This window comes from Legionella spiritensis (assembly GCF_900186965.1).
Classification (GTDB): domain Bacteria; phylum Pseudomonadota; class Gammaproteobacteria; order Legionellales; family Legionellaceae; genus Legionella_C; species Legionella_C spiritensis.
Genome location: NZ_LT906457.1, coordinates 753,187 through 1,675,932, shown reverse-complemented (window position 1 = coordinate 1,675,932; position 922,746 = coordinate 753,187). Strand labels below are relative to the sequence as shown.

Below are 922,746 nucleotides of genomic sequence, written 5' to 3'. Positions count from 1 at the left end.
CCTCACGGGAAGGCTGGGTAAGGATCCAAAATGCGGCATCCGCAACAATTTCCGGCTTTCTACTGGCTTTGTAAATGTCTTCGGGAAAATGAACGCGTATAGCATCCGTGCCAATCGTTGTTTTCGGCCACAGGGAATTTACGCCAATACCGACTGATTTTAATTCTTCAGCCAACCCTAACGTACAAAGACTCATCCCCATTTTGCTTATCGTATAAGCCAGATGCTCTGCGTACCATTTTTTCTCAAGACTCAATGGCGGTGATAAGGTTAAAATATGAGGGTTTGAGGATTTTTCAAGGTAAGGGATGGCGGCTTGTGAACAGGCGAACGTGGCACGAGTGTTAACGGCCTGCATCAAATCATAACGTTTCATGGGTGTAGACAATGTATCAGTCAGGCTGATGGCACTGGCGTTATTGATAAGGACGTCCAGTTGCCCGAATTCCGCAATGGTTTTTTCAATGGCTACTGTAATTTGCTGTTCGTCACGGACATCCACGACCAATGGCAAGGCATGCCCTCCCAACGCCACAATCTCGGCCGCGACACTGTGAATAGTACCTGCCAGTTTCGGGTGCGGCGTATCCGTTTTAGCGGCCACAACGATGGCGGCGTTTTCACGGGCAAATTTGTGGGCAATCGCTCGACCTATTCCCCGGCTCGCGCCGCTTATAAAAAGAACTTTACTCATTATCGTTATTTCTCCCTGAGCTTGATTCCGGCAAAAAAATGAAGGAAAGAACGCATTAATTTACCATAAGGCGGGTAAAGAAAGGTAATTAACGCCAGTTTTCGTTTGATTAGCACCGGTTTTAATTTTGAAAACGTATCGAACCCTTCTCGCCCATGATACTGGCCCATACCACTATGCCCTACGCCGCCAAAAGGTAAATCATCAACCGCCACGTGGATTAAACTGTCATTCACGGTTAATGCGCCCGATAAAACCTGATATTGGAGCGTTTGCAATTCTTCCCGGTCGTTTCCGAAATAATAGACGGCAAGAGGGTTGGGATGGTCGTTAATGTACTTGACCGCCTCATTGATTGACTGATAGGAAAGTACAGGGAGTATCGGTCCGAAAATTTCTTCCTGCATCACTTTCATGGATTCATTGACATCAAATAACAGATAGAAAGGTATTTTCTGAGCATTGTCGTTCGGCTCGCCAATCGTAACAACCCGGGCGCCCTTTTGACGGGCATCCTCAACCAGTTGCAGTAATCTTTCTTTATGTTGCTCATTAATGATGCTGCTGTAATCCTGGTTCGATGGCAGATTCGGATAATGTCTGTTTATAAAATCATGCAATTCCCGCTCTAACTGAGACTCCTGTCCCGCGGGGATATACAAATAATCAGGAGCGATACAGGTTTGACCCGCGTTAAATAATTTACCCATAAACAACCGGTTATAATATTGTTTATCCATTGTTTTTGAAACGATGGCGGGGGATTTCCCGCCAAGCTCCAGAGTAACAGGTGTTAAATGTTCACTGGCAGCCGCCATAACCGATTTGCCAACGGCCGTTGACCCGGTAAATAACAAATGTCCGAAAGGCAAACGAGCAAATTCTCTGGACACGGAAACATCGCCGCCTGTAACACGGATCATACGATGATCGTCAAATAAACTCTGTAACGCCTCTGTGGTTTTCGGGGTTAGCTCGGACATTTTTATCATCACCCGGTTCCCGGCGGCAAGCGCATAGATGGCCGGTATAATGGACAGGAACACCGGATAATTCCAGGGCACCATAATCCCCACGACCCCTAAAGGCTGTGGGATCAGATACGCTTTACCCGGTAAAAAATGCCAGGACAGTTTTCTCTTTCTTTTTCTGGTCCATTGATTCAAATGCGCCAGACAATAATCTATGGATTTAAGGGTAGGATAAATTTCCAGAAACAGGGATTCAATTTGAGCGCGGTGTGAAAAATCGGAATTCATGGCGTCGGCTAACGCAACAGCCTTTTCCCGGATCCTTTTTTTCAGTGCCTTTAAAACGTCGCGTCGTTCCCTCACGGACAGATAAGGGGTTTGATAATAATCCTTCTGCAGTTCTTCAAAGGTGTCTTGTAATAACATAATCTATCCTTATTGACTCACTTCGGAGAGGATTTCTCCACGGAGTATCATTTCCTTGATAACGGCAATATCCGGTGCAAAATAACGATCCTTGTCGTAAGGTTTGACAACATCTCGCACTCGCTGATAAATGTTGTGCAAAGGAGGCGATGTAGTCAGAGGCTGATGAAATTCCAGTCCCTGACACGCGGCAAGAAGCTCTATGGCGAGAATAGTTGCCGTGTTGTCGTTCATGGCATGCAGTCTTCTGGCTGCATTGGTGGACATCGACACATGATCTTCCTGATTGGCCGAAGTCGGCAGGCTATCCACACAATGAGGATGAGCCAGTGCCTTGTTATCGCTCGCACAGGATGCTGCTGTAACATGGGCTATCATAAATCCTGAATTGAGCCCTCCCTCTTTCACCAGAAATGCGGGAAGCCCGCTGAAATTCCTGTCAATTAAGAGCGCAATACGCCGCTCGGCGTTGGATCCGATTTCAGCTACGGCCAATGCCAGATTATCTGCGGCCATAGCAATAATTTCGCCATGGAAATTGCCTCCGGACAGAATATCACCCTGCTCTGGAAAGACCAGGGGGTTATCTGAAACGGCATTCGCTTCAACCTGAAGCGTATCGCTAACGAATTGGATCTGATGTAAAACGGCTCCCATAATTTGGGGCTGGCATCTCAGTGAATAGGGGTCTTGCACACGATGACATCCACGGTGTGACTCTCTGATAACGCTTCCCTCAAGAAGCGCCTTGTACCTGCGAGCTACCCGGATCTGGGCTTCATGTCCTCTTGCCTGGTGAATCCGGTCGTCAAAAGGCGCGTCACTGCCTGACGCTGCGTCAACCGACATGCTGCCGGTGATCATGGCTACTTCAAAAAGCTGTTCAGTCTGAAACAACGCATCCATGCACAACGCACAGGAAACCTGCAGGCCGTTTAATAAGGCAAGTCCCTCTTTGGGCGCCAATTCAAGCTTCGTTAAACCGGCTATACGCAAGCCTTCCTCCGCAGACAGGATACGTCCCTGATGCCTGACGTCACCAACACCAAGCAACGGCAGCGACATATGGGCGAGAGGTACCAAATCACCGGAGGCCCCTACCGATCCCCTGCCAGGAATACAGGGATAAACGCCATGGTTGTACAGCGCTAAAAGCGCTTCAATCAGTTCGAGCCTGACACCTGAAAAACCCTGCGCCAGACTGTTTATTTTCAATAACAGAATAAGTGCAACCACCGGATCCGGCAGTAAATCACCGGTACCACAGGCATGCGAAAGCACGATATTTTGCTGCAATTGCAATAAATTTTCGGAAGATATAATCTGATTTGCCAGAGAGCCAAAACCAGTATTGATGCCGTATACAATTTTTTTGCTGTCAACCACCGTTTTGACAGTATCGCGGGACGCCTCGATTTTCGGCAGGCAAGATTTGTCAAGTCGGCAAGGAATGCCGTTTTTTACCAGCCATTGATAATCCTTTAACGTCATTTGGTCAGGTTTGATGGTAAACATATCACTCATTATCAGACGCTCCTTTCCTCAACCATAGGCAGCCAAAGTTTGTTTTCCTGCGCGCATTGCCTGGCAAGATCATAGCCGGCGTCGGCATGACGCATGACGCCTGTAGCCGGATCATTGAAAAGGACTCTGGCCAGTCGTCTGGCCGCCTGTTCCGTTCCGTCGGCGACTATGACTACTCCGGCATGCTGTGAAAATCCCATACCAACCCCGCCGCCGTGATGTATGCTGACCCATGTCGCCCCGCTGGCACAATTCAAGAGCGCATTGAGCAAAGGCCAGTCCGAAACCGCGTCACTGCCGTCTTTCATCCCTTCCGTTTCTCGATTGGGACTGGCAACGGAACCGGAGTCCAGATGGTCACGGCCGATAACAACAGGCGCTTTAAGCTCTCCGGTTCGTACCATATCATTAAACGCAAGCGCCAAACGCGCCCTGTCTTTTAAACCTATCCAGCAGATTCTGGCCGGCAAGCCCTGAAACGCGATTTTATCCCTCGCCATATCCAGCCAGCGATGCAAATGATGATCATCGGGAATTAATTCCCGTACCTTGTTGTCCGTGGCATAGATATCTTCCGGATCGCCGGATAATGCGACCCATCGGAAAGGCCCTATGCCCTCGCAGAACAATGGTCTGATGTAGGCCGGTACGAATCCCGGGATGGTAAACGCGTCATCAACCCCCTCTTCAAAAGCCATCTGCCGGATATTATTGCCGTAATCAAATACCGGTATTCCCATATTATGAAATGCGATCATCGCCTTCACCTGCACAGCCATTGATTTCCTGGCGGCGGATACGACTTTCTCCGGTGCCGATAGTCTCAACTCACGAGCCTGTTCCAGTGTCCATCCGGACGGAAGATAACCATTCAGCGGATCGTGGGCGCTTGTCTGATCAGTTATTATGGACGGTTTGATGCCTCGTTGCAGTAATTCCGGGTAAATGTCCGCGGCATTGGCCAGCAAAGCAACGGAAAGCGGTTTTTTTTCACGACAGGACTCTTCTATCCAGCGTAATGCTTCATCCAGATTATCGCTATATTTATCGAGATAACGTGTGGCCAAACGTTTTTTAATCCGTGACAAATCACACTCCACCGCAAGGACGCTGGCACCAGCCATGGTTGCCGCGAGCGGCTGGGCGCCGCCCATACCGCCCAATCCGGCCGTCAAAACCCAATGCCCTGATAAATCACCATGAAAATGTTTTTTTGCGGCGGCGGTAAATGTTTCGTAGGTACCCTGGATAATGCCTTGCGATCCGATGTAAATCCAACTGCCCGCAGTCATCTGACCGTACATCATCAATCCTTTTTTATCCAGTTCGTTGAAATGTTCCCAGCTTGCCCATCTTGGTACCAGATTGGAATTGGCGATAAGTACTCTTGGCGCCTCTTCGTGGGTCGTAAAAACACCGACCGGTTTTCCGGATTGAATTAACAGGGTTTGATTGCTATCCAGATTTTTCAGCACATCAACAATTTTATCAAAGCACTCCCAGTTTCTCGCCGCTTTGCCAAGTCCCCCATAGACGATAAGTTGCGAGGGATTTTCAGCTACGTCTTCATCAAGGTTGTTATGAAGCATGCGCAAGGCGGCTTCCGTTAACCAGCTTTTGGCCTGCAAACGTGTGCCGCGATTTGCTGACAGAGATCGAGAATTATTTGTCTTGTTCATCATGATTCCATTTAAAGGGTAATACTTTGATTGTCCAATTCGCTGTTTTATGACGCGCCTAGTCTACACTACTGGCTGACCTTGGTGAACTATGACCTGCTATTTTGCAAACAGTTGTGTTAGCATTGTCTTTTGTGTCCAAATTGTTGAGTTAAAGTGCATACTGGAATCAAACATCCTATTTCATTACGTGTTTTTTTTGCCACAGAAATGTGGGAGCGCTACGGGTTTTATGTTGTACAATCCCTCTTGGCCCTGTATCTTGCCAAACATTATCACTGGTCTGACAAAAACACCTACGCCCTGGTCGGATCATTCACGGCCCTGACGTACTTGTCCCCGGTCGTTGGCGGATGGGTAGCCGACCACATCCTGGGCCAGAAACGAACGGTATTATCCGGTGCGGTATTTCTCTTTTTCAGTTATATCACCCTAACGGTTTGCTCATCGAAACAATCCATGCTGGGCGCGTTGGCGGGGATAGCCGTTGGAACCGGTCTTCTCAAATCCAACATTTCCTCCTTATTGGGTAATGAGTACCCTGTTGATTCGCCGAAACGTGAAAGCGGTTTTACCATTTTTTACATGGGTATTACCACAGGCATTATTCTGGGAACCACGGTACCAAGCTATATTACCCGTTATTTTGGCTGGCCGGCTACGTTTGCAAGCGCCGCTTTCGGGATGCTCATTGCCTTTGCCGTTTTTCTATTTGGAATCAAACGTTATCGCATTGCCGATTATCAGCCGTTTCACTTTAACCTGTTTAAACTGTTGAGCGCGTTGATATTGATTATGCTGCTCTGGTTGTTTTCCGTTTGTATTCTATCCTACAGCGGATTTGCCGATTTTGCATTTCTGGCTATCGTCGCGCTGTCCTCGATCTATCTCCTGTATACCGCCTCCCGCGAATCGGGGGAACAAGCGCAGCAAACACTGGTCATCGGTATTTTATGTATTATTTCAGTCATGTTCTGGACATTTTATTTTCAAATGTTTTTGTCGCTGACTCTTTTTATCGCCCGGGTTGTTGAACCGAAAATTTTTGGCATCCCCTTTCCCCCACCTTATTATGTGAGTGTCCAGAGTGCTGGCATGATAGTGTTCGGTTATCTTCTGGTACGAAAAAAATCACACCCGAATTCGGAACAAAATCGAAAAAAAATTGGTGACAAATTTGTTTTGTCCCTGCTTTTTATGAGTCTTTCCTATGGCATTATTATGCTCGTATGCCGGGTAACCCATGGCAGCAGCCTGTTATCGCCGCTTTACTTTATTCCGGCTTATTTGCTGATTTCCATAGCCGAGCTTTTTCTATCTCCTGTCGGCCTTTCGGCCGTTACCATTCTGGCCAGTCGTCACCGGGTCAGTACCATGATGGGTATATTTTTTGTTTCTCTGGGTACGGGCGGGTATCTCTCGGGTAAACTGGCAGGCATTACCGCAATCAGCAATCATTCATTGCCGGTCTCGGCGTTAAAGGAACATTACGCGCAGGGATTTACAACACTGTTTCTATTACTGGTTACAGCGACGATTGTTTGTTATTTTCTTAACCGGGTCATTTGCAGGTTAATGGCCGTGAAACAGGATGGATTGGAAAAGTTCTGAAGTTATTGAAAATTTGTTTTAAAATGCTTTGAGACTTTTATAAATTATTGTTATCATCCAACGCTTTTTGTGAATAAGTATTTTCCATACCATGCCAAACCAACCCGGATCATTACAACTCCTTTTGTCGATTCTTGATGAAATGCAAGCGATAGATATCAAAACCATTGATGTCAGTCATCAGACGACGGTAACCGACTATATGATTCTGTGTAGCGGCCGCTCCTCAAGGCATGTCAAATCCATTGCCGAGGCAGCCATGGAGAAAATGAAATCGAATGGATTTTCAGCACTCGGTTCTCACGGCGTTGAAACAGGAGATTGGGCGCTGGTGGATTTTGGCGACTTTGTTTTACACGTTATGCAGCCCGATAGTCGAGCTTTTTATAATCTTGAAGGTTTATGGAACCACGACGGCTGATTCATCAGGTAATCAGGCTTTTCCCTGACATGGATTATGGTATCGACGCGCGATGTTAAAAATAACCGTCATTGCCTGTGGTAATAAAATGCCTGGCTGGGTAGGCGAGGCCGTACGCGAATATACAAAACGGCTGAGGGAATTCGCGCACGTACAGATTATTGAAATTCCTTTAATGAAACGCTCCGGTGCGAGCGATATCGAACGAATCATGGATAAGGAAGCGCAACAGATTGCTCACGCTATTCCAGGCGGTGCGCGAGTGATTGCCCTTGCTATCAACGGACAAATGTTCAGTAGTGAAACGCTTGCGGCCAGGCTGGAGTCTTTGCAACAGACATCAAGCCATCTCTGTTTCATTATCGGCGGCCCCGAAGGTTTGGCGACCCGGATTCTTGCCCGAAGTCAGGAGCTATGGTCATTGTCGGGGTTAACGTTACCTCATCCGCTTGCCCGTGTTGTTCTGCTGGAGGCAATCTATCGTGCTCTGGCAATAATTAATCATCACCCTTACCACAAATGAACTTTTCCGTTAAGATGTACGTCACTATTTTTCAGCCCTGTTACGCAGTAAATGACCATGCGACTGAATAATCCGGTAAAAAATGATCGTCAGGAAGTCCGAATTCATCGCTTTCGTCTGAATATACTGGTTTTCTTTATTGTTTTATTATCCGCAGCGCTGATACTGCGTCTGGGGTACCTGCAAATTTCCCAGTTTAAACGATACGAGACCATGTCTCTGAAAAATCAGATGAATATCATACCAATCGCCCCACCCAGAGGAATTATTCTGGATAGAAATGGTGTTGTTCTGGCTGAAAACATTCCCGTTTATGTTCTGGAGATTATTCCGGAGCGAGTCGGGAACATGGATGAAACCCTTGCCGGGCTTCGAGCGCTTCTTCCCTCTATCAGCGACGATGACATGGAAAATTTCAAACGCGCCCGCAATCAAAATCGTTCTTATGTCCCTATCCCACTCAAATTGAAACTGACCCAGGACGATGTTGCTACCTTTGCAATTAATCAATACCGATTTACCGGCGTTAGCATCAAAGCCCGTTTAATGCGCTTTTACCCCATGGGAGAAATTACCGCGCATTTTCTGGGTTACGTGGGTCGTATTAACGTGCAGGAGTTGCAACATGTCGACAATGCAAATTATCGCGCCACCAACTTTATCGGCAAGGTCGGCATCGAAAAATATTATGAGGACATACTGCACGGCCAGGTCGGCTATCAACAGGTCGAAACGGACGTCAGCGGCAGAACAGTTCGGGAGCTTAACAAGCAAAACCCGGTTTCGGGTGAAAAACTGTATTTAACGATTGACAGCCGCCTGCAAAAAATTGCCTTTGAAGCAATGAAAGGCAAGCGTGGCGCGGTGGTTGCCATGAATACCACCAGCGGCGACATTCTCGCTATGATTAGTGCACCCAGTTATGATCCGAACGTTTTTGTGCAAGGCATTACCTTATCGGAATACAAAAAACTGTCCGGCTCGCAAGAAAGACCATTATATAATCGGGCTGTAAGAGGATTATATCCACCAGCATCGACCGTGAAGCCGTTTGTCGGACTTGCAGGTCTTGAGAAAGGTGTTATTGATACCAATTGGAAAGTTTATGATCCAGGCTGGTACAAACTACAGGGAATGAGCCATGTCTATAAAGACTGGAAAAAACGTGGTCATGGTTTCATTAATCTTAAACGGGCTATTACCGTGTCCTGCGATACTTATTTTTATCAACTCGGCTATAAATTAGGTATTTCCGGTATTGAAGATATGCTAAGTCAGTTCGGTTTTGGTCAACTAACGCATGTTGACCTGTATGAGGAGGCACCGGGTATTTTACCCAGTGCCTCCTGGAAAAAAAGAACCAAGGGGTTGTCCTGGTATCCCGGGGACACGCTCATTACGGCCATAGGCCAGGGATTTATGCTGGCTTCTCCCCTGCAACTGGCCAACGCAACCGCAACCATGGGCCAGAAAGGCAAGCGTTATCGTCCCCACCTTCTTCACAAGTCGGTGCAAAGTGAGCGGGGAGAAACCCGCAAATACAATGTGCTTGAAGAATATCCCATCCGCCTTAAAGATAAAAACAACTGGGATATTATCGCGGATGCCATGCACTCGGTTATTACCAGCAATGAGGGAACAGGCTATCGTTTTGGCCGCAATACACCCTATACGGTGGCGGCAAAAACCGGAACCGCACAAGTGTTTGGCGGTAAGCATTATGAAAATAAACGCAATCAGGTTATTCCCGAGTTTTTAAGAGATCATTCCCTGTTTATCGGTTTTGCGCCTTATGAAAAGCCGGAAATTGCCATAGCGGTTATGGTTGAGAATGATCATCAAGCCTCCAATGTGGCTCGTAAAGTCATGGATGCCTATTTCGAACTGAAAAAAAGTGAATCCTCGTCATGAATCACCATCACCCTCGTCCTGTTTATCGTTTTACCCGTAAATCCATTCATGTGGATCCCCCTTTGCTGGGTTTGTTATTAGCCGTTATTGCTTTTGGTATTCTTATTTTATATAGCGCTTCCAATCAGGATATGGGTATGGTTGTCCGGCAATTGATGCGGCTGTCTTTTGCGTTGTTCGTTATGATGGTTTTCGCTATGGTTCCGCCTCATAAATACAAAATATGGACACCATGGATTTATTTTCTGGGTTTGACGTTGCTCATTGCCGTAATGCTGATGGGAAAAATAGGAAAAGGCGCTCAACGCTGGCTTGATCTGGGTATATTTCGATTTCAGCCTTCAGAAATCATGAAGCTGGCCGTTCCGATGATGGCCGCATGGTATTTTGACCGAAAACCGATCCCTGTTGACCTGAAAAGCCTGGCAATAGCTGCCGTGTTAATTTTTATTCCGGTCGTACTAATAGCAAGGCAGCCTGATCTGGGGACAGCCATTATGGTTTTATGCGCCGGATTAAGTGTTATTTTTCTTGCCGGGGTCAGTTTTCGTATTTTGCTGGCACTGCTCAGCCTGATCGCGGTATCCGCTCCCCTCTTATGGCATTTTTTACACGATTACCAAAGGCAGAGGATTTATACCCTGCTCAACCCGGAACAGGATCCGCTCGGTTCCGGTTATCATATTATCCAATCAAAAATCGCTATAGGCTCCGGTGGTGCGTTCGGTAAAGGCTGGCTGGCCGGCAGTCAATCCCATCTGAATTTTTTACCCGAACATGCGACGGATTTTATTTTTGCCGTCAGCGGCGAGGAATTCGGTTTTATAGGCAGTACGCTGTTAATTATGCTGTTTATACTGGTTTCCTTGCGCGGGCTTTATATCGCCAGGCATGCGCAAACCAGTTATACGCGCTTGCTCGCAGCCAGTTTGGCCATGACCTTTTTCCTATCCGCATTCGTCAATATAGGGATGGTCATGGGGCTATTGCCGGTTGTCGGGATCCCGCTGCCTTTAATCAGCTACGGCGGCACGGCCATGGTGACTTTTCTGGCCAGCTTTGGCATTCTGATGTCGATTAGTTCCCATCGAATTTTATTCACATCCCTATCTTAAACTTCTTCCCTTCCCAGCAAATTCGCGACTGGCGCGTACGATTTTCGGTGAACAGGACAGGGGCCGAGCGCCATGAGCGCATTGCGATGCCTGAGCGTTGGATACCCTTTGTGTTCAGCAAAACCATAACCGGGATAAAGCGCATCCATTGCTTCCATCTCTTCATCACGAGACACTTTGGCTAAAATGGATGCCGCGCTTATTTCAGCAATCAGCAAGTCCCCCTGAACAATGGCTTCGCAAGGCACAGAGATTTCAGGTATATAGATGCCATCTACCATGACTTTTTCGGGTTTGACAGTTAACCCTTCTATCGCTCGCTTCATAGACAATAACGTCGCATGATGAATATTCAACTCATCGATTTCTTCTACTTCCGCCCGTCCATAAGCATAACAAACCGCTTCACTTCTGATAATTTCCGCCAGTTTTTTTCGTTTCAGGGCAGTGATTTTTTTAGAGTCCGTCACTCCTGCAATCGGTTTGGCAAGGATAACCGCCGCCGATACCACCGGTCCGGCTAACGGTCCTCTGCCTGCCTCGTCAACCCCCGCAATCAAATACGACATAATTTATCAATCCCTGTTAGAATTTTCATAAAAAGAGTGCTAATAATAACGATTTAAAATTGATTTATCACCCGGGAAATGCGATCATGCGCACAAATTATTACCAGTTATAAGAGCTATGAGCGTTTTAAAGTGTGCTGTTATTGGTGTGGGGTACCTTGGCCGTTTCCATGCCCAGAAGTATAAAATGTTATCCGACGTGGATTTGGTTGCCGTCTGTGATGTGAATCAGGAAGCCTGTGACGCGGTAGCGGCCGAGTTAAACGTTCCCGGTTATTATCATTTTGAAGAATTGTTTGGCAAGGTTGACGCGGTCAGTATCGCGGCCACAACCAATCAGCATTTTGTTATAGCCAGACAATGTCTTGCCCAAGGTATTCATGTTCTGATTGAAAAACCGATTACTGAAACGGTTGAACAGGCTGATGAATTAATTGCCTTGGCCGAAAAATACGATGTCAAACTGCAAGTCGGGCATTTGGAGCGTTTTAATTCTGCACGCCTCGCACTGGAAGAGTATCTTGAACAGCCCCTGTTTATCGAATCCCAACGCCTCGCGCCTTTCAATCCGAGAGGGACGGACGTGAATGTTATTCTCGATTTAATGATTCATGATATTGATATTATCCAGGCCATTGTGAAATCCCCTATCATCCATATTGACGCTCATGGCGCTCCGGTGCTGTCGCAATACGTTGATATTGCGAATGCGCGAATTACATTTGAAAATCAGTGTGTGGCCAATGTGACGGCCAGCCGTATCAGTTACAAAACCGAACGCAAGACACGGATTTTCCAGCCACAATCCTATATTTCCATTGATTACCATAACAAACAGTTTGCTTTGTTTCAAAAGGGAGAGGGGGAAATGTTTCCAGGAATTCCCAATGTGGTACGTCACGAATCCATCTTTGAAAAAGGCGATGCCTTGCTTGAGGAAATTAAAGCGTTTCTTCAATCCATAAAGCAGGATACCACACCTTTAGTCACCGGGCGTGAAGGGCGAAACGCTCTGGAAACCGCGGCTAAAATTTCTTCTTTAATTCATAACAACCTCGTATCCCGCCGCCATGCAACCACCTAAAAAGGTTGTTATTATTGCCGGAGAAGAATCGGGCGATAAATACGCGGGCAACCTGGCGTCTTATTTGTTAAAGCAGGAGCCCACCCTGAAAATAAGCGGCATCGGTGGGCGGCATATGGCAGAGGCCGGTGTCACATTAATCAGCGATTTGGCACGTTTTGGCGTCACCGGACTGGTTGAAGTCTTAAGGCATATTGTTGTTATAAAAAAAGCTTTCAAGGCCATCAAGGCTCATCTGCGGACGGAAAAACCGGACTTGCTGGTGTTAATAGACTATCCGGGGTTTAATCTGCGTCTCGCAAAATTCGCCAAACAGAAACTTGGACTGCGTATTATCTATTACATCAGCCCGCAAATCTGGGCATGGAAAGCGAGTCGTATACATACCCTTAAAGCGTGTGTGGACAAAATGGCGGTCATACTGCCTTTTGAAAAGAACATTTATCAGCAAGCCGGTGTTCCAGTATCGTTTGTCGGCCACCCTCTGGTAGACAATATTCCTCACTACCAGGATCCGATGGAATTACGGAAAGCCTTGTCTCTTCCAGTAGATGGCAAGCTTGTCGCCCTGCTTCCCGGCAGCCGGCGTAATGAAATCGAACGCCATATGCCCGTGCTGGTAAAAACAGCCGAGTTACTTAGTCGCCAACATCAAGCCATTCACTTTGTGATCCCGGTTGCGGCTACCATTCGTTCCGAACAGATACAATCCTACCTTCAGGGAGCCAAAAACGTGCGTTTTACCCTGATTGAGGGAAAAATGTTACCATCAGCAGCCTGTAGTGATGGTGTTGTCGTGGCTTCCGGTACCGCGTCTCTGGAGTGTGCCCTGTTGGCGAGGCCGATGTGTATTATCTATAAGACGTCGCTATTAACCTATATTGCCGCGGTTAAACTTATCAAGGTCAAATTTCTGGGACTGTGTAATTTATTAATGAACGACATGGTGGTGCCTGAATTTCTGCAATACGATTGCAATGCCGCTGAAATCGCCAGAACGGTATCCGATTGGCTAACGGATCCGAAAAAGGCGCAGAGTATGGTCGCCAGATTACAATCGCTGAAACAGTCACTCTCCGGCGAGGAAGCTGATTTGTCCATTGAAGCGTTGGTTGCAAGGGAGTTGGGAGTAGAGGTACGAAGAACATCTGTAAAAAGAGAACGCTTTGCGATATATCCCTGACAAAAATGCCCTGATTACATATGAACAATAACCCTCAAGGAGGCCGGCGGCCGCCTTGAGGGTTTCAATGGATGGCCTCCGGCTCAGGTAATCAAGTGTGATTCATGGCTCGGATATAATAAGGAAAATTCGTTTGCTCCATGGCGTCCTTTTTCTTCCATTGCCTGTATCTGTTTTCAGCCTGATTGATTGCGGTAATGCTTCCTGTGGCAAGCGCCACCGATGCTGTTGAAAAAAACGTTGATCTACAGGTATTGATACACGATTGCCGCAATATGTGTCCGAACATATTTTCTCCATCTTTGTTAAGTCACGTAACATTTATGTTAATATTTTTTACAATAAATGCAAGCATTGATTTTGCAGGGGAACTTGTTTCATCTCCCCTGCTGCTAACTGACTAACGTACCAATTATTTGGAAGGACTGCTTGGTGCCGGTGTATCAACCTTATCCTTATAGAACCTTGCCAATGGCTCGTCGCCCATGACATGGAACATCAGTTGAAGCATCCCGAAGATAACCATGGAGTTGGCTGTCCTCAACGGTAACTCCACTTTGGATCGCATCAGGAAAGGCAGGATGGAGTCTTTAATGCCTACAGTTTTGACGTGGTTTATCTGTTCCTTGAAAAACCCAAGAGTAGACACACGACTTAATTTTCCCTGGCTATCCACACGTGATTTCAATACCATGGCATCGGCGACACTGTTAGGTACGTGAGTTATTGCAGCAGCTATAGCACCGGTAGCAGCACCACCCACAAAATTATTCATTGCAGGATTTTGTGAAAAATTCGCCATCCAGCCGGTTATAAAATTGGATAAATAACAGATGGAATAAAAATTGACGCCACCTGCAAGGGTTTTAACCGGGTAAGCCATAGCGAAAAGTTGCCGCATATTATGAAAATTCATTTTAAAGGGTGTACCGGTTTTTATGATGTCGGCGGCTTGAAGCTTTCCTTTATTAGCAAATATCTGAGAAACAGCCAAATCACCTTGTGCAAATATCAGCGGCTGTAGATAAGGGTATCGGGCAAAAAAGCTCGTGACTTGCCCTTTTCCCCGGCCATGCTCGGTTCTCTGCCCTACTTGTTCCTCATTGGAAGTGTTTACCGTTTTTGCGGCTCCACTAATCGCTCCGCGCTTCTGTCCAGCAATGACATTAGACGTTAAGCCTTTTAATAAATTAGCACCAAATATAAAACGGTTAGTTCCTGTTCCTCCCATTTGGGAATTGGTCAACATAACATTCAAGGGCGTGGTCAGGAATGAAATACTGGCTGAAGTCATGGAGATTTTGACGAACATGTTCGCTGCCCACCACCCATTTCCTGGTTGAGGAGTATAAGTAGGCTCCGATTGTGGCATCTTTTGTGGTTGTTCGTTACGGTTTCTCATTTTAATTACCTCTGATTACAACTTGATATGACGAATAATATCACCCAAAGCATTAACTAAATATTAAGCAGTATGTTAATATTGCATGGATATTGTAAAATTAATGTTAAGAAAGTCATTGTGTTACTTTCAGACCAAGTGGCTTAACTTTTCCATCTGCAAACTGGGTGGATTATTCATTTTCATGATTTGGGGGTATTTGCCTGTAAATCAGATTTATGGTTATAAAAATCAACGAATACACGAACTTTTGGCAGTTCATAATCATAGGCTCGGTAAAACAGATAGATTCTGTAATGTCTGAAGTCTATATCCGGTAGTATTTGGACTAACTCCCCGCGGGCCAGTTCCTTCTGCACTAAAACATCCCCTGTCAGAAAAATTCCGTGTCCATCCTTGCATGCTTGATTAAGGGCGTCAAATTCATTCATTAATAAAACCGGTCTGTTTATTGTGATATAACCGCCATCAGCCAGTGGTAATTGATGTTTGGGCTTTCTTAAGGTGTGGGAAATAAAATGTGCCGTGCTTAATTCCGCTTTTGTTTCAGGTAGTCCATAGCGTTCAATATAATCGGGTGAGGCGCATAAAATGTTTTTAACCGTATAGATATAGCGGAATTTCAAGTCATTGGTATAAGGCGGTATTTCAGGAAATCCCATCATGATATCGGCTTTGCTGTCTGCAAGATCCTGATCCTGCTCCGTAAAAATCAATTCCAGCTCGATTTTAGGATACAAAGCCCGGAATTCCTTTAAATGTTGTAACAGCCAGTGTCTGGCTAAAATGGTGGAAACCAGAACACGAAGCGTTCCCTGTGGCTCGTTTTTTTTATTTTCGATAAACTGATTCAGTCCGGTTATTTCTTCATCGAGCTTTCGACAACGTTGATAAAGCCTCTGTCCCATCTCAGTCAGTATAATTTTTCGGGTCGTTCGCTGAAACAACTGCATGCCAATTTGCTGCTCCAGCTTTTTTATCTGCTTGCTCAAAGCCGTAGGCGTAATATGCAGCATCCTGGCCGCGGTTGCGAAGTGTAGCGTTTCTGCCGCTTTCATAAAGCATTGTAACGATTGATTTATTTTCATACATGAAGCCTCCCGCATTAATTATAACCTATAAGTACATAATTAATGAACTTTTAATCGTTTTACATTATTAATTTCATTAATATAAAATAAAAGCGTGTTTAATTACCGGAGTAAAACAATGTCTTATCAATTTCATCATGTAGGGATCCCGGTTACGGAAGTGCAGCCAAACGAGCGTTACAGTCCTGTTTTTAAAATGCACACTTCCGGAGGTCAGGCTCCGGGCAGGATACAATATCACCGTTTTGAAAAAGACTGTCCCCTGCACCCTTTGATTCAAACCAAACCTCATGTGGCATTTAAAGTGCCCAGCATCGATGAGGCTATCAAAGGCAAGCATGTGATTCTGGAGCCTTATTATCCCTTTGAGCGCTTTAAAGTGGCTATGATTGAGGATAACGGTTTACCGGTTGAGTTTATTGAAACCGATTTGTCGGAAGAGGACATATGGGGCGATACGGTGTATAAAAATTCTGCTATCTATCCTGACAAGCCGGGTTCGTAAAAAAATATGGTGCGTAAGTGGAAAAAAGATCGGTTCTTTAACAGCCCTTCAAGGGGAAGGGCTCCTGTTTTTTAGCACACCTTTCAGTTTCGGATCATGCACAGATGTTAATCCTGCTTCGATTTACTCCTTCCTGGGATCTGGTGTTTTAATTTACATCTAAGTTGCATAAAATACACACCAATTACCAATGCGGCTTTATTGAGCGGCCAGACAACCCATTGACGGAGTTAGCAATGTCCGATGCAAAACGAGAAAAAACCAGACTGGATATTAAATCGTACTCTAACAGTGAGCTGTTTGAACTGATTTCAAACCAGATGCTCGAAGGTGATTACACCCACGCCACGCTTGGGGTATCAATCCTTGATTTATCCAAACGCACTCCAGACACCAGAGAATCCCGACAAATTCAGGCATTAATCCCTAACCTCATAGAGCGATGCGAAATGGGTATCAGGGATGACGACTCTCATGCCATGACCGTTCGCGGCATGATACATCATCTCGGTGCCGGGGAGGCGGTTGATTACAACAAAGCGATAGCTCTCTATAACAAAGCCATTAAGATTGATAAAAACGCTGCGGCCATGAATAACCGTGCTTTTATGCATCAATATGGTCAAGGTGGTCCTGTAAATTTCCCGGAAGCCATCAGGCTTTATGAGCTGGCCATTGAGGCGGGTAATGCTGCTGCCATGTTCAACCGTGCCTTGATGCATGAAGATAGTCAAGGTGGTCCCGAAAATTTCCCGGAAGCCATCAGGCTTTATGAACTGGCCATTGACGCGGGTATTGCTGCTGCGATGAACAACCGTGCCTTGATGCATCAAAAGGGTCAAGGTGGTCTCAAAAATTTCCCGGAAGCCATCAGGCTTTATGAACTGGCTATTGACGCGGGTTATGCTGCCGCGATGTTCAATCGTGCCTTGATGCATAAAAAGGGTCAAGGTGGCCCCGTAAATTTCCCGGAAGCCATCAGGCTTCTTGGGCTGGCTATTGACGCGGGTGATACTGACGCCATGTTCAACCGTGCCTTGATGCATGAAAAGGGTCAAGGTGGCCCCGTAAATTTCCCGGAAGCCATCAGGCTTTATGAACTGGCCATTGACGCGGGTGATACTGACGCTATGAACAACCGTGCCTTGATGCATCAAAAAGGCCAGGGTGGTCCCGTAAATTTCCCGGAAGCCATCAGGCTTTTTGAGAAAGCCATTGATGCGGGTGATATTTTCGGTATGATCAACCGGGCCTGGATGCATCAAAAAGGTCAAGGTGGTCCCGAAAATTTCCCGAAAGCCATCAGGCTTTTTGAGATGGCAAACAGGTTGGGGTATTTACCAGCCAAAACCTGCCTGAGAGATATATATACCCGCAAACCGGCAAACAATCCCGAAATTGCGCTCGAATTACTGGATGTCATCTGGGACGATCTGCTTTCAGGGCTGCCCTTTACTGAACATACCCTAACCCTGCTTGGCACCCATTGTAAAGATAATATTCTTGCCCGCCTAAAGGACAAAGACTCTAAACCAGGCACCAGTCGTAAATTTATCAGCCATTTACTCAGCAACCGCGACCATCCGTTGATTACAATCCTGAATCATAGAGAAAAAGAAACCGGTGACACCGAGGAATTTCAATCGCTCAGTACCCACGGAAAATTCCTGCAGAATCAGAGAATAACCTTTTTTAGTGGTGTCCTGAAGAATGAAAACTCCAATTTATCAAAACTACCCGCGGAGCTTTGCTACGAGATTTTGCCTTATGTATATCCTGGTGAGCGTGGTATGTAAATAACCTGACAATCCATTTGCCCATTCAAACGCTTGAAACAGGAAGTCACCCTGAACGACTCGTGAACACTCCTGAAACTCCCTGACAAATCAACGGGTTTGACAGCGTATGCACAAGGTTATCCACAGAATTTGTGGATAACCGGTTTTTACTCCTGATTTGGAAAATAACCTTGAAAGCCACGCCAATTCTGGATTATCGCGCTGAAACGAATAGAATCATTGAAAAAAATACGGGGTGTTTAAAAAAAATATCCACAGATTGCGGATTGGGGAAGAATATATCTTACGCCCTGTAAGGTTATCAGAAAAGAAATAAAAAAACAGTCTTGACACCAGGCTTTGTGAATCCAAATGTTATTTGACACCCTTTTTTGTAGCCCGTAAGGAGGCCTGTGGCCGTATTGCGGGCTACAGGGAACTATTACTGCTGTTTTGCCATCATTCTGGTTATTGACTCATCATTAAATTGATGAATAGACTTGCCCTGGATATTGAGATACAAGGCACAGTTAAAAATCACATTGAACGTTTTGCTGATAACCAGCCATGAGACAAAAAGAAAGACCAGTACAGGTAAATTAATGGGCAGTACTTCAATGAACTGCGGGAAAAAATAAAGTAATCCGTAACCGATAACAACCAGCCCCAGAAGAATAAGATAAAAAATGGTATTAACCGATAACAGCTTTCGCCACCCTTTTCCAATCAATTGAATTGAAAGCTTGAATGCCTTGATAGGCCCCTTCCCTTCCGCAATCATGACCGGCAATACAAAATAAGTGGTTACCGCCCATGAAAAACCGAAGATCAGCGATAAAAAATCAGCTATCGCACTGTGCAGCCGTTCCAGCGAGTTAATCAGGAGACAAACGGTGGAACTGATCAATGTCCACTGCAAGAGAGGCCCTGCGTGCTTTAAAGTAAGGCGTAATCCCCGGAAAACGCTCAAATGGGTACCCTGTAACCGTTGCATCACACAGGTTACCAACGAGGCGTTAAAATAAAGAACGATAAAACTGAGAATAAAGTACAACCCCGCCAATCCGGCAATCAAAGCAATCGGGCTTTTATCATAAAGGCTCAGTACCTGGCCAAAATGGAGTGAGGAATAACCAATCAGTGACGCAAGAATGCCGCCCAGAGCCGCCAGGCTTATCAGCGGCAGAACGAAAAGATCCGGGTTTTTTTTCAGAAACCTGGCACAATCGACAAGAAATTGCCAGGAATTTTGAATTCGCTCTAGATAGCTCATAGCCTATTACCGTGTTAATAATTAAATAAAGATGATTTCATCTATCCTAACTATAGCTTAAAACATCACCAGACCATACACAACGTCCCTTTCGTCAGTAAAGTGTAAATTCAGCACAGATCCACCGTGTCCAGATAGTGAGGTATCACGCAGTTCCAGCCTAGTTGTTCTTCGATATGCTCTTTTAACGCCAGGGACGCCTCCGGTTCTCCATGAGTAATAAACGTCGTTTTCGGGGCTTGTTTAAATTGTCCCAGCCATAATAAAATTTCCTCATAATCGGCGTGGGCGGATGTGTTGGCGAGCATTTCTATCCTGGCGCGAATCGGTACCATCTGACCATGAATTTTTATTTCCGACTCATGAGCCACCATGCGTGCGCCCCGTGTACCTTTTGCTTGATACCCGGTCAATAAAATCGTGTTTTGGGGATCGGGGCCAAACACTTTAAGATGATGAAGAATACGACCTCCAGACATCATGCCGCTGGCTGAAATAATAATTTTGGGTACGGTCATCCGGTCGATACTTTTCGATTGCTCAGGCGTATTGACATAATGAGCCACATGACAAATATCAAAACATTGTTTGGGCGTTAAGAGATGTTCATCACTATTGTTGAGCAATACCTGTGTCGCGTCAATCGCCATGGGACTGTCAAGAAAAATGGGTAAATCCGGGATCAGCCCGCTTTGTTTCAGATGATAAAGATAATACAACATGGTCTGTGCCCGACCTACCGCAAATGCCGGAATCAGTAAAGTTCCTCCGCGCTTTGCCGTAGCGTTAATCACTGTTGCGAGAACCGTCATCGGATCGCTTTTTTCATGCAGACGATTGCCATAAGTGGATTCCAGAACCAGATAATCCGTCTGGTCGATTTGTTGCCACGGTTTCATGACAGGATCGTGATGGCGACCGATATCACCGCTGAATAACAGTTTTGTAGAGTTATGTTTTATTTCAATAAACGAGGAACCTAAAATATGCCCGGCTCGATACCAGCGGCATTGCAGAGACTCAAAGAAAGAATAAGCTTGATTGTAATTGACCGGGACAAATTGTTTTAAAGCGATAAGTGCGTCGCTCTCCGTATACAAGGGTAGCGCGGGATGATGTTTGCTGTATCCGTATTTGTTGGCGCGATTGGCGTCTTCCTCATGAAGATGGCCGCTGTCGGGCAGCAGGATGTTGCATAATTCCATAGTTGCCCTGGTGGCGTAAATGGATCCCTGGAACCCGTTTTTTACCAGCAACGGCAAATAGCCGGAATGGTCAATATGGGCATGGGTCAATAAAACCGCGTCGATAGAGGACGGTTCCACCGGCAATGGATGCCAGTTTCGTAATCTTAAATCCTTTAATCCTTGAAAGAGCCCGCAATCGATGAGAATTTTCCTGTTTCCACATTCAACCAGATATTTGGATCCGGTGACCGTCTCTGTTGCACCCAGGAAAGATAGCTTCATGGTTATCCTTATATTTCACAAATGATACATACCAATGATGAATCATGTTATCGTATAACGATAGCGACAGGCCGTACAGACCTATGATTCAAACTAATTGGGATATTATAACCGGGCCACCCAGTTCGGGAAAAACAACATTAATTAATCTGTTAGCGTCAATGGGGTACACAACCTCGCCGGAAGTCGCCCGGGATTACATCAATCGGTTATTACAATGTCACATCAGTCTGGACATGATTCAAAAGGACGCCTGGTCTCTGCAGCGCAAAATTCTTTCTATCAAGCTACGAAAGGAACGTCAATTGCCTCCCGATAAAAAGATATTTTTTGATCGGGGTACACCGGACAGTATTGCCTATTATCGATTTCACAATTTCCCTCTGACAGACGCTTACAAGGCATGCAGCCATCGACGCTACAAGCGCATATTCTTCTGTAGCGGCCTGCCTGTTGAGCGCGATGGTGTTCGCCGCGAAAACGAGGACATGGCGAAATTGCTGGGTGAATATTTATTCGAAGCGTATGTTTCGCTGGGCTACCACCCTGTCGTACTGCCGGTAACCACTGTGGAGGAACGCTTAAACCTGATTCTCCGGCACGATGAATGAATTAATCCGGATCCGTAATTCCTCAACGAGGGTCTGACGTGTATTTTCTTCCCGGGATGGGGATGGCTGGACATCCTGCCAAATTCCATGCGGCCACAGCCTGTCATTTGTAAAGCGGGCCACAACGTGAACGTGCAATTGGGACACTATATTGCCCAATGTCGCCACATTGATTTTATCTGGTGTGAAATAATCACGCACAAGAGTAGACAGGCGGCTGATTTCATCCATAAGCGTATGTTGCAATTCTTGCGGCAACTGGTCCAGATCCTGAATATTGTCCACACGGGGAACCAGAATAAGCCAGGGATAATCGGCGTTGTTTTTGAGAAAAACCCGCGACAAAGACCAGTCACCCAGTTCAATGCAGGTTGAAACAATGCGCGGATCCACGATAAAGGACATAATACGTTTATATCTTTTTTACGAACTGTGATTTCAATTTCATGGCGCCTATACCATCGATTTTGCAGTCGATATCATGATCGCCTTCCACCAGACGGATGCTTTTGACCTTCGTGCCTACCTTCACAACCTGAGAGGAGCCTTTTATTTTTAAATCCTTGATGACTGTGACACTATCGCCGTCAGCAAGCACATTGCCATGGGCGTCTTTAATAACACGGGCGCTGTCGTTCTCCTGTTCCTCAACGGCTTTCGGCCATTCATGCGTGCATTCCGGGCAAACAAGCAGCAAACCATCTTCGTAGGTGTATTGTGAATGGCATTTCGGGCAGTCAGGTAAATTGGTCATAGGGTTATCCTTTAAAGGCCGCGTTCCACGGCGTTTCATGCGGGTGACAGACATGATTTGCAGAAAATAATATCACAATTGCCGCAAGCGCTTAAGCGTTTGTTAATTTTAATATGGTAAATTATTTCCCAATTATTTGTTTTAATAAGGTTATATTTATGCCAACAATCTATATCGACAATACCGCAGATGTTAAGAAATATGAAAAAGCAATAAATTATATTCTTGATACAATAGATGCAAAAAAGATAGAGGAATACGTCTGTCCTGTTTCAAGTGAATTCATGAGCGAACCAATGTTTATGCCTGGTGAAGACAAGTATTGTTATGATAAATCCAGTTTGGAGGAGTGGTTCACAAAGCAAAATACTCACCCTTACACCCGAAAAATATTAACCGGAAATCCTATTGAACATTTCAAGGTCAACGATCCCCTGCAACGATTTATTTTTAAATTTCTCAACAAAAAACTGGCCAAACTCCATGACGAGAAACCCGAGTTATTTACATCTTCGGACAAAATTGCAGCAGAGGAAGTTTCCCTCGATTCCGATAAAGGGAAAGAACGTATTGAGATAGAAGAAGAAATCATTGATTATGACACTTCCGCGACCAGTTCAGTGGAAACAGAGGACATGGCTGTGGCAACCCCGTTTAATTCAGCAGCCCATACTCCCGACATGCTGGAGGTTTTTGATATAACTCCCGTTGATTATCATGACATTATCAATAGAGTCATAACCCTGGACGACGCGAGTATAATGGATGCCTGTGAAACGGATGAAAACACCGCTGTGTGTGTGCTGTTAACGCCTGTCCTTATGGAAAAAATAACTCGGGATCAAGCTGAAACACTTAGGGATATACATGAAAAAGTCCAAACGGCGTTTGCATTGATCCCTGCTTTGCAGACAGAAACATCGGTGGATGCGACCAGAAAAACCCCGACTGTTGTGGGATCCACAAAAAAAGTTCCCCACACTCGAACATCACCTCCAGTTAAGCATGAGGTTCGCGTTCCTGCAAGATCATTTTTTGAACCTGCGGCAACCACCCCGCCTCACGTTGATTATTCCACTTACTCACCGCCGACACATTCGTCTTCAGATGAGGTAGAGTTACATAAAATAAACGTCCTGTTACTGGGTGATTCCGGTGTCGGTAAAAGTTGTTGTACGTTGCGTTATCTAGACGAGACCTTTGTGAACTGTTTTATTTCTCCTACAATAGATTTTGGTTACAGAAAAAAACAAATCATAACGCATGAGAAAGCAGCTCAGCTATCTATTTTTGAGCATAATGAGACCAGCTTTATGAACTACGATGGTCTATTTGAGAATGCCTCTGTTGCTATGGTGGTCTTTGATGTGAGCGACAAAACTTCATTCATAAATGTAAGTCGGCACTTATCAGTGGTCGAGCGTTATGGTCCTCCTATGCCTGTGCTGCTTCTTGCCAACAAGGCCGATCTTAAAGCCGAACGTGTGATCCGTTCGGAGGAAATCAAGGAATTTGTCGATAAATTTGGTTTAACATATTTCGAAACCAGCGCCAGGACTGGAGAAAATATTTCAGAAGCGTTTGCAAAAGCGGCCGAGCAAACCCTGATAAAACGAGGTATTATCGAAATGCCGAAAGAAACCGTGCCGGAAGAAGGGCCGTCAACGCCCTCACCTGCTTTTTACAAACGATTTTTCAAAAAATCACCAAAAGCGGCTGATTCCTACCCGCCGAAACCACCCACCAAAGAAGCGTTTAATCAAATCATGCCAAACGTGTTCCCTGTCACGGACACGACTGATATCCGTCATGTCAAAATAATGATGTTTAGTGATTATGCCGGTGCAAGCAGTGTTGCCCGGAAATATGTTAACGGAACCTTCACTGGCGATTTTTTCAGGCCTGGGACGGATTTTCAGTTGAAAAAAATACTGATACATGACAAACCGCTTTGTTTACAATTGTGGCCTTTTATGAGAACAGATGTTGCTTATAGAAGAGGCATTCATGTTGCCGTGGTGGTCATAGACGTAACGGAAAGGAAGAATGTGATTTCAGATATAATGGAACAAGTAAGTCGTTGGACTGGGGCGTCAACCACAAAGATACTTCTTGCCAATAAAACGGATATGGTATCCAAACGCGTCATTAGTTCGGAAGACATCAAAGCCCTGGCTGAAAAATATGGTTTTGACGCTTATTACGAAACCAGTGCCAAAACCGGCAAAAATATTGACCTCGCGTTTACTAAAGCTGCGGAGTACCATTTGATAAAGCATGGTTATATTGAAAAGCCTTATGAGGACGAGAAGGAGCAGGCCGATAAGCGTTGTGTTATTTGCTAGGGCACACAGGCGTGGAAACCAATTGTCAATACGCCCCAGGTTTCGTGCACCTGCCATGATTTGCTGTAGGTCGGGCCCCTTTGGCCCGACGTCATCAATCTATCTGACACTAGGTTCTGCAAAAACTGAACCAGTAAAACACCTTTCACTACCAAATCAGGAAGTATCAACAAAATCTATAAGCAATACATAATATTTTATATTGAAATTCATCTAAACTATAAACAATACAATCATATAATTATCCTGATGATGGGGAGAATTAATGCCTGATTCAATAGTTAAAAAAAATGCGAGCGATCTGTCCGATGAACAATTATTAAATCTGGCCAAATATGTCGAATCCATTACAGGAAAAATGACTGAAGTGGATCTGGTCAAAGGCAAGTCCTGGCGTTTGTCTGAAGCCATTGATATTAATAACAAAGCCGTCAAAGCTGCTTTTCAGGATCAGTTAAACGCCATTGATTCCGAGTTGGTTCCCTACAGAAAAGAGTACAATCAAATCAAAGCGCTTGAAAACAAAAAAATGAACGAAAAGGATGACGGTAAAATAAAAAAAATTGATGCGAATATTGCTAAAATAGAACAACGTATCACGCAGAAAAAAACAACCAGAAAAAAGGATGTAATCGCGCAGCAAACTCTGGACATCATCAAGGACGCTGGAGCCGGCGAGGCTTTGTGCGATGAATTAGCCAAGAGAAGCCAGCCGGAACGATATCTGGAACCAGTCATTCAGGCAGGCACCAGAGCGGGAACTGTTTTTGGTTTTTTATTAGGTTATCAGTTGCTTTTGCCGGTTTTGGGTATTGCGGCCCTGACCACACCGATTGGAATCGGCATCACCGCGGCCGTTGTTGGCTCGTTAGTTATTGGAGGCATCGCTCTCGGTATTCGTAAAGGGATCAACAATTATCGAACCGTGCGCAACAAGGAAGAAGCCAATATGTTAAAGCTTCGTATTGGCTACATCAGGGAAAAAATTACTGGAAAACAAGCAGATACCCTGAAAAATACGCTTGAAAACAACGAAAGACAGGTGAAAGATTCGGAAAAGGATTTCGTTGAGAAATTCAATAAAACCTTCGCACAGCAACTGGATCCCGATAAGGGTCTTGATGATAACAATAGCAAGATCATAACCGGGGTACTGGAAGAGAAAATCAGGGACAATAAAAGTCATAATATTGATGCGAGCCATTACGAGAAGCTGAAGAATACTTTATCTAATTACCAGTCAAAAAACATACAAAAACCCGCCCCTGAAAAGACACAGTATAATCGTGTGCCCGCCACATGGACAAGTGCTTTCAATAAAGTCAGAAAAGTTGGTGAAAACCTGTTGGTGGGTTCTACTTTTGCCGGTGTAGCCTTCGGGGTCATTTCCATTTTAACCCTGGCGGTTCCCGGTCTTAATATAGCGACCGGTGTCGCGGCAGGCATCTATCTGGGTACGGTTATCGGTGGTTTGGGAATTACCAATTTTGCCCGCACCCTTCAGCAAAAAAACAACGACGACGTGACAGGAAAACTGGCCGAACATACCAATAATATCAATAATACCAGTGCTGATTTAAAATGGGAAAACGGTGAATTGTCCCGCCTGGATACTCAAAAACAAACGCTGGCGTCCATGACGGATCAACTTGACACTATTAACGATAAATCCAGGGAAGAAGACAAACTAATCCAACAGGCAGACCAGGAGGAAATGCTGCGACAGCGGGAAGATGAGTTATCTAGCCGGGAAAAGGAATTGTTACAACGAGAAGAACAGTTTAAAGAAACTAAAATGAAACTGTTCAATGCTCACTCGGAGAGTGAGCCACAGTCCGGAGGTAACGTCGCTCAAATACAAGATGAAATAAAAAATAAATTACAGGATTTAAAAGAAAGCGCGAAATCGAGTGAACTGGATGTTAATTTTTTCAAACCACCTCGTTCTCGTTCATTTAGTATGTAGTACTGTTTCCATGTAATTTTGACAGGTTAACTGTCATTCCCGCGAAGGCGGGAAACCATTCCTGATGTGGCTCAGTGCTTGATTCAGTATGGATCCCCGCCTTCGCGGGGATGACAAAAAGACAAACATTCTGTGCAAGCCAACCTGTCAAAACTAAATGGAAAGGGTAGTAGTAACAATGAGGATTGAGTATGAACCAGGATAATTCAGACAAGCAACCATCATGTTGCGGTGGTTCCTGTAGTGCGACCGACGTATTTTGTTATGCCAGGGATTGCGCGGATTGTAATAAAGATGATGCGCAAGCCGCCCTCGCCTCCGGTCTTGTATATGCCGGCGTGTTATACCCTGAGTTACAACATCAGGATCAGGAAAAAGCCATATATTATTTACGGCAATCCATAGAGGCCGGTGACAATCAGGCGGTTAAAATGCTGGTAAACGCCTATTTAACCGGGAAAATGGCCGGCTGTTGCTGCAGTATCAAGGCTGATTACAACAAGTGGCTCGCTTTGTGCGACGAACTGGCAGAGCTTGGTCATCAGGACGTGGCTTACAGCGCCGCTTTATGGTTTGCCGGCATTGAAAAACCCGGAGACGCCGTAGACAGTGATATTAAATCCTGTTTCAAACGGGATGCGGATCAGGCGATTCATTATTTACGTCTGTGCTCCAGAGGAGACGATCCCGAATATGCCATCTCGGCGCTCGATATTCTGTGCAGTTTACTCATTACGGGCAACGATACTATTATGCCGGACAGCGCCAGATTAAAAAATATTTTAAAAGACGAGGTCGCCAAGGGTAACCAGTACGCGCAAGAGTACCTATCAAGGTATTTTCAGGCTGAATGATTCAGGTATTAGGCTCTGTTTACTTATTTTTATTTGCATGATCGGTACAAACCGGCCTGGAAAAGATTCGTAGGTATCGATTACCTCAGCGCCCATCGCTCTGTAAAAACCTTCCGCATTCGGATCGGAAATCAACAAAAATTCATGCCAACCCTTGTTTTTTGCATATTCAATCGCCTGTTGCCACACTAATTTGCCAAGTCCCTGTTGAATCTTTTTTGCATTTATGAAAAACAAATCCAGTTCCGGTTTGTTATCCTCATTGATTTTAAAAGCGAACAAGCCAAGAAGTGTATTATTTTCCTCGGCCAGAATAATCTCGCAGGTTTCAAAAAAAGACAATGTAACGCCCCATTTATTCATGAAGTCCATCATAAATGTCGGGGAGTAACCCCAATAATTTTTTGACTGGTAAATAAACTCATTAATCTTGGGTAATTCCGAAACATTGGCTCTTCGATATTGCATTGTCTGTCTCTTGCTTTTATTGCCACGCTTGCATTTTAACAATAATTTTTTTATTTTGATAACGGACTTAATCAGAAGGAACAACTATGTCGATTAGTAAATATGGAATACCGTTATGTTTCGCTTGCACTTTGTTTTCCAACACTTTGTTCGCCGATGAGGCATTATCAAAAACCTACGAGTTCAAGCCAGGGAAGATAACCCATGTCGACAACCCCGTTTTCTGGAAAATCACTATAAGCTGTAAAATAAAGACCAGCGACAACGATGATTTATTATTGGGTGTGATGAAAAAAAAATCCGGTAAAATTAATGGTATTCCCATGAAAGAAGGGGATTCCACTTCTCTGGTTGTGAGAAACGGTGATGTCTTGCATATCGTTGCAGACAACGGAGCCCGGGTTGATGTGACCAATAATGGACAATCAACGGTCACGGCCAAGTGCTCTACCTGAAGCAATATCAACTCATCATTAAAACGGCTGTATTTGATTCCTTTTACAATCACATCCGGCCATTTCTGCCCGGATGTGATTCTTTTAACAGGAACAGGGCCACAAACAAGCTTGCCAGATAACAACACGGCATCACCAGGAGCGCTTTGTTATAGCTGGCAACCGAGTAAACGGGTACATTATTCACGATATGTGAGCTGCCGCTATACTTCAAAAACACACCCACCAAAGGTTGAAAAACAGCACCGCCTACCAACACGGATAAATTATTAAAACCGGAGGCAGTACCCACCAGCTCCGGTGGATTATTATCTTTAACAACGGCAAAACTGACGGTCTGTCCGCCGGCTCCCAGACCAAGCATAAACAACACAAAATACATGGCAGTAATAGGTATACCGGGTACGTACATTAATAAAACGGTTGCCAGCAAACCGAATATTGAACTGATAATCAGGGCGAGGCGGCGGCTGGCAAAACGATCACTAACCCAACCCAGCAAAGGGCTTCCCACACCAATTCCCAGCCAAATCATGCTGCATAAACCGGAAGCGGCCAGCACGCTGATATGAAATTTTTGTTGCAGGTAAGGAACCCCCCAGAGAGCTGCAAACACCGCTATGGGAGTCCAGATAGTAAAAGCATAGGCACCGGTCTTCCAGGTATAGGATTGGCGACAGACGTCTAACAGGCGCCGACATTCATCCAGAAATTGTCTTTTGGGCGGTGTCTGGGTTGGTTGGTGCGGGTAATCCCGAATAACAAACCAGATTAAAGCTGCCAGGGCACACCCTACAGCTGCCAATATGAAGCTGGCATTTCGCCAGCCTACCTGTTCAATCAACGCCGCCAGCGGCATTTCACCAAACATGGCGCCTACTGAACTCATCAACTGGGCAATACCGGCCAATAAAGCGAATTGATGAGGCGGAAACCAGCGTGAAATGAGCACCAGCACACCTATAAATGAGAACGCGGAACCGATTCCTATGAGAAACCGTCCAAGTGCCGCCGTAACCAGACTGTTGGTTGATGCAAAGAAAAACGAGCCAACGGCACACAATAAAACGGCAAAGGTCATTAATTTACGGGGGCCGTAACGATCAAATAGCACACCGGCCGGAAGCTGCATGGGTGCGTAAGCATAAAAATAAAAGGCCGATACGATTCCGAATCCTGCCGCACTCACTTGAAACGTTTGCATCATGGATTCCGCCATAACGCCGGGGGCTACTTGCAAAACGAATTCGTAGAGATAAAAACTTGCTGCCAGGAGGAAAATAATATAAGCGCTTAACTTACTATGATGTTTAAAACTTATCTTTTGTGTATTCAAAATTAATACTGTGCTAATTAAAAGACACATTACACATCAAGCGAAATTCATTTGTCAATCCCTGCCGGGTAGATCACACCCAATACTGCCTTTTTACGTGCCCCTGTAACAGACAGCAAATTAACCGGCTCATTGGTCAGTGTTTTTTCAGCCAGCCAGGCAAACATTTGCGCTTCAATGAAATCAGGATTAATGTTGAACACTTCTGTAGAGCGGACAGGTATATCAAGGATAAACGATTGTATTACTTGCAATAATTGACAATTATGTGCCCCGCCGCCACAAACAAGCACTTGTTTGGGCGTGATTTGCTGGGCGATGATACTTTGCGCAATAGTGGCCGCCGTTACATGCAATAACGTAGCCTGAATATCCTGTGGTTCGTATTCTGCGGCCGTAATCTTTTTTTTCAGCCACGGCAGGGAAAAATATTCCTTGCCTATGCTTTTAGGACAGGTTTGCCTGAAAAACGGATCGTTCAAAAGCAATAACAACAACTCCTCTATCACCTCACCGCTCCCAGCCCAGATGCCCTTGTCATCGTAATGCTTGCCTTTTTGCTGATAAATCCAGGCATCCATCAGACAATTTCCAGGACCGGTATCAAATCCACTCACGTCCCCATCATGGCCAAGAAACGTGACGTTCGCTATACCGCCGATGTTCACTATAGCCAGAGGATGTTCCAGATCACGAAATAACGTCTGATGATAAATGGGAGCGAATGGGGCGCCCTGCCCGCCGAGAACAATATCTCTGGTTCTAAAATCAGCCACAACCTGTATGCCGGTTAATTCCGCAATGGTGTGCGCACATCCTGACTGTACCGTGTAAGGTACGTCGCCACGGGTATCATGGCAGAGTGTCTGACCATGGCTGCCAATGGCCATAATATCCGCAGGATTAACGCCGTTTTTGTTCAGCAGGCACAGTGCCGCTTCTGCAAATTCCTGTCCCAGCAGAACATTTAAACGGTTACAGGTCTTGAAATCCTGCCGGCCTGCCAACACTTCATTAAGCGCCCGCAAGGCATGTTCTCCATAAGGGCGTGTCGTGCCATCAATCAGGGTGTTTGTTTCCGCATTGATCAACGCCGCATCAACGCCATCCATGCTTGTACCAGACATTAAACCAATAAACAGTTTCATACGATGACATCCGCTTTTTATTTTTTATTATTAATTGTTAATAATCTCGGTTAAACTGACCTGAAAAACCACACAACAGATGAAAGGCAGCCACAATCAGGCAGCATTATTCCTGCCAGACCATTATTTATTAAAACATTCGCTGCCAACAGGGGTTTGGTATTTATGCAACGTAAAAAAACACCGTTTTTATACCTGGGCGCTCTGGCCGCGTTTTCATTGCTGGTTTTCGATCTCTATCAACCCGCCTTACCCGCTATTACCCGCTATTTTAATACATCCCACGCTCTCGGTCAGTTAACATTAAGTTTATTTTTCTTCATTTTTGGAATATCCCAACTTGTTTGGGGGCCGTTCATTGATCATTATGGACGGAATAAAATTTTGCGATACAGTTTGTATCTTTTTCTTTTAGCGACCATCATTTGTATGCTCGCTCCCAATATTGAGACATTAATAGCGGGTCGTGCCTTACAGGGATTTGCCGTTTGTTGCTCCAACGTGGTCGCTTTTTCCTGTTCCCGTGACGAGGAAGACAGTACCGACAGGGCAAGGCTATTATCGCATATTGCGATGATAGTCTCCGTGTCGCCCATCTTCGCGCCTTTGATTGGCTCTGTCATTTTCGTTTATCTGGGTTGGCGGACAACGTTCCTGTTTATGGCGTTGGGAGGGGGGTTACTCTTGTTGTTTTCCCGCTATTGCCTTTGTGAGTCGCCCTTCTGGCGTGACTCCCCGGATCGGCTTACATTCAAAAAACTTCTATGGGCATATAAAGGACTTTTAACACATAAACGCTTATGGATCACCATTGCCATTATTACGGCATCCTATTCCTGTGTGATGATTGTGGTTGTCAATATTGCCTATTTAATGATTGATAATCTGGGGATCTCCCCAACGCTTTTTTCCATCTTTTTCGCAAGCAACGGTTTGATCATGATTCTCGGTAATTGGATAGGCATTAAAATCAGAAAACACCGTAATTTACCCTGGAATATTCGTTTTGGCAGCCGCGTTATGGTTTCAGGCTCCTTGTTAACCGTCGTTTTGTTTTATTTAAATGGACTATCATTAGTCAGCCTGGCACCGCTGTTACTTATTAACCTTGGAGTAACATTAACCAATCCCCCAACGTTGTCGCTGGCTTTATCCGATTATCAGCACCAGGCCAGTACGGCTATCGCATTATTTAATACGGTCAGAATGTCATTGTCGGCAATAATCGCCGGCATTGTGGGCAGTCTTGTCGTTTTTGATGAAAAATTATTTGCGTTCAGTTTGTTATTTTGTTCTATCGTTTGTATGTTGTTTAGCCTGGTTTGTAAAGAATAATAGAGTATTGGAACAAGAAACCCGCAATACGGCCACAGGCCTTTTTACGGGCTACGGTTATTTTGTAAAAACACACCCTGATCTCAACGGAGCTTAAAACAACGATAAAAATTGTCGGTGGTTTGTCTCGCTATTTCCTCATAGCGGACTCCCTTGATCTCGCTAATAGCCATTGCTACATATTTCACCAATGCGGGATGATTTTGTTTGCCACGATATGGTACCGGGGCAAGATACGGTGAGTCGGTTTCAATCAACAATCGATCAAGAGGAACTTTTTTGGCAACCTCATGTAACGCGAGAGCATTTTTAAAGGTGACAATTCCCGAGAGCGAAATATAAAAATTCATGTCCATGGCTTGCACGGCAATGTCCCAGTCTTCCGCAAAACAATGCATAACGCCGCCTGTTATTTCGGCGTTTTCGGATTTCATAACCTCGAGGGTGTCTTTTGCGGCCTGTCTTGTATGTATTATTAATGGTTTTGATGTGGTTAACGACGCGTGAATGTGTTCACTAAAGCGCTGACGTTGCTTTTTTTGGGCATCCTCTTGCGTAGTACGGTAATAATCAAGACCGGTTTCTCCGATAGCAATACAGGATTTGTGTTTTGCCATATCGCATAATGTTACCGCGTCCGGCTCTGTCTCTACCTCACTGTTGGGATGTAAGCCGACGGAAATACTAATATTGGGATACGTTTCAGCGATGCGGCATAGTTCGGGGTAGTCTTTCAGATCAACACACACGCACAACAGATGATCAACATCGTTGGCCCTGGCCGCCTGAAGTACCTTTTCCAGTTTATTATCAAAATCCGATAAATCAATAAAATTAAGGTGGCAATGAGAATCAACAAGCATTACATTACATCGTATCGGTCATTTGCGATGATTTTAGCATGCCTGCCAGGTAAGTTTCTATTTTATTGCAGAAATGCCGGCATTGTTCTCCGATGAATTGCACGCCTATACCCGCTGGTTTACTGCCTTGCGCCCCTTTCGGCGTTATCCAGGCAACCTGTCCGTCAATCTTGTAACTTTCCGGCTCATCCATAAGATTTATTACCAGACTGACCTTTTCACCTAAATTAAAACTATGGTTGGTGCGGATAAAAAGGCCGCCGCCATGAAGGAAAGGCATGTAGGCCATATATAACGTTCCTTCGTTAGCAAAAGAACAGGTAATAGTACGAACTTCCTCGTCCGACATCAATCTCTCCTGATTATGGCATGTAACCTGATAAAATAGTTTCTAGTGAAAGCAACTGGTTCACATTGATAGTATGGTTGATTTTTTTAACTATGGTATTAATTTTATCAATTTGTTTAAATAAATCCGTTAATTGCAGTCGATTGGCTATGGATGACATCGTGGGTAATGCCGTGGTTTGATGTAGTTTTACAGCTATTATTTGAGCGTTTAACAGGTAGAGAAAAGCCAGTAACGCCTTGAGCTCATACTTTGACCACTCTGCTGCCAGAGAGCAAACAGAATGACGATGACCTGACAACCCGTCCAGATCCTGAATTAATTGGTCACGATCACTGAAAACGCGCTCCATTTCCTTATCGCCAAGGCATCGAGTTCCGAACTCCAGATAATTCTGACAATGAACCGAGGTATCGGACAAACGCCATAACTGGCAGCGACTGATGATGGTTGGGGGAATAGTGCTTAAATGTCTGGCAGTGAGGAAAAAATAAACTCCGTCAGGCGGTTCCTCAAGAATTTTCAATAACGCGTTGGCTGCAGCATGATTCATACTGTCGGCCGGTTGCAGGATTACAATCCGATGATTGCCAAGTTGCGGTGATGTAAAAATGGTATTAGTCAATTCCCGTATTTGATCAATTTTAATCATACCCCCGGCTTTTTCGGGCTGTGTTTTGGTTATATCCGGATGGCTGTCGATCATTATTAGTTGACATGATTGGCATGTCCGGCATGGCGCATTGGTTTGGCGACACAGCAACATCATACTCAATTGCAGGATAAATTCCTGAATTTCAGTAGACTTGTCCGCAAGAAAAAGCAAGGCATGGGCAAGTTTGTTTTTCGCATGGCTTTCTTGCAGGCGTGTCATCTGCCTGGTAATCATTGGGTATTCAGACATGAGACTCCATAAACTTTTCAAGACCACGCAACACCAGGTCTTGTACTATGTCTTGCGCCTGATGAGCATCAATGATCACAACGTTGTCCATGTCCCGTATCATTTGATGATACGCGTCATACACATCATTAAAAAATGCGGGGGACTCCTGTTCTATCCTATCGTACTCTCCTCGTTTCCTGACCCGGCTTAAACCTTGCTGCGGTTTAATATCCAGAAAAAGAATGAGATCAGGGCGAAAACCCTGTAAGGAAATAGATGAAATGGTTTTTATCGTATCCCTGTTGATATGACGCCCTCCGCCCTGATAAGCATAGGTTGACAATTCAAAACGATCAGCGATGATCCAATGCCCTTTTTCCAATGCGGGACGTATGACTTGTTCGACCAGTTGAGTTCTTGCCGCATACAGCAATAGTAGTTCGGTACGGCTGTCTAGCGGCTCACCACCGTGATCCTTGATCAGAGTACGAACCATTTCACCGACCCGGGTTCCACCGGGTTCCCTGGTTATTATGATATTGGATACTTTTGTTTCCAGGTATTTTTGCAAGGTGTGAATGACGGTAGACTTTCCCGCTCCCTCCAATCCTTCCACAACGATAAACTTTCCTGGCCTCATGATGGTTCCTTGATCTTGTATTTATAATACAAAATGGCTTTTTTCTGCTGGCTGTATGTTTCGGAAAACTGGTGAGAACCATCTCCCTTCGCAACAAAATAAATGTAATTATTTTTTATCGGATGTGCCGCCGCATCAATCGCATCTTTACCGACCATAGCTATAGGGGTCGGAGGCAAACCGCGGCGACGGTAGGTATTATAAGGCGAGTCCACACCTAAATCGTCGTGTGTCAATTTGCCTTTATACCGGGCGCCTAATCCATAAATGACGGTGGGATCCATCTGTAATGGCATATTGCGGGTAAGGCGATTAACAATGACACCCGCTATCAATCGACGCTCCTCGGCAATAGCCGTTTCCTTTTCAAGAATAGAGGCGGCAATAAGCATTTGATAGGGAGAGGTATAAGGTAATCCCGGACTTCTGCTGTCCCATGCGGACTTTAGATACTCCAGAAGGTTTTTATTCGCTGTTTTGAGTAGTAAACTGGCATCGTCTCCGGCATCGTAATTATACGTATCAGCCAGCAATAGTCCTTCCGGACTTGTAAACGGTGCTGACAACGTTTGCAGATCATCCGTATTAAAATTTAGAAACGGAGCATGTTGCAGATTATTCATCACCTGCTGTAAAGTACTACCCTCAATAATCTGAAACGATTCAACCAGAACGTTACCCTGAACTATTTTAGTGAGCAACTGTTGCGGTGTTTCACCTGGCAAGACCTGATAAATACCGGCTTTTAGCCGGTTAGTGACCCCCTGAACACGAACAAGTGCCAAAAATAATTTTTTATTCCTGATAAGCTTTAAATCATAGAGATTATTAACCACCGAGTTAGCGGTGGCATTGGGCTTCACTGTCAACAAAACCGGTGGTTTACCGTCCTGCAACATCGGACGGGTTAACAATGAGTTAATGTTATAGGTAAATAATGCGACACCAATCAGCCCTGCCAGGATGACAATACTGAAAAACCTTATAATTACTCGTTGTTTCATCTACAAACGCTTAAAGAGCAAACTTCCATTCGTTCCGCCAAATCCAAGTGAGTTACTTAATGTGTAATCGATTTTCCGGTATTGGGCTTCATGGGCCACATAATTTAAATCACACCCTTCATCAGGATTATCAAGGTTTATAGTGGGTGGTGCAACCTGATCACGAAGGGCCAGAATACTGAAAATGGCTTCAACGGCACCGGCGGCGCCAAGCAGATGCCCGGTCATGGACTTGGTTGAACTGATTGCCAGTTTATAGGCATGATCAGCAAAAACACGTTTAACCGCTTTTGTCTCATTCAAATCATTAAGATAGGTAGACGTCCCATGGGCATTGATGTAATCAACGCTCGATGGAGAAAGTTGCGCGTCATGCAAGGCGGCTTCCATAGAGCGCGATGCACCATCGGCATCTTCGTCAGGTGCCGTAATATGAAACGCATCGCCTGACATACCGAATCCGATCAATTCCGCATAAATGGTAGCGCCACGAGCCTTAGCGTGTTCATATTCCTCCAGAACCAATATACCGGCACCCTCACCCATAACAAATCCATCGCGATCCTTATCCCAGGGGCGCGATGCCTTTTCAGGTTCGTCGTTACGTTTTGACAGAGAGCGAACCGCTGAAAATCCGGCCAGGCATAACGGCGTAGTGGTCATTTCCGCACCGCCACAGACCATGACATCTGCATCACCATAAGCAATCATTCGTCCCGCTATTCCAATGTTATGCGTACCGGTCGTACATGCCGTAACCACTGAAATATTAGGGCCTTTTAATTGATACTTAATAGAAATCTGTCCGGCAACCATATTGATAATACCTGCCGGTATAAAAAACGGGGATACCTTTCTCGGTCCTCCGCTTACCAGTTTGTCCTGATTGTTGGTGATTGTTTCTATACCACCAATCCCGGCGCCAACCGCCACACCGGCTCTCAGAGAGAGTGTGTCATCTACCGTCAATCCGGAATTGGCTAGCGCCTCATCAGCCGCGGCAATACCGTATTGAGTAAATAAATCCATTTTGCGAGCATCTTTCAGCGGCACATAATTTTCAATGTTGAAATTTTTAACCTTGGCCCAAATTCTGGTCGAATAATCCGTAGTATCGAATCCTTCAACCGGACCAACGCCACTGACTCCCGCCAATATACTTTGCCAGGTTTGCTCTACATTAAGACCGACAGGGGTAACCATCCCCATGCCAGTCACAACAACACGCCGCTTACTCAATGAATACTCCTCAACTCTTAAGCTTCTTCTTTATTCATATTCGCTTCGATGTAATCGATAGCTTCTTGAATGGTCGTAATTTTTTCCGCTTTTTCATCCGGTATTTCAGTTTCAAACTCTTCTTCAAGAGCCATCACCAATTCAACAGTGTCAAGAGAGTCTGCACCCAGGTCATCAACAAACGATGCGTCGTTTTTTAATTCCTCTTCCTTAACGCCCAATTGTTCAACAACAATCTTGCGAACTCGTTCTTCAACTGTACTCATAACTTGTTTATCCTCTTAGGTTATAAAAATTCTTGCAGGGTAGTTTATTCAATTCTTCAAATAACGCAAGCCTATTTAATCCATATACATACCGCCATTGACATGAATTGTTTCACCTGTAATATAATTTGCCTTGTCTGATGCTAAAAAGGCCACTATTTCAGCAATATCCTGGACACTCCCCAATCGCTTCATAGGTATCCGTTTTATCATCTCATCTTTAACCATATCCGGTAATCCGCTCGTCATATCCGTATCGATACCTCCGGGAGCAACGACATTAACTGTAATATTACGGCTGGCAATTTCCTGCGCCAGAGAACGAGTAAACCCGATCACTCCGGCTTTTGCCGCAGTATAGTTTGTCTGTCCTGAATTTCCACTGGATCCTGCAACCGAACCTATGGTAATGATACGACCCCATCTGGCACGAAACATGGATTTTATACAATGTTTGCTTAAACGGAAAACAGAATTCAGATTGGTTTCAATAACCTTGAACCACTCTTCATCTTCCATCCGTAATAACAGGTTATCATGAGTAATCCCGGCGTTATTAATAAGTATAGACGGCATTTTATTTTCATCAGCCAAAACGGACATTAAATGATCAATGCTATCCTTGCAGGTCACGTCAAGTTTTTTACCCTCACCTGAAAGATTTTTTTCAGTAAAGGTTGACGTAATGGCTTGTGCGCCTCTGTCACTGGTGGCCGTCCCTATAATATGGGCTCCGCATTCAGCAAGTTTTAATGCAATACCCTGGCCTATGCCGCGACTGGCACCTGTTACCAGAGCAATTTTCCCATCTAAATTAATCATGATGAATCCCGTTTAACAATTATTACCATTCAAATCCATAACAGATAAAACCTGTTCCAGACTGTGTTGATCATAAACACTCATGACGTTTAAAGATCGGTCTATACGCTTAATCAAGCCGCTTAACACTTTGCCTGGGCCACATTCTATAAAAGATTGAATACCCTTTTCTTTCATTTGTTGTATCGTTTCAACCCAACGTACAGGACTGTATAGCTGCTTTTTAAGCAAGGTTCTGATTTGTTCAGGGGAATGATAAATGCTCAAATCCACATTACTGATCACAGACGTATGCGGGATATGAAATCCTGTTTCAGCCAGATAATCGGTGAATTCCAGTGCGGCGTCTGCAAGTAGCGGGCAATGACACGGAACACTCACCGGAATAATTCTGGCAAGTCTGGCATCCATGGCTATCGCCAGATTAATGGCTTTTTCAACGGCGTTGGTATGTCCCGCGATAACGGTTTGTCCGATCGCGTTGAAGTTGGCCGGGGTGACAACCTCGTTACCATTACTGCTTTCTGCGCAAAGATGCTGCACATCCTCGTCGTTTAAACCGACTATGGCGGCCATGGCGCCCTGGCCAACAGGCACATATTGCTGCATGAGCTGCCCTCGCCTGGTCACCAAAACGGCGGCATCCGACAATGAGATGGCGCCGGCGCATGTTAAAGCCGCATACTCGCCAAGACTATGTCCGGCCATCAATTCGGCTTGCGGCATTCCGGATTTTCTTAATACCTCATAAATGGCTACGTCCGCAGTCAACATGGCAGCCTGGGTATATTCCGTCTGATTTAATTTTGATTCAGGCCCCTGTTGAACCAGTGACCATAAGTCATACCCCAGGATATCGGAAACCTGGTGAAAGCAATCACGGACAACGGCTTGTTTTTCAGCCAGGTCCTGTAACATGCCAACGGACTGGGAACCTTGTCCGGGAAAAACATAAGCTAAAGACGACATATCAGAAATACTCCGACCAGTTAGTAGCGAATAACCATGGCGCCCCAGGTCATGCCACCGCCAAAGGATTCAATCAACAATAAATCCCCTCGTTTGACTTTGTTCTCCTGTATAGAGAAATCCAGAGCAAGAGGTATGGACGCGGCAGAAGTATTGCCTTGATTTTTAATCGTAACAATAACCTGTGACATGGGAAGATCCAGCTTTTTAGCTATTCCCTGAATGATGCGAATATTTGCCTGATGTGGAATTAACCAGTTTATATCGCTTTTCTGTAATTGGCTGGCTTTAAGAATTTCATCGACAATGTCTCCCATAATGGTAACGGCAATCTTGAATACTTCATGGCCGCGCATTCCAATAAGCCCTTTTTCATCTCGAGCGTAGGTATTGGGATAAGTCAACAATTTATCAGCATCGTAGAGAGAATGAAGCTTGCCGGCTATAATTCCAGGTTCCTTGCCCGCGCTCAAAATAACCGCTCCGGCCCCATCGCCAAAAAGCACGCACGTTGCGCGATCTGTCCAGTCCACGGCTTGTGACATGGTTTCACTGCCGATAACAAGAACATGCTGTGCCGAACCGGTACCGATAAATTGTCTGGCAACATTCATGGCGTAAACAAATCCGCTGCATGCGGCGCCGACATCAAAAGCCGGTATGGCACGAGTTATGCCCAACGCCTTTTGAACATGGCAAGCCATACTGGGGAAAAAATGATTCGGGGTGCAGGTTGCAACAATAATTAAATCAATTTGATCCGCTGTGATATCGGAATTTTCCAAAGCTTTCCTGCCGGCTTCGCAGGCCATGAATGAGGTCGTTTCATGTTCATCGGAAATATGTCTGCTGCTTATTCCGGTTCTTGAAAAGATCCATTCATCGGTTGTTTCCAGTTTTGATTCCAGTTCCTTATTACTAAGTGAACGCCTGGGCAAATAACTTCCCGTTCCATTTATAACCGCATTGATCATAACAACAAACCCTGGTTAACAAATTCGGTGATTTGATCTCTGACCAGATCAACCACATTATTTTTTACTTGCAATACTGCCTGTTCAATGGCGTTTTGGAAAGCCACCTCATTAGCGCCTCCATGACTCTTAACGACAATGCCATTTAATCCCAGCAAACTTGCGCCATTATATCTTGCCGGATCCATTCTTGCCTTCAGGTGTTTTAACGAAGTGGCAGCAATCAAACCGATTAATTTTGAAAACACATTTTTAGTAAAGGCTTCCCTGAGTACGGATAGCATCAGTTTGGCCAGGCCTTCGCTTGCTTTCAAAGCAACATTACCGACAAATCCATCACAAACGACCAGATCGACCACGCCCGAATAGAACTGGTCGCCTTCAACATAGCCTACATAGTTCATCAGGCTGCATTCCGCAAGCATATGAGCCGTACGTTTTACCTGATCATTCCCCTTGATTTCCTCCACACCGATATTGAGGAGACCGATACTTGGCTTTGTTTTTTTTTCAATAGCCTGAATAAGCGCGGAACCCATCACAGCGAACTGGAAAAGATGCTCCGCACAGGAATCCACGTTGGCACCCAGATCAATAACTCTTGTTTTGCCATGTAAAGTGGGAAGTTCGGCGATAATCGCAGGCCGGTCAATACCGGGCAAGGTTTTCAACACGAATCGTGCCGTAGCCATCAGTGCGCCGGTGTTTCCCGCACTGACGCAAGCCTGTGCCTTACCTTCCTTAACCAGGTTGATAGCCACACGCATGGATGAGTCCTTTTTGTTACGCATCGCGTGCGATGGAAGCTCATCCATGGCCACAACTTCGGATGCGTGTACAACCGAAAATTGCTCAGGATTCCCGAGGTTATATTTTTTTAGATGCGTATTTACCTGATTTTTATCACCAACCAACAACAATTTTAAATCAGGGTTGCTTTTAGCAGTCTGTATACAAGCAGGAATTACGATAGATAAACCATGATCCCCGCCCATCGCATCAATAGCAATGGTGATTTGTTTCAAGGAATTACTCTTGCTCGTAAACGTTATCAGTGTCTAAAACTTTTTTTCCGCGATAATACCCATCCGGTGTGATGTGGTGACGCAGATGAGTTTCCCCGGTTGTAGAGTCTACTGAAAGCGTTGGTTTGGTCAACGCGTCATGTGAGCGACGCATATCACGTCTGGAACGTGACTTTTTATTTTGTTGTACGGCCATTGTATTACTCCTAGGCAATTTGTATTCATAGGAACGGAATATTACCGATTTTTTGCCGGTAATCCAAGTCTTAGTGCAAGAATTTCTTGTTATATCGCATTATCAATACGTATATATGCTGTTGTTCCGGGATCACACGTGTCTTTTTCCGGGTGATTTTCCGGAGTGTACAAGTATAACTCATCAGCGATGAGGTCTTGCAGTGAAATGGTATAATTGGGCGCGACGATACAATCATAATCCGTCATCAATTTTTCAGCCTTTTCTTCCGAGGCGCATATCGCGATATCCGTGTGATTTGAATAATGATAAGGAAAGGAATGCAGGCAACGCTGGCAAACTACGGTCAAATGTCCCGAAACCGCCAGTGACATTAAATAATAATCATCCCTCTGCTCAATCCGGTAATCGCATTGTACGTTAACGGGGCTATCAATATAGGACGGTATTCGTTCCGTCAACTCCAGCTCGATATGCTGGAGTGTTTGCAAGGGTGCGGATCTCAAACGAACAAGCATTGGTTTTCTCAAATTGTAAGACAAATAGTGATTGTATCTTAAAATACGATTTAATATTTACTAATTATGACGTAAAATAGATTTTTTTTTATACATTTTGTGCTCAATGAAAGGAAAAGTGATTATCGGCATGTCCGGCGGCGTTGACTCCTCCGTCAGTGCCTGGCTTTTAAAAGAACAAGGCTATGACGTTGAAGGCCTGTTCATGAAAAACTGGGAACAGGACGATTCGGACGGCTACTGCGCCGCCGCAGACGATCTGGCGGATGCCCAGGCTGTTTGCAATCAGTTGCGTATTCCTCTGCATAGCGTCAATTTTGCCAGAGAGTACTGGGATAATGTGTTTACTCATTTTCTTAATGAGTACGAGAACGGGCGAACTCCAAATCCTGATGTACTTTGCAACAAGGAAATAAAATTCAAGGCTTTTCTTGAGCACGCCCTGTCGCTTGGCGCTGATTACATAGCTACGGGCCATTATGCCAAAGTACGCATGGAAAACGGTACCGGCGCATTATTCAAAGCCAAGGATCGAGACAAGGATCAGACTTATTTTCTGCATGCCGTGGATCCGGAGGCTCTGGCAAAAACACTATTTCCCGCAGGCCATTTTCAAAAATCTGAAATTCGCGCGTTTGCCAGAGAATTAGGACTGGTGACCAAAGACAAAAAAGATTCCACCGGCATTTGCTTTATCGGTGAAAGACGGTTTAAACAATTTCTGCAGGAGTTTATCCTGGCAAGACCCGGCGATATTAAGGATACAAGGGGTGATATTGTCGGTCGTCACGACGGACTGATGTTTTACACACTCGGACAACGGCAGGGACTTGGCATAGGAGGAAAGCATGCCTGTAAGGAAGAGCCCTGGTACGTGGTTGATAAGGAAGTAAAAACCAATACTCTTATTGTAGCTCAGGGTAACGATCACCCTTTGTTGTATTCTCAGGGACTGATGTGCGGACCAATACATTGGCTGGTGAATCATGGTAACGCCTTGCCGATAACCTGTTTTGCCAAAACACGCTATCGACAACATGAACAAGCCTGTGTTATATCACCGCTATATGATGAACGTCACTGTGTGATGTTTTCTGAGTTGCAACGAGCGGTAACACCCGGACAATACATTGTATTTTACTCAAAAAACCAGTGTCTTGGCGGCGCAATCATTGAACAAATTATCAGATAATAAGGTACAATTATAAAAAGGCCTTAAAAACAAGATTTGGAGTAACAATATGGCAGCTATTAATGCAATGCCAACAACGGTAACCAATATATATTTTTCTGTCAGTGCCGCCGATAAAGTGGCCTCGTTAATCGAGGAGGAAGGTAATCCTGGACTGAATCTGCGTGTTTACATTACCGGAGGCGGTTGTTCGGGATTCCAGTACGGATTCACTTTCGATGAGACTATCCAGCCGGATGATATTGTTGTCACGCAACGTTGTTCCGATGGACAATCCTGTGTAAAGCTGCTGGTGGATTCCATGAGCCACCAGTTTCTTAAAGATGCCGAAATTGATTACGTGCAAGGTATACAGGGCGAACAATTCGTTATTCGCAATCCCAATGCCAAAACAACCTGTGGTTGTGGTTCCTCGTTCAGCATGGAGGACGACGAGTAGATGGGGTCGTGGATTATCAATACGATTTGATAATCACTTTGGTGCCTATTCTCATAAAATTTTGCTGCAGCCATTTGGCCGCTCCCGGACTGACGCGTACGCAGCCATGACTAGCATTGTAGTTGGGCAGATCATAGGAGCCATGAATGGCGTAGTATTTGGAAAAAAACATGCAGTAGGGCATTTTGGCACCACCGCGTCCAACCGGATAGCGGCTTGATCGGCAATTGGCTCCTCTCATACTTATAATACGGTAGGTTCCCGTAGGCGTTCTACAAGAGCGTTTAATGTCCGGACAGTACCCCCTTCCACCGGATGCTCTTCCGGATTTAACCACTTTGCCGTTGGAATTAATCGCTTTCCAGGAGAGCGTGCGGGGATTAAAAACAAACGTGTTTGCATAACTGTTGTAACCAATAGCGCCGGTTAACAGGAAAGAAAGTAAGAACTGAATAGAACGAATTGATATTATACCTTCCATGATCGACTCAGTTGTACAATTAACATACAAATAACTATAGATCAAAATTTAATCAAATTCTCGTTTCCGATCTGTTTTAGCAAATAATTAGTACAGTAATTAGACATACTGCAGGTTGATTTCCTGGCCTAACCTGCCAAAAAACAGCGCTGTTAGAAAAATTACGGTTTTTTGAGTGTATCTCCAATACCATTTGGACATACATAGGTCATTTGATGCACAAAATATAGTTACAAAAAAGAATCGATGTCACCTCTATGGCATTTTTGCTGGTCTTTGCTACATTTGAAGTAGTCATTATAAAAAAATTAGAGACACATACCCAAAGCTCCATGAACAAAACTTTCCCTTAATGTCAGGACGCACAATAATGAATAAAAAATTTGATGTCATAGTCATTGGAACCGGGCAAGCAGGACCATCTCTTGCAGTAAGATTTGCCAACGCCGGAAAACAGGTGGCCATTATAGAGCGTAAATCATTCGGAGGAACCTGCGTCAATACCGGCTGCATTCCAACAAAAACACTGGTTGCAAGTGCCCATGCCGCACATGTTGCGCGGCATGCCGGTGATTTCGGTATTGTCCTGGACTCGCCGGTCAAGGTAGATATGAAAAAAGTAAAGGAACGTAAGGACAATATTGTACACAAAAGTACAACCGGTGTAGAAAACTGGCTGAAAAACACAGAGAATTGCACCGTATATAAAGGTCATGCCTGTTTTGAGGGGCCACATCTGGTTCGTGTCGGCGATCAATTGCTTGAAGGTGATCAGATATTTATAAACGTAGGCGCCCGCGCTTTTGAGCCCCCTATTGCCGGACTGGATGACGTTGAGTATTTCACCAACTCAAGCATTATGGATGTTGATTTTCTTCCCAAACACCTGATTATTATTGGCGGCAGTTATATAGGACTTGAATTTGCCCAGATGTATCGCCGGTTCGGCTCCAAAGTCACCATTATCGAAAAAGCGCCCAAATTAATTGCCCGTGAGGATCCCGACATATCAGACGCGGTTAAAGATATTCTGGAAAATGAAGGGATTGATATTCGTTTAGACACGGAATGTATCCACCTGAAACAACGAGGTGACCAGGTTGCCGTACAACTGGATTGCAACGATCCCGAGAAAGAGGTGACGGGCTCACATTTATTTCTGGCCATCGGACGAAAGGCCAACACACAGGATTTGGGACTGGATAAAGCCGGCGTGGAGGTCGATAAACGAGATTTTATCGTCGTTGATGATCAGTGCCGGACAAACGTCCCTCATATCTGGGCCATTGGAGAATGTAATGGAAAAGGCGCGTTTACTCATACGTCCTACAATGATTATGAAATTGTCGCCGCCAATCTTCTCGATGATAATCCCAGGAAAATCAGTGACCGTATTGTAACCTATGGCTTATTTATTGATCCTCCGTTAGGACGTGCCGGAATGACCGAAGCCCAGGTTCGTGCCCTGGGCAAAAAAGCATTGATTGCCAAAAGACCCATGACCCAGGTAAAACGTGCCGTCATCAAAGGCGAACCCCAGGGATTTATGAAAGTGATTATCGATGAAGAAACCAGCCAGATTTTGGGTGCTGCGATTCTTGGTGTTGGCGGTGATGAAATTGTTCATTCCATTTTGGATATCATGTATGCCAAAGCGCCCTATACCGTCATTAAAAACGCTGTCCACATTCACCCTACCGTTACCGAACTTATTCCAACCATGCTGGGTGAATTAAAACCGCTGGACTGATCTCTCTCACAACGATATAAAGGAAAAAATATAACGCGACAAGGAGATAACAATGAAAGATACACCAAGTCATGGAGAATTTTGCTGGAATGAATTGGCTACCGGGAATCTCGGTGCCGCCAAAGATTTTTACCGCCAGTTGCTGGGCTGGGAATATATTGATCATGATATGGGTGATTTCACTTATACCATCGTAAAATCAGGTGACAAGGAAATTGCCGGTATTTGGGAAATTCCAACTGAAAATATAAATAACATTCCACCTCACTGGATGTCTTATATCCTGGTAGACGACCTTGAAAAAAGCCTGGAAAAAGCAAACCAGCTTGGAGCCATCCCCAAAATGCCGATCAAGCAGGCAGGCGAATACGGAAAATTTGTTGTGCTGGCTGATCCAACCGGTGCTCACGTTGCGTTATGGCAATCATTGAATTAATGATTCCAGGGCACTAAATGATTTAAATTTGTTCAAATCTTTTTTATCCGGATGTACCGCGGCTTGTCCGCGGTAATCAAGGTGGGTAAGAGGATAGCAACATTTTATCTTTATAGCTTGATTATTGTGGCTATAAATTTTGTTCACAGAACCTGGTTTCGTTTCCCAACAACACAGGCTCTACGCCTGGAAGGGAGAATCAAGAAAATACCGTAATCCCGCCTCTATCGGAGTCTTGGCGGTAAATCCCAGATGAATTTTCGCGTTGGTAACATCGCCAACCGAACAACGCAAATCGCCGCGACGTTCTTCCTTATATTGAAGGCCGTGGGAATAATTAGTCAATTTAATCATCATATTGGCAAGAGATTCAATAGTTATACCTTTCCCGCTGCAAATATTTAAAACCTCTGCGGATTTATGTTTGACTTTCATACATAAGACAAGCGCGTCAACAACATCATCAATATATACAAAATCACGTGTTTGCTGCCCATCTCCGAAAATGGTCAAAGGCATGTTGCGGAACATGGCTTTTTTAAAACTGCTTATAACCCCCGTATATGGGTTAGAAGACAATTGACCGGGACCATAAACATTAAAAAAACGTAACCCGATAGAGCTAATATCAGCCATAACCTGCATGGCCTGAGCATAGATTTCATTCGAGAGTTTGTCCGCACCATACGTGGAAATTGGTGATGGTGTAAGGGATTCATGCAGGGGCAGTTGCTTGTAATTGCCATATACCGAGGCGGAGGACGCATATACCAGCCTCACAGGCTTGTGCTGCAATCGAATGGCATCCAGTAACCCATTAAAGGCCCTGACATTATTTTCATGACTGAATAACCAGTCACGGTAACATAAATCAATAGAGGATATCGCGGCGAGATGATAGCATATATCGACTTCATGCAGGCAATGGCTTAACAGTTCACGTGATAATACATCACCATCAATAATGTGCGCGGCTGAAATATCCTTGTAGACCGGTTTATGAATACATTTATCCAGAATGGTAACCGTCATACCCATGTCAAGTAATCGACTGACCAGATGATTACCTATAAATCCCATGCCCCCTGTTACGAGCGCTTTTTTCATACTGTATATCCCTGCAAATTTTTCTGTGAGACTCTCCCTATAGATTAAGAATAGCTTATTTCACTGAATGTTTAAAATTTACACTTGTAATGGCGGGCGGCTGCCTGCCCATCCCAACATTAGCGGTTTGAAATAGATAAGGACACAGAATCAAATCAGTGGAAGGTTATACGGATTCGCTGTCAACCATCGCATTATCAATAAGGGAAAAAATAGCATAATTTGCGGCGGGGAATTGATAGCCCGGTAACTCGGCCTGGTCAACCCAGCGCAAATCAATCTGGGATTCCAGGCATTGTGCATGCCCCTTGAAGTGTTCTACCATAAATATGGAAAGCGTTACGGATTTATTCTCGTATTGATGATTGATGTCGCCCAGAAAATGGCTGGTAATAATTTCTATGCCAACTTCTTCCCGAATCTCCCGATACAAGGCTTGTCTCGCATCTTCACCGTCCTCCAGTTTGCCGCCGGGAAACTCCCAGAACCCTCCATGGCTGTCGTGTAAGGCGCGTCTTGTAATTAGAATACGATGATTTTTATCACGAATTACTGCAACAGCGACCCTGATAGTCACACCAGACTTCCATGGCAGCTCTTGTATTTTTTACCGGAACCACAAGGACAAGGATCATTGCGGCCGATTTTTTGCCCGCTCCGTCGGAACGGCACTTGTTGTTCCGCAGCTATTTTTTCTTCCTCGGTCAAATCAGCCATATCCTCCTCGCGCAGTAATTGTATTTTCTGCACTTGTTCCGAACGGCGTTTGTCCTCTACAGCCTGAACATCCTCTTCCGTTTGCACTTCCACGGAAGTGAGTAACCGGATAATTTCATACTTCAAACCATCCAGCATCATATTAAACAAGGTAAACGCTTCCCGTTTATACTCCTGTTTCGGATCTTTCTGTGCATATCCTCGCAAATGGATCCCTTGTCGCAAGTGATCCATGGCGGCCAAATGTTCACGCCAATAATTATCGATGGTTTGCAGAATAACTGATTTTTCAAACTGTGCCAGCACTTCACGTCCGGCGTGCTCTTCTTTCTGTCGATAATGGCTGAGGCATAATTGAAAGATTTTTTCCCTAATCTGATCCGGCTGAATGGAGTGGTCTTTCTCTACCCAGTCTTCAACATCCGCTTTTATCTGAAAATCTTCATGCAATGTTTTAGACAAGCCATGAAGATCCCATTGATCTTCCATACTCTGGGGTGGAATAAAGCTGTCAACCAGGTTATAAACCACGTCTTCACGCATCCCTTCCACAACGTCCTTTGGCTCATCCATATCCATAATCGATGCCCGCAGGGAATAAATCACTTTTCGTTGATTATTGGCGACATTATCATAATCAAGCAATTGTTTACGCACATCAAAATGATGCCCTTCCAGCTTTCGCTGGGCATTTTCAATAGCTTTGGTTACCAGATTGTGCTCGATGGGCTCACCCGGTTTCATACCCAGGCGGCGCATCATGTTGATCACACGTTCGGAGGCGAAAATTCGCATGAGATTGTCATCAAGGGATAAATAAAAACGGCTGCTTCCCGGATCCCCCTGACGGCCGGCACGACCTCGCAACTGATTATCAATACGCCGCGATTCATGCCGTTCGGAACCTATGATCCGAAGACCTCCCGCCTGAATCACATCATCATGTCGTTTTTGCCAGTCTTCCCTGATTGCTTGCCTTTCCTTGTCGGAGGCATCCTCAGACAGCATGGCTAATTCCGCGGAAAGGCTGCCGCCCAATACGATATCCGTACCGCGTCCTGCCATATTCGTCGCGATAGTCACAACGGCTGGACGCCCGGCTTCGGCGACAATCTGAGCTTCCTTCTCATGAAATTTGGCGTTTAAAACCTGGTGCTTAATCCCGGCTTTTTTCATTAACTGGCTAAGTAACTCCGATGCTTCAATGGAAGCCGTCCCTACAAGCACGGGTTGTTTGCGCGCAATGCAATCCTTGACGTCTTCAATGATAGCCTGGTATTTATCCTGCAGACCAAGATAGATGAGATCCGCCTCATCACGACGTTTCATAGGCTTGTTGGTTGGAATGACAACCACTTCAAGATTATAAATCTGCTGAAATTCATAGGCTTCGGTATCAGCGGTACCGGTCATTCCTGACAACTTGTTGTATAATCGGAAAAAATTCTGGAAAGTTATTGACGCGAGTGTCTGATTTTCATGTTGGATACCCACCCCTTCCTTGGCCTCGATCGCCTGATGCAATCCTTCCGACCACCGCCGACCGGTCATGGTTCTTCCGGTATGCTCATCAACAATTACCACTTGGCCATCCTTGACAATATAGTCCACATCACGATTGAACATGGCATGGGCCTTGAGAGCCGCGTTTACATGGTGCATCAGAATAATATTGCTGGCATGATAAAGACTGTCGCCTTCCTCAAGTAACCCTTCCTTGATTAAAAGCTCCTCAATATGTTGATGTCCGATTTCTGTCAAATGAGCCTGTTTCTGTTTTTCATCGACTGTATAATCGCCGTCATCCCCTTCTACTTCCTGTTTGACCAAATGCGGAATTAATTTATCCACTTTATTGTATAATTCGGAGCTGCCTTCCGCGGCGCCTGATATGATCAAGGGGGTGCGGGCTTCGTCAATCAAAATGGAATCGACTTCGTCAACGATGGCAAAATTTAATTCGTGTTGCACTTTATCGGTCAGACTAAATGCCATATTGTCACGTAAATAATCAAATCCGAACTCATTGTTCGTACCGTAGACGATATCGGCACGGTATTCTTCCTGTTTTTGCTGATGCGAGATATCCGGCGAAATAACGCCGACGGTTAGCCCCAGAAACTCATAAATGGGTTTCATCCACAGGCTGTCCCGTTTGGCCAGATAGTCATTGACCGTAACGATATGAACACCTTTGCCGCCAAGGGCGTTAAGATAGGCTGGTAACGTGGATACCAGCGTTTTACCTTCACCGGTGCGCATTTCCGCGATATTGCCTTCGTGAAGCACCATACCGCCAATTAGCTGCACATCAAAATGGCGAAGCCCTAATGTACGCTTTGATGCCTCCCGCACAACCGCAAACGCTTCCGGCAGTAACTCATCAAGCGTTTCACCTTGTGCGAGACGGGATTTGAATTCCGCTGTTTTTGCCGCCAGCTCCTGATCAGATAGCGCCAGTGTCTGATTTTCCAGATTGTTGATATGCTGTACGGTTTTTTCCATGCGCCGCAAAGTACGCTCATTACGGCTACCAAACATTTTCTTCATCAACGTATTCAGCATGACCTTGCTAATCCTCTCTAGGTTAGGTTCTGTGAACCTAGTGACATCAAAAGCGGTTAATTTACTAGAAATCGGGAAAAAATACCATTTATCGTTCAATCATTCGTGAAAAACCGGACAAGTGCTCTCAATTTCTCCAAGAAGCCTTACCGCTTGCTCCAGTTCGTGAATGGATTTTTTTTGTTGTGCCATAACCAGCAACTCTTTCCAGCGTTTGGCGCCGGAAAGACCAAAAGCCATATTCATGACAGGTTTGAGAAGCACACTGAGCAAAACACCTTTTTCATATTGGGCAATAACGTGCTCCAGATAATGACTTGTAACATCAAAGCGAGTCCGCATGGTATCGTGGGGGTAAAAGTAGCGATGTATGGCGGCCAGGGCATACGGATTTTGACAGGCGAGCCTTCCCAGCATGACGCCATCGACATCATTCATGTGAGTAATGATTTCAGAAATACCGCCAATATTGCCATTGATAACAACGGGGATATCCGGATTTTCTTTTTTTATGCGATAAACATAATCATAATGAAGCGGAGGCACCGTACGGTTTTGCTTTGGATTTAAACCATGTAACCACGCTTTACGAGCATGCACGATTAATTTATCGCATCCCGCGTCAATCAAGGCATTGGCAAACGCGGAAAAAAAATCATAACTGTCCTGCCTGTCTATACCAATACGTGTTTTGGCGGTAACGGGAATACTGACCGCTTCTTTCATGGCACGAATGCACGCCACCACATGCTCCGGTTCCGCCATCATGCAGGCGCCGAAACGCCCCGCCTGAACCCGATCACTCGGACATCCCAGATTCAGATTGATTTCAGCGTAACCCTGTTCTTCGGCCATGGCCGCACAAGTCGCCAGGACAGAGACATCAGCGCCGCCCAACTGCAAGGCAAGAGGCTGTTCCACGGGTTGATAAAACAACGCCTTGTGTTGATTGTTGATGATGGCGCCGGTAGTCTGCATTTCGGTGTAAAGCAGCGCTTTTGGCGCCAGAAGCCGCATGAGCACTCGAAAATGCGTATAAGTCCAATCAATCATCGGTGCTACGGAGAGTGGCGAAATCAAGGCGTTAACTGGTAAAGCAACAGGCAATTTCACGGATATATTAGTGCCAAATGCCTTATTGTAACTGATTTAACCAATGGATGAAACGCCTTGTCAGGCTACCGGATTTAACGCCTCAACCATTAGTTGCAAGCGTGTTCGTCCCTGATACACGTTAATATCCAGTTTATAAGCCACATGAATTTCTTTAATACGGTGATTGGGCCAGAGATTCCTGTCAACATTAAAAGCAATAGCATCCAGAACCTCACCGCTTTCAGGATGCGCGACGCTGAGTTTCAGGTGATTTTGTCCTACAATGCGCTGCTCCAGTACCTCAAAAATATTATCGAAGCAAGGCTCCGGAAACAATTGTCCCCATGGCCCGGCCTGCTGTAGCAAATCAGCCGTCGCCAGACTGAATTCTCCCGGCGCCAACGGCCCATCGGTTAACAGCTCCCCTTCACATTGACCCGGACTCAGATGACGGCCCACTTCGGCGAGAAAAGCGTCGCGGAATTTGTCAAACGATTGCGGCGGTAAACTGAGGCCGGCCGCCATGGCATGCCCGCCAAATTTAGTGATTAAACCAGGATAATCCTTGTCAACCGCCGCCAGGGCATCCCGTATGTTTAAACCGGGAACCGAGCGCGCCGATCCCTTTAACTCCGTGTCGCTCACCTTGGCGAAAGCGATAACCGGCCTATGATAACGTTCCTTTAAACGTCCCGCCAAAATACCAATCACACCCTGATGCCATGACTCGTCCATCAAACATAATGCCAGAGGCAAATGATGCCCGCTCTCTATGCGCTTGATCATCTGTTCTACACCAGCCATGGCCTGCTCTTTCATTTCCGTCTCGATGATTCGCCGCTCCTGATTCAATTCATCAAGCCTCTCGGCCAATGTCCGCGCATGTCGTTCATCAGCGCTTAGCAGACAGGCAATACCAAGCGACATATCATCCAGACGGCCGGCTGCATTAAGGCGAGGCGCGATAGCATAGCCCAAATCACTTTCCCGCAATCTGGCACAGGTTCTTCCTGCCACGTCAATCAATGCCTTGATTCCCGGACGACATAATCCCTGCCGTATTCTGGCTAATCCCTGGTTCACCAGAATACGGTTATTTTGATCCAGGGCAACGACATCTGCGACGGTACCTAACGCGACCAGATCCAGAAACTGCGCCATATTGGGTTCGTTCATATCTTGTGACGCGAACCAGTTCACATTGCTCAGATGACGGCGCAGGGCGAGCATCACATAAAAGATCACGCCAACTCCGGCAATGGATTTGCTTGCAAAGTCATCGCCCGCCTGATTGGGGTTGACAATAGCGCAAGCGTTGGGAATTTCTTCACCGGGCAAATGATGATCAGTTATCAACGTGTCAATATTGGCCTGATTGGCCGCGTCAACACCGTCAATACTTGAAATACCATTATCGACGGTGATGATTAAATGCGGTTGCCATTTTTTTGCTACTTCCACGATGGCCGGCGTCAGACCATAACCAAACTCAAAGCGATTGGGAACAAGAAAATCCACCTGTTTTGCCCCCATCGTCCGCAACGCCGACACGGCAAGTGCGGTTGACGTTGCCCCATCCGCGTCAAAATCACCGATGATCAACATACGTTGCTGTTCCCTGAACGCCGTTTCCAGTCGTATGCAGGCTTTATCAATGTCTTTTAACGTGTCGAAAGGCAATAAGGTCTGCAGCCGTTTGTCCAGTTGGGCTTCATCGGTAATCCCGCGGGACGCGTAAATTCGTTGCAATATAGACGGTAGCTGTGACAACAGCGTGGGCGACATATCAGGAATATTTCGTTGTTTGATGCGCATAAAATCATCTTCTCCATAATCTTGACCACCAGCGTCGCGGATATGTGCGGCAGGCTATATTATTCCAGTACCAATGTACCTGGTATTTTCTGGCTGTTTTAGCCAGTGTGTCTATGAGTGTCGTGTTGTTCTCATGAAGTATCCACAAGGCTTCCCTGTCTACTCCCGGAAGCGGGTTGACGGGTAAACTACCCGGAAAAATCCGGCGGATAACCTGATCATCAGTCACTATGGACTGAGGTGGTTCTTCAGACAAATCACCGCCTCCCCAGAACCAGAGACCATTTACCGAAGCGGCGAGGGCCGGGTTGGAATTCAAGGGATGGGAGGCGAGAAACATTTGTAATTCCGTAAACAGGCGTTGCCAGTACATAGACGCGTCCATAGCTTCCAAAGCCGGCATTAACGACTGATGCAAAACGTGTTTCACAGCCCGACTATGAATATCCGGTTTTCCGTCTACGCCTAACAACCATGTCTCGGAGTCCACGTAAACGAGCGAGAAACCGTCCTGGGCCAGAAATTGGGAAACCTCGGCAAACCAGATGCGTGACAATTTATCATCCAGGCCGCATTCCTTACCGGTATTTAACAGCATGGCGTCGTTATGAGTCGCTTCCCAATGGACAGGGGTGGCAATGATCCATTTTCCCTCCAGAGCCTTGTATTTTTCTAACCAGGCACCAAGAGGCGGGTAATCGGGGTCATAACCCAGCGCCAGTAGAATATTAAGAAAATAATCGCCCTGACCGGTTAGCGGTTCACTGCCGCGCGGAGCATGGCTGATTTCGCCATTGATAACAACATTCATAGTTACACTGCCTGTGAAAATCCGTCCCGTCTGAATAGCATTTTCATATTGCGCAACGCCTGTCTTGTTCGCTGTGTATTTTCTATCAGGCCAAACCGCACATGCCCGTCGCCCTGTGCTCCAAATCCAATCCCCGGGGAGACGGCCACATGGGCTTCCTTAAGCAGATATTTTGCAAACTCCAATGATCCCATATGGCGATAAAAGGCCGGGATACTGGCCCAGACAAACATAGTAGCTTTGGGACGCGTCACAGGCCACCCTATCTCTTCCAGACCATCGCATAACACATTACGACGTCGTTCATACCTGTCCCTTATTTCATGTACACAATCGTCAGGGCCTTCCAGTGCCGCGATAGCAGCCACTTGAATAGGTGTAAACGTGCCATAGTCAAGGTAGGATTTGATACGAGTCAGGGCGCTGACCAATTCCTCGTTACCACAGGCGAAACCGACTCGCCATCCGGGCATGTTATACGACTTGGATAATGAGTAGGTTTCAATGGCGATATCCGCTGCACCCGGAACCTGCAGTATGGACGGAGCCTTATAGCCGTCAAAAACAATATCCGCATAAGCCAGATCATGAATAATCCAGATGTTATAACGTTTGCCAAGAGCCACCACCTGCTCAAAAAACTCGTAATCCACACAATGCGTACTTGGATTGGCCGGAAAATTAATAACCAGCGCCTTGGGACGCGGCCAGGTTTGTTCAATGGCCGCCTGCACGGCCTCTAGGAACTGGCTCTCATCAATCAGGGGTATTTGTTTGACATTGGCGCCTGCGATGATAAACCCGTAGGTATGAATCGGATAGGCCGGATCAGGCACCAATACCGTATCGCCCGGTCCACTGATAGCCAGCGCCAGATGGGCAAGCCCTTCCTTGGAGCCAATCGTGGTCAATACCTGTTTCTCGCTATCGAGATCCACGTCATAATGGCGTTTATACCAGCTGGCCATCGCGCGGCGTAAACGCGGTATGCCTTTCGACATGGAGTAGCGGTGGGTATCCTCCCGCCGAGCGGTTTCAATCAGTTTCTCAACAATATGTTCCGGAGTTGGCTGATCAGGATTTCCCATGCCAAAATCAATCACATCCTCTCCACGCGCCCTTGCTTCGGATTTTAACTGGTTCAGGGTATTAAATACGTAGGGTGGAAGGCGTTTTATGCGTGGAAACTGGCTCATACTGGTAACCCCTGTGTTATACTGGTTTCAAGTATAAATTATTGATGAATTGAACACCATGCAAATCAGTCTGGATGCAACAGATAAATACACCATACAAGCTTATAGTGACATGGAAATTCAAATAAACTCAACCGTATACGCTAACAGTGTTATCGTCAGCCCTCACAACATTATCGAGGATTGGCCTGTTACCTCGCTTGCCAGTCTGAATGATGAGACATTATTACCGCTTATGAAGAGCCAACCCGAGATTATTCTGATCGGCCATAAAAACAGGAATGAGTTTGCCCCTGCGTCCATCCGGCAAAAGCTCCTGAATCAGCGTATAGCACTTGAATCCATGTCTATTGGTGCGGCGTGCCGAACCTTCAATGTTTTATCAGGCGAGGAGCGCGCAGTTGTTCTGGGCATTATTCTATGAAAAAGGCCTGCTCATAACGTAACATACCCTGAAACTCGCTTCATCCCTCATTCTATTTAATCATTGACCACCGGGTATCCTGCTGGCAGTATATTTTCCAGGGTCACAAAAGCTGCTGTTCTAATCTATAAAAGGATTTAAATCTATGGGGATGAGTACCATTACCAGGGACGCCTTACTGGCAAAATTATCAGAGAAAAAAATTTCCTGGCAGCGTAAACGCTGGAAAAATTACATGGAAGATGTGCAACAACCCAATGCCATTATTGTCCAGGTAAAAAACAACGATGACGTACAAAAAGTCATTCAGGCCATCAAGGAAATGAATGACGCAAATCCTGAATCAAAGATAACTCTGCGGGCCGCCGCAGGCTGGAAAGACGAACCTGGGAGCACCTGGTGCTGCTTCCCCTGGAAACAAAAGCAAAAAAACACTTACAACGAATCTTTTTCATTTTCACAAGGCGCCAGAGCGGATGTCATTCTGCGCTTTGATGAATCGTTTCATACACTGAAAAATCTTGGACCCATTGAGGGAAGCGATGATTACCTGGTGCAAGTCAATGCGGGGGTGCAAATTGCACAACTGGCGGACTGGTTGAGAAAACAAAAATTGTCACTACCAACCGTCAGCATGATTGCCTGGGTTACAGCCGTTGGACTCCTGGCTAATGGCGGGCACGGTACCGGTAAGAAGCAGCCGGCGTTCAGCGGTTTAATCGAGAGTATGACGATTTGTGACATGAATGGTGAGATTCGTACAATAACCCGGGATGATAAGGATTTCACCACGCTTTGCGCAGCCCATGCCGGTATGCTCGGTGTTGTTCTGAACGTGACGCTTCGGGTCAATAAAGCCTTTAATCTTGAAGAAACCATACGCAATTATCATGATGTCGAAACGATGAACGAGGATCTCGATGATTTAACGGACAATAATGACTATTTTACGCTTATGCGTATACCCACCTATCCCTCCTCTGTCATTGAGGAGCGTTCCATTGATAAATGGCATGTGCGTTTATGGAATAAAACGGATAAAAAACGCACTGCTTATAAGAGTGCGCCCTATGCGGCGGATGCCAGTTCACTCTCGCAGGAGTTACAGGTACAAATCGGTGATTCGGTGCAGGACTTTCTTCTGGATGCCGGCTTACAGCATTTGTTTCCCGCCTACATGCTCCTGACGGCCGCCGTCATTACCAAAACGCGAGGTACGGATGCGCGGGTAGACTATGAAAATCATATAACCCACTACCAGGTCGGTTTTCCAAAATCCCTGCGCGACGTCAGTTATTTCATTCCGGTCAATAAAGCCGAGGCCGGGGAGATACTGGGTAAAATCGCCAAAAAAGTAGATGACATGTTACTGGAAGCCGCCGAACAAGACGAATACCCGCTTACCTACGCCATGTATGTGCGGTACCTTAAAGGAACAAGCGGCGGTTTATCCGCTACGGCGACCGGCGATGATCAGCGTATTTTGGCCATCGACATGGTGACCCATCCCGACGCTCCAGGTATTCAACGTTTTGAAGAAGAGCTGCTTGCTTATTTTAATGACGAATTAGGCATTAAACCACGCCATCATCCGGGTAAAAATTTCCCGACCGGTGTTTATAATTACGCCGATTTTCTGGATGCCGATGCCCTGGATGAATATCGAGACGCACTAACGCGCTGGTATAAAAATGAGGAAAGCCTGGCAAATAGTCCATTCATTACCCCATATATGAATGATATGGTATTTACACCACCCGGGTACAAGCCTGAGGCTCTGGTTGAGCCATCCCTAAAAGAACCGCTTCCAGGACAAAAGCATACCGACGAAGAGCGTGCGCGGTTTCTGGATAAGTTAGTAAAGGCCATACGTGATCTACCGCTTGCCGATGACCACCTCAATGAAATTCGCGACAATTTTATTGAGGAGTGCAATACTATGAAAAACAGATTGTCTGAAGATACGCTCGCTTTATCGTAGCCCGCGTGAAACGCGGGAGCAATGGCCAGCCATGCCAGGGAGCCTGCAAATCCGGCATGGCAGGTGGAAGTTATTGCGTCTGTCTTCTTGCTTCCAGAACGTTGGGAATTTGTTGCAACCTGTTTAACAGGCGCGACAAACTGTTTAAGCCGTCAATCTCTATCGTCAGAGAAATATAAGCGGAATTGTCCTGCTTGTTCATTTTGGTTTGCATCGCATAGACATGCGCTTTTTCCGTCGACAATAACGAGGTCACGTCTCTTAACAATCCGACACGATCAAACGCTTTAATTAAAATATCAACCACATAATGATCTCTGGTCGCGTTTCCCCAGCTCACTTCAAGGAATCGTTGTCGTTGTTTTTCAGTGGCATGAATAATGTTAGGACAATCCTTGCGATGAACGGACACGCCTCGCCCTATGGTGATATAACCGATAACATCATCACCGGGAAGAGGCTGGCAACAACGAGCCATGTTAGTCAATAAATTACCTACCCCTTCTATTCGCAGATCGCTTCCGGTCACTTCCGGGATGTTTTGCGGCTTAACGATGTTCTGAATGTCCGGTTCAACGACTTCAGCCGGAGAAAGGCGGTTAAGAATCTGGCTTAATTTGATATCACCACGTCCCAGAGCGGCCAGTAAGTCATCCAGTCGTTTGAAATTAAAGGTTTTCACCACGTCCTGGAGACGATCCGATTTGATACCAAGCGCCTTTAATTCCTTATCCAGAATGTCATGCCCTTCGGCTCTGTTTTTTTCGTAATCCTGCATTTTAAACCAATGCAGAACCTTGGCTTTGGCGCGCGAGGTTTTTAAATAATGCAAATGAGGATTGATCCAGTCGCGGGAAGGCTTTTCTTCCTTGCCGGTCAGAATTTCAACCCGATCACCCGTTTTAAGTGCCGACGTCAAGGGAACGATGGAGCCATTGACTTTCGCGCCACGGCAGCGATGTCCAACCTTACTATGAACATGATAGGCAAAATCAAGCGGTGTCACGCCATGCGGTAAGTCAAGAACATCACCCTCCGGTGTAAACACATAGACCCTGTCTTCAAGAAATTCCGTCTCCATCGCTTCGGAAACACCATGGGAAGTAGCCATTTCCTTATGCCAGGCCAATACATCTCGCAGCCATTCAATTTTTCGTTCATGGCTTTCTTTATGCTGAACAGCGCTTTCCTTGTATTTCCAGTGCGCGGCCACACCCATTTCAGCCTGATCATGCATGTGAAAAGTACGAATCTGCACTTCAAATACCCGTTCTTCAGGACCAGCAACCGCCGTATGAAGCGATTGATAACCGTTGGCTTTGGGGTTCGCTATGTAATCGTCAAATTCAGCAGGCACCTGTTTCCATAGATGATGAACCAGACTGAGAACTTCATAACACTGCTCTTTCGTTTCCAGTAACACCCTCACAGCCGTTGCATCATAAATTTCATCAAGAGGCACGTTTTTACGAATCATTTTTTTATAAATGCTGTGGATATGCTTGGAACGACCATATACTTCAAAATGGTGTACACCCAATGCCTTAATGTGTTGATTCAACTCCCCGACAATTAATTCCACATAACGATCACGCTCCAGACGCTTGGCCTTTAGTCCCTTGGCTATTTCCTTGTATTTTTCCGGATGCAGGAAACGAAAGGCCAAATCCTCCATTTCCCATTTAATAGCCCCTATACCCAGTCGATTTGCCAATGGCGCATAGATTTCCATCGCCTCGGTTGCAATCTGCGTACGCAGTGTCTCGGGAAGCTGACTTGCCGTTCTCAACACACACAGACGTTCGGCGAGTTTGATCAAAACCACCCGGGCATCATCAACCATGGCCAGCAACATCTTTCGGATATTATCAATTTGCTGCTTGTTCTGAGGATATTTATTCAGCACCTGCAAATTGTGCATGGCGCTCATCCGCTCCACACCCTTGACTAGTTTGGCAATGGGCAAACCCAGTTGTTCTTCCACATCATCGAGGGACAATTCCGCATAGTACACGCTCACAAAAACAATAGCTGTAATCAATGTATCCGGATCAACCTCCAGATCAGCCAGCAGATCGGCCATGATCAAACCCTGCTGCAAACAGGAAACACCGGTTTCCGTTGCGTGATCCAGGCCGCTTAACTGACTGAGCGTACAAGCGTTTCTAATTCTGTCGAGGTCTTTCAAATACCCCTTGGCGCCCAATTGTTGCAGCCATTGCTCGACATCAATGCTGCCATCGGCCAACCATGGTGTATTTTCTTTTACTTTGACCATTACTGCCTATCCTTCTCAAATAAAGCTATGGATTCCACATGAGTGGTATGTGGAAACATATCCATGACGCCAACGCTTGTTAATCGATATCCATGGTGATTGACGAGTATATCCGTATCTCTGGCCAGCGTAGCCGGGTTACATGAAACGTAAACAATTCTTATAGGTTTAAGTGTATCGATTTGTCGCACAATTTCCAGTGCCCCTGATCTTGGCGGATCAATAAGGACTTTAGTAAATTGAAAGTTAACTATTTTTTCAAGTGAATTTATTTCATCAAGATTAGCGCAATAAAATTCGGCATTATCGATATTATTCAATCGAGCATTCTCACTGGCTCTGAGAACCATCTTGTCACTGCCTTCAATGCCTGTAACATGGGCACAAACCCTGGCCATCGGTAAGGAAAAATTACCCAGACCACAGAACAGGTCCAGAACCACATCCTGTTCATTCAAATCCATTAATTCCAGGGCTCTGTCCACCATCAGTCGATTCAGTCCGGAATTAACCTGGGTGAAATCGGTGGGATGAAATTGAAATCGTACTTTTTGCGCAGGTAACTCGTAGTAGAGAAACTCATCCGCCTGTTCCGGGTAAAAAAGAGTAACGCTGTCGGCGCCGCCTGGTTGCAGGAAAATTTTAAACTGCAGATCTTCGGCAAATTGTCTGATTTTTTCCTGGTCTGTTACGCTTAAGGGTTCAAGATTTCTAAAAATCAAAGCGACCTCCTCGTCACCGGCAGCCACTTCTATTTGAGCTATAGCGGACAGGGAGTCCAAAGAGTCGACTAGACGCCGTAAATCTATAATATGCCGATCCAGTTTACTATGTAATACCGGGCATTGTTCTATTTCCGCGATATAGCGTGGATTCTTTTTTTCCCTGAACCCGACGAGACACGATTGCTTTTTTTCAACGTAACGCACACTCAATCGCGCTTTATGACGATAATGCCAATGATTACCGCTTAACGGCGGCAACAAATTTTGAGGCGCCACATGCCCGACGCGACGTAATAAATCAAGCAACATATCCTGTTTTTCGGTAATTTGCCGAGGCTCTTCAAGATGCTGTAGTGAGCAACCGCCACACATGACATAATGCTTGCAACGAGGCATGACCCGATACGGAGAAGGTTCAAGAACCTCCGTGACATGACCTTCATCAAAATCCGTTTTCCGGCGGGAATACTGAAATAAAACCGTTTCGCCCGGCAAGGCGCCCTGGATAAACGTTGCCTTGCCATTCATTCGGGCTATCCCACGGCCATCATGACTAAAACTCACGATGTGACCGGTTTGAATCGTTTTATCGAGGCGCTGCCGTTTTCTACTCATGTCATTTATCTCTGTTGTAAAATTACTATTGGGTAAGGGCCGGTCTCAATCAGGTTTTTTGAAGTCATCAAGTTCGATTTACAGCTTAAAATACTGATTGAGAACAGACATTAATAGGCTATGATTATTTCTTGAATTACAATTTTGTTATCTTATTGATTAATGAATAAATTAAAAACAACCTACCAAGGAAAAATACAATGTTTAAGGATATCACAGGCTGTTTACTCATGTCATGGCTCATGGTTATTTCCTGCTACGCCAGTCAATCCGAATCCTCCATGCCTCACCGGCAATTAATCGAAACCAGTCTGGAACAGGGAGGTATCGATTTTGGCAGCCTCGAACATCAACGAATAGGCAACAAGGTAAGGCTGTACTGGGATCCACTGACACCGCCACCCTCCGGAAAATTAACCCTCCCTAATGGATTACAGTTAAGTTATGGCGAAATTATCATGTACGCCGGTGATTTCTTCGGTAACACCAGTAAGGTCATTTCAAGTTGCTCGCCTGATCAACAGGAAGAATGTTTTTATTCCCAATTTTCCACGTTGGGCCTCACGGCCGACGATCCTAATCATCCCTGCTCCGATCCTTTTCTGTTAACCACCGCTTATGGCAGCCATTTTGCAAAAATTCAGGAAAAACTCGACATGGCGCAGCAAAAGGGACAGGCCGAATGGGATTTTTTCAAGGAATATAGCTCGGACAACACCAAAGCATTGAATCGTATCAGCTGTGGCGGTTCCTTTGTCAGCGCGCTGATCCCATTTGGGTCTTACCTGAAACTGGCCAGCGTCAACATGGATCATTTTGTACCGGACTCATTAACAGCCTATAAGGCAGGGCATAACGCCGCTTTAAAATCCGCCATTAACGCGCACAAGTACCTGCAGAAAAACCAGAATGAAAAAGCCCGGGAAGCACTTCATCTTGCTTATGCGCAAAATGCCTTTGCCAATCATTATCTGACGGATTCCATGTCCTCCGGACATATGCGCACACCTCGACGCGCCGTTCATAACACCATCGCGTTACCTGATATATTAAATCTTGTCATTGCCAATTTTATGCACGATGAAGACTCACGATACGGATTAAACGTCGTCAATTCACGCGGTATTGCCTGGCGTGCCTTTGGTGATCATTATCTCAAACATCCTGACGCACAGCCCCATTACGAGATGATTTTGAAAATTACCCAAATGTCAGTCGATGCCGTGTACACGGCTTTTCTTACCGGCCAAATCCCTGACGAATTGGAAGAATTAGCCTGGTTGCCCGATTACAGCAATATTGATTCGCTTAATAACCACGCACCCCTCTTTAAATGGGAGGACGGTCATTTGCTGAAACGGGTAAAAAATCATGATCCTTATGATTATCACTGGACAAAATACTGGAGCGGACTCCTTATGCTTCTGGATTTTCAAATCCATGGCAAATCGGGATCCGATTCCCATAATGAGAGAATATCCGGGTAAAAACTCTGGAGATTGGGGATGATTTCGAGCAGCGTAACGCAGGTCGGGCGCATCGGGCGAGGCGCCCGACCTGCATGACCTGGGATAAATCAACACACGCTTTTGCAGCCTAGGATTTATCAAGTTTACTCATAAAAGAACCCACATCTTTCGGAGAGAGTTCAACAAATTGCCCTCTGGTCAAAAAACGCGGCATAGTCAGTTGTCCGTAACGAATTCGTATGAGACGACTGACCTCCAATCCTTGTGATTGCCATAAACGTCGGACTTCACGATTCTTGCCTTCGGTCAGGATCACATGATACCAGGCGTTTGCTCCCTCTCCGCCATGAAATTCAATACGTTTGAACTGCGCGACACCGTCTTCCAGTTCAACACCTTTCAGCAAAGCGTTTACAGCATCTTCCGTGACTTGCCCGCGAACTCGAACGGCGTATTCTCTTTCAAGGCCATATTTTGGATGCATCAATCGATTCGCCAGTTCACCATTATTGGTAAAAACAAGGAGACCGGAGGTATTGATATCCAATCGACCGACCTGTATCCAGCGACCATTCTTCAAATAGGGAAGTTTGTCGAAAACCGTTTTCGCATGCCTGGGATCACTGCGGCTGGATATTTCTCCGACCGGCTTGTGGTAAAGCAGGATTCTTGTTTTCGTCTCTTCCTTGAGGGGATTGGCAATCGGTTTACCCTTGACTTTGATTTGATCATCAGGCCCGGCACTGTCACCGATTTTTGCCATCACCCCGTTCACACTGACCAGGCCCGATGCTATCCAGCGCTCCATTTCCCGTCGGGATCCCAGTCCTGCCTGACTTAATATCTTCTGTAATCGTTCTGTTGTCATACGCACTCTTCTACACGTGCCTCACTATTGCTGCCGGATATTTCGGGTTGATTCTCAATCGGAGGCAACTGGTTCAGGCTTGTTAAATTAAAATAATCAAGAAACATTCTGGTTGTCACATATACCGCTGGTTTGCCTGGAACATCCCTGTGCCCGGCCACCCTTATCCATTCGCGTTCCTGCAAGGTTTTAAGGATGGAGCTGCTTACTGAAACGCCGCGTATATCCTCAATATCAGCCCGTGTTACCGGTTGCTTGTAGGCAATAATGGCCAGTGTTTCCAATAAAGCTCTGGAATATCGCGCCGGTTTTTCAGCTTGCAGGCGTATTATCCATGAACTGTATTTAAGTCTGGTTTGCAACAGATAACCACTCGCCACCTCAACCAGTTCAATAGCATGACCGTCATAATCCCTGGCCAGTCTATCCAGCAACTCCCGAAGCCTTAAAGGCCCCGGATTTTCTTCCTCGTGAAAAACGGAAAGCATCTGTTCTATCGTGAGGGGCTGAGCCGAACTCATTAATAACGCTTCGAGTATCCCTTTTATTTCCTGATCATTCATAATCCACCGCCATAATGTGTATCGGTGCAAACAAAGCCGTTTGCTGAATCAGTAACAATGACTCTTTAGCCAGCTCCAGAATAGCCAGAATGGATACCGTCAGACCCGTTCGCCCCTCCTCTGGAATCAGAATCTGATGAAATAAAATAATTTTTTCATGACGCAGCCGCTCAAGAACCACTGTCATTCGATCACGTACGGATAACTGTTCACGCGTGATTGCATGATGGCTTTGATGACTCTGACGCGTTATCAACTCCCGCATCATTTCAGGCAACCACTCCAACAATACGTCCGGAAAAATAATTTGTGGTTCAATCGCTGTGGCATGGACATGAACCGGGAAAAAATCACGGTTACGTCGTGGTAAATCATCCAGTTGCAAGGACGCTTTTTTTATTTCTTCATACGCTTGAAGTTTACGCACGAGAGCCAGACGCGGATCGTCCTCGATGCCGTCTTCCTCATTATGGATGACAGGCAACAACAATCTGGATTTAATTTCTGCCAGCATGGCTGCCATAACCAGGTAGTCCGCGGCCAGCTCCAGACGCTGCTCCTCCATCCATTGGATATACTGCATGTATTGCCGGGTAATATGAGCAATCGGTATATCAAGAATATCTATATTTTGTCGTTTTATCAGATAAAGCAGCAAATCCAGCGGTCCAGAAAAAGATTCCAGCAAAATTTCCAAAGCATCAGGCGGAATAAATAAATCGGCGGGTATTTCGGTTATCTCCCTACCGTCTACCATCGCCAGAACCATGGGCCGTACGCCTGCCGTTTCCTGTGTCATTAATAATCCAGGCCCATGACTTCCCTGACATCATCCATGGTCTTGTTCGCCTCTTCCCGGGCTGATTCACTCCCTTCCGCCACAATACGTTTGACGGAACCCAGGTCGGATTCCAGATCCTTGATTGATTGTTGAATGGGGGCGAGTTCCTTGTTAATGGAATCAACAAGGGGGCGTTTGCAGTCGATACAACCTATTCCTGCCGTACGGCAACCGGTTTGTACCCATTCCTGCTCCGACTCGGAAGAATAAATTTTATGGAAGGGCCAGACCGGACATTTTTCAGGCTCGCCGGGATCCGTTCGCTTCACTCTCGCCGGATCGGTAGGCATAGTGAGAATTTTCTTTTCTACTTGCGCGGGTTCTTCACGTAATTTGATGGTGTTATGGTAGGATTTTGACATTTTTTGACCATCAAGACCCGGCATTTTGGACATCTCAGTCAGCAATGGCTGCGGCTCAGGTAGAATAATTTTTCCTGTCCCGTCCAGATAACCCAGCAATCGCTCCTTATCCCCAAGCGATAAATTATGCTGGTTAGTCAGTAACGCTTTGGCCGTGTTTAGCGACTCATGGCAACCATCCTGTTGAAACTGCTTACGCAATACACTGTAGAGTTTCCCATTTTTTTTACCCATTTTTTTAATGGCCTCGGTGACGAGTGCCTCAAAATTCGGCTCACACCCATAAATGTGGTTAAAGCGCCTGGCGATTTCCCGTATGAGCTCAATGTGAGCGACCTGATCTTCTCCGACCGGAACCAAATCTGCCTTATATAACAACACATCCGCACTTTGCAGTAACGGATACCCTAAAAAACCGTACGTAGTTAAATCCTTTTCGTGCAATTTTTCCTGCTGATCCTTGTAAGTCGGGACACGTTCCAGCCAGCCGATGGGGGTTATCATGGACAGTAATAAATGCAACTCCGCGTGTTCGGGAACCCAGGATTGGATGAAAATTTTTGAGAGACTGGGATTTATACCGCAAGCCAGCCAGTCAATGACCATATCCCAGAGAATGGTTTCTATATAACCGGGTTCGTCATAACGCGTTGTCAAACCATGCCAGTCCGCAACAAAAAAATAGCAGTCATACTGATGTTGTAATGTCAGCCAGTTTTTTATCACACCATGGTAATGACCAAGATGTAAATGTCCGCTGGCGCGCATTCCCGACACAACACGTTTATTAGCACTGAACAAGGCTGACATCTATTTCCTCAATCTGGTTAACATTATGATTATTTATCTAAACGGCTCGGGATCACCCTTCCCTTCACGCAGTATGGCCGGATAATCACCCGTTAAATCCACGACCGTTGTCGGTTCATATCCGCAATTACCACCGTCAATAATTAAATCAATCTGGCTACCAAGTAAATCCCGTATGGCTTCCGGTTCACTCAGGGGTAAGTTTGCACCCGGCAAGATTAATGTCGTACTCATTAGCGGAGCATCAAGGCATTCGAGAAGCGATAAGGTTATGTTGTTCTCCGGCACACGCAAACCAAGCGTTTTGCGCTTGGGATGTAACATTAATCTGGGTACTTCATGGGTGGCGTTCAAAATAAACGTATAAGGCCCCGGCGTAAACGCTTTTAACAGGCGAAAAATAGGATTGGATACTTTGGCGTAAGTACCAAGCTGTGACAAATCGCGGCAGACCAAAGTCATATTATGATTCTTGTCAAGCTGCCTTATTCTTCTTATTCGCTCCAGCGCCGCTTTATTTCCCAATTGACAACCTAACGCGTACCCTGAGTCGGTTGGATAAACAAGAATCCCCCCATCCTCTATCAGCGCGGCGGCGCTCCTCAATAAACGAGATTGCGGATTATCCGGATGTATTGCGAAAAACTGACTCATAAAAGTCCCCTGTCAAATGCCCCATTGATCCCATATTGGCGTACAGTTTAGCGGGAGTTGCCGCTGACGTCCAAGAGAAATACGCGAAACAGATTCACCATGAAAATCCGATCCTGTTGATGCCTGCAACTGATAACGCAAACATAAGCCGGCCAACGCGGTAATCTCATCCTTGCCCATCTCCCCGGACACCACCTCTAAACCCAATCCTCCGGCTTCCTTGAATTCGCAAACCAGTTCGTGCAGCCGCGTTCTTGTTAAATCATATTTGAGAGGATGGGCAAGTACCGCCAGCCCACCTGCCTGATTAATAGCGGCTACAGCCTGGGACATGGATATCCATGGCGTCGGTATATAAGCCGGTTTGCCTCTGCCAAGAAATCGTTTGAAAGACATTTTCATATCAACAGCCAATCCTTCACGCACTATGACTTGCGCAAAATGTGGCCTCCCGACACGCCGATGCCCCGCAAGCTCACAAGCTTTTGTATAAGCATCATTAATTCCCGCGGTCTGTAGTCGTTGCCCTATTTCCAGCGCACGGTTTATGCGGCTTTGATTTTGCTGATCAATCAGCCTGACCAGGTCTTTATTGTCAGGATTGATTAAATAACCTAAAACGTGAATATCATATTTTTTCCACCGTGTGCTCAGTTCAATGCCATTAATAATGGTTATGTCCCTGTCCTGAGCCGCGGTATGAAGTGATGATACCCCGTCCAACGTATCGTGATCGGTCAAAGCCAACAATTTGACATTCGATGCAATGGCTTTCTCGACAAGATACTCCGGGCTGTGAAGACCATCGGAAAAATGGCTGTGGCAGTGTAAATCAATCATAATAGACAGAAACAACATTAATAATAATTGTAATCATACAGAACCTGCTTCCGCACGAAAATACTGGCCTGACAGGTATGCCTTAATACAGGTAAGTATACCTTACGCAGGAGCAGATAGGCAGACAAACAACAGGATCATATCATTTTGCCGGAATTATACACCAGTAAGAAATACGAATACTCCTCATGACCAGGAATAAAATGAACACACGTCCTGATTTTTCCACTTGCGAATTCAAACCAATATGAACTATCCTTTAATATAGAGCCATTTACATTTATAAACACATTGAGTAGTACACTACAGAGTAAACAGGTTTCTCTACCCGATTTAAGTGCTGATCGCCTGGCAAATATATGTGGTGCCCTGCATGAAAACATCACCCTTCTTGAACGCCATTTCAAATTAACAGTGACAGTGAGCAATGATCATATCCATTTATGCGGCTGCTCATCCCAATCGTTGTCAAAAGCCGAACAAATCATCAGGCAACTGTATTTATTTTCCGATAACCCAATCACCAGGGAAACCTTGTTACCATTAATTAACGATGAGGAACCACAGGCGGCTATGAACCATCCAGTCAAATTATCACGTAAAACCATACGCCCTAAAAACAGTACGCAGGCGGCGTATCTGGACAGCATAAGCCAACATGACATCACCTTTGCCATTGGGCCCGCAGGTACAGGTAAAACCTACCTTGCCGTTTCAAAGGCCATAGAGTCCTTTGAAAAAGGCGAGGTTCAGAAACTTGTTTTTGTCAGACCCGCAGTGGAAGCGGGTGAAAAACTGGGATTTCTGCCAGGCGATCTTGTAGACAAGGTTTTGCCATTCCTTCGCCCGATTTATGATGCGCTTTATGAAATGATTGGCTACAAGGAAAGCCAGAAATTAATTCAGAGCGATGTCATTGAAATTTTACCCCTGGCATTCATGAGGGGACGAACGCTCAATGAAGCGTTCATCATACTTGATGAGGCTCAGAATACCACAATGATGCAAATGCAAATGTTTCTGACCCGTATGGGCTTTGGCTCTAAAACGGTTATTACGGGCGATATAACCCAGATTGATTTACCAAAAGGCATTCATTCGGGACTGGTCCATGCCGTAAAAATATTGTCAGGAATTGAGAATATTGCCATACATACCTTCAGTAGCCGCGAGGTAGTGAGACACCCCCTCGTATCGCGTATCATTGATTGTTATGAAACCCATTCCAGAGACAATAAAAAATGAATTACCTGATTGACTTGCAAAACGTGAGCGATAAAGATCTTCCTTTTCCGGAAAAATTGTTGATTTCATGGGCCGAATTACCACTATGCCACCAGCTTGCAAAAGCGGAGTTGACCTTGCGTTTCGTATCTATTGAAGAAATGACCTCTCTAAACGGGACGTATCGAAAGCAGGATAAGCCAACCAATGTTCTGGCGTTTCCAGCCTCAATTCCTGCTGAAATCCAGCTTGATTACCCATTGCTTGGCGATGTCGTCATTTGTCCGGATGTCCTGTCTATTGAAAGCGAGCAACAACAAAAAGCCCTGGATTCTCACTGGGCACACATTATTATTCATGGCGTTTTGCACCTGCTTGGTTTTGATCATATCAAGGACAGCGATGCCGCAGTTATGAAGGAAACCGAAGTCAAACTACTGGCAAAACTGGGTTTTGCCAATCCATATCAAGAAGAAGAGGAACAACAGATTGAATAAAGAGGATGAAAGTAGTTCGTGGTTCATGCGCTTGAAACAAATATTACAGGTTGAACCCCAAAACAAAGACGAATTAATAGCCTTGTTGAGAGACGCGCAGATACGTGCGCTTATCGATTCGGAAACACTCGATATGATTGAAGGTGTTATCCAGTTTTCCCAAATGAGGGTACGGGATATCATGCTTCCCAAAAAGCAAATGACCTGCGTGTCCCAGCATGACTCCCTGCAACAAGTCATTGATATTGTCACTCGCTCAGGACATTCCCGCTTTCCGGTAACCGGCGATAGCTCTGATGAAATTATCGGCATTTTGCATGCCAAGGATTTATTACGGTATCAAGCTGAAAATAACAACCAGATTGATTTGCATGATATTGTACGTATGGCCACTTTTGTGCCGGAAAGCAAAAGGCTGGATCTGTTGCTGAGTGAATTCCGCACCAACCGCAATCATATGGCGCTTGTTGTTGATGAGTATGGTGCGGTCAGCGGATTCGTCACGATTGAGGACATTATCGAGCAAATCATTGGCGATATCGAGGACGAGTTTGATATTGATGAGGAAGCATACATTAAAGAACACGGCGACTCACAATATATCGTAAAAGCCCATACACCAATAGAAGAGTTCAATGAGCAGCTCGGTGCGCGTTTCAGCGATGAGACTTATGACACCATAGGCGGCATTGTTATGAATAAATTTGGTTATTTACCCAAACGGGGAGAGGTGATTATAATCGATCAGTTCGAATTCAAGGTAATAAACGCGGACGCCCGAAGAATCAAACTGCTGGCTTGCACGGATACACGAACCATTCCCAATTCCAGGACAACAGAATAATGAACAATACCATTCTTATTGTGGATGACGACACAGAATTAACAGACTTGCTTGTGCAATATCTTGAGCCGGAAGGCTTCCATGTCGTTTGCGTCCATGACGGTGAAAGCGGCGTTAAAAAGGCACTGAATCAAGTGTTTGACGCGATTATTCTCGATGTCATGCTACCCCGGCTCAACGGCTTTGAAGTTTTAAAAGCGATTAGAGAGCACCTGGAAACACCCGTTCTTATGTTGACGGCCAGAGGCGATGATATTGACCGTATTGTGGGGCTTGAAATTGGCGCGGATGATTACTTGCCCAAGCCCTGTAATCCTCGCGAACTGGTCGCGCGCTTGCGAGCCATTCTGCGCAGAACCCAGAAAATTCCCACCCAGCGCCCTATCATTCAACATCACAATATTGTAGTGGACTGTGCGAAACGTCTTGTCACCTATCACGACGAACCAATGGAACTGACCAATGCCGAATTTAACATTCTCGAAATGTTAATTAAATCACCCGGACAGGCTTTTTCAAAAGAGGAATTAACCGAATACGCCCTGGGTCGAAAATACACCGCCTATGATCGAAGTATTGATGTACACATTAGTAATTTACGCAATAAATTAGGCGAAAATCCAGAGGGAGAACCGTTGGTTAAAACCGTACGCGGCTTTGGGTATATGTTTAATGCGTAGCCTGTATTGGAAAATTTTTCTGACATTCTGGCTGGCTTCAATCCTGATTATTGTAACCACAGCCTGGGTAACCAGTGAAATCGCACGCAAATCATCCATTCCTATCCGCGAAAAAGTATTTATGGACAGCTATGCCAACGCCGCGGTAGCTATTTTTGAATCCGGGCGTTCAAAGGCGCTAAGGAAATGGCTGTTACAGACCGGAAATTCACGGCAAATGACCCTGTACCTGCTGGTCAGTACCGGTGAAATCATCAGCGACAGTCCGCCTCCAAACTTTGTAAAGCAAATAGCCAATGACCTGGTTCATGCAAAACTTGATGAAGGATTGCTGAAATTCGGTAATTTGGTCGTCAGTCATGAAATTTTATCCACGTCGGGCAAAGCTTATCGCCTGGCGGCTGTCAGCGAGAAACCATTAGCCCATTTGATACAAATCCCATGGGCCGGATTAACGATCAGGCTCACTATAGCCATTTTTATCAGCGGATTAATATGTTATTTACTGTCGCTTTACCTGACCAAACCCTTACGTTCGCTGAAAATGGCCGCCAAATCCATTGCTACGGGGCAATTAAGTACAAGAGTCGGACGTTTTAAAGGACATTATCATGATGAAATTGACGATTTAAGAGACGAATTCGACAGAATGGCCGAGCAACTTGAAAATATAATTAACTCCAAGGAGCGTCTGCTGCAGGACATATCTCATGAATTGCGCTCCCCGCTTGCCAGACTGCAAATAGCTATTGAATTGGGGCGAAAAAAGGCCAGTAATGATGCAGCCTCCGAATTTTCCCGCATGGAAGAAGAGTGCCTTCGTCTGAATACACTCATTGGCGAAATTCTCGAATACGCGCGACTGGAAAAATCGGTTGATGAACTCCATCCGTCCAACATTTGTTTGGCTGAGTTGCTCAAACGAACGATTAACGACGCCAATTTTGAATTTGGCGGACATAAGGTCACACTCGATATCCATGACTTTAAAACAGGAAAGATGATGCTGGACAAACGTTTGATTCATCGTGCAATAGAAAATATTTTACGTAATGCCTTACGTTATTCGCCGATGAATGAACCCGTTTATGTCACGTTGTCCGTGAATGATGATCACAAAAACGTCTATATTGATATAGAAGATAAAGGCCCCGGTGTTCCTGAAGAACAGCTGGAAACAATATTTAATCCTTTCTATCGTGTGGATCCCTCCCGGGAGAAAAAAACCGGTGGATACGGTCTGGGTTTGGCTATCGCGCAACAAGCTGTCAATCTGCACAAAGGCTCCATTACAGCGAGCAATCGGCCGGATGGCGGTCTTCTTGTGAGAATCAGCCTGCCCCTTAATTAATACCTCAGAATTACTTGGTTTTATTGTTTTTTTACTTGTTCGCCAATATACAAACAAAATACAATATGAAAAAAATTATGACCTGGATTACAATTACGTGAGTCATACCAAGCGCCTGGATAAAGCCACCAGCATCCTTTTTTTGGGTGGATTTTTTTTCTCAAAGCTTCAAAATACACCGCTCCTGTTATTGTCGGTCCTATTTAATCTAATATCATTGTCCCTGTACCTGACGGGTTATATTCTGTGGTACATAGCAAGCCATCTTTATCCGAATTATCCTCAAAAAGAAGAGTGCTGGTACGGCTTTACACAATTTAAAAACCAGTACAAAATCTCCGCAATGCTCGGTACTGCGGCAATTCTTCTCTGCCTGCTCGCCATTCCCTTTCCCCTGCTCATGCTTCCTGCCAGTCTTCTGTTTGCCGTAAGCAATACCATCTGGTGTATTGCCGAATACCATAAAATGAAACAACCACCGTCCTATGACAAGGACTATTCCTCCGAAAAACAATCGGTTTATATGCGCTATGCGCTGCTTTCAACCGGCATCAGTATTCTGACTGTAACCGCCGCCATCCTGTCATTGTGTTTTCCTCCCGTTGCATTACCGCTCATGATTACAACAACAATCATCAGCTTTCTTTTAAACCTTATCGCGATTGATACCTGGCTTGCGTGCCAACTCGAAACTTACAAACCGGATCGTGCCATATCCAGTAGCGGAATAATGCTGGAACAACTGGAGGCACGACCTGATCTTCAACGAGCCCCTGACAGTGACTTGTCTATCGAACAAACGAACCCGGAGATGTTTACGCTGCTCACTCCAAAGCGACAAAAAGAGTGGATAAATGCCCCGCAACACCCCGTGAATTCAGACGGGATACCATTCTCATCGCCATTAAGTACCAGCTTCCGTTAATCGATATTTACTTTTACAGTATCAGAAATGACGTTGATTTTTTGATATTACTACTACCGTTTCCATTTCGTTTTGCCTGGTTTTAATTCTTAAAAAACGCCTGCGTCCCGCGATTTATTCGCGGGAACCCCTAGTTCAAAGTTCAGAACTACGCACACCTGGATGCCGCGAACAAGTCGCAGGACGTAGACAATTTTAGAACTATTGGTATATCACAACCGCTCAAAACGAAATGGAAACAGCACTACATTTGGTGTTTTAAAAATACCCGCGGAATTGTCTCCCTAGATTCAACTCTTCCGCGCCATCCCATTTGAGCCCTATTTATTAATAACAATTTTTTCGGCTGGAATCCAAGCAACTTGTTTATTTAAGGCTTACTCATCTTTAATTCTATTGGGTAAATAGGTTGACTTAGTTTTAGAAAAGGAGATTCCTGTAGACAATCCTATCTTTTCATATAAGATATGTTTTTTTATTATGAAGTGATTTCAGGATGAAAGTTCCATGCATCTCTCTTTTCTTTTTAGTAACTAGCCATTGTGCTATAGCATCTCATTTTACGCAACCTGAAGTATGTCCTGACGTTACCGCATTCGATAAATATGAAGAAGTATTTTTTGATTCCGGCGGATGTCATTATGATGGCACTTGCTATGAGGCAGCTTATGGAGTTAGGTTTGGAACTAAAAGCAGATGGAATCTCATTATTTGGGTACATGATCCTCTGGAAACTAAAAGTCAAAGCGCTGTTTCAGGGGTTAAGAAAGCATTAAAGACTTTATCTTTTGAAAAAGGACCAATTCTCTTAGAGAATGGACGTTGGGCTTGTATATATCATAATGATTTAGGGTATAAAACACATATGGTTCTAGCGGAGAAATATCTATGAAAAAATGCTTGCTTATATTAGGGATCACTTTACAAGCATTTAATTGTTTTGCATTAGCACCTCCTGAAAAGTGCCCAAGTGTTGAATCTATTATTCAAAAATCAAAGTTGATTTATAGTTCTATCACATTTGACGGTATGAGTAGCATTGATTCTCACTCTTCAAAGTTTGATACCGAACAAGATTGGATGATTGCCATCTGGGTAGATAATGCCAAAGATACTAATGATGCCGCTTTAAAAGCAAAAAATGCTCTAAAGAGTATGACCTTGATAGAAGGTCCACTCCAAATACGACCTAATGCGTGGTCTTGTTCCTATGACAATGATCTTAATTATATTATACGCGCTGTGCATTCTGACGGACCATGGTTTTCTAATTCCTCAAAGTAAAGCTTTTGATTCTAATTTGTTAGAACAAGTCGACACATCTTCGCTCCTGAAGATATGAGTCTATGATTTACGATTCGCAAATCAATTTTAAGAAGACAATTTCGCGGATATTCTTAAAATACCCCACATTGCCAGCTCAAATTATAAAAAATCAACAACGCAAGGATTTGGCTAATTTACAATCATCCTATAAAATGCTCTTTTGTTTACCTTGTAGTGAAAATTAAGATCAAAATTATTCACGTCAATTCTTACAATAAGGATGTTACCGATGATTACTACTCTGGCCAAAAACCTGTCACTTGCGGTAGAAAATCTTAAAGACAGTAAGCTAAAAACATTAATCGAACCTCATATCAATCCAGACGCAAATCAACAGGACGAATTATTTACCAGACAATACCCTAACCATCGGGTCATTCGCAACGATGGTCGCACCGCCTATCGTCTGGCAAACGAATTAACCTATCACAATCCGCTGAATATGCTACTGGTTTACGCGCCCGTAGAAGTTTGCCGGGATATCTGCGATTACCTTCTAACCCTGGATGATAAGGATTTCGTTCAAATACTCTCGACCTGCCATCATCACCCTTCCAACGATAAACTGCACGAGCGCGTCATGAGCACGTTAACGCATTACGCCCCACCTGCGATAGCCACAGCGCTCTTAACCCGTGTTCAAAGCCTGCCGGCATCAGAAACAATCGCACTGTTATTTGGTTCGTCCTACTGGAATCGCTATTTTGTACAATTTACTGATTTACTTGATGTGCAAAATGATGAAATAACACAAATATTGATAAACATGCTGGCAGGTATACCCGGTAAAGATCTATTTAAACTTTTTCAAACGACTGCTTTCCCGTTGACATCTCATGCGGCCTTTATCGATTTGTTTCTACTTACGCCGCCACTTAATGAAAAGCAGGCATTAACTGCACTTGCCCTTCTTGATAAATTCGACCACAAGGAATTGCAGCAATTACTCTCGGGCAAAACGGGTGAAGCCAATTTGCTCGCTATTATTTTTTCATCCCAACCGGAATCCGTGATTAACAGGTTTATTCCCATACTGGAGAAAATACCGGCCGATCATTTAAAAAAATTGTTAACTGCCCGCTCTGCGTTCGCTCCCGATAAAACACCGTTGCAAATACTGTTCTCCCGTAAGGATTGCTCTACGGCAGCCATATCCCTATTTGAACGCCTGAACAAGGATCCCGATACCCTGCTGCCATTATTGACCGACGTTTCCGTATCGCAGTGTTATTCACCATTACACACCGCGGTTATCCATCAAAATGACCGTGTTATAGCCTATTACCTTGAGCAAGACAAGGACGACGCCAAACATAAAACCGTCAAAAAAACCATGTTACGCCTGGCAAGGGATCACAAACATAGCGACATTGAAATGCTATTACTGGCAGCTCCTATCAGACGACTTATTCAAAAAAACGCCTTAAACAACAAAAACAAACAACGCTGTTTTGACTTCCTGAAAACTCATCCCGGAATTTTAACAACCCAATGGACACAACGTAAGTCTCTACTACATACGGCTGCTGCCAAAGGCCGAAACGACATGGTATTATTATTATGTAAAGCCGGCGCCACAACACATTGTGTTGACGAGAACGGACGAACCCCCCTCAATGAAGCCATTCAAAACAATCATCTTGATGTCCTGAAAAACATGGCCGCTCCAATGAGTCGGAGCCGCATGCGAGCATGGGTAGGGAGCTTTCCAAAACTCAAGGAAACTGTTGCACTTTATGAACCACTGCAAAACACCTTAAACAAGCCTTCCCACCAGACTTTTCATCAGAAAATTGAGCAATATTGCCATGAAAATAATGATTGCTATCTTTATTTTCTGATGAAGAGCGGACAATTATTGGGTGAAACAAAAAGCGAGGATTTACGAACAGCCGTATCCGAATTTATTGCGCAACAATTAGATAAAATAGCCGGCGTGAACCCTGTTCATGATCGTGCCTTGCAGCTGCAGTTAATGACTCTGCTGTTTTCCTTACCAGGTAAGGAACTGGAGTCGCTGAAGAATGGCCCGATCCTCAATGAGGATCGCAGTAGAAAGCTGGGTATGATACTCATGCAAGGCCTCTGTCAGCCAGCTATTTATTCCTCGTTATCTTCCCGCGAGCATCGCCTGATTCTTGCGCAGTTATCACAGCCCGCTATTGAAGAGTTATCATTACCGTCCGAATTAGCCCGTTTTCATTTTCTACACACCCCTTTCACCGACATGCCACCAGACATTCTGCTTGATTACGCACAATGTCTTACCATCAAAGAACTTGTCGACTGTTGTGAACAACGACGGAATCCTGTTTTGCTCATTCTGGCTCTGCAACGATTACTTCAGGAAGATCCCGTTGATGAATGGTTGCTTGGCCATTTGCTACCACAGCTCGCACAGGAATTGATTCTCTTTAATCAGGACAAACCTTATCGCCCGGATGCGGAATTCCTGCTGTTGTTGAATCTGACTATATCCGGGAAACTTAAACAGCTTATCAATGAAAAATTGCGTGAATTTCCGGAAAACAGCCTGTTAAAAACACGATTGAAACTCGTCTTTCAACAATTTAAAAATGAGCAGCCGCTATTGCCGGACAGTTTATTACGTACGACTTTGCAGACCATGGCCTGCGATGAAAACATAATTGGGGATCCGTCTTATTATCCCGCCTATACGGAACTTTTATCCGCGCTGGCTCCGGATGAAACAACCATGATCTTGCAAGCTCTTGATAAAATATTGCAACCGTCGCTCTCCGATGCTTTTACCCACGCCATTTATTATCCAAAACTGGAGAACAATGAGGAAACGTTGTCTTTTCTGTTTCATCAATTTAACCAGGCTGTAGTCCGGGGGTTACTGGCGAGAACGGATCGAAACGACTATATCCATTATGTCTGCCACTGGTTTTATGATCTGCGTGATCCTTCTCTGGATGAACAGATGTATGGACAGCTCGAGGATTTGATTAGCAAAAGTGATCCCTCTTTATGGCATGATGTACAAACTCGCATGACCCATCTGTTACAAAAATACGATGCCAGTTTGTATTTGCTTACGGATCTGAGAGTACTTCTCCTGGAAACTCCTTTAAACATGGAAAGGATAGTATCCCGTCTTGATGAGGCGGGGTATGAAACCCTTATTCAACTTCGGGAATATTGTTTCCTTATCAAAAACAATGATTTTACAGCCATTATTGATTATGTTCTGGAAGCGCGAAGAATCTCGTTGCAGGTTAATCATTTTCCAATATCGGGATTTTCTTCCGGATCCGAGTCCATCAAATATTGGCTTGATTCCGCCTTGAATCATCTGGATCATCAACAAAAACGGGCGTTATCCATCCATGCCCTTACAACAGGTCTGTATTTGAATGAACACAGCGCCAAAGAACGATTAAGACACTTGACCGCCTTGCTCGAAAATCATTCCGGCAGCATAGATAGTCACGCCATGGTTCGAATTATCCAATCTTATCTGCCTTTGTTAAAAGAGGACGTAACGTCTGATGGGTCACAATTATTCATAATGACACTCCATAATTTCTTTGAGCATACTCGTTTGTCCGTCGTCAATAAAGTCATCGCATCACTGGATACGGAGTTGCTGGATCTCATCACGCAATATTGCTTACACAATTTGAGCACAACCGATTTGGAAACACAGACTGCCTGCCGAAGCGTCATGACCTTATTATGCCAGGCTTCTGAGTCAGACAGCGCCGGGTTAAAACAAATCAAGCATCGTTTAGGCCACCAGGATCTGGATATCATTCACGACAAGACATTAAAAAAAATCGCAACATCAGTTCTTACCGAAGACAAGGCATCACTTCTGGATCATACGATTAATGGTGTCTGGATCCAGCGCCTGCTCACCTCGCCTCGATTTGTCTCGGCCTGCTCCCCGCAAACACTGCAAGAGCTTGTCGAACGCTATCGCCTTGTTTCCCTAACCCTGAAACAAGATGAGTTTAACCGGTTAAACAGTGGATTGCGTCAAAAAATGGCATTTTACAGGCATCATAACAATTGTCTGACGCGCCTTGAACACCGAATAAAAGACTCCGGCCAATCGGTTACGGCGTTGTTGGAAAAAAGGCAGCGCTTGCTTCAATTCAGAGCATCCGACAGCATTCGCGCCTTATTGACCCAACTGGAAGATAACTGCTTTGAACTTAGAAAAGACAATCCCGATCGGGCCAACGCTGCCCTTAACGTGTTGTATACCCATTACAATAACCATTTAAGCGGTTTACGCTCCGACTGGCTTTTTAAAATAGCGGACTTTGTCGTTACCCGGAGCATTGGCAGTAAAGGAGATATTGCCATAGCGCAAAATACCTTATCTGGCTGGTTGCAACGTTATTTACCTCATAAAACCTTTGAACAACATGAATTAAGCCGCAAGACTGCTGTTTTTCTATATGACATTAATGGAAAAAAAATCGGATTCATCAATGAATCCAATCGTGCCATGACGTTTATTGACGACGAGCCGCGTTCGTTCATTGAATTACCCGGTTATCGTCCTGGCACGCTCTTTTACGACCGAAACCGTACCATCATGGGTGAGCTGACTCCATCCGGAGAAATAAAAAGAGAAAATATTTTCCAGAAACATACCAGCGCACTGTTAGTAGCCAAAGTACCTGGTGATCAACTGTCGCAATCTCCAGCTGCTTTAAACCTTCTCATAGCAGATATTCTCAATGAAAATGATCTGGATAAGCTTTATAACGAAAGCGATTCGGAAAAACAATCATGGATTGAGGAAAAGATTTATGGCTACCTGAAAACATGCCGGAAAACCCTGCATATCGATTGTTTTAAAATCATTATTGACCGATATAGTCGTGACACGGTTTACTCGTTACTGGCTGTCATGCCCTCAGCAGCAAACGCCCACCATTTGCTGGAAGTCATGCTCGCTCATGAGGACACACGCCATGAATTATTCTCTTCAGAACGACAAAACCAATTTCACACTTATTTAAAAAATCATAATGCGCAGCTTATTTTTGCCCAATTTCTTCTCAATCATCATAATAAACCCTGGTTTTCCCAGGGTTTGCAAGCGTTTGCGACGTTCGCGAAAGAAACGGGGCAAGCCGACCTGCTTATCGATGCCTTGCACCGACTCCATAAACATACCTACAAACACAAGACAGTCCGCGAGGAACAGTATGACAGGGTGCTCACTGCCTTGCTTGACGGGGAAGAAATATCCTCCGTGATCTGGAAAGATTTTTTAAACGCCGACCAGACATCGATCATTCAGAATGTGGACAACAGGCTGGCTATGTTTTTTAAGCGACGCCATTGTACACCTAATATTATAAAGCTCAATGAACAATCGGATTGGTCTCAAAGCTATCAATATCGTCTTATTTTACTGATTCTCGATAAGCAACGAGACGAATTTTTCAGGCAGCAGGAATTACGCTACGACAAAAAAAACTGTTGGACTGCCCGGGAATTGGGCCAATATAGTCATTTTGTTAAAATGCACGGCAAAACCACCGCCCAAATAGATCGGAAAAACACTATTGCAGACTATCTAATAAGCGAACTGGTCTTTCGATGTGCTAATTTTGGTGATAATTCGTTATTTTATACCACTGATAAAAAATTTGATGGCGATTTTGCCCGTAAAAATTTGCACCGAAGTTATCTGAACGCCATCGCAGCCAGGCATTATTTACCCGACAGTTTAACAAATTTGTGCAAACGCCTGAAAAACTGGTTTAATCGAGCGCCAAAGCAATCCCGGCTTGTCATTGAAGAACTCAAGGCCAACCAGGCAATTATTGACTGGAAAAAAGTGAATGACCAAACATGGGATGTAAACAATTCCATGACCTCTTTGCCCATTATTAGTGCCTATCTGGTTAACTATTCCGGCAGCAAGGATCCTCTTGTCCGTTTAATTACCGATTATTGCACGCATCCGGAATTTCAAAAAAATTCAGCCAATTTTTATCCACTGACCAACGTTATGATCCATTTGCCGGATCGCGATGTCAGTGCCTGCCTGTTTTCCGTTTTGGAGGATATCCTTTCAACCGCACCGGAGTTAATGGATTACACCATATTTTCACATCTTGCTTCCTGTTATGCCAACCGTCACGTCAAACGCGATATGACACCTCATGAACAGCAATTGGCATTAACCAAACATTTCGGCTTACAGCAAAAATACGCCCTGGTACAAAGGTGTTGTCATTTATCCAGGGAAAATCAACGACACAACAAAGAACCCGGGGTTATTCAACTTATAAAAAAAATAGAAACGGAAGCACGTACCGAACAGAAACTCGGCCAACACATTGGAAAATGGTATTTTAATCTGTGGCAATTTGTGAAACGCTTTTGGCATTATGGCCACAAGGGAATCAACCACCCTACTGAGTTCGTAACTTTTTGTGACAGTAATTCTCCCTACACAACACCCGTCAAGAGTCCGGATAATATCCGGACTCCGGAAATAGGCGGACAGGTTATCACAGCCCAGCTTGTCCAACATGAGAAACTACAGATATTCAAAAAGCGTTATGAGAAATTTTTACAGGAGGAAGCCAGGAAAAAAATGAAAGGCGCAACTGCTTCGTATAATGTTGCCACAGAAAAAGCAACCTTTTTTTCCTGCTCAAAAGAGCATAGACGCTCTTCTGACGGTTCCACCACGGCTCCAGTCGACAACCCAATCAGTTTGTTAGATACAAAAAACACCTGCGCTCTATATTCTGTGGTTGTCGAGGGGATCCGGGTTTAGTGAACTGATTAAGGATAAGCTACAATTATACTATAGTGTACTTATTTTTTACAAAAATTGGTTGTAAATGCTATTTTACCTGTTGCAATTCGAGGGAGTGATTATGATTATTTTTTATCGCCTGACATGCGGGGATAAATAAATGGCCTTGAAATTAATTTTCCTCGGCTCAGGATCAGCCTTCACACTCGATGAGGATAATTACCATTCCAATGTCCTGTTACAAAAAGATCATCATACTATGCTCATTGACGCAGGAAGCGACATACGTTTTTCATTACACAAGCTTCGCCTCAATCATCGTGACATACAAAACGTCTATATCAGCCACTTGCACGCCGATCATATTGGCGGCCTTGAATGGCTTGCATTATCCACTTATTTTGATCCAGGATGTAAAGACAAACCCCATCTTTATATTTCAGAACATCTTGTCAATGATTTATGGGAAAAATCATTATGCGGTGGTTTGAGCACCCTCCAGACCGAGCAAGCCAGTCTGAAAAATTTTTTTAATGTTCATGTTATCAAACAACACGAACAACTGATTTGGCAAGACATTCCCTTTAAACTCGTGCAAGCCGTTCATGTGATCAGCGATTATGAGTTAATGCCTTGTTATGGTTTGATGTTTGAATATAACCAAACCCGTATTTACCTCACTGCAGATACCCAGTACGCCCCTAGCCAGCTTCTGGATTATTATGAAAAAGCCGATATCATTTTTCATGATTGCGAAACATCGGCATGCAAAAGCGGCGTTCATGCCCATTATTCGGAACTCCTCAATATTCCCGGAGAGTTAAAGAAAAAAATATGGTTATATCACTATAATCCTGGAAAATTACCCAATGCGAAAGCCGATGGATTTCTGGGATTTGTCAAAAGAGGCCAGGTGTTTACTTTCTAGGCTCTGTACGCAAAACTTTCCTGGCACCATTTTTTTACAAAAGAACCGTAGCCCGCAAGGAGGCCTGCGGACATATTGCGGGGCTGAACGTTTTCCCGCATTTCGGCTTCGCCTTCATGACGGGCTACAGGAAATTTTTGGAGAAGGTAAGCGTGCAAAACCTGAGATACTAAGCACCGCATCACTTTCGTTTTTGACAAGCTGGCTGTCAAAATGAAAGGGATGCGGTACTGATTTATCTAATAGTCCCGGTTTTATTTTAAATAGTCTTCCACTACCTCACCATAAGGTAAGGTTAAATCGGTAACAAAATGCGAAACCGACACTATTTTTTTCACATAAAGCTCGGAGATGGGTGCCAAGGCATGGGGATGCAGTTCTATGCTGCCAGGTCCGGTCCATGCTCCTTTGACATTAAGATCCGTCATATAAGTACGTGTTAACTGATTTAACTCCGGTTTACCATCCACCCCAGGTATATTTTTTAGCAAAAATACCGGTTTTTTTAAAGATTCCTGAACCTGTTTAACGTCCAGTGGGTGATGCTTATAACCCATAGTAGCCGTGGCAATGCGAATACTTCCATAATCCAGCGTACCAATAAGAGTATCTTCTTCCACGAATAGTTTGGGTTTGGCAAGCTTTTTGGGAAATCCCCATATCTCACGACCACCGGCAATAGGTGCGTGGCAATCCAGAAACATGGAAATAGTAAAACCGCCTTCCTCGCCTTTGTATTTTACCGGGATAATCTGGCCTGATTCGGTATAATCCCCAAATCCGGTCGAATCGGGCATACGGATAAATTCAAATTTTATCACAGGTGCCAGCAATTCCAGAGGCGGTGGTAAAATAGCCTTGAGAAGCTCCGGATCCGTTTCGTAGGTAATAATAAAAAATTCACGGTTAATAAATCGATAGGGTCCGGCCGGATAAGTCCTAATCCAGCGAGGAGCAGGCATATCAAACTCGTTGACAAAGGTATATTTTTCTTTTGAATCGTCTTTGTTGCTCATAACTTATCCTTTTGTTAATTTGACAAATATTGTAGAGCCTCTTTGCGGTACCCAATAGTGGCCCAACCTGCGATCTGAATATAAATTACCTTCGTTGTGGTATTACCTTGAAACTCAAACAGCATTCACTTCTTTTTTGCGACTACTTTAAATGTGACTTTCACGGGATCTTTTATTTCGTCTGTGCTTGCCCAATCACCCTGGCCTACCCCAAACGTTGATCGATTAATAATGGTAGTTCCCTCAACTACCCCCATGTCCCTGGACGGTTGGCTCGTTGTAAACGTCAGGGTAACAGGTGCCGTTTTATTCCTGATGGTCAGTGTGCCAATCGCCTGATATTGATTATCACCGGTTTTTTTAAATTCACTGGCTACGTATTCCGCTTTAGGAAACATTTTGACGTCGAACCAGTCCGAAGTAACCAGCGTTTCCTTTAAATCGGCATAAGAGGCTGACACAGAATTCATATCAACAATAATATGTATTTTACTTGCCTGATAGTTATCCGGGTCTACAAAAATCTCACCACCAAATGTTTTAAATTGACCCGATACAGGTGCGTCATTCTGGGTGCCTGTAAAAGTCAGAGTGCTTTGCTCCGGAATAATTTGCCACTCCGGTACTGCCGATTTGGCAACAAAAGGCAAGGCCAGCAACAATGCTGTTAGCAAACATCGAAGCGAGATCACGAAATCATTCTCCTTAAAATATCATCCTTATCAATAAAATGGTGTTTTAATGCCGCGGCGATATGCAGAAAGATAACTGCAATCAAAGCATAGCCAAGCCATTTATGAATTTCAATATACAATATTCTTGCATCTTCATTGGGGGAAACCAGATTCGGCAACGTAACCAAACCAAAAAAAGAGGCCGGAAGTGCCGCCGCGGAAGTAATAAGCCATCCGGTAACCGGCAAGGCAAACATGAACCCATAAAAGGTCCAGTGAACACTATGAGCCGCAAACGACTCCCATCTGGGCAGTTCAAGATGTGGTGTCACATTGATAAAACGCCACATAAGACGAAGTATAGCCAATCCCAACACCAGAAAACCATATTCCTTGTGCCACCCGTAAAATTTGAGCTTTTGCAGGCTGATGGGTAATTCCACCATATACAGTCCAAGGATAATAAGTCCAATCATCAAGAGCGCTAAAACCCAATGCATCAAAATAGCAATCAATCCATACCTGTCCCTGGTATTCCTTATTCTCATTCTATTGCTCTCATTTTTTATCTTTAAAGGCTTCCGCACCAATTTCTATCCGGACATCGTCACCAAGTTGAGGCAGTAGTGTTTTCATACCAAAATCAGAGCGTTTCAGACTGGTTTTCGCGGTAAAACCAACGGTCATTTTTTCATTAACGGGGTTTTTACCGACTTTATTTAAGGTAACATCAAGGGTTAGCGGCTTACTGACACCATGTAACGTCAAGGTACCATAAACCCTGGCCTTTGTGTCACCTAGTACATCGACTTTATTACTCACAAAGGTTGCTGTAGGATATTTTGCCTCATCAAAGAAGAGTTTGCCTTTTAAATGCTTGTCAAGTTCCGGTATACCGGTTACAACATCGGCAATTTTTACAGTCGCCTCAACCTTGCTGTTTTGAGGGTTATCCTTATCCAGCGTCACTGTTCCGCTTGCATACCATTTACCAGCCTGGGTAGAAAACCCTAAATGTTCAATATGCCATAAAACATAGGTATGTTCCGGATCCAGGGTTAGTGTTTCCGCTTGCGCATATAAAACCGTTGAAACAGGAAGCATGAACGCAGCCAGCAGCATAATGCGTTTAACGAAATGTAACATGAATTAACTCCATTTATTGTTAGTATTCAAACCTTGCTTGAGAATACATAGCGCGTCTGTCTTATCAACCGCAAACCTGAAGACATATCCTGATATTTATTCTTTTGCCGCTGTCGTGCTGCCGCCTACCAGTTTTTCACATAATCCTGCTGGAACAAAAACGAACGCATTGCGTTGTCCGTCCTTGGTGGCAGATCCGGCACAGGAGCTTGTTGCCGTGGCGCAATCGTTGGATCCCGCTTTCACAACACCATAGCATTTTTCCGTACTTGAACCTGAGCTGTCTTCCGCGGCTACGGCACTATTTGCAACCGTTATAGCTAAAAAGGCAGTCATTGCAGCACCTATTACTTTTTCCTTGTTTTTCATTACAGTTCCCCTGCTCCATAGGTTTTTTATTAATTCCAGCTTAGTCATTAACTACAATCGTGTCCAGTACTCCTATATTGCCACTACTGACGCAACCCCTTTAAATTGCTTGTAACGACTATTGATAATGAGTATAGTCTGCTGCGGTTCAAGAATACATAAGCGAACCCGAATTATTTATTTTTGTTAAAAACCTGGAAAACATATGACTTATTCTACAAATAGCTCAGCACATCTCGCTGCGGCGGAAATTCAAAAGCAAGTGGCGAATTTTAAACCCGTAGTTGGTATTGTTCTTGGTTCCGGATTAGGAAGCTTCGCTGATCAATTGGAAGATTCATTGTCTATAGGCTACGAACAATTACCCGGATTTCCCAAAACGACCGTGGCCGGGCATGGCGGCAATCTGGTGTTAGGCCGGTTAAACGGCGTTGACGTGGTTTGTCTGCAAGGACGAGCCCATGCCTACGAAAGCATGAATTATGATTGTGTCAAAGTGTATGTCCGTACTTTAAAACTGTTGGGGTGCGAGTATTTTCTGGCAACTAACGCGTCCGGTTCCTTACGCGAGGATGTTGGTCCAGGGGAGTTAATGCTGATCACGGATCACATTAACATGCAACCTGGCAATCCTCTGGTCGGCGCGAACGATGACGAATTCGGTCCTCGATTTTATCCGCTTGACAATGCTTATGATTTAGAAACACGCAGTATGCTGCTGCAACTCGCCCTCAAGGAAAATATCAATCTTCATCAAGGTATTTATCTTTCCGTATTGGGCCCCAATTATGAAACAGCGGCGGAAATCAGGGCGTTTCGTATTATGGGGGCGGATGCGGTCGGTATGTCGACTGTTCCTGAAGTGCTGGTAGCCAATCATTGCGGTATGAAAGTAGCGGTTATCGCAACCATTACCAACTATGCAACCGGACTCGCCGGAACCAGCCACAGCCATGAAGCGGTTGTACTTATGGCTTCACAAGCAGCAGAAAAATTAAACCGTCTTATCAAGAGTTTTGTCTCCGGGCTGGTATGACTATCGGGCGGGAATTAACAATCGTGCTTGATAAGCTCGATATGGATTGGGACAAACAAACCTTGCCCCCCGAGACGATCATATCGTTGCTTGATTTGACTCTTCTTGATGAACAGGCTTCTCCCGATCAACTTGCAAAAATAGCATATAACATTGCGAGGTATCCTGTAGCGGCAGTGTGCCTGTTTCCCCAACAACTAACCACAATTCACATTCCTCAAGGAATCAAACGAGCCGCGGTTGTTAATTTCCCGGAAGGCAACCAACCCGGTAACCAGGTAGTACGGGATATCGAACAAGCCATTACAATGTATCATGCTAATGAAATAGATTACGTCTTCCCATACCAGGCTTATTTACAAGGCGATAAAATATCGGCACTGGCGCATTGCAGGGAAGCGTGCCGACTTTGTTTCGATCATCAGACCGTTATTAAAGTGATTTTGGAAACGGGAGCGTTTGCTTCTTACGACGTATTATATCAGCTGGGCCGTGACATATTAGAGCAGGGCAGCCAGTTCCTTAAAACCTCCACCGGCAAAATAGCGAAAGGAGCAACCCCCGAGGCAACACTGGTTCTTCTTAAAGCCATTAAAGACTCCGGCCGCTCCGATTGCGGAATCAAAATATCGGGGGGCATAAAAAAAGCGGAACAGGCCGCATACTATATAAATCTGGCTGAAAGCTGTATCGGCAAACAGGTTGATAGCAACTGGTTTCGCATTGGAGCAAGCAGTCTACTGGACGATTTGATCAGTAATTGCAGGCTGGATTACCCATAGGCAACCAAACCGAACCAATTTTTAATAGTTTCTGTAGCCGTCATGAAGGCGAAGCCCTGAGGAATCCCGACATTTTTTGAACAAAAAATGGAAGTGCCTGTGTTTTTTTGATCAAATTCAGATTACCTCGATCTACCCCCTCTCCCGCGCCAGGAATTTGAGTAGTAGGATGATATTTTTTCGCGGGATGAGGGTTGGGGAGAGGGCATGTCACGGATGGTCATTGACGATATATGGCCTGCAATCTCCTTACAGGCTATTCTCAATTTTGCTTCGATAGCCCTCATGACGACACGCCCTGATAGTAATTAATAACGATACCGAGCCACATTATCAATCCATACCAGATATTGGATGAAAACGCTCGTAAACAACGTTCTTCATCCCGGTCAGCTATCAGCCATTGCTGGTAAACAAGACTTGAGGCACCAACCAGCCAGAAGGCGATAAAACCTTTAAAAAAATGTGCGGATAACATCACGGGGATCCAGAGAGTATGGAACATTATTTGTAACAACCCAATGGCAAGTTTATCTCTTTGCGCGAATAATATGGCTGTTGATTTCACCCCGATTTGCAGATCATCCTGTCGATCGACCATGGCATACTGGGTATCGTATGCAACAATCCAGCCAAAATTAATGGCTAAAAGCAAAAACAGCGTTGTATCAATCATAACTGCGGAAGCGGCATAGGCCATGGGGATCCCCATCGAAAAAGCCAGTCCCAGTATCAATTGTGGACTTTCAATAAAACGCTTGCAAAATGGATATAAAATAGTTAAGGCCAGTGCAATCAAAGCATAATAAAAGCACCGAACAGGCAATAGAATTAGCAGGCTGGCCGCCAAAATCAACAGGAATAACAGTATGCCTATGGCTTCATTTAAAGTGGCTTCACCGGATGCCAGAGGTCTGTTGCGTGTTCGTTTCACATGGCTATCAATATTCCGATCGGCTATATCATTCATAACACACCCGGCAGCCCTCATAATGACCGTCCCGGCCAGAAACAACAGAACCAGTCCTGGAGATGGAAAACCTTGATTGGCTATCCAAAGCGCCCAAGCGGTTGGCACCCATAATAAAACAATACCCACAGGCTTGTGAAAGCGCATCATGCGAAATAAAGCAGATAAAGTCATCTTGCCACCTTCAACAATCCGGGTAATAAAATTTCGGCCAGATAAAAAGAAAAGCGCCGGTTAAGTGCAAACTCGGACCATCGAACCCATAAAGTCTCATCGTCATTTATCGCCTCATGGCGTTTTGGCCAATAAAACTCCAGCGATTCCTTATCTATCGCGTAATACTTGAACTGGTTGCGAGTGATCTCCGGCTCATGAAAAACCAGGGCTCCTAACGACTCACTCCGTAACCGATCAAAAAAATGACGATTAGCTTCAAAAACCTGCTCGGGAATAATGGTACGGGCATACCAGCACGATATCTGGCAGGCTTGCATAAGGATATCCCGCTGTATAACCCACTCCTCTTGCACATTCAGGACATATCGTTCCCACCATCCGGCCATCACCTTCTTTTGAGACAAGACCTGCAATTTGGCCTCCCCGGCCAGCTGGCGTAATTTTTCCGTTAACGACTCTTTATGGGTAAGCCAGGGCAATAACTCCGTCGGGGGATTGGTAATCAATGGGGAATAAAAATGTTTTGAGGTAAACATATCAATGATATCTGCTGAAATGACACATAAGAATTATACTCGTGATCTTTCAAAATGAAAGTATCCAGGTTCTGTGAACCAATTTTTTCGCAAAGCGAAAATGAGGCGAATAGCGGGCTCTATTTAACGAATTCAAAGACATAATGGCGCCAATTAGCCTCATTTGCAGCTGTGAAAATTTTTGTTCACAGAGCCCAGGGTGTTTCCATTTAATTTTGACAGGTTAACTGTCATTCCAGCGAAAGCGGGAAACCATTCCTGATGTGGCTCAGTGCTTGATTCAGTATGGATCCCCGCCTTCGCGGGGATGACAAAAAGATAAACATTCTGTGCAAGCCAACCTGTCAAAACTAAATGGAAATGGTAATAGGGCGTGACTGGAAACCTGTACCAGCATCAAAGGACACGCCCGATACGATTGACAACCACCCGCCCCACTTCCACCCGGCGATGGAGAATGACAAAATGGCCATTGGATGAGGCCCGCCTGATATTTCCTGAAAAAACCAGAAAATCCTTGCTCTGGAATCCAAGCCATTTTACCTGAATGTGTTTATTGAAATGCCAGGGCCATTGAAAAAGCAGGTGATCGCCTGACGACAAATGATGTGTTTTATTGTCGGGGAAAAGAAGCATACCCCGAGACCAGTCTCCTGCAAGCGGATTTAAAGTCAGATTTGTTCCGGTAAGCAGAGCTCTGTTCCTGACGTATTGAACAATACCTTCAATTTCCTTTTCTATGACGGTAATTTCAGTTTTGTTGTACGATTCCCTGTAAAATGGCAGACATGCAGCGCATATTATGCCCAGTATAGTTATACCCAGCATCAGTTCGACAAGACTGAATCCCGAAGAATATCTCCCTGTCATGCCGGACATACTTCCCTGGAAGATAAAAAACCTTTCACTTTTAACAAATCATCATAGGCACGACTTTTATCCCTGGGATTACGCAGTAAATAAGCCGGGTGATACGTGACGATAAAAGGGATTTGCTCATAATGATGAATTTTGGTTCGTAGCTGATGCAGTGTTAATGATTTTCCGCTCAGGAATTGTCCGGCAAAACGTCCTAAAGCCAATATCAAGGCAGGCTGTATCAGATTGATTTGCTCTACCAGATAATTCCGGCACATTTGTATTTCATCGGCGGCGGGATCCCGATTATCTGGTGGACGGCATTTCAACACATTGGCAATATAGACGGATTGTTCATCCAAACCAATGCCTTGTAACATACGGTTCAATAATCCCCCTGCCTTACCCACAAAAGGCAAACCTTGCTTATCTTCATAAAAACCGGGCGCTTCCCCGATAATCATCAGATCCGCACATGGATTTCCCCGTGCAAACACCACATTGGTGCGCGATTTATGAAGCGGGCAGCGTTGACATGAAGCCACCTCCAGCGCCAGTTGTTTTAAAGGCCGGACATTGTCACGCTCACGCAGTTGCCAAAGCTCAACGCCCATTTGTTGCAGATAATATTGTTGTAAATGATCAAGCATATAAAGCGGAACACTCTTATTTTCGATGTAAAAAAGCGGCTATTCTTATAGTGATCATAGCAGGAAATACGCGCGCGCCAAAGGCCAGTGTTTTATTTATTATTCCCGGGATAATGATTAATTTATTCCTCTGTAATCCTCTGTACGCAACCCTGGCAACCTTTGTCGCGGACATCAAACCAATAAACCCCCGCTCCAGAAAAGTACCCTGCATGCCAGCCTTTTCAAGAAAGGAGGTTTCCGTAGGCCCGGGGCATAAAATAGATAGGGTGACCCCATACTTTTTCAGCTCATAGGCCGTTGCCCGCGAAAAATTAATCACATACGCTTTACTGGCATAATAAGCAGCCATTTTAGGCCCCGGCTGAAATCCGGCTGTAGACGCAACCTGTAAAATTTTACCGCCGCCGGATTTTTTGAAATACTGGGCATAATGATGGGTCAACTCGGATACGCACATTATATTTAATTGAATCAGGCTATTAAGCCGTTCCGAACCCATGTCCGTAAAATCGCCCCAAAAGCCAACTCCTGCGTTATTCACCAGACAATCAATCCGCAGATTTCTTTCCGCAATGGTTTCAACCAGATTAAGGGCGCTCCCGGAGCGGCTGAGATCCATGGCAATAACGTCTACGTCAACGGCGTATTTTAATTTTATCGACGCGGCAATCTGTTCGAGAAGTCGCTCATCCCTGGCTACCAGAACAAGATCATGGCCATTTTGAGCAAATTCAAACGCTAAAGCTTTCCCGATACCCTTCGATGATCCAGTGATCAACGTTCTTGCCGCTGTTGTCTCTTTGTTCATTATTTATACCATTTCCATAAGGGTTTCTAATGATGGTTTGCAATGGTTCTTCTTTATTTTTGTATGCGATACATAATTCTTTGGCGTCTTCAACAGAACCATCCTTAAAACTTTTAAAAACCCGTTCAATCTGACGCGGATACAAGTCCCATTCACCATAAAATTCCTCCCCGCCAAACAAACGCTGGTTATCAAATAATTCCCGCAAGTCATCAAACGCACCCTGAAACGCTTTGGGATCATTCGTTGTTGGTAATGAGGTTAGCAATTGCTGCAATATAGCAAACAATATATGAATTTTCCCCTTCATCGCTATTATTTCATCGACACAATCATTCGAATTTGGCACAGCCAACTTATGCCTTAATGTCAAAAATTTTTTCAAATCCTCCTTATCCTGAATCAACAATTTGGAAGGCAAATCTTTTATAACAGAATAAATCATGTAGAAGACATCCATGTTATTCCTAATCTTGTTGCTTTCTGAAACACTGTTCTCACATACACATTCGAGTTGACTCGCATCGTCGAGGCGGCATTTTCCCTTATCGGATTTCTCCTGTTCTTCCCGCATAAAATCCGAAATGATTGCAGTCCAATCTTCTTTTTTTCTATAGCGCGTGAAATGCAGTAACTCTTCGAGATTATTAAACGTGCTATACATATATTCCTTATTGACAGCCGGCATGCCATTTTCCGGGGAAGCATAGCGTGCTGCGATATAATCTTTTGTAGGTTCATAACCATTGTCGATTAATATATTCTGGGTGGCCGGATCCACATCAAAACTGAGAAGAGACAGGTTTTTCGGGGAATTTTTATTTTGTTTTTCCTCGTCATCCTCGCTGCCGGTTCCAATCGATATTATGGGCTCACCGCGTTTTAAAGCATAAAAACGCTCTTTAAACCAATCGAGTACCAAATTCCCAATATGTTTTAATTCGCTATAAACTGAACGCCAAAATCCCTGTTCATTCTCCGTATTAAGCGTTACCGATATCAATACCGCCTGATTACTGTATTGTTGTAATTTGATTCGGTCTCTCTCCCAGCCGCTCACCGGATCTTTAACACCGGTTAATTTTTCATAAATCCAGTTCCAAATGAAATTTTCACGGTACACCCGGTCAACAAATTTATCCAGAATGGTTCGCTCACAACCATTATCAAACTGAAAAGCCAGCAGACTCAGACAGTTGCCATGCTCGGAGGTCAGCAGTGTGGAGTAATCATCACAAAACGCTTCCGTCGGCAAGTTACTTTTAATACCCCCGTCACTGTATTTTTCTCCCTCAAAAAGGGTTGGTTTATACACTACCGGTAAGCAAGCGGACATGGAACAGACCTTGCTAACTTCGTCATTAGGTGTTTTTTGATGTGAAAAATACCTTGTTATTCCTCGCTTGATTTCCGTCGCTGTAATCACTAATTCATCACCCAAACCACAATCCGGATAACGTTTTTTCAACTCGGCCAATGTCTTGAAATCTATGGGAAATTTCCAGAACAGTCTCCTGTCTTCTGCTTTATCAATGCTATATGTATCTATAATTTGTTCTATTTTTTTCAGAATCATATAGTCCACAGCTGATTTCAACGCATCGGTATCTGATATTCCATTACGATCAATATCAACATGAATCAAATGCTCCTGGCGAAAACCCTTGAAAAATTCGTGTATTTCCTGCCAGGTATAGCCCATGTAGCATAAAGTCGCCATGATAGCTCCAGCAGAACTGCCCGCAAACCTTTTCGGGCGGATTCCGGCTTCTTCAAGGGCTTTGACAGCCCCCACATGGCCGAATATTTTTGGTCCGCCACCACAAAACACAACCGTATCCAGATCGGGACGCTTCTCAAGAACCAGAACTTTACCGCTAACCGGATGCCTGAAAATTTTTATACCGTCGTGTTTTATGATGGGTTTAAATTTCATGATAGGTACCGATGCAAGCTCATTCACCGGTTCTTCATCACGAGAAGCTTCTGAAGAAGAAACGCCCCAATCCTCAAATAAATTTTTCTCAAGCTCATCCGTCTTTTTTTCAAACCACTTCTCCAGCCATTGCCACAAACGAAGATACCAGGGTCGTTTTACATAGAAACGCTGAGTGTGGCGATATTCCTGCATGGCTTGCAGACGTTCTTCATGATCATTGACATCAATAGCATAAGGATGCGGGTCGGAAACGAGTTTATCGTAATTCTGTTTACCCAGATCGGCAGCAATCATTTTTTCCACCAGATCATCGGTCAGGAAGAGACGTTTGACATTTCGTAATGGATTTTCCTGCGGATCATCGGGTTGGTGGTATTTATCGCCGGTATTTTCCGTATTCATCTGATTAAGCGAAATTAATAACCCATGTTCGTCTTCACAAATCTCCAGTCCGGTTAATTGATAGTCCGGAGATAGCAGTTTTTGAGACGCAAGATACCAGTGATTCGATTTTTTACGGTAATACAATAAATTGGTAATTCGTCCCCACCAGCTTAATCCCACTTCAGCCGTATAGCCACGATAATTATTGGTGGCAACGCCACTGAGAATAGCTTGTTTTGCTTCCTTGCGATGTGAATCTAAAAACCAGTTGATAAATTTTCGTTTTGATGTGTCACTCAACTTTGTATAATCAAAGATAATACGCTCATCATCCAGTAAGTAATCCGCAAGAGAGTATTTTTTTTCCGGAGACAATCCGTTTATTCGAAACCACCCGTGGTGAACGCATAACAGCAATTTTTTTAGCAGGAGAATATTGGGGTTTATGTCCGTATCACGCCGTAATAAATTTGTTAATACCTGTTCACGCTCCATTTTAAATCCCTCTGACAATGAATGAACGAGCAATCAATCCTACAGAACCTAGTTTATAACTATCACACTTTTATGAGGAAATGAACAGAGGACGGATTTTACCTCATATCCAGCCCAAACCGGCAATGAAATAGCCAAGCAACTTTATGTTCCAAGGTGATCCCACATGCCTGGACAGTTTGGCGGCAAAGTTAAACTACAACCCGATGGTTATGCCGCCTGATACATCCCAAAATATTTGAGCACCAGACATCCTGCCTGATTTCCTGGAACATAAACTTATAAAAAAATTGCGTGATTCTAAAAAAAACCAACTTGCAGAACGCGATATTAAAAACGTTAAAATGATCGTAATGCTTTGATTGGTGGCCGTGTTTAATATAATGTCATTATTATGAACAAAAATGAGCTGATTATGCCAACTTATACAGAATTCGATAGCAGTCTTTCTTTAGCCATGTTAGAGGAAGCTTTGAAAAATCAACGAATTAAACTTGTATTGACAGAAATTGCAACACGATTACGCCATGAAGTGTTGCCAGCCCTAGTGGCTCAAGAACAATCTGGCTTATCACTTAAACTGGAAAGTTTGGCTATGCAACAATCAGCGGGCGATAAATTTTTAGGCGCTCTTTTACCAGACTATTCAGCAGAATATTTAGAACGTACAACTGAAGGACGAGCATTACTTTTAACTACAATTGATAATTGTCTTCGAGATGCCAATACTATAAGTACCCACCACGATTTTATTGCCCTCATGAAAGCCATTGATGGTATGGCGTTTCTTTACGATGTTTTTGAGGCAGATAATGCAAATACATTTCATTTACGATGCAGAGACTATATTGCGCCTACAATGGAAGAAGTTGCCATACGCGCTCGTCGTGCTGATGACCTGTTGGCGACAACTTATGGTATCGGTACAGAAACTGGAACCGATTTAGTCTTAAAGAAAGACGCGCCGACTGGTTGTTTATCTGGGAAAGCACGATTTTTTATCTTGCCAGTTGAGCACCGCTCACGAACCTGGTTTGAGAAATTAGCAGATCAAAGCCCTGTTGACAAACCCGCAATACCACTCATTGCAAGCCCATCTAACGCAGCAGCTAAATCGCTTATAATGGCTCAAGGCATGGATCTGTTTTTAAAAACCAATGGTCTATTTGATCTTGATAAGGCCCAAATATTCGCTAATTGTTTAATGGCGTATTTAGTATATTGCGGTCATCATAGTGTGCTAGAGATCATGGAAATCTGGAATAGACAATTGGATTTCGTAGCCATAGAACGACCAGAGCAATTGCGTGTTGGCATTATTCCAAGTGAAGCAACCACGTTGCCTTATATGGAAGAGACTGGTGCAGTTGAACGAAAATTGCCTTATGCTGTAGTAGGTAATTATTCAAAATTTTTACATCCCATGTATGCTGATGAAGTCATTCAACGTACTAAAAATCAACTTGAGGAAGGAATAGATTTTCGTTTTGATAATGAAGCCAGCACAGGATCGCTTCGTAAGTAGGTGGTCTGTAATAACCTATATTGCCTGTTAGGTTATTTGAGATTTTAGTGATTCATTGCCAGTTTGGGCTGGATATGCGGGACAATCATTCACAGGGGGACTCTCCACGTCTCTTTGCGCGGTATTGGGGAACGAAACCCGCAATACGGCCACGGGTCTTCTTACGGGCTACCGCTCCTGTAAAATTCTCAACAGTTACTCATCTTCCAATGAAGCAAGAATGGTCTGCACCACTGCCGCAGGATCATGAGCTTTCGTGACAGGTCGACCCACTACCAGATAATCACTACCCATCATAATGGCATCTTTAGGGGTTACGATCCGGGATTGATCATCCGCCGCATCACCGGGTAACCGGATACCGGGAGTCACGGTTAAAAAATTCTTGCCGCCTGTTTTTTTAATAATCGGAGCTTCCAGCGCCGAACACACAACACCATCCAGACCGGCAAGATGGGTTAAGCGAGCCAGACGCTCCACTTGATCGGGTAAAGATGCTGCGACACCGATTTCCGGAAGTTGATGAGAACTCATACTGGTTAATACCGTCACCGCAATAAGAAGCGGTCTGTCCTGTCCATACTCATCAATGGCGTTTCTCGCGCCACGCATCATTGCCAGCCCCCCAGACGCATGGACATTAACCATCCACACACCCAGATCAGCAGCGACCTTGCAAGCTCTGGCAACCGTATTGGGAATGTCATGAAATTTTAAATCCAGAAACAGCTTGTATCTGTCTGTAATCAATTTTTTAACAAAGCCGGTTCCGAGCAAAGTGAACATTTCACTACCCACTTTCAAGGCACACTGCGCAGGGTCAAGTTGACTTACCAGACGCATCGCCTCGACTTCATTATTAAAATCGAGAGCCACTATGAGTTTTATGGTCATAATTTATGCAACTTCTTCAACAGGCTCCAGGGATTTTACCACGGCTTCCACGACAATTTTTTGATCATCGGCAGACATGTAAGGATGCATAGGCAGGCTCACCACATGTTGGCTGGCTTTCTCGGCATGCGGAAAATCACCTTTCTGATAACCAAGATATTTCAGGGCTTCCTGTTGATGCATCGCTACAGGGTAATGAACAGCCGTAGGGATATTCAGCGCGTTCATTTGTTTCTGGAAGTGTTCACGATTAGGTACTTCAATGGTAAATTGCGCATAGACACTGGTATTGCCTTCAGCCAGATGCGGAGTACGAACAATGCCATCCAGTAACTTACTATATTGTTGAGCCACCTTGTTGCGTAACGCAATCTCTTCAGGGAAAAGCTTCATTTTTTCAATCAATATAGCAGCCTGAATGGTATCCATACGCCCGTTAATCCCGATGCGGCGATGACAATATCGCGCATTTTGGCCATGGATACGTATTTCAACAAGCCGTTCAGCCAGGATGTCGTCGTCCGTAAAGCAGGCACCTGAATCACCATAACCACCCAATGGTTTGGAAGGGAAAAAACTGGTACATCCGATTGTTGATAAAGCGCAGGAATAATTCTCATGGTGAGTGGCGCCAAAACTTTGCGCAGCGTCTTCAATAACAGGCAGGCCGTATTTACGCGCAATATCATTAATCGCCAGCATATCAGCCGTTTGACCGTAAAGACTGACCGGCATAATCGCTTTGGTTTGGGGTGTGATGGCCGCTTCAATTTTAGTGGCATCAATATTGTACGTTTTCGGATCGATATCAACAAATACCGGTTTCGCTTGACACAGGGCAATGACTTCAGCCGTTGCAAAGAAGCTGAATGGCGAGGTAATCACTTCGTCACCCGGACCAATTTCCAAAGCCAGCAAAGCCATCAGTAACGCATCCGTACCACTTGCATTAACGACAGCATGTTTAGCCCCCGTAAATCTGGCAAGTTGTTTTTCCAAAATGGAAATTTCGGGTCCCATAATGTATTGCCCATGATCGAGCACTTTTTTTATACCGTTTAATACATCAGACTCTATTAGTTGATATTGTTTTTTTAAATCAATAAATTGCATATTGCTCTCGTTATAATTCAGTTGATAATAAAATCAGGTCTATTCAACGCCACCTAATTCCCCTCTAATCCATGAACTGGCTTCATTCTACCCCACTGTTTACAACTTGGGCAATGCCAGTGCAAGTGCTTTCCACCAAATCCGCATTGTCCACATCGATAGATAGGCTTGTTGTCAAGAAATTTACTGGTAATATCATACAACATCTGCAGTTTGTCCCGGACCTTTCCATGAGCAGATTCCAGATGCCAGCATATCAATTTGTTGATGCCTTTGATGGATGGATAGGTACTGAGTTTTTCCGACACAAAATCAATAGCGGCATCAACACTTTTTTCCCGCCTGAGATAATCGGCAATGACAAATATGGTCGAGGCACGTGGATGCTCTTCCAAGGTTTGCTGTAAAAAATTAATACATTCATCCATGGTGTCGAGTTTATGGTGGCAAATCACCAATGGTTCGATAATCTCACTTAAAAACTCCGGATCCTGCTGAGGGACACGTTTTAAAGAGCGGGTCGCTTGTTTGTAACGACCCTGTTCCATATCAATGGCGGCCTGCATCAGACTCCCTCGTACTGACAATTTATCAATTTGCAGGGCTTGCCTGATTGCGTGTTGCGCCTTTTCAACGGCATTGCCTTTCAAGGCCTGTGCAGCAATTTCACAATAGTAATGTGCCGCTTGCATGTGCATGCTTTGCCCGGTTGAAAGCTCCAGTTTTTTAATGATATCCAACGCGTTTTCCCAGGCTTTTTCCTGTTGATAAATCGCGAGCAAGCCATATAAACTGCTGGTTTCCCGAGAGCCGCCTAACTCAACCACCTCAAGAAAAATGCGTTCCGCCCTATCAAACACACCGGCGCTCATGTAATCCTGGCCAAGCGCCATTAAGGCTTCTTTACGTTCGAACATACTTAATTGCGGTCTTGCAATCAGATTCTGATGGATCCTTATGGCTCTATCCACTTCACCGCGACGGCGAAATAAACTGCCGAGAGCCAGGTGGGTTTCCACGGTATCGCTGTCTACCTCAAGAAGCTTGATAAAGACATCAACCGCTTTATCAGGTTGCTCGTTTAAAAGGTAATTCAGTCCGACGACATATTCTCTTGATAAACGGTTTGCCGAACTGGATTCTTTACCGGATAAGTTTCGATTTGCAACCCACCAACCTGACCAAGCCGCAGCGGGCAACAATAATGGCCACAAATTAATCATCAATACTCTCCGTGACGAATAATCAATTGGTTGTAATTATCACAATTGAGAAATTTTCCATGCCAGATAAAAATCATATCATTTTGACTGAATTAATCACCAAAAGGTCAACATAATAATATCAGTGCTGATTTTTTAAAGGTATATCCCGTAAATTCTTGATTTCCTTTTCTGTCAATCGCAATTGATTTTTAACTTTGTTGAATTCAACCTTCAGTCGCCAATATCTGAAAAGAAACAGGAGAAAACCAATAAGCAACCCTATACCAAACATAATGGTCATTAATACTGAAATGGGCATGCTCATCGTTGTTACATAAAAATTAACTTTAACCGAACTGGCGTTCAGAGCGGCAAAACTTACCCCAATCAGTATTAATACCAAATAAAACAATATCATCACAAGACGCATATATTTATCCTTTTCAAGCTCTTGCATTCAGGGCGTCTCCTCATTTAGCTTTTCAGCTGCAAGAAAACACATCCTGACAAATAAGTTTCCATACCACCGGAGTTCATACCTGTCTGTATGATCAGCACTTTGTGCCATTTGCAAGTTATAAAAAAAGCGTAGTAAAAACTACGCTTTTCTATTTATTGCCGATTAATCAGCATCTTTACTTGCCATTTTTTCTTTCAGAAGATCACCAAGCGTTGCTGAAGCAACTTCCCCGCTTCGTGAATATTTCTTAATGGCCTCAGCCTGATCCTGAGCGTCTTTGGCTTTAATTGAAAGAGCAATAGTACGATTTTTCTTGTCAATGTTGACAATTTTCGCTTCCACATCATCGCCTTCCTTAAAGACTGTTGAAGCATCGTCTATTTTCTCTTCAGACAATTCATTAACCCGAATTGTACCTATAACATCCTGTGCCAGCTCTACCGTAACAGTCTTGGCTTCTACTTCAATAACTTTCCCTTTGACGATGGTGCCTTTCGTATTTTGCTCGACATAACTGGAAAAATTGTCGCCTTCCAGCTGTTTTAATCCCAGAGAAATACGTTCGCGTTCCGCGTCAATAGCCAGTATGACCGCTTCCAGCTCCTGACCTTTCTTGAATTGCTTGACTGCTTCCTCACCGGGAGTATTCCAGGATATGTCAGACAAATGCACCAAACCATCAATCTCACCATCCAAACCAATAAAGATTCCAAAATCGGTAATAGATCGGATTTTACCACTGACTTTTTGGCCTTTACTATAGCTTTGCGAGAATTGATGCCAGGGATTGCCGACACATTGCTTCATACCCAATGATATACGGCGGCGTTCCTCATCAATTTCCAGCACCATGACTTCCACCATGTCACCCATGGAGACCACTTTACTGGGATGTACGTTTTTGTTAGTCCAATCCATTTCAGACATGTGAACCAGACCTTCAACGCCTTCCTCAATTTCCACAAAACAGCCATAATCCGTGATATTGGTAACCTTGCCCTGCAACTTTTTACCGACAGGATAACGTTCAACCAGATCAACCCAGGGATCATTACCCAGTTGTTTCATTCCTAATGAAACCCGGTTGCGCTCGCTGTCAAAGCTCAGGACTTTTACTTTAACATCCTGGCCGACCGTCAGTAATTCACTGGGATGTTTCACACGCTTCCACGAAATATCCGTAATATGCAGCAGGCCATCAATTCCACCCAGGTCTATAAACGCGCCATAATCAGTCAGATTCTTGACAATACCGTTCAGTACCTGGCCATCATGCAGGGAATCCAGTAATGCCTGTCTATCCGCGCTGCTTTCCTCTTCAACGACAGCCCTTCTTGAAACAACAATATTGTTTCTTTTCAAGTCCATCTTAATGACTTTAAATTCGAGCTCTTTGCCTTCCAGATAAGAGGAATCACGAACAGGTCTTACATCGACGAGAGAACCTGGTAAAAAGGCACGGATAGAACCGATTTCCACAGTAAATCCACCTTTCACCTTACCGGAAATCAAACCGGTAACCGTTTCATTGTTTTCATGACATTTTGAAAGTTTACGCCATGCTTCCTGACGTTTCGCTTTTTCACGAGACAGGATCGTTTCGCCATAACCGTCTTCGACGGAATCAAGGGCGACTTCCACCGTATCACCGACATGGATTTCCAACGCACCGTTTTTATCTTTAAACTCGTCGACGGCAACGATACCTTCTGACTTGAGCCCTGCGTTGAGGGTTACAAAATCATCATCTATATCAATGACTTTTGCATTTATAATAGCGCCAGGATAAAATTGAGTTCCAGCTATGCTTTGCTCAAACAATTCTTTAAAACTTTCAGACATGTTAATAAACTCTTTAGTAAAATAATGGGAACATGATATCCGTCAGGTCCCCCCCAATACATCATTGAAAAAACGAATGCTGTTCTGTTAATTTTAAAACAATATCGAACACTTGTACAATCGTTAAACCAGTTGTATCAATTAAAACTGCATCCTCTGCAGGTTTCAATGGCGCATGCAAACGTGCCGTGTCTCTTGAGTCACGTTTAGCCAATTCATCAACAACTTGGGCGAGGCTAACATCAATTCCCTTTTCTTTCAACTGAAAATAGCGTCTTGACGCTCTTTCTTCTTGCGAAGCATCCAAATACACCTTTAAAAAAGCATCGGGAAAAACCACGGTGCCCATATCCCTGCCATCAGTAACCAATCCCGGAGGTTGTGCAAAAGCGCGCTGTCTTGCCAGCAACGCGTCCCTGATTTCCGGAATAGCCGCTATTTTTGAGGCGTCTTGCCCGCATTGCTCGCTTCGTAACTCGTCAGACACATTTTTTCCATTGAGAATAATCCTGCCTTGCCGGTTAGTATCCGTTTCAAACCGTACATTGAGAGTATGGGCCAGATTTACCAGCGACGCCTTGTCATCCTGATCAACGCCTTTCTGCCGGGCGGCAAAAGCCAGTACCCTGTAAAGTGAACCACTATCCAGTACATGCCAATCCAGATGATTGGCGAGCAGATGACAAATAGTCCCTTTTCCGGTACCGCTTGGACCATCTATTGTGATGACCGGAACAGTTTTATCGGCTTTCATCCCTGTATTCCTCAATATTCATGCTGATTGATTGGGCTGTCTTTACAAAATCGGGGAATGACGTAGCAACATTGTCACAATGCCTGATTATCACAGGTTGTTGTGCCGCCGCTCCGGCAATGGCAAAAGCCATGGCAATTCGATGATCATGAAAGCTGTTTACCTCGCCGCCCTGTAAAACGCCGCCTTTAATAAATAATCCGTCCTCAAACGCGTGCGTTTCTATTCCCAAGGCCTGCAATCCCTCAACCATAACACCAATTCTATCGCTTTCCTTTATACGAAGTTCTTTCGCCCCATGCAGTCTGGTCTGCCCCTTCGCACACGCTGCCGCGATGAAAATTGCGGGGAACTCATCAATTGCCAAGGGTACCAGGGCAACCGGTATATCAATACCCTCAAGCTGAGCATATCTGACATGTAGATCAGCCACCAGCTCTTCACCGCACAATCGTTTGTTTGTCAGTGTAATATCAGCGCCCATCAAATCCAGAATCTGAATAATACCGGTACGAGTAGGATTAATACCTACATTTCGAATTAGCAAATCCGAACCGCGTATTATGGAAGCGGCAACCATAAAAAATGCCGCCGATGAAATATCACCCGGAACAATAATATCAGTCCCCAGACATTCACTGTCTGAATTGATGGCAACACCGTTTTCCAGTTTTTGGATATGATAGGAAAAAGTAGTCAGCATTCGTTCCGTATGATCTCTTGTCATTCCTTTTTCTATCACTGTTGTTTCGCCTTTTGCATAAAGTCCCGCCAATAAAAGACATGACTTCACCTGGGCGCTGGCAACCGGCATTTCATAGGTAATGCCTTTCAGTGTTTGACCGCCACGGATATATAATGGCGGCTTTCCTTCCGTTGTAGTAATATCCGCACCCATTTGCACCAGTGGACGGCTGATTCGTTCCATAGGTCTTTTGCGCAGGCTTTCATCACCATCGAGTTCGGAATCAAAAGGTTGGGCGGCAAGGATTCCGGCCAGAAGACGCATACTTGTTCCCGAATTACCGCAGTCAAGAGCTGTCTGTGGTTTTTTAAGGCCGTATTTCCCTACGCCATGAATCACTACCCGATTCGCAACCGGCCCCTCTATACGCACACCCATGGCTTGAAACGCTTTTAACGTAGCCATGCAGTCATGTCCAGCCAGGAAACCGCTGACCGTTGTTGTTCCTCTTGCTATCGATCCAAGAATAATTGCCCGATGCGAGATGGATTTATCGCCGGGCACGTTGATATCGCCCCGGATTGCCTCTATCGGCTTACTCTCAAAATGCAGATCGCTCATACACCATGTTCCTTTGCAAAATCACTCATAAAATCAATAAGACAGTTAACGCCGGCAAGATTCATGGCATTGTACATGCTGACTCGTAATCCACCAACCATGCGATGACCTTTTAAAGCCAGCAAACCTCTTTCACTTGCCTGCCGAAGAAAACGATCCTCCAGAGAAACATCTTTTAAAAAGAAACATGCGTTGACCAGGGAACGATAGGACGGCTCCACCCTGCTCTGGTACATTTCAGACGAGTCAATATAATCATACAATCGCTTCGCCTTCTCACAATTTTGCTCATAAAGCGCTTGAACACCACCCTGATTCTCTATCCAGTGAAGCATTTTAACAGCCAGATAACAGTTAAAAACCGGTGGTGTGGCATAAAGTGAACCACTTCGTGCAAAAGTACGATAGTCATACATCGTTGGTATGGATGGATTTGTAATACTGTTTAACCACTGTTCCTTGATAATTACTACCGTTAAACCGGCATTAGCGATATTTTTCTGTGCTCCGGCAAAAATCATATCAAAATCCGCAACAGAAACAGGCTCAGTCAACAAACAGGAAGTCATATCCGCTATCAACGGGATATCCTCATGTTTCGGTAATACGGATAATCGTAATCCGTTGACCGTTTCATTAGGCGTGTAATAGATATATGCGCTGTCTTTCTGAAACACCCATTCCTCTTGTGAAGGAACCGTAGTGTATCCATTTGACTTGCCTGACGCCACGCAGTAGGCAAAACCCAGCTTACCCGCCTCTTCCAACGCCATTTCCGACCAGAGACCTGTCTGCAGGTACCCTGCTTTCCGCTTATTATCAAGGAAGTTACAGGGAATCATCCCAAAATGGGTACGAGCAGCTCCTCCAATAAAAAGCACATGGTAATCATCAGGTATTGATAACAGACGGCGAAACAGATCTTCCGCTTCCTTAAGCAAACGAGTACATTCCGGCGAACGATGTCCAATTTCCAGAACCGACATCCCGGTTCCTTGCCAGTTCAGCATCTCATCCCTGACTTCTGTCAGCAAGGACTCAGGCAGCATGGCTGGACCGGCACCGAAATTAATCCCTCTCATTATCACTCATGTCTTCATCGCCATTTTCCGCGATTTGTGCATTTTCATCGCCAATATCTTCAATGCGCTGCATACCTACAACATGTTCTCCGGAACTGACGTTAATCAACCGCACACCTTGTGTATTACGGCCAATAACGGACAATTCATTGATTCTGAATCGGACCAGGGTTCCCTGATCGGTGATTAACATGGCTTCGTCGGTATCCGTAACTTGTAAAGCACGTACTACCTTACCGTTACGCTCATTCACCTGAATGGAGATCACGCCTTGGCCGCCGCGTCCTGATACGCGGTACTCACTGACATCCGTACGTTTTCCATACCCATTTTCGGTTGCGGTCAGAATAGTGCCCTCCGGATTTGCAACGACCAGAGAGATAACATTTTGATTGGCGCCAAGACGTATTCCGCGAACTCCGCGCGCGGTTCTTCCCATAGGCCTCACCAGCCCCTCATCGAAACGGATGACTTTACCGGCATCGGTAAATAACATAATGTCTTTACTGCCATCCGTAATATCAACGCCAACCAGCCGATCGTCATCATCCAGATCAACGGCGATAATACCGTTAGAACGTGGACGACTAAACGCCTGAAGCGGCACTTTCTTCACCGTACCGTGCTTGGTCGCCATAAAGACAAAATATCCTTCCTGATATTCGCGCACCGGAACCATTGCGTTAATAGCTTCTCCTTCTGACAAAGGAAGAATATTCACTATGGGTTTGCCTCTGGAAATCCGACTGGCCAAAGGCAGTTGGTACGCTTTCAACCAATACAGTTTGCCATGATTGGAAAAACACAAAAGCGTATCATGCGTACTGGTAATACAAAGACGCTCGATAAAATCTTCATCTTTCACATTGGTTGCCGATTTTCCCTTGCCGCCACGACGTTGCGCCTGATAGGCGGAAATGGGTTGATATTTGACATACCCTTGATGAGACAACGTCACAACCACATCTTCTTCGGTAATTAAATCTTCAATAGTCAAATCTTCCTGAGACGCCGTTATTTCCGTTCGTCTTTCATCCCCAAACTGCGATTTAATCTCAATTAATTCCTCTCGAATAACGTCCATGAGACGCTCGGGGGAAGCCAGGATATTGAGCAATTCCTTAATAACATTCAGAAGCTGCTTAAATTCGTCAATGATTTTATCCTGCTCGAGAGCCGTTAAACGATGCAGCCTCAATTCCAGTATCGCCTGAGCCTGATCGGGAGACAAACGATAACCCTCGTCCGTCAATCCGAAATCCTTCCCAAGATCATCCGGACGACAGGCGTCGCTTCCCGTGCTCTGCAACATAGCCTTTACCAGGCCAGGTTGCCAGAGACGTTCCAGTAAACGCTCCTTGGCATCCTGCGGTGTGGGTGATTTTTTGATTAATTCTATCATTTCGTCGATATTCGCCAGCGCTATGCCAAGACCTTCCAGAAGATGGGCACGGTTGCGCGCTTTCTTTAATTCGAATATGGTTCTGCGAGTCACCACTTCACGGCGGTGTTTAATGAAATATTCCAGAATCTGTTTAAGATTGAGTGTCCTTGGCTGACCATCAACCAGTGCTACCATATTAATCCCAAACACATTCTGCATCTGGGTGTGGGCATACAAATTATTAAGTACGACTTCAGGCACCTCGCCACGTTTTAATTCAATAACAACGCGCATCCCCCGCTTGTCAGACTCATCTCTTAATCCGGAAATACCATCCAGCTTCTTGTCACGAACCAGTTCGGCAATTTTCTCGACCAGACGAGCCTTATTCACCTGGTAAGGCAATTCATTAATAATGATGGCCTGTCGACTGGACTGGCTGTCGGTTTCAATCTCGGTACGGGCCCGAATCGAGATTCGCCCCCTGCCGGTACGATACGCCTGAATGATACCCGCCCTGCCGTTGATAATAGCCGCCGTAGGAAAATCCGGTCCGGGAACATACGTCATCAAATCATCAATGCTCAATTCCGGATCAGCGACCAAAGCGATACAGGCATCAACGACTTCACGAAGGTTGTGGGGAGGAATATTGGTGGCCATCCCGACAGCGATTCCGGAAGAGCCATTGACCAGCAAATTGGGCGTTCGTGACGGCAGAACGACCGGTGCAAACTCCGTTTCATCATAGTTGGGACTGAAATCGACCGTTTCCTTCTCAAGATCCGCCAACAGCGCGTGCGCGACTTTGGACATCCTTACTTCGGTATATCGCATGGCAGCCGCCATATCGCCATCTACGGAACCAAAGTTACCCTGGCCGTCTACCAACATATAACGCATGGAAAAAGGCTGCGCCATTCTAACGATGGTGTCATAAACTGCGGTATCACCATGCGGATGGTATTTACCAATCACATCCCCGACAACACGAGCGGATTTTTTATAGGGTTTGTTCCAGTCATTTCCCAATTCACTCATGGCGAACAAAACACGACGATGCACCGGTTTGAGCCCGTCACGAACGTCAGGCAAAGCCCTGCCTACTATGACGCTCATTGCATAATCGAGATAAGATTGTTTCAATTCGTCTTCAATATTAACTGGTATCACTTCTTTGGCTAGATAAACCATGGTTAGGAGGCGTCCTTATACTGTCAATGAATATAAATCAGTTTGAAATTATACCATACGGAGCCATTTAATTGAATCAAATGAACTTGAAAGACCAAAGAGTTCCACAGCAACTATTTTTCAGGAGCGAAATAATCTTTCCCGTTCCTTGCAGGGCGAATATTCTTTGAAATTAAAACAATCTGACCCATACTAAAACGATAGAGAACAGAGGTAATACCTGTCCCGATAAATTGACTGCGGAGGTTCATTTGACTATAGTTCCGCACACCATAATTTTCGTTAGGCTGGCAGGCCAAACACCAAGGAGACATAATGACAACAAAATCTGCAAAACTGACTCTTGACGGCCACCCACCCATTGAATTGCCAATATATGCTCCTACTCTGGGCAATGATGTGATTGATATCAATAAACTAGGAGCGTCAGGCCTGTTTACTTATGATCCCGGGTTTGTTTCAACCGCAGCCTGTGAATCAAAAATCACTTTTATCGATGGCGATAAAGGCATGCTTCTCTATCGTGGCTATCCGATTGAACAACTGGCTGAAAAAAAGGATTTTCTGGATGTCTGCTATCTGCTGATGAATAGTGAACTACCCGATAGTGAGGAAAAAAAAGATTTTATTAATCTCATCAATAACCACACTATGGTGCATCAGCAAATGTACCAGTTTTTAAACGGTTTCCGGCGTGATGCACACCCAATGGCTATTATGGTAGGAATTGTAGGCGCACTATCAGCCTTTTATCACGAAAGTATGGATTTAACCAATCAGTATGATCGCTATATTTCAGCAATAAGATTGATTGCCAAAATGCCCACGCTGGCGGCAATGAGTTACAAATACTCCGTCGGGCACCCCTATATGTATCCGCAAAACAAGATGTCCTATGCGGAAAATTTTCTTCACATGATGTTTGGTGTTCCTACGGAAAATACCACACCGGATCCGGTGATTGTGGACGCTATGGATACTATTTTTATTCTGCATGCCGATCATGAGCAAAACGCGTCAACATCCACGGTAAGACTCGCCGGCTCCACCGGTGCCAACCCGTTTGCCTGTATTTCCGCAGGCATTGGAGCCCTTTGGGGCCCGGCACATGGTGGTGCGAATGAAGCCTGTCTGAACATGCTGCGGGAAATCGGAGATGTTAAAAATATTGGCAAATATATCAAACGCGCTAAAGACAAGGATGACCCTTTCAGACTCATGGGTTTTGGCCATCGTGTTTATAAAAGCTATGATCCGCGCGCCAAGGTCATGCGGGAAACCTGTTATAATGTTTTAAATGCCATGGACGCTCATGACGAACCTCTCTTCAAGCTTGCGAAGGAACTGGAACGTATCGCGCTCGAAGATGAGTATTTTGTGGAGAAAAAACTGTATCCGAATGTGGACTTTTACTCCGGGATCACCTTGAGTGCCATTGGTATTCCTACCAATATGTATACCGTCATTTTTGCCCTGGCGAGAACTGTCGGGTGGATGTCGCACTGGATGGAGATGGTTGCCAGTAAATCCAGAATAGGACGTCCCCGCCAGCTTTATACCGGTGAAAAACTAAGGGACGTTCCATAGAGGCCACGCGCTAAACCTGTTCACAAAAAAGACTTGCATATGGTCGGGCCAGGCGCCCGACTTACCAGGCTAATTGACATGCTACCGAAATTTAAGCATTCTCATGGCATCCAGCCAACCCTGAAAGTCCTTATCAATGGTTTCCCTGTCGCCGGATGGACAATATTCACGCTCACAGGTCCAAAGGGACTGCATCTTTTCCGGCGACTCCACTAACCCGTACCCGATAGCGGCGAGCATCGCGGCGCCAAGAGCGGTGGATTCAATATTAGCCGGACGCTGTATGATTGTTCCGCACTGCGAAGACAGAAACTGCAAAAACCATTGATTTTCTGTCATGCCGCCATCGACACGTAACAAAGATATATCCAGATTACTATCCTCTCGCATGCAAGCCAAAACTTCACGAGTCTGATAACAGACTCCTTCCAGGGCAGCGCGTGCAAAATGTGCTGGTTGAGTATTACGTGATAGTCCGAAAATGACACCACCTGGCGTTGAACACCAATGCGGAGCACCCAGACCATTAAACGAAGAGACCAGATAGACACCATCATTACCGGCAAGAGTCCTTGCCAACTCCTCGGTTTCCGAGGCTGTTGCGATCATTTTCATTTCATCCCGCAACCATTTTACCGTTGTTCCGGCATGGTAAAGACTTCCTTCCAGGCCATAAGCCATCCGTCCTTTTATCCTGTACGCAATGGTGGTCAGCAAATGGTGGGTCGACGATACGGGCTTCTCTCCGGTGTTCATGAGTAAAAAACCACCTGTACCAAAGGTCGCCTTGGTCATTCCCGAGCTTAAACAACACTGTCCTATCAAAGCCGCCTGCTGATCGCCGGCGACACCTGTGATGGGGATCGATACCCCCAGATGTTCGGAAGCAATTTCTCCATAACAGGCATCATTGTCACGCACGTCAGGCAGTATGGATCGTGGAATATTAAACAGCGCCAGTAACTCGTCATCCCATTGTTGTTTATGGATATCAAACAGCATGGTTCTGGACGCGTTTGTTATATCGGTGTAATGGGCTTTTCCGTTAGTTAATCGCCATATTAAAAAGCTGTCTATGGTTCCAAACGCCAATTTCCCTTCTTTCTGGAGCCTTTGCGCTTCCGGATTGTGCTGTAACAACCAATGCAACTTGGTTGCTGAAAAATAGGGATCCACAAGCAACCCTGTCTTGTTTTTTATCAAATTACGATAGGCGCTTAACGAATCACAAAATTCCCGAGTGCGTCTATCCTGCCATACAATGGCCGGATGGACGCAACGCCCGGTGCTCTTATCCCAGAGAAGGGTTGTTTCACGCTGATTGGTGATGCCACATGCCAGAACTTTACGGCAATCAACCTCCTGGCATACATCCTTGATTGCTGTTATTGTCTTTGTCCAGATTTCCTCGGGATCATGTTCAACCCATCCTGGTTTGGGATAATATTGTGTCAGCGGATATTGACTCATGGCTATGATCTTACCATGCTCGCTAAAAAGTATGGCGCGTGTACTGCTTGTTCCCTGATCAATGGCAAGAAGATAATTCATTGCTTTCTATTTCCTGATAGTCATAATTAGAGCTTATTGATTCTATATGTTTTTTGTGGAGACCTGAATATGGACATGGTTTTTGATATCATTGTTATCGGTGGCGGAATAAATGGCTGCGGCATTGCAGCGGACGCTGCGATGCGAGGGCTTTCAGTCCTCCTTATTGAAAAAGATGATATCGCATCAAAAACCTCGTCAAGCAGTAGTAAACTGATTCATGGCGGGCTCAGGTATCTGGAGCAATATAATTTCTCCCTGGTCAAAAAAGCGTTGGATGAACGGCAGGTTCTTTTGAAGATAGCGCCGCATCTCGTCTATCCACTCCCTTTCGTCCTGCCTTATGATCAAAGCATGCGTCCTACATGGTTATTGCGTACCGGACTATTTCTTTACGATCATTTAAGCCGAAAAAACCGATTACCTAAAAGCAGGTTTATCAGGCGAGCGAGTCACGCTGACCGCTTCTCCCCGTTAACCCGCCATTATCAAAAGGGTTTTTTATTTTATGACTGTGCGACTGACGACGCTCGCCTGACAGTTACCAACGCCCTGCAGGCAAAACGTCATGGAGCAACCATTCTATCCGGAACGGAACTGTTACATGGTATTGCCCGGCATAATCAATGGCATATCACCGCACGCCAGCCTGATGGCGAGGAAAAGCTATTTCGTTCCAAAGTGATTATTAACGCGTCGGGGCCCTGGGTTGAACAGGTGAATCAACGCCTGCAAGTGCCAAGTCGATTTAAAATATCTCTGGTTAAAGGAAGCCATCTGGTTGTTCATAAGCTTTACGAAGGCAATCATGCCTATCTCTTGCAAAACCAGGACAATCGTATAGTTTTTGTTATTCCCTATCACGGTTTTACCATGATAGGAACAACAGATATCGCCATTGACAGCTCTCCGGACAACATTGCCATTTCTCCCCAGGAAATTGAATACCTCCTGTCCCTGACCAACAGATATCTGAACCGTCCGTTAAAGCCTCAGGATATTATCACCACCTGGAGCGGTGTACGTCCATTACTCTCTTCCGACAAAAAAACACCGCAAGCGTTAAGCCGTGATTATACCTACCATTTCATAGCCTCTCCCGCACCAATTATTTCCATTTATGGTGGTAAAATTACAACGTATCGGCAATTATCCCGTGAAACCATTGACGCACTGGCACCTGTTTTTCCATCGCTAAAACCATCCGGATCCCACAGGGAAATCTTACCGGGCGGCCATCTGGGTGAACTTGATTTTAAAAGCTACCTCTCCTACGCCAAAGAAAAATATCATTGGCTGGAAAACGACGTAAAAGAGCGAATATTGCATACCTATGGCACACTGTCTGAACAGTTTCTGGCAAAATGCGATAAAACCTCCGATTTGGGAATTCATTTCGGGCACGGACTTTATCAAAGTGAAGTAGACTATTTGATCAACGAGGAATGGGCTCATAGCTGCGATGATATTTTGTGGCGCAGAACAAAGCTCGGGCTGTTTTTTAACCCTCCTGAGACACAAGGCTTATCCGAATATCTGCGCCATTCCTTAAAACAGGAAACAGTCGAGGCACCATAAAGGAGTCGAGCGACTACGACTCATCTTGCATTTTACTTCGTATATCGGCCATATCTATTTTTTCCGCCTGTTCAACCAGCTCTTTCAAGGCGGACTCCGGCATATTACCTGATTCAGAATAAATGATTATACCCTGTTTGAAAACAATCAGGTGCGGTATGGAACGAATTTGGAAGGTTTCAGCCAGTTTCTCTTCAAGTTGAATGTTGACGCTGGCGAATGTAACGTCAGGGTATTGTTTCGCTATGTTTGCGTATATTCTGGCGAAGTCCTTACATGGTGCACACCAGTCTGCCCAGAAATCAACGAAGACAATATCACTGGTAGTAACCAGTTGTTCCAGTTCATTGCCTCTGACGTTTTCCTTTAACATGAATATTCCCGCGCATTAATGGCTGACAGGATGCTGTGAAAAACGCTGTCCACCTGACCCAGGCCTGAGACACGATGAAATTCCGGTGCGGCGGTATCTTTGCCGGCCGCCCATTGCCTGTAATAATCTATTAAAGGTTCCGTCTGCTGATGATAAACAGCCAGACGCTCACGTACCGTTTCCTCACGATCATCATCGCGCAGGACTAACGGCTCTTGAGTAATATCGTCAAGACCATCCTGTTTTGGTGGATTGAATGAAACATGGTAAACTCGACCGGACGGCAAATGAACCCTTCTGCCACTGATTCGAGTAATAATTTCATCGTCCGGCACGGCAATTTCAATCACATGATCAATAGAAATATTCGCATCCTTCAGGGCATCTGCCTGAGGTATCGTACGCGGAAACCCGTCAAACAGGAACCCGTTACGGCAATCGTCTTTCTTCAACCTTTCCTTAACCAATGCGATTATTATTTCATCCGAAACCAGTTTCCCTGAATCCATTACAGACTTGGCATTGCGGCCAAGCTCCGTATCCGCCGCGATAGCAGCGCGCAGCATATCACCGGTAGAAATTTGTGGTATTTTGAAATAATTGATCAATTTAAGGGCTTGTGTTCCCTTGCCAGCTCCGGGGCCCCCTAGTAATATTAAACGCATTAATCAGCTCCTGGTTGAATTAACTACATATCCTACCTTTAGATAAGCCGGATGTCATTAGAAACCTGTGTTTTTCCCCGAGAGTCTGGACGCTATCTCATCTAAAAATTGGTAGCCCGTCATGAAGGCGACGCCGAAATGCGGGATAACGTTCACCTAGGTAGTCACCATAGCTCCTGATACAATATTGGAACATAAAACCCGCAATACGGCCGCAGGCCTCCTTGCGGGCTACGGCTCTGAGCTTGCACACTCGTATCATCTCCAAATATGGCCGGGTTGCCTGTAAGGTAAGATTGTATGGATACCGCGGACGAGCCGCGGTATGTAGGCGGGGAGGTGAATTATATACTAGAACCACCATCGTGACGGGCGTTTGCAACGACCAAGCTGAGCCTGATAGGTTTGGGCGCGAGCCTTCACTTTCCTGGCCACATGAACAAGCCAGGTTTTTTTAAGATAGGTTTTCCTTTGATAGCCGCCTATACCCTCGTGATAGGCAAGATATAAGCTGTAAGCATCATCTCTGGGAATTTTGGCGCGGCGGTTAGCCTGATTGGCATACCAGCCGATAAAATCCACAGCATCGCTAAAATCATCCCGCGACGCCCAGAGTCCGCCGGAAGAGCGCTTATACTGTTTCCAGGTCGTGTGAAGCGCCTGGCTATATCCATAAGCGCTCGAAGGTCTTTTCCAGGGAATAATCCATAACAATTTGGTTCTTGCCGGTTTCGCTCGTCCGTTAAATTTGGATTCCTGATGAATAATTGCCATTTGCACAGACACCGGCACTTTCCAGCGCCGTTCAACATCCTGAGCATAATGACGCCACTTCGGATATTGTTTAAAAATATTGCAAATATTGTCTACGTTTGCAGGAGGAGGCTTGACACATCCGGTGATCAATAAGGATAGTACCGCTAAAATCAGTAATTTTTTATTCATTATAATTATAATTAAAATCCGTTAAGGTGGTTATTAGTAACAAAATTGCCGGGAAAATAAAATATTCTTAATGAAAATGTTTGCAGGATGATAAAATCTCATCGTGTTATCTGGTATCCTGACTGAAACAACAAAAAAATAACGCTATGGGTATTTTAGTATTTGATATAGAAACCATTCCGGATGTCGAAGCAGGTCGAACTCTGTATGATCTGCATGGCTTGTCTGATGAGGACACCGCCAATGCCATGTTTGCCTTACGACGGGCAAAAGCAGGCCATGATTTCCTGCCCCACTATTTGCAAAAGATTGTCGCAATCTCTCTGGTTATCAATCAGGGAAATCAGCTGCATGTCTGGTCTCTGGGTGATGAGACATCCGATGAAAAGGAATTAATTACCCGTTTTTTTGCAGGGATCGATAAATACACCCCAGTACTGGTAAGCTGGAATGGCAGTGGTTTTGATCTTCCCGTTTTGCATTATCGCGCCCTCTTGCATGGCGTAGCCGCCCCAACCTACTGGGAGACAGGAGATAGTCAACAGGCTTTTCGCTGGAACAATTATCTGAACCGTTTTCATTATCGTCATCTGGATCTGATGGACGTACTGGCCGCCTACCAGAACAAAGCCTTCGCTCCCCTGGATGAAATAGCCTGCATGCTTCATTTTCCGGGGAAAATGGGCATGAGCGGCGCCAAGGTATGGGAACAGTATCTTGCAGGACATTTAAAACAGATTAGAGATTATTGTGAAACGGATGTTTTAAATACTTATTGTGTCTATCTTAGATTTGAACTCATGCGTGGCGTGCTAAACAACCAGGACTACGATAACGCCCTGCTCAATCTGAAAAACTACCTGGCCGGTGAAACCGACAAGGAGCATTTGCAGGAATTTTTACGCAACATGCCTTCGTAGAGCTTAGGGTATGTATGTTAACAGCTACCTTCCTGTTACCCGCCAAATCATTCAAAAGAAAAGCCAAACGGCAACCGGCCATGGCAATTCGTTGTTCAGAAATCTTTTTAACCATACGCTGGTATTTTTCCCCGGGTTTGCTGCCTTTTTTAATAGCATACGCTTTTGTAACGGCTATCCGGTAAGATTCCTGGCTCCATTTCAGGGGATCTTGTGTTTGATAAGAGGCTTCGCATGGAAAACGTTTTTCGATACGAAGGGCCTTACTGCGGATCTGTCGCGAAGAATAGCGATGCGAACCGGTCAGCAAACCTCCTCCTTTATCCCAATAGGCATGAAGATTTTTACCAATCGTATTTTTCGCCAGAGGAAATAAATTACCGCCCAAATCACCTGCGGGATAAACGGTGCTGAATTGACTGACAGCGTGCATGGGTTGATGAATATCTCCTGTAACATGAAGTAATATACGCAGGCTGAACGCTTTATTAAAGGCGTTTTCGTCCTTACTCAGTAGTACCTCTTTCGCCTTTTTTATAGCAGAAACCGCGTTTTTTTTATCGGGTTCCATTAATCGGCTGCCATCGACGGAATACGGTATATCGATGTAGTGCATATATTGTAACCATCGCTCATTTTTATAACTCAAGGTATCCATCCAGGCCGCAGCTTCAACCAAAGATTGTGGCTTGTAAACCGTATCCATTTTATGGTTCAGTCGGCTAAACACCTCTCTGGCGTGGCCACTCAGGTTATCATAGGCAATTTGACCAACCAATTGATGACCTAACGCGTTCCAGCAATAACCATGAGCTGATAACAGCAGCATGGCGGTTACATAAAAACGGCGATAAGAACCATTTATTAATTTCATTACAAAAGTTTCCTTTCTTCAGGTTCTATGGGACGCAGCCATAAATCAACTAACCTAAAAACGGCGACCAGGCCGGTTCCTGGACATCCCCCTGACGTGATGGCAATTTCATTTGAATGCGGCCATCAATGGAAACAATCCCTAAAACACCACGATTATTGACCGTTGTCGCATAAACAATCAACCGTCCATTGGGTGAGACCGATGGCGACTCGTCAACCGGGGAAAAGGTAACTTGATTTATCTTTCCGCTAGCCACATCCTGCACACCAATATTAAAGTGTTTGTCCTCGCGGTGCAGCAGAACAATATGTTTTTCATCCGAAGTATAGGACGCCCGGGCATTATAATTACCCTGATAGGTCACTCGCGAGACACGCCCGTCGTTCAGTGATAAACGATAAATCTGAGGAGCCCCACCGCGTCCGGAGGTAAACAATATATAACGACCGTCAGGAGAATACCGAGGCTCCGTATCAATCGCGTCCCCAAAAGTGAGTTGCTTGAGGCTTCCCGAAGACAGATCGATACTATAAATTTTGGGACTTCCTCCCTTTGATAGCACAACAGCCAACTGACGACCATCCGGTGACCAGGCGGGTGCCCCGTTAATACCATTAAAATCCGTTACCAGACGGCGCTTGCCGTTCGCCACTGCGACGGTGAAAATCTGCGCCTTTTTCTTCTCAAAGGATACATAGGCAATCTGCTTGCCGTCAGGAGACCAGGACGGTGACATTAATGGCTGTGAGGAGACAACCAGACTCTGTGGATTATTGCCATCCGCATCCGCGACTTCAAGAGAAAATGTAGAACGTCCGGCTTGCCTTTGTACAAGAATATAAGCGATGCGTGTTGAAAAAATGCCGCGTTCACCGGTCAGCTTTTCATAGACCAGGTCGCTGATGTGATGTGCCAGGGCTCTTACTTCACGACCACTGACCTGAAAATTATTGGATAATAACAAACGTCCCTTGGCTGCGGCGTCAATTAACTCAACACTAATTTCATAACGATTAAATCCGGTTTTTGTAACGTGTCCTTGCACGACGCTATCGGCGCCGGCACTACGCCAGACACGGATCGCCTGTTGTCCTTCCGGCATGCCTCGCGGTACCGGTATAATTCGAAATTGCCCGGACAGGCGTAAATCATTATTAATCACCTCCGTTAACTCCGTACCTGCCGAATCCTCACCAAAAGACTCGATCCCTACCGGTAATGCGGAATTAATGCCCTGGGTTAATTCCAAATCAAGAGCCATCAGTGTTCCTGAGCAACACAATAAAAACGCGACTACCATTCGTTTAATGAACACGATTACCCCCTAACATTTTCTGGTCTTACGGTTAAACTTATTTCTCTAAACAGATCAAACGTTGCAGGATCGGAAGGAACCGGTAATGGCGATGCTTTGTAAATAGCGGACTGGGCCGAGCGATCCAGAACAGGATCACCGCTGCCGCGGATCAAACTCACCTCAAGAACAGCGCCGTCAGGTGCTAAACGGATCCGAAACTGACTGGACAATCGACTATCCGCATTTTCAGGCAATATCCACTGTCTGCCAATCGCGTTGACAATCATGGCCTTGTACTTGTCCACTTCCCCAGCAATACGAGCCTTTTCTGCCGCGGCACTCGCCGCTTGCGCCTGCTTTCTGGCCGCCTCTGCGGCCCGCTCCGCTTTTTCCTTTTCCTCAGCCAGCTTCTTTTTTTGTATTGCTATACGCTCATCTTCCCTTTGTTTCTTTTTTAACGCCTCTTGCTTCTTTTGCAACTCCTGTAACCGCTTGGCTTCCTGTTCTTTCTGCAAGGCCAACTGTCTTAACCGTTTCTTTTCCTGTTCTATTTGTTTTTTCCTCGCAATGGCTAATTGTTCGGCTTCATTTTTTAGTTTTTCCAGTCGTTTCTGCTCCATTTTTCTGGCTTGTAGCGCCTGCTCAGCCTGCCTGGCCAGCGTCTGTTGTCTTGCCTGTTCCGCTTTGCGTTGCCGGATGCGCTCTTGCTGTAAACGGTGAACCGTTTCTTTGACTTCCTGACTGTCTACACTGACGGCCTTGACGATTTCTTTTTCAGGCTGTTTTTTTGGTTCAACGGCAATCATTTCTCCAGGCTCATTTTTGGCTTCGTTGACCAATACCGGCCGTTTACCTGTCCATTCAAACAACAACAAAAAAGCCAGTAAAATATGTAGCACACACGCCGCGTAAAACGATTTGCGATAACTCGGATCAATGATCATGCCGAACTCTCCTTTGCCTGCCCGGAAGAGTCTGTAATCAATCCGACTTGTTCGGCACCGGCCTGTTTCAGCAAAGACATTGCGGCCACCACCTTACCATAGGCAACCCCCTGATCCCCTTTAACCAGGACATTAACCGGCTCCTTGTTTTGCTTCGCAAGTGTCAGTTCCGCCGCGACACGCACCATTAAAGTATGGGAATCTATGGGAACATCAGGTGAGGTATGAATATTAAGAAAATAATCGCCTTGCTGATTAACGGAAACAATAATAGGCTCACGCTCGGTGGTCTTCAGAGATTCACTGGTTGCCTTGGGTAATTCAACCGTGACACCCTGGGTCAACATAGGTGCCGTAATCATGAATATAACCAGTAAAACCAGCATGACATCAATATAAGGAACAACATTTATTTCCGAAATAGGCCGCGAGCCTCGTGATTTGCTTTTTAACATCCTGCTACCCTCTCACCGCTACCGCAGTCTGTTGTTCAATTAAAGAAACCAGTTCTTCCTGAAACAGATCATAATTATCCAGCAAATTGTTCGCCCTCGTGCTATACCGGTTATAGGCAATAACGGCAGGAATGGCGGTAAACAAGCCAAGAGCAGTTGCCACCAGCGCCTCGGAAATTCCAGGGGCCACCATAGCTATGGTGGCTTGCTGCGCCTGTCCGAGAGCGCTAAAGGAAGTCATGATTCCCCATACCGTACCAAACAATCCGACGTAGGGCGCAATGGAGCCGACCGATGCAAAAAACGGCAAGTGTTTTTCCAGCCGGACAGCCTCTTTGGCATGGCTGATTTGCATGACCCGCTGTATCGGGTTGAGAACCACAGAACCTTGTTTTCGCGTTCTTACGTATTCCTTGAAGCCGGCATGAAAAATGGCGGCCAAACCTTCCTGCTCCTCTTTGTTACTGTCTATATCGGCAAAAAGCTTGCTCAAATCTGAACTGTCCCAGAAACGCTTTTCAAACAACATGCTTTGTTGTTTTTTTCGATTAAAAAACCAGGCTCTTTGTATAATTAATGTCCAAGAAACCAACGATGCGAGCAACAATATCAGCATGACGAACTTCACAACGAGTCCGGCCTGTAGAAAATATCCTAATATATTGGCATGACCACTCATTTCTAATCCTCCAACAAAAATAGCAGTGCTTTCTGGCATTTCATAAGCAACATCACTCACGAACCCGGGGGTTGTGCCCATGGCTGTTGACATTGACTTTCATAGCCACAAATGTCAATAAGCTTTTTTATTTTTCATCGCAAATTTCCTGGTAAACGACGGACTTTCATATTGCTATCTATACATACAACCTTTACTTTCGCATCACAAATTCTTGTCTGCTCCTGATTATCCATGGTTTGTGCAAATAACAAACTGCATGGGCTTTCTTTCACGATTTCAGAAGCAATGACCAGCATATCATCCAGTTTTGCGGGAGCATGAAAACGGATATGGACATCGGCGATCGCAAACTGGCAATTCTGCTCCGCCAACCGGCTTAGCGACCATCCGGCAGCCCGCAGCATCTCGGTTCTTGCCCGCTCCAGGAAACAAAGATGATTGGCATGATAAACGATACCCATCATATCGGTATCTTCCGCATAGACTCGGATTTGCGTTGTGAACGGATCATCGGTTACATTCATTCCTAGTTCCCAGGCTAGTCGACCACTTGCATTCCAAAATGTTGATAAGCCAGAGTAGAGGCGACTCTACCCCTTGGCGTTCTCATCAAATATCCCTGCTGGATTAAAAATGGTTCGAGCACGTCTTCAATCGTACCTTTTTCCTCACCTATAGCCGCGGCGATGCTATCCAGCCCGACCGGTCCGCCTCCAAACCGCTCAATCACGGCTAAAAGCAGCTTTCTGTCCATCGTGTCAAACCCCAACTGATCAACATCCAGCATATCCAAGGCCAGGCAGGCCGTTTCCCGTGTTATGAAACCATCTCCTTTGACCTCGGCATAATCCCTTACCCGACGCAACAAACGGTTCGCAATTCGGGGAGTCCCCCGAGAGCGCCCCGCTATTTCCCTGGCTCCATCTTCGTCTGCCCTGACATTCAGAAGTCTTGCCGAGCGGGAAACGATATAGGTCAGGGATTCCACCGAATAAAATTCCAGCCGTTGAACAATACCGAATCGATCACGCAGCGGAGATGTTAACAGTCCGGCTCTGGTTGTTGCACCAATCAAGGTAAAAGGAGGCAACTCGAGCTTAATGGAGCGTGCGGCAGGTCCCTCGCCTATCATAATATCCAGTTTATAATCTTCCATCGCCGGATAGAGGATTTCTTCAATTATGGGGCTTAAACGATGGATCTCATCGATAAAAAGTACGTCATTCTCTTCCAGATTGGTTAAAAGCGCGGCAAGATCACCCGCTTTATCCAATACCGGCCCGGAAGTCTGTCTTAAACTGACCCCCATTTCATGTGCAATAATATTGGCCAATGTTGTTTTGCCCAACCCGGGCGGTCCGAAAATAAGCACATGATCCAGTGCTTCACTTCGTTTTCGAGCCGCATCAATAAAAATCTGCATCTGGGATCGCACTCTGTCTTGTCCAATGTATTCACGCAAGGTGACGGGTCTGATAGCACGATCAAGCGCTTCCTCGGAATCAGTCGGATCGGCACTGATTAATCGATCACTTTCGAGCATAGATTGACGTTTGGGTGAGTAGAGAATGAAATTATTCTAACACAGCTTTAAAGCGATCCGTGTCTCATTTATTATCTTCCATACCCGCTTTTAAAATATCTCTGGTACGGTGAATACGTGAGCGTACGGTTCCCAGGGGACACCCCATGTATGCGGCAATATCCTCATAACTCAAGCCATTTAATATATGCAGAATAAAACAATGACTCATTTTCTCAGGCAATTGCCCCATGATTTTATCCAGATGGTCACCAAGTTGTAATTCAATGGCCGACATTTCCGGCCCAGGAATGGTATTATATAACGGTGTGGCCGGAAGATTTTGCACAAACATCAACAGTTCTTTGCTGTTGGCTCTGTAATAATTTTTTAACGTATTTTGAATAATGCAATGCAGCCAGGTTGAAAAATTTGAACGAAAGTCAAAATCACCGAGGTATCGGAATAACTTAATACATACTTCCTGGGCAAGATCGTTAGCAATGGCGGCGTCGTTAACCTGACTTTGTATTTGCACAATGATTTTTTTATAATATCTGCCAATCAATTGATTCATGGCCTCTGAATCACCGTAAAGTGATCTATTAATCAATTGCGCCTCTTTTTCTTCGGATAACGATCTCATAATGTATTTTTTATAGTCTTTATGTATATATAATCGACAAATACGCAGGGTTCTTTAATTTATATGTTATGGATTGTGATTTTCTGATATTTCAAGTACTTTGAAAAAAACACAAACTGCAGTCTTGTTTCAAGATAATTGAACCAGGATATTTATTTAGTCCGGGTGATGTACCATGACCAAATCCAGAGAACAAGTTATATACAGAATCAATGAAATCATTTACCACAACATAGCCGGAGACAACAATATTTATAATCTTGTGCAAACAGGCGTACTCACCGAACAGGAACTCATCCCTTTTTATCTTAAGGCCGTACGAAAAGGCAGTCATTTTGCCGTCAAAAGCTTTTTAATTTATGGCATGAGCGCTAACCAGCGAGACGAAAATAATGATACTCCCTTAATCTGGGCGGCTCGCTTAAATAACCATCAGATGATTGCTGATTTAATGGCATTTGGCGCAGATCCGGATTTTACAAACTGTCTGGGTAAAAATGCTCTCGTCTATATCGAGGACAATTTATATACCGGCTATGATCTTGTGTTAAAAACCAAAGAAAACAAAGAGTTCGAAGAAGGCGTATTGTATATTACAGTGTCTGCCAAGGATTCCTTTCAATATGTGGTCAAATCACCGAATGGTGCGATAAAAAAAGGAGTCATTGCTATTGAGGATATTAAAGGATTTCATCCCCAAGGCCCCTTAAATGTGGAAAAATTACGAACTGTTTTAAAAAATATCCTGTTCATTACTTCAAAAAGAGGACATACGGCTCCATTGCCAATCAACTCGTTAAGAAACACGAGAATCACTAAAAAAGATATAGCAGATACCCTCTTTGAACTTTCTTTGCAAGCCATTGAAAATCAACATGATGAGATGGCAAGAGATATACGTAAACTGGCCGCCAAACATGATCAACAAGACGCCGGTCGAATTGAAACATGGAATAAAAATAACACCATTCAAAACAAACTGTCCGGCAATAGCTTGTTTATTTCATCCAGTCATCAATCCACTGGCAGAAAAGTCGCGGATACCATGTCATCCTTGCCTGGATCCGGACGTACCCTTCCAGCATAGGATAACAAATCTCACTATTTTACATGGCTGTCAATCAGGCACTTAATTTGATCGTCACTTTATTTTTTCAATGATTTTTAAAAATCGATGTTCGTCTGAAGATATCTGATCTGAAAAAATAATAAAGACACGGCGCTTTCGGGCTGTAGAAAATTCAATAAGCAAAAACAATCCGGCGTCTATAATGATTCTATAATGATCAAAATTATCCGCCACATCCTGCTCATTAATTAATTGCCAGCCCGTTTTTTTATAAATTAACGTTCTCATCCCTGATGTATAATGGGGCGTGTGATATACATGAATAACACTGAAGAGCAAAAATAAAAGTAACGTTATTTTGATAGCAATGGGCAATCCTGATGTTAAAACCACGCTTAAGGCAAACGTGTAAATCAGAATAATCACTCGTATATATAGTTTTGATTCGGCAAGTCTAACGATACGACCTGACCAATTGGACGATGTCATGCAATTCCTTGTCTCCCGGTGATTCGCTATCCAGCAACCAGCTATAGAGTTCGGGATCTGAACAATCCAGCAAGGATTCCATCTGTCCAAGCTGGTGCTCGGTCAACGTTTCAAGATGCCGGTCAACAAACTGGTTAAGAATCAGATCCAGCTCAAGCATTCCTCGTCGACACTGCCACCTGATTCTGGCCTTTCTGACTGATGTGTTCATAAGCACTTAATTATTAAAAAATGGAATGTTACACTAAACACGGTCGACAGCAACAGATATCCTGGTTATGAACAGGATAAATTTTTTATATTTCAAGGTATAACGCATTATGCAAATGACCCATTCAAGCAATACAGGTTGCCGAGTTTACCAATCGGTTTTGCCTGTCCCGGAAGAACTGAATTTTCAAACGGATAAAAACTATCTGTTTTTACTTTCCGACCTTGCAGTTATTTCGGTTATCGGTGGGCAAGCCCGTGATTTTCTGCAAGGACAACTAACCTGCGATATGAACCGTATTGACCCCAATACCATGAGTCCGGGCGCCATGTGCAATTTGAAAGGACGAATCCTTGCATTACCTCATGTTCTGGATTGGCACGGCTATAAAATGATACTCCCTAATGATTTGATCGTCGACACGATCGCTTCCCTAAGTAAAACGGCCATGTTATCTCGTGTGGTTCTTGAAGCGGACAGGCAACTAACTGTTCTTGGCCTGAGACGAACAAATGATAAAGATATTATTCCTGATTTTCCGCTCCCGTTAACATCTCACGCAGTCACTTTTAGCGACCAACACTGTTGTTATGCTATCGCGAACGATCTGTTTGTCATTATCGCTGACCGGACAACCGGCGCTTCCCTGATTCAGAAATACAACGAGAAACAGCAGCTCCGTGGTTCCCTGGCATGGCATCATCTGCAACTTGAAAATCATCATGTCGCCATTTATCCTGAAACGCGTGGCTTGTTTCTACCCCATCGCCTGGATTTACCTCGGTTGGGTTATATCAGTTTCGACAAAGGCTGTTACAAAGGACAGGAAATTATTGCCCGCACGCATTATCGCGCGAAATTAAAACATCATTTGCAAACGTTCATTATTAACGCAACTCAACCGTTGATGCCAGGAAGTAAATTACTGGATGCCGACACAAACCAGGAAGTGGGTGAACTGGTTGATTATTGCGCCCGCGATGAACATTCTTTTTTAATTGCCGCGAGCATCTTAATTGATCACCCTCAACATATCAAAATAGAAGGTCATCACGACATCATAACGCTGTAAGGCGCGGCGTCGTCTCCCAGGCTCTGTGAACAAAATTAATTACGGCTGCAAAAAAGCGTATGATTTGCTCCTTATATGTAGCCCGTGATGAAGGCGAAGCCGAAATGCGGGAAAACAATGTCCACTTAGGCACTCACCTGTTCTCGTGATGCAATATTGAACCATTAAACCCGCAATACGGCCACAGGCCTCCTTACGGGCTACCGTTCTTTTATAAAAAAATGTGCCAGGACATTTTTGTGCACAGAGCCTGGTGTATTTGATCTATCCCTTTTTCCTCTCCCATAGCATCCGTCGTAAAACATTGTCCTTATCAATAAAATGATGCTTTAAAGCACCGGCGACATGCAGGACTATTAAAGCAATAAGTATCCAGGCGATAGTTTCATGGCATTCCTTCATAAACCCGGCCAACTGTTTGTTAACAGGCACCAGGGGAATCGGTAAGGAAAACATCCCGAAATACACCGGGGCCCTATTAGCGGCGGTCGACATAATCCATCCACATATCGGCATTAACAACAGGAAGATATAAAGACTGTATTGAACGCCATGCGCCATTTTTTTTTGCCAGCCCGGCATCGCAAGAGGCAGTGAAGGCCTCCCGAAAGCCATAAGCCAGACCAGGCGCAGTAATACTAATACCAGCACCGTAACGCCCAATGACTTGTGAATTGTAAAAGCCACACCCTGTAATGAGTCAGGAAGATCATCAAGAAAAAAACTGACTGACAACATAGTAATAACGATTAATGCAATGATCCAATGAAGAAACTTGGATCCCGCCGAATAGCTTTCAACTTTTTTTTCATTTTCTCTGATACCCTCCCTGTGTTTTCGTACATCAAGCTACAACAACCTTTTTCTTTTCAGACATTTGTACCGTGGTCTGCGTTAAATCCAGCAGCTCCCTGATCGCGACAAAAAACATGGTGTAGTTTAATGACGCACTGGATCGCAATTCCTCCAGGATATGACGCCATCGCTCAATAAGCGCGGTATGGTTTTCAGCCCAATCGTTAAAGGATTTCATGGAATCTTTCTTCCCGTCCAGACTTATAATACCAGCCGTTAATTGCCGTTGTTGCCAATCCAGATCATCCCTTAACGCCTCTCTTGACAAGGATTCCCAGGTATTTTCCGTAGGATGTACGATAACCTGGGCGCGAATCCAGGATAAATCCAGAAACTCTCCGATATTAAAGTATATTTCAGCCGCTTTTGTGACGCTGATTTCAAGTTTTTGTGCCACTTCAATAATATCCATAGCCGAAAATAAATTGCGCGTGACGGTCAATTCATGTGCAAACTCATTATCAATGCCCAACTCAATATAATGCGCTAATTGCTCTTCATATTGCGTACGGTTACCCTCGTTAAAAATGGAAGGTATGGCTTGTTTCATTTCAAATACACCAGGCGCGTAAAGCTTCACGGCCTTACTGATATCGAGGTGCATGCGCTGACTTCTTAAAAACCAGCGTGATACCCTCCGTAACAATCGGACGTACATCATCACAATTTCCGTTTGTTTTTCCGAGTTTATAAGCGCTTCCAGTCCGCTGATTTTTTTCCATATGGCATCAATACCAAGTACCGTTCTCGCAATCATATAAGCCCGTACAATCGCTGATACGGGAGCGCCGGTTTCATCTTGCATGCGGAAGATAAACGTAAAACCCATCTCATTCATAATAATATTGCTCAATCTGGTCGCAATAATCTCGCGTCTGAGAGGATGATTCTGCATTTGCTTACTGAAGCGATCCTGCAATGGCTTTGGAAAATAACCAATTAAAAAAGTTTTTAAATACGCGTCTTCAGGGACATTCGTTGCAAGAATTTGTTCCTTAAGAATCGTTTTACTGTAGCAAAGCAAGACGGCAATGGCTGGTTGTCCCAGGCCTTTACCCGTTGACTTACGCTCAATCAACAATTTCTCATCCGGTAAAAATTCAAGACTTCTATCAATCTTGCCGGATCGTTCCAACTCGTTCAGATAACGTATATGCAATTGAACGGAGCGCAGTGCCTGCGCCGCCGTATAGCTTATCGCGCGAGGTTGGGAAAAATTGTCTCGTAAAACCAAGGCCGCGACTTCATCGGTCATCTCCCCTAACAGCTCATTACGCTGTTTTACGGTCAGATCACCCGCAGAGACAATACCATTTAATAATATCTTGATATTTACTTCTTTATCAGAGCAATTCACGCCGCCGGAATTGTCAATAAAATCGGTGTAAATTAATCCACCCTGCAAGGCGTATTCAATCCGGGCCAACTGCGTTAAGCCAAGGTTACCCCCCTCACCGACAACCTTGCAATTCAATTGTTTGGCATTGATTCTTGTGGCATCGTTCGTTCTGTCGCCTACGTCGGCATGCGTTTCCGTCTGGGCTTTCACAAACGTACCGATACCGGCACTCCACAATAAATCCACTTTAGCCCGCAGAATCACTCGTATTAATTCATTCGGCTCAATCTGGGCCTGCTTAATTCCGAATACCTGTTTCATTTCCTTGGTAACGTTAATGTACTTGGCTGATCGATTAAATACTCCACCGCCTTTGGAAATTAATTTTTTGTCGTAATCACTCCAGCTTGATCGTGGGAGATGAAACAGACGCTCACGCTCCTTGAAACTGGTTTCGGGATCCGGATCCGGATCAATGAATATATGCTGATGGTTGAACGCACCCAGTAATTTGATATGTCCTGAAAGAAGCATTCCATTACCAAAGACGTCTCCCGCCATATCTCCAATACCAACCACAGTAAAATCGGTTGTATTTATATCAATGTCCATTTCATAAAAATGACGCTTCACGGACTCCCAGGCACCGCGGGCGGTAATACCCATTTTTTTATGATCATAACCCACCGAGCCACCGGAAGCGAATGCGTCTCCCAGCCAGAAATCGTATTCCAGGGAAATGGCGTTGGCGATATCTGAAAATGACGCGGTTCCTTTGTCTGCCGCAACAACAAGATAGGGATCGTCCTCATCATAACAAATAACATTTGCCGGTTTTCCGATGACGTTATTCTGATAATTATCCGTAATATCCAGCAAACCTCGTATAAATTCCTGATAGCAGGCAATACCTTCCGCCTGAATCTCTTCTCTCGTGCCATTGGCTGGGATATGCTTTGGAACAAAGCCACCTTTCGCGCCACTGGGTACAATGACGGAATTTTTAACCTGCTGTGCTTTCATCAAACCCAGTATTTCCGTTCTGAAATCCTCTTTTCGATCAGACCAGCGCAAACCACCACGAGCTACTTTTCCACAGCGCAAATGCACGCCTTCAAACCGGGGCGAGTACACGTAAATTTCAAACATGGGATAGGGTTTGGGTACAGCGGGAATGACCTTGCTGTTCAATTTAATTGAAATGTATCGTTTGGGATTTCCCTTGTTATCCACTTGATAATAGTTGGTTCGTAAAGACGCGGATATGGCATGGACGTACTGCCGGATGATTTTATCCTCGTCAAGATTAGCCACTTCATCCAGTGAATCATAAAGAAGATTAACCTGATCAATAAAATTGTCTTCTCTTTGTCCATTTAATTTTGGATTAAAACGAATTTCAAACAAATCCACCAGCTTCCGGGCGATGCTGGCATTGTTATTTAATGCCGTTTCAATATATTCCTGACTGAAAGTAAACCCGGTTTGTTTAAAATATTTCGCATACGCACGTAAAACTGCCACCTGCCGCCAATTTAAACCCGCGCCTAAAACCAGTTGGTTAAAACCGTCATTTTCAGCTTCACCGAACCAGACGCTGGCAAACGCGTTCTGAAACAAATCCTTGATCTCATCAATATCAAAGTAAGCACCTCGGGTATATTGCAAGGCGAAATCATTAATCCAGGTAATTTTGCCATCATCAAACTTTAGAACATAAGGCCTTTCACTAATCGCGCGCATGCCCAACCGCTCAACAATAGGTAATACATCAGACAGGGGGATGGTCGTATTATGCTGGTAAATTTTCAGCCGAAAACTATCGACCTGTTCATCCATCGGGCGATAAAAATTCATAACCAGAGGATTTTCTTCCGACAACGCCTCCACATGACGGATATCATAAACGGCTGTACGGGGAGAAAAATTATCACAATAGGCAATAGGAAAAGCGCTTTTATAGCGGGCATACAAACGATTAGCCTGCTCTTCACCGAATGATTCCACCAGATAATGTTGTAAATCATCTGTCCAGGAACGTCCTATTTCGATCAGTTTCTGTTCAATTTCCTTAAAGTCCCATTGGGTTTCATCCTGCGGACTGGTTCTGATTATAAAGTGGATACGGGCAAGAACCGACTCGGTAAACAGTGTGGAAAAAGTAATTTCAAGTGCGTTAAAATTTTCCGCCAGAATTTTTTGCATGGCTTGTCTTAGCTCGGTATTAAACCGTTCTTTGGGAACATAAACCAGGCATGACACAAAACGCCGGTATACATCGACCCGGGCGAACATGCGGATTCTTCGACGCTCCTGCATGTAATAAATACCCATGGCGATTTCAAGAAGTTCATCTTCCGATGCCTGAATTAAATCATCACGAGGCAGGGTTTCCAGAATATTAAGCAAAACCTTACCGGCATGGCTGCGAGGAACGAGAGACGAGTGCTGCATGACCAATGCTACTTTATGACGCAAAAACGGAATGTGCTTGGGATTGGTATTATAAGCAGCGGAGGTATAAAGGCCTATGATTCTCCGCTCGCCAATCACCTGTCCCTTTTTATTAAATCGTTTAACACCGATGTAATCGGTATAGGCTTGTCTGTGTACCGTCGCTTCCGTATTGGTCTTAAACATAACCAGGGCACGCGTTGACAGGGTCAATTCCCGCGCTTCGGGTGTCATGGCAGAAATACTTCGCGCACTTGATTTGCTCAGACTCGGACGAAGTACACCAAGCCCTGTTTCCGGCAAAGGCTGCAAGATGGTTTCCTGCCCTTTGTGAACCAGTTCATAATCCCGGATGCCAAGAAAGGTAAAATGATGATCTTCAATCCAGTGAAGAAAGGCCTTGGTTTCTTCCGCTTCAGCCGGATCAAGTACCGTTGGCGCACCTTCCAGCTCTTCAATAGCCTCACGTACTTTTTCACGCATGGCATGCCAATCCTCTACCACGGCACGATTGTCCTCAAGCACCCGATCAAAGTGGCGATGTAATTCTTCAAGTATGGTGGGATCGGTTTGTCTGTTAATTTCGATAAATACAGGAGCCTCTACCGTAATGCCTTGTGAAGGATCGGGCTCCACTGTGGAGTTTCTTGGCAAAACCTCCACGACCTGATGTTTGGAATCACGTTTAAGGGTCAGCCCTCCCATATGTATAACAAGGTGTGATTCCAACCCCATCCGGTTAATGACCATCCGCAATGAGTCAACCAGGAAAGCCATATCATTGGTAAGGACTTCAACAACCGTGTGAGTCGTCTGCCAGCCATGCCTTTCAAAATCCGGATTATAAATCCGGATTTTGGTTTCATCCGGGGCCCGATGCTGAATCAGTGACCAGAAATTAACGGCAGCACCATAAAGATCTTCAATATTCCATTCGTTTAAGTCATCCAGCGCAACGGTACTATAAAATTGCCGTACAAATTCCGAACAAAGAACCGCTTGTTCCTCGTTCATTTTTTGGTTTAATTTATCAACAATAGCTTTAATGATTAAATCTTTACCTTCTTCGAATTTGTAGGACATGCACTCACCTCTATTAGGCACGAAAATTAGCTGGAGCGAATTATATACTTCTATAAATGAACTTACACCGCTTACGATGTAATATTTTATCTCAAACCGGTGGCAGAGTAATTCTTTTTTGCTTTTACTCGATAAAAACTCGAGTTTCCACCTCCGACCATGCCGCTAACTCTATCATGTCATGATTGCGCATTCGAATACATCCACGAGAACCCACTACCCCCATTGAAGTAGTATCAGGGGTGCCATGTATGTATATATATCGTTGTAAACTATCAACCTGGCCTCCCTGATTACGACCTGCTTCCAGGCCATCCAACTGCAAAATACGCGTTAGAATCCAGTCTCTGGCCGGAAATTGTTCAGCCAGGGCTTGTGAATAGATTTCTCCGGTCCACCTTCGGGCGACAAAAACACTGTTTACGGGCGCATCAAGACCAATACGCGCATGGATGCGATGCCAGCCCCTGGGAGTACATTCACTGCCCATCTGTTCACCCAATCCGTTCTTAGCGGTCGATATTATGTAGGATTGCCATAAATTATCCCCTTGATAGCAGTCCATTCTCTGTCGCACGGAAGAAATGTAAATTAATTTATCAGTCATTTGGTATTTATCGAATTCCGATTGTCTTGATATTGACAAATTCTAGCAAACCTTCCCTGGATAATTCACGCCCATACCCGGAATTTTTTATTCCACCAAAGGGCAAACGCGGATCAGACGCTACAAATGTGTTGATACAGCACGTTCCGACTTCCAGTTGGTTTCTGGCAATTTCCTCGCCGCGTTCGATGTCTCTGGTAAAAACGGCACCAGCAAGACCAAAACGGCTATCGTTTGCTAACTGGATAGCCTCTTTTTCGCTTTTAGCACGGACAATAACCACTACGGGGCCAAATAACTCCTCTTCAAAAGCAGTCATACCGGGCTTCACATCCGCAAGCAGCGTGGGAGGATAGTAAAACCCCGCCCCATCAGGAATTTCGCCGCCGGCCATCAATTTGGCCCCTTCCCTGATGCTCATAAGTACTTGCTCGTGGATATTGTTTCGCAAATCCTCTCTGGCCATTGGTCCCAAATTGGCATCCTCATCAAGCGGCGAGTTCATTTTATAACGTTTCATGAGGTTTTGAAGCCTGGCAAGGAGTTCATCATATATGGCCTGATGAGCAATTACTCGTTTGGCCGCAATACAGACTTGCCCGCAATTATTAAGCCGGGAGGATATAATACTCTCCGCGGCCAGATCGATATCCGCATCTTCCAGTACCAGATAAGGATCATTGCCGCCAAGTTCCAATACCGTTTTCTTCAGATGCTCTGCGGCACGAGACGCAACAATCCGACCCGCCTTGTCACTACCGGTGAAACTTAAACCTCTTATCAGCTTATGTGCAATCAGGCCGGCCGCGACATCATTATCGGCAATGGCATGCTGGAAAAGAAATCCAGGAAAATCCGCATCCGCAAACAACTTGTAAATTTCCTGTCCGCAACCGGTGGTAATGGGAGCATGTTTTAAAATAATGGCATTGCCCGCCATCAAGGCAGGCACGGCACATCGATAAACCTGCCAGAAAGGGAAATTCCATGGCATGATGGCCAAGATAACACCAAGAGGCTGATAGCATACCATAGACTTTGTTAATTCCGTTTTTACAAGTTTCGGTTGCAAATAGCTCTCAGTATTTTCTGCGTAATGCTCACATAACCAGGCGCATTTTTCAATTTCTCCAATACCCTGGGTGACAGGTTTACCCATTTCACTGGCTATTAAAACGGCAAGCTCCCGCTTTCTTTGCCTCAGCAAATTAGCCATACCGGTCATTAATTGACTGCGGTGAGAGAAGGACTTTTCTCTCCAGTGTACAAATGCCTCGTGCGATTTATTAACAAAATCATTAATTTCAGCGTCCTGCATCTCATCATACTGGGCAAGATTTTTTCCCGTAGCTGGATTGATTGTCTGGATACTCATTCTTTTATCTCTCTCTAGGCTTTGTGAACAAATTTTTTCACATAGCGAAAATGTGGATAATTGAGTGCCATTATGTCTTTGAATGAGGCGAATAGCTGGCTCTATTTAACGAATTCAAAGACATAATGGCGCCAATTAGCCGTATTTGCAGCTGTGAAAATTTTTGTTCACAGAGCCGATCATCAATGTGCAAAGTGTAGACCATGAAATTAACTCTGCAACCGGCACGAAGCATAGGCACATATCATAAATTGAATTCCTTGCTATCGAGTTTTCTCTCCAAAGCATCCGTAAAATTTTTTAAATCCTTTCTTGCCGTCAGGATTCGAGCTGTCGCCAGGCGAATGGCTTCAAGCCAATTTCCCATGTCGTGTTGCGAGGTTTTATCCTTTGCCTCAAGCAAGCTATCGCCTGCTTGATAAAAACATATTTTTTCCGCTGACTCTTTTGCCACTTCCAGATAGTCCGTCAGGAACGTCCTGATATCCTTCTCCCTGATTTCCAGTCTTTTTGCGGAGTAGCTTTCTGTTTCCTCATTAAAAAGTTTATTCGTTTTTGTGAATAGAAAGACCGTTTTTTCAAGCCAGTGATCTAACTCGTTCAGCACGACCAGTTGCGGCTTATCACGGCCATCCCTTAAATTTGTTATATCCATACACAAGTACACGATGTCTATAAAAGGATATTTTTTCTTCAGTTCATTCGCGCAATCTGTCAATGATTCATACTCAACGTGAGCCAGCTCAATCACTTTGCATGACGTACCGTTCCACGCTATGTCGTGTTCCTTTATGGCAAATGGCTCGCAATAAAATGGCGCCTCCACATCAGACGTTGCTTTTAGCGTTTTTATATCGGTTACGTTTGCTAAAAGAGTTGTTTTACCACTGCCGGGAGACCCCAGCAATAACACAGTCAGGGCGGGAGAGTTTTCATCGGTGAAAAAGCCGAAGCGTTGCATAACCTTTTTATACATTATATATTTTTACAGGTGAAACGGATAAGTTTGCATGATTTGGGGCTGGAACAAAATACCCACAGCTCAAAATCAGGGAAAAGGCGGGAGCATCCGACCCCCCATTCAAAAAACTAATTGATGACACGCCCTAATTGTTGATACTATTTTGCAAGTATTGAAGCGCTGTTGCTTTTTTGAAACATAACTACCCATATCAGGATAATTGGATGACAAATAGAATGCCAGGTTACCACCCCTTTCATTATCTGGTTGCCTGGGGGGTTCATGCTTTTACAGCCAGTGCCGCGTGCTTCGGCCTTCTTACACTAATAAAAATTTATCAAAACGATTATGTTCAGGCTCTGTGGTTTATGGCCATTGCTGTGGTTATAGATGCGATTGATGGGACTCTGGCGCGGCTTGTCAAGGTAAAATCCGTACTTCCCGGAATTGATGGCTCATTACTGGATAACATTGTCGATTACCTGAATTATGTCATTACTCCCTGTTTCTTTTTATTTGTAAAGCCAAACATGTTGCCAGCCGGGTTCATACTACCCATCATTATTGCCATTACCATCACTTCATCGTATCAGTTCTGCCAGTCAGACGCGAAAACACCGGATCATTTTTTCAAGGGGTTCCCCTGTTACTGGAATATCACCGTGTTTTATATGTTTATTCTGAACACGACCATGTACACAAACGCTATCATTCTGTCTGTCTTGTGCCTGCTGATTTTTGTTCCTATTAAATACGTCTATCCGTCACGCCTCGATTATTTGACGGAATCCAGGGCTCTTAAGGTCATGATGCACATTTTTTCACTGATTTACGGTATTAGTTCCGGACTGATTTTGTGGAATTACCCGAATATTGATCGTATTTATCTCACGCTTTCGATAGGGTACGTGGTTATGTATTTGTGTTTAAGTATTTACAGAACATTTTCACCATTGCTTATACTGCGTACTTCGGCGAATAAACATTAAATGCCCAGTTCACTTTTTTAGCAAGACTTATTAATATATCCATATTAGATAAATCAGAGGATTTAATATGTTCTGTTTTCGCCATTATTATACTGCCGCATTGCTAACAACATTATTTTTTTATACAACAGTGCATGCAGACCCCTATCCTCACGGATGTGAAGTCACCGGTTTTGGATATAGTGAGAACTTTCTCATATTGAATGATAACGGCAATCAGACGTTTTATCTGGTTCAAAATCGCAGTAAACACACCATTGAATTACAACGGGTTGAAACAAGGGACGTGTTTATGAGCCCAACTCTGACAGCGCGGTTAAACCCTGAAAACTGGGCCGGCTTTGCTTCAGATGTAGAGAATTTGCATTTCCAGTGCTTTTCCATTGAAAAAAACAATACTGCCAAAGTTGATTGCCGTGATGTTCTGGATGTGTGTCAATATCCAAGGGTCAAGTTTGCTTTAAGCAACATGGGCAATTACTGGGTTTCTATTAATAAATCGCAACGACAGGTTATTCATGAAGCCGCATCAAAAGGAATCTACCTGCGCTGGTAGAGAGAGCATCGTTACTAATAACAAACTATTCCTGGCCACAGGCATTATTGGTGCTGTCATTTCCTTACTAGGCCTCTCGCAAACATACCCTCAAATTTATTATGTTATCGGATCGGGCCTATTATTACTAACCGCAATTTATTTCAAAATTTTTTATTTCATAGCACTCGAAATTATATTAATGGGGGGGCACGGAGCCATCTTGCTTCATATTGGACCAAATTTGCAATTTGCCTTACCCGTATTACTGTGTCTGCAATTACTGATTTTTTATTATTTAAGTGGACAACTAAATAATTTTTATATTGTAATTGGTATTGCCGGCATTGCCGTGCTTTCAGTCGGTTTTGCTTACGAGAATCAATGGGTCTTTTTTAGCGGCAGTAGCGCGGTAGCTTTTTACGCGTTTCATCGTTCTGCCAAGCAATCCATTGCGTTATTATGGGCTATTATGAACTCTTTGTTTGCCCTGATTGCTGTTGCAAAATTATATATATTATGATGTTGGAGATTTTATGGCTAAAACACCGTCAAATATGCTGCCGTTGGGAACCCCGGCACCTCATTTCTCTCTCCCTGATACAGTCAGCGGGAAAACCATTTCACTGAATAATGAACACAATAGCAAAGTGACCGTTGTTATGTTTATATGCAATCATTGCCCTTATGTGAAACATATTAATAAAGAGTTAACGCGCCTTGCAAATGATTACGCGAACAGTGATGTTCGTTTTTTTGCAATTAATTCAAATAATACGGAACAATACCCTGATGATTCTCCGTTGAACATGAAACGAACCGCAATAGCGGAAATGTATCCCTTCCCCTATCTTTTTGATGAAACCCAGGAAGTCGCAAAAGCCTATCAGGCAGCCTGTACCCCTGATTTTTATGTATTTGATCGCAAACTTCTTCTTGCCTACCGAGGCCAGTTTGATGATTCTCGCCCTGGTAACGACATGGAAGTTAACGGCGCATCTATCAGACATGCTCTGGATTGCCTGTTATCTGATAAAGCCGTCGATGGAGAGCAAAAACCAAGCTTGGGATGTAATATTAAATGGAAAAACTGAATCCGGAATTTAAATTATCCTTTTACGTTCCGGAAAGTCATCTTGAACAGGTAAAACAAGCCTTGTTCAAGGCCGGCGCGGGCAAGCTGGGTTATTACGAACAGGTATGCTGGCAAACCAGGGGGTTAGGACAGTTTTGTCCGCAGGAAGAGGCGAATCCCGCTATTGGCGAAAAGCACGAACTAACCTACGTAGAGGAATTTAAAGTCGAAATGCTCTGCTGTGAGTCCTTAATCCATCACGTTATTAAAACGCTACAAGAAGTTCACCCTTACGAAGAACCAGCATACGACATTATCCGACTTGTACATATCTAAAAAAAACCTGCTTAAAGCAGGTTTTTTTAATACGCATACCGAGAAATTACTTGCTTTGTTCTATCTGAACCTGCAGATTTGCAATTACATCACTGTGAACATGAATTTCAACCACATAATTTCCTATGGCGTGCATAGGACCTTCAGGCAGAACGATTTCCCGCTTACTTACCTCAATAGAGCGTTTCAGCAGTGCGTCCTTTATTTCACTTGCGCCTACAGAGCCATAAAGTTTCCCTTCATCACTGGCCATCGCTGAAATAACCAGAGTTACATCATTTAACTTGGCGGCACGCTGTTCAGCCTGCGCTAAAGTTTGCTGTGCCTTTTTTTCCAGTTCGGCACGACGTTCCTCAAAAAGTTTGACATTTTTTTCTGTAGCGAATACCGCTTTATTTTGCGGAATCAAAAAATTTCGACCATATCCTGCTTTTACGTGGACTTTGTCGCCCAGACTGCCAAGATTACGAACTTTTTCCAGTAATATTACTTCCATCTTCTCACCCCTTACTCTGACTTTCACCTGCCATCACAGGCAGACGTGATCTTAAATTAAATAAACTATCAATTGAACCAAACAAAACATAGACCGGCAAAACAACATAGGGCATCAGGATAATAGGCATCAATAGCATCATCATCATAACCAGTCGTTTTTTCTTTACAAACAGATTCAACCCCAGACTTATCCCTGCCAGCATTAAATACACGAAAAAAACCGGTAAACAACTTAACAAGATAGCATTACCCTGATGCACACCATAAACACAGACAATCAAAGCTATCACCGCTATTTTACTGGCACGAAACGCGAGCATTTCTCTCTGGAATCCACCAGGATTAAAAAGAGACGCCTGTATTGCACGCGCCAGCAATAGCGAAAACAAGACTGATATTATCAGGCTTACCGCCTTGATGCCGAGTAATGAACTCGCAAGATTAATCTTGTTTTCCGCATTTTGGTGAGCCAGCATATCTACCACAGGATTATTACTGTCAACCGCACTCAACATGGCTTGTAACGTGTTGTACTGTTTTATGACATAGTCCGGTGCCAACCAGTGCGTCAACAAAACGCCTGTCGCGGCCAGCATAACCATACCGCCAACGACTATCTGCCAACTCGCCGTTGTCCTTAGCAGTAACGAAGCCAGATAACAAGTCACATAAGTGAGTAATATCCCGGATAAAACAACATCCATCGTTCCCGCTATCTCTGCCACACAGATAGAAACAGTCATTCCTGTAATCAGGATCTTCAAACCGGCTGCCCAGCTTTTACGCAAGACAATCAATGCCATCACGGCCAAAGACAACCAGGCGGTAAGTGGAAATACCGCCAGTATTGCCGTCAAAAAGCAGGCGTATTTCTCATTTTGTAACGAATAATACCCTTGCTTTTGAATGAGCTCACCCAAACGTGCCATTTTTACTTGTGGCTGTCGCAATAAGGCAACAGTCCCAGGAATCGCGCATGCTTGATTGCCTTGGCGAGCTGACGCTGAAAACGTGTCTGCGTGCCAGTGATTCGACTTGGAACAATTTTACCCGTTTCTGTTATGTAATTCTTGAGTAAATTGATGTCTTTATAATCAATCTCAAAAGAATCTTCCGAGCTGAAACGACACATTTTTTTTCTACGAAAATAAGCTGTCATAAATAATCCCCTTAAGCTGCTCTGCTATCTTTTTCTTTTTTCATTAACATGGACTCCGTGGTAATCGCATGTTTACGATTGATAATTAACTCACGAAGAATGGCATCATTAAATTTAAAGGCATTTTTTAATTCATCGAGTGATTCCTGATTACATTCAATATTCATCAAAATGTAATGTGCCTTGTGTACTTCTTTGATCGGATAGGCTAGCTGACGGCGACCCCAATCTTCCTTGCGGTGAATAACACCGGCGTGTTTGGTAATAATGCCTTCATATCGCTCAATCATTGCGGGGACTTGTTCACTTTGATCAGGGTGCACAAGAAAGACGATTTCATAATGTCTCATATTGTTTCCTTATGGATAAAAGCCTTCTTTATATAAATAAGTAAGGCAAGGTTGATAAAACGCCCGATTGTAACCGATTGCCTTATTTATGGCAATCACCAACAACTCCGCATATGATTTGTATGAAACAATCTCCCTGTAAATTTGTTGCAATTAACCAACTCATAAGATATAACTTTTTAAAAATATGAGGTTTTATATGGAAATCATCAATATCTCTTTTGAGGAACCCCTGACCATCATAATGAATGGTGAAACCATCCGGGTTGTCGCTTTCAAAACCATGGAGCACGGCAATATTAAATTTGGAGTAAAAGCCCCTCGTTCAGTCAAGGTGCATCGGGAAGAGATATATCACGCGATTCAAAGGAAGGAAAAACCAACTGATCCCGATATGGAATAACGGCGACCGAATGTCTCTTGATAAAAACAAATGCTTGATTTTCACCGCACTCACAGCTGTTTTTCTTTCTTTTCTCGCCTTTTTAATTAATTTTTTGTTTTTTAAATTTAGCGGGAATAATTATTTTCCGGATGGTACCGTGTTAACCGGAATAATTTTACTGCTCGTCCTGTTTGGTTGTTCATTATTATTTGAAAAAGATAATGCCTGCTATCTTATCGCCCGTGAATTGTTTTATTTTTTTCTTGTCATGGCAATGATTGCCACAATGACAAATGCAGCACAATACACACCATTTCCTCCCATTGATGAACAAATTATTGCATTTGAAGCATTGTTCGGGATTGATATGGCTAAAATCATAAGCTGGACGGCACAATTTCCATTATTTAAACAAATATTAGTTTACATATACAAAAGCATTGACTATCAAATGGGATATTTGCCTATTTTGCTTATTTTTTTGCTTCGCCTGTCGGAAATAAGAGAATATTATTTTCTATTACTGTTTAGCGCTGTTATTGGTTTTTCCTTTTATTATTTTTTTCCGACGATTGCTCCGGCCAGCATGGTAGAAAGCCCTTTATTTTTTGACGCCCAACATGCCACTGGCATTAAATTTATGGAAATACATAATCACCAGCCCCCCTCAACCATTGAGGGGGGCATGATAGCGCTTCCTTCGTTTCATGCCATATGGGCATGGTTTTGCCTCTATTTATGCCGGAAATTAAAAGTCCTGTTTCTGTTATTGTTACCGGTCAACCTGTTATTAATTGCTTCTTGCGTCTTATTGGGATGGCATTATCCTGTTGATATTGCAGCGGCGGTTGTGCTGGCACTATTAACCCATGGCATGTATTACCTTTGCAAACGCTCGAAACTCAGGAATTGATTTTCATTGGAATGCCTGTTGGAAAATCCAGCTCTTTTTTTATTGCCCGGTTATTTTTAAGGTAACCACTCCGGATCCCGGCGGCAAGTCGCTCAAACAACACATGCAAACTGGTATTTTTTTGTTCCAATAATAACGGATGAACTTCCAAATATAACGCGCCATGCTGCCAGCCGATCTTGACAGGCTCATTGATAACCCGCACCGGAGTTCCGACCGCAACCTGATCAAAAAGTTGTTCTATGTCTTCAGGCATCAATCTTATACATCCGGCGCTTACTCTCATTCCAACACCATCACGGCGGTTCGTGCCATGAATAAGATAAGTTGGCCATCCCAATCTCAAAATATGTCTGCCAAGCGGGTTATGTTTCCCCGGTGGAAATTGGTTGGGTAAAAGAACCCCTTTTTCTGATGCGGCCGCCTTGATATTGGCGGTCGGCCTCCAGACAGGATCCCGCTCCCTGGCAACAACCGTTGTCTTGCCTACCGGCGTATGCCAGCCCGCTTTTCCTATGCCAATCGGCATGGTAATGACTACATTGTCTCCGGGAGGGAAATAATAGAGCCGATATTCCGCAAGATTAATAACCAAGCCCTCTCTTGGGCCGGAAGGAAGGAGATAGCAGGATGGGATGACAATTTTGGTTCCCGGTGACAAAGAACGCCTGGCATCAATATGTGGATTGGCTCTGACCATTTCAACATACCCCACACCATAACGCAGCCCAACGTCATTAATCGTTTCACCAATCTCGGAATAAGCGTATTGCAACTCGCCAATAACATCACCCTCCTCCGGCAAAATAAACGTTGATGCCCATGAAGGTGCTAGACAAAACACAAGGAACATAAGGGTATAAAATAAACGAAACATGGTCGCCTGCCGGGACTATTTCTACAGCAGATGACAACCATCATCTGCTGTAAGTTCTGCGTACTCTTTTACAAATTACTGCACGCCTTGAATCGCTCGCCGTATTTGGACTCCAGTTTTGCGAATAACTCGTTCAGTTTGTCATGTCCAAACTGTTTGGCATAATTCATTGGGCCGCCTCGGAAAGGCGCGAATCCCGTGGCAAAGATCATGCCTCCATCCAACAGATCGCTGTCAGCAACAACCCCCTCCCTCAAGCAGACAGCCGCTTCATTCACCATGCGCAGAATCAGGCGGTTAGCAATATCCTTGCTTGATTTATCATCCGTGACCTTCGGTTTTACTGGCTTGCCATTTTTGTATTTGTAAAAGCCCTCACCCGTTTTGCGGCCTAATTTACCTTCTTTAACCATATCCCGCAATTTTTGCGGAACACTGCCGCCGAAATGTGCTGTCAGATTTTCTGCAACGGCCAGACAAACATCCATTCCCACCGTATCGGCCAATTCAACAGGCCCCATAAACATGCCGAACTCTTCCGCGGCCCTGTCAATGGTGGCGCCACTGTATCCTTCCTCGATCAATTGCACACATTCCATTAGATAAGGCATCAGTACGCGATTGATTAAAAATCCGGGACTGGATTTAACAGGTAACGGCAAACGACCAAGCTGGTTTACAAAGGAACACGCCTGCTGCGTAACCTTTTTGGTTGTTTTTGTACTACTGACCACTTCGACCAGCTCCATTTTGGCAACCGGATTAAAAAAATGAATTCCTATTAAACGATTAGGATCATCCATCACCGCACTAATTTCATCTAACGGTATACTGGACGTATTCGTAGCTATAACGGCGGTCTTTTTAGCTTGCTTCTCCACTTGTTTGAAAATAGCCTGTTTAACCTCAAGATTTTCAAACACCGCTTCAATGATCACATCAGCCCGCGCAATGCCATACCCTTTCGGATCCGGAATCAATCTGTCCATCGCTGCCTGGACAAGACGTCCTTGTTTCAATTTTTTCTTAAAGAGCGTATAAGCCCGACCGATTGCCGGTGCAATCTGCTCATAGGATTTGTCCTGCAATGTGACTCTTATACCTCTAAGCGCACACCATGCGGCAATATCTCCGCCCATAACGCCGGCACCGATAACATGAACATGCTCCGCATGAAAATCAGAATCCTTCGCAAATCCTTTCATACGCTCACGCAATGAAAATACCCGGATCAGATTTCGGGCCGTATCGCTATTGGAAACCAGTTGCTCTACGGAATCCGCTTCTTTAAGATAGGCGCGATCACCAAAACCCCCTTCTTTTTCCCATAAGTCTATGATCGCATAGGGTGCGGGATAATGTTTTTTTCGGACACGCCTGGATAATTTATAACGTATAATGGGAGCCAAGAGCATTCTTGCCCAGGTATAATTGGACAATGATTGCATAAATGTGGGTTTGTGCTTTGCCGGCTTGTTATTAATATAATAAATTGCCGCTCTTTTGAGCTGCCGAAGAGGCACTACTTCATCCACAATACCCAATTTTTTTGCTCTGGAAGCGGAAATGGGAGCGCCTGTTAAAATGACATTGGCTATCGCGTTAAATCCACCAATTAATCCGGGTAAACGAACCGTTCCTCCCCACCCCGGGTGAATACCCAGCATAACCTCCGGTAACCCAAGACGCGTATCCTTGTCATCCGTAACAATCCGATAATCACAGGCCAGAGCAAGTTCCAGTCCACCACCCATGCAAAATCCATCAATCATGGCAACTGTTGGAACAGTCAATTCTTCCAGACGGGAAAAAACAGCTTGCCCCTTCCGTAAAAAATCAACGGCTTCCTCTGGTGTGGTAAATTTGGAAAACGCATTGACATCGGCTCCGGCGATAAATCCCTTTTCTTTGGCGGAATAAATCACCAGCCCTTTCGCATCCGTATTTTTTGAAATTTCCTGCAACAGACTGTTCAGCTCATCAAGAACCTCATCATTGATTGCATTCACACCCGCATCTTTTCTATCTATAGCTAACCAGATGATATGTTCAACATCCGTTTGAATATGCCAATGTTTGTATTTGCTCATTATGCTTTCACCTCTGTTACGCGTTCCAGAAACATCGCTCCACCCTGACCACCTCCTATGCAGATGGCAGCCATTCCCCGGGTTCCATTTGTTTGTTCAAGAGATTTTAATACATGCAACACTATCCTTGCTCCGCTGGCACCAATAGGATGACCGGCGGCAATAGCACCGCCATCCTTGTTCAGTTGTGACAGGGAAGGAGCGCCAAATGCTTTTTCCAGACCAAGCTGCGTTTTACAGTATTCCTCATCATTCCATGCCGCCAGGCATCCCAGAACCTGCGCCGCAAATGCTTCATTTATCTCCCAGCAATCCATATCTTCAGTCTTAAGTTCATGCCGCTGCAAAATTGGCGTTGCCGCATGTACCGGCCCCAATCCCATTTGAGAAGGATCAAGCGCCGCCCATTGTGAATCTACAATTCGGCCAAGGACGGGAAGATGATGTTTTTTGACGGCATCCGCACTCGCTAAAAGCAAGAGACAGGCACCATCTGTAATTTGCGAGCTGTTACCCGCGGTAACCATGCCAAACTTTTTATCAAAAAAAGGCTTTAGTTTCGCCAGCTTCTCAACCGTGGAATCCGAACGAATACCATCATCTTTGATATAAACGCGCCCTTTGGAATCAATCATCGGTACCACCTCGCCCATTCTGTTCTCTTCGTAGGCATGTGCCAGGCGTTGATGGCTTTCAGCGGCAAACGCATCCATTTGTTCACGGGTAAGGTTAAAGCGATAGGCGATTTTCTCAGCAGTTTGACCCATATTCATCCCAACGACAGGATCGGTCAATCCTCGCAGCAAGGCAATGACCGGGGCGAGAAAGGATGGTCTGAATTTGGTAACCAAAGCCAGGCGCTGGCTCGTCGTTTTCGCCGCAAACCAACGTCCCATCCAGGACGCCATTTTTTGATTAAACATGAGTGGTGCATGACTCATGGCATCCGTACCACCGGCCAGAATCAAATCACTGCGGCCCGTTGCAATCTGGATGGCCGCGTTATCAAGAGCCTGCATACCGGAAGCGCAGTTACGCATCACTGTAAATGCAGGAACACGTTCCCCACAGCCCAGACGCAATGATATGACTCGTGCAATATTCGCCTCATCAGGGCCAGGCATCGCCGAACCAATGATCACTTCATCCAGTTCGGAAGGGGAAAACGGTTGACGATTCAATAAAGGTACACCGGCGGCAACGGCCAAATCGGATCCAGTAAACGGACCTACGTCTTTTGCCTTGAGAAATGGCGTACGACTACCGTCCACCACATAGACATCCCGACCATGTAAATTCGACTTTTGCTTCATTACTCCTCCTGATTTTGTCAATGCCGCCAGGTTCCGTTACGTTTTCATTCGCGAAGTCCAAAGATCGCTGATTGACACCATAAGATAAAAATTTAACAGAACCTGAATACCGCCAAATTTTAATTTGTAAAAGATAGCAGTATTCGCAAGTATTTGGAAATGTTCTGAAAAGAAATCATTTTTATTAGCCCCAAACACTGTTGACGCCATTAAAATAACTGATATACTTCCGCTCCATTGACTGGAGAGATGGCCGAGTGGTCGAAGGCGCTCCCCTGCTAAGGGAGTATGGGAGAAATCCCATCGAGGGTTCGAATCCCTCTCTCTCCGCCAGTACACGCGCCCGTAGCTCAGTTGGATAGAGTATCTGGCTACGAACCAGGGGGTCGGAGGTTCGAATCCTTCCGGGCGCGCCATTTTCAAAGAAGCACAAAAAAAACAATCACTCCGAAATACAGGCCAGTACACTGATGTACCTGGCCCGGAAGTGTTCGAACCGAATGAGGTTCGACAAAATGCGCAGCGAAGAGCGCAATGCGCGGCGAAGCATTTTGGACGCGCTTTAGCGCGCCCCGAAGGGGTGAGGAAGGAACAACGTGACTGACGAATCTATCCTTCCCCTTCCATGCCCGACATTTCAAAGAAGCACAAAAAAAGCAATCACTCCGAAATACAGGCCAGTACTCTGATGTAATATTGTCACATAAAACCCGCAATACGGCCGCAGGCCTCCTTACGGGCTACTGTTTTTTCACAAAAAAATGGTGCCAGGAAAATTTTGTGCACAGAATCCGGCGGATTTAAAAAGAATCACCATGAGCATAACCAATTTTTGGCTCATCCCCAAATCCGGGGGCACAAATCAAGAACACAAAACTTTAACCCTTAACCTATAATTTTCAAAATTTCTAAATCCATAAGCACGACGTTGAATGAGCTTCATCTTCCGATGAAAGCCTTCGGTAATGCCGTTGTTTTTAGTAAACCGCCACATTCTAACCACTTCATCCCGCCATTGGTATAATGTTTTACCTAGAGTCTTTAGTGAGTCAAAAGGACTTTCCTTCAGACTGGAAACGAGTTTAAGAAAGAGGGGAGAGGTGGTTTGGCACAAATCGGCGATAAGGCGGTTGAGAACAATGAAATTTTCAAGACTTTCTTCAAGTTCAATATTTGAGACTAATGGCATAAATTCAACATCCTTTTACCAGACCCGGGTACCATTTCATTCCATCGTTGCTAATGCGTTCTTTTTTGAGACAACTCTACGGGAATAATCCAGCGCCCGTGTTTATCACACAGACTCCTTATGTCAATATCAAATCCGTGTGAATTCGCTGATGAAATTTGCAACAATGACAATTTGATTAAAATTTAACCGAAACCATCTTTTATTTTTGATTATTTATATTACAATATGGTCATTAAAATAAATAATGGTGTCTTTTGCTCGACTTATCACCCAAAAATCCGCATCACTGGATAACAAGCTTGTATTTTTTTCAGAGCGTTCCTTATGTTGTGGTCAGTCTAATCGCAACGTTAATGTATCAACAATATGGCATATCAAACCGTTATGGCGTATTTTTATCAAGCATCATGATACTTCCGTGGGCATTCAAACCCGTTATTGCTCCCCTACTGGAATCCATAAGCACGAAGAAAAGATTAACCGTTGCGGCACAAGTCGTTTCCTCGCTCCTGTTTTTAACCCTAGCAATAAGCACCAACGCCCCTGATTTTATATTAATCAGCAGTATTGTATTAGCCTTAATAGCAATCACCTCATCGATCCATGACATTGTTTCGGATGGCATTTATTTACTTTTACTGGATGAGCGGGAACAAAAACGATATGTCGCCCTGCGTACCTTGTTTTATCAGTCAGGACAATTATTTATTAAAGGTGTATTGCTGGTATTAACGGCAAAATTCGCCTCGAGTCTTGGTTTAAACAGTTGGCAATTGTTTTATTTCTCCCTGTTTATTATAAGCGGTCTTCTAGTGAGCTATCACTGTATCAAAATCCCTGAAATTGAGCATCAATCCATACGGAGCAAACCCGGATTTTCTGAAATAATCAGGCGAATCGCAAACACTCCCAAGGTGTTTCTGCCGCTGCTGTTTATTTTTTTGTATAACTTTTCAGAAGCCCAGATGCAAAAAATCATTCCTCTTTATTTAATGGACAAGAATGGGCCGGCCCTTAACCTGGCTCAAACCGGTGTGCTGTATGGTGTCGCGGGTGGACTTTTCATGATCCTCGGTATTCATCTCTCCGGTCTGCTTTTAAAACGCTATACCGTACGACGGTGTATGATGTTTTTTACTTCCGGGCTATTAGCCGGGCACGGTCTTTTTCTTTATGACGCGCTGGCACAAACCCATTATGTCTTTATCTGTCTGGCAATAACCCTTAATCAATTCCTGGCTGGGATGGTCAATGGCGGATATATGAGCTATTTACTCAATACCTCTAATAAAAGTGAATACCCAATGTCATTGTACAGCGTTTGTACCTCCATAATGGCATTGAGCTACGTGCTTTTTGGCAGCATCAGTGGCGTGATTGAGCAACAACTAACTTATTCCGGTTTTTTTATTTATATATTGATTGCAAATGGTTTCACAGTCGTAATGACTTATTGGGTTATGAAACATTATGAATAATTTTTTAGAGGCCCTTGAAATAGCGCTTTCAAAAGCATCAAACCTCGCGGATTGCGATAATGCACTTAAAGATCATTTATCAAAAAGACATGTAACAACGTTTTCCTTTACTTATTATGCTTATCACCCAAACTCTGCCAACAAACTGAAGTACGATACCTGCTCGGAGAATTTTAAAGCATGGCACAAGCATTATCTGGAACAAAATTATGCCGACATTGATAGCACGCTTCGCTTTGTTTATGAAAACCATTTACCCATTTACTGGAATATGAAACAACAACTTGCCCAGGCAAAAAACGACACCGAGAAAAAAATGCGGGAAGATTCGCATGCTTTTGGTGTCGAGGAAGGATTATCCATCCCGGTTCACGGACCTCATAACGATTTCGCCATTTTATTGCTTGTCCAGATGCACGGACAATCCTGTCGATTAAATACAGCGCAAACACAATACGAATTATTTGCCACGGCCCACATTTATTATCACTACTTACAGTCGCATTTACTTGATAATATTGTTTCAGAAAACACGTTTGGTTTAACCCAACGGGAAATGCAATGTTTGTATTTGCTTTATAAACAATTATCCGTAAAAGAATTGGCACAGCAACTGGAATTAACGGAGCGAACCGTTCATTTCCATATTCAAAAACTGAATAAAAAATTAGGCACGAAAAATAAGTACCAGTCTTTAGCAAAAGCGCTGGAATTACGCCTGTTAACTATCTAGTACTGTTTCTATTTAGTTTTGACAGGTAGCATTACACAAAGTGTGCCATTTCTTGTCATTCCCGCGCAGGCGGGAATTTATGCCTGATATAGCACAGAGCCAATTTAGCCATAGATTCCCGCCTGCGCGGGAATGACAGGCGCCTGTTAAAACTAAATGGAAGTGGTACCAGCTCCCCCCTGTCAAAAATGACAGTGGCCATTAATTTAACTAAAACGCTACAATCCGAACAATTCCCTGAGTTTATAGAGGTGTGAATTATGAAATTGAGTAAAAAAAACGGTTTATTCATGTTGGTAGCCTGCGCTTTACCTGTGACGGCTTCCGCCACGTTAACCCTTTATACCACGAGTTGGTCTATGTATGGCAAAACACCGTATGAATACGATGGCGCCTATAAAAACGGCCTGCCCTATGGCAAATTGCAATACGTGACCAACAACGAAATGGTTGCTCAGTTTAACCAGGCCGATGTGATCGCCTGGAGCTTTTTACAGGTGTGGAATAACAACGATCCCAATCAGGCGCAATATCAAATCCCGTCGGAATGGAATGGATTGATGCACTTCGATGATCTTTGGGGAGAGCTTCCTTTAGAAGGAAGCTGGATCAACCCCCTGCCCCCTGAAACCGGGCAATTTTTAAATTTTTGCAACGAGAACTATGGCGCTTGCTCATCGGTGCAAATCAACGGTAATACCGGACAAAAAGAGTTATTTAACTACAGTGATCAAAAAGGGGTAGGCCAGTTAAACAGTTTTGGCGCATTTATCAATTCAGATAAATACAAAAGCAAGCGGATCATTGCAGTAGGCGGTGCCAACACGGTTGAAAACAAAGGCATCAGCACGTTTACCTTTGATGCCATCTTTGCCAATCAGGATAAATTTTTAAATCAATTCAATAACTGGATGATGGCATTTAAAAATTTAAAAGGTATTGATTACGACTTCGAACCACCTATTGATATACAAACCGGCGCCCAATTACCGGCAGACGAAAGAACGCTGTCTGACTACAAAAAACTGTATGATTTAGTCAAGGCAACACGATCCAAATTAGGAACCGATGCTTATATATCCGTGACTATAACTGTAAACAAGGAATATCTGGACAAGATTAATCAATCCGTAGAAGGAGGTTGGTTCAAACAAATTGCTCCGTTTGCCGATAGCGTCAATTTAATGACTTATGACTTGCACGGCCCCTGGTCCAAAAGCAATGATCCTTACACGGCAGTACACGCCTATCTCAAACAACCGCAAACAGCGCGTAAAGATGAGTTTGCCATCAATTACGCAACCGAATCCATCACTGATCAAGTATTGTCTTATGGTATGCCAAAAGACAAATTACAGGTTGGAATTGCCGCTTATGGGCGCGGCTATGCCGGTGTCGAAGCCGGAGACAACCAGACATTACCGGGCTTTGAACAATCGTGGTCTGGCCCAAGTCATTTTTCCGGGGAGTATACTAACCAGGATGGGTTATTGCCCTATAAGTCTGTTGATAATTTAATTAACACACTCCATTACAAAACGTATCAAGTCATGGAAATGGATGACAACAATGATTCGTTCGCTACCGGTGCATACCTTTATAATCCTGAGGCAAAGCAATTTGTAGGCTACCAGTCACCTGAAGTTATCCAGGCGTTGTGCCGCTTTGTAAAAACCAGACAATTAAAAGGAGCCATTCTCTGGAGTGCCGATACTGATTTGCCGGTATCCAATCCCAAAAGCCTGGTTAATAACTATAAAAATTCCTGTGGTTAAGATTTTGTAATCATCAGGAGCCCGCAAGAAGGCCTGCGGCCGTATTGCGGGTTTCGTACTTCTGAAGAACGGGTGAGCGCCCAAGCGAACGTTATCCCGCATTTCGGCTTCGCTTTCATGACGGCTACAGGAAACTATTAGTTGTTGTAGAACTAGGGCGTGTCCTCGTTTTTGCTCAGCAATATATTTTGTCAAAGAAAATCCACACCGCCCATATTTTCAAAAACAATCAATGATACCAATGTCATACTGGAAACCCGTCAGGAATCACATTAGAATAAAATACCACGTACACGGATGATTGATTAAAAAGTTCTCATCAAACAATATCCGTCACAACCGGATCATTTTACGACATGAAATCACCCAGGAATCGTTATCTTGTTATATTGCCGTACTTAAGTCTTGGGATCAGTATAGCTTTTTACATCAATCAATACTTTTTACGTATGTCCATAACCGGCATCAGCGATTTTATTACCAAAACGTTTGATATTAACGCCATCACACTCAGTCTGGTTTCAGCCACGTTCTACTACACGTATGCTTTAATGCAAATACCGGCAGGTTTGATTATTGATCGCTACAGCCCCAGACTTATCCTGTCCACAGCCTCTTTAGCGGTAACTTTGGGCGCTGTGATTTGCTGGCATGCCGACCGCTCGGGCGACTTGTTTTTCGCAAGGGCATTCATGGGTTTAGGCGGCGCTTTCGGCTTTCTATCAATATTAAAGATTGCCAGCGTCTATTTTAAAAAAGAAACATTTGCCCTGATCAATGGCCTGACCATTGCAATAGGCACCTTCGCCAGTATTCTGGCGGGCGCTCCTTTATTATTATTATTGCAAACCGTTTCATGGAAAAGTCTTGTTTTTAATTTAAGTATCGCAAGTTTTATCATAGCAATCATAGCACTTCTATTTTTGCGTCCTTTCCCGCAAACCGTCGCGACCAAAAAGCAATCCAGCAAGCCAGACCAAAAGAAAAAAGCCGGCTACAGCGTCATTTTTAAAAATTTAAACATATGGAAAGCCGCATTTTTCTGTGGCTTTACTTTTAATTTCATTACCGTTTTTGCCGGGCTGTGGCTTATCCCTGTTTTAAAAACAACTCATCCGGAACTATCCGGTATTTATACTTATGGAAACTCGATTATGTTGACCGGCTATGGTCTCGGCGCCTTGGGTCTGGGTTACTTGATACAATTAATAAAAAAAATAACCGTATTAATGCGCGTCTCTTCAATAGCAATACTGATTCTTTTTTCCCTTTTTCTCGTTCTACCGACTTTAAACATTTATATGCAATTTATTATTGTTTTTTTCTTGGGTATTGCTGTTTCCTCTACCACACTATCCTTTAGCTATGTCGCCAAAACAGTATCGTCTGAAATAAGCGGAATGGCCTTTTCCCTTATTAATCTAAGTCAGATTTTAATTGGAGCACTGGTGCTGCCATTATCAGGTTACCTGGTATATTTAACGAGCTACTATCATAATCTTCCCAACGCTTCTACTGATTTAATTGACTATCAACTGGCCATGTCAGTGCTCATCATTTCGGCACTCGTCAGTATATTTTGCAGCTGGCGATTGAAAGAACCGGAATAAGTGCATGGAACTTAGGCTCCAGGCACTTATCCGGCGGAAGGCTCCGTATAATTACAACCCCTGTTGGTATGTTCACAAGGCCTGTTTTCAAACTGAAACGTCGTGTGGTAGATTGCGAATTTCTGCGCAAGCATTTCTTGCAGCAAAGGCAATAAATGTTCCGAATGGTCGTAGGTACTATCATAAACCACATGGGCGGTAAGGCTGGGTTTACCGCTGGTCAGCGCCCATAAATGAAAATCATGCACGCTCAATATCCCGGGAATATTGCACATCTCAGCTTGTATTTCCTCAATATCCATACCTTCCGGAACACCTTCAAGAAGAATGTTGGTTGTTTCTTTTAACAACAACCAGGTACGAGGTAGAACCCATAGTCCGATAGCAATGGCAATGACAGAGTCTACCCACGCATATCCGGTCCAGTGAATAATTAACGCACCTAACAGCACGCCAACGGAACCGAGCATATCGCTCCAGACTTCCAGATAAGCACTTTTAATATTCAGGCTTTGGTCTTTTCCACTAACAAGCAACCGCATACTGATCAGATTAATCAACAACCCGATTGCCGCTATGACAAACATACCTGTTGTTTGAATATCTGCGGGCGCAGAAAAACGTTGATACGCTTCGTATAAAACGTAAATAGCCACAAAAAACAGCATAATCGCATTAAAAGCCGCTGCCAGAATTTCAAAACGGTGATAGCCGAATGTTTTACGGGGATTAGCAGGGCGGCTTGCGAGATGAACGGCCGTCAGGGAAATAGCCAGCGCGCTGGCATCGGTTAACATATGTGCCGCATCTGAAAGCAGCGCCAAACTACCGGTAACAAGTCCACCAATTACCTCAACGACAAGATAGGTTGAGGTTAAAACAAAAGCAATCCACAGGTATTTTTTATTGTCACCGGTTGGAATGGCATGACTGTGATCGTGAGACATCCCTCTCTCCTGTTTTTATACAGATTTTATTATAAAATATGGTTAAAATAGCTTAATCCAATGGCCTCCCGCACTTCCTCAAGGGTTTTTGCTGCCGTTTTTCTGGCTGCCATCGTACCAGTGACTAATATATCCATCACCTCATCCCTCCTAAAACTGTTTCTTCTGTCGCGAACAGGCTCCAGCATGGTCTGCAGCGTGTTGTTTAACAACTTTTTAGTCGTCGCATCACCCAGCCCCCCTTTTCTGTAATGATCTTTCAAAGAGGCCACCTCTTCCTGATCAGGATGAAACGCATCCAGATAGGCAAATACGACATTTCCTTCCACTTTACCGGGATCAGTGACTTTCAAGTGACAGGGATCGGTAAACATTAAAAAAACTTTACGCTTTATTTCTTCCGGTGAGTCTGATAGAAAAATAGCGTTTCCTAACGATTTACTGGCCTTGGCCTGACCATCGATACCGACCAGGCGCGACGTTTTGCTTAATATCGCGCTGGCTTCTTTCAGGCAATCCGTATTATAAATCCGGTTAAATTTTCTTACAATTTCATTGGTCTGTTCAATCATAGGCACCTGATCATCCCCAACGGGAACGGCTTCCGCTTTAAAAGCCGTAATATCCGCCGCCTGACTGACCGGATAACAGAAAAATCCGGCCGGAATCGATGAATCAAAACCCTTTTGCTGAATTTCATTTTTGACGGTGGGGTTTCTCTCCAATCGTCCCAACGTCACCAGATTCATGTAATACATGGTCAATTCGGCGAGTTCGGTTATTTGCGATTGGATAAAAATGGTACTTTTTTGCGGATCAATACCAATTGCAAGATAATCCAAGGCAACTTCATAAAGATTATCAATTATTCTGGAGGGGTTTTCAAAATTATCGGTTAATGCCTGAACATCCGCGATCATGACATATTGTTCATAGTCATCCTGGAGTGCAACCCTGTTAGCCAGGGAGCCGACGTAATGGCCAAGATGTAATTTACCCGTTGGACGATCACCTGTTAATATCTTTTTTTTCATGGAAAACTCTAACACACAAACTCAGTTTTCATTATAACTTTAACTGTTTATAAGGAAAACATACGTTTTATTAAATAAATAACCCGAACAGATCACTATCCGGGCTCATGGTAATACCAAGCGGCGTCCCCAAGGTTATTTCAGTAAAAACCAGCATTCCGTTAATAACTCTGTATCAGCCACTTCATGATCAAAATTGTAATAACAGAAAACACATGGCAAATCACCTAATTGCTCTCCTGTATCTGGCAACCACTCCCTGTAAATGTAATAAACCGTTTCAGCAATATTTTCACGGGACCCATGGTGCATGGCAACCGCATAGCGCCCTGCCGGTAAATATTTTTCAACAACCCCTTCCAGTTGCAAATTTTCCGGAACTTTAAGGCCCAGATCCATACGAAAATCCAGGGCCGGCGTTGTTTTGGGATCATCCCAGGCGAAAGCAAATGCCTCTCCCGGTTTCGGTTTGAGTGAAACCGGCTGTGCTTTTGCCCAGGTTACCAGCTTGTTCACACTGTCACCGACTCCCTGAGGGTCACCTCTGTGCTCGACCACCGCGAGTCGTATTTTTTGAATTGTTTTTATATCCACATTCATATCCGCTACCTCTTGTTTAGGCAAACAATACGGTGGTTGTTCCCAGTAAGACCATCCGGAACTATCCCTGAACCGGGATGGACTGATTCCACACGCTTTTTTAAAAGCGCGTGAAAAAGCCTCGTGAGACTCAAAACCGGCATTGATTGCGATAGTAATGATGGATTGTTTTTTATCAACAATAAGTTGGTGAGCGGCGCGTTTTAAGCGTAACCATCTGATGTATTGCTGCAAAGACAATCCGGTAAACGCCGTAAACAAGCGATGAAAATGAAATTTTGATACACCGAAAACCTCGCTCAAACTTTCAAGCGACAATTCTTCATCAAGATGTTGTCCGATAAAATCAATCACTTTTTTTAGCCGATGCTGATATTTCACGTTAGCTCACTTCCACACGGTTTGCTTGTTTACGCGGATAAGAATACCTGTTGCCAGCTCATTATATTTGACCATTTTTGCTTATTTCACGAGGAAATGAGATCAGGGCAACAGCCCGCAACTGAGGCCTTAGTACTACAGTGGTAAGTTTTGTCATTCCCGAGAAATCGGGAATCTATTCTCGTTAAAATAGATCTCCGCCTGCGCGGAGATGACCATCAATGAGCCCAAAAGAGTACATAAACAGGGTACCTTTTCAAAATACCACGATAATAGGTCGGATTGGGGGTTTTACGTCCCAAGATTGTATCAGGTGAACAGGTGAATGCCTAAGTGATCGTTACCCCGCATTTCGGCTTCGCCTTCATGACGGGCTACCAATTTTTGGATGAGACAAGCGTACAAGCCCTGTGCTCAGTTGCCTAAATTAAAATGCTTTTCCTTTTCATCGTTATCCGGTCGCATAGTGCTCATTTCACTTTTCATCGTGCTCTGTGCTTCCAGCAATTTTTGTTTTAATCGTTCTAACTCTTCCTGATATGGTTTCACATCCTTGCCAATCTGACTGGCCATTTTAGCCATCTTTTCATTAAGCTCAATTTTCTCACCCCATTTACTGTTGGGAAAATCCTTGTTGTAATCGGATAAAGCCTTTTTGCATGAACCCTCCAGAGATACAAACGCGCTCTCAAACATGTCTTTAATGTCATATTTTATAGCAATATTCAACGATTGTTCCGCAAATTGTATCGCTTCATCTATTCTGCCTGTCTGATAAAACACTCTGGACAGGTTGGAATATATTTTTGCTCTCTCACTATGTAGATCCTTTGTTTCTTGCCGATTGGGACAGTAATTCTCGTAAATATCCAGGGCATGTTTGTAAAGAGCTTCGGCCTCTTGAAAAAAGGGTATAAAGTGCTGTTCTTTTTTCCTGGAATCCACTCCCTGTAAAAATTTCTCTCTGGCCGACTCCTTGAATTTTGCAGCCAGATCAAATAATCCGCCTTCTATTTTCAATAAGTCGCTTTCACTCTCTTCTGACGTGGCTAGAATTTTCAAAGCCTTCGTATACATCTCAAAAGCTTCCACTAAATTACGGCCGGATAATTGACTTCTTTTGGATTGATAGCTTTTCTTTATTTCATCAACATGACTTTCGACAGTGGCCCTGGTTTCAATTTCAAATCGGTCTTTCGAGATGACCACTTCTTTGGGCGTGACCTCAATGGAATTTACCAGACCGGAAGCACAGGTGACGCCATTGGCAACCCCCGTTCCGAAGCGATACTCCGCGCTCACCAGCGCATCACCGCATACCACGACCGGAATGGAGTAATTGGTTGTATTTACAGGTTGCAGCACTCGTTTGGGATCCACATCAAAAGGGATAAATTTGAATTTCCCTTCTTCGCGTTCAAACGCTATAAACTTGCCTGTTTTTAAAAGCAACAATGCTTTTAAATAAGCTTCCTGCTCTTTCATACCCGCCTGAGCCACCTGCGATGGAACTTCAAAATAAAAACAATAACGGGCGCCCTCGGTTTTTTGATCCCATTTGGAAACAACCATTTCCGGATCAGCAAATTCCTTCCAGCCAAACGTCTTTCGTAATTCCTCCATCGTTTTCGCATGGACAACAGGATCCCTTTTTTTCAAATCTTCCATTCGACAAAGATTGCTGTTTTCCACATCCATATGAACATAGGCAATAAAATGCTGCTTTATGGGGTTTTCAGCAATGGTTTCAACATTAAATACGGAATCCCCCCCGAACCTCTTGTTAGTAAAATTGGCGACTACCCGGCCTTCTCCACTACAATCAATGACTAAATCACTGGTCATGGATTGCCCTTTTTTTGTCGTTATCGTATTTTCTTCAAGGCTTGCGAATGCGTCTTCAACCAGATTAACACCCAATTTTTGGGCATGCTTGAGTAATGATTTTTGCAGATCGCCAATAAAAACCGAATTCGCTGGCTCTCCTCCCGAATCAGGGACATCAATTTCAGGAATATCTCTACTCTGAAAGGATGAATTGATAATTTGCACCGCTTTTTTGGCGATAATACCAGGCCTTTCATAATCATTTATGTGCGAATCGATAAGAGTAACATCTATGGATTCACCATATTTCCATTTTAAAAGAATAGCGGTGTACAGTCCAACCGGCCCGGAACCAATGATAGCAATGCGATGTTTTTTCGGTTGGAACATAACTTTATCCTCAGGAAACAAGTTGCAAAATTACACGTTAACCGCCTGAATCAATCCCCCATGATCCGGAAACAGTTTCTTCTGCGTTCTTCCCAAGCGCTGCGGCAAAATCACTTAATCCCAGATTATTTAATTCCAGCAAAAATGATTCATTGGCTATTTTATTAGTTTGAGCACGGTCAAAATATTTTTTGATTTTTTCAACGCTATCGGAAGAAACCGATACATCGGCAATTTCCTCCCCATCCCGGTGAAGATAAAAACGGGAGTAATATGGGGGATCTGCCAAAGACAAGGAAACCTGAATGGATTCACTCAGTTGAAAAATAAGTTCATCCTGTTTTTCACGGGAATTTATAGTATCAAATAATCCAAACATAATTCTCTCATAGCATGATTTAACACCTGTAATAATAGTAGTCATTATAGCAGAGGGATCCGGCAACAATACAATTCAGGGGCTTATTTCTTACTGCCTTCGGCAACAGGTCATTTGAGGCAATTCGGCCAATAGAACCTGGAATTTTTTGTTAAGTATTACTTAATTTTAATGATCTATAGTGTAAAAAAATTATTGCGCTTTAACCTTTCGCAGCATTAACAACGATTGTCTTGAAAACAATATATTGCCTGGAAATTATTTATGCCCAAATATAACATTGTCATTGAAACCCAGCTTCCTCCTGTATTACTGGATAATGAAGACATGGAAACGATCTATTCCGATCATTTGCCCAAACTCTACGACATTCCGCTAGACAAGGACAATTCACTGACTGTGCTAAGCTATAACACGTTATCAGAATGGATTTTTCCAGGTTTTGAAACGAAAGAGAAAGAGCCCGAGTCAGAAGAACAAAGAAAGCAAAGACACGACAGGATTAGTCAATCTATCGCAGAAACGATTGAATTTTACAGTATAGACATAATTTCCCTGCAGGAAACCAGCGAGGATTTACTAAACGAGATCAGTAAAAAACTTGGTCCGGATTGGAAAATAACTTTTTCTGATGGCAATCGTGCCCTCCTGTACAAAGATTCAGAATACGAAGACATCGAGGAGTATGAGCGATGCGTTACACCAACCAGTATTGCATCAATGGGGTATCTCCGTAATGAAGATTTTCCAGGCAGTTCATTACGCCATAGAGCCTCTGGTAAAACCATTGCGTTGTTCCCGATACATATTCCTCACCACGATGAACCTGCGGATGCAGAGCAAGCACTACAGGCTATCAGTCGGGAATTTGGCGACAACCATGATTTTGTGATTTTTACCGGAGATTTTAACCGGCGTATCGCTCACACCGGGAAACAAACAATAGACAACGCTAATAATATTGTTCCTCCATTATTTAGAAATGAACACAAATTCTATGATTTTACGGATGGCTGTTTTGTATGCCATGACGGTCAAATAAATCAGCTTGACGGTATAACCATTTGTCCCCCCACCCCTGCCTTTGAGATGGCAAGAAGAACGACATTCAATGAGCCGCCTGATTTTCTGATAGAAGAGTTTGATGAAGAAGACGAAGGAACTTCTTCTATCACAGAACCTGTTTATCCTGAGGACAATACCTGGTATCCAGTCATGTTCGGCCAACAGCATCAATTACCCGTTGCCGGTTTAAAAGCCGGTATAACCGTTGAGACGCTCGTGACCGGTATGCGAGAAAAAACCGGGGATAAAGACTTAGCGATTTCAATTGGGGTAAGTCGATTTAATCAAAAAATGATTTGTATTTTCTCTGTGGATATCATCCCTGAACTGGAAGCAGCAGGTTTGACAAAAAATGAACATGGTGCTTACGAACTCCAATTTGATTATTCTCCAGTTACAGACGAAAAAATCGTCAATCCTGGTTTTCGGGTACGAAATGGCGAAAGTTCCGTAACCATTCCTGTATTATCTCTGGTTTCACTTTCTTCTTTAACTGATCCTGCCGAGATTGAAATTATTTCGCAAAGGTATGGTGAAGAACAGGCTGGTACTGTTTGTGCAATAAAAAACGCCACGCAGCAATACATCGCCTGGATGAACGAAAACACACAAGGCAAGCGTTTTCTGAGTCGATTTCAACATTTTTATCATGGCGAAAGCGGTGTAAAACGCGCACAACATATCTTGCAGTTGATTAATGACGGCGCTGAGATAGAAACGCTCCATGAGACCGTCCTGGATGCCATGCGAGCATCAGGCCACAGGCAACACTCCTACAGTCGTTTTCTTTATCAAGCCTTGCATCCCGAAAAACAGGTATTAAATTCAAATTATTCCGATAAGGACTTCAAGACGGACAAAAATGAATACCTCAACACGTTTTAAGAGAAAGTGTTTTTGTTGGATTACCACAAGGCAATCCAGCAAAAACAATGGTTTATTGGCTAAGGGCTGCAAATAACCATCAGGTACTGCAAACCGCCTGCAAACCTTCTGCGCCAAGGTTGGTCAAGTTTATTTGCGCACCGGCTTCGGCGCTAACCGAGATATTGCTGCTGTTTTTGACAGTGACCAGTGTTGCCTGACCCGTAGACAATTTTTTTCCGTTAATAGTACCCTGATTCTTTAAAACACTGATTTTAATTTTGCCACGAACCGTTTTATTACTTTGTACATGACACGTGGCATTTAACGTCCATAAGGCACTATTAGTCAGTAATTTGTTTTCATTGGGGGCAAGACTGATAGTTTTTTGCGCATAAGCCTGAATGCTGATAGCACCAAACAGAAGAGCAACAGACACCTTTAAAATCTTTGACATGATAGTTTCCTTTTAATGTACCCATGAACCACGTAACAATGTTCGTGTTTTTGACAACGATTATTTGTCAAAATAAAACCATATTGTACATTATTTTAATTAAGTTACTATTAAGCATACTATGGGATTTTTTTTCAGTTATAAAACAAGCCTCCAGGACGTGGGAAAAACCGTAATCTTCTGCAGCAATTATTCTTTTCATAAATCTATCCCTGGAAATTTGACGAATTCATCAAAAAAAATGGTAGCATTGAAATACTGCTTTCATTACAAGGATGTCAAAACATGCGTATTAATTTACTGGTTCCACTATTTCTATCCCTTCTCTTCCATGGAACCTTTGCCTGTACCAATATTATGGTCAAGGCACAGGATAACGCAGTCGTTATTGCACGAACGCTGGAGTTTGGCCCATCCTTGCAAAGTGAGATCATCACATCTCCTGTCGGGAAAAAATTTACCAATATTGCTCCGAACGGCAAGCCGAGCAAATCATGGACTGCTAAATATGGTTATGTTTTTTTAAATTTTTTCAAGCAGGATCACGCGGTAGACGGGATGAATAATAAAGGTCTTTCCATGGGTCTTTTGTATTTACCAGGCTACACCGACTATCCGAAGGCGACTGATGATAATGTAAAAAGCGGCATTCCTTATTATCAGATAGGCGACTGGATTTTAAGCCAGTTTGCTACAACCGATGAAGTAAAAAACGCTCTGCGTGATGTGGTGGTGTTCGGCCAGGATTTAGACGTTCCGAATCAGGGTAAAGTCACTTTTCCGGTTCACGTGGTTGTCAACGACGCCAAAGGCAAGAGTATCGTTATTGAATTTAATAAGGGAGCCATGCAGGTTTATGATAATCCACTTGGGATTTTGACCAACGGCCCAACCTTTGACTGGCAGATCAATAACCTGAAAAATTACGTTAACCTGACACCCTACTCCGTCAACCCGATTAAAGTGGGCGATATTATTTATTCTGCCACAGGCCAGGGTGCCGGCATGTTTGGCCTGCCCGGCGATACCACCCCGCCATCCCGCTTTGTAAAAATGTCATTCCTGCAGGAAACGGCGTTACCGGTAGAAACCGCAGAGAAAGCGGTGGTTTTAGCGCATCATATTATCGAAAATGTCTTCATTCCCAATGGCATGGTTCGTGATGCCAAAGGCAGCCCTGATACAGAAACCACCCAATGGACGGTCTTTAAAGATCTGGCCAATGCAACATTTTACTTCAAAAGTTATGACTACCCCATGTTGCAACGGATTGATTTGAATAAAATTGATTTCAGTGCAAACGCGCCGATATTAAGGATACCGGTGGATCATCCGGCCGATTTGGCGAAAGATGTCACCAATGCGCTTAAAAAAGGTTAGAATTGCAGGCAACATTATCTTTTGGCTAAAACCAGGTCGAGCGAAACGACCGACCTGGTTTTACTGCGCTTGTAATGATTTATTTTAATTGACGGCCAAAATCTAAGGCTTCATGCTCATTTTTGTAGCTTTTTATAGCTCCGATCATGGGACCAATCGTGTTTTTCAATCGTCCGTCTTCAAGAGCCGCCATTTCATGGGCGGACATGGTCACGCCCTCGTCTCCTTGCAATATTCTAATAGCCTTTTCCGCAGCATTAATTTTGGTGGTAGCACTTCTTTTTGGAGAGGAGAAAAGCCTTGCCCAAATAGTATGGTACTCCGAGTTGTTTGTTGACTGCGCTTTCTCATTTCTTCTCGTTTGAGCGTAATCCTGCAAGTCTTCAATCGTCTGTACTGTGTGTACTTTACTCTCAAAATCTCTATCGTGTTTATCAACACGCTCACCGTATACGACTTTAAATTGCTCGAGTGAACAAGCATATCGCCCGGCTACCAGCAGGCATTTTGGTTGTATGGACAACCCCTCTTCTTGTCTAATTTCATCGAGATTAGCAGGGCTGTCATCAAAATAATCAATTTCGATGTCTTCATCGTCCGGTAAACACTCTAACAGGTATTGATATTGTTCTACCTTTCCCGTGGGGTAAAATGTATCAGGCGCATCCCTTTCATCTTTCTCCAATTTTTTTCTTAAAGCATCGGCTTCTTCTTCTACTTCCTCATTAAAAGGCTGTAGAAAATTTTGCATTTTTTCAAGAAAATCAGGGCGAAGTTTATTATCTTCCAGATTGGTTTTTAGCCGCCTTTCAAAATCACTCAACTCATCAACGTAATAACCCTGGCGAGCCGTATCAGCAAAATAGGGATCAACTGAAGTAGACACCTTGACTCGCTTTCCCAGGGCATTGGACAATTTCTCAACCGCGTCATGGGTCGTGATTATCGAATCTGCTGTCACCAGAACATCAGATAGCGCATAAGCACGAGAAATCTGGCCAATTTGTAGAAACTTGCTACGCTGGGTAAATAAAACAACGTCATCGTATTGTTTCAGTTTTTCAACCAGTGCGCTGTTTAACGTACGATTCTGGACAAGGCAACCATCAATATCAACAAGAGCAGTTTTAGTCATTATTCCACCGTTTTATTCAACTATGTATAAAAATTGTAGACAGAATATCAGAGTAATATTAACGATTTATTAGGCTCTGTGAATAATTTTTTTTCTGAGTGGAAACAAAGCGACTATGGTTCAACAACATTTGATAGTTTCCTGTGGCGAGATAACGTTCATTTGGTCGCCCACTGATCTCCTGATACCCTATTGACCCATGAAACCCGCAATACGGCCGCAGGCCTCCTTGCGGGCTACAGATTTTTGTCCCCTGGAAGAATTTGGCTGACATGTCATGCCAACAAACCCAAAACACCTTTGGTACTCCCTTGACTTTACCGATTGCGTAACTTTACTCTTGAATGTTTTTCACAGTTTTAAAGGAATAATACATGAGAATATTTTACGCAGGTTTGGCAATTTTTCTTATCATCGGTTTGGGTTACATGGGAGCAAACGCCATCGGTTGGCCAGTTTTATTGATTGTAGGCGGTTCGGGGCTGATTGGTTGGGTGTGCTGGCTAAAATTCTCCTTCACCCGCCCAACCCCTTCCGAGATTATTCTAGTGCCATTTTTACTGACATGCGGTTTTTTAATGCTCCATATTGTGGAAGAGTACACTATGAACTTCCCACTGGCGATAAGCCAGCTGTTTCATGTTCATTTTACCATGGCAACTTTTATTTATATCTTTATGCTCGCCGGACCGGCTATCTACTTTTTTACCGCAGCAGGTTTAAATTACCATAATCCGCTTGCAAACTTTATAGCCTGGTTTATTTTTATTGGGCCGGGTGTTGCAGAAATTACGCACGCCATTTTTCCGTTAATCGCCTGGGCAAAAGGGCTTACTGACCATTATGCTTATTTCCCGGGACTTTATACCTTTTATTTACCGATGATTCCGGGAATTTACGGCATCGTTCGCGTTGTAAAATCCAGCCGTACTACACAAAATGCTGGCAATAACGGATAAAATATTCTGTTGATTGAAGGAGTTGAATCGACGCCTTCAATCAATCCTCCTACGCTTCAAATATCATTGCAGAACCCAAGGATAGATCATTCAAGTTATCAATCGCTGCCTCCCTTTTATCCGCAGTGCTTTATTTCAAATTGTTGACGTTGTTGCAATCCATACATAAGCGCAGAAATTAAAGGCGCTAGATCAGGCTCCTTGCATTGTTCCAGTTTTTTTCTGCAGGTTCTGCTTTCAGGTAAAAAAAACCCGGTTTCGTCACGATTTGCAAAACATGTCAGCAACCAGCTTATTTCTTTTTGCGTTACAGGCGCCTTAAACATACCATGCAACTTTGACGGAGTTTTAATGGTGGTACTTTTTTCCATTAAAGCTGAGGTTATGATTTTCTCTAATCTGGGCAGAATATTACAGTCCTGATAATGAAGGGATAACCATTTATAAAGACAGGTGTAGTGTTCGGGACTCATTAAATCAATGAGCCGCTCCTGCATATTTTCCGGCAATTCGGCAAACAACGTCAGGTATCTCTCCTCCCGCAGCCAGTGTTCATTATTAGAGGCTATACCAAGTCGCAGAAGATAATACTCGGTGTCCACATCACCCGCTTCATTAGCCAGACACCACTGTCGTAAAGAGGTAAAGAATTCCAGTATAGCTTCGGGCGAAGGACGCGAATGCTTGTCTTTAGCGCCCATTTTTTTAATGAAATTGTCCAGTAATTTGCAGATATGCAAAGGAGGTTCCGGTTTAAATTGACTAAACATACCTTCCGAACAAAAGCCGATGTCGGTGTATCGTTTTATTAAATCTTCGACAGCCATATCCGTATGGGCGTCTCGATAGTCAAACATTTTTTGAAGAGGATTTTTAGCACCGAAAAGACTTAACAGCACGGGGGTTAGCGCATAGAAATCACTGGCCTCGGAATAATACCCATCCAGTACTTCCAGGGCGATGAACTCGGGTGTCCCCTGAGGCTGCTGTGGTATAGAGGAAATTGGCTTTGTATAATCATAATCCAGGAAATGAACATCAATCGATTTTTCAGTTCTTTTTTTAATTTTAATATTTGAACCACTAACATCACCATGAACGACAGGAATCCAACTGGTGTTTCTATAATGCAACTGATTCAGCCCTAAAACCAGCTGCCATGCAACATCAACGGTTTGCAAAAAAGTGAAACGGCTGATCTCTTTATTGTCTGTAAAATCCGGGGCAATCTGAAATCCGTCGAGGAATTCCATAATAAGAACCGTTCTATCTTCCAGATCAAACGTCGCAATACTAGTTCTGGCTACCTGATACGCCGAAGGCATTTTACCTTCCTTGTAACTTTTTATGGCGACCGGTTGGTCTTTAAAAACAGTGAGTTCACTCTCGTTAATCCGACAATGACCGTGGTCTGCTCTCGCCTCTTTGGGACTACATCGATATCCTTTATAAACATCACCCGCCTCACCAGTTCCAAGTAATTGGGAAAAATCACTGAAGAAACAGGTTATCTCTCCACTTTTTTGTTGCACTGAAAAAAGAGTGCCGCGTTTATCGATCTCATTGTCTTCTTCTGATTTTCCCATATAAACAATACCTTATTTAATTCACCATCTCCATGAACAGCTAATTGTAACAAAATAATGTACAAATAAAAACCAATTATACGGTCTGTGGCATCTTTTTTCATCAGTCTGTCAAATGAAAGTGGCGAGGGGTCAGTATAGGAACTATTCTAAACCTAATATTACGTATTTTTTACAAATTGACTTAATTTTTACTTAAGGTCGCGGGAGTATATTTTAAATATAAAGGCATACCGCAAGGGAATGTTAGAAACGGATTTTTAACGTACCAACAGCCAGCAGAGGAAAAGAACATGAAAAGCTCACATGAAATACAAAAGGTATTAGAGGAAGAAAAAAAACGGATGCTCCTCCAGTTATACCTTGGTGAAAAATTCAAAGACACGTTTCACATGAATTGGTTGGACTCGCCGGAAAATTACGGTCATTTAATCAAGGCGTTTGATTTTTTTTACAACCTGAACTCTGAAAATCTGGAGCTTGACGCCATAGGAAGCAGCAATCAGGTTACAAGAGAAGAGCATGAAAAACAGTTTCAATACCTGGTGGCACTACTTGATAAATCCGTAATTTTTTCAGAAGATACCCCTCCTGTCACCATTGCTTTTGATGAGAAAGAAGCGGGATTACAATCCCTTGATATCAAACAAAAATCAAAATCAGTATCCCTGCGCGATTTGCATGCACAAGGCGCTAATTTAGGTGTAGCGGAAAAATTTCTTAATGCCGAACTGGGCCAGCAGGAATGGCTCAGTGAAGTGGATTTGGAACGAACCCTGACCAAACTTGGCGTCAGGGACAAAGTCCATATTACCCGATTAAACGTCGAAGACATCGGTATGATCCTGCATTTTGAACGTGAGAAACATGGCGGCGACGATCAACCGTATACCATTCCGCTGCTCATCAATTGCGGCAATAGCGGTTCTTTATATAGCCAGGGTTCACACTGGACCGAGGCATTAATTACCGTTAATCCGGAAGATGAAACAGTCACCATAAATTACAGTGACTCCATGACTGCGGGTTTGGAAGTTCAGGGAATATTAGAGACTGCCGCTAATTATAATGAGGTTTCAATCGTTAACGGCGTTGCAAAAACCTACACGGCATTCCCGGACATTGAACCTGACATTCATATCGAATCGGAAAATATACAGAAGGACGGGTGGAGTTGCGGTTATCGGGCATTGTATAAATTACTGGGACACGATGCGTTTCCAATACCAGATGACGATCTGGTCACACCCTGGCTTGACAGCATAGAAGATGCCCCGGACTCGCCGGAATTACGCGAGGCCTTCTACCGATTATTACTGTCAGATTTAGTGATTGATGATGAATATTTTCTTGCCATGAGCCTTGACAAGGAAGCCTTTGTTCATACGGATAAAACGGAGCAATACAAACTCGATAACGAGTTCGCCAAAAAATATCTGGAATTATTGTCAGGCAACGCCCCTTCCAAATCAGCCGTTACAACCGAACACTTTAAAGATGAGTATGGTGTGATTGCCAAAGTAATCAATGAGTTACGTATAACAACAGGCCGCCTTGACAGTCTGATTCGGTTGAGAGAAGGCATTAATAAAATAATGAAAGACAAAGATCTGTCTTCTGATGCCAGAATCTTTGCATTATTAGATGTATTTGCTACGGAATACAACACCATCCTGAATTCCAGTGGCGGTTCAAACAGTAGACTGGCAAAAGATCTGAACACTTTTTGCATGAAGCATTTCGGGGTAGAACTGCAAAAAAATTCCAGACATTTACAAAAAGACGGACTTCTGTTAAGGATGCTGACCAAATTAACGCAGTCCGTTGTTTCTGAAGAAAGTTTATTGCCACCAATTATAAATACATCCAGTCAACCAAAGAAACCCTCGATCAGCGCACCTGTAATTGGTTCAAAAAAGATAGTCAACCCTACCATTTCACCCTCTGTTGATTCCGTCAAACTCAAATCAGATGGCGGTGACACCCAATTACGTTCCAGTAAAAAATTAAGTCGTCTGGGAACCATGTTTGGCCAGACTCAATTTTGCTATGGTGAAAAACCGGGGGGTGTTGAGCCAGGATTCCGGGCCATAGATTTGGATGAAACCTTTTTTAACGAACTAGGGAAAATACTACCGTCATTAAACGAAGATAAATTTGCCGTTTTAATGAAATCATTGGAATCGGACAGTTTAAAGCACAAGCAAATGGCATTTGCCACACTAATTAATAAATGGTCACCAAATCCGCACGAGAAAGATGATCTTGATCCGGATGTTGTAGAACTTTGTGAACATATCAAAGAAGCCGTTTCCAAAAATACCAGGCTAAGCGCCTGGATGTATAAACTTGATTATGCTGGCAAAGGAGAAAGTAAAAAACGGACCGACGCCAATAATGAGGCGATAAGAGAATTTGTCGGAACCAGATTGGCCGGAATTTTCAGTAGTCAGAACCAGAAACAGGACATTGCCTGGGTCAAAGGACCGACAGGACCCCATGCCTTGTTAGCATGTGGCTGGAAAAATGGTTTGCAAGAATTACGTACCTATTTACATGGCGGTCAGGAACCTGATTATCAGGGTATTTTGGTTGAAGATAAAAAATCCCTGGTTAAACGATCAAAAATGGTGCCTGGTTTGGGCAAAAATTTGATTTTTGGTATCGCCATCGGTGATCGTGACGGTATAGGTAAAGACGCTCAGAATAAAGGATTCGCCGAAGGCGCGTTTTATGGCTTTGATTATGGCAAACCTTATGAAGGAAAGGGCGTTTCCGGGACTCTGACTGATGATTTTATGTTTGAAGATCCGGGGGCAAGTGCCCCTGCCATATTCAGAGGATCATCTAAAATTGGCATAGCCCGTCATTTTATGTACCGGAATTACAGTATTTTTTATGATACACCTTTATCTGATCGCATGTTTGGAGTTCATCTGTTAAGAAAAATGATTACCGGAGAAAATCCAAGTGAAGAGGTCATTAAAAGTTATCCGGGATTAAGGCAGGAACTATATCGTGTTCAGCAACGCACCCCTTCGACGGAAACATTATTAAGTCGTTTGGGTGAGATTAGAATTCATTGCGATGAAGGCAGCGACTTACAAAATCTGGTAGATGGACTTGTCGTGCAAATTGGTTCCGGAAAATTATCAAATTTTGATCATTATTTCGCTGAAATAAAAATTGATTTAATCAGGGAAGCATTAAAAACAGGCATGTCCTATAAAGAATTACACGGGTATCTTGACTTTATTGATGAAATGGCCGTCCATGCCACGACAAGTAATCGGAACATTCTCAATGTTTTTGAAAAACGCTTATTATTAACCAAAGAAGAAGTAGACTTCATCGATAAAATGGAAAAAACCGTATCACCAACCTCGGTTATGTCGCATGATGGTCACGTTTTCCTTAATGAAATGCGTATAGATCCATTGAAAAAACGCATACCATTCCAATTGGAGCTATTGGAGAATGGAACCTATGTTTTATCAACTACGAAACAGAAGCTCATCGATGATTTGAATCATCAATTCAAACTTGATTTTAAAATATCATCAACTGGCCTTAGCTGTAATTTAACCTCGGATCAATTAATAGTGCTAATGGATAATGTCAATCAACAATATCATAGTAAACGACAACAATTATTGACAGAACCTACCTATAGACTAGAAACTTTCCCATATATTACATCCCTTTTAAATAAAGGTATTCCAAAGGATTCGCAAGCAATTGTTGAGGTGGCCTGGCGTTCAGATAAAAGTCTTTCCTTTCGTTTAACCGTCAAAACGGAAGCTCAGGCTAAAATGGTGCAAACCATTTTTAATCTGGATGTAAAACCTGAAATAAATAGACCTATGATCGTTGAAGATATTACACCAAAACAACATCATAAATTTCAACAAAAAGTGGCTCACATTTATGAAGAAAGAGAATTGGAATCAAGTAAAAAACTAATGACATCGAAAGAGCCGCCTAAAACCTCATCAAAATGGCAAAAATTACATGACAAAGTTGAACGCACTGAATCCATGGAAGAAATCAGTGCTTCTGACGCTCTTATTAACCGCTATCGCAGCCTGATATCCGATAGTAAACACCTTCCAAAACTTGAGGATATCATCAAGGAAATGGATCCGTCTAATGCCGAAAGAATTATGACTTACAACGACGAAACATTAAGTCATCCAGACAATATCAAGTGCATTATGGAAGACAATTTGTCAAGCATAAAAATCATCGCAAAGGAAATCGAGCTACCCGTAGTAAAAGACGGTGAATTTAACCAAAGTTACACCCAATAGCCCAATAAAAAAATCTCATGGTTTATTGACATTTGCTCCAACAATTGGCATGTCAATAAACCCTGAATTGAAATCCGGTATAATGCCCATGTTATCCGTTTAATAACGGAAATTTATCTTTGCGGAACATCAAAATACACCAATCAGGACACCATTTTATTTTCAATAAAATTGGTTTGCATTCCTATCTTCATATCTGTTTAACTGTCAGTTTAAGACACGTGGGCTATAATTTAAATTGCAAAAGGATATTTTTGAAATTTGCTGTAATTATTTCTGATGTTGCCATCTTATCGGGACTAGAATGCAACATGACAATAGAGAGGTAAATTAAAATGAATCGTAAACACAAAAAAGGTGAGCTTTCCGAGAAGGCCTTACAGGGTATTTCCGGTGGCGGCGTTGGCCCGCAATCCAGAAGAGCAAGACGAGTGCGAGATCGAGCCGTGCCAACAAGTCCGTCGACTCCTGAAGCTGTCCGGGCTGCTCCGACTTCCAGAACAAACCAGTCTATCGAGGACAGGTTGGCTCAGATAAAAAAACCTTTTTAAATGAAAGCGTACGAATAGTTGTCTTTGAATTCCATAAGTTGCAGCTTTGCTAAAAGCGGCAACTTATTTTTAGATGAGTATAAAATATTCATGTAAGGACCTATTGTGAATGCGATAGATGCTTTAAAAAAATCCTCTACTTTTTCCAATCTCAACGATCGTATTTTATGGCATATCGCAGCCCTTGGTAATGAGCAATTTTTTGCCAAAGATGACATTCTAATGCGAGAAGGTCAACTGGGAGAATTCTGTTATATACTCATTTCAGGCCAGGTTGAAGTATTTCGTACCTTTAATAATGATGAAAAATTTATCATCGCTCAACTGCAGCCCGGAGAAATCATCGGAGAACTGGCTATTATTGACGAACTACCTCGCTCTGCCAGTGTAGTCGCTCTCGAACCAACCAATACGCTTGCAATCTCCGCATGGGACTTTAAAGCCCAGATGCAGGCATATCCTGAAATTGCCCTTCAACTACTCCCTGTGCTTGCCCAACGTCTGCGGCAAACCCAGGATAAACTTTTTCAGATGCAGCTGCCATGAAAAATAATAAAGAAGAACCTGTTAAATTCCGAAAAAAGGCGCTCGAACATCTGAATAAACCGACTTCCATGGACGATACTCTTCAAGTTATCACCTTGAAAAATTGGCTGTTACTACTTGTGTTGGTTTTGATAATTTGTGGATGTATAACCTGGCTATTTTTGGGAACGCTTTTTATAAAAACATCCGGGAAAGGCGTTCTCATGAGTGTGGTTGGCGATATTGAAACAGTTCAAGCCGCTGAAAACTCCGGGTTTATCGAAAAAATCGTCGTATATACCGGGCAAACTATAAAGAAGAACACCGTTCTAGCAACTATAAAAAGCGACTTGGAAACTCAATTGGAAATACAAGGAAACTATTTAAAAAAATTAAAATATGAACAAAATATTTTATCGGAGCGCGCCGAATTTATGGTAAAAGATTTGCGAGAAAAACAAGAAGAACAAATCGAAAAAATTCATGCTAGCCTGCGAGCAGCAAAAGAAAAGCTGAAACAGCTTGCTGTTTTAACAAAGCTAAAAGAAAATGCCATGAAAAAAGGAATTATTGATCTGCCAAATGTGACGGAAACTCGCATAGAATATTTTAAGTTGTTGCAAGAAATCAACTCCCATGAAGCAGAGTTAATTTCAATGAAAAGCAATCTGGTGGAGCTGCAGGATAAATGGCAGGAGCGACAAAAAGAACTGGCTCTTATTATTTACAAGGAAGAACATAACTATCAATTAATAAAAAGACGATGGCTACATACCAATCTGATTAAAAGCCCGCTTGCAGGCACCATCGCCGAAATACGTGTAAAAGCGGGTGATTATATTCAACCAGGGCAACCGATACTGACCATCATTCCCGCAGATCAAAATTTGTACGCACTCATTTTCGTACCCGCCGGCAAAGGGAAACTCATCAAGCCTGGTATGAAGGTACAAATAGCGCCGACCATGGTGAACAAATTTGAATTCGGCACTATTAAAGGACGCGTCGAAACGGTTTCATCTCTACCGGTTACCCCCCAAATGATGATGACACTACTTAAAAACAAGCAAATAGTTAATACGTTTCTGCCATCGGAACCTCAATTAGCAGTCAAGGTTTCATTGCAAAAAAACTCAGGATCGCACAGCGGTTACCAATGGACTACGTCCCAGGGGCCGCCTTTGCAGCTAACGCAAGGCACACTGGTAGACGCCATGTTTAATGTGGAAGAAAAAAAACCAATTGACATTCTTATCAATCTAACCAACAGGGTGATAAATAAAGGTACAAGCAAATGACGACCCGTATTCTGACTAAAATGAGACGTGTCAAGACCCCGGTCATTTTACAACTGGAAGCAACCGAGTGCGGCTCTACTGCACTGGCTATTCTCATGGCTCACTATGGAAAATTTGTGACTGCCGAGGAGATACGTTCTATTTGCAGCGTCTCCCGAAACGGTACCACGGCTATCAATCTGGTAAAAGCGGCACGCCATTATGGCATGTCTGCACGTGGTTATAATCTGGAAATTGATGAATTGGACGGTGTCACCCTGCCCTTTATTGTCTTTTGGAAATTCAATCACTTTTTAATTGTTGAAGGATTTAGCGCAAAAAAAGTCTATTTAAATGATCCGGCTGTTGGTTCCTGTATCGTTGACTGGGAGGAGTTTGAGCAGGGATTTACCGGCGTTGTCCTTGAAATTGAACCTGGTGAACATTTTGTTCCCAGTGGCGAGCCCCCTTCAGGCACCTTCCATTTACTTTGGCAGCGTATTGGACATAATCAAATCGCAATGCTGTTTATCAGCCTGGTTACACTGCTCTTAATTCTTCCTAAAACGTTTATTCCTTTATTTATTAAAGTTTTTGTCGATGACATTTTGACGAACCATCAAAACAGTTTAATCCCAATCATTTTTGGTGGTATTGCAATGGCCACATTCATTGAGATGTTACTGACCTGGATACAAAAAAAATCACTTCTTCGGCTTAAGATAAAGCTGGAAATGCTCTATACAGTATCGTTTCTTTGGCATCTCCTCCATATCCCCATTCGCTATTTTCAACAGCGTTCATCAGGGGATATTGTGGAACGACAGGAAATCAGTGAGAAAATTTCAGAAACACTTGCCAACGACATACCTTCTGCGCTGGTCAATACCATCGAAATAATAGCCTATATGGCAGTAATTATGATTTTAAGCTGGCCAATCGGCATTCTATTAACCTTGTTAATCGTTATGAATTTTGTTGCCCTTGTTCTTTCAAAACACTACTTGACGACTTTGGGCCAACGTTATGCCCAGGAACAGGGAAAGTTGTATGGCATTGAAATGAATGGGTTACAAATTATTGAGACAATCCGCATAGGTGCTCTGGAATCTATTTTCTTTAATCGTTGGTTAAGCCATTACATCAATGCCTTGCAGTCGGAACAACAAATTCTCTGGCGAAAAACAATGCTTGGCTTGTTTCCTTCTTTTATTAATTTACTGACAATCCTGCTCGTTCTTTGTTTCGGTTCCTATCTGGTGATCATTGGTCAAATAACCGTAGGAACCATTATCGCCATACAGGGACTCGCTTTTCTTGTTATTGCAAATTTAAGCGGTTTGGTGGACTTTGCAACCACAATAAATGATAGCCGTGGGGATTTAATTCGTTTGAATGATGTTTTGGAAACAACGGTCGACCCTCATTTTACCGTTAAAAACGCAGCGGGACATGATTTTTTACAGAAAAAATCACCGGTCATTTTAAAACTGGATGCCATCACCTACAGTTACTCGCCTTTGGAGCCACCAGTGATAGATAACCTGTCCTTAACGGTTCAACGTGGGCAACGAATCGCGCTGGTAGGTGCCAGCGGCAGCGGTAAATCAACCCTTGCTCAACTCATTTGTGGTTTAAATCAAGTTAATTCGGGACAAATTTTCATTAACGACTATCTTCTCAGCAATTTAAATCGTCAGGAATTAAGCGAGTTTATTGCTTATGTCGATCAGAATGTTTTTTTCTTCGAAGGAACGTTACGTGACAATTTAACGTTCTGGAGCCAGGAAATAGCCGATCAGGACATTCATGATTTATTAAAACTTGTTTGTCTTGATGAGGAAATTGGCAGCCGTGGTGGTTTAAACATGACGGTATCCGAAGGAGGAAGTAATTTAAGCGGCGGACAGTGTCAACGACTTGAAATTGTCAGGGCATTGTTACACAAGCCGGAACTTCTTATTCTGGATGAAGCTACGGCATCATTGGATCTCAATACCGAATCAATCATTTATCAGAATTTTATCCCTTTACAGCGCACTTTGTTTATTATTGCGCATCGCCTGCATGCGATACAAAATTGCGACCAGATTCTGGTATTGGACAAGGGTCATATTGCAGAAGCAGGAAGTCACCAGGATTTAATAAAGAGCCAGGGAATTTATTATGAACAATTCAGGATGGAAAAGCTATGAACAATAGCCACCAGGTCCCTCCTGATTGCGAAGACGTTTTACAGGAGGTAATTAACCATCGTCAACAGCCGAAAAGCGCACTGGATTTTGCCGATCGATGTTTTATTATTAGCCGAATAATTGCGAAGAATTCAGGATTAAAAATAACAATAAAACCCGGTGGTTTTTCTGCGTCATTATCTCTTGAGAACTTACTGGAATCTGTTGCTTGTGACAACAAATTTCGTGTTCGTGAATTTCGTTTAAAAAAAGATTGGCATCATTTTGATTGCGGCTCATTTATAGCTCTTTATAAAAATCAACCATGCGCGTTTGTTTTCCAGCAAAATAAAGGTTACATTTTGATAGATCCGGAAAAAGAAATCCCTGTAAAATTAACCAGCAACATGACTAAATACATTACACCGCAGGCCTATACATTTTGTCCGGCATTACCAGATAAAATCTTAAAACTTGGAACCGTTCTTCATTTTTTACTACAGCCATTCAAAACAGAAATAATCTACAGTGTCGTGCTTCAACTATTTATGAGTATTTTATTATTAACTATTCCTTTTTTTACCGGTTATCTTATTGACAGCATTATCCCGCAAGCCAACCTGCATTATTTATTCCAGACAACTATTTTATTTTTATTAGTACTGATAGTTCTTATTATTTTTCAATTGATGCAAACGATAATTTTTATGCAGTTACAACTTAAAACCAAATATCGCTTGCAGATGGCCATATGGGATCGTCTGTTGCGATTTCCACTTTCATTTTTTCGCCGCTTTACCGCCGGCGATCTCCATTTCCGTTGCACTGTTGTAAACGATATACAACAAGAGCTTCAGACCGGAACCATTCAAATTATTGTATCTTCCCTGTTGTCTCTGTTAAACCTCGTTATCATGTTTGTCATTAACGTAAATCTGGGTTTAACCGTAATAGCATTACTTTTAATTATGGTTATAGCAACGTTCCTTGTTAATCTAAGAGCATTGCGTGAACAACGGGAAGTGGTCAATCAAAAAATTAAACTTAACAGTACCCTGTTAAGTTTAATCACTATTATTGCCAAGATCCGAGTCCATCATAAAGAACATCACGCATTCCGCTGGTGGAATCATTTTTTTGGTAAAAAAATGATTCATCATCAAAATGCGTCACGCTATGAATATTATTTGCAAATCTTCAGCCTGGGATGGAGCGGGCTTAGTATTCTGGTTATTTATGGTTTGGTATTCCTGCAAGGCACCAATTTAAGTTTTGGGCAATTTATCATTTTTAACGCTGCTTTTATGCAGTTTTTCGCGGCAATGATTCTTTTGGCTAATACCGTACTTTCATCCATAGAAATAGCACCGATTTATCAAAAAGTGTTACCTATTCTTCGCCAACCTGTAGAAGAAACCAGACCACTGGGTAATGAATCCATTTTTAAAGGTGACATTGATTTTAATCAAGTCATGTTCCGTTATTCCGGAAACGAAAAACCCTTGTTCGTTGACTTTAATTTGACTATAAAGCCACATTCTTTCGTTGCTATCGTTGGACCATCCGGTGCCGGTAAGTCTACCTTGTTGCGCTTACTTCTTGGACTGGAAACGATAACCTCCGGTTCGATAAAATTCAATGGCATTGACTTGCAAAAAATTGACGGCAACTATTTACGAAAACATGTTGGTGCCGTGCTGCAATCATCCAGAATTCTTCCTGGTACTATTTTTGAGAATATTGCCGGACGTAACATGCAAATGTCTCGAGAACAAGCATGGGATATAATAAAAAAAATTGGACTTGAACAAGTCATACATGATTTGCCAATGGGCATCGATACATTTATCAACGATGGGATCCAGACCCTTTCAGGCGGAGAAATGCAACGCATTATCCTGGCACGCGCGGTAAGCTCCAGCCCTCACCTTCTCTTGCTGGATGAAGCCACCAGCGCTCTTGATAATAAAATCCAGTATGAGGTTCAGCAGTTTTTACAGAACCTCGCCGTGACTCGTATTGTAGTAGCGCACCGTCTAAGCACCATTCGCCATGCCGATATTATTCATGTCATAGAAAAAGGCCGTTGTGTCGAGTCAGGCAATTATCAGGAATTGCTCCGGGCAAAAGGTGTCTTCTTTAATATGATTCAATAAAAAATCATGACTTTCATCTAGGCTCTGTGAACCAATTTTTTCGCAAAGCGAAAATGTGGATAATTGAGTGCCATTATGTCTTTGAATGAGGCGAATAGCGGGCTCTATTTAACGAATTCAAAGACATAATGGCGCCAATTAGCCGCATTTGCAGCTGTGAAAATTTTGGTTCACAGAGCCCAGGTTCTGTGCACTTATCCGATTCAGACTGTAAAATCTGGTTCAGGTATAAACCATGCCACCATCAGAAATAGATTACATTGGCTAGCAATATTCGATGAATAACCATAGTATGGTAAATAAGTCCGAACATTATGCCACACCATACATCAACTCAATTATTTAACAATGACTGAAACAACCATGAATTATAAAGTGGAAGATACGCCTCCTTTTACAAAAACCTTGTTGTTGTCTCTGCAGTATGCGCTATTAGTCGTACCTTCCTTGATTATCCCATTATTTTTAAGTCATATCGCAGGGGCATCCGGGCGAGTTCCTATACAAATGGTCGCAGCCACCCTGGTCAGTACCGGCATAGTTACCATATTACAAGCCTGGCGAGGACAATGGGTGATTGGTTCCGGCTTTTTTATGCCCGCGGTATCTTCAGCGATTTATTTTCCAGCTTCATTATTTGCGTTAAGTATCGGCGGTTTACCCCTGTTGTTTACCATGACAATAATAGCCGGCTTGTTTGAAATGTTCCTCGGATTTATTTTTCGCTGGCTAAAGCCTTTTTTTCCTTCGTTTTTAACCGGTTTTGTAATTATGCTGGTCGGTATCAGCCTGGGCATGTTGGCGTTACACAAAATGCTGGACATTACCCACTATAGTCAGACTGGTTATAACCGCAACCTCATTTTAGGCATCTCGACAGCACTACTTATGTTTGCTCTGACCATTTGGGGAAAGGGTGCCATTCGGCTTATCGCCCCTCTTGTTGGTATTGTTTATGGTGTAATTCTCGCCTACGGTTTGCAAGTGTTTGCACCGATAGCCGTAGTAAATCCTGGTGAACTGTCCTGGTTTCAGATCCCTTTTCCCAATGACGTATCGCTCCGGTTCGATTGGATAGTTGTCACCATATTTTTTGTATCGGGATTGACCTCGGCCATTCGAGTTACAGGCATAGTAGCAACCTGTCAAAATGCCAATTACGATAACAGTCATCATTTTAGTAACAAACAGACTCAGAGAGGTATCGTAACCGATGGCCTGGGATGTTCCATAGCTGGTCTTCTCGGCGCTCCCGGCATTTCCGCCGCACCAAGTCTGGTAGGTATCAGCCTCATTAATGGTGTGACAAGCCGAATTTTAGGCTATACGGTTGGTGGCCTTCTTATAGCAATGGCATTTTTTCCCAAATGCCTTCTGATATTTACCTTTATTTCCGTACCTGTCAGCGGCGCAGCACTCTTTTTTCTAGGGACAATTATGACAATGAGTGGTCTGCAGCTTATTAATGCAGACCGTTCCTCCATGCGTATAAACCTGGTTTTGAGCTTATGTTTGCTAATCGCTTTAAGCCATCTGGCTCTGGTCAATTTTTATCAAATTTTACCGAGCTATATGTTATCCGTAACAGGCTCGTTATTATCCCTCGGAGTACTTTTTGCCATCGCCCTCAATATTATTATTAATTTTACTTATAAAAAACCCATCCATTTGATTTTAAATGAAAACATAATCAAAGATACTAATGTGAATGATCTTTTAAGAGAAAAATTACGGAATACGGGCATTTCAATTGCGTTAAAGGGAAAAGTGGTCGATTCCGTAGGACAGATTGTTAAAGCCATTTGCCTGGATTACATGACTCAGCAACCAATAATGCTGGAAGTCGTCTGTAAGCTGGAGGTCAAAATCACTATTCACTACACAGGCCATTTATACCACCTTCCCCAATTTTCCAATGATATGGATAATGAAGACGCGGCGTTCACGGTCGGATTAATCCGGATGTACACCGCGGAACAGCCGGATCATATTGTTTATAAGCAAGATGGGGAAAAATGCAGGCTGGTATTAACCTATTATCATAATTAATTCTGAATGCATTGTTTTTATCACCATCTTTGATTGGGTGAGTTGATTCACTATTAAGGTCGTCTTAAAATCATTTAAGGCCTCTTCGTTAATAAACATTTTTTTAACCCTTCTTCCCGAAATTTAACATCATGACTTGTGTATTGTTTCGGATTCATTTCTAATGGCTGGATAAACGCCGTATCAAATTGCAAAGGACATGATCATGACGAATTGGATGATTTATGGAGCAAACGGGTATACCGGAGAATTGATAGCAAGGGAAGCCAAAGTACAAGGACTCAATCCAATCCTGGCCGGGCGTCATGAACATGACATTAAAGCCATGGCTGATGAGTTGGGTTTTCAAAGCCTGATTTTCGATTTAACTGATCAAGACAACATCAAGAAACAATTAGCAGGAGTATCACTGATATTAAACTGTGCCGGCCCATTTTCTTCCACAAGCGTTCCCATGATAAACGCCTGTCTTCAAGCAGGCGTTCACTATATCGATATTACTGGCGAGATCGCCGTATTTGAATATGCCAATAGTCAACACCCGCATGCCGAAGCGGCCAATGTCGTACTTTGTCCGGGTGTGGGATTTGATGTCATACCTACCGACTGTATAGCAGCCGCTTTAAAGGAGGCGCTGCCTGACGCCAACCAGCTAACCCTGGGATTTGACTCCGACTCCGGGCTATCCCCTGGCACGGCAAAAACAGCGGTAGAAGGCCTGGCGCTTGGAGGAAGAGTCCGCTTGAATGGCAAAATTACAAAAGTACCACTTGCCTGGAAAACTCGTAACATTGATTTTGGACATGGTGAAAAATCGGCTGTGACTATCCCCTGGGGGGATGTCAGCACAGCTTATTACACAACCGGTATACCAAATATTGAAGTGTATATACCAATGTCTCAAAGAAACATAGATATTCTAAAGAAAGCGAATTATATCCGCTGGTTTTTAGGGCTAACACCTATACAAACTTTTCTTAAAAAGAAAGCGGCCAAACAAATTGGTCCAGATCCCAAGCAACGTAAAAACCTTACAACTTATGTTTGGGGAGAAGCTAAAAACGCCAGGGGAGAGTGCAAGGTAGCGCGAATTAAAACGGCCAATGGCTATGCCTTGACCGTCACCGGCAGCTTAACCGTGGTTGAATATCTGCTAAAAAATAATGTGACGGGTGGCTATATAACCCCCGCGCGATTAATGGGAGCCAATCTTGTCACAAAACTGCCAGGAAGTAGTGACATACAAATAGAGACTTTGTAGCCTGTCCATGATCCTGTCGGTAAAGATGTTTGTCTGTTCCTTTTTTAAAAGTTGGGGAGGGGATCACAGGCTTTTCGTTTAAAAGGGATAAGCCGGCCCCCTCGAAGTCTCCCAACTATCCGGCCAATCCAATGCGTTCCTTTGTATCATGATAGGCCTTGTCGATATCCAGTTTTTTACTGTCTGAATCTATTAGCCAAGGCTGGTTTCCACCTATCATGGTATATCTCATACGTTCCAGCAAACCAGGGACACGGGGTTTGCTCAGTTTCTGTGATCCATGACTATGATCCTCGTTAATGCAGTGGGGGCCCTGGTGATGTAAAGCAAGTATGTCGCCTGGTTGAATCGCAACTGCCCCACCAGCTTTCCGACTGAGATTAACATTGGAATACAGATTTTTTGGGCCTTGCGACCAGGCTAACAGATGAGCTAAAGCGATGGAAAACTCACCGTCCAAAGCGGTATCCATTGTTAATGAAGCTTCTTTTTTTCGCATCATTTTGATATTTTCACGGTAATCAGCCTTTATTTTTTTCGTTATATCGTGGCGTTGTTGATCGGTTAAACTCTTATCCTTTACGGCTTCATAAAAATGGACAAGGCGCATGGCATGCTTCCCTAGTGTTTCAGCAATTTCTACAATGGAATCCAGGTGTTCGTCTTTTATAACCTGACCCTCTAAACCGGCTACCGTTTGACCGGTGATTAAACCAATGCCATACATTGCCGAGCTAATTCCTGCTTCGATTATATTCCGGCATTCTGATTCGGATAGCTCAGTGATTTTAGATAATTCAGATATATCTACTTTTGTTAATTTTTCAAGTGCATCCCTTGCTTGCGGGTATTTAGCAACGAGCCTGTTATGGACAGCCAGTCGATACTCAATATCGGCTTTCAAAGCAAGAGTAGCTTCAATCCCATCTATAGCATGCTGGTTTCTGTCCTTTAATACAGAGATATATTTTTCCAAAGGTATTCCGATATCTTTAGCTCTTTCATGCAGTATTTCCCGAGGGAGTTCCAAAGCGGTATTTGCAAGCGCCAAATCGGATTGATATTTGAGCCCTTTCTCAGTTAAACATTTGAAGTGATGCATCATGGCATCACCACAAGCCTTAACTAATTTAGCGTGCTCATTGGGTTGCTGAAACAAAAATAACAGATTACCAATAAACCCTTGTACAACCAATTCCTGCGAGCGACTTGGCGTATAGCCCTCTTTATACGGGTGGGCGACAGGCCCTGATGGCAATTGCTCAATAAATTGAAGTAATTGCTGGGGGGAATCGAATTGTTCAATAGACTTGTTTTTCAAATGTTCCTGATCTTTGCGGTGAAGCTCAATGGCATATTGGTATCTTTGTTGATCTCTAAAATCAAATCCGTAAAATGTTCCACCAGTACCAACGGTTAATGATATTAGTGCTCTGGATTTTTTTTTAAATGGCGCGCCAAACCTGGACGTTTTTGAAAAGAAATTGCTGTAAGACATAAAACTCTCTCTCAATAATCTTAATTTGAGTTATTTTAATACAGTTAGATTAAGATTTTATTAATTAGGATTTAATTTTATCAACCAAAGAGTTTTTAGTGTGGCAAAAAAGTGGCGTGAGTGAGTCTTGTCTTAAGATAGATAAAATAGGTACAGGACGTGTTGATATTTCATGGCCAGGGTTGGAACATGGCCATGACGGTGCTTCAGTCAGGATGCCGTTTATTTCAAGGTATAGTGGAAATCTTTGTCCGAAAAATCCCTGGGAGAAAACCCGTCTCTATATTTAAAGTATTCACAAATATGCGTGTCGATGATGTAAGTTGATTGCTCCGTCCGTTTTAAAATCCAGGTATGGACTAAATCTGCGATTAATTTTTGGCTATAGGGAGCGGGGGATTGCCAAATTGTTGCATACCAAACACCTTTCGTATTCATCGTAAGGCGCTCTTTTTGATACTCGCTTTTAACCAGTTCGCAATCGAATTTTTGATCGAAAAAACTCAATTTGCCAATTTGATGATCCGCCAGTCCCGCAATTCCTTTAAAAACAATATCACTATCTCGTATAGTGACAATTAAATTGTCTGCATCAACAATGGGTAAAAAATCAGATATTGGAGCTCTGGAGGCATTTAAATGATTAAATCGTTCAATAATTTTAAAGGCTTTATTTTCATCATGTCTAATTTGAGTCATTATTCACCCGTTACCTTTGGAATATAATACTGATTATAGATTAGTACTACAGTTGTATTTTGAAAAAGATCCCTGTTTATGTACTCATTTTTGCTCAGTGACAGTCATCTTTGCGCAGGCGAAGATCTATTTTAATCTGAATAGATTCCCGATTTCTCGGGAATGACAGAACTTACCACTGTAGTATTAGAGGGTGTTGATATGTCATTTCATGCACCTGTTTTTCAAAATTAGCTTCTCGTCAAGATACGTCAATTTAACCTCGATAGAACGATTATTTCGTGGTTTATGACAGTACCTGCAATCCTTCGGAACATTTACTGTCTTTACTGCCAGAAATGCTCACTAAAAAACTTGCTGATTGTATAGCTTTAGAACTATAAATACGTTATCATTGTGTGCTTAAAAAGATCATATTGTTTGCGTTTAGACTTTTCAAAGGGAGAAATGTATGACGAAAAAATTGACCGGTGAGGTAAGCGTAGAATTTGATGCCCCATCTCAAAAACTAATGGATAACATTACTAACGGAACAGTAACAAGAGAAGATATTGTTGCTAATTTATCGCAATGTGCCAAATCCAATGAGACCGGTGATAAGCCATCCGTTGAATGTGAAAAGGCGGCTCAGGCATACATGGCATACATGGCGCTTAATATATTTAGCAATAATGAGATGAAGCCTATTACTGAAGACGACGTTAATGAACAGGCGGTCTTGACACGTAATCGAAGCTATACCTTGTAACCGTTATCAGATCGTCTTACAGCCACGCATGTGGTTGATTTACACATTTACTCAAACAATAAATGACGTTAATCCATCACATGTTGCTCGTGTTTGTTGAAGTCATCTGTTCCTGAACATGGTATTTTATGAGGACGCTAGCCGCTATAGTTGTTCGTTGATTTGCGTGTGCGTTACTTTCATTAAAGTTCTTTCCCTCATCCATTATTGTAAATTTTTGTTCAATTTTTTCCTGTTTTTTGAAAAAACGTAAACAAAGTGTAAAATATATTGCCACTTCATGAGTGGTGATGTTAATTTATCCATTGACATAAGCTAATTTTAGAGAGAGTGATGTTATGCCAGTAAATAATACTAAAGCTACTAATAAAATAAGAGAGTACAGGGCAACTGTAGAGTCAACCAATACTATCCCTTTGGTAGGCCCTGTTAAATGCAGGATACATGGAACAATACAAGATGAAACTGTAAAAACTCCAAACGGAAAACAACATCACATTAAGATGGATTTAAAGGAAGCGGATCCAGCGAACTCAAGATTTTGTAATGTTAGCCAGATTACAGGACAAGGATCCATTCATGATGTAAACAACACAAACCGAACGGCTTCGGTCAATTTGGATGTTGCGGCGAAATTGCCGTTAGGCAGTGTCCCGGTCAAGCTTCAACAAGACAATGTTTCGCACAATAAGACATCTTACCGCGATGGGAGCAAGGACATCGAAATCACAACACAACAAAAAATTAAAGGTTATAACATTGGATTTTTTATTAAAGCCTCGAATGCCATGCCACTTCCACCTATTGATAAGGATAGTACGCACGAAGAAGTTTTGAACTATGAATTATGGGCCAAAGGCAATAAAGGCATAAGTTTCCGCAAATAACAACCAACCGATCCAATTACATTTGATGTAAAGGATTACATTGAGATGTGTTCATCCAACTTTGTCACCCCGCCAGTCACTTCAAGCCCAAATTAAGTTGTCCGTCAGAATATCTCTGGATCCGTGAAATCTACTACAAGATGAATGTCAGGCACTTCAGATGCCGGATAATTTAAGATTCTACTTTGATTGAGAGGCTTTTGTCCTTTCTCTTTACCAATGAATAAACTTGCTCGGTTGCAAGCCTTAATCCTTTAGCTTTGAGGTGCACTGGTATATTTTTTACCGTTTTACTATAAACCTGTGTCATATCAAAGTTGGTTTTAAACAACTCATTCACTTCTATTTGGTTTATTGAAAATGGCGGGCCTTGCATCTCCTGCTGATCGTATGAGGTTGTGATTAGTAATACTTTGGCATCAGGCTCAAGCAATTTGGCCAGTTGTTCTGAATAAGGCTTTCTAAGCTCCTGTGGGAGTGCAATGAGGGCCGCACGGTCATACACAGCATCGATTTTATCAAGTAAATTTTTATTGATTTTAAAGAAATCACCAGCAAACAAAGTCATTTCATCACTCTTGTAGACCGAAAATCCATTCATTTCAGTCACCTTGAAACGAATTTTATTGTCATTAAAAAACGCTTTGCATGCCTGCTCGCTAAGTTCAACACCGACTACTTTATAACCCTGACCAGCGAGCCATATCATGTCGATGCTTTTACCGCATAAAGGAACAAAAACACAATCACCAGGGTTGAGATTCAACTTGGGAAAATAGCGTTGCATTAAAGGATTGGGTTGCGATTGGTTAAATCCAATTTCATTGCATTGCCATCGTTGCTGCCAGTATTCTTTATCCATATTCATTACGATTAATTGGTTGATTACAGTATTTCTCTTCCAGGCTCTGTGCACGCATTTACTTTTGACGTGGTTTAAAGGGTGTCATACACGTTGCTCATCAAAAAACAGGCTAAGAAAGCACTGCAAAGTGTACCACAACCCGATAAAAGCAGAATAACTAAAAAGATTGTGTTATTGGGAAAAAATCCAGATAACCCAATTTTGATATAAAAAATTACAGGGCCCCCCCTCCCCTATTTTCGCCTGCGTATTGGATCATGGCGAATTATTTTTGACAGATATGATCAGGTGAGAATTATCTCTATTGAAAAAATCAAACTGTAAACTCTCCCTTATACAGTGCCAAATTACTTGCTCTAATCTTGCTTTACCTTGATTTTGCTTCGGCCTTGGAAATAAAAAAATTACTTCGATCAAGTGAATTCAATTAAAATATCTCGTTATACTGATAAATTTCAACTTTTTTAATGCGATCGCGTGAAAAAAATTAATTTATGCTAAAATCAAGTTATTCAACACTATTATTTCACATGAACATATGAAAATTAATATGCAAAAATCATCTGTCCGCATTTTAGGAGAGGCCATAGAGGCCGAGAGGAAGCGGAGAAAGTTGACTCAAGGCCAGTTGGCTGATCTATCCGGCACCAGTATTAATTTTATCAGTCAAATTGAACGAGGCAAAAAAACAGCCCAAATTGCTAAGGTCATTGATGTTCTGCAAATTTTGGGCATGCAGCTTGTCATAGAGAAGGGAACAGCTGGTGTGGTGAACCACAATGAATGATTACAAAGCCATCAACGAACTAGAGATTTATAAAAAAACGGAGTTTGCAGGGGTCTTACGAAGAACTGAATACGGATGTGAATTTGAACTTAATTCAACATTTAGATCTCATTCAAACGAAGCCTATTTTTCATATTGTATCACAAAAGATACCGCTAAAATTGTAATGCAGGGTGATAATTTACCGCCTTTTTTTGCAGGTCTTTTACCTGAAGGAAGAAGGCTTAATGCCTTGGTCGATAAAATTAAAACCTCAAAAGATGATTTGTTCTCCCTTTTTTCCGCCGTAGGTAGTGATTGCATTGGGGATATTTACGTAGGCAACCCCGCTAAAGCTGAATTTCCACCAGCTAAAAAACTGGAAGAAGTAAACTTTTATTCATTGTTTGAAGAAACCATTGCCCCTGAGAGCCCTTTATTTGATAGCAAAGCACTAGCTGGCGTACAGGAGAAAATATCCGCATCTATGATCAGTTTCCCCTTAAAATTAACTAAAACAGGTAAAAGTTATATTTTAAAGTTAAACCCTGGCGACAAAAATAACTTGATTCAAAATGAATTTTGCTGTTTACAATTAGCGAAGCAGTGTGGCTTCACGGTTGCAAAAGCAAAACTGGTTTACGACAAAAATAAAAATACAGGCCTGTTGGTTGAAAGATTCGATAGATACAATGAAAAAAGAATACATCAAGAAGATGCCTGCCAATTTTTAAACCGTTACCCAGCGGACAAATACCGCATAACGGTGAATCAAATTGCCGATGCAATCATGCTCATTGCCAATGCCCCACAACTAGAGATTTTAAATTTGCTCAGTCAAATTGCTTTTTCCTACCTGATTTGCAATGGTGATTTACATGCAAAAAACATCAGTCTGCAGACATTAGAAGATGAAACCATTACCCTTACGCCGCTTTATGATTTGATTTCGACTGCGATTTATAGTGACTTCAATATGGCAATCAAAATGGATGGTCGAGATGATAATATGAAAAGAAAAATATTCACTGATTTCGCTGAGCGTTATCAGATTTCTGTTAAAGTAATGAACGCCACACTGGATAAGCTGTTAAAACGTTTTACAAAATATTATCCAGGTTTGTTTACCTTCGAAATGACCGATAAGAAAAAAAATTTGCTTGATCGGATGATTGCCAAGCGGATAAGAGACTTGCAATAAACAAAACTTACAATTTTGACTTATGACTTTTAACTCCTTGATTTTACTATGCCGTTGTGCGGAATCGAACCGCAGACCTATTGATTACGAATTATATTTTTGTATATTTTATACACTACGACACACTTTTAATTTCTTTTAAAATCATCATAAATACAACCAACTACTCTTGTATTAAGTTATAAGTTCTATTAAGCTTTTTTACCTAATTCTTCGACACATATTCGACACATGTTCGACACACAAAGGTAAAAAGCGATGAAAATTAACAAGTCTGCCGTCGAAAATTTATCCATTCCAATGGTAACCCAACCCGGTAGAACCGCTCAAAAAAAATATTACGACGACCAATTAAAAGGCTTTGGCATACGAGTCACTTCAGGAGGAACAAAAGCCTTTTTTGTTGAAAAATTAATCAACCGAAAAGTTAAGCGTATCACCCTGGGTAGATATCCTGAGTTGACGCCTGAAATGGCTCGCAAGAAGGCGTTGGAGATCTTAGGGCAAATTGCTTGTGGGTTTGATCCGGTTGCTGAGAAAAAAGCCAAGAGGATGGCTCAAATTAGCTTGAAGGAAGTATTTAATGATTACCTCATCGCAAGAAAATCATTAAAGCCATCAACTAAGATCAATTATGAACAAGTGTTGAATAAAGCTTTTGCCAAATGGCTTGATAAGCCGATAATGAACATCAGTAAAGATCATGTGGCTCGTCAGCATGAAAAGTTAGGTCAAGAACATGGTGCCGCCTATGCGAACCTCTCCATGAGGGTATTAAGAGCCCTATTTAATTTTGCCGCAGGTCAATATGAAGATGCACAAGGCCGTTCACTCATTATTGAAAATCCTGTTAGACGCTTATCGCAAACCCGCTCTTGGTATCGTGTTGAGAGACGTAAATCATATATCAAATCGCATGAGTTAGCTGCTTGGTATCAAGCCGTAAAGCAATTAGATAATCAGATAATGGCCGATTATTTACTGTTAGTGTTATTTACCGGACTAAGGCGGCAAGAAGCAGCCACGTTAAAATGGCAAGACATTGATATGAAAGGCCGTACCTTGAGCATCCAAGATACAAAAAACAATGAAACCCACACCCTACCCCTATCTGATTTTTTATATGATTTATTCCTGCAACGACAATTAGACAAAGTAAATGACTACGTCTTCCCGGGTAATGGCGTAGCCGGTCATCTGATTGAGCCAAGAAAACAAATGGCCATCGTTACCAAAGCCACGGGCATTGAATTTACGGTTCATGATTTGAGAAGGACTTTTATTACCATCGCTGAAAGTTTAGATATACCGGCCTATGCTTTAAAACGATTACTTAATCACAAAATGACAAACGATGTGACGGCGGGATACATTATTGTTGATGTCGAACGATTAAGACGCCCTATGCAATTAATTACGGATTTTATTTTGAAGTGCTCGGGCGAAGTGAAAACCGCTGATATTATTGCAATCCAACCATCCAAAATGGAGCGTGTAAAGTGAATAACTCCTCAAATATAAAAATATCCTTCAAGGCCTTCTCATGAAAAATATTTCACTCTATAAAACTGAAGATGGTAGTTTTCAAGTTGAAGTTCCTGTTGAAAATGAAACGGTATGGTTAACTCAAAAGCAAATGTCAGCCCTTTTCAATAAAGACATTCGAACAATAAATGAACACATTCAAAATATATTCAATGAAAATGAGCTCTCACCAGAGGCAACCATCCGGAAATTCCGGATAGTTCGAGAAGAAGGGAAACGTAAAGTATCACGAGATATTGAGCATTATAACCTTGACGCAATAATTTCAGTTGGTTATCGAGTCAAGTCTAAAGAAGGAACTCAATTTAGAATTTGGGCAAACAAAATATTAAAGGAGTATTTACTTCAAGGTTATGCGCTTAATCAAGAGCAACTCATGAAGCAAACCGATCAAATTAGAAACCTTAGTAAAACACTTAAATTATTTCAACAAGCACAATCTGGCAGCATTAGCCAATCTGAGACTAGCGGATTGTTATCAGTATTAACTGAATACACCCATTCCTTTGTTTTATTAAATCAATATGACACGGGTAATTTCCCTAAATCCAAACTAAATACGAATATTACTCAGGAAATTAATTATGCTTCAGCAATGGATGCTATAGAGGATTTGAAATCACGTTTAATGTCAATAAATGAAGCAACCCCTTTATTTGGCAGGACCAAAGACAATAGTTTCGAAGGTATTCTTGGGAATATTGTCCAAAGCTTTGGCCGTGAATATTTATACCCCAGTATTGAGGAACAGGCAGCCCATTTATTGTACTTTATTATTAAGAACCACCCCTTTACTGATGGCAATAAACGCATTGGAGCATTCATGTTTATTTGGTTTTTACAACTCAATAACCATCACTTAAGACAAAATGGCCGAGTGAAAATCAACGATAATGCTCTTGTTGCTATTGCTCTGCTTGTGGCACAAAGTGAGCCTTCGCAAAAAGACATAATGATTCAACTCATCATCAACTTAATCCGGGACGGTGACTAGTAAATTCAGAACCGTTTACCGCGTATTTTTTTAACATTGCAAAGCAATGTATATTGCGCCCTTGGAAAATTCTTTCTGCGGGATAAAATGATTTGATCTACTGGCAGAGAAGCCTGCAATCAAATTAGCTCATCAATATTAGGCGTAGGGTTAAAATAAGTGTTGACATAGAGTCGGTTTTTAATTTTTTGCTTAATCAACAAAGGTGTCGTTATGCCAAAACATCTCATCAACATAGTGGAATATACCTCAGAAAGCTACACTCATATAGCCTCAGACGAATATCCTTCAGAAAGTGAAGCAAGCGCTGCCTTTGAAGCCAGTAAAATTAAATATAACGCTAAAGACGATCCTCAAAAACCCTATTCGGGTTTATTTGGTTACCCAACATTCTTCCGAAGTGCCTCAAACAAACAACACGATAAAACCATTGAAATTAGGCAAACGACATTTAAATATTAATACTTGTGCCCTATCAATATTTAATTTACCTTGAATTGAATGTCACCTATTTCTGGTCAGCCTTAAGAGTTCTTTAACGAGCTTTGCCAGAGTTGGCGCAAAGGCTGTTGATATAGCAAACAACAGCCTTGAATTCCCTGCTGCAAGCCGTCCTATTGAATCTCGCCATTCTTTGATACTGCCTTTTGAGGATAATACGGGTTCAATAGCGTGTGTATTCTGAAATACAATCTTTTCTGTTGACTGTCCGACACACTGAGAAGAGGTGACAAAGACATCTTCATACCAGCCTAATTTATCCACGCAGCGTGCACGCGCTTCAACCGGAAAAACCTGCAAATAGGAGGTAAGCAGATCACGTGCTGCTCTATTGGGTGAGATAGTCAACCCAAGTCTTGCCAGCTCCCGCCTTACATCGGAAGAATCACCTTGCAGCAAGGACAAGGGCATCGCCCATTGATGTTTAATGCCATCATCATCGACCCACTCAAGCAAGCGCCCCCACTCACCACTATTAGCATCACGAGTCTTGGCAACCACATACAATGGTGAACATATCCATTTAGGTGCCAATTGAGCGCGTTAATTTTTTCGCATACCACTTAATCTCTTTTTTATTGTTCCGTAAACAGACTTGGATGAAGTTCACATACACCTTTAAAAAATGAATCTGATCTTACCGGCCAGCAAAAACACCAATCTCTGGTTCAGAAGAAACCAAAGACTTAATTTTTCCTAACGCACTCTTGAGACTGGCTTTTTTTTCCTCCAAATCATAATCAGCTTGTAACCCTAACCAGAAACCCTCAGACGTTCCAAGTGCACGGGATAATCTCAGATCGGTGTCCGCCGTAACCGAACGCTTGCCGTGAACGATTTCATTAATGCGCCGAGGTGACACACCAATATCATTCGCGAGCTTGTTCTGGCTGATCTCCATTGGAAGCAAAAATTCTTCAAGCAAGATTTCACCCGGGTGGATATTTTTTAACTTCATCATCATGTACTCCTAATGGTAATCTACTATTTCAACATCAAGGACAATGCCATCTTGCCAAACAAAACATATACGCCACTGATCATTGATTTTAATGCTGTGCTGCCCCACCCTGTCACCGACAAGTTTTTCTAAATGGTTACTTGGCGGTATCCTTAAGTCATCGAGCGCTTTTGCATTATTTAACATTCTCAATTTTCTTCGAGCACGTTGCTGAATGTCTTGTGGAAATTTACGAGACATCGTGCCATCAAATATTTTTTTAGTCTCCTTGCAGCTAAAACTATTAATCACTCTTTTATGCCATGTTGTTATTATTATTTGCAAGTATAACGCATGACGTTATATAACGCAAAACGTCATAGTATTTTTTCATCATTAATTTTTCTTGGAGATGATAATAAATATGCGTGGAACAAATGGGACAAGTGGAACACCCGCATGATTACAGGGTTAGCGGCGCTCCACCGTTAAAAAAGAGTTGTGGTACGAGTGGGACAAAAAACAAAAAAATAATTTTTTGGAGTTAAAAATATATCATTTAAAATAGTCTCATATTCCCAATAAATAACTTATAGTATTCTGAGGTTCTCAAATATAGGGCTATAATATCCTGAAATTCCTAAAAAATAGATTATAATATTTTAGAATCCCCAAAAAATGACTTATTCTATTCTAGAATCATCATAAAGAATTACCTGAAAATACAACAGTAGATTGTAGCCCGAATATGCTTCGCTACTGTGAACTACATTTGCAGCTCTTGCTTTTGACCAAACCTTTTCGTTAAATATTCCTGATGCTCTATATCAGTTTGTCGTGTTAATTCTAGGCGCATATACTCTAACCGTCCAACACAAAACTGAATACGGTTTAAACTGATAACTTGTTCCGAATATTGTTCTATTGTCGGGATTAATTGCTCTATAGAACATACTTGATCTGGTATAGCCGTTTTAAATTCAGCATTGCCACTAAAAACAACAATATTATGAATAAGGTGAGGTTTTAAGAATTCAAAAAGCTTTTGTACCGCGTTAACATGCTTATAATTTTGAAATATCGGATTCTGAAATCTAAACTTCTTTCGAAAGATGATTTTAGCCCAAAATTTTGATTTGGCGTCTGCAAATATCCATCCTGTATAATGCTTGGTTTCTATGACGAATATTCCTTTCGTAGTAACCAAGATATGATCAATCTGGGTGGTTTCATTCTGTAAACGTAAGGTAACATTGCTCAGAACATGAGCCTCTCGATTTTCACAATACCTTGCCAGGGTTTCCCTAACTTGAGCTTCTCCATAATTTTCAGCCGCTAGGCTAGGTTTAATATATTTTCTTGTAAATATTCCTGAAATAAAACCAAATGCTAAACATAAACCTGGCAACCACAATAAATCAATCATCTTAAACCAATCATCCATTTTAGCTCCTTAACATAGTGTTAACTTTTTTAAAGAGCAGAAATTAAGGTCACTTATATTTTTGGCCAATATTTTAGCATTTTCTTGATGTGGTGATCAAAAACTTGTGAGTCTGCAAAAAAACTAATGCTTTTTAATGGCGATTCGTTTAAATGTATTAATTAGTGGAACTTGTGGTACAGGTGGTACACCCTCATGGTTACTTGTCTATCGACGTCCCACAGTCAAAATGGATGGTGAAGCGGGTGGGACATTTCAGCGATATTTGGTCTATATATTTACAATTTCTTTTAATTTGTTTTCAATTGTTGACTTACATTTTTAAACCAAGTAATAATTTAACCGTTGTTTTAAAAAGCTTTATAAATATGGCTTTAAAGCTTTATGGATTTAGGATGAATATTTACCAGTATGTTACTGGGATTTTCAGTTTATGGATTTAAGGAAAAAGCCACATAAACGGCATTATGAATGCCATGAAAATTCTATTAACTACGAGGTAACACCATGTCTAATAAAACTTCGCGTATTGATCTCATCAATGAATTTGAAATTGCTCCTCAATCCACTCTTTTCGATCAAAAAACCTTAGCTGCTGTGCTTGATTGCTCAACGCATTTGCTCGAACGCAACCGTTGGGCGGGTCAGGGTGTGCCTTATATTAAAATTGGTCGAACTGTCCGATATCGTAAAGAAGATATTCTTACATTTCTCCAACAACAGCGTGTCCATTACGTTAACCGCGAAGCCGGTTAACTCTGGTTGCTCTTTCATTTTGGTTGAACGATTGGAAGGCTGGCACCTTCCGATAATGGTTGTTGGAGAAAAAGAATATGAATTCGAATCAAATATATCATGTCGACTTTAAACAGTCTAAACGAATCAAAACGTTTCAATATGCTGGCGGGTGTTTTCAATTAACATCGGATGGGGTCATTTTTATTGGTAAAGATAAAGACAATAATGAACTGCCACCGCGGTGGATCTGTTCTTCTTTGTATGTGGTTGCCAAGACTCGTGATGCTAATAGTGGTGAGTGGGGACGCTTGCTTGAGTGGGTCGATGACGATGGCATTAAACATCAATGGGCGATGCCTTTGGCTTTATTGCAAGGAGATTCCAGTGATGTAAGACGAGAACTGGCAAGCTTGGGATTGACCATTTCACCCAGTAAAGCGGCTCGGGATTTATTAACATCTTACATTCAGGTATTCCCAGTTGAAGACCGAGCTCGTTGTGTTGATAAACTGGGCTGGTATGACAATGTGTTTATTACTGCTAATGAAGCCATAGGACAATATAGCGATCAAATCGTTTTTCAAAATGCGAACAGTCTTGAACCGGGATTATCCGTTGCTGGTAGCGTTGAAGAATGGCAAAATTCTGTTGCCCGATTGGCAGATGGCAACTCTCGATTAATATTTGCGATTTCAACTGCCTTTGCACCAAGCCTTGCCAAGCTTGTTGGTGAAGACTCTGGAGGCTTTCATTTCCGCGGCGCTTCTTCGTCTGGTAAAACAACCGCTTTGAAAGTGGCTGCTTCTGTTTGGGGTAAGCCAGATAGTTATATACGGTTATGGCGAAGTACGGCTAATGGTTTGGAAGGATTAGCAGCTCTGCATAATGATGGGTTGTTAATCTTGGATGAGCTTAGCCAGATAGATCCCAAAGATGCGGGTGAATGTGCTTATCTGCTTGCTAATGGTCAAGGTAAAACACGCGCCTCTCGTTGTGGTACAGCAAGGCAAGCCATGCAATGGTCTTTGCTCTTTTTATCGGCTGGAGAGGAATCGCTAACCTCTTTAATGGCTAAAGCTGGACAGCGATGTAATGCAGGGCAGGAAATTCGTTTGGCGGATATTGAGGCTGATGCTGGTGCTCAGATGGGGTTATTCGAAGAATTACATGACCATGAAAACCCTACTGCCATGTCACTCGCTTTAAAAAAAGCGGCTAATCAATGTTATGGTGCGGTGGGGAAGGCATGGCTTCATAAAATTGTGAATCATCAATCTGAATTAATTCCCCTACTCACCAAGAAAATTCAACAATTTGTAGAGAAGATAACAAGACCCGATCATTCTGGTCAAATTCAACGGGTAGCCAGACGCTTCGCTTTGGTTGCCATGGCTGGAGAATTAACGAGTCATTATGAATTAACCGGATGGAACCGTGGAGCAGCGTATCAGGCAGCGGAAAAATGCTTTAATGCCTGGTTAGAGGATTTTGGGGAGCATGGTAATCGAGAAGACAGAGCCATCCTATCGCAAGTCCGAGCATTTTTTGAAAAAGAAGGCGCTAGTCGGTTTGAAAGTGAAAATAACCCGAATAACGAACGAGTCTATAATCGAGCTGGATTTTTTCATACTGATAATGCAGGTTTTCGTATCTTTTTGGTTTTATCAGAAGTCTACAGAAATGAAATCTGTCAAGGATTCAATCCTAAAATGGTGAATAAGGTGCTCATCGATGCTGGCTGGATAATCCCTGGTAATGACGGCAAAGCCTCTCAAAAACGAAGAATTAGAGGGGTTGGAATTCCCAGATGTTATGTTTTTACTGAGAAAGTCTGGTCAGACGACTATTAATTGTCCCACCCGTTCCACTGTTGATTTTGATTGTGGAACGTCGCTAGCCCAGTAATCATGAAGTTGTTCCACTTGTCCCATTTGTTCCACCATTTTTTCTAAGTCTGTGAAAGATCTATTTTGTTGTCTCGGATTTGCCCAGGGATTTACCCTGTATTACGGATGCACCTAGATAATGGCTACAACAATACTGTTCAAATTTTGAGCTAGAATATAGCATAGAGAATGAATTTATGTGATTAGATAAGGAGATCATTATGGAATGGGTCACAGGAACAGTTCTTAAGGCGAATACCGATAAAGAAGATGGAAACCCGCATAGTTTTAAAATACAAGGTGATGATAAAAAAATTTACTTTTGTCATTTAGGAGATATAAAACATAACGAAGATAAACTATATGGAAAACATGATGAAGAAACGCTCTTTTTAGAGGAAGGCGATAATGTAAAATTTCAAGTTTTTGATCAAGAAAAATATCCCGAAAAGTACTTATTTGCTATTCATATAGAAAAGAATTAGGAATAAATAGTTTGAACTTATGTTTAGAACACTTATTTAGGAAGTAGTAATGGAGCCCGGATTAGGCGAAGATGGGGTCTGTAAATAATTTTGTGTAATTGGTCATAGTATATAATCTGCCTATTTTCAGACAGGCATTGAAGAAGAGACAAACTATGACTCATGATATAGATGAATTGGCTCAGGAAATAGCCAAGACGTGTAAAACGCAAGAAGACTTCACTGAGTTTTTTAAACAGCTAAAGCGTCGAGGCTTAGAGGCTGCGCTATCCGGAGAACTTACGCATCATTTAGGCTATGACAAGCATGCCAAGGCTGTTGAACGCAAAAGCAACAGCCGTAATGGGTACAGCAAGAAGACTATTCAGGTTAATGAAGGCGAAATGGAAATTGCGGTGCCACGTGACCGAACAGGCACATTTGAACCTCATATTATCCCTAAATACGCTACCCGCTTTGATGGTCTTGATGAAAAAATCATTTCATTTTATGCCCGAGGTTTAAGTACACGCGACATCCAAAGCGAGCTTGAAGAAATCTATGGTACAACCATATCACCCACATTGATTTCAAGCGTGACAGACGCGGTTTTATCAGATGTACGTGCCTGGCAGGCAAGGCCTCTGGATAGTTGCTTCCCCATTGTTTATTTGGATTGTATTGTCGTTAAAGTAAAGACTGACAAAGGTATTATTAACAAATCCGTCTATTTGGCATTGGGTGTTAATACAGATGGCTACAAAGAACTTCTGGGCATGTGGATTAGCCAAAATGAAGGCGCAAAATTTTGGCTAAACGTACTGACAGATATAAAAAATCGTGGCCTGGATGAAATATTTATTGCGTGTGTTGATGGACTTACTGGCTTTCCAGAAGCCATTGAAACAGTATATCCACACGCTAAAGTTCAGCTTTGCATTGTACACAAAATTCGAAATTCATTGGCTTATGTCAGCTGGAAAGACCGTAAAATCCTTGCTGCTGATTTAAAAACAATCTACAGTGCCAAAACACTCATTGAGGCTGAAATGGCGCTGGAAGCATTTTCTGAGAAATGGGACGACCAATACCCATCCATAAGCTCCTCATGGCGCAGAGACTGGATACGTATTACCCCATTTTTTGATTATCCAGCTGACATCCGTCGAGCCATATATACGACAAATGCCATCGAATCGTTGAATATGACTTTGCGAAAGGTAATTAAAAATAAAAGAATGTTCCCATCTGACGAATCAGTTTTTAAATTGCTCTATCTTGCGATTGAACGAATTGCTCGGAAATGGACAATGCCGATCCACAACTGGAAGCCAGCTATGAATCGGTTTATGATCGAATTCGGTGATAGAGTTACTGAATAATGGAATGGCTAGTTACACAGAAAATTTTACAGACTCCGAAGATGTGTAGTTCGGGTAGTCAGTTCCCACATTATGCTACGCTAATTTGGGCTATGGCACTTTAGCCCATAAGCAGTGCTGATGCCCCATTTGTCCCTTTTGTCCCGGATAAAAAAACTTACGATGTAGTGGTTAAGTAAATCAAGGTTTAATTTTTCCATTTTTTTGGAGAGCATCATATAATATATTCCATGAATACCATGTATTATAAAATATTTCATACCTCTTTTGTTGTGGACTATTTGGATCATAACTTTTATCACTGGTATCTAACCCTACAATTTGTTTATCTATTATCAATCTACGAACAAGTTCATCACAAAAACTACCTATCTGTTCACTTTCATCTAGAAAGATATTTGTATAATAAAAAGAATACTGAATATTAGTAGGGTTATACATAGAGCAATCACTTCTTACATTTTTTATAAATTTCGAAAGATAATTTACCAGTTTATCCATGTTTTGTTGATTCATCATTAATTCCATTTCATTATGACCCCAATTATTTGGAGTCGTTTTTTATAAGAAGAGTATAGATCCATTTTTTAAGATGAGAGTTAGGGTAATATGCGGATGAGTGAAGTACCCTGGATTCCCTCCAACCTTCGACACATATTCGACACATGAAGATTTAAAATTTGGCTGGATTTGCTAACTTATTGATTTTACTATGCCGTTGTGCGGAATCGAACCGCAGACCTATTGATTACGAATCAATTGCTCTACCGACTGAGCTACAACGGCAACGTACGCGAGTATATATTCAGCATCGCTTCTCTGCAAGATTTCATTACAAAAAAGGAACCAAACAAATATCTTTTGTAGTCTGAAATAGATAAATCCTGGCTAGGGCGTCTAGTGACGACACACACCGGAGAGACTGGATTTAAACGAATTGTAACTTCGTCATTACAAACATCGTCTGTTATTAATTTCTTCAACCAATTCTATTGCATCGCCAGTCGCTCTTGATTTTATTCTTTTAAAGAAATCTGATCGGTCTGCCAGAAATTTTGCGGCAATATGCTTTAATGACGGAGGATTTCCAAGTTTGGCCTTATTGTTTTCAGTCAGAATTTTATTTAAAGACGTTTCATCTATATAAGTACTCTGATGTTTTAGGGCTTTATACTGCTCTTCACTCAAATAAATTTGAACAATCCGAGCGTCACTTTCCTCACAGCCTTCCTGTTTACACCATGCTTGACCAAATTCCACACAGTTCTCTCGATTCAATAAAGAACCGGGAATTACAAATTGTTTTCCTGTTCCCCCTTGATTTTCAGTATAACAATTGCTATTTCTCGGAACTATATAGATAAATTTAAACATCCAAACCCCAACTTATTATAAAAAAGATGGCAATTATATTATGTGTTTATTTTGCGATTAACAGGATCAACATAAAATCATTTTGTTGATTAAATTACATCTTACATTGGGGTCGAAATACCAGGGCAAAGCTGCTAACAATTAGATTGTGGCTGCGTTATGATCTGATAAACACCAGGCTCTGTGAACAAATTTTTTTCTGATCGAAAACAAGGCAACTATTGTTGCACACCAAATAATAATGTCTTGTAGCCCGTCATGAAGGCGCAGCCGTAATGCGGGAAAACGTTCCTAATTGGCACATCAAACCCGCAATACGGCCACAGGCCTCCTTACGGGCTACTGCCTTTCCGCAAAAAAAGGGTGCCAATTATCTACATTTTCGCTTTGCGAAAAAATTGGTTCACAGAGCTTAAATATTGCGTCCATGCAACATTTCATTTCAGGATGGCTGGTGTAACACGACACCCATAGTCCAGTCAGCACTCTGGTTTTCGTTCATAATATGGACAGGCTGTTTGGCTTCCAATCCATAACCCTCGACCATCAGAGCATAATAATAAGCAGGAAAAAGGCAATAGCCATAGAGATAATCATTATCAGGATATTGATTTTGCAAGTTTGACCACTGCTGTCGACAAACCTCCGTGTCAGCCTGGACTAGTAATTCTTCATTGGTAAATTGAGAATCCGGAAAATTAAATGGTTTGCTTTTTACCAAATCCGCAACGCCACCCATCACATACCAATCAGTCGCAGGAGTGGCCTCAATAGCCGGATGAACGATACGGTTGACATGATGAACATTCTTCATCAATGGTGACACCACTTTTTTACAACGATACGCATCACCAGTCGCATTCAAACCGTCAGGTAACAGGTAATCGGTAATAAAACAGTTGTTGGAGTTTAGAAACTGATGGGTCACTTCGGTCTGGCCAAGTCCAAGGAAGCTATGGATAAAAATAGTGAAATGACGACCATAAACGCTGACATCCTTGATATCACCGGAGCCAGCCATGTTATTGGGCACGGGGAAAATAATTTGTACGGAAGCGCCCCCCATATCCATCACTCCTGCCGTGTTTTTATCCTCGCTATTCAAATTCCCTAACTGGTAATTAACAGAAAGCCAGTCAAATAACCCCTCTTCGCTACCCGTAATGGTTCTCGCATCAATCAGAGTCCATTGCGACTGGTTGTGAAACCAGTTTTTCAGGTAGGCATAACGTTGTTGTTGCAGGGGTTGCGGAAGCAGGCGCATCCCTGCTGTTGCATAAAAGAATACGGGTAAGGATTCGTTGGAAACGTCTGAAAACAGAGACGTTAAATACGCATCAATGGCTGCCTGGTTACCCTCTATGGAGGCAAACCCGGGCTTTATTTTTTTTGACCATTTTTCGGAGATATGAACTGGTGTATTCGTTTCATCAACATCGTACGAATACACATGCAGGCGTGAACCGGTACTACCGGCATCAACTACGGCAACGCAATGCTTCTCACGACAATCAAGAGATCCGGCATAATCGGCAAAACTGTTAAAAATCAGAAACAACAGGAAAATAACACGAGCGGACAGACCCATTTCCAATACCAGAACGATTAAAGAATCGCCATGCTACATCATGTATATTTTATTGTCAATAAGCCCTTTGATTGATCATAAATGATTTGTTCTATAACAGGATGGTATCAATTTATCATAACCTTGTGCCATCTTTATAGTAACCATTCCGCAATCTATCGTGTTCAATACGGATACCCCAGCTTCTCGCAAGGTATGCAGGGTTTGCCCATGAGGAAAATGATAGCGGTTATCAAATCCTGCTGAAATCACAGCATATTTCGGAGCAACCTGCCGTATAAAATTGCGAGATGAAGACGTCTTGCTGCCATGATGAGGCACAATCAGTATTGATGACTGGACTTGTCGCGAATAAACGGATAGCAAGTATTCCTCTGCGGGTCGCTCAATATCCCCGGTTAATAACAGGCTGTTCTGGTCGCTGACTATCTGCAGCACACAGGACAAATTATTTTTATTACCCGTTTTTTTCCGAATCGCCAGAAAACGAAACCGAACGCCATCCCACTGCCAGTCAGGATAGCCATGACAGGTCACCCCTCGGTGATAAAAAGAGGTATTATCCACTATCAGTTCTGAAATTGGATACTGTTCCTCAATGGAGGCCAGTCCGCCGCGATGATCGAGATCCGGATGACTAATCACCACTTTATCGAGCCTATAAACCCCCATGGTTTTCAGAAATGGAATGACCGCTAGTTTACCCATATCGCTGCCATGATAAAATTTTACGCCGGTATCATAGACAAGCGTGTGACGGGCGGTTTGTACAACAACCGCAAGCCCTTGCCCTACATCGAGCACATAAATCCATGCTTCCTTATTATCAGGACGGGGATAATTCGGGTAACAGGCAGCGACTGCGATTACCGACATCACCGGCAGCAAGGCACGTACCGGTAAAAATAGAAACAAAACCATAACCATCATCAAAGCGACGACCGAGACCAAATGCGGCAATGAAATTTGCAGGTTAACAAAAGAAAACATATCCAGGTATTTCAAATACGACAACAATAGCTTAATAGCCCACACCAGAGGCATCACCAGCGCTGTAACCTGAGTTAACGAAAGCAGTATCAAATTGACGATAGCCAGAGGCACAATCACATAACCCACCCAGGGAATCGCCAATAAATTGGCAATCAATCCCGTTATCGCCCCATAAGAAAACCAATACAAGGTAAGCGGCATCAAACCGAACAGACACGCCGCCTGCAATAAAATTAATTTCTTAAGCCCACGACAGGTAAGACGTTTGTTCATCAATATCAGGATAGCCACGGCCAGAAAGGAAAAGTAAAAACCCGGTAAAAGCACGGCGTGCGGTTCACAAAGAAGCACCATCAACAAGGCATATCGCCATCCTTGCCACGTTGAGAACCGGTGACTGAACAAATAGGGTAATAATAAAAACACGCAGGCTATCAATGCACGCTGCGCCGGCACACCAAATCCGGCTAACAAGGCATAAATCAACGCACTCCCCAGACTGGCCAAGCCTGCTATCTGCTGAGCAGGAAAAAGCAGACACAGTCTTGTTGAAAAGCGCCATAATCGATTGACCAGCCAAAATACCACGCCGGCAACAAGTGCGATATGGGCGCCGGAAATAACCATTAAATGAGTGGTGCCTGTTCTTCTGAACAGTTCCCACAACGATTTATCAATCGGATCCGTAACGCCCAGCGTCAAGGCCTGTGCAATGCCTGACGCATCACCATCGGAAATATTATTACTCAAGATTTCCGACAAACGCACACGCAGATTATGTAATCCTCCGACTCGCCCCGGATCGTCAAGCAACGTTGCTCGACCGTTTTTTATATACCCTGTCCAGACTATATGTTTTGATTTCAGGAAGCGAACGTAATCAAAACCGCCGGGATTAGCCAGATTGACCGGTTTTTTCAACTTGGCCTGAAAACGCCATGTCTGCCCGATTCGAAAAGCAGGACAACGATTGTAGCAACTCAAGAGGATTCTTGCCGTCACGAAACGATTGTCCAGTTTGGCAACCTGGAATTGAAATTGTATTTTGTCCGGATTTATCGATGGTATGGAAATGATCCGACCGCTAATAACAACGTTATTAAGCACTCGTTCACCAGGCATATTTCTGTCGGCTTGCCATTGTTGATGGACACAAGCCCACAACACGGCAAAAACAAACCAGATAATAGCCCGCCAGTGTACTCGTAACAGCAACATGGCAATGAGAAACAGCACAGGATAAAAAGACTGCGAATAAAAAAACACAATCCCTGCGCAAAAACAGAGAATTTCCATAAATGACGATTGGACTTACTTCCATGGGCGTAATGTATATCAGGATAGATAAAGAAACAATGTGTCCGGGCAACAACTTTTAAAACCGGGTGTTTCACAAAAAATTATACCGTTAACAGCCGTAAAACCCTGGCAATATCAAACAGATTGCAATACGATAAGTTAATCGCAGGTAATAAGGATGGTTACTCATGATTATCGCCGTTTTAAATGAAAGTGCCAACGATACGCGTGTGGCCATGACGCCCAACATGGTTAAACATTATCTCAAGCTCGGCTTAAAGGTACAATGTGAGAAAAACGCCGGCATCGCTTCCGGATTTACCGATAAATCCTATGAAGAAGCCGGAGCGGCCATTGTAAAAGATCGCAAGCAATTATTACAGCAAGCGGATATTCTGGCTTGTGTCCAGGCGCCTGATCCCAAAGATTTGGATGAGTTGAAATCACAGGCTCTCTTGATCGCACCGCTGGACAACGAACCGGACAGCCCCCTTATAAAGTGGTGCATGAAACAATCCATCAGCGCTTTCTCCATGAACCTGGTTCCACGCATTACCAGAGCGCAAGGCATGGACAGCCTGTCTTCCCAGGCCAACCTGGCAGGATACCGGGCCGTTTTGGAGGCCGTCTGCCATTTTAAACGAGCCATTCCCATGATGATGACCGCCGCCGGCATGATCCATCCGGCCAAAATTCTTATTTTGGGAGCCGGTGTTGCAGGCTTGCAGGCTATAGCTACAGCCAAACGGCTTGGAGGCGTGATTTACGCGTTTGATGTCAGACGCGCAGCCAAGGAACAGGTGGAAAGCCTTGGCGCTGAATTTATAGAAGTTGAGATGGAAGAAGACAGCGAAACCAGTGGTGGGTATGCGAAGGAAATGAGTGAAGACTATAAACGCCAGCAGTCCGAGTTAATTGCCAAATACGTTGCGCAATCCGATATCGTCGTCACAACCGCCTTGATTCCCGGACGACAGGCACCGCTACTGATCACCAAAACAATGGTTGAAACGATGAAGCCCGGCTCGGTTATTGTCGATCTGGCTACCTCGCGGGGAGGAAATTGTGAATTGAGCCAATGCGATAAAGTCGCACTACATAATGAAGTCACCATTATCGGCTACAGTAACATGGCTGGCTTTATTCCGGCCACCGCAAGCGAACTCTATGCCAACAACATCCTCAATCTTGTCAAAACATTGGCTACATCACCGGAAGCCCTTGATTTTAAAGAGGACGATGAAATTATGAAACAGGCGCTGCTGTGCCATCAAAATAAATACCTGCCTTTTCAATCCATTCCCAGCAAGGAGACCGTCCATGCATGAGTTCAACTCCCTAGGCAACCTCTACGTTGCGATTCTAACCATTTTTGTATTGGCCTGTTTCGTTGGATATTATGTAGTCTGGAAAGTGACACCAGCTTTACATACTCCTCTAATGTCCGTCACCAACGCCATTTCCAGTATTATCATACTGGGCGCACTGATAGCCGCGGGCAGTCAGATGACAGGAACCATTACCATATTGGGCGGTTTGGGTATCTTTATTACGGCCATTAATATCTTTGGCGGTTTTGTCGTCACCCAGCGTATGCTGCGCATGTATAAAAAATAACACCTAACAGGATGAAAAATCATATGACCACTCTGGTTCCCTATTTTTATCTGATTGCAGCCGTTTGTTTTATTCTGGCTCTTAAAGGACTGGCCAGTCCGGCCACTTCAAGGCGGGGAAACCTCCTCGGAATATTGGGTATGGCTATCGCCATCATCTCGACACTGATGATGCCTTCCATCAATCATCACCTGTTGCTCATCGGCTTGATTATAGCCGGAGGCGTGATAGGTACCCTTATCGCCCTTAAAATTAATATGACCGCGATTCCCCAGCTGGTTGCGGGATTCCACTCCCTGGTCGGTCTTGCTGCCGTATTGGTCGCTTTTTGCGCCTTTCTTTCACCCGCGTCCTTTCAAATCGGCATGCCGGGCAGCATTAAAACAGCCAGTCTGATAGAAATGAGTCTGGGCTTAATCATCGGGGCAATCACCTTTACCGGTTCTATTATCGCGTTTCTGAAGTTGCAGGGCATCATGTCCGGCCAACCCGTTCGTTTCACAGGGCAAGGTCTGGTCAATGGCGTTATTGGCCTGAGTATACTGGCTTTGCTGGGTTTATTCATACCCTATCAATCCCTGAACCTGTTTCTTGGTCTCGCCGCCCTATCCTTGCTGATAGGCGTTTTGCTCATCATTCCTATTGGCGGTGCCGATATGCCGGTAGTGATTTCCATGCTGAACTCCTACTCGGGATGGGCAGCGGCAGGCATCGGCTTTACCTTGAGCAATCATTTGCTGGTTATTACCGGCGCCCTGGTAGGGGCAAGCGGGGCTATTCTGAGTTATATCATGTGCGTTGGTATGAACCGCTCCATCATCAACGTGATCTTTGGTGGTTTGCAAGGTGGAGACGCTTCCTCGCAAAGCGGAATTAATCGTGATCAACAATCGGTGCGTCAGGCTAACGGCGAGGATGCGGCGTTTCTATTGAGCAACGCCAAAGATGTCATTATCATACCCGGATACGGCATGGCCGTCGCACACGCCCAACATGCCGTGAAAGAATTGGTTGACGAGCTGGAAAGCCATTCCATTCGCGTTCGTTTCGCCATTCATCCCGTTGCCGGGCGCATGCCGGGGCATATGAATGTTCTGTTGGCCGAAGCCAATATCCCTTATGACAGGGTATTTGAACAAAGTGAAATCAACCGGGATTTTGCAACCTGTGATGTAGCCTTTGTCATCGGCGCCAATGATATCACCAACCCTGCCGCGAAGTCCGATCCAAACTCCCCTATTTACGGGATGCCCGTTCTTGAGGTAGAAAAAGCGAAAACCGTGCTGTTTGTAAAACGCAGTTTATCAGCCGGTTACGCAGGTGTTGATAATGATTTGTTTTTCCGGGACAACACCTATATGCTTTTTGGCGACGCCAAGGTCATGACCGAATCGATTGCAAAGGCTCTTGGTGAAATATAGGATAGGCCAACAAATACTGAACCAGCGATTAGGGACTACAGGATAACACCAGGGCGTGTTTTTAGAATTATCGCCGGGCTACAAAAGCAATAAGTTGGCCTAAATTTCTTGCTTTTTCGCTCCTGGCGAAACTTTAAAAACACACCCTAGTATTTGCCGCCCAATGACATGAATGGCGTTGTCTCATTGAGATCGGGACTAATAAAAGTGATTGCTTCACACTCACTATATTTATGATAGTCCTTGAAAAGTTTACCAAGTTCACCCTGGTTCAAAGCACCCTTGAATTGGATATCTATAGAAGTAAACCCGGATTCCACTGCTTCTTTAAATAAACACGCCGCTTCAATTTTTTCATCGCGGCTATAACCAAACTGCATTAACGTGTTACCAAAGAAACCTAATGTACTTTGATATTCGGGTTTTTCAGAACGAGTTTCAATATATCTTTCAAGCGCATCAATGATCATCGCTTTGTTATCAACGGCCTTTAATTGCTCCAGGGTTTGTTGCTGAATATTTTTTGAGATATAAGGTCTCAATAATAAACTTTGGGCGCAATCAAAAGCGCTGTAGCGTCCAAATAAACCAAAACAGAATCTGGATTTGGTATTGACGTACGGATTAGCCCCGTATTCGCCAAGTAAGGTGTTAACAGTTTGGACATGGCCATAGGCACAAGCCAGCATAAATGGGGTGTATGTACCAAGAATAAATTCTGACGGCCCACGGGTAGCTCTATGCAGTATCGTATTAGGATCAACATAGTTGTCAATATCAGGATTTTGTTGATTATTAGGGTAATAAGTCTGAATCGTTTGATATTCGCCCAATCTCGCGAGTCTTGCCAGAGCAATTTCATCCATAGGCTCATTTCTGGCGGCTTTTGCCTCAAAACTGGTGATCGTTGCGAAATTGATTAGCCTGGACAGAGGCACATTAATTCCTGCATGCAGTAACGCTTCACGAGACCAGGTTACACAACTATGAGAAAGCTGATTGGCAACAGTGGCCATGAACATACTTGAAAGAGCACCTTCTCCCAGGATATTGAAGTATTGCTTTTCTTGTTCTTTACGCCTCGCATAAGCCAGCAGGTGTTGTGCATCCTCCTTATTTACATACCAATGGGTTAAAATTTCTGCAATATTGATCGCTTTATCCGTTAAATCCTTCACTTCAACCCGACCATCCCGGTAATGCGTTCCCCAAAAAAATCGGCCTTTTAGCAAATTTAAAGGCTTTCTTACCACAAGATCACCTCGTAAATGAACTTTATAAACGTCATGCCTTTCCTCTTCAAGCAGCTCAACCAGTAAAACTGCATGTTGATTGCTTTCACGTACCCATGTGATTTTTGCGGTTGATTCATCCAAATCTTCCGCTTTGTTAAATAACCTGGAGATCTCCCCAGATTCAGAGTGTGTTTGTTTTTCAAAAACAAGCACCAGATCACCGGCATCAGGATTGACTTGACGTATAAGTACGCTTTTGTATTTATCAAAGGAATAATCAAGCAACACGTCATTAATAGTTGATGGCAGATTTGCCAGAACCCGCCGTAAGGCTTGCAACGAAAAATTTTCAAGGTTAAAGGCGGTTAAATCTAATATTTCCACAGTTTCATCCATTGCCTGTATATTTTTGATCAGAGCCTCCAGGTCATCCTGATTATTAACCTCACCAGAAATTTTTACTCTCATCAATAATTCCTTCGTTACAAATTTACAGGGCGTAGCTGGCTATTATTTCAATCTAATGCTCAACTATCAAGCCGATAATAATAGTCCTATCAATTAAAATAATGTGAATTCGATATAAATGCGCAAATAACAAACAATAAATCAGAGTAAGATCATCTCGACTTTAGCCCTTTAAGCGGCCAAAGAAAGCTGTAAATCAAAGAGCTAATCTACACTGCCTGGTTCCTTCAGAAAGCCATCAATATTACTTACCAAGCTTGTGCACCGGATCAACAGCCTTTAGATTTTCAAGCGACTGCGTGAGATCGGCGCTTCTTACTTCATCAAGGCGGCTGACCGCCGCCAAATCAATCGGGACCGACCGTGTCCCCCCCCTGCTCTCCCCCACCCGCACACGCCCTCCCGCCCCCCTATATAATGCAAAATCTACCCCGAGTCCGGAAGTGGCAATAGCCTGTAACGGAAACAACACCTCAGCCCTGCCTGTTTGATAATTATAGAATGCTACCTCTCGCGGCAAACTATCTTCATTAAACTTAGGCGCGGGGTCAAACGAGCGATCTTTCCGGCAATATTCATTAATCACATGCACCGGAAGCTCGCGCTGCGCCATACCCACTTGCATCCAGGCCGCTTTCATTGCCGTCCAATTGTTCGTTTTATACCAGTTATCATATCCATCAATATAATTTTTCAGTGCCGTTTTAAGCGGGGTAAAGTCAAAATGCTTTGAACCTTTAACCTCGACCCCATTTTGTTTATACGTTAACCCATTTTTCTCTATATCTTCACAGCGTTTTAGCATCTGGGACTTGGTGTTATCATCCATCTGTTTTTCCAGCATCCGGCACATGTGTTTATCCTTTGCCCAGTAGGCGTATTCGTATGCGGTGCAACTGAACTCTCGATGCGAATAGTCGGTGAATGTACCCGGTTTACATAACAACTCTTGTTTCTTTTCCTCCTGTTTGAATCGTGTAAACAGATTCTCTGCTTCATCTTGCTTTCCATAAGCCACGTACTGGAGGAAGCATGGTGAAAGCCTGTCGGCTTGGAATAAGGTATGCACTCTCTCGCCTGTCGCTACAAAAGCGCTTTTGTCTTTCTCTTCGACTATATGGCTACCAATTTCCTTCAGCATGTGGTCAGGAAGCGTATCAAACCAAGGGTATTTCTTAACAACATTATCCATCTCTTCCGGCAGATCTTGAATCTTCGATAGATTGCTTATCAGTTCAAGTTGCTCATTATGATATGAGTCATTAAACTTCAAAAAAGCGTTCTTTAACTCTTCTGAAATTGTGTTGAATTTAAGATTCCCTTCTTTAATCATTGTTACAACCTGTTGATATAATGTTTTAAAATCGAGAATTGGGTTTGTAACTTTACTTTTGGGATCGCCCATGTCAGATATCTATTAAAGGAATTTGCGCCTATCATAGAACAATTAATGTGCTTTGTGAACAAATTTTTCCCCAACCCACACTACGCTGTTTTTGAGGAGAGGGGAGCGTCTGCATGGGAAATAGGTCATTTGATGAGTTAGGTTATCTTATAGCCGGTTTTGGAAAATGGCTAAAGTCCACCAGATGATACTATTACTATTAAACGTTGTACTAGTACAGCGTTTCACTGATTTTGTCCTGCAATAGGGACGTGTGCTAACCTCCCGCGTTCTTGAGGCGCATTGGGAAGAAGCACACATGGACAAGTATATAGTAAAACTCACATTAGAAGAACGCACAGAATTACTAACGTTGATTCGAGTGGGAAAAACAGCAGCAAATAAATTAATGCATGCGAGAGTTTTATTATCAGCAGATGAAAACGATAAAAAAGTAAAGCCTAAAACAGATGAAGAAATAGCCACTGAAATGCATATATGTACTAAAACGGTGGCACGAATAAGACAACGATTTGTTGAGGAAGGAATGGAGTCAGCATTATCACGTAGAGCACATACTAATCCCAAGGGTCGTAAAATTGATGGGGAACGAGAAGCTCATCTAGTTGCTCTATGTTGTTCAACACCTCCAGAAGGAAGGAATCGGTGGACATTAAAGCTGTTAGCCAACAAGCTGATAGAACTGGAAATCGTTGATAGTGTGTCCCCTGTAACAGTGAGTAGGGTTTTAAAAAAAACGAAATAAAGCCATGGCAAAAACGAGAATGGTGTATTCCACCCGAAGCAAATGCTGATTTTGTTTGTAAAATGGAGGATGTATTGGATATTTACAAACGTCCTTATGATGCAAGACGGCCAGTTGTTTGTATGGATGAAACGAATAAGCAGTTGGTCAAAGAAACAAGGACACCTATTCCAGCAAGCCCTGGAGAAAGTGTGCGCTATGATGCTGAATATGAAAGAAATGGTGTTTGTAATGTTTTTTTAAGTTGTGAGCCTTTGATAGGTAAACGTACAACAAAAGTGACTGACCATCGAAAAAAGGCGGATTGGGCTCTTTTTATTAAAGAGTTGGTTGATAACCATTATCCGTCTGTCGATAAGATTGTATTGGTCATGGATAACTTAAATACACATACAGGTTCCTCATTATATGAGGTATTCGAGCCAGCGGAAGCCAAGAGAATATTGGATAAATTGGAAATTCATTACACGCCAAAACATGGTAGTTGGTTGAATATGGCTGAAATTGAATTAAGTCATCTGGGCAGACAATGTCTGAATAGGCGGATTGCAGATAAAGAGACGTTTATTCACGAAGTAGCTGAATGGAATAAGAACAGGGATGCAGAGGAGGCGACCATCGATTGGCAGTTTACAACCGAGGACGCCAGAATTAAATTAAAACGTTTGTACCCTGTCCTAAGCATCACAGGACAGAATCAGTGAAACGCTGTACTAGGTTCCGTGAACAAAAATTTTCTTCGCACCATTTTTTGCGAAAAAACAGTAGCCCGTAAGGAGGCCTGCGGCCGTATTGCGGGTTTGATGTGCCGCTTATGAACGTTTTCCCGCATTACGGCTTCGCCTTCATGACGGGCTACAAGAAATTATTAGTTGTTGCGCAATAATAGTTGCCTTGTTTTCGATCGGAAAAAATTTTGTTCACGACACCTAATATTAAATTAAGGAAAAAAAAGTAAAATAGCCATCAACTTGATCTTAAAACACTCACATATGATTATACTTTACGTTCCATTTGCCAAAAACGATTCGGGTAATTTGCACCAAATGGTTATTAACTGGCAAAAAAACCATATTCAAAACAGTAATACGCCTATACAAATTATCTTCCACCAGGATGAACTGGATGAAAGCCTCAATGAAAATAGTTTTGAAATTTATGTTTGCGTTCACGGGGACTATGATTCTACTGCCTTGAGTAACCACAGTGACGAATCAAAAGCGACCATTATTGATATCGTTACCGTTTCCGATCGCCTGAACTCGGACTTTCTGCCTGTGGCCTACAATATTTCCAATATTCATATGTATTGCTGCGGTGATCAGGCTAAAAATAAAGAAATGGCTCAGCAGTTACAATCCAATTTACTACGCTATCCTCCCCAGATTAATTATTATGGTGGTTGCCTGTACGCCCCGGATTCAAAGGGGAAACAATGGAGTTTGCTAAATAACAGGCTTGTTCCTGTTCGCTCGGTGATCCAATATCTGTACGCCCCCGGCTCCGATGAAACCGATGATGAAATCACTGCGAAAACACCAATAAAAGCAATAAAATCAATAGAGCAATGGCTGCTTGACTGTCGGAAAAACAAACGAAACAATTTTTTTTACCGCAATAGAAATAACAGGGAACACGTATTGCAGGATCATCGAAATAACGTTCAGGAGGATATCTGTTCAGATAAACGCTGCAACTGATATTTTCTCAGTCCTGACATCAAGCCCGCTGCCACAAGGACAGAAACATACTATTTTTTAGCAAAGCGGCTAAACTAAAAAAGCGAGATTTGTAACCATGACCAACATAAATGCCATTTAATTTGCCATTGAAAACAAATAATTGTATGTTAGCACGTTATTTTATCAACAAGGAGCCTTATATGCTGCGAAACTTTGGATATGGTTTTCTCTCACTTGGAATCTTTTTTTCCGCCGATACGTTTGCCAACACCTACAATTTGGCACCAAACCTTACTATAGAATATGAACTGCCGCCTAATTCCCCACAGACGTTTTCCAATTCTTTTTTCTGGACCATTACCGCAGAATGCATCATTCACTCCCAGGACGCCGCTAGTCCGTTATTAATAAAGGGATTGAAGAAGAAGGGAACTGTCAATGGTACCCGCATCAGTCAGGGCGACTCTCTCGTGCTAACCGTTCATGATAAAGATAAACTGAAAATTTCAGCCGATTCAGGCGCCGAAGTGGCATTAACCAATCAGGGTGTACACAGTATAAAAGCCGTTTGTAAAACCTGATTTGTTCTTCCCGAAGCATTGTCGGGCGAAGTGCCCGACATTTATCTGAAGCAACTCTAACTGTTAATGTTCACGCGTTGCGGAAAATTGTATTTTGGGATAACGCTCCTGTGCCATAGTCAAATTAACACGGGTTGGCGCAAGATACATCAGACAATCACTGCCATCCAAAGACAGATAATCATACGCCTTGGTACGAAACTCCGTCATGGCCTTATCATCATCACTATACACCCAGCGAGCGCAGGACACATTGACTGCCTCATAAACGCAATCCACCTTATATTCATGTTTTAAACGATGAGCCACTACATCAAACTGCAAGACACCGACGGCCCCTAAAATAAGCTGATTACTGTTCAAAGGTCGGAATACCTGCGTTGCTCCCTCCTCGGAAAGTTCAATCAACCCCTTAATCAAGGCCTTGCTTTTCAATGGATCCTTTAATCGCACCAGTCGAAACAATTCCGGGGCAAAATTAGGTATGCCGGTAAATTTCAGTGTTTCTCCCTGGGTAAACGTATCGCCAATCCGGATTGTGCCATGGTTGTGCAAGCCAATAATATCGCCGGCCATAGCCGTTTCGGCATGCGCTCTTTCTCCTGCCATGAATGTTAGGGCGTTGGCAATTGACACGTCCTTTCCCAAACGAAGATGACTTAGTTTCATTCCTTTTTTGAAAATACCTGAGCAAATACGCAGAAACGCGATGCGATCACGGTGTTTGGGATCCATATTGGCCTGAATTTTAAAGACAAAGCCACTGAACGCCTCTTCTTCCGGCCGTACAATCCGCTCAACAGCGACACGAGGCACGGGACCGGGTGCGTATTGGGCAAAATCATCCAACAGCTCCCTGATGCCAAAATTATTAATAGCGGAACCAAAATAAACCGGTGTCGTTTTGCCGGCAAGGTAATCGTTCAGATCGAATTCATGAGAAGCGCCTTTTACCAACTCAATTTCATCGCGCAATTCTTGCGCACCGCTACCCAATAATTCATCCAGTTGGTGATTATCCAGCCCCTTGATTTGCATGGCGTCCTGTTTTTGAGCATTTTTACCGGGTTGATACAGATAAATAACATCCTGATACAAGTGATAAATGCCTTTAAAACGTTTTCCCATCCCCACAGGCCAGGTTATTGGCGCGCATTGAATACCCAAAACCGATTCCACTTCATCGAGCAGCGACACCGGTTCCCGCCCTTCCCGATCGAGTTTGTTGATAAAAGTCATAATGGGCGTATCGCGCAAGCGGCACACTTCCATGAGTTTAACGGTTCGCTCCTCAACCCCCTTGGCAACATCAATCACCATTAACGCCGAATCAACCGCCGTTAACGTACGGTAAGTATCCTCGGAAAAATCCTCGTGCCCCGGGGTATCAAGAAGATTCATGACATGCTCATTATGCACAAACTGCATCACCGAGGTGGTAATGGAAATACCCCGCTCTTTTTCCATTTCCATCCAGTCTGATGTGGCATGGCGATCGGCTTTTCGACCTTTTACCGTACCGGCAAGCTGTATAGCTCCACCGAATAACAATAATTTTTCCGTAACCGTGGTCTTACCCGCGTCAGGGTGGGAAATGATAGCAAAGGTACGTCTTTTGGAAAAATCCTGGTAAAAATCTGGCATAAATAAAACCTGTGTGCGATATCAGAACGAATTTTAAGTGAAATGGCGGTCTTTTGACAATTGCTTTTAAAACCAAATGTTTTGTTCGTTTTCCTCTGCCACCAAAGTATTGTATAATATTTGATCGTTATTTGTGTTATAACATCAATTAGTCTATATCTGATTAATAAAACGCCTGAAATAATAACGTCGCGGTAAGGAAAAGTAGTATGCCCTTAACCCTGAAAGCAATAACCCTCAATTGTGGTAATAGCGGCCCCGGGAAAAAAGCCAGCCGTGATATTATTCAATCCATTACCGATAATGATACGGATTTAACCTTGCTGCATTGTCAGGAAACGGATTTCAACAAAGCGGTCAAGCAATTGCGAAAATCTTTAAACAACGATGAAAATTACGAGATCACCGTTCTTCATCAAATGGTTACCCATACCAAATTGTCAACGCAATTTCATCATTCCACAGGTATCATGACTATAGCTATTCATAAAAAAAATATCAATATAGAACATCATGATCAGGAAGTGCGACGTGGTAAAAGCCGCTTTTCCAGCGCCTATAATAAAGGCGGTATATTTTCACGCCTCACAATACAAAAACGTAATGACGAGAAACCCGGAAAAACTTACGTACTGGATTTAACCAACGCCCATCTTGATGCGTTTACGGACGCAACCCGCGCCCAGGATTGGGCTAATTTACACAATACCCGAGCCAATACGATTTCTGCGAACAGTTTTGAAGAATTATGCGAGACGATTCCCGACATGGTAATTACAGGCTTTGACGCCAATACCCGTAATCACCTGATTAAAAAGGACGGCGCCCTGTCCAGCAAATCGTCCTGGTCTGATAATCCGCAACCGGCCATGCACAGCCTTCTCATGGCCCCTATGGGTAATCATCGCTTTTCATACGATTCCACTTATAAAACAAACACGCCTTCCGTTTTAAGAAAACCGGATAAAAACAGACCTTCGTACGCCCGCGGCGGCATGCTCGATCTGGTAGCTTATAATGATGTAGATTGGGTAAGAGAACAATTATACAACGAGGTACCGGTCACCGAGGAGGCCGAAATAATTATTCCGCCGGTTAAAAACGGAAGCAGAGATCACGCGGTCATAGGCAGCCCGGATATCCCTATCTCAAAATATACCCGCGATTTTGACAAGGTCAGAGACTACATCGCCTGCTCCTTGTTTCAGGCCGCTCCCCGCCTCACATCGTATATTTTAGACGACGATTTTATCGAATTGGACGAAAATAAAGACTATTTATTACATATCTACAATGCTTATCTGACTCCGGACGGCCTCATGCAGCGACGTTTGCAACTGCAAAGCGACTCTTTACAGTGGCTTGCCAACTCCGAAAAAACGACCGACCCCAAAACACACGCGCTTTTCAGGCGAAAGTTGTTTCCTGGATTCCAGCCATGGCTGGAATCCACCGCCTTTCTGTCTCCACCACAATCCATCGACGAGCTCAAGCTTCAGTTATCACATCAAACTAATTTAGTCCGGCTTGCCGAATTGAGGAACAAATATTTGCAGAGTAATGTGTTCGCCTCGGAAAAGGCATACACACTCATTATCATCGAGAATGCGCAACAAGCCTTGATCACATCGGCTACGAATGAATCCGCTCAGGAACTGGTTCTTAAACAAACCGAGAAATTGCTTAATTTCAATCAGATCATGAACACCTACGCCAAACATTTACGATCAGCCGGATACGAAGGGGATTCCTTAATGAACAGGCTGTTACTTAAAGACAAGAAAAAAATTATTGCCAGTCTCGGCAACATTCTAAAACAAAAAGCGTCTCCCGATAAAACCCTGAGGGCCCTTGATAGAAATTTAAATAGAACAAAAGACATACTTGAGAGGCATCGTGATGATGACTGGCTTAACCGTCTTTTTCGTGCCCTGAAACACGCCATTTTACAACGTCCGGTTAAAAGCCACGGCGCGTTCTTTGTAGAACAGGCAGAAAGCACCATCAAAATTAACGCGCAGTTATCCTTGCCGAATAAGAACCCGTTATGATCATCAATGTCCTGGCACCATTTTTTTGTAAAATAATCGTAGCCCGTAAGAAGGCCTGCGGCCGTATTGCGGGTTTTATGCACCAATATTACCCCGCATTACGTCTTCGCCTTCATGGCGGGCTACAGAAAACACTACAAAAAAGAAACAAATCACACACCTTAAGCGCTAACCATCTGTAATTAAAGATAATTCCTGCTGACCGCATTCAAAGTAATCGGCCACTTTGGCTGCCGTAACCTTCTCCAGACTATCCGGCTGCCATTTGGGGGATTTATCCTTATCGACCAGAAGTGCGCGAACGCCCTCGTAAAAATCGCTATCCTGCATAAAATGCCCGACCAAACGGTAATCCATTTTTACACATTCGCCCATAGACAGTGATTGGGCTTTGCGGATCTGCTCAAAAGTGACCTTCAGACTTAAGGGTGATTTTTGCAATAATTGACGTGCCGTATCCGCAGCCCACTGGTGATCCATCTGGTTCAGGGAGGAAATAATCGCTTCAACATTATCATGGTTGAAACACGAATTAATAATCTCTTTATGATCGAAAATAGCGGCATCATCCAGGGTCAAGGCATATTTCAGGATACATCCATCCACCCGCTCAAAAGCGTTCCGGGATAAATCAGCTTCAATGAGGTCGGATAATAAAGCCGGAAACTGCTCAGAAGAGACAATCTGTTTCACAAGGCGGCACGCCAGAGCTTCCGAAGCGTTTAAACGGTGACAGGTTAATCCCAGATACATGCCAAAATAATCCGGACAACCTGCCAGCAGATAGCTCGCTCCAATATCAGGGAAGAATCCGATGCCGGTTTCCGGCATGGCAAAATGAAACCGTTCACTGGCCACCGGATGAGAACCATGCAGGGAAATACCAACGCCGCCTCCCATCGTAATACCATTCATCAGGGAAATATAAGGTTTGCCAAATCGGTGGATAAAGTGGTTTAAACGGTATTCATGCCAGAAAAACTGCATCTGCTGTGGATCATGAGCGCGCCCGGCCTCATACAACCAACGCACATCACCGCCCGCGCAAAAAGCCCTGTCACCCTCGGCCATAATGACAACCGCATGAATTGAGTCATCAATTTGCCATTGCAATAACTGCCGTTGCATGGTTTGTATCATAGCCAGATTCAGTGCGTTTAACGCCTGGGGACGTGTCAGGGTAATCAATCCGATATGATCATGCCTGGCAATACGGAGATCGGCAGACATATCTTATTCTCCTTTAAATTCTGCTTTGCGTTTCTCTAAAAACGCGGCCACACCTTCCCGTTTATCCGCGGTGGCGCATACTTTGGAAAAATGCACCGCCTCCAGATGCAAGGCGTCATCCAGTGTCATATCATAACCCCTGTCAATCACATCCATCACACTACGAATGGCCAACGGCGCCATGGTTAAAACAGTGTTCAGTATCTGTTTGGCCTCTTCCAGCAACAAATCAGGCTCCACAACCGAACTGACCAACCCCCACTGTAACGCGGTATCGGCGTCTATAAAACGTCCGGTCATACATAAATCCAGCGCTCTCCCCTTGCCTATCAGCCTTGCCAGACGCTGGGTTCCACCGTATCCCGGGATCACGCCTAACTTCACTTCAGGCTGGCCGAATTTTGCCGAAGTTGCAGCGATTCGCAAGGTTGCGGAAATGGCGAGTTCACATCCGCCGCCAAATGCAAAACCGTTGACGGCAGCCAACGAGGGCTTGCCCAGTGTCTCAAGTTGTTTAAATACATTCTGGCCGTCACAGGCAAAACGATAACCGGTCTCGGCGTTACATTCGGCAAGACGGGAAATATCAGCCCCCGCACAGAACGCTTTGCCTGATCCGGTCAAAAGCAACGCCCTGACTTTCTGATTTTCTTTAGCATGGGTAAAAATTTCCTGCAACGCTACGAGCACGTCCTGGCTAAGCGCGTTCAATTTCTCGGGACGATTTAAAGTCAAGGTCAGTATGCCGTTGTTATCCAGCGATTGTTCAATCAGATTCATTACAAACTCCTGTTATTCAATATAATATTCTTCATCCAGAGCCAGCTTGGCTATGATTTCCCGCATGATCTCATTCGTTCCTTCCAGGATTTGATGAACACGCAGGTCACGGAATATCCGCTCAATTTTATAGTCATGCAAATAACCATAACCACCATGGATCTGCATCGCTTTATCACTGATCTGAAACGCGATGTCCGTTGCCATACGTTTGGCCATGGCACAATACATGGGAGCGTGCTTTTCCTCCTTATCAAGCGCGTCAGCCGCGCGATATACCATCAGACGCGCCGCCTCAAATTCCGTCAACATATCCGCGAAATAAAAACGAAGCGCCTGAATCTTACTCAATTTACTGCCAAATTGTTTACGCTCATTCATATAGGATTGGGACAGGCGCAAGCAGGCTGCCGCCCCGCCCAGTGAGCAAGCGGCAATGTTAACCCGTCCGCCATTCAAGGCGTTTAAGGCAATTTTAAAGCCCATGCCTTCCTGTCCAACCCGGTTACTGACCGGAACGCGACAATTCTCGAAATAAACCATGCTGGTCGGCTGGCTGCGCCAGCCCAGTTTTTTCTCCTGTTTACCAAAACTCAGTCCAGGCGTGTCTTTCTCAATTAACAGGCAGGAAATACCCTGGTGAGTATTATCGCCTGTCCTGACCATGCACAAATAAACATCACTCACACTACCACCGGAAATAAAAGCCTTTGCTCCGTTAAGAATATAATGCTCGCCTTCTTTCACCGCTTTTGTTTTCAGGGAAGCGGCGTCGGAGCCGGAATCCGGTTCCGTCAGGCAATAGCTTGCCAAAGCCTCCATGCTGGTCAAACGCGTACCCCATGTGGTCCGCAAAGGTTCATCGGCGTAACGATCAACGAGCGTTGTCACCATATTGTGGATGGATAGATAAGCACTGGTGGTCACACATCCGGCCGCAAGCTGTTCAAAAATAATAGCCGCATCCAGCCGCGTTAAATCCGTTCCACCTATATCCCCTGAAGCGGCCATACCGGCCATACCCAGCCCGGCTGCTTCCCGTAGAATATCAACAGGAAAAAAACTGTTGTCATCCCAGCTTTCCGCGTTGGGAGCTAATCGATCACGTGCAAAATCCGCAGCCATTTTTCTAAAAGCAAGGTGTTCTTCAGTCAATTTAAAATCCATATATGGTCCTTAATTCGTTCGAGTTTTATATCCTCTATAACCCTTAACGTACCACCTCCCGGACATGCCCCGCCACTATTCAGGCAGGCTCTGAAAACAGCGGGAAACAGAGTATACCGGTCTATTATTACAGGGTAAGAATTCATAACTGCTAATCATAGTCCATATTCGGTATGAATTCTCTTTATACCAGCCAATTGACTACAAAAAACAAAAACTCATAAAAAAGCGGGTTTGATTTTTTATTTTTTCAAACCCGCACAATTATTTCTAATTCATGTCTTGAAAAAATGCTATTATTGCCAATTTTTGGCGTTCGTGAAATAAAAAAAGAAAAAATCACATGGAAACGACCATCCAGTCGACAGCCGATCTCACAGTAGCCCGATCGGTTTTAAAAGAATATTTCGGTTTTGACACATTCCGGGGGCTGCAGGAATCGATTATTGAGGAGTTGATAGCCGGCCATGATTTGCTGGTCTTGATGCCCACCGGCGGCGGAAAGTCCCTGTGCTATCAAATTCCCGCTCTGGTGCGATACGGCGTTGCCGTTGTTGTATCCCCTCTGATTGCATTAATGGAAGATCAGGTAGCCGCTCTGAAAACCCAGGGGATCAGGGCAGCGTATTACAATTCGTCCCTGTCAAGCGACGAAGCCAAACAAGTATTGACCCAACTGCACAACAACGAACTGGATTTGCTCTATATTGCCCCGGAACGACTGGTTAATCCGGCGTTTCTTGATCGTCTGAAATCTTGCGAATTAAGTCTGTTCGCCATTGATGAGGCGCATTGTATTTCACAATGGGGACATGACTTCCGTCCCGAATACGCGGCACTTGGTTTGTTAAAAAATCATTTCCCGACCGTTCCTGTCATTGCTTTGACCGCAACAGCGGATCAACAAACCCGCCAGGATATCGTAGAGCGCTTGCATTACAAACCCAAACAATACGTCGCATCCTTTAACCGTCCTAATATTCATTACCGGGTCTTGACGAAAAACAACCCGTCCGGACAACTGAAACAGTTTTTACAGACGCAGGATAATCAGGCCGGAATTATTTACTGCGGTACTCGCAACAGCGTGGAGAAACTGGCCGAAAAATTACAGAAGGACGGATTTCGAGCCCGAGCCTACCATGCCGGCTTGTCCCATATGCAACGACGCGAGGCACAAACCCTGTTTCGGCATGATCAAATTGACATCGTCGTTGCCACCCTGGCCTTCGGTATGGGTATTGATAAGCCCAACGTACGATTCGTTGTTCATTACGATTTACCCAAAAACATAGAAAGTTATTATCAGGAAACCGGACGGGCCGGACGCGACGGTTTGCCGGCCCAAGCGCTACTTTTATATGATCCGGCCGACAGCGGCCGTTTGCGGGGCTGGATTGCGACCATGACCAGTGAAATGCAGCAGCGTGTTGAAACCTCCAAATTAAATCAGATGCTGGCTTTTGCCGAGGCCACACATTGCCGCCGGCAGATATTACTGAACTATTTTGATGAATCCACACAGACAGCGTGCCGATATTGCGACGTTTGCGATTCTCCGCCCCAAACCGTAGACGCCACCGAGGACGCGCAAAAACTCCTATCCTGCATTTATAGACTCCGACAAAATTACGGCATGACCTACACCATTGACGTGTTACGCGGCAGCAATTCGGACAAGATCAAGCAGGCACACCATGATACGCTCAGCACGTTTGGTATCGGCCGTGACAAATCGGCGCATTATTGGAAAAATCTGGCCTGGCAGTTGATTCATAAGGGATTTTGTTATCAGGATACCGCTCAATTCAATGTCTTGCGCCTGAACAGCAAAGCGATTCCACTGTTAAAAGGCGAGGAAACCATTTCACTGACCGTCCCTCGCGTTGAAGTCACTGGCAAAAGCGAGAAAAAATCACGAATTCATGACTTGGTCATGACCCAGGATCCCCTGTTTGACAAATTGCGCAAGCTTCGCCGCCGGTTGGCCGAGGAAGAGGAAAAACCGCCATTTATGATTTTCAGCGATACGACCCTGCATGACATGGTAAGAAAAAAACCGGCAACCCTGGAGCAAATGCTTACCGTTTCCGGCGTTGGGCAGCACAAACTGACTCATTACGGTTTATCGTTTCTAAAAGCGATAAACGAGAAGGAAGCGGTTGCGATGATTGAAGATAATTAGGACACGCCCTAGTACAGCGTTTCACTGATTTTGTCCTGCAATAGGGACGTGTGCTAACCTCCCGCGTTCTTGAGGCGCATTGGGAAGAAGCACACATGGACAAGTATATAGTAAAACTCACATTAGAAGAACGCACAGAATTACTAACGTTGATTCGAGTGGGAAAAACAGCAGCAAATAAATTAATGCATGCGAGAGTTTTATTATCAGCAGATGAAAACGATAAAAAAGTAAAGCCTAAAACAGATGAAGAAATAGCCACTGAAATGCATATATGTACTAAAACGGTGGCACGAATAAGACAACGATTTGTTGAGGAAGGAATGGAGTCAGCATTATCACGTAGAGCACATACTAATCCCAAGGGTCGTAAAATTGATGGGGAACGAGAAGCTCATCTAGTTGCTCTATGTTGTTCAACACCTCCAGAAGGAAGGAATCGGTGGACATTAAAGCTGTTAGCCAACAAGCTGATAGAACTGGAAATCGTTGATAGTGTGTCCCCTGTAACAGTGAGTAGGGTTTTAAAAAAAACGAAATAAAGCCATGGCAAAAACGAGAATGGTGTATTCCACCCGAAGCAAATGCTGATTTTGTTTGTAAAATGGAGGATGTATTGGATATTTACAAACGTCCTTATGATGCAAGACGGCCAGTTGTTTGTATGGATGAAACGAATAAGCAGTTGGTCAAAGAAACAAGGACACCTATTCCAGCAAGCCCTGGAGAAAGTGTGCGCTATGATGCTGAATATGAAAGAAATGGTGTTTGTAATGTTTTTTTAAGTTGTGAGCCTTTGATAGGTAAACGTACAACAAAAGTGACTGACCATCGAAAAAAGGCGGATTGGGCTCTTTTTATTAAAGAGTTGGTTGATAACCATTATCCGTCTGTCGATAAGATTGTATTGGTCATGGATAACTTAAATACACATACAGGTTCCTCATTATATGAGGTATTCGAGCCAGCGGAAGCCAAGAGAATATTGGATAAATTGGAAATTCATTACACGCCAAAACATGGTAGTTGGTTGAATATGGCTGAAATTGAATTAAGTCATCTGGGCAGACAATGTCTGAATAGGCGGATTGCAGATAAAGAGACGTTTATTCACGAAGTAGCTGAATGGAATAAGAACAGGGATGCAGAGGAGGCGACCATCGATTGGCAGTTTACAACCGAGGACGCCAGAATTAAATTAAAACGTTTGTACCCTGTCCTAAGCATCACAGGACAGAATCAGTGAAACGCTGTACTAGGCTCTGTGAACAAAAATTTTCTTCGCACCATTTTTTGCGAAAAAACAGTAGCCCGTAAGGAGGCCTGCGGCCGTATTGCGGATTTGATGTGCCACTTATGAACGTTTTCCCGCATTACGGCGAAGCCTTCATGACGGGCTACAAGACATTATTATTTGTTGCGCAACTATAGTTGCTTTGTTTTCGATCGGAAAAAATTGGTTCACAGAGCCTAGGCCGTGACAACACGGCCCAAAGAGAAAATCATGGTAAATGCTTTACAGTTTAAATACCGTTTTTAACCACTCTTTAGCTTCTCGACTGATTTTTTCATCCCGCAAGGCAATTTTTACAACCTCCGCTTTTTTATCTTCCTGCTCACCACATACTTCATCCATGAATTCACTCCAGTTTTGCATTAGGCTTGCCGAAGAAATTTTTCCGATATTAGCCAGGATATCATAGGTGCGCTGTTTCAAATAAGCGTCCATTGCCTTATCCATCCAGGCGACAATGTCCGGCGTCAATCCATGTTGTTCAAGCCCTTTTCCTTCACCAAAACCTTTCTCGAATTTTTTAGTTCGAAGATGAGCGTATTTCTTGCCGTAAAGGTTGTTGACCCACTCCATCAATTTTTTCCCTAAATAAATACCCGTTGCCGAATCTGGATCATCATGCAGGTGATTTTTGAATTCTTCCACAAGATGAAACCAGTTCTTTTCAAATATTTCCTGTTGTTCCGGTGTTGAATTTGATTTCATCTCTGTTTCAAATTGTGCATATTCTTTCAGCTCATCGGGAGTGAATATTTCCTTAACCCATACGTCTTCAAGTTGTTGCGTCATTTTATATACCTCAATTAATTCAATAATTTTTTTCCAGGAAATGGATTTATTATCGCTGCAATCATGAGATATACGGTCTAATATCGCGCTCGCTTCCAGTAATGATTCTGCTTTTTCCCGCAAAAACCTTGACTGCATGGCAAAGTTGCCAGGCACATTACCATCCCTGGCAAGCAATTGTTTGATCTGAGACAGCTCAAAACCAAAAAATTTCAGCGCAATAATCTGTTGCAGCTTTAATAAATCCGCCTCGGAGTACAAACGATAATTGTTACTTTGGCGCAAACCGGGTTTGAGCAAGCCAATTTTGTCATAATGATGCAGCGTGCGCACCGACACTTGAGCAAGTTTTGCCAATTCTTTTGCATACCATTGTTTCATCGTTTCTACCTCCTCGTTTTCAAAGCTAAGGTATAACGCAACGTTATAGTCAAGTTTTTTTAAAACACAAATTTATTCATGGCAATTTCAGCACATACTGTTTCATCTTCATTCAAGATGTCAATTGAGGCCAGCCAACGATCCTGGAAGTGGGCAGATAGATAAACAAATTAATTAGTACTACAGTGGTAAGTTCTGTCATTCCCGAGAAATCGGGAATCCATTCACGTTAAAATAGATCTCCGCCTGCGCGGAGATGACTATCAATGATCAAAAAATATCAGTGCGCGTGACAGCCGATTTTAACCTGTACCTGATAATATTTGGTTTTATTGCCTTCGATAAACCCGCGTGTTCCCACCACTTCGTACCAGTCCAGTTTACCGTGCGTTCTTGCCGCCTGGGCAATGGCGTTATTGATGGCTTCCTCTATTCCTTCTTCGGACGTACCAACCAACTCTACAACCTGATAGGTTCGATTTGTCATGTTCTTTCCCTGAAATAATAAAAAACGGCCTTCTACTTTATAATTGTTGTTGCGCTTTGGCAATCGCCTTTCGTAATCCCAACGCAACCTCGGATTGCTCAGGTACCATGCTCAACAGTTTTTGCCAGTAATCGATAGCTTCCTGAAAATGTCCTCCAAGATAGGCGTTCATCGCCAGAAAAGTCAACGCGTCAGGTTGGTCGGGATTTTTTCGCAACACCCTCTCAATCAGTGTTCTGCCCTCTTCATCAAGTCGCCGATGATTCATTTGCCACAGGGTCTGGACATAGTTTATAGTGGTTAATTCATCATCCGGCTTTAATTGCAGCGCTTTTTTATAAGCATCATGCGCCTGCTGCCATTCATTCCGGCTGGCATAAAGCCTTCCCAACAAATACCAGCCCCTTGCGCTGTCCGGATTGTCATCGAGATGCCGGCGTAATTTTTGTATTAATTCATCCGGGCTTTTGATGCTGCTCAATAACGCTTTGACTTGTTGTTGCCGGGCTTCCGCACGGGTAAATTCACGCCATGAAAACCATGCTCCCCATTGCAGATATCCCAAAACAGCCAGAGCACTTATTAGCGGGATCAAAACGAACGGTAGTTTGCCGGAACGTCTTAGTGCCAGGTAGATAACAACCCATGCCAGAACAAGCATGCCCGCGAAACAAAACAGGAACCATTTTTCATTCATTGGAAACTCGCCTTAAACAGGTGCGCCAGAAAATCATCAATCCTGACAACAGAAAAAGCAATGGACCAAACCACAACAGCATCGTGATCGTTTTTACCGGCGGTTTAAACAAAATAAAATCACCATAACGAGCGGTTAAATAATGACTGATTTCGCTATCGCTTTTTCCTTCTTTAATCAGCGTGTAAACCTGTCCTTTCAAATCCCTGGCCAGATCAGCGTTGGAATCAGCCAAATCCTGATTCTGACAAACCAGACAGCGCAACTCTTTTAACAACTGATTAAATTGAACTTCCTGTTTTTTATTGTCAAACGGATACAGGCTGTCGGCCTGCAAAGGGAGGCTGAATAATAACACTATGAGCAAGACGGCACAGGCAAATCCCTTCTTCATGATTCATCCTTTAATTGTTTCACCAGCGGCAAAACATCCTTTTGCCAGGTTGTTTCATCCAGAACACCCGCATGCCGATATCGAATGATCCCCATTTTATCGACAAGAAAAGTCTCCGGAGCACCATATACGCCCAAATCAATGGCGACACGCCCTGATTTATCCTCGGCAATGGCGCGATAGGGATTGCCCCATTCCGTCAACCAGCGCTGAGCATTCTGACTGTCGTCTTTGTAATTCAAACCATAAATCGGCACACCTTCTCTGGCAAGACGCAAGAGAAAAACCTGTTCGTCAACACAGGCCGCACACCAGCTGGCCCAGACATTCAATAGCGCCACCTGCCCTTTCATCTCTTCCGATGTGAATGAAGAATCAGGCTCACCGAGAACAGGCAACTGAAATGCCGGCAAGGCTTGTCCGATACGACTGGACGGCAGTTTTTTCGGATCAAGGGAAAGTCCTCGCCAGAAAAACAACGCCATCAAAACAAACAATACCAAGGGAATAAATCGCCAGCGCAATAATTTCATCAAGTGCCCTCCACATCGCGGTGTTCTCTGACTGATCGCTGTTTCACATAATAACGACGATCAGACAACGCCATCAGGCCGCCGGCAAGAATCAGAAACCCGCCTCCCCAAATCCAGCGTACGAAAGGTTTAAAATAGAGGCGGACTGACCAGGCTGTATCACCAATTGGCTCACCAAGCGCAATATAAATATCGCGAAAAGGATTGACGTCAATGGCGGATTCGGTCATGGCCATCTGACCGACGTTGTAGATTCGCTTCTCCGGATATATATCCCGTACACGCTGACCCCGATTAATTGTAAAATGAGCGCGAGTTCCATGATAATTCGGTCCCGCCAGAGCGGTTTCACCGATAAAATGAATCGTATAACCGGCAAGTTCCGCTTTCCCGCCCGGAGCCAGTCTGACGTCATCCTGAATGCCATACCCGGTTGATACGGCAATACCAATTACCGTGGCAGCAACACCGCAATGCGCAAGAACCATTCCCCAGAACGACTGCCCCAGGGCCAGAAGTCCTCCACGCTGCCTGCTCCGTGAGACAACAAGCTTACCGGTACTCAACATAATCCAGAACGCGACGATAAGTCCTGTCAGAACATTAAAATGAATCGTACCGACCAGTAAAAACAACAAAAGCATCGGTAACAACACACTGACAGCCAACACAGCAGATAACCGCTTCATTACGGTTCCAAAATCATCTTTTTGCCATTTCAGATGAATTCCAAAGCCCATCAACAAAAACAATGGGATCATCAACGGCACAAAAACCGTATTAAAATAAGGCGCCCCAACCGACAGTTTTCCCAATCCCAAACCGTCAATCAGCAAAGGATAAATAGTTCCCATCAATACCGTAAGCATGGCCACGGCAAGAAACACATTATTAAGAAGCAACGCGCTCTCTCTTGAAACCGGTGCCGGGTTTTCACGCCGTTGCAAGGTCTGGCAACGGCAAGCAAACAGGGTCAGTGACCCGCCAATGACGAATAAAAGGAAGCCGAGGATATAAAGACCGCGTTGCGGATCGACAGCAAAAGCATGAACGGAAGTCAACACACCGGAGCGAACCAGAAACGTTCCAATCAGGCTTAGGGAAAAAGCGGCTATTGCCAATAACAGGGTCCAGGCCATAAATTGCTGGCGTTTTTCACTGACGGCCAGAGAATGGATAAGTGCCGTGCCCGTTAACCAGGGCATAAACGAAGCGTTTTCAACCGGATCCCAAAACCACCAGCCGCCCCAACCCAGTTCCCGATAAGCCCACCAGCTTCCTAAAGTAATTCCCGCCGTTAAACAGCACCAGGCTGCCAGCGTCCAGGGTCTGGTCCATTTGGCCCACGACGATTCCAGCCGCCCCAACCAGAGAGCCGCGATGGCAAAGGCAAAAGCGACTGAAAAACCAACATACCCCATGTAAAGCATGGGAGGATGAAATAAAAACCCCGGATCCTGCAGCAACGGGTTTAAATCACGTCCCTCCGTGTGCAGAAGCTGAAACTGGCGGGCAAAAGGATTCGATGTCGTTAACAGAAACAGAATAAACCCGACACTCAGTAAACCAAGAATCACAAGTACCCGGACACGTATATCCTCCTCCAGGTTCTTGCTGCACAGGCTTACCGCCGCCATCCATAAACTTAATATCGCCACCCAGAGCAGCATGGAACCTTCATGCCCGCCCCATACCGCGCACAGTTTGTAAAACCAGGGTAAGGACCTGCTAGAATTGGTCAAAACGTAAACCACGGTAAAATCGTTTTGCAAAAAGGAAGCCGTCAGGCAAAGATAGGCGGCAGCCACGAAAAGAAACTGCCCCCACGCCAGCGATGGGGCTGCCGCAATCCACGCCCTGTTAGCACGCCACAAACCAAGCGTTGGAATAAAAATTAACAGACAGGAAAACACCAAAGCAAGTATCAATGCGAATAAACCAAGCTCAGCGAGCATTCAACCTCCTTTTTGACCGGATTTAACCGATTTCGCCAGGGCGTCTTTGACCTCCGGCGGCATATACTCAGCGTCATGTTTGGCAAGTACTTCCCTGGCGGTAAAATGCCGGTTATCAGTGACGGTTCCCAAAGCGACTATCCCCTGCCCTTCACGGAACAGATCAGGCAATATACCACGGTAACTAACCTCAATGGTTTTATTAAAATCGGTTAATTGAAATCGTACGGACAAATCATTGGAGTTTCGAACAATACTGCCATTAACCACCATGCCGCCGACGCGGATCAGGGACTGACCAGCCGCCTCACCAGCTGCCAGTTGTGTCGGTGTATAAAAAAGACTGATATTCTGACGAAGCGCATACATGACCAATGCGGTAACCACAGCCAGAGCCGACAGCATAAAAATCAGAACCATTATTTTTCGTTGACGGACCGGGTTCATAACCAGGATTGCCTAAACCATTGTTGTAATTTTTTGCGGGTTTGTTTGCGCTGCCATCGGATACCGATAAAATGAACGGCGAAAACCAGTGCCGCCAGGCCATAGGCAGGCCAGACATACATAAAATACCCGCCCATGGTCAGGGCGTGTAGCAACGTACTCATCGCGTTTCTCCTTCAACCAGTTCCCGGACCCATTGTTGTCTTCGTTCCCGCAATAATAAGTCCTGGCGCGCCTTATGGAGGATAACCCATGAACAATACAGGACAAATCCCAGTAACGACATCAATAAGGGATACAACATGGCGGCGGCAATCTTCGGTTTGGCAAATGCGGATAACGTCGCGCCCTGATGAAGCGTATTCCACCAGTAAACGGAATAATGAATAATAGGCAGATCCACCACACCAACCAGCGTTAATATCGCCACGACTTTATCACCCTGATCCGAATCGCTGAATGCCGAACGGGTTGCCAGAATGGCCACATACAAAAGAAACAGGATAAGTTCGGATGTTAGACGGGCATCCCATACCCACCAGGCTCCCCACATCGGCTTACCCCAGATACTTCCGGTCACCAGTGCCAGAAAGGCCATGGCGGCTCCAAGCTGGGCGATGACAGTCAGCATCAGGCCGGCCAGTTTAATACGCCATACGATCAACAGTACTGACAAAAACGCCATCCATCCATAAAGTGCCATGGACAGGAACGCGGATGGAACATGGATATAGATAATCCGAAAGGCGTCACCCTGCTGATAATCCGGTGGCGCGATAAATAAACCCCAACTCAATCCGGTCACCAGAAAAAACAACGCACCATAGCCCAAAACAGGCAGCCAGGAAGCAGTCCTGCGATAAAAAATCCTGGGGGAAGCAAGCTGATATAAAAATTTCCACATAGGGAACAAATAAGCCAGAAAAAAGAGGGATTTTACCACGCATCAGGGCGTGTCCTCAATTCATTTTTTGAACCGGAGAATGGATGAGGTACTAGTCAGCAAGGCTAATCCGAATGACAGCACTTATCGCCAGTGGCAAAAATGCCGCCGCCAGAATGGATAACGCCAGCAGGATCGCGAGGAAGCCACGGACTTCGACCCCATACATGGCGGCGTTTAGCGTACCGCTGCCAAAAATCATAACCGGCAAGGCAAGCGGCAACAAAATAAGGGCGATTAAAACCCCTTTTTGCTGCATACCCGTATTAAACGCCGCAGCCAGAGCGCATAAGAAAATAATAGCCGGGGTTCCCGCCACGAGACTGGCTATCAAAACCACCGTTTCATACCCTGATAGTGAAAACAACACGGCAACAAGCGGACAAAGTAGTAGCATGGGTAATAAATTCAACAGCCAGTGAACACTTATTTTGGCACCGACAATAAGACTCAGCGATTCTCCTGACACCAGCCATTGCTCAATGACGCCCTCTTCATAATCCTGCTGGAAAAGTCGTTCCGACGCCAGGAGTGAAGCCAGCAGCATGGCCGTCCATACCAGACCGGGTACAATCCTGCGCATCAACATGCTGTCAGGAGTCATGGTCAGGGGAAAAAACACCGTGATCATAAGAAAAAAAATAGTAGTGTACAGTAGCCCTCTGGGCTGGCGGATATGCAGGAGTATTTCGCGATGACATTGTTTTGCAAACAATTTTCCGGCCGGGATCACAACCAATACTCCTTAACCGGGACAGGTGATTCCAGTAAGGCCTGGTGAGACGTCATCACAATCATACCCCCAGCTTCCACATGCCTTGTCATCAAGACTATCAATGCCGATTGCGCCGCAGCGTCCAGAGCCACCAGGGGTTCGTCCAACAACCAGAGGCGGGTTTTCCCCATCGCGAGGCGCAGCAAGGCAACCCGTCGTTTTTGTCCGGCTGAAAGCTGGCCGCACAATCGTTGTGCAACGGCCTGTAATTCAAAACGGGACAGTAAATCATCAACAACGCCCTCTCCCCCGTTCAGGCATAAATCAAAGAGGCAATTCTCACGTACGGTAAGCAGAGGGTTCAACCCGGATTTATGGCCAACGTAGCAAAGTGATTGCCGGTAGTCCGACAGATTGTCATGTATGGAACGGCCATGAAAGCGAACCTCTCCGGCCAAAGGAAATAAAAGACCCGCCAACAAGCGCAGCAAGGTTGTTTTACCGGTGCCGTTCGCTCCTCGCAAATGCAGCCATCCCCCTTCCTGCAAGGAAAAACACACGTCATCCAGCAATGGCTGATAATGATAATCAAAAGTAAGGCCGCGCACCTCAAGCATAAATAACAGGATATCGTTTGAAAGTGGCAGACTATCCGTTATTCCTCACGCTGGCAAGTGGCAAAAAACACAATCCGCAATATCCCCTTGCACCAAATGGTATACCCGGTAATAATTTTGTTTTTGATCCCGGACAAATAGGACTCACGATGGAATTTCTTTCACAATATGGTTTGTTTTTACTCAAAATAGCGACGCTGGTCATTGCCATTCTGGTTCTTGCCGCCGGTATCATCGCCATAGGCCGCAAACCGCGTTCAAAAATTGAAGTGACGTCATTAAACAAAAAATATACGGAACTACAGCATCGTATGCTTCATGAAGTCAAAGACCATAAAAAAGTAAAATCCAAAGTCAGCAAAAAAGATAAAAAAATCGCGAAAATGAAACCCAGTCTTTTTGTTATTGATTTTCATGGCGATATAAAAGCGTCCCAGACGGAAGAATTACGTGAAGCCATCACCGCGATTTTAATGATTGCAGATGACAAAGACGAAGTTTTGGTGAGACTGGACAGTCCTGGCGGCATCGTTAATGGTTACGGGCTGGCCGCTTCCCAGTTACAACGCATCCGCGATAAAAAAATTCATCTTACCGTAGCTATTGATAAAATGGCCGCCAGCGGCGGTTATCTGATGGCTTGTGTCGCAAATCGCATTATAGCGTCCCCTTTCGCCATTATTGGCTCTATCGGTGTCGTCGCGCAGATCCCCAATTTCCATCGCTGGCTCAAGCAACACGATATTGATTTTGAATTGTTTACCGCCGGTGAGTTCAAACGAACAGTCACGCTTTTCGGGGAAAATACCGAAAAAGGCAAACAAAAATTTCAGGAAGATTTGGAACTCATTCATAAGGCGTTTCGGGAATACGTTCTCTCCAATCGTCAGCAACTGGATATCGATAAAGTATCAACCGGAGAACATTGGCTGGGTAAGGACGCCTTTGATCTGAGACTGGTCGATTCCCTAAAAACCAGCGATGAATTCCTGATGAACAAATTAACCGATTTTAATGTTTTTCAGATTACGGTACATGCCAAACATTCCGTGGCTGACCGCATTTTAAAACCTTTGACAAAAGCCTTGCACCCCTGGGCTTAATATATAGTTTTAATTTATGATGCAGTAAAAGCCAGGTGCAGATAAACTGCGGAACGTATATACTTAATAAATATAAACAAAAAAATATTTGGAGCATGACATGAGCGATTTCAAATCAAAATTACCTGATCTCAAGGAAATTTCTTCAATCGCTACCAAACTGTTTAAAGATGTTAAAACCAGCGTTGGCGAAATCATTGATGACTATAAGCAAAAACGTGAAGCGCAGGCACAAGCCGAAGAAAAGGAATCCGCTGTAAAGGAAACGAAAGCGGCCGCACAACCTGCCACACCCAAAAAAGAAACGCCGGCCAGTGAAGAAAAAACAGAAGAAGTAAAAACCGGTAAAGCAAATACTTCCGACAAGAGCGCTGAAGAACCCAAACAAGACAATTAATGCGTCAGTATTCTTTTCAGTTCCTGTTGTATTTTGTCGGGCTGCCATTGGCAACCCGGCCTCCTTACAGGCTATGGTACTTTACAAAAAAATTGTGCAAAGAGCCTTAACCAGTAGTTTTAGCAGATTTTTTTGTGTCCGGCTTTTTGCCGCTTTTCCCTTTCTCCGGCACTTTTGAAATCAACAATATCCTCAGCCAGACAATTGCGATAATGGATGCGATGATGCTGATTATCAGAGAACTGAAAATAAGGAACAATAAATCAGTGTTTTTTTGAATGTGCTTTGACGTCATAATGCTGATGGCAAGAACATTCCTTATAAACTGATCAATAGGCTCCATAATTTTAGCCTTCATTGTAGAGTAAGATTTGTTAAACATGATTTCCTGAGCCAGAGCAAGTTTATCCGGAGGAGATAAGGCCATATCAGTAGGCGTCAGATGATAGTTTTTTATGGATTGAAGATACAACTCTTGTGGTACCTGATAGGCACTCAAAACCAGTTTCATAGCCCTTAATTCCGTCTGGATTAAATCGTCCGAATGCTTTTTAGCAATGGTTAAAAGATGAAGATCTTTCCCGGTAACGCCCGGAATGGTTTTAAGCCTGGCTAAAATATTCTCCCGATTTTTATATATCAGTACTTCATCCCAGTAATTTTGCAAATACTCCACGTCGGAGGTCACTACAAACGATCGAGTTTGAGCCGTTAAAAAATTACTATACCTTCGTAACTCACTTGCCAGCTGGATAAGCTCTGCCTTATCCTTTTGAGCAAGTCTTTCAGCATCAATTTTATTGGCCAGAATAATCAGAAATACGAGACTGGCAATAGACAGGAACAAAAGAAACAGCCAGAAAGCAATAATCCGGTTTACAAGATTGATCCCATCCTTAAAAAACCTGTGGGCCATTTTAAGCTCCCCTAACAATGATGGCTAGTATGTAAAACAGTGATAAATAACCTGTAATGGTAATTAATAACAAATAAGTAATAATAAAAAGATTTCTGCTTTGCACCAGCGAGGAAATATTGCCAAATTTTAGAAAAGTTCCTCCAAAAAGAAAAAGCGTCAAGATAAAAGCATGCGGCAAAAAATAGATGAAACGCATTACCGGATTAAGATCTTCCGCGTTTGAGGTGTTTACTTTTTCCAAAAAGGGGATAGTGCAATAATCTTTGGTTAACTTTAAATAAAACATGGCATTAATAATCGTAAACAACAAAAACATTAACCCGAACCACTGCAACGCTTTGGACGGATTAAGTCCGTAATCCCAAAAATTCCCGGAAAGAACTCCTCTTAGGTACTGATTTTGATGCTGATACTTCATAGAATAAAATTCTTTATAAAGTCTCTCATAACTTTGAGTTAAACCGTTTTTTTTAAAATGCTGCATCAAGGCAGTATAAGTGCTCTCTTTCTGTTGATAGCTGGTTGTCGGAGGAAAATACAGGCTGAAATTATCATAACGTAAATGCAGTTTACTCACATTCGTACCTATGATATTTAACTGGATTTTTTTCTTTTGATTAGCGGAAATCATGGTTGAAAGATCAATAATTCCTTTAGTGACCTGGATATTGCTGAGATTTAAAACACCATCAATGGCGGTATTTTTCAGATTGACATAATTTTTGAAGGACGCATTGGAAAGATCCAGTCCACCATTAAAATTGGCTAAGTGAAAATTGACTTTTTTATCAAATATTGAGCGCGTAAAGGATACCTTCTTGCTAAAGGTAGCGCCTTCAAAAGACACGTCACCATTAAAAATGACACTATTAAACCGGGCGTTACCTTCAAATGTGGAACCTGTAAAATCAGCAGTTTTGTAGAATTTACTTAAACTGAAATTACATATTGCCAGGCATTTCATTTTATAAAAGACGGCTTCCTCCAAAAAATGATTACTTTTGAATAAGCCCGCTTTTTGCAAGATCGCTCGATAGGTTTTTACATTGTTTTCAAAAAAATTCCACGAGATAATTACAGATTTGCGGGTAACAAGGTTATCAAGATAAATGCTGCCTTTAAAATGGGATAGTCGAATATCTAAAGGCTCCTCAACATAAGCTGTACTGATGGAAACATTATTTAGAAATCTGGTGTTCGAATAAAAAACCGGTTTATTTATTATTGTGGAATTAATGGTAACCGCATCAGCGATCACTTTTTTTTCCGAGAAATTTTGTGTTGGTAAAATTTTAGGTGAATTTAAGATATAATCATTTAACTTACTGTAATCAGAAGCCGAATCGCCGAACAATACCTGCGGCAAAAAACATATTAAAGCAACTATCAACGGCCTGAATTGAAAAACAGCAAAAATCATATTCTTTCCTGAATAGTAACGAATAGATCATTCATCCTGTCTCCCCGGATTATCTTCCCGGTCACGCTCTTTCCGGCCTCGTCAGCCCATATTTACGCATTTTTTCTACCAGCGTTGTACGGCGCATATTCAGGTAACTGGCGGCATGGGCAACAACCCAATCGGATTCATCAAGCGCCTGGCTAATGATAGCCAACTCCGTTTTAACCAAATGCTCTTTCAGGTCAATGCCATCAGAACCGGTTTGCTCCTGACCGACGATACCCAGTAATGTTTCTCTCTCATTATTCATTAATCCATGAGCCGAGGGCGCGTTGTCTACTTTAAACCGCCTGGGAAGATCATTTCTGTCCACAATTCCATTGGGATAAAGAATGGTAAGCCGCTCTACCAAATTGGCCAGTTCACGGACATTCCCCGGCCAATGATAATGGCTGAGCGCATCTAGCGCGCCAGGGAGCAAGCGGACACCCGGTCTCTTCTCGCCTTCCACCCTGGAAATCAACTCGTTCAATAACAGGGGAATATCTTCCTTTCTCGCTCTCAGCGGTGGCATATCAATAGGAAACACATTCAAACGATAAAAAAGATCTTCCCGGAATTTACCTTCTTTGATAGCCTGTTCCAGGTTGCGGTGCGTTGCGGCGATAATCCGAACATCAACATCAATGCTGCGATTACTTCCCACCCGTTCAAAACAACGTTCCTGCAGCACTCGAAGTAATTTGACTTGCATGGCTAAAGGCATATCGCCTATTTCATCCAGAAAAAGAGTACCGCCATTGGCCAATTCAAAGCGGCCTTGTCTTGACGTAATTGCCCCGGTAAACGCCCCTTTCTCATGTCCGAACAGTTCACTTTCCAGCAACTCGCTGGGTATGGCGCCGCAATTAATCGGAACGAAGGGCTTGCCGGCGCGAGAGGACAGCGCGTGGATATTACGGGCAACCACTTCTTTTCCTGTCCCGGATTCACCAAGCACCAGAACGCTTGCTTCCGTATCAGATACCTGTTCTATTAATTTTCTTACTTCACGAATCGATTCACTGCTACCCACCAGACTGCGAAACAGCTGCATATCATTATGGCCTGCCGGCATCACCGCTGATCTTTCCAGTACAATCTGACATTTATGAAGCGTTTCCAGCATTTGGGAATAACTGAATGGAAACTGCATGGTTGCGATAATATTTCTGGAAAAGTTAGCGGATTGCTTCGCAGGGCCTGGTCCGACAAGAATAAAGGGAATATTTGCAGAGTTTTTTGCCAGCTGCTGAATAAGCTCCAGACTGTCCTCATAATTCTCGGCAACACCTACTACCACCGTCAGCAAGTTGGTCAGTGATATCGACTCGGCATTCTTATAACTGGTTAGCTCACATTTTTTACCAATAAAATCAAGGATTGTACCCAATTTTTCACGTCGTTCCAGATTATCGTCAATGACTAAAACAATCTCATTTTCACTCATAATACTTGTCCTTAAGTCTACGTCTTCATAATTGAGTATTGGTTAGCAATCATTAACCTGTCAAATAAATGGCATTTTTTTTTGCTTGTGCCATAAACATCACTTGTCAACGTGTTTATTCAGGGTCTCTAGCCCCCGAAATAAAAAAATGGCTGCTCTGCCGCCTCTCCCGCTAGCGATAACAATCTATTTCCCTAAACGCATTGCATTCCTTACCAAAGCATAATTTCTGATTACCAATAGCTTTGGTAGCATAAATTTCTCTTTCTATGGAATAATGTCTGGCCTTTAGATAGCCCATACGCCTGCAAAAAGAATGTGCGGCTTTCCGTCCGCAACCGGCTTCTCCATCATAACACCAGTCCACCCGGTAATGGTTAAAACGGGGATAGACAAAACGACGTAATTGATAATGATAGGATTGCGGCGGGTTACGCGAAACATTCCCGACGCAACGAATGGTTTTAAAACCGTTACACCGCCATCCCACACAACGATCTGGAGAACCAAGGTAGTTGGTTAATCCGACATTATGATCCATGATCTCATGATCCGCCTTTTCATATCCCATCAATTGGCAATAACGCGTAGCCATGGCCATACCGCATGTTTTGCTATCCATGGAACAGTAGGCCAGACGCTGTCCATGATAGACAGGAAGCCAGAAAGTGCGATAGTAATTCTCTTTTTTATTTGCTGCCGACAAAATACCTGAAAACAAGACACAAAGAACAATTAAAATCATATTGCGGTAAAAATTAATCATAATAACAATCCATTAGCAGCTTACCTTCCATGTTATCGTATGCCTGTCGGCAAAAAAAGAGGATGGTGGAGATAAAATCAGCCGGTTGTGGTGAGTAGCAGAGCGGTCATTAATGAAACTTTGGATCCGGATGCTTCGGCGCATTTTTGCTTCACGTTGTCAAATATCAACAAGTCCAGGCTCCGGCCTGCCTTTAGATTTTAAAAAAGGTTTGTTACGATGGGTTGGTTCGGTTGAGTTTATCATTGCAATTTCTGGTATTTCTCTTCTTTCAATCTATTCATATTAATCATAGGAGCTTGTTTTATGACAGCGCAAAATCAACCGGTTTATTTACGTTTAACCATTCGTGATGCTGATAATAATGAAATTTTTTTCTCAAACGAAAACGAGTCACTGCAACCTGTAGAAGTCACTCCCGGCCAAAGCCAGATATTCCCGAGAATAGAAGAATTGCTGCCGTCGATGCAGGTTGGTGAACGTAAAAACCTGACGCTGAAAAAAGAGGACGCTTTTGGAGATATTATCAAGGAAGCGGTACAAGTAATTCCGGTTTCCAATCTACCTGAACAGTTAAGAGAACCCGGGGCAAAGGTATCTGCGCCCACTGAAAATAACCAGACCATAAATGGTACCGTAGTTGCGGTTGATCAGGACAACGCCAAGATTGATTTCAACCATCCTCTGGCAGGAAAAACAATAGAAGTTGATTTTGTGGTCGTGGAAAAACCCTTTTAGAAAATCTTCTTTATCAGGCCGTGTCGTGACGGCACGGCCCTGGCATTAACAAAATTACCCCATCCAATGCGCGACGACTATTTAAACTAATCGGTTAATATTGCCTTAATTTATTATATGTACAATTATAGGGCAAATTTAGTGGATTTAAATATTCAGGAGTCGTATACATGCCATTAACCAGAGACTTAATTAAAAAGAAAACGATTGAAACGGAAAAAAAAGTAAAAATCCTGGATCTTGCAAGGCTTGACGTTACTGACGATGATATTCCGCTTGTTTGCGACTATTTACAAGAAAATCCGGAAATCATCGGTGTTGATCTCTCTCACAATAGCATCCATGCACAGGGAATCGCTCAGTTAGCAGAAATTAAAACCATTGAATACCTGAATTTAAGTCGTAATTTTGGTGTGCGTAACGATGGTGCTTATGAACTCGCCAGGATGAACAATCTCAAAGCCTTACGCGTTGAGTGGTGTAGCATAGAAAGAACCGGCGTTAAAGCATTAGCAACCCTGCCGTCGCTTCAGGCATTGGATGTACGGTCAAACTGCCTTACTTTTGAATCGGTCGCTGCCTTATTACAAAACCCTTCCCTCCGGGAACTGGCCATCAATGGAGGGGAAATTTTTGGTAAAGAAGCTCCCCCTAATCCCACATGGCTGGATTACCAAGTCGCATATAAAGCGGAATTTCTTGAGTTACTGAAAAAAAATACCCGTCTTACCACACTTGACATTACTGTTAACAAAGACGATTACGAATTGTCGAAAGAGGAAGAAGACGTTATCGAATCCATCCTCAAGCGAAACCAAGCCATGATTGCCGCTGACACCATTGCCCAGGACGTTAGAACCGGTGGGCAGTTTTCATCGCTGCCTGTAGAACTCAGTGCGTTGATTCTATCTGATTTAAGAACAGGCATTGAAGACACGCCTGAAAAGAAAAAAGAAATCTATCATGACACATTGCGCTATTTAAAAAATACCATCCAATATCAGGATACCTTCAAACAAAAATCACAAATCTCTGTCGGGACAACGGATGAGATAACGACACCGACATCCATACAGGAAATAGAGGAATATCCGGAAGAATCGTTGACTGAGGAAACGCGTATGGATTGTCATCCTTCTCCTGCATCATCCCCTGCCGGGAAAAAACAAGGTGGTTGGCTGACTCTTCCGTTTTTCAGGGCTCGGCGGCCTGAAGGGGAAGGAAGCAGCAAGGATGCGGGTTATCTTTTCACTCCTAAATCAGGCGGATAAAAAGCAGGTGCTTTGCCCCTTTTTGTAGTGTTTCCTGTAGCCCGTCATGGAGGCAAAGCCGAAATGCGGGACAATGTTCACTTGGGCACACCTGTTCTCCTGCTGCAATATTGGGACATGAAACCCGCAATACGGCCTCAGGCCTCCTTACGGGCTACGGTTCTTTTACAAAAAACATGTAGCCCGTCATGAAGGCGGAGCCGAAATGCGGGACAACGTTCACTTCACTTGAGCGCTCACCTGTTTTCCTCCTGCGGTTGAGATGAGTGTTGACAAAGCCTGGTATCTGCGCTTAATGTCCAAAAAAATGTCCGAGCCGTTTCTCAGCCGCCCGTTTCTCCAAACGTTCATTGGTGTGTGCTTTAACAGGAGTAAAGAGTTGATGATGCGAAACCGCGGCGGGGATTTGTTGTAACACCTGCTCCGCCTGTTTCAGGATTTTACTCAGCTGATGATCGAATTGCTTTCCGGCATTCATTTTTTGATATAGCTGCGCGGAAAGCGTCATACCATGCTGGATGGCCTGAAAAAATTGGGAAACAGGGCCGCGCAACGCGGCAATGTGATCAAATATGGGGCCGATAGCCGCCCTTTTATTTAATTCTCCCAAGCGGTTGCCGAGTTTTTCAAGCAACGCCAGCGCTTTTTTTTGCTGATCGGAGGCCTTTTGCAGCCCGCGGGAAAAGGTTTTGTATCCCGTACTGACACGATGCGCCGTTTTTGAAGTATGCTCATGATTTTTTCGGTAGCGGTATGCGATTTTAAGCAAGGAGCTGACCAGTTCATTCAAGGCATACAACAGTTGATGCAAATCCTCATTGCCCAAAGCAAAGGCTAAACGTTCGAGATTGGCGGTGGCAGAATATTGCGGCCCTATTCCTAAAACCTGCAACAAAGTTTGTTCCAGATTTACGAGTCTTGACAGCACGTTTTGCATATCCAGCCGAAACTGGAGAATGTACTGCAGGGTATGGATTTGAAACTCCGGCGGCACATCGGACATATCGAGGTTATCGGCATCGGCCAGCACCGCCTCCAAAATGCTCGAGACACCGGATAACGCCTGATCAGTTTGTTGAACCAGTGCTTCCATATCGTTGATTGAGCTATCGTTCATGGTCATTTAATAGCTTACCCATACCTTTTTTTCACCCAGTAGATCGCCAAGGAGCGTAATCAAATCATCGCTGGGAGCAACCTGCCATTCCTGTGCCAGATTCAGCGTGGCCCTGGCGTTTTGATTGGCGTATCGAATCTGGACCACACACTGGCCTTGATGCGCCTGGAAAATAGATTGCAGGGTTGGCAAAAGGCTACTGTTTTCAGGCCCCAGCGCCAATGTCAAACATTTCGCAAAACGGCTTCGGGCATCTTCAACCGTGTACAATTGCGCGGCGGTCATTCTGATGCCTCCGCTGTAGTCGTCATGACTGATTTCACCTTCCACAACGATAATTTTCCCGCTTTGAATTTCAAACGACAAGGCGTCATAAACTTCAGAAAAAACAACCACATCGAGTCTTGCCAGACGATCTTCCATTGTCAGAATGGTGAGTTTTTTACCGCGCTTGGTCAGAATCCTTTTAACGGCCAAAACCAGGCCGCACACCCACGCCTTCTTGCTGGTCGAGGGATTTAATTGATTAATGGGCGTCATAAATGCCATAAATTCTACCGCGTACTGATCAACGGGGTGACCGGTCAGATACAGGCCCAATGTCTCCTTTTCACCTTCAAGCCGCTGACGATCAGACCAGGGCGGACATGTCTGATAATCTTCCTCGTTGACAGAATCGTCGAGCAAGGAAAATAAATCCGTTTGTCCGCTATGTTGATTTTGCTGCTGTTTCTCGGCCAGCTTCAACGCTTTTTCAAGTGACGCAAAGATAACGGAGCGCTCTACACCCCAATCATCCATCGCACCGCTTTTGATTAACGCCTCCAGAACGCGGCGATTGACTTTTCTTAAATCAAGTCGTTGGCAAAAATTGAAAAGCCCCTGGTATTTGCCGACCTGCTTGCGTTCGTCAATAATGCAGTTAATGGCCGACTCCCCCACGCCTTTAATCGCACCCAGACCATACAATATGGTCTGTTCATCTCTCGTCGTAAACTGATATAAAGACTCGTTCACGGCGGGCGGAAGAACCTTGAGTTTCATCTGGGCGCATTCCCCGATGAACGTCACCACCTTATCGGTATTATCCATATCGGAGGACATAACAGCCGCCATAAAGGCCGCCGGATAATGTGCTTTCAACCAGGCCGTCTGATAGGCAACCAGGGCGTAGGCCGCGGAATGTGATTTGTTAAAACCATAACCGGCAAATTTTTCCATCAAATCAAAAATATGCGTGGCAACGCTTTCCTCTACACCACGCCCTGTCGCGCCTTCCACAAAAATAGCGCGTTGTTTCGCCATTTCCTCAGGTTTTTTCTTACCCATGGCACGACGTAGCAAATCAGCGGCACCCAGCGTGTAATTCGCCAGAACCTGCGCTATTTGCATGACCTGCTCCTGATAGAGAATGACTCCGTAGGTTGGTTTCAGGATAGGCTCCAAATCAGGGTGGGGGTATTCCACACTGGCACGACCATGCTTGCGGTCGATAAAATCATCGACCATCCCGGATTGCAACGGACCGGGCCTGAATAAAGCCACCAGGGCGATAATATCTTCAAAGCAATCCGGTTGCAGTCGGTGGATCAACTCTTTCATACCACGGGACTCCAACTGGAAAACAGCCGTGGTCTGACAGGATTTTAACAAGTCAAAGGTCTTTGAATCATCGGTTGGAATCAAGGAGATATCAACAATCTCCTCGCCTGCTTCTCTTTTTTGACGATTAACCGTTTGCAAAGCCCAATCAATAATCGTTAACGTACGAAGTCCCAGAAAATCGAACTTCACCAGCCCGACCGCTTCCACGTCATCCTTGTCAAACTGGCTGACTATCTGCGTGGAGCCCTGTTCACAATAAATAGCGGTGAAATCCGTCAGTCTGGACGGCGCGATAACCACGCCTCCGGCGTGCTTGCCGGCGTTGCGGGTAATACCTTCCAGCTTTCTGGCCAGATCAATAAGTTCCCTGACCTCTTCCTCCTCGTCGTAGCGACGTTTGAGCTCCTCTTCATCCTCAAGTGCCTTTTTAAGGGTAATACCGATTTCAAAAGGAATTAATTTGGCTATTTTGTCAACAAAGCCGTAAGGATGGCCTAAAACCCTGCCCACATCCCGAACGACGGCTTTGGCAGCCATGGTGCCGAACGTGATAATCTGGGAAACACTCTGCCGGCCATATTTCTCAGCGACGTATTCAATAACCCGATCACGCCCCTCCATGCAAAAATCAATATCAAAGTCGGGCATGGACACGCGCTCAGGGTTTAAAAAGCGCTCAAAAAGCAATTCGTATTGCAAGGGATCCAAATCGGTAATCTTTAAGGCGTACGCAACCAGGGATCCCGCACCGGAACCACGTCCCGGGCCTACAGGCACACCATTTTGCTTGGCCCATTGGATAAAGTCGGCAACAATTAAAAAATAACCGGGAAAGCCCATGCTGTTGATGACATCCAGTTCTATCTGTAAACGCTTGTCGTAGGGGATCCGGGCTGTGGCAATCTCGTTTGCCGGTTGATGTCTGAAAATATGGGCAAGCCTCTCTTCAAGCCCTGTTTTCGACAACTCCGACAAATAGTTTTCTATGGTTAAATCCGCGGGGATGGGAAAGGATGGCAGGTAATTATTACCCAGATTCAATGCCACCGTGCAGCGTCGACTTATTTCTACGGTATTGGCAATGGCCTGCGGCAAATCCTTAAAGAGTTCAACCATCTCACTGGCCGTGCGCAAATACTGGTTCGCATGATAATTCGGACTGCGCCTCGGATCCGCCAGCGTATACCCATCGTGAATGCAAACGCGTGCTTCATGAGCCTCAAAATCCTCGCGATCAATAAAACACACATCATTGGTCGCTGCCAAAGGCAGTTTCAATTGCTCAGCCAGTTTTACAACACGTTCATTATATAAAGATTCGTCACGGCGTCCGGTGCGTTGAATTTCAAGATAAAAACGATTGGGAAACATCGTGGCATAGTGCTTTGCCAAACTGCAAGCCGTTTCCTCGTCTCCTGCCAGCAACGCATTGCCAATTAATCCTTTTCGACCGCCAGATAACGCTATCAAACCGTCCGCGTATTCTTCCAGCCAGGCAAGATGTACTCTGGGTTGTCCCTGATGCTGCCCTTCCTGATAGGCTTTGGATATGAGGCACGTGAGATTGCGATACCCCGCTTCATTTTGACAAAGAAGCAACAGGGAAAAAATCTGTTCCGGATTGTCAGGATCATGACATGGCAGATCCGCCCCTAAAATTGGCTTGACGCCGTTATTAATCGCCGCCCTAAACACTTTAACCGCAGCAAACAGGTTACAGAAATCCGTCACGGCCACAGCATTCATTCCACGTTCAACCACGGCACTCATCAACGGTTTGATACGCACCATCCCGTCAATCATTGAAAATTCGCTGTGGACACGTAAATGCACAAATTCCGCTTGCATAGTATGAACTCGATTTAATGAATGTCTGACTGCACTCTACCCAAGACCATCTTCAAGGGCAAGCTGCAAGCATTAGAGGCTGTCGTCATGAGGTTATTTGAAGCGAAAGACGACAGCCTCTAACCCTGCCTGGTGTATCTGTGATCAGTTTTTTTATTTCTGACCATATTTAAAATAAAGAAAATCAAACCCAAAACCAGTATCCATGAGAAAATGGCTCCGGCCATACCATGCCCCAGAAAAAGTGCGCTTAGCAACCCGCCAATCAGCATGCCGCGCAGAAAGCCGCCGGTACGATTGGGAACCGCCCTGCTTTTTACTCCCTGTGTCGTTTTTTTGCTAAAGAGACTTGAAATACCACCCTTGCCATAATGGCCACCTCCGAAACGAGCTCTTCCGAAGCCTCTGGCGGCCGCATCATTGACTGCAAATCCCAGCGTTAAAAAAAGAATCAGTGACAGTGAAAGGAATCGACGCATTGATAATACTCCCTGATAATAAATTCAGGAGGAGTATACCATTAATTCTTTTCCAGGTTCACAGAACCTAAGTTATATTGATAGCCTGGTGCGGATCAAAAGCATCCCTCATCGCATCGGCAAAAAGGTTACTGGCCAAAACCAGAATAAACATAAAAGTAAACGCCGCCATCATCGGCCACCATACCAATGGCTCTCGAGCCAGTTCAAGACGCGCACCATTGATCATGTTTCCCCAGCTGATGGTCATTGGAGAAACCCCGACTCCGACGTAGGATAATACGGCCTCGGCAAGGACTAAAAAACTGAAATCAAGAACCAGAGTGATTAGGACGATAGGCATCACATTAGGCAATATATGCTTGCGAAGGATCCGAAACGCGCTACTCCCCAGCGCTCTGGCGGCCAGCACATAATCAATTTCGCGTAATTTCAAAGCCTCCGCTCGCAATAACCGGCACAAACTGGTCCAGCTGGTCACCCCAAGAATCATACACAACGCAAACAAGCGCGCATCGGCCCGCTGGCTCAACGTTGCAAATCGTTCCGGATGGTTGGCTATGTAAGTCTGCATGGAAAGCACCGACGCGGTAATCAGCAAGACACCGGGTATGGAGCTTAATGTGGTGTACACATATTGTATGATGTCATCGATAACCCCGCCAAAATAACCGGCGGCCATACCAAATAATAAAGCCAGAGGCAGCATAAACAAGGTCGTTAAAATGCCTATGACCAGACCGGTACGAATACTTTTCAGCGTGTAATAAAAAATATCCTGACCAATTTTTCCTGTTCCCAAAAGATGAAAGTCGCGTGATATCCCATAACTCGAATAAGCAAAATACAGACACAGAAACAGGGTTATTAAAGGTATTATCTGTCCGCGATGGGGTTTAAAACGCCATTGATTACGCCACACTTTATGAACACCAATAAGAATCCCCCATAAAACCAGCATCGTAGATAAAGTAAGTCCTGAAGCGCTCACAAGGATAGCGCGAATACGGTGGCGTTTCTCCTTATCGTTCCTGATGGATTTGGAAACATACTGCAAGCGCGGGTACACTTGTTTTGCCTTCCCGCCAGCAAAAAGGGTTTCCGTGCTGAAAAGATGAAGCGCCAGCGGCGCGGAATAAGTCTTTTCATAAGTATGCCCCAGCGGAGACAACATATAATCCAGAATCGTATCAGCGGTATCGCTCATGGTATTGTTTTTCATGGCCATTGAAGAAGGCCGGATATGAATGGAATCCAGAATGCCTGTTCCCAGAAAAAAGAGAAGCACAATGCCGGCGCTGACCGACATGGGCTGATGTAAAATACGTCGAAATGCCTGTCTCACATGCGCTTTACGCAAACTGAACAGTGTTACCACAAGGCTGATAAACAATACGGCCAGTAAACATATATCCGTCCATAAAAAAGTCATGATGAACCGAACCTCACTCGCGGATCCGCAAAGGTGTAGGAAATATCCGTCAGAATCAAACCAACGATATACAAAATGGACCCCAGAAAAACCATCGCCCGGACAATGGCAAAATCCTGTTGTTGAATGGCGTCAATAATATAACTGCCAAGTCCCGGTACACCAAAAAAGGACTCCAGAACCAGACTGCCCATAAAAAGGGAAGGGATAATAACCACCACTCCGGTTAAAATAGGCAGCATGGCGTTTTTCAGAACATGCCGAAACAGCACCCGAGTCTCGGATAATCCTTTTGCCCTCGCCGTTTTGACATACTCTTTATTGATTTCCTCCAAAAACAGGGTTCGATACCAGCGCGACCCGGCTCCTATACCGCCAATCACCGCGACAATCACCGGTAATACCAGAAATTTCACGCTTTCCAGACCATAGTCATAGCCGGAGATAGGTACCAGACGTAACATTTTACCAAAAAGATACTGGCCGCCAATGATATAAAAAAGACTGGATATAGACATCAAAATGATACAAATCACTACCCCTGCCACGTCCAGATAGGTGGTGCGGAAAAACGCCATAACCATCGCAAAGCAGATATTGATCATGATGCCCAGAACCAGGACCGGCAAGGCAATAGCCAGGCTCGGCCACATACGGTGCGAGATATCGTAACTGATGTCTCTTCCACCGTCCGATGTACCGAAATCAAAGGCAAACAAACGCAGGGATTTCTGGAAAAAAAGCGTCCGGGTCCATTGGTTTAATCCATGCTGGTTGTCATTATAAAAAAGAGGCAGATCGTAGCCATGCTGAATTTTCCACTGGATAATTTCCGCTTCTTTAATATGTTTTTGTCCCAGTTGCATGCGTGCCATATCATCAGGAGAATTCACCATAAAAAAAAGAGCGAATGTGATGATGTTAATTCCAATTAAAATGGGCACGGCATACAGTATTCGCCGCAAAAGATAATACATCATAACCGGATTCTCCTGGCCGTTTGCTTTTCCTTCTGGCGATAAGCCAACCCCATGGGTATCAAAGCCAGCAACACCACCAGCAGCAGAAAACCCAACGGCCAAAGCACCGGTTGATTCCAAATCTGCCGGTAACGATTTCGTTCGGTCACATTAACAGACAGAAATTTCAGGCTATTCGTGGCAAAAGCGCTTGGTTTGACCGCAGATATCCATTGCTGGGACAAAACCAGTGTTTCCGGATTAATTCCCCAGGCCCAGGGTGCGTCATGGCGAACAATGGTCATCATGCGATCAATCAGTTGCTGTCTTTGCTCATCATTACCGCGATTTTTCATCAAATCAAACAACTGATCATATTCAGGATTGCTGTAATTAGCCGCGTTTTCACCACCATATTTCACCTTGCCGTTGGCACTGTAGAGCATAAACAGAAAATTTTCCGGATCCGGGTAATCCGCGTTCCATCCCCAACTGAAAATCTGGGCATTCCCGGTACGCATTTTTTCCTGAAAACGATTGTATTGCGTTCCCCTGATATTCAAATCAATGCCTATACGGGCAAATTGTTTCCGCATCCAGTCCAGTTGCGCCTTGTCATCCGGCCCGCCACTGACCGGAAGATCATAGTGCAAAATCAGGGGTTTTCCTGTTTTCGGATTCACACCGTTGGGATAACCCGCCTGACGCATCAACGCTCGGGCTTCTTCAACAGTTCGACGAACGGCCCGATTATTCTTCCAGGAGTACACATAGGGATTGATCCCCGCCTTTCCTTCTCTAAACCCAAAAATTCCGGGCGGTATGGGTCCCTGGGCCGGTGAACCACGGCCATTTAAAAATATAGCGATGTTCTCGTCGTAATTGACGACAATGGAAATGGCAAGGCGTAATTTTCTGGCACGCTCGCTGCTGCCGCCCACCACCGGATCCAGCATATTAAAACCCAGATAAAAAATACTGGGCTCAATCGTCTTCGTCAACCGGATATTTTTCTCCTTCATTGCCCTGGTTAGCGACGGTTCTCCGGATGAAGTGATCTGAATGGCCTGATCAAAACTGTCGCTTGAAATACCGGACAAATCGTAATAACCCTGTAAAAATTTGTTCCAGCGCGGAATGGTTTCTTTTTCCAGGGTATAAACCGCCTTGTCAATAAGGGGTAATACCTTGCCGGCATTGGCCAAATAGCCCGCCTTTTTGTCAGCCGCCCCTCCACCGTCCGGAAAAAATTCGATATGAAAGTCCGGATTTTTCTGCAATACCATCTGACGGTTAGGGTTATTTTCAATCAGCATGAAAGGCCCTGTACCAATCGGATACCAGTCCAGTGACAGATTTTTATCATCCATACCGGGCTGCGAATAGAATCGATCCGCTTCCCACGGTATGGGAGAAAAGAAGGGCATGGCTAACCAGTACAGGAACTGCGGATACTGTCCTTTTATCGTGATTTCAAACGTGTAATCATCAATTTTGGCAACCCCGGCCAGGGGAAACTGTCTTAAATCTATAAAATTCCCCGGATCCGTCGGGTGTAACGTGCGCCCGAATTCACGAAATCCGAGAATATGCTCGCTCATTAACCCATAAATCGGCGAATTAACCGCAGGGTTGGCCAGACGCTTGATTTGATAAATATAATCGTTGGCAACCAGTTCCCTCGTTCCCGTGTATTGAAAATCAGACAGTTTGTTAATGTCGTTCTCATCAAGGTAGTCGGGGGGCAAATGCAGATAGCGGTAATGGCCTTGTTCGTCCCTGGCCAGGGCGGGATGCGGTTGGTACATAATGCCGGGTTTAATTGTTATGGTGTAAACACTGTAGGCCGCCTTCCGGTTTTCCAGGGCGGGAAGCGGTTGTTTGTTTTTATCCAGATAACGCACAACAGGAAACGTTGCGGCACTTAATGTAGTCAGACGATAGGGACGATCCAGATAATGATATTCCAGAGGCGATTCATAAATCTGTTCTATGAACAGATATTCGTTGCTGGAGTAGGAACGGGCCGGATCAAGGGTTTTTGGTTGCTCGGCAAATGACGAATAATAAATTTTTTGTCGGGATTCGCTTTCCGGGTAGGGGTTATTCAAAACCCATGCCCAGGCATCAACCAGAAAAAACAGTCCCGACAGCAACAACGCGCTTTTTGGCTGAAGTCCCCTCAACTCGGCTAATCCCTTAATAAAAACGATGTATTATGATGTGAGGGCAATGCCCGTTAGTCAAGTCAACCTGGCAAGAAATTCCTGCTCATTCAAAACAGCGACACCCAGTTGCCTCGCTTTATCGAGCTTCGAGCCTGCTTCAGTGCCGGCAATCACATAATCGGTTCTGGATGAAACACTGCCGGTCACTTTCGCACCGACCTCCTGAAGACGGGCTGTCGCTTCATCACGACCCATGCCGCTTAATGTGCCGGTCAACACGACAACCTTGCCATAAAACGGGTGGCTGCTGTCTGCGGTTTTACGTTCCTCACTTGGCCAATGGACGCCGGCGGCCAGTAATTTATCAATAACACGACGGTTATGTTCCTGGGCAAAAAAATGCACAATGTGATACGCCCCGATGGGACCAATATCCCTCAGAGCCATCAATTGTTCCTCTGTCGCCTTTTCAAGGGACGCGATATCAGGAAATTCCGCAGCAAGCACACCGGCTCCAACTTCCCCTACCTCTCGAATACCCAACGCGTAAAGAAAACGTTTAAACGTTGTTTTTTTACTATGATCAATGGCTTGCAACACATTTTGGGCGGATTTTTCCCCCATGCGTTCCAGTTGAGCCAGCCGTGTCATATCCTGATGGTAAAGATCCGCAACATCTTCCACCAGTTTTTCATCAACCAGCTGCTCAATGAGGACTTTTCCCAAACCATCAATGGACATGGCTTTTCGTGACGCGAAATGCCAGATCCCTCGCTTTAATTGCGCCGCACAAAACAAACCGCCCGTACATCGTGCCACCGCTTCGCCTTCTTCACGCACCACTTCCGCCCCGCACACCGGGCATGTCTCTGGCAATTCAATATTGGTAATTTGTTCCGGCCTTTTCTCAAGGACCACGGATACCACCTCCGGAATCACATCGCCCGCCCGACGGACAATGACCGTATCCCCGATATGAATATCCTTTCTGCGGATTTCATCCATATTATGCAAAGTGGCGTTACTTACCGTCACTCCGGAAACAACTACCGGCTTCAAACGTGCCACCGGTGTCAGGGCACCAGTACGGCCAACCTGAAAATCAACGGCAACGATTTCCGTCATTTCCTCATGAGCCGGGTACTTATGGGCGCAGGCAAAGCGAGGAGCCCGCGCTACAAAGCCCAGTTTTTGCTGTAAGGGAATGCTGTCCACCTTATAAACCACACCGTCAATTTCATAAGGGAGGTCGTCCCGTCGCTTGAACATATCATGGTAATATTGGAAGCATCTCTCGATGCCACGAGCCTGCCTGGTGTCCGGGGATACTCGAAACCCTTGCTCCCCAAGCCAGGCCAACCGGGCAAAATGACTTTCCGGTAACCCCTCGCCTTCGTAATCGCCAATACCATAACAATAAATATCCAGAGGTCTTTCCGCAGTAATGGCGGAATTAAGCTGACGCAAGCTCCCGGCCGCGGCATTACGCGGATTGGCAAACGTCTTTTCGCCCTGACGGCGCGCCTGCTCATTCAATGACTCAAAACCCGCTTTCGGCATATAAACCTCACCACGCACCTCAATAACGGCCGGGGGATTTGGGGAGCGCAGCTTCAAAGGTACGGAGGCAATGGTTTTGATGTTATTGGTGATGTTCTCTCCCACTTCTCCGTCACCGCGGGTTGCTCCGTGTACTAAAACGCCATGTTCATAAGTCAGGTTAACTGCCAGTCCATCCAGTTTCGGTTCGCATGTGAAAAGCAAATCATTCGGGTCACAATCCAGTTTGTCGGCGACGCGTTTAACAAAAGCCCGCAATTCGTCATCACCAAACACATTGCTCAGCGACAGCATCGGCCGGCGATGGGCTATGGATTCAAACGCTTCAGAAACCTTCCCGCTTACTCGCTGGGTCGGTGAGTCTGCGGTCACAGTCTCGGGATAATCCTGTTCGAGTTGCTGAAGCTCTCTGAAACAACGATCGTATTCGGCATCAGGAACCTGAGGATTATCAAGAACGTAATAATGATAATCGTACGTTCTGATCTGTTCGCGCAACGCCGCTATTTTTTTGATTATTTCGTCCTTAATCATCATCTTGCAACCAAAAATGAATAAAAATGGAAGTGTACCACCATTTTTTTACTTGCTGAAAAACTATTGTATGTGGTATACGTTCCGTCTGACTTTCAGACAGGATTTATGAAAATGGATTTAACTCGTTTTATTTTCTGCTTGTTGTGTTTATTTTTCTCTTCCCTCGGCCTGGCCGGCCATAATCAATACCACACCGGTATCGCCCTTATTCACGGCACCAATGATCATCGTCATGACGCAGTGGGGGGCTATTGGAAAAAGGATTTTGTTGATTATATGGCCGACTCCTTGCCTGATCCTGAAAACATCCATGTGGTTGCGTGTAATTACGGTCATTATATGTGGCATGAGGATGCGGCGGGATGTACGGCGGATCAATTGCTTGCCTTTATTGATAACAAAGAAATAAAAAATCTCATTGTGTATACCCACTCGGACGGCGCCAACGTCATCCGCTGGATTTTATCCAATCCTACTTATGATCCGCGCTATTTCCGATTAAGCAAGGTTATTTCGCAGGTCATAGCCATTGCCCCTTCAAGCGGAGGGACGCCATTGTCCGATGAAGTGATGAACGGCAACTTGTTTGAAGAAGCCCTGGGCTGGCTGCTTGGCTACCGTAACGACGCCATCAAACAACAACGTATCGGCGATATGGCCATCTATAACGATGAATTACTGTATGGCTCCACCGGGCGTTTATCACTGGCCGTTCCCTTCCGCAACATCATCGGAAGCGACGTGCATGCCTCACCGCTTTCCGGCGCCAGCTATTGTAATGGTTACATGCTTAACGCCGCATTAAAAATCACCAAAATTTACCTGGATAAATGTTCCGACGGTTTCCTGGATTGCAAATCGCAGACTGCCGCCGGTGACGTCTGGTTTTTTGACACGGACAAAACAAAGGACGGCGAAACCCTGAGTCATAATCAGAGCAGGCACTCCTGTCTTGGACTTGGAGACATTTTACGTCAGGATCTCATGGCACAAGGAGTAGCGAAATGATAAGACATTCTATTATTCTTTTATCCGCCCTGTGGGCCAGCCAGAGCCAGGCTGTAAACTTGCCGGCTCAGCAGTTGCAGCCTTATGATTGCGACGTGTGCGATTCCTTGTCTCATGAAACGCTGGGTACAAACTGGGCGCTGACAAACACGGCCCTTGGCCACGACACGCTTCACCGGCAAAAAAGTAAAAAATATACGATCTCGGCAACGCTTGCGCAATTACAGAGTGGAATCGCCTTGCACACCTTAGCGCCGGAAGCTATTATCCGCATTGTACCGAATCATCCTGAGTCCGCCGCCAAACCGGAATTTACCCTCCGAACGGAAAAACAGGGAACCCTGTCGCTGCAAGACGCCTCCGCTTTATTCGCCCGCGACGAGGCATTGAACAATTCGGCTTTTGCCGACAATACCATGGCGTTGCTGCAGTTAAAAAAGGAATTGGGCGCCGGCACCTTTATTTTACAAAGTTCCGCTGTTGCAGGACATGAGAATGACGGTTATACCATCCATGTGTTTGATCAGGCGTCCTCAGCCTATTTAAGTGTCGCAACCGACAAGGCCCGCTATCAGTATGGCGATACTTTGACGGCAACCATCTCCCTCGGTGATGACGCTATCGGATATCCGATAGATATCGTAAACGCCAACCTGGTCACCCCCGATGGCAATATCCGACCATTAACGCTTAAGCGGGTGAAAAAAGATGTTTACAAGGCACAGGCTCATCTGGTATCCGGAAAGGGATACCATGGAGAAAACTGGTACATCGAAGCGCAGGTGGATTCCAATATAGGCGGGAAGACTATCAAACGCCAGGCGCATTCCGCTTTTTCATACACCATCCCCTCTGCCGCCGTACGGAGTATTCATCAGATAGATAAAAACGACCCGTTTCGTTTTTCCGCGTCCGTCGACGTTGCGACCGGCAGCCGCTACGCCTTGCAGGTCGTACTCTTTGCAACCGATAAAACAGGAAATACAATCCCGGTTGAAACGGTTCAAAAAGGCGAATGGCTGGCCCCCGGATCACATGGCGTCACCTTTTCATTCACTGAAGAACGCGCCAACCAATTCCATGCTCCCTATTTCGTAGGAGCCATTCAACTTACCGATTATGGTCAACTAAAGCCTGTTTTCGAGTACAATCAGCAGATTGCTATTCATCAACTGGAACAGGAATGACCGAATTCATACCTTTTACTCTCTTGCAAGGCATGGCCGCCGCTATTGCCTTGCTGTTTATACTACTGCTCTGGCTTGTGAGGAAACATACGCTTGTTTTAAAAGAGCAAACCGTTCATTTTGAAAAAACACAGCAGATTTTTGTCAATGAATTACATCAATTGCATCTGGCCATCAATGACACCTATCAAAGCAGTCAGAACAATATCCTTGAGAAAATCAATCAGGGACAAATAGCCAGCCAGAACCTTACCAGCGACACGATTCAACGTCATATGAAAGACGTCAGGGAGCAAATCAGCCACAGCTTCAAACAGCATGCCGGTTCCTTGACATCCCACCTGCAAACGTTAACGGAAGAAATACGCAATCATTTGCATGGCTTAACCCAACAGGTTAATCATAAACTGACCGAAGGCTTTGAAAAAACCTCATCCACCTTTACTGATGTGGTTAAACGACTGACTATTATTGACGAAGCCCAAAAGAAAATTACCGAACTTTCCACGCACGTCGTGAGCTTGCAGGATGTCTTGATTGATAAACGGGCGAGAGGGGCGTTTGGTGAGGTTCAGCTTGCGACACTGATAGCCAACATGATCCCGGCCAACCATTACCGCCTGCAATATACTCTGAGCAACCAAAAACGGGCGGATTGCATCCTCTTTTTGCCGGAGCCTACCGGCCATGTCGTCATTGACGCCAAGTTTCCTTTGGAAACCTATCAGAAATTAATGAACAATGACGTATCAGCCAACGATAAAAAATTGTTGCAGCAGCAGTTCAGGCAGGATTTACAAAAACACATCAAGGATATTGCCGAAAAATACATCATTCCAAATGAAACCACCGATGGTGCCGTCATGTTTATTCCGGCAGAAGCGATTTTTGCTGAAATTCATGCCAGCTATCCTGACATTATCGCACTATCCCAGCGCCTGAAAGTCTGGCTGGTATCCCCAAGCACCCTGATGGCCGTGTTAACGACAGCCAGAGCCGTGTTAAAAGACGACGCAACCCGTAAACAGGTACACATCATTCAAAAGCACTTGCATGCGCTCGCGGACGATTTCCAGCGTTTTGAAAAACGAATGGACAAACTCTCCAAACACATTGATATGGCTCACCAGGATGTCGGTGAAGTTAATACCTCCGCAAAAAAGATAACGCAGCGTTTTCAAAAAATTGAAGCCGTAGAACTTGACATCCATGAAGATAAAAAAATGGAACCCCTCGAAAGCCCAGCAGAATGATGACGAAGCCAAAATGCGAAATTAATGTTCACACGGGCATTCACCGGAGCTCCTGCCAAAATATTGGACCATGAAACGAGCTACCGTTCTTTTGTAAAAAACAGCTAGTACCACTTCCATTTAGTTTTGACAGGCGCCTGCCATTCCCGCGAAGGCGGGAAACCATTCCTGATGTGGCTCAGTGCTTGATTCAGTATGGATCCCCGCCTTCGCGGGGATGACAAAAAAAACAAACATTCTGTGCAAGCCAACCTGTCAAAACGAAATGGAAATGGTACTAGTCCGTCATGAAGGCAAAGCCGTGGTGCGGGTAACGAGATTTATACGCACAACTCTTTCGAGGCAAAATATTTGAATGAGTAACCCGCAATACGACGTACGGCCTTTTTGCAGGCTACTGTTTTTTTACTTCTTTTTCTTCAGAAACTTATGCTATCCTGAGTTATATAGGAACAGGTGGAAGCCGTCATGCAACGTTTAATGCAACTGGCCGTACTCATCACTATGATGTTCAGCCTTTCATCCGCTTACGCCGGATTTTGCGGTACCCAGAAATGCCAGGCTTGCCCAAGAGGCTGTGACGTGGATGTCTGTTGCGGACAGATGGGAGGTATTCGCTACTGCGATTCATCCGCCGGTCGTTATGTCTGTAATAATGGTTATTACTCTTCCTGCTACTGTACCCGACACGCCGTCATGGATCTTCAGGATGTACATGGTTGCTGTTTATGGCAAGGCGGTGTTCTGACCGTGGATCCAGCCGGACTGGTCATTTGTAATAACGGCGGCGTATCTGAACTCTGCAGTCTTCAATCGTCCCCGGAAGAGGTGGCAGCCTGGTAAAAGGATAACCGTGTACATGTATCTGGACAACGTCATCCACAACAATCATAATTGCGCTTTTGTCCGACGCAATACATGACCGTACCACTTATAGAAATCAGGGAATTATGCAAATCCTATGGCAATGTCCCCATCTTAAACCAGCTCAACCTGTCGGTACTGGATGGTGAATTCCTTACGTTGCTAGGTCCGTCCGGTTGTGGGAAAACCACCCTTCTACGTCTGATTTCAGGATTTGAACAACCTTCAAGCGGTGATATTTATATTAATGGCCAATGTATTAACGCCCTTCCTCCGCAAAAAAGAAATGTCCATACGGTGTTTCAAAGCTATGCCCTGTTTCCGCATTTATCGGTGTTTGAAAACGTGGCTTTTGCACTGCGGTGCCAAAAAATCAATGAAGCGGAAATCAATGACCGTGTTCATGAAGCTTTGCGCCTGGTCCGTCTTGAATCCTTTGCCGCAAGAAACATCAAAAAACTAAGCGGCGGCCAGCAACAACGGGTTGCCATCGCTCGCGCCATTATCAACAGACCTCAGGTACTCCTGCTTGATGAGCCATTAAGTTCCCTCGATTACCGTTTGCGCAAGGACATGCAGTATGAACTAAAACAACTTCAGAAAACCCTGAACATGACGTTTATCTTTGTCACGCACGATCAGGAAGAAGCGTTATCGATGTCAGACCGGATTGTTATATTTAACCACGGAATTATTGAACAAATCGGCACCCCCCGGGAAGTCTATGAAACACCTGCCAATCTTCATGTGGCCAGCTTTATTGGAGAGGCCAACATTTTTAATACCCGAGTGGAACATGCGGATCAGGAACATTTGACGGTCAATATCGAATCGATACCGATACGATGCAAAAATACCGCCAATTATAAATCCGGCGATCAAATTCATCTTATCGTCCGTCCCGAGGACATTCGGGTCTGGAGTTTATCGGAAGTTCAGGAAACCGAGGCCATGTTGCCGGGGAAAATTATAGATATTGTCTATAAAGGTTCCACCGTTGATCTCAAAGTCTCCCTCACGTCCGGTACCGTCATCAATGCTTCCGAGTTTTTTGACGAAGACGACGATAAACTGGAATATGCCCCCAATGAAACGGTTTGGGTACAATGGTTGCCCGGTTGGGAGGTGCTGCTGCCCAATGAAAACTAAATCGCGCTCCCTGACCCTTTTTTATCTGTGGTTATTTTTTTTCAGCTTCATACCGCTGTCACTGGTGGTTATTGCCAGTTTCCTGTCGCGAGACAGTGTCCATCTGGTTACGTTGCCTTTAACACTGAAAAATTATACCGCGTTACTTAATCCGATATTTGCAAAAATTCTTTTACGCTCGCTTTTTATCGCGTTTATCACAACCGGATTTTGTCTGGCCATTGCCTACCCGTTCAGCTACCTGCTGGTAAAATCGAGGCATCAGTCCCTGTTGTTACTACTGATTATTATTCCTTTCTGGACAAGTTCTCTGGTGAGAACTTACTCACTGATTGCCATACTGAAATTTAAAGGGATTCTCAATGGCGTTTTGTTAAAACTCCATCTGATTGACGCCCCGCTTTCCCTGTTATATACCAATTTTGCGGTGATTTCAGGTCTGGTATACAACCTGTTTCCATTCATGGTGCTGCCTATTTTTACCAACATGGAGCGCTTTGATTTCCGGTTAATTGAGGCAGCCAGGGATTTAGGCGCCAGCCGTTGGGATATTTTCCGGCGTGTTTTTTTGCCTAATACGGCCAGCGGCATCATGGCCGGTTGTCTGTTGGTGATGTTACCGGCCATGACTCTGTTTTACATTCCCAACGTATTGGGCGGTGCTCGCTCCATCCTGCTTGGCAACCTGATCCAGAACCAGTTTCTTGTTCTGGAAAACTGGCCGCAAGGCTCCGCAACCAGCGTGGTATTGACCTTGTTACTTCTAGTCCTGCTGCTTTTTTATCGTAATCAGGACAAGGAGGTTATACATTGAAATCATTAAGCCAGAAAATCTTTTTGATCTTTGTATACAGCCTGCTGTATCTGCCCATTCTGGTTTTGATCCTCTACTCCGTGAATAATGCCAAATTTTCCCTGCAATGGCATGGGTTCTCCCTGCGCTGGTATTCGGAATTGCTTCATGATCGCGGCTTGTGGTCTGCGTTTATAAATTCCGTATTTCTGGGTTTTTGTGCCGCAACGATAGCGACGATTCTTGGGGTATTAACGTCCGTACGTTTATTTCTGTACCGGACAAGGCATGGTTCGATTTTGTACACACTCCTGTTACTGCTGATTATCATTCCTGATCTGGTTTTAGGGGTGGCTTTGTTGATTTTTTTCAACCTCGCACATATCCCCCTGGGATTTTTCAGCCTGCTTATTGCCCATATCACCTTTTGTCTTCCTTTTGTCATGATAACTATTAATGTACGAATCAATACCCTGGATCCCAACATTTATTTCAGCGCCCTCGATTTGGGGGCAAGTCGCTTTATCGCACTGACTCGAATACTTTTACCACTTCTGTGGCCTGCGGTGTTAAGCGGTTTTCTTCTTTGTTTCACGCTTTCCTTTGATGACGTCATCATCAGCTATTTTGTAGCCGGGCCAGACTTCAATATTCTACCACTAACCATTTACTCGCTGGTCAGGGCGGGGGTCACACCGGAATTAAACGCCCTGTGTTCATTTACATTCGTGTTATCAATGATTCTCGTTATACTCGCACACCGCCTCTCGGGAAAAACCGTATGATGCTTAAGATTTTTTTCCTTGTTGCCTTAACTACCCTATCACCTTCCTTATTTGCTAACCGGGTGGTGAACGTGTACGTTTGGGGAGGAGAAATTCCTAAAAAAGTTATCCGCCAGTTTGAACAGGAGACCGGTGTCAAGGTTAATTTCTCCACGTACGACAGCAATGAAACCATGTACGCCAAATTAAAAGCGAGTAGCAAAACTATTTATGACGTTATTTTACCTTCGGCTTATTTTGTGGAGCGAATGCAAAAGCTGGGTATGTTAAACAAGCTGGATCATAACCGTTTATCCAACCTGAAAAATCTTGCCGAGCGTTTTGTTGAAAATGATTACGATCCCGGCAATCAATACAGTATCCCTCTCATTTGGGGCGCAACGGGCATTTTTTATAATCGAACAAACATTGCCAATCCGCCCGATAGCTGGCAGCAATTATGGCAGAAAAAATGGCGGAATCAGTTGATGTTACTGGACGATTCAAGAGAAGTGTTTGCCATAGCCCTGATGAGCCTCGGATTTAATCCCAATGATGATAATCCTGAACATATCAAAGCGGCCTACCAACATTTGTTAAAGCTGATCCCCAACATCAAATTATTTGCCAGTGACAGTGTGCAGGCCATTATGATTGATGAGGACGCGTCTTTGGGGGCATCCTGGAATGGCGACGCGTTTAAAGCCCGGGCAGAAAACAGCGCTATTGGATTTCACTTTCCGAAAGACGGTTTTGTGGTCTGGGTAGATTGCCTGGCGATTCCCAAAAACCCGCCTCATTTAAACGAAGCCTACGAGTTTATTAATTTTATGCTAAAACCTGAAAGCGGCGAAAGTATTGCCTTGATAGAAGGGCATGCCATCACCAACGAAAAAGGACGATCACGCCTTCCTGAAAAAATCCGCAACAACAAAACCATTTATCCGGACTCAAAAACGATGAAACGGGCTCATTTTCAACGTGATGTCGGTGAACGGACATTAGCCATTTACAATAGTTACTGGGAACAATTTAAATTGTCATTTTAACAGCTGTGAAAATTTTGGTTCACAGAACCTAAACGAGCTATTATTGATTGGGTTTACTGGCAGCGGCAGACACTTCCGGTAATTTATGGATATTTTGATCCGGGTAAATTTGCTTGATTCCCCGGTAAAACGCGCCTTCCGCGTTAAAAATAGCCAGCAGATAACCTTCTTTACCATCCAGAAAACCACGTTGCAGAATAAAACATCGGAAAAACATCCAGCCGGCTGAAAACAGTACCTGCATAAAGGATGGCGCCACCCGATCTTTCCTTCTGATTTTGGCCGTGTAGGAGGAATAACGGTTCATTTTATAAAGCGCATGGCTCACATCACGATAAGAGTGATGCATGATAGGCACCAATATTTTTCCTACCCGGGCATCAGCGGGCAAGAGGATTTTTTCATGTACGATGTCCTCACTGTATCGAGCGCCCTCGCGTTTAAAAAGACGTATGTGGCGTTTCGGACTGGAAGAATAGCGCATGACCTTGCCATAAAAATTCATACAAATCGGGATACGGTACGCATCCGCCTCATTGGATGCTATGGCATCTTTGATCACGGCTTTTAATTCTTCATTGACCGACTCATCGGCGTCAAGGTTTAAAATCCAGTCTCCACTGGCCGCTTGAAGCGCTCGTTGTTTCTGAATCCCATAGCCTTGCCAGTCGGTCTGGTAAACATTTTTTGTATATTGGCTGGCAATTTCAACCGTATTATCGGTGCTGCCGGAATCCAGTACGATAATTTCATCCGCCCACTTCACGGACTCCAGGCAACGTCCAATATTTGCCCCTTCGTTTTTGGCGATAATAATCACACTAAGCATAGTCCACTCGCGTCATTGACCATTGGAGTATTTTACTCAAAATAATCAGGAAATTAACAGTATAATCAGTATTTATTGCCTGTAAAAGGTTGATAGCCTGTTATTAATACCGGTATCACCTTGATTGCGAAAAATAGAACCTGGTTGCTGGTGTAGACCCAACACCTTTCAGAACACACGGTTATCTGGCTTTGCCTTGTTCCAGGAACTGGCAACAATTTCTCATAATGAATGAACCAATCAGACTTGTTTTGCAGCCTGAAAATAGCCAAGTGCGCAAAATCTGCCTGCTATTGATTACCTGTCGAGTTCATCCCAGTCGAATTCCCCATCGAGTTCATCAAATTCCTGTTTTAATCGTTTTCTTTCCAGACGTTCTTCAAGCTTTCTGCGCAAATATTTTTTACGATTTAAATCTTCCGCATCTTCCTCCAGTGAAAAATCTGAAAACGAATAGCTCTCATCATGCTCTTTATGCAAGCCCATAACCGCCTCCGTATTGATTTTCCGATGTTATAAGTATAGTGCATTTGCAAAATAGTAAATAAAGAAGTTCCTGATCAACGATACATATCCCGCTACAAGACAAAAAAACAGGGATCGGGACGCCAAATAGCGTTATAATCATCCGTTCAATACAGTCAACCGAACCTATATGCTTAGCTATCAACACGGTTATCACGCCGGAAATTTTGCCGATGTCATCAAACACGTCACGCTCACCCGGCTTATCAATTACATGACTCAAAAAGACAAACCGGTTTTTTATCTTGAAACCCACTCCGGCTCCGGGCTTTACGATTTACGTGACAGCAAATCCGGTAAAACCGGAGAATATCATCAGGGCATTGGCCTTTTATGGCCGCAAAGAAAACAGTGGCCAGATATTTTTTCCTGCTATCGACATAGCTTGATCAACGTTAATCCCAATCGGGAATTACGCTATTATCCCGGCTCCCCTGCCATTGCCATTGAACATTTCCGTAGTCAGGATCGCTTGTTTTTCTGTGAATTACACCCACAGGAATTTGCGTGTCTGCAACGGTTGCCGCATGATGGAAAACGCGTATTTTTGAGTGAATCGGATGGTATTTCCAGACTCACATCACAGCTTCCGCCACCGGAACGAAGAGGTTTGATCTTTATTGATCCATCCTATGAGGTTAAAACGGAATACAAGCTCATTCCGCAAGCGATAAATTCAGCTTTTCAGCGTTTTGCGACGGGTGTTTACTGTTTGTGGTATCCTCTGGTTGACCCATACTGTCACCAGCAACTCCTTAGAGAAATGAACAAAATACCTGTTAAGAACAAACTGCGTATTGAATTTTCCCTGACTCCAACACCGGGTTCCGGAATGTGGGGATGCGGACTGTGGATTATAAACCCGCCCTATGTACTTGCCGAGGAAATGAAGGTGGTTTTGACCTGTCTTAAATCTTTTTTCAACCCAAAACAGGCTTCTTTTCTGCTAGAATCATAAGCACGATAAAATGGAGTCACTCATGAACATCGAACCTGTTTCCGCTTTTTCGGACAATTACATCTGGATGTTGATCGACGAAAAAAACCACACGGCAATCTGTGTTGATCCGGGCGACGCGTCACCGGTGCTGCGGTTTTTACAACATCATGGGTTAGATCTTAACGCCATCATGCTGACTCATCACCATTTCGACCATACAGGCGGCGTTGGCGATTTGCATAGCCGTTTTCCCGATGCCGCCATTTATGGACCCAATGATACACGTATATCTCATGTCACTCACATCCTTCACCCCGATGACCTGATCCTTCTTGATTCCTTACAGTTCAAAGTCCTGGGCACACCCGGCCACACATCGACCCATATCAGCCTGTATGAGGAAAACCACGGCCTTCTTTTTTGCGGAGACACCTTGTTTTCAGCCGGTTGCGGACGTGTTTTCGACGGAACCATGAAGGAACTGCACGATTCCCTGCACCGTTTAAAATCCCTTCCCGACCAGACCAAAATCTACTGTGCCCATGAATACACTCGTCAGAATCTTCGTTTCGCAGCGACCGTAGAGCCTCAAAACCAGGATGTACAACAATATCTTTCCCGGTTATCGGATAGCTCAAAAACATGCACCCTTCCTTCAACGATCGCCCGGGAAAAAACCATCAATCCCTTTTTCCGGACTCATAGTGAGGAAGTACAAGATTACGTTCGTGCCAAAGGCGGCAGCACAAAGGACTCACTGGCTATTTTTACCACCATAAGAGAGGGAAAGGATCATTTTTCCTGAAAGTTATTTGTAGCCTTCTTGCGAGCTACAGATTTGTACATTAATCCATCCGCACATCCTTACATTATTTGATCATATTGTATATAATATCCTCTTATAGAAGACTTATTCAGGATAATAGTGTGACGAAACCAAAGTCCATGACTCATGTGGTCGTTTTAGGTGACAGTTTGTCTGATAAAGGTACGATGGACCGACGAAAATTGTTTGGTCTGATTCCCATGAGTTATTTCAGCGGGTTAAGCAGCAAATCACCAAGAGGACGGTTTACCAACGGCTTTCTCTGGGGGGATTTTATTGCCGCGGGGATGGCGGAACAATTCCTTATCGATCGCACGCGCAGAAAAGCTCATCTTAAAAGAAATGCCAGGGACAACGCCGATTTGGCCGATAAAATCCTCGATGATGAGCGCGGCATTCGCGAACGAAATGAAGAAGCCTTCAGTCTTGATGACGATGGCCACGTTTTTTTTGAAGGACATCAATACGCCCGGTTTTATTGCGAAGGCGGGTTGACCGCGCATGATTATTCCGGGGAATTCACGTTTGATCTTTCGAAAGAGGGAGCGCGGGAAATTGTTGCCACGCTGGAAAAAAAGCGGGAATTATTACTGAACGATGACGAAAAATACGACGTTTCCGAACAGGAAAAAAACGACACTCTGGTCATTGAATGGTCCGGTGCCAATGATTTAATCACCGTCAACGAAAGGCCCACTAACGAGGAAGCGGACAAAGCGGTCGCGGAACGTATTAAAAACATCGAACAATTGATCGAACATGGCTACCGCAATTTCGTCTTGTTTAACCTTCCTGATTTATCCTTAACCCCCAGATATCAGCGCCAGGATGAAATAGAACAGCAAAACGCTCAAGTGGTGTCAAAGCACTTTAACGAGCAATTGGCAAAAAAATGTCGGGCATTGCAGGAAAAATATAAAGACGCCTCGCCCCCTGTGTTTCTCGACGTTTTTGACGTCAGTTCCCTATTGACACAAGTGTATGATAACCCGGAAGAATACGGTTTCGAAAAAGGCAAATTAACCCAACCCTATACCGAGTCGGAAGAATTCAGCGAGCATTGGGCAGATCCTGTTGATCGAAAGGAACATATCTCTCCGTCTGAAGGATATATGTTTTGGGATGATGTTCACCCGACGGCTGATATGCACACCTGGCTCGGAGAAAAATTCAAGGAACAGTATAGCAAAACGTTTAAATTCGAAGCCTGGGCATCCAGACATGCGACCGAGCAACAGCACCAGAGAAATAAAACCGAAAAACAATTAGCCTATTTAAATATTGATGTTCCGGAATCACAATATCCTCTGCCCAAGGATGTCGGGGATATTCTACAAAAACTCAAAACGCACGCAGCGTCCATGAAGACATCCAGAAAAACCGGGCGTGTAAAAAAGGGTAGCATCCTTCTGGCCTTTGTCGCACATATTAAGAAACAAAATGGTGACATGCAAGACATCAAAGAGGAGATTGAAAATTTTAAAAAGGATCACGAGTTATACAATATCGTAAAAAAACATAATCATCCTGTTTACGATTTCTTTCGCTCTAAAACAACAACACGTTCGGAGGACTATATCGAACAACTCCTGTCAACTGTTCAAGAACACATCGAGCATGATCGTCCCAAAGAACTCCTGTTTTCAAAATTCAATTAAACATTCTGATTTATGAAAATAAACACTGACTGATATTTTATTTTAAAGTATCAGTCAAATGCTATTTTCTTTTAATATCAATAGATTATTCGATATTTGTTACGCTTTATCTCAAACGGTTGCGAAAACAAACACGAATTATTTGAAACCTGTTCGTATAATTTAAAAACAAAAAAAGGTTTATCACCTGACAATTATTTAGTACACTGGCAACCCATTCATTCAGTACAGGCTGTTACATTGAAGGTTACGCTATCCCTGCTGGCAAGATTATTTATTTGTTTTTTAATAAGTTACGGAGGAATTAATCCGGCTTATTCCCGTTCAGTTCCTTCCGTATGGGACGTCCTTCGCAATCAGTTCCAGTTAAATCACGAAACCACCCAGCCTGAAGTACAGGCACAAATCCGCTGGATCGTCGCTCACCCCAGCTACCTGCAATATCTGGCCAAAGCAGAACCTTATATTTATCACATCACGACAGAAATCAAAAAAAGAAAACTCCCCGGCGAATTAGCCTTGATACCCATGATTGAAAGCACATTTGACCCTTTCGCCTACTCGGGAGCGGGCGCTGCGGGATTATGGCAGTTAATGCCCGGTACAGGTACGACTCTTGGTTTAAAACAGGACTGGTGGTTTGACGCACGCCGAAGCATTCAGCCATCCACCGACGCCGCTTTAAACTACCTGGCCTATCTGAACAAATTTTTTCATGGCGACTGGATATTGGCTATTGCCGCTTACGATTCCGGTGAAGGAACCATTTCAAGAGCGGTCAAAAGCAGCGGACGATTCCGCAATGTCCGTTTCTGGAATTTAAGAGTGCCTAACGAGACCAGAGCTTACGTCCCCCGGCTGCTGGCGTTAGCGGAAGTCATCAAATACCCGCAACGATATCATGTCAAACTACCGGACATTCCTCATACGCCTTATTTTGAGGAAGTAAATATCGGCAGCCAGATTGACTTAAATCATGCCGCAAAGATGGCCGGCATGACGTATAAAGAGCTTATTCAACTGAATCCCGGCTACAATCGCTGGGCGACAGCGCCGTATAAACCGTATAAACTGCTTATTCCCACCGACAAGGTCGCGAAATTCAATCGTAATCTGGCGCATGTTCCTGAAGAGAAACGGGTAAGCTGGATGCGTCATCAAGTACAAAAAGGCGAGTCGCTAAGCGCCATTGCCAGTCGTTATTTTACGACAGTGAAACTGATTCGGGAGCTGAACCGGTTGCGCTCTGAAAAACTTAAGACCGGGCAGTTTTTACTGATTCCAAGCAGTAAAAATACTACTCTGTCATCGTCAAAACAACCGGTCATCATTAATGCCCCGGCGCAGGAAACATCTGGTCAACCTTATAAAGTGGTTCATATTGTCCAATCGGGTGAAACGTACAAAAATCTGGAAAAAAAATACAACGTGTCCGTCGCGGAAATCAGTAACTGGAACGTACTTGATGCCAAAATGCCGCTACGCAAAGGCCAGCAATTGATTATTTGGAAAAAAACGCCAAAAGCCGGTGTCTACATCGTAAAAGCCGGTGACAGTTTAAGCCGCATTGCCAAACAGTTTAATTCCAAAGTGTCTACCCTGAAGCGTTTGAATCCGCATATTAATATAACGCTTATTCATCCGGGCCAAAGATTGATTATTGGTTAGGCTCTTTTACAAAAAACAGTAGCACGTAAGGAGGCCTGCGGCCGTATTGCGGGTTTCATAGTCGGAAGAAGATGAAAACCAGGCTTGGTAAGTTAAAATAAATACTATTTGGCTTTAATTAAATCTTTATCTCCGGTATAGTTGCAAGTTCTTCATAAATAATGTGTTATACTTATTTACAAGTACAACATAGTAAACAACCATGAAACTACTTTTCGATTTTTTCCCCGTTCTTCTATTTTTTCTTACCTATAAACTGTACGGTATTTACTATGCCACAGCGATTGCAATGATAGCATCGGTCGGGCAAGTCGCCTTTTATCGACTGAAGCATCATCGTTATGAAAAAATGCATTTAACCAGCATGGCTCTTATTGTTATTTTGGGAGCCGCTACCTTGATTTTCCACGATCCCTGGTTTATCAAGTGGAAACCGACAGGAATATACTGGTTTGCCGCCTTGTTTTTTCTTGGTTCCCGGTTCGTGGGTAATAAAACCATCATTCAGAAAATGATGGAAGAAAATATCAATTTACCAATAAAAATATGGTATCGATTAAATTACGCCTGGTTTTTATTTTTTATTTTTATGGGTATTCTTAATCTTTATGTCGCTTACAATTTCAGCACTGATACCTGGGTTAATTTTAAACTCTTCGGAGGTGCCGGATTAACATTGATTTTTGTGGTTTTGCAGGCTATCTATTTAAGCCGGCATATGATTGAAAAGGAAGTCGTTCAACAATCCTCGGCCGACTCTGAAAAAAGTCTGCCGAAATATTAGGAGCAAACAATGCGATTGCTACTGGTTGAAGATGATGAATTGCTAGGTGATGCCGTTAAAACCGGTCTCACTCAATTTGGATATGTTGTCGATTGGCTTAAAGACGGTGAGGCAGCAAGAGCAGCCGTCAAGTCGGAATCCTTTGAATTGATTATTCTTGATCTGGGCTTGCCCAAGCTCTCCGGCCTGGGTTTTTTACAGTCGATTCGTAATGATGGCAATACGACTCCTGTCATCATTTTAACGGCTCGGGAATCCATTGAAGACCGGGTCAAAGGTTTGGACAGCGGTGCTGATGATTATTTGATCAAACCATTTGACCTGAATGAATTAAGCGCACGGGTCAGGGCATTGGTCAGACGTTCTACCGGGCGTGCCGATTCCGTATTGCAATACCGTAATATTATGCTCGATCCGGCGGCGCACTCCGTCTATGTCGATAACGTCATAGTTAATGTCCCGCGAAGAGAGTTCGCCCTGCTGCAAAAACTTCTGGAAAACAGTGGACAGGTTTTATCACGCGAACAACTGATGCAAAGCATTTATGGCTGGGATGAAGACGTGGATAGCAACGCGCTGGAAGTACACATCCATAACCTGCGTAAAAAACTCAATGCCAATTATATCCGCACCATCCGTGGTGTTGGTTATATGGCTGAAAAAAATGAGAGCAATTAATATCCGTGAAATCGTCCATACGCAAGTTCCTGTTAATTAATCTCTTGCTGGCTATCACCATCACCACAACGCTGACAGCCATCGGAAACTATTATCTGGATCAAAAAGATATTCAGGAGCATCTCGATACCTTGATGGCCATTTCCGCCCTGTCTTATCAGGCACTGCTTGGAGACGATGTCCATCAACGACCATTGACCAAAATACAGGACGCCCTGGAAATCATTCCGGAAAAGATCGAGAATTATTACAAACATCGTTTTTTAAACGATCTGCCCCCCAAAAATTACCTGGACAAATTTAATTTTCAGGTCTGGACGAACGGAGGAAAATTATTGCTCCATTCCTCTTCCGCTCCTAAAACACCGCTCATTGCCGAGGAAGACGGTTTCAGCGACAAGGTTCTTTCCGATCAGAAATGGCGGGTTTTCACAACGTACAATGAGAAGGCAGGAATACGAACCGTTCTGGCGGAACGATACGATACTCGAAACGAACTGGGACATCGCATCGCCCAGGATGATCTTTATATCATGCTGCTCACCTTCCCGCTGTCAGGTCTTTTGATCTGGATCATTATTGGCAGGGGTCTGGACAGTCTCGATCGAGTTGCGCAGGAAGTAGCCAATCGTGCCCCGACCCATCTGGATCCCGTCGATTTGAAAGAAGTTCCGGAAGAAATAAAGCCGGTCATCGATGAGTTGAACAAGCTTTTTTACCGACTTCAGCAGGGATTTGAGCGAGAAAAACGTTTTGCCGCGGACGCAGCCCATGAATTACGAACGCCATTAGCCGCACTCAAGGCACAGGCTCAGGTCGCGCTTAATACCAGTAATGTCGAAGAAAAAAACCAGGCTCTGCAAAAACTGATTGCCAGCGTCAATCGCAGCACTCATATCATTCAACAACTCCTGACCATGAGTAAACTGGTTCCCGAAGCGTCCGGGATTAATGACATTGATCAGGTCAATCTGGTTAAAATAACCCGGGATGTATTAGCCATGCTGGCTCCCAGTGCCGTAGAAAAACAAATAGATTTGGAGTTTGAACACGCCGATTACCTGCCGGAATTTGCCGGCAACCTCACGGCCGTCAGTATTCTGGTTCGTAATCTGGTTGATAATGCCATTCGGTACTGTAAAGAGATGGGGAAAGTCGTTGTTCGTGTTTACCATGAAAATGATAATCTGGTTCTGGAAGTCTGTGACAATGGCCCGGGGATTCCCAGCGAATTACAGGCAAGAGTATTTGAGCGTTTTTTCAGGGTTCTGGGCAATAAAAGCCCGGGCAGCGGGCTTGGCCTGGCCATTGTGCAACAAATTACTGAACTGCATGGGGGCAAAGTCGAGCTGGATTCGCCAACCGAAGGAACCGGTCTTATCGTACGCGTGTATTTTCCTGTTCACCGACACATGAAACTATCGGCTGAAAGCGACGCTACCGGCCGCTTAAGCATAGAGAATAAAAAACACGAGACGTAAGTTCTGTACACGTTTCATCTTGCAGCCAATATCTGTAAAGCCTGTCTTATTAATTGCTCGCAGGATTTATTGCCATCATCAACTTTAGCAACCGCTCTCATAGCTTCCTGCGGTTTATAGCCCAGAGCTTCAAGAGCACTGATAGCCTCTGCCTGGTCACGCTGCGGGGAAGTGGAAGAAGTCTGTAGCGAGAGAGCAGCCTCCATATTCATAGAGTCAAATTGCTTGATACTGTCTTTCATTTCAATGACTAACCGTTCGGCCGTTTTTTTCCCAATCCCCGGAATTTTTGACAACATGGCCGTATTTTGCTGATGAATACCTTGTATAAACTCACCGACACTAACACTTGAGAGAATGCTCATAGCCACTTTGGGTCCAATGCCATTGATCTTAATCAGGTTACGAAATAAAGCCCGTTCCTGTCTGTTAACAAAACCATACAACAGCAATGCGTCTTCTCGAACCACCGTATGAATATGCAGCCCTATGGATTCACTCGTTTGAGATTCCAGATTAAAAAAAGTCTGAAGAGATGTCTCGACATCATAGCCGACTCCATTAACGTTGATCACCATTTTTCCTGGGTGCTGTTTGTCCATTATGGTACCTTGCAGCCAACCTATCATTATCTTCTCCTTCAGCGTGACCGTTGCAAAGCCAGGACGCTATGCCGCATATGGCTATGGCATATCGCTATCGCCAGAGCATCCGCCGCATCATTTTGCGGTGCGCTGCTCAAACCTAATAAATGAACAACCATCTGCTTGACCTGTTCCTTGCGTGCCGCCCCGTAACCAACGACGGATTGCTTGACAAGACGGGCGGAATATTCACTGACCGGCACCCGATGCGAAGCCGCCGCGACCATCGCAGCGCCTCTGGCGTGACCCAATTTTAACGCGGAGTTCGGGTTTTGATGTATAAAAACCTGTTCAATAGCCACCGTATCAGGATGATAATCATCCATTAACTGACAGATCCCGTCAAAGATTTCCAGCAAACGATGACTTAATTGTCCTTCCGAGGTTCGAATGCAACCGCTGTCCACGTAGCAGATGCTTCGTTTTTCCTCCCTGATTATCCCATACCCCGTAATCCGTGAACCGGGATCGATTCCTAAAATAATACTCATCCGTTCATCGATTCAAACAAGTCATCCGGAAATTGGGCATTGCTGTGAACTTCCTGCACATCGTCCAAATCTTCCAGCATATCAATCAATTTAATCAAGCTTTCCGCTGTTTCCTTTTCGAGAGGTACCATGGTTTGTGCCCTCATCGTTAATTGTGATTGCTCGATTTCAAAATTCCCCTTTTGTAAAGCGGCCATGACCGTGTGATAGCTTTCCGGGCCGGTAATGATTTCCATTTGTCCCTCATCCATCACCACATCATCCGCGCCGGCTTCTATAGCCAGTTCCATCGCATCTTCTTCCTTCACATCGGGTGCCAGCAGGATTTCTCCCTGTTTATTAAAGAGATAGGCAACCGAACCATCCGTTCCCAGATTTCCGCCATGTTTTGTAAAAGCATGCCTTACTTCCGAAACAGTACGATTTTTATTGTCCGATAAACAATCAACTAAAATCGCCACGCCACCGGGGCCATACCCTTCATAACGCATTTCCATCATATTTTCACCATCCATGCCGCCAGCACCGCGTTTTATGGCGTTATCAATGGTATCTCGCTTCATATTTGCTTTCAGCGCTTTGATCACCGCGTCGCGCAACCTTGGATTAGTGTCTTCATCACCACCACCCATACGCGCTGCAACCGTGATTTCTCGAATCAGCTTGGTGAAAATCTTCCCCCGCCGGGCATCCTGCACCCCTTTTCTGAATTTAATGTTTGCCCATTTACTGTGACCAGCCATAGCCCCTACCTCATTAATAAAACTTTATGCCACAGGATTATACCCATAAAACTTGCATTTTAAAGTATCTTGGGTATCTACTCTTAGTCGAATAAAAAGAACGGATGATCCGCCTCGACAAGCCTGGACAAAAAGAGCTATGCTAACGACGTTATTTTCAGAGGAGGATACTCAGTGTATTTAGCAGGATTCGGCAACCACCATCAAACCGAGGCAATCCCGGGTTCTTTGCCTGAAAATCAGAATTCACCGCAACAATGCCCTTTTGGATTGTACGCCGAACAACTCAGCGGCAGCGCATTTACCCGGCCAAGGCATCTCAACTTGAAAAGCTGGTTATACCGCACCGCACCTTCCGTTGTACACCAGGACTATAAACCTTTCAGGACAACAACTCTCGTCGATTACGATGTTCTGCAGGCGCCTAATCCGTACCGATGGTCCCCGCTCCCGCCTCCGGAAAACCCCGTGGATTTTGTCGATGGTCTTTTTCACGTTGCAGGCAACCGGGGTAACAATGCCTATATCTATCAATGCAATGTTTCCATGAACCGGCGTTTTTTCAGTAACAGCGACGGTGAAATGCTTATTGTGCCCTACCTTGGCGAATTACTATTGTTTACCGAATTCGGAAAACTGGCCGTTGCGCCCGGAAAAATTGCGGTAATTCCCAGAGGCGTAGTCTTTATGGTTGAATTAATCAGCCCACTCGCCTGCGGTTATATCTGTGAAAACATGGGGTCGCCGCTGACACTGCCGCAACTAGGTCCTGTCGGCGCGAACGGACTTGCCAATCCAAGACATTTTCAGTACCCTTGCGCCGCCTATGTAACTAACCGTGAGGAAGTCGAACTTTTATGCAAATACCAGCAGAATCTATGGACAGCACAAAGTCATCACTCTCCGTTAAATGTCGTAGCCTGGCAAGGTAATTACGCCCCATACAGTTATGATTTGGCCTTGTTTAACACCATTAATACAGTAAGCTTCGACCATCCCGATCCGTCCATATTTACCGTTTTAACGTCGGAAAGCGAAACACCGGGCGTTGCCAACCTTGATTTCGTTATTTTTCCACCGCGCTGGATGGTTGCTGAAAACACGTTCAGACCCCCCTACTTCCACCGCAATATCATGAGCGAGTTGATGGGCTTAATCACCGGAGAATATGATGCGAAACAACAAGGGTTTCTTCCGGGCGGAGTAAGTATCCATAACTGTATGACCGCTCATGGGCCTGATAAGGACACTTATCAGCAAGCAACAACGGCTGATCTCAAACCGGCGAAATATGAAAATACTCTGGCCTTTATGTTTGAAACCCGCGAACCATGGCTAATCAATAAACGTGCAATCTCCCACCCTGCCCGACAATTGGATTACTCCAGCTGCTGGCAAGATCTTGCCATAGATTTCAATCAATAACCGATCAGCCGTTATGCACGTTTTTTGAATACGCCATTATAATTCAGGGCGTGTGTCCCAAATTTTCCTGGCACCATTTTTTTACAAAAAACAGTAGCCCGTAAGCAGGCCTGCGGCCGTATTGCGGGTTTCATATTGTAATATTGTGCCAGTAGAACAGCTGAGTACCCGGGGGAACGATTTCCCGCATTTCGGCTTCGCCTTCATGACGAGTTACAGGAAACACTACAAAAAAGATAAGTGTACAGAACCCCAGGTTCCGTGCACCAAAGATACTCACACACGGGAAGAGGCTTTTATCAGGCAGGTTAAAATAAATCTTCCTGTGTCAAACCGACGCGCTCAAGCAGTGTTCTGAGTGTTTTCAAGGCTTCCACCTGGATTTGTCTTACACGTTCTCTGGTTAAATCGATTTCCTTGCCGACGTCTTCCAGCGTGGCCTTTTCAAAGCCTCGCAAGCCAAAACGACGCGCGATAACCTGCTGCTGATTTTCCGTGAGTTTATCCAGCAAGGATTCAATATGAGCGCGTAAATTTTCATCAGTCAAAAGTTCTGCCGGATTCATACTGTTTTCATCGGCGATGGTATCTAATAGTGATTTGTTTTCATCGTAACCGATTGGAGTATCCACCGAAGCTACTTTATCATTTAAACCGAGTAATTTTTCTACATCTTCAATCGGTTTATCGACCATTTCGGCAATTTCTTCCGGGGATGGCTCGTGATCCAGCTTCTGAGTTAACTGACGCGCCGCTCTCAGGTAGACATTTAATTCCTTGACAACATGAATAGGCAAACGAATGGTTCTGGTTTGATTCATGATGGCGCGCTCAATGGTTTGTCTAATCCACCATGTCGCATACGTTGAAAAACGAAATCCTCGATCCGGATCAAATTTCTCAACGGACTTCATCAACCCCAGGTTTCCTTCTTCGATCAAATCCAGCAGCGGCAAACCGCGATTCAGATAACGCCGTGAAATCTTCACGACCAAACGTAAATTCGATTCAATCATTTTTTTGCGAGCGGCAGCATCGCCTTTCAGAGCAAGGCGAGCGTAATGCACCTCTTCCTCAGCAGAGAGGAGTGGCGAGAAACCTATCTCGCTTAAGTATAATTGAGTGGCATCCATAACCTTGGACGCTTGCCTGCCCCGGTGAAAACTTGGGAAAGCATCTTCATCCGAAAAATCCGGCTTCTCCTCAGTTTCCGCTTCAGCTTCTTCAGCGTCCGCTTCTATTTCTTCATCAGGGAGCAGTGAATCGTCAGCAGACCCTTCCCAATCATCATTTGGAACTATCGTTTCTTTTGTCGAATCATCATCAGTCTGCATGGTTTCACCTATTGTGTTTCAATCTCTTACTTTAAGAAAAAACACTTAAACTTATTTTTGCAACACTTGAGTATTGTCTGTCAACCTTTTTGTAAATAATTCATAGGATTAACAGGCTGCCCCGATTGCCTGATTTCAAAATGAACACCCCAGAATTTTCTATCCACAACACCCATATCCGCAATAATCTGGCCTGTTTTTACTCTCTGGCCTTCTCTAACCCTGTTTCGCAAATTATTGCCGTACGCAGTAAGAAATCGCCCATCATGTTTGATAATAATTAAATTACCATATCCGGGTAGACCATTACCAGCATAAGCAACTATACCACCCCTGGATGCCCGAACAATCTCCCCCTTTTTCCCAGCAATATCTATGCCTTTTTTTCCCTGCCGTGGAATAAAACGGTTGGCAATCCGCCCTTTTGCCGGCCATTGCCAGGCACCGGGGGCATATCTCGTTACCGAACGACTTACGGAACGACGTATCGGGCGTTTTTCGGATTTTGCGGCTATTCCGGTTCTCGGGTGTGAGGCGCGAGTCCGTGAAGGGACGCAATTACTATCTTTAAGTGATATGACCTGACCAACCCTCAACGCGTAGGGGCTATTTAAATGATTACAGACAGCAAGCGCCCTGTAGTCCTTGTCGTATCGAAACGCCACCGCATAAAGCGTTTCACCGCGTTTAACCACATGAGTATTGACATGTCTGGTCTGCGGCCGCCATTTTAATTCCACAACCGGCGCAAGATCCGTGCGTTGCTCGCAGCCAGCCAAAAAAACAAGTAGTAACAACAGGTAATACCTGCTCATAATGAATTCTCAGATCACCCATTTAACCAGGAAAAAAACCGCCACCACTATGGCGAGCAATGACCAGCCTATTCTATCAATATAGCGGCGAAGTTCGGTTTTTAACCGCTCTCCCATATAAAACAAAATACTGGAAACCAGAAAAAAACGTAACCCCCTTCCTATAAACGACGCGATAAGAAAAGGAAGGAAAGCCATATGCAAGGCACCTGCTGCAATGGTAAATAATTTGTACGGCACGGGGGAAAAACCGGCCAGAAAAATAATCCATATCCCATAAGTCTTAAACCATTGCATAACATGGAAATAACTGTCATGAAACGATGAGGAAATTAGCCAGGTTTGAACAAACTCAATGCCGTAATAACCAATCAGATAACCGAACACACCGCCCAATGTCGAAAACAAAGTCGTTATAAATGCGTAACGCCAGGATTTTTCGGGAGCCGCCAGCCCCATACTAATTAACATGACATCAGGCGGAACAGGAAAAAAGGACGACTCCGCAAAGGAAACCCCGGCAAGATAGTACGGCGCATGGGCATGGCCTGACCACGAAAGGGTTTTGTCGTATAGCCAGGAAAACAGTTTCATTAGTCCCAATTGATTCCATCCACCCAGCTTGACAGTTGTTCAAAAGCCCGATAATGAGTCATATCCAGATCCAGCGGTGTTATGGATACACTCCCATTACTGACGGCATGAAAATCGGTACCGGGGCCGGCATCCGATTCCATTCCGGGGGGTCCGATCCAGTATATCGGCCGCCCCCTGGGGTCATATTCCTTTACGGTAGGTTCCGCGCCATGGCGCGTACCCAGACGAGTCACTTCCAGCCCCTTGATTTTATCAATAGGAATGTCCGGAATATTCACATTTAATATGGTCTGGGCCGGCAGTAAATTGGTTCGCATTTTCATGACCAGATGACGGGCAATGACAGCCGCCGTGTCGTAATGCCGGATATTGCCGTTCCCGACCAGGGAAAAAGCGATGGCGGGCAATCCCAGATACCGCCCCTCCATCGCCGCGGCCACGGTACCCGAATACAGGATATCATCGCCAAGATTCGCCCCGTCATTAATACCTGAAACAACGATATCGGCCATGGAATCCAGAAAACCGGTTAAAGCCATGTGCACACAGTCTGTCGGCGTTCCTTCCACACTATAATAACCGTTATCCAGCTGCCAGACCCTGATTGGCCTGGTCAGACTGAGGGAATTACTGGCGCCGCTCCGATTCCTGTCCGGCGCGACCACGTCCACGTCAGCAATCGTCGCCATTTCATTTGCCAGCGCACGAATACCCGGACTATGAACCCCGTCGTCATTGCTTACTAAAATTCTCATTCATTAACCCTCCGGGGATTCCAGCCATTTAACTATGGCCAGATATTGGGTGAGACTTGCCCGGTTTTTATCGATCTTCGCCCTTAAATCCGGTTGTTCGGGGTTTTGTTTCAACGCTTCCTGTTGTTTGGCCAGCTCTTGCTGTAACGTTAATATTTTCTGACCGAAACCTTGCGGATTTTTCTGTAATTGATACGCTAGCTGATTAACCTGAAACGCGATTTCCTGAAGACGCTCGCAACTTACCGTACCTGGTTGCTTCTCCGGGCAGTTTTTAATGGCTTTCTGCAAGGATTGCGGGTTTAAACGATAATACTGTTCATCCTGGGCAACGCACGCATTCAACATCAGCATGGTGCATACCATGATTAAATACTTTGCCATCACGACCTCAAGGAGTTATTTTAAAACAAGTGATATTACCATTTGTTAGCGACTTAAGCTATGACGACAGACGGTTGATTCCAGTCATTCGCACAAAGCGGCGTCCATGTTTGCGACATGATTCCGGAGCCGTTTGAAATCGATGAATTATCCGACGGGAAACATTGAATAAACGTCTTTGATTCGCTATTTTATAGCCACTTCAACCCAGGCGAAAAAGCCATGCTGGATTTTAAAATTGTACGCGATGACAAGACCGGTGAACTGTTTATTGAAACATCCATCACCGGCAAACCGCTGCTGACCATACCGCAGTTAAACAAAAGTACCGCTTTTACCCAGGAAGAGCGTCACGCTTTCGGATTGCTGGGTAAACTACCGCATCGTGTGGAAAGCCTGGATGAACAGGTCAAGCGTGTCTATTTACAATGTTCGGGCTATAAAACAAGATTACAGCAACATATTTACCTAAATAACCTTCATGACAAAAATCAGATACTTTTCTACAAGCTTTTAAGCCGTCATTTAGCGGAGTTACTGCCTGTTATTTACACCCCTATTGTTGGTACAGCCGTAAAACGCTTCAGCCACGAATACCGCCAGCCGCGGGGCTTGTATATTGCCCACTCCGATAAAAATCTGATTGGGGAAATCATCAGCAATCGCTCCAATCCTGATATCGATCTGATCGTCGTGACCGATGGTGAGGGGGTTCTGGGTATTGGCGATCAAGGCATTGGCGGCATGGATATTCCGGTTGCCAAGCTGATGGTGTACAGCCTTTGCGGCGGTATTGATCCCACACGAACCTTGCCGGTTTTTCTTGATGTCGGTACCAACAACCAAGAGCTGCTCAACGACCCGGTTTATCTCGGTTGCCGCCATCCTCGCGTGAACACCGCGCAATACGACGCCTTTATTTTCGATTTCGTCAGCGCCATTCAAAAACATTTTCCCAAAGCGTTTCTGCACTGGGAAGATTTTGGCCGCAGTAACGCCAGACGCATCCTGGACAAGTTTCAGGATGAATTATGCACCTTCAACGATGACATCCAGGGTACCGGCGCTGTGACACTGTCCGCCTTGCTCGCGGCATGCGAGGTCACAGGGAAAAAACTGGAGGATCACCGTATTGTCGTTTTTGGCGCGGGCTCGGCGGGAACAGGCATCAGCGATCAGATTGCCGATGCCTTGATGCGGCGGGGACTCAGTCAGGAAGAAGCCTATCAATGTTTCTGGTTAATTGACCGGCAAGGTCTTTTACTGGCATCGGATTATGAATTGACCGAAGCACAAAAACCCTATGCCCGTAAGGAAAAGGAGATCGCTAACTGGTCCATTCACGATAAAACCCATCCCTCCCTGACCGATACGATCCGTCATGTCAAACCAACCATATTAATTGGCTGTTCCGCACAACCCGGCGCGTTTTCTCAGGATATTGTGGAAAGCATGACCAGAACCTGTGAACGCCCGATCATTTTCCCTCTGTCCAATCCCGATGACCGATGCGAGGCTCAACCCGCGGATATCCTGGTCTGGAGCCAGGGGAAGGCTTTGATCGCCACGGGTACCGCCTTCCCGCCGGTGGAATATCAAAACAGGCTTGTACAAATCGCGCAGTGTAATAACGCCCTTGTTTTCCCTGGTATTGGCCTTGGCGTCCTGGCCGTTCGTGCATCACGGCTAACCAAAAGCATGATTTGGGCTGCTGCCGAGGAGTTGAGCCAACACTCTCCCAGCAGGAAAGACAGCTTTCTTCCCTTGCTGCCCTCTTTGGACGATGCCCAGCTTGTCGCAAAAAAAATCGCCGTAGCAGTGGCGCAAAAAGCCATCGAAGAAGGGTTAGCACAAAAGAATCAGGATGCCGATTTGGACAAACTCATAGAGGAACGTTTTTGGGAACCAAGGTATCTTCCTTTCAGAAAAAAAACATCGTCATAAACGGCATCGCCAAGGACGCCGTAGAAAAAAGTTCATGTCCGCAGGCCTGCGGACGTATTGCAGGTTTGATGTACCAATATTGCATCGGGGAAACAGGTGAGTGGTTATCCCGCATTTCGGCTTCGCCTTCATGACGGGCTACATGTTTTTTATAAAAAAACCGTAGCCCGTAAGGAGGCCTACGGCCGTATTGCGGGTTTCATGGTTCAATATTGTGGCAGGAGCCAGGGAACCATGATTTGTTGTAGAACAATAATCGCCTTATTTTCGTCCGATAAACCATTTCGTTCATGTTACCTGGTATCTTTCTGAAAACGAATGGTTACTGTTTTCAAGGTTCCCTTGTCAGGCTCCCAGGGGCGGGCATAGAGAAACTCCATGACACTGGTTTCCGGTTGAGGCGTGGCTTTTATTACTTTAAACACAAACAACATGTTTCCACCCGCCCCTATTAATTGGGTTTTGGGAGCCAAATATCGACTTGATAGCAATTTGAATAATGATTTATCGTATTTTTTTACCGTCCAGCTATAACCGGTAGTGGGATTGGATGGCAGCGTTATCGTCAGTTTTTCCTGGCCAGGATGAACATCCGCTGTCATGGTATTTTCGGCAAACAATACCGTACTCATCAATAATATAAAGCTTGCCAACAATATCTTCATTTTACTTTCCGCCACATTGTATTAATAAATCAAGTATAACCAAAATACTTCAGCTAGACTTGTAAGTATACTCCATAAAACAAATCCATTATGAAAACGAGACCCGTTTACATCGCAGGAAGCGCCAGAATCCCTTTTGTCAAATCCATGACGGATTACAGCCAATTGACCGTACAGGAATTGATGATCGCATCGCTGCAACACCTCGTCGATGTCATGAAGCTCGACAATCGCATCGTTGGAGATGTCGGGTTGGGAGCCGTCATCAACAGCTCCCTGAACTGGAATCTGGCCCGCGAATCCGTTTTGGGAACCACGCTCAATGCCCATACACCTGCCTACACGCTGCAGCGCGCCTGTGGTACCAGTCTGGAAACAACCTTGCAAATCGCTTTGAAAATCGCCAACTTCCAGATTGATGACGGCATTGCAGGTGGAGTCGACAGCAACAGCGATTTACCGGTTTTGTTTCGCCCTTCTTTCACGCATAAACTTCTGGCCTTGAAACAGGCCAGAAGCTGGACAGCAAAACTAAAAGCCCTGAGCTCTTTCCGCCCCCATGACTTCAAACCCCAATACCCGACGGTCGCCGAACCACGTACCGGACTGTCCATGGGACAGCATACCGAAAAAATGGTCAAAAAATGGGGAATTAACCGCGAGCACCAGGATAAACTGGCCAATATAAGCCATCAAAATGCCGCAAAAGCCTATGAACAAGGCTTTTATGACGATCTGGTTTATGAGTTCCAAGGACTTAAACGCGACAAACTGGTTCGCTTCGATTCCTCACTGGACAAACTGGCCGCCTTGTCTCCGGTTTTCGACACCAGCGGCAGCGGCACTCTCACCGCAGGAAACAGCAGCCCTCTGACCGATGGTTCGTCCGCCGTTTATCTGGTTTGTGAAGACACGGCTAATAAATACGACCATCCTCTACTGGCTCGTTTTGTTGACGCCCAGGTTGCCGCCGTTGATTTTGTCGGGGGACAGGGTTTGTTAATGGCACCGACTCTGGCGGTCAGCGAATTGTTAACACGAAACAGGCTATCCCTGCAGGATTTTGATTTTTATGAAATACACGAAGCCTTCGCAGGACAGGTTCTATGTACCTTAAAAGCCTGGGAGTCTGATGAGTATTGCCGCAATATCCTGCATCGGGAAAAGGCTCTGGGACCCATTGACCGTTCACTCATGAATATTAAGGGCGGCAGCGTCGCCATTGGCCATCCTTTTGCGGCAACAGGAACGCGAATTGTCGCCGGACTGGCAAAAATGCTTCATCAAACCGGCAAGGGACGCGGCTTGATTTCCATCTGTACCGCCGGCGGCATGGGGGTTGCGGCAATTCTTGAAGCCGTCTGAATTTCAATACCACGAGTTCATCCTGCAACAGACGCTAGTTTGCCCTGCTGATACGACGTTTCTATAGCGTGTAAATCATCCATCAGGGATCCTGCGTTTTCTCTGCTTAAAGGTTGGGAATGATGGATCCCGAAGCGATTTACCAACGCGGCCATTTGCCTGATTTCATGAATTTTCGCCCGCGAGGCGTGTACGTTGACTCGTTTCAGGGAGGCCTTCTCGCTGGCGCATTGTGTGATCAATTCGTGTTTGGACAGCCCATCGTATTGTTCCCGGCGTTTATCACTTTCCCCGGGAATATAAGGTTTATCCGCCAGCAAACAGCGTTTGGCAAAATAATAGTCCCCCAGTTCCTGCAGGCTGAGACTCGCATCCAGTTTATTTATATAGATATCCATATTCTCGTTACGGGGCAGTTGGGGATCATGACATTTTGCCTGGGTGACCTCATTAAACCCTAACCATGTTCTCATGAGAGACCAGCTTTTAAAAACAAACAAAGTCACCACCGGAATGGCCATTGCAACAAGGGGAGCAACAAATAATGTGATTATTGTCGACGCGGCCAATGATAACGCGCCAATAGCGAATACGGGCGTCACCCAGGCAGGTTGCTTCCTGATCCAGTCCGCTAATCGGGAAAAATCCGATTGCGTTTTATTGCCATATTGATCCAATACAAAACCAAAAAGATTATCGAGCAAATAACTCACCAGGAAAGCGGCAAGTACCGCGTTGATCACAACCAACGCCACAGCCGGTAATAAAGGAATAAACAGCCCCGCAGGAAACAAGGGCACAACCAGAAAAAGTGCGCTCAACGCTAAAAACAAACCAATTTGAAACTTATGTTCCCAGGCATAGCGCATAACCGGTAACACAACATAACGATATGGGACAAGCCCACCATAATAAACCGCACTTCTCGCAATGGTGTATAGCAGGAAATCCCGTACCTTGCGTTCCTCATTATCCGCCTGGGTATCAACACTTTTAAACGTCGTTTCTGCCAGGCCGGTATACATCAGGGCATGATCCATCAGCGAGCGGAACCTCCGTCGCTTTTCGGGAGGGATAACGTGTATCACACGCCAGCCTTCTTTCCAGATCCCAAAACGCGAAACCAGATCACTGCCCTGTTTCTGGATATAAACAGGCGGTTTTTCTACCGTTTCATCCCAGCGATCAAATCGGCTTTTACGCCAGGAATTGTATAATCCCGGGGGATTTAATGCGTCGACCCGTGAAATACGCGCCCCTTGATCCAGGGCGAGCAGAAGGGACAAGGCGCCACCCAGACTGGCGCCACAAACATGAATTTTTCGACCTTGCCTTTCCATCCATTTTACAATGCGCTCTCGCCCGCTACGGTATAATTTCTTTCCAGCGGTTTCAAAACTTTCCAAATCGCTGTTGACCTGCGGGAAAAAGCCCTGGCCGGCCGGATAGGTCGTACCCATGAAAATCAAATGTGGTTCGGCATAGGCGTGGTTGACAGGCTCCAACCCATAAGCAAACACCCGATCATTATCACTGAGAAACAGTTTCTTAAATCCCGAAGTCGGGGTTAACTCAATGGGCACGACCTGGTAATCAATTAACTGCCAGCGGTTATTCACCCATTGCGGGATAGAGAAAAATTCATACGGCGTGATATCGCCAAACGGCAACAACATGAGACAATTACTGATAAAAAGCTCCGCTTGGCGGTGTTGCGGCAAATCCAGTTCCCTGTTCTGCAATTGGGAATAAACATGGTGGAAACCCTGCTGGAAAGCAAGCCGCAACGCACGAGTTAAATCATGATCCCGCTCGATTAACACGGCGTTAATCGTTTTCCGGTTGAGGATATTCTGCCAGGATTCCTCACCTCCCATTGTCAGAACCCGCAGCACATTACGGGCGATAACCAGCGCTTTATCCTGCTCAGCCAGGCCATCAAGACTTTCCATCCCGGCACTTTCAAAAAAATCCAGCGCCAGGCCTCCTGCATAATCCTCGCCATATTTCATACGACATCCTTATTTTTTTTCGTCAGGCAAAAAACCTCCCACCTGACTGTCCCACATCGCCTTGTATAAACCATTCCGGGCCATTAACTCAGGATGACTTCCATCCTCTATGATCCTGCCTTTATCAAACACCAGAATCCTGTCCATATGCAATAATGTCGATAAGCGATGGGCGATCACTATCGTTGTCTTATCTTTCATCAATTCAAACAACGCCGCCTGGATCGATTCTTCCGTTAGCGAATCCAGTTGGGATGTTGCCTCATCCAGAATCAAAATAGAGGCGTTTTTTAAAATCGCACGCGCTATGGCAATTCGCTGACGCTGACCGCCGGACAGTTTCATGCCACGCTCCCCGACCAGGGTGTCGTAACCTCGCGGCAGACTCATAATAAATTCATGACAATGCGCCAGTCTGGCTGCCTCGATAACGTCATCCCGACTGGCTTCCGGCTTTCCATAGGCGATATTTTCCAGTAAAGTACGATGAAACAGGGTGGGATCCTGGGGAATCATACCGATATGGCTGCGCAACGATTGCTGGGTAACGCTACTGATGTCCTGGCCGTCGATTAAAATGCGGCCTGATTCAACCTCAAAAAAACGAAGCAGGAGATGGGTGAACGTCGTCTTGCCGCTACCGGAATAACCCACCAGACCAACACGCTCTTTCGGGGCGATATGAACGGACTTGTTTTCAAACACACGCTGACCTTGATGATAATGAAAACTGACTCGTTCAAATTGAATATCCCCGTCTGGAACCATTAATGTCGCGGCTGTCGGTTTATCCTTAATTTCAATGGGCGTTGCAATCAGAGACAATGCCTGCCTGGCAACGCCTGTCTCACGGAACAAGTCGGCCATGGCATGGCTTAAAAACCACATCTGCCCCATGATGGAAAAGAAAGAATAAAAGATAAAAACAACATCCCCTGTAGAAATAAGATGGCGTTGCCAGAAGGTAATCAGCAGATAGACCATAACCACCAGCATGACAGAAACCGGTATATCAAGACACAAGCGAAACACATTCATGAAAATGATGAGTTTTTTATTGCTGTTAAATTCCTGCTCCTGACTGCGGCTCACGTAAGACAGTTCATTTTGCCGCCCTGCAAACAATTTAACCGCGCTGATGTTGGTAAGCACATCGACAATTTTACCACTCACTGTACTGATGTCTTCGGCGTTTTTCTCGGAATATCTATTAATCCTGCGGGCAAAACGAACACTGATGAATAATTGCAGTACGACCCAAACCAGCAAGAGAGCCACAAACCACCCGTTAATAGTCATCATCAGCAATAAGGCAACCAGTATCGCGGAAAACGTTGCGATCATATTCCAGCTGATGATCATCCGGATGGATTCCATGGCGCGCGGCAGGTCGTTTACTTTATTAGCCAGGCTGCCGGCCATTTGATTGGAAAAATAATGATAAGAATGTTGAGAGAGGTAATCCAGAACCGTCATACGTATTTGCGCCTGAAATCGTGGAATCACATACCCTTGCCACCAGTTCTGCAAACGGATGATCGTCACCATACCAACCCAGGCTCCACCGCCCAACCACAGAGCCGGAGCAAGAACATGAAAAATACAGGTACGACTGGCTTCATTGCCGCTGATACCATCTACTATCATTTTCAAGGCATAGGGAATGATGTTGGTTTCGAGAATTAACGCCATCGGTGCGATAAAAAACAATAAAAAAGCCCAGGGCTGCTGGCGGAGAAAGCGCCAGAAAAACGCCGGTAACGTTCGGGGCAGCGTATCGGTATCCGGGATGATGTAGGAATTTTGCCGCACTTTACCTTGCCTGCTCATGATCAAATCTCCGGTCACATGAATTCTTGATTGTCCTGATACGGAATAAAAAAAGCGAATAATTCGTATTCACAACTCGGAGACTCGACAAACCCTGAGCATCATGCAGATTTCATCGAATTCCGTTCCATTTATTCAGGAAAGTTCTTACATAATTTTTACATTTTTTTAACAATTCCTTAAGGTTGAATGTATAAAATGCTTCAATCTCAATCAAATTTTATTATTTTAATACTATTTGTTTGGAGAGTTATTGAATAACCAAACCGGAGACATTATGAGTCGTGCCAAACAAGAAACACCCAATCCCCTTGATCCCAAAGGATACCATGAACTCCTGAAGCACGTGATGACCTTCTTAGGGCCTAGAGAACTGGCCAGACTGGAAGAGATCAATAACGATTGGAGACACATTGCTTCGAGTGATGAGGTCTGGTTAAAGGCTACCGGAGCGACAAAAGAAAATCATAAGCCGACTCTATATACACTAATCAGTATACCCGTACGATCATTAAAGATGTCTTATCATAACAATTTTAAAATTGATGAGAAAATTGTTCAAAATTTTTTTCTTGATACCAATACAAGAAAACAGGTCGACTGGCCGGAAGGTTTTGGAACAAATTATGTGTGGAATTTTGACGGAAAACGCGAATATGTTAATAAAAACAGGATATTCAAAAATGAACAGGAAATGATGGATTTGTTTTCAAAAGCAGTCGATGAAAGTCCTGAATACAGTGACTATCTGCAGGATGCCTGCTTTATTAAATACCAGCAAAGAGGGAATATGATACAACTTCTGGGAATAAAATACATTTTTTCAGATGAATTTATCGATATCAATTGCCCGGTCATTTTTGATAGAGCCTCTATTAAAAATTTCCCTTCTTTCAATCCATTAGATAGTACGTTGTCTGCCGACAATGGCGAGAAAGCAATGAGTGTGGAAAAAGAAGCGATTACTGTTGCCACGTCAACTGAAGAAAACAAGGACAATAAAAACCCGACTATAACCGGGAACAACACTCGACAAGAACAAAAGAATGCTTCCATAGCCAATAATACGCCACAGGCACAAAACAGGCATATTTTCCATAATAATCCGCATCGTGGGCGAGGAAACAGTCGAGCACCGATAGAGCTGCCTCCGGGCTACAAAGGTACCAGCAGTTGCACAATATCCTGATACGCCATAAGAATGTCCGTTTGGCGCTATGCCATGCGGGCATTTACTTCCGTGTCTGTCGCCGTCTTGTATATCATACCTGCCAACTCCTCTAAAAAACCTTGATATTAAACGTCAGTAAGGTAATCTTTCTACATTTTGCAGGAAAGGATTACGACGTGGAACACGAAACGATGGAATATGATATCGTCATTGTCGGCGCAGGTCCCGCAGGCTTGTCGGCAGCCATCAGACTTAAACAACTGGCTGCCGAGAGTGGTAAGGAAATCAGTGTCTGTATTCTGGAAAAAGGCGCACAGATCGGTTCACACCTTTTATCAGGCGCAGTTCTTGATCCCCGTAGTTTGCGGGATTTATTGCCGGACAGTTGGGAAAACGCGCCTTTGGATACGGCCGTGACTCATGATTCCTTTTATTTTCTTACCGGCAAACGCGCCATTCGTCTCCCCACACCCAAGCCGATGAAAAATCATGGCAATTACATCATCAGCATCGGCGAGCTCTGCCGCTTTCTCGCAGACCAGGCCGAACAACTGGGCTGTGAAATTTACCCCGGGTTTCCGGCTACCGACATTCTTTATAATAATCTTGGTCAGGTAACCGGCGTTGCGACAGGAAATGTAGGGATTGATAAAGCCGGTGAAAAAACACCGAATTTTCAACCAGGCATGCACCTGCTCGCCAAACAAACACTGTTTGCCGAAGGATGTCGCGGCCAGTTAAGCCAGAATCTCATCCATCGTTTTCAATTACGGGACAACAAACAGCCGCAAACTTACGGTTTGGGCATTAAGGAAATCTGGCGGGTCAAACCGGAAAGACACCAACCGGGCACTGTCATTCACACGGTCGGCTGGCCCCTGGATTACAAAACCTACGGCGGTTCCTTTATTTACCATCTCTCCGATCACAGGGTTGCACTTGGCTTTGTCGTCGGCCTGGATTACCGCAATCCCTGGCTTAATCCCTTTGCGGAGTTACAACGTTTCAAAACCCACACCTTTGTCCGCCATATCCTTGAAGACGGAGAACGCATCGGCTACGGAGCGCGTGCACTCAACGAAGGCGGCTGGCAATCCCTGCCGAAACTGACTTTTCCGGGAGGGGCGTTAATCGGTGACGCGGCAGGTTTCCTGAATGTTCCCAAAATCAAAGGTATTCACAGCGCCATAGAATCCGGTATGCTTGCCGCCGCGGCCTGCTTTGAGACCATCCTATCCATTCCGGAACCAGGACATGAAGACCAGATTGAACCAATAAGCTATAGCGACAGGATCAAATCATCCTGGGTTGCCTCGGAACTCTATGCCGTCAGAAACATAAGACCCGGATTCAAATACGGCTTGGCCGCGGGACTTCTTAACGCCGCGTTTGAAACCTATATTACCCATGGCAAATCACCATGGACAATGAAACACCATGTCGATCACACCACCCTGTTGCCGGCTGCCAAAGCTAAAAAAATCATTTATCCCAAACCGGACGGTATTCTGACGTTTGATCGCCTCTCTTCCGTTTATCTGTCCAATACCTACCATGAAGAAAACCAACCCTGTCATCTGGTATTACGTGATCCGGGACTGGCTATTTCCGTTAATTACAAACTCTACGCCTCTCCGGAAACCCGTTATTGCCCCGCGGCTGTTTACGAAATCGTCGAGGAAGAATCCGGCCCTCGCCTGCAGATTAACGGACAAAACTGTATTCATTGCAAAACCTGCGACATCAAGGATCCCGGGCAAAATATCGTATGGCAGGCTCCTGAAGGCGGTGGCGGCCCGAATTATCAAGGGATGTAACAACCAACGCAGGTTACCGGCTTACTGATCTGTTGTCATTTATTCAGCTAGCAGGTAGACTTGCATCCGTAAGTCCCGGTGGCACAGCTGGATAGCGCAGCCCCCTCCTAAGGGGCAGGTCGCAGGTTCGAATCCTGCCCGGGACGCCATTAAAATCAATGAGTTATGTAAAAATACTTGGGGGTGCATTCAAACCCCAAGTGCGACAATCAATTCACATCAGCAAGCTTATGCTGGAATTACTGGTTAAGGATGGGTTAAAATTCCGACACTGATTGATTCCCCGGAGTATTTTTTTGGAAAAAGAAGACAAAGCCATTCTATCTACGTTTGTAGAAGTTTTTAAATCTTTCCAAACAGACACAATAATCCAACCTTCATTAAAATATGATCCAACAGCTGGTATTTCTATAACAAATCTTGACGCGCTTTTTTTTAATGGTATTTACATTAAAAACCCTCTGGATCAGAAAAAATTAATTGAAGAACTACAAAACCTTCAACATGAGTTAGGTAAACCGTTAACGATTTGGATAACAGCAGAGACACAGATACCAGAGTTTGAGGAAATGCTTAAAGCACGTTTTGAGTCCCCAGGACCTTTTTATGGCATGTTGCTTGATCTTAACCAAGCTAAACTATCTTGCAGTCACGAAAAAATTACTGTTGAACTGGTGAAAAATAAAGAACAGGCCAATGACTTTGCAAAAATATTTTGTGAGGTGTTTCATTTCCCGAATCTTCTTGAGAGCACAGCGAGATGGGCGATGAAACAGTACGAAATGGAAAACCCTGTCTGTATGAATTATCTTTCTAGAATTGATGGTGTTGCGGCAGGGGTGAGTAGTCTTGCCATTGATCGGAATTTTAAAACATTCAATGCGGGAGGTTTTTATAATGCTTGCGTACTCCCCGAATTTAGAAAATCAGGAATTGCAACTGCGATGGCAAATCATCGAGTTACTGTAGCAAAAACGCTTGGTTTGGAATATCTTTCTATCGTTTTGATGTCAGACGCAATGGCACGAGGTTATTGTGAGAAGATTGGCTATATAAATCACAAAACAATGACTCCATACTATATTCGATAACTTTAAGAGCTATAATTACTATTAATGTAATGAGAGTCTGAGTCTGTAAAATTTTCTGTGTAACTAGCCATTCCATTATTCAGTAACTCTATCACCGAATTCGATCATAAACCGATTCATAGCTGGCTTCCAGTTGTGGATCGGCATTGTCCATTTCCGAGCAATTCGTTCAATCGCAAGATAGAGCAATTTAAAAACTGATTCGTCAGATGGGAACATTCTTTTATTTTTAATTACCTTTCGCAAAGTCATATTCAACGATTCGATGGCATTTGTCGTATATATGGCTCGACGGATGTCAGCTGGATAATCAAAAAATGGGGTAATACGTATCCAGTCTCTGCGCCATGAGGAGCTTATGGATGGGTATTGGTCGTCCCATTTCTCAGAAAATGCTTCCAGCGCCATTTCAGCCTCAATGAGTGTTTTGGCACTGTAGATTGTTTTTAAATCAGCAGCAAGGATTTTACGGTCTTTCCAGCTGACATAAGCCAATGAATTTCGAATTTTGTGTACAATGCAAAGCTGAACTTTAGCGTGTGGATATACTGTTTCAATGGCTTCTGGAAATCCAGTAAGTCCATCAACACACGCAATAAATATTTCATCCAGGCCACGATTTTTTATATCTGTCAGTACGTTTAGCCAAAATTTTGCGCCTTCATTTTGGCTAATCCACATGCCCAGAAGTTCTTTGTAGCCATCTGTATTAACACCCAATGCCAAATAGACGGATTTGTTAATAATACCTTTGTCAGTCTTTACTTTAACGACAATACAATCCAAATAAACAATGGGGAAGCAACTATCCAGAGGCCTTGCCTGCCAGGCACGTACATCTGATAAAACCGCGTCTGTCACGCTTGAAATCAATGTGGGTGATATGGTTGTACCATAGATTTCTTCAAGCTCGCTTTGGATGTCGCGTGTACTTAAACCTCGGGCATAAAATGAAATGATTTTTTCATCAAGACCATCAAAGCGGGTAGCGTATTTAGGGATAATATGAGGTTCAAATGTGCCTGTTCGGTCACGTGGGGTCTGTAAATAATTTTGTGTAATTGGTCATAGTATATAATCTGCCTATTTTCAGACAGGCATTGAAGAAGAGACAAACTATGACTCATGATATAGATGAATTGGCTCAGGAAATAGCCAAGACGTGTAAAACGCAAGAAGACTTCACTGAGTTTTTTAAACAGCTAAAGCGTCGAGGCTTAGAGGCTGCGCTATCCGGAGAACTTACGCATCATTTAGGCTATGACAAGCATGCCAAGGCTGTTGAACGCAAAAGCAACAGCCGTAATGGGTACAGCAAGAAGACTATTCAGGTTAATGAAGGCGAAATGGAAATTGCGGTGCCACGTGACCGAACAGGCACATTTGAACCTCATATTATCCCTAAATACGCTACCCGCTTTGATGGTCTTGATGAAAAAATCATTTCATTTTATGCCCGAGGTTTAAGTACACGCGACATCCAAAGCGAGCTTGAAGAAATCTATGGTACAACCATATCACCCACATTGATTTCAAGCGTGACAGACGCGGTTTTATCAGATGTACGTGCCTGGCAGGCAAGGCCTCTGGATAGTTGCTTCCCCATTGTTTATTTGGATTGTATTGTCGTTAAAGTAAAGACTGACAAAGGTATTATTAACAAATCCGTCTATTTGGCATTGGGTGTTAATACAGATGGCTACAAAGAACTTCTGGGCATGTGGATTAGCCAAAATGAAGGCGCAAAATTTTGGCTAAACGTACTGACAGATATAAAAAATCGTGGCCTGGATGAAATATTTATTGCGTGTGTTGATGGACTTACTGGCTTTCCAGAAGCCATTGAAACAGTATATCCACACGCTAAAGTTCAGCTTTGCATTGTACACAAAATTCGAAATTCATTGGCTTATGTCAGCTGGAAAGACCGTAAAATCCTTGCTGCTGATTTAAAAACAATCTACAGTGCCAAAACACTCATTGAGGCTGAAATGGCGCTGGAAGCATTTTCTGAGAAATGGGACGACCAATACCCATCCATAAGCTCCTCATGGCGCAGAGACTGGATACGTATTACCCCATTTTTTGATTATCCAGCTGACATCCGTCGAGCCATATATACGACAAATGCCATCGAATCGTTGAATATGACTTTGCGAAAGGTAATTAAAAATAAAAGAATGTTCCCATCTGACGAATCAGTTTTTAAATTGCTCTATCTTGCGATTGAACGAATTGCTCGGAAATGGACAATGCCGATCCACAACTGGAAGCCAGCTATGAATCGGTTTATGATCGAATTCGGTGATAGAGTTACTGAATAATGGAATGGCTAGTTACACAGAAAATTTTACAGACTCGTCACGTGGCACCGCAATTTCCATTTCGCCTTCATTAACCTGAATAGTCTTCTTGCTGTACCCATTACGACTGTTGCTCTTGCGTTCAACAGCCTTGGCATGCTTGTCATAGCCTAAATGATGCGTAAGTTCTCCGGATAGCGCAGCCTCTAAGCCTCGACGCTTTAGCTGTTTAAAAAACTCAGTGAAGTCTTCTTGCGTTTTACACGTCTTGGCTATTTCCTTGGCCAATTCATCTATATCATGAGTCATAGTTTGTCTCTTCTTCAATGCCTGTCTGAAAATAGGCAGATTATATACTATGACCAATTACACAAAATTATTTACAGACCCGAGAGTCTTGCTCGTTCTCTCGCAGGTTTTTACTGCAGGATTTCATTTGTTTTTCTAACTGATTAATTTCAACAACAGTGACTATGTCATCTAATTTTTTCGCCGCTTTATCCGTTTTAAAAAATCCCCTATGATCTACGTTAAATTTTATAATGCGCAGTTCATCCCTTATACTTCCAAGTTCGGTAATATTTTCGTCTAATTGGCTTGCAGATAAAGAATTTTGGCCATTCTCATGCTGTGCAAACGACTTTTTTATTTCATAAAATTGATTATATAAATTTAAATATTCCTGAAAACACGCTGCTAAATCTAATTTCTTCAACTTCATATTTATACTCCCGATATAAAGAAATAAACGTACCAAGTATCAGAAATACTAACAAAAGATCTGATTTCAATCAAGATGTATTCATATTGCCCATTTAGGATGTTTATATGCTAGGTTCTGTGAACAAAAATGTCGTGCCACCATTTTTTGCAAAAAAACAGTAGCCCGTAAGGAGGCCTGCGGCCGTATTGCGGGTTTGATGTGCCGCTTATAAACGTTTTCCCGCATTACGGCTTCGCCTTCATGACGGGCTACAAGACATTATTATTTGTTGCGCAACAATAGTTGCCTTGTTTTCGATCGGAAAAAAATTGGTTCTCAGAGCCTAGCAAGAGAACAACTCTTGTTTTTATGTTCAAACCTACTCTGAAAAGTAAAAATTTCAACACCAGTAAGTTAACAATTTGCGATGATAAAATGAGTAATATTGCCAATAAATGTATAATTTATTGGCAATATTAGGCTTTAAAAAGTATTATTAGCAAAAATAATATGCAAAATTTCTCCTATAGTTTAATTAACAAGAGCTATAAAATGATATTGGTGAAGCCTATGCAGTCACAACTAATTGATTTGCAAGAGATATCAAATTATGAGGAATTAAAGCAAAAGCGATTTAAAGATGCTTTGAATGAGCTTATAAAAAACCCGAATAATTTGTTAAATGGCAAATTGGAAGCAGGTAAAGATTACCTCGTAACTTTCAAAAGCTTTTCTGAAGATAATTTTGAAGACTTTCTAGACGATCCAGCGAAGAAAGACAGAGATAAAGAATTTGAATGGCGTGTACAATTTAACCAGGATATTCTGGTTATAGATTTATCTACAAATAACATTAGTCGGCCAAATGCCCTGCTTTTAAAAAAAATGCTGGAAAACCCGGAAATTAATAAGGATGGCAAGCTAGATAAAAACGAGCCCTACCTTGTGCAAAATGACCATGGTGAGCAACAATGGGTTTGCCTGTCCCATTCTATACAAGCACGTCCATCAAAAACATCTGCCAACCAATTAAAATATCAAATTCACGGTGAATATATTGCTGAAGGTGCTATGGGCAGGGTAAAAAAATCACCTTCCTATATTGTTTTTGATGAAGATAATTCTGCCAAGATTGAAAATCCGGACTTTGTGGTAAAAATTGAGGTTTTTACTCGAAATAAAGACAGCAGTGATGATGATGAGAGAAGGAGGGTTAATCGCCAACGAAGGAATATAGAAAAAGAAGATGAAATTACCCGGAAAATAATAAAAAGGACGAAACCAACGGTTAGAAAAATAATTCGTGACAAGGACAACAGAGTTCAAAAAGTAAAATGGTATCGTTATATGCCGAATCTAGGAGATGACTTACTACATTTTAAGGAACGTAAGATAGAAGGAAAATCCAAACTGGAAAATACAAGTTTTGATGACCGTCTGGAAATCATTTCAAATGCTTTTCAACGCTTGCACGAAATACACGAGAAAGGGTTTATTCATGCGGATATTAAACTTGAAAACATGTTTATTAAGGATGGCAGTCTAATGCCTGAATTTGCCGATTTTGGCCTTTCCTATGAGATAGGCTCTGGCGCTCCCCTTTATCCATTGACAGGTACCATTCCATATCTGGCACCCGAAATGTGGGAAGATAAACCTGAAATGTATACGGCAACTGATGTCTATGCAACGGGTCCTGTTGCTGCTTTTCTCCTCGATGATAAATTAACACCAAAAATCTTATTTAGTGAGTATTACAAGAACTTTGAGAAGATAATAGCTGGGCAAGTCAAACTTCATGGCCATCCATACAATAATCTGCTTCAGTTACCCAAAGACCGTGAAAATGATAAAAATATTTTCGTTAACTTCCTTTTAGAGCTCACCGATTTAGACCCCCAAAAAAGACCAAGTTGCATCGAGGCAAAATTCTTTTTTTCTTATATGAAAAATGATAGCAATCCACGAACGTTACTGATGCTCGCATTAGAACATCGTAATATGAATCAGTTGATTGATTTTCTAAAAAGAAAAAAAGATCCTCGCACCGGACTGATACATGCACTGGAAGAAAGATCTAATTTTCAACTGACAGAGGACGATAGAAAAATATTAAGGTATACAATCGAGGAAATATTATCAAGAGATATGCAGGATCCTGAATTCAGAGCACTTTATAAAAGCCTTCCTGATAATGTCAAAAAGCAACTGTTTGTTAATGAAAAACCGAAAATTGACGTGATAAAACAATTATCTTCAGAAATTGCATTACCCTCTTTGGACAAAGCCATTGAGTTTAAGGAACGATTGAAAAGCAGGATGGGCGCATTAGAATGGATTTTAGAATTTTCCGGGGATAAAGAAGAATTGATTAATAAACTTGAAGATTTTTTAAATGACATAGAAAGTATTGTTGATTTGAAATCGCATCAGGAAACTTTAACGAGTTCATTAACGAAGGTTGAAACAGCAATACAAGGTCAAGAGAAAGAGGAGCAAAGATTCAATACGGGTTGGAACAGGTATCTCTCTACATTTTTCTCGTCCAGGAGCAGTGCAAATTATAAGGAGACGCAAGTTCAAAATATAGAGGCAATGAGACAATACAAAAACCTGCACGAAAATATTGCAACTGCTTTGGAGTTAATAAATGAAAAAATTCACGAGATTGAGCCGAAAATTAATAAAAAGTAGTGTTCTTATATAGCACGTCATCTAACCATTAATACAGCACTGGATACTATGGTCCGAGGTAATATGAAAATGCGAAAGGCCTTTCAAGCACTCATTTTTTCATCACGCAGTTTATTGACTGAACTGAATTAATACCGGCACCCGGACCACGCTGACTAAAAACATGGAGTCACGCTGAACGAACCGTGAACACTCCTGAAACTCCTAGACAAATCAACGGGATTGACAGCGTATACACAAGGTTATCCACAGAATTTGTGGATAACCGATTTTTACTCCTGATTCAGAAAACAACCTTGAAAGCCAGGCCAGCTCTGGATTATCGCACTGAAACGAATAGAAGCATTGAAAAAAACACGGGGTGTTTAAAAAAAATATCCACAGATTGTGGATTGGAGAGGATTATACCTTATGCCCTGTAAGAATATCAGAAAGGAAATAAAAAAACAGTCTTGACACTAATAAAAAAATGTCCAGTCATCAAAACCCAGGCACACTTTCTTCAGGCATCCCTATTTAATGCCTTTATTAAGGTTTTTTCTTTTTTTAAAATCGGTTACACTAAACGTTTATCAACAGGGAACGAAACACCATGTCAGAAAAAATCCGGGGAACCGTCAAGTGGTTTAAAGACGATAAAGGCTTTGGCTTCATTGAGGCTGAAGGTCGCGATTACTTTGTTCATTTTAGCGCTATTCTCAGCCAGGGCTTTAAAACCTTGCAGGAAGGCACACCAGTTCTGTTTAAAGCGACCCAGGGTGCTAAAGGCCCGCAGGCTGAAGAAGTGGAAGTGGTGTAACGCCCTTTAACGACCGAGCAGCCTGGCAAACCAGGCAAAATGCCGGTATTTAAAATAATAGAGCGCCAGTTCCTTCTCGAAGCAGGTGTCCATAAGACACCTGACTTCCGGAATAAAATCCTTTAACGCCTCAATAATGGCAAGCTCGGACGCCTTCCGTTTTAGAAGCACACCGACCTGCTCATCTATGAGATGAAGCAACTGTTTCTCCTCAGGACTTAAACACGACTCCAAGGTGGTCACGCTCTTTTGCTGGCGATGTGTTTATCATCACGATATTTTTTTAGCCTGGTACGCACTATTTTATATGTCATCATGTCACCTCATTTAAATGCTTCAAAGTTCTTTGAACTAACTATATTACCGGGCGAAAGCAAAGAGACTCTTGTTCTGCAACAATAATAAATACTGTAGCCCGTCATGAAGGCAAAGCCGTAATGCGGGAATAACGCTCATTTAGTCGCCAACCCGCCCTCATTGGACAATATTGACACATCAATCCCGCAATACACAAGCCCGCCTCCTTACGACTACCGCTCTTTTGTAAAAAATGGTGGCACGACATTTTTGTTCACAGAGCCAGGACGGAAAGAAAAATGCCGGGAAGGGACAGTCAGATTCCAGATTACAGTCATTTTGATTAAAGCTTTTGACCGCTTGTTACCCCGGTTTGCCGTGTTCGTCACACGGAAACATCCGGCTTTTTAATTGGCCCGCCTTTCTCTACCTTTACCCCTTAAAATGATGATACCATACACAACGATAACCATGTTAGATCAAGGGACAGCGGCATAACAGGGATGACAGGTTCAGGATTATGGATTCAATTATTACTTCTCCAAAGCGTTCAATAATCGGTTATTTTAATAAACAAGTCAGTGAACACGGTAATAACGTCGCTCTCATAACACCCCAGGAAACCATTTCTTACCAACAACTGGCCTCCCGCGTAACATTACTGGCGCGACATTTACAGGAGCGTGGTGTCAAAGCGGAGCAATTCGTTACTATTGCATTGGAAAGAAGTATCGAGTTTGTGGTTTCCTGTTTGGCCGTACTCAAAGCGGGTGGTGCTTATATTCCTCTCAATACGGACGACGATATGAGTCATATCCGAAGTATTGTTAAGGATAGCGGCAGTAAGGTGCTGTTGACCAGGGGAACCGGATACGAACAATTAAACGATGGTTCACTCACAGTGATGGATCTCGATGCCCTCCATGAAGCATGTTGCCATGCCAGTTTTTCCAAACCAGCATATCATCCTGTCGCGTATGCAATCTACACCTCAGGTTCAACCGGACAACCGAAGGGGGTTAACAGCACTCAGGAAGCGCTGTTAAATCGCCTCGAATGGGTGTGGCAGCAATATTCATTCAGCCGGGATGATGTCTGCTGCCTCAAGGCCCCGGTACACTTTGTGGATTCAATCGGAGAGATTTTTTTACCGTTGCTGCAAGGGGTGCCACTAGCAATAGTTCCACCAAAACTGGAACTGGAACCTGAGCTTTTTCTGGAATTTCTAGCAACCCAACGGATCACACGCCTGGTTCTCGTTCCTTCCCAGTTGCAGGTGATCCTGGATTACAGTCCCTGCCTGAAAGACAGGCTACCCGCACTCAAACACCTGGAAATCAGCGGCGAAGGTTTATCGACAAAACTCGCTTTACGGATACAACAAGCCCTCCCCCAAACGACGCTTATCAATAGATATGGGTCAAGTGAATACACCTCTTGCATTTTTCATGAGATTGGTACTATCGATACCAGGGAAACGATGATCCCTGTTGGGAAGCCTATACATAACACCCGCGTTTATATCCTGGATAGTGATATGAAACCGGTGAATCCCGGTGAGCGGGGAATATTATGGCTGTCCGGCAAGGGTTTGTCGCCCGGTTATCTGAATAATGACCGCCTGACCAGGCAAAAGTTTAAACCCAATCCATTTTATGAAGAACACCAGGAGTCTCTCTGGTATTCACGCATTTATAACACTGGAGACTTGGTGCGCTTGAATGAAAATAAGGCGCTCATTCATCTGGGAAGGGCTGATACCCAGGTCAGTATTTATGGCAATCGTATTGAATTGTCCAGCATTGAAGCCTTGCTCAATAACCATCCGGGTGTCAAACAAGCCGTTGTTGTTTTAAATAAACATAATGATATCGAACATTTAAAAGCCTATGTATGCTTCGAGGATAACATTGCAGATTTTGTCCAACTCCGGGAACATCTTGCCCGTTCATTGCCGCAATATCAGATCCCAAGCATCTTTAAAGCAGTTAAAGCATTCAAACGGCTTGCCAATGGTAAAATAGACAGGCGCGCCCTGCAATCAATGGATAGAGTGGTCGAGGAGGCAACTGTTGCCGAAGGAAATCCGATCACCGATTACCTGATTTCAGCATGCCAGTCGTTATTACCCATTGGAAAAATCGCACGAAACCACACTTTTTTTGAATTAGGCTTAAACTCACTGATGTTGATGACATTAGTGACCATGATTCAAAAGCATTTTGGAATTCATTGTCAATTTTCCGATCTGAGCCGCAAAAACACAGTGGGACGGTTGAGCCGGTTCATAGCCGAGCGACTTGCCAAACAGGAAAAAATACCGAGTGCCCATGCCGTTACATTGCAAAACGGCAAACCGACGATCGCGCAAATGAGATTCTGGTTACTGGAAAATAGAATCAATGGCGATGAAAGTCCCAATCATATCGCCATAACACTAAGAATCAATGGTTTGCCGGATCTAGCAAGATTACAGCGGTGTCTGACGGCGATTATCAACGACAATCCGGCTTTGTCTACGAATTTTAAATACCTGGACAACCAGTTAAAAGCCATCGCGCATACCCTGGATTGGCATTTAGACGTTATCAGCTGTGATGAAACCAGACTTGGTGCCTTATTGGAAAACCACATCAAAAAGCGCTTCAAGCTTGAAAATGATTACTTGTTGCGAGGTTGCCTGTTCGAAATTGAACAGGACTATTCCGTGTTAAGTATTGTCGCCCACCACATTATTTTTGATGGCTGGTCGCAGCAGCAATTTTTAAGGTTATTGTTCAACAGGTACAATGGGGCGGAAGATCTCGCCCAAGTTCCTTACGTGGAAGATAAAAAACTTTGGCCGCCTGACACCAGCCAGCTGTCACGTTTTCAAGAGAATCTGGCAAAAATTTCCTCCGTCCATTTGCCTGTTGAACTTCAAAAACCGGCGGTGACTTCTGTATCGCAATACCGCTTCAAAATACCTGCCGATAAAGTCATCGCTATTGGCGACCTTGCCAAAAAAAATCACAGCACGGTTTATCTCAGTTTATTATCAATGTTTGCGGTTTTTTTAGGCCGTTACACTCAAAATCGTGATGTTTCATTAGGAACGGTCATTTCTCTGCGTGACAGTAATGAAATGGGATGCCTGATAAACACCCTTCCCATGCACATTCATCTGGCGTTTGAACAAGACTTCGCTACGTTACTGGCTGACGTCCAGGCACGATTTTTTGATTTTTATCCGGTTATTGAATATGCCCTTGATCCGGATTCCGGTTTAAGTCAACAGCAACTCAAGGCAGAGTCTGAATTAAATGTCTTTTTCATATTTGAAAAAATTCATGATCACCAGGACGGTGATTTGGGAGGGTTTGGCTGTGAATTATTATATCCCGATCAATCCGCCCCCAAATCATCCCTCGGTCTTTATATTGAAGAACATCAGCATGAATTAAACGGTATCTTTAAATTTGATCCGACGCTCTTCAGGACCACGACGATCCAGCGGATAGCAAATAACTTTCTAACGCTGATAGATTCCATTTTGTGCGCCCGGGCCTTGCCACTGTACAGGCATCGCATTTTGCAGACGGATGACTACCACAAACTTCTTTATCAATGGAACGATACGTCTGTACCAAAAAAATACAAAACACTGAGTCGCCTGCTCTACGAAATAGCCGGTCAAAGACCTTCTGATACCGCCGTTATCGATCACGACGGCAGCACTTATGACTATGCCTGGATCTTGCAAAATGCTGAAACAATGGCCGGTGCATTCATTCAAAAAAAACATACGCCGGGCAGTGTCATTGCCGTTGCTGTCGATCCTGGCATCGATATGATAGTGGCGCTGTTTGCAATATTGAAATCAGGTTCGGCCTTTGTACCGCTGGATCCACGCCATCCTGAAAAACGGCTGCAACATATTATTACAGATAGTAAAGCCGGGATACTCGTCACGGAAGAAAAATATTATACGTTTTTCAAGAAGAAGGCGGCTCGGGACGTTCAGGTTTGTACCGTCGATGTATTACGTAATCATCCGCACCCTGCGACAACGATAGATCATGCCGCTATCGACGACACCGCATGCATTATCTACACATCCGGTTCTACCGGCCGTCCTAAAGGCGTCAAAATAAGCCATTATTCAATATGCAACCGTTTGAGCTGGATGTGGGATGCTTTCCCCTTTACGGCAACGGACAAATGCAGTCAAAAAACCGCACTAAGTTTCGTGGATTCCCTGTGGGAAATTTTCGGACCGATTCTTGGCGGCGTACCGTTGTCTATTATGAGTCAGCAGCAGCGCGATTCCATTGAAAAAACAGTGACAAAGCTTATCAGGGATCAATCGACAAGGTTAGTGATCACGCCCTCCCTGTTAAAGGTGATTCTGGACTACCTGAGCGTCAATGAATTAAAACTTGAATCACTGAGAATGTGTGTGATTAGCGGCGAGAATGCAAGCGGTACGTTAATACCATCAATCAAGGCCCATCTCCCCAATGCCAGGTTATTAAATCTCTACGGCTCTACGGAAGTCACCGCCGATGCCAGTTTCTATGAGGTTAGCGATAAAGATTGCGATGCGTCCTCAATTCCGGTAGGCCGCCCCCTGGATAATATGCAAATGTTTGTGCTTGATGAGTATTGGCAACCATTACCCATAGGGGTTATCGGGGAATTGTTTATAGCCGGTGACGGGGTTGCCGGGGGCTATCTGGATGACGCGTTAAGCGCGGATAAATTCATTACCCGGGAGATTGAACCGGGCAAACCGAGACGATTATTTAAAACCGGTGATTTGGCCGCCTGGCAGGAAGACGGCAACGTGATTCTCGCCGGCCGCAATGATAATCAGATCAAAATAAATGGCATGCGCATCGATTGCCATGAAGTTGAGTATTACTTACAAAAACATCACGCTTGTGTCCAGGCCATCGTTCTCCCCTGGCATCAACCGGGTTTTGCCGTACTCATTGCGTTTATTCTAAGTCCCGACCGTCATTTAGAACCGGATGAATTAAGAGATTACCTTGGACTTCATCTCCAGGATGCCTTTATCCCGTCGTATTTCTACGTGCTTCAATCCTTTCCGGAAACGATCACGGGCAAAATTGACAGAACAGCGTTGCTCTCGCACCATGAGCGGCACATCAGCACGCCACAGAACAAGCCTCAAGCCATTGGTGAAATGGAACAACTCATTTTAAATTTCTTTAAAGACAGCTTGCCTGACAAAAACATTGATGTGAACGCCAGTTTTTTTGAGCATGGTGGCAGCTCTCTTTCCGCCATGGCCCTGGCCCATCGCGTCAAATCATTTTTTGACATTGACGTTGGACTGTCGGATTTATTTGATAATGCAAGCGCCAGAAAATTTGCACGCTTCATTAGTCACGCCAAAACCAGTACTGTTGATATGCCCGAACTGCTGCACACTCAACGAAAAGGAAATCAGTTTCCGGCGTCCGGTGGACAACGTGCGATATGGTTCGCGGCCAATGCCAACCTTGATACGCCATGGTTATTTAACGTGCCATTCGTGATAAGTCTATCCGGAAAACTTAATATCAAAGCCCTGGAAACCGCTATCAATCGAATTATCAGCGAAAATGATTGCTATCAAGTCAATTTCAGCCTGCAGCAAGGAAAACTGTATCAAATAATTTCACATAACCATTTGATTATAAAACATATTCGCGCGTCATCAAAATCGGAACTTAATCAACAGTTAATCGAACACGCCAAACACACCTTTTCCCTTGAGCAAGGCTTGTTAATAGCAGTCACCCTGTTTCAATTGAATGCCTCGCGCTTCGAGTTGCTTGTCAATCATCATCATATCATCACCGATGCCTGCTCAATCGGCAAATTCCTGGAAAAACTGGGTCGATATTATAACCTCGCTGCCAATGACTCCTGTGAATACGAACATAAAAAAACAAGGCGGATAGACTATATTGATTTCTCGCAGTGGCATAACCGCTTGCATGAGGAAGGCGTTTTTCAGGAACAACTGGATTACTGGCGAACGCAGTTAACGATTAACGCAGCGTCGTCCTTGCGGCCCGATCGATTTGACAACCATAGCGTCTCTTCGCATGAAGGCGCGAGGTATCATCAATCGCTGTCATTAAAAAATACCCGGGCATTGACCGCACTAGCCCATGACAATCATGCGACGCCAAGCCTCGTATTACTGACCGTGTTCAAACTGGTATTATCGAGATTTTGCAATTCCAGAACCGTTTTACTCGGCATGCCCGCAGCCCACCGGCACTGGCCGGAATTAACCGACATGCTTGGGTATTGTATCAATACATTACCGGTACTTACCCAATTCAACAACGCCTCTCATTTCAGCGAAGCAATAGCCATTGTTAAAAAAAGTATGTTTGAAGCCTTGAAACATCAGGATATATCATTGGGATTTGTTCAGGAAACACTTGGCATATCATCCCCCTACAAGATAGGGTTTGATTTTAACAGTGACAATCAGAACTATCATTTGGATGCCCAAGACCTTGAGAGCAAAATAAGATATCTGTATCTCGATACGGCACAATATGATTTAACGCTGTTTGTTAACAAAACCGATTCAGGTCTTGATTACTCATTCGAATACAAGACTGCGCTATACAGTGAAGCGTTTATTCACCAGCTGGCAAGGTATTTCAACGATTTAATTCAACATGTGCTTCGACATGGTTCATCGAGTCCGGTCTTACACTATTTGCCCGCAGACGAGGAAAAACTATTGCTGCAACAAGGTAGTATAAAAGGCAAACACTACCCAACGACGGGTCGATTTTTTAACGATTTTATACAAGTCGCCAGGCAATACCCCGAGCGTATTGCAATCCATTCCGGGCAACGCGATCTAACCTATGCCGGTCTTATGAAGGCTATTGATGAAATAGCTCATCGTCTCTGCGCACAATTACCCCTTGCCTCGACTAAAAAACAGCCTGTCATTGCCACTTGCCTGCCGCAAAATACCGACTGGCTTACAGCGATTTTAGCAATCTGGAAGATTGGCGCGTGTTATCTGCCTTTGAATGCCACCTTTCCGACCAAACGAATCGCTGCGATGAATCAAACCGTGTTGCCTGATCTGATTATCACCGACTCGCAGCTGCTCAACAAACATCACGAGGCTTTTGGTGATAGTCCGGCTCTGGTCATCGATAAGGCAAAGGAGGCAAATCAGAGCGCGTTATGGAACTTTGCAAGCGGGAAAAAAAAGAAACCCTACGCCTATATCATTTTTACTTCCGGAACAACCGGTACTCCGAAAGCCGTTCCTGTTTTCGAAGAAGCCTTTTTGAACACCGCTTATGCTCAAATAGAAGCCTTCCGGGTTAATGATCAAAGTCGTATATTACAATTTGCAAACTGTTCCTTCGATGCGTCCCTGTCTGAAATTGCAACCGCCCTGTTGTGTGGCGCCAGTCTCTGCGTCATACCGGATCCGTTACGCAAAGATGCTGACGCGTTGCTGGATTACATCAACCGGGAAGGCATCGATATAGCGACTATACCACCGGTTATGTTGTCCATGATGCCAAAAGATAAATCACTTGGCTTAAAAACGTTAGTCGTTGCCGGTGAGTCCTGTCCCGCGGACGTTTTTTATCATTGGTCCCGGGAAAGACATTTCATTAATGCCTATGGACCAACAGAGGTAACCATATGCGCCTCCTTGAAGGAAGTGGACAGTCAGACGTTACCATCCTGTATTGGCAAACCTTTAAATCGCATACAACTCTACGTTCTGGATAGCAGTCAAAATCTTGTTCCCCGGGGCGCTGAGGGTGAATTATATATCGGTGGCCCTCAACTCGCAGACGGTTATCTGTCTCAAGGCGAAGACAACCGGCATTTTTGCTCTGTGCAAATCGCCGGTATCAAGAAAAAACTCTATCGCAGTGGTGATTACGTACGCTGGCTCATGAACGGCGATTTGGAATTCATTGGCCGGGTAGACCGGCAAATGAGCTATCACGGCGTACGAATCGAGCCCCGGGAAATAGAACAAAGACTGGAAGAGCTCTCCTTTGTCAGGCAGTGTGTGGTATCGCTTGAAGGTAATGAGCACCTCGTCGCATTCATTGAACCCGATAAGCCTGCCACCGGGCAGCACGATGAACTGGAGTTTTGGCCCTCCGTCGCGGAATTTTTCATCTATGATGAATTTCTTTACAGTGTTATGACCAATGATTTGAAAAGAAATTATTTTTACCAGAATGCCTTGAATGATCTGGCAAAAGATAAGCTTGTTTTAGACATAGGCACTGGCAAAGATGCCATTCTGGCACGACTGGCGCTTGATGCCGGTGCAAAAAAAGTCTATGCCATCGAATACCTGCAAGAAACCTATCAAGCCGCTAAAAGAACGCTGGAAAATCTCAACCTGACCAACCGTATCATTTTGATTCATGGTGATTCTCGGCAGGTATCACTGCCCGAGCCTGTTGATATCATCGTATCGGAGATTGTTGGTGCGATCGGTGGTTCTGAAGGGGCGGCAGTCATTCTTGATGATGCAAAAAAACGTCATCTGAAACCAGGCGGGGTATTGATTCCGGATAAAGCCATCACAAAAATAGCCGCCGTGTCGTTACCGGATGAGTTTCTGAATAATCCCGGTTTTGCGCCACTAGCCGCAGACTATGCCGACAAGATCATTAACGATCACAACGTGGGTTTTATGCCAAGGATTTGTATTAAAAATATCAGGCCCCAACATCTGATTTCCGAGGCAACCACATTTGAATTATTAGCGTTTAACCAGGATCCGGCTTCCTCAGGGACGCATCAAGCCGCAATAAGAGTAACCCGTGACGCCCCTTTTTCCGGATTTATCGCATGGCTTAATTTGTATGATCATAACAACGGAAGTATTGATATTTTACAGGATACCCACTGCTGGCTACCGGTTTATTTTCCAGCGTTTGAAGACAACCTGATCCTGCGAAAACAGGACTTGATTGATATCCGATGTGAGTACAGGTTATGTGATAATGGATTAAATCCTGATTATCGAATCCATGCGGTGATCTGGCGAAATCATCGAAAGATCAGCACCTATTCCTATGACTCTCTGCATTTTCACCCTGCTGACAGCGCCCATCCATTTTATAAAAAATTATTTGTAGACAACCAGGCAATCATTAGCAAGGCGCTTTCCGCCACGCAATACCAGTCATTAATAAAACATCAGTTAGTACTTCACTTCCCCGATTTCATGCGACCGAGGCACACCATTTTGCTTGACAGGTTCCCACTCAATGCAAGTGGTAAAATAGATAGGCATCAACTGTCAAAAATATTTGCGGAAAAGTGTCGTGATAGTCGTGACTATGAAGCACCAGTAACGGCACTGGAACGTCAATTGCAGGAAGTCTGGTCCAGACTGCTGTCGCAAAAGGATATCGGTCGCAACGTCAGTTTTTTTCATCTGGGAGGTGATTCCATCACGGCTATAAGCCTGGTGTCCGAACTGCAAGGTTCAGGAATGAATCTTAGTGTGCGGGATTTATACGCCTATCCAAGCATTGCGACGCTTGCGCTTAAAATTGAAGAAACCAGTCGCCATACCAAGCCTGGCTCAGGCAATGTCTCAGCGATGTACACCAGCCCCGAATCGGGCTTATACCCGCTAAATCCGTTGCAACAGGATATGCTCACAGCGTACCGGTGGTATCCGGACTCTGATTTGTATATCAATCAGGTGTATTGGCTAACGACCATCGAGGATATGGACAGCTATCAGCAAGCCTGGCAAATATTAATTGCCGAGACGGAATGTTTGCGACTTAGCTACGTATGGGACGAGCAGGGTATTTGCGGGCAAATAATTAATTCCGCCCCAATGCTGAACTGGGACATTGCAGACTGGTCCAATCTCAGTGAAGAGAAACAACAGTCCCGATTGAAGTCCTGTCTGGCTAAAGACAGAAAACAAGGATTTGATCTTGCCCTGCCTGCCCCGATGAGGGTTCGATGCTTTTTGCTTGGTGGTCAACGTGCCTATGTGCTCTGGACTCACCATCACATCATTCTGGACGGCTGGAGCTTGCCGTTATTACTCAAAAGACTCGATGAAATATATCACGACCGGCTTTTTTCATTTGAGCGGCAACGAACATCCGGCCCCCAATTCAGTCGATACCTGGAATGGCTTCGCGCAAGGGACAGGGATGCGGCCGTCACATTCTGGAAATCACAGCTTGGGGAAATTAGCCGGGCAACACCATTACATTTCTGCCGGCAATCGCTAAGCGGTTATGACATCACCAGTTCCCAGTCGATTCTTTCAACCCGGCTCCCTGACGTTAAGACCCATGAGATAGAATTTTTTGCAAAAACGCATGGGATTACCATTAACACTATTTTGCAAATGGCCTGGGCAATAACGCTGATGTATTATAGCGATGAAGACGTGGTTATGTTTGGTACCACCGTTTCAGGACGCGACATTGATCTTCATCAGGCGGCCGAAATACCCGGTATGATGATAGGCACTGTCCCTATCCTGGCCAATACCGCCAACTACCCGAGTCTCCTGGACGGTTTATATCATTTACAAAAAACCATTCACAACGCACAAACCCATGCCCATATTGGGCTCGGCGACATAAAACGGGCTATCGGATGGGCTGACTCATCCCCCCTGTTTCATTCGTTATTCGTCTTTGAGAATTACCCTTCCGGCATCAACCATGGGTTTCATGTGGATGAAAAAACCAATTTTCCACTTGTGATAAGTCTTATACATCAGGATTGCTTACAAGTAGAACTGACCTACGCGGATAACTATTTCGCACCCGCGATGATGAACCGGCTGCTCGCCCGATATTGTAAAACTCTTGGACTCATCACCCGATCACCCAATAACTCAATAAACGAGTTAACGCTTATTACCGATGAAGAGATTGCCTTACTTAAACGATGGAATACAACCCGGGTTAAAACGCCGGATACGACGATTCCCCATCTTTTTGAAACGGCCTGTCATCATCATCCAAACCGCATAGCGCTGGAGCATGGCGAACTGAGCCTAACCTACGAGGTGTTCAATCAACGCTCGGATGCGCTATGTCGGCGTTTAGGTCATCAATACAAAACCATATTCGGATCGTCATTTACGCCTGAAACGATTATTGCCGTCTACCTCGATAGAGGAGTCGACCTGTTTATCAGTATCCTTGCGATCCTCAAGGCAGGAGGATGTTATCTTCCCCTGGATAAAAACTATCCCAGGTCGCGTAATGAGTTTATCATCAAAGATTCCGCGCCTGCCTTTATCATGACCAATCAAGCATTAGCGCCGGATGTATCCGAACACACATTATTGCTGGTTGATTTGGAAACGGATACGGAGGATGCGTCGGTAAAACCGCCCGTTATAACGACCAATAACCTGGCTTATATTATCTACACATCCGGTTCAACCGGCACCCCTAACGGCGTCATGATCGAACACAAGGGCGTGGTCAATCTGGCACTGAATACCGCCAAAGCCTTGAAAGTAGATAGCAACAGTCGATTGCTGCAATTAAATTCACCCTGTTTTGATACGTCGGTACAGGAATGGTCGTTGGCGTTACTCAACGGCGCCACCCTTGTGATCCCAACCAAAGACGAGATGCCGCCCTCCAAAAAAATCGGCGAATTGATTCTGGAAAAGTTCATTACCCATCTCAACGCGCCGCCCTATGTTATAAGTAGTACCGACTACCAGAGATACCCCAGCCTGAAAGTCATCATCAGTGGCGGCGATATCTGCCACCCTTCACTCGTTGATAAATGGGCCGGTGATTATTACTTTGTCAATGATTATGGTCCAACTGAAACCACGATTTGCGTATCAATGACCCGATGCCTTCCCGGCAAAAAACCAACCATTGGCAGCCCTCATCCCAATACCAGATTCTATGTTTTAAACACCCGTGGGCAATTGGCGCCGATTGGTACAATTGGAGAGTTGTATATTGCCGGTGTCGGTATGGCACGAGGGTATTTGAATCGCCCCCACTTAAATGAGTCGCGCTTTCTTACGAACACGTTTGAAGACACCGACGTTAACGCGGATTACAAAACACTCTACAGGACAGGCGATCTGGTTCGCTGGACAGATGAAGGAAAACTCGAATATATAGGAAGAATCGATTCCCAATTAAAAATCAGGGGATATCGGATCGAGCCTGTTGAAATTGAGAACTGTCTCCTGACCCATAAAAATATCAAAAACTGTGTCGTTATAGCCGATGGAAAAGAGAGCCAGAGACTTTCCATTTTCATTGAAAGACTGGATAGCAACGCATCGACAATCGAGGAATGTCGCAGGTATATGCAAAACAGGTTACCAACGTTTATGCTGCCTAATCATTTTGTCATGGTTGATGAATTGCCGCTGCTGCCTAATGCTAAAATAGACCGAAAGGCTTTGTTCAAGCAATTAAACAATATCGTACCCGTAGATAGCCATGAGCGTACTTTAAATCAAGAGCAAAAGGCTCTTATGGATGCCTTCACCCAGGCTTTAAACTATAAGGAAATTACCCTCGATAGCCACTTTTATACGATAGGAGGAGATTCTATCAATGCGATTCAAGTGTCTGCCATCATGCAACAAAAAGGATACCACCTTACGCCCAATATGTTATATGAATTCCCGACAATCAAGGCACTGGCGCAACAACTGGAAAAGCATAAAAACAGCAAGGCTTTGGCGCGCATACCCCAGGGTAATATTGAACTCAGCCCGATCCAGCACTGGTTTTTTGGGAGGGAGCTGGCGAATCAGCATCATTACAATCAAGCCGTCATGCTTGAGTATGATGGTACGTTTCAAAAAGATTGTGTCTTAAAAACCATAAAGGCACTGGAGGAACGTTATGATAGTTTGCGTTTGCGTTTCAAGCGCTGTCGCAACCGTTGGACACAATACTATCATCAGGACGTCTCTGGATTATCAACCATAGCGTTTCATGACTTGAGCGATGTTAGCCCGGAGGAGCAGGCAAAAACTATCGATAAAATAAGCACCCGGTCTCATACCATGCTAAACATTGAGCATGGGCCAATGATGTCTGTTCTATGTTTTACCGGACTACACACCTCCCGTGATCAATTATTCTGGAGTTGCCATCACCTGTTGTGTGATACGGTAACATGGCATTTATTGCTTAACGATTTCAAAAAAATCTATCTCGCGCTGTCACAGGGCAAGACAACTGCCAATTATCCCAATCGATCGAGTTACGCGGACTGGGTGAATGCCTTAAAAAAATATGCCAGGGAGAATGCCTGTCCCAATCAAATGCCATACTGGCTGGAGGTAGTAAAATCCATTCAACCGATAGCATACGATTACAATGCGTGCGAATTTTATCAATCAGACTCCAGATCCCTGGTCACTTCACTCTCGCATCAGGAAACCAGGGAGTTGCTAACCTGCGCCAATCAATATCTAGGCACCAGGCCTCAAGAGTTGATAATAACCGCATTACGCCTGGCTGTTTATCAATGGCGTGGACTGGACGAGTTGTCGATCACTATGGAAGGACATGGCCGTGAACCCATTTGCGATACCATAGATATCCATAATATCGCAGGCTGGTTTACCACTCTTTTCCCAGTGCACTTTAAACAATCCCCTACCCAATCTGCCTTACCTCTTATCCTTGACACCAAAAACCATCTGCGACGCATACCGGATAAAGGATTAGGTTATGGTGCGTTACTATACCTGCTTCCTGACAACCAAACGAAGAAACTGCGCCAGGCAAACATGCCAAATCTCAGTTTTAATTACATGGGTGTAATGGATAATCAGGTACACCAGGATCAATTTAAAATTATAGAAACGAAATCCGACGACTGGGTTGCTTGCGAGAACCGTTCTGATTATCCTCTGGCAATCAATTGCTATGTCATTAATAATCAATTTAAACTACAACTAGGCTACAGCAGCAAGCACTTTAAAAAAGCATCCATACAAACCTTGTTAAAAAAAATGGCACAGGGACTAAAAGACGTTTTATCCTGTGCCAGGGAACAATATAAAGTCGTTCATGCAGCCTCGGACTTTCCCCTGCTGACCTTATCGCAAGCAACGGTCAATGTATTAAGCCAGGATAGTGAAATAGAATCGATTTATCCCCTGACTCCTTTGCAACAAGGTTTGTATTTTCATTCCAGGGCAAACGTTGACCCTTATGTTTCTCAACTGTGCTGGCAGGTTCGCAAAGGGATTTCTCTCAACCTGTTAAAAAATGCCTGGGCCGCTTTGGTAAAAAATAATCCGGTTCTAAGAACCGCTTTTCATCAGCTTTCAGACGGTCAGCTTATCCAGGTGGTTCACCGTTTTAAAGAACTCCACTGGCAGGTATTGGACTGGTCAAATTTAGATGAAAATTCTTACCAGTACAAACTGACCGAATTGCTTACTCAAGATAAAGGGAACGGGTTTGATCTGACTAAAGCAGGATGTATGCGCTTCTTTATTATCAAGGCAAGGGATGGCAAACACCTGTGTATATGGAGCCATCATCATATCATCCTTGATGGCTGGAGTGTCGGCCTCTTATTGCAACAACTGGACGACTGTTATCAAACACTTGCCCCTGGAAAGTCTTTACATGCCGCCAGACCGCAACCGGTCAGGTTCGAAGATTATGTAGCCTGGTATATCAACCAACCGAGACAACAAGCTCTCAACTATTGGAAAAATTTACTGAAAGGCTATCAGGAACCTGCCACCCTGTTAATTCACAGGTACCTGGGAAAAGCTCCGATTACCAGTCATAGAGCCTTGCAATTTTCACAGCAGATCACCCATGCCTGCCAAGCGTTTTGCAAGCAAACAACCATCACCATGAATACCCTTTTACATTCAGCATTGGGATTAATCCTGGCGAAATACAGCCGCCGGAAAGATATCGTTTTTGGTATGACCATCTCCGGGCGAACTATAGAATTGCAAGGTGCTGAAACAATTACCGGTCTCTTGATAAACAGCATCCCGGTTAGAATGCGGCTCACAGATGACGTTTCTGTCACGGATGTCATTCACAGCTTGCACCGACAGATCCATGAATCTCAAAAATACGCTTGTATCGGCCTTACTGACATTCAACACGCTATTAACTGGCAATCGGAAAAGCCGATCTTTAACTACCTGTCCGTATTGGAAAACTACCCTCACCATGAGTCGCATTTATTTGAGCATTGTACGGTCAAAGAAGAAACACACTACCCGTTGTCATTCGTGTTTGAGGATCAAAATGATCTTAAAGTGACCGCAATTTTTGATGAGCATTGTTTTTCAGGTTCACTCATAGAATCGATGCTAACCCACTTGCAATGCTGTCTGATGGAAATGACAAGGAAACCGGACGCGGCCATTGCGACGATAGATATTTTACCTCGGAATGAACGCGATAAAATTTTACACACCTTTAATCAACCCATACATGACAAGATTGCGAATGAGGCAAATATTATCTCGACGTTTGAGCGTATCAGCAAAAAATACCCCCATAACCTGGCCCTTTGCCATCAACAAACGTCGTTGACTTACGCACAACTTTCCGAACAAATCACCAGGTTTTCAAATTACACCCTTTATTGTCTGCAAGAATCGGGGGTGGTTATTGATAGCGGATCGCCAGTCCCATTACTGTTAAACAAAGGGATCCAGCAAATTATTGCGATATTTGCCGTATTGAAGCTGGGTTGTGCCTACGTGCCTGTCGACCCGGATCTGCCACAAGCCCGGATCAACACCATCTTATCGGACATCAATAGCAAACTTTTGATCCATGATGAGGCCAACGCTCAAAAAGCGTCGGTCACAGCGAAAGGATGTTGTATCAATATCGATAAAGAATGGCATGTATCAACCCGGCATAACCTGAAACTACGGCCACTAACCAAAAATAACCTCGCGTATATTATTTTTACCTCAGGAACCACCGGCAAGCCCAAAGGCATCATGATAGAACACCGCAGTGTTCTCAATTACGTTGAATGGATGGCTAACGCCCTGTCACTGAACGCATCGGATCGCTTCATGCAATTTGCAAACTATGGCTTCGATGCGTCAGTATGGGAAATTTTTGTACCGCTATTAACAGGTGCTCGCTTATTTATCCCGGGAGAGAAAGAACTCCAGGACTTCAGGAGCCTGGTTGCCTGGATGAAAATCAAGGACATTACCATCGCCCAATTCGTCCCTTCCCTGTTTCCTGTATTTCTTGAGATTAAGGAATTTTCAAACCTTGTGAATTTACGCTATTTATGCGCCGGTGGTGAAAAATTATCATATGATGCCGTCAAATCGATATTGAAGAAACTCGATCTCGAGATAATAAACCTCTACGGGCCTACGGAAGTTACCATCGATGCTACCTATAAAAGAATAAACCGTGACAACTTCCTGGAACTGGATCATATTCCAATTGGCAAGCCACTCGCCAATTATCAGGTCATCATCCTCGATCAGTATCATCAATTATGTCCGCCCGGAGTGCCTGGTGAGTTGTGCGTCAGCGGTCTGGGGCTGGCCAGAGGTTATTACAGACAGGAACAATTGACGAATAATGTTTTTATTAGCAATCCTTATAGCGGCAATACGACAGGCAGCGGAACCCGACTTTATAAAACAGGCGATCTGGCAAGCTGGTCCGCAGATGGCGATATCTATTATTCAGGACGCGAAGACTCGCAGGTCAAACTACGGGGATATCGCATCGAGCTTGATGAAATCAAAGAACGCATATTGGAAATCAGGCAAATCCGTCAGGCGGAAGTACTGTGTATGGACAAACCTGATCAATCGCTGGTAGCGTTTTGCTCCGTCAGAGCGTATGGCGCGGAGGATGGCTTATCTACCGAAACCCTTGTACAACAACACCTGGCAACATCCCTGCCATCGTACATGATCCCGACAAAAGTCATCGAGATAGAGCACTTTCCCCTAAATGCGAATGATAAGATTGACTATACCAAACTCAAAGCGCTGTATCAGTCATCAAGTGGTGTGCCTCAACATAGTCTCAGAATACATGATCAATTTATTGCAGAGAATCTGAGTCTTATCTGGAAACGGATTTTTAACGTCGATGAAATTTCTCCAGACAGTCATTTCTATCATCTGGGTGGTCATTCTCTGAAAGCCATGCAACTGGTTTTGGGGATAGAAGAACAATTAGGGATTTTTTGCCATACCAGTATGATTTTACAAAATCCCAAATTCATCGATTTAGTCGCGGCCGTTAGTGCTGGAAAGTTACTCCCCGGTAAAACCCTCAATTTTAACGCATTAAATGGCAATACCAGCGAGCTTTCATCCGAGCAGAAAAGAATCTGGTTCTTATCGAATATCAGTGACAATATCAGTCGAAGTTATAACATGATCCTGAGCTATCAGATCATTGGCGAACTGGATATCGGCAGACTCGAACATGCCTTCCGGCGTTTAATCAATAACCATCCCATACTCCGCGCCCGTTTTTCACAAATTGATGGCAAGATTGTGCAGCACTCAACGCAAGACATTGAGCCGTTGCTAAACGTCATGCCTGTGAAAGATGCTGGTGAGGTGGACAGACAAATACAAAAAATTATAAACCATCCTTTTGATTTAACGTCCCGGTGCTGGAATGTCCTGCTCTTGAAGCGAACGAAGAAAGATCACATCATGATCATAACCATCCACCATATCCTGGGTGACGGATGGTCATTAAAATTAATGATGGACGACATAGCTTGCTACTATAATAAACAACAAGTCGATATTGCTGGCAACCCATACCATTATGGACATTATATCGCCTGGCAAAAACAATTTCTTGAATCTGCCGAAGCGAAAAAACAACGCCAGTACTGGTTGGAAAAACTGAAAAATTATGAACGCCTTTCGCTGCCCTATGATAAGGACTCACCGGACTTTACCGAATTTTCATGCAACACCTTCCATTTTTATCTAGGAAATAAAAGACTAAAAGCACTCCATAAACTTGCCGAACAGGAACAATGCACGCCATTCATGGTGGTGTATGGTCTGCTCAATATCCTGCTCTATAAAATCACCCAACAGGTGGACATTGTGATTGGCTTGCCAATCACACAACGGGTGATCCCTGATACCGACAAGATCATTGGATGCCTGCTCAATACATTAGTCTTGAGGAATCAATTTTCAGCCGATGACCGTTTTTGTGATTTTCTGGGCACGTCCAGAAAGGTTTGTCTTGAAGCTTATGAAAATCAACTATTCCCGTTTGAAAAGGTAGTGACCGACGTCGAGCATGATCGTGATCCCCTTCGCAATCCAATTTTTCAGGTTATACTCAATTGGTTTAGCGATGATGAAGTCGCCACACTGAGTCTTGATGGTTTGGATGTTAAACCGTACAAGATAGCTCACCCCTATGCCAAATTTGATATCAGTTTTTCGTTCACCCATAAAGAAGATAGGCTCGGTGTTACGATGGACTATAACCGATCATTGTTTTCCTATGATTTCATGCGCGAAGTCAAACGCAGTTTACTGAATATCATCGATTCGGCGTTATCAAATCCGGATATTCGCCTTGCCGACATTCCATTATTAAAAGATTCACAGCAGTCATCTCTATTACCATTACATGCTACGGCACCGGAGTTTACCTTGCCAGCCGGTGATCTCTTTGATGTATTTCAACACCAGGCTTTGAAATACCCGGATAAGATTGCCGTTGTACATAATACCGCGTCCATAACCTATGCTGAACTCCATGAAAAAAGTCTGGCACTTTCGGCAAACATCACCAACCATGGCAAAATCATCGCCATTGTCCTTGAACGCGGTACAACACTTATCAATGCCCTGTTGGCGGTACTGGCCTCCGATAACGCGTTCGTTATTATCGACCCCCATCAAATGCCTGTGGCGCGTATAGACAAGATCGTTCGACAATGCGATATCAATACAATCATTACATCGACCGAACATCTTGCAAGGCTTTCTTCATTAAAAGCAGATCCCTGTCGATTGATAAACATCGATACCTGCAAGACTTCCGATGCACCACCTCCAGCCAGGGGCAGACCTCAGAGCCTGTCCTGCGAAAAAATGGCTTACGTGATTTCAACGTCAGGGACTACAAGTGAACCCAAGATGATAGCAATAAGCCATAAAAATCTCTTGAATCATCTATTATGGCGTCAAACGGTATTTCATCTTTCAGCCCGGGATGTTGTCCTGCAAAAAACCAGTGCAACCTTCGATGCCTCAATCTGGGAATTTTTCTTACCACTGTTTTTGGGTGCCAAGTGCGTCATCGCAGATGAACAACACATGCTTCAGTTTGAAACACTTTTCGATATCATTGAAGACAACGCGGTTACTATCGCTCAATTTTCACCTTCCGTGCTGGAATTGTTATTACAATCACCGCACGCCAAACGATTGAATGGCCTTACCCATCTTTGTATCGGTGGCGAAGTATTCACACGCCGCCTGCATGCAAAATGCCGCGCCGTTTATCACGGAAACTTATACAATTTGTATGGCCCTGCGGAAACGACCATTGATGCCTCTTACCAGATTGTCGATACAAAAAAACAAAATCGGGATATACCAATTGGTAAAGCAATCAGCAATGTGGCTTTGTATATCGTTGACAGCAATCGCAAGTTGCTGCCCAAAGGTTACATTGGAGAGTTAGCCATAAGCGGTTGCGCCGTTGGTTTGGGTTATGTCAATGATCCAAAGCTAAGCAATGAAAAATTTATAGATAACCCTTTCTATCAATCAGGACAACCCGAAATTTTTTCCAGGCTATATCTGAGCGGCGATTTGGCGAGAATGAATAAAGACGGAACCATCCAGTTCATCGGACGCCGGGACCGGCAAATAAAATTTCATGGGATCAGAATAGACCTGACTCAAATTGAATATTATTTGACTCAGCACCCGACCGTGTGTGAAGCACGCGTTATCCTGTTCAAACAGGAAAACAGCTCCCACCTGGCCGCATTCTTAATGGGGTATGATGGAAACATGCCGGCGTATGACTATTGGCAACGTTATTTAACCAATTATCTGCCCGCATACATGTGTCCCGCCTATTTTCTGACAATAGACGAGATCCCTTTGACCAGCAATGGCAAAACGGATGAACATGCCTTGCGGCAGCGCATCAGTCAATACCTCTCTGAAAAAACACCGAGGCAAGACCAACAGGAACAGGAAAATGAATCCGTCTTGCAATTAAGAAAAATCTGGCAGGAAACACTCAATCATGCCCAGTTTGGAAACGAAGACAATTTCTTTCACGTTGGTGGTGACTCCATCTTATCGGTACAATTAGTCGATCGAATCAATCAAATTTTTGGCACCGCGTTTTCGATTACATGGACCTTCACTTACAATACCATCTTCAGGCAAGCTGCCAGCATACCCCTCGAACGCCATCGCTCTTATATGCCTGTTGTCCGATTGAACGAGATTCATGGTAATAAAAAATTGTTCTTTATACATTCGGGTGTCGGCGGTGCTGAGGTATATGTGAATCTGGCAAAATATCTTGATTCTTTTGAAGCGTATGGGATTGAGCCTTACAATTTTTATCATTCCGAAGCGATGATAGAGGATATCGGTGAACTTGCCGACTATTATCTTGGTCTGATAAAAAAATGCCAACCAAGCGGACCTTATCAACTGGCCGGATGGTCTCTAGGCGGACTTCTTGCCTTTGAGGTTGCTTATCGATTACAAAAGCTTGGCGATGAGGTGGAACAAGTATTTTTACTGGACAGTTTTCACTACGATAAGTCATCGCTGCAGCAAATCACCCGATTTTATTCTGAGAATCAGTCGAATAATAATTTATTGTCCGAATTATTGCATGAATCAAGACTGCCTGATAAATACCGGCAACGACTGGCAACTCTGATGTTGAATAACTGTAAAATGTTGCATGGCTACACGCCAGGGAAAATATCGGCACGGGTAGTCCTGTTCAAGGCCATGCACAATGAATATTTTGACGCCGGACTCTATCCGCAAAAATATATAGACGCCATTATGAATTTATATGCAAAACCCGATAATGGCTGGCACCAGAAAGCACGTCATCTTGACATTCATCAATTAGAGTGCACCCACAAAACGATGATAAATAAAGAACATGCACGTAATATCGCGCGACTCATTGACGCCACTAACCAATCCACACTGGCTGCGAGGATCCGATGAAGCGATCCGATGCCATGAACATACCAACTCTAAATTACGATTGCGGCATGGATCTCAAACCTTATGTAACGCAATCACACCCTGTCATCATTCGCCGATATTTGAATGCTTGTGTCACGGTACCGCACTGGTCCCTGGAGTCACTCAAAAAAACACTGGGAACACGTGAAGTCTCAAGCTGTTATTCGTTCGATGGACGCTTTGGCGCTGATCCGGATCGTCTGACCAGTAAACAGCAGGACAGAATCATAACCTTACCTTTTACCCGGTTGATTGATAAAGTCATTGATTCAAACCTTGATCAGGGTTTTTATTACCTGCAACAAGGTTCATTATTGACTGATTTTGAAGAATTGCGCGCCAACTGGCGGCTCCCGGATTGCATTGAGCATGATAAGGTAAAGGCGGTGAACCTGTGGATAGGGCCTAAGGATGGTGTCTCTGTTTTGCACTATGATCGCAGCAATAATTTTCTGATGCAATTGGAAGGCGTCAAAAAAGTCGTGCTCTATCGCCCGAGCGACTGCTTCCGCCTGTATCCGGTCAAGTGGACTTCGGATGCACACCACATCAGCCGTATCAATGACATATACTGCCCCGATCTTGAGAAGTTCCCGAGGTTCAGATTGGCTAAATCCTTTGAAATCTCTCTCTTTCCAGGTGAAATATTGTATATTCCCCCCTATTGGTGGCACCAGATCCACAGCATCGACACGTCTCTTTCAATAAATATCTGGTGGCATGCAAACGGGTTATTTCAAAAACTGGTACCCGCTTATCCACGCTATTTACTGCGTGAAGTATGGAGAAAGCTGCACTTTAAATAACCGACAATGGTTTGATTGGATGAAACTTCTTGACATAATATAAAGACAATACGCTGATCATAACTTCACCAGACACGATTGCCGCAATGGCGCCAGTCAATTGGTAAGCCGGTATCAGCAACACATCCAATAGGATAATACAACCTAACTGTGCCACTAACAGCTTATCGGTAATTTCCACGTGCTCGCCGTAGGTTAGTATCATCTGTGAAAAATCAAACAGGGAATAAATGACAGCACCCAACATAGCCAAAAGGAATTGCGGATAGTAAGCGATATATTCCTTGCCAAACAAGCCTAGAATCGTCTTGCCAAATACAATGAGTAAGGCAGCCACACAAATCAGTACTAAGGTTTTATATAAATTGGTGTTGTTTATGATCTTTTGTAGTTTTGGGTATTCCTTATGATCCATGATGGGCGCGATTAAAGGACTAATGACAATTTTGATCACTTGATTGACTAATACCAGGGGCAGCAGTACCGCAAAAATTGCGGCAAGAATCCCGAGTTCATAACTATTCTTACCTAACAATTTCAGCATCAGCATATCTACCATATTGATGGCGGAGAGAACACTACCCATGAGAAACATCTGATTGCTTTTCTTGTTCCAGTCGGGAATATTATATTTGGGTTTAAAACGGATGATTGTACGGCGGAAACTCTTAACCAGAACAACTTGCTGAACCAGAATAATTAACACCAGCGACAGACAATACGCGGCAATAACCCATACCAATGGTACTGCGATATTGCCAAGGTTGATGTAGATCGTGAACAGGAACAGGTTAAGCAGCAAAAAAAAGATAATTCTGGTGGAGATAGTAGCGGCTAAATAGTTCTTATTGGCATTCAGCAAATTATTTAGCAAGCCTGCACATACTTTCAGTGGAATGAGCCATATTAAAAAGAAAAACAAATGGAATTGTTTCGTCGTTTCCGGCCTTAGGAAAAACAGGTAATATCCAAACGCCGCCATAATGATACCAATAATGATGGCGACACCGGACAGGGTGAAAACCCTTCGCCACATCCAAATCAGGAACCCTCGAAGATAATTCATGGCATTATTTTCAAGGTAATAGGGAACGTAATAGGTTAATGCGTAGAACACGCCCCACTGATTGAAAGGCTTCAAAAAATCGAGAATTTGCAAGGTTAGAACGAATTCACCGAATAGCGTGGGCGATAAAATTCTGGCGTATTGCATACTGACAAGGAATTTCAGCGCCGTTCCAATAATCATGGTGGTTAACACGTACACTTCGTTGCGAAACAGCGTGTTGTTTTTTACCTGTTGCTGCGACACGATTGATTTCGTTCCTTTTTAAATCCGTAATCTACCGGATCCGCGTTCATTTAATCACGGAAACCATCCAGACCTTTTTGTGTCAAGTAGTCCATAACCTCTCCCACACTTATCTCTTCTCGCCCGCATTCATCGAAACACGCCATCAATGCGAGAAATAACGATGAATTTTTTAGCATCATACGCAATTTATACCAGCCACACTCATGAATGTGCTGTTTTACTACGTGATCTTGAGAGTGCATCAGGCGAATCGATAATGCAACCCTTTGTGTGTCATTATCCTGGGTACAATGCAAAATATCTCCTCTCATCATCAGCAGATCACCGGCGTTTAACGCTGGGGTTATGGCCAAATCATCAAGATTTACGTCAAGTTTGCCCAGCTTCTTATCGTTTATATTATCGTAAAACAGCGTATGGCCATCTTGAACAAATGCGGCGGTAGCGCCTCTGCCCTGTAATTTTTGCGCTAATGTATCGGATATACCGCCCAACACATCGAAGGGTATAATTTTTAAATTCGATTTTTCCGCCACGGGCTTCATAACAGGGATATATAGATTGAGATAATTGAAAGCCTCTTGCAGCAAGAAATACGATTTGGCATCTTGATGCCATGGAAAATGAACACCGTGCCCGGTGGAAAAATACGAAGCCCCTCGCAGTAAGTCGATGGTTTTTAATCGTGTTTTCAGGTGCATTATCGCCATGACGGGATGCACCTTTTCCAGGATGAACGGTTTTAAACGACGGCTTACATTCACCACAGGAAAAGATTCACCGGGTATTTGAATGGCTTCCTGAAAATCCGACGTGAAGAGCTCTATGGCATTGTCGTCGAAAAATTTCGGTATTACCACAAATCCCTTGCAGTCAAATTCCTCAAGCGCTTGATGCCATCGCTCCATCATAATGATTAAATCCTCTTTAGACACTCAGGGTTGTTGTGTTATCTTTGTGACGCATTTTACAAACTCATCGCCACGGTGTTTGTAGTTTTTAAACATATCGTAACTGGCACAAGCCGGAGACAAAAGAACGGCATCTCCCGCATTGGCTATTTTATTCGCATTTGTTACCGCGTCTTTCAATGTATTGACGATGGTTACTGGCGTAACCCCTTCAAGGGCTTCACGTAACCTGACGGCACTTTTACCGAAAAGAATGGCGTGTTTGACGTGTTGTTTAACAACGGATTGCAAGGGAGTAAAGTCCGCGGGACGAGAAAACCCTCCGGCTATCAGAACAAGTTGCCCGCTGACCTTTGAACGCACATAGTCAATAGCATTAAGGCATGCTGCTACATTAACGGCTTTAGAATCATTAAACCAGCTGATTTGCTCGTGACAGGTAATGAATTGACAGCTATGTGCCAGACTTTTATGACTCTTGATCGCGTGGCGCATGTCTTCAACGGAAATACCGATGGTATGGGCAATGGCCATTGCGGCCAGTATGTTTTCATAATGATGTTTGCCATTTTGGGTCAAATCGTCCAAAGCGATAAGACAGTCCTGTCCATAGGCCAGATAATCCCGTTTTTTATGGTTTTTGATGCCAAATTCATCGTGACTGGGATTTTGCAAACCAAAACGAATAATGTTAGCTCCGTTTTTAATAACCGAATGATCAATCTTAATGTCCCGATGAATAACGGCATGCTCACAATGGTTAAAAATATTAAACTTGGCACGGCGATAAGCCGAAAAATTTGGATAGCGATCCATGTGGTCAGGACTGATATTGAGAAGAGCGGCGGTTTTCAATGGTAACGATGTAACGGCCTCCAACTGGAAGCTTGATAGTTCCAGAAGATACATTTCAGGTTCTTCAGGGGCTATCAAATCCATCATCAGGGTTTTGAAATTACCGCCTGTAATAATATTTCTCCGGGCAACACCAAGCATCGTCGATACCAAATCGGTGACGCTACTCTTGCCATTGGTACCCGTAACGGCAACCATTGGTGCGCTGGTGTAACGCCTGAATAAATCCAGCTCGGTAAAAATGGGGATCCCTTTGTCTTTGTATTTATTTAAAAAAGGGCTCCAGTAAGATATCCCGGGACTCAATACAAATCGGTCAGCCTTGTCCAGCAACTTTTCATCAAAAAAATTGGCATTTATTTCAATATCAGGCCAGGACAGCCGTATTTTGTCTACGGATTGACATAAGTCCGCATACAACCGGGGACTAATCAAATGTTTAATTTCATCCAGATTGTAGGTGCCTGACATCTTTGCACCGCGCCTGGCCAGAAATTCCATACAACTGGCGCCAAATCCATCCAAACCAATGATCGCGGTAACTCCGGATTCGGCTTCATCCGCCTGACAGGCAAGTTTCTCTTGAACATGGTTAACCATGATGGCTCAATTGCTCCCTTGTTCAGGGATTACGCTTCGTTTAAAAAAATCCATACAGCGATTGTACAAACGGTATATTACAATTCTGGCATAGCTCCGTTGCCAGCATTGGTGTCGGTAAAGGCGCCACCAGAAATTTACCGAAATGGTTAAATCCAGATTATAAACCTGATGCCACCAAAAAGGGGGAATATATAAGATATCTCCAGGATGCAGGATGATCTCGACAGGTTTTGCCTGTGAAAATTTCGGATATTTATCAAGATCGGGTTCGGTAGCCCGGACAGGACTAACATAGGGTGCCCGGCTAAAACAACTGTAAGGGTAAAGCAAGCTCATCTGGTTTGGCGGATAAATGAATATTTTTTTGCGGCCATAAATTTCACACAACACATTGTTATTGGTATCGAAATGCAAGGGGGAAACGTTTCCGGCCTGGCCCACCCACAAATTGATATGGCGTAATCGTTCCTGGTCAACATAGTGGGGGATATCGATTTCTTTCATCAATTCGGGGTAATGTCCGGGAATGGAACTATGGATCAGGTAAAGATAATCCCTCGTTGCTGGATTGTGGCTGATTTTATCGAGAAAACGGTTGAACGGTAGTTTCTCCATTTTGTCTTCATACGTCGCGGCGTCAGGATCAACCCGGAACAGGCCGTCATGGGAGTGATCCACCAGGACGAGTTTGTCGCCAATTTTTTCCCGGAGTTGCCCGGGATCCCAATCAAAAAACCGGGGCCTCTGCCCCATGTCCTGTTTTATCATGACCGGAACGTTGGAAGTAAATTTCTCAGGTATAAGTTCTGATGTTACAATGTCCACTTCCTGATTCATTCGCCTACTCATTACCGTAATTTATCCCTGTTTTATATAAAGCACTTTCGCTGCCTGTTGTAAAGATTTTCCACATCAAATTATCACCGGGAGAAATTGGGAGGATCCCAATTTTGATTGCCCTCTATCAGGACAGGCTTGTCTTCACTGAGTGCGATATCCCATCCTGCCGTTCGTAACGGTTGAAACGAGCGTGCCGCTTGTAATGCCAGCTCACACGCTTCTGTCCACATGGGCAATGGAAAGTTTGTTAATGAATGACCTGTAACGGGGTGGCATTTAATGTCTGATCGCAACCCGTTTTTTTCAAAAGTGGTGATGGTTCGAATCAATGCCCCGGTATCAAGGCAGACATCGGATAGTAAATTGCGACAGCCCTCGCTATGGTGATTATCTACGATGCCTGTTCCCACTATCGTTTTGAAACAGGCATGCAGGATGCGAAAGTGTTTATTATCATCAAGGAGGGTGGTAATTCTGAGCGTTTGTAACGCGTCGGTTCCACTTAGTTCCTTTATTCTGGTATGGTTTGTCATGACTTCCTGGATAACGAAACTTTGATACCCGGGATCGGATTTGAGACGATGATAGAGTGTTTCGCTATCTATATATTCTGATTTATGATCACAAAACCCTCCACCAAGATTCTGATAGCGTTTGACGCCTTCTCCGTGTGATCCCATGGATGGTTTGACGATGAAGCGTTGCGGTAATCGGGTGTTGAAAAAATCAATCCAGTCGTCTTTTGTTAATAACGCGTCATTTGTATTGCACCATCCCGCCTCATTAGAAAAAAAATAAGCATAAATTTGCGGGATCGGCAAATTCAGAGCCTGGCAATGACGGTAGAAGAGACTCTTGTCTTTCAACAGGATATTCCAGCCGGGCGGATTTATTTGTTGTTGCCGGGCCTCAATTATTGCCTTACTCAAAAACGGCACATCCTCGTGCCTGTTTAATAAATCGAGCAAACCCAAAGGGTAGGCTTCTTGCGGAGAAAAGCCATATTGGTATAACAGCCGGTGGGCTTCACGCACAGTTTTACCGAAGCTTTGCTTATGTTCCCTGGAGGCTTTCTTCAGCGTCTTGCAGGTGTGAATGAGCGTATCTGGTTCTGTCAGCAGAAATTTTATAAAACGCCTGTAAAAACTTGGTGGTCTTGAGCTCATGATCCATATCTTAGCTTACGGTAAATACCGGCACATCATTAGTTATTTTACCCTGCTGGAAACCATAAAAAATATTTAACAGGATAAACGTTTCCTTGGAATGGAAATCGTTGTTCGGGATATAGTACCAATACCCATTGTAATAGACTTTCACATAAGTATTCCTCGGATGCTCACGGCTGGCGCGGATGGTTATCATCCCTTGTGTAACTTGATTCCAATCAAATATTTTCCCGTTTGGATAACGGGTCATTGGCACCTGATTGTGCTTGATGAGCTCTTCGGGAACGACGATGCCCTTGGACATGTAATTTAAAAAGCCCAGTATGCTGCGAGTCTCAATATACGCATGATGGGGTTGGTTATCTTGCTTGGCAACCAACCAGATATAGGGCGTTTGCGGGGTGATATGTAATTCGCGCAGCAATTTTTTACCCGAGGCTGGAATTTTGTCAATACCATGAAACGTGAGCTTGATAGCAAAATAACCATGAATTTTACCGTATGTAATATCAAGATTTCCGCGTTCCTCAAAATAGTAAAATACCCAACTGAGGCTTTTGAATTTTTTAAAGTGCGGGATGTGGCTTCCTACGATTCTGGAGGCACTGACGGCGTTATTAATATGATTAATTCGCTGAATGACCATTCGGAAGACATGATTGATTCCCCAGCCTGAACGTAGCAAGGCATAGACCACTTTGAGATCAATCGGAATTAAAAGTCGCTTGACAAAGTCCTCGCCTTGCAAGGGCGTATAAGTAATGGTTGGTCGTTCCTGATAACCAACATCGCCCTCTGCGAATCCGGATAATGGACCCTTTTCTATTTTAGCTATATTGGCTCTTAAAGAGGTGGCTAAACTCATCTGGGCTACGATGTTATTGAGCGATAAAAAATAGATATTATCGAAATAACGTAAGCGGACTATATTGAGCAGGAGCTGCTGATTTTCACTGTTATGCAAGGAGTAATTGTAACTTAAACGCTCAACTTGCGTTTTATATGGGCCAAGGCTGCTGCAAGACTGCAAAAGTAATATCAAGGCACAGGAGATAATCTTAATGATGTTCATGCAAGTCCTATTTCATGTATAAGCATCACAGCTTGTTACTATCCACTGCGGCATTGATAGAAAACATTCTAAACCATATTGACAACTTGATAAATATAAGCGAGGAAAAGTAATACCCGAAAAGTGGCTTTAATGGCAGGTTGGGCTGTCAAAGGTATATTGACCACTCATCCCACCACCTGCGTGCCGCGGCTCGTCTACGGCACCCATACAATCTTCCCCTACCGGCAACCCGATAAAATAATACCAGTGCACAGAATCCAGTCTACAATGGTAAGTTCTGTCATTCCCGAGAAATCGGGAATCTATTCACGTTAAAATAGATCCCCGCCTGCGCAAAGATGACAATCAATGAGTAAAAATGAGCACATAAATAGGGATCCTTTTCAAAATACCATTGTAGTACCAATACTGTTTCCATTTAATTTTGACAGGTTAACTGTCATTCCCGCGAAGGCGGGAAACCATTCTTGATGTGGCTCAGTGCTTGATTCAGTATGGATCCCCGCCTTCGCGGGGATGACAAAGGGATCCTTTTCAAAATACCATTGTAGTATCAGTACTGTTTCCATTTAATTTTGACAGGTTAACTGTCATTCTCGCGAAGGCGGGAAACCATTCCTGATGTGGCTCAGTGCTTGATTCAGTATGGATCCCCGCCTTCGCGGGGATGACAAAGGGATCCTTTTCAAAATACCATTGTAGTACCAATACTGTCTCCATTTAATTTTGACAGGTTAACTGTCATTCTCGCGAAGGCGGGAAACCATTCCTTATGTGGCTCAGTGCTTGATTCAGTATGGATCCCCGCCTTCGCGGGGATGACAAAGGGATCCTTTTCAAAATACCATTGTAGTACCAATACTGTTTCCATTTAATTTTGACAGGTTAACTGTCATTCCCGCGAAGGCGGGAAACCATTCTTGATGTGGCTCAGTGCTTGATTCAGTATGGATCCCCGCCTTCGCGGGGATGACAAAGGGATCCTTTTCAAAATACCATTGTAGTATCAGTACTGTTTCCATTTAATTTTGACAGGTTAACTGTCATTCCCGCGAAGGCGGGAAACCATTCCTGATGTGGCTCAGTGCTTGATTCAGTATGGATCCCCGCCTTCGCGGGGATGACAAAAAGACAAACATTCTGTACAAGCCAACCTGTCAAAACTAAATGGAAAGAGTACCAGGCTCTGTACACCTAGCTTATTTCTGCAGCAAATGTGCTAATACAAACTTACAAGTATTTTTTTTGACCATTTATCATGAAAAAAACGTTCGATAAGTTAGACAAGTTGAAGCTCGAACAATTAGATAACCCGAATTATTTACCAAAAATTCAGAATTTTTTACCACAACTGAAATCTGATTTTGAACAACACGTCGCTCCCGGGGAATTTGATCCTATAAAACAAGCCGATAACTGGCTTGAAGTGGTAAGAAATTTGGCAAATAATAAACACCCCGCCATAAATAAAGATTCTCTGAAAAAAATTGAAAAAATATACGATTTATTGGGAGGACAAGATGAGGACGCTTTCCGGCTACTGGATATGTATCAGTCAATAGACACCGTTAATTCCGAACAAGTGGCAAGTAAAACAAAAAAAATAGTTGCCGACTATAGAGCACACCTGGCGAATAAAATTGAAGAAAAAGGCTTTATCATAAGCTCGGAGGATAACAGTATTGTGAGTTTGAATGAAGGCGAAATCACGCCGAAACAACAAAAATTATTAAATCGATACGAGGCCATTTCAGCATTGGATGAAAGGATACATAACAAGAGAATTTTAGACGAATCCGATAAATCTGAAGCAAAACAAGCATTAGATATCTGCTTGAAAAATAAACCTGAATGGTCTGAAAAACCATTTTTACAAAAATTAACGGATGTTTTGAGCGTCGGAATCAAGCCATTGTATAAGGCATTTTTTTCCAAAGAAACAAGGCTTAAAGAAGAGTTGGATCAGGTTATATCAGGCCCTAAACGCTGAATTGCAGGCAATTGGCAGCGATAAAAAATTGTTGCTCCATGCCTGCTCTACCAAGCAATTGAAACCTTACCGTAATTGGTGTCAGGTCACTCTTCCATGACTGTTATCTCACCGGGCGCATTCACGGTTATAGTAAAACCATGGGCCGAAATTTCAGCCGGACTTATCACACCACTATGCAGATCGACATAAAGAGTACCGACTTCTATAGGGGAATCCGAATCGATATTCATTTTGATAACCGCAGGACAAATACCATCCCCCACATGTTTGTCACAACCAGCCTTGACAAAAAACCAGGGTACGCTGGTTGTTGAATGGGGCATGGCGGGTTTTGGTGCCGCAACGCCGTCCACATAGGCATTGGTAGTCATGCTGGTTTGATTATGAGTGACCATGGCCTTTGGGGAGGCCGATACGGAGCCGGCATAAAAACTGACGCCAAGTGCTAGCGCGCAACACATCCACTGTTTCATTTGCATTACTTCCTTTCATTCACCAGTCACCGCAGCATAATAAACATTTTCAGTAAAAACAACCCGCCAATCCTGTATCACCTGAATAAATCAGGAATATAACCCGTCTCTTAAGGAAAGATTTTTAATACAAGAACTTATTAGTCCGGCCAGCCAATGTACGCCCTCATCGTATTCACTCTTACTGTGCCTTACAAGATAGATAGGGGTTGGTTGAAGACTGAAAGGCAAAGGTTGCATTCCCAAATTAAACTGGGTGGAAAAAATATCAATTAAAAAGCGCGGGGCCGTGGAAATAACCAGATCCGAATTCGCCACTGCAAAAATAGCCGGCAATATATTTTTTACAAAAAGCATATCATTGCGTATCAGTTTTCTTTTAAGCAGGTACTCGGCAGAATGACTGTATCTTTTCTGATTAAAGCTGAATGCAATATGCTTACTATTCAGATAATCTTTTAAAGACAACGGCTTATTGATAAGTGAATTGTTCCTGCTGGCAAAACAAATGATTTCTTCCTCGTATAATTTTTCAACCTTAAGCTGAGATGACAAAGCATTTTCATTGATGGCTCCAATGGATATATCCACATTATTATCAATAAACAGCCGAGGATCATCAGCCATTGCCTCAATAGTCGTTTCAATAACAATACCAGGCAATTTTTCAAGCTCTGATAGCAACGAGGGCAGCAGGATTAACTCAACGTAATCAGGTAACGCTATTTTGAACGATCGCTTGGTTCGGAGAGGATCGAATCGTTCATCAGGTTGCAGAATATTACCTATATAATCCATCACCTGCTCTAACTGCGGTTGTAAATTTTTCGCTTTTGGTGAAAGCAAATATTCTCCTTTACCGGGAATTAATAGCGGATCCTCAAATATCTCCCTGAGTTGTTTCAAAGAAGAACTCATTGCAGGCTGACTCACGAACACTTTAGCCGCAGCGGCACTGACGTTTTTTTCACTCAGTAACGCGTTCAGATGCAATATCAAATTCAAGTTAATTCGTTTAAAAGATGGCACTATGCTACCCTTTTTTTCAGTATCCCTCTTCTTACATTAGTACAAATAATATCAATACATCCGCGCAGGAAGTTAATCTGCCTGGCATTGCAAGGTATTTTCATCGGATATGGATGAATGATCCGTTGCCTGGGCAAATATCCCGAATTGACCGAGCGCTTGTGAACTGCTCTGACTCTCCCTGATTTCCCTGACAGGATCCAGAAATTGTTCCGGCTGCAAGTAACCAAACTTGAGGATGTGGGCCCGATCATTTTCCCTGTCGTCGTTGAGAGCAAATGTTTCCTGAATAGAGCGCATATAAATGAAAACCTGATCGTCTCCATATTTATATTTTAATGAATGGATAAAGGTATCCAGTTTTTCATGACTGATATCGATGGCTTTTAAGGCTTGCCAGTCCTCATCCGTTCTATCTTCTAATAAAATACCTTTATCCCAGGCGATTTTGACGGCTTCACGATTAGCGTCATGAATACTCTCTTTAAAATGTTTACGGACAAATTCATGTATTTCCTGCCTGATAATCTCCTCTCCCGGTATTGTAAAGCATGGATGGCCAGGCACGGACTGGAACAATCGGCGTTTAACGCCTGAAAAACAACTTGGTCTGTCTCCTTTGAGATCATCATACTCCTCGGTGATGCTCTGCTGGCCGTCATCCGCAATGATCCGCGTTTTATCCCAGTTATGCGCTCGTCCAATGAGCGCAAGCTCATTGATGAAATGGGTGAGTCTTGTCTCAACGGTATGATGATCAATGCTTGGAATTGTTTGATCCGTCACCGCCAGATAAAGCATGCTGATGAGGGGCTGATATTCCTCAAACGTTGACCACTTTTCAGCCGTATTATCCGGATTGACATTGACGTATTTGGCGTTTTTGTGCATCCAGGGATTCGGCCTGGATAAATAACGCCAGGCACAATGATCTTTATGTTGGTAATAAGCTTTCAGAGCACTTCGATAAGTTGATTCATCAAGATGAAGATCCTGAAAGGATCCCCAGTCAAGAGGCAGAGCCAGCGAGGTTTTTTCGCCTTGATTATCAATGAAAACCGTTGCCGGGTTTTGTTGATACCGCTCTGCAAGTGTGGCACGTAAATCCTCCATCACCACAGAAACACCGGCCTGTTTCAGCACGGGTTGATAATATTTGATGGCCCTTTTGAGATGCTGTTTCTCTCGTTGAGTAAGCGCGTTCATTGACGACTCGCCGTCTTCAGCCAAAGCGCGTAAATCCATCTGGCCATGTTGCTCATTGCTATAAAAATTGTGCTGTGCCGCGAGTTCACGCACGGCAGGAATAGCTAACAACAGTTCGGCCGCGGTGGTATTTCCCAAATCAAGGGCAATACGCAACAGTTCATTGGGGTGACGGTGTGTCACTTCCTGATGCGCTAGTGCTTTGACAGCCGGAATACCGATCAAAAACAGCATGTCGTTACCAAGTTCCGGATCATCTTGCCTGATAAGGTGTCTTAAGACATAAAAAAGAAGCCTGGCTTCCTCGGGTGACGCGGCATCAAACTCGGCATAGGCGCTTTCCTGCTCGAGCGTATTTTTCAGGGCACGAAGCTCGGCAAGCTTTTGCGCCACAAAGGGGCTGACATACCCACCATATTCATATCCGTGTTGTTCGGCGTAAGCGAAGACATTAGCCTGGGAAAGCAGAAAATTGATAACGGGTGTGTGTTTGTTTGCAACAGCTTTCCTGAAAGCGTCACAGTTGCCGGCAGTAATCATGCCTTGCAATCTTTCCGGGGCCACTGCATCCATCAGGTATTGAAGGACAGGTAAATGACCGTTTCTAGCGGCATATCTGAAAGCATAACTATTATCAGCGGTAATCATATCTTGCAGTATTCGAGGATGTTTTGAAGCCAGATATTGAAGGACAGACAGGCGGCCGTTTTTGGCTGCCCATCTAAAAGCATGGTAGTGATCGGCAGAAAGCATGCTGTGCCATTTTTCAGGACATACCTCAATCAGATAGTCAAGGACAGATAAATGACCGTTTGTAGCCGCGTAGCTAAAAGCAGAATAATGCTTGGCGGCAATCATGTCTTCCAGTTTACCGCGAGCTATTTGTTTGATCAGGTACTTAAGAACAGGTATATGGCCGTTTTGAGCGGCGTATCTGAACGCACTGTAATCATGGGATGCAATCATCTCTTGCAGCTTTTCAGGTGCTTGTTCAGCCAGATATTCTAAAACAGGCACATGGCCGTTTGTAGCCGCGCAACTAAAAACGGAGTAGCTTCCGGCCGCAATCATATCTTGCAATTTTTCAGGGTATTGTTCGGCCAGCCCCTCAAGAACAGACAAATGACCGTTTTTGACGGCAGATTGAAAGCTTTTCCATAGAGTTTCCGGAATTAGTCCAGATTGCGGATGCTGAATTTTTTCTTCAGATGTTGAGATTTTCATTTGATGACCTTAATAACTGATAATTAAAAATGGATTGCAAATGTCTATTTGCGAATCATTCTGTTTAGATTATCAACTATTAAATTGGAGGAAAAATTGATTGTTTGTATGTGTTGTATACAATTTTTTTATAGGTGATCGTATAAAAACGTGTGGTTATACGAGCAATGAATCAAGTAGCCAAATACAGCGTTTAACATCTGAATGACATCACCTTTTCAAATAAGGTATGATTGACCTGAAAACCCAGGCTCTGTGAACCAATTTTTCTTCGCACTATTGTTTGCGAAAAGGCAGTAGCCCGTAAGGAGGCCTGTGGCCGTATTGCGGGTTTGAGGTGCCAATCAGGAACGTTTTCCCGCATTACAGCGAAGCCTTCATGACGGGCTACAAAACATTATTAATGGAATTTTAATAGTTATGGAAACGATAACCCACTTTACACCGATACGCGGATTGGCAGGCGGCGTGCTGATCGGATTGAGCGTTGTGTTGTTTCTTTGGCTCAATGGCCGCATTGCAGGCATCAGCGGATTGATTCACGGTCTTTGCCCTCCTGAAAAACCAATGACCTACTGGCGAATGGCATTCCTGCTGGGAATGATTGTCGGCGGGTTTCTCTTTTATCTCCTGCCGGCCATTCAATTCCCGCTGCGCAGGATGTTTCCTGTGCCTCTGCTTTTGTTCGCCGGGTTTCTGGTCGGGTTTGGCACGCGCATGGGGCAAGGTTGTACGTCCGGCCACGGTGTTTGCGGTATGGCCCGGTTGTCCAGACGCTCGCTGGCGGCTACCCTTGTCTTTATCGCTACCGCCATGCTGACTGTTTTCCTGATTCGTCATACAGTGAGGATGATCTGATGTATCAAATTATCGCGTTTCTTAACGGTTTGATTTTTGGCGCGGGCTTAACCGTATCCAATATGACCGATCCCAACAAGGTGCTCAATTTTCTCGACATTACCGGCGACTGGGATCCCACCTTGCTCGTGGTGATGGCCAGCGCCCTGCTGACGACGTTTATTGGTTATCGATTAATTAATCGTTGCGCCAAGCCGGTTTTCGCAGAGCGGTTTTATCTTCCCGAGCAGAAAAAAATTGATGGCAAACTGCTCATCGGTAGTGCGCTATTCGGCATAGGCTGGGGTATTGCCGGCTATTGTCCCGGCCCTGCGATCACCGCTTTAGCCACCATGAATACCGATCCCTTGTATATGGTGGCGGGTTTGATAGCCGGCTCCTATTGTTATTACTGGTTTTTTCTGCGCAACAAGTCGTAGGCTCTGTGCATCAATTTTTTTCCGATCGAAACCAAGGCGACAATTCTTGCATAACAAATAATAATGTCTTGTAGCCGTCATGAAGGCGCAGCCGTAATGCGGGAAAACGTTCCTGATTGACACATCAAACCCGCAATACGGCCGCAGGCCTCCTTACGGGCTACCGGTCTTTTATAAAAACGTGTCTTCGGCAAAATGCCCCAATTAATAAAGCCTTAATATTCAACAAATATAATAAAAAAATTACTAGTTAGAAGGCTTTACACTGATGACCGGATATCTGCCATTGGGTACCAATGATAGTGAAACAATATTATCTCACCATCTTGAAGGTGAAACTATCAATACGGTTGGGTCGGATGCTCGAGAAAATACTCTGGGCAACCCATTTTCCTATTATCTGGATATTGAACATCATATTATCCTGGTTACAACCACCATTCATGCTAACAACGTGCAAGCGCTCATTGAATCCTTACAAGATCACTCAGGATTAGAAGATGAATTTCACGACTATGACATTCTTTGTGGATTGATTGGACCCGGCATTACGGAACAACACATCGTAGCTGCTCATTTCCCACCGCAAGATTATTATCCAGCTATCCAAATCAACCTGTTTGACTCCAAAACCAGCCATGTCGGGAAATTATTTTACCAACAAGTGAGCCGATGGGGATCCCTGTTTGGCGGTTTGGCACGCGCTCTTATTCCACACTACAACAAGAAAGCTACAATTGACGTTGTTGAGCGCAAGAGCCTCGATGTTCATTACAACACGCTTGGCACCCAATCCTTGTTTGACGGGGTGTCTTGTGGCTACCATTGTGCGGCAAATGTAATGGCGGCCAAAAACATACTGGAAAATGGTGAGGGAATAACCCCTGCCAACCTGCTGGCTCAAACTTCAGGAAGTCCGGTCTTAAAGGCTGCAAAAATACTCAGGCATTCCGGGGAGGAAAAGAAGCAGAACAAGGTCAAAAGCGGTTACCTGGATTTCATCAAAAAAGCCTGGGTCGATACCTATATGCCTTTGGAAGATGACGAAACCCGGCAACGCATGGGCTTTCAACATTATTTTCTGGGATGGCCGCATGAGGGAGGCTTCGCGAAAAAAGTTCTTTATTTCGCATTTCTTGGTTTTATCACCAATCCGTTGCTTAATCTGATTAAACTGCCTACGGAATTTTTATTCAATACGTTATCCGAATCGGCAAGCTACCTCAAAAACGCGATCATTGCCTGGAAACCTGATTTTGTGCTCACGCAATATTTACGCAGCGGCTTATTGCTGATGGCCTACGGTTTGCAGGGCTTGTTCAAAGGCGTCTCTTTAGCCACGCGAATCGTTACATCTCCTGTCACCAGCGCCAAAGCAGCATGGGCTATCCACCCTGTTCTCGGTATAGCAAGCGGTTTGCTTTCAGTCGCCGCCTATGCCGCTCTGATCGTATATGCCGCTCCGGCTGCCTTAAGTCTTCTCGGCACAATAGCCGGCCCGGCGGCTTTATCGGCTCTGGCACCGGTGTTAACAGCTCTGGCCACGCCGGTAACCTGGCTATTCGCCCAGGTCGGCCTGGCTCTGGCGCCAGTAATTGGAGCCGCAGCAACGCTGGGTATCGGAACGGCCTTGCTGGCTGGCTTCAAAAGCGGACTGGAAAAACTTGGTTCACGGTTTGGTTCTGGATCGAGGAATCAACCAGACGTTGTCAGAAGAGAACCAAGCTCGGATATAGAGGGTTTTGAGGATATTGGAAGCAGTTATGGTTCAATGGGACAAAGTTTGGGTGTTAGCGACCGGTTAAAGTCTGAACGATCGCAAACGCCAAAGGGCAGTAACCGGGATTATGTACATAGTGAGATACTCTCCAAAGACCACAACGAAATTTCTTCCTCTGATAGCGAACCAGAAGAAGACCTTGATTTTACATTTGTTTGACAGGATATAAGATACCAGACATCCAATGATTCAAAATCAAACATTTTCCTGCAGGTTGGGATCCTGACCCAATCTATAGTTCGTGCCTAGTACCATTTCCATTTAGTTTTGACAGGTTGGCCTGCACAGAATGTTTGTCTTTTTGTCATCCCCGCGAAGGCGGGGATCCATACTGAATCAAGCACTGAGCCACATCAGGAATGGTTTCCCGCCTTCGCGGGAATGACAGTTAACCTGTCAAAATTACATGGAAACAGTAATAGGTTCTGTGAACAAATTTTTTCCGCTCGAAAACAAGACAACTATAGTTGCGCAACAACTAATAATTTCTTGTAGCCCGTCATGAAGGCGAAGCCGTAATGCGGGATAACGTTCATAATTGGCACATCAAACCCGCAATACGGCCGCAGGCCTCCTTACGGGCTACCGCCTTTTCGCAAAAAAATGGCGCCAATTAGCCGTATTTGCAGCTGTGAAAATTTTTGTTCACAGAGCCTAGATACTGTTGCCCGGGATTCAACTTACTATAGGCCATCTCATCGGAGTATACATCTACTATCGGCGTTAAATAAAATTAAATGCCGATAATCCCTGGATGCTCGCAAATGTCTGCTGCGCTATCTGCAGGTAGGTAAGTTGCAGATTAAGGGCGACGGCGACTTCGGCAAGATTGGCATCCTCCAGTCCGGATTTGGTTTCCGTACTGATGTCTACCAGATCAATATTCACTTTCTCCGCCACATCCAGCTGGTTTAAACGCGCGCCAACCTTGGACTGATGATCAATAATATTGCCCAATCCGCTGTCTAGTTGTTCAAGGATCTGATTATTGCGAGTCTGGGTGTGCGCTTTTTGCGTCGGTGTTGAAAAAGGCTGCCTGAGATTATCAATCATATTCGCCACCGTTGAAAAAATCGATTCGCTGGCGGCCGGCTCAATGGCAAACGAATCACCGGCGCTGGGGGTTCCTGTCACCGTCAACTCCAGACCATTAAAACTGATGGTTGCACCGGAGGTGTAGAGAGGCGCGTCATCCGGATCACCGCTTGGAGGAATGACATTCCCGCTGGCCACACCACTGACCATCACAACCAGCTCATTGGCAGTGTTTAAAACAAATTGCAGGGTATAGTCATCGGCAATATAGGCGGCGTTATCGACTACACTTCCGGAGGTCGCCACCGCGTTTCCGGTATTGGGCGTCGCTGTTTCAGCAACGGTAAAACGCCCGTTACCATTGGGGATCCGCATAAACAAATCGGCGCCGTTATCGTTCAAGGCCACATCCAGACCGCTGGTAATGGTTTGAAAGCGCTGGGTCTGATCACCGTTATAGACAAACTGGCCGCTCACATCGCGGGTAATGGTTTGAGCCGATGATTTACTGCCGCTAAAAATATAATTACCATTGCTGTCTTGCGTATTTGCCAGACCCTGTAATTGATTCAACAAAACCTCCGCCTCATCGGCCAGAGCCTTTCTATCGTTTTCCGTCAGGGAATTGTTACCGGCCTGTACCTGTAGTTCGCGAAGCCGTTGCAACACATTGACACCATTACTTAAAACGCTTTCCTCAAATTTCAGCGTACCTTGCGCCGCCTCGTTATTTCTTTGCAACCGCTCACCATAGCTGATACGTTGTTTCATCAAATCGATTCTCGCCGCCGCAATCGGATCATCGGAGGGGTACTCCACTTTTTTCTGTGAGGATATCTGCTGCTGCAGGCGCAACGTTTCCGCCTGCTGCCTCAACATATTATTCAAGCCTCCGGAAAAAATCTGACTGGTTGAAATTCTCATTCATCACCTCATTGCGGCAAATAACACATCGATCATGTTGTTAGCAACGGACAACAACTGTCCCGCTGCCTGATAGGCTTGTTCAAATCGTAATAAATTAGCGGCTTCCTCATCAAGATTGACGCCGCTTTTGCTACTGCGAAAATCAACCGCCTGTTGATGAAGTATATCGGCCGCCTCACTGCGAAGTTTAGCCTGATAGGTTTTTCCACCTACCGAGGAAATTAACCCGGAGTATCGATCAAACAAATTTTCAGTGTCGCCAACAAATATCTTGCTTTGTTGTATGTCATTCAGTTTCAAGCCATTGCCATTGTCGGCATAGCCGCCACTATTATACGAAGCGGTAAACTGATCTCCTGTTGCGGGAATACCGGACACAACGACCGAATAGGATGGCGTGACGGAATCCGGAATAAGGATGGTGTTATCCGAGTTCGGCGTAAACACAAATGGCCCGGTTGTGACCGAATCGGTGACATTCACCAGGTTATATTGCGTGGGAGAAATAAAATCAATACGGTATTCTTTATCGACATCCGTCGTATTGAAAATATCCCCAAGTACAATGCTGCCCGTACCGGTATTTGATAAAGACGCTTGGGTGCGTACGGGTGAGGCAAACGCGACTTCCCGCGGATCGCTTATGGCCAACTGAAACTGGCCTGCCGCACCACGAGTCGGACTCAGCATGAACTGATCATCATCGGCGAGATTGCCCAGGTCATCCACGGTAATCGTCATGCCATCCAGATTTATAGCGCCCGCCGGGGGAGCCGGCGGTGCACTGGTCAAGGTTAACACCGTAGACTGGCCATCCGATTTTCTGGTGACCGTCACTTCATTGGTAGCAGCGTTGGTTACCCGCAGTTCATAATCACTGAGTTGCACCTGACCAATATCGCTGATATCAACGGAGAACACCCCGGTTCCGGTATTGCTGCTTGAGGGAACCGCTCTGGCCAACTGCAAGGCCTGCTGATTGTAATCGGTGAAAAAAATTTTTCCTATCTGATCATTCATATCCATACCCAATTGATGCTGGGTATTAAAGGTTGTCGCAAGACCTATCGCCATCTGCCCCAGCAACTGGCTGGCAGGCGTGATGACATTGTCTTCAAAATCAAGCATTCCGCCAAGCATACCTGAATTCATGTAACTGGTAATATCAATCTCCCCCGCACCATTGCCAATGACAATCTGGGTGCCGAACTGTCCGGTGGATGTGGTGTTCACCGCCATGTCCCGCTGTTCAGTGCCTACAACGAGCATTTGTCCGTTAGCGACGCTGACACTGATGCTATTATCACCCTGCGGTATGACACTGATTTCCATGTACCCGGATAACTGGCGCAGCAGTTCATCCCGCTGATCCAGCAATTCCGGGGCATCCGGCGAGCCAGCCAGTTGTTTATTCACTTCGGCGATGTTTCTGGTTAACTTGTTGACCTGCTCCACCGCTTCCTTAATCTGGGCCGTATTGGTACTCTGATATTCATCCAGACGCTGCTGCATGGTATTGAATTGATCAACCAGTAGTTGTGTCTGCTTCAAAAAAACGTCTCTGGAAGAGAGGCTGTCCGGGGTGTCGTTGACTTGCGACAGGGCGTTAAAAAAACTCTGTAGACTGACGGATATGCTGGTACCGTCCTGGGAAAGCAGTTTGTCAATCTGGGAAGCCTGCTCATAGAAAATATCATACTGTGTTTTGGTGGTCAGAGTATCTCTGACCTGCTGGTTGGCAAACCGGTCGCTATGCCTTTGAATATCCGAAACCATCACGCCACTGCCGATAAACGACCCTGCGAAGCGCTGGGAAGGCATCTGCGAAAAAATTACCGTCTGCCTCGAATAGCTGCCGTTATTGATGTTTGCGATATTATTACCGGTGACTTCAAACGCTCGTTGAAACGCGCTCAAACCGGACGTCGCTATGCCCAAGATACCTGCCATGCTTCCTTACTCCTTTAATTAATAAAGGCCTGTCCTATTTTATTATATACCCGTTTCTTGACAAAGCCTGCTCAAGTTCCTCTCCCTGATAAATGGACATCACCTTATTGGCATAAAGCGGATCAGTCGCATACCCGGCCTGATGCAACGACGTTACAAAACGATGAGGATCGCCTGTGTTGGCAAGCGCTTGTTCATAACGACCATTATTTTTAAGCAGTGCGATATAATCGCTGAAACTTTCCGCAACCGAATCGTATTTTTTGAACGAGGCTCTGGTTTTTATCGGCGTATTCGCGACATACTCCGTAGTGCGCACCTCCACAGCATCATTACCGGTTTTACCGGTGTGTTTAATATTAAACAGATTATGGCTGCTGCTTCCGTCCGCGTCTTTGGCAATATATTGCCCCCATCCGGTTTCCAGAGCAGCCTGTGCGATTAATAATTTCGGATCAAGGCCGAGAATACGGGCCGCCTGGCGAGCATAGGGTAAAATCGACTTCACAAAATCATCAACGACTTGATGTTCCGTATCACCTTCCGGTCTTGGCAGCCGAGGTGACAAATGAAGCTGCGTTTGCGCTTGTTCCGGTCGGATCAGCGCCATTGATTCCGTCGTCCCGGATTTCGAGACACCGGAAACTTTGTTCGTGGTTTGCGACAACTGCCTCGCCAGCATCTCCGCCAAGCCAATACCTTTGCCATTGGCTACGTTTGAGGCGTATTGTCCATCGAGCATATCCTGAAACGTTTCCTGATACTTTCCCTTGAAGGGGCTCGACTCGTCGAGAAATTGCTGCCCGAGCCTCATGCTTTTCAGCATGGATTGCAGAAATATCGCTTCAAATTGTTTGGTAACCTCCGGCAAGGCTTTCCGGGCATCCTCCTGAGCCTGTTTTCTCAAGTGTTGTAGCCCCTGAAAATCGCCGACTGCTATACCGTCCATGCCCATATTTCTTCATCCTATATCATGATGATCGTGGCGTTTAACGCCCCTGCCTCTTTCAAAGCCTCGAGAATCGCAATAATATCACCGGGTGCCGCCCCCACCGAATTAATAGCCTTGACAATATCCTGCAACGTCGTACCCTCGGGAATCAGAAACGCCCTTCCCGCTTTCTGCTCCACATTGATCTGGGTTTGCGGAGTCACCACAGTCCGGCCGTTGGCAAACGCGTTAGGCTGGCTTATCAAAGGGTTCTCACTGACGGTTACGACCAGATTGCCATGTGCCACAGCCACCGGTTTTACCCTCACCAACTGATTGATAACTACCGTTCCGGAGCGGGCGTTTACAATGATTTTCGCCTCGGTTTCACCCGGTATGAATTCAATATTTTCCAGAACGGAGACGTAATCTACGCGCTGGGAAACCAGCTTTGGCGCCGTAACTTCCACCGAGGTGGCATCCATCGCTCTGGCCGTACCCGGCCCCATCATTTGATTTATGGCGTCACTCATACGTTTTGCCGTGGTAAAGTCCGGACTATGCAGATTATAGGTCAATGATTTTGAAAAATAGAAAGGATTGGGAATATCCGCTTCCACCGTTGCCCCATTGGGGATTCTACCACCGCTCGGTATGTTGACCGTGACGCTGGAACCGTCTTCACCCGACGCGCTCAGACCGGACACCACCAGATTTCCCTGCGCCATGGCATAAACCCGCCCGTCCGCCCCCTTGAGCGGAGTCAGAAGCAATGTTCCACCAAGGAGACTTTTGGAATCGCCTATGGAAGAGACATTCACATCCAGAGTCTGGCCTTTTTTCATAAATGAGGACAGATTGGCAGTCACCATCACCGCAGCAATATTTTTGGAGTTCAGTTTGGTACCGGATGGAATATTAATACCCATCTGGATCAGCATATTACCAAACGTTTGTTCCGTGTAACGTGTACCCGTTTTATCGCCGGTACCGCTCAATCCAACGACCAGGCCATACCCAATCAACTGGTTATCACGAACTCCTGCGAGCGTCGCAATATCCTTGATTCGTTCCGCACAAACTGTCGAAACGAGAACCGTCATCAGGAGCATTTGTACTAACCGATAACCTGTACGCATGAGTAGTCCATCCTGTTTTAACTGCTCGGGCTGCCTGGTGATTCGCAGGCAACACGTCCTTACACCAAAATTATTCAGGGAAAAAGGGACTCCAGATAAAGCGGGCAAGCCAACCCTGGGAATTCGCGTTATTAATCTGTCCGGTACCGCCATAGGAAATTCTGGCATTGGCGACACGATCCGACGTAATGGTATTGTCCGGCCTGATGTCCTGAGGTCTTATCATGCCTGAAAGGCGGATGTATTCCTTACCCTGATTGATATTGACCCATTTTTCCCCTTGCACCAGCATCACACCGTTGGCCAACACCTTGGATACGGTGACGGAAATGCTGCCTGCCAGTTTATTGTTCTGAACCGATTGACCTTCACCTTCAAACTGCCGCTTCGCATCCAAATCAAAATCAAACGTGTATCCGCCCCCTAAAGCCACAGGCCGTCCCAGAACCGCGGCATTTACTATCTGTGCTTTTTCATTTTTACGCTGACGGGTCGTCGCTCTTTTTTGCGCGTCCGTTTTTTCCACCAGTACTACGGTCACGATATCACCGGGATGGCGTGCTCTCGGTGTTTCAAAGAGAGGCAGAACCGTTTCCGCACTGTAAATAGCGCCATTCCTGTACCGTGCCTGCTTGGTATCCGGGGTTACCGGATAGGTCGGGGCATATTCCGGCGCCGTACCCGCGACAGGAGGCTGCAGCGCTTCGCAGCCAACCAGCAGATAAATCACCAGAAACAATGAGAAAAACCGGCACAGTATCATATTACACACCCGATTAAATGGTTTGCGCCAAATACTGCAGCATGTTGTCAACGGTTTGAATACCTTTGGCGGTAATTTCATAGCTGCGCTGCGCCTGAATCATATTCACCAGTTCTTCAACCACATTGACATTGGAGGCTTCCAGAGAACCCTGCAAGAGTGTTCCAAGACCGGAATTGCCCGGTATATCAGTCTGAGCCGCACCGCTGGCAACCGTTTCAAGAAAAAGGTTTTGCCCCATCGGCTGCAAGCCGGCAGGATTAATGAAGTCTGTTAACTGAATGGTTCCAATTTGGGTTGGCGCCGTATTTCCCGCGACCAGGGCACTCACCGTGCCGTCTTTCCCGATAGTCAGGCTTAGTGTTTGCTCCGGAATATTGACGGGCGGCTGTACCACATTACCATTGGCGGTGACCAGTTGCCCCTGGGAATCCTGCTGAAAGGTACCGTCTCTGGTGTAGGCTTGCGTACCGTCAGGCAGCAGAACCTGAAAAAATCCGCGTCCCTCAATAGCCACGTCCAGAGCATTTTGCGTATTCTGGATGCTTCCCTGATTGAATAATTTCTGAGTGGCCACCATGTGCACGCCTGTACCCATATTAATACCGGTCGGAATTTCCGTACTCTGGGTCGACTGGGCGCCCGCCTGGCGAAGGTTCTGGTAAATCAAATCCTCAAACACGGCTCGACCTTTTTTAAAGCCGGTTGTATTGACGTTAGCAAGGTTGTTGGCAATGTTTGCAATATTTTTTTCCTGGGCATCTAACCCGGTTTTACTGACCCATAGTGCTGGTTGCATGGCATGTCCTTGTCTTTTTTATTCTTGTTTTCTATTACTCGTGCAATAGTTGTGCCAATCTCTGGGCATTCTCATCCACGGTCTGCATCACTTTCATATGAGCATCAAATTCCCGTCCGGCCGTAATCATGTTAACCATCTGCTCGACCGCATTCACGTTGCTGTTTTCCAAAGCGCCTTTGATGACGGTAATGGAAGGATCCGTCGTCGCTTTGCCCCCCTGATTCAACCTCATCAATCCATCGCTTCCTTTAATCAAATCCTTGAATTCCGCCTTAACCAGTTTGATTCGGTCCAGCACGGCCAGTTCATTCGGAGCCCCGTCAAGGGGAACGATTGAAATCGTCCCGTCGGTGCCTATATTAATTCGTTGGGCAGGTGGTATGGATATGGGGCCGCCATCCCCCAATACAGGGCGTCCGGATGACGTCACTAAAAGTCCGTTCTCCGTCAATTTAAAGTCACCCGCCCGTGTATAAGCTTCTTTTCCACCACCATCCTGAACCGCAAACCAGCCTTTCCCCTGCACAGCCAGATCCAAATCACGTCCGGTTGTTATGAGTTCGCCATCGGAGAAATCATTGCCTAGCGGCATATCGACAGACATCGCGGTCATCTCCGTGGAAGACGCACTCATGTACATGGATTGCGCACTATACAAATCCGCCTTGAATCCGGGCGTATTGATATTGGCGAGATTGTTAGCCGTAATCGTTTGACGGGTAAAATCACTCTGTGAACCATTCATTATGTTATAAAGGATTGTTTCCATAGCTTTTCCCCACCTTTTTTGCAGCACTGTCATGCGGCATTTATTTGTCAAGACACCATTTCCCTGACTATTCCTGAAACGGCCCTTTTAAACGAATGCCGCACCGCCTCGATAATTATCGAATGTTTATAATGGTCTGGGTAACCGCATCCGCAGTCCGGATGGTTTGGGCGTTGGCCTGAAAATTACGCTGCGCTCCAATCAGGTTAACCAGTTCACTGGTTAAGTCCACATTGGAATCTTCCAAAGCCCCGGATTGAATCAAACCAAGACTTGACGTGTTAGGCACACCTATCAGAGGCTGCCCCGACGCGCCGGTTTCCGCCCAACTGGTTTCCCCAAGATTCTGCAACCCGTCAGGATTGGCAAAATTGGCCAACAGCACTTGGCCCATGGCCCGTGACTGGCCATTGGTATAACGCCCCAGAATAATCCCTTCGGCATCAATATCCAGCCCCTCAAGACGCCCGGTTGTAAACCCGTTCTGCACATTGGATTGCACCGCAAAAGGACTTCCGAACTGGGTACTGTTGGATAAGTCAACTGTAAAATTCAGGGGATTGGCGCCATTACTCAACGTCATCGATAATGGGATCAAATTACCGGGTAACGCCGCATCCGCCGTATCAGTCACCCCCGCAAAGGAACCGTCCGCGTTGAAATTGGCTCGAAACAGATTATCCGGGTTATTGGGCCCGACATTGGCAGGCACATTTTGATTGTCAATCTGAAAAGCGACATACCATTGATTATCGGTTCCAACCGGAGATGACGCGTTAGGTGTACCACCGGCGGCAGCCGCGTCCGCATGAATAAAATACATCGAGAGCACATGCGAGTTGCCAAGGCTGTCGTAAATGGTTGAAGACGTGACATTGTTGTAGGTGTCCTGTGCCGGTGTCGCACCTCCGGCCCAGGCGACCGTAGGCGGCGTGCTGTCGGATCTGAGATTAAGACCGGCTATGACGTTGGTCGTCGCGTTAGGCGAAATATTAGCCGTATTTATACTCAATTCAACGGGAACCGTTCCTATATTACCATTGGCGTCTGCCGTATATCCTACCAGGCGTTGCTGGGAGCTGTTGATGATATTACCATCATTATCCACGCCAAAAGCACCGGCTCGCGTGAACACGGTCGAGCCTTGATCGCGCAGCATAAAAAAACCGCCTCCGCTGATTGCCAAATCAAGGCTGTTGTTACTGAACGTGAATCCCCCCTGACCAAACATCTGCTGGACTCGCGATAGTCTCACGCCTTGACCTATGGCAGCACTGGATCCTCCCAATGCCCCATTCGCATAGATATCGGCAAATTCAGCCCTGGAATTCTTGAAACCTATGGTTGCCGAGTTGGCGATATTATTGCCGATTACTTCCAAATCTTTCGTTGCGGCCTGAATACCGCTTATTGCTGTTCCGAATACCATGACAATCTCCTGTAACGGATAACATTAAATTCAGAAAAAGCGACCATAACAGTTATCTATTATGATCCTGACGAAATCAGACGGTAATCTGCCTCACATCGTTCAGCGAAACCGAACCGATACCTGCAACATTTAATTTGACACCTTCACCGTTCTGGCCAAGACTGACGCTGTCAACATTAGCGGCAGTCATTGTTTTTAAAGCAACTTCCTGACCGGAATACATGCCGTTAACCTTCACGGTATATTTTCCGGCCGGCATCCGCTCCCCTTTTTGATTCAAACCATTCCAGCTAAACTCAAACTGGCCAATGTCATGTTGTCCCAGCGGGAGTTTCGTCACCAGTTCACCGCTTGCGTTGTATACGGAAGCCGTCAATTCAGACACCTGGGCCGGAACATCCACCGCGATTTTACTGTCGCCTTCCGCCTCCAGTTGCAGTTTGTCGCTGTTCACCAGGACCTTCCGGCCAACCAGTGCCGAAGCTTGCAGAGCCTGATTGGATTGCAGGGATGACGCCAGTTGCTCGATAGATTCCTGCATTTTGGTGATACCGTCATTGGTACTGAATTGCGCCAGCTGCGCAAGAAAATCACCGTTTGTTTTAGGCTCCATAGGATCCTGGTTACGAACCTGGGCAACCATCAAACGCAAAAAATCTTTCTGCCCCAATTCTTTTTTATTTTGCGCGGCTCCGGGCTGTGTGAGACCATTGACGCCAGTCGCATTCGATCCGTTAATTAACATGCTCATAAATTATGCCCCTTCTCCTAGCTGCAATGTTCTTTGCATCAGTTGTTTGGTCGTGCTGATCATTTCCAGATTGACTTGATAGGCCCGTGAGGCAGAAATCATATTCGCCATTTCTTCCACGTGATTGATATTCGGGGCATACACAAAACCGTCTTTATCTGCAAGAGGGTTATTCGGCTCATAGCGTTGCACAGGATCAGCATTGCTTTGAAACATATCGGTCACTTCAACCCCGCCCGATATTTTTTGCTCAATTGCCAGAGTAGCCTGCTGCTGGATAGCACTGAAAATCGGATAAACGGGTTTATAGACGGCATCCGGATTGCCGGACACCACATTGGCGTTGGTCATATTGCTGGCGGTCGCAGTCATCCGGGTTGTTTCCGCACTCAAACCGGACGCGGCTATATCAAAAATGGCATTCAGTGACATAATTATTCTCCTTTCAACGCGGCCATCATTGATCTAATTTTACCGTCCAGGAAAGACAGGCTGGCCTGGTAAGACAAGGCGTTACGGGCAAACTCCGTCGTTTCAATCTCCTTATCCACCGTGTTACCGTCCAAGGACATATGCTTGGGAACACGGTATTGCAACTGCGAGGAGAAATCACCGGTACCGGCAATATGACCCGGTGAGTCGGTCGTCATCTGTTGCGATGAGGAAGACATAGCCTGCTTCAAGGTCTCATTAAAATTGATATCCCTGGCCTTATAATTAGGTGTGTTGGCGTTCGTCAGATTATTTGCCAACTGCGAGGCGCGCTGTTCGCGAAGCATCAACGCCCTGGCGTGAACTCCAAAATAATTATCGAGATTTATAGCCATACGCACTCCCTGTTACGTTGTTATCACCGATAAAGCAATTGCCATGCCAATTTATGAGACATTTATACGCCGAATACTTCAAAATCGTGTAAAATCAGCCTGTCTGCAATCAACCACATTACTCGTATGAACACATCTGAAATTCGTCATGCTTCATCTGAACATTCCCTGTCTTTACCGGACAATGCCGTTGCGCTGGTACGGGACTATCTTTTACAACTGCAACAGCGTATTTGCACCACGCTTGAATCGCTGGATGGAAAGACTCTGTTCAGGGAGGACGCCTGGGGGCGCCCTGAGGGGGGAGGCGGGCTTACCCGGGTGTTGCAAGACGGTCAGGTGTTTTCCAGGGCGGGCGTAAATTTTTCGCATGTCAGCGGAGAACAGCTACCCGCATCCGCAAGTGTGTCCCGTCCTGAAATAGCCGGGCGGCAATTCACGGCTCTGGGTGTTTCTCTGGTTATTCATCCGGATAATCCGTACGTGCCCACCACACATGCCAATGTTCGTTTTTTTGTGGCGGAAAAACCGGGAGAAGCACCAGTCTGGTGGTTTGGCGGCGGGTTTGACTTAACCCCTTATTACGGTTTTTATGAAGATTGCCGGCACTGGCATCAAACGGCGAGAAAAGCCTGTCAGCCGTTTGGCGAGGATATCTATCCACGTTTTAAGGAATGGTGCGATCGTTATTTCTATCTGAAACACCGTCAGGAAGCACGAGGCATAGGCGGGCTGTTTTTTGATGACTTTAATGAAGGTGGATTCACGCATGGTTTTTCATTTATGAAAAGCATCGGTGATCATTTTCTTGAAGCCTACGTCCCGATTGTACATAAAAGAAAAGATCAGGTGTTTGGTCAGCGGGAAAAAGATTTTCAACGCTACAGGCGCGGGCGTTACGTGGAATTCAATCTCGTCTATGATCGGGGAACCTTGTTCGGCTTGCAGTCCGGAGGAAGAACGGAATCCATCCTGATGTCGCTTCCACCTGAAGTGTGCTGGCAATACGACTGGCAACCTGAAAAAGGCAGCAAGGAATCATTGCTGTATACGGAGTTTTTACCGGCACGGGACTGGCTGACTGCCTAGATCCTAAACAGGAATCGCTGGATTTTATGTACCTTGGTTGATAAGGAAAATAAAATGGATTAGCCTGAAAAATTAGACGTATGGAGCAATAGAATGAAAAATTACTACGCATTCAGCGTTGCCATGATATTGACATTGAATTATATGGACGTGCAGGCAGGAGAATCAGGAATAAAGGGCATATTAAGCAATAATGGTTGGTATGCAGGTGTTGAGGGCGGATGGACCAAAATTGAAAGCCCGCAGAGTGGTCCTGCATCCTTACCAAGGGTAGGTATACTTAGTGAATACTTTAAGGATGGTTATAATGTTGGCGTGCGTGGTGGTTATCGGTGGGCAGGATTGCGACTTGAAGAGGAGTTCCGTTATCAACACAATCGGATAATTAGTATTACAGACGGCGTTCCCCCAGCAACAGTTCCCGCAAGCGGCACCCGTACGGCCTATGCTCTGATAACAAATGTAATCTACGATTTCCAATTTGATGGATTATTATTAACCCCACATATTGGTGCGGGGATTGGTGCCGTTGCACAAAATGATCAATGGACAGTTCCAATTGGCCGATGCGACGATGCAACGGATTGGCAATTTGGCTATCAGGGAATCGCTGGTGGTCGCTATAATATTACACCAACTATAGCCATCGATCTCGATTATCGTTATCTTGGGACAACCAATCCAACATTCACATTCAGTGGTAGCGGAGCAACGATTGCTGGCATCTCCGGGTCTACATTTACATCGGGCTATGAAACCCACAGTATTGTAGCTAGCTTGAGCGTACAATTATAAACGCAGCTCAGGGGCAAACAGCATGATCTTTAACACTGGCCTAATTGGAAAAAACCCGGGTACAGGGACATTCGTAGCTACGAAAAATCATAAAAAGCTTTTCCGAAACCCTTGATTCCCCGAGCCTCTGGAAAATTAGACTACATCAGAGTTTCTCAAGTTCCTTTTAAGCAACAGCATCCCCTCTTACAGCGTTTTGCAAAGAACGTTGCAACCAAAGACAGATCAATCAAATACTCGATAGTCATTATCAATAATACGAAGGGCAATTTAAGTTACACTTCGTATTTGCGGTGCAACATATTTAAACATTGCAAGCTCTAACACCTGCTCCTGTCAGAACCAATGCAAACGCTGAAATATATGCTATTGCTTAAAAAAATAATTTGAGAAACTTAATGGACATTAACACACTGAACTTAAACCTTCTTCGCGCGCTAAGCGCCCTGATTCGAGCCCGCAATGTGACTATTGCCGCCAAGACGGTCGGGGTAAGCCAATCGTCCATGAGTGGTTTTTTAAAACAGTTAAGAGAAGTCTTTGACGACGAACTTCTGGTGCCCGGGCAATACAAGATTATGCAGCTTACACCCCTGGCATCTTCACTCGCGGATGACGTACATAGCATAATGAGTAAAATAGACCAGGTTTTTAATCAGCAGGACTCCTTTCATCCTGCCAGCTCTCAAAGAATCTTTCGCATAGGAATGACTGATCTTATATCGGCACTGCTGCTTCAACCGCTAATGAAACGCCTTTCATCCGACGCTCCGAATGTGCAGATAAAGATTATCCACCCAAGATACCTGGATTCCCTGGAATATTTTGAACAACATCAAATGGATCTTGTTGTAGGTTTTTTTGAAAATGTTCCACAAAACCTGAAACGGCAACTCTTGTTTAAAGACAATGCGGTCATTGCGTGTTGCAAAAATCATCCGGCCTGTTCTGCTCCGGACTGGAACATTGATGAATTGATCAAATATCCCTTGATTCAATTTTCATTAACTGGCACGCCCTTTGAAAATTATATGAAGAAGTATCTCTCGCGGCTTAGACTCAACAAACCCGTTTCCATTAATGTTGGGACCGGATTGACTCCGTTTCTATCGCTGTCCGGTACAACGTACCTGACATTAACAATTAAAAGGCTTGTGGATAGATTTGAAAATTCCGCCGGAATTACCGCCCTTAAAGTGCCTTTTGAATACGACTGCTTCGTATGTCATCAATATTGGCACCCAAGACATGATAATGATCCAGGACACTCATGGCTACGAAAAACAATGAAAAATATTTCTGAAACACTCGATTCTTTGAGCTTCTAAAAAATTAGTCTACTCTAGGCTCCGTGAATCAAAATTTTCTTCGCACTATTTTTTGCGAAAAAGCAGTAGCCCGTAAGGAGGCCTGCGGCCGTATTGCGGGTTTGATATGCCAATTAGGAATGTTATCCCGCATTACAGCGAAGCCTTCATGACAGGCCACTAGAAATTATTATTTATTGTGCAGCAATAGTTGCCTTGGTTTCGATCGGAAAAAATTGGCTCACAGAACCTGTGACTATATGGACATTAATTCCAGAATTATAATGGTTTACAAGCTCAGAAAACCAATTAAAAAATCGATATTCAGTATCGATAAATTTAAGTTTTTATTACAAAATAAATACAGGAAATCCAGGAGATTTTAGAGCCGAATTTTCTTCTAAAATATATTTTGCATCCGACTAAAAAAAGATGCAAACATTGTTTTGCTTGAATAATGGTATTATTGTGAAATTTTATATATAAAAAAAGGCCTCTCGAAAAAGAGGCCTTGCTTTATTCTGGGTCTGTAAATAATTTTGTGTAATTGGTCATAGTATATAATCTGCCTATTTTCAGACAGGCATTGAAGAAGAGACAAACTATGACTCATGATATAGATGAATTGGCCAAGGAAATAGCCAAGACGTGTAAAACGCAAGAAGACTTCACTGAGTTTTTTAAACAGCTAAAGCGTCGAGGCTTAGAGGCTGCGCTATCCGGAGAACTTACGCATCATTTAGGCTATGACAAGCATGCCAAGGCTGTTGAACGCAAGAGCAACAGTCGTAATGGGTACAGCAAGAAGACTATTCAGGTTAATGAAGGCGAAATGGAAATTGCGGTGCCACGTGACCGAACAGGCACATTTGAACCTCATATTATCCCTAAATACGCTACCCGCTTTGATGGTCTTGATGAAAAAATCATTTCATTTTATGCCCGAGGTTTAAGTACACGCGACATCCAAAGCGAGCTTGAAGAAATCTATGGTACAACCATATCACCCACATTGATTTCAAGCGTGACAGACGCGGTTTTATCAGATGTACGTGCCTGGCAGGCAAGGCCTCTGGATAGTTGCTTCCCCATTGTTTATTTGGATTGTATTGTCGTTAAAGTAAAGACTGACAAAGGTATTATTAACAAATCCGTCTATTTGGCATTGGGTGTTAATACAGATGGCTACAAAGAACTTCTGGGCATGTGGATTAGCCAAAATGAAGGCGCAAAATTTTGGCTAAACGTACTGACAGATATAAAAAATCGTGGCCTGGATGAAATATTTATTGCGTGTGTTGATGGACTTACTGGATTTCCAGAAGCCATTGAAACAGTATATCCACACGCTAAAGTTCAGCTTTGCATTGTACACAAAATTCGAAATTCATTGGCTTATGTCAGCTGGAAAGACCGTAAAATCCTTGCTGCTGATTTAAAAACAATCTACAGTGCCAAAACACTCATTGAGGCTGAAATGGCGCTGGAAGCATTTTCTGAGAAATGGGACGACCAATACCCATCCATAAGCTCCTCATGGCGCAGAGACTGGATACGTATTACCCCATTTTTTGATTATCCAGCTGACATCCGTCGAGCCATATATACGACAAATGCCATCGAATCGTTGAATATGACTTTGCGAAAGGTAATTAAAAATAAAAGAATGTTCCCATCTGACGAATCAGTTTTTAAATTGCTCTATCTTGCGATTGAACGAATTGCTCGGAAATGGACAATGCCGATCCACAACTGGAAGCCAGCTATGAATCGGTTTATGATCGAATTCGGTGATAGAGTTACTGAATAATGGAATGGCTAGTTACACAGAAAATTTTACAGACTCTTTATTCTGTCTCCTGCCGCTTGATTTTCAGGAAGTAAAATCGACAACCGATGATGATACGTCGCTAATCGCCGTAGCACTTTTCAATTTAATAACTTTTATGGTTTTGGCATTCAAGTCAAATTTTGATAAATCGATCATTTTTAAATTTCTGTCCTCGTAGGTGTGAACAAACAACTGTTTCTTCTTAAGGTCAATTGCGCTGGTCCATTGAGTGTGATCATAGTATGTTTCACCTTTCATTTTTTCTACGACAACTCCTTTGGGAACATCAAAATTATTCAATAAATGAAACAATTCCAATACGGCTTCATGGCCATTTTCAGAAGGAGGCATGGTTGCTGTAAACAAAGCCGCGCGGACAAATCGCGATGGCGATGTAAAATCACCCGGTAAACCCAGCATCCCGGATCCCAGGCCCAAATCTTTTAAAGGCAGATTGGGAATACTGTTTTCAGACACATCTTCCGGCTTCAAATTGACGTAATTACGCAAATTAGTCAAATGCCAGGCAAATTCAGGCGCGTTCGTTAGTACGCCAAGTTCATCATCATAGAGGTTCATCTTGCCATCCATGTACTCTACAATCAGACTTTTGCCATCAGGCTCACTGATGACATAATGGAGCGGCAGGGAAAATCCCCAAGGCTTGAAAATGGCATTAGAAACCTTGATGGATTGCAGTCCCGCCTTCGCTTCAGCGATACTCGCAAAATTTGAAAGCAACCATACCCCGACATCAACCGAACTAACGGAATTGGCAGCCTGTTCAGGCGTGACCTGCTGATAACCGGCAAACCCAGGAAAGTAAAAAGTCCCCACCCGCAACCCTTTTTCATTGACGCCTTCAATAATGAGTGGCAAAGATTTTGCGTTCATACCCATAGCAGCATATTTCGATTTCCATACCAAATTTTTACCCTCATATGGGGAAGTAGCTTTTAACTCATAATGTCTGGGAATAACCACAACATCCGAATCAATTTCAGCACCAAACTCCATGGTTCTTGCAAATACAACCGAGCCGTCTCTGGCTTGTATTTTGCTGCCTGTGCAAGCCTGAACGGCAGGCACAGAAGCAATAGAAAAAAACAACAGCCCTGCAACACTTTTTTTCATTTTTTCGATATTGATCATCAATTTATCCTTTGTCTTGAGTTATGAACCATATAACCTTAGAATAACAGAATGTTTCTTCCAAACAAACAATATTTTATTGAGCAATACCATAAAAATAATATAAATAAAAAAGGATTTTTAAATATGATTTTTCGTAAATTTTCAACCTGATAACATGCTAAAAATCTTGTTCATACGGATATGTTTTCTTGTAACGTGGCTATCATTATGGCAACATGCTTTTTGTGCCAATGGCCAGGTGTTTGACGGCATCAACTATATTAATCCGGCTAATAATCTTTTTGTAAAAAAATTGCGTGTTTCCACGGGATCCATTATCTATAATCCTAAAATTCCATTTCAAGGAACCGTCAACGGCAATCCCAAAAAAGCGACAAGCAATCCACTCGTGGTATCGCCCTATGCCCGTGTCATATACCGGTTGCATCCAAAACTCGCTTTTGGCCTGGCCATCAGCGAACCTTATCGTGTTATTATTGACTATAAGCTATCAAAAGATAACATTCCCGGCTTGTATAATCGGGAAAACATCCGTACCGCATCTATCCACCCCAATCTGGCGATACAGTTGTCTAAAAACCTGTGGCTTGGTGCAGGATTAAATATAGTCCGTTACCAGCTCGAACTGAACCTGGTTGTGCCTTTTACCATATCCTCCACTCCGACCATATTCAATTTGCAGGGAAATGATGTCGCATGGAGCTATGCGCTTGGGGCTATCTATTTGTTCAACAAAAACACGTTTCTTGATGTGGCTTATTTCAGCAGAAATACCGGAAAAATCACCGGAACCAGCTCGTTTAAAAACGTCAGCGCCCCCACACTTTCTCAAACATTGCTTGTGATCCCGGACACCTTGACCGCTGCCCTGACCCATCGCTTTGACGAAAAACTCATGGTCAGGCTCGGCGTGATGCGCACCTTCTGGCAGGAATTCAAATATACCAGCATTTCCCTACCGAATGCGTTCATTCCCATTCCTCTCAATTACCGTAATACCAATCGTTTCCTTTTTTTAAGCCGGTATCAGCTCTCCAATGAATACGCGTTCAGTTTTTACGCCACAAAAGATTTCACCCCCACCAAACTCGGGGAAAGTAATTTTGCCCTGGCCGGTAATATCTTCTCGACCGGATTTATAGCCAGCAAAAAAATAACAAAATCATTTACATTACGAGGATTGTTTGGTTATGGTTTTAATACGAATACAGTGAAAATCGATGAAGAAACCTTCAAAACCTTTGGAACAATAAAAAATAAAATTATCTTCTCGAATTTCCAGATTATTTATAATTTGGATGGCTAGGCTCTGTACATTTTAATCGCTACAACATGACTCGTAACCGCACCCCTCCGGTGTACGCTGTTTTTCTGACGCTGAAAGGCGAACGTATTACCTGGCTATTTAGGGTGATTTTTGTCGAAGGTAACAGGGCGTAATTATAAAATACCTCAAATCCCTTTTCGCTGTTTGCCATTCGTAAAGGCTGCAGCAAACGAACCAGTTTGTTTGAGAAATACGTATAGGCATAACCGATTCCCCAATTATCGTCAGGACGGTTGGCAAACATCAATCCGTACCCTCCCAGCCCCGCACTATAAAACTGGCTTATGACATTGCGATCATCCGGACTCCACCCTGCGCGTCCATACAAACCAAACCCCAATGGAGGAATGCCTTTTCGAGAGGGCTGATCATCACCCTTGGCAAATTTGGTAGCAGCCTGGTGATGATTATCCATAACCCATAAATACTGATCAAAATTAACCAAAATACCGTAATTATTATTTTTCCGCGCAATCGGTATAACACCGATTAATTCGGCCAGTAATTGCCGTTGATCGATAGCAAAACTGATGGGCGGCTTGGTTGTATAACCACCTATAATGCGATAATTTCCCGGCAAAACATTCCACAGTTCGGTGGTGTATTGATACTGCACCCCATATGTGTATTGCCCGTCAAACGCCGTATTAAAACCGGTGGTACTGGCTTTGCCATTGGCATCCAGAGCAATGACCGCCAGTGTATGCTGTTTATTGGGTACCCAGATAATCCCGGTTCCTAACGGAGTATAGGGTACAAACGCACCCAACATGGGATTATTCACTAATCCCGCATAATCAAACTGGAAATTTTCATTATTGGCAAAAACATTTTGATCAGCCAAACCCGCAAAGTTTATTTTTCCAATTAAAAAAATCAGGTTTTCAGGCAGCGCTTGCACCAGATAAGCTTCGGAAAGGGTCGTCTCTGAATGCCTGGGAACCGGCATGGTCGCATCGTAGTTGGCCGGAAGAACGGAACCAACGTCGGGGTTGATGCTTCTCTGCGCCTGCCAGGAGGACTCCCCATGAAGAAGGATCCCGCCACCGGACCAAACCCCGGCCTTACCGGAATCCCAGGCAATGAGATAATCGGAACTTCCATCATTTCGCCAAATGTCATGACGAACACCGCCGGCAAGGTTGCTATTCAGAAATTGAGTGATGTTTGTATCAATAATAAATCCCTTGTCAAACAAATCATCCCGAATACCACCTAAATTACCCAGCAAAAAACTCCTGTCGGTCACAGGACCCCTTACCATATTGGGGTCTCCATAAAATTGATGGACGCGCCATAATCCGTACAGAAGTTCCGGACTGATGGTGAATAATGATATTTTGGACTCCGGTGTGGAAGGCTTTTCTGCCCGGGAGACGGTCGTTCCCAAAGCAAAAATCATAACAAGCACCACCGCAAACCCTTTAATCATCCCGTCTCCCTGGCATCGACTCAATATGTTTAATATTCCAGAAACAACTCAATCAGTTTCGCACAGTAATGCGGTTTTTGAAAAAGCACGCCATGTCCGGCACCTTGTATACGAACCAGCCAGGAACCAGGAATCGCATCCGCAATCATGACGGCATTCTTAACCGGGGTCAGCACATCCTGCATGCCGTTGAGAATCATCACCTTATTTTTAATACCGGGCAGTTTATCCCAAATCCCGGAACCTTTGTTTTCATGCGTCACCGCTTCGCCTTGTGCCTGAATGGCTTGATGGTTCATCGTTTCTTGCGGGATAGTGCTCACGGTTTTCAGAAAACGGATGGCTTCCTTTCTTGCACTCGGAGGAAATAAAAGCGTCGTGACCATTTGCTCCGGAGTCAGGTTGGGATCGCTTAGCATGTTAAAATATTTTGCCTCCGGTAACACGGTTTGTTGTCCACCGGCTTTTCCTCCGACAACGATAAAATGATCATACATTTCGCCGTGTTGCGTAGCCAGAAAAAGCAGAACACTGCCGCCCATCGAAAATCCCAGAACATCGGGCTTTTGTAATTGTTGCGTTGCAATAAATTCATGAACAATATTGGAAAATTGTTGCATCCGGTTGGGAAACGCCTCTTTTGTCGTCGACTGCCCAACGCCTGGAAAATCAAAGATAATCACTTCTCTGTTTTTACTTAGTTGCTGTAACAAGGCCGGATGCCAGGTGGTCATCGTATCGCCATGCCCCGTAATCATGACCAGCGGTTTACCATGTCCAAAGCGGTAATAAGCAATCGTAGCGTCCTTTACTGTCGCCTTTTTTAACGCCCCATAAAACGAGGGCATGGTGCTGGCATAGTTAGAAAAACAAAGCAACATACCGATAAAGAAAATCCATTTTTTCATTGGACACTCCTGCGTTATTTGGAAACGAGCCCTGTCAAAGGCTGTTTGAGAATACCCCGGCCCTCATTTAACATAAGAAAATTTGGTGCACAGAACCTACACTCCGGGAACTTGAATACTCGTTTATAGCTAAACGATGACGTTCTAAACAATATAGCAATTTATAAGCCCGGAAAGCCAATTAAAATATTAATACTCAGTATCAACACAGTATTTGAACCTGGGCGTCGAGGTAACACGAGCGTTAACTACAAAATCCGGGCAAATCAAATAACTTTTAGATTGATTTTTCAAACAATTTGCTTTCATTTTAATCATTTTTATGATTAAATCGCATCTTTTAAAATTCAAATTTACGTTATTTCTGGAAACTACATGGGATTATATCGCGCTATATCCGTTGATATGGACGGGTGTTTTTTTAACAAAGCCTATCTCGCATCAGAAAAACCTGATGTCATAGAAGCCAATCGATCGCTACTGGATGAATTTTCCAGAGCCGGTGAAGAATATAATGGCACGACCGTATTTTTAGATTCCAACCGCCAATCGATTGGCGATGACAATGACAATGCGGCAAGCAACGAAACGGGTTCGTCCTATCCATGTCTTTTAAAAATCGGTGACTATTTAAAAGCCGACGTGGATACTTTTCTCCTGCCCGATCTGTATAATGATTTGGAAGACGGAACTACGTTTGCCCATGCCCTGACCCTGCTTGATGAAGCCTCCTTTGATTATGATCCGGATAAATTCAGGAAAGCGGATCGCAAGGAATGGTTACATGACCACAGCAAGCTGACCATTCTTTATGCCCAAATCCATAAATTTGCCTGTGAGCACCCAAGCGATACGATTGATTTTTATTTCTTTGATGATCGCGAAGTCCTGCTTGCAGGTTTGCATGATTATTTCAGTAACAACCGTCTTATGCTGCCAGATAACGTGACGCTTCATGTATGCGGTTATCAAGGACCCGGTGCAGAACCCCTTGTTACTTACTACAAACCAATTACCGGGTTGGGTCAAATAGATAAGGATTATAAAAACAGCGTAAAAAAAATAGCGGCAATTTCTATCGAATCGCCCAAATGCCAGGAGTTTGGACTCTCCAGTACCCGTAGCGGGCGCTGTGTTCGAACGTATGAAGACGCACAGGAAGCCGGTTTTCTTTTAACCTCCCCTATTGATTGCGTTCGTGATTATCATCTTGGCCCGCCCCCAGCCATTGAAAAAAAATCTGAGCGCCCGGGATCCAGCGAACGATCTGCTTCTCAAAGTAGCGGGCTTTCTCTTTTTAAACATGCGCTCCCGAAAAAATGGCCTTCCTTCCCCTCATTGACTTCCTTACCATCCCCAAGACGAAGCAAGAAAAACTCTACGAGAAAATTCGAAACAGAAGAGGATTTTACCATAACATCAGAGATTGATCTGATGGTGGAGTCTAAAGAAAAACGCTCATCATCCGACAGCGTCAGCATAGCGACGTCTGCGTCGTTATTTGCTCCAGTACCCTGGAAAAAGGCAAGCGTTCGATCACGGCAGGCCTCCGAGGAAAAAGAATTGGAAGCCGGTTCTTACCGCCACAATAATAATCCGCACGGAACCTAGTACAACGTTTCACTGAAGTTGTCTTGCTGGTTTGTTATTGCCGCGACAGCGGGAAAACGTTCATAAGTGACACATCAAACCCGCAATACGGCCGCAGGCCTCCTTACGGGCTACCGCCTTTTCGCAAAAAAATGGTGCCAATTAGCCGTATTTGCAGCTGTGAAAATTTTTGTTCACGGAACCTGGGAAGCATTCATACGATAAAACGCCATGGCGTTGTGAAATAGTGCCTTGTCTGCCAAATCCTCGTCCAATGCCTCCCGAACCAGAGTAATATCCTGATCCGTAAACGGATCAGGCGCCCGTGTCGACGGCAAATCAGTACCAAACATCAAAGCTGAAGGGTTAATGGCAGCGAGGTCTTTCAGAGCGTTTCGCACATCAAAATCAACCCGGCCAAATCCGGATGCCTTAACCCGCACACCGTGCTCAACCAGTGCCAGCAGATCCCGCCATCCTTGTTTTGACAAACCCAGATGATCGATACTCACGGCAGGCAAACCGACAAGGATATGACGCAACTCACCGAGCGCGCCTGAGTCGATATAAAGTTCCGTATGCCATCTGACTAACTCATAAACACGATGCGCCATTGTTTGCAGGTGCTCGATCTGTTCCGGCCCGCCTCTCTTTATATTAAAACGAATAGCGCGCACTCCCGCCTTATCTAATCGCAGAATTTCCTCATCACTGACCGATGACGGTAATTGTGAAACACCCACAAAACCCGGACCAAGCGCGTGCATGGCAGCCAGCAAATAGGATTGATCAAAAGCCTGAAACGATCCGGATACGATAACTCCACCCTTAATATTAAGAGAACTGGTACGTCTGCGATAATCCGTCACGGTAAATTCGGGAGGTAAATAAGATTGATTGGGAACTAAGGGGAATTGATAATCAATAATATGGAAATGTGCATCAAACAGTTTCAGCATAGTTCATCATCCGTATTTGTTTCGAGCCATAAGAATACCAGGGCGTGTCCTCATTCTGTTTCCTCCGGCATCGCCCGCTTGCTTAATGAGGAAATAATTTTTTCAATGCTATGCTGATGCGGATCATTTTGCTCAATAATAGCCTGGGCACGTTGTTCACAATAATCTTTTACTTCCTTATCCGGTAAAATATAAAAGGTATCTTTCGCCACCTCATTAAGTATATGCTCGGCAATGTCTTCCGGAGGACGGCTTCTGGCAATCAAATCGCTCAACATGCCATGGAATTTATCGGAATGCAGCGGTGTTGAGTTAATCAAAAGGCGGGTGTTGGCAAAAGACGGGCAAACCACGGATACGGAAACCGGCTTTTCCAGGCGTTGTAAATCAAAATGCAGTGATTCGGACAGTGCGACAATAGCGTGTTTGGACATCGCATAGGCCGACATTTGAGAACCGCTGCACAAACCATACAAACTGGCCATGTTAATAATATGAGATCGGTGTGGCTGCTTGAACATGGTTGGCAGAAATGCCTGGATTCCATTGATAACCCCAAACAGATTGACGTCCATCACCTTATGGATATGTTCACAGGCCAGCTCCCATATCGGAGCAAGATGGCCGCTGATTCCCGCGTTGTTAAAGAGAAAATCAACCCGATTAAACCGTTCAAACGTCTGCTTGGCCAGATGCCTCAGACTTTCCGGCTTGGCAACATCACAGACAACACCAAGCACATCCGTTTGCGCGCCAAGAGAAAGTTGTTCCACTCTGTCACACAATTCACTGACCGAATTATCAGCCATAACGACATGAAAACCCCGTTCTATACAAGCCTTGGTCAAGGCCAGACCAATTCCGCTTGCAGCACCGGTAATTACGGCTACACGTCTATCAGAGTCCATTCCCGTTTCTCCACCTGGTATTATCGTCTCAATAATAATTCCTTTGCGCCTGTCATCCGTTCACCACTCATATCACCCTGGTATTTGTCTTAACCAATCGGACACTGACTACGTCACATAGCCTTACCAGCAAACGCTCATACTGCCTGAGTGATCCATTGCCAACACAATAACAGAGCCTGTTGAACGGCTTTACAAAATACGTTGATAATGAGTTTGAACTAAATTTAACCGATTATCCAAGCGCGAATGATAACGGCTCCATACCGGAACGGTCAAGCGAATCGTGATAGAATCCAGGGTATTCTTCATTCTGTAAATAACAGGGTCAGTACACGTTGCTTTTCCTGGCTGTAAAAAAATATGCGTGACTTGTTTATTTTTTTGTAAATTGGGTTGCCAATTGGCAACCCAATCTGGATGCACGGATTTATCTTGTCGGGTTTCCCATTGCAAGCCCGACAAAATGATCCGGCATCAATATCTTGTTATTTACAGGATGAGATTTATTCAGAGACAACAATAACATCCTGGGCTTTCAATCCTTTAGGACCCTTATCAAGAATAAACGTTACCGGATCGTTTTCATGCAATGTTTTAAATCCGGAACCTTGAATATCTTTGTAATGCACAAAAATGTCATCACCTTGTTGATTGACAATAAATCCAAATCCTTTTTTTTCATTGAACCACTTAACATGGCCACTTTCTCTTTGCGACATTCACTTATCCCCTTTGTCTTAAGCTTTTCTACCTGGAAGGCAGATCTAACACTCTAGGCTCAGTAAAAACATGTTGTTCACGGAGCCTGGTATCCATTGCAGAACAATTTAAAAACAAAGGCATCAAAATTTAGCGTTATTGTTATTAAATTTGCGCTACAATGTCATTTCTCGTGCCAAATCAACCTGGCACTGTGATTAGCATATCAGTTTTTTATTGATTGTTAACGATTTTTTTAAAGAAGTGATGTCATTTATTATTTTTAATTAGTACAGGATATCCAAATGGAATACTCAAAACCTGCTTTTATTCGGATGGCGCTAGCCTGCGATGTTCTTAAATTTGGTGAATTCACCTTGAAATCAGGTCGAAAAAGCCCCTATTTTTTTAATGCGGGTATGTTTTATCAAGGAGACTCCCTGCGTCATATTGGACATTTTTATGCCAAAACGCTCCTGGATAATCAAATCGAATTTCAGCATTTGTTTGGACCGGCCTACAAAGGCTTGCCTCTTGCGACAGCGACAGCGATTGCTCTGGCCGAGCGTGGCGTTAATACGACGGTGACGTTTAACCGAAAGGAAACAAAAGATCATGGTGAAGGCGGCCAACTCATTGGCGCCCCGCTACAAGGCAATACTGTAATGATTGATGATGTCATTTCGGCAGGCACCGCGTTTCGGGAATCGCAGGAACATATTAAAGCACATGGCGGAAATCTGACTACCGTCGTTATTGCCATGAATCGGTGCGAGCGCGGTATCACCGATCGATCCGCAGTGGATGAGATTGAAGCTCAGGGCATTAAGGTGTTGTCCGTCATCACCTTTTTTGATTTGGTTGACTATCTGATTGCGGAAGGTGCCGACAGAGAAGTGGAACGCATGAAAGCCTATCAAAAACAATATGGTTACAATTTATAACAGGATGACGTCTGTTAGATCAGAATAACAATTACTGGTTCTTTTTTACGGGTTGGTTGCTGTGGCAACCCAACCCGATTTTTACATTCAGGGAATAAAAACTCAACGGTACCTAATACGCAGCGATGTCGATGGTTTTTATTTTGTAATTGATCATTTTATTATGCCTGTTGACAGTCAGGGTAACACGCTCACCCACTTTAATGTCCGTTAACAAATTATAAAGATCATCATAATTGCGCACAGGATGCCCATTCAAAGCCACTATCACATCCCCTAGCTGAATCCGCCCCCAGCCATCGCGGTGTGTGCCCCTTAAACCAATTCCCGCAGCCGGGGTGTTCGGCAGAACTTCCGCGATCAGTATTCCCTTTCTCACCCCTAATCGGGAAGCAATACCTGGCTCCACACGATGTATACCCAAACCGGATAAAATCACACGCCCATTTTTAATCAGTTGTGGCACAATGCGCTGGATATCGTCGGAAGGAACGGCAAAACCGACACCGGCCGAAGCCCCGGAATTGGAATAGATAACCGTATTCATACCAAGCAAGCGGCCTTTACTGTCCAGCAAAGGCCCTCCGGAATTACCCGGATTAATTGAGGCGTCCGTTTGAATCATATCCCGGATAGTTACGCCGCCAATTCCCGGAACCTGACGGCCTAGCGCTGAAATGACACCTACCGTCAAACTATGATCCAATCCAAAAGGATTACCGATAGCTATAACTTTTTGACCAACCTGGAGATTATTAGTCGACGCCATCGTAAAAGGGGTAAACGATTTCAGAGACTGTAACGCTTTGGGCGACGCAATTTGTAAAACGGCAATATCTTTACGTGGCTCGGCACCGATGACTCGCGCCGGCACCGTTTTATTATCTATGGTGATCATTAACTTGTCTGCGTCTTTGATGACATGAAAATTGGTCACGATATGTCCCTGGGCATCCCAGATAATGCCGGAGCCGGCACCGGTTGTGACGTGCATTTTTTCATAAGAGTGGTTGGCAACCTCGGACAAACGGTGAACAAAAACAACCTTGGGAGAAAATTTTTGAAAAATGTCGATGGTGTTTTTTTCGCTGGCCAGCATATCGTCCTGTTCGGACGCATATAAGGAAACAACTGAAAACACACAGATAACAAACAGGAAAAAACGGGAAAACTTATTGATCATCCTCAAACTCCATACCTATAGAACCAGTTAATCGTTTACGGAAGCTCTGGCGTGCTAATAATTTCTCAATAACGGACTGCGGAAAATCAGTTATTGTAATAATATTTTTACTAATCAAGACATCAATCAAATCCTCTACAACCCTAATCAATTGTAAATCAGATTGAAGTAATTTGAATTTTTCTTCTCCTTCACAACGATGCAGGAACGCAATGACATCGGGGTGATCGAGATCAAGTTGCTCATCTCCCGGCTGTCCATGCTCGCAAATGGAGAACACATTACCTTGTTTATCACGTTGAATATAAACCACTTAGCTCATCCGTTAACTGTCTTGGTTGAATTATGCACTATTTTAATGCTTTTGACCAATAAAAAAGTTCGTGATGATACTATTTCAAAATTTATTGTACTATTTTTCAGCAAAAAGCGAAGAGTATTTATTGAGAAACACGGTGAGTCAATCCGATTCGCCAATTGGGTTATCAATCGACAACCCAATAAAATAACGAACATATATGGCAAGTCACCCGTTCAATACGAAATTGGATGGAATCCTTGATCAAGCGGGCGATTCGATCCATTTTTTACGATAATCCTCCAGCGTTTCATCATCGGACCAGCCGTCGTCATAATCAATGGAGTCCGTATCATCTTCCAGATCATTAATATCCGACTCAGTATCCGAAACATCCTGCCTGGTTTCTTTTTCCTTACTGCTCTGCTCCAGGTTGATACCAGTTGATATTTTAAAAAATCCCAACAGGAATTCAATGGGTGCCATTAAGGCCGATTTGAAAGTCTGGGTTGAGGAATCAATCGTTTGTTTGGCAATATTTTCACTGTTATGGTTATGACGTAAATAGATTTTTTCCAGCAGTCCTGAATGACGCTCAAAAATGGAATCCATATGCTCGTTGCGCTGTTTTTCCTGCTCAAGAAGATAATTCTGCAATTCGAAATGATTGTCCCACAAGGAAGCCCGCCTTGTTTGTAATTTTTCCAGTTCCCCGTCATAGCGCGCAAGTTCCTTGCTTATTTCCTGTTTCAATTCATCACAGGCATCCTTGCGAGTCTGCACCGGCCCATTGGAAACTATCGACGATGACTCTTTCAAGGCAACTTGCGCATAGCGTTGAATCAATTCTTCTTTTTTTCTCAGTATTTCGTCTATTTTCTGATCAAGATACTGAATCGCCTCCTTATTGGATCCCAGTACCTGATAATGTGAGTCAAAGCGCTTGTTGCTGGACATTTGCAGTCGCAGCTTTTCCAGCTCCCTCGCTTCCTGATCCAGTGCCCGTTGTTGCGCCTGATCATTAAGATTTTTATCCCGACTTAACAGTAATTGCCGAATAAAGGCGGCCAGAATACCAACAACACCAAACACCGACGCACAGATTATAGCTATAGTGACAGGTTCCATAACTCAACCTCCCTAGTGCAAATGAATCAATTGAGTGTGAATATCCACAGCGAAATAACGACTGAATGTTTGATAGGAGTCAACCGCCGGCCATTGTTCCTGGCGTTCACACATACGCAGCATTTCCGCTTCAAAAATAGGCTTGTAGTAATGCTTTAAAAAGGGTTTTACTTCACCAAGGTGTTCAAAATTTTTCACAACAACCGTCGCATTTTCCGACAGATGGGTAATATTAATTTTTTCCAGAACATCAGACAGCTCACGATCGTCCTCAACGGCCGATTTCATCCATTTTAACAGTACGGAACGTGGCTTTATTCGTAATAGCTGCCTGCCTTCGCTCAGATTTTTTTCCATGAGAACAATCTGGGAATGAAGCTCAAATTTAAAACAACATAAAAAATCCAGAAAGCTGCCTTCGATCTCATTGCGAGCATCGTTACCCAGCCAACGGCAAATCTCATGCCGGAACATGGTTGTAAAATGTCGTTCAATTTCATTTAAAGTGGCTTCATCGCTATTCTGCTTTGGAATAACATAAGCCGTATTATCGACGTGTAATAATCCAAGATCCGGCAAATTACTGTCATTGAGCTGAGAGGCGAGGAAAGATAAAAAGACCTTGGTCGGTTTAAGAATGATAACTTCCCACTGACTTGGTTGCATGACGCCCTCCTTGTTTTAATTGACTCATCCTGAGCACAACTTAAAAAGCAATATAAACGTCTTGTCTTCCTGAATTTTTTCAAGGGAAGACTATCAGATTAACGCTAAAATAATTTGATGGCAAGATATAATGGAAATTTTAAATTCACGATAATTACTGCGTCTGCTAAACAATATCTTGTCCTGTCTCCCCGGATCGGTAAATCTCATGGCGACAGGCCTGATTTATTATCAAATTTAAAACACAAGAAATTAATTTTGAACACTTGACAGGTTCATAGTAAAGTATATGCTTGGTCTTTTTTATCTTTGAAGTCGGTTTTCATGACATTCCTGAAAAAACTGCTGCTTGGTCTTTTACTTATTCTGACTATTCTTGTAACGTCCCTCTGGATTATTGCCAAATCAATCAAACCCGAAGTCATAAAAGACTATGTGAACTCACAACTTACTACGCTGACAGCGCAAAAAAGCAGCGTTGAGGGGGATATCAGCTGGCATTTGTTTCCCAGGCCAGGAGTCCGAATCACATCGATCAAGGTTGGTGACATCGGCGGGGACGCACCCTTTGCCATGACTCTGGACAAATTGTTGTTTAATCTTAATATAACGCCGCTTCTACGAGGCAAACTTGAATTTAGCGAGTTGAAAGTGGACGGATTTAAAATTCGGATCAATTCCGACGCCAAACCTTCCCAGGCAACATCCAAACCAGTCAATCACGCTCCCCAAAAGGAAAAACAGAATATCGCCAAATCGTTTGCAATAGCGCGGCTTATGCTGAGCCGTGGACAGATTATCTGGACACGCCAAAAGACCCGGATGACGATTTCCGGTTTGCAGCTTGGCGCCGAGCAATTGAATTTACAACAGCAGTCGTTTCCTTTCCAGTTAAAAGGCAAGCTCGACGTAACCAGACTGCAGCAACGACTGGCTAAATCAAGAGTGAATTTTAAAGGCCGGGTTGAACTGCCCGCAGGATTGTTGCATAACCCGGAAAACGCCCTGAAATCATTATTTATGACGGGACAGTTAACCTTGCAGGATACGGAGTTAAAAACGTTCCGGTTTGACCGACTAAAAGGTAATGCGGAATTAAAAAAAGGCATCGCGCAATTAAACCCTCTGACGGTCAGTTTGTATCATGGGGAATCCATAGGCGATCTCCGCTACGACACCACCCAGCACAAACTGGCTATCAATCAAACGGCTACCAATTTAAACAGCGGCAAACTGATACAAAATCTCACCGGGAAAAAATTATTGCAGGGAAGTCTTGATTTCTCCCTGCACACCCTGACGGATTTGCAAAACACGGACTGGCAGAGCAATACCACCGCCAATGGTAATTTTACCATCCGGGATGGCACGTTGCTTACTATTGACTTTAATAAAGTCATAGATGAAATCAATAATAAAATTGGTACTTTACTTAAAATCAGGAACATAAATCCGCAACAGGAATTGGACCTGGCTCAACTTGACGCACCAATGAACTACAACGGAGAAACACCTTTTAAATTGTTAACCTTGCAGTACCGTCTTGACAAAGACACGGTGTTTAGCGATATGTTTATCTTGCAAACAAACAGGCTGCAATTAAATGGTAATGGCCAATTTAATCTGAACGATTACGCCGTTCAATCTCAGATCCAGGCCAAGGTCTCTTTCAATAATGACAAAGCGGATAAAATTCAGGATATGATGGGTGGAAGCTTCCCAATCCTTATTAAAGGGACCTTGAATCAATTGATGGTCATTCCAAACCTGAAGAAAATGACACCCCTGCTGACCCGAATGTGGCTTAAGGAAACCCTTGCCAAACCGGTCAAGGATATAAAACAACAGTTAAAAACGTTATTTCACTAATAAGGCTTATACACTGATCGCATCCAGAAATTACAGCCGTAAAATGAAATGGCAACAAAACATGGTTATGTCAGAGAATTTACAAGAACATTTCAGTACGCCTCTCCTGTCCTGGTTCGATCAGCATGGCCGCAAGGATTTACCCTGGCAGCATCCCCGCAGCGCCTATCGGGTATGGATTTCGGAAATCATGCTGCAACAAACACAGGTTCAAACCGTCATCCCCTATTTCAACCGATTCATACTACGTTTTCCCGATGTGACCTCTTTGGCCAAGGCCCCTGAAGACGACGTTATGGCTCTCTGGTCCGGTCTCGGTTATTACAGCCGTGCCCGTAATATCCACAAAACCGCACAAATTATCTACCGGGACTATGGAAGGGAATTCCCGCAGGAAGCGGATGAACTGATTCGTCTCCCGGGCATTGGCCCTTCTACAGCTGCCGCTATCAGTTCCCAGGCGTTCGGGCGTAAAGCGGCTATTTTAGACGGCAACGTCAAACGGGTTCTGGCACGCTATTTTCTGGTAGATGGCTGGCCGGAAAAAAGTCTGGTGAAAAAACGATTGCAGCAACTGGCTTTTTCCTGCATGCCGGATCAACGCTGTGCCGACTATACCCAGGCCATTATGGATCTGGGGGCAACGTGCTGCACCCTGAAAAATCCCCATTGTGATCATTGCCCGTTACAAAAAACCTGTCTCGCGTTTCTGGCGAACGAGACACAAAACTACCCCGTTAAAAAAATTAAAAAAGAACGGCCGGTACAACATCAACAGTTTTTATTATTATACCGATCGGATCAGCATGTCTATCTTGAAAAAAATCCGCCAACCGGACTATGGTGTAGTCTGTGGTGTCTGCCAAGTCTGAATATCGATCATGATCCTGCGGCGTATCTTGACCGGAATTTCGGGTTTCAAAATCCGTGTATTGAAGATTTTATGACGATCAAACACTCATTCAGCCATTTTCATCTTCATATTAAGGCCCGGTTAGTTAAAACCATGCTGGCTGATACACCGGTGATTAGGGAAACGACCGGAAAATGGTTCAAACTGGCAGAAACCAGCCGTCTTGCGCTCGCCAAGCCAACCCGGGATATCCTCAATCAATTGCTAGTACTACAATGGTAAGTTCTGTCATTCCCGAGAAATCGGGAATCTATCCACGTTAAAATAGATCTCCGCCTGCGCAAAGATGACCATCAATGAGCAAAAATGAGTACATAAACAGGGATCCTTTTCAAAATACAACTGTAATACTAATCCGTGCGGCGATGACCGGAATGAAACGTCATTAACACCAGAAATCCTGCCGCAAATAATAATAATCCGATTTCTCCCAGATAGAGGCGGGCGATGGTTACGTTTTTCCAGTGCGCCAGAATATAATAAAAAATAATAATAACGACACCGGAAACGCTGTTAAAAAGCGATTGCACCCTGCCCTGATATTCCAGAGCAGTCATTTCCTGGGCAAGGGTAGTCAATAACGCCCATGCGGAGAAAGAATAACCTATTAAAAAATGATAAAATATCGCCCTTTGGCTGCTCTGAGTATGACTGAAACAATAAAATGAGACCATCCCCAGAACTACCTGCAGCATAATAACCCGATATATGGTAAAGCGGGAAGCGAGCCATGGGCTGATAAAACCACCGGTTATAATACCAAGGGAAAGCATTGCCTCAAGCCAGCCGAATTCACGGACATTGCTATGCAATACGGATTTTGCATAGGGAGCCAGTAAAACCGGCGCTGTCATCATACATACAAAGAACAGCCCCTGAACAAGGTATATCAGCAAAAGCGGGGTATTACGCAATATATAGCGCCCACCTTCCATGAACTGGGTTAATAACGACTCCCTGTCGTCAACTGCTCGTGTGTTGCGGCGGTATTTTATATTAACAATCAGCAACATGGCCAACAGATAACACACCCCGTTGATCAGAAAACAAACGGACGAGGACGTGGTAGCCAAAATAAAACCTGCACTGCCCATCCCTAAAACCGCGCCTATCTCATAGGCTATATCCACCACGGCATTACCGTAGAGCAAATCCTTTTCAGCCAGCAACTCCCGGACAAATGTCATCGCCACCGGAATATAAACCGCCAGCAAAGTTCCGATAACAGCAGCCAGGGCATAAATGGACCATGCCGTCATGTGGTTTTGCGCCAACCAGGCAAACCCGAATAAACACATGGCTCTCAAGCCGTTAGCCAGCAACAGCAAATGCTTGCGATTACAACGATCGGCAATAACGCCAAAAAAAGGCCCAAGCACCACGTTAGGGAGCCAGAAGCAGGTCATCAAAAGTGCGGTTGAGACAACAGACGTGCTAAATTGCATCAAAGCCCAGACCATAATAATGTAGGTCAAACCGTTGCCAAACATGGCAAGCAGACAACTGAGCGTAAAAAAGCCAAACGCTCGATTTTGCAACAGTTGAAATGGTTTACCTAACATAATATCACTACCATATTTTCAAACGATTTGGTTTCAGGCTCCATACACTTATCCCACACCAAAATTAAACGCTTTAAGCGCTGGCCTTTTCATCAACAGATGGTTAAGCTGCTTGAATTGAAACCGTAAGAATGTTATCCGGACAAAATCATACCACGCAGAGCACAATTTGTGAAGTTTTTGAACAAGAAAATCATCGCCTGTTTGTATTGATACTCAAATCCAGTATTATCGGTTAATCATGCTTGAGGGAAGAAATGTATAACATATTCATATTGATATTGAGTATTGCTGCCATGCTATGGTCAGCCAGCCACCTGGTAAGCGGGGCTTCCGGCATCGCATTTTATTATCGTCTGCCGCCCTTTCTCATTGGCTTTACCCTGGTAGCCATCGGCACCTCCGCACCGGAAATTATGATTGCGATAAACGCTTCAATGGACGGGTTAAATGATATTGCCATTGGTAATGTCATAGGAACCAATATCGCCAATATCGGCCTTGTTCTTGGCCTTACCGCCCTGATAAAACCCTTGAAAATGCAATCCTCCCTGTTGCGAAGGGAGTATCCGCTGCTATTTCTCGTTATGCTGTTTACCTACTCACTGATGCTGGATGGCTATCTGGGCATTATGGACAGCTGCCTGTTTCTTTTAGCCTGTATCGGATTACTCGGCTATCTGCTGCTAAGAGCACGGCGATCCGTATTAACAAATCGGGTGGCTTTGGACTTTCAACAGGCCTGGCTACAAAAACGTTCTGTCAAAATACACACGGTGCACTTTATTCTGGGATTTCTCATCCTGGCCGTCAGTACCAAATATTTTATTAGCTCCAGTGTTATTCTGGCCAAAAATTTCGGGGTTAGCGATTTGGTTATCGGTTTGACACTGGTTGCAATCGGTTCCAGCTTACCGGAATTAATCACCTCTGTCATGGCCGCCGTCAAGGGCGCGGATGATATAGCGGTCGGCAATATCCTTGGCGCGAATGTCTTTAATCTTCTGGCGGTTATGATCTTTCCGGGAATTATTCATCCGGCCTTAATCAGCCATGCGGTATTATGGCGGGATATTCCAGTCATGTTTGCAACGACTCTCGTGCTTTTATGGTTCAGTTACCGCAACAAAAAAGCACTGACCCGCTGGCATGGCGTTCTTTTGATCCTGATTTACTGCAGCTACATCCTGTCCATTTTAATCAGCGCCAACCATTAACGACTATTTAAACGCACCGGTCGGCTTGGCCCGTTTAAAATTTTAAGCGCTTCCAACGCATCGGGCTGACCGGCGTTGGCCGCCTTGTTGATCCAGTACCATGCCTTTTTACGATCTTCAACCACACCCTGCCCGTAATAATACATATAACCAACGGCGTATTGCGCGTCCGGCTGTCCTTTTTCAGCTTCCGGTTTCAGATGAATAAAAGCCGAGCGATATTGCTGAACCTTGAAGGAAGCGATGCCTTCATACAAATTGGTATAATTGACACAAGAGGACAGGCACAACATGAGCGGTACAGACAGGATTAACCGAAAAACAATCCGCATACACATTATTCCTTAAATAGTGGCTTCGCTGGCTCTTCGAAGCGCAATTTAATTTTAGGCAGGCTCAGACTTTCAAGCGAGCCATTATGCAAAACCACGACACTATCCGGGCTTATACGTTTAATAATCGCCCCTCCTGGCAGTTTATCACCAACGACATAGGTTTTTTCCTCACCTCCGCCAATTCGAATCAGAACCTGCGAATTTTTTTCCTGGCTCGAATACATAATACCAACTATTTCAGCATCGAGCATGGATTGTTTGATATCGCCGTCATTCAGGTTTACGGGAATGTACTCTCCGAACAGGGAAGCGGTAAACAACGGTGATTTCACAGAGATTCCGGCTTGCTCCACGCGTGTCGGGGTATTTGAAGGCGTATCCGTTTCGACGGCTTGAAAAATATCGAGCATTTGCCATAGAAACAAAACTAGAAAAATAAAAAAAACGGCCACGGCAATTTTTTTATCGTATTCTTTCGGAGACCAAAAAGATAAAAAATCAATCTTCATGCTGTTTTTTGCACTTAAAATTTCAATACACTAGACTCATAATAGACGATATTATTAACCATCCCCAAGAAACTTCAAAAGGAATTGCAACATGCCGGAATCTCAAACACAACCTCATGTTGAACTTGCCACCATGTCCCGATGGTATGTTGTCTCCCGTGCCATTCACACTGTTGCCAAACTGGGTATTGCCAATTATATGTCATCGGAGCCGGTCAGTGTAAAAAAACTTGCCGAAGCGACGGGAGCAAAACCGGAGTTGCTGGACAGGCTTCTGAGATTTCTCAGCGCCTATCGGATATTCCATCACCAAGCCGACTCTTTGTACTCCCTGACTGAATTATCCAAACCGTTACGCGATGACGACCCTCATTCCATCCGGGATGTTCTTTGTATGGTCGATGAGTGTTGGTGGCAGGCCTTTTCCCGCCTGGATACCAGTTTAAAAACGGGTGATCCAGCGTTTCATGAGCAGCATGGCGATGATTTTTTCAGTTTTTTAAGCAAACATCCCGAAAAACAGGCGAATTTTGACAAAGGCATGGCCAAACTGTCCACCTACGATGACAACGCCATTGCCGAAGCGTTTGATTTCTCATCCTTCTCCAGCCTGATAGATATGGGCGCCGGCCGGGGTGGTTTGGTTAAATCCATTGCCAGGAAATATCCGGATATTGATGTGATCCTGTTTGATAGCCACGCAGTCGTTCAACAACTGGCAAACGACACATTCCCGAAACAGGTACAACTCGTAGGCGGCAATTTTCTTGAAACCATACCCCGGGCAGAAGCTTACATCTTTAAGGGGGTACTTCATGATTTTAACGATACAATGATGAATGAAATTTTGAGTAACTGCCGCCGCCAGATGCCTTCGGACGCGACTCTTCTGATCGCCGAGCAGGTTATGCCGGAAAGCGATTTTCCTCACCCGAACAAAACCATGGATATCGTCATGATGGCGTTGCTCGGGGGCCGGCAACGTACCTTGAAAGAATGGCAAAAACAGATTGAGCCATCGGGTTTTACTTACCTGAATCATTATAAAACGGACAGTATATTTTCCTTAATGACGTTCAAACCGATGAAATCCTAATGCTGTTTCCATGTAATTTTGCAAGATTCTGTCATTCCCGCGCAGACGGGAATCCATCTATCTGGTGGCGCCGTACCATTATGAAAATGGATCCCCGCCTGCGCGGGGATGACAAAAAATAGATCACAATGTTCAACACCACCTTGCAAAACTACATGGAAACAATACCAGGTTCTGTGCGTTGTAGCGGGGATAATTCCCCCATGAAACCCGCAATACGGCCGCAGGCCTTCTTGCGGGCTACCGCCCCTTTATAAACAAATCGTGCAAAGTGCCTTGTAGCCCGTCATGAAGGCGAAGACGTAATGCGGGGATAATGCCCCATAAAACCAATCAAATCCGTTTAAAACGGATGCAAATGAGAACGGAATATTTGATTCGGATCATATTTCTCTTTCAGTTTCTTCAACTTCTGGTAGCTGGAACCATAATGATTACGCCAATATTCGTCCGAGATCTCCTCACCAAGAAATCCTGACAGATAACGTTTCCCTCCGGCGCTTAAAAAACGACTATCCAGGGTCTTCATAACCGCAAGGCAAGCCGGTAACAACGCCGGATGAACTCCGGGATTTAAAATCATGACGGCAAAAATCTCACTCGCGGCCGGCACCATCAAAAAACCGTCTCTTCCCTCGTGAAAATCAGCTAATGGAACCACTTGCACCACATTCGCGTAATGAACCGGCAACGTCTGCAAAATATCCTCAAGATCATTAAACAATACATTAGCCGGTATAAAACATTCGTACCAGGGATGCTGCAGTTCCCACTGGCCAATAAGTTTCATGGCTGCGAAACGAGGATCATGGCGATGAAAATAGGAGTCTATGGTTTCATCCTGCTTATGAAGAATCTTCCAGGGACGAAGCGGCTCATCCAAGTCGTTCAGCTCAGGAGGCCGCTCATCGTACTCTATGGATAAATGCAGCGCGTATAACCACTGTGCAAAAGGAATCCGTCCCTTGTCGGTCTGTTTTGCGCCTTGTATTGCCGGAGTACAAAAAGCTTCTATGCCATCGGCATGTTTTTTTAATTTTTGCAGGTCGCAGTACCACTGCTCTTTGTCCAGGTAAACAAGAAAATACGTACGTACCATTTTTTTACACGGCCGTAATCCGACACAGGCTTTGCTGATCACTCCGAACCGCCCCTGCCCGGCAAGACAGGCCCGGAATAATTCCGAGGTCTCATCCACCTCCTGTTTTTCCCCATCGGCGGTGATCACTTCCAACGCCTTGATATGCGACACAACGCTCCCGTATTTAAATGATGAAGCGCCAACCCCGCCAGCCGAGAGGACACCGCCAACCGAAAGGTTACAATTGTAGGGAACAACATAAGGCGCCTGCAGGGTTTGCAGGGAAACGGCCAACAAATCAGCCCAGCTTGCATTGGCTTCAACCCAGATGCAATCCTTATCCTTCTGTAAAATCCGATTGAACCGTTCCAGGTGAATGGTCAGCCCGCCTGCCACCGGCAGAGATTGGCCGCATTGACTTAAACCATTTCCCCTGACAGCAACCGGTAATACCTGTTGATTGGCAAAGCGAAGAAGTTTTTGCAGAGTATTCACGGTTTCGGGAACGCATACCGCATGAGGTTTTTCTGAAACGAGTTTACCAAAATCCTGGCCATAAGAAAAAAGCGAATGCTCATCGCTGAGCATCGCTTGTCCAATTTGCTGTTCACACTGCTTGATCTGAGACGTACTCCACTGGTTCGTTTGCGGCATTTTGCTGATTCCTTGCTCGAGCCAATTCCAGACGTTTGTTACATGCAAGAATCAATCCATCGAACATCTTGTTGAACGCATCATAACATCTGTCTATCATTTTTAATGCGTCGCGTCGTACGTTCACAGGAACTTCTCTTTCAAAAAGTTTACGTTCCATTTCTTCCTCAAACAAAGCGTGAGCCAGTTCGACTTCCAGATGGGAACTGGAAAAATATTTAAGATTTTTATCTTCTCCTGTCTTTTTAACCTGCTTGACAACTTTTTCAAAAAACACATGTCCGGAAGATTCCAGGGTCAGAAGTAACGCTATGTTTAATTCTTCATCCTCTATTTTATAGATTTCGGACATAATTGAATAAGCAGCATCACGAGTTAATTGCGTTTCCTTACTATAAAGCCAGGCCACATCATCTTTGGAACAAGACTTGTCATGACTGGCGGCGCTCATGTATTTTTTATCATGCAAAAACCATTTTTCATGACCGGCGTCTTCCAGTCTATGGTGACGAGCGACTTTTTTAAGGTAAGGATCGGTAACACGTTCTTCGTTTAAACGAAGAATATCCTGAAAAGTCATTGCCCAGAAAGTTAATTCGGGGACAAAATAACTGATCTCTTCCAAACTTTGTAATTGTTCCAGCACTTCAAAAAAAGGATGGTTCATAAATTCCTGTTGTTTGGAATCGATATAAGCTTGTATGGTTTTCATGGCTGCCTCCAAGGCAATTATTAGTTGGACAGTTTACCTGTTGCAGTAGTTGTGCCAACTATTTGCACAATATGACCATAAAAACATCTATTTTAGCGGCAAACATGGCAATTATTTTTCATTTTTCACAGCATAACCTCGAGAAGCGACAAAAAAATGTCCTCGAAAACCCGTTTTTGACAAATTTTTGACTACGCCTGGCGTTGGTTTTTAGTTATTTTTTTAAATCAGGTGTAAATTCGCCAATTTTTTGTCATATTGATCCATTAAATAATCCACATGAAGCCAATTTATTTCCTCCATACACCTCACTTTTTCACAAATCAAACGTAATAATTCAGCCTGTATGTCACCGTACAATTTTGCCTTGGCATAAGGCGTATTCGTAAACATCACCAGAACGTGTTTTGAAACATAACGCTCCGGATAACGATGCATTAACTCTTGCTCCAGTTGCTTTTTAAGATTGAATTTTTCATCACGAATATCGCTTTGAATCTCGTGATAATTATCCATGGACATAGACGCTACGGCATCCGTATTCTCCTTGCGCTCCTTGAAGAACTCCGGCATGACTTGCTGCCAGTCGTCATGGTATCGATCCAGCAATTCGTTGAGAATGCGGCAATCTTCAAAGGCGCTATTCATTCCCTGGCCAAAGAAAGGCACAATACCATGCGCCGCGTCACCTATTAACAGACAATGATCCTGGTAATACCATGGTGCTGCCCGAATCGTGCTTAAATGTCCGGTCGGATGATGGAAAAACTCTCCGGCCAGATCAGGCATTTCCTCATAAACATCGGCAAAAGTCCGTTTGAAAAACGATTTCAGACTGATTTCATCACTCAGTTCGGCAAAACTGTTTTTACCTTCGTGGGGCAGGAACAGGGAGCCGGTAATGGAACCGTCCTTGTTGGGATTACCCAGTAACATGAAGGAATCCCGCGGCCATAAATGCAAATGCTCTCGCACCAGTTTCTCCGGATGTTGTCTGCTTATCGACAACTCCTTATAGCCATGGGGCAGATAAGAACGCGTCGCATGGATCAGAGAGTCCGTCACCAGTGTTTCCCTGACTTGCGAGGACGCCCCGTCCGCTCCAATCAGACGATGATAGGATATAGTCTGCTTTTGCCCGTCCCCGCTCTCAAAATGAAGCAGTTTATCATGGACATCCAGCCGGATTAACTTCATTGCAAAATGAAGATGAATACCAGGCATCTTCTCTGCGGCGTTAAGAAGCAAACCGTTTAATTCCGTGCGTTGAATGGCGTTGATATATTCTTCATCATGCCGGCCAAACGCCTGATATTTAATGGCACCATCCTCGGAATGAATGGCTCTTGCCCGCATGGGAACCATGATTTTTTCCACCTCATCCATTAATCCGGCTCCAGCGAGCCCGGTAATGCCTCGGCACGATAAGGCAAGATTAATGGAACGACCACTATCCGGCGCCGCAATACGCACATCAGGCCTTGAATCATACAATTCCACCTCATAACCTCTTTTGGCCATGTAAATCGATGCCAATGCTCCAGCCAGCCCGGAACCGACAATGGTTATGCTTTTCATGAACCTCCTCCATCAAGGTGCGCCGTTCAATAAATCATTCCATTACGCACAAGTTTCCATTCTCCCATGGACTCCTGTCACGACAATACAAATCAAAGAATCCAACAGCAACGGGTTCATCTTGTAACCGACATCACTTACTTTTTACTCATTAACTCCTATCTCGCATCAATACATCCTGCACTCCTATTACAAATATCACTACATGGCAATAAACCAACACAAAGCTTCCTTCGGTCAGCCATTATCGTACTTCAGTTCCTATTTAAAGTGTTGCAATAATCATACCTATCGAACATGGATTCGGTTTTTTCACGAGGGTATTTTCATGAACCTGCCAGACTATTTTCCAATATAGACGGAAAAAACACCTGAGTAGTACCATTTCCATTTAGTTTTGACAGGTTGGCTTGCACAGAATGTTTGTCTTTTTGTCATCCCCGCGAAGGCGGGGATCCATACTGAATCAAGCACTGAGCCACATCAGGAATGGTTTCCCGCCTTCGCGGGAATGACAATTAACCTGTCAAAATTAAATGGAAACAGTAGTAGTTACCTGGGAGACATTTTTTATAAAAGATTGTTAGCCCGTAAGGAGGGCTGCGACCGTATTGCGGGTTTTATGATTCCATACTGTAGCAGGAAAGCAGGTGATTATCCGAGTGAACGTTATCCCGCAGGATACCGCGAACAAGTCGCGGTACGTAGGCAAAGAGTAGAAGTTGTCAAAAAAACACAAAAAAATCGACAAATCACATAGCTGTTTGCAGACGTAATTATTTAATATCAGGATAGAACGGTAGCCCGTAAGGAGGCCTGTGGCCGTATTGCGGGTTTCATGATTCCATACTGTAGCAGGAAAGCAGGTGATTATCCGATTAAACGTTATCCCGCAGGATACCGCGAACAAGTCGCGGTACGTAGGCAGAGAGTAGAAGTTGTCAAAAAAACACAAAAAAATCGACAAATCACATAGCTGTTTGCAGACGTAATTATTTAATATCAGGTTAGAACGGTAGCCCGAAAGGAGGGCTGCGACCGTATTGCGGGTTTCATGATTCCATACTGTAGCAGGAAAGCAGGTGATTATCCGAGTGAACGTTATCCCGCAGGATACCGCGAACAAGTCGCGGTACGTAGGCAAAGAGTAGAAGTTGTCAAAAAAACACAAAAAAAATCGACAAATCACATAGCTGTTTGCGGACGTAATTATTTAATATCAGGATAGTTCGTCAGAAATTCTTTCAGAACGGGGGCTTTATTTGGCGGTTTAAAATAATAACCCTGCGCGTAATCACAACCATGCTTCACAATAAATTCCTTTTGCAGCTCGGTTTCCACACCTTCAGCCAGCACTTCAATTTTCAAGCTATGACCGAGGTTGATAATAGCTCTGGCAATGGCTGCGTCATTTTCCTCATGAACCAGCTCGCTAATGAAGGAGCGATCAATTTTAAGTTTATCAACCGGAAATTGTTTAAGATAGGACAGACTGGAATAACCGGTTCCAAAATCGTCGATGACCAGTTTTATTCCCATGTCCTTTAGCTGGTGCATCGTTTCAACCGCCCGCTCAATATCATCAACAAGCAAGCTTTCGGTCAGTTCCAGCTCAAGGTATTTAGGTTCAAGGCCGGTTTTCTTGAGAATATCGGCAATATCATCCGTTAATCGGCTCTGGCGAAATTGCCGCCCTGAAATATTAACCGCGACACAAAGATCCTTGAGGCCTTCCTTATGCCATTTTATAGTTTGCATACAGGCTTCTTCCAAAACCCACTTGCCAATATCAATAATCATACCGTTTTCTTCGGCCATACTGATAAATTCGATAGGAGACACGTTGCCAAGTAAATGACTTTCCCATCGAATCAATGCCTCAACACCGATAATTTCGTTTTTGCGTAAATCAATCAAGGGTTGATAAACCAGATGGAATTCCTTGCGTTTCAACGCCTCGCGCAAGGCATTATCCAGTTGCATGTGATTAATGATCCGCCTGTTCATCTCCTGTTCAAAGATACGGTAATTGTTTCGTCCGCTGTCCTTGGCATGATACATGGATAAATCGGCGTTTTTCATGAGTGACTCATAATCCGAGCCGTCTTTGGGATAAAAGCTAATCCCGATACTACCTGTGACCTTTAAACTGTGCTGATCGATCTGAAATGGCTTCTCAATCATATGTAACAATTCCTGAGCCATATTTTCAGCCTGATGCTCGGAAGTAATGTCTTGCAACAGAATAACAAACTCATCACCACCCAGGCGGGCCACCGTATCAAAATCATTGGTGGCAATCAGCAAGCGGTTGGAAACGGCTTGCAGTAATTTATCACCAATACTATGTCCCAACGTATCATTGGTCATTTTAAAGTGATCCAGATCCAGGAAAAGAAAGGCTAAAATCGCATTCTTTTTCCTGGCCTGTAAAATAGCCTGTTCGACCCGGTCCATTAATAGAACGCGGTTAGGCAATTCCGTGAGAGAGTCATGGGTGGCTTGCCTGACCAGTTGTCTTTCCATTTCACGGCGTTGGGTAATATCATTGATAATACAAACGAAATGTTTGACTTTACCAAAGGAGTCACGGACCGGCGCCACACTTAATTCGCACCAGAACAATTCTCCATTACGCCTGTAACTCTCGATTTCCACCGTCTCTTCGCGAAGTTCCCTGATAGCAAGGGCAAGCCGCTTCTGATTAACCTGATCCGCCTTATGCCCTAAAATATGCGCTAGATTTTGACCGATTGTCTGCTTTTCAACATAAGACGTAATGCGCTCGAATGATTTGTTGACATAAATGATAGGTTGATTGGGTTTGGTAATATCGATAATGGCGACACCATGGGTACTTGCTTCAATAGCCCGTTCACGCACCCGTAACTGGTCATCCGCCATGCGCTTTTGGGTGATATCACGAAAGCTGTAAACACGGCCGACGATTTCATTACCCACTCTCTGGGGTTGTGTAAAACGCTCAAAAATACGGCCGTCCTTGAAATTCAGCGGCGGTAACTCCCCTTCCCATTCAGGATTTTCATAGAGATACTGTACGTCAGCAACCACCGCGGCAGGATTGCTTAGCTGTTCAAGAATATACTCGAAACCAATACTTTCCGTACCGGACTCCAGCATATAGGAAGGGATGCGCCACATTTCGACAAATTTCTGATTCCAGTCAACAACCTGGCCTTTGCCGTTGACCATCATAATACCATCCGCCGTGGACTCCAAAGTCGCCCGCAACAGGGACAGGGATTTTTCCAGTTCGAGATTTTTTTCCAGAACCTCGCTGGTTTTGATTTGAATATTTTCGGAAAGCGGCGCAGAAATGGTGCGCTGAAATTCCGGCTGGGTGTGGTACCATTTTTCCAGGTAAGCGGAAAGCTGTGGCGACAGGGATAAAATCCCAAGCTCCTCACATATACTGGTAAGTGACGGTTCCTCACCCCGTTTTTTTAAATCTTCCGCTGCAGAGGCAACTTTTTCGTAGTCTATTTCTTGCCTACTCATGAATCCCTCACTAGAATATCCTGCAACCACTATAACGGACAAAAGTGAACAAACTTTAGTCTTTATGATCAAATAAAGAAATTAATGACTATTTACAGTATATAACGACTTGCGGTTTTTTGCAGGCAAGTTTTAACGCAAAGGATTAACTCTATGGAAAAATTACATTTTGATACCCGGGCCATTCATGCGGGACAAGCCCCGGATCCGAGTACCGGCGCGGTCATGACGCCCATTTTTGCCACATCCACCTACAAACAATCCGCGCCAGGTGTCCATCAGGGTTATGAATATTCCCGTACTCAAAATCCCACTCGCAACGCTTATGAGGCTTGTGTGGCTGATCTCGAGTCAGGTCAACGCGGATTTGCTTTCGCCTCCGGCATGGCCGCGATCAACAGCGTCATAGATTTATTAAATTGTGGTGACCATGTTGTGGCTATGGACGATCTTTATGGGGGTGCGTATCGATTGTTTGACAAGGTTAAAACCCGTACCTCCGGATTATCCTTTTCTTTCGTCGACATGAGTAATATCGACAGCATTGAGAAAGCGATTCGCCCCGAAACACGTATGCTCTGGCTGGAAACCCCCTCCAATCCGATGTTGAAACTGGCTGATTTAAGAGAAATAGCCCGCATTGCCAAACGTCACAATCTGATTACTGTTGCGGATAACACGTTTGCCACGCCCTGGCTCCAGCGACCGCTGGAATGCGGATTTGATATCGTTGTCCATTCCGCCACGAAATATTTAAACGGCCACTCGGATGTGGTCAGCGGAGTAGTCGTTACAGGCGATGATCCCGAGCTCACCGAACGCCTCGCTTTTTTACACAACTCCTGCGGCGGTATCGCGGGACCTTTTGACAGTTTTCTGGTGCTGCGCAGCTTGAAAACCCTTTCTTTAAGAATGCAACGCCATTGCGAAAATGCAAGAGAACTGGCCCAGTGGCTCGAAAAACATCCCAAAATCAGCAAGGTTATCTATCCGGGGTTGAACAGCCATTCCCAACATCAGCTGGCCCGGGAACAAATGCGCGACTTCGGCGGCATGATTTCCATGGTTGTTCGAGGCAGTCTGGAAGAAACCGTTCGCTTCCTGTCACGCTGCGAGGTTTTTACCCTTGCTGAAAGCCTGGGCGGTGTGGAAAGCCTGATTGAACATCCCGCCATCATGACCCACGCGTCTGTTCCCTATGAAAAGCGCCAGGAATTAGGCATTGTGGACGGATTTGTTCGCTTATCGGTCGGAATAGAACATATCGAGGATTTGATTGCAGACATGAATCAGGCTCTTCGTTAATGGTTAAACGTTCATCAGGGATAGTTTTATGAATGAAAATAAAAAATTGCGCGGGCAGCTTCGTGGCGTTTTTGCCGTATTGACCTTGATCGTATCCACCATTTTGTTTTTTATTCCCGTACTTTTTATCGGATTACTCAAGCTGATCCCCAATCTTCGCTGGAAAGTTCTTTGCACAAGAATGATTGACGCCGTTATTGTTTACTGGAGTGATATTAATAATTTATACATCGATAAAACCCAGAAAATTCAATGGGAAATCACTGGAGAGGAAAACCTGCGCCAAAAGGACTGGTATCTTGTGATTGCCAATCATCAAAGCTGGCTGGATATTGTTGTTTTACAACGTCTTTTTAATCGCAAGATTCCAATGATTAAATTCTTCATCAAGGATCAATTGAAATGGGTTCCCTTGCTTGGCTTTGCATGGTGGGCTATGGGATGTCCATTCATGAAACGCTATTCCAAAGATTATCTTGCTAAAAATCCCCATAAAAAAGGTCAGGATCTGAAAGCGACCCGTAAAGCGCTTGATGTTTTCAAGCATCATCCTACAACCATTATGAATTTTGTAGAAGGCACCCGTTTCACCCGTCAGAAAAAAACTACACAGCAATCCCCCTACGACTATTTACTGAAGCCCAAAGCGGGAGGTATAGGTTTTGTTATCAGTGTGATGGGAAATCAAATTAAAAATATACTGGATGTCACGATTGTTTATCCGGATCAACAACATTCGCTCTGGGATTTTTTATGCCACCGCATTTCGGCTATCAAAGTCAGTATTCGTTCTATTGCCATTCCCAATGAGTTCAGAGGCGATAATATCCTTAATGATGAAAAAACCCTTGAGGCGTTCAGAATCTGGCTAAATGGGCATTGGCTGGAAAAAGATCGTTTAATCAGTCAATTGCAGAACAGCTAGAGAGAGTGTATTGGGCCAGGGGGCCAATCTACAATTTATCCAATTATTATACTAGGGCGTGTCCTCATCATCCGGTAAAAATATTTGATTTTAGCAATAAAAATCCCTGTACCAGGCTACAAAACGGGAAACACCCTCTCTGAAATCAACCGTCGGTTGATAACCTAACTCCTCAGCCAGTCGTTTAGTGTCGGCATGAGTAGACAACACATCGCCGTCTTGCATGGGCAGAAACTCCTTAATGGCTTTTTTACCCGTCGCTTTTTCAATCGCTTCGATATAATCCATTAAATTAACGGGATTACCGCAACCAATATTATAAATTTTATAGGGCGCGAGACTGCTGCCGGGATCGGGCGTTTCTCCACACCATTCCCCGTTCGCGTTTGCCGGATTATCCAATGCCAGAGAAATGCCACACACTATATCGTCAATATAGGTAAAATCACGCCGCATTTTACCAAAGTTGTAAACGGCTATCGGTTTGCCCTCCAGAATATTTCTGGTAAAGGAAAAAAACGCCATATCAGGCCGCCCCCATGGACCATACACGGTAAAAAACCGCAAACCCGTTGTCGGCAACTGATAAAGATGGGAATAGGAATGCGCCATCAACTCATTGGCCTTCTTCGTTGCCGCGTATATGGTTAATGGATGATTCGTCGCCTGCTCTTCCATATAAGGCTGCAAAATGTTAGCCCCGTATACCGAACTGGTCGAGGCATAGACCAAATGCTCTATCTGATGATGGCGACAAACTTCAAGAATGTTGCCAAAGCCGACCAGATTGGACTGGATGTATTGTTGAGGGTTCGTTAACGAGTAGCGAACACCGGCTTGAGCGGCGAGATGTACCACCCGATCAGGTTTATGCCTGTCAAAAATAGTTCGGAGGTTATCCGCGTCAACCACATCATCGTGATAAAATTCAAATTGGTCATAAACCTGCAATAATTCCAGTCTGGCTTGCTTAAGACGCACATCATAATAATCATTAAGATTGTCAATGCCAATGACAATGTCACCTTGCTCCAGGCGGGATCTGGCAAGATGAAATCCGATAAATCCTGCCGCTCCCGTGATTAACAAACGCATAATTAAAATACCTTAAGCCACTTTTTGCGAGCAGTATACTAGTAATGATGGTTCGTTGAAACTCAAAAAACCGTAGAAAAAATGTCGCGAACGTCGCTGTAAACCGTATCGGTTTCATTATAATATATAGCCAATTCTCGCAATTGATATTGAACGATATGAACTCATTACAGCAACTCATTGAAGAATTTTTTGAACAGCGCCACCATGTAACCCCGGAGCACGCACCTGTGCCGTTGAAACAAGCCGTAGAAGAAGTTTTAACCGGCCTGGATTCAGGCCGCTACCGGGTTGCAGAGAAAATCGGGGGGGAGTGGGTCGTCCATCAATGGCTTAAAAAGGCGGTGTTATTATCGTTCCGTCTTTACCCGAATCAAGTGATGGATGCCGGATTTTGCCAGTTCTATGACAAAGTCCCGCTTAAATTTTCCGGTTACAGTGCAGCTGATTTTGCCAGTACAGGCGCCAGAGTGGTACCGCACGCCATGATTCGACGAGGCGCGTTTGTCGGAAAAAACACCGTGCTGATGCCGTCCTATGTCAATATAGGCGCTTATATTGACGAAGGCGTTATGGTAGACACCTGGGCCACGGTCGGTTCCTGCGCCCAGATAGGCAAGAATGTTCATTTATCCGGCGGCGCGGGTATTGGCGGTGTTCTGGAACCGCTGCAGGCCAATCCGACCATCATTGAGGATAATTGTTTTATCGGCGCCCGTTCCGAAGTGGTGGAAGGCGTGATCGTGGAACAGAATTCCGTATTGTCCATGGGCGTGTATCTGGGACAAAGTACCAAAATCTACAATCGATTAACCAAAACCGTAACTTATGGACGCATCCCCGCAGGTTCCGTTGTCGTACCCGGCAACCTCCCTTCCGAAGACGGGAGCTATAGTCTCTATTGTGCCGTTATCGTAAAACAAATCGATGATAAAACGCGCTCCAAAGTCAGTATTAACGAGCTGTTAAGGGACGTAAAATAATGACCGACACGCAAACGCTGCTTGCCGAACTGGTTCGCTTTGAATCAGTAACCCCGGATGATGCCGGATGCCAGGAATTCATGGTGAACTATCTGCAACAGCTTGGCTTTGATTGCCAATATTACAACCATGGGCCTGTCAGCAATTTTTTTGCCCGCCTGGGCCATCAACGTCCCCTTCTGGTCTTTGCCGGTCATACGGATGTTGTTCACGTTGGCGACATCGGCAAATGGGCCACCAATCCTTTTGAATTGACGGAGCAAGACGGGATGCTTTTTGGTCGGGGAACGGCCGACATGAAAGGCAGTCTGGCAGCCATGATGATTATGGCCAAACAGTTTGTAAAGACCTGTCCCCGTTTTGACGGCAGCCTTGGTTTTTTAATAACCAGCGGGGAAGAAGGCGATGAATTTGAGCATGGGACACCTCATGTAATGGCCGCACTCAAAAAACGGGGAATTGATCTCGATTATTGTATTGTTGGCGAACCATCCAGCCATAGACGAGTCGGTGATGTTATTAAAATCGGACGACGGGGCTCGCTTAGCGCGGCACTCACCCTGCATGGAAAACAAGGTCATGTCGCCTATCCTCACCTGGCGGAAAATCCTATTCATACTATCAGTCCCGCCCTGGCGGAACTGGCTACAACCCAATGGGATGAAGGTAATGAGCATTTTCCACCAACGTCCATGCAGGTGACCAAACTCCAGTCCGGAGGCCATGCCGGCAACATCATTCCCGGTGATTTGGCGATGACATTGAATTTTCGTTTTTCAACCGAGCAAACCGCGGAAAGCCTGCAAAAAGCGGTTGAGGCCTGTTTTGCAAAACACAAGCTGCAGCCTGAAATTCGCTGGCAACTCAATGGATTACCTTTTCTGACCGGGCAAGGGAAGTTGTTAGAGGGCACAATCAATGCGATTCGGACCATAACCGGTCAGGAACCCAGGCAGTCAACCGACGGCGGTACGTCCGACGGTCGTTTTATCGCACCGTATGGCGTGGAGGTTATCGAGCTGGGCCCGGTGAACCAAACCATTCATCAGGTCAATGAGTGCGTTGCCGCGAGTGATTTGGAAACATTAACCACCCTCTATCTTTCCATCAGTAAACAGATACTGGTTTCATAATCCTGACTTCCTGTGTAGCCCGCCATGAAGGCGAAGCCGAAATGCGGGATGGCGTTACAATCAGAGGTGAAATCCGTATTTCGCCTTCATGAGAGACTACAGGTTTTTTACAAGACTTTCCGCCATAAAAAACAACCGGATATCACGCTGCGCGCTCAACAACCGGAATATTATCAGACAAAGCGGGGTCAACGCCGGATACGAACTCTTCATTGACCACTTTAGCCACACAGGAATCCGACCAGACGTTCAGGGACGTTTCCAGCATATCAATCAACGTGTAAAATGGCAGGATAATCCCCATTAACGTAATAGGGACATTCATACTGGCCAGTAAACTGGCACTTAAAAAGAAACAACCCATAGGAACACCGGCGTTACCAATGGCGGCTACCGTGGCAATCACAACCCATAAAAGCATCATAGGGACAGACAAGACCATACCGTGATTTTGCATCAGATAAATAACGGTTGCAAAAATGAACGCCGCACACCCGTTCATATTCAGGCTGGTGCACAACGGTAAGACAAAACGGCTGATTTCAGGCTTCACATTCAGATTTTTTTCCGCCGCCTCCATGGTAACCGGTAACGTCCCTACCGACGACTTGGAAAAAAAGGCCAGGGACAAGGCCGGCAGCATACCTTTCATGGCTGCCAGTGGTTTGATCCCTTGTGATCTCAGCCAAAGAGGAAGAATCACAAATCCCTGAATGATATTGGCCAGCACCACAACCAGCAAATATTGACCTATGCCCTTGAGTGCCATCCCGTCACGAAGCTGAACGACAATCGCTGTGATAAAACCGTAAAGCCCAAAAGGAATGATCGCTATGATCCAGCGCGTGATAACCATGAACAAGCCGTGAGCGCCACGAAAAAATTGTGTTATCGTTTCTCTTGATTGCTGCTCGGGTATAAAACGTATGGCAATACCTGTCAAAATACTAAGCAACAAGGCGCCTATCACCTGATGCTCCAGGAAAGGTGACATAATGGAGGACGGGATCAGACTGGCAACGTGATCAAGGTAATTAAATTGATCCGGCTTCGGCTCTGCAGAAACTGCTTTTACCACACCCACCATACCTGGCTGAATGATTAAATACAGCAGAAAACTGACGGTCGCGGCAACAAGCGTTGTCCCAAGCGTATAGGATATCGCCCGTTTCCAGATCCGCCTCATCGGCCCATCGGCACGATAATTTGATAACGTCACGATAATGGACAATGAAATAATCGGCAGACTGATACATTTGAAAATTCTGATAAAAATATCGGAAATCATCACGCCGAATTTCTGTAAACCGGCTATATCGGACCAACCGCTCAGCAGACCTAACACGATCATGACCGTATAGAGAAAAGGGGTGCCAAGCCAGATTTTTTTAGCGGATTTCGCTTGGGAGCACATAATAAATACCTGTGTAGATTACGTTCCTGAAAGAAGAAAAAAGGCTAATGATTTAATCGTTACAACAAGCAAACAACAGGAGTTGTGTGCGATAGCCAATTTGCATCAGGATGTTTTTCATAACCTGTCTTGTATTTATTTTAATCAGAAAGTAAATATATTAACACAAAAAAGACGTGTGTCAACCAGGTTCCGGGAACCAGATTTTCCTGGCACCATTTTTTTACAAAAAAGTAGCCCGTAAGGAGGCCTGCGGCCGTATTGCGGGTTTCATGTCCCAATATTGTCCCGGGAGAGCAGGCAAGTACCAGGACGAACGGGTGTCCCGTATTTCGGATTCTCCTTCATGACAGGCTAGGGCGTGTCCTCATTCTGTTTCGCGAGCTAAAAGTTGGGATAATTTAGCGCAAATTGCAGATTGAATGAGGAGAATAGCAGCCCTATTTGACGAATTCAAACTGTAATTTGAGCAAATTAGTACAGGTTTTAGCTGTGAAACAGAATGAGGACACGCCCTAGGTTCCGTGAACAAAATTTCTAATTAGTTGAAAAAAAGGCAGTTTCTATAGTGAAATACGATTTGCCGTCGAAAAATCACTAAAAAACTGCCAAAATGAATAATAACATATCAGAGCAAGTATGGAACCGACTCTATTCTTTTTTGCGAGGAATAAAAGGTCTTCATACACAAGAAGAAAAGAGATTGCGCCGATTTATAGAAGGGATTTGGTATATATTGCGGACGGGATGTCAATGGCGTCTTCTTCCTGATTATTATGGGCATTGGCGCCAGGTTCACAGACGATATAAAGCTTGGTCTGATCGAGGCATTTGGTCTGAATTAATGTGTTCAGTCAGTGATATTGATGATCAGGCCGTTATGATCGATGCAACGATTGTGCGTGCTCATGCTTGCGCATCAGGCTATAGCAAACAAGGAAACGAAGCTCAGGCACTGGGCCGTAGTAAAGGGGGCTTTACTACCAAAATACATGCTGTGGTTGATGGGTTAGGTAACCCTATTCGATTTACTCTAACAGGCGGACACAGAAACGACATTACTCAAGCGGCTGAATTGCTAAAAGAACAGCGCAATACATTAGTACTTGCTGATAAAGGATATGATTCACAGCCATTCATTAGCTCCCTGAAGAGTCATAATTGTTGTCCGGTGATCCCATCGAGAAAGCATGTAAAATGTCCAAGAAAAATTGATAACGAGGTCTATAAAGAGCGGTTCTTAATCGAAACTTTTTTCTCAAAAATAAAGCATTTCCGCAGGGTTTTTTCACGTTTCGATAAAACCATTTCAGCATTCTTAGGGTTTATTCACTTTGCCGGAGCGCTGATATGGATGCGTTAGAAATTTTGTTCACGGAACCTAGTACCTCATCCTGTAAATATCCTGAACGTTATCCTGGCACTATTGTGCTATTGTTTGTTTCAAACGCTTGATTCGCTGATACGATTCCTGGATGCGGTGACCGTCAATCGCTTTCTCCTGAACCAGCGCCTCTACCACATCTATCACTTCCCGCGGCGATATTTTTCCCAATTGATTGGCAAAAATCAGCATATCGGCTCCGGCGTTAATAGTCAATCGCAGGGAATCCGCCAGGGAATATTGCTTGCTGACCGCGTTCATTTGCAGATCATCGCTCACAATAACGCCGTCAAAACCCATTTGCCCTCTTAACAAGCCTGTGAGTATGTCCTTGGACAAGGTGGCTGGCAGCCCGCTTGCATCCAGCTTGCGATTAACGACATGAGCGGTCATCACCATAACCTCTCGGGCCGGGTTACCCAATAAAAGACGGTAAGGAATCAATTCCTCATCATGAAACGTTTCCGTAACATCCGTCATGCCACAGTGCGTATCACCTCGCGCACTACCATGTCCGGGAAAATGTTTATAACAGCAGATCACACCGTTTTCGCTAAATACATCGACAAATTGCCGGGCAATTTTCGCAACAACGTCCGGGTTTCGTGAATAACTTCGTCCCAGTTTACCTATGATGCCGTCCATTTCCGTCAGATTCAAATCAACCACCGGTGCAAAATTAAGATTAAACCCCAGCAATTTTACCATCTCAACCATTTTTTGCGCTTCCCGCTGCCGTTCGGGCTCGGAAAGGGCCGCATATTGCCTGGGAGACAACGCTTTTATTTCCGTGTCAATTTGCCTGAATCGATCGACAGCACCCCCTTCGTAATCAATGGCGATAAACAACGGCATATCTTCCGGTATGGCATGCGTAGCTTTGGCCGCTACCTCACGTAACTGCCCTGTTAACGTCCTAACCTGGCTTTGGCTGACCATGTTTTTTTGCGGAATATGTTTTTGTAAATCATAATCAAAGAGAATAACGCCACCCAGACCATCCGTAGTTAACCAATGATGCACCGGACTTTGATCATCGATTTTTGTTCCATCAAATCCCATGATAAGCATTTGTGCTATTTGCTGTCTTAATGCGGGTAAAGTCATGCCATCCACTCATGTCATGTAATAAACTCTGTTGCGAGCATCATACACAAAGCGGTTACCACTTAAAATATACTTGTGGTCGGAAAAACCTAAAATAATCAGGACTGTGGTTTTACCTCCGGAATGTCACTGAAATCACAGACGCAATTGCCCGTTGCATCGGGAGGAAACGGCGTGCCGGCAAAATCTCTGGCATAACAGATTGGAATATTCCATGCCGTATCCCCCTCACCTATCGAACCGGGCATGAACCAATAACGTTTGGCTCGATAGACCAGATCCTCCTGATTTTCCCATATCGTTGGAGTAAAACTGGCAAAATACATGAATTTTTGAGCAGGCTGACACTCAAAACGCTCTCTTGCCCATTTTTTACCTTTAGGAACGGTAATGGTCAGCACTTCCTTGTTCGCCACGGCATCCTGTACAACAACTTTGACATTATAGTTAAGCCAGCAACTGTCTTTAACCAATGTCATAAAACATGGGAACGCGTAAAGTGGCGCAGAGAATGCCAAACCTGAAAACAGTGCAAGTAAATGACGATTCATAGCCGGCTCATACCTGTTAGTTCATATATTTTAGTATATACCACCGGCTCGATTTTTAGCCAAAAAAGCTATAGCCGCTTTTCTCTTCGTCACGTTCATCATAAACTCTGGATTCCTTCGGCGACAAAGACGCCTGTATAGAGGAAAACAGAAGATTAAATATAATCGTAAAATCCTTGTCGGCTGGAACTATAACATCGGCACGCTTTCCAGACGGATTCACGTGGTCATCGTTTTCGGGTTTGAGCAACTTCATATACTCATCGATCACGAGGTCAAGTTCCCTCTTTTCAGATTGGCTTTTTATATGGTTACTCAGACAAATATCGTTTGCCGTATCTATAAACAGGCGAATATTAAATGTTTTCTGCAAGTTCTCATCGAGAAACAAGCGGTTTCCAACGACCAAAACGATACTATCTTCATCCTGTTTCCTGATATGAGCTGCAAGGTCGGGAAAGTCCACAAGAGTCCTCTTCGTGACATCGTGAAGAAACTCATTCTCATCAATCAAAATTGTTGACAAGCTGCTTTCTTTCTCCGTTACAAACTCATATAAATCTTCTGCAAACGTCCTGATGGGAGATCCATAAGCACCGCAAATGGCAATAACGTACATAATAAAACCCTGATGATTTAATTTTGCGCATAATAATCGTGGTTCATTAGGAAGTCAAAAAGATTTTATAAACTCACTACAAGTAAAACAGGATTTTTCCTGTTTGCTTTATCAGGCAAGATCATACAATTTTGTATTAATATAATATTTCAAGTACACAAATTGTGTCTTTCCCGCGCAGGCGGGAATCCATTTTCAATACAACACCTCACTTCGTTTGATGAAAGGGGATCCCCGCCTGCGCGGGGACGACACAACATGGATTCCAATGAAGCAAAGCATACGGTTGCTCTGTTTGTTTTATAAACAGGTATTGATTTCACCTTAAGATACGTATATCCTTTCGCCTTTGTGGAGAGGTGGCCGAGCGGTCGAAGGCGCACGCCTGGAAAGTGTGTATACGGCAACGTATCGAGGGTTCGAATCCCTCTCTCTCCGCCAACATCAAATCCTGAATTCCTCCTTTCGACTTCGAGCACCAATTAGTTTATTTTTTAATCACTTTTATGTATAATACACCACTCTTATTTGATTTATAAATTCTCATAGTTGTACACATGCCTGCTCAAATCAAAATTATCAATGAGGTTAACCGTTTTTTAAGTCAGGAAGACGCCCCGATTCTTCTGAATACCGAAGGGATCTGTGCCGGATTGGCGGTTGTTTATATTAAATACCGACTGGAAGGCAAAAAAGACGAGTTTTTCAGGTTATGCCGGCAATTAGCATCACTTCCCCCTCATTATAAATTTAGCGAGGGCGATAAGCTGGCTCTGTTTATCCGCGACATTGAAATCGCGTTTAATACCACGAAATACACCAAGGGCAAAGCATATCAGGGCGAACTGGAAAATCAGGTTTTTATCGACGGCAAACCCATTAAAAGGGAATTCGATATCGGCCTCGTGGAAAGCAAGGAACAATGGGCAAAGATTTTTGCACAAATGAGTAACGAAGGCCGCTCTTACTACATTCAATCACCCAATCATGCCATCGCGGTTACCTGTGTTAACGGCCAATATGAGATATATGATCCTAATTATGATGAAGATCAAGACGTTGCCGACGAGGATGATAAATCCAATATAAAACTATTCTCCACAGCGACAGACCTGATAGATGAACTGGCCAGGCAATTTGGATATTGCAAAAATAATCTGGCAGGTTTTTCAATCCACGCCTATGCGCACCCTGATGATCGGCAAAAAACCAGCTACCCTGATAAAAAAGCTATTTTTGCAACCAGTTTAAATGGCGCGCAAGCCTTCCAACGCAAACTTTCAATGCGTAACGACAACCGGAATTATAACAGTTTCAATTTTGCATGCGATGCCCGGGACGTTGAAACCATCCATTACATTGTGGAAAAGGACAGCAGCCTGACTCAGCAAGAACTCCTTCCCTTACTGCTTCGGGAAGCCAACAACGCCATTGTCTGGGAACAATACCGCAAAAGCGACAAAAGCGGAAAACGGCTCTTTCTCAGCAGCGCGTTATATGCAGGAAATCAATCTTTATTCATCAGGATGTTATCCGACTACCAGGACTTGATAAAACATTCCTCGTATGAACAGCATGTGTTTAAAAATTATCTTACCGAAGAATTTTATTTTCTGGTCATCGCATCCAAAGCTTACGGCAGCCCTTCCTTTAAGCAGGTATTGGATCTTTATCACGAATACGGCATTGATTTGTCCGGACTACCATTATCCATTATTAACACGATTGTTACAGAACTCACCAGAACAGGTAGCCAGGAAGCATTACAACTATTTGCCGATCATATGCCATTGCTGTCAGAAGCCACCATCAGACTGGCCGTAGAAACGGCTGTGCTGGAAGACCGGCACGGCGCATTAACCTTCTGGCTGGAAAAACTCCCGGAAATGCCGCTCAAAAATAATTATCTGAGCAAGTTAATCCTTCAAAAATCGTCTCTCTACAGTTTTGAATTGCTTTTAAAAAAAGGGTTTAACATCCACTCCACGTCCCTGCGGGAACTGTTAAAACGAAAAAATCCCGAATTTTTTGAATTATGGCTGGCATACCATACCGATTCCTGTTGGGTTGAATTCGTCAAAAAGATGCGCTCAGGCAATCTGGAAGACAGGATTGATTTATTCCAAAAAAAGGAAGGGCTGAGCGCTTTTCAGATTTTAACCAGATATCAGCTAAATGACGTGATCCGCGACAACTGGCGGACTTTGCACTCAGAACCCCTTGACGACGACGCCCTACTTTTTGCCTGTGAATGCTCAAACAAGGACATGGTCGCCTTTCTTACGGAAAAAGGCTATGTCATTTCCACCGAGCCTCAACTACGCTTGTTGCAGCAGGCCGTGGAAGTCAATGATTGCGACCAAATCACCGCCATTTTAACCAGCTCTATCCGATGTGACGAGTTTTTCACCAAAGAAAATGAAAAATTGATTGGAAATCTTATAAAACGAGGCCATTATCAGTTTATTACCCGAAACTGGCACGCTATAGAGCCGGAGCAACAAAAAAAATACCTGGGCTTCGCCCTTCACTACGACAACCAATCGCTTTATAAAAGCGTCATCAACGATGCACACGGTAAATCTTTTTGTATGGCCTATATCCAGGAGCAATTGGCGGCCATCAAAAAAAATCGCCCAGCCCGCTTGATAATGGACAAGATTATAAAGCTGTCTGACGCCCTTGATGAAATAAGTTTCAATCAGTTATTCACGGAAGAAACCAGCACTTACCGTAGTAAAATCAGCGAACATATTCCCGGGGAAAACTTAGAAGAAGATACCCTGTTTTATCAGGAGACTCGTAAGGAAATCGCTCATCTGGTGACGCTTCACCATTATAGTCTTAGCCGACAGTATCTGCGTTTCGCCGATCGAATTAAATTTTTTGCACCACTGACGCTTGAAGAACAATACCGTACTTTTACCAGGACGTATCGTCAAGCAGGTTCGATTGCGCATTTGCTCCACCAATACCCTGCTGTTGCCAAAAATCAAGCCATTTACTTTCGTTTGGAAAATGATAAGGAATACGGCTTGCTGGCCTTGTTACTCGCAGAAGAAAGATGCCTTGATCCGGAAATCTACCGACAATTATTGCATCACGCCGTAGAAAGAGAGGATGAAAAAATTATCGCAATACTGCGCGATTACATCGATATCGCCCACAAGCCGGAAGGATTGCCTCTTTACAAAGCGCTTGCACAGGGAAACATTGCGGGAAGCATTTTCTTGCTCCGCCATGGTGCTTCCTATGTTGGACGATCCCCCCTGGCCCAAAAGCTTTTATGGACTGCCGTTCAACAAGACGACGTCGCTCTTTTGAAAACCGCGTTACAGAATCCCGGGTTTAAAGAATTTTTTTATCAACAGTTTGAGGGCAATTCAGAACTGATATTCAAACTCGGCAAGCCGGCTGTGGTTCTTTTTATATCCGAGATGGTATTTCGGGATCAGGATTTTCCATCCTATCTTCACTGCGCCCTGGCTGCCGATGACCTGGATCTCTTTAGAAAATTGCAATCCCAACCGCAGTTTATCAAGCTGGATAAAAAAGAATTATTTCATCAGGCTTGCGCCAGTAAAGCCCTGAATATCGCCAATGAAGTGCTGGCTACCCCGCTTCGGTTTGATGATCAGAAAGCGCTTCACCAAAAACTCGATCAATTATTTGACGGACTGGAAGCCCGGGCCATTTACGAAAAGGTGTATAAAGAAAAAAAACTGGTTCGCCTGTATGAGTTTGTTAAGCGGGAAAAATACCGTCCCTTTGCATCCCTGCACGCCTCTATTGAAGAATTTATTTTTGATCCCCGCCTTTCCAGAATATCACTGGCCCAAACCAGCTCCGGCGTGTTAAGAAACCGCTTAATTGCCAATGCGCTGGATGAAGCCGATCATGAGGTTCTCAAAGCGCTTTACGAACAATCGGAAAGCAAACCGGAACTGAATATTGATCTGTTTGCAGAAAACCTTGCGAAACCACTGGTTCTCCGGGTCTTGCTGGAACACTATCCTCTTGATCAAGTGTTAGCCGCGGCTCTTGAACATCACCAGTGGCCAACCATCGTAGCCTTGTTAAAAGATAGCCATACAAAAGACATTGATGAGGAGTTACTGCGCACGCTGCAACAACAGGATCAGGCTATCATGGACGCGCTGATCGAGGACGCCATGAACCATTTACAAGACGATCCGCGCCATCAATTGAACACCCTGTTATGCAAGAATTGTCCATTGGCCTTGAGTGTCATTTTAGCCGGAAAAAAACCGATCATCGAGCAAACCATCATGGCTGTGCAGAATCACATGGTCAAATCGGGTATTGATTTAAAAAGACATTTCTATGACTTTGAACTTTATTACAGCCTTCTCAACGATTTTCAAAACACAGTTGCCGAGTTTTTAGACACCTTCGGGAAGCAACCCCTGACAAAGATTATCCTAGACGGATCCACACGCAGGAAACTGATTAACCTTCGTGACACACTGCAAACCTGGCAGTTATCAACGGGCGATGTGGACAGTAGCGGACAATTACCGCTCTTGTTTGATATTCTGGACAAGTATACCACCGAACCGGAGCAATTTGAGGCATGGTGTCTTGAAGAGTCCGGCAAACAGGAGCCGAGCGACTGTGACGATGAAATACAGCCGGAAACCACGGATAAGGATGAACGGCACTCGATTATTGAACCGAATGAGGAACAACCCGTTGCCATGCCCGCCCCAAAGCCATCGGCCAAAAAAGCGTTGACTGGCCATATTACCGACTATCAAAGTACCCGTGAGAAAGGCGGCAAAACTCATCATATCCTTCCTTTTTTTCAATACACCCGGGAAGATAAACTCGAAGCGGTTCAACGTTTACAAGGCGCATTGTCAGACGATCCGAAAGATATCAGGATGATTCGCAAAAGGGATCGCGGCGCGCTTAACAATGGCCTTCTGGGACGCACGATCACACAATTTCTTAAAGACAACCCTTCGTTGGCTTTGGAATCAGGCTCTACTGACGCATTGATTTCAGTCAACTCACTCATCGATGATTTAAACAGGCATAACGTCGATCATATTATTCAGGCTCTGATCAACGACATTCTTGATTACAGGAAAACACGAGAGGATGATATACGAGACACGTATCATTTTTTTGCCGCCGCACAATTCACCAAAACGGATAAATGTCAGGCTGCCGAGCATCTGGTTGCCTTGCTTCAATGTAAAGAAAACCATTTCCTAACGCCCCGGGATATTAAAGCGTTGCAACAAGGGACGCTGGGCAATACGGTATGCCGGTTTATTAAGGAATACAGTCTCGAATTAACCAGGGCTTACGAATCTGACAAACCAATAAAAAACTTAAACGATTTAATTACAGCCTGTGACAATCGAATCAATCACCAAAGCAACGGTAATAATCAGGCCAATAATCCGCAGAAACAACCAATAGGAAATAACGCCTATCATTTTTAAAAAATAATTCTTGCGTTCCAGCACGTTTTCTTATAAAAATTTGTTTTTTTGCTGCAAATCATTTTAAAAAATATGGACAATATATAAAATTATTGTACAATTCTCCAGCCATTAACCTTAAGTGAGATCAAACAGTCCGTGACCACCCATATCAAACCCAATCATGCGCCCATTAACGATGGCGGCTACCGGCGCGGACTAAAGGATCGGCATGTGCAGTTGATAGCACTCGGCGGTATCATTGGATCAGGCTATTTTCTCGGAACCGGTGAAATAGTCAGCCAGGTTGGGCCTGCCGTATTTCTGGCTTATATTCTGGGTGGGCTGATTATTTACCTAACCATGCTCTGCATGGGCGAACTGGCGGTCGCCATTCCCATTTCAGGCTCGTTTATAACCTACACCTCCGAATTTATTTCTCCCTCCATTGCCTGCGGTGTAGGATGGTCTTACTGGATCAGCTGGGTCGCCTATATACCGGCCGAGTGCATCGCCGGCGGCATTATTATGCAGCATTTTACCGGCATCAACGGATATGTCTGGGCGGTATGTTTTGGTCTTTTAATTACCTATATCAATATTGCCAAGGTAGGTACTTTCGGTGAAATCGAATTCTGGCTGGCCATCATTAAAATAGCCGCCCTCATGGGATTCGTCGCATTGTCCCTGATCATTTTTTTTGGACTCGTTCATGGCCCGCAACCTCCCGGTATTGTTGGCGGTAAATTTATTTTCGATCAGGGCGGCTTGTTCCCCAACGGCTACCTGGTCTTGTTAACCGCCATGGTTCTTCTGCTGGTGAATTACCAGGGATCGGAAATCATCGGCCTGGCCGCCGGGGAATCCATTGACCCGGCCCGCATGATCCCTCGAGCCATCCGCAACGTCACCTTCCGCATCCTGTTTATTTATATTATCCCTATTTTTTGCCTGGTTTTGATTTTCCCCTGGCAAAAAGCGGGATTAGCGAACTCCGTATTCGCCGACGCGCTTAATTTTTATGGTTTAAACTGGGCGGGGACGGTTACCAGCCTGGTGACGCTTACAGCGACCCTTTCCTGTTCCAATTCCGGCGTCTACGGCATCGTTCGTTCCTTAAATGCGCTGGCACGAAACGGCATGGCTCCACACCGCCTGGGCAAATTAAACCGCAACGCCGTACCGCAAAACGCGGGTATTGTCACCTTGATTGCTATCTGGCTATTGCTGGCCGCAGGTTATTTCTTTGGTCAATCCATGTTATATATCGCGTTATTGCTTGTTTCCGGATTTACCGGCGCAACCGCATGGATCTCCTTATGCTGGGCACAGATCAATTTTCGCAAACGATTATACAAGGCCGGTTATACAACGGATGACCTGCGTTACAAAACGCCGGGTTCTCCCTATACCGGCATTGTCGCCATTGTTTTAATGGTTATCTGCCTGGCGTTTCTCCTTCTAAACCGGGATCCCTCTTATAAAATCGCCTTTGCCATGGGATTAGCCAGCTTTATAGTGCCCATCATCATTTATAAACTGGGTGGATTTCATAAAAAACGGCTTATGGCTCTGGAGTTGAATAAACACGTCCAGTTCAAAGACATCTTCCCGGATCGCGGCAACGTCTGATCCGGGTAACAACGCCTATCCGACCTGATACACTTGCCCGGTCTGCAGCCCTTCCACACTCTTGCTGTAAGCAAGCGCCACTCTGGCAGCGCTGACCGGCTCAAACCCTCTGAAATAAGGCGCGTAATTATCCATCGCCTCAGTCACTACCGTTGGGCTCACACAATTAATACGCAATTTATTGGGCATTTCGATCGCAGCCGCTACCACAAACGAGTCTATCGCCCCATTGACCATGGAGGCGGAACTGCCGTAACGAATCGGATCACGGGACAGGATACCGCTAGTCAAGGTAAACGAACCACCCTCATTCAGATATTGCTGGCCGATTAATACCACATTAACCTGTCCCATGAGCTTGTTTTGCAACCCTGTTTGATAAGTCTCTTCACTCATGGCAGTCAAATCGTCAAAATGCACCTTACCGGTTGCCAACACGACCGCATCAATCCGGCTCGTTTTTTTAAACATCGCCTCAATAGATTTCCTGTCGGTGATATCCACCTCAATATCCCCGCCACTACGACTGGCTTGAACAAGATCATGCCGGGCACCCAACTCCTTTACCACGGCCTGGCCAATCACGCCTGTAGCTCCTATCACAATGATTTTCATAATAAACACGTCTCCCGGGTAATTTTGTATTGTACGACTCCAAATCCATAAAAACAGATCAGATCAAGGTGGTCAACTCTTTCTGGCAGCGATACTCGCCAGTCTGGATATACCATAAATGCCGGTAATACGTCTTTTCGGACAGCAGCTCATCATGGGTACCCTGCTCGATAATAGCACCCTTATCCAGTACATAAATCCTGTCTGCGTTGGTCACGGTGGACAGGCGATGCGCGATGATGATCGTCGTTTTATTATGTGAAATGGTGGCTAACGCCTGTTGTATGGCCAGCTCCGTATCGTTATCAACGGCGGAGGTAGCCTCGTCCAGAATTAAAATCGGCGCGTCTTTCAAAACAGCACGGGCAATGGCTATCCGCTGCTTTTGTCCTCCCGACAAATAATTGCCGCGCTGGCCGACAGAAGAGTCATACCCCTCAGGAAGCTGGGAAATAAACTTATCGGCCCCCGCAATCATGGCAGCGTGGCGAATTTCATCCGGTGACGCGTTCTGCTTCGCGTAGGCGATGTTATCGGCGATAGTACCTTCAAAGAGAAAAATATCCTGGCTGACCAGGGCAATATGATGACGCCATTCCTCAAGATTAAAATCATTGATACGGTCACCATTCCATAAAATATCCCCTTGCGAGTGCTGATAAAACCGGCATAATAATTTAATCAAAGTACTCTTGCCTGATCCGGACTCGCCGACAAACGCAACCGTCTGACATGGTTTGATATCGAGATTAAATGCCGTAAATACCGGTTGTGACGCTCCGGGGTAGGTAAAACCCAAATCCACCATGACCAGGCCGTCGGATTGTTCCGTATGAGGCTCAACAACCGTTGTAAGTTGCGATTGTCCGCTTTCATTTTTCCAGATCAGCAAATTCAAAGCCCTGGTCGTAGACGCCATGGCGCGTTGAAAATTAACGGTTACATCAGCCAGCGTACTGAACGGCCATAACAGTCGCTGTGAAAGAAAAATCAGCAAACTAAAAACCCCGACATTCATGGTGCCCTGAATGGTTTTATAACCGCCAATGAGCAAGGTAAACAAAAATCCGGTTAAAATCATAATCCGAATCACCGGGGTTACCATGGAACTGATGACGATGGTTTCCCGGTTGGCGTTTTGATAATCAAGACTGATTTTTTCAATACGTTTCGCCTCAAACGCCTCGGCCGTATAACTTTTAATGGTCATTAAACCGGTTAAATTGGTCGACAAAGCCGATGAAATATCGGCCGCCTTCTTGCGCACATTTAAAAATTTCGGTTCCAGCTTGTGTTGAAAATAAAAAGCGCCCAGCAAAATAAACGGTACCGGTAAAATGGCAAATACCGTGATGAGCGGCGAACAAATAAAGAAAATAATGCCAATGAGCACGGTAGAGGAAAAAATCTGAATGATTTGATTAATACCATCCTCTAAAAACCGTTCCAGTTGATTGATATCATCATTAATGATGGAAATTAACTGGCCGACGGCCGTATTATCAATATCTTCCATACGCGCGGACTGAATATGCCGGTAAGTTTCCATACGCAAACGATGTTCCACAGACTGCGCAAGATTTCGCCACTGCACGCTGTATAAATACTGAAATACCGACTCCAGACACCAGGCGATAAAAGTCATAATGCCTAACATGGCCAGCTGAAACATCATATTGGGATTTGCAAACAGCTTGGCCATCCAGGACGCCTTGCGGTTTACCACAACGTCCACGGCCGCTCCAATCAATACTTCCGGGAAAATATCAAATAACTTGTTTAAAACGGAAAAAAGGATAGCCGCCATATATTGACGCCGGTCTCCTTTCATATAGCTTAACAACCGTAACAACGGATAGCGTGATGTTTCCAGGTATGCTTCTTTATTCATTAATTCAGACTTGGTTAATTTATTACTTCAAGACGGGTATTGAATTCCGGTACAAGGCTCTTTAACAACACATAAAGTTCATCGTTGTTATGCGTGTGGCACGCCTCGTTTAACAAACGAAACGTTTGCAGCAATTCACGCCATTCAAGACGACGCACCCTGGCCTTGAATAATTTTTCATGCTCCGTATGAGTCAATTGCTCGGAAACATGAAACAGCTCTTCAAACAATTTTTCACCCGGCCGCAACCCCGTGTACTTGATTTCAATATCTTTTCCGGGTTCCTTGCCGGCCAGTCGAATCATCTGTTCGGCGAGATAACTGATTTTGATAGGTTCTCCCATATCCAGCACAAATATTTCGCCGCCATAGCCATTAACCATAGCCTGAAGGATTAATTGGCACGCTTCCGGAATGGTCATGAAATAACGCTGGATATCCGGATGCGTCACCGTCAACGGCCCGCCCATCCGCATTTGCTTTTGAAACAACGGCACCACACTGCCGGCTGATCCAAGCACATTGCCAAAGCGAACGGTGATAAACTGGGTGCTCACCCGATCATTGAGGTTCTGGCAGTAAATTTCAGCAACACGCTTGGTCGTTCCCATCACGTTGGTCGGATTCACGGCCTTGTCGGATGAAATCAGAACAAATTTTTCCGCACCCGCTTCCGCGCTGGCCTGAGCCACCACCTGCGTTCCGATAATGTTATTAAGTACCGCGACCCGGATCTGATCTTCCAGCATCGGCACGTGTTTGTAGGCTGCGGCATGAAAAACCAGTTCCGGCTTGAATTGGTGGAAGATAAAATCAATGGCCACGTCATCGGTGACTGAAATCAGGCGATACTGCTGCGGGATCGCAGGAAAACCGGCCGTTAACTCGTATTCAATTTTATACAAATTGTATTCCGAATTATCGATGATTAATAATTGCTCCGGCTGCAACGCGATGATTTGACGACAAAGTTCCTTGCCAATCGAACCCCCGCCTCCGGTCACAATAACGCGTTTTCCCTCTATGGAACGAGCTATCCTGTCCCATTCCAGCTGCACCTGATCACGCCCGAGTAAATCTTCAATGCTCACCTCGCGCAGAGCGTTCACTTCAACCCGGCCGGCAATCAGGGAAGAAAGGCTGGGCAGAGTGCGGAAAGGAATTTTTGAATTGGTGCAATAATGGACAATACGGCGCATGGTCGCCGAACGCGCGGAAGGGATAGCAATGAATATTAAATCAATCTGGTGCGTAACGACCAGATGACTCAGATCCCTGGTGGCTCCCAACACTCGAACGCCGTGTATTTCCATGCCGCGTTTACGAGGATTGTCGTCAACCAGTCCAACCGGAAAATAATTATGTGTCCGTTTAAGATCACGGACCAGACTTTCCCCGGCGTGTCCCGCTCCAATGACCAACACCCGCCTGGACTCTCCGGTTGTCCACTCCTCTCGCCCGTTACGATCACGGTAAAGACGCATGAACATCCGGCCGCTGCACAACAACGTGACCAGATTCAACGCGTACAAAGGCAGCACCGATCGCGGAATATGTTGAATCAGGGAAGTCAGATAAAGCGGGGGTATTACCAGCAGCGTTGCCGCCGCCGTCGCCTTGATGATCCTCATCACATCATTAATGGAGGTAAACCGCCATAAACCACGATACACCTTGAAATAATAAAAACTGCCCAGCTGGACGAAAATCAAAATAAACAGGGAGGCCAGCGAGTAATTGGACATTAAATTGGCCGGGAAAGGTTGCATGTTATAACGCAACCAGTATGCAAAATACCAGGCTACAGGGATCGCGGCCGCGTCAAACAGCAGAGATGGTAATTTTTTATATAGTTTTAAAAAAAAACTGCCCAGTCTTGGCATCATCAACAAAATCCTTGCAAGCGAAATCGCTTTTATGAACCGATACTCTGTTCACCCGCTCTCCGTCAAGCGTTCATTGCAAAAGAGTCCGGGGTAAAAAAACAATAGTACTACAGCTTTACCGCGATGGGGTATAAATTTCATATTGATAGAATGAACGTCTGTCCCCGGTCTTAAAGGACGCTTGCAGTCTATATGCCTGATTTTTTATTAATTTATGATGCAAACAACGATCCGTAGGCGTATAAATTGTTTTTTTATTTTCTACCAGAGCCGTTAAAATAATAACGTCCGGCTTTTCAGCAAGTATCTGCTCGCAAAATAACAAATAGCGGTTTGCTTCGGGCAAGGTAACCATTTTTTTATTATTCAGACAATAGGAATCAATATAACGGTGTGAACCAAGGTAAGGAATCATGCCGCTATCCGCCAGCAAAATGTCATGACTGGCAGGGATATTATCATGAAGCCACCGGGCAACCTCTGTTCTGAGCGTCTCCCCCGCCCTGGGATTTTCCGTAAAAAAACGAAATCCCGCCAAACCGGTTTTGGGAATGAAGAAAAAAGACACCCAGAACACGGCAAGAGCCATGGCAAACGTATACACAGGCCCTTTTTCAGCGATAAATTTGCACACCAGTCCGTTAAGGCCGGCCACTGACAAGGGCAGCAATAAAAGAAACGCCGGTAAAAACAGGCGATTGGCAAAAGCCACTACCGAATCCGCACCAATCAGTAATAGCAGGTAAACAACACTGGGCAACCAGAAATAATAATGACGTCTGCCCGCACTGCGCAAAATGGCGGGCAAGGTCAGCAACAGGAATGGCCAGGCCAGTTGTAAATACTCTATGTCCAGAACAAAACGATCCCCGCTGCCAAATCCCTTGCAATAAACCGGGTTTGGCAATAAATATCCATAGTAATGCCAACGCCATAAAAAATAAGGCAGAAACAACACTGCAAACACCAAACCGCTTACCCATACCTCAAGCGAAGCTGAGCGCTTGGACACCGGTGACGAATCAAACAGCGCCACACCATAAAAAACCGCAACGACAGCCGGCGCTTCCGGTCTGGTCAAGGCAGCGAGAAAAAAGAGGAAACCCGCCGATATCGCATAACGACGTTGAGAAGCCCTTCTGCCTGACGGAACAAAACGATATCCGACACCCATTAACAGGCACAAGAGCCCCATAGCGAGAAACGCCTGGTAAACGGTGGTCTCCAAACCGCTCACCGACCAGATAATTTCACCGTTGTACAACAGCAGCCACAAACAGGGAATAAAGGCGAGCCAGACGGAAACCCATAGCCGTGACAGGAAATACAGGGCACCGGTTGCAAAAACCAGGCCGACAACACCCATGGATTTAAGTACAATAACCGGATCAAGGCCAATACGTATGGCGGCTGCCGCAATGATCAGAAAACTGAAATTGGAATAGCCTTCGACGGGTTCCTCACCGATATTCCATAATAGTCCGTCACCATGTGCCCAGTTTCTGGCATAACGCAAGGTAATATACATATCGTCGATGGTAAAATCCCAAATCGCCGCCACCTGCAAAATCAGAAGATACCCGAAAGCAAGTGCCAGTAACGAGATAAAAAACCAGTGCTTCCTCATTTAAGCACAGCCACAACGGTTAAGGATAAAAAGCATATTAAATTAAGCCGCGATAAATTATCCTGAAAAAACAACGATACCGGGTCATCATTATCGCCATCCCGCATTGCCAGCCTTGTAAAACGCCATAAACCGATCGCCGCAAACGGCAACGTTAATAAAAAATAGAACGATTCATCTCGAACAACAATAGTATAAAGCAGATACGTGCCAAAACAGGCAAATGCGGAACAGGCAATCAAGAGATCCAAAACGCTTGTTGAATATTTTTTAAGAACCACCCTGGTTTCATATTTCAAACCAAGCTGTTTTTCCATCCGTCTTTTACATAAGGCAATAAAAAAGCTGACCAGTGTGGCCGTTATTGTCAACCACCATGAGATAGGCAGGCCAATACCTATGGTTCCGGCAAGTACGCGCAGCATAAAACCGCTGGCTATGCAAACGACGTCCCATATCGGCCAGTTTTTCAAAAAATGATTATAGGCGAGATTGATCAGCAGATAGACGGCGAGAATAAGAGCCAACGTGCGTGAAACGAACCAGGCTGTCACCAGACCACCTGCCAGCAGCACGATCAAAGTGCCTACAGCCATATCCAAAGACACGTTACCGCTGGCCAATGGCCGCAACCGTTTTTGCGGGTGTCGCCTGTCCTCTTCCAGATCCTGAATGTCGTTGTAAATATAAACCGCGCTGGATATCAGACAAAAAGCCAGCGCGGCAATCAGGGCCGCCACCCAAAATCGATAATCGGGAGCGCCTGCGTAAATGACACCAAGAAGTACAAAAGCAGCCTTGCTCCAATGGGAAACTCTCAGCAACCGGACAATATACTTAATCGAAGACATGAATCCACGAACCGATAAAAATAAGTTAGTGTTCACTATATCATTTGTTTTTCAAGAGGTTAAACAGGTAATACCACGAAAGGCCGTAAATGCAACAATTTAGTAAAAATTAATCAATCAACGTTGCATTTAACCATCGAACCCGTAATATAAAAGTTCAGGATAATCATTTATACGGATATGAGGTGTGCGCCATGATCTATTATATATTACCCGACAACTTTCCGGACGAGATAGAAGAACTGTATAATCTTTATGCAGAAAAAACAGGGATCGATCTTGAAAAAGCGTCCAGGGAAAAAGCTCAACCTTACCGGATCAGTTGTTTTTTTGGTGCCAAAGATATCAATTCACGTGACAAGCAAATCAGTTTTCTAAAAAAAATGCTCGCCGCCATCAGTCCTTCCCTGTCAAAAGACAAGGTGTTTGCCACACCGGAAGCCAAAGACAAACACGTTGGCGCCCTGCGGGTGCTATTAGCCGCCGTGCTTTATATCAAATCCGGTATCGCGGCGAACTACATGGTGCGCTCCGAGGAAGCCTCTGTTTTGGAAACGCTGCTGAATCAGGCTCTGGCACTGGGCAAGAACAATGTCCTTAATGAAGATACCCGAAAAAGTGCGTTATTCTCCGCCCAGCGGTTCATTTCCGGCAGCGATAAACTGGAGGAAATCAACAAATATCTTTCCGATAAATTGACGGAACAGGAATGGCATGAATTTTCAACGTTCATCACCAGGGAATGTTGCAAAATTGATGAAAAAAAACGGGACTCGCATCCAGTGGCATCCGTGATGCAGCCGGCTTTTGGCGCTGTCGGAGAAATTACGGGGTATTCAGCCGGATTCATATTAGGAGACATGATCACCAAATCAAGCGAGCTTCTCCCGGCCAAAGTCGCACTTTCCGCCGCCGTCGGCAGTACGCTTATTTATTTCTCATCTCCAATGGGTGTCATGCTGGTGGCCCCCACCATTGCAAGCAAATTACTTGATGTGTTTGGAGGCGTTTCCATGGCCTACGTCATGGGCTATCTCATGCGCAAACTTGGTGAAGGTGCGGGCTACGGACTTGGCTGGACACTGGAATCCATCTGCTCCCTGATGTACCAGGCCGGATCATTAATTGTCACAATGGCCCAAGGAGAACAGGCTCCGGCCCAGTTGACCGGTTTTAATCTTGTTACCGGCCAACGTATTGTCAATGGCTTGCCTGTAGAATTACATCCGACGGATATGATTAAAATGGATCCCAAAGATCTGATGCTTCCAACTTCAGCAATTGCAGTGAAATTAGTGGAATTCGATTTAACGTCCTTTACCATTGAAGTGGACGGGGAAAAACAGACGTTTCCCTACAACCCGGTCACAACGGATGAAAAGAAAAAAATACCCTATTTTGATGAGTTGGAACAAGTGTTGCGCAAGGCTTTTCCAACCCCGTTAATCCCGGAGGAAACCAGGGTCAATCCGGATTCTCATGGCGAGCTTGAACAAACCGCCACATCCCTTACCTTGTAACCACGGCAACGCCCGGCCTGAAATCCTGTGGCGCATTGCCACATGAGGTAATAACTCCCCAGCACGTCGGGCAAGGCGCCCGGCGTACGTTCCTACAAGGAGCCGTGCAACCCAACCAACTCCCGTACCACGCTCGTCGCGTAGCTTCCCGGCGGCAACTCAAAACACAGCGTCACGACCTCATCGCCCTGCCAGTCCCAAACCAAATCCTTTACCGGCAAAACCAGGGGCCGGCAGGCACGCTCCAGTTTGTGGCGCTCAAGCCCGTCGCGCCAGGACTGGTATTGACCAAATACCTTTTCCTGTAACGCCAGACTCTCAAGGCTTGCCCGCTCCCGGCCCTTGCCCCACAAGGGTGCTGTTGGGGAAATATCAAAGGATCGCACCCGTTCTTCAATTTGCGCATCCACCTCGTCAAGGGCAAACACACTATGGGTGCCGGCTAACTGCATCACATCACCGGCTATGGCCTGATTCCATAACTTATGCTCGACGCGCTCAGACAACAGCCGGTTAAATAAAAACGAACGTGCCGCCGAATAATAAAGCCCGCGCAGGAAGGGATTTTTGACCTTGTAATCCGTGGTCAGCAAGCGAAAGGCTTTCTCCAGATTCTGACCGTTATTGCCGAATCGCTGCGGCCCGAAATAATTGGGCACACCGCTTTTTTTGATGGCCGTAAGGCGAGATTCAACCTCGGCTGGCTCATTCATATCACGTATCACAACGGTAAACGCGTTGCCGGCAAGGGCGCCGGTTTTGAGCTTTTTATTATGGCGCCTGTTTTCAAGAACCCGCCATCCATCTCCCTGCAGGCTGTCCACACCATCAATGTGTTCTCCGGGGCAATGGACACTCAACCATTGCCGGGTCACCGCCTGCCTGTCCTTGAGACCGGCGTACGCTACCATTTTTTCCGGCTTGCCCAGTTGGCGGGCTACGGCTTTTTGTAACTCTTCCGTATTTAATCCTGTTTTTTCAATATAAAGGAACTGGTGTTCACCCTCCCCTGTTAATTCAAACCCCAGTCTTTCATAAACCCGAAAATCTTCAGGCGTTGCCTTGATTGTGCCCGAAGAGGAAGGCTCTCCGTAGGCATAGGCATCATTTAAATAATCAAACATAAAATCTATCGTGTACAGGAAGCCTGGTATTGTTGATGAAATCAACGGATTTTACAAGCAGGAAAAACGGCCGATGTACCAGGTTCTGCGCCCTTACAAACTTTGTCGCCCGATTTTCTGTAGCCCGTCATGAAGGCGAAGCCGAAATGCGGGATAATGATAACCCGGTTATTCACCTGTTCTCCTGACACAATATTGGAACATGATCCCCGCAATACGGCCAGAGGCCTCCTTACGGGCTACAATTATATTTGAGCTACCAACAGGAGACCTCTGGCCGTATTTGCGGGATCCGTCAGATCGATGAACAAGCATACCCATCAACAAACGCATCTGAAGGATTGTCAACGCGTTGCTTGCCTTTACAGTCTTTTGGAAAGAATCCGTCTCTATAGGAGGCAGAAGAAACCTCGTTGGTTTTCAGCCATATTTGTTCCCATAATGCCTCATTAAGCCCCCGGGCATTAACGAGCTCCGGATCGTCGTGATCGCAGGACAACATAAAGCGCGGTGATTTTTTTAAAAACGTCTCAAAGTCCCTGATAAATTGCCACGCGTCAAAATGATGCTCTATCCCTTTCAGGAACTCAAACGCTTTTATATGTCCTTGCTTGGCGGCTTTTTTGAGCCATTCCACGGCTATATCCGTATCAGGCCTGATAAATCCCGTAAAACCTTTTAAATAAAAATAACCCAGATTATATTGAGCCTGGGCCAGATTCATGTCAGCCGCCTTTTCAAGACAGGCTATCGCTTCATCAAAGTCCCGCTCGCAACCCTCCCCAAATAAATAAAGCCAGGACAGATTATAGAGCGCTTTAGCGCTTTCCTTCTCCGAGGCTTGCTTGAAACATTCCCAGGCCTGTTTCTGATTGATATCCGTACGTCGGCCGTGGTAATAACTAACCCCCAGAAGCGTTTGGACATCGCTGCGACGCCCATCATCCCAACCGGCAATTTTTTCCAGGTAGTAACACGCGTCACCGTACCACTTAAGTCGGCAATAAATCCGTCCTATGTTATAGAGCGCTTCCCCTACCTTCGTAGAATTGCAAACAGCCGTATCAATATCCGGATCCGGATCTTGCTCCGGATCCAGGTCATGATACGGATCCAGGCCTTTATACAAATTCAGTTCCCGCAAGAGACTATCCCGTTGGTTCTCCTGTGCCCTTTTCTCAAAACAAGCAGTATTACCAGCTATTTCCCTTGCTATGCCGCTGGTCTCTATAAATATATTTTGATATCCGAGTCGGGCTTCTTTGATGGCTTCAAGCTGCGTGGGCAGCAGACTAAATAAATCATCACGACTTAACTCAATATTAGAATTCATGGTTACGCTAAACACTCGAAACAAATCATAAGGCTTGTAGTGTCTCCAGGCATTATTGGATAAGTTACAGTATTTGATCTTTTTAAATATTCGAAGCGTATCTAACAATCCAGCAAGTGGTTTTTCACCCAGGTTATTATGGCTTAAATCAAGCCTTCGCACTGTACGGGAGCACTCGTCATTCCAGATAAATATTCTATGTAAAATTGAGTAGAGAGTATCAATGGCGAAATCGTTATGCGATAAATCAATCTTGCTAATGTCTGAATGACACATTAGAAAAGCATCAATGGCTTCCAAATCAACCGGTTCATCACCAGTCACCCTAATTCTACCTATTTTTTCATAATCCCTAATGTGATGGGTTATCCTGGTCGGCATGATAAATCTTCCAGAAAAAACAGATTGCCATCCTATAGCATAATCAGGTGGCGTTCAATGAGTCATACGGGGTTAGCGGAATCAATGAAATGATGCGTCACATCAAAACGCTCAACCAGATGTTCAGCCAGCGCCTGGATGCCAAAACGCTCCGTTGCGTGGTGGCCGCAGGCGAAATAATGAATACCCAGTTCCATGGCCTGATAGTACGTCCGCTCGGAAACCTCGCCGCTTAAGTAGGCGTCAACACCCAATTGATGGGCATCGACAATAAAATCCTGGGCTCCGCCGCTACACCAGGCGACCCGTTTTATCAAACGATCACTGCCCTCAAGCAGCAAGGGGGTTCGACCCAATGCCGTTTGTATGTGCTCGGCAAACCCGGCGGCCGATTTATTTTCCGCCAGCTCACCGGCCCAGAGCAGATCAGCGGTGTTGCCCACGATATGGCGGGACATATTTTTTATGTTGAGACGTTTGCCCAGTTCGGCGTTGTTGCCGAATTGGGGATGACAATCAAGCGGCAGGTGGTAAGCCAGCAAATTCATGTCATGCGCCATCAACCGGCCTATCCGTACCCGTTTCATACCGGTCAGCACAGGGGCTTCGCCGCGCCAGAAAAAGCCATGGTGAACCAGAAGCGCGTCGGCTTTCTTAAAGGCCGCTTCCTCGATCGCTTTGGCAGAAGCCGTCACCGCCGTACAAAGGTGGCGTATTGCTTCCTTACCTTCAACCTGCAACCCGTTTGGCGCATAATCAGTGAAATTATCGCAACCGAGCAATGCGGCAAGATAGGCAACCAGTTCATCGCGTTTTATCACCTTGACGACGCTCTTCGGATGTCGGCACCCAGCATGGATAATTTCTCTTCAATACGTTCGTAGCCGCGGTCCACATGATAGATGCGCTCGACAAACGTCTCACCTTCCGCGGCAAGACCGGCCAGAATAAGACTGGCGGACGCCCGTAAATCGGTAGCCATCACCGGCGCGCCGGTTAAATGTTCCACGCCGTTGATCATGGCGGAATTGCCATTTAAACGAATCTGCGCACCCATGCGCTGCAATTCCTGCACGTGCATAAAGCGGTTTTCAAAAATAGTTTCGATCACTGAGGACGCGCCATCGGCAATCGTGTTTAACGCCATAAACTGCGCCTGCATGTCCGTCGGAAACGCGGGGTAAGGCGCGGTGGAAATGTTCACCGCCTGGGGACGCAGACCGTGCATATCAAGGGTGATCCAATCCTCGCCAATAGTCAGTTCGGCGCCGGCTTCCTCAAATTTGCACAGCATGGACAACAGGTTGTCCGGCTTTACCCGACGTACCGTCACCCGGCCCCGGGTTATCGCCCCGGCCGTCAGGTAGGTTCCCGCTTCAATGCGATCCGGCATTACCGCGTAATTGCCGCCGGTTAGTGATTCCACGCCTTCCACCTCAATCGTAGGCGTACCCGCGCCAATGATTTTAGCCCCCATCTGGGTGAGGAAGTTGGCCAAATCGACCACTTCGGGTTCCCGCGCCGCATTCTTGATAATCGTTTTGCCTTCGGCCAGCACAGCGGCCATCAGCACGTTTTCCGTACCGGTCACGGTCACGGTGTCAAACACCAACGGTTTACCAACCAGTCGTCCTCGCCGGCAGCGCGCCTTGATGTAGCCGTTTTTAACACTGATCTCGGCACCCATGGCTTTCAATGCCTTTAAATGAAGATCCACCGGGCGCGTGCCAATCGCACAGCCGCCCGGCAGCGACACGTCGGCGCGGCCAAAACGGGCGAGCAGCGGCCCTAATACCAGAATGGAAGCCCGCATGGTCTTGACCAGTTCATAGGGGGCTACAAACTCATTCACCTGACTGGCGTCCACCTGCACGTTCATTTTTTCATCCACTATGAGATGCGCGCCCAATTGCCCCAGGAGCTCCATCATCGTGGTCACGTCTTTCAAATGCGGCACGTTGGCTATAGTGACATTATCATTAGCCAGCAACGTGGCAGCCATGATCGGCAAGGCCGAGTTTTTCGCACCGGAAATGATCACTTCCCCGTTTAGCGCCTTACCGCCGTTAATGACTAACTTATCCATGCTGCTTCCCCCATTCTTCTTTTGTCCAGGTTTTCATACTTAACGCATGCAGACTTCCCGTTGTAATATGGTCTTTCAGTTGCGCGTACACCCACTGCTGCCGGGCTACTCTGGATTTTCCGGCAAACAGATCGGAGACAATGGTCAACTGATAGTGATAACCATCGCCGTCGACCTTCACGAGCTCAACACCGGAGATAGCGGCCAATTGTTTTTCCAGTTCTTCATTACTTACCATACTGCACACTCATTCCAATTCGGTTCATCATTTCAGGTCAGCAGAATATCCTGCACTCTGCAAAATTCCGCCAGCGATTGAATAGCCGGGGTTATACCGGTTATCCGGCAGGTTTTGTTATGGTCCCTGCCCAGTCTTTTCGATTCTATTAACAAGGCCAGTCCGGCGCTGTCGCATTGCGTCACCTCACTGAGATCAATTACAATCTCACCGCCCTCGACGCGCCTGCAAAAATCGGATAAACGCACCCGATCCGCCTCGGCGTTGACAAAGGTCATGGCACTGGCCGGTTTGAATACAGGCGTACTCATCAGGCAGCCTTCTGAGCGCGTTGCTGCATTTGCCGGATCAATTCCTGCATATTGGAATTTTGCAGAGCCTGGGCAAACTGGGAACGGAAACTTTGTAACAGACTGACGCCCTCTACGCTTAAATCATAAATCTTCCATTGCCCGTTTTTGGAAACCAGGCTGTAGCTCAACGGAATATTTTTACCATTAGGACGCACAATCACACTGTTAACCCGCAGAAAGCGGTTGTTTAACGAACCCCTTATAGGTAAAAATTTGATGGTTTCATTGGTGTATTCGGCCAAAGGGGTTGCGTAGGTACGAATGACCAGACTGGTGAACGCCTGCGAAAACTGCTTTCGTTCGCTAGCGGACGCTTTCATCCAGGCCTGACGCCCCAGAACGGATCGGGACATGCCGGCCACATCCACCTTGGGCAGCAGATAACGCTCGACGGCCTGATAAATCACCTGGGGATTTTTCCGCAGCGTGGCTTTATTCTGCTCTAAAGCAGCCAATATTTGATTGGCGGTAGTCTGCAACATGGGGATTGGGGATGATTGCGCCCACACCATCTGAGTCATGACCATCGTCAACGTAACCAGTAGTAATCGTATTGTTTTCATCATTCACCTTATTTTTTAATATTGAACAGCAATTGCCCTATTAAATTTTCAAGAATAATCGCTTCCTGGGTTTTGGCGATCACATCGCCCTCACGCAGATAAGGATGCTGTCCATTATCGCCGTCTTCAAATCCGGGTACGATACTGATGTAATTGGAACCAAGCAACCCCTCCGTCAAAATCCGGGCCGAAGCGTCCTCGTAAGGTATTTTCTTGTCGCCGCGCAGACGCATCGTCACCTTGGCGTTTAACTCGCCGGTTTGTAATTCGATTTTCGTCACCTCGCCAATCTTGACACCGGCCACGGTCACGGGAGCCCGCACCTTCAATCCGCCGATATCGGCAAAATCCGCGGAAACAAAATAACCTTTCGTGGATGTCAGATCAGACACACCGCTGACTTTCAGAATCATAACGGCCAGGGCCAGCAAACCCAGCACCATAAAAAAACCAACGCTGATATCAATATAACGTTGTTTGTTCATTATTTACCAACCTCCAATCATCATTGCCGTCAATAAAAAATCAAGCCCTAAAACGGCCAGCGACGAATACACCACCGTTCGGGTTGTGGCCTGACTGATACCCTCAGCAGTAGGAACACAACTAAATCCCTGAAACACTGCTATCCATACGACAACAAAAGCAAATACGACACTTTTTACAATGCCGCTCATGACATCCAGGTGAAAATTAACGGAAGCCTGCATGTTCGACCAGAAGCTGCCCACATCGACCCCTAACCATTCCACTCCGATGAAATACCCCCCGTAAACGGCCACGGCGGAAAAAATCAGCGACAGCAACGGCAGGGAAATCAAACCGGCCAGAAAACGGGGATAAACCACCCGCCCCAGCGGATCCACGCCCATCATATCCATACTGGCCAACTGTTCCGTCGCTTTCATCAGGCCGATTTCGGCGGTCAGGGCGGAGCCGGCTCGTCCCGCAAATAACAGCGCGGTGATCACCGGCCCAAGCTCGCGGGCAATACTTAAGGCCAGTAATTGCCCCAGTTGACTCTCGGCGCCGAATTTTTCCAGCGTGTTATAGCCTTGCAAACCAACCACCATACCAATGAACAAGGCCGACACGACAATAATCAGGCAAGACAGCACGCCGACAAAATAAAGCTGTGTGCGTAGCGCAGGCCACAGTCTGGCGACATCCGGATTTCTGACAAACATGCGCAACAGAAACACGCCCGAGCTTCCAATCCCTTGCAAGGTCTTTAATCCCCGCTCACCGAAACGGGCTATCATGTCAATCATTTAAGAGTTCCTCTGTATAAGGCCTTGCAGGGTAATGAAAGGGAACGGCGCCATCATCCTCACCGTGCATAAACTGCTTTACTCTCGGCTCCGTAGATTGTTTTAAAGCAAGAGGCGTGCCTTCTCCGATAACCTGGCCGCCGGCGATCAAATAGACATAATCGGCGATGGAACAGGTTTCCTCCACATCATGCGACACGATGATGGTCGTGGTACCAAGCAACTGGTTTAACCGCTTGATGAGACGTACCAGCACCCCCATGGAGATGGGATCCTGGCCGGTAAACGGTTCGTCATACATCATTAATTCCGGATCCAGGGCAATGGTTCGCGCCAGAGCGACACGGCGAAGCATTCCCCCGGATAATTCAGCCGGCATTAAGTGCGCGGCACCCCGGAGCCCCACCGCTTCGAGTTTCATCAACACGATATCCCGTAACATGGTTTCATGCAGTTTCGTATGTTCACGAAGCGGAAAAGCGACGTTTTCAAAGACCGACAGATGCGTAAACAGGGCACTGCTTTGAAAGAGCAAACCCATTTTTCGCCGGGCTTCAAAAAGCGCCTTGCGTGACAATTTATGAATATTTTTGCCGTCCACCAGAATTTGCCCGGATTCGGGATAGAGCTGGGCGCCAATCAAACGTAGCAACGTGGTCTTACCGCTGCCGCTTGGCCCCATAATCGCGGTAATCCGACCGCGTTTGACAGTCATATTGACCCGATCAAAGATGCGTCTTTCACCCCGCTCAAAGGTTAAGTCACTGATTTCGACAAGGTTTTCCGGCATGAAATAACTACCTGTTTGGCTAAGTAATTAATTATATACCCGAAGGTGGAAAATTTGCGAATTTTACACCGGAAAATCATCACCCTGTTTGCCGCGACTTGTTCACGGTATCCGGACGATGGTCAAACCAAAAGAATGATTAACTTGCTGTAGCCCGCCATGAAGGCGAAGCCGAAATGCGGGGATAACATTCACCCGGATATTCACTTGTTCTACTGGCATATTGCAACAGAAAACCCGCAATACGGCCGCAGGCCTCCTTGCGGGCTACTACTCTTTTGTAAAAAAATGGGGCAAAGAAAATTTTTTGCCCAGAACCTGTGTGTCACGACTTGTTCGCGGCATCCGGACGATAATCGAATTATAAAGAAGAATGAGGAACCATCGAAAGGTATAAAAAAACCGATTATTCTGCTAAACTAATGGTCGTTTTGATTCCAATTCCGAGAGTCTTATGAATTTTTGCAAGTTAGGTCTTGCTGTTATTGAGACGGAAGCACAAGCTGTGTTTGAGCTGTCTCAGCGTATTGACGAGCGGTTTGAAAAAGCATGTCGTTTATTGCTCGACTGCCCAGGAAGGGTTGTCGTAACCGGGATGGGAAAATCCGGTCATATCGGCAATAAAATTGCCGCGACACTGGCCAGCACCGGAACCCCCGCCTTTTTCATGCATCCGGGCGAAGCGTCCCATGGCGATTTGGGCATGATCACCCGCCAGGATGTGGTGATTGCCATTTCCAGCTCCGGCCATACTGATGAAATCATTACCTTGTTGCCCTTGCTTAAGCGGCTGGAAGTACCCGTGATCGCCTTGACCGGAAACCCCCAATCCGTTCTCGCCGCCACCGCCGACGTCCACCTGGACATCAGTGTTGAACAGGAAGCCTGCCCTCTCGGCCTTGCGCCGACCACCAGCACGACCGTGACCCTGGTGATGGGCGACGCCCTGGCCATCGCTTTGCTGCAGGCCCGGGGTTTCAGCGCGGAAGATTTCGCCCTGTCCCATCCCGGCGGCGCCCTCGGACGTCGTTTGCTGCTTAAAGTCGACGAATTATGCCACCAGGGCGACAACCTCCCGCTGGTTTCGGAACAAGCCACCATCCGCGAAGCCCTGATCGAAGTCACAGCAAAAAAACTGGGCATGACCTGTGTAATTGACGCCGCCGGCCAGCTGGTCGGCGTCTATACGGACGGCGACATCAGGCGGACATTAACGGAGAATTACGACATACACACGACCCCGCTGCACAGGGTCATGAGCAAGAACTGCAAAACCATCAATCCGGGTATGCTGGCGGCCGAGGCGCTGGCCATCATGCAAAAATTCAGCATCACTTCGGTGGTTATGGTCAATGATCGGAATCAACCCGTCGCCGTGGTTCATATACACGATTTGTTACAGGCAGGTATTATCTAGAGTGAGCGAGACACAATGAACAAACTGTTAGAGAAAGCAAAAAAAATCAAATGTCTGATTTGCGACGTCGACGGGGTACTGACCGACGGTCTGCTTTACCTTGATAACCACGGGAATGAGCTGAAAACGTTTCACGTTCAGGACGGTATGGGACTTAAATTGTTAATGGCCGCGGGTATCGAAGTCGCCGTCATCACCACATCCCGCAATGCGGTCATTGATCATCGCATGCAGCAACTGGGCATTACTCATTATTTCAAGGGCCAGGTGGACAAACGTGATGCCTTTGCTGAATTAAAGCAACGGCTGGGATTTGACAATGAGGAATTTGCCTACATCGGCGACGATCTTCCTGATTTACCCATTATCCGGCAGGTTGGCCTGGGCATCACCGTACCCGGAGGCGTTCGCCAGGTCAAGGAATTCGCAAGCTGGGAAACGTCGCTGCAAGGCGGTCGCGGCGCCGTACGCGAAGTATGTGACTTGATTTTAAGCGCACAGCAAAAACAGGATACGGCCCTAATCAGGTATCTCGCCTCATGAACGCCGCCAAACAAGCCGTCTGGCTCTTTTTTACCCTGATTGCCCTGGCTTGTTCAGGGTATTATTTCGCCAGCTCCAGTCCGGTTGAAAAACTGGATGACAAAACCTTGTCCCAAACCGCTGATACCATCATCACTCACTTAAATGTTCGCCAGTTTGACGAGCAGGGAAAATTGATCAATTATCTCAAAACCCCGGAATTGCAGCATGTTCCCGAAAACGATACCCATTTATTGCAATCACCGGAAATAGTTATCGCCCAACCTGATCAGCCGGACTGGGAAATCCGTTCCAGGCGGGCAAAAGCCGTTCATGGCGGAAAGGAAATCACCTTTATCAACGATGTGACCGTGCATCAGCAATCGGGAGAGAAGACTCAGGAAAGTACCTTGCGCACGAACGAACTGACCTATTACCCTCAACAAAAACTGGCGACCTCCGCATTAACCGTTACTTATGAAAGGCCGGGAAGCATCATATACTCCGATGGTATGAAAGCCTGGCTTGCAGACAAGCATGTCAAATTGTTAAGCAGAGCACGCGCAACTTACGAGCCTAATCATGGATAAATTATTTCTTTTTTTTCTTTTAATTCTGCCCCTGACCTTTCAATGCGCCTTTGCCTTGCCACAAGACAAGGAAAAGGTCATGGAGTTATCCGCCGATACGGCGGACTTAAATGAACAAACGCATCGTGGTGAATACGTCGGCGATGTGGAACTGGATCAGGGCACAACCCATTTACGTGCCTCCAAAGCCGTCACGGAGGGGAACCAGAAAAACAAACTGGTCGTCGCCATTGCCTGGGGAGACAAGATTAATCAGGCGCATTACTGGACTCAAACAGCGACGGACAAACCCCTGTTGCACGCTTTTGCGGATACCATCCGCTACTACCCGGATCGCCATTTGATCGAATTGATCGGAAACGCCCGGGTTGAACAGGGTGACAACTCCTTTTCTGCGGCAAAAATAAGCTATGATACCCTGAAGCAGCATGTCCTCTCCAAAAGCGATGGCAAAACACGCACCATGATCGTTATTCACCCTGACAAGCAAACCGGGAAAAAAGCATGACATCGCTGGTTGCCAGACATTTAAAAAAATCATTTAAAACCCGTACCGTAGTCAATGGCGTTAACCTGTCCATCAATCGCGGGGAATGCGTTGGTCTGCTTGGCCCCAATGGCGCCGGAAAAACAACCTGCTTTTACATGATTGTGGGATTACAGTCCTGCGACGAAGGCCAGATTATTCTGGGCGGCAAGGATATTACCAGGGAACCCATGCACCATCGCGCCCGTATGGGCATAGGCTATTTACCCCAGGAAGCCTCCGTTTTTCGTAAAATGACCGTTGCCGATAACATCTATTCCATTCTGCAGCTACGCCAGGATTTGAATGAACCGCAACGGAAGGAAAAACTGCAGGAATTGATGCAGGAATTTCATATCAGCCATCTCCACAAAAATCTCGGCATGAGTTTATCGGGAGGCGAGCGCAGACGGGTTGAAATAGCGAGGGCCCTGGCTATTGAACCGACTTTTATCTTACTGGATGAGCCGTTTGCCGGCGTGGATCCCATTTCCGTACTGGATATCAAAAAAATCATTTCCCACCTCTGTGATAAAAACATCGGCGTACTCATCACCGATCACAATGTTCGTGAAACACTGGATATCTGCGAGCGCGCCTATATCGTCAGTCAGGGTAAAATTCTTTGTGAAGGGTCTCCCGCGGACATCCTGGAGAACCAGCAGGTACGTACCGTTTATCTGGGCGAGGAATTTTCGTTATAATCATGCTGCTTGTTATTGATAATTATGATTCATTTACCTTCAATCTGGTGCACTATTTTCAGTGCCTGAAACAGGATGTACAGGTTTTTGCCAACGACAAAATCACGCTTAAAGACATTGAGCGGCTTGCACCTTCCCACCTCGTTATTTCCCCGGGGCCAAACAGTCCCGAGGAAGCCGGGATTTCAGTAGCTGCCATCAAACGTTTCCATCAAACCATCCCCATTCTGGGAGTTTGTCTGGGGCATCAATGCCTGGCCTATGCCTTCGGCGCATCCATCACTCGCGCCCGACAAATCATCCATGGTAAAACATCGGCAGTCTTTCACCATAAGCATAACCTTTTTCACCGGTTACCCAATCCTTTTCAGGCGACCCGTTATCACTCCCTCGCTATTGAATGTTCAAGCCTGCCAACGTGTTTTGCCATAGACGCCTGGGCTGATGATGGCACGATTATGGCGATTTCCCATCGTCATTACCCGTTATTTGGTCTACAATTTCATCCGGAAGCCATTTTAAGTGAACATGGCCTAACTTTATTGAGCCACTTTCTACAATATGAACACCAATAAATTATTCGAACAACTGATTGCAGGCGACCACCTGAATGACACACAAATGCAGGAGATAATGAAATCCTGTATGAGCGGTGAATTATCAGACGGTCAAATTACGGCTTTTTTAGCATTGATGCGCATGAAAGGCGAAACCGTAGACGAACTCACCACAGCGGCCCATGTGATGATGGAATACGCGCATTGTATCGACTTGGGTAATGATTTAATCGACATCGTAGGTACGGGAGGCGACGGTAAAAATACCTTCAATGTTTCCACGGTGTGCAGCATTGTGGCCGCCGCGGCCGGGGCTTTTGTCGCCAAACACGGGAACCGCTCGGTGTCCGGCCGAAGCGGCAGCGCCGATGTATTAACCCAGGCCGGGATCGAGTTGCAACTGGGTGACGGACAATTGAAACACTGCATGGAAAAACTACATATTTGTTTTCTGTTCGCGCCTCATTTTCATACGGCCATGCAACATGTTCGCGTTGCCCGCCAGCAATTGGGTATACGCAGTTTTTTTAATTTATTAGGGCCATTGATTAATCCTGCCCGTGTCCGCAAACAGGTAGTAGGTGTTTTCTCCAGTCACTTGCTTCAACCTGTCGCACAAGTCCTGAAACGCCTCGGAAGCCAGCGGGCACTGGTGATTCACTCTCGTGACGGCCTGGATGAAATCAGCATCAGCGACATCACCGATGTAGTGGAATTGCATCAGGGACAATTCAAACAATGGTCTGTTGATCCCCGGGATTACCATTGTCATCATGCCAGTCTGGATGGGATCATTATCAACTCCCCGGAACAAAGCCTCAGGCTGATTGAAGACGTGCTAAATGGACAACCCGGACCTGCCCGTGACATCGTTCTGCTCAATACGGCCGCGGCACTCTTTTGTGCCGGGACAGCCGATGATTTGGCGCGAGGGATTCGGCTGGCTGCCGAAGCCCTCGATACGGGCAAAGCCAAATCACTTTTTTATCAATTAAAAGAATTAACCCAAACCGTAAAAAAATCATGATCAGTATTCTCAATGACATTGCAAGGCATAAACATCTGGAAGTGGCTGCGGCCAAAAAAAAGAAACCGCAATCGGCTTTTTATGAGCAACCTTTTCCCCCGCTTCGTGATTTTACGGCGGGGCTTAAAAAAAATAATCCGGCCATCATTGCCGAAATAAAAAAAGCCTCTCCCAGCAAAGGCATTATCCGTGCGGACTTTGATGTGGCGGCTATTGCGACAATTTACGAAAAACACGGAGCAAGCTGTCTGTCCGTTTTAACCGATCACCATTATTTTCAGGGCGAGCACCGTAATCTGGGTATTGCCCGCGCCAATTCCACCCTGCCTGCCCTGCGCAAGGATTTTATTGTTGACAGTTATCAGATCCATGAAAGCCGCTTCCTGGGCGCCGATTGCATTTTACTGATTGTCGCGCTTTTAGACGACAGCCAGTTACTGGATTATTGTCAAATAGCTCGGGAACTGGGTATGGCAGTGCTGGTTGAAAGTCATACACGAGAGGAATTGCAACGCGCCGTGTTGCTTCCTACGCCTCTCATGGGCGTTAACAACCGCAGTTTGCATACATTTAAAACCGATATAAACACGTCCCTCGAATTGTATGATCTGATTCCTGATGATAAATTCATGATTACGGAAAGCGGTATCAATACTCGCGAAGATATCAAATCCATGCAAGCTCGCGGCATTAACGCGTTTCTAATCGGTGAAAGTCTCATGCGTTGTGAAGACATAGGCGCCAAGCTCGACGAACTCATCTTGTAGATCAGTCTCCAGGTTCCGGGAATCTCAAGCAGAAACTGGATCCCGTGGATAAACCACGGGACGTAGGTAACGACCTTAAGCAAGTACCATTAGACGAGGCGCCCGGCCTGCGCTTTTTTACGAAAAATTGTCCGGGACAAAGCAAACCCTCAGCCAAAGTGAATATTTATTTGTTTTGATGTGCTAAATTTAGCATAATGTATGGTTTTTTAAGCAAGAATTTTATGACTGCAAAATCGTTATCCATCAAACTGTTAAAGGAAGCCGTACAAGTCGCGGAGTTAAACCATCAGGGAAAAACAGCCGACTACATTCCGGAACTGGCTAATGTCAATCAGGATTTAACCGCTATCGCCGTGCAAAAACCGGGAGAATCCGCGATTTCCTACACCAATTTGCCGCTTCAACCGGTGACGCTGCAAAGCACATCCAAACTGATCCCGCTGATTGGACTTCTGGAAGAGTTCGGCGCAAACCGATTGTTTGAATGGGTAAAAGTCGAACCGTCCGGTGATGATTTTGCCTCAATCACTCGTCTGGAACAATTCGGGCCAAAACCTTCCAACCCCATGCTCAATGCCGGAGCCATTACCCTGTGCTCCCATATACCGGGTACAGGAGAACAGCAGTTTGGCTGGATAGAAAGCTGGGTACAAAAACTGTTTAATCAACGCTTAAGCCTGAATCCCCTGGTTTTCGCTTCTGAAAAAAGGACCGGGGATCGCAACCGCTCGCTCGCCTATTTGCTAAAAAGCAGGAATAATCTGGCCATGGATGTTCATGAAACGCTGGATTTGTATTTCACTCTTTGTTCCTACGAAGCCTTACCGGAACAAATATTGTATTTACCCACCCTTCTCGCCAATGCCGGCAAAGATCCGGAAAGCGGCAAACAGGTGATCTCCAGTGAAACCTGTAAAATTACTCTGGCGATCATGGCAACTTGCGGATTGTATGATGAGAGTGGCACTCACATGGTTAAAACAGGTATGCCTGCTAAAAGCGGCGTTTCCGGTTATACCCTGGCCGTTGTTCCCGGCAAAGCCGGAGTGGTTGTTTTAAGTCCCCGTGTTAATGCCAAGGGCAATAGTATTCGTGGCGAAATCATGCTCGAACATTTGGCAACCGCCATGAACTGGCATTTTGCCATACCCTGACAACCCGGTGCGAAAGCAACTTACCCGCCTCCACCACCACCGCCTCCTCCATCCGTAGAGGTGGCATGAACTTCAGGCAGTTGCTGCGTTAAACTCACCACATGCACGTAGGCTGTCTGACTTGCGTCCGCATTGGTAAGTTTAAACAACTGCTCGGCTGCAGTTTGTCCGGCGGCAGGTAACTGATCGCTCACATCCGTGACATGCGCACTGTCGATATTTACTGTATCCACACTGCCGTCGGGACTATCGGTACCATCCGCTTTAATCTGCAAAACGGAAACATTTTCGCCGTTATTTAACTGAAGATTCAGTTCGCTGCCGGACGATAATTTCAAGACGGCTTCCAGATCGAGATTCAAAATGTTGCTGCCTTGCTCGGTCATGTCAATCTGTTCCCAATGACCATTGAAATGATCCTGGATTTCCTCGGCAGTCAAATTCATACCTTCCTCGGTGAATTTCACCGTATCAATACCCTGACCGCCACTGACCTGCCCCAAACCATCCATCTGATCAGGAATCAACACCGTATCATTACCCTGACCGAAATCAAATTCATTCTGCTGATCAAATGCAAGCAAATCCATCGGTAAAATATCATTGATGACAACATTAAATGAGGTCGCCTGCGTAGCGGATAATCCGGTATCGTCCGTTACCGTCACATAGACATCCCGCGCAACCCCCTCACTGGCTTCGCTGGCGACCGGAGTGAAACTAATGGATTTCAAAGCCATCTCATAAGCGCCTACCGGCACCGGATTGTTAACATCGGCGGCAGCAAAGGTGTATATAAAATCAGGATCATTACCATCTGGCGTCAATGTGTAATTCAGAACATGATCAGCGCCGTTGTAAGTTACTGTAACCTGATTATTCACCGTATCAAATTGCACGTTGGCGTTAGATAGAAAATTCAGCGTATCGCCTTCAATGAAACCATCGGTCGTAACAACCGCTTTTGTTAAATAGGCACTGTCCGGATCGGTCACGGATTCGATGATGGGTGAACTGTCCGTCGCATAGTTCTGGATATTAGCCCCCAGATCCACACTGAAAATGACGTCGTTGTAATCCTGATCGCCACCATCGTGTACATCTTCAAAACCAATAATAAGAAGCCCGGAATAGGCCGTGAGAGAAGGATCCTGACTAAAGGTAACGCCGCTTAAAGCATGACCTTCCGGAAAAGTTGCATAATCACTGTTTAACGTTTTGTCATGAGTAAAATAAATACTGCCATTTAAAGCCTGTCCTCCCACCAGCACCTGATTATTGACAATGGAAACGTTGTTATTCAGCGACTGAATGGAATCGTAGTTTCCGTTTCTAATAATATTGACATTGGCACTGTCGTTAGCCCCATCAGCGAGCAGGAAAAATCCGAGACCTTCTCCTGCAGAAACATCAGGCAGCGTAAAGGAAGCCGATTGATTAAACCCGAACGCACCACTGGTATTAGTGATCAAATTGGTGCCGCCATTGGGATTCTGGGCGCTTGAACTCGCTGAGGAATTTACCCAGATAAATCCGGCATCATTAATATTTCCGTCGGAATCATATGTGTAATAACCTACCATATTTCTATAACCGGCGCCTTCCGATACAAAATTGACCGTTGGTTCCGTAGCCACGGAAATGAAGGTATTGCTTAAATTAACACCATTAATGGGAACGGAAGTGACTTGCTGGCTTTCATTACCCAGAGCCTGAAGCAGCAGATATTCCGCAACGTCGGCATTACCGTAAGGTTGTTGTCCTTGCTCGGTACGGGTGAACTCCAGCGTTTTGGTTAACAAAGTCACGGACGGCGGATCAAGGTGATTCACCACAATATTCAAATTAGCCGTACTCAAATCGCCATCGTTATCCCGGATAGTATACTGGAATTGCACCTGTTCATCCTGATCGACGCCGGGAGCAATATAGGAGTAATCTCCGCTTGTAAAATCAAAGGTCAATCGGCCACCAAAATCATCGATAATGGTTACCGAATTATTAACGCCGTCGTAATCGTGATCCACACCCTGATAACTCACGGAAACAATACTCGGCACGTCAGGTCCATCACCGCCAAAGGCATCATTGTCCAGGACATTGCCTTGCACTACGTTATCAAGCTGCTCAATCAAGGTTGATGACAAATCCGTCGGATCAAGAACCTGAATAACCGTATCTCCGGTATTGCCCACCTCTTCCAGAGGGCCGGGGTTAAAATCACCGATACCAATGGGTATGACATCAATGTTATTCGTATCGACAAAAGACTGCCATCCGGCAGGCGCTCCGGCACTTGCAGGAACCGGCACACCATCGGATAGAAAATAAACAACATTTTGATAACCGGCCACTTGCGAAAGAGGGTTCAGATCCAATTCCAGATTATCTTGCGTCACATCAAGCGCATCGTTGTATTCCGTGCCTGATCCGGGAATGGGATTTTGACTCACCTGCAGATTGCCAATAAAATTTAGTGCATCCACCAGTTCGCCGTGCAAAATATCAAACTTTGCGGTGGCAAACGCGCCGGAATTGCCTGATCCGGATGCAAAAGGCACCACGGTTACAAACACTTCACCATTATAATTGGCGTATTCCTGAGTTAAATTGACTAACGCTTCCCTCGCTAACTCCAGGCGGCTTTGGCCAATTAAAGGATCAACCACACCCATACTGCCTGACACGTCAACGACATAATAAATGTTTAACTGGGCGTTCGGTTCATTCACGGAGACCGAATCATTTTGGGCAACGGGCAAATCATCCTGGACATGAACACCGAAGGACTGACCCAGATTGACCTTGTCTCCGTCCGCGTCAATAGCGTTGATAATAGCGCCAAGCTGAATTGGCAACGATTGCGTATCATCATCCTGCGCTATCGGCGGCGGGAGGTGATCAAGATGGCTCTGCAACGTAAAATCATAGTTCCCGGTGGTTTTATCGAACGTGAAGGTAAATACGTCCTGCCCCAGATAATCCTTGGCAACCACACTCTGTATGCCGTTATTTTCCGAAGCGCTGTAACTCAAGGCTTGTCCATCCGATGTCAAACCAAACGCAGCCAGGGTTGTAAGGTAATCTGTCGTTAACTCAAATCCACCCGGCCCATCGGCGCCAAAATCCACCAGAGAAGACAGGGAGCCACTGATATTTAAAGTTTGGCCCGGATCCGCATTGCCCGCTGGTAACGCATCTTCATAAACCAGCTGAGCCGTATCGGTATTTCCATTCACCAAAGGCCCGTCGTCGTTGATGGAAAAAGTACCCTGACCAAGATTCAATGCCTGCTCTACCGAATCACCGTCGGCGTCGGTGACAATGGCCCTGATAGTGAAATCATCGGCGTTAGCTGTCGTAAGCGTGGACAAATCGTTGGCGTTCGCGCTGTCGCTATGCCACACGGCCCGGTTTTGCGCGAACGTCACCTCACCCGTGCCACCATCCACCGTGACGGTAAAATACGTCTCGCCATTCACCTGCCCTTGCACAGTATGGCTGTCTACCTGCACCAGTTGGATTTCATCGCCCTGGCCGTTAGCCTGATTGGGATCGATGGCATACAAACCGGAACCCGGCTGGCCGTTTAAGCTCAGTTCATAAACGGTTTGACCCGCGCCGTCCTCCCCGTAATCAATGGCCGGTTGAAAGTTATCGGCGTAATTCGCCGTAGCCACCGCATTGCCCGTTGCCAGATTCGTTTCATCCACATTGAGCGGATCGGCGGCTACGATCAAACCCGGATCAATGCCTGGCCCGTCGTCGTTGATGGAGAAAATGCCTTGACCCAACCCAAGCTGGTAGCTGGCTTTATCACCGTCTCCGTCTATGGCCGTTACCCTGATAAATAAATCATTTATGTCCGGGGTATTTAATGAGGCCAGATCATCCGGATTGGCCGGATTTCCATGCCAGATCGCCTCTGACTGGGCAAAAGTCATTTCCCCGCTATTGCTGTCGATACTGATCGTAAAATACTCTATACCGCCAGCAATCCCTCGAATAGCCCCCCCTTCTTCAATCAACTGAATTTCAACGCCTTTCCCATCGACAGCCGAAGGATCGTTCGCATACAAGCCGGACGCTACCTGATCCGCAGTGACGCCCAGGCTAAAAACCAGTTCTCCCGGATGATCAAGGGTATCGTCCATGCCAAAATGGACGGCGCCGGCAAACGTATTGAAGTAATTCACCGTTGCAACCGCATTGCCGGAAGAGATATTGGTTTCATCCACATTCAAGGGTAGTGGGCTTTCTACCAGAGCCTCTTCTATTTTAGGCCCATCGTCATAAATGGTGACCGAAAACCGATCCGTTGCCGAAGCCCCGTCGTTTCGGGTAGCGGTGACGGTTATCGGCACCGTTATGGCATCATTTGGATCGCTGGCATCAGGATGCTGCAGGGGAGTTAACTGTTTGAATTCATAATTTATTTCATTATTACCCGAACGTACTACCATAATTTGCCAGCTTCCGTCCGTAGCCGTCAGAGTTTGAGTTCCACTATGCCAAACCGCCGCGTTGCTGTCTGGAGTACTCAGCTCCACGGATGTGATTTCCGAAGCCGCGGTACTGGATTGCACGCGGTTCACCACCGTGGCAAGCCCATCTGATTCATCAACGGACACGGAAGATACACCGATAGCAAAAGGAGTCGTTTCAGTAACGTCTGGATTTGAAACAAAATCAGAGGCTTGTTCCGAACTATCCGGTTCGTAGAAAAATACGTGTTGTTCCCCGCTGTTGGTGTCTACACTAACACCAACGGTTGGGTATCCGGCCGTCACAGCCCCAACACCATACAGAGGATCAAGAACGAAAAAACGGCCACCCTCCCCAATCGTTTCTTCACCGGCCGCCGTTTCTTCCAGAACATTCAAAATGATGGTGGGATCAATCCCTTTTGCCAACGCTTCGTCAACAATCTGTTCGACTAATGACTCTTGTGGTGCGGCTTTAAGAAGAGGTGAAATACCGTCAATCTGAACAGGCCGGTTGAGCGCCAGGGCTTCCGGGAAACCTTCCAGCATATGGATATAAGCATTACCGCTTAATAAAGTCAGGATATCACCTTGATGAACTGGCGTACCCAGTTTTGCTACCTCATTTCCTCCATCCCTTGTATTTTTAATCAGAATGCCTTCCAGTCCCTGAACCACCCCAGATAAGCTCGGTACTACCATAAATACCCCAACCATTGTATATATCAGGTTTATTTATACAAATATAGTACAATAAAAATACATACTGATGGTTTTTTGGGATAATTTACACATTATTCACTCTAAACAGGTTGTACCTTTCCCAAATATCGCCCCTGCCCCCATTGCAAATGCAAATTTTTTAAAGACGACCATTGTTTTTCGGACTCTATTTGAGTGGCAATCACCTCTATATCAAGCGTCTTAGCCATTTCATTAAAGTAATGAATAAAAAACTGTTTATTCTGATTATCCTGAATATCATAAATCAGACTGCCGTGAAGTTTTAAATAATTAACCGGTAACTGGTTAAGATAGTGCATCGGAGAGAAATGAATCCCCACCTGATCCACACCAATCCTGATTTTTAATTTTTGTAATTGCCTCACAAAGGACTCTACTTCGTTAAAATGACTCATTACAATCAATTCATTTAACTCGATACTTAAACGTTCACGCAAGCCTTGGGGAATTTTTTTCAGTTGTCCAAGATATTGCTTGCAATTCGCTTCATCCAATAATGTGGCTTGTGTCAAATTCAAGGCAACGTCCTGCTTTGCGAGAATATCCTTTGCTAAAACAGTATCCAATACCAATTGATCTATTTTATGAGCCAACCCATGCCGTATTGCCAAAGGCATGAAATAACCGGCGCTGAAATTTTCCCCGTCCACAGGCAAGCGGACAAAAATTTCCTGGTGTAGAACGCTCTGACCGTCCGTAATGGGTTGGGCATACAAAACCAGTTTTCTCTCCGATATGGCTGCAAGCAGAAACTGCGCATCGACAGTAACCGCATTATACACGGGGATATCAGGACTATAGGCCATACGACCGGCCTGTGTACGCGCATCATGTAATACCTGATCGGCGTCTGCCAGCAAGGTTTCCGGAGTTTGATGCAACTGATAAGCGGTTGCCGCAATGCTGATGGTGCAATTCGAATCTTTGGGCAACAAGGCCTGAATAATCTGATTAAATTCATTACATTGGTTGATGAAGTGAGAGGTCTCGCTTTCTTTAACCAGTAAGGCGAAATGGCTGCCGCTGATACGCGCCACCATCGTAGAAGGCGTTTTTTTCCAAAAGCTGACACAGGTTTTCGCTACTTTCCTAACCGTTTTATCACCTTGCTGATAGCCTGATTCCTGATTGAGTCTATCCAGGCCGTCAATAGCAACCAGAATCATAAAACCAGGTAAAAATTCTTCATCGTGATTTAACAACGCTGATAATTGCTGTAAAAAATAACGCCGGTTACCCAATCCGGTCAATGGATCCTGATAGGATTGCTGACGTAATACATCAATTTGCTGCAATTGTTCCTGAAACAATCGCTTGATTCTCAGCACCATCTGGTTCATGGCCAGCGTCACTTTTTTTAACTCGGGCGTCGAGGGTATGACGGATTCTATGGGAAATTCCCGGTCGCAAATGGCTTCAGCCTGATTTCGCAGACGACTCAACGGCTTCAAAAGCCAACGGATAAATAAAAATACAATCACCAGAGACACAAATGCAAACAGTAAATACCAGCAGGCCAATTTAGTCATACTGTTCCAGAGCGCGTCGCAAGCGTAACTGCTGTCGCTGCTAACCAAAACCTCACCAACCTGCTGCCACCCCCTCATGACAAGAGCGGACTGCACGGAGGCAGGCCAATCAATTAAATTGGTAAACCAGTCGGGTGCTTGCCCGATTCTTTTGGGAGCATAACGGGCAATCAATATCTCATCGTTCATATCCCGTACTTCAATCATGGCAAAATAACCACGGTCAAAAACGGCCTCCACCATGGAAAGCATCATGGGTTTGTCTTTGTTGTGAAGGGCGTGAGAGAGCGATAATCCAAGAGAAGTCGCCGTATCCTGGGCATTACTGGTCATTTGCTTGATAAAAAAGTTTCGCTCATTATGAAACGTAATTAAGAACGTACCTATAAAAATGATCATAAGTACACTCAAAACGCCCACTGCCATTTTTTTGGTTAATGTCATGGAGTATCACCTTTATTTCGCATACGTAGTATTAAATCCCGCCATTTATCCAGCCTGGTGGAACGTCCCAGTGGTTTTTCCCGGCCGCGCTGCTTGGCCAGCCATAATCCTTCACCATTGAAACTGTATACCGGGATAAGATCCGGTCGCCTGGAGGCCGGTAATATGGCACCGACCAGATTATCCAGAATCAACGGTTCCGCCTGCGGAGTGGCATAATACGTCAATACCATATGGGCACGATTATAGGTTCTCGATGTCACGTAAGTAATACGCAGGGATTTGATCGGTACTTTAAGAGCCAGCAAGGTAAAATACTTGGCAATGGAAAAATCTTCACAATCACCGCCGCCATCGGCAATAAATTCTTCCGGTGTTTTCCAGTAATCCGTTGTTCCCTCATAATCACTGTCTTTCTCGAAATAAAATTGATTAAAGAAATCATTGGTTACTTTCAGTTTGTCTTTTATTGATGAATTTTGCTGTGAGTGAATTAATTTATTCCAGGCACGGAGGCGGCGTCCGGCATTGTCTTTGGTATGCTGCTGGCCGGGTCTCTGCTCTTCATTAAAGGCAAGAAACAGAGAGCTATCTCGAATACTTTTCCCCAACCCGGACTGGAGACTGAAAAACAGACCTGCCGCAAGCAAATATTTAACCGCGTTTGGGAGGTTTTTTCTCAAATGTGACCAACACTCCCTGTACATGGGCAATTTCCTTGAGCCTTTCCATGCCGTTTGCAGCGTGTCCTCTATATTCATAGGGTCCGATATAAACACCAACTCCTTTTTTATTGGTTTCCTTGGAAAAAGCGGTAAAGCCCATGCCGTTAAGGCGGTTTACCAGCGCTACCGCATTCGCCTTGCTTTTGAACACTCCGGCAGCAACGTACCAGTTCAATGGCGACGGGGGAGCGGGTATCGCCGTATTTTTATCAATAATGGCTTTTGTTAACGGTACCGTTTCCATATTTTTAACCGGCTGGGCAAGAAACAGTGACCTGTCACTCGTATCCGGATAAGGTACGCCATCCATAGTATTATCAAGCAGAATATGGGTTTGAGCCGAAGTAAAGATATCATTATTGACGACATTGACCGGCAATCTCATTTTCAGATAAGGCAGTAACTTGCCCATACCATTCAAAACCCGAAACCGTGAATACATTTCATCGTTTAATCCGCGCGCGTATTCGATTTGCGACTGATAGAACTCATTTTGAGAATCCAGCAAGTCGAGCAAGGTACGTTTACCAAGTTTAAACTGCTCCTGATAGGCGCTTCTGGTTTTTCTCGACGCGCTCACGTGCGTTCGCAACGGCTTAAGGCGAAGTCCCGCAGACGTCCAGGCATTCCAGGACAAGCGAATGGCTTCCTTTAAATCAATCAGGGCCTTGTTTTTCACTTCATAGGCTTGCTGCACCTCATAAGCAGTTAACCGGACATTCGCCTCATCGGAACCGCCGCGAAAGATATTATAATTCATGCGAACAATAGCCAACCGATCATTATTAGGGCCTATCAATCCATCCAGATTCCGGTTTTGCGAGGCGCTTAAAATAAGATCCACACGAGGAAAATAGGCGGCACGAGCCACCTGATATTGTGACTTGGCTTCCTTGACATCGGCATACGTGGATTTCACAGTCGGATGATAATCCAGCCCTTCCTCAATAGCCTTGCCCAATGTTGCGGGTAACTCACTGTTTTTGGGGATGCGGGGCCAGGTCAGGTTGCTGGGCCAGCTGCCAACCACTCTGGCAAAATTAATTCTAACCTCACGCAGATTCGCTTCCGCGCTGATAAGGTTGGACTCCGCAAGAGCGAGACGCGCGTCGGCCTGATCGACCTCAGCCGTCCTGGCCAGCCCGGCCAGACTTCTCTCCCTAATCATCCCGAAAACCTTGCGGTGTGCAGCCATATTGGCCTTGGCATAGCCATAAAGCTTTTCATGCAGCAAAACCAGAAGGTAGCGATTCACAACCTCCAGAGCCAAATCCTCGGCTATACCCTGGGTTTTCAGGGTCTGGGCCTCGTAACGATACTCATTACGCTTGAGTTCGTTAACAATGCCACCCCCGGCAAAAAGGGTCTGTGTCAACGCGGCATTCGATTCCTGACGCGTCAGGTTTCTGATCCCGGGTCCGTCAATAGCTGTCGTGGTCGGGTTTTCGCTACGCTGGCGACCATAACCCGCCGTGATATCCACGCTGGGATACAACGCACCCCTGGCTTTATCGATGCCTTGTTTATCCGACAGACTTTTTGCGGTGTTAAACAGAACATCGGGATTTGAAATCATACTATGTTCCACCGCGTCATATAGCGTTTGCGCCTGAAGCGGGAACGATACTACGAGGATAAAAGCCGTTAACGCATTTTTCATATCCTGTTCCCTGGAGTCTCGTGACATCATTAATGTTTGAATTTTAAATAAGTTAAAGCATAGAGTGGATAACTTCAACTGTTTTTATAATTGCCGATAGTTTGTTACCATGTTTTTAATCTATCCGCCATAAAAGAGAATTGTGTCTTGTCTACTTTGACAGTCAGTCAGTTGAATCGTCAGATCCGTACCTGGCTCGAGAAGGATATAGGCGAGGTTTCGGTCGTTGGTGAATTGTCCGGTATCAGCAAGCCCGCATCGGGCCATTATTATTTTACCCTGAAAGATCAAACCGCCCAGATCCGTTGTGTGTTCTTCCGCAATTACCATCAACCGGACAGCAAATTATTCAAAGACGGACAACAGGCCATCGTTCGTGGAAAACCAAGCCTCTATGAAGCAAGAGGTGATTACCAACTTATTGTACAGGAATTGACCGCCTACGGTTTAGGTGAACTTTACAGACAATTTGAGTTATTAAAAAACAGACTGGAGCAACAAGGTTTGTTCGCAGCGCATCGGAAAAAAGTCCTGCCCGAGTTTCCCGGCAACATAGCGGTTATAACTTCCTCAAGCGGCGCGGCTCTTCATGATATTTTAACGACCCTTTCCCGTCGTTACCCGCTGGCTGCCATTTATATCTACGCTTCGGAAGTACAGGGGAAAGGAGCCGCGCCACAATTAATCCAGGCTCTGAAGCAAGCCAACGCCGATCATCATTGCGACGTGATCCTGTTGGCCAGGGGCGGCGGAAGTATCGAGGATTTGTGGGCTTTTAACGACGAGCAACTGGCGCGGGCTATCAGCGAAAGCCGCTTACCCGTCGTCACCGGAATTGGGCATGAAACCGACTTTACCATTGCCGATTTTGTCGCGGATTACAGAGCCGCCACACCTACCGCGGCGGCGGAAGCGGTGACACCGGATCAATATGAACTCCTCAAACTTATTCAAACTTTTATTACAAGGCTGATCCGTGCCGCCGGACATATGATGCAGCAACGACAGATGAAATTATCCCATCAAATAATTAAAATCGCGTCGCCCGAACAGCTCATCTACAAATATTGGCAAACGCTGGACCACTTGCAACGACAACTCACGCAAACGTTACAACAACGGATCCACAGACAGCAACACCGGCTTCACCTGGCCTGTACCCATCTGCAAGCCAGACATCCTGTAACGCTGCTGCACCGTTCCCTGTCGCTTGCTCAACAGTACGAACAAAGACTGGTGCACGCCGTAAATGAAAGGCTGGAAAAACTACGGCAACGTTTGACGAATCAACTGGCCACCTTGCATGCCGTCAGTCCTCTCGCCACCCTGGACAGAGGGTATGCCATAGCAACCCATCACAGCAAAATAGTGTTTAACAGCCGGCAAGTCGAGGCCGGTGATCGTATAGAATTAAAATTGTCACGTGGCGAGTTAACCTGCGAGGTGCTGGATAGCAAAGCCCCGGATCGGACAACACGACCTGGAAAATTGAATCATGCTAGAGGAACTCAATAGCAGCCTGAATCTTATCGTCAGCCAGACCAAAGCGAATCTTGATACGCTGGCCGTTATCCTAGCGATACCCTGGCTTGTTTTTGCAGGCAACATACTTTTGCAAAACCGCTTGCTTTATCTGGGCATCATCCCCAGACGTCTGTATGGCTTGCCGGGTATTTTTCTCGCGCCGCTGTTGCACGCCAACTTCAATCACCTGTTTTTCAACTCCGTGCCCCTGCTTGTCCTAAGCAATTTTATTCTGATTAACGGCCTTCTCTATTTTGTCATTGTCACCCTGCTTATCACCGTTCTCAGCGGCACATTGATCTGGTGTTTCGCAAAACCGGGCATTCATGTAGGAGCCAGTTCCCTGATTACCGGTTATTGGGGTTTACTGGTCAGCGATATCCTGCAGCAAGGCACCTTGACCGCCATCATTCTTGGCGTCGTATGCCTTTATTATTTTGCCGGGATATTTTTGGGTATATTCCCCGGGAAAAAAGGCGTTTCCTGGGAAGGCCATTTGTTTGGATTACTGGCTGGCCTTGCAACCAGCTATGGCCTTCCCTACCTGTTGCAATTAATCGTCTGAATCCTGTATACCAAAAAGTTGTCGCCACGCCCGCCCTGATTTACAGGGTCATAGTCACACCAAGCCCGGCTTGTAATGCCTGTTCATAAATATACTGCGCGATACTCACATCCTGAATAGCTAACCCGACTGATTTAAACAACGTCATATTTGCCTGAAAACTGTTATTAGACTCACTGACTACCTGACCCAATTCGATGATATCCCCGGGATTCAGGCATTGGGCGTTAACTGCCGCGAACAGCTCTCCTGATTCGGCCATGGCTGATGCCACCTGATCCACAACAACCGTGGCTTTGGCCATAACATCGTTAGAAATTTCACGCATGGTGTGCGTATGTGAGCCAATGGCATTAATATGAACATCCGGTTTGATGTCCTCATAGTTCAGGAACGGTTCGCTGCTGGCTGTTGCCGTACAAATAATATCGGCATGCCGGACTGCGGTTCGGATGGTTTCGGGACACGTCACGTTGTAGCGGTGATCTATTTTTTTAGCAAACGCGACGGCGTTTTGGTGATTACGCGACCAAATAAGCACCTCTTTTACAGGGCGTACCGCCGCTACCGCTTCAAGTTGTGTCATGGCCTGGACTCCCGAACCGATAATCGCGACGCATCCAGCGTCTTCCCTGGCCAGATATTTCGTAGCCAGTCCCGATACCGCACCGGTACGCAAGGCCGTGATAAAACCGGCTTCCATCATAGCCTGGGCTTCTCCGGTCTCACTATTGAGAAGAACGATCGCCCCATTAATAACCGGTTTTTCACGTCCGCTGTTCCCGGGAAATATGGAGACCACTTTCAGGCCCAGAGCATGCTGATCTTCAAGATAGGCAGGCATGGTCAACATCATGGCATTTTCACTGGCAACGGAGACCGAACTTCGAACAGGCATGACAGCCCGACCAGTATAAAGTTGCCGGAATGTGGTTTCCATGACCTCAATAGCCTGAGCCATACCAATACATTGCCGGATTTCCTGTTGTGTCAATATTACAAATGTCATAAAAATTCCTTACCAATACGCCAGCCGATAATCGTGAGCTGTTTTTATTCCGCACCAGGCAATTTTATAGCAGATGCCGGAAGCAAATTCACCTGATACCCGATTTATAGTATACTCGCCTGTCTGGTGTTCATAAGTGCTTTAGCAAATCATGTCGCTCATTCTGAATCTACCTTCCTCGCCATCCAAACAAACGTGGGGACAGCTATATGGCTCCGGGTTGCCTTTGGCTGTGGCCGAATTCTGTCAAAATAACCCGGGCATTCACCTCATTGTCACCCCGGACAACCTGACAGCCGGTCAGCTTCTCGCAGAGATGCAATTCTTTTACGGCGAAAAATCCTCACAGCCACAATTACTGCTTTTTCCGGATTGGGAAACGCTTCCCTATGATCAGTTCTCGCCCCATCAGGACATTATTTCGGAGCGCCTGCGTACCCTGAGCCGAGTACAGCAAACAAGCCATGCCGTCGTTATCAGCTCGGTGAATACCGTCATGCATCGCCTGTGTCCGCCGCAATTTTTACAACAGCACGCCCTGGTTTTACAGGAAGGTCAATCGCTGGATTTGCAACACTTCCGCCAGCAACTGCAGCAAGCCGGCTATCATTGTGTCAATAAAGTTCTGGAACATGGCGAATTTGCCGTCCGCGGCTCCATCATTGATGTCTATCCTATGGGCAGCACACAACCGTTTCGTATCGAATTGTTTGACGACATCGTCGATAGCCTGCGTCTTTTTGATACGGAAACGCAACGCACCATTAAAAAAATTACGGACATTGAAATATTACCCGCTCACGAATTCCCCCTGAATGAGGAAAGTATTACCCGGTTTCGCCGCACGTTCAGGGAAATGTTTTCAGGAAACCCGGGGTTGTGTCCTGTTTACGAAGCGGTCACGAATGGTCAGGCCCCGTCAGGAATTGAATACTACTTACCCCTGTTTTTCCAGGAAACAGCCACTATTTTTGATTATCTCCCGGCCCAGGCGCATGTTTTACTCATTGAGGATATTCCTGAACGGGGAGAACAATTCTGGCAGGAACTGATCCATCGTTACGAACAACGTCACTACGACGTCACCCGTCCGATTTTAACGCCTCAGACCTGTTTTATCACCCCGACTGAATTACTGACCCACACCAATCAATTTCAGAAAATCCGCTGTTTCCACAAACCTGTGGATAAAAAAGGCGCCCTGCTGAATTTTAAAATTGATAAAGCGCCGTCATTGCCGATTGAGCGGCAGCATCAACAGCCGCTGCATAACCTGGTAGGCTATCTTAATCAACCGGAAAGAAGATATCTGCTGGTTGTGGAAAGCCCGGGACGGCGGGAAGTCTTGCTCGATTTGCTGAAACAAAGTGGAATACATCCGAAAATCCAACCGTCCTGGCAAGCGTTTCTTAACGACATCGACAGTGTGTTCAACATCACGACCGGGCCGTTAATCTATGGTTGCGAATTGATTGAACAACAATTGGCTATCATCGTTGAGGCGCAATTATTTGGCGAACAGGCTGTCCCCCAACGCCGCAGCAGCCAGAAAACCATCGACCCGAACCTGATTATCCGGGATCTTGCGGAACTTCGCATCGATGCCCCGGTTGTTCATCTGCAGTTTGGGGTAGGACGCTATCAAGGCCTGAAAACCCTGGAAAGCAATGGAACCGTTAACGAGTTTCTGGTATTGAAATACGCCGGTGACGATAAAATTTATGTCCCTGTGACTTCCTTGCATTATATTACCCGATACACCGGAATGGATAGTGAACACGCCCCTTTGCACAAGCTCGGGACGGATCAGTGGCAGAGAGAAAAAAGCAAGGCCGTCGAGAAAATCCATGACGTGGCCGTTGAATTGCTGGAAATTTATGCCAGGCGTGAAGCAAAACCAGGCTATGAATACCAGTTTCACGACCAGGATTATCAACGCTTTGCCAGCGGGTTTCCCTTCACGGAAACAGTCGACCAGCAAGGGGCCATCGAACAAATCATTAGTGACATGCAGTCTTCCCGTCCCATGGATCGACTGATCTGCGGTGATGTGGGCTTTGGCAAAACCGAGGTTGCCATGCGAGCCGCCTTTATTGCCGTACAAAACGGTAAACAGATATGTGTTCTGGTTCCCACAACATTGCTGGCAGGCCAGCATTTTGAAACATTTCGTGATCGTTTCGCGGAATTTCCCGTTAATATTGAGTTGTTATCACGCTTTCGCAGCGCGAAAGAATCAGACAAGGTGTTGCAGTCCCTGCAAAATGGGCAGACCGATATCGTTATTGGCACGCATAAACTGTTTTCCAGACAGATCCAGTTTAAAAATCTGGGTTTACTGATTATTGACGAAGAACACCGTTTTGGCGTCAAACAAAAAGAGCATATTAAAGCATTAAGAACTCATATTGATATTCTATCCATGACCGCCACCCCTATTCCGCGTACCTTGAACATGGCCATGGCGGGGATCCGTGACATTTCGTTAATTGCAACGCCTCCCGCCAAACGTCTGGCCATTAAAACATTCTGGCAGGAGAAAAACGATACCATGCTCAGAGAGGCCATACTCCGGGAAATTTTGCGCGGCGGCCAGGTCTTTTATCTGCATAATAATGTTCAGACCATTGAAAGGGTTTGCCTCGATTTACAGACCCTGGTTCCCGAAGCCAAAATCAGCAGTGCGCACGGTCAGATGCGCGAGCGGGAACTTGAAAAAATCATGTCGGATTTTTATCACCATCGTTTTAATGTGCTGGTCTGCACGACCATCATTGAAACGGGTATTGATATTCCGACAGCCAATACCATCATTATTGACCGCGCCGACAAATTCGGTCTGGCACAGCTGCACCAGCTCAGAGGCCGGGTTGGTCGCTCCCATCATCAAGCCTACGCCTATCTGCTGACGCCCAATGAAAAATCCCTGACGCCTGACGCCAAAAAACGTCTGGAAGCCATTGTTTCGCTGGAAGACCTCGGCGCCGGATTCACCCTGGCTACTCATGATCTGGAAATTCGCGGAGCCGGTGAACTGCTCGGGGAGGAACAAAGCGGAAACATGCAGGCCATAGGTTTTAATCTGTATATGGATCTGCTGGATAAAGCCGTCAGGGATCTGAAAGCGGGGAAAACGCCCGAGCTGGCCATGCCCTCGCAGCAAGGTCCCGAGATAGACTTGCGGATCAGCGCCATTATCCCGGATGACTATGTATCGGATATTCATACCCGATTGATCCTGTACAAACGTATCGCCAATGCCCAAAGCAGGGAACAATTGCGTGAACTCCAGATAGAAATGATTGATCGGTTCGGCCTGCTTCCGCAACCGGTCAAGCACTTGCTGCTGGTAACCGAGTTAAAATTGCTGGCTGCCAGGTTGGGCATCAACAGGATTAACGCCGCACAACAGCAAGGTAAAATTGAATTCGGGGAACAACCAAAAATTAATGCCGGTTCGCTGATTAAGCTCATCCAGCTGCAAGCGGCACGCTACAAACTGGATGGCCCCTCAAAACTGCGATTTACACTCGACAGTATCAATACCGAAGAAAAAATCCACGAAATCAAAACCCTTTTAATGAAGCTCGCCGATGGTGATTTGCAAATAACGGAACATTAGTGCTGTTTCCATTTAGTTTTGACAGGCGCCTGTCATTCCCGCCTGCGCGGGAATGACAAGAAATGGCACATTTTGTGCAATGCTACCTGTCAAAACTAAATGGAAGTGGTACTAGGCACTCACCTGCTCTCTTGGCACAATATTGAAATGAAACCCGCAATACGGCCGAAGGCCTCCTTACGGGCTACGGTTTTTATACAAAAAACATGTAGCCCGTCATGGAGGCGAAGCCGAAATGCGGGACAACGTTCACCTGGGTGATCACCTGTTCCACCGGAACAATATTGAACCATGAAACCCGCCATACGGCCACGGGCCTCCTTGCGGGCTACGGCTCTTTTGTAAAAAATAATACCCGGAAAATTTTGGGTACGAAACCCGGGCGCATCCCATGATCATTTGGTGCCGCCAACCGTAAGCGCATCAATTTTCAAGGTCGGCTGTCCGACACCTACCGGCACGGATTGCCCATCCTTGCCGCACACTCCGATACCACGATCCAGACCGAGATCATTACCAATCATACTGATTTTTTTCATGACATCCGGCCCATTGCCTATTAAAGTCGCGCCCTTGACCGGCCTGGTGATCTTGCCGTTTTCAATCAGATAAGCTTCGCTGGCTGAAAATACAAACTGCCCGGACGTGATATCAACCTGGCCGCCGCCAAAATTCACCGCGTATAAGCCGCGTTGAACCGAGGCGATAATTTCCTGCGGATTATAGTGGCCGGCCAACATATAGGTATTGGTCATTCTGGGCATGGGTACATGGGCATAGGATTCCCGGCGGCAATTACCGGTTGGTTTCATGCCCATCAATTTGGCGTTTAGCTTATCCTGCATATAATTAACCAATACGCCATCCTCTATCAAGGTAGTGCATTGCGTCGGTGTGCCCTCATCATCGATAGTCAGGGAGCCTCGCCGATCCGGCAACGTTCCGTCATCCACTATGGTAACACCTTTCGCGGCTACCTGTTGACCCATTCGATCTGAAAACGCGGATAGTCCCTTGCGATTAAAATCACCTTCCAGACCATGACCGACAGCCTCATGCAACAACACACCGGGCCAACCCGGGCCTAAAACAACCGGCATGGTTCCCGCAGGCGCGTCTTCCGCCTCCAGATTAATCAACGCCTCACGCACCGCTTCACGGGCATATTCCAGAGCCTGTTCCTTTTGCAGAAAATAGGAATAGGCAACACGGCCGCCCCCACCCGAACGCCCCGATTCACGGCGACCATTCTTGTCTTCGACGATAACACTGACATTAATGCTGGCCAACGGCCTGATATCCGCTTGCATGTCGCCTTTCATCCCCGCTATCATAACCACCTCATAGCAACCGCTCAAAGACGCGTTGACCTGGATAACCCGCGGATCAATCTTTCTCGCTTCCTTGTCAATCGCTTCAAGCAAGGCAATTTTTTCCTGTTTACTCATGCCTTCAACAGGGTTTATTCCGGCATAGCGGGCAATGGGCATACCTTCTATAACAACCGGACGAGTCGGTTTCACGGCCGCAAAAGCGATGGAGCGGGCCGCGTCAGCCGCTCTTTCCATCGCCGGCAGCAAAATATCATCACAGTATGCGTAACCCGTCTTATCACCGCTGACCGCACGGATCCCAACACCGCGATCAATCGAATAACTACCGCTTTTCACCTCGGAGTCTTCCAGATACCACGATTCGTAACTGCTGCTTTGAAAATACAGATCCGCGTCATCGACATGCCGCCCGGCCATGGAACGAATCAATTTATCAATGGCCGATTCATCCAGAGATGCCGGTTTGAGAAGGAGGTCTTTTGCTATGGCCAATGCCTGAGTCATGATATCACCTGTTGTAAATGATTAAAAACCTGAAGCACATGGTGATCGTGGCATGGAAACTGCCGTCGCAATTGCCGCAGACGAGCAAGATCAATAGTCGCCGTTTTCATCCCGACTCCCTTTTTTTGTTGCGTCAGTATCTTGCCCCAAGGCTCAACGATCATGCTGTGACCAAAAGTATGACGACCATTTTCATGTTGGCCGCCCTGGTTAGGAGCCAGAACATAGCATAAATTTTCAATAGCGCGGGCCCGTAGCAACACGTCCCAGTGTGCGGCACCTGTTACCGCAGTAAACGCCGAGGGTATGGAAAACAATTCCGCCCCCCTCATTACTAATTGTTGATACAATTCGGGAAAACGCAAGTCATAACAGACCGTCAACCCCAATCGCCCAACCGGCGTGTCGACCACCACGATTTCATCGCCTCGTTCCACAGTACGGGATTCCTGATGGGCTTCCTCATCGGAAACCCGCACATCAAACAAGTGTATTTTATCATAACGCGCGGCACACAGACCATGGTCGTCAAAAACCAGACTTGCCGCCCGGAGACGGTTTCCGGAGCTTTTAAGGGGTATTGTTCCGGCCACAATCCAGATACGGAATTTTTTAGCCATCCTGCTGATTGCGTCCTGAATTTCACCGGAGCCATAAGATTCCGCAACCGTCAGTTTGTCCGTTTCCCGCAAGCCCATGAACGCAAAATTTTCCGGCAAACAAACCAAATCGACCTGCTCCATGCGCGCTTTGGAGAGAACACGCTCAACACGGGCAAGATTTTCCTTTATTGAAGCCGATGACACCATTTGTACAACAGCTACTTTAGACATAGGTTCTTCCTGATAAATCATCATTGTATACAGGTCTGTCGTTATTTCGTAGCATGACGCCAAATAAAGTATAAACCACCCTCCTATTCAGCAGTAAGCCACTATCCTGACGGTGTGGTTTAAAATTGCAGGCAAAAAATCCCGCTGTTTCATCGAGGGGATGCCTCGCTGTGCTTCGTTCGGGCTGCCCTGCCTTAAACAAGGAACACATTATGATTTTGCCTTGTAAAAACAACGAATAATTCTTGCGTGTTATATTGTATGTCTATAGACTTGAAACCATGCAAATCGCCCATATGTGTGCTAAAATAGAACTTAAATATAGTGGAGTAATTCATGAACAGAAATGACGTCACCGTTTTAAGCAGGCGAAACGAATCGGTACTTGCTACCAACAAGGTGCTTCGTAATACCTATCTTTTGCTTGGCATGACTTTTTTATTCAGTGCCTTGACTGCTTATCTTTCCTTTGCGTTCCATGCCAAACCGCTTAATCCGCTGTTAATGATAGCCGGCGTCTATGGTTTGATGTTTTTAACCCAGGCTCTGCGTAACAGTCCTCTTGGGCTTGTCAGCGTTTTTGCGTTTACAGGCTTTTTGGGATACACATTAGGTCCTGTTCTGAGTTTCTACATTGCCAGCTTTTCAAATGGCCCCCAACTCATCGCTACTGCAATAGGCGGTACCGGGCTGATATTTTTTGGCTTGTCAGGTTATGCCCTGACCACACGCAAAGACTTCAGTTTTCTGGGCGGTTTTCTCTTTATAGGAGTCATGGTCGCTGTTTTAGGCATGATAGCAGGGATCTTCTTTAACATGCCGGCCCTGCAGTTAACCATTTCAGCGGTATTCATACTTCTTGCTTCCGGCTTGATTCTGTTTCAGACCAGCGAAATCATCCATGGTGGAGAAACCAACTATATCTCGGCCACGGTAGGTCTGTTTGTATCCATTTACAACCTGTTTATTAGTCTGTTGAACATACTGGGTGCATTCTCAGGACGCGATTAACATCATCTCCTCAACCTGAATCCCGGCTCGTTTTTGCCGGGATTTTTTTTGTAAAAAAACACAATGTTTTCCCGTATTTCGGCTTTTCTTTCATGACGGCTACATGTTTTTTGCAAAAGAACCGTAGCCCGCAAGGAGGCCTGCGGCCGTATTGCGGGATCATGTGCCAATATTCCCCGGGAGAGCAGGTGAGTGCTCAAGTGAACGTTGTCCCGCATTTCGGCTTCGCCTTCATGACGGGCTACAAAAAAGGGACAAATCATACGCCTTTTTGCAGCGGACAAAAGATAAGTACACAGAGCCTAGTGCCTCGTCAAGATTGAATTTACGGGTTGGCGCCTGAATTTCGTTCCGATTTGTACGTTTTTTTGATGTAAAAGGCGCAGGACCAGTACCACTTCCATTTAGTTTTGACAGGCGCCTGTCATTCCCGCGCAGGCGGGAATCTATGGCTAAATTGGCTCTGTGCTATATCAGGCATAGATTCCCGCCTGCGCGGGAATGACAAGAAATGCACACTTTGTGCAATGCTACCTGTCAAAACTAAATGGAAACAGTACTAGCAGGGCTAATTTGAGCATTTTTACATCAAAAAAACGTACAAAGATGAATGCAAGGCAGGTGATCACACCCGTAAATTCAATCTTGACGAGGCACTAGGTATTATAAATAACATCCACATCATGGCTTGCCTGCACCGGTGATTGGTAAGATTGATCCGTTGTCCCTGTTCGACCAAGACTGCGCAATGGCTTACCGCTCATCAGATAGTCTTCGATGGATTCCAGGCTTAAATTTTTAGTTTCCGGCATAAAATAATAGGTATAGGCCAGTCCGATGAGACAAATCAGCGCATAAAGGGCAAACGTGTATTCTATCCCGGCCATCTTATGCAGCAGAGGAAAGCTGAAAATCATCAGGGTATTAAAACTCCAGTTGCTCATCGCCGACATCCCCATACCCGCCCCTCTGACATGCAAGGGAAAAATCTCGGACATGGCAATATGCGGCACCGGGCCTATGCTTATTGCAAAGGAAAAGATATAAACCGTCAGACAGGCGACCGACAAATAAGCCAGTAGTGACATATGAAAAGATGAAAAAAGGCTAAGCGCCGCAAGACTTATAAACGCGCCAGAGAAACCTATTAACAACAGTTTGCGACGGCCTACCTTGTCCATACAATAAATGGCCAAAATCGTCACCAACACATTCACCAGGCCAATCCCCATGGTCGCCAGAATCTGGCCGGTCGTATTTGCGAAACCCAGGTTTTTAAAAATATCCGGCGCAAAATAAATAATGACATTAATACCACTTAACTGTTGCAGACAGAACAAAATCATTCCCAGCATCAGAACCGGCAATAAAGGCTTTTTAAACAGGGAACGCCAGTTGGTATGCTTTGGCTCATTAGCCAGAGTCGTTTCTATATGCTGTAATTCCTCATCAATCGTTTGTCCTTTTCTCAGTGCCGTTAAGGCGCGAGCCGCCGCATCACGCTTTCCCACACTGCAAAGCCAGCGTGGTGATTCCGGCAGGAAAAGAATACCCAGTACCAGCATCAGGGCGGGTACGGCACTTGAAGCAAACATGGCCCGCCATGCCTGTTGTTCTATGAGTACATAATTGACTGTATAGGCACAGACAATACCAATCGTTATCGCTAACTGGTAAATAGCGACCATAGCGCCGCGTAATTGCACCGGTGCTGTTTCAGCCAGATACAACGGCGTAGTCACTGACGCGATACCTATGGCCAAACCCAGTATAAATCGCGACAGAATCAATACGGCTGTGGTGTCGGAAAAGGCCGCTCCCATGGCGCCGAACAGAAAAAGAGCTCCGGCAAATGAAAGAAGGGAGCGACGTCCAAAACGTTTTGCGAATCGTGTTCCCAGTAATGCGCCAATAATCATGGAACCGAATAAGGCGCCAAAAGGTAATGCGGACGCCATAACGCCAATATTGGTATGAGTCAACGCAAAATGTCGGGTGACCAGATCCAGGGATCCGGCGATAATGCCTTCGTCATAACCAAACAAAAATCCAGCCAGAGAACCTATAATCGCGACCAACCATGCCATTGTTCATCCTTAAAAATAGTATTATTTATTTGTCCCCCCTGGCCAACGCATCCGCCTTATACGCTTTAACCACCGCGTTTTGACATAGATGGGTTATTTTTGACCAGTTATCTTGCCGGATTGCTTCCTCGGGAACTACCCAGGAGCCGCCGACACACTCTACATTAGGTAATGCCAGATAGTCCAGATAGTTTTGTTCGTTAACACCTCCCGTAGGACAGAAGCGGATTTCAGGAAAAAGTCCATGTATCGTTTTGAGCAAGTGAACACCACCTGCTATCTCGGCCGGAAATAATTTAAACCGGCTATACCCGGCGCTCATGCCTTCCATAAGTTCAGAAATGCTGGTCACTCCGGGAATTAAAGGGATATTATTTTGCCGACCAGCTTGTAATAATTGCGATGTAGCGCCAGGGCTGATTGCAAATTGCGCACCCGCTTCGATACATTGCTGCAACTGAATGGAATGGGTGATAGTGCCGGCCCCTACGATTATTTCAGGTTTTTCCTGATGCAAACGACGAATGACATCCAGGGCGACCGGTGTTCTTAGCGTAATCTCTATAATATTGATACCCCCGGCCAGCAAAGCCTCAGCCAACGGCACGGCCTTTTCCATATCATGAATAACCACGACAGGAATAACCGGACTGGTTGTCAGTAAAGTCGCCGGACTCGATAACCAATTAACAAATGCCATAATGTTCTCTTGTCATCATTTGTTTTAAATAGGCTGCGGCGCCAATTAAACCGGGTTGTTCCGCAGCCACCACGCAGGTTGCAATCTGGCTGTTAAAAGTACAGAAACGCCCTTTTTCCTCAAATCGGGCACGAAACGCACTCTGCTCCATAAAAGGCAATAATTTAGGCACAATGCCGCCTGCAATATACACGCCGCCAAACGCACTTAAGGACAAAGCCAGATCGCCGGCAAAACTGCCTAAGCTGGCAAAAAATTGTGCGATGGCATCCTGAGCCAGAGGGCAAAGTTTCGAACTTGCCAACCGGGCAATATCAGCGGCGCTGACCGGCTCAACCTTTTGTTTCCGGAACTCGGCTATAGCCATATAGAGATTCTCCAGCCCGGGTCCCGACAAAATACGCTCCACCGAAACACGACCATAACGACGCGCCAGGTATCTTTGAATAAACCACTCCTGCTCAGTCTGCGCGGCCCAGTCACAGTGTCCGGCTTCCCCGGGAAGAGGAAGGTAACCGTCGGCGGTGGGCACAAGATGAGCCACCCCTAATCCCGTACCCGCCCCCAATACCACTTTGATTTTCCCGACCTCGGCTACTCCTCCGCCAATCCGGATTGTTTCGGAATCAGTTAACGCCGGCAAACTCATAGCCATCGCCATAAAATCATTAACAACCTGCAATTGCTTGAACCCCAGCTGTTTTTGCAAATCGCTGATGGAAAATTGCCAGTGAAGATTGGTCATACGCACCCGGTCATCGGTGACCGGACAGGCAATGGCTATGGCCGCATGCTTGATATTCGTCAACCCATAGCGTTTTTGATAAGCGGATAATGCCATATCAAGATTTGCAAATCCGGCACAGGGAAATACCGCAATTTTGTCTACGGCCAGGCTCCCCAGTTCTACCCGGCTAAAACGTGCGTTGGTACCACCGATATCCGCCACAATGGCGTAAAAACCGTCATCAGCCATGTCTTTAACCCTCCGGAGCAAACAAACTGCAAGCACCGTGTTCCGCTCCTGAAAGCAAGGCACGCATCCCGGTAAATAATTCTCGTCCCATTCCGAAAGCCGGGGCGGCACAATCCATGATGACCGGCCTGCGAGTTGCCAGGACATCATCGGGAACCAGAAGTTGTAGTAAGCCTTCACGGGCATCAATTCGCAGGACGTCACTATCTGCAATTTTGGCAATAACCCCTCCTTCGCATGCTTCAGGAGTCACATGAATGGCGGCGGGAACTTTACCGGAGGCCCCGGACATACGGCCGTCGGTCACCAAAGCCACTTGATAGCCACGATCCTGAAGAACGCCAAGACAAGGCGTCAATTTGTGTAATTCCGGCATACCGCAGGCTTTTGGGCCTTGAAAACGGACAACCACCACACAATCCTTATTCAACTCTCCGGCCTGGAAAGCCGCCTCCAGTTCCTGCTGGTTTGAAAAAACCACCGCCGGCGCCTCAATCATTTCCGCACCATCAGGCAGGGACGATGTTTTTATAACCGCTCTGCCGATGTTTCCGGTTAATACCTGCAAACCACCCTGCTCCTTAAAAGGCTGTTGAGCGGAGGTTAATACATCCGGGTCAGCAGACACCGTCGGCCCATCCTGCCAGATCAGTTCTCCCTTTTGCAAAACAGGTTGTCGGGTATAAGCGTACAAACCAAACCCGGCAACGGTATGGACCTCGTCATGCAATAACCCGGCCTCCAGCAAGGTACGGATAAAATAAGCCATACCACCGGCCTGCTGGAAATGGTTTATATCCGCGTGCCCATTGGGATAAATACGCGCGATCAGGGGAGTAACCCTGGAAAGGTCGGCAAAGTCACTCCAGTTGATAACGAATCCTGCGGCACGGGCAACGGCAATGAAATGAATGGTGTGGTTAGTCGAGCCGCCTGACGCCAGTAAACCGACCAGACCGTTGACGATGGTTTTGGCATCCACCAATTGGCCGATTGGCAAATAATCGTCTCCCAAATCCGTCCATTTCAAGACCTGGCAGGCTGCCGCCCTGGTTAACTCCTGTCGCAAAGGCGTATTCGGATGCACAAAAGAAGAACCCGGCAATTGCAATCCCATGGTCTCAATCACCAATTGATTGGAGTTTGCCGTGCCATAAAAGGTACAGGTACCCGCGGTATGATAGGAAGCGGCTTCCGCTTCCAGCAAATCATTTTTATCGGCCTTGCCTTCCGCGTAAAGTTGCCGGATGCGGGCTTTTTCCTTGTTGGGCAAACCGGAAGGCATCGGGCCTGCCGGCACAAACACAAAGGGCAGATGCCCGAAACCAAGTGCCGCGATAAGCAACCCGGGCACAATTTTGTCGCAAATGCCAAGCATCAAACCACCGTCAAACATATTGTGCGACAAACCGATGGCGGCAGACATGGCAATCACGTCACGGCTCATCAGGCTTAACTCCATGCCCGGCTGCCCCTGGGTAACGCCGTCACACATAGCCGGAACTCCGGCGGCAAACTGGGCGACCCCGCCGGCTTCCGAAATAGCCTGTTTCAGCAAAAAAGGATAGGAACCGTAAGGTTGATGCGCCGACAACATATCGTTATAAGCGGACACGATGGCGATATTGGCCTTGGTCATGCCGCGCAAATCTTTTTTATCGCCCGGGTTACAGGCGGCAAAACCATGAGCCAGATTACCGCAATGCAAAATACCGCGATGCGGACCTCGCAAACGCGCCGTCTCCAGACGACCCAGATAGTCGTTTCGGGTTTTTGTGCTGCGCTCAACTATTCTATCGGTAACCTGCTGTATCACCTTATCCATAACGACCTCAAAGCGGCGCGAACATGATCTGCACATCAGCGACCGGATGGTGTAAAAAAGCACGAATCGGCATAACAAGAGGCTCTTTTTCCGCCAGAGCCTTCTCTAAAACAGCCCTTTTTCTTTCACCGACCAGATGCAGGAATATAGCGCGGCTACGAAGCAGACGTGTTTTACTTAACGAAATCCGTGCGTAAGGGGCCGATGTCGGGGTCACTTCCACAACCACGTCATCGGTATCGGCCAGCGCGTCCCTGATTTCCGGGCTACAGGGAAATAACGAAGCCGTATGGCCATCCTCCCCCATACCTAAAACGACCACATCAAAAGCAGGCAACTTACCAAGGCGCCGGGTAATATCTTTCTTACGCTCCATAGCGTCCTCCCTATCACTGTATAAGCTGATAAAATGGGCACCGGAAGCCTTGTGCCGCAGTAAATAATCCTTGACCAGCCGCTCATTACTATCCAGTGTATCGGGTTTCACAAGACGCTCATCGCATAGTGTTACGGTGACACACCGCCAGTCCAACTCCGTACAGGCGAGTAACTGAAATAAACCCTGCGGCGTTTTCCCTCCTGATACCACCAGATAAGCATGGCCGCGTAATGTAATAGCCTCTCGCAAAATATCAATTATCCGTCCGGCCAGTGCCCGATTTAACTCATCCGTATCATTAAAGGAATGGAAGTGCATGTTATTCATCCCAGCTTCGCTGATCCCTGTTCAATAAATCATTGGCTGCCCCAGGTCCCCAGGATCCTGCGTCATACCCGTGCAAGGGAACGTCGTTGGCCTGCCAGGCGTCTAAAATACCGTCCACCCATTTCCACGCCTGTTCCACTTCATCACGCCGAACAAATAGATATTGATTACCCAGCATGACTTCCAGTAATAACCGCTCATAAGCGTCCGCAATCCTTTGCGACTTGAAGGTTTCATCGAAACTTAAATCCAGTTTCGTTTCCTGCAACCGCATGGTCTCTCCCAACCCGGGTATTTTGTTCATCATATGAATATCCACCCCTTCATCGGGCTGGAGACGAATGATTAATTTATTGGCATTTAAATACGGCTGGGTTTTATGAAAAATATTATGCGGCTGTGATTTGAAATAAATCGCGACTTCCGAATGTTTTTTCGGCATGCGTTTGCCGGTACGCAGGTAAAAGGGCACATCCGCCCAACGCCAGTTGTCAATAGCGACTTTCAACGCGACGAACGTTTCCGTCTCGCTGCTGGCATGCCCTTCCTCCTCTTCCAGATACCCGGGCACCCTGCTCCCCTTCACCTGGCCGCGAACATATTGTCCCCGCACCGTATTTAAACGAACTTGCTCGCCAGTCATGGGGCGAAGGGCTTTCAGTACTTTCAGTTTTTCATCCCGGATGCTGTCCGCTTCCAGACTTAGTGGGGGTTCCATGGCGATTAGAGAAAGAATCTGCAGAAGATGATTTTGCACCATATCCCGCATCTGACCGGCGTCGTCATAATAACTCCAGCGCCCTTCCACCCCGACCGCCTCGGCCACGGTGATCTGGACGTGATCAATCACCGTATAATCCCAGTTTGAGGAAAAAATGGCGTTGGCAAAGCGCAGCACCAGCAAATTCAGTACGGTTTCCTTGCCCAGATAATGATCAATACGATAAATCTGATTTTCGTGAAAATAACGGGATACCTGTTCATTGATGGCGATGGAGGAAGCCAAATCATGGCCTATCGGTTTTTCCATAACGATTCGGGCAGGCTGCCTGGCAAGACCTGCCGCCGCCAGTCCCCGGCTGACGTGGCCATAGAGGGAAGGTGGAATGGCCAGATAGCTGACCGGTGTCCGGATCGCAGGCTCGGTAAGCGGGATAAATTTTTTATACTCCTCATCCCTGCTTAAATCGACAGACACATAGTGGCATCGTTGTATTAGCCTCCGCGTCACGGATTCATCAGGGCATTCGCTGACAAACGTATGTAACGTCTTGCCAATCACATCCGCGTACCCGGCATGACTTAATGATTCACGACCACAACCAAGAATTCGGGTATCCGGATGTAATAGCCCGGATTTTTCCAGCTGATAAAGTGCCGGCAGCAGCTTGCGGGTTGCGAGATCGCCTAAAGTCCCAAACAAAATCAAATCGCAGGCTTTATTGTGATGAGTAACTTTCGCCATAATGAATTCTTGATTTTACTCCTGATAAACCAAGTTTCAGGGATACACGATTTTACAACACCCTTGCCACCCGTCAACCGATTTCACATCAGGTACGCTTTTTACAGTATTTGGCGAGCCAGACGGTAGCACCTCCGCACTCCGGATCGGCCACCGTATGCGTGATGATTTCAAAGTGATGCAAGACTAGCAGATATTGATATTCCTGCTCGCTTAGCGACGCGTGGTAGATTTGCTGGCCACCATTGTCGCTCAAGCTCTCTCCTTCCGACGGGCCGGATGTAAATAACAATACGCCGCCCGGTTTCAAATGACGGGCAAATGTTTCAAACATTTGCCTTTGATCCTCGGCAGGCAGATGAAAAAAACTGTGCCAGGCAATTATCGCGTCAAAGCGTTCATCAAGAACAAAATACCGCATATCTTCAATGATAAAGCGTTCGTTGGGAAAACGCTGGCGGGCAAGCGCTATCATTTTTCCTGATCCGTCGACACCGGTCAGCCTGAACCCTTTCTGGATAAAGTACTGGCCAATGGGTTCTCCCATACCGCAACCCAGATCAAGAATTTTTCCGCCGTGGATTATTTCGGCAATGACCTGATCGAGGTATTTTCTTTCAAAAAGTTCACGCGAACGATGCTCGTCAAACCAGCGAACAATAGCGTCGTAACGTTGATAAACCTCGTTTTTGGAGTTCCGTTTCCCCATAAATACTTATCCTGTATATTTACAACAAACCCTGATTTTTCTTGGCACAAAGTTCCGGATTACTGATAAACCCCTTGCCCGCCCGCAACAAAGGCAGAATTTTCACCAGTGGCCTTTCCGGCAGTTTCAATTGCAGCGGCTCACCGGAAGCGGCGCTCTCCATCAACATAACCAGACTGTTCAAACCATGACACACCGCGTCCGTACGCACTTTGGACGAGGTAAAGTTGGTAATAAAACCGCCAATAGCCCGCTCAGGGTTTTTAATATTGTAGGTATTTTCCTCATTATAGGCATTTTGTAATAACCAGCGGCCGGTCAACAGCATGGTTGTCTGATATCGCTGGCAATGGGCTAACCCGTTTTTCCGGCAAAAATCATACAATACCCCCATAACTTCGTTAATCCAGCCATTGCCGCTGGTGGTCATGGCGTCAAAATAACGGCCGTTATTGAAGATATCATCCTTATCGGTAATTTGCCGCGATAACAAGGTTGCGGCGAGTCGCACTATTGTTTCCCGGTAAACAGGCTCCTGATCCACCTTGGCAAAATCGATCAAGGACATCATGACCCAGCTGGTCGAAATGGAATTGGGCGAACGATAATCGTCACCCAGCAAGGTCCCTTCGTTTTTTACCCGGGCAAGAAAATGTCCGGCAATACGTTTTGCGCCGTCATAATAACGCGGGTCTCTGGTAACCGCGTAAAGTCGGGACAGAGCCGATAAAACCTGTCCGGAATACAGCAGGGATTGTTTCTCGTTATCCCGCCATTGTCCATCCTGCATACGCGCCACGGCGATGACACCACCATCTTTACGTACCCGGGTCAACAACCAGTCTCCCCCTTTTTTAGCGGCGGCAAGATATTGGGGGTCGCTGGGGTAAAAACGGTGAAGTTCCAGTAAGGTAAAGATCGTTTTGGATGTCGTTCCCACCACAACCAGTCCGGTTCTTTTCCGGGTCTTGGGATCAAATCCGTAGTAAAACCCGCCTTGATGCGGACCGTTAACCACCTGATTGGACAGGATAAAATCCGCAATTGGTTTGAAATACTGCGGCAATTGCGGATCATGGTGATACTGATAGAGTTCCAGCAATGTATACAAACTGGATGAGGAATAAATAGTGCGCAACAATTCCTCGGACTGATCCTTGCCGGCGTAATAAAATTTGAAAAATCCGTGATATTTCGGATTCATGGATTGCAGGAGATAACGCTGGCTGTCAGCAATTTGTTTTTGCAGCGATACTTTATCCATATGCCGAACCGCAACCCGGCTGCCAGTCAACTCCAACCCCTTACTACCGTATTCGATAAAGGAATAAAGCTTTGCCGGATAATAGTCAAAGGTTACCTTGAAGCGATATTGTTCCAGTTCCTTTTCCGTTAATTGTCCTGCCGGAAGAGCGCTCAAAGACGATTCCGTGGCCTGTTTCAAGGCCGCAACCAGATTGTTGCCATGCCCGTTACCCTCACCCGTCACTTGTCCTTTGTAAAAAACGGTCATGTAAACCTCCCAGGCCGAACTCTGATAATGATTAAACCAGAGAGCGTCCAGATTTTGCAGAAAACTCGCAGCATCCGGATTGGTACGGCCGACAGCCACGTCGCGCACATAATGAATAATTTCATCACGAAACGTTTGATTATCCACAGCAAGCAAGGCCGCACGCGCATCGGGAGAAAGCACTTTTGCCCACGCGCTATACCCGGGAAAATACATCGGAATGCAGAACAACAAAACTCGGAAAAACAAACCCATAACAAACCCTCAATGAGTGACGCGTTATTGCATGGAACGAATGCAACAATCTTAGCAGAGTTGCCGGTAATTTACAGAAGTTTATCAGGCGGATTGAACACCCGCTGTTTCACCTGTACACGTCTGTAAAAATATCGTGTACGTCCCCCTTAACCTAAGGACAAGATCATACGATTTTGTACTAAATGAATAATATTTTCAGTACAGAAATTGTGTCTTCCCCGCGCAGGCGGGGACCCATCCATCAAACGAAGTGAGGTATTGTATTGAAAATGGATCCCCGCCTGCGCGGGGAAGACTGGGCTGGCCTAACTCCAGCATGACATAATTGGAATGGATCCCCGCCTGCGCGGGGAAGACTGGGCTGGTCTAACTCCAGCATGACATAATTGGAATGGATCCCCGCCTGCGCGGGGAAGACTGGGCTGGTCTAACTCCAGCATGACATAATTGGAATGGATCCCGCCTGCGCGGGGAAGACTGAGCTGGTCTAACTCCAGCATGACATAATTGGAATAGATCCCCGCCTGCGCGGGGAAGACACAACTTGGATTCAAGTGAAACAAAACAGGCGGTTGGTCTGCCCTTAACCTCATGATCGTTTTAAACAGACTCGTTATCAGGTACCATCTTTATTTTAATCCAACAACATCATCATGCGGATTCTAATTACCGGTGCCAATGGATTTATTGGCGGTTATCTCGTTGCCTATCTTCTCAAGCAGGGTCATGAGATTACCTGCTGTGCGCGCGATGTCGCATCGACTGAGCGGCGATTTCCCCTGGCCCGAACCATTGCCTGTGATTTCAACCGCGATTTGACCATAGACGCATGGCTGCCGCGGGTGCAGGATATGGATGCCGTGATTAATTGTGCCGGTATTTTAAAAGGAAGCCGCCGGCAAAACATAAACAACATTCACTATCAGGCACCACTGGCTCTGTTTCAAGCCTGTGAGCAGTCAGCCATTCCACGGGTCATTCAACTCTCGGCCCTGGGCGTGGAAGACGGCCCCGATATTGATTACGTCACCACCAAACGCCGGCTTGATGAGACGTTGCAGACCATGAATCTGTCAAGCTGTATCCTGAGACCGTCGCTGGTCTATGCCAATGGCGCTTACGGCGGTACCGCGCTGTTGCGTGCGCTGGCTTCCCTGCCCTGGATAATCCCCTTGATTGATTCCGGAGACGCGCGTTTTCAACCGGTGGCCATGTTTGATTTGGTCAAGGTGTTTGAACAGGTTTTACATGGCAGGCAACAGGGCATTATTAACGTCGTTGGTCCCCGACCTGTTGCGGTAAGGGATATTTTAATCCATTTAAGACAATGGTTGGGTTTTGGGTATGCGCGCACCGTTTCGATGTCATCCCGCCTTATCAAACCACTGACGAAACTGGGCGATCGCCTCGCTCTAGGCCCGCTTAACTCCGTGTCCTATCAAATGACCCTGCACGAGAATATGGCGGATTATCAGCCCTTGCGCGCGGTTATTGATTTTGACCTGGCGCCGTTTCCCGAGGGGCTTAATTATTACCCCAGCCAGACTCAGGATCGCTGGCACGCCAGGCTTTATTTTTTAAGACCATTATTGAAAATCAGTCTGGTGCTGCTATGGCTTTTATCCGGTCTCATTCCCTTGCTGGGCGTTAATCAGCAAGCCGAACATTTACTACTGACCGCGGGTATTCCGCAATCCCTGGTTGCGGTGGTTCAAACGGGCAGTTGCCTGTGGGATATGTTTCTGGGGATGGCGTTGTTGTTTTCATTCAAAAACAAATGGATTGGCCTGTTACAGTTTGCCACCATCGCCGTCTATACCGTTGTGGGAGGCATTGGACTGGCTTGGTTATGGCTGGATCCGTTAGCGCCCTTATTAAAAAACATCCCCATTTTAACGGCAGTCTTGATCTGGCTGGCCATTGAAGACATGCGTTAATTGTGAGAAAACACCATGTACTACCTGTTATTAAAATACGTACACATCATCAGTTCCACCATTTTATTCGGCACCGGACTCGGCAGTGCCTTTTATATGTGGCGGGCTAACCAGAGCCATAATATACAAGCCATGCTTTTTGCCTCTAAAAACGTGGTCATCGCCGACTGGCTATTCACCACCCCGGCGGTCATCATCCAGCCACTGACCGGATTTGCCTTGCTCGCCATCCTCCATTATCCGCTAACCGCACCCTGGATTCTGTGGTCGCTGGGCTTATATCTGCTCACCGGTGCCTGCTGGATTCCTGTGGTGTGGCTGCAAATTCGCATGCACCGTTTATTAAAAGAGGCCGTACGCGACAACACGCCCATTCCGGCATTATACGACACCTACGCCAAAATCTGGTTTCTTCTCGGCTGGCCGGCTTTCCTTGCTGTATTGATTATATTTTATCTTATGGTGTTTAAACCGATGTGAATATCGGGCAAGGGGCGCCGACCAATTGTCTACGCGTATTTGCGGTGCTTAACCGCCACATCGAAAATCGTGGGTGTCCGGCTCAGGCAATGACGTTGCGTCCTCTTCTTTTACGCCCGTTTCCCGGCCATTTTTACAAAGCCAGGCTTGACGATCAATTTCCAGACCCGGATGAAGAAACGAGAGAGTATATCCCCATAATTCCTTGGACAGAGGAACAGGTATCTCCGATTTGGAATTCAATTGATCAGCCGTCCGGAAAAAATTTAGACGTTGTTTCTTTAAAGAGTTTCGGCGTGCCAACAGGTGACCCACGCAGCTATACACAGACGTTGAAGCGACGTCACTTTCACTTGAAGACGATTCAGGGCGGTAATCCAGTATTTTTCGTATCAGATGACCATCGGCGCAAACCATTCTCAAGATGGCCAGACTCGTTCCCCATGGGGATTGATCATCCGTTAATCTGGCCATAATATCCGGCTTGCAAAAGGTTGCGAGAAACTGCCACGTTCCATCAGTGAACGACGTACCGACGAGCAAATCCTCCCAGATCAAGTCCAGAAGGTCTTTTGCGACCACGATTTTTTTAGCATCGGGTAAAGCGGCAATTAATTTTTTTATATAATCGGCAGTTGATCCGGTGAAATGCTCATTTTCCGGTTCTCCTAACCTTATTGCCTGCTCAAAAAGTCTAATGGCTTTTGGATAATTCTTTCCAGCTTGATAGATAAGTGCAAGCGCCGTCATGGCAAACGGGTCGTTAAGTTTAGCTGCTTGCTTATAAAATTCAAGGGCTTTGGCCATATCAACTTCAACGCCACCCAGTCCTTCCTGATAAATATCACCAAGATTGGTCATGGCAAGCGGATCGTTTAAGTCAGCGGCTTGCCTATAAAGCCCAATGGCTTTGGCCATATCGACTTCAACGCCACCCAGTCCTTGTTGATAAATACCACCAAGATTGGTCATGGCAAGCGGATTGTTTAAGTTAGCGGCTTGCTGATAAAGCTCAATGGCTCTGGTTATATCCATTTCCTGCTGATAAACATAAGCACGATTCACCATGGCTTTAGAACAACCCAGTTTAATGGCAGAATCCCAAAGCTCAAGTGCCAGAGGGACATCTATTTCACTATCCTCGTCACTAAAATAATAAATATGGGCAAGATCAGACATGGCCTGTGCATTACCAAATCTACTTGCCTGTAGATAAAGCTTAATGGCTTTGGTCTTATCGGGTTCAACACCTGTCCCGGCTTCATACATCCTGGCAAGTTTCACCATAGCCACCGGATCGTGCTGTGCTTTGGCGCGTTGATACAGTTCGATGGCTTTGTCAATATCCTTTTCAACGCCGATTCCGTTTTTATACATCCTGGCCAGTCTTACCATAGCGCCGGGATGTTTCAGCTTGATGGCACACTTATAAAGCGCTATCGCTTTGTCAGTATCAATCCTGCCATCCAGACCCTGTTCATATATCATGGCAAGATTAACCATGGCGTCTGGTTCATTTAAGGCAATGGCGCGTTCGTAAAGCGCAATAGCTTTGAAAAGGTAGGGATCGTCACCATCCAGCCCGCCTTCATAATACATCATGGCACGATTATTCATGGCGACCGGATAGCCTGATTCAATGGCTTGTTCATAAAGCGCAATGGCCTTCTCAATATCCTGATCCACGAACAAACCTTTGCTATACAACTGGGCCAGGAATATCATGGCATTAGGACATTTTGTTTCTATAATACGTTGATTAGCCCCTTCGATGGCAATCATTATCCCTTGTTCCAGGGCATCCGGACGGCAGTAATGAAACATTTTGAGAAGCGGCAGCCACAGGTGGCTATAGGTATAATCACCGTCCAACATTTGCCTGGTTAATATAAAAAATAACAAATCCTCATTGATTTTATTAATTTCCAAATTCGATTTATGTTGCTTGCGCTTTGTACGCGGCATGGCTGCCCCCTGAATTAAGCATCGGACATGTTCAGATTAATAGACACTCGCTGATGCAGCGGTAATTGGCGATGAGTTCCCGGCGATAACTTTCAAAACACGCCCTGGCTCTGCGTAACTAGAAAAACATCGCACCAAGTGGGCAAATAATAACCAATTTAAGCATTAATTGTCAAATAAATAAGCATTCATTCCAGACCACGCCTTGTATCAAGCCTGTTTTATTGACCTCTTACAAGATTTTGAGCATGCGACAAACCGCTGTTGTGTTCACATCGTTTGACAGGGTATACACAGACTTATCCACAGAAATTGTGGATAATAAAAAATAAGGAAAAATCAAACCCGATTGAAAAAGCCCTATATGATAAGGTTTTTAAGAACGAAAGAAAGAATATTCAGAATTTGAGAGTGGATTGAATAAAAAAATATCCACAGTAAATTTGGGATATCAGAAATAAAAGAACGGTCGAACATAATAACAGATAAAAAATAAAAAAACAGTACCAATTTAATTTCTCGCCCTGTACATGACAAAAAAATCTGTCATGCCCGCGCAGGCGGGCAACCATCCATCAAAATAATCCAATGCTCAAGTCAAGCCATTGAGGATTGTTTAGCTCGATCAGGTTTATTTTCCACTGTCTCTTCCACTTTTTTATGCGTTTCTCTCTTGTTATTGCTTCATAGACCTCAGAGTGAATTTCATAATAAACCAGGTGGTGGATATTATATTTTTTGGTAAATCCCTCAGCCAAACCTTCCTTATGTTGCCAAGTTCGTTGCACAAGGTTACTTGTTACGCCGGTATAAAGAGTTCCATATTTTTTACTGGCTAATATATAAACATAATATTGCTTTTCCTCCATTAGTGCCAATCCATAAATGGTTGCCCGCCTGCGCGGGCATGACTGTCAAAATGAAATAGAATGAGGACACGCCCTAATGATCTAATCCAGATATTGTTGAATTTCCGGTACATAACGCACGTGCTTGGCCATACATTGCTTGATGGTCGTCATGTTTTCCTTCGTCCAGTTGATGGTCTTCATCAAACCGTCCGGCAGTGAAACCCCGGCTTTAAAACCAAGTTCCTGTTCGGATTTCGTGGTATCACCGTGCCGTTTTCCGGAACGATCCCAAGGTCTGGCCGGCATGTTGTCAATAGCCGCGCTGTTACCGGTGATCTCGTTGATCATCGTGGCCAGATCACGAATGGACGTTTCCACTCCGGAGGCAATATTGTATACACCACCCGCTTTCCCTTTTAACGCACAGGCAATCAGTCCATCCACAATATCATCGACGTAAATAAAATCCCGGGTCGCAATGCCGTTATTTTCCAGTGGCAAGGCCAGATTATGAAGCGCTTTGAAAACAAACGTCGGAGTCACATTACGCCAGATGGTGTTGGCATTACCACGCCATTGCCCGGCTCCCAGAATTTCACCGGGACCATACACGTTTTGAAAACGGGCTTTCACAAACGGCATGTTATAACGCATGAAATAATAATTACCATAAAACTCACCAAATATTTTGGACATTTGATAAGGGCTGTCGAGATACAGGGAAACGTCTTCCTGCTCAACGGTGGCTTCCGCATCATCAAACGTTTTTTTAGCCACGGTACAACCGGCACCAGCATAAACTACTTTCTGAACGGATTTGAATTTGCTGATCCTGTCAAACAATTTCAAGCTGGTCAGCGTGTTGTTTTCATGATCTTTTAACGGATCTTCAATCGAGCTTTGGTTGCCATGATAGGTAGCCAGATGAAACACGTAATCCAAATCTTCCGGCAAATTGTACAAAAGCGCGTCTTCGGTAATCGACGCGTGCATGAACTCCAGATTGGCGTCGACGGCAACCCGGGAAATATCAGCGGACAATAAATTATCAACAACGATTACTTTAGCCGCGTCACTGGCCAGAAGTTTATTGGTCAAATTACTGCCAACAAATCCGGCGCCGCCAACTACAAGTATCTTTTTTCCTGAAAAATCAGTCATCACATCATCCTCAAATGAAAGTTATCCACGTAGGTTGGGCCCATGGCCCAACAAAAAATTTTCATTAAATAAAAAAGGAGCAGATAATACTCTGCCCCTTATCGTAAAACAGACTTGCCGCTTTTTAAGCCGTTTCAGTCTCTGTCTCTTCGGAGCGCAGATGAGTAAATGTCTGTTCAATACCGTACTCTTTATAATACTCAATCGCGGCTTTCACACCAGCGGTCAAAGACGTCTCAACATTCCATGAGAAATCCTTGTTGGTACGGGAAGGATCGAGCAGGATAGTGAACGCATCATCAGGATGACGGGGACGAACTTCCACGTCTTTATCCAGTTTGATGTCCAGAGCAGCCAGTGTCGCGTCAAACAGTTCTTTAATGGAAAAGTCGCTGCCGGAAGAAATGTGGTAGTAACCCTGCCCCTGACCATCCACGGCACGCTCGACGCAATTTACCAAATCATCGATAAAGATAAAATCACGGCGCGTATCCATCACAAAGCACGCTTTGCCTGAGGTCAGACGATGGTAGAACGTAGGCAGAGGACCACTGATATTGCGAGGCCCGTAAGCGTTAGCCAGACGGAAAGAAACAAAATCCAGCCCGGACAATTCCACATAATGTTCAGCGGCAGTTTTACTGATGGCGTAGCTGCTGCCGCGTGCGTCAAAATGATGATCCAGAGTGACGGGTTGCTCTTTGGGATTCAAGCCATAGCACAGGGCGGTCTGGAAATAGACAATGCGCTTGCAGCCCGCTTTTTTCGAAGCGTTAACCACATTCACAGTACCCAGAACATTGGTTTTGCAATCTTCAACCCAGTTATCGGGGTCTTTGTAGGAAGCCGCGGCGTGCACAACCACATCCGGTTTGAATTTAGTGAAAATCTCTTCCATAGCCGCAGTATTGGCGATGGTTTCTTCAATAATCTGCAGATTCTGGTGAGATTTTAAATTGTCCCGACGACCTGTAGAAAAATTATCAATCGCCAGTACCGCATCACCTCTGGCCAGCAATCGATCAGTTAAATGTGATCCGACAAACCCGGAACCACCCGTAATTAAAACTCTCATTCACTATTCTCCTATGGTTGCGTATTCATGATTATGATTTAGTAAGTTTCTATAATGCTGTGCCTGATCATGAAAGACCTGCTGCCACATTTCATAGCACAAAAAGCCCCAGACCTTACGGCTGAATTTACCCGTATCCTCAATGGTGTCGATGATACGCCGGTAATCAATAAAACTGTCTTTCCTGGCCAGTCCGGTGTGCAATATATCATAAACAAACTCTTTTAAATCCCCTCGGATCCATTCGTTTAATGGAACGGGAAAGCCCATCTTGTCCTTGCGGTTAACAATTTGGGTGGGCAAAAGATTGGCAAACGTTTGTTTCAGCATATGTTTCATGCGGCCATCCGCGAATTTCACATTGGCCGGAACCGTGGCTGCAAATTCGATTAGGGGGTAATACAGGAATGGAACCCGCGCCTCCAAACCATGGGCCATACTCACCCGATCTTCCACATGAAGCAGGCTGGGCAAGAGGCACTTGAAATCAAAATGCGTCATACTGTCAAAATACGATTCCGCCCGTTCAAATTTGGCCATGTTAAACACTTCGATGAATTCATTATAAACGTGCTCTTTCTCGGCGGCGCTCAGCGTGACTTCACCATCCAGATCCATACCGCGATCCACCAGAGTAAAGTAACGTTTTTCCAGCGGCTCAAACAATCCATGGCTCCAGAAACGTTTCAGCAACGGTTTATAGGCATGTAATACTTCCAGATTGGGGATAATCGATTCCGCCGTGACCACAAAATTGCCTTTTTTATAATTCCCCTCAATGGCCGCCTTGATACACTGCTCGAAATAGGCGATCACATAGCGGGCATAACCACCAAAAATTTCATCGCCGCCCTGACCTCCCAAAACCACTTTGACTTGTTTCGACGCCATTTCCGAAACCATGTATTGGGGGAAGACACCCGGGCCTGCCACGGGGAAATCGAGGTGATAAATAATTTTACGGAACGTATCGGCAAAATTCTGGGCGGTGATGTCGCGTACCTGCAATGGCGTGCCGCACAATTGCGCCGCATACCCGGCATACTCGCTTTCATCGTAAGCCTTGTCTTCCAGAAAGCGGCCGTGAAAAAACGGTATCGCTTTACCGACTTGCTGAGTGGCAAGAATACCAATCAGGCTGGAATCCACCCCACCGCTCACGTACGCTCCGATATCCACATCCGCCCTGGTATGCAATTTCACCGACTCATGCAGTATTTCTTCCAGCTTTTGGGAAAAATAAGCCGGTGTGTGATCATAATCAATATGGTAATGAACATCCCAGAACCGCCAGACCCGTTGGCCTTCCGGCGTAATTAACATGGCGTGGGCGGGTTCGAGTTGATGAACGCCGCGAAACAGCGTGCGATCACCCATGGGATATTGAAAAGTGATGTATTCGGCAAACGATTGCCGTTCCGTTTTTATCGACGGTAAAAACGGCAGTAACGCCTTGCTTTCGGACGCGAAATAAAAAGTGCCGTCCTGTTCCGTATAATAAAAAGGTTTGATACCGAAATGATCCCGGGCACAGAATAATTTTTCACCATCCCAGATAGCGAAAGCAAACATGCCCTTGAAATGCTTGACGCAATCAACGCCGTAGACTTTGTAAGCAGCCAGAATAACTTCCGTATCGGAGCGGGTAGTAAACGTCCAGTGATCTTTAAGCGCATGCCGCAATTCAACATGGTTATAAATCTCACCGTTATAAACAATCACATCCCCCGTCGGCGCCAGCATCGGCTGATGGGCGTGCTGCGACAAGTCAATGATGCTTAAACGACGGTGTGCCAGACCTAACGTTCTGGACTTGCTGGTCCATATACCCTCATCATCAGGACCCCGATGGGCAATCAGCTTGTTCATAACCTGCAGCTTTTTCTCAAGCTGTTCAACGGCAGCGGCCTTGCGATTAAAAATTCCCGCGATACCACACATAGATAGATATTCCTTTAATTCTTATACTTAAAACGGGTAAGACATGCTTTTGATAAATCATACACGCGCCTATCAAAGTGGTGAGATAATAGCAATCAGTGCTTTGTTGGTCAAATATCGCCTCCATAACACATCATTTCAAAATGACGTTACAGCCAATTACCTGTCTCCTGAAAATTCTTGTCCTTAAAATTAATAGACAACGTCTTGCTTAACAATTATCATCTATCGGCGAGGACAGAGCGCGTGCCCTGATATGAATCGTTCATCTTAAAGGTTATAGAGCATCATTAATGAATAGGATAGGTCGGGATATCGCTTTAAGTTGTGAGGACTTGTCGAAAGAGTTTTACATTATTGATGATCAATTAAACTGGCGGATAATCTTCCGGGATAAGATGAAACAATTCAATTCTTTCAAAGCCCTCCATAATATTAGTCTGGATATTCCCAAGGGAAAATTTGTCGGTATCCTTGGACGAAACGGAGCCGGAAAAAGCACTCTTTTAAGAGTGCTCGGCGGCGTCTACGCCCCGACAACAGGCGTGGTCAAAGTATCCGGTGATGTGAGCAGCCTGTTTGAAATGGGTGGGTTAGGCAACAACCAGTTAACCGGTTATTCCTATGCCAGCCGCTTTCTGGAAATCTATGGCATTGATAAAACACGTCGCCAGACCCTTATTGAAAACATCAAGGAATTTTCCGAACTGGGAGATGACTTTCATAACCCCATGTATTCCTACTCATCCGGCATGTGCGCCAGACTTTTCTTCGCCACGTCAACAGAACTCCAACATGAAATTTATCTGGTTGATGAACTGCTGTCGGTTGGTGATGAGCATTTTCAGGCCAAATGCTGGAAACGCCTGCGTGAGCGATTCACCAACGGGGCATCGGGCATTCTGGTCACTCACGATTGGACGGCTGTGCTTAAGCTCTGTGAAACCTCTTATATTCTTGATAAAGGCCATGTTATTTCCAGCGGTCCATCTGAAAATATCGTACAGCAATACTTAAACCTGCCGGTTCCCACAAAAGAATACGCTGAAATCATCAGCAACCCGAACGGCTACACTATGGAAAGTGGCGAGGACTGCGAAATTAAATTTGCTATAGACCTGAAGAAACCGGTACCTCTGGCAGTCAATTATTCCATAGAGTTATTCCGAAGCGGTTATGGATGGGAGTTGATTTTGCTTAATGAAAACTATGTCACACTGGATTGTCACCCCGGCCTTAACCACGTCATAATAACCATTAAAAAACTGCCGCTGGTCACCGGAGACTATTATTTAAACCTGTTTTTAAAATCCCTGGATAGCAACGTAGACAGTTTACAATTGGATGGCCGCAGCTGGACTTACGGAAATGGCATAAAAATTCAGGTAAAGGGGGAACCTTCCCGAGCTATGATCAAGTTACCCTGGCGAGAAGATGTGAAGAGGCCCTCTCATGCAAACGCCTGAAATTGAAATCATCCGCTTATCAAAAATATTTTATCGCCGTCTGCACGACGTACTCCATAATAAAAATACGAATAATGAGCCTTCCGATGGACAGGATAAAGTCGCTCTCAACAATATTAATCTGACGCTGCAATCCGGTGAAACAGTCGGCATTATCGGACGCAATGGCGCAGGAAAGTCGACATTACTGTCCATAATTGCCGGAATTGCCAGCCAGACCCACGGTAAAGTCAATATCATCGGCAAGGTAACGGCTGTCATGACGCTTGGTATCGGCTTGCGAGAAGATCTGACCGGACGAGAAAATATTTATCTGGATGGTGAAATCCAGGGGAAATCACGTGAGGAAATGAACAGTGTCATTGATCGTATCATTGCATTTTCCGAACTGGATGACTTCATAGACAAACCCATAAAAACCTATTCCACCGGTATGAAATCCCGACTTGCGTTTTCGATGCTTGTCGAAATTGAACCGGAAATTTTAATTATTGATGAAGCGCTGTCAGCCGGAGACGTCTTTTTTGCCAACAAGGCAACAAAAAAAATCAGGGAAATTTGCAAGAAAGGAAAAATTGTCATACTGGTTTCCCATTCCATGGGAACTATAGAGTCCATGTGTACTCGCTGCCTGTGGATGGAAAAAGGGGAAATCATCATGGATGACGCCCCTGATAAAGTCACAAAAGCCTATTTGCAGAAAATCAGGGAGGAAGACGAACAGGCCGAAATCAAGCAATACCAACTGGCAACTTGTGATACCCTGGAGCAAGCCGGGTATAAAATTATCAATGCGGAATTAAAACTCTCCGGCAGTGATTATGCTCAAAATCTTTTTTACACCAAAGACAGTTTCGTCATGGATATAACTATTCAACAGGTCTTGCCCAGCAATGCCCGATTGACAGTTATCATCGAGCGTATTGATGGGTTAACCCTCCATCATCAGGACTACGAGTTGCAAACCCTGTCTGCAACGAAAGAGAGTGAAACGTTCATCCTGCAACTCGCACTCGAATCACTCGTTTTCAACAAAGGTTATTATCAGTTGAAGCTTCAAGTGTGTGAAAATGATGCCATTACAAGTCGTTTTTCCCGTTTTTTTGAGATCAGAAACAATCATATACCCAGTGGCGGATTTCCATTGCTCGACTATCCGGCACAAATAACGTTAGCCAAAGAGGATTTTCCGGTATGTTCGGATTCGATAGAACTGATTACAGAATGATTTTTAATTTCTTTAAAATCAATCTTAAAGATCGATATCTTGCCTCCACCCTTGGTGGTATATGGGCCATACTTAATCCCATTATTATGCTAAGCATTTTCACGTTTATATTCGGATTTGTCTATCGCGCCAAATTACCCGGAGCAAGCACGACCTTATCATACGTGGTCTGGCTTATCAGCGGTTACGGTCCCTGGCTTGCCATCAGCGAGGGATTGCTCAATTCTTCAAACTCCATTATTTCAAATACAGGCATTGTTAAAAACATGGCGCTTAAAACGGAAATACTACCTGTTTCATCCGTTTTAATTTCAATCGTGCCACTGATTGTCAGCCTGTTTTTTCTGGCTATCATTATGTTTTTTGACGGAAACACCCCAACACTGGAAGCTCTCATGGTGATCCCGGTGATTTTAATTATGTATTTTTTTATGTTCGGGCTAGGATTTTTTCTTTCTGCAATAACTGTCTTTTTAAGAGATTTGGCTATTGTATTACCCAACATACTAATGATGATTCTGTTTGTTTCACCGATTTTTTACACATTGGAATCTATGCCGAAACCCATTCGTATGGCCTCTATGATCAACCCGTTTTATATTCTGACAGAAGGTTTCAGGCAACCGCTGGTATACCATACGATACCTGCTAATTTACTCTGGAGTTTACTCTATGTTTTAATCCTGGCTTCGTTATTCTATTTTTCAGGCTTGAAACGATTTAGAAAGGTAAAAGGATATTTTACTTCTGTTATATAAAAAGTTCTGGCATGAAAATATGACCAATTAATTATATTTAATAAATCTGGATTTTGCTCTCACCATAGTCATCGCAGCTTTGAACCCTGACACAACAACAGAGCACGTTCTTGTGTGATTTTAAAGCAGAGCCACGCGGATAACGCACGGTTATGGTTAGCAATTCCCTTATCACCGCTTCATCCTTATCTATTGCCGGCTGATAGTAGTAAGCTGTATTGACCTAAACGATGCGTAAGTTCTCCGGATAGCTCAGCATCTAAGCCTCGACGCTTTAGCTGTTTAAAAAACTCAGTGAAGTCTTCTTGCGTTTTACACGTCTTGGCTATTTCCTGGGCCAATTCATCTATATCATGAGTCATAGTTTGTCTCTTCTTTAATGCCTGTCTGAAAATAGGCGATTATATACTTGACCTTTCCCCCAAATTATTTACAGACCCTGGAATTTACTTACACAATTTCAACTGATTATCTTGTTTTTTAATTTACGCAACAATGGATTAAATATCTTGATTTTACGGGTAGTAATTAATTTTATTTTTCTTAATACCATATTAGAGTTTAATCTCATAGCAATCAAAAAAATTATCTCGGAAATTGGCGACTTAGTTGCTGGTTCTGTGCTGACTAATTCCGTATTTATCAAATTCTTCTCTTCTGATATTTTTTCTTTAAATAACCTATTTTCCAGTTCTTCAACGTTATAAGGTACCTTACTGACACCCTCAACATTAAGGTTACGCCCTTTTGGGATAAAAGAATCAATAGTTGAGTCAACTAGCTTAACAAAGGTACGATAACTATATTTTCCGCTGGCGATAATATCCTCATAAGCGCGACATGTTAGATCAAGTAAATATTTGTCATCATTCACTTTAGATAAGACATCATTAATGTTAGAGAAATCTTTTTTGAGGGGAATAAAATGCTTATATGGCTCTATGACACCAGAATATTCACCTTCAAATAAAATTAATGCAGTATGCAAACAAATTGCTTCAAAAATTTTAGGTGATATTTGATTCATTTTTACTTGGCCATCATTTTCCTTTAAAAATAAATTGTATATTTCTTGGTAATCAGCACCAGGATTATTAGCCAAATAATTAGCCACATCCACATGCAAATCCCCATGAAAATCTATAACATTCGATCCACTTTCAGTACCAAGAGTTGCTTTCGCCGATGCAATGAACTCGTACCATGAACCACCATAAATTCGCTTGGAGTCATCCCACTCGATATCCTCCTTGATATTGTTTTCCAAGCATATTTCCTTCATTTTTTTCCCAATGAATTCTTTTTCCTGGCCAAGATCACCATACCAAAATGGCAAACTTCGTCCGCGATATGCTATGACAACTTCTCTTTTATTTAAGGGCATAACTGGGTAGTCGACAAGCTCATCAGGTACATAACCTGTTAGATTATTGATAAAATGGACATTTGGCAGTTCTTTACTCGGGTATACTTGCCTAATGTATTTTTCAGGCACACAAGTAAAAACAACCTGAACACCTAAATCTTTCAACCAGTTTATAGCAATATTCGTAGTATCATATTCATCCTGAATAAATGCGATTTTTAAACCACCGTAATTCATTAATAACGATCTTACGCGCTGAGAAATAGTCCAATTACCATCCTTAAGCGATAATCTTAAAGAATAATGAATAATTATTGCATCAAAACAGAATAAATCAGGTACTATATCCAAGTCTTCTGTTGCACTAGCATAGAAAACATTATGACTAGAAAATTTACCATAACTTTCAAGATGTGTTTTTATGGTATTTATGTGCAAGCTTTTAGATTCATATAAGAATAATATATTAGATTTACCAGATATTTTAGTTATGCGATTTGTTATATTGTCCTTTATACCTTCAATTAATTTCTGAAATTTTTTATCGTATGAATTTTGAGAAGCCAGTTCAGCTGATTTATTAAGAAAGTAACTGTCATGACTCCGTATTTCAGCCAACAATATCTGATTAACAAATTCATCCACATTATCAGCAAACAGAAAAACATCTTCATACTTATAAAGTTCTTCAATAGGTGTGCTAACAACAGGGAGTGAACAGGCTATGTATTCAAATGCTTTTAAAGGAAATGATCTGTATAAATAATCTGTTTTTTTAAAAGGAATAAGACCTATAGTTGCTTGATGAGCCACTTCTCTTAATTCCTCTGGAGTTAACAATCCAAGATATTCAACATTGTCATTAGCCAGGACTCTATTCCACTCCTCACTTTCATTTAGAACTTTCCCGCAAAATTGAAATGTCCATTCAGGCAATTTTTTCACAACGCCGTTTAATAACTCAAAATCTAATTTATCAAAAATATTACCTTGATAAAAAGCAACTTTACCTTTTCCATATTCTTTTTTAACGTCTGATTTTTTTTCATTATAAAACTCAAAATCGCACCCATTAGTAATTAGTCGAACTTTATCTTTCCATTTTATATTTTTATTTAAAAGACTAGACATTACTCCAGATGATACACAGATTACTTCATCAACAATGTTAATTACAGAAACCAATGAATTTTGAAAATAAATTGGTAAAATGGCTTGATATTGAAGAGAAAAATAGTCTTCAGTAGCATGAAAAATTTTATAAGGAGAATATAATTGTCTGACTATATTTAGCAAATAGGGATTATATATCCATAACAAGGGAGCAATAATATTTTTAGAATTCAAGGCGTTAATTATTAATTCAGATTGCAATTGGCTATAATAATTACTATACACATGCAAAACAACCACATTATCTAACTCGGTTTCTTCATAATGGAATGTTTCTTCATCCAGATCAGGCTGTATGAAAATAACCGGCAAATTCTTTGCAAATCTCGAAGCATAATGATACCGATTGCTTCTAAGCTCCGTTTTCCAATTGGAGCCTGTTAACATTACCACAGCATCAATTAGATCATTTATTCCATTATCTTTAACCATTTCATAACTCTCTCAATAAGGAAAATAATCCTGCAGCAGCAATCTTCCTTTTCATCTTATTTAAAAATATTCTTTTAAATTATTATGACTTGTGTATCAAATAACAGGCATCTATGCCTGCAACATCATTTTCATATAATGGACACCCATGTTGATCAAAACTTAATGATAATAAAAAATCGCGATGTTGTTTAGGGAATCTCAAATCCATTATTGCATCGAATCGCTTGGGCAACAATGATAATTCAAATATTGAGATTGCTGCACCTAAAAAATTGCAGGACAATCCTATTTCACTACAAATAGATATAAATTCATCGGGTTTAAAAACATAAGATGTAGGGCAATCTGGACCATCTGTGGTTTTACTAAAAACGTGCTCGATCGCTTCATTTTGGCCGATATTTTCAACTATTTGTTTTATATAAGCCACATATAAATGCAACCATATGCTATTGTAATTATAAACCATAATCTTTATAGTTCCATCCGGCTTTAATATTCTTTTGAACTCCTTTAAGACTTCGAGGTAGTTTGGAATATGATGCAAGACTCCGGAGGAATGTATATAATCTACAGAATTATCTTCAAATGGTAATCGCTTGTCATTTGCACTTATCTGGATTAAGTCCGCATTAATGCCATGCAAATTTAATCGTGATTTTGCTTCTTCCAAAGAGGTAGTAGAAACATCCAGTCCATATAATTTTTTTGGTTTTGAATAATGTCCGAGTCCTACCAAATCGTGCCCTGGGCCACACCCATAATCAATTATAACTTGATCGTCATATCCTTCGGTAGACATCAAAGTATCATATCTATAATATTGAGAATTTCTCCAGCTCAGATATTGTAGAGATTCATCAACTGTTGAAAATTTATGATGATTCGTAACATTATGACCCACCCAATATTCAGCATCTTTATAGCTTACAAGCATTTCTAAAACTCCGTTTTTTTATATTTAAATTATTATAAAATAACATTATGATTTTTTTAACAATAGCACGCTCAAATTATGAATCATTTACTAACCTGAGTTTATAGATAATTAACTTTAATAATCATATGATTAAGAAAAATCAAAACAACTAACTGCCGTTTTGTTTTTCATTTCACCCCACCGTTTGTAAATAAATTCACGCCATTCACGACCTCCTGAAGTTTGTACATTTATACCAAAACATTCATTCATCCATTGGACATCAGGAGCAGGAAAGCCCAATTTATCAACACGACTTCGAACTTGTTCTGGAATAACTCCTTTCAGGGCTTCTCTTAGTACTGCTTTCGTATATCCGTTTCTGACTCTAAAATTCGCAGGCAATGATAAAACGAACTCGACTAATTCCATATTAAGAAATGGAACTCTTGATTCAATAGAGAACCTCATTGAGTTTCTATCTTCATAACGAAGTAATTGTGGAATATTCGATTCACAAAGAAGATTTTCTAATTGTTCTTCAAAACTATTGAAATTATCGGATATTTTATACAGTCGAGATGCCATTTCATCTTTATAGAAATTATCAATTTTTTTATTATGGCAATATTTGTTATTCCATTTAATACTATTCTTTATCGCTGAAATTATTTTATTTTTAGCATCAAACTGAATATTCATATCCTTAAACGCCAGCAATTCCCTAGTCAAGGAAATAAATTTTCCATTTTTTGCTAATTCATCAAAATAAACAGGTATATAGCCAATATATCCAGCCAACATTTCATCGGCGCCCTGACCATCTAATACAACCTTTACCGTTGTTTCTTTAATTTTTTTAAAAACACAATATTGCGCAAATATACTCATGCTACCAAACGGTTCGTCTTGAGTCCAAAGCAGATCTTGTAATGAGTTCTTAAATAAAGTTTTAGTTGGCTCCGTAAAATAGGCTTTCGCTTGGGTATGATTGATCACCTCCTGAGCCCATTTGGTTTCATCAATATGTTGGTAGAGAGGATATTGGGAAGTAAAGGTTGTAAATTTATCACTATTTAATAAGCGAGTACCCATACAAACAATCGCCGAAGAATCTATACCGCCACTTAGGCAAGCTCCAACAGGTACGTCACTCCTTAGATGCAATTGCAGGGAATCTATAAAAAGCTCTCTTAGTTTTTTTGCTGCTTGTTTAAATGACAATGAATAGTTAATAGTAGATTTAGGTTTCCAATATCTTGTTAAATTTAACTGGGTGTGATTCTGATTAAGATTTATTACAGCAAAATGTGCGTGGGGAAATCTTTTAATATTTTTATAAAATGTCCATTCATCCCTTTCCAGATAACCATAATCTAAAAAGAGTTGTGAAGATATTTTGTCTTCTTCCTTAAAATGATCTGACAAAATAGTTAGTGCTTTAGGCTCTGAAGCAAAATAAAAATGGCCATGAAAAAAACCATAATACAAAGGTTTAATAGCGAATGGATCACGGGAGATAATCACTTTATTTTGTTTAATGTCAAATAATATAATTGCCCACATACCTCTAAGCTTAAGGAAACAATCGTCACCCCAATGCCGATATGCCTCTATAAGTACTTCTGTATCAGAAACAGTTGAAAATTTACTCCCCATTTTTATGCAATCATCTTTTAATTCCTTATAGTTGTAAATTTCTCCATTAAAAACAACTATGTATTGTTTATCGAATGACATCATTGGTTGATTGGCAGCATTACTTAAATCAATGATTGATAGGCGCTTGTGTCCAAGATAAACTTTTTTACAATCAGAATTCCATAGTCCAGTGCCATCAGGCCCCCTATGGTGCAGCATTTCATTCATTTGTTGAATTTGATTAAACAACGCTGAATTTGTGTTTGTTGTATTAATTATTGCTACAATACCGCACATATTAAATTTTAACCTAAGAATAATATAGAAAAGGAATCATACGCTTGAACATATAAATTTTCCGAAATTTGCGATTTTGAGGATAAGCATCCATTCTTCCGTAAAAACCAGATAAGAAATTTATGACATCCAAGAAATAACTGATTCGTTCGGACTCAAAACAAACCAAAGATAAACTAGCGCGACAGCACATTGTTCTCTATATTAAAACATGCTTGCAAAAAAAAATCACTCATATAATCAAAAAACTATTTTTGCGTGAAATGTTTTCTTTTTAACCTTGGAGATAAATAAGAGGCATAACGCTTAAAGCCTTTGAACAAGTTCATAAGTTTGGTTGATAATGAATATTTTCCATCAAATAATATTTGAAATCCATTAACTATAATAAATCTTAATTCCGTTATAGAACGTCTACTCAAATTAAGAATATTATTTTTTGCAATATTTGCCTTTATGCAAGTATCAACAACGGAGCTATTCTCATATCGCTCGGTCTTAATTAGCTCAAGAACTTCACTCATCACAATATTTGCAAACTGGTGCTGGCTGTACTCGTTGGATTCTATCAGAGTAGCATAAGTTCTATCCGCCAATTGTTGTAAAAATTGATAATCCTTAAGTTTTTCACAAACCTCTTCCATATTGGAAAAGTCTTTTTCCAGTTTGATGTAATGAATATCCGGTTTACAAACACCACTGTATTCACCCGGAAACAGAATCATGGGCGTTTTCGTCGCGGCCGCTTCAAAAACACGGGGTGACACTGCGTTATATAATATCTTGCCGTCGTAGGGTTTTAATACCTGTTCATACACTTCAGGAAAATCGGCGTTTTTATGTCTCCTGAGATACGCGTTGGTTTGCTTTTCAATGGAGCGGTCAAAATCCCAGATGCTGGCTCCGCTTTCCGTGCCCAAAACCGCTTTGGAATTTTTTAGCAGGGTCAGCCAGGCGTCACCATAAACCCTATCCGATTCCTCAAGACTAATATCCAGCTTTAAATGTTTGTCAGCGGCTTTCCTGACGAATTGCTCGGCGATAAACTGTTTTTCATACGCAAGGCTCCCCAGCCAGTAATCGCAACGCCTGCCGCGATAGGAGACGTCAATAGGTCTTTGGGCAATATCAGGTGATGACCACTGCTTCATATTCTCTTGCACATATCCGGTTAAAACCGTTACTTTTTTTAAACCGCACAACCTGGGATCCGGATAGGCTTTCGCAATAATGCTCTGGTTAACCAACGTGAACAACAGATTAAATTTCAAGGCGTACAAATAATCCTGAACCTGATTAACCCGCTGATATTCATCCTGCAAAAATAAAAATTTAACGCCCGAGTACTCGGAAATTTTTCGCTTCAAACCGGCCGACAAATAGTAGTGGTTATACGGTTTTATAGAGTAATGAATTCCAATGGCGTCAAACAGGGATAAATCGAGTTTATCCACAGTCTTGCAAACCAAAGGATTGATTACATGCCAATGAACCCTGTCACCTGAAGTTATGGCCTGGATATGATCCTGCACAGCAGCCGTGTGGTGTGTCGTATCGGCAAGGAATAAAACATTAGGTTTGTTACTCATAAATAAAAGGTACCTTTTCTTGGCAAGAGGACAGCGCAACAATTCTATTTTATCAGTTTGTATATCCTTCGCTTAATGGCACGGGCAGTGAAGTCCGGTCTCAGCACCGCTTTAGTCAATAAACGCAGGGATGGCGGCAATTTTTGGTAGGTGTTTAATGCGGCTTTAAACAATTTGCCTTTCAGGGAAAAATAATTGCAGTCTTTTACAAATCGTTCGGCCGTATACGCGTTTCTGACCTGCATTTTTGCCCGTAATTGAAATTCCCGGGTAATCATGCCATCTACGTATTCTATAAACGTCTTGTACGTGTGTTGAGGACTTTCCGCTATTTCTTTATACGCTCTGTCTACCATATCCTGCAGATAATCATCATCCTGCAATCTGGCCAGAACATCCTCGATGTTGCTGAAATCTTTTTTTAACGAAATATAGTGGCGATCCGCCTTGAGTACCCCGGAATATTCCCCTTCATATAACACCAGTGCCGTTTTTAAGGCAATGGCTTCAAAACAACGGGGTGAGATTTGATTAAGTTTGTATTTACCTTCGTAATCCTTCAGATACAAATCCTGCACCTCGTGAAAGGTCGCCTTTGGATGCGTCAACTGATAATGATCAATCATTTTTTCCAGATCGCCTGTAAAATCCATCACGCTGGCACCGCTTTCAACTCCTAAAGTCGCCTTGCAACTGCTCAAAAACTCAATCCATTTTTTACCGTATATTCTGTCTCGTTCATGGTAGGAAACATCCGAACGAATACCTCGTCCTTGCGTATGCTGTTTCCAGTGCTCGGCAATACTCCATTTTTCATAACCCAGCTCACCGTACCAGAAGGACAAGCAGCGCCCTCTGTAGCCGACATGAATCGGTCTGTCTTTGATAGCGGGTTGCTCGGAAAAGGTCAGCAATCGTTCAGGAATATAACCGGTCAAATTATTGTATTTGGCCACTTTCGGCAAAGCTTTTGGGGAATAAATCCGATCCATTTCCTCATTTGGAAAACAGGTAAACAAAACATCAACATCCAGGTATTGCAACTGCTCGATCATGTGATTGATTTGCCGGTATTCGTCCTGGACAAAAATGATTTTTAAACCCTTGTATTCTCTCAGGCGAGTCTTGGCCTTTAACGACAGGTAATTATTATTTAGAATACAAAGCGAATAGTGAATGATGATGGCGTCAAATTTGTTTAAATCGAGCTTGACGCTGATATCGCCCATATTGGACAGCAGCCAGATTTTATGGCCGGAATATTGTTCAAACGCTTCAATATGATCAATGATAGTGTTGGCGTCATTTCCTACATTCGGCTTATTACATAATAAAAGAATATTTAATGTCATATTGTCTTCATCACGTTAATTAAAAAAACTCGGGTTTCATTATTTATTCAGTCATTGATAAATTTTTTGCAATTCCAGGCTGTTCTTTAAAGCCAATTCCTTTATGAAATAAATAATGGAGTATGGATAATCCCGGTACATCGTCCTGAGTCATCTTAAACGATTCGTCCTGTAAAGGATTATAATTTTGGTAACGTAGTCTTATGTTGTGCTCTGTAAACAGATTGTCATTCTGATAACCATCGGCTCCATTGCCGCACAGGTAGGTATCTGCGCCCACTTGCTTGATTAATTCGATTAGCAGTTCCGTTGAGTGGCTTTGATGTACAAGTTCGGATTGCCTGATAAATCGAGTACTGACATTCAGGTGTTCAGCCAGTGTGGTAATCACATGCATATTATACTCAGCCAGCGAATCGGTCTCATTATTCAAAAGCGGCTCAACAAATTCCATAACCTCCTGGTAATAAGGCGCCTTCCTGTAGTTATGTTGTAATGAGGATTTAAGCTTGCCCAGATGATAGGTTTTGTTGGAGAAATAAACATGTTTAATGAATTGCACACCGGATTGCTTTTGAATCGGCAACCCATACCAGGCCGGTTGCCCGGCATTCATTAATTTCACTCGGTTACACCAGGAACCGGAACCGCTGCCGCTTTTAGGATAAGCAACCTCGTCAAGAAAAATGAACACATCAGCCTGACGTATCTTGTCAAAATACCCCAGCCAGGGGAAAAAATTGGGCTGATGAATGGCACAGATGGTCATAAATATCCTGTATCGTCCTGTAACTATCGCGTTCCGGCGCATGAAGATAACATATAATAGCAAGAAACTGAATTTTATCCATGTTTGTCATGCACGGAGAACATGATCAACAAATGCTGAAATATCTGGTAGGATGAGCATCACGAATTTATTATACAATACGGTTATGCCTGATAATCTGATAACCCTTCGCTCGCCGGCGCAGGAAGACAGTGAAAACTATTTTAAATGGATTAATGACCGGGAATTAGTACTGCTCAATGGTAATTACAAACCCGTTTTAAAAAAGGATCATGAACAATGGTTCATGCGGACTATGTTAAACGACGAGAACAAAACGTTTTCAATCATCGCCAATAAAGACAACAAACTCATTGGTACCTGCTCTCTTCGAAATATCAATCCCGCACACAAAAACGCGGAGCTGCAAATAAGAATTGGCGATCGCAATTATCATGGCCGAGGTTATGGAAGTGAGGCCGTTAGCAAACTGGTTGATTTCGGATTTCATCAATTGCATTTAAAAAGAATATACCTGCATGTTTTTTGTCATAACGTACGGGCAATAAAAGCGTATCAAAAAACAAATTTTCAGATTGAAGGCATACAAAAAAAGGCCGCTCTCATCAACAACGAGTTTGTTGATGTGGTTTTGATGGCCAGGATTAATGAGAACAACTTATTTTGATGACTGATACCGGTCATGAAGTTGTTACATCTATAGGGTCTATCGTGATGACACACCCTGATAAGACAGCGAAATTGATTAATTTATAGTGGTTCAAGAAGTTTCTGTTGACGCTTGAGTGCTTGCCAGAATGTACGTCCTTTACTGAATAATGCGTCATATATCATTTCATATCGTTCCGCACAAGCTTCCTGACTATGCCATTTTAAAGCATATTGTCGACTTTCCTTGCCAATGGCCCTTCTTAACTCCGAATCAATCACCAGCTTTTTTAACTCATCATAAACGGACTGTTCCGTCGCTGAAACAATGGGACACTCCTCTATTGAATGCAGCCTGTCTTCTTTTTGATACTCAAATTTGTTCATATAACACAGGACTGGTTTACCTAACATCATGCCCTCTCTGGCTGTTGCACCATAACGGCCAAAATTTAACTGATCGACAATAATATCCGCTTGAGCCTGATAGTACCTGATAACAGTATTCGGTTTGTTGGAAAAGAAAATAAGGCGAATGTTATGACCTTCGTTTTTCAAGCGATCGATGGCTTCAAACACGTAGGGAGTACCCTTGATATTTCTGGTATCCGAGCTTCTGATGTTAAGGTTTCCCACAGCGTGATAAACAAGAATTTCACCGTCTTTTTTCTCAATAATGTGCTCATCGGGAATTTTCATCTCGGGAGCCCAGACATCGGGATCCATACATAGCGTCACCGGTTCGCGAAAGACATGATTCCCGGATTGCATGTAATCAAGCGCCGGCAACGTCTCGGCAAATATCAGATCACAATATCGTTGAACCTTTCTTCCCCAATTTAAATTTTTCGTGTCATTGCAGACATCCTGATTATCCTGCCATATACAACGATCACAGACACTCATACCATTATCACATTTCGACCATTTGGAAATGGAGCTTTGTGCAATACCGCTATTACACCCACTGATGGTATAGGCAATTTTTTTATTTAACCGTTTCCACTCCAGAATATCCCCTGGATTTTCATCAAAACAATCTTCAGGAAAAAAAGACAAATACCCGTCACCGGCAAAATGCATTAACTGAAATCTTTTTTTCGCTTTCTTAAAAAAAGTACAAATATTGTCTTTAAATACGATCGGATCCTCGTCATACAAATTAATATCTTCACCATGATAAAAATTTGCGTTAGCCCCATTCTCAGGCTCCAGATTGACAACAATGGCATCCCAACCTCGTGCACGCAATGCTTTGGCCAAATAATAAAAATGATAATAGCTATGTCGATAGAACACGACACTTCGGCGCTTTTTAAATAGCTTGCTTAATAATCTCATGTTTAAAACATTACCCCAGATTCAATCGACCATAGTGTATCAATGCTTGGTCATAATTAGAAATACTGCTGTTCATTCTCTTACTGGCATAATCAACCACTTTTTCCCTGGGTAACATTTCATGCTCGGTCCACCAGCCGGGGTGTAATAAAACCTGGAGCTTGTTAATATTCTCATCCAACAGAACCTCTTCCAGTTTTCTGTACCGCCAGTAACCATTGGAATCCGAACAGTAATCCACTTCATTTTTAAAGTAATGCGAATAGGTATTTGTCATACCCGCATAGGAATCATCTTCAAAACTCATGGTAAATTCATTGGTATTATGAAAGGAAAAAACTTGTATTTTTATATTTAAAATACTTTCCAAAATAGACTTTTCAAAATCAAGCCAATATGTCAATTGCTCCAATTTTTTTATATCGTAATAATGTATATCAAAATGCAATCCGATAGAGTGGTTTAAAGACAATATTTCCTTCATTATCTGCAAGGAGTAACTATCCAGAGCATTGTAGAATTCATTATGAAGATGAATAAAAAACGTTGATCGTACCGACATATCTTTTTCAATTCTGGCAATGTTTACGGCATGTTCGAGAGAAAAATCAATATCATGCCTTAATAGTAAAAATCTGTCTTTACCATAAATGCTTGAATAATCGGCAAACTCAAATCTTCTTTTCGCAATATCGATTAATCGCTTATAGGATTTAAAAGTAAATTCCGAAGGATTGTATTCATACATAATTTTACAAACACCTTATATTTTATCTGGTTTTACTGGATAGGAGGAACCAACTCAATTCGCTTGTTTATTTTTTCTTTCATGTAATCCCAGCGTTTATATTCATCCAATATTTTTTCTACTCGCGCTATTTCTTCCTCAGTTGGACGCAACAACCGGGTTGTCTCTTCAAGATTATTCGAGTTGACCAGATATAGATTGTTTACAATCATCCTACTAAGATATTCACCACGCCGTGTATGGTGCGTATCCCACCAGTTTTGGGGATCTGAAACAAATGCCATATCCAGATTCAAATCGATATATTCCCCGATTTTCAGCATTTCCTCACGATATCGTTCATACGTTTCTCCTAATCCCATAAAATATTTTAAAGCCAGAGTGGTTCGGTATACCGGGGTCGCTACAAATTGAAGTTCGATTCCCAGATTTTCGGCGTCTTCCTTAAATTGTTTAATCAACTCAAACCCCTGATTTAATGAATCAGGATTTTTAAATCGTTCGCTGTTATAGTAGTGAGGATCAATAGACATAGCCGCAATATAATCGGCCAGCACGTCATCAAAAACATAATTGGACCGGTTCAAATAATGCAGTTGTGTACGCCTGCCATCATTAAAAAATAATTTTGTATTATTGGAACCTTGTTTCATTAAATGAATAAAATAATGCCATGAATCCTTCAAAGCCCTTTTATTAAGATATTGATAAAAAACATCAATAAAAAAATTGTTGTATTTTACCATGTTTGGTTTAAATTCAAGCTGAAAGCCTCTGGCAGGATTCAAGGCATAAAAAGTATAAAAAAATATGATTTTTCTGGGTTTTTTGTCGAAAAGCAGGCGGCCATAAGCTAAATGCTCTTTTATATTGGAGCTTTCGACACCCATAAAAAATATATTTTTATAATGGTTTAAAAAGGTTTTTTTATCATAATAATTAATAGCTGAAGAACCTAGCAACCCCAGATCAACATTTTTATGTTGCTTTAAAGCATTATAATGATGCCACGTATAGTATGGTAATCGCTTTTCTTCCGTTCTGCCTCGATATAAACCATAAGGATCCAGCAATATTATGAAAACGAATAAAGCGACAAATGCGATTAACAATAAGAGATATATCATAAACACCGCTAAATTTTGTTGATAATTTTACCCAAACATCAGGTTCTATTGACATTTCATATGTGCGAAACAAAGTATCAACACACTGCAATATCTTCAGGATGATCAATTTCACCCCACGCCTCAAAATTGGCAACAGCCTTAATGTTTACTTGTTTAACTATTAAATGTTGTAAGAAAGATGTCATGTCAATAGTTGTGAAAGGGACAGTATTATCCATAAAATAATGACTTAGAGTATTTTTATTAAACTTTAACAACCCCATATATTGACCCTGAATATCCGCAACAAAATCGGTTTTTCGACCAATTTCAACAAGATATTTCCGTTCATCAAGACGAAACGTTTCCGCGTCATCCAAAGGATTTGCAAACCGCTTGCTCCATAACTCATACCAGTTTGGATCATAGGCAATAGCAATATCGTCATCACAGGATATAAGATTTTGTACAATTTGAGAACCATAAAAAATATCTGAATAACTGACAATACAATTATCTTCATCAAGCCATGGTCTTGCACACATTAAAGACCAGACCATATTAGTCTGCGCCCATTCCTCGTTATGAAAAAAATGGTTTCCATATTTCTGCAAACAAATATCACGATAGCCAGTCACAATAGCAATTTCTTTAATACCTGCCTCAGTTAACGCATTAATCTGATGTTCTATCAGGGGTCTTCCATTTACTACCGTCAGGCATTTAGGTTGTTCATCGGTCAGCTTACCCATGCGACTGCCGCGTCCTGCCGCTAAAATAATTGCTCTCATGACATATCCGGAAATTGAAATTGCTTGATATCAAGTAAGGAATTATACGCTACAAAAAAATTATTTCTGACATCGCACTTATTGTAACGCGGTTCTTCTTGTGTCTTTAAATCTATTATACGACAAGACGCTTCCTTAATGATTAACTGCCCGGCTGCGGTATCCCACTCCTTGGACCCTTCAAATCTCGGATAAATGTCTATCAATCCCAACGCCATGCGGCCAAATTTAATCGCAGCACCAATTGCATAAGTATTTGTCAAGCCATTCAGGCTCATAAAATCATCCGTTAACTGTGAGTGATGAAATCGACTGGTTGCTACAACAATGTCTTGGCGATCAGTTCGCTGCAACACAGGCCCAAAATATTCAAATCCCTTATTTTTTTCTGCATAATAAAGTTCATTTAATACTGGTGCGTAGACTATACCCAACACCGGTTCCCGGTCTTGAATCAAAGCAATATTGATACAAAAATCATCCAGTTCGTTAATAAATTCCTTGGTACCATCAAGCGGATCAATCAGCCAGAATTCATGCCAATCTTTACGCATGTCAAAATCAATTGGATGCTCTTCAGATAATACAGGGATATTTTTAATCCGGGGCAAGCAGGATGTTAAATGCTCATGAGAGACCCGATCAGCCTCTGTTAACGGAGAGGCATCTATTTTCATTGCAAAGGTCTTGTTTCCATGAAACCCGGTAATTCGATTTCCTGTTTCTTTTATCAGCCGGATAAGTTCGTCCTTCATGATTGAAAATGATCCTTGAAAAGTCTGATGTCTTCCTCTGAAAAAATATGTTCGCGTTCGGGGTGCCACATAATACCTCGGATAGGTAAGGAAACATGAGATACGGCTTCGATCACCCCATCTTCAGCTCTGGCATCAATAGTCAGACTCTCCGAGGAATCTCGTGCACCATATTCATGATAACTGTTCACATTTCGATCCGGACCTGCAGCAAACCGTACATTATGGCGCACAGCCACATGATTTGCCACGGGAAATAAAGAAACATCAAAATAGGCTTGCATCATTTGCATACCTCGGCAGACACCAAGTACCGGTTTTTTCTCATAAACCGCATAATCCAGCAACGTTTTTTCCAGTTCGTCCCTTTGTGGTGAATCACCACCGAGGGTGGACAGCGAGTTTCCTCCGCTTAAAATAATTCCGGACAGATTCATTTCCGATAACAACGCCATAGAAGTATTATGGTTAGGAATTAGGACAGGAAACAAACCACAGGCACGCAAAAAAAGATACCATCGCTGATCGAGGGCATCACGATATTCATTAATGTGCTGATGATGCTCTACTCTCATGGTGACACCAATCAATTTCAATGTAATACCTCTACTCGCTGGTTACAACAGTCGATATGAATCCTGGAAGCAGATTTCCACTCATTATAAAGCTTGTCACCGGAACCAATGACCGCTGGTAATCCTAATTCGCCCGCACGAATAGCCATGTGCGAATTAACACCTCCGTATGCGGTAATAAAACCGGCAATACCATGGGTAAATACCCAGTCAAATCCGGGATCGGCACTGGGAATAAAAATAATGGCGCCATTCATTTTAGCAGGATTGGACAAATCGGTGACCACCGGCGCTGTTAACGATTTTCGAGTAACAAAATTAGGCCTGTTTTCCGGCAAATGAAAACTCTCCACATCATCGCCGGTCACAATGAGGGGTGGCAGAATAACCTGGCTTGAAATATTATATTTTCCTTTATTGGATTTTATATTTTTTCTTAGTTCATCAAGACAATCCCAGGACGTTGAATAATGCTTTAAAATATCCTTGATATCAACAAACGAGATATCCTCTGCTTCCAGATTATTTTGCAAACCGAATTTCTTTAAAAGTGACAGAACATCACTTATCGTTTTTGTAAAAATAAATTTGGAATATTCGCGCCCTTCTATTGCAGATTTCATAAAATTAAACAAGCCAACCACGTTATGGTTAAGACCGTGTTCTTCCAATAAACATTCGATTTGCTTCATTTGCGTGAGTGATAATTTAAAGCTCTCTTTCTGATGACAAGTATTTTCTTTTACTTTATCCCAGTCAAAATATACATCAGGCGCCTCATCATATCGAGGAGATAATATGTCATAGGTTCCCGGTCTTAAATGACCATATTTTTGCAGAAAATGCTCCCGATCAAGGAGATGCAGATCCCTTGTCATTTTAGAACTGACGGAATCAAGACTGTTCAAGAATGATAGGCGCTCGTCTGGACTCAGAATACCAACTGATACCATGGAGTTTAAAAGTTGTATAGCAATAAAACCGGCACGGGCCAATCCTGCAAACGGCAAGGTTCCGTATCGCTTACAATCTTCAATCAACCAATATATTTTTGTGATGTCGTCAAAAGATTCATTAAAAAAGATAAGTTCATGCCTTTTCTTAAGTTCCTCGATCTTTTCAATGTCCTTGAGCCACAGCCCTTGATCACGATGAATGATATGATTGGTAAGACTCTTAAGCGCGTTGACTATTAAATGAATTTCGGATTCTTCAAAATTAAAGTCCTTCAACTTTTGAATTCGTTCGAACAAATCAAAGGTATAGCATGAAAATACCACGTCGAATTCAACCTTATCATGCAAATAAGGCTCTTGTTCCAATCGATCCAGATAGTAATTAACCAGCTTTTCCGCAAGCCCGTCATCCAGTTCCTTCGGAATAAAAGAATTAAAACTCACACGAACATCAATATAAGGCAGCCCCATTAAATCAATTAGCAGAGGAAAACTACGCAGATTTATATATCCGTAATTATCTCTTTGATACGCCCAGGTGCTGTCGGTAATCAGTTCCTTATAAAGACTTAAGGCCAAAGGCTTTGGTCTGATCCCTATGATTTCTGCAGGATTCCAGTCAGGCATAACACCCAATATAGTCCTTGTGCCGTGTAAATAGGGGTGCTCCATACTCAGGTGATGAAACTTGTTTTTAATTTCCGCTAAGAGATTCGTCTGATTTATTGTCTCACAGGTGTTTTTTATTATAAGGGGTCTGGCCTGAAGCAGGTAAAGCCGATCATGGGTATCATAAGCAAACTCTATATCGAGATTTGAATTATCAAGTATTAACTCAAGATCAATCGCCAATTGAATGAGTTTTGCAATTCTTGAATCCGGTATTTTTCGACATGTCCTTGCAAGCACATAAGTCTGTCCGGATATGGCACCGGAAGTCACCAGCGTCGTATCACTGACCAACCCGTAATTAATGATGTAATAAGGAGCACCATTATTAGGGTCTTTGGTAAACAACACTCCGTTCATACTAACGTGCTCAAGCATGGGTTGAACCAGAACTTCGTCGTGACGCTCCTGATTCGGCCCGTAAGATGCAATGACTTTCTCCACAGCCTCGGGAAGCTCTGCCATGGACACATTTAAAATGGATTCGTATTTTCCCGAGTTAGAGGTGAAAAGCTGATCTTCCGTTTTTGAACTGCTTCTGACGATAAAGTTAGTGGATTTGGGTAACTGCTTTGCAACAGACTGTAGGCAAAACACCTGATTATCCCGCCATTGCCCGACAGTAAAGAAAACAAGATCCAAAATCTCCGCGTCCTTAATTCGATTTTTTAAATAACTCAAAACACCAGCTTTTGAAGTCATTACGTTCCTCTATGCACTTTTACGAGCAGACCAGGCCCGGGTGAGATAAGTCACATCTACTGTCGAATGCTCAGCGAGAGATTGCTGCAAATATTCGATAAATTTCGCAAATTTCTCCGCCCCCAGTTGAAATTGCACGTCATTAACCGAACGCCAGGCTCCTATGTATTGTTCGGGCGTGACGGAAACCGTATGTTTTCCCTCTATATAAATCACATCATCAAACATGCCCGTTTTATACAATTGATCTGTTAGCGTATCGACTAATCCCTGTCTTCCGGAAGACACTCTTTTTATATCAGGTTTTAGCACCAGAAGGTAATCTTCCAGCTCTTTCAGAAAAGGGTTGGCTTCCATATACCGAGGGTTCCAAAGTGCGACAAAGCGTCCGTTATTGCGCAGAACCCGATGAAATTCCTTACAACCTTTATCAAAATCGACCCAGTGAAAAGAGCTGGCCATTGAAATCATATCGGCAGAACCATCGGCAATACCAACGTTCTCTCCACTGCCTTCCTGCCATGTGATTTTTGTATGTCTGGAATCACGAACACCCATCTGCCGCATATCGTCATTGGGTTCAATCGCAATAATATCGTCAGGGTTCATACTCTCAAGCATACGAGTCCAAATACCTGTTCCTGCTCCAACGTCTACGAGTCTGCATTCTTCGATCGGTTTATTCAAAAGAGCTAAAAGTGCGTGTAAAACAGATTGAGAATAGCCCGGTCGAAAAGAAGAGTAATTTTGAGCCAGGCCTGTAAAATTTCCATGTTGCATAAGTAATTTTCCTCTAAAAATCCAAAACGGCTTGTTGAATCATTGCGGCCATATCTTCGGGTTGAAGTTTTTGCCCTGCTTCCAGAAGCATATCCGGATTTTGGGGCTCTTCGTACAAGACACCCTGTTCAACCAGTTCCTGACCAGTTTGATACAAGGATTTGGGGTCTCGTATACGTCGCTCTTCTTCAGATACCTTAAGATAGACTTCCAGGTAATGCGAATTATTGCGACGGTTCCATTGCCTGACATCCTCAAACATTGAAATGGTTGCAACAATAACATAAAACCCCTGGTCTGCCAGCAGTTTGCCTAATTTTGCATAGCTAAAAGCTATTTTTTTTCTTTCTTCCGGGGAATAATTATCCGTTAAACCAAGCGCACTTCTTACTTCATCACCATCGAGAAGTATGGCATTTTTATTTTTTGCCTGCAGTTGTTCCTGCACAATCTTGGCCACTGTCGTTTTACCCGCTCCCGAGAAGCCTGTTATCCAAATTAAAACCATGGCGTAAAATCCACCTTGTCATCAATTAAAGCAAACAATTTTTTTTGATCCTCAGCAAATAAATCATTTAATTGATGCCTTATTTTTTCATCCATTACCTGTTTATCGCCGGATAAATTTTGCTTCAGTTTAATAATCAATTCTATTTCTGATTCATTTTGCGCATAACGTTCAATATCAGATTCCTTGCGCCTGATTGACTCAATTATCCTGTTAAATTTTTCCGAACCCAAATCATTTCGGCAGGCAGCCTGAATTCCAGGATCAGTAACGCTCAGAGATGTAAATGACACAGGAATTTCAAAATCAGATAATCTTTCAACACATAAAAAGTCCGTGATTTTATTAACCTGATTTTGGGTGTCCTCGCTAAGCTTTTCGGATCCAATGAGCAAAATCTGATGCCAGGGAAATAACGTCAGATAATGCTCTATTTGCTTACCATAATAACTGCGGCCAGTATAATCATGAGGCTGCACCTCTTTCCAGATACCTGTTTCGTCTTTTATTCGTTGCGGTTCAATATTCAAGGCTTCTTCAAAATCGAGTTCTTCCAAACCGCTTAATACCGTATAGCGATAATTGGCCCATGCTCTTTCAGTCGGATTTCGGAGAATAAAAATCAGTTTTACATCAGGCAGGTGCTTACGTATACGAATGGCACTTTCTTCATGATAAAGATAAGAGGATGAGCGTTCACCCGCCGCTTTTTGGCCGGCATAATCGGAAAACCATTGCGATTGATACCATTCGATTCCCTTCGCATACTTATCCGTATAATAAAAAAAATGAGGTTCCGGTCTCATTTCCTTTGGTAAATAAACATCAGGATGCTGCAAAAGAATGGATGTTAAAAAGGATGTTCCTGCAGCAGATGTGCCGCCAATGATAAAGTTGGGCAACATGGTTTTTTCCTCTCATTAAAATCAGTGTGTCATGCCATTTCAAACACATTCAGATATTCATTAAAATTTAGTAATGACCATATCAAAAGCCGACGATTAACTTTCCCACTCATGTGTTGATTGATTAAATCGGCAACAATATCCTGATTGAAATACTTATATATTTTTGCATCATCGGTCATTAGTTTCGTCTCAATAAAATGAAAGCCCTCTTTTCTGAACCAGGCATTGTCGGGGGCGGAAAATCCCTGTTTGACCGCCTGGGTATATTCCTCAGGCATCAGTTTTTGCAGCGCCTTGCGTAAAACCAATTTTCCATCATTGGTTTTATGATAATAATTTTTAGCTTTATCACCTAACAAGTTTTCATCAAGACGCAACGTTTCCAACAAGTTGTTTATTTTAAATCTAACAGGGATTTTCTGTGCAAAATCGACCAGATCATTATCCAGAAAAGGTACTCTGGTTTCCAGCGAGTTAGCCATGGATAGCTTGTCTTCCACAACCAGCAATCCATGCAAAAATGTTTTAGCTTCGAAATACAGGGAATGATTAATATAATCTTCCGATTTATTCAAATGTTCATAATGATGTTGAAATACGGACTGGAATATATCCCGTGTCCAGACGTGGCTTACTTTATCCCAGATGGGAGAAAACAATTCTTTAAGCTGACTATTGGGGAGCAGGCGCTGCCAGAATTGGTAATATTTATCAATGTAATCCGTGAAATTGTCATTATTGATAGCGCGATAATAACGCCAGGGATATCCTCCGAATAACTCGTCACCACCTGCCCCGGACAACGCGACCTTAACAAATTTTCCGGCCAGTTTCGCGGCATAGAAATTAGGATAACTTTGTCCTACTCGAGGTTCTTCCAGATGCCAGGCAAAAGTCGGCAAACATCGTTCCATATCACCGGATTTCAAGACCATTTCATAATGTTCGGTACTATATAAATACGAGAGTAACTCCGATTTGGCCCGTTCATCAAAACCCAACTCGATACCTGAGGCATGAGTTAAATCAAACCCGATGGTAAATGTTTTCATATACGGCATTTTTTTAGACGCTATGGCTGTAATAGAACCACTATCCATGCCGCCGCTTAAAAAACTGCCTATCTCAACATCGCTGACCAGTTGTCGGTTTACCGCCTGCTCAAAGAGAAATAGCAACTCCTCTACGTACTCGTTTTCATTTTTGACCTCATCCGACTCATGGAAATTAAAATCCCAATATTCTTTTTGAATAACCTTATTGCTTGAGGCCAAATCAATTTCCAGATAATTACCGGCAGGTAATAGTCTGATATCGGTAAAAAGCGTCTTATCTGTAAAAAAATTCTGAAAGGTGAAGTATTCAAGCAAACCTTCATGATCCACTAGCGGCTTGTCATCAAGATAAGCCAGAATTGCTTTTACCTCGCTTGCGAACACCAGTTGATTTGAGCGGGTTCTGGTGTAATAAAGTGGTTTGATACCATATCGATCACGAACCAGAAAGAATTTATTCCTTCTGCGATCCCACAGGGCAAAGGCAAACATGCCGTTAAATTTGTAAACACACTCCATGCCCCACTCAAGATAGGCATTGACCAGAACTTCAGAATCCGTTTGAGAATAAAACTCATATCCTAATTGGATTAATTCATTTCTGATTTCTTTAAAATTATAAATCTCGCCGTTATAGGTAAGCCATACTTTTTTGGATAAATCACAGATAGGCTGGAACCCTGACGCCGATAAATCGAGTATAGCCAGACGACGATGACCGAAGAACACATCCCAATGATGTTGATGAAGGTAACGTTGTGACTGCGAATCATCAATGCAGGGAATCAATCCTAATTCATGAGCAAATTTTCTTTCCGTAAAAGCCTGATAATATTGTTGCGCACGACTATGATTGACACCCGTCTGGGCAACCAGATATCCCGCGCCATCAGGACCCCGATGCTGAATGGAGTCGCACATTGCCCTTAATTTGCCGACATCAACAGGCTCACCGGATAGAGAAATAACTCCTGTTATACCACACACTTAATTGCCTCATTAACGTTATCAACCACGTATTCGAATTCATCCTGTGTCATTTGCGCATATAGCGGCAAAGCAATGCTTAACCTGTCCGCGGCGTAGGATTTTAAATATTGCTCAGGCTGCAAATCATAACGTCTGGCATAATAATCCAGTGTATGTACAGCATGCGTTCCCTGACGGGTTGCAATACCCTTTTCCTCAAGAATTTTCATCATTTCGTTACGTTTGATATTCAAGGAGTCGATGCGTTGCACGGTCAGATTGTTATGTGCCATTTCCAGTGAAAAAAGGCAAACGTAAGACTGATAACCATGAGTAAACCCATCGGGAACAATCGGCAACTCAAGACCGGAATGTTGCAAAGCTTCCTGATATTGACTGGCTATGTTTCGACGGCCAGTCATAATTTTTTCAGCTTTTTGCATTTGACAGACACCTAACGCACCTTGCATATCTGTCATACGATAATTGTAACCACGCATGGTGAAATCGGGTAACAGGGAGCCGCCTTTCTCATGATGTCTTTGCAAGTCGGTTTTGGAAGCACCATGATCACACAACTGCGAAACTTTCCGGTAGATGGATTCATCGTCCGTAATGAACATACCGCCTTCACCGGTGGTGATGGATTTTCGCGGATGAAACGAAAAACAGCCTATGTCACCCAGTGTTCCGGAGTGTTTATCGCCAATCCAGGCATCAAACCCGCAAGCGGAATCCTCCACCACATAAACATTATACTCACGGGCAAGTCTATTAATATCATGCAATTCGGCACAAAGGCCGAAAAGATTGACCGGCATAATAGCTTTTACGGACTTGTCTCTCTCCAGAATTTCCGCAAGTTTTTCCGTATCAATATTGAAGGTTCTTAAATCGACATCACAGAATACAACTTCGGCACCTGTATACTCGACAGCATTGGCAGAAGCAACGTATGTAAATGAAGGGACGACTACTTTATCACCCGGCCCGATATCAAGGGCAACCAATGCCAGATGCAATGCCGTAGTACAGTTACTGACTGCTTTGGCGTATCGGCTATGGGTAAACTCCGCAAACAATTGTTCAAATTGCTTCACATAGGGACCCTGTACAACCCAACCTGATTCCAGTGGCTTGATAATTTCTGTTTTTTCAGATTCATCAAATACCGCCTTGGTTATTGGAATATATCTCATGATTATCCTTAGCTAATTCTGCCGTCTAATAAACTTCCACAATGCCCTGTTCAGTTGGAACCTCAAACTCACCCGTTGCTCGCCAATGAATCAATTTCCCAAGTCCTGATTGCAAATTATACCGGTATTGAAATCCCAGATCATTGTTCGCCTTCGCCACTGAACCTATCCTGTTTTTAACCAATTGCCTCGCATCGTCCGGGGTATAAGGTTTATAATTAACATTCAGGTCGGATTTTTTAAGTGTCAGAATCAAATCACATAATTGCTTGATGGTTGTCTGGACTTCCGTACCTACATTGTAAAAACCAAAAGGCGTTTCAGAGAGTAATGCGCAAAGATTCGCGCGAGCCACGTCCTCGACATAGATGAAATCATACGCCTGACTGCCATCACCATTGATGGTAGGCGCTTCAAAAGCGTCAATTTTGTTCAGCATAACGGGGATCACTCCGGAATAAACCGCATGCTGATCCTGTCCGGGGCCATAGACGTTCATATACCGTAATCCGATAACTTCCAATCCGTAGCGATCGTAAAACGCGGTGCACATGGCTTCTCCTGAAATTTTGGTGGAGCCATAAAAATTTTTATTATTAAACGGATGGGACTCCGTCATGGGCACTTCCACCGCGTCCCCATAAACGGAAGCACTGGAGGAATAAATCAATTTTTTTACTTTATGTTTCACGCAGGCTTCAAGAACATTGAAAGTGCCGGCAACATTCACCTCAAACGCCGTGCGGGGAAAGTCCTTACAATGCAATAACCACATGGCAGCCAGATGAAAAACATAGTCCACCCCTTCCATGGCTTTGTCCAGCACGTCGAGTTCCCGGATATCACCGCCGTATGGAAAAACATAACAACGGGGATCCTTAAGGCAATCCTCAAGATTGGCACGTTTACCGCGCGAAAAATTGTCATACACGATCACTTCGGCCACATCGGTCTTTAATAGTTCTCTCACTACGAAACCGCCTATAAAGCCTGCCCCGCCAATGACAAGAACTTTTGCATTACTAATATCCACCTATACTCCTTAACTCAATCTCGTTTCATCGTCAATTAACTCGGATAGTTCAACAATTACCGATAGACGGGTTCTTTACAAACTGTTTTTTGTTCATTTACAATCCATTTCGCAAAACTAAACGCGCTGGTAAACGCCGGTGAAACAGCATTGAGAACATGCGTCACATGATCAGTTCTGGAAATCAGGAAATCGGTTATTAATTCATTGTGCTTGTAATCATACAATTGGGCTCTAATGCCAATTTTGTTACTCACCCTTAAATCCGACTTGCTTACACCAGGTACCAAAGCACGAGCCGATTTAATAAACCGTGATTTGAAAATACGTGGTATTTCCTGATGGGTATAAGAACGAAATCCTTGTCTGTTCACATAGTACTGCCGCCCCAGAGACGTTACAATATTTATAAAATCACACAATTTTATTCCTGCCACACCGCGGTAATGTTCTCTACCCAGCGCGGGAATAGCCGTTGGCCCGATGTATACGGTTCCCGAGACACTTTTGGTGAAGTGAATCCCAAGGAATGGAACATTCATATCAGGCACCGGATAGATTAAATGATTAATCTGTAATTTTGAATCCGGTGACAATTCATAATAATACCCCTTAAAAGGTAATATCCTGTAACTCGATTTTAACCCGCAGGCATGCGCTATTTTATCAGCAAACAGTCCGGCCGTGTTAAACAAATGGCCGTAGGAAATATTTCCTTCCGAAGTCGTTATTTTTTTACCTTGTGTATCAATTGCATCGATGAAACTGTTAAAAAAGAAATGAACACCTCGCTTCGTTAAAGAAGAATGCAGATGTTTCATGATGAGCATGGGATCAACTACCGCTGTTTCAGGCGCATGCAGCGCCATGCCCGTCGCAGTGGTTGCGTGCGGTTCAATTTCCTTTAATTCCTGGTCATTAATCAACCGAATCGACGCGCCATTGCTGAGGGCTCGCTGGTGCAATACATTCAGGTTTTCACCATCCGAGCATCGCACCGGAACGATAACCTTTCCGATACGGTTTAATGGTAAGCCATGTTCTTCGCAGTAACTGCTCATTAAACGGGCGCCTTCAAGACAGACTTTGGCTTTTAAGCTGTCCGGTTGATAGTAGATGCCCGAATGAAGCACGCCGCTGTTGCGGCCACTGGCATGCAAACCAATGGTGTTTTCTTTTTCCACAACTGCGATTTTAGCATTTGGTTCACGTGCCAGTAATTCTCTGGCAACACTGAGTCCGACTATGCCGGCACCAATGATAACGTAATCGTACAGTGAACTATTCCTGCGATTCAACATAATACCTCAAGTCCAAACGCAGGATCACATTCATTTGATCCGACACAACACATCAACAATTTTCCGTGCCGCCTGACCATCGCCGTACAACATGCCATGCTGTTTCCTGAACCCATCTTTCTCATCAATAATGCTTTTTAGTGAAAACGGTTGCTCGGGAGAACATAACCGGTTCCATCCCGCTTCCACCAGTTCCACCCATTCGGTTTCATCACGCAGGGTAATGCAGGGTACCTGGTTAAAATACGCTTCTTTCTGCACCCCGCCGGAATCGGTCACGATACATGACGCTTCCTTTTCAAGTGCCAGCATATCCAGATAACCGACCGGATCAATGAGATGAACCTGTTTGGCGAACGTAGCCAGATAGCCAGACTTGCTCAATACGGTTCGTGTTCGCGGATGAAGCGGTAAAATCACCGGGCAGGCCTGGCTTAATTCATACAAGGCATCGCAAATATGTTTTAAACGCGTTTCACTGTCGGTGTTTTCGGCACGATGGATGGTGGCCAGCACATAAGGTTTGCCGCGCAATTGCAATTTATCCACCATGGTTTCCCGATTGGCGTTGTACTCGTTATAAAATAACGTCGCATCGTACATCACGTCACCGACATTATGTGTTTTCTCAGCCGCTATGCCTTCCTTTAAAAGTTGCTGATAACCATTGTCGGTAGGGGCAAACAATACATCACTTAAATGATCCGCGGTAATGCGGTTGATTTCTTCCGGCATCCTGCGATTAAAGGAACGCAAACCAGCCTCGACGTGCGCGACGGGTATATGCAGTTTAACCGCCGCCAGAGCGCCTGCCAACGTGGAGTTGGTATCTCCATAGACCAGCACCACATCCGGTTTTTCCTGCAACAAGACCTCTTCTATGGCAGAAAGCATTTGTCCGGTTTGCTTGCCGTGCGATCCGGAACCGATGCTCAGATGGTGTGTCGGCTCGGGAATGGATAACTCGTCAAAAAACTGGGAGGACATATTGGCATCGTAATGCTGGCCGGTATGAACAATCATTTCCTGCAAACCGGGCGTTTCGGCAATAATCCGTGATACCGTTGCCGCTTTTATAAATTGTGGTCGAGCACCGACAATTGTACATAATTTCATTGTTTATCCTTTCTGAATACCCAATTAATCATTGATTAATTAATGACACACCCTTTTTTGAATCAAGCACGTAGATTTCACCGGTATGAACGCATTTGGCATAGGACAATCCGTCTTGTTCCGGTTTGAAATCAAGGCGCTCGCCATAACGGCTCATCCAGCCGATCTGCCGGGCAGGCACACCCACCATCAACGCATGGGCCAATACATCCTGATTAACCACCGCACCCGCGCCTATAAACGCGTATTCTCCGATAGTGACGCCACAAACGATCGTGCAATTAGCGCCCAGCGTCGCACCTTGTCTGACATAAGTGTTGCGATATTCCTCTTTACGGGAAACGGCTGAGCGCGGATTGTAGACGTTGGTAAAAACCATGCTGGGGCCGCAAAACACGTCATCCTCAAGGATCACATTATCGTAAACGGATACGTTATTCTGAATCTTGACGTTATTACCGATGGTGACTTTATTACCAACAAACACGTTTTGGCCAAGGCTGCAACGCGCACCGATTCTGGCTCCGGAACAAACATGAACCCAGTGCCACACTCTGGTGTCGTCACCTATTTGGGCACCCTCATCAATGATAGCCGACTCATGAGCCTGATACGTCATATTTATAATTCCAGGGGTAAATGAACGATGCTGCCGTCACGAGCGGATCGATATCCGGCGATCAGCAATTCCAGGGAAGTCAGTCCTTCCCGTCCGTCCGTTTCGGGTTCTTCCTTGCCTTGTAATGTATTAATCACATTATCGTAATAAAGGGGATGACCGAATCCATACACGGAGGTCGTCTGGTAACTCGCCTTTTTGATCTCGTCATCTTCCGGTTTGCTGTCGGCAAATTCCCAATGTTGAATTTCATTAACGGCAACGCCGCCAATACGCACAGTACCCTTTTCACCAAGAATGGTAATGGATCCCTCGAGATTTTTAGGATACGTCAACATCGTGACGCTGACTGATCCCATTGCACCACTGCGCCAGCGGATATTCATAACCCCGGTATCCTCGGTTTCAATATCCCGTTCCAGGGTTCCCATCATGGCTTGTACGGATGCCACCGGACCCAGCATCCAGTGGATCAAATCAATGTAATGGCTGGCCTGATTCATGAACGCACCGCCGTCGAACTCCCAGGTGCCGCGCCAGTCGGCCTGATCATAATAATCCTGGGGACGAGTCCAGAAGACATTGATATTCGCCAGATAAATTTTACCAAAACGTCCCTGATCAATTGCTTTTTTCAACAATTGCAGGGTGGCGTTACGGCGATTTTGCTTGACCACAAACAAACGCACTCCGGCTTCATCACACGCCTTCACCATGCGTAACCCGTCCTGCCAGCGAGTGGCCATGGGTTTTTCGGTCAGTACATGACGTCCGGATTGGGCAACCTGTATGGCCTGTTCAGGATGCAGGCCGCTGGGCGTACATAATGAAACCACATCGGCGTTCGCGTGTTTTAACAGATCGGTGAGGTTTTGATAACCATCCACACCATATTCTTTCGACACCTGTTGCAAGGCGTCTTGATCAATATCACAAACTGCCGTCAGATTCAGTCTGTCCTGATGCTGGGCAATGGCCTGCAAATGGTTTTTTGAAATCCGGCCGCATCCGACAACGGCGATATTAATTTTACGATCGTTAATGATCCAGGGGGTTTTATCCATATCAGGCACTCACAATGTTATCGCTTTTAAATGACTTGAACGCGGCGCGTGTATCCACAATCAACCGGGCATGTTCGGCAATCAACGTATAATCAAACGCTTTGTGGGCGGTCGCCAGAATCACACAGTCAAACTGTTGGAGCGACTCCTCGCTGATATCGACGCTCTTGAGTTCCAGATGATGGTGCCGCATGGGAGGCAACGCCGGAACATGCGGATCGGAATAACTGACCACAGCGCCTTTTTCCTGCAACAATTCAATAATTTCCAGTGAGGGCGATTCCCGCATGTCATCGACATTGCATTTGTAAGCCGCACCCAGCACCAGGATTTTGCTGTTTTTAATTGCCTTGGCTTGATCGTTTAAGGCATCGGCAACCTTATTGACAACCCACAGGGGCATACCGCTGTTAATTTCTCCCGCCAACTCGATAAACCGTGTGTGCAAACCGTATTCCCTGGCTTTCCAGGTCAAGTAAAAAGGATCGATGGGAATACAGTGCCCGCCAATACCGGGGCCAGGATGGTAGGGTACGAATCCGAACGGTTTTGTGGCCGCCGCGTCGATAACTTCATGAATATCAATACCCATTTTATCGGCAAGGATTTTCATTTCATTGACCAGACCGATGTTGACCGAACGATGGATATTTTCCAGAAGTTTGGTCATTTCAGCCACTTTGGTCGAACTGACCGGCACCACTTTGTCAATCACCCCTGAATACAAGGCCACGCCGGCTTGCTGACAGGACTCCGTATCACCGCCGCAGACTTTGGGAATGGTAGCCGTGGTAAAATGTTGATTGCCCGGATCTTCACGCTCGGGAGAATAAACCAGAAAAATATCACGACCAACTACAAAACCCCTGCTTTCAATGCGGGTTTTCAGTTCTTCTTCCGTGGTTCCCGGATACGTCGTGCTTTCCAGTGAAATAACCTGTCCTTCCCTTAAATGAGGGAGCAAGGCGTCCATCGTCTGTAACACGTAACTCAAATCCGGCTCACGGTATTTATCAAGAGGCGTTGGAACGCAAAGAATAATGGCCTCCGCTTCCGAAGCCTTGGAAAAATCAGACGTGGCATTGATATGCGATTGTACTTTTACGAGTTGCTCGGAGGATATGTGCTGGATATAAGAGCGTCCCTGATTGATTGCCTGATTTTTACTTTCATCGACATCGATTCCGATAACCCGGTAGCCGACCTCAGCGAACCTCAACATCAGGGGCAAGCCAACATAACCAAGTCCTACGATACTAATCATTGCTTCTTTGTTTCTTATTTTTTGCAATAACGTTGGTAACATCTTTCTCATCCCATCTAAATTTATTTTTGTCTAGACTAAATACACTCTTCCGGAGTCTTGCCTCTTTGCTCGTGGTTTGCACAATCAGAAGCCTGGCTCAGAATCATACCATTCAAATAATAAAAAATCTCTCAAATCGATAAAAAACAATTAGAGTGAGTCCGCATTTTATTTATTGAAACGAAAATGCGCTTAACCAGGTACCATGGGATGTAAGGGGGACAAAATGCCTCGGGGAAAATAGATTCCCGCCTTCGAGGTAAATGACGGAATCGGGCTAAACGCCTGAAAATCCGGAAGGTTTTTCCAATACGCGTGTTTTTCTATACGACTCCAGCTTTCCCGTCAAGGCGATGAACATGCCCGCCAGAATGATACTTCCCCCGATAATTTGAGCCTTACCTGGCACCTCACCCAGGATAAGGTAGGCAAAAAAGACCGACACTACAGGTATTAGCGAGGAACTGATAGCTACCTCCGCCACCGTTGCGTATTTCATGCCTATTGACGTCAGATAAATACGAAACGCTACTATGACGCTGCCATAAAACAACATCCATTTCCATAAAAAGCCGGAAAACAAATCGGCAAAATGCGACCATCCGAACAGGATGGATGCGATAAAAAAGAAAAAAACAACCCCCAGCATCATCCGGAAAACACTAAACATACCGTGAGGAAGTCTTTCTACGGCATGAAACCCTATAATGGTGGAAGCGGTGCTGGAGAGAACGGCAAAAAACACGCATAGTTCACCGGCATGAGGAATCGAGGCAAGAAAGGCGTAGAGGGGCCCGGTATTTGCCGAGGACAGTCGCACATGCGTGACCGGTGAAGCAAGCCAGTTCTGAAAAACAACAATTGCAACGACACCGGCCATGGTTAATATCGCCCCGATGATGACACGGAAATCAGGCGTTTCCCTGAAAAACACCCATCCTGATACTAACGTCATGGGGATTTGCATGGTTGAAATGAGTACGACATTAATCACATTGGTATACATCAAACCAAAAAAATACAACGTTGGTGTCAGAAACCCCGCAAAAAGCGAGGACAGCAGGATTAATACCCAGTTTTTTCTTTTTAAATGGACCGCCTTAAACTGTTTCCTGTCTTTAATATGGATGAGCGCGAGTGTAATTAGAGCGATCAGATTACCCGCGAAAAGCACATTGCAAAAGGAGATGGGGTTGTGGCCATTTTCCAGGTTATCCTTACCAAGGATAATGAGTTTGGCTGTGACAGGGCTTGCCGCACTTAATATGATGGTACTTAAAAATAAAAAAAATACGCCTTTATATCTGTCCGGGATATTCATCCTGCCCCCTCAACCATACTCTCTCTCCCTGAGTATACCTTAAGTTTTGCATACTTATCCCATCTCAAAATTCACGGAATATCAGAGCTGGTTCCTGTTGCAATATTGTACTGGAGCGTAGCCCGTAAGGAGGCCTGCGGCCATATTGCGGGTTTCATGTTTCGATACCATACTCACAAAATCGGTGCGTACCCATTTGTACGTTATCCCGCATTTCGGCTTCGCCTTCATGACGGGCTACAGGATACACCACAAAAAAAGATAAATCACACCTCTTTTGCAGCCTCGGAACGACAGGTCGACAAGCCCTAATCTATCGATTCTGCCAAAGTCATAGGAAAGAAAATTCGCCAATGACCGGTAATTGGCGATATACTGGCTTCATGTTAATTAATTGGGTGACTGCATGTCCTTAAAGGCCATGTATAATGAACAGTCCGGTCATTACAAAACGGCTGACCGTTTTGGATCAATAACGGAAAGCCATCGTACCGCAATAAAACAAATCAGAGAGGCGCATTTAGGCCTTAAACCAGACTACAAAGTCCTGGATCTAGGCGTCGGAAACGGCTTTTTTTTAGAAAAGCTGAAAAAATATCTCCCGCAGGCGACCTACACCGGAATCGATATTTCCAATGAAATGCTGGAGCGCGCCTGTAAAGTATTACCGCTCACCGTTATTGAAGCCAGCGCAACCGAAGCCAGTCATTACCTGCCCCACCACAGCCAGGATCTCGTGCTCGCTCATTTTATCAATGCCTATATTCCGATTCAGACCCTGTTTGAAGAGGCGGATACCCTGACCAGGGCCAGTGGCCATTTTTCCCTGATTACCACCACCTACGAATCGTTTCCCGTGGCACAGCAGCAATTAGCCGGTTTTATAAGCCAGGATACCCTTTTAAGCAGCGTAGTCGGACATTATTACAAAACCATGGTAAAAAATACGACTGTCGCCAGCGGCCTTGATGAGTTATTGCAGGTATTTGCCCAGCACCGGTTTGAAATTATTGAAAGCAAACGTCTTTACATTCCGGTCACTTTGAATAATATTGATGAGTTGGCGCTGTTCGGGCTGGAAGGAACCTGGTTTCTCAACAGCCTGTCACTGAGAATGTTGCCGAAAAATTTTTTGCTGGCGCGCCTGAAGCGGCTATTCAGCAAGATATTTACGTTTCCCTATCATGATACTCATATTATTGACGTGATTTTAGCGAAAAAATAAGATATGTTTTCCAACCCGTTTTAAACCCGATTGGCGACAAAACTAAAGACCAGCCGGCCAGGATATGATTTACACAAGGAGATAATGTGTTCTATGAAGCGGTGAAGAAACAACTACCCGTTTGGGATATCCGCCAGCATCAAACCCATAATATTGTTCTCATCACCTTTTGGAGCCAGTTTTCCGTCTATGCGTTAAATACGGTTCTGATTTTGTTTTTAACCCGTCCCCTTCTTGTCCATGGCCTGGGATACAGTCAGGCGAAAGCTTACGCCTTTATCGGTGTCGCGCAGGCTACCGGATATTTAATGCCTGTTGTCGGCGGATTTATGGCGGATCAGGTTTTAGGGGTACGGCGCGCTATCCTGCTGGGTAGTTTCATGCTGGCGTTCGCCTATCTTTTAATCATGCTCAGCGGTTATACCTTGTCTTATTTCGGCGATTTTTTATTTGTAGCCGCCTACGCCCTTATTCCGGCAACCAACTCCCTCCTGATGGGAACCTCATCCAGTATGGTTTCATCCATTTACAGCGACGACGCCATCAAAGCCAAATCCGCCATGACGTTTTACTATATGGCTATTAACGTGGGCGCCTTGCTCGCCACACTGCTGGCCCCTTCCCTACTAGACAGCCCATATGGCCCCTTATCCGTTTTAACCGTTGCGTTTATTGGAAAATCCCTGGCGGCATTGAATTTCGCCAGACGATACGCCATCTACGACAATGTCGTCTGGGGAAAGGATTGCCAACCGATGTCACTCCAGGCGAAATACCGGCTTTTCGCTTATATTGCCGCTATTTATACCTTTACCCTGTTTGCCTACTCCCATATACAAATTGCGACACTCATTATCAGCACCGGATGCGGAATGGGGATAGTGTGGTTTTTTATCAAAACCCTGACATTATCCGGAGAAACACGTTACAGACAATTGATAGCGTTGCTTTTAATTGTGGAAGCCGTGATATTTTTTGTAATTTACAACCAAATGAACAGCACCCTGGTCTTGTTTGCCGAAAAAAACTCCAATCTGCATTTGCTTGGTATCCGTATCTCACCGGCGCATTACCAGATATTAAATCCATTGTTAATTATCCTGTTAGGAACCCAGATTCCCCGTTTTTATCGTCTGTTCCCTCGTTTCACTATCCCCTATCAGTTTGCCGCAGGAACCATGTTGGCCGGCGTCAGCCTGTTACTTATGGCTCTGGCTGCATCAAAAGCCGATCACGGTCTGGTCAACGGGAATTACATCGGCCTGACTTATGTACTCATCACACTGGCGGAATTATGGGTGAGCGCCGTGGGATTAAGTATGATTGGCCTTTATTGCGATGGCCGAACCATCGCGTTCGCTATGGGGGTCTGGTATCTGGCGAGTTCCCTGTCCAACGCTATTTCAGGCCAGTTGGCTGGCCTGGTGGCCATTCCCGACACGATAACGTCGCCGGCACAAAGCCTTCCCATCTATCAGAACTATTATTGGCTGCTCGGTCTGGCGGCAGTGACACTCGGGGTTTTGATGTGGTTAACCGCCGTCATTATTAAAAAACGAGCGAAACAACGAGGCATTATTCTGGTGTAATCATTGGACGCATTACAGGTTAGATAAGTTATAGCACGTTCGGTACGCCAGATTCTGTTGACCAATCACCCCACCACCGAATTTTATACACTATTTTTAATATCAACCAATTCCAGCCGTTGCAACTGCGGGGTCAATTCAACAATACCTTCATGCTCATTACTATTGCCATGAACCAAAATAATGCCGCCAGGCGTAATTTCCTGGTGCTTGGCCAGCCATGCGTCAGCACCTAAAGGGATAAGCCCATATTGCTTAATTTTCTTTATCAAAGAATTATCAGAAACAAGCCCGGGGAACCGAAAGAATACCGAAGGAAATTCGCCTTCTTCTAAAAGATATTTTTCAGTCAAGAGCACTTCCATATCCAAGTTTGTTCCTTCAGAGAGTAAAAAATTCTGAGAATAAGGAAGATCAGAATAATAAGCATGGCTAAAAGAATGATTAGCCCAGGTAATAAGTAATTTTCCATTTTTTTCTTGCGTTAACAACCACTGAAATTCATTTGGATGCTCAATTAACCACATGCCAGAAATGGCAATGGTGATTGGAATGGGTTCCTTAGCTTTATCAGATAATTTAATCAGACCATTAAAAAATTCAGTTTCAAAAGGCTTGCTAGATGGACATAGGTCTATAGTTAAGACGTTACCTTTTTCTGCATGTTCAGCATGAGTAACTCCCTGATTTTTTAAAGGATAAGGTGACGCAGTATTTTTATTTAATAATTGATAATAACGAGTGCTGGCAATGTTCCAATGCGTAAAGTAACCAGGCTTTTTTTGTTGTTTTGCCTGGCGGGGATATAATTTCTGGATAGGTATCACCTTGGTTTCTAAATTATCGGGATTAACCACTAAAAATGACGGAACGTCATTCATTTTAAATACACGTAGTGCCATAAGTAATTGACCATCTGCCGTGTACACTGGAAGAAAAATTCTCTGATAATCAACAATGATATTTTTTGCTTGTGTGATGGAGGATATAAGAAGCAATAATATAAAGGTAATATTTCTCATAAAATACATGTTATGCTATAAATATTGCGCACACTGTATCACAATAAATCAAATTATCATAGATAATGGGATTACTCATCATCAATTTGAATAATACAGTAACTCCGCTATTAATATGTTCCGTGAAACACCGATTGGGACAATAGCAACACAAACAAGCCTTCCATTACACATCATGCGCTTCTTTTAAATTTTTGATACAATCACGTGGCAAAATATCGACATTAAGGAAACAGTGATGAAATTTTTCAAACACACTCGCGAATTTATCAAAGACTATATAAAAGACGATAGTGCAAACCGTGAAGTCACAAGAATATTTTATACACAGGAAATCAAAAACGCCCTGAGTGATGTTAAGGCTGGACAATTCTGGAGACTAAAAGACATCACCCCTGGAAATTTCCACAAAAATACCACAGTGGATTCTTATTTTAGACGTCCATAAGCAGACATTACGGCCTGCGGCCTTCTTACGGGCTACCGTTTTTTATAAACATGTGTAGCCCGTCATGAAGGCTTCGCTGTAATGCGGGTTCCATCTTCCCGAATCAAATATTATAAAATCGGCCTCTTGTTCAACCACTTTTCCCTGCCCCAATAAGAAGCAAATGAAAGGAACAACAAACACAATCCCATGAGCAAGCCATAATGGAGCCGCGAACCGCTATCAATTAATGAAGGCGGTTCAAAACTTACCAGCATAAGGACGATAACGGTCAATAGACCAAGGGCGGAAAAAAACAAAATCATCGGCTGTACCGGCTGCTTGCCGGATAACTGCAGGCGGATAGCGCTGATAAACATCAGGCTATACATTAATAAATACATTTGGGTAGCCAGTACCAGCATCAACCAGTAAGAGGCATTGATAGCCGGCAGCAGCAAAAATAATGTGCTGAGTAATGAGACGCACCCGGCTTGTATTAACAAGAGCTTCTCAGGGGATCGCGTCAATAGGCGTTCGCCCTTATCGGCATGGCTCATTGAAAATAAAAGACCTTTCACCGGTGCGATTAACCAATTGTTCGCACAACCAATACAACCGATAACGATCAGCAGGTTAAAGAGCCCGGCAAATTGCCGGCCATGTATTTTACTAAAAAAAATCGCGACGACTTGCGCGATACCATTCACCAGACTCAACTGCGCGGAAGCTATCAGACGATAGATAGTTAACGTGCCAAACAACATGGTTAAGAAAATAACGGGAACAGCCAGGATAATGGCTTTCGTGAAGGCTCCGGCTGTACTTTCCCGACTATGTACCCCGGCAATTTCAACACCGCATAACGATAGTATGATAGCGGTCAAAGAGGACCATCCGCCATGTCCTCCCCCGCTGGCTTGCCAACCTTCGGGATGATAACCCGACAGAACACTGTAAATTCCCATGGCAAGAATCATCAGAAAAGGAATAATTAAACCGATGATCGTACAAAAAGTATTCAGACGGACCGACAAATAAATGCCCTTGATATTCACCCAGGTCAGAAACCAGATCAAGGCGTTGATAATAAGAAACAAGGCGTATTTATTCTCCGCCAGTTGCGGCGCCAGGGTAAACAACGACACGCCTGCGATAAAGCTGAACAACGTCGGGTAGATCAGAATATTTTGCATCCATTGAAACCAGACGGCGAGAAATCCCTTGCGCGCCCCGAGACCGACCGTGACCCACTCGTAAATGCCGTCCTGATGGCGATTTGCAAACCAGATAGAAATCACGGCTGTCGGCAGTAAAAAACAGGTTAACGCTACAAAAAAGTACAAGAGAATTGAATCGCCGGATAACGCCGCAGCCGGAAGGTTACGGATGCTATCCACCGAGCCCACGGTAATCAACATTAAACTGAGCGTGCCCAGGCTCTGTTGGGTTTTCATTCGTGAAGCGAAAAGTGGCGGTTGATTGGCGTCATTTTAAAATCTCAGAGACAGGCAGCTCAATCCGCCGTCTACCTTGCGAAATTCGCCGGTATCCACTTCCAGAACCGGATAACCGAGATGTTGTTCAATCAGACGACGGGTTTTCGGAAATCCCTGCGGTAACAGCACCGTGCCGTTCACAAAAATACAATTTGCGGCATAATTTTCCTGTTCATCAATCACATGCCGCTTCAAATGCTGAAACGCAGGATGATGGAGGAACTCGCCACTCACCAGCAAATCACCATTGTCCAGATAACTGACACCCGTTTTTAAATGAAGCACATGCTTGAGAGTGACAACCGATGCGCTGTAGCCGGCCTGATCCAGAATTTTTATAAGTTGTTTCGCGCCCTCATGATTGGTACGGGCAGATAAACCAATGTAAAAATGATTGTCGACACGCAACACATCGCCGCCCTCCACCGTTCCCGGCGCGTGAATTTCCTTTATTTTGTCCCCATAAAAAGACTGCACGGCCGCTTTGTTCAACGCGACTTCCCCCAGTCTGGATGACACACCCGGGCGCGTCAAAATGGCCAGGCTTTCCGTCAACAGGGTCGGATCTTCAATAAAACAGGAGTCCGGGAAAGAGTCATCAGGCGGCAACACCGTCACTTCCACGCCACATGACCGCAAGGCTTCAATATATTGCCGGTGCTGCAACAAAGCCTTGTTGTAATCCGGTTTGCCGAAATTAACCGAGGTAATACCATCTATCAAAGATGGAGAAGGCTGTCGAACAATGGCTTGCTGATACATAATAATCCCTTTATTACTAATGCCAGGTTAGGTTCCGTGAACAAAATTAATTACAGCTGAAAAAAGCGTATGATTTGTCCCTTATTTGTAGCCCGTCATGAAGGTGAAGCCGAAATGCGGGAAAGCAACGTCCACTTAGGCGCCCACCTGTTCTCATGATGCAATATTGAACCATGAAATCCGCAATACGGCCACAGGCCTCCTTATGGGCTACCGTTCTTTTGTAAAAAAATGGTTCATAGAGCCTGGCCGGCTTCATTTAAACCAAGGTTGTCACGCTTGAACACTCGATCAGCGCGATAGCTGGAACGCACTAGCGGGCCGGAAGCCACTTCAAAAAAACCCTTGGACAAACCGATGTCCCGAAACTCGAGAAATTTCTCAGGTGTCACATAACGCGCCACCGGTAAATGATTTTTTGTCGGCTGCAGGTATTGCCCCAAAGTGAGAATATCAATGTTTTGTTTACGCAAATCATCCATGGTAGCGATGATTTCCTCATCGGTTTCACCAAGTCCGAGCATCAGGCTGGTTTTGGTCAGAACATCGGGACGATATTTCTTGGCAAATGCCAGAACATTCAATGTTTGCCAATAGCCGGCCCGGTTATCTCGCACCGGATGAGTCAGTCTTTGCACGGTTTCGACATTTTGCGCAAACACATCCACGCCGCTATCCAGCAGAACGGCAACATCCGCTTCAACACCTTGAAAATCCGGCGTCAACGCCTCGATTTTCGTTCGCGGGCATCTTGCCTTAATCGCTCGTATGGTATCGGCATAATGCCGTGCGCCGCCGTCCGGTAAATCATCGCGATTAACCGAGGTTAAAACGACGTAATCCAGATTCATCAGTTCAACGGTACGGGCGGTATTTTCCGGTTCATCCTTATCGAGCCAGCCATGAGGATTACCGGTATCCACAGAGCAGAATCGGCAAGCCCGGGTACAAACAGCTCCCATCAGCATAATGGTCGCCGTGCCATGCGACCAGCATTCCGCCATATTGGGGCATTTGGCTTCCTCGCAAACGGTAGCCAGTTTGTGTTTGGCAACCTGTTCCTTAACCTGTTGGAACGCCGGACTGGTGTGATTGGTGATACGCAGCCATTTAGGCTTGGGCAAACGTTCGCTCAAAGCGCCTGCGGATTTGACACCATCCTTGATGGCCACTACCCCATGGGCAGTCTTGTATTTCCGGCCACTCTCCACAACAATAGGTATATCAATTAATTTTGCCATACTGGTACTGTAAAATCTCAATAACCGGATGATCCCAAATCAATCCGCATAGATCAAGTGCCTTTCGCCGACAGCCTTTGAAAAAGGCTGTCGTGTCTGTTCCCAATCGGTCATAACGTTTCTACACGGTTACGCCCTGCCCGCTTGGCCTTATACATGGCGGTATCGGCTCTTATGAACAACGTTTCCAGGTCTTCACCCGGCCTTAAGACTGTCATGCCAAAGGACACGGTGACATCAACTTTTTCATTGCTATAACAGAATTGACATTTTTCCACTTTACGACGCAACGTCTCGATCAGGGATTTGGCGTTGTCCTGTGAGGTTCGTTCAAAAATGAAAATAAATTCCTCACCACCGTAACGAGCAATAAAATCCGTTTCCCGGACAGAATTTTTAAAAATAGACGCCACTTTTTGCAACACCTTGTCGCCGGCCAGATGACCATAATTATCATTGATGGCCTTGAAGTGATCAATATCGGCAATAGCGAGAGACAGCTCTCCAAAACCTCGCTGCCAACGCTGATACGCGTTGAATATACTTTCATCATAGGCAGCCCTGTTCGGTAGTCCGGTTAAACTGTCCTGATGCAATTTGACCTGCTGAAAGGACAGTGCGTTCTGGATCTCCCGGGCGTGCCGCTCGGCTTCCATTAACTGTTCCTTTAGTGCTTTTACTTCATTCTCATGATCTTGAAACCGTTTCTCTTCCTCTTTGGTATATTCCTGAATACGCTGCCCCATGGTAAGCAAATTTTGATGTATTTTTCCGGATAATTCCTTGATACCGGTTGAGTTGTCGACATGCTTTTTGATTTCCTTGATATTGGATTGAATACCGCTTTCCAGCAGCGTTACATTTTGCCTCGCTTCCTTGTTCCTGATATTCGTCGAGAGCAGATAATTATCAAAATCATGCAGTTGCGTTGTTAAATCGCATAAAAAAATCTTGAACTGATTCTGTTCCAGACTAAACGCGTCAATCACCAGTTCTGTAAGCCCGTCTATGACACGCGGTAATAATTCTCCGGTTATTTTTCCTTGCAGAAAGGCTTTGAGTTCATCCAGCTTTTTACCAAGTTCGTCCGGAATTGCAAGATGGGCCAGTAATTTTTCCAGACTCTGATTCACATCCCGGCTGATGACCACGTCCTGCGGCCCGATCTCCTTACCATCGTGCCGGGGGTTATCCTCATTATTCTGTTGTCGGTAACCGGTTGTTTTTTCCGCCAGAACATTGTTGCATTGTCCAAGCAAGGCGACCAGCCTGTTCATCAGTTGCTCATCGTCAGGGTTGTCCTGAAACATCTGCTCCATGTTCGCCAGGAGTTGACTGTCTTTCAACTGCACCACCATATCCTGTAACAAATCCGTACTTTGCCTGATAAACCGCCGGATATTTATCGGCTGGCTGTCCGGCTTCCGTTTTAATCCCTTCACCATTTCAACCAGCGCTATGATCCGTTGTTGAATATTATCCGGATCCTTTCCGGTCGTAATATCTTCCTGAAGATTGAGTAATTGCCTGTCTACCTCATCGTCAACGCCGGTCGGCAAAGTCAATAATTCACTCAAGGCCGATTTAAGCGTGTTAATTTCAATTCGCAAATGGTCGCATTTTTCTTCATAACTACTGATTGTATTAACAATTTTTCTCTTTATTTGCTGATCAATCATGAAAATTCCCTTTCAATGAACTCCGCAATACTCAGTTTTTCCGGTTCTTCATGAACGCCATTAATAACCTGGCATGAGAGCCATCACACAACGGCGGATCCTTCGTGTGCCTGCACCCGCAAAAATACACCGTTTCAGTAAGTATAGCCTTATATGGAACAGATTTTTCGCCACAATTGTCCCTGTCGCAAAAAGGTTGATTAGTACTTAATCCGCACCCGCACCAGCGATATTCCTTTCCGGCTTCCACATCAAATGCGATTGGGAAAAACGGCGGATCTTCCGGTTCGTGAGACATCCTTTTTCTCCCTTATAACAAAATGGCCATGGCCATGAAATTCCAGAAAAGACGCTTCATTGCGTTTGTTTCCTGCTCATGAGCCAACCTGTCAACACCACCATAAAAAACAGAATAAAAGACGCCAGCAGACTGGCCAGGGCGGCTGGATACGCAACAAGAACCACTCCTGTTAGCAGAAGTGCCACCCATGCCATATTGTCGAAATAACGCCAGAATTTGACAAATCTGCTCAATTTCACAATGCTGATAACCAGCAACGCCTGTAATGCCAGTGTAAGAAAATAAATAACCTGATAGAACATCCCTACAAATAAAATCTGCCGGGATGAAAGTTGTTGTGCAGCCAGCCATTGTTCAAAAATCAAGGGGAAATTAGCGACACAATCGCTTTGCTGATAGCTCTGGGTAACCAAAGCCGTAAACACACCCGCTATCAGGCTCCAGGCATAAAAACGCCCGTTTTTTTCCTGTTTGCGGAAAAGCAGCACGAAGGTGATCAGAAAAACTCCCGCAAACACACTGGGAATGCGCAACCAGGACACGAATTGATAATAAACCGGTGAATGCGCCTGAGCCGTGTAATGCACACCGGTGACCACCAGCAAAAACAAAGCCCCCAGAACAATCCGTCTTATCCCGTTGTTTTGCAGAATCAACAAGGCAAAAAGAGCCATTGCACAGAAAAATGCGCAGGGATTTAGCGCATCCAGAACGCCCATCATGGGAACAAACAAATAGGGTGAAAATTGCCCGGTCAAATTGCTTTCATACCAGTTTGCAAAAGCCCATTGTTGCAGAACCTGCACGGCCGTATCGGATAACCCGCCTGTTTGTTCAATCTGCTGGTGGCAATAACGCAGGCTCTTCAATAATTCCTTCCCTGTAGTATCAGGATTTTCAAAACCGGTCCAGTGTACCTTACAGAAAAATACGGCGGGTACCGCATAATCATCCTTTTGCCTTGGCTGATCTTGCAAATATTGACTAAATCTCTCCAACGCGTCCCTGTTTTCATTAATAAAATAACGATGTACTTGCAGCCAGGGTTCCTCGGCAGCTATCTTGCGGAAAAAACGATCCGCTTTCTGGCAATGCGGGCAGGTCGTTGATAAAAAAAGATCCACCCTCAACGTTACCTGATTATGGTTGTCTTTCTCATACCACTTGCCCGGCGTCTCGGCAGACCAGCCCGCTATTGTAAAAAACAACAAGACAAAATAACCCAGTAATCGCGCAACCAACATAGCCTGTTCCCTGTTTTTAGTCATGACTTACTATAGCACCACTATTCATTCCATTGTACATTGCCATGGTACTCCCGGGAAAATGCCCTCTATGCTAAAATCAATCTTGATGAGGTACTAGGCTCTGTGAACAAAAATTTTCTTCGCACCATTTTTTGCGAAAAAACAGTAGCCCGTAAGGAGGCCTATGGCCGTATTGCGGGTTTGATGTGCCACTTATGAACGTTTTCCCGCATTACGGCTTCGCCTTCATGACGGGCTACAAGACATTATTAGTTGTTGCGCAACAATAGTTGCCTTGTTTTCGATCGGAAAAAATTTGTTCACGGAACCTAGTACCATTTCCATTTAGTTTTGAGAGGTTTTGTCTTTTTGTCATCCCCGCGAAGGCGGGGATCCATACTGAATCAAGCACTGAGCCACATCAGGAATGGTTTCCCGCCTTCGCGGGAATGACAGTTAACCTGTCAAAACTAAATGGAAATGGTACTAGTACAGTGTTTCACTGAAGTTGTCTTGCTAGTTTGTTATTGCTGCGACAGCGGGGCAAGTCGTAGGTCGGGCGAGGCGCCCGACCTACCTACCTCTTCTGTACCGTTGGCAACAGAACAGAATCAGTGAAACGTTGCACTAGGTTCGAATATAGTTTTCCAGATGTTCAATCACCCGTTTTTTATCTTCGAGCAGATGGTAAAGCACGTCGCCAATGGAAAGAACGGCTACCAGTTGACCTTTATCCATCACCAGAACATGACGGCGCTTGGTTTTGGTGATAATTTCCATGGCCTTTTCTATCGGATCATTGATACTTAACACACTTACATCCTTATATGCGATATCTTCCGCTTTTGTTTTCGTGATAGGTAATTTTTTGAACAAACAGGAACGTAGCACTTCCCGCTCACTGACTATGCCAATAATTTTATCGCCATCCCTTACAACCAGGGCACCAATATCCTTCTCCGTCATAATAGCGACACACTTGGATACGGATGTTTGTGAGTCCACAGACACCACTTCACGACGCGGATTGGAAAGAACAGAATATATTAAATGAGCCATCATACACTCCCTGGGCTGCTGATAATTATTCAATATCAGTGGATTGTATAAATATAGCACAAATATAGTTCGATGTAGCTCGTCATGAAGGCGAAATGCGGGATGTATACCTGGAAATCCTGCAAGGAGCAAAGCTCATTGCAGGCTACCGATCACTTATAAAAACCTGGGCAAAGAGCTCAAAATGCCTGGCTAGCACTGTTTCCATTTGGTTTTGCATGGTTTTAATTCCTGAAAAACGTCTACGTCCCGCGATTTATTCGCGGGAACCAGTGATTCAAAGTTCAGAACGACGAACTCCTGGATGCCGCGAATAAGTCGCGGCACGTAGATGATTTTAGAACCATTTGTATATCTCAACCGGTCAAAACGACATGGATGAAGTACTAGTTAACCACTCGCCAGGAACCATCCGCCTGTCGGCAGGCTTTACCGTAAATCTCCTGCGACTTGCCGCCAATGAGCGCACGTGTCGTGTATTCCCGGCAAGGTTGGTTATTGCTGTAATAGGTCCTGGTTGGTCTTACCGTGTATTTGTTACCGGAATCCGGGTTTTGCCATACAACGGCTTTTCCTGTTGGAGCGGTTTCCAATGCTTTCTGGACTTGCATTCTGTCGACACGATCCATGGTTCGACCAATATTGCCTCCGAGATAGGCTCCTAACAATGCTCCACCGGCTGCGGCAGCTACCTTGCCGGAACCGCCGCCGAACTGGCTGCCTATCAAACCGCCAACCACGCCTCCGGTTACCGTGCCAATTCCTTCGTTATTCACTTGCGCGCATCCGCCGAGTAACAAGGATAGAGAAAGAGATGTCAACACTATTTTTTTCATGTGCGTTTACCTGTTCATCGATAGTAAAATCGGTTGCCATTCTACCATCACGTTTAGAAATTATCCACAATCCCGGTTCTTACAAAAATCTGTCCTGCCGGATCCGCGGAGAAAACTGACATAATAATTCGTACGCGATGGTTCCCGCCGATTTGGCGATGGTTTCAACCGGAATATGCTGGCCCCATAATTCCACCGGATCGCCGATGATTGCTTGTCTGTGGCCGGTTAAATCAACCGCCATCATATCCATGGAAACACGTCCGACGATGGGAACTTCCACGCCATTGATCCACACCGGCGTCTCAGGGCTGATATGCCTGGGATACCCGTCTCCATAACCGACTGGAATGATTCCGATAACGGAAGGTTTTTTAGTCTGCCAGGTACCACCATAACCTATGCTGGCCCCGGCGGAAAAATGATGGACGGCGCTGATGGCGGACACAAACCGCATAACCGGCATCAATCCAAGCTCCTGGCCAGTCTGATTTTCAAACGGAGACACGCCGTAAAGCATAATGCCCGGACGAACCACGTCGGCATGGGTATCAGGTAACGCCATGATAGCGGCGGAATTGCTGATGGTGCGTGTTACAGGAATGGAGGGCAGAATCAAATCCCGCCAAATCTTCATTTGCTCCTGGTTGGCGGAATGAAGCGGTTCATCGGCACAAGCCAAATGCGTCATCAGACCAATATTATTATCTACCCACGGACAAGCATGCAACGCGTTCAGCGCGTCATACACCTCTGCGGGAGGAAAACCCAGGCGGTGCATGCCGGTATTGACCTTTAGCCAGATCCGGATTTTTTTTACCAGAGGAGTCTCCAGCAGCCAGGCTAATTGTTGTGGTTGATGAACCACGCATTGAAATTGATGGGCAGAAGCCGTTTGTAACTCCTCCGTACTGAATACGCCCTGAAACAAAACACAATCCGTACGAGCGCCCATTGCCCGTATGGCCATCGCCTCTTCCAGACAGGCAACACCAAACGCGTCAACCTGTCCGTCAAGAACCGGTATGACAGTCGCCAGGCCGCAACCATAAGCGTTAGCCTTGACCATGGCAATCACTTTTCTTTTCGGTGCGTACTCTCTGATCCGACCCAGATTATGCAGCAGAGCCGTCTCGTCAATTTGCACACGAGTAGGCCTGCTCATTAATCAGCCCCCTGATAGCCGTTGTAAGCCAAATCCTCGAAACGCGTGTATTTGCCAAGGAAGGCAACCCGGACTTTACCAATCGGACCATTACGCTGTTTTGCGATAATAATTTCGGCAACCCCCTTATCCGGACTGTCCTCGTTATAAACCTCATCGCGATAAATAAAACAAATTAAATCCGCATCCTGCTCAATCGCGCCGGATTCCCGCAAATCGGACATGACCGGTCTTCGGTCATGCCGTTGTTCAAGGCTTCTGTTTAACTGCGACAGGGCAACCACGGGAACATTTAATTCCTTGGCCAGCGATTTCAAACTGCGTGATATTTCCGAAATTTCCGCAGTACGATTATCGGCCTTGAAGCCAGGAACTTTCATCAATTGCAGGTAATCCACCACAATCAAACCCAGCTGACCATGCTCTCTTGCCAGACGTCGTGCCCTGGCCCTCATTTCCGCAGGACTTAAGCCGGGTGAATCATCGATGAATAACGGCGCTTCCGATAGCAGATGAACGGCGGTGGTTACTCGGGGCCAGTCATCGTCATCCAGTTTTCCCGTACGTATTCGATGCTGATCAATACGCCCAAGGGACGACATCATCCTCATTGCCAGTGAATCCGATGGCATTTCCATGGAAAAAACCAGTACCGGTTTACCGGATTTGATGGCCGCGTGTTCCGCCATGTTCATGACCAGTGTGGTTTTACCCATAGATGGACGGCCGGCCACAATGACTAAATCCGATTGTTGCAATCCGGATGTCATGTTATCCAAATCCGACAAGCCGGTAGCAAGACCGGTAATGGCGTCTCCGTTATGGTATAGCGCGTCAATTTTCTCCACGGCTTTGACCAGAATGGATTTAATACTCTCAGGCCCGCCATCGACGCCGGTTTGTTCGGCAATGGCAAAAACCTTGGATTCCGCCAGATCAAGCAATTCCGGGACATCCCTGTTGCCGGGATTATAAGCGGAATCCGCAATCTCGCCGGCAACTCCAATCAACTGCCGCTGTACTGATTTTTCACGCACAATGTCCGCATAGGCCGTGATGTTAGCGACACTGGGCGTATTATTGGCCAATTCAAACAGGTAGGTTTCCCCTCCCGCATCATCCAGTTCATTAGCGGATTTCAGCAGATCAAGCAGGGTCACAACATCAAAGGGTTGATTTTTTTTGGCAAGCTCGACAATAGCCCGATATAAAATACGGTGTTCAGTCCGGTAAAAATCATTGTCGCAAAGTTTGGCGTTGATCTTGTCCCAAGCCTGGTTATCCAGCATCAATCCACCAATGATGGATTGTTCCGCTTCTACGGAATGGGGAGGACGCTTGAGCGGATCAACGGCTGTTTTTTTTCTTGTCAGTACGTCTGCCATTGGATAATCAATCAATATAGGGAAAAGAACTCTATTGTAAGAGAGATTGGAAAAAACTCCAAAACTCATCTGATCTTGCCATCGCTTGTTGACCCTTCATAACGTGAAGTGACAATATGGATAATGGCGTGCCGTTTTGTTTTTGAATACATTGTTGGATGTCAGGCCAGAGCCCGACATCCGATTACTATTTTTACAACCGTAAAAAACAGGGTGCGGAACCCGGATTACTTCACCCACACCTGAGTGCGTCCGAGCATGGAAAAACCAACGTATCCACGAACGTACAGTTTGTTGCCTTCCTGAGTTATTTTGGCGCGATAGATTTTTCCTGTTTTAGGATCAAGAATCTTTCCTCCGTCCCAAACACCATTGCCCTGATCTTTCAGACCCCAGACAAACCGTAATCCTTTAATGGGTTTGTCTTTAAAGGCACCAGGACATTTTGAACAAATTCCGGTATCACCCGGCTGTGGATAAACCTTGACGATAGTCCCATTCAGAGTGTTTCCTGAAACAGACAAATTTACGACCGCTCTTTTTTTACCTGTTTTGTCATCAATGGTTGTCCATGTCCCTGCCACAGACTGCGCAAAGACGGTGGGTACAAACAGCAACATAAGAATCATCGCAAACATCGACTGTAACCGTTTCATGAAAGTTCTCCTTAATTTTCATCTATTAAAGAATATGTCAAGGATTTCATCTTGGCAAATGCCATGAACAATTTTTTATGTGTTACGACTCTATTAACGGCATAAACAATTTATCCAAATCATGATCAGTCATTGAAGACAAGCCTGTAGCGTTATCAGCCAGAATACCTTCGAACAATTCCCTTTTTCTATTTTGCATGGCAAGGATAGCGTCTTCTACCGTTCCCTTGGTGATTAATTTATAAACAAAAACAGGATTTTCCTGGCCAATGCGATGGCTTCTGTCCGTCGCCTGATCCTCGGCAGCGGGATTCCACCAGGGATCATAATGAATAACCGTATCAGCCCGGGTCAGATTCAATCCTGTTCCTCCGGCCTTAAGACTTATCAAAAAAACAGGCGTATCTCCTTTCTGAAATTGTTGAACCACCTGATGTCTTGCCCGGGTCTGGCCGGTTAACTTCAGATAAGCATAACCCTGAGCGGTCAACTCCTTTTCTATGAGTGCGAGCATGGATGTAAACTGAGAAAAAATCAGTACCCGCCTTCCTTCCTCAATCAGACTCTCCAGCAGTTCCATTAACGCCTCCAGTTTGGCGGAAGTGCCGTGAGCCATGACAGCATTGGGTATGGATACCAGCCTGGGATCACAACAAACCTGCCTCAGTTTCAGTAAGGCATCCAGCAACACAATGTGGCTTTTACCCATACCATGGCGAGAAATCGCGTCTCTGACTTTTTTCTCGACACTCATGCGAATGGTTTCATAAAGATCGCGCTGAGTTCCATTTAACTCAACGACCCGGACAATTTCCGTTTTATCCGGCAATTCACGAGCAACCTGATTTTTGGTACGCCGCAACATAAATGGCCGCACACGACCGGCCAGAAGGGCCCTTCGCTCGGCATCCCCGTTTTTTTCAACCGGTGTTTTAAAAAAACGTCGGTACTGTTTGATATCACCTAATAAACCAGGCATCAGAAAATGAAATAACGACCACAACTCTCCCAAATGATTTTCGAGGGGCGTACCGGAGAGGCATAGCCTGTGGCTGGCGTTAATTTGCTGAATGATCTGCGTTGTTTTAGTCCGTGCGTTTTTTATAGATTGCGCTTCATCAAGAATAAGATAATAAAAGGGGTAACTGATGAATCGATTTTTATCCCGCTGGATCAACCCGTAAGTAGAAATCACCAAATCATAATCATCAAACTCATCACCATGGCGCTCCTGGCCGTGAAAGACCAGGGCCTTCAAGGCGGGGGTGAAACGTTTCGCCTCCTCAAACCAGTTCATGACCAGACTGGTTGGCGCCACTATCAAACAAGCCTTGTTTAACCGCCCCTGCTCCTTTTCAAGTAACAAATGAGCCAGGGTTTGTACTGTTTTACCAAGCCCCATGTCATCCGCTAAAATGCCGCCGAACCGGCTTTCCCGCAACAATTGCAGCCAGTTTAATCCCTGCTGTTGATAATCCCGCAACTCCGTCTGCAATCCCGCCGGTAGTCTGACACCCTCCGAAGATTGCCTGTTATGCAATCGTTGTAATTGTGCCCGTATCTGGTCACTGCCTCGCCAGCGCATAGCCGTTGCCGCTATTGCCTGCTCAACTTCCCGCATCAGAATCATCTGGTAACGGTTTATTTGTATCTGCTGATCCGCATTAACAGTGCGGGTGCTGTATTGCAGGAGAAAATATATCAAGGGTTTCAGCCGTCCAACCTTGACACGCAACGCTTTTCCTGCGGTTAACGACAATCGTACGGTTTGATCATCAGGCAGTTTTTGCAAACTGTCGCTGTCAAACCGGTTAATCAGCTCGGCAATGAGAGGTACGATATTGACGGTCCTGCCATTGATCTGAATACCTAACTGATAAGAAAAAAAATCATTGCCCTGATCGGTAAATTCAGAAAACCATTCCACATCGTCTTCGGTTAACAATTCCTCATACACGGGATGCAGAAATTCCACTTGCCAGTTCTTGTCTTTCAGGACAGGAATAACCTGTTTGTATAAGCGGATCGTATCATTTTGCGTATGGTAATGCGCCATGATTTTTTTATCATGAAAATTTTGGTTGAACGTTAAACGCTCATCGACTGTCGCACTTCGCAAACTTAATATCTGCGCGATTTCCTCTTGCTTTCTTTTTTCAAAGTCGAAATCCCTCTCAATCCGGATAACGTTCCTGTCTGCCGAGGTGAACAGGTAAGCATTAACATCATCGCCATGCACGATATGCCCTTCGTAGTTAAAACACACATCGACCATATACAAAACAGGTAATAAATCACCCTGCGATTCCAGCACGTCAACGGACTGAAATTCATCGAGTACAACAGCATCAAAGCGCACTATCGGCTTCGGTTCACTTTGATGGGTCTCCGTATGTTCAAACGTGCGGGGAACAGGAAAATTATCGTTTATTTGTAAAATATGACGGGTCGCATTATCAATTTGATGCAAGGCGACGGGCGGCATCTCCAGCAATTGCTTTAACTGGGCAGGCTGTCCGGGCACATTCATCCGTCCAAGAACAGCATCCCCGCTACGGATATACCATGGTTTATCAAACAACAGCGATTGCACGGTATCGTCGCCGGATTTTACAACAGGGTATTGGGTTCCATCTCTGGCAAATTCCCACATCAATACCGCATCCATACGTTCCCCCATTGTCAAGCGGGTTTCCTCGTCCGTATCAAGATACGCGCGTTCGGTTTTAAGTATCTGTTCCAGCAAATCACTGTTTCGATGAGTCAAACGATCAAACCAACCGCCTACACCGCACTTTAAAAACAGCGCCGCCAGAATATCCTCGTCGTTATCAATGAAAAACTGCTTGCGATTATCGCTCAGGGTATTTAATACAACTTTCCTGCCCAATCCTTTTCTTTTGAGCCTCCTGGCCAGCGCAATTCGGACATGAACCCGATCTTCATACTTGCCATGTTCAAATGTGAGCAGGTAAACGATAGCGTGACTGGCCGTGGTTCGGGCATAAACACCCTGATTGTCGCGCAGCGTGGAAACCCATTCGTTTAATGTCTGGTTTGACGCGCCGACTTTCGGTGCCGGAATACACACCTGCTCCCGCTCCTGCATGGCGAACAGACTGGCGGCGGCATGTCTGCAATTAACAGGCGTCGAACAGGAGCAGCGGGCAGGTTGTCCGGGCCAGGATTTCAGATCAATATGAACATCATAAATATGATTAGATCGGTCTTTCACCCGCGCTTTCAGCAACCCGTCACTCAGACGAATACTGAGCACATAACCATGCTTCTGGTCATCCTGGCCATGCACTAGCACAGAAGGCGCAAACACACCGGCCATCCGTGATAAAGCATCCTTTAACATAGGTATCCAAGATTTCTTAATGCGAAACCGACCATTATAGCGAATTTGAAGAGATTTTAATATTCACTCCCCTGTTTTATCTGTTTTTGATAGTCGCTCTCCTGATTTTTATTTTTTTATTGATAAAATTTAAACACCATGGTTAAATAAAGCCCCAATATCGCTTTTGAAGCTAAAATCGCCAACAGTACCTTTCAACAACAGGCGCGGAGTATCCATGTTTGCAAGACGAGAAATAATCAACCCGTTAATCCGGCGGCTTAAAGATGTTTTTTACAACGATATGGTTGAGTTGGCCTTGCTCGATGAAGGCATCAACGCAGAAAATATCGACAGCAGTTTCAACAAGCTGGTTGAGAATATTATTATTAACATTCTTGATTCATCCAAAGATACCTCCGACAGCATTCGTTTAAGTGACGGTACGGTAATAAACGATGAAAATTGTCCAATTATGTACCGACCATTTTTTAAGGCCGTACAAAACATCAAAAATTCCACTCCAACCCCGGATCTGGAAAGGAAAATAGAGACTCTCGCCGGCATGCTGATGAGTACGGAAGCATTTCAGGCGATGTTGCCTGTATTAAAACAATTTGTTCTGGAAGCCAAAGGCATAACCCCGGCAGAAAAGGCATTACGCAAACTGGATGAAACCGGTATAACGACTGACTTGATACGGGAAACTTTTTATAACGAAATGGTAACCCAAACTCTGCAGGCGATAAACAATGGATTCATTACCCGCGATCACCTGGAAGAACAGGAACCTTTTATTTATTTCGCCTTGTCGGGATTGACTCTGCTCGAAGCCATACGCCAGTCTATGGATTGTACCGGGATTGAATTGCTCGGCGGAAAAGCAGTAACCAATGAGAACTGTCCAATGGAAATAGATCCGCAAACGAACTTTCCCAAATTAATCGAATCCATCCTCGCGGTCAAAGAGCTTATGAAACCACTTTTTGCGAAAACCGACGTTTCCGACGAAGAGTACAAAGCCATTCAATATCTTTGTCTTTCCAGGGAAGAGGATATGCCGGATGACTTGTCATCGCATCTCACATCTCGCGCCACCAAATGCGCGGCAATGATTAATAGCATGAGCGTGCAAATCAGCCAAAGTAAGGTATTTCAGGGCATGGTTCAGGACGTGATTGAACTGTGTCTCGATACCTTACCGGAAAAGGGTTCTTCCGCCAGTAAAGCAATATAATTGACGCGTTATCAATTCACGGTGACCGGATGACATAGTTCATTTTTTGGTTGGGTTGACTATAGACAACCCAACCAATCCGTTGTACCGGGCCTATGTTTCTTACTTAGGCTGATTTTTGTGGTTTTCTTCATAATCCTGTTTTCGTTCCGATGTTTCGGAATGATGATCCTTGTTTTTTCTTACCCGGGATTTAAAACTTTGAAACACTTCCTTGAACGTATCGACAGGATGTCTGATTATTTGCTCAATTTTACTGGTATGGGTGTGCGGTTTCTTCTCTTTTATGGTTTCACTGGAAGCAGATCTCCGGAGTTCGTCAACAGGCTCTGTATCGCGCAAGGATTGCTCCTTCCGGCGGTGCTGTCCGAGGCCTTCAAACGGTTTTGCCAACCGTCTGGAACCCACGGTTTCCGACCTGGATGACAACCCTTGCCAGGCAGCGTTTCCCTCATGCGTTGCAGTAGATGACGGCTTGCTTTTTTCATCCTCAAAAACAGGCAGGTCGCTGTACTCTTCCGATGTGGGTGCCGGCGATTCGGTTGGCCTGTCACTTGCAGCAGGCAACGGTCCATAATCCGTTTCATCCGTAGTGGAAACGGATTTTTGTGACTCATGAATGTTACGGGATATAGGACTGTAATTCGTTAGATCCATAGCGGAGACTGGTTCTTGTGACTCATGAATGTTACGGGGTATAGGACTGTAATTCGTTAGATCCATAGCGGAGACTGGTTCTTGTGACTCATGAATGTTACGGGGTATAGGACTGTAATTCGTTAGATCCGTAGCGGAGATTGGTTTTTGTGACTCATAAGATTGCGTGTTTACCCCATGTAAAACAAAACCTGATGGTTCCACCGCTTGACTGGGGCCGGCAAGCGGAATACTGTTGACTCTTTCGGTGATGTCGTCAACCAATGTTTTATCGAGTCCCTCCAGTTGCTGCAACCGCAGCAAGGCAAGCCGGTATTGCATCGGATCGGGCGATTCTTTTTGCCTGTTTTCCAGTATATCCAGAGAACGTTTGGCGAACCGATTGTTGGCTTCATGCAGTTTTTCCCTGTCCAGACGCTGAGCCTCATTAAAATCATGCGTATCCGGCAACGATAAAAGGTAATCTTCATAACAATCGAGGAATAAATATAATTCCGCTTTTTTTTCAGGATTGTTGTCACATTGCATATCCACAACATCCCGGATTTTAGTAAGTAATATCTTCAGATACGCCTCATCAGAAACGTTTACACGTTTGTTGGCAAAGTCGGGAATGGATTCCTCTACGTCAGGGTATTTGAATTTGATAAAATCTTCTTCAATATGAGTCGGATCAGATGAACTGGCCAGACCGACCATGCCGATCATGGCAAGACGAAGCGCGTGTAAGTCCGTTTTGATACTTAGTACTCCATTATCGAGCGATTCTTGATTAAAATGCTTAACCGGCCATCTCGCACCATGACTAAAATCGTATACATTTTCGTTTTTCTCAACTATTTTTGATAGTCCGTAATCAACGATCTTGCTTTGAATGGCAATAAGGTTGCCTTGTTCATCCCATGTGGCATTTACCATAAAATTGCGAAGCGCGGTATCAACATGAAGAACGGATGCCTGATGCAGTGCTTCTTGCGAGCTATGCATGGATGACGCTATCTGACTTAACATAATGGCGGGATTTTCTTGGAATGCCCGTTCAATGTCAGGGTCTTCATGCTCCAAAGGCGGTTTTTTGGGGCGAAGAAATTGCAGCAGATCCCTGGACACTTCCTGTTCCTCACCATGCACGGTACGGGCGTAATATTCATACGCGGTCACGATACCAAGAAATCCTGCCTCATCTTCTAATGGCGCCGTTTGGTTACACCGCGCCTTTTCACCGGATAATTCCCCTTTTAACAAATTTTTCGACAAGTGTTCTGCGATCAAAAGCTCATTTTTATCCGGATTACTCTGAAACTTGACGGCCACACGGCCTTTTTCGTCGCACAAGGACTTAAACTGTTCTCCGTGGTACTCAAATAACTCGACCGAACCGAACGCGCCCTTACCCAGGACACCGTTGGTTTCTACCCGAAAAAAACCAAGACTTTCCAGCCGACCATAATCGATGGAGGAATCCGATGTCGTATTGATGCTTTTTGAACTATCCTTCGAGGATGTGCCTTCCTTGCGGGAACTGCTGTTTTCCGGCATTTCATACCTCATTTACATCTAATTTTAGACCATAAGGCCGTATTTTATTACTATAATTAATGATTATTACGAGACATAAACCAGGGACTATTCATTCATGAAAAATTTTCAACAAAGTCCGGCAGATATCTTTCACGAAAGAGACGTTGACGCACGCTCGGTAGACAAGATTCGTACGGAACTGGATTGGTTAACCTGCCCTGAAAAAAACACCATAAAAAAACTCATAGGCAACATTCACACGTTCCTTTCCGTCACCCATCCCCGAGAATCGTCATTTCGCAATGATGCCGAGGAAGCCTATCTTGATTTGTTAAATACCATCAATAAAGACATTACGACACTCGAAAACGCCTCTTCCGATCCTGATCGCGCCATTGCGCTGACTTTGGATTACGTTAAAAAATGCCTGATCAATCAATTGCATTTCATACAGGAAGAAAATCCGGAATCTTTATCGCTAAAATGGTATGCCAGTGAAAAAAACAACTTAAAACATTTTGCAGGGATCCAATCCGATCATCCTAATTCTTTCGGAACCTGATACACAGAACCTGCTACCTCATCGCCTGCGTACCGCGACTTGTTCGCGGCATCCAGTTTCCTGTAGCCCGTCATGGAGGCGCCGCCGGAATGCAGGACAACGTTCACCTGGGCGCGCACCTGTTTGACACAATACCGGACCATGATACCCGCAATACGGCCGCCGACTTCCTTACGGGCTACGTTCTTTTACAAAAAACATGTAGCCCGTCATGGAGGCACCGCCGGAATGCGGGACAACGTTCACCTGGGCGCGCACCTGTTTGACACAATACCGGACCATGATACCCGCAATACGGCCGCCGGCCTCCTTACGGGCTACAGCTCTTTTGTAAAAAATGGTGTCGGGTCATTTTTGCCTGGCAACAGACCATAACCACTATAAATATTTTTCTTGCCTGTCAGATAAGATAGAATACGCCCTTTCTTCATTCCGAAACCTGAAAACGTCTATGAACCCCGGATTATCAATACTTGTTGGCCAAATAAACAGTACCGTCGGAGCGGTTAGCGAAAATGCCGCTAACCTAACCGAGATTATTACTACTCATCAAAACCACCACGATCTTATTATTTTTCCGGAATTATGTCTGACGGGTTACCCGCCGGAAGATTTGTTATTTCGTCAGGGATTTCATCAACAAGTCCGGGACAAACTAAACGCCATCGCCGCAGAAATCCATGATTGCCATGTCGTCATTGGTCATCCCTGGATAGACGGCGGACAATGCTATAACGCGGCCAGTGTTTTTTATCAGGAAAAACTGGTAACACGTTATTACAAGCAAAAACTACCCAATTACGGGGTCTTTGACGAGTTCCGCTATTTTACTCCAGGACCTGCCACACCTTGCATCATTACTATAAAAGGACATCGGTTTGGTCTTTGTATTTGTGAAGATATCTGGCAGGAAGGCCCGGTGCGACAATTACTGGATGCCCGTGCCGAGACACTGTTGTGCATCAACGCCTCGCCGTTTGATTATGAAAAATATGATCATCGAACCAGACTTTTAAAAACGTATGCCGAACAGGGGCTATCTATCATCTACGTCAATCTTGTCGGCGGACAGGACGAACTGGTGTTTGACGGCCAATCTCTGGCCTATGACGACAAAGGGGCGCTTTGTGCCAGGTTGCCTGCCTTTGAAGAATGTCTCCACACCTTGACTGTGCGCGGCCCTCAAATAAAGGACGGCATCCTGCCGCCTCTCGACAATACGGCTACGGTGTACAAAGGGTTAGTCTGCTCCGTTCGCGATTATATTGAAAAAAACGGTTTTCCGGGTGTTTTACTCGGCTTGTCAGGCGGTATAGATTCCGCCCTTACTCTCGCTATCGCCGTGGATGCGCTAGGCCCGTCCCGTGTACATGCCGTGTTGATGCCGTCACGATACACAGCCGACATAAGTATTGAAGACGCCCGTAAACAGGCGGATGTTATGAAGGTAGCCAACACCATACTTCCTATAGAACCTGCCTTCAATAGCCTTTTAAGCACGCTGGAACCGACGTTCGCAGGTTTGCCGAGGGACGCCACGGAAGAAAATCTCCAGGCCAGGATACGAGGCATGCTCCTGATGGCGCTTTCCAATAAAACAGGCAATATGGTACTGACCACCAGCAACAAAAGTGAAACGGCGGTTGGCTATACCACCATCTACGGCGATATGGCCGGCGGGTTTGCCGTGTTAAAAGACGTTTTAAAAACCCGGATTTACGAATTGGCGCATTACCGCAATACCGTCTCACCGGTGATCCCCGAGCGTGTCCTTGCAAGGGCGCCGTCCGCCGAGTTAGCCTTGAACCAGACCGATCAGGACACCCTACCTGAATACGCGGTTTTAGATGCCATCATCCAGGCGTATATGGAAAACAATGAAGACGCGGAATCCATCATTGGCCGCGGCTTTAACGCCAGCGTCGTTCATCGTGTCATACAATTGATCAAACGTAATGAATACAAGCGCCGCCAGGCGCCTCCCGGAACAAAAATCAGTCCCAGGGCATTTGGACGCGACTGGCGTTATCCGATTACAAATGGTTATTAGCCGGGAGAGGTTGCCCGTTTTCTGTGATTGCATCGTTATCATCCGTATCCGCCAATTCTACCGATTTTTTGGCAGACGCCTGTTTGGGTTTATGACCGAACAAAGTTGCGATCGCGTAGTTTCTCAGATCCAGTTTGCCGGAAAGAGGTACCATCTTCTCCTCATCCACCTCTTTTTCAGCGTCGGTCGTTTGGGAAGACACGTCCGGTTTACCTTTTACAGCCCGCTCTGCAAAAAATCCTTCCAGTGTACTAATTATATTCATTTTCTCGGTATCCGAGTTTAACTTTCCCGGAAGAGGTTTTTGGGAGCGTGTAGCGAAGCATCGTTCCAAATCCCTGTATTTATTGATGTCAATACGGGATGATGGCACATACTCCTTCAATGCCGCGCCCAATTCCAGGAAATGATCAGGCAGTAAATCCGCTATCGTTTCCGGCAAGTTTTCAATGACATGATGTGCTTCGGCACATGCTTGCAGATCCACCGGAATAGCTTTGTGTAAGGTATCAATGTAATAAATCTGCCATTCATAATCCTTTTGGGTCACAACAAACGAAGCGGCCTTGTATTGCGAGGCTTGCTCAGGATCAAATTGTTCAATAGCTATACAATTCGTTTGCCGTTGCAAGGAAGCCTGTTGTTCAGACAAAATGGTAGCACGCAATTTTTCTCGTGTTTTTGCATCGATTTTTTCCGGCAAGGAATCGCCAAGTGACGCGAGAATATCATTAAAGTCTCCCCAGTCAGCAAGCCGAACCGTTTCATTAACGCCCCCTTTTTGCCGGCAATACAAAACCCAGGATCCCACGGGTTCCCCGGGCTCCCTGGACAATATATAAGTGCCCGGGATTCGCTTATACCGGGGAATTTTGTCCACATCGTCGGCAAGAATCAAAGTGATGCCCATTTTCTTTTGCAATACCTGCTGCACGCTGGTCTGCTTCTTTTCATCAATTTCTTTGTGCAAGGACACGTAACGAAGCAATGTTTTCAGCAGGGACAAATCTTGTTTGGCCTGATCCGCGTTATCTTCAAGCCACTGTGCCAGCTCCGGAGAATGACTCAGATTGACAGGATGTTTTTTCCCCAGACTGTCATACCAATCAATACGTTTTATATCGGAACTGGTATAAACCACGAAGGTAGACGAAGCCATTTTGAGCGCCTCTTCATCCGGGTTTATCAAAACCTGAAGTTTATCAAGATAATCCGCCAGCATTTTTTCGCATTGCGTTTTGATTTTCAATTCGCGAGAAAAATCAATCGAAGCCAGACTATCCTGTTTCGCCAGCAGCGCTTCCAACTCCTTGTTCAGGTGTAAAACCTCGCCATTTCCCTTCATATCGTACCAGGTTAATCCCCAGACGGACTTTGGATTAACGACCTGTTTTACCAGCAAACTGAATAACTCGGGATAATTCTCCGGATCAACATTATGTTTCTTACCCTGTTGGTCATGCCAGTCTATCGTTCTGACGTTGTCTTTCGAGGAAAAGACAAAGGTGAAGAAAAATTTTTGGTGCCCGATTTGTTGCGGATTTATCAGAATCCGCGTATTACGAAACATGGGTGGAATCTTGTTGTGCGGCGGTTTTTTCCGTGCGGACTTATCGTCTTTATGTTCCGCGGGACGGGGAATTTCTATCTTTTCCGATAAAAGGGACAGTTCCTGATTTAAAGCCTTCATATCCCGCTCACCGCTTGTCTCTTTCCAGTGAACATGCCAGTTCAGCTTCACATGATCGGGCCGATCGAGACAGAAAACCTTTTTATCGGCGTTTACTTTCTTTTTTGCAAAATCACCGGCACGTTCCTTGTTTTCAAACAACACAACATTAATCAATTCCTTACGTTTTTGCTCAAGTAAGGCGTCCAGCTCCTGCTGACGTGCTTTTGACTTCTCAAGTTCGGACATATGATCCGACTCGATGGCGTTAATCGTATTGATCAACATGTCTCGCAGCGGACTAACAATATGATCGTAAAGATATTTCGGTGTTTCCACTTCATAACCGTTTCTTTCGCATACCGCCTGGATTAGTTTAGTCAATAACGTAGTACCGGACGATGTTGAATCCCAATGCAGCTTCATCAACAATCCCCTGATAATCTGCAACCGAAAAATAGGATCATTGTCGGTTTCAAGCTTATTGATAGCGTCGAGAAATTCATCACCCATCTTGCGTGAGACACTATAAAAAAGCCGTACTAACAGGTTGTATTCCTCAACACCATATTCTTTTTTGGAATCCTTCATAACATCCAGCAGGGAGGGTTGCTTTTTATCTTCCTTCCTGTCATTGCCTGTTTTTGATTCCCTGATTGCACTTCCGGTACCATTGGAAATAAAATCAATCAATTCCTGAGTGAATTCCTGGAGATTATGAATAATCCTTTTCGTCATTGCAGACTCCTTTCTTTAGGGGCATCTACCATCTTAACTCAACAACAGACGATTACAAGAACAAAAGCTGCTTGCAAAATGGAAGCAAATCGCTAACATGGAATTGCTTTAAATAATAATAACAAGGTATGTCATGAAAATTGCATTTATTTCAGCCACATTGCTGAGTTCCAGTGTTGCTTTTTCTGCTACTCCGATTGATGGTTGGTATGGTAGTGTCTTTGGCGGTTATACTTATTTGTCCGATAACATCAGCGAAACCCGCAACGGATTGTTCCGTAACGAGGCGTCTTATACCTCAGGCAGCTATAACGCCGGCGGTCGTATAGGCTACAAAAGCACCCCTTTGCGTTATGAGGGAGAACTCACGTACCTCCAAGGTAATCTGACCAAATTCGACATCAATTTCATAAGGCAAAGCGGCATTACCGGCCAGACTCAGGCGGCGCTGGCCATGGCCAATGTCTATTACGATTTTCCGGATATTGTCCCGGCCATTTCACCGTTTCTCGGCGCGGGCCTCGGGTATGCCTGGATAGACGCCTCGTTCGGCAGCACAGGGCCATCCGTAGGCGCTACATATTACAAGGCTTCCAATAGCGTTTTCGCGTACCAGGCCACGGCGGGGATAACCTATAACTTTGCTGAAAATTACGCCGTTAATCTGGCTTATCGCCATATCGGAACAGACCGTGTAAGCGATTTAAACAAGGTCTTTCAGGCGGATCTGGCTTCCGTAGGGGTGATTTATCGTTTTGACAAGGCTAATTATAAATAAGGGTGTCGTACATGAAATTTTCTGCTCAATCTGGCATCGCAGGACTTTTACTCGTCAGTTGTTCTGCCTTTGCGGCCAATCCTGTTACAGGTCTGTATGTCGGCATGGTCGGTGGTCTTAGTTATACGTCCAACACGGACTCCCCTTTTCCCTATACAACAGTTCAACAGGCTGTCAACTCGGGTTTTGCCAATGCTAACGCGACGTACAACCCGATTCCGCCTCTGGTTTCCCCCCTACCCGCCACCGTTACCGATAATATCGGGGAAATCGCCTATTCCGTCGGAGGGAATGTAGGCGGCCAACTGGGTTATCGCTGGAAAAAATTCCGTTTTGAAGGCGAACTGATGTTTAATATGAATCAACTCAGCAGCGTGAATTACGACTCCTACAGCTTCAAGGATCACACCACACCCGACGGGTTTCGCATGAAAGGCTCCACTTATTTTATCGCGGGACTGTTCAACGCTTATTACGAATTGTACAAGGAAGGCAGCGACGCCAATTTTGTTCCCTATGTCGGCCTGGGAATCGGTTTCGCCAAACTGAACAGTAACATGAAATTGTATAATACTTACGTTAATAATGTTTATGCCAAAAAATCCGCGGTAGCTGAATTTACGGACAATTCCGGTGCGCCAATCGTTCAGGGAATTATCGGAGCCAGCTATTTTCTGGATGACTTTACCTCGATTGGAGTGGATTTCCGTTACCTGAAAACCAACATGATTTCCTCGTTGGGAGCCAGTCTGGAAGTACCGACGTTTAATATTAGTTTTATCAGTTCACTGGATTCTGCTTCTTAACCAGCTTTATCAGGAGCGAAGATGTGCAGGTAAGGCTGCCAGTGCCCGACCTGCAAACCTGTTTTATAAACGAGACAAGCGCATGGACAGTCACTGCCAATCGTCCCCCCGGACGATATTTGTATCTCTTAAAGCCGCATTGCAACAGGCCGTTTGTCTTTTTTTCATTGGCCTTCTGCCAATCTTGCCGTGCCCGTTTCTTTATGCCAGCAGCCTGAGCCCGCAGCAAGAACACGTCCGGCAGGAAAAAAAGAACCTTATCGGCGGATTTTTAGGGGTTACCCGGTTTGAGGACAGGAAATTTTTTACCTACGGAATCGAGTACCACAGAATACTGGTGTTGCCTTTCGGTTTTTCCATCACATTGGAAGGCGCCCCGAATAATAAAGAAGGCAATCATGAGGTCGAGGCGATTGGAGTCATGACGTTTAATATTTTTAAAAATATATCCGTAGGGATAGGGCCAGGCGTAAAATTTGAAGAAGGTAACACCAATAAAATATTGGCGCGCGTCTCATTAGACTATATTTTTTTGCTTCCTTCCAACATCGAGATAACGCCCAATATCAATTATGATTTCATTAAAAACGGCTCCGATGAGGTGGTTTTGGGCATAACCATTGGCAAACAATTCTAAAAAACAATAACCCGACCTGATTCACCACCCAAAACCCGATGAAAACAGCACGGGACTCTTATGCGCGTTAATAAATTGATTTACAATAAAATTCAACCTGGTTAACAAGGAACGTTATAACTACCATGAGACGGATACTAATGGTTGTTTTCATGCTTTTGTTGCAAACCGGCTGTAATACCAACGGAAGTACGCCTCTTCCCGAGCAGGCGGTTCCCTATGCTGAAATTCCCGGATTTAAAAATATACGTACCGATTTTACAGATGGCGATAATCCGCTAATAAAAAAACAATCGCTTGCGCGGGTCAGACAGTTAGCCAGGACTTATCCTGATACCATGTTCCACCACAAAGGATCTTTCACATTACTGGTTATTTCCGGCGGCGCCGATTATGGAGCCTTCGGAGCCGGATTGCTAAACGGGTGGACGCGATCAGGAGGCAGGCCGACCTTCACAACCGTAACCGGAATCAGTACCGGAGCATTAATAGCGCCTTTAGCCTTCGCCGGCCCCAAATACGATGCGACACTGAAGAAGGTGTACACAACCATCACAACAAAAGACGTTCTAAGCAGTAAACCCCTACTCTGGACGTTAATAACCGGGTCTGATTCCCTGAAAGGAACAAAGCCCTTGCAAAAACTTATTGCGCGTCATGTGGATGAACCATTACTTGATGATATCGCCAAAGGGTATTATCAGGGACGGCGGCTTTATGTTGGAACCTCCAATCTTTACTCCCGGAAATTAATTGTCTGGGATATGACCCGAATTGCGGCAAGCAAAAATCCCGGGCGAGTCGATTTATTCCGTAAAATTCTTTTAGCTTCCGCAAGTATTCCGGTTGTTATGCCGCCTGTCGAATTTGAGGTGGTAGCCAGGGGAAAACCCTATACCGAAATGCATGTGGATGGCGGAGTGACGTTTGGCCTGTTTCTTAGCCGACTTGCCTCGGATATCAAAACGGCAAAAAAACATCTCAAACTGAAACAAAAACCCGACGTTAAAATTTATGTCATTCGTAACAACCAGAATCAGTTTCATTACAAAATAATCAAACCAAAACTGCTGACTATCGGCAAACGCGCCATAGAAAGCGTTACCGCGTCACAGGGCGCGGCGGACGTGATTTTCATATACCTGTGTGCGCTTTTAACCGGTGCTGATTTTAATTTGGCCAACGTACCTAATGAATTCGATTCCAATTCCGAAGAGTTATTTGACCTTAAGAGAATGAATCAGCTTTATAAAATCGGCTATACGAAAGCCTTAAAAGGATATCCATGGCAAAAAGTTCCACCTGATGTGGTGGAATTGCACGGTAACTAGGGCGTGTCCTTATTCTGTTTTGCATAGGAGTCGTAGCCCGTAAGGAGGCCTCTGGCCGTATTGCGGGTTTCCTGTTGCAATGTTGTACCACAAGAACAGGTAAGGCCCGGCCAAACACTATCCCGCATTTCGGCTTCGCCTTCATGACGGGCTACAGGAAACGGGGCTTGCCTCATTTTATTTTCAACCTGAAAATGGCTAAATGCCTCTCTGATCCGAAAAGAAGTTGATTAACAACACCTTGCTAACCTATGATCATAATAAATGAAACCCAGAGCCTTATTATGACCTCCTACCTTATCGCACCATCGCTGCTTTCCGCGGATATGACCCGTCTTGGTGATGAAGTAAGTGCCGTTATGGACGCCGGCGCCGACATGATTCATTTCGATGTCATGGACAATCACTACGTTCCCAACCTCACTCTGGGGCCGCTGGTCTGTGGAGCCATCGCCAAACGTTTTCCTAAACTCATCATTGATGTGCATCTGATGGTCACACCAGTGGATGAGTTAATCATGCAATTTGCCGACGCCGGGGCGAAACGCATCAGCATCCACCCTGATGCGACCATCCATCTCGATCGCAGTCTGCAACTCATAAAACAACAAGGTTGTCAGGCCGGACTGGTATTCAATCCGTCCAATGCTTTCGATTGCCTGAAATGGGTGGCGCATCGTCTGGATTTTGTCCTGATTATGACTGTCAATCCCGGATTTGGCGGTCAGAAACTGATTCCGGAAGTCGTTGATAAAATAACCTGCATTCAAAAACAATATCCGAACTTACCGATTTGCGTCGACGGCGGTGTCACTACAAACAATATCGCTGATCTTGCCCGGGCCGGAGCTACCCAGTTTGTGGCTGGCTCTGCTATATTTTCCGGTAACGACTATCAGGCAACGATTCAAACAATGCGCAAAAACTTAAATTCGGTTCGTGTACCATTATGAAAAAACTGCAAGTTCTGTTCCTGACCCTGTGTTTATCCATATTCGCCCACGCCTCTTCAGGACAGGCTTATCTGGAACGCTTCATGGATTATTCGCAATGGAATCAGAGCCTTCCTGAAGAACCCGATGATAAATTTCTGGTATTCATCAGTGATGATCAACCTCTGGGGAAAAAATTACGGGAAAAATGGTTGTATCAACTGGCGAACCAAAAAGACTGGGCACAATACAGCAAATATTACAAACCATCCGAGGACGTCAATCTGCAATGTTACGCCCATCTTGCCGATTATTATCAGGGAAAAACCACCGCCGCTCTGGCTGCCGCCGTTCCCTTATGGCTGTATGGCAGTTCCCGACCTTCGGCCTGCGATCAATTATTTGATTTATTAATCCATAGTGAAGGATTCGATGAGAATCTTATCTCGCAACGAATCGCACTGGCACTTGACAAGCGAAATCTGCCGCTGGCACGCTATTTATTAAAAAAATATAAAACTCCCAGGCTAAAAGACGAGCAGTTATTAATCCGGATTTATCAGTCTCCCACCCGAATTACTCAACTCGAAGACAGCGAATTACATGACGATTTCTATCTCTATGGTTTAAAACGTCTTGTTTCCATCAATATGGATCAAGCCATCAAATACTGGCGGCACGTTAAAACCAGAAAATTACTGTCCGAAGCCCAGCAACAGGCATTTCTGGCTCATGTCGCACTCTATAAAGCCATGAGAAACCATAATGACGCTTATGCCTGGTTTGCAAAGGTTAAACCGGCTTATTACAACGATGTTCTCCTGGACTGGCAGATTCGTTTCGCCCTCAAACGCCATCAATGGCATCGGGTCGAGCGTTTAATCCGGCATAACCCGGATAAAGACAACCCCTGTTGGCAGTATTGGTTAGCCCGCTCACTGGACGCGCTTGGACAACGTGAAAAAGCTCGCAAAATTTATACCTCGCTTGCCGAAACAAGAAATTACTACGGTTTCCTTGCCAGTCTGCGTCTTAACAAAAAACCAAGCTTTCAAAACGAAAAACCACACAACGATTTGAGTATATTAAAACCCTACCAACCTGTCACCGACAACATCAAGGCGCTTTATAATTCCAGCCAGGCCTTGCAGGCATCAAGACTTGTCAATGATTTTGTCAGTGAATTGCCCAAAGCCGATAAAAGCGCCCTCGCCTACTGGATAGCCAATGATTTACGCTGGCCCGGAAAATCCGTCTACCTTGGCAACAGCGATGAATTGCATAATCAACTCTCACTGAGATTCCCCCTGGCTTATAGCCAGGCTATCAGCCACGATGCCAGCCAATACCACATTCCCAAGGAATTGATTTACGCCATTATTCGGCAGGAAAGCGGTTTTCGGGAAAACGTGGTGTCTTCTGCCGGCGCTCACGGACTCATGCAGGTCTTACCAACTACGGCTCGCATGGTAGCCCGAGCGAACAAGGTTCCCTATTCCAGTAAAACAGAACTTTTTTCATCGCGAAAAAACATCTCGCTCGGAGTTGCCTATCTAAATTCTCTGGCCAGACGCTTTGGAAATCATCCGGTGCTGATGGCCGCCGCCTATAATGCCGGCCCAAGACAAGTAACATACTGGCTTAAGAACCATCCTCCCAAAGAAATCGATCTATGGATAGAAACCCTGCCCTGGCATGAAACAAGAAATTACCTGAAAAACGTGATTGCATTCTATGCCGTTTATCAATATCGCTTGCAGAAAAAGATCGATCTGAGTGATTTTATGAAGCCATTATCTGATATTTAGGAATCAGGTTCTGTGCACAAATTTTTTTTGCAAAAGAGCCGTAGCCCGTAAGGAGGCCTGCGGCCGTATTGGGGGTTTTATGATTCAATGTCGTCCCATGAGACAGGTGAGCGCCCAAGTGAGCGTTGTCCCGCATTTCGGCTTCGCCTCATAGCGGGCTACAGAGCCTACAACCACACACCTTTTTTGTAGCCGTCTTATCTCCTGAGGTGGTTGGGACAAAGGCCCAACCAATTTATCTAATTTTTAGACTAATCTTCTGCTAAAAATGTTAAAACCCATCAATCGTTGAACGCTTTTTTCAAGGCATGCACCGACGCACTGAAAGCCAGCAGTGCGGCATCATAATGAGAGGGCAAGGCGCAAAAATCATGCAAAATGCCGCCAAACTCAATAAATTGGGCGCGATTGCCGCCCTCTATGAGTTTTTGATAATACATTTTTGCATCATCATGAATGGGATCGCACTCCGCCGCAATAACCAGAGCCGGAGGAAGATTGCTGAAATCCTTTTGAAACTGGGGATTGGCAATGGGGCTTTTTTCATCGTCAGGCCCGGACAAGTATTGTCGCCTCATCCAATGCAACGTCTCGGTTTCAAGAAAATAGCCGGTTGCGAATGTTTTATCCGAAACCGTGGTGTTGTTTAAATCGACCCATGGGTAATAAAGAAGCTGAAAAGAGATGGAGACATCCTTGTTACTCCTGGCCTGATGACAGATACTGGCTGCAATATTACCGCCCGCACTGTCTCCTCCCACAGCGACTTTTCCATTTCCTCCCAATTCTTTCGCATGCTTTTGCGCATAGCGGACAATACGGTAACAATCGTCATGGGCAGCCGGAAACTTGTGCTCCGGGGCACGTCGATAATCAACCGTTGCAACAATGCAATGTGCGCCTTCACAAAGCGTACGGCACGTATAATCCAGAAAATCCGGATCACCGAAAACAAACCCCCCGCCGTGGCAATAAACCAGAACAGGCAGATCTTTCGAATTTTGGGCCGGCTTATACAAACGCACACCTGTCGTTGTACCTTCCGTTTCAATTTTTCTATCCTCAACATGAACGGAAACGGGTTTTAATTTTCCAGGCACCGGAGCAATTAGCAGATTAAACGCGTCCCTTGCCTTGTCAGGTGGTAATTCCAAAAGATTATTGCCATTTAAGGCTGTGGCGGCTCGTTCAGTAAGCCGTTTTAAAAAAGCTTGGGAATCGGTATTTAAATGGTGCGTCATGATCGTTCCTTATATGACTTGTTTGGTTATTCATAAGCCATGAAAAACTGGTAATGGACAAGGGCTTGTTAACATGTCATAACGTGAAGCAAACAGTCAGTCTATCTAACAAATTCAAAAGTAACATAACACCCAATTAGCCGCTTTTGCAGCCATGGAATGACATGTCAACAAGCTTTAATTAAACATAGCACAAATTATGAAAATAACATGGTCGGACAGAAAATATTACGTCATGTTCACAGAGCCTGAAACCATGTCTATAAACTGCTGCCGGGGGAGGAAGAGCAACCCGGATAATCATCAATGATGACCGCATTGTCATGGATTGTAATTGTCACTTCCTCAATCGGAGGTTGTTCCATCAAAGCAGGATTATCATGTTCCCTCGTATCAGAATTTCCTTTCTCCGGAGCAGTTAAACTTCTTTTTATGTTTTCACGAACATCCGCTACGATTTCATATGATGTCATCATGGAAATATGGCTGTGTTTTTCCATGATAATGACACAGCATTCTCTGGATGATTCGGTATCTTCACAAGGCAGTTCAGAATCCTGACTCAATGACACCGCTTTTTCCCTGTTTACAGCATAATGTTTCGCAACGGCTGCCTCTTTCCAGACAATGATATCTTGTCCCGCAACATAAAAATAATGCTTTAACACGGATTTTTCCATGGCATTATTCAAATCTGCCAAAAACTTACTCTCAGGCGCCATTTGCTCAACAGACGTGGAAAAGAGGGTCAGTGGCCATATCGCCAGATAGGAACTGCCAAACGGTGCTCCGAAATGAAATAACGCCTCGACAGTAATCCCGTATTCGGCGGCGAGAAATTCCGCCATATACGCATTGACCAGACCACCACGCGAATGCCCGAACAATATGACCCGTTTATGGTTGTTTTGCAGAATTTTCTCAACCAATTGTTCAGCAAACCATTTTATACCCTTACCCTTGTAGCGCCCCTTGAAATCCATGAGATGAATGGAGTGGATGTTTTGCGGCAACTTTCCCTCATCTATAAGATAATTGACCATTTTTTGAAAAGCAGTTGGCTGATCAGCCGTACCATGAGTGCAATAAACAAAGACATCTTCCTGTTTCTCGTCTGTTTTTTCATAGGCCGGATTTTTATAAATTTTTTTGTCCTTAGGGGAAAAGATCCAACTGGCACAGTGGGATAGAGAGCCGGTAGTACTGCTATACCATTTGCTAAGAGTCGAGACATCACTCCCAATTCTCTGAACCTTGTACCCCGGGGTGTTTTTTTCATCTTTCTTCCTCATATCCCCTCCTTTTCGCTAATCCGTCAATGACTGCCGGTATTTCGTAAAAAGCGCATAATCGTATAGTTTGCCCGCAAAACGGCATCGTCCATAGCCTGCTTCGGCGTTTTAAGGCCGCTGAAAATAGCCTCCATCGCTTCGTCGTTAATCGTGCGGATTTGATTTTGAGGTCCTGAATGCGCCATATCGCTCCGATTGTTATCCGATAAATCAAGTCGGGCTATCCTGAGAGCCGGATGGTCGCTCCTTGTCGCCAGATCTTTATAAACGCCACTCAAACCAACAGGAATATAACCGGTTCGTTGATGCCAGCGGAGTTGATTTTCGGGTTGCGTCAGATAAGCATAAAATCTGGCCACACCACGATAAACCTCGGGGGAATACCCGCTCACCGCCCAAAGCGCGGCGCCTCCCGCCACATTAGGATAGCGTTTTTGGCTCGCCTGACTATCCAATGGTAACGCGGCGACCCCGACAGGAAACCTGACCAGCGCCACGAGGCTATTGTAACTACCTGAAGACTGGCTAAACATGGCGCAACGACCGCTGGTAAACAAAACCGTCGCGTCACTGGTGCGGCCTCCATACTCAAAATAATGTTGTTTTTGCCAACGTCGCAAGCGCTCAAGATGACGTATTACGGCCTGATTGTTATATATGGCTTTATGAGAATGATGATCGGTCATGGGCAACCCGTGCAACGAGGAGAACGATTCTATCTGAATCCACGACGGATAGGCGGAACTGTAAACACATACTGCCCCGCTTTGTTTAAGTCTGGCGGCCAAACGATCCATCGCCTCCCATGTTTTCGGAAAATTGTCTCCGGAATAACCCGCTTTCGCCAGAACATCGGCATTATAAAATATCACCGGTACAGACGTATTAAAAGGCAGGGCCTGCAGCTTGCCGGACTGGCTGTAATAATCTCTGACGGCAGGAAAAAAACTGGTCTTGGGCAGGAGGTAGCCGTTTTCAATCATAATGTCGTCCGCGGGCTTGATGATACCTTTCGGGTTCAGCATGGTCGCAGTCCCAACCTCAAACACCTGAATGAGAACAGGGGGTTGTTTCGCGCGAAACGCGGCGGCAAAACTGGTCAGGGAATCAATATAATCCCCCTTGTAGACAGGTTTTACCACGACATCTTGCTGACTTTCATTAAAATCATGAATTAATTGTTTCAATTCATTACCCAACTGCCCGGCCAGAGAATGCCACAAAACCAGTTCAACCGGTTTTGCTGCAAGACTATAAGCCTGAATAAATAAAATAATGAATAAAACGATACGCTTCATGATAATAAATCGGGATAATCACTAAACACCGCATCCACGCCCCACTCCAGCAATTTCATGGCCTGGCGCTTACGGTTTACGGTGTAGGCAAACACCTGATAACCCTGTTCTTTTATTGTCTGGACACGCTTGGCATTAAGAATACGGCGGTTCAAATGAATGGAATAGCACTGCAATTCACCAGCCTTGCCTGCCCAGTGGTCATCCCACTCATCCAGCAGCAAACCAAGCGGCATTTCCGGTGCCAGGGTACGACACAATGTCAGAACAGACCAGTCAAAACTGGAGACCAGGGGCAAAGACGTAGCTGCCGGCCAATGACGGTGAAGGTATGACAATACGGTAACGGTTGTCTCTTCCGACTTGCCGGGGTATGGCTTGATTTCAATATTGGCATGGCACTCCGTGAATACGAGCCATTTCAGCACATCACGAAAGTGGGGAATTTTCTCATCACGCCAGGATTTTGAAAACCAGCTTCCCGCATCCAGAGACTGCAGATATTCAGCCGTTACTTCACCAATCCTGCCCTGGCCATTGGTTGTCCGTTTCAACGATTCGTCATGAAAAACAAAAGGCTCTCCATCCGCACTCAGAATCACATCAAACTCGACACACCGGCAACCCATGGCTAACGCCTTGTTAAAAGCGGCCAGAGTATTTTCAGGGGCATAGGCGGATGCCCCTCGATGCGCGATAACTTTATTACTGACTTGCATTGGCGGCAACACCCGATTCCTGACGATTGGATGCCGCCTCGGCAACAGCGGTCATGATTAATTCATTACTGACGGTTAACGCCGGAGCCGGTGATGCGGCCAGCATCATGGTATTCATTTCACGGGCTTTATAAGCGGCGGGCTGAACAGGCTGAGCATTGCCATCCGTGACAACAAGCCGATTCACCGTATAATGTTGCTCGGTGTAGACTTTGTTCAGACGGGCTATTTCAGCATTCACCAGTTGATACAACTGTTCGCGCAACTGTGCTTTTACTTTCTGAATTTCTTCCAGGCCGGGCTTGAAATCCACAGCACTCACTTTATAAGTAGCACCCGGTTTGCTGACACTTTTAGCATTCTGATAAATATTGGTCAGGCTGGCCTGCGGCACCCTGGTTTGCGCCTCAACATATAATTTATCAAGGCCGGAACTATCCTGGGAACGATCAAACTGGGTAATATGCCATTCTCCACTGGCAATTTTGCCTAAATGACTCATAATATCCGCACGAGCTTTAACAAGATCGGACTGATTTAAAGTCGCATTGATGTTCACCTTTACCAGCGCGGTTTTCGTGCTGACCCATTGCCGGGCTGTGACCTGAAAAGCTACTTTATCCAGTGTGGGACGCGGCGCAGGCGGTAGTTCGGTAGCCGTTGCAACGTGGCTTATTGTGCCGAGGAGTAGTAGTGCCGCTAGTTTTTTCATGCCTCTCTCCATGTTTCGCGTTATGAAATATCAACCTGGTACCGTGTCCATTTGGTTTTGCAAGGTTGTGATATACAAATTGTTCTAAAATTGTCTACGTCCCGCGATTGATTTGCGGGACGTAGACGTTTTTTAAGAATTAAAACCTTGCAAAACCAAATGGAAACGGTATTAGTGTATACCATGGAATAAATGCTACCAACATCTTTCTTAGGTCGAAAGCAAGAACATTTCATTGATTTAGTGCCCATTTGGGTCTATAACATGGGCACGAAAACCTCACAGGAGATTGGTTGATGATGTCTATTGATAAAATGAAAAAAAATGATACAAATTCAATGGTTCAAGATGATTTTCTGGATTATGCAATTTCACACGGATTTGGGGACATTCATTTCAAGGTAGATAATCATACAGGCATGAAAGCCATAGTAGCCATTCACAGCACCAAACTCGGCCCTGCCCTTGGAGGATGCCGGTTTATTGAATACCCGAACACTGCAAACGCCATTCATGATGCCATGCGCCTTGCCAGAGGTATGAGCTACAAGGCCGCTTCCGTTAATTTACCGCTTGGCGGTGGTAAATCCGTTATCATCAAACCATCCGGTGTTTATGATCACGCCGCTTATTTTCATGCTTTCGGCCAGTTTGTTAACGATCTTGGCGGCCGATATATTACGGCGCTGGACAGCGGTACGGAACTAAACGATATGGATATCATTGCACAACACACGCCCTACGTGGCCAGCCTCTCCAGCCATAACGGCGATCCGTCGCCCTCAACCGCCAAAGGCGTCCTGAGAGGGATACAGGCCGCGGTCGAATTCAAACTGGGTAAGGATAAACTGGCCGGTTTGCATATCGCTATCCAGGGTTTGGGACATGTCGGTTATCAACTGGCCAGACATTTACATGAAGAAGGAGCGAGGCTTACCGTAGCGGATGTTAACAACGATGCGGTGGAACGTGCCATCAGGGAGTTTGGAGCATCTTCCGTCAGTTCAGACCTCATTCACAAGATACCCTGCGATGTTTTCGCACCCTGTGCTCTCGGCTCTATCATCAATGATATAACCATTAACCAACTGCAAACCACCATCATAGCAGGAGCGGCCAATAATCAGCTGGCTCATACCTATCATGGCCAAATGCTGCACGACAAAGGCATTCTTTATGCCACTGACTACGTCATTAACGCGGGCGGGCTGATTTTTGCGGCCAGTAAATATTTGCAAACACCCCAGGACATGGTTATCAGACAAATTGACGGCATTGCCACATCCTTACTGGAAATTTTCAGCCGTTCGGAAAAGGAAAACCGCCCCGCCAGTATCATTGCCGACATGCTGGCTCAGGAAAAACTGGCCTAGGACTACAGTGGTAAGTTCTGTCATTCCCGAGAAATCGGGAATCTATTCATGCTAAAATAGATCTCCGCCTGCGCGGAGATGACAATCAATGAGCAAAAAAAGAGTACATAAACAGGGAGCCTTTTCAAAATACCACTGTAGTACCAGGACGTATCGAACAAGGACTTTATACAATAACAATAAAGATTATAGCTATGAAATTTTTAAACATGACACCGGAGTTGTATAATTACATGCTGGATGTTTCCGTTCGGGAACATCCGGCATTAAAAGCGTTAAGGGATGAAACGGGCAAACTGGCGCTGGCTAATATGCAGATCTCACCGGATCAGGCACAATTCATGCAGTTTCTTGTCAGGCTGATTCAGGCACGCAAGGTGCTGGAGTTGGGAACCTTTACCGGCTACAGCGCGCTGGCCATGTCTCTGGCCCTGCCTGACGACGGGGAATTGATTACCTGTGATATAAACAGTGAATGGACGAATGTCGCCCATCCCTTCTGGCAACAAGCCGGTCAGGCTAACAAAATCAAACTCCGTTTGGGTCCCGCACTCGACTCCATGGAAGCTTTGCTGACGGAGGGTTACGGACACCAGTTTGACTTTATTTTTATCGACGCAGACAAAACCAATTATCTAAAGTACTATGAACTGGCTTTGCAACTTGTAAGTCCGACAGGATTGATTGCTGTTGATAATGTATTCTGGGATGGTAAAGTTATTGACGAAACAGTCAACGATGGCCAGACACGTGAAATTCGTCGCCTGAATGATATGATTCGTCACGATGACCGTGTCGATACCAGCTTGCTGGCCATAGCAGACGGAATTTTCTTGATCAAACCTTGCAACACGCGACATCACTCTCAAAACGAAAGGATTTGAGACTAAATAAGGAGTTAAATCATGAATCAACACTCAGAACAGAACCCGTGTGGACTGGACGGATTCGCTTTCCTGGAATTTTCCGCTCCGGATAAAAAGATTTTGCACAAACAATTTCTCGAAATGGGTTTTCATGTCAGAGCCGTTCATAAAGATCAGGATATTACCCTCTATCAACAAGGCAATATCCAGTTTATCGTCAACGCAACGACTGATAGCCAACCTCAGGAACATGCTAAAACTCATGGAGCGGGAGCCTGTGCCATGGGTTTTAAAACCCATGACGCTCAAAAAGCCTACTCCCACGCCATCAAACATGGTGCCACGCCATTTAAAGACTGCGAACACGCGACTCATGGCTTACCGGCCATTCAAGCGATTGGCGGCAGTGTCATTTACTTCGTGGATGAGAATCATCAGCCGTTTGCAAACCATTGGAACTATACCACCTCGTCTCATCCGGAACAGGGTTGCGGCCTTAATCAGATTGATCACCTGACGCACAACGTTTATCGCGGCAATATGGATAAGTGGGCGCAATTTTATGAATCCATTTTTAATTTCAGTGAAATTCGTTTCTTTAACATCAAAGGTCAAATGACAGGATTGGTAAGTCGGGCATTAGCCAGTCCGTGCGGAAAAATCAAAATTCCATTGAATGAATCAAAAGATGATCGCTCCCAGATCGAGGAATTTCTTCATGATTATAAAGGCGAGGGTATTCAACACATAGCCTTAAGCACTAACGATATTTACCACACAGTTCACGCCTTGCGTCACGCCGGTGTCGATTTCCTTGATGTGCCGGACACCTATTATGAAATGCTCAACGACCGAATCCCCTGGCATCAGGAACCAATCCAGCAACTTCAGAAGGAAAAAATATTAATTGACGGTGGAAAGGAAAAGGAAACCGGCCTGTTGCTGCAGATTTTTACCGAAAATGTTTTTGGACCGGTCTTTTTTGAAATTATTCAACGCCGTGGTAACGAAGGCTTTGGAGAAGGTAATTTTCAGGCTCTGTTTGAAGCGATTGAACGCGATCAAATACGACGCGGTACATTAAAGGAATCCCGTTAAGAGTACGAAAGATAATATGAAACTTTTCGACTATTTTCGTTCAACAGCCAGTTACCGGGTACGCATCGCACTCAATCTGAAAAATATCAGCTATGAAAAGCTGGCTGTTCATTTGGTTAATAACGGAGGTGAACAACATCATCCGGATTATCTGGCCATGAATCCGCAGGGACTTGTACCGACACTGGATGAAAATGGCCATATCATCAACCAGTCGTTGGCCATTATCGAATACCTTGAAGAAATATGCCCTACCCCGGCTCTACTGCCGCAAACGCCTCTTGGGCGCGCTTTTGTGCGAAGTATCGCATTAATGATCGCCTGCGATATCCACCCATTGAACAATTTGCGGGTACTATACCGCTTGCGCCAGCAACTTAACGCGTCGGACGAACAGATACAATCCTGGTATCATCACTGGCTGCGCACGGGCTTTGATGCTGTGGAAAAAAAGCTTAGGGAAGAGCCTCGCAAACACCACTTTTGTTATGGTCATGAAGTGAGTCTGGCTGACATTTGCCTGATTCCACAAGTGTATAACGCCCACCGCTTTGAGTTTCCCATGGAACAATATCCCGTGATCAATGCTATCAATGAGCATTGTCTCTCACTCGCGGCCTTCAGGGACGCAGCACCCTAGTACAGCGTGTATAGATTATATAAACAGATAAAATCCATGCGCCAGTAGCAAAATGCCAATAATGCCCATGATTATCGCCGTTATATAATATCGTACGCCAGAATAGTACCAATGACTCCAGACCATCATTTTTTCCGGTATAGATAACCAGAGAATGGATTGGATTAAAATCAGCCATGCAACTATCGTTATAATGACTTCGGATTCAAAAACCCAGATGTTATGGGTAATCACCAACAGAAGGCCAATGAACAATGAAAAGGTAGCCGCCGCAAATGCGGTAACCCGACAATCTTTCAGGTTGGTTAATATACTGCTGTAATACCTTGGTCTTGTTATCATAACAATAGCAATGATCAGAAAGTAAAATCCAAAAATCTGAGCCATTAGAAGAGACAGTAGAGATTCTTGCATCACCAACTCCTTTTAGATATTTTCTATACAAAGTTTAGCACATAAAATTCACGGGTTATTCTCATAAACCGTTGAGGCCTTGTTGAATTTCAACTCAATATGAAAAAATTCCGTCCTCTGGAGCAGGACGGAATCAATAATACCCGGAGACCAGGGCGTGTCCTCATTCTGTTTCACGGCTAAAACCAGGCCTTTTTCAACGCAGCCGTCGTAACCTGGCCGGTAATACCCCGTTGCAGAATGGTCCAGATTGCCTTGCAACGTTGCAAATGTCCAATCAATACGGTTTGACTGTCGCAACGATAGCGGACAGGAAGATTGTCATAGGTTTCATCATCGTCAATAGCTTCGCATTTTTCTCCCGTCGCCAATTCAACAGCCCACGGATAGGTTTTGGACATATCCAGCTCGACAAGATCGTTATTATCCGCCGGTCTATCAAGTTTCACCAGCACCCCGTTCCCGGCCCAGGGTGAAGCGGGACAGACCGCTTCAAGATGACTACCAAATTTCCTGATGAAACAGGGATCGTAGGTTTTGCCAGCCGCGATACAACGCCAGGCATCCTCTCTTTTGATGCGCATGGATTGCTGTATGCACACCCCTCCCACCTGATGGCTTACAATCAATCGGCCGCGAGACATTTCCTCCCCGAATGGCCGGTACAATTTAAGCTCCGTGTCCTGTGCAACCAGTTGTGATGACCAGAGAGCCATTACAATCATCGCGATAACATATGGCATAAGTTTCCTCACTATTTTATTACGTGTATTATCGTACTCAATGGTTAATTGAACCTCAATCTGTGGTTAGAAAGATAATTTCAGGATAAACTATTCATTTTTTCAGAGCGGTCTTCCTCTTCCGGGAGCGTACCTGAGAGAACGCTCACCCATGTAACCCTGATATTAAGAGTCTGCCCCGGCTCTGTGAAAATTTTTATTCACGAAGTCTGAATTACAGGATTTCAGTTTTTCTTTTGGAGTACATCATGTCAGAAGTATATACGATAAAACAATGCCTGGACGGTGAAATAAGTATTGATGAAACCGTCACGGTGAGAGGATGGGTTAAAACACGCCGCGATTCCAAAATGGGTTTGTCATTCATTAACCTGCATGATGGTTCCTGTTTCGCGCCTATTCAGCTTGTTGTCACGGATCAGGTGGACAACTACCAGCAGGAGATACTTAAATTAACCTCAGGCTGTGCTATTACGGCAACCGGTAAACTGGTTGCCTCGCAGGGAAAAGGCCAAAGTTTTGAAATTCAGGTTGAAAATCTCACGGTGGCAGGCTGGGTTGAAAATCCCGAAAGCTATCCGATACAGGCAAAACGCCATACCATGGAGTTTTTACGTGACGTGGCTCATCTCAGACCGCGCACCAACACCATCAGCGCCGTAACCCGTATCCGTCATTGCCTGTCACAGGCTGTTCATCGCTTTTTTCACGAACGTGGTTTTTTCTGGATACACACACCGATTATTACCGCCAGCGACTGCGAAGGCGCCGGTGAAATGTTTCGGGTCAGCACCCTGGATCTGCTTCATTTACCGAAAACACCGCAGGGATTGATTGATTTTTCCCAGGACTTTTTTGGCCGTGAAACGTTTCTGACTGTTTCCGGACAATTAAATGTGGAAGCCTATTGTCTGGCCATGTCCAAAGTCTATACGTTCGGCCCCACATTTCGCGCCGAAAATTCCAATACCAGTCGACATCTGGCTGAGTTCTGGATGATCGAGCCTGAAATCGCCTTTGCTGATCTGAACGACATCTGCACCCTGAGCCAGGAGATGTTGCGTTATCTCTGCCGGGCTGTTCTTGACGAGCGACAGGACGATATGAACTTTTTTAATCAATTTGTCGCCCCAGGCTGCATTGAAAGGCTGGAGCATATTATTGAATCCGATTTTGAAATCATGTCCTACACCGATGCTATCAACGCGTTGGCCAAGGTAGACAAACCCTTCGAATTCCCTGTGAGCTGGGGTCTTGATTTACAATCCGAACACGAACGTTATCTGGCCGAGGAGTTATGCAAAAAACCGGTTATTCTTACAGATTATCCCAAGGATATTAAAGGATTTTACATGCGTCTTAATGACGATGAGCGTACGGTAGCCGCCATGGATGTCCTTGCCCCGGGCATTGGTGAAATAATCGGAGGCAGTCAGCGTGAGGAACGCCTGGACGTACTGGACAGACGAATGGAGGATTGCAACCTGGATCCAGCCTACTATCAATGGTATCGAGACTTACGCCGCTACGGCAGCGTCCCGCACGCCGGCTATGGATTGGGGTTTGAACGTCTGGTCAGTTACATCACCGGTGTTGGCAACGTGCGAGATGTCATACCGTTCCCGCGCACACCGGGTCACGCCGATTATTGAAAATTCTTATAAACCAGAGGTAAGGTGAACAAAATTTTCCTGACACAATTTTTGTAGCCCGTAAGAAGGTCTGTGGCCGTATTGCGGGTTTTATGTTCCAATATTGTGGCAGGAAAACAGGCGAGTGCCCGGTTGGGCGTTTTCCCGCATTACGGCTTTGCCTTCATGACGGGCTACAAAAAGGGACAAATCCCCCCCTTTTGCAGCCTTAAATAGTTTTTTCACGGAACCTAAATGTCATGGCGCACAGACAGCAGATTTCTCATTCTCATGGCAAGTTTTTAATGTTTCTCGCCGCATGTCCGCCCCGTTAAAAAAACGCAACAAGTTCGTGCCATGTATACCAAGATCGACAACCTCTCTTTGTAACTCAGGAAATCGGGCCTTCAGAATACTTCTGATGGCCGGATGGACAGGTTTGTCGGGATCAGGAAGCTGCCCATTTAATAGTGAACTCCTTTCTTTTAAATCTGACATTGGCATAACCTCTCTCCTCTTTTTTCAAACCGTTGAATACTTTCATGTCCGAATTGATTTATTCCTCATCACGTTCTGAAAACACAGCACCATCTCTTATGGTGTATATTTTATCCATTTTAGAAGCCAGTTCCCGGTCGTGAGTCACGATCACGAGAGATGTATTTAATTGTTCATTCAAACTCAACATTAAATCAAATACTTTCATGGCCGTCGTATGATCGAGATTTCCGGTCGGTTCATCGGCCAGCACACACTGTGGTTGATGGACTAATGCCCGCGCAATAGCGACACGCTGCCTCTCCCCGCCGGATAACTGCGAAGGTTTGTGAGAGGCTCGCTTGCCAAGCCCCACTTTCTCCAGCATGCTGTACGCTTGTTTTTGAGCATCAGGTACGGAATATTCGGCCAGTAAAAGAGGCATGGCAACATTTTCCAGCGCACTGAACTCGGGTAATAAATGGTGGAACTGATAAACAAAACCAAGATTCCGGTTACGAAGCCGGCAGCGTTTTTTTTCCGAAACGGCTTGCCAGTCCACACCTTGAATCAGCAACTTTCCTTCACTGGGTTTATCAAGTCCGCCTAAAAGATGCAGTAAGGTACTCTTTCCGGATCCGGACGCACCGACAATAGCGATTCGATCCCCTTTATTAATGGCAAATTGAATCTTGTTCAATACCGAAATGCTTGACGTACCATCGTGATAGGATTTACTGACATCCTGACATTCCAAAATCACGTTACTCATAATGCAGTGCCTCCGCAATGACGGTTTTCGACGCACGTAACGCGGGGTAAATAGTCGCAATAAAGCTCATTAATACAGCCAGAATACATACTTTTACCAGGTCACTCCACAATATTTTCGAGGGAAGATAGTCCACAAAATAAATGCTGGAAGACAGGAGCTGGACATTAAAAAAGGACTGTAAATGATTCACTATGGCCGTGGCATTGCTGGCTAACAACAGTCCACCGATCAAACCCAGCAAGGTTCCGATGACACCAACCAGCAATCCCTGCAACATAAAAATTTTAAGGACCATAGCAGGCGTCGCACCGATGGTTCTTAATATGGCAATTTCCGCCTGTTTATCATTGACAACCATCACCAGTGAGGAAACCAGATTAAATGCCGCCACGGCTATGATGAGCATTAAAATTAAAAACATCATGGTTTTTTCCATTTTAACCGCCTGAAAAAACGCTCCGAACTGGTTAGTCCAGTTTCCAACCAGGTATTCGCCGCCCAGTTTGTTATTGATGTAATCCGACAATTCCGGCGCCTTGTAGATATCGGCTATTTTTAATTTCAAACCACTGATGTCATCACCAAGCTGAAATAATTTCTGGGCATCCCTCAGATTGATAAAAGCGAGTTTGGTATCAAAATTAAAACCGGTTCCCGCCGAGAACACGCCTGCTACCGTGAAACGTTTAAAACGGGGGATCATTCCCGCCGGCGTCACAGTTGCCTGGGGAATCATGATAGTAACCTTGTCTCCAATCATAACCCCGAGACTATCTGCAAGCCCCTTCCCAAGAATCACACCAAAATTCTGCAAATCGGCCATATTGCCGGCCAGCAACTTTTCCTTAAGATGGGAAACGTTTTCTTCCTGCTCCGGTAAAATACCGGTCAGTACAATAGGCAAGACCTGACCGTCATGGGTCAACAAGCCCTGACCACCTACGTAAGGTGCAACCGCATTCACACCCTTGAATGCCGCAAGCTCTTTTTCCAGATCTTTCCAGTGAGCAATTCTGTCGTCTTGTCCACTTATCGTAATTTCAGGTGCCATACCAAAAAAACGCTTGTGTATTTCCTCGTCAAAACCGTTCATAACCGATAAAACAGTTATCAAAACCGTAACGCCAAGCGCAATACCCAGCATGGAACTGAAAGAAATAAACGATACAAAATGATTTCTGGTTTTCGCGCGCGTATAGCGCAACCCGATGTATAGGGCTAGTGGCTTAAACATAGCTATTAAATTTTTGCTAAAAATCTATTGTAGTTAAAAAGCCGTCACCATGATATAGGTATTGCGTGATCTTTAGGAAATGGCAAGAACATGATAGCCCTCCTCGTTTATTTTTGAGTGTGGACAAACACACCCTCCCAGTCACCGGGGGGCGGGTGCTTGCCAAACGTATCGATGCGTGCCAGGTATAAATCATATAAATAGACTCGGGAATTACGCCGTTTTAACGCTTGAAATTTTCTTTTTGAGGCCGCCCACCGACGGGCATAATAATCCTGCAAGGCGCTTTCATAATCTCTAACTTCGGTTACCAGATTCGCAGAGACGTCCTGAATCAATCCAAGAGGTTCATAGATGGTTAATGGTGTTGTTTTTCCTTTAACAATCACTTTATCCACGGTTCGCCAGAGAAACGCATCTTGACCGAAGCGGGTTTTATCACTGGTCAGGATGCTTGCCTGATAAAATTTTGTCAGGCCTTCCAGTCGCGAACCCAGATTAACCGTGTCACCAAGCACCGTATAGGCGCGGCGAAATCTGGATCCCATGTCACCAACATTCATCGGTCCTGTCGCAAGGCCGATACCCGTATTTATCTCAGGCAGGTTTTTCCGTGTCAGAGTCGCGTTAATGTCCGGTAAATGCTTGACAATAGATAACGCCGCGCCTATAGCATGAAACGCATGATCATCATCCATCATGGGCGCTCCCCAGAAAGCGATGATCATGTCGCCCACGTATTTATCAATAGTGCCTTGAAATTTAAAAATAATTTCCGTCATAACCGTAAAAATTTCATTGAGAAAACGTTTGACGTCTGATGCATCCATGCCTTCACTAAGGGTGGTAAAATTACGAATATCGGAAAATAACACGGTCATTTCCCGCAGCTGCCCTTCCATCGTATATTGTTCAGGCGATTCAATCAGAGCCTTGACATAATCTCCTGGAACATACTGGCCAAATAACTGGCTTATTTTTCTTTTTTGGCGTTTTTCCAGAACAAATGAATAACTATAATTAATCAGTGACTGTGCGATAACAAGAATCAATAACCCCCCTGCCGGCATATAAATATTCCGATAGACAAACAAGGCAACGATTACGCCTGTAATACCAAGAATAGCAATCACCGTCAAAAGTAGCAGGAACATTATATTTAAAAACGGCAGCATCAGAGCCAGTACGATACCGAAGAGCAAATAGCTGAACCAGCCTCCGAAGCGGTGCCAGTCGTATTGGGAGGTCACCTGCCCTTCCGTAATACCTTTAATCATATTTCCAACCATTTCAATACCGGGGAATAACTGAGAAATCGGTGACGGATGTCGGTCGGAAAGCAGCATCATGGATGATCCGAGTATGGCGATAGCCCCTTCCAGTTCCTCGTTTTTGATTTTTCCCCGCAAAACATCCGTTGCGGAATGATAATCAAGCGAACCGGTAGGCCCCCAGAATGGCATCAATATTCGTCCCCGGGCATCCGTTGGTATAAATGTTCCGTCAATGTTGATACCGTATAATGTGGAAACGCCGCCGACTTTATGAGTCATCAAAGTGGTCTTTTCAGCCAGAAGATAACTCATGGAGGCTGCCAGAGCGAGATTAGGATATAACCGGTCATTGTATCGCGCTATGAGAATACCATGACGAATGACGCCATCCGAGTCGGGAAAATTGGTCACAAAACCGCCTTTTGATGTGGCTTCGGCATATACTTCCGGATCACCCTTATATCCCGTAAAGGTATGAATCTTCGGATTGTCTGATTTCAGAAACTGCCCTTGCTCGTTTAACAACGGTTGCGGCAGGAACCCGGAATGAACATTTTGTTGATTATCAAATAAAAAACCCAACACCACATCGTGATCTCGCATGGCGCGGGACAGCTTCAAATCATTATCGACCTGAGGCGCTATTTCATCCAGTATTTCCGGCAAACGCCTGGTGATATCGGATGTACGCAACGTGATCCCGGGAAGCTTGTTTTTCAATCTGATCGCGCAATTGATATCCTTTTCAGCCATAATCATGTCAAAGGCGGTAACTACAACACCAGCCTGTTTTAATTTGGTAAGCAAAATAGCCATTTTGTCTCTTGGCCAGGGCCATTTCCCTTCACGATTTATTGATTTTTCATCAATATCGATAATCACTATCCGTACATTCCGATTGACATGACGCAGGTTCAGGCTGATCATTTTGTCATAAATCAGATTGTTTAATTGCTGGATCAATCGACTGACTACAGGAATGGTGGTCATCGTTGCGGAAAAAACCAAAAGGGTAAGAAACACCCCCAGTCCGGCTGGGATCGACCTGTCCCTTAACCGTCTGAATAAGGCGTTTCGTGTCATTCCTGGCAAGATGCTAGCTCATTTTATATTTCAGTTTTATCAGAGTGAGGTTATTGGTATAACTTCCCCCTGCGCTATAATATTTCTGTTCCAGACGAACATACAACGACTTGTATTTAAGCTGGACACCGCCCCCTACCCGAAATCCATCCTTGTTCAAACTGAGTTGCGGCAAGGCACCGTTAACAGGCGTGATTATTATTTGCCGATCATTGGCAAAACGAGCCACCTGAATCAAGCCGCCATTCACAAAAGGGACAATACCTTCCTTCCATTTATAATCCAGTTCCAGATTTTCCATAATCCAGGTTACATTGGTTCTTTGCGGCGCCACGTTGCCCGGTGGAAAAGGATCCTGGAATTTGAAGGTATAATTGCCTGAGTTGGTACTGCTGTAGAGAACTCGCGCATTGGCGGTTATTAAAAACGTTTTGACAGATTTGCTGTAAATGGCTGCGAGGCTCGCAAACCAGGTGCTGTTACGGCTATGAGCCGTCCCGAACAGATTAACACCATTCGATAATGTAGTATCCATCTGATAGTTTTGTTTGTTGATCCCGTAGGCGCCGGAAATATCAAGAAACAGGTTGGAGTTAAACGACTTCAGGACATGTCCCAGAAGGGTCTGGTTATGAATCGACTGTCTCAAAGCTGTAGGGTTATTGCCCGTGACAAAAAATTGCGACGACGCATAAGTATCCACATTGAATATATACAACCCCGTCAGCACATTTTTTTTCTTAAACCAGACATAATTTCCACCAATACCATACTGATTGGCATGGCCATGAAAACGATTGAAATTGTTGCCCGACGTTGAATCAAATTTAAAATTGAGGTAGCTGTATAACAATTCCGGGGTTAATCTCTCCAGCGTTTCGGAGGATCGTTTTTTTATGAAAGCAGTTTGAGACGTGGTTTGCTTTTCCCGCTTGGTAACCACGCTGCTTCCAAAAACCATTGATATGGTACATAAAGACATACCTATAACCATGGCGGTTTTAATTCTCATCAACTGCCTGCTCCCTGTTCACGATTATTGACACAAAACAGTCGCCTTAAACTCCGCAACTCAATTCGATCTCAACCAGCGTATCCATCGCAGGCACTATATCTTCAGCTTGTATGGATGTGCCGCTTTCAATGGCTACGTTGGCAGCCTGGCTAACATCCAGACTTGTAGCGGCGACATCGAGATTGTCCAGATCATTTACGTTCACTTCGGTATTCAAGTCAACTCCTGCTCCCGATGTGTCATCAACCCGCCCCTCGAGTGGAAACGGTGCTTCACTGATACCCGCTGCGGTAATAAGAAATCCGGCGCCAATATCCAACGTTTTGCCATTTGCCTGAATCGTTCCCTCGTTGACCAGCACGTACGTGGCTTTAGAGTTTGGCGTGTAAACATTGTAATCGGTTCCAAGTATGGCCAGAGCCACAACAGGAGTCTTTAATATTTCCTTCTTTTTTCCCGAGGTTTTCGAATGAATTTTACCGGAGGTCAATTCCGATTTGATTTGGATATCATGCTGATTGCCGGAATAGGCAAGTATTTTATAAACGGAATTTTCACCTAAGGTGACCAAAGTGCCGTTAGCATATTTTATTTTGGCAACCGCCTGACCGGACGTTACTATCGTGTCACCATTTTGCAAGGACGCTCCCCGGGAGATGTTACTCTCAACACTACCTCGCTTGACTTTCACGGTATGAGAAGTAAACAGTACGGTGGCAACCGATTGCGAAAAAACATGGCCGGTTAAAAAAAGACAACAAATAAAAATCAGCTTATTCACATTCGTCCTTAATTTTTTATCTGAAATCATCCGTTACCTGTATATAAACATAGGCTGTGACAGTATTTGTTCCCTTGACTGGAACAAGTTCGGCAGAGTGGAGTACATCATCCGACGAGGTGAATGTCAGGGTACAGGTGCTTCCCGGAGCCAGCATGGTACATGCGCTGGCGTCTTGTGAAATATCAATCCAACCGGAAGGCAACGTGGCCATAATATTTTTGGCAACAACGCTTGTTGATTTGTTTGTCACGAGCAGGATTTCGCTTCCAAACTTGAATATGGTTACCGTACAAGGTTCCAAGGTTCCGGAGCAGGGTTTATAAAAACCTTTTTTACCGGATTGTACGCTTATCTCCAGAACTGCTTTTTCACCGGCGGCATTCAGGGGAAGTACGCCCATAAAACCGAACAAAAAGACCGAACATAAAACAATATGGTATTTTTTCATAAAACTATCCCTGAATTACATCATGAATGGCCCGCTTACACTTTTCCCGGAGGCCAACCTTGAAAAATAATACTATTGAACTTGCTTAATAGCAAAACCTGCCATAAAAATATGGGATCCGAAATGTTATAGAGGATTTGATGCACGATATTCAGAAAGAAAGGATTATCAAGCGTTTTCTGCAAGAAATCAGCACATATCCGCCGTTCTCTTTCAGTGGCCATCCATTAAAAAAATTATCTCTATACAAAGAACTGGCACAATGTCTTGATGCTTTAGAGTCCACATACGGCGATTTGCTTGATTTTACCAAAGCAGAAGAGTACCAGGAACAATGGGATATTCTGGTCGACGTGCTTCAGGCCGGATTGAACAAGACAGCAGACTCCCCTCACTCTCTTTGGGCTGTCGATATCCAATTAATGCACCGGCAAGCAGAAATGTGGCGGGATCATTTCATCCTGAATGCCTTGCCTCAACCCGATTATTACCATCGCAAGACTTATTATGAAGCTGAAATACAAAGCGGTGATATCAACTTGCTTATTGAAAAAAGCCGACAAACAATGATACCGATAATCCGGAGTTTTCTTCCGGAAGAATCAACGTTTGATCCGGCCAATCACCAGGATGTGGAGGGGGTGATTTGTGCTTTAAAAGAGCAACGGGAAGCCACCGTTCCCAACAGCCCGGAAGCCGTGACTCTGCAAAACCAGTTAACCCTTATGGAAGATCTTGACAAAATCAATCAATTAACCGCCATTTCCATTCCAGCCGAACCCGCGGGCCACCTTCTTTATTGTACGTTGACTGAAAATGCCGGGGGTATTACGAGGAAAATATCCTTGATAAGTCTCGCTTCCCTACATAAACAGCTGAATAAATTACATAACACCAAACTCAAAACACCGGAAGATTATATTCAGGAGAGAAAAAACTACCGGCTCGGCATCGAAGCCATTTTAAAATTGCCCAAGCATGGTGATATCAAGGAGGTGCAACGAGAGGCTCTGGCCCTTAATTTTTCCAGAATACTGGGCCTTGACACAACACGCTCATCTATCATAACGCACGATGGTAACCCTGCGTTATTCATACCTTTTGATGATATCAAACTCCTTAACGAGTTTGCCAAGGGTAAAACATACAAAACCGGGCTTGGTTTTTTTTACTCACAAACGTATGAAAATTATTCCACAATTAACCCTGTGGGTTCCGGTTTACAATTTAATATGTTCATCGATGATTTTGGTCACTCGCTCGGTTTGTTTTATCTTTGCAGCGATACCGATGGCATCGGCGGATATATCCAGAATAAAGGACTGAAAAACAGCCGTTCCCTTTTTATTTTTGATCAGGTTGTGATGCCGAAAAATAAATTAGGGCTGGATTCGCGTCTGAGCTTGCAACCTGTAGAATTTATCATGATGCACACCCGTCACGGGCAAGGCAGAAACCGTTCTTTAATAGAGGATTCTTCCATGGCAAGCAAATTTGATAGCCTGATGGATTTATTGTCGCAAGAAAACAGATTATGTAAATACGTAATTCGCACTGCCAATCTCCATCAACGCCGAATTGAATGGCTCGAAAAAGAGCTTGAAAACGCCTCCTCTCCCGAAGAAAACAGGCGTATTCTTGAGGAATTAACACAAATCCGTGAGCTAAAAGAAGACGCCCTGATAATCAAGAACGTCATTCAGGAAAGAATAAAAAAAATTCCCGCCATTTTTCCCCAGCATGATGATCAAATTGATCGGATTGAAATCTTAAAAACACTGATTCTTGAGAAATTACTGCATAATCCGATCCTGTTCACCGATACTGGCAGACCCTACAAGCATCCGTGGACTTATCGCCACAATAACTCAGTCACGGAGATAGAAAAAAAGCCGGAAGATCAGGTTTTTCTTATTACTTTCAACTATACAATTAATCCGCAAATGGTTGAATTTCTTAAGCGGAAAGGAAGCCACTCCATTCGATTATCGTCTTACAGATCACTGGAAATCAGTTACGACGACCTGTTGGCATTGACTGAGACTATACTGTATCCCGAAATGGAGGCGACTCTTCAATACGATCAAAATTACCTGGATCAGGAGGATCTGCGTCAGATCAGCGAAGCTTACAACGGATATAATAATAAAATGATTATTGAAGCCATTGACCGTTATCTTGAAATCATGGCAGACGATACAAGTCCGATTAATGAAAAAACAGACATGATAACCGGGACTCTATCCACAATAAAAGATCATCTGAACACCTCGAAAAATAAAGGGTTTGCCTCTCATGTATTAAAAAAACTTCATTTTGATATTCAATTACGACTGCAACGAATGATTCCTCCGGAGAGCATGCCTGAACAATTAAATTCCTCGTTTACCGCCGCACTCAAACTAGACCGTATAGCTGAGTTCAACGAGGTTCTGATATATGCCATTATGACTGGACAATGGGACTCGAAAACCTTTCTCTCATTTCTTAAAAACTGCATGACAATATCTGCCGGGGCGACCAACCATGATGAAGCACTGCAAAAAAGTCAGGAAATTGCCGATCTTGCGGAGAAAACTGTTCTACAATTTAATCAAACACTATTGTTACAATTGATAAAAAAGAACAAAGAAGCAAAACTCATTGACAAAAATAATGAACTTGGCAAAAGTACAAGCGAGCACATTGGTACAGGGACATTGTTTCCGGAAGAAGGAACACTCAAAATAACATCGATATTCCTGAAAGGATGTCAGGTTCTGTGCACAGAACCTGGGGATTTAAGTGAAAAAGGGATTAATCACTTTAAAAATGGACTTTAGGAGTCATTATGCCAGTACATGAAAGACGTCAACATTTTCGCATAGATGATCAAATCTATTTTGATTATAAGGTATTACAACAGGGAAGTTTTCGTTCCGATAAATCCGTTGCCGAGGAACTACTTGGCCATAATGGCCAACGTTATCTTGAAACCACCCAGTATTTTCAGAGCCTTGATTATGAGTTATCCGAACTCACTCAATCGCTTGCTCTGGAGGAACCCTCTCTGGCTCATTATCTGAATTTGCTTAACGCCAAAATAGATCATCTTGCTCATCATCTTCTGGTGGGAGAAAAAATTCATATCCGCAAGGTCAATATCAGCCTGGGAGGCATGGCGTTTAAAACAAACGAGCGGATCAAGGAAAAAACACCCATAAAACTGGTTATCTATACCAAACCAAAAATGGTTCCCATCATTGTCGATGCCATTGTTGTGTATAGCCAGTTTGTCAATGAAAACCACTATCGTACTGCCGTTCAATTTGAACCGTTAACCAATGAGCAGGAACAATTGCTATCCCAGCACATTATGCTGGCCCAGGTAAAATGCCGGGCGGATTAGGGCGTGTCCTCATCCGGGGTTTCACAGCGAAAATTGAGACAATTAACCTGGATTTGCAGTCGTAATACATTTTGTTCACGGAACATGATATTGCTCCGGTGTGGACAATAGCCCATAATCGACACACCGTTACGTTTTAATTACCGGAACAACATTATGTCAAGACAAATCTTTTGTACAAAATTACAAGCCGAAGCGGAAGGACTCGATGCTCCTCCTTTTCCGGGCGAACTCGGGGAAAAAATTTACCAGCAAATATCAAAACAAGCATGGAAAATGTGGCTTGCACATCAAACCATGCTTATTAACGAATACAGACTGAGTCTGATTGATCCCAAGGCCCGCGAATTCCTGACCGATGAAATGCAAAAATTTTTCTTCAGTGACGGCTCTGAAAAACCCTCCGGTTATACTCCCGCACAGTAAGGTAAAACCATGTTTCATGAACTACTACAGCTCAGTAAAGAAGTTTCCACCGCATTACAAAATCAGAAAGCCGTTGTTGTCCTGGAATCCACCATTATATCTCATGGTATGCCCTACCCTGATAATCTGACGACAGCGCGTCTGATTGAACAACTCGTCAGAGAACAGGGCGCAACTCCGGCGACAATCGCTCTTTATCAGGGAAAAATTCATATCGGCATTGACGACCGGATTATGGAAGAACTGGCCAGTCCAAAAGTCATGAAGGCATCGCGCCGCGATATCGCTTACGCACTAAGCCGCAAAATAACTGCAAGCACTACCGTGGCTGCCACCATGTTTTGTGCTCATCAGGCCGGATTACCAATTTTTGTAACGGGAGGAATTGGCGGTGTACACCCCCAATTCGCCGATAACCTGGACATTTCAGCCGATCTCATCGAATTATCCACTACCCCGGTAACTGTAGTGTGTTCCGGCGCCAAATCCATACTTGATTTGCCAAAAACACTGGAAATGCTGGAAACACATGGTGTCGCCGTTATCGGCTATGGTACCGATGAGTTCCCCGCCTTTTATACTCATTCCAGCGGTATTCCATTGGTACACCGACTGGACGACCCGAAAGACATTGCTGCACTGATGCACGTCCAACACAGCCTGTCTATCAATAATGGCATAGTCATCGCCAACCCCATCACCAAAAGCGCCGAAATTCCTGATTATGAAATCAAACCCATCATTGAGCAGGCGAATCAGGAAGCCAGGCATATCAAAGGCAAAGCCATCACACCATTTCTTCTACAACGGATTTCCGAGTTAACGGCCGGACAAAGCCTGAAAGCAAATATTGAATTAATTAAAAATAACGCCATACTGGGAGCCAGGATAGCAATCGCCTACCAAAATCAATTTTTAGAAAAAAAATAATAATCCCTACTTGACTCAAAATCATTCTCGGAGTTTAATAGCAACCTCTTGTGGCCAGATAGCTCAGTCGGTAGAGCAAAGGACTGAAAATCCTTGTGTCGGTGGTTCGATTCCACCTCTGGCCACCATAAGAATCAATAAGTTACAATCGATTTTCGCAAAATATCAAAAACCACTTGCGTGACTTTTTCGGGCTCATCCCCAAATCCGGGGGCACAAATCAAGAACACAAAACTTTAACCCTTAACCTGTAATTTTCAAAATTTCTAAATCCATAAGCACGACGTTGAATGAGCTTCATCTTACGATGAAACCCTTCCGTAATGCCGTTGTTTTTAGTAAACCGCCACATTCTAACCACTTCATCCCGCCATTGGTATAATGTTTTACCTAGAGTTTTTAGTGAGTCAAAAGGACTTTCCTTCAGACTGGCAACGAGTTTAAGAAAGAGGGGTATTAAACGCATACACTGCTTTGCGGTACGATGTTTTCGCATGAGTAATCGATGTAATCGCTGTTTAAAGTAATAAATAGCAGCAATGACAGGTTGTTGTTGCAAATAACGTTCTCGTCTATTGAGTCGCTTTACCGTGAGATTATTGGGATTGGTTCTCAATGCGGCCAAGAGACCTCTCTGATATTTCATTTCAGGGTCAATCTGCTGATAAGTCTGCAAACAGAATTGATTCAATAAACGAATCACATGAAAGCGGTCGGCCACAATCATCGCATTGGGAAAGTAACGCCTGATTAACTTGCGATAACTGGAACTTAAATCAATACAGACTACCTGTACCTTATCTTTTCCTTCTAACGAATTTAGATAGCCTTCTAAATCCTTTTCGGAGCGCCCCTCAACCACATCAAATATTTTATGTTTGGCCAAGTCACAAAAAGTTGTGGCATAACCTACTTTCCTATTGAATGAATGCTCATCCAGGCCAAGAACTCTGGGGCAAAGACGGTTTAATATCTTTTTATGACGAAGCTCATAACCGTAATGATACCAGCGTTCTACAGTTGATTTACCCAGCTTTAAATCACGAGCCAAATCCTTTTGACTCACTCCTTTGCTGTGGTAGTGAAACACCTGTTTACGCAAACTCTCGCTGGCTCTTTGATACTTCCCTATCCCCGGAAAACGCTGATTAAAATAGCGACCACAAGCAGGACAATAATACTTATGAGCCTTGATACACAAGTAACTGCGACGCAATCCAATCGACTCATGGCGTATGCGCCTTATGAAAGTATCTTTTTTACGTAACTTTTTATTACCACAATGAATACAGCGCACAACGCAACGATAACTCACTTCAATATAAACAGGATTCTCTCCACTCACCTTTTTAATAGAATATCCCGGTAAATTTAGGATACAATCTTTCTTGGGCATTTTAATCTTCCTTTTGACCGTCAAATCAAAGGGTTAGTCTATACTAACTCGATTAAAATGCCCCCTTTGTTGGGGGAGAGCCTTCTCTTTTAGATCCAATCAATAAAGAGGCGCCAAATGAGGAAATTGAATTGCTGTTTAAGGATGAGTTTCTTAAGGAAGGAGGTGCTGCAACAATTGCTTATGCAAAATTACAGTTTACACATATGAGCCAATTTGAACGACAGGAACTACGGAAGGCCTTATTAAAGTGCTGTGAGCTTGATACACTAGCCATGGTCATGATTGTCGAAGCTTGGTTTAATATATTGGAAAATAACTTCCTAAAAACTAAGATACGCCACTGACAACCAATAACAATTTCAAAACCAATAAGCCAATACAGAGATTTAACTTAAAGTTAATCTTTTTGAACCATATCATATAATCATTGGACTTTAAGGCAGCGGCAAATTTCGCTTGGATTAAATGTTCATAATCACAATTTCCGGTCAAAGATTGCGTATCGGTCTGTACTTGTTTAGACATTTTATTATTCCATAAAATATATCATGGGTATACAGTATACCTGACGGAAAATAGGACTTAAAGTGACCATGCAGTAAAAGATTATGATCCATCATCAACGAATCCTTATATAATCATTAAAATTACAAGTGATTTTTCCAATAAAGAAGATGCAATGAAATGGCATAGTTCGATCACACAGTTATATAAACAAAATAATATGGAGTTGGAAGAATGTATGACTGATTATAATATAATCTTTAAACAAAATAATTCGGGATGGACGCTTACTTTCTCACACCTATTCAATGTAAAAGGAATAGAAGCCATGCAAAAATTGCTTGCCGAAAGTTCAGAAATAGCTACTCTAAAATAAGATGAATTAAAGTAAATCACCTTATGAATCCATTCTTGGATTCATACCAATAAAATTGTCAATCATTACCCTTGCTATACTTTTTGACGAAGAAGGCATTCCTGGTAAGTTATTTATGTCATACCAACCCGCTTCTTTAATTTCCACATCATCAATAACAATTTCACCAGAGTCATAATCTGCCTCAAACGCTATCATTAATGAGTCTGGAAATGGCCAAGGTTGGGAACCAAAATATTGAATATTCTTTACTTTAATCCCAACTTCCTCCAGCACTTCCCGATGAACAGACTCTTCAAGCGTTTCTCCTGGAGAAACAAAGCCTGCAATAAGTCCATATACACCTTCTGCAAAATGCTCTCCTCTAGCCATAAGAATCTTGGATTGGTTCTTTATTAGAACAATAATGGATGGTGATATTCTAGGATAAAAAACAAAATTGCAAGATTTGCAATGAGCCTCTAATAAAGCTGATATTTGCAATGTTTCCTTGCCACAAATCCCACAATATTTATGGTTTTTATACCAATCAAGGATTTGAGTACTTCTAACAATTAGTGAAAAACAATCATCTTCGAATTGATCAAGTGCTCTTTTAATTGGAACAAAAGTTAAGCCATCATCTTGCTCATATCCCAATGTTATTTCAGCGCAATAACTTTTACATCCATTAAATGAACCCAACTCATGTAAACAAGTTATTTTATCTTTGTATTCACTAATATCCTTAAAAAATGGTAATTGATATTTCCCATTTCTATTAACCATCAAAATGGTTCTATTTTGAACAACAAATATATTTGATTCATCTAAATTTTTATATTGTAAATCATCAAATTTCATCATTTCACATACAAAGACAAAAAGTATTAGAAAGCCATTATTAATGGATCATTTAATCTTGATATTGTAAATATCAAGATATTTTGGGCAATCATCTCACTTAAGCAAATTTCTTTCAATCCATTGACCAGCAAATCGCAACGGCAATGGTTGCTACAGGCAGTGAAGCAGGTTCCTGAAGGGCAATCCCTCATTCCCAAAGAGAAGTCCTATAAAAACCATTTAACCCGATACCATGAAATCATTGCCAAAATCGGCTTAAGCAAATACCATGGTCTGCGCCATGCCTATGCCCAGCGCTGGTATTATGACATTACAAAATCCCATGATAAAACAGGCCAAGGTCTTGTATGCCCCATTCAAGGACAGGACGGCAAGGGAGCTGATAAGTCAGGAGCTTGGGCATTCGAGATTGAGTATTACCAGGCTGTAAATTAGTAGTATAATCAGCTAAAACCAGGATTATTGAGCGTACCCGAGTATTTTGATAAGGAAACAGGGTGAATTCCAAAAAGCTTGAAAATTTTCCTGGTTTGTCAACTCATAGAGATTTAATGACAAGCACCTTGATGCGGAATGATTGGCATTTTGATGTTTCCAAGGTTTAAATTATGAAGTTTTATTCCAATCATGCTTTAAAAGCAATGCAATACAAATCGTTAGGAGATCAGGTTTCACGCAAAATTTCTGCCTGGATTTTTATTCTGGTTGTTTTGGTTATCACTGCAATTTTTTCTATTTCATTCTTTTTATCTCGTCAGATGTTTGACCAACAAGTCAGTATTTGGAATAAAATCGCTCCTGAACAAGCGTTAATTAGCTTGATGGATTCTGATTCGTTTTCGATTAATAGAGAAATAAATTTTCTGAAGTCCACTGGTTTGTTTTCCTCCTTCCTTATAACAGATAACAGGAAAAACATAATTGCTCATTTCGGCAACAATAGCATAGAAAATATTAAATTAATCCCTATAAAGGATAATGCGAAAATTGTATGGGGATATTATTATTTCAAACCGGATTTTTATCGCTACATCTCTGCTTTTTTAATTGCGGGAATAATATTTTTAATAATTATCAGCCTTGTGTATTTTGTAATAAAGTGGAGGATAAAGATAGGGCTGGATTCAGAGTTCTCTCGTTTTCATAATTTTCTTTATGAAATTGAAAAATTAACAGAGAAATTGCATGACTACAGTTCTGAAGATGGAAAAACAGAACTTCCATTAAAATCATCTGAGAATAACGAGCAAATTATAATTAACAGGGCAATTAACCGTTTACTTGAGGAAATAAATCAAGCCCATCGCTCTTTGCGAGCTGCCATTGTTGCCAGTGAGCAGAGAAAATTTCAAGAAGAACTCACCAAGACAGCCCTTCAGGTAGTCCATGATATTGGCTCACCAATTGCAATACTTGAAATTATTCAATCTACCACATCAGGAATACCTGAGCAAAACAGAACGCTTTTGAAAAATGCCATAGAAAGAATTCGTGATATATCCAATACACTGCTTAAAAAAGCAAGACACGATTTTTCTGATAATATTGATGTGGCGCAATCTCAACAGATGGCCATATCCATAATAGAGCAAGTGATTAGTGAAAAACGAGTACAGTTCAAGGAAAAGGCAACCATCAATTTTAATACCGGAAAAGACGCTCATAACATATTCTTTTTCGTTAATTCTTCGGAATTAAGCAGAGTTATATCCAATTTAATAAATAATGCCGTAGAAGCAATACAGGATGATAACCGCATCACGGTATCTTTATCTGATTTGGGTGATGAAGCGTTGATTCGAATTCAGGATTATGGCAAAGGGATTCCACAACACATTTTAAGCAAATTAGGGACACTTGGTGGCTCATTTGGAAAAATTCAGGGTACAGGAGTTGGGTTAAATCACGCCATAAGTACGATAAAAAAATTCGACGGCAGGTTGGAAATAGACTCGCACGAAGGACAAGGGACGATAGTACAAATATATCTCCCAAAGTCTGAACCTTCATTATGGTTTGCATCAGAAATTAAGATTTCAGATGCGCAGATGGTGGTTATAATTGATGATGATGAAGGAATACATACTTTATGGGAGAACAAGTTTAAAACGTTTCAGAATGAGAACAAAATTACAGTGGATTTGTTACATTTCTATTCACCGAATGATGTCATTCAATGGAAAGATAATTTTTCTGTCAGGAACTCGATTTTATATTTATGTGATTATGAGTTTGTTGATTCCGAGTTAAATGGGATTGAACTTATAAAAAAAATGAAATTAAATAAGGACGCATTTTTGGTGACTAGCCGCTTAGTTAATGATGTGATTTCTCATTGTGAGTCGGAAAAAATTAAATTGTTACCCAAAAATATAGCTCATATGTTCCCAATTGTAGCATTTAATGGAAGTGCATTATGAAGAACGATTCTATAGAAAAAAAGGATGTTTATTTATTGTTGAAGTTAGCCATGCCTTTTGCATTGATAGGACTGGTTAGAGCATCTGTATGGTTTTTTGAAACTTTATTTTTGGCTCAACTTGGGGAGAAAATATTAGCAGCAGGTGCATTAGTGAGTTGGTTTTTTGCGACACTTGCAGTTATTCTTTTTGGGACACTTAGCGCCATTAATATTTTAATAGCACACAAGCATGGAGAAAATGACAGGGAAAGTATCGCACTGATTGCAAGAGATGGTATTTTTTTAGCACTATTATTGTCAGCTCCTGCATTTGCACTGCTATGGAATATGCCCTCGATTTTTTTACTCCTTGGCCAATCCCCAGAAATTGTTGCAATCTCGCAATTATATTTGCACGCCTTGGCATGGGGAATTCTCCCAAATCTCGTTATGGTTGCTTGCTTGGGAGTTTTTATAGGCATTGGGCAAACGAGAATCGCATTAACTTTTTCAGTAATATCTGTCGCTCTTAGTATCGCAACCAGTTATGTTCTTATTTTTGGTGCATTTGGGTTTACTGCGCTAGGTGTTGCTGGAGCAGGTTGGGCTGTCACCATAAGCTATTGGTTTGCAGTAGTACTATTGATTATGTACATCATCTGCAATAATTCTTATCGAAACTATTTTCGTTATGTTTTTAAAATAAAACAACTTAATCATCTCCCTGAGCTCTTGCGAGTAGGTATTCCGCTAGGGGCGATGCATTGCGTAGAAGTAGCATTTTTTTTAGCCCTCACTATGTCTATGGGACTATTAGGGAGCCAGGTACAAGCAGCTAATCAAGTGGTATTACAGTATTTAGGTCTGCTGATGACGATAATGTTTTCAATCGCTCAAGCCATAACAATGCGTATCGGGCATTTACTGGGGGCAAAAGAATTTTACCTTGCAGAAAAGACCGCATATATTGGTATTGGACTTGCTGCCGGTTTGGCAGCTTTAGTAAGTGTCATCTATTGGACTGCGCCCCTAATTCCTATTGGATTGGACTTTAATATTCATGACCCCGCCAACTTTGAGTTAATTGATGTTATAAAACAATTTTTGGTAATATGTGCAATATTTCAAATTTTTGAAGCCAGTAGAATTGCCTATTTTGGTGCACTGCGTGGATACAAGGATACACAAATTACATTATTTGCATCGGTTATGAGTTTTTGGTGTATTGCAATGCCAATAGGGTCTTTATGTACTTTCTACTTTAAACTGGGTGCTATTAGTTTTTGGTGGGGAATGGTAATTGGAGCAATAATGAGTTTTATGTTGCTTCATTTTCGATTTAGAAGCAAAATCTCAAAGTTACAAATGACATCTATCAATCTGGTTGAACAAGCCAGCTATTAACAAAGGGAGGTATAATATGAAGTATCGGACAAAATTGAATTCTGTTGGCGCGAGTTATATTGCGTAAGTCAAAAGCAAGGTATAATTCAACAGAGTCTGTAAAATTTTCTGTGTAACTAGCCATTCCATTATTCAGTAACTCTATCACCGAATTCGATCATAAACCGATTCATAGCTGGCTTCCAGTTGTGGATCGGCATTGTCCATTTCCGAGCAATTCGTTCAATCGCAAGATAGAGCAATTTAAAAACTGATTCGTCAGATGGGAACATTCTTTTATTTTTAATTACCTTTCGCAAAGTCATATTCAACGATTCGATGGCATTTGTCGTATATATGGCTCGACGGATGTCAGCTGGATAATCAAAAAATGGGGTAATACGTATCCAGTCTCTGCGCCATGAGGAGCTTATGGATGGGTATTGGTCGTCCCATTTCTCAGAAAATGCTTCCAGCGCCATTTCAGCCTCAATGAGTGTTTTGGCACTGTAGATTGTTTTTAAATCAGCAGCAAGGATTTTACGGTCTTTCCAGCTGACATAAGCCAATGAATTTCGAATTTTGTGTACAATGCAAAGCTGAACTTTAGCGTGTGGATATACTGTTTCAATGGCTTCTGGAAAGCCAGTAAGTCCATCAACACACGCAATAAATATTTCATCCAGGCCACGATTTTTTATATCTGTCAGTACGTTTAGCCAAAATTTTGCGCCTTCATTTTGGCTAATCCACATGCCCAGAAGTTCTTTGTAGCCATCTGTATTAACACCCAATGCCAAATAGACGGATTTGTTAATAATACCTTTGTCAGTCTTTACTTTAACGACAATACAATCCAAATAAACAATGGGGAAGCAACTATCCAGAGGCCTTGCCTGCCAGGCACGTACATCTGATAAAACCGCGTCTGTCACGCTTGAAATCAATGTGGGTGATATGGTTGTACCATAGATTTCTTCAAGCTCGCTTTGGATGTCGCGTGTACTTAAACCTCGGGCATAAAATGAAATGATTTTTTCATCAAGACCATCAAAGCGGGTAGCGTATTTAGGGATAATATGAGGTTCAAATGTGCCTGTTCGGTCACGTGGCACCGCAATTTCCATTTCGCCTTCATTAACCTGAATAGTCTTCTTGCTGTACCCATTACGGCTGTTGCTTTTGCGTTCAACAGCCTTGGCATGCTTGTCATAGCCTAAATGATGCGTAAGTTCTCCGGATAGCGCAGCCTCTAAGCCTCGACGCTTTAGCTGTTTAAAAAACTCAGTGAAGTCTTCTTGCGTTTTACACGTCTTGGCTATTTCCTGAGCCAATTCATCTATATCATGAGTCATAGTTTGTCTCTTCTTCAATGCCTGTCTGAAAATAGGCAGATTATATACTATGACCAATTACACAAAATTATTTACAGACCCATTCAACACGATACCTTGCTCCCTATTTACTAATTTATTTCTACTTCAAGAATTGAAAACACTGTTTCCGTATCGATCTTCCTAATCAGCTTCATTCCGGAATCAAGGAGCAGGTTGCTGAATTCCTCTATGGTTCTTTCTTTTCCCGTATAATTAATAAGCATATTGATATCGCCAAGATGGATCAGATCTCTACACTTACTATCTTCAACAACTTTTTCGATAATTAATAATTTGGCAGATCTTGCCATATTTTTCTTACAGTTTTGCAAAATCAATCGAGCGCTGGTGTCATCCCACTCATGGAGAACCACCTTCAGCAAATAAAGATCGCCTTCCGTTGGTGTTGAGATGAAGAAGTTTCCAGAAACAAACTCACATCTGTGGTTAAGAGAGGCATTGGAAATATATTCAAGGGCCAAATGTTTTGCATTTTCCAAATCAAAAACAATACCCTCACTTTCGGGATGATTTTTTAAAATCTCACAAAGTAACTGGCCTTTACCTCCGCCAATATCAATAATTTTTTTAAATGGGAAAAAATCATAATGTTTGACAACATTTTTCACGGTAAGCTGCATGCTGTTACCCATTGCATCATGAAAAATTTTTGCTTTTTCGGGGTGTTTTTCGAGATACTCTACATGCGACATTCCAAACATATGGTTGAACGAGGGTTTCCCGGTTTGAACGGTGTATAATAAATTACCGGTGGACTGATACAATTCTTCACCACATAAAACTATAAAATCTTTCATTGAACGTTCAGAATCAGAGAGAAGGTAATACGCCTCATCATTTAAAGCGAATTTATCATTGTTTTCCTGAAAAACACCCAAAGCGACCAGGCAGCGCATAACTCGACAAAGAGGCTCGCTTTTTGTGTTTGTAAGTTCGGCCAATTCTGATGCAGACAGATTCTGTTTAGCAAGATAATCTGCAATATTTAACTTCGCTGCTACATAAAGGCATTGTGTTGCCTTATATCCATAAAGTAATTTAGCTAACATATATTTTCCTATTATTAAACATGACCGCAGTATTTTAATCTTGATATCTTGGGTAGCTCTAAAAACAGATTAAAATTGAAATCACTTGAAATTCCAGTCAAGCATTTACTCATCAAATTTCCGTGTTCGGTATAAAAAAGTGGAATAACCATCCCCTGCCCCTGCATATATTGTGCTATTTTTCTGTAAATTTGAAATCTTCCATGTGAAGACGGAACAGACGTAGCCTCTTTCAGCATTTTGTCTATTTCGTTTTTATTTATATTCGCATGATTATTTCTATTTTTAGCAAAATATTCAAAAATGTTATATGCTTCCCTGTTTTTAAAAACATAAAGCTCAATAAAACCATCCAGATTATGAGTGGCGCGCAGAGGCGCAAGCTCTGAATAGTCTTTATGATATGTAAAATTAACATGGATGTTGTATTTTTTAGCTGCTTGTTTGATTTGTTCCGACTCGCAACTATTTTTTAAATCACTTAGTTGATGTATTGTCACTACTACCCCATCTCTTTCTAACGCAGGGAATTTTTTGAATATTTTTGAAGGGGCTACATTCGGTAAAGACTCTGGCATCATATTCGTAAGAGATCCAGCAACACCGTTTGGTAAGATACCATAAGCCTTGTGTGCTCCTGGAATACAAGAACAATTGAAATTGTTATAAATTTCTGCAGCTAAAGCTTTTCTAATTTCAATTTTGTTAAATGGGTATCTTTGAGTATTAAAAACCAGCAGCTCGGTAATGTTAGGCGCTGTTGTTATTAAATTGTATTTATTTGTATTTAGCTCGCCTAATGACTGTCTTTCGTACATTAAGGCACTATCAATTTTATTCTCTGCTAACGCTTTCGAAACGTCAGGTCCAATCACATACAGCATGACTATACCGTTATTTTTGACCTGTATCGTTCCAACATAAAAGGGGTTTTTATCAAGAAGAAGAACATTGCTACGTTTTTTTCGGACAAGATAAGGGCCTGAGCCAATCAAACCATGTTGAGCGCTTTTGATTATGGCAGTATTTGGAGAGGCCAGTTGATAAAGAAAAGTGGTTGGACTACTTTCAATAGTGAACCGTATGGTAAATTTCCCTGTTACAAAAATTTGAGGTTTTACTGGCAATCCCAGAGCACTCTCTTCGCATCCTACCAAACCACGAAGTTGACCGTATTCCTGGCTATTTACACTGCACAAGCGAAAAAGTGAGTTTGCTACGTCTTGCGCTGTAACCTCCGAATTATCTGAAAATCGATGATTTTGTTTAATAGTAATAGTAATAGATTTTCCGTCTGCCGATAGTGACCAGGATTCTGCCAGGGCAGGCTGTAATTCCTGCTGAGAGTTTGTTGTGATCAATGTTTCAAATATTAATGGCAGCGTAAATTTTGAATGTGCATTGATTGATTTAATGGGATCAAGCGTATCTATTTTAATTGGAGAACTGCTTATTATGTAATTATCTTTTTTCCATAATTGAACTTGATGATTGGATATCATTGCGTTTGCTTTGCCAATACATAATGCAAATATGCTATTCAATAAAAGATCGTACCGTAGCTTTTTCTTCATCTTCGAGTTGCTCAAATAAGGTTAATGACTCATAAAGATGGTGAGCAATATCAGAGGCTTTATCTATTTGTTTCTTCTTTATGAAACAGAATAACAGATCCAGCCAAGCGCTTACCCCGCATGTATCCAGTTTAGTTGCCTCATATAAATATTTGATTGAATGATATTCATCTCCAAGCCGCTCAAGACATTTTGCATAATAGTATGCATTCATACCTGAACCAGGTGGTCCTAGTTGCATAGCCTTTTCGAAACAGTCTGCGGCTGCTTCAATTCTATTTAGATTAAAATAAAAAAATCCTAACTCACTAAAACCCGTTGCATCGAAAGGATCAATAGAAATCAATTCAGTTAAATATTCCTCGGCCTTTGAGCTGTCTTGTTGCTGTACATACCACTTGGATAGAGATTGAATACAAGTAAACAGGTTGTCTTTAGCAATAATTTGCTCAGCTGTTGTCTTGCAATGAATAGTACGCGCCAGTTGTTCAGCTTTATTTAGAAAAGAAAATCGAACCGCCGTACCATATTCGAAATCCATGGCCAATCCACGGTATGCAACAGAGGAATAAAGGATATTCATAAAATTATTAGCATCAAGTGGTGCTAATAATTTTAAAAGCGCATCACTAAGATGGTGTATTGTTTTACTAATTGATTTATCTTGCTGATGACGATAAAAATTTACAATCGTTTGATTTAATAAAAATATTTTTTCTCGAACAGTTGTTTCTTGCCTTGTAAGGAATTTCTCCACCAAATACAAATAATCATCCACGACAACATTATTTCCATCAGATAACAAGATCTGTGTCTTGGTTAATTCTTTCAACAAACACATTTCCAAAGTACATGAGCTTATATTTTTTGCAGGGAAATTATTGAGGATATCCTTAAAATAACCATAGCGCATAAGGACACACGACCAGTTAAGATATCTTCTGGAATTTTCCCATGTATCATTTTTAGTGAGATCGTGAAAAGCCCTCTGATGATTATCTAACAATTTTTTTACTATCAAATTAAAATCAGATCTATATCTATCTGTTTCTAATTCATATAGCTCTCTAAAAAAATCGCGCCTGGGAATTCGTTGTGGTAATACAATAATCTGATTTATCAAATTTGGGTTATTAGCTAGTAAATCAAAAAAAACACCATAATATTGGGAGTTGATTGTGCCAGACTCACAGTATTTCCCCAAATAACCTGGCGATAGATATGTATATCGATAATTCACCTTAATCATCCTGAAGCATCATCGTCCGGGAAGAACGCAGTAATAATAATTGTGTGTTTGCTGTATTGGGTATAGTATTCTTTCCCAATCAGAGACTGGTAACTTATAATCCATTTCATCCATAAATACAGGCGCGTGTGTTTTTTGGATTATTTTGCTTACAACGTCTGGTTGTGCTCCCATATCCATAGCAAGTTCGATATACTCATCTAATTGATTGTCTAACAAAACCATAAAATAAAATTTTTCCCCATTTCCACAAACCAGCAGGTAACTTCCAAGCGGATTTAATAGATAAAACTCTATTGCATTTAGCTCGCAAACAATCTTCTTGAAATGTTCCGAGTATTCCTTTGAAAGTAAATGGGACTCTTTTTTTGATGAAAAACACGTTAGTAATGGATAAGAAAGCCTTTCAAAAAAAAGATTTTGCATCGCATCTATGCCATTGACAATTTCCTCGAGCATAAACGGTGTGTCTTTAACAAGAAAGCGGTCTATAACACCATTATTAAATGCATCAACAGCCAGCCTAAAATCTGCATGTCCCGTTAGCATTATCTTAAGAATCGGAAGATGGGATAATTTTTTGCAAAACTCAATCCCATTCATTAGAGGCATAGAATAATCTACGACGATAACACTGATAGTATTGGTTCTGTTTGCGTTTTCAGATAGCCCAACAATCCTCGAAAAATCTACGGAATAACCAATCTCATCGTCCTCATTTTCTATTTCAGATAGAAAATTATGCGAAGTTGATATTAAATTTTCATGATAATGTAAAGCAATTTCGTCTAATGCCTGATAAGGATTGCTATAAGTTTCAATTGAATAATTGTCAGATAATTTAAAATTTAAACTATTTAAAAAAGACTCATTATCATCGATTAAGATTATTTTAGATTTAAAGGAAAAACACTTAAAATCCGTGGCCATTAAAACCCCTCAATATTATTTTTGTTTCAATCCAGAAATTTCTATTTTTTGTGTGTATTCACTAATTCGATTAGCCTCGATGACTATATTGTCGATAATAGAGTGTAATTTATTCAATTTGTCGTCACTTATAACCACATCATTATTTGATATTTGCAGGGATGAATTGTTATACACGCTTAATAAGACGGGTAATATATCTTTTAAAATTTCACCACCAATTTTTATTGATGCGAGCGGAGTTCGAATAAAATGAATGAATTCAATAAGCTCATTTCTGCACTTTAAATCCAGGCAATCACTATTTACATCTTGTAACATCATGAAAAAATCCTAAAAGGGAGGTGCTTTATCGACTATATCCAAAACCCAGTCTGGCTTCGTGATAGCAGTTTTACTTTTTCCAGTCGATAAATAGATGATCTTATAACCTGCGTCATAGAGTTTCTTTGACTCATGCTCTCCAAGTAAACCATTTCCCAAGTCTGAATCGATGTATACAGGTGTTCTTTCTGAAATAGAGCTCATACTTGATTGAAATTCATCAACGCTATGAAAACAAAGTATTTTTTTACCTAGAAAATCTGCCTTCACTTGCCAGGCCTGGCACAGCAATTTATCGTTATCAATAAAAACAAGATCAGGACAACATTCAACCATGTCAAATATTCCCCGATATTACTAAATAAAAATAGTTGCTATGATTTTCACAGGCAAATTCTTTACCGTTGGCGCCTGGGGTACCACTTACAATTACTATTTTTTTTCCTGAATCCTTCAACACATCTTCTCCAAATCATGCAATGTCATTGAAGCTGTAAAGATAATTGTTTGTGATTTCAAATAACAATTACCTTTGCAAGCATCTTGTAAAAAATAATATCATAAACACCCTACGACATATAGAGTTTCAATCGATTTACCTTCTCATATGAAAATCGGCTTATATAACTTTGTTTCACAAAGATTAAGGGCAATGGAACCCCATGAAAGACCAACACCAAATCCCGACATAACTGCTTTACCAAGCTCCGCAGTATTCGAGTAATAATCACACATAGTTAAGGGTATTGAAGCAGGGCCTGTATTCCCATATTCTTTAACCACAACAGGCATTTGTTCATGGGATAACCCGATTTTTTTCCTGAGATAATTCAGCATAAATTCATTAGGCTGATGTAAAATAGCGTGTTGAATGTCAGCTTTGTTCCATCCCCGGTCATTTATAACGTTATCAAAACTGGTACCAACCTCCCTTAATGCAAACTCCATGATCGCAGAACCATCCATCTGCAAATAGCCATCCTTATGATTTTCTCGAGGAATTATTAATTTATCAAAACCACTGCCATCAGTATTGATGTCAAACGCCCACTCATCTGAGCCAGACTCAACGATGCTTACCGAACCTGCGTCACCTAGAACCAACCTGACTTTATGGTCATTGGGATCCAAAAATCGTGAAATAGTATCGCCCACACATACAAGTACTCTCGAAGCGCTTTTTGAAGAAATTAATAAAGCGGCTTGATATAAACCATAAATATAACCGGAGCACCCATAATTAATATCAAATGCAACTGCGCTGGTATTCAATTCAAGTTTACCCTGCAATACGCAAGATGTTGCTGGCATTTTATAATCAGGGGTTTGCGAAACAAAGATAATTGCATCAATCGTTTTATTGGATAGCCCTGTCATTTCTAATAAGTGTTTTGTAGCAGCCAAACACAAGTCTGAAGCATTTACGCCTTCTTCCGCAATTCTCAATGAAGAAATTCCTGTACTTAAAGCAATTCGCTCCACCTCCCGTTGCCCAAACCGTTCATATAGATTTTCCATTTTTAATTTCTTGTTCGGCAAGGCTGCACTTATTGCAGACAGCTTTAATCCATTTAATTTTACTCGCATTTTAACAATCACCAGTTAACTATTAGTTAAAATTTTCAATTAAATAAAAAATATCTTTTACCGTATTACAACTCATTAATTCACTCCCTCTCACGGAAACTTTGTAATGCTGATCAATTGCAGCAACGGTTGATACAACAGCGAGGGAATCCCAATTGGCTTCATCATTTAATAAAAATGTGTCACTCAATAAATGCTTGTCCAATTCCAGTAATTTAGCTAAATCATTTAATAACAGATCTTTGTTCATAATTTTTCTTTATTAATTAGTAGGTTTATGTCTGATTTTTTTGTATCGCTCGCCATATGAAATTTCAGATACAATTTGAAATTTTTGCGGCACCTTAAAAGCGGGCATTTTCATTAAACAGAATTTTCTGACTAACTCCTTAAGAGAACTCTGGTTGACTCCATGCCTGGATTTAATTTTGGCGACTATGATATTTCCCAATAGAGCGTTTTTTTCCCCATAGACCGTTGCATCTTGTACTTCTGGAATTTGAAGAAGTACATTTTCAATTTCAGCCGGGAATACTTTCTCACCACCCACATTAATCAGATCGGAATCTCTCCCAAGTATCCTCAGGGAGTCCCCAACAACCTCAACCACATCACCGGTCATAAACCAACCGTCTTCGATAAATGGTTTAGTTGCATTTAAATATCCAAGCATCGAAGTATTAGACTTGATTTCCAATTTATTATTCCTAATTCTATAGGTAATATTTTGATCAGTAATAGTGATTAGGCTTGATTCATGGTTATTTGTTTTAGTTCTAATAACACCCAATTCAGATAAGCCATAAGCTTGAATGAATTTGGTTTTTGGACAATGTTGAATGAGCCTGTCTAATAAAACTGAAGGCATCACTTCACTACCGTAATTAATTTGCTTGAGACAATTCATATTGGTGTGTTCAAAAACACCACTAATTAACATCAAGTTTAAAAATGAGGGAGAGGTAATGAGCACATCCACTTTATTCCTGGCTATAGACTCAGCCACATCCATTGGAGTTCGAGTCTTGGGCACAACAATACAATTCCCACTTATTAGCGAGTTTAAAGTACTGTTGATTCCTCCAATATGATCGAAAAGCAAAAATGAAAGCACTTTGAGTTGGTCACGGCTGGGATTTACCCCCTGGAGTAATAGTGCAAGGTCGTGAACAATTGCTTTACATTTCCCGGTGGACCCTGATGAAAATATTATGAGACCTGCCGTTTTTCGTATCTGAAGTTCTCTTATAAATTCGCTGTGCTCTGAAGAAGAATTGCATTTGGCCAGGTTGACTTCCTCATTAGGTGTTACCTCGATTATAAAATCTGGATTAATAATTCCCAGATAATCGTCTTTCTTCTCATAATGCTTATACGTTATTGGGACAATGATTACTGACAAACGCATCAATGCTAAAAATAGCGATAGTGACAGGGGTGAGTAATCAGCAATTAGGAAGACTACACTCCCTGCTTGCACTCCATCACAAGTCAGTTGAGCAGTATAAAAATCCTCACGTTGACATAGCCATTTATAATCATAAACTTGCTGATTAAAAATGACGGCTGGTTTTTCTTTATGGTGACGAACCTTCGTTAAAAAAACTGAAATACACATCGACTAGACCCCACCTAAATAAATATTCTGACCAGTTACAAAATCACTCTGTTTTAGCAAAAAGAAATCCGTAACATTAGCCACATCCTCAGAAGTCCCCTTTCGAACAATAGCTTGACGAGCAATTAATCGATTCATCTTTTCTTCTGGTACAGATCGAATTAAATCCGTATCAATTGGAGTGGGACCTATTGAATTAACCGTGATATTCAAAGAGGCAAACTCTCTCGCCATAACTTCCGTCAACGATAATATTGCTGCTTTGGAAGCAGCATAAATCGCCTCCCCTTCAAGCTTTAATGGTGTTGCCACGGTGGTGAAATTTACGATACGGCCATAACGTCTATTCGACATTAATTTTGCAGCCTCTCTACAAAATAAAAATGTACCGATTACATTAGTATTCAAGATGTCATTAACAGTTTTAAGTGGTGTCAACATGACATGGTTCATTGAGGCAATGCCCGCGTTATTAATCAAATTATCTAATTTTTGAAATTTTTTCCGTATAAAACCAAATAACTCTTTAACAGATTTCTCATCAGAGACATCCGCTAAAAAATGATGATAATTATCCATAGACCAATCCACAGGTGAGCGGCTACAGCCAATCACTAAATGCCCATTGGCAACATAATGTTCTGCCAAGTACTTCCCTATACCCTTTCTTGTTCCTGTGATTAATGTTACTGGTTTAGACATTTTCACACTCCTTAACCAACTCTAAAGTGTAGTCAGTAAGCGTGCCAATTGTCCGAAAAGGACTATTTCGTTGCGACATTGCTTTTTCATTGGCCAGAATAATGGATCGATTAAATTGATCTTCAATAGCCTGCTCTATATCGACGATTAAAGTTACCAATGAAATTGAATCCAATGCGATGCTACCGCCATATAGGGAACAACTATCTCCCTGCTCTAAAGGCAGTTTGAAATCCAATGTGTTATTTAGGTTACAAACAGATTGTGTGACTATTTCAAATATTTCGTGACGCATCTTATATTCCCCTCATATTTAAAGAATGGTTTTCCATTTTTTTTCTCTAGCAATTTCCAGTAACTGCGGATTTGTTCCAACAGCTACAGGGTTTCCAACAAGACTTAACATAGGCAAATCAGATATATGATCGCCATAGGCATAAGACATTCCCCAGTCAATCTCATCATTTTGAAAATACTCAAGAACCGCTCTGGATTTTCCTGAACCAATCGTTTGAACCCCCTCTATCTCACCAGTCAAAACCCCTCCAACAACAGTAGGAGTAACATATAGATAATCATCAATACTTAAATGTTTTGCTAAATGATTGACTGTTGCAAAAAAACCTCCAGATACAAGGACTATCTTGAAACGCGATCTTTTGTGTTTTTCAAGAAGATTCAAAATAGAACGATTAAATGCCTCTTCATTATTTTCTACGTTGATTTCAAACCATTTTTTACTAATTTCATCTAAAACGGATTTGTCTATGCCAGCATAGTTCTCATAATAAAATTTATTCATTACCTCGCGCGAATAACTATTAATCATTCCGTTAATTTTTAACTGATAATCCTCCAGTTTTTTTAAGCCGAGAAAATCGCCATAATAGTGAGTAAAAAAGAAACTGATAAAACTACGCATTGAGTTAAACGACAGCAAAGTCTCATCAATATCAAATAAAGCCAACTTCAATCCTGATTCATTTCTAACAAACATGTTATTCAACCTGATATAAAATTTAGTAATACATCCTGATACAATGCCGGTTCAAAACGGCAACTCGTATAAGATGCCAAGCCTTTTTTTACAAAAGGATCTTGAGAAATGAGTTCATTTAATTGAGATTCAGGCATATCAACCACTAAAATAACACCTCCCTTACCTTCAATTTTTTGACCAGCAAGAATAAATAACTTATCCAAAATGGCATTTTTGACCCATTTGGTATGCTCTACAACATAACTACTTAGAATTGACTCTTCTCCATGAAAATGGACTTGCAGCAAATACATTTCTGTTCTCCTTGCCATTTCTTAATTAAATGCCTTTACTTCTTCTTTTTTTGCAGTTTTATTCATGGATAAGATTGCGAAAATGAACCAGCTAAACAGCACCAGAATCCCCCCGCCGACTATGGTTGTATTCATATTAAAACCATGAATATAGCCTCCAGATAACATAACAATTACTGTGGCTAAGGCTTGAATAGAACCAATCATTCCCATGATTTGCCCTTGATCTTCAGTTTTTACCATATTAGAAATTGAGGTGATTAAACCAGGAATACAAAAGCCCATTGAAAGAACAAAAACAATCATGGCACTGTATAGCTGAAATATATTCATAGCGAATGCAATGGAAATAATAGCCAAACCTGAAACTGGTGTTGCAAAAATCACCATTTTAATTGGACTTATTTTGCTCGCAATTTTTTGGATAACCAGATATTGGAATGAAGCATACAGAGCGCCATTAAAGCCCAGCAAAATACCAATATCAGATGTATTGAAATTAAATTTTTCAAATATAAAGGAAGGCATGAAAGACTCAAAAAGCCACCAGCCTGCTACAAATAAAAACCAAACCGTAAAGACACCACCCGTTTTTTTATCCGTCAAAGCAGAAGAAATTTGTTGAATTCCTTCAAAAAAATTAAGTTTAATTCTATTGTTAGCAGGACTGGTATCTTTGTAATAAAGAACAAGCAACATCAATTCCACACATAAAATTCCAGAAAAAAAGATAAATGGAATAGATGGATTAAACCAACTTACTACAGTTGAGTCGGCCAGGAATGCCCCAATAACAGGTCCAATCACATAGGCAGAGCCCATCGCCATCTGAGCCAAAGATAAATTTTTTGCTTTCGTTTCATCAGTAGATATATCAGCGAGACTCGCTTGGGCTACAGCTACATTTCCTGCACATAAACCCGTGAGCAATCTACTCATAAAAAGCAATATAAATGATCCAATTTCAATTGATACCGCTGACAATACGAAACCTGACAAAGTACCCAGTAAAGTCCATCCTAAAATGGTTTTTCTGCCATAATAATCGGACAACTTCCCAAAAATTGATGAACCAAAAAATTGACCCAATGGATAAACAGCCAAACAGGCGCCGAGAGCAATCAGCTTATCTGCATGCTCCCATGCCGATGAAAAAAGTAATGACTCTTGATCCAGGAAAATATGAGGAAATAAGACAACAACTATTGCAACCCCCATAAAATCGATTAACACTACCAGCGTCATCAAAAATTTGATGAATTTCTCATTTGAATTTTTATTCATTTACTACTCCTATATTGATTGAATCTAAAAAATTGCCAATCCCCTCTAAATTTCCGGAATCGATAACCATTGCATCTGGTCTACAAAAATAGAATTCAAATGAATGGCTAGTCGGGTTATCAACCCAAGTAATTAATTGATTTTCTACAATCATTTGTTTTATTTTTTGTTGCAATACCGGACTTAAGATTCCTCGTGTCAATAAGACATAATTGGCGCTTGCAAATGCCTCTCGAATGGAACTCAAGTAATTTTTAAAATCGCTGTATTTGATAACACTTTGAAGATGCGCCAATTTTTGACCACAGCGCATCCCAGTTAGAATTGTTAGAAGATCATTCAAATTCTTGTTTTTATCTTTGAAGACACACTGCTTACTCCGTGTAATCAGGGAGGTAATCCACTCTGTGATTTGTTTTTGCTTCTGAATAACTTCTCTTCGCTCAAAGCTGTATTCTTGTAAATGAGTATGGATATCTTTTGTCTCATCTATAAGTCTCCACGCAAGAGCGTATGCATCCTGAATCCCAACATTCATATTTGTTCCACCAACAGGACTAAATTGATGTAACGAATCTCCTGCTAACACCACTTTATCTTGATAAACTGCATGAGAGATACGGTGCCCATATTGTGCTTTAGTAGTCCATATCAGTTCTTTAATGACAATTTTTTGATGACTACGCTCTTCTAATAGCTTTTGTATACTTCTGAGATCAAGACAGTCATCTTTAGTGTCTGTCGCAGTTGGTAACAAAGAAAAAATTAACCGATATTGATTGCGAGGCAGTGGGACAATCATTAAATATCCATTCCTGGTAAATATATAATTTGTATTTTTATGATCAAATTCATCTAACAGGACATCAGCTAATACAAATGTTGGGCCGTAGTATTGTTGATCTACCCCGCACGCCATAATGTCTCTAACTTTACTCTGTCCACCATCACATCCAATTAAGAACTTCGATTTAATAGTAAACAGTTCATCCTTGGTTTTAATCAATGAATATACCGATTGATCATTCTGAGAATAATTTATGAGTTCACATTCGCGCTGTACCTCAAGGTCTATTGCAGATAGCGTGTTTTCCAAATACTTTTCAATCTCATTCTGAGGTATATGAAAAAAATAGGGCGCTTCAAATAATGAGCCTTCAAAACTTAACTTCCCAAGAAATTTGTGTTTCCAGAATAGATTGATTTGTTCAACCTTAAGACCTGCTTTAAATACTTCGGTCATTCCCAGTATGGCAAATACATCCAATGTAGATTGATTAATAGCTATCGCTCTTGGACACTCAGGCCTGCCAGCTCTTTTATCAATCAAAACAACTTGCAATCCATTACGCTTTAAAATATTTGCCAGGACCATACCTACTGGACCGGCTCCCACAACTAAAACGTCAGCAGTTAGACTAATTTTTCTCATTTCATAATTTCCAGTTAAGCAGCACTCTGTTTTACTATCTGTATTACAGGTGTATTTATTTTCTGTTTAACTGCTAATTTAGCCATTTGAGATTCGATGCCAGTTAATGTCGTCTTATCCATAACGCTAAACCCAACCTCAAAGCTCATCATGAGTTTGTTATTTTGAATAATTTGTACGGATGCTTCCGCCTTAAAATTTCCATCCAGGCCATCGCGAATTTTTTCTAATCTAAAAATCAATTCAATATCTAAAGGAAATACATATTCATAAAATTTCGAGCTCAAGGAATTCAGCACAAACCCTTTTTTCCTGGTGCTATTTTTACTAATCAGGTATTTTTCTGAAACTGAGTTGACCATTTGGCGAGAGGCTTCAATAAGTACCATGCCCTGTATATGCTGACCAGTCAGATGATCACTCATTTCAGCGCAAGAATCATCTAGCATTAAATAGCTTTTAAATTCCAATTCAGAAATTCTTTCCGGTTCAGATATCATGCTGTTTTCTATTTTATGTTTATGAGTCAGCTGGCGGGTAGCACGACAAATATTGTGAAGGCCATCATAAAACTTAAAGCGATTCTTTAACTGATCATCCTGTATTTGATTGCGTATCACCTCAATTTGGAAGTCACTTAAACCCTGGCCCAAATGAAGTTTATATATGTTCTGACTATCAGGGATCTTGCTTTCAATCTGTATTAAATAATTAAACTGAGCGTTGGTTAATATATTCTCATTATTCGCAAACTCCGTGAGTCGATTACCAATAATTACAATCCTTAACTCCTTCATGACACCCTCCTGAATGTTTCCTAACCATTTTTTAGAATAAACAATAATTTTAATTCGAAACGGAGTAACTTTATTGTTTTATGCTGGATGATACTACGATTTTCAATCCTGTCAATTTTTTTCTTCGAAACGTAGTATTTTTTTATAATTAAGGTAAACTGTAAGAATAAGTATATTTTTTGTTAAATTTTGCTTCTGGCCATATGACCACTAAAAAATACATCAAAAAAGTTATTGTTATAGAAGAAAGTGCCTCACCCGAAGCAAGGGCTGAACGATTGCGAAAAATACGAAATCTTGCAAATCTAAGCCGAAAAGAGTTGTGCAACTCAGAAACATTAAAATTAAATACATATAAAGGATGGGAACTGGCACGATTTGGCGGATTGCCTGTTGATGGCGCAGAACGTGTAATCAAACGGGTTGCTGAAGAAAATGTAATTTGTACTATAGATTGGCTTTTATATGGAAAAGGTCAGGAACCCTACATTTTGCCTCAAATGGCCTCCAGTAATGAACAAGATGAGAATGATCTCATTCTTAAAGAGATCATTTTATTTCAAAGCTTTCATAAAAACGCAACCTATACACAGATTAAGGATGATGCTGTTTCCCCCGATTACAGCAAGGGAGATTACGTTGCAGGCATAAAATTCTCAGGAGATGAGATTTTAAAAGTTGTAAACCAAATTTGCTTAATTGAATTAACTCATGGCGACATTTTAGTTCGGTATCTTAAATCAAGCATTAAGAAAAAACACTTTCAGTTACTTGCCACGAATATTAACAACACACTTGAGACACCCCAAATCATTGAGGCTCAGATAAATTTTGCAGCGCCTATAACCAGACATTATAAAATGACACCCTGATTAAAAAAATTGGCTGGCAAGCATTATTTGTTTTACTTCCTTAAGGAAAAATTAATGCTAAGGATATACAAATTTATTTTTATATTTTATGCAGTATTATTAGGGTGGAGTGTTTATGGAGAAACAATCCCATCTATAGCAATTACACCTACTCCTCGCACTGGTTCTTAATCTTTGATTTATACAAACGCACTCCTGATACTAGGGAATCCCGACAAATTCGGGCATTAATCAATGACCTCATAAAACGATGCGAAGACGGCATCAAGAAAGACAACTCTCATGCCATGACTATTCGCGACATGATGCATCAAGCAGGCTTGGATGGTAGTCCTAATTATCTGGAAGCCATCAGGCTTTAAACATCATGACGCCTGTTCAATACCGATTAAGTAAATTGCTCGGAAATGGACAATGCCGATCCACAACTGGAAGCCAGCTATGAATCGGTTTATGATCGAATTCGGTGATAGAGTTACTGAATAATGGAATGGCTAGTTACACAGAAAATTTTACAGACTCCGGTAGAGTTAAATGGATATGTTCATGTTTTTTCTAATTATTGAGCCCCAAATTTGGGGCTTATACATTGAGATGCTACGACTGGACTATAAAATATCATCAAACCGACCATCCTCTTCAGGAAAGCGTTTGTAATAATCCTCCACTTCCTCCTTTGTAAAGCCACGCATTGGCGTTAATCCATTATCAATACTCATATCTGAGTGGACAAGGGTAATCTTCTTATGCCTATTAATTTCAACTTCAAAATGACCATCAAATTTACGATTCTTGAAGCGTTCATCTTTACTGACAGGATCATTTTCGTCTAGTTCAAATTCAAATTCTGTCTCAAGAACATAATTACCATCAACAGAAAGGTTATCGCCACGTATTTCATAGGAAATATCCATTATAGAAATCTCTTTAGTAACAAAATTAGGTGCTCTGAAATTTACTTCATATTGGCCTTCATCTGTAAGAAAAGCATTAAACATAAACGAATGAATTTCTTTTTTCATTAAGTTCAATTTTTCACAAACAGTTTGAATAGCCCTCTTTGAATGCTTAAATTGTTTGAGAACATCCAACGAATCTCGAAAGAGAATTTTAGACTCTTTAATAAATGAAATTGCGAGATCCATTTTTTTAGCAGTATCTTTTTCTAGCGATATTATTTTTAATAGATCCTCTTTTGTAACCTGGACCTGTTTGGAATTGGACTCATAAACATTCAAATAGTGCCTATAATTTGAAAATCCATACTTTTTTGAAACTTCATCAAGTGCTTTGCTCATTTGTAAGCCTTGACTCTTTTTCAGTTTTTTTGCTTCTTGCTTAAGAAATGTAGGAGAAACAGGTGTAATCATAATAAACCTCATTTTTTACTCATCAACATTTTGTCGCCTGCTTCCAAAACATTATTGAGAAATATTTAGTTTAATATGATTTAAGAGAACATTGGTGTTCAATGACAGTACTCGTGAAAGCTTTAGTGAACAGGCGCAGGGTTTCTGTCTAACCAGATGAAGATTCTATATTTTAAAAATCACATGTCAAACAAAAATGAAAATTCTACTGTGTGAGATTTGCGTATTTGAGTAAGACACTGTTCTACATCGTACGACATTTGTAGTGGTTGCCTGCGATAAAATTTATAATAAAATCAATTGGTTATTTATTAATTAAGGGGCTGAAAATCCTTGTGTCGGTGGTTCGATTCCACCTCTGGCCACCATAAGAATCAATAGGTTACGGACAATTCCCCAAATAATAAAATATTCATGTAGACGCAATGTAGACATTTAAAAAATAAAAATCTATACCATATTAGGAAATAGATTATGGCTCTTCCCCAAATCCGGGGGCATAAATCAAGCACACAAAACCTTAACCCTTAACCTGTAATTTTCAAAATTTCTAAACCCATAAGCACGACGTTGAATGCCTGATTCAACAGTTTTGATGCACCCCCGTTTTTTTTTGGCCAACCACTATTGACAATAAAATAATCTAAATGTTATCTATATGAATAATTTGAATCTTAAATAAAGAGAGTGTCAATTTTGCGCCATTAATTTGAACGTGCTATAGGAGGGGTTATGACGTATGAAGAAATGAAAAGAATACTGCTTTATTGCCAAATTCTTGGATTTGAAGGATTGAATAATGGTCATCATGCGATTATTCCAGAACTTAGAATAAACCTTCCCGAACGACATACCTTTCTTGGAGTGAATAGCAACCCAGCAATTTTTGTAACAGAAGTTACCTATAAGAAATTAAAAAAATTTCATGAGGATTGGATACCTAATATTACAATAGCAATCGACCATACTTATTTGCTTGAACCTAAAAAAAATAACATTGATATTATAGGGGTTCTCGTTCACGAAGCGGGTCATGCGTTTAATGTCTATGCCAAAATTCCCAATACCGAGGCAAATGCCTATATATTTGAAATTGAGGCCTTGTTCAAGCTTTATAAAATGGGCATTTTATCAAGACAATTTGGAATTGATGCGAAAGATATGATAACTTATTTTCAATCACGTATGAGTCAATATAAGATTGTTGATAATAATTTGTATTTAAAATTTTTAATAGATGATATTACTGATATTTTTAGATTAGAGAAAAAAAGTCATGATCTCACTAAAACAGATAGAATCAAGAGCTTCGTTAATGCGCAAATCAAAATTGGCTTTTTCAATCAAGGTCAAACAATCAAAGTCAATTTTGAAGAAGAAAATCCATTAAAACGATTGTTCATCAGAGTCGCTTAATGGTAGAGATTATTTTGCTTGCCTGACGAATCTCATCGAAGAAGTGGTACTAATTTGGGGGAAAACTAATAGGTGCCAGTTTTTCTAATTAATGCCGGATCGGTTTTCGGGAGAGGATCACTTTAAGTATGCCAACATAGAATGTATCTTGAGAATCTAGGCTCAGGTAGCAAATTTTTGAAGGAGTGTAATCACAATAATTCTTTCATTTATACTCATAATTCATCGGGGATTTTTCCACGCATTGTCCGTGTGTTCACCAATATATAAAAACTTGTTTGACAAAACAATGGAATAGAAATTCCTTCTATAAAAATGGTGAATGGTACTGTATCAACCGTTTTAAAGCATAACAAATGGGTGTGAAGGTTAACTAATTATCAAATAAAATCAATGGATTATTTGGTATTTTTATTTTTCGGCGCTATCATGCTAGAAACCTACTCTATACTTTAGTGTATCTATGAAAACAGGGACGGCTATAATGAAAAAAATCGCACTTGAGGAAGCTATGATCCAGCCTGGAACGATTGAAATGGTGCCTGATCATATGAACCATCCTGAATTTAAAGACAATCTAGATGGACTGCTGGAAATTGGTGAAGCGAGGATTGCAGATATGGATGCAAATGAAATTGCTGTATCCGTTTTATCAGTAACTACACCTGGTCTGCAAGGACTTGTAACTAATGAAAGTGTGCCTGAAATAGCTGGTAATTGGAATGATTATCTTTCTGGTGCGGTTCAACAATACCCAGATCGATTTAAAGCATTAGCCTGCGTGCCAACCATTACAGGTCAGATGGCAGCTGATGAAATTGAGCGTGTTGTTAAGCAGGATGAATTCGTGGGTTGTATGATCAACGGCTTTGATAACAGTGGTGATATGGCACCAAAATATTTAGATAGCAAAGAATTTGACCCATTTTGGGCAGCTTTAGAGAAACATCGTTTCCCACTTTATATCCATCCAAGAGGCGTTCCGGATGATCGTGAAACAACCTATAGTCCCTATGATGCCATGAAAGGAGCCGCTTGGGGCTTTCATATTGAAACGGCAGAGCATTGTGCTCGCATGATGCTTTCAGGTGTATTTGATCGCTTTCCAAATCTCACCGTTATCATTGGTCATATGGGTGAAATGTTGCCATTTTGGGCATGGCGAATGGATCATCGGATTAAACTTGAAGGATGGTTCAAAGATTTACCGTGCCAAAGACTGATCACTGACTATTTAACTTCAAATTTTTACATCACCACCAGTGGCTTTTTTCACACCCCAGCATTACAACATGCGCTTGCTGTCATGGGCATTGACAAAATACTCTTTTCAGTTGATTACCCTTATGAAGATAGCAAGCAAGCTAGTGATTGGTTTGAATCCATTCCCTTAAATGATGACGATAAATATAAAATTGCTTATGGTAATGCAGCACGCTTGCTATTTGAATAATTAAATTCTAATTGTATACTTTCTGGGGATTTTAGTTTTTTTCCATGTGATAGTACATATTGTTCGGACTGCAAACAGTCCAATGATACAATCAATTCCCTTTCTTTATAAATTTATTGATCCTGCTCTGATTGATTGGAAATCCTGTTAAGAAGATAAAATATTAACCAGAGGTGAAAGTGAATAACAATAATTAAGAGCAAAAAATTATCAGAAACGAGTATAGTCCTCAGTTTAAAGATCAACTAAACATTGATGACTTTGCAGCAAACAAGAGTAGATGATTATTTTCCCCAATTAACCTATTGATTTTATTGCGACTGCTAGTTAACCTTGCTGCCCCCGGGTAGAGCATAGTTACTAAATGACACCAGCCAAAGACTTACCAAAGGTCATTGAAAAATCACAAGATGAGCTTGAGCAAATCATTGCATTGGTGCTGAACTTTCGGCAAACGTGCGTGCCTAAAGACAGAGATATTCTGCTTTATCGCGACTGCGATTTTTCAGCTTCTTAAGCCTCTTTAGATCTGTGATTTTTTACGCCACCAAGCCTGCGAAACCCAAAAGGGGAGATCAATACCCCCCAATGACAAATGACCTGGCTCCCCTCAAGTCAATTTGATGATTACCCCTGTTGCTATGTCATTTCGGGATTTTTCAATGACTGCTGATTGTTCTTTTGCTGGCGTCGGTTAACTCTGCTCCGCTTACGCGGCAGCAAGGTTAACTGGTCGTCACTGAATCAACAGCTTGGTAAACCGACGTTTTTTTGCTGTTCAAATGACAGTTCTTTATCAAATCCTGTTGCAAATGATTGTTCAATGTCACCTTCTGTCACTATTTCCGGATTGGGACTACAGGTGAATTTCACCACATCCTTACATAGTTCTCGAGGAAATGTTACAAAAAAAGTATTCGCATTATGCGAACTCTTAATAGCTTTACTCTTTTCTTTAATATCGTCCTTCATGATAGTATTCAGGATTGCAGGCTTAATTTCATCAAAGGGTAATTGAAAAGATGGTTGATGTTTCGGAAACACCTCGGCAAGCCTATTCATTTCCCAAGCCAGAGGCTGCTCAACACCGTGTGCTGCTTTTTTAATTTTCTCCAAACCTTCTCCATCCAGAAAGGCCTTTAAGAGTTTTTCACGAGATTCTGGAAACGCCTCAGCAAGCGTTTTCACTCTTTGACTCAGCCAATAAGAACCGTCTTCATCTTGTATGATTTTCTTTAAGCCTTGCTCATTCACAAAGAACTGGAATAGCTTTTCACGAGATTCAGGAAACGCCTCGGCAAGTGTTTTCATTTTGTAAGCCAGCTCCCCCTTACCATCTGCTTCTTTTATGATTTTCTTTAAGCCTTCTTGCTCATCCAGAAATGCCTGGATCAGGTCATTCTGATGCTCTGGAAATGCCTCTACAAGCGTTTTAATTTCATAAACCAGCCACTTAAAGTCTGAGTCTTTTATGATCTTCTCGAAGCCGTGATCATCCACAAAGGCCTGGAGTAGTAGTTTTTTCTGATGTTCCGGGCATTCTTCTGTAAGCGTCATAATTTCACTGGCCAGCAAAGCACCTCTCGTTTCTTCTATGATTTTTTTGACTCGTTCATGGAGATTGGACATCGTTTGTTTCCTTAAAAGAGCGCCCATCAAGAGCATAGTTCAATGTACTTCAGGAGCTCTCTGATAAAGCGATTAGCCAATCCTGTAGCCATTTTAATGACTTGAGAACAACCTGCGTCAAAATGCCAGTCTCACTGTTTATGGAAAAGTAACCGACAAATTTCAGCAAGGGTAACATTAGACTAAATTTTAGTCAATGAGGGTGATTTAAATCCCTTTTACAGCAGGAGACCTGCAAATTTCTTATTTTTGTATCCAAGTAAGCCCAATTCCCTGTGCGGCACACATAGGGCCAAAACTCATTGGCATCCTACAACGGCAGTTGTTCAAAGGCGCTCAATGCGTTTGAACAAAATTACAAATTCCCACGTTCACTGCAAAGTCAATTTAATCAGTCGTAAATGAAACTATAAGACAACCATCACTTTACCTTTTTAGAGCAACAAAATAGTTCAAATTAAGAGGATTGCAAAGCAATGTATATTGCGCACTTAGAAAATTTCTAAGTGACACGTTCGAGAAATACGATTAATGTTTCCAGTATCATGCGAAGAGCACAAGGACCACATGAAAATGATTTTTTCTTAAAATGAAATTTAATCTGTTTCATAAAATTTATTGCGGATAGATAAACTCGGTATCAATGGTAAAATAGCAACTCAAATTTTTCAACATAAGTGTCAGAAATGCTTTACTTAAAAAACCTTGAACCAGAAGATGAAAACCAATTTATTTCAGCAATGAAAAAGAGTAAGGATTTTCATTACCCTTACGTGACCGTTTCTTGTACTTCAGAAGATTTTCAAATTCTATTGAAGAAAAGCCAGACAGAAAACAACGAATCCTATCTTCTTATGACTTCCGATGATAGAATCGCTGGAATTTTTAATGTCAGTGAAATAGTACGAGGCGTGTTTCAGAGTGCTTATCTAGGGTTTTATGCAACCGTTGATTATGCCGGTACAGGGCTCATGAGCAAAGGTTTGAAAATGCTATTGGATAAAATATTTAATGAACTGAATCTGCATAGAATTGAAGCAAACATCCAACCAACAAATTCATCATCCATCCATCTGGTCACCCGGAACGGCTTTCGTAGAGAAGGTTTTTCTCCCAGATATTTAAAGATCAATAATATCTGGCAAGATCATTTTCGGTTTGCTTTAACATCTGAAGATTGGTTTGAAAATTAACCACAATGAGTTGTGGGACATTTATAAGGCAATTCAGAATAACAAATAACAATAAACAGCAATGCTTCTGATTACACTGAAATAAATTAACTTAGTAATGTAACAATGGATGTATAGAAGGAATTTAGATAATGAAAAATAAAGCCTGACCGTATTAGGTATCACTTTAACTGTCGCAACGCTTACCTGTTCACCAACCTATGCCAAGAAGATTTATCCCGCTGAAATTATGGGAAGAGATTTGCTTATTCCAGGATTTGGCTGGGCGGGACACGTCGGTATTTCTACCACTTATATGATGTCTCCTGATGGCATGGGAAACAACGCAGATCAAGTGATAGAAGTACTTAATGAAAATCCGGTGGGTCAAATTAACACTATCAGTAACTTTAAATCTCGCTCAAAATATTGGGGAAGTAAATACGGAGTCGCTGACAGAGGTGTGATTGGCTATAATATCCTCGTCGAAGCTAATCAGCAGCGTTGGTGGTGCCCTAAGTACACTAACGATACTAACTATCATATTGGTGCTGGAATTCCTACTACAGGCCAAGTCCTTGAATGTGGAACCTGGCGTTGCGACACCTATGCCTTGTGGGCTTTTTACAGTCAAGGATTAGATACAATGCCTGGGCGTGTATGGTTGCCAAGGAATTTGTTTAATTTTTTTCCTTATTTTAATGATGAACGATTCACTGCAGAATCCTCTGAACAACCGTCAGAAATTTTAGCGTATAAATCTTTGGAAAATGTGACTGCTGACGATCTTAATGACATGCCGTATGAGGAGTTTCAAATGATAATGGATACTCCACCTGTTCACTATATGACATCGCCATCCACTGTCCAAATGCAATTTGCTTATAATTCAAATTTAAATGAGATGCTATGATTAAATTATTATAAAAGGAATTGTCGATATGGCGCTCAATTTAACAAAAATAACAATAGATTTTCTTAAGTCAAACCAAGGGCAAAAATTTACAGCGAAAGAAATTGCTGAGTGGATTTTTGCTAATTATCCTGAAGAGTGTAAGAAAAAACAACAACGATCAAAGGCGACTGTTATTCCATTAGACACGAATGATGCTTTAATAAACCAGCTTGTTAGAGAGATTACGGCGAAAAACACTCGCTTAGAACTGGACAATATTAAAACAACAGCAGACCGCCCCAGAGAATATTACTATACTGAATTATCGGATAGCGATGAGATTCAAATTATTGAAGAGGATGTGGATAATTCATCAGCTCAAGTCAATCAAAAACCAAGAGAACATGATTTATATCCCATACTTTCAGAATTTTTATGGTCTGAGTTAAATATTTATAGCAAAAGAATAGATGAGAAAAAATCAAGCAACCGGTATGGTCAAGGTGGAAACAAATGGCTGCATCCAGATATAGTTGGCCTTGAGGATTTGAGTCGTCATTGGAATCATGAGGTTAAAGATTGTGTACAGCATTATTATGATAAAAAGACTAAGCTTTGGTCATTTGAGGTAAAAATTAAAGTTAATCTCTCAAACCTAAGAGAGGTATTTTTTCAAACGATAAGCAACTCATCCTGGGCAAATTTTGGATATCTGGTTGCAAATGTGCTAGATGATAAGGCAGCACATGAGCTAAGGATTTTATCTAGTCTACATGGTATAGGATTTATTAAGCTTAACACTGAAAATCCTGCAGAGAGCCAAATTCAAATTCCAGCAAGAGAAAGACCACAAATTGACTGGGATAATGTAAATCGAATTCTTGAAGAAAACACGGATTTTAAAGAGTATATCAAATTTGTTCGACAATTTTATCAAACTGGTGAAATCAGAAAAAATGACTGGGATCAATGCGAATAACACGAAGAGTAACAATTCAATTTATATGTCCCTGGTAATTTATATATAATCTAACAGAACATTCTCATACATTAATAAAATAGACAATGAGTGAGATAAGAAATTACTTAAATAACAATCTGATTACCGAATGAGCTTTAATTTGCATAAATATTGATACATCGTATATACTTAATATATACATTGTTGATACATCTGAGTGATTCTATGAAAACACATGCAAAAATACAAAAATGGGGTAACGGTTTAGCGTTACGTATAGGCGGTTCGATGCGAGAAATTCCTCAGTTTAAAGAAGGAACAGAAGTGGATATAGAAATTACTGAGGCTGGTTTTACGGTGACAAAGTCCATAAGAAAAAAGCGATTTCCTTTTAATGAAGCCGATCTTTTAAAAGGATTATCACCTGAAAAAGCTCATGCTGATTTATTAGCGTCACCTTTATCGAATGAGGTTGAACGGTAATGGCAAAATCCTATATACCAGAGCGAAATCATATTATATGGCTTGATTTTGAACCAACAAAAGGCAAAGAAATAAGAAAATACCGTCCTACTTTGGTTTTATCTTCAAAAGAATACAATGGAGCAACAGGATTAGTCATTTGCTGCCCGATTAGCACCAGCATCCGTGGTGGAAATACGGAAGTTCCAGTCAATAATCTGGATCAACCTTCCGTCGTTGCAGCCAGCTTAATACAAACCTTATCCTGGAAAGATAGAAAAGCAAAATTTATTACAGAAGCGGAGCATCCTGTCATGGATGAAGTACTGTATCGGATTATTCCATTAATTGGAGCCGATCAGCTTTTTGAAGAATCTATATAATTTGTGTGCATAGAAGATTTGTATGGTTTGTATCACATAGGCTTCTTAAGAACGACGAAATTTCCCATACCAATTCAAGGGAAATTAACGCAAATCATCGAATATTTTTTATAAACATCAGTAAGGCAGGTAATCCCCCCATTTTGGTTTGACATACTAAATCTCCTTTTGATTTATAGAGTATGGGAGAATTTTTTACTAAGAATATGCCTCTTCATCCTGCAACTTCTAAACTGGAAGCCATCTGTTTAATGAGAAGATCTGTAATCCGCTGTATAGGAATCCTTAACCGCTCCACATCTCTCATGATATACCCTGCCGTCACATCATTGGTCATTTTGTGATTCAACAATCGTTTTAAAACGTAGGCCGATAAATCCAGATTTTCAGCCGTGATGGCAAAGAGTCTTCTTAAGTCGTGAATTGTAAATCGTATGGGCAACTCCTCCAGTTGAAGTCAACACACCAGAGTGTGATTTCCGAGCAGAAGAAACAATGGGCGATATTACTTATGGATATATTGATTTGAACAGTTTTATGGGCATATTACGAATAGCCTTGATTTTCCTATTTCAACCAAAAGGCATGTCTTCCTATCATCAATATTCATTGATAAATCTCCCTCCTGATTTCAAATATGCCAATTTGAATACCAGGTAAGTCATAAGCAATTATCAAGGCTTGTCGCAGAAAATTTCGTGATCTGGTAGATTTGGTGAATTTCAGGATTCTGTCAGATAATTAGTTTCAAGTGGAAGCATTTTAAGCAAGATGACATATTGTGGAACAGAACCATCGTTTTGTAAAAAAGCTGAACTTTCGGCAAATCTGCGTGACTAAGACAGGTCTGCTGAAAACTCGGAATACACCATCATAGGACAGGAGGCCCCTGCGCATTAGGACTATATTCATTTAACGCATTGGTAGCCTCCTCAGAAAAACGCATTTCCGGTTCAGGGTGATTTTGTGCGAATTCAGGAAGGCTGATTGCCCTATCACTATCAAGCCAATCATCATAAACACGCATGGAAAATGGCCTTGCATCTTCCTCAAAATACCTTGCTGGAACCCAATCATCACCTTCGGGCTTAAGGTACTGTAAATCATAAATACATTCGATTAATAATCGGGGACTGTTCCTCATGGACAAGTACTGCTGCTGGGCTTTAAAGGAACCTTTTCTCCCATTTTCAAAATATTCGGCATTATATTTTTTTGATTCTTTGAGTGATACCCTATTTAAATCATAATCGAACATATCATAATGCCCCTCACTCTTCCATGAGCGAGAATCCCCCATATCCTTCACAGTCTTCTTCATTCTGGGGTAGTGTTCTGATTTTATTCTGGTAAAAATTAATGTTGAATTCTCCAAACCGTGTAACTCGTTCATAGTCCCTGAAATTTTACCGGGTATCACCAGTTTAGAAAAAGTTTCTGGAATAATAATTCCCAGATTTGGGGAATTGATAGCTACTTCCAGCAAATGATTTTTTATCGGTGCAATAATACCATTGCTATGCTCATAGAGATTATGGACACCCGTATAACCACAAACATTGGATAACAAAATCATGAGTCGTCGCATTTGAGAAACATCTCGCCCAATTCCTCCATCTATAGAAATAAGGGTATTACCAGCATTGTTATGTGGATCTTTTTCAAGCATTTCACAGGCGTATTGACTTAAAAATTTACTGCTATACGATTTGCCACACCCCGAAGGACCAGCTACATAAATGATAGGTCGTTGCAATGTTTTATTTCCTTCGATATGACTAATCGCTTCATTCGCTACAGCCAATCTATATTCACGACTGTTCACTTCTTCCTGCAAGGCATATTTATAAAGTTCTACGCCTTCTTTTCCCAGTAATTTTGACAATGAAATTGTTGCTTTTCCAGGGTTTATTTCCCTGATACCGATATCATCAAGGACTTCTATCTCACCATTCTGTATACGCGAATAAATCAGAAAAATTAATTGTTTTCTGAAATAATCATCAGGGAGCAATTCTGGACTATCTATCGAATTAACCATACTTAACCCTTCATTGCTCCTGGCAAAATCAGTCCCCTTGTATTTTTTAAAGTTCTCATAGTTTTGATGTTGAAATTCTTCCGTATCACCTACCATGAGATTTACAAAATGGTCCTGGCTATCTTCAGGGATATAATCCAATATATTATTGGCATGGTTTTCACGGCCATAATGACCTAATTGATTTATAAAGATATATGGCATTTGAGTAGCCAAAAGATCTAATTTATCCAAATGAACAATTGAGCCGTTATACATAGAATTATCTCTGGAACGCAAGACATATGTATAAATATAGACCATCAAGGATGTGTAAAACAGCTTCAATACTTTTACTAAATGACCAAATTATCTATTTATAATACAAGTCATACCTAGCTAAAGCGCTATTGTCGTAGTTTACCCACACTCTCTAAAAATTTCTTAACACGCCATTTGTATAATAAAATTAATTCATATTGATTAAATTTTGCCAAGAAATATAATGCGGCAATAGAAAAAACTGGTAACAATTATTTGAGGTCATGTTGTTATGCCACTAATGTTAAAAGAAATTCATGCCATCTGGTTAGGATCTAATCTCCGTACTGCTGGAAAAGAAAATTTAGAAAATTGGGCTCACACGAATGGTTTAGCATATGGGGGCGAATATAATATTAATTTGTGGATAGATACCAGCACCTACACCGAAGATGATTTAGATATTTTTTATAGCGAAATATTGCCTTGGGCTCAGGGATACGGATTGGTGATTCATGATGTCAATTACGCTCCTTCTGACAATATCATGTATGACGAAGAAACGTTTACCAATGAGCCGCTAACATCTTTTATGGATTACGAGATGATTAGTTACTACGAAAGTGAAATAGTAGGTGAAGATAAAAATCTTGCCGCAGCATCGGATATATTAAGGATTCATGTGTTAAAACGCGATGGAGGTCTCTACATTGATGCTGAAGATATCGGTCCTAATTGGCCCCTCCAAGATATAGAACTGACACATGGTTTTAAGTTTCATCAGTATAATTTCGGCGCAGTCAATAATGATATTTTAATGGCTATGCCTAAAAGTAAATTTGGTGATTTGTATCTGGAGAAAATAAGAGAAAATTATAGAATTTTATTTGCAGATCCGAAGCGATTGCAAGCTCATAGGAACCTTAAATACGCTTCTATCGAAATCCAGCAGGGCATTGATTACCGTAAGTATTCAACGATGCATACATCTGGCCCCGGTGTCATTGAGCAAATAGCCAGTCGTTTAACGATGCGGTGCAATTATCTGGAGGATTATGCAGAAGATTATGTTGCTGAAAGTGATTTGGCAGTACCTGAAGGTTTCTTTAATGTCCCTCAAGAGCAGGTTGCCAGTTGGTATGATCCTATTCAAAGCCAGTGTAAAGAACAACAAATTAATGTTTTAAAAAATGGCATACGTTATCAGGTTGATAGAGAACTAGAAACCATCATAACAATTTATGAAAAAAAGAAGAAAAAAGCATTTTTTTTAAATTCTAATAGAGCAAAATATACCGAGACCATTGAGCTATTAAGAGCGGCACAAGAATCTCTTCGTGCCTCTTTACCAACGTTTTCCATGAGACAAGTCTTGGAGGTAGCCCTTGAACAATTGACAGAAAACCAACAAGAACATCTTTACAATATAAAATATGGCGTTTTTGATGAGATTACAAATATATATTGTAATACAGATGAGTTGATAGAGTATCTCAATGAAAGCGTTACAGAAGAAAAGATAAGTATTCTGAATTTAAGATTTGGTGTAAAAAACTCAAAAATGCTAAGACAATTTGTAACGGATGTATTAGTACAAAAAACTCTTCAAATCGAGTTATTAGAAAATTATGGCATAGAGCTAACAACTTATTTACAGTTGAATCAATAGAAATGATTCAATAATGGTAGTGTTTAAATAACTGTGTCATCTTTACCTCCTAAAGCATCTTTGAATATTAGAGAAATTATGTCGAGTCCAATTGGCTAATTCTTGAACACTTACTCCTGTGGGGTTCTATGATTTTTGCACCGTACAGAGCTATAATTTAACACAGGGTCATTGAATTGTCTGAAAATGAATAATTTTTCCCATATGTTAATACATTCAAATGCTTTAAAAGAATCATTTGAACATATGATAAAAAATACGCCCATCGATCACTTTGGATATTATATATTTGATAACGATGGCTATTACTTCCAACTGGAATCCGATCGAGATTTTTTCCGGGATTTTCTAGAAAACGAACTCTTTTTAATCATGCCTTTTAGTGAGTCAAATTCAACAAGATATGAGATATATACATCCATGATAAAAGAAGATGTAAATATTCATAAAAGCTTGTTCGATGTCGCTAAGAAGCACAGCTATTACTCATTTGTAAATGTCATAAAAAATCATAATAGCCACAAAGAGGTTTTTACATTTGCCTCAAAGAATAATTCCATGGAAATAATTAACTACGTGATTAATAACAGGGGATTTATAATTGACTTGACTGATAAAATACACAAAAGGCTTTATAGTTTATACAGGAAAGAAAATTGTATTTTATTACCAAAAAATCTGGCTGATAAAATAAGAAATTTTGAGGATGAACACCGGGGAACAAATGTTGTCTTTGGACGGACTCCTATTGAAGGAAGAATAAATACTTCGGATGAATTTGATTTTTCCTCGCTGCCATTTAATATCAGTTATTATCCGTTTACTGCCGTTGAAAAAGACATTATATATTTGTTATTTCATGGATTTAATACAAATAAATCCGCTGAAATACTTGATGTTTCACCCCGAACAATAGAAAGGCACTTTGAGAAAATACGCAAAAAATTGGGATGCAAAAATAAATTGGAAATTTTACATAGTATTATTTTGAAATCTCAAAAATATTTATAAAAAATATTTTTTAATTTGTCGCCTAATGAGGGGGATTGCTATTCCTATCATGCTGACTTTTTTTCCAGGGGATGACGTATTTTACTCAATGGTGTTAATGTTTTCATAATAAACATATAGCATAATTTATTTTAAATCTTAATTATGATAAATGATAATGTTAAATATCCGTTCAATTCAACTCAGTATTAAAAGCGATAAGAATTCACATAGATTTTTTACAACCGACCAGTCAAAACAATCTCCTCCTTACGGATCTGGTGTTATCCCTTCATCAAGCTTAAATGACTTATATCGAGTTGATAGTGTTGAGATCAATTCACAATCTAACCAACCTGCATTGAAGCTTAACCTCTTGGAGCTTCTTTGCTTTCGAATTGCCTGTCTACAAGGTTTCATAAGTCCTAAGGATGTGGTGCAGCATCAGGGAAGCACACGGTTAATTGGTACCACCTCCAGTGAAGCAAGTGTTTTAAAGATGTCACAGTCCTGGGGTACGCATCGCAATGCGATTTTTACTATTAATCCTCGTTTGTTACAAGCTCAGTTGATTGACGTAGATGCCACAATAAAACGTAGTGGTACTGGCTTTTACACACCAATTCCAGAGCATGAGCATGCGCTCATGGTATTACCTATTTCAGCAATCAGGGAGATTAGGTTACTTGAATGCGGGCAATCTATAGTAAACCCATTGTACATAGAACCAACTCTTGAAGTGGTTGAAGAATTTCAAACAATATTCAAAAAACAATTAGCCTTCCTTGAACGTCTTTATAACGAAGGCAAGAGCATGACGTCGAATCAACGTCAGAATGAACTGATCGGCGTAATCGAACAGACGGCAGAGTTTTTCCATGCACGATTAGGGCGGGAAAATCCGTTTAATATGACCCTGGTTCAACTATGTAATCGTTATGGCGGTAGTAATCTGTCCAATGAACAATTAAGCAAATATTCTTCCACTACGACTGTTTTGGATGTGCTAAAATGTGATGGTGATGAGCTATTTATGAAACACAACCACTACAGGAAATTGCTGGGTCAGAAATCTCTTCGAGAAGCCATCGAGCGCGCCAATGAAGAAAATGGCTATGGCTCTCCAAGATCCAGTAATTCTTTTGACTAATAAAAATTTCGGTAATGCCTTGAATTTATTAAACATACGTTTCTCAAGAATTCAAATCGATTTATAGGTTAAAAGTTGGATTTGTTACGGTATTAGGTTCTTTCATGCTCATTTATTGCAAAGGCCAAAATATTGGGATAACTATAATAGCTGTCACAAAGTTAATGATATTCAGTGGTATACCCACTTTCAAAAAATCTTTGAATCGATAATTACCAGCATTATAGACATAGGTATTTGTTTGATAACCTAACGGCGTTGCAAAACTGGCACTTGCGGCAAACATAATTGCTACAATAAATGGGTGCGGATTAAGTCCAAGTTTCATTGTCAAACCGATAACCAACGGCGTTATTAATACCGCAGCAGCATTGTTGGTCATAAACTCGGTCACAAAGCTCGTAATCAAATAAATTGAAGCTAAAATCGCTACTGGACCATACTGTTGAGAATAGGTTGCAATATTTTGAATCAGAAAAGCCGCTATACCAGTCTTTTCCAAAGCGGTAGATAAAGAAAGCATCCCAAAAATTAACATTAAAATACGCCAATCAATTGACTCATAGGCATTTCGTGCTGTTATACAATTAGTTGCCATAACAATAACGGCACCAATAATCGCCAAACCCGATATTGGCATTATGTTTAATGCTGAAAGTGCAACAACTCCGATAATGGTTGCTATTGAAATAAATCCTTTTTTACTAAAAGGTCTCTTTTGAAACTGGGTGAAACTTAAAATATCTTCTTGCCCAAAAAAATAGGATAAATCTGAAGGTGTACCTTCTATCAATAATACATCGCCAAATTTCAAAGGGGATTTTTGGAAGTCATACTCAATGACCTGGCCGCGACGATGTATTGCCCATATGTGGCAGTGGTATCTTCGCTGAATCCAGGATGAGCTAATCATGTTATTAATCAATTTGGAACCTGGACCGACAATCCCCTCAAGGACAATTGATTCTGGAATATCTTTAAATTGTAAATATTTCTGGTGCTCACCAAAAGTTATTCCCTGCAATTTTGAAATGGCTAACAATTCCTCTTTACTGGCTCGAAACATCACTCTATCGTAAGGTTTTAATTTTGTATTCCGCAATAGGTGATCCAATCTCAAGGATTTTTTTTTGTGCTTATTTGAATTGGCAGCATCCTTATTCAACCCCTCAGACAAGCTTATTTCATTTCGGATGATATCAATAACAAAGACAGAGGGCGCTTGTATGGAAATGACGTCACTTAGGGTCTTTTCAATAAAAGGGGAGTCTGGAAGTACCATACCAAAAGCAAAAAACTGTTTTTCCCCATAGCCTGATGCTAAAACCTCATCCGTAAACAAGGGTCTTATCGGCAACAGATAACGACCTGCGGTTGATAGGAATATAATGCCAGCCACGGCCATAATTAACCCAGGAAATGTAATATCAAAGATATTAAAAGCAGGTACATTCGTATCATTGACAATTCCATTGATTAACAGGTTGGTTGATGTACCAATCAATGTACAAGTCCCACCCATGATAGCAATATATGACAAAGGAATAAGGAATTTAGATGGGTATTTGTTAAATTTACGGGCCAATTTGATAACTACGGGAGTTAAAATTATTACAATGGGTGTGTTATTCATAAACGCTGAAGCAATTAATACAAAGGCAAAAAAAACAATCATTGCAAGCGAAAAACTTTTTTCCGCGAACTGAATGATATAATCAACCATTAAATCCAGAACACCTGTCATTTGTAATGATGCGCCAATAATAAACATAGCAGCAATGGTAACTGGTGCATTGTTACTAAACACGGCCAGGACTTCACGTGTAGATATCACCCCTAATGCAAGCAATGCCGCCATTGTAATTAATGCCGTCAAATAAGCAGGAATTTTTTCACGAACGAAACTTATCACAGACCAAACTAATAAAATCGTTGTTACCAAAATTTTAAAGTGGAGTCCAATTCCATCTAACATTTCAAATTCCTCTATCGCAACAAAAAGACATCTTCTACACTAATTTTTCTATATTTATCAACAATAAGTTATGACATAACAAAATCATAAAGTAAAATGAGGGTTACAAGATTTCGTATTCACTGTTTATTATCATGCTCGATATCGAGCATGGTAATAAAATAGACATCGTCACTGCAATTTATGGGCGGTGACGATGAAAATCGTCCTTTATTTTACCGTGTAAAATCAAAAGGTTACGCCATTTTATTCAAAAGAGATCAACGTGCTTGAACAAAAGGCCCGCTATAAATCCTTGCCCATCTTGCACCGATTTGATGACTTTTAATTAGCACATGAATATGATTATTTCTTAATGAGTTGATTAAAAATATGGAAATCTAAAATCTTATTTTTTAACCGCATAACAGAAAAACACTGCATTATGCGGTGGTTTTCTGTTATGCAGACGTTCTTTCACTAAATAGAAATTGTGTTTAACTGGCAATATAATGACTTTTTAGCTGAAAGAGAGATTGTTTTGTTTACTAAAAAAATTGCCTCGTTAATACTATCATCAGTCGTTTTAACCATTTCTTCTCTCATATATTTTCGGTCATCAACGGAAGATATGGATGAAAGCAGCTTGGAGACCTTACTCTGGCTTTCTGTTTTATCGCTGTTGGCAGGAGCTAACGAAGCATTGGAAGTTTATGATCATCTAAAAGTCGAAACCAACTCATCCGCCAGTCCGCCGCACGGTGATGTTCAGCAACATGTCATAGCGCCTTCTTATAGTTTTAGTAAAGCGGCCGTTGCAGGCATCACCAGCCCGATGCTGGTTGCCTGCTCTTATGCGCATATACTTCAAGGAGTTGCTTTATCAAAAGCACTCTATGGAGAAGATGGAATTTATTCCACTGTCTTATCAACCACCTTGATGCTGCCAGCATTGGTAAAATTTTCAGTAATATCTCTTCCTCATGCTTACCATGCGTTAATGGGCTCTCGAGAGTCTTTTAGTTTGAGGGTAACTAACAATAAAGTCTCGAAGGCTGCAGGAATATCACTACCGCCACTTAAATGGTGGGTTATGCTAGGTGTTATGACCGCGCTACATATTCCTGAAGGCCGACTGATTGCCTCACCAATAGAGCACCCTCTTTTAAATCGATTAGCCAAATATGGATTTGCCCTCGCCGAATCTATACCGCATATTAATCAACTTGAGCAGGTTCCACATAATTTAAACGAACTAAGGCGCGTTCCCAAGGCTCAACTGGCAATATACTTCATAGTCGGCTGTGTGTCTGGCCTTATTCATTCTTCTCAAACGATTCTGGCGGTTTTTGCTAACCAGGAAAATATGTTGGAATTTATTAGTCCAGCGTTTGAATTTCTCGTCGGCTTTCTGGAAAGTCAACAACATTTAGTACCCGCTATAAATCGTTTCGGTTTGTTTGGAAGGTCAAAATCAAACCAGGATGAAACAGGCGAGACAATGGCCGCAGATAATATCATCACCATGGGCATTGGGCGGGGTTAATGTTATACCATTGCCGATTTTTCATGGACAGTAAAGTGTAATAAATGGTTACCCGGTCATCAAGCGGAGCCAGAGAAACTGAAACAGGAGAAGAGAAACATCCCTGTATCCCTCTCGACATCTATAAATGGTATTGGCCTGCATCCTTTAGGAACAAGCAGGTCCGATTGAACAGGTGGCCACTTCAATATAATCGGATAAGAGCTTTGGAGACATAACACTTGCCAGCTCCGGCGTAGTGTGTCCCGTTCTTAATGCCTGCATGCCTTGATCACTCAGTAAAAGATTGAGATGCTGGGTGTAAGCCGGCATGGCTATTGCCTGTTTTAGCGTGATAAGCTTCTCTCTTAATGCCTGTAATCCATTATTACTTAATAAATTTTCCAGTTGAAAGCTTTCAGATATGGTCATGGCCTCTTCAAAGGTGATATGCCCTTCTTTTAATGCCTGCAAGCCATTCTCACTCAGTAATGGCCTTACATGCTCTTTTAAAGTTAGGGCTGCTATCTGGTCGGACGTGATAAAACCCTCTTTTAATGCCTGTAAACTGTTATCACTCAATAATTGCTCCAGGCAATATGGTGAAGGCATGTCCGCTACCTGATCTAACGTGACAAGCTTCTCTCTTAATGCCTCTAACCTACCTGGATTCTTAAATAAGATTTTAAGTTCGCCTGGAGAGAAAGTCCTTGCCTGCTCAATCGTGATAAGCTTCTCTTGTAAGGCCAGCAAGCCATTATTGCTCAGTATCTCCGATAAAATCCCGCCGCCCATGTCGCATGCCAATTCGGGGGTGATCAGCTTGTCTCTTAACGCCCGCAAGCCATTAGCACTCAGTAAATTACTGAGCTTAAAATTTTTAGACATGGCTATTACTTGCTCCGCGGTGATGAGCTTTTCCCTTAATGCCGCCAAACCAATTGGACTTAATAAATGCTTGAGATGCCTGTCGCAAGATATGGCTTGTACCTGCGCCAGGGTGATGTGATTTTCTCTTAATGCCGCCAGGCCATAATCATTCAGTAATACTTCAAGACGAGCCGGTAAATAAATGGCATTGGTCTGCTCCGGTGTGAAAAGTTTTTCTCTTAATGCTTGTACGCCAATATCACTTAGCAATAGTTTGAGATGAACGTCGGTATTCATCGCGCCCACCTGCGCCGCGGTTAACAATTCTTGTTGGCGTTTTTGGCGATCTAACTTCCATAGCCGTTGAATATCTTCTGCCAGCGATAAATCATACACTTCAGACAAAACCAATGGTTGCAGTTTCGGAGATAATTTCTCTACTCTTGCAAAGAAATCCGTTCGACTTTCAGCACCTTTTTCTTTCCAATGTGGGTCATCTTCGGTTAAGTCATACCAGGTTTTACTGACCAGTTGACACACACGAAAGGTTTCAGATCCAGTGAATTGTAAAATACATTGCAGTGCGTATTTATCCTCCAATGTTTTTTCTTTCGCATCAAAAAATAAGGCCATAGGTTTGCTCTCCCATCTAAAAAGTGTGACACACTATCACAATGCCTAATTAGATGACAATAAAGATTTTTTTTGCAAAAATATCCAATATGCCTGCAACCGTATTGCTGGTTACATCACCTAAAAGTTCACTGTAAATAATTCTTTATTCAATAATAGCTCTTATTTTTTTATTAAAGAGTTCAAGGCGATCTTCTTCGATTCCACCTCTGGCCACCATAAGAATCAATAAAGCAACACTTCACGAAATAACTTTAAGTGTTGTTGAGTAATAGCTGGTGATGTATATCCTCGAGCAACGCTCAGGGCTTTTTTGCATAGCTTTTGGTAATCTATATCCGGAATTTTTAATAGCTCCATAATTCCATCAGCCAATTGTTGAGCAGATTCACTGTCTATAATTTTCCCTACTGCGAAATATTCTGGCCCCCCACTACGGCTTACAACCATAGGCAAACCACAGCCCATGGCTTCCAAACAGGAAATACCAAATCCTTCACTGCGAGATGGCAACACACTCAAATAAGAAATATGATGAATGTCAGCAACGCCTTCGGGAGATTGATGACCAACAAAATGTATATTTTCCAAACTATATGAATCTATATTCATGCCTTCTATAATATTTTTTATTTCACCGGAACCCATCACAATAATATGGATATTCATACTGGAATCGAGTAATTTATTGGCTTGCAGTAAGATATCGATTCCTTTTGTTAGTGATAGTTTACCCGCGAAATCGATAATCCGTGCATTGAAGGGAATATTAAGGCCCAATTTATGTAGAATTTCTTCACGATTCACTTCTTTTGGTTTAAAAATTGTTTCATCATAGCCGTTTGCAAGGACTACAATCTTGCTTTCATTTACATGATAAAGCTCTATCACTTCTTTTTTTACGGACTCTGAAATAGCTATGATTTTTTTAGCTCCATTCGCAGCATCAATCGCTTTTTTTTGCACGTTAGGATCATAACGAAAACCCATCTGATCACTGTGATGAGCTGTTACAATGTAATCCAGACCCATTTGATGAAGCAACCAACAGGGATACCAAATATGATGACATTCAATAATGTCAGGTTTAAACGAATGTATCAGCGGCAACAATTGGCGATGCAATTCATGCTCATAGGTATAAAGCTGCTTGTCAGAAAGTACTTTGAAGGTGATTGCCTCCGGGTTTCTTGGGTGAGGGTCCGTTATCATTAGAGGGAAAGTGTGTATGGACGATATGCTTGTTTTGATTGGAAAATTCCAAATATAATAAAGCGCTGGATTACTGTAATATTCCTCTTTATCTATGGATTCAACATTTGCGTCAGGAAAAAAAATTTTTACTTCATGGCCTAATTTTACAAGCTCTTTTGCAAGACATTTAATTAAAGTAAAACTGCCCGTTCCCCATGGGCCTGTATTAATAAATAATATTTTCATCAAACAACGCTCCCTGTTGATACCATTGCACTTTGCTAATTTGCGATAAAGTTATGAATTGTTTGCTCCGACGTCCATAGCTGTCCTATGCAAATTCGTAGTTAAACAGCCGCCGGCAATTGAACGAAACAATGTAACATATATTTCCATCTATACACGTAATCTCCTCCTGTGCTAGATTCAAGTTCAACAGCAATCAGGATCAATTGTATTAGCAGGGTCGGATCCAACCCTGGTTGGCTGCAATAGTTCAAACGTGAGTCGAATGCTGATACTCATTAAGAATATCCTCTATAATCTGATGACTTCTACCAGCTTCCACCGCATTGGTTTTACTCATGCCAGAAGCAATGATTAAGGCTTTCCACAAAGCCCATCCCCTGGCACGTCGCCACGTATTATTGTCTAAAGCCATTGCTTCCTTAAATACTTGCCTGCCCTTACTTCCGAAATAATTCCAGGCCATAACCAAATCACAGGCTGGATCACCCACTGACAATAAGCCAAAATCGATAACCGCATGCAAATGTTCATCTCTGACAATCAGGTTACCGGGACTAATATCGCCATGAACCCAGACAGGAGGATTTTGCCATCTGGCAGTCAACGCAATCTCCCAAATGCTGAGTGCTGTTTTTGCATCTATAGATTTCTCAAGAATCTGTATCGCTTGCCTTGTTTCTACATCATACACTACCAGTGAACCACCACGATAAAAATTATGAGCGCCTGGTGCTGGCCCTTCCATGGCCGGAATTTGATATAAATGAGTAAGAAAATCAGCAAGCTCTTTGGCTAGTGTTTGTTTATCAACTGCGACTTCAGCGAGGGTTTCCCCCCCGATCCATTCATATACCGACCAGTTAAAAGGATAGCCAAATTCCGGCTGACCGAGCGCTAATGGTTTTGGTATTTGCAGCGGCAATTTTGATGCAAGTTTAGGGAGCCAGGCTTGCTCTTTATCTACTTGAGCGGCGTATGATTCAGCACTTGGCAAGCGAACCAGCATGTCATCACCTAAATGGTAAGTTCTGTTGTCCCATCCGCTTAAAGCTACTGGTTTAACTGGTAAATCCTTCCACTGGGGGAATTGGGAAAGTATTAACTGTTTTACCAGATCTGAATTTATGTTCACTAACTGATTTGTCATAATGTCATCTTGAAATGAGTAGTCTTTCTGTCTCAATCATCTTCTTTTTTTAAATTTTCAACGAAAAGTCTCATCTTATAATGAGGTACGGGGTGCCAGGGTGCAATAAATTCATCAAAAATTTGAAAACCGTCTTTTTGATAAACATGCACGGCCCTCACATTTGATTGTTCCGGGTCAATTATAATTTCAGTTGCATTGGAGAATTGCGATAAAATAAACTCCTGAATCATTTGCACAGCCAGCCCTTTACCCAGATAATCCAAATTGCCAATAAATAAATCCAGTGTTACAGCACCGTTGGGGTGCGTGTCTGAGGGTTCAATATCCGAAGTCATTAAGTATGCAAAAGGAATATCATTGTCCATGACAAGCCAATGTGCTGCCCAGGCTTCTCTTCCTTTTACAAAATTATCCAGATCTTCAATGGTATTATTTAAGCCATCCCCATGCAGCCATTCATTGATATGGGGTTTATGAACCCAGTCCATGACTAATGGCTGTTCGGATGACGTTACCTTCTTGCAAGAAAAGCGATAGGTTATATTCATTATTCAGGTCATTATATCCTCGATGGCTGTATTGTACTGTAAACTCCCCCTTTTTAGTGTCACACTAGAAAGGGAGGTTTACATCCTCAGCCATAAGCACGAGAACGGTTAGTACCTGGGTTCCCCAATTTTTTCGAGGCAATTTGCGGATCATTGTCAGGTATTTCCGGGAAAAGCGATAGTGAGTAACCAGTTGGCTTTTCAGAATTTGCAGATCCGGCATTTTCCAGACTATTTTGATTCCATTCGATTTGCGAACATTCAGGTTGCGAAGGAGCGACCATTGCTTGCAGGAGAGATTCCGTTTTGGTTGGTTTTAACACCTCTCCGGCACAAATAACCTCTGTATCCAGGGGGTGCTCTTCATAACTGGATTGTATTTGTTCCGTTTTTTCTGGTTGTTCATGCCCTTCATATGGCGGGGCTGAAGCAGCCCACATTATATCGGATAAGGAAGAAGCGGAAGGTTCGTGTTGTTTCCAAAGCGATAAATAAGGATGTTCACTTAACTGCTTTACTTTTTCCAGGGCATGATCATTTGTCGAGGCAACATTTGCAAAATCCATCTCAGGGTGAGTAGAGCCGGGAATAGCCTTCATAGCCATGAGATTCTCAGGCACAGGTAATGGCGGCGTCACGTTTAAATCTTTATATTTCATACAAATCCTTTTTAATTGACCATCGCCAAGTGCAATTTGCTCCTCTTCGGTAAAAGGAGCGGGATGTTTTCCTAACCACCTTCCCAGCACCTTTTCGGCAGCTGCTATTTTTGTTTCGGCACTGCAAGCCTTGCGATTATGCAATCGGAACATCCCGCCATGGTAAAAAGATGTGCCCTGCGATCGTCGATAATTAATATAACTGGCCAACTCCGTTATCCCTTGTAAATATAAATTTCCTTTATCGATTAATAATGAATCACATGATATTTTTCTTGTGTTATAAGTTTCGTATGCAATAGATCGTATAATCTTTAGCTCTTGCAGCGGATCCGGTAAGAGCCGATATACCTTTCTATCTTCGGCGAGCGCATTTAAAACATCTTTAAAAGTATATCGCTGAAAAAGAAACTGATTAAAAAATTTGAAATATTCTTTTAATCGGCTATCGGAACGTAGTTTTTTCTGTGAAAAAAGAGATTTTAATTGAGATGAATCAAGAGAATATAATAATTCTTTAGTCAGTGATGCCGATTGTTTTAAAATACAAGCCCAATCATCCGTTTTTAATTGGTTGAATATTTGAAAAATATCATCTTTTTCAAGAATCGCAATGCTTTTCAGTAATGGTTTAATAGCTTCCGGATGATAGCGGACCGCCAGCATCAGGGCGTTTGAACGCAAAGGCTCCGAATTAACCCGCTTCAATATATTGCCTCGATCTTGCACGCCAAGTTTTGCAATACTTTGAAGAATTGGCTTAATAACTTCAGGATGATAACGTATTGCCAGCATCAGGGCGTGATTTCCATTCTCATCAGGACATGCCAATATTTTTACCCGATTTTGCACACCAAATTTTGCAATACTCTGCAGAAATGGTCCAACGGCTTCCGATTGATGACATACTGCCAGAGTCAGGGGGTTGTATCTCCCCGCCTCGGTCTGCAACATCCACAGGATTATTTGCTCTTGTTCTGTAAGGGTCTCTATGCTTTCCAGAAGAGGTCCAATGACCTCTGGACAATTGCGTACCGCCAGTGTCAGGACATTCTCGTAACCCTTGTTAAACTGCGTCAATATCTCTTTCTGATTCCGTTTTTCATAGTTTTCAATAAGTTGCAGAAGTGGTTTAACGGCGTTTGGGCGATAGCGTACCGCCATCATCAGAGCGTTCCATCCGTCTACACTCACCTGCTTTAATATCTTGAGTTGATCCTCTATTTCAAGGGTTTCAATAAGTCGCAGAAGTGGTCCAACGGCGTGAGGATGATAGTATATTGCCATCATCAGAGCGTTCCATCCCATTGCACTACGCTCTGTTAAGACCCTGGTCTTTTTTTCACTGGTTGCAAGGGTTGTAACAGATCTAATGAGTAATAGAATATCCACTAAAGAAGATGATGAATATTGTAATGTATCATTCAGTTTTTTTGCCAACCGAGTTGTAATCATTTATTTTTGACCTGCTCAGAAAAATAGTTGGGCAAAATATTACCATAAAGGCCAAAATATTTCTATACATGGGCGTCATAACATCATTTTTTAGCTGAAGTTGTATAGGATTGCAGCGAACACCCAACCAACAAATTCCTCGTGTAGACGCAATGTATCCATTGTTGTTGCCATCTTTGATTTTTTGAAATAACATGCAGCGTTGCTCAATTTCAAAGGATAGGAAGAGGTTCATGATGAAAAAACTAATATACGGATTTATTTCAGCTTTATTCTTTAATCAACTCCACGCACAAGCATTACCTGTTTTTGATGATGTCATACAGCACCTTTCTAACGGACATGAAGTCAATCTTGTTGTTGATCTCAATCGTTGCACCATTGATGACCCCAATGAAGTAAAAATTCCCGCTGCAAAATGGTTTGTTAAGCCTCAGATAGTTACTTTTACTGACACATTCATTTCCATCGACGGCGTCAAATATGCACATGGCAGAGCGCCTTTGCCCGCCAGCGGGCTAGTACAAAAGGGAACTATCCTGGTAAATAATCAGGGCAATTCTCATATCGTTTTATCGTTCTTTGATGCGGAAACCAATAAAAAGTTAATGAACGATGTTAATATACAATGCAGCCTGAACAATGGGCTCCAGTTCTTTACCCGTTAATAAATGATAATACACATCGAAATATCCCCGTTCCTTATTATTTTGAGTTAATTAAAAATATGGGAATCGAAAGCCGTATACTTCATCCATTTCGTTTTGATCGGTTGTAAAATACAAATGGTTCTAAAATTGTCTACGTGCCGCGACTTGTTCGCGGCATCCAGGTGTGCGTAGCTCTGAACTTTGAACCACTGGTTCCCGCGAATACATCGCGGGACGTAAACGTTTTTCAAGAATTAAAACCATGCAAACAAAATGGAAACAGTACTAGTGCCTCGTCAAGATTGAATTTACGGGTTGGCGCCTGAATTTCGTTCAGATTTGTACGTTTTTTTGATGTAAAAAGCGCAGGACTAGCAGAGCTAATTTGAGCATTTTTGCATCAAAAAAACGTACAAAGATGAATGCAAGGCAGGTGATCACACCCGTAAATTCAATCTTGACGAAGCACTAGTTTTTAATTTTTAGTAGATTCGTATGGCTTGTATAACACAAGCTTCCTGGAAACTACGAAATTCATCGAATAACTTTTTATAAACATTCGCAAGATAGGATATAAAGTGAATTAGTTTTGACTTAATCTACAGCATAGGTTTTATGGAATCACGAAGTTACGCAATTCAAAAAAATGCCTAGGACTTGTTTTGTATGGCTTTGAGCCTTGATTTATCTTTGTACATACGCTGGTCAGCAATGGATAATAGTTTTTCCATCCGGCCTGCATCTTCAGGATAGCGCGCCATGCCAATGGCCATTTTAAGTTGGATATCATATTTAACACTGCGATAGGGATAATTAAAAATATCCCTGATGCGTGCTATAATTTTACTGGATATATCCTCTGCATTGCTATTTGAAACAATGCCAATAAATTCATCTCCACCTACTCGTGCTATAAAATCTTCATTACGAAAACAGTTACTTAAACGTTTGCTGGTTTCCACTAATATTTGATCCCCGACTTCGTGGCCATAACTATCATTAATAACCTTTAAACCATTTAAGTCCATGTATAATATTGTTAAATCATTTTTACCACGAATTCTTTTTCTTAACTCTTCATAAAAATATTTACGATTAGGCAATTTGCTTAATATATCGTGTCGCGACATGTGAAACAGCTTTTCCCTATCATTTTCCAATGCTCTTTGTTGCTGTAAATTTCGTTGTTCAAAAACATAAATCTCTAAAAGGAACGCTATAAGCACAGACAGGACTAATATCATAGCGAATACAAAATTCATCACCTGAATATACCAAATCAGTGATTCTGATGGGTGGAAAATAGCCTCATGAGGCAACACTAAAAATGCGATTATAGCTGCAATGCTTATTCCCCCATAAATTATCAGACCGGAAAATCCGGTTAAAGTCGCTGCAATAAGTGGCACTATATAAAACCAGACAAATAAGGACGTATTGATGCCACCTGCAACATAGTTAACACTTATAACAGTCAATAAAATCAAACTAGTTAGAAAGTGGCTGGATAATCGCACACAATGGTATAGTTTTAGAGTAATCAAATTGATTATGGATAACCCTATTCCTGTAGATAGCATAACAATGACAGACCAGTGATGTATTTTGGGTAGTAATAGCATGATCAGTACAAATAGAATAGTTTCTATACCAATCACAAATGTCATTCGATATTGGCGGCCAAACTGATGACCATTAAGGACTTCTTCCAACTGACCGGGTATTATTTTTCCCTTTGCCATTTAAAAATCACGCCTGATAAATATATATACAAAATGTAAGTCATTACCAGGATGAAAGCAAATCCAGGACTCGCACTAACTGTGTATCGCCAACTGATTGTCTATAATATTAATATATCAATATATGACCAATATGGACAAATGAGTTTCAATTATGCCTATTTATGTCTATACAATCCAACTGCTTCCCCATCAAATAGAGCATTTAAAAGAAGAAATACAATTTGATATTAATCCGCGGCGAGAAACCGCGCGCCAAAGTAAAAAATTACGCAATGCGATGATTAATGTTGGTGTGGCAGCAATGTGGGGCGGGGTGATACCGATGAGAAGCGATGTGTTATCACAACAGATAAATGCTGCTAATCGAGCAATGACGGAGCTTGAACGTAATCCCTATGGTACCGTTAAGTCCGGTAATCTTAATGGTGAGGTCTATATTGATAGTAAATCAATCAGTCAAGTACAAACGTTTGGGGAAAAGCAAGGTGAATATGTTCATCCCCCATGGAACAGTGAATTGATCACGCCTTATCGAGACACCTTTGACCCAGCGGATATAAACAAATCAAGAACCTATTTTTTTATTTCCACAGTTCCACCGGAAAGAGTTCATCAGGAAGGTGAGCTTACTCATGGTGTCATGGCAACAGACGTTGAGGATGTTGAAAGGTTTATAGAATGTGTGCGGGACGGTTCGTTGCAACTGGATTTAAAAGTATCTCCTGTGACGAAACCGCACGAAGTTGCCAGTACGATACCATTTGAGGTTGTCCATAGAATACCGCCGAAATATTTACTAACTGACGCTAAATCCCGGGTGAATATGGAAAAAATGTATTCCGAATTACTTGAAGACAGGCAAAAAATTCTTGAGTCCGTGCAAACCAACAAGACAAAACAGGAAAGTGTGAAGTATAAACTATTCCAGATGGCGCGGAGTAAAGTACCTTTGCCCCAAATAACGCCGCCAATAGAATTGATTAAAGAAAGTGAGTCCTATAATACCAAGGCTGAACTTTATCGGGACAAATTGGCTGTCGGAGTGATGAATAACAAGTTGGATCCCACTGAGAACAAACAAGCGTTTGAGAAACTGGTTAATACCTTAATATGGAGAGAAGATCCCATAAACAAAATCAATCAGTTAACCGGCGATGACCTCCTTAAGGCTACTCCGGAAGAGTTTAGCAGTTTAAATGACGATAAAAATGAAGCGATTAATTTAAAATTTCAAGCAATGAAGGAGGCATTTCAAAAAGTGACACCCGAAGATGCCGCACCTTCTACGGAAGCTATGAAAGCCTATAAAGATTCGCTCATTGATTTTATTGATACCAGTGAAAGGCATTGTAAAAGTTATGGGGAATTAAATGTCCTGCACACAAAAATGAATGAGGTAATCACTCAAGCAATGAAGCCGCCAGGTCTGGATGACGCACCAGGCCCACCACCTGGAACACCCTAGGTTCTGCAAATAGATAGATTTTATCTATCAAAAAAATAAATATAATCAATTTTACAAAAATCAGGAAGCCGGATATTCTTGTGTTAATGGAAAAACAGGGCATGGATGAAATCAAAAACACCCTAAGAGCACTATATAATTTAATTATGAACATCCTATTTTTGTTTTAAATTAAATCTTATGGTGCTCTAGAAAACCTCTCCGGAGATATACCATGATTTTTATAAAAAATAATGACCACTTAAATGACGTTGTTGATCCAGTTATTTACAAATTAGCGAAAGAAATTATTCGCCTGGAAACAAAGGAAACAGCTATTGATACCCATAATAAAAGCCTGGAGCAGGCTGAAGAGGAGTTTGAAAGTCATCCCTGGGCCAGGAAACCTTCCGGTAAACCCCGTGCAATGAGCACTTCGGATATAAATACCTTAAGTCATTTAAAAGAGGCAAAAGACGTATTGGCTAGTATAAAAGAAACCACTGTAAATGACGGAAATCAAAAAGACATCACCCTAAGCGTCCTGGCCGCATTCGAAACAGCATACGGTCAATCGCAGAAAGCCTGGTTCTCAAAAGGCCCATTTTCCAGTGTCGCCATAACCAGGCCTTACCAGCAAGCAATTACCAATGCGCTTGAAGTATTGGAGATTGACAAGCCTCGCTCCCAAAGTACATTTTCTATATTGAAGGCAGTCCAGGCTGCTATAAAATCAGAAGAATCACCGGCGGTTACGTCAGGTATTTGATTGAATTGATTGGCTGTTAACTGCCGAACGAAACGCCAGGCCCATGCTTGCTTCATTATGCCCCGAACGGGATAATATTGAAATTATCCCGTTCAGGGTATATATTTAATATTATCCCGTTCAGGGTATAAATATGTCTGGAAGTTATCATGCTTATTATTCGCTCACCAACTGAGTTGGCTATACTGATAAAGAATCAACGAAAAAAACTGGGATTAAGCCAGGCCGAAGTTGGCGACCTCGTAAACTTAAAACAAAAAACCATTTCCGCCATCGAAAATAGTCCGGAAAGCGTAAAGCTGGGTACTTTATTCCGGATATTATCTGCCATTGATCTGGAAATAAATATAGCGCCAAAAAATGAATCAGACGAAACAACCAGTCGATGGAACGATGAATGGTAAAAATACGTCAAACTCTTCATGTCTTGATAAATGGTTTCCTGGTTATTGAGCTAAACTAGTGCCTCGATTGCCCATAAATTTAGCCTCAATGTCTTTGCGAGTAAAACGAAGCAATCCGGTTTTTTGTGCTGCGAACTATTGGATTACTTCATTTCACTCAGATGATTCGCATATTCCCGATAATATGGTTCTTAAAATAGACAATATGTTGCTATCCAGTTTTAAATTATTCGGTTCTTTGGTTATTTGCAGGTAAAACAGTACCTTCTACCGATCCAAATCCTATTTTGTAATTTCCAATCTCACTGTATCCGGTCATGATGATAGTATCGCCATCTTCAAGAAAGGCTCTTTCACTCCCATCCTTTAGTTTTAAAGGTTCTTTGCCGTTAAACGTTATCTCCAGCAAACTCCCCCAGTTTTCTCGTTCGGGACCGCTGATTGTCCCTGTTCCCAATAAATCACCAGGTCTCATAACACAATTATTTACAGTGTGGTGAGCCAGCATTTGCTCCATACTCCAGTAAAGTTCTTTAGTACTCGTCTCACAAATGGTTGTTCTAACGTTTGAGCCTGCCGGTTGCAACTCAACTCTGAGTTTTATATGGGGTTGCCTCGGGGTTGTCTGGTAAAGATACTCCACAGGCCTGGGATTTTGTTCCGGTAAGTTTGCCATGGATAATTTCAAGGCATCCATTGGAACAACCCATGTTGAAATGGATGTTGCAAAACTTTTGGATAAAAACGGCCCCAAAGGTTGATATTCAAAAGCCTGTATATCTCTTGCGCTCCAGTCATTCAATAAAACACATCCAAAAATATGTGATTCGGCATGCTCAATTGCAATTGGCTTCCGGTCAGCATTACCTTCGCCGACAAAAAAACCCAGTTCCATCTCAAAATCGAGTTTTCGAGACGGAGCGTATACCGGAGGATCATCCGGAGTCAGCTTGATTTGCCCTTTGGGGCGAATAATACTTGTACCCGAGGGAAAAACGGTGCTTGCCCTTCCGTTATAGGCAACCGGCAGATATTTCCAGTTGGGCAGTAAAGGATTTTCATTTCCTCTGAACAACCGGCCAACATTGCTGGCATGATGCTCTCCGGCGTAGAAATCCGTATACCCTTCGATTTTAAACGGCAACATCATATTGACTGCACTCATGGGTATAAGCGCATGATTTAGTAAAAATTTATTATCCTGTAACTCGAAATTATCCACGCTTAACAAAGACTGTAGTCTTTTACGTACCGCAGACCAGATTTTTGGCCCCAATGAAGCGAAGTAATTTAAACTGGATTGATTGAATATCGATTCTTTACTATCAAAGGTGAGCAGCCCTTCTGTTTCAAGCAATGCCAAATCAAGTACATAATCGCCTATTGCTGTACCTATCCTGGGCAAATTATCGTTGATTTTCGAGAATACTCCGTAGGGGAGATTATATATAGAAAACAATGAATCCGTAGATCCTTCGATAAATGAAACCAGCTCCGAGTTAACACTATCCATCAATGATCTCCTCAATATCCTGCGTGCTGCAAATAATAAGGACATCTTAATGATTTATAACAGATAAATGAAGACTTATTTCTCCGGAGAATAAAAAATCACCGGCATCGGGTTCTTTAATAGCAGTAAATTGTCCATAAATAACCCAAAAAATAACCTGAAAATGGTACTAGAATGAACATATAAATAAAAGGAAACAACTAAAGAATAAAATATGGACGCTATAATCACCAACGCACTAACCAATGCCTTGCATGCCCTGTTTCTATTAAGCTATTTTATTCTGGCTTTCCGGCAATGGCAAAAAGGAAATGCGAAGTTTACGGGGTTTATCGTTTCCTTTTTCCTTATTGTGTTTCTTCTGAAAATTCTTGGTGTTCTGGTCCATTATTTAAGCGGAAATGACTACGTCAACGACTTATGGCTAGCCATTGCAATGGGGGTCGTATTGCATAATTATTTTCTCATTCACGCCATGCGTATTCCTGAGACATTGAGAGCCATAACCATGGTTTTTTCCCTGTTTCTGGCGGGTTGTTTTATTATTCATGATAATTTTATTTTCATAGCCCTATTGTTAATTATGGTTTATCTTCTCGCCGCCATTTATTCTGAAAAACTGACGCGATTTGGTTTTATCTCTGTGATTACTGCAAATATCATCTGGATAATTTTACGTGAGGGCAGTCGGTTTATTCTTGGCTATGAGGTACCGATTGAATGGCGATTTGATAATGACGTGTATCATTTGCTATTGATTATTGCAACGTTTATCGTTTACCTCTCCATACAAAGAGGAGACTGGAGTTACCCGAAAAATTAATGGATTTTCAGGGCTTTAAAGATGTACCATAACAGGCGATGTCATCAACCGTGTTTTCAACCAACTTTTCAGAACGAGTTTTAAGGCCTAATGCCGACTCAATCATTACCATTAATTTTGCCAGCCAGCCAAAAAAGAATTGATCATTGAGCGAATGTATTTTTAACAGTCCTTTTTTATCAGCCGGGGAAGATAGTCTTTCATCATGGCTTGCAATTTTACCGCTGTCACTTTTTGCATCCACTATTTGTTTCAAGTCATTATACAATGCCTCTAAAACAATATCGCGCTGGCTTTCGTTCAAGCTGTCAACCAGAGAGGAAAAGTCTTTTTTTTGTACTGCTGGTTTCTTGCCCCAAAGAATAATTTGTTTTTCAGGGCATTGTTCAGACGCTTTTTTTAATACGTTACTAAATAAATAATTTAACAACCTGTGTTTATAGTCAGTATTATCAATATCGTCATTGCTAATAAAAAAGCCGCATGCACTATTTCGAGAAAAAGTGGCGCTTCTAGCCAGAAAATCAATCTCATCAATGAACTGATTTCCTATTTTTTTTAATAGTAATTTTTTTATATTCCAATGTGTTAAAACAGTAGAGTTGTCAAATGCCAGAATGGCTTTTGCCACCGAAGGATTTTTGTCGAGCAGCTTGCGCATCGCCCTATCATCACCTCGTTTCAAGCAAGCAGGATCATTAAGTATGGATGAGTTGCCGATTAACGCCGTCAAATAATCTCCTATTAATTTCGATTTTTTTAATAGCTTAGCTAAATTGTTCGATTTAAGATCGTTCAATCTTCTTTGATCGTTTGCGGCCCATTCTTGAAATTTTTCCTGATTTTCCACAGGAAAAATAAAAAAAGACTGGTTTTTTTTCATTAATCGGAGCGCTTTCTCTGTAAGGCTGGACATCTTATTTACCATTAAAAACAGGGGTCAAATTACATGTTTTTATGTATTATAAAGAATTGTATTAAATAAAGCCATAATTCGGGGTTTTCATAGCCTGTTTCAATCTCATAGTGACGAAAGATTCAAGCGTATTGCCCGTTGGAAAACTTATCCCTGCCACCGGTACAACACGCAAAAAGTTACTTGAACGCCCTACCCGATTTTATTACTTGCAAGGGCATCCCTGACACAAGGATCCTTCTCAGCCAACGCTGCGATAACAGATTTTGTTACATCAACGATAACTCTGTCATTCGGTGTTGCATGCTTGTGGTTTTGGGTAAAATAGACAGACATCACTATCGGAGAACAAGCACCAGGCCAGATAACGCCTATATCGTTTGTCGTGCCATAACGAGCCCCTGTTCCAGTTTTATCCGCAACCTTCCAGGACGCTGGCACACCGGCCCTGATTCGTTTGTCGCCTGTTGTATTGCTCAACATCCAGGATTGTAATAGTTTGTGTTGTTTTTCACCTAATCCCCGCTCCAGAAGCAATTGCCTGAGGTTATTGGTCATAGCGGCGGGTGACGAGGAATCGTAGGGATCGTCACCGCCTGAAAAAGCCTCGTCCGGCCAGATGTTATCCTGCCGAAATTGATGATCGCCAAGTTGTTTCGCATAAGCATTGATGGCTTCAAGCCCGCCCAGTTCTTTAACAAGAAGATTCATTGCCGTGTTATCACTGTAACGAATAGCGGCGGAACATAAGGCTTCAACGGTCATGCCGTCTTTAACATGCTTGCCGGTAACCGGACTCCAACTGGCCAGGTCAATAGTTTGATAAGTTATTTTTTTTCCTAACAGCATGGGATCAGTCATACTTTTATTCAAGACCGCAGACACGCCTATAACTTTAGAGGTGCACCCCATTGGAAAGCGTTGATTGGCTCGATAGTTTATCTGGTGTTGATTCCCTGTGTTCAAAACCGAAATACCTATTCGACCGCTATTACGCTGCTCTATCTGCTGCAATTGTTGCGGCAATGTCTTTGCAAAAAGATGCTGGCTTACCAATAGAAGCATTACAAAAGCGCATTTATAACTATCAAGCCTGTATTTTAATTTCAACGGATACCCCTGCAGGTTGTTTTTTGGCAAAGCATGATTATATCTGAGTCATTTTCAAATATCTGCTTGTTTTTAGGGCGTGTTTTTAAAATTATCGCCAGGCTGCAAAAGCTGTTTGATTTTCCAGATAATATTCCGGTTTCGCAAAACTGGCAGTTTGACGTTTCACAGATATAATTAGGTAAGAACCGGTCGCATCAGTTATCGTTAATACACAACCAGAGTTTGATGACATTCCATAACAGGATGCGACAAAGTCAACAACGCATAAATAGCAAGGGAGATAGCTGCATGTCAGCCAAGGACAACCATCAAAAATTCACCACAACCGATTCGGGAATACCTGTGCCAAGCGATGAGTACTCGCTGACCATTGGACCAAACGGACCCATTGTTTTGCACGATCACTACCTGATTGAGCAGATGGCGAACTTTAATCGTGAAAGAATCCCGGAACGCCAGCCGCATGCCAAAGGAGGCGGCGCGTTCGGACATTTCGAGGTAACCGAAGACGTCAGCAAATACACCAAAGCCGCCGTATTCCAGCCAGGGACAAAAACGGATATCGTAATTCGCTTTTCAACCGTTGCGGGTGAGCGAGGAAGCCCCGATACCTGGCGCGACCCTCGTGGATTCGCAGTAAAATTCTACACCAGCGAGGGTAACTTCGATCTGGTTGGAAACAACACGCCTGTTTTCTTTGTGCGCGATCCAATGAAATTCCAGCACTTTATCCGCTCGCAGAAACGCCGCGCCAATAACAACCTGCGCGACCACGACATGCAATGGGATTTCTGGAGCCTGTCACCGGAATCGGCGCATCAGGTAACATGGTTGATGGGTGATCGCGGCATCCCGAAATCCTGGCGCCACATGAATGGCTATTCCAGCCATACTTACATGTGGGTGAATGCCGAGGGTGAGAAATTCTGGGTCAAATATCACTTCAAAACCGACCAGGGCATTGAATGTCTGACCCAGCAGGAAGCGGATCACCTTGCGGGTACGGACAGCGACTACCACACCCGCGATCTGCATGAGGCTATCTTGCGTGGCGACTATCCGAGCTGGACGCTGTATATGCAGATTATGCCTTTCAAAGAGGCTGAAACCTACCGTTTCAATCCGTTTGACCTTACCAAAGTATGGCCGCATGGAGACTATCCTCTTGTCAAAGTCGGCAAACTGACTCTCAATCGCAATCCGACCGATTATCATACTGAAATAGAACAGGCTGCGTTTGAACCTAATAATATGGTACCCGGAACTGGAATCAGTCCGGACAAGATGCTTCTTGCAAGAATATTCTCCTATGCGGACGCGCACCGTGCCAGGCTGGGTGTGAACTACAAGCAGATACCGGTTAACAAACCGAAATGTCCTGTTTACAGCTATAGCAAGGAAGGCGCCATGCGTGTTGAGAATGTCTCGGATCCGGTTTACGCGCCCAACTCCAAGGGAGGCCCGCAGGCAGACAGCTCAAGAAATCCCGAGGTAGCGACATGGGAAGCACATGGTGATTTCGTACGTGCGGCCTATACGCTGCGCAAGGACGACAATGACTTTGTACAGGCTAATACGCTGGTCAACAAGGTGCTGGACAATGATGCCCGGGACAGACTGGTCAGCAACGTAGTCGGTCATTTGAAAAACGGCGTCAGCGAACCTGTGCTAAAAAGAACATTCGAATATTGGAAAAACATTGATCAGGAAATCGGTAACCGTATCGAAAAAGGAGTCAGGGAAGGTTGACATCCATTTAAACAATCAGGCTCTGGGCACTTATCTCATCCCTAATTGTTTTGTTGTCGGGCCCCTTGGCCCGACACTATCTATCCAACAGGTCTTCCTATAGCCGTTTCTTTTTGGAGAAAGTTGCAGAACATCATCAAACTCATGAGGAAGGAAAGAGTCCAGTTTGTAAATAACGTCACAATTGTTGTGCAATATAATAACAAATCTGAATCGTCAAAAGTGAAACAATAAAAATGGTGAATTCATGGATCCCTGCTTATGTGAAATTGTTTTTATTATTCGCTCTTGCTTATCCCTGGCATGCCACTCATGCTATGCCCTACCTGGCGGCAAACGAGCAACACAACCTCGTCCATCAGCGCGTCCATGATCTTGCCGCTTTATTAAAACAGGATGACCTCATCGCGGCACAGGTTGATCTTGAAAGCCTGCCGTCTCCCTATAATGCTTTACTCACACAGCCGCTTATGACGACAGGCCTGACCAGCTATTATCAACGAACCCCAAAAATTCAGACCTTGTTTGCCAAACAGAATAAAGTTCAAAAAACTTTTTCACGCGCTATTATTATGCTTATAGATAAAAACAGAATACGAAATAACGTGGAAATCGCGCGAAACAAAAAAGAATCCATCGTGATTGAACTGGCTTTTATCACGATGAATTTCAACGAACTGCCGAAACAAATAATTGACCATATTTTGCATGATAACATTCCATTCGGACAATTACTGGCTGACCATCGTATAGACACTCTCACGAAGGATCGCGCTTATTTCTCTCTCCACTGCACCAAAGCATTAAGCGATCTTATTCATTGCAAGGTAAACAGTACCATTTACGGACGTACCAATACCCTTATCAATAAAAAAAATCACCGGTGGCTGGCCCGTGTCGTAGAAATTTTACCGGGGATCCAATGCAAAAACGCTCGCTGTACCGCATTGATTATGCAACAATAAGAAGTTGATTTGCAGAATCACAAAATTCGGACCATAGTTAACAGATACAAAAATCTCAATACATCATTATGAAAACCATCACAAAAGAATTACAACGCCAGATTACGCCTGAACTAGCCATTGAACTTCTTAAAAATGGCAATCAGCGTTTTATACAAAACTTGAGCTACAATAGAAATCTTTTGCAGCAGGTTAATGAAACGGCCAATGGACAATATCCCTTCGCAACCATTTTAAGCTGCATCGACTCCAGAACCCCGGCGGAATTAATTTTCGATCAAGGACTCGGAGATATCTTCAGTATCCGTATCGCCGGCAATGTTATTAATGATGATATCCTGGGAAGCATGGAATTCGCCTGTGAAATTGCCGGCTCAAAACTTATAGTCGTGTTGGGACATACCAGTTGCGGCGCAGTCAAAGGGGCGTGTGACAGCGTGGAAATGGAGCATTTGTCCGGCCTGTTACGAAAAATTGATCCGGCTATTGAAAAAGAAAAGTCCATTAACGAGCAACGTAATGGCAATAATCCGCGCTTCGTGGATGCGGTGGCCAAATTAAATGTTATGAACAGCATTGACACGGTGTTACACGAAAGCGACATTTTAAAAAGACTGGTCTCCAACGGACAAATCAGGATAATCGGTGGTTTGTATGACGTAGCCAGTGGTGAGGTGTCTTTGTTTGACAACTAGAAGGCCGAACGATCAAAAATCAATCAAATCCCTGTCGCCCGCCATGAAGGCAAAGCCGAAATGCGGGATAATGTTCAAACGGCCTCTCTTTTATAAACGGTGTACGCTAGCTACATCTTGGTATGCGTTGCAATCCGTTGAGATGAACCCTATAATTTGCCCCTTCATCATACGTTTACAGGATATGTAATGACTGCTAGTGATACCACCAAACCCGCCGACAAGCTCACACAGGAAGATTATTCCCAGGCCATGAACCTGATCGGACAGAATTTGTTTACGGCCTTAACCCAATCCGTAGACAAACTGCAACCATCCCTGCGCAATAATAACGTGGTATTTCAAGCCCTGGCCGCTTTTCTGGCTAACATCGTGCATAAACAATTCCCGGACAATCGGGACTCATCAAAGAAAGTAATCGATGATCTTGCCAAACTCATTCACCTGCATCTGGACAGCGTTGCATAATCTCAAAATTACGGGTTGCCGATAAGCAACCCGTCCAATTCAATTTCTTATTCTTCCATGGAAACAGGTTTATCCCAGGAAAAAGACGATTCGGCGAAAAGGGCTTGCTGCGGCTTAAAACCTTCGTTGTCCAGAGTGTTTGCCCGGATCACAACCTTGTTGGGATACTCTATAGGGTATGCGTATAATTGCGTAGAGCACTCGGGACAGAAGTGCAGAATTATTGAGTTCCCGCTGCCACCCTTGTACGTGTAGGTTTGTGTGGCCCTGGCCTCCTCCAGACAGTTTTTATCAAAAAGCATACCGCACAAATGACCACCGCTATTTAATAACTGACAATTATGACAATAACAAATGAATTGAAATTCCGGATCAGCAGAGAGTACGAACGAATTTTTCCCGCAATGACATTTTCCTGTTATAGGATCCATAATAGCTTTCCTGATTTTTTTCGATTATTTACCCACTATAAAAGCTTACAGTCAATGATACAATAACATTAGGTTCCCTGAACCTGGGAAAATTGACGGAACTAACGGGTTATCTTATGAAGAAGTTCTTTATAGGGCTGGTTGGAGATGGAGATGATCCCGGATAAGGGGTGGCTTAGAATGACAATTGACGTGAGGTAAAAGGATAGAAACAAACACAGTAATGTTTGAATACCATACCCCAGAATATTATTTTCCAGCATAAACACGGAAACAATAATAATAGTAGAGGCGCCAATTAATACAATCACGTACCAGGCCGAAGGAATGATAATGTTAAGCATATTCAGGCGCTGATTACGAAGTTCACTGGCTTGATCCAAAGAAGACATCGCCCTGTTATAATAGTTTTGGCTATACATATCAGACGGACGATAATTCAAAAACGCGGCGTAGACAGTACTCTGTGCCTTTTGTGTGACTGGCGATGCCCTGCCCTTTTTCATCGAAGACCACTCATCATTCATCAGCGATGAAACGTATTGCTGCATCTGGTCGCTTATCTTGTGAAAAACCGGCTCCGGAAAACCTTTGCTGTTTTCCCAGACCGTGTATATTTTAGTGGCTTCCTGCCCTACCAGTTGCGTCGCCTCTTTATAGTTAGTCCAGGAAATATAAACCACAAATCCCAGGAATATACTAAAAAGCGCACCTATTATATTAACCACCATTCTTGTGCCGTGCATGTCGGTAGCAATATGCAGACTTGCATGCCTGTATTTAAAAACAACGTTACTTAGAGTCAAAAAAACCGTTATCCAGAACAGGAAAATGAAGGGTGGATACACATGAGAAACAATGCTTCGCAGCATTTAATTCTCCTCTAAAGAATGGCGCAAGGGAATATATCTTTTAACTTACAAGAACATTATAGAATAATTCACAATATAATGCGGTATAAAAAATGTGGTTCAGCAACCGCTTTCCAAATATTGGATAAACGCATTTCCCGTGTAATCATTGATGTGAAAAAAATCCTTTTCATTGATATTACCAAGCTCGGCACCAATACCAATAAAATCAATATTGATATTTCGCGCCGCATTTTTATCCCAAATCCTGTCTCCTACGTAGATCATTTTTGAATAAGCCGGACGATGATAATTTTTTTTCGCACGCTCAATAGCAATGGTGATAATCTGCTCTCTTTCCATGTGATCATCACTGTGCGCAATGGGCACACCATCGCAGGGGATATTCGCCGTCCTAAGTTTCAACAAGGCCGATTTTTCCCAGCCACCGGTTGCAATACCGATATCCCATCCCCGTTGCGTCAGGATAGTAAATATCTCCGAAGCGCCTGAAAGAGGCAGACAGTGGGATTTGTCTTTCAGGAAAGCCGTTTTAAGATACCCCACAAATCGTTCTTTTATAGCCGCTATCTCCTCTAAAGAGGGATCCCGTCCAAACGCGGACTGAACAATTTCTGTTACCATGCCGGAATCGGTGGAATATTTATAGTTATGCCATTGATTATCAATGTATTTTACAGGCAAGCTTTCAAGAAGCGCCCTTTCAAAATAATCAGAATCCACTCGATTGGTATTCGTTAGTGTTCCATCAATATCAAATATTATTAAATTATTCATAATCTCTCTTAAAGAAAATATTACGCTAAGCTGTATTTATACAAGGATACCCTTTTGATGGAACACCTGCCATGAAATGCACCACTATTATTCTGACATTATTGTGTTTGACAACGAATAGCAATTACGCGGCGGAGCAAACACAACCGATAGTTTGTCAGCAAAAATACGCACTCTGTACCTCCGCCGCCTGCATTCCTGATCCAAGACATCCTGATTACGCCATTTGTGCCTGCGTTGTGAAAAACGGGTACAGCGTGGGTTATAAAACCTGCGAACAACGTACCCCCAAAGAGGTTCAATATGAAGCCAGACGACTTGTTTCCACGTTTTCCTTTGCACAATTTCATGCGAAGAAAAATATGGCCTGCCGCAAGGGAATTCCCTGGACAGATTGCGTCGATGCGCCCTGCACCGTCAATCCCATGGATCCGAAAAAAGCCATTTGCAGTTGCAAAATTTTCAATACCCAATCGTTTTTTACTTTTGGCGGCGATTGCGACACTAAAAAATGCCAGGAAGGATTCTGGTCGGGAACGACGGAATCTTCTGCCCGTATCCTTCGCAAACCGTTGCTTGAAACACTCAAACTCTCTGCGGATCCCTCGAAGGACAATACGTGTTCCCGGTAATGTATTGAGAAACAAACGATATGGCCGGTCACTTAAATTATAAATCGCGTATAATGATTATAAACAATCACACATAGTGAATGTTTGTTCTACACTTATAATCAACGTTTATTTACACGATTTTTTTACAATAATTGGTAGCCATAGGGAGGCCTGCGGACGTATTGCGGGTTTCATGTTCCAATAGGGTACAAGAAGAACAGGTGAGCGCTTAAGTGAACGTTAACCCGCATTTTGGCTTCACCTTCATTACGGTTACAGAAGACAATTATTTGTTGCGGAATAAAATATGATTTCAACAAAAACGGTTTTCATAACATGCCTTGCAGGGCTTTTCGCAATCATTCCACCGCCAAATTATGCGAATACCTCCTGCCAAATTGTTGCAGAAACATTGAATAATCGCTTTTTTTACGAAGGAAATTGCAACAACGAACCCTTTTATTCCTGCGCCGGAATTGTGTTGCACACGCTGGAAAAAAATACTTCGATGATAGCGAGCGTTGACGGCTACCCACTCACCGAAAAAGTTTGTGATAAACAATCGACGGTACCCTGGTGCCCAAACTCCGGAGGAATAACCAGGGATGTCGTCTCGTTCTCATTTCTCCATAAAGATATAACGGCGAATTACGGATATCCGATATTTGCCAACGCCGGTGGAACAGCGGGGTTTATATTCAAGCCAAATGCTATAGGTGAATATCTGTTATGCGCCTATCCGGTTGATGCGATGAGTTTTTCCAGACAAGATTGCGGGTGCGGCGAATGGGGTAAACCGGTCTGTGACAATATCAATTCCATTCGGGGAACTTGCGAGCAAAACGGGATTTATACCGACACGGATTTTTTTAAAAAATATATTGATAACAACCACAAGTGGGACATAAAAAAAATGTGCTCATTTGGAGTGTTTACAAATAATTTCCTCGCTTTCATGGCGACAACGGAAATGATTATTAACAATCCTGATAAACAGGACAACTGGAACCCTTTTTGCGCCAGCGGCAACTCGGATAAATGCGCCGGCTGGAATGAACTTGTACTCAAACCCTGGTTTAATATTCCATACAAAGATATCCCTATTGAAGCTTTTTTTTATGTTACAGACTCAAAAAACCTCTACCCTGACAGCAGCAAGGCAAAAGCCATAGCAGCCAAATTGGCAAAAGAGTTTCCAGGTGATGTTCCTGTTGTAGGTATTAATATCGACAACATCCATAATGAATCCGGCACCGGACCATTTTTTTGCGACTTCCAGGTTCCGTGAACCAAATTTTTCACAAAACGAAAATTGGTAGCCCGCAAGGAGGCCTGCGGCCGTATTGCGGGTTATAGCCAAATACTGTATCTTGAAAACAGGGATTAACCGCATGAACGTTATTCCCCAGGCTTCGCTTTCATGACGGCTACGTGTTGTAGAATAATATGCGCCTTGCATTCGCTCAGTAATATCTTTTATGCCCGAAGCCCGTGAAATGAATCAAACCATGTCCTGTTTATTTATAGGATTGCAGCAGAAAATCCACAAATATCCTATGAATAAAATTGCTGATTTCATAACACGAGCGGCCGGAACAGGAGAACCATCTGCTCGTATTGCCGGGGAAATAAAAATATTTCGCCATGATTTTTTTACTCTATTTTATTGCCACGATCATCCTTACCCATGAAAGCAAATCTTATTGAAAAAGATAGTTCCACGTTACCTTCCTCTCTCCCGGGCTGGATGCTTTCCGTCTTGTTTGTGGTTTATCAACTGTATTTACAACTGTCCATGGGTGCTTTGATGCCACCTTTAATGAGGGATTTGTCGTTGAATGCCATGGATATCAGTGTGCTCACCAGTTCCTTTTATATCGTATACATACTCATGCAGGTACCGTCCGGAGCATTGTTAAGAAAATGGGGGCCCGGTATACTGATTTTTCTTGGCGCCGGCTGTTGCGCTCTTGGCTGTCTGCTGTTTGCCGGAAGCAATACTCTCTTATCCGCTATTTCGGGCCGCCTGCTTACAGGGCTTGGTGCGTCCTGCGCATTTGTGTGTTCCATCAGTATTGCCGCAACCGGTTTTTCCAAAGCTCGCGTGGGCCTGATGATTGGCCTGGCTGAAACGATAATGATGGTCGGAACCTGGGCAGGAATAAATGGTTTATCGCATGCGCTTATCCTGTTTAACTGGCGCAGCACCATGACCTTTAACGCGTCCCTTGGCTGTGCCATATCCCTGCTTGCTTATTGCCTCATCCCGAAACAAAAAACAAACAAATCCCACAGCGACTCATACAGAGATTTTGTCAGTATTATGAAAAGAGCCGGCTTATGGTGGCATGGTCTTTATATTGGATTGATGTTTAGCAATGTGACTGTCTTTGCCTCCACCTGGGCAATTCCATTCCTTATAAAAGAGCAAGGTGTTACTCACGCTCAGGCCGTCTGGGAAGCCAGTTGGACATACCTCGGTGTCGCCCTGGCAAGTCCCTTTGCAGGGCTACTGCAAAGATTCAACCGCAATCTTCTGGTCTGCTATGGTTTAAGCGCCATACTGGCATTGGTTTTTTTGATCAGTTTGTTATTTGTGAAACACATGAATCCCGGTCTCGGCTGCATTCCATTTTTTATCCTGGGAATAGCGTCAAGCATCACGGTACTCAATTATGGATGGGTGCAGACCAATACCCCCAGGGAATACGCTTCGATGGCCGTTGGTTTTACGAATACCGTAGCCTTGCTTCTGGTGCCTGTACTGCACCTCATTATCGGCAGGCAAAAAATAATGAGTTATCCGATCCTTTATACGATGATCGCAAGCATGCTTCTTGCAAGCATTTTAGTCTTTATAAAACAACCCAGACTTACTGTATCACCACAAGCATCTCTTTCATGAACAGGGATATCTCGCCACACCAAAGCAAATTGTCAAAATATCCAACCATGTTATAATTAATTTTTTAGAACATTATGTTGTTTTCATGAGAGGCAAATCAGTATCAGAAAATCCCTTTACCCATTTGGCAGAATCTCCCCCTATCACTGCCCTGCTTGACCCCGGGAACTTATCAACGCTTTCTGTTGAGCAGTTCGCATCACGGATGAACGCTGTTTTATTTGGCTTGACCGAAAAATATGCCATCGATCCAAAGCATCTTCGCCCGGTTGCCAAAAAGACCATAAAACATTTTATAAATGATTTCAGTACTCATGGCCATTGCACAATTATTATGCGCCATGGCGAACAAGTCGTTGATCCGGAATTATCCGAATACGACGCGGCAAGGAAAAAAATTATTATGATGCAAGACGATCATAATAATAACGATTCCATTACCTTGTCATCGGCTCTTGAATTTTGCGCAACGTTCCTGACTTTTGCCTATATCCGGTCAAAAACCGCGGCGCGTATTACTATCGAATCATCCCCTAATCCAAGAGCCGCACACCCGGCGCGTCTCATGGCCGATGCTCTGGCTTGTGATTTGGAATTCAAGGAAAGCTGGCGTTGTGTCAATTATCCTTCAGATGAACGATTTGAAGAACACGGCTTATTCCGCTATCTGAACCACGGTACCCTGCCATGGGAGAAAGAAGCCGTTGATGCTGTCGTTGGGGAAGGAACTTTTGACCGTATTTTGACCGACATGCAAAGAATCTTTGAGCATCCAGTAACGTCCGGGCAGATCAGAATTATTATTACCCATACCCAGCAAACCAACGCAGTATGCCAACTATCGGGCATGGAACCCGTTCGCCTCAATAACTACGGTTACATTGCTATTTCCGATAAAGCCACATTGCACCCGTCCGGCTTTTACCTCCCTGAACAAACCTTACAGCGTCTAATCCAATCAAGGAATCCGTCCTTTTTTCGGCTTGGAACAGAAGAGAACGACGGCAATAAGCAATCAGATTTTACAGCCCGTCACGGCAAATAAACGGATTTTATTATCGCCCATCCCTCCCAATCATTGGTCTTATTATCCATAAACACCATTTACAACTATATTTAAAATAGATACACAAACAAATGCAGGGCATTTTGAACCGTAGCAAACATCCTGTTGTCAATTTGCCGCATCGCTACCTATAAGGGAAGGAACTTCCTATGAATATGGAAAATCAGGAAGAAATGAATGTCGTGCAGGTGATGTTTACTGTTCTTGCCAGGCTTTTAAGCCCTTGTATCATTTGCGATAGAACCGGAAGAATTATATTTGCCAATAATCCTTATAAAGCCCTGACGTCGAAAAATACCGATCAACAATTTTTCTGGACCTTGTTTCCAAATTCCGAAGGCATGCCCGTTTATTTTCAGAAAGCGGTGGAACAAGGCATTGAAACTCGCTCTGAAATTACATTTAATGAGATGGCGTTTATCAGCCGAACGATTCCATTAAGCGACATTCTGATCAATGAAGTACTGTACATGCTGTATTTTGAGGATGTCACCCCGAGTGTCAATCTTACCAGACAATTAAAAATCGAAAATCGGCTCTTACAAAAATCGTTTCTCGATTCCATCTCGGCTTTCTCTAACGTCGTGGAATCAAGAGACCCCTATACATCCGGCCACCAAAAACGGGTCGCTTCGCTTGCCGTCAACATTGCAACCAGAGCCAATATCACCGACAGACAATTAATCAATGCCATCTATTACGGCGCCTTGATGCACGACATCGGCAAGGTGGCTATCCCTATGGAATACCTGGTCACACCCAGACTATTGACGGTTCATGAATATGAAATTGTGAAAACTCATGTCACCATAGGTCATAAAATCATATCGCACATCGACTTTCCATGGGATATACAATCGGTTGTATATCAACATCACGAACGCCTCAATGGTTCCGGTTATCCCAATGGACTCAAAGACGACCAGATCACCGTACCCGCACGTATTGTCGGCATAGCCGATGTGTTTGAAGCCATGTCTACTGACAGACCTTACCGCAAACACGTTGCCAGAGAAATTATTTTTGACTATTTCAGGGAAAACCGTGGAATCTTGTTTGATCCCTATTATATCGACTGTTTTTTCCAATGTGTTTCAGAACTGAAAGACGTTTATGAAATAAATCTGACTTTCAAACCGTTCGATCTGTATGATTCTCAATACTAGGCTCTGTGCATCTGAAGTTAAATCCCTTCTTTTTCTGCTCCATTTGTTGAGTTCCGCCCGATTATTGCGATAATAAGCACGCCTTTAAAACAACTCTTTACCCTGCTACCCTTTGCTGAGGGCAATCCGGATAACAAAAGGGCTGCTCCATACGGCACTAATCAAATGACTCATATAGAAAAAATAACGTCTTCAAGAATCGGGAACAACACACCCGGGACAGATTTTTAAATAACAGGCTGAAAAACCCATGACAAACAAAAATATTACGGACGAATCCACCCCCAAACTTGCCGTTCTCATTGATGCCGACAATGCTCGTGCAACCAATATAGAATATTTATTAACGGAAATAGCCAGTTATGGAGAGGCCATTGTAAAGCGCATATATGGCGATTTTACCTCACCATCCAGCGCCCAGTGGAAAAAGGTTCTGCACACATATGCCATTAAGCCGGTTCAGCAGTTTGCCTTTACCAAGGGGAAAAATGCCACTGACAGCGCCTTAATCATCGATGCCATGGACCTGCTTTATACCAATCGATTTAATGGCTTTTGCATCGTATCGAGCGATAGTGATTTCACGAGTCTCGCGAACAGAATCCGTGAAGAAGGCTTGCTGGTTTATGGCATTGGAGAAAAGAAAACGCCTGATGCTTTTCGCAATGCCTGTAATAAATTCATTTTCACTGAAATTTTATGCCCTGAAAAACCCAAAGCAACCAAATTTGAAAAGGATTCCCGAAAAACAGGCAACATTTTAGACAAGCCTGCAAAATCAAAAAGTACGTCTCCGGAATTTCCCAAGGACTTTATACTGGAAGCATTAAACAACTCTTGTGATGATAGCGGTTGGGCTTACCTGGGAAAATTTGGTAGTTATCTGACCAAGTTAAAGCCGGACTTTGATGCCAGACTTTATGGTTTTAAAAAACTTAGTGATCTGGTAAGAGGAAACCCTGAGATATTTGATATCGAAGAAAGAACCAATCCCGCCTCCTTGTCTAAAGAATTGTATATTCGGAGTAAGATATAAGCCTTACCTACCCGTTGGGCCACCAATAGTAATTGGCCTGCAGAAAAATGCCCCAATAATACCAAGCAGTCGCGTTTGCATCTCAAAATGACATGCAGACACGCCCACCGGGCTAACCAATGTTTCTATCAAAACCCTGTTGTAACATTTTCGCGATGTCGTTAAAAATAATCCGGACTTCCGAAACCGTTTCCGTCATGTGCAGGAAAGCGTGGATCATGGATTCATAACATTTATGGATGACCGGCACATGGCATTGCCTTAATTTCCCGGCATAAGCCTCACCTTCATCGCGCAAGGGATCAAAACCCGCCGTAATGATAAGCGCAGATGCTAATCCCGAGAGATCGTTCGCTTTAAGCGGGCTTACCAGAGGATTTTCAATATCAGAGGCCTGATTGATATAATATTTTATATAATCATGAATTTTTTCCGTTGTCAGAAAGTAGTCCTCTCCATACGTTTGATACGAGGACGCACCGCACGTCAAATCCAGTGAAGGATACAGTAAAAGCTGGCATACGGGTTGCGGAGTGCCCTGCTCTTTGAGACAGAGTGCCAGGGCGGCAGCCAGATTGCCTCCGGCACTGTCCCCACCTATGGCAATGCGCTGGGCATCAATATTATAAAGAGGCGCATGGTGCAATAACCAATGATACACATCATGGCAATCCTTTAATCCTGCAGGAAAACGATGCTCCGGAGCCAGTCGCCATTGTACAGAAATTACGGTACAACAACCGCGCAAGGCCAGATTTCTACATATAGAATCATGAGTGTTAAGACTGCCTTTCTGCCAGCCTCCACCATGAAAATACAACAATCCGGGCAACATTGTATCCGGTTTTGGCCGATAAATCCGGACGGGGATCCAATAATTTTTTTCCTGGTTGAGAATATTCAAATCATCGATGCGCGCCATTTTTAACGGTACTCCCGCATGGTTCATGGCAAAATTTTCATACATCATTCGAGCCTCTGCGAGAGGAATGTCCCGGGGCAGGGTTTTCATCAATTCATTATATTGCATTAAAAATTGCAAAATTTCGGAGTTTAACAATTTCCCGGAAGTCATTCCGTCCTCCCTCGTTAAGAGTAATGACGTATTTGCACAGAGCCCAGGTTCCGTGAACCTGGCAAGAAAAAATTAAAAAAAAAGCCACGAATACGTGGCTTTTTATAGGCAGAAAATTACTTGCCTGCAGGAACCGCCGGCTGATCCATAGTCCAGACAGCCTGGACACCCAGCAGATCCGCACGACCTTCCGCTTTCGCATTGACATTAAAGGTACTGCCAGCACCAGCGGTGATGGTTTTATTAATCGTCGTGTTTTCACCGAATAAATGCGTATAACCAACATCCACACCCAGATCGGGACGATATTGATAATGCGCACCAATGGATAACGCCCAACGGTTGGTATCAGGCAATCGCACATCCCGGAAAGCATCCCGGGTGGGAGTCTGATCATAACCGCCACCCACTCGCAGCATCCATTGTTCATTCACGTGAACATTGGCGCCGATTGCGGCACGCCAGGCGTTGCGGTAATACTGTGAAGCTGTCGAGTTCAGTTTGACTTGTCCGAAACCGGCTGCAAATCCGGCGACGTTGTCAAGCTCGATATTTCTTAACACATGCCAGCCTGTGTACACGACGGATCCCAACAAGGCTACCTTCTCATTCACGTCGTGATAAGCGGATAAGGTAACAATTTCAGGAAACTCAATATTGTTACTGGCCAGGTTGTTGCTCCAGAACACGGCATTGTGATTGGCCAGGGTCGGAGAAGCCAGATTACCAGTCAAACGGCTGTAACCATGGAATTTATGGTTCATTTTGGACTGGTAGTTCAAACCGAGGCGAGTATGATTGTCGTTAAACATCAACAATGCACCGCCATGGAATCCCACCCCGAAGGAATGTCCTCTGTTATAGGAATAGGAATCCAGAAAAATCGGGTTAGCGCCGATAGCCTGCAGCGCAGCCGGTGAACCCAGAATCGAATTGAATTTAACCCGTGCGTATTGAAAATCAATACCGGCGCCCAGAGCGAAATTCTCGGTGATTTTACCGCCGATTTCAGGAGAAATATTGGTGGTTAATAATTCGGTAAAGGTCGCAGCGTAACGAACCGGATCAAGCCTGTCCCATTCCGTGGAAAGACCAAACGGGCTCACGATACTCAAGCCAACCGTAGAATTTTCTCCCAGAGGACGTGCGTAATGGAAAGAAGGCACAAGAGCGTTTACAGCGCCATCCATATCGGTAAAACTTTGCATGTAGGGAGGAACACCGACCGTCGCAAACGTTGTCGTGCCGGTTATCTCCGAACTGGGGAATACACCAACGCCCCCTACTACAGCTTGTTGTTCACGAATTAAAGAAAGACCCGCGGGATTATACCAGCCGGTTGAGGCATCCGCTGCTTCGGCTGCCAGTCCCGCACCATAATTACCCACTGCGGACCCATTACTTTCAGTGTACAGGGAAAAGCCCCCTGCATGAGCTGTTCCAGCGCACATAATGCTGGCCATCGCTGCACTAAGAATTGTATTCATGGGTTTTTGCATGCTTTTCACTCCACACTCCTTAACTTAAATGCATCCCAAAATTTTGCAAAACAAACTGATGATAAAGGAATTAAAATTGTTTTCAAATGGTAATAGGAAAAAATTTATCAATAAAATCAATAAATAGCCTTTACAAAAACACTGTGGACTCAAGATAGTCATTTTGGTTTTTTATTACCACCAAAAGCGAAGGGTCATCTTGTCTTTATAGTGTCGTCCATGCTAACGTGTATTTTTTTTGCGCTGGAAGTCGTATGCAACAACTCATCACAAAATTCGGTGGTACCAGTGTATCCTCACGGCAAACCTGGGATAATATCGCTAAAATCACTCGCCAACACGTAGAGCAAGGAGCGCAGCCTGTCATTGTCTGTTCCGCTTTAGCGCAAATATCCAACAAACTGGAACAAGCCATAGACGCCGCATTGTATGATCAACATCATACTATCCTGAAAGATATTTGCGATAACCACTTCGAACTGGCCGACGCCCTGGAGGTATCCCGGGAATTGGTAAACGATGAGCTAACCCGACTGCAGCAATTACTGACCGGAATTGCCTTGTTAAAAGAAGCGCCGGCGAAAGCCCGGGCGCAGATCATGAGTTGCGGCGAATTGATGATGACTCGCCTGGGACACGCGTTTCTCCGGAAAACAGGGATTGACTGTCTATGGTTTGATGTCAGGGACGCTCTGGTTTCAACACCTATCCCCGGCGGGGACGGAGTCAATTACCTGACTGCCCGTTGTGACAGTCCCCCGAACCCCGGGTTACGCCAAAAATTTCTAAATTCCGGCGCCAAGGCTATTATTACCCAGGGGTTTTTCGCAGCCAACGCCCAGGGCGAAACCGTTTTGCTGGGACGGGGAGGCTCGGATACCTCAGCCACGCTTCTGGCAGCAAGTCTTGAAGCCAGTCTCTGTGAGATATGGACCGACGTTCCCGGAATCTATACGGCCAATCCCCACCAGTTACCCCACGCTCGTTTACTCAAGCAAATCAATTACGACGAGGCCCAGGAAATTGCTTCCATGGGTGCCAAGGTATTACACCCCAACTGTATCCCGCCGGTCAGAAAAGCCGGCATTCCCATGGTGGTCAAGTACACCCGTATGCCGGAACATTCCGGAACACGGATTTCCAAGGACAGTGACGATAACGCCCCGCCTATCAAATCCATTCAGGTCAAGCACAGTATTATTCTCATCTCCATAGATACCCTGAATATGTGGCAACAGGTCGGATTTCTGGCGGATGTGTTTACAACCTTTAAAACACATGGCTTTTCGGTCGATTTACTATCGTCTTCCGAATTTAACGTCACGCTGTCTCTGGACAGTAACGGCAAACTCTACGAAAGACATCGCCTGGACGCGTTACTGGCGGATTTGAATCGATTCGGACGAGCCAGGCTCATAGAACCATGCAGTGCGGTCAGTCTGGTCGGCCACCATATCCGTACGGTTCTTCCGCGTCTTGGCCCAACCCTGGAAATATTCGAAGCCAAACAAATTTATCTGATGTCCCTTGCTTCAAATGATTTGAATCTGACCTACGTCGTGGACGAGTCGCAGGCGGAGAAATTGCGCCAGCAATTGCATCATCTGCTCATTGAGAGCAATCCCCAGAGTTTTTATTATTCCAAAAGCTGGCATGAGGAATTCGGGCAACCGGACATTCGTCCTGTTCCATGGTGGGAAAAGGAGCGTGAACGTTTACTGCAAATGGCTCAAACCGAATCCCCCTGTTACGTCTATCATCGCCCGACGCTGCAAGCCAAGGCAGATGAATTACTGGCCCTGAAATCGATAGACAAACCCTTTTACGCGGTAAAAGCCAATCCGCATCCGGATATTTTACGGACCTTTTATGAGGCCGGACTGGGATTTGAATGTGTGTCAATCAACGAATTGCAAAGCGTATTACAGTTGTTTCCGGATATTGATACCCAACGTGTTTTATTTACTCCCAATTTTGCGCCCAGACACGAATACGAATTTGCCCAGACAACCGGCTGCACTATCACCATTGACAGTTTGTACCCCTTACAAAACTGGCCGGAATTATTTACCGATCGGAGCATTATGCTGCGCATAGATTCCGGCAGCGGTGCCGGGCATCACAAATTCGTATCCACAGCAGGTAACGAATCCAAATTCGGCATTCCACAATCCGACATCCCTCAGGCCATTGAATTAGTCAAAACCCTGAAAATTAACGTGACGGGACTGCATTCGCATTCCGGCAGCGGAATCCTGACCCCGGAGCTATGGCAAAACACGGCGTTAATGCTTACCGAATTATTGCAGCACTTCCCGCAAGTCCAGGTTATCAACCTGGGTGGCGGCCTGGGTGTGGCTGAAAAGCCCGGTCAGCAAAACCTGGATCTGGCCAGTTTTGATTCGTCATTAATGGCTATCAAGTCGCGTTTTCCGCGTTTGTCATTCTGGCTGGAACCAGGGCGTTTCCTGGTATCCAACGCAGGAATTATTCTCGCGAAAGTCACCCAGTGCAAAGAGAAAGGTAAGGTACGCTTTATCGGGATTGAAACCGGTATGAATTCATTAATCCGCCCGGCACTCTACGGCGCCTACCATGAGATTATTAATCTGAGCCGCCTGCATGAGGAAAAAGTAGGCTTTGCCCATGTCGTTGGTCCCATTTGTGAATCGGGTGACACGCTGGGATATGACAGACCTTTTCCCTCTACCCGGGAAAATGATGTCTTGTTGATTGCCAACGCCGGTGCTTACGGTCATTGCATGAGTTCCAGTTATAATTTAAGGCCGCCGGCACAGGAAGTGATGGTATATGCTTAAAGATGGTCAACAACGAAGTCTGGCAACCGACCCCACCCGATCGTTCATCGTACAGGCGCCGGCCGGCTCGGGAAAGACGGAGTTATTGACCCAGCGTTTTTTACGGTTGCTCGGTTCCGTTCAGGCACCGCAACAGATTGTTGCCCTGACCTTTACCCGTAAGGCGGCCAGTGAAATGCGTGAGCGCATTTTAGCTTCCTTAAACAAAGCGGCACAGGGGATCCGGCCTGAAACACCCCATCAGCAACTGACGTTTCAATTGGCAAGTGACGCTTTAAAAAGAGATCGGCACTTTGGCTGGCAACTGCTGGAACAGCCGCATTGTCTTCGGATCATGACCATAGACTCGCTTTGCCAGACCCTGACCCGGGCCATTCCCCTGCCCGAAAAACAACTCCCTTATTGCGACATTACCGATCTGCCTTACCCTCAATACATACAGGCGGCTCAGAATTGTGTGGCATGCGCCCTGGATGAAGAAACATACCGCTCCGAGATCCTGACTCTGCTGCAACATCTTGATAACCGGCAGGACAGGCTTCTGGAATTATTCAGCAACCTTTTGCAAACCCGTGATCAATGGCTGGAAACGTTCTATCAGGCCCGGGATCTGGAAAAGGAAACCCATGAACAGGCGCTCGCCTTGATTGAACAGCATGGTCTTAGGCGACTGATAGCCAGTATCCCTTCGGATTTGCGCACACCGTTGTGTCATTTCGGCCGTGAGATGGCCTCTCTTGAAAACGATCCGCAATCTATCCGCTTTCCACTTCGTAACTGGCATGCGTTTGAACCCCTGGATCGAGAGATTGCGTCTGCCCTGGCTGATCTGTTGCTGACGAAACAGGGGCAGCTGAGAAAACGTTTGGACAGTTTAAAAAAAGGCGTTTGTGATCCCGCCCTTTTCCAGCAGTTGAAAGATCAAGGCAAGGAGCTGTTGACCGCGTTACAGGATTGCCCCGATGTCGCCGATGCGCTGCTTAGAGTCAGCAAGATGCCCGAACCGCATTATGACAACGAACAATGGCAAGTCCTGCAGAGTCTTTTGACGTTACTGCCGGTTCTGGTCGCTCATTTACACCTTGTCTTTAAAGACGCGAACGTGTCTGATTTTACCGCGATATCCCAGCAAGCGATTCTGGCTCTGGGTGATGAGGAGCAACCTACGGATTTAACCCTGTACCTGGACAACACCATTCACCATCTTCTTGTGGATGAGTTTCAGGACACATCCCTGCAACAGGCAAGTCTGATTGAAAAACTGGTACAAGGCTGGCAACCGGATGACGGTAAAACATTGTTTCTGGTCGGGGATCCCATGCAATCCATTTACCGGTTTCGTCAGGCTGAGGTAGGTTTGTTTCTAAAGGCGCGGCAGCAAGGAATTGGACACGTCAGGCTGACGCCGCTGGAATTATGTTGTAATTTTCGTTCCTCAGCGACTCTTGTCGACTGGGTCAATTCCTCGTTTCAGACTATTTTTCCAGGACAGGATGATATCGAATCAGGCGCCATTTCCTTTCATTCGTCAGCGCCTGCCCATCAGGCTATGCCGGACAGCGGTATTTATGCGCGACAACTCGGTGACCGGGAAAGGGAAGCACGCGCTGTTGTAGACCTTGTTGCAGACGAACTGGCCACCTATCCTGAAGATCAGATTGCGATACTGGTGCGTTCCCGTTCACATCTTAACGAGATCGTTCGCTTGTTACGCACAGAAAATATCGCGTTTCAGGGTGTGGAAATCGAACAGCTCTCCTCGCTGCCCCACATACGCGACATCTGGAGTCTGACAAAAGCCCTGCTTTATCCCGCCGATCGACTGGCCTGGATGGCGCTGATTAGAAGCCCCTGGTGCGGCTTGTCTCTCACGGATCTTCACAAAATAGCCAATTTTGACAGAAGTCAATCCATATTGCATGCCTTGCAAAGCCAGGCAGATATCCTTGATCCTGGTGACGAATCAACAATCCGCCTCCGCTATTTTACCCAAGTGATGAGCGACGCATTGACCATGCGTCAACAGCAATCCCTTGTAGACTGGGTACGCCAGACTGCCGGACAATTACATAGCGAGTACATTCTTGACGCCGGCAGACAAACCGATCTGGAACAATTCTGGCGACTGCTTGATCAACACAGTCAGGATGGCCAGATTGCCGATATAGCTCGTTTTACGGACGCGCTGGATCACCTGTATTCCCAATGCGTCACGCCATCCCGCCTACAGATTATGACCATTCATAAATCCAAAGGTCTGGAGTTTGACAGCGTGATTTTACCTGGCCTGGGTAACAGGCCTCCCAATCGGGATTTGCCTCTTCTGCGTTGGCTAAGGTTACCCAGCCAGACCAGGCAGGAATACCTGCTCATCTCACCCATTCGCGCGTCTTATAAAAAACAATGCCTGCTTTATGATTACCTCGGTGAACTGGAAGCCGAGAAAGAACGGTATGAACTGCAACGCCTCCTTTATGTCGCAACCACCCGGGCTAAAAAACGTTTGCATTTGTTTGATAATCGGGAAAAAGGCAGCGGCAAATCCACTTTTCGAGCCCTTTTGCACGATCAGATGTTCCAGACGCAAGACGATGAGAGCCAGGAAAAAACCATCCCTGATCCGCTGCCGACCCTTTGGCGGCTTCCTGTTGATTTTTACAAGTCGTCCCCGCCTCGTGTTGCCCATGAATCAAACCATACCCATCTTCCTGATCTCAGATCCAACGCCCGTCAGACAGGCATCATCACTCACGAACTCATGCAGTGGATTTGCACTTATCATCCCACCGGCATCGATGAACTCCCCTGGTCCATGATCACCGGACAATTAAAAGGCATCGGCCTTGACCGTCAACAACTGGAAGACACCTTAAACCACCTCAAGCTGCAGATGAACAAACTCTTCCAGGATCCCATTGGGCAGTGGATCTGTAACAAACACAGCGAAGAGCATAATGAATACGAATTATTAGTCGAGGAAAACGGCCGCACCGGTATCCGTATTATTGACCGAACCTTTTGCGATCAAGGTATATGCTGGATTATTGATTTTAAAACCGGACGTGAAGACGACCAGTCTCAACAGCAACACAAGAACCAGGTCAACGGTTACGCCAGACTGCTCACCGCCACATCAACTCACCCCATCCATTGCGGCCTCTATTATCTGAATACCAATACCTGGATCAACTGGCCTTTTCAAGACTAGGGTGTGTCCTCATTCTGTTTCGCGAGCTAAAAGTTGGGATAATTTAGCGCAAATTGCAGATTGAATGAGGACACGCCCTGGTACCTCTTTCATGAATATCCCTATCTGCGTTATGATCCGGGTTGATTTTGCAAACGACACGACTATGAATAACCAAGATAAAATAAAAACCATTCTGGCCACTACTACGGTACCTTTCTTTAATCAGACGCTGGCGCAACTCGGTTTTGAAGCATCAATCGATATAAAAACCGACGCATTGACGATTGCTTTATCAGCCGGATTCCCTACCGGATCTATCGAGGATTCGTTGCAATCTTTAATCCGTAAGGCGCTTGCCCAGGTTTATCCGTCGCTGCCAATCCATCTTACGCTGGAACCGGATATTCGTGCACATATCACACAATTACCGGGACGAGGTCTGCGTGGCGTAAAAAACACCATTGCCGTCGCGTCAGGCAAGGGTGGCGTCGGTAAATCAACGGTCGCGGTGAATCTGGCGGTTGCCCTCGCCAAAGCCGGGGCTCGCGTCGGAATACTGGACGCCGATATCTATGGACCAAGTATTCCCTTGATGCTTGGCGACGCAAAACCCGTCGAAATTCAGGACAATCATTATCTTCCGGTAAAAGCCCACGGGATTGAAGCCATGTCCATCGGTTATCTTACCGATAATGAAGAAGCGCTTATCTGGCGTGGGCCAATGCTGGCGAAATCCCTGCTGCAAATGATGGACATCACACTTTGGGATGATCTGGATTACCTGTTTATTGATCTGCCTCCGGGAACCGGTGACATTCAATTAAGTCTGGTGCAGAAAATTCCGCTCACCGGGGCTATCGTGGTGACCACCCCTCAAAACATCGCTACGCTTGATGCCCGGAAAGCCATTAAAATGTTTGAAAAAACAAATATTGATGTGCTGGGTCTGGTCGAAAATATGGCGTTACATCATTGCAGCGCCTGCGGCCAGCAGGAAGCCATCTTTGGTCACGGCGGCGCTGAGGCATTAAGTGAACGATTCAACATCCCGTTGTTAGGGACTTTGCCGCTGGACAGTCTGATCCGAAGCCAATCCGATGAAGGAAAGCCGGCTGTACTTCATGCGCCTGACCAATCAGGCAAACCATTTATGACAACAGCCCTGCGTGCTGCCCTGGCTATTTCGCAAAAACCGTTGAATTACGCTGATAAATTTCCGCCGATCGTTGTTGAATAACGTCACCGTGAAGGGGTTGTGAAATGACGACAGAACAATTACGCTGGTTTTCATGATAAAATTATTTATTTAAACCTCGAAGTGAAGGACATGTCTGAAAATTACACCGCTGAAGCGATTGAAGTTTTAACTGGTCTGGAACCTGTTCAACGCCGTCCCGGCATGTATACCGATACCACGAGGCCGAATCACCTGGCTCAGGAAGTTATAGACAACAGTGTGGATGAAGTGATTACCGGCCACGCCAGTACCATCACCGTCACTCTGTTTGAAGACGGTTCCATGCAGGTGGAGGACAACGGTCGCGGCATGCCGGTTGATCTGCACCCGCAACTGGGATTAAGCGGCGTGGAAGTCATCATGACCCGTTTACACGCCGGCGGAAAATTTTCCGATAAAAATTACAGCTTTTCCGGCGGTTTGCACGGGGTAGGGGTATCCGTAGTCAACGCCCTTTCCGAACGTCTTGAAGTCACCATTAAACGAAACGGTATTATTTATTACATGACCTTTGCCAACGGCGACAAGGTACAGGAGCTAAACGAAATCGGAGTCACCAAAAAGCGGGACACGGGTACCATTATCCGTTTCTGGCCAAACGGCAAATACTTCGACACGACCCGAGTGTCCGTGAAACAATTGATTCATGTCCTGCGTGCCAAAGCGGTGCTATGCCCTGGCTTGTCCATGACCTTTATTAACAAAATCACCAATGAGCAATTACACTGGTGCTATGAAAAAGGGCTGGCCGACTATCTGCGCCAATCCCTGTCGGAAGAATATTGTCCGGAAGAACCCTTTACCGGGGAATTCAGCAGTGACGAAGCCACGGTAGACTGGGCGCTGGTCTGGTTAAACAATCACACGGCCAGCAGTTTAAGCGAAAGTTATGTCAATCTGATCCCCACCACCCAGGGAGGAACCCATGTCAACGGATTGCGCGCGGGCCTGTATGATGCGCTGGCAGCTTTCTGCGAACTGCGTAATCTGCTGCCGCGAGGCGTGAAACTGACGGCCGATGATCTTTGGGAGCCTTGTCAGTATGTACTTTCCATTAAAATGAAAGAACCTCAATTTGCCGGTCAAACCAAAGAGCGATTAAGTTCACGGCAAACTGCGGCATTCGTCAGCAATGTAGTCAAGGATGCCTTTGCGTTATGGTTAAACCAGCATCGCAGTCAGGGTGAGATGATTGCGGCTCTGGCTATAGAGCGGGCACACAAACGGTTAAAACAAGCCAAACAGGTCGCACGTAAACGCATCAGCCAGGGGCCTGCTCTTCCCGGGAAACTGGCTGATTGTCTGCAACAGGACTTGAGTCAGGCGGAATTATTTTTAGTGGAAGGCGATTCCGCCGGCGGTTCGGCCAAACAGGCACGCAACAAGGATTATCAAGCTATCCTGCCGCTACGCGGTAAAATTCTTAACGCCTGGGAAGTGGACTCCTCACAAGTTCTGGCTTCCCAGGAAATTCATGACATTTCCGTTGCCATAGGCGTTGATCCCGGTTCCGATGATTTAGGAGGACTCCGTTACGGCAAACTCTGTATTCTGGCAGATGCCGACTCCGACGGTGCACACATTGCCACCCTGCTCTGCGCACTTTTTCTACGTCATTTCAAACCATTGGTGCAGGCCGGGCATGTTTTTGTCGCCATGCCGCCGCTTTATCGTATTGATATGGGTAAAACGATTCACTACGCGCTGGACGACGATGAAAAACAACAAATCATTGAACGCCTGACTCAGAACAACAAAGGCAAAATCAACGTGCAGCGCTTCAAGGGATTGGGAGAAATGAATCCCATACAGTTGCGTGAGACTACCATGGATCCCAATACCAGACGTCTGGTGCAACTTACCATGGACGATGAGCTGCAAACAATAGCCTTGATGGACATGATGCTTGCTAAAAAAAGAGCGGGTGATCGCAAAGCCTGGCTGGAAAACAAGGGCAATCTTGCCGACGTACCCTAGTACAACGTTTCACTGATTCTGTCCTGTTGCCAACGGTACAGAAGAGTTAGGTAGGTCGGGCGCCTCGCCCGACCTACGACTTGCCCCGCTGTCGCAGCAATAACAAACTAGCAAGACAACTTCAGTGAAATACTGTACTAGGCTCTGTGAACAAAAATTTTCCCAGCTGCAAATGAGGCTAATTGGCGCCATTATGTCTTTGAATTCGTTAAATAGAGCCCGCTATTCGCCTCATTCAAAGACATAATGGCACTCAATTATCCATATTTTCGCTTTGCGAAAAAATTCGTTCACAGAGCCTAGCAGCCTTCCCATTTAGTTTTGACAGGTTAACTGTCATTCCCGCGAAGGCGGGAAACCATTCCTGATGTGGCTCAGTGCTTGATTCAGTATGGATCCCCGCCTTCGCGGGGATGACAAAAAGACAAACATTCTGTACAAGCCAACCTGTCAAAACTAAATGGAAAGGGTACTAGACTCTGTACACTTATGAAAATAATTGCAAAAATCAATGTGCTTGGCTACATTGAAAATGTATTATAATCGAGTCCGGATATTTTCAAGCTACTTGTGTCTTGTGATCAGTGGCTCATTTTCATGACAGGATTACAACGAATCATCATGGATACATATAACTAACATTCAAGGAGTGGACTTATGAAAAAAATAATGACCATCGTTCTGGCAGGTTTGCTGGGTGCCTCAGTCAGCTTGTTAAGCGGATGCAACACGGTTAAAGGTATTGGACAGGACGTAAAAAAAGGCGGTCAGGAGATTGAACGAGCCGCCAGTTAATGTATTTATTTTCCAGGCTGTTTTTTAGGATATATTGACATCTCTATTTGCAACCAAACCACGTGACGACGTGCTCGTGTGCCTCATCCTGTAAATAAAGTGATCGTTAATCGGTAGCTATTTGCAGGATGAGGTACCAGGCCCTGGAACAAAAGTACGGAAGATGGCTATCCAGTCCGTTAATTGAACCGGTACATTTCATACATCATAACCTCTTCTTCAGTACTCGTTGGCGTTAAAGGCTTATCAAAATATGGTCGGTCTTCAGAATCAGATGAATCCGATGAAGAGAAAGCACTGGAAGAGTAACCGGATTCAACAGGCGTCGCCACTCTGGAAGAAGTACTGCCGCCCAAAGAAGAGAATAATTGCCGGCATAAGCCAAAGAACCCGAAAGAATTGCCGCGAAAATCATTAGACGGAGCAGACGATATTTCCTCTACAGACTCGGAGGAAACGGAAGGCTTGTCATCAATCGGCACATCATGGCTTGTTTCCTGTATGGGATGATCAAAGGCTTCAGCATTACTTACACGCATATGAAAATCAATGTTATAGCCGCATATCGTTTCATTTGCAGATACACTGATTTCCTCTTTGCCATTTGTATACGGCTGATGATTAAACGGTGCGGCTTCCTTTTGCAGTTTAATGCTTTTAGAACCCACAACCATACCGGCATGGACATCAATATCAAGATCACCTATTCCAGTTTTCTTATCCAGATTTGTAATAGTTCCCTCACCTGATATTTGACGAACGCTGCACAGACTGGAGTTATTCGGATTAGCTTTGTCCAGATTAAAACGGATGGCACAGTGTTCCTTGCCATCCGTTGTCTGATGACATGTTTTCGTTGCCTTTCCAAACAAACCGCATTCCAGCTCGCCATAAAAGGGCACCGAATTTCGTGATTGCAAGAACATGTCATAGCTTTGTGAGGTTTCTTGCGCCTTTTGCAGAAAATTTGACATCACTCCCGATTCGTTTTCCGTAATAATTTTCTTTTCACTCATTTCAATTTCTCATGTTGATTAATGAGCGAAACGTTATCATGACCATAATTTAAACAATAATAAATTTACACATTGTTTTCAATTTTTACATTTTCTGGTGTGTTTATGGCTACCTGTACCAGGGAAATACGTATCACAACCATCCGCTGCGTCGCCACAGCAAATCAAGCAACATTGTAAAAAATCAGAAAATATCTATGATTAAAATACAAGCGAAAAATAAAAATGATATGCTTTTACAGTTTAATCAGAGGTTGCCGTATTATGAAAAAGAAATCAGAACAGCAGAAAGAAAATGATGAAAGAGCACAATTAGCTGCGAAATTACGTGAGCAAGAGGAATTAAGCCGGCTGCTTCAGGAAGAAGAGCCCAAGCTTGAGATATCCGAGCAGGAATACAAACCGTCACCGAAAACCGATCTCTCCGACTGGAAGCAAATCGCCAAGGATTACCAGGAAGAAATGGAACAGGAGCCGGCGGAAGACGGTACGCTGAATTTTCCATCCCGGGAAGCGGCGGTGCAATTTTTTGAAAAGCAAGCACAAAAAGGACGTCAATTTCTGGCCAATGAACTCGGTACGGACTTTCACGTATTTTCCACGGGCGACGGCCAATTGTACAAAGGCACACTAAGTGAAATTCAGGCACAGCTCAAAGACGCGATACAACAAAACCCGGGTAACGAAAAAACTCAGGCAGGGCTTGATTTAATCAATCGTCTTGCTCCGACACCATCACCAAAACCCGACCTGGGCAAGGAAATGCGCGAGAAAATGCGCGCGCTTAGAGAAGAGCAGGAACCACCACAACAAACGATGCGCGAAACCACACCTAACCCACTTTCAACGAAACCAAAACCGATGCCGGAATGATAATTCAGGCTGGAACCCTGGCCAGCCTGACCAATAACACCGTTGTCATCTGTGGGAAGCATCGGGTAAGATACTCGACTTGTGTCCGCTTTTAAATGGTCACTCCAGAACAGTTTTCCGGTTCGTGTTCCTCTCTCTTCATAATATCGTAAACAGCATCCCGGAGTTCAACAGGCACATTCATAGAAAAACGAACACTTACATCCTCACCATGTTTTTGTTCTACCTCCAGGAACACACATTGAGGATTTCCGGAATTTGGATATATGCCGTTTTTTTGATAGACATAGAGGGTTGTCGTATTTCCAAGCAGTTTACTCTCTGCAAATTGGAATCCTTCATTCACAAGGTATGAAAAAATTGTTTCAGATTTCATTATCAAACACCTTTATTGATAGGGTCTGTGACCCTGAATTAAAATCACACATTTTAATTTAATAACAACGTGATTTCAATTTAATCATCATAAGTCAAAAGGCAGGTTCATACCATGCTGACATCCTTTCATCAGCACAATTTTGCCCTACCCTTTCAACAAGGGGATCAAATTGGAATAATTATCCGTCCAGAGCAATTTACTGTTCTCGGTCACAAACCGCCATCCTTGCCGATTCATCAAATGGAAAGCCAGATCCTGATTGGTCGTCAGCAATGCCCATTCCGATGGAAACTGGCCGCCTTTGTTATCACCCGGATCCAGTTTATGAAGCAGCATGTAATCAAGTTCCCGGGCGGCTGCATTTAAAACAGGTAAAAGATGGAGATGACGATTACTGATATTAACCAGCAAAACCCCGTCTGAGGACAATCTTTTTCGGTACAAATGAAACGCTTCCCGGGTTAACAAATGAGTCGGAATGGCATCGGAAGAAAACGCGTCGACAACCAACATGTCATAATCTGCGTCCTTTTGACTGTTTAAGACCTGGCGGCCGTCTCCTTTATGAACGGTTATCCCGGGAAGACAATCGCGTAAATAAGTAAAATAACGGGTATCATTGGCCATAGCGATAACCTGCTCATCGATATCGACCATATCTATCCTGTCATCTGCTCGAAACTGGCAGGCAAGTATGCCGGTACCCAACCCGAGAACCATGGCACGCATTGAAGCATGGCTCCCCTGCATGAATCCCGTCACCGCCTGTAAAGGCCCATAATAAGCCATGGCACCATCCTGCTGCACGTTCACGCGTCCCGGCAACTGGAAACCATGCAGGATATTTTGACTGAGCAACGCGTAGGCCCCCGACATAAACGCCACCTGTTTTACGCCGTAAAAATTACGCTGCTGATCCAAAACAGGAAATGGTTTAAACCATGAGCTGAATAAAAAAACAAACAGTCCGCTCATACCAACCAGTACATTTACTTTTGTGCCAGCCCCAGCAATAATGAACACCAACGCTAGGATTTCTGCGATATGATTGGCTTTGATCCACACAAACCAGGACTGTTCAGGTAACATAGTGTTTGTTATAAGAACACCTATGGCCAGCAGTGGAAACAAACCCGGACGCTTCCCGGTTTGCAGAGGAATACAGAGCGTCGCCAACAGTAATCCGATTGGGTATTCGTATGCGCCGCTAAAAATATGCGGCGCCAACAACCCATTAAATACTCCTGCCAACACCCCGCCTAGCGCCAGACAACAATAAAAATCGGTAAGTTGCTCAACCGGAGGACGAATCCTGACCAATTCGCCATGAAAAAGTAACGCCAATGCCATAAAGCTGGCTAGATGAATGGCTATCAATTGTTTCATGGAGAATAAATTAGGCCCCAAAATAAACGCGAATACCGGAATAACAATAAAAATCAACGCGTTTTGCTGAAGAAAATAATGGGAAACAAGAGGTTTTCTCGCAAACGTCAGTACAAAGGATAATAAATACAAAGCTAAAGGAACGACCCAAAATAATGGGGCGGCGGCAATATCCGTGGTAATGTAAAAAGTCACTCCCAGCATCAAACTGCAAGGAACAAAACCATAGGCAATCCATAGCAACCGCCGAGACCGGTCGATTCCTTCCACAGTACGGGTTATTGATTGGGTGCTTTGATAAGGCAATAAAAAAATAACGGCGAGTAACACCGCATAAACCATAAACAAATAATTCCAGATCTGAAATTGCTGCTGCAACCCCATATAGCGCTCAATCAGCCAGGGATAACTCAAAAGGGCCAGCAGACTACCAATGTTACTGGCCGCGTATAAAAAATAGGGATCATGGGCATGCCTTGCGGATGTTCGGCTATAGGCAAATTGCAGCAGGGGGGCGGAAGCAGCGATAACAAGCAAGGGACACCCCAATTGCTTCAGCAGATCCGACAAAATCACAACTTCCGGTGATTGGTTTACCAAAGACGCCTGAAACATAAGGGGCAACCCGGCAAGAGCCAGTAACACGGCCATGCCATGTATCACCCTCCAGACGTTGCGGCGATGACAACGGCTTAGCACCCAGGCATAACCATAGGAAATCAGCAGCAAGCACTGAAAAAAAAGCATACAAACTGCCCACACCGCCGGTGTTCCGCCATAAACCGGAAGCAAACTTTTAGCCACCATGGGTTGAATTACAAAAAGTAGCAGTGCGCTCAGAAACAAACTAAATGAAAATAAAACTCGAATCACCACCGACTTCATCCTGAAAAAATCTGTAGCCCGCAAAAAATCTGCAAGGCTAATTATCGACACGTCCCGGGTTCGGTACACTTATCTTTTATCGAGGTGAAAATTGCGATTAATTTGCAGCCGACAAAAGATAAGTGCCCCTAATCCGGGTCGGATCTGCCCTTCAGGCGTTTTTCTTTTCCGAAGCCCTCAGCATCCAGCGAGCCTTCTCGTGGGCGGAGATACGCTCGGCCAGTAAACTCACAGTACCTTCATCATTGCTTTCCTGAGCCAGTTTCATAGCCTGATTAAGATCCTTGACAAGCGTATCATGATCTTCGGACAATTCCGTGACCATTTGATCAGCATTACGGTTCGAATCCCCGTCCTTGATTCGCTTCAATTCTTCAAACTCCTTAAACGTCGCAGGGGCTCTATGACCGATAATTAAAATACGTTCCGCCACATCATCTACAGCCTGTGCCAGTTCCGTGTATTGCATCTCGAATAACTCATGTAATATTTTGAATTGCGGCCCCGTCACATGCCAGTGGTAATTCTGGGTTTTTAAATACAACGCATACGTATCTGCCAGGATAATCTTTAATTTTTTTACAATGTCACTCATCGTCCTCTCCTTGTAATCGTTTCTATATTTAAGATAGTAGAAAAAAGTGATTTTTAAAAATCAATCATTTATATATTTTCAATCGATTTTATCTATTGTTATTTTTATTTCAATAGAACCGTATTTCAAAATACCACGAATACTTGCTAGAATCGATGCGTTTGAACGACATGCACGAGGCAAACATGACAGAATACCTTTTCACTCTCGATACCCCGGATATCCGCGCGCTCGCTGAGACTCAAAAACAACAGGCACAAATCGCGCTCGAATCAGGTCAGGTTATTTTTTTTCCATCCTACTCTTTCTCATCCGAACATCGATTGGAACAGAATCTGTTATCAGATACTATCCTCGACGGCAAACACAAAAACATCAGTTTCGATATACGAACAAAAAAAACAGGTGGTTTTAACAAGCGGCACAACGATCCATCTCTGGCGAGCAGCTTGCACACATTCCTGTCAGGCTACGCGCAATTTGCAAAAAATCTGATAGACACCGTCTTACCCGGTTACAGCGATTCACTGCGCTGGGGCAGAACCAGCTACCGGCCTGCGGAGGTGGAAGGACGAAACCGCAGCAAACGTCAGGACGACACCCGACTGCACGTCGATGCTTTTTCCTCCACGCCCGTTTATGGCCGGAGGATTTTACGGGTATTCTGCAACATCAATCCCGATGGCAAACCACGAGTATGGCATCTGGGGGAACCATTTAACGACATTCTGGCGAGATTTGCCAAAACCATTCCAGATTACAGCCGAACCAAAGCCAGGCTGCTCCAGTGGATTAAGGCCACTAAAACACTTCGCTCCGCCTACGATCATTATCAGCTGCATTTACATGACAACATGAAGCTGGACGATAATTATCAACAAACGGTCACGAAACATCGTGTCGAATTTCCTGCCCTGAGCACCTGGATAGTCTTTACGGATCAAACGTCTCACGCTGCGTTAAGCGGCCAATATTTACTGGAACAAACGTTTTATTTGCCGGTATCCGCCATGGACAATGTCGAAACCTCCCCCCTGAAATGCTGGGAAAAGGAGCGAGCCTCCATTATTGTCTAGGCTCTGTGCACCAAATTTTCTTCGCACCATTTTTTTGCGAAAAGGCAGTAGCCCGTAAGGAGGCCTGCAGCCGTATTGCGGGTTTGATGTACCAATTAGGAACGTTTTCCCGCATTACAGCGAAGCCTTCATGACGGGCTACAAGAAATTATTATTTGTTGTGCAACAATAGTTGCCTTGGTTTTGATCGGAAAAAAATTGGTGCACGGAGCCTAGGTTCCGTGAACCAAAACAAAGCCCAATAAAAAAACCCGCCAAAAGGCGGGTTTTCAAGTCCGGATGAACGGAGGGCTTACATCATGCCCATACCGCCCATACCGCCCATGCCGCCCATATCGCCGGCACCGGCCATACCTTCGTCTTTCTTAGGCAAATCGGCTACCATACACTCGGTAGTCAGCATCAAGCTGGCAACAGAAGCCGCATTTTGCAGAGCCGTACGGGTGACCTTGGTTGGATCAAGAATACCTAATTCAACCATATCGCCATATTCACCGGTAGACGCGTTGAAACCAAAGTTATCCTTGTTTTCGGCAATGCGGTTTACGATCACGGAAGCTTCGTAACCGGCATTTTCAACGATCTGACGCAGAGGTGATTCAATGGCCCGACGCAGGATGTTGATACCCATATCCTGATCGTGGTTGTCACCTTTCAGGTTATCCAGCGCTTTTTGAGCGCGAATCAAAGCAACACCACCACCGGCAACGATGCCTTCTTCCACGGCGGCGCGAGTAGCATGCAGCGCGTCTTCAACACGGGCTTTCTTTTCCTTCATTTCAACTTCCGTGGCAGCACCCACTTTGATGACAGCTACACCACCAGCCAGTTTAGCGACACGCTCCTGTAATTTCTCACGATCATAATCAGACGTGGTTTCTTCCATTTGCGCACGGATTTGAGTAATGCGGGCGTTAATGTCAGCCGCTTTGCCTTCACCATCAATAATAGTGGTGTTTTCCTTGGTGACAACGACACGTTTTGCAGTACCCAGATCTTCAAGAGAAGCACTCTCAAGACTCTTGCCCACTTCTTCGGAAATAACCTGGCCACTGGTCAGGATTGCGATATCCTGCAGCATGGCTTTACGACGGTCACCGAAACCAGGTGCTTTAACGGCACAAACCTTGACAATACCGCGCATGTTGTTAACAACCAGAGTTGCCAGCGCTTCGCCTTCAACGTCTTCTGCGATAATCAGCAACGGACGTCCTGATTTGGCGACACCTTCCAGAACGGATAACATATCGCGGATGCTGGATATTTTTTTATCCACCAGCAGAATGAACGGGTTTTCAAGTTCCGCACTCATGTTTTGCTGGTTGTTGATGAAGTATGGAGAAATATAACCACGGTCAAATTGCATACCTTCAACCACAGATAATTCATTCTCAAGACCATTGCCGTCTTCAACCGTAATAACCCCTTCCTTACCTACTTTTTCCATCGCTTCGGCAATGATGGCACCGATAGCTTCGTCGGAGTTTGCGGAAATAGTACCTACTTGCGCAATGGCTTTGCCGTCTTTGCATGGCTTGGACAAGGATTGCAGATGCTTGGTGACAGCCAGAACCGCTTTATCAATACCACGTTTCAGATCCATAGGATTCATGCCGGCGGCAACAGCCTTGTGACCTTCCACTAAAATAGCGCGCGCCAACACGGTAGCGGTGGTTGTACCATCACCGGCCGTATCGGATGTTTTGGAAGCGACTTCCTTAACCATTTGAGCGCCCATGTTTTTGAAACGCTGTTCAAACTCGATTTCCTTGGCAACAGACACACCATCTTTGGTAACCGTCGGGGCACCAAAGGATTTTTCCAGTACCACGTTACGTCCGCGCGGACCCATGGTTACCTGTACCGCGTCCGCTAACGCGTTAACCCCTGCCAACATTTCCTGGCGAGCACTGTCGCCAAAACGTAATTCTTTAGCCATCTTTAAATCTCCTTAATCTTGTTAGATTACTTCTCAATCACACCCATGATGTCGTCTTCACGCATCACAACCAATTCTTGCCCACTTAATTTCACTTCAGTGCCAGAATATTTACCGAACAGGACGACATCACCGACTTTTACGGCCAGAGCGCGAACATCACCGTTATCCAATATTTTGCCTGCCCCGACAGCAACGATTTCGCCACGCATCGGTTTTTCAGTAGCGCTGTCTGGAATTAAAATCCCGCCGGCTGAAGTCTTTTCTTCTTCCATACGACGAACAACAACACGATCGTGTAAAGGACGAATTTTCATACTTGTTTTCTCCTGGTTTGGTTAATCACCTATTAATTTTCAGAACTATCTCTGAAGGTATGACATACATTGCGTCCACAATGTGTGTCGATGACTGGCATATGGGGATGACTGAAGCGCTTTCAAGGGTAAATTAAAAAAAATTTTGGTTTTTTTATGGCAGGCTCTACAATGCAAGGCAACTCTGGTCATTTCGCGGGTAGTTCATGAAAAAATGGTTCCTGTTGCTTATCCTGACGCTGGTGTCGTTGCCGGGACAGGCAACGCCCCCCCCTGCCAATGAAGTCTTTCAAGTGTCTGTCAAAACAGTCGACCCTAATACGTTTGTTATCTCCTGGCAGGTGAAACCCGGATTTTTTCTATACAGTGACCGTATCAGTCTTGACGAAGCAAAAGACAGCAATGTGCAAATAGGAACCCTTCGTTTTCCGAAACCCCAGGCCAAAATTGATCAACAAGGCCGAACTTACAGCGTTTATCGTGGCAATCTGAAGCTGCCGGTCGCTATTCTAGGCAAGGAACCCGGCGAGTCTCTGATCACCTTACATTACCAGGGTTGCGCGGACGACGGGTTTTGTTATCCGCCGGAAACCCGCATTATCAAATTAACCATCAACAACAAACTGGCATTGACCGAGGCCAGTTTGGAAAAAGACGTACCACTCCCCCCCGAACCTGTCGCGGAAAAATCCGGTGATGACATAGAATCGGTATTTCAACATAGTCACTGGACTATGGTCATTTTAAGTTTTTTTGGATTTGGGTTGCTCCTTTCTTTCACGCCTTGTGTCCTGCCCATGGTTCCGGTTCTATCCGGCATCATCGTGGGCCATAGTGATACGATGTCAACACGCAAGGCTTTTCTGTTGTCCATAAGTTATGTACTGGGCATGTCCTGTACTTACGCGCTCGTCGGGGCAGTAGTCGCTTTATTGGGCAACAATCTGCAAATAGCGATGCAATCTCCGCCCATACTCGTTCTTTTCAGCCTTCTGTTTGTTCTCCTCTCGTTATCCATGTTTGGCTTTTTCGAGTTGCGCCTGCCGGTATCCTGGCAAGCGAAACTGGCTTCCGTAAGCCGCCATCAGGCCAACGGACATTATATTGGCGCCGCGTTAATGGGATGTTTGTCGACATTAATTTTATCGCCATGCGTCACAGCACCCCTGATAGGCGCGCTGGGCTATATCGCCCATAGCGGCAATGTGGCATTAGGTGTCCTGGCCTTGTTTTTCCTGGGATTGGGCATGGGCGTTCCTCTTTTGCTTATCGGAACGTCTGCCGGAAAATGGCTCCCCAAAGCCGGTGCCTGGATGAACGCGGTCAAATCATTTTTTGGTGTGTTGCTCCTGGCTGTCGCCATTTATCTGTTGGACAGGGTGTTACCGACACCAATCATCATGGGACTTTGGGCCGCTTTACTTGTTTTTTCGGGACTCTTTCTCGGGGCGCTCAATCCGGCTCATTCCAGTCAGGAAAAATTTTGCCGGGGAGGCGGGATCCTTCTTTTTACGTATGGATTACTGATTCTGATAGGCGCCAGCATGGGCGCTAAAAATCCCCTGCAACCTCTGGCCGGATTTCGATATCCGGCAAGTATGTCCACTACGGTCAGTCATCAGACGGTTACCAGCGTTCAAGGCGTCCAGGAAGCGCTCAGAGAAGCAAAGGGACAACCGGTTATGCTGGATTTTTACGCGGATTGGTGCACTTCCTGCAAAATTATGGAAGAAACGACGTTTCGTGATCCCCAGGTTGAAAACGCCTTGAAGCATTTTGTAGTGGTCAAAGTGGATGTCACCGCCAACAACAAGGAAGAAAAAGCCTTATTGCGCAAATATAACGTGGTTGCCCCTCCCACCTTTCTGTTTTTTAATCAGGAAGGCAAGGAGTTAGCCGGTCATCGCCTTGTCGGAGAGGTGTCCGCAGAAGAGTTTCTGCAGAAACTGCAAAAATTGGATAACACGCTGAATTAAACGATGCGAATGACCGGGACAGACTTTAATCCCTGATAGGCCATGGGCATAAGGAGATACTAAAATGACAAAACAAGAGTGGCCAGCCCATGATTATGCGATTGGTTCCTATATTCAAGCCAGCATTGCAACACCCTATTTGAATGACCTGGAAATAAAACCACAAGATAGTATTCTGGATATTGGTTGCGGCAATGGGGCATTTAGCCGAAAAATTCTGGAAAAAATCCCGCAAGGGCAATTTTCAGGAATAGACGCTTCGGAGAATATGCTGACATTAGCCCGGCAGGAAATGGCTGATTACTCTAATGCCAGATTACAACAATCCGACGTATTAACCATGCCATTTACCAATCAATTTGACTATGTAGTCTCATTCTGGTGTTTGCAGTGGTGTGCTTTTGCCATAGAAAAAGCCTTTCTCAACATTCATAGAGCCTTAAAAACCGGCGGAAAACTTTTAACGCTATTCCCTTCCGGAGATGATCCTTTTATTACCAGCTATTATCGCATTAAGGCATCCGGACAATTTCCCTGTTTAAATGACTTTAAGCCGCCGGTTGATTATAGCCACTTTCAAAACCTGGAAGAAAAAATACACGCGCTTCCTTTTAAACAGATCGAGATTAAACGGTTAAAACACCAAATTCTTTTACCTTCCCTGGACATTTTTCGTAAATTTGTTAACGGCATTGCTTTTTTTCAAGGCCAACTATCCAGTCAACAAATCAACAGCGTCAATGACGCCATGGTTGCGGTCTATGAAAAAGAATGCCAGGAAAAATATGCGGGCGAGTATTGGTTTACCTTGTCTATTTATCTGGTGCAGGCTGAAAAATAATTTTTAAATTGAATAACACCTTTCATACGCTTCCCTATCAAACCATAAACGAGGTGTTATTTTCTTGCACTCTGGACAGGACAAAAAATTGCTACCCTTCCCGAGTTACCGTGGCTTTACCACGGTAACCAGGAGTTCTGGCACGTAAGTCATACGCCATAGATACCGTGGTCAAGCCATGGTAATTCGGTTTTTTTTCATTTTTTGTCCGGTATAAAGGAAAATTGTTCTGGCAAGAGGTTTCTTGTATGCACAGAGTTTTCAATTAATAATTTCTTAAGAAAGATAGTCTAGAATATAACCAATCCATGTGTCTTTATATTTGATATTCGTCAAATAATCGGCCAATTAGTTAAGCGCTAGCCCTTAAACAGGCACGCCAGGGAGTACTGAAAATGCAATTTAAAATCGCCAGAATTAACTTTAGTACCTCTATTTCCGAAATATCCTCGGGCGTAGAAAATCATACCATGGAAGATGGAACCCGTTTGGATATACATGATGATAATCCAGGTAGTAAAGAGTCTGTTGGATATGGTAAGGAAGTTGTAAGAGGTACTGATTTATTTTTCATAATATTTGATGGTCGTGATGAAAAAACATTATCAAAATTAGAAGCTGAAATAGATATCTTATCCTCGCCACGGATATCTAAAGCTGCAGTAATTACGCTAGTTGAATACAACGATTCGGAAAGTACCGACAACAGCAATCAGTTAAGGAATTTATCAAAACAATATGGTTTAAAATATACAAAAACTTCGGATCTCTCGACTGATTTTTTCCTGGATAAAATCACTGAATTTCTACCTGATTTAATGGAAAAAAAATATCCCGTTAATTATGCAATGACTTTACTAAAAAATGATGATTTAAAAGAGTCTGAAATTGCCAGGTCAATTCATACAACACTTGAGCGATTGCCTCAAAATGGTGAGAAATCACAAGCTATTTCCAACCTAATTATTAAAATGAAAGACTCATTAACGCCTCAAAAATTGATCAGTAAAATTAAAAATCCTGAAAGCGAACTTTACAATACCTTAAATCAACATTCAAAAAAACAAAAAATCAGCTATGTCGGATTACAGCAGGGATTTTTTAGTTCAAAAACGAGAAGTCTATTGCATGCAGAAAATGCTCTGAAAGGTGATGAAAAACGATTTAATGATTCTTTCTCCGCAGATTATCGAAAGTGATGAAAATCTTGCTATATTGACGCCATGAAAGAAATATTGGATCAGACAAAGCAAGCATAATCCGGATACAGTACCGTCCGGGTTACACCTTGTTTCACCCGGAACACAATGACGGGCGCACCTTGCATCCGTGCCAAACCCAAAATGACTGCCCGCCTGCGCGGGCATGACAAATTTTTTTGTTAAGAGCCCACCAAACGACATTAGACAAAACCCGGCTGAAAGCCTTATAATAGCCCACTTTTTTTACACTCCGCAAAATAACAATATCGACAGGCGGTCGTCGTTTGGCAAGTGAGGTATTATCCATGAATCATCGTGTCGGGTTTGTCAGTCTGGGATGCCCCAAGGCGTTGGTGGATTCAGAGCGCATTATCACCCAGTTGCGAGCCCAGGGTTATGAACTGGTTTCCACCTATCAGGATGCCGGTGTTGTCGTCGTCAACACCTGTGGATTTATTGACGCCGCCGTCACGGAATCGCTGGACACCATTCGCGAAGCGATGGCGGAAAACGGTCGAGTCATCGTCACAGGCTGTCTGGGCGCTAAAGCGGATTTGATTCGGGAAGCCTGTCCGGATGTTCTGCATATCAGCGGAGCCCATGCCTATGAAGAGGTAGTGAGGGCCGTTCACCGGCACTTGCCGCCGCCGACCGATCCTTTCACGCAACTCGTGCCCCCGCAAGGCATCAAACTGACACCCCGTCATTACGCTTACCTGAAAATATCGGAAGGCTGCAACCAGAAATGCACTTTTTGCATCATTCCCACCATGAGGGGGAAATTGCAAAGCTATCCAGTCACGCAAGTTCTTGCGGAAGCCAAACGGTTGAAAGACGCTGGCGTGCAGGAATTGCTGGTTATTTCTCAGGATACCAGCGCTTATGGCGTCGATACCCGGTACCAGACCGTTGAATGGCAAGGAAAAACCATCTCAACCCGTTTTTATGATTTATGTCAGCAACTGGGAGAGCTTGGGATCTGGGTGCGCCTTCATTATGTCTATCCCTACCCTCACGTCGACGACATCATTCCATTAATGCGCGACGGCCTCATTCTGCCCTATCTGGATATTCCCCTGCAGCACGCCAGCACCAGAGTGTTAAAAGCGATGAAACGACCGGCCAGCAGTGAAAATACGTTGGCACGGATTGCTTACTGGCGTGAAATTTGTCCGGATATTACCTTGCGCTCCACCTTTATCGTCGGCTTTCCCGGTGAAACGGAAGAAGAATTTTCCGAATTACTGGATTTTCTGCAAGCGGCGCAGCTGGATCGCGTCGGCTGTTTTCAATATTCACCGGTCAACGGCGCCAAAGCCAACGACTTACCCAACCCGATTCCCGAAGCGATCAAGGAAGAACGATTCCATCGCTTCATGGAAGTGCAGGCCGAGATCAGCCGTCAAAAACTACAAGCCAAAGTCGGAACGCATCAAACCGTATTGGTAGACAGCATCACGGAGGAACATATTATCGCACGCAGTTACAGTGACGCGCCTGAAATAGACGGACTGGTGTATCTGCCGCCCGATGAATCCGTCCGTACCGGTGATTTCATTGACATCGCTGTCACAGGCAGTGATCATTATGACTTATACGGTGAACGGCTCCATCGGGATAGTCATTCTTCAAGTAGCCCATATACGGATTCAATGACCGCGGCGACTTCGTCCTGAACATCGTGCTCCTGCCGGGAAGAGGGATCATCATCACCCGGAATCAGGGCATAGCGGTGCAAGGAGTGATGGTAGGCTTGATAAGCCTTTTTTAGAATATGGAACTGGTGCTCGTCAATAATTTTTTCAACCGCCAGTTGCCGCATTAAATTAAGCGTATTGGTATAGCGATTAAAACGCGGTAGCGGATAACAAAGCACCAGACACTGTACCAGAAACTCCAGATCAATCAATCCTCCTGTTGCCCGTTTGATCCCGTTCGTACTTTGCTGAAATTTCGCCATCTTATGACGCATGGCGAGCACTTCATCACGAACCGCCTGTTTGTTGCGAGACATGGCCAACACATCTTTTTTTAATTGTCTGAACGATCTTCGAATTCGCGAGTCACCATACAAAACCCGCCCGCGAATCAACGCCTGATGCTCCCAGGTCCATGCCTGGGTGCGCTGATAGTCCACGAATGCCGCAAGCGGGCTGACCAGCAATCCGGCCGAACCAGATGGCCTCAACCTTGTGTCCACCGGATAAAGTAATCCGAATTGCGAGCGAGTTGTTAACATATGTATTATTTTTTGGGTTAATCGGTTGACCATGCCCTCCTGCTCAGGAAGAACGGAATGAACAAATACCAGATCCAGATCCGAATTATAGTTCATCTCCATGCTTCCCAATTTGCCGTAGGCAATCATGGCAAAAGACGATTTGATCGCTTCAATCTCAGGGTAGCGGGTAGCAAGATGACGGCACGCCTGACCAAGAACCTCAATCACTATCACTTGTGCAACATCAGCCAGAAATCGCCCGGCTCTTATGGCATCCACCTGCCCGACCATCTCCGCTCTCGCTATCTGCAACCAGTTGATCAATTTAAACTGGCGCAAAATTTCCTCCTGCAACTCCAGTTCACGGACATGATCCAGTTGTTTTCTTAATTGCATCTCCAGTTGCTTTCGAGATGGCGGCCGCCAGCGTTTTTCCTGCTCCAGCAAAACCTCCAGTAAAAAGGGATGACTCACCAGTAAGGACGTAATAAACGGACTGTGGGCGAACCAGTAAAGCAACTCCCTTAAAGCCGCCGAATTTTCGGATAATAAAGCAAGATAAGCGCTACGCCCGACAATATTTTCAAGCAAACGCATGACTTGAAGCAAAACGGACTCGGTTTCCTCAACCGCGGTTAATTCATTAAGCAATAAAACCATAAAACGATCCAGGCGTATTCTGGCAGCCTGATTTAAACGACGGCAACGCGGAGCATGCCTGAAAGCATGTATCATTTGATAACATCGTTCCGGTTCCTGATAGCCGATACTCGACAACAGATTAACGGCCATTGCGCTCTCGATATGACCCTGCCATAAACCGGCCAACTGATTATTAAGAAGACGATGACTGTCTTCGTAAGTATCAACCCGTCCCAGGGTCGTGTGAAACATAGCGCTGATAATACGCTGAAACTGTTGTAGTCTCGCCATCAGTTTCTCCCAACCAGGATAGTCCATGGCCAAAACAAGCTGGGCTTGCTTTACCGGATCTTCGGGGATAGAGTGGGTTTGCTGATCGTTTTCGCTCTGTAAACAATTTTCCAGCTTTCTCAAAAACAGATAGGCTTCTTTCAACACACCGGTTCTGGATAATAGTTTTTCCTGACGAAGTGACTCCAGAGCGGCAAGCGCATTTTGCTGTCTGATTTGCGGTAAGCGGCCGCCCCTAATGAGTTGAATATTCTGGATAATAAATTCAATTTCCCGGATACCGCCAAGCCCCCGTTTGATATCATTTAACATAGGATTTAACTGAATTTCCCGCTCAATCAACGCTTTCATGCTGCGTAAAGATTCAATAACGCTGAAATCAACATAACGACGATACACAAAAGGCACGATCAAGCGATCATACCACTCGCAAGGTTCGTCCTCGCTCCTGCAAATCACACGGGCCTTGGCCATCGCGTAACGCTCCCAGTCTCGTCCCTGTTCCTGATAATACGTTTCCAGAGAAGCCAGAGTGCTGACTAAAGCACCGCTTTCACCGTTGGGACGCAAACGCAAATCCACCCGGAAAACAAATCCGTCCACCGTATTGCTTTGCAGGAGCTGGATAAATCGCTGCGCTATTTTAGTAAAATATTGTTCGTTGGTTATGGAGTCCCTGCCATCGGTGTGACCTGCCGACGTATAGACAAAAATCAAATCAACATCCGATGAATAGTTTAATTCCCGGCCTCCCAGTTTCCCCATGGCAAGAACATAAAATCGTGTCCGATCGCCGGAAAGATCACGTGGCGTTCCAAAGCGCTCCGCCATTTCCTGGCGACAAAAATCAATAGCTCTCAGAATCAAGGCGTCCGCACAATCGGACCAGGATCTCATCGTTTCGCGGGTATCGGACAAACCGGCAAACTCACGCAACAGCAATCGCAAAAAATGGCGGTGGCGAAAGTGGCGCAAGGCGCTGGCAAAATGCGCGTAAGGCTGATCGACAAGATCATTGGCCAGATGATGGTACATCGCCCTGGTCACAGGTTGCAGCCCATCGTCTTCAGCAAGCAATTGTTTCAGTATCTCTGTTTGCCGACAGGCGTAATCACTCACCACAAGCAGCGTTTCAACCGCATCGCGCAAAGGATGCTCAAGGGAAGAAAAATGCTTCCGGAACAATTTGGTTCGCGGCTGTAGTATCGCTGGAATATTTTTCACGGTCTTGTCTGTAACCTCGCTTTATCCTGAATAGTCACAAATACGGGTTCTGTGAACCAATTTTTTTCCGATCGAATACAAGGCAACAATTGTTGTACAACAAATAATAATGTCTTGTAGCCCGTCATGAAGGCGCAGCCGTAATGCGGGAAAACGTCCCTAATTGGCACATCAAACCCGCAATACGGCCGCAGGCCTCCTTACGGGCTACTGCCTTTTCGCAAAAAAATGGTGCGAAGAAAATGTCAACAAGCCCTAACAACATCATTTTCGGATGAACCGTGTGTATGATTGAGGCGATCAAATATATCAATACCATGGTAATCATCGACTAAGCCCCCCCGATCCATCTATACTAAATATATTGGAACAAAGCATTCACCGGGTTGGCACGATGAAAATAACAGGTCTGGTATTTAGTTTATTTATTTTTTTTGCCGCACCACTGCAAGCAGAAGGCCCCCCATTACTAGTGGCCGTCGATCAATCCGCCCCCCCGTTTGACATGCGGGGCGCCCACTCCCAGCTTTATGGATTTGATATCTCCATGATGGAATATATCTGCCGGGAAATTAAACGAACCTGTCAATATCAGGCCATGCCATTCGGACAATTACTGCCTACCGTACAAAGCGGCAAGGCGGAAGTTGCCATAGGTTCGATCATTATTACACCCGAACGCGCTCAAATGGTCAATTTTTCCAATCCTTATTTAATTAGTGAATCACGTTTTATCAGTAACGCCCATGCCGCTCAAAACAACTTTACCCTATCCATGCTTAATAACCGTAAGATAGGCGTTGAGCAAGACACCGTTTTTCCCGATATCATAAATTCACTGGCGCTGACTAATCCGAAGGTCATCACTTATAGCAAACTGGAAACGCTCATTGAAGATCTTTATCATGGAGACATTGATTTCGCCCTGATGGATAATCCTACTGCCCTTTACTGGCAATCCCAAAGTTCCGGCATTATCAAACCAGTTGGCAAGCCTTTCAGTTTCGGATTTGGTTTGGGTATTGCAGTCCGGCCAGGTAACACCCAGTTACTGCAGCAAATTAACAACGCCCTGGCACGTTTTGAGAAAAGCCCTGATTTCAAGCGGGCGTATGAGCAATACCTTGCTTATTTCTAGGTTCCGTGAACGAATTTTTCCAATCGAAAACAAAGCAACTATTGTTGCACACCAAATAATAATGTCTTGTAGCCCGTCATGAAGGCGAAGCCGTAATGCGGGAAAACGTTCCTGATTGGCACATCAAACCCGCAATACGGCCGCAGGCCTCCTTACGGGCTACCGCCTTTTCGCAAAAAAATGGTGCCAATTGGCCGCATTTGCAGCTGTGAAAATTTTTGTTCACGGAACCTGGTGCCGTTTCTCTTTCATTTCGACAGTATGTCTGTCATTCCCGCGAAGGCGGGAAACCATCCTTGATTTGGCTCTATGCTTGATTCATTATGGTTCCCCGCCTTCGCGGGGATGACAATATGTTAAGTATTCCGGACAACCATACCTGTCAAAATGAAAGGGAAACGGCACTAATAATTTCCTGTAGCCCGTCATGAAGGCGAAGCCGGAATGCGGGATAACATTCACTTAGGTACAATATCAGAACTCAAAACCCGCAATACGGCCGCAGGCCTCCTTGCGGGCTACTGTTGACATTTCGCTGATTACAGATACCAGACGTCATTTCTTGACTGCAAAACCTGTCAGTGTATGGTTTGCCCCTGGGTCAGACAGTGGGTAATAACCTGACGAGTAACAAAATCTCCCTGTGTGGCGCCATAGACAGACTTAAAATGTTCAGCGATCATCAAAACCCAGGACGACAGGCGAAAGTTCATGCGTTTTTCTTCCTGATTAACCACCAGTTCAAACAAACCAAGGGAATCACTGTTTTTCTCACTGGCATATTGCTCCATAATCAATTGAGCAACGTGAATGTCTTTCTCTCTTGTGGGCCAATTTTTATCCATATCTACCTCTTAAATACTGTCACGCGCATGAGTTACGTGTCACCTGTTATCAAAATATGGGTTAAAATCAAAATTACAAGCCATTTCTGATGTTTTTATAATGCCATATTCTGTACAATTTTTCAATAGATTGATTTATTTCTTACCTATACTCTTTGCGGCTCCTGCCAAAGCGTAATAAACAAAACCATGATCATCGGCCCGATGAACAGTCCTAAAATACCCAGTGTTTCCAAACCGCCAAGGATACCAAAAAGTACCGGTAAAAACGGCAATTGAATGGCGCCTCCTATCAAGACCGGCTTAACGAAGTGATCGGCGACAAACATGACCAGCGTCCCCCATACCACCACGATAATAGCCCCCACCATACTTCCGCTAGCCAAAAGAATTAATGCCACGATTGCAAACACGAGAGGGACGACAAACGGTATCATCGCGGCAAACGCCGTAATAAAACCAAGCAAGGTTGGCGCTGGAAATCCGACCAGAACATAAGCGATACCCATTAAAAAACCTACTCCCAGACCAACCAGGATAGTGCCATTAACGGTTGATCTCAAAGCAGAGGGCAAACGGTCGGAATAGCGAAACCATCGCGGCCCCAGGCAATATTCCCCAATATGATTGATTTGCTGAAATAATTTATCCCCATCGCGATAAAAAAAGAACAGGGTTAACAAGGTAAAACCTAACTGAAACCCTCGGTGGGCCAGATTGACGCCGACCTGTTTGATGTAATAACTGGCGGGGGTCAAACTCAGATGCAGATTGGAAAGCAAATATTTAAGACTCCCCGGCTGACCGATATTGGAATCCCAGTAAGCGATTAACTCATTGCCGATTCCCGGAATGTGATGAAATATTTCAGGCGCCTGTCCGCCTACCCGGTTAATCGTATGAAGATAGTTAATAAAAAACTGCAACTCTTTAACCAGGATGCTGACTAACCAGCTTAAAGGCAATAACAGCAGCAATCCCAAAAGAATGGTAAACAGCAGCGCAGACCAGTTTTCATTTCCCCAAAATAAGCGTTTCCATCGCCGATAAAGCGGATAGGTCGCAATAGTGATAATGGCTGCCCACAGGATAGATGGGATAAAACGATGAACAATAAACAAAGCCAGGGCGACAATACTTATTGTCAAACCAATGCTAATTAATTCTTTATGGTTTTCATTCATCTGCCAAATCCCCATACCAGACCTTGCAGAACCAGCCAGGCGGGAACTGCCGCCAGAACATCGTCAAGCATAATACCCAATCCCCCCTTGACGTGCCTGTCAATCAGTCGGATAGGCTGTGGCTTCCAGATATCAAAAAGACGAAACAATAAAAATCCGGCAATTATCCATACTACTCCGAGTGGGACAGCCGTCATAGTCAGAAGATAACCCACCACCTCATCCCAGACAATACCTCCGTAATCATGCACGCCCAAATCCTTAGACACCTTGTCGCTCACCCAGATACCTAACAGCAAGGCAAGCAAACACCATCCCAGATAATAACCCAGGGGAAAAGAAGCGATTAAGAGATAGACAGGAATAGCTGCCAGAGTACCCCAGGTACCAGGTGCCACAGGCATTAAACCACTACCGAAACCAAAAGCGATAAAATAACAGGGATCTTGCCAGACTTTGTCTGATAGAGTATTCGTATTCATCATAATTCCTTAAAAATGGCTATAACCTTTGGGGGACAATGGAATCAAACGGCCATCACCACTATCAGCCATAAGACCTTTTCCCTCCACAATGATACCAATGGAATAACAAACCAGACCCTGTTCCTCCAATAACGCGTGCATGGTTTTTTCATAGTTATCAGGGAGCGTAAAACATAATTCGTAATCATCCCCCCCGCCAAGGGCAAAATCTACGGCCTGGTACCCCTGGTATTTAATAACCAGCGGATGTACAGGAATTTTTGCAAGATCCAGACAGGCGCCTACCTGGCTTTGGGCACAGATATGAGCGAGATCAGCGCTTAAACCGTCGGAGATGTCAATGGCCGCAGAGGCACAGGTACGTAACACGGAAGCAAAATCAACCCGAGGACAGGGACGCTGCAACTTTTGCATTAAAATCTTTTGATCCGCGCCATCCATATCTTTTGCTTCTAACAAACTCACAGCCAGGGCGGCACCACCCAATTCACCGGTTACCATGATTTTGTCGCCCGGTTTAGCACCATTGCGGCGTACCGATTTCCCGGTTTCAATCAAACCATGAATTGTTAGCGTGATACTCAATGGCCCATGGGTGGTATCGCCTCCAATCAACATAATATTGAACTGCCGCAAGGCATCGTGCAAACCTTCTGAAAATCGCGTTAACCAGGATTCATCGCAGAACGGCATGGTTAAAGCAAGACTGACCCAGCAAGGTTGTCCTCCCATAGCGGCAATGTCACTGACATTGACCATGACGGATTTCCAGGCGATATCGTAAGGATCCCAGTCACGCAGAAAATGTACATCGGCCACCAGCGTATCCGTACTAATCAATAATTGATGTCCAACCGGAACCTGCACGCAGGCTGCGTCGTCTCCAATGCCAAACACCACGTCCTTGCGTTCAATTCCTGTTTTGCTAAAAAAAGAATCAATGATGGTGAATTCATTCATTTTCAATACGGATTTCGGTAGCTCGAACTTGTCTGGCCAGGCTATTTAAAACACCATTCACATAACGATGGCCGTCTTGTGATCCAAATTCCCTGGCTAAAGAAATGGATTCATCCAGCACAACGCGATAGGGAATTTCAGGACAATAAGTCAACTCAAACGCACCTATGCGCAAAACAGCCAGTTCAACGGGGTTGAGACTGGTAATGGGACGATCCAGAAATGGGGTAAAACCCTCCTCAAGTGCAGGCAGATGAGAAGATACACCATGCAAAAGACGATGGAAATACTCGCCATCTACCTTGTCCATGTTATTGATTACCCGAAATTGCGCTTCAATTTCATAAAGATCATGGCCGGACATAGACCATTGATACAGAGCCTGTAACACCAGTTTACGGGCTCGTCTTTTACCGCTAATTGATTGTTTATCCACAATTACCTCATGAGGAATGATCGTCTTTCATTTCATCAATCGTTTGTCTGAAATCACTGACGTCTTTAAAACGTTTATATACGGAAGCAAACCGTACATAGGCGACATGATCCAGGCGATAAAGCTGTTTCATCACCAGCTCTCCAACCTGACGCGACTGAATTTCCCGCTCCCCGCCGCGACGAACATCCTGCATAATAGCCACAACAGCCTCTTCCAGCGCATCCGCACTGACCGGTCTTTTTTCCAAAGCCCGCTGCATCCCGGATCGTAAATTTTCCAGATTGAACGCTTCACGCCGACCATCTCTTTTAATGATCAATGGCATAACAAGCTCTGCCGTTTCAAACGTGGTAAAACGCTCATTGCACTGTAGACATTGTCTTCTTCGCCTGACTTGAGCGCCATCGGCAACAAGTCGCGAATCAATAACCTTGGTCTCTTCCGCGTGACAAAATGGGCAATACATGGTTAACGATACACCGGAAATTCCTGACACAATTGGAGAACGTCGGATTTAACCTGACCAATCACCCTTTCATTATCGATATCATCCAGAATATCGCTGATCCATCCGGACAACAGCCTGATTTCCTGCTCCTTGAATCCGCGTGTTGTCACCGCCGGGGTTCCCAATCGTAAGCCGCTGGTTACAAATGGTGACTGCGGATCGTTGGGAACCGTATTTTTATTCACGGTAATATTCGCTCTCCCCAGGGCCGCGTCCGCGTCTTTTCCGGTGATGTTTTTCTCCATTAAATTGACCAGCATAAGATGATTCTGCGTACCTCCAGACACAACAGGGTATCCTCTGCTCATCAACACTTCAGCCATAACCTGGGCATTGAGCAGGACCTGTTGCTGATATTGTTTAAATTCCGGCTGCAACGCTTCCGCAAAAGCGACTGCCTTGGCGGCTATCACGTGCATGAGCGGCCCGCCCTGGGTTCCCGGAAAAACGGCGGAATTGAGTTTCTTTTCAAGCGCCTCATTCGCACGCGCCAGAATCATTCCGCCTCGCGGCCCTCGTAACGTCTTGTGGGTGGTGGTCGTCACCACGTCCGCGTACGGAACGGGAGAAGGATACAAATCCACCGCGATTAATCCTGCGACGTGGGCAATATCCGCCATAAGATACGCGCCAACCTTGTCGGCGATCTCCCGAAATCGCGGCCAGTCGAGGAATTGCGAATAAGCGGAAAAACCGGCAATAATCAGTTTTGGCCGGTGCGTTACGGCCATTTCTTCCAGAGCGTCGTAATCAATCAATCCGGTATCAGGATTAAGACCATAAGACATGGCCTGATATATCTTGCCTGAAAAATTAACTTTTGAACCATGCGTTAAATGACCGCCGTGCGGAAGGGACATTCCCAAAAACAGATCGCCGGGATTCAATAACGCCATCATGGCCGCAGCGTTGGCCTGCGAACCGGAATGCGGCTGCACATTGGCGTAATCCGCTCCAAAAAGCTTTTTCGCACGTTGAATCGCCAATGTTTCCGCGACATCGACGTAGTCGCATCCGCCGTAATAACGCTTGCCTGGATATCCTTCTGCGTATTTATTGGTTAACTGCGAGCCTTGTGCCTGTAACACCCTCGGGCTGGTATAGTTTTCCGAGGCGATTAACTCAATATGCTCTTCCTGACGTCGGCCTTCAGCTTGTATGGCCTGCCAGAGTTCGTCATCAAACCCCGCTATCGTAAACCGGTTATCATACATCAGTTTTCCTCCAGGCGTTGTTGGTTTAACAATTATAGTCGTTGCTTCGGAAAGTATATATCCCGATTCAGAGGCTACACCCTATTTTGCATCAATCCATTTATTCCGAAACATGTTATTTAACAATAATATCGTTGCGAACCCGCTTGACGCCCTGAACGTTTCCGGCAATACCGGTCGCTCTCTCTTTGACACGCGGGGTATTTACAAAACCACTTAACTGTACTTCATCCTTAAATGTCTTGACCTGAATGGAAAATCCGGCCGTTCCCAATTTATCAATCAGGCTGGCCTTGACCTTTGCGGTCACGGTAGAACTGTCAAGATATTCCCCGGCACTTTCACGGGCGGGTGTCGCGGCACAGGCAATTATAATGCACACAGAGAAAGATATCAGCATCAACTTGACGATTTTAATCATGAATCCTCCCGTTAAACACCAAAGGGTAACACAGAGTCTTACTCATGACCATGAACATGATTATTCGAATTTACAGGCGCCTGTACTTCGGGTTTCTCCTCACTGTAATGCCCGTGTGTGCGGGGCGCAGCCTGGCTGGGATGGGCATGTTGCTGTCTGCTTTCCCGGGTTATGGTGCTACTATGATCATGGCTATGATACCGTCTGTTCGTATTGCGATGGCTATGATGGTTGTCCGGTGAGCTTTCATAATAATGCCGCGAGGTTGGTCGAGATTTTTCTACGCGAACACCGGCACGAGGATAATCACGGTAATCGTTCATGTAATAATCATCTTCTATGCTGCAGGCACTCAATGCCGGTAACAACAATAACATAAACAGAGATGAGCGCTTCATAGTAACCTCTTGATTCCGCGAGCTGTTGCCCTTTGTTAAAAAAGAAAAAGGCACGATTTATCAAAACCGCGCCCTTCCATAGCCTGTTGTATTGTTCTTGTCTTATTTGGATGTCACTTCCGCTTTCAACTGATTTTTCAGATAGGGAACGATGCGGATTGTACTGTTCACAGGGGTATAACCGGAATATACGTGGTAACCACTAAATGTGTCGATGTAAATATTCATCCAGGAATGACAATAGCCATAGTAGTAAAGACTGATGTAATGAGGTGCTTCATACCGTCTGATGCTGAACGCATCGAGATAGCTGCCATCGTCAAAACGCCCGTAAACGTTCACGCCGTCGTAACTGTCGTTAATGATTTCAATTTCGCAGTAATTGGGGTACATCGCATTTTTAACGGAAGATTTGACATCTTTCTCCTTCGCCTGCGGATGTATATGGCGATTGTCGGCAAACGCGGCGGACAACAAACCCAAACAACAGACAAACAACAACGATTTTAACTTCATGATAACTCCATTCATTGGATAGGAGAGCAAATGTTAACAAAGCGTTCTATTTAGTCAACAGGTTTTTTTAATGCTCAAATGTCGGCGCACTGAAACCACTCTTATGATTCAATTCTCTTGCCATTTCCCTCTCTTAAAGAGAGAATTGTTCTTTATATTTTCAGAATCACGCCGACATAATGCCAATGTGGAAGCAAAATCTTTCATGGCAAGGGCGTGTTTTTAAAGTTTCGCCGGGAGCGAAAAAGCAAGAAATTGAGGGTAAATTTATGGTCAACCGAGGCGAATAGCAAGACTATTTAACGAGGTTAAGCATAAATTTAGACCAATTTATTGCTTTTGCAGCCCGGCGATAACTTTAAAAACACGCCTGGTATGATTGTTTCCTGAAAATCTTCTCGCTGATAACGCCTGGAAACGGGCTTGAATAATTCGTTCTTATGAGGATTAGGCATGAAAAAACGCATGACACTTATGATACTCGCACTCATCGTTGTGTTTGGAGGTATCATCGCGTTTAACTTGTTCAAGGGCGTCATGATCAAGCAGTTTTTTAAAAACTACGAACCGTCCGCCGTGAGCGTGTCTTCGGTAACCGCGGTCAAAATGGATTGGAAACCTCATATCGAAGCGGTGGGAAATTTTGTTGCCATCAATGGCGTCGATGTGAATTCGGAAGCGTCCGGGAACGTTGTCAAAATTCACTTTGACTCGGGACAATACGTTGAAAAAGACAAACCCCTCATTGATATTGAAGACGATGTACAACAGGCAACGCTCAAGTTTAACAAGGCCGAATTAACCCTGAAGGAAATCAGTTACCAACGCCAGGTCGATTTGAAAAAACGCGGAGCAGCCCCCCTGTCAAATGTTGATGAAGCCAAAGCCAATCTCGAAAAGGCCCAGGCCAATGTCGAAAAAACCCGGGCGGAAATCAAGCAAAAACACATTGTAGCTCCCTTTTCAGGACGCCTGGGCATTAGACAGGTCAATCTGGGCCAATACGTCACACCCGGACAAACCGCGATAGTCAGCCTGCAATCCCTTGACCCCCTGTATCTGGAATTCTATCTGCCCGAGCAGCTGTATAAACGTCTGCATATCGGCCAGTCCCTGCAATTTCAGGTTGAGGAATTTAACGACACGGTATTTACGGGAAAAATAACCGCCATTAATTCCAAGGTGGATCCCAATACCCATAACATCCTTGTTCAGGCCACCTTGCCTAACTGTCCATCGGAAGCGCTTAAAAAGCCTGTGAAATCGGATTTGATTACACTACGAAAGGATAAGGACACCCAAAAATCCGTTGTTACCTGCAACAGTGAGAAGAATACTCAAAATCATGTCTCCCGTTTCGTTTTTATCCCGGGCATGTTTGCCTCCATTGCCATTGAACAACCCAGCATACCCGACGTTATCGTGCTGCCTTCGACGGCTATTTCCTATAGCCTCTATGGCAATTCCGTGTTTGTTATTGAAAAAGACAAGGACGGTAAAAAAGATAAAGACGGCAAGGATATTCTCTATGTCAAACGGGTTTTTGTGGCGACCGGCGAACAGGAAGGTAACAATACGATAATTACGCATGGCGTCACCGAAGGTCAGATGGTTGTGAGTTCCGGAGAACTTAAATTACAAAACGGCACTCGTGTCACGATTAATAACTCCGTCACATTGGAAGATATGACAGACCCCAAGAGTCTGGGGCAATAGCGTAATGATGGTAATGGCTTGAACGAACCCTAGGTTCTGTGAACAAATTTTTTCGCAAAGCGAAAATGTGGATAATTGAGTGCCATTATGTCTTTGAATGAGGCGAATAGCGGGCTCTATTTAACGAATTCAAAGACATAATGGCGCCAATTAGCCTCATTTGCAGCTGTGAAAATTTTTGTTCACGGAGCCTAGCTGCCATTAAAGAAAAAAGTTATCAGGAATACCCATGAAATTTACAGACATTTTCATTAAACGCCCTGTACTTGCGACGGTAGTAAGTCTGTTGATTTTGCTTTTTGGTCTCAATTCCCTGACCACCATGCAAATTCGGCAATTTCCACGCATGGATAATACCGTGATTACGATTACCACCAGCTATCCCGGTGCCGACGCCAATCTGATCGCCGGTTTTATTACCACACCGCTGGAATCGGCTGTAGCGAGTGCCGAAGGCATTGACTATATGACCTCGTCAAGTACTCAAAGCGTCAGTACGATAACATTGAACATCAAGCTGAATTTTAATCCGCAAACCGCTTTTACCGATGTCATGAGTAAAGTGCAACAGACCCTGAACCAGCTCCCACCCGAAGCCCAGCAACCCGTTATTGTAAAAAGCTCGGACACGTCTACCCCGTTAATGTACATCAGCCTTGACAGTACAAAAATGACGCCCCAGCAGATCACGGATTACGCCGTGCGTGTCGTACAACCTCAACTGGAAACCGTAGACGGCGTCTCAAAAGCGGAAATTCTCGGCGGAGCGACCTATTCGATGCGAATATTTCTGGACCCCATTAAAATGGCGGCTCTGAAAGTTTCGCCCGCCGATGTCTCTGCCGTACTCGCCAAAAACAACTTCCTGACCGCGGCCGGAAGTACGAAAGGGGAATACGTAGCCATTAACATGACTGCCAAAACCGACTTGAATAACGCCGAGGAGTTTGGCCAGCTGATTGTCCGAAGCTCAAATAATTCCATTATCCGCCTGCGCGATATCGGCAAGGTTATTCTGGGCTCGCAGGATTATAATACGTCCGTCACGTTTAACGGTAAAAAAGCGGTATTTCTCGCGATAACCCCCACTCCAACCGCCAACCCGCTTACCGTCATCAGTAATGTACGTAAAATGATGCCCTCGGTCACGAGGGAGTTCCCACCCAGCCTGACGGGAACCATCGTCTATGACGCAACGGATTTTATTCGAGCGTCCATTCATGAAGTGATTCAAACCATAGTGGAAGCCGCGGCCATTGTAATTATCGTGATTTTCCTTTTTCTGGGCTCCATTCGCTCCGTTCTTATCCCCGTCGTCACCATCCCTCTCTCACTTATTGGGGTGTGTACATTCATGCTGTTTTTAGGATATTCCATTAATCTGCTGACCTTGCTCGCCTTTGTACTGGCAATCGGACTGGTTGTGGATGATGCCATTGTCGTTGTTGAAAACGTGCACCGTCATCTGGAGGAAGGCAAAACACCTTTTGAAGCCGCCATTACCGGTGCCAGGGAAATCGCGCTGCCTGTCATCGCCATGACCATTACCCTGGCCGCAGTTTATGCGCCCATTGGATTTATGGGCGGTCTTACCGGCGCGCTATTCAAGGAATTCGCTTTTACTCTGGCCTCCGCCGTCATCATTTCCGGCATCATCGCCCTGACCCTGTCACCTATGATGTGCTCCAAAATCCTGATCTCGGAAGCCGGCAGCAGCAAGTTTGTGCGATTTCTCGATGAGAAATTTAACCGCTTGAAAATTTTCTATCAACGTCTCTTGCATCAACTGCTCAACACCAGAGCAATCATGCTGGTTTTTGCCGCAGCTGTTTTGTTGATGCTGCCCTATCTTTACAGCACAACAAAAACGGAAACGGCTCCGGAAGAGGATCAGGGTTTCTTTTTTGTCGTGGCGACCGCGCCGCAATATGCCACGGTGAATTATGTGGAAACCTTTACCAATGAATTTAACAAAATCTATCAAAGCTTTCCCGAAACCCAATATTATTTCAGCATTAACTCCAAAAGCCCCGTTTCAGGTATGGTTCTTAAACCATGGGATCAACGTGAAAACCAGTTTCAGCTGAAAGAGCCTCTGCAGAAAAAACTCGACGCCGTCACGGGACTGAAAGCCTTCGCGGTCATACCGCCCCCCCTGCCGGGTGGAGGAAGCGGAACACCGATTCAATTTGTTATCAAAACAACCAATGATTTTCAAACCCTGTTTGAAGTCTCCAACAAGTTAATCGATGAGGCACGAAAAAGCGGATTATTTATTTTTCTTGATAACAGCTTGAAATTCAATCAACCGGAAGTCGAGTTTCAAATCAATCGCTCCAAAGCATCCGATCTTGGTCTGGACATGCAGGCCATAGGCAGCAGTTTAACCAGCGCCCTGTCCGGTAATTATGTGAATTATTTCAACCTGCAGGGGCGGAGTTACCAGGTCATTCCACAACTGGAAAGACGGTTTCGTCTCAATCCCCGGCAATTAGGCCAGATTTATGTCAAGACGGCCAACGGCACTATGGTACCGCTATCCACCGTAGTTACACCTAAAGAAAAGACACAACCTAATGCCATATCCCATTTCCAGCAACTTAACTCGGCAACGATCCAGGGCGTGATGATGCCAGGCACAACGTTGGGGCAAGGCATTGCCTATCTGCAGGAACAGGCAAACACACTGCTCCCCAAAGGGTTTACTTACGACTACGGCGGGCAGTCCAGACAGTATGTTCAGGAAGGAACCGCCCTTATCTTCGCTTTTTTCCTGGCTATTATCGTCATTTTTCTGGTACTGTCCGCCCAGTATGAAAGCTTCAAAGACCCCCTTATTGTATTGATCAGCGTTCCCATGTCGATTTGCGGCGCGTTGATTCCACTCAACCTCGGAGCGGCATCCATCAACATTTATACCCAGGTGGGATTAATTACCCTGATAGGTTTAATCAGCAAACACGGTATTCTCATCGTCGATTTCGCCAATCAACTGCAACGTGAAAAAAACCTGGATCGAAGAGCCGCTGTGGAAGAAGCGGCCGGCATTCGCCTGCGTCCGATTCTTATGACTACCGCCGCGATGGTCTTTGGCGTGTTTCCATTATTGATTGCGAGCGGCGCAGGGGCCGTCAGCCGTTTTGATATCGGTCTTGTGATCTCAACGGGTTTACTTGTCGGAACGTTATTCACATTATTTGTCGTCCCTACCATGTACAGCTATATCGCAGGGGATCACCGCGAGAAAACCCGCAACAACAAGGATATCTGAATCGGCTAAAATCGCATCCCGCATCAGGTTCCTTGCAATTATCCCATCCATTTCCGTAAGGACTATGTTAAAATCCATGGTTTTTTAAGTACAGGTAAAACCATGGATAAGACTTATTCTCCACAAGCCATTGAACAAACTTGTTATGAAAAATGGGAAACCCGCCATTTTTTCAAACCTCATGGTGAAGGAAAAAGTTACTGCATTATGCTGCCGCCACCCAATGTGACAGGCAGCCTGCATATGGGACATGGTTTCCAGCACACGATCATGGACACCCTGATTCGTTATCACCGGATGATGGGAGCCAAAACACTCTGGCAACCGGGTACGGATCATGCCGGAATATCAACACAACTCATCGTTGAACGCCAGCTTGAAAATGAGGGAATATCGCGCAAGGACATGACTCGGGAAGATTTTCTCAAACGTGTCTGGCAATGGAAAGAGGAATCCGGCAATCAAATTACCCGGCAAATGAGGCGTATCGGCTCATCCGTTGATTGGTCGCGTGAACGGTTTACCATGGACGAAGGGCTCTCAGCCGCCGTACAAAAGGTTTTTGTACAACTCTATGACGAGGGGCTAATCTACCGTGGAACCCGTCTGGTCAACTGGGATCCCAAATTGGGAACGGCGGTTTCGGATCTGGAGGTGCTTTCCGAAGAGGAAGACGGTTATTTATGGCATATTCGCTATCCAGTGGAAGGAAGTGAAGAATCCCTGGTCGTCGCAACCACCCGACCGGAAACCTTACTGGGTGATGCGGCAGTTGCGGTGAATCCCAGGGATGAGCGTTACCGCCATCTTATTGGACGGCGGGTCCACCTGCCTCTTTGTGATCGGGTGATCCCGATTATCGCGGACGAGTATGTCGAACAGGAATTTGGCAGCGGATGCGTCAAAATAACACCTGCTCACGATTTTAATGATCATGAGGTCGGCAAACGACACGACTTGCCACTCATTAGTATTTTTACCAAAAAGGCAACCATTAATAAAAACGCCCCTCTGCCCTATCAAGGCATGGATCGTTTTGTCGCACGTGAAAAAATCATCCAGCATCTGACGACAGCCGGTTTTCTGGTTAAAACCGAACCCCATAAATTAAAAGTACCTCGTGGTGAAAAATCAGGCGTGGTCATTGAACCTCTGTTAACCGATCAATGGTATGTGAAAACAAAACCACTGGCGGAACCGGCCATTGAAGCCGTCAAACGAGGGGATATACGTTTCGTCCCGGAAAACTGGAGCAAAACGTATTTTCAATGGATGGAAAATATCGAAGACTGGTGCATCAGCCGCCAGTTATGGTGGGGGCATCGAATTCCCGCCTGGTACGACAGTCAGGGACACATCTACGTCGGATACAGTGAAAACGATGTGCGTTTCAAATATAAACTGGATGAATCTGTTCTTCTCAAGCAGGACGAGGATGTTCTGGATACATGGTTTTCATCCGCCTTGTGGCCTTTCTCCACCTTGGGCTGGCCGGAACGAACACCGGAATTTGAACAATTTTATCCAACCTCTGTATTGGTGACCGGTTTTGATATTATTTTCTTCTGGGTAGCCCGCATGATCATGATGGGATTGAAATTCACCGGAAAAATCCCTTTCCGTGATGTCCTTATCACCGGCCTGATCAGAGATCATGAAGGTAAAAAAATGTCCAAATCAAAGGGCAATGTTCTTGATCCTATCGATATTATCGACGGCATTGATATTGACAGCCTGGTTGCCAAGCGCACATCCAATATGATGCTTACGTCTCTGGGTAATAAAATTGAGAAAACGACCCGCAAGGAGTTTCCCGAAGGGATATCGGCCTACGGCACGGACGCGTTACGATTCACTTTCTGCTCGCTTGCCTCCACCGGACGTAATGTTCGCTTCGATATCGGGCGAGTTGAAGGATATCGCAATTTTTGTAACAAATTATGGAATGCCGCCCGCTATGTCCTGTTAAACACCGATGAAGAGCAAATTGATTTCGGTGACGGTGCATTTCAATACAGCCCGGCAGATCGATGGATATTGTCTCGCCTGCAACGCACCATCGCTCAAACCCATCAGTATTATGAAACGTATCGCTTTGATTTGCTGGCCAATACGCTCTATGATTTTGTCTGGCACGAGTATTGCGACTGGTACCTGGAATTATCCAAGCCGATCCTTTACGCGGAACATACCCTGTCCGCCATGAAACGCGGCACCAGACGCACATTGATTCATGTGCTCGATCAAATATTAAAGCTCCTGCATCCCATCATGCCGTTTATTACCGAAGCTATCTGGCAGCGAACCAGCAAACTTACCAGCCAGAACGGTGAAAGCATCATGGTAAGCGATTACCCGCAAGTGACGGAAAGTTACATCGACGATGAACTCGAAAACGAATTATCATGGCTTAAGGAAGTGATCCAGTCCATTCGTACCATTCGCAGTGAAATGTCTATTTCACCCGCCAAACTGATACCACTTCATATAAAAAATGCGGATGAACTTTGCCGGCAACGTATGGAAAAATATAATTTTACCCTCATGTCGCTCAGCAAACTGACGCTGGTCCATTTTCTTGAAGAAAATGAACCGGTACCGGTCTCCGCCTCTGCGGTGGTAGGCGAGCTTGAACTTCTGATCCCCATGTCCGGACTTATTGACAAAACGGCGGAACTAACCCGTCTGGAAAAAGAAATTATGAAGCTGGAAAAGGACATTACTCATGCCCAGGGCAAGCTCAATAATCCCAATTTCGCTGACAAAGCGCCCGCTGAGATTATTGCCAGGGAAAAGGAAAAACTGGCTCAGGCCCAGCTTGCCAGAGACAAGCTGCTGCATCATAAAAAAACAATAGAGACGCTCTAGGCTCCGTGAACAAAAATTTTCTTCGCACCATTTTTTGCGAAAAAACAGTAGCCCGTAAGGAGGCCTTCGGCCGTATTGCGGGTTTGATGTGCCACTTATGAACGTTTTCCCGCATTACGGCTTCGCCTTCATGACGGGCTACAAGACATTATTAGTTGTTGCGCAACAATGGTTGCCTTGTTTTCGATCGGAAAAAATTGGTTCACGGAGCCTAGGCTCCGTGAACCAAAATTTTCTTTGCATATTTTTTTGCAAAAGCAAAAGTAGCCCGTAAGGAGGCCTTCGGCCGTATTGCGGGTTTCATGTTCCATTCCTGTGCCAGGAGAACAAATGAATACCCGGGTGAACATTATCCCGCATTACGGCTTTGCCTTCATGACGGGCTACAGGAAACCATTATTTATGGTAGAACAATAGTCGCTTCGTTTTCGCTCGGAAAAAAATTGTTTGCGGAGTCTGGTACCTCATCCTGTAAATCATTTGATCTTCTGACACCTTAATGTGCCGTACACGGAAATCCCTGCACACATGAGTCCGGGGCTATCGTTTTCCGCAAACCCGCCTGTCTATCCAACCGGCCAGCAACAGGGTTGAAATAACGCCTAGAACAACACTGTAAGTATGCCAGCCATGACCAACCAGCTTCAAGGCGTCGGGTGAGCGCAGAAGCGAAAAAGGTATGGCCAGCAACACATCAAGAAGAGCGGAGCCGGCAACCAGCCCACAAGCTATTAAAACGCCTGTTTGCTTGCGCTCTTTTCCCTCTTCCTCCGTAAAATTTTTATTACGCAATCTGCGGTTTATGCAGTATGCGATGATCCCCCCGATAAACAAGGGGAAAGAGGACGCGACAGGCAAATACATCCCTATAGCCACACCCAAAATGGATAACCGGATAAAACGTTCCAGCTTAAAGAGACGGTTAGCCACGATGATAACCAGGATGACAATAGCCCCAATGAACATCATCGTCCAGGGCAGCGTATTGCGAAATACCGCTTCCGTAATTGCCGCCATCAAAGCGGCCGTTGGTGCGGGTAAAGCCTGGCTCGGATCCATGCCTTCATGCGGCATCACCCCATCAATACCGTATACGTCAAACAATATTTGCATCACAGGCGGTATTACCAGTGAAGAAACGACAACCCCAAGCAGCAGCATTAATTGCTGCCGCCAGGGTGTCGCACCGACTAACTGACCTACTTTCAAATCCTGCGTATTGTCATTGGCAATAGCGGCAATACCGGTGACGACCGATCCGATAATAATAGTGATGGCCTCGGCCGCGCGGATTTGTACTGCCGACAGAGGCAAAGGCAACGTCTTATTGATCAAGGTCAACAGTAACCACGCCGCAAACAGCATGCCGGCAATCACCACAGAACTGCCAGGACTCGCGGTCACACCGACCATGCCTGAAAAATACCCGGTAATCACGGAAAATAAAAACCCTATAAACAAGACATAAAGAACGGCAATAAAAATCAAGGTTGGCGAAAAATCACTATCCAACCCGGCTTCCTGTAAGGGAAAAATAAACTGAAAAAAAAGAAAAAGCACGGCGGCCATCATTAAAACGCCAATCAGGATATAGGGCATGGGAATATCCCGATCCGTACGTGGTAATACTTCATCGCGATTTTTAGCCAGAAAGGCACGAAAGGAAATATGTATACTTTTTGTCAGTGGTTTAATGAGTTTCAGAAACGTCCAGGTTCCGGCAAATAACATAGCGCCTATACCAACATAGCGTAATTCATTGTTCCACAGCATCACGGCAGCCTCTTTGGCCGGATAGTTCATCACTATGTCAGGATAAAACTGGCTAAGAACAGGTAACGCAATCAACCAGGACAAAATGGCGCCAAGAAAAATACTAATCGCCATTTCATGACCAATCAGATACCCGGCTCCTATCATTGTCGCTGAAAATCCGGCTCCGAAACTGAATAGGGAACGTTTCGCGGTAAACCAGAAATTCCAGTTGCTCGCAATCACCTTGAAACCAAGCTGAAGCAACTCAATGAATCCACCAATGGCACCGCCGATAAAAATATCTTTAATGCCGGCCTTCTCGGCGGAAGACTTTAATACCTCGGCAATAGCTCGTCCCTCAGGAAATTTCAGAGACCGATCATTAACCAGTACCCGCCGCAACGGTATTGAAAACAGGACACCAAGGATGCCGCCACAGGCAGCTATAAAGAAATTAGTCAAATAATCAAAACCATGCCAGTAATGGATAATAATGAGGGCGGGAATGGTATAGACGATTCCTCCGGCAACCGCTTCACCGGCCGATGCCGCGGTTTGCACAGCATTATTTTCCAGAATGGTAGCGTTCTTAAACATTCTCAGAATGCCCATGGAAATAATGGCGGCGGGAATGGAGGCCGATGTTAAAATACCAAGTTTTAGTGCAAGATAAGCATTAGACACGGCCAGTAGAACGGTTAAAAGAACAGCGAGGATGATCGAACGCAGGGTTAATTCGGCAACCTTTTCTTCCGCACCAATATAAGAGTCATTGTCTGTCATTATTGCCCCCACAGCGCGTTTTTTATTCCGGGAGACAACCGACTGGCAATGAGGGATCTGGGAACGGTTACTGATTGGGGACCATAAACGTAAGCGGCAACCTGATAGGTATCAAAAACGATGGTGAGTCCGTCCTGACTAAAATACCAGCTTTTATAATTATCAGGTATGCCCTTTGTTCCATTATCTAACCATTGAGCATCAGAAATGTTCTTTTTCTGCAAAACTGAACGACAATAGGATGCTATTTTAGTCATATAGTGGCTCCCGGATTGAAACAAATCGTTCAATGCAACGAACCGCCCATCAATAAAATTTAATGTTCGCACGCTATTATTCGGATGAGCCGCACCGCGGGAATATGACGACACATGAAACAATATACTGGCGGCGCGCTTGTTTTGAAACATAATCTTGTAACGGATGGTCAAACCGTTTTTACCGGGCACATCAGCCGGCAAATCGCCTTGTTCGGATACGGATTGCTCAAACGCGTGTCTTGCATCGGAAATTAAATTTGCCACCGCAGTATCCATATTACCGTCTGCGAACCCCTGGGGATATTCGATATCAGTCACTTGCGTCGCCGTTTCCTTTTTAATGGAAATGGTTTTGGTATGAGTGGACGACGACCAAAGAACGTTGGGCAGCAAAAAAAACAGAACGACTCCGATAAACGCGCTTTTTTTCATAAATCAATCTCTCTTGCACGTGGATGAACCGGTAACCCAACGCCCGTTAAACATGGTTTTGTGCGGTATTGGAAAACCAAAATAATAACATAAAGAGGCACCGTCATGGACAGACCATTGTACCAGATCAGCGGCCAGACCAACCCGAATACAACCGGTCTCATCCGCCAGACCAAGAGCCCTGGCAGCCTGGGAGGTCACACCAGCCAGCGCCTCCGGCACGGTCAATGAAAAAAATTGACACGCCATGCTCAGCATGAGCGGCAAAGACGTCGTCGGAGAAGAGCCCGGATTACAGTCCGTAGAGACGGCCATACCCACACCCAACTCACGTAATAAATCGACAGGGGGTTGTTTTTTTTCACGAAGAAAATAATAGGCTCCCGGTAACAACACCGCAATCGTTCCCTGTCTGGCCATGGATTTCGCGCCATCAACGTCCAGAAATTCGAGGTGATCACAGGATAACGCACCCATTGTTGACGCCAATCGACTGGCTCCCAGAGAGGATAATTGATCCGCGTGGCATTTAACCGGTAATGACAAATCTTGTGCCTTACGAAAAATCTGTTCGGTTTGTTGCAGATTAAAGGCGATGGATTCACAAAAAACATCTACGGCATCCGCCAGACCTTGCTCAACGATAGCCGGCATCATCTCTTCACAAACCAGATTAACGTAAGCCTGGGTATTTCCTTTAAATTCGGGCGGAATGGCGTGGGCGCCTAAAAAGGTGGTTTTAACCCGGATAGCGCATAGCTCTCCAAGTTTACGGGCCACCCGCAACATCTTTATTTCGTTGGCTGGATCCAGACCATAACCGGACTTGATTTCGACGGTTGTCACGCCCTGCTCTTGCATGGATTGTATACGGGGTAACGATTGTAACAGGAGCTCTTCTTCCGAAGCGGCCCGAGTATGTCGAACCGTGGATAATATGCCCCCTCCAGCGGTGGCAATATCGGTGTAGGTTGCACCTTCCAGACGCTTTTTAAACTCGTCGGCCCGATGACCCGCATAAACCAGATGGGTATGGCAATCGATCAAACCCGGCGTCACTAACTGTCCATGACAATGTTCAATACTCCCGGCTTGTTGCAGCAGCTCCGAAGGTACCTGTCCGCTTTTACCGCACCAGGAAATTCGCCCGTCCGATACGGCAATGGCCTGATCAGTAAGCGTCTCTCCTTTTTCATTAACCGTAGTGGCATTAAGAAACAAACTATCGCAAACGGACATCAATCCTCCCATTCAGGCACACCGGATGATTCGGGCAACCAGGCCTGATGATGGTTTTTATCATAGATATCCCATTCCCGCGAACGAAATGCCTCATGATCTACATCCAAAAGTAGCCAGGCTAGAAAGTGGGCGACGGTTTCAGGGGAGATTAATTTTTTCTCATTATACAGTCGGTTGAAAAAATCCTTCTTTTCCTGCTCCATAAAGCGGGATTGTCGAATCACCGCCTGCATGTCCGTATCAATAATACCGGGCATGACGCTGGCAAACGACGTTTTTTCAGACTCAAGCTGCCAGCAACGGGTCAACATGGCAAGAGCCGCTTTTGACACGCAATAGCCGGCCCATCCCGAAACCGGAAAATAGGCCGCTCCCGATCCGATATGGAGCACCTTGCCATCCCGAAGTTTGGGAAGCAATTCCTGACTTAAAAACAAAGGAGCGCTTAAATTGGTTGCCAGGATTTTCTGCCAGGAATACTCGTCAACGGATTCCAGAGGTACAATCGGTTCGATGATGCCCGCGTTATGAACCACCCCCTGCAAACGTGACACCTCAGCCAGTGAGGCAATAATATCCGTACGGCCTTCCATAGTTGACACGTCCGCACAACACGTACTTATCAATGGGGAAAACCGGCTTGCCTCCGACAACTTTTCCTTACGTCGTCCCACTATTAAAACCGATTTGCCTCGTCTCGCCAGTTCCCAGGCCAATGCTCGTCCAATACCGCTGCTTCCACCTGTTACCAGAAACATATTGCTCTTCCATTTGGAGTAAAATGGCAGATAATAACAGACCTTGTTTCGCTAAGCACGATTTCATGTATGGAAACTTGTCCTGAAAGTTTGTTACAAAACTGGATTTCAAAAGGTATTATTCAAAATACCATGCCTATTTTTTCAAGAACCAGAAAAACGGGAGAACACGATGTTGCCTAACATCCGAAACTACGAACCACCTGATTCCCTGCTGTGGCAGGGACGCAAGGATAGTTTACCTGGCGAACGATTTTTTCAGCAGATCCGATGCGTTGATTTACGATCCCAATCCCTGGAAAGTCATAAATCCGGTACCGTGATGCTTGGCTTCGCCAGTGATGAAGGTATTCGGCGCAATGAGGGCCGGCCAGGCGCCAGAAGCGGACCAAACGCATTCCGGCGACAATTCGCAAAACTTGCCTGTCATAATGCCGTCAACCTGATTGACGCAGGAAATATTGCCTGTACTGATGAGCAACTGGAGCAAGCTCAGGAACAATTGGCATCCGCTATCGGCATCTGCCATGAACAAGGCTACAAAACGATGGTGATAGGCGGCGGACATGAAGTGGCGTGGGGGCATTTTTCCGGATTGGCACAACAGTATTCCAGGCTGGGTATTATCAATTTTGACGCGCATTTTGACCTTCGTCCCGTCATGAAGGAAAATTACGGTACATCCGGCACACCTTTTTGGCAAATCGCCCAATATTGTCAGGAAAATCATACCTCTTTTGATTATTGTTGCCTCGGTATACAAAAAATTGCTAACACACAAAGCTTGTTTAGCATTGCCAATGAGTATAAAGTTTCTTATTTGACGGCCGGACAAATACATCAAAGCAGTTTTGCATGGCAAACCGCTTTTCTCGATGAGTTTTTACTGAATCACGAAACGATCTTTTTGTCAGTCTGTCTTGATGTCTTTGCCGAAAGTTTCGCTCCGGGAGTCAGCGCGCCGCAAAGCCTGGGATTAACACCATGGCAGGTACTGCCCCTGTTGAAATACATCATACAAACTGGCAAAGTGATAAGTATTGAGATAGCTGAATTATCACCGCCACTGGATAACGAACAGAAAACTGCCAGGCTGGCGGCAATGATAGCAGCTGAACTGCTGGAATTTAATTAATGCAAGGAGTGTTACTAATGAAAAAATCCATGCTGGTGGCAGGATTACTGGCTATTTTAGGAGTAACGGAAAATACCTACGCAGCAACGTCTCAACCCGCCGATACCACCCAGAATACGTCTTCTCCCACTCCAACAACAGCGGGTGAAAATAATCAGGCACCCGGTGTTTCTCCCGGAAGCAGTACCCAACAGCCGGCCCAATCCGGAGTGCAAACCCCGACTCAATCCGGAGTGCAAACCCCGACTCAACCCGGAGTGCAAACCCCGACTCAACCCGGAGTGCAAACCCCGGCCCAACCCGGAGTGCAAACCCCGGCTCAATCCGGAGTGCAAACCCCGGCTCAACCTGGAGTGCAAACCCCGGCTCAACCTGGAGCGCAAACACCAGCTCAATCCGGAGCGCAAACCCCGACTCAATCCGGAACGCAAGACTCGATGATCCAACCTGCAAACAAGGTTGTCACCCAACCAGATGTACCAGTTCTTGTAGAACCTGTTAAACAGCCAGTCATAGATTGCAATTATAAAATTCCGGCTGAAACAACAAATATTGAACAATCTGTTATTCAGACCTGGGCGGCAAAAGCGACAGAACAATCTTTTGATTTTGACTACAAGACGATTAACGAGCAACTATCCGGCTTAAAATCATGCTTCACCGAACAAGGCTGGAAAAGCTTTAACGATGCTTTGCAAAGTTCGGGAAACCTGAAGGTTATCCAATCGGAAAAATTAATGGTAAATGGTATGATAGATGGAAACATCACCGTTTCCACCGTAAAAGACAATCAATGGAAAGTCATACTTCCCCTACAGGTTGTTTATCAGAATGAAAAAGAAAAATTAAATCAATCATTAACCATCACGCTTGTTGTCGGTAGAAAAGTTTCCGGCAATCTCGGGATCATGCAAATGGTTGCCATGCCGCGCCAGCCTGCAACACCTGAAAGCGGAGCAACGACAACCGATTCCGCAGCCCCGACTGATAAAACCACCCCCACGGAAAAAGCGGCGGCCCAGTAACTATGTCTTCAAGCGCGTCTTTGAGAATCATTATCGTGACGCGCTTTCAGAATGAGAGATTATGATGCGCTATCCGATTGCCGCTCTGCTCGGTTTTGCCTGTGCGAATGTCAGTGCCAATGTTATTCAGTATTATACCGGGATCAGCTATAGCAACCCGGCTGAATTATTCAAAGTTCAAAAAAATGAATTCATTATTGGTGGAACCGCTTTTTATGCCGATCTGAGATTTTCCGGCAATGTATTAAATTTCAATACGTTTCAGTATGACACAGGCGCCAGCTCTTCCAACCGCTACAGCCTTCTGCCTTATGGCCGTATTGCCACACGGGTTGATAGCAAAATGGTGGTTGGGGTTGATGTCACCGAGCCGTTCCACTCCAATCTGATGTGGGGCAGACACGCCGTTACCCGTTATGCGGCCACGGAAACACTTTTGACGGACGTTGAATTCACCCCAAGGTTTTCCTATAGTTTCACTCCGCAGTTGTACGGTGGCGGAGGAATCAATTTTAATTTCCTGAAAAACAATGAAACCAACTGGGCTCTGCCGGTTGGTCCAGGCCCAACCGATTACGACACTCTGGTTAACAGAACATCCGGATTTGGCGTTGGTTATAACGCCGGCTTGTATTATGTTATCAATCAGACGAATTTTTTAGGTGCGGTCTATTATTCATCGATCAAACAATCGTCGCGCGGAACCAGTTTTTTAAATGGCGTGGCCAACAGTGCACTGCAATTTAATTTCCGCATGCCATCCACCACCGTGCTGAATTACGTTCACATTTTTAATCCTTATTGGCTGGCAAGCATTCAGGTTTTTAATGTCAGATGGGATCAAAATCAATTCGCACGCATAAAAAATACGGCCGCCCCGCCGCCCGTAGGTCCGAATTTCACATTCACCATGGGGTACGAGGACACCTGGTCGTTCGCGGCAGCCGTTCGCCATCAACTCAATGATAAACTGGGACTAACGGCGATTTTTCTACAGGATAACGGGCCTGAACAGGATCATCTGCGCACGATTAATTTTCCGTCCGACGTACAATATTTCGGCGGTTTATCCGCTGATTACCAGGTAAGCAAAAACACAAGCGTCCAGTTTCTTTATGGACAGGTTTATTCCAATACATTAATCGCGAATTTTGTCGCGGCAAACGGCCAATCCATTCCTTTTACGGCCGGGAGAGTACGCATCCATGCGGACGTGATCGAATTAAGGTTTAAAATTCAAACCTAACTCGCAGGATTTTTATCATCACCGGGGTAAGACAGAATCGTAACCTGGGTTCCGCGCGTCATAAACTCCTCATTAAGCCATTTGGCCGCACTGGGAAAAACGCGGACGCAGCCATGGCTGGAGTTGGCATAAGGAACTTCATACGCCGCATGAATGGTATAGCCTCGAAAAAAATACATGCAATAAGGCATTTTTGCCCCACCGGTTGTTTCAACCGGATACTCGCCGGAACGACATTCCAGCCCCTTTTTGTTGTATAGACGAAAGGTTCCGGTAACCGTTCGGCAGGTCTGCCCCACGTCTTCACAAAAATCCTTTCCCCCCGAGGCACCGCCGGTCATAACCCGGTTACCCTCTTCATCGTATGCGGCCCAGGCGTAAGCTTTGGGATCAAAAATAAATTGTTTTTTCCCGGTAGCGGTTGTTTTTAGCGGGAAGTAATCTCGTCCCCGCTTGTCCTTGAGATAATGGATTGTTCGATGCACATAGCCGGCGTCGTCCGTAATCAAGGTAGATTCGTCCATTTCCACGCATCCGGACAGCACGAGGGATAAGGATAGCCCTGCCCATACTATTTTTTTCATGGTGAAAATTCTCCCGAAAAGGGTTTGGAGACCGATCACGTTTCATTACATTTATGGCATGTAATAAAATCGATTCGACTCCGATAGTTTAGCTTATAATCCGAAAAAATCATGCCGTTAAACGTCGGTATTTGATTCTCGACGGTCTGCCAGCCTCATCTCCAAGACGACGTTTTCTATCCGCTTCGTAATCCGTATAGTTTCCTTCAATATAAACGACCTGGGAATCTCCTTCAAAAGCCATTAAATGAGTACATACCCGATCAAGAAACCAGCGGTCATGGGAAATCACTATAACGCATCCCGGAAAATTCAATATCGCGTCTTCCAGGGATCTCAGCGTTTCCACATCCAGATCATTACTGGGTTCGTCCAGTAACAAGACATTGCCGCCGCTTTTTAATAATTTGGCCAGATGCACTCGATTACGTTCTCCGCCGGAAAGCTGAAACATTTTTTTCTGCTGATCGGCACCTTTAAAATTAAAGCGCCCGACATAAGCTCGGGATGGAATCTGGAAAGAACCAACCTGCATAATATCGTGGCCGTCAGAAATTTCCTGCCAAACCGTCTTGTTATCGTCAAGGTGATCCCGCATCTGATCCACATAAGCGAGGTTAACCGTATCCCCTAGTCTGATTTCTCCACTATCAGGCTTTTCCTGACCTGTGATCATCTTTAAAAACGTTGATTTTCCGGCACCATTGGGACCGATAATTCCAAGAATACCACCTTTGGGTAATTTAAAATTCAGGTTATCAATCAATAGCCGATCACTGAACGATTTGCCAAGATTGATCGCTTCTATCACCAAATCACCAAGACGCTCCCCGGGCGGAATATACAATTCGTTGGTTTCGTTACGCTTCTGGAACTCCCTGGAATTCATCTCTTCAAAGCGAGCCAGGCGGGCTTTGTTTTTGGCATGGCGACCCTTTGGTGAGGTACGCACCCATTCCAGTTCCGCCTTGATAGAACGCTGATGCGACGCCTGCTGCTTTTCTTCCATAGCCAGGCGAGCCTCTTTCTGTTCCAGCCAGGAGGTATAATTCCCTTTATAGGGGATGCCTTCGCCGCGATCCAGCTCAAGAATCCACTGTGCGGCGTTATCCAGAAAATAACGATCGTGGGTGATGGCCACAACTGTTCCGGAAAACTCTTCCAGATAGCGCTCAAGCCAGGCAACACTTTCAGCATCAAGATGGTTGGTGGGTTCATCCAGTAAAAGCATGTCGGGATTTGACAGCAGCAAGCGGCAAAGGGCGACTCGCCGGCGTTCTCCTCCCGATAACTGATTAATGACCGCATCCCAGTCAGGAAGGCGCAGAGCATTAGCCGCGACATCCAGCTTTCTGTCAAGATCCCAGCCGCCGGCCGCTTCAATGTCGTTTTGCAGCTCGCCCTGCTGCATGAGTAAATCATTCATTTCATCGTCGCTCATCGGTTCGGCAAACCGCATGCTGATTTCATCAAATTTCCGCAATTTTTCCTTGATTTCCGCAACACCTTCCTCAACGACATCCCGTACGGTTTTGTTTAAATCAAGTTCCGGTTCCTGGGCAAGATATCCGATTTTGATGCCGGGCTGAGGTCTTGCTTCTCCCTCAAATTGCTGCTCAACCCCGGCCATGATCCGTAATAAAGTTGATTTGCCGGAACCGTTTAAACCCAGAACACCAATTTTGGCGCCCGGGAAAAAACTCAGGGAAATATCCTTGAGGATAACCCGTTGGTTATCGACAGTTTTACTGACATGATTCATTGTAAAAATATACTGCGACATTGATTCTCCATCCAAAATAAATGCGGCGCGAAAAGTTCGCCCTTAAACAATCGGTTTACCGGAGCGTATTCTTCCGGTTCATTCAGTCCAATCCAGTATCACTTTACCCGATTGCCCCGATGCCATGATTTGAAACGCGTGCTGATAGCTGGCAACCGGGAAATGGTGAGTAATCACCGGTGAAATATTAAGGCCGCTCTGTAACATGGCGATCATTTTATACCATGTTTCAAACATTTCCCTGCCATAAATACCCTTGATCACCAACCCCTTAAAAATGACCTGATTCCAGTCAATCGGCGTTTCCTGGGGCGGAATGCCAAGCATGGCCACATGCCCGCCATGATTCATACATTTGACCATGTCATTTAAAGCCATGGGATTACCTGACATTTCAAGCCCGACATCAAAGCCTTCGATCATCCCCAGTTCATCCATAACTTCTCTAATGGATTGATATTTGACATTAACGGCAGAGGTCGCACCCATTTTGCGAGCCAGTTCGAGACGATGATCGTTTACATCCGTAATGACAACATGACGCGCTCCAATATGGCGGGCGATGGCAACGGCCATAATTCCTATAGGGCCTGCTCCGGTAATGAGCACATCCTCACCCACCATATCGAAAGCCAGGGCACAATGCGTCGCGTTGCCAAACGGATCAAGAATAGCGGCCTGATCCCCGGAAATATTATCGGGTAAAACCAGAACATTGCTGGCCGGTAAAGCGAGATACTCCGCAAAACACCCGGGCCGGTTCACACCAACACCTTGTGTGTTGCGGCAAAGATGGCGTTTCCCCGCCCGGCAGTTTCTACACATGCCACAGGTAATATGTCCCTCACCGGAAACACGTTGTCCGATTTGCAATCCCTTGACCTCCGAACCGATCCCGGCAATCTCACCATAAAATTCATGGCCAACGGTCATGGGAACCGGAATGGTCGCCTGCGCCCATTCATCCCAGGAGTAAATATGGATATCCGTACCGCAAATAGCCGTTTTATGAATTTTAATTAATACATCATTAACACCATAATCAGGAACGGGAACATCTTCCATCCAGATTCCGGGTTCACTTTTCGCTTTCACTAACGATTTCATGTATATTTGCCCTATCTTTAAGACACAACAATAGCCACTGGTACCATTTTCTTTTCGTTTTATTGCATGTTGGGCCAGGAGTCCAACATGCGCAACAGGTTCTTTGTTTAATGAATGATTCCCAGTTCCTTGCCGACCTTGGCAAAGGCCTCCAGAGCCTTATCCAGATGAGCGATTTCGTGAGCGGCTGACATTTGCGTTCGGATTCTGGCTTTACCTTTGGGAACAACCGGGTAGGAAAATCCCACCACGTACACGCCTTCCTGTAACAACCGATCAGCCATTTGACCGGCCAGTGCCGCATCACCAAGCATAACGGGAATAATGGGATGTTCACCCGGAACCAGAGTAAAACCAAGCTTTGCCATACCCTCACGGAAATAACGGGTATTTCTTTTCAGTTTCTCAATCAGTGTGTGGTTTTTCGACAACATGTCAAGCACCGCTATGGACGTATGGGCAATAACCGGCGCCAGGGTATTGGAAAACAGATAGGGTCTTGAACGTTGGCGTAACCAGTCCACAATCACCCTGTTTGAGGTGGTATACCCTCCGGAAGCACCGCCCAGCGCCTTGCCAAGTGTTCCGGTAAGAATATCAATCCGTTCGGAGACACCGCAATATTCCGGAGTACCCCGACCCGTATCTCCCATAAATCCTACGGCATGTGAATCATCAACCATAACCATGGCGTCGTATCGATCCGCCAGTTCGCAAATGCCTTGTAAATTGGCAATGATGCCATCCATGGAAAAAACCCCATCCGTTGCGATCAAACGAAACCGGGCGTTTTTTGCTTCCTTGAGTCTGGCTTCCAAATCGGTCATATCATTATTGTTATAACGAAAACGAGCCGCCTTGCATAACCGGATACCATCAATAATACTGGCGTGGTTTAGGGCATCGCTGATAATGGCGTCTTCCGGCCCTAATAACGTTTCAAACAATCCGGTGTTGGCGTCAAAACATGAGGAATACAGAATGGAATCCTCCTTGCCAAGAAAATGACTGAGTTGACTTTCAAGTTCTTTATGGGGAGTCTGGGTACCGCAGATAAACCGTACTGACGCCATACCGTACCCGTAGCGCTCGATTGCCTTGCAACCTTCCGTAATTAATTCGCCATTATTGGCAAGACCCAGATAATTGTTAGCGCAGAGGTTGATAACTTCCTGTCCCTGTACCATGACCTCAGCCTGTTGCTGGCCGGATATAACCCGTTCTGATTTATACAAACCTTCTTCTTTGAGTTTATGAATCTCGGATTGCAGAAATTCAGTAAATTGCTCAAGCACAGCACTCTCCTCAAGGCATCAAAAAAATTGCGAAATTATAACAAATTTTACACAACATCACTACAAAATCATGTCTTTTTCATTTCGATATAAAATCAATTCGTAATTATGTGAGAATCAATCGCACCTTTTGCCAATTCTTGATAAAATGTCAGCAACGCTTTAATCTAGGCGTGTCATCCATTATATTTCTAAAGCGAAAAATTTGGATTGCGTGGTCAGAAAATAACTGTAACGTTAAATCCAACAGTTCGGGCAAATTTTTATTTGCAGCGAAAAAAGTAATGGCTGGCGCGTTCCAAACACCCAAGGTAACGGTAAATACCCATGATCAGTCAAAATGCAAGAATCAATATGGTCAAACAACAGCTTCGTACGGGCGATGTTCTTGATGAAACTATCCTCGAACTGTACGACACAATTCCCCGCCATGATTTTGTGCCCGCAACCATGCGGGACTTCGCCTATTCCGATATGCAAATCCCGTTAGGCTACGGCGAACGTATGATGACGCCTCTGGAGGAGGGGAAAATTTTACAGGCCCTTGCCTTAAACGGCCATGAAACAGTTCTTGAAGTAGGAACCGGTTCAGGATATCTTACCGCATTGCTGAGCCGGTTAAGCCATAAAGTCATCAGCATCGATTATTATGCGGACTTTACCGGCAACGCCCGAAAAAACCTGGAACAACATCAATGCAACAACGTGGAATTGCTCACCGGTGACGGTTGCCGGGGCTGGCTGGATAAAGCACCTTTTGAAGTCATGATATTAACTGGTGCGGTAGAAACAATTACGGAAACACATCGACTGCAGATTTTACCGGGTGGCAAACTTTGCGCTATTGTTGGGAAAGATCCGGTCATGCAATGCAAATTGTTTTCCCTGGATTTTCAGGGTAACTGGGAAGAAACCGTATTATTTGACACGAACATCCCTCCCCTGATCGACAAATTAAAACCTAAAGAATTTGTTTTCTAGGACTATTTTGCATGATTAAAAAACTGCTTTTGTGTTTCGTATTAATAAGCGGATTACCGGCAACAACCTACGCAATCGACCTGATGGATATCTACCGGCAGGCGTTGGAAAATGATCCCACATTCAAGCAGGCTTATAGTACCTATATGTCCAGCAGTGAAGCGATACCCCAGGCGAGGGCCGCGCTTTATCCGCAGCTCACCCTTGGAGGCGAGATTGCCCGCAATATTCAGGATGTCAACGCGGCTGGCACGCATGTACAGGCTACCTACAACAGTACGCAATGGCTGGTTACAGCCAGCCAGACCGTTTTTAATTACGAATACTGGTCACTGGTGCAACAAGCGAAGGCATCGGTCAAATCCGCCCAGGCGACGTTTAATGACGCTGCCCAGGATTTGATCCTGCGAACCGCACAGGCTTATTTTGACGTGCTTTTCGCCAAGGACACCCTGAACTTTGCCGAGGCCAAGAAACGGGCGAACAAGCGGCAGCTTGATCAAGCCGAACAACGTTTCAAAGTCGGCCTGGATGCCATCACCTCCGTATACGAAGCAAAAGCCGCCTACGATCAATCCGTTGCAGAAGTCATTGCCGCCAGAAATAACCAAATCAATCAAAATGAAAATCTGCGTAAACTGACCAATCATGTTTACGAATACCTCTCACCCCTGCATGCCAGCCGGATACCGTTGATCAAACCGGAACCGGATAATGTTGACGAATGGGTTAATACCGGCATCAGGCAAAATTACAAACTGTTTTCAGCGAAATACTCGCTTCAGGCTGCACGAGAAAATATTCGAGCCAAATCATCCAGCGCCTGGCCTTTCGCGACCATTCAAAGCAATACCGCACAAACTCATAATAATTCCCAAAGTTCATCGTTTTTCGTACCGTCACGACAAACAACCTCCGGTATTGCCCTGTCCGTTACGTTTCCTGTATTCCAGGGCGGCCTGGTTCAGTCTGAAACAAGGCAGGCTCAGTACGACTTTCAAACATCGAGCGAGCAACTGGAACAAACCTATCGCGACGTTGTCGTCAACAGCCATATTGCGTTCAACACCATTGTTGATGGCATCAGCAAGGTGAAGGCGGACAGACAAACTATCGTTTCCCAGAAAAACTCCCTGGAAAGCACCGAAGCCCAGTTTCAGGTGGGAACACGTACCATGGTCGACGTAGTCAATGCGCAACAGCGGCTATTTGAAGCGCAGGAACTGTTGGCCAGGGATCAGTACGCCCTGATTAACGCGTTTCTCAGACTGAAATATCTCGCCGGCACCTTGAATGTCAATGATCTGGAACAGGTCAATTCCTGGCTGGATACTACCAGAGTCAACAGCTTCCCGCCCCAGTCCTCGGCCAACGCCGTGAAATAATAAATTTTTAGAATCAGGTTGTTATTATGTCCTCCACCCCTTCAGCAACAGAAAAAAAATTATTGCACTACACCGGCAAAGCCATCGCGGATTTTAATATGATTCAGCGCGGCGATCGGGTTATGGTTTGTTTATCAGGAGGTAAAGACTCCTTCTCCCTGCTGACCATATTAAACACCTTGCGGAAACGCTCCGGCAATAAATTCGAACTCTTTGCCTTTACGCTGGATCAGGCCCAACCAGGTTGGGATGACAGCAAACTTCGCTCCTGGCTGGAAGAACGCAACATTCCTCATGAAATACTGACCCGCGACACCTATTCGATTGTCAAGGAAAAAATACCAGAGGGGAAAACCTATTGTTCCCTGTGCTCACGACTACGCCGCGGCATCATCTATCGTTATGCCGAAGAACACGGTTTTAATAAAATCGCTTTAGGCCACCACCGTGACGATTTAATCCGTACGCTTCTGATGTCCATTCTGTACAATGGCGATATCCGCTCCATGCCTCCAAAATTGTTGAGCGATAACAAAAAACACATGGTTGTTCGCCCGCTGTGCTATGTTCAGGAGCGCGACATCATATCGTTTGCCAATGAAGAGAATTTTCCGATTATTCCCTGTAATTTATGCGGTTCGCAGGAAAACCTGATGCGTAAACGGGTTGGCAAACTCATCGACCAGTTAGCGGAAGAAAACCCCAAAGTGCCGAGTAACATCCTTCATGCCTTGCAAAGCATCAAACCAAGCCAGTTAATGGATCAGAGTTTATGGCATTTTAAAACCCTGGAAAACGATCTGCAGGCTGCAAATCCCGAGGATAAAAAAGCAACGTTATTTCACCATGAAGAATTTGCCGAACTTGAAGAATAATCCTGTATCGATGCAATCATCATTTCATGACCTGGCTGCTAGGGCGTGTCCTCATTCTGTTTAGTTTTGACAGGTTAGCTTGCACAGAATGTTTGTCTTTTTGTCATCCCCGCGAAGGCGGGGATCCATACTGAATCAAGCACTGAGCCACATCAGGAATGGTTTCCCGCCTTCGCGGGAATGACAATTAACCTGTCAAAATTAAATGGAAACAGTACTAGTTGCCAATCTTGCCATTTTTACCATGAAAAATTCTCCTGTGCCGAGCAAAATAATATGAAAAATAATAATCTCAAAACAGAATGATTTTCATTCTTTATTAAGGTTAACAAAGAGGTCTGTTTAGGCTAAGATCAAATTCCATTCAAAACCGTTAAAAACAATTATGACGACAGCAATAAACTCGGGCTTGCGCAAATTAAATGTTTATAAACGCCGGCATTTGAAATTCGATGTCATCGCGGCCATCGTTGTTTTTCTGGTTGCCATTCCATTATGTCTTGGTATCGCCCTGGCTTCGGGAACATCATTAATTTCCGGCCTTATCAGTGGCATGATCGGAGGAATCGTGGTCGGCACGCTCAGCGGATCCCAGGTCAGCGTCAGCGGCCCCGCCGCAGGTATGGCCGCCGTTGTCCTCACCGCCATAACACAGCTTGGTGATTTCAATACCTTTCTTCTTGCCCTGATGCTGGCCGGCGCCCTTCAGGTTATTGTTGGAGTATTACGAGCGGGAATGGTGGCGGATTACGTTCCTTCCAATGTCGTACAGGGGTTGTTATGCGCCATCGGGATATTGCTCATCATCAAACAGTTACCTCTGGCCTTTACCTTCTCTTCCGAATTAACCGAACTCGAAGCTCATTTGCTGGAAACGACCGAAAGTTTGAATCTCAATCCCCTGTATGATTTCTCCTATCATATTAACAGCGGCGCCATTATTATTTCCCTGATTTCCTTCGCCATTCTTATTTTCTGCGACACGGTAAAATTACGATGGCTGGAGAGTATTCCGGCTCCCATACTTGTTGTCATTGCCGGAATCATCCTTAATGAACTTTTCCAGATGACGAATTCGTCCTTCGTGCAAAATACGCCGCAACTGGTTAATATCCCCCATACCAACGGCGTGGGCGATTTGACCGATCAATTGACTTTTCCCAAATGGTCGGCATGGACAAATCCCCTTGTCTATTTATACGCCCTGATTATAGCTATCGTTGCTTCTCTGGAAAGCCTGCTCAACGTGAAAGCCAGTGAAAAACTGGATAAAAAGCGGCGTTACTGTTCCAAGGATCAGGAATTGGTGGCCCAGGGGACAGGTAATATTATTGCCGGATTAATAGGTGCCATACCCATCACCTCCGTTATTGTTCGCACGTCCGTCAACATTCAGGCTGGAGCCAGGACAAAATTCTCTGCCATACTGCACGGCTTCTTTCTTCTTTTTGCCGTGCTGTTAATTCCCCAGTGGCTCAATACCATTCCCATCGCCTCTCTGGCTGTTATATTGATCTATACCGGTTATAAATTGACGAAACCCTCGATTTATTCCAATATCTACAGGCAAGGGAGCGATCGTTTCATTCCCTTTATCGCCACAGTCATTAGTATCGTTATTTTCAACTTGCTGGCCGGCATACTGATTGGCTTAAGCATCAGCCTGTTTTATATTCTTAAATCCAACAGCAAGGCGCGTCTCGATATTGTCAAGGAGTTTTATCCCAAGGGCGTCATCAGCCGTTTGATATTACCGCAACAAATCAGCTTTTTGAATAAAGCGTCTCTGGTTGCGGAACTGGATTCCATTCCGCCAAAATCGCAGTTAATCATCGACGCCACCCAAAGTAATTATATTGACAAGGAAATCATCGAGCTTATCCAGGAATATAAAAACGAGCAGGCTCCTCTCAAGCAGATCAGCTTGAATCTGGTCGGGTTCCAGGAAAAATATGAAATTCATAACTACATCGATTTTATTCATGTCACCACGTATGATGTGCAGAGTAATTTAGCCCCCTATGAAGTCTTGAATATCCTGCGGGAAGGTAATTTACGCTTTTTACAGGATACCCGTATCCACCGCTCGTCAAAAATCGATGTTCCGCACACCTCGCAGGGCCAGCATCCCATCGCGGTCGTTCTCGGGTGCATTGACTCGCGAGTGCCGGTAGAAACTATTTTTGATATGAGTTTCGGGGATTTATTTTGTATAAGGATTGCCGGTAACGTTATCAATGATGATGTGTTAGCCAGTATGGAATACGCCTGTCACGTGGCAGGCGCCAAATTGATCGTCGTTTTAGGGCACACCCGCTGTGGCGCTATCCAGTCCGCCTGTGATGGTGTGGAAAAAGGACATATCACCCAACTGCTGGCGAAAATCAGCCCCGCCCTGAATGCTGAAACCGAAACTCAAACCAATCGTAACAGCAGCAACACGGCGTTTCTGGATCACGTCACCTCACTGAATGTGGCCAACACCTTGCATCAAGTCTACAAGAATAGCGACATTCTCAAAACCATGATTGAACAGGACAACATTTCCATGGTCGGTTCTATTTACAACGTTGAAACCGGCATGGTTCATTTTCATGATTTTTCCGGAGAGTTGGCGCAATTGTGTCAAAACACCAATGATGTCATTGTTGAAAAGACCAGACAATTGCTGATGGAAGCGGGGATATCCCCATCCGTTAAGGATAAAAAACCGGAGCAACACGGACAATTACAAGAATAGCGGCCGGAATGGAATTGCTGCAATCATCCGTTTTACCCGCTATATCTCTTCGGGAATATCCTTGCCCATCCATTCAATCCAGACTTTGATTTTCGGTTGGATAAACCGGGCGGGATGATAATAGAGAAAAACAGGAATAACCGGCATCCGGAAGCCGGGCAGGATCTCAACCAACCGTCCATCCCGCAGCGCTTCCGCAATCTGGTAATGGTGTAACGCAGCAATACCCATGCCCTGTTCCACACAATAAGCCATCGAAGTTGCATCGTTTAAATACAGGGCGGGTTCAAAAACGATGGTTTCACCGCCGGCAAACGTCCAGCTGTTATTCGGTTGCCGCATACTGTGAGTAATATAATCGTATCTTGTCAAGTCGCTGATTTCCTCCGGCTGGCCATGCTCAGCAAGATAGGCCGGGGAAGCGCATAAAATATACCGTGTGGATGTTATTTTCTTCCGGATGGAATTGGACGCCACGGACATGGACATACCAAACACAATGTCGAGTTCCTCTTCCAGTAAATGAGGAACCTGCTCCGCTATTTGAAGATCCAGACGAATATCAGGGTATGCCTTTTGAAAGGCCGCCACACGAGGCAAGATAAAATGTTCGGCAAAATAACGCGAACTTTTCACCCGTATCAATCCACCGGGAATCGCCCTGGATGAAGCGACCAGATTATTAGCCCGCTCAACGGCCAGCAAGACGCGTTGTACCTCCTGGTAATAAGCCTCGCCGATGGTTGTTAGCGTCACCTTGCGTGTCGTTCTTTCAAACAGCGTCACGCCCAACTCCGACTCCAGTAAGCTGATTTGCTTGCTAACCGCCGCGGCCGACAGATTGATAGACTTGGCAGCAGCATGGAATCCACGATGCTGAACAACTTTACAAAACGTTCTCATTAATGCAATGGTGTTCATTTATTGTCCTCTTTCCATCGTACTGATCCGATTTATATGGATTTTTTCTCCGAAACATTATAATGAAAGTCCTTCTAATTTTTTAATGCCCGGTTTGTCCAATCAGGGTATAATGAAGCTTTTTAAGTAAAACGTCACCAGGAGTTTCCATGCGTACATCGCAATGGTTTGTAGCCACCCTCAGAGAAACGCCAAACGATGCGGAAATCGTCTCTCATCAACTGATGTTGCGATCCGGCATGATCCGCAAGCTCGCGTCCGGTTTGTATACCTGGATGCCGCTGGGATTAAGAGTGTTGCGTAAAATAGAACAGATTATCAGAGAAGAGATGAACCGAAGCCATGCCATGGAAGTATTAATGCCGGCTGTACAACCGGCTGAACTCTGGCAGGAAACCGGACGCTGGGATAGTTTTGGCGGACAACTCCTGACCATGACAGACAGCAACGGACGTGACTATTGCTTTGGCCCAACCCATGAGGAAGTCATCACGGATTTAATCCGTAACGAACTACGCTCTTACAAACAGCTTCCGGTTAATTTTTATCAGATTCAAACCAAATTTCGTGATGAAATCCGGCCTCGTTTCGGTGTCATGCGCGCCCGCGAATTTATTATGAAAGACGCTTATTCTTTCCACTTAAGCCAGGAGTCGCTGCAAGAGACGTATCAGGTGATGTATAACACCTATTGTCGCATCTTTGACCGTCTTGGTCTTCGATACCGTGCTGTGGAAGCCGATACCGGTGCTATAGGCGGCTCCGCTTCCCATGAGTTTCAGGTACTCGCAGACTCCGGCGAAGACCTCATTTTTTACAGCGATGAAAGCAATTACGCTGCCAATATCGAGCAAGCCACCAGCCTGCCTCCAGAACCTGCGAAAACCGGCGGCGACAAACCGTTGACCCTCGTCGATACCCCTGATAAAAACACCATGAACGACGTGGCCGTTTTTTTAGACATACCAACCAGTCAAATGGTGAAAACACTTATTGTACAAGGAAATGAACATCCTCTGATCGCCCTGATTCTGCGTGGAGATGATGACTTGAACGAAATTAAGGCCGCCAAACATCCACTGATCAAATCGCCATTGAGCTTTGCCGATAACGACACCATTTTGCAACAGTTACAAGCGCCTGTCGGTTCATTGGGACCGGTCAACCTGACTATCCCGGTTATTGCCGATCATCATGCCCTGGCGCTTGCCTCTTTCGTCTGTGGCGCCAACCAGGCGGACAAACATTATCTGCACGCCAGCTGGGGCCGTGACGCGCAATATCAGGAGGCCTGTGATTTGCGCAATGTCAAGGAAGGCGACATCAGTCCGGATGGTAAAGGCCATTTACGATCTTGTCGCGGCATTGAGGTGGGTCATGTTTTTCAATTGGGCGATAAATACGCCCAGGCAATGAAAGCCGCCGTATTGAACGAAGACGGACAATTACAAACCATGATCATGGGTTGCTATGGTCTGGGCGTAAGCCGCGTCGTAGCGGCCGCAATTGAACAACACCATGATGAACATGGCATTATCTGGCCCATGACGATTGCTCCCTTCCAACTGGTTCTGATTCCCGTCAATGGCCACCGTTCGCAAACGGTTCGTGACCGCGCGGAAAAATTATATCGGGAGTTGTCAGACATGGGCATTGATGTGTTACTTGATGATCGTAATGAACGTCCGGGGGTGTTATTTGCCGACAGTGATTTGATGGGCATACCTCACCGCCTGGTCATCAGTGAACGTCATTTGGAACAGGATGCCATTGAGTACAAGGAACGCGCCGGTCAGGAGAGTATCACGATGCCGATGGCGGAGCTCCCTGCCTTCATCAAAAAAACGTTTCTCCCGGTTTCGTGAACAACATTTTTGATAGAGCGGGAGGGGGTGGCCTGTGGCCGTATTGCGGGACTCCACCTATAAATGCAGAGTAAATTGCATAAAATTTAAATAGTTATTATAATTATTTGCCATTAAAAATACCGCAAAGAGATTCCCTTTTATGAACATCAGCAACCATATTCACTTATTAAAAAACGATGTATTGCAGGCGTGGAAACAATATCGTACCTGCCAAACAAGTATGGTGTGGCCGATGAGCTTTCTTTTGCTCGCCCCGCTTGCCCTCTTCATCGTTTTTGGTATAATTTTTCCTCTGGAACTGACTAACCTTGGCTGGATTGAACTGCACAATTATGTTTTTATAAGCATTCTCTCGATTTTACTGGCTCCCTGCCTGCTGTATATCACTTCTTATTTTTTGTACGGCTGTTATGCCATCACCGCCAATCATTTAGGCAATAATCCCGTGGATGAAAACTCCGGTTTTCCCGCCTTCAAAGCACCGCTGATAACCGTACCCTCTCGCCTGATTGTGTTGATTATTCTTACCATATCCATCAATATCAACTCACTGCTGACTGTTTTTCTCCCCCATTTTCCGGCCAAATTAATCGTGGCGGCCATTCTTCTGATGTATTCGGTCTGGGCCGCCCTGATTATGATATTAGGGGTCACTCAATCCGGTTCACCCTGGCTTTTATGGCTAAAGGCCCTGAAGCTGATAAACAAAAACAGGAATACGGCTCTGAAAGTCAGCGGCGTGATCGCACTCGTTTATTTTTCAACCTTTTTACCACTTCTTCTTATTAAAAAATTAAGCGGGCTATTTCCCGGTTTACCGATGCCTGTCGTTGCCATATTCTATGCGGTAACCCTTATTCCGGTCCTGTATAATCTGATCAGACTGATTCCCTTTACCTTTTACTACCCTTTTCATGTTTATAAGCAGGACGTGATAATACAACCGGCCACCCACGCCTGACCGCCAAAACGATCAGGACGCATTTATAACATGTTTGTATGCGCCCTGAATTCATGCTCAATGAGCCATCTTTTGCGCACCAGACCGCCGCCGTAGCCACCCAACGCGCCGGATTGGTTGATAACGCGATGACAAGGAATGATTATAGCCAATTGATTTGCGCCATTGGCGTTAGCCACCGCGCGAAACGCCGAGGGTTTTCCAATGTTTTCCGCCAGTTCAGCATAAGAGCAAGTCGTGCCAAACGGAATACGTCTCAACGCCTCCCAGACGGTTTTCTGAAACGGGGAACCAAGCAGACAGAACGGCGTGTTAAAGGTATGTAATCGTCCGTCAAAATAATCATGTAATTCCCTTGCAATCGCCGTAATAACCGTAGTACTACCTGGAATGATGGCTGATTTGGTTCGTACTCTCAAACGTTCGACTTCTCGCTCCAGCCCCCTCCTGTCCACAAATTCCAGAAGATAAAGCGCCGTGTCATCGGCGACGGCAATCATCGGGCCCAAAGGCGTATCCAGCCAGGCTGCTTTCAGCATATTTTTAGGCCAAGGTCTGGAAGGTGCCGCCCCCATAATACGACTGAACGCGTCTCTGAAACCACTGCCGGATTCGTAACCGGCTGACACCTGGCTTTCAATCACCGATTCCCCGCTTCGTATTTTTTTCACAGCCAGACCGATACGCCTTGCCCGCGCGTATTCCACAAAAGTCATCCCAAATCGTTTTTTAAATTGCCTGCGCGCGGTTGCCGGATCGATGGATAATGCGCGCAGATCGCCGCTTTTCCACCGCTTTTCCGGATCGCTTTCTACAGCCTCAACCACTTTACGGATCAACTCGGAGACCTGATTGGGATGTGATAAAGGCCGGCATCGCTTACAAGGTCTGAAGGATGCGAGAAGTGCCTGTTGGGCAGTCTCGAAAAATTCACAATGTTCGTATTTCGGCTTTCTGGCCGGGCAGGTGGGTCGGCAAAAAACACCGGTTGTCTTGACCCCTACGTAAAAAATACCTTCGTATTGTGAGTTTTTATCCAGCAAAGCCTGGTAATACTCTTTTTTATTGGCTGACGTTATCATGATTGCCTCAAATACAATGCGTTTGTTTTTACTGTTCCTGTACCAAGTGTAGCGAATGGAAAAAAGGAATGGCGCCGAAAATGAGACACGGATATTTTGGGAGCGATTATTGGCATCCGGCAATATAACGATAAAGAATAAACGGCGCGCCGTTGGTCGTTGGCGAGGTGGTATACACCGGATAAAAACAGCGCCTCGACAAGGGTCCTCCATAAAACTTCCTGAACAGGTTAATGTTCATAGTCCAGTCGGTGTAATGGGTCATCCGCGCCTGATTGACATAATCTTTCAAATTACCGCTTTTCATCGCGTTCAGGGCGTTTTTATTGACAACGCCGTCGATGTTAATAACCCGGTTATCCGGAAAAAGATAATAACCAAGCGCGCCCGACTGCATGGCTCCCAGAATATCACCTTGATGAAGCTCGTTTTTAATTTGCAGCGCCACGGCGCGGTAACCATTCACCAAAGCCAGAACAGGTAATTTATAGAAATAAGTGAGTGTTCCCAGACTATAGGCCACAATAAGCCCGACACTGAACCATTGAGCCATTTTCATGTATGGTTTCGTTCTGTTTTGACCAAGAAACAAAGCCAGAAAAATCAGAGTACTCATGTAGACAAAATAAAAATACCGGTTAAAAAACCAAAATGCCGGTAAATAAAACAGATAAAAAAGAATAATAAGTAAACCAGGAATAACAAACAGGGCACCATAAGGTTTGCTTTGATGATAGCCATAAAGGAACAACTGAGTGAATAATAACGAACCCAGAATTATCGTCGGGATCACTATCCGTGAACTGAATTCAAAAAAGGGCAACCAGGCTGAGAGCGCATACAAGCCATAGCCAATAATGTTGAACAAGCTCATCTGATTGTGGTCGACAATAAATTTGACCGCCTCCCCGCTTCCGGGAATAATCGTGCCAAAACGGCTGAAACAATAAATCCACCAGGGTGTGACAATCAGCAAGGCCGTTCCTGTAATAATAATAAACGGCCGCCATCCCCAACGCTTCCAAACAAAAAATCCTGTCGTGGCCAACAAAAAACAGGTGTCGACACGCGCCAGAAACGCCAACCCGCAACATAATCCCAAGACCACCCATTGCCAGGGTTTCTGTTCACGATCAGCCAGTATGGTGAGCAAGAGGATCAAAAGACTCAACAAACCAGCCAGGGATGTTTCCAGAGCATTCAAATCGTTGACAATGAGATACGGCGACACGGCCCAAAGACAACAACCGATGATCGCCGTTTTTCTATTGGCCAGATCCAGCAATAAAAAACCGAGAGGCAAAACCGCAAGACCACCGAAAAAGGCACTGAGAAAAATTGCAAAAATCAGGGCCTGATCCCCGTTATACCCCGAATAAAAGACAGGTAGCTGCAAAAAAGCAATCAACGGCTGAAATCCGTTGGTTGTTTGAAACCCGTCCATGCCCGGTCCCAGTCCCATGGCCATGGAACGGGCAATACTCAATGTATAAAACGTATCATCTGGAAGAAACACCCGATCCAGAACGCTAATATCCTGAGAAGCCAGGATAAAACGAATCAGACAGGCTCCCAAAGTCAGGATCCCGAACCAAAATAAATTCGTACACGTTGCAGTTTTTGACATCTATTCGTTTATCAATTTTATTGATGCAACGATTCTGCGGGTAAATGGTCGTGTTTTCCAGTTTTTTCTTGCTCTTTCGCTCCTGGTGAAACTTTAAAAACACGCCCTGGACAATGATATAGCTGATAACCAAAATCATTCGGACCGGGCTTCGGCTCACCCTGTCGGTTGTAAGTGTATTGGCGCGAAGCAAATTCCGCTACCCGTTCACAATGATCAAAAAAATGTCTTTTACGCAGCACATTGGTGATTTCATTCCAGCGATTAAGTAACGGATAAAACGTACTGATAACCCAATGCGGCTTGACATGCTCCTCAATTTCTATCGCATAAAGGGCTTCAGAACGGTGAATATCCGAACGCAGCATTGCTTTATTATTCAGGCAGAAGTCATCGATGAATTGAATATCCCGGCGTGCAAAAAACGGAATGGTTCCCGCATCAGAAATCAATACCCGGTCGTGTATTCCTGCATGATGATTGAGATAGCTCGCAACCTGTAACCGCATGGTAAATCGTTCCTGATAAGCTATGCTGGCCAGCTTTAACTCCCGCGTTTGGTACGTGGGCAGCAACGTTTCATTAACCAGAAACACGCTGATCACGGTAAACAGCACTATTGTTTTACGGCGTAAGGCAAAATAGGAAAAAAATTCCTGTATTCCCAAAACAGGTAACACCGTTAAAAGACTGAACGCCGGCAAAAATAATCGATAATAGTAGGTAATAATCGGATTAGCCCGGGCAAGAATCAGGCAGTAAACCAACGAGGGTAGCCATAATAAAATGTGGCGGCAATCCTTGTTGCCTAACAAGCAGGGAAGTCCCAAAACAATACAGGGAAATAATACAGGAAGATATTCGACCACTACCTGCGACAGGGATGATCCGAAGGACGCCTTGCACGCATAACTGTTTGGCAGCAACGCACCGAAATAAAACCACCGCCAGCCCAAATAAACCATGTAGGGCATTACAAAAGCGAAAACGGCAATCCATACCATCGGCCAAACCGGAACCGTGTTTTTCTCCCGACTGAGATTACAAACGATAAATACGGCGAAAATACCGGACCATACGGCGCCATCGAATCGAATCAATCCCGTCACAAAATAGAGAGCACAGGCCAGAAACCATATTTTTGGTGAGAACGCACGCCTGGCATGCTCGTGGTTTCTATAGCCAAACGCGTAAATGGTCGTCCATGCCGACAGCAACACAAACGCCATGTAAAAACCGGTTTCCAGGCCACTGATTGTCCACCAGACAACCCCCTGGTTCCGGCTCAATAAATAGACCGGCAATACCGCCAGCAACGGTGAAAGAAACGTTCTTGCCAACCGATATAGCACAACCAACGACACAATAAGACTGGAAACGGCAATCCATTTCATGGTGATCAGTAATGGCAAGTCCAGTTTCATGACCAGTGCCGTCAGAAGCATCCACAGGAAATTGGAGTATCCTTCGACAGGCTCACCGCTACTATTCCAGCGTAAACCATACCCATGGATCAGTTGATCGGCATAACGCCAACTGATAAAGGCATCATCCGTAGTAAAGATCCAGGATGCGGATAGCGCTGCAGCGAGTGTTACGCCGATAATAACGGTGATCACCGCTACAAAAAGATATTCATTGCGATTGCAGGCCGGAACAGGTTTACCTGGATCCGTCATAATAGACCCTGGGTTCCATGAGGTTGATATTTACTTTTACAGCGTTGCAACCAAATGTCAACAAGCCTGGTCTTGAGTTCAGTAACACAAGCAAGTACAGTAAATAATGTACATAACTGCGATAAACAGAATAACCATGCGCATAATGATTGTGATTTGTCTTTTATTTCTCTGTACTTTTCAGGCATTGGGAGAAACGTCATCGCCTGTGATTTTTGATATTAAAAACGCAAACGAACAATTTGATCATATTAATCTGAAGTTATCCATTCAAAATCTCAACCTGACTAACCTGAGCAACGCCGTGGACACCTTGACTGAGTTGTCCGTCCAGGCTGACCAATGCGTTGACGAGATGCAAAAAAAATTAAACAGCCTTGATATCCTTATCAAACAGGCTGGTTCCGCAGGCAATAACAAGGGTGCGGATCTCGTTTATTTAAATAACCAGCACAAGGAACTGGCCGACATCCAGTCACAATGCCGCTTGTTTTCAATTCGCGCCAAGGAAGCGATTGATGCTTATAAAACTGCTATCAATCAATTAAAACAGGAAAAAACCCTGACCCGCGGCACACCGTTATGGCAAACGATAAAACAATTACATCGTACCAGTCCCGATTCCTGGTACCAATCACCAACACTGAATCTCCCTAAGCCAACCCCATCCCTGTTGTTTGTTATTCTTGGCACAGGCGCTGTTTTTCTCGGATCCACTATTTTGTTGGCCAGGTTACGTAAAAGCCAGTTTGTGCGACGGTATCTGCATTTCAAAATACTGCGCTTCAGCCATATTGTTCTTCTGGGATTTTTCTTTATTACCGGCGCACTACTTGGATATTTACTGCTGTTTACGGATGATCCTGATTCGTTGGATCCACTTTTGCTTCTGACGAAACTAACCTTCTTTTACCTCATGGCCTGGATGTTGATCATCTTTTTATCGAAAATAAAAAGCATCAGGGCGTTTTTTTATTGGTATGCACTGGATACCGCGTTTTTCCAAAAAATTCTTGTCGTTTTACTCGGTTTTTATTTCATTGCCATAGCAGGACCCTTAATTGCCGAACTGTTCCATCTCGAAAAGCCGGTGTCACAATTATGCCAATCAGCCTATCTTCTGCTTATTCTTGGTATGGGCGGTTATTTTATCCGTTCTTTTTGTCGGACTCATCATCATTTATCTTTTATTAAAAAACATTACTATGTTATTCAAATCGTTATTTTTCTACTGCTTCTCACTTTTGCCGTTATCGGGATAACGGGTTACCATGCCCTCGCCATGCAATTGACCCTCTCCGGATTTATCACGTTCGCCATTCTTTTTGTCACGATCCTGATAAAGCATGGTATCAACAAACTCTATGTGTCATTAAGCTACCAGCACAGCAAACGAAAAATCATGAAATTGTTTGGTTATCGGAAAGATCAGATATTTATCGAATTTTATATTCTTAAAATAGTTCTGCAGCTCATCACCGTACTTGTCAGTATTTATCTGATTGGAATAAGCTGGGGATTCGCCCTCGATTTTCTTGAAAACACCTACGACAAATTATTGTACGGCTTTCATCTGGCCAATATTACCATTTACCCTACCCGGATTATTTCCGGCGTCGTTATTTTCTGTATTCTTTATCTGGCTTTCCGTGCCATATCGACCACGATAAGCCGGCACCAGCAATTTGAAGACGAAGAGGAAACACAGGTTGCCATTGCATCCATCCTGAACTACATCGGTTTTGGCCTCGCAATCCTGTCAGGCCTGCTTATAGCCGGTTTCAATTTTACGGGACTCGCCATCATCGCCGGTGCGCTTTCAGTAGGTATCGGCTTGGGGTTGCAAAGTATCGTTAATAATTTTGTTTCCGGCTTGATTCTGCTTATCGAAAAACCCATCAGACCAGGTGATCGAATCAACATCGACGGAGTTGAGGGTTTCGTAAAAAAAATCAGGGTACGATCGACACAAATTCTCACACCCTACCATGAAGATATCATTATTCCCAATTCCGACTTGATTACCCACCGCGTTGTAAACTATATGTTCAGTGATAATTACTGGCGTGTCGGTTGCGAGGTAGGCGTTGCTTATGGCAGCGACATCAAGCTGGTACAGGAACTTCTTCTAGACATAGCCAACAAACATGAAGACGTAGTTAAAACCGGCCGTCAGAAACCTATGGTTATCTTCAATGCCTTTGGTGATAACGCGCTAATGTTTCAACTCTGGTGTTTGATTAAGGACGTCAATAAAAAATGGAGCGCTAAAAGTGAGTTGAATTTTGCTATTGATGAGGTATTTCGCCAACACAATATTTCCATTGCATTCCCGCAACGGGACTTGCACATCAAGCTGGAAGAACTGGAGCCACTGATCGAAAAAATAAAACCGCAATCCTCCACTGAATAGGCTCTGTGAACAAAAATATCCTGGCACCGTTTTTTACGTAGCCCGTAAGGAGGCCTGCGGCCGTATTGCGGGTTTCATTTGCCAATTATGAACGTTATCCCGCATTTCGGCTTCGCCTTCATGGCAGGCTACAAATAAGGGACAAATCCTACGCCTTTTTGCAGTTGTAATTAATTTTGTTCACAGAACCCGGGTTCACATATGCTGTGTCGCCCAGAAAACGTTTAACGCATCACCATATCCGAGCGGCTTGACAATATGTCCCTTGATGTTTAAACCTTTCATCTTGAGTTTATCAGCCTTTATACAGGTGCCGGTCAGCACAAACACTTCCGTTTCGGCAAGCGCAGGATCCGAACGAATGGTTTTTAGTAAATCAATCCCATTCATTTTGGGCAGGTTAATATCCAAAAGAATCACTTTAGGATAGATTTTCTGCTCACCATTACGGCCATACAATTTATTTAACGCATCCTCACCATCTAACGCCACTTCAATGCTGAAAATATCATTCACCTTTTTTAATTCCCTTTGCGTACCCTGGATATCAATCACATCATCTTCTATATACAAAATATCCCGATTGCATTCCTGGAGCTCCATAATCTTTCTCCTTCCACATTTCATATTTTCAAAAAGAAAACTATATATTGCAGAATGACATCAATACTATTTCATGGAATATAAAGAAAGTATGCCAAAAGAGCTTCAAAACATTGAAGTGTAACCCGAACAATATGATTATGTTTTTTTTCTGTTCTACGGCATAATCCTTGTGAGCCATCCCTTTCATAGATTCCCAACTCAGGATCCATTTAATCCTTTTTTATAAGTATAATACTCTTTATTCACAATTGCTTTTATTTTGTACTTCCGGTTCGCGCAGATAAATGAGCGTCCTCGTCTTTTAAAGCGTTAAGCTCAGGATTATCTTGAATTTTTTTCATGAGATCAGTAAAGGTAAGCTGGAAACTATCCAACTCTACTATGACTCGCATTAATTCACCAACAGGAGTATTTTCTATTAAATCCTGACAATTCTCTACAGTCAAATCCAGCATATCCAGTAACAAATCTGTATAATTCTGGGTTGATTTCGGTTCTTTATCCGCAAAAAGCTCCTTGAGTTTTTTAATATAGATATGTTCAGAAAAACTTGTGGAATTAATATAGTTTTTAAACCTTGAAAAATTTTCTTCACGTACGGAGGCGCGCTTGACAACGCTTAGTTCTACTTTTTTGCGATTTTTATGAGCGGGCTTTTTCAGCTTACTATTTTTATGAAGCTGATGGTTAATTTTGGCAAGTTGATTTTCAATATCAATCAGCCTTCGTTGTGCCTGATTTTTTCTTGTAAAAAATCTGGTTCCCCTTTCTCCTTCTTCTATACTGATGAGTTCCTGCTTTACCTCTCGTTTCTTCTTCGCAAGTATCGCCCCGCTTTCCTCTAATTCTTTTGCTGTATAGCTTTCAATAGTAGCTGCAACAAAATCCTGGCGTTTAAACTGATAAAGTTTCTCTAGTATCGCTATTTTTCCGTCGATACCTTGTAATTCTTCCTCCGTTATTTTTAAAGTCTCTTTTTGCTCATGAAATACCTTATCCAGATGGTCATAGGAAGCATGATCTTTTTCCAGTCCGGTTATCTTTTTCTTTAAATTGCTTTTTAATGTTGTTAAATCCTCGACAAGTTTGCTATATACCTCTTTCGTCCTTTTTAACTCACCGACGTTTTTCGTCAACGTTTTCAGGTCATCATTTGAATGGCCAAGTCTGAATTGCTCCGCCTCATTACGCTCGATTTCTTTTTCAATAAAATCCATGTCCATTATTATCTCAGCTAACGCTTTTGGTAATTCTGCAAGCTTTCGTTCATCCGATGCCGCACGCTGCGCAGTATGAATGGCATTCTCCAGATCAGAACGTTGTTTATTTTTTTCTTCCAACGCACTCAATAAACTGCGATTTTCAATAATTAATATGCGTATATTATCCTCCACATCCATTTTACCGACATTTTCCATGACGTCAGATTTGTATGTGTCGCTTTGTAATTTATCCGGACTTATGGTTAGTAATGTCCTGGCAATCTCAACACTGGAAAGATAAACTAATTCTTGTGCTTTGGGAGGGTTGTTATTTTTTTGTCTGGCTATGACAGAGGCATCATAAGTGTTGATTTCAGCACCTGTGAAATGAGTCTTGCGATGATAGGACAAGCGCTGATTCCTGTATGCTTCAACAGCATACAAAACCTGTTTTTGCAGCGCATCCGCTTTTGGTTTATCACCATCAATATGGCTCTGGTAGTATTGCATCATGTTCCACATTAAACGAATTGCTTCATCGCTGTACTCCGCAGGCAATCCCTTACGTAACATCGAAGCATCAACCGGTGGTTTTCTTTTCAGTAACGCGTAATAATCCATCAGTTGTTCAACCTGACGCATCAGATTATCCATGTCCATGATGGTGAGGCGAAGATTGGCTCGTTCCCCAGCTTCCTTAACCTCCGTCTGAGCCCTTAATCGGGCTCTAGCTTCAACCGCCTTTCCGGCGCGCCACCCTCCGTATCTGCTGGAGGCGAAGCCACCGGCTGCAGCGAATCCGGGTATAGTAACCAACGCGCTGGCCGCCCCAACGGGGGGCGTTACCAAAGCACCAATACCCGTTGAGACAGCTACACCAATTGCCGCTCCCGCAGCAGCACCGGCTCCTGTCCAGATAGTACTTTTAAACTGTGAGAGGTCAACTCCCTTCAATGGTGGCAATTCGTCTTTGGCATTAGGTAAAAAAATGGCCAGATCATCAGGGTTTTGTAAAAAATATGATTGTAGAAGTAATGACTTGAATTCAGGCATCGATATATGCTCTTTAATAATTACTGCATTTTATTGATATTGTAAGTATAGACAACGGATAACGTTCCGGATCGTCACATGGCATGTGACGATGTGTGGTTTCTGTTCGATGCGCCATCATCCTCGCAGAGGAGGCAATCCTTAAAAGGTTAAATTTGTAAAACACTGGAGAGAAGAGTGTGTGTATACGGATCCTCGGGATGTTTAAAAATTTTTTTACAAGATCCGCTTTCGATCACACGACCGTTTCTCATTACCAGTACGTCATCGGCAATATAGGAAACAACCGCCATATTATGGGTAATAAACAGATAAGCCATCCCCATATCCTGCTGCAGTTCCTTAAGCAAATTTAAAATCTGTGCCTGCACGGACACATCCAGCGCGCTGGTGGGTTCATCGCAGATCAATACTTCCGGATCGGTCGCCAACGCCCTGGCAATGCAGATCCGCTGACGTTGGCCACCGGAAAATTGATGGGGATATCGTGCCAGAGACGTTTCGGGCAAATTCACCTGATCCAGCAAACGCAACTGCTTCTGTCTGATGACTCTGGATGACATGCCATGCGCCATCATACCCTCGGCAATAATCTCCCCAACGGTCATACGCGGGTTCATGGATGAAAATGGATCCTGAAAAACAATCTGTACTTTTTTACGATAGTTGCGCAATGCCGAACCCTTGAATCCGGCTATATCCCGGCCCTGATAAACAATGTTTCCCGACGAAACAGGCAGTAAACGCAACAACGCGCGGCTGGCCGTTGTCTTGCCGCATCCGGACTCGCCGACCAAAGCCAGAGTTTTTCCGCGATGAAGTGTCAGGGACAAGCCATCTACCGCCTTGATAATATGACCTTTCCCAAACAGCGTTTTACCAACCGTGAAATAGACATTCAAATCCTGTGCGCATAACACCTCTTCATGATCATCTTCGTTGGGTACCCATTTGTCAGTCTTGTGGTTAAGAGCCGGAGGATAACGATGCTCAGGGTAAAGATGGCAACGGACCGCACGATCCTCAATACACTGCAAAAGCGGCGTCACCTCGGAACATGGCGCAAAACGATGGGCGCATCTGGGATGAAAACGACAACCGCCCGGCAACGCACCCAGTCCGGGTACTGTTCCAGCAATCGTCTGCAATCGGTTCTTACGCTTTTCAAAACACGGCAGTGAGGCCAGCAATTGTTGCGAATAAGGATGTTTTACCTGCGAGAAAAACTCCTCTACACCAGCCTGTTCGACCAATTGTCCCGCATACATCACGCAAACCCGATCAGCAACGGCTTTGACCACGGCAAGATCATGGGTAATAAGGAGCATACTCATCCGATGCTGGGCCTGCAATTTTTTTAATAAGGCCAGGATTTGAGCCTGAATCGTCACATCCAGTGCGGTAGTCGGCTCGTCTGCAATTAAAATTTCCGGATTATTGGCCAGAGCCATGGCAATGACTATCCGCTGTTTCTGGCCGCCGGAAAGTTGATGAGGATATTGCCGCAACCGCACTTGCGGCTCGGGAATTTCCACTTCTTTCAATAACGACAACATACGTTTCCCAAGCGCTTCACGGCTTAAATGCCTGTTGCCTTGTTTTAATGCTTCCGCCAGTTGTTCCTCTATTCTCAAAACCGGATTTAACGCCGTCATTGGCTCCTGAAAAATAATGGCTATCCGTTTCCCGCGTAATTCGCGCATCACGGATTCCGGCACATTTAATACGTCCTGCCCTTGCAGCAGCACTTCACTGGCAGAATCATAACCGGCATTGACAGGCAATAAACGCATCAAAGCCAATGACGTCAGAGATTTTCCACATCCGGATTCCCCCAGCAACGCCAGAGTTTCGCCCGAATTGAGATGAAACGAAATGTCATCAACGGCGGCAACAGGTTGTTTATCCGTTTCAAACGCAACACGAAGATGTTTAATTTCAGCAGGTTGAGCCATAAAAAAATAACCGGATAATGAATACTCACTGTAGCAAGAGTAACAATGCCCGGCAACCTATGGCTTTAACTTTTGTAACGCCATGTTGACGCGTGGACTGATTACATCGGCCAGTGCCTGCAGGCAAAGCTGTCTTGGGCTATTGGCCCGCCAGTAAAGCGTGATGCTCCTTGACGGTGCGGAATCTGCGAAAGGCCGTATTTTTAATTCGCTGCCTGACACATCACGTGTCGCCAGAGCCGGCATCAGTGTCACACCAAGTCCGGCCTGTACCATAAATCGCAGCGTTTCCAGACTAGTCGCGGTGAAATCGGCCATTGTTTCAGCCTGTACCGATTGGCAAATGGACATGGCCTGTTCCCGTAAACAATGGCCTTCATCCAGCAACAAAACCGGCTGTCCCACCAATTGATCCAGTATAACAGGTTTGTTTTCAGGCAACGGATAGTTAGCGGCACAGGCAAAATAAAAAGGTTCCTCATAAAGCATCCGGCTTCCGAAATCCGCTGGAACCGGTGCGGCCATAATTGCCGCATCCAGTTCCCCTCCCTGTAATTTGTCCGTCAGGTGATGAGTTTTATCCTCGATCAACCAGATTTTTAATTTTGGAAACGACGTCTGAATCCGCGTCATGATCAAAGGCAGCAAATAAGGAGCCACCGTTGGGATAACACCGAGACGCAACTCGCCTGATAACGGATCATTGGCGGCGTGAGCAATTTCTTTCATTTCAACGACCTGAGCCAGAATCTCTTTGGCACGTCCAAGAAGCTGTTTTCCAGATCCTGTCAACATCACCCGTTTGTTATCTCGCTCGAATAAAACAACACCCAACTCTCCCTCGAGTTTTTTTATTTGCATACTAAGTGTAGGCTGGCTTACGAAACATGCCCGTGCGGCTTCTCCAAAATGTTCCGTTTTAGCTAACGTTACAAAATATTGCAGATCGCGTAAGTTCATAATCCCTCACCAATACGTGTTTCTGAAAGGACCTCTTTTTCTTTCGTCGTCACATCCTGGTGAATATTATGGCGGCTAATAGCGCAAAACCCGGGTATTCCCTTGTTTATGAAGCCAGCCACCAAACCATAGCGGTTTTCAAGCGCAGGCAGAAGGTTCATCACCAGGAGCGTTGTTTTTGGCAAAGCCACATGAATTTTCCAGGTCTTGTCCTTTTCTTCCTTAACGGAAACAAACTGCGACATGCGCACTGCCTTGCTGTTGGCGTCATACCATCCGGCCACGGAGGCGCGTGCCGCATCCTCCTCTTTGATGTTGACGGCGTATAAGCCACCTTTTTCATTAAAATCACACAAGACCGCGGTCACAAGATGTTCGGACGTCTGGGGCTTGCTTGTCCATATTTGCCGAAACCAGATCTTTGGAGCAGTCACAAACTGTTCCTTACTGTCGGCTCCCGTTTGCAAATGGCCGTTTAAACGACCGGTGCGGCTAATCAGAAGTTCAATGCCATCCCGAATTTCCTGTTTCTTAACCGAGGTGCTGTCCGCCAGTTCCAGAGTATCCACCTTGAAATTAAAGCCTTTTTGTTCCTTGCTCCGAATCCCGAACACCCAGCTGTTATTAATAGGGTTGAATCGAAGAAAAGCTCGCCCAATTTGCCACTGCTTATTATCCGATACTTGCAGTTGCTCCTCGCTTTTTTCATAAAACACCAGCTCCTTGCTTTTGTCATCAATTAAAACGGCCAGAGCCTGATACTGTGAATCACGGCGCTGAAGCTGAAAATAAAAATGATACCGTTCACCGCTCTCATTGGTCACGGCTCCTGAAAATGTCCAATCCACTTGTCTGGCATCGGAGGATTCCAGTTTATTTTCCAAACCGGAAGCCTCATTGGTACCTGAAGAATTACGGGGTTCCTCCGCTTTGGCAAACACCAGGGGAGTTACCAGAAGCAGACCCAGTAACAAACCATAAAATCGTGTGCGTATCATGTGAAAGCCAACCTTTTTAATTGCTTGTGAGCCCAGAGCGCTTGCCAGAATAATTCACTGACAACCGCTTCCACCGGTAGAAAATACCAGGCATCCCCGGCAAACGACCGGCATTTTACAGCATCCTTTTCGGTCATGACGACGGAAGCCGTCGAAAACGTCAGATCCGACGCTTTATACAAATGATGATCCGGAAAAATAACCGGCTGAAACGACATGCCAAGCTGTTTCAGACTGGTAAAAAAGCGCTGCGGATTCCCTATCCCGGCAACGGCTGCAACCGGCGTTCGCAACTCTTCTATCCCAATTTCCCGGCCATGTACAAGATGGGTCAACCGGCCGGATCGTAGCGTCATGGGATAGGCGCCCGGCCACTCTCCGCCATTGACCACCAGAAAATCGGCTTCCTTAAGCCGGGATACGGGCTCCCGCAAGGGGCCTGCGGGCAAACACCAGCCGTTACCCATGCCGCGCACACCGTCAATCACTACAATTTCAATGGCTCTGCCCATTTTATAATGCTGCAAACCATCGTCACTGATGATGATCTGACTATCATAGTTGTCCAGAAGAAAGTGTACCGCATCCACCCGCATAGGAGCGATTACTACTGGGCAACCGGTTTTATTAGCAAGCAGCAGCGGCTCGTCACCGACTGTTTCCGCCAGGTCATCCGGCATCACCTCATGGGGAAACGAGCGGATTTGCGCACCATATCCCCGACTGACAATTCCTACCCGAAGCCCTTTTTGCGACAATTGCTTCGCCAGGGCTATAACCAGCGGCGTTTTACCTGCTCCACCAACGGATAAATTCCCGACGACAATGACCGGTACGGAAAATTGTTGTTGACGAAACGTCCGCAAAAAAAAGCGTCTAAGGGTTATGACTATCCGGTAAATCATGGCTGCCGGCACTAGAAGCCAGCGTCCGGGATGACGTCCATACCATAATTTTTCCAGATTAAGAAGCATCAGGCCATCACCTCGGTCTTGTGGCTGTCCACACCAAGTTTTTGTATGCGATACAATTGCGCATAATGGCCATTAAGGGCGAGAAGCGCCTGATGCGTACCCTGCTCAACTACCCGTCCCTTATCCAGAACCACAATTTTATGCGCGCTCTTAATAGTCGACAGGCGATGCGCAATGACCACCGTAGTCCGGTTTTTCATCACCTCTTCCAGAGCCGCTTGAATATAACGCTCCGATTCGCTATCGAGGGCGGAAGTCGCCTCATCAAGAATTAAAATCGGCGCGTCTTTCAAAATAGCGCGCGCTATGGCGAGTCTCTGACGCTGACCGCCTGAAAGCAAAACACCATTTTCGCCTACCCGGGTATCATAACCTTGCGGCAATCGGGCAATAAATTCATCGGCAAAGGCCAACCTGGCAGCGACGATGATATCTTCCCGGCTCACATCCAACCGTCCATAAGCAATATTATTAGCCAGCGTATCATTAAACAAGGTCACCTGCTGGCTGACCAGAGCAATTTGTTCACGCAAGCTGGGCAAGGACAATTGACTGATATCGCACCCGTCCAGAGTGATACGTCCAGCGGTCAGTTCATAAAATCGCGGTAACAGGCTGGCCAGAGTGGTTTTACCGCTCCCGGAATGTCCGACCAGGGCGACCGTCTCACCGGCCGCAATGGAAAAATTGACGTTATGCAAAACTTCCTGACCCTGACGGTAAGCAAAATGCACCTGGTCAAAAACGATATGGCCTTGTACCTTCTGCGCAAGCACTTTCCCGCTTTTTTGTTCCACAGGCTTATCCAGCAAGGCAAACACGCTTTCGGCGCCGGCCAATCCTCTCTGGATGGTCGCATTTAACGTAGTCAGTGTTTTCATGGGTTTAATCAATTGCAGCATGGCGGCAATAATAGCCAGAAAAGAACCGGCTGAAATAGTAATCACCGTAGCCAGTTGTATAGCCGCATAGATAATGGCGGCAATGCCCACCGCAATCACAAATTGTACCCCTGAAACGTTAATTACCTTACTGATTGCGACTTTCATATCATTTTTTCGTGACGTCTCTGTCGCATGGTTGAATTTGCTGACTTCATATCGTTCACCACCAAAGATCCGAATGACCCGGTAACCATCTATGGCTTCGCCGGCTATTTCCGTCACCTCCCCCATGGATTTCTGGACTTTATGGCTGATACGCCGTACCCGTTTGTTGGTATAGTTCACAATCAAACCGACAAACGGGATGGTTAACAGAAACATCAGGGACAATTGCCAGCAAATGACCAGCATCACAGTCAGCAAGCCGATAACCAGACAGGTATTCTGGACAAAATCCGTCAGCGCATCAGCACTGACTTGCGCGACCTGCTCCACATCGTAAAGAATTTTGGACAGCAACTGTCCGGATGTCGCTTCATCATAATAATCCGCCGGCAACCGGATGATGTGGGCAAAAACAAGCTGGCGCATCACCTTAACCACCGATCGAGCCACCCAGGTCATACAGTAGCTGCCAAGGGAACTAACCAGTCCCCGGATAGTGATGCCCACTAAAACAATCAAGGGAATTTGCCGGACAAAGGACATATCAATATCGATAAACCCCTTATCGAGAAAAGGCCTCATCATGTAGGTAAAACCGGCGTCAATCAGCGAATATAAAATATTGGCCAGTACACCCAGCGATAACACAAACCAGTAGGGTTTGACATAGGATAACAAGCGTTTATACAACACCCTCGTACTGACATGGGCTTGATTGGTCATAAATAAATGGTATTTTTGGCAGTAAAAGAGACAAATTGTACTCCTAAACCTTAACAATCGCCAAGTGCAAACCGGTTAAAAGTAAATTCGTCTGAGAAACGTATACCGCGTGCGGTCATCATCTACGGTTTTTTGACAACTCCTGTACCAGCCTGCCGACCAGGGAAGGCCCCTGATAAATCAGGCCGGTGTAAACCTGTACCAATGCCGCACCACTCTCAAGCTTTTCCCGTGCCGTTTCGCCGTTATCAATGCCCCCGGCACCGATTAGGGTCACCGCGTCACCCGCAATCTGTTTAAGCAGTTTCAAACAGGCCGTGGATCGCTGAACCAAAGGACGTCCGCTCAACCCTCCGATTTCCCCGCCATAAGGCAATTGCGCCACCGCGTCCCGCGCACAGGTTGTATTGGTCGCGATAATGCCGGCAATTCCCTTCGCCACAATCACGTCCGCCATCCGTTTTAAAGCCTCATCGGACTCATCAGGGGATACTTTCACGACCAGGGGTACCAGACGTTGATACTGATCAGCCAGTCGTTGTTGCTCTTCTGTAAGCCCGGTCAGCAAGGCCGCCAGAAAATCACCCTCCTGCAACCGCCGTAAATCCGGTGTATTCGGCGAGGAAATATTAATGGTGACATAAGAGGCGTGGGCATAGACTTTTTGCAGGCAATACCGGTAATCCTCAACCGCGTGATCAAGCGGCGTGTCCTTGTTTTTACCGATGTTAATGCCCAATATTCCCCGATAGGCTGCCCGGCTGACATTGGCTACCAGTGCATCCACGCCATGATTGTTAAAACCCATACGATTAATAATGGCTTGTGCTTCCGGCAAACGAAAAAGCCGTGGTTTGGGGTTGCCCGGTTGCGGTTTGGGCGTCACCGTACCTAACTCAATAAATGAAAAACCCAGTTTGGCAAGACCATCCAGATGCGCACCGTTTTTATCAAGGCCGGCGGCCAGTCCGACCGGATGCGGGAAACGCAAGCCTAATGCCTCAACCGGCTTTCCCGACGGCGTGGCAAATAACGAAGCAGGCAGCCAGTCAAGGGTCTTTAATACCCAATCATGCGCTCGCTCGGGATCCAGTTTAAACAGCAAGGGACGAAGCAGGTGATACATTCTCAACTCCTGACATGGGATGATAATACCAGACAAAACGCATAGCATACCGCATACATTGCCTGCCTGGAATTTTTCAGTGTTCTGCAAAACAGGACGGGGTACCAGGTTGTGTTGTTTTTATTTTAACAATCTTGTTAGGATGGGCATTAGGTTGCCCATTCCCTGTTTGCTATCGCCTCGCTTTCACAGGAACAACAGGTAACGACCAACCTGGCTTAACGCTTTAAAATTCGTATGGATTCGTCTTTAACTCATTACACAAACATTAACAACAGGAGTGGTTGATGAAATATATAAGGATAAACCCCGAAAAAAAGATGAGTGAAGCACAAAAAGCTATTCTTGAAGAATATTTTATCAACCGATCCCTGCGTTTTTCCGGGGCGGGCAAACATTCCTACGAGATCAACATGCCGGATGGCCGTTCGATAAAAAAAGGCGTCCGGTTAAAATATTCCCTGTTAATGAATGACCTGAAAGAATCCAGACGTTCCATCGAAATCCTCGACAAAAAAATAGGCAGCGGCGCGTTTGGCAGTACCATAATCAGCAAAGGCGTCATCAAGGTTGATGAGAACATGCGATACAAAGTTCGGAGCGGGGAAGAAAAAAAACGGGTTGTCAAACGTATACCCCTCAACGGGAAATCTACGAAAAAAAGAGTTCGCAAGGAAGCTGAACGCGCCGGAAAAGGAAGCAGTGTTTTACACTGCAAGGCCGCCTTGTTCAGCCCAAAAAACGCCTATTTAATCATGCGCAACGCACCCGGCATGGAGTTATACGAACTCATGGAAAAAATGGATGAGGGAAAAATAACACTCAATACCCTGCAAATGCTTAAAATCAGTCTGGCCATTATTGAGGCGGTTAACAATATTCATCAGCGAGGCATCCTGCATCTTGACATTAAACCCGAGAACATTATGGTCGATCCGACGACACTGAAAGTCACTATCATCGATTTTGGTTTATCAGTCCCTATCTCAAAAAAACGGGTGAAAAATCCCAGGGGAACGCCTGAATTCATATCTCCTGAACTGGCTTTTGCGAACGCAGTCAGTCCGGCCTGTGATGTTTTTTCCCTAGGCCAGACCCTGGCTGAATTCTGGAACAACAGGCCATCGTTGCCTGATACTGAGGATAGTGATGCTTATATGAGTGAACTGTTCTTCCAGTACTTACAGGATGAATCAATCTGGCAGTTTACCGGCATCAAGGCACCTGACCCTATTAAAGGTGAATTAAGCGATCTGTTGTGGAGGCTGTGCCGCTTTCACTGCGAAGATCGCATCGGGCTTGACGAGGCCGCATTAAAAACAGGGAAAATGATAGATTTTCTGACAAATTCTGAATCCTGCCAGGATACCGATAACCAGCATTATTGCAATTTGATGTAATAACAATCCACATACTTTAATAACGGGAATGATTAATGAAATCGAAAAAAGAAACAGGAGCCGGCAATCCGATAACAATAAATCCTGCCAGCATGGATGACAGGCAAAGAGCCATTCTTCGGGAGTATGTTGAAAACAAATCATTACGCTTTATTTCAGCCGGCAACCATTCCTATACAGTTGCCAGTCCGGATGGCCATTCGACTACCACAAAAATTCGCTTAACTGCCCCCTTACTAAAAAATGATTTAAAACCTGATAACCGCTCTCTTGAAGTTGTGGAGACAAACAAACAACGTAACGGCGGATTCGGCACCGTGCAGTCCAGTAAAGGTGTCATCAAGATGGATAAGAAGATGATCTACAAAGTCCGGGAGGGTGAAAAGGAACGGGTGGTCAAACGCATACCACTTGATGGGAAGTCGACAAAAAAACGGATTAAAAAAGAAGCGGAGCGAACCAGGCAGGGAAGCAGCGTCCTGCATTGCAAAGCCGCCTTGTTCGGAAAAACACGCGGCTACATCATCATGCGCCGCGCCCCGGGCATGGAATTACATGAACTCATGAAAAAAATAAAGAAAGGTGAACGAACACTCAATACGTTGCAAAGACTTCAAATCACCCGAGCCATCATTGCCGCCGTCAAGGATATTCACGATAAAAGCATTTTGCATCTGGACATCAAACCCAGGAATATTATGGTGGATCCGGATACCCTGAACGTCACTATCATTGATTTCGGTTTAGCCACTGATATCACAAAAACATCTCTCAATACAACTCGGGGAAGTTATAACTACATAGCGCCCGAACTTATGGAAAAAGGGGACATTAGTCCCACCAGCGATGTCTTTTCCCTGGGCCAGACCCTGGCCGAATTCTGGAATAACCGTCTTCCATTACCGGGTGCCAGCAACCACGCGTTTTATAGGTGGGCACTTTGTAACCACTACTTTAATAACGATGATCCCGTTATGCAGTTTACCGAAATTGAGGCTCCGGAAGTTATTTTGGAAGACGTGAGTGAACTATTGTGGAATCTGACCCGCTTCAACCCTGAAGACCGCCTCAGCCTTGATGAGGCAATCAAAAAAACCGACGCATTGGTAGCGTTGGAACACTTTGCCAGTTCAGATGTTGACAAGTCACCCTGTTCCCGGCTTGTGTAATAATCGTCATCCAATTAATTTTGATCGAAGAATTTGCAGGTTTATCGTGATGAGGACACGCCCCAGGCTCCGTGAACAAAAATTTTCTTCGCACCATTTTTTGCGAAAAAACAGTAGCCCGTAAGGAGGCCTACGGCCGTATTGCGGGTTTGATGTGCCACTTATGAACGTTTTCCCGCATTACGGCTTCGCCTTCATGACGGGCTACAAGACATTATTATTTATTGCGCAACTATAGTTGCTTTGTTTTCGATCGGAAAAAATTGGTTCACGGAACCTGGCTTTTCTTGATAAATTCTTCGATATAAGCAGGTAACCCGGCCTCCAACGCCATCCCCTCTTTTGGTGTTGCATAGTAAGAAGGCAATTCACTCACCATGCCCTGCTGACAATACAGCTTGTTATCAGGAAAGTATTCAAAGAGTAACTGTACTTTCCCAGCAACCTCTTTGCCAGCAATGGCCGAAATAAATTCAAATGCCATATCAATACCACTCGATATCCCACCTGTAGTCCATATTTTATCCGACTTAACAATACGTTTTTCAATCAATTGAACATCATCAAAGGATTTTAATTCGGGGATAGCTCGCCAATACGTTGTTGCTTTATGATTAGTCAATAAACCAGCTGCATGCAATAAAAAAGCTCCTGTACAAACAGAAAGCAAATATTCACAATGTTGAGCCTGATTTTTCAAAAAAAGAAGTACGTTTGAATTATATACCTGTTCTCTTCTGCCAGCCCCACCCGGGATCAATAAATAGTCGAATTGAAGAGAATCATTGAAGCTGCAATGCGGCTTCAAACTGATTTGATTTGCGCAACAAACCTCGTCTCTTGTCTCTGCCACTAAAAACATATCAACAGGGGCATTCAGGATAGCTTTCCATGTTGCAAAGACTTCCCATGGTCCAATGACATCCATAGGTTGAACATTTTCATAAATCAGAATTCCCAGTTTTTTATTCGTTGCTGCGCCCTGTGCCGATACTTTTTTCATTTGCTCCTGCCCAGGCTCTGTGAACCGATTTTTTTCCGATCGAAAACAAAGCAACTATTGTCGCACAACAAATAATAATTGCCTGTAGCCCGTCATGAAGGCGAAGCCGTAATGCGGGATAATGTTCCTGATTGGCACATCAAACCCGCAATACGGCCATAGGCCTCCTTACGGGCTACTGTCTTTTCGCAAAAAAATGGTGCGAAGAAAAATTGGTGCACAGAGCCTAAAGTCTTAGAGGGTATTTGATTTGCTCCGGATTTGGAGATGAGACAAGCACCCGGAACAAAACAAAAAATAACGTGTCGAATATCAGGCTCCCGTGCCAACCGGACACTCCTGCGCCCACACGCGCAACATCGCGTTGCCTTCAGGCTGCAAATGATAGGCGACGCTTCGCACCTCGGCGCCATAATTACTCTGCTGCAAATCAAGCAGGACCGGCCCCAAAAAAGAGGACGGCTGGCCATAGCGATCAATGAGCGGGAAAATCCGCACTTCCCTGGCGACTCTGGCCAGCTCCTTAATCGCGCGAATATGGAACTGAATATCCTGATCGTAAAGCTCGGCAAACAGATAATGCGAGCTTAACGCCAAATCAAACGTAAAATCCGCGAAAGGAAGCGCAATTTCATGAATACCCTGATAACGTTTCGCTTTTTTCCCAGACAGATAATCCGCAAAAAACGTGTTGACACCATCTCGCCGTTTTTCTATAAAACGCTCCAGACTGCCATAACCGCTGAAATCAAATTTGTCCTGTTCCCGGGTTACCTTATCAATCATATCCGCAAAAATCAGCGCCGCTTTGGAGTTTAACGTGGCCATATCCAGATTAAACAGCGGATCACAACTGATACGCAAAGCCGCCTGTCCGTCCAGCTCCGCGTTCACCGCACTTGGTCCGCAACCGTATTCCAGTATTTTTCCCTGGAGATCCGTGGCGCTTAAATCAAACATTTCCATGTATTCATCAACATGATGTCCCCAGACGACCAGCTTGTTCATAACCGTTACCTCTTTAATCCATTCACAATAAAATGAGTTTGCAACTTGAATTTGATTGGGTATAGTCTAGCCTATTTGTTTAAGCAACAGGAAGTCAATCATGTATACAGGTTTACAATATCAACTTGGGGAAACCTACGATCTGCTGCGGGACAGCGTTTACCAGTTCGCGCAGCGTGAGATTGCGCCGCTGGCCGCTCAAATAGATCACAATAACGCCTTCCCCAATCCCTTGTGGCGCAAACTGGGTGATATGGGCCTGTTAGGCATTACGGTCAGCGAGGAATACGGCGGCGCCAATATGGGCTATCTGGCTCATGTTATCGCTATGGAAGAAATTTCCCGCGCCTCGGCTTCCGTTGGCTTGAGTTATGGCGCCCATTCCAATTTATGCGTCAATCAAATTTATCTAAACGGAAATTCCAGGCAAAAACAGAAATATTTGCCTAAACTTATAAGCGGCGAACATATTGGCGCTTTGGCCATGAGCGAATCCAACTCCGGCTCCGATGTGGTCAGCATGCAGTTGCAAGCCCGCGCCACCGAGGGCGGCTATATTCTGAACGGCACCAAAATGTGGATTACCAACGGCCCTGATGCCGATGTTCTGGTTGTCTATGCAAAAACGGACAAACAGGCCGGCAGCAAAGGGATAACGGCGTTTATTATCGAAAAAGGCATGCCGGGTTTCCATACCGCCCAGAAACTTGATAAGTTGGGAATGCGCGGCTCCAATACCTGCGAGTTGGTTTTTGAGCAGTGTGAAGTGCCGGCAGACAATGTGCTGGGAGAAATCAACCAGGGTGTTCGCGTGTTAATGAGCGGGCTTGATTATGAGCGCACCATTCTCGCCGCAGGGCCTGTCGGTATCATGCAAGCCTGTCTGGACACGGTTATTCCTTATGTCCATGAACGCAAGCAGTTTGATCAGGCCATCGGAGAATTCCAGTTTATTCAGGGAAAACTCGCTGATATGTATACGGAATTAAGCGCGTCACGCTCTTATCTTTATACGGTTGCCAAAGCGTGTGATCAGGGTTTGGTCAGCCGTAAGGACGCGGCAGGGGTCATTTTGTATACGGCCGAACGGGCAACACAAATGGCGTTACAGGCCATACAGACGCTCGGGGGTAACGGATACATTAACGAATACCCTACCGGACGTTTGTTGCGGGATGCCAAGCTGTATGAAATTGGGGCAGGCACCTCCGAGATCCGGCGTATGTTGGTGGGCCGGGAACTTTTTAAAGAAACTTCATGAGGAAAAGGATATGACTATGGATAAAAATGATGTGGTAATTGTTGCGGCCAAACGCACCCCGATGGGTAGCATGCTTGGATCGTTGTCCGGACTGACTGCGCCGGAACTGGGCGCTGCGGCTCACCGCGCCGCCATAGAACAGGCCGGACTTTCTCCTTCCGATATCGAGGAAGTCATCACCGGCTGCGTTCTGCAGGCAGGCATCGGGCAGGCACCGGGCAGACAGGCCGCCATCAAAGCCGGTATCCCGGATTCAGCAGGTGCCACAACCATTAATAAAATGTGTGGCTCCGGGATGAAAGCGGTGATGCTGGCCCATGACCTGATCAAAACCGGCAGTGCCAATATTGTTCTGGCCAGCGGAATGGAAAGCATGACCAACGCGCCTTATCTTTTGAGCAAAGCCCGGGCCGGATATCGTCTGGGACATGGTGAAATTAAAGATCATATGTTTTTAGACGGGTTGGAAGACGCCTATGAACGCGGCCAGTTGATGGGTTGTTTTGCCGAACAGACAGCCAGCCATTTCAATTTCACCCGTGAGCAACAGGATAATTACGCCAAACGCTCCATGACCCGCGCGCTTCAGGCTCAGCAGGACAATGCGTTTGCCAATGAAATGACGCCCATCACGATATCCACTCGCAAGGGCGATGTGACGGTCAGCCAGGATGAAGGCCCCGATCACGGCAAGCTCGCGAAGATGGATCAGCTGCGCCCCGCGTTCAAATCAGACGGTACGGTAACCGCGGCCAATTCCAGTTCCATTTCCGACGGCGCGGCCAGCCTGATATTAATGACTGCGGAGCAGGCAGAGAAACGGGGATTAAAACCCCTGGCGCGGATTGTTGCGCACGCCAGCCATTCCCAGGCGCCGGAATGGTTTACCACCGCTCCCGTTGACGCCATACGCAAAGTACTGGATAAAGCAGGATGGACGAAAGAAGACGTGGATTTGTTTGAAATCAACGAAGCGTTCGCCGTCGTCGCCATGGCCGCCATCACTCAGCTGGAACTGGATGATGAAAAAGTCAATATCCATGGCGGTGCCTGTGCTCTGGGCCATCCCATCGGGGCTTCCGGTGCGCGCATTATCGTCACGTTGATGAATGCCTTGCAGCAAAAACAAAAAACGCGCGGCGTCGCATCCTTGTGCATTGGCGGAGGTGAGGCAACCGCTGTCGCGATAGAAATGGTTTAACCGCCGTAATAATCCTATATAATAAAGCGTGTTTCATTCCGGCAGTTGTTGTGTGTTCAACAACTGCCCGGACTAATAATAAAATCAAATGCCACTTAAAAAAGGATGTACATGCTTCGCCAAAGTATTCTTTATCTGGTTATCAGCGTTTTGGTTGTTGTTTTTGCCAAATACGCGCATTTACTGATTCTCTATATTGATATGCTATACGCCTACGTTAACGTCAGGTTAAATTCCGTTTTCAGCCATACCGGTATCGGAATCGCCATACGCAAAATCATACTCATTACCGTGCTTCCCATAGTCATTGCCGCTGTTCCCGCCCTGATCTACCAACTTATCAAACGAAAACAGATGCCTTATCTGATTCAGCTAACCTGGTGTTTGTGGTTAGTTATTGTACTTAGCAACGTATTAATCTATTAAGGATCATTCATGGCCAAATTCGTCAGTCAGATCAATACGGCAAGCAGTGACTACAAGCAAAATGAAGCCGTGATGCTGCAACTCGTTGAGCAACTGCGCCACGCAGTTAAGGAAATAGCCCAGGGTGGCGGCGAGGCGGCGCGCACCAGACATTTAAAACATGGTAAATTATTGCCCAGAGAACGTTTGCAACAATTGCTGGATCCGGGCAGCCCGTTTCTGGAGTTCTCGCAACTGGCTGCTTATCAGGTTTATGACGCCCATTTGCCTGCCGCCGGCATCATCACCGGTATCGGTCGCATTCACGAACAGGAATGCGTCATCGTAGTCAACGATGCGACGGTGAAAGGAGGAACCTATTACCCCCTGACGGTAAAAAAGCATTTACGCGCCCAGGAAATTGCCGCAACGAATCACCTGCCCTGTGTGTATCTGGTGGATTCCGGCGGCGCGTTTCTCCCGAAGCAGGATGACGTATTCCCGGATCGTGACCATTTCGGGCGTATTTTTTACAATCAGGCAACCATGTCCGCGAACAATATTCCCCAGATCGCGGTCGTTATGGGATCCTGCACAGCCGGAGGCGCTTATGTACCGGCCATGGCAGACGAATCCATTATGGTACGCAACCAGGCCACCATTTTTCTAGGCGGTCCGCCTTTGGTCAAAGCGGCTACCGGAGAAGTCATCAGCGCGGAAGAACTGGGGGGCGCCGATATCCATTGCCGCCAGTCCGGAGTTGCCGATCATTATGCGGAAAACGATGCGCACGCCCTTTTTCTGGCACGCCGGACTATCCGGCATCTGAACAGGCAGAAACCAGGTGGTCCGGTTCGGATCGACAGTCGGGAACCGTTGTACAATCCGCGCGAACTCAATGGCATTGTCCCAAGTGATCCGCGCAAATCATTCGACATTCGCGAAATCATAGGCCGCATTGTGGATGCGTCGGAATTTGATGAATTCAAGGCCCTGTATGGCACGACGCTGGTGTGCGGATTTGCCCACCTGTTCGGATATCCCATAGGTATCGTGGCAAACAACGGCATTTTATTTGCGGAAAGCGCCCTGAAAGGCACTCATTTTATTGAGCTTTGCACACAGCGCGGCATCCCCTTACTCTTTTTACAGAACATCACCGGCTTTATGGTCGGCAGCAAATACGAAGCCGGCGGCATTGCCAAACATGGCGCCAAAATGGTGACCGCTGTCGCCAACGCGAACGTACCCAAGTTCACCGTCATTGTCGGCGGCAGTTTCGGCGCGGGAAATTACGCCATGTGCGGCCGGGCCTACAGTCCCCGCTTTTTATGGACCTGGCCCAACTCCCGTATTTCAGTCATGGGCGGCGAGCAGGCTGCCAATGTTCTGGCGCAGGTCAACCGTGAAAAACATAACAAACAGGGTACGCCCTGGCCCGAAGACGATGAGGAAGCATTCAAGGCCAAAATGCGCGAACAATATGAAGCACAGGGTAATCCCTACTATGCCAGCGCCCGTTTATGGGACGACGGTGTGATTGCCCCGGAAGACACCCGCACGGTTCTTGGCTTAAGTTTATCGGCCGCATTGAACGCGCCGATATCTCCCACACGTTTTGGCGTGTTTCGTATGTAATAAGGACGGATTGAGCATGACTGATTTATTAAGCGAACAGCAGGAAAATATTTTTATTATCACACTCAACAGGGTGGCCAAACACAATGCCTTTGACGACCAGTTGTTGCACGACCTTAAGCGCACCCTTGATGAAGCCATACAAAATCCGCAAATACGTGCCATCATCCTGAAAGCGAACGGCAAGCATTTTTCCGCCGGCGCCGATGCGAACTGGATGCAGAAAATGGCGCAATACAGCGAAGAGGAAAATCTTGGCGACGCCATGGTATTGGCCAATGTCATGTATACGCTTTACCGCAGCACGAAACCCACTATTGCCATGGTTCATGGCGCGGCCTTCGGCGGCGGAGCCGGTCTGGTTGCCGCCTGCGACATCGCCATCGCCGCCACTTCCGCGAAATTTTGTTTTTCCGAGGTCAAACTGGGTCTGGTTCCTGCCGTCATTAGTCCCTACGTCGTCAGGGCGATAGGAGAGCGTGCCGCCCGATGGTTATTCACGAGCGCGGAAACCTTTGACGCCCAACGCGCCCGGGAGTTAAACCTGGTTCATCATTGTGTCAGCGATGAGGAATTATGGACTTATACCCAGGATTACGCCCGGCAAATCAGCCGCCTGGCACCTGTCGCTGTCGCCGAGTGCAAGACTCTTGTCGAGACGGTGCAGGGTAAACCGATCAATGAGGCGTTAATTCGGGAAACCGCCGCCATCATTGCCAGAAAACGAACCTCTGCTGAGGGGCAGCGTGGTCTTCGCGCTTTTCTCAACAAAGAAACCCCTAACTGGAATTAAGGATTTTCATGTTTAACAAAATTCTTATAGCAAACCGCGGGGAAATAGCCTGTCGCGTCATTAAAACCGCCGGAAAAATGGGCATTGAAACCGTTGCCATCTACTCCACGGCAGATGAAGACAGTCAACACGTCAAGCTGGCGGATCACGCCTTTCAGGTCGGCGAAGCCACGGCGAAATCCAGTTACCTTAATATTGATGCCATTATTCGCATCGCTCGGGACAATGGTGTCCAGGCCATCCATCCCGGTTATGGTTTTCTGGCGGAAAACCCGCAATTTGCCAAAGCCTGCGCCAAAGCCGGTATCACTTTCATTGGCCCGTCTATCGAAGCAATGGAAGCGATGGCCTCCAAGCAATTAGCCAAACAATTGCTGGAGAAAACCAAAGTTCCCCTCACCCCGGGTTATCATGGTCAGGAGCAATCCGACGACCATTTACTGACCCAAGCCGGTCGTATCGGCTTTCCGGTTTTATTAAAGGCCGCGGCCGGCGGCGGCGGTAAAGGCATGCGTGCCGTACATAGCGAGGAGGATTTTCTCCCGGCATTGGCCGGTGCCCGTCGTGAAGCGCTGGCCAGCTTTGCCGACGAGACCATGATTATTGAAAAACTGGTTTCCAATCCCCGCCATGTTGAAGTGCAAATCATGGCGGATAATTTCGGGGAGGTGGTGCATCTGTTTGAACGCGATTGTTCCATTCAGAGACGGCACCAGAAAATAATAGAGGAAGCGCCTGCGCCCAATCTCGATCGGAAGTTACGCCACAATCTCGCCGAGGCCGCCTGCGAAGTTGCCCGATCCATTGAGTACCGTGGTGCGGGGACCGTAGAATTTCTGGTGGCCGATGACCAGTCCTTCTATTTCATGGAAATGAATACAAGACTCCAGGTCGAACATCCGGTCACCGAAATGATAACAGGACTCGATCTGGTGGAGTGGCAAATAAGAATTGCGGCCAATGAAGCCCTGCCCTGCCGGCAAGAAGAGATCACGCAACATGGCCATGCCATAGAGTGCCGCGTTTATGCCGAAGACCCCCATCAGGGATTTATGCCTTCCACAGGCACGCTGCATTTTCTCAGGGAGCCTGCCGGTGAAGGACTGCGTATCGACAGTGGCGTTACCTGCGGTTCCACCATCACCATGTACTACGATCCCATGATTGCCAAATTAATCGCCTGGGGCGAGACAAGAACCGAAGCACTGCAACGTCTGCAACACGCCTTGAAGCACTATTTTATTGGCGGCGTCAGGACTAACCTTCCCTTTTTACAGGCGGTCTGCGCCAGTCAGCGTTTTGCCGATGCGCAACTGGGCACTGATTTTTTACAAAAAGAATCCATTATCATGCCTGAGACCAACACCTCTCTGGCTTTAACCATGGCAGCCGGTTACGAATATCTGACACGTCAGGAACAAGCGGATCCGTTAGCCCGCCGTACGTTCGCCTGGCAAATGCATCTCGACACGTCCTGGCACTGGAATTTTGTAATCCAGGGGCAACGGCATGATCTTGCAATGACTCCGATCAACGAACAGCAGTTCACCCTGGCCATCAACGGCGAACCGGCACAAACCATCCGCGCCGGATTCGACAGGGGATTAATGAGCATAGACAATGGCCAGCAACGGTTATCGGCCTGGATAGAGGTTCTACCATCCTGTATAAACTGCTATATTGAAAACGGACCCGTTACGATGACCCGTTACAACTGGGAAGACGTCGGTCAGCATGCCGTTACCGGAAAAGCGCAATTGACCGCCCCCATGCCGGCAACAGTCGTCGCTATCCTGAAAAACAAGGGTGACAAGGTCAAGGAGGGAGAACGTCTTATTGTCCTGGAAGCGATGAAAATGGAACACACGATTCACGCACCCAAAAACGGCGTGCTGACGGAACTGTATTACGAGGTAGGTTCGCAAGTGCAGGAAGGCGCTGAATTACTGGCCTTGCAAGACTGATGACACCTACCCTAACCAGGAATCAAATATGAACTGTCCGGATCAAGTCACGATAGTGGAAGTAGGACCCCGTGATGGCCTGCAAAACGAGCCATCCTTTGTCGCGACGGAAAATAAAATCAACTGGATCAATGAATTGAGTCAAACCGGGTTGCAACGTATTGAAGTGACCAGTTTTGTTTCCCCGCGGGCTATCCCGCAGCTTTCCGATAATGAACAGGTTTATGAAGCCATAGAAAAATATCCTTCCGTGCGCTATTCCGCCCTGATACCAAATACGAAAGGATTAACCAGGGCCATAGCGGCGGGTGTTCGTGAAATAGCGGTTTTTACCGCAGCCAGCGAGGCGTTCAATCAACATAATATTCATTGTTCGATTGCCGAAAGCCTGGATCGTATTGCCGAAGTCATCGATCTCGCCAAACAACATCAATTGTCAATCCGCGGCTATGTATCCTGCGTTCTGGGTTGTCCTTACGAAGGGAACATCACACCGAAGCAGGTTGCCAGGGTCACCAAAAAACTGATGGCGCTCGGAGTAGAGGAAATTTCACTGGGCGATACCATTGGGGTGGGGACCCCGAAACAGGCGGAGACGCTCATTAAGGAAATCCTAAACGACGTTCCCCTGCCGAAACTGGCCATGCACTTTCATGATACCTACGGCCAGGCCATTGCCAATATCCACGCCTCCCTGCAATGCGGCGTGAGCTGCTTTGACAGTTCGGTAGCGGGATTGGGCGGTTGTCCCTACGCGCGAGGCGCGAGCGGCAATGTAGCCACTGAAGACGTGCTTTATCTCATGCACGGACTGGGCATTCATACAGGCATAGATATCTACAAAATCGTACATGCCGGGGATATGATGTGTAAACTGTTGAAGAGAAAAAATCAATCCAAAGTGGCCAACGCGTTACTGGCCAATCAGGGATAACAGGATATTCCGGCCCGATCCTCGTTTAAGTTTTCGGAGCAGGTGGTGTTGCGGGATTCGTGTCCGGATCCGCGCCTTTAGCGGACACGGTATTGCTTCCGGAAAGTCCCGGACGCCACCAAACCTATCTTGCAAATAAAAAATACCGAATGGTTATTCAATAACCTCTTTTTTTGTTCTACACTATCGTATTTCGCAACCCGTCAAGGCAGCCAACAACCCTCCTTCACGACACGTCTACAACCTTAACCGTGAGAACCATGATGAACAGCAGCAAATTAACCATTGGATTAGTGCAGGAAAAATGGCATGACCATCCTGAGAAACACCAGGAGCATCTGGCCTCAGGCATCATGGAAGCGGCCGGAAAAGGGGCAAGACTGGTCTGCCTGCAGGAATTGACCTTGTCTCCGTATTTTTGTACCCGATCCGATGTCGACCCCACGCCCTATATGGAAGATATTCAGGATGGTCCCACTGCGCAATTTGTCAGCCACATGGCTCGCAAAGCCAATGTCTGCATCACAGCCTCCCTGTTTGAAAAAGCCGGATACAATACCGCAGTAGCCTTCAATGAAGCCGGCGAATTGATTGCCGTTACCCGGAAACAGCATATCCCGAGCGGTGAAAAATACCACGAGGATTTTTATTTCAAACCGGGTGATTCCGACTACCCCATTCATTCTATTGCCGGACACAAACTGGGATTGCCTACCTGCTATGATCAATGGTTTCCGGAATTATCCCGAATCTATGGTTTGAAAGGCGCCGAAATACTCGTTTACCCCACAGCGATCGGCGCGGAACCAACGGCACCCGGCTTTGACAGCCAACCGATGTGGCAAAAGGTGATGATCGCACAGGGCATTATGGCGAACACCTTTATGGTCGCGGTGAATCGAATCGGCTGTGAAAACGGGCTGGAATTCTACGGCAGCAGTTTCATCAGCAGCCCGTTGGGCCATATTCTGGTTCAGGCTCCCCGTCATGAGCCGGCCGTTCTGGTCGCAGAAATTGATTTCAACGATCGCGAACTATGGGGACGGCTGTTTCCGTTCCCCATGCAGCGCGAACCGCAAACCTATCATACGCTTACCCAGCCACACAGCCATCGAGCCGGAGCAATATCCTGATGCCACACCAGACCATAACAGATAACAATTATTACAACATCGCCAACTGGGGTGACGGTTATTTTCACATCAATAACCGGGGCAATATAGAAATTACCAAAAACCTGCAGGAATCCGGCGTTGAACTGAAAGCCATCGTCAGCGCGGCCAGCCGTGCCGGATTACAGCTTCCCCTGTTGATCCGGTTTACCGATATTCTGCATGATCGGGTCAACAAAATTTACGGGGCTTTCGCCCAGGCTATTGAAGAAACGAATTATCGCGGCCGTTACAAACTAGTCTACCCGATTAAGGTAAATCAGGAACATTGTGTCGTTAAAGAATTATTAAAAGCGCCCAGCCACCAGATCGGTCTGGAAGCTGGCAGCAAACCCGAATTAATGGCCGTCATCGGTTTGCTTGGCCAAACCCCGTCCACCATCATCTGCAACGGCTATAAGGACGCCTGCTACATTCGCACGGCGCTGATTGCCCAGCAAATGGGGCATCAGGTATATATCGTCATTGAAAAACGATCAGAACTCGATATCATTCTTAAAGAATCGGCCAGAATGGCTGTACGCCCTAACATCGGCATACGAATTCGTCTGGTAACCAAGGGCGCCGGTAAATGGGAAAATACGGGCGGCGCCAAATCCAAATTCGGCTTGAACGCCGAACAGGTTCTGGAAGTGGTCAACCGCTTAAACGCCGCAGGTTATCTGGATTGCCTGCAATTGATGCATTGCCATCTTGGCTCCCAGATAGCCAATATTCTTGACATACGCCAATGTATGCAGGAAGTGGCGCGCTACTATGTCGAACTAAGGCGCTTGCAGGCGCCCATTGCCACCATTGATGTCGGCGGCGGCTTAAGCGTAGATTACGAAGGTACCCGCGCCAGCACGGGTTGCTCGATGAATTACAGCCTCAATGAGTACGCGACCAATATTCTTCTTGCCTTACGCCATCTTTGTGAGGAAAGCGGCTTGCCGGAGCCTGACGTCATTTCCGAGTCTGGTCGTGCATTAACCGCACATCATGCGCTTATTGTAACCAATATTACCGACGTGGAGCTCATTAAAAAAAGCCGTGAACTGCCCCGGATTGAACCCGACGACTCCCATGTTCTGCGCGACATCTGGGATACCTATCAATGGATTTCGGAAAGTTCGCCGAGCGAAATTTTTAACTACGCGGCCCACTCTCTCGACGAAGCCCACTCCATGTTCAAACACGGGGTGATCACGTTAAAAGACAAAGCCAAGGTCGAGCAATTTTTTACAGCCATCTGTTTTGAGATCCAGAATCGGCTGGATGAGACAAATCCCGGCGATAGCGAATTGCTTGGCTTAATCAACGAACGCATGGCAGCCAAGATATTTTGTAACATTTCATTTTTTCAGTCGATGCCTGACGCCTGGGCGATTGATCAGATTTTCCCGGTCGCTCCCATTTCCCACCTGACGGAAGAACCGTCCATGCACAGTATTCTGCAGGATCTGACCTGCGACTCGGACGGCACCCTGAAACAATACACCGGGCGCGCCAGTCTCGACACGACTCTGATGCTGCCAACCTTCGATCCCGCCAACCCTTATGCCATCGCGTTTTTTCTGGTAGGTGCCTATCAGGAAATTCTGGGCAATCTGCATAATTTGTTTGGCGACACCAATTCTCTGGATGTCAAGCTGCTTGGTAACGGCGATTTTGAGATTAATGATCTGGTCAGCGGGGATACCGTCACCAACGTACTTAACCTCGCTCATTTCGATACTAAAAAGCTGTTGCAATCTTATGAAAAACAATTACTGAATACCGAATTGCCGGATGAGGCCATTCACTCGTATTTAAATGAACTGCGCAGTATTTTCTCGCAGCTTACTTACCTGGACAGCAGTAAAACCAAAGGATAATCATGTCAACACCCAAAAATGATGGTTTCATGATGCCTCCGGAATGGCATCCTCACGCCGGATGCTGGATGGCCTGGCCGTGTCATCTGCAAACCTGGCAGAGTATCGGTCTGGACAGGGCAAGAAACGCTTACGCCCGCGTAGCCCGCGCCATCGCCCAATACGAACCGGTCACCATGCTGGTCAATCCCGGGGACGAGAACAGCGCGGCCTTACTATGCCGTGATCGGATCCGCCTGCTCACCTTGCCCATAAACGATTCCTGGACAAGGGATACCGGTCCGACCTTTTTATTGAACAAGGATAATCAGCTGGCTGGCGTGGACTGGATTCACAACGCCTGGGGCGGCAATTATGACGATTGTGCTCTTGATAATCAAATTGCCGCGGCTATCGTTAATGAAACCAGGGCAACCCATTACAAAGCCCCTCTGGTGATGGAAGGCGGTTCCTTTCATGTCGATGGCGAAGGTACGGTGCTGACCACGCGAGAATGTTTGTTAAATCCCAATCGTAATCCGCAATTAAATCAGCAGGCTATAGAACAGCACCTGCACGATTATCTCGGTACCGAAAAGGTCATTTGGCTGGATAAAGGTCTGGTGGGCGATGAAACGGACGGTCATATCGATGAAATTGCCACGTTTATCGGTCCCGGACAGGTTCTTTGCCTTGTCACCGACGATCAAAAAGACGCCAACTACAAGATCCTGCGAGACAATCTGGAAACGCTGCGAAACGCAACCGACGCCAAAGGTCGTCGGTTGCAGGTATTCACGGTAGAGCAACCACCCGCCACCTGGCGTGACGGGGAACGGTTAACCCTGTCCTATATCAATTTTTATCTTGCCAATCAGGGCATTGTCATGCCCGCGTTTGGCCACGATACCTGTGATAAAGCGGCTTTCACCCTGTTTAGCCGGCTCTTTCCCCGGCACCACATTACCCAAATTGACGCACTCGACGTATTTGCCGGCGGCGGTGGTATTCATTGTATTACCCAGCAACAACCGGCCAGTGTTTCCGGCTATTTTCAAGTTAATTCACCCTGAACGCTGGGAGATCACGCCACGGTGTCGTAAAATAACTCCCTTTAGCTTGCAGACCGAAAGGAAGTCGCTTATGAGCACGATTATCTGGCAACCACAACAACCTGAAAAAAGCCGAATGTGGCACTTCATGCGCTATGCGGAGCAACAGCACAAGGAACACTTCACGGATTATCAGCAACTGCATCGCTGGTCCATACAACAACCGGCTCTTTTCTGGGAGACGCTGGTCAACTATTTCGGGCTTACTTTTACCACACCGCCCAAACAAACACTCAGTCCTTATCAACATATGATGGACGCGCGCTGGTTTGAGGGCGCCACCTTTAATTTCGCAGAAAAATTACTGAACCGCCGGGATAATCACCCGGCTATAGTCAGCATCGACGAAGCAGGCCACCGTCAAAAGCTGAGTTATCGGGAATTACGTAAACAGGTGGCGCGTTGCACGGCGGGACTGAAAAAAGCGGGGGTCGGCCAGGGTGATCGGGTCGCCGCCGTCATGCCTAATATCACTCAGACGATCATCGCCATGCTGGCTACGGCATCCCTTGGCGCGACATGGTCTTCCTGTTCGCCGGATTTCGGGGAACAGGCCATTATTGACCGATTGGGCCAGATTGAACCGAAAATACTGTTTATTTGCGATGGCCATCAATATATGGGGAAAATTCACGATGCGGCCGGTAAAATTCTGGCGATAAGCAACGCCATCCCCTCTCTGAAACAACTGGTCATTTGTCCGTTTATTCATGAGTCTTCGGACATCAAACCGGTTGAAAAGGCAACGACATGGGATAATTTTTTACAACCTGCCGAGGATTGTGAGTTTCTGCCCATGCCTTTTAATCACCCCCTTTATATTCTTTTTTCATCAGGCACAACAGGCAAACCCAAATGTATCGTTCACGGCGCCGGAGGCACTTTGTTACAACATATGAAGGAACTTGGCCTGCACAGCAATATCGATAAACAGGATAATTTGTGTTTTTACACAACCTGTGGCTGGATGATGTGGAACTGGATGGTTTCCGTTCTGGCACTGGGCGCCACGTTGACACTTTATGAAGGGGCGCCGACCCATCCCGATGTTTACCGTCTTTTCAAAATACTGGCCGATGAAAAAATCACCGTATTCGGCACCAGCGCCAAATTCATTTCAGCCATCGAAAAAGCCAATGCCTATCCCAATAGCCGCATGACTTTTCCGCATTTGAAAACCATTTTATCCACCGGCTCCCCCTTGCTGCCCAAAAACTATGATTTTGTATATCAACATATCAAATCTGATCTGCAGTTAAGCTCCATTTCAGGAGGTACGGATATCATTTCCTGCTTCGCTCTGGGTAATCCCGTTCTTCCGGTTCGCCGCGGCGAATTACAATGTTTCGGACTGGGCATGGCGGTTGACGTATTCGATGAACAGGGAAAATCCATTGTTGGCGAACGCGGTGAACTGGTTTGCACCAAACCGTTTCCTTCCATGCCGGTCGGTTTCTTGAATGATCCGGACAGGAACGCCTATCGACACGCTTACTTTGATCATTTCAACAACGTTTGGGCACACGGTGATTTTGCCGAAATCACGCCTGATCATGGTTTGATTATTCACGGGCGCTCCGATTCGGTTTTAAATCCCGGTGGTGTACGTATCGGTACGGCAGAAATTTATCGCCAGATTGAAACCATTTCAGACATTCTTGATAGTGTAGTGATTGGTCAGAACTGGCAGGATGACGTCCGTGTCGTTCTGTTTGTCAAATTGCGGGACGGCAAAACCCTGAATGAGGAACTGCAAAATCTCATTCGCCAGACCATCCGCAGTCACGCCTCACCACGCCATGTACCCGCCGTTATCATACAGGTTCCCGATATACCCAAAACCATCAGCGGCAAAACCGTCGAGGTAGCCGTTCGCAAGGCCGTTCATGACGAGCCCATCAATAACCTGCAAACGCTGGCTAATCCGGACGCGTTGGAGCATTTTAAAAACCGTCCGGAATTACAGGTGTAAGGGAAACCTTATCAGGCCGTTTGCCAGGTGTCGAAATGACCCGCCTGAGTCGTTACATTGAATCAGGCAAACACTTTCATGCCCTTGCCAAGCGTGCAGCGAACTTCAAAAGCGCCCACTCTGCTGTAATCAACCGCTTTCATAATGGTCGCATTCATGGTGGCGCTGCCATCCACGTTCACATTGAATTTGCTGTAACCATATACGGGCGTTCCCGGCATGGAGGGATCGTTCATAGTGAAATGACGATCAGACGCGGTCACCCGCTCATTATTGACAACCATCGCCGCATTGGGTGTCACGGAAGAAACGTTTTCACCGGGTACAGGAAAATCCGTTTCACAAGCATTCAATGTCACCACAAACGTCAATTGCTTTCCCTCTTTCACGGCAGCGGCCACATCAGAAAAAGTCGGTAATTCAACAGCTCGCGCCGACAATGAAAACAGGGCTGCCGCGACCATCAGGGTTGTTTTTTTCATTACTGCTCACTCCTTTGTCATTAAAAAGGAAGCCAGCCTGCCAAGGAGCATGCTATTTGTCAATAGCGTTGCAAAAGATGGGTAGTACTGTTTCCATTTCGTTTTGCATGGATTTAATTCTTGAAAAACGTCTACGTCCCGCGATTGATTCGCGGGAACCAGTGGTTCAAAGTTCAGAACTACGCATTCCTGGATGCCGCGAACAAGTCGCAGCACGCAGATGATTTTAGAACCATTTGTATATCACAAACAGTCAATGATATTATGCCACTCTCCTTATCGAGGCTTCTTATGGCGACATGATGGGGGACTTTTAAACATTTCGGGAGAACCCAAGCATGAGCCAGGATGCAAAAGCCCAAAAGTTGCTGGAAGACATAGCCATCCAGCTTAAGATAGTGCAGAGTAAGAAAACCAAAAACTCAGAAATGATAGCCGCTCTGGAGCAGCTAAAAGAGCAAGTGCCACAATTAAGACAATTTGATCAATCTCCCGAAATTACCGCAACAACGCAACGGTTAATCGATAATACGAAACAACACGCAACGAAAGCCATTGTCGCAGCAAACAAACAATTGCAGCATCAATTGCAGGAAAGGCTTTTAGAAGGTGAAAATCCCGCAGCCCTGAATAAAAAGGCTGATGAGTTACGAGAAACCACGGCGCTGTTTACCACGACGTCTCCCAAAGCAACTCCAACCCAAAACCGGTCATGTTGTCATTCTTTATTTACTCTGCCGAGCTTCGGCATTGCTCTCATAGCAGGCGGATCTCTGGCTGTAATAGCAGGTATAATCCTGATGGCCGTTGGCGTGGTTCCCGTGGGTGCCGCTTTAACCGGCGCAGGTGCTGCGGGTATTTTAGCCGGGGTGGGTTTATTTACCAGCAAAGGGAGCACTTGCACTGACATGGAGTATAAATACACCGCTTATCAATTTTAAAAAACGCACCAAACTCATGATGTTTTGCCCTGCACAGAGTATTCTGACAGCAGATAGCCCTCATTCCCTTTGAAACATCAATCGGATTGTGTATAATCCTTTGCTGCGCCGATTTGAAACACTCAGCTTGCGGGCGCTCATGATTTTATCCTGTCATGTAAACACGGCTAAAGCGGGCATAATTATCCCCTCCCGGCCACCTCTCCCGCAGCGTTATTTCTGGTAGACAAACGAATGATTGAATTAACTGGATTGTATAAATCCTACGGTGACATCCCAGCCCTTCGTGACATTAACCTCTTTGTTCAGGAAGGGGAAATTTTTGGCGTTATCGGCAAAAGCGGAGCGGGAAAATCCACGCTGCTGCGCACCATCAATCTTCTGGAATGTCCTGATAGCGGTGAAGTGGTTATAGACAACCAGGATATTACGCTTCTGGACAGAAAAAGATTGCGTCAGGTGCGCCACAAAATAGCAATGATTTTTCAGCATTTCAATTTGCTGTCGTCTAAAACCGTGTACGACAATATTGCTTTGCCCATGCGGATCCAGGGCATGGATGAAACCGCTATTAAAAACAAGATTGACGAATTGTTACCGCTGGTTGAATTACAGGATAAAAGCGCCTCTTATCCTGCCCAGCTCAGCGGCGGCCAGAAACAAAGGGTCGCCATAGCCCGCGCGCTCAGTTGCTCCCCTAAAATTCTGCTCTGTGACGAAGCGACGTCGGCCCTTGATCCGGAAACCACCGATTCAATTCTGGAACTGTTAAAAAAAATCAACCGGCTCTACGGCATCACCATCGTATTAATTACCCATGAAATGGATGTGGTTAAACGAATTTGTCATCGCCTGGCGGTTATGGAGGAAGGCGCCATCATTGAAACAACGGCGCTGGCCAGCGTTTTTAGCAACCCGGACAGCCAGGCCCGCAAAATGCTATACACCCAGTTAAGTCCTCAACTACCCGCCTGTCTGACCAGCCATTTATCCGGGATAGTCACCAACAAACCGGTCGTAAAGCTGTTCTTTCAAGGTGAAAACGCGACCGTACCCTTCATCAGCCGGACAAGCCGCGAACTTGATGTGGATATTAATATTCTTCTTGCCAATATCGATCGCTTTGATACGGTTACCTGCGGCGTTCTGGTGGTTGAGCTGAACGCCACACCGCTTCTGATGAATCAGTTTATACAACGTTGTGAAGAAGCCCAATTAACTGTGGAGATTTTAGGTTATGTCACTGACTCTGTTATATGATTTACTGGTTGCCAGTGCTGAAACCCTCTATATGGTTATTCTAAGCACCATTCTGGCCTGTCTTTTAGGCTTGCCGCTGGGCACGTTGTTATTCACCAGTTCCAAAATAAAACCACACCCGTCTTTAAACCGCAGCATAGCAGGGCTTATCAACATGGCGCGCTCTATTCCCTTTATTATTCTGCTGGTCGCGCTCATTCCTTTCACCCGTCTCGTCGTGGGTACATCCATAGGGATCAACGCCGCCATAGTGCCGCTCACATTAGGCGCCACGCCATTTTTCGCCCGTCTGGTTGATAATATTTATCAAGGCCTTCCGGCCGGCCTGATTGAAACCGGTTTTTCCATAGGCGCGAATTCCTGGCAGATGATTCGTCACATCCTGTTACCGGAAGCCTTACCCGCCTTAATTCAGGCGGTCACGGTCACCGCGATAACCCTGGTGAATTATTCGGCCATGGCCGGTACGGTTGGCGGCGGAGGGTTAGGCGATCTGGCCATTCGTTATGGTTATCAACGATTTAATATCAGTATTATGATAGCCACGGTGGTGATTTTGATTGTCATGGTACAATTGCTGCAAATGGGCGGAGACAAGCTGGCCCGACATTTTGACCGACGCTAAGTTAGGAGACCTATTCATGCGCATTATAAGTATTGTTTTACTGGCAGCCAGTTTACTCGGCTGTAACAAGCCTTCTCCGAACACGCTGGTTATCGGTACTATCGCCGGGCCGGAAACTGATTTGGTCGACGTGGCCAAGGACGTCGCTGCGAAAGACTATGGACTGACTGTCAAAATCGTTCAATTCAGCGATTACAACCTTCCCAACGAAGCCTTGCAGGACGGCAGCCTGGATGCCAATATCTATCAGCATCTGCCCTACCTGCAATCCGCCGTCAAAGCCCACGGCTATGACCTGGAAGCTATTGGTAAAACGTTCGTATACCCTACAGGCATTTATTCGCAAAAAATAAAATCCTTAGGCCAGCTTCCTGATAAAGCGGTCATTGCGATACCCAACGATCCCAGTAATGAAGCTCGCGCCTTGCTGCTGCTGGAAAAAGCGGGATTGATCACCCTGAAAATAACCAAAAACGCCTCCGTTGCCGATATTGCGAGCAACCCCAGGCAACTGCAAATCAAGGAACTGGATGCCGCGCAACTCCCCAGGATCCTGAATGACGTCGACGCCGCGGTTATCAATACCAATTTTGCCATTCCGGCCGGGCTGAATCCGTCCAAAGACGCACTGTTTATCGAAAGCAAGGATTCCCCCTATGCCAATTTAATTGTCATCCGTCGCGACACCAAAAAAAGGGTGCAACTGGAGCAATTCGTCAAAGCGATGCACTCTGAAGCCGTTCGCGACAAGGCCAAGGCATTATTTCATAACGCGGCCATACCGGCCTGGTAATGGTATTAAATGCACACTTATTGGGTAGGTTGGTCAGCATAGCGCCCCAACCTATTTACAAAAAACATGTAGCCCGCCATGAAGGCTTCGCTGTAATGCGGGAAATCGTCCACGTGGGTACTTACCTGTTTTCCCGGAACAATATTGAACCACGAAACCCGCAAGACGGCCGCAGGCCTCCTTGCGGGCTACCGCCCTTTTGTAAAAATAATTGCCCTGTGCACAAACAAAATGCCATATTTCTTGACTTAATCAACGGTTAAGTTTTTACTGTTATACTCTAGAATATAAGCAATGATATTGATACAGCAGGTGACATATGCCGGGTTTGAATACAGCTAATTTAAAGAAACTTTTTAAATCCCACGATAAATTTAAGATGTTTACTGCGGAGCAAAAGAAAAAGTATCTGGACGAGTACGGGCCAAGTATCGAAAATGACGCGTCCCTCTCCGGTACCGGTGCGTTTGAAAATTATCAGAAAAAACGTGCGAAAAATGCCACCACCTTTGCAGGAATTAAATTACCGGACGACACGACCCTGGGTGATAAATTAAAGGACAGTTCTCCGGACGTGGATGCCGTTAAAGAGGCAATTGCCGAGGTCTTGCAGACCAGCGAGGCCACCACGCAGGCTAACGACAAATTCAAGCAGGAAATGGAAGCGGTCAGTCGCTTGCTCACCCAGGAGCCCAGGGAATTTAACGCCCAGGCCATCGCTTCCTACCTGCAAGGCGTCAAGGGAGAAGCCGATGCCGCTATCAAGGCACAACATAAACAGGAACTGGAAAACCTGGAAAACAAATTCAACGACCCGACCTTTATCAATCATCTCAAAGCCGGCACAGGTTTAGACGATGAGCAGGTTAGTGATTTGCACGAGGAGATGAAAAAGGCTCTGGAAAAAAAACAACAGGAAACGCTGGCCGCGTTTAACAAGGAAGTCAACAAAGACATCACGGCCTTGCACGAGGAAAGTCGAAAGGAAATCGAACGTATTACCTATCTGGCCGGTATTTATGAAAATGAAAAAAACAGGGCGGCCATTGATGAGCTGGCGAAAAAGAACCAGAGCCAGGAGCCAACGACCGCCCAAATCGGTATTGATTCGAACGGATCAGCTACGTTAAAAGGAATAAAAGTCACCGATCTGCCTGTCATTTACAGTTTCACAGGACGAACTATCAAGCCTCAAAATGACGGTAGTTTCGCCATACAATTCCCCAAATGGAACCTACTCTACTACCGTAATCATAATATGGTCTACGATATGACCAATATGGCCGCAGCAGTCCGGGCCAGCGGTCATGACTCCATCACCATGAGCGTAAACCACAAGGGACAAAAAGGCGCGGATGGTAAAATGGATGAAAAATACGTCATGGAGATGGGCAGAAACGCTTATGAAGGCGCGCTTAAAGCCGGCTTCCCACCGGATAAAATTTCTATTGAAGTCAATGGCAGAGTCGTGAAAAAAGAGGAATTGTTTGCGGAGAAACCAGATAGGCTTCAGGTCATAACAGAAAGAGCAGAAAGGGGTCGTGCCAAATACGATGCTTTAATAAAAAGAACAGAAAAAGTATCTGAAAACACCACCCGTTCACTCAAAGAACAAATCACAGCATTACGCAATGCTGCGAATACGCCGGCGCCTGAACCTGATGCCAATCCACCGGCACTGGGCGCTTAATCTCGACAAGATTGGCATGGCTCATTCATTTTTCTCAAAATTTCCACTGTCTTTGACAGTGGAATTCTGTTAATTTATTTCTAGTACTGTTTTCATTTAGCTTTGCAAGGTGGCGTTGAACATTGTGCTCTAGTTTTGTGTCATCCCCGCGAAGGCGGGGATCCATGTTCATAATGGCACGGCACCACCAGATAGATAGATTCCCGCCTTCGCGGGAATGACAGAACCTTGCAAAATGAAATGGAAACAGTACTAGTGCCTCGTCAAGATTGAATTTACGGGTTGGCGCCTGAATTTCGTTCAGATTTGTACGTTTTTTTGATGTAAAAAGCGCAGGACTAGCAGAGCTAATTTGAGCATTTTTGCATCAAAAAAACGTACAAAGATGAATGCAAGGCAGGTGATCACACCCGTAAATTCAATCTTGACGAAGCACTGGGCTCTGGGAACCGGGAAAAATCACTACCGGAACAATCAGTGTGTTTTTCTCTCACCAGGTTTATCGTCTTACTCGTTATTATGGAAATTATCAGGTCTTGCTAATGGAGAAGTGTAATGAGTACTCGTCGTTTTGAAGATTTTGAGACAGCCGCTGAAGAATTTGGCATGGATACTGAAGCGTTAGCGGAATTCAACCCGACCACCAAACTGGAACGTCGGCGGCGGATTGAAGAACTCGCGGAAGAAAAACGCTTGCGCGAAGAACTCGACGAGTTTGGTTTTGCCTGAAATTATCTCTGCTGGTTTGCGGGAAAACGTTGGGCGAGGCGCCCGACCTACGCCTTCTGGTCAGAATCCGTGACACGCTGATAAATATCAAAACGTACGGTTTTGCCTGTAATGCTACTGGCAGGTGGAAGCAGAGGCGGGGATTGCTGCGGCCACTTCACCACCACTTTTTTTAACGCTTTTTTTTGTGCCAGTTTCAGCAAATCCAAAGCGTCCTCGTCACAGCCGATGAATTGCTGCAATATCTGTAAATCTTTTTTGACCAGTGCCGATTTCTGACGAACCGGATGCATGGGATCCATATAAATCACATCCGGATAATCCTTATCGGATAACCGATTCAAATAGTCCAGCGCATCGGATTGTCTGACCATTAATTTCATGACATGCCGGGATCGCTCGTCACGATGCTGTAACGCGTCCATCAGGAGGGTCGCCATAATCGGATCACGCTCCAGCATAACCAATTCAGCACCATAGCTGGCCAGTATAGCGGCATCCCGACCCCAGCCGGATGTCGCATCCACAATCTTTAATCCGGGCACCGGTTTGCAAGCACGAATCAAACCTTGTTGTTTCCCGGCATCTCGCCGCTTCTGCCATGTCTTGACGCTAAAATCGGCGTACATGGGTAAAAACGGGGGCACTTTTAAAACCAGCCTCTCCTCTGTAACCAGCAATTGCCTGGCTGCCTGATTGTCAACAGGCAACTGCAAACGTTCAGCCAGTTCATAAGCCTGCTCTCGCTGCGCATTTCCCTCATACCCTATGGCAAACTCACTAAGATCGGTAGACATATATTTTTACGGCCTAACGCCCTCATTCTCTCGTCGTAACAAATCATCCACATAAGCGGACAAGCTCGAATAAACCGGCACGTGAGGATAGGATTTTAATAACTCCCTGTCGGTCATGGACGACAATATCATAATCGGTGTGGCTCCAACCGCCTCAGCAGCCTGGATATCGGAAATACGATCACCTGCGAAGATCAGTGCGGCAGGTGAACAATGAAAGCTATCCGCCAGTTTCAGCAACATACCGGGAGCCGGCTTGCGGCAACTGCAACCTGTATCGGGAAGGTGCGGACAATAAGCCACCGCGGCAATCTCTCCTCCCGCTTTACCGATCTCGGATAACATGCTGTCGTGAATATCGGCCAGGACGTGTTCCGAATAATAACCACGCGCAATCCCGGATTGATTGGTCGCGATACCAATGGTGTAACCGGCTTCGGTCAGTCTGGCAATGGCTTTTATACTGCCTGGGATCGGGATAAATTCACCGACTGTTTTGATATAGTGGGGCGAATCGAAATTGATAACCCCATCCCTGTCCAGGACAATAAACTTGTTCATGAATGTAATTGCAACATCGAGATATCGGCAACCCCTTGTAACAGGGCTTGTAATCTGGCAAGTAACGCCAGGCGGTTTTTCTTCACTTCCGGGTTATCAACCATAACCATCACATGATCAAAGAACGCGTCAACCGGCTCCCGCAATCCGGCCAGTTGCGTCAGAATGGATTTATAATCACTCTGTTCGTATAGCAACGCCACCTGTTGTTCCGTACTCAGCAATCGTGTAAACAGCTCACGTTCCGCACCGTTTTCCAACCGATCATCATTCACAGTCGTCCATGGTATCTCCTGGCTATGGGCCTGTTGCAGCAGATTATGTACCCGTTTGCAGGCGGCACTGAGAACGGACGCTTCCGGCCTGGTTACAAAATCAGCCAACGCATGAATCCGCCTGTCAAAATCATACAACCAGTCATCCTGTCTGGCACGAACGGCATGCACGAGATCAACCGAAATACCCCTGCCCTGATAAAAAGACTGCAGCCTCTCCAGAATGAACGGTTGTAATTCCGCAATAGACGCGTCCTTTGTATCAAGTTGCTTGCCATAGACAAGGGCGGCTTCACTGATTAATCCCGACAAGCTCAATCTGGCGGGCGTTGCCATTAACAAACGCACCACCGCAAGGGCATGACGCCGCAGCTTGAACGGATCCTTCATACCGGACGGCTTGCCGCCAATAGCAAAAATACCCGCCAGCGTATCGAGACGATCCGCCAGTGATAGCGCCAGTCCCAATGTCGTTTCCGGCAGTTCATCACCGGAGAATCGGGGCAAATATTGCTCATTCAGCGCCTTCGCAACATCCAGATCCTCCCCGTCATGGCGGGCATAATAATAGCCCATCAATCCCTGTAATTCCGGGAATTCGCCGACCATACCGGTCATCAAATCACATTTACTAAGTTCTGCGGCGCGCTTGGCCTTGACTTCATCCAGATCGAGCGGATGAGCCAGTATGGCCATTAATATCTGCAAACGTCTGGCCTTGTCGTACAAGGTGCCCAGACGAGCCTGGAAAACCACTTTTTCAGTTGCCGCGATATGCCGGGCAAGCGGTTGTTTTTTATCCTGCTCAAAAAAGAAAGCGGCATCACTCAAGCGGGCCCGCATGACTTTTTCGTTACCGGCAATCACTTGTCCGGGTTTGCCGCTTTTAATGTTAGCCACCGCCACAAAGCGCGGCAGTAATTGCCCGGATGAATCCTGCAAGGCAAAACATTTCTGGTGTGATTGCATGGAAGCAATCAAGGCTTGCGACGGCACATTCAGAAATTCGGGCGGGAATTCAGCCAGCAACGCCTGCGGCCATTCCACAATAGCGGTCACTTCATCGATCAGCGAGTCCGGCATAATGGCCTCTGCCCCTGCCTGAGTGGCAACATCCCGCACCTGTTTGATAATGGTATTGCGCCGCTTGTCATAACCGGCGATCACAAACGCTTGTTCCAGTTGCGCTTCATAATCGGCCGGTTTTTCAATAACTATCCCCTGCGGATGAAGAAAACGATGGCCATGGGTCGTTTGTCCCGCATGCACGCCTAAAATATCGCAAGGTATCACTTCCTCACCAAGCAACATCACAATCCAGTGCACCGGACGGGCAAATTCAATATCACCGCTTCCCCAGCGCATGGGTTTTTTAATAGGTAGATCCGCTATGGCCTGGCGCATTAAATCAGGCAAAATGTCTCTGGTTTTCGCACCACATACCCTGGATTTATAAACCAGCCACTCCCCCTTCTCCGTCTCTTCAACCGACAACGCCTCCACAGGGACAGCGCAGGATTTTGCAAAGCCTTGCAGGGCTTTGGTGGGTTGGCCGTCGCTGTCATAGGCGGCTGCAAGAGCCGGTCCACGCCGCGTAACCAGCCGATCCGGTTGTTGGGTATTCAGTTTCGTGATCCGTAACGCCAGACGCCTCGGGGTTGCAAAAGGGGTTATGGACTCAAAACCAATTTCTGACTTTTGCAAGGCTTTGACCACATTGGACACCAACTCCTGAACCAACGTTCCAACGGCGGCAAAAGGCAGTTCCTCACACCCTATCTCAAATAAAAAATCTTTATACATCTTGATCTACCTTCAGCATAGGAAAACCCAACGCTTCACGCGCATCGAAGTACGCTTGTGCGACCGCGCGGGATAATTGCCTGACCCTTAAAATGAAACGCTGTCTTTCCGTTACGGAAACCGCGTGTCGGGCATCCAGCAAATTAAAGCAATGCGACGCTTTCATAACCATTTCATAAGCGGGCAACGGCAAATTCAAAGCCGTCAGTTTTTCGGCTTCTTTCTCATAATAATCAAACTGCTGAAATAAGGCGTCGACGTTGGCGTGTTCAAAATTGTAGGTAGACATTTCCACTTCATTCTGATGAAACACGTCCCCATAAGTAACAGTGCCATGCTCCGTCCTGCTCCAGGGCAAATCGAACAGGTTATCTACGCCCAGAACGTACATGGCGAGACGCTCCAGACCATAAGTCAACTCCCCGGTCACCGGTTTGCATACCAGCCCGCCGACTTGTTGGAAATAGGTAAACTGCGACACTTCCATACCATTCTGCCAGACTTCCCATCCCAGGCCCCAGGCCCCAAGCGTGGGTGATTCCCAATTATCCTCGACAAAACGGATGTCATCCGTCAGCGGATCAATGCCAAGGGCGCGCAGGGAATCCAGATATTTTTCCTGAATATCCAGAGGGGACGGCTTCAACACTACCTGAAACTGGTAATAGTGCTGCACGCGATTGGGATTTTCACCATAGCGTCCGTCGGTTGGCCTGCGGGAAGGCTGCACATAGGCGGCCGCCCACGGTTCCGGGCCAATGGCTCTTAAAAACGTGGCGGGATGAAACGTTCCCGCACCCACTTCCATGTCCAGGGGTTGCAAAACGACGCATCCTTTTTCAGCCCAAAATTGCTGCAGGGTCAGGATGATATCCTGGAAAGTACTGGGTTTTGTCATATAACTGTCTCAAAAAAAACTGGTGCTTCGTCAATATTTGATTTTAAGGTATTTTGTCCGTGGAACCTAGTACAACGTTTCACTGATTCTGTCCTGTTGCCAAGGAGACAGGAGAGGTAGGTCGGGCGCCTGGCCCGACCTACGACTTGACCCGCTGTCGCAGCAATAACAAACAAGCAAGACAACTTCAGTGAAACGTTGTACTAGTACCCTTTCCATTTAGTTTTGACAGGTTGGCTTGCACAGAATGTTTGTCTTTTTGTCATCCCCGCGAAGGCGGGGATCCATACTGAATCAAGCACTGAGCCACATCAGGAATGGTTTCCCGCCTTCGCGGGAATGACAGTTAACCTGTCAAAACTAAATGGAAACAGTACTAGGTTCTGTGCACTTATCTTTTATCGAAGCGAAAATTGAGATTAATTTGCAGCCGATAAAAGATAAGTGCACAGAACCCAATACCCAAGGCATTATAGCATGCCGGTTTGGCTGACAACATTTGTTGGGCCAGAAGAGGCCCAACCTCGACCAAAACAACTATTTAGCTCGCCGTTTTTTTGATGATTTCCTGCAACGATTGCTCGCTGGCGGCACCAGGGATAAACGTTGGCTTGGTAGACGCGTTAAATTGTCCAGATGGCGTGGACGCGATAATAAACGCGGGAGTACCCATCAAATGCAATTTTTCAGCCAGATCACGATTGGCGTTGAGCATGTCTGTTACGGCTTTGCTGTTCATATCCGACTTGAATTTGGTCATATTAAGACCAACTTCCTTGGCCGCATCATCAATAATTTTATCATTCAAGCGATTTTTCTGCTTGATCAGCGCTTCATGCATGGCTTGATATTTACCTTGCATGGCGGCTGCCAGAGCGGCTCTTGACGCCGTCTCGGAGCTCTTGCCGAAAATTGGAAATTCTTTGTAGATAACGCGCAGATTGCCGTCTTTTTTTACTAACCCACTGAGAACAGGCGCCATTTTCTTGCAATGAATACATTGGTAGTCAAAAAATTCAACCAGTGTGACGTTGCCCTTGGGATTTCCAATCGTAGTCATTTTATCGCTGAACAATTGCTTGGCATTTTCCTGAATAGCAGAAAGAGCCTGCTCCTGTATGTTCTGTTGTTGTTTTTTTTGTAATGCCTGGGAGGCTTCGAGCAGGACTTCCGGATTATTGACAAGATAATCATGAACAACCTGTTCAATAGCTTTCTTTTGCACATCAGACATGGCATCCGCAGCCATAACAGCCGGTGAGGTCATGGCAGTCATTAACGCACCTGCAATTACAAGACTTTTAAGCTTCACGTGATTCCCCTTTATTATAATAAGTTACTCGCCAATATTTTATCTTCGCCAAACGAAACCCGGGTTTCGCGAACAGAATTATTTACTGCGCGAAAAAATGGCTAATTTAGAGCCATTGAGACCTTGAATGAGGCGAATAGCGAGTCCTATTTAACGAATTCAAGGTCTCAATGGCACCAATTAACCGCTTTTGCAGCCGTAAAAAATTCTGTTCACGAAACCTAGCATCAGCTTGCCTGAAATTCAAGTTGAAGTCACGTTCTTACATAATATCCTCATGAACGGTCAGATTCGCATAGGCAAGCACCAGCCACTTTGTACCATGCTCGGCAAATTTGACCTGCACCCGGGTATGAGCGCCACTACCCTCCACATTAACCACGACACCCTGACCAAATTTGGTATGGGTCACGTTTTGCCCCAGCTTCAAACCGCTTTCATGGGCAGTCATGGACGCGGTTGTCCATTGTTTCGGTTTGTCCGGCATGCGAAAATGAGTCTTTACCCGTATTTCATCAAGTAATTCCTGGGGTATTTCCCGCAGGAAACGGGAAGGTTTATGGTATTCCTCCCGACCATACTGGCGCCGTACCTCGGCATGGGAAATGATCAGACGTTCCATGGCGCGTGTCATCCCCACATAACAGAGACGACGCTCTTCCTCCAGACGCCCGGGTTCCTCGAACGATTGCCGGCCTGGAAAAACGCCTTCTTCCATACCGGCCAGGAATACCAGGGGAAATTCAAGTCCTTTTGCCGCATGCAGCGTCATCAAATGAACATAACGTTCGTGCTCCTGCGCCTGCATATCGCCCGCCTCCAGTGCCGCGTGTGCCAGAAACGCCACCAGTAACGGCAATTCCTCATCGGCATCCTGGTCATAGCGAAATTGCCTGGCCGCGTTGACCAGTTCCTGCAGGTTATCCAGACGTGATTCGGCCTTGTCACCCTTGACCTTGGCAAAGTGCGCATACAAGCCACTGGCATTAAGGACTTCCGAAATTTGCTCATCCAGCTCAAGATGTTCGGATGCAGAACGCAAGTCATCGATCAAACGGGTGAATTTCTCCAGGCTGGATGCCGCACGTTGCGGCAAACCACCCTCTTTAAGCAACGTATGGGCAGCCTGCCACATGGAATACGTTTCCCGTCGCGCCAGGTGCCGTATTTCCTCCAGTGTTTTTTCTCCGATGCCACGTGTCGGAAAATTAACAATCCGCTCAAAGGCGGTATCATCATCGGGATTGACCACCAAACGCAGATAAGCCATCGTATCCTTGATTTCCGAACGTTCAAAAAAGCGCACGCCCCCATGGATCCGGTAAGCGATGCCTGCTCGTAGCAACGCTTCCTCCAACACCCGGGACTGGGCGTTGGAGCGATACAAAACCGCTATCTCATCAGGATTTCGCCCTTCTTTAACAGCCATATGGATACGCTCACTAATAAACCTCGCCTCGTCAATTTCATTGAATGCGCCATAGACGATAATTTTCCCCCCGTCCGCGCCGGCAGTCCATAATTCCTTTCCCATTCTTGATTGATTATTGGTAATCAAAGCGTTCGCCGCCGCGAGGATCGTCGCTGTTGAACGGTAATTTTGTTCGAGGCGGATTACCTTGGCCGAGCTGAAATCCCTGGTAAACTGATGAATGTTTTCCACCTTCGCACCTCGCCATCCGTAAATGGATTGATCATCATCGCCCACGGCCATAACCGCAGTATCCTGGCCGGCCAACAGACGGATCCAGGCATACTGAATGGTATTGGTATCCTGAAACTCATCAACGAGGATGGCTTGAAATCGCTGTTGATAATGCGCAAGAATTTCCGGATTGTTACGAAAAAGTTCATGCGTACGAAGCAGCAACTCCGCAAAGTCAATAACTCCGGCAGTCTGACAAGCCTGCTCGTAAGCCTGATATATGTTAATCAGTGTACGTGTTGGTCCATACTGCACGGGATTAATGTGCCGAGGCCTTAAGCCCTCATCCTTTTTACCGTTAATAAAAGCCTGTGCCTGTTTCACCGGCCATTGATCCTCATCCAGATTTAACGCCGCGATCATCCGTTTGATCATCCGCGCCTGATCGTCACTGTCCAGAATATGAAATTGTTCCGGTAATCCCGCATCCTGATAATGGCGTCGTAACAGGCGATGGCAAAGACCGTGAAAGGTGCCCACCCATAAACCCGGCAAAGGCGTGGTCAACAGACTGTTAAGACGCGCCTTCATCTCTCCGGCCGCTTTGTTCGTAAACGTCACCGCCAGAATGGATTGCGGGAGCATATGCTGCTGTTCAATCAACCAGGCGATACGACTGACCAGTACACGGGTTTTACCACTGCCGGCTCCGGCGAGTACGAGCAGGTTACCCGGCGGGGCAACCACTGCTTCACGTTGTCGTTCATTAAGCCCTTCCAGCAAGGCAGTTACACTCATGTGTTTATCCCGGTAAAAAATGATTGGCCTATTATGTTAAATTTAGCAGTCAAATACAAAATATCTCTGGCATTAGGGCGGTACAAGAAGAATCTTTGCCAAGCACACCCTGCAACGTATAAGATAGTGCTAAAAACAGCGAGACCTCCCATGAATACACTCTACCCCCCCATTCAGCCCTTCAAAAACCATGAGTTATCGGTCGGCGACATTCACACGCTGTATGTGGAGGAAACCGGCAATCCCCGGGGGATCCCGGTCATGGTATTACATCCGGGGCCAGGAGCCGCGGGGGGGATCTATCTTCGCCGTTTTTTTGACCCCCAGGTTTATCGCATCGTCATTTTTGATCAGCGCGGCTGTGGTCGCTCAAGGCCTTACGCGTCGGTTGAAAACAATACCACCGGAGATTTGCTGGACGATATTGACACCATTCGTAACCATCTCGGCATCAATCGTTTTATTCTCTTTGGCGGCGGTTGGGGTGCCCTTCTCGCCCTTCTCTATGCCCAACTCTACCCACAACAGGTTTGCGGGTTGCTCCTGCACCGGATTTTTCTGGGACGCACCCATGACATAGCCTGGTTTTATCAACACGGGGCCAGTCTGGTATACCCGGATTACTGGCAGGAATTCATCAGTATCGTTCCCGATGACAAACGCGATGAAATCCCGCGGCATTACGCCGATTGTCTGCAAGGCGGCAATGAACTGGCCAGAATGTCAAGCGCGAAAAACTGGGCCTTATGGCAGGCGCGCTGCAGCAGTCTGCAACCTCATCTGAATGTGATCGATCAATACAGCGATCCGCATTTTGCCCTCGCGCTGGCCACTCTGGAGTCTTACTACATCATCAACAACTATTTTATTGAAGAAAACCAGGTTTTGAAAAACGTCTCGAAAATACGCCATATCCCAACCCATCTGGTGCATGGACGCTACGACATGGTGTGTCCCCTGGCATCGGCCTGGGATTTGCATCAGGTGATGCCGGCCTCCAGTTTAAGCATTATCAGAGACGCAGGCCACTCCGATCGCGAGCCGGGTATCATAGATGCCCTGATAGCCGCGACCAGGGATATGTCGCGTCAGGGGCTCGACGCATGCTGACGGTGATTCAACGAGTCCTGGAAGCCCGGGTTGAAGTCTCGGGCCATACAGTCGGCGAAATCGCTTCGGGTATGCTGATTCTGTGCGGATTTGAAGCAACCGATACGTCAAGTACTCTAAACACCATGCTCGATCGTTGCCTTAACTATCGTATCTTCAGCGACGAAGCCGGGAAAATGAACAGGAATATCAAGCAGACTGAAGGCGAATTGTTGCTGGTTCCGCAATTCACCCTCGTGGCCGATACCAGAAAAGGTCTAAGACCCGGCTTTTCAAAAGCGGCGCCGCCGGCACAGGGCAAGGCATTATTTACCGAGTTAACGACCCTTGCCCGGCAACGTTATTGCAAGGTCGCCTCCGGACAATTTGGCGCGGACATGCAGGTTTATCTTTGCAACGACGGGCCGGTGACTTTCGTCCTGTCCTTTCAATAGACTTGTTTCCAGACTCGTGCCGTGGGGGAATTGTGTTTGCAAAGGTATTATTCTGGTGTAACATCAAAATTCAACCGTGAACATTTGAATAATCATGCGCTTAATTGTAAATGCCGCCATCCTGCTACCGGTGTTATTGCTTACTGCCTGCGTCAGCAAAGGTAGTAATCCCGATGATCCATACGAATCCCTGAACCGTAATATATACAAATTCAATACCGCGTTTGACGCCACCATGCTGAAACCTCCGGCACGGCTTTATAAAGCCGTATTGCCGGATCCGGTCAGGGCAGGCATTAACAACGCGTACAATAACATCAATATGATCCCTACCGTAGGCAATGACTTGTTGCAGGCGCAATGGCGCTATGCGGTGAAAGACACCTGGCGATTCATCATCAATTCCACGTTTGGCCTGGCCGGTTTCGTCGACGTGGCCGACAAGCGCTTTGGCCTGCCGCCGCACAGCAATGATCTGGGACTGACTTTTGCCAAATGGGGCGATAAAAAATCCCCCTATCTGGTCATACCCCTTTTAGGCCCCAGTACGTTTCGGGACGGCATGGGCATGCTGTTTGAATACACCATTATGACGCCCTACCCTTACCTGCGAAACGACGCGGTGATCTACGGATTGATCGGATTGCGTTATGTCGATTTACGCGCCCAGTTCTTTGATACCGAACGTTTGATGAATGAAGCGCTGGATCCTTATGCCTTTATCCGTGACGCTTATTTGCAAAACCGCAACTACCGTATCAATGGGGAAAATGATTTGGGATCGCTGTACGTCGAGGAAGATGCCTCGTCCGCCAGCGATTACGTTGAGGAAGACGACTCCGCGAATGCCTTGTTAAGCTCCGAAACAAAACCGGGCCGGCAATGACCCTGCACGTTGCCCTTTATCAACCGGAAATTCCGCCCAATACGGGCAATATTATCCGCCTGTGCGCCAATAGCGGCGCACAATTGCATCTGATTCACCCATTGGGTTTTGACCTGGAAGACAAACGCTTGCGACGCGCCGGCCTTGATTACCATGAATGGGCCCATGTCATTCATTATCCGAATGAGCAGGAATTTATCGCCCAAAACAGGGATAAACGAATTCTAGCTTGCTCCACTAAAGGACAAATCGGTTATCACGATATCAAATACCAACAGGATGACCTACTGCTTTTCGGACCGGAAACCCGCGGCCTGCCCGAATCGTTAAGAGCCTGTTTTCAGATGATTCGTATTCCCATGCTCCCCCACAGCCGCAGCCTGAACTTATCCAATTCCGTAGCAATCATACTCTTTGAAGCCTGGCGCCAGCTTGGGTTTTCCTAGTACCACATCCTGTAGCCCGTCATGAAGGCGAAGCCGAAATGCGGGATAACGTTCCTGATTGGCACATCAAACCCGCAATACGGCCTCAGGCCTCCTTACGGGCTACTGCCTTTTCGCAAAAAAATGGTGCCAATTGGCCGCATTTGCAACTGTGAAAATTTTTGTTCACGGAACCTGGAGTTTTAACCCGTTATTTTTGCCCCTGACGGATAACAGCAAGGCGCCGTAAAAAATCCCCGGCGATATCAATACCGGACTCCGCACTGATCTCACGAGCACAGGTTGGGCTGGTAACATTAATTTCCGTTAAATAATCACCGATGACATCAATCCCGACAAAATACAACCCCCTGGCTTTCAGCGTCGGGGCTATTTGCTGACACAGCCATTTGTCACGTTCCGTGACAGGTACGACCTTTCCGGTGGCGCCAGCGGCGAGATTTCCCCGTAATTCGCCTTGTGGAGGAATACGTGCCAACGCGTAAGGAACAGGTTCGCCGTCAATGAGCAAAATCCGTTTATCCCCTTTTGTCGATATCTCGGGAATATATTGCTGCGCCATGATCATCACTTGCTGAGACGCGGTGAGCACCTCAAGAATCACCGACAGATTTTTACCGTCCTCATCCACATGAAATACGGCTTTGCCTCCCATGCCTTCCAGAGGTTTGAAAATCACATTGCGGTGCTCTTCCCAAAAACGCCGTAATTCCCTGATGTTGCGGCTGACCAGTGTCAACGGACAGCATTGCGGGAAATTCAGAGTGAAAAATTTCTCATTCGCGTCGCGCAGGCTTTGCGGCTTATTGGCCACCAGCACCCCTTTATTTTCGGCCAGCTCCAGAGCGTAAGTGGCATAAATGTATTCCATATCAAAAGGAGGGTCTTTGCGCATCAGGATAATATCAAAATCGGTCAGCGATTTTTCACCAAGCGGGGATATCCGGGCCCAATCCGGACTATGCTCATCCCCAATCACAATCGATGAAACCTGGGCATAAGCGTGCCCTTTTCGGCAAACCAAATCGTTTTGAGTAAAAAAAACACAAGACCAGCCCATCTCCTGTGCGCTTTTTATCATACTGACCGTGGTATCCTTATAAGGTTTGAGGTGCTCAACGGGATCCATTAACACGGCGAGTTTCATGACTTACCCTCGACTTCGGCGATTTCACGTGCCGCGGCCAGCGCCGCCAGACGGGCAATGACGCCGTAAACGTAAAAACGGTTGGGACATTCCACCGGATCCAGATCATCCTGAGGCATATTACAGGCCTGGGCAAAAGCCAGCGGTTCAAAATGCATGCCCGGCGCATTGAGATTTTCATCTTTACCCCGCCCCTTGTGAACACGGTAAAAACCGCCGACCACGAAAGGGCCAATCATGTAAACGACCGGCTCGGCGACCGCACCATCCGGCATGGTTTCAAAGGTATACACGCCTTCCTGTATAATAACCCGTTCCACCTTCCGGCTGCCTTTGCTGGCAGCCATACGGGTTCGTTGTTTACGGTTCATGCCGCGCAACTGCTCAGGGTCATTCACCATCATCACACTCATCCCGTACGTACCGTTATCCGCCTTCACCACGACAAAAGGTTTTTCCCGGATATCAAAAGTCGCGTATTTGTCCCTGATGGCCTCCAGCAATTTTTCCACTTCATCCGCAAGAAGGGAAAGCCCTTCCTGTGCCATAAAATCAATACCATGCACCGCCTTGAAATACGGATTGATAAACCAGGGATCCACATCGACCAGGCGTGCGAACTCATGGGCAACTTCCTCAAAAAACTTGAAATGATCGGATTTCAACCTTGACGACCAGCCCAGTTTTGCCGTGGGACTGATGCGTTGTTTCAAGCCCAGCAACTGCTCGGGGATCCCGGCGGATAAATCATTGTTCAACACCAGAAGACAAGGCTCGAAATCTTCAAGCCCCAGCCGATCACCATTGCGAACGACAGGTTCAATCAATAGATGTTCCCCCGCTTCAGTCACGAATTCGCGAGCCTCGGTCAACTCCGGATCGAGACTGCCTATACGCACCACAAACCCGGACTTGACCAGAATAGTACGCAAGACACTTAAACTTTCCAGATAAAAACGATTACGGGTATGGCTTTCCGGCAACAGCAAAATACGTTTGCATTCCGGAGAATATTCAACAAGGGCCGCCTGAGCCGCCTGAATACACAAGGGCAGGAAATCAGGATTAAGATTGTTAAAGCCCGCCGGAAACAAATTGGTATCCACCGGAGCCAGTTTAAATCCCGCGTGACGAAGATCAACCGATGAGGTCAACGAGGGGGGGGTTTGCTGCCATTGCTGACGAAACCAGCTTTCAATACTGGCCACATTGTTTAAAATAACTTGTTCAACATGATGAAGAGGGCCACAGTGCGCTGTGGTCAAATGAGGCACCGGAACGTCTTGAGTGTGCATGTTTTCTCCCTGGATAAATAGAACCCCTGATAGTAAACCGGAGTCGGGCAGAATGAAAGATAGTCAGCGTTTACAGAACATGGCATAATTTCCTGTTAGCGCCCTAGGTTCCGTGAACAAAATTTCTAATTAGTTGAAAAAAAGGCAGTTTCTATAGTGAAATACGATTTGCCGTCGAAAAATCACTAAAAAACTGCCAAAATGAATAATAACATATCAGAGCAAGTATGGAACCGACTCTATTCTTTTTTGCGAGGAATAAAAGGTCTTCATACACAAGAAGAAAAGAGATTGCGCCGATTTATAGAAGGGATTTGGTATATATTGCGGACGGGATGTCAATGGCGTCTTCTTCCTGATTATTATGGGCATTGGCGCCAGGTTCACAGACGATATAAAGCTTGGTCTGATCGAGGCATTTGGTCTGAATTAATGTGTTCAGTCAGTGATATTGATGATCAGGCCGTTATGATCGATGCAACGATTGTGCGTGCTCATGCTTGCGCATCAGGCTATAGCAAACAAGGAAACGAAGCTCAGGCACTGGGCCGTAGTAAAGGGGGCTTTACTACCAAAATACATGCTGTGGTTGATGGGTTAGGTAACCCTATTCGATTTACTCTAACAGGCGGACACAGAAACGACATTACTCAAGCGGCTGAATTGCTAAAAGAACAGCGCAATACATTAGTACTTGCTGATAAAGGATATGATTCACAGCCATTCATTAGCTCCCTGAAGAGTCATAATTGTTGTCCGGTGATCCCATCGAGAAAGCATGTAAAATGTCCAAGAAAAATTGATAACGAGGTCTATAAAGAGCGGTTCTTAATCGAAACTTTTTTCTCAAAAATAAAGCATTTCCGCAGGGTTTTTTCACGTTTCGATAAAACCATTTCAGCATTCTTAGGGTTTATTCACTTTGCCGGAGCGCTGATATGGATGCGTTAGAAATTTTGTTCACGGAACCTAGGCTCTGTGAACAAATTTTTTCGCAAAGCGAAAATGTGGATAATTGAGTGCCATTATGTCTTTGAATGAGGCGAATAGCTGGCTCTATTTAACGAATTCAAAGATATAATGGCGCCAATTAGCCGTATTTGCAGCTGTGAAAATTTTTGTTCACAGAGCCTAGAAGTTCTTTGAACAAAAATTTTCTTCGCACCATTTTTTGCGAAAAAACAGTAGCCCGTAAGGAGGCCTACGGCCGTATTGCGGGTTTGATGTGCCAATCAGGAACGTTATCCCGCATTACGGCTTCGCCTTCATGACGGGCTACAAGACATTATTATTTGGTGTGCAACAATAGTTGCCTTGTTTTTAATCGGAAAAAAATTGGTGCACAGAGCCCAGGTTCTGTGAACCAATTTTTTCACAAAGCGAAAATGTGGATAATTGAGTGCCATTATGTCTTTGAATGAGGCGAATAGCTGGCTCTATTTAACGAATTCAAAGACATAATGGCGCCAATTAGCCTCATTTGCAGCTGTGAAAATTTTTGTTCACAGAGCCTGGTACCTCATGCTACCTGAATCGCAATGTGCATAACTATAGAGGCTTGTTCACCACAACTCAAACCGGATTTGAACTTCGCAATATGGAACAAAAACAATAGAGCTTGATGAATAAATACAATACATTACTGGCACTCTTATTACTTATCCTGCTTGGCATTATCTGGGGTTCCGGATACAGTCTGGCGCGGTTTGCCATGACTCATGGCGTACCACCCTTAGGCTACGCCTTCTGGCAGGCTCTTGGGCCGGCGGTTTTACTGACCTTAAGCGCCGTCCTGACCAGTTCAAACCGCTGGCTGACCAAAACCAACTGGCCTTATTTCCTGATTTGCGGGCTGGTTGGCATCGCCATACCCAATACCAATATGTATTTTATTGCCAGCCATATGCCGGCCGGACTTCTGGCCGTTCTGGTTAACACCGTACCCTTGCTCGTTTATCCGCTTGCTTTGTTTACGCGACAGGAGCGTTTTGATATCTGGCGAATTCTTGCCATCCTTTTGGGAATGAGCGGCATTTTAATCATCATAGCGCCGACCGGTGAAGGACTGTTGTCCGGATGGACTCTGCTCACCATGGTAAGTCCGCTGGCTTTCGCGCTGTGCTCCATTTATATCGGCGTTCGTCAACCGATGCGCCTGACCGCCCTTGAAGCGGCAAGCGGTATGTTGTTCGCCGCCTCGCTACTGCTCATTCCAGTGGTGATTCAACAGCACGCCTTTTTTCCGCTAACCCCTCCCTTCACCGCCACCAAACAGGTGATTTTACTGGAAATCATTCTGTCAAGTCTGGGATATCTGCTGTTTTTTAAACTCATTCGCCTGGCAGGGCCTGTGTTTTACAGCTTAACCGGTGGCGTGGTGGCGTTAACCGGTTTGTTCTGGGCTTATATTGTATTTTCAGAAAAGCCCGACACCTTGCAAAGTCTCGCCATCGCTTGCGTACTCAGCGCCATTTTTCTATTATCATGGCGGCAATCACACCAGTCACAGGAACGGATATCACATGATTAATGAATTCATCCAGCAATACGGCGGCCAGATTCAAACCCTGCAATATTTACTGATACTGATTAACGCCGTGCTGCATCTGTTGTTTGCCGGAGCCGTCGCGCGTGACGCCGGTAATCTTTATCAACTGGGTCAGCGCCCGGCCATGGTATCCGCCGCAACCTGGGCCTTTGCCACCTTAATCGGTGGTGTGATAACCGCGGCCATTTACTGGTTTATCCATCACTCAACCCTGACCAGACCCCTGGCCTCCAAAGACTATAAGAGAGAAACATCATGACCGAACAAACTGTAGCAACCATTGATGTGCACGAATTAAAAAAACGAATGGATACCGAGCCGGATATTTGCCTGATTGACGTTCGGGAAATCCACGAATGGCAGGCTCTTCGCATACCCGGGGCCGTGCACATCCCTAAAGATGACATCGCCGGAAGAATCCATGACACGGCCACAGACAAAAACCAACCCGTTTATCTGCATTGCAAGGGTGGCGTTCGTTCCCTGCATGCCGCAGAAGTCCTGACGAACATGGGCTACACAAAAGTCTATTCAGTGAACGGCGGGATCATGGAATGGGCCATGTGCGGATATCCAGTGGAAGAATAAAGAATACGGCACCCCTGACAGAAGGGGTGCTCAATGCGACGTTACATATGATTCGGTGCTACCGATTTTACCTGGTGAGCATCAGGACCTTTCTTGTGTGAATCTTCATCTTTCTTGTTGCTCCCCCCAAACATACTGATGGAAGGTAACCAGCCGTGGCCACCACCTTCTTTTTTGCGGGCTGCTTCTTCTCTTTCCTGCAACATTTTTTTCTGATTTTGATGAGCTTCGGAAAAAACTACCTTACTGGCAGTATTTTGCATATCAATAGCCCGTACTTCAAACGCTGGCAGATCAAGTCCCTTAATCTTTGAAAACGCATGATCTTCAAGCAATTTTTCCGTAGTGAACCCGCTTTCAAATACTATTGACACGTAAAACTTCATGGCAGCTTTAATTATGGCAACTTCACTATTTGGATCAATGACATTTTTTTCATCCACACTCATTGCGTCATGCAAGGCTTTACGCAATAAACTGCCACTCCCGGAATTATCACAAATCTCGGCGTGAATAATATGCATAAACCCTGTTAAAATACGAGCCTTCTCTTGACTTGGCTTTATACCATTGTCCAACTCATCGATTACAGCGTTAAGAAACTGTACCTGAATACGGCGATGATCCGGTAACTCATCTATTTTTGCCGCACTGTGCTTTCCTCTTAATGCCACAACATGTTCAGCAAACTTCGCTTTAGCTTCATCATATGCTGGTAATTGAAAACCCATTTTAATCTCCTTTTACTCCATTAACAAAACGGTGACACAGCACCGAAAATCTAGTGTATACGAATTAAACCCTTACGTCATGGTTTTTCTTTAACCGAATTAATCAAATTGCAACCGACTGATTTCAATTAAAAAAAACAGGTAACCATACCAAATTCAAACACCCTCCCAGTACGTTATTTCACTGATTCTATCCTGTTGGTTTAAGAACCGTAGCCCGTAAGGAGGCCATCGGCCGTATTGCGGGTTCCTGTTGCAATATTGCAGCAGGAGAACTGGCGAGTACGCAGATGAACGTTATCCCCGCATGTCGGCTTCGCCTTCATGGCGGGCTACAGGTTCCGTGAACAAAATGACATACTCGTCTCTTTACCCTGGCCAAAAAGTTCATTAGGATGCCGTTCATTCATTTGTTTTGTCAGGAAGCCCACCCATGAAAAAACTGCTGTGCACGATCTTGTACCTCACCACCATTCCCTTGCATGCCGCCAATCCACCACCCAGACTGATTGTCCAACTGGTAGTTGATCAGTTACGCGGGGATTTGCTCTATCAATATCAGGATAAATTCGGCGCCAATGGTTTCAACTACCTGTTAAACCACAGTATTAATTACCAAAACGCTCACCACCCCCATGCCCACACCGTCACCTGCGTCGGCCATGCGACCATCGCGACCGGCTCCTATCCTATGCTGCATGGCGTGGTAGCCAATGACTGGTTTGATCCCATGCAGGGTAAAAGCACTTATTGCATGGCGGATCGAAACAGCAAAATCCTGCCCATACATCCTTCCGACAAGGACTCCGAAGGCCGCTCGCCCGCGCACCTTCTGGCATCCACGTTGAGTGATGAACTCATTCTGGCGAAAAGAGGCCGCGCGTTTGGCGTATCATTTAAAGATCGTGCCGCCATCACCATGGCGGGGCATGCCGGCAAGGCATTCTGGTTTGACAAACACAACGGGGGGTTCATTACCAGCAATTACTATTATCAGCATTATCCGCAATGGGTGCAAAAATGGAATCAAGGCTACCAGCCCGCTAATCGAACATGGGCGTTGAAAAACCCCGCGCGTGACTATAATTACGCCGATGCTCCGAGGTTCGAACATCGTTTCCCCGGGTTTGGTCAAAAATTTCCTCATCATTTGGGAGAACCTTCCACTCCGAAGTATTTGAAATATTTGTCCATGACCCCCTTTGCCGATGAACTGACGACCGATTTTGCCATAGAGCTGCTGCGTGCCGAACAATTGGGAGCCGTTCCAGGGAAAACCGATTATCTGTCCATCAGTTTTTCAGCAACCGACGCCATCGGCCATCAATTCGGCCCCAACAGCCTCGAATCGGAAGATAACCTGTTACGGCTGGATGAGACCATAGCCCGGCTTCTGGCCGTGATTGATCAGCAAGTCGGACTCGCAAATACGCTGGTTATACTAACCGCCGATCATGGAGTCAGCGATTCCACCGTGTATCTGGCAGCGCATCATCTGTATGAAAATCACTCGCTGAAAGAACAAAAACTCCGGCATGTGCTGGATGCCGCTCTGGGACAACACTTCCAATTACCGGCTGATGCGGTACGACACATTGAACTACCTTACGTTTACCTGAATCATCAGATCATCAAGGAACATCAATTATCCGTAGGGACCGTCACAACCTATCTTGTCGAGATATTACGGCAGTTACCCGGGGTCTTTCAAGCCTATCCGATGCCACTGGCCGCCACCGAACACGACTGGTTGAGCGCCAAAGTCGACAAAATGGCATTCCCTGGACGCTCCGGTGATTTATACATCGTTGCTCCGCCTTATCAGGCGCTTGCCGATAAATCCGAACAACGTACCTCGCATGGAACACCCTGGAATTACGACAGCTACGTTCCGTTATTGTTTGTTCATCCCGGCATCAAGCCCCGCCGCATTGCAAAACCGGCCTATACCACGGATATTGCCTCGACTCTGGCGACCATCCTTAAAATCAAGGCGCCATCCGCTAATGTCGGCCAGCCCCTGCCCGAAGTCACCAATCATTTTGAATGATTGATCTCACAGAGATGAAGACCGGTTAAAATGCCCTTCTCCCGCAAGCGGGAGAAGGTGTCCGTATAGATAGGCTTAATGAACCACCCTCACCGGTGTACCGGGAGAGAGAAACATTGGTCAAAACCAAATGGAAATGGTGCCAGAGTTCTTGCACGAAAAGGTCAATCCAAGGATAATTCACTAACTTTTGTTTTGAGAAACGATAAATCATGGAACATCTGAGTCAATTTATTATCAATCACTGGATGCTTTGCTCCCTGCTGATCATCATCCTCGCTCTGATATTTTTTCATGAGCGGCAAGAACAGAAAAAACACGGCAAGGAATTGTCCCCGCACGAGGCTGTATCACTGATTAATCATGACAATGCCATAGTCATTGACCTTCGTGATGCTGAAAGTTACCGTAAAGGTCATATTATTGATTCCATACGGGCAAGCAGCGAAGATTTTGAACAAAACCGCATGAATAAATACAAAAACAAGCCTGTCATTTTAGTATGTGCCCGCGGTTTGCAATCGGCCCCTCTCGCTGGTAAATTGCGAGCCATGGGCTTTACCCGCCCAATGGCCTTGTCAGGTGGCATACAAGCCTGGCAAACTGCGGATCTACCGATTATCAAAGGAAAATAATTGCTCATGGCCAATGTTATTATTTATAGTACGAGCTATTGTCCTTTCTGTATCAGTGCGAAACATCTGCTGGACAGCAAGGGCGTGCAATATGAAGAAATTCGTGTGGATGACTTTCCTGCCCGACGCGAGGAAATGATCGCGCGAAGTGGTCGACGTACCGTTCCCCAGATATTTATCAATGACCAGCATATTGGGGGCTGTGATGATTTGTATGCCCTTGAGCAACAAGGGCAACTGGATAAACTTTTACAAGCTTAGGAAACATTATGACAGAACAAGCACAACAACCAAACACCGAAGCGCAATTCATGATTCAGCGCATTTACATGAAAGATTCCTCTTTTGAAACCCCGGACACACCGGCCGTATTCCAGCAAAAATGGGAACCTGAACTGTCTCTGGATTTGAACACGTCCAGTAACCAGTTGGAAAAAGATATTTACGAAGTCGTTTTAACCGTAACCGCAACGGTTAAAAATCAGAATGCGGTTGCCTTTCTTGTCGAAGTCAAGCAAGCTGGCATTTTTACCATTCAGGGCGCCCCCAAAGAGCAGCTTGATCACTTACTGGGAAGTTTCTGCCCAAGCATCCTGTTTCCCTATGCGCGTGAAATAGTAACCACCCAGGCGATTCGTGGCAGCTTCCCGCAACTGGTACTCGCTCCGATTAATTTTGATGCGCTTTATATGCAGCAAATGGAGGAAAAACAAAAAGCCGCCGCGAATGCCGAGTCCGAGACAAATCATTAATCATGGCTGAAAAAACGATTGCTATTCTGGGAGCAGGTTCGTGGGGCACTGCCGTTGCCATTCACCTTGCAAACCAGGGCAATCGTGTTTTGCTTTGGGCCAGAAATCGCGAGCATGTCGCCGAGATGAGGGCGCATCGTTGTAACACGCGATACCTTCCAGGGATCACCTTCCCTGACACTCTGGAACCTGTTGCTGATCTGGCAACCTGCCAGGAAAATGCCGCGGCCACAATTGTAGCCGTTCCCTCGCATGCCTTTGCCGACTTGCTGACTAAAATGCGCAAGCCTGAACATGGCCTGTCCTGGCTCACCAAAGGTCTCGATCCGGTCAGCAACGAATTGCTCAGCGAACTGGTGCAACAACGATGGGGAGACACCTTCCCCTTCGCTGTTATTTCAGGCCCTTCCTTTGCCCGGGAAGTCGCCTTGGGCTTGCCTACCGCCATAACTCTCGCCGGAAACAACAACAGGTATCAGAAAACCATGCAAAAGCTGTTGCATCAGCAAAATCTGCGTGTCTATCTGAGTCAGGATCTCATCGGTGTACAAATCTGTGGTACGGTAAAAAACGTTCTGGCCATCGCCTGCGGAATTAGCGACGGACTGGGATATGGCGCCAATTCCAAAGCGGCTCTGATAACCAGAGGCCTTGCGGAAATGCGCCGCCTTGGTCTGGCATTGGGTGCCCGTGAAGACACATTTATGGGGCTTGCAGGTGTCGGCGATCTGGTTTTAACATGCACCGACGATCAATCACGCAACCGTCGTTTTGGCCTGCAATTGGGGCAAGGCATTGATCTGAACACGGCGGAAAAAAACATCGGCCAGGTCGTGGAAGGCAAACAAAATGCCGCTCAGGTTTGTAAACTGGCGAAAGAACATCGGGTTGAAATGCCCATATGTTTCCAAATCAGCGCTCTTATTCAAAATCACATAACGCCCGAACAAGCCGCCTCCAATCTAATGAGCCGTGACGCCAAAGAAGAATAAGTAAATCGCCCCCCGGATTTGGTGAAAACCCACGTAATCCCGCACTACGGCTTCGCCTTCATGACAGGCCACAGGGAGCTATTATTATGTGTTGTAAAATGATAGCCGCTTTATTTTCGCTCAGTAAACAAAACAATAAATAAGTCTGAGAACAAGCAATGGTGCTATGGTGCCCAGGGCCGGAGTCGAACCGGCACGGACTTTTGGTCCGAGGGATTTTAAGTCCCTTGCGTCTACCTGTTTCGCCACCTGGGCATGTTTGGAGGCTGAGGCCGGAATCGAACCGGCGTACACGGCTTTGCAGGCCGCTGCATAACCACTCTGCCACACAGCCAATCATATCGTGGTAAAAAAAAAGCGACATGGGTCGCTTTAAACTGGAGCGGGAAACGAGACTCGAACTCGCGACCCCAACCTTGGCAAGGTTGTGCTCTACCAACTGAGCTATTCCCGCGTCACTACGGGGGCAATTCTACCGAAAATTCCCCCACTGTCAACTACATCAATGAACTTTTTTCGTCAATTCCGGCCAGGCAATCATAAGGTAAATCACCATTGACCAAATCGTTAAAATTGCCGACACATAAAGCAAAATAAATCCGCTTAATCCCCAAAGGGATACGGCGGGATCAAACGCAATCAACAAGACGAGAGCCACCATTTGCACAGACGTTTTCACTTTTCCTATATAACTGACCGTCACACTGGCACGGCGACCCACTTCCGCCATCCATTCCCGTAATGCTGAAATAACAATTTCCCGTCCCACGATAACGATAGCGGGCAAGGTAATGTAATTGATATCCTTGGCCCCTACCAGTAACAAGAGCGTGCAAGCCACCAGCAATTTGTCGGCAACCGGATCGAGGAAAGCACCAAAAGGCGACATTTGTTTCAGTTTGCGCGCCAGATAACCATCCAGCCAGTCGGTAAAACTCGCCAGAGCGAAAATAACGGCCGCTACACCGCGCGCCACCGGAAAAGGAAGGTAAAAAACAATGATGAATATGGGTATCAACAGAATTCGGGTGAAAGTCAATACATTAGGCAAGCTGGTTAAGGTGGTCATAACGAATTAATCCTCTTTGCCTTCAGGCAGGCACATAAATTTGGCAAACGCCTCATAATCGTCAAACACGTCCAGCGCCCCGGCGTTTTTTAACGCATGACGTTGCTGGCGGTAAAAATCTACGCCTACGGCATCCATACCAATGCTGTTCGCCATTTCAATATCCGTCACGGAATCGCCGACCATCAGGGCATCCTCAACCGGGATTGCCAACTCCACGAGAATTTCTTCCAGCATTTGCGGAGATGGTTTGGGCGCGGTCTGCCCGGCGGAACGCGTTACTTTAAAAAAACGATCCAGACCGGAATGCTGTAATGCCCGTAGCAACGACTGCTGTCCCTTGTTGGTGGCAATAGCCATATCCACATGATGATTATGCAAATACTCAATAATTCGTCTGGCACCCGGAAGAAGAATCACCTCGGCCTGTCGGGCAACAACGGATTGCTGCACGGCAAATAACAATTCCTGATGCTGCTTGGGCGATAAATGGGGAAAAACCTTCTGAACGGCCTTAACCAACCCAAGATCAACGTATTGTCTGGCCAGTTGTTCATCCATATCACCAAAGTCAAGGCGCCGCGCCTCGGCTGCGACATTATTTAAAATCTGCCCCAGGGTATCCCCCAACGTGCCTTCCCAATCGAATATCACCAGGCGATATCGCTTACTCATGAGATAAAAAACTCCTCGCGCGTAACTGTTCAATAGCATCCGAAAACCGGCGATCCGGCTCCGCTTCATAAAGGTGTGTTTTGCCGTTCAGGGTAAATTGAATTGAACGCGCATGCAAATAAAGTCTTGTTTTATTTAATTCCAGTTCGCCCGACCGGTCTGTTGCTCCATATTTTTTATCTCCGAGAATAGGATGTCGCAGATAGGCGCTATGTACCCGGATCTGATGGGTACGACCTGTTTTCGGAAACGCTTCAACCCAACAGGCATCGCGATAGTTTTCCAGCAATTTAAAATGTGTCTGGGACGCCTTGCCCCCTTCACCGACTTCAACGATCCGTTCACCGGATTTCAGGGTGTTTTTTTCAAGGGGCACATCAACCAGCCGTGTTTTTTTCCCCGACCATGGATTTAGGAGCAGCGCCCAATAGATTTTTTTCACCTCGCGGGCTTCCAGCAAGGCCTGGACAGCACGCAACACGCTTCTTTTCTTGGCCAGCAGTAAACATCCGGACGTATCCCTGTCCAGACGATGAATTAATTCCAGATAAGTCAAATCCGTTCTCGTTTTGCGCAAGGCCTCAATAACACCAAGACTCAAACCGCTGCCGCCATGCACGGCAATGCCCGCCGGCTTGTTGATAACCAGTAAACTGCTATCCTCAAACAAAATGCTTTCCTTTAGCCGCCCTTCAAGCTTTTCACCCACATGCACCGTTTTCATTGCAGCCGTACGAATCGGCGGAATACGCACCCGATCACCGGCGAGCAATCGCGTGGACGCCGCGGCTCTCTTTTTATTGACCCGAACTTCACCACCCCGGATAATTCGGTAAATATGGCTTCGGGGAACCCCCTTCAATTTGCGCATGAGAAAATTATCCAGGCGCTGACCGGCGTCATCGTCCCGTATCTCGGCATATGTTACTTCATTCATTAGCGTCCTGACCTATTTGCGGTTAGCAATTTTTTTGCTATCATGACATCTCGCGGAGATTTTTTTTCCGTGACCGAATTATAACGCATAAACGAATAAAAATATTGATCAGCCGGTTAAAACTCGGCTGTTTTGGAGTTTGTAGTAATTTTTTCGGTTTGTAGCCGTTCACAGTTTTCTTAAGCTTGAAGATGCCCGGTGCATCCTGGCATGTGAGTCGAGAAACCACAGAGAACACTGGTTCTGCTTAAACCGGATTTGATTGCTAGCTAACTCTGCAATTAAAACGCGCTTCCCTTGGATTATAAAGACATAAGGAAGTAACCTGGTACCAGAGCCAAATTGAAAACGAACACATTAGATACCCGCGCATGTCAGGCATGCCTTATATCAGTAACCGGTCATTTTGCAAATGGCAAAAAACGGATCATTTCCCATGATTAGACCAGAAGCTGATAACACCGTTTTTTTGCATAGCCAGCCTTTACTGACGTCTGCAAAACGGCATGCACTCCTTTCGTTAGGAAAGCATACGCGTGGTCTATTCCTGCGGTACCAGGAAATACTTAAAAAAACTTTTTATTATGCCGGCATAAACGTTTATCCAGCTGATTGTCTGGTGGACCTGGCCGACATAAAATGCCAATTCATTTTATAAACGAGATGATCATAAAATGATTGGCATTGCCGTTACGGAATACGGAAAATAAAGAGCCTTACACTGTCTTGATCTACAAGTGACGCGCCCTTAATGGGGTAAGTGATGAAAGAAAAAATGTTAATAAACGCAACGCAAACCGAAGAAATACGGGTTGCGCTGGTTGAAAACGGCCGTCTCTATGATCTGGATATTGATTATCCGTCCGAGGTCAAGAAGAAGGGCAGTATCTACAAAGGGGTTGTCACAAGACGGGAACCCAGTCTGGACGCGGTGTTCGTTGAGTACGGCGCCAAACGGCAAGGATTTTTACCATTAAAGGAAATCGCGCCCGAATATTTCAATAAAAATCCGAATGAGTTCGGCGATAATAAACCGCCCATCACCGCCCTGATTCGTGAAGGTCAGGAATTGCTTATTCAGGTTGATAAAGAAGAGCGCGGCAATAAAGGTGCGGCACTAACCACCTTCATTACCCTGGCAGGATGCTATCTGGTATTAATGCCTAACAACCCGAATTCGGGAGGGATCTCGCGCCGTATCGAGGGTGATGACCGCGACGAATTGAAAGAAGCCCTGAATACCTTGCAAGTACCCGAGGACATGGGCCTCATCATTCGCACGGCCGGCGTCGGGAAAAATCCGGATGAACTGCAAAACGATCTGGACATGCTCTGTAATCTCTGGCACGCCATTCGACAAGCTTACGCGACGCAATTGGCACCCTGTCTGATTCATCAGGAAGGTGATGTCATTATCCGTTCCATTCGTGACAATCTGCGTAAATCGGTTAGTGAAATCATCATCGATGATCAAGTCTCTTACGTCAAAGCCAAACAATACATAGAACAGGTTAAACCGGATTTTCTGTCTAACCTCAAACTCTACAACAGCACGATTCCGTTATTTAATTTTTACCAGATAGAAAGTCAGATTGAACTGGCTTATCAACGTGAAGTGCTTTTACCGTCGGGTGGCGCTCTGGTCATTGACCGGACCGAGGCTCTCGTTTCCATTGATATTAACTCCGCGAAATCGACCGGCGGCTCAGACATCGAAACCACCGCGTTAAACACAAATCTTGAAGCGGCCGATGAAATTGCCCGGCAGTTACGATTACGCGATTTGGGCGGCCTTGTCGTGATTGATTTCATTGATATGAGCTCCAGTAAAAATCAACGTGACGTTGAAAACCGCCTGAAAGAAGCCTTAAAAGCTGATCGTGCGCGTATTCAGGTAGGACGGATTTCCCGTTTTGGTTTGCTGGAAATGTCCCGTCAGCGTCTGAGACTGTCTCTTGGGGAAACGTCTCAGGAAGTTTGTCCACGCTGTGAAGGCCGGGGAACGGTACGCAATATTCAATCACACGGACTATCTATTGTTCGCCTGATTGAAGAAGAGGCTCTTAAGGAAAAAACCGCCGAGGTACACGTCCAATTACCCGTCGAAATGGCGACGTTCATCATGAATGAAAAACGCGATTTCATTTTAAACATTGAAAAGCGCCATAGCGTTCATATCCTGATTATTGCAAACCCGCACCTCCAATCCCCGCAATACCACATCACCCGTTTGAAAGAGGAAAATGTCGGTAAAAACAAAAAGGCGAGTTACACCCTGATTCAGCAACCGGAAGTGGCCGTCACACGCTCACCACAGGATACTGTTAACGTTGATGAACCGGCGGTCAAACTGTTCTCCGCCCCATCCGCGCCCAAAACGCAAACCCCCAGTTTTATCAAGCGACTATGGAGCAGTCTTTTCGGGGATTCAACCATGTCTTCCGCTTCCGGGAGTAGCAGCAGCCGGCAGGAAAAGCCAATGCGCAGCCACACGCCTCATACCAAACATCAGCATGGTAGCGGAGAAAAACGTTCGCATGCCTCATCAGGCCAGCGCCGACGACGACCCTCATCCGGTCAATCGTCACAACGGAGCCATCAATCCTCGGGAAGTGGCAGCCATGGCCAGCGCAAGAAAACGCATGGCAGCCAGCAAGGCGCAGGAAAAGTCCTGCCCATGAAGTCAGATAATACAAAAAAAAAAGAGCCAGCTAACAGAGAATCCAGTGACAACTGATTAATCCGGTGATTCCGTTTTGTCGTGTTTTCTGTAGCCCGTCATGAAGGCAAAACCGTAGTGCGGGATAACGCTCACCCGGGGGAATCACCTGTTCCCCCGGGACAATTTTGGAGCATCAAACCCGCAATACGGCCGCAGACTTTCCTTGCGGGTTACGGTTCTTTTGTAAAAAATGGTGTGGGAAATTTTTGTTCACGGAAGTAAAAAATTCAGACCGTATCGCCATCGTGTAAACCGGTAGCAATCGGTGTAACGCCAATATTAGGATTCACTCCGCAATCATCCAGCAGCTTAAGCAGATTATTTCCCTTGCGGGTTAATCGCCTGACGCAATAAATATCCAGGTAACTTTGCAAAATGTAATAATAATCAGGCAAGGTCAGGATTGTTAAAATTTTTTCAGCCCGTTCAATATGATGGGTATTACCATGATCACAGGCTTGAAAAAGTACCGCCCCCAGCATGGAGGCAAAGCTCGCCTTGCGGACCCGATCAGCCAGATAAAAACGATGCAGGCACTCATCGAGCGCCCTGTCCTTGTCCCACTCTACCCAGTGATCATAGACAGTTATCGCTTCCTGGTAAGAGAATGCTTCTATATTAGTTAATTGCTGTACCGCATAGGCGGCGGCTACAGTCGCCTGCACATTCGCCCACGAGCAATTACCGCTTATCTGGGAGGAAATGGGGATCTGGGCAACAGGCATCAAACCCAACTGCTGGTTAATCACATGATGAAAATATCGCCTGCTCTGCTTTTTATAGAGAAACTCAAGGATAAATTCCAGGTCAAAACGTTCCGGATGGGTCATGTGATAAATATTAACACTGCCTTCCTTCAAACTGTTTTCTCCGCGATCTATCTTGACCCACCACTGATGGTAGCGCACAAAGCACAAAGCATGGCCTCGGCTGGCAGCAGGCAAAATGAGCATGGGTGATTTTAACAACGTGCTTATCTGTCGATGGTGTTGTTGATTTAATTGCGGCGGATGCTGCAATTTCAATAATTCAGCGGCGACATCAAAGGCATCCATAATCTGATGCAGACAGGGAAAATACTCTCGCATGTTTCGGGTTGAAAAACTGCTGGTGAAGCGCCGCAGGGAATCCTTGAGCATGGCTACGGTAAATTCCAGGATAAACCCTTCGTAATCCAGTTCAATAAATTCACCCTCGGCATTCACAATGTCGACATCTCCGACCAGTTCATAGCGGTGGCCGATTTGCTTGCCATGAATAAAATCCAGTGCAAAATCCAGTTTGGCGCCGTATTGATAAAGCAGATGTTTTAACGCGTCATGCCCACGCAATACAGGATACACCAGTACGGAAAGGCCGGTTCGAGTATAGGCGTTGGGATTCGCACCGTTGTGTAATAACAGCCTGGTCAAATCCAGATTGGCATTATCAACCGCCCAGTGCAGGGGTGTTCGCCCTGTGACATCGGGTTTATTGATCTCAACCCCGCGTGCCAGTAACTGTTCCGCAATCGCTAATTCCTGGGTAATGGCACATTCAATTAACGGTGTAAAACCATATTCATCGATATCATCCAGAGATTGCCCTAATCGTAAATAATGATCAAAATCAGGCATATTTCCGTTGATAATATCTTTGGCAATGGTCATGGATTACGACCCTTGTGGTTTTGGCGCCGTTGAAAATTTGGGCATATTACCCAGCCGTAACTGCTTTTCCATTTCCTGCTCCCGCCTGGCATTTTCAAAATCAATTTTCGCCAGCGGATGATCGGGAGGATCGACTTCAACACCATCAAAGCGCTGCATTACGGCCAGCAAGGGATGTTCATCCATGGTATTTTCATTATCAAGCGTAGCGTTGGAACGTTTTTCAGAATGCTCTTTGGCATTTACCCGCGCAAGCTTCCGCTCGCCGTCCTGCTCTATTTGTCGGCGTTTACGTTCCAGGCCTTCGGTATCTTTCGCCAGATAAGATCCCTTGCGCTTGCCTGAAGGCAAGCGGGTCGGTAAATCTGTATCGGGTATATCGTTTTTTGTACTCATAATAATTATTATAAATTATAAATACTCCTGCTGCAGAATTTCAGCAATCTGCACCGCGTTGGTTGCCGCACCCTTGCGGATGTTGTCCGCCACCACCCAAAGATTCAAACCACAGGGATCATTGATATCCTGACGGATCCGCCCCACAAATACTTCATCCCGGCCTACGGCGTGAGTAATGGGCGTGGGGTATTGCAATTTGGCCGGATTGTCCACCACTTTCACTCCGGGAGCCTTGCCCAACAGTTTGCGAGCCTCTTCGGCTGACAAGGGTGATTTAAACTCCAGATGAATCGCTTCCGAATGGCCATACAACACCGGTACTCTGACCGTGGTCGGATTGATAAAGATAGAGTCGTCTTCCATAATCTTGTGGGTTTCCCACACCATTTTCATTTCTTCGCGCGTATAGCCGTTATCCTGAAATTCATCAATATGAGGCAAGACATTAAACGCGATTTGCTGGGGATACACCGCCGTTTTGACCGGCCGTCCGTTTAAAAGTTCGCCGATCTGATTGACCAGTTCGCTAATCGCTTTTTTACCCGTTCCGGATACCGCCTGATAGGTGACGACATTGATTCGTTTGATGCCCACCGCGTCATGCAAGGGTTTTAAAGCCACAACCATTTGAATGGTTGAGCAATTGGGATTGGCAATAATGCCGCGATTGGTGTACTCAGCGATACGGTGTGCGTTGACTTCGGGAACCACCAGCGGAATATCGGATTCATAACGAAAACAAGACGAGTTATCCACCACCACACAACCCGCTTGTGCCGCTATGGGCGCGTATTGTCTCGACATGTCGCCGCCGGCTGAAAACAGGGCGATATCAGCCTTTGCAAAATCAAAGTCGGCCAGATTCGTCACTGCGAGTTTTTTGTTACGAAACAGGATGGTTTTATCCAGCGACCGTTCACTGGCCAGAGGATAAAGGGTCTCGACAGGAAACTGTCTTTCCTCAAGCACCTTCACAAACGTTTCACCGACCGCGCCGGTAACGCCGGCAATCGCCACATTTAATCGTCTACTCATCTGAACCTCTCATTGATTCTGCGCCTTGTGGCGCAAATAATGGTCCATAATAACCAGTGCCATCATGGCTTCGGCAATAGGAACCGCGCGAATGCCTACACAGGGATCATGACGGCCTTTGGTCACCACCGTCACTTCCTCACCACTGCTGTTTATCGTTTGTCCGGGCTTCGTGATACTGGACGTCGGCTTTAAGGCCATGCTTACCACAATACTCTGGCCGGTGGATATACCGCCCAAAACGCCGCCGGCGTGATTGCTTAAAAAACCTGCACGGCTGATTTCATCACGATGCTCGCTTCCTTTTTGACTGACGGAGGCGAATCCCGCTCCAATTTCCACTCCTTTCACCGCGTTAATTGACATCATGGCGTGAGCCAGCGTCGCATCCAGGCGGTCAAAAACCGGATCGCCGAGGCCAACCGGTACATTACGGGCAATAACGCCCACCCTGGCTCCGGCGGAATCACCCTGCCGTCTTAATTGATCAATGTAATCACCCAGTGCTTCAATCTGGGTATCATTGGGACAGAAAAACGGATTGTTATTAATATGTTTTTCATCAACAAAATCAACCGTTAAGGTGCCGATTTGTTGCAAATAACCGATAATTTCAATATTCAAGGTATGATGCAGATACAAACGGGCAATGGCTCCGGCCGCCACGCGCGCCGCCGTTTCCCGCGCCGACGAACGTCCGCCGCCACGGTAATCGCGGTGGCCGTATTTGTGATGATAGGTAAAATCGGCGTGGCCGGGACGAAACAAATCCTTGATGGCCTCATAATCCGAACTGCGTTGATCCTGGTTTTGAATCAAAAGGGCAATGGGCGTTCCGGTCGTTAACCCTTCAAACACACCGGACAAAATCTCGACCTGATCCGATTCCCGCCGTTGACTGGTGTATTTGGACTGCCCGGTTTTTCGTTTGTCGAGATAAGGCTGGATCGCCTGCTCATCCAAGGGTAGTCCCGGCGGGCATCCGTCAACCACACAGCCTAACGCTTTGCCATGGCTTTCCCCAAACGTCGTGACTGTAAATAATGTACCAAACGTATTACCGCTCATCGTCTTCGTTACCTTTTATCATCAAAATATTCCTGGAGTTGCTGACGTGTTAACAGGAAAACACCCTGCCCGCCGTTCTCAAATTCCAGCCAGGTAAACGCCAAATCCGGGTAAGCTTCTACCAACGCGTCCTCACTGTTACCGACTTCAACAACCAAAATACCATGATCCGTCAAATAATGATGGGCATGGGCAAGAATTTTTTCAACAATAGCCAGGCCGTTGTTGTCCGCTCGCAAAGCCATTGACGGTTCATGGAGGTATTCGGAGGGTAAACTCCGCATTTCCTCATCGCCGACGTAAGGCGGATTGGATACGATAATATCGTATCGTACCTTGGGAACATTCTGCCAGCAATCGGATTGAATCAATTGCAGTGTACCCTGTAGATTATGACGATCACGATTGATAGTGGCTACATCAAGAGCGTCCTGTGACAAATCCACCGCATCCACCGAGGACTCCGGAAACGCGTAACAGCAGGCAATCGCAATGCAGCCGCTCCCAGTACACAAATCCAGAACGCTTGCCACCTGATCCGCCTCTATCCAGGGCGAAAATTGCTGCTCGATTAACTCGGCAATCGGCGAGCGCGGAATTAAAACCCGTTCATCGACATAAAACGGCAAACCGCAAAAATAAGCCTGCCGGATTAAATAGGGAACCGGAATTTTCTCAACAATGCGCTTTACAAGTTGAGCATACAACTTTTCCCGTTCGCCCTGGGTCAATCGGGCGTGCAAAAGAACCGGATCACACATCGGCGGCAGATTTAAACTGCCGAGAATCAGGGAATAGATGTCATCCCGTACGTTATCCGTACCGTGACCAAAAAAAAGACCATGACCATGAGCCTGGGTTAACCCGTAACGGATAAAATCGATAATCGTGGCAAACTCACTTGTGCCGGCCATCAAATCGTTCATATTATTTTCATCACCATTGGTTTATTAAACAGGATTGCCATAAATTGTACGTGAATCGGCAGGATTTGTCGCGAATCGAAACCAATCCTTTTATAATCAGACGCGCTGCCCTATAATAAGCAAAATTAAATCACTCAATACCTTTTATGCACAAAATAACACTTTTTAAACCATCTGGCAAAATGGCGCATCACACCATTGGCATCCAGGGCGATGCTCTGGGTACTACCTACTTTTTCCCGGCCGTGAGAAATTATGATCATTTGAATCCCATTGGTTACGGGGGCAGTACCGATAACGGCAAGGACAATAACGTTTTTTTTAAACCCGTCAACGATGAAGCACAATGGCTCTTGTTCCACCACAATCTAAAACACCACAGGCCATCCAGACAATTAAATGAACTCATGAAAAACAATAGGGCCTCACAGGTAGCAATCCTTGAGGCCGTCGCCGATGAATTAACTGACATGGAAAACAAGGGAATAGCGTTCCTGCCGTAATTCTTATCCATTCAAATCCGAACAGTATTAAGTTCCGTGAACAAAATGTTTTTTTACCCATCTTTTGTAAAAGACTGGTAGCCCGTAAGGAGGCCTGCGGCCGTATTGCGGGTTTTATGTCCAAATATTGGATATGGAAAGCGGGTGGGCGCCCAAGTGAACGTTATCCCGCATTACAGCGAAGCCTTCATGACGGGCTGGGAAACTATTTATAGAGTATAGTACGTTATAATTAGTGTTAAGATGAGTTCGAGTGAAAACGTTATGACCGATGACGGCATATCCAAAGAAGACAAAGCCTTGTTTCGGCAGGCTATGAAAATGGTCACCCCGCTGCACAGCAAAGGGGAAATAGCCCAATCCGCCACTAAAACAGCGTCTCCTGCTCGTGAAACAACGCCGGTTTTACCACAACAAGAGCCTGTTGCCCGACCTGCCATCAGTTTATCGAGTTATTACCATGAAGAAGTCCAGCCGCAAACCATTCTGTCGTATGCAAGCCACGGCATCCCGGCCAAACGATTCCGGGAATTAAAAGCCGGCCAGATACGTTGGCAAGCCCGTCTGGATTTACACGGATTAACAATAGAGACAGCCAGAGAAACATTACCCGGATTTATTGTGCAGCAATATGAGAAAGCCCATCGCTGCGTACTGATTATCCATGGCAAAGGCAGCCATCATGGCGAACCCCCCATTCTAAAAAACCTGGTCAATCACTGGTTGCGGCAAATTCCGGTTGTCCTGGCCTTTCACAGTGCGCAACCACGCGACGGAGGCACCGGCGCTCTTTACGTCTTATTAAAACGCAGGCGGGACAATAGCCGTTTTATAGATTGAATTTATTCTCGTAAACGCTTACCATTTGCACATCATCAAGATTGATACCATCATGAGTAAACAAGCAATTATCATTGGAATTTCCGGCCCATCAGCTTCCGGAAAAAGTCTCCTGGCCAACACCATTGTCACCGAACTCGGTTCGGATCAGGTTGTCGTCATATCCGAAGACGCATATTACAAGGACAACAGTCACTTGCCCTTCGTTGAACGGGAAAAAATCAATTATGATCACCCCGATGCGTTTGATCATGCCTTGTTGTGTGAGCATTTGAAGCGCTTGCAGCAAAGCGAATCGGTAGACATTCCCGTTTATTCCCATGCCAAACATATACGGCTGTCGGAAACCCGCAAGATAGGAAGACACGCCATCATCGTACTGGAAGGTATTTTATTGTTCAGCGACAAGGCGTTGCGGGAAATTATGGATATTCGTATTTTCATGTCCACGCCGCTGGACGTCTGCCTGACTCGCCGTTTGAAACGCGATGTGGTGGAACGACAAAGATCTTTTGAGTCTGTTGTGCATCAATACGAAACTACGGTCCGCCCCATGTATTTGCAATTCATTGAACCATCGAGCCGCTATGCCGACATTATCGTGCCGAGAGGCGGGGAAAATCGTATTGCCATTGATATGATTCAAGCCAAAATGCGTGAATTACTTGCGCTTCATCAAAAAGATTAGAGGAGTTACATAATGGGATTTTTAAAGGGTAAAAAAGCGTTGATCGTGGGTCTGGCCAGTAATCGTTCCATTGCTTACGGCATCGCCAAAGCGTTCCACGAGCAGGGAGCCGAACTGGCATTCACTTATCAGAATGAGAAATTACAAAGTCGGGTGGAATCCATGGCCGCCGAATTTAATTCCAGCCTCACATTCCCCTGTGACGTTGCCAGTGACAACGACGTCCGGGCCGTGTTCGATCAGCTTGGCAAACATTGGGACAAACTTGATATTCTGATCCACTCCGTGGCTTTTGCACCTGCCGACCAGATCAGCGGCGATTTTGTTGAAGCCGTTAATCGCCAGGGATTTCAAATTGCCCATGATATCAGTGCCTACAGTCTGATTGCCCTGTCAAAAGCCGCACTGCCCATGATGATTGACAGCAACGGCGCTATTTTAACACTCAGTTATTATGGTGCGGAGAAAGCGGTACCTAATTACAATGTAATGGGTATTGCCAAGGCAAGCCTTGAGGCATCGGTTCGCTATCTGGCAGCCAGTCTTGGTTCGAAAGGTATTCGTGTCAATGCCATTTCAGCAGGCCCCATTAAAACACTGGCCGCAGCGGGTATTAAGGATTTCCGCAAAATGCAAACGTCCTACGCCAACACCACCCCGCTAAAACGCAATGTTTCCGCAGAAGAAGTAGGCAACACCGCCGCGTTTCTATGCTCGGATCTGGCTTCCGGCATTACTGCGGAAGTGGTTCATGTCGATGCCGGCTATCATGCCGTGGCCATGACCGATTTAGCGGAATAATGAGCTCGTTGCGTATTATATGCCGTGTACCCTGAAAGGAATAAGACCCATTCTTTTCAGAAAATTCTTAATCAAAAAGCGGGTTATTAACAATAACCCGCTTTTTGATGGGCGTTAATTACCATTGGTTTTAAACAATAACACAGCAACTGCGGGGTTCCGGAGTATGTTGTGATCCCTCGGAATCCACTGCCGGATAGACCGGTTGAGTGAAAAACCCCCAGGCTCGCTTGACATTTTTCATGGAAAAATCTTCTTCATACGTCTTTTGGCCCCATGTTTTATTGACAAGATTCACTGCTCTGCCAGCCACCGATGCCACGTCTTCAAAACCTCCCAGAACATAGGACCCAGCGAAATAAGTTATGTTATCCTTGTCCTGCTGGGCTGCATTTAACTGCAGACGCAATTCCCAGGGCAATGTGGACATATAATCCGGCCAGATTTTTTCCTCCAGAAATTCAATATCTGTCACCCCCTCAATAGTCAGGATATCTTTTTTAATCTGCTCATAATCAAATTTAAATTCCTGGTTGCCGGGAGGAAGATTGACATAGAGGGTGCATAAACGGCCGCCTTCCGGCTCATCACGATTATCCCGGGTTGTAATAAGCGCTATTTTGCCGAACTGATCCTCTTCAAGCGCATTGGGAAAAAAGTGTTGCTGAGGCGGTAATCCTTTAATTTTACAAACAGCAACCGGATATTGGTAATATTCCAGTGAATTAACACATTCCTGTTCCAGCTCCGTTAAATCCATACCCAATTTTGGCCAATGAAGAGGTGACGTTGCCAGAATCAAGGCATCACCTTCTTCCATAAACGTAGAACCATTATTTTCATAGGTCACAGTTACTTTATTATCTTCCCGTTTGATTTGAGTAATCTCCGCTTGCAGACGAACGTCAAGTGATGCGGCAATTTTTTCCATCAATAACTGAAATCCGCCCTGAATGGATAACAGGCTGGGTTGCCCAAGCACCGATTCAGCCAGCATAATGTCGATTAACGTTGTTTTGCCCATGTATTCCAGCACACTATAGGCAGGGCAACGGGATAAAGCGCCATAACCAAAGCCCGGAACGAAGGGTTTTAACAATTTGGGCAAATACTTCATACCTCGTTGTTGTGCGTATTCATAAAATGGACGCTTCAATTCCTGCGGTACATTTTTTTCATTTTGTACGGCGTCTTTATACGTCTCATAATCCCTGACAAAACTTTTTACTTCCGAGCCCAGGGCCATTTCGGCCGCAATTTTTTCCCGATAAGGCAAATGATGTAATATCTCACTTATTTCAAGAGTTTTTCGATTAGTCGGAACAACTTTTTCAAATTTCAGATTATGTTCTTTCATACCATCCAGAACCGGCCCATAATTTGGCGCCACTAATGCGGCGCCCCACTCGGTTTTGAGATCAGGGATATTGACATCGGCGTATGTGTAACATTTCCCGCCAACATGATTCTCACGCTCCAGAATTACAATCTCTATTTCCTGATCCATTTGTTTGGCAAGAATCTCAAGCTGGCGAGCGGCGAACAAACCGCTGGCGCCGGCTCCGACTATGATGACTTTGGAAGGTAACGTTTTTTGAGGCATATCCATGTATCCTACGTAATAAAAAAACATTAAGACTTGATTTTCTATTAAAATATATTCCCCGGAAAATGCAAGAAAAATCGATCAGATTAAGAGAAGCCCTAGTACAACGTTTCACTGAAGTTGTCTTGCTTGTTTGTTATTGCCGCGACAGCGGGTCAAGTCGTAGGTCGGGCGCCTCGCCCGACCTACCTATTCTGTACCGTTGGCAACAGGACAGAATCAGTGAAACGTTGTACTAGGTTCCGTGAACAAATTTTTTTCCGATCGAAAACAAGGCAACTATTGTTGCGCAACAAATAATAATGTCTTGTAGCCCGTCATGAAGGCGAAGCCGTAATGCGGGAAAACGTTCATAAGCGGCACATCAAACCCGCAATACGGCCGCAGGCCTCCTTACGGGCTACTGTTTTTTCGCAAAAAATGGTGCGAGGAAAATTTTTGTTCACGGAGCCTGGCAACACCCGGGATACAAATTACTGTGTATCAACTGACAAACTATTTTTTCCGGATCAGGGACACAACCTGCTCAAACTGTTTTTTTCATTGGTAATAAGGTGGCGCGGAAGGCGTCGGGAATGGTTGTCCGGAATATCCACTGTGACATGGCACGTAGCGGTGTGTATGGTAACCATCTTCCTCCACTTGAGAAGGGGAATAACCAGTCCCATATTCTTGCGGTGTCGGCTCTGTAGAATACCAGACAGGCGGAACATAGTGAGGCGATTCCAGATGAAATGTCATGTCTCCTACGTTAATCGATCTCAGGCTTCCTCGTCGTAATTCCCTGATTTGAGATAAAATTTCCTGCGTCTCCTGACCTCTTGAGGTAAATACCCGGTTTAACAACGAAGGAACGCCTTTTTCTCCCATCTGCTCTCTTAAAGCGACTATGGCGCATCTCACGGCTATGGGATTTAGCCCTTTGTCCAGCAGATTGGTTTCTTCAGATCCGGTTAATTCAAAACGACGCGGATCAGCGGGATCGAGCGCTTGCTGATTCTTTTTTTTCAGTGCGTAATTGACGATTTGATTGGTAAGGAAGCAACCCGCTGCAGCACCAATCAAGGTGAGGCAAATAATTCCGACAATGGTAATACCGACGGGATTACTGATGCCGGCGCCAATGGCTAGTGCAGCCAAGGGGGCCGACGCTACGAAAGCTCCTAACAAACCACCCGCCGCAGCACCTCCGAGCATACCGGCCATGGAAAAACTCGCTTGCAACCATCCCTCGTTATAAACAAATCGTTCCACAGCGTTTAAAGACTGGCTAATCAGATAGTACAGGGAAACAAAAGCCAATATTGCCGCTAAAAGCGCCAGGGCTACCAAAAGCAGGAGAAGCAATCCGTTTCCATCCGTATTTTCAACGCCATGGCCATGATGGTGGGAAGAAGAGTGGTAGTGATGATAACCATGATGATGGGAATGGCTCATCAGTGACCCAAGCATCAGCCAGGTAAACACGGAATCATTCGATGAACAGTAATGATAACGTTCTTCAATGACTACAACCCTTACGGGATTATTAAAAAAAACGCCTTGTCTTTCCCTGGGGAGAGAAACATATTGGGGGCAAGCGTTGATAAAACAATAAAACACACCCCATACCTTGTCTTTCTCTTCAGGGCTCAGGCCAGATAATGGATTCATGGACGATTGCATAGACCAGTAAAGGCGATTATAAAGCTGATGATAGATTTGCTCAAAATCTAACCTTGGGCTTTGTTGGCTTAATTCCTTATAATCCCGCACCAATCCTAAATAAACCTGAGTAAGCAGATTATCCGTCAATTTAGCCATGACATAACTCCCTGAAACAAAAAAGACATTGCAGGGAATCATTGCTCGTTGCTTTATCCCCGCACAACAAAAGAATCACACTCCGTAGTAGTGAAGGTTGTGACACCATCTAACTGGCAGTAACGTTGTTTGTTGAGTCAAATACCCAACAAACAACTGGCAAAAAAGTCATGTGATTTTTGCATTCTGAAACAGATAAGTCCTGGAGCCTTAAGCGTACGTTTAATTGCTGCGTTCTATTTTAGCCCTGGCAACCAGGCTCTTCACATACAAATCATAATCCATGATGCCATTGCTGGATTCGATCTGCTGTACCAAACTGGTTTGCTGCTCCTTATCCAGGGCTTTATAACGTCCTTCATTGATCTTTTTCAACTGCACAATAACGTAATCGCCATTGATAAGACTACGTCCTTCACGACTGTTTACACGAGGAAGACTAAAGGCCAGATCATTAATCATGGTGTCTGCCTTGTCCGTATCCCGGCTCGCGCTATCCACTTCGCGCCATTGTAATTTTTTATCCTGGATAAATCTTTCCTGTTCTTGTGGGGAGGATTTTCCTGACAATAAATTCATTCCGAATTGCCTGGCTTCCTTTTTGGCTTTCTGTTGGGTTAATTTGTTAACTATAGCGGTTCTAACCTCGTCCAGGGACTTTGCTTTCGCCGCAATATGTTTATTAACACGCAGGACAATGACACTGTCGTTATCAAGCTGTACAGGTTCGCTGTTGTTACCCAGTCCCAATACATCATGGCTGAATGCCGTATTGATAATCTGCTTGTTTTTAGTCAACTCCGTTTGACCGCCTTGTCGACTAAACGGTTGCGTTTGTTCGATGTCAAGCTTTAATTCTTCCGCCACGGGAGTCAAGGTATCCGGAGTCTGAAAACTCAGATCCGTCAATTGCTCCAGTAATTGCGCGTAACTGGCCTGAGCCAGCTCGGTGGCAAGCTGTTCTGAAATGTCCTTTCTGACCTGATTGAGCGGTTTGAGGCTGGCCGGTTGATAAGCCAGTAATTTGAAAATCTCATAGCCCTTTGAGGTTTTTAATGGCTCGGAAATTTGTCCAGGCTGGGACAATTCGGACAGTGCTTTATCAAATTCGGTGCTACCTGCGACAATCCACGGTAACACACCGTCGTTGGCAGCCGACAATTTATCGGACGACATGGTTTTCACCCACCGGGAAAATTGCGCCGGATTATTTTGTAATGCCTGATACGCCTCATCTGCTTTTTCCCGAATTTGTTTCGTTTGTTCGACACCGGCATTTTCCGGAACAGCGAACAAAATATGAGAAACCTGCCAACGCGCCGGTGTCAGGAAATTGCTTTGGTTATCCTCGTAGTATCGCTGGATATCATTATCGCTGACCTTGATATTTTTTCTGACCTGCTGCATGGACAGCTTAACAAAATCAATACTCACTTTTTCAGGTTCTGTAAATTCCCTGGTGTGTTTTTTGTAATAGTCAGCGATATCCTGTTCGGAAATCTTGATATCTGACGTAAACAAACCAATTGGAATCCGGAGATAATTGTAATCTCTGGTCTGCATATAAAGCTTTACAAAACGCTTGATTTCTTCTGGCAAGGCAAACGCGTTACCCATAAACGCAAAACGCTGCTGATTGAGCAACATCCCCTGGCGAACTTCTTTTTGAAACGTTTCAGGAGTAAACATGGCGCCGCTAAGCGCTAACTGATAGCGTTCCGCCGAAAAATGTCCATCTTGCTGAAATTGCGGGATACTTAAGATAGCGGCGTTTGCCTGTTCGGGACTGACCTCAAATCCGGCTGACTTCGCAGCCTGCACGGTGATCGAGGTGGTAATCATATTATTCAGAACCTGCTTTTTCAAAGCCGCTTCGCCCGCAGCAGTCATTTGTGACGAATCACGTTGCTGTCTGGCACGACGATAGCTGATTTCAAACGCCTGTTTGCTGATAGCCTCCCCATTGACCGTCACTTCTGTTTCAGTGGCCTGATGAGACTGCATATAATAATCAACTCCGAATAAAGTAAAGGTCACCGCAATCAGAATAATTACTATCCAGGCTACTACCCCTTGTATGCGTTCATTTAGCTTTTGCAACATATTCGAAGTTCCATATTTTTATTGTAAATTCGCAAGAAACCCAGATTTTCGGCTAATAAAAAAAACGCGCCATGCGGCGCGTTTATCTGGCGGAGTGGACGGGGCTCGAACCCGCGACCCCCGGCGTGACAGGCCGGTATTCTGACCAACTGAACTACCACTCCAATTCTTGGTGGGTGCTGCAGGGATCGAACCTGCGACCCTCGCCTTGTAAGGGCGATGCTCTCCCAGCTGAGCTAAGCACCCAAAAAACTTACGCTTCCTGTACCGCTTCTTTCAGAGACTTACCAACTTTGAACTTGGCAACACGTGAAGCAGGAATACGAATGGTCTTGCCAGTCTGTGGATTTCTTCCGTCACGTTCTGCACGGTTCCCGACACTAAATGAACCGAATCCTGGTAATACAACAGTTTCACCTTCTTTCAAGGCTTGAGTAATGGTTTTCATGAACGTATCTAAAACACGGTTGGCATCCGCTTTAGTTACACCAGAACCATTAGCAATTGCTTCTACCAATTCACTCTTATTCATCTTATCCCCTATCCAGTTATTCATCCGTTAGTTGAGTCGATTGTTAACTGCATCATCGTCCTCGGTATAGAATCCACATCCTTGAACTACCCGCCATTAGCGGGCAACGGAATGAAATATACCCCGTATTAATGTGCGTGTAAATCCTTATTCCCATTTTTTTTGAACTTTTTACGTGCATTAGCCCGTTTTTATCCTGATTAGTTCCCTGTGGGTCCAAAACGGGCGAACCGTTGCTGGCCATGGATCATCAAACGGATAAAAATAGCCTGTGAAAAAGGAATCAATCAACTATTACTGTTTTCATTTCGTTTTGACACTCTGGCTGTCCTTTCCGCAAAAGCGGGAAACCATCCTTGATTTGGCTCTATGCTTGATTCACTATGGTTCCCCGCCTTCGCAGGGATGACAACATGTCAAATATTCCGTACAACCAAACCTGTCATAATGAAATGGAAATGGTACTACCTTCTACAGCTTGAAACAGGTAAGTCCACAGAACCTGTGATAACGTTAATTTATACCTGGATGTAAGTTGGCCTGTCTACAGGCAGGCCAACAAAATATTAGAAATGACAACCTGCCTGTGTGGTACTCGCTACAAGCGGATCAATGGGCATGCAAATCCTTGCTCTTGCTTTTTTTGGAGCTTTTGGCATGCTCCAGTACGTTTTCATCCTTCGCGGCAGGGTTAACGATCGGACTTCGCTGCAAGGCTATCTCCCAGACCTGCTCCACCGTTTTAACGGGGTGTATGGTCAATTTACGCAGAATGTTATCCGGAATTTCCTCCAGATCCTTGGCATTTTCTTCCGGAATAATCACGTGTTTGATGCCGCCACGATGGGCAGCCAGCAGTTTTTCCTTTAACCCTCCAATGGGAAGAACCTGTCCACGCAAGGTAATTTCACCGGTCATGGCCACATCGGCACGGACAGGGATCTGGGTTACCACGGAAACAAGCGCCGTACACATACCGATACCGGCACTGGGCCCGTCTTTTGGTGTCGCTCCTTCCGGAACATGAATGTGAAAATCGTTTTTCTCATAAAAATCATCGCTCACGTCGAAACTCTTGGCATGGCTTCGAACTACCGTCATAGCCGCATGAATGGATTCCTGCATCACTTCACCCAACTGTCCGGTATGAATGGTCTTGCCCTTTCCAGGCATCATGGATGCTTCTATGGTTAATAATTCCCCCCCCACGCTGGTCCAGGCCAAACCGGTAACCTGGCCAATCTGATCGTATTGTTCAGCAAGACCATAACGAAACTTTTTAACGCCCAGATATTTTTCTATGTTGGTGCGTGAAATAGTAACTCTTCTGGTTTTCTTGCTGGTCAATATATCCTTGACCACTTTTCGGCAAATACTGGCAATATCCCGCTCAAGATTTCTAACACCCGCTTCCCGAGTGTAATGACGTATGATTTCCCGAACAGCTCCCTCACTGATATTTATTTCATCACCTTTCAATCCGTTAAGTTGAATCTGTTTGGTTATCAGATAAGTCGTTGCGATATTTATTTTTTCATCCTCGGTATAGCCGGGAAGACGAATCACTTCCATTCTATCCAGCAGGGGCGCTGGTATTTCAAGCGAATTTGCGGTTGCAATAAACATGACATCGCTTAAATCATAATCAACTTCAAGATAATGATCACTGAAGGTATGATTTTGCTCCGGATCCAGGACTTCCAGTAACGCGGAAGCCGGATCACCGCGAAAATCCATAGCCATTTTGTCTACTTCATCCAGCATAATCAGAGGATTTTTTACTCCCGCCTTGCATAAACGCTGAATAATTTTCCCCGGCATGGATCCGATATAGGTCCGGCGATGTCCACGAATTTCCGCTTCATCCCGCACACCACCAAGGGCGATGCGTATAAATGTCCGGCCCGTCGCGTTCGCTATGGACTGACCCAACGATGTTTTACCGACACCCGGTGGTCCGACCAGACATAATATTGGGCCTTTCAGTCGTTTGACGCGTTGCTGTACGGCAAGGTATTCAATAATACGTTCCTTGACTTTTTCAAGACCGTAATGTTCCTTATCCAGTAATTTTTCCGCTTTTTTCAAATCAAACTGAATTTTGGTTCTTTTTTTCCAGGGTACGCTGAGCATCCAGTCCAGATAATTGCGAATGACTGTTGCCTCGGCAGACATAGGAGACATCATCTTCAGTTTTTGCAACTCGGATAATGATTTTTCCTTGGCATCTTTGGGCATTCCTGCTTTGTTAATCGATTTCTCGAGCTGTTCGATTTCATTGCCTTCCTCACCCATCTCACCCAATTCTTTCTGAATGGCCTTGATTTGTTCGTTGAGGTAATACTCGCGCTGACTTTTTTCCATTTGTCGTTTCACGCGGCCGCGAACACGCTTTTCAACGTGCAACAGATCAATTTCACCCTCAATCGCCGCCATTAATCGCTCAAGACGAGTGCCAACATCTTCAATTTCCAGTAATTCCTGTTTATCCTCGACTTTAATACTCAAGTGAGCCGCGATGGTATCCGCAAGCCTTCCCGGCTCTTCAATACCGGCCAGTGAACTTAATACCTCCGGCGGAATTTTCTTGTTTAATTTAATATATTGCTCGAACTGGGACATGAGCGAGCGCATAATAATCTCAATTTCCTGCTCTTTATGAGAGTCACTGACTTCACTCATTGCCTCCAGTTCGGCTTCCATATAGCCTTTTTCCTGATTGTAGGAAGTAACTTTCGCACGAGCTTCTCCCTCCACAAGTACCTTGACCGTTCCGTCAGGAAGCTTTAAAAGTTGTAATACGCTTGATACCGTACCTACTTTAAACACATCGTCAGGCATGGGATCATCATTGGAAGATTTGCGTTGCGCCACTAAAAAAATTTGTTTGTTATCAACCATGGCCGCTTCCAGCGCTTTGATTGATTTATCACGTCCGACAAACAAGGGAATAACCATATGGGGGTATACCACCACATCCCTCAGTGGAAGAACAGGCAACGGCGACATCAGTTCACTCCCGGTCGGGTTGCTGCCACCTGGTTCGTTTTCACTTGATTCGCTTTCACTTGAAATGAATTCATTTTCACTAGACATATTAAGCCCTTATTCAGACGACAAGCCAATGAGAAATTTTACTACTCTTTATTCCGGGCTTGTTGACCATTGGTTTCATGGCAGTAAAAGCGTCTGATTTGTGCAATTTTTTGCTTCGCCAAACCAAAGATCATCAAGTCCTGATCAAAATTTTCTTACACGTGCGTAAGATTGGAAAAGCCGCCATTGCTACAATTCAATGGCAGCCATACAACGACTGGTTTATTATCTATTAATCTCTACCGCCACCGGCTGCAGATTGTTTGCCTTCATCGCCTTCATAGATAAGAATAGGTTTTCCGGCATTATTGACTACATTCTCGTCAATAACCACTTTCTTTATTCCTTCAAGAGACGGTAAGTCATACATGGTGTCTAAAAGAATATTTTCAATGATGGCACGCAAGCCACGAGCACCTATTTTTCTTTCCAAGGCCTTTTTGGCAATCTGGCGCAGCGCTTCATCCCGAAACTCCAGCTCCACATCTTCCATTTTAAACAGCGAATGAAATTGCTTGGTCAAGGCATTTTTTGGACGGGTCAGAATATCAATCAACGCGTCTTCATCCAGTTCGTGCAAAGTCGTTACCACCGGCAAACGACCGACAAACTCCGGAATAAGACCATATTTAACCAAATCTTCCGACTCGAGGGAATCAAGAATCTGCTCGTTTGCCTTGTTGTCTTTTTCATTTTTCAATTGGGCGGAAAAGCCAATCCCGGATTTGTCGCTACGTTCACGAATGACTTTTTCCAGTCCGGCAAAAGCACCGCCGCAGATAAACAGAATATTGGAGGTATCAACCTGCAGGAATTCCTGTTGCGGATGTTTGCGGCCGCCTTGCGGGGGCACCGAAGCGATAGTTCCCTCGACAAGTTTCAGCAAAGCCTGCTGAACGCCTTCACCGGACACATCCCGGGTAATGGAAGGGTTGTCGGATTTACGGGAAATTTTATCAATTTCATCAATGTAAACAATGCCTTGTTGGGCTTTCTCTACATCATAATCGCATTTCTGCAGTAATTTCTGAATGATATTCTCGACGTCCTCTCCCACATAGCCTGCTTCCGTCAAGGTAGTTGCATCAGCCATAGTGAACGGAACGTTAAGCAGTCGCGCCAGCGTTTGGGCAAGCAGGGTTTTACCGCTGCCTGTCGGGCCAATCAGCAGAATATTACTTTTCCCCAGTTCAATGCCGTCTTCCGTTTTATGCTGTAACCGTTTGTAATGATTGTACACGGCTACGGAAAGTACCTTTTTGGCATGCGGCTGCCCGATCACATATTGATCAAGAAACTCGGAAATTTCTTTAGGCGTCGGTAAATGAGATTCCGTTTCTTCCGCTACTTCCTGTGTTTCTTCCCGGATGATATCGTTGCAAAGCTCGACGCATTCATCACAAACAAATACGGAAGGTCCGGCAATTAGTTTTTTAACTTCATGCTGACTTTTTCCGCAGAACGAACAATAAAGAACCTTATCGTCATCGCTGTTACCGGTTTTACTCATCGACAAACCCCTTTCTTACTAGAACCACACTTATTGGAAGGTCTAGTAAAATTTTAGACAATTGAAAAAATAAAGGCAATGTGATTGCGAAAAATACATGCAACGCATTTTTCGCAGATCCGAATTATTCACCATCAGAGTTGGTGGTATGACGATCGTACAAGACTTTATCAATCAAGCCGTATTCCTTAGCTTGAGACGCACTCATAAAGTTGTCCCTTTCCGTATCACGCATAATCTGATCCGGGGTTTTCTTGGTATGTTTCCCCATAATACTGTTAAGGCGTTCTCGAACCGCTAATGTTTCACGAGCATGAATCTCGATATCCGTCGCCTGGCCTCGATAACCGCCTAATGGCTGATGAATCATGACCCTTGAGTTAGGCAGGCAGAATCGTTTGCCGTCTGCTCCGGCACACAGCAAGAGTGCCGCGGCACTGGCCGCCTGACCGATGCAAAGTGTACTGACATCCGGTTTAATAAACTGCATGGTATCATAAATGGCAAGGCCGGCGGTCACAACCCCGCCCGGCGAATTGATATATAACGAAATATCCTTGTCAGGATTTTCCGACTCAAGAAACAGCATCTGGGCGACCACCAGGTTAGCCATATGGTCTTCCACTTCACCCAGCAAAAAGATAATACGCTCCTTTAATAATCTGGAATAGATATCATAAGACCGCTCACCTCGTGACGTTTGCTCAATGACCATAGGCACCAACCCACTGGCATTTCTGATCATATTTTCCGAATAATCCGCCATGCTTACTCTCCTTTGCTTCCGGTTTCCTTTTTAGGATTCATTACCGCATCATAATCCATTACTTTAGTAATGATTTTGGCATGTTCACTGATTTTTTCGGCAACCAGTTCCTCCATCACCAGCGCTTCCACCTCAGCCATACGCTCCTTATTGCCCTGGTACCAGTTGCGAAGCTCATCAGGGCTTTCATAGGCACTGGCAAATTTGTCAATCATCGCGTCTACACGTGATTTTTCAGCAACCAGTTCATGTTTTTTCACGTATTCCGAGAATAACAAACCAAGCTGTACACGGCGTTTGGCTTGTTCCTCAAACAATTCCCGCGGGAAATCAGGTATTTTTTCGTTTTCAGTGTGCTCATGCCCGAATAAACGATGATACATATCATGTTTCAGATGTTCAATTTCCTTATCCACTAAAGCCATGGGTAAATCAATCGTATTAACCGACAGCAGTTTATCAAATATTTTTTCACGGTTCATGGCTGCAACCCGCCGCTCCAGTTCACGTACCATATTTTCCTTAATATCCTTTTTCAGCGCTTCCATGCCGCCTTCCTTGATATTGAATTTCCCGGCGAACTCATCGTCTAATGCCGGTAGTTTTCCTTCCATGACCTGTTTTATCGTGATTTTGAACACGGCGTCCTTACCGGCCAGTTCCTTATGCCCGTAATCTTCGGGGAATGTTACTTTAATCTCGAATGGTTCTTCTTTCTTGCCGCCGATTAAACCCTCTTCAAATCCTGGAATCATGGCGTTGGAACCAATGACAAGCTCATATCCTTCGGCACTGCCTCCTTCAAAAGGATTGTCATCAATAAATCCTTCAAAATCGAACACCACCTTATCGCCTTTTGCGACCGCGCGCGACACGTCCTGCCATTCCTTGTTCTGCTCACGCAGTTTTTCCAGCATATCATCCACATCCGAATCGTTCACTTCGGCTGAAATCGTTTCAATTTCATCCTGATTCAATTCATTAATGTTGAATTCAGGGAATACCTCAAACACGGCGGTGTAGGTAAAATCCTTACCCTGCTCAAGCTGTTCCGGTTCAACATAGGGTGAGCCGGCCGGTACCAGTTCACTTTCTTTCAAGGCGTCGTACAAAGTCGATTGCACCATATCTCTGGCCACTTCCTCACGAACACTGTCGGAAAAGCGATTTTTCACCACATTCATTGGAACCTTTCCGGGTCTGAAACCGGCGATTTTGGCTTTACGAGCAAGATTGCGCAGACGCAGACTTACCTCTTCCTCGACTTTCTCGGTTGGCACCGAAACTGTTACTTTGCGTTCCAAACCTTTCAAGGTCTCAACAGAAACTTGCATCTAGTCACCTCTTGGATATTGTCATGAATATGGTGCGAAAGGAGAGACTCGAACTCTCACGGGTTGCCCCACTGGAACCTAAATCCAGCGCGTCTACCAGTTCCGCCACTTTCGCAAACAGGCTGGAATTATCGGACAGTAAGCCTTTCTTGTAAAGACTCCAATTGAATCTGATGTAAGAACAAACTGATTTTCTCTTAAAAAGGCATGGGGTGAACGATGGGACTCGAACCCACGACAACCGGGATCACAACCCGGGGCTCTACCAACTGAGCTACGCTCACCATAATAACGACAACCACTGTTGCTGAATCCGCACACAGGCTGGCACGCCCGGCAGGATTCGAACCTGCTACCCTCGGCTTAGAAGGCCGATGCTCTATCCAGATGAGCTACGGGCGCATTATATAATGGTCGGGGTGGAGGGATTCGAACCCCCGACATCCTGCTCCCAAAGCAGGCGCGCTACCAGACTGCGCTACACCCCGATCACCCGTCCAAGGACAGAGCGCAAATGATACTCGCAGGCCGTTTTAAGGTCAAGAACCTGAACTCATTATTTTATAATCCAATCCTGTAAAACAACAACCCGCCACCTGTAGACAGGTTTGTAGCCCGTGATGGCGGATTGCGGGGAATAATGATCCCGGTCTTTCCATCGCTGCACATTTGAAACCTGGTATTTGCCATTTACCGCTGTCCGGAGTACAGTATAATCATTCCATGTCTTATGATTCCGGCATGAAAACAACCCTGCTTCCCTTATTCGATAATCTTGATAATTTACATAAAAATCATGACAACGCGATCCTGCCTGATCCCGCTTTCCAGGCTGATTTTTACCATACCCTGCAATTTCTGAAGAGCTATACCGGCAGTGTCGGGACATTTAACAGCTACCGCCGCGAGGCCGAACGTTTGTTGCAATGGTCCTGGCTCATCAAAAAAAAATCACTCAGGGAATTAAAACGGGACGATATTGAGCAGTTCATACGGTTTTGCCAGAATCCGCCTGCGAACTGGATAAGCGTTAAAAAAGTTCCGCGCTTTAGCAATAAAGACGGTTTGAGATGCCCCAATCCGGAATGGCGGCCGTTTGTAGTCACGATCAGCAAGGCGGCATACCAGCAAGGCCATCGCCCTGCAATTGAACAATTTTCCCTGTCACAGGGAGCCATTCAGGAAATATTCGCCATTTTAAGCACGCTGTTTAACTTTTTAATTGCCGAGGAATACCTGATTGCCAATCCGGTCGCCCTGATTCGGCAAAAAAGCAAATACATCCGTAAACGCCAGCAAAACGCCCCCATTCGACGTCTAAGCCTGATCCAGTGGGAAGCGGTCTTGCAAGCCGCCGAACACCTGGCCGATGAAAACCCGGAAAAACACGAGCGCACCCGTTTTATTCTCAGCATGCTGTTTGGTATGTATTTGCGCATTTCCGAACTGGTAGCCAGTGAGCGCTGGGTTCCCACCATGAACGATTTTGCCAAAGACAGCCATGGCAACTGGTGGTTTACCACCATAGGCAAGGGCAATAAGGAACGTCAGGTTGCCGTGAGCGACGCCATGCTGGTCAGTTTAAGGCGCTGGCGGCAATTTCTCGGGCTATCCGCCTTGCCGTCTGCGGCAGACAATTCGCCGCTGATTCCCAAAATCCGCGGCCATGGCCCCATGAGCGACACAGCACCAATCAGGCGCCTGGTGCAGCTTTGTTTTGATCGGGGTGCCGAATTGTTACGCCTGAATAACCAGCCGGAAGAAGCGGAGCATTTAGCCGGCGCTACCGTGCACTGGCTCAGGCATACGGGTATTTCCGAAGACGTCAAACAGCGCCCCAGAGAACACGTTCGCGACGATGCCGGCCACAGTTCGAGCGCCACCACCGATCGTTATATCGATGTGGAAAAACAGGCCCGCCATCGCTCCGCGCGCAACAAACAAATCGAAACAACGAAATAGACGGCATATTCGGATAGTAGCCCGCAAGGAGCAACGCGGATTGCGGGAATGAGTGCGACAGAAATCCCGCATTGCAGCGAAGCCTCCATGACGGGCTACCACGAAACCCTGTCCACGAAATAGCGGGATTTGTTTTTTAACCTTCTTCAGGAGCAGGCATCCACCAATTCAATCTGGTTAGACGGCAAGGGTTCCCCCAGAAAAATCTCGCCAACCTTTTGAAAACGGGACACGGAATCCGTCACCAGATACTGCACGAACCGTTCCTGATTATTGCCGTTTAACATGGTCAAATCCTGCAACGCGCCCTGTAATGCCCCGGCGGTCGCCTCGGCGGAATCCACAATGGTGATGCGTTCAGGAAGCAGTCTTAACAGCAGGGCTTTAAACACGGGAAAGTGGGTACAGCCTAACAACAAGGTATCCTGCTCGCTGATATCGGCCAGATAATGCGTTAGTGCTTCTTTTGCCACCGCGTTATCCACCATGCCCTCTTCCGCCAGGGCGACTAGTACGCTGCAGGCGCGAGCCGTAATGGCGGCTTGGGGTAATTGTTCCTGGATCAGGCGTTGATACGCGTTGGATGAAATCGTCGTTTCGGTGGCCAAAACAGCCACCTGATGATTTTTAGTTGCGGCAATGACGGCCTCGGCACCGGGCTGTACCACACCGACCACCGGCATATCCGGCAGCATGGCTTGCAGGTGGCCCAACGCCGCCGTAGTCGCGGTATTACAGGCAACAACCAGCGCCTTGATGCGCCTCTCCACCAGAATTCTCGCCATCTGCATGGCGTATTGCTGCACCGTCCGGGCACTTTTGGTGCCATACGGCAAGCGCGCCGTATCGCCCAGATAGATAAACGACTCCTGCGGCAGCGTGCTTTTCAAGGCACGCAACACCGTCAAGCCTCCCATCCCGGAATCAAACACCCCAACAGGCAAATTATTATCCATATTGTCCCTGATATTATTTTATTGTTTAACGGCCAAGTCCTGTTTGAGGCGTGGTATCCGAGTTTGTGTTTTCCTGTTTCATCTCATCCAATAAGTTCGTCGCCTTGGCTTTTTCCTTGAAAATCTTGAATTTGTCGGCTTGTTTACTGACTTTGTCAGCCGCTTTCCCAGCGATTGCCTTCTCTTTGGAAAAATCCTTGAGACTTTGGCTCAGGGTTTCAACGATGGGGTTATTTTTATAATGCTGATTGTATAAAGAATCACCCGAAAAGCCCCACGCTTTTCCCAGTTCATTTTCCGGATTAAAGGATGCGGAAACCACTTTAATCGCACTGTGATCAAACTTGAGACCCGGATTGTTCTCGCCCAACACCACCAGCGCCGTCCATAAGTGTCGTAGTTCTTCGGTGTTGGAACCCCGCAGCACAATGGGATTTTCCTTGCTCGGCGGTTTCGCCAGGCCGGCAAGCAGTTGCGTCGCCATTTGCATGGACAGCTTGATACGTTCGTTTACATTATCCTCTTTTGGAAAATGGGTTATCGTCACTTTGGTAGCCGGGGTAAAAACCTGTTTTTTATCGATGGTTTTGGCGTTCATGTGATCCTTACCGTGTTCGACCAGAAACACGCCGCGATCATAAACCTCTTTTCCTGTTCGTCGCTCTGTTCCAAGCAAATTGGAATAAGTCGTGTACTCCCGAAACTTGCCGGCCGGGATCGGATCAACCTCATAATAGGACGTATTGGCGTCGACACCGACCATACCTACCGTACTGTCATCCTCGGTATTTTTGGGCTTCCATTCCTGACCCATATGGTGTTTTTTGTCTTCCATGTTGTAATCGACATAGGTCGTATTGGAGAAGGCGGTAAACACCAGATCCGTTTCTTTGGCTTTGCCTTTTACTTCGTCTACCAGTCGTAACAGACCTTTATGCTTGAACGAATTTTGATCCGGTTCATTTGGATCACCATGTAAAACGCAACTGACCCGTTCATAAGTCTGCAAATCGGACTCAAGTAATTTCAGGTTATTCTCAATCATGGATCGATGCTTGCGAATCGCGTTTTTCTGACTGTTATTCGCAAGAGCTCCCACCTCATCATTGGAAGGCATGGCCTGTAAATGTTGTTCGTACAGGGCTTTCTGATGGCGAAGATTATCCACGATCGTATCGCAAACATCCGCCATATTCTGAAATTTACCACCTAATTGCTGCGCTTTCTGCTTCGCCGCCGCCATAAAGGCCGGGTTTAAAATATCCAGTCCGGTGAGGTTGCCAAGCCGCCTCAATTCCTTCTTCATCCCGTCTTCAATATCTTGTAACGCATATACCTTTTCAACCAGATTATTGAGTTCGGTTTTCTGCCGGGCCATCACACCATTGGGCTGGTTATATGCGGCACCAAGCCAGGCATCGTTGTTTTTGGCCGCCTGATAGCGTTTGAAATCATCATTGGTGATTTGTTTTTCCCAATCGGCAGGAAAAACCGCTCCGACAGCAGCGGGAAGACCATGCAGATTTTGATGTAATTCCTGAAGATTATTCGCTGTACTAAATGCTATTAGCAAGGCATTGACCTGCGCATTAGGGAAGACCTGGCCTTTCTCCAGACGCATAACCGCAGTCAACGCCGACATTTTGGCATGTTTATCAGGATCAGGACCCAATCCTCTGTATGCGTTAATTAACTGCAGGTTATGAGCATGCTGGGTATTGATCGCATCTCTCAGTGTAGCATCAGGGTGGTATACAGCAGCAGGAACCGTTTGCAGATGAAACGCGGTGTAAAGCGCCGGTTGCCCTACAGCGGGCGCAAGAATCGGACTGAGATTGTCAAGAAATTCCTTGTATTTCGTGGCATCGGCGGGTGCGACGGCCAAGACATCAAGACCATTGTTGGGATCCAGTATAAGATCATTAATCGCCTTGACTTTATTTTTGTCTAAAGTAACAGGAGGCGTCATGTTAGCCAGTGTTTCAGCGACCTTCGCATTGGCAATTTGGGCAATCAGCGCCAACCGCCTGTTTTCATTGACCAATGCCCCGGCGTGAGGATTGGTTATGCCAAGTATTTTACGAACGTGATCCACTTCCGTCGCTTTCATCAAGGCCGTCAATACTTCCGGCTTAGCTAAAACGGCCTGTTGTTTGTCCAACGGCAGACTGTCTAGGACGTTTAATATTTCCGTGCGGATTTCAGCCCCATAAACGTCCTGTTCAGCCACCTTGATACGAAATAATTTCGCACCGGCCAGCTTTTGAATCGCTTTGCGGGACTCTTCATTGACCCAATCGTGGTTGGTGATACCGATGTCATTTAATTTTTGTTTAAATTCCGCAACGTCTTTCGCTTTGGCCAAATCAGTCAATTTCGCCAACGGGGCGTGACCCGGATTCGTTGCCGGATACCTGTCAATCAGAATGCGTGCCAAATCACCGCGCAGCTTGTTTTGCTCCGACACAGGCAATGATTGCGTCAACGCCGTTGCCCCGGCAGGATTGGCGAAATTCAAATTATTAACTTCCGCCAGTAATTCGGCAAATTCTGGCCCATTATTTAAATCAAAAGCGGTTGCCAGTCTTTGGACGTGTTCCGACATGGCATAAGCCCGGATAATCTTGTTCAGGCCCTGATTGATATTATTGCCGATCAAACCGTCGGCATCGCGGGCTCCCCCCATCAACGTTGCGCCCACCGCCACTTGCAGACCATTCTGATCACCTGCAGCCACGATGGCACTTAAATCATCACCGGCCCGAGCCTTGGCTCGGATTAACGCAATCAAAGCCTGCTCCTTGACGAGCGTCTCTTGTTCGGGCACGGTAAAAAACTGATTAACGGCCGGCGTTAATCCTGGCCCCGGGTTAAAATGCGTCGTATATTTGGTCTGTACCGGACCGGTAATTAATTCCCGAAGATGTGCCGGGTTGGCGGCGGTGAACAGACTCTTGCGAATATGGGCGATCGCGGCAATCTCTTGTACTTTCGTCTTGTCGCTGAACGCGTTTTGAAATTCGTTGTTAGCGGAAAAGCCAAGGGATTCATGGCGGCCGAGTGCTCGTTTAATATCCTGATGGCTGCCTGCCTGAATCAACGCGTCCAACGCGTTGGTGTTTTCGCTTTGCAGGACTTTCAATTTCAGTGCCTGAGTCGCCGCAGCAAGGCGTAATTCGGCCACGCTACTGTCAGTAACCGCCTGCTGGAGGTAAGCGCCGTCTTCCGCCTTGCCAGCCAGGGCATTGCGAATGGCTGCCGCATTGGTGGCGGCCGCAATCGTCGCCAGATCTGCTTCCCGACCTATGCCTAACGTGGCAAATCGTTCCACGAGAAAACGTTTGCCCAAAGCGCCTCGGACGTCATTGACATCTTCATCGCGTAGATAATCAGTATAGGGATCACCAAGATGATCTCTAATCGCATCTTCATCACCGTTAAGGGCTGTATAGGTATTAGGGCCGAGTCCGCCAATAGAAGGATCGATGATAAATGTCGGATCATTCACTTTCAACAACGCGCCCTTGTGCGCAGCGGCCTCCTCGATCGCATCACCCGGCAGTGACCGATCAACCATAAGGCTCGCTACGTCATGGGGTAACCCAAGTTGCTGTTCCGCCCAGGTTGCAAAGTTGGGCGCTGGTGCCGCCAGCAAGCCTTCCAATACGGCTATGTCGTTGCAGGCGGCGATTTTTTTAAGCACCAGCTGACGCTGGGCTTCCAGTTGAATGGCCTGAGCCGCCCTATTGGTTATCACATCTTCATTGGCGACATTCCAGCCCGGACGATCCGCCAGTTTGCCAAAGACACTGACCCCTTCGGGATCCTTAATCAGTTTGGTTCGTACATCATTGGGAGTGGCCGCTTTGATGATTTCTGCAAGATAATCCGTACCGGCGCTTTGCAGACCCAAAACAACCCGTTTTTCAGCGGCGAGTTTGCGCAAGGCCTGAAAGTCGTTCGTAGGATCCGCTCCCCAAACATAGCCATTATTATCTCCTCTAGAGACCAGAAAACGATCATTATCGTCCGTTTTGCCGTTAATTTCACCAACACCCAGGTTTGTCCAGAGTGCTTCATTGGCTATGACAGCGGCTCTAAATGCTTTCGAACCGGCTGAATTGGGTGCGAGGTCGGAAGTATCGACGCTGAGAATATCATCCAGAGCTTTTATAAAACCCACTTCTTTTTCAAGATCTGGATTTTCAAGCGCGCTTTTTAAGTTTCTGTTTTGATAAGCCATGGAGCTACTCCGGAATTTTGTAATACTGTTATTTTAAACCTAATTTATTAAGTCTACATTAACCGCTACGATCTATTTAAAACAATCTCATTATGGGCAAATTTTCATCATAAATTCGTTACGAATTCCACTTGGGATAGCCCGATTGTATGGACTCCCGCATCGGTCATGCCGCCTCCTTCACAATGGCGCCTCCCGTATTGCCCTGTAAAAATAAAACGCCCCTGGCCAATCAAAATCATCCTTGCTTCATCACAGTGTTCACAACATTGGCATTGTCCACAATCTATTCTATCTTTATTAGTATAGCAAGCTCATGGACACGATCATGCTAAAACTGCCTGCTTATCTGATGTTGATGCTTCCGGCACTGGCCTTCGCCGGTGGTTTTTACGAATTCAGCGCACCCGATACACCGCATTACGTCTGTTTTGACGGCCGCAGGCTCGAATGCTCGCCCACGGGATTTATCTGGCATGCCCGCCGCGGTTGTTTCCTGAGCCGCAAGCCCTGTGAAGAATACGACGCCCATATTTATGGCTACTACCCGACCAACAAAAAGCTCATCTACGCCTACAACCGGTGTCGGGAAAATTATCCGTATCGTCTGGGAGAAATGCAAACACATTAAATGAAAAGTGTCCTTTCCCGCAATCCGCTGCGCTCCTTGGCGGGCTACTATTTTTGACAATCCATTTTCGGCGCCTCCCCGCTACTATTTTTGACAATCCATTTTGCCGGGCCGTCCCGCTACCCTATTTTTTCATTGTAGCCCGCCAAGGAGCGCAGCGTATTGCGGGAAAATGGAAACCCCTGTTATTTCGGACGTGTTTAAGCCGTCATGTTTCCTATTATCAAACCCTGTTGAGGAATGAAGGGAATCAATCAAAAATGGTCAATTATCGCAGGAACAAATTGGAGGGAGGCGTTTATTTTTTCACCCTCGCATTAGCGGATCGGCAAACTGGTTTATTAACCAGGCATATTGATTTGCTTTACAATTCAATGAAGAAAACACGAGAAAAACAAACTTATAACGTTCTGGCAACGGTTATCTTACCCGATCATCTCCACACTATCTGGAAACTGCCGGATGGAGACGCTAATTATGCCAGCCGCTGGCGTACAATTAAAAGTTCTTTCACCCAAGGTTTATTAAAACAAGGTTATTCATTACAAAAAAAACATGGCAGATACAAAATTTGGCAAGATAGATTTTGGGAGCATACGATAAGAAACGACCAGGATTTGGAAGCACATATTAATTATATTCATTACAATCCGGTAAAACATGGTTTGGTCGCATCAGTATATCAGTGGCCATACTCCTCATTTCATTGGTATGTGAGAAAGGGAAAACTGGAGCAGGATTGGGGTAAGACTGTAACCATTATACCAATGTCATTTGATGATTAATGAATCCCCGCAATCCGCTGCGCTCCTTGGCGGGCTACTCTATTTTTTCATTGTAGCCCGCCAAGGAGCGCAGCGGATTGCTGGATTTCGAGCGGAAACATAATGGTGGTTCACTGGACAGGGACGGACAACAGCATGGCAACCGTAATCCATATCAGGGCGCTCAATAAATAAGGATGTTTATAGGGTTTGAACGTTTTTCGGATACTCCGGATATTCAACGCCCAAACCGGAAGAATAGTCAGCACCATTAACACGAGGAGTTTGGCGACAAGGAATTCGCCTGTTGTAAAAGGAAGGATATCGACGATCCATTCAACAAAAAGATGTAAAAGAGCCTTGATTTTTAATAGCCCCCATAATACCCAGTGTTCATAGGAAACCACCAGGAAAGAAGCCAGAAAAACCGGTAGACACCAGGTCACGCCGGGATAGGAAAACAATTTTTTCGCGGCTTTCCCGAACTCCTGGGAGAAAAAAACCAGAATGGACGTCCCCAGTAACACCAGAGTTATGGTCAATAACATATTATCTGCCATGCGACACCTGACTTGTAATTATTTAGAAGGAAATAACCGCTCATTCCTTGTTCAAACACCGGTTACAAAAATAAACCAATGACGCCGCCCGGTCAAAATTAGCTACCCTTTTTCCTCCAGCGATTCCCAACGCTGATAAAGCCTGGTTAGTTTGGCCTCATCATCAGCCAGCTCCTGATTTATTCGGCTGATGGTCAGGGGATCCTGCTGATAGAACTCAGGATTAGCCATATCCAGTTGCCGTTTGGAAATTTTATCTTCCAGCGCTTCAATCTCAAGCGGTAAATTCGCAAGCTCCCGCTGCTCATTGAAACTCAGTTTTACCGAATTATCCCTGCGTTTTACAGATTTATCAGCCGTTGTCTCACGTTGTTGCCTTTTTTGCTGACGGTAATCGTCATACCCGCCGACGTATTCCCGAAATTCCCCTTCACCCTCATGAACTAAAATACTGGTCACCACCTGATTGATGAATACCCTGTCGTGACTGATCAATAACAGGGTTCCGGAAAAATCTGCCAGCATGGTTTCGAGAAGCTCCAGAGTCTCAATATCCAAATCATTGGTCGGCTCATCGAGCACCAGAAAATTAACCGGTTTTGCAAACAGTCTGGCAAGCAGCAGGCGATTGCGTTCTCCACCGGATAACGTAGACACTTGCTGATTAAAACGTTCCGGTGAAAATAAAAATTCCTTTAAATAGGAGGCGACGTGCTTTTGTTTGCCATTGACCGTCACGTAATCCGCCCCATCGGCGACATTGGCCATGACCGTTTCCTGCTCGTTCAGTTGCCGCCGCAATTGATCAAAATAGGCGATATCCAGAGACGTTCCCCGACGGACCGTACCGCTATCCGGTTCAAGTTCCCCTAATAAAACCCGTACCAACGTGGTTTTGCCACATCCGTTCGGGCCGATAATACCTACCTTGTCACCCCGGGTCAGTAACAGGGAAAAATCACGCAACAATGTTTTTTCCCCTAATTGTTTGGTCACATGGCTGGCCTCAATAACCAGCGCGCCGGAACGGGATACGTCCAGTTGCATGGATTTCGCTTTGCCGACTTCCGCCCGTCGTGCCCTGAATTGTTCACGCATGGCTTTCAAGGCCCGTACCCGTCCTTCATTGCGCGTGCGTCTGGCCTTGATACCGGTGCGGATCCAGGCTTCCTCATCACTCAAGCGTTTATCAAACAGATCGTTGTGCTTCTGCTCCGCCATACGCATGGCTTCCCGGCGATCAAGATAGGTATCGTAATTGCAATCAAAGGTATATATCTTGCCCCTATCCAGCTCCACAATACGATTGGCGACCTGACCTAAAAACTCGCGGTCATGGGTCACCACCAGCAAACTGCCACGATAGGATTTCAGATAGGATTCCAGCCATTCGATGGCATTGATATCCAGATGGTTGGTAGGTTCGTCGAGCAACAACAGATCGGGCGCCGCAATCAGGGCCGCCGCCAATAACGCGCAGCGTTTCATGCCGCCCGATAACCGGCTCATCACCGCCTGGGGATCAATATCGAGACGACTGGCCATCATCTCAACACGCGGCAGAATATCCCAGGCTTGCAGCTCATCCATCCTGATCTGGCATTTGGCCAGAGCGGCTGAATCGTTAGCAAGGGATAAACGATGAAACTCGGCGAGAACCTCGCCTGCCTGACCAAGACTTTTCACCAGAAAATGATAAACCGATTCCTCACCCGAGATCGGTACCTCCTGAGTAAGACCGGCTACCCGAATCCCTCCCAGACGATTCATTTGACCGCCATCAGGCAACAACGTCCCTTGCAATAAACGCAGCAGGGACGATTTACCCGCTCCGTTACGCCCGACTAAGGCAATGCGATCCTGCGGCTGGATCTGCCAATCGACCTTATCCAGTAAAAGATGGCCGCCTACTTGCAGAGTCACACCATGGAGTGAAAGTATACTCATAGAAAAAACCTGTTTACATCAATCAGCGTCAAGCTTTGTTTCCATGCCAATCAGGCAATCAACCCGACACATCTATTTTTTTATCACCAGCTGCCTTTCCTTTTGGGTCAGATTAAACAAAGACAACACATTCATTCCCAACAAAATCGTATCACTCTTGTTATCCGGCAAAATAACCCCCTTGATGTTGGTCAAGTGAAAATCTCCGAACACCAGGGTATCCATTCGGGTCAGTAATCCGGTCATCGAGCCATTAGCCGTTTCCAGCCGGACAGGGTATCTGCCCGTAAGGTGCAACCTGTCAGCAATAGATTGAGGAATCGCGACCAGACTGGCTCCGGTATCCACCATAAATTCAACCGGCTTATCATTAATATAGCCCTTAATGCGATAATGACCCTGAGAGTCCGCGTCAATCATGACCTGGCCATGTTGAACCTGATAACCGCCCTTCTCATCCCCACTGAAAAAATAAAAAAAAGCGAACAGCAGCCCGAATAATATCAGCCAGGCGATAACAAACATGTTTCGCCCGGTACGGGCGTAACCCTCATTGTCCACTTATTTCGGTGATGTTTCGGGTAAAACAAGTACCCCATCCATTTCAACCTGGGATCCTCTTGGCAAGGCAGACACCCCGATAGCCGCTCGTGCAGGAAAAGGTTCCGTAAAATAGCGGGTCATCGCTTCATTGACCAGAGGAAAATGATTCAGATCGGTCAGATACACATTTAATTTAACAATATTCGCAAGACTGCCGCCGGCCGCTTCACACACGGCGGTTAAATTCTCCAGAACCTGGTTAATCTGCAAGCGAATCTCCTCGCTGCATAATTGCATGGTTTCAGGATCAAGCGGAATTTGTCCTGACAGGTATACGGTATTACCACAACGAATAGCTTGACTGTAAGTACCTATAGCGGCCGGCGCCAGGTCGGTATGGATAGCTTGCATAAATCTACTCCCCTTGTTTTTTTCGATAAAGGCGCATGACCACCTTGTTGGCCCGTAAACGCCTCATTACCCTTGCCAGGTGGGTACGGTCACGCACGCTGATGGAAAAAGTCACCGCGTTATGGCGTCCATCACGCGGATCCACATTAATATTGCCAATATTGGACTCCGCCTCGGCAATCGCCGTAGCCAGGGCTGCGAGAACGCCACGTTGATTGGCCACATCCACTGTAATATCAACCCAGTATTCCCCTTCAACCTGCTCATCCCAGCGCAGTGAAATAAACTGCTCCGGATGGCTGCGAATCTGATTGACTTGTCGGCAATCACTGGCATGGACAATAATACCACGACCTTGTTGAAAACGTCCGACAATATTATCACCCGGAATAGGTTGACAACATTCGGCGAAATTCACAACCATCCCTTCCGTTCCCTTAATGGCAAGAGGCTTGCTGGTTTTACCCGTTTTTTCAAGCTCGGGGCTTTCCTGATTGATAACCAGACGTTTCGCAATCACCATGGGCATCTGATTGCCGATACCAATGGCATATAGTAATTCATCGGCTGATTTGTAATGAAGATCATGCAGCAGCGCCTGTAAAGATTCGGGAGGAACTTTAGCATAGTCGCTGCCAAGTTCCATCAAAGACTGCTCAAGCAGGCGTTTTCCCAGAACGATGGATTCCGCATGCTGCTGGCTCTTTAAAAAATGGCGGATATTACTGCGGGCTTTTCCGGTCACCACGAAGTTAAGCCAGGTCGGGTTGGGATGCGCACTTGGCGCTGTGATGATTTCGACGGTCTGACCATTGGTCAGGGGCATACTTAAAGGCACCAGGCGCCGGTTAACCTTGGCCGCCACACAACTGTTACCTACCCCCGAATGGACCGTATAGGCAAAATCGACCGGTGTCGCACCTTTTGGCAGCTCCATAATGTGGCCTTTGGGGGTAAACACATAAATTTCGTCCGGAAACAAATCAATTTTCACATTTTCGATAAATTCGAGCGAATTTCCCGTACTGCGTTGCATTTCCAGCAGACGCTGCACCCACTCGCGGGCGCGTAGCTGCGCCTCGTTCACTTCCAGACCGGAGGATTTGTAAATCCAGTGCGCGGCCACACCATTTTCCGCCACGCTGTCCATATCACGTGTCCGGATCTGCACTTCCAACGGCACGCCATAAGGTCCAAACAACGTCGTATGCAAGGATTGGTAGCCGTTTGCCTTGGGTATTCCTATGTAGTCCTTGAAACGCTGCGGAACCGGTTTGTACGTTCGATGCAACGCACCAAGCACCCGATAGCAGGAGTCAATGTCCTCGGTAATAACCCGAAACGCGAACACGTCGGTAATTTCCGTAAACGATGCTTTTTTCTGGCGCATCTTGCGGTAAATACTGTACAAATGCTTTTGCCGGCCAAACACGTGCTCGTAAGGAATGTTAAGTTGCTGCATGGCCTTTTGCAGATCCTGCTCAATTTTCCCGGTTAATTCCCGGCGGTTTCCCCGTGATTTTTCCACGGCCGATTTAATGGCGCGATAGCGCAGGGGATAAAGCGCCTGAAACCCCAAATCCTCAAGACCGGTATAAATGGCGTGCATACCCAGGCGATTGGCGATTGGTGCGTAAATTTCCAGTGTTTCAATGGCGATGCGCCGCCGCTTGACGGAAGGCATCGCGCCTAGCGTTTTCATATTGTGAAACCGGTCGGCCAGTTTCACGATGATCACTCGAATATCCTTGACCATCGCCAAAACCATTTTACGGAAATTTTCCGCCTGAGCCTCGGCACGCGATTCAAATTTGATTTTGGTTAATTTGGTCACGCCGTCCACCAGGGCGGACACTTCCTCGCCAAATTGCTGGATGAGTTCGTCTTTGCTGATAGAGGTGTCTTCCACCACATCATGGAGCAAGGTAGCCATGATGGTCTGGTAATCGAGACGCATACGCGCCAGAATCAGGGCGGCAGCGACAGGGTGGGTAATATAGGGTTCGCCGGAACGCCGCATTTGGCCATGGTGGGCTTTTTCCGCCACCAGGTAAGCTTGATAGCACTTTTCAATATAGGGTTGCTCAAGATAGCATTTAAGCTCTTCATCCAACTCCTTAAAGTAGCTCACGCAGCACTCCCCTCGCTTCAATAGACTGCCAATTTCATGCGGGCCACAGCTCTCTGGTTGAACATTAAGCGATGTTGCCACTCATCCGGAAAGTATCAATGGTCACTGTTCTTCAGAAACCGCAAATATCCATTAATACCCCTGTCAGGAACGACCATATCCGGTTCATTTTAAACATTAAATTCTTCACAACCCTCATCCTGAGATTCCTGGATCCCTCGGTCAAGCCGAGGGACGTAGTGAGCCGCTTTAAAGACTTAAGTAAGTGCCATCAGGCGCCTCGCCCGACCTGCGCCTTTTCTAAATAATTATTGTCGTTCAACCTGAACTCAGATACGGCCGGTTGCCAAAGGTTTCAATATACCGCCTGTCCTGTTACAAAATCCCGTCTCAGCTTTTCTCCAGCATCTCGGGTGTAATCAAACCTTCGGCGATTTCCCGCAACGCGACAACGGTGGGCTTGTCATTCTCCCACTCTACCAATGGCTGCTCACCACGAACCGCAATGTCCCTGGCACGTTTTGTAGCCACCATGACCAGTTCAAAACGGTTTGCCACATGCTCCAAACAATCTTCTACCGTTACACGTGCCATAATATAAACCTCCGGAAGCGAATAAAGCATAATTCCACATCGAATCATGCCGACTTGCAGCCGGAGTATATCGCAACCCGGCTACGCAATAAATTGGTCAAAATACTCTATTTTACTGCGAAGAAAGCAGGAAAGAAAGTAATTTTCCAGCCTTTTCCGATTGACGCTTGAGCGTCAGGCGGTTCGCACGAACAATGGCCTGCAAATCCATCGCCGCCTGGTTAAACTCGTCATTAATGATGAGGTAATCAAATTCGGAAAAATGGCTTAATTCATCCTGGGCACGCTGCATTCGTGCGGCTATCACCTTGTGATCATCCTGCCGTCTCTCCTCAAGCCTTTTTTTCAAAACGGTCAGGGAGGGAGGTACTACAAAAATGCTGACGGACCGGGGATAAATATGCCTGATTTGCTGTGCGCCCTGCCAGTCTATATCCAAAACCACGTCCTTCCCCTCGTCCAGCAGTCGGTTAATCTGTGCCACAGAAGTACCGTAATAATGGTTAAACACCACCGCATGCTCCAGAAAATCATTTTCATTGATCATGTCAAGGAATTGATCCCGGCTTACAAAAAAATAGTCAACCCCATCCTGTTCACCAGGACGTTGAGGTCGGGTAGTATGAGAAATAGAGACAGCGATATCGTCGAGAGATTGAATCAGTTTTTTAACCAGACTGGTTTTTCCTCCTCCGGAAGGCGCTGCCACAATAAACAAATTTCCCTGGGATGAATCGGTCATATACTCACTCTATATTTTGAATTTGTTCTCGCATTTGTTCAATCAACACTTTCATTTCAATCACACAGGACGTCAGCGCCGTCGACTCGGATTTCGAGCCCAACGTATTCGCTTCACGATTTAATTCCTGCATAAGAAAATCAAGACGACGCCCCATTACTTCAGTATCGCTCAATACTCGAGCGACTTCCAGTAAATGGGTGTTCAAGCGGTCCAGTTCCTCACTGACGTCCAGACGCGTTAACATCAAGGCGATTTCCTGCTCCACTCGCGGACGCTCCGTATCCAGCTGCAGCGCATGCAAACGAGTCAGCATTTTGTCCCGTAGTTCCGCTATTGAAAAGCTGGCTTGTGATTTCGCTTTGTCTACCTCTTCGTGCATCAGTTGCAAGCGGCCTTGCAAATGACTTTCCAATGACTTGCCTTCCTCGGCACGCGACACAATCAATTGCTGTAACGCCTGTTGAAAGACCATTTTAACCTGCTCGCGGATCCCATCCATATCAACCGGACTGCATTGCACCACACCCGGCCAGGACAAAACGCCTGACAAAGTCAGGTCATTAGCCAGATGTTTATTAACCGCCAGTTCCTCACCAACGTGCAAAAGAGAATGAACCATCCCGTAATTAATGGCAAGGGATTGGGAATCAGACGAGCCGTCCGTGATTTTCAGCTGACATTCAATTTTACCGCGGTGGCATTGTCCGCGCAGTTGATTGCGCAATTCCGTTTCAAGAAATCGCCACGCCTCCGGTAATCGAAAGGAAATATCCAGATACCGATGGTTCACGGAACGAAGCTCCCAGCAAATGGTCGTTTCGTTAAATTGCGTTTGTGATCGCGCAAAGGCGGTCATACTATATATCATAATAATACTGACTAACCATAAATTGCAGGTGCGGCGACTATAACCTAATTTTGTACAAATGCAAGTGCGGGTGCGTCACCACATCAAGCGGGTGCATCGCGACATCAAAATGAGTTATACTCCATCATTTTTAGCGAGGATTCACCATGCGACCCAGTAATCGCGAAGCCAATCAATTACGCCCGATAAAAATCACCCGCCAGTATACCCAACATGCCGAGGGCGCCGTCCTGGTTGAATTTGGCCATACCCGCGTACTGTGCACGGCATCCGTTATTGACGGTGTGCCTCGCTTTCTCAAGGGAAAAGGTCAGGGATGGGTCACGGCGGAGTACGGCATGTTACCGCGTGCCACTCATAGCCGTACGGAACGCGAAGCCAGCAGGGGAAAACAAGGCGGCAGAACCCTTGAAATCCAGCGTCTGATTGGCCGATCCCTGCGGGCCTGCATCGATTTGAAAGTATTGGGCGAGCATACCCTGACACTGGATTGCGACGTCCTGCAAGCAGACGGAGGCACTCGCACGGCCGCCATTACCGGCGCCTGTGTCGCGATGAGAGACGCGCTATCCTGGATGGTTGCCCGTGACAAGCTGCGCAAAACACCGGCTTTCCAATACGTGGCTGCCGTTTCCGTAGGGATATACCGTGGACAACCCGTTCTTGATTTGGACTACGCGGAAGACGTTCTGGCTGAAACGGATATGAACATCGTCATGAATGAAGCGAGCCATTTCATTGAAGTGCAGGGTACGGCCGAAGAGAAATACTTTGATAGAAAACAACTCAATGACATGCTTGATCTGGCTGAAAACGGCATCAGGGAATTGATAGATATTCAGAAAAATGCCTGATCAGATCCCGCGTTTCACAAGGGTTACGGATATCGTAGCCCTTCAAGAAGCGCAGCGGATTGCGGGATTATTAAAACAACGCCTTGTTCATAGCCACATCCCTCGCCGTGTGCTTGGCAATCAGGTTATCATGCACCAGTTGCGTCAAATGTTGATCCAGAGTCTGCATGCCCTTGGCCTGTCCCGTCTGTATGGAAGAATACATTTGCGCGACCTTATCCTCACGAATCAGGTTTCGAATAGCGGAATTACAAATCATGATTTCAAGAGCGGCCACCCGCCCGCCTCCTGTTTTCTTCAACAAACTTTGCGCGATAACAGCCATTAACGATTCCGATAACATGGATCGCACCATCGATTTTTCCTCGCCGGGAAACACATCAATGATCCGGTTAATGGTTTTCGTGGCGGAATTGGTATGCAGGGTTCCAAAGACCAGATGCCCCGTTTCTGCCGCGGTCATCGCAAGACGTATGGTTTCCAGATCCCGCAACTCCCCCACCAGAATAATATCCGGGTCTTCCCTCAGCGCGGAACGCAGTGCCGCGTTAAAGCTATGCGTATCCCGATGTACTTCCCTCTGGTTTACCAGGCATTTCTTGCTCTCGTGGACGAACTCGATGGGATCTTCCACCGTCAGGATATGTTCATATCGTGATGAGTTGATATAGTCAATGATTGCCGCCAACGTGGTACTTTTTCCCGAACCTGTCGGTCCTGTCACCAGAACCAGGCCTTTGGGATACGTGGCAATTTCGGTAAATATCGACGGTAAATTCAATTCCTCCATACTGAGAATTTTGGATGGAATGGTTCGGAATACCGCGCCTGCCCCACGCGCCTGGGTAAACGCGTTCACCCTGAAACGGGCCAGATTGATAATTTCAAACGAGAAATCCGTTTCCAGGTGTTCCTCGTATTCCTTGCGTTGCTTATCGTTCATAATGTCATAGATAATTTTAATGACATCCTTGTGCTCCAGGGCAGGGACATTGATTTTACGCAAGTCGCCATCGACTCGAATCATGGGCGGCAATCCTGCGGACAGATGCAAATCCGATGAATTGTTTTTAACGGAAAACGCTAGCAACTCGGCAATATCCATATTCAGTTTCCTGGATCAATCAGGTTTATTCCTAAAGATTAGCTTACCAGACCCTGTTTTTAAAGTTGTATTCCGAATGAAATGAATATCCGCGCCGAAAATTGTTATAATGGCCAATACTCTGATATCGTTGGCGTTTTTACTGCCTTGACCTTACCATGACATCATGACTATCGCCGACCGAATACTTCTTGTTCAGCAATCGATCATACAAAGTGCGAAACGCCAGGGTAGAAACCCGGGCGATATTCGCCTGATTGCCGTCAGCAAAGGCCAGCCGGCTACCGCTATTCAACAAGCCTTCGCATGCGGATTAAACGAGTTCGGAGAAAATTACTGGCAGGAGGCGAAAAGCAAGATCGATATATTAAAGAAACTACCGATAATATGGCATTTCATCGGTCTTGTGCAAAGTAACAAAGCGGCTGACATTGCGACCCATTTTGATTGGGTGCATACTGTTGACCGTGAGAAAACGGCGGCGTATTTAGCCCGATACCGACCAGCAGACAAACCGCCTCTTAATGTATGTATTCAGATCAACCTGGATGATGAGCCCGGCAAATCGGGCATAGCGCCGGCTGAGGCGCAAGCGCTGGCCACTTTTATTTTACAATGCCCGACATTGAGGCTGCGAGGATTGATGGCCATTCCCAAACCGCATTGCGATGAAAAACGGCAATACCAAAGCCTGTTAAGGCTGGCGCGTTTACTGGAACAAATCAATCAACAATATCCTGAGCGGCTGGATACCTTGTCCATGGGCATGAGCGATGATTTACAGGCGGCAATCCGGGCCGGCAGCACCATGGTTCGGGTCGGCAGAGCCATTTTTGGAGAACGAGGTTAAACGATGAATATTTCATTTATCGGCTACGGCAATATGGCACGTGCCATTATAGACGGATTACAAACAAACCATACTCACAACTTGTCCGTCGCATCCCCTTCCCTGCAACCGGGTCGTGACGAACATTTCACCACGGATTGCGACAATCTTGCGGTTATAAAAGATGCGGATGTCATCGTTCTGGCTGTCAAACCGGCAAAAATGGGTGACGTTTTAACTCAAATTGGCCATGACATTCCTGAACAAGCCGTATTGGTCTCGGTAGCGGCCGGTATCGACCTGGCCTGGATCGCGTCTTTCTGTAACGAAAAACAAGCCATCGTACGCGCCATGCCGAACATCGCCTTATCCGCAGGAAAAGGAGCCACGCCGCTGGTTGCCAATGAACACCTGGATATACTGCAAAAAAAACGGGCGGAAACCATTTTCAACGGAGCAGGTATTATCCGGTGGCTGGACGATGAATCATTATTAAACGCCTACACAGCCGTTTCCGGCAGTGGTCCCGCCTACGTTTTTTTATTTGTTGAAGCCATGACCAGGGCTGCTGAAAAACTGGGTTTGGACAAGGAAGCGGCTCTATCATTTACCACGCAAACCATTCATGGCGCGTTGGCTCTCATGGAACAAACCGGTTTATCGGCTTTTGAACTGAGACAACAGGTCACTTCGCCGGCCGGGACAACAGCGGCGGCCATCGCCGTCCTCCAGCAGCGGGAGTTTGACACCATCCTTTTAAAAGCCATGCACGCCGCGTGTGAACGCGCCAAACAATTGGGATCTATTGACATGAACAAGGAATAGCAAAAAAATTGAGGGTTTCTCAAGTGGCCGCTTCCGCCGTCTTTAGGTCTACTGGCAGCCATTTTACAGTTTATTTTATGAGGGGGTGTTATGGCAGGCTTTATATCTGTGGGTTATTTTCTTACCAATCTGTTTTTTTCAGTGGTTCTGTTTTTATTCTGGATAAGAATTTTTCTCCGTTATTTTCGTATCAGTTCACTGCATCCCGTCAGTCAGGCTATCAATACGTTCACCAATCCAGTCATCCGTCCACTGGAACAGTTAATTTATGGTAAAAACGCCGCCCCTCGACGTTACGACTGGGTAAGTCTGGTATTGATCATTATCATTGAGTTTCTCAAATTTGCCTGCCTGAGTCTGGTGGTTTACGGTGCGGTCATGCCCGCTTCGCTTCTGGCTCTCTTTGTAGCGGCCGACCTGGTTGTTCAACCCTGCAACCTGATGTTTTACATGATTTTAATCCGGGTTATTATGAGCTGGATCAATCCGGCCTGGCAACATCCGGTTGCCGAGGTTTTGGCTATTGTCACCAGACCTTTGCTGATATTAGGACGGAAAATTATTCCCGATATCTCCGGTTTTGATTTTTCTCCTTTCATTATTATGATTATTCTGAAAGTCATTACCCTGTTTTTAAGCGCATCCATGCCATTACCGCTTCTGTAAAAAAGAGCGGAAAATCTCCACTATCAGCAGAAGGAGCTATACTAAAATCAGATTGAGCAGATTCAGGGGAGTCTCTCTCATGATAAAACAAACCTTGACCACGCTGGGTCTTGCAACCGTTTCATTGAGTGTCTTTGCGGCACAGTCGGTGTACTGTCCGCAACGTTCCGGTTACATCAACGTCGGCATGACGCAGGAACAGGTTCTCAACGCTTGCGGGCAGCCGCTCAGCAAACAGGAATCCAATACGCCGGTGACAGAAAAAGTTCCGGTGCAACAGTTAATGTATAACAACCAGGGAGCACCCAAGGCGTTTTATGGCGTCTGGGCCATTCCAGTCGGTAACAGCAACACCGGCTTTGCCCAGCCTTTCGGCAGTAATACGGGCGGTGCGCAATTACAGGTTGACATTACCGACAACAAGGTCAGCGGCGTCAAAATCAATGGCTCCGACGCCAATGCTTTCTCCATATGCGGCGGCACCAGTATTCAAATAGGTGATCCGGCCAGCAAGGTTTATGGCGCCTGTGGCGATCCGTCTCTCACCAACAAGACGTTTATTAACAAGCCCATACCCAGCACCCAAAAACCCGAAGTCTGGGTTTATCAGCCCGGCCAATATCAATCTCCGGTCAGCTTGACATTTGTTAACGGCAAATTACAATCCATCGATTAACGGTAAAAATACCCGGAGCCGCCCCGGTGAAACAATAGACTTCTTTCCAAACCCGTGGCAGGGAGGGAAAAAGTGACATGATCCGGGGCAAACGCTATTTAATTATTATCAGGAAATATTCCCATGAGCGAAACAATTGACGACTTAACGATCGCCTACTCGGAAAACGGGTTGGAAACGATCAAGGAACTGGACAAGGAAATCCTGTCCAAAGGTGCGTGGACTACCATTATGTTTCGCTATCAGGACTGGGATAATGGCAAACAGGCTTATGGCCCGGTTAAATATTCCATCAGACGTTACCAGAAACGTAACAATCAATACTGGATGAAATCGAAATTTAATATTTCCAGCGAGGATCAGGCGCAAAAAATTATTGAGATCCTCAACAAGTGGCTCACCAAAGACACGCCTTAGTTCTTTCCGGCAATCCTTCATAGCCAGGGCGACAGGGATGTCGCCTATTTTAAAAAAACACTGTACACGCCGCTAACCCCATCCACGTCATAAATGGTGATAGGTCGGCTGACGCCTTTGACCTTGACCCGAAGATGTCCTTTGATGTGCAACGGTTTACCAACTTCCTGAAACGTGGCTTCCGATATTAAAACCTGGCCGGCAATGGTTAAATCCTGAATACGTGACGCCAGATTAACCGGCGAACCAATCGCGGTGTATTGCATTCTCTTTTGCGAACCCATGTTTCCTACCATGGCATAACCGGTATTAATGCCAATACCCATGTCAAATTCCGGGAGACCTTGCCCTTGATTTAACGTGTTGACTTTTTTTAATGTCAGCTGCATGTCCAGAGCACAGGCTACGGCCTTCAAGGCATCCGATTCCGTGGAATGGGGCGCTCCAAAAATCACCATAATGGCATCACCGATGAACGAATCGATAGTACCCCCATATTTTTCAATCACATTAACCATATGCTCATAAAGATTATTGAGTGCCGCAAATACCGCCTCGGGGGGCAGCGTTTCCGACAATCCGGTAAAGTTTCTCAAGTCGCTGAATACAATGGTAATTTTGCGCTTGTCACCCTTCACAGCTAATTGGGAGGGTGATTTAAGAAGACTTTTCACTACATCATCAGACATATAACAACTAAACGCTTTTTGAATAAAATCCTTGCGTAATTGCAATGATTTTCGGGCTTTTTGCAAAGCAGCGCTGGTCAGACGATATTTTTTTTCAAGTCTGGTAACCTCCATCAGGTTCAATTGATCTTCGGTCATGGAAGCCAAATCCATTAAAATCCGACGCTTCTTTTCATCAAATGATCTGGGTATTTTATCGGAAATACATAATGTTCCAACGTTATAACCTTCCAGCGTCGCCAGTGGCACACCGGCATAAAAACGCATATAAGGTGCCCCAACAACATAAGGGTTGTTGGCAAACCGTGTATCCAGATGGGTGTCAAGCACAATAAGAGGATGATCCTGCTGAATGGTGATGTTGCACAGGGACTGTGTGCGCGGGATATTTTCAAGTTCGATTCCCTGTCTGGCTTTAAACCACTGCCGATCTTTTTCCACAATAGAAACAAACGCGATGGGAACTTCAAACAAATCCGTGGCAAGACGGACAATACGTTCATATCGCTCATCTCTTGGGGTATCCAGAATTTTCAACTCATAAACGGCGGCTAGCCGCCCTTCCTCGTCGAAATGGCGTAGGTTTTTCACTTTACTCTCCCGCGATCATAAGACAGGATTCACGATACATGAACACACAGAACAGGTTCTTTGCACTTAATTCTATTTTAGACTGCAAAAGATATTTAATTGGTTTATTTTTTGTAGCCTGTCATAAGGGCAAAGCCGAAATGCGGGAAATCGCTCACTTGGGCGTTCATCTGTTCTTCTGGTACCAGGGCGTGTCCTCATTCTGTTTCCATTTAATTTTGACAGGTTAACTGTCATTCCCGCGAAGGCGGGAAACCATTCCTGATGTGGCTCAGTGCTTGATTCAGTATGGATCCCCGCCTTCGCGGGGATGACAAAAAGACAAACATTCTGTGCAAGCTAACCTGCCAAAACAAAATGGAAATGGTACTATATTGGAACAAGAAACCGGCAATACAGCCACAGGCCTCCTTACGGGCTACCAATTTTTGTAGAAAAATCGTGAAAACAGAGCTCTGGGTGAATGCAAAATAACAGGGTCTTGCCTGGCAGGAATTGGTTCAATTTTTGAATACTTGCTCAAATTGTTCTATAATCTTTACCCTTCTTCAATAACAGGGTGCCTATGGCATGAAATATCGCACTATTATCTTGCTTTTGCCACTCATGATCATAGCCTTTTTCAGCTATTCGCATTTTTCCCATAAAAGCACCCCCAAACCGGCAACCACCTCCAACCCTGTCCATGTGGAAACATCCGTAGTCAGTGAAAAAGTGTTTGCGGAACAGTTTGAAACCCTGGGTAGTCTGGCCAGTATTGATAATATTGACATCAGTTCCGAGCTGGCCGGACAAATTGTCGCTATTCATTTTAAACCGGGTGAACCGGTCAAAAAAGGGAAGTTGCTGATCCAACTGGACGATACGGTTCTGAAAAGCGAACTGGCCACCGCCAAAGCCAATCTGGCTTTAAGCGAAACCAATTTCAAGCGCACCAATGAACTGGCCAAGCGAGGCCTGGCCTCGGCGCAATCCAAGGATCAGGCTGTCGCTGATTTGCGAGACAAACAAAACCGCGTCAAAGTGAATGAGGCACAACTGAAAAAACTCAGTTTAAGGGCACCGTTTTCAGGTACGCTTGGCTCAAGAAAAGTCAGTATCGGTCAATACGTCGACATTGGGCAACCCTTGATTACCCTGGTAGCCAACCAACGCCTTCGCGTAGAATACAGCCTGCCGGAACGGTTTTTATCTCGTTTAAAAGTCGGCCAGCATGTTCAAATTTCTTCCGACGCCTTCCCCGGACATACCTACGATGGCATAGTCAATTACATCGCGCCGTCCATTGACAAGGACACCAGAACCATTGCCGTGGAAGCGTTGATAGAAAATAAGGAGCAACACCTGTCCCCGGGTTTGTTTGTGAAGGTCAGCCATCAGATAGGCAAACAAAAAAAACGTCTTTTCGTACCGGAAGAAAGCCTGATCCCGACCATCTCCGGACAACGGGTTTTTGTCATTCGCGATGGTAGGGCGGTCGCGTTACGGGTTGAAACAGGCGCGCATTATCAAGCCATGACGGAAATAAACCGCGGCCTCAAACCTGATGACGTGATCATTATCCGCGGCCAGCATAAACTCAAAGAAGGCAGTCACGTCATTACGGCCGGGAAGGAGGTGTCGTGACTTTTCCGGAACATTGCATTCGTCGTCCGGTTTTTACTATTGTTCTGACGTTATTGCTGGTCATCAGCGGTTTGCTGTATTTTAAAAAACTACCGGTTCGTCATTTACCGAACATTGATCGCCCCATTATCACCATTATCACCATTTTTGACGGCGCAAGTCCGGATCTGGTTGAGAAGGAAATCACCATCCCTGTAGAAAATGTACTGGGCAGCATCGCCGGGGTGGATACCATTCGCTCAACCAGCCTGCTCAGCAAAAGCCGGGTTAAGGTCGAATTTCAATTGGGCGTGGACATAAATGAAGTGGTGAGTGAAATCCGCAACAAGATGTCCGCCTTGCAACCTAAATTACCGGAAGGCAGCCAGCCTCCCACCGTCAGTAAAAACGACGACGAAGCCAACCCGGTTGCCGTCATCGGCTTTCACGATCCCAACAAAAACGCCCTGGAGATTACTGATTATATTTCACGGCATGTCAAACCACGATTGCAGGAAATCCAGGGTGTGGGTGAAGTCGTTTTTCATGGCGCCCGGGAATACGCCGTCAAAATATCCCTTGATCCCGTAAAAATGGCCGCGCGAAATATCACGGTCGCAGCCATAAAAAAAACGCTCGCCCAGCAAAACATTGATGTGCCCAGCGGCCAGATTAAAAGTAAAAATCGTTTCTATACCGTGGTGACTCACGCAAGGCTCAAGGAAGTCAAGCACTTTGCCGATTTGGTTATTGCGAAACGCAAACATCATCTGATAAGGCTTGGCGAAGTAGCCATCATCAAGGTGGGCAGTGAAAATGAAGATAATCGGCTGCGTATTAACGGCAAACCTGCCGTAGGATTGGCAATTCTTGCACAATCCACCGCCAATCCGGTAGACGTTGCCCACGCGGTCAATGAAGAACTCTCGGCCATGCGCCCAACGTTTCCAGTCGGTTTTCAAGCCAACGTGATGTTTGACTCCACCCAGTTCATTCAGGAATCCATTCACGAAGTTTATAAAACGTTCCTGGAGGCCACGCTCTTTGTCGGGCTGGTTGTTTTCTTATTCCTGGGAAGCCTGCGTGCCGCCATTATTCCTATAATTACCATCCCAATCTGCCTGATTGGTGTGTTTGGCCCCATGTACTGGTTTGGCTTTGAATTAAACACCTTGACGCTTCTGGCCATGGTACTTGCCATCGGTCTGGTTGTGGATGACGCCATTGTTATCCTGGAAAACTGCCATCGCCACATGCAATCCGGGCTACCGGCCATACAGGCGGCTATCAGGGGCAGTAACGAGATCACATTCGCCCTCATCGCCATGACCCTTACTCTGGGCGCGGTCTATGCACCCATGGGATTTGTTGAAGGATTTACCGGCAAACTGTTTCTGCAATTCGGGATAACACTCGCCCTCACTGTTATCCTGTCCGGCCTGGTCGCGTTGAGCCTATCCCCCATGATGTGCTCCAGACTCTTGAAAAAAGACAGCAGTGCTTACGCGCTCTGGCTTGACAGGAATCTTGACAAGCTCAGTGCAACTTATCATAACTGTCTGAAAGCGAGTCTGCGAAAGCCGATCCGGCTTATCGCCATCCTTCTCGCAAGCACGACAGTCGGTTTGTTTTGCTATGCGCATCTGGGTGCGGAGATTGCGCCCATTGAAGATCAATCCTACATCATCGGGCCTGTCAACTCCCCGACTAACGCCAGTACTGCCTACACCGATCACTATACCAGACAACTGGAAGCACTTTATGAAGCAGTGCCTGAAAAAATGGCGTATCTTGTATCGGTGCACCCAACATCGGCTTTTACACTATTAAAACTGGTTCCCTGGAAACAGCGTTCCCGAACTCAAAAAGCGATCGGTGATTCCTTGATGGATAAAATGCAAAACATTCCGGGAATCAGTGTTTTTCCCGTTAATCCCAATCCGCTCGGGCACAGCAGCGCCAGCAGCAGTCAGCTCAGTTTTGCAGTGATGGGCAATACGTCTTACAAACGTTTAAATGAAATCAGCAATAATCTGGTCAAAATTCTGGACAGGGAACCTTTGTTGAAACATGTGAAAAATCACCTGGCGCTGGACAGCGAACAAATAGATATCGAAATAAACAGGCAACTGGCCGCCGATTTAGGCGTCAATCTTGCCGACGTTGCCGAACTGCTATCCACCATGCTTGGCGGAAGCAATCCGGTGAATTTTAATTACGACGGACAGGCTTACAAAGTCATTTTGCAATTACAGCAGTCGCAACGAGCAGATACCTCCGTACTGAACAAGCTGTATGTGCAAAGTAATCGCGGCCGCATGATCCCGTTATCCTCCCTGATAAAAATCAACAACAGCATAGGTCCCGATACCTTGCCTCACCTTAACCGCATGCGATCAGCCAGCATCACTGCGGAATTAACACCGAATACCCGCACCAGCCAGGTTGTCCCTGTTGTAGAGCGTATTCTCAATGACAACTTGCCTGAGGATATCCAGTATCGCTTTACCGGTGCGGTAAAGGATTATCTGGAATCGTCAGGGAGCAGCCTGATTGCCTTTTTACTGGCCCTGCTTTTTATCTACCTGGTGCTGGCCGCGCAATTTGAGAGTTTTATTGACCCGTTAATTGTATTGTTAAGTGTGCCGCTATGCCTGGTGGGGGCCGTAGTCGCCCTTTATTGTTTTGGGGGCAGCCTGTCCATTTACAGTAATATCGGGATGGTGACTCTCATTGGTCTGGTAACCAAACACGGGATACTAATCACAGAATTTGCCAACCAGCAATTACAGCAGGGGCAATCGAAACGTAATGCCATTCTTCACAGTGCCAAGGTACGTCTTCGACCTATATTAATGACCACTCTGGCTATGATACTGGGCGCCCTTCCTTTGGCTATGGCTTTTGGCGCCGGGGCGGAAAGCCGTCAGCAATTAGGTATTGTCATTATCGGAGGGATGATCGTCGGCACTATTTTCTCCCTGTTTGTCGTTCCTTTCGCCTACCTGCTTTTGTCTCGCCGTAAAACCGGGACAGCACTCGTTACTGTCGTGAAAGCAGGACATCATACTCACCACGCGGCTGATAGAACCATCACCGGACGCTCATAACGCGGGATTAACAAACCACTCCGTATAACATGTTTGAGATCCGGATGTGGTTCCCGCAATACGGCCTGCGGCCTCCTTACGGGCTACATTTATTTCTTTCGCCAAATCCATATGCCTCCGGAAATTAATGTAGCCCGTCATGGAGGCAAAGCCGCAATGCGGGAATCACAAGCCGCTCCGTATATTATTTTTGACATCAGGATATAGTTCCCCTAACGCGGCCTGTGTCAGGATTCATCATCGCTTCCTGACGACCAGCCCGATCCTGTTTATTTATGTTTGCCATAGCGGTATGCTGCAATGATTCGCCATAATCAAAAGAGCCTCTTATGAACGCGTACCAGCAACTGGAACAACATTTTAAAAAATATTATGACTTCGCAAATCTGGCTGCTATCGTATCCTGGGACGAAGAAACCATGATGCCCGTCGGCGGTGGTCAGGCACGGGCGCAAGCGCTGAGCACCTTAAGCGCCGTCCAACACGAATGGCTCACGCATAAGAAAGTAGAGGATTTAATCCGGCGAGCCCAAGATATGGAAGAACTAACCTTATGGCAGCAAAGAAACCTTTACTGGATTGAAAAGCAGTACCGCCAGGCAACGTGCATTCCGGCACAACTCGTTGAAGAACTGACCGGCACATCACTTACCTGCGTGCAGGCATGGCGGGAATTACGGGCAAAAAACGATTGGCAAACCTTCAAACCCTATTTAAAAAAATTATTTGAAAAAGTAAAAGTAATCGCGGAGATTAAATCACAGTTATTTCAGAAATCGTCCCTGGATGTTTTAATTGATGAGTATTCCCCGGATTTGGACTGCAAAACGATAACGCCTGTTTTTAATGCCCTGAAAAAAGAAATACCGGCCATACTCCCCAACGTCATTGAAAACCAGAAAAACCGTGACAGCAAAACCATTTCCGGTCATTTTTCTATCGACAGACAAAAACAACTGGGAATGGACATTATGTCTCATCTGGGTTTTGATTTTGACCGAGGCCGTCTGGATGTCAGCCATCACCCCTTCTGTGGCGGTATTGCAAGTGATGTCAGACTCACCACACGTTATAACGAACAGGAATTTTTATCGTCTTTAATGGCCATCAATCACGAAACCGGACATGCCCTGTATGAGCAAGGCTTGTTAAAAGAATGGCTTATGCAGCCTGTTGGCCACTCACTGGGCATGGCGGTACACGAAAGCCAATCCCTGTTTATGGAAATGCAAATTTGCCGCAGCCGGGAATTTATGGATTTCCTGGCCCCCATCGCCCAAAAATATTTTAACGATGCCCAAAACATTACCGCAGACAATCTCTTTTATCATTATACCAACGTCGAACCCGGTTTGATTCGAGTCGATGCCGATGAAGTAACTTATCCCCTGCACGTCATTCTGCGCTATGACATTGAACAACAACTGTTTGCTGGCGAAATAAGCATTGACGATTTACCGGATGTCTGGGATGCCGGCATGCAGAATTACCTGGGACTATCGACCAAAGGTAATGATAAAAATGGCGTGATGCAGGATGTTCACTGGCCTTCAGGGGCTTTCGGTTATTTTCCGGCCTACACCTTCGGAGCCTTAATCGCAGCCCAACTATTTTCAGCCGTCAAAAAATCAATTCCCGAGATCAGGGAACACATCACACACGGTGAATTCAAACCTTTGCTGGCCTGGTTAAGAGAGCATATTCACCAAAAAGCCCGATTGCTTCCCTATCAGGAGCTGTTGCGCCAGGCAACCGGTGAAGAACTGAATCCCGAGCATTATCTGACCCATATCAGGGAGCGTTATTTATGAAAGTCCGGCTAAAAAAGAATATCGTTTTTTTACTGGTTTTTTGTTTGTCGCAGACCGGCGTAACCCTGGCAGCGCGTCTGGAAGATAACAAACTAACGATCACCAACATCAATCCGCTTGTATCCCCCGAGACTTATTTTAATAACCATAAAGATACAATCAGTGTGATCCCGGATGGCACTGGTGTGCAAATTTTATTTTTTGCCGATGAACATTATTATCTTTTGGCCGGGCCGCGGTCACAACGTTTACTGACATTAAATGGCGGCAAGATTGAAGATACTTCCGCACCTTTTTTGCAACAACTTCAAGAGGAAATGAACGAGGAAACGTTTGGTCTCGTTCGGATAAAAAAAAACGGGAAACACTTTGTGCTGATCATTGATCACCACACTTACCCATTGCAGATTATCAACAAAAAAACCATGATTCAGGAGGCGCCGGGTCGTTTTGCCTATGTCACTTTTACCGGGCTTGTCTCCACCGTCACTAAGGAGCAATTGACTGAATTAGCCAATCAATTAACACCAACCGCCGTTTTTTGGGAAAAAGCAGGATCTTTTTTATTTCAAAGAGTTCAAGAAGCCCCGCAAGATCACCGATTTATGGTCTACTGGCAGGCTCAACAATCGGCGTTAAACACGTTGTTATCGGAACTGACGATGGAATACGACAGGCTGATGCAAAATGGCGAGTTATTAATCTCACCCCAGCAAGCCTTTGAGGTAACATCGCTTGACGCAGCCTGGGAAACATTGCGAACCCTCAACAGCTTCGCCCAATTGAAATACTGTTTTCAAAATACGGTGGGGCGTTATTCCGAGCGCAAAGGGTATTTTGTCATTGATGCCAAAGATCTGCTTGCCGCCGCGAATACCGGACAACCGGTGAAAGACATTAACGGACGGACTGTCAGCGACGGTATTTTTAATATTGACGCGGTCAAACGGGTATTTCCTTTAGTCATGCAAGAAAATGCTCCTAACGTCGGGTCGGCGGAATAATTTTTTTGTATTGAAGAAGAAACATCAAAATAACAACGGTCTTGAATTACATTAATTCAAGACCGTTGTACTGATAATAATTACCGATAACAACCCACCCCATCAAAACCGACCACCTGACAATGTCTGAACAACGACGTATCCAGTTGATAGGTTGCCTCTCCGTAGTGCGCGAGAATGTTCCCGTCTTTCTCTTGAGTGAGGTATCCTTGCTGATAGGAAGTCTCTTGCTGGCAAGTTGCGTCACCGGTTCTTTTCCAGGTTGCTCCTTGACTGCTTGTCATGCTTTCCTGCGCAAGAAAAGCATGGCTGACACAGGATGTTAATTTCAGGACATCAATTGTCGGAGCCGAGAAAAACACGTCGTAATTCGCCACGGCAGCCTTTACGGCATTATTCGCGTCAAGAATACCATGCCCACAAGGTTTGTTGCCCACGCACGATTTATTCGGATCGGTGCTGATCCCAAAGCCATGCGTCGTGGCATACATAATCTGTTCGACTTTCTCCGGAGAAACATCCCCATCGCGAACGGCATAAATGAGTCCTGCAATACCTGCGGCATGCGGAGAAGCCATGCTGGTGCCCTGGTAAAAATCATAACCCGAGCCTTGATAACCGCCGCCCGGATTAACCGTCGATAAAATAGCGCCTTGCTTGCCGTAACGCGCATCACCACCTGGGGCGGCGTAAGCAACGCCCGGACCATAATTGGAGTAATAGGCGCGCAACCCCTCAGGGCCGGTTGAAGCTACTTTCATGGTACCGTTACAGACCGCAGGCGCGTTATAATGTTCCCAACGGTTGTCATTGCCGGCGGCGGCGGCAATGACCGCTCCTTTTTTTCTGGCAAACCAGAGGGCGTCCTGCAACGCTTCATCGCAGTGATCAATTTCCTTGCCCGGACGTTCGTCGACACCAAAACTCATATTCAAGACCTTCGCCGGATAGGGATTTTCGGGCACGCCAGGCACATGGCCACCAACTGCCCAATAGATGGCGTTAATCACCTGACTCTCATAAAACATGCCGCTGCCGTCAGGTACCTTAATCGGTAAAATTTTCAAATGCTCGCCCACGCCACTCATGACATCGCTATACGCTGCAATCGTACCAGCGACATGAGTACCGTGATAGGATAAGGTTTCATCGCGCAAATCACGATTATTGCCCGCAAAATTCCATCCCCATACAGCTCCTGATTCATCTTTCAGTAAATTATCAGCCAGGGCGGGATGGAAGGCGACCCCCGTATCCAGCACTGCCACGACAATCGGTTTGGACGCCTGACCGCTCGTATACGCCCATGCCCCATCGCGTAACCCTGGTGCCGACTCCAGCATGACCCCGGCCGGCGCAGAAAATTCATCCCACTGCAGCTCATGGGACAAAGGTGGTAGCAGATCGTCCTGGCTTGGGTTGGGCAGCGGTTTAAAGTGCCCCACACGATCCTTGACGGCGTATTGTACCGCCGGGTTTTGACGCAGTTGTTTCACGACCCAGTCGGTCGCGTCCTGGCCTTTCATGAGAGATTTTGATACGCCTTGACTGGAAAAAGTCATGGTATAAAATCCACCGGCCATCGGTTGCATGGTTTTCGGAGCCACAGCGATCGTATGAGCCAGTTGCTGCTTGGCGTTGAGTAATGCGGTAGTTTTTTTAAATTTGACAATGACGTGAATATCCTTATTAAACTCGGCAGCCATCACGCCTTGTGCCAATGATAAAATAGCGAGCCCTATTAATCCTGACTTACCTCGCATGGAACCTTCTCCTTTCCTGAATATGGCTATTCAGTATGCAGGAGAAAATTTTTAGCAACAAGCACCAGGCAGATAAAAGCCCGCAAAACGGCCGCGGGCCGCCTTTCTTTTATAAAAAATAGTGTGAAATTTTCGTTCACGGAACCATGAAACGCTGACGATAGTCGGATGGGGTATAGGAAGTCCAGCGCTTGAATGCCTTGGAAAAACTGGATGTGTCATTAAACCCCAGTAGAAAACTGATTTCCGTCACAGACATCGTATTGTTTCTTAAAAACGTTTCCGCTTTTTGCTGCCGGACACTATCAACCAGTTCCTGATAGGAAATACCACAACGCTGCAAATGCCTTCTCAAGGTCCGTGACGACATACACAATTGCGCCGCTACTTTTTCCATGCTGCTGTCCAGTAAATTGTCACGCAATAAAATCATTTGTATACGGCTGGGTAAATCTTCCTGGGCTGCTAGTTGATCGGATACGGCTTGTAGTTGCTGTCTCGCCTGCTGATAGCTGACATCATCGGCAAAATTTACCGGATAGTTCAATTCGTCAGCCGCCAACCAGAGCCGGTTACTATCGGAATTAAAATGCACATCCGTTTGCAGCATTCTGTAATAGTAATCCGCATGGGAAGGTTGTTGATAATCCACATCAATACGTAAACAGGGAACCGTTTTGTTGATTAGAAAAGTTCTCATCTTGACTATGTGCATCATGACCATTTCAACAATAAAACGTGTTATAAGCGGTTCAAGAGGGACAAGCACCAGTTCCATAAAAAATTTATCAGGGCCGGCATCATGCAAATCTATTTGTAACAGACTGGTACGGGTATTGAGATATCGCAGCATAATCTGGATGGCGGCTCCCATAGTCGGGCTGGTCATCGCCGCGTAACCCAAAAATCCATGATTCACTATGGTTATATTTTGACCAAAAAACAATCCCAGATAAGCGCATTGGCTTTGTTCGTAAGCAGCGTGGACAATGCGGGTAAATTCTTCCAGAGTTAAAAAAGCCTGCGGATCATGAACACGCTTGTCATCAAATCCAAGACTTTTTAAGAAATGCCGGACACCAAAGGATTCGAGGCATTTTTCCAGGCTAGACAGGTAATTGGCGGCGATTGCTTGTTTCATCCGTTCCTTCCACGAAACATTATCCGGACTTGACACCGATATCCCGTACCAATTTGCAGCAAATCGGTACGGCGCAATCTTTTTCATCTATTAGGGAAGTAACGCCCATTAATAGCGATAATGATCCGGTTTAAAAGGCCCATCAACAGGTACACCGATGTAATCCGCCTGTTCCTGAGTTAACTCAGTTAATTTTGCACCAATTCGTCCAAGGTGTAAACGAGCCACTTTTTCATCCAGATGCTTGGGTAATACATAGACTTGCCGTTCGTATTGATCACCATGATGGAACAACTCCAGTTGAGCCAGAACCTGATTGGTAAAAGAAGCGGACATAACAAAGCTTGGATGTCCCGTCGCACAACCCAGATTAACAAGACGTCCTTCGGCCAGAACAATCAGGCGTTTTCCATCCGGGAATACAACGTGATCCACTTGCGGCTTGATATTTTCCCAACGATACTGACGCAAACTCTGAATATCAATCTCCGAATCAAAGTGTCCGATATTGCAAACAATAGCCTGATTACGCATGCGTAACATATGCTCGTGCGTAACCACGTGGAAATTGCCGGTTGCAGACACCACGATGTCTATCTGATCCGCCACATCATCCAGCGTCACCACACGATACCCTTCCATTGCGGCCTGCAAGGCACAGATAGGATCGATTTCACTGATCCAGACGGTTGCGCCCTGTCCTCTCAAAGCCTGGGCGCAACCTTTACCGACGTCGCCATATCCCAGGATAATCACGACCTTACCGGCAATCATAACGTCCGTGGCACGCTTCAAACCATCCAGCAACGATTCACGGCAGCCATACAGATTGTCAAATTTTGATTTGGTCACCGCGTTGTTGACATTAATGGCCGGAACCATGAGTTCATCACGCTTTGCCATTTCATACAATCGGGCTACTCCGGTTGTGGTTTCCTCGGAAACACCCCTGATATTTTTTAATAACTCCGGGTATTTCTCATGGAGCATCTGGGTCAAATCACCGCCGTCGTCCAGCAGAAGATTCGGCGCCCAGCCATTCGGACCGCGCAGGGTTTGTTCCACGCACCACCAGTATTCCTCTTCGCTCTCTCCTTTCCAGGCAAACACAGGGACACCTGTGGCTGCAATGGCGGCCGCAGCCTGATCCTGGGTTGAAAAAATGTTACAGGACGACCACCTGACCTCGGCTCCCAGCGCAGTCAATGTCTCAATTAATACCGCGGTCTGAATGGTCATGTGCAGACAACCGGCAATTCGAGCCCCTTTCAGGGGTTGTTGATGGCCAAATTCCTCTCGCAACGCCATCAAACCGGGCATTTCAGTTTCAGCAATGGCTATTTCCTTACGCCCCCAGTCGGCCAGGGACATATCGGCTACTTTAAAATCCTGTGTGTTTTGTTGTGTCTTGATAGTAGTATTCATAACGGTCATTTACTTTATCCTTATAATACGGCGTTATACGATTATAACGCTCTTTTCAGCACGTCCACTTTATCGAGGCGTTCCCAGGGGAAATTTTCTCGCCCATAATGACCATAAGCCGCCGTTTGACGGTAGATAGGCCGCAATAAATCGTGATGCTCAATAATGCCTTGAGGCGTCAGGTCAAAATGGGTATTAATTAAATCAATGATGGTTCGGGAAGGTAATCGACCGGTACCAAACGTCTCGACACTGATGGAAGTAGGCTCAGCGACTCCTATCGCGTACGACACCTGCAGTTCGCATTTGTCCGCAATACCGGCGGCAACGATGTTCTTGGCGACATGTCGGGCGGCATAAGCGGCAGAGCGATCCACCTTGGACGGATCCTTGCCTGAAAAACAGCCGCCGCCATGACGGGCCATACCGCCATACGTATCGACAATAATTTTTCGGCCGGTCAATCCACAATCCCCCAGCGGGCCTCCAATGACAAAACGTCCCGTCGGGTTGATAAAATATCGGGTAACGTCGGTGAGCCAATGGGCTGGCAGCACCGGTTTGATGATCTCCTCGCGTACCGCTTCTATTAAATCGTTCTGGCTGACGTCCGGGGAATGCTGGGTTGAAAATACAACCGTATCGACGGCAACAGGCTCACCCTGCTCGTAGCGAAGGGTCAATTGACATTTGGCGTCCGGCCTTAGCCAGGGCAATTTCTTTTCTTTACGCAATTGAGCCTGTTTCATCATCAAACGATGAGAATAGGCAATAGGGGCAGGCATATACACGTCGGTTTCCCTGCTCGCATAGCCAAACATCAGCCCCTGATCACCGGCGCCGAGAATTTTAGTGTCTTGATTATCCACACCACGGGCTATATCCGGCGACTGCTTGCCAATGGCCGATAAAACGGCGCAGGAAGCCCAGTCAAATCCCATATCGGAACTGTTGTAACCAATGTCTTTTATGACCTCGCGGACAATGTCCTCCACATCAACCCATGCCCTGGTTGTTATTTCTCCTCCAACCAGAACCATGCCTGTTTTTACCAGCGTTTCACAAGCTACGCGAGCATGAGGATCTTTCGTTAAAATAGCATCCAGTATGGTGTCGGAAATCTGATCCGCAATTTTATCCGGATGCCCCTCTGAAACGGATTCTGAAGTAAACACATGGAAATCGGTCACTGCCTGTTCTCCCTTGATTGTTAATTGCTGGAATCCATCATGGCGATGAATTCGTCAAAAATGATTTCAATATCATGAGGTCCCGGTCCCGCTTCAGGATGCCCCTGAAAACCGAACGCCGGTTTCTCTTTATGTTTAATGCCCTGCAGACTCTGATCAAACAGGGAACGATGCGTGACCTGCAAGGTATCGGGTAACGTGGATTCCTCCACGGCAAACCCGTGATTCTGGCTGGTAATAAAAACACGTCCCGGTTCACCGGTTTCCATCACCGGGTGATTGGCGCCATGATGGCCAAATTTCATTTTGATTGTTTTGGCACCGGCGGCCAGGGCAAGGATTTGAAAGCCCAGACAAATGCCAAAAACGGGGATTTTAGCATCAAGAAACGCTTTTGTCGCAGCAATGGCATAATCACAGGCAAAGGGATCGCCCGGGCCATTGGACAGAAAAATTCCGTCGGGATTCAGAGCGAGCGCTTCTTCGGCGGTTGTGGTTGCCGGAACCAGGGTAATGTGGCATCCCCGGTCATATAAAATCCTTAAAATGGTATGTTTCACCCCGAAATCGTAGGCGACCACCTGAAAACGATGTGGTTTTGATTTTACAAGAGCCCATTCACCCTGCCCCTGGTGCCATCGCTCAATCGTCTGGCGGGATACTTCAGAAGCCAGATCCATGCCTCCCAATCCCTGGAAATGTCTGGCTTTCTCGACGACGTCGTCAGGCTTTTCCGTCTGCGTGCTGATGCAGGCACCTATCGCTCCCTTATCGCGTAAATGTATGGTCAATTGCCGGGTATCGATACCGGCTATGGCAACCACACCATGTTTTTTGAGCCATTCCGGCAAGGAATGACGGGAACGATAATTACTGGGCGATAACGTACAATTACGCATCACCAGGCCGGACGCCCATACGCGTGAAGACTCCATATCCTCCTCGTTACATCCGGTATTTCCTATATGGGGAGAGGTTAAAGTAATAATTTGTCTGGCGTAGGAAGGATCGGTCAGCATTTCCTGGTAACCGGTCATGGAGGTATTAAAAACCAGTTCGCCTGTACAATCACCTTCGGCACCCACCGAAAGTCCTTGGAAAACTGTACCGTCGGCCAGTGCTAATATTGCAGGTTTTGTAAACATCTAGTGCTCTTTAATCAAAGTTTTCCTGTTTCGGCTGCCAATGTCCATTGAGATAACGCTGACACCGAAACAAAAAAAACACGATGAGGTAAAAATACGCAATTGTAACGCACAGACATTAAAATTTCATGTCTTCAAAAAATTTTTTTACGCCATCAAACCAGGATGCGGAACGCGGCGAGTGATTTTTTTTACTACTCTCCAGCGAATCCTGCAATTTCCCCAATAATTCCTTTTGCTCGCGCGATAAGTTGACAGGCGTCTCAACCACAACCCGGCACAACAAATCACCCACGCCCTGTCCGCGCACCGATTTGATACCCTTGCCACGCAAGCGGAAAACTTTACCGGTTTGTGTTTCAGAGGGAATTTTAAGAGTGACCCGGCCTTCAAGAGTTGGAACCTCGATGGAGCCTCCCAAAGCGGCAGCAATGAAACTGATAGGCGCTTCGCAATATAAATCGCTGTCCTGCCTTTCAAAAATCGCATGTTTTTTCACACTGACCTGGACATACAAATCACCACTCGAACCGCCGTGCATTCCGGCTTCGCCCTCACCGCTTAACCGAATTCGATCGCCGTTATCAACACCGGCCGGGATTTTCACAGTCAATTTCTTGCTTTCCCGAACTCGGCCCTGACCATGACATTGTTCGCAAGGATCAAGAATAACCTTGCCTTCGCCATGGCAGCTTGGACAGGTTTGCTGGATGGAAAAAAATCCCTGCTGAATACGTACCTGACCAATACCATTACAGGTTTCGCATTCCTTGGGCCTGGATCCCTTTTTCGCACCGGAACCATTACAATTGCCGCAGGTCACATGCTTGGGCACGGTAATTTCAATCTGTTTTCCCGCCGCGGCCTCCTCGAGTGTCAACTGCATATTATATTGCAGATCAGCACCCCGTTGCCCTCGCGACTGCCGGCTATGCCCCCGGCCTCCTGAAAATATGTTTTCAAAAATATCTTCAAAAACATCGCCAAAACCACCGAAACCGCTAAAACCGGCTCCGCCGCGCATGGAGGCATCCACACCGGCATGGCCGAACTGATCGTAGGCGGATCGTTTTTCAGGATCGGACAGAACGGCGTATGCTTTTTGTATTTCCTTGAATTTCTCTTCGGACGCTTTGTCATTGGAATTACGATCAGGGTGGTATTTCATCGCCAGTTTGCGATAAGCCTTCTTGATTTCACTCTCACTGGCATTTTGGCTCACGCCAAGAAGTTCATAATAATCCTGTTGTTCCATGACTACTCACATCAATATCAATAATTTGCTATCCGCTTTATACAAAACACATAGCCACTAAACGACAAAAGAGCGATAAAACACCCTCCCGACAACCGGAACAAGTCCGGCACGAACCAGCGGTAACGCTATGCTCATGATGATTAAGAGCATGTATTCCCGCAGCTCGGGTTCCGTGTACTTGTCTCATCCAAAAATTTCAGGCCGGGCTGTCAATTTGACAACCCGGCTTACAAAAAATGCACCAGACAAGTACGTGGCACCTGACGTCCTTTCTATTTATTCTTGTCCTCATCATGAACTTCCTCAAATTCGGCATCAACGACGCCTTCATCCGTTTTGCCGGTTGATTCCTGAGGTTGCTCATGGCCGCCTGCCGCACTGGCGCCTGCCTCGCCTTCTGACGCTTTTTTGGCGTAAATTCGTTCCGCCATTTTAGAAGACGCGTCGGTCAGCACTTTTATTTTCTCTTCGATATGGGCTTTGTCATTGCCTTTTACCGCTTCTTTCAATTCTGAAATGGCGGACTCAATGCCGTTTTTCTCATCTTCAGACAATTCATTGGCCAAATCTTTCAATGATTTTTCACTGGTATGAATCAAGCTGTCCGCCTGATTACGAATCTCGGTCATTTCCTTGAATTTCTTGTCTTCCTCGGCATGAGACTGGGCATCCTTGACCATGGCTTCGACTTCCTCGTCACTCAAACCACTGGACGCCTTAATCACAATGGATTGGGCCTTACCCGTCGCCTTGTCTTTGGCAGATACGTTAAGTATACCATTCGCATCGATATCAAACGTCACTTCAATTTGCGGCACACCACGGGGAGCCGACGGAATATCACTTAAATCAAATCGTCCCAATGACTTATTGGCGGACGCCTGTTCCCGCTCACCTTGCAGCACATGCACCGTCACGGCCGTCTGATTGTCATCGGCTGTCGAAAATACCTGGTTGGCCTTGGTGGGAATGGTGGTATTTTTTTCAATAAGCTTGGTCATGACACCACCCAACGTTTCGATACCCAAAGACAACGGGGTCACGTCCAGCAACAGAATATCTTTCACATCGCCTGATAAAACGGCAGCCTGAATGGCGGCACCAACGGCTACGGCTTCATCAGGGTTTACATCTTTACGCGGTTCCTTGCCAAAGAAGTCCTGAACCGTTTTTTGCACCAGAGGCATTCTTGTCTGTCCGCCGACCAGAATAACTTCATTAATCTGAGACACCTTCAGGCCAGCGTCTTTCAGCGCTGTTTTACAAGGCTCGACCGTGCGCTCAACCAGCTTTTCAACCAGCGACTCCAGTTTGGCTCGGGTCAATTTAATATTCATGTGTTTCGGGCCGGAAGCGTCCGCAGTGATGTAAGGTAAATTCACATCGGTTTGTTGCGCGGAGGACAGCTCGATTTTGGCTTTTTCAGCCGCTTCCTTGAGCCGTTGCAATGCCAACGGATCGCTATGCAGATCAATGCCGGTGTCTTTCTTGAATTCCGCAGCCAGATATTCAATCAAGGCCAAATCAAAATCCTCACCGCCCAGGAAGGTATCCCCGTTGGTAGCAAGTACTTCAAATTGATGCTCGCCATCGACTTCCGCGATTTCAATAATGGATATATCAAAGGTACCGCCGCCAAGGTCATACACGGCGATAACGGAATCGCCGCGTTTTTTGTCCATACCATAAGCCAGAGCCGCTGCCGTCGGTTCGTTAATGATACGTTTCACTTCAAGACCGGCGATACGTCCGGCGTCTTTGGTCGCCTGACGTTGGGAATCATTAAAATAAGCAGGTACGGTGATCACAGCTTCCTTGACTTCCTCACCGAGATAATCTTCCGCCGTTTTTTTCATTTTGCGCAGTACTTCCGCGGAAATCTGCGGCGGCGCCTTATCCTGGCCTTTGACTTTAACCCAGGCGTCACCATTATCGGCCTTAACAATTTTGTACGGAACCATTTTAATATCTTTTTGTACAACCGAGTCGTCAAATCTACGGCCAATCAAGCGTTTTACGGCAAACAGCGTTTTATCCGGATTGGTGACGGCCTGCCGTTTGGCGGCCTGTCCAACCAGTATTTCATCATCGTCGGTAAACGCAACGATGGATGGTGTGGTTCGATGCCCTTCGCTGTTTTCAATAACACGAGGTTTATCACCTTCCATGACAGCCACGCATGAATTCGTTGTGCCAAGGTCAATTCCGATAATCTTTGCCATTGTAGTATTGCTCCGCTCATTATATTAATTTGTATTGTTTGTCATATGGGGGAAAAAATATAAATTTCAAGCATCCATTCAAGTATTTTCATCCGTGGATTTCGATTTGGCGACGATAACCCGTGCCGGACGAATGATTCGATCATTCAGGCGGTATCCTTTCTGAAAAACCGTCAATACGGAATTAGGTTTCGCTTCGGCCGTTTCCTGCATGGTCATGGCCTCGTGCTCCTGAGGATTGAACGGCTCTCCTGACGGGTCTATTTGATAAACATCCTGTTTTTCAAGAACGTCCAGAAACAGTTTCATAGTCAATTGTAACCCTTCATACATCGCGCCATGCTTGTCCTTATCCGCAAGTTGTATGGCCTGCTCCAGGCTATCAATCACGGGAAGCAGGGATGCGATGATTTTTTCTTGACCGTAACGGTGGGCGTTAGCCACATCACGTTCTGCCCGACGGCGGACGTTTTCAAGTTCCGCCAGAGCCCGCACCGATTTTTCCCAATTTTCATGGGCTTTCTGTTCGGCAAGGGTTAATTTTTCCTCCAATGCGGTATAACTGGGATGATCCAGCGCGCTCCCGAATCCGGAAACCTCTTCCTCTTCATCCTCATCAAAGTCATGTGCTGATTCTTCATTTTCAATACCTGGCTCATGATCTTCTTTAATTTTCTGCCATTTTTTTGTTTTATCATCACTCATGCGAACATCCTCAATTCAACCGATTTTCGTAAACTGGGGTCAGAATTTTAAAATTCAAGGCTTTAAAACAAGAATATGTGAAATTCGATAGGCTACCTGCAAACGCATTCCGCTTGCACCATTTGTACATTCAGCGCATACTAGGCTTTGTGGCCTCATGTCATTCATTGAAGCCGCATTCCAGTATTTTTATCATGAAAGGTTTTGTATGCGTTCTTGGTCTCCTGTTTCCTGGCAGAAATTTTCGTACCAGCAGGCAGCCGTTTACCCGGATGAAGTCCAGCTGAAAAAGGTTGTTGATCAACTGTGTCAACTTCCTCCCCTGGTTACCAGCGGAGAGATTCTCCGACTAAAAAAAGCCATAGCTCTCGCCGGACGTGGACAGGCGTTTATCCTGCAGGGCGGGGATTGTGCGGAATCGTTCGAGGATTGCCGCACGGATATTATCAGCAATAAACTCAAAATTCTTTTACAAATGAGTCTGGTTCTTTTGCACGGGATGCGTAAACCCATTATTCGGATTGGCCGCATAGCCGGCCAATACGCCAAACCGCGCTCATCCGATTTTGAAACCATTGACGGGGTAACATTGCCCAGTTACCGCGGTGATCTGGTCAACTCCCCGGAATTTAACGCGCGGTCACGAACCCCTAATCCCAAACTGATGCTGCAAGGTTACAGTTGTGCCGCAATGACCCTTAACTATATCAGAGCATTGCTGGATGGGGGCTTTGCCGATTTGCATCACCCGCAGCGCTGGGATCTCGGTTTCGTGGAACATTCGGGCCAGGCGGAAGAATATCACGCTATTGTCCGCTCCATTGCCGACTCTCTCGATTTCCTCGATTGCATCGACGGCCTGAGCAGCAGCAACCTGAATAAAGTCGATTTTTATACGTCTCACGAAGCGTTACACCTTCATTACGAACAGGCATTGACGCGAAAATCCCATGACAGGCACTGGTATGATTTATCGACCCATCTACCGTGGATTGGTATGCGCACCGCCCAACTGGAAAGCGCCCATCTGGAGTTTTTACGCGGCGTCCAAAATCCCATCGGCATTAAAATAGGCCCGTCAGCAACCAGGGAATGGCTGCAGGATGTTCTGAAAATCGCCAATCCCGAACGGGAAGAAGGTCGCGTATTACTGATTACCCGGCTTGGCGCCGACCAGATCGAACAGTTGCTTCCGCCCCTCATTGAAGCGGTCAAATCTACGGATTATCCGGTGACCTGGTCTTGCGATCCCATGCACGGCAACACGGAAACCACCGCAAAAGGCATTAAAACCCGCCGCTTTGACAACATATTGTCCGAATTGCGGCAAGCCGTTACTATCCATCAAAAAATGGGCAGCTATTTGGGTGGTGTTCATTTTGAACTGACCGGCGAGAATGTCACCGAATGCACCGGTGGTGCACGAGGACTGAATGAAGAGGATTTAAAGCACGCCTATCGCAGTCTGGTTGACCCGCGACTTAATTACGAACAATCCCTGGAAATGGCTTTACAGCTAAGCAGGCAGTTTTATTCTTAAATTATTTTGCGGTAGCAGCCCTTGTAGCCCGTCATGAAGGCGAAGCCGTAATGGGGGAAAACGTTCATCAGTGGCACATCAAACCCGCAATACGGCCACAGGCCTCCTTACGGACTACCGCTCTTTTACAAAAAACATGTAGCCCGTCATGAAGGCGAAGCCGAAATGCGGGACAACGTTCACCCGAGCACCACCTGATCTCCTGGTGCCATATTGGAACATAAAACCCGCAATACGGCCGCAGGCCTCCTTACGGGCTACGGTTCTTTTACAAAAAACATGTAGCCCGTCATGAAGGCGAAGCCGAAATGCGGGACAACGTTCACCCAAGCACCCGCTGATCTCCTGGTGCCATATTGGAACATAAAACCCGCAATACGGCCGCAGGCCTCCTTACGGACTACCGCTCTTTTATAAAAAACTTTTGCAGCCGATAAAAGGCAAGAGCCTAATTGAAAACCTGTGTTAGATAAGCTCGCAAATGCGCCGGGATCCGCTCTTCCAGCCAGTATACCGGAAATCCGGGCATATTCCCGGTAATAAACCCGACATGCCCGCCTTTCTCACTCAATTCCAGGGTGACATCCTTGGACAGTTCATAAGCCGAAGGTAATACATCCGGTGTCATAAACGGATCATCGCAGGCATGGATAATCAAGGTTGGTGTTTCAATATAACGCAGGAACGGACGTGAGCTGGCACGGCGATAATAAGCGTGAACATGCGGGAAACCATGCAGGGGTGCCGTCACTTTCTCATCAAAGGTCCAGAAACAGCGGCATTGATCCATTTGAGTCAGGGCAGGTGGTAATTCTCCGTTCAGCATTTTGGTTTTACGGCTAAACACTTTTTTCAGACTACGCAACAAATAAGCCTGATAAACACGGGCAAACCCCTGGGTCATCTTGTCCGCGACAAGGCGCAACTCAAACGGAACCGACACGGCAACAGCCGTGTCAATCAAGGTTTGTTTTCTCTGCTCACCCAGCCATTTCAGCAAGACGTTACCGCCCAGAGACACACCAACAACCGCCTTGCGTGTGTCCGGTTCCCGTTCGGTCAGCAAACGTAATAAATAATCCAAATCCGCGGTATCACCGGAGTGATAGGCGCGAGGCAACCGATTAGGCTCCTCGCCGGCTCCCCGAAAGTGCATCAACATAGCCCGCCATCCGCAGCGATTAAACGCTGACATCAATCCTCCCGCATAGGTGGATTGGATGCTGCCGCCCAAACCATGCAGCAAAATCACCAGGGGCGCGTCCTTGTCGACGCCGTTAACCATCCAGGCCAAATCAATAAAATCGCCGTCCGGCAGTTCAACGCGTTCGTTATAATCCACCTGCGCCCTGATTTTCCGGGTTAACGTGGGAAACAGGGTTTGTCCGTGTGCGTTCGCCAGCCACCAGGCCGGTCTGAATTCACTGGCAACGATCATGGTTCACCTCGATGATATTGTGGACTGTATTCTCGTACCGTATCTATCATTATAGACACATGCTCGGGAGGTACGTCCGGCGTAATCCCGTGCCCCAGATTAAAAACATGCCCGCTGCCATGGCCAAAAGAAGCCAGAATCTGGCGCACCTGCGCGCGGATGACTTCCTCGTTCGCCAACAATACTGCCGGATCCAGATTACCTTGCAAGGCAACCTGCTCCCCAACTTCCCGACGCGCGCGGCTCAACTCGCAGGTCCAGTCGAGACCCAGGGCATCACACCCGGTTTCAGCCATAGCCTGAAGCCATTGCCCGCCTCCTTTGGTAAACAAAATCACAGGGATAGACGGGTATTGTTTTTTCAACTGCCGTACCACAGCGGCCATGTAATTCAGGGAAAAGGCCTGATAATTCGGCGTGGACAACAAGCCGCCCCAGGTATCAAAGATCATTAACGCGTCGACGCCCGCCCTGACTTGTTCAGCCAGGTAGACAGTCACGGCCTCAGTCAGCTTGGCAAGTAATAAATGCGCCGCCTCCGGTTGGTTGTAGAGAAGGCTCAGCATACGTTTAAAATCCCGGCTGCTCGCACCTTCCACCATATAGCAGGCGAGTGTCCAGGGGCTTCCGGAAAAGCCTATTAATGGCAACTCTTCCGGCATTTCCCTGCGAATCAGGCGCGCGGCGTCCGTCACGTAAGTCAATTTGTCCATGACATCGCCAGAAGGCAAATCCGCGATAGCCTGCATGCTCTTCAATGGGCGATGAAATCCGGGCCCTTCGCCTTCGGCGAAATAAAGTCCCAGCCCCATGGCATCAGGAATGGTCAGAATATCGGAAAATAAAATGGCGGCATCCAGGGCATAACGGCGCAAAGGTTGCAACGTCACCTCACAAGCCAGTTCCGGATTTTTGCAAAGGCTTAAAAAATCACCGGCCTGCTCTCTTACCTTGCGGTATTCCGGCAAATAACGGCCGGCCTGGCGCATCAGCCAAACCGGGGTGCGCGACACCGGCTTTCGCGCCAGGGCGCGCAGGAACAAGGAATCACCACGTTTGGACATATAAGGAATCTCTCGGCAAATAGAAATGGTAATAGTAGCATTTTTCCCGGAATGTATAGAAAAAATTACCGTAACCTAAGGCTTCCTTAATGTTTATCAAGTATCATTTTGTTTAATTAGTCTTCATGTGGTTGTTTTTATGGAAACATCTGAACACAAAAATGCCGGTAATCTGATTCGCATCGCACCTAATGAGAATCCCTATCTGAAAGGAGGTACCAATTTATCGCCTGAAAGCAAGGATCCCTTAAACATCACGATGATGCGCAAGGTAAACGGCGTACCGGTACCGCTTGATTTGACGCTAAGCGCGGGAGACGTGGTTTGTCTGGCCGGAGATTATTACACAAAGGCCGGGTGGGGATCACGATTACAAGCTTATCGTGACAAGAAGAAAACCCTGCGTAGCCACGTAACACTTAATGAAGCACAAGCCTTCAGACAGGCTTATGATGATTTGGCGTCTCCTGCCGTGACCCAAAAAGCGATTAAACGAATCTATGCCATTGATGAATCCCGTTACATACCCAGCCTGCTAAAGCAATTAATATTCGCCTTTACCGTGAAAGACTATGGTGAAAAACTATCCGACAACGAAGCCCATTTTGCCCCCTGGTCACTGCGCGCTTATATCGTGGGGCATCATTCCGCGCTGCGTATGGCAGAATTGGCTTATTACTGCCATCAGAAGGCTGGTGAAGGCATCGGGATAGCGGCTATCATAAAAGATGGCAACACACCCAAACAACTCGTCAAGGCGCTGCAAGCCATTTCAGAAGATCCGGCCCAATATGGTTTTAAACGCGGGCATGATGACAACACCACTCTTGAGGAACTCGGCCGTCGTTATCACGCCATGGCCATAGCCCGTGATTTATTCGCCATGCACTTCTATTCCGATCATTTCGCCAGCGGTCATTTAAGCCGAATTGGTCCAATGCGGCGAATTCTGCCTGAAAAATTCGGAGTATGGGGCAGCATCCTGGTCAATAATATGCACAACGAGGACAATGAAGACAGCGTTACGGTAACCAACCCGTTTCAACCTGAGCGAGATGCGCCATTTTCTCAGAAGGATAAACCATTTCAAATGATTCGGGAAGATAACCAGGCCTTTGGGGACGGCACCTATTTCGAGCGTCAAAACGCTGAGAACAGCAATATGCTGATCAATGGCATGGACAATTCACTGGGCGATATTGCCCGCCTGATGGAAACCGGTGAAAAGCGCACGCCCGATGCTTATGGCGGCCTGACCTTTCTACCGGAAATTGATTACAGCAAACGCCAGACCCAGCCATTGTTGATCAGGGGAAAAGACAACCACATTTATTTTCGCTCGGATGTAAAACACATCAAGGTTCTGTCTCCTTCCGAATACCAGGACACTATCAAAAATCCGACCGGACATGGTTATGAGAAATTAACCTACTGGAAAGCCTTCTTGCTGGTATTACGGCTTCGATTGTCGTGGTCGTCGCCTAAAATTGATCCGTTAAGCAAAGAGGAAAAACGCAACATTGCACAAGACGAGCAGCGTTACGCCGATCAAATCAGCAAAAAAACGCCTGCTCACTCCAGAGATTTAAGGGTGTCGGCTCCAACTATAGAAGAAGGCAAATCTCCTGAAATCGGTGCATGGAGAAAACATAGTAAGACCGATGTCTCCGTGGTGCCCCTGAGCTTATTGGCAACTCGCCAAAAAGCTATTTTGCCTGACACCGATGAGTTATTAACAAATAATTCCGTCTACTCAGAGTTCGTATGATATTTTTTGCATTCCAGTGTTATCAGGTAGCCAAACCGGCGACCCGATGCACTGGTCTTTCATTTGCAATTAGCAGGAAAGAAGACTAGGGTTCTGGTCATTCTCGGTGGCAGAAGGCAAAAAACGACTAATAAATACCAGCCGTCTGGACAATGATCCTTCCGGATTAAAATCAGGCGTATCCATGGCTTTGGCTTCCAGATCACGAATCACCTCAACCGGTTCATCCCCGTTACACAATGCCGTAACGGCTGATCGGACCAACCCGTGATGATGTCGGAACCAATGACCGGTGGCAAACAGCGAGAAGGCCGGAACCCGGCAATCCAGTTTGCTGTAATCCCTGAGCACCCTTAAGATGTTTTGCTTAAGCCCAAGTTCTTTATCCCATAAATGATCGTATTGCGGGTAGTATTGCGGCATGTTGTGTCGACGGTGCCATTGTCTTTGCAAATACAATATTCCTGATTCTTCAAGCATACTGGTTTGTTGCAAGGTGAACGAAAACTCTGCGGGATTGCATAAATACGCGCACAATTTATGATGAATCCGCCTGCTATAATCTTCCGGCTGATCCGCCAGAAATTCCGCAACCGAATCATCACCCACGTCAGCCAGCAGCGCCATGGCGACCATCAAATCGACAAAATCGCCGGCTATATCCCCGGTTACCAACGATTTGGACACGTTTATCCTTGCGCGGGTATAGGGACATAAAATCTCATCCGGGCTTAAGGTGTGTTTCCTGTCATCCAGTAATTTCTTTTTTGCCTCCTGGTATAATCGCACCTGTTCTAGCTGTAACAGGGAAAAAAATGCTGACAGAAAAGGGAGTCTGACTTCGGGAGCACCCTGCAAGGAGTCCTCGATTGCCTTGAAATACTGAGCAAAATAACGTTGGTAATCTTCCGGCAGGCTATTGTACAAACACATATATACATTGCGGCTCTCCTCGCTTTGCACTGCGTCCAGAGCAACTAATAACAACGTATCAAACAGTCTGCATACAGTATCAAGGGTCAGATCATTGCCCCCCTGCTCCTGATGATCCACCATTGCCTGTAAAATCGTCTGATATTGTCGTAACAGGGTTGATGATTGCTCTGTTGTCAGCGCCAGGGCAATGCCGGTGTGATCGTGCTCGGCGGTTATCAGGCATTGTCGCGCTTCATCATAGGGCTTTTTTAAACCATCAAGGCTTGACGCGGACATGACTCTGACATACGAAGACGACGTATAACAGGCGAAAACAGGATCGGTGGGAATCCCCTGAATGACGGCATCCATCAGGTAAGACAGGTTGTCCCGTAATCGGGCTGAGAATCGGGGGTTCATAAAAAGTTTTCTGGCAGGCATTGTACTCATTCCAAACGGCAATATAACGCGAGGCATTTTAACATGGTTTGTATTTTATTACCCAAATTTGTTTATTTTGAATGCAAAAAACAACCTGTACGGGTTGCGTTGATTCCAGGTTCTGTGAACCAAATTTTCTTCGCACCATTTTTTGCGAAAAGGCAGTAGCCCGTAAGGAGGCCTGCGGCCGTATTGCGGGTTTGACGTGCCACTTATGCACGTTACCCCGCATTTCGGCTTCGCCTTCATGACGGGCTACAGGAAATTATTATTTGGTGTGCAGCAATAGTTGCCTTGTTTTCGATCAGAAAAAAATTGGTTCACAAAACCTAGGGATTAAATGAACCATCCGGGCTTTGCGGTTTCTCATGGTTCAGGGTAATCACCGTATTTTCTCGTTGCTCATCGTAGAAATTGGGCCATGGTTTTTTTCCCGCGTAGTAATCGTAACAATCGGCATAGAATTTTTTAACAGTAAATGATCTTCTTACCAAACCATAATCCAGCATGTATCTCAACAGTGCTTCTTCCGCCTCCTGCTGGCTGCCGGCTTTATCAAAAATATCCAGATACTCTTTGCGAAACGGGACTTCGTCATCCTCAAGAGCAGAATCCCTGAATACTTTCGCCCGAAAATAGGCCGCCTGAGCCTCCAGGGCAATCACGCCCTTTACATACCCGGATTTGGTAATGAGACGCCTTCTGGCTTGTTCATTCAATTCTTTGTATTTAGGGGCATTTTCAAGATTTTTCAGTTCATAGGAATAACTTAAAGCTGCTTTCAAGGGTTGTTGCGACACATCAAGATGAATGATATTTCTCTTGACATCCGTATTGGCCGTGCTTTTCATTCCGTCATTGTGTTGTACAACCTCAGGTTTTAATCGTTTTTCCAATGCCAGGGCATCGTTTGTGAGATAATCGCGCCAACTCATGACATAACCTCTGTGAATCGCCAATTGCGTGGTTAGAATTATAGCATAAAGGTTATAATATTTTCATTTCGATGCGATTTTATTACAGCGCGCCAACGCTCTCGTTGCTGGTGCAATACGGGGCTGTTATGCTATTTGCACGGCGATACTATCTGACACTATATGGAGAATAAATGGATAGCCTGACTATCAAGGGGTTGGCCGCCTCGACTCGTATCGGCATACACGACTGGGAACAACGCATCGCGCAACGCCTGAATATCGATCTGATCATTCCGGCTGATTTCAGCGATTGCCAGGATGATATAAACAAAACCATCGACTATGACCGGTTATGCGCTCTGGTTACCAAATATGTGGAATCCAATTCGTTCAAGCTGATAGAAACCGTGGCGGAATCGGTTGCCGCTTTAATCAAACAGGAATTTGGCATTCATGAATTAACGGTACGAGTCAACAAACCGCACGCCGTTAAAAACGCCGCTGATATTACAGTCAGTATCACCCGTTAAAAACCATGCCCTCCCCCGTCTCCGGTTGCCTGTCAAATGGCCTCTGCGATTTGGAGCTATCCGGCTTGAATATGGGTGAGGAATAATAGTCACCCGAACTCCCCTCCGACACGGATACCCGGGGACCAGGTTGCACGGTAACATCGTTCCCTGATGAATGTTCAACCGCCTCCCCGACCGCCCTTTTGATAATTTTGTCATGGACAAGATAAGCCGAGGCCAGCAAGGCAAACAAACCGAACATGGCGGCCGCCGCCAGATAGCAGACACTGCTTGCCACCGCCGCCGCCCCCGCGGTAAATACGATCGCCGGTAACGCCAAACCACCGGTTGCCACGGTTGCCGTCAATACGGCTCCGATCAATAATGCGCCGCCTCCCGCCAGCAAGCCCAACGACAGATCGGAAGCCAGCAACCTTTTAAACCACGACGAATTGTTATCAAGCGCGCAGTCCACAGACAACCGCACCCGATAGGAATTAAACAAGGTAAACAACGTCGTTGCGGACATAATAGCCATGGGAATCAACGGAGGAACGGCCACCCCAACAATGGAAAAAGTAATAATGAAAGCCAGAAAAGCCAGGGCGCCAAACGCGAGAATCCATTGATTTTGTAAAACGTCCTTGCGTAAAAAACGATTTAACGAGTTATGCCGAAACAAATAATCCAGTGATCCATTCAAGGTCAGATCAGTGAAAAAAGCGGATTTATCATTGGCCGTCATCGAGCAGCTAATGCCTCCCTTGTCGCTGACGATACGGGCACAAGGCGCATCGTTTAATCCGTCACCGACAAACCACACTCCTTTGGGATCGATTCCTTCCTGACTCATCAACTGTTTCAGAAATTCTTCCTTGTTTTCGGGAGTTTGCTCGGCATGAACATCATCGTGTGCAAAAATATTCCCGTTTTGACGGTTAAATCCCCGGGCGGACAAGGTGCCGTCCCCGGTAAGCAGGATCAGCCTTTTCCCCTGCCGTTTTAAACGGCGCAGCGACGCCATAACATCCCGTCTCACTTCATGCCTTACCAGAACAACCCCTTGGTACACACCGTCCTCGGCGACAAAAACCGGTGTGCAGCCCTGGTTCAGTTTCCGGTTCACGTTTAGCGGCCACTCACTCGGCATGCGCACCCCGCATCGCTGTAAAAATTCGGCGTTACCGATATGGATTCGCCGCCCCTGCACCAGGGCTGACAAACCGCGATTATTACTGTCAAAAGACTCCTCGCTGATATCCTGAATCAGACTGCGGCCTCGACCTGTCGCCTCAAAATGGCGGATAATCGCCTTGGCCAGGGGGTGCTCGGCACCGTGGTGCTTTTCCAGAAGGTAAATACGTCGCCACAACGCGTTCGAAATACCTTCGCTGGAATCAACCTCACTCTCACCCGTCGTTAACGTGCCGGTTTTATCAAAAACGATGGTGTGCATCGCATCAAAATGTTCGGTTAACCGGTCATCACGAAGAACAATACCTTGCTGGTGGCGTCCATGAGTGCTTAATAATTTCGGCAACTGGTGGGCAATGGCCATCGTACAGGGACAAACGGTAAATAAAATTCCGGTGATGTTTTGCAGCAACAAGGGAGGATAAAACAGGCCAAGCGCCAGGGGAATCAGAATAGAAGCCGCTATACCGGCAATAATCAACGCGGAATACAGATAGACAAAGGTCTTGTGAGATTTGGGTTTCTGGGCAATTTCCTGTGCCCGGTTAGAGCGGAAAAGCAGCTTGTTGACCGTGCTGTTGTAACTGTCTGCCGTGGCGTATATTGTGACGTCCCGACCAAGATTAATCGCGCCGGCCGGAACCGCATCCCGGCATTGCCTGCGTTTGTTGGACTCCCCGGTCAACAAGGACGCATCCACAAAGGTGCTGCCCTGAATAATGATGCCATCCACCGGAAAACATTCTCCCCGCCTGACCGTCAGTACCATTCCTTTCCTGATGGTGTTTTTTCCTTGCGTCTCTAAAAGGCTCGCATCCAGCAACTCTCGAACCCGTCGCTCGAATGCCTCGACCGACTCTTCTTCACCGCCCTCCCTGTTCATCATCCCATCAAGCGTCACCTGCACGTCATACAGTAATGAATAGCTGTGATACTTTTCCGCCATCTGCGGAAACAGCGATTTAACGCCCTGTAAATACATAGTCCGGGATTTGCTCAACACCAGCCGTTTGATTTCATCCATGACATTGACGATAGTAATAAGGGTAACCGGCATGGCAAAGCTCATGAATATCATCGAAAAACCGGTCATCATCGGCATACGAATGGCATGGTAGAGCGTGTGTGCCAACGAAAGAGCCCACCCCAGCGTAATAGGGGTGTCCATGGTGGCGATGGTTTTATGACGAAGATTTTTAAAGAAATTGATGAGATAATGCCGCGCGGTAAACGCGGTGGTGGCAAAAGCAATTGCCGTAAGCCCAATCGTGAGCGGCAAGGATGGCGGAAAAACGATGGACAATGTAATAATGGCTGCGAGCGCCAGCAGATTGACCGTGATATTCAACCAGTTAATCTTGCCGGAATGCCCCTGATCGTTCTGGCCGTCATTTTGTACCACCTGATATCCGAAATCATCCAGATCCTGATGAAAACGCGTAGCAAGATGTTTTTTATTAATACCAATATAATCAAATTTGTCATCCTCACTTTCCACTAGGAGGATCAGGCGATGTATACCCAAAGCCTGTGGCTCGGCGTCCACAACAAGTTGCGCGTCGCGAGGCAGAAAGCCTTGTTCCTTCAGTTCATCCAGTGTGTTGTCAAGACTGACTCGGATGGTCGCGCCACACCCCTTGTGACACATAATACCTGAAACCAGGAAGGAATTCTGAAAAACAATATGTTTGGCCATAATGCGATATATCCTGCATGGGCACGTCCCTGTGGGAAAATTATCCAATCGGACAAATGTCTGTCAGCAAGCCCCAACGAATTCCACGACACCGTGAATGAGAACCCGGGTTCCGCGATTCAGGCATCCAGCTTGCGAATAATGCCTTTGATGTGTTCCGTGCGTGCGACTGCAAGCTGGGCTTTCTCAGCTTCCGCCCTGGAATGATACGGTCCGACAACAACCCGATACCAACTGTTGTTCTGCTGCGTTACTGTCATGAGACTGACATCAAACCCTTTCAGAACCAGGGTAGCTTTCAGACGCTCCGCATCCTGGCGCTTGTTAAACGCGGCAATCTGGACCAGATAGGCATCGTTCGTACCGGTTACCGGGTTACTTTGTGTCACCGGAGGGGTTGGTGGGGCAGCTGGCGACAAAGGTTGTGACGCGGACGGATTAGACGCATGCGGCACTGCGGCAGGTGCGGGTGACTGATTCTGGGAAGGGGGAGGTGTCCTGCGTGTCGGGGCACTGCTGTCCCTGGATAGCAACGTATAAAATTCAAATTTGGGCTTGGGCAGTTCGGGTTTCCGATCCGCGACTCTTTTAACCCTTGGTTGCGCCTGCGGTTTCTCAGCCAGCACATTATGATTAACCCAGTCCTTCACCGTTTGCATATCAAAAAGCGTTGCCGCGAGATAGCCGAGCAAAAAAGAAACAAACACCCATAACAGCGGCCCCGAAGATTTTCCCGGAGGCCTTTTGTTGCTGTTTTTGCCATAATCCCTTGCCATCACATACTCTCAGGGCTGGAAACACCCAGTAGTTGCAATCCGTTACGCAACACTTGCCGTACCGCTTTTAACAGGCACAGGCGGGCGGCGCGTTGCACCTCGTCTTGACACAATAACTGTACGGCATTGTAATAACTGTGCAGATTATTCGCAAGTTCCCGCAGATAATAAGCCACCTGATGAGGTTCGCAGCTGCGCGCAGCCGAGGTAATGACCTCCGGATAACGGCTCATCATGGTTATCAATGACTGCTCATGGGATTCCTGCAGTTTATCCAGATTAGCCATGCCTACCGCTTCATCCCAGCTCAATCCACGCTCCTGCAATTGCCGCAGCACACTGCTGATACGGGCATGGGCGTATTGAATATAATAAACCGGATTATCGCTGGATTCGGATTTGGCCAAATCCAAATCAAAATCCATATGTTGCTCCGGCTTTCTCATCACATAAAAAAAGCGCGCGGCATCATTGCCCACTTCCTGCCGCAGTTCCCGCAGCGTCACAAAAGAACCGCTGCGTGTCGACATCTGCACACGCTCGCCGCCACGATAGAGGATGGCAAATTGCACCAGCAGAATGTCAAAATCATCACCATGCCCCAATGCCTTGACCGCTTCCCGGATTCGGGTCACATAACCGTGGTGATCAGCGCCAAATACATCAATGACCCGATCAAATCCCCGATCGTATTTATTCCAGTGGTAAGCCACATCGGAAGCGAAATAGGTAGGCTGGCCGTTGGCACGAATGAGCACCCTGTCCTTTTCATCCCCGAAATCCGTGGCCTTAAACCAGATGGCTCCTTCCCGCTCATAAGTATGGCCGGCGTCTTTCAGTGCCCGCACCGCCTTATCGATAGCGCCGTTATCCATCATCGACTGCTCGGAAAACCAGCCGTCATAATCCACACCAAATTCCGCCAAATCCTCCTTGATATCCGCAAGTACGGACTCCAGTGCCAGTTGATGGATACGCTTAAACCCTTCCTCACCCAATAACGAACGAGCGCGCAGGATGAGCGCGTCTATGTACAGCTCCTTATCACCACCATCCGTTTCATCAGCAGGTAAATCCCGGGTAATCTCCGTCCAGGCAACGCGATACTCATAGCCGCACTGCCCAATAGCCTTTTCGGCAATCTCACTGACATAATCCCCGCGATAACCATTGACCGGAAAAACAACCGCCTCCCCGACCAATGCCAGGTAGCGTAACCACACACTCACTGCCAGAATATTCATCTGACGGCCGGCGTCGTTGACATAATATTCGCGATAAACGTCATAACCCGCGGTTTGTAATACATTAGCCAGTGTGGCGCCAAAAGCCGCTCCCCGACCATGTCCGACGTGCAATGGCCCGGTCGGATTGGCGGAAACAAACTCCAGAATTACTTTTCGACCCTGCCCGATATCCACACGGCCGTATGCTTCCCCCTCGTGCAAAACCTGTTGAATCACTTGCAGCAGCGAGGTGCTGTTCATGAAAAAATTGATAAAGCCGGGGCCGGCGATCTCAGTACGCAGCAAGGAGGGATGTTCCGGTAAATGGCTGATTAACAATTGCGCCAGTTGACGCGGCGATTGCCGGCATGGTTTGGCGAGAACCATGGCCAGATTCGTTGAAAAATCGCCATGTTCAGGTTCCTTGGAACGTTCGATTCTGATTTCAACATCGACGTCTTGAGGTATGTCGGCCGATTTTTTCAGTGCTGCCATGGCCAAAGCAAGCAATTGTTCCACCGTTTGTTTCATCGCGTTTTTTTCATTCGTCAAAAAGGCGATATTATGCGCTTTTTCCTGCCAGTTGGAAAGTCTCTCAAAACAAGCCCTGAGTCCGGTTCAAGCCAGCTTCGCGTACGCTTTCTGAACATAACCGTCCTGGGACAACAGAATAGCGATGGGTCTGGTCGAGTCAAAATGGGCAAAAATAATCATCATCATGACGGTGATTGGTACGGACAGGAACATACCAAGTACCCCCCAAATCGATCCCCACAACGCCAGCGCGAACAAAATGACCAGGGGACTTAAATTCAGCGAAGCACTTAAAAAACGCGGCTCGACGATATTACCGATGACAAATTGTATCGTTACAATTCCGGATGTGATAATGACAAACGGTACCCAGCTGTCGAACTGAATCAAAGCCAGTAACGCCGGAAACGCCGTTGCGACAATCGCGCCGATATTGGGAATGAAATTAAGAAAAAAGATCAGCAACGCCCAGAACTCGGCAAAATCCAGCCCCACCCATTTCATGATGACCCAGCTGGCCGTAGCCGTTATCAGGCTGAGCAGGGTTTTCAAACCCAAATACGTCTGGGTGTCCTTGACGATGTGGGAAATAATATTATTGACCAGTTCACGATGCCTGGTCCTTACAAAAATGGCCGCCATCTTCTGATGGAAGTAATGTTGCTCCACAAAAAGAAAAGTCACATACAAAATAATCAGAACCGCGGAACCGGTAATGGTAGTAAACATGCCGTAAATATTCACCAGGATCCCCTGAACGCTGATACTTTTAATAAATGAGTCCAGGTTGGCGAGGATTTTGATATGAAAATACTGATCAATCCTGCTAAAGATATGCAACAGGTTTTCCTGGTACCGGGAAGACGCGTCGATCACTTCGTTGACGTTATTGGTAATAATATCAATCAGTTTTTTTACCAGCAACGCGACAATCGCCACGGACAGGATTCGGCTTAACCAGACCGGACACCGATTGCCTATAAAAGGCGTACCCTGAATGGAGTTGTTAATCGTATTGAGCAGATGCCAGATAAATACGGCGATGACCAGAGGAATCAGGAGACTTCGTCCGGCGATAAGCAAATAACCCACTATCCACATCAAAACCAAACCGGCTGTGAATGTGATGATACGATTCATTTTTAAGCGTTCCCCTTGTGTTTTAAGTGCCCCGGGTTTCGTGAACCAAACATTGCCTATCTTCCTATTCCTGCTATTATCCATGTTTATTATGACAACACAGACCTTACTGTCCCAATCCTGTGAAAGCCTGGCCGGCGTGGGACCCGTGCTTGCCCGTAAACTGGCTAAATGCGGCATCCATACCGTTGGGGATCTGCTCTTTCACATGCCTTACCGGTATCAGGACAGAACCCGTATTACCCCTATTCGGGATTTGCGTTCCGAGGAATACTGTGTCATAGCCGGACGCGTTTGTAAAACAGAGATTAAATACGGCAAAAAAATGATGCTGTATTGTCATGTGGAAGACAAAACCGGCCTGCTTCGCCTGCGTTTCTTTCATTTCAACAAACAACAGGTCAACGCCCTTAATCAAAGTCACGGAATACGCGCGTTTGGAGAAGCCAGAGCGAACGGTCACTCATTTGAAATGATTCACCCGGAGTATCAATTAATCGGAGAAGAGGAACAATTCACCGTTGATGAGTATTTAACCCCCATTTATCCGACGACCCAGGGTCTGACCCAGGCGCGTCTGCGGCAATTGGTCAAGCTGGCTCTGACTACGGCGCAACAGGCATTACAGGATCTGGAGTGGATGTCGCAAAACGACTTGCAAAACCACCGACTATTCTCTTTCGAAAAAGCCATCCCCCTGTTGCATCAGCCGCCGCCGGATACCGCACTAAAAACCATTGAGGAAGGCAGCCATCCGGCATGGCAACGGCTGGTCGTGGATGAATTGATCGCGCAACGGGTCAGCATGCAGTTCGCAAGACAACATCGTCATGGCCTGTCGGCTCCTGTGATTCATCCTCACCGCCCTCTGGCCGAACGTTTTTTACAAAATCTCCCTTTTAACCTGACTGGCGCACAGCAGCGGGTCATTGCGGAAATTGTCAATGATTTGAGTTCACCCCATCCCATGCTGAGGCTGGTGCAAGGGGATGTCGGATCAGGAAAAACCCTGGTGGCCGCCTTCGCCGCCCTGCACGCCATCGCTGCGGGGTTTCAGGTCGCTTTTATGGCGCCGACCGATTTATTGAGCGAACAACACGCCAACAATTTACAGAGCTGGTTTCAACCACTTGGCATACCATGCCTCAGGCTTACCGGAAAAATGAAACGCAGCGAACGCAAGCAAACCCTGGCACAACTGGCCAATCGGGATTGTTCTTTCGTCATTGGCACCCATGCCCTGTTTCAGGAGGAGGTTGAGTTCGCCGGACTTGGACTGGTTATTATTGACGAACAGCATCGCTTTGGCGTGGAGCAGCGTTTGCAATTGCAACAAAAAGGCCAGACCGGACACATCACCCCCCATCAATTGTTAATGACGGCCACTCCGATTCCAAGAACACTGGCCATGACCCAGTTCGCTCATCTCGATTTGTCCGTCATCGATGAATTACCCCCGGGACGAACGCCTGTAACCACTGCGGTCATCCATCAGGACAAACGGGATACCATTATACAGCGTCTGCGATCAGCCATTACCCAGGGGAAACAAGCCTATTGGGTATGCACATTAATTGAAGAGTCCGAGAAACTGCAATGTATGGCCGCCACGGCAACCGCCAAAAACCTGCAGGAGCAATTGCCCGATGTGCGGGTCGGTCTGATTCATGGGCGCATGAAAGGCGTTGAAAAAGAAGCGACCATGGCGGCGTTCAAGCAGCGGGAGCTGGATCTGCTGGTGGCGACCACGGTTATTGAGGTTGGGGTCGATGTTCCGAACGCCAGCCTGATGATTATCGAAAACGCCGAACGACTGGGCTTATCGCAACTGCATCAATTACGGGGCCGTGTCGGGCGGGGTAATACGGCGTCTCATTGCCTGTTGCTCTATCAGCCGCCATTGACTCATACCGGGACTGAGCGATTACGGATCATGCGTTCAACCACGGATGGCTTTGTTATCGCCGAGAGAGATCTGGCACTTCGCGGCGGCGGTGAATTATTAGGGTCACGCCAGACCGGATACCACGATTTTAAAATTGCCAATTTGCAGCGCGACAAATCGCTCCTGCCGAAAGTAGCCAGTCTCACCAGTCAACTGGTGAACAACAACCCTCAAACCGCGCTCGCGATTGCCCGACGCTGGCTGGGGGATTTTGAGCAATTTCTGCAAGGCTAGTGCCTCATCCTGTAGCCCGTCATGAAGGCAAAGCCGTAATGCGGGAAAATGTCCACTTGGGCGCTCGCCTGTTCTCCTGGTACCCTATTGGACTATGAAACCCGCAATACGGCCACAGGCCTCCTAACGGGCTACGGTTCTTTTACAAAAAACATGTAGCCCGTCATGAAGGCAAAGCCGTAATGCGGGATAACGTCCACTTAGGCGCTCGCCTGTTCTCCTGGGTACCTTTATTGGACCATGAAACCCGCAATACGGCCACAGGCCTCCTTGCGGGCTACGCTTTTTTTACAAAAAACATGTAGCCCGTCATGAAGGCAAAGCCGTAATGCGGGATAACGTCCACTTGGGCGCTCGCCTGTTCTCCTGGGTACCTTTATTGGACCATGAAACCCGCAATACGGCCACAGGCCTCCTTGCGGGCTACGCTCTTTTGCAAAAAAATGTGCCAGGAAAATTGGAGTAATATCCAAACAAACAGGATTTTACCTTGAGCAAGACTTGATAATCCGGCAAGATCATTGAAGAATGGGCACCCGTTGCGAGTAAAAGGAAAAATAAAATGGTTGTCGCGGATCGATATTGGCAGGCCAAAAAAGTCACGTTGATTGGGGCGCTGGTTAACACCTTGCTCGGCATCACAAAACTGGTTGGCGGTCTGTTACTCCATTCGCACGCGCTTGTCGCCGATGGCGTTCATTCCTTTTCTGATCTGGTCACCGACGTTATGGTTCTGTTTGCCTCGAAATTCGGCAGCCAGGATGCCGATGTAAGCCACCCTTACGGCCATAAACGCATCGAAACGGCGGCCACACTGTTACTTGCCTTGCTGCTCATTTTAGCGGGAATTGGTATCGCCTGGGACGCGTTTCGGGAGTTACTCCAGGGCAGTAGTGAAAAACCGGGCTGGCTGGCCTTTCCAATCGCCTTGTTATCTCTGGTTGCCAACGAAATCTTGTTTTACTACACCCGCCATGTGGGACAAACCATACAATCCGCCCTGATTCTGGCTAACGCCTGGCATCACCGCTCCGACGCGGCATCCTCCGCCGTGGTGGCCATAGGCTTGCTGGGCAGTCTGTTTGGCTATGTGTATCTTGATGCCGTTGCCGCGGTTATTGTCGGTATTCTTATTGTCAAAATGGGTGTTGATTACGGCTGGAACAGCGTCAAGGAACTGGTTGATACCGCCGTTGAGCCGGCCATGCTTGAGAAAATTGAATCCATTATCCGTGACATTGACGGCGTCAAAAAAATTCATCAATTGCGCAGCCGCCTGATGGGCGGGGATATTCTGATTGACGTGCATGTGCTGGTAGATCCGTTCATCTCCGTCTCGGAAGGTCATTACATTGCCCAGCATGTCCATCATTCTCTGGTAAAAAAACTGGATCGGGTCAAAGACGTCACCGTTCACATCGATCCGGAAGACGATGAAATCACCTGCCCTTCCATGCACTTACCCAATCGTAATCAACTCAACAGCCAGTTTGTGCAGGCATGGAAACACGCTTTTCCGGGCATTATGTCCTGGACCGTGCATTATCTGGACGGACGCATGATTATTGATATTGTTTATGAAGGTGAGCCAAACGACAAAAAACAATGGCGGGAAATGATAGAAAAAACGCTTGTTTTACATCCCTATATTCAGGAAGTTCGTATTCTTTCCCACTATGGCCAGATTACCACGGAACAGGGTTCCTGATCGTGCGCTCGATATGAATCCACTCGCAACGACCAGAAAATACTTGCTAAATCACAGATGTGAAAATATTATGCACTTCCATGCTGTGTAGAGGAAATATCCCCGTGGACATCGTTGTCGCGCTGAAATTGATTTTTGCCTTAATTATCTTTGCCGTCATTTTACTGGCCGGTTGGTATCCATTTAAAAAACGGATCCGGAAAGACGAGCATATTGATTTTCCAATCGGTGAGACTCTGGCCACCGGTGTTTTTCTTGGTGCCGGCCTGATGCACATGCTGCCTGAATCCAACACGCTGTTTGCCGCCATGGGTTACCATTATCCTTTTGCCTATATCATTACCGGCGTCGTATTTCTGTTTTTCCTGTGGTTTGAGCATCTGGGCACGGAACTGTATCATCACCAGCATAGCAATCACCCGGCTTTCGCCATTCTCGCCTGGGGCATGTTATCCATCCATTCCCTGATGCTGGGAGCGGCGTTGGGATTAACCCACCATAATTCCCTGGTCATTATGCTGTTTCTTGCTATCATTACCCACAAATGGGCGGAGAGCTTTGCCATCGCCGTGCAACTTAACAAGAGTTCGCTGCGCTTGCGTTCGAGCCTGCTCTTCTTTCTCAGTTTCGCCCTCATGACACCTCTCGGAATATTTATCGGCTGGTATTTTGGTCATGGTGTGGAAACGGATTCGCTGATTGATCCCATATTGATTGCCGCATCCGCCGGTACATTCCTTTACCTGGGAACCTTGCACGGACTGGAGCGCTGTGTGATGGTGGAGCGCTGTTGTAACCTCCGTGATTTCAGCTTCGTAATCATCGGATTTTTATTAATGGCTTCCGTGGCGGCCTATGTCTGAATTTATCACCCAGCAGCCTCTCATACTGGCTTCCGCGTCCCAAAGCCGCCAACGGTTGTTACAAACATTGGGATTACGCTTTGAGGTGGTGCCGTCATTTTGTGATGAAGAACAAATAAAACGCCGGTCACAACACAGCACCCATAGCGAACTGGCTGCCGAACTGGCCGCCGCCAAGGCGCTTTTGATCAGTGAGGAATATCCTAAACATTATGTTATCGCAGCCGACCAGCTATGCGTTTTTGGGGATACTGTTTTTGACAAACCCGGAGATCATCAGGAAGCCGTCCGCCATTTACGAACGTTACGCGGCAAAACCCATCAGCAAATTTCAGCCTGTTGCATTGCCAGGAGATCGGAAATTATCTGGTCTGTGCAAGACGTGGCGTCGCTCACCATGCGGCATTTAAGCGACCAGGCAATAGAAGCGTATCTCCTTGCCGATCAACCTTATCAAAGTTGTGGCGCCTATCATTACGAAGGCAAAGCCAAATGGCTGTTCAGTGAAGTCACCGGCAGCGACAGTACCATTCAGGGATTACCGGTACAACTGTTGATTCAAGCCTTAATCGAACACCGCATCGTTACGTTATAGACTCCGCACACCTGTCCGGATACCGATTTCTTACCCGCCACAACAACGTTTGGAAAGAAGTCTATTGACACGTTCCTCAAGCCAGCGACTATACTAATCATACAAGGACTCCCGGAGCGGATACACATGGTAGCAAGTAAAAAAAATAAAAAACTACCCCATAAGGACGCGTTAGGTCTTATCAACAAACCTGAAAAATCAACCGGCGTCAGACAAAAATACGATCGTATCGCCTGCGTATTCCAGGGCGGCGGCGCCCTGGGCGCTTTTCAGGTCGGCGCATTTCGGGCCATCCACGAACAAGGCTATCGGCCAAATTTCTATGCCGGGGTGTCCATCGGCTCCATTAATTCCTCGATCATTGCCGGCAATCCTCCGGAAAAGCAGATTGATAAGCTCATGGAATTCTGGGACACCATCGTTCCCGATTTATGGAGCGATGCGATGGCAACCTTTCACAACATTGAATTCATGCATCATTTACATAACCGGATTAGTTCCATGGCGGTTGTTTTTCAGGGGTTGGAGGGGTTTTTCAGACCCAGGCTTGTTCCACCCACCCCCCTGACCCGGGACACACCTGATAAATTAAGTTATTACGATACCTCTCCATTAAAACATACGCTGGAAAAGCTTATTGACTTTGATCTCATCAACGATAAACACGTGACACTTTGCCTTGGAGCCGTGAACATCGCCACCGGCCAGATGGAATTTTTCAACAATCAGAAAATGACCATAACACCCGAGCATGTCATGGCCAGCGGCGCTTTGCCGCCAGGGTTTCCCGCCATAAAAATCGATGATGATTACTACTGGGATGGAGGCATTTATGCCAATACTCCCCTGGTGACGGTTCTGGACGCCTTACCGGAACAGGATACCCTCTGCTTCGTTATCGATTGTTTCAGTCTGGAAGGACAATTACCCATTACCATGGATCAACTGGAGGAAAGGCAGAAAGACATTCGCTATGCCAGCCATTCACGTCGCCTGACCAACGTATATACCAGCCGTCAGAATTTACAGGCCGCGATTCAATTCCTCGGCACCCAGTTACCTGCGGAAGTCAAAAAAGATCCTGAAATTCAGAAAATACTGAAACTGGGGCATGAAAAGCGCTTCAGCGTGGTACACATCATATACAGCGGCACGCCTTACTCGCACTCCTACAAGGACTATAATTTTGCTCATTACGTCATCGACCTTCGCTTAAGGGAAGGCTATGAAAACGCCATGAAAGTTCTGAAGAAACCGGAGTGGGAAAATACAACGGAGAAAAAGCTCGCCTGCTCCATTTATGGCGTATCGAGCGATTATTTTGATCAGCATTAGCAGGTCAACACTCCCTAATTAGTTTCATTTTTAATTTGACCATCTCCTGGATGCCGCGAACAAGTCTCGGCACGTAGGCTGTGAGGATGTATTGCAAACACTTCCTAATATTTTTTTGACATAACCCCTTATTTTTATAATATAATTCTGATTTTCTCTCCAATGAAGAACAATAATGAAAAAAGTGATTTTAGTGACTGGTGTATCATCTGGACTGGGATTAAGCCTTACTGTAAAACTGGCGTCTTGTGGACATATCGTTTACGCGACCATGAGAAATCTGCAAAAAAAAGCCGCTTTGCAAGAAGCACTAAACACTCAGGGCGTGCACGCCAATTTGCTGGAATGTGATGTGGCATCAACGCAAAGTGTCGAAAACTCCGTCAAGACCATTATTGATCAAGAAGGCCGAATTGATTGTCTGATCAATAACGCCGGGCGAGGTTTTATCAAAACAACCGAGCAAGCCAGCGAACAGGATATTGCTGACGTGTTGAATACTAATTTTATGGGCGTTGTGCGTACCACAAAAGCGGTATTGCCTCATATGCGTCAAAAACGCAGTGGGCATATCATTAACATTAGTTCTGTTGGTGGTTTAATAGGACAGCCGTTTAATGAAGTCTATTGCGCATCGAAATTTGCCGTCGAAGGGTACACTGAGAGTCTGGCCTGTTATGTCCAGCCGTTTTTTAATATTGCATTCAGCTTGATTGAACCAGGCGGTATTCAATCGCAATTTGTCAATAATATTTTATCGGACTACAGTCAGCAGGATTTGGATGAGGACTACAAACCCGTTCTTGCTCGTTATCTTGGTAGTGCGCAAGACAGAGCGGGACAATCCGACAGTGAACCAGTGTATCAAAGCAGTGATGAGGTCGCGAATTGTGTTATTGAGGTGCTTAACAGTAAAAATCCGCCGCTTCGAGTACGCACCTCAAATTGGGCGCGTGATTTTTGTCAACTAAAAACCCAGGTTGATCCGGATGGAACCTTATCGGTTGAGCGTGTGTATAAAAATTTTCTGGATGTCCAGGAAGAAAGTACTGTTTAATGCTCCGTAATTATGATGCCAGACAGGAAAATCCGAGTCCCTCTAACGTATGCCCACGCCCTGTAAATAAAGGGACATAAATAAACACGCAGGCATGCGTTAACAAGCCGATCCCCGAGTCAGGGGCTACAGTTTCTGCAAAACCTCCTGAATATGTTTCACCGCCTCAACCTCCATGGGCAAGGATTGTTTCGGCGCGTTGCCAAAAGGGATGATCGCCCGTTTAAAACCATGTTTTGCGGCTTCTCGTAAACGTTCCTGACCACTTTGCACCGGCCTTATCTCGCCGGCCAGACCCACCTCGCCAAAAATGATAGTTTCCCGATCTACCACACGGTTGCGTAGACTGGAAACCACCGCCGCCAACAAGGCCAGATCACTCCCCGTTTCCGTCACTTTGACACCGCCGACCACATTGATAAACACATCCTGATCATACGTTGCCACCCCGCCATGACGATGTAATACCGCGAGCAGAATAGCGAGACGGTTATGCTCAAGCCCGGCGGTGACTCGCTTGGGCTGCTGGCCATGCGCTTCATCCACCAGAGCCTGCACTTCAACAAGCATAGGCCTTGATCCTTCCCAGGTCACCATCACGGCACTACCCGGTGTCGTTTCCGGCTGGCGAGACAGGAAGATAGCGGACGGATTGGCAACTTCTTTCAAACCGCGATCCGTCATGGCGAAGACACCCAGCTCGTTAACCGCGCCAAACCGGTTTTTAATGGCGCGAATCACCCGAAACCGGCTGTCGCTCTGTCCCTCAAAATAGAGCACGCTATCCACCATATGCTCCAGAACCCGCGGCCCGGCCAACGCCCCCTCCTTGGTGACATGACCCACGATAAATACGGCCGTATTGGTCATTTTGGCAAAACGAACCAGTTGCGCGGCCGATTCACGTACCTGACCGACCCCTCCCGGAGCGGAACTGAGCGTTTCGGTAAAAATGGTTTGCACCGAATCGATCACGATAATACGAGGCGCTTCCTTGCGGGCATGGGCCATGATCGTTTCCACCTGGGTTTCCGCCAGCAACCGAAGCCCCGCAAGCGGCAATTGCAGCCGTTTGGCACGCATGGCCACCTGTTGCAATGATTCCTCTCCGGTGACATAAAGCACCGGTTGCGTCCGGGATAAATTAGCCAGTGTTTGCAAAAGCAGCGTGGACTTGCCAATGCCCGGGTCGCCTCCTATCAACACCACCGATCCGTCTACCAACCCGCCGCCCAATACCCGGTTTAACTCGGACAAGCCGCAATCCATGCGGATTTCCGTATCCAATACGACGTCGTCAACGGACGTAACCATCGAGCGTTGATTGGCGTAATGGGCAACCCTGCCATTGCGGCTGGCCGGTGCGGCACTTTCTTCCGTCACCACATTCCAGGCACCGCACTGTGCGCATTGTCCGGCCCATTGGGAAAATACCGCACCGCACTGGCTACAGACAAATCGAGTTTTTGTTTTCATTTATTCTTCCATTAAAAAAGACATTGGGCTTGTTAAATCATGTTTCTGATTTTAAACTCACAGGCATGCCATATTAAACCAATTCAATAAAAATGAATAAAACATCATTCCAGTGGGCCGTTATCGGTGCCGGGCCTGCCGGTATTGCTTCCGTTGGGAAACTGCTCGATCATGGCATTCCTCCTGACGAGATATTGTGGCTTGATCCCTGCTTCAAAGTCGGCGATCTCGGGCAATTATGGTCTAACGTGTCCAGTAACACGACTGTATGGCGATTCACCGATTTTCTGCACGACGCCGCGTCTTTTCGCTATGGCAAATCATCGCCGGATTTTGCGCTTAATCACCTGCCGCCTGAGAACACCTGTCTCTTGAGTCGTGTTGTAGAACCCTTGCAATGGGTATCCGATCACCTCAGCCAACAGGTAACAAGCGTAAAAACCCTGGTACATAGCATGACTCTTTCAGAGCGCACATGGTCATTAACAGGGGATAAGGACGTATTCAAAACCCAAAACGTAATACTGGCAACAGGCGCCGTTGCCGCCAGCCTGAATTACCCCGGGGTTGACGTTATCCCGTTTGAGACGGCGATAGACAAGCAGCGGTTGGCCCGGAGCATTGACAAGCAACAAACCTACGGTGTGTTCGGCTCGTCCCACTCGGCCATTATTATCTTGCGTTACCTGGTTGAACTCGGAGTTAAAAAGATCATCAATTTCTATCGCTCACCCTGTCGCTATGCTATCGAAATGGGCGACTGGATTCTCTTTGACAATACCGGCCTGAAGGGTGACACCGCCGCCTGGGCTCATGATAACATCGACGGTGTTCTGCCGGATAATCTGGTGCGTTACAACACCAGCGAACAAAACATGACCCGCTACCTCCCTGAATGCCATCAAGTTATTTACGCCGTGGGCTTCACCAGACGCAACAATCTGGTCGTTAATGATTACGAGCATCTGACCTGCAACCCGCACGTGGGTATCATAGGACCTGGATTATTTGGTGTCGGCATCGGTTTCCCGGAACAAAAAACCGACCCTTTCGGCAGTGTCGAGGATCAGGTCGGATTATGGAAATTCATGACGTATTTAAACAAAGTGATGCCTGTCTGGTTTAAATACTCGACTTGATCCAGAAAGGCTGTCCTTTATGTCCCCTGCTCTTTCCTGTTGTACATCCATTGATGAGGTACCAGCATTGCAAGTTTATTATGAAACAGTATACTGTCGTTTTTGCGGAATAAAGGGGACTTAGGTGACGAAAACGATCCATTTTGAAAAATCCATGAGTGAACTGGAGGGGATTGTTTTACAGCTTGAAAAAGGTGAGTTATCCCTTGAAGAATCTCTCAAACAATTCGAGAAAGGCATTACGCTTGCCCGTAAATGCCAGGAAGTCTTGACTCAGGCCGAACAAAAAATTGAAAAGCTGACTGCCAGCCAGACTCACTCCGCAGACGATAACTCTGATGATCAATAACAGGTTTACGGCGTTTGTAAACCGCCACGAGGATGTGTTACATCAGCTTCTTGCCAGTAGCGAGATAGCAGCGCCCCGTCTTAAAGAAGCCATCTCCTACGCTCTTTTCCCCGGAGGAAAACGGCTCAGACCTTTACTGATTTATCTGTTTGGTGAATTACTATCCGTGGAACTCGCCTGTCTGGACATCATCGCCGCCGCCATGGAATTCACTCATTGTTACTCACTCGTCCATGACGATTTACCGGCTATGGACGACGACGACCTGCGCCGCGGCAAACCCAGTTGCCACCGGGCCTTTGACGAAGCCACCGCGATTCTGGTGGGCGACGGCCTGCAAATGCTGGCGATTGATATTTTGTTAGACAAACTCGCCGGTGATCTTCCTGCCTCAAAGATAGTGGCGATCACGAAAACACTGAGCCGCGCTTCCGGAGTGGCCGGTATGGTAAGCGGCCAAAGCCTTGATCTGACCGATTTGGCACAACCGTCTGTGCATGAATCGCAATTGCGACGGATTCATACGCTCAAAACAGGACGATTGATTCTTGCCTGTGCCGACATGACCATAGCCGCCGCCGATCAACCCGATCCCGAAGCCATGACGGCCTTACGCGACTATGCCGCCCATTTGGGACTGGTTTTCCAGATGCAGGACGACTATCTCGATCAATACGCCGGGGGCACCCACGGCAAAGGCCGCCTGTCCGACGAGATGAATGATAAAGTAACCTACGCGACGCTTTATTCCAGAAATGATTTGCAAAACCTTGTTCATGACCATTACCGGAAAGCACGACAGGCACTGGCCTGTTTCGAAGACAGGGCAGCCGATTTGCTCACTCTGACGGACACGTTGCAATATCGTTAACACGCCACGAATGAGGACACGCCCTAGGCTCTGTGAACCAATTTTTTCCGCTCGAAAACAAGACAACTATAGTTGCGCAACAACTAATAATGTCTTGTAGCCCGTCATGAAGGCGAAGCCGTAATGCGGGATAACGTTCCTAATTGACACATCAAACCCGCAATACGGCCGCAGGCCTCCTTACGGGCTACGGCCTTTTCGCAAAAAAATGGTGTCAATTGGCCGCATTTGCAGCTGTGAAAATTTTTGTTCACAGAACCTGGAGAACGACCTCGCCAGACTATTGAAATGCAAGAGGAGGGAGAAGGCTGTCTGATGCAACAGGTATCATACCCTCACCACTTCCGCAGGACGGATTAAAATTATCAACAACGGCTGCGACAATATCATCAATCATTTCCTGTTTGACCGCTTCAAAAGCTTTCGTAATTTGCTGGTCAATAAAATAATAATTTATTCTCTCCGAATGATACAACGACGAACGCGGGACCTGGGCAATTAATTGCTCCATCTCATCATTGGTTATGGCATTCTTAATTGAATAAATAGCCAGATTCAGGTACCCATTGGCCTGTTTCGCGATCTCTTCGCGATTTGGATCGCCATCGTCACCACACAGGTTTAAATACAGGGTATCCAGTTTCGTTCTATGCTCAATGGAATAATCATAGAGATAAAGCCTGATTTTTTGTCCGGCTTCAGAATATAATACAGGCTTTTTTTCATCCGGTTGGCCTGCATCTTCGCTATCACAAATGACTAAATTGAAAGAAGCACCATTAATATTGATTTGGTGGGCCAAAAGTACGGTGATGTCCTGACAGATATCCTCTAGCATATTTTTGATAAAGGGCGGATTGATATGGTCATAATCACCAAATAGCATGGAACGACCATAATGACACCGGTTCTTTAAATCCCGGACCTGCAGTCCTTTATTCGCCAATGCGGGAAAGCTGTCCGTTTGCAAGGTTGTAAAACTGGCACCCTCCACTGTAACCGTCACGGATTGGTAAGTTTGTGACATCAGTCCGTACTGGCCTAGCATGTCGGCAATCAGGGATTCTTCATAAATGATTCGTGCCCAATCTTTTTTTCCGATGTATTTCGCATCCAGATTGGGTAGCATCAAAGCCTTGCCATGGCCAATATCATAAAATTTTTTGCTACCCCCTGAACCCAATAAAAAGCCGGTCGTATCCATTTCTTTTTGTTCAAGTTCGGCAATTTGCCGGCGAATGTCATCACATTGTTTCCTTAAAACGGCGCTTTCTCTTTGATAGTCATGTTCAAAAATTTTTCCGGCCTCCCTGTCCTCGAACAAATCGATTCTTTTCTCCATTATCGCGGATTTTTCTTCGTGAAGCGCGTACAGTTCGCTTGATAAACCGCTTTCATTTAATAAAATCGTTTCACCGTTAATGACGACGGGCAAGAATTTTCGTCTGCCGATAGCGGCAAGTTTGTCTATGGCATTTTTATAAAAAAAACGAATATGACCGGAACACGTATCAGGTGATTCAATTTTACCTTGCATATTTGTGGGTACCAAAGGAATAGAAATGTACAATATTTAACCACAAAAACCAACGAAATACAAATTGATTTTTTTATATCAAAAAAATTCCGGCGAGTATTTCAGAGCGTGTCCATATTTGGGCTTCGCCATGAACACCGGGATAATTTAGCGCAAAGATGACAATCAATGAGCAGAAATGAGTACATAAATAGGGAGCCTTTTAAAAACACGCCCTGGCAATGGTTAATCTCTGTCTTCCCGGATCCGGAGCAGTTCTCATGCCGGGGTAGCTTGGGAGTTACATTTTTTTCACTGAATTGGCTAGAAATTCTCCGCTTATTTTTCATAGTTTTGTCGTCGTAATCTAAAAAAAACACATCTAAATTAATCTATCTTATCGGTTTTTTTAAATTATAATCAATATGTTTATCAATAAACAGACAGTTAACATTGTTAGTTTTTTGTAAAAAAGTTTTAATTTAGAAAAACAAGATATCTTTGTCATTTAAAATTCATGAAACGATAGAAAAATGCCTGCAAATCCGGAGAAAAAATTATGCGAGGAAAAGATAGAGAAATAGACCCTGTTATTCGAAAGAAAACCATGGATATTCTTCGAAAAAAATTTGAATTTGCAGATGTCGACATTGATTCTTTTGTTTACTTAAGTGAACCAGAGCGTAGAAATGTTTTGTTAAGAATTACACTTACCAGCACATCTGAATCAGTCCCAAAAAGTATTATTTTAAAACAGTCTTTACCTCAACAAGAAGACATTAATGATACAAATGCTGATGCAAGATTTTTTCGTGATTGGGCGGGTATTAAATTTGCAAGTAATATCCAGCAAAACGAACATGTACATAATACTCCATTATTTTATGGCAGCGATAATGAACTTCGATTTATTCTCATTGAAGATCTGGGTGATCCACATATCAGTTTGGTTGATTCATTAGCACCCGCAGTTCCAAACCGCTCTAAAGCTGTTTCAGCTTTAGAGCGGTATATGAAAGCATTAGGGTGCTTTCATGCTGCGAGCTTTGGACATACGGACAGCTATGAAACAATATTGAAAGAAATTAATGAAAACGCCACTGTCCCGGAAGAGGACTTGAAATCTATTTCTGAAAATTTACAGCCAAAACTTCAATCAGCTGTCGAAACACTCGGTTTACCTGTGACAACAGGCTTCACTGATGAGGTACAACAGGTTCTGGAATCCATTTTTAAACCTGGCCCATTCACCGTTCTGACTCATGGGGATATTGCTCCAGACAACGTTTTTGATCATGAGGAACCTGAAGATTTACAGTTGATTGATTTTGAATGGTCCTCTCCGCGCAATGCCTTGCTGGATGGAACCTATCTACGCATGAGCATGCCCACCGCCTGGTTTGCTAAAACCATCCCGGATGACGTACTAAAACCTCTTGAGCTAATTTACCGGGAAGAACTAAAGAAAGTAATTCCCGAAGCCTCAGATGATTTGGCTTATAGCACCAACTACACACAGGCTTGCGCCTATCATGTTTTACACGAAATGTCGAATCTCACTCATATCCTGGAAAAAGATGCGGTATGGGGTTCAGGCCCTGTGCCCAAAGATTCATTATGGAATCCAGACACTAATTCGGCCAGGTCGCGATTTTTAACCCGATTACAAACTTTTGTTGATGTAGTAACCAATCATGATAAATTGCATCCCGATCAACCCCCTATATTACCGCACCTGAGAAAGATGGCTGAAGACATGCTTGGTAAAGTCAAGGAGCTCTGGCCCGAAGCAAAATCACTTGAGTCATACCCTGCGTTTAAACCGGTCTCTCTTAACTCAAAGCAAGTGCTTCATCCCACTATATCAAGTAGTGAAAAACCTGAGTCCATCCATAACAGGGAGGTTGTTACTCCAACCACTGTTGGTTATAAGAAAGAAAATGCAGATGTTCCAATAGGAACCAGCCAGGAATACAAAGAAGTTTTATCCCTTATGAGGCAGGATGATGAATCGGTTCCGACTGCTGATAAAGAAAATGAAGCATATAATAACTATTCGATTAACCTGCCGCAAATTACACCTAAACTGCCATGGGAAATATAATATAATCGCGTAGCCATAATGCCAAAATTTAAGGCGTATGACTTACGTGCCAGAACTCTTGGTTACCGTGGTCAAGCCACGGTAATTCGGGAAGGGTAGAAATTTTTTGTCCTGTCCAGTTTTAATAGGCAAATCCTTTAAAATTTAATATTGACTTAATAATTGTTTATTAAACTGACATACAAGCACATTTAATGACTATTCCGGCCATGAAATTAATTCAGGCTAATCCGGCACTAAAAAATTTAAATGACCATATTGAAAAAAATATGGCCAGGCTGGAATACGATCCGAAAAAAAGAAACCAACGTAAGGCCGCCGGTGTTGGCTTTAAGGACAATCTGACTAACGAACAACAGCAATTTCAGGAAAAACGGGCAGCCACTGTAATCCAGCGCTTCTGGCGCAAAAAAACGGTCAAGCAATCGTTCACGAGAAGCCCGTATTTTACCTATCTTTCCCTCATTGACCCCAACGACGAACAACGCTTGCTTTCGAGTATTATGTTTGGCAGGCATGTCGCTGAATTTCAGACAGGCTCGCGCTATCGGGTTAAAAACCCGTTCATCCATAAAAACGCCTATTATCATCGAGATGACAACCTCTCAGGTTTCCTGATTGACGGCTTGATGTCCGAGTTTCACATTCCGCTAAACAAGAAAGAACAGTACCTCTTTATACCTGTCACTTTGTTAAAAAATACACCCGTTGAAGAGCTATTCAAACAATTTTTTCCGAAAAAAACAATGTTGTTTGAGTCTAATATCATTAAGGATGACCAGCATACGGTGGGTTTTATTACTTTGCCAAAAAACCATCATAATTGTAAATATATTATCAATGTATTAAGAGCGTTCGGTGTCATCGCTTCCCCCTGGGAAATTGCAATTAATATCAACAAAAAGGGAAATTTTAACATCCCCAGGCCCATCAAGCTTTACAAACATTTACCGGACTCGTCAGAGGCGTTACTCAAAAGCCGGATCATCTATAAGCTATCCCGTCTTGCCCGAAACAATCGCTATCCAACACAAAAGCTTGCAACCAGCTTGCTTGAAATTTTAAAAAACCTGCCTGACCATCTAAAACCGGACGCGATCCAGCGTATTGCCTGTATGGTAGATATGGCAAATACGTTTTATGAAACCGATTACCCGCGATTCGCTTTCGCCGTATACACAATCATTCATGAAATCAGCTTATCCCTTTTAAAACAGCAAAACCCGGACGATCTGGCCAAGGGGTTTCATGAATTTCTAAATGAATCAAAGCGTACTTTTTACGGGTCAACGGGCCTTGACAGCGGGAAACAGGATAAAACCGCATTTATTGCCTGCCCCGCCATGTCCGGCACCAATGCTTATGCGCTGGCCATGAAGCTTGCCTTGAACATGCAAACAGCATCGGGAAAAACGCCTTCCGTTAAGGTGGTCAAACCGGCTTATTATGAATTTAATTACCTTACGAAAACCACAAGCCGTTCCAACGCCGATATTTTCGTACTCACGGCCGGCCCAATTGTCAATCCGGAAGGATTAACGCCCGGCGTTGACATTAACCGCTTTGTACAACGCAATATTATCGCCAAAAAAAGAAAAAAACCTGCCGTACTGGTTATTGACGCCACTACGGCACTTTATAAAAACCTGAAACTTGCGCCGGAGGTACAAGCGCTGGTCAATGAGGAAAAATTATCCATCATCATCCACGAAAGCCACCAGAAATTCGGCATGATTCATAGTGATCAGGCACAATATGGACGCATGTTTGCCTTATGTTCAAAGGAGCATTTTGACCAGGATGTCATTCATGACATGCAAGCCGGTGCCTGGGAGGATTATTCAACTCACCTGGATTTACGTGTAGGTGCCTATATCAGTTCTACCTGCGGTGACACGCTGGAAGCCATTAAACAACAACACTTTACCAACGGGGCTTTATTAAGAAATATCCTTACCCGGGTATCACTCGCGTCCAGGAAAATCATCACGCATCAAGACATGCTAGCCAATCCTGATGAGTTGTATTTTGTAACGTCCACACATGACAAATTCCGGGAAACGTTAAAAAATATTATTGAAAATAGAGACAGTTTCGGTCATTTTGGTACCGTGGGAACAACGGTTGATTACCAGTTCCGACTTAGTCCGGGCGCTTCGGATGATCTGGATTGTTTCATCCAGGCGGCACAAATTTATCTGGCCAATCATTTTAAGCCGCAAGATGCTCTGAAATTACTTCTTCAGCATACCAGTAACGACGGCTCCCTGTCACTTTCCGAACAAATTATTACCATAGCCCTGGCAAATAACGCAAGCGCTCTCCTGTCCTCCAGTACCCCTGACGCCTTGCCGCGGCTATTTACCTTACAAACGTTGCTGGGTCAATGCGACTCATTAAAAGGAAGAACCTGTCATACGCACCTTGCAGAAATTTATTATGAATTAAAGCAACAAATCATTGCCGATTATAAGATAAACAATCCCAAGGATTTTTTTGCAATGACCAAAATTCTTTACGAGAAAAATCTAACCTTAACCGAACAACAGGTCAAGCGACTGGCAGAGAATAATTTCATAAGGAATTTCCTCATGAAACACCACAGGGAATTATCCACAGCCGCTTTGTCAGCTATTTTGGACTTGTCCGGCGAGGTGTTAAACGAAAAACAAATCCGGATGATGCTCGATAACAAACCATTTTCCGGCAGTGTCATAAAAATCCATCAGACGATAGGCGACGTATTATCATGCCTGCAAGACGCCCCGGGGAAACATGAAAAAGCCATGACATGTTCCAAACAATATTACAAAACCTGTCTTGATGCCTTGCAAACATTTCATGATGCCGCTTTAAAAAATAAAAGCGCCCAAAAAACGTTGATAGCCAGCCTCAATTGCGCTCAGGATCATTTCTGCAAACATGTATTAGGTGAGGATAGAAGCGCTTTTTCAAAAACGGTTCGATATCTCATGAAAGGCGTTGTCAATTTCATTGCCGCCCTGACGTTCGGCATCGCCCATTATATGAATTACAAAACCACCGGGCAGACTTTATTTTTATCAGGGACAGCCAGTGAAAACAAATTAAAACGCTTCCACAGGACATTTCAGGAGGAGCTGGAAGATACAAACGCCACTGATTCGCCAATACCAATCAGCGTACCCGGTCGATAGCCATAGAACCGGTTTTTAACAATCTCCAGCCTCCATAAACCAGATGAAACGGCAGATAACGATCCGGCGCTATAATTTTAAAGACTCGCCCCATGTTTCCTTGAAGCAAATATCCTGTAATTTGCGGCGTCCGGCATAGGGTTTATCCTTGCCTTTTCTCCGCCCTATGGCCAGCAACGCGACAACACGCACATGATCAGGGATCTCGAGCAACGACTTGACTTTATCCTCGAAGAAACCTTCCATTGGCGCGGTATCAAAGCCAAGCGTTTCCGCTGTCCACATCATGGTCGTAAAAGCAATCATGACATGACGGTTGACCCATACGGCATAATCCGGCGAAAGACCCATAGCATTGCCTGCACGACGATCAAAGGTTTTGTTTATTATTTTCCTTACCTCCTGGTTTTGGTCGTCACTGAAACCATGCCGTGCCGCCTCGTCAAGCACATCATCCAGACTGTTGCCTCGTGGCGCATTCAAATCACCGCAACAAACAATAACCGCCCCTGCTTCTTCCACTTTAGGCTGATCCATTGCCGCCTCGCGCAGGCGTTTTTTCTGCCGGGCGTCACGAACCACAATGAATCGCCATGGCTGCAGATTGTATCCGCTGGGTGATTCGATACCCGCGTTTATAATCGCAGAGAGGCTATGATCCGGTATGGATGAACCATCGAAGTCCGGTGTTGCGCGTCGCTCGGTCAGAACATCACTGAGAAGGCGCTCCTGATAATAATCCGGGTTTGGTGTTTTCATTGGTCATTCCTTTTCATTCCATTCCATAGACGTTACATTTAAATTATAATACATCCGGTGTTTCTATCTTGTTTGTCGAAACGAAAACGGGTCGATTATAGTTTCCTGTACCCCGTCATGAAGGCTTCGCTGTCATGCGGGAAAACGTTCTCCCAGGCGCCCACCTGTTTTCCTGCTACCCTATTGAACCATGAAACCCGCAATACGGCCGCAGGCCTCCTTACGGGCTACGGCTCTTTTGCAAAAAAAATTTGTTCACAAAATCTATGACCGTTTTGATATCGACTTCTCCAATCCGGACATATCATCACGTCATGTTTATATGGAACAACGCATTCTATGATAGAATATGCACACTTTGTTTCACATAAGAACTAATATGCCTTTTAATAGTTTTTCAGATTTCTATAAGCCTAATCAGAACTGGATGGATTTGGACGGCGTTGATGTCAAAGCAACACTAATATCTATGTACCCTGAGTATTACGATGAAAACCATGACGTTAACATGCCCGAATTATTAAGCGGTATCATCAAGCAAGAATACAAAGCGAAAGAACTGTTCAAATCGATATTTAAAATGTCTTACAAGGGATCATTTACCTCCCGTCTAACCTCACTTCCCCCACTGCAAAATATTATGGACAAATATGGAAGCGAGATCCTTGCTCATGGTGTCGAGGAAATGAAAGGCGGGCAATATAGCCTTCTTATGATGGCCGTAACCGGTGATATTAAAATTAATCAGACAGGTTGGGGAAAGTTTCAACCCGGACTACCCAATATATCACCCGTGCAACATGGTCCTTATTACATCATTTATTCGATTGGAAAAAGTTCTGTCAGCCCCTCATACCCGAAGATAGGAGACATTGAGCACATATTGGTTCCTTTCAAGGAAAATATAGAGATATTAATTACTCACATTACTAAAATGGAAACAGCAGGATTGGTTACGTCTTTACAAAAAGACATATTTATTGACAAACTAATTTCCTATGACCAATTAGAAGAAAAATTGGCAGAAGAATTCCCCATTGAAGAGAATCAAGCGGAAAACGCTACGGTATCGACCCAAAAACCGGACCTTTCTAAATCTCATTCTCCCCTCTTGCCAAGTCATCTGGATGATAAAAAGCCATCTAATAAACGCCGAAATCCAGGATTTTTTGAGCGAAAAACGAAGCGCCATCTGGATTTTAGCGAGTTTCAAGACTGCTCTCCGGCGTCAGGCAAATAAATACCTACCAGCCAGGGGAGCGCCCTGGCCGCCCCGTGAGCAGCACTAAAACTCATCGAAAAATCAACGGGTTTGACAACGTATGCACAGACTTATCCACAGTTATTGTGAATAACAGATTTTCTGCTTCAAATCATCAATAACCGATAGAAGTCAGGCCTGCTCTGGTCTGTTATCTTACATTGCTTAGAAATTATGAAAAAAAATGCGACTTGTTTAAAAAAATATCCACAGGCTGTGGATCAGGGGAAAAGACATCGTTTGCCTCATTAGATTATCAGAAAAGAAATAAAAATACAGGTCTTGACACCAGAAAATCACAAAAAATATTGTTCTAAAATTGTCTACGTGCCGCGACTTGTTCGCGGCACGTAGACGTTTTTTAAGAATTAAAACCATGCCAAACGAAATGGAAACAGTACCTCATCCTGTTAGTTTTCTTCATAAGCCCGCTTGAGCGTTGCAATATCGAATTTCTTCATCGACAGGAACGCTTGTGTGACACGGTCAATCTGTTTACGGTCGCCGTTGGTCATCATCTCACCGAGAACGGTGGGGACAACCTGCCAGGAGAGGCCGTATTTATCCTTGAGCCAGCCGCACTGCTCCGCCTCCGGGACAGCAGACAGTTTCTCCCAATAATAATCAATCTCTTCCTGGCTTTCGCAGTTCACCATGAACGATATCGCCTCATTAAATGCAAAATCATGGGCATGGGCGCTGTCCATAGCCGCAAACCATTCCCCTGACAGCATGACATCGGCAAACATAATGGTTCCCTCTTGGTCCGGCGCCTGCCCCGCACCATAGCGGGCCATCATGCCGCATTTTGAGTTTTTGAATACCGACGTATAGAAATGGATGGCTTCTTCCGCCTTGCCGCACACCTTGCCGACAAACAGGAGCGACGGAACAATGAATGGCCGCGCCTCGTCCCCGTGATCCGACAGAATAAGTTGCCATGAAAGACCATATTTGTCCTGTACCCAGCCATAACGTTTGCTGAACGGATACTCTTGCAGCGGCATGAGGGCTGTGCCGTTGTCGATCAACTTATTCCACAGGGTGTCGAGTTTTTCGGCCGCATCCTGATCCTTCACCGGATTGAAACGTACAAGAAATGACATCGAGGGATTGAATTTGAAAAAAGGGCCGGCGCTGATGGCCATAAACGACTGATTGCAGAGTTCAAAGGAAACAACATCACAATCGCCGGACGGTGTGCCATGCAGCGTTGTCATAGTTGTTATTTTTGAGTCAGGAAACAACGAGGTATAAAATTCGACGGCTTCCCTGGCCTCCCTGTCAAACCATAAATGCGGTGTTATTTTCTGCATGTCCGTCGCTCCTTGTCTCCGGGCCCATAAACTATCAGACGTATCATTTTAGCTCATAAATGGCGCGTGGTTATCTCATCGGCAAACATTACCCCATCGGGGACATGGCAAGCGATGAGCCTTCTGATTGCTCGTCATGATCGACACCGCACACCAGATCACAGGGCGCTCCAGGTTGAACCGATTTGATCACATCCGGGAATAACTTAAGCCGCTCGTTCACCTCCAGACAACGTTCTCTTTGACAAAGTGTCGCCGCCACTTGCAACGCTACGGAAATACCGCTTTCGTGCGCGTCGCTGTTGCCTCCCAGTATGCCGCCAAACCAGAGTCCGGCCTGTCCCTGGGTATGATGCAAGGCTTGCTGGGCTTCGTAATAGGCCTGGTTCATGACAGGATGCCTGTATTGCTTCACCACCAGAACGTTTTTGGGCATAGGCTGCCCGGGCAATACCCAGGTTTTCATGATCGGTGTGTCACCTTCCTGAAATTTCCATTTTTTGCACATGGTATTCGCCGCCCTTTCACCATCATAGCGGGTATGAACCACGGCCCCGACTTCGGATTCATAACGCTTGTCCTGATGAAAGACAACGGTGGTATCGTAATACTCCACCGCCTTGAGCTTTTCACGCAAGTCCTGAATGGTTTTATCCTCGATATCTGCCAGCAATTCGTTGGTGATGTAAGCGGGAGAGGTAAGCATCACATCATCGTAGAGCATTGGCTCGCCATGGTCGTCCATGATCAGCCTATCGTCCTGTGTCAGCAACTGGTATTTCGTTTGCCCGTCAACCGCCACAGGAATTAATTGTTTGATGGTACAGTCCAGCTCAAATCGGGTTTTGCCGCATTGCTCCCGCATGGCATCAATATAGCTGCTCAATCCTTCGGGAGCGTCATACCAGGTATCGCCCGCCTTGAGATAATTCATGGCGTAATGGGCGCCGAAAGTTTTGATGGTGTCTACGGACACACCCCAGCCGGCTGCGATCAAGGGGTATAGAAACTGGTCGGCAAAGTCTTGTTTGCTTTTATCACCATCGATAAAGGCATTAACAAATTGCTCCAGGGTTTTCATCTTTTCGGGAGGAAGTGTTTTATCCTTGGCCTGTTGTATTTTCACGGCCTGTTTTTTAGCCTTGCGCACGCCCGGTTCAAGATCTTCGGCGTCGTCGATCACACTTTTCATTTTCAACATGTCATCGAAGTGGCACAGCAACGAATGGGTATCGATGGTCAGTTTTTTCTGGGATTGGCCTTTTCTGAAAAATGAGGTAAGGAAAGGAAAACAACCGCTTCGTTGAGCGCCGATACCATCGGATGTAAAATACGCGGGCGGCAGTACAAGTTTGTCCTTTTTCTGATGATTATGAAACTCCATGTTTAATTGATAGGGTTTCAATTCAACGCCAAGATGTTCAAATAAGGCATGAACATGAGGGTATTTTTCAGGCGGGCCGATAAATTCAGCGCCACCTTCCACGATTACCGGCGCCATCAGGTCGCCATCTTTTCCACGACCCTGGAGGGAAAAACTGTTGATATGGCCGCCCGGCGACGAACCGGAATCAAACCCCGTGACCTGGAAGTTACCCTGATTTTCCATAGCCCAAACCGCCGTTAATCCGGTACCAAGACCAACCACGGCTATTTTCTTTGTTTCTTTTTCTTCAGATTTATTTTTCATAGTACTACTCCATGTAATCAATCAGGGTAAACGCGCCATTTTTACAGGCAGCCTGCCTGAAATCCATTAAATGACATACCAATGAAATGCTATCGGATATAGAAAGCGGGAAGCATCTGCGGAACATGATATTAAGTCAACTTCTGAAAGGCAAGAAAATATCAGATACCTTTCACGCTGTTTTGGCGCCGGTTAGCCGTGTTTGCAGCCAAAGAATGAAGTGAAGACACGCACTGATTACACGATACCTTGACAAAAAATCGGGGGATCGTTTAACGTGGCACGTCACTAAAATGGAGTTTGATTTATGAAGCAAGTATTTACTGGCATAGCGCTTTTAGCTGGACTGGCTGCCTGTACGGCATCATTTGCCGGCGACTCAAAAATCGCAGCTTATGCCGAACCGACAGAAAACAGAGGGCTTTATGTCGGCGGCACATTAGCCTTCCCCGCCGCGTTTTCCGATCGGCACTTTGAAACCATCCCGGCCATTCTTTTTCCGGCCAACGCGGATTCCAACGGATACAAGCTCGGAGGCGGCGGCTTTATAGGCTATATGTTTGATTCTCACTGGATGCTTGAGCTTGGCGCGAATTTTTTCGGGGATAACAACTATACCCTGGCCAATGCCGTTACCGGTGCTCCGGCGGGAACGGCAAGCGTTACCGATCAATATCAGGTGTCCCTGTCCGCCATGTATAACTTCCCGGTTACCAGCTACCTTGATTTTTATCCCCGCCTTGGTTCCAGCTATTTCCATAAGCGTTACACCGTAAACGCAACCGGTTTTCCCGCGCTGGTCAGCCAATACAGCACGCTGGCGTTTCTTTACGGGGTGGGTTTAAACCTTAAATTCCACGACAAGGCCGGCGTACGTATTGAGTATTCCGGACAGGAAGCGGCCGATCACCTCGACTTTTTCCACTTCGTGCCCAATTACGGAAGTATTCAGCTTTATTATAAATTCTTCGGCTAAACAGCCAGGGTTTGCAATAGAGTCGATCAACACGGCGACTACGGCTATCGAACGGTTACAAGGTGAACGCGATAGCCATGGCCGCCGTTTGACAGGCCGCTAGGTTCTGTGAACAAATTTTTTCCGATCGAAAACAAGGCAACTATTGTTGCGCAACAACTAATAATGTCTTGTAGCCCGTCATGAAGGCGAAGCCGTAATGCGGGAAAACGTTCATAAGTGGCACATCAAACCCGCAATACGGCCGCAGGCCTCCTTACGGGCTACGGCCTTTTCGCAAAAAATGGTGCGAAGAAAATTTTTGTTCACGGAACCTAGGCCATACTATCGGCAAACGTCTCGTCAGAGGCATGGTCGCCCTGCAGGGGATCCACCGTCTCGCCGGAAATTCTACGTGTTTCGCTGGCCCATTCGCCTAAATCGATCAGCTTGCAACGATCCGAGCAAAACGGCCTGAACGCGTTGTCAGGATGCCAGGTATTTTGTTTGTCACAGATGGGACACTTGATTTTTGATTGATTGCTCATGCCGGTTTTTTATAAGTTAGATCAGGGGCTACAGTATGAATGACAGGGCAGCCGATTTTCAATATTATATTTTTTTGCAAACACTGGCGTCCAAAATGTGACCTTCACCAGAACGGTCATTTTGTGATTCGATTGGTGGAGATGGTTTAAATAAACGGCAATTAAAAAAGTTACCACCTGCATTCCCGGGCACTGTAGAAACCTTTTTCGATTTGTTAGCCAGCATAACCCGATCAAATTGTTCTATTGCCTGTTCGATAGACAAACGACTCTTGGGATCAGGCTCCAGCATCCCTGTCAACGTCGCTTTTATGATAGCCTTATTTTCGTCACTCAGACCAACAATCCCACCACAAAGATTATCCAGTAAGCAAGTTCGGTCATCAGGATTATTAGAGAGAGCCATCGTATAGTAATCATACGTTGAAATCATCATGTAGCTGTAATAATCCACATTCCAAAGCAGGGCAAGCACCCGTGCCATGGAAAACACATCCGCTTTTTCGTTCACGTTCAAGGCATCATGCATGACTTCCGGTGCAAAATAATTAGGACATCCAACGTGCCTGCCATCGGATTCATTGCGTTTCATACTTAATCCATAGTCATAAATATTCACGACTATGGGAGGGCCCAAATCCACCTTGATATTATCGTCCTTAATGTCGCGGTGTACGATATTTTTATCAGTCACCTGTTCCTTTAACGCCTTGAGCAAGGCTTTGCTCAAATCAATACGTTGTTGGAGCGTTATCGCTACTTGACCATCAATGATGTCAGATAATTTGCAGCCAGACAGGTTTCGCATCACCATGTAACTGACATGGGAACCATCCTCTTTTTGGACAACCGTGGGGCTTTTGATGTTTAAGTGCCCGGCTTGTTTCGTTATGTCATGTTCCTTGTACAGTTGAGGAAGAGGGTTATGTGCGTTAGTGTGCGTTTGTATCTTAACCACCATTCTTTCGCCGTTTGAATTTTGTTTTTTAAATTCGATAGCGTCCGGATCTAGCCTGGTCGTGCCTTTAATGAGCTTTACTTCACCATAGGCTCCTTTCCCAAGCGGCTTTTTCTTGCTAATCTCCTCATAACGCACGTTACCTGCCTGGCTTTGACGTTGAAATACATCATTACCAAACTGAAATGACTCGTGGTCTTCAAACTGATAAATGACGCCTTCTTTCCATACCATTTTTCCTTGTTTTGTCTGATCACCGAAAAATGAGAATAGTTTTTTTATCTTCTCCGGTTCCACTTTATTCAGTTTAATAATTGCGGTCATAATCAAATCATGTATGTTAATCGGAGGGGAAGTTTAAATAAAAATTATTAAGGTTTTATTAACGATATCATATAAGATCCCATACAGCTATTGGCGCGCCTGTAAGAAAAATACCTTCCGATACTACCCTTGTCTGCAGAGCTTGTAATCGCTCTTTGAAATTGGCTGGATTATCAGACTTTAATTATCTGTTGGTATAATCCCTGGCTGAACCATAGAATTGCTGCTTAAGATTGAAGGACAAAGTATTACACTCTCCTTTTCTTCTCGAGACATTTTTTTAATTTGACGCTCAACTTGCATAGCCAATCTTTTTTCGCCGGAAATTTCCCAGCACTGGGCTATAAACTTTGGTTTGAAGCTGCGTGTGTATTTGCTACCTGTTCCATTTTTATGGGCTTGATATCGTATTAGCAAGTCATCCGTATAGCCCGTGTAAAGACTGTCATTCTCGCAGCGCAGTATATATACCCAATATTTTTTCATTACCGTCCTTCGTATTGGTATGAAGCCGTGTTTTTAGATTTTGCCAGGTTGCAAATTCCGGAGCGTTAAGCCTGGTAGACCTGTCCTAGGCTCTGTGAACAAAAATTTTCACAGAGCCTAGTGTTCAATGTGCCATTCTGCATTGGTCTTGTATATTCCAGCAACCGGAGTATAAATATTCAAGGCTTATTATCCACTTCGCCTGAAATTTTGGGACACAGTGTTCTATTGCACGTGCTTGTCCAGTTAAGGAACAAATCGCTGTAAAGTCCAGGTTTTATCAGTACGTATTGCAGTGATTGAGTCGGACAACCGATGTTCATTTAATTGATAAAATTTTATCTCTTCGGGAACAACCGTATAACCAACATACTCTCGAGGTCTTTCCGGGAGTATTTCTTTATATTTATCCCTTAACGCAACTAACTCTTCATCCAACTCCTGTTGTTTTTTTATCAACTGCCCAGATTTTGTGCCATAGACTAAAAATCGTAACCTTCTCTCTTGATCATAAGTCTCCCAATTTTTTAAATTTTCGCTTTCGGCAAGTGGCCTTGCCCTACCGGAGACGGTAATTTGTCTTTGTGTATTCGGTAACATAAAAGTAAAGGAAACATAGGGATTCACTGAAATATGTGCTATTTTGGCGCTGCCAAGCTGGGTAAAAAAAAGCAACCCATGTTCGTTTATTTCACGGATGGCTACTGTACGGCTTACTGGATGCCCATGTTCATCCACTGTCGCTAGAACGCCCATCTTAAATGGTAGAGATTCTGTCTCTACCCAAACCGTCACTAATCGTAACAACCAACTGTAATCAACTTGTTCCGGTAACTCTTCTAAAAACCAGTCTCTGTCTGTACATTGCATTTTTTTGATTCCGTAAAAATATGCGCCGTCGGCTTAAAATATTGATCACCATCCAGGCTACCGGCTGGAACCTGGATTAACTTATTTTCATCATCAATAATTCGTGGTAAAGGACACGCGCAACGCTTGCTAAAACGTGTTCCTTCATGTTCGTAATCAGTACAGATATTCTCACCCTGTTCCCAATCCAACGTGCCATTGCCCACAAATAAATTGCTACCGTGCGCACTACCACTACTTTTCTGACAGACAGATATATATAAAGTGATAAAGTCGCGTGCTAATTAATCCGACAGTTTCCCTCGGTAATCACACTAATACAGTTAATTGCCTCGGTAACCCTCCCTTTTTAGCATCCCTATATATAAATAATACGGCATGATAACAACAAGCTTAATAATTCATCCGCTGCAATGAATTATTAAAAATACGCAATAATGTCTCTTTATCAAGCATCAATTTTTTCCTGTTTGCCGTTTGCATTGCATGTTTCCGCATAAATGCAACAGCATAAAATAATCTATAAAAATTGAGCCTCGCCTGCGCAGACTCATCAAGTGCTAATTCCGATGCCCAGTAATCCGTATATTTAGTATCAAAGCCATCCAGTTCCAGACAGGTGCTTGTCAATGCAATGACTAATAATGGATCACCAAAGCATAGTTCATCAACATCTACAATACCTGAAATCTTACCATTATGTACCAAAACGTTACGTTCACTGGCATCCCATAAAAAAGGTTTTGGTTGAATGGTATTAAATTTATCTTTCAAATCTCTGGCTATATTTAAAACCTGTGTAGCAAATGCTGGATTAAAAATCGCTGTATTTGTTATCTGTTTTTTGCAAAACTCCAACCTTTTTACCAGAAACTCATACCACGAACCATATATTGCAGGATCATCATAACTATCCAGAATGCCATAACCTGGCCCTTTTGGTAAGCTATTGCATAGCGCTTGAATATTAATCATTTCATCAGCTAAATTCCTCTTGTCTTGATCTGTAAGTTGTGGATAGACATTAATAAGATCATCCCCAGGTAAGCGCAACATCAATAACGCTGGAAAAGGGGAATACCTGGCCTCTAAATCTGAATTAATAAATTCAGCAAGTGGTACTCCCAGTGGAAGTAACATTTTCTGCCATTTCATAGCAGCGTAAAATTTATGTTTGTGGCTGATATCTGTCATACGAAGTACATACTCTGAACCAGCAGTATGTATGGCAAATACAAAGTTTTGATCGCCAGTTGCCATTCGTGTCAAAGATAACACCCGCTCTCCTGTCATTGAACTCACAGCAGATAATATGTCTTGCTCACTTGGAGCCAGATTATTATTCATAGGACAAACTCAACGTAATTCATTATATTTTTATATGTTCCATATTATCCGTTCACGATGACGTTGGTTCACAGAGCCTGGAATAGACGCCTGGATACCTTTCTCAGACATGAGTTTTTGGGGTACTTGCGCCTAGTCCATCCTGATTACTCCGGTAAACCAGGAAATCGCTGGGTTTGGGATAATTCATCTTCCCAGCATTTTTTTGATTCCATAAAAATATGCGCCGTCGGCTTAAAATATTGATCACCATCCAGGCTACCGGCCGGAACCTGGATTAACTTATTTTTATCATCAATAATTCGCGGTAAAGGACACGCACAGCGCTTGCAAAAACGCTTGCTAAAACGTGTTCCCTCATGTTCGTAATCAGCACAAACATTCTCACCCTGCTCCCAAACCAACGTGCCATTGCTCACAAATAAATTGCTAGCGTGCGCACTGCCGCTACTTTTCTGACAGCGTGAACAATGGCAAAAATAAAAGCCGTTCACTGTCCCCTTCAACTGAAAGCGTACGGCACCACACAAACATCCACCCTGCATAGTCATCACCAACCTCCTTCAAAGTCATCGCAATTTGCCGCCAATAAAAGATAAGTGCACCGAGTCCAGGCTAACATGATATAATTCCTTGCTGAAACTCACAAAGGATATGCAACGATGGCAAAGCGTATTTTCATCATCGGCCATATGGGTGCCGGCAAGTTTGTATTTACCGAAGCATTAGCTAAAAAACTGGGATGGCAAGTCGTTGATGCCAATCCAAGTATCGAACGTTACATTGGCCGACAGACACGAGACATTCTGGGCGAGCAAGGAGAAGCCGCGTTTAATCGCTGTCAAGCCGATATCATTTCTCATTGTATTAAAAAAGAAAATATTGTCATTTTATTGGAAGAATGTGTCGTATCAAGCGAACAATGCCGACAATTGTTATCCCCTGAATTTGTGGTTTACCTGAAAGTCTCTATTCCAACCCAGCTAGGCCGTATGAAAAATGGACGAGTTCCAGCACTTCCCGTGGATGATATGAAGAGCTTGCTGGAAAAACAACATCGCGAACGAGACACTTTTTACGAAGAACTCGCCACCCTGGTTGTTGAATCGGTTGGTTATTCCGATCAAGCTTCAGAAATCAATAAAATTATTGCAGAAGATGTTAACAAGGTTATGAAGGCCTTGGAAAATTAGGGGGTATAATTACATTCCAAATCGGTTAAAAATGGAAGGGTTTTCTTCACCTATCTTACTTTTCTATAAGTAACTAAAATAATGAGTTAGTTTAGAAATAGTAGTCAGACATTATTGATCAAATATTGCAATCATTGCTTATTTAATTTCTTTGCAAGAGTGTACTAATTTATCTAATATAATACTCATTATGTTCTAAAAATTATTTATAGGTTCTTTATGATAAAGGGATTGCCAGATGAAACTGTGTTTAAAAAAGTAAGTATTCGTCTTTTTTTATATAGCTTAAATCAATTATATTTATTCGATGAATATTTAAACATAATTCCAGAAATGGAAATAGAAAACGAGGAAACTGCCATTCATGATTATATAAATAATAATCAAGAGGAGCTATATGCAATTTTAATTTTGTTATTTCAAAGTATAGAAAATTTTTTAAAGAAAGAGGTTTGCAATGAATCGCCTTATCTAATAATTTCCACCCATCCTGATTTATGGAAAGATAGGGATTTTAACTCACTTCATTTACACGGTTTTGACTCATTATTGAAAATTTATAGTGAGACCAAGAACAAAAAAATCAACCATATTGTTTTACAAAACATGAATTCTTTGCGCAAACTAAGAAATTCAATAGTTCATGGAGTGCACACAGAATTCCTTAATCCCGAGGAAATTTGCAATTATATATTTATTTATCTTGACAATTTTTGGGGGAATTCGTGGTTAAATGAAATTCGTCCTTATATACCTTATGAAGAACATTCAGGGTCAAACACTATATTACTTTGGAGGTATTTCTTTCTTTTTAAGAAATATTTAAAAATTAATAATATCAAGAAATTATTAGATATTAAAACAAATAAGTTTTTTGCCTGTCCAGAATGTACCCATTACAATAAATGTGCATATACTATAATTGATAAATGTGATTTAGCGTATTTTTTAAATAGCCCGAAAGAATCCAATAAGATACTGTTTTGCCCAATTTGCCAAAATAAATTTTATGTGGAGAATCATATTTGCACAAAAAACAAAAGCTGTTCAAATAATGTGGTATCAAGCCAAGATTGGGGTGATTTTTGCTTAGATTGCTTATCATTTATCGAGTAATTCATGATATAGGATTAGATTTCCTTGGAATGACAGGAATAGATAGTTTCTTGCGAATAACATCTCGTACTTCTTCGCTATCATAGCCTTTTTACAAAATGTTTTGAATATATCTAATAAAGCCCTGTATGCGGTAACAAAGGGGAGCAATAGGATTCGGATATGGATGGTGTCTGCGCTCCAGGAAAACCCAACGTCTATAATATATCTAAAAGAGATTTTTGATTAGGAGAATTAGCTTGGAGGCATCTAGTGTTGGTTTGATATTACGATTACTTAACTGGCTGTTAAATAAGCTGGGGTATAAAATTGTTCCAATTAATAATTCGATTATAGAAGAAGTTCCTGTTCAACTGAAATGGGCTGATGAAGATTCTGATATTCAAAAAGAAAGACAAGATGGAGCAACATTTAGATGGGCTGATGTTCGACATTCTGGATATGAGTATTATGAGGTTATAAAAGGAAATATCAAAGAAAGATATAAATCAGGGGGTCAATATCTTTGGATCAAAAAGGCAAGTTCCCAAGGTCAGAAGTAGTATCCAAGTATGAGTCACTTGAGTCTGTAAAACTAAGACCTTTGTAAATGGCTAAAAATAAAATTAAGGAAGATTTTTAATAGAATCAGCAAGAATAATTAGGTGTGTGATTCATAGACATCGTTTCAATTAACTGATAGATTTACCCGCCTTATGAAACAGCAAATTAAAGCCAGGTTAACTTGGGTAAATCTATATCTTGAAACTAAAGATGCAGGGTATGTTTGTCGTAAATGCGGTATTTCTCGTCCTACACTGAGGAAATGGTACAGGCGTTATTTAGAAGCTGGTATTGATGGATTAAGTGATCAAAGCAAAAAGCCTCATTTGTCACCAAATAAAAAATTAAACTCAGAACTGATTAAGCTAATTCTTGAGCTGCGTCTCAGTCGTAATCTGGGTGCGAGGCGTATTCAAACTGAATTGATTAGGTTACACAATTGTCCGCTTTCTTTAGCTAGCATCCATAAAGCGTTAACTAACAACCAGATACAACCAATAAAAAAACTTAAGCGGAAAAAGAAATTTAAGCGTTATAGTCGTCCTATTCCTGGCGACCGTATCCAAATGGATACCTGTAAAATAGCACCAGGAATTTATCAATATACTGCTGTTGATGATTGCTCTCGCTGGCGCGTATTAGAGATTTACAAACGGCGTACAGCAACTAATACACTACAATTTTTAGACTTGGTTCTTGAGCAATTCCCTTTTCCAATCCAGCGTATTCAAACGGATAGAGGATTAGAATTTTTTGCCGAGAAAGTTCAGCTAAAATTGATGGAATTAGGTATTAAATTTAGGCCCAATAAGCCAGCTTCCCCCCATTTAAACGGCAAAGTAGAGCGATCGCAAAAAACGGATCTTGAAGAATTTTATGCTATTGCAGATTTATCTGATTTTGAAAAACTTAGAGAGGAGCTAGCGCAATGGCAATTTTTCTATAACTGGCAACGACCTCATGGCTCACTAAAAGGACAACCTCCCTCGGCTATTGTCGCTGAATTAAGTGAAATAACCCCTCTAAGTGAAGAAGTTGGTAATAACTATAAAATCGACAATGAACGCATCCAAATAGCCAATTATCATACAGATTTGATCATGAAAAAATTGAAAGGATCTCTATGAATCACACAAATTAGGACTGCGGGTTTGTTAACCATTTAGCTTGTTTAATATGAAATTGGCAGGTGAGTCTTCAATGGAGTTGCAAAAATATCGTACATTTTTATCGAAAGTCTCACTATCCTCATTTAAATGTGTTTTGAAATTTTCCAATGAATCCTTGATGCGACTATCTCCTTCTGCCATAGTTTCTATTTTATTTACATCAATTCCATCGCTTAAAAATGCCAAGTAAATATCAAAAGAATCCCTTTCTCTCTTTGGATTTCGGCAACTATCCATTTTTGTAATAAACATACCCAAAAAAGACACCAATTTAAAAACCTCCCCAAGTTTCTGGCATTCATCAAAAAGACTTTCTCTGAATAATATTTCAGAATTCGGTAGGACTATAGACTTCATTTTTTTTAGTACTTTTTCAGAGTTATTTAAAGGTACATCTAGCTCCAAATGATCCACAAATTTCCCAATTTCGTCTGGATTTTCAGTCATGTAAGGGTGAAGAATATCTATATTATAGATATAACGCATGCCATTTATTATTTGCGGCCTTAGAAGTTGAAAGGAATGTTTAGCAGAAGGCATAAAGCCTTTATCAATAAAGGACTTAATCACATTTTTTAAATACCCTGACTTGGATGACTCCTTGAACAATATATCAACATCTAGTGTTCCTGGGTGATTTATCCTTGTAGTATTCCTTAATACGGCGCACCAGCCGCCAATTACTATATACTCATATTTAGGAAAACTTGAAAGTATTTTTACTGTGTCTTTAAGTAAAGCCAGTGCTCCATCTGCTATAGATTCGATGATATCACTCCTTAAGTTAGTTGCATGCCTAACGTTCAAAATGAGCGAATAAATTGTACGCAGGGAAATTTATTCGCTCGTCTGATTTAGTATATACCTTTTCATTTTTATTTTTATTTTTATTTTTATTTTTGTAATATTCAAAATCTTATCTATCGTAAACATCGAGTTTTTTTCATATTTACAATCAAGACAATACAAGGTCAACTTCATTGGATTTTTCCCAACAACATCATGTTTGTGATGTATATGGTAAGTTATCTATCACAAATGATATGGGAATGATGTTGTAATAGGTAGGGGTTATAAATGAATCGCCTCTCTTCGTCTTTGGAGAGAGAAGACAAAAATATTCCAGATTTTAAAAGCAGAATTAACTATATCTTGAAATTTATAGATGAATTTCAAGGAAGGGACTATCATGCCAAATTTGAACTACTACAGATAAACTATGCGCCTACCTGTTTCCGGATAATCCTCTTAACCTTTTCAAGCTGTAAGCTAAGAGATTAAACCGTCAGTCATCATCCATATTCATCGAATATAAGGGTTTTCATACCCTTCAACCCTAGCCACCCGAAGTGACCATGTCCTCTCAAATTCAGTCACCGGAAAATCTCTGTTCCAGGCGTTAAACAATTGTTTTTGCTGCCTGCTTAAACGTATACCATATTTATCGGCCATGAATAAATTAGCCCTGGCCACTATACCTTTTGCAGAATCAGGCGGCTCGGCTTTTCTCAATACCTTATCAGCATAAAAATTACAGCCGTAAGTCTGCCTTTTCTCAGGAATCGACGAATACCGGTAATTGCTGCGTATCTGATTGATTAAACCACTTGCCGGCCATAAATTATAAAGTTCAGCTTCAGCTTTCCGAAAAGCCTTGTCTATTTTGGAGCAACATTTACGTCCTTTATACGCCCTGCCTTTACTGTCTTTGCATAATGACTCCCGCCAGCAGCGATACTGACGACCGAAATTTTCAGCAGGCATCATGTGCTCCCATTCAATACGATGCGCACGCTTTTTGTTTGATGCTGATTGCATACCACAACTACTTAGATCAATTTTATTATTTTTATCGTATCGACACTGACAATATAGAGTAAAACGATGATTGATAAACAACGCCCCCGCTATCTTTTTAGATTTTGAAAAAGATTTAGGTTCAGACGTATATAAAGAACACGAGATAGCCAGCAAAGCAAATAAAACAATAATATCAAAATTTTTTTTCATTAATTTGACCGTAAAAAATTTTATTACATAGTAAAAAATATCTTGCAAATAGTCATTATCGAAAAATAATTTTTGGCATCATAGGCAACATCAACCATTTCCATAAAAAAGAACTGCAATTCAGCGGCACCCGCTGTGGGTAAACGCGTCATTGATTCCTTTTTTTATCGGGTTGCCCATGGGTAACCCGATAAATCCTGCCTGTAACCCGTGATTTTTGCAAATGTTTGTTTTCTATTGACGCCGGGGCTTCGTTATTCAATACTCGGTACATTCTTCATACCTCGGGTTCATACCACTGGATATCCGTCATGACCGTAGGAATTCTTGCCACCGGCGATGAAATTGTGGACGGCGATACGCTCAACAGCAACAGTTGCCAGATTGCTCATACCTTACATTCGGAAGGGTTAACCCCGGGTTTGCATGTCACTTGCGGCGACAAGGAAGACGACATTCGCCTCTGCCTTGAGTTTCTTGCCCGGGATCATGACATTATTGTCATCACCGGCGGACTTGGGCCGACGTCCGATGACAGGACACGTTTCGCCCTGGCCCGGTTTCTTAAGATTTCCCTGGTGAGTTTTCCCGAGGCACTGGCGCATATTCAAACGCGCCTGCAACGATACCGCAAACTCAGTATGTCGCCCGGCAATCAGCAGCAAGCCTTGTTTCCTCCGGACGCCCTGCTGCTTCCCAACCCCAATGGCACGGCCATGGGCTGTTATTACGTCCGGCAGGACAAGCGCTACATCCTCCTTCCCGGCCCGCCGCGGGAATGCCTTCCCATGCTGCATCAGTATGTGCTGCCCTTGCTGGAAACAGCCCGCCACACTGATCGGCGGGTTTTAAAGTGGCGCGTGTTCGGGATGGCGGAAAGCGAGATCGCGCAACAGCTTGATGACGCCCTGGCCGGGGTCGACTGCGAAACGGGTTACCGTCTGGAAACACCTTATGTCGAGTGCAAGGTCCGCTGCCATCATCATCTGGTTGATGTCGTGCAGCAGATCGTCGAACCCCTTGTCGCGCCTCATATCATTGCCGGCCCGGAAAAAAAGGCCTCCGATCTGTTAGCGGACAGGATAACGGAACTAGGCCTGACACTGTCGGTACAGGACAACGTCACCGGCGGTCATTTGCAATGCCTGTTACAGAAACCGGCCAATTACCATCTGCTGCGCTTCACCGACCAACCAGTCCCGGAACGTTTGCATTTTGAGTTAAACGGGCTTGTTGAATACTGGACGCAGAATACGGAGCAAACGACAACCGCCATCACGATAAACTACCGGTACGGCCATAAAACCGGCGAGGAATCCCATGAGCTGCCTTACCGCAGCGCGCTGGTCATTCATCTGGCCGCGGAATGGCTATGCTTCAGACTGCTTCATCTCATCGATCAATTGCATGAGGGCGTAGCATAACGGCTGGGTTCCCTCACCGGTGAACGCGGAAATCGCGAAGACCTTCCCTTGCCATTGCAAGCCGTCAATAATGCCTTGTATAGCAGCCTGTCTTGCTTCCTCACCCGGCAGCATGTCGATTTTATTCAACACCAGCCAGCGGGGCTTGTTGACCAACTCGGGATCGTATTCGGCCAGTTCCTGGATAATCCCTTTGGCCGATGCCACCGGATCACTGCCGTCAACCGGGGCGATATCGATCACATGAAGCAAAATACAGGTACGCGATAAATGTTTCAGGAAACGATGACCCAGTCCGGCGCCTTCCGCCGCCCCTTCGATAAGCCCCGGAATATCGGCCATCACAAAACTTTTATGCGTTCCCACGCTCACGACACCAAGACCGGGATGCAAGGTCGTAAAGGGATAATCGGCTACTTTGGGTCTGGCGCCGGATACGGCGCGGATCAAGGTGGATTTGCCGGCGTTAGGCAGGCCAAGCAGACCGACATCAGCTAAAACCCGTAACTCGAGGCGCAAATGACGGGATTCGCCCGGACTGCCCTGGGTGGTTTGTCGCGGCGCCCTGTTCACGCTGCTTTTAAAACGCGTGTTGCCCAACCCGTGAAAGCCGCCTTGCGCTATCAACAACCGTTCGCCATGATGACGGATATCGCCCAGCAATTCGTTGCTGTCGACATCGTAGACCATGGTGCCCACCGGAACCATAATGACCAAATCATCGCCCTTGCGGCCGGTACAATTGGCGCCCATTCCGCACTGGCCATTTGGTGCCTTGTATTTGCGCTGGTAGCGAAAATCTATGAGGGTGTTCAAGTCGGAGGTCGCTTCAAGAAACACGCTGCCGCCGTCACCGCCATCACCGCCGTCCGGGCCGCCTTTGGGCACAAATTTCTCACGCCGGAAGCTCAGGCAGCCATGGCCGCCATTGCCCGCCTCGACTTTTATGAGGGCTTCGTCAACGAATTTCATGAATTACAACTTCTCTTGGACTTAAAAAAAAGCCCCGATGAGCGGGGCCAGTAATCATCAGATAAGATATCTTACTCTTCAACGGCGACAATCTTGACGAATTTACGATTTTTAGCGCCGCGCATGATAAATTCAACCCGACCGGTCATGAGTGCGTACAAGGTATGATCGCGTCCGCAACCAACGCCTTCACCCGCGTGAAAACGCGTACCGCGTTGACGAACAAGAATTTCACCGGCATTGACCTTCTGGCCTCCAAAACGCTTGACGCCAAGGTACTTGGGATTCGAATCGCGGCCGTTACGTGTACTACCGCCTGCTTTCTTATGAGCCATTGTTTTCCTCTCTTACTTACTAATCGCAGTAATTTTAACTTGCGTATAATATTGTCGATGGCCCATTTGTTTCATATGGTGCTTACGACGACGAAACTTGATGATTTTAACTTTCTTGTGACGGGCGTGTTCAAGAACCTCTGCCTTGACCACCGCTTTTTTGATCAAAGGCGTTCCACAGGTCGTCTTGTCCCCTTCCGTCAGCATCAACACTTCGGAAAAAGTGACTTCATTGCCAACTTCATCAGGCAGCAATTCAATTTTTAACACATCGCCTTCTTTGACGCGGTATTGCTTACCGCCCGTTTTAATTACCGCATGCATAGCTATTCTCCAACTAACCTGACTGGCTTACACAAATTCAACAAAGTGGCATATTCTATGAAATTACGACGATGACTTCAAGTTGAATTTAAAATATTGTATACTTCCTCGCCCTATCCTGTTGAGAAGCGTTTACCCTGGTCGCGGGTTAAACAGGCCGGACAGCGATGGATTTTCATATTTTTTGGAGTTTACCCATGTCAACTATTGTTTTGGAAGCGGAATCAAGAGCCGATATCGGAAAAGGTGCGAGCCGCCGCCTGCGTCGTCTCGAAAATAAAGTCCCCGGCATTTTATATGGCGGCGATAAAAAACCCAAGCCCATTCATTTACTGCATAATAAAGTACTCAAGGCACTGGAAAGCGAAAGCATCTTCTCCAGTGTGTTTGATCTGGTTGTGGACGGCAAAACCGAGCACGTTATTTTAAAAGATTTGCAGCGCCACCCCTACAAACCCGTTATTTTACATATGGATCTGCAACGTGTCGCCGGCAAGGACGTTTTAATCAAGAACGTTCCGATTCATTTCATTAATGAACAAGTCTGCAAGGGCGCGAAGGCAGGCGGCATCGTCACCCACACGATGACCCAGGTTGAAATTCGCTGCCAGGCTAAAAATCTGCCGGAATTCATTGAAGTGGATATGGCCGACATTGCCATGGACGATGTGGTTCACCTGTCTGATCTGAAACTGCCAAAAGGCGTTGAGCTTACCGTCGATTTAACCGACGGCAGCCATAACCTGCCGGTAGTCAGCATCCACGCGCCCAAAGCCGCCGCGGTGGAAGAGGAAACGACCGCAGCCCCGGCTGAGGAAAAAGCGCCTGAAGCCTCTTCAGACGAGCAGGACAACAAATCGGAGTAATGCTCCTGAAACGTCCATAAGGCGGGGTTACCCGCCTTATTTTATTTAATGACAGGCAACGACAAATCCTGTTGTCGTGTTATCACCAGACTGATTGAGCAATCCATGGCAATAAAACTCATTATCGGGCTGCGTAATCCCGGTTCGGCTTACGAACACACGCGACATAATGCCGGGGGCTGGTTTGTTGAAGCGTTGGCCCAACGCCGCAACGCGGTTTTCAAAGCCGAAAAAAAACTACACTGCGAACTGGCGAATGTCGAAATAAACCAGCATCCCTGCAAAGCCATGCTGCCCCTGACGTTTATGAACCACAGCGGACAACCCACGCGAGAGGTTTGTCAGTTCTACCGCATCAAGCCTGATGAAATTCTGGTGGTGCACGATGAACTGGATCTGCCGGCCGGCCGTATTAAACTCAAAACAGCCGGAGGCCACGGCGGCCATAATGGTTTGCGGGATATCACGGCACAACTGGGTACCGGTGAGTTTCACCGGCTGCGTATTGGGATCGGGCACCCCGGCCATAAAGACATGGTTCTCAACTACGTATTGGGTAAACCGAGTCTTGAGGACAGGCGTTTAATATTCGACGCGATAGAACGAACCCTGGCAACCATGCCTGTGGTAGTTGAAGGCAATATTGCCGCGGCCATGAGCATTGTGAACCGTTAGGGATCATCCCGACGATCACCGCTTATGCCCTGATTGATAATTTTACGAGGAATATCATGGGATTTAAATGTGGAATCGTTGGTTTACCCAATGTCGGCAAATCAACCTTGTTTAACGCCTTAACCAAAGCCGGCATTGACGCGGCGAACTACCCGTTTTGCACCATCGAACCCAATATCGGTATTGTCACCGTTCCGGATCCTCGTCTGGATGCTCTGGCGGATATAGTGAAACCACAGCAAGTGCTTCCGACCACCATGCAGTTTGTCGATATTGCCGGTCTGGTTAAGGGCGCCGCCAAAGGCGAGGGACTGGGTAATCAATTTTTAGCCAATATCCGGGAAACCGACGCCATTGCCCACGTCGTTCGCTGCTTTGAAAATACCGACGTGGTTCATGTGGAAGGGCGCGTCCACCCGCTTGATGATATCGAAGTCATTAATACGGAACTGGCGCTGGCGGATATGGAAACGGTTGAAAAAGCGTTAAACAAAGTCGTCAAGCTCAGCAAAAGCGGGAACAAGGACGCCTTGTTTGAGAAACAGACGCTGGAAAAAGCCAAGGCGCATCTGGACGCCGGCCAGCCCATCCGTACGTTGGAGTTAACCGGCGAGGAAGCGCCTGTGCTGCGCCGCCTGTTTTTACTCACCGGCAAACCGGTCTTGTACATTGCCAATGTGAATGACGACGGCTACGACAACAACCCCTTGCTTGATCAGGTCAAACAACTGGCCGCTCGGGAAAATGCCCGGGTAGTGGCTTTATGCGCCGCCACAGAGGCGGAATTGATGGAGCTGGATGACGAGGATCGCCAGGAATTCATGGACAGTCTGGGGCTTAATGAACCGGGCCTGAATCGGGTGATCCGAACCGGTTACGAGCTTCTCGGCCTGCAAACCTATTTCACCGCCGGCGTTAAGGAAGTCCGCGCCTGGACCATTCCTCAAGGTGCCACCGCACCACAGGCCGCAGGCGTCATTCATACCGATTTTGAAAAAGGCTTCATTCGTGCGGAAGTCATCGCGTATGAGGATTTCATCACTTACCGCGGCGAACAGGGCGCCAAAGAGGCGGGCAAACTCCGTCTGGAAGGCAAAGACTATATTGTGCGCGACGGCGACGTCATGCATTTTCGTTTTAATGTGTGACCAACAAAAAATCCTGTAACCCGCATGCAACGCGGGGGCTGCCCCGCGCTGTTTACAATTTGTTAACCGGTGTTGGTGATTCTTCCTCGTCCATTTCCTGGACAAACTTCACTTTGTCCAGGGCAGTACCAGCATCGATGTGCGCAAACGCATGGGAGAAATCACGTAATTCCATTTCAAACGTGGCGTTTTTCGTGGCACTGATCGTGAATTTTACCTGTCCGGTTAAGGGATCAACGATTTCACTGGCCTGCCTGCCGCCGGACAAAAACAAATGCGACAACCAGGAGCGGTTTTCATGGTGCGGATTGCGTAATACAACGAATTTTCTATGCGTTACTTCACTTTCCCGGAATCCCGTGATGGCATAGGTATGCTGAATAGTAATACCGGAAGGCGGGGTCTCTTTGGGACTGGCTACTATCGGCTGCTGGTTTTGAAACGCCTCTTGCAAATTGGAAAACAACTCCAGCTCATCATTGCTGTAACGCTTGGCAGAAGGAAGGATGGCCTGTTCCCGTAACCAATCGCATACGGCAGCGGCGGCTTCATGAGGGTAATCACTGGGTTGGCCGCTTTCCTCTTTCTTTTTCAAATGGTTTACAAACGTTTCCTCAAGCAAAACCGGATTAGCCGAGAGCAGTTTTTCCCATCCTTGCCTGTCCTTGGCTACCCATGCCCACCACTGTTGCAGCAATTGTTTATCGCCTTTAAAAATATGCTCTACCATATTGCCGACACTGGCTTTACGATCATTGGGACGCAATAAAAAAACCAGGGCGTAGATATCCGTTCCGCTACAACCATCGATACTTTTTTTATACAAACTGTGCAATGGTGAGCGTGACTGCGCCGAAGTCGCAATATAATCAGACGACCCTCCCAGCAACGTTTTTAATGCCTCACGGCTGTCGCCGCTTTTCAGCGTTTTGTTGTAATTCCCGGTCTTGAAAGCCACATACGCTTTTTCAAGAAAACGCACCCAGGCCGCGCCACTGCTTAATATGCCCCAGGACGTAGGCAAGGCTTTATCAAGAACAACCCATTGCGGTTCATCCTGATGAAAGAGCAACACATGAATTTTCCCGTCCTTTTCAATCATATGCCGGCGAATAAACGCCTCGCCCTCGGGCTGTGCCAGAATGGCGTTGATAACGGATAACAGATAACAATCACCGCTACGACCACCCTGCGCAACCTGTTGTATCAGGAGTTTCTCCGGAAACAGGGACGCGTTGTATTTTTGATGATGAACGGTAAAACCAAGATAGCTACCGGTTGGATTTTTTTGTTCGTGACGTCCCATACATTAACCTGCCATAAAAATATGGCAAAATAATAACTGATTTTCCTTAATAAATTATTAATTGCCTGATTTATTTGCAACCAACAAGACACACATTACTTTCAATAATACGGGCATGCAGCTCCGAAATAACCAGTTCGCCTTCCAGTTGCGCGTTGATCATTTCAGTCGAGGTGATATAACTCAATCCGACAGCCAATCCTTTATTGCTGTTATTGGCAGCGAGCTGATTTACAAAAAGCTTGATGCGATCCACTAGAATAGTACAACCTTCCTCATCAGCCATAGGCAGGAAAAACAGCATCGTGCCCTCGTTTCTGGACGATAAATCGCTTTCCCGAAAGACCTTCCTCAAGTTGGTAAATAATTTACCAAGCAATTTTTCAGTATCCACCAGACCCAATTCATTCAGGAGTTGATCCGCATTGGTTATCTGCAAGGTCATCACACTGAAATAAAGGGAAGGATACCGTTCGGCCAGCTTTGCCTGCCAGGCTACAATAGACATAAACGCCGCATAATCAATCACTCTGAAAAAATGGCTGAAATTGCGGTAAATGCCTTTTTCTATGCCTCTGACCAAATATTCACCACGGCGTGACAAGGTGTATTCGTACAGTCGCCGCGACGTCAAATCCCTGCTGGATGAGGTACGATGACAAACCAGGCAAACCAGGTTGACTTCCGGCTCGGCAAAATAATGTCCGCAATCATTACAAAGCTTGTCTTCCATGGGCTTGTCATAATCAACCCCGAGCGTTCTTAAACGGGTGTTACATCGACTGCACACCAGACGCTCCTGTCTTAAAAATTCAGGCACCGGACCTATTTTGCCGCAGGTGTAACAATGCACAAATTTTTGAGGCTTTATATTGATGGAATGGCAACTGGGGCAACTGTTTTTTATATTCAGCAATCCGGAATCACAGGCGCTGCAGGTCTGGATCTCATCCAGTAACGGACCGGGCGTCAACAAGTCAGGCATGACCAAATCCTGCAGGAAACGCCATCCGTCAAAATCGGATTCCCTGGGAAACAACAACGTTAACAAAGGGTATTCAAAAATATGGGTGGCATGATAATTGACTCTACCCTTTATTTTGAAGTCAGGCCGACTGAACAAGTAAATCAGAAGAATGATTTCCTTACTATCACCACAGCGATTCGCTTCGGTAACCATGCCAAGTTGCTGATGTATTCGTTCCGCGTTGTCCACAGAATCTTCATTCACTGCGCCGTCAAACAATTCACACCAGTCTTCCCGCAATGTTCCTTCGTAAAACACCGGCGTATAACGATATTCCTTGATGGCTCGAAGTTCGGCAAGATCCTTGAGATAATCATGCTCTTTCGTCCTGGAAATAATGATTGCGAAAACACCTTGTTTGGGTAGTTTTTTTATTGAATCAACATGCTTGCAGTTAGCAGATGACGCTAAATCAGGTAAATTATTACCAACAATCCAGAATGTTTGTTGTTTCATTAACACACTCCTGACCCTCGACATCAAAAAATATTACGCATAACAAGATTGTAGACTATTTATACATTTAGTGTGATTAATAATCTATAATTCGTGTATGAGAAAACTCAGGCAAGCCTTGCTTGTACCATGCTTGCTAAAAGGAACGTCATGAGTTTGGCAAACTTGTTCAAGAAAAAGCCGTATAGTGAATCCGATAGCCTGATAAACCATCAACGCCAATACCGTATGATAAAAACGGTCACTATTGAATTGATTATACTTGGCTTTTTAATAATTTATGTGTATTTCATCTATCGAATATGGGATATCGTTTTTTTGGTAGCCGTTGCCAATTTATTGAGTTTCTGCATTTTGCTGTTACTGCATCGCACCCGCAACACAACACTTTGTGGCCATTTGATTACCATAAACCTCATCATGACCACGGCAGCAGGCAATTTATTAATGGCCGGGGTCAGCAGTTCCTATTTTGTCTGGTTTAATGTGATTCCCATTTTAGCCGCCGTCGTCGTCAGCGGGGTTGGTTTGATTACTTATTCCGCTATCACGTTAGGGATTATTGTATTCCTGTTTTTCCACAGTGCGGAGCCTGTTTCCTGGTTACCATCCTCCGAAATTATCAAACTGGATTTTCTGAACTACTTGTTTTCATTGCTTATTACCTGCACACTTTTATACAGTTTATTAAAAGAAAACGTCCATTACGAACAATTGCTGTATGAACAAAACTACCTGCTTAAAGCAGACAAAGAGAAATTTCACTATCTGGCACGATACGACCATTTAACCAATTTACCCAATCGGTCCTATTTCCTGACTACGGCGGAATATATGATAAGTAACGCCAAACCCCATCAGTACCTCACCATTTTTTTTATGGATTTGGACGGCTTTAAACGCGTCAATGATCACTTTGGTCATGAGATCGGCGACGGGCTGCTCATGCAAACAGGCAAACGCCTGCAAACCTGTTTCCGGGAAGACGATTTTCTGGCGCGCCTTGGGGGCGACGAATTTACCGCTATCCTGAAACACTCCGCCAACGATAAAACACCGGAAACCATTGCCCGACGGATTTTGCGGGAGTTCAATAAGTCCTTTGCAATCAACAGCGTCACTATTGATTGCAAAATAAGTATTGGTCTGGCCACTTTTCCTGTTCAGGCGCAATCAGACGATGAACTAATCGCCAGAGCAGATATGGCCATGTATGACGCTAAAAAATCAGGGGGTAATGCCTACCGGATTGCCAATAGCCAATGCAATAAAACCGCCAATTCCTCCTGAAGCGTTGAATAATTGCCTGGTTACCGCAGGACGACCACTACACTGATTCAATTTTGGCAGGATTAAAAAAAGCAAAACAAAAATTGGGAAATTAACTGCACAATCCCACTGCATCACGGTTTAACAACTAACGGCAATAAACGTTCCGTTCGCTATCGATAGCGATTGCCGCCTATGCTTAAATTTACCATTTTCCAGGCTCCGCAATTGTTAGGCGTTTGTCTCCTAAGCCCCTGAAATTAGTGATGAAATATAGCCTCACTAGTTGGCCGACTCGGCTCTTTGCCAACTGATGCCGGTGGAAACATGCTATGAAGTGATAGTGCTGTACTTTCCAAGCTATCAGATTGGGAGGATTGCTTAAGCAAAAGCTTATCTAACGTCTGTTGGAAATAGTATTTTGCATAAACATATTTTGCCAAATCATAAAGCTTAATATCATTATCAACATCAAGATATCTATCAACTAAATCAATTAACGTTTCTTCCAACCCTTTAACAATCCTTTGTAACTCTTTCGCGTCCCCTAATACACTGAATCGATAAATAACGATATTTCCCTCTTTCGTATTGAACGTTTTAGTAATCCCGGCAATCTCATACAACACGTCTATCTTTTTATAAGGAAACAATGCTTGCAGGGAAGAAGGATGAGATAATAAAAAGTTCAAACCTGAAGCCTCCATAGCCATTTTTGTCAATGTGTTCTTATCCTTTGCTTTGAGAAGGGATTGGAGGATTACTCGATGCTTATTGCGCCGACTATCAACTGCAAGATTGAATTTTCCATTGATGAAAGCGTGCCTGTCTACATAAGACTTTAATGTTTCACTTTTAAGATGCGAACCCGATTTATTAACCGGTATCGATAACATCTTTAGCCCCGACACAGTTTGAGATAAGTTGGTGGTGACCCCTTTTTTACAAACAGGCCACAAACGCGCAATACCTTGGGTATATTTGGCAATTTCAGGTGGAACATAATTGACAGGTTGATTTTGATAAAGAGTAAACAATAGATCACCTAACTTCAATGCTTCTTTCATCACTAAAAATGCTTCCGTACCACAAGAAACAAAATCAGACTGTCGTTGAAAGTCAACATTTGTAATAGCCGCGCGCTTGATGCCAAGTTCATCCAGGCATTTCCCTAATTCCTGTTGCAATGGTTTGGCATATATCGTCCCCGTAACCCCTAAAGAATCAAGTATGATAAATTGATTATTTTTAGCAATAATCGGTGTTTTATGAAGTAAGCCACCATTTTTAATGATAACCCCATAAATGGTATCCTTGGGAGCAATGGCAATCATCACTGCCAGGTCTGAATAGTGGTTAAGTACATAAACAGGGTGTGAGCCACTTGATTTACCTTTATAATAATCGTGAAGCAAATACATCCCTTTCGTCGATAACTTACCATCATCAGCCATTAAATCGTCAATATTGCTGAACTTCACCAACAACCCCACTTTTTTTGATAATCAATATTAGGCTCTGTGAACAAAAATTTTCACAGCTGCAAATACGGCTAATTGGCGCCATTATGTCTTTGAATTCGTTAAATAGAGCCCGCTATTCGCCTCATTCAAAGACATAATGGCACTCAATTATCCACATTTTCGCTTTGCGAAAAAATTGGTTCACAGAACCTTGGTAGAAAATTCTAAAAATAAGCGGGAGTATATCAGGAATACCTAAAAACTAACTTACTATTAGAAAAACGCTATTTATATTTTATACCAGGCATTATTAAAAAATTAGATGGTGTGATCAATATTCAATACGGGTTTTAACGTATCAACCAAGTGTTTTGGAGTTATAGTGATTTCTGGTGTATGACAAATTAATGAAAGCGAAGCCGAAATGCGGGGTACCATTCATACGGATACTCACCGGGACTCCCGGCATGACCCCCGCAATACGGCCGCAGGCCTCCTTGCGGGCTACGGCTCTTTGACAAAATGACCGTACATTTATCTGTTTCAGGCTGTAAAAAGTATTTGACTTGTTTCAGTTTGCAGAATTTGCCGGCTTCGACCTTGACAAGATGAAGTGGCACCCTTAGCATGCTCGCATCAAATCCCAAAGGATATATAATGACGGTAGACCGATTAAAGGCATTGGTTAGTGATGATTTTGATGCTGTTAATAGTCTGATTGTTGACAAAATCCAGTCTCAGGTAGGCTTGATTGATGACCTGTCGAAGCATATCGTGGAAAGCGGAGGCAAGCGTTTACGCCCGTTATTAGTGCTCTTGTCCAGTCATGCCTGCGACTACCAGGGAAATGATCACATCCCTTTGGCCGCCATGATCGAATTCTTTCATACCGCAACGTTGCTGCATGACGACGTGGTAGATGAATCAACCTTGCGCCGTGGCCGGGAAACAGCCAATGAAATATGGGGCAGCAAGGCCAGTATTCTGGTCGGCGACTATCTTTTCACGCAATCCGTTCAACTCATGGCTAGCGTAAGTAACTGGGGCATTGTCCGCCTGCTGGCTGATACTTCCCATCAAATCAGTTGCGGAGAAGTCAAACAACTGGTCAATCGCCATAATCCTTCCGTATCGATAGAAGACTATCTGGATGTTATCCGTTCAAAAACAGCCCTGTTATTCGCCGCCTCAGCGTCCATAGGCGCCCTTTTGGGCGAGTCGGGAGAAGCGGTCAATAAAAATATGTATGACTACGGACTTCATCTGGGTAACGCATTTCAACTCATTGACGACGCGCTGGATTATTGTTCCAACGCCGAGACTATCGGAAAAAATATCGGCGATGATTTGGCGGACGGAAAGGCTACCATGCCCCTGTTGTATATACTAAAATACGGCACGCCGGAACAAAAAGAGTTGATCGAGAACAGCCTTAGGGAAGGAGGTTTAACCAATCTCGACAGCATTCTCAACGCGCTTGAATCAACGAAGGCCATTGAATTTACCAAAAATTTCGCGGCCCGGGAAATTGATCACGCCTTGAGTGCTCTTGCAATTTTACCGAATAGTCCGTATAAGGAAGCACTGACGGAACTAGCCCACTTTGCGCTTAACCGCAATCATTAATCGGAGTGTAGCTCAGACTGGTAGAGCACTGCCTTCGGGAGGCAGGGGTCGCAGGTTCAATTCCTGTCACTCCGACCAATTAAATCCAGGGTTATAGACGTTATTACAAAACAAAATTCAAATATAGAGTGCATGTAGAGTGCAAATTGAATGTGTTTTATTGAAAATAAGAATATATCTGAAATCATGTGTAAGCTCTTAAAATCATCCTGCATGGGCTTATTGTTGATAGTTATCCCTCCGATGAAAGCAGCCTCGGATACATGCCATCCCAAAATAAACCCCAAATTACCTCAATATATAGCGGGTTATGGAAGTTTGATTGATGAGCAATCTAAAAAGACTACAGACTCAAACGCTTATGAGAACATTCCTGTTTTAATTAAAGGCTTTAAAAGGAGCTGGTGTGCGCACGGTAATTTGCCAGGATTCAATGCAACTTTTTTGTCTTTAAATGAAAACGAAAAAGGGATATTTAACGGCGTAATTTATAGAGTTCGTGATTCCAAAGAAATAGAGCTATATGACACCAGAGAAACTGTTTACTGCAGGAAAGAGTTAAGCATCGAACAAATTAAAATATATACAAAAAATATTCCTGAAAAAATGCAGGTATGGATTTACTATCCAAAATCAATACAAGATGATCAACCTAGTGCCTTATCCGCATTCAATGCGTGGGTAAATTGATTTCAGTTTGTGACGTGCATTATCGATGCTGAATTGCCAGTTAACCCCTTTCTGCTTCTGATTTGTTTTTTGTGCCCAAGCGCGTGTTTCTTCTGCCAAAAGCTCAATACTGCCAAACCGTCTGTTATTGATACACTGACTGGTCATGGCGCTGAGCTCGCATTCTGCAATATTCAACCAGCTACCATGTTTTGGGGTATGGTGAAACTCGATTTTCCGCACAATTTCGCGTGCTTTTTCCGCAGGGAATGCCTCATAGAATGCACCGCGTGTATGCGTATTCAAGTTGTCGCAAACCAGAATAATTTTGTCAGCACTTGCATATTGGGTACGTATCAACTGTTCCATTTCTATAGCCCAATCTATCTTTGTGCGGCGAGAACGCACGCTAACCGTCCGGGTTCCAGCAAGGGGTTCTGTAAACATGAATATGGATGCCGTTCCTGCCCGCTCATATTCATAGTCAACGCGTTTTGGATGATGTCTTGTTGCTGAAATCGGTGTTCTTGTTTCATTCAGAAGCTGGATAGGTTGTTCATCCATGCAAATTACCGGTACCAGTGGATTGAAAGAGCGTGAGTAAATTTCAAGAACATCCTCCATGCCTGCCGCAAATTCACCGTCCGATTCTGGCGGAATAACCCAGTACTCAAGTTTCTTGCGGGTCAGACCGTTTTTTTTAGAATGCCCCTGATCGTTTCTCTGCCTATGGTATCCACTATCTCGAGTCTTATCATTTCATCCCTGAGAAGACTCAGAGTCCAGCTTCCATACCCACCAGGTGGCGTTCCAAGACGCATCGCTATTAATTGCGCTTCCTGTTCTCCAGATAGCCGTCTTGCCCGGGGTGGATTCTTTGGTTTTTTTCCATTGAGCGCAGTGTCAAATCCTTCCAATACAAGACGCTTGCGTACATCCTCAACAGTTTGTATGCGACAGTCAAATGCTTCGGCTATCTTGGCGTCAGGCCAGTTGACCCCATTAACATCTGCTTTCAACAATATCTGTGCGCGCTTTACTTTCTGCGGACTACCTCTCAGTTTCTTCACTACTCCTTCAAGCTCAACCCTTTCTTCTGGCGACAGGCGCACTATATATTTTTTCATAACTTCCTGTACTGATAAAAAACATCAGCACGAAAAGTATCTCTTCAGATTGCACAATTCAAGATGTTTATCCATTTCTGCTAATATTTCTTTTAGAATAGTATTATTTTACCCACGTGTTGAATGCGGATAAGGCACTAGCCGTGAATATCCCATTACACAATCATATGTCGATATATTTATTAGAGGTTGCATTAAAATTGAAGAAAAATTCAATATAAAAGATTTTGCTAAAGAATGTATTTTAACTACGGATAACTGGCCTGAACAACACTGGGTCAATGATAGAATTTATCCCAGGCGCCCTTCCGCATATGAACCTTATGCGCGTAAGATAGATGGTCTATTAAAAGAACTTTTAACTAAGCAATTTAAAAATATAAGAATTGAATAAACTGCATGGGTTAGCGCAAAAGCATTATTGCGCTAACCCAATGAGTAGATACTTTAACGGCGCTAACCACACTTTCTGTGCTGTTCCAACCATGAATCAAGGTCATTCTTCAAATAGCGTATTGATCGTCCGATTTTAATATATTTAGGGCCTGGAGTTCTATTAGCTAAAGTTCCATTTACCCTGTCTTGAGAAAGAAAAGAACGGCTCATGCAGATATAGCAAGCAGCTTCAGCTTCTTTAAAAACTCTCTTCTCCACAATAAATACGAGTCTGTAAAATTTTCTGTGTAACTAGCCATTCCATTATTCAGTAACTCTATCACCGAATTCGATCATAAACCGATTCATAGCTGGCTTCCAGTTGTGGATCGGCATTGTCCATTTCCGAGCAATTCGTTCAATCGCAAGATAGAGCAATTTAAAAACTGATTCGTCAGATGGGAACATTCTTTTATTTTTAATTACCTTTCGCAAAGTCATATTCAACGATTCGATGGCATTTGTCGTATATATGGCTCGACGGATGTCAGCTGGATAATCAAAAAATGGGGTAATACGTATCCAGTCTCTGCGCCATGAGGAGCTTATGGATGGGTATTGGTCGTCCCATTTCTCAGAAAATGCTTCCAGCGCCATTTCAGCCTCAATGAGTGTTTTGGCACTGTAGATTGTTTTTAAATCAGCAGCAAGGATTTTACGGTCTTTCCAGCTGACATAAGCCAATGAATTTCGAATTTTGTGTACAATGCAAAGCTGAACTTTAGCGTGTGGATATACTGTTTCAATGGCTTCTGGAAAGCCAGTAAGTCCATCAACACACGCAATAAATATTTCATCCAGGCCACGATTTTTTATATCTGTCAGTACGTTTAGCCAAAATTTTGCGCCTTCATTTTGGCTAATCCACATGCCCAGAAGTTCTTTGTAGCCATCTGTATTAACACCCAATGCCAAATAGACGGATTTGTTAATAATACCTTTGTCAGTCTTTACTTTAACGACAATACAATCCAAATAAACAATGGGGAAGCAACTATCCAGAGGCCTTGCCTGCCAGGCACGTACATCTGATAAAACCGCGTCTGTCACGCTTGAAATCAATGTGGGTGATATGGTTGTACCATAGATTTCTTCAAGCTCGCTTTGGATGTCGCGTGTACTTAAACCTCGGGCATAAAATGAAATGATTTTTTCATCAAGACCATCAAAGCGGGTAGCGTATTTAGGGATAATATGAGGTTCAAATGTGCCTGTTCGGTCACGTGGCACCGCTATTTCCATTTCGCCTTCATTAACCTGAATAGTCTTCTTGCTGTACCCATTACGACTGTTGCTCTTGCGTTCAACAGCCTTGGCATGCTTGTCATAGCCTAAATGATGCGTAAGTTCTCCGGATAGCGTAGCCTCTAAGCCTCGACGCTTTAGCTGTTTAAAAAACTCAGTGAAGTCTTCTTGCGTTTTACACGTCTTGGCTATTTCCTTGGCCAATTCATCTATATCATGAGTCATAGTTTGTCTCTTCTTCAATGCCTGTCTGAAAATAGGCAGATTATATACTATGACCAATTACACAAAATTATTTACAGACCCTCACTTGAACCTCTTCTCTCTAAAATAAAAGGAGTTCACGTGCAGGGTAGTTTTTTTAAAAATACAGGAACGGCTATTAGTATTCACCCACCTGATGATAGGCCTTCACCCGGCGGTATAACTATACTTTAACTTCATTCGAAAAGTGCAAAATCACGAAAATATTTTTTCTATATTCTCTTGTATTTCATCCTCACTTGGCTTTGCATAACGAAATATCTCTTTTATTGATACATTCCCACTAACCTCTTGAGCAAAATGAACGCCATGTTTATCAGTAACTCGTTTTAGAAATGTATGTCGCAGCATATGCGGGGTAAAATCAAATTTTTCTTCATCTGGTAAAAATGCCAGAGCTTGTTTAACTAGCCTCTGACATGTTCGATAAACATCAAGTGTTTTGAGGCGTGTATTGTATCGACTTACAAATAGCGGCTCATCTGGCTCAGGATTTCTTTGTTCTATATATTGCTCTAAAAACTGCCTAGACTCTATTGGTAAAGGCACCCTACCCGTTACTCGCTTACTTTTATGGCGAACAACACTTGATAGCCCTTTTCTTTCATATTGATAAACATCTAAACAAACAAGTTCTGATGCCCGAAGTCCGCTACCAAGTAAGGTATAAAATATTGCTGCTTCCAATAACGGATTTTGATTTTTACGCGTACAACTTTTAATTCGTTGCTCACAAGAAGATTTAAGTCGCATTAATTGACGGCTTGTTAAACCGTTCCAATCAGGCGCATCAACCTGAACATCTTTAACTTGTGCTAATGGATCACCTGCCAACAATGGTCTATGTTGATGGAGCCATCTACCAACATGACGAATGGTAGCCATGGTTCGATTAACAGTTGTTGCCTTATATGGTTTTTGAGTAACAGGAGATATTGTTTTTGTTAATGTCCTTTGAAATTGCTTGCTAACGGCTGGTGTCCAACTATCCACCTGGTCATGCCCTACTTCCCTTTCAAAGAACCGAATAAATTTTGTCAGATCAGACATTTTTGCCTGTTCCGTTTTTTCAGGTGCGCCTTTGACATGAACTTCAAAATAATAGCCAAGCCATGCTTTTAATGAATTGGTATCAAATTGAACACTCACCTGGCTTGAAATCTTATCTATCACAAATTTTGAATTTTTGTCCTTTTTAGGCTTTAATAAATTCAAGGGTCTCGACTTTGCCTTTCTCTCGATATTAACCTTTTTGGGAAGGATAAGGTACGTTATCTATCACCAATGACATAGGAATGAACTTGTAATAGATAGGGGTTTTAAATGGGCTGCCTCTCCTCGCATTTAAGGGGGCAGATACAAAAATATTCTGGATTTTATATGCTGGAATGGTAGGTGAGGGTTTAAGAGAAACGGTTCTACCACCTCAACCTGATGAGCAGCAAAAAAAATTACAAACAGACTCATGTTGCTCCTGAAATTTGACAGAAAGTCATGACGCCGGTTGGCAATAAAAAACAGCAACAGCACATGAAGCAACAATTGCGAGACATTACGAATTTGTATAAAATATGCACCATTTGCTAATGTGGCTTTATTAAACAGCCAGACAATCCATCTACGGACTTATCAATGCCCGATACAAAGCGAGAAAAAACCAAACTGGATATCAAATCGCACTCTAACAGTGAGTTGGTTAAGTTGATTTCACAACAAATGCTCGAAGGTGATTACTCCTACGCCTCACTCTGGATATCAATAGTTAATTTTTCCAAACGCACTCCTGACACCAGGGAATCCCGACAAATTCAAGCATTAATCAATGACCTAAGAGAACAATGCGAAGACCGCATCAAGGAAGACGACTCTCATGCCATGACTGTTCGCGGCATGATGCATAAACATGCTCACGGTGGTCGCAAAGATTACGCGGAAGCCATCAGACTTTTTGACAAGGCCATCGAACTTAAGAACCCTGCCGCCATGAACAACCGTGCCTTGATGCATCAACATGGTCAAGGTGGCCCCGTTAATTACCGGGAGGCTATCAGGCTTTATGAGATGGCCATTCGATTGGGTGATGCTGCCGCCATGCGCAACCGTGCCTTGATGCATGAAGACGGAGTGGGTGGTCCCGTAAATTATCCGGAGGCCATCAGGCTTTATGAGATGGCCATTCGATTGGGTGATGCTATCGCCATGTGCAACCGTGCCTTGATGCATGAAGACGGGGTGGGTGGTCCCGTTAATAACCCGGAAGCCATCAGACTTTTTGAGCAGGCCATTGTATGGGGTCATGCTGCCGCCATGTACAACCGTGCCGTGATGCATAAACAAGGTCAAGGTGGTCCCGTTAATTATCCGGAAGCCATCAGGCTTTATGAACAGGCCATTGAATTGGGTAATGCCTCCGCCTGTAACAACCGTGCCTGGATGCATCAAAAGGGTCTGGGTGGCGACGTTAATTACCCGGAAGCCATCAGGCTTTATGACAAGGCCATTGAATTGGGTAATGCTTATGCCATGAAAAACCGTGCCTTTATGCATAAAAAAGGTCAAGGTGGTCCCGTTAATTACCCGGAGGCCATCAGGCTTTATGAAATGGCAAACAGGTTGGGGAATTCATCAGCCAAATTAAACCTGAACAATATATATAGACTCGAATCGGTAAACAATGCTGATGCCGCGCTCAAATTACTGAATGTCATCTGGGACGACTTGCTTGCCGGGCTGCCCTTTACTGAACATACCCTGACCCTGCTTGGCACCCATTGTAAAGATGAGATTCTTGCCCGCTTAACAGACAAGGAATCCAAACCGGGTACCAATCTCAAATTTATCAGCCAATTAATCACCAACTGCGACCTTCCGTTGACTCAAATCCTGAATCATGGAAAAACAACAAGTGACACCGAAGAACTTCAATCGCTCAGTGCCTACGGCAAATCCCTGCTCAATCAGCGCATGACGTTTTTTAAAGGGGTCAGAGATGAAGGCTCCGTTTTATCGACTCTTCCTGAAGAAACAGCAGAACACCTTTTGTCTTTCGTGCACCCAGGGGAACCACGTCAAACGGTATAAATAATCTGAATGGGTACTCCTGCATAAATGAGCTTATGCGGGAGTAATCACGAGATTCATCGAATATAAGGGTTTGCATACCCTTCAACCCTGGCCACCTGACGTGACCATGTCCGTTCAAATTCTGTTCTTCGGCAACAGATGAACTGAAGCCATTCAATCACCCTGTTGCCTCAATGAAAAATATTAATTTAATAAAACCTTAAGCCGGATTGTATAAAATATGCACCAGTTGCTGATACAGCTTTAATAAACAGCCAGACAATTCATTTAAGGACTTATCAATGCCCGATACAAAACGAGAAAAAACCAAACTGGATATCAAATCGCACTCTAACAGTGAGTTGGTTAAGTTGATTTCACAACAAATGCTCGAAGGGGATTACTCCTACGCCTCACTCTGGATATCAATAGTTAATTTTTCCAAACGCACTCCTGAGACCAGGGAATCCCGACAAATTCAAGCATTAATCAATGACCTCAGAGAACAATGCGAAGACCGCATCAAGGAAGACGACTCTCATGCCATGATCATTCGCGGCGGGATGCACCATCTCGGTGCCGGGGAGCGGATTGATTACAACAAGGCGATAGCCCTCTATGACAAGGCCATCGAACTTAATAACCCTGCCGCCATGAACAGCCGTGCTTTTATGCATCAAAATGGTCAAGGTGGTCCCGTAAATTACCCGGAAGCCATCAGGCTTTATGAGATGGCCATTGAATTGGGTGATGCTTCCGCCATGTACAACCGTGCCGTGATGCATCGACATGGTCAAGGTGGTCCCGTAAATTACCCGGAAGCCATCAGGCTTTATGAGATGGCCATTGTATTGAATCATGCTGACGCCATGAACAACCGTGGCTTGATGCATAAGATGGGTCAAGGTGGTCCTGAAAATTATCCGGAGGCCATCCGACTTTTCGAGATGGCAAACAGGCTGGGGAGAAGACAAGCCAACTTAAACCTGAACAATATATATAAGCTCGAAATGGCAAACAGTGCCGAAACCGCGCTCGAATTACTGGATGTCATCTGGGACGATCTCCTTGCCGGGCTGCCCTTTACTGAGCATACCCTGACCCTGCTTGGCACCCATTGTAAAAATGAGATTCTTGCCCGCTTAACGGACATACAATCCAAACCGGGTACCAATCTCAAATTTATCAGCGAATTAATCACCAACCACGACCATCCATTGACTAAAATCCTGGATCATGGAAAATCGCTCAAGAGCTACAGCCAATATCTGCTCCGCCGGGCTAAGACGATATTTCAAGGTGGCCGGCATGAAAAATACCACACCGAGGAACTTCAATCGCTCAGTACCCACGGCAAATCCCTGCTCAATCAGCGCATGACGTTTTTTAAAGGGGTCAGAGATGAAGGCTCCGTTTTATCGACTCTTCCTGAAGAAACAGCAGAACACCTTTTGTCTTTCGTGCACCCAGGGGAACCACGTCGAACGGTATAAATAATCTGAATGGGTACTCCTGCATAAATGAGCTTATGCGGGAGTAATCACGCTTAAGCTTAAACCGATAGTCATCATCCATATTCATCGAATATAAGAGTTTGCATACCCTTCAACCCTGGCCACCTGACGTGACCATGTCCGCTCAAATTCAGTCACCGGAAAATCTCTGTTCCAGGCGTTAAACAACTGTTTTTGCTGCCTGCTTAATCGTATCCCATATTTATCGGCCATGAATAAATTAGCCCTGGCCACTATACCTTTTGCAGAATCAGGGGGCTCGGCTTTTCTCAATGCCCTGTCGACATAAAAACCACAACCGTAGGTCTGCCTTTTACCAGGAATTGACGAATACCGGTAATTACTGCGTATCTGATTAATCAAACCATTGGCCGGCCATAAATTATAAAGTTCCGCTTCCGCTTTTTGAAACGCCTTGTCTATTCTGGCGCAGCATTTACGGCCCTTATACGCCCTGCCCTTGCTGTCTTTGCATAATTTCTCCCGCCAGCAGCGAAACTGACGACCGAAATTTTCAGCAGGCATCATGTGTTCCCACTCCACGCGATGAGCGCGTTTTTTATTGGATCCCGAATCCATCCCGCAGCTTTTTAAATCAATGCGATTGTCTTGATCGAATCGACACTGGCAATACAAGGTAACGCGGTGACTGGCAAACAACGCACCTGCGATTTTTTTGGAGCTGGCAAAAGAATGAGGTTCCAGCGCGTGCAAAGCCATTGTGATGTGGTCAAGCAAATTTGTACACCCCAGTTAAGCCACGTTTTTCATTAACCCCCAGAACCTGTTTTCAAATTGATTCGGACTTTGATAACCCAAAAACGAATGCAACCTTTGATTATTATAAAACATGGTCATGTAATCCAGAATATCCTGTTTTGCCTCGCGTCTGGTTTGATAATTACGCCAATGAATTAATTGATTTTTCAAGCGGCTGAAAAAGCTCTCAGCAACACTATTATCCCAGCAATCGCCTTTTTTACTCATGCTGCCCACAAGACCATGCTGATTGAGCAAGTCACGATATTGTTTGCTGGCATATTGTGAGCCTCTATCGGAATGCACGATAAGGCCTGCTTTGGGCTTTCTTTGCCAAATTGCCATGGTTAACGCATCACAAACCGTGTCGGCCTTCATTCTTGAACTCATGTTCCAGCCAACCACTTTTCGGGAAAACAAGTCAATCATCACCGTCAGGTATAGCCAGCCCTCATGGGTCGGGATATAGGTAATATCAGACACATAAGCACGATTGGGTTCATTGACATTAAATTGCCTGTTTAAAACATTATCAAAAACAGGCTGATTATGATTACTGTTTGTTGTTACCTTGTATTTCTTTTTATAGCGAACAAAAACACCAGCCTCACGCATCAAACTGCGGGTTTTTCTTCGACCAACCGGGTAGCCAAGAGCATTCAGCACCTTTCTTATCCTGCGATTTCCATACGAGAATTTGCTGGATTCTGATATTTTTTTAACCCAATCCAATAACCCCTGATGTTCTGGTTTATTTGCCGGTCTTGTCCGTTTGCGTTTTTGATAACTATAGTATTCGGATGGAGTAACGCCCATTAGCCGGCACATCATGTGGTGGCTTTCTGTGGCGGGTTTATGGCGGCTTTATTTTGGACAGAAAAATACCGTGTGGCTAAAGGACATTTTAAAATAAGTTGCATACCATCCGATTGAACTTCAATCACACCCGCACGAACCAAACCAGAAACAGCACGACGGACTTGATCACGAGAAAAGCTCTGGCTTTTAATGCCTTGGTGAGGTTCGATATAAAGCTGCTCAGATATAGACTGGTAACTGATTCGCCGCTTGATGCCTGTTATTCCTGTTTGAACATCCATATACGGTCGTATCCCTCTTAAATAAGCCAGTTGCTGGATGTGAGGTAGTCCGCAGAGGGCTCCCAGTTCATCATGGTTTATTAACATGTCCATTTGTTACTTAAATTCCTATTTGAAACTGACTTCCAAAAACTTAATCCTCTATAAAGTTGTTGAAAATAATTAATTTCAGAGGCATCCTTACACTTACAAGGCGTATAAATTCATGCTATTTATACTCAGAATACGCATAATAATTTATTATATACATATATTGCGTATAAATGTAAAGATATATTTATGAAAAATGCTACTAAAGTAAAAAAAGATAGTTCTGCAATGGGGCAACGCATCAAAAGAGCGCGTATGCTTGCTGGCTTATCTCGAAAAGATTTGGAAGAAAAGCATGGAATCAGTATCCATACGCTTCAATCATGGGAACTTGGAAGAAACCCTTTAAATAAAGCCAAAGCTGCTTCTTTAGTAGAAATACTTAATCAATATGATGTGAGTTGCTCAATTGATTGGTTATTAAAAGGCATAGGAAAAGGCCCATCAATAATCGAAAATGAATTTCAAAATTATCCATTTCTTACAGATACAGTTGGTAACCTTCTCGTCTCAGAACAAGCCATACAAAAAGAAATAGACTTCTTTAAAACGAATAACCCAAACGCTGTTGTGATAATGGTCTCAGATGATGCAATGGAACCAGAGTATATGTCTGGTGATTTTATCGGTGGTATTAAGTTTATTGATCGGGACAAGAAGGGAGAATGTGTGGGGCATAATTGTATTGTGGAAACCACAGACGGTATTTTTTTTCGCCGGTTGATTAAAAGTGAAGATAAGTATTTATTGGTTTGTAATAACAACAAAACATCAGTCAGTGATCCCGTTATTTCAGCAGACTCAATTTTATCCATCGCCCCAGTTATTTGGCATCGATGGAAATTTGATGCCTTATCAAATTAGGGCTTACGAGCATTCATGATACTGGTCCTTGCATCGACCAACCTACTTCACCCCACCTTAATTATTTTGGGATGGCTGGGTAATATAGTGCGGGGCGTTACTGATCTTTCCGTATATTTTGGAATATGACTATTCATTTTCCTATCCCTGTGTTGACCAATCTATTTTTCTAACTGCATTCACCTTATGCTCCGGCGCTAAATGTGCGTACCTCAGCGTCATCGCAATATCAGAGTGACCTAATAACTCACGAACCGTATTCAGATCGACCCCTGCCATCACTAACTTACTCGCGAAATGATGTCGTAAATCATGCCATCTAAACTGCGTAATATTCGCTTTTTTCAATAACGATCCCCATGAGCGTTTCACATGGTAAAATGGTTGATTGTTTTTACTTGGAAAAACCAATCCTTCTTTTGTCTCTGCTTTTTTATGCAGATGATCCAAAATTTTATAAGCCTCATCATTGAGTGGAATAAAGCGAGAGTTTTTGTTTTTTGTAATCTCACCAGACAAAATCAATGAGCCTTCAGACAGATTCACCATATCCCAGGTTAAATGAAACAATTCGCCTCGTCGTAATCCAGTATTTATCGACAATAGCACCATTGGTGTTAAATGATCGCTAAACTCTTCATCATTATACTCTGGTAAAAATGGATAACCTCTTTTTTTCCTCCACTCATTTGCACTGCATCGTTCCTTTTTCAATTGTTCTTCTCGATCCAACAAGGCTTGTCGCAAGCGTGATTCTTCCTCTAAAGACAAATAACGTACTTTAGCAGAATGATCTAATTTTAATGGTTTTAAGTTTTGTAAACTATAGTGATCTATGACACCCCATTCGTGTGCTTTTCTTATTGCAGCTTTAAGAATCGTAACATCTCGGTTAACGGTTGCATTCGATGTTCCTTCATTTAAACGTTTTGTACGCCATTGTTCTATGGTGGATGTGGAAATTTCTATGAGAGGTTTGTGTAGTAATTTTTCAAAACAACGGGTAAGCCTGGTAACGGTTTCTTGGCCTCTTTTCTGATGAGATAAGGCCCAAGGCTTATATTCAGTTTCAATAAATTCTTTAAGTGTCTTCGGTTTATTGATTCCTTTGCTTGCTGTCGGCTCAATGCCCTTATTAACATTGCTTAACACTTCCAAGGCTTTTTCACGCGCTTGCGCTGCAGTGATGACACCGACTTTGCCCAAATTAATACGACGACCTCTTTTATACTGGCAGATATAACTCATGCTGCCAGAGGGATGTACTCTGATTAAAAATCCCTTCAAATGAGTATCTCTGACATCATAAACTTTTTCTTGTGGCTGCAAAGTTTTTAATAACGAATTGCTAATCTTTGCCTGCATATTTGCCCTCTATCTTTATATCCTCGATAAAATTTGATCTAAAAGATCAAAAATCACTATAATCAGGTTCACGGGTAAGGCCTATGGTTCGCCTGTGGGGCCCTTTCATCGACTTAGCTTAACCCACAGGAAAAACGATTTTATAGGGCCGTCTTTATTTATGCCAAAAAGTATCTGACTCCCAATCAATGGAGAATCCCATTTCTTGATATGGCAAACGCTTAAACGATTTCATTAATTTTTTTAAATGGGATTTCCAGTCATTCTCAGGGGCAATTATTTTTAATAACCGATCCAATACAATAAGCTGAGCATAGCAGGTACGCTCTTTATCGAATTTTTTATTGAATAAAAATGATAATGCTGGACAAATCACAAACCAACGATTCCAAACGCGAGAATGGTGAGCGCATAAATTTCTCATATATCTCAAAGAACTCAACCAAGACTCCATCGTAGTAGGATGCTCTTGGAATAAATGACAAATTAATTTCTTTTCACCAAGCTTTTTGATGTTGCCAAAAACATTAATACAAACGCCAAAAGATAAATTTTCAAACACCAACCAGCTGGGAGGATACGGTGGTTCATCGTACCGCTTATAATATTCTTTTATTTGTGGCTCATGTGATGTTCGGCAAGCCGCATCTACTTGTGTTATAAAGAACTGATGTTTTTCCTTGTTTTTAAATAATGATGCGTCTAAATACCAATGGGGAGAATGTAAACAACTCATGGTATCAGACAAGCTGGTGCGGAATGCAATCTCAATACGCTCAAGAGCATCATTAATGAGCAAACGCAACTTTCTGTCAAACTGATAAATTTGACAGGCATCCTCGAATGAGGGCGGGCTATTTTCATTATGATTATTGATCAAACAATCAAGATAGGCGGATAATCTATGGTAACTAACTGTTTTTAAATACAGGGTTGCTAGAGAACGATCATGAATCTGGATGTTTTTCGATTCGATTAGATTGAAAATTTCATCTGAGGAAAGTGCTGGTTTATTGTATTTTGACTTGTCCATAAAAAAATAACCCGCCGTGGTTCGCATTGTGAAGAGGCGTGGCGGGTATGGTTGTTTATATTATAATCTATACCACCACAACATTTCAATTTTTTCGCACACTTTTTTCTATACCCAATGAAATTGGTGTAATATATTCAAATTGGTGGGGCAGTGTCTGACCAATTTGAAAGAGAGTGCATATAGAGTGCAAATTCATTGTGAAATGTAACATAACAATATGTCACTGTACATCTTAAAAAGCACTTTAGCCCTTTATTTACAAGGGGGATTTATTCATGGGGATACATGAAAATCTATGGAGAAATATTTAAATTCGCCTTCGGGAGGCAGGGGTCGCAGGTTCAATTCCTGTCACTCCGACCAATTAAATCCAGGGTTATAGACGTTTTTACAAAAACAGAATTTCATTACAGGGTGCATACAGGTTTTTTTATACCCGGGAAATGCTGATTTTATCAGCAGATTTGGTACAGACTGGCATTTGATCATTGACATCCAGACTCCCAACGCAATCCTTTCTTGATTCAGAAAAAAAGCTCATCATTGACAAGGATGATAATTTACGAACTTGACTCTTAATCGAGTTTGTATATTTTTCTACAGTTTGTATAAGACCGTCAATAATATCGTTTTTTACCTCTTCTGTGGCAAGTTGTATATTTAATGCTTCGTTTATACTTTCTGCCAAGGCAACGGTCGTTTTGACAGGTTTCAATTCCAGGAAAGATTTAAAGTCATGGGCCGCTTCAATATCTCTTTGCTCATATTCCGTGATGACAACTATTTCGTATACTGTTCGAGCTATGGCCTGGTAAACCCTTTCCGCTTTTTCTATCGCCTCTTTTGTTTTAATTTTTGTCAGTTCTGACATTTCAGCTTGTATTTCACGTATGTTATCCCTGAACTCTGACTGTTCTATCCATTGTTCAATCATTTCTTTCTCTTTATTGATTGACTCTAAACTTTCACAGGGTATTAATTCATCTTCGTCGTCGTTATATTCCATTAAAAAAACTTCCATAACTGAATTTTTAAAATCCGTACAGGGCACTTTTTTCCCGGGTAATTCAGATAGCGGGTAAATATCATTAAGATGGGCATCGATGACAAGGCTATTATTAAGGACAACCACGCAGTGATCCATTTGCCCTGACCGGTCGGAAAATTCTGCCCGATACGCTTGCCAATTCTCAGGCAATAATCCCTGTGACCTTTGTTGCGACAGATAATCTAAAACTAATAATGCGAATTCCTCGCAATTGCCCAAACCCATCTTTTTTATTTCATTGATCTTGTAGTTGAACGTAAATTTATAGCGGCCTCCTTCAGAATGCCATATATATTCCTCAAACGTTTTAATATCGTTATCATCTTTATAATTAGTATCTTGATCATTAGGCTCAAGTTTAAAATTGTCCGGACATTTTTTTAATTTTTCGTAGATATCCTTGTTAAATGACCTTCTAATTGTATTTTGCGCATATTTTACTGCGCTTTCTGCTAGTTCTTGTTCGTTGATGTACATAGTAACGCTTGGGTTAGTTTGGTAATTTGCCATATACTTTAAAATATATAACTTAAGAAAATCTTAATAATGACTTAATGTTCACAAGGTAGACTATTCGAACTTTTTGAAAAGTTTACAAGCATGAGTCATGAAATTTTTAGAAAACCTTGAAGACTATCTGCCTCAAAACCTCTCCTCTGAAACGTTATACTACGTACGTGCAACATTTGGCGCAATGGCCGCCTATTCGACCGTAGCCATTAACCCGGTAGCCGGAGCTCTTGTCCTATTAGGCCATGGAGTCTGGGAATACGCGGGACTTTATATGCGCCCGGACATTACCGAGCAGGAAAAAAGGGTCACCTGTTATAACCAGGCTTTTGAGAAATTACGTGCCAAAGCAGAACATTCAGGTAGTGAATGCTCAAAGACGGAAATAGAGAACGCTAAAAACATATTTTTTGTACACAACCTTATCGAGGAAGTTTGCTACAAGGCCTTGATTGAGATTGTTGAAGAACTTGATATACGTGGCGATACAATTACTGAAAAACAATCAGGCATCATACTGGCGCACTTAAAAAAAATAGCTCATGTGGAATTACGTAAACCAGACGGGTATACGAATAAGGGCAGGCAAATGATTACCGAAGAGCAGTTCTCGAAGGTATTAGCAAATATCAACACCATTATCCATGATCGCGACGGCCGATTGACAGATGCCCGATACCGTTCATTGACGGACTTATGCGTCGCATTGGATGATCATAACAGCTATGTTAAGAACATATTATTTAACTCCTGGTTTCGCTGTGACGATATGCACTGCAGCACCCATCTGGACATGATAAAAGGCGTGGTTGACTTTGATAAACGTATGGCAGCGCAGACAGGATTTGACTTTGCACGCGCGTTACAGGAAAAGAAAGATTACTATGATACGTACCATGGTTCGATTAGACAAATAGAATCTCCTGAAACCGGTAAAAAAACGGCCTCGGAATTTGTTAATGTTGCAAGAGTTAGAGGTCTGTTTACAAATGAAATAATTAAGCCGTTATTGGAAGTAGAGCGCGATACGCCATTAACGACATGGTTAGAGGAATCTCGGTTGTTCGGTGGATCCGAGATAAAAACGCTCACCAAAAGTCGTCGTGTGTCGTGTGCCCCACGCTTCCATAAGAAGATAGATCAAGATCCATTACTGGATGAAACGCTTACCGTTGGTCAATTTCTGAATAAATATTTTCCTGAAATGACAAATGACGTGGATATCTCCGCCGAGCCACCCGATTATGTTGGCTACGAAATTCCCGGTCAGCAAATGAATTCTTGAAAATTAATTTACAGAACCTGCCCCCGGGCTCTGACGGTATTGGTACAACAATGGGTTGCAAAAAAACGGGGCTCATTCTACAGTACCCTTCTGACAATTTTTAAAAATCGCCTGATCTGAAAGAAAAACAAGCGCCTGCAGGAGAGTACTGTGACCAAAATGGATATTTACCCAACGCGTAACGACAGCAAGGAACACATTATTCCACGACGGGAACCTGTCGTTTATGGTGAGGGAAAACGACATAATCTGTTGTCTTCTGCCGAACTCGATTTCTTCGCACACCATGGTTATCTCATCAAGCCCGGCCTGCTGGCTGATAAAGTGGATGAGGTGCTCGCGGAGATCCCGAGAATGCAAGTCGAGCTTGCAGGAAAACAGGAGCTGATCCTGGAACCGGACAGTAATATGGTACGTTCCGTTTTCTCGCCGGAAAAATATAGTGATATTTGTAAATCTCTGGCTTGTGACAGGAACCTGTTGCACGCAGCAGAGCAAATTCTTGATAGCGAGGTATACATCCATCACTCGCGTATTAACGTAAAAGCCGGTTTGAGCGGCAAATCATTTTCCTGGCATTCTGATTTTGAAACATGGCACTCGGAAGATGGGATCCCGGGGATGCGAATTTTAACAGGCTGGGTATTTTTAACGGAGAATAATGAATTTAACGGCTCCTTATTTGTGATCCCCCAGTCCCATAAGTATTTTATTAGTTGTGTCGGCGAAACGCCCCAGGATAATTTTAAAACCTCTCTGCGCAACCAGACTTATGGTGTGCCTGGCAAAGAGTTATTGGCGCAAATGGTCAACCAGTTTGGCATGAAAGGCATTTATGGGCCGCCGGGTACGGTTGTTTTCCATGAAGGGAATTTGTTGCATGGTTCACCTGACAATATGGCGCCTATGCCGAGGAGCAATATCTTTTTTGTCTATAACAGCGTCGAAAATACACCCGTTGAACCGTTTAACGGCCTCTCGCCCCGACCGGAATTTCTTGCAAGACCATTCACAGGTGCTGTTACAGCAAAGGAATGAATTAGCCCCGGCAGAGTCCGCTGCTTGCCCGAACGATAAGTTTCGGGGTAAGCAGCAAGGTTTGCCTTGGGGCACCTGGTGTGGCGATTTCCTGCAACAAAAGACGTGCGGCCTGTTCAGCCAATTGTTGATGGGGCACTTGAATTGTGGTGAGTGACGGCGAGATCATGTCGGATAAAAACATGCCATTAAAACCCACAACGGAATAATCGCCGGGAATCTCATAGCCCTTGCTCTGCAATTGCTGTATGGCGCCAATTGCCATTAGATCGTTTGCCGCCAGAATGGCGGACGCTTTTTTATGACGCTTGAGGAATAGCTCCGCACCCTGCATGCCAGCCTCTATAGTAAAAGCATCGAGCGGTATCACGTCCCTCTCAAGTTCATGTTTTGCACAGTAATCAAGAAAGGTACTTAATCGTTCCTTCCCTTGCGAAATGACTTGCGGCCCGGCAAAGTGAACAATATGGCGATGTCCCAGTTCGAGCAAGTGATTCATCGCAAGTTCAATCCCATATATATCGTCATTGATTACCCGATGGGCGGCATGTTCGTCATGAATGGAACGATTGACCAGAACCATGGGAAGCTGCTGCCGGACACAATAATTTACGCTACTGTCTTTAAGAAACGCGCTCGCAATGATAATACCATCGATTTTCCGGGCAATGAGATTCCGGATTTCGGCAATGGCCAGGGTTTGGTTATTATTGGAACTCGCAATAAATGTGACATAACCCTCCCGGGATAAATAATCCTGCGCGCCTTTGATCATAGCGGGAAAGAGCGGATTGAGAATATCGGGTACCACGATACCAATAGTGCGGGTTTTTTGTTTGCGCAAGCTCTGGGCGGTATAATCCGCCACGTAACCGAGTTTTACAGCCGCTTCCCTGACTTGAGCAATGACTTCCGTGCTTATTTTTGCACGGAGACCAGGGTTTAGTGCCCGCGATACGGTAGACGTGCTGACTCCTAAATAGTCTGCAACGTCTTTGATACGAATACGCTTTTTCATGAACAGTTATGCACCGGTAATGTACGGGTGGATGTAATTATACGTAACTAATTTCATTTCCGTCATTTCTTCTATTGCGTATCGTATTCCTTCCCGCCCCGTTCCTGAGGCTTTAACACCCCCGTAAGGCATATGATCAATGCGAAAAGTCGACACGTCATTAATATTTATACCGCCAATCTCTACCGTGTCAATGGCATATTGTATCTTGCGCAGATCGTGGGTAAACAATCCCATTTGCAATCCATAGTCGGAATCAGAGACTTTGGTGATAGCTTCTGTAAAATCCCGGTAGGAAGAAAGGACAACAATGGGGCCAAAGATTTCATCTTTGGCAATACTTAAGCTCTCGTCACAGCTTTCGATCAAAGTCGGCTCAATCACCAGATTATGCCGCCCTCCCCCAACCAGCACCTGAGCGCCGTTTGCAACGGCTTGTTGAATGCTGCGCTCAATTCGATCAGCGGCAATTTGGTTGATGACCGGACCGACCACGGTACTTCGATGCTTCGGATCGCCAGATTTGAGTGCCTTGACTTTACGAATTAATATATTTTTGGCGTCCTCGTAAATGGTATCATGGATATATACCCGTTGAACCGAGATGCAGGTCTGTCCCGCATTGAGATAACCGCCCCATACCACGCGATCCAGCGCATACTCCAAATCGGCATCGGGCTCAATGATATTACCGGCATTGCCACCCAGCTCCAGCGTTACCGGTTTTTTACCCGCCTGTCTTTTTAATTCCCAACCAACCCTGGGGCTGCCCGTGAAACTGAGCATGCGAATACGTTCATCGCTGACCAGTGCCTGAGCCACGTCGTTACGACAAGGCACGATTGCAATAGCATTGGCCGGCCATCCGGATTCAATGATAATTTGTCCCAGACGGATGGCGGTCATGGCCGTTTGCAGATCAGGTTTGATAATCACAGGATTTCCGGCAGCGAGGGCAGGAGCCACCTTGTGGGCCACAAGATTGAGCGGAAAATTAAAAGGCGTAATGCCAGCGATAAGGCCGCGAGGCACGCGATGAAGATGAGCCTCTCTTCGTGACTGATCTGGGAGCCAGTCGAGTGAAAAAATGTCGCCATTAATACGCAAAGCTTCTTCGGCTGCGACCTGAAAGGTAAACTGTGCGCGATCGACTTCCGCAAAAGCTGCGGTAACAGGCTTCCCGCTTTCAGTGGTAATACCCTCGGCAAGTTCCGAACGGCGTTGTTGAATTTTTTCCGCAATAATTTTAAGAATGTTGCTGCGTTGCCAGGCAGATAAGGCTCTGGTTTGAGAAAAGGCCCCTGTTGCCTGGGCAATACCGCGCTCCATAAGCGCCGCATCGGCCAGCATGAGTTGTGCGAACGGTGTATCGTCGTAAGGATTGCTCAGGATCAGGGTATCTTTTGTGGACATACTCACCCCGTTGATTACGGGTTCCAAAATATTTTTTATCCCCGTGTTTATTTCTTCCAAATCCAGCATGGTCTTACTCTCCGCTCAAGTGAGGTGTAACAAGGGTTGCTCAATGGCTTGCGCCAACTGTTGCGCAAACCGGATCAATTCGGACAATTTAGCCGTATCAAATCCGCTGATTAAGATTTCGTATCCGGACTCCTTGTCGGTGACCAGAATAGTCGGCATGGGACTGTTTTCGATGGAGAGCGCCGTAATATGAGATCCGCTGAGATATAAGACATGCAGACACGGCTCGGTTGTAGCAGTGGAGTGGATTTCCAGCCGGGAAAAACGTCCGTAATCAGGATCGGAAATATAACTTTCGCTCATGGCTTGGCCATCCCAATTGTCTACTTGAATGGTGAGCGGTGCCGTATCCTGATACAACCGATGCGAGCGCATTAATGATGCCGCCAGAGTAGCGAGCAGATGGCCTGCGTTTCGCGAATTATGATCTTGTTGCCGTAATAACCAGCTCTCGCAATCTTTCATACCGTCACTGGACACGGTTATGACAAGACGGCAGGTTTGTCGTGGAACCGGCGCCGGATTAGGCAGCGTTTTCACATCATCGGAGAGCGCTTGTTGCTCCGCGATAAATTGATCTACATCGGCTGCATGCACAATACTTCTGTTGCAATGGTGCGCCACGGCTTGTAACGTGATGCCGTGTTGTTTTACCAGAGATCTGGCTTTCGGTGAGGCCAATACCGATTCCGACACCAGGGGGATAACCGTGGCCGAAGGTTGGGTTTTTAGTGGATGCGGCGCAGGTGCTTTTATTTCCTCCTGTCCGGTTTCTGACGCTTGATTCTCGAACTCCGGCGCTGGATCAATGACTGCGACGACATTACCCACTGGAACCTCGCTCCCGGCTTCATAGAAAATTTTGCCAAGAAATCCCGAGTGTCTGGCTTCGATTTCCATAACCGCTTTATCCGTTTCAACATCCATAATGATGTCGCCAACCGCGATGGCGTCACCGGGTTTTTTATGCCAACAGGCTATGGATCCGGTATCCTGATTCATTCCCAAAACGGGCATAATAATGTCATGCGGCATGGCAAATCTTTCCTGAAACTAATTGTTGGGCTTTTTCAATAACCGATTGTGCTGTCGGTACGGTTAAATCCTCCAGGGCGGGAGAAAAAGGGACAGGCACGTCCATGGCGCCGAGGCGAATCAGGGGCGCATCAAGATAATAAAACGCTTTTTCCGCCAGTCGACTGGCAATTTCAGCGGTAATACCAAAACTCTGATGCCCTTCATCCACAATAATCACCCGGCCGGTTTTTTTTACTGATTCAATGAGGGTTGTTTCGTCAAGAGGCACGATGGTGCGAATATCAATGACCTCCGCTGAAATATTGTGTTCGACCAGAACATCCGCCGCCTCTTCGATGACCTGTACCATCGAACTGCATGCGATTAACGTGATGTCCTTTCCCAAACGGTTAATATTAGCCTGGCCAAAGGGGATCCGATAAGGTTCTTCCGGAACATGGCCTTTCATTTGGTACGAGAGTTTGTCTTCAAAAAATACGACCGGATTATTATCGCGAATCGCCGTTTTCAAGAGTCCCTTGGCTTCATAGGGCGTGGACGGAATGGCAACCTTAAGTCCGGGAATATGAGCCACCATGGCATGCAGGCTTTGACTATGTTGCGCCGCGGAACGGCGAGTGGCTCCCAGATTGGTGCGCAAGACCATAGGCACCTTGAGTTTACCTCCAGACATATAATGTTGCTTGGCCGCCTGATTTGCCAGCTGATCCATAACCAGAAACAAAAAATCGCCAAACATGATGTCCACGATAGGACGGCATCCGGTCATGGCCGCGCCAACGGCGATACCGACAAATCCCGGCTCGGAAATGGGGGTGTCGATGATGCGTTGAGTGCCAAACTCTTCCGCCAGTCCGGACAACACCTTGAAAGGCGTCCCTGCTTCGGCCACATCCTCTCCCATAAGCAAAATGGTCGGATCAGCGCGCATTTCTTCACAGATGGCCTCATTAACCGCCTTTGCCCAGGTTATCTCTCTCATATTTCCTCCTGTGTCGCATATACGTGTTGATTTACTTCCGATGCCTGGGGGTACGGCGCGTTTAAAGCATAGTCCACCGCGTTTTGCGCCTCTTGTTCGATATCATGGCGGATACTATCCAGTCGCGTCTGATCGACGATGTTGTTCTTTATCAGATATTGACCAAGCATTTGAATGGGATCGCGCTGCTCTTTCCAGTAAATTTCCTCTTCCTTACTGCGGTAATAACGTCGATCAATGTCGCCTACGTGATGGCCGAAATACCGATAGGTGTTTAACAGCACAAAAGAAGGCCCCTCACCGGCTCTGGCTCGGGACACCAGTTCTTGCGCCAGTTGATGCACCGCCAGAACATCCTGCCCGTCTACTTCATGCGCCTCAATGCCAAAAGCCTGCGCCCGGGCTTTCAAATCACCGGCCGCCATTTCAGATACTTTGGTGTATTCCCCATAAAGATTGTTTTCACAGGCATAAATAACTGGCAAAGACCAAAGTGCCGCCATATTCATCACTTCATAAAGCAAACCCTGACCCAGCGCACCGTCGCCGAAAAAACACACACTAACGGCATTGTCATTCCTGTATTTTGCACTCAAGGCCGCGCCTGTGGCTATCCCCATGCTGCCGCCAACAATAGCATTGGCTCCGAGATTGCCATTGCCTTGATCCGCAATATGCATGGAACCACCCTTTCCTCGACAATACCCTTCCCGCTTGCCAAGGAGTTCGCAAAACATTTGCTCATATTGCGCCCCTTTGGCGACGCAATGGCCATGTCCGCGGTGGGTGCTGGTAATAGTGTCCGCTGGCGTCAGCGCTTCGCAAATGCCTACCGCCACGGCTTCCTGACCGGAATACATATGGGTTAATCCCGGCATTTTGGCGGATAAATACAATTCATTCGCGTTGTCTTCAAAGACACGGATCCGTACCATTTGCCGGTACATTCGCAATAACGTGCCGGAGTTTAATGTTTTTTTCTTCTTCATGGTTCACCTTTCAATGTCCGCAGGAGCGATGCCCCATACTCTTCTGCACTTTGGAACTACAACCGCAGGCGGTAGCCGCCGGGCTTGATTTATTGACCTTCATGCCTTTGGGCAGTCCCCGGGTTTTTACCGCCACCCCGGGCACAACAATACGTCGAATTTTTATTCCCGTATCGGGATGAATGGATAAAGGAGGATCATTGACGTTTTGTAAAAACTCAAAACATTGCTCTTCGTTTTCAATCGTTTCATAGACATAAACAGGCATCATTTCTCCTTGGGTTTCGTGAACAAAATCCTTCACCATTGCAATGGAGCCTAATAGGCGTTAGCGACAAACAATTCCCCGGCAGGGAATAACGTGATCACCCGGCACCCGTCTGCCGTTACAACGACCTCCTCTTCGATACGAGCCGCGCCGTTGCCATCAACGGCGGGGCAATAGGTTTCCAGGGCAAAGACCATGCCTTCCTGTAATTCAAAGGGATGTTCAAAGGAAACCAGCCGGCTGATGATCGGTCGTTCATGCAACGCCAACCCCAGGCCATGACCAAATTGCAGCCCGAAGGCTTCCATTTCGGATTCAAACCCGAATTCCTGGGCACGCGGCCAGACGGCGGCGATTTTATCCGTGGTGACGCCCGGCCTCACCAAAGCTATGGCATCGTCAATCCACTCCCGAGCCCTGGCGTAGGCATCTTCCTGAGCCTGGGTTTTACTGCCTACATTGAGGGTGCGGTAGTAGCAAGTACGATATCCCATGTAGGATTGAATGATGTCAAAAAACGCCTGATCACCGGGGCGATACATCCTGTCGGTAAAATTATGCGGATGGGGACTGCAACGCTCGCCGGACACGGCATTGATAGCCTCGACATCATCCGACCCCTGCTCATAGAGAAATTTGTTAGCCAGAGCCACCAGTTCGTTTTCCCTCATACCGGGTTTCAAATGCTCCGATATCATCTGGTAGGCACCATCGACCATGGAGGCTGCCGTGTTTAATAAAATGATTTCGTCCATACTTTTAATTTGGCGGGCATTGAGCATCACCTGCTGCACGTCACGTACATCAATACCTTCGGCTTGCAGAGCAAACAGCATGGGCGGTTCAATCACGTCCACTCCCAGAGGCATTTCAAAGACACCATCCGTGCGCAGTAAATCAGCGATTTCCCGGGCGGCCCGTTTGAATAATCCCGCGTCCTGATTGACGGAACCCCGCAACCCCAGCATGCCGGCGCGGCACTGATGAGATTCGAGCCAGGGCGCGTGGAGACGATGATGGGCGGCCGCCGATCCAAAATCCCATAAATACGGACTCGAATTACCGGTAAACAACGAATATCGACAAATTTTATCGCGTGCCCACTCTCCGATAACGCTGCTGGTCAGATAGCGAATATTGTTGTTGTCAAAACACAACATGGCGCCTAATCCGGACTCGGCGAGCGCCTTGCGAGTCCGGGCCAGACGATAATTATGCAATCGTCTGAAATCAACCCGCTCTTCAAAATCCACCGCCATGCGACCGGGAGATGGAATCGGGCGTTGCCAGTTCCACCGGGGATCAATATCGCTCTCATAAATTTGCACCGGTTCGGTAGGACTGAATTCTCTCATGATAAGTACTCCTGTATGGGGGCTTGATGTCAACAAGCGCTACTGCATTACGATTCCACCGTCAATCATGAGCAATTGGCCGGTCATATAATCCGAATCGGAACTGGCAAGAAATGTCGCCGTGCCTACGATGTCTTCCGGTGTGGAACAGCGTTTCATCAAAATCATTTCCTGGGCCAGTTTATCCATGGATTCGCCGTGTTGCTCAAACTTGCCAATTTCAACCAGATCCCTGTCCAGTTGTTCCCATAATTCCGTATCCACGACACCCGGAGCGTACCCGTTTACGGTGATATTGTGTTTAACCAGAGCTTTCGCGCCGCCGTTTATCATGGCCAGCACGGCATGTTTGGAACAACTGTAGGGGATAACATCATCAAACGACTGGCGGGACAAAATGGAGCCGACATTAATAATTTTGTAAGGCCCGTTTTCCGCGCCTTGTCGAATCATTTGCCTTGCGGCTTCCTGCATACCAATCAAGACACCAAGGCCATTGACATCCATGATTTGACGCCAGTTTTCTTCCGTGATATCAAGAAACAACATGGGTTTGTTAACCCCGGCATTGTTTACCATCACATCCAGCGAACCGAACGATTGCACGGTCAGGTTCACCGCATCCATCATTTGCCGGCGATTGGTGACATCCAGCCGGGTTGCCACCGCATCTCCCCCATGAGTAAGAATATGGTCAACAACCTCCATACAACCTTCCAGGTTGATGTCGGTCACACAAACCCTGGCGCCCTCAGCAGCGTAATGTTTGGCTACAGCAGCACCCATGCCGCGGGCGGCGCCGGTAATCAGGCAGGATTTACCTCTCAAGCGTTGATTCACAGGACTTCCTTACTTTGAAAAACAATGCAATCGATTGCACCAGATTTGCATTGCTTCTGTCAAGGGAATTATTTTCGATTGAAAAAAAAGCAGGGCATAGCTATCCTACACAGGCATTTTTTTACCTGAGCACCATGCAACGATGAAAAGCATGCATACTCAAGGACGTTAAGGGAGTAAAACATGGGATTTTTTGACTCGGTCGTTGAAGCGGCGCAAACAAACGATATCTGGACATTGGAACGCCTTTACCGGGAAGAATATTCGTCCGGCAATTTTGACCAATACACACGACACCTGGCATTGACGCCGGCCGGTCATTTGGCAAGGGAAGGACAATGGGAAGCCGTTGCCCTGCTTTTTGATCATTATCGAGTCACCACCGACGGTATTTTATTTGGCGCGGTACTCGGCGGGCATTATGATGACATAAGAATATTGCTGCAAAACCCGGAGCCCGACGATACATCCATTTTAGCCAGGGTATGCGCAAGGCATATCGAGAAATCCAATCGTAAGAAGCGAAACTATTGGAACCCGATTATCAAGGCGTTAGCCATTCAGGATCAAACAGAAGCGATTGACGAAATATTGAAACAGTTCTCCTTTTCAGAGCAATGCGAAGAGGGATTGCTGCAAGCCGCCGTGGAAGGTGCCGCTTTTGCAGGAAATGACACAAGAGTGTTTGCCCTGTTTAAAACCATCGAAGACAATCTCAAATCCTTTGATGAAACCATCAAATTAAGCAACTCAATACAATCTCTGGAAAAAGCCGCCCTCAAAGCCGCGGCCCAGGGCGGTCATAAAAAACTGGTTAATGACTTGCGGAAGAGAAATATAGAAAAATATAAGGCAAGAACCAGTCCCTGCACTGAAACCGATGTGAACAGGGAAAAATCGTCCCTTTTACAAACAGCAATAGAAGGAGCCCTCTGCGATGGCCATCTGGATCTGGTTAAAACGTTATTCAAGAAGCGTTTAAAAATTGAAAAAACCCTGAAAAAACCAAAATCGAATGACTTATTCTTTTCTCTCGCCAGCTCCACCATCGAAAAACTCTTTATCGCTTCTGTTAACTGCCTGATTGAAAGTGCTTTTCAACAGGATCAATACCCGCTCATTGAAGAGTATGTCAGTGATGAGTTAATCAGTGGGCGGGATTATTGGGTTAAAGCTAGCATCCGCAGTACCATTCGCAAGCAAAATAAAAATAAAGAACCCTGGTGGAATAGACATGAGCCAAATATTATTGATTTACGGCAACGCTATCAGCTAATACCCAGGCATGCGTCGCTTTTGCAGCATGACATCGCACTGGTTGAGCAAATTGCCAGCAATGCGGTGACGGTGACCGAGGACATAAAAGACCGGTTACAGAAACTTCTGCAAACCCCCTGTGTAGAAATGGTCATTTCCTGGATAAAAGAGCATAAACCCAGGGCGGAGTTTTTGGATAGCCTGAAAAATTATATGGACGAATATGAAAAGTCCTGGGTATATGGCCGTAATCATTATGAACGAGCGACAAGCGTGTTGTCTGTGATTACCTATAAAACCGATGATGAAACATTCAGGCAATTGATTGAACAACAAGCCGCGCTGCTGAAGCGAGAGGAGCATGATATCGTTATCGGATCGAAAGAGGACAAACATAACCAACCGGTAGTTCACCGCCTGCAAGATGACAAATTTACTAAAGCCGTGAAGCAATGCCTTGCAGCGCTGGCAACAGTACCAGACCACAGTAGCACGGAGACCATGGACAAGGAACCCGAAGCGGCGGAAATGACATTTGGTCTATAATTACTCGGTCCAGGCACCATTTTTTACAAAAGAACGGTAGCCCGTAAGGAGGCCTGCGGCCGTATTGCGGGTTTCATGGTCCAATAGGGTACCAGGAGAACAGGGGAGTACCTGTATGAACGGTTTCCCGCATGTCGGCTTCGCCTTCATGACGGGCTACAGGAAATCGGGCGACAAAGTGTGCCATTTCTTGTCATTCCCGCGCAGGCGGGAATTTATGCCTGATATAGCACAGAGCCAATTTAGCCATAGATTCCCGCCTGCGCGGGAATGACAGGCGCCTGCCAAAACTAAATAGATGAGGTACTAGTACAACGTTTCACTGAAGTTGTCTTGCTTGTTTGTTATTGCTGCGACAGCGGGTCAAGTCGTAGGTCGGGCCAGGCGCCCGACCTACCTCTCCTGTCTCCTTGGCAACAGGACAGAATCAGTGAAACGTTGTACTAGGCTCTGTGAATAAATTTTTTCCGATCGAAAACAAGGCAACTATTGTTGCGCAACAACTAATAATGTCTTGTAGCCCGTCATGAAGGCGAAGCCGTAATGCGGGAAAACGTTCATAAGTGGCACATCAAACCCGCAATACGGCCGCAGGCCTCCTTACGGGCTACTGGTTTTTCGCAAAAAATGGTGCGAAGAAAATTTTTGTTCACGGAACCTAGAAACCACCCGTAAAATAATCGAATGTCGCGCTATTCAAATCATCGCGGTAAACGGACTTGTCGGGGGACTGTTTGCCGCAAATATAAATCACATTGCTTTTTTGTTCGTGCCAGTGCAAGGGAATAACCGCGCAAAAAGGAAAAACCTGATGAACGGTGTTGTACACCCTTTTGCTATAAGTATCCCGAAAGAATGGGCTGGCAATAATATTCACCACAATAAAGCCATGTGGCTTGAGATGAGAATCCAGTTGCCGGAAATACTCCCGAGTCAGCATCGATTCCGGAACCGTAGCCTGATTGCTGTAAACGTCTGATACGATAACATCAAAACGTTGTGGATCCTGATTGAGATAAAGACGCGCGTCCTGCCCGACAAACCGTCCGGAAACAGGCTCCCCTAAAAAATGTTTTTCAGCCAGTTCCTTAATATCCGGATCAATATCCACATAGGTCACCTCGTTATTATTCGTTCCCGATGCCGTCAGGGAAAATCCTCCCGCGCCAATCACCAGAATTTTTTTATGACGGAGTTGTAATTGCTCAAAGAGCAGATTTCTAATGAATTCGATGTAGGGATAGGCTTTCCTGTCCGAAGATAACATGGAACTTCCGGATAAATTGATTTGCAGAACTTTATTGAACTCTTTCGTTTCGAGAACCTGATAATTGGCATAATTATTCGTGAGCTTGAATAATTTTTTCTCATAATTGATGTTAATGATCATAATGAGCAGGATCACTATCAGAAGCATAAGAACAGACCCCCAATGCAAATCCGCGCTGGAACGCAATTGAATGATTAGACCATATAGCAGCAGACAATTAATAAATACGGTCCAGGCAACACCAAGATACTGAAACAATAATAACGACGTGACAAGCGCGCCAAGAAAAGAACCAATCGTGCTAAGAAACAAGGCGCGGCCACTGATGTGACTGACTTTCAATTGCTGGTTAAACAAATTGGTTGTTAACGGAATGGTCTGCCCAAGCCAATAAACGATAGGTGCCAAAACCAGTAAAAGGTACAGGGTCAAACTGATCCAGTAAGGGAATAGCAACCGAATGGCTGTCAGGTAATAAAAGAAAAGAATGAAAACATAACTTAAGCCGATACCAATCCATATCATGGCGCGGATGAAGTTGTTGCTTAATTTTCGATAAAAATCATGTTGATAACTGCCGCCCCGCCAATAGCCAAGAGCCAGAAACAGTAAGAAAAACCCGATGATGATGCTGGTAATAATAACGCTGTTGCCAAAAAAGGGTATCAGTTGGCGAATAGTCAGGATTTCAACGGAAATGGTTACAAATCCTTCCAGCAATAAAATGGCCAACAGCGTTTGCAACATGGCTCGTCATAATCCTTATGGACTGTTTCCATGAATAAACAATCAGGTATTTGCCGTAATCACATCCAGCCCGTTCATGTACGGTTTTAACGCGTCCGGGATCCGAATATGACCGTCCTTGTCCTGATAATTCTCCATAATGGCGACCAACGTACGACCTATCGCCAGACCGGAACCGTTTAACGTATGAACCAGTTCCGTTTCCCTGGATTCCGGATGGCGGTATCGCGCTTTCATGCGCCGCGCCTGGAAAGAGGTCATGTTAGAACAGGACGATATTTCCCGGTAGGTGTTCTGGCTGGGCAACCAGACTTCCAAATCATACGTTTTCGCAGCCCCGGCACCCATATCGCCGGTACATAACGTCACGACACGGTAAGGGAGATTCAGGCGTTGCAGTATGACTTCCGCATGCCGAGTCAGTGTCTCCAGTGCCTCAAAAGACGATTCCGGCGCGGTAATCCATACCAGCTCCACTTTCTCAAACTGATGCTGCCTGATCATGCCTTTGGTGTCTTTGCCATACGATCCGGCCTCGCTGCGAAAACAAGGAGAATGGCAGGCGTAGCGAACAGGCAAATCCTCTACGGATAAAATGGTATCCCGTACCGTGTTGGTTACCGGAATTTCCGACGTGGAGGTTAAATAGTAATTCTGATCACCGCTCAGTTTGAATAAATCATTTTCAAATTTCGGCAACTGCCCGGTACCAAGCAGACTGTCGGCATTGACTATGTAGGGAACATAAATTTCCTGATAGTCGTGTTCTCGCGTGTGAATATCAAGCATGAATTGAATCAGGGCCCTATGCAGCCTCGCCAACTGGTTTTTCATAACGACAAACCGGCTGCCGGTGATTTTAACCGCCAGACTGAAATCCATCTGTTCCAGTTGTTCGCCAAGTTCATCATGGGGCTTGACGGGAAAATCAAAATCGGGGATCTGTCCCCATCGACGTACCTCGACATTATCCTGTTCGTCTTTTCCAGCTGGAACGGATTCATGCGGCAAATTCGGCAATCCCAGCGCGATGTGCTCCAGTTGCTGCAAAATCACTTCCAGCTCATTTTTTTTAAGCTCAAGCGCCTCACCCAAACGGTGCACTTCGGCTCGCATAGGCTCAATATCCTCGCCGCGGGCTTTGGCAGCACCGATGGCTTTGGATCGCTGATTACGTTCGTTTTGCAAGGATTGTGTCGCAACCTGCAGAATTTTTCTCTGCTCTTCAAGCTTTGTAAAGGCTTTTACATCAAAATGAAAGCCGCGCCTGGCAAGCTCCTCGCCAACATAGCTGGCATTCTCACGTAACAACTGGGGATCTAGCATATTTTTTCTTCCACTGCTTCCTGAAATTAATCAGCACCCATCCAGGCTGTCCAGGACAGGATACGATATGGTTCTATGATATTACTAAAATGATTGAGAATTTCATCCACTTTAGCTGGTTCATCAAAAAACTCCACGATCATCGGCAGATCAAAATGGATATCCAGCAAACTGGCCTGCCGCTCTTTTCCGGAATGTCCAAACCCCTTGACACCACGAAATAGTGTGGCGCCCATGACGCGATGCTCATGCAAATAATCGTAAACCTGGTGAAGAAAGGGGGAGTCTTCACTAAGATAGAAGCGTACAATTTTAACGTTCATAACGCGGTTCCTCCTATCCATCGCCCGAGTATAATCCCTGATAATGCCAGACCCAGCGCGAAAATATTGTTGCACAGAATATTAAGCGCCGCAAAAACGATATCCTTGTTCTGGTAAAGCATCCACGTTTCCCAGGAATAACTTGAAAACGTGGTAAAAGCACCAAGAAATCCAACAACGAGAAATAAATGCCAATAGTCACTGACAGGAAATCGTTCCAGAAGCAGGATCATAATCAACCCGGCAAGAAACGATCCCAGGCTATTGACCATCAACGTTCCTATCGGATAGTCGCCTCCGAATGCGAACCGCGCAAATGTGACCGTCAGAAATCGTGCCGTCGCACCCAGCGCACCGCCACAAGCCACAGCCACGATAGCCGTAAACATAACACCGCTACCGAACAATACCGCGCGTAGATTGATTCAGGGCATCAATCATGGGAATGACTTCCGGACAATCCACCTGCATTTGCTCTAATTCCGAAACCGCTTGCTGTACCGTTAATCCCTTGCGGAAAATAATTTTATAAGCCCGCCGCAAATGATCAATAGCCGATGAGGAAAAACCCCGCCGTCTGAGGCCAACGGTATTAATGCCGCAAGCTGATGTGGTATGGCCGGCAATCATGACATACGGCAGGACGTCCTTGGTGACATAGGTCGCTCTGGCAATAAACGCGTAGGCACCGACCAGACAAAATTGATGTACGGCCGCATAGGGGCCAATGATCGCATAGTCATTGAGAGTGACATGTCCGGACAAAGCCGCGTAATTGACCATAATCGTATTATTACCCACCATGCAGTCATGACCGATGTGGGCATAGGCCATAAGAAAATTGTTATCACCGACGCGAGTAACCCCTCCTCCCTTGACAGTGCCGCGACTTATCATACAATACTCGCGAATGACATTATTATCGCCGATCACCAATTGCGTCGGTTCCCCTTTGTAAGTAATATCCTGGGGTTCATCGCCGACTGACGCAAATTGAAAAATCTTGTTATTTTTACCTATGGTAGTAGGTCCTTCAACGACGACATGCGGGCCTATCCATGTCCCTTCACCAATTTCAACATCAGCGCCAATCACACTACCAGGGCCTATAGATACCCCTTTTGCCAGTTTGGCAGAGGGATGAATTATCGCACGTTCATCTATCACTTTTTATTTCCTTCGCTGCGCTCATTAAATCAGCGGAACAAGCCAGTTTGTCACCAACAAACGCTTCGCCTCGCATACGCCAAAAATCTCGTTTGCTACCTACCAGTTTCACTTCCAGCCGCAGCTGATCACCCGGCGTCACAATTTGTTTAAATTTGGCATTATCAATACCGGCAAAAAAATATAAAAACTCGTGTCCCTCTTTCGGACTACGAGACAAATTCGACAGGATAGCACTGGCCTGCGCCAGAGCTTCGAGCATCAACACGCCCGGCATAATCGGATTACCCGGAAAATGTCCCATAAAAAAAGGCTCATTGATAGTCACATTTTTAATGGCCGTCAAATAATCCAGTGTTTTATAATCCAGAACCCGGTCAACCAGAATAAAGGGGTACCGATGCGGCAGCAGCTCTAGAATTTTCGTTATATCTATCGATTCATTCATGAAATTATCTCTCACTCAAGTCATGATTCCTACTGTTATTTTTTTGAAAGACAAAAAACCGACCAACTCTTTTGCAATGTTATCTCCCGGAACAAGATTGCGAATCAATAATTTTTTGATCGCAGGTTGGCCTTTGATGAACATCCAGGTATTACAGGCGGAGTTTTTACGTCTGACAGAGTTTATTTAAACAGGTTCCGTAACATTTTCTCCAGCTTCGCAACTCGCAAAATATAATCATCCAATCGCCTGAATCTGGCTGCATTGCGGCGCCAACGGTTATGTTCACTAACCATGGTGCCGGAAGAATACAAACCGGCTTTTTTCAGGGATTTACTAACGGTAGACATGCCGGTAATCACAATATCGTCCAGTAACTGGACATTAGCCGCGATACAGCTTGCACCTCCAATAACGCAGTGGCTTCCAATACGTACAAAAGCTCCAACCGCGGCACATCCGGCTATAGCGGTATGGGAGCCAATAATAACATCATGTGCGATATGAACCAAGTTATCAATACGAACATCCTCACCGATACAGGTATCACCCAATGATCCCCGCGCTATCACGGTGTTTGCGCCGATAACAACCCGATCATAAACAACAACCCCTCCCCGAGTCGGACCACTTCGCCATTCACCACGATTTTTGACACCGTTAAAAGGCAGCGCGCCCAGCACAACGCCACGGTCAATGACAACCTGACTACCCACTCGCGTTCCGAATCCAATCACCGAGCCGGCCGCGATAGAGGTGTTTGGGCCTATGGTAACCCCGTTTTCAATAACGCAATGTTCACCGATATGAACATCCCGAGCCACCATCACCTGATCACCGATAATAGAATTGGCGCCTATCGATACGCCGGATTTTATTTGTGCTGTAGCAGCGATAATGGCAGACGAATGGATGCCTGGCGACATCAACGACTCAGACTGCTCAAACAATCTGGCCGTCAGCATGATCCCGTCAAGGGGATCTTTAACGACGATATGATCAAGAGGGCAAGAGGAACTATAAGGCGCGGATAATAAAACAACCCCGGCCTGACTTGTGTTTAAAACATCTGTCAGTAAGGGGTCGTCGTAATAGGCAACATCGGTTTCGGTCGCTCTGCTGAGTGACGCAACCCCCTGAACGACACGATCTTCCTGACCATGCAAAACACCATTCAAGAGGCTGGATAACTCAGAGAGAGTGCATGAGTAACTCACGGATTATTGAATATTTTTCATAACCGATGCAGTCACATCCATGCTCTCGGAACTGTAGGGTGCGGCATCTTTTTGTACGATAATATCGTATTTTTCAGTTTGAGCGACTTTCGTAATGGCTTTACGGATTTTGCCGTATAACTCTTCCATTGCTTCGTTATGCGCCGTGCTCAATTCCTGCTGGTACTGCTGACCTTGCTGTTCAAATGTTCTTCGCGCACTGACGATTTTCTTTTCCATCTCTTTCTTTTGAGCCTGGCTCATTACCGCACCGTCACGATTGAATTTTTCCATATCTTTTTTCAGACTGGCTTCCATGGCCACCAGTTTGTCCCGTCGTGGTTTAAACTCTTTTTCCAGTTTTTGCTGAATCTCTTTCATCTGACTGGAATTCTGCATGATTTTCTGCAGATCAACCACACCGATTTTTGCCCAATCCGCAAAAGCACTGGCCGTAAAAAAACTTAAGACCAATACCATTAAATAGCCGCTGACACGTTTCATGATTTATCTCCTGGTTTGCAAAGGCTATGATGCTAGCATAATTCAAATGCCGTTGCGATAACCGGCAACACCAAGCTAAAAAAAATTATTCATCCCGTATGCCGCCAGAAATTAAAACGCGGAGGACAGGGAGAACTGGAATATCTGTTCTTCATCTCCGGGTTGCTTATTCAAAGCCTTGGCCAGGCTGAAAGCCAGCGGACCAAAAGGCGATCGCCATTCCAGGGAAATACCGGAGGAATACCTAAGCGGCCCGGCAGCCGTTCCGCTTAAGGCGGCCGGAGTACCACTGATAAAGACATTACCGGCGTCGACAAACAGGGACGTTCGAACCGCGTCACGGCTGAGCGGATATGGAAGAATCAGACCCGCGCTGCCACTGACCAGCAAGTTCGCTCCAAGCGCATTACCATTGGTGTCCTTAGGTCCGAGAGAGAAACTGGAATAACCACGCACCTGACCTGGCTGGGCAATACCGCCGGCGTAATAGTTTTCAAAAAAGGGCAACCCGTCTCCGTTAAATTGATTACCGTAAGAGACATTGCCTAAGAACGAAAAGATGAATCCCTTGGCGACCGGATGATACCAGTGGGCCTGGTAGCTGGTTTTATAATAAGACAGGGAATCGGAAGTTGCCGGCAAGGCGACCAGAACCGAAGCCTGCTGATTAATACCGCGATTCGGGAATGGCAATTGATCATAACTGTTACGGTTCCATCCGGCCGTCAGGCGCGCTTCCTGAAAATGACGGCCATTGAGGTTCACAAAATTCTGAATCTGCTGCACGATTCCAACGGATTTAATATTCAGATCCTGATACCCGTAACCGAACTGCACGCTGCTGTTCTCACTTAACAGTACGTTATAGGTAATATCGCCCCCAAACCGATCGGACGAATAGGCACTGACATCCAGTTTTTGTGGATCAACGGTCTGGAAATAAAGATTAAACCCACGACCTACGCCGGTTTTGGTATAGAACGGGTTGTAATAATTAAATGAATAATTCTGTCCCCAATAGCTTGCGGAAAAGGCGAGACTGACCGACCGCCCGGTTCCCATAAAGTTATGCTGATTAAAGGCGGCGTTAACCTGCGGTCCATTGGTTCCATACCCTACGGACGCCGTAGCCTCGGCCGATGGCGCCTCATCAACCATGACATCGAGATCCACCTGATTATTGGTTCCAGGAACCGGATTGGTTTTGATATTGACGTTTTTTAAATACCCAAGTACCCGGATCTGTCTTTCCGACTCCTTGATGTTATGCAGCGACAACAGGGAACCTTCATTCTGACGAATGACATTGCGCAACACATAATCCGCCGTTTTGGTATTACCGTGAAAATTAATGCGCCGGACATACACATGGCGTCCGGGCTCCACAACAAAGGTGATAAAAACGGTTTTATCGGTTTCGTCAATTCTCGGCTCGGCATTAATGGCCGGAAAACCATACCCCACATCACCCAAGGCCAAACCAACTGCCGAAATACTCTCGGTTACCTTTTTACGGGAAAAAACCTCGTTTTTCTTAACCTGAATCAGCGAATTGATCTTTTCCCGGGGTAGAACCGTCTTTCCCACGACCGTATAGCCGGAAAAACGATACTGCGGCCCTTCTTCAATATGAATATTGATATAAACGTCTTTTTTATCAGGCGATAATAAAACCTGAGAGGACACAATTTTAAATTTCAGATAGCCGCGATCGAGATAAAATGAACGCAGCGCTTCCAGAGAAGCGTCCATCGCCGGCTTGGAATATTGATCCTTTTTCGTGAAATAGGTAAACAGGTTGCTGGTTGACAACGTCATTTCCGGCATGAGCTCATTGCTGGAAAAATCATGGTTGCCGATAAATTTAATTTCCTTGATTCGCGATACGCGTCCTTCGGAGATTGTGACCGTAATAGCCACGCGGTTTTCTGTAAGTGTGGCTATTTTGGTTTCTATCCGCGCATTGTATTTGCCGCGAACGTTATAAGCCTGTTTCAACTCTTTTTCCAGGCGCTCCAGGGACGAACGCTGAAATACCCGTCCCTTGACCAAACCCATCTGTTTGAGCAATTCCTTCATTTTGTCGGCGGGTATTTCCTTGTTGCCAACGACATTAATGGAACCAATGGTCGCGCGCTCCACAACATTAACAATTAAGGTACTGCCTTGTTTTTCAAGAGAGACGGATTGAAAAAAACCCGTGTCGTACAGGGAGCGAATAATTTGTCCGGTTGACGAAGGCCCAATTTCCTCACCCACCTGCACAGGCAGGTAGTTTAAAACCGTACCTTCGTTCACCCGTTGCAAACCGGTGACTTTGATATGACGAACAATAAAACTGCTGGCGGCACTGACCTGGCAAGTCCAGGTAATCATGGTTGAACAACACAAACCCAGTATTATATTTTTTGAGACTTTATTCATTATTCTTTTACGTCCAGCACTACTATAAATCTTGATGCCGTTTTATATTTCCGGCGCGAATGTAATTTTGCAACCCTTTTATAGGAACTGACATGCTCTGTCAAGAAATCAGCTTGTTAACTTTTAAGTCAGCTTTCACGTGTATGGCAAATAAACCAGGATAACAAACGGTCCGGGCGCATAACTCCGGAGGTTATGACAACACATTGTGAAACCACGGATATTGACTATTTTATCAACTCCATTACGCTCAACCAGCCAATCTCGAAATATCATTACTTAACGCCAGGAGCATCAAGGCAATTAAAAAGGCCAACCCGATATACAATCCAGCCGTTTTAACCTCTTCCGACAAAGGTCGGCGTCGTATGATTTCAATCAAATAATACAGGAGATGACCGCCATCCAGCATGGGGATTGGTAAAATATTTAAAACCCCGAGACTAATGCTCACCAAGGCCAAAAAGGATAAATAATAAGCCAGGCCGCTCCGTCCCGATTCACCGGCACCCTGTGCAATGCCAACCGGACCGCTAATGCTTTGCAAAGCCAGTTTTCCAGTGATAAAACGTCCAATCAGGGCAAACGTCGTTTCAGTCAGGCCGTATGTTTGTTTAAGAGCCGTGCCAATGGCATCAAGAGGGCCTTCGCGTTGAACACGCAACCATGTTTTCGGCCAGTTCACTTTTTGCGAACGAACACCAAGAAAACCTTCCTGTACCCCGTTATTGAGATGGCTGCCGGTAAGTACTGACAAAGTTATAAAACGTCCTTTCCGGTTAATAGACAGCGTCAATCGCTGATCGGGCCTGGTTCGAACCAACTCAACGAGTTCCAGCCAGTCATTCAGGGGTTTTCCATCTACCGCGTTAATCAAATCGTGTGATTGCAACCCTGCCAGTTGGGCAGGTGAATCCTTAACCACTTCTCCTATCACCGGTGGAATGGTGGGGATAAAAGGTACGATGCCCAGGCTCGCCAGGAGATCCGGTTTTTTGCTGTCGAGGCGCCAATTGGCCAAAGGTAGAATAACGGTTCGCTTTTGATTATCAGTCATGGATTTCACTTGAATAACGACCGTTTCATCACTTCCTATGTTAGGAAGAAGCGCATATTGAAAATCCCGCCAGCTTCTGATTTTTTGATCATTAAGCGCCAGGATTTCCTCGTTGGCCTGCAGTCCGGCTTTGGCGGCCAGACTATTGGGTTTGACGTCTTCAATCATGGGTGCCAGAGAACGGATCCCGATAACCAGAACCAACCAGAGAGCCAGAAAAGCGAACAGGAAATTAAATAACGGGCCGGCAATAACCACAGCGATCCTGACCCATACCGATTTGTTATTGAAAGCGAGGTGACGCTCGTTTGGAGGCACCTCGCCTTCCGCTTCGTCCAGCATCTTGACGTACCCGCCTAGCGGCAGTAAAGACCACACAAACTCGGTGCCTTTTTTATCCTTCCAGCGTGCCAGTACCTTACCAAAACCAAATGAAAACCGTAACACTTTCACACCGCACCAGCGCGCAACGATAAAATGGCCGTATTCATGAACAGTAATGAGCAATAACAAAGCCAGAATAAAATAAACCAGGGTTAAAACCATACTGTTATTCCTGAATTCATAATCACCAGGGCGAAATAGAATACGGGTGCGGCGGCAATCATGCTATCCAAACGATCCAGTATACCGCCATGACCGGGTATCAGATGACTCGTGTCCTTAAGATGACAGCGTCGCTTCAGTATACTGATAAACAAATCACCAAGCAGGGCGATAAGGAAAACAAACAAAACCGTCAACCCCCACGGCAACGGCCGCCCCGGCTGAAAATAATAATACCCGGCAATGGCAACCAGCATGGACAGGAACGCGCCTCCGGCTAACCCCTCCAGACTTTTTCCGGGGCTTACGGCGGGAATCAATTTATGACGGCCCCATTGTTTGCCGGTCACATAGGCACCGATATCCGCCGCCCATACCAGACACATGACATACACGATAAAACTTTTACCGCTTTCCATCTCATAGATCGCAATCAAACTCTGTCCGAATACCGGAAGCAAAAGCAGGAAAAATATACTCACAGTATAGCCGTTACCCCATATGCTTTGAGACCTCGGAAAAAAGAGTACGGCCCAGATGATTAAAAACCAGCATCCCAACGCGACCAAAAGCCACTCCCTGTACACATAATGTATGACGAGGAAGGCCAGCAGCAGCAGGCCTAGATAAACAACCTTCAAAGACAGGCGGTTTATCGGAATTAATTGCAGCGATTCAACGCCACATGCCATAACAAGGAGTAGAATAAGGCCGCTAAAAACCCATATATTGGCGTAATAAATAATCCCCAATACCAGTGGGATTAATATAATGGTAGTCAGTAAACGCTGTCTAAACATGCTCTGTCTCGTTTATTTGCCGGGAGGTTTTGCCGTAACGCCGTTCACGCTGCCTGAAGCACAACAGCGCCTTTTCAAATTCCTCCGCGTTGAAATCCGGCCAATGCGTTGAAGTAAAATATAATTCGGTATAAGCAAGCTGCCATAAAAAAAAGTTGCTTATCCTGTGCTCCCCGCTGGTGCGGATAAAAAAATCCGGTTCGGGAAGATCCCAGGTATTCAAATGCCTGGATAAAATGGATTCATCTATATCACTAATCTGTAATTCGGAGGCGCATACCTTTTGAGCTATTTTTTTTGTCGCCTCGACAATTTCCCACTTGCCACCATAATTCAAGACCAGGTTAAGCGTCAAACGTTTATTGTCGCGGGTCAGGGTTTCGGCGATCGCCATTTGCTCGCATATGTCCGGGGACAAACCTTGCCTGTTGCCGGTAAAACGTAAACAAATGGCGTTTTTATGTAATTCCTCAACTTCATAGCGGAGTGTTTCCAGAAATAATTTCATAAGAAATTCCACTTCGTTTTCCGGTCTGGCCCAGTTTTCACTGCTGAATGCGAACAAACTCAACACAGAAATATTATTTTCAAGGCAGCAGCGTATGACCGTCTTGACCGATGCAATCCCGGCTTTATGCCCTTCAAAGCGCAGCAAACCACGATTTTCAGCCCAGCGCCCATTACCATCCATCACAATAGCTACATGCTGGGGTAATACTTTATTCAACCTATCTCTTCCTGCAACACAATAATTGGGCAGTAGTCTAACTGCTTTATGCAAAAATATTAAGTAGGAAATGGGTTTAAAGTTTTTCAGAACGCGAAAAAGTATTATTCCGGGAGCCGCCAGCACTGCTGAAAACGCCAGAGAACTTGTATACCCGCGCTTTTATCCGCCACGGTTAATAATCCGGTGATATTTATGTCTTATTTTTAACATGATCGCGTCTTAACGATACATGACGCATCATTGACGCACCCTCCGCCACAGATATTTTGCGTCATGTCCTCCTTACCCATATAATCCTTGTTCATACAACAGCAGGAAAAATAACTTCATTAAAGACCCCTGCTTACGGAGCCATTCATGCCACAACGAAAGCCTGTCGTTCTTATGATTCTTGATGGTTGGGGATATCAAACGAATCCTGCCCACAATGCCATCGCCGCGGCGAACACGCCGCAATGGGATGAATGGTGGCAGACTCGACCACACATGCTTTTGGACGCTTCAGGACTGGCCGTAGGGCTTCCTGACCAGCAGATGGGCAATTCCGAGGTGGGACACATGCACATCGGATCCGGACGGAAAATTCAACAGGATTTCACCCGTATCAACGAAGCGATTGACTCGGGCGAATTTGCCGCAAACCCGGTTTTCATTAATGTCATCAAAGATATGAAAGCGCAAAATAAAGCCATTCATGTCATGGGTTTGCTTTCTCCCGGCGGCGTACATAGCCATGAAAAACACTTGTTTGCTTTTTTGGCTCTCTGCCATCATCTGGAATTTCATAACGTCTATTTACACTTGTTTCTGGACGGACGAGACACGCCTCCGCAAAGTGCGATGTCAAGCCTGAATGCTTTAAATCAACAATTGGGGAAATATCCGGTCGCTACCATTGCATCGTTGTGCGGCCGTTATTTTGCAATGGACAGAGACAAACGCTGGGAACGCACCGCACCCGTTTATCGCATGTTAACGGAAACAAAAAGCAGTTACCGTTTCGCCTCGGCTGAAAAAGCGGTTGAATCGTTCTATGCCGAAAAAAAATACGATGAATTTATTCCTCCGACCCTGATAGGGGAAGGAAAAGCGATTGAATCCGGCGATTCCCTGTTCTTTTTTAATTTTCGCGCGGACAGAGCCAGACAACTGACCCAGGCGTTTATTGAAGAATCATTCGATGGCTTTATTCGCACACGCCGCCCCCTCCCCGCTCATTTTGTAACCATGACCCGGTATGCCAGGAATCTGGTTACTGAAGCGGCTTTTCCACCGGTACCGCTTGATAACACACTGGGAGAAATTATCTCGAAACACGGGTTAAGCCAATTACGCATCGCTGAAACCGAGAAGTATGCCCATGTTACGTTTTTCCTCAACGGCGGCAGCGAACAGGTGTTTGACAACGAGGACAGGATTCTTATCCCCTCCCCTCCCGTGGCGACCTACGACATGCTGCCGGAAATGAGTGCGCCGGAATTAACCCGAACCCTCGTAGATGCGATCAAAAGTAATGCTTATGATGTCATCATCTGCAATTACGCCAATGCGGATATGGTCGGCCATACCGGCAATTTCCAGGCAACCGTACAAGCTATTGAATGCCTGGACAAGTGCATGCAGGATGTATGGCACGCCCTGGCCGAGGCCAATGGCACACTTCTGATCACAGCTGATCACGGCAACGCGGAAGCCATGTTTGATCAAACAACCAATCAGGCCCATACGGCTCATACCAGCCAACCGGTACCGTTTCTGTTTATCGGCGGTGACTGGCATTTCAGGCAACCCATCGGAAGTCTGATTGATGTTGCCCCGACTCTGCTGGCTCTTCTTGATCTTGACAAACCGCAAGAGATGACCGGTCATGCGCTTTTGGTGAAAAATCATGCTGAAGCTCTTTAATCCGGCCTCATTGGCGGCAAAAATCCTTGCAATGTCACTCACTGCTTCCTGGCTAGTTGCTCTGCCCGGCCATGCCGAAAACAACCGTGTCACAAAGACTCGGAGCGAGTTGAAAAAACTGGATCGTAAAATCGACCAGCTAAAACAAATGCTGGCCTCGGCACATGATAAAAGAGGGGCTCTGAACCAGGAGCTGGCCGGTACGGAAAAGGAAATTGGTGAAAGTGTACGGCGTCTGCGAGCCATGCAAACAGACATGGCTGCAAAACAGCAGAAAATTGCCGCCCTTGAACATCAGGTCAAAAAACTGCATCAACAATTAACGGCCCAACAGGCGTTACTGGCACAGCATTTGCGAACGCGCTATAAAATGGGGGAATACCAACCCCTGAAATGGGTTCTTAACCAGGACAATCCTTATAC

General features: G+C 44.9%; 781 protein-coding genes, 17 tRNA genes and 8 pseudogenes (2 of these 806 cut by a window edge). 328 read left to right on the top strand and 478 right to left on the bottom strand.

All coding sequences use genetic code 11. From position 1 onward, the window contains the following. The 4 genes in view from CKW05_RS07595 to hutU are tightly spaced (at most 9 nt apart) and all read right to left on the bottom strand, a layout consistent with a single transcriptional unit that may run on beyond the window. A protein-coding gene (locus tag CKW05_RS07595; protein ID WP_058483493.1) for an SDR family oxidoreductase crosses the window boundary here: on the bottom strand, positions 1-694 show its 5' portion. The gene continues 113 nt to the left of window position 1, outside the view; only the first 694 of its 807 coding nucleotides appear in the window; its start codon is at positions 692-694; its stop codon lies beyond the left edge, outside the window. Between the two features lie 5 nt (positions 695-699). Continuing rightward, on the bottom strand, positions 700-2,091 hold the full coding sequence (locus CKW05_RS07590; RefSeq protein ID WP_058483492.1) for a coniferyl aldehyde dehydrogenase: 1,392 nt from the start codon (positions 2,089-2,091) through the stop codon (positions 700-702). 9 nt (positions 2,092-2,100) lie between these two features. Continuing rightward, complete coding sequence (gene hutH, locus CKW05_RS07585; protein ID WP_058483491.1) at positions 2,101-3,615, bottom strand: histidine ammonia-lyase; 1,515 nt, start codon at positions 3,613-3,615, stop codon at positions 2,101-2,103. A gap of 2 nt (positions 3,616-3,617) precedes the next feature. After that, complete coding sequence (gene hutU, locus CKW05_RS07580; protein ID WP_058483490.1) at positions 3,618-5,294, bottom strand: urocanate hydratase; 1,677 nt, start codon at positions 5,292-5,294, stop codon at positions 3,618-3,620. 156 nt (positions 5,295-5,450) lie between these two features. Between hutU and CKW05_RS07575 the strand changes: the two genes are divergently transcribed. From CKW05_RS07575 to rodA, 5 genes are all read left to right on the top strand, one after another. Beyond that, entirely contained in the window at positions 5,451-6,905 is a 1,455-nt protein-coding gene (locus CKW05_RS07575) for a peptide MFS transporter (protein WP_082642772.1), read from the top strand. 91 nt (positions 6,906-6,996) lie between these two features. Further along, entirely contained in the window at positions 6,997-7,326 is a 330-nt protein-coding gene (rsfS, locus tag CKW05_RS07570) for a ribosome silencing factor (RefSeq protein ID WP_058483489.1), read from the top strand. A gap of 52 nt (positions 7,327-7,378) precedes the next feature. Next, complete coding sequence (rlmH, locus tag CKW05_RS07565; RefSeq protein ID WP_058483488.1) at positions 7,379-7,849, top strand: 23S rRNA (pseudouridine(1915)-N(3))-methyltransferase RlmH; 471 nt, start codon at positions 7,379-7,381, stop codon at positions 7,847-7,849. A 57-nt stretch (positions 7,850-7,906) separates the two neighbouring features. Then, positions 7,907-9,760, top strand: coding sequence for a penicillin-binding protein 2 (gene mrdA, locus CKW05_RS07560; protein ID WP_058483576.1), 1,854 nt, complete (start codon positions 7,907-7,909; stop codon positions 9,758-9,760). Next, the gene (gene rodA / locus CKW05_RS07555; protein ID WP_058483487.1) at positions 9,757-10,875 is read left to right on the top strand and encodes a rod shape-determining protein RodA; all 1,119 of its coding nucleotides are present in this window, start codon (positions 9,757-9,759) and stop codon (positions 10,873-10,875) included. Before mrdA ends, rodA begins: the two co-directional genes overlap by 4 nt. Here the strand turns inward: rodA and rnhB are convergent. After that, entirely contained in the window at positions 10,872-11,444 is a 573-nt protein-coding gene (gene rnhB / locus CKW05_RS07550) for a ribonuclease HII (RefSeq protein ID WP_058483486.1), read from the bottom strand. The two genes, rodA and rnhB, sit on opposite strands and share 4 nt — an antisense overlap. A gap of 118 nt (positions 11,445-11,562) precedes the next feature. Between rnhB and CKW05_RS07545 the strand changes: the two genes are divergently transcribed. Both CKW05_RS07545 and lpxB read left to right on the top strand, forming a co-directional pair. Beyond that, positions 11,563-12,528: a Gfo/Idh/MocA family protein gene (locus CKW05_RS07545; RefSeq protein WP_058483485.1), complete on the top strand. Its 966-nt coding sequence runs from the start codon at positions 11,563-11,565 to the stop codon at positions 12,526-12,528. Next, positions 12,515-13,711, top strand: a complete 1,197-nt coding sequence (gene lpxB, locus CKW05_RS07540; protein WP_058483484.1) for a lipid-A-disaccharide synthase — start codon at positions 12,515-12,517, stop codon at positions 13,709-13,711. The genes CKW05_RS07545 and lpxB overlap by 14 nt, the downstream gene beginning before the upstream one ends. A gap of 91 nt (positions 13,712-13,802) precedes the next feature. On the opposite strand, the gene CKW05_RS07535 is transcribed toward lpxB, so the two are convergent. The 3 genes from CKW05_RS07535 to CKW05_RS07525 all read right to left on the bottom strand — a co-directional run bounded on the left by CKW05_RS07535 (position 13,803) and on the right by CKW05_RS07525 (position 16,201). Continuing rightward, complete coding sequence (locus CKW05_RS07535; RefSeq protein WP_058483483.1) at positions 13,803-14,000, bottom strand: hypothetical protein; 198 nt, start codon at positions 13,998-14,000, stop codon at positions 13,803-13,805. 123 nt (positions 14,001-14,123) lie between these two features. Continuing rightward, positions 14,124-15,023 carry a hypothetical protein gene (locus CKW05_RS07530; RefSeq protein WP_058483482.1) on the bottom strand — a complete coding sequence of 300 codons (900 nt, stop codon included), beginning with the start codon at positions 15,021-15,023 and terminating at the stop codon, positions 14,124-14,126. Between the two features lie 272 nt (positions 15,024-15,295). Next, complete coding sequence (locus CKW05_RS07525) at positions 15,296-16,201, bottom strand: LysR family transcriptional regulator (RefSeq protein ID WP_058483481.1); 906 nt, start codon at positions 16,199-16,201, stop codon at positions 15,296-15,298. A 121-nt stretch (positions 16,202-16,322) separates the two neighbouring features. Between CKW05_RS07525 and CKW05_RS07520 the strand changes: the two genes are divergently transcribed. Beyond that, on the top strand, positions 16,323-16,709 hold the full coding sequence (locus CKW05_RS07520; RefSeq protein WP_058483480.1) for a hypothetical protein: 387 nt from the start codon (positions 16,323-16,325) through the stop codon (positions 16,707-16,709). A gap of 236 nt (positions 16,710-16,945) precedes the next feature. Further along, positions 16,946-18,505, top strand: a complete 1,560-nt coding sequence (locus CKW05_RS07515; protein WP_058483479.1) for an SEL1-like repeat protein — start codon at positions 16,946-16,948, stop codon at positions 18,503-18,505. A gap of 424 nt (positions 18,506-18,929) precedes the next feature. On the opposite strand, the gene CKW05_RS07510 is transcribed toward CKW05_RS07515, so the two are convergent. Then, positions 18,930-19,760 carry a DUF6159 family protein gene (locus CKW05_RS07510; RefSeq protein ID WP_058483478.1) on the bottom strand — a complete coding sequence of 277 codons (831 nt, stop codon included), beginning with the start codon at positions 19,758-19,760 and terminating at the stop codon, positions 18,930-18,932. A 110-nt stretch (positions 19,761-19,870) separates the two neighbouring features. Further along, on the bottom strand, positions 19,871-21,229 hold the full coding sequence (locus CKW05_RS07505) for an MBL fold metallo-hydrolase RNA specificity domain-containing protein (RefSeq protein WP_058483477.1): 1,359 nt from the start codon (positions 21,227-21,229) through the stop codon (positions 19,871-19,873). An 83-nt stretch (positions 21,230-21,312) separates the two neighbouring features. Here CKW05_RS07505 and CKW05_RS07500 point away from each other — a divergent pair, with 83 nt between their 5' ends. After that, positions 21,313-21,840, top strand: coding sequence for an AAA family ATPase (locus CKW05_RS07500; protein ID WP_058483476.1), 528 nt, complete (start codon positions 21,313-21,315; stop codon positions 21,838-21,840). Here the strand turns inward: CKW05_RS07500 and CKW05_RS07495 are convergent. Beyond that, positions 21,811-22,245 carry an HIT family protein gene (locus CKW05_RS07495; protein ID WP_058483475.1) on the bottom strand — a complete coding sequence of 145 codons (435 nt, stop codon included), beginning with the start codon at positions 22,243-22,245 and terminating at the stop codon, positions 21,811-21,813. The two genes, CKW05_RS07500 and CKW05_RS07495, sit on opposite strands and share 30 nt — an antisense overlap. 7 nt (positions 22,246-22,252) lie before the next feature. Further along, entirely contained in the window at positions 22,253-22,594 is a 342-nt protein-coding gene (locus tag CKW05_RS07490) for a zinc ribbon domain-containing protein YjdM (protein ID WP_058483474.1), read from the bottom strand. 158 nt (positions 22,595-22,752) lie between these two features. On the opposite strand from CKW05_RS07490, the gene CKW05_RS07485 reads away from it, so the two are divergent. The 3 genes from CKW05_RS07485 to CKW05_RS07475 all read left to right on the top strand — a co-directional run bounded on the left by CKW05_RS07485 (position 22,753) and on the right by CKW05_RS07475 (position 27,759). Continuing rightward, positions 22,753-24,939, top strand: a complete 2,187-nt coding sequence (locus CKW05_RS07485; protein WP_058483473.1) for a U-box domain-containing protein — start codon at positions 22,753-22,755, stop codon at positions 24,937-24,939. Positions 24,940-25,204: 265 nt separating this feature from the next. Then, a complete protein-coding gene (locus CKW05_RS07480; protein ID WP_058483472.1) occupies positions 25,205-26,905 on the top strand; it encodes a hypothetical protein in 1,701 nt (566 codons plus the stop codon). 191 nt (positions 26,906-27,096) lie between these two features. Beyond that, entirely contained in the window at positions 27,097-27,759 is a 663-nt protein-coding gene (locus CKW05_RS07475; protein WP_058483471.1) for an SEL1-like repeat protein, read from the top strand. Here CKW05_RS07475 and CKW05_RS07470 read toward each other — a convergent pair. Then, complete coding sequence (locus tag CKW05_RS07470; RefSeq protein ID WP_058483470.1) at positions 27,736-28,227, bottom strand: GNAT family N-acetyltransferase; 492 nt, start codon at positions 28,225-28,227, stop codon at positions 27,736-27,738. The two genes, CKW05_RS07475 and CKW05_RS07470, sit on opposite strands and share 24 nt — an antisense overlap. Positions 28,228-28,313: 86 nt before the next feature. Between CKW05_RS07470 and CKW05_RS07465 the strand changes: the two genes are divergently transcribed. Continuing rightward, on the top strand, positions 28,314-28,682 hold the full coding sequence (locus tag CKW05_RS07465; RefSeq protein ID WP_058483469.1) for a hypothetical protein: 369 nt from the start codon (positions 28,314-28,316) through the stop codon (positions 28,680-28,682). A 49-nt stretch (positions 28,683-28,731) separates the two neighbouring features. Here the strand turns inward: CKW05_RS07465 and CKW05_RS07460 are convergent, their stop codons facing one another. Next, complete coding sequence (locus CKW05_RS07460; RefSeq protein WP_231950724.1) at positions 28,732-30,018, bottom strand: MFS transporter; 1,287 nt, start codon at positions 30,016-30,018, stop codon at positions 28,732-28,734. 47 nt (positions 30,019-30,065) lie between these two features. Beyond that, a complete protein-coding gene (locus CKW05_RS07455; protein ID WP_058483467.1) occupies positions 30,066-31,166 on the bottom strand; it encodes an anhydro-N-acetylmuramic acid kinase in 1,101 nt (366 codons plus the stop codon). Positions 31,167-31,331: 165 nt separating this feature from the next. Between CKW05_RS07455 and CKW05_RS07450 the strand changes: the two genes are divergently transcribed. Continuing rightward, complete coding sequence (locus tag CKW05_RS07450; protein ID WP_065238397.1) at positions 31,332-32,501, top strand: multidrug effflux MFS transporter; 1,170 nt, start codon at positions 31,332-31,334, stop codon at positions 32,499-32,501. Positions 32,502-32,584: 83 nt separating this feature from the next. On the opposite strand, the gene CKW05_RS07445 is transcribed toward CKW05_RS07450, so the two are convergent. The 13 genes from CKW05_RS07445 to CKW05_RS07385 form a co-directional block, all read right to left on the bottom strand. Then, positions 32,585-33,364, bottom strand: a complete 780-nt coding sequence (locus CKW05_RS07445; protein WP_058483466.1) for a TatD family hydrolase — start codon at positions 33,362-33,364, stop codon at positions 32,585-32,587. 4 nt (positions 33,365-33,368) lie between these two features. Further along, positions 33,369-33,713 carry a PilZ domain-containing protein gene (locus CKW05_RS07440; protein ID WP_058483465.1) on the bottom strand — a complete coding sequence of 115 codons (345 nt, stop codon included), beginning with the start codon at positions 33,711-33,713 and terminating at the stop codon, positions 33,369-33,371. 13 nt (positions 33,714-33,726) lie between these two features. Next, positions 33,727-34,617, bottom strand: a complete 891-nt coding sequence (locus CKW05_RS07435; protein WP_058483464.1) for a DNA polymerase III subunit delta' C-terminal domain-containing protein — start codon at positions 34,615-34,617, stop codon at positions 33,727-33,729. Next, a complete protein-coding gene (gene tmk, locus CKW05_RS07430) occupies positions 34,610-35,239 on the bottom strand; it encodes a dTMP kinase (RefSeq protein ID WP_058483463.1) in 630 nt (209 codons plus the stop codon). The genes CKW05_RS07435 and tmk overlap by 8 nt, the downstream gene beginning before the upstream one ends. Next, entirely contained in the window at positions 35,236-36,243 is a 1,008-nt protein-coding gene (gene mltG, locus CKW05_RS07425) for an endolytic transglycosylase MltG (RefSeq protein WP_058483462.1), read from the bottom strand. Before mltG ends, tmk begins: the two co-directional genes overlap by 4 nt. Then, complete coding sequence (gene fabF, locus CKW05_RS07420) at positions 36,244-37,482, bottom strand: beta-ketoacyl-ACP synthase II (RefSeq protein WP_058483461.1); 1,239 nt, start codon at positions 37,480-37,482, stop codon at positions 36,244-36,246. It abuts the gene before it with no gap. 17 nt (positions 37,483-37,499) lie between these two features. Next, positions 37,500-37,748 carry an acyl carrier protein gene (acpP, locus tag CKW05_RS07415; protein ID WP_058483460.1) on the bottom strand — a complete coding sequence of 83 codons (249 nt, stop codon included), beginning with the start codon at positions 37,746-37,748 and terminating at the stop codon, positions 37,500-37,502. A gap of 75 nt (positions 37,749-37,823) precedes the next feature. Continuing rightward, on the bottom strand, positions 37,824-38,570 hold the full coding sequence (gene fabG, locus CKW05_RS07410) for a 3-oxoacyl-ACP reductase FabG (protein ID WP_058483459.1): 747 nt from the start codon (positions 38,568-38,570) through the stop codon (positions 37,824-37,826). A 12-nt stretch (positions 38,571-38,582) separates the two neighbouring features. Beyond that, positions 38,583-39,539, bottom strand: coding sequence for an ACP S-malonyltransferase (gene fabD / locus CKW05_RS07405; RefSeq protein WP_058483458.1), 957 nt, complete (start codon positions 39,537-39,539; stop codon positions 38,583-38,585). A gap of 20 nt (positions 39,540-39,559) precedes the next feature. Next, positions 39,560-40,513 carry a beta-ketoacyl-ACP synthase III gene (locus CKW05_RS07400; protein ID WP_058483457.1) on the bottom strand — a complete coding sequence of 318 codons (954 nt, stop codon included), beginning with the start codon at positions 40,511-40,513 and terminating at the stop codon, positions 39,560-39,562. Then, positions 40,510-41,538 carry a phosphate acyltransferase PlsX gene (gene plsX, locus CKW05_RS07395; protein WP_058483456.1) on the bottom strand — a complete coding sequence of 343 codons (1,029 nt, stop codon included), beginning with the start codon at positions 41,536-41,538 and terminating at the stop codon, positions 40,510-40,512. Before plsX ends, CKW05_RS07400 begins: the two co-directional genes overlap by 4 nt. 4 nt (positions 41,539-41,542) lie before the next feature. After that, entirely contained in the window at positions 41,543-41,734 is a 192-nt protein-coding gene (rpmF, locus tag CKW05_RS07390) for a 50S ribosomal protein L32 (RefSeq protein ID WP_058483455.1), read from the bottom strand. Between the two features lie 89 nt (positions 41,735-41,823). After that, on the bottom strand, positions 41,824-42,252 hold the full coding sequence (locus tag CKW05_RS07385; protein WP_058483454.1) for a YceD family protein: 429 nt from the start codon (positions 42,250-42,252) through the stop codon (positions 41,824-41,826). Positions 42,253-42,358: 106 nt separating this feature from the next. Between CKW05_RS07385 and mnmA the strand changes: the two genes are divergently transcribed. Further along, on the top strand, positions 42,359-43,444 hold the full coding sequence (gene mnmA, locus CKW05_RS07380; protein ID WP_058483453.1) for a tRNA 2-thiouridine(34) synthase MnmA: 1,086 nt from the start codon (positions 42,359-42,361) through the stop codon (positions 43,442-43,444). Between the two features lie 49 nt (positions 43,445-43,493). Next, positions 43,494-43,883, top strand: a complete 390-nt coding sequence (gene erpA, locus CKW05_RS07375) for an iron-sulfur cluster insertion protein ErpA (RefSeq protein WP_058483452.1) — start codon at positions 43,494-43,496, stop codon at positions 43,881-43,883. A 16-nt stretch (positions 43,884-43,899) separates the two neighbouring features. Here the strand turns inward: erpA and CKW05_RS07370 are convergent, their stop codons facing one another. Further along, a complete protein-coding gene (locus CKW05_RS07370) occupies positions 43,900-44,364 on the bottom strand; it encodes a L,D-transpeptidase (RefSeq protein WP_082642769.1) in 465 nt (154 codons plus the stop codon). A gap of 370 nt (positions 44,365-44,734) precedes the next feature. On the opposite strand from CKW05_RS07370, the gene CKW05_RS07365 reads away from it, so the two are divergent. Further along, positions 44,735-46,114: an FAD-containing oxidoreductase gene (locus tag CKW05_RS07365; protein ID WP_058483451.1), complete on the top strand. Its 1,380-nt coding sequence runs from the start codon at positions 44,735-44,737 to the stop codon at positions 46,112-46,114. Between the two features lie 52 nt (positions 46,115-46,166). Beyond that, positions 46,167-46,550 carry a VOC family protein gene (locus CKW05_RS07360; RefSeq protein WP_058483450.1) on the top strand — a complete coding sequence of 128 codons (384 nt, stop codon included), beginning with the start codon at positions 46,167-46,169 and terminating at the stop codon, positions 46,548-46,550. A gap of 180 nt (positions 46,551-46,730) precedes the next feature. Here CKW05_RS07360 and CKW05_RS07355 read toward each other — a convergent pair whose 3' ends face one another. The 7 genes from CKW05_RS07355 to alaC all read right to left on the bottom strand — a co-directional run bounded on the left by CKW05_RS07355 (position 46,731) and on the right by alaC (position 55,856). Continuing rightward, on the bottom strand, positions 46,731-47,657 hold the full coding sequence (locus tag CKW05_RS07355; RefSeq protein ID WP_058483449.1) for an NAD-dependent epimerase/dehydratase family protein: 927 nt from the start codon (positions 47,655-47,657) through the stop codon (positions 46,731-46,733). Positions 47,658-47,823: 166 nt separating this feature from the next. Continuing rightward, a complete protein-coding gene (mutT, locus tag CKW05_RS07350; protein ID WP_058483448.1) occupies positions 47,824-48,234 on the bottom strand; it encodes an 8-oxo-dGTP diphosphatase MutT in 411 nt (136 codons plus the stop codon). Continuing rightward, the gene (gene secA / locus CKW05_RS07345; protein WP_058483447.1) at positions 48,231-50,939 is read right to left on the bottom strand and encodes a preprotein translocase subunit SecA; all 2,709 of its coding nucleotides are present in this window, start codon (positions 50,937-50,939) and stop codon (positions 48,231-48,233) included. Before secA ends, mutT begins: the two co-directional genes overlap by 4 nt. Positions 50,940-51,038: 99 nt before the next feature. Beyond that, positions 51,039-51,992, bottom strand: a complete 954-nt coding sequence (gene dusA / locus CKW05_RS07340) for a tRNA dihydrouridine(20/20a) synthase DusA (protein WP_082642768.1) — start codon at positions 51,990-51,992, stop codon at positions 51,039-51,041. Positions 51,993-52,112: 120 nt separating this feature from the next. Continuing rightward, positions 52,113-53,849, bottom strand: a complete 1,737-nt coding sequence (recJ, locus tag CKW05_RS07335) for a single-stranded-DNA-specific exonuclease RecJ (RefSeq protein ID WP_058483446.1) — start codon at positions 53,847-53,849, stop codon at positions 52,113-52,115. Positions 53,850-53,853: 4 nt separating this feature from the next. After that, the gene (locus CKW05_RS07330; protein WP_058483445.1) at positions 53,854-54,660 is read right to left on the bottom strand and encodes a hypothetical protein; all 807 of its coding nucleotides are present in this window, start codon (positions 54,658-54,660) and stop codon (positions 53,854-53,856) included. A gap of 2 nt (positions 54,661-54,662) precedes the next feature. Beyond that, the gene (gene alaC, locus CKW05_RS07325) at positions 54,663-55,856 is read right to left on the bottom strand and encodes an alanine transaminase (protein WP_058483444.1); all 1,194 of its coding nucleotides are present in this window, start codon (positions 55,854-55,856) and stop codon (positions 54,663-54,665) included. A gap of 58 nt (positions 55,857-55,914) precedes the next feature. Between alaC and CKW05_RS07320 the strand changes: the two genes are divergently transcribed. Both CKW05_RS07320 and CKW05_RS07315 read left to right on the top strand, forming a co-directional pair. After that, entirely contained in the window at positions 55,915-56,280 is a 366-nt protein-coding gene (locus tag CKW05_RS07320; RefSeq protein WP_058483443.1) for an Mth938-like domain-containing protein, read from the top strand. Positions 56,281-56,425: 145 nt separating this feature from the next. Further along, positions 56,426-58,261 (top strand): FAD-binding protein, encoded by a 1,836-nt coding sequence (locus tag CKW05_RS07315; RefSeq protein ID WP_058483442.1) that lies wholly within the window; start codon positions 56,426-56,428, stop codon positions 58,259-58,261. Positions 58,262-58,331: 70 nt separating this feature from the next. On the opposite strand, the gene relA is transcribed toward CKW05_RS07315, so the two are convergent. After that, positions 58,332-60,539: a GTP diphosphokinase gene (gene relA / locus CKW05_RS07310; RefSeq protein ID WP_058483441.1), complete on the bottom strand. Its 2,208-nt coding sequence runs from the start codon at positions 60,537-60,539 to the stop codon at positions 58,332-58,334. Next, positions 60,539-61,879: a 23S rRNA (uracil(1939)-C(5))-methyltransferase RlmD gene (gene rlmD / locus CKW05_RS07305; protein WP_058483440.1), complete on the bottom strand. Its 1,341-nt coding sequence runs from the start codon at positions 61,877-61,879 to the stop codon at positions 60,539-60,541. Before rlmD ends, relA begins: the two co-directional genes overlap by 1 nt. 200 nt (positions 61,880-62,079) lie before the next feature. Between rlmD and CKW05_RS07300 the strand changes: the two genes are divergently transcribed. Further along, positions 62,080-63,366 (top strand): hypothetical protein, encoded by a 1,287-nt coding sequence (locus tag CKW05_RS07300; RefSeq protein WP_058483439.1) that lies wholly within the window; start codon positions 62,080-62,082, stop codon positions 63,364-63,366. A 109-nt stretch (positions 63,367-63,475) separates the two neighbouring features. On the opposite strand, the gene rluB is transcribed toward CKW05_RS07300, so the two are convergent. From rluB to CKW05_RS07270, 6 genes are read right to left on the bottom strand one after another with little or no spacing between them, the layout of a single operon-like run. Then, positions 63,476-64,216, bottom strand: a complete 741-nt coding sequence (gene rluB / locus CKW05_RS07295; protein WP_058483438.1) for a 23S rRNA pseudouridine(2605) synthase RluB — start codon at positions 64,214-64,216, stop codon at positions 63,476-63,478. After that, on the bottom strand, positions 64,213-64,779 hold the full coding sequence (scpB, locus tag CKW05_RS07290; protein ID WP_058483437.1) for an SMC-Scp complex subunit ScpB: 567 nt from the start codon (positions 64,777-64,779) through the stop codon (positions 64,213-64,215). The genes rluB and scpB overlap by 4 nt, the downstream gene beginning before the upstream one ends. Then, positions 64,772-65,578 carry a segregation and condensation protein A gene (locus CKW05_RS07285; RefSeq protein WP_058483436.1) on the bottom strand — a complete coding sequence of 269 codons (807 nt, stop codon included), beginning with the start codon at positions 65,576-65,578 and terminating at the stop codon, positions 64,772-64,774. The genes scpB and CKW05_RS07285 overlap by 8 nt, the downstream gene beginning before the upstream one ends. Further along, complete coding sequence (locus tag CKW05_RS07280; protein ID WP_058483435.1) at positions 65,578-66,792, bottom strand: tryptophan--tRNA ligase; 1,215 nt, start codon at positions 66,790-66,792, stop codon at positions 65,578-65,580. Before CKW05_RS07280 ends, CKW05_RS07285 begins: the two co-directional genes overlap by 1 nt. A 33-nt stretch (positions 66,793-66,825) precedes the next feature. Continuing rightward, positions 66,826-67,446 (bottom strand): L-threonylcarbamoyladenylate synthase, encoded by a 621-nt coding sequence (locus tag CKW05_RS07275; protein WP_058483434.1) that lies wholly within the window; start codon positions 67,444-67,446, stop codon positions 66,826-66,828. Positions 67,447-67,458: 12 nt separating this feature from the next. Then, complete coding sequence (locus tag CKW05_RS07270; protein WP_058483573.1) at positions 67,459-68,286, bottom strand: PHP domain-containing protein; 828 nt, start codon at positions 68,284-68,286, stop codon at positions 67,459-67,461. 291 nt (positions 68,287-68,577) lie between these two features. Here CKW05_RS07270 and CKW05_RS07265 point away from each other — a divergent pair, with 291 nt between their 5' ends. From CKW05_RS07265 to CKW05_RS07225, 10 genes are all read left to right on the top strand, one after another. Further along, a complete protein-coding gene (locus CKW05_RS07265) occupies positions 68,578-69,531 on the top strand; it encodes a PhoH family protein (protein ID WP_065238396.1) in 954 nt (317 codons plus the stop codon). Further along, positions 69,528-70,007: an rRNA maturation RNase YbeY gene (gene ybeY, locus CKW05_RS07260; RefSeq protein ID WP_058483433.1), complete on the top strand. Its 480-nt coding sequence runs from the start codon at positions 69,528-69,530 to the stop codon at positions 70,005-70,007. Before CKW05_RS07265 ends, ybeY begins: the two co-directional genes overlap by 4 nt. A gap of 25 nt (positions 70,008-70,032) precedes the next feature. Beyond that, positions 70,033-70,851, top strand: a complete 819-nt coding sequence (locus CKW05_RS07255) for an HlyC/CorC family transporter (RefSeq protein WP_408607006.1) — start codon at positions 70,033-70,035, stop codon at positions 70,849-70,851. Then, positions 70,851-71,531, top strand: a complete 681-nt coding sequence (gene cpxR / locus CKW05_RS07250) for a two-component system response regulator CpxR (RefSeq protein WP_058483431.1) — start codon at positions 70,851-70,853, stop codon at positions 71,529-71,531. Before CKW05_RS07255 ends, cpxR begins: the two co-directional genes overlap by 1 nt. Then, on the top strand, positions 71,524-72,882 hold the full coding sequence (gene cpxA, locus CKW05_RS07245; RefSeq protein WP_058483430.1) for a two-component system sensor histidine kinase CpxA: 1,359 nt from the start codon (positions 71,524-71,526) through the stop codon (positions 72,880-72,882). Before cpxR ends, cpxA begins: the two co-directional genes overlap by 8 nt. Before the next feature lie 97 nt (positions 72,883-72,979). Next, the gene (locus tag CKW05_RS07240; protein WP_058483429.1) at positions 72,980-73,807 is read left to right on the top strand and encodes a hypothetical protein; all 828 of its coding nucleotides are present in this window, start codon (positions 72,980-72,982) and stop codon (positions 73,805-73,807) included. 496 nt (positions 73,808-74,303) lie between these two features. Beyond that, positions 74,304-74,699 (top strand): hypothetical protein, encoded by a 396-nt coding sequence (locus CKW05_RS15315; protein WP_133141137.1) that lies wholly within the window; start codon positions 74,304-74,306, stop codon positions 74,697-74,699. Continuing rightward, a complete protein-coding gene (locus tag CKW05_RS07235; RefSeq protein WP_058483428.1) occupies positions 74,696-75,091 on the top strand; it encodes a hypothetical protein in 396 nt (131 codons plus the stop codon). The genes CKW05_RS15315 and CKW05_RS07235 overlap by 4 nt, the downstream gene beginning before the upstream one ends. A gap of 271 nt (positions 75,092-75,362) precedes the next feature. After that, positions 75,363-81,914 (top strand): ankyrin repeat domain-containing protein, encoded by a 6,552-nt coding sequence (locus tag CKW05_RS07230; RefSeq protein WP_058483427.1) that lies wholly within the window; start codon positions 75,363-75,365, stop codon positions 81,912-81,914. Positions 81,915-82,056: 142 nt separating this feature from the next. After that, positions 82,057-82,824 (top strand): MBL fold metallo-hydrolase, encoded by a 768-nt coding sequence (locus CKW05_RS07225; RefSeq protein ID WP_058483426.1) that lies wholly within the window; start codon positions 82,057-82,059, stop codon positions 82,822-82,824. Positions 82,825-83,078: 254 nt separating this feature from the next. Here CKW05_RS07225 and CKW05_RS07215 read toward each other — a convergent pair whose 3' ends face one another. The 5 genes from CKW05_RS07215 to CKW05_RS07195 form a co-directional block, all read right to left on the bottom strand. Further along, entirely contained in the window at positions 83,079-83,840 is a 762-nt protein-coding gene (locus tag CKW05_RS07215; RefSeq protein WP_082642766.1) for an acetoacetate decarboxylase, read from the bottom strand. A 125-nt stretch (positions 83,841-83,965) separates the two neighbouring features. Next, positions 83,966-84,532, bottom strand: a complete 567-nt coding sequence (locus tag CKW05_RS07210; protein WP_058483424.1) for a YceI family protein — start codon at positions 84,530-84,532, stop codon at positions 83,966-83,968. Next, on the bottom strand, positions 84,529-85,062 hold the full coding sequence (locus CKW05_RS07205) for a cytochrome b (RefSeq protein WP_058483423.1): 534 nt from the start codon (positions 85,060-85,062) through the stop codon (positions 84,529-84,531). The genes CKW05_RS07210 and CKW05_RS07205 overlap by 4 nt, the downstream gene beginning before the upstream one ends. A 10-nt stretch (positions 85,063-85,072) precedes the next feature. Next, entirely contained in the window at positions 85,073-85,660 is a 588-nt protein-coding gene (locus tag CKW05_RS07200; RefSeq protein WP_058483422.1) for a YceI family protein, read from the bottom strand. A gap of 96 nt (positions 85,661-85,756) precedes the next feature. Beyond that, positions 85,757-86,029 (bottom strand): BufA1 family periplasmic bufferin-type metallophore, encoded by a 273-nt coding sequence (locus tag CKW05_RS07195; protein ID WP_058483421.1) that lies wholly within the window; start codon positions 86,027-86,029, stop codon positions 85,757-85,759. Positions 86,030-86,234: 205 nt separating this feature from the next. Between CKW05_RS07195 and CKW05_RS07190 the strand changes: the two genes are divergently transcribed. Both CKW05_RS07190 and deoC read left to right on the top strand, forming a co-directional pair. Then, positions 86,235-87,065, top strand: a complete 831-nt coding sequence (locus CKW05_RS07190; RefSeq protein WP_058483420.1) for a purine-nucleoside phosphorylase — start codon at positions 86,235-86,237, stop codon at positions 87,063-87,065. A 23-nt stretch (positions 87,066-87,088) separates the two neighbouring features. Then, positions 87,089-87,847, top strand: a complete 759-nt coding sequence (gene deoC / locus CKW05_RS07185; RefSeq protein WP_157737716.1) for a 2-deoxyribose-5-phosphate aldolase — start codon at positions 87,089-87,091, stop codon at positions 87,845-87,847. 283 nt (positions 87,848-88,130) lie between these two features. Here deoC and ubiA read toward each other — a convergent pair whose 3' ends face one another. The 6 genes from ubiA to vpdC form a co-directional block, all read right to left on the bottom strand. Continuing rightward, a complete protein-coding gene (gene ubiA, locus CKW05_RS07180) occupies positions 88,131-88,991 on the bottom strand; it encodes a 4-hydroxybenzoate octaprenyltransferase (RefSeq protein WP_082642765.1) in 861 nt (286 codons plus the stop codon). Then, the gene (locus CKW05_RS07175; protein WP_058483418.1) at positions 88,988-89,530 is read right to left on the bottom strand and encodes a chorismate--pyruvate lyase family protein; all 543 of its coding nucleotides are present in this window, start codon (positions 89,528-89,530) and stop codon (positions 88,988-88,990) included. Before CKW05_RS07175 ends, ubiA begins: the two co-directional genes overlap by 4 nt. A 396-nt stretch (positions 89,531-89,926) precedes the next feature. Next, entirely contained in the window at positions 89,927-90,400 is a 474-nt protein-coding gene (locus CKW05_RS07170) for a pilus assembly FimT family protein (protein WP_157737715.1), read from the bottom strand. Further along, positions 90,397-91,038 carry a uracil-DNA glycosylase gene (locus CKW05_RS07165; protein WP_058483416.1) on the bottom strand — a complete coding sequence of 214 codons (642 nt, stop codon included), beginning with the start codon at positions 91,036-91,038 and terminating at the stop codon, positions 90,397-90,399. Before CKW05_RS07165 ends, CKW05_RS07170 begins: the two co-directional genes overlap by 4 nt. 16 nt (positions 91,039-91,054) lie before the next feature. Further along, positions 91,055-91,849 (bottom strand): SDR family NAD(P)-dependent oxidoreductase, encoded by a 795-nt coding sequence (locus CKW05_RS07160; protein ID WP_058483415.1) that lies wholly within the window; start codon positions 91,847-91,849, stop codon positions 91,055-91,057. After that, positions 91,773-94,667, bottom strand: coding sequence for a Dot/Icm T4SS effector VpdC (vpdC, locus tag CKW05_RS07155; RefSeq protein ID WP_058483414.1), 2,895 nt, complete (start codon positions 94,665-94,667; stop codon positions 91,773-91,775). Before vpdC ends, CKW05_RS07160 begins: the two co-directional genes overlap by 77 nt. Positions 94,668-95,061: 394 nt before the next feature. Between vpdC and CKW05_RS07150 the strand changes: the two genes are divergently transcribed. Then, entirely contained in the window at positions 95,062-96,192 is a 1,131-nt protein-coding gene (locus CKW05_RS07150) for a hypothetical protein (RefSeq protein WP_133141136.1), read from the top strand. 195 nt (positions 96,193-96,387) lie between these two features. Here CKW05_RS07150 and pyrF read toward each other — a convergent pair whose 3' ends face one another. The 9 genes from pyrF to gyrA all read right to left on the bottom strand — a co-directional run bounded on the left by pyrF (position 96,388) and on the right by gyrA (position 107,426). Beyond that, on the bottom strand, positions 96,388-97,086 hold the full coding sequence (gene pyrF / locus CKW05_RS07145; protein ID WP_058483412.1) for an orotidine-5'-phosphate decarboxylase: 699 nt from the start codon (positions 97,084-97,086) through the stop codon (positions 96,388-96,390). A 3-nt stretch (positions 97,087-97,089) separates the two neighbouring features. Then, positions 97,090-98,199, bottom strand: a complete 1,110-nt coding sequence (locus CKW05_RS07140; RefSeq protein ID WP_058483411.1) for a DegT/DnrJ/EryC1/StrS family aminotransferase — start codon at positions 98,197-98,199, stop codon at positions 97,090-97,092. A gap of 53 nt (positions 98,200-98,252) precedes the next feature. After that, the gene (gene lapB, locus CKW05_RS07135; protein WP_058483410.1) at positions 98,253-99,422 is read right to left on the bottom strand and encodes a lipopolysaccharide assembly protein LapB; all 1,170 of its coding nucleotides are present in this window, start codon (positions 99,420-99,422) and stop codon (positions 98,253-98,255) included. Positions 99,423-99,543: 121 nt separating this feature from the next. Beyond that, positions 99,544-99,861, bottom strand: a complete 318-nt coding sequence (locus CKW05_RS07130) for a lipopolysaccharide assembly protein LapA domain-containing protein (protein ID WP_231950722.1) — start codon at positions 99,859-99,861, stop codon at positions 99,544-99,546. Positions 99,862-100,026: 165 nt separating this feature from the next. Then, complete coding sequence (gene rpsA / locus CKW05_RS07125) at positions 100,027-101,706, bottom strand: 30S ribosomal protein S1 (RefSeq protein WP_058483409.1); 1,680 nt, start codon at positions 101,704-101,706, stop codon at positions 100,027-100,029. Positions 101,707-101,767: 61 nt separating this feature from the next. Then, positions 101,768-102,460, bottom strand: a complete 693-nt coding sequence (gene cmk / locus CKW05_RS07120; protein WP_058483408.1) for a (d)CMP kinase — start codon at positions 102,458-102,460, stop codon at positions 101,768-101,770. Then, positions 102,447-103,757, bottom strand: coding sequence for a 3-phosphoshikimate 1-carboxyvinyltransferase (aroA, locus tag CKW05_RS07115; RefSeq protein ID WP_408607005.1), 1,311 nt, complete (start codon positions 103,755-103,757; stop codon positions 102,447-102,449). The genes cmk and aroA overlap by 14 nt, the downstream gene beginning before the upstream one ends. A gap of 5 nt (positions 103,758-103,762) precedes the next feature. Then, positions 103,763-104,854, bottom strand: a complete 1,092-nt coding sequence (gene serC, locus CKW05_RS07110; RefSeq protein WP_408607001.1) for a 3-phosphoserine/phosphohydroxythreonine transaminase — start codon at positions 104,852-104,854, stop codon at positions 103,763-103,765. Continuing rightward, a complete protein-coding gene (gyrA, locus tag CKW05_RS07105) occupies positions 104,835-107,426 on the bottom strand; it encodes a DNA gyrase subunit A (RefSeq protein ID WP_058483405.1) in 2,592 nt (863 codons plus the stop codon). Before gyrA ends, serC begins: the two co-directional genes overlap by 20 nt. A 315-nt stretch (positions 107,427-107,741) precedes the next feature. Here gyrA and gltA point away from each other — a divergent pair, with 315 nt between their 5' ends. Further along, entirely contained in the window at positions 107,742-109,013 is a 1,272-nt protein-coding gene (gene gltA / locus CKW05_RS07100) for a citrate synthase (RefSeq protein WP_058483404.1), read from the top strand. 81 nt (positions 109,014-109,094) lie between these two features. Here the strand turns inward: gltA and glpK are convergent, their stop codons facing one another. Next, a complete protein-coding gene (gene glpK, locus CKW05_RS07095; protein WP_058483403.1) occupies positions 109,095-110,564 on the bottom strand; it encodes a glycerol kinase GlpK in 1,470 nt (489 codons plus the stop codon). A gap of 69 nt (positions 110,565-110,633) precedes the next feature. Here glpK and glpD point away from each other — a divergent pair, with 69 nt between their 5' ends. Continuing rightward, a complete protein-coding gene (gene glpD / locus CKW05_RS07090; protein ID WP_058483402.1) occupies positions 110,634-112,142 on the top strand; it encodes a glycerol-3-phosphate dehydrogenase in 1,509 nt (502 codons plus the stop codon). Between the two features lie 13 nt (positions 112,143-112,155). On the opposite strand, the gene CKW05_RS07085 is transcribed toward glpD, so the two are convergent. From CKW05_RS07085 to CKW05_RS07075, 3 genes are all read right to left on the bottom strand, one after another. Then, positions 112,156-112,515: a thioredoxin family protein gene (locus CKW05_RS07085; RefSeq protein WP_058483401.1), complete on the bottom strand. Its 360-nt coding sequence runs from the start codon at positions 112,513-112,515 to the stop codon at positions 112,156-112,158. Further along, positions 112,509-113,180, bottom strand: a complete 672-nt coding sequence (adk, locus tag CKW05_RS07080) for an adenylate kinase (protein WP_058483400.1) — start codon at positions 113,178-113,180, stop codon at positions 112,509-112,511. The genes CKW05_RS07085 and adk overlap by 7 nt, the downstream gene beginning before the upstream one ends. 351 nt (positions 113,181-113,531) lie before the next feature. Continuing rightward, positions 113,532-114,125 (bottom strand): transglycosylase SLT domain-containing protein, encoded by a 594-nt coding sequence (locus CKW05_RS07075; RefSeq protein ID WP_058483399.1) that lies wholly within the window; start codon positions 114,123-114,125, stop codon positions 113,532-113,534. A 146-nt stretch (positions 114,126-114,271) separates the two neighbouring features. On the opposite strand from CKW05_RS07075, the gene CKW05_RS07070 reads away from it, so the two are divergent. Then, the gene (locus tag CKW05_RS07070) at positions 114,272-115,045 is read left to right on the top strand and encodes a 3'-5' exonuclease (RefSeq protein ID WP_058483398.1); all 774 of its coding nucleotides are present in this window, start codon (positions 114,272-114,274) and stop codon (positions 115,043-115,045) included. Here the strand turns inward: CKW05_RS07070 and CKW05_RS07065 are convergent. The 8 genes from CKW05_RS07065 to CKW05_RS07030 form a co-directional block, all read right to left on the bottom strand. Further along, on the bottom strand, positions 114,969-115,919 hold the full coding sequence (locus CKW05_RS07065; RefSeq protein ID WP_058483397.1) for a S1/P1 nuclease: 951 nt from the start codon (positions 115,917-115,919) through the stop codon (positions 114,969-114,971). The two genes, CKW05_RS07070 and CKW05_RS07065, sit on opposite strands and share 77 nt — an antisense overlap. 49 nt (positions 115,920-115,968) lie before the next feature. Continuing rightward, positions 115,969-117,222 carry a Tol-Pal system beta propeller repeat protein TolB gene (tolB, locus tag CKW05_RS07060; RefSeq protein WP_058483568.1) on the bottom strand — a complete coding sequence of 418 codons (1,254 nt, stop codon included), beginning with the start codon at positions 117,220-117,222 and terminating at the stop codon, positions 115,969-115,971. 17 nt (positions 117,223-117,239) lie between these two features. After that, entirely contained in the window at positions 117,240-118,163 is a 924-nt protein-coding gene (gene tolA, locus CKW05_RS07055) for a cell envelope integrity protein TolA (protein WP_058483396.1), read from the bottom strand. Next, positions 118,160-118,618 carry a protein TolR gene (gene tolR, locus CKW05_RS07050; RefSeq protein ID WP_058483395.1) on the bottom strand — a complete coding sequence of 153 codons (459 nt, stop codon included), beginning with the start codon at positions 118,616-118,618 and terminating at the stop codon, positions 118,160-118,162. Before tolR ends, tolA begins: the two co-directional genes overlap by 4 nt. 4 nt (positions 118,619-118,622) lie before the next feature. After that, entirely contained in the window at positions 118,623-119,297 is a 675-nt protein-coding gene (tolQ, locus tag CKW05_RS07045) for a protein TolQ (protein WP_058483567.1), read from the bottom strand. Positions 119,298-119,431: 134 nt separating this feature from the next. Beyond that, complete coding sequence (locus CKW05_RS07040; RefSeq protein ID WP_058483394.1) at positions 119,432-119,824, bottom strand: YbgC/FadM family acyl-CoA thioesterase; 393 nt, start codon at positions 119,822-119,824, stop codon at positions 119,432-119,434. 14 nt (positions 119,825-119,838) lie between these two features. Then, complete coding sequence (gene ruvB, locus CKW05_RS07035; RefSeq protein ID WP_058483393.1) at positions 119,839-120,843, bottom strand: Holliday junction branch migration DNA helicase RuvB; 1,005 nt, start codon at positions 120,841-120,843, stop codon at positions 119,839-119,841. Positions 120,844-120,907: 64 nt separating this feature from the next. Then, positions 120,908-121,468, bottom strand: coding sequence for an RNA polymerase sigma factor (locus tag CKW05_RS07030; RefSeq protein ID WP_058483392.1), 561 nt, complete (start codon positions 121,466-121,468; stop codon positions 120,908-120,910). A 175-nt stretch (positions 121,469-121,643) separates the two neighbouring features. On the opposite strand from CKW05_RS07030, the gene CKW05_RS07025 reads away from it, so the two are divergent. Beyond that, positions 121,644-122,555: an ankyrin repeat domain-containing protein gene (locus CKW05_RS07025; RefSeq protein WP_058483391.1), complete on the top strand. Its 912-nt coding sequence runs from the start codon at positions 121,644-121,646 to the stop codon at positions 122,553-122,555. A 54-nt stretch (positions 122,556-122,609) separates the two neighbouring features. On the opposite strand, the gene CKW05_RS07020 is transcribed toward CKW05_RS07025, so the two are convergent. Both CKW05_RS07020 and CKW05_RS07015 read right to left on the bottom strand, forming a co-directional pair. Continuing rightward, positions 122,610-123,026, bottom strand: a complete 417-nt coding sequence (locus CKW05_RS07020) for a hypothetical protein (protein WP_058483390.1) — start codon at positions 123,024-123,026, stop codon at positions 122,610-122,612. Beyond that, the gene (locus tag CKW05_RS07015) at positions 122,992-123,186 is read right to left on the bottom strand and encodes an FAD assembly factor SdhE (RefSeq protein ID WP_231950720.1); all 195 of its coding nucleotides are present in this window, start codon (positions 123,184-123,186) and stop codon (positions 122,992-122,994) included. Before CKW05_RS07015 ends, CKW05_RS07020 begins: the two co-directional genes overlap by 35 nt. A gap of 160 nt (positions 123,187-123,346) precedes the next feature. Here CKW05_RS07015 and ygfZ point away from each other — a divergent pair, with 160 nt between their 5' ends. After that, entirely contained in the window at positions 123,347-124,309 is a 963-nt protein-coding gene (ygfZ, locus tag CKW05_RS07010) for a CAF17-like 4Fe-4S cluster assembly/insertion protein YgfZ (RefSeq protein WP_058483388.1), read from the top strand. Between the two features lie 264 nt (positions 124,310-124,573). Here ygfZ and CKW05_RS07005 read toward each other — a convergent pair whose 3' ends face one another. From CKW05_RS07005 to CKW05_RS06985, 5 genes are all read right to left on the bottom strand, one after another. Next, positions 124,574-125,047 carry a cytochrome b gene (locus CKW05_RS07005; protein ID WP_231950718.1) on the bottom strand — a complete coding sequence of 158 codons (474 nt, stop codon included), beginning with the start codon at positions 125,045-125,047 and terminating at the stop codon, positions 124,574-124,576. A 106-nt stretch (positions 125,048-125,153) separates the two neighbouring features. Further along, a complete protein-coding gene (locus CKW05_RS07000) occupies positions 125,154-130,040 on the bottom strand; it encodes an NAD-glutamate dehydrogenase (protein WP_058483386.1) in 4,887 nt (1,628 codons plus the stop codon). 124 nt (positions 130,041-130,164) lie between these two features. Then, positions 130,165-130,647 carry a L,D-transpeptidase gene (locus tag CKW05_RS06995; RefSeq protein WP_082642764.1) on the bottom strand — a complete coding sequence of 161 codons (483 nt, stop codon included), beginning with the start codon at positions 130,645-130,647 and terminating at the stop codon, positions 130,165-130,167. A gap of 7 nt (positions 130,648-130,654) precedes the next feature. Then, on the bottom strand, positions 130,655-132,022 hold the full coding sequence (locus CKW05_RS06990; protein WP_058483384.1) for an NAD-dependent succinate-semialdehyde dehydrogenase: 1,368 nt from the start codon (positions 132,020-132,022) through the stop codon (positions 130,655-130,657). A 244-nt stretch (positions 132,023-132,266) separates the two neighbouring features. Beyond that, complete coding sequence (locus tag CKW05_RS06985; RefSeq protein ID WP_058483383.1) at positions 132,267-132,998, bottom strand: GTPase domain-containing protein; 732 nt, start codon at positions 132,996-132,998, stop codon at positions 132,267-132,269. Between the two features lie 209 nt (positions 132,999-133,207). On the opposite strand from CKW05_RS06985, the gene pcsA reads away from it, so the two are divergent. From pcsA to CKW05_RS06960, 5 genes are all read left to right on the top strand, one after another. Beyond that, positions 133,208-133,972, top strand: a complete 765-nt coding sequence (gene pcsA, locus CKW05_RS06980) for a phosphatidylcholine synthase (RefSeq protein ID WP_058483382.1) — start codon at positions 133,208-133,210, stop codon at positions 133,970-133,972. A 67-nt stretch (positions 133,973-134,039) separates the two neighbouring features. Beyond that, positions 134,040-134,528, top strand: coding sequence for a hypothetical protein (locus tag CKW05_RS06975; protein WP_058483381.1), 489 nt, complete (start codon positions 134,040-134,042; stop codon positions 134,526-134,528). 202 nt (positions 134,529-134,730) lie between these two features. Continuing rightward, on the top strand, positions 134,731-135,030 hold the full coding sequence (locus CKW05_RS06970) for a hypothetical protein (RefSeq protein WP_231950716.1): 300 nt from the start codon (positions 134,731-134,733) through the stop codon (positions 135,028-135,030). Between the two features lie 13 nt (positions 135,031-135,043). Continuing rightward, positions 135,044-135,601, top strand: coding sequence for a thioredoxin family protein (locus CKW05_RS06965; RefSeq protein ID WP_058483565.1), 558 nt, complete (start codon positions 135,044-135,046; stop codon positions 135,599-135,601). Beyond that, on the top strand, positions 135,589-135,918 hold the full coding sequence (locus CKW05_RS06960) for a hypothetical protein (RefSeq protein WP_058483380.1): 330 nt from the start codon (positions 135,589-135,591) through the stop codon (positions 135,916-135,918). The genes CKW05_RS06965 and CKW05_RS06960 overlap by 13 nt, the downstream gene beginning before the upstream one ends. 46 nt (positions 135,919-135,964) lie before the next feature. On the opposite strand, the gene rplI is transcribed toward CKW05_RS06960, so the two are convergent. From rplI to rpsF, 4 genes are read right to left on the bottom strand one after another with little or no spacing between them, the layout of a single operon-like run. Then, positions 135,965-136,414 (bottom strand): 50S ribosomal protein L9, encoded by a 450-nt coding sequence (gene rplI, locus CKW05_RS06955; protein ID WP_058483379.1) that lies wholly within the window; start codon positions 136,412-136,414, stop codon positions 135,965-135,967. 4 nt (positions 136,415-136,418) lie between these two features. Continuing rightward, positions 136,419-137,345 (bottom strand): hypothetical protein, encoded by a 927-nt coding sequence (locus tag CKW05_RS06950; protein WP_058483378.1) that lies wholly within the window; start codon positions 137,343-137,345, stop codon positions 136,419-136,421. 2 nt (positions 137,346-137,347) lie between these two features. Continuing rightward, positions 137,348-137,575, bottom strand: coding sequence for a 30S ribosomal protein S18 (gene rpsR / locus CKW05_RS06945; RefSeq protein ID WP_058483377.1), 228 nt, complete (start codon positions 137,573-137,575; stop codon positions 137,348-137,350). An 11-nt stretch (positions 137,576-137,586) separates the two neighbouring features. Then, positions 137,587-137,925, bottom strand: a complete 339-nt coding sequence (gene rpsF, locus CKW05_RS06940) for a 30S ribosomal protein S6 (protein WP_058483376.1) — start codon at positions 137,923-137,925, stop codon at positions 137,587-137,589. A gap of 199 nt (positions 137,926-138,124) precedes the next feature. Between rpsF and CKW05_RS06935 the strand changes: the two genes are divergently transcribed. Next, a complete protein-coding gene (locus tag CKW05_RS06935; protein WP_058483375.1) occupies positions 138,125-138,328 on the top strand; it encodes a carbon storage regulator in 204 nt (67 codons plus the stop codon). Positions 138,329-138,338: 10 nt separating this feature from the next. Next, entirely contained in the window at positions 138,339-139,223 is an 885-nt protein-coding gene (locus tag CKW05_RS06930; protein ID WP_058483374.1) for a phosphatase PAP2 family protein, read from the top strand. On the opposite strand, the gene CKW05_RS06925 is transcribed toward CKW05_RS06930, so the two are convergent. From CKW05_RS06925 to CKW05_RS06915, 3 genes are all read right to left on the bottom strand, one after another. Then, a complete protein-coding gene (locus tag CKW05_RS06925) occupies positions 139,213-140,100 on the bottom strand; it encodes a L,D-transpeptidase family protein (protein ID WP_058483373.1) in 888 nt (295 codons plus the stop codon). The genes CKW05_RS06930 and CKW05_RS06925 overlap by 11 nt on opposite strands. A 68-nt stretch (positions 140,101-140,168) precedes the next feature. Then, complete coding sequence (locus tag CKW05_RS06920; protein WP_058483372.1) at positions 140,169-142,190, bottom strand: 3-hydroxyacyl-CoA dehydrogenase NAD-binding domain-containing protein; 2,022 nt, start codon at positions 142,188-142,190, stop codon at positions 140,169-140,171. Next, entirely contained in the window at positions 142,190-143,503 is a 1,314-nt protein-coding gene (locus tag CKW05_RS06915) for an acetyl-CoA C-acetyltransferase (RefSeq protein ID WP_058483371.1), read from the bottom strand. The genes CKW05_RS06920 and CKW05_RS06915 overlap by 1 nt, the downstream gene beginning before the upstream one ends. Positions 143,504-143,746: 243 nt before the next feature. On the opposite strand from CKW05_RS06915, the gene CKW05_RS06910 reads away from it, so the two are divergent. Both CKW05_RS06910 and CKW05_RS06905 read left to right on the top strand, forming a co-directional pair. After that, positions 143,747-143,836, top strand: a tRNA-Ser gene (locus tag CKW05_RS06910). Positions 143,837-143,842: 6 nt separating this feature from the next. Continuing rightward, positions 143,843-143,919, top strand: a tRNA-Arg gene (locus tag CKW05_RS06905). A 446-nt stretch (positions 143,920-144,365) separates the two neighbouring features. On the opposite strand, the pseudogene CKW05_RS06900 reads toward CKW05_RS06905, so the two are convergent. After that, positions 144,366-144,605 (bottom strand): annotated as a pseudogene (locus tag CKW05_RS06900) (transposase); the annotation flags it as partial. A 389-nt stretch (positions 144,606-144,994) separates the two neighbouring features. On the opposite strand from CKW05_RS06900, the gene CKW05_RS06895 reads away from it, so the two are divergent. The 4 genes from CKW05_RS06895 to CKW05_RS06880 all read left to right on the top strand — a co-directional run bounded on the left by CKW05_RS06895 (position 144,995) and on the right by CKW05_RS06880 (position 150,291). Next, positions 144,995-146,173 carry an MFS transporter gene (locus CKW05_RS06895; RefSeq protein ID WP_058483369.1) on the top strand — a complete coding sequence of 393 codons (1,179 nt, stop codon included), beginning with the start codon at positions 144,995-144,997 and terminating at the stop codon, positions 146,171-146,173. Then, positions 146,166-146,906 (top strand): LuxR family transcriptional regulator, encoded by a 741-nt coding sequence (locus CKW05_RS06890; RefSeq protein WP_058483368.1) that lies wholly within the window; start codon positions 146,166-146,168, stop codon positions 146,904-146,906. The genes CKW05_RS06895 and CKW05_RS06890 overlap by 8 nt, the downstream gene beginning before the upstream one ends. 260 nt (positions 146,907-147,166) lie before the next feature. Next, positions 147,167-148,681, top strand: coding sequence for a glycosyl hydrolase family 18 protein (locus CKW05_RS06885; protein WP_058483367.1), 1,515 nt, complete (start codon positions 147,167-147,169; stop codon positions 148,679-148,681). Between the two features lie 356 nt (positions 148,682-149,037). Then, positions 149,038-150,291, top strand: coding sequence for an MFS transporter (locus tag CKW05_RS06880; protein ID WP_058483366.1), 1,254 nt, complete (start codon positions 149,038-149,040; stop codon positions 150,289-150,291). A gap of 26 nt (positions 150,292-150,317) precedes the next feature. Here the strand turns inward: CKW05_RS06880 and CKW05_RS06875 are convergent, their stop codons facing one another. From CKW05_RS06875 to CKW05_RS06855, 5 genes are all read right to left on the bottom strand, one after another. Next, complete coding sequence (locus tag CKW05_RS06875; RefSeq protein WP_058483365.1) at positions 150,318-151,238, bottom strand: cation diffusion facilitator family transporter; 921 nt, start codon at positions 151,236-151,238, stop codon at positions 150,318-150,320. 29 nt (positions 151,239-151,267) lie between these two features. Beyond that, positions 151,268-152,272, bottom strand: coding sequence for a tryptophan--tRNA ligase (gene trpS / locus CKW05_RS06870; protein ID WP_058483364.1), 1,005 nt, complete (start codon positions 152,270-152,272; stop codon positions 151,268-151,270). 135 nt (positions 152,273-152,407) lie between these two features. Further along, positions 152,408-153,253 carry an AraC family transcriptional regulator gene (locus tag CKW05_RS06865; protein WP_058483363.1) on the bottom strand — a complete coding sequence of 282 codons (846 nt, stop codon included), beginning with the start codon at positions 153,251-153,253 and terminating at the stop codon, positions 152,408-152,410. Positions 153,254-153,667: 414 nt separating this feature from the next. Beyond that, complete coding sequence (locus CKW05_RS06860) at positions 153,668-155,470, bottom strand: tetratricopeptide repeat protein (RefSeq protein ID WP_058483362.1); 1,803 nt, start codon at positions 155,468-155,470, stop codon at positions 153,668-153,670. A gap of 37 nt (positions 155,471-155,507) precedes the next feature. Next, positions 155,508-155,849, bottom strand: a complete 342-nt coding sequence (locus CKW05_RS06855) for a hypothetical protein (RefSeq protein ID WP_058483361.1) — start codon at positions 155,847-155,849, stop codon at positions 155,508-155,510. Between the two features lie 264 nt (positions 155,850-156,113). Here CKW05_RS06855 and CKW05_RS06850 point away from each other — a divergent pair, with 264 nt between their 5' ends. Further along, entirely contained in the window at positions 156,114-157,799 is a 1,686-nt protein-coding gene (locus tag CKW05_RS06850; protein WP_058483360.1) for an exonuclease/endonuclease/phosphatase family protein, read from the top strand. 79 nt (positions 157,800-157,878) lie between these two features. Here CKW05_RS06850 and CKW05_RS06845 read toward each other — a convergent pair whose 3' ends face one another. Next, positions 157,879-158,235: an S-Ena type endospore appendage gene (locus CKW05_RS06845; RefSeq protein ID WP_058483359.1), complete on the bottom strand. Its 357-nt coding sequence runs from the start codon at positions 158,233-158,235 to the stop codon at positions 157,879-157,881. 285 nt (positions 158,236-158,520) lie between these two features. Between CKW05_RS06845 and CKW05_RS06840 the strand changes: the two genes are divergently transcribed. Continuing rightward, on the top strand, positions 158,521-159,615 hold the full coding sequence (locus tag CKW05_RS06840) for a linear amide C-N hydrolase (RefSeq protein ID WP_058483358.1): 1,095 nt from the start codon (positions 158,521-158,523) through the stop codon (positions 159,613-159,615). A gap of 79 nt (positions 159,616-159,694) precedes the next feature. On the opposite strand, the gene CKW05_RS06835 is transcribed toward CKW05_RS06840, so the two are convergent. Beyond that, positions 159,695-160,750 carry a hypothetical protein gene (locus tag CKW05_RS06835; protein ID WP_058483357.1) on the bottom strand — a complete coding sequence of 352 codons (1,056 nt, stop codon included), beginning with the start codon at positions 160,748-160,750 and terminating at the stop codon, positions 159,695-159,697. Between the two features lie 374 nt (positions 160,751-161,124). Here CKW05_RS06835 and CKW05_RS06830 point away from each other — a divergent pair, with 374 nt between their 5' ends. Continuing rightward, the gene (locus tag CKW05_RS06830; RefSeq protein WP_058483356.1) at positions 161,125-161,709 is read left to right on the top strand and encodes a hypothetical protein; all 585 of its coding nucleotides are present in this window, start codon (positions 161,125-161,127) and stop codon (positions 161,707-161,709) included. A 116-nt stretch (positions 161,710-161,825) separates the two neighbouring features. On the opposite strand, the gene CKW05_RS06825 is transcribed toward CKW05_RS06830, so the two are convergent. After that, positions 161,826-163,295, bottom strand: coding sequence for a protein kinase domain-containing protein (locus CKW05_RS06825; RefSeq protein WP_058483355.1), 1,470 nt, complete (start codon positions 163,293-163,295; stop codon positions 161,826-161,828). Between the two features lie 293 nt (positions 163,296-163,588). Here CKW05_RS06825 and CKW05_RS06820 point away from each other — a divergent pair, with 293 nt between their 5' ends. The 8 genes from CKW05_RS06820 to CKW05_RS06790 all read left to right on the top strand — a co-directional run bounded on the left by CKW05_RS06820 (position 163,589) and on the right by CKW05_RS06790 (position 177,598). Next, a complete protein-coding gene (locus CKW05_RS06820; RefSeq protein ID WP_058483354.1) occupies positions 163,589-167,605 on the top strand; it encodes a hypothetical protein in 4,017 nt (1,338 codons plus the stop codon). Positions 167,606-167,940: 335 nt separating this feature from the next. Further along, on the top strand, positions 167,941-168,156 hold the full coding sequence (locus CKW05_RS15310) for a hypothetical protein (protein WP_133141135.1): 216 nt from the start codon (positions 167,941-167,943) through the stop codon (positions 168,154-168,156). Positions 168,157-168,261: 105 nt separating this feature from the next. Then, positions 168,262-168,702, top strand: coding sequence for a Crp/Fnr family transcriptional regulator (locus CKW05_RS06815; RefSeq protein WP_058483353.1), 441 nt, complete (start codon positions 168,262-168,264; stop codon positions 168,700-168,702). Next, positions 168,699-169,979 carry an NHLP bacteriocin system secretion protein gene (locus tag CKW05_RS06810; protein WP_058483352.1) on the top strand — a complete coding sequence of 427 codons (1,281 nt, stop codon included), beginning with the start codon at positions 168,699-168,701 and terminating at the stop codon, positions 169,977-169,979. Before CKW05_RS06815 ends, CKW05_RS06810 begins: the two co-directional genes overlap by 4 nt. Next, the gene (locus CKW05_RS06805) at positions 169,976-172,153 is read left to right on the top strand and encodes a cysteine peptidase family C39 domain-containing protein (protein WP_058483351.1); all 2,178 of its coding nucleotides are present in this window, start codon (positions 169,976-169,978) and stop codon (positions 172,151-172,153) included. Before CKW05_RS06810 ends, CKW05_RS06805 begins: the two co-directional genes overlap by 4 nt. Continuing rightward, positions 172,150-174,288 carry an ATP-binding cassette domain-containing protein gene (locus tag CKW05_RS06800; protein ID WP_058483350.1) on the top strand — a complete coding sequence of 713 codons (2,139 nt, stop codon included), beginning with the start codon at positions 172,150-172,152 and terminating at the stop codon, positions 174,286-174,288. Before CKW05_RS06805 ends, CKW05_RS06800 begins: the two co-directional genes overlap by 4 nt. Positions 174,289-174,651: 363 nt before the next feature. Next, the gene (locus CKW05_RS06795) at positions 174,652-176,337 is read left to right on the top strand and encodes a uracil-xanthine permease family protein (protein ID WP_058483349.1); all 1,686 of its coding nucleotides are present in this window, start codon (positions 174,652-174,654) and stop codon (positions 176,335-176,337) included. Positions 176,338-176,542: 205 nt separating this feature from the next. Next, entirely contained in the window at positions 176,543-177,598 is a 1,056-nt protein-coding gene (locus CKW05_RS06790; protein ID WP_058483564.1) for a saccharopine dehydrogenase family protein, read from the top strand. A 115-nt stretch (positions 177,599-177,713) separates the two neighbouring features. On the opposite strand, the gene CKW05_RS06785 is transcribed toward CKW05_RS06790, so the two are convergent. After that, the gene (locus CKW05_RS06785; protein ID WP_058483348.1) at positions 177,714-179,096 is read right to left on the bottom strand and encodes a hypothetical protein; all 1,383 of its coding nucleotides are present in this window, start codon (positions 179,094-179,096) and stop codon (positions 177,714-177,716) included. A gap of 222 nt (positions 179,097-179,318) precedes the next feature. Continuing rightward, positions 179,319-179,795 carry a hypothetical protein gene (locus CKW05_RS06780; protein ID WP_058483347.1) on the bottom strand — a complete coding sequence of 159 codons (477 nt, stop codon included), beginning with the start codon at positions 179,793-179,795 and terminating at the stop codon, positions 179,319-179,321. 451 nt (positions 179,796-180,246) lie between these two features. On the opposite strand from CKW05_RS06780, the gene CKW05_RS06775 reads away from it, so the two are divergent. Next, the gene (locus tag CKW05_RS06775; RefSeq protein WP_058483346.1) at positions 180,247-180,543 is read left to right on the top strand and encodes a hypothetical protein; all 297 of its coding nucleotides are present in this window, start codon (positions 180,247-180,249) and stop codon (positions 180,541-180,543) included. Positions 180,544-180,881: 338 nt separating this feature from the next. After that, complete coding sequence (locus CKW05_RS06770; protein ID WP_133141134.1) at positions 180,882-181,430, top strand: hypothetical protein; 549 nt, start codon at positions 180,882-180,884, stop codon at positions 181,428-181,430. 172 nt (positions 181,431-181,602) lie between these two features. On the opposite strand, the gene tmpT is transcribed toward CKW05_RS06770, so the two are convergent. Beyond that, positions 181,603-182,298: a thiopurine S-methyltransferase gene (gene tmpT / locus CKW05_RS06765; protein ID WP_058483344.1), complete on the bottom strand. Its 696-nt coding sequence runs from the start codon at positions 182,296-182,298 to the stop codon at positions 181,603-181,605. A 535-nt stretch (positions 182,299-182,833) separates the two neighbouring features. On the opposite strand from tmpT, the gene CKW05_RS06755 reads away from it, so the two are divergent. From CKW05_RS06755 to CKW05_RS06735, 5 genes are all read left to right on the top strand, one after another. After that, entirely contained in the window at positions 182,834-183,082 is a 249-nt protein-coding gene (locus CKW05_RS06755; RefSeq protein ID WP_058483343.1) for a type II toxin-antitoxin system Y4mF family antitoxin, read from the top strand. After that, positions 183,075-184,262 (top strand): type II toxin-antitoxin system HipA family toxin, encoded by a 1,188-nt coding sequence (locus tag CKW05_RS06750; RefSeq protein WP_058483342.1) that lies wholly within the window; start codon positions 183,075-183,077, stop codon positions 184,260-184,262. The genes CKW05_RS06755 and CKW05_RS06750 overlap by 8 nt, the downstream gene beginning before the upstream one ends. Positions 184,263-184,520: 258 nt before the next feature. Further along, on the top strand, positions 184,521-185,765 hold the full coding sequence (locus tag CKW05_RS06745) for a tyrosine-type recombinase/integrase (RefSeq protein WP_058483341.1): 1,245 nt from the start codon (positions 184,521-184,523) through the stop codon (positions 185,763-185,765). A 40-nt stretch (positions 185,766-185,805) separates the two neighbouring features. Further along, positions 185,806-186,801 carry a RhuM family protein gene (gene rhuM / locus CKW05_RS06740; RefSeq protein WP_058483340.1) on the top strand — a complete coding sequence of 332 codons (996 nt, stop codon included), beginning with the start codon at positions 185,806-185,808 and terminating at the stop codon, positions 186,799-186,801. A gap of 213 nt (positions 186,802-187,014) precedes the next feature. Beyond that, on the top strand, positions 187,015-187,263 hold the full coding sequence (locus CKW05_RS06735; RefSeq protein ID WP_058483339.1) for a hypothetical protein: 249 nt from the start codon (positions 187,015-187,017) through the stop codon (positions 187,261-187,263). A gap of 69 nt (positions 187,264-187,332) precedes the next feature. Here the strand turns inward: CKW05_RS06735 and CKW05_RS06730 are convergent. The 4 genes and pseudogenes from CKW05_RS06730 to CKW05_RS06715 form a co-directional block, all read right to left on the bottom strand. After that, positions 187,333-187,839 (bottom strand): annotated as a pseudogene (locus CKW05_RS06730) (DUF927 domain-containing protein); the annotation flags it as partial. Positions 187,840-187,939: 100 nt separating this feature from the next. Beyond that, on the bottom strand, positions 187,940-188,266 hold the full coding sequence (locus CKW05_RS06725; protein ID WP_197697355.1) for a HigA family addiction module antitoxin: 327 nt from the start codon (positions 188,264-188,266) through the stop codon (positions 187,940-187,942). Positions 188,267-188,272: 6 nt separating this feature from the next. Continuing rightward, positions 188,273-188,503 carry a type II toxin-antitoxin system RelE/ParE family toxin gene (locus tag CKW05_RS06720; RefSeq protein WP_231950714.1) on the bottom strand — a complete coding sequence of 77 codons (231 nt, stop codon included), beginning with the start codon at positions 188,501-188,503 and terminating at the stop codon, positions 188,273-188,275. A gap of 505 nt (positions 188,504-189,008) precedes the next feature. Then, positions 189,009-189,686, bottom strand: coding sequence for a nuclease-related domain-containing protein (locus CKW05_RS06715; protein WP_231950712.1), 678 nt, complete (start codon positions 189,684-189,686; stop codon positions 189,009-189,011). Positions 189,687-190,193: 507 nt separating this feature from the next. Here CKW05_RS06715 and CKW05_RS06705 point away from each other — a divergent pair. From CKW05_RS06705 to CKW05_RS06690, 4 genes are all read left to right on the top strand, one after another. After that, complete coding sequence (locus CKW05_RS06705; RefSeq protein WP_058483335.1) at positions 190,194-190,442, top strand: MerR family transcriptional regulator; 249 nt, start codon at positions 190,194-190,196, stop codon at positions 190,440-190,442. Positions 190,443-190,519: 77 nt separating this feature from the next. After that, the gene (locus tag CKW05_RS06700) at positions 190,520-192,274 is read left to right on the top strand and encodes a DUF927 domain-containing protein (protein WP_058483334.1); all 1,755 of its coding nucleotides are present in this window, start codon (positions 190,520-190,522) and stop codon (positions 192,272-192,274) included. 257 nt (positions 192,275-192,531) lie between these two features. After that, a complete protein-coding gene (locus CKW05_RS06695; protein ID WP_058483333.1) occupies positions 192,532-192,795 on the top strand; it encodes a hypothetical protein in 264 nt (87 codons plus the stop codon). A gap of 155 nt (positions 192,796-192,950) precedes the next feature. Next, a complete protein-coding gene (locus CKW05_RS06690; protein ID WP_058483852.1) occupies positions 192,951-194,156 on the top strand; it encodes an IS256 family transposase in 1,206 nt (401 codons plus the stop codon). A 180-nt stretch (positions 194,157-194,336) separates the two neighbouring features. On the opposite strand, the gene CKW05_RS06685 is transcribed toward CKW05_RS06690, so the two are convergent. The 5 genes from CKW05_RS06685 to CKW05_RS06665 form a co-directional block, all read right to left on the bottom strand. Continuing rightward, the gene (locus CKW05_RS06685; protein ID WP_133141205.1) at positions 194,337-194,675 is read right to left on the bottom strand and encodes a hypothetical protein; all 339 of its coding nucleotides are present in this window, start codon (positions 194,673-194,675) and stop codon (positions 194,337-194,339) included. 194 nt (positions 194,676-194,869) lie between these two features. Further along, positions 194,870-194,942, bottom strand: a tRNA-Thr gene (locus CKW05_RS06680). 165 nt (positions 194,943-195,107) lie between these two features. Beyond that, positions 195,108-195,530, bottom strand: a complete 423-nt coding sequence (locus tag CKW05_RS06675; protein ID WP_058483593.1) for a hypothetical protein — start codon at positions 195,528-195,530, stop codon at positions 195,108-195,110. Positions 195,531-195,972: 442 nt separating this feature from the next. Beyond that, the gene (locus CKW05_RS06670; protein ID WP_082642782.1) at positions 195,973-197,118 is read right to left on the bottom strand and encodes an acetate and sugar kinases/Hsc70/actin family protein; all 1,146 of its coding nucleotides are present in this window, start codon (positions 197,116-197,118) and stop codon (positions 195,973-195,975) included. Positions 197,119-197,193: 75 nt separating this feature from the next. Then, on the bottom strand, positions 197,194-199,377 hold the full coding sequence (locus tag CKW05_RS06665; RefSeq protein WP_157737714.1) for a DNA internalization-related competence protein ComEC/Rec2: 2,184 nt from the start codon (positions 199,375-199,377) through the stop codon (positions 197,194-197,196). A 221-nt stretch (positions 199,378-199,598) separates the two neighbouring features. Here CKW05_RS06665 and CKW05_RS06660 point away from each other — a divergent pair, with 221 nt between their 5' ends. Genes CKW05_RS06660 through CKW05_RS06650 form a run of 3 tightly spaced genes read left to right on the top strand, consistent with a single transcriptional unit; the run spans position 199,599 to position 202,448 of the window. Beyond that, a complete protein-coding gene (locus tag CKW05_RS06660; RefSeq protein WP_058483591.1) occupies positions 199,599-200,738 on the top strand; it encodes a Re/Si-specific NAD(P)(+) transhydrogenase subunit alpha in 1,140 nt (379 codons plus the stop codon). After that, the gene (locus CKW05_RS06655; protein ID WP_058483590.1) at positions 200,731-201,027 is read left to right on the top strand and encodes a proton-translocating transhydrogenase family protein; all 297 of its coding nucleotides are present in this window, start codon (positions 200,731-200,733) and stop codon (positions 201,025-201,027) included. The genes CKW05_RS06660 and CKW05_RS06655 overlap by 8 nt, the downstream gene beginning before the upstream one ends. Positions 201,028-201,050: 23 nt before the next feature. Then, positions 201,051-202,448 (top strand): NAD(P)(+) transhydrogenase (Re/Si-specific) subunit beta, encoded by a 1,398-nt coding sequence (locus CKW05_RS06650; protein ID WP_058483589.1) that lies wholly within the window; start codon positions 201,051-201,053, stop codon positions 202,446-202,448. 146 nt (positions 202,449-202,594) lie between these two features. On the opposite strand, the gene CKW05_RS06645 is transcribed toward CKW05_RS06650, so the two are convergent. Together CKW05_RS06645 and CKW05_RS06640 are read right to left on the bottom strand one after the other, a co-directional pair. Continuing rightward, positions 202,595-204,151: an ankyrin repeat domain-containing protein gene (locus CKW05_RS06645; protein WP_058483588.1), complete on the bottom strand. Its 1,557-nt coding sequence runs from the start codon at positions 204,149-204,151 to the stop codon at positions 202,595-202,597. Positions 204,152-204,395: 244 nt separating this feature from the next. Next, the gene (locus tag CKW05_RS06640; protein ID WP_095140593.1) at positions 204,396-205,556 is read right to left on the bottom strand and encodes a hypothetical protein; all 1,161 of its coding nucleotides are present in this window, start codon (positions 205,554-205,556) and stop codon (positions 204,396-204,398) included. A 298-nt stretch (positions 205,557-205,854) separates the two neighbouring features. Between CKW05_RS06640 and CKW05_RS06635 the strand changes: the two genes are divergently transcribed. From CKW05_RS06635 to CKW05_RS06625, 3 genes are all read left to right on the top strand, one after another. After that, positions 205,855-207,005, top strand: a protein-coding gene (locus CKW05_RS06635) for an IS630 family transposase (protein ID WP_408606976.1) whose coding sequence is annotated in 2 segments (ribosomal slippage) — positions 205,855-206,293 and positions 206,293-207,005 — 1,152 coding nt in all. Because the reading frame shifts where the segments join, the coding sequence is not laid out codon by codon here. A 288-nt stretch (positions 207,006-207,293) separates the two neighbouring features. Then, positions 207,294-208,001 (top strand): hypothetical protein, encoded by a 708-nt coding sequence (locus CKW05_RS06630; RefSeq protein WP_058482539.1) that lies wholly within the window; start codon positions 207,294-207,296, stop codon positions 207,999-208,001. Between the two features lie 182 nt (positions 208,002-208,183). Then, positions 208,184-208,564: a hypothetical protein gene (locus CKW05_RS06625; protein ID WP_065238371.1), complete on the top strand. Its 381-nt coding sequence runs from the start codon at positions 208,184-208,186 to the stop codon at positions 208,562-208,564. Between the two features lie 63 nt (positions 208,565-208,627). Here the strand turns inward: CKW05_RS06625 and CKW05_RS06620 are convergent, their stop codons facing one another. Further along, entirely contained in the window at positions 208,628-210,208 is a 1,581-nt protein-coding gene (locus CKW05_RS06620; RefSeq protein WP_058482537.1) for a peptide chain release factor 3, read from the bottom strand. Positions 210,209-210,417: 209 nt separating this feature from the next. Here CKW05_RS06620 and CKW05_RS06615 point away from each other — a divergent pair, with 209 nt between their 5' ends. Then, entirely contained in the window at positions 210,418-212,259 is a 1,842-nt protein-coding gene (locus CKW05_RS06615; RefSeq protein WP_058482536.1) for a hypothetical protein, read from the top strand. A 168-nt stretch (positions 212,260-212,427) separates the two neighbouring features. Here the strand turns inward: CKW05_RS06615 and CKW05_RS06610 are convergent, their stop codons facing one another. Genes CKW05_RS06610 through CKW05_RS06600 form a run of 3 tightly spaced genes read right to left on the bottom strand, consistent with a single transcriptional unit; the run spans position 212,428 to position 215,436 of the window. Further along, entirely contained in the window at positions 212,428-213,489 is a 1,062-nt protein-coding gene (locus CKW05_RS06610; RefSeq protein WP_058482535.1) for an enoyl-CoA hydratase/isomerase family protein, read from the bottom strand. A gap of 3 nt (positions 213,490-213,492) precedes the next feature. Next, positions 213,493-214,269, bottom strand: coding sequence for an enoyl-CoA hydratase/isomerase family protein (locus CKW05_RS06605; RefSeq protein WP_058482534.1), 777 nt, complete (start codon positions 214,267-214,269; stop codon positions 213,493-213,495). A 12-nt stretch (positions 214,270-214,281) separates the two neighbouring features. Next, positions 214,282-215,436 (bottom strand): acyl-CoA dehydrogenase family protein, encoded by a 1,155-nt coding sequence (locus CKW05_RS06600; protein WP_058482533.1) that lies wholly within the window; start codon positions 215,434-215,436, stop codon positions 214,282-214,284. A 343-nt stretch (positions 215,437-215,779) separates the two neighbouring features. Here CKW05_RS06600 and recQ point away from each other — a divergent pair, with 343 nt between their 5' ends. Then, a complete protein-coding gene (gene recQ, locus CKW05_RS06595) occupies positions 215,780-217,621 on the top strand; it encodes a DNA helicase RecQ (RefSeq protein ID WP_058482532.1) in 1,842 nt (613 codons plus the stop codon). 95 nt (positions 217,622-217,716) lie between these two features. Then, a protein-coding gene (locus CKW05_RS06590; RefSeq protein WP_095140548.1) for an IS630 family transposase occupies positions 217,717-218,867 on the top strand; the annotation gives its coding sequence in 2 pieces (ribosomal slippage) (positions 217,717-218,143 and positions 218,143-218,867; 1,152 coding nt in all). 270 nt (positions 218,868-219,137) lie between these two features. Here CKW05_RS06590 and CKW05_RS06585 read toward each other — a convergent pair. From CKW05_RS06585 to ccmA, 11 genes are all read right to left on the bottom strand, one after another. Further along, the gene (locus CKW05_RS06585; protein ID WP_058482529.1) at positions 219,138-220,085 is read right to left on the bottom strand and encodes a MerR family transcriptional regulator; all 948 of its coding nucleotides are present in this window, start codon (positions 220,083-220,085) and stop codon (positions 219,138-219,140) included. Between the two features lie 280 nt (positions 220,086-220,365). Continuing rightward, a complete protein-coding gene (locus CKW05_RS06580; protein WP_058482528.1) occupies positions 220,366-220,572 on the bottom strand; it encodes a dodecin in 207 nt (68 codons plus the stop codon). 37 nt (positions 220,573-220,609) lie between these two features. Continuing rightward, positions 220,610-221,269: a tetratricopeptide repeat protein gene (locus tag CKW05_RS06575; RefSeq protein WP_058482527.1), complete on the bottom strand. Its 660-nt coding sequence runs from the start codon at positions 221,267-221,269 to the stop codon at positions 220,610-220,612. Then, a complete protein-coding gene (locus CKW05_RS06570; RefSeq protein WP_058482526.1) occupies positions 221,262-221,663 on the bottom strand; it encodes a cytochrome c-type biogenesis protein in 402 nt (133 codons plus the stop codon). Before CKW05_RS06570 ends, CKW05_RS06575 begins: the two co-directional genes overlap by 8 nt. After that, on the bottom strand, positions 221,660-222,196 hold the full coding sequence (locus CKW05_RS06565; protein ID WP_058482525.1) for a DsbE family thiol:disulfide interchange protein: 537 nt from the start codon (positions 222,194-222,196) through the stop codon (positions 221,660-221,662). Before CKW05_RS06565 ends, CKW05_RS06570 begins: the two co-directional genes overlap by 4 nt. Next, entirely contained in the window at positions 222,196-224,151 is a 1,956-nt protein-coding gene (locus tag CKW05_RS06560; protein ID WP_058482524.1) for a heme lyase CcmF/NrfE family subunit, read from the bottom strand. The genes CKW05_RS06565 and CKW05_RS06560 overlap by 1 nt, the downstream gene beginning before the upstream one ends. Then, complete coding sequence (gene ccmE, locus CKW05_RS06555; RefSeq protein WP_058482523.1) at positions 224,152-224,598, bottom strand: cytochrome c maturation protein CcmE; 447 nt, start codon at positions 224,596-224,598, stop codon at positions 224,152-224,154. Continuing rightward, on the bottom strand, positions 224,595-224,762 hold the full coding sequence (gene ccmD, locus CKW05_RS06550) for a heme exporter protein CcmD (RefSeq protein ID WP_058482522.1): 168 nt from the start codon (positions 224,760-224,762) through the stop codon (positions 224,595-224,597). The genes ccmE and ccmD overlap by 4 nt, the downstream gene beginning before the upstream one ends. Beyond that, a complete protein-coding gene (gene ccmC / locus CKW05_RS06545) occupies positions 224,759-225,502 on the bottom strand; it encodes a heme ABC transporter permease CcmC (RefSeq protein WP_058482521.1) in 744 nt (247 codons plus the stop codon). The genes ccmD and ccmC overlap by 4 nt, the downstream gene beginning before the upstream one ends. A 91-nt stretch (positions 225,503-225,593) precedes the next feature. Continuing rightward, the gene (ccmB, locus tag CKW05_RS06540; protein ID WP_058482520.1) at positions 225,594-226,274 is read right to left on the bottom strand and encodes a heme exporter protein CcmB; all 681 of its coding nucleotides are present in this window, start codon (positions 226,272-226,274) and stop codon (positions 225,594-225,596) included. Further along, positions 226,271-226,873, bottom strand: a complete 603-nt coding sequence (gene ccmA / locus CKW05_RS06535; RefSeq protein WP_058482519.1) for a heme ABC exporter ATP-binding protein CcmA — start codon at positions 226,871-226,873, stop codon at positions 226,271-226,273. Before ccmA ends, ccmB begins: the two co-directional genes overlap by 4 nt. 149 nt (positions 226,874-227,022) lie before the next feature. Here ccmA and sohB point away from each other — a divergent pair, with 149 nt between their 5' ends. Continuing rightward, the gene (sohB, locus tag CKW05_RS06530) at positions 227,023-227,976 is read left to right on the top strand and encodes a protease SohB (RefSeq protein ID WP_058482596.1); all 954 of its coding nucleotides are present in this window, start codon (positions 227,023-227,025) and stop codon (positions 227,974-227,976) included. 100 nt (positions 227,977-228,076) lie between these two features. Next, the gene (locus tag CKW05_RS15305; RefSeq protein WP_058482518.1) at positions 228,077-228,373 is read left to right on the top strand and encodes a hypothetical protein; all 297 of its coding nucleotides are present in this window, start codon (positions 228,077-228,079) and stop codon (positions 228,371-228,373) included. A gap of 106 nt (positions 228,374-228,479) precedes the next feature. Here CKW05_RS15305 and CKW05_RS06520 read toward each other — a convergent pair whose 3' ends face one another. The 4 genes from CKW05_RS06520 to CKW05_RS06505 all read right to left on the bottom strand — a co-directional run bounded on the left by CKW05_RS06520 (position 228,480) and on the right by CKW05_RS06505 (position 232,949). Beyond that, positions 228,480-229,289, bottom strand: a complete 810-nt coding sequence (locus tag CKW05_RS06520; protein WP_058482517.1) for a hypothetical protein — start codon at positions 229,287-229,289, stop codon at positions 228,480-228,482. A gap of 1 nt (position 229,290) precedes the next feature. After that, positions 229,291-230,712: a pentapeptide repeat-containing protein gene (locus CKW05_RS06515; RefSeq protein ID WP_058482516.1), complete on the bottom strand. Its 1,422-nt coding sequence runs from the start codon at positions 230,710-230,712 to the stop codon at positions 229,291-229,293. Positions 230,713-230,773: 61 nt separating this feature from the next. Continuing rightward, positions 230,774-232,183 (bottom strand): sigma-54 dependent transcriptional regulator, encoded by a 1,410-nt coding sequence (locus CKW05_RS06510; protein ID WP_058482515.1) that lies wholly within the window; start codon positions 232,181-232,183, stop codon positions 230,774-230,776. Positions 232,184-232,355: 172 nt separating this feature from the next. Next, a complete protein-coding gene (locus tag CKW05_RS06505) occupies positions 232,356-232,949 on the bottom strand; it encodes a hypothetical protein (RefSeq protein WP_058482514.1) in 594 nt (197 codons plus the stop codon). A 306-nt stretch (positions 232,950-233,255) separates the two neighbouring features. Between CKW05_RS06505 and CKW05_RS06500 the strand changes: the two genes are divergently transcribed. Both CKW05_RS06500 and CKW05_RS06495 read left to right on the top strand, forming a co-directional pair. Then, a complete protein-coding gene (locus tag CKW05_RS06500; RefSeq protein WP_058482513.1) occupies positions 233,256-233,687 on the top strand; it encodes an FKBP-type peptidyl-prolyl cis-trans isomerase in 432 nt (143 codons plus the stop codon). Between the two features lie 170 nt (positions 233,688-233,857). Further along, positions 233,858-234,958, top strand: a complete 1,101-nt coding sequence (locus tag CKW05_RS06495; RefSeq protein ID WP_058482512.1) for a leucine-rich repeat domain-containing protein — start codon at positions 233,858-233,860, stop codon at positions 234,956-234,958. Positions 234,959-235,250: 292 nt separating this feature from the next. Here CKW05_RS06495 and CKW05_RS06490 read toward each other — a convergent pair whose 3' ends face one another. The 7 genes from CKW05_RS06490 to ligA form a co-directional block, all read right to left on the bottom strand. After that, positions 235,251-236,075, bottom strand: a complete 825-nt coding sequence (locus CKW05_RS06490; protein WP_065238370.1) for a hypothetical protein — start codon at positions 236,073-236,075, stop codon at positions 235,251-235,253. A gap of 6 nt (positions 236,076-236,081) precedes the next feature. Further along, entirely contained in the window at positions 236,082-239,528 is a 3,447-nt protein-coding gene (gene dnaE, locus CKW05_RS06485) for a DNA polymerase III subunit alpha (RefSeq protein WP_058482510.1), read from the bottom strand. A 119-nt stretch (positions 239,529-239,647) separates the two neighbouring features. After that, positions 239,648-240,007, bottom strand: a complete 360-nt coding sequence (locus CKW05_RS06480; protein WP_058482509.1) for a hypothetical protein — start codon at positions 240,005-240,007, stop codon at positions 239,648-239,650. 67 nt (positions 240,008-240,074) lie between these two features. Further along, on the bottom strand, positions 240,075-241,439 hold the full coding sequence (locus CKW05_RS06475) for an ABC transporter permease (protein WP_058482508.1): 1,365 nt from the start codon (positions 241,437-241,439) through the stop codon (positions 240,075-240,077). Continuing rightward, positions 241,436-242,419: an ABC transporter permease gene (locus tag CKW05_RS06470; protein ID WP_058482507.1), complete on the bottom strand. Its 984-nt coding sequence runs from the start codon at positions 242,417-242,419 to the stop codon at positions 241,436-241,438. The genes CKW05_RS06475 and CKW05_RS06470 overlap by 4 nt, the downstream gene beginning before the upstream one ends. Further along, a complete protein-coding gene (locus CKW05_RS06465; RefSeq protein ID WP_408607004.1) occupies positions 242,416-244,206 on the bottom strand; it encodes an ABC transporter substrate-binding protein in 1,791 nt (596 codons plus the stop codon). Before CKW05_RS06465 ends, CKW05_RS06470 begins: the two co-directional genes overlap by 4 nt. A gap of 435 nt (positions 244,207-244,641) precedes the next feature. Next, a complete protein-coding gene (gene ligA / locus CKW05_RS06460) occupies positions 244,642-246,660 on the bottom strand; it encodes an NAD-dependent DNA ligase LigA (RefSeq protein WP_058482506.1) in 2,019 nt (672 codons plus the stop codon). 114 nt (positions 246,661-246,774) lie between these two features. Between ligA and CKW05_RS06455 the strand changes: the two genes are divergently transcribed. The 8 genes from CKW05_RS06455 (at position 246,775) to CKW05_RS06420 (ending at position 254,730) form a co-directional block, all read left to right on the top strand. Further along, entirely contained in the window at positions 246,775-247,671 is an 897-nt protein-coding gene (locus CKW05_RS06455; protein WP_058482505.1) for a hypothetical protein, read from the top strand. Continuing rightward, a complete protein-coding gene (locus CKW05_RS06450) occupies positions 247,668-248,858 on the top strand; it encodes a DUF4785 domain-containing protein (protein ID WP_058482504.1) in 1,191 nt (396 codons plus the stop codon). Before CKW05_RS06455 ends, CKW05_RS06450 begins: the two co-directional genes overlap by 4 nt. Beyond that, the gene (locus tag CKW05_RS06445) at positions 248,855-250,111 is read left to right on the top strand and encodes a DNA recombination protein RmuC (RefSeq protein WP_058482503.1); all 1,257 of its coding nucleotides are present in this window, start codon (positions 248,855-248,857) and stop codon (positions 250,109-250,111) included. The genes CKW05_RS06450 and CKW05_RS06445 overlap by 4 nt, the downstream gene beginning before the upstream one ends. 468 nt (positions 250,112-250,579) lie before the next feature. Beyond that, positions 250,580-250,954, top strand: coding sequence for a hypothetical protein (locus CKW05_RS06440; RefSeq protein ID WP_058482502.1), 375 nt, complete (start codon positions 250,580-250,582; stop codon positions 250,952-250,954). A gap of 75 nt (positions 250,955-251,029) precedes the next feature. Beyond that, the gene (potA, locus tag CKW05_RS06435) at positions 251,030-252,124 is read left to right on the top strand and encodes a spermidine/putrescine ABC transporter ATP-binding protein PotA (protein WP_058482501.1); all 1,095 of its coding nucleotides are present in this window, start codon (positions 251,030-251,032) and stop codon (positions 252,122-252,124) included. Further along, on the top strand, positions 252,114-252,938 hold the full coding sequence (locus CKW05_RS06430; protein WP_058482500.1) for an ABC transporter permease: 825 nt from the start codon (positions 252,114-252,116) through the stop codon (positions 252,936-252,938). Before potA ends, CKW05_RS06430 begins: the two co-directional genes overlap by 11 nt. Next, positions 252,935-253,702: an ABC transporter permease subunit gene (locus tag CKW05_RS06425; protein WP_058482499.1), complete on the top strand. Its 768-nt coding sequence runs from the start codon at positions 252,935-252,937 to the stop codon at positions 253,700-253,702. The genes CKW05_RS06430 and CKW05_RS06425 overlap by 4 nt, the downstream gene beginning before the upstream one ends. Continuing rightward, the gene (locus CKW05_RS06420; RefSeq protein ID WP_231950710.1) at positions 253,699-254,730 is read left to right on the top strand and encodes an ABC transporter substrate-binding protein; all 1,032 of its coding nucleotides are present in this window, start codon (positions 253,699-253,701) and stop codon (positions 254,728-254,730) included. The genes CKW05_RS06425 and CKW05_RS06420 overlap by 4 nt, the downstream gene beginning before the upstream one ends. A gap of 40 nt (positions 254,731-254,770) precedes the next feature. On the opposite strand, the gene CKW05_RS06415 is transcribed toward CKW05_RS06420, so the two are convergent. Further along, positions 254,771-255,559 (bottom strand): glycosyltransferase family 2 protein, encoded by a 789-nt coding sequence (locus CKW05_RS06415; protein WP_058482498.1) that lies wholly within the window; start codon positions 255,557-255,559, stop codon positions 254,771-254,773. Positions 255,560-255,856: 297 nt separating this feature from the next. After that, a complete protein-coding gene (locus CKW05_RS06410) occupies positions 255,857-256,045 on the bottom strand; it encodes a hypothetical protein (RefSeq protein WP_058482497.1) in 189 nt (62 codons plus the stop codon). A gap of 169 nt (positions 256,046-256,214) precedes the next feature. Here CKW05_RS06410 and CKW05_RS06405 point away from each other — a divergent pair, with 169 nt between their 5' ends. From CKW05_RS06405 to CKW05_RS06375, 7 genes are all read left to right on the top strand, one after another. Next, on the top strand, positions 256,215-257,042 hold the full coding sequence (locus CKW05_RS06405) for a 23S rRNA (adenine(2030)-N(6))-methyltransferase RlmJ (RefSeq protein WP_058482496.1): 828 nt from the start codon (positions 256,215-256,217) through the stop codon (positions 257,040-257,042). Positions 257,043-257,064: 22 nt separating this feature from the next. After that, positions 257,065-257,829 carry a hydroxyacylglutathione hydrolase gene (gene gloB / locus CKW05_RS06400; RefSeq protein WP_058482495.1) on the top strand — a complete coding sequence of 255 codons (765 nt, stop codon included), beginning with the start codon at positions 257,065-257,067 and terminating at the stop codon, positions 257,827-257,829. Positions 257,830-257,951: 122 nt separating this feature from the next. Further along, positions 257,952-259,508, top strand: coding sequence for an SGNH/GDSL hydrolase family protein (locus CKW05_RS06395; protein ID WP_133141198.1), 1,557 nt, complete (start codon positions 257,952-257,954; stop codon positions 259,506-259,508). A gap of 240 nt (positions 259,509-259,748) precedes the next feature. Then, on the top strand, positions 259,749-261,176 hold the full coding sequence (locus CKW05_RS06390; RefSeq protein WP_231950707.1) for a lytic transglycosylase: 1,428 nt from the start codon (positions 259,749-259,751) through the stop codon (positions 261,174-261,176). 202 nt (positions 261,177-261,378) lie between these two features. Next, positions 261,379-261,960, top strand: a complete 582-nt coding sequence (locus tag CKW05_RS06385) for a septation protein A (protein WP_058482493.1) — start codon at positions 261,379-261,381, stop codon at positions 261,958-261,960. A 9-nt stretch (positions 261,961-261,969) separates the two neighbouring features. Then, on the top strand, positions 261,970-262,638 hold the full coding sequence (locus tag CKW05_RS06380) for a response regulator (protein WP_058482492.1): 669 nt from the start codon (positions 261,970-261,972) through the stop codon (positions 262,636-262,638). A 5-nt stretch (positions 262,639-262,643) separates the two neighbouring features. Beyond that, the gene (locus CKW05_RS06375) at positions 262,644-264,119 is read left to right on the top strand and encodes an ATP-binding protein (RefSeq protein ID WP_058482491.1); all 1,476 of its coding nucleotides are present in this window, start codon (positions 262,644-262,646) and stop codon (positions 264,117-264,119) included. A 14-nt stretch (positions 264,120-264,133) separates the two neighbouring features. Here CKW05_RS06375 and ruvA read toward each other — a convergent pair whose 3' ends face one another. Genes ruvA through CKW05_RS06360 form a run of 3 tightly spaced genes read right to left on the bottom strand, consistent with a single transcriptional unit; the run spans position 264,134 to position 265,997 of the window. Then, positions 264,134-264,748, bottom strand: a complete 615-nt coding sequence (ruvA, locus tag CKW05_RS06370; RefSeq protein WP_058482490.1) for a Holliday junction branch migration protein RuvA — start codon at positions 264,746-264,748, stop codon at positions 264,134-264,136. Between the two features lie 11 nt (positions 264,749-264,759). After that, on the bottom strand, positions 264,760-265,254 hold the full coding sequence (gene ruvC / locus CKW05_RS06365) for a crossover junction endodeoxyribonuclease RuvC (RefSeq protein ID WP_058482489.1): 495 nt from the start codon (positions 265,252-265,254) through the stop codon (positions 264,760-264,762). Then, on the bottom strand, positions 265,251-265,997 hold the full coding sequence (locus tag CKW05_RS06360) for a YebC/PmpR family DNA-binding transcriptional regulator (protein WP_058482488.1): 747 nt from the start codon (positions 265,995-265,997) through the stop codon (positions 265,251-265,253). The genes ruvC and CKW05_RS06360 overlap by 4 nt, the downstream gene beginning before the upstream one ends. A 174-nt stretch (positions 265,998-266,171) precedes the next feature. Here CKW05_RS06360 and hmgA point away from each other — a divergent pair, with 174 nt between their 5' ends. Beyond that, positions 266,172-267,422: a homogentisate 1,2-dioxygenase gene (gene hmgA / locus CKW05_RS06355; protein WP_058482487.1), complete on the top strand. Its 1,251-nt coding sequence runs from the start codon at positions 266,172-266,174 to the stop codon at positions 267,420-267,422. 308 nt (positions 267,423-267,730) lie between these two features. On the opposite strand, the gene rpoS is transcribed toward hmgA, so the two are convergent. From rpoS to CKW05_RS06330, 5 genes are all read right to left on the bottom strand, one after another. Continuing rightward, the gene (rpoS, locus tag CKW05_RS06350; protein WP_058482486.1) at positions 267,731-268,756 is read right to left on the bottom strand and encodes an RNA polymerase sigma factor RpoS; all 1,026 of its coding nucleotides are present in this window, start codon (positions 268,754-268,756) and stop codon (positions 267,731-267,733) included. An 80-nt stretch (positions 268,757-268,836) separates the two neighbouring features. Continuing rightward, complete coding sequence (locus tag CKW05_RS06345) at positions 268,837-269,571, bottom strand: peptidoglycan DD-metalloendopeptidase family protein (protein WP_058482485.1); 735 nt, start codon at positions 269,569-269,571, stop codon at positions 268,837-268,839. Between the two features lie 9 nt (positions 269,572-269,580). Beyond that, a complete protein-coding gene (locus CKW05_RS06340) occupies positions 269,581-270,165 on the bottom strand; it encodes a YqaA family protein (protein ID WP_058482484.1) in 585 nt (194 codons plus the stop codon). Further along, positions 270,165-270,923, bottom strand: coding sequence for a 5'/3'-nucleotidase SurE (gene surE, locus CKW05_RS06335; RefSeq protein ID WP_058482483.1), 759 nt, complete (start codon positions 270,921-270,923; stop codon positions 270,165-270,167). The genes CKW05_RS06340 and surE overlap by 1 nt, the downstream gene beginning before the upstream one ends. A 3-nt stretch (positions 270,924-270,926) precedes the next feature. Further along, positions 270,927-271,307 carry a hypothetical protein gene (locus CKW05_RS06330; protein WP_058482482.1) on the bottom strand — a complete coding sequence of 127 codons (381 nt, stop codon included), beginning with the start codon at positions 271,305-271,307 and terminating at the stop codon, positions 270,927-270,929. Positions 271,308-271,529: 222 nt separating this feature from the next. On the opposite strand from CKW05_RS06330, the gene CKW05_RS06325 reads away from it, so the two are divergent. Beyond that, positions 271,530-273,251, top strand: a complete 1,722-nt coding sequence (locus CKW05_RS06325) for an NAD-dependent malic enzyme (protein ID WP_058482481.1) — start codon at positions 271,530-271,532, stop codon at positions 273,249-273,251. Positions 273,252-273,544: 293 nt separating this feature from the next. On the opposite strand, the gene CKW05_RS06320 is transcribed toward CKW05_RS06325, so the two are convergent. Next, on the bottom strand, positions 273,545-273,916 hold the full coding sequence (locus tag CKW05_RS06320; RefSeq protein ID WP_058482480.1) for a protease inhibitor I42 family protein: 372 nt from the start codon (positions 273,914-273,916) through the stop codon (positions 273,545-273,547). A 90-nt stretch (positions 273,917-274,006) separates the two neighbouring features. Between CKW05_RS06320 and CKW05_RS06315 the strand changes: the two genes are divergently transcribed. Then, positions 274,007-275,281, top strand: coding sequence for an acetyl-CoA C-acetyltransferase (locus tag CKW05_RS06315; protein WP_058482479.1), 1,275 nt, complete (start codon positions 274,007-274,009; stop codon positions 275,279-275,281). A gap of 17 nt (positions 275,282-275,298) precedes the next feature. Here CKW05_RS06315 and CKW05_RS06310 read toward each other — a convergent pair whose 3' ends face one another. Beyond that, a complete protein-coding gene (locus CKW05_RS06310; protein WP_058482478.1) occupies positions 275,299-277,293 on the bottom strand; it encodes a hypothetical protein in 1,995 nt (664 codons plus the stop codon). A 9-nt stretch (positions 277,294-277,302) separates the two neighbouring features. Further along, entirely contained in the window at positions 277,303-279,123 is a 1,821-nt protein-coding gene (locus tag CKW05_RS06305; RefSeq protein ID WP_058482477.1) for an ABC transporter ATP-binding protein, read from the bottom strand. Positions 279,124-279,400: 277 nt separating this feature from the next. Between CKW05_RS06305 and CKW05_RS06300 the strand changes: the two genes are divergently transcribed. From CKW05_RS06300 to CKW05_RS06285, 4 genes are all read left to right on the top strand, one after another. Then, positions 279,401-280,312: an F-box protein gene (locus CKW05_RS06300; protein ID WP_058482476.1), complete on the top strand. Its 912-nt coding sequence runs from the start codon at positions 279,401-279,403 to the stop codon at positions 280,310-280,312. Between the two features lie 158 nt (positions 280,313-280,470). Beyond that, positions 280,471-282,111, top strand: coding sequence for an electron transfer flavoprotein-ubiquinone oxidoreductase (locus tag CKW05_RS06295; protein WP_058482475.1), 1,641 nt, complete (start codon positions 280,471-280,473; stop codon positions 282,109-282,111). A gap of 72 nt (positions 282,112-282,183) precedes the next feature. Further along, positions 282,184-282,260 (top strand) — tRNA-Arg (locus CKW05_RS06290). Positions 282,261-282,407: 147 nt separating this feature from the next. Beyond that, positions 282,408-283,202 carry a GNAT family N-acetyltransferase gene (locus CKW05_RS06285; RefSeq protein ID WP_058482474.1) on the top strand — a complete coding sequence of 265 codons (795 nt, stop codon included), beginning with the start codon at positions 282,408-282,410 and terminating at the stop codon, positions 283,200-283,202. 75 nt (positions 283,203-283,277) lie between these two features. On the opposite strand, the pseudogene CKW05_RS06280 reads toward CKW05_RS06285, so the two are convergent. Then, positions 283,278-284,249, bottom strand: a pseudogene (locus tag CKW05_RS06280) (IS256 family transposase); the annotation flags it as partial. 71 nt (positions 284,250-284,320) lie between these two features. Here CKW05_RS06280 and CKW05_RS06275 point away from each other — a divergent pair. Then, complete coding sequence (locus CKW05_RS06275) at positions 284,321-285,526, top strand: IS256 family transposase (RefSeq protein WP_058483852.1); 1,206 nt, start codon at positions 284,321-284,323, stop codon at positions 285,524-285,526. 21 nt (positions 285,527-285,547) lie between these two features. Here the strand turns inward: CKW05_RS06275 and CKW05_RS06270 are convergent. After that, positions 285,548-285,814 (bottom strand): annotated as a pseudogene (locus tag CKW05_RS06270) (transposase); the annotation flags it as partial. 67 nt (positions 285,815-285,881) lie between these two features. Beyond that, positions 285,882-286,226: a hypothetical protein gene (locus CKW05_RS06265; RefSeq protein WP_095140587.1), complete on the bottom strand. Its 345-nt coding sequence runs from the start codon at positions 286,224-286,226 to the stop codon at positions 285,882-285,884. Positions 286,227-286,778: 552 nt separating this feature from the next. Between CKW05_RS06265 and CKW05_RS06260 the strand changes: the two genes are divergently transcribed. Both CKW05_RS06260 and CKW05_RS06255 read left to right on the top strand, forming a co-directional pair. Beyond that, positions 286,779-288,902 (top strand): protein kinase domain-containing protein, encoded by a 2,124-nt coding sequence (locus CKW05_RS06260; protein WP_162264429.1) that lies wholly within the window; start codon positions 286,779-286,781, stop codon positions 288,900-288,902. 592 nt (positions 288,903-289,494) lie between these two features. Continuing rightward, a complete protein-coding gene (locus tag CKW05_RS06255; protein WP_058483859.1) occupies positions 289,495-289,701 on the top strand; it encodes a cold-shock protein in 207 nt (68 codons plus the stop codon). 6 nt (positions 289,702-289,707) lie between these two features. Here CKW05_RS06255 and CKW05_RS06250 read toward each other — a convergent pair whose 3' ends face one another. Further along, on the bottom strand, positions 289,708-289,944 hold the full coding sequence (locus CKW05_RS06250) for a hypothetical protein (RefSeq protein ID WP_058483860.1): 237 nt from the start codon (positions 289,942-289,944) through the stop codon (positions 289,708-289,710). A gap of 574 nt (positions 289,945-290,518) precedes the next feature. Between CKW05_RS06250 and CKW05_RS06245 the strand changes: the two genes are divergently transcribed. After that, complete coding sequence (locus tag CKW05_RS06245) at positions 290,519-311,248, top strand: non-ribosomal peptide synthetase (protein WP_058483861.1); 20,730 nt, start codon at positions 290,519-290,521, stop codon at positions 311,246-311,248. After that, entirely contained in the window at positions 311,245-312,075 is an 831-nt protein-coding gene (locus CKW05_RS06240; RefSeq protein ID WP_058483862.1) for a cupin-like domain-containing protein, read from the top strand. Before CKW05_RS06245 ends, CKW05_RS06240 begins: the two co-directional genes overlap by 4 nt. On the opposite strand, the gene CKW05_RS06235 is transcribed toward CKW05_RS06240, so the two are convergent. From CKW05_RS06235 to CKW05_RS06210, 6 genes are all read right to left on the bottom strand, one after another. Continuing rightward, the gene (locus tag CKW05_RS06235) at positions 312,068-313,387 is read right to left on the bottom strand and encodes an oligosaccharide flippase family protein (RefSeq protein WP_058483863.1); all 1,320 of its coding nucleotides are present in this window, start codon (positions 313,385-313,387) and stop codon (positions 312,068-312,070) included. The two genes, CKW05_RS06240 and CKW05_RS06235, sit on opposite strands and share 8 nt — an antisense overlap. Before the next feature lie 50 nt (positions 313,388-313,437). Continuing rightward, positions 313,438-314,301 (bottom strand): phytanoyl-CoA dioxygenase family protein, encoded by an 864-nt coding sequence (locus tag CKW05_RS06230; RefSeq protein ID WP_058483864.1) that lies wholly within the window; start codon positions 314,299-314,301, stop codon positions 313,438-313,440. A 24-nt stretch (positions 314,302-314,325) separates the two neighbouring features. Beyond that, on the bottom strand, positions 314,326-315,756 hold the full coding sequence (gene murD, locus CKW05_RS06225; RefSeq protein ID WP_058483865.1) for a UDP-N-acetylmuramoyl-L-alanine--D-glutamate ligase: 1,431 nt from the start codon (positions 315,754-315,756) through the stop codon (positions 314,326-314,328). Positions 315,757-315,762: 6 nt separating this feature from the next. Further along, complete coding sequence (locus tag CKW05_RS06220; RefSeq protein ID WP_082642798.1) at positions 315,763-316,608, bottom strand: cupin-like domain-containing protein; 846 nt, start codon at positions 316,606-316,608, stop codon at positions 315,763-315,765. A gap of 71 nt (positions 316,609-316,679) precedes the next feature. After that, on the bottom strand, positions 316,680-317,765 hold the full coding sequence (locus tag CKW05_RS06215) for a sugar-transfer associated ATP-grasp domain-containing protein (protein WP_058483867.1): 1,086 nt from the start codon (positions 317,763-317,765) through the stop codon (positions 316,680-316,682). A 10-nt stretch (positions 317,766-317,775) separates the two neighbouring features. Further along, positions 317,776-318,840 (bottom strand): hypothetical protein, encoded by a 1,065-nt coding sequence (locus tag CKW05_RS06210; protein WP_058483868.1) that lies wholly within the window; start codon positions 318,838-318,840, stop codon positions 317,776-317,778. 1,261 nt (positions 318,841-320,101) lie between these two features. Between CKW05_RS06210 and CKW05_RS06195 the strand changes: the two genes are divergently transcribed. After that, entirely contained in the window at positions 320,102-320,833 is a 732-nt protein-coding gene (locus tag CKW05_RS06195) for a hypothetical protein (protein WP_058483332.1), read from the top strand. Between the two features lie 86 nt (positions 320,834-320,919). Here CKW05_RS06195 and CKW05_RS06190 read toward each other — a convergent pair whose 3' ends face one another. The 3 genes from CKW05_RS06190 to CKW05_RS06180 form a co-directional block, all read right to left on the bottom strand. Then, the gene (locus CKW05_RS06190) at positions 320,920-321,309 is read right to left on the bottom strand and encodes a hypothetical protein (protein WP_058483331.1); all 390 of its coding nucleotides are present in this window, start codon (positions 321,307-321,309) and stop codon (positions 320,920-320,922) included. A 90-nt stretch (positions 321,310-321,399) separates the two neighbouring features. Beyond that, positions 321,400-322,341 (bottom strand): LysR family transcriptional regulator LelA, encoded by a 942-nt coding sequence (lelA, locus tag CKW05_RS06185; protein ID WP_058483330.1) that lies wholly within the window; start codon positions 322,339-322,341, stop codon positions 321,400-321,402. A 69-nt stretch (positions 322,342-322,410) separates the two neighbouring features. Continuing rightward, positions 322,411-324,768: an ankyrin repeat domain-containing protein gene (locus tag CKW05_RS06180; RefSeq protein ID WP_058483329.1), complete on the bottom strand. Its 2,358-nt coding sequence runs from the start codon at positions 324,766-324,768 to the stop codon at positions 322,411-322,413. A gap of 420 nt (positions 324,769-325,188) precedes the next feature. Here CKW05_RS06180 and CKW05_RS06175 point away from each other — a divergent pair, with 420 nt between their 5' ends. From CKW05_RS06175 to CKW05_RS06165, 3 genes are all read left to right on the top strand, one after another. Further along, positions 325,189-325,626 carry a YeeE/YedE family protein gene (locus tag CKW05_RS06175; RefSeq protein WP_058483328.1) on the top strand — a complete coding sequence of 146 codons (438 nt, stop codon included), beginning with the start codon at positions 325,189-325,191 and terminating at the stop codon, positions 325,624-325,626. Then, positions 325,626-326,045, top strand: a complete 420-nt coding sequence (locus tag CKW05_RS06170) for a DUF6691 family protein (RefSeq protein WP_058483327.1) — start codon at positions 325,626-325,628, stop codon at positions 326,043-326,045. The genes CKW05_RS06175 and CKW05_RS06170 overlap by 1 nt, the downstream gene beginning before the upstream one ends. 268 nt (positions 326,046-326,313) lie before the next feature. Continuing rightward, on the top strand, positions 326,314-327,984 hold the full coding sequence (locus CKW05_RS06165) for a sulfite exporter TauE/SafE family protein (RefSeq protein ID WP_058483326.1): 1,671 nt from the start codon (positions 326,314-326,316) through the stop codon (positions 327,982-327,984). Between the two features lie 564 nt (positions 327,985-328,548). Here CKW05_RS06165 and flgL read toward each other — a convergent pair. The 11 genes from flgL to flgB form a co-directional block, all read right to left on the bottom strand. Continuing rightward, complete coding sequence (flgL, locus tag CKW05_RS06160) at positions 328,549-329,784, bottom strand: flagellar hook-associated protein FlgL (RefSeq protein ID WP_058483325.1); 1,236 nt, start codon at positions 329,782-329,784, stop codon at positions 328,549-328,551. Between the two features lie 3 nt (positions 329,785-329,787). Continuing rightward, the gene (gene flgK / locus CKW05_RS06155; RefSeq protein WP_058483324.1) at positions 329,788-331,737 is read right to left on the bottom strand and encodes a flagellar hook-associated protein FlgK; all 1,950 of its coding nucleotides are present in this window, start codon (positions 331,735-331,737) and stop codon (positions 329,788-329,790) included. 34 nt (positions 331,738-331,771) lie between these two features. Next, on the bottom strand, positions 331,772-332,692 hold the full coding sequence (flgJ, locus tag CKW05_RS06150) for a flagellar assembly peptidoglycan hydrolase FlgJ (protein WP_058483323.1): 921 nt from the start codon (positions 332,690-332,692) through the stop codon (positions 331,772-331,774). 11 nt (positions 332,693-332,703) lie between these two features. After that, positions 332,704-333,807 carry a flagellar basal body P-ring protein FlgI gene (locus CKW05_RS06145; RefSeq protein ID WP_058483322.1) on the bottom strand — a complete coding sequence of 368 codons (1,104 nt, stop codon included), beginning with the start codon at positions 333,805-333,807 and terminating at the stop codon, positions 332,704-332,706. A gap of 70 nt (positions 333,808-333,877) precedes the next feature. Further along, positions 333,878-334,570 carry a flagellar basal body L-ring protein FlgH gene (flgH, locus tag CKW05_RS06140; protein ID WP_058483321.1) on the bottom strand — a complete coding sequence of 231 codons (693 nt, stop codon included), beginning with the start codon at positions 334,568-334,570 and terminating at the stop codon, positions 333,878-333,880. Between the two features lie 13 nt (positions 334,571-334,583). Continuing rightward, positions 334,584-335,369, bottom strand: a complete 786-nt coding sequence (gene flgG / locus CKW05_RS06135; protein WP_058483320.1) for a flagellar basal-body rod protein FlgG — start codon at positions 335,367-335,369, stop codon at positions 334,584-334,586. 34 nt (positions 335,370-335,403) lie between these two features. Next, a complete protein-coding gene (gene flgF / locus CKW05_RS06130; protein ID WP_058483562.1) occupies positions 335,404-336,141 on the bottom strand; it encodes a flagellar basal-body rod protein FlgF in 738 nt (245 codons plus the stop codon). A gap of 115 nt (positions 336,142-336,256) precedes the next feature. Then, entirely contained in the window at positions 336,257-337,570 is a 1,314-nt protein-coding gene (flgE, locus tag CKW05_RS06125; RefSeq protein WP_058483319.1) for a flagellar hook protein FlgE, read from the bottom strand. Positions 337,571-337,646: 76 nt separating this feature from the next. Further along, positions 337,647-338,324, bottom strand: a complete 678-nt coding sequence (locus tag CKW05_RS06120; protein ID WP_058483318.1) for a flagellar hook assembly protein FlgD — start codon at positions 338,322-338,324, stop codon at positions 337,647-337,649. Between the two features lie 3 nt (positions 338,325-338,327). Then, positions 338,328-338,756, bottom strand: coding sequence for a flagellar basal body rod protein FlgC (gene flgC / locus CKW05_RS06115; protein ID WP_058483317.1), 429 nt, complete (start codon positions 338,754-338,756; stop codon positions 338,328-338,330). A 2-nt stretch (positions 338,757-338,758) separates the two neighbouring features. After that, positions 338,759-339,151, bottom strand: a complete 393-nt coding sequence (gene flgB, locus CKW05_RS06110) for a flagellar basal body rod protein FlgB (RefSeq protein WP_058483316.1) — start codon at positions 339,149-339,151, stop codon at positions 338,759-338,761. A 126-nt stretch (positions 339,152-339,277) separates the two neighbouring features. Here flgB and hemF point away from each other — a divergent pair, with 126 nt between their 5' ends. The 4 genes from hemF to CKW05_RS06090 all read left to right on the top strand — a co-directional run bounded on the left by hemF (position 339,278) and on the right by CKW05_RS06090 (position 344,152). Next, positions 339,278-340,240 (top strand): oxygen-dependent coproporphyrinogen oxidase, encoded by a 963-nt coding sequence (gene hemF / locus CKW05_RS06105; RefSeq protein ID WP_058483315.1) that lies wholly within the window; start codon positions 339,278-339,280, stop codon positions 340,238-340,240. A gap of 93 nt (positions 340,241-340,333) precedes the next feature. Then, positions 340,334-341,035: an outer membrane protein gene (locus CKW05_RS06100; protein WP_058483314.1), complete on the top strand. Its 702-nt coding sequence runs from the start codon at positions 340,334-340,336 to the stop codon at positions 341,033-341,035. 398 nt (positions 341,036-341,433) lie between these two features. Next, positions 341,434-342,363, top strand: a complete 930-nt coding sequence (locus tag CKW05_RS06095; RefSeq protein ID WP_058483313.1) for a LysR family transcriptional regulator — start codon at positions 341,434-341,436, stop codon at positions 342,361-342,363. 583 nt (positions 342,364-342,946) lie between these two features. After that, positions 342,947-344,152 (top strand): IS256 family transposase, encoded by a 1,206-nt coding sequence (locus CKW05_RS06090; protein ID WP_095140585.1) that lies wholly within the window; start codon positions 342,947-342,949, stop codon positions 344,150-344,152. A gap of 63 nt (positions 344,153-344,215) precedes the next feature. On the opposite strand, the gene CKW05_RS06085 is transcribed toward CKW05_RS06090, so the two are convergent. After that, complete coding sequence (locus CKW05_RS06085) at positions 344,216-345,325, bottom strand: linear amide C-N hydrolase (RefSeq protein WP_058483597.1); 1,110 nt, start codon at positions 345,323-345,325, stop codon at positions 344,216-344,218. A 157-nt stretch (positions 345,326-345,482) separates the two neighbouring features. Between CKW05_RS06085 and CKW05_RS06080 the strand changes: the two genes are divergently transcribed. Then, positions 345,483-346,634: an OmpP1/FadL family transporter gene (locus CKW05_RS06080; RefSeq protein ID WP_058483598.1), complete on the top strand. Its 1,152-nt coding sequence runs from the start codon at positions 345,483-345,485 to the stop codon at positions 346,632-346,634. 19 nt (positions 346,635-346,653) lie between these two features. On the opposite strand, the gene CKW05_RS06075 is transcribed toward CKW05_RS06080, so the two are convergent. Beyond that, positions 346,654-348,087: a carbohydrate porin gene (locus tag CKW05_RS06075; RefSeq protein ID WP_058483599.1), complete on the bottom strand. Its 1,434-nt coding sequence runs from the start codon at positions 348,085-348,087 to the stop codon at positions 346,654-346,656. A gap of 29 nt (positions 348,088-348,116) precedes the next feature. Continuing rightward, complete coding sequence (locus tag CKW05_RS06070) at positions 348,117-348,995, bottom strand: alpha/beta fold hydrolase (protein ID WP_058483600.1); 879 nt, start codon at positions 348,993-348,995, stop codon at positions 348,117-348,119. 375 nt (positions 348,996-349,370) lie between these two features. On the opposite strand from CKW05_RS06070, the gene CKW05_RS06065 reads away from it, so the two are divergent. Beyond that, positions 349,371-350,606 (top strand): hypothetical protein, encoded by a 1,236-nt coding sequence (locus CKW05_RS06065; RefSeq protein WP_058483601.1) that lies wholly within the window; start codon positions 349,371-349,373, stop codon positions 350,604-350,606. A 173-nt stretch (positions 350,607-350,779) separates the two neighbouring features. On the opposite strand, the gene CKW05_RS06060 is transcribed toward CKW05_RS06065, so the two are convergent. The 3 genes from CKW05_RS06060 to CKW05_RS06045 form a co-directional block, all read right to left on the bottom strand. Further along, positions 350,780-351,544 (bottom strand): amidohydrolase family protein, encoded by a 765-nt coding sequence (locus CKW05_RS06060; RefSeq protein WP_058483602.1) that lies wholly within the window; start codon positions 351,542-351,544, stop codon positions 350,780-350,782. A gap of 50 nt (positions 351,545-351,594) precedes the next feature. Next, positions 351,595-352,452: an SDR family NAD(P)-dependent oxidoreductase gene (locus CKW05_RS06055; RefSeq protein WP_058483603.1), complete on the bottom strand. Its 858-nt coding sequence runs from the start codon at positions 352,450-352,452 to the stop codon at positions 351,595-351,597. A 506-nt stretch (positions 352,453-352,958) separates the two neighbouring features. Next, the gene (locus CKW05_RS06045; protein WP_058483605.1) at positions 352,959-353,174 is read right to left on the bottom strand and encodes a cold-shock protein; all 216 of its coding nucleotides are present in this window, start codon (positions 353,172-353,174) and stop codon (positions 352,959-352,961) included. Between the two features lie 285 nt (positions 353,175-353,459). Here CKW05_RS06045 and pyrE point away from each other — a divergent pair, with 285 nt between their 5' ends. Next, complete coding sequence (gene pyrE, locus CKW05_RS06040; RefSeq protein ID WP_058483606.1) at positions 353,460-354,098, top strand: orotate phosphoribosyltransferase; 639 nt, start codon at positions 353,460-353,462, stop codon at positions 354,096-354,098. 112 nt (positions 354,099-354,210) lie between these two features. Here the strand turns inward: pyrE and CKW05_RS06035 are convergent, their stop codons facing one another. The 4 genes from CKW05_RS06035 to CKW05_RS06020 all read right to left on the bottom strand — a co-directional run bounded on the left by CKW05_RS06035 (position 354,211) and on the right by CKW05_RS06020 (position 357,373). After that, positions 354,211-355,287 carry a S1C family serine protease gene (locus tag CKW05_RS06035; protein WP_408606983.1) on the bottom strand — a complete coding sequence of 359 codons (1,077 nt, stop codon included), beginning with the start codon at positions 355,285-355,287 and terminating at the stop codon, positions 354,211-354,213. Then, positions 355,271-355,594 carry a hypothetical protein gene (locus tag CKW05_RS06030; protein ID WP_058483608.1) on the bottom strand — a complete coding sequence of 108 codons (324 nt, stop codon included), beginning with the start codon at positions 355,592-355,594 and terminating at the stop codon, positions 355,271-355,273. The genes CKW05_RS06035 and CKW05_RS06030 overlap by 17 nt, the downstream gene beginning before the upstream one ends. Positions 355,595-355,843: 249 nt before the next feature. Further along, complete coding sequence (locus tag CKW05_RS06025) at positions 355,844-356,707, bottom strand: hypothetical protein (RefSeq protein WP_058483610.1); 864 nt, start codon at positions 356,705-356,707, stop codon at positions 355,844-355,846. A 12-nt stretch (positions 356,708-356,719) separates the two neighbouring features. After that, the gene (locus CKW05_RS06020; protein ID WP_058483611.1) at positions 356,720-357,373 is read right to left on the bottom strand and encodes a hypothetical protein; all 654 of its coding nucleotides are present in this window, start codon (positions 357,371-357,373) and stop codon (positions 356,720-356,722) included. A gap of 324 nt (positions 357,374-357,697) precedes the next feature. Between CKW05_RS06020 and CKW05_RS06015 the strand changes: the two genes are divergently transcribed. After that, complete coding sequence (locus CKW05_RS06015) at positions 357,698-359,242, top strand: AsmA family protein (protein WP_058483612.1); 1,545 nt, start codon at positions 357,698-357,700, stop codon at positions 359,240-359,242. Positions 359,243-359,285: 43 nt separating this feature from the next. Further along, complete coding sequence (gene mutY / locus CKW05_RS06010; protein ID WP_231950703.1) at positions 359,286-360,377, top strand: A/G-specific adenine glycosylase; 1,092 nt, start codon at positions 359,286-359,288, stop codon at positions 360,375-360,377. 128 nt (positions 360,378-360,505) lie between these two features. On the opposite strand, the gene CKW05_RS06005 is transcribed toward mutY, so the two are convergent. Next, the gene (locus CKW05_RS06005; RefSeq protein ID WP_058483613.1) at positions 360,506-361,717 is read right to left on the bottom strand and encodes an MFS transporter; all 1,212 of its coding nucleotides are present in this window, start codon (positions 361,715-361,717) and stop codon (positions 360,506-360,508) included. A 257-nt stretch (positions 361,718-361,974) separates the two neighbouring features. Between CKW05_RS06005 and CKW05_RS06000 the strand changes: the two genes are divergently transcribed. Then, the gene (locus CKW05_RS06000) at positions 361,975-362,934 is read left to right on the top strand and encodes a calcium/sodium antiporter (RefSeq protein ID WP_058483614.1); all 960 of its coding nucleotides are present in this window, start codon (positions 361,975-361,977) and stop codon (positions 362,932-362,934) included. On the opposite strand, the gene CKW05_RS05995 is transcribed toward CKW05_RS06000, so the two are convergent. Beyond that, positions 362,931-363,266, bottom strand: coding sequence for a tetratricopeptide repeat protein (locus tag CKW05_RS05995; RefSeq protein ID WP_058483615.1), 336 nt, complete (start codon positions 363,264-363,266; stop codon positions 362,931-362,933). The two genes, CKW05_RS06000 and CKW05_RS05995, sit on opposite strands and share 4 nt — an antisense overlap. 5 nt (positions 363,267-363,271) lie before the next feature. Further along, positions 363,272-363,778, bottom strand: a complete 507-nt coding sequence (locus CKW05_RS05990) for a type II secretion system protein N (RefSeq protein ID WP_058483616.1) — start codon at positions 363,776-363,778, stop codon at positions 363,272-363,274. A 91-nt stretch (positions 363,779-363,869) separates the two neighbouring features. On the opposite strand from CKW05_RS05990, the gene CKW05_RS05985 reads away from it, so the two are divergent. Continuing rightward, on the top strand, positions 363,870-364,874 hold the full coding sequence (locus tag CKW05_RS05985) for a methyltransferase (protein WP_058483617.1): 1,005 nt from the start codon (positions 363,870-363,872) through the stop codon (positions 364,872-364,874). Between the two features lie 343 nt (positions 364,875-365,217). Here the strand turns inward: CKW05_RS05985 and CKW05_RS05980 are convergent, their stop codons facing one another. The 4 genes from CKW05_RS05980 to CKW05_RS05960 form a co-directional block, all read right to left on the bottom strand. After that, entirely contained in the window at positions 365,218-366,609 is a 1,392-nt protein-coding gene (locus CKW05_RS05980; RefSeq protein ID WP_058483618.1) for an FAD-binding oxidoreductase, read from the bottom strand. Further along, positions 366,563-367,321, bottom strand: coding sequence for a hypothetical protein (locus CKW05_RS05975; RefSeq protein ID WP_058483619.1), 759 nt, complete (start codon positions 367,319-367,321; stop codon positions 366,563-366,565). The genes CKW05_RS05980 and CKW05_RS05975 overlap by 47 nt, the downstream gene beginning before the upstream one ends. 222 nt (positions 367,322-367,543) lie before the next feature. Next, positions 367,544-368,899, bottom strand: a complete 1,356-nt coding sequence (locus CKW05_RS05970) for an FAD-dependent oxidoreductase (RefSeq protein ID WP_058483620.1) — start codon at positions 368,897-368,899, stop codon at positions 367,544-367,546. A gap of 1,209 nt (positions 368,900-370,108) precedes the next feature. Beyond that, a complete protein-coding gene (locus CKW05_RS05960; protein ID WP_058483622.1) occupies positions 370,109-372,418 on the bottom strand; it encodes a sensor domain-containing protein in 2,310 nt (769 codons plus the stop codon). Between the two features lie 153 nt (positions 372,419-372,571). Between CKW05_RS05960 and CKW05_RS05955 the strand changes: the two genes are divergently transcribed. Both CKW05_RS05955 and CKW05_RS05950 read left to right on the top strand, forming a co-directional pair. Next, the gene (locus CKW05_RS05955) at positions 372,572-373,723 is read left to right on the top strand and encodes a trans-sulfuration enzyme family protein (RefSeq protein WP_058483623.1); all 1,152 of its coding nucleotides are present in this window, start codon (positions 372,572-372,574) and stop codon (positions 373,721-373,723) included. Positions 373,724-373,751: 28 nt separating this feature from the next. After that, positions 373,752-374,648, top strand: coding sequence for an acyltransferase (locus tag CKW05_RS05950; RefSeq protein WP_058483624.1), 897 nt, complete (start codon positions 373,752-373,754; stop codon positions 374,646-374,648). Positions 374,649-374,738: 90 nt separating this feature from the next. Here the strand turns inward: CKW05_RS05950 and CKW05_RS05945 are convergent, their stop codons facing one another. Continuing rightward, a complete protein-coding gene (locus tag CKW05_RS05945) occupies positions 374,739-375,743 on the bottom strand; it encodes an NAD-dependent epimerase (RefSeq protein WP_058483625.1) in 1,005 nt (334 codons plus the stop codon). Positions 375,744-375,901: 158 nt separating this feature from the next. Here CKW05_RS05945 and dapD point away from each other — a divergent pair, with 158 nt between their 5' ends. Then, complete coding sequence (dapD, locus tag CKW05_RS05940; RefSeq protein WP_058483626.1) at positions 375,902-376,726, top strand: 2,3,4,5-tetrahydropyridine-2,6-dicarboxylate N-succinyltransferase; 825 nt, start codon at positions 375,902-375,904, stop codon at positions 376,724-376,726. Then, complete coding sequence (dapE, locus tag CKW05_RS05935) at positions 376,726-377,859, top strand: succinyl-diaminopimelate desuccinylase (protein WP_058483627.1); 1,134 nt, start codon at positions 376,726-376,728, stop codon at positions 377,857-377,859. Before dapD ends, dapE begins: the two co-directional genes overlap by 1 nt. Positions 377,860-378,001: 142 nt before the next feature. Here the strand turns inward: dapE and CKW05_RS05930 are convergent, their stop codons facing one another. Beyond that, positions 378,002-379,273 (bottom strand): dicarboxylate/amino acid:cation symporter, encoded by a 1,272-nt coding sequence (locus CKW05_RS05930; protein WP_058483628.1) that lies wholly within the window; start codon positions 379,271-379,273, stop codon positions 378,002-378,004. Between the two features lie 613 nt (positions 379,274-379,886). On the opposite strand from CKW05_RS05930, the gene CKW05_RS05925 reads away from it, so the two are divergent. Then, positions 379,887-380,636, top strand: coding sequence for an IS5 family transposase (locus CKW05_RS05925; protein ID WP_058483223.1), 750 nt, complete (start codon positions 379,887-379,889; stop codon positions 380,634-380,636). A 60-nt stretch (positions 380,637-380,696) separates the two neighbouring features. On the opposite strand, the gene CKW05_RS05920 is transcribed toward CKW05_RS05925, so the two are convergent. The 3 genes from CKW05_RS05920 to CKW05_RS05910 all read right to left on the bottom strand — a co-directional run bounded on the left by CKW05_RS05920 (position 380,697) and on the right by CKW05_RS05910 (position 382,934). Then, positions 380,697-381,764 (bottom strand): glycoside hydrolase family 3 protein, encoded by a 1,068-nt coding sequence (locus CKW05_RS05920; RefSeq protein ID WP_058482209.1) that lies wholly within the window; start codon positions 381,762-381,764, stop codon positions 380,697-380,699. 98 nt (positions 381,765-381,862) lie between these two features. Next, positions 381,863-382,315: a hypothetical protein gene (locus tag CKW05_RS05915; RefSeq protein ID WP_058482208.1), complete on the bottom strand. Its 453-nt coding sequence runs from the start codon at positions 382,313-382,315 to the stop codon at positions 381,863-381,865. 55 nt (positions 382,316-382,370) lie between these two features. Next, positions 382,371-382,934, bottom strand: coding sequence for a nucleoside/nucleotide kinase family protein (locus CKW05_RS05910; protein WP_058482207.1), 564 nt, complete (start codon positions 382,932-382,934; stop codon positions 382,371-382,373). 353 nt (positions 382,935-383,287) lie between these two features. Here CKW05_RS05910 and CKW05_RS05905 point away from each other — a divergent pair. The 3 genes from CKW05_RS05905 (at position 383,288) to CKW05_RS05895 (ending at position 390,019) form a co-directional block, all read left to right on the top strand. Beyond that, a tRNA-Ser gene (locus CKW05_RS05905) sits at positions 383,288-383,375 on the top strand. Positions 383,376-383,491: 116 nt separating this feature from the next. Next, the gene (locus CKW05_RS05900; RefSeq protein WP_058482206.1) at positions 383,492-388,408 is read left to right on the top strand and encodes a hypothetical protein; all 4,917 of its coding nucleotides are present in this window, start codon (positions 383,492-383,494) and stop codon (positions 388,406-388,408) included. 138 nt (positions 388,409-388,546) lie between these two features. Beyond that, entirely contained in the window at positions 388,547-390,019 is a 1,473-nt protein-coding gene (locus CKW05_RS05895; protein WP_058482205.1) for an amino acid permease, read from the top strand. 15 nt (positions 390,020-390,034) lie between these two features. On the opposite strand, the gene CKW05_RS05890 is transcribed toward CKW05_RS05895, so the two are convergent. The 5 genes from CKW05_RS05890 to CKW05_RS05870 form a co-directional block, all read right to left on the bottom strand. Further along, positions 390,035-390,634 (bottom strand): short chain dehydrogenase, encoded by a 600-nt coding sequence (locus CKW05_RS05890; protein WP_058482204.1) that lies wholly within the window; start codon positions 390,632-390,634, stop codon positions 390,035-390,037. Between the two features lie 58 nt (positions 390,635-390,692). Further along, positions 390,693-392,525: an ABC transporter ATP-binding protein gene (locus tag CKW05_RS05885; RefSeq protein ID WP_058482203.1), complete on the bottom strand. Its 1,833-nt coding sequence runs from the start codon at positions 392,523-392,525 to the stop codon at positions 390,693-390,695. Positions 392,526-392,539: 14 nt separating this feature from the next. Continuing rightward, on the bottom strand, positions 392,540-394,411 hold the full coding sequence (locus tag CKW05_RS05880) for a polysaccharide biosynthesis protein (RefSeq protein WP_058482202.1): 1,872 nt from the start codon (positions 394,409-394,411) through the stop codon (positions 392,540-392,542). A gap of 115 nt (positions 394,412-394,526) precedes the next feature. Then, positions 394,527-396,038: a hypothetical protein gene (locus CKW05_RS05875; RefSeq protein ID WP_058482201.1), complete on the bottom strand. Its 1,512-nt coding sequence runs from the start codon at positions 396,036-396,038 to the stop codon at positions 394,527-394,529. Then, complete coding sequence (locus CKW05_RS05870; RefSeq protein ID WP_058482200.1) at positions 396,035-396,889, bottom strand: decaprenyl-phosphate phosphoribosyltransferase; 855 nt, start codon at positions 396,887-396,889, stop codon at positions 396,035-396,037. Before CKW05_RS05870 ends, CKW05_RS05875 begins: the two co-directional genes overlap by 4 nt. A gap of 194 nt (positions 396,890-397,083) precedes the next feature. Here CKW05_RS05870 and CKW05_RS05865 point away from each other — a divergent pair, with 194 nt between their 5' ends. Beyond that, positions 397,084-398,409 (top strand): hypothetical protein, encoded by a 1,326-nt coding sequence (locus tag CKW05_RS05865; protein WP_058482199.1) that lies wholly within the window; start codon positions 397,084-397,086, stop codon positions 398,407-398,409. 92 nt (positions 398,410-398,501) lie between these two features. Here CKW05_RS05865 and truD read toward each other — a convergent pair whose 3' ends face one another. The 10 genes from truD to CKW05_RS05815 form a co-directional block, all read right to left on the bottom strand. Next, complete coding sequence (gene truD / locus CKW05_RS05860) at positions 398,502-399,533, bottom strand: tRNA pseudouridine(13) synthase TruD (protein ID WP_058482198.1); 1,032 nt, start codon at positions 399,531-399,533, stop codon at positions 398,502-398,504. A gap of 295 nt (positions 399,534-399,828) precedes the next feature. Beyond that, the gene (locus CKW05_RS05855; protein ID WP_058482197.1) at positions 399,829-401,247 is read right to left on the bottom strand and encodes an SEL1-like repeat protein; all 1,419 of its coding nucleotides are present in this window, start codon (positions 401,245-401,247) and stop codon (positions 399,829-399,831) included. 62 nt (positions 401,248-401,309) lie between these two features. Beyond that, positions 401,310-402,068 carry a Nif3-like dinuclear metal center hexameric protein gene (locus CKW05_RS05850; protein ID WP_082642696.1) on the bottom strand — a complete coding sequence of 253 codons (759 nt, stop codon included), beginning with the start codon at positions 402,066-402,068 and terminating at the stop codon, positions 401,310-401,312. Beyond that, positions 402,065-403,333 (bottom strand): UDP-N-acetylglucosamine 1-carboxyvinyltransferase, encoded by a 1,269-nt coding sequence (murA, locus tag CKW05_RS05845; RefSeq protein WP_058482196.1) that lies wholly within the window; start codon positions 403,331-403,333, stop codon positions 402,065-402,067. Before murA ends, CKW05_RS05850 begins: the two co-directional genes overlap by 4 nt. Further along, positions 403,326-403,571, bottom strand: a complete 246-nt coding sequence (locus CKW05_RS05840; protein ID WP_058482195.1) for a BolA family protein — start codon at positions 403,569-403,571, stop codon at positions 403,326-403,328. The genes murA and CKW05_RS05840 overlap by 8 nt, the downstream gene beginning before the upstream one ends. Positions 403,572-403,603: 32 nt before the next feature. Continuing rightward, a complete protein-coding gene (locus CKW05_RS05835; protein ID WP_058482194.1) occupies positions 403,604-403,882 on the bottom strand; it encodes an STAS domain-containing protein in 279 nt (92 codons plus the stop codon). After that, positions 403,882-404,487: an MlaC/ttg2D family ABC transporter substrate-binding protein gene (locus CKW05_RS05830; RefSeq protein WP_058482193.1), complete on the bottom strand. Its 606-nt coding sequence runs from the start codon at positions 404,485-404,487 to the stop codon at positions 403,882-403,884. Before CKW05_RS05830 ends, CKW05_RS05835 begins: the two co-directional genes overlap by 1 nt. Positions 404,488-404,495: 8 nt before the next feature. After that, the gene (mlaD, locus tag CKW05_RS05825; protein ID WP_058482192.1) at positions 404,496-404,972 is read right to left on the bottom strand and encodes an outer membrane lipid asymmetry maintenance protein MlaD; all 477 of its coding nucleotides are present in this window, start codon (positions 404,970-404,972) and stop codon (positions 404,496-404,498) included. 3 nt (positions 404,973-404,975) lie between these two features. Then, complete coding sequence (gene mlaE, locus CKW05_RS05820; protein WP_058482191.1) at positions 404,976-405,758, bottom strand: lipid asymmetry maintenance ABC transporter permease subunit MlaE; 783 nt, start codon at positions 405,756-405,758, stop codon at positions 404,976-404,978. After that, on the bottom strand, positions 405,751-406,548 hold the full coding sequence (locus CKW05_RS05815; protein WP_058482190.1) for an ATP-binding cassette domain-containing protein: 798 nt from the start codon (positions 406,546-406,548) through the stop codon (positions 405,751-405,753). The genes mlaE and CKW05_RS05815 overlap by 8 nt, the downstream gene beginning before the upstream one ends. Before the next feature lie 454 nt (positions 406,549-407,002). Between CKW05_RS05815 and CKW05_RS05805 the strand changes: the two genes are divergently transcribed. The 9 genes from CKW05_RS05805 (at position 407,003) to glsA (ending at position 413,815) form a co-directional block, all read left to right on the top strand. After that, positions 407,003-407,965, top strand: coding sequence for a KpsF/GutQ family sugar-phosphate isomerase (locus CKW05_RS05805; protein ID WP_058482188.1), 963 nt, complete (start codon positions 407,003-407,005; stop codon positions 407,963-407,965). Between the two features lie 15 nt (positions 407,966-407,980). After that, a complete protein-coding gene (locus tag CKW05_RS05800; protein WP_058482187.1) occupies positions 407,981-408,508 on the top strand; it encodes a KdsC family phosphatase in 528 nt (175 codons plus the stop codon). Further along, positions 408,505-409,077: an LPS export ABC transporter periplasmic protein LptC gene (lptC, locus tag CKW05_RS05795; RefSeq protein WP_058482186.1), complete on the top strand. Its 573-nt coding sequence runs from the start codon at positions 408,505-408,507 to the stop codon at positions 409,075-409,077. Before CKW05_RS05800 ends, lptC begins: the two co-directional genes overlap by 4 nt. After that, entirely contained in the window at positions 409,070-409,585 is a 516-nt protein-coding gene (gene lptA, locus CKW05_RS05790) for a lipopolysaccharide transport periplasmic protein LptA (protein ID WP_058482185.1), read from the top strand. The genes lptC and lptA overlap by 8 nt, the downstream gene beginning before the upstream one ends. Further along, the gene (gene lptB, locus CKW05_RS05785) at positions 409,582-410,307 is read left to right on the top strand and encodes an LPS export ABC transporter ATP-binding protein (protein WP_058482184.1); all 726 of its coding nucleotides are present in this window, start codon (positions 409,582-409,584) and stop codon (positions 410,305-410,307) included. Before lptA ends, lptB begins: the two co-directional genes overlap by 4 nt. Positions 410,308-410,309: 2 nt before the next feature. Beyond that, positions 410,310-410,882 carry an anthranilate synthase component II gene (locus CKW05_RS05780; RefSeq protein WP_058482183.1) on the top strand — a complete coding sequence of 191 codons (573 nt, stop codon included), beginning with the start codon at positions 410,310-410,312 and terminating at the stop codon, positions 410,880-410,882. Next, positions 410,869-411,891: an anthranilate phosphoribosyltransferase gene (gene trpD, locus CKW05_RS05775; RefSeq protein WP_058482182.1), complete on the top strand. Its 1,023-nt coding sequence runs from the start codon at positions 410,869-410,871 to the stop codon at positions 411,889-411,891. Before CKW05_RS05780 ends, trpD begins: the two co-directional genes overlap by 14 nt. Beyond that, on the top strand, positions 411,888-412,658 hold the full coding sequence (trpC, locus tag CKW05_RS05770) for an indole-3-glycerol phosphate synthase TrpC (RefSeq protein ID WP_058482181.1): 771 nt from the start codon (positions 411,888-411,890) through the stop codon (positions 412,656-412,658). The genes trpD and trpC overlap by 4 nt, the downstream gene beginning before the upstream one ends. Positions 412,659-412,882: 224 nt before the next feature. Beyond that, positions 412,883-413,815: a glutaminase A gene (glsA, locus tag CKW05_RS05765; RefSeq protein WP_058482180.1), complete on the top strand. Its 933-nt coding sequence runs from the start codon at positions 412,883-412,885 to the stop codon at positions 413,813-413,815. A gap of 20 nt (positions 413,816-413,835) precedes the next feature. On the opposite strand, the gene CKW05_RS05760 is transcribed toward glsA, so the two are convergent. The 4 genes from CKW05_RS05760 to CKW05_RS05745 form a co-directional block, all read right to left on the bottom strand. After that, the gene (locus tag CKW05_RS05760; protein ID WP_162264417.1) at positions 413,836-419,001 is read right to left on the bottom strand and encodes a DUF5801 repeats-in-toxin domain-containing protein; all 5,166 of its coding nucleotides are present in this window, start codon (positions 418,999-419,001) and stop codon (positions 413,836-413,838) included. A 101-nt stretch (positions 419,002-419,102) separates the two neighbouring features. Then, the gene (locus CKW05_RS05755; protein WP_058482178.1) at positions 419,103-421,016 is read right to left on the bottom strand and encodes an EAL domain-containing protein; all 1,914 of its coding nucleotides are present in this window, start codon (positions 421,014-421,016) and stop codon (positions 419,103-419,105) included. Next, positions 421,013-421,699, bottom strand: coding sequence for a transglutaminase-like cysteine peptidase (locus CKW05_RS05750; RefSeq protein ID WP_197697354.1), 687 nt, complete (start codon positions 421,697-421,699; stop codon positions 421,013-421,015). Before CKW05_RS05750 ends, CKW05_RS05755 begins: the two co-directional genes overlap by 4 nt. After that, entirely contained in the window at positions 421,671-423,401 is a 1,731-nt protein-coding gene (locus CKW05_RS05745; RefSeq protein WP_058482177.1) for a TolC family outer membrane protein, read from the bottom strand. Before CKW05_RS05745 ends, CKW05_RS05750 begins: the two co-directional genes overlap by 29 nt. A gap of 147 nt (positions 423,402-423,548) precedes the next feature. Here CKW05_RS05745 and xseA point away from each other — a divergent pair, with 147 nt between their 5' ends. After that, positions 423,549-424,916 (top strand): exodeoxyribonuclease VII large subunit, encoded by a 1,368-nt coding sequence (gene xseA / locus CKW05_RS05740; RefSeq protein WP_058482176.1) that lies wholly within the window; start codon positions 423,549-423,551, stop codon positions 424,914-424,916. Beyond that, entirely contained in the window at positions 424,897-425,490 is a 594-nt protein-coding gene (locus tag CKW05_RS05735) for a rhomboid family intramembrane serine protease (protein ID WP_058482175.1), read from the top strand. The genes xseA and CKW05_RS05735 overlap by 20 nt, the downstream gene beginning before the upstream one ends. Positions 425,491-425,530: 40 nt before the next feature. On the opposite strand, the gene CKW05_RS05730 is transcribed toward CKW05_RS05735, so the two are convergent. Further along, positions 425,531-426,499 (bottom strand): ornithine cyclodeaminase family protein, encoded by a 969-nt coding sequence (locus tag CKW05_RS05730; RefSeq protein WP_058482174.1) that lies wholly within the window; start codon positions 426,497-426,499, stop codon positions 425,531-425,533. A gap of 151 nt (positions 426,500-426,650) precedes the next feature. Between CKW05_RS05730 and mfd the strand changes: the two genes are divergently transcribed. Then, positions 426,651-430,121, top strand: a complete 3,471-nt coding sequence (gene mfd, locus CKW05_RS05725) for a transcription-repair coupling factor (RefSeq protein WP_058482173.1) — start codon at positions 426,651-426,653, stop codon at positions 430,119-430,121. Between the two features lie 395 nt (positions 430,122-430,516). Here mfd and tldD read toward each other — a convergent pair whose 3' ends face one another. Further along, complete coding sequence (gene tldD, locus CKW05_RS05720) at positions 430,517-431,959, bottom strand: metalloprotease TldD (RefSeq protein WP_058482172.1); 1,443 nt, start codon at positions 431,957-431,959, stop codon at positions 430,517-430,519. After that, positions 431,956-432,792: a carbon-nitrogen hydrolase family protein gene (locus tag CKW05_RS05715; protein ID WP_058482171.1), complete on the bottom strand. Its 837-nt coding sequence runs from the start codon at positions 432,790-432,792 to the stop codon at positions 431,956-431,958. Before CKW05_RS05715 ends, tldD begins: the two co-directional genes overlap by 4 nt. 336 nt (positions 432,793-433,128) lie before the next feature. Here CKW05_RS05715 and CKW05_RS05705 point away from each other — a divergent pair, with 336 nt between their 5' ends. Next, the gene (locus CKW05_RS05705; RefSeq protein WP_058482169.1) at positions 433,129-433,803 is read left to right on the top strand and encodes a Bax inhibitor-1/YccA family protein; all 675 of its coding nucleotides are present in this window, start codon (positions 433,129-433,131) and stop codon (positions 433,801-433,803) included. 656 nt (positions 433,804-434,459) lie between these two features. Here the strand turns inward: CKW05_RS05705 and CKW05_RS05695 are convergent. The 8 genes from CKW05_RS05695 to CKW05_RS15550 all read right to left on the bottom strand — a co-directional run bounded on the left by CKW05_RS05695 (position 434,460) and on the right by CKW05_RS15550 (position 444,039). Continuing rightward, the gene (locus tag CKW05_RS05695) at positions 434,460-435,890 is read right to left on the bottom strand and encodes a sugar porter family MFS transporter (RefSeq protein ID WP_082642793.1); all 1,431 of its coding nucleotides are present in this window, start codon (positions 435,888-435,890) and stop codon (positions 434,460-434,462) included. 25 nt (positions 435,891-435,915) lie between these two features. Continuing rightward, a complete protein-coding gene (locus tag CKW05_RS05690; protein ID WP_058483753.1) occupies positions 435,916-436,590 on the bottom strand; it encodes a bifunctional 4-hydroxy-2-oxoglutarate aldolase/2-dehydro-3-deoxy-phosphogluconate aldolase in 675 nt (224 codons plus the stop codon). Next, on the bottom strand, positions 436,577-437,566 hold the full coding sequence (glk, locus tag CKW05_RS05685; protein ID WP_058483754.1) for a glucokinase: 990 nt from the start codon (positions 437,564-437,566) through the stop codon (positions 436,577-436,579). Before glk ends, CKW05_RS05690 begins: the two co-directional genes overlap by 14 nt. A gap of 4 nt (positions 437,567-437,570) precedes the next feature. After that, on the bottom strand, positions 437,571-439,391 hold the full coding sequence (gene edd / locus CKW05_RS05680; RefSeq protein ID WP_058483755.1) for a phosphogluconate dehydratase: 1,821 nt from the start codon (positions 439,389-439,391) through the stop codon (positions 437,571-437,573). A 7-nt stretch (positions 439,392-439,398) separates the two neighbouring features. After that, positions 439,399-440,097 carry a 6-phosphogluconolactonase gene (pgl, locus tag CKW05_RS05675; protein ID WP_331712933.1) on the bottom strand — a complete coding sequence of 233 codons (699 nt, stop codon included), beginning with the start codon at positions 440,095-440,097 and terminating at the stop codon, positions 439,399-439,401. After that, a complete protein-coding gene (gene zwf, locus CKW05_RS05670) occupies positions 440,090-441,562 on the bottom strand; it encodes a glucose-6-phosphate dehydrogenase (RefSeq protein ID WP_058483756.1) in 1,473 nt (490 codons plus the stop codon). The genes pgl and zwf overlap by 8 nt, the downstream gene beginning before the upstream one ends. 88 nt (positions 441,563-441,650) lie before the next feature. Further along, a complete protein-coding gene (locus CKW05_RS05665) occupies positions 441,651-442,271 on the bottom strand; it encodes a class I SAM-dependent DNA methyltransferase (protein ID WP_058483757.1) in 621 nt (206 codons plus the stop codon). 19 nt (positions 442,272-442,290) lie between these two features. Then, the gene (locus tag CKW05_RS15550) at positions 442,291-444,039 is read right to left on the bottom strand and encodes a glycoside hydrolase family protein (RefSeq protein WP_058483758.1); all 1,749 of its coding nucleotides are present in this window, start codon (positions 444,037-444,039) and stop codon (positions 442,291-442,293) included. Positions 444,040-444,695: 656 nt separating this feature from the next. On the opposite strand from CKW05_RS15550, the gene CKW05_RS05655 reads away from it, so the two are divergent. Then, complete coding sequence (locus CKW05_RS05655; protein ID WP_058483759.1) at positions 444,696-445,979, top strand: SDR family oxidoreductase; 1,284 nt, start codon at positions 444,696-444,698, stop codon at positions 445,977-445,979. A 15-nt stretch (positions 445,980-445,994) separates the two neighbouring features. Further along, positions 445,995-446,459: a DUF2269 family protein gene (locus tag CKW05_RS05650; protein ID WP_058483760.1), complete on the top strand. Its 465-nt coding sequence runs from the start codon at positions 445,995-445,997 to the stop codon at positions 446,457-446,459. 48 nt (positions 446,460-446,507) lie between these two features. On the opposite strand, the gene CKW05_RS05645 is transcribed toward CKW05_RS05650, so the two are convergent. From CKW05_RS05645 to asnB (CKW05_RS05625), 5 genes are all read right to left on the bottom strand, one after another. Next, positions 446,508-448,424 (bottom strand): tetratricopeptide repeat protein, encoded by a 1,917-nt coding sequence (locus tag CKW05_RS05645; protein WP_058483761.1) that lies wholly within the window; start codon positions 448,422-448,424, stop codon positions 446,508-446,510. A 575-nt stretch (positions 448,425-448,999) separates the two neighbouring features. Then, positions 449,000-449,293 carry a GIY-YIG nuclease family protein gene (locus CKW05_RS05640; RefSeq protein WP_058483762.1) on the bottom strand — a complete coding sequence of 98 codons (294 nt, stop codon included), beginning with the start codon at positions 449,291-449,293 and terminating at the stop codon, positions 449,000-449,002. 81 nt (positions 449,294-449,374) lie between these two features. Further along, positions 449,375-450,436 carry an NAD-dependent epimerase/dehydratase family protein gene (locus CKW05_RS05635; RefSeq protein ID WP_058483763.1) on the bottom strand — a complete coding sequence of 354 codons (1,062 nt, stop codon included), beginning with the start codon at positions 450,434-450,436 and terminating at the stop codon, positions 449,375-449,377. Between the two features lie 124 nt (positions 450,437-450,560). Further along, a complete protein-coding gene (locus tag CKW05_RS05630) occupies positions 450,561-451,511 on the bottom strand; it encodes an NAD-dependent epimerase/dehydratase family protein (RefSeq protein WP_058483764.1) in 951 nt (316 codons plus the stop codon). 3 nt (positions 451,512-451,514) lie between these two features. Then, positions 451,515-453,452 (bottom strand): asparagine synthase (glutamine-hydrolyzing), encoded by a 1,938-nt coding sequence (gene asnB, locus CKW05_RS05625; protein WP_058483765.1) that lies wholly within the window; start codon positions 453,450-453,452, stop codon positions 451,515-451,517. Positions 453,453-453,745: 293 nt separating this feature from the next. Here asnB (CKW05_RS05625) and CKW05_RS05620 point away from each other — a divergent pair, with 293 nt between their 5' ends. Genes CKW05_RS05620 through CKW05_RS05610 form a run of 3 tightly spaced genes read left to right on the top strand, consistent with a single transcriptional unit; the run spans position 453,746 to position 456,904 of the window. Then, a complete protein-coding gene (locus tag CKW05_RS05620; protein WP_065238408.1) occupies positions 453,746-454,918 on the top strand; it encodes an ABC transporter ATP-binding protein in 1,173 nt (390 codons plus the stop codon). Next, positions 454,905-456,146 (top strand): ABC transporter ATP-binding protein, encoded by a 1,242-nt coding sequence (locus CKW05_RS05615; RefSeq protein ID WP_058483767.1) that lies wholly within the window; start codon positions 454,905-454,907, stop codon positions 456,144-456,146. The genes CKW05_RS05620 and CKW05_RS05615 overlap by 14 nt, the downstream gene beginning before the upstream one ends. Beyond that, complete coding sequence (locus CKW05_RS05610) at positions 456,143-456,904, top strand: ABC transporter permease (RefSeq protein ID WP_197697353.1); 762 nt, start codon at positions 456,143-456,145, stop codon at positions 456,902-456,904. The genes CKW05_RS05615 and CKW05_RS05610 overlap by 4 nt, the downstream gene beginning before the upstream one ends. 221 nt (positions 456,905-457,125) lie before the next feature. On the opposite strand, the pseudogene CKW05_RS15300 reads toward CKW05_RS05610, so the two are convergent. From CKW05_RS15300 to CKW05_RS05580, 7 genes and pseudogenes are all read right to left on the bottom strand, one after another. Then, positions 457,126-457,266, bottom strand: a pseudogene (locus CKW05_RS15300) (IS256 family transposase); the annotation flags it as partial. Positions 457,267-457,364: 98 nt separating this feature from the next. Next, positions 457,365-459,875: a glycosyltransferase gene (locus CKW05_RS05605; RefSeq protein ID WP_058483769.1), complete on the bottom strand. Its 2,511-nt coding sequence runs from the start codon at positions 459,873-459,875 to the stop codon at positions 457,365-457,367. An 82-nt stretch (positions 459,876-459,957) separates the two neighbouring features. Continuing rightward, complete coding sequence (locus tag CKW05_RS05600) at positions 459,958-460,815, bottom strand: class I SAM-dependent methyltransferase (protein WP_058483770.1); 858 nt, start codon at positions 460,813-460,815, stop codon at positions 459,958-459,960. Positions 460,816-460,947: 132 nt separating this feature from the next. Beyond that, entirely contained in the window at positions 460,948-462,735 is a 1,788-nt protein-coding gene (gene asnB / locus CKW05_RS05595; protein ID WP_058483771.1) for an asparagine synthase (glutamine-hydrolyzing), read from the bottom strand. A gap of 248 nt (positions 462,736-462,983) precedes the next feature. Beyond that, complete coding sequence (locus CKW05_RS05590) at positions 462,984-464,324, bottom strand: hypothetical protein (RefSeq protein WP_058483772.1); 1,341 nt, start codon at positions 464,322-464,324, stop codon at positions 462,984-462,986. Between the two features lie 44 nt (positions 464,325-464,368). Then, positions 464,369-465,676 (bottom strand): hypothetical protein, encoded by a 1,308-nt coding sequence (locus tag CKW05_RS05585; RefSeq protein ID WP_058483773.1) that lies wholly within the window; start codon positions 465,674-465,676, stop codon positions 464,369-464,371. A gap of 43 nt (positions 465,677-465,719) precedes the next feature. Then, a complete protein-coding gene (locus tag CKW05_RS05580) occupies positions 465,720-466,445 on the bottom strand; it encodes a WbqC family protein (RefSeq protein ID WP_058483774.1) in 726 nt (241 codons plus the stop codon). Between the two features lie 133 nt (positions 466,446-466,578). Between CKW05_RS05580 and CKW05_RS05575 the strand changes: the two genes are divergently transcribed. Further along, the gene (locus CKW05_RS05575; protein WP_058483775.1) at positions 466,579-467,133 is read left to right on the top strand and encodes a GNAT family N-acetyltransferase; all 555 of its coding nucleotides are present in this window, start codon (positions 466,579-466,581) and stop codon (positions 467,131-467,133) included. Between the two features lie 83 nt (positions 467,134-467,216). On the opposite strand, the gene CKW05_RS05570 is transcribed toward CKW05_RS05575, so the two are convergent. The 19 genes from CKW05_RS05570 to CKW05_RS05480 form a co-directional block, all read right to left on the bottom strand. After that, complete coding sequence (locus tag CKW05_RS05570; RefSeq protein WP_058483776.1) at positions 467,217-468,455, bottom strand: glycosyltransferase; 1,239 nt, start codon at positions 468,453-468,455, stop codon at positions 467,217-467,219. Positions 468,456-468,465: 10 nt separating this feature from the next. Then, complete coding sequence (locus CKW05_RS05565; protein ID WP_058483777.1) at positions 468,466-469,203, bottom strand: polysaccharide deacetylase family protein; 738 nt, start codon at positions 469,201-469,203, stop codon at positions 468,466-468,468. A 32-nt stretch (positions 469,204-469,235) separates the two neighbouring features. After that, on the bottom strand, positions 469,236-470,330 hold the full coding sequence (locus CKW05_RS05560; protein WP_058483778.1) for a hypothetical protein: 1,095 nt from the start codon (positions 470,328-470,330) through the stop codon (positions 469,236-469,238). 77 nt (positions 470,331-470,407) lie between these two features. Further along, positions 470,408-471,103: a phosphocholine cytidylyltransferase family protein gene (locus tag CKW05_RS05555; RefSeq protein ID WP_058483779.1), complete on the bottom strand. Its 696-nt coding sequence runs from the start codon at positions 471,101-471,103 to the stop codon at positions 470,408-470,410. Then, the gene (locus CKW05_RS05550; protein WP_157737711.1) at positions 471,100-471,780 is read right to left on the bottom strand and encodes a 3'(2'),5'-bisphosphate nucleotidase CysQ family protein; all 681 of its coding nucleotides are present in this window, start codon (positions 471,778-471,780) and stop codon (positions 471,100-471,102) included. Before CKW05_RS05550 ends, CKW05_RS05555 begins: the two co-directional genes overlap by 4 nt. 74 nt (positions 471,781-471,854) lie before the next feature. After that, on the bottom strand, positions 471,855-472,433 hold the full coding sequence (locus CKW05_RS05545) for a gamma-glutamyl-gamma-aminobutyrate hydrolase family protein (RefSeq protein WP_133141185.1): 579 nt from the start codon (positions 472,431-472,433) through the stop codon (positions 471,855-471,857). A gap of 17 nt (positions 472,434-472,450) precedes the next feature. Continuing rightward, on the bottom strand, positions 472,451-474,760 hold the full coding sequence (locus CKW05_RS05540; protein ID WP_058483782.1) for a PEP/pyruvate-binding domain-containing protein: 2,310 nt from the start codon (positions 474,758-474,760) through the stop codon (positions 472,451-472,453). Positions 474,761-474,769: 9 nt separating this feature from the next. Next, positions 474,770-475,540, bottom strand: a complete 771-nt coding sequence (locus tag CKW05_RS05535) for a class I SAM-dependent methyltransferase (protein ID WP_058483783.1) — start codon at positions 475,538-475,540, stop codon at positions 474,770-474,772. A 13-nt stretch (positions 475,541-475,553) separates the two neighbouring features. Then, on the bottom strand, positions 475,554-476,048 hold the full coding sequence (locus CKW05_RS05530; protein WP_058483784.1) for an adenylyl-sulfate kinase: 495 nt from the start codon (positions 476,046-476,048) through the stop codon (positions 475,554-475,556). Further along, positions 476,039-476,953 carry a sulfotransferase domain-containing protein gene (locus CKW05_RS05525; RefSeq protein ID WP_058483785.1) on the bottom strand — a complete coding sequence of 305 codons (915 nt, stop codon included), beginning with the start codon at positions 476,951-476,953 and terminating at the stop codon, positions 476,039-476,041. The genes CKW05_RS05530 and CKW05_RS05525 overlap by 10 nt, the downstream gene beginning before the upstream one ends. A gap of 29 nt (positions 476,954-476,982) precedes the next feature. Then, positions 476,983-478,998, bottom strand: coding sequence for an asparagine synthase (glutamine-hydrolyzing) (gene asnB, locus CKW05_RS05520; protein ID WP_058483786.1), 2,016 nt, complete (start codon positions 478,996-478,998; stop codon positions 476,983-476,985). After that, a complete protein-coding gene (locus CKW05_RS05515) occupies positions 478,986-480,179 on the bottom strand; it encodes a DegT/DnrJ/EryC1/StrS family aminotransferase (RefSeq protein WP_058483787.1) in 1,194 nt (397 codons plus the stop codon). Before CKW05_RS05515 ends, asnB (CKW05_RS05520) begins: the two co-directional genes overlap by 13 nt. A gap of 25 nt (positions 480,180-480,204) precedes the next feature. Further along, complete coding sequence (locus tag CKW05_RS05510; RefSeq protein ID WP_058483788.1) at positions 480,205-481,212, bottom strand: NAD-dependent epimerase/dehydratase family protein; 1,008 nt, start codon at positions 481,210-481,212, stop codon at positions 480,205-480,207. Between the two features lie 56 nt (positions 481,213-481,268). Then, the gene (gene lhgO, locus CKW05_RS05505; RefSeq protein ID WP_058483789.1) at positions 481,269-482,513 is read right to left on the bottom strand and encodes an L-2-hydroxyglutarate oxidase; all 1,245 of its coding nucleotides are present in this window, start codon (positions 482,511-482,513) and stop codon (positions 481,269-481,271) included. Positions 482,514-482,543: 30 nt separating this feature from the next. Continuing rightward, positions 482,544-483,629, bottom strand: coding sequence for a non-hydrolyzing UDP-N-acetylglucosamine 2-epimerase (gene wecB, locus CKW05_RS05500; RefSeq protein ID WP_058483790.1), 1,086 nt, complete (start codon positions 483,627-483,629; stop codon positions 482,544-482,546). Positions 483,630-483,657: 28 nt separating this feature from the next. Next, positions 483,658-484,248 carry an acyltransferase gene (locus CKW05_RS05495; RefSeq protein WP_058483791.1) on the bottom strand — a complete coding sequence of 197 codons (591 nt, stop codon included), beginning with the start codon at positions 484,246-484,248 and terminating at the stop codon, positions 483,658-483,660. A 2-nt stretch (positions 484,249-484,250) separates the two neighbouring features. Continuing rightward, positions 484,251-485,312, bottom strand: coding sequence for a Gfo/Idh/MocA family protein (locus CKW05_RS05490; protein WP_058483792.1), 1,062 nt, complete (start codon positions 485,310-485,312; stop codon positions 484,251-484,253). 1 nt (position 485,313) lies between these two features. Next, a complete protein-coding gene (locus CKW05_RS05485) occupies positions 485,314-486,618 on the bottom strand; it encodes a nucleotide sugar dehydrogenase (RefSeq protein WP_058483793.1) in 1,305 nt (434 codons plus the stop codon). Between the two features lie 277 nt (positions 486,619-486,895). Continuing rightward, positions 486,896-487,939, bottom strand: coding sequence for a DMT family transporter (locus CKW05_RS05480; protein ID WP_058483794.1), 1,044 nt, complete (start codon positions 487,937-487,939; stop codon positions 486,896-486,898). 406 nt (positions 487,940-488,345) lie between these two features. Here CKW05_RS05480 and CKW05_RS05475 point away from each other — a divergent pair, with 406 nt between their 5' ends. Together CKW05_RS05475 and CKW05_RS05470 are read left to right on the top strand one after the other, a co-directional pair. Then, a complete protein-coding gene (locus tag CKW05_RS05475) occupies positions 488,346-489,164 on the top strand; it encodes a class I SAM-dependent methyltransferase (protein ID WP_058483795.1) in 819 nt (272 codons plus the stop codon). Between the two features lie 86 nt (positions 489,165-489,250). Continuing rightward, positions 489,251-490,753 (top strand): peptide MFS transporter, encoded by a 1,503-nt coding sequence (locus CKW05_RS05470; RefSeq protein ID WP_058483796.1) that lies wholly within the window; start codon positions 489,251-489,253, stop codon positions 490,751-490,753. Between the two features lie 83 nt (positions 490,754-490,836). Here the strand turns inward: CKW05_RS05470 and CKW05_RS05465 are convergent, their stop codons facing one another. Beyond that, a complete protein-coding gene (locus CKW05_RS05465; RefSeq protein WP_058483797.1) occupies positions 490,837-491,775 on the bottom strand; it encodes a polysaccharide deacetylase family protein in 939 nt (312 codons plus the stop codon). 238 nt (positions 491,776-492,013) lie between these two features. On the opposite strand from CKW05_RS05465, the gene CKW05_RS05460 reads away from it, so the two are divergent. Beyond that, positions 492,014-492,223, top strand: coding sequence for a hypothetical protein (locus CKW05_RS05460; RefSeq protein ID WP_058483798.1), 210 nt, complete (start codon positions 492,014-492,016; stop codon positions 492,221-492,223). Positions 492,224-492,333: 110 nt separating this feature from the next. Here the strand turns inward: CKW05_RS05460 and CKW05_RS05455 are convergent, their stop codons facing one another. From CKW05_RS05455 to CKW05_RS05400, 12 genes are all read right to left on the bottom strand, one after another. After that, complete coding sequence (locus CKW05_RS05455) at positions 492,334-493,659, bottom strand: APC family permease (protein ID WP_058483799.1); 1,326 nt, start codon at positions 493,657-493,659, stop codon at positions 492,334-492,336. A 36-nt stretch (positions 493,660-493,695) separates the two neighbouring features. Further along, positions 493,696-494,463 carry a dimethylarginine dimethylaminohydrolase family protein gene (locus CKW05_RS05450; protein WP_058483800.1) on the bottom strand — a complete coding sequence of 256 codons (768 nt, stop codon included), beginning with the start codon at positions 494,461-494,463 and terminating at the stop codon, positions 493,696-493,698. A 236-nt stretch (positions 494,464-494,699) separates the two neighbouring features. Further along, the gene (gene lipA / locus CKW05_RS05445; protein ID WP_058483801.1) at positions 494,700-495,704 is read right to left on the bottom strand and encodes a lipoyl synthase; all 1,005 of its coding nucleotides are present in this window, start codon (positions 495,702-495,704) and stop codon (positions 494,700-494,702) included. A 110-nt stretch (positions 495,705-495,814) separates the two neighbouring features. After that, the gene (locus CKW05_RS05440) at positions 495,815-497,383 is read right to left on the bottom strand and encodes a GGDEF domain-containing protein (protein ID WP_058483802.1); all 1,569 of its coding nucleotides are present in this window, start codon (positions 497,381-497,383) and stop codon (positions 495,815-495,817) included. A 31-nt stretch (positions 497,384-497,414) separates the two neighbouring features. Beyond that, positions 497,415-497,681 (bottom strand): CDGSH iron-sulfur domain-containing protein, encoded by a 267-nt coding sequence (locus tag CKW05_RS05435; RefSeq protein ID WP_082642795.1) that lies wholly within the window; start codon positions 497,679-497,681, stop codon positions 497,415-497,417. A gap of 56 nt (positions 497,682-497,737) precedes the next feature. Beyond that, the gene (locus CKW05_RS05430) at positions 497,738-498,952 is read right to left on the bottom strand and encodes a hypothetical protein (RefSeq protein WP_133141184.1); all 1,215 of its coding nucleotides are present in this window, start codon (positions 498,950-498,952) and stop codon (positions 497,738-497,740) included. Between the two features lie 606 nt (positions 498,953-499,558). Then, positions 499,559-499,990, bottom strand: a complete 432-nt coding sequence (locus tag CKW05_RS05425; protein WP_058483804.1) for a CBS domain-containing protein — start codon at positions 499,988-499,990, stop codon at positions 499,559-499,561. A gap of 386 nt (positions 499,991-500,376) precedes the next feature. Beyond that, positions 500,377-500,826 (bottom strand): RT0821/Lpp0805 family surface protein, encoded by a 450-nt coding sequence (locus CKW05_RS05420; protein ID WP_058483805.1) that lies wholly within the window; start codon positions 500,824-500,826, stop codon positions 500,377-500,379. Positions 500,827-500,905: 79 nt separating this feature from the next. Continuing rightward, complete coding sequence (alr, locus tag CKW05_RS05415) at positions 500,906-501,991, bottom strand: alanine racemase (protein ID WP_058483806.1); 1,086 nt, start codon at positions 501,989-501,991, stop codon at positions 500,906-500,908. Beyond that, positions 501,991-503,376 carry a replicative DNA helicase gene (dnaB, locus tag CKW05_RS05410; protein WP_058483807.1) on the bottom strand — a complete coding sequence of 462 codons (1,386 nt, stop codon included), beginning with the start codon at positions 503,374-503,376 and terminating at the stop codon, positions 501,991-501,993. Before dnaB ends, alr begins: the two co-directional genes overlap by 1 nt. Positions 503,377-503,603: 227 nt before the next feature. Beyond that, entirely contained in the window at positions 503,604-504,032 is a 429-nt protein-coding gene (locus CKW05_RS05405; protein ID WP_058483808.1) for a DUF2147 domain-containing protein, read from the bottom strand. 82 nt (positions 504,033-504,114) lie between these two features. Further along, a complete protein-coding gene (locus CKW05_RS05400; protein ID WP_058483809.1) occupies positions 504,115-507,396 on the bottom strand; it encodes a DEAD/DEAH box helicase in 3,282 nt (1,093 codons plus the stop codon). 217 nt (positions 507,397-507,613) lie between these two features. Here CKW05_RS05400 and CKW05_RS05395 point away from each other — a divergent pair, with 217 nt between their 5' ends. Next, positions 507,614-508,612, top strand: coding sequence for a hypothetical protein (locus CKW05_RS05395; RefSeq protein ID WP_058483810.1), 999 nt, complete (start codon positions 507,614-507,616; stop codon positions 508,610-508,612). 102 nt (positions 508,613-508,714) lie between these two features. On the opposite strand, the gene CKW05_RS05390 is transcribed toward CKW05_RS05395, so the two are convergent. Continuing rightward, positions 508,715-510,808 carry a protein kinase gene (locus tag CKW05_RS05390; RefSeq protein ID WP_058483811.1) on the bottom strand — a complete coding sequence of 698 codons (2,094 nt, stop codon included), beginning with the start codon at positions 510,806-510,808 and terminating at the stop codon, positions 508,715-508,717. A gap of 97 nt (positions 510,809-510,905) precedes the next feature. Here CKW05_RS05390 and CKW05_RS05385 point away from each other — a divergent pair, with 97 nt between their 5' ends. After that, on the top strand, positions 510,906-511,352 hold the full coding sequence (locus CKW05_RS05385; RefSeq protein WP_058483812.1) for a hypothetical protein: 447 nt from the start codon (positions 510,906-510,908) through the stop codon (positions 511,350-511,352). A gap of 451 nt (positions 511,353-511,803) precedes the next feature. Next, a complete protein-coding gene (locus CKW05_RS05375; protein WP_058483814.1) occupies positions 511,804-513,402 on the top strand; it encodes an NAD+ synthase in 1,599 nt (532 codons plus the stop codon). On the opposite strand, the gene CKW05_RS05370 is transcribed toward CKW05_RS05375, so the two are convergent. Beyond that, on the bottom strand, positions 513,386-515,809 hold the full coding sequence (locus CKW05_RS05370) for a hypothetical protein (RefSeq protein ID WP_058483815.1): 2,424 nt from the start codon (positions 515,807-515,809) through the stop codon (positions 513,386-513,388). The genes CKW05_RS05375 and CKW05_RS05370 overlap by 17 nt on opposite strands. A 133-nt stretch (positions 515,810-515,942) precedes the next feature. Between CKW05_RS05370 and CKW05_RS05365 the strand changes: the two genes are divergently transcribed. The 6 genes from CKW05_RS05365 (at position 515,943) to CKW05_RS05335 (ending at position 522,101) form a co-directional block, all read left to right on the top strand. After that, positions 515,943-516,587, top strand: a complete 645-nt coding sequence (locus CKW05_RS05365) for an outer membrane protein (RefSeq protein WP_058483816.1) — start codon at positions 515,943-515,945, stop codon at positions 516,585-516,587. 11 nt (positions 516,588-516,598) lie between these two features. Next, on the top strand, positions 516,599-517,393 hold the full coding sequence (locus CKW05_RS05360) for an outer membrane protein (protein WP_058483817.1): 795 nt from the start codon (positions 516,599-516,601) through the stop codon (positions 517,391-517,393). A gap of 82 nt (positions 517,394-517,475) precedes the next feature. Next, a complete protein-coding gene (locus CKW05_RS05355) occupies positions 517,476-518,030 on the top strand; it encodes a hypothetical protein (RefSeq protein WP_058483818.1) in 555 nt (184 codons plus the stop codon). A gap of 125 nt (positions 518,031-518,155) precedes the next feature. Then, positions 518,156-519,361: a patatin-like phospholipase family protein gene (locus CKW05_RS05350; protein WP_058483819.1), complete on the top strand. Its 1,206-nt coding sequence runs from the start codon at positions 518,156-518,158 to the stop codon at positions 519,359-519,361. A gap of 284 nt (positions 519,362-519,645) precedes the next feature. Further along, entirely contained in the window at positions 519,646-520,314 is a 669-nt protein-coding gene (gene rpe / locus CKW05_RS05340; RefSeq protein WP_058484034.1) for a ribulose-phosphate 3-epimerase, read from the top strand. Next, positions 520,311-522,101, top strand: a complete 1,791-nt coding sequence (locus CKW05_RS05335) for a lytic transglycosylase domain-containing protein (RefSeq protein WP_058483821.1) — start codon at positions 520,311-520,313, stop codon at positions 522,099-522,101. The genes rpe and CKW05_RS05335 overlap by 4 nt, the downstream gene beginning before the upstream one ends. A gap of 281 nt (positions 522,102-522,382) precedes the next feature. Here CKW05_RS05335 and CKW05_RS05330 read toward each other — a convergent pair whose 3' ends face one another. The 5 genes from CKW05_RS05330 to CKW05_RS05310 form a co-directional block, all read right to left on the bottom strand. Further along, positions 522,383-523,342, bottom strand: a complete 960-nt coding sequence (locus CKW05_RS05330) for an alpha/beta hydrolase (RefSeq protein ID WP_058483822.1) — start codon at positions 523,340-523,342, stop codon at positions 522,383-522,385. Positions 523,343-523,602: 260 nt separating this feature from the next. Next, entirely contained in the window at positions 523,603-524,634 is a 1,032-nt protein-coding gene (locus CKW05_RS05325) for an esterase/lipase family protein (RefSeq protein WP_058483823.1), read from the bottom strand. Positions 524,635-524,657: 23 nt separating this feature from the next. After that, the gene (locus CKW05_RS05320) at positions 524,658-525,932 is read right to left on the bottom strand and encodes an extracellular solute-binding protein (protein ID WP_058483824.1); all 1,275 of its coding nucleotides are present in this window, start codon (positions 525,930-525,932) and stop codon (positions 524,658-524,660) included. Beyond that, positions 525,929-526,651, bottom strand: a complete 723-nt coding sequence (gene ugpQ / locus CKW05_RS05315) for a glycerophosphodiester phosphodiesterase (RefSeq protein WP_058483825.1) — start codon at positions 526,649-526,651, stop codon at positions 525,929-525,931. Before ugpQ ends, CKW05_RS05320 begins: the two co-directional genes overlap by 4 nt. After that, positions 526,638-527,363, bottom strand: coding sequence for a hypothetical protein (locus tag CKW05_RS05310; protein WP_058483826.1), 726 nt, complete (start codon positions 527,361-527,363; stop codon positions 526,638-526,640). Before CKW05_RS05310 ends, ugpQ begins: the two co-directional genes overlap by 14 nt. 296 nt (positions 527,364-527,659) lie before the next feature. Between CKW05_RS05310 and CKW05_RS05305 the strand changes: the two genes are divergently transcribed. The 4 genes from CKW05_RS05305 (at position 527,660) to maiA (ending at position 531,340) form a co-directional block, all read left to right on the top strand. After that, the gene (locus tag CKW05_RS05305) at positions 527,660-528,736 is read left to right on the top strand and encodes a Leu/Phe/Val dehydrogenase (RefSeq protein ID WP_058483827.1); all 1,077 of its coding nucleotides are present in this window, start codon (positions 527,660-527,662) and stop codon (positions 528,734-528,736) included. A gap of 194 nt (positions 528,737-528,930) precedes the next feature. Then, positions 528,931-529,620 carry a class I SAM-dependent methyltransferase gene (locus tag CKW05_RS05300; protein WP_058483828.1) on the top strand — a complete coding sequence of 230 codons (690 nt, stop codon included), beginning with the start codon at positions 528,931-528,933 and terminating at the stop codon, positions 529,618-529,620. 21 nt (positions 529,621-529,641) lie between these two features. Beyond that, entirely contained in the window at positions 529,642-530,700 is a 1,059-nt protein-coding gene (hppD, locus tag CKW05_RS05295) for a 4-hydroxyphenylpyruvate dioxygenase (protein ID WP_058483829.1), read from the top strand. Positions 530,701-530,716: 16 nt separating this feature from the next. After that, entirely contained in the window at positions 530,717-531,340 is a 624-nt protein-coding gene (gene maiA, locus CKW05_RS05290; protein WP_058483830.1) for a maleylacetoacetate isomerase, read from the top strand. 15 nt (positions 531,341-531,355) lie between these two features. Here the strand turns inward: maiA and CKW05_RS05285 are convergent, their stop codons facing one another. Then, positions 531,356-531,754, bottom strand: coding sequence for a hypothetical protein (locus CKW05_RS05285; RefSeq protein ID WP_058483831.1), 399 nt, complete (start codon positions 531,752-531,754; stop codon positions 531,356-531,358). A gap of 179 nt (positions 531,755-531,933) precedes the next feature. After that, positions 531,934-532,497 (bottom strand): hypothetical protein, encoded by a 564-nt coding sequence (locus tag CKW05_RS05280; RefSeq protein WP_058483832.1) that lies wholly within the window; start codon positions 532,495-532,497, stop codon positions 531,934-531,936. 248 nt (positions 532,498-532,745) lie between these two features. On the opposite strand from CKW05_RS05280, the gene asnS reads away from it, so the two are divergent. After that, positions 532,746-534,149 (top strand): asparagine--tRNA ligase, encoded by a 1,404-nt coding sequence (asnS, locus tag CKW05_RS05275; RefSeq protein ID WP_058483833.1) that lies wholly within the window; start codon positions 532,746-532,748, stop codon positions 534,147-534,149. Between the two features lie 237 nt (positions 534,150-534,386). Here the strand turns inward: asnS and CKW05_RS05270 are convergent, their stop codons facing one another. The 7 genes from CKW05_RS05270 to CKW05_RS05240 all read right to left on the bottom strand — a co-directional run bounded on the left by CKW05_RS05270 (position 534,387) and on the right by CKW05_RS05240 (position 541,218). After that, the gene (locus tag CKW05_RS05270; protein ID WP_058483834.1) at positions 534,387-534,632 is read right to left on the bottom strand and encodes a hypothetical protein; all 246 of its coding nucleotides are present in this window, start codon (positions 534,630-534,632) and stop codon (positions 534,387-534,389) included. Between the two features lie 52 nt (positions 534,633-534,684). Further along, positions 534,685-535,377: a lipoprotein-releasing ABC transporter ATP-binding protein LolD gene (lolD, locus tag CKW05_RS05265; protein ID WP_058483835.1), complete on the bottom strand. Its 693-nt coding sequence runs from the start codon at positions 535,375-535,377 to the stop codon at positions 534,685-534,687. Next, on the bottom strand, positions 535,370-536,614 hold the full coding sequence (locus CKW05_RS05260; protein WP_058483836.1) for a lipoprotein-releasing ABC transporter permease subunit: 1,245 nt from the start codon (positions 536,612-536,614) through the stop codon (positions 535,370-535,372). Before CKW05_RS05260 ends, lolD begins: the two co-directional genes overlap by 8 nt. A gap of 107 nt (positions 536,615-536,721) precedes the next feature. Then, positions 536,722-538,971, bottom strand: a complete 2,250-nt coding sequence (locus tag CKW05_RS05255) for a CHASE2 domain-containing protein (RefSeq protein ID WP_058483837.1) — start codon at positions 538,969-538,971, stop codon at positions 536,722-536,724. Between the two features lie 13 nt (positions 538,972-538,984). After that, positions 538,985-539,983, bottom strand: coding sequence for an autotransporter outer membrane beta-barrel domain-containing protein (locus tag CKW05_RS05250; protein WP_058483838.1), 999 nt, complete (start codon positions 539,981-539,983; stop codon positions 538,985-538,987). Between the two features lie 46 nt (positions 539,984-540,029). After that, entirely contained in the window at positions 540,030-540,767 is a 738-nt protein-coding gene (locus CKW05_RS05245; protein WP_157737710.1) for a FecR family protein, read from the bottom strand. A 16-nt stretch (positions 540,768-540,783) separates the two neighbouring features. Further along, positions 540,784-541,218: a hypothetical protein gene (locus tag CKW05_RS05240; RefSeq protein WP_058483840.1), complete on the bottom strand. Its 435-nt coding sequence runs from the start codon at positions 541,216-541,218 to the stop codon at positions 540,784-540,786. A gap of 140 nt (positions 541,219-541,358) precedes the next feature. On the opposite strand from CKW05_RS05240, the gene CKW05_RS05235 reads away from it, so the two are divergent. The 5 genes from CKW05_RS05235 to CKW05_RS05215 all read left to right on the top strand — a co-directional run bounded on the left by CKW05_RS05235 (position 541,359) and on the right by CKW05_RS05215 (position 546,090). Next, on the top strand, positions 541,359-544,040 hold the full coding sequence (locus tag CKW05_RS05235) for a hypothetical protein (protein WP_058483841.1): 2,682 nt from the start codon (positions 541,359-541,361) through the stop codon (positions 544,038-544,040). Positions 544,041-544,048: 8 nt separating this feature from the next. Next, positions 544,049-544,606 carry a PilZ domain-containing protein gene (locus CKW05_RS05230; protein ID WP_058483842.1) on the top strand — a complete coding sequence of 186 codons (558 nt, stop codon included), beginning with the start codon at positions 544,049-544,051 and terminating at the stop codon, positions 544,604-544,606. Between the two features lie 156 nt (positions 544,607-544,762). Then, positions 544,763-545,032, top strand: a complete 270-nt coding sequence (locus CKW05_RS05225) for an oxidative damage protection protein (RefSeq protein WP_058483843.1) — start codon at positions 544,763-544,765, stop codon at positions 545,030-545,032. Between the two features lie 9 nt (positions 545,033-545,041). Next, complete coding sequence (locus CKW05_RS05220; RefSeq protein ID WP_058483844.1) at positions 545,042-545,962, top strand: pseudouridine-5'-phosphate glycosidase; 921 nt, start codon at positions 545,042-545,044, stop codon at positions 545,960-545,962. Between the two features lie 52 nt (positions 545,963-546,014). Then, positions 546,015-546,090, top strand: a tRNA-Phe gene (locus CKW05_RS05215). A gap of 92 nt (positions 546,091-546,182) precedes the next feature. Here the strand turns inward: CKW05_RS05215 and CKW05_RS05210 are convergent. After that, positions 546,183-547,358 carry an ISL3 family transposase gene (locus tag CKW05_RS05210; RefSeq protein ID WP_058483845.1) on the bottom strand — a complete coding sequence of 392 codons (1,176 nt, stop codon included), beginning with the start codon at positions 547,356-547,358 and terminating at the stop codon, positions 546,183-546,185. 131 nt (positions 547,359-547,489) lie between these two features. On the opposite strand from CKW05_RS05210, the gene CKW05_RS05205 reads away from it, so the two are divergent. Next, positions 547,490-547,705: a hypothetical protein gene (locus CKW05_RS05205; protein ID WP_058483846.1), complete on the top strand. Its 216-nt coding sequence runs from the start codon at positions 547,490-547,492 to the stop codon at positions 547,703-547,705. A 335-nt stretch (positions 547,706-548,040) separates the two neighbouring features. Continuing rightward, positions 548,041-548,241 (top strand): hypothetical protein, encoded by a 201-nt coding sequence (locus tag CKW05_RS05195; RefSeq protein ID WP_058483848.1) that lies wholly within the window; start codon positions 548,041-548,043, stop codon positions 548,239-548,241. A gap of 21 nt (positions 548,242-548,262) precedes the next feature. Here the strand turns inward: CKW05_RS05195 and nudC are convergent, their stop codons facing one another. Next, positions 548,263-549,087 carry an NAD(+) diphosphatase gene (nudC, locus tag CKW05_RS05190; protein WP_095140581.1) on the bottom strand — a complete coding sequence of 275 codons (825 nt, stop codon included), beginning with the start codon at positions 549,085-549,087 and terminating at the stop codon, positions 548,263-548,265. A gap of 159 nt (positions 549,088-549,246) precedes the next feature. On the opposite strand from nudC, the gene CKW05_RS05185 reads away from it, so the two are divergent. The 3 genes from CKW05_RS05185 to CKW05_RS05175 all read left to right on the top strand — a co-directional run bounded on the left by CKW05_RS05185 (position 549,247) and on the right by CKW05_RS05175 (position 552,892). Then, the gene (locus tag CKW05_RS05185; protein ID WP_058483849.1) at positions 549,247-549,522 is read left to right on the top strand and encodes a hypothetical protein; all 276 of its coding nucleotides are present in this window, start codon (positions 549,247-549,249) and stop codon (positions 549,520-549,522) included. A gap of 173 nt (positions 549,523-549,695) precedes the next feature. Next, entirely contained in the window at positions 549,696-551,507 is a 1,812-nt protein-coding gene (locus tag CKW05_RS05180; protein WP_058483850.1) for a sensor histidine kinase, read from the top strand. After that, positions 551,504-552,892 (top strand): MATE family efflux transporter, encoded by a 1,389-nt coding sequence (locus tag CKW05_RS05175; protein WP_058483851.1) that lies wholly within the window; start codon positions 551,504-551,506, stop codon positions 552,890-552,892. The genes CKW05_RS05180 and CKW05_RS05175 overlap by 4 nt, the downstream gene beginning before the upstream one ends. A gap of 128 nt (positions 552,893-553,020) precedes the next feature. Here CKW05_RS05175 and CKW05_RS05170 read toward each other — a convergent pair whose 3' ends face one another. The 17 genes from CKW05_RS05170 to CKW05_RS05090 form a co-directional block, all read right to left on the bottom strand. Then, entirely contained in the window at positions 553,021-554,226 is a 1,206-nt protein-coding gene (locus CKW05_RS05170; RefSeq protein ID WP_058483852.1) for an IS256 family transposase, read from the bottom strand. 110 nt (positions 554,227-554,336) lie between these two features. After that, positions 554,337-555,317 (bottom strand): methyltransferase, encoded by a 981-nt coding sequence (locus tag CKW05_RS05165; protein ID WP_058483870.1) that lies wholly within the window; start codon positions 555,315-555,317, stop codon positions 554,337-554,339. Between the two features lie 14 nt (positions 555,318-555,331). Continuing rightward, on the bottom strand, positions 555,332-556,891 hold the full coding sequence (locus CKW05_RS05160; RefSeq protein WP_058483871.1) for an ABC transporter substrate-binding protein: 1,560 nt from the start codon (positions 556,889-556,891) through the stop codon (positions 555,332-555,334). Further along, positions 556,854-558,131 (bottom strand): tetratricopeptide repeat protein, encoded by a 1,278-nt coding sequence (locus tag CKW05_RS05155; RefSeq protein WP_058483872.1) that lies wholly within the window; start codon positions 558,129-558,131, stop codon positions 556,854-556,856. Before CKW05_RS05155 ends, CKW05_RS05160 begins: the two co-directional genes overlap by 38 nt. An 18-nt stretch (positions 558,132-558,149) precedes the next feature. Then, entirely contained in the window at positions 558,150-559,070 is a 921-nt protein-coding gene (locus CKW05_RS05150) for a response regulator (RefSeq protein ID WP_058483873.1), read from the bottom strand. Positions 559,071-559,085: 15 nt separating this feature from the next. Then, positions 559,086-559,394 (bottom strand): hypothetical protein, encoded by a 309-nt coding sequence (locus CKW05_RS05145; RefSeq protein WP_058483874.1) that lies wholly within the window; start codon positions 559,392-559,394, stop codon positions 559,086-559,088. A gap of 9 nt (positions 559,395-559,403) precedes the next feature. Then, a complete protein-coding gene (locus CKW05_RS05140) occupies positions 559,404-559,730 on the bottom strand; it encodes a hypothetical protein (protein WP_058483875.1) in 327 nt (108 codons plus the stop codon). Positions 559,731-559,997: 267 nt separating this feature from the next. Then, positions 559,998-560,981 carry a 3-oxoacyl-ACP synthase III family protein gene (locus CKW05_RS05135; protein ID WP_058483876.1) on the bottom strand — a complete coding sequence of 328 codons (984 nt, stop codon included), beginning with the start codon at positions 560,979-560,981 and terminating at the stop codon, positions 559,998-560,000. A 22-nt stretch (positions 560,982-561,003) separates the two neighbouring features. Beyond that, positions 561,004-561,231 carry an acyl carrier protein gene (locus CKW05_RS05130; protein WP_058483877.1) on the bottom strand — a complete coding sequence of 76 codons (228 nt, stop codon included), beginning with the start codon at positions 561,229-561,231 and terminating at the stop codon, positions 561,004-561,006. A 12-nt stretch (positions 561,232-561,243) separates the two neighbouring features. Next, the gene (locus CKW05_RS05125) at positions 561,244-562,599 is read right to left on the bottom strand and encodes an ANL family adenylate-forming protein (protein WP_058483878.1); all 1,356 of its coding nucleotides are present in this window, start codon (positions 562,597-562,599) and stop codon (positions 561,244-561,246) included. Between the two features lie 3 nt (positions 562,600-562,602). Continuing rightward, positions 562,603-563,301 (bottom strand): SDR family NAD(P)-dependent oxidoreductase, encoded by a 699-nt coding sequence (locus CKW05_RS05120; RefSeq protein ID WP_058483879.1) that lies wholly within the window; start codon positions 563,299-563,301, stop codon positions 562,603-562,605. Next, positions 563,294-563,596: a hypothetical protein gene (locus CKW05_RS05115; RefSeq protein WP_058483880.1), complete on the bottom strand. Its 303-nt coding sequence runs from the start codon at positions 563,594-563,596 to the stop codon at positions 563,294-563,296. The genes CKW05_RS05120 and CKW05_RS05115 overlap by 8 nt, the downstream gene beginning before the upstream one ends. Before the next feature lie 18 nt (positions 563,597-563,614). Continuing rightward, positions 563,615-564,298, bottom strand: coding sequence for an HAD family hydrolase (locus CKW05_RS05110; protein WP_058483881.1), 684 nt, complete (start codon positions 564,296-564,298; stop codon positions 563,615-563,617). 5 nt (positions 564,299-564,303) lie between these two features. After that, complete coding sequence (locus tag CKW05_RS05105) at positions 564,304-564,594, bottom strand: YciI family protein (protein ID WP_058483882.1); 291 nt, start codon at positions 564,592-564,594, stop codon at positions 564,304-564,306. A gap of 21 nt (positions 564,595-564,615) precedes the next feature. After that, positions 564,616-565,878, bottom strand: coding sequence for an MFS transporter (locus tag CKW05_RS05100; protein WP_058483883.1), 1,263 nt, complete (start codon positions 565,876-565,878; stop codon positions 564,616-564,618). Then, on the bottom strand, positions 565,871-567,310 hold the full coding sequence (locus CKW05_RS05095; RefSeq protein WP_058483884.1) for an FAD-dependent oxidoreductase: 1,440 nt from the start codon (positions 567,308-567,310) through the stop codon (positions 565,871-565,873). Before CKW05_RS05095 ends, CKW05_RS05100 begins: the two co-directional genes overlap by 8 nt. Positions 567,311-567,324: 14 nt before the next feature. Continuing rightward, the gene (locus CKW05_RS05090; protein ID WP_058483885.1) at positions 567,325-568,107 is read right to left on the bottom strand and encodes an AfsA-related hotdog domain-containing protein; all 783 of its coding nucleotides are present in this window, start codon (positions 568,105-568,107) and stop codon (positions 567,325-567,327) included. Between the two features lie 179 nt (positions 568,108-568,286). Between CKW05_RS05090 and CKW05_RS05085 the strand changes: the two genes are divergently transcribed. Further along, positions 568,287-568,979 (top strand): hypothetical protein, encoded by a 693-nt coding sequence (locus tag CKW05_RS05085; RefSeq protein ID WP_058483886.1) that lies wholly within the window; start codon positions 568,287-568,289, stop codon positions 568,977-568,979. 104 nt (positions 568,980-569,083) lie between these two features. Continuing rightward, positions 569,084-569,341 carry a hypothetical protein gene (locus CKW05_RS15295; RefSeq protein ID WP_133141179.1) on the top strand — a complete coding sequence of 86 codons (258 nt, stop codon included), beginning with the start codon at positions 569,084-569,086 and terminating at the stop codon, positions 569,339-569,341. Positions 569,342-569,587: 246 nt separating this feature from the next. Here CKW05_RS15295 and CKW05_RS05080 read toward each other — a convergent pair whose 3' ends face one another. After that, a complete protein-coding gene (locus CKW05_RS05080) occupies positions 569,588-570,349 on the bottom strand; it encodes a hypothetical protein (RefSeq protein WP_058483887.1) in 762 nt (253 codons plus the stop codon). Between the two features lie 290 nt (positions 570,350-570,639). Here CKW05_RS05080 and CKW05_RS15290 point away from each other — a divergent pair. The 4 genes from CKW05_RS15290 to CKW05_RS15435 all read left to right on the top strand — a co-directional run bounded on the left by CKW05_RS15290 (position 570,640) and on the right by CKW05_RS15435 (position 573,735). Continuing rightward, positions 570,640-570,717, top strand: a tRNA-Phe gene (locus CKW05_RS15290). A 364-nt stretch (positions 570,718-571,081) separates the two neighbouring features. Beyond that, complete coding sequence (locus tag CKW05_RS05075; protein ID WP_058483888.1) at positions 571,082-571,765, top strand: hypothetical protein; 684 nt, start codon at positions 571,082-571,084, stop codon at positions 571,763-571,765. A 484-nt stretch (positions 571,766-572,249) separates the two neighbouring features. Then, positions 572,250-573,218: an amidohydrolase family protein gene (locus CKW05_RS05070; RefSeq protein WP_058483889.1), complete on the top strand. Its 969-nt coding sequence runs from the start codon at positions 572,250-572,252 to the stop codon at positions 573,216-573,218. A 364-nt stretch (positions 573,219-573,582) separates the two neighbouring features. After that, the gene (locus CKW05_RS15435) at positions 573,583-573,735 is read left to right on the top strand and encodes a hypothetical protein (RefSeq protein ID WP_165481202.1); all 153 of its coding nucleotides are present in this window, start codon (positions 573,583-573,585) and stop codon (positions 573,733-573,735) included. Positions 573,736-573,962: 227 nt separating this feature from the next. On the opposite strand, the gene CKW05_RS05065 is transcribed toward CKW05_RS15435, so the two are convergent. Further along, positions 573,963-574,847 (bottom strand): hypothetical protein, encoded by an 885-nt coding sequence (locus CKW05_RS05065; protein WP_058483890.1) that lies wholly within the window; start codon positions 574,845-574,847, stop codon positions 573,963-573,965. A gap of 686 nt (positions 574,848-575,533) precedes the next feature. On the opposite strand from CKW05_RS05065, the gene CKW05_RS05060 reads away from it, so the two are divergent. The 5 genes from CKW05_RS05060 to CKW05_RS05040 all read left to right on the top strand — a co-directional run bounded on the left by CKW05_RS05060 (position 575,534) and on the right by CKW05_RS05040 (position 578,720). Continuing rightward, positions 575,534-576,040, top strand: coding sequence for a GNAT family N-acetyltransferase (locus CKW05_RS05060; protein WP_058483891.1), 507 nt, complete (start codon positions 575,534-575,536; stop codon positions 576,038-576,040). A gap of 229 nt (positions 576,041-576,269) precedes the next feature. Beyond that, positions 576,270-576,932, top strand: a complete 663-nt coding sequence (locus CKW05_RS05055) for a hypothetical protein (protein ID WP_058483892.1) — start codon at positions 576,270-576,272, stop codon at positions 576,930-576,932. A gap of 28 nt (positions 576,933-576,960) precedes the next feature. Further along, a complete protein-coding gene (locus CKW05_RS05050; protein WP_058483893.1) occupies positions 576,961-577,893 on the top strand; it encodes a COG2958 family protein in 933 nt (310 codons plus the stop codon). Positions 577,894-578,100: 207 nt separating this feature from the next. Then, on the top strand, positions 578,101-578,358 hold the full coding sequence (locus CKW05_RS05045; RefSeq protein ID WP_058483894.1) for an AbrB/MazE/SpoVT family DNA-binding domain-containing protein: 258 nt from the start codon (positions 578,101-578,103) through the stop codon (positions 578,356-578,358). After that, entirely contained in the window at positions 578,358-578,720 is a 363-nt protein-coding gene (locus tag CKW05_RS05040; RefSeq protein ID WP_058483895.1) for a type II toxin-antitoxin system PemK/MazF family toxin, read from the top strand. Before CKW05_RS05045 ends, CKW05_RS05040 begins: the two co-directional genes overlap by 1 nt. Positions 578,721-578,934: 214 nt before the next feature. Here the strand turns inward: CKW05_RS05040 and CKW05_RS15545 are convergent. Beyond that, positions 578,935-579,150 (bottom strand): annotated as a pseudogene (locus tag CKW05_RS15545) (integrase); the annotation flags it as partial. Positions 579,151-579,591: 441 nt separating this feature from the next. Then, positions 579,592-581,019: a hypothetical protein gene (locus CKW05_RS05030; RefSeq protein WP_058483897.1), complete on the bottom strand. Its 1,428-nt coding sequence runs from the start codon at positions 581,017-581,019 to the stop codon at positions 579,592-579,594. A gap of 274 nt (positions 581,020-581,293) precedes the next feature. Between CKW05_RS05030 and CKW05_RS05025 the strand changes: the two genes are divergently transcribed. From CKW05_RS05025 to CKW05_RS05015, 3 genes are all read left to right on the top strand, one after another. Next, positions 581,294-582,670, top strand: coding sequence for a TcdA/TcdB catalytic glycosyltransferase domain-containing protein (locus CKW05_RS05025; protein ID WP_082642799.1), 1,377 nt, complete (start codon positions 581,294-581,296; stop codon positions 582,668-582,670). Positions 582,671-582,856: 186 nt separating this feature from the next. Beyond that, positions 582,857-583,681: a helix-turn-helix transcriptional regulator gene (locus tag CKW05_RS05020; protein WP_058483899.1), complete on the top strand. Its 825-nt coding sequence runs from the start codon at positions 582,857-582,859 to the stop codon at positions 583,679-583,681. Positions 583,682-583,838: 157 nt separating this feature from the next. Further along, positions 583,839-584,810, top strand: a complete 972-nt coding sequence (locus tag CKW05_RS05015) for a hypothetical protein (RefSeq protein WP_058483900.1) — start codon at positions 583,839-583,841, stop codon at positions 584,808-584,810. Positions 584,811-584,922: 112 nt separating this feature from the next. Here CKW05_RS05015 and CKW05_RS05010 read toward each other — a convergent pair whose 3' ends face one another. Next, positions 584,923-586,785, bottom strand: a complete 1,863-nt coding sequence (locus CKW05_RS05010; RefSeq protein ID WP_058483901.1) for an SLC13 family permease — start codon at positions 586,783-586,785, stop codon at positions 584,923-584,925. 472 nt (positions 586,786-587,257) lie between these two features. Between CKW05_RS05010 and CKW05_RS05005 the strand changes: the two genes are divergently transcribed. Further along, positions 587,258-588,310, top strand: coding sequence for a hypothetical protein (locus CKW05_RS05005; RefSeq protein ID WP_133141180.1), 1,053 nt, complete (start codon positions 587,258-587,260; stop codon positions 588,308-588,310). 147 nt (positions 588,311-588,457) lie between these two features. On the opposite strand, the gene CKW05_RS05000 is transcribed toward CKW05_RS05005, so the two are convergent. The 5 genes from CKW05_RS05000 to CKW05_RS04980 all read right to left on the bottom strand — a co-directional run bounded on the left by CKW05_RS05000 (position 588,458) and on the right by CKW05_RS04980 (position 595,032). Beyond that, positions 588,458-589,792, bottom strand: coding sequence for a hypothetical protein (locus CKW05_RS05000; protein WP_058483903.1), 1,335 nt, complete (start codon positions 589,790-589,792; stop codon positions 588,458-588,460). 225 nt (positions 589,793-590,017) lie between these two features. Continuing rightward, positions 590,018-591,232 carry a glycosyltransferase family 4 protein gene (locus CKW05_RS04995; protein ID WP_058483904.1) on the bottom strand — a complete coding sequence of 405 codons (1,215 nt, stop codon included), beginning with the start codon at positions 591,230-591,232 and terminating at the stop codon, positions 590,018-590,020. Positions 591,233-591,482: 250 nt separating this feature from the next. Continuing rightward, positions 591,483-592,382 (bottom strand): aminoglycoside phosphotransferase family protein, encoded by a 900-nt coding sequence (locus CKW05_RS04990; RefSeq protein WP_058484036.1) that lies wholly within the window; start codon positions 592,380-592,382, stop codon positions 591,483-591,485. A 32-nt stretch (positions 592,383-592,414) separates the two neighbouring features. Beyond that, positions 592,415-592,933 (bottom strand): GNAT family N-acetyltransferase, encoded by a 519-nt coding sequence (locus CKW05_RS04985; protein ID WP_058483905.1) that lies wholly within the window; start codon positions 592,931-592,933, stop codon positions 592,415-592,417. 86 nt (positions 592,934-593,019) lie between these two features. After that, positions 593,020-595,032 (bottom strand): ankyrin repeat domain-containing protein, encoded by a 2,013-nt coding sequence (locus CKW05_RS04980; protein WP_133141181.1) that lies wholly within the window; start codon positions 595,030-595,032, stop codon positions 593,020-593,022. 248 nt (positions 595,033-595,280) lie between these two features. Between CKW05_RS04980 and CKW05_RS04970 the strand changes: the two genes are divergently transcribed. Continuing rightward, complete coding sequence (locus tag CKW05_RS04970; protein ID WP_058483908.1) at positions 595,281-595,715, top strand: hypothetical protein; 435 nt, start codon at positions 595,281-595,283, stop codon at positions 595,713-595,715. Between the two features lie 632 nt (positions 595,716-596,347). On the opposite strand, the gene CKW05_RS04965 is transcribed toward CKW05_RS04970, so the two are convergent. Continuing rightward, positions 596,348-597,439 (bottom strand): GGDEF domain-containing protein, encoded by a 1,092-nt coding sequence (locus CKW05_RS04965; RefSeq protein ID WP_058484585.1) that lies wholly within the window; start codon positions 597,437-597,439, stop codon positions 596,348-596,350. A gap of 154 nt (positions 597,440-597,593) precedes the next feature. Between CKW05_RS04965 and CKW05_RS04960 the strand changes: the two genes are divergently transcribed. From CKW05_RS04960 to CKW05_RS04950, 3 genes are all read left to right on the top strand, one after another. Then, on the top strand, positions 597,594-598,907 hold the full coding sequence (locus tag CKW05_RS04960; protein WP_058484586.1) for a hypothetical protein: 1,314 nt from the start codon (positions 597,594-597,596) through the stop codon (positions 598,905-598,907). Between the two features lie 214 nt (positions 598,908-599,121). Beyond that, positions 599,122-599,655 (top strand): hypothetical protein, encoded by a 534-nt coding sequence (locus CKW05_RS04955; protein ID WP_058484587.1) that lies wholly within the window; start codon positions 599,122-599,124, stop codon positions 599,653-599,655. 149 nt (positions 599,656-599,804) lie between these two features. Beyond that, complete coding sequence (locus CKW05_RS04950) at positions 599,805-600,059, top strand: helix-turn-helix domain-containing protein (RefSeq protein ID WP_058484588.1); 255 nt, start codon at positions 599,805-599,807, stop codon at positions 600,057-600,059. A gap of 226 nt (positions 600,060-600,285) precedes the next feature. Here CKW05_RS04950 and fahA read toward each other — a convergent pair whose 3' ends face one another. Next, positions 600,286-601,572 (bottom strand): fumarylacetoacetase, encoded by a 1,287-nt coding sequence (gene fahA, locus CKW05_RS04945; protein WP_058484589.1) that lies wholly within the window; start codon positions 601,570-601,572, stop codon positions 600,286-600,288. Between the two features lie 214 nt (positions 601,573-601,786). On the opposite strand from fahA, the gene CKW05_RS04940 reads away from it, so the two are divergent. Further along, positions 601,787-602,395: a DUF6962 family protein gene (locus tag CKW05_RS04940; RefSeq protein WP_058484590.1), complete on the top strand. Its 609-nt coding sequence runs from the start codon at positions 601,787-601,789 to the stop codon at positions 602,393-602,395. 7 nt (positions 602,396-602,402) lie between these two features. On the opposite strand, the gene CKW05_RS04935 is transcribed toward CKW05_RS04940, so the two are convergent. Together CKW05_RS04935 and bla are read right to left on the bottom strand one after the other, a co-directional pair. Beyond that, positions 602,403-603,278: a hypothetical protein gene (locus CKW05_RS04935; RefSeq protein WP_133141182.1), complete on the bottom strand. Its 876-nt coding sequence runs from the start codon at positions 603,276-603,278 to the stop codon at positions 602,403-602,405. A gap of 225 nt (positions 603,279-603,503) precedes the next feature. Next, positions 603,504-604,277 carry a class A beta-lactamase gene (bla, locus tag CKW05_RS04930; RefSeq protein WP_231950744.1) on the bottom strand — a complete coding sequence of 258 codons (774 nt, stop codon included), beginning with the start codon at positions 604,275-604,277 and terminating at the stop codon, positions 603,504-603,506. Between bla and CKW05_RS15540 the strand changes: the two genes are divergently transcribed. The 5 genes from CKW05_RS15540 to CKW05_RS04910 all read left to right on the top strand — a co-directional run bounded on the left by CKW05_RS15540 (position 604,223) and on the right by CKW05_RS04910 (position 608,301). After that, positions 604,223-604,468 (top strand): hypothetical protein, encoded by a 246-nt coding sequence (locus CKW05_RS15540; RefSeq protein WP_231950771.1) that lies wholly within the window; start codon positions 604,223-604,225, stop codon positions 604,466-604,468. The genes bla and CKW05_RS15540 overlap by 55 nt on opposite strands. A 244-nt stretch (positions 604,469-604,712) precedes the next feature. Then, the gene (locus CKW05_RS04925; protein WP_058484593.1) at positions 604,713-606,173 is read left to right on the top strand and encodes a catalase; all 1,461 of its coding nucleotides are present in this window, start codon (positions 604,713-604,715) and stop codon (positions 606,171-606,173) included. Between the two features lie 236 nt (positions 606,174-606,409). Beyond that, the gene (locus tag CKW05_RS04920) at positions 606,410-607,138 is read left to right on the top strand and encodes a hypothetical protein (protein WP_095140579.1); all 729 of its coding nucleotides are present in this window, start codon (positions 606,410-606,412) and stop codon (positions 607,136-607,138) included. Positions 607,139-607,206: 68 nt separating this feature from the next. Beyond that, a complete protein-coding gene (locus tag CKW05_RS04915; protein ID WP_058484595.1) occupies positions 607,207-607,833 on the top strand; it encodes a carbonic anhydrase family protein in 627 nt (208 codons plus the stop codon). 189 nt (positions 607,834-608,022) lie between these two features. Continuing rightward, complete coding sequence (locus CKW05_RS04910) at positions 608,023-608,301, top strand: hypothetical protein (RefSeq protein WP_058484596.1); 279 nt, start codon at positions 608,023-608,025, stop codon at positions 608,299-608,301. 47 nt (positions 608,302-608,348) lie between these two features. On the opposite strand, the gene CKW05_RS04905 is transcribed toward CKW05_RS04910, so the two are convergent. From CKW05_RS04905 to CKW05_RS04895, 3 genes are all read right to left on the bottom strand, one after another. Continuing rightward, complete coding sequence (locus tag CKW05_RS04905; protein ID WP_058484597.1) at positions 608,349-608,732, bottom strand: GFA family protein; 384 nt, start codon at positions 608,730-608,732, stop codon at positions 608,349-608,351. A 101-nt stretch (positions 608,733-608,833) separates the two neighbouring features. Beyond that, complete coding sequence (locus CKW05_RS04900; RefSeq protein WP_058484598.1) at positions 608,834-609,604, bottom strand: bestrophin-like domain; 771 nt, start codon at positions 609,602-609,604, stop codon at positions 608,834-608,836. A 99-nt stretch (positions 609,605-609,703) separates the two neighbouring features. Then, the gene (locus CKW05_RS04895; protein ID WP_058484599.1) at positions 609,704-610,381 is read right to left on the bottom strand and encodes an HAD family hydrolase; all 678 of its coding nucleotides are present in this window, start codon (positions 610,379-610,381) and stop codon (positions 609,704-609,706) included. Between the two features lie 71 nt (positions 610,382-610,452). Here CKW05_RS04895 and CKW05_RS04890 point away from each other — a divergent pair, with 71 nt between their 5' ends. The 7 genes from CKW05_RS04890 to CKW05_RS04860 all read left to right on the top strand — a co-directional run bounded on the left by CKW05_RS04890 (position 610,453) and on the right by CKW05_RS04860 (position 617,168). After that, on the top strand, positions 610,453-611,013 hold the full coding sequence (locus tag CKW05_RS04890; RefSeq protein ID WP_058484600.1) for a hypothetical protein: 561 nt from the start codon (positions 610,453-610,455) through the stop codon (positions 611,011-611,013). Positions 611,014-611,503: 490 nt separating this feature from the next. Further along, positions 611,504-612,283 carry a hypothetical protein gene (locus CKW05_RS04885; protein WP_133141183.1) on the top strand — a complete coding sequence of 260 codons (780 nt, stop codon included), beginning with the start codon at positions 611,504-611,506 and terminating at the stop codon, positions 612,281-612,283. 190 nt (positions 612,284-612,473) lie between these two features. After that, a complete protein-coding gene (locus CKW05_RS04880; RefSeq protein WP_058484602.1) occupies positions 612,474-612,686 on the top strand; it encodes a hypothetical protein in 213 nt (70 codons plus the stop codon). After that, positions 612,683-613,900: an MFS transporter gene (locus tag CKW05_RS04875; protein WP_058484603.1), complete on the top strand. Its 1,218-nt coding sequence runs from the start codon at positions 612,683-612,685 to the stop codon at positions 613,898-613,900. Before CKW05_RS04880 ends, CKW05_RS04875 begins: the two co-directional genes overlap by 4 nt. 85 nt (positions 613,901-613,985) lie before the next feature. Then, positions 613,986-614,945: a hypothetical protein gene (locus tag CKW05_RS04870; RefSeq protein ID WP_058484604.1), complete on the top strand. Its 960-nt coding sequence runs from the start codon at positions 613,986-613,988 to the stop codon at positions 614,943-614,945. 170 nt (positions 614,946-615,115) lie between these two features. Continuing rightward, the gene (locus tag CKW05_RS04865; protein ID WP_058484605.1) at positions 615,116-616,132 is read left to right on the top strand and encodes an HD domain-containing phosphohydrolase; all 1,017 of its coding nucleotides are present in this window, start codon (positions 615,116-615,118) and stop codon (positions 616,130-616,132) included. 250 nt (positions 616,133-616,382) lie between these two features. Continuing rightward, positions 616,383-617,168 (top strand): NYN domain-containing protein, encoded by a 786-nt coding sequence (locus CKW05_RS04860; protein ID WP_058484606.1) that lies wholly within the window; start codon positions 616,383-616,385, stop codon positions 617,166-617,168. Positions 617,169-617,280: 112 nt separating this feature from the next. Here the strand turns inward: CKW05_RS04860 and CKW05_RS04855 are convergent, their stop codons facing one another. Together CKW05_RS04855 and CKW05_RS04850 are read right to left on the bottom strand one after the other, a co-directional pair. Beyond that, positions 617,281-618,243, bottom strand: coding sequence for an alpha/beta hydrolase (locus CKW05_RS04855; protein WP_058484607.1), 963 nt, complete (start codon positions 618,241-618,243; stop codon positions 617,281-617,283). Between the two features lie 116 nt (positions 618,244-618,359). Beyond that, the gene (locus CKW05_RS04850) at positions 618,360-619,751 is read right to left on the bottom strand and encodes an OmpP1/FadL family transporter (RefSeq protein WP_058484608.1); all 1,392 of its coding nucleotides are present in this window, start codon (positions 619,749-619,751) and stop codon (positions 618,360-618,362) included. 245 nt (positions 619,752-619,996) lie between these two features. Between CKW05_RS04850 and CKW05_RS04845 the strand changes: the two genes are divergently transcribed. From CKW05_RS04845 to CKW05_RS04825, 5 genes are all read left to right on the top strand, one after another. Further along, the gene (locus CKW05_RS04845; RefSeq protein WP_058484609.1) at positions 619,997-622,561 is read left to right on the top strand and encodes a bifunctional aspartate kinase/diaminopimelate decarboxylase; all 2,565 of its coding nucleotides are present in this window, start codon (positions 619,997-619,999) and stop codon (positions 622,559-622,561) included. After that, complete coding sequence (locus CKW05_RS04840; protein WP_058484610.1) at positions 622,554-625,769, top strand: UvrD-helicase domain-containing protein; 3,216 nt, start codon at positions 622,554-622,556, stop codon at positions 625,767-625,769. The genes CKW05_RS04845 and CKW05_RS04840 overlap by 8 nt, the downstream gene beginning before the upstream one ends. Positions 625,770-625,860: 91 nt before the next feature. Next, on the top strand, positions 625,861-626,988 hold the full coding sequence (apbC, locus tag CKW05_RS04835) for an iron-sulfur cluster carrier protein ApbC (protein ID WP_231950700.1): 1,128 nt from the start codon (positions 625,861-625,863) through the stop codon (positions 626,986-626,988). A 90-nt stretch (positions 626,989-627,078) separates the two neighbouring features. Continuing rightward, entirely contained in the window at positions 627,079-628,965 is a 1,887-nt protein-coding gene (gene parE, locus CKW05_RS04830) for a DNA topoisomerase IV subunit B (protein WP_058484611.1), read from the top strand. Between the two features lie 657 nt (positions 628,966-629,622). Then, positions 629,623-629,760 (top strand): entericidin A/B family lipoprotein, encoded by a 138-nt coding sequence (locus CKW05_RS04825; protein WP_058484505.1) that lies wholly within the window; start codon positions 629,623-629,625, stop codon positions 629,758-629,760. Positions 629,761-629,939: 179 nt separating this feature from the next. On the opposite strand, the gene CKW05_RS04820 is transcribed toward CKW05_RS04825, so the two are convergent. Beyond that, a complete protein-coding gene (locus CKW05_RS04820) occupies positions 629,940-630,776 on the bottom strand; it encodes a hypothetical protein (RefSeq protein WP_058484506.1) in 837 nt (278 codons plus the stop codon). A 264-nt stretch (positions 630,777-631,040) separates the two neighbouring features. Here CKW05_RS04820 and CKW05_RS04815 point away from each other — a divergent pair, with 264 nt between their 5' ends. Beyond that, the gene (locus tag CKW05_RS04815; RefSeq protein ID WP_058484507.1) at positions 631,041-631,649 is read left to right on the top strand and encodes a hypothetical protein; all 609 of its coding nucleotides are present in this window, start codon (positions 631,041-631,043) and stop codon (positions 631,647-631,649) included. 91 nt (positions 631,650-631,740) lie between these two features. On the opposite strand, the gene CKW05_RS04810 is transcribed toward CKW05_RS04815, so the two are convergent. The 3 genes from CKW05_RS04810 to CKW05_RS04800 all read right to left on the bottom strand — a co-directional run bounded on the left by CKW05_RS04810 (position 631,741) and on the right by CKW05_RS04800 (position 634,894). Next, positions 631,741-632,025 carry a hypothetical protein gene (locus CKW05_RS04810; protein ID WP_058484508.1) on the bottom strand — a complete coding sequence of 95 codons (285 nt, stop codon included), beginning with the start codon at positions 632,023-632,025 and terminating at the stop codon, positions 631,741-631,743. Positions 632,026-632,172: 147 nt separating this feature from the next. Further along, on the bottom strand, positions 632,173-634,290 hold the full coding sequence (locus tag CKW05_RS04805) for a spermidine synthase (protein ID WP_231950698.1): 2,118 nt from the start codon (positions 634,288-634,290) through the stop codon (positions 632,173-632,175). Between the two features lie 160 nt (positions 634,291-634,450). Further along, the gene (locus tag CKW05_RS04800) at positions 634,451-634,894 is read right to left on the bottom strand and encodes a Dps family protein (protein WP_058484509.1); all 444 of its coding nucleotides are present in this window, start codon (positions 634,892-634,894) and stop codon (positions 634,451-634,453) included. 185 nt (positions 634,895-635,079) lie between these two features. Here CKW05_RS04800 and CKW05_RS04795 point away from each other — a divergent pair, with 185 nt between their 5' ends. Further along, entirely contained in the window at positions 635,080-635,970 is an 891-nt protein-coding gene (locus tag CKW05_RS04795; RefSeq protein ID WP_058484510.1) for a Kdo hydroxylase family protein, read from the top strand. Positions 635,971-636,262: 292 nt separating this feature from the next. Here the strand turns inward: CKW05_RS04795 and groL are convergent, their stop codons facing one another. Continuing rightward, positions 636,263-637,909: a chaperonin GroEL gene (groL, locus tag CKW05_RS04790; RefSeq protein WP_058484511.1), complete on the bottom strand. Its 1,647-nt coding sequence runs from the start codon at positions 637,907-637,909 to the stop codon at positions 636,263-636,265. Positions 637,910-637,935: 26 nt separating this feature from the next. Next, positions 637,936-638,226 (bottom strand): co-chaperone GroES, encoded by a 291-nt coding sequence (gene groES / locus CKW05_RS04785; protein ID WP_058484512.1) that lies wholly within the window; start codon positions 638,224-638,226, stop codon positions 637,936-637,938. Positions 638,227-638,432: 206 nt separating this feature from the next. On the opposite strand from groES, the gene dsbD reads away from it, so the two are divergent. From dsbD to rimO, 4 genes are all read left to right on the top strand, one after another. Continuing rightward, complete coding sequence (gene dsbD, locus CKW05_RS04780) at positions 638,433-640,202, top strand: protein-disulfide reductase DsbD (RefSeq protein ID WP_058484513.1); 1,770 nt, start codon at positions 638,433-638,435, stop codon at positions 640,200-640,202. 64 nt (positions 640,203-640,266) lie between these two features. Beyond that, positions 640,267-641,043, top strand: coding sequence for a class I SAM-dependent methyltransferase (locus CKW05_RS04775; protein WP_058484514.1), 777 nt, complete (start codon positions 640,267-640,269; stop codon positions 641,041-641,043). A 395-nt stretch (positions 641,044-641,438) separates the two neighbouring features. After that, positions 641,439-642,242 carry a hypothetical protein gene (locus CKW05_RS04770; RefSeq protein ID WP_058484515.1) on the top strand — a complete coding sequence of 268 codons (804 nt, stop codon included), beginning with the start codon at positions 641,439-641,441 and terminating at the stop codon, positions 642,240-642,242. Between the two features lie 308 nt (positions 642,243-642,550). After that, positions 642,551-643,921 (top strand): 30S ribosomal protein S12 methylthiotransferase RimO, encoded by a 1,371-nt coding sequence (gene rimO, locus CKW05_RS04760; protein ID WP_058484517.1) that lies wholly within the window; start codon positions 642,551-642,553, stop codon positions 643,919-643,921. Here rimO and glnE read toward each other — a convergent pair. Next, positions 643,867-646,623 (bottom strand): bifunctional [glutamate--ammonia ligase]-adenylyl-L-tyrosine phosphorylase/[glutamate--ammonia-ligase] adenylyltransferase, encoded by a 2,757-nt coding sequence (gene glnE, locus CKW05_RS04755; RefSeq protein WP_058484518.1) that lies wholly within the window; start codon positions 646,621-646,623, stop codon positions 643,867-643,869. The genes rimO and glnE overlap by 55 nt on opposite strands. Positions 646,624-647,017: 394 nt before the next feature. On the opposite strand from glnE, the gene CKW05_RS04745 reads away from it, so the two are divergent. Continuing rightward, positions 647,018-647,761 carry a transporter substrate-binding domain-containing protein gene (locus CKW05_RS04745; RefSeq protein WP_058484520.1) on the top strand — a complete coding sequence of 248 codons (744 nt, stop codon included), beginning with the start codon at positions 647,018-647,020 and terminating at the stop codon, positions 647,759-647,761. Between the two features lie 578 nt (positions 647,762-648,339). Here CKW05_RS04745 and CKW05_RS04740 read toward each other — a convergent pair. From CKW05_RS04740 to CKW05_RS04695, 10 genes are all read right to left on the bottom strand, one after another. Next, complete coding sequence (locus CKW05_RS04740) at positions 648,340-648,606, bottom strand: hypothetical protein (RefSeq protein WP_058484521.1); 267 nt, start codon at positions 648,604-648,606, stop codon at positions 648,340-648,342. A 146-nt stretch (positions 648,607-648,752) separates the two neighbouring features. Further along, positions 648,753-649,790: an AI-2E family transporter gene (locus tag CKW05_RS04735; protein ID WP_058484522.1), complete on the bottom strand. Its 1,038-nt coding sequence runs from the start codon at positions 649,788-649,790 to the stop codon at positions 648,753-648,755. Then, entirely contained in the window at positions 649,787-650,272 is a 486-nt protein-coding gene (locus CKW05_RS04730) for a phosphatidylglycerophosphatase A family protein (RefSeq protein ID WP_058484523.1), read from the bottom strand. Before CKW05_RS04730 ends, CKW05_RS04735 begins: the two co-directional genes overlap by 4 nt. A 9-nt stretch (positions 650,273-650,281) precedes the next feature. Beyond that, on the bottom strand, positions 650,282-651,235 hold the full coding sequence (gene thiL / locus CKW05_RS04725; RefSeq protein ID WP_058484524.1) for a thiamine-phosphate kinase: 954 nt from the start codon (positions 651,233-651,235) through the stop codon (positions 650,282-650,284). After that, on the bottom strand, positions 651,228-651,671 hold the full coding sequence (nusB, locus tag CKW05_RS04720; protein WP_058484525.1) for a transcription antitermination factor NusB: 444 nt from the start codon (positions 651,669-651,671) through the stop codon (positions 651,228-651,230). Before nusB ends, thiL begins: the two co-directional genes overlap by 8 nt. A 7-nt stretch (positions 651,672-651,678) precedes the next feature. Beyond that, positions 651,679-652,140: a transcriptional regulator NrdR gene (gene nrdR / locus CKW05_RS04715; protein WP_058484526.1), complete on the bottom strand. Its 462-nt coding sequence runs from the start codon at positions 652,138-652,140 to the stop codon at positions 651,679-651,681. 2 nt (positions 652,141-652,142) lie between these two features. Continuing rightward, positions 652,143-653,396, bottom strand: a complete 1,254-nt coding sequence (glyA, locus tag CKW05_RS04710; protein WP_058484527.1) for a serine hydroxymethyltransferase — start codon at positions 653,394-653,396, stop codon at positions 652,143-652,145. Positions 653,397-653,511: 115 nt separating this feature from the next. Then, complete coding sequence (locus CKW05_RS04705; RefSeq protein ID WP_058484528.1) at positions 653,512-653,817, bottom strand: BON domain-containing protein; 306 nt, start codon at positions 653,815-653,817, stop codon at positions 653,512-653,514. Between the two features lie 38 nt (positions 653,818-653,855). Then, positions 653,856-654,215, bottom strand: coding sequence for a hypothetical protein (locus CKW05_RS04700; protein WP_058484529.1), 360 nt, complete (start codon positions 654,213-654,215; stop codon positions 653,856-653,858). A gap of 102 nt (positions 654,216-654,317) precedes the next feature. Next, on the bottom strand, positions 654,318-654,731 hold the full coding sequence (locus CKW05_RS04695) for a hypothetical protein (RefSeq protein WP_058484530.1): 414 nt from the start codon (positions 654,729-654,731) through the stop codon (positions 654,318-654,320). A gap of 453 nt (positions 654,732-655,184) precedes the next feature. Between CKW05_RS04695 and CKW05_RS04690 the strand changes: the two genes are divergently transcribed. The 3 genes from CKW05_RS04690 to CKW05_RS04680 all read left to right on the top strand — a co-directional run bounded on the left by CKW05_RS04690 (position 655,185) and on the right by CKW05_RS04680 (position 662,586). After that, on the top strand, positions 655,185-656,447 hold the full coding sequence (locus tag CKW05_RS04690; protein ID WP_058484531.1) for an efflux RND transporter periplasmic adaptor subunit: 1,263 nt from the start codon (positions 655,185-655,187) through the stop codon (positions 656,445-656,447). Between the two features lie 229 nt (positions 656,448-656,676). Beyond that, positions 656,677-659,718 carry an efflux RND transporter permease subunit gene (locus tag CKW05_RS04685; protein WP_058484532.1) on the top strand — a complete coding sequence of 1,014 codons (3,042 nt, stop codon included), beginning with the start codon at positions 656,677-656,679 and terminating at the stop codon, positions 659,716-659,718. Between the two features lie 102 nt (positions 659,719-659,820). Then, a complete protein-coding gene (locus tag CKW05_RS04680; protein WP_058484533.1) occupies positions 659,821-662,586 on the top strand; it encodes a valine--tRNA ligase in 2,766 nt (921 codons plus the stop codon). Positions 662,587-663,126: 540 nt separating this feature from the next. On the opposite strand, the gene CKW05_RS04670 is transcribed toward CKW05_RS04680, so the two are convergent. The 4 genes from CKW05_RS04670 to CKW05_RS04655 are packed head-to-tail and all read right to left on the bottom strand — an operon-like array spanning position 663,127 to position 667,816. Further along, positions 663,127-665,124 (bottom strand): OPT family oligopeptide transporter, encoded by a 1,998-nt coding sequence (locus CKW05_RS04670; protein ID WP_058484535.1) that lies wholly within the window; start codon positions 665,122-665,124, stop codon positions 663,127-663,129. Then, positions 665,124-665,816: an RsiV family protein gene (locus CKW05_RS04665; protein ID WP_058484536.1), complete on the bottom strand. Its 693-nt coding sequence runs from the start codon at positions 665,814-665,816 to the stop codon at positions 665,124-665,126. Before CKW05_RS04665 ends, CKW05_RS04670 begins: the two co-directional genes overlap by 1 nt. 3 nt (positions 665,817-665,819) lie before the next feature. Then, positions 665,820-667,055, bottom strand: a complete 1,236-nt coding sequence (gene hutI, locus CKW05_RS04660) for an imidazolonepropionase (RefSeq protein ID WP_058484537.1) — start codon at positions 667,053-667,055, stop codon at positions 665,820-665,822. Further along, the gene (locus CKW05_RS04655) at positions 667,055-667,816 is read right to left on the bottom strand and encodes an SDR family NAD(P)-dependent oxidoreductase (protein WP_058484538.1); all 762 of its coding nucleotides are present in this window, start codon (positions 667,814-667,816) and stop codon (positions 667,055-667,057) included. Before CKW05_RS04655 ends, hutI begins: the two co-directional genes overlap by 1 nt. Before the next feature lie 172 nt (positions 667,817-667,988). Here CKW05_RS04655 and hutG point away from each other — a divergent pair, with 172 nt between their 5' ends. The 3 genes from hutG to CKW05_RS04640 all read left to right on the top strand — a co-directional run bounded on the left by hutG (position 667,989) and on the right by CKW05_RS04640 (position 671,222). After that, entirely contained in the window at positions 667,989-668,951 is a 963-nt protein-coding gene (gene hutG / locus CKW05_RS04650; RefSeq protein WP_058484539.1) for a formimidoylglutamase, read from the top strand. Positions 668,952-668,968: 17 nt separating this feature from the next. Then, positions 668,969-669,976: a DotI/IcmL/TraM family protein gene (locus CKW05_RS15590; protein ID WP_058484540.1), complete on the top strand. Its 1,008-nt coding sequence runs from the start codon at positions 668,969-668,971 to the stop codon at positions 669,974-669,976. A gap of 61 nt (positions 669,977-670,037) precedes the next feature. After that, a complete protein-coding gene (locus CKW05_RS04640; RefSeq protein ID WP_082642836.1) occupies positions 670,038-671,222 on the top strand; it encodes an OmpP1/FadL family transporter in 1,185 nt (394 codons plus the stop codon). Here the strand turns inward: CKW05_RS04640 and CKW05_RS04635 are convergent. The 4 genes from CKW05_RS04635 to CKW05_RS04620 form a co-directional block, all read right to left on the bottom strand. Continuing rightward, positions 671,219-671,806, bottom strand: a complete 588-nt coding sequence (locus CKW05_RS04635) for a L,D-transpeptidase (RefSeq protein WP_058484541.1) — start codon at positions 671,804-671,806, stop codon at positions 671,219-671,221. The genes CKW05_RS04640 and CKW05_RS04635 overlap by 4 nt on opposite strands. Positions 671,807-671,915: 109 nt before the next feature. Next, a complete protein-coding gene (ettA, locus tag CKW05_RS04630) occupies positions 671,916-673,589 on the bottom strand; it encodes an energy-dependent translational throttle protein EttA (protein ID WP_058484542.1) in 1,674 nt (557 codons plus the stop codon). 78 nt (positions 673,590-673,667) lie between these two features. Beyond that, entirely contained in the window at positions 673,668-674,696 is a 1,029-nt protein-coding gene (tdh, locus tag CKW05_RS04625) for an L-threonine 3-dehydrogenase (protein ID WP_058484543.1), read from the bottom strand. Positions 674,697-674,803: 107 nt separating this feature from the next. Further along, the gene (locus CKW05_RS04620; RefSeq protein ID WP_058484544.1) at positions 674,804-675,991 is read right to left on the bottom strand and encodes a glycine C-acetyltransferase; all 1,188 of its coding nucleotides are present in this window, start codon (positions 675,989-675,991) and stop codon (positions 674,804-674,806) included. 327 nt (positions 675,992-676,318) lie between these two features. Here CKW05_RS04620 and CKW05_RS04615 point away from each other — a divergent pair, with 327 nt between their 5' ends. The 4 genes from CKW05_RS04615 (at position 676,319) to CKW05_RS04600 (ending at position 681,972) form a co-directional block, all read left to right on the top strand. Continuing rightward, positions 676,319-676,972 carry a protein-L-isoaspartate O-methyltransferase family protein gene (locus tag CKW05_RS04615; RefSeq protein ID WP_058484545.1) on the top strand — a complete coding sequence of 218 codons (654 nt, stop codon included), beginning with the start codon at positions 676,319-676,321 and terminating at the stop codon, positions 676,970-676,972. Between the two features lie 14 nt (positions 676,973-676,986). After that, positions 676,987-678,357: a TolC family outer membrane protein gene (locus CKW05_RS04610; protein WP_058484614.1), complete on the top strand. Its 1,371-nt coding sequence runs from the start codon at positions 676,987-676,989 to the stop codon at positions 678,355-678,357. Between the two features lie 26 nt (positions 678,358-678,383). Then, positions 678,384-679,232 carry a tRNA 2-thiocytidine(32) synthetase TtcA gene (gene ttcA, locus CKW05_RS04605; RefSeq protein WP_058484546.1) on the top strand — a complete coding sequence of 283 codons (849 nt, stop codon included), beginning with the start codon at positions 678,384-678,386 and terminating at the stop codon, positions 679,230-679,232. Between the two features lie 385 nt (positions 679,233-679,617). Further along, positions 679,618-681,972 (top strand): bifunctional SulP family inorganic anion transporter/carbonic anhydrase, encoded by a 2,355-nt coding sequence (locus tag CKW05_RS04600; protein ID WP_058484547.1) that lies wholly within the window; start codon positions 679,618-679,620, stop codon positions 681,970-681,972. Positions 681,973-682,011: 39 nt separating this feature from the next. Here the strand turns inward: CKW05_RS04600 and CKW05_RS04595 are convergent, their stop codons facing one another. Then, positions 682,012-682,893 carry a LysR family transcriptional regulator gene (locus CKW05_RS04595; protein WP_058484548.1) on the bottom strand — a complete coding sequence of 294 codons (882 nt, stop codon included), beginning with the start codon at positions 682,891-682,893 and terminating at the stop codon, positions 682,012-682,014. Between the two features lie 149 nt (positions 682,894-683,042). On the opposite strand from CKW05_RS04595, the gene CKW05_RS04590 reads away from it, so the two are divergent. Next, positions 683,043-684,758 carry a proline--tRNA ligase gene (locus CKW05_RS04590; protein ID WP_058484549.1) on the top strand — a complete coding sequence of 572 codons (1,716 nt, stop codon included), beginning with the start codon at positions 683,043-683,045 and terminating at the stop codon, positions 684,756-684,758. 142 nt (positions 684,759-684,900) lie between these two features. Continuing rightward, positions 684,901-685,722 (top strand): hypothetical protein, encoded by an 822-nt coding sequence (locus CKW05_RS04585; protein WP_058484550.1) that lies wholly within the window; start codon positions 684,901-684,903, stop codon positions 685,720-685,722. Positions 685,723-685,745: 23 nt separating this feature from the next. Here the strand turns inward: CKW05_RS04585 and CKW05_RS04580 are convergent, their stop codons facing one another. The 3 genes from CKW05_RS04580 to CKW05_RS04570 form a co-directional block, all read right to left on the bottom strand. Beyond that, the gene (locus tag CKW05_RS04580; RefSeq protein ID WP_058484551.1) at positions 685,746-686,804 is read right to left on the bottom strand and encodes a bifunctional transcriptional activator/DNA repair enzyme AdaA; all 1,059 of its coding nucleotides are present in this window, start codon (positions 686,802-686,804) and stop codon (positions 685,746-685,748) included. Positions 686,805-686,910: 106 nt separating this feature from the next. Continuing rightward, the gene (locus CKW05_RS04575) at positions 686,911-688,431 is read right to left on the bottom strand and encodes a glycosyltransferase family 39 protein (protein ID WP_058484552.1); all 1,521 of its coding nucleotides are present in this window, start codon (positions 688,429-688,431) and stop codon (positions 686,911-686,913) included. A 17-nt stretch (positions 688,432-688,448) separates the two neighbouring features. After that, positions 688,449-690,110 (bottom strand): hypothetical protein, encoded by a 1,662-nt coding sequence (locus CKW05_RS04570; RefSeq protein ID WP_058484553.1) that lies wholly within the window; start codon positions 690,108-690,110, stop codon positions 688,449-688,451. A gap of 136 nt (positions 690,111-690,246) precedes the next feature. Between CKW05_RS04570 and CKW05_RS04565 the strand changes: the two genes are divergently transcribed. Beyond that, positions 690,247-692,523 carry a mechanosensitive ion channel family protein gene (locus CKW05_RS04565; protein ID WP_058484554.1) on the top strand — a complete coding sequence of 759 codons (2,277 nt, stop codon included), beginning with the start codon at positions 690,247-690,249 and terminating at the stop codon, positions 692,521-692,523. Positions 692,524-692,718: 195 nt separating this feature from the next. Here the strand turns inward: CKW05_RS04565 and CKW05_RS04560 are convergent, their stop codons facing one another. The 8 genes from CKW05_RS04560 to CKW05_RS04525 all read right to left on the bottom strand — a co-directional run bounded on the left by CKW05_RS04560 (position 692,719) and on the right by CKW05_RS04525 (position 703,169). Continuing rightward, positions 692,719-693,126 carry a response regulator gene (locus CKW05_RS04560; RefSeq protein WP_058484555.1) on the bottom strand — a complete coding sequence of 136 codons (408 nt, stop codon included), beginning with the start codon at positions 693,124-693,126 and terminating at the stop codon, positions 692,719-692,721. A 257-nt stretch (positions 693,127-693,383) separates the two neighbouring features. Further along, the gene (locus CKW05_RS04555) at positions 693,384-695,384 is read right to left on the bottom strand and encodes a coiled-coil domain-containing protein (RefSeq protein ID WP_058484556.1); all 2,001 of its coding nucleotides are present in this window, start codon (positions 695,382-695,384) and stop codon (positions 693,384-693,386) included. A 149-nt stretch (positions 695,385-695,533) separates the two neighbouring features. After that, positions 695,534-697,339 (bottom strand): ABC transporter ATP-binding protein, encoded by a 1,806-nt coding sequence (locus tag CKW05_RS04550; RefSeq protein WP_058484557.1) that lies wholly within the window; start codon positions 697,337-697,339, stop codon positions 695,534-695,536. A gap of 57 nt (positions 697,340-697,396) precedes the next feature. Further along, positions 697,397-698,299, bottom strand: coding sequence for a LysR substrate-binding domain-containing protein (locus CKW05_RS04545; protein WP_058484558.1), 903 nt, complete (start codon positions 698,297-698,299; stop codon positions 697,397-697,399). Next, a complete protein-coding gene (locus CKW05_RS04540; protein ID WP_058484559.1) occupies positions 698,296-699,297 on the bottom strand; it encodes a hypothetical protein in 1,002 nt (333 codons plus the stop codon). The genes CKW05_RS04545 and CKW05_RS04540 overlap by 4 nt, the downstream gene beginning before the upstream one ends. Beyond that, on the bottom strand, positions 699,294-700,271 hold the full coding sequence (gene lpxK / locus CKW05_RS04535; protein WP_058484560.1) for a tetraacyldisaccharide 4'-kinase: 978 nt from the start codon (positions 700,269-700,271) through the stop codon (positions 699,294-699,296). Before lpxK ends, CKW05_RS04540 begins: the two co-directional genes overlap by 4 nt. After that, complete coding sequence (gene msbA, locus CKW05_RS04530; protein ID WP_058484561.1) at positions 700,271-702,043, bottom strand: lipid A export permease/ATP-binding protein MsbA; 1,773 nt, start codon at positions 702,041-702,043, stop codon at positions 700,271-700,273. The genes lpxK and msbA overlap by 1 nt, the downstream gene beginning before the upstream one ends. A 118-nt stretch (positions 702,044-702,161) precedes the next feature. After that, complete coding sequence (locus tag CKW05_RS04525) at positions 702,162-703,169, bottom strand: quinone-dependent dihydroorotate dehydrogenase (RefSeq protein WP_058484562.1); 1,008 nt, start codon at positions 703,167-703,169, stop codon at positions 702,162-702,164. A 287-nt stretch (positions 703,170-703,456) separates the two neighbouring features. Between CKW05_RS04525 and CKW05_RS04520 the strand changes: the two genes are divergently transcribed. Further along, positions 703,457-704,569, top strand: coding sequence for a protein kinase domain-containing protein (locus CKW05_RS04520; protein ID WP_058484563.1), 1,113 nt, complete (start codon positions 703,457-703,459; stop codon positions 704,567-704,569). A 35-nt stretch (positions 704,570-704,604) separates the two neighbouring features. Then, entirely contained in the window at positions 704,605-705,738 is a 1,134-nt protein-coding gene (locus CKW05_RS04515; protein WP_058484564.1) for a protein kinase domain-containing protein, read from the top strand. A gap of 268 nt (positions 705,739-706,006) precedes the next feature. Here CKW05_RS04515 and CKW05_RS04510 read toward each other — a convergent pair whose 3' ends face one another. Both CKW05_RS04510 and CKW05_RS04505 read right to left on the bottom strand, forming a co-directional pair. Beyond that, entirely contained in the window at positions 706,007-706,741 is a 735-nt protein-coding gene (locus CKW05_RS04510) for a DJ-1/PfpI family protein (RefSeq protein WP_058484565.1), read from the bottom strand. Positions 706,742-707,053: 312 nt separating this feature from the next. Next, positions 707,054-707,749 carry a class I SAM-dependent methyltransferase gene (locus CKW05_RS04505; RefSeq protein WP_058484566.1) on the bottom strand — a complete coding sequence of 232 codons (696 nt, stop codon included), beginning with the start codon at positions 707,747-707,749 and terminating at the stop codon, positions 707,054-707,056. Between the two features lie 100 nt (positions 707,750-707,849). Between CKW05_RS04505 and CKW05_RS04500 the strand changes: the two genes are divergently transcribed. The 11 genes from CKW05_RS04500 (at position 707,850) to CKW05_RS04450 (ending at position 722,036) form a co-directional block, all read left to right on the top strand. Continuing rightward, positions 707,850-709,010, top strand: a complete 1,161-nt coding sequence (locus CKW05_RS04500) for an isovaleryl-CoA dehydrogenase (protein WP_058484567.1) — start codon at positions 707,850-707,852, stop codon at positions 709,008-709,010. 16 nt (positions 709,011-709,026) lie between these two features. Further along, positions 709,027-710,211 (top strand): thiolase family protein, encoded by a 1,185-nt coding sequence (locus CKW05_RS04495; RefSeq protein WP_058484568.1) that lies wholly within the window; start codon positions 709,027-709,029, stop codon positions 710,209-710,211. 111 nt (positions 710,212-710,322) lie between these two features. Beyond that, a complete protein-coding gene (locus tag CKW05_RS04490) occupies positions 710,323-710,637 on the top strand; it encodes a hypothetical protein (protein WP_058484569.1) in 315 nt (104 codons plus the stop codon). 9 nt (positions 710,638-710,646) lie between these two features. Further along, positions 710,647-712,254 carry a carboxyl transferase domain-containing protein gene (locus CKW05_RS04485; RefSeq protein WP_058484570.1) on the top strand — a complete coding sequence of 536 codons (1,608 nt, stop codon included), beginning with the start codon at positions 710,647-710,649 and terminating at the stop codon, positions 712,252-712,254. 16 nt (positions 712,255-712,270) lie between these two features. Continuing rightward, a complete protein-coding gene (locus CKW05_RS04480; protein WP_058484571.1) occupies positions 712,271-713,047 on the top strand; it encodes an enoyl-CoA hydratase-related protein in 777 nt (258 codons plus the stop codon). An 8-nt stretch (positions 713,048-713,055) separates the two neighbouring features. Continuing rightward, positions 713,056-715,011, top strand: a complete 1,956-nt coding sequence (locus CKW05_RS04475; RefSeq protein WP_058484572.1) for an acetyl-CoA carboxylase biotin carboxylase subunit — start codon at positions 713,056-713,058, stop codon at positions 715,009-715,011. A gap of 28 nt (positions 715,012-715,039) precedes the next feature. After that, complete coding sequence (locus CKW05_RS04470) at positions 715,040-715,945, top strand: hydroxymethylglutaryl-CoA lyase (RefSeq protein ID WP_058484573.1); 906 nt, start codon at positions 715,040-715,042, stop codon at positions 715,943-715,945. Between the two features lie 263 nt (positions 715,946-716,208). Next, positions 716,209-717,078, top strand: coding sequence for a carbon-nitrogen hydrolase (locus tag CKW05_RS04465; protein WP_058484574.1), 870 nt, complete (start codon positions 716,209-716,211; stop codon positions 717,076-717,078). Beyond that, positions 717,078-718,973 carry a biosynthetic arginine decarboxylase gene (speA, locus tag CKW05_RS04460; protein WP_058484575.1) on the top strand — a complete coding sequence of 632 codons (1,896 nt, stop codon included), beginning with the start codon at positions 717,078-717,080 and terminating at the stop codon, positions 718,971-718,973. The genes CKW05_RS04465 and speA overlap by 1 nt, the downstream gene beginning before the upstream one ends. Beyond that, a complete protein-coding gene (locus tag CKW05_RS04455) occupies positions 718,970-720,025 on the top strand; it encodes an agmatine deiminase family protein (RefSeq protein ID WP_193392665.1) in 1,056 nt (351 codons plus the stop codon). Before speA ends, CKW05_RS04455 begins: the two co-directional genes overlap by 4 nt. Positions 720,026-720,095: 70 nt before the next feature. Continuing rightward, the gene (locus CKW05_RS04450; protein ID WP_058484577.1) at positions 720,096-722,036 is read left to right on the top strand and encodes an acetoacetate--CoA ligase; all 1,941 of its coding nucleotides are present in this window, start codon (positions 720,096-720,098) and stop codon (positions 722,034-722,036) included. A gap of 62 nt (positions 722,037-722,098) precedes the next feature. On the opposite strand, the gene CKW05_RS04445 is transcribed toward CKW05_RS04450, so the two are convergent. Next, entirely contained in the window at positions 722,099-722,518 is a 420-nt protein-coding gene (locus CKW05_RS04445) for a VirK family protein (protein WP_058484578.1), read from the bottom strand. A 338-nt stretch (positions 722,519-722,856) separates the two neighbouring features. On the opposite strand from CKW05_RS04445, the gene CKW05_RS04440 reads away from it, so the two are divergent. From CKW05_RS04440 to CKW05_RS15430, 6 genes are all read left to right on the top strand, one after another. Beyond that, on the top strand, positions 722,857-723,459 hold the full coding sequence (locus CKW05_RS04440; protein WP_058484579.1) for a hypothetical protein: 603 nt from the start codon (positions 722,857-722,859) through the stop codon (positions 723,457-723,459). 234 nt (positions 723,460-723,693) lie between these two features. Beyond that, the gene (locus CKW05_RS04435; protein WP_058484580.1) at positions 723,694-724,719 is read left to right on the top strand and encodes a methionine ABC transporter ATP-binding protein; all 1,026 of its coding nucleotides are present in this window, start codon (positions 723,694-723,696) and stop codon (positions 724,717-724,719) included. Further along, positions 724,697-725,344, top strand: a complete 648-nt coding sequence (locus CKW05_RS04430; RefSeq protein ID WP_058484581.1) for a methionine ABC transporter permease — start codon at positions 724,697-724,699, stop codon at positions 725,342-725,344. Before CKW05_RS04435 ends, CKW05_RS04430 begins: the two co-directional genes overlap by 23 nt. A gap of 16 nt (positions 725,345-725,360) precedes the next feature. After that, positions 725,361-726,137, top strand: coding sequence for a MetQ/NlpA family ABC transporter substrate-binding protein (locus CKW05_RS04425; protein WP_058484582.1), 777 nt, complete (start codon positions 725,361-725,363; stop codon positions 726,135-726,137). A 319-nt stretch (positions 726,138-726,456) separates the two neighbouring features. Further along, positions 726,457-727,827 carry a hypothetical protein gene (locus tag CKW05_RS04415; protein WP_058484584.1) on the top strand — a complete coding sequence of 457 codons (1,371 nt, stop codon included), beginning with the start codon at positions 726,457-726,459 and terminating at the stop codon, positions 727,825-727,827. 555 nt (positions 727,828-728,382) lie between these two features. After that, complete coding sequence (locus CKW05_RS15430; protein ID WP_165481204.1) at positions 728,383-728,556, top strand: PA3496 family putative envelope integrity protein; 174 nt, start codon at positions 728,383-728,385, stop codon at positions 728,554-728,556. Between the two features lie 47 nt (positions 728,557-728,603). On the opposite strand, the gene CKW05_RS04410 is transcribed toward CKW05_RS15430, so the two are convergent. The 6 genes from CKW05_RS04410 to uvrD all read right to left on the bottom strand — a co-directional run bounded on the left by CKW05_RS04410 (position 728,604) and on the right by uvrD (position 736,645). After that, complete coding sequence (locus tag CKW05_RS04410) at positions 728,604-729,353, bottom strand: class I SAM-dependent methyltransferase (RefSeq protein WP_058484785.1); 750 nt, start codon at positions 729,351-729,353, stop codon at positions 728,604-728,606. A gap of 6 nt (positions 729,354-729,359) precedes the next feature. Beyond that, entirely contained in the window at positions 729,360-729,914 is a 555-nt protein-coding gene (gene gmhB / locus CKW05_RS04405; RefSeq protein WP_058484786.1) for a D-glycero-beta-D-manno-heptose 1,7-bisphosphate 7-phosphatase, read from the bottom strand. After that, entirely contained in the window at positions 729,911-731,992 is a 2,082-nt protein-coding gene (gene glyS / locus CKW05_RS04400; protein ID WP_058484787.1) for a glycine--tRNA ligase subunit beta, read from the bottom strand. The genes gmhB and glyS overlap by 4 nt, the downstream gene beginning before the upstream one ends. Further along, positions 731,985-732,890, bottom strand: a complete 906-nt coding sequence (gene glyQ, locus CKW05_RS04395; RefSeq protein WP_058484788.1) for a glycine--tRNA ligase subunit alpha — start codon at positions 732,888-732,890, stop codon at positions 731,985-731,987. The genes glyS and glyQ overlap by 8 nt, the downstream gene beginning before the upstream one ends. 541 nt (positions 732,891-733,431) lie before the next feature. Further along, positions 733,432-734,202: a DsbA family protein gene (locus CKW05_RS04390; protein WP_058484789.1), complete on the bottom strand. Its 771-nt coding sequence runs from the start codon at positions 734,200-734,202 to the stop codon at positions 733,432-733,434. A gap of 262 nt (positions 734,203-734,464) precedes the next feature. Further along, positions 734,465-736,645, bottom strand: a complete 2,181-nt coding sequence (gene uvrD, locus CKW05_RS04385) for a DNA helicase II (protein WP_058484790.1) — start codon at positions 736,643-736,645, stop codon at positions 734,465-734,467. Between the two features lie 150 nt (positions 736,646-736,795). Here uvrD and pip point away from each other — a divergent pair, with 150 nt between their 5' ends. From pip to CKW05_RS04365, 4 genes are all read left to right on the top strand, one after another. After that, entirely contained in the window at positions 736,796-737,755 is a 960-nt protein-coding gene (gene pip / locus CKW05_RS04380) for a prolyl aminopeptidase (RefSeq protein WP_058484791.1), read from the top strand. After that, entirely contained in the window at positions 737,749-738,189 is a 441-nt protein-coding gene (gene dtd / locus CKW05_RS04375; RefSeq protein ID WP_058484792.1) for a D-aminoacyl-tRNA deacylase, read from the top strand. The genes pip and dtd overlap by 7 nt, the downstream gene beginning before the upstream one ends. A gap of 94 nt (positions 738,190-738,283) precedes the next feature. Continuing rightward, positions 738,284-739,075 carry an MlaA family lipoprotein gene (locus CKW05_RS04370; protein ID WP_058484793.1) on the top strand — a complete coding sequence of 264 codons (792 nt, stop codon included), beginning with the start codon at positions 738,284-738,286 and terminating at the stop codon, positions 739,073-739,075. Beyond that, the gene (locus CKW05_RS04365) at positions 739,072-739,521 is read left to right on the top strand and encodes a tRNA (cytidine(34)-2'-O)-methyltransferase (RefSeq protein WP_058484794.1); all 450 of its coding nucleotides are present in this window, start codon (positions 739,072-739,074) and stop codon (positions 739,519-739,521) included. The genes CKW05_RS04370 and CKW05_RS04365 overlap by 4 nt, the downstream gene beginning before the upstream one ends. Positions 739,522-739,711: 190 nt before the next feature. Here the strand turns inward: CKW05_RS04365 and gshB are convergent, their stop codons facing one another. Both gshB and gshA read right to left on the bottom strand, forming a co-directional pair. Then, complete coding sequence (gene gshB / locus CKW05_RS04360) at positions 739,712-740,668, bottom strand: glutathione synthase (RefSeq protein WP_058484795.1); 957 nt, start codon at positions 740,666-740,668, stop codon at positions 739,712-739,714. Next, entirely contained in the window at positions 740,665-741,963 is a 1,299-nt protein-coding gene (gshA, locus tag CKW05_RS04355; RefSeq protein WP_058484796.1) for a glutamate--cysteine ligase, read from the bottom strand. Before gshA ends, gshB begins: the two co-directional genes overlap by 4 nt. Positions 741,964-742,164: 201 nt before the next feature. On the opposite strand from gshA, the gene CKW05_RS04350 reads away from it, so the two are divergent. From CKW05_RS04350 to CKW05_RS04335, 4 genes are all read left to right on the top strand, one after another. Further along, positions 742,165-742,914, top strand: coding sequence for an IS5 family transposase (locus CKW05_RS04350; RefSeq protein WP_058483223.1), 750 nt, complete (start codon positions 742,165-742,167; stop codon positions 742,912-742,914). 670 nt (positions 742,915-743,584) lie between these two features. Continuing rightward, complete coding sequence (locus CKW05_RS04345) at positions 743,585-744,493, top strand: DMT family transporter (RefSeq protein WP_058483224.1); 909 nt, start codon at positions 743,585-743,587, stop codon at positions 744,491-744,493. Continuing rightward, a complete protein-coding gene (locus CKW05_RS04340) occupies positions 744,486-744,770 on the top strand; it encodes a hypothetical protein (protein WP_058483225.1) in 285 nt (94 codons plus the stop codon). Before CKW05_RS04345 ends, CKW05_RS04340 begins: the two co-directional genes overlap by 8 nt. After that, on the top strand, positions 744,767-745,099 hold the full coding sequence (locus tag CKW05_RS04335) for a rhodanese-like domain-containing protein (RefSeq protein WP_058483226.1): 333 nt from the start codon (positions 744,767-744,769) through the stop codon (positions 745,097-745,099). The genes CKW05_RS04340 and CKW05_RS04335 overlap by 4 nt, the downstream gene beginning before the upstream one ends. 41 nt (positions 745,100-745,140) lie before the next feature. Here the strand turns inward: CKW05_RS04335 and CKW05_RS04330 are convergent, their stop codons facing one another. After that, complete coding sequence (locus CKW05_RS04330; protein ID WP_058483227.1) at positions 745,141-745,830, bottom strand: hypothetical protein; 690 nt, start codon at positions 745,828-745,830, stop codon at positions 745,141-745,143. Between the two features lie 433 nt (positions 745,831-746,263). Between CKW05_RS04330 and CKW05_RS04325 the strand changes: the two genes are divergently transcribed. The 5 genes from CKW05_RS04325 to CKW05_RS04305 all read left to right on the top strand — a co-directional run bounded on the left by CKW05_RS04325 (position 746,264) and on the right by CKW05_RS04305 (position 750,259). Beyond that, complete coding sequence (locus tag CKW05_RS04325) at positions 746,264-747,880, top strand: alkaline phosphatase family protein (RefSeq protein ID WP_058483228.1); 1,617 nt, start codon at positions 746,264-746,266, stop codon at positions 747,878-747,880. Between the two features lie 212 nt (positions 747,881-748,092). Next, entirely contained in the window at positions 748,093-748,515 is a 423-nt protein-coding gene (locus tag CKW05_RS04320; protein ID WP_058483229.1) for a rhodanese-like domain-containing protein, read from the top strand. A gap of 6 nt (positions 748,516-748,521) precedes the next feature. Next, a complete protein-coding gene (gene grxC / locus CKW05_RS04315) occupies positions 748,522-748,776 on the top strand; it encodes a glutaredoxin 3 (RefSeq protein ID WP_058483230.1) in 255 nt (84 codons plus the stop codon). Positions 748,777-748,784: 8 nt separating this feature from the next. Then, positions 748,785-749,267 (top strand): protein-export chaperone SecB, encoded by a 483-nt coding sequence (gene secB, locus CKW05_RS04310; RefSeq protein WP_058483231.1) that lies wholly within the window; start codon positions 748,785-748,787, stop codon positions 749,265-749,267. A 2-nt stretch (positions 749,268-749,269) separates the two neighbouring features. Beyond that, complete coding sequence (locus tag CKW05_RS04305; protein ID WP_058483232.1) at positions 749,270-750,259, top strand: NAD(P)H-dependent glycerol-3-phosphate dehydrogenase; 990 nt, start codon at positions 749,270-749,272, stop codon at positions 750,257-750,259. Positions 750,260-750,426: 167 nt separating this feature from the next. Here CKW05_RS04305 and CKW05_RS04300 read toward each other — a convergent pair. The 6 genes from CKW05_RS04300 to CKW05_RS04275 form a co-directional block, all read right to left on the bottom strand. After that, positions 750,427-750,514, bottom strand: a tRNA-Leu gene (locus tag CKW05_RS04300). A 5-nt stretch (positions 750,515-750,519) separates the two neighbouring features. After that, positions 750,520-750,593, bottom strand: a tRNA-Cys gene (locus CKW05_RS04295). Between the two features lie 44 nt (positions 750,594-750,637). Next, positions 750,638-750,713 (bottom strand) — tRNA-Gly (locus CKW05_RS04290). A 48-nt stretch (positions 750,714-750,761) separates the two neighbouring features. Then, positions 750,762-751,328, bottom strand: coding sequence for a CDP-diacylglycerol--glycerol-3-phosphate 3-phosphatidyltransferase (gene pgsA / locus CKW05_RS04285; RefSeq protein ID WP_058483233.1), 567 nt, complete (start codon positions 751,326-751,328; stop codon positions 750,762-750,764). A gap of 6 nt (positions 751,329-751,334) precedes the next feature. Further along, positions 751,335-752,003, bottom strand: coding sequence for an HAD family hydrolase (locus CKW05_RS04280; RefSeq protein WP_058483234.1), 669 nt, complete (start codon positions 752,001-752,003; stop codon positions 751,335-751,337). Beyond that, entirely contained in the window at positions 751,996-752,940 is a 945-nt protein-coding gene (locus tag CKW05_RS04275; RefSeq protein WP_058483235.1) for an RluA family pseudouridine synthase, read from the bottom strand. The genes CKW05_RS04280 and CKW05_RS04275 overlap by 8 nt, the downstream gene beginning before the upstream one ends. 763 nt (positions 752,941-753,703) lie before the next feature. Between CKW05_RS04275 and CKW05_RS04265 the strand changes: the two genes are divergently transcribed. Then, a complete protein-coding gene (locus tag CKW05_RS04265) occupies positions 753,704-755,677 on the top strand; it encodes an Rne/Rng family ribonuclease (RefSeq protein ID WP_058483237.1) in 1,974 nt (657 codons plus the stop codon). 212 nt (positions 755,678-755,889) lie between these two features. On the opposite strand, the gene ankH is transcribed toward CKW05_RS04265, so the two are convergent. Genes ankH through prmB form a run of 5 tightly spaced genes read right to left on the bottom strand, consistent with a single transcriptional unit; the run spans position 755,890 to position 760,739 of the window. Then, on the bottom strand, positions 755,890-757,311 hold the full coding sequence (gene ankH / locus CKW05_RS04260; protein WP_058483238.1) for a Dot/Icm T4SS effector AnkH/LegA3: 1,422 nt from the start codon (positions 757,309-757,311) through the stop codon (positions 755,890-755,892). A gap of 3 nt (positions 757,312-757,314) precedes the next feature. Next, positions 757,315-757,707, bottom strand: coding sequence for a hypothetical protein (locus tag CKW05_RS04255; protein ID WP_058483239.1), 393 nt, complete (start codon positions 757,705-757,707; stop codon positions 757,315-757,317). 15 nt (positions 757,708-757,722) lie between these two features. Continuing rightward, positions 757,723-758,745, bottom strand: coding sequence for an aspartate-semialdehyde dehydrogenase (locus tag CKW05_RS04250; RefSeq protein WP_058483240.1), 1,023 nt, complete (start codon positions 758,743-758,745; stop codon positions 757,723-757,725). Between the two features lie 9 nt (positions 758,746-758,754). Next, entirely contained in the window at positions 758,755-759,813 is a 1,059-nt protein-coding gene (gene aroC, locus CKW05_RS04245) for a chorismate synthase (RefSeq protein WP_058483241.1), read from the bottom strand. An 8-nt stretch (positions 759,814-759,821) separates the two neighbouring features. Continuing rightward, positions 759,822-760,739 (bottom strand): 50S ribosomal protein L3 N(5)-glutamine methyltransferase, encoded by a 918-nt coding sequence (prmB, locus tag CKW05_RS04240; protein ID WP_058483242.1) that lies wholly within the window; start codon positions 760,737-760,739, stop codon positions 759,822-759,824. 146 nt (positions 760,740-760,885) lie between these two features. Between prmB and CKW05_RS04235 the strand changes: the two genes are divergently transcribed. The 4 genes from CKW05_RS04235 to CKW05_RS04220 all read left to right on the top strand — a co-directional run bounded on the left by CKW05_RS04235 (position 760,886) and on the right by CKW05_RS04220 (position 763,571). Next, positions 760,886-761,242, top strand: coding sequence for a hypothetical protein (locus CKW05_RS04235; protein ID WP_058483243.1), 357 nt, complete (start codon positions 760,886-760,888; stop codon positions 761,240-761,242). A 243-nt stretch (positions 761,243-761,485) separates the two neighbouring features. Further along, positions 761,486-762,082, top strand: a complete 597-nt coding sequence (locus CKW05_RS04230) for a Smr/MutS family protein (RefSeq protein ID WP_331712932.1) — start codon at positions 761,486-761,488, stop codon at positions 762,080-762,082. 52 nt (positions 762,083-762,134) lie between these two features. Further along, entirely contained in the window at positions 762,135-762,770 is a 636-nt protein-coding gene (udk, locus tag CKW05_RS04225; protein WP_058483245.1) for a uridine kinase, read from the top strand. A 12-nt stretch (positions 762,771-762,782) separates the two neighbouring features. Further along, positions 762,783-763,571 (top strand): enoyl-ACP reductase FabI, encoded by a 789-nt coding sequence (locus CKW05_RS04220; RefSeq protein WP_058483246.1) that lies wholly within the window; start codon positions 762,783-762,785, stop codon positions 763,569-763,571. Positions 763,572-763,701: 130 nt separating this feature from the next. On the opposite strand, the gene CKW05_RS04215 is transcribed toward CKW05_RS04220, so the two are convergent. From CKW05_RS04215 to CKW05_RS04150, 14 genes are all read right to left on the bottom strand, one after another. Further along, on the bottom strand, positions 763,702-765,174 hold the full coding sequence (locus CKW05_RS04215) for an FAD-dependent oxidoreductase (RefSeq protein WP_082642762.1): 1,473 nt from the start codon (positions 765,172-765,174) through the stop codon (positions 763,702-763,704). 543 nt (positions 765,175-765,717) lie between these two features. After that, positions 765,718-766,980, bottom strand: a complete 1,263-nt coding sequence (locus CKW05_RS04210; protein ID WP_058484048.1) for a hypothetical protein — start codon at positions 766,978-766,980, stop codon at positions 765,718-765,720. 222 nt (positions 766,981-767,202) lie between these two features. Beyond that, complete coding sequence (locus CKW05_RS04205; protein WP_058484049.1) at positions 767,203-769,083, bottom strand: SurA N-terminal domain-containing protein; 1,881 nt, start codon at positions 769,081-769,083, stop codon at positions 767,203-767,205. 87 nt (positions 769,084-769,170) lie between these two features. Next, positions 769,171-769,247 (bottom strand) — tRNA-Asp (locus tag CKW05_RS04200). Positions 769,248-769,253: 6 nt separating this feature from the next. Further along, positions 769,254-769,329, bottom strand: a tRNA-Val gene (locus tag CKW05_RS04195). Positions 769,330-769,336: 7 nt separating this feature from the next. After that, on the bottom strand, positions 769,337-769,615 hold the full coding sequence (locus CKW05_RS04190) for an HU family DNA-binding protein (RefSeq protein ID WP_058484050.1): 279 nt from the start codon (positions 769,613-769,615) through the stop codon (positions 769,337-769,339). A 609-nt stretch (positions 769,616-770,224) separates the two neighbouring features. Continuing rightward, the gene (gene lon, locus CKW05_RS04185; RefSeq protein ID WP_058484051.1) at positions 770,225-772,711 is read right to left on the bottom strand and encodes an endopeptidase La; all 2,487 of its coding nucleotides are present in this window, start codon (positions 772,709-772,711) and stop codon (positions 770,225-770,227) included. A gap of 232 nt (positions 772,712-772,943) precedes the next feature. Continuing rightward, positions 772,944-774,221, bottom strand: a complete 1,278-nt coding sequence (gene clpX, locus CKW05_RS04180; protein WP_058484052.1) for an ATP-dependent Clp protease ATP-binding subunit ClpX — start codon at positions 774,219-774,221, stop codon at positions 772,944-772,946. A gap of 124 nt (positions 774,222-774,345) precedes the next feature. Beyond that, positions 774,346-774,987 (bottom strand): ATP-dependent Clp endopeptidase proteolytic subunit ClpP, encoded by a 642-nt coding sequence (clpP, locus tag CKW05_RS04175; RefSeq protein ID WP_058484053.1) that lies wholly within the window; start codon positions 774,985-774,987, stop codon positions 774,346-774,348. Positions 774,988-774,989: 2 nt separating this feature from the next. Further along, positions 774,990-776,321: a trigger factor gene (gene tig, locus CKW05_RS04170; protein WP_058484054.1), complete on the bottom strand. Its 1,332-nt coding sequence runs from the start codon at positions 776,319-776,321 to the stop codon at positions 774,990-774,992. Positions 776,322-776,351: 30 nt separating this feature from the next. Beyond that, positions 776,352-776,436: transfer RNA gene (locus CKW05_RS04165), tRNA-Leu, on the bottom strand. 93 nt (positions 776,437-776,529) lie between these two features. After that, positions 776,530-776,605: transfer RNA gene (locus CKW05_RS04160), tRNA-His, on the bottom strand. 41 nt (positions 776,606-776,646) lie between these two features. Continuing rightward, positions 776,647-776,723, bottom strand: a tRNA-Arg gene (locus CKW05_RS04155). A gap of 9 nt (positions 776,724-776,732) precedes the next feature. Beyond that, positions 776,733-776,809: transfer RNA gene (locus tag CKW05_RS04150), tRNA-Pro, on the bottom strand. Positions 776,810-777,062: 253 nt separating this feature from the next. Between CKW05_RS04150 and CKW05_RS04145 the strand changes: the two genes are divergently transcribed. After that, positions 777,063-778,283: a tyrosine-type recombinase/integrase gene (locus CKW05_RS04145; RefSeq protein ID WP_058484469.1), complete on the top strand. Its 1,221-nt coding sequence runs from the start codon at positions 777,063-777,065 to the stop codon at positions 778,281-778,283. Between the two features lie 146 nt (positions 778,284-778,429). Here CKW05_RS04145 and murI read toward each other — a convergent pair whose 3' ends face one another. Next, a complete protein-coding gene (gene murI / locus CKW05_RS04140; RefSeq protein ID WP_095140573.1) occupies positions 778,430-779,239 on the bottom strand; it encodes a glutamate racemase in 810 nt (269 codons plus the stop codon). A gap of 25 nt (positions 779,240-779,264) precedes the next feature. After that, on the bottom strand, positions 779,265-783,482 hold the full coding sequence (locus CKW05_RS04135) for a hypothetical protein (protein ID WP_058484055.1): 4,218 nt from the start codon (positions 783,480-783,482) through the stop codon (positions 779,265-779,267). A gap of 328 nt (positions 783,483-783,810) precedes the next feature. Here CKW05_RS04135 and CKW05_RS04130 point away from each other — a divergent pair, with 328 nt between their 5' ends. Together CKW05_RS04130 and CKW05_RS04125 are read left to right on the top strand one after the other, a co-directional pair. Then, positions 783,811-784,113, top strand: a complete 303-nt coding sequence (locus CKW05_RS04130) for a hypothetical protein (RefSeq protein WP_231950695.1) — start codon at positions 783,811-783,813, stop codon at positions 784,111-784,113. Positions 784,114-784,373: 260 nt separating this feature from the next. Beyond that, a complete protein-coding gene (locus tag CKW05_RS04125; RefSeq protein ID WP_058484470.1) occupies positions 784,374-784,898 on the top strand; it encodes an REP-associated tyrosine transposase in 525 nt (174 codons plus the stop codon). A gap of 110 nt (positions 784,899-785,008) precedes the next feature. Here CKW05_RS04125 and CKW05_RS04120 read toward each other — a convergent pair whose 3' ends face one another. From CKW05_RS04120 to CKW05_RS04085, 8 genes are all read right to left on the bottom strand, one after another. Further along, positions 785,009-785,437, bottom strand: a complete 429-nt coding sequence (locus tag CKW05_RS04120) for a hypothetical protein (RefSeq protein ID WP_058484057.1) — start codon at positions 785,435-785,437, stop codon at positions 785,009-785,011. 102 nt (positions 785,438-785,539) lie between these two features. Further along, a complete protein-coding gene (locus CKW05_RS04115; protein WP_058484058.1) occupies positions 785,540-787,384 on the bottom strand; it encodes an ATP-binding cassette domain-containing protein in 1,845 nt (614 codons plus the stop codon). Positions 787,385-787,456: 72 nt separating this feature from the next. After that, complete coding sequence (locus tag CKW05_RS04110; protein WP_095140698.1) at positions 787,457-787,909, bottom strand: retropepsin-like aspartic protease family protein; 453 nt, start codon at positions 787,907-787,909, stop codon at positions 787,457-787,459. Between the two features lie 36 nt (positions 787,910-787,945). Then, on the bottom strand, positions 787,946-788,338 hold the full coding sequence (locus CKW05_RS04105; RefSeq protein ID WP_058484060.1) for a RidA family protein: 393 nt from the start codon (positions 788,336-788,338) through the stop codon (positions 787,946-787,948). Positions 788,339-788,342: 4 nt separating this feature from the next. Continuing rightward, the gene (gene spoT / locus CKW05_RS04100; RefSeq protein ID WP_058484061.1) at positions 788,343-790,469 is read right to left on the bottom strand and encodes a bifunctional GTP diphosphokinase/guanosine-3',5'-bis pyrophosphate 3'-pyrophosphohydrolase; all 2,127 of its coding nucleotides are present in this window, start codon (positions 790,467-790,469) and stop codon (positions 788,343-788,345) included. Between the two features lie 390 nt (positions 790,470-790,859). Beyond that, the gene (gene rpoZ, locus CKW05_RS04095) at positions 790,860-791,063 is read right to left on the bottom strand and encodes a DNA-directed RNA polymerase subunit omega (RefSeq protein WP_058484471.1); all 204 of its coding nucleotides are present in this window, start codon (positions 791,061-791,063) and stop codon (positions 790,860-790,862) included. Between the two features lie 112 nt (positions 791,064-791,175). Next, positions 791,176-791,805, bottom strand: a complete 630-nt coding sequence (gene gmk / locus CKW05_RS04090; RefSeq protein WP_058484062.1) for a guanylate kinase — start codon at positions 791,803-791,805, stop codon at positions 791,176-791,178. Between the two features lie 4 nt (positions 791,806-791,809). Next, positions 791,810-792,676, bottom strand: a complete 867-nt coding sequence (locus CKW05_RS04085; RefSeq protein WP_058484063.1) for a YicC/YloC family endoribonuclease — start codon at positions 792,674-792,676, stop codon at positions 791,810-791,812. A gap of 146 nt (positions 792,677-792,822) precedes the next feature. Between CKW05_RS04085 and rph the strand changes: the two genes are divergently transcribed. Further along, a complete protein-coding gene (rph, locus tag CKW05_RS04080) occupies positions 792,823-793,530 on the top strand; it encodes a ribonuclease PH (RefSeq protein ID WP_058484064.1) in 708 nt (235 codons plus the stop codon). Positions 793,531-793,600: 70 nt separating this feature from the next. Here rph and CKW05_RS04075 read toward each other — a convergent pair whose 3' ends face one another. Continuing rightward, positions 793,601-794,635: a type IV pilus twitching motility protein PilT gene (locus CKW05_RS04075; protein WP_058484065.1), complete on the bottom strand. Its 1,035-nt coding sequence runs from the start codon at positions 794,633-794,635 to the stop codon at positions 793,601-793,603. Positions 794,636-794,801: 166 nt separating this feature from the next. On the opposite strand from CKW05_RS04075, the gene CKW05_RS04070 reads away from it, so the two are divergent. From CKW05_RS04070 to CKW05_RS04050, 5 genes are all read left to right on the top strand, one after another. Continuing rightward, positions 794,802-795,485 carry a YggS family pyridoxal phosphate-dependent enzyme gene (locus tag CKW05_RS04070; protein WP_058484066.1) on the top strand — a complete coding sequence of 228 codons (684 nt, stop codon included), beginning with the start codon at positions 794,802-794,804 and terminating at the stop codon, positions 795,483-795,485. 3 nt (positions 795,486-795,488) lie between these two features. Then, the gene (gene proC / locus CKW05_RS04065; RefSeq protein WP_058484067.1) at positions 795,489-796,289 is read left to right on the top strand and encodes a pyrroline-5-carboxylate reductase; all 801 of its coding nucleotides are present in this window, start codon (positions 795,489-795,491) and stop codon (positions 796,287-796,289) included. Positions 796,290-796,379: 90 nt separating this feature from the next. After that, positions 796,380-796,955: a YggT family protein gene (locus tag CKW05_RS04060; RefSeq protein ID WP_058484068.1), complete on the top strand. Its 576-nt coding sequence runs from the start codon at positions 796,380-796,382 to the stop codon at positions 796,953-796,955. 79 nt (positions 796,956-797,034) lie between these two features. Further along, positions 797,035-797,631 (top strand): DUF2845 domain-containing protein, encoded by a 597-nt coding sequence (locus CKW05_RS04055; protein ID WP_058484069.1) that lies wholly within the window; start codon positions 797,035-797,037, stop codon positions 797,629-797,631. Positions 797,632-797,754: 123 nt separating this feature from the next. After that, on the top strand, positions 797,755-798,048 hold the full coding sequence (locus CKW05_RS04050; protein ID WP_058484070.1) for a hypothetical protein: 294 nt from the start codon (positions 797,755-797,757) through the stop codon (positions 798,046-798,048). Positions 798,049-798,092: 44 nt separating this feature from the next. On the opposite strand, the gene CKW05_RS04045 is transcribed toward CKW05_RS04050, so the two are convergent. Next, a complete protein-coding gene (locus CKW05_RS04045) occupies positions 798,093-799,328 on the bottom strand; it encodes an adenylate/guanylate cyclase domain-containing protein (protein ID WP_058484071.1) in 1,236 nt (411 codons plus the stop codon). Between the two features lie 570 nt (positions 799,329-799,898). Here CKW05_RS04045 and CKW05_RS04035 point away from each other — a divergent pair. The 4 genes from CKW05_RS04035 (at position 799,899) to CKW05_RS04020 (ending at position 806,858) form a co-directional block, all read left to right on the top strand. Next, complete coding sequence (locus tag CKW05_RS04035; RefSeq protein ID WP_058484073.1) at positions 799,899-800,954, top strand: efflux RND transporter periplasmic adaptor subunit; 1,056 nt, start codon at positions 799,899-799,901, stop codon at positions 800,952-800,954. After that, positions 800,951-804,043 (top strand): efflux RND transporter permease subunit, encoded by a 3,093-nt coding sequence (locus CKW05_RS04030; protein ID WP_058484074.1) that lies wholly within the window; start codon positions 800,951-800,953, stop codon positions 804,041-804,043. The genes CKW05_RS04035 and CKW05_RS04030 overlap by 4 nt, the downstream gene beginning before the upstream one ends. A 329-nt stretch (positions 804,044-804,372) precedes the next feature. Further along, positions 804,373-805,854 carry a carboxypeptidase M32 gene (locus CKW05_RS04025; protein WP_058484075.1) on the top strand — a complete coding sequence of 494 codons (1,482 nt, stop codon included), beginning with the start codon at positions 804,373-804,375 and terminating at the stop codon, positions 805,852-805,854. Beyond that, positions 805,851-806,858 carry a hypothetical protein gene (locus tag CKW05_RS04020; RefSeq protein WP_058484076.1) on the top strand — a complete coding sequence of 336 codons (1,008 nt, stop codon included), beginning with the start codon at positions 805,851-805,853 and terminating at the stop codon, positions 806,856-806,858. Before CKW05_RS04025 ends, CKW05_RS04020 begins: the two co-directional genes overlap by 4 nt. A gap of 80 nt (positions 806,859-806,938) precedes the next feature. Here CKW05_RS04020 and CKW05_RS04015 read toward each other — a convergent pair whose 3' ends face one another. From CKW05_RS04015 to grpE, 8 genes are all read right to left on the bottom strand, one after another. Further along, complete coding sequence (locus CKW05_RS04015; protein WP_058484077.1) at positions 806,939-808,621, bottom strand: S8 family serine peptidase; 1,683 nt, start codon at positions 808,619-808,621, stop codon at positions 806,939-806,941. A 136-nt stretch (positions 808,622-808,757) separates the two neighbouring features. Next, positions 808,758-809,762 (bottom strand): AraC family transcriptional regulator, encoded by a 1,005-nt coding sequence (locus tag CKW05_RS04010; protein ID WP_058484078.1) that lies wholly within the window; start codon positions 809,760-809,762, stop codon positions 808,758-808,760. Between the two features lie 108 nt (positions 809,763-809,870). Beyond that, positions 809,871-811,187, bottom strand: coding sequence for an adenosylhomocysteinase (ahcY, locus tag CKW05_RS04005; RefSeq protein WP_162264433.1), 1,317 nt, complete (start codon positions 811,185-811,187; stop codon positions 809,871-809,873). 41 nt (positions 811,188-811,228) lie between these two features. After that, positions 811,229-812,377, bottom strand: a complete 1,149-nt coding sequence (gene metK / locus CKW05_RS04000) for a methionine adenosyltransferase (protein WP_058484080.1) — start codon at positions 812,375-812,377, stop codon at positions 811,229-811,231. A 20-nt stretch (positions 812,378-812,397) separates the two neighbouring features. Further along, on the bottom strand, positions 812,398-813,522 hold the full coding sequence (carA, locus tag CKW05_RS03995) for a glutamine-hydrolyzing carbamoyl-phosphate synthase small subunit (protein ID WP_058484081.1): 1,125 nt from the start codon (positions 813,520-813,522) through the stop codon (positions 812,398-812,400). 118 nt (positions 813,523-813,640) lie between these two features. Next, entirely contained in the window at positions 813,641-814,777 is a 1,137-nt protein-coding gene (dnaJ, locus tag CKW05_RS03990) for a molecular chaperone DnaJ (RefSeq protein ID WP_058484082.1), read from the bottom strand. Positions 814,778-815,052: 275 nt separating this feature from the next. Then, a complete protein-coding gene (dnaK, locus tag CKW05_RS03985; protein ID WP_058484083.1) occupies positions 815,053-817,002 on the bottom strand; it encodes a molecular chaperone DnaK in 1,950 nt (649 codons plus the stop codon). A 78-nt stretch (positions 817,003-817,080) separates the two neighbouring features. After that, positions 817,081-817,707: a nucleotide exchange factor GrpE gene (gene grpE, locus CKW05_RS03980; protein ID WP_058484084.1), complete on the bottom strand. Its 627-nt coding sequence runs from the start codon at positions 817,705-817,707 to the stop codon at positions 817,081-817,083. A 208-nt stretch (positions 817,708-817,915) separates the two neighbouring features. On the opposite strand from grpE, the gene CKW05_RS03975 reads away from it, so the two are divergent. Continuing rightward, on the top strand, positions 817,916-819,247 hold the full coding sequence (locus CKW05_RS03975) for a 3-deoxy-7-phosphoheptulonate synthase class II (RefSeq protein ID WP_058484085.1): 1,332 nt from the start codon (positions 817,916-817,918) through the stop codon (positions 819,245-819,247). Between the two features lie 448 nt (positions 819,248-819,695). Here the strand turns inward: CKW05_RS03975 and CKW05_RS03970 are convergent, their stop codons facing one another. Continuing rightward, positions 819,696-820,685, bottom strand: a complete 990-nt coding sequence (locus CKW05_RS03970; protein ID WP_058484086.1) for a hydrolase — start codon at positions 820,683-820,685, stop codon at positions 819,696-819,698. Then, positions 820,682-821,749 (bottom strand): uroporphyrinogen decarboxylase, encoded by a 1,068-nt coding sequence (hemE, locus tag CKW05_RS03965; protein WP_058484087.1) that lies wholly within the window; start codon positions 821,747-821,749, stop codon positions 820,682-820,684. Before hemE ends, CKW05_RS03970 begins: the two co-directional genes overlap by 4 nt. Before the next feature lie 139 nt (positions 821,750-821,888). Here hemE and CKW05_RS03960 point away from each other — a divergent pair, with 139 nt between their 5' ends. Beyond that, the gene (locus CKW05_RS03960) at positions 821,889-823,517 is read left to right on the top strand and encodes a hypothetical protein (RefSeq protein ID WP_058484088.1); all 1,629 of its coding nucleotides are present in this window, start codon (positions 821,889-821,891) and stop codon (positions 823,515-823,517) included. Positions 823,518-823,586: 69 nt separating this feature from the next. On the opposite strand, the gene CKW05_RS03955 is transcribed toward CKW05_RS03960, so the two are convergent. After that, the gene (locus CKW05_RS03955; protein WP_058484089.1) at positions 823,587-824,873 is read right to left on the bottom strand and encodes a DUF5617 domain-containing protein; all 1,287 of its coding nucleotides are present in this window, start codon (positions 824,871-824,873) and stop codon (positions 823,587-823,589) included. 329 nt (positions 824,874-825,202) lie between these two features. Continuing rightward, positions 825,203-825,808, bottom strand: coding sequence for a hypothetical protein (locus CKW05_RS03945; protein ID WP_058484091.1), 606 nt, complete (start codon positions 825,806-825,808; stop codon positions 825,203-825,205). 173 nt (positions 825,809-825,981) lie between these two features. Between CKW05_RS03945 and folB the strand changes: the two genes are divergently transcribed. Further along, positions 825,982-826,320 carry a dihydroneopterin aldolase gene (gene folB / locus CKW05_RS03940; protein ID WP_058484092.1) on the top strand — a complete coding sequence of 113 codons (339 nt, stop codon included), beginning with the start codon at positions 825,982-825,984 and terminating at the stop codon, positions 826,318-826,320. Here the strand turns inward: folB and CKW05_RS03935 are convergent. From CKW05_RS03935 to CKW05_RS03920, 4 genes are all read right to left on the bottom strand, one after another. Further along, positions 826,310-829,192, bottom strand: coding sequence for a heavy metal translocating P-type ATPase (locus CKW05_RS03935; protein WP_058484093.1), 2,883 nt, complete (start codon positions 829,190-829,192; stop codon positions 826,310-826,312). The two genes, folB and CKW05_RS03935, sit on opposite strands and share 11 nt — an antisense overlap. A 119-nt stretch (positions 829,193-829,311) precedes the next feature. Then, complete coding sequence (locus tag CKW05_RS03930) at positions 829,312-829,968, bottom strand: SPOR domain-containing protein (protein WP_058484094.1); 657 nt, start codon at positions 829,966-829,968, stop codon at positions 829,312-829,314. Further along, the gene (argS, locus tag CKW05_RS03925) at positions 829,968-831,725 is read right to left on the bottom strand and encodes an arginine--tRNA ligase (protein WP_058484095.1); all 1,758 of its coding nucleotides are present in this window, start codon (positions 831,723-831,725) and stop codon (positions 829,968-829,970) included. Before argS ends, CKW05_RS03930 begins: the two co-directional genes overlap by 1 nt. A gap of 87 nt (positions 831,726-831,812) precedes the next feature. Beyond that, positions 831,813-832,868, bottom strand: a complete 1,056-nt coding sequence (locus tag CKW05_RS03920) for an AI-2E family transporter (protein WP_058484472.1) — start codon at positions 832,866-832,868, stop codon at positions 831,813-831,815. Positions 832,869-832,959: 91 nt separating this feature from the next. Between CKW05_RS03920 and recG the strand changes: the two genes are divergently transcribed. The 6 genes from recG (at position 832,960) to CKW05_RS03890 (ending at position 840,605) form a co-directional block, all read left to right on the top strand. Further along, on the top strand, positions 832,960-835,047 hold the full coding sequence (gene recG / locus CKW05_RS03915; protein ID WP_058484473.1) for an ATP-dependent DNA helicase RecG: 2,088 nt from the start codon (positions 832,960-832,962) through the stop codon (positions 835,045-835,047). A 562-nt stretch (positions 835,048-835,609) separates the two neighbouring features. Continuing rightward, entirely contained in the window at positions 835,610-836,755 is a 1,146-nt protein-coding gene (locus tag CKW05_RS03910; RefSeq protein ID WP_058484096.1) for a cation diffusion facilitator family transporter, read from the top strand. A 104-nt stretch (positions 836,756-836,859) separates the two neighbouring features. Next, positions 836,860-837,618 (top strand): ZIP family metal transporter, encoded by a 759-nt coding sequence (locus CKW05_RS03905; RefSeq protein WP_231950691.1) that lies wholly within the window; start codon positions 836,860-836,862, stop codon positions 837,616-837,618. Next, complete coding sequence (locus CKW05_RS03900; protein WP_058484098.1) at positions 837,611-838,213, top strand: Maf family protein; 603 nt, start codon at positions 837,611-837,613, stop codon at positions 838,211-838,213. Before CKW05_RS03905 ends, CKW05_RS03900 begins: the two co-directional genes overlap by 8 nt. Positions 838,214-838,339: 126 nt before the next feature. Then, positions 838,340-839,548, top strand: a complete 1,209-nt coding sequence (locus tag CKW05_RS03895; RefSeq protein WP_058484099.1) for a patatin-like phospholipase family protein — start codon at positions 838,340-838,342, stop codon at positions 839,546-839,548. Positions 839,549-839,723: 175 nt separating this feature from the next. Continuing rightward, complete coding sequence (locus CKW05_RS03890; protein ID WP_058484100.1) at positions 839,724-840,605, top strand: SDR family oxidoreductase; 882 nt, start codon at positions 839,724-839,726, stop codon at positions 840,603-840,605. 126 nt (positions 840,606-840,731) lie between these two features. Here the strand turns inward: CKW05_RS03890 and radA are convergent, their stop codons facing one another. Next, positions 840,732-842,081: a DNA repair protein RadA gene (radA, locus tag CKW05_RS03885; RefSeq protein WP_058484101.1), complete on the bottom strand. Its 1,350-nt coding sequence runs from the start codon at positions 842,079-842,081 to the stop codon at positions 840,732-840,734. 92 nt (positions 842,082-842,173) lie between these two features. On the opposite strand from radA, the gene CKW05_RS03880 reads away from it, so the two are divergent. The 3 genes from CKW05_RS03880 to CKW05_RS03870 all read left to right on the top strand — a co-directional run bounded on the left by CKW05_RS03880 (position 842,174) and on the right by CKW05_RS03870 (position 844,440). Then, positions 842,174-843,220 carry an FAD-dependent oxidoreductase gene (locus CKW05_RS03880; protein WP_058484102.1) on the top strand — a complete coding sequence of 349 codons (1,047 nt, stop codon included), beginning with the start codon at positions 842,174-842,176 and terminating at the stop codon, positions 843,218-843,220. 124 nt (positions 843,221-843,344) lie between these two features. Next, complete coding sequence (locus CKW05_RS03875; protein WP_058484103.1) at positions 843,345-843,569, top strand: exodeoxyribonuclease VII small subunit; 225 nt, start codon at positions 843,345-843,347, stop codon at positions 843,567-843,569. Then, complete coding sequence (locus CKW05_RS03870; protein ID WP_058484104.1) at positions 843,559-844,440, top strand: polyprenyl synthetase family protein; 882 nt, start codon at positions 843,559-843,561, stop codon at positions 844,438-844,440. Before CKW05_RS03875 ends, CKW05_RS03870 begins: the two co-directional genes overlap by 11 nt. A 280-nt stretch (positions 844,441-844,720) precedes the next feature. On the opposite strand, the gene CKW05_RS03865 is transcribed toward CKW05_RS03870, so the two are convergent. After that, positions 844,721-845,977: a hypothetical protein gene (locus CKW05_RS03865; protein ID WP_058484105.1), complete on the bottom strand. Its 1,257-nt coding sequence runs from the start codon at positions 845,975-845,977 to the stop codon at positions 844,721-844,723. A gap of 538 nt (positions 845,978-846,515) precedes the next feature. Here CKW05_RS03865 and CKW05_RS03860 point away from each other — a divergent pair. Continuing rightward, a complete protein-coding gene (locus tag CKW05_RS03860; protein ID WP_058484106.1) occupies positions 846,516-848,060 on the top strand; it encodes a protein kinase family protein in 1,545 nt (514 codons plus the stop codon). Between the two features lie 194 nt (positions 848,061-848,254). Beyond that, a complete protein-coding gene (locus CKW05_RS03855) occupies positions 848,255-851,236 on the top strand; it encodes a hypothetical protein (protein WP_058484107.1) in 2,982 nt (993 codons plus the stop codon). 69 nt (positions 851,237-851,305) lie between these two features. On the opposite strand, the gene CKW05_RS03850 is transcribed toward CKW05_RS03855, so the two are convergent. Beyond that, the gene (locus CKW05_RS03850) at positions 851,306-851,995 is read right to left on the bottom strand and encodes a nitroreductase family protein (RefSeq protein ID WP_058484108.1); all 690 of its coding nucleotides are present in this window, start codon (positions 851,993-851,995) and stop codon (positions 851,306-851,308) included. Between the two features lie 379 nt (positions 851,996-852,374). Here CKW05_RS03850 and CKW05_RS03845 point away from each other — a divergent pair, with 379 nt between their 5' ends. Continuing rightward, complete coding sequence (locus tag CKW05_RS03845; RefSeq protein ID WP_133141191.1) at positions 852,375-853,235, top strand: hypothetical protein; 861 nt, start codon at positions 852,375-852,377, stop codon at positions 853,233-853,235. Positions 853,236-853,666: 431 nt separating this feature from the next. Here the strand turns inward: CKW05_RS03845 and CKW05_RS03840 are convergent, their stop codons facing one another. After that, positions 853,667-854,572, bottom strand: coding sequence for a VOC family protein (locus tag CKW05_RS03840; RefSeq protein WP_058484110.1), 906 nt, complete (start codon positions 854,570-854,572; stop codon positions 853,667-853,669). A gap of 88 nt (positions 854,573-854,660) precedes the next feature. Then, positions 854,661-856,262 (bottom strand): FAD-dependent oxidoreductase, encoded by a 1,602-nt coding sequence (locus CKW05_RS03835; protein ID WP_065238418.1) that lies wholly within the window; start codon positions 856,260-856,262, stop codon positions 854,661-854,663. Between the two features lie 307 nt (positions 856,263-856,569). Between CKW05_RS03835 and CKW05_RS03830 the strand changes: the two genes are divergently transcribed. Next, entirely contained in the window at positions 856,570-857,238 is a 669-nt protein-coding gene (locus tag CKW05_RS03830; RefSeq protein WP_058484111.1) for an outer membrane beta-barrel protein, read from the top strand. Positions 857,239-857,552: 314 nt separating this feature from the next. On the opposite strand, the gene yacG is transcribed toward CKW05_RS03830, so the two are convergent. The 7 genes from yacG to CKW05_RS03795 all read right to left on the bottom strand — a co-directional run bounded on the left by yacG (position 857,553) and on the right by CKW05_RS03795 (position 862,301). Then, positions 857,553-857,765 carry a DNA gyrase inhibitor YacG gene (yacG, locus tag CKW05_RS03825; RefSeq protein WP_058484112.1) on the bottom strand — a complete coding sequence of 71 codons (213 nt, stop codon included), beginning with the start codon at positions 857,763-857,765 and terminating at the stop codon, positions 857,553-857,555. A 64-nt stretch (positions 857,766-857,829) separates the two neighbouring features. After that, a complete protein-coding gene (locus CKW05_RS03820; RefSeq protein WP_058484113.1) occupies positions 857,830-859,047 on the bottom strand; it encodes a protein kinase domain-containing protein in 1,218 nt (405 codons plus the stop codon). A 180-nt stretch (positions 859,048-859,227) separates the two neighbouring features. After that, entirely contained in the window at positions 859,228-859,533 is a 306-nt protein-coding gene (locus tag CKW05_RS03815) for a GIY-YIG nuclease family protein (protein WP_058484114.1), read from the bottom strand. Between the two features lie 246 nt (positions 859,534-859,779). Next, positions 859,780-860,403 (bottom strand): pyridoxamine 5'-phosphate oxidase family protein, encoded by a 624-nt coding sequence (locus CKW05_RS03810; RefSeq protein WP_058484115.1) that lies wholly within the window; start codon positions 860,401-860,403, stop codon positions 859,780-859,782. Next, positions 860,373-860,609, bottom strand: a complete 237-nt coding sequence (locus tag CKW05_RS15625; protein WP_058484116.1) for a GFA family protein — start codon at positions 860,607-860,609, stop codon at positions 860,373-860,375. Before CKW05_RS15625 ends, CKW05_RS03810 begins: the two co-directional genes overlap by 31 nt. Positions 860,610-860,796: 187 nt before the next feature. After that, entirely contained in the window at positions 860,797-861,750 is a 954-nt protein-coding gene (locus tag CKW05_RS03800; protein WP_082642815.1) for an aminoglycoside phosphotransferase family protein, read from the bottom strand. Between the two features lie 146 nt (positions 861,751-861,896). Then, a complete protein-coding gene (locus tag CKW05_RS03795) occupies positions 861,897-862,301 on the bottom strand; it encodes a GFA family protein (RefSeq protein WP_058484118.1) in 405 nt (134 codons plus the stop codon). Positions 862,302-862,412: 111 nt separating this feature from the next. Here CKW05_RS03795 and CKW05_RS03790 point away from each other — a divergent pair, with 111 nt between their 5' ends. From CKW05_RS03790 to CKW05_RS03775, 4 genes are all read left to right on the top strand, one after another. After that, positions 862,413-862,943 carry a shikimate kinase gene (locus tag CKW05_RS03790; protein WP_058484119.1) on the top strand — a complete coding sequence of 177 codons (531 nt, stop codon included), beginning with the start codon at positions 862,413-862,415 and terminating at the stop codon, positions 862,941-862,943. 219 nt (positions 862,944-863,162) lie between these two features. Then, positions 863,163-864,059 (top strand): hypothetical protein, encoded by an 897-nt coding sequence (locus tag CKW05_RS03785; protein WP_058484120.1) that lies wholly within the window; start codon positions 863,163-863,165, stop codon positions 864,057-864,059. A gap of 239 nt (positions 864,060-864,298) precedes the next feature. Further along, complete coding sequence (locus CKW05_RS03780) at positions 864,299-864,601, top strand: hypothetical protein (RefSeq protein ID WP_133141192.1); 303 nt, start codon at positions 864,299-864,301, stop codon at positions 864,599-864,601. A 153-nt stretch (positions 864,602-864,754) separates the two neighbouring features. Further along, a complete protein-coding gene (locus CKW05_RS03775) occupies positions 864,755-865,729 on the top strand; it encodes an IS481 family transposase (RefSeq protein WP_058484122.1) in 975 nt (324 codons plus the stop codon). 27 nt (positions 865,730-865,756) lie between these two features. On the opposite strand, the gene CKW05_RS03770 is transcribed toward CKW05_RS03775, so the two are convergent. Together CKW05_RS03770 and CKW05_RS03765 are read right to left on the bottom strand one after the other, a co-directional pair. After that, complete coding sequence (locus CKW05_RS03770) at positions 865,757-866,578, bottom strand: hypothetical protein (RefSeq protein WP_058484123.1); 822 nt, start codon at positions 866,576-866,578, stop codon at positions 865,757-865,759. A gap of 495 nt (positions 866,579-867,073) precedes the next feature. Continuing rightward, positions 867,074-867,781 (bottom strand): endonuclease, encoded by a 708-nt coding sequence (locus CKW05_RS03765; protein WP_058484124.1) that lies wholly within the window; start codon positions 867,779-867,781, stop codon positions 867,074-867,076. A gap of 311 nt (positions 867,782-868,092) precedes the next feature. On the opposite strand from CKW05_RS03765, the gene CKW05_RS03760 reads away from it, so the two are divergent. After that, a complete protein-coding gene (locus CKW05_RS03760) occupies positions 868,093-869,205 on the top strand; it encodes a competence/damage-inducible protein A (RefSeq protein ID WP_058484125.1) in 1,113 nt (370 codons plus the stop codon). On the opposite strand, the gene cgtA is transcribed toward CKW05_RS03760, so the two are convergent. From cgtA to rplU, 3 genes are all read right to left on the bottom strand, one after another. Then, a complete protein-coding gene (gene cgtA / locus CKW05_RS03755; protein ID WP_058484126.1) occupies positions 869,152-870,177 on the bottom strand; it encodes an Obg family GTPase CgtA in 1,026 nt (341 codons plus the stop codon). The two genes, CKW05_RS03760 and cgtA, sit on opposite strands and share 54 nt — an antisense overlap. Before the next feature lie 71 nt (positions 870,178-870,248). Further along, entirely contained in the window at positions 870,249-870,512 is a 264-nt protein-coding gene (rpmA, locus tag CKW05_RS03750) for a 50S ribosomal protein L27 (RefSeq protein WP_058484127.1), read from the bottom strand. Positions 870,513-870,524: 12 nt separating this feature from the next. Then, positions 870,525-870,836 (bottom strand): 50S ribosomal protein L21, encoded by a 312-nt coding sequence (gene rplU, locus CKW05_RS03745; RefSeq protein ID WP_058484128.1) that lies wholly within the window; start codon positions 870,834-870,836, stop codon positions 870,525-870,527. A gap of 197 nt (positions 870,837-871,033) precedes the next feature. Here rplU and CKW05_RS03740 point away from each other — a divergent pair, with 197 nt between their 5' ends. From CKW05_RS03740 to ychF, 3 genes are all read left to right on the top strand, one after another. Next, positions 871,034-871,702, top strand: a complete 669-nt coding sequence (locus CKW05_RS03740; RefSeq protein WP_058484474.1) for a 50S ribosomal protein L25/general stress protein Ctc — start codon at positions 871,034-871,036, stop codon at positions 871,700-871,702. Positions 871,703-871,807: 105 nt separating this feature from the next. Beyond that, positions 871,808-872,377, top strand: coding sequence for an aminoacyl-tRNA hydrolase (pth, locus tag CKW05_RS03735; RefSeq protein ID WP_058484475.1), 570 nt, complete (start codon positions 871,808-871,810; stop codon positions 872,375-872,377). Between the two features lie 56 nt (positions 872,378-872,433). Next, positions 872,434-873,525, top strand: a complete 1,092-nt coding sequence (ychF, locus tag CKW05_RS03730) for a redox-regulated ATPase YchF (RefSeq protein ID WP_058484129.1) — start codon at positions 872,434-872,436, stop codon at positions 873,523-873,525. A 52-nt stretch (positions 873,526-873,577) separates the two neighbouring features. On the opposite strand, the gene CKW05_RS03725 is transcribed toward ychF, so the two are convergent. Both CKW05_RS03725 and CKW05_RS03720 read right to left on the bottom strand, forming a co-directional pair. Next, positions 873,578-874,831, bottom strand: a complete 1,254-nt coding sequence (locus tag CKW05_RS03725) for a C2 family cysteine protease (RefSeq protein WP_058484130.1) — start codon at positions 874,829-874,831, stop codon at positions 873,578-873,580. Positions 874,832-874,901: 70 nt separating this feature from the next. Further along, positions 874,902-876,314, bottom strand: a complete 1,413-nt coding sequence (locus CKW05_RS03720) for a TackOD1 domain-containing metal-binding protein (protein WP_058484131.1) — start codon at positions 876,312-876,314, stop codon at positions 874,902-874,904. 150 nt (positions 876,315-876,464) lie between these two features. Here CKW05_RS03720 and CKW05_RS15530 point away from each other — a divergent pair, with 150 nt between their 5' ends. Then, entirely contained in the window at positions 876,465-877,604 is a 1,140-nt protein-coding gene (locus CKW05_RS15530) for a GGDEF domain-containing protein (protein WP_231950689.1), read from the top strand. A gap of 239 nt (positions 877,605-877,843) precedes the next feature. Here the strand turns inward: CKW05_RS15530 and CKW05_RS03710 are convergent, their stop codons facing one another. Next, positions 877,844-879,037 (bottom strand): hypothetical protein, encoded by a 1,194-nt coding sequence (locus CKW05_RS03710; protein WP_095140571.1) that lies wholly within the window; start codon positions 879,035-879,037, stop codon positions 877,844-877,846. Between the two features lie 666 nt (positions 879,038-879,703). On the opposite strand from CKW05_RS03710, the gene CKW05_RS03705 reads away from it, so the two are divergent. From CKW05_RS03705 to CKW05_RS03695, 3 genes are all read left to right on the top strand, one after another. Continuing rightward, on the top strand, positions 879,704-880,672 hold the full coding sequence (locus tag CKW05_RS03705) for a polyprenyl synthetase family protein (protein WP_058484133.1): 969 nt from the start codon (positions 879,704-879,706) through the stop codon (positions 880,670-880,672). A 1-nt stretch (position 880,673) separates the two neighbouring features. Further along, positions 880,674-880,750, top strand: a tRNA-Pro gene (locus tag CKW05_RS03700). 72 nt (positions 880,751-880,822) lie between these two features. After that, positions 880,823-881,362: a gamma-glutamylcyclotransferase gene (locus tag CKW05_RS03695; RefSeq protein WP_231950687.1), complete on the top strand. Its 540-nt coding sequence runs from the start codon at positions 880,823-880,825 to the stop codon at positions 881,360-881,362. Here CKW05_RS03695 and CKW05_RS03690 read toward each other — a convergent pair. The 4 genes from CKW05_RS03690 to CKW05_RS03665 form a co-directional block, all read right to left on the bottom strand. Beyond that, positions 881,333-882,001 (bottom strand): IS630 family transposase, encoded by a 669-nt coding sequence (locus CKW05_RS03690; protein ID WP_231950738.1) that lies wholly within the window; start codon positions 881,999-882,001, stop codon positions 881,333-881,335. The genes CKW05_RS03695 and CKW05_RS03690 overlap by 30 nt on opposite strands. A 26-nt stretch (positions 882,002-882,027) precedes the next feature. After that, on the bottom strand, positions 882,028-882,468 hold the full coding sequence (locus CKW05_RS03685) for a helix-turn-helix domain-containing protein (RefSeq protein WP_058484135.1): 441 nt from the start codon (positions 882,466-882,468) through the stop codon (positions 882,028-882,030). Positions 882,469-883,167: 699 nt separating this feature from the next. Further along, the gene (locus tag CKW05_RS03670) at positions 883,168-884,373 is read right to left on the bottom strand and encodes an IS256 family transposase (protein ID WP_095140569.1); all 1,206 of its coding nucleotides are present in this window, start codon (positions 884,371-884,373) and stop codon (positions 883,168-883,170) included. 234 nt (positions 884,374-884,607) lie between these two features. Next, positions 884,608-885,627 carry a tyrosine-type recombinase/integrase gene (locus CKW05_RS03665; protein WP_058483853.1) on the bottom strand — a complete coding sequence of 340 codons (1,020 nt, stop codon included), beginning with the start codon at positions 885,625-885,627 and terminating at the stop codon, positions 884,608-884,610. A gap of 417 nt (positions 885,628-886,044) precedes the next feature. On the opposite strand from CKW05_RS03665, the gene CKW05_RS03660 reads away from it, so the two are divergent. Continuing rightward, positions 886,045-887,493: a tetratricopeptide repeat protein gene (locus CKW05_RS03660; RefSeq protein ID WP_095140567.1), complete on the top strand. Its 1,449-nt coding sequence runs from the start codon at positions 886,045-886,047 to the stop codon at positions 887,491-887,493. Between the two features lie 284 nt (positions 887,494-887,777). Next, a complete protein-coding gene (locus CKW05_RS03655; RefSeq protein ID WP_095140566.1) occupies positions 887,778-888,968 on the top strand; it encodes a tetratricopeptide repeat protein in 1,191 nt (396 codons plus the stop codon). Between the two features lie 84 nt (positions 888,969-889,052). On the opposite strand, the gene CKW05_RS03650 is transcribed toward CKW05_RS03655, so the two are convergent. The 3 genes and pseudogenes from CKW05_RS03650 to CKW05_RS03640 form a co-directional block, all read right to left on the bottom strand. Beyond that, entirely contained in the window at positions 889,053-889,727 is a 675-nt protein-coding gene (locus CKW05_RS03650; protein ID WP_231950685.1) for an endonuclease, read from the bottom strand. 15 nt (positions 889,728-889,742) lie between these two features. Next, a pseudogene (locus CKW05_RS03645) lies at positions 889,743-890,579 on the bottom strand (IS3 family transposase); the annotation flags it as partial. Positions 890,580-890,581: 2 nt separating this feature from the next. Next, positions 890,582-890,941, bottom strand: a pseudogene (locus CKW05_RS03640) (hypothetical protein); the annotation flags it as partial. Between the two features lie 186 nt (positions 890,942-891,127). Here CKW05_RS03640 and CKW05_RS03635 point away from each other — a divergent pair. Further along, positions 891,128-891,802, top strand: coding sequence for an XRE family transcriptional regulator (locus CKW05_RS03635; protein ID WP_058484811.1), 675 nt, complete (start codon positions 891,128-891,130; stop codon positions 891,800-891,802). Positions 891,803-891,943: 141 nt separating this feature from the next. On the opposite strand, the gene CKW05_RS03630 is transcribed toward CKW05_RS03635, so the two are convergent. The 3 genes from CKW05_RS03630 to CKW05_RS03620 all read right to left on the bottom strand — a co-directional run bounded on the left by CKW05_RS03630 (position 891,944) and on the right by CKW05_RS03620 (position 895,728). Then, positions 891,944-893,167, bottom strand: a complete 1,224-nt coding sequence (locus tag CKW05_RS03630) for a site-specific integrase (protein WP_058484812.1) — start codon at positions 893,165-893,167, stop codon at positions 891,944-891,946. Positions 893,168-893,321: 154 nt separating this feature from the next. After that, positions 893,322-894,200 carry an Abi family protein gene (locus CKW05_RS03625; protein WP_065238448.1) on the bottom strand — a complete coding sequence of 293 codons (879 nt, stop codon included), beginning with the start codon at positions 894,198-894,200 and terminating at the stop codon, positions 893,322-893,324. Between the two features lie 433 nt (positions 894,201-894,633). Beyond that, complete coding sequence (locus CKW05_RS03620; protein WP_058484814.1) at positions 894,634-895,728, bottom strand: hypothetical protein; 1,095 nt, start codon at positions 895,726-895,728, stop codon at positions 894,634-894,636. Positions 895,729-895,858: 130 nt separating this feature from the next. On the opposite strand from CKW05_RS03620, the gene CKW05_RS03615 reads away from it, so the two are divergent. Both CKW05_RS03615 and CKW05_RS03610 read left to right on the top strand, forming a co-directional pair. Then, positions 895,859-897,046 (top strand): hypothetical protein, encoded by a 1,188-nt coding sequence (locus CKW05_RS03615; RefSeq protein WP_058484815.1) that lies wholly within the window; start codon positions 895,859-895,861, stop codon positions 897,044-897,046. Positions 897,047-897,205: 159 nt separating this feature from the next. Beyond that, positions 897,206-898,084 (top strand): phytanoyl-CoA dioxygenase family protein, encoded by an 879-nt coding sequence (locus CKW05_RS03610; RefSeq protein WP_058484823.1) that lies wholly within the window; start codon positions 897,206-897,208, stop codon positions 898,082-898,084. 1 nt (position 898,085) lies between these two features. Here the strand turns inward: CKW05_RS03610 and CKW05_RS03605 are convergent, their stop codons facing one another. From CKW05_RS03605 to CKW05_RS03570, 8 genes are read right to left on the bottom strand one after another with little or no spacing between them, the layout of a single operon-like run. After that, complete coding sequence (locus CKW05_RS03605) at positions 898,086-899,102, bottom strand: LacI family DNA-binding transcriptional regulator (protein WP_058484816.1); 1,017 nt, start codon at positions 899,100-899,102, stop codon at positions 898,086-898,088. 6 nt (positions 899,103-899,108) lie between these two features. Beyond that, on the bottom strand, positions 899,109-900,584 hold the full coding sequence (locus CKW05_RS03600; protein WP_065238447.1) for an aldehyde dehydrogenase family protein: 1,476 nt from the start codon (positions 900,582-900,584) through the stop codon (positions 899,109-899,111). Between the two features lie 15 nt (positions 900,585-900,599). After that, positions 900,600-901,619 (bottom strand): biotin/lipoyl-containing protein, encoded by a 1,020-nt coding sequence (locus CKW05_RS03595; protein ID WP_058484817.1) that lies wholly within the window; start codon positions 901,617-901,619, stop codon positions 900,600-900,602. Then, positions 901,609-902,604 (bottom strand): alpha-ketoacid dehydrogenase subunit beta, encoded by a 996-nt coding sequence (locus CKW05_RS03590; RefSeq protein WP_058484818.1) that lies wholly within the window; start codon positions 902,602-902,604, stop codon positions 901,609-901,611. The genes CKW05_RS03595 and CKW05_RS03590 overlap by 11 nt, the downstream gene beginning before the upstream one ends. Further along, positions 902,601-903,593: a thiamine pyrophosphate-dependent dehydrogenase E1 component subunit alpha gene (locus CKW05_RS03585; protein WP_058484819.1), complete on the bottom strand. Its 993-nt coding sequence runs from the start codon at positions 903,591-903,593 to the stop codon at positions 902,601-902,603. The genes CKW05_RS03590 and CKW05_RS03585 overlap by 4 nt, the downstream gene beginning before the upstream one ends. A 10-nt stretch (positions 903,594-903,603) precedes the next feature. Beyond that, positions 903,604-903,900, bottom strand: a complete 297-nt coding sequence (locus tag CKW05_RS03580) for an FmdB family zinc ribbon protein (RefSeq protein ID WP_133141193.1) — start codon at positions 903,898-903,900, stop codon at positions 903,604-903,606. 11 nt (positions 903,901-903,911) lie between these two features. Continuing rightward, positions 903,912-905,216, bottom strand: coding sequence for a M24 family metallopeptidase (locus CKW05_RS03575; RefSeq protein ID WP_058484821.1), 1,305 nt, complete (start codon positions 905,214-905,216; stop codon positions 903,912-903,914). Positions 905,217-905,255: 39 nt separating this feature from the next. Further along, a complete protein-coding gene (locus tag CKW05_RS03570) occupies positions 905,256-906,056 on the bottom strand; it encodes an SDR family NAD(P)-dependent oxidoreductase (RefSeq protein ID WP_197697351.1) in 801 nt (266 codons plus the stop codon). 183 nt (positions 906,057-906,239) lie between these two features. Here CKW05_RS03570 and CKW05_RS03565 point away from each other — a divergent pair, with 183 nt between their 5' ends. Beyond that, a complete protein-coding gene (locus CKW05_RS03565) occupies positions 906,240-907,859 on the top strand; it encodes an ankyrin repeat domain-containing protein (RefSeq protein WP_058484822.1) in 1,620 nt (539 codons plus the stop codon). A 658-nt stretch (positions 907,860-908,517) separates the two neighbouring features. Here the strand turns inward: CKW05_RS03565 and CKW05_RS03560 are convergent. From CKW05_RS03560 to uppS, 12 genes are all read right to left on the bottom strand, one after another. Further along, positions 908,518-909,876 (bottom strand): fused MFS/spermidine synthase, encoded by a 1,359-nt coding sequence (locus tag CKW05_RS03560; protein ID WP_058482238.1) that lies wholly within the window; start codon positions 909,874-909,876, stop codon positions 908,518-908,520. Between the two features lie 42 nt (positions 909,877-909,918). Further along, a complete protein-coding gene (gene serS / locus CKW05_RS03555; protein ID WP_058482239.1) occupies positions 909,919-911,202 on the bottom strand; it encodes a serine--tRNA ligase in 1,284 nt (427 codons plus the stop codon). A gap of 26 nt (positions 911,203-911,228) precedes the next feature. Further along, on the bottom strand, positions 911,229-911,525 hold the full coding sequence (locus tag CKW05_RS03550; protein WP_058482240.1) for a DUF190 domain-containing protein: 297 nt from the start codon (positions 911,523-911,525) through the stop codon (positions 911,229-911,231). Then, entirely contained in the window at positions 911,522-911,914 is a 393-nt protein-coding gene (gene crcB, locus CKW05_RS03545; RefSeq protein ID WP_065238357.1) for a fluoride efflux transporter CrcB, read from the bottom strand. The genes CKW05_RS03550 and crcB overlap by 4 nt, the downstream gene beginning before the upstream one ends. Before the next feature lie 7 nt (positions 911,915-911,921). After that, positions 911,922-912,692, bottom strand: coding sequence for an acyl-ACP--UDP-N-acetylglucosamine O-acyltransferase (lpxA, locus tag CKW05_RS03540; RefSeq protein ID WP_058482241.1), 771 nt, complete (start codon positions 912,690-912,692; stop codon positions 911,922-911,924). Beyond that, a complete protein-coding gene (gene fabZ / locus CKW05_RS03535; protein WP_058482242.1) occupies positions 912,682-913,140 on the bottom strand; it encodes a 3-hydroxyacyl-ACP dehydratase FabZ in 459 nt (152 codons plus the stop codon). Before fabZ ends, lpxA begins: the two co-directional genes overlap by 11 nt. A gap of 182 nt (positions 913,141-913,322) precedes the next feature. After that, positions 913,323-914,357: a UDP-3-O-(3-hydroxymyristoyl)glucosamine N-acyltransferase gene (lpxD, locus tag CKW05_RS03525; protein ID WP_058482244.1), complete on the bottom strand. Its 1,035-nt coding sequence runs from the start codon at positions 914,355-914,357 to the stop codon at positions 913,323-913,325. Between the two features lie 3 nt (positions 914,358-914,360). Beyond that, the gene (locus CKW05_RS03520) at positions 914,361-914,861 is read right to left on the bottom strand and encodes an OmpH family outer membrane protein (protein WP_058482245.1); all 501 of its coding nucleotides are present in this window, start codon (positions 914,859-914,861) and stop codon (positions 914,361-914,363) included. A 111-nt stretch (positions 914,862-914,972) separates the two neighbouring features. Continuing rightward, complete coding sequence (gene bamA, locus CKW05_RS03515) at positions 914,973-917,285, bottom strand: outer membrane protein assembly factor BamA (RefSeq protein ID WP_058482246.1); 2,313 nt, start codon at positions 917,283-917,285, stop codon at positions 914,973-914,975. Between the two features lie 250 nt (positions 917,286-917,535). Continuing rightward, positions 917,536-918,888 carry an RIP metalloprotease RseP gene (gene rseP, locus CKW05_RS03510; RefSeq protein ID WP_058482247.1) on the bottom strand — a complete coding sequence of 451 codons (1,353 nt, stop codon included), beginning with the start codon at positions 918,886-918,888 and terminating at the stop codon, positions 917,536-917,538. After that, the gene (locus CKW05_RS03505; protein ID WP_058482248.1) at positions 918,879-919,688 is read right to left on the bottom strand and encodes a phosphatidate cytidylyltransferase; all 810 of its coding nucleotides are present in this window, start codon (positions 919,686-919,688) and stop codon (positions 918,879-918,881) included. The genes rseP and CKW05_RS03505 overlap by 10 nt, the downstream gene beginning before the upstream one ends. Then, a complete protein-coding gene (uppS, locus tag CKW05_RS03500) occupies positions 919,681-920,415 on the bottom strand; it encodes a polyprenyl diphosphate synthase (protein ID WP_058482249.1) in 735 nt (244 codons plus the stop codon). The genes CKW05_RS03505 and uppS overlap by 8 nt, the downstream gene beginning before the upstream one ends. 360 nt (positions 920,416-920,775) lie before the next feature. Between uppS and gpmI the strand changes: the two genes are divergently transcribed. Continuing rightward, on the top strand, positions 920,776-922,323 hold the full coding sequence (gpmI, locus tag CKW05_RS03495) for a 2,3-bisphosphoglycerate-independent phosphoglycerate mutase (protein ID WP_058482250.1): 1,548 nt from the start codon (positions 920,776-920,778) through the stop codon (positions 922,321-922,323). After that, on the top strand, positions 922,307-922,746 hold the beginning of the coding sequence (locus CKW05_RS03490) for a murein hydrolase activator EnvC family protein (protein WP_058482251.1). Its footprint extends 697 nt past the window's final position; only the first 440 of its 1,137 coding nucleotides appear in the window; its start codon is at positions 922,307-922,309; its stop codon lies beyond the right edge, outside the window. The genes gpmI and CKW05_RS03490 overlap by 17 nt, the downstream gene beginning before the upstream one ends.

Bases quoted from the DNA above. Each gene is read 5' to 3' on its own strand.
- CKW05_RS07590 (WP_058483492.1), bottom strand. From the start codon at position 2,091: ATGTTATTACAAGACACCTTTGAAGAACTGCAGAAGGATTATTATCAA.
- hutH (WP_058483491.1), bottom strand. From the start codon at position 3,615: ATGAGTGATATGTTTACCATCAAACCTGACCAAATGACGTTAAAGGAT.
- hutU (WP_058483490.1), bottom strand. From the start codon at position 5,294: ATGAACAAGACAAATAATTCTCGATCTCTGTCAGCAAATCGCGGCACA.
- rsfS (WP_058483489.1), top strand. From the start codon at position 6,997: ATGCCAAACCAACCCGGATCATTACAACTCCTTTTGTCGATTCTTGAT.
- rlmH (WP_058483488.1), top strand. From the start codon at position 7,379: ATGTTAAAAATAACCGTCATTGCCTGTGGTAATAAAATGCCTGGCTGG.
- mrdA (WP_058483576.1), top strand. From the start codon at position 7,907: ATGCGACTGAATAATCCGGTAAAAAATGATCGTCAGGAAGTCCGAATT.
- rodA (WP_058483487.1), top strand. From the start codon at position 9,757: ATGAATCACCATCACCCTCGTCCTGTTTATCGTTTTACCCGTAAATCC.
- rnhB (WP_058483486.1), bottom strand. From the start codon at position 11,444: ATGTCGTATTTGATTGCGGGGGTTGACGAGGCAGGCAGAGGACCGTTA.
- CKW05_RS07545 (WP_058483485.1), top strand. From the start codon at position 11,563: ATGAGCGTTTTAAAGTGTGCTGTTATTGGTGTGGGGTACCTTGGCCGT.
- lpxB (WP_058483484.1), top strand. From the start codon at position 12,515: ATGCAACCACCTAAAAAGGTTGTTATTATTGCCGGAGAAGAATCGGGC.
- CKW05_RS07535 (WP_058483483.1), bottom strand. From the start codon at position 14,000: ATGTTCGGACACATATTGCGGCAATCGTGTATCAATACCTGTAGATCA.
- CKW05_RS07530 (WP_058483482.1), bottom strand. From the start codon at position 15,023: ATGTTCGTCAAAATCTCCATGACTTCAGCCAGTATTTCATTCCTGACC.
- CKW05_RS07525 (WP_058483481.1), bottom strand. From the start codon at position 16,201: ATGAAAATAAATCAATCGTTACAATGCTTTATGAAAGCGGCAGAAACG.
- CKW05_RS07520 (WP_058483480.1), top strand. From the start codon at position 16,323: ATGTCTTATCAATTTCATCATGTAGGGATCCCGGTTACGGAAGTGCAG.
- CKW05_RS07515 (WP_058483479.1), top strand. From the start codon at position 16,946: ATGTCCGATGCAAAACGAGAAAAAACCAGACTGGATATTAAATCGTAC.
- CKW05_RS07510 (WP_058483478.1), bottom strand. From the start codon at position 19,760: ATGAGCTATCTAGAGCGAATTCAAAATTCCTGGCAATTTCTTGTCGAT.
- CKW05_RS07505 (WP_058483477.1), bottom strand. From the start codon at position 21,229: ATGAAGCTATCTTTCCTGGGTGCAACAGAGACGGTCACCGGATCCAAA.
- CKW05_RS07500 (WP_058483476.1), top strand. From the start codon at position 21,313: ATGATTCAAACTAATTGGGATATTATAACCGGGCCACCCAGTTCGGGA.
- CKW05_RS07495 (WP_058483475.1), bottom strand. From the start codon at position 22,245: ATGTCCTTTATCGTGGATCCGCGCATTGTTTCAACCTGCATTGAACTG.
- CKW05_RS07490 (WP_058483474.1), bottom strand. From the start codon at position 22,594: ATGACCAATTTACCTGACTGCCCGAAATGCCATTCACAATACACCTAC.
- CKW05_RS07485 (WP_058483473.1), top strand. From the start codon at position 22,753: ATGCCAACAATCTATATCGACAATACCGCAGATGTTAAGAAATATGAA.
- CKW05_RS07480 (WP_058483472.1), top strand. From the start codon at position 25,205: ATGCCTGATTCAATAGTTAAAAAAAATGCGAGCGATCTGTCCGATGAA.
- CKW05_RS07475 (WP_058483471.1), top strand. From the start codon at position 27,097: ATGAACCAGGATAATTCAGACAAGCAACCATCATGTTGCGGTGGTTCC.
- CKW05_RS07470 (WP_058483470.1), bottom strand. From the start codon at position 28,227: ATGCAATATCGAAGAGCCAATGTTTCGGAATTACCCAAGATTAATGAG.
- CKW05_RS07465 (WP_058483469.1), top strand. From the start codon at position 28,314: ATGTCGATTAGTAAATATGGAATACCGTTATGTTTCGCTTGCACTTTG.
- CKW05_RS07455 (WP_058483467.1), bottom strand. From the start codon at position 31,166: ATGAAACTGTTTATTGGTTTAATGTCTGGTACAAGCATGGATGGCGTT.
- CKW05_RS07450 (WP_065238397.1), top strand. From the start codon at position 31,332: ATGCAACGTAAAAAAACACCGTTTTTATACCTGGGCGCTCTGGCCGCG.
- CKW05_RS07445 (WP_058483466.1), bottom strand. From the start codon at position 33,364: ATGCTTGTTGATTCTCATTGCCACCTTAATTTTATTGATTTATCGGAT.
- CKW05_RS07440 (WP_058483465.1), bottom strand. From the start codon at position 33,713: ATGTCGGACGAGGAAGTTCGTACTATTACCTGTTCTTTTGCTAACGAA.
- CKW05_RS07435 (WP_058483464.1), bottom strand. From the start codon at position 34,617: ATGTCTGAATACCCAATGATTACCAGGCAGATGACACGCCTGCAAGAA.
- tmk (WP_058483463.1), bottom strand. From the start codon at position 35,239: ATGAGGCCAGGAAAGTTTATCGTTGTGGAAGGATTGGAGGGAGCGGGA.
- mltG (WP_058483462.1), bottom strand. From the start codon at position 36,243: ATGAAACAACGAGTAATTATAAGGTTTTTCAGTATTGTCATCCTGGCA.
- acpP (WP_058483460.1), bottom strand. From the start codon at position 37,748: ATGAGTACAGTTGAAGAACGAGTTCGCAAGATTGTTGTTGAACAATTG.
- fabG (WP_058483459.1), bottom strand. From the start codon at position 38,570: ATGATTAATTTAGATGGGAAAATTGCTCTGGTAACAGGTGCCAGTCGC.
- fabD (WP_058483458.1), bottom strand. From the start codon at position 39,539: ATGTCGTCTTTAGCTTATGTTTTTCCCGGACAAGGTTCCCAGTCCGTT.
- CKW05_RS07400 (WP_058483457.1), bottom strand. From the start codon at position 40,513: ATGATCAATGCGGTTATAAATGGAACGGGAAGTTATTTGCCCAGGCGT.
- rpmF (WP_058483455.1), bottom strand. From the start codon at position 41,734: ATGGCCGTACAACAAAATAAAAAGTCACGTTCCAGACGTGATATGCGT.
- CKW05_RS07385 (WP_058483454.1), bottom strand. From the start codon at position 42,252: ATGCTTGTTCGTTTGAGATCCGCACCCTTGCAAACACTCCAGCATATC.
- mnmA (WP_058483453.1), top strand. From the start codon at position 42,359: ATGAAAGGAAAAGTGATTATCGGCATGTCCGGCGGCGTTGACTCCTCC.
- erpA (WP_058483452.1), top strand. From the start codon at position 43,494: ATGGCAGCTATTAATGCAATGCCAACAACGGTAACCAATATATATTTT.
- CKW05_RS07370 (WP_082642769.1), bottom strand. From the start codon at position 44,364: ATGGAAGGTATAATATCAATTCGTTCTATTCAGTTCTTACTTTCTTTC.
- CKW05_RS07365 (WP_058483451.1), top strand. From the start codon at position 44,735: ATGAATAAAAAATTTGATGTCATAGTCATTGGAACCGGGCAAGCAGGA.
- CKW05_RS07360 (WP_058483450.1), top strand. From the start codon at position 46,167: ATGAAAGATACACCAAGTCATGGAGAATTTTGCTGGAATGAATTGGCT.
- CKW05_RS07355 (WP_058483449.1), bottom strand. From the start codon at position 47,657: ATGAAAAAAGCGCTCGTAACAGGGGGCATGGGATTTATAGGTAATCAT.
- secA (WP_058483447.1), bottom strand. From the start codon at position 50,939: ATGCTGAATACGTTGATGAAGAAAATGTTTGGTAGCCGTAATGAGCGT.
- dusA (WP_082642768.1), bottom strand. From the start codon at position 51,992: ATGATTGATTGGACTTATACGCATTTTCGAGTGCTCATGCGGCTTCTG.
- recJ (WP_058483446.1), bottom strand. From the start codon at position 53,849: ATGCGCATCAAACAACGAAATATTCCTGATATGTCGCCCACGCTGTTG.
- CKW05_RS07330 (WP_058483445.1), bottom strand. From the start codon at position 54,660: ATGAATGTTGTTATCAATGGCGAAATCAGCCATGCTCCGCGCGGCAGT.
- alaC (WP_058483444.1), bottom strand. From the start codon at position 55,856: ATGAGCCAGTTTCCACGCATAAAACGCCTTCCACCCTACGTATTTAAT.
- CKW05_RS07320 (WP_058483443.1), top strand. From the start codon at position 55,915: ATGCAAATCAGTCTGGATGCAACAGATAAATACACCATACAAGCTTAT.
- CKW05_RS07315 (WP_058483442.1), top strand. From the start codon at position 56,426: ATGGGGATGAGTACCATTACCAGGGACGCCTTACTGGCAAAATTATCA.
- relA (WP_058483441.1), bottom strand. From the start codon at position 60,539: ATGGTCAAAGTAAAAGAAAATACACCATGGTTGGCCGATGGCAGCATT.
- rlmD (WP_058483440.1), bottom strand. From the start codon at position 61,879: ATGAGTAGAAAACGGCAGCGCCTCGATAAAACGATTCAAACCGGTCAC.
- CKW05_RS07300 (WP_058483439.1), top strand. From the start codon at position 62,080: ATGTTTAAGGATATCACAGGCTGTTTACTCATGTCATGGCTCATGGTT.
- rluB (WP_058483438.1), bottom strand. From the start codon at position 64,216: ATGACAACAGAACGATTACAGAAGATATTAAGTCAGGCAGGACTGGGA.
- scpB (WP_058483437.1), bottom strand. From the start codon at position 64,779: ATGAATGATCAGGAAATAAAAGGGATACTCGAAGCGTTATTAATGAGT.
- CKW05_RS07285 (WP_058483436.1), bottom strand. From the start codon at position 65,578: ATGACACAGGAAACGGCAGGCGTACGGCCCATGGTTCTGGCGATGGTA.
- CKW05_RS07280 (WP_058483435.1), bottom strand. From the start codon at position 66,792: ATGTCAGCCTTGTTCAGTGCTAATAAACGTGTTGTGTCGGGAATGCGC.
- CKW05_RS07275 (WP_058483434.1), bottom strand. From the start codon at position 67,446: ATGAGTCAGTTTTTCGCAATACATCCGGATAATCCGCAATCTCGTTTA.
- CKW05_RS07270 (WP_058483573.1), bottom strand. From the start codon at position 68,286: ATGATTGATTTACACTGCCACAGCCATTTTTCCGATGGTCTTCACAGC.
- ybeY (WP_058483433.1), top strand. From the start codon at position 69,528: ATGAATTACCTGATTGACTTGCAAAACGTGAGCGATAAAGATCTTCCT.
- CKW05_RS07255 (WP_408607006.1), top strand. From the start codon at position 70,033: ATGCGCTTGAAACAAATATTACAGGTTGAACCCCAAAACAAAGACGAA.
- cpxR (WP_058483431.1), top strand. From the start codon at position 70,851: ATGAACAATACCATTCTTATTGTGGATGACGACACAGAATTAACAGAC.
- cpxA (WP_058483430.1), top strand. From the start codon at position 71,524: ATGCGTAGCCTGTATTGGAAAATTTTTCTGACATTCTGGCTGGCTTCA.
- CKW05_RS15315 (WP_133141137.1), top strand. From the start codon at position 74,304: ATGAAAGTTCCATGCATCTCTCTTTTCTTTTTAGTAACTAGCCATTGT.
- CKW05_RS07235 (WP_058483428.1), top strand. From the start codon at position 74,696: ATGAAAAAATGCTTGCTTATATTAGGGATCACTTTACAAGCATTTAAT.
- CKW05_RS07230 (WP_058483427.1), top strand. From the start codon at position 75,363: ATGATTACTACTCTGGCCAAAAACCTGTCACTTGCGGTAGAAAATCTT.
- CKW05_RS07225 (WP_058483426.1), top strand. From the start codon at position 82,057: ATGGCCTTGAAATTAATTTTCCTCGGCTCAGGATCAGCCTTCACACTC.
- CKW05_RS07215 (WP_082642766.1), bottom strand. From the start codon at position 83,840: ATGAGCAACAAAGACGATTCAAAAGAAAAATATACCTTTGTCAACGAG.
- CKW05_RS07205 (WP_058483423.1), bottom strand. From the start codon at position 85,062: ATGAGAATAAGGAATACCAGGGACAGGTATGGATTGATTGCTATTTTG.
- CKW05_RS07200 (WP_058483422.1), bottom strand. From the start codon at position 85,660: ATGTTACATTTCGTTAAACGCATTATGCTGCTGGCTGCGTTCATGCTT.
- CKW05_RS07195 (WP_058483421.1), bottom strand. From the start codon at position 86,029: ATGAAAAACAAGGAAAAAGTAATAGGTGCTGCAATGACTGCCTTTTTA.
- CKW05_RS07190 (WP_058483420.1), top strand. From the start codon at position 86,235: ATGACTTATTCTACAAATAGCTCAGCACATCTCGCTGCGGCGGAAATT.
- ubiA (WP_082642765.1), bottom strand. From the start codon at position 88,991: ATGACTTTATCTGCTTTATTTCGCATGATGCGCTTTCACAAGCCTGTG.
- CKW05_RS07175 (WP_058483418.1), bottom strand. From the start codon at position 89,530: ATGTTTACCTCAAAACATTTTTATTCCCCATTGATTACCAATCCCCCG.
- CKW05_RS07170 (WP_157737715.1), bottom strand. From the start codon at position 90,400: ATGACAGGGAGATATTCTTCGGGATTCAGTCTTGTCGAACTGATGCTG.
- CKW05_RS07165 (WP_058483416.1), bottom strand. From the start codon at position 91,038: ATGCTTGATCATTTACAACAATATTATCTGCAACAAATGGGCGTTGAG.
- CKW05_RS07160 (WP_058483415.1), bottom strand. From the start codon at position 91,849: ATGAACAAAGAGACAACAGCGGCAAGAACGTTGATCACTGGATCATCG.
- vpdC (WP_058483414.1), bottom strand. From the start codon at position 94,667: ATGGAGCGTGAACAGGTATTAACAAATTTATTACGGCGTGATACGGAC.
- CKW05_RS07150 (WP_133141136.1), top strand. From the start codon at position 95,062: ATGAACAAAAATGAGCTGATTATGCCAACTTATACAGAATTCGATAGC.
- pyrF (WP_058483412.1), bottom strand. From the start codon at position 97,086: ATGACCATAAAACTCATAGTGGCTCTCGATTTTAATAATGAAGTCGAG.
- CKW05_RS07140 (WP_058483411.1), bottom strand. From the start codon at position 98,199: ATGCAATTTATTGATTTAAAAAAACAATATCAACTAATAGAGTCTGAT.
- lapB (WP_058483410.1), bottom strand. From the start codon at position 99,422: ATGATTAATTTGTGGCCATTATTGTTGCCCGCTGCGGCTTGGTCAGGT.
- CKW05_RS07130 (WP_231950722.1), bottom strand. From the start codon at position 99,861: ATGCAAGAGCTTGAAAAGGATAAATATATGCGTCTTGTGATGATATTG.
- rpsA (WP_058483409.1), bottom strand. From the start codon at position 101,706: ATGTCTGAAAGTTTTAAAGAATTGTTTGAGCAAAGCATAGCTGGAACT.
- cmk (WP_058483408.1), bottom strand. From the start codon at position 102,460: ATGAAAGCCGATAAAACTGTTCCGGTCATCACAATAGATGGTCCAAGC.
- gyrA (WP_058483405.1), bottom strand. From the start codon at position 107,426: ATGGTTTATCTAGCCAAAGAAGTGATACCAGTTAATATTGAAGACGAA.
- gltA (WP_058483404.1), top strand. From the start codon at position 107,742: ATGACAACAAAATCTGCAAAACTGACTCTTGACGGCCACCCACCCATT.
- glpK (WP_058483403.1), bottom strand. From the start codon at position 110,564: ATGAATTATCTTCTTGCCATTGATCAGGGAACAAGCAGTACACGCGCC.
- glpD (WP_058483402.1), top strand. From the start codon at position 110,634: ATGGACATGGTTTTTGATATCATTGTTATCGGTGGCGGAATAAATGGC.
- CKW05_RS07085 (WP_058483401.1), bottom strand. From the start codon at position 112,515: ATGTTAAAGGAAAACGTCAGAGGCAATGAACTGGAACAACTGGTTACT.
- adk (WP_058483400.1), bottom strand. From the start codon at position 113,180: ATGCGTTTAATATTACTAGGGGGCCCCGGAGCTGGCAAGGGAACACAA.
- CKW05_RS07075 (WP_058483399.1), bottom strand. From the start codon at position 114,125: ATGAATAAAAAATTACTGATTTTAGCGGTACTATCCTTATTGATCACC.
- CKW05_RS07070 (WP_058483398.1), top strand. From the start codon at position 114,272: ATGGGTATTTTAGTATTTGATATAGAAACCATTCCGGATGTCGAAGCA.
- CKW05_RS07065 (WP_058483397.1), bottom strand. From the start codon at position 115,919: ATGAAATTAATAAATGGTTCTTATCGCCGTTTTTATGTAACCGCCATG.
- tolB (WP_058483568.1), bottom strand. From the start codon at position 117,222: ATGGTAGTCGCGTTTTTATTGTGTTGCTCAGGAACACTGATGGCTCTT.
- tolA (WP_058483396.1), bottom strand. From the start codon at position 118,163: ATGATCATTGATCCGAGTTATCGCAAATCGTTTTACGCGGCGTGTGTG.
- tolR (WP_058483395.1), bottom strand. From the start codon at position 118,618: ATGTTAAAAAGCAAATCACGAGGCTCGCGGCCTATTTCGGAAATAAAT.
- tolQ (WP_058483567.1), bottom strand. From the start codon at position 119,297: ATGAGTGGTCATGCCAATATATTAGGATATTTTCTACAGGCCGGACTC.
- CKW05_RS07040 (WP_058483394.1), bottom strand. From the start codon at position 119,824: ATGAATGTAACCGATGATCCGTTCACAACGCAAATCCGAGTCTATGCG.
- ruvB (WP_058483393.1), bottom strand. From the start codon at position 120,843: ATGCTCGAAAGTGATCGATTAATCAGTGCCGATCCGACTGATTCCGAG.
- CKW05_RS07030 (WP_058483392.1), bottom strand. From the start codon at position 121,468: ATGAGATCGTTATCCGAAGAAAAAGAGGCGCAATTGATTAATAGATCA.
- CKW05_RS07025 (WP_058483391.1), top strand. From the start codon at position 121,644: ATGACCAAATCCAGAGAACAAGTTATATACAGAATCAATGAAATCATT.
- CKW05_RS07020 (WP_058483390.1), bottom strand. From the start codon at position 123,026: ATGACATCGTCCAATTGGTCAGGTCGTATCGTTAGACTTGCCGAATCA.
- CKW05_RS07015 (WP_231950720.1), bottom strand. From the start codon at position 123,186: ATGCTTGAGCTGGATCTGATTCTTAACCAGTTTGTTGACCGGCATCTT.
- ygfZ (WP_058483388.1), top strand. From the start codon at position 123,347: ATGCAAATGACCCATTCAAGCAATACAGGTTGCCGAGTTTACCAATCG.
- CKW05_RS07005 (WP_231950718.1), bottom strand. From the start codon at position 125,047: ATGTTGTCAGTCAGTTTTTTTCTTGATGATCTTCCTGACTCATTACAG.
- CKW05_RS07000 (WP_058483386.1), bottom strand. From the start codon at position 130,040: ATGTCCTACAAATTCGAAGAAGGTAAAGATTTAATCATTAAAGCTATT.
- CKW05_RS06995 (WP_082642764.1), bottom strand. From the start codon at position 130,647: ATGACTGATAAATTAATTTACATTTCTTCCGTGCGACAGAGAATGGAC.
- CKW05_RS06990 (WP_058483384.1), bottom strand. From the start codon at position 132,022: ATGAGTATCCAGACAATCAATCCAGCTACGGGAAAAAATCTTGCCCAG.
- CKW05_RS06985 (WP_058483383.1), bottom strand. From the start codon at position 132,998: ATGTATAAAAAGGTTATGCAACGCTTCGGCTTTTTCACCGATGAAAAC.
- pcsA (WP_058483382.1), top strand. From the start codon at position 133,208: ATGACAAATAGAATGCCAGGTTACCACCCCTTTCATTATCTGGTTGCC.
- CKW05_RS06975 (WP_058483381.1), top strand. From the start codon at position 134,040: ATGTTCTGTTTTCGCCATTATTATACTGCCGCATTGCTAACAACATTA.
- CKW05_RS06965 (WP_058483565.1), top strand. From the start codon at position 135,044: ATGGCTAAAACACCGTCAAATATGCTGCCGTTGGGAACCCCGGCACCT.
- CKW05_RS06960 (WP_058483380.1), top strand. From the start codon at position 135,589: ATGGAAAAACTGAATCCGGAATTTAAATTATCCTTTTACGTTCCGGAA.
- rplI (WP_058483379.1), bottom strand. From the start codon at position 136,414: ATGGAAGTAATATTACTGGAAAAAGTTCGTAATCTTGGCAGTCTGGGC.
- CKW05_RS06950 (WP_058483378.1), bottom strand. From the start codon at position 137,345: ATGGCACGTTTGGGTGAGCTCATTCAAAAGCAAGGGTATTATTCGTTA.
- rpsR (WP_058483377.1), bottom strand. From the start codon at position 137,575: ATGACAGCTTATTTTCGTAGAAAAAAAATGTGTCGTTTCAGCTCGGAA.
- rpsF (WP_058483376.1), bottom strand. From the start codon at position 137,925: ATGAGACATTATGAAATCGTCTTTCTTGTGCACCCTGATCAAAGTGAA.
- CKW05_RS06935 (WP_058483375.1), top strand. From the start codon at position 138,125: ATGGAAATCATCAATATCTCTTTTGAGGAACCCCTGACCATCATAATG.
- CKW05_RS06930 (WP_058483374.1), top strand. From the start codon at position 138,339: ATGTCTCTTGATAAAAACAAATGCTTGATTTTCACCGCACTCACAGCT.
- CKW05_RS06925 (WP_058483373.1), bottom strand. From the start codon at position 140,100: ATGTTTCGTTTATTTTATACCCTTATGTTCCTTGTGTTTTGTCTAGCA.
- CKW05_RS06920 (WP_058483372.1), bottom strand. From the start codon at position 142,190: ATGAGCAAATACAAACATTGGCATATTCAAACGGATGTTGAACATATC.
- CKW05_RS06915 (WP_058483371.1), bottom strand. From the start codon at position 143,503: ATGAAGCAAAAGTCGAATTTACATGGTCGGGATGTCTATGTGGTGGAC.
- CKW05_RS06890 (WP_058483368.1), top strand. From the start codon at position 146,166: ATGAATAATTTTTTAGAGGCCCTTGAAATAGCGCTTTCAAAAGCATCA.
- CKW05_RS06885 (WP_058483367.1), top strand. From the start codon at position 147,167: ATGAAATTGAGTAAAAAAAACGGTTTATTCATGTTGGTAGCCTGCGCT.
- CKW05_RS06880 (WP_058483366.1), top strand. From the start codon at position 149,038: ATGAAATCACCCAGGAATCGTTATCTTGTTATATTGCCGTACTTAAGT.
- CKW05_RS06875 (WP_058483365.1), bottom strand. From the start codon at position 151,238: ATGTCTCACGATCACAGTCATGCCATTCCAACCGGTGACAATAAAAAA.
- trpS (WP_058483364.1), bottom strand. From the start codon at position 152,272: ATGAAAAAAAAGATATTAACAGGTGATCGTCCAACGGGTAAATTACAT.
- CKW05_RS06860 (WP_058483362.1), bottom strand. From the start codon at position 155,470: ATGTTCCAACCGAAAAAACATCGCATTGCTATCATTGGTTCCGGGCCG.
- CKW05_RS06855 (WP_058483361.1), bottom strand. From the start codon at position 155,849: ATGTTTGGATTATTTGATACTATAAATTCCCGTGAAAAACAGGATGAA.
- CKW05_RS06850 (WP_058483360.1), top strand. From the start codon at position 156,114: ATGCCCAAATATAACATTGTCATTGAAACCCAGCTTCCTCCTGTATTA.
- CKW05_RS06845 (WP_058483359.1), bottom strand. From the start codon at position 158,235: ATGTCAAAGATTTTAAAGGTGTCTGTTGCTCTTCTGTTTGGTGCTATC.
- CKW05_RS06840 (WP_058483358.1), top strand. From the start codon at position 158,521: ATGCGTATTAATTTACTGGTTCCACTATTTCTATCCCTTCTCTTCCAT.
- CKW05_RS06835 (WP_058483357.1), bottom strand. From the start codon at position 160,750: ATGACTAAAACTGCTCTTGTTGATATTGATGGTTGCCTTGTCCAGAAT.
- CKW05_RS06830 (WP_058483356.1), top strand. From the start codon at position 161,125: ATGAGAATATTTTACGCAGGTTTGGCAATTTTTCTTATCATCGGTTTG.
- CKW05_RS06825 (WP_058483355.1), bottom strand. From the start codon at position 163,295: ATGGGAAAATCAGAAGAAGACAATGAGATCGATAAACGCGGCACTCTT.
- CKW05_RS06820 (WP_058483354.1), top strand. From the start codon at position 163,589: ATGAAAAGCTCACATGAAATACAAAAGGTATTAGAGGAAGAAAAAAAA.
- CKW05_RS15310 (WP_133141135.1), top strand. From the start codon at position 167,941: ATGAATCGTAAACACAAAAAAGGTGAGCTTTCCGAGAAGGCCTTACAG.
- CKW05_RS06810 (WP_058483352.1), top strand. From the start codon at position 168,699: ATGAAAAATAATAAAGAAGAACCTGTTAAATTCCGAAAAAAGGCGCTC.
- CKW05_RS06805 (WP_058483351.1), top strand. From the start codon at position 169,976: ATGACGACCCGTATTCTGACTAAAATGAGACGTGTCAAGACCCCGGTC.
- CKW05_RS06800 (WP_058483350.1), top strand. From the start codon at position 172,150: ATGAACAATAGCCACCAGGTCCCTCCTGATTGCGAAGACGTTTTACAG.
- CKW05_RS06795 (WP_058483349.1), top strand. From the start codon at position 174,652: ATGAATTATAAAGTGGAAGATACGCCTCCTTTTACAAAAACCTTGTTG.
- CKW05_RS06790 (WP_058483564.1), top strand. From the start codon at position 176,543: ATGACGAATTGGATGATTTATGGAGCAAACGGGTATACCGGAGAATTG.
- CKW05_RS06785 (WP_058483348.1), bottom strand. From the start codon at position 179,096: ATGTCTTACAGCAATTTCTTTTCAAAAACGTCCAGGTTTGGCGCGCCA.
- CKW05_RS06780 (WP_058483347.1), bottom strand. From the start codon at position 179,795: ATGACTCAAATTAGACATGATGAAAATAAAGCCTTTAAAATTATTGAA.
- CKW05_RS06775 (WP_058483346.1), top strand. From the start codon at position 180,247: ATGACGAAAAAATTGACCGGTGAGGTAAGCGTAGAATTTGATGCCCCA.
- CKW05_RS06770 (WP_133141134.1), top strand. From the start codon at position 180,882: ATGCCAGTAAATAATACTAAAGCTACTAATAAAATAAGAGAGTACAGG.
- tmpT (WP_058483344.1), bottom strand. From the start codon at position 182,298: ATGAATATGGATAAAGAATACTGGCAGCAACGATGGCAATGCAATGAA.
- CKW05_RS06755 (WP_058483343.1), top strand. From the start codon at position 182,834: ATGAAAATTAATATGCAAAAATCATCTGTCCGCATTTTAGGAGAGGCC.
- CKW05_RS06750 (WP_058483342.1), top strand. From the start codon at position 183,075: ATGAATGATTACAAAGCCATCAACGAACTAGAGATTTATAAAAAAACG.
- CKW05_RS06745 (WP_058483341.1), top strand. From the start codon at position 184,521: ATGAAAATTAACAAGTCTGCCGTCGAAAATTTATCCATTCCAATGGTA.
- rhuM (WP_058483340.1), top strand. From the start codon at position 185,806: ATGAAAAATATTTCACTCTATAAAACTGAAGATGGTAGTTTTCAAGTT.
- CKW05_RS06735 (WP_058483339.1), top strand. From the start codon at position 187,015: ATGCCAAAACATCTCATCAACATAGTGGAATATACCTCAGAAAGCTAC.
- CKW05_RS06725 (WP_197697355.1), bottom strand. From the start codon at position 188,266: ATGATGATGAAGTTAAAAAATATCCACCCGGGTGAAATCTTGCTTGAA.
- CKW05_RS06720 (WP_231950714.1), bottom strand. From the start codon at position 188,503: ATGTCTCGTAAATTTCCACAAGACATTCAGCAACGTGCTCGAAGAAAA.
- CKW05_RS06715 (WP_231950712.1), bottom strand. From the start codon at position 189,686: ATGGATGATTGGTTTAAGATGATTGATTTATTGTGGTTGCCAGGTTTA.
- CKW05_RS06705 (WP_058483335.1), top strand. From the start codon at position 190,194: ATGTCTAATAAAACTTCGCGTATTGATCTCATCAATGAATTTGAAATT.
- CKW05_RS06700 (WP_058483334.1), top strand. From the start codon at position 190,520: ATGAATTCGAATCAAATATATCATGTCGACTTTAAACAGTCTAAACGA.
- CKW05_RS06695 (WP_058483333.1), top strand. From the start codon at position 192,532: ATGGAATGGGTCACAGGAACAGTTCTTAAGGCGAATACCGATAAAGAA.
- CKW05_RS06690 (WP_058483852.1), top strand. From the start codon at position 192,951: ATGACTCATGATATAGATGAATTGGCTCAGGAAATAGCCAAGACGTGT.
- CKW05_RS06685 (WP_133141205.1), bottom strand. From the start codon at position 194,675: ATGATGAATCAACAAAACATGGATAAACTGGTAAATTATCTTTCGAAA.
- CKW05_RS06675 (WP_058483593.1), bottom strand. From the start codon at position 195,530: ATGTTTAAATTTATCTATATAGTTCCGAGAAATAGCAATTGTTATACT.
- CKW05_RS06670 (WP_082642782.1), bottom strand. From the start codon at position 197,118: ATGGGTCTGTCCGCTCGTGTTATTTTCCTGTTGTTTCTGATTTTTAAC.
- CKW05_RS06660 (WP_058483591.1), top strand. From the start codon at position 199,599: ATGATTATCGCCGTTTTAAATGAAAGTGCCAACGATACGCGTGTGGCC.
- CKW05_RS06655 (WP_058483590.1), top strand. From the start codon at position 200,731: ATGCATGAGTTCAACTCCCTAGGCAACCTCTACGTTGCGATTCTAACC.
- CKW05_RS06650 (WP_058483589.1), top strand. From the start codon at position 201,051: ATGACCACTCTGGTTCCCTATTTTTATCTGATTGCAGCCGTTTGTTTT.
- CKW05_RS06645 (WP_058483588.1), bottom strand. From the start codon at position 204,151: ATGAGAGTAAAAATTTCTGGTGAGGTTAATAATCAGGATGACCTGGAG.
- CKW05_RS06640 (WP_095140593.1), bottom strand. From the start codon at position 205,556: ATGGGCGATCCCAAAAGTAAAGTTACAAACCCAATTCTCGATTTTAAA.
- CKW05_RS06630 (WP_058482539.1), top strand. From the start codon at position 207,294: ATGATTATACTTTACGTTCCATTTGCCAAAAACGATTCGGGTAATTTG.
- CKW05_RS06625 (WP_065238371.1), top strand. From the start codon at position 208,184: ATGCTGCGAAACTTTGGATATGGTTTTCTCTCACTTGGAATCTTTTTT.
- CKW05_RS06620 (WP_058482537.1), bottom strand. From the start codon at position 210,208: ATGCCAGATTTTTACCAGGATTTTTCCAAAAGACGTACCTTTGCTATC.
- CKW05_RS06615 (WP_058482536.1), top strand. From the start codon at position 210,418: ATGCCCTTAACCCTGAAAGCAATAACCCTCAATTGTGGTAATAGCGGC.
- CKW05_RS06610 (WP_058482535.1), bottom strand. From the start codon at position 213,489: ATGTCTGCCGATCTCCGTATTGCCAGGCATGATCATATCGGATTGATT.
- CKW05_RS06605 (WP_058482534.1), bottom strand. From the start codon at position 214,269: ATGAATCTGATTGAACAATCGCTGGATAACAACGGCATACTGACCTTG.
- CKW05_RS06600 (WP_058482533.1), bottom strand. From the start codon at position 215,436: ATGGATTTTAAATTGACTGAAGAACACCTTGCTTTTAGAAAAATGGCT.
- recQ (WP_058482532.1), top strand. From the start codon at position 215,780: ATGGAAACGACCATCCAGTCGACAGCCGATCTCACAGTAGCCCGATCG.
- CKW05_RS06585 (WP_058482529.1), bottom strand. From the start codon at position 220,085: ATGAAACAATGGTATGCAAAAGAATTGGCAAAACTTGCTCAAGTGTCG.
- CKW05_RS06580 (WP_058482528.1), bottom strand. From the start codon at position 220,572: ATGACAAATCGAACCTATCAGGTTGTAGAGTTGGTTGGTACGTCCGAA.
- CKW05_RS06575 (WP_058482527.1), bottom strand. From the start codon at position 221,269: ATGAATGAAAAATGGTTCCTGTTTTGTTTCGCGGGCATGCTTGTTCTG.
- CKW05_RS06570 (WP_058482526.1), bottom strand. From the start codon at position 221,663: ATGAAGAAGGGATTTGCCTGTGCCGTCTTGCTCATAGTGTTATTATTC.
- CKW05_RS06565 (WP_058482525.1), bottom strand. From the start codon at position 222,196: ATGAAATTATTGCGCTGGCGATTTATTCCCTTGGTATTGTTTGTTTTG.
- CKW05_RS06560 (WP_058482524.1), bottom strand. From the start codon at position 224,151: ATGCTCGCTGAGCTTGGTTTATTCGCATTGATACTTGCTTTGGTGTTT.
- ccmE (WP_058482523.1), bottom strand. From the start codon at position 224,598: ATGAACCCGGTCCGTCAACGAAAAATAATGGTTCTGATTTTTATGCTG.
- ccmD (WP_058482522.1), bottom strand. From the start codon at position 224,762: ATGAGTACGTTGCTACACGCCCTGACCATGGGCGGGTATTTTATGTAT.
- ccmC (WP_058482521.1), bottom strand. From the start codon at position 225,502: ATGTGGAAATTTTTATATCAGCTTGCTTCCCCCAGGATTTTTTATCGC.
- ccmA (WP_058482519.1), bottom strand. From the start codon at position 226,873: ATGCTTGAGGTGCGCGGCCTTACTTTTGATTATCATTATCAGCCATTG.
- sohB (WP_058482596.1), top strand. From the start codon at position 227,023: ATGGAATTTCTTTCACAATATGGTTTGTTTTTACTCAAAATAGCGACG.
- CKW05_RS15305 (WP_058482518.1), top strand. From the start codon at position 228,077: ATGAGCGATTTCAAATCAAAATTACCTGATCTCAAGGAAATTTCTTCA.
- CKW05_RS06520 (WP_058482517.1), bottom strand. From the start codon at position 229,289: ATGGCCCACAGGTTTTTTAAGGATGGGATCAATCTTGTAAACCGGATT.
- CKW05_RS06515 (WP_058482516.1), bottom strand. From the start codon at position 230,712: ATGATTTTTGCTGTTTTTCAATTCAGGCCGTTGATAGTTGCTTTAATA.
- CKW05_RS06510 (WP_058482515.1), bottom strand. From the start codon at position 232,183: ATGAGTGAAAATGAGATTGTTTTAGTCATTGACGATAATCTGGAACGA.
- CKW05_RS06505 (WP_058482514.1), bottom strand. From the start codon at position 232,949: ATGATTAATTTTTACCGCAATATGATTTTAATTGTTCTTTGTGTCTTG.
- CKW05_RS06500 (WP_058482513.1), top strand. From the start codon at position 233,256: ATGACAGCGCAAAATCAACCGGTTTATTTACGTTTAACCATTCGTGAT.
- CKW05_RS06495 (WP_058482512.1), top strand. From the start codon at position 233,858: ATGCCATTAACCAGAGACTTAATTAAAAAGAAAACGATTGAAACGGAA.
- CKW05_RS06490 (WP_065238370.1), bottom strand. From the start codon at position 236,075: ATGAACGATAGCTCAATCAACGATATGGAAGCACTGGTTCAACAAACT.
- dnaE (WP_058482510.1), bottom strand. From the start codon at position 239,528: ATGCAAGCGGAATTTGTGCATTTACGTGTCCACAGCGAATTTTCAATG.
- CKW05_RS06480 (WP_058482509.1), bottom strand. From the start codon at position 240,007: ATGCGTCGATTCCTTTCACTGTCACTGATTCTTTTTTTAACGCTGGGA.
- CKW05_RS06475 (WP_058482508.1), bottom strand. From the start codon at position 241,439: ATGACTTTTTTATGGACGGATATATGTTTACTGGCCGTATTGTTTATC.
- CKW05_RS06470 (WP_058482507.1), bottom strand. From the start codon at position 242,419: ATGATGTATTATCTTTTGCGGCGAATACTGTATGCCGTGCCCATTTTA.
- CKW05_RS06465 (WP_408607004.1), bottom strand. From the start codon at position 244,206: ATGTACCAACCGCATCCCGCCCTGGCCAGGGACGAACAAGGCCATTAC.
- ligA (WP_058482506.1), bottom strand. From the start codon at position 246,660: ATGATTAAGGACGAAATAATCAAAAAAATAGCGGCGTTGCGCGAACAG.
- CKW05_RS06455 (WP_058482505.1), top strand. From the start codon at position 246,775: ATGGATTTAACTCGTTTTATTTTCTGCTTGTTGTGTTTATTTTTCTCT.
- CKW05_RS06450 (WP_058482504.1), top strand. From the start codon at position 247,668: ATGATAAGACATTCTATTATTCTTTTATCCGCCCTGTGGGCCAGCCAG.
- CKW05_RS06445 (WP_058482503.1), top strand. From the start codon at position 248,855: ATGACCGAATTCATACCTTTTACTCTCTTGCAAGGCATGGCCGCCGCT.
- CKW05_RS06440 (WP_058482502.1), top strand. From the start codon at position 250,580: ATGCAACGTTTAATGCAACTGGCCGTACTCATCACTATGATGTTCAGC.
- potA (WP_058482501.1), top strand. From the start codon at position 251,030: ATGACCGTACCACTTATAGAAATCAGGGAATTATGCAAATCCTATGGC.
- CKW05_RS06430 (WP_058482500.1), top strand. From the start codon at position 252,114: ATGAAAACTAAATCGCGCTCCCTGACCCTTTTTTATCTGTGGTTATTT.
- CKW05_RS06420 (WP_231950710.1), top strand. From the start codon at position 253,699: ATGATGCTTAAGATTTTTTTCCTTGTTGCCTTAACTACCCTATCACCT.
- CKW05_RS06415 (WP_058482498.1), bottom strand. From the start codon at position 255,559: ATGCTTAGTGTGATTATTATCGCCAAAAACGAAGGGGCAAATATTGGA.
- CKW05_RS06410 (WP_058482497.1), bottom strand. From the start codon at position 256,045: ATGGGCTTGCATAAAGAGCATGATGAGAGCTATTCGTTTTCAGATTTT.
- CKW05_RS06405 (WP_058482496.1), top strand. From the start codon at position 256,215: ATGCTTAGCTATCAACACGGTTATCACGCCGGAAATTTTGCCGATGTC.
- gloB (WP_058482495.1), top strand. From the start codon at position 257,065: ATGAACATCGAACCTGTTTCCGCTTTTTCGGACAATTACATCTGGATG.
- CKW05_RS06385 (WP_058482493.1), top strand. From the start codon at position 261,379: ATGAAACTACTTTTCGATTTTTTCCCCGTTCTTCTATTTTTTCTTACC.
- CKW05_RS06380 (WP_058482492.1), top strand. From the start codon at position 261,970: ATGCGATTGCTACTGGTTGAAGATGATGAATTGCTAGGTGATGCCGTT.
- ruvA (WP_058482490.1), bottom strand. From the start codon at position 264,748: ATGATAGGTTGGCTGCAAGGTACCATAATGGACAAACAGCACCCAGGA.
- ruvC (WP_058482489.1), bottom strand. From the start codon at position 265,254: ATGAGTATTATTTTAGGAATCGATCCCGGTTCACGGATTACGGGGTAT.
- CKW05_RS06360 (WP_058482488.1), bottom strand. From the start codon at position 265,997: ATGGCTGGTCACAGTAAATGGGCAAACATTAAATTCAGAAAAGGGGTG.
- rpoS (WP_058482486.1), bottom strand. From the start codon at position 268,756: ATGCAGACTGATGATGATTCGACAAAAGAAACGATAGTTCCAAATGAT.
- CKW05_RS06345 (WP_058482485.1), bottom strand. From the start codon at position 269,571: ATGAGCAGGTATTACCTGTTGTTACTACTTGTTTTTTTGGCTGGCTGC.
- CKW05_RS06340 (WP_058482484.1), bottom strand. From the start codon at position 270,165: ATGAAACTGTTTTCCTGGCTATACGACAAAACCCTTTCGTGGTCAGGC.
- surE (WP_058482483.1), bottom strand. From the start codon at position 270,923: ATGAGAATTTTAGTAAGCAATGACGACGGGGTTCATAGTCCGGGTATT.
- CKW05_RS06330 (WP_058482482.1), bottom strand. From the start codon at position 271,307: ATGGCAAAGTATTTAATCATGGTATGCACCATGCTGATGTTGAATGCG.
- CKW05_RS06325 (WP_058482481.1), top strand. From the start codon at position 271,530: ATGCTGGATTTTAAAATTGTACGCGATGACAAGACCGGTGAACTGTTT.
- CKW05_RS06320 (WP_058482480.1), bottom strand. From the start codon at position 273,916: ATGAAGATATTGTTGGCAAGCTTTATATTATTGATGAGTACGGTATTG.
- CKW05_RS06315 (WP_058482479.1), top strand. From the start codon at position 274,007: ATGAAAACGAGACCCGTTTACATCGCAGGAAGCGCCAGAATCCCTTTT.
- CKW05_RS06310 (WP_058482478.1), bottom strand. From the start codon at position 277,293: ATGAAATATGGCGAGGATTATGCAGGAGGCCTGGCGCTGGATTTTTTT.
- CKW05_RS06305 (WP_058482477.1), bottom strand. From the start codon at position 279,123: ATGAGCAGGCAAGGTAAAGTGCGGCAAAATTCCTACATCATCCCGGAT.
- CKW05_RS06300 (WP_058482476.1), top strand. From the start codon at position 279,401: ATGAGTCGTGCCAAACAAGAAACACCCAATCCCCTTGATCCCAAAGGA.
- CKW05_RS06275 (WP_058483852.1), top strand. From the start codon at position 284,321: ATGACTCATGATATAGATGAATTGGCTCAGGAAATAGCCAAGACGTGT.
- CKW05_RS06265 (WP_095140587.1), bottom strand. From the start codon at position 286,226: ATGAAGTTGAAGAAATTAGATTTAGCAGCGTGTTTTCAGGAATATTTA.
- CKW05_RS06260 (WP_162264429.1), top strand. From the start codon at position 286,779: ATGCAGTCACAACTAATTGATTTGCAAGAGATATCAAATTATGAGGAA.
- CKW05_RS06255 (WP_058483859.1), top strand. From the start codon at position 289,495: ATGTCAGAAAAAATCCGGGGAACCGTCAAGTGGTTTAAAGACGATAAA.
- CKW05_RS06245 (WP_058483861.1), top strand. From the start codon at position 290,519: ATGGATTCAATTATTACTTCTCCAAAGCGTTCAATAATCGGTTATTTT.
- CKW05_RS06240 (WP_058483862.1), top strand. From the start codon at position 311,245: ATGAAGCGATCCGATGCCATGAACATACCAACTCTAAATTACGATTGC.
- CKW05_RS06230 (WP_058483864.1), bottom strand. From the start codon at position 314,301: ATGATGGAGCGATGGCATCAAGCGCTTGAGGAATTTGACTGCAAGGGA.
- murD (WP_058483865.1), bottom strand. From the start codon at position 315,756: ATGGTTAACCATGTTCAAGAGAAACTTGCCTGTCAGGCGGATGAAGCC.
- CKW05_RS06220 (WP_082642798.1), bottom strand. From the start codon at position 316,608: ATGAGTAGGCGAATGAATCAGGAAGTGGACATTGTAACATCAGAACTT.
- CKW05_RS06215 (WP_058483867.1), bottom strand. From the start codon at position 317,765: ATGAGCTCAAGACCACCAAGTTTTTACAGGCGTTTTATAAAATTTCTG.
- CKW05_RS06210 (WP_058483868.1), bottom strand. From the start codon at position 318,840: ATGAACATCATTAAGATTATCTCCTGTGCCTTGATATTACTTTTGCAG.
- CKW05_RS06195 (WP_058483332.1), top strand. From the start codon at position 320,102: ATGAAAAAAACGTTCGATAAGTTAGACAAGTTGAAGCTCGAACAATTA.
- CKW05_RS06190 (WP_058483331.1), bottom strand. From the start codon at position 321,309: ATGAAACAGTGGATGTGTTGCGCGCTAGCACTTGGCGTCAGTTTTTAT.
- CKW05_RS06180 (WP_058483329.1), bottom strand. From the start codon at position 324,768: ATGAAAATCTCAACATCTGAAGAAAAAATTCAGCATCCGCAATCTGGA.
- CKW05_RS06175 (WP_058483328.1), top strand. From the start codon at position 325,189: ATGGAAACGATAACCCACTTTACACCGATACGCGGATTGGCAGGCGGC.
- CKW05_RS06170 (WP_058483327.1), top strand. From the start codon at position 325,626: ATGTATCAAATTATCGCGTTTCTTAACGGTTTGATTTTTGGCGCGGGC.
- CKW05_RS06165 (WP_058483326.1), top strand. From the start codon at position 326,314: ATGACCGGATATCTGCCATTGGGTACCAATGATAGTGAAACAATATTA.
- flgL (WP_058483325.1), bottom strand. From the start codon at position 329,784: ATGAGAATTTCAACCAGTCAGATTTTTTCCGGAGGCTTGAATAATATG.
- flgK (WP_058483324.1), bottom strand. From the start codon at position 331,737: ATGGCAGGTATCTTGGGCATAGCGACGTCCGGTTTGAGCGCGTTTCAA.
- flgJ (WP_058483323.1), bottom strand. From the start codon at position 332,692: ATGGGCATGGACGGTATAGCAGTCGGCGATTTTCAGGGGCTACAACAC.
- CKW05_RS06145 (WP_058483322.1), bottom strand. From the start codon at position 333,807: ATGCGTACAGGTTATCGGTTAGTACAAATGCTCCTGATGACGGTTCTC.
- flgH (WP_058483321.1), bottom strand. From the start codon at position 334,570: ATGATACTGTGCCGGTTTTTCTCATTGTTTCTGGTGATTTATCTGCTG.
- flgG (WP_058483320.1), bottom strand. From the start codon at position 335,369: ATGCAACCAGCACTATGGGTCAGTAAAACCGGGTTAGATGCCCAGGAA.
- flgF (WP_058483562.1), bottom strand. From the start codon at position 336,141: ATGGAAACAATCCTTTATAACATAATGAATGGTTCACAGAGTGATTTT.
- flgE (WP_058483319.1), bottom strand. From the start codon at position 337,570: ATGGTATTCGGAACAGCAATAAGCGGTATTCAGGCCGCAACGAAAGAT.
- CKW05_RS06120 (WP_058483318.1), bottom strand. From the start codon at position 338,324: ATGAGCATGTTAATTAACGGATCGAATGCGACTGGCGTCAATGGTCTC.
- flgC (WP_058483317.1), bottom strand. From the start codon at position 338,756: ATGTCACTGAATGCCATTTTTGATATAGCCGCGTCCGGTTTGAGTGCG.
- flgB (WP_058483316.1), bottom strand. From the start codon at position 339,151: ATGGCTATAAATCTCGATAATTATTTTGGAGTTCACGCCAGGGCGTTG.
- hemF (WP_058483315.1), top strand. From the start codon at position 339,278: ATGAACACATCTGAAATTCGTCATGCTTCATCTGAACATTCCCTGTCT.
- CKW05_RS06100 (WP_058483314.1), top strand. From the start codon at position 340,334: ATGAAAAATTACTACGCATTCAGCGTTGCCATGATATTGACATTGAAT.
- CKW05_RS06095 (WP_058483313.1), top strand. From the start codon at position 341,434: ATGGACATTAACACACTGAACTTAAACCTTCTTCGCGCGCTAAGCGCC.
- CKW05_RS06090 (WP_095140585.1), top strand. From the start codon at position 342,947: ATGACTCATGATATAGATGAATTGGCCAAGGAAATAGCCAAGACGTGT.
- CKW05_RS06085 (WP_058483597.1), bottom strand. From the start codon at position 345,325: ATGATCAATATCGAAAAAATGAAAAAAAGTGTTGCAGGGCTGTTGTTT.
- CKW05_RS06080 (WP_058483598.1), top strand. From the start codon at position 345,483: ATGCTAAAAATCTTGTTCATACGGATATGTTTTCTTGTAACGTGGCTA.
- CKW05_RS06075 (WP_058483599.1), bottom strand. From the start codon at position 348,087: ATGATTAAAGGGTTTGCGGTGGTGCTTGTTATGATTTTTGCTTTGGGA.
- CKW05_RS06070 (WP_058483600.1), bottom strand. From the start codon at position 348,995: ATGAAAAAATGGATTTTCTTTATCGGTATGTTGCTTTGTTTTTCTAAC.
- CKW05_RS06065 (WP_058483601.1), top strand. From the start codon at position 349,371: ATGGGATTATATCGCGCTATATCCGTTGATATGGACGGGTGTTTTTTT.
- CKW05_RS06060 (WP_058483602.1), bottom strand. From the start codon at position 351,544: ATGCTGAAACTGTTTGATGCACATTTCCATATTATTGATTATCAATTC.
- CKW05_RS06055 (WP_058483603.1), bottom strand. From the start codon at position 352,452: ATGGACTCTGATAGACGTGTAGCCGTAATTACCGGTGCTGCAAGCGGA.
- CKW05_RS06045 (WP_058483605.1), bottom strand. From the start codon at position 353,174: ATGTCGCAAAGAGAAAGTGGCCATGTTAAGTGGTTCAATGAAAAAAAA.
- pyrE (WP_058483606.1), top strand. From the start codon at position 353,460: ATGGAATACTCAAAACCTGCTTTTATTCGGATGGCGCTAGCCTGCGAT.
- CKW05_RS06025 (WP_058483610.1), bottom strand. From the start codon at position 356,707: ATGGAACCTGTCACTATAGCTATAATCTGTGCGTCGGTGTTTGGTGTT.
- CKW05_RS06020 (WP_058483611.1), bottom strand. From the start codon at position 357,373: ATGCAACCAAGTCAGTGGGAAGTTATCATTCTTAAACCGACCAAGGTC.
- CKW05_RS06015 (WP_058483612.1), top strand. From the start codon at position 357,698: ATGACATTCCTGAAAAAACTGCTGCTTGGTCTTTTACTTATTCTGACT.
- mutY (WP_231950703.1), top strand. From the start codon at position 359,286: ATGAAATGGCAACAAAACATGGTTATGTCAGAGAATTTACAAGAACAT.
- CKW05_RS06005 (WP_058483613.1), bottom strand. From the start codon at position 361,717: ATGTTAGGTAAACCATTTCAACTGTTGCAAAATCGAGCGTTTGGCTTT.
- CKW05_RS06000 (WP_058483614.1), top strand. From the start codon at position 361,975: ATGTATAACATATTCATATTGATATTGAGTATTGCTGCCATGCTATGG.
- CKW05_RS05995 (WP_058483615.1), bottom strand. From the start codon at position 363,266: ATGCGGATTGTTTTTCGGTTAATCCTGTCTGTACCGCTCATGTTGTGC.
- CKW05_RS05990 (WP_058483616.1), bottom strand. From the start codon at position 363,778: ATGAAGATTGATTTTTTATCTTTTTGGTCTCCGAAAGAATACGATAAA.
- CKW05_RS05985 (WP_058483617.1), top strand. From the start codon at position 363,870: ATGCCGGAATCTCAAACACAACCTCATGTTGAACTTGCCACCATGTCC.
- CKW05_RS05980 (WP_058483618.1), bottom strand. From the start codon at position 366,609: ATGCCGCAAACGAACCAGTGGAGTACGTCTCAGATCAAGCAGTGTGAA.
- CKW05_RS05975 (WP_058483619.1), bottom strand. From the start codon at position 367,321: ATGAAAACCATACAAGCTTATATCGATTCCAAACAACAGGAATTTATG.
- CKW05_RS05970 (WP_058483620.1), bottom strand. From the start codon at position 368,899: ATGAAAAGCATAACCATTGTCGGTTCCGGGCTGGCTGGAGCATTGGCA.
- CKW05_RS05960 (WP_058483622.1), bottom strand. From the start codon at position 372,418: ATGAGTAGGCAAGAAATAGACTACGAAAAAGTTGCCTCTGCAGCGGAA.
- CKW05_RS05955 (WP_058483623.1), top strand. From the start codon at position 372,572: ATGGAAAAATTACATTTTGATACCCGGGCCATTCATGCGGGACAAGCC.
- CKW05_RS05950 (WP_058483624.1), top strand. From the start codon at position 373,752: ATGAATGAAAATAAAAAATTGCGCGGGCAGCTTCGTGGCGTTTTTGCC.
- CKW05_RS05945 (WP_058483625.1), bottom strand. From the start codon at position 375,743: ATGCGTTTGTTAATCACGGGAGCGGCAGGATTTATCGGATTTCATCTT.
- dapD (WP_058483626.1), top strand. From the start codon at position 375,902: ATGAACTCATTACAGCAACTCATTGAAGAATTTTTTGAACAGCGCCAC.
- dapE (WP_058483627.1), top strand. From the start codon at position 376,726: ATGACCGACACGCAAACGCTGCTTGCCGAACTGGTTCGCTTTGAATCA.
- CKW05_RS05930 (WP_058483628.1), bottom strand. From the start codon at position 379,273: ATGTGCTCCCAAGCGAAATCCGCTAAAAAAATCTGGCTTGGCACCCCT.
- CKW05_RS05925 (WP_058483223.1), top strand. From the start codon at position 379,887: ATGAATAATAACATATCAGAGCAAGTATGGAACCGACTCTATTCTTTT.
- CKW05_RS05920 (WP_058482209.1), bottom strand. From the start codon at position 381,764: ATGACTTTACCCGCATTAAGACAGCAAATAGCACAAATGCTTATCATG.
- CKW05_RS05915 (WP_058482208.1), bottom strand. From the start codon at position 382,315: ATGAATCGTCATTTACTTGCACTGTTTTCAGGTTTGGCATTCTCTGCG.
- CKW05_RS05910 (WP_058482207.1), bottom strand. From the start codon at position 382,934: ATGTACGTTATTGCCATTTGCGGTGCTTATGGATCTCCCATCAGGACG.
- CKW05_RS05900 (WP_058482206.1), top strand. From the start codon at position 383,492: ATGCCTGCTCAAATCAAAATTATCAATGAGGTTAACCGTTTTTTAAGT.
- CKW05_RS05890 (WP_058482204.1), bottom strand. From the start codon at position 390,634: ATGAAAATCATTGTGATAGGAGCTACAGGCGTGATTGGCCAGGCCGTG.
- CKW05_RS05885 (WP_058482203.1), bottom strand. From the start codon at position 392,525: ATGAATAAAGAAGCATACCTGGAAACATCACGCTATCCGTTGTTACGG.
- CKW05_RS05880 (WP_058482202.1), bottom strand. From the start codon at position 394,411: ATGATGCCAAGACTGGGCAGTTTTTTTTTAAAACTATATAAAAAATTA.
- CKW05_RS05875 (WP_058482201.1), bottom strand. From the start codon at position 396,038: ATGAGGAAGCACTGGTTTTTTATCTCGTTACTGGCACTTGCTTTCGGG.
- CKW05_RS05870 (WP_058482200.1), bottom strand. From the start codon at position 396,889: ATGTCTTCGATTAAGTATATTGTCCGGTTGCTGAGAGTTTCCCATTGG.
- CKW05_RS05865 (WP_058482199.1), top strand. From the start codon at position 397,084: ATGATCTATTATATATTACCCGACAACTTTCCGGACGAGATAGAAGAA.
- truD (WP_058482198.1), bottom strand. From the start codon at position 399,533: ATGTTTGATTATTTAAATGATGCCTATGCCTACGGAGAGCCTTCCTCT.
- CKW05_RS05855 (WP_058482197.1), bottom strand. From the start codon at position 401,247: ATGCCGACCAGGATAACCCATCACATTAGGGATTATGAAAAAATAGGT.
- murA (WP_058482196.1), bottom strand. From the start codon at position 403,333: ATGGATAAGTTAGTCATTAACGGCGGTAAGGCGCTAAACGGGGAAGTG.
- CKW05_RS05840 (WP_058482195.1), bottom strand. From the start codon at position 403,571: ATGGTAAGTAATGAAGAACTGGAAAAACAATTGGCCGCTATCTCCGGT.
- CKW05_RS05835 (WP_058482194.1), bottom strand. From the start codon at position 403,882: ATGAGTACGCCTGTATTCAAACCGGCCAGTGCCATGACCTTTGTCAAC.
- CKW05_RS05830 (WP_058482193.1), bottom strand. From the start codon at position 404,487: ATGAAAACAATACGATTACTACTGGTTACGTTGACGATGGTCATGACT.
- mlaD (WP_058482192.1), bottom strand. From the start codon at position 404,972: ATGAACAAACAACGTTATATTGATATCAGCGTTGGTTTTTTTATGGTG.
- mlaE (WP_058482191.1), bottom strand. From the start codon at position 405,758: ATGATTGACATGATAGCCCGTTTCGGTGAGCGGGGATTAAAGACCTTG.
- CKW05_RS05815 (WP_058482190.1), bottom strand. From the start codon at position 406,548: ATGCCGGAAAACCTTGTCGAAATCAGTGACTTAACCTTTGAGCGGGGT.
- CKW05_RS05805 (WP_058482188.1), top strand. From the start codon at position 407,003: ATGAATTTTTGCAAGTTAGGTCTTGCTGTTATTGAGACGGAAGCACAA.
- CKW05_RS05800 (WP_058482187.1), top strand. From the start codon at position 407,981: ATGAACAAACTGTTAGAGAAAGCAAAAAAAATCAAATGTCTGATTTGC.
- lptC (WP_058482186.1), top strand. From the start codon at position 408,505: ATGAACGCCGCCAAACAAGCCGTCTGGCTCTTTTTTACCCTGATTGCC.
- lptA (WP_058482185.1), top strand. From the start codon at position 409,070: ATGGATAAATTATTTCTTTTTTTTCTTTTAATTCTGCCCCTGACCTTT.
- lptB (WP_058482184.1), top strand. From the start codon at position 409,582: ATGACATCGCTGGTTGCCAGACATTTAAAAAAATCATTTAAAACCCGT.
- CKW05_RS05780 (WP_058482183.1), top strand. From the start codon at position 410,310: ATGCTGCTTGTTATTGATAATTATGATTCATTTACCTTCAATCTGGTG.
- trpD (WP_058482182.1), top strand. From the start codon at position 410,869: ATGAACACCAATAAATTATTCGAACAACTGATTGCAGGCGACCACCTG.
- trpC (WP_058482181.1), top strand. From the start codon at position 411,888: ATGATCAGTATTCTCAATGACATTGCAAGGCATAAACATCTGGAAGTG.
- glsA (WP_058482180.1), top strand. From the start codon at position 412,883: ATGACTGCAAAATCGTTATCCATCAAACTGTTAAAGGAAGCCGTACAA.
- CKW05_RS05760 (WP_162264417.1), bottom strand. From the start codon at position 419,001: ATGGTAGTACCGAGCTTATCTGGGGTGGTTCAGGGACTGGAAGGCATT.
- CKW05_RS05755 (WP_058482178.1), bottom strand. From the start codon at position 421,016: ATGACATTAACCAAAAAAATGGCAGTGGGCGTTTTGAGTGTACTTATG.
- CKW05_RS05745 (WP_058482177.1), bottom strand. From the start codon at position 423,401: ATGAAAAATGCGTTAACGGCTTTTATCCTCGTAGTATCGTTCCCGCTT.
- CKW05_RS05735 (WP_058482175.1), top strand. From the start codon at position 424,897: ATGCTAGAGGAACTCAATAGCAGCCTGAATCTTATCGTCAGCCAGACC.
- CKW05_RS05730 (WP_058482174.1), bottom strand. From the start codon at position 426,499: ATGACATTTGTAATATTGACACAACAGGAAATCCGGCAATGTATTGGT.
- mfd (WP_058482173.1), top strand. From the start codon at position 426,651: ATGTCGCTCATTCTGAATCTACCTTCCTCGCCATCCAAACAAACGTGG.
- tldD (WP_058482172.1), bottom strand. From the start codon at position 431,959: ATGACTCAGGCATTGGCCATAGCAAAAGACCTCCTTCTCAAACCGGCA.
- CKW05_RS05715 (WP_058482171.1), bottom strand. From the start codon at position 432,792: ATGTCTAAAGTAGCTGTTGTACAAATGGTGTCATCGGCTTCAATAAAG.
- CKW05_RS05705 (WP_058482169.1), top strand. From the start codon at position 433,129: ATGAACAGAAATGACGTCACCGTTTTAAGCAGGCGAAACGAATCGGTA.
- CKW05_RS05695 (WP_082642793.1), bottom strand. From the start codon at position 435,890: ATGGCATGGTTGGTCGCGATTATAGGTTCTCTGGCTGGATTTTTGTTT.
- CKW05_RS05690 (WP_058483753.1), bottom strand. From the start codon at position 436,590: ATGGCATTTGTTAATTGGTTATCGAGTCCGGCGACTTTACTGACAACC.
- glk (WP_058483754.1), bottom strand. From the start codon at position 437,566: ATGGCTGATGACGGTTTTTACGCCATTGTGGCGGATATCGGTGGTACC.
- edd (WP_058483755.1), bottom strand. From the start codon at position 439,391: ATGGATAAGGTGATACAGCAGGTTACCGATAGAATAGTTGAGCGCAGC.
- pgl (WP_331712933.1), bottom strand. From the start codon at position 440,097: ATGAATAACATGCACTTCCATTCCTTTAATGATACGGATGAGTTAAAT.
- zwf (WP_058483756.1), bottom strand. From the start codon at position 441,562: ATGGCGAAAGTTACTCATCACAATAAAGCCTGCGATTTGATTTTGTTT.
- CKW05_RS05665 (WP_058483757.1), bottom strand. From the start codon at position 442,271: ATGGGGAAACGGAACTCCAAAAACGAGGTTTATCAACGTTACGACGCT.
- CKW05_RS15550 (WP_058483758.1), bottom strand. From the start codon at position 444,039: ATGGGTTTGTTTTTCCGAGTTTTGTTGTTCTGCATTCCGATGTATTTT.
- CKW05_RS05655 (WP_058483759.1), top strand. From the start codon at position 444,696: ATGCGGATTCTAATTACCGGTGCCAATGGATTTATTGGCGGTTATCTC.
- CKW05_RS05650 (WP_058483760.1), top strand. From the start codon at position 445,995: ATGTACTACCTGTTATTAAAATACGTACACATCATCAGTTCCACCATT.
- CKW05_RS05645 (WP_058483761.1), bottom strand. From the start codon at position 448,424: ATGCCGCGTACAAAGCGCAAGCAACATAAATCGAATTTGGAAATTAAT.
- CKW05_RS05640 (WP_058483762.1), bottom strand. From the start codon at position 449,293: ATGGAGGAAAAGCAATATTATGTTTATATATTAGCCAGTAAAAAATAT.
- CKW05_RS05635 (WP_058483763.1), bottom strand. From the start codon at position 450,436: ATGACTGATTTTTCAGGAAAAAAGATACTTGTAGTTGGCGGCGCCGGA.
- CKW05_RS05630 (WP_058483764.1), bottom strand. From the start codon at position 451,511: ATGAGAGTTTTAATTACGGGTGGTTCCGGGTTTGTCGGATCACATTTA.
- asnB (WP_058483765.1), bottom strand. From the start codon at position 453,452: ATGTGTGGTATCGCGGGAATTTTTAATCGCAAGGCCGCTGCCGTTGAA.
- CKW05_RS05620 (WP_065238408.1), top strand. From the start codon at position 453,746: ATGAATAGGATAGGTCGGGATATCGCTTTAAGTTGTGAGGACTTGTCG.
- CKW05_RS05615 (WP_058483767.1), top strand. From the start codon at position 454,905: ATGCAAACGCCTGAAATTGAAATCATCCGCTTATCAAAAATATTTTAT.
- CKW05_RS05610 (WP_197697353.1), top strand. From the start codon at position 456,143: ATGATTTTTAATTTCTTTAAAATCAATCTTAAAGATCGATATCTTGCC.
- CKW05_RS05605 (WP_058483769.1), bottom strand. From the start codon at position 459,875: ATGGTTAAAGATAATGGAATAAATGATCTAATTGATGCTGTGGTAATG.
- CKW05_RS05600 (WP_058483770.1), bottom strand. From the start codon at position 460,815: ATGCTTGTAAGCTATAAAGATGCTGAATATTGGGTGGGTCATAATGTT.
- asnB (WP_058483771.1), bottom strand. From the start codon at position 462,735: ATGTGCGGTATTGTAGCAATAATTAATACAACAAACACAAATTCAGCG.
- CKW05_RS05590 (WP_058483772.1), bottom strand. From the start codon at position 464,324: ATGAGTAACAAACCTAATGTTTTATTCCTTGCCGATACGACACACCAC.
- CKW05_RS05585 (WP_058483773.1), bottom strand. From the start codon at position 465,676: ATGACATTAAATATTCTTTTATTATGTAATAAGCCGAATGTAGGAAAT.
- CKW05_RS05580 (WP_058483774.1), bottom strand. From the start codon at position 466,445: ATGACCATCTGTGCCATTCATCAGCCCAATTTTTTCCCCTGGCTGGGG.
- CKW05_RS05575 (WP_058483775.1), top strand. From the start codon at position 466,579: ATGAGCATCACGAATTTATTATACAATACGGTTATGCCTGATAATCTG.
- CKW05_RS05570 (WP_058483776.1), bottom strand. From the start codon at position 468,455: ATGAGATTATTAAGCAAGCTATTTAAAAAGCGCCGAAGTGTCGTGTTC.
- CKW05_RS05565 (WP_058483777.1), bottom strand. From the start codon at position 469,203: ATGTATGAATACAATCCTTCGGAATTTACTTTTAAATCCTATAAGCGA.
- CKW05_RS05560 (WP_058483778.1), bottom strand. From the start codon at position 470,330: ATGATATATCTCTTATTGTTAATCGCATTTGTCGCTTTATTCGTTTTC.
- CKW05_RS05555 (WP_058483779.1), bottom strand. From the start codon at position 471,103: ATGAGAGCAATTATTTTAGCGGCAGGACGCGGCAGTCGCATGGGTAAG.
- CKW05_RS05550 (WP_157737711.1), bottom strand. From the start codon at position 471,780: ATGAAAATAGATGCCTCTCCGTTAACAGAGGCTGATCGGGTCTCTCAT.
- CKW05_RS05545 (WP_133141185.1), bottom strand. From the start codon at position 472,433: ATGAGAGTAGAGCATCATCAGCACATTAATGAATATCGTGATGCCCTC.
- CKW05_RS05540 (WP_058483782.1), bottom strand. From the start codon at position 474,760: ATGACTTCAAAAGCTGGTGTTTTGAGTTATTTAAAAAATCGAATTAAG.
- CKW05_RS05535 (WP_058483783.1), bottom strand. From the start codon at position 475,540: ATGCAACATGGAAATTTTACAGGCCTGGCTCAAAATTACTCTTCTTTT.
- CKW05_RS05530 (WP_058483784.1), bottom strand. From the start codon at position 476,048: ATGGTTTTAATTTGGATAACAGGCTTCTCGGGAGCGGGTAAAACGACA.
- CKW05_RS05525 (WP_058483785.1), bottom strand. From the start codon at position 476,953: ATGTTGCCCAACTTTATCATTGGCGGCACATCTGCTGCAGGAACATCC.
- CKW05_RS05515 (WP_058483787.1), bottom strand. From the start codon at position 480,179: ATGAGATATATTCCAATAACCAAGGCGGTATTTGATGAATCTGAAAAA.
- lhgO (WP_058483789.1), bottom strand. From the start codon at position 482,513: ATGTTGAATCGCAGGAATAGTTCACTGTACGATTACGTTATCATTGGT.
- wecB (WP_058483790.1), bottom strand. From the start codon at position 483,629: ATGAAATTATGTACAATTGTCGGTGCTCGACCACAATTTATAAAAGCG.
- CKW05_RS05495 (WP_058483791.1), bottom strand. From the start codon at position 484,248: ATGACGTATCAGGCTCATGAGTCGGCTATCATTGATGAGGGTGCCCAA.
- CKW05_RS05490 (WP_058483792.1), bottom strand. From the start codon at position 485,312: ATGGATAAAACCCCCTGGATCATTAACGATCGTAAAATTAATATCGCC.
- CKW05_RS05485 (WP_058483793.1), bottom strand. From the start codon at position 486,618: ATGTTACCAACGTTATTGCAAAAAATAAGAAACAAAGAAGCAATGATT.
- CKW05_RS05480 (WP_058483794.1), bottom strand. From the start codon at position 487,939: ATGAATATCCCGGACAGATATAAAGGCGTATTTTTTTTATTTTTAAGT.
- CKW05_RS05475 (WP_058483795.1), top strand. From the start codon at position 488,346: ATGTCCTTAAAGGCCATGTATAATGAACAGTCCGGTCATTACAAAACG.
- CKW05_RS05465 (WP_058483797.1), bottom strand. From the start codon at position 491,775: ATGAGAAATATTACCTTTATATTATTGCTTCTTATATCCTCCATCACA.
- CKW05_RS05460 (WP_058483798.1), top strand. From the start codon at position 492,014: ATGAAATTTTTCAAACACACTCGCGAATTTATCAAAGACTATATAAAA.
- CKW05_RS05455 (WP_058483799.1), bottom strand. From the start codon at position 493,659: ATGAAAACCCAACAGAGCCTGGGCACGCTCAGTTTAATGTTGATTACC.
- CKW05_RS05450 (WP_058483800.1), bottom strand. From the start codon at position 494,463: ATGTATCAGCAAGCCATTGTTCGACAGCCTTCTCCATCTTTGATAGAT.
- lipA (WP_058483801.1), bottom strand. From the start codon at position 495,704: ATGGCAAAATTAATTGATATACCTATTGTTGTGGAGAGTGGCCGGAAA.
- CKW05_RS05440 (WP_058483802.1), bottom strand. From the start codon at position 497,383: ATGATTGATCAGCAAATAAAGAGAAAAATTGTTAATACAATCAGTAGT.
- CKW05_RS05435 (WP_082642795.1), bottom strand. From the start codon at position 497,681: ATGTCTCACGAACCGGAAGATCCGCCGTTTTTCCCAATCGCATTTGAT.
- CKW05_RS05430 (WP_133141184.1), bottom strand. From the start codon at position 498,952: ATGACTAAAAACAGGGAACAGGCTATGTTGGTTGCGCGATTACTGGGT.
- CKW05_RS05425 (WP_058483804.1), bottom strand. From the start codon at position 499,990: ATGGCTCATTTAATATATTCTGTTCTTTCCAATCCGCGTCGTGAAGTG.
- CKW05_RS05420 (WP_058483805.1), bottom strand. From the start codon at position 500,826: ATGAAAAAAATAGTGTTGACATCTCTTTCTCTATCCTTGTTACTCGGC.
- alr (WP_058483806.1), bottom strand. From the start codon at position 501,991: ATGAGCAGGCCTACTCGTGTGCAAATTGACGAGACGGCTCTGCTGCAT.
- dnaB (WP_058483807.1), bottom strand. From the start codon at position 503,376: ATGGCAGACGTACTGACAAGAAAAAAAACAGCCGTTGATCCGCTCAAG.
- CKW05_RS05405 (WP_058483808.1), bottom strand. From the start codon at position 504,032: ATGAAACGGTTACAGTCGATGTTTGCGATGATTCTTATGTTGCTGTTT.
- CKW05_RS05400 (WP_058483809.1), bottom strand. From the start codon at position 507,396: ATGTTAAAGGATGCTTTATCACGGATGGCCGGTGTGTTTGCGCCTTCT.
- CKW05_RS05395 (WP_058483810.1), top strand. From the start codon at position 507,614: ATGTTTGCAAGACGAGAAATAATCAACCCGTTAATCCGGCGGCTTAAA.
- CKW05_RS05390 (WP_058483811.1), bottom strand. From the start codon at position 510,808: ATGCCGGAAAACAGCAGTTCCCGCAAGGAAGGCACATCCTCGAAGGAT.
- CKW05_RS05385 (WP_058483812.1), top strand. From the start codon at position 510,906: ATGAAAAATTTTCAACAAAGTCCGGCAGATATCTTTCACGAAAGAGAC.
- CKW05_RS05375 (WP_058483814.1), top strand. From the start codon at position 511,804: ATGAACCCCGGATTATCAATACTTGTTGGCCAAATAAACAGTACCGTC.
- CKW05_RS05370 (WP_058483815.1), bottom strand. From the start codon at position 515,809: ATGACGAAAAGGATTATTCATAATCTCCAGGAATTCACTCAGGAATTG.
- CKW05_RS05365 (WP_058483816.1), top strand. From the start codon at position 515,943: ATGAAAATTGCATTTATTTCAGCCACATTGCTGAGTTCCAGTGTTGCT.
- CKW05_RS05360 (WP_058483817.1), top strand. From the start codon at position 516,599: ATGAAATTTTCTGCTCAATCTGGCATCGCAGGACTTTTACTCGTCAGT.
- CKW05_RS05355 (WP_058483818.1), top strand. From the start codon at position 517,476: ATGGACAGTCACTGCCAATCGTCCCCCCGGACGATATTTGTATCTCTT.
- CKW05_RS05350 (WP_058483819.1), top strand. From the start codon at position 518,156: ATGAGACGGATACTAATGGTTGTTTTCATGCTTTTGTTGCAAACCGGC.
- rpe (WP_058484034.1), top strand. From the start codon at position 519,646: ATGACCTCCTACCTTATCGCACCATCGCTGCTTTCCGCGGATATGACC.
- CKW05_RS05335 (WP_058483821.1), top strand. From the start codon at position 520,311: ATGAAAAAACTGCAAGTTCTGTTCCTGACCCTGTGTTTATCCATATTC.
- CKW05_RS05330 (WP_058483822.1), bottom strand. From the start codon at position 523,342: ATGACGCACCATTTAAATACCGATTCCCAAGCTTTTTTAAAACGGCTT.
- CKW05_RS05325 (WP_058483823.1), bottom strand. From the start codon at position 524,634: ATGAGGAAGAAAGATGAAAAAAACACCCCGGGGTACAAGGTTCAGAGA.
- CKW05_RS05320 (WP_058483824.1), bottom strand. From the start codon at position 525,932: ATGAAGCGTATCGTTTTATTCATTATTTTATTTATTCAGGCTTATAGT.
- ugpQ (WP_058483825.1), bottom strand. From the start codon at position 526,651: ATGCAAGTCAGTAATAAAGTTATCGCGCATCGAGGGGCATCCGCCTAT.
- CKW05_RS05310 (WP_058483826.1), bottom strand. From the start codon at position 527,363: ATGAAAAAACTAGCGGCACTACTACTCCTCGGCACAATAAGCCACGTT.
- CKW05_RS05305 (WP_058483827.1), top strand. From the start codon at position 527,660: ATGATGTCTATTGATAAAATGAAAAAAAATGATACAAATTCAATGGTT.
- CKW05_RS05300 (WP_058483828.1), top strand. From the start codon at position 528,931: ATGAAATTTTTAAACATGACACCGGAGTTGTATAATTACATGCTGGAT.
- hppD (WP_058483829.1), top strand. From the start codon at position 529,642: ATGAATCAACACTCAGAACAGAACCCGTGTGGACTGGACGGATTCGCT.
- maiA (WP_058483830.1), top strand. From the start codon at position 530,717: ATGAAACTTTTCGACTATTTTCGTTCAACAGCCAGTTACCGGGTACGC.
- CKW05_RS05285 (WP_058483831.1), bottom strand. From the start codon at position 531,754: ATGCAAGAATCTCTACTGTCTCTTCTAATGGCTCAGATTTTTGGATTT.
- CKW05_RS05280 (WP_058483832.1), bottom strand. From the start codon at position 532,497: ATGCCATATGTTATCGCGATGATTGTAATGGCTCTCTGGTCATCACAA.
- asnS (WP_058483833.1), top strand. From the start codon at position 532,746: ATGTCAGAAGTATATACGATAAAACAATGCCTGGACGGTGAAATAAGT.
- CKW05_RS05270 (WP_058483834.1), bottom strand. From the start codon at position 534,632: ATGCCAATGTCAGATTTAAAAGAAAGGAGTTCACTATTAAATGGGCAG.
- lolD (WP_058483835.1), bottom strand. From the start codon at position 535,377: ATGAGTAACGTGATTTTGGAATGTCAGGATGTCAGTAAATCCTATCAC.
- CKW05_RS05260 (WP_058483836.1), bottom strand. From the start codon at position 536,614: ATGTTTAAGCCACTAGCCCTATACATCGGGTTGCGCTATACGCGCGCG.
- CKW05_RS05255 (WP_058483837.1), bottom strand. From the start codon at position 538,971: ATGACACGAAACGCCTTATTCAGACGGTTAAGGGACAGGTCGATCCCA.
- CKW05_RS05250 (WP_058483838.1), bottom strand. From the start codon at position 539,983: ATGAGAATTAAAACCGCCATGGTTATAGGTATGTCTTTATGTACCATA.
- CKW05_RS05240 (WP_058483840.1), bottom strand. From the start codon at position 541,218: ATGAAAAAATACCATATTGTTTTATGTTCGGTCTTTTTGTTCGGTTTT.
- CKW05_RS05235 (WP_058483841.1), top strand. From the start codon at position 541,359: ATGCACGATATTCAGAAAGAAAGGATTATCAAGCGTTTTCTGCAAGAA.
- CKW05_RS05230 (WP_058483842.1), top strand. From the start codon at position 544,049: ATGCCAGTACATGAAAGACGTCAACATTTTCGCATAGATGATCAAATC.
- CKW05_RS05225 (WP_058483843.1), top strand. From the start codon at position 544,763: ATGTCAAGACAAATCTTTTGTACAAAATTACAAGCCGAAGCGGAAGGA.
- CKW05_RS05220 (WP_058483844.1), top strand. From the start codon at position 545,042: ATGTTTCATGAACTACTACAGCTCAGTAAAGAAGTTTCCACCGCATTA.
- CKW05_RS05210 (WP_058483845.1), bottom strand. From the start codon at position 547,358: ATGCCCAAGAAAGATTGTATCCTAAATTTACCGGGATATTCTATTAAA.
- CKW05_RS05195 (WP_058483848.1), top strand. From the start codon at position 548,041: ATGAAATGGCATAGTTCGATCACACAGTTATATAAACAAAATAATATG.
- nudC (WP_095140581.1), bottom strand. From the start codon at position 549,087: ATGATGAAATTTGATGATTTACAATATAAAAATTTAGATGAATCAAAT.
- CKW05_RS05180 (WP_058483850.1), top strand. From the start codon at position 549,696: ATGAAGTTTTATTCCAATCATGCTTTAAAAGCAATGCAATACAAATCG.
- CKW05_RS05175 (WP_058483851.1), top strand. From the start codon at position 551,504: ATGAAGAACGATTCTATAGAAAAAAAGGATGTTTATTTATTGTTGAAG.
- CKW05_RS05170 (WP_058483852.1), bottom strand. From the start codon at position 554,226: ATGACTCATGATATAGATGAATTGGCTCAGGAAATAGCCAAGACGTGT.
- CKW05_RS05165 (WP_058483870.1), bottom strand. From the start codon at position 555,317: ATGTTAGCTAAATTACTTTATGGATATAAGGCAACACAATGCCTTTAT.
- CKW05_RS05160 (WP_058483871.1), bottom strand. From the start codon at position 556,891: ATGAAGAAAAAGCTACGGTACGATCTTTTATTGAATAGCATATTTGCA.
- CKW05_RS05150 (WP_058483873.1), bottom strand. From the start codon at position 559,070: ATGGCCACGGATTTTAAGTGTTTTTCCTTTAAATCTAAAATAATCTTA.
- CKW05_RS05145 (WP_058483874.1), bottom strand. From the start codon at position 559,394: ATGATGTTACAAGATGTAAATAGTGATTGCCTGGATTTAAAGTGCAGA.
- CKW05_RS05140 (WP_058483875.1), bottom strand. From the start codon at position 559,730: ATGGTTGAATGTTGTCCTGATCTTGTTTTTATTGATAACGATAAATTG.
- CKW05_RS05135 (WP_058483876.1), bottom strand. From the start codon at position 560,981: ATGCGAGTAAAATTAAATGGATTAAAGCTGTCTGCAATAAGTGCAGCC.
- CKW05_RS05130 (WP_058483877.1), bottom strand. From the start codon at position 561,231: ATGAACAAAGATCTGTTATTAAATGATTTAGCTAAATTACTGGAATTG.
- CKW05_RS05125 (WP_058483878.1), bottom strand. From the start codon at position 562,599: ATGTGTATTTCAGTTTTTTTAACGAAGGTTCGTCACCATAAAGAAAAA.
- CKW05_RS05120 (WP_058483879.1), bottom strand. From the start codon at position 563,301: ATGTCTAAACCAGTAACATTAATCACAGGAACAAGAAAGGGTATAGGG.
- CKW05_RS05115 (WP_058483880.1), bottom strand. From the start codon at position 563,596: ATGCGTCACGAAATATTTGAAATAGTCACACAATCTGTTTGTAACCTA.
- CKW05_RS05110 (WP_058483881.1), bottom strand. From the start codon at position 564,298: ATGTTTGTTAGAAATGAATCAGGATTGAAGTTGGCTTTATTTGATATT.
- CKW05_RS05105 (WP_058483882.1), bottom strand. From the start codon at position 564,594: ATGTATTTGCTGCAAGTCCATTTTCATGGAGAAGAGTCAATTCTAAGT.
- CKW05_RS05100 (WP_058483883.1), bottom strand. From the start codon at position 565,878: ATGAATAAAAATTCAAATGAGAAATTCATCAAATTTTTGATGACGCTG.
- CKW05_RS05095 (WP_058483884.1), bottom strand. From the start codon at position 567,310: ATGAGAAAAATTAGTCTAACTGCTGACGTTTTAGTTGTGGGAGCCGGT.
- CKW05_RS05090 (WP_058483885.1), bottom strand. From the start codon at position 568,107: ATGAAGGAGTTAAGGATTGTAATTATTGGTAATCGACTCACGGAGTTT.
- CKW05_RS05080 (WP_058483887.1), bottom strand. From the start codon at position 570,349: ATGATTACACCTGTTTCTCCTACATTTCTTAAGCAAGAAGCAAAAAAA.
- CKW05_RS05075 (WP_058483888.1), top strand. From the start codon at position 571,082: ATGACGTATGAAGAAATGAAAAGAATACTGCTTTATTGCCAAATTCTT.
- CKW05_RS05070 (WP_058483889.1), top strand. From the start codon at position 572,250: ATGAAAAAAATCGCACTTGAGGAAGCTATGATCCAGCCTGGAACGATT.
- CKW05_RS15435 (WP_165481202.1), top strand. From the start codon at position 573,583: ATGACACCAGCCAAAGACTTACCAAAGGTCATTGAAAAATCACAAGAT.
- CKW05_RS05065 (WP_058483890.1), bottom strand. From the start codon at position 574,847: ATGTCCAATCTCCATGAACGAGTCAAAAAAATCATAGAAGAAACGAGA.
- CKW05_RS05060 (WP_058483891.1), top strand. From the start codon at position 575,534: ATGCTTTACTTAAAAAACCTTGAACCAGAAGATGAAAACCAATTTATT.
- CKW05_RS05055 (WP_058483892.1), top strand. From the start codon at position 576,270: ATGGGAAGAGATTTGCTTATTCCAGGATTTGGCTGGGCGGGACACGTC.
- CKW05_RS05050 (WP_058483893.1), top strand. From the start codon at position 576,961: ATGGCGCTCAATTTAACAAAAATAACAATAGATTTTCTTAAGTCAAAC.
- CKW05_RS05045 (WP_058483894.1), top strand. From the start codon at position 578,101: ATGAAAACACATGCAAAAATACAAAAATGGGGTAACGGTTTAGCGTTA.
- CKW05_RS05040 (WP_058483895.1), top strand. From the start codon at position 578,358: ATGGCAAAATCCTATATACCAGAGCGAAATCATATTATATGGCTTGAT.
- CKW05_RS05030 (WP_058483897.1), bottom strand. From the start codon at position 581,019: ATGTATAACGGCTCAATTGTTCATTTGGATAAATTAGATCTTTTGGCT.
- CKW05_RS05025 (WP_082642799.1), top strand. From the start codon at position 581,294: ATGCCACTAATGTTAAAAGAAATTCATGCCATCTGGTTAGGATCTAAT.
- CKW05_RS05020 (WP_058483899.1), top strand. From the start codon at position 582,857: ATGAATAATTTTTCCCATATGTTAATACATTCAAATGCTTTAAAAGAA.
- CKW05_RS05015 (WP_058483900.1), top strand. From the start codon at position 583,839: ATGTTAAATATCCGTTCAATTCAACTCAGTATTAAAAGCGATAAGAAT.
- CKW05_RS05010 (WP_058483901.1), bottom strand. From the start codon at position 586,785: ATGTTAGATGGAATTGGACTCCACTTTAAAATTTTGGTAACAACGATT.
- CKW05_RS05000 (WP_058483903.1), bottom strand. From the start codon at position 589,792: ATGGCCTTATTTTTTGATGCGAAAGAAAAAACATTGGAGGATAAATAC.
- CKW05_RS04995 (WP_058483904.1), bottom strand. From the start codon at position 591,232: ATGAAAATATTATTTATTAATACAGGCCCATGGGGAACGGGCAGTTTT.
- CKW05_RS04990 (WP_058484036.1), bottom strand. From the start codon at position 592,382: ATGACAAATCAGTTAGTGAACATAAATTCAGATCTGGTAAAACAGTTA.
- CKW05_RS04985 (WP_058483905.1), bottom strand. From the start codon at position 592,933: ATGAATATAACCTATCGCTTTTCTTGCAAGAAGGTAACGTCATCCGAA.
- CKW05_RS04970 (WP_058483908.1), top strand. From the start codon at position 595,281: ATGATGAAAAAACTAATATACGGATTTATTTCAGCTTTATTCTTTAAT.
- CKW05_RS04965 (WP_058484585.1), bottom strand. From the start codon at position 597,439: ATGGCAAAGGGAAAAATAATACCCGGTCAGTTGGAAGAAGTCCTTAAT.
- CKW05_RS04960 (WP_058484586.1), top strand. From the start codon at position 597,594: ATGCCTATTTATGTCTATACAATCCAACTGCTTCCCCATCAAATAGAG.
- CKW05_RS04955 (WP_058484587.1), top strand. From the start codon at position 599,122: ATGATTTTTATAAAAAATAATGACCACTTAAATGACGTTGTTGATCCA.
- CKW05_RS04950 (WP_058484588.1), top strand. From the start codon at position 599,805: ATGCTTATTATTCGCTCACCAACTGAGTTGGCTATACTGATAAAGAAT.
- fahA (WP_058484589.1), bottom strand. From the start codon at position 601,572: ATGGATAGTGTTAACTCGGAGCTGGTTTCATTTATCGAAGGATCTACG.
- CKW05_RS04940 (WP_058484590.1), top strand. From the start codon at position 601,787: ATGGACGCTATAATCACCAACGCACTAACCAATGCCTTGCATGCCCTG.
- CKW05_RS04935 (WP_133141182.1), bottom strand. From the start codon at position 603,278: ATGAAAAAAAACCAGTCTTTTTTTATTTTTCCTGTGGAAAATCAGGAA.
- CKW05_RS04925 (WP_058484593.1), top strand. From the start codon at position 604,713: ATGTCAGCCAAGGACAACCATCAAAAATTCACCACAACCGATTCGGGA.
- CKW05_RS04920 (WP_095140579.1), top strand. From the start codon at position 606,410: ATGGTGAATTCATGGATCCCTGCTTATGTGAAATTGTTTTTATTATTC.
- CKW05_RS04915 (WP_058484595.1), top strand. From the start codon at position 607,207: ATGAAAACCATCACAAAAGAATTACAACGCCAGATTACGCCTGAACTA.
- CKW05_RS04910 (WP_058484596.1), top strand. From the start codon at position 608,023: ATGACTGCTAGTGATACCACCAAACCCGCCGACAAGCTCACACAGGAA.
- CKW05_RS04905 (WP_058484597.1), bottom strand. From the start codon at position 608,732: ATGGATCCTATAACAGGAAAATGTCATTGCGGGAAAAATTCGTTCGTA.
- CKW05_RS04900 (WP_058484598.1), bottom strand. From the start codon at position 609,604: ATGCTGCGAAGCATTGTTTCTCATGTGTATCCACCCTTCATTTTCCTG.
- CKW05_RS04895 (WP_058484599.1), bottom strand. From the start codon at position 610,381: ATGAATAATTTAATAATATTTGATATTGATGGAACACTAACGAATACC.
- CKW05_RS04890 (WP_058484600.1), top strand. From the start codon at position 610,453: ATGAAATGCACCACTATTATTCTGACATTATTGTGTTTGACAACGAAT.
- CKW05_RS04885 (WP_133141183.1), top strand. From the start codon at position 611,504: ATGATAGCGAGCGTTGACGGCTACCCACTCACCGAAAAAGTTTGTGAT.
- CKW05_RS04880 (WP_058484602.1), top strand. From the start codon at position 612,474: ATGCCCGAAGCCCGTGAAATGAATCAAACCATGTCCTGTTTATTTATA.
- CKW05_RS04875 (WP_058484603.1), top strand. From the start codon at position 612,683: ATGAAAGCAAATCTTATTGAAAAAGATAGTTCCACGTTACCTTCCTCT.
- CKW05_RS04870 (WP_058484604.1), top strand. From the start codon at position 613,986: ATGAGAGGCAAATCAGTATCAGAAAATCCCTTTACCCATTTGGCAGAA.
- CKW05_RS04865 (WP_058484605.1), top strand. From the start codon at position 615,116: ATGAATATGGAAAATCAGGAAGAAATGAATGTCGTGCAGGTGATGTTT.
- CKW05_RS04860 (WP_058484606.1), top strand. From the start codon at position 616,383: ATGACAAACAAAAATATTACGGACGAATCCACCCCCAAACTTGCCGTT.
- CKW05_RS04855 (WP_058484607.1), bottom strand. From the start codon at position 618,243: ATGACTTCCGGGAAATTGTTAAACTCCGAAATTTTGCAATTTTTAATG.
- CKW05_RS04845 (WP_058484609.1), top strand. From the start codon at position 619,997: ATGCAACAACTCATCACAAAATTCGGTGGTACCAGTGTATCCTCACGG.
- CKW05_RS04840 (WP_058484610.1), top strand. From the start codon at position 622,554: ATGCTTAAAGATGGTCAACAACGAAGTCTGGCAACCGACCCCACCCGA.
- apbC (WP_231950700.1), top strand. From the start codon at position 625,861: ATGAATATCCCTATCTGCGTTATGATCCGGGTTGATTTTGCAAACGAC.
- parE (WP_058484611.1), top strand. From the start codon at position 627,079: ATGTCTGAAAATTACACCGCTGAAGCGATTGAAGTTTTAACTGGTCTG.
- CKW05_RS04825 (WP_058484505.1), top strand. From the start codon at position 629,623: ATGAAAAAAATAATGACCATCGTTCTGGCAGGTTTGCTGGGTGCCTCA.
- CKW05_RS04820 (WP_058484506.1), bottom strand. From the start codon at position 630,776: ATGAGTGAAAAGAAAATTATTACGGAAAACGAATCGGGAGTGATGTCA.
- CKW05_RS04815 (WP_058484507.1), top strand. From the start codon at position 631,041: ATGAAAAAGAAATCAGAACAGCAGAAAGAAAATGATGAAAGAGCACAA.
- CKW05_RS04810 (WP_058484508.1), bottom strand. From the start codon at position 632,025: ATGAAATCTGAAACAATTTTTTCATACCTTGTGAATGAAGGATTCCAA.
- CKW05_RS04800 (WP_058484509.1), bottom strand. From the start codon at position 634,894: ATGAGTGACATTGTAAAAAAATTAAAGATTATCCTGGCAGATACGTAT.
- CKW05_RS04795 (WP_058484510.1), top strand. From the start codon at position 635,080: ATGACAGAATACCTTTTCACTCTCGATACCCCGGATATCCGCGCGCTC.
- groL (WP_058484511.1), bottom strand. From the start codon at position 637,909: ATGGCTAAAGAATTACGTTTTGGCGACAGTGCTCGCCAGGAAATGTTG.
- groES (WP_058484512.1), bottom strand. From the start codon at position 638,226: ATGAAAATTCGTCCTTTACACGATCGTGTTGTTGTTCGTCGTATGGAA.
- dsbD (WP_058484513.1), top strand. From the start codon at position 638,433: ATGAAAAAATGGTTCCTGTTGCTTATCCTGACGCTGGTGTCGTTGCCG.
- CKW05_RS04775 (WP_058484514.1), top strand. From the start codon at position 640,267: ATGACAAAACAAGAGTGGCCAGCCCATGATTATGCGATTGGTTCCTAT.
- CKW05_RS04770 (WP_058484515.1), top strand. From the start codon at position 641,439: ATGCAATTTAAAATCGCCAGAATTAACTTTAGTACCTCTATTTCCGAA.
- rimO (WP_058484517.1), top strand. From the start codon at position 642,551: ATGAATCATCGTGTCGGGTTTGTCAGTCTGGGATGCCCCAAGGCGTTG.
- CKW05_RS04745 (WP_058484520.1), top strand. From the start codon at position 647,018: ATGAAAATAACAGGTCTGGTATTTAGTTTATTTATTTTTTTTGCCGCA.
- CKW05_RS04740 (WP_058484521.1), bottom strand. From the start codon at position 648,606: ATGGATAAAAATTGGCCCACAAGAGAGAAAGACATTCACGTTGCTCAA.
- CKW05_RS04735 (WP_058484522.1), bottom strand. From the start codon at position 649,790: ATGAATGAAAACCATAAAGAATTAATTAGCATTGGTTTGACAATAAGT.
- CKW05_RS04730 (WP_058484523.1), bottom strand. From the start codon at position 650,272: ATGAATACGAATACTCTATCAGACAAAGTCTGGCAAGATCCCTGTTAT.
- thiL (WP_058484524.1), bottom strand. From the start codon at position 651,235: ATGAATGAATTCACCATCATTGATTCTTTTTTTAGCAAAACAGGAATT.
- nrdR (WP_058484526.1), bottom strand. From the start codon at position 652,140: ATGTATTGCCCATTTTGTCACGCGGAAGAGACCAAGGTTATTGATTCG.
- glyA (WP_058484527.1), bottom strand. From the start codon at position 653,396: ATGTATGATAACCGGTTTACGATAGCGGGGTTTGATGACGAACTCTGG.
- CKW05_RS04705 (WP_058484528.1), bottom strand. From the start codon at position 653,817: ATGATTAAAATCGTCAAGTTGATGCTGATATCTTTCTCTGTGTGCATT.
- CKW05_RS04700 (WP_058484529.1), bottom strand. From the start codon at position 654,215: ATGAAGCGCTCATCTCTGTTTATGTTATTGTTGTTACCGGCATTGAGT.
- CKW05_RS04695 (WP_058484530.1), bottom strand. From the start codon at position 654,731: ATGAAGTTAAAATCGTTGTTGTTTGTCTGTTGTTTGGGTTTGTTGTCC.
- CKW05_RS04690 (WP_058484531.1), top strand. From the start codon at position 655,185: ATGAAAAAACGCATGACACTTATGATACTCGCACTCATCGTTGTGTTT.
- CKW05_RS04685 (WP_058484532.1), top strand. From the start codon at position 656,677: ATGAAATTTACAGACATTTTCATTAAACGCCCTGTACTTGCGACGGTA.
- CKW05_RS04680 (WP_058484533.1), top strand. From the start codon at position 659,821: ATGGATAAGACTTATTCTCCACAAGCCATTGAACAAACTTGTTATGAA.
- CKW05_RS04670 (WP_058484535.1), bottom strand. From the start codon at position 665,124: ATGACAGACAATGACTCTTATATTGGTGCGGAAGAAAAGGTTGCCGAA.
- CKW05_RS04665 (WP_058484536.1), bottom strand. From the start codon at position 665,816: ATGAAAAAAAGCGCGTTTATCGGAGTCGTTCTGTTTTTTTTGCTGCCC.
- hutI (WP_058484537.1), bottom strand. From the start codon at position 667,055: ATGTCCGTTTGCGATAGTTTGTTTCTTAATGCCACTACGGTTAATGAA.
- CKW05_RS04655 (WP_058484538.1), bottom strand. From the start codon at position 667,816: ATGTTTCTGGTAACAGGTGGAAGCAGCGGTATTGGACGAGCATTGGCC.
- hutG (WP_058484539.1), top strand. From the start codon at position 667,989: ATGTTGCCTAACATCCGAAACTACGAACCACCTGATTCCCTGCTGTGG.
- CKW05_RS15590 (WP_058484540.1), top strand. From the start codon at position 668,969: ATGAAAAAATCCATGCTGGTGGCAGGATTACTGGCTATTTTAGGAGTA.
- CKW05_RS04640 (WP_082642836.1), top strand. From the start codon at position 670,038: ATGATGCGCTATCCGATTGCCGCTCTGCTCGGTTTTGCCTGTGCGAAT.
- CKW05_RS04635 (WP_058484541.1), bottom strand. From the start codon at position 671,806: ATGAAAAAAATAGTATGGGCAGGGCTATCCTTATCCCTCGTGCTGTCC.
- ettA (WP_058484542.1), bottom strand. From the start codon at position 673,589: ATGTCGCAGTATATTTTTACAATGAATCATGTCAGTAAAACTGTCGAT.
- tdh (WP_058484543.1), bottom strand. From the start codon at position 674,696: ATGAAATCGTTAGTGAAAGCGAAAAGTGAACCCGGAATCTGGATGGAA.
- CKW05_RS04615 (WP_058484545.1), top strand. From the start codon at position 676,319: ATGATCAGTCAAAATGCAAGAATCAATATGGTCAAACAACAGCTTCGT.
- ttcA (WP_058484546.1), top strand. From the start codon at position 678,384: ATGTCCTCCACCCCTTCAGCAACAGAAAAAAAATTATTGCACTACACC.
- CKW05_RS04600 (WP_058484547.1), top strand. From the start codon at position 679,618: ATGACGACAGCAATAAACTCGGGCTTGCGCAAATTAAATGTTTATAAA.
- CKW05_RS04595 (WP_058484548.1), bottom strand. From the start codon at position 682,893: ATGAACACCATTGCATTAATGAGAACGTTTTGTAAAGTTGTTCAGCAT.
- CKW05_RS04590 (WP_058484549.1), top strand. From the start codon at position 683,043: ATGCGTACATCGCAATGGTTTGTAGCCACCCTCAGAGAAACGCCAAAC.
- CKW05_RS04585 (WP_058484550.1), top strand. From the start codon at position 684,901: ATGAACATCAGCAACCATATTCACTTATTAAAAAACGATGTATTGCAG.
- CKW05_RS04580 (WP_058484551.1), bottom strand. From the start codon at position 686,804: ATGATAACGTCAGCCAATAAAAAAGAGTATTACCAGGCTTTGCTGGAT.
- CKW05_RS04575 (WP_058484552.1), bottom strand. From the start codon at position 688,431: ATGTCAAAAACTGCAACGTGTACGAATTTATTTTGGTTCGGGATCCTG.
- CKW05_RS04570 (WP_058484553.1), bottom strand. From the start codon at position 690,110: ATGACGGATCCAGGTAAACCTGTTCCGGCCTGCAATCGCAATGAATAT.
- CKW05_RS04565 (WP_058484554.1), top strand. From the start codon at position 690,247: ATGCGCATAATGATTGTGATTTGTCTTTTATTTCTCTGTACTTTTCAG.
- CKW05_RS04560 (WP_058484555.1), bottom strand. From the start codon at position 693,126: ATGGAGCTCCAGGAATGCAATCGGGATATTTTGTATATAGAAGATGAT.
- CKW05_RS04555 (WP_058484556.1), bottom strand. From the start codon at position 695,384: ATGCCTGAATTCAAGTCATTACTTCTACAATCATATTTTTTACAAAAC.
- CKW05_RS04550 (WP_058484557.1), bottom strand. From the start codon at position 697,339: ATGGCTCAACCTGCTGAAATTAAACATCTTCGTGTTGCGTTTGAAACG.
- CKW05_RS04545 (WP_058484558.1), bottom strand. From the start codon at position 698,299: ATGAACTTACGCGATCTGCAATATTTTGTAACGTTAGCTAAAACGGAA.
- CKW05_RS04540 (WP_058484559.1), bottom strand. From the start codon at position 699,297: ATGATACGCACACGATTTTATGGTTTGTTACTGGGTCTGCTTCTGGTA.
- lpxK (WP_058484560.1), bottom strand. From the start codon at position 700,271: ATGCTTCTTAATCTGGAAAAATTATGGTATGGACGTCATCCCGGACGC.
- msbA (WP_058484561.1), bottom strand. From the start codon at position 702,043: ATGACCAATCAAGCCCATGTCAGTACGAGGGTGTTGTATAAACGCTTG.
- CKW05_RS04525 (WP_058484562.1), bottom strand. From the start codon at position 703,169: ATGTATCACCTGCTTCGTCCCTTGCTGTTTAAACTGGATCCCGAGCGA.
- CKW05_RS04520 (WP_058484563.1), top strand. From the start codon at position 703,457: ATGAAATATATAAGGATAAACCCCGAAAAAAAGATGAGTGAAGCACAA.
- CKW05_RS04515 (WP_058484564.1), top strand. From the start codon at position 704,605: ATGAAATCGAAAAAAGAAACAGGAGCCGGCAATCCGATAACAATAAAT.
- CKW05_RS04510 (WP_058484565.1), bottom strand. From the start codon at position 706,741: ATGAAAAAAGTATCGGCACAGGGCGCAGCAACGAATAAAAAACTGGGA.
- CKW05_RS04505 (WP_058484566.1), bottom strand. From the start codon at position 707,749: ATGAACAAGCTGGTCGTCTGGGGACATCATGTTGATGAATACATGGAA.
- CKW05_RS04500 (WP_058484567.1), top strand. From the start codon at position 707,850: ATGTATACAGGTTTACAATATCAACTTGGGGAAACCTACGATCTGCTG.
- CKW05_RS04495 (WP_058484568.1), top strand. From the start codon at position 709,027: ATGGATAAAAATGATGTGGTAATTGTTGCGGCCAAACGCACCCCGATG.
- CKW05_RS04490 (WP_058484569.1), top strand. From the start codon at position 710,323: ATGCTTCGCCAAAGTATTCTTTATCTGGTTATCAGCGTTTTGGTTGTT.
- CKW05_RS04485 (WP_058484570.1), top strand. From the start codon at position 710,647: ATGGCCAAATTCGTCAGTCAGATCAATACGGCAAGCAGTGACTACAAG.
- CKW05_RS04480 (WP_058484571.1), top strand. From the start codon at position 712,271: ATGACTGATTTATTAAGCGAACAGCAGGAAAATATTTTTATTATCACA.
- CKW05_RS04475 (WP_058484572.1), top strand. From the start codon at position 713,056: ATGTTTAACAAAATTCTTATAGCAAACCGCGGGGAAATAGCCTGTCGC.
- CKW05_RS04470 (WP_058484573.1), top strand. From the start codon at position 715,040: ATGAACTGTCCGGATCAAGTCACGATAGTGGAAGTAGGACCCCGTGAT.
- CKW05_RS04465 (WP_058484574.1), top strand. From the start codon at position 716,209: ATGAACAGCAGCAAATTAACCATTGGATTAGTGCAGGAAAAATGGCAT.
- speA (WP_058484575.1), top strand. From the start codon at position 717,078: ATGCCACACCAGACCATAACAGATAACAATTATTACAACATCGCCAAC.
- CKW05_RS04450 (WP_058484577.1), top strand. From the start codon at position 720,096: ATGAGCACGATTATCTGGCAACCACAACAACCTGAAAAAAGCCGAATG.
- CKW05_RS04445 (WP_058484578.1), bottom strand. From the start codon at position 722,518: ATGAAAAAAACAACCCTGATGGTCGCGGCAGCCCTGTTTTCATTGTCG.
- CKW05_RS04440 (WP_058484579.1), top strand. From the start codon at position 722,857: ATGAGCCAGGATGCAAAAGCCCAAAAGTTGCTGGAAGACATAGCCATC.
- CKW05_RS04435 (WP_058484580.1), top strand. From the start codon at position 723,694: ATGATTGAATTAACTGGATTGTATAAATCCTACGGTGACATCCCAGCC.
- CKW05_RS04430 (WP_058484581.1), top strand. From the start codon at position 724,697: ATGTCACTGACTCTGTTATATGATTTACTGGTTGCCAGTGCTGAAACC.
- CKW05_RS04425 (WP_058484582.1), top strand. From the start codon at position 725,361: ATGCGCATTATAAGTATTGTTTTACTGGCAGCCAGTTTACTCGGCTGT.
- CKW05_RS04415 (WP_058484584.1), top strand. From the start codon at position 726,457: ATGCCGGGTTTGAATACAGCTAATTTAAAGAAACTTTTTAAATCCCAC.
- CKW05_RS15430 (WP_165481204.1), top strand. From the start codon at position 728,383: ATGAGTACTCGTCGTTTTGAAGATTTTGAGACAGCCGCTGAAGAATTT.
- CKW05_RS04410 (WP_058484785.1), bottom strand. From the start codon at position 729,353: ATGTCTACCGATCTTAGTGAGTTTGCCATAGGGTATGAGGGAAATGCG.
- gmhB (WP_058484786.1), bottom strand. From the start codon at position 729,914: ATGAACAAGTTTATTGTCCTGGACAGGGATGGGGTTATCAATTTCGAT.
- glyS (WP_058484787.1), bottom strand. From the start codon at position 731,992: ATGTATAAAGATTTTTTATTTGAGATAGGGTGTGAGGAACTGCCTTTT.
- glyQ (WP_058484788.1), bottom strand. From the start codon at position 732,890: ATGACAAAACCCAGTACTTTCCAGGATATCATCCTGACCCTGCAGCAA.
- uvrD (WP_058484790.1), bottom strand. From the start codon at position 736,645: ATGAGTGTAACTGCCTTGCTGGAAGGGCTTAATGAACGACAACGTGAA.
- pip (WP_058484791.1), top strand. From the start codon at position 736,796: ATGAATACACTCTACCCCCCCATTCAGCCCTTCAAAAACCATGAGTTA.
- dtd (WP_058484792.1), top strand. From the start codon at position 737,749: ATGCTGACGGTGATTCAACGAGTCCTGGAAGCCCGGGTTGAAGTCTCG.
- CKW05_RS04370 (WP_058484793.1), top strand. From the start codon at position 738,284: ATGCGCTTAATTGTAAATGCCGCCATCCTGCTACCGGTGTTATTGCTT.
- CKW05_RS04365 (WP_058484794.1), top strand. From the start codon at position 739,072: ATGACCCTGCACGTTGCCCTTTATCAACCGGAAATTCCGCCCAATACG.
- gshB (WP_058484795.1), bottom strand. From the start codon at position 740,668: ATGAAACTCGCCGTGTTAATGGATCCCGTTGAGCACCTCAAACCTTAT.
- gshA (WP_058484796.1), bottom strand. From the start codon at position 741,963: ATGCACACTCAAGACGTTCCGGTGCCTCATTTGACCACAGCGCACTGT.
- CKW05_RS04350 (WP_058483223.1), top strand. From the start codon at position 742,165: ATGAATAATAACATATCAGAGCAAGTATGGAACCGACTCTATTCTTTT.
- CKW05_RS04345 (WP_058483224.1), top strand. From the start codon at position 743,585: ATGAATAAATACAATACATTACTGGCACTCTTATTACTTATCCTGCTT.
- CKW05_RS04340 (WP_058483225.1), top strand. From the start codon at position 744,486: ATGATTAATGAATTCATCCAGCAATACGGCGGCCAGATTCAAACCCTG.
- CKW05_RS04335 (WP_058483226.1), top strand. From the start codon at position 744,767: ATGACCGAACAAACTGTAGCAACCATTGATGTGCACGAATTAAAAAAA.
- CKW05_RS04330 (WP_058483227.1), bottom strand. From the start codon at position 745,830: ATGGGTTTTCAATTACCAGCATATGATGAAGCTAAAGCGAAGTTTGCT.
- CKW05_RS04325 (WP_058483228.1), top strand. From the start codon at position 746,264: ATGAAAAAACTGCTGTGCACGATCTTGTACCTCACCACCATTCCCTTG.
- CKW05_RS04320 (WP_058483229.1), top strand. From the start codon at position 748,093: ATGGAACATCTGAGTCAATTTATTATCAATCACTGGATGCTTTGCTCC.
- grxC (WP_058483230.1), top strand. From the start codon at position 748,522: ATGGCCAATGTTATTATTTATAGTACGAGCTATTGTCCTTTCTGTATC.
- secB (WP_058483231.1), top strand. From the start codon at position 748,785: ATGACAGAACAAGCACAACAACCAAACACCGAAGCGCAATTCATGATT.
- CKW05_RS04305 (WP_058483232.1), top strand. From the start codon at position 749,270: ATGGCTGAAAAAACGATTGCTATTCTGGGAGCAGGTTCGTGGGGCACT.
- pgsA (WP_058483233.1), bottom strand. From the start codon at position 751,328: ATGACCACCTTAACCAGCTTGCCTAATGTATTGACTTTCACCCGAATT.
- CKW05_RS04280 (WP_058483234.1), bottom strand. From the start codon at position 752,003: ATGAGTAAGCGATATCGCCTGGTGATATTCGATTGGGAAGGCACGTTG.
- CKW05_RS04275 (WP_058483235.1), bottom strand. From the start codon at position 752,940: ATGAATGAAGTAACATATGCCGAGATACGGGACGATGACGCCGGTCAG.
- CKW05_RS04265 (WP_058483237.1), top strand. From the start codon at position 753,704: ATGAAAGAAAAAATGTTAATAAACGCAACGCAAACCGAAGAAATACGG.
- ankH (WP_058483238.1), bottom strand. From the start codon at position 757,311: ATGACCATTGCCAAAGATATTATCAACGGAAATATGCCTGATTTTGAT.
- CKW05_RS04255 (WP_058483239.1), bottom strand. From the start codon at position 757,707: ATGAGTACAAAAAACGATATACCCGATACAGATTTACCGACCCGCTTG.
- CKW05_RS04250 (WP_058483240.1), bottom strand. From the start codon at position 758,745: ATGAGTAGACGATTAAATGTGGCGATTGCCGGCGTTACCGGCGCGGTC.
- aroC (WP_058483241.1), bottom strand. From the start codon at position 759,813: ATGAGCGGTAATACGTTTGGTACATTATTTACAGTCACGACGTTTGGG.
- prmB (WP_058483242.1), bottom strand. From the start codon at position 760,739: ATGAACGATTTGATGGCCGGCACAAGTGAGTTTGCCACGATTATCGAT.
- CKW05_RS04235 (WP_058483243.1), top strand. From the start codon at position 760,886: ATGCACAAAATAACACTTTTTAAACCATCTGGCAAAATGGCGCATCAC.
- CKW05_RS04230 (WP_331712932.1), top strand. From the start codon at position 761,486: ATGAGTTCGAGTGAAAACGTTATGACCGATGACGGCATATCCAAAGAA.
- udk (WP_058483245.1), top strand. From the start codon at position 762,135: ATGAGTAAACAAGCAATTATCATTGGAATTTCCGGCCCATCAGCTTCC.
- CKW05_RS04220 (WP_058483246.1), top strand. From the start codon at position 762,783: ATGGGATTTTTAAAGGGTAAAAAAGCGTTGATCGTGGGTCTGGCCAGT.
- CKW05_RS04215 (WP_082642762.1), bottom strand. From the start codon at position 765,174: ATGCCTCAAAAAACGTTACCTTCCAAAGTCATCATAGTCGGAGCCGGC.
- CKW05_RS04210 (WP_058484048.1), bottom strand. From the start codon at position 766,980: ATGGCTAAATTGACGGATAATCTGCTTACTCAGGTTTATTTAGGATTG.
- CKW05_RS04205 (WP_058484049.1), bottom strand. From the start codon at position 769,083: ATGTTGCAAAAGCTAAATGAACGCATACAAGGGGTAGTAGCCTGGATA.
- CKW05_RS04190 (WP_058484050.1), bottom strand. From the start codon at position 769,615: ATGAATAAGAGTGAATTGGTAGAAGCAATTGCTAATGGTTCTGGTGTA.
- lon (WP_058484051.1), bottom strand. From the start codon at position 772,711: ATGTCTAGTGAAAATGAATTCATTTCAAGTGAAAGCGAATCAAGTGAA.
- clpX (WP_058484052.1), bottom strand. From the start codon at position 774,221: ATGAGTAAAACCGGTAACAGCGATGACGATAAGGTTCTTTATTGTTCG.
- clpP (WP_058484053.1), bottom strand. From the start codon at position 774,987: ATGGCGGATTATTCGGAAAATATGATCAGAAATGCCAGTGGGTTGGTG.
- tig (WP_058484054.1), bottom strand. From the start codon at position 776,321: ATGCAAGTTTCTGTTGAGACCTTGAAAGGTTTGGAACGCAAAGTAACA.
- CKW05_RS04145 (WP_058484469.1), top strand. From the start codon at position 777,063: ATGAAAACAACCCTGCTTCCCTTATTCGATAATCTTGATAATTTACAT.
- murI (WP_095140573.1), bottom strand. From the start codon at position 779,239: ATGGATAATAATTTGCCTGTTGGGGTGTTTGATTCCGGGATGGGAGGC.
- CKW05_RS04135 (WP_058484055.1), bottom strand. From the start codon at position 783,482: ATGGCTTATCAAAACAGAAACTTAAAAAGCGCGCTTGAAAATCCAGAT.
- CKW05_RS04130 (WP_231950695.1), top strand. From the start codon at position 783,811: ATGCTAAAACTGCCTGCTTATCTGATGTTGATGCTTCCGGCACTGGCC.
- CKW05_RS04125 (WP_058484470.1), top strand. From the start codon at position 784,374: ATGGTCAATTATCGCAGGAACAAATTGGAGGGAGGCGTTTATTTTTTC.
- CKW05_RS04120 (WP_058484057.1), bottom strand. From the start codon at position 785,437: ATGGCAGATAATATGTTATTGACCATAACTCTGGTGTTACTGGGGACG.
- CKW05_RS04115 (WP_058484058.1), bottom strand. From the start codon at position 787,384: ATGAGTATACTTTCACTCCATGGTGTGACTCTGCAAGTAGGCGGCCAT.
- CKW05_RS04110 (WP_095140698.1), bottom strand. From the start codon at position 787,909: ATGTTTGTTATCGCCTGGCTGATATTATTCGGGCTGCTGTTCGCTTTT.
- CKW05_RS04105 (WP_058484060.1), bottom strand. From the start codon at position 788,338: ATGCAAGCTATCCATACCGACCTGGCGCCGGCCGCTATAGGTACTTAC.
- rpoZ (WP_058484471.1), bottom strand. From the start codon at position 791,063: ATGGCACGTGTAACGGTAGAAGATTGTTTGGAGCATGTGGCAAACCGT.
- gmk (WP_058484062.1), bottom strand. From the start codon at position 791,805: ATGACCGATTCATCCCAGGGAAATTTGTTTATTGTGGCAGCGCCTTCC.
- CKW05_RS04085 (WP_058484063.1), bottom strand. From the start codon at position 792,676: ATGATATATAGTATGACCGCCTTTGCGCGATCACAAACGCAATTTAAC.
- rph (WP_058484064.1), top strand. From the start codon at position 792,823: ATGCGACCCAGTAATCGCGAAGCCAATCAATTACGCCCGATAAAAATC.
- CKW05_RS04075 (WP_058484065.1), bottom strand. From the start codon at position 794,635: ATGGATATTGCCGAGTTGCTAGCGTTTTCCGTTAAAAACAATTCATCG.
- CKW05_RS04070 (WP_058484066.1), top strand. From the start codon at position 794,802: ATGACTATCGCCGACCGAATACTTCTTGTTCAGCAATCGATCATACAA.
- proC (WP_058484067.1), top strand. From the start codon at position 795,489: ATGAATATTTCATTTATCGGCTACGGCAATATGGCACGTGCCATTATA.
- CKW05_RS04060 (WP_058484068.1), top strand. From the start codon at position 796,380: ATGGCAGGCTTTATATCTGTGGGTTATTTTCTTACCAATCTGTTTTTT.
- CKW05_RS04055 (WP_058484069.1), top strand. From the start codon at position 797,035: ATGATAAAACAAACCTTGACCACGCTGGGTCTTGCAACCGTTTCATTG.
- CKW05_RS04050 (WP_058484070.1), top strand. From the start codon at position 797,755: ATGAGCGAAACAATTGACGACTTAACGATCGCCTACTCGGAAAACGGG.
- CKW05_RS04035 (WP_058484073.1), top strand. From the start codon at position 799,899: ATGAAATATCGCACTATTATCTTGCTTTTGCCACTCATGATCATAGCC.
- CKW05_RS04025 (WP_058484075.1), top strand. From the start codon at position 804,373: ATGAACGCGTACCAGCAACTGGAACAACATTTTAAAAAATATTATGAC.
- CKW05_RS04020 (WP_058484076.1), top strand. From the start codon at position 805,851: ATGAAAGTCCGGCTAAAAAAGAATATCGTTTTTTTACTGGTTTTTTGT.
- CKW05_RS04015 (WP_058484077.1), bottom strand. From the start codon at position 808,621: ATGCGAGGTAAGTCAGGATTAATAGGGCTCGCTATTTTATCATTGGCA.
- CKW05_RS04010 (WP_058484078.1), bottom strand. From the start codon at position 809,762: ATGAAACAAGCAATCGCCGCCAATTACCTGTCTAGCCTGGAAAAATGC.
- ahcY (WP_162264433.1), bottom strand. From the start codon at position 811,187: ATGAATACTACTATCAAGACACAACAAAACACACAGGATTTTAAAGTA.
- carA (WP_058484081.1), bottom strand. From the start codon at position 813,522: ATGTTTACAAAACCTGCAATATTAGCACTGGCCGACGGTACAGTTTTC.
- dnaJ (WP_058484082.1), bottom strand. From the start codon at position 814,777: ATGGAACAACAGGATTATTATGAACTTCTTGGCGTGAGCCAAAATGCC.
- dnaK (WP_058484083.1), bottom strand. From the start codon at position 817,002: ATGGCAAAGATTATCGGAATTGACCTTGGCACAACGAATTCATGCGTG.
- grpE (WP_058484084.1), bottom strand. From the start codon at position 817,707: ATGAGTGATGATAAAACAAAAAAATGGCAGAAAATTAAAGAAGATCAT.
- CKW05_RS03975 (WP_058484085.1), top strand. From the start codon at position 817,916: ATGCGTTCTTGGTCTCCTGTTTCCTGGCAGAAATTTTCGTACCAGCAG.
- CKW05_RS03970 (WP_058484086.1), bottom strand. From the start codon at position 820,685: ATGATCGTTGCCAGTGAATTCAGACCGGCCTGGTGGCTGGCGAACGCA.
- hemE (WP_058484087.1), bottom strand. From the start codon at position 821,749: ATGTCCAAACGTGGTGATTCCTTGTTCCTGCGCGCCCTGGCGCGAAAG.
- CKW05_RS03960 (WP_058484088.1), top strand. From the start codon at position 821,889: ATGGAAACATCTGAACACAAAAATGCCGGTAATCTGATTCGCATCGCA.
- CKW05_RS03955 (WP_058484089.1), bottom strand. From the start codon at position 824,873: ATGCCTGCCAGAAAACTTTTTATGAACCCCCGATTCTCAGCCCGATTA.
- CKW05_RS03945 (WP_058484091.1), bottom strand. From the start codon at position 825,808: ATGAGTTGGCGCGATTATCTCACAAACGATGCCCTGGCATTGGAAAAA.
- folB (WP_058484092.1), top strand. From the start codon at position 825,982: ATGGATAGCCTGACTATCAAGGGGTTGGCCGCCTCGACTCGTATCGGC.
- CKW05_RS03935 (WP_058484093.1), bottom strand. From the start codon at position 829,192: ATGGCCAAACATATTGTTTTTCAGAATTCCTTCCTGGTTTCAGGTATT.
- CKW05_RS03930 (WP_058484094.1), bottom strand. From the start codon at position 829,968: ATGGCAAGGGATTATGGCAAAAACAGCAACAAAAGGCCTCCGGGAAAA.
- argS (WP_058484095.1), bottom strand. From the start codon at position 831,725: ATGAAACAAACGGTGGAACAATTGCTTGCTTTGGCCATGGCAGCACTG.
- CKW05_RS03920 (WP_058484472.1), bottom strand. From the start codon at position 832,868: ATGAATCGTATCATCACATTCACAGCCGGTTTGGTTTTGATGTGGATA.
- recG (WP_058484473.1), top strand. From the start codon at position 832,960: ATGACAACACAGACCTTACTGTCCCAATCCTGTGAAAGCCTGGCCGGC.
- CKW05_RS03910 (WP_058484096.1), top strand. From the start codon at position 835,610: ATGGTTGTCGCGGATCGATATTGGCAGGCCAAAAAAGTCACGTTGATT.
- CKW05_RS03900 (WP_058484098.1), top strand. From the start codon at position 837,611: ATGTCTGAATTTATCACCCAGCAGCCTCTCATACTGGCTTCCGCGTCC.
- CKW05_RS03895 (WP_058484099.1), top strand. From the start codon at position 838,340: ATGGTAGCAAGTAAAAAAAATAAAAAACTACCCCATAAGGACGCGTTA.
- CKW05_RS03890 (WP_058484100.1), top strand. From the start codon at position 839,724: ATGAAAAAAGTGATTTTAGTGACTGGTGTATCATCTGGACTGGGATTA.
- radA (WP_058484101.1), bottom strand. From the start codon at position 842,081: ATGAAAACAAAAACTCGATTTGTCTGTAGCCAGTGCGGTGCGGTATTT.
- CKW05_RS03880 (WP_058484102.1), top strand. From the start codon at position 842,174: ATGAATAAAACATCATTCCAGTGGGCCGTTATCGGTGCCGGGCCTGCC.
- CKW05_RS03870 (WP_058484104.1), top strand. From the start codon at position 843,559: ATGATCAATAACAGGTTTACGGCGTTTGTAAACCGCCACGAGGATGTG.
- CKW05_RS03865 (WP_058484105.1), bottom strand. From the start codon at position 845,977: ATGCAAGGTAAAATTGAATCACCTGATACGTGTTCCGGTCATATTCGT.
- CKW05_RS03860 (WP_058484106.1), top strand. From the start codon at position 846,516: ATGCGAGGAAAAGATAGAGAAATAGACCCTGTTATTCGAAAGAAAACC.
- CKW05_RS03855 (WP_058484107.1), top strand. From the start codon at position 848,255: ATGACTATTCCGGCCATGAAATTAATTCAGGCTAATCCGGCACTAAAA.
- CKW05_RS03850 (WP_058484108.1), bottom strand. From the start codon at position 851,995: ATGAAAACACCAAACCCGGATTATTATCAGGAGCGCCTTCTCAGTGAT.
- CKW05_RS03845 (WP_133141191.1), top strand. From the start codon at position 852,375: ATGCCTTTTAATAGTTTTTCAGATTTCTATAAGCCTAATCAGAACTGG.
- CKW05_RS03840 (WP_058484110.1), bottom strand. From the start codon at position 854,572: ATGCAGAAAATAACACCGCATTTATGGTTTGACAGGGAGGCCAGGGAA.
- CKW05_RS03835 (WP_065238418.1), bottom strand. From the start codon at position 856,262: ATGAAAAATAAATCTGAAGAAAAAGAAACAAAGAAAATAGCCGTGGTT.
- CKW05_RS03830 (WP_058484111.1), top strand. From the start codon at position 856,570: ATGAAGCAAGTATTTACTGGCATAGCGCTTTTAGCTGGACTGGCTGCC.
- yacG (WP_058484112.1), bottom strand. From the start codon at position 857,765: ATGAGCAATCAATCAAAAATCAAGTGTCCCATCTGTGACAAACAAAAT.
- CKW05_RS03820 (WP_058484113.1), bottom strand. From the start codon at position 859,047: ATGACCGCAATTATTAAACTGAATAAAGTGGAACCGGAGAAGATAAAA.
- CKW05_RS03815 (WP_058484114.1), bottom strand. From the start codon at position 859,533: ATGAAAAAATATTGGGTATATATACTGCGCTGCGAGAATGACAGTCTT.
- CKW05_RS03810 (WP_058484115.1), bottom strand. From the start codon at position 860,403: ATGCAATGTACAGACAGAGACTGGTTTTTAGAAGAGTTACCGGAACAA.
- CKW05_RS03800 (WP_082642815.1), bottom strand. From the start codon at position 861,750: ATGAATAATAATCTGGCTCCAAGTGAGCAAGACATATTATCTGCTGTG.
- CKW05_RS03795 (WP_058484118.1), bottom strand. From the start codon at position 862,301: ATGACTATGCAGGGTGGATGTTTGTGTGGTGCCGTACGCTTTCAGTTG.
- CKW05_RS03790 (WP_058484119.1), top strand. From the start codon at position 862,413: ATGGCAAAGCGTATTTTCATCATCGGCCATATGGGTGCCGGCAAGTTT.
- CKW05_RS03785 (WP_058484120.1), top strand. From the start codon at position 863,163: ATGATAAAGGGATTGCCAGATGAAACTGTGTTTAAAAAAGTAAGTATT.
- CKW05_RS03775 (WP_058484122.1), top strand. From the start codon at position 864,755: ATGAAACAGCAAATTAAAGCCAGGTTAACTTGGGTAAATCTATATCTT.
- CKW05_RS03765 (WP_058484124.1), bottom strand. From the start codon at position 867,781: ATGAAAAAAAATTTTGATATTATTGTTTTATTTGCTTTGCTGGCTATC.
- CKW05_RS03760 (WP_058484125.1), top strand. From the start codon at position 868,093: ATGACCGTAGGAATTCTTGCCACCGGCGATGAAATTGTGGACGGCGAT.
- cgtA (WP_058484126.1), bottom strand. From the start codon at position 870,177: ATGAAATTCGTTGACGAAGCCCTCATAAAAGTCGAGGCGGGCAATGGC.
- rpmA (WP_058484127.1), bottom strand. From the start codon at position 870,512: ATGGCTCATAAGAAAGCAGGCGGTAGTACACGTAACGGCCGCGATTCG.
- rplU (WP_058484128.1), bottom strand. From the start codon at position 870,836: ATGCATGCGGTAATTAAAACGGGCGGTAAGCAATACCGCGTCAAAGAA.
- CKW05_RS03740 (WP_058484474.1), top strand. From the start codon at position 871,034: ATGTCAACTATTGTTTTGGAAGCGGAATCAAGAGCCGATATCGGAAAA.
- pth (WP_058484475.1), top strand. From the start codon at position 871,808: ATGGCAATAAAACTCATTATCGGGCTGCGTAATCCCGGTTCGGCTTAC.
- ychF (WP_058484129.1), top strand. From the start codon at position 872,434: ATGGGATTTAAATGTGGAATCGTTGGTTTACCCAATGTCGGCAAATCA.
- CKW05_RS03725 (WP_058484130.1), bottom strand. From the start codon at position 874,831: ATGGGACGTCACGAACAAAAAAATCCAACCGGTAGCTATCTTGGTTTT.
- CKW05_RS03720 (WP_058484131.1), bottom strand. From the start codon at position 876,314: ATGAAACAACAAACATTCTGGATTGTTGGTAATAATTTACCTGATTTA.
- CKW05_RS15530 (WP_231950689.1), top strand. From the start codon at position 876,465: ATGAGTTTGGCAAACTTGTTCAAGAAAAAGCCGTATAGTGAATCCGAT.
- CKW05_RS03710 (WP_095140571.1), bottom strand. From the start codon at position 879,037: ATGGCTGATGATGGTAAGTTATCGACGAAAGGGATGTATTTGCTTCAC.
- CKW05_RS03705 (WP_058484133.1), top strand. From the start codon at position 879,704: ATGACGGTAGACCGATTAAAGGCATTGGTTAGTGATGATTTTGATGCT.
- CKW05_RS03695 (WP_231950687.1), top strand. From the start codon at position 880,823: ATGTGTTTTATTGAAAATAAGAATATATCTGAAATCATGTGTAAGCTC.
- CKW05_RS03685 (WP_058484135.1), bottom strand. From the start codon at position 882,468: ATGAAAAAATATATAGTGCGCCTGTCGCCAGAAGAAAGGGTTGAGCTT.
- CKW05_RS03670 (WP_095140569.1), bottom strand. From the start codon at position 884,373: ATGACTCATGATATAGATGAATTGGCCAAGGAAATAGCCAAGACGTGT.
- CKW05_RS03660 (WP_095140567.1), top strand. From the start codon at position 886,045: ATGCCCGATACAAAGCGAGAAAAAACCAAACTGGATATCAAATCGCAC.
- CKW05_RS03655 (WP_095140566.1), top strand. From the start codon at position 887,778: ATGCCCGATACAAAACGAGAAAAAACCAAACTGGATATCAAATCGCAC.
- CKW05_RS03635 (WP_058484811.1), top strand. From the start codon at position 891,128: ATGAAAAATGCTACTAAAGTAAAAAAAGATAGTTCTGCAATGGGGCAA.
- CKW05_RS03630 (WP_058484812.1), bottom strand. From the start codon at position 893,167: ATGCAGGCAAAGATTAGCAATTCGTTATTAAAAACTTTGCAGCCACAA.
- CKW05_RS03625 (WP_065238448.1), bottom strand. From the start codon at position 894,200: ATGGACAAGTCAAAATACAATAAACCAGCACTTTCCTCAGATGAAATT.
- CKW05_RS03620 (WP_058484814.1), bottom strand. From the start codon at position 895,728: ATGTACATCAACGAACAAGAACTAGCAGAAAGCGCAGTAAAATATGCG.
- CKW05_RS03615 (WP_058484815.1), top strand. From the start codon at position 895,859: ATGAAATTTTTAGAAAACCTTGAAGACTATCTGCCTCAAAACCTCTCC.
- CKW05_RS03610 (WP_058484823.1), top strand. From the start codon at position 897,206: ATGGATATTTACCCAACGCGTAACGACAGCAAGGAACACATTATTCCA.
- CKW05_RS03605 (WP_058484816.1), bottom strand. From the start codon at position 899,102: ATGAAAAAGCGTATTCGTATCAAAGACGTTGCAGACTATTTAGGAGTC.
- CKW05_RS03600 (WP_065238447.1), bottom strand. From the start codon at position 900,584: ATGCTGGATTTGGAAGAAATAAACACGGGGATAAAAAATATTTTGGAA.
- CKW05_RS03595 (WP_058484817.1), bottom strand. From the start codon at position 901,619: ATGCCGCATGACATTATTATGCCCGTTTTGGGAATGAATCAGGATACC.
- CKW05_RS03590 (WP_058484818.1), bottom strand. From the start codon at position 902,604: ATGAGAGAGATAACCTGGGCAAAGGCGGTTAATGAGGCCATCTGTGAA.
- CKW05_RS03585 (WP_058484819.1), bottom strand. From the start codon at position 903,593: ATGAAGAAGAAAAAAACATTAAACTCCGGCACGTTATTGCGAATGTAC.
- CKW05_RS03580 (WP_133141193.1), bottom strand. From the start codon at position 903,900: ATGGTGAAGGATTTTGTTCACGAAACCCAAGGAGAAATGATGCCTGTT.
- CKW05_RS03575 (WP_058484821.1), bottom strand. From the start codon at position 905,216: ATGAGAGAATTCAGTCCTACCGAACCGGTGCAAATTTATGAGAGCGAT.
- CKW05_RS03565 (WP_058484822.1), top strand. From the start codon at position 906,240: ATGGGATTTTTTGACTCGGTCGTTGAAGCGGCGCAAACAAACGATATC.
- CKW05_RS03560 (WP_058482238.1), bottom strand. From the start codon at position 909,876: ATGTTGCAAACGCTGTTGGCCATTTTATTGCTGGAAGGATTTGTAACC.
- serS (WP_058482239.1), bottom strand. From the start codon at position 911,202: ATGCTAGATCCCCAGTTGTTACGTGAGAATGCCAGCTATGTTGGCGAG.
- CKW05_RS03550 (WP_058482240.1), bottom strand. From the start codon at position 911,525: ATGAACGTTAAAATTGTACGCTTCTATCTTAGTGAAGACTCCCCCTTT.
- crcB (WP_065238357.1), bottom strand. From the start codon at position 911,914: ATGTTTACGGCTATCGTGGCTGTGGCTTGTGGCGGTGCGCTGGGTGCG.
- fabZ (WP_058482242.1), bottom strand. From the start codon at position 913,140: ATGAATGAATCGATAGATATAACGAAAATTCTAGAGCTGCTGCCGCAT.
- CKW05_RS03520 (WP_058482245.1), bottom strand. From the start codon at position 914,861: ATGAAACGTGTCAGCGGCTATTTAATGGTATTGGTCTTAAGTTTTTTT.
- bamA (WP_058482246.1), bottom strand. From the start codon at position 917,285: ATGAATAAAGTCTCAAAAAATATAATACTGGGTTTGTGTTGTTCAACC.
- rseP (WP_058482247.1), bottom strand. From the start codon at position 918,888: ATGGTTTTAACCCTGGTTTATTTTATTCTGGCTTTGTTATTGCTCATT.
- CKW05_RS03505 (WP_058482248.1), bottom strand. From the start codon at position 919,688: ATGTTTAGACAGCGTTTACTGACTACCATTATATTAATCCCACTGGTA.
- gpmI (WP_058482250.1), top strand. From the start codon at position 920,776: ATGCCACAACGAAAGCCTGTCGTTCTTATGATTCTTGATGGTTGGGGA.